This is a genomic window from Paucibacter sp. Y2R2-4 (assembly GCF_025717535.1).
Lineage (GTDB): Bacteria > Pseudomonadota > Gammaproteobacteria > Burkholderiales > Burkholderiaceae_C > Paucibacter_A.
Genome location: NZ_JAJIRO010000001.1, coordinates 401,383 through 1,312,254, shown reverse-complemented (window position 1 = coordinate 1,312,254; position 910,872 = coordinate 401,383). Strand labels below are relative to the sequence as shown.

Below are 910,872 nucleotides of genomic sequence, written 5' to 3'. Positions count from 1 at the left end.
AGCGCACCTCGACCCGAACCATGCCGTGCGACTGGTCGACCACTCTCTCGATCACCTCACCATTGATGGGCGCCCAGTAGCTGGGCCATCCGCAGCCGGCGTCGAATTTGGTGTCGGGCTCGAACAGCGGCGTGCCACAACCCACGCATTTGTAGAGGCCGTTCTTTTCAAAATGGTCCCAATACTTGCCGCTGAAGGCGCGTTCGGTGCCGGCGTGGCGGGCCACTTGGTATTGCATGGGGTCCAGTTCGGCGCGCCACTCGGCGTCGGTTTTCTGAACCGGGTATTTTTTGTTGCTTTCACTCATGATGAACAGCTGACCTCTAGGGTTTGCGCCCAGTCGGGCGGGAGCGCGGCATCGCTGGGCCGCTCAGGTTCGTCGAAGGGATGCTGCAAAACTTTCAGCAAACGTTCGGTTTCGCTGAAATCACCTGCTCGAGCCTGGCGAATCGCCACCTCGGCCAAGTGATTGCGCAAAACTACCGCCGGGTTGACGGCGCGCATGCGTGCAGCGCGTTCGGCATCCCTGCTGTTCTCCGCCTGCAACCTTGCCTGGTAGCGCTGCAACCAAGCGCCTAGGGCTTCTCGGTCGATGAAAAGGTCGCGGAGCTGGGCCGGGTCTTCGCTTGGAGTCAGGGCGCTCAAGCGTCTGAAGGACTGGGTGTAGTCGGCGCGCGAACTGGCCATGAGCTTCAGCCAGTCGTCGATCAAGCTGCGGTCGTCCTGCTGCTGCATTTGCAAGCCCAGCTTGGCGCGCATGCGACTGAGCAAACCTTCAGCGAACTCGGTTTTGTAGGGCTCCAGCGCTTGCAGCAAGGTTTCGCCCGCCGCCTCTGGCGCACCAGGCATCAAGGGCATGAAGGCCTGGGCCAGTGCATGCAGATTCCAAAACGCCATATTGGGCTGGCGCGCAAAGGCATAGCGGCCTTGGTGGTCGGAATGGTTGCAAACATGGCCAGGGTCAAAGCCGTCCATGAATCCGAAGGGGCCGTAATCCAGCGTTAGGCCCAGCATCGACATATTGTCGGTATTCATCACCCCGTGGCAAAAGCCCACCGCCTGCCAATCGGCCATCAAGCGAGCGGTCTGTTTGGCGATCTTTTCCAGCAAGGCGGCATAAGGCGACTCTGCTTCTTGGCATTCGGGCGCGTGCAGCTGGATGAAGAAGTCCGCAAGGCGGCGCAACTCGGCGTGCTGGTCGGAATGCGCAAAGTGCTCGAAGTGGCCAAAGCGGATGAAGCTGGGCGCGACGCGGGTGACGATGGCGGCGGTTTCCAGGCTTTCGCGACGGACCGGCAGGCGGCTGGCGGTGAGGGCCAGCGCGCGCGTGGTCGGAATGCCCAGGCCGGCCATGGCTTCTGAGCAAAGAAACTCGCGGATTGAGGAGCGCAGCACCGCGCGGCCATCGCCCATGCGGGAATAGGGCGTGAGCCCGGCGCCCTTGAGTTGAATCTCCATCGGCCCTTGCGGGGTGGCCACTTCGCCCAGCAGATGCGCGCGTCCATCGCCCAATTGGCCGGCCCAAACGCCAAACTGATGGCCGCTGTAAACCGTCGCCATGGGCTGCATGCCGGGCCATAGCGTGTTGCCGCTGAAGACTTGCAGGGATTGCCAGTCTTCGCGCTGCCACCAATCCTGCGGCCAGCCGAGTTGCTCGGCACATGCCGCGCTTTGGGCAAGCCATGTCGGCGCGGGCATGCCTTGCGGCGCCAACTCGGTGAAAAAGGCGGGCCCCAAGCTTGCAAAACGGTTCAGCCAAGGGCTTGGCGTGGCAAGGTTGTCGGCTTCACCTGAAGCCGTAACGATCGCTGGGGAAATGTGCATCGCGGCAGTGTAGCGAGCGCTCCTCGGCCTTGTAGGCACTGGGGTATTGCGCGATTGAGGGCTGCGCTGGCCCGGCTTTGAATAATGGCCAATTTGCGCGGATGGCGTCCAGCGGCGCAGCGATGTGAATTGTTGACGCCCGAATGGCCAATCTGCGGCGCGGGGGCGACAAGTCGCCGCCTATACTTTTCGGCTGCCATCGCTGGCCAGAGTTGCTCAGGCTTGGCGTCCGTTTTTTTGACCTTGTTCACTGGACACGATGAAACCCTTCTTGCTCAAAAGAATCGCTCCCAGCCTGCTCGCCGTCAGCCTCTTGGCCGCTTGCGGCGGCGAGAGTTACGACAAGTTGATGAGTTCCGCCAAGACCTTGCTGGACAAGGGCGACAGCAAGGCCGCGATCATTCAGCTGAAGAACGCGCTGCAAAAGAGTCCCGAGGCCGGCGAGGCGCGCTACCTCTTGGGCAAGGCCTTTTTGGATGTGGGGGACCCGCGCTCGGCCGAGGTGGAGTTGCGCAAAGCGATGTCGGCTAAGTACGAGCCAGCGCGCGTGGCGCCGGCTTTGGCGCGGGCTCAGCTGGCGCTGCAGGCCTTCAAGCCGATGATTGAAACCTTTGGCGAGACTCAGTTGGAGGATGCGGCAGCACGGGCTGATCTGCAGACCTCGCTGGCAACTGCCTATTTCAGTACCGGCGCGCCGGAAAAAGCCAATGCCGCATTGGAGCAGGCCTTCAAGGCGGTGCCGGACTTCACCCCGGCGGTGTTGTTGCAAGTGCGCCTGAAAATGCGTGATGGTGATGTGCCGGGTGCGCTGCAGGCGCTGGACGCCTTGCTCAAGCGCGAGCCCAAACAGGCCGAAGCCTGGCGCATGAAGGGCGATGTGGTGCTGGGCAGTCTGAAGTCGGGCAGTGCCGGCTATGAGGCCAAGGACGGTGTGGCGGCCTATCGCCAAGCGCTGCTCTTGAGCGCGACTGATGTGGGCGCGCACGCCGGCTTGTTGAATCACTCGATCGAGAACGGTGACTTTGAAACCGCCGCCGCTGATCTTGAAAAGCTCAAGCAAGCTTTGCCCCAGGATCCGCAGACCCATTACTTCGATGCGCTTTTGTCTTACTCGCGCAAAGACTATGCGGCGGCCAAGGCGCCCGTGCAGCAGCTGTTGCAGCTGGCGCCCGAGAGCCCGCTGGCTTTGCAGTTGGGCGGTGCGATCGAATATGAACTGAAGAATTACAGCCAAGCGGAAGAGTGGCTGGCCAAGGCTTTGAAGCTGGCGCCTAACTTGTCAGCGCCACGGCGCATGTTGACGCAGATTTATCTGCTGAACTCCAGCCCTGCCAAGGCGGTGGCCGCGATTCAACCGTTGCTTTTGAACGGGGCCCCGGACGCGCAGGTTTATTCCTTGGCCGGCGAAGCCTATCTGCAAAACGGTGACAGCAAAAAGGCCGAGGGCTATTTCGCACAAGCCGCCAAGCTCAACCCCAAGGACAGCCGCAGCCGCACACAGCTGGTGCTGGGCAAGGCGAACAATGCCAAGGCCGACGAGGTGTTCGCGGATCTGAAGGCCATCTCGGACAGCGACCCGAGTTCGGTGGCCGATATCGCCATCATTCGTGCGCATCTGCAGCGCCGCGAATTGGACAAGGCGCTCGCGGCCATTGATGTGCTGGAGCGCAAACAGCCGAAGCGGCCCATTGCTGCCAATTTGCGGGGCTTGGTACAGCTGGCGCGCAAGGACACGGCGGGCGCTCGCCAGAACTTTGAGAAGGCCTTGAGCCTGGACCCCGGTTTTTATCCGGCTGCCGCGCTGCTGGCCTCGCTGGACATGGCCGACAAAAAGCCCGATGCCGCCAAGGCGCGCTTTGAGACGCTGTTGAAGGCTTCGCCCGACAACGTTAAGGCGCATTTGGCCCTGACCGAGTTGAAGGAACTGGGCGGCGCCAGCAAAGAAGAAGTGGCTGGCTTGATCGAAAAAGCCATCAGCATGAAGCCCACCGATGCGGCGCCACGCGTCGCTTTGGTGGACCACCATCTGAAACACAAGGACTTGAAGGCCGCTCAGATCGCCGCACAAAAAGGCATTGCGGCTATGCCGGAGGCGCCGGAGTTGCTGGAGGTGCAGGGTCGGGTGCGCATGATGGCGGGTGAATACAACCAAGCCACCGAATCCTTCAATGCCTTGGCGCGTGTGATGCCTCGCTCGCCCATGCCGCATATGCGTGTGGCCGAGGCTTATGTGGCGCTGAAGAACCTACCTTCGGCCACGCAGAGCCTGAAGCGAGCATTGGAACTGGCGCCAGACTACTTGGCGGCGCGCAAACGCCTGGGTGAGGTTCAATTGGCTGCGGGTGACTACAAGGGGGCGCAGGCCACGGCCGCCTTGATGCAAAAGCAAGAAGCCGGCAAGGTTGCGGGCATGAGCATGGAGGGTGATGTGCGTGCAGCCCAGAAGGATTGGGGCGGAGCCGCCACTCAATACCGGCAAAGCTTGGCCGCAGCGGGGCCGGATGCCAATGCTGACCTGACGGCAGCCTTGGCCAGCAAGCTGCATCACGCTTTGGTGCAGGTTCCCAACAAGGCGGAGGCCGACAAGTTCGCCGCCACTTGGGTCAAAGATCACCCCAAGGATGCGGTCTTCAATTTCTATTTGGGTAGCGAAGAGTTGCGATTGGGCCAGTTGGAGTCGGCAGAGTCCCGTTTTGCCGTGGTTTTGAAGCTGCAGCCCGAGAGCTCACCCGCTTTGAACAATATGGCCTGGTTGCTGATGAAGCAGGGCAAGCCGGGTGCTTTGGCCCTGATCGAGAAGGCCAACCAAATTAGCCCTAAGCAGCCGGAGTTTCTCGATACCTTGTCCTTGGTGTTGGAGGCAGAGAAGCAACTGCCGAAGGCCGTTGCGGCTCAAGTTCAGGCGCTGGAGTTGCAGCCAGAGAACCATGAGATGCGTTTGCGCTTGGCCAAGCTGTACTTGAAGGCCGGCGATAAGACGCAGGCCAACACCGAGTTGCAGCGTCTGGCCAAAGCGGGCAAGCAATTCGGCGGCCAGGCCGAGGTGCAGCAATTGCTGCGTTCGCTCTGATCCAGGCCTTAAATCGGCGCTTGGCTGGGGCTTGAATCCGACTGCAGCCAGGCCTTGATTTGGCGCGTGACCTGAGGGTCCTTCAGCAGCGCCATATGGTTCATGCCGTAAAAGACTCGCTGCGCTGACGGCGCAAAAGCGAGCGTGCGGCGCGGGTCTGAGTGTTCACCCAGTGCGCTGTGCAATGGGACCAGACCATCGCCGATCAGTTGATTGGCCAGACTTGCGCGTTTGCTCGCCAGCGTGGCTGCGATGGCAAAGCAGTTCACGCCTTCAGGCAATGGCGTGATCACACGCGAGTCGGCCTTGCGTTGAAAACGGTCGCTGCCAGACCAGTCTTCATCTCGTACATAGCCATGGCGTAAGTCGGTGATGCCCGCGCTGCGCAGTTGGCCGAGTTTGGCCAGCGGGGCAGTAAAGGGGGTGCTGCCCAACAAGACATCGATCCAATTGCCTGCGCGCTCCAGCGGTGCGCCGTGGTGGGGTGTGCCCAGGAAGACGACGTTCTTCAGTTGCTCGAGCCAGTTCAAGCCCTGCTCTGTCGCGATCTGACAAGCACTGCGCGCCAGCAGGCCACCCATACTGTGGGCAATGATGCTGATTTCTTCCAAAGGCACGGGCCAGTTGTCCTTCAGCGTCTGCAGTTGCTGCGCCAACTCACGGCCGTTTTGCGAGGTGTGCAAGCCCGAGTTGTAGCGCAGATAAAGCGGGCAATAGCCCAGCGCTTTGGCCAGCGTTGTGCCCGGGGCGACCGCCTGGCCCGGGTGTGGACCGGCCCACTGCAATTCGTTCATGCACAAACCGTGCACCCACAACAAGACCTTATTCTGTGCAGGCAAGTCTTGAGGCGGCTGATGCCAGTCCAGGGCTTGCCCCTGCCAGCGCAGGCTCATCTCGGTGGCCAGAGGGTTGTGGCTGGCGCGCAGGTGATCGCCCATCACCCCGTTCAGTGCTGCAAGCCAAGCCGCGCGTTGCGGTGTTTCTTCGTCGATGGCGGCACCGGGTTCAGGCTTGAACAAAGACTCGACGCCGCTTAGCGTGATGTCCAAGCCGCGTCCGACCCAGTGATTGACACCACGGACACTGCGGTAGGCCAAGCCGGTGAGGCCACGAGCTTGGCCAGGCTGAGGGCCGCCCGGCAGTCCGAAGCGGTCCCAGATCGATTGGTGTACCCCTTCAACCATGCGTGAGACGCCAGCGGTAGCCTGTGTAGCCAGCTGCGCGATGCCGCGCAGGTCCGAGGGCCGCAGGTGCCGGGTGCGTTTCTTCGGGGGAGGTGCAATCATCGCGTTGGCGCCCAGGTTGAAAGCTCAGCAAGCTCGGGTGATTGTGGGGCCACCGCTTGCGATGGGCCCCCGCCACTTGCTAGGGGCTCCGGTCTATTCTCAAGCCGCTAGCGCTGCCAGCGGTCCCTGCTTCATCACGTCAGCAAGGTCAGCAGCGCAAAGCTGGACAGCACCAAGGCGATGCTGCTGATATTGAGGATGGCCAGCACAAAGGTTCGCAGCAAGGTGCTCCACCACCGGGCTCGGTAGACGCGGTGCACAGCGATCAAAGGGTAAAGAATGGCCGCTATCGCCGCGATGGCCGACAACGGCTCCCAGTTGATCAAGAGCAGCAACATCATGGCGAACCAGAAGGCGTGCAGGTGCAGCGCAAAAATCATGTGTTCGGTGTAGTGCAGGCCTTTGTCCCAGAACAGCAGCTTCAGCCACACCGCGAAACAAGGCAGCAAGATAAACATCGTGGCGCCCAGATTGTTGAGGGCGCGTTCGGTCAATTGCACCATCTCCTTGCCCAGACTGACGTGATCCAAAGTGAGGCGACGTTCGAGCCGCTTGCACATGCTTTCGGGGAGTTTTTCGCAAAAAAACTCCCCGTCCTTCATGCCGGCTTTGAGTCCCCATAGGCCGCCAATCTGGATGTTTTTGGTGTCGCCGTTTTTCAAGTCGATGGCGCGCGAGGAGCTTGTTTTGTCGATGACGGGCGCTTCGGCTTCGATCTTTTCGCTGGTCACCACACGCAGGGTCAGAAGTGCCAGCACGCTGATCGTTAGGTAGAGCCGCAAGGGCAAGACATAACGTCGCCGCCGACCGGCCATGTACTCCAAGGTCAACTGACCCGGCAGCAGCAAGAGACGCCAGAGCGTGCGCCACAAGGCCCCTTCGGTCGAGATATAGGCGCCGCCGAGTTGCTGAATGAACTCCAGCAAGCTGGGTGCGCGCAGCTTGGACTCCTGTCCGCATTCACCGCAGTACTTGGGGCGAGGCTCTGCGAAGGTGGTACCGCAATTGGGGCAGGCGGGGGGGCTATCGACGAGCAGGGGGGCTTGACTGGCGGGCATGGCGCATTGTCGAAGCAAACCGGCGGCGCATCTTCCCTGCCACAGAACTTGCTGTTTCATGGCCGCTACACACAGTACGGCTAGGCTGTGAGGAATTTTGGTCAGGCCGTGCCTTGCCCTTCAGTTTCGAGCAGTTCGAACTGCCTGGAGGGTTACCATGGCGCCATCCAGCAAAGGGAATTGAGCAATGAAGGTTACCGCCATTGGCACCGGTTATGTGGGTTTGGTTACCGGCGCATGTCTGGCCGAAATGGGCAACCATGTGGTGTGCCTGGATGTCAACGAAGAGAAGATCCGCGTGCTGAATGCCGGCGAGATTCCCATCCATGAGCCAGGGTTGCTTGAGATCGTGCGGCGCAATGTAGCGGCCGGCCGTCTGCAGTTCACCACCAATGTCGATTTGGCGGTTCAGCATGGCACCATCATGTTCATTGGCGTCGGAACGCCACCGGATGAAGATGGGTCAGCTGACCTGCAGTACGTGTTGGCAGCTGCGCGATCGATTGGCGCCCGCATGACGGATTACAAGGTCATCGTGGACAAGAGCACTGTGCCCGTGGGCACGGCCGACAAGGTGCGTGCAGCGGTAGCGGACGAGTTGGCCAAGCGGGGTGCTGATGTGGCCTTCTCGGTGGTCTCGAATCCTGAGTTCTTGAAAGAGGGCGCCGCGGTTGAAGACTTCCTGAAGCCAGATCGCATCATTGTGGGCTCTGATGATGAGCAGGCGACCTTGTTTATGCGGGCTCTTTATGCGCCGTTCACCCGTAACCACGATCGCATGATCGTGATGGATCTGCGCAGCGCCGAGTTCACCAAGTACGCCGCGAATGCAATGCTGGCCACTCGCATCAGTTTCATGAACGAAATGGCTTTGTTGGCCGAAAAGGTCGGTGCTGATATTGAGCTGGTGCGTCGAGGGATTGGATCAGACCCTCGTATCGGTTACAGCTTTCTTTACGCGGGCGCGGGCTATGGCGGCTCTTGCTTCCCCAAGGATGTGAAGGCTTTGGTGCAAGCTGCGCAAGGGGAGGGGATTCCGCTGCGTGTGTTGACTGCCGTTGAAGAGGCCAATGAACGGCAGAAACTGCTCTTGGTCGACAAGGTGGTGGCGCGCTTCGGCGCCGATCTGAAGGGTCGTCACTTTGCAGTCTGGGGCTTGGCCTTCAAGCCCAATACCGACGATATGCGTGAGGCCCCGGCCTTGGTGATTTTGCGTGAATTGCTGGCCCGTGGTGCGACAGTGGCAGCTTATGACCCAGTGGCCATGACCGAAGCTCGGCGAATTTTGGGTGACACCCAAGGTCTGCGCTTCTGCGAGCGCGCCGAACAAGTGTTGGATAGCGCAGATGCCCTGCTGCTGGTGACTGAATGGAAAGAATTCAAGAGCCCCGACTTTGAAACCATCAAGGCCAAGCTCAAGCAGCCCGTGGTCTTCGATGGTCGCAATCAATACGAGCCTAGCTTGATGAAGGCGCTCGGCATCGAACACTACGGTATTGGGCGAGGCTTGTTGCCGCAATGAAGGCAGTGGAGGCGCGCTGCTGCGCGTTTGCTACTTTGCGGTGATTCAGGCCTGATGAATCGAGCGCCAACTGTTCAGGCGACGCTTGGTTTTTCGAGCGAGATTCAGTCGAAGACGCGAGCATCGGCTAGCAAGGCAGCCTTGGCATCTTTGTCTGCCAGCAAAGGGGGCACGCCGGTGCTGGGCCATTGGATGCCAATGGCCGGATCGTCCCACTTGACCGCGCCCTCGCAAGCGGGGGCGTAATAGTCGGTGGTTTTGTAGAGGAAGTCGGCGGTTTCGCTCAGCACCAGGAAGCCGTGCGCGAAGCCCGGTGGAATCCAGAGCTGCTTGTGGTTCTCGGCGCTCAGCTCCACGCCTTCCCAGCGTCCAAAGTTAGGGCTGGAACGACGGATGTCCACCGCCACATCAAAGACCGCGCCGCTGACTACGCGCACCAGTTTGCCTTGCGTGTGTGGCGGCAACTGGAAATGCAGACCACGAAGCACGCCGCGCGCCGAGCGCGAGTGGTTGTCTTGCACAAATCGGATGTCATGGCCCACCGCCTTGTTGAAGGCGGCTTCATTCCAACTCTCGGTAAAAAAACCTCGGGCATCGCCAAAAACACGGGGTTCGACGATCAAGACTTCCGGCAAAGAAGTGGGTGTGATTTTCATCAGAAAGCTTGTTCGGTAAGCAGACGCTGCAGATACTGGCCGTAGCCGTTCTTGGCCAGCGGTTTGGCCAAAGCGGCGAGTTGCTCGGCATTGATCCAGCCTGAACGGAAGGCAATTTCTTCCGGACAAGCAACCTTCAATCCTTGGCGCTTTTCAAGTGTGGCAATGAACTGCCCGGCTTCGAGCAGGCTGTCATGCGTACCGGTGTCCAGCCATGCATAGCCGCGCCCCATGATTTCGACTTGTAGCTGGGCTTGGCGCAGGTATTGCGCATTGACGTCAGTGATTTCCAATTCGCCGCGCGGGCTGGGCTTGATTGCCGCGGCAATATCGCAGACCTGCTCGTCGTAGAAATACAAGCCAGTGACCGCGTAATTGCTCTTGGGCTGGGCGGGCTTTTCTTCGATGGACAGGGCGTTTTTATGCTCGTCAAAAGCAACCACGCCATAGCGCTCGGGGTCGGTCACATGGTAGGCAAAGACTGTCGCTCCGCTAGTTTGATTGTTGGCCGCGCTCAGCAGCCCTTGGAAGTCATGGCCGTAAAAAATATTGTCGCCCAGCACCAAGGCGCTGGGAGCGCCATCGATGAAGTCCCGGCCCAGGATGAAGGCTTGCGCCAAGCCGTCGGGACTGGGTTGCACGCAGTAGCTGATGTTCAAGCCCCAGCGATGGCCATCGCCGAGCAAGGCTTCAAAGCGAGGCAGGTCTTGCGGCGTGCTGATCAACAAAATGTCTCGAATGCCGGCCAGCATCAAGGTGGCCAAGGGGTAGTACACCATTGGCTTGTCATAGACCGGCAGCAGTTGCTTGCTCAGGGCCAGAGTCGCCGGGTGCAGACGGGTGCCCGAACCGCCGGCGAGGATGATGCCCTTGCGTGGTTTCTTGCTCATAAAGGGCTCCTTAGTTGAGGATCTCGGTCAGCATGCGCTCCACTCCCTGCTGCCAGGGCGGCAGTTGCAGGCCAAAGTTCAGGCGCAGTTTTTCGCAGGACAGGCGGGAATTCAAGGGCCTGCGCGCGGGCGTGGGGTAGTCGTCGCTTGATATGGCGTGGATTTGGTCCGCCGCTACCTTGATGGGAGTCCCTGCGGCCCGAGCGAATGCAATCACATGCTCAGCATAGTTGTGCCAACTCGTTTCACCGGCTGCAACAGCGTGATAAGTGCCGCTCAGTTCGGGGTTTCGCTGGCATGCAGGTAGCATTTGGGCCGTCAGGTCTGCCAACAAGTCGGCACCAGTTGGGGCACCAATTTGGTCGGCAATCACTCGCAGTTGCTCACGTTCAGAAGCCAAGCGAAGCATGGTCTTGGCAAAGTTGGCGCCGCGAGCGGCATAGACCCAGCTGGTTCGCAGAATCAAGTGCTCGCATCCACTGGCTCGAATGGCTTCCTCGCCGGCCAATTTGCTGCCCCCGTAGACTCCCAAGGGGCCGGTAGCCTCGTCTTCCTGGCGGGCATGTGCGCCGCTGCCATCAAAAACATAGTCGCTGCTGTAGTGGACCAGCCAAGCGTTCAAGTCGCGCGCCAACTCGGCAAGCAAGCCAGGCGTTGCGGCATTGATTTGCCAGGCCAGGTCCCGGTCAGACTCCGCCTTGTCCACAGCAGTGTAGGCTGCGGCGTTGACGATGATCTGCGGTGCGAACTGGCGTACGCGGCTAAGCAAGGCATCGCTTTGAGCCAAGTCGCCCCCGTTCAATCGGTCCAAGGCCAGCACCTCGCCCAGCGGGGCGAGTGAGCGTTGCAGTTCCCAGCCGACTTGGCCGTTCTTGCCCAGGAGCAAGATTTTGGGGTAAGGCCTCATGCCTGGTATTGCTGGGCAAGCCAATCTCGGTAGGCGCCGCTTTGCACGCGAGCCACCCATTCAGGATTCGCCAAATACCATTCAACGGTCTTGCGTATGCCGGTGGCGAATGTTTCTGCCGGACGCCAACCCAGCTCACGCTCAATCTTGCGTGCATCGATGGCATAACGACGATCATGGCCGGGGCGATCTTTCACATAGGTGATCAAGCGCTTGTAGCTGCCAGCCGCATCAGGACGCAATTCATCGAGCAATTCGCAAACCGTGTGCACGATGTCCAGATTGGTCATCTCATTCCAGCCGCCGATGTTATAGGTTTCGCCAACACGACCACCCGCCAGAACGGCGCGAATCGCCGCGGCGTGGTCGGTCACATACAACCAGTCCCGAACGTTCTTGCCGTCGCCATAAATCGGCAAGGCCTTGCCGGCCAGAGAATTGACGATCATCAGCGGAATCAACTTCTCGGGGAAGTGAAAAGGACCGTAATTGTTCGAGCAATTGGTGGTCAGCACCGGCAGGCCATAGGTGTGGTGCCAAGCTCGAACCAAATGGTCGCTGGCTGCCTTGCTGGCGGAATAGGGGCTGTTGGGTTCGTAGGTCTTGGTTTCAGCGAAGGGCGGATCCTGTTCCGTCAGTGAGCCGTAGACCTCATCGGTCGACACATGATGGAAACGGAAACCTGCTTTGGCTTCGGCGCTCAGTTCGCTCCAATAGGCTCGGGCGGCTTCCAGCAAGGTGTAAGTGCCTTCGATATTGGTGCGCATGAAGGCGCCGGGGCCGCTGATGGAACGATCCACATGGCTTTCAGCGGCGAAATGCACCAAGGCTCTGGGCTTGTGCTCGGCCAAGAGTTGGGCGATCAAAGGACCGTCGCAGATATCCCCTTTGACGAAGAGATGACGCGCATCGCCTTCCAGGCTGGCCAAATTTTCCAGATTGCCGGCATAGGTCAGCGCGTCTAGCGTGACCACCGGCTCATCCGAGGCTTTCAGCCAGTCGAGAACAAAGTTACTGCCGATGAAGCCGGCACCGCCGGTCACAAGAATTGTCATACCGGGCCTTCTCGGTTGCTCTTTGCTTGATCTCTACTCTGTTACAGACGCCAAACGCGAAGTCCTGCGCTTTCCAGAGCCTTTTGGTCGAACGCGGCCTTGACGTCAATAAAGGCTCCGCCCGGCACCAGCTTGGCTGCGAGGTCCTTGCTGCTCAATTGCTTGTAGCTCTTGTGAGCCACGGCCGCCACAATGGCATCAGCCTTGGGCAGTTGCTCCCAAGTGACCGGTCGCACCCCGTATTCATGCACGGCCTCGTCGGCATCGGCATCCGGGTCAGTGACGATGACCTCAACGCCATAGCTCTTCAATTCGGTGATGATGTCGATCACCTTGGAGTTGCGAAGATCTGCGCAGTCTTCCTTGAAAGTCAGGCCCAGCACATTGACCTTGGCGCCTTTGATCGGAGATCCTGCGGCGATCATCTGTTTGATGGTTTGCTCGGCGATGAATTTGCCCATGCCGTCATTGATGCGGCGCCCGGCTAGGATCACCTGGGGGTGGTAGCCCAACATATCGGCTTTGTGGGTCAGGTAGTAGGGATCCACGCCAATGCAGTGGCCGCCCACCAGACCCGGCTTGAACTTCAGGAAGTTCCACTTGGTGCCTGCAGCTTCCAGCACTTCAGAGGTGTCGATGCCGATCTTGTCGAAGATGATGGACAACTCGTTCATCAGGGCAATGTTCAGATCGCGCTGGGTGTTTTCAATCACCTTGGCGGCTTCGGCCACCTTGATGCTGGCGGCACGGTGCACGCCGGGAAGAATGATTCGCTCATAGACCTTGGCCACGGTATCCAAGGTTTCAGGCGTGTCACCCGAGACGATTTTCAGAATCTTGGTCAGCGTGTGTTCTTTGTCGCCGGGGTTGATGCGTTCGGGCGAGTAGCCGATGAAAAAGTCTTGCTTCCATTTCAGGCCGGACTCACGCTCCAGCACCGGAATGCAAACCTCTTCAGTGGCACCCGGGTAGACCGTCGACTCGTACACAACGATGGCGCCCTTCTTGAGGTTGCGGCCCACGCTGGTGCTGGCGCCGACCAAGGGGCGGAAGTCAGGGATATGGGCTTCATCGACGGGCGTGGGCACGGCCACGATGATGACGTCGGCTTCGGCCAAGCAGGCGGGGTCAGAGCTGTACTCGGCGTGCGGCGAGTGGCTCATTTCTTCATCGCTCAATTCGCGCGAAGGGTCGGTGCCGGCTTGACATTTGGCGACCTTATCTTTGGCAATGTCAAAGCCGATGGTCCGACCATGTTTACCGAATTCAATGACCAAAGGCAGGCCGACATAACCCAAACCAACGACGGCGATGACGCTCATGAATCTATTCCCTAGCTAATGATGAAATGATCAATCAGTGTGGCGGTCTTCAATTGCGACCGTATGTGTCTTCAAAACGCACAATATCGTCCTCGCCCAAGTACGAGCCAGACTGGACCTCAATGATTTCCAGCGGCACCTTACCCGGATTGGCCAGCCTGTGAGTCTGGCCAAGTGGGATGTATGTGCTTTGGTTCTCGCTCAGCAACAAAACTTTGTCGCCATTGGTGATTTCGGCAGTGCCAGAAACCACAATCCAGTGCTCGGCGCGGTGATGATGCATTTGCAAGCTCAAGCTGGCACCTGGTTTGACCATGATGCGCTTGACTTGGAAGCGCTCACCCGAGTCGATGCTGTCGTACCAACCCCAAGGGCGGTGCACCTTGCGGTGCAGTGTTTGCTCGCCGCGCTTCTCGGCATCCAGCTTGGCGACAATTTTCTTGACCTCTTGGCTGCGCGAACGGTCGCTAACCAAAATTGCATCCGGTGTTTCCACCACGACCACGTCTTGGAGGCCCACAACGCTGACCAAGCGACTGGTGGCGTGCACCAAGGTGTTTTGGCAGTCGCTGAAAATGGCGTCGCCCTGGGCTGCATTGCCTTGAGCATCTTTTTCGGCCACCTGCCAGACCGCTTCCCAGGCGCCTAAATCGTTCCAGCCTGCATCCAGTTCCACCATGCGCAAGGCGATGTCGCTGCCGGGGCATCGCTCCATCACTGCATAGTCCACTGACTCCGACGGGATGGCTGCGAACTCTTCTTTGCCGGGGCGAACGAATTTGGCGTCCACCTTGCGTTGCGCCCAGGATTTACGGGTGGCCTCAGCGATATCCGGCCGGAAGCGTTCCAGGGCTTTCATCCAAACACTGGCGCGCAGCACAAACATGCCGCTGTTCCAGAAGTAGTGGCCGTCGGCCACATAGCGCGCAGCCGTCTCAGCGTCAGGCTTTTCTACGAACTCCGCGACAGCCACTTCGGCGCCTTCGGCCTGTGAGCGGATATAGCCATAACCCGTTTCGGCTCGGTCCGGTGTGATGCCGAGAATCACAATGGCTCCACCGGATGCTTGACGAATGGCCTTCTGTAACGCCGAGGTGAAGGCCTCGCCGTTACCAACAGTTTGATCGGCCGGTGTGACCACCAAGACAGGGTCTTCGCCACTTTCAAGCGCCTGCAAGGCGGCGAGAGTCAAGGCCGGCGCGGTATTGCGTCCCATGGGCTCAAGCAGCACGCCGCAGGGTTCGATGCCGGTTTCACGCAGCTGGTCCAAAACTAGGAAGCGATGCTCTTCGTTGCCAACAATTTCTGGAGGTTTCAGCTGGATATCGTCGGTCGCCAGTTGATTCAAGCGATGAGCGGCTTGCTGAAACAAGCTACTGTTGCCAGCCAAAACCAAGAACTGCTTCGGATAGCCAGCCCGCGATAAGGGCCAGAGCCTAGTGCCGCTTCCGCCAGCCATGATGACTGGTTGTACTTGAATAGCTGTCATGACGTGCTTTCTATACTCGACATGAATCAGTTGGCATTGAATCCATTCGGATTCAGGCTCTGCCAACGCCAGCTGTCCTCACACATCCGGGCCAGTCCATGCTGGGCCTCCCAGCCCAGTTGGGAGCGGGCCAAGGTCGGGTCTGCGTAACAAGCGGCCACATCCCCGGGACGGCGAGCGACGATGTCATAGGGCACAGGCCGGCCGCTGGCCGCCTCATAAGCCCGCACCAAGTCCAGCACGCTATAGCCCTGACCTGTGCCCAGATTGGTGGTGATGGATTGAGAGCCCGCCAACAGGAAGTTCAAAGCTGCCACATGCCCTTCGGCCAAATCAAGCACATGGATGTAGTCGCGCACGCCGGTGCCGTCGGGCGTGTCGTAATCATTGCCAAAGACCTGCAGGCGAGGGCGACGGCCAACGGCCACTTGGGCCACATAAGGCATCAGGTTGTTCGGTGTGCCGCGCGGGTCTTCGCCGATCAGGCCGCTTTCGTGGGCGCCCACCGGATTGAAGTAGCGCAGGGCGGCGGTTTGCCAGCTTGGGGCTGAAGCCCCCAGGTCGCGCAGAATCGTTTCGCCCATCAGCTTGGTCGCGCCATAAGGGTTGACGGCGGACAAGGCCGCATCCTCCCGCAAGGGCAAAGACTCGGGCACACCGTAAACCGTGGCGCTGGAGCTGAAAACAATGCGCTGACAGCCATGCCGCCGCATCGTTTCGCAGGTGTTGACCAGCCCGCCCAAGTTGTTGCGGTAGTACATCAAGGGCTGGCTGGTGGATTCGCCCACTGCCTTGAAGGCCGCGAAATGCACCACGGCGGCCGGTTTGTGGCGTTCAAACACACTGTCCAAGGCGGCTGCATCGCAAACATCGGCTTTCTCGAACTCTGGCGTTTGGCCGCTCAGGCGTGTCAAGCGATTCAAGACCTCGGGCGAGCTGTTGACGAAGTTGTCAACGCCGACCACGCGGTAGCCTGCGGCTTGCAACGCCAGCCAGGTATGGGAGGCGATGTAACCGGTGGCTCCGGTCAGCAAAACGGTAGCTTGGCTCATGACTCAGTACAAAATGATTTGGCCATAGCAGCCATAGCTGTTGGCGTCATAGACGTTGAACAAACGGTCACTGTCGCGCGAGGACTTGTTGTACTGGCAGCCCGCCGTGATGCCCCGCGAATACTGCCAGCGCAGGCCCAGATTGAAAGACTTGTCGCGGTCGAATTCGTCGACCGCTTGGCTTTGGCCGCTTGAGTTGGTGATGTCACTCTTACTGAAAGCCACCCCGGCGCTGAGGAACAATTTGCCGGTCAATTCGTAACTGGCATTGACTTGCAAGGCATTGGTCAATCGATCCCGGTCGGCGCTGGTATTGGTGTTGATGAAGGAGGTTTCCAAGCCGGTGTCGCGACTGATCGAAGTAGAGAGATTGAGCTTGGCCGTAGGCTGCCAATTCCAGCTCAGTGCTCCCGTAACGCCGGAGAAGTCGTATCCGCTGCCTGCCTTAACTTTAGAGCGACCCGTGCTGACGCGCCCATCCAAGCTGCTGGCTCCACTCAAGACCCAGCGACCAGTGAAGTCCAAGTCCTTGCGTTCGAACTCGTGAGCTTCGACTGGGATGGACACGATGGTGGGCTTGCCATTCAGCAACACCAAGCCTTCGCGCGCATAGGCGGGGTATCGGTCATTGGTCAGGCGGCCGGCAAGACCCAGGCGCAGATCAGGGTTGGCTTGGTAGACCAAGCCCAGCGAGTAGCGATGCTGGGTGAATTCATAGGCATCGTATTCGGCGGCACTGTAGCTGCGAGTCCTGTAGCCGGCGCCAACTTCGAGCGAAAAGCGCGTGACCAGTCCGATGCGTGCCACGCCGTCGAGTTGGTTGTTGTTTTCGATGTTCTGTTTGCGAATTGGCGTGGCGCCGCGCTCGGTATAGGTACTCAGATTGCGGCTGCTGTTGACACTGATGGTGCCTGACAGGCGTTCAATGGTCGACCAGTCCAAGCCGCCTTTGACCGAATAGCCGAGGTAGTTCAGGTCGGAATTCTTGCTGTAGCGATTGGTATTGATGGAGGCATCGCCAAACAGGCGTTGCCGGCCGAAGCTTTGGTTGATGCCGGCCAGCAGACTGGCCGTGGCCACGTTGTCGTCGTTGGGCGCGCCTGCCGTGCGATAGATGTTTGACACATGGTTCAGGGCCAAGGAACCGCCAACGTAATAGGGGTTGGAGTCGGCAAGGACAGCCGTGCTGCCCGCGAATCCTCCGACCATTAAGGCGGCCAGTCGTGTCAAAGGTACTTTTGCAAAGGACATGAATTTCCTAGGAAATAGGGGGCAGCGGCCAAAGGGTCAAACGCCGAAACTGAAATCATCAAGCCATCAACAACGGGTGGTCAGTAAGCGTTGCGATCAAAAAGCATCAAGCGGGCGGTGCGCACAATAATCTGCAAATCAAGCGCCAAGGACCAGTTGCGAAGATATTCCAGGTCATATTCAACGCGCGCCTTCATTTTATCGATGGTGTCGGTCTCGCCCCGCAGGCCGTTGACCTGGGCCCAGCCGGTAATGCCGGGCTTGACTTTGTGCCGAACCATATAGGCCTTGATCAGCTTTCGATACTCTTCGTTATGTGCCACGGCGTGAGGGCGCGGACCCACAATGCTCATGCGTCCTTGCAACACATTGATGAATTGCGGCAATTCATCCAATGAAGTGCGTCGAATGAAGGCGCCGAACTTGGTGATGCGGGCATCGTCCTTGGTCGCTTGCTTGACCACGGGTCCGTTGTCCTGTGCTTTCATTGAGCGAAATTTGTAGACGATGATTTCTTCCCCATCCAGACCATTGCGGCGCTGTTTGAAAATAATGGGGCCGGGTGAACTGCGCTTGACGCCGATGGCGATCAACAAGAGGATGGGCGAAATCAAGACTAGGATCAGGCTGGCCAAGACAATATCGCTGATCCGCTTGATCAAATCGTTGGTGCCGGTAAACGGAGTTTCACAAATACCCACCACCGGCACGCCATTCATGTCTTGCAAGCGGCCTTGAATAATGCTGATGCCGAAAACATCCGGTACGAAAAACAGTGAAGCTGTGGTGCCCTGAATTTGCTCCAGCAACTGCACGATGCGCGGCTGCGAACCCAAGGGCAGGGTGATGTAGACCTCGCGCACGCTGTGCTGGCGAACATAGTCGCTCAAGTCTTTCAGCATGCCCAGCAGGTGGGGTGTGGCTTCGGGATGCAGGCGCTCGTCTTGGCGATCGTCAAAATAACCGAGGAAGTCGATGCCCTTGTCTGGGCCGTCGCGTAGCGCCCGAGCCACCTTGGCGCCCAAGGGGCCGCCGCCCACAATCACCACGCCACGCCGAGTGGCGCCGGCGCGTCGTCTGCGCTCAAAACGGCCCAACTCAATGGCAAGGATTTGCGCAACGGGGGTCAGCCCCGCCCACCAATAAAGCACCTGATCTTCGAAATAGCCCATGCTGTTAGTGGCGTAGCCGCACAAGGCCAGGATCACCAGCAAGGCCATCCAAGAGCCCAGCACATCAATGATGGCGCTGGTCCTGTTTTCGGTGAAACGATTGCGACCCGGAAAGGTCAGGGCGAAGACCAAGAGGCACAAGGTCAGGCTCGAACGCAGGATGGGTTCGCCAAAGAAAGTGCTTACAGCCAGGTAGCACAGCACGATGATGCTGGGCTCCAAAAACGCGGCAATCAGGGACTCGACGGACTGAGGTGCGCTGTAAAACGTTCTTTTGTAACTTCTATCCTCGAACATCGTTCCCCTCGCTCCTTGCTGCCTGTTTGGCTTATGTGCTGATTGGTGCGCTGATGACTGCGCCAACGGGCGTGCTTACTACTTTTCTGAACAATAGACTCTTTGGCATTGGGGTCAGCCCCAGCACCAGTCCCTTCGGAAGTGGCGCTGATTCTCGCTCAACTATGTGAGCCCTCTCTTCACCAATGACCCCTAGTTCAGAAGAACTGACCGACTGCCTACAATCCCCGAATGCTTCAAACTTGGATTGCCTCAATGACGCCGGCCGTACAGGATCGCATGATCCTGTTGCTCAATCATGTCATTTCCCGCGAAACCCATGCGATGGCCCGTTTGCGGCCATTTGCAGGGCGGCTTGTTGTTTTCCACCTGCAGGGCTGGCCAGCGGCCTTGCCTCCCGCACCAGATTTGGTCATGGGGCTGACACCCGCCGGACTGTTTGAGCGTCTCGATGCGACACATCTTGCCGGCGGCGAGGTGCTCACCATCGAATTGGATGCCTCCAACCCGGCCTTGATGGCTTTAGGCTCTTTGCTGGGTGAGCGACCGCGCGTGTCGGTTCAAGGCGATGCAGCGCTGGCCGGCGAGATCAGCTGGCTGATGGAGAACCTGCGTTGGGATCTCGAAGATGATCTGGCCGGCTTTTTGAGCCCAGCCGCGGCCCATCAACTGGCCGCATGGGGCCGAGCCACCGCCAGCGCAGTGGCGACGCTGGCGCGCGGCATCAAGGCCCGCGGTCCGGTTGGACGCGGCGCCGCATGAGGTACTTCGCCCGCCTGTTCGTCATTGTTTGGACGATTCTGCGCTTCGGGCTCGATGAGTTGGCCTTGTCGGGGCTGCGGCGGCGGCGTTTTCGTTTGCTGCGCCGCGCCATCTCGGTGGGCCGCAGTTGGGATCAGCCGCGTGGCGTGCGTCTGCGTTTGGCCTTGGAGCATTTGGGGCCTATCTTCGTCAAATTCGGCCAGGTCTTGTCCACCCGTCGCGATTTGGTGCCGGAAGACATGGTCGAAGAACTGGCCAAGCTGCAGGACCGGGTGCCGCCGTTCCCGGCCGCTGAGTCGCGAGCCTTGGTTGAGAAGGCCTTCGGGCGGCTCGTTGAGGAGTTATTCGGCAGTTTCGATGCTGAGCCGGTGGCCAGTGCCTCAATCGCCCAGGTTCACTTCGCCACCCTGAAGGACGGTCGGGAGGTCGCGGTCAAGGTCTTGCGGCCCGGCATGCTGGACACCATCGATGACGATTTGGCGCTGCTGCGCACCGTGGCAGTCTGGGTGGAGCGTCTTTCGGCTGACGGCCGACGCCTGAAGCCGCGCGAGGTGGTGGCCGAGTTCAGCAACTATTTGCACGACGAGTTGGACCTGGTGCGCGAGGCGGCCAATGCCGCGCAACTGCGCCGCAATATGACCGGGCTGGACCTGGTCATGGTGCCCGAGATGATGTGGGATATGTGCAGCTCCGACGTCATCGTCATGGAGCGTATGCACGGCGTGCCGATTTCGCAGCTGGAGCGCCTCAAGGATGCCGGCATCGACATTCCCAAGCTGGCGCGTGACGGCGTCACCATCTTTTTCACCCAGGTGTTTCGCGATGGCTTCTTCCATGCGGACATGCACCCCGGCAATATCCAGGTCAGCTTGAATCCGGCCACCTTCGGCCGCTATATCGCGCTGGATTTCGGCATCATCGGCACGCTCACCGAGGTCGACAAAGAGTATTTGGCGCAGAACTTCATTGCCTTCTTCCAGCGGGACTACAAGCGGGTCGCCGAGTTGCACATCGCCTCGGGCTGGGTGCCGGCCGGAACAAGGGTCGATGAGTTGGAAAGCGCGGTGCGCGCAGTTTGCGAGCCGCATTTCGACCGCCCCTTGAAAGACATCTCCCTGGGCCAAGTGCTGATGCGCTTGTTCCAAACTTCGCGTCGCTTCAATGTAGAGATCCAGCCGCAGTTGGTGCTCTTGCAAAAGACCTTGCTCAATATTGAAGGCCTGGGTCGGCAGCTGGACCCGGAGTTGGATTTGTGGGCGACCGCCAAGCCATTTCTTGAGCGTTGGATGAATGAGCAGGTCGGCTGGCGTGCTTTTGTGAATCAGATCAAGAAAGAAGCACCGCGCTATGCACAGCTCTTCCCCGAGCTGCCGCGCCTGCTGCATGACGCGCTGAAACGCCAGGCCTCGGGCGATGAGGCTCAGGCGATGCGGCTCTTGATTGCGGAACAACGCCGCACCAATCGGCTCTTGCAAGCCCTGCTCTATGGTGCTGTGGGCTTCACTTTGGGGCTTTTGGGGGCCAATGTCTTGATGCGGGTCCACCCGCTGTTTTGAGGTCGATGGAGGGGCCTGGAAAGCGGCCCTGATCGCGGCCTTGAAACGGCGGCGAGCCTTTAGAGGCCTTAGCTTGGTCTGATGCGCGGCGCTTCTTGCATAATCCGCGCCGATCCGTTTTGCCGACCCCTATCCAACCCCAAGAGTTCTCCCCATGAACACCACGCTGATCGTCTTCGTTGTGATTTACCTCTTGGGCACCTTGGCGCTGGGTGTTTGGGCTGGCACCCGCATCAAGAACACCAGTGACTTCGCCATCGCCGGCCGCAGCCTGCCGCTGATGATGGTGATCACCACCACCTTCGCGACCTGGTTTGGCGCAGAAACGGTGATGGGCATCCCCGCCAAATTCGTGCAAAGCGGGCTGGGCGCTATTGTGGAAGACCCATTCGGCGCCGGCACTTGCCTGATCCTGGTGGGCTTGTTTTTTGCCACCAAGCTGTACCGCCAGAACCTGCTGACCATTGGCGACTTCTATCGTCAGCGCTACGGCAAGGGGGTGGAAGTTGCCTGCTCCACCGCCATCATCCTCAGCTATCTGGGTTGGGTGGCCGCGCAAATCACGGCTTTGGGCCTGGTCTTCTCAGTGCTGACGCAAGGCGCGATGAGCGAGACGGCCGGCATGATCGTCGGCACCCTGGCGGTGCTGATCTATGTGGTGGTGGGGGGCTTCTTGGCCGTGGCCTGGACCGACTTCATCCAGATGATTGTCTTGGTAGTGGGCATGTCCATCATTGCGGTGTTCTCGGCCGATCTGGCAGGCGGAACCGACAAAGTCTGGGCCATGGCGCAGAGCCGCGACCTGTTCCGCTTCTGGCCTGAACCCACCTTCACCGATGTGGCCATGTTCGTCGGCGCGGCCGTCACCATGATGCTGGGCAGCATCCCGCAGCAAGACGTGTTTCAGCGTGTGATGTCGGCCAAAGACGAGAAGACCGCTCGCAATGGCGCGGTCATCGGTGGCATCAGCTACATCTTGTTTGCTTTCGTGCCCATGTTCATCGTGGCCAGCTCGGTGATCGTGATGGGCCAAGAAGCCCTGGATATTGCCCGCGATGACTATCAAAAGCTCCTGCCGGCCTATGTCCTGTCCAAGATGCCCTTGGTGATGCAGATTCTGTTCTTTGGCGCTTTGTTGTCCGCTATCAAGAGCACTTCTTCGGCCACTTTGCTGGCGCCGGCCACCAGCTTTGTTGAAAACATTCTGAAGAACCTGCGCCCACAGATGCGTGATCGCGAGCAACTGAAGGCCATGCGCTTGACCATCGTGGTCTTCGCGGCGCTGGTCTTGGCTTATGCCATTGCGATGAAGGGCACCTCGATCTTTGAATTGGTGGCCTCGGCCTACAAGGTGACCTTGGTGGGGGCGTTTGTGCCGCTGGTGTTCGGCCTGTACTGGAAGCGCGCCAGCACCCAGGGCGCCATCTTCTCCATGGCAGCAGGTATCGGCACCTGGATTGCCTTCATGCCACAAATCAATCCGCTGGGCGAGGTGTTCCCCGAGCAATTGGCCGGCTTGCTGGCCAGCGTCCTCGGCATGCTGCTGGGCAGCCTGGCGCCGCAATGGCTGCGCAATCGCCAAGAGCACAAGGCCCACGTGGCCGGTTTGCCCGACGAAGCCTCGGCTTGAATTGGGCCTATTTGCCCAGACATCTGCCTAGGTTCGCGGCGCATCGAGATCGCAGGATCCGGCGCTTGACGGGCTCGCCTCTATAATTTCGCCTTTTTGTTGATCAACGGGTTCTAAGACCATGCCGATCTATGCCTACCGCTGCAGTACATGCGGTCACGCCAAAGATGTGCTTCAGAAGATGTCTGACGCACCGCTGAGCACCTGCCCGGCCTGTGGCGCTGAATCTTTCCAAAAGCAAATCACTGCTGCCGGCTTCCAGCTCAAGGGCTCGGGCTGGTATGTGACCGACTTCAAGGGCGGCGCTGGTGCCGGCGCAGCCACAGGAGCGGCGACCGGGGCCACCGCGGCCGCGCCGAGCGCAGCGGCTGAATCGGCGGCTCCGGCTGCTGCGCCAGCCGCCGAGGCTTCGTCGTCATCGTCCTCCGGCGGCGGCACGGCCTGTGGCGGCTCTTGCGCCTGCCACTGACGCTTTTCTCTCGCTAGGACCCTTGTGAAAAAATACATCATCACCGGCCTCTTGGTCTGGCTGCCTTTGGCCATCACCATCTGGGTGCTGTTGTGGGTGTTGGGCTTGATCGACGGGGTGTTCACCTCTTTGTTGACGGCCTCGCAAGCGGTGCTGCCGGCCTCGATGTCGCACAACATCGACGAGCTGCGCCACATTCCCGGCCTCGGGCTGCTGATCTTGGTGGGCGGCATGGCTTTGACCGGCATGTTCGTCGCCAATATCTTCGGCCAGTGGTGGCTGAAGCAATGGGACCGGCTGCTCTCCAACATCCCCATCGTCAAGAGCATTTACAGCTCGGTCAAACAGGTGTCCGACACCTTGTTTTCCAGCAGCGGCAATGCTTTTCGTGAGGCCGTGTTGGTGCAGTATCCGCATCAGGGCAGTTGGACCATTGCTTTCGTGACCGGCAAGCCCGGTGGCGAGGTGGCCGAGGCCTTGGGTGAAGAGCATGTCAGCCTGTATGTGCCGACCACGCCCAACCCCACCTCGGGTTTCTTTTTGATGATGCCGAGGAGCAGCGTGCGGCCCTTGAAGATGAGTGTGGACGCGGCACTCAAGCACATCATCTCGATGGGGGTGGTGGCGCCCGAAGGTGCAGCTGTCGAAGGCCCAGAGCACGCACGAAATTAGCCGGGTTGAGCGCCCCGGCACGCGCTCAACCCTGAGGGCTTGGAACACAGCCTGCCAGCGCCTCCCTACCGAATGAAGACGGCTCAAGCGCAATCCATGAAGCGCTGAGCAGAAAACCAAGACACTGGAGAGATCCCATGAGAACCTGCTACGCCGGCCAAGTCAGCGAGAAGCTGCAAGACCAGACCGTTACCTTGATGGGCTGGGCCCATCGCCGCCGTGACCACGGCGGCGTCATCTTCATCGACCTGCGCGACCGCGAAGGCCTGGTGCAAGTCGTCTGCGACCCCGATCGCGCCGATATGTTCAAGGTGGCTGAAGAGGTGCGCAACGAGTTCTGCTTGAAGGTCGTGGGCAAGGTGCGCCTGCGCCCCGCCGGCACCGAGAACAACAACCTGACCAGCGGCAAGATCGAAGTGCTCTGCCACGAGCTGGAAGTGCTGAACCCCTCGGTGACGCCCCCGTTCCAGATCGACGACGAGAACCTGTCCGAAACCACGCGCCTGACCCACCGCGTGCTGGACCTGCGTCGCCCCTATATGCAAAACAACCTGATGCTGCGCTACCGCGTGGCGATGGAAGCGCGCAAATTCCTGGACGAGCATGGCTTCATCGACATCGAAACGCCGATGCTGACCAAGAGCACGCCCGAAGGCGCGCGTGACTACCTGGTGCCTAGCCGCGTGCACGACGGCATGTTCTTCGCACTGCCGCAAAGCCCTCAGCTGTTCAAGCAGCTGCTGATGGTGGCCGGCTACGACCGCTACTACCAGATCACCAAGTGCTTCCGTGACGAAGACCTGCGCGCCGATCGCCAGCCTGAATTCACCCAGATCGATATCGAAACGAGCTTCCTGACCGAACAGGAAATTCGTGACATGTTCGAAGGCATGATTCGCCACGTCTTCATGAAGGCGCTGAATGTGGACCTGGGCACCTACCCGGTGATGAAGTACGCCGATGCCATGCATCTCTACGGTTCGGACAAGCCCGACCTGCGCGTCAAGCTGCAGTTCACGGAACTGACCGATGTGATGGGCGATGTGGACTTCAAGGTCTTCTCGACCCCCGCCACCACCAAGGGCGGCCGAGTCGTCGCTCTGCGCGTGCCCGGCGGTGCCTCGATCAGCCGCGGCGAGATCGACGCCTACACCGAGTTCGTCAAGATCTATGGCGCCAAGGGCCTGGCCTGGATCAAGGTCAATGAAGTGGCCAAGGGCCGCGAAGGTCTGCAAAGCCCTATCGTCAAGAACCTGCACGACAAGGCCGTGGCTGACATCCTGGCCCGCACCGGCGCGCAAGATGGCGACCTGATCTTCTTCGGTGCCGACAAGGCCAAGATCGTCAATGACGCCATCGGCGCCCTGCGCCTGAAGGTGGGCCACAGCGAATTCGGCAAGGCCAATGGTCTGTTCGAAGACCGCTGGGCACCGCTGTGGGTGGTGGACTTCCCGATGTTCGAGCACGACGAAGAGAACGACCGCTGGGCGGCCGTGCACCACCCCTTCACCGCGCCCAAGGATGGTCATGAAGACCTGATGGTCACCGACCCCGGTGCCTGCATCGCCAAGGCCTACGACATGGTGCTGAACGGCTGGGAACTGGGCGGCGGCTCCATCCGTATCCACCGCGCTGAAGTGCAGAGCAAGGTCTTCGACGCGCTCAAGATCAGCAAGGAAGATGCTCAAGTCAAGTTCGGCTTCCTGCTGGACGCGCTGCAGTACGGCGCTCCGCCGCACGGTGGCCTGGCCTTTGGCCTGGACCGCATCGTCACCATGATGACCAAGGCCGAGTCCATCCGCGACGTGATTGCCTTCCCCAAGACCCAGCGCGCCCAGTGCTTGCTGACCGGCGCACCGAGCAATGTGGACGACAAGCAGCTGCGCGAGCTGCACATCCGCTTGCGCAACGCGGCAGCGGCAGCACCGCAGGCTTGAACTCGAGAAGGCCGCCCCTAAGCCAGCGTTTCTAACGCCGGCTTCTGACGGCTCCACTTGGGTGCCTCGCGCACCCCAAAAGGCAGCTTAGGCTGCCTTTTTTTCGACCTGATTTTCTTGCGGCCAATCAGCAGTGAAGTGCAAGGGCCAAGTGCGAAGGTCATCACCGACCGAGCCTCTCTCCGCTATGCTTTGGGCATGAGTGTCCAAGTCCTTGCCCCTGCGATGAGCCGTCCTTACAAGATTCCTGAATCGGTGCTGGTGGTGATCCACACGCCGGATCTGCAGGTCTTGATGCTGGAGCGAGCCGACCAACCCGGCTTCTGGCAAAGCGTGACGGGTTCTAAAGACGCCGAAGACGAAGTGCTGCTCGAAACGGCCCGGCGCGAGGTGCTGGAAGAAACCGGCATCAACTCGCCCTTGGAGAACTTTCACGATTGGCGCTTGGCCAACCGTTATGAGATATACCCGGTGTGGCGGCACCGCTATGCCCCCGGCGTGACTCACAACACCGAGCATGTGTTCGGTCTGCAGGTTCCAGCGGGCACGGCGGTGCGCCTGGCCCCGCGCGAGCATCTGCAGTACCGCTGGCTGCCTTGGCGCGAAGCGGCCGATTTGTGCTTCTCGCCGTCCAATGCCGAAGCCGTGCTGCACCTGCCGAATCAGCTGAGTCAGGAGTCTTGAGATGAGTGCAGGCAATGCCTTCAGCCATTCGGTCCTGCCCACCAACAGCCAGTTCAGCCGGCCGCATCTGCGTGTTGCGACCTACAACATCCACAAGGGTGTGCGCGGCATGGGGCCGCAAAAACGCTTGGAGATTCATAACCTCGGCATGGGTGTGGAGGCCTTGAAGGCCGACCTGGTGTTTCTGCAAGAGGTGCGCCATTTCCATCACCGCGAAGCCCGGGAATTTCAACGCACCTGGTTCGGCTGGCCCGATCAAGGCCAGGCGGAGTTCCTGGCGCCAGATGGATACGAGGTGGCCTACCGGACCAATGCGGTGACCAAGCACGGCGAGCATGGCAATGCCTTGCTGTCGCGCTTTCCGCTGGGTGATGTCGGGCACCATGATGTGTCGGATCATCGTTTTGAGCAGCGCGGGCTCTTGCATGTGCCGGTGCAATGGCAGGGCCTGGAGGTGCACACCGTGGTGGCTCATCTGGGTTTGATGCACAGTGGCCGGGTGCGTCAGGTGCAGCGCCTCGGCGAGTTCATCGCCAAACATGTGCCGGCCGATGCCTTGCTCTTGGTGGCCGGTGATTTCAATGATTGGGGCGAGCGTCTGGATGCGCCCATGCGTGAGTCCGGCTTGCAGCGCGCCGTGCCACCGCAGGGCCGCGGGCGCCATGCGACCTTTCCATCGCGGCTGCCGTTTTTCTCACTGGATCGCATCTACACGCGGGGCTTGCGCTGCGTGAGCATGCAGGTGCCCAAAGGCCCCGCCTGGGCGCGCATGTCCGATCACCTGCCGCTGCTGGCCGAGTTGGAGCTTGAGTAAGTCTGGTGGGTCTGCGCAATTGAGCTCCTTGTCCGATTCCGATCCGTTGCTGTCCTGGCACGCCGTGCCCAAGGCCGAGTTTGTCGGCGGCAATGAGGTCCAGTTGCTGCGTGGGGGTGATGAGTTATTTCCTGCGCAGGCGCAGGCCATCGCTGGGGCGACCCATGAGGTCTGGCTGGCCACTTATATCTTTCACTTCGACGCGGCGGGCGCTGAAGTGGCGGCGCAATTGGTGGCCGCAGCCCGGCGCGGGGTACGGGTGCGGGTGGTGGTCGATGGCTTTGGTTCTCGCGCCAGTCTGCCCTGGCTGCAAGCGCAGTTTGAGGGCAGCGGGGTGGCCTTGGCGGTGTTTCGCCCCATCGACCGCTGGTACAGCTGGTTGCAGCCAGGGCAGTTGCGGCGCCTGCACCAAAAGATATGCGTGGTGGACGGCGAGCATGCCTTTGTCGGCGGCATCAATGTCATTGGGGACCGGGTCGATCTGAACCATGGTGATACCGAGCAGCCTCGGCTGGATTTCGCTGTGGCTGTTTGCGGGCCCTTGGTCGCGTCTGTCGCTCAGGCGGTGCGGGCGGTTTGGAGCCGCGCCTGGTTGGGGCGAGACTTTGGCGAGGAGTTGCTGGCCTTGGTGCGCAGTGCCGAGCCGGGTGTCCGGCTGCGCCGGCTGGTGCAAGGACTGCGCTTGCCCAGAGCTGGGCGTCGCTCTTGGCTGAAACCAAAGGACGATGCGGCAAGCGATGAGCCTGCACTAGCTCCGGTCTGCGCGGCCTTTGTGCTGCGCGACAACCTGCGCCGGCGCCGCACCATTGAACGCGCCTACATCGACGCCATTCGGTCCGCTCAGCGCCGGGTCGATCTCATCACGCCATACTTTTACCCTGGTCATGCCTTTCGCAAGGCCTTGCGGGATGCTTCACGGCGCGGCGTGCAGGTGCGTTTGCTGCTGCAGGGCAAACTGGACTACCGCATTGCCGGCATGGCCGCGCAGGCCTTGTATGCCGAACTGCTGGGCCACGGCGTGAGTATTTATGAGTACACCCCGGCCTATTTGCATGCCAAGGTCTGTGTCGTCGATGAGAGTTGGGCCACGGTCGGCAGCTCCAATATCGACCCGCTCTCGCTGCTGCTCAATCTGGAAGCCAATGTGATCGTGCAAGACGCTGAATTCGCGCGCCATGTGGCGGCTGAATTCGATACGGCGGCACAGGTCTCGCGGCAGGTGGATATGGACTCGCTGGGTGGCGTCGGCCTGCGTGGCGTGCTGCGTCGTGCCTTGGTGGCTTGGGCCGCCTATGTCTATTTGCGAGTGGCAGGGGCCACCGGGCGTTACTGAGGCCTGATTCGAGGCGCTACTTCAGCCAGGCCTCGATGCCGAAGCTGTAGCGCTTCAGTTGGGGGTTCAGGTGCTTGCTGTGGGGGCGAAAGTCCAGCTTGCCCAGGTCAGGGCTCGAGCCCTGACCGAAGCGAGTCAGAAACTGTCCTGCTTGCGCCGGGTCAAACAAGACAAACATCGGCCGCACTTGCTCCAGGCCTTCGTCGCTGAAGTCGCGTCCGTGGGCATGGTCGTAAATCATCACCAGGGCCCAAGCACCGGTCATGAAATGGCCTCCGGCCAGTGCGCTGAAGCGGCCGTCAATGCGTGCTTGGAGTGCTTCGGTCGAGGTGTTGATGGACGACACCAGCAGGTCCCGACCCGGCCTGAGGCCTTGGGCCTCCATGGCATCAACGGCGCCCAAGGCCATTTGATCGCTGGCGGTCCACAGCAGTTGAACCTGCGGATGGCGCTGCAACAGCGTTCGTATTTTGCTCTTGGCCAGATCGCGCCGCCAATCGGCAAAAACGGTTTCCTTCAACTCCACTTGCGGGTATTCGGCCACCGCTTGGCGCAGCCCCTCGTTGCGTTGAATCGATGTTGGTGTCGATCGGTCGCCGGCGATTGCCAGCATTTGCAAGCGGCTGCCGCTCGGTACACGCTTCTCGTCCAGCGCTTGCTGGATCAGCGCGCGCGCCGTGAGGTAGCCGGCGTCGCGACCGCGCGGCTCCAAGCTGCCCAGCAGCAGGGGCAGGCCCTTGCGCGGCGCCCATTGCGAGCGCTCTTGCGGCAGCAAGCCGCTATAGGCTGCAAAGGTCTTGATGCCGACCGCTCCTAGGGTCTGAGCATTCTCGACCAAGGTGCCTTTTTCGTTCACCAGGATCACATAGTCAGGCCGCTGGGCGCTGGGTCTTTGGGCAATTTGCTGCGCAATCAGGAGCGCCCGTGCCGGCTCGCGTTCGGCATACAAGACTTCAAGCTTGACCCCCAAGCTATCGGCAGCCGCCTGCGTGGCCAGGCTGGCGGAGAGCCAAAACGCTTCATCCGAGCGCCCGGGGTTGATCATTGCGACGGTCAAGGCCTGCGACCACGTCGCCATGCACGGCAGCAGCAAGAGCAGCAGGGCGGCGCGAAGCATGCGCATAAGGGCAGGTCCAGTACGGCGTCGGCGGGCCTGTATTGTCAGCCCAATGTGCTGCTGCTCCGCCGCTACCGCGCTGCCTCCCTACTGGCTCAGGAAAACACCACCAAGCCGCCGACGTCTTGCGTCAACTGGCTCAGCTTGCCGCTGCCAACCAAGTCAAACGCATGCTCGATATCGGGTGCCAGATAGTGGTCGGTCGGCATGGCCGGGCATTGTTCGCGTACCAAGGCATAGACCTGCTCCAAGGCAGCCGAGCTTTGCAGCGGACGCAGGAACTCGAAGCCTTGGGCGGCGGCCAGCAATTCGATGCCGATGATGTGGCCGGTGTTGTCCAGCATCTGGCCCAGACGGCGCGCGCCGAAGGTGGCCATGGAGACATGATCTTCCTGGTTGGCGCTGGTGGGCAGGCTGTCGACGCTGGCCGGGTGGGCCAGGCTCTTGTTTTCGCTGGCCAGGGCGGCGGCAGTCACGTGCGCAATCATGAAGCCCGAGTTCAGACCGGCGTTGGCGGTCAAGAAGGGCGGCAGGCGCGACACGCCGGCGTCGATCAACATGGCGATGCGGCGCTCGGCAATCGCGCCAACTTCGGCGATGGCGCAGGCCAGCGCATCGGCGGCCAGGGCCACCGGTTCGGCGTGGAAGTTGCCGCCGCTGACCATGGTGCTGGAGCCGTCTTCATTGGCAAACACCAGCGGGTTGTCGGTGACGGCATTGGCTTCGCGCAAGAGCACATCGCGCACATAACGCGCTTGGTCCAGGCATGCACCCATCACCTGCGGTTGGCAGCGCAGGCAGTAAGGGTCTTGCACGCGCTCGTCGCCCTCTTGGTGCGAGGCGCGGATGGCGCTGCCGGCCAGAATCTGGCGATAGGCCGCGGCGGCCTCGATCTGGCCGGGTTGGCCGCGCACCTCGTGGATGCGGGCGTCGAAGGGGCCGTCGCTGCCGCGTGCGGCGTCCAGGCTCAGGGCGCCGCTGACGATGGCCGCGGCATAGACGACTTCAAAGCGCAGCAGGCCTTCCAGGGCCAGGGCGGTGCTGGTCTGGGTGCCGTTGATCAAGGCCAGGCCTTCCTTGGCCTGCAGCACCAGCGGGGCAATGCCGTGCTTTTGCAGCTCGGGCAGGGCCGGCACGCGCTGGCCGTCGACCAGCATCTCGCCTTCACCCAGCAGGGCCAAGGTCATGTGCGAGAGCGGCGCCAGGTCGCCCGAGGCGCCCACCGAGCCTTGCGCGGGTACATAGGGGATCAGGCCGGCGTTGAAGACCGCCAGCAGGCTGTTCACCACTTCTTCGCGCACGCCGGAGTGGCCGCGCGCCAGCGAGGCCGCCTTGGTGGCCAGCATCAAGCGCACCACCGAGGGCTGCAAGGGCGCACCGACGCCGACGCAGTGCGAGCGGATCAGGTTGAACTGCAGCGTGGCCAGGTCGGCCTTGCTGATGCGGGTGGAGGCCAGCTTGCCAAAGCCGGTGTTGACGCCGTAGACCGGGGCGTCGCCGGCGGCCGCGGCCTGCACCACGGCGGCGCTGCGGCGGATGATGTCGGTGGCGCTGGCGTGCAAGCTCAAGCGGACATCGCCGTTACGGATGTGGCGCAGTTGGTCCAGCGTGAGGTGGCCTGGGGTGATTTCGATATTCATGGGTCAGCTCTTTGTTCGCGTTATGGGATGGCTTATTGATCGAGCATCGGCATGTTCAGGCCACGCTCGCGAGCGGTGGTCTTAGCGATTTCGTAGCCGGCATCGGCATGGCGCATCACGCCGGTGCCAGGGTCGTTGTAGAGCACGCGCGAGAGGCGCTGCGCGGCAGCGTCGGTGCCATCGGCCACGATGACCACGCCGCTGTGCTGGCTGAAGCCCATGCCCACGCCGCCGCCATGGTGCAAGCTCACCCAGGTGGCTCCGCCGGCGGTGTTCAGCAAGGCGTTCAACAGCGGCCAGTCGGAGACGGCGTCCGAGCCGTCTTGCATGCTCTCGGTTTCGCGATTCGGGCTGGCCACCGAGCCGCTGTCCAGATGGTCGCGGCCGATGACGATGGGGGCTTTGAGCTCGCCGTTCTTCACCATCTCATTGAAGGCCAGTCCGGCGATGTGGCGCTCGCCCAGGCCCAGCCAGCAGATGCGTGCCGGCAGACCTTGGAAGGCGATGCGCTCCTTGGCCATGTCCAGCCAGCGGTGCACATGGGCGTGGTGCGGGAACAGTTCCTTGATCTTGGCGTCGGTCTTGTAGATGTCTTCCGGGTCGCCAGACAGCGCCACCCAGCGGAAGGGACCACGGCCTTCGCAGAACTGCGGGCGCACATAGGCGGGCACGAAGCCGGGGAAGTCAAAGGCGTTCTTCACGCCTTGCTCCAGCGCGACTTGGCGGATGTTGTTGCCGTAGTCGACGGTCGGGATCCCCATGGCCTGGAACAGCAGCATGGCTTTCACATGTTCGGCGCAGCTGGCGGCGGCGGCCGCCTTCAGCTCGGCGTGCTGGGCCGGGTCGACGGCGGCGGCCTTCCATTGCTCCACGCTCCAGCCGGCCGGCAGGTAGCCGTTGATCAGGTCGTGGGCGCTGGTTTGGTCGGTCACCAGATCGGGCTTGACGCTGGGGTCGGTTTTGCAGCGCTCGGCCAACGCGGGCAGGATGCGGGCCGCATTGCCCAGCAGCGCGATCGAGATGGCCTTGCCCTCGGCGGTGTACTTTTTGATGCGGGCCAGCGCGTCGTCCAAGTCGGTGGCCTGCTCGTCGACATAGCGGGTCTTCAGTCGGAAGTCGATGCGGCTTTGCTGGCACTCGATGTTCAGCGAGCAAGCGCCGGCAAAGGTGGCGGCCAGCGGCTGCGCGCCGCCCATGCCGCCCAAGCCCGCGGTTAGCACCCAGCGGCCCTTCAGTGAACCGCCATAGTGCTGGCGGCCGGCTTCGGCGAAGGTTTCATATGTGCCTTGCACGATGCCCTGGGTGCCGATGTAAATCCAGCTGCCGGCTGTCATCTGGCCGTACATCATCAAGCCCTTGCGGTCCAGTTCGTTGAAATGATCCCAGTTGGCCCAATGCGGCACCAGATTGGAGTTGGCGATCAGCACGCGCGGGGCGTCGGCGTGGGTCTTGAACACGCCCACCGGCTTGCCCGACTGCACCAAGAGGGTTTCGTCGGCTTCGAGCTTCTTGAGCGACTCAAGAATGGCCTCGAAGCAATCCCAGTTGCGCGCGGCCTTGCCGATGCCGCCGTAGACCACCAAGTCATTCGGGTTCTCGGCCACCACCGGGTCCAGGTTGTTTTGGATCATGCGGTAGGCGGCTTCGGTCAGCCAGCTCTTGCAGCTGAGTTCAGTGCCGGTGGGGGCGCGAACGACGCGAGCCTGGGCGGGAGTCTTGGACATGAGCTTCTCCAAACGAGTGAAATGGGCTTGGTGGGAGGGGGCTTGGTGGATGGGCAGGCATGGGTTTTGAGGCCCAGGGCGCTGCGCTGAAAGTGCGCGAACTCTACTTGTCTATACAAGTACAGTCAAGTACGATCCAAACCATGGTCAGAAAATCTCCCGCCGGCCCCGAGCCGCAGTACCAGAAGGTGCAAAACCATTTGCGCGAGCGCATCGCCAGCGGCCATTGGGTGGCTGGCGACCTGCTGCCTTCGGAGGCGGAGTTGGTGCAGACCTTTGGCGTCAGCCGCATGACGGTGAACCGGGCGCTGCGCGAGTTGCATCAGGAAGGGCTGATTGAGCGGGTGCAGGGCGTGGGGACTTTTGTGGCGCAGCTGCACCGCATCTCCTCCACGCTGACGGTGCGCGATGTGCATGACGAGATCGCCGAGCGCGGCCATCGTCATGAGGCGGTGGTGCATGAGTTGAAGCAGGTCGCGGCCAACGCCGAACAGGCACAGCTGTTTGAGATAGCCGAGGGTGCGCCGCTGTTCCACAGCTTGATCGTGCACCTGGAGAACGGCGTGGCCATTCAATGCGAAGACCGGCTGGTTAACCCGGCCAGCGCGCCGGACTATCTGAGGCTGGATTTCACCCAGACCACGCCCACCCATTACCTCTTGGAACTTGCGCCCTTGAGCGAAGCGCGTTACACCATCGAGTCCAAATTACCCAGCGCCCAGGAAGCCAAGCTCTTGGGCATTGACCGCCGCGACCCCTGCTTGGTGCTCTTGCGCACCACTTACAGCCGGGGCCGGACGGTGACCACGGTGCGATTGACCCACCCGGGCTCGCGCTATTTGTTGCAGGGGAGTTTTCAGGCATGAGTTGGAGTTTGATCAGCGCGGATGATGTGGCCGCGCAGGCTTGGAAGAATGGCGGCGGCCAGACTCGCGAGCTGCTTGCTTGGCCGCATCTCAGCGATTGGATCGTTCGCATCAGCGTGGCGGGCATTGAACGCGATGGCCCGTTCTCGGCCTTTGACGGGATCGAGCGCTGGTTCGCGGTGTTGCAAGGCGAGGGTGTGCGGCTCGGTGATCTGGATTTGCGTGCCGGCGACGGCCTGCATCAGTTTGACGGTGCGCTGGCGCCGGCCTGCAGCCTGCTCGGCGGTCTGACCCGCGACTTCAATCTGATGCATCGGCGCAGCCGCGGCCAGATGCAGGTGACCCCCGCCAAGCAAGACCTGACCCCAGCCGCCGGGCATTCTCATTGGGTGGGCCTCTTCAGTGCCGAGGGCGGCCGCCTGATTCACGGCGGGCGAGCCATGGCGCTTAAGCCTTTGAGCTTGGCCTGGTGCGAGAGCCCGGTCGCGCAGCTCTGCCAGTTCGAGGGCACAGGCGCAGCTTGGTGGATGGTCTGGAGCGAATCCTCTTCAGGAGCTTAAAGCGATGAGACGTACCAAACTCTGGCGCAACGCCAAACTGGTGACCCTGGCCGGCGATCAGCCCTGGGGCTTGTTGGAGCAGGGCGCTTTTGCCTCGCAGGGCGAGCATCTGCAATGGGTGGGGCCCCTGGCGGATTTGCCTGAGGAACTGCGCGCTTCGGTCGTCAGCGAAGTGGACTTGGGCGGCGCGGTGGTCACGCCCGGCCTGATCGACTGCCACACCCATCTGATCTATGGCGGCCAGCGCGCTCATGAGTTCGAGATGCGCTTGAATGGCGCCAGCTACGAAGAAATTGCGCGCGCCGGCGGCGGCATCCGTTCCACCGTGTCCGCCACTCGCAATGCCACCGAGCACCAGCTCTACGCGCAGGCGGCGCACCGCGTCTTGAAGCTGCTCGCCGAGGGCGTGACCACCTTGGAGGTCAAGTCCGGCTACGGCCTGAGTCAGGCGGCCGAGACCAAGATGCTACGCGTGGCGCGGCGCCTCTCCGGCCTGGGCGTCGATGTGCGCACCACTTATCTGGGCGCGCATGCCTTGCCGGCCGAGTTTGAGGGCCGGCAAGATGAATATGTGCAGGCGGTGTGCGACTGGCTGCCGGCCTTGCGCCGCGACGGCTTGGTCGACGCGGTGGATGCGTTTTGCGAAGGCATAGGCTTCAGCCCGGCGCAAACGCGCAAAGTCTTTGAGGCGGCACGCGCCTTGGGCCTGCCGGTCAAGCTGCATGCCGAGCAATTGAGCGACCAGGGCGGCACCCAGTTGGCGGCCGAGTTTCAGGCCCTGTCTTGCGATCACTTGGAATACCTGAGCGCTTCCGGCATCCAGGCCATGGCCGCCAGCGGCACGGTGGCGACTTTGCTGCCCGGCGCCTACTACTTCCTGCGTGAAACCCAGCTGCCGCCGGTGCAGGCGCTGCGCGATGCCGGCGTGCCGATTGCGATTTCTACCGACCACAATCCTGGCACCTCGCCGACCTTGTCTCTACTGCTGATGCTGAACATGGCCTGCACCCTGTTCCGCTTGACGCCGGAAGAAGCGCTGCGCGGCGTGACCGTCAATGCCGCCAAGGCCTTGGGCCTGGCCGACCGAGGCCAACTGGTTGCGGGCCAGCGCGCCGACTTCTGCGTCTGGGACATCGAGCACCCGAACGAGCTGTCTTACTACTTTGGCCGCAATCCGTTGCGCCAGGTGGTGCGGGGCGGTGCCGAGCGAAAGTAAGTTTGTCTGTCCGTCTGTCTGTAGCGATAAGCCAAGAACCATGAGCGACCATCCCGTCTTTCAACTCAGCCAGGGCCGTACGCCCTTGCTGATCAGCATGCCCCATGTGGGCACCGCCATTCCTGCCGATCAGGTCTCGCGTTATCAGCCGCGCGCCTTGGCCACCGAAGACACCGATTGGCATTTGGAGCGGCTCTACCGCCCTATCGCTGAAAGCCTGGGCGCCAGCGTGATCGTCCCGCATTACTCGCGTTTTTTGATCGACCTGAATCGCCCGCCTGAAGACACGCCTATGTATCCGGGTGCCAGCAATACCGAGCTGTGCCCCACGCGCTTCTTCAGCGGCGAGCCGCTCTACCTGCCGGGCCAGGAGCCCGACGAGGTCGAGAAGCTGCGTCGCCGCCAGTTGTATTGGCTGCCCTATCACCGGGCCTTGAACGCCGAGCTGCAGCGCCTGAAAAACCTTTTTGGCTATGCGCTGCTGTTTGACGCGCACAGCATCCGCTCCGAGCTGCCCTGGTTGTTTGAGGGCCGTCTGCCAGATCTGAACCTGGGCACGGTAGAGGGGCGTTCATGTGATCCCGCCATCACGCAAGCTTTGGGCGCGGTGCTGGCCGGTCAGGGTGACTACAGTCAAGTGGTCAACGGTCGCTTCAAGGGTGGCTACATCACCCGCCATTACGGCCAACCCGAGCAGCAGCAACACGCGGTGCAGCTGGAAATGTGCTGGCGCTGCTATATGGAAGAGGCGCCGCCTTACGTTTATGAAGAAGCCCATGCGGCCCAGGTGCGACCCTTGCTGCAAACCTTGTTGACCGAGTACTTGAAGTGGAAGCCGCAGGCATGAGTGAGCGTTTCTTTTGGGCCGAACAAGCCTGGGTCGAGGGCCGTTGGCAGCGCGATGTGGCGCTCACGGTCGGGGCTAACGGTCACTGGCAGCAGATCGAAGCCGGCCGGCCTTTCGCCGAGGGCATGCAGCGCTTGGCAGGCCCGGTGCTCCCCAGTCTGGTCGACACCCACAGCCACGCATTTCAACGCGCCTTCGCCGGTCTGGCCGAGCGGCGCGAGGCCGGGGACGATGATTTCTGGTCCTGGCGCGACCGCATGTACGGGCTGGCGCTGAAGCTCAGCCCCGAGCAGCTGCGCGATGTGGCGGCGCAGCTCTATCAGGAGTTGCTGGCCGGCGGCTACACCCAGGTCTGCGAGTTTCATTACCTGCAGCACGCGCCGGACGGCCAAGCCTATGCCGACGAGCTGGCCATGAGTTGGGCCCTGGCCGATGCGGCCGCCGAGGTCGGCATCGGCTTGACGCTGCTGCCGGTGCTGTACGCCCGCTCGGGCTTTGGCCAGCCGGGCCTGCGGGAAGATCAGCGCCGCTTCAAGACCGATGCCGCCTGGGTCTGGGCTGCCAACCAGCGTATCAATGCGGCCCAGCGGCCCTTGTTGAATGCCGGTGTGGCCCTGCATTCCTTGCGAGCGGCCAATAGCGACGATATCGAAGCCCTGCAGGCCTTGGTGGGCGAGGCTGACATTCCCATCCATATCCACATCAGCGAGCAGCAGCAAGAAGTGCGCGACTGCCTGGCCGCCACCGGCCAGCGCCCGATGCAATGGCTCTGCAGTCGCTTCTTACCCGACGCCCGCTGGCATCTGGTGCATGCCACCCACAGCACCCGGGACGAGATCGCTCAAGTGGCGGCCTCGGGCGCCAGCGTGGTGATCTGCCCCGGCACCGAGGGCAATTTGGGCGATGGCCTGATCGACCTGCCGGGTTGGCTGGCGGCCGGGGTGCCGATCAGCATCGGTTCGGACAGCCATGTCACCCGTAACTGGGTGGAAGAGTTGCGTTGGTTGGAGTATGGCCAGCGCCTCGGCCTGCAGCAGCGCAATGTGGCGGCCGCGCCAGGGCGCCAGCCCAGCACCGCGGCGCGTCTGTTTGAAGCGGCGCGCCAGGGCAGCGCGGCTCCGGCCGGGTTCAAACAATGGGGCCTGGAGCAGGGCGCCCGGGCCGATTTTCTGGTTCTGGACCCGCTGGCCAGCGGTGTCGCCGGCCTGCCGGCCGAGTCGGCGCTGGAAGGCCTGGTCTTTGCCTCCCAGGGTCAGGTCTTGCGTGAAGTCTATGTGGCGGGCTGCCTGCGCTGGCAACCGGCGCAGCCCTTGGCGCCCACGGCCCAGAGCGCCGTGACCGAGCGATTCATCCGCACCATGCAAGCGCTGGTCTGAGCCGCGCCCCGGCTCCTGCTTCTGTTGCAATTTGGCAGGTTTCTCCGCTGTTTATCTCTTTTGTGCGAGCAGCGTATCGAATATATTGGTCGATCAAGAGGGCTGTTCGCCCCAGGAGCCGACGATGCTGAATCTTCAGGATTTCACGGTACGCGCCCGCTTGTATGCCTTGGCCACAGTGTCAATGCTGGCCTTGTTGCTGGTGGGCGGTATGGGTTTGTACAGCCTCAACGAGTCCACGGCGGCCTTCAAGCATTTTGTCGATAACGATAACCAATCCTTGGTCTATGTCTCGGTGCTGCGGGCCGAAGCCGGCAATTTGCGGCGTTATGAAAAAGACATGGTCATCAATCTTGAAGACAGCACGGCCATCGCGAAGTACCGCGCCGACTGGGCCAAGTCTTACGACAAGTTTCTGAAAGCCGAGCAGGACATGGAGAAGCTGGATCTGCCGCCGATCGAGCGCGAGCTGATGAAAGCAATTGAGGCGGGCTTGAAGCAATACCGGGCCGAAATGGAGCCCTTCATGAACAAGGTCGGCGAGAAGGCCTTCAGCGACCCTGCAGAAGCCAACAAGGCGCTGGGCGCGGCGAAGAAGGCGATACGCCCCTTGGAAGAAAAGTTGGCTGAACTGGTGGTGGCCATCGACAAAGATTCAGATGAGGGCATCGCGGAAATCGCTGCCCATGAGAAAAAGATCCGGCTGAGCTTGATGCTGATTGTGGTGGGCAGTTTGGTGCTGATCGGGTTTTACACGCTCTTCAACATCCGGTCGATCTTGCAACCGCTGAGTGAGCTGCAAAGCTCTGCCGAACGCATTGCCGGTCAAGACTTGAGTGAATCCATCGTTCCGCGCGGCAAGAGCGAAACTGGTGATTTGATGCGTGGCGTCAAGGCCATGCAGGACTCTTTGCGCGAGGTGGTGGGCAATGTGCGCAATGCCACCGACAGCATTGCGACGGCCTCGGCCGAGGTGGCGGCGGGCGGCCATGATTTGAGTCATCGCACCGAGCAGGCTGCATCTAATTTGGAAGAAACCGCTTCGGCGATGGAGCAACTGACGGCCAGCGTCAAACACAATGCCGAATCAGCCCGGCAAGCGAATCAGCTCGCCAGCGAGGCGGCCAGTGTGGCCCAGCGTGGTGGCGATGTGGTGGGCGAAGTGGTCAGCACCATGAGCCGCATCAGTGCTTCGTCCAACAAGATCAGCGACATCATCTCCACCATTGACGGCATTGCCTTCCAGACCAATATCTTGGCGCTGAACGCGGCGGTGGAAGCCGCACGCGCGGGCGAACAAGGCCGAGGCTTCGCGGTGGTAGCCAGCGAGGTGCGCTCCTTGGCGCAGCGCTCGGCCGAGGCCGCCAAAGAGATCAAGGGTTTGATCACCGCCAGCAGCGAAAGCGTGGAGGCCGGTGCGGCCTTGGTGGAGCGTGCCGGTGGCACCATGCAGGAGGTGATTGCCTCGATCGGGCGGGTGGGCAGTATCGTGGCCGAGATCAGCCATGCCACTGCGGAACAAAGCACCGGCATCGGCCAGATTGGCCAGGCGATCAGCCAGCTCGACACCATGACCCAACAAAACGCGGCCCTGGTGGAACAGTCGGCGGCGGCGGCGCAAAGCCTGCAGACTCAGGCCGACGAGTTGGCCAAATCGGTGGCGGTCTTCAAGCTCTGACGCCCGGCCTGAAGCGTCATAGAGCGGCATAGAGCGGCATCAAGCGGCAGCCAGCGGCATCTAGCGCCCTTCAACAAGAATCGCCCTGAGTCGAGTGAGCCCTGGCCATGAGTCACGAAGCTCGGCGGATTTTTCGAAATCTGTTGCTGATTGCCGCCTTGGCCTTCGGCCTGATTGCGGGCGCGACCGTGTATGGCGCTCATGGCCTTTTGCAAGCGCTGGAGCGTTTTAACCTAGAGGCTTTGCCCGACCATGAGCGTGCCGAGCGCGCGCTCGAAGTGGCCATCGAATTCAAATGGCAGGTGCAGGAGTGGAAAAACCTGCTGTTGCGCAGCAGCGATAGCAGCAGCTCCGCCGAACATTGGCTGACCGTGCAATCGCATGAGCAGGCGGTGCAGGCCGGCCTGCAAGCCATGTTTGATGCTGCAGCGGAGGAAGACCGGCCGGATATTTTTGCTGCGATTCAAGCGCACCATGCCCTGGGCCAGGTGTATGCCCAAGCCAAAGTGAGGTTTGAAGCCGATGGCTTCCGCCCGCAAAGGGTTGATGCCTCAATTCGTGGCGCCGATCGACACTTGCTCGCTGCTTTGGATGTCATCGCGGACCGGGCCGTCCAAAGAGCCAAGCGCACCGATGCCGAAGCCAAGGCCAGTGCCAAGCAGGCGCTGCTGCTGGCCATGCTGGGTTTGGGACTCGGAATTCTGGCTGGCATGGTGAGCTTTTTTGTGATGATCCGCCGGGCGGTCTTGCGTCCGACAGAACAGGTGTTCACCCAACTGGCCGCCACCTCGGAGGCGCTGCTGCAGTCCGAACGCTTGGCCAGCCTGGGCAGGCTGGCAGCGGGGATGGCGCATGAGATCAAAACGCCGGTGGCCAGCAGCTTGAGCTGCGCCACCGACTTGCAGCGTGCCAGCCAAGCGCTCAGCCAGCAGATGGCCGCCGGACCTGTCACGAACGAGGTGATGCAAGACTATTTGCAGCAGGCCGCGTCAAGCAGCGAATTGCTGGCCTCCAACGCCAAGGCGGTTGAGCAGCTGATGCGCAGCTTGGAGCAGGTGGCGGTCGATCAGACCGGCGAAGCCCGTCGTAAGTTTCGCTTGCGCACCTATCTTTTGGAGCTCATTCAAAGTCTGCAAAGCGAACTCAAGCGCAGCGCCATGCAGATTGAAGTGCGCTGCCCAGATGGCATTGAGATGGACAGTTATCCCGGTGCATTGGCCCAGGCCCTGACTCAATTGCTCTTGAACGCGCAGCGTCATGCCTTCGAAGAGGGGACCCCGGGCTCGGTCGCAATTGAGGTCTCGCAGGTGGGCGAACAACTGGAGATGTCGATCACGGACAAGGGCCGCGGCATTGCGCCCGAACATTTGGACAAGGTGTTCGATCCCTTCTTCACCACCCTGCGCCATGCTGGAGGCAGCGGGCTGGGTTTGAACAGGGTCCATCAACTGCTGACTCACACTCTGGGCGGCCAGGTGCAGGTGCGCAGCCAGCTGGGGCAGGGCACGCAGTTCTTGATCACTTTGCCGCGTGTGGCCCCGCCGCTGCACGAACGCCCGCCAAAGCTCTGAAGCGTTTGGGGGCTCGTCAGGCCTCGCCCTCGTGAGCATTGGCCCTGTGACTCAATCTGCCTGCGATGCCCCGGCTCAGGCGAGCTTAGAGCGGGCTGGCGCGCACAAAGTCGCGCAACTCGGCCGCCATGCGGGCCAGCGAAGGCGGGTGGATGTACATCATGTGGCCGGCCTCAAAGTAGCTCACGCTGATATTGCTTTGCAAGCTGTCGCGCAGGCCCAGGTGGCTGAGGGTGTAGTCGCCGGCCGCATGCGGCGTGGCCAGGTCGTAATAGCCGCTGGCCACATAAATGCGCATGCTGGGGTTGGCATGCATGGCGCGGCGCAGGCTGTCGCCCACGTTCACATACTTGTTCTCAAAGCCCTTCCAACTCCAGGTGTTCCACAGTGGCGCCATCACCAGATAGGGCGCGTCACTGTCGAACTTCAAGGTCTCGTGCAGCAGTCGGTTGATGCCGACCGCATAGGCGCCCACCAGATTGTTCATGCCGGCGTCCTCTTCTGGGTGCTCGCCAGCATCATCGCGGTCCAGGCCCAGGAAGCGGCTGTCCAAGCGACCCACGGTTTGGCCGCGCTCGCGCAGCAGCTCCTTGAAGAAGCGGAACTCCGTGGGTCGCAAATCGCTGCGCAGCAAATAGGCGCTGCTCAGGCCGCTGTACAGCGAGAGCTTCTCTGCAATTTTCTGGCGTTGCTCGGCGCTCAGGCGCGAGCCCTGCATCAGCGCCACCCAATAGTCGCCATTGGCAAACGCCTCGGCCTCGGCGACCACTTCGGCCACCGGCTTCTTTTGCTGCGCTGGCTTCAAGGCCTTGTGGTACCAAGCAGTAGCGGCATAGGTGGGCAGGTAAAGCGGGTAGGGCAATTCATTGCCATGATCAAAGCTTAGGGTCTGGAAGTCCACCGCCATCGAGACCAGCATCAGGCCGTTCAGATGGATGTTGTGCTTTTCCTGCAAATGGCGCGAAAGCCCGGCTGCACGGGTGGTGCCATAGCTCTCGCCAATCAAGTATTTGGGCGAGGACCAACGGCCGTTGCGGCTGAGGTAGAGGCGGATGAACTCGCCGACCGAATCCAGATCACGCTGGTACTCGTGGTACTCGGCTACTTTCTCTCCTTCGGCCACGCGCGAGTGGCCTGTGCCCACCGGGTCGATGAAGACCAGGTCAGACTCGGTCAGCAGCGTGAACTCGTTAGTGCACAAGTCGTAGGGAGGCTGTCCGCATTGGCCCATCTCGTCGGTGGGCACCCGTTGCGGACCCAGCAGACCCAGATGCAGCCAGACGCTGCTGGAGCCCGGCCCACCGTTGAAGCTGAAGGTGAGCGGGCGGCGCTCGGTCTTTTGCTTGGTCTTCAAGGTGTAGGCGATGAAGAAAACCGAAGCGCGTGTCTTCTTGCCTTTGTGTTCGCCATTCTTGGCGTCAACCTCCCGCAAGAGCAAGGTGCCGCAGGTGGCGGTGTACTCGAGCGTCTTCTTGCCGATTTGAATCTTGTGATCGGTACTGACCAGGCGCTCCACCGTGGGCTCGCTGCTCTCGTTGCGGCTGTTCTTGTCGGCGTCGGGCTTGGCTTCGGGTTCGGCCATGGTCTGTCTCCAAAGATGTTCAAGGCTACATTGGCGAGCATGCACTCTAGCCCGACAAAACACAGCCCACCTCTTATGGGGGTGGATTTCAGCAGCGCACCGAGCCAGCGCAAGTCCATTGTGGCCGCATTGGGTGAGCTTCAAGGGGCGCAGGGTCAGGTCTTGCGTCTGGAACAAATCCAGAGCTTTGCCAGCTTGGATGAGTTCGGGGCATTTCTGCTTGAACCGGCAGCTTGGATTGGCGGTTTCGACCTTCCCTTCGGTCTGCCCAGAGAACTGGTGGAGCATCTCGGCTGGCCGCAGCAGTGGGCGGCCCTGATGCAGCACTACACCCAGCTGCCGCGTGAGGAGATTCGTCGCTTGTTTGCCGCCTTCTGCGCTGGCCGGCCGGTCGGTGCCAAGTTCGCGCATCGCGCCTGCGATGGGCCGGCGGGCTCATCTCCCAGCATGAAGTGGGTCAATCCGCCGGTGGCCTATATGCTTCACGCCGGCGTGCCGCTCTTGTTGCAGGCGGGCGCCACATTGCCCGGTCTGCATCAGGGCAGAGATCCAAGCAAGCTCGCCTTGGAAGCCTATCCGGGTCTCTTGGCTCGTGAGATCTTGGGGCGGCGCAGCTACAAAAGCGATGACAAGGCCAAGCAAACGCCGGAGCGCTTGATCGCCCGCAAAGACCTGATCGATGCGCTAGAGCAGGGCCGCAGCCGTCTGGGACTGCGCCTGAAGCTCAGTCATGCCCAGCGTGAGCTCTTGATTGATGATGCGCGTGGAGACCGCTTGGATGCAGTCTTATGCCTGATGCAGGCCGCCTGGGCCAGCAGGCAGCCGAACTTCGGCTTGCCCGCGGCCATCGATCCTTTGGAGGGATGGATCGTGAGTGCTTGATTTGCCGTCTGCCGCAGGCTGGGCAAACTCACTTTCTCATCAAGGTTGATTTGCCAAACAAGGATTCAATCAAGTCCACTGCCACCTTGGCAGTCTTGTTTTGCAAGTCCAGCGCTGGGTTCAGCTCCATCACGTCGAGCGAGGCCAGATAGCCGGTGTCGGCAATCATTTCCATGCAGAGCTGGGCTTCGCGGTAGGTGGGGCCGCCGGGCACGGTGGTGCCCACGCCGGGGGCGATGTCGGGGTCCAGGAAGTCGACGTCGAAGCTGACGTGCAGATGGGTGTTGGCGTCCAGCGTGGCCAGGGCTAACTCCATGGTGTGACGCATGCCCATCTCGTCGATGTAGCGCATGTCAAAGACTTCCAGCTCCTGCTCATTGACGAAGCGCTTCTCGCCCGCATCAACGCTGCGGATGCCGATCTGGCGCACCCACTTGGGGCTGATGGCCGGCACCTTGCCGCCGATCTCGATCAACTGCTGCGGGCCGAAACCGCACAAGCAGGCCACCGGCATGCCGTGGATATTGCCGCTGGGGGTGAGGGCGCTGGTGTTGAAGTCCGCATGGGCATCCAGCCAGAGCACGCGCAGCTTCTTGCCGGTGTCGCGGCAATGACGGGCCACGGCGCTGATCGATCCCAGGCCCAGGCAATGGTCGCCGCCCAGCAAGATGGGCATGCGGCCGGTCTTCAGCTCGGCGTAGACCGCGTCGTGCACGGACTGATTCCAGGCGGTGACTTCGTTCAGATGGCGGTAGCCGTCGACCGGCGGCAGCCAGGGGTTGGAGGGGCCGCTCAGATTGCCGCGGTCCACAACGTCAACACCGTGGCCTTGCAAGGCGGCTGCCAGGTCGGCCACACGCATGGCTTCGGGGCCCATGCTGGCGCCGCGTGCGCCGGCACCGATGTCGGTCGGTGCGCCAATCAGGGAAACTTGTCTCAATGCGGTCATGGCCGTCGTCCTTCCTTGTTGCTTTGTGTCGTTACTCGGCGTTGTTCGCGCCGGGGTTCATGTCGTATTCGGATTCCAGCAGAGCCCAGGCTTGCTCGGCGGTGTCGACGAAGTGGAAGAGTTTCTCGTCGCCGGGGCTGATCATGCCGGTTTCGATCAAAACTTCGAAATTGATCAGCCGGGTCCAGAACTCGCGGCCGAACATCAAAATGGGGCGCGGCCGGCATTTGCCGGTCTGGATCAAGGTCATGGTCTCGAACAACTCGTCCAGCGTGCCGAAGCCGCCGGGGAAGCACACCAGCGCCACCGAGCGCATCAGAAAGTGCATCTTGCGCAGCGCAAAGTAGTGGAAGCGGAAGCACAGCTCCGGCGTGATGTAGGGGTTGGGGTGCTGCTCATGAGGCAGCACGATGTTTAAACCTATGCTCTTGCCGCCCACTTCGTAGGCACCGCGATTGCCGGCCTCCATGATGCCGGGGCCACCGCCGGTCACCACATAAATCGGGTTGTCGCGTTCGCTGGAAACGCGGGTGACGATGCTGGCAAAGCGCCGCGCCTCTTCGTAGTAGTGGCTCATCGTCAGCTGCATCTCGGCGCGCTTCAGCGCCTCGGCGTCGGCGCCCTTGCGCGCTTGCTCGACCAAGGCCTGCGCCTTTTCTTGCGAGGGGATGCGGGCGCTACCGAACATCACGATGGTGGCAGTGATGCCAAGCTCCTGCTGTACCAGCTCGGGCTTGAGCAGTTCTAGCTGCATGCGCACCGGCCGCAGTTCCTCGCGCAGCAGGAATTCGCTGTCGTCAAAGGCGAGGCGGTAGGCGCTGCCCGGCTGGTCATAGTTCGGTTGCGGGGCGAGGGCTTCGGTTTCTTCCTTGGCGCTGGGGAAGTTGCGTGCGGTCAGCTGTTTGCGCTTGTGGCTCATGGTGTCGTGGCGGGCGCCTGGCGTTGAAGAAGGGACGGACGAAAGAAAAAACCGAGAAGCGGCGCAGTTTCGAGGGCTCGGCCGCAGCTTACGAGAGGCGGCTTAGGATTCTGTTCGGAATTTTGCTGCAATTCAAAATTTCATTCGGTGCTGATGTGAGAGCCGTGGTCGGCATTGGGGCCGCATACGCTGCATTGCGGGTCTTGTTGGGCGCGGATCTCACTCCACTCCATGCGCCGCGCGTCCAAGATTTGCAAGCGTCCCGCCAGGCTGTCGGGCATGCCCAGCAGCAGCTTCAAAGCCTCGGCCGCTTGCATGCAGCCGATGATGCCCACCAGCGGCGCAAACACGCCCATGGTGGCGCAGCGGGCCTCTTCCATGGCAGTGTCAGGCGGGAACAGGCAGGCGTAGCAGGGTGCGCCTGTTTGGCGGCGGTCATAAACGCTGATCTGCCCATCGAAGCCGATCGCCGCACCGGCCACCAAGGGCTTGGCCTGCTGAACACAGGCGCGGTTGACGGCTTGGCGGGTGGCGAAGTTGTCGCTGCAGTCCAGCACCACATCGGCTTGGCTCACCAGTTGCGCCAACAGTGCGGCATCGGCTCGAGCCTTCACCGTGTGGATGTTCAGGTCCGGGTTGATGGCGCGCATGGCGATGGCGGCGGATTCCACCTTGGGGCTGCCGATGCGGTCTTGCGCATGCGCAATTTGGCGCTGCAGATTGGTCAGGTCCACCTCGTCATCGTCGACCAAGGTGATCTGGCCGACGCCAGCTGTGCCCAAGTAGAGCGCGGCCGGTGAACCCAGGCCGCCGGCGCCAATGATCAGGGCGCGTGACTGCAAGAGGCGTTGCTGGCCTTCGATGCCAATCTCGTCTAACAAAATATGGCGCGAATAGCGCAGCAACTGCATATCGTTCATGGGCAGAAGCATAGCCCTTCACCAAAATTCGTCACAAATAATCGGCCCAAAACAAAACAGCCCGCTGAAGGAGCGGGCTGCTGTGTGCTGCGGTGGGGTCAGGTCTTGCGCGAGGCTGTTGGCCTTTGCGGCCTTACTCGACCTTGGCTTCGGCCTTGCGTTCCACGGCAGTCTTGGAGACCAGCACCGGCTTGCCCTTGAACTGGTTCAGGGCCTGGGACAGCTGGAAGTCTTCGGCGCTGCCGAACTCGGGCAAGGGCTTGGGCGGCTCATTGCGCTTGGCGAATTCGGCCTCCAACTTCAGGCGCGCTTCTTCGCGGGCCTTTTCGCGGGCCTTGTCAGCGGCTTCGTCTTTGACTTCATCCTTGCCGCCCAGGTGTTTCTCCAGATCGGCTTCGCGGGTACGAAGCGCGGCGAAGACATTGCCCTCGGCGGTCTCGTCCAACAAGACATCGGGCACGATGCCGGTGGCCTGGATGGAGCGGCCGCTCGGCGTGTAGTAGCGCGCGGTGGTGATCTTCAGCGCGGTGTCCGGGCCCAGTTGGCGCACGGTTTGTACCGAGCCCTTGCCGAAGGTCTGGGCACCCATGATGGTGGCACGCTTGTGGTCTTGCAGGGCGCCGGCGACGATTTCGCTGGCTGAGGCCGAGCCTTCGTTCACCAGCACGATCAGCGGCACTTTCTTCAAGGCAGCCGGTAGCTTCTTCAAGGGGTCGTTGCCGCCGCGGCGCAGATAGTAGTCAGGGCTGGCCTTGAAGCTGGCCTTGGAGTCTGCGATCTGGCCATTGGTGCTGACCACTTCGAGGTCTTTGGGCAAGAAGGCGGCGGAGATTGCCACGGAGGCCTCCAGCAAACCGCCCGGGTCATTGCGCAGGTCCAGCACCAAGCCCTTCAGATTGGGCTCTTGCTTGTAGATCTCTTCCAGCTTCTTGGCGAAGTCTTCCACCGTGCTGTCTTGGAACTGGCTGACGCGCAACCAAGCATAGCCAGGCTCCAAGACCTTGCCACGCACGCTACGGTTGTGGATCTCTTCGCGCACGATGGTGACCGGGAAGGTGCGGTTCTCGCTCTTGCGGTAGATGGTGAGTTGAACCTTGGTGTTCAACTCACCGCGCATGCGCTTGACGGCTTGGTCCAGGCCGAGGCCGCGTACCAAGGTGTCGTCGATCTTGCTGATCAGGTCGCCGCTCTTGAGACCGGCGCGGAAGGCGGGCGAGCCCTCAATCGGCGACACGATCTTGACCAGACCGTCTTCCATGCCGATTTCGATGCCGACGCCGACAAACTTGCCGGTCGTGCCTTCACGGAATTCTTTGAAGTTCTTCTTGTCGAAAAACTGCGAGTGCGGATCTAGGCCCGACACCATGCCGGCGATGGCATCGTTGATCAGCTTCTTCTCGTCTACCGGCTCGACATAGTCAGACTTGACCATGCCGAAGACCGCGGCGAGTTGCTGCAACTCTTCGAGCGGCAGTGGCGACAAGCTGCTGCGGGCGTTCGCTTGCAATTGCATCGTGGTCAGCGCGCCGGCTACGGCACCCAGGGCCAGCCAGCCTGCAACTTTCAATTTGGCACTCATGATGCTTGCCTGTCCTATCGGTCGGAAAAAATCGGCTGTCTCCAGCATTTGCGCGGCTTCCAGCCCGTTTGCGGGACGGAAAATCGCAGGCCCAGTATAAGCGTGCCCTTGGTGCGCAAAGTGAGTAGACACCCCCATTTGGCGCCCCAAATCCTTGGATTCAAGTGCACAAAGAGACGAAAGCGCCGTCTTTACCGTGGCTTTACTTTGGGCTGCCCGACATCGCGGGCTCGGCAGGCCTTTGCGGGAAGGTCACCACATGGTCCACATGGGCCCGTATGCCTATCCACTCGCCGACCTGATGGTCGTGGTGCGAGGGCACATGGGCCATCAGCCGCTCGCCCGTTTCTAAGCGCAAGGTGTAGAGAAAGTCCGCGCCGCGGAACACCTTGCGTTCGATCTGCGCTTTCACCGGCGCGAGGTCGTCGTGAATGATGTCATCGGCGCGCAAGAGCACATCGCAGCGCCCCTCGGGGTAGGCGCTGGCCAAGGCGCAAGCCTCGGCGTCGATCAGGCTGCCGACCGGTGTTTGCACCTCCGGCCCCTCACTGCCCTGCACGATGCGGGCGGGGGCAAACACGCCGTGGCCGATGAAGTCCGCCACAAAGCGCGTCGCCGGGCGGTGATAGACGGTGTAGGCCGCATCCCATTGCTCGAGCCGGCCCTGGTGCATCACGCCCACCACATCGCCAATGGCAAAGGCTTCGGCCTGGTCGTGGGTGACGAACAAGGCGGTCGTGCCGCTGTCTTTCAAAATGGCGCGCAACTCTTGCGACAGGTGTTCGCGCAGGTCCACGTCCAGGCTAGAGAAGGGTTCGTCCAACAAGAGCAAGCGCGGCGCCGGCGCTAAGGCACGCGCCAGAGCCACGCGCTGCTGCTGCCCGCCCGAGAGCTGATGCGGCGCGCGTTTGGCGGCGTGGGCCAAGCCAACCAGGTCCAAGACCTCGGTGATGCGTGCCTCGCGGGCCTGCCGGCTCAGGTGGCGCAGGCCAAAGCCGACGTTGTCCGCCACCGAGAGATGCGGGAAGAGGGCGTAGTCTTGGAAGACCATGCCGATGCGGCGTGCCTCCGGGCTCAGGTGCAGGCCAAGAGCTGCATCGGCCAGGGATTCGCCGGCAATTTGAATGCGGCCGCTGTGCAGACGCTCCAGCCCGGCGATACAGCGCAGTAAAGAGGTTTTGCCGCAGCCGGAGGGGCCGATCAAGACGCCAATTTGGCCGCGTGAGAGGCTCAGGCTGACGTGGTCTACCGCGCCGCTGCGCTTATTGGGCACCGAGCCCGCAGTGCCCGCCGCGCTTGCAACAGGGCTGCCGGGGTAGCGCAGCCCGATCTGGTCGAGTGCAAGAAACATGGCCCGTATGATAGCGAGTTAGCCTTGGCGGCCCGCTGCAGGCGTCTTGAACTCCTCACCTCTTTCTCTCGCATGCTGCGTCTGATCACCGTTGTTTGCCTGCTTTTGGCCGTGCCGGTGGCCGGCGTACTCGGTTCCTGGTTGGCCTTGGACACGCAGGCGCTGGCCATCTTGCAGCATCAGTGGGCGACGGTATTGCCTGAGTACGCTTGGACCTCGCTGCTGCTGTCCTTGAGTGTGGCGCTGGGCGTGGCAGCGCTGGGCGGAGCGACCGCGGCGGCCGTCAGTCTGTTTGACTTCCCGGGGCGGTCTTGGTTTGAGTGGGCCTTGCTTTTGCCCATGGCCATGCCGGCCTATGTGGCTGCTTATGCCTACACCGATGCCTTGCAATACAGCGGCGCGCTGCAGACTTGGCTACGTGCCGCCACCGGCGCGAGTGGGCCGCTGTGGTCCGATGTACGCAGCCTGCCGGGTGCGGTGCTGCTCTTTGTGCTCTGCCTCTACCCCTACGTTTATCTGCTCACCCGCACCGCCTTGCTGGAGCGCGGCGTCACCCTGATGGAGACTGCACGCATCCTTGGCGCAGGCACGCTGCGGCGGGTGCGTGAGGTGGCCTTGCCCTTGGCGCGCCCCGCGCTGGCGGCGGGCGTGGCCTTGGCGCTGATGGAAACCTTGGCCGACTATGGCGTGGGTTCTTACTTCGGATTGGCGACCCTGACCACCGGGATCTATAAGGCTTGGCTGGTGATGAACGACCGCCTCGCAGCTGCGCAACTGGCCTCCGTTTTGCTGCTGGCCGTGGCCGGTTTGCTGTGGCTGGAGCGACGCGCCCAAGCCAAGCTGCGCTTCACCAGCAGTCGCGCTGGGGCGGTGCACGCGGCCGAAGCCCGGCCTTTACGCCTGCACGGTTGGGCCGCAGTCGCAGCCATCGTGCTGTGCGCGCTGCCGGTCTTGCTGGGCTTTGTGCTGCCCCTGGTGGCTCTCGTGAAGCTGATGATCTTGGAGGCCCGCTACGGCGAGTTTGGCCTGCCCTTGGCGCGCTTCGCTCAATGGGCCTGGACCAGCTTGCAACTGGCCAGCATCTCAGCGCTCTTGGCAGTGGCGCTGGCGATGGCGCTGGCCTATGCGGCACGCATGGGCAGTGGCGGGCCGCTTTTGAAGTCGGCCCTGCGCGTCGTGTCCTTGGGCTATGCGGTGCCTGGCGCGGTCATCGCCGTGGGCATCTTGATGCCGCTGGGTTGGCTGCAGCAGCATGCGCCGCAGCTGGGCCTGACGACCATCGTCACCGGCACCATCACCGGTTTGATTTATGCCTATCTGGTGCGCTTCTCGGGTGTGGCCCTGCAGTCGGTGGAAGCTGGTTATGCCCGCATCTCGCCCACTGTGGACGAAACCGCGCGCCTGCTCGGCGCCTCGCGCGGCCGTTTGTTCCGGGTCTTGCATGCGCCGCTGCTGGCGCGCTCGGCCATTGCGGCGGCGCTGCTGGTGTTTGTCGATGTGATGAAGGAGTTGCCCGCAACCCTGGTGCTGCGCCCCTTCAATAGCGACACGCTCGCGGTGGTGGCCTACCAACTGGCGCGCGACGAGCGGCTCGGCGAAGCGGCCTTGCCATCGCTGGCGATTGTCTTGGTCGGCTTGGTGCCTGTGCTGATGCTCTCGAGGGCGATGCGGCAGCGCTGAGGGTGTGGACGCTGGCGCTTGAATGCGTCACTGATGGGCCTAGAGCCCACTGGGCTCCAGGCCCATCAGTGGTCCCTCCGACAGGAATCGAACCTGTATTTGCCGCTTAGGAGGCGGCCGTTCTATCCATTGAACTACGGAGAGATGCCCGGTTCAGGGCGGGCCGAATTCTCGCACGACTTCGAAACGCACCACCTGCGCTCATTCCCACTTCCACTGCCAGATCAGGTCCAGCGCATTGTCGTCACCCGACTGAGCGCGCAGCGTGAAGCGCTGGGCCAGGCGGTAGACCAATTGCCAGCTGCCGGTGGTGGCGTTCAGGCCGCGCTCATAGCCAACATACCAGCGTTTGGATAACTGTTTACCCAGACGCACCACGGTGCCTTGGGCTTCCACCCCGCTGTCGCTGAAGGACAGCTCATCCAGACCCACCGACTTGATGAGTTTGGAGGTGGTGCTTTCACCTTGGCCGCTGAGCAAGGCCAGAGCGGCGCTGCTGAGCAAGGCATTGTCCTGGCTGCCCAATTCGCTGGGTGCACGGCCGAGCAGAAGCCAAGACAGGGTGCTGCGCTCGTCCAACGCCGGCTCGGAATAGAGCTTGACGCGCGGCTTTTGCGCCGTGCCGGTGATGGTGACGCCGACGCGTTGCTCCTCTTGGCTGGGTCGCAGGGCCAGCACATCCAGGCGCGGGTTGTCCATCACGCCGCTGAAACTGATGATGCCTTTCTCGATCGCCAGCTTCTGGCCATAGGCGTCAAAAGTACCGCTTTCGGTGCTGATGCGCCCGTGCAAGGCCGGGCCGCTCGCGGCTTGAGTCAGTTGCAAATTGCCGGCCAGCAAGGTATCCAGGCCATAGCCTTTGACGCGCAGTTTCTTGCCCAGGTCGATGTCCACTTTGACTTTGATCTTGGCGCGCGGCTTGTTGGCGGCCGCCGCTTTCGATTCGGCTTCTTGCTTGTCGGCTTGCGGCCGTCGCACGGTCACGTCCTCACTCAATTCGGGCGCATTGCCGCGCGAGAAGTCGAACAAACCTTCATGCACATCGAGCTTGCCCTGCACATCCATCAGCTCCGCATCCAGCGCCACATCGACCCGGCCATTGACCGCCAGACGTTGGTCCACCCGGCGCAAGACCGCAAACTTGTCGGCCAGCAGATGCAGATCGATGCGCGGCTTGGCGCCGAATTGCAACTCGCCTTGGGCGGTCAAGTCGCCGTCTCCGGCATAGGCTTTGAATCGCTCCAGTTTGGCCTGCCCGCCGTCGAGGCTGAGGGCAAACTCGCCGCGCTGCAGGTCCACGCCCATCAAAGGGTTGCGCAAGACCAGATCGGAGCCGCCGGCGCGGCCCTTGATTTCGGGCGCCTTCACGCGGCCGCCCAAGCTGGCGCTGGTGAAGACGCTGCCGCCCATGCGCCAGCCGGCCGGCACCCAAGCGCCCCAAGTGCTGAGGTTGGCCACCCGGGCCTCCAGCACGCCTTCGAGTTTGGATTCGGGGCTGGGCCACCATTGCGCAGGGTCCTCGTTGCGGGCAGTCAGGGCCGCGGCGAGCACGCCGACATTGCTGCCGGCCAGCGCATGGGTCAGGTGCCACACACCCGGGCTGCCGATCAGGCCGAGCCTGAATTCGCTGAGCTCGAGCTTTTGGGTGCCGCGGTCGTCACTGACGACCAGATCGCCGCCACTGCGCTCTAGCGCCACGTCAACTTGGAACTGCGGCGCGCTGCGCACCTGGGCGTGGCCGACGACGACCAGATCGCCGCTCCAGCCGAAGTCGGGCTGCCAGCGCGCCAACAGCGGTGCCACGGCCAGGGGTTCTAGGCGCAGATCGACATTGAACTCGTCGTTCAGACCCTTGCCGGGCTGTGCATCTCGACCTGCCGAGGCCCATTGCAGCTGCTTCCAACTCAGGCCGGCGCCCAGGACTTCAAGCCGGCCCGGTTCAATCTGCAGCTGCTTGGGCTGCGCAAGTGGACCCAGCTCCAGGGCCAGCTTGAGGTTCTGTGCTTTCAGCCAAGGGCCCTTGACCCGCTCATTCTTGGCTACGTCGGGGCTGCTTGCGGCGGTGGCCGCTTTGGGTGTGGCGGGTTGCGGCTGAGCCAGCAGCTTGATGTCGCTGAGCAGCCATTGGGTGCCCTCGCGCCAAGCCAGGTTGGGGGCTGCACTCAGCCCGCCGTTCAGACTCAGCGCTAGCGGGCCGCGCAGCAGTTGCTCGGTCGGCTGGCCGGGCGGGATCAAGGCGCTGGGCATCTTGCCCTCGGCCATGGCCTGCAGCTCGAGGCGGTGCTTGGCCCAGCTGCCGGTCCAGTTGGCGCTGGCGCTGGGCAGTTTCCAGTCTTTGCCGCTGAGCTGATCCAGGCGGGCACGCAGTTCCAAGGGCGCCTCATGAGCGCTGTCCACATCCCATTGCAGGTCGGCGGAGCCTAGCGTCAAGGCCTGTAGCCCCGGGCTGCCGCCGAATTGCAGTCCACGGGCCTGCAGCTCGGCCTTGCTGTGCCAACGCCAGGAAGGCGTGGTCACGCTGTTGCTGGCTTTCGCGCTGGTCTTCTGTGCTGAGGCGGTCTTTTTGTTCCTCGCTTCGTCCGAGGCAGGCATCAGGCCGGCTTGCAGCTTGAATTGCCCCTGCAGACTGCCCTGCAACTGCGGCGTTGCTGCGACCTTGGCCGCCTTGGCGGGTTTGGCGCTGAAGGCGCTCAGCAAGGGTTGCAAGCTCGCCAGCTCGGTGAACTGCAAATCAGCATTGGCTTGCATCTCGCCAGCGGGGCTCAGTTCGCCCTGGGCTTGCAAGCGGTTGTTGACGCCAGCGTTCAGCAGACCACTCAGCTTGGGCGATTGATTGCGCTCAAGATGGGTGTAACGGACATCGGCACTCACAGGCACGCCAGCCAGCTGCGTTGGCATCAGCAGCAGATGCGCTGAGCCTTGCGGAGCATAGGCATAGAGGTCTTGCGCTCGTGTTTTGCCGCCCGCCGGCAGCGGCCCGGCTTCGAGATTGGCTTCAAACTGGGCCGACAGCGCTTGCACGTTTTGCTGCCAGGCGCTGTCTTCCTTGCCGCGCCAGAGGCGGCGCAGGTCCGGCACTTGGGCTTGCGCCTTGGCCTGCGCTTGCCAGCCCTGGGCCAGACTGGCGGCTTGTTTGAGGGCCAGCTGACCGCTCATCTCCAGAGCCGCGTCGTCAAAACGCAGCTTGAAACTTTGCAGCGTCATCTCGGTAGCCGAGACTTGGGCCAGCGCATTCAAGCTCAAGGGGGCCGAGCTCGGCAACAAAGCCGAGGCGGAAGCGGAATTCATGCTTGATGCCGCGCCAGGCTTGCCGCCGTTCGCTTTCGCCATGCCTTGCAGCCGACCCTCAAGTTTGGCCACAATTTTCAAATGAGCGGGCGGCAGGCCTTGTGCCCCCAACTGGTTGACGGGCTCGGCGGTGCTGAGCTCAATCTCACCGGCCAACTGCAGTGCACCCGCGCGGGCGTCCAGCGCCTCACTGTTCAAATCGCTGATGGCAATCGTCAGTGCACTGCCTTTTTCCTTGCTGCTCTGGCCTTTGGCATGCACCCGGCCCGCGGGTTGCTGCGTGCTGCCCAGCAGCAGCTCCAACTGCTTGACGCTCAAGGCCGCTGGATCGCCGGGCGCAAAACTCAGATCCAGATTCAAGGCTCGCACCGGCAGCAATTGCTCGTTCCAGCGGCCGGCCAGGCTGTTGCTCAGCTGGCTTTTGATGTCCAGGCTCTGGCTGCCTTGTTTTGAGCCTGAGTTTGGCGCCTGGGCTTGTAACTCGGCCTGGCCGCTCAAGCTGGTGCGCGGCAGGCCTGAGACCAGCGCAGAGAGGTCCAGCTTTTGGGTTTTGACTTGCAAGTGCGGCAAGGGCCAATCCGCAAAGGGCTGCACCTGGGCCTGAGCTTGCAGCTCTTGAGATTCGGCTTGCAGATCGGCCTGGAGGGCCAGGGTTTGCAGCGGCCCCTGCGCTTGGATCAAGGCCTGCCAGGCAGGTAAATGCTCTTCTCCGTCGGCCTTGGAACGCAGGTCGAGGCGGGCTTGCAAAGCCATCTCTCCCTCGGTCTTGATGCTGGCTTTGCCGCTGAGTTGCAGCAAGTCCCAGTGCAGACGGTCCAGTTGGATCTGATGCTCGGCCCCGCCTTGGGCGCTGAGCTGCACACTGCCTTGCAGATCGCGCAAAGCCTTGTCACTGGCGCTCGGGATTAGGACCTCAGCCGCTTGCAGGCGCTCGATCTGAACCCCAATCGGCAGCTTCAGGTCGCTGGGGGCGTGAGTCGGCTCGGTGCTCGGCTCCAGATGCACTTGCAGGCGGCGCAGCTGTAACTGATCGATATGCAAATCGGCCCACAGATGGGGCGAGCGGTTCCAGCGTAGCGACAGGCCGCGCCAACGCAAGTCTTCAAAGTCGAGCCTGTCTTGCGAGCCCGGCAGCACATAGCTGAGATGCTGGGCCGAAAAGTCCCCAATCAAGCTGCCTTGCGGCTGCGTCACTTGAAGGCCGGGCACGTTTTGCAACAGCCATGTGGTGCCGGCTTGGGTGGCGACACCCCACCAAAGTCCGCAGCCCAAGGCGCCACCGAGCAGGGGCAGGGCCAGGATGCTGGGCAGCAGGCCGGGACCACGGCGCCACAGCGGGACTTTCTTGCTGGGGCTGTTTGGCGGGGAGGCTGCCTCTCCGGGCACCCCGGAGTCTGGCAGCTTCGAAGCGTCGTCTGGGGCGGCGTCGGGTGCGTCTTGCATGGGAGAGGGCGTGGTCACAGGGCAATGCCCACGCTGAAGTGCAGGCGCCAACGTTGCAGCGCGGTGGCGCGGGCATAGTCCAGGCGCAGCGTGCCCAGCGGGCTGCGGTAGCGCAGGCCCAGGCCTAAGCTGGTGGTGGGCTTGAAGTCCTTCCAGTTGGGCGCGGCTTGGCCGGCGTCGGCAAACACGGCACCTAACAAGTCAGGCAGGCTCGGCATGAAGGCGTGGGCCAGCTCAACGCTGCCGTTCCACAGCACCCGTCCCCCGGTGGGGTTGCCTTGCGCGTCCGTCGGCCCCAAGTCTTCAAAGCCATAGCCGCGCACCGACTCATCGCCGCCGGTACGAAAGCGCAGCTTTTCTGGCAAGCCCACGCTTTGCGCGGCAAAGATCTGGCCCCATTCGGTGCGGGCCGAGCCATACCAGCCGCCCGGCAAGGGGTAGTAACCATAGAGCTTGATCTGGCTGCGACCGAAGTAGCCGTTGTCATAGGTCGAGCTGTCGGCGTAGCCGGCGCCCACCAGCACCGAGGCGGTGTAGCCCTTGGTAGGGCGCAGGGTGTTGTCCACCCGGCGCCAAGTCCATTGCACATTGGCGGAAACCGCGCCGGCATGGGTATCACTGCCGGGCTTGTCTTCAAAAGCGCGCAAGGCTTCCAGGTAATAGGTGCGGTCTTCACGCTCGGTTTCGCGGATGCGGCCCAGACGGGCCCGCACGTTCACCGTGACCGTGTCGTCATGGCTCAGGCGTTCGACAAAAAAGGCGCCCAGATTGCGCTGCATATCGCTGAGGGGATGCGAGCTCAGCTCGATGTCAGCCGAACTTTCTTGGCTGCCGAGCTTGAGCTTGGTGCGCGAGCGCATGTCCAGGCCGAAAGGGTGACGGTTGGTGTAGTCGGCGCCAATGCGTGGACCGGTGGCGGTGTCAAAACCCAAGCTGAGGGTGACCTGTTGGCGCGGCGACTCTTTGACCTGTACATACACAGTGCTGGCCGCCGCATTGCCCGGATTTTCGGCATCGGGGCGAATGTCGACATTGGCCGAGTCGAACAAAGTGGTCTTGAGCAAGCGTTCTTGGAAGTCCAGCATCGTGCGTTCGTTGTACGGATCGCCAGGCTCAAAGCCCGCCAGTCGTTCCACCACGCTGGCCGGCTGATGGTTCAGTCCGGTGATTTGAATCTCACCCAAGCGGAACAGCGGCCCGCTGTCCAGGGTCAAGGCCAATTCCACGGTATTGCTTTCGGCATCGACTTGCGCGGCGGTGTCGCTCCAGCGGGCCAGTGGATAGCCCTGGGTGCGCACCCGGCTCAGCAAGGCCGACTTGGCATTGCCCCAGGCCTCTTGGCTGAAGTTTTCGCCGGGGCCTAAATCCCAATCGCGACGCAGCCGTTCGCGTTGCCGGGTCTTGCGGGCCAGGAATTCCGGGCTGGGCTCTGTTCTCGTCGCCGTCTCGGGGGCGGGTTCCAGCAACTCCCCTGCAAAGTTCAGCTCCACGCCGCTGATCTTGGCCTGTGGGCCCGGCTGCACTTTGACTGTGACGGTGGGGCGTTCCGTGCTGCTGTTGCGGCTGCCTTCCAGGCTCTGTAAATCGCTGCGCTCCACCTCGACCTGGGCATTGAAATAGCCTTCGGTCTCCAGCAAGGCGCGCGCCTGCTGAGGCGCGGCTGCGCTCAGACGGCCAAGCTCTTGAAGGCTCAGGCGCTGATCTTCCGGCGCTCGGCGAAAGCGGGCCAGGTCCAGATGCTCCTCCAACAAGTCTTTCAGTTTGCCTGGGGCCTGCACTTGCAGTGTGTATTCGGCAATCAAACGCGCGCCGCTGGGATTGGCTACCCCACTGGCCTTGGCGGCTTCATCGGGCTTGATCGTTCGCCCGAGCTCTTGCAGCGCACTGCAGCCCGAGAGTGCCAGGCCGGCGCTGATCAGCAAGCAATTGCTCAGGCTTCTCAGCAAAGGGGCTCGCCGCTGCGCCACTTCTTGGCGATGCAAAGTGAAATCCAAACGCTTCATTTGCTCAGCAAACGCATGGCGCCTTCCAGCCCGGCGAGCGACAGCGGGAACATGCGCTGCTGCATCAATTGCTGAATCAGGGCCACGCTTTGGCGGTACTGCCAAACGCCCTGCGGTTCGGGGTTGATCCATGCGTATTTGGGGAAGGCATTGGTGAGCCGCTGCAGCCATTCGGCGCCGGCTTCTTCGTTGTTGTATTCGACGCTGCCGCCGGGCTGCAAGATTTCATAGGGGCTCATGGTCGCATCACCGACGAAGACCAGCTTGTAGTCACGGTTGTATTTGCGAATGATGTCCCAGGTGGCGGTCTTCTCTGCGAAACGGCGGCGGTTGTTTTTCCACACAAAGTCATAGACGCAGTTGTGGAAGTAATAGAACTCCAGGTGTTTGAACTCGCTCTTGGCGGCCGAGAATAACTCTTCAACTCGGTGGATATGCTCGTCCATGGTGCCGCCCACATCCATCAGCAGCAGCACCTTGACCTTGTTGTGGCGCTCCGGCTGCATGCGAATGTCCAAGAAGCCGGCGTTGGCGGCGGTCTTGTGGATGGTGTCGTCCAGGTTCAGCTCCAGCTCCGAGCCTTCGCGCGCAAAGCGGCGCAGGCGGCGCAGCGCAACCTTGATATTGCGGGTGCCCAGCTCCAGCTGGTCGTCATAGTCTTTGTATGCGCGTTGTTCCCAGACCTTGACGGCACTCTTGTTGCGGCTGGCCCCGCCGATACGAATGCCTTGCGGGTTGTAGCCGCTATTGCCAAAAGGACTGGTGCCGCCGGTACCAATCCACTTGTTGCCGCCCTCGTGGCGTTCTTTTTGTTCTTCAAAACGCTTCTTCAGCGTTTCCATCAACTCGTCCCAGCCCATTTTCTCGACCGCCGCTTTTTGCTCCGGCGTGAGCTCCAGCTCCAAATGGCTGCGTAGCCATTCCAGCGGCAGGTCCTGGCTGAAGTCGGTCAACAGCTCTACGCCCTTGAAATAGGCGCCAAAAGCACGGTCGAACTTGTCGAAATGGGCTTCGTCCTTGACCAAGCTGGTGCGGGCCAGGAAATAGAAGTCATCGATGGACGGTGGCCCATCGGCGCCTATCACCCCGGCCTTCAGCCCCTCCAGCAGCGTCAAAAACTCCCGGACCGAGACCGGAAGTTTGGCAGCGCGCAGGGTGTAGAAGAACTTGATCAGCATGACAGCCCGGTCGGGAACAAAGCGGCCTCGCGGGGCCAGTGCAAGGATTATCCACGGGCCTTGGCGCTGCACGATTCAGGCCGGTGCGGTCAAGTCCGAAATGGTGTCGTCAAGGCCGGCTGTTTTCGAAATCAAGCAACTACTGAGCAGAAAACACTCAAGGATCATGAAATTTTGCCGATATGGCGAGTTGCAAGTGCACGCGCACTGCCGACTTTGGAGCCTTCAATGAACGATCGAAACGATGCGGCCTTGAGCGCCGCCCTTGTTTTTAAAGCGGAATTGGGGGCCAAAGGCCTAGGCGGCCGCCGCGCATGCCGCCGGTCCCAAGCACCGAATCGCTTGCGCGATCTGGTGCTTTGCATGAGTGCTTGCTTTGCGGCGGGCATGGTCAGCGCCCAGGCGACTGGTTCGGCTTCGCTGCCCAGTGGCGCCCAAGTCGTGGCCGGTCAGGCGCAGATCAGCCGTGTCGGCAATGTTCTGACGGTGCAGCAAAACAGCGCCTTGCTGGCGACCGATTGGCGCAGCTTCAATATCGGCGCAGGTCATACGGTCAATTTCGTTCAGCCTTCGAGCAGCTCGGTGGCCTTGAATCGCGTCATTGGGAACGAGGTCTCTCGTATCCAGGGTGCCTTGAACGCCAATGGCCAAGTCTTCTTGCTGAACCCCAACGGGGTCTTGTTCACCCCCACAGCGCAAGTCAATGTCGGCGCGCTGGTTGCCAGCACCTTGCAGTTGGATACCCCAGACTTCCTCGCGGGCCGCTATCACTTCAGGGGTAACAGCGGCAACGCCATCATCAATCAAGGGCGGATCAGCGCCGCGCCTGGCGGAGCCGTCGCTCTGATTGCAGCCAAGGTGAGCAATAGCGGCAGCATCGCTGCGCCGGGCGGCCAGGTGCTGGTCGGGGCGGGCTCAAAAGTCGTGCTCGACCTGGGTGGGCCGGTCAAGTTGAAGGTGGATGAAGCGGCCATCGATGCCTTGATCGAGCAAGGCGGGGCAATCAAAGCCGACGGTGGCTTGGTGTATTTGACTGCCAAGGCTGCGGGTCGCCTGGCCAGCACGGTGATCAATCACACCGGGGTCACTGAAGCGCAGACGCTGGCTACCGGCGAAACAGGCCAGATCTACTTGATGGGTGGGATGGAAAAAGACCGCATTCTCGTGGGCGGGCGTCTCGATGCCAGTGCGCCGCAGGGCGGGGCTGGCGGTTTTGTGGAGACCAGCGCGGCGCGGGTTGATTTCCATCAAGGCCGTGTCGTCACAACCTACGCTGCCGCCGGGCGCAGTGGTACTTGGTTGATTGACCCCAATGACTACACGATTGCTGCCAGCGGCGGCAACATCACGGGTAGTCAACTCGGTACCGATCTGGCCAGTGGCAATGTGACGATCTCCACCGCCACCCAGGGGAGCGCGGGTGGCAATGGAGACATCTTTGTCAATGATCCGGTGAGTTGGAGTGCGAACACCACACTCACACTGACCGCTCAAAACAATATCAATGTCAACGCCAACATCAGCTCTTCCAACGCTTCTGCCGGCGGCGTAATTTTCTTGTTTGGCCAAGCTGCAGCGGACGGCGGCAGCAGCGTTTATACCCAGGCCGGTGCCGCCTCGGTCACCGGTTGGTCACAGCAATGGCGCAAGGGCAGCGCCGCCAACGGTCTGCGCTATGCCAGCGTCAACGGCGATCTGTTTCTCGGCAATCAATACATCGAAATCGGCATCAACAAAGCGCTCGGCGGCAAGCTGGGCGCAAGCAATAAACCCAGTCTGTTTTTCGGACGCAAGCCGGGCTTATCGGGCATCGGCATGACCGGCGATGCCGATGGCTTCGGCGTCGGCACCGACCTGCGCATCGACTACTTTCTACCGGGTTCTCCTGAGGAGCGTTTCACCGCCGGTTATGACATTGCTGGCACCGCCACCTCGGGAGCCAACTTCGCCACATCAGCCAATGGGGCAGTCTATCGATTGCTCGGTGTCGGCAGCGATGGTGCAATTGGCACCGAAGTGAGCGCGACCTTGGCTGGCAATTTAAAGGTCACGCAGACGATGAAGCTGGTCTCGGGCCAACGATATTTCACCAATGATGTGGCTTTGGAAAATGTCGGCAGCGCCACCTTGAACAATGTCACCTTCATTCGCAGCTTTGACCCCGACAACACCGTCGACCAGGGCGGCGGCTACACCACCAAGCAATCGATTGACAACACGCGCGCCGCTGGCGACGCCTACAACGTGGTTTCGGCCACCAGTGCCGCGGGTGATGCCTATGCCACCCTGTCCGGCGGCAGCACGGCGAAGATCTTTTATTACTCCAGCAACGCGAACTCCAGCGTCGGCTTTGGATCGCAGTTTTTCGGTGGCACTTTGGCGGGGATGGTGACCCGTGCCGCCTCGCAAGTGAAAGGCAATAACGAGACCGCGGACACGGGCATGGGCATCTTGTTCAAACCCGGAACGCTGGCCCCAGGGGCTAGCTCCAGTTTCAACATCACCACCGGACTGGACAATCGGCCCATCGATGTCGCCGTTGGTGGCATTAGCGCTCCGAGTGTGATCGCCGTCAGTTACACGTTGGCGCCTCTCAGCGTGGTCTACAAAGGCGGGGCATACGATCTGTACAGCTTGTGGGCCCCTGGCGTTGTGTTCGGAAGTGGCTACACCGGCTGGGTCGCAGGGACGGACTACCAGTTCAAACTCGGCGGTTCGGTGGTCTCAGGTCTGGCCAATGCAGGGAGTTACACAGGTCTGTCGGTCGAAGTCCTGAAATCCGGCTACTCCACGGCAGCCTCCGGCAACACGCTGGGCAGCTTGTTGATCAGTCCGGCACCGCTCACGATCAGCGCCAATAATGCCCGCAAGACCTACGATGGCGCCAGCTACAGCGGCGGCGCGGGCGTCAGCTACAGTGGCTTTGTGGGCTCAGAGACGAGCAGTGTGCTCTCGGGCACGCTGGGTTATACCGGGACAAGTCAAGGCGCCATCAACGTGGGTAGCGCCTACACGATTCGGCCGCAAGGCCTGAGCAGCGCGAACTATGCGATTCAATTCCTTGATGGCGCTCTGACCATAGATCCTCGGCCGATCACGGTGACGGCCGATGCCAAGAGCAAGGTTTATGGCAATGCCGATCCGGTGTTGACGTATGCCGTCACGGTGGGCAATTTGGTCGGCAGCGACAGCCTGTCCGGTGCCTTGACGCGAGCACCCGGCAGCAATGTCGGCAGCTACACCATCGATGCCTCCAGCCTGGCGAATGGCAACTACCTGATCACCGCGCAGAACGGCGTGTTGAGCATCACGCCGCGCCCGATCACGGTCACAGCCGATGCCAAGAGCAAGGTCTATGGCAATGCTGATCCTGCGTTGAGTTATGCCGTTACGGCAGGAAATTTGGTTGGTGACGACAGCTTGTCGGGTGCCTTGACGCGAGCACCCGGCAGCAATGTCGGCAGCTACACCATCGACGCTTCGGCCCTTGCCAATGGCAACTACCTGGTCACCGCGCAAAACGGCGTGTTGAGCATCACACCGCGCCCCATCACGGTGACCGCCGATGCCAAGAGCAAGGTCTATGGCAATGCCGATCCGGCGCTGACTTATGCCGTGACTTCGGGCGATCTGGTCGGCAGCGACAGCTTGTCGGGTGCTTTGACGCGCACCGCCGGCAGCAATGTCGGCAGCTACGCCATCGATGCCTCCAGCCTGGCGAATGGCAACTACCTGATCACCGCGCAAAACGGCGTGTTGAGCATCACGCCGCGCCCGATCACGGTGACCGCTGATGCCAAGAACAAAACCTACGGTGAAGCGGACCCCGCTCTCAGTTATCAAATCAGCAGCGGAAACTTGGTGAGCGGCGACCGCCTCGGTGGGGCGCTCAGCCGGGCCGCCGGCGAGAGTATTGGCAGCCATGCCATCAGCGCCCAAGGCTTGAACAATGGCAACTACGCCATCACTGCAATTGACTCGAGCTTGGTGATTGCGCCGGCGGTCAATGCCAATGTGATTGCGGGCAACACGCCCTCAGCCACCAATGTCATTTCCATGCCTCCGGCGCTGACCGTGCCAAATTTCGGCAACGGCGCGTTCACCATGATCGACGTGCCTGCCGCCCCAACGGGCAGTACTGCCGGGGATTCCAGTGGAACGAGCACCCGCAGTGCTGGCGCTGCGCCTCCATTGCCTGACAACACCGCTTCGATGGGCTCGACGGGCAGCTTGCGAATGCTGGTGGTCGGCGGCGGTATCAAGCTGCCGGAAATCCGTATCACTCCAGCGAACACTCAAGAAGGCGGGAAAGAATAATGAGAAAAGCCATCAAACCTATCAGCAGCATTGCCTCTGAAGACCGAGGCGTGCAACTCCTTCGCTTGGCCAGTTTGGCCTTGATCGCAAGCATGGCCGCTCATGCCGCGCGCGCGCAGACACCGCCTGATGCCGGGCAGCTTTCTCAAGAGCTCAAGCGAGTCCCAGAGCCGCAGCGGCAAGCCCCTAGGCTCACGATGCCGACGCCCCGCAGCGATCTTGTGCTGCCCGGCGGCAGGCAGGTGCTGATCAGCGGTGTACAGATCGCGGGCAACACAGTGATCGACAGCGCCACGCTGGCAACATTGCTTGCCGATGCGCCAGGCAAATCATTTGATTTGGCGGGTCTTCGTGACTTGGCTGATCGAGTCAGCAGCTTCTATCAGCAACGCGGCTTTTTGTTTGCGCGGGCCTATTTGCCGCCCCAAGATGTAAGCGACGGGCTCTTGCGCATCCAGGTTTTGGAAGGGGAGTACGGCCAGATTCGCGTCGTCGCTGCCGACCCCGCGTGGGCCGCCCAGGCCGAGCAATTTCTGAGCGCAATTCAAGTGGGCAGTGTGATTGCCAGCGCTCCCCTTGAGCGCGCCACCTTGATTCTGGGCGACCAACCGGGGCTGCGGGTTACGCCCTTGATGCAACCCGGCAGCAAAGTCGGCAGCGGGGACTTGGAGGTCGAAGTCACGCGAACCCAGGCTTGGGCCCTCAGCCTAGGCGCCGACAACCACGGCAATCGTTATAGCGGTCGCAATCGCCTGCAATTCAATGTCGACTGGAACAGCCCCTTGCGGCTGGGTGACCAGATCAGTCTTCGTACCTTGGTCAGCGATGAGAAGCTGTGGCTGGGCAGCTTGGCCTACAACACGCCGCTGGGCGACAAGGGTTTGCGCGGCACCCTCAGCTATGCCCATACGGACTATCAACTGGGCAAAGAGTTCGCCAGTGCCAATGCCACCGGCACCGCCAAAGTCAGCAATGTGGGCCTGAGCTATCCCTTGCTGCGCTCGAACCAAGCCAATCTGAAGGCCTCTGCGGCATACCAGCACAAACGCCTGCAAGACAACAAGGGCAACATCAGCGAAGGCAAATCCACCGATGCGGCGGTTCTGGGCTTTGACTTTGATCTTCGTGATGGCATGGGTGAAGGCGGGCTTAGCTTTGGCAATGTGACGCTGACCCTGGGCAAGCTCAAGTTCGCTGGTCCACAAATTCCTGTGGACGAAAATCGCACGCTGGGTCGATTCTCGAAAGTCAACTTTGACCTGCTGCGCTTGCAGAATCTCGGCATCGCGGGCCTGAGCTTCTATGGCCGTGTCAGCGCTCAAATGAGTGACAAGAATCTTGACTCCAGCGAGCGCATCACCTTGGGTGGCGCCAGCGGCGTGCGCAGCTACCCGAATGGCGAAGCCACCGGTGATCAAGGTTGGATGACGCAAATGGAACTGCGCTACGCATTGGGCAGCGTGGTGCCCTATGTGCTGTATGACGCCGGCAAGGTCCAGATCAACAAGACGCCGACGCCGCAAACCGCATCCAACAGCCGCATGCTCAGCGGTGCCGGTCTGGGTGTCAGGGCGCAATTCCAAGGGTTTGAGTTGGACGCCAGCTTGGCTTGGCGTGGCCATGGCGGAACGCCACAGGCCGACACCAGTTCGAACAAACAGCCGCAGGCTTGGATCGGAGTGAACTACCGCATCTGAGCTCGCGGCCTCGCGAGTGGCAAAGGCGCTCCAACGAGGCTCTGCGGCATGCGCTTGCGCGGCAGCCCAGTGAACTCTGGGTTGCATTGGCAGCTTCTGAGCGCGAGGCCGCGCGCCGGCCCATCGGTTTTGATTCCCCGGCGCCGCCACATGCTCTTTCTCTTGTGCCAGACTGCATGCACTGCAAGAAAGGGCGATGCATGAATCCAGAAGTCGAGCAGATGTTGACGGCGCTTTATGGGGCGATGGCCGAAGAGCCCGATCAGCCCGGCCGTTGGCAGGCCCGCCATGCCGATCAGGTCTTGCGCAGCCATTTCCAGCCGATTTACAGCTTTCCGCACCGCCGCCCGGTAGGGTACGAGGCCTTGATCCGGGTCAGCGATGCACAGGGTCAGGCCTTGTCACCGCTGCATGCCTTTGAGCGTGTGGGCAGTTTTGAAGAGCAGGTGCATCTGGACCGTCTGTGTCGTCTATTGCATGTGCATAACTTCGTGGAACAGCGCATACCCGACTGCTGGCTGTTCTTGAATGTGCACCCCGCCGTGTTCGTGCATGCGGCGCGCCATGCGGAGATGCTGACCCAGGCGGTGGAGGTGGTGCAGCAACTGGGCCTGCCGATGAACCGCCTGGTCTTTGAAGTGACCGAAGACGTGATGGCGCAGGATGAAAAGTTCGAACATGCCGTGGAGGCGGCGCGGCGTACCGGTTGTCTGCTGGCGTTGGATGACTTTGGCGCGGGGCACTCCAACTTTGATCGCATCTGGCGCATCAAGCCAGAGATCGTCAAGCTTGACCGCGGCCTCTTGCAGCAAGCCAGCCATTCGCACCGCATGGCGCGGGTGATGACGCATATGGTGTCTTTGCTGCATGAGTGCGGCGCCCTGGTGCTGCTGGAGGGCATCGAGACCCGCGAAGAGGCGCAGCTGGCACTGGATGCCGACATCGATCTGGTGCAAGGCTATGCCTTTGGGCGGCCGCAGGCGGACTTGCGCGCCGCGGGTGAGATCTCGCCCTTGATTGAAGATGTCTGGGAGTTGTTTGATGCCACACATCTGCAAGGGCGGCAACGCTATGAAGAGCGGGTGGCGCCTTACCGAACTGCGATGGCTTTGGCGCTTTTGCCCTTGCAACAAGGGCGCGAACTGCGTGTCGCCTGCGAAGCCTTCTTGCGTTTGCAAGGGGCTCAGCTTTGCTATCTGCTGGATGAACAGGGCCGGGAGTTGGGCCTGCGCGAGTTGCCGGACGGTGTGGTGCAAGCGACCGAAGAGCGCTTTGCTCCGCTGGAACGGGCCGGAGATGCTCGCTGGGCGCGCCGGCCTTATTTCCGCCGCGCGCTGGCCAGCATTGGCGAGGTGCAAGTCACGCGCCCTTACTTGAGCCTGCATGGTGCCCGCCTGTGCATCACCGTTTCGGTGGCGTTTTGGCAGGACGGGCGCTTGCGGGTGCTGTGTGGGGATGCTGATTGGGGGCAAGCCGAGTAGCTCGGCCCGTTTCAGCTCTTTTTGCGCTTGGCTTCTTTGGATCGCCTGGCCTTGGGCTTGTCCGCCTGGGAGTCGTATTTCTTCAGCCAGTCAAAAAACTCGCCATACCAAAGCCGGCTGTTTTGCGGCTTGAGCACCCAATGGTTCTCGTCCGGGAACCACAGCAGGCGCGCATCGACGCCGCGCGCTTTCAAGGTGTTGTAGTAGGCCAGGCCTTGCGCATCCGGCACTCGGAAGTCTTGCGCCCCGTGAATCACCAGCGTTGGCGTGTGCATATGCTGGGCAAAGCTGTGCGGGCTTTGCGCCGCAATCTTGGCAGGGTCGTCCCAATAGTTGGCCCCCAGCTCCTTGGCATGCCAGGTGTAGGCGTCGTCGGCAAACATGGCTTGCCAGTCGTAGCAGCCGGCATGGCAGACATAGGCTTGATAACGCCCTGGCTCGACGTGCCCGTTCATCCAGGCCACCATGAAGCCGCCATAGCTGCCGCCCGTGGCGAAGACGCGTTGTTTGTCAGCCCATGGTTTTTTCAGCAGATAGTCGGTGGCGGCTTCGATGTCTTGCAACTCCAGCTCGCCCCAGCGGTGGGTGATGGAGTCGAGGAAGGCGTGGCCGAAGCTGGAGGAGCCGTGGTAGTTGACGTTGGCCACCACATAGCCCTCGGCGGCGAAGAGCTGTGCGTTCCAGCGCCAATGCCAAACATCGCCCGCGGCCGTGTGCGGGCCGCCGTGGATGACGTGCATCAGTGGATACTTTTTCTTGGCATCGAAGCCGGGCGGCATGCTGAGCCACATCTGCACCGAGTCGCCCTGCGCGCCCTTGAAGAATAGCTCCTCAGCCGCGGGCAGCTCAAAGGCAGCCAGCAACTCATCATTGAAAGTTTCAATGCGCTGCGGCACCTGCTGCTCGTCCAACACCGACAAGCGCGCAGGAAAGCGCACGCTGTCGTGATTGACCACGATCACGCCGGCTGCGGCGGCAAAGCTGGCCGCATGACCGCCTTCAAATTCGATCTGCGCTTGGGGCAGGGCGCCATCAATCGGCAGCGCAAAGCGCCAAAGATGGCGGCGGCCTTTTTCTTCGGCACAAAACAACAGGGACGCATCGTCATCGGCCCATTGCAGCGGCGCGGTCACTTCGCGGTCCCAATGTTCCGAGACCGCGGCCCAACGGCCATGGGTGTCGAGAATGGCCAGCTGCGAGGGCATGGTGTGCTTCAGCCCTTGATGGCTGGCCAGAAAGGCCAGATGCTGGCCCGCATGACTGTAGCGCGGCGCCTGGAAGGTCCAAGCCTGGTCTTGCAACAGGGTGCGGAAAGTCCGGCTCTTCAGCTCGACTTCGGCCAGTGCGAAGTTGTTGCCGACCTTTTTTTCAAGGGCTGGGTCATAGGCGAAGACGATGCGGCGGCCATCGGGCGAGATATCAAAGCTAGTGGCATCGGGGTCGGCCCGGCCCAGCTCGAAATCCGTGCCCTCGAACAAGTCCTGCACCTTGCCGCTGCGCACATCAACAATCAAAAGATGGGCGACGCGTCCCATGGGGATTTGGTGGTCCCAATAGCGGTAGAAGGTCTCGCTGGTGACGTATCCCGTTTCTTTGCGGGCCTTGAAGGCGGCCATGGCCTGAGCCTGCGCCTTATTGCCTTTCAGCTCGGGCCAGACCCAAGAAATGCAGGCGATTCGGCGCCCATCGGGGAACCATTTGAAGGACTCCACGCCGGTGGCGACGTCAACGATGCGTCGAGCCTCGCCGCCGTCCGGGGCAATCAGATAGAGCTGGGCTTCTTCGTCCTTGCGGCCTTCTTGCTCGCGCTTGGCGATGAAGGCGATCTGGTCGCCGGCGGGGCTCCATTGCGGCGCGCCATCTTTATCGCCGGCGCTGGTGAGTCGACGCGGCTCGCCGCCAAAGGTGGACAAAAGATAGAGGCTGGACTGGCTTTTGTTGCTGTCCATCGAATACTGTGTGACGCCGGCCACCACCTGCGCGCCGTCGGGCGACAAGCTAGGGGCGCCAACCCGCAGCATCTGCCACAGGGCTTGCACATCAAACGTCGACTTCTTCGAGGCTTTGTCTTTCGCCATGGTCCGCAGTGCTCCAGGAGTAGGGGTTTGCCAATCAATCAGGCCAGCAGGCGCCGGAACAGCCAGCGCCCTGCGCCGCATCCGAGCACGATCAAAATCAAACCGATGATTTGCGGCATCGCCCAGCCGGGCGTATTGATGCAATCAAAGCCGAGCGCGGCGCCGAGTTGCCAACCGGCCAAGGCGCCCAGCACAAAGCCGGCCGCGTCCGCCAAGCCTTCAAGCGCAGATTTTTTCAATTGCGGTTCCATGCGCCGGGCCTTCAGCGGTTGTGGCGCTGCATTTGCACCAGCTTCTCAAACAGGGTCAGGTCTTGCTCGTTCTTCAGCAAGGCTCCCACCAGGGGCGGCACCGTGACCTTGTCATCCTTGAGCAAAAGCGTTTCGGTTGGAATGTCTTCGGCCACCAGCAGCTTCAGCCAGTCCAGCAATTCCGAAGTGGAGGGCTTCTTCTTCAGGCCGGGCAGGCCGCGCACTTCAAAGAAGGTGCGCAGCGCCGCCGCCAGCAAGTCTTGCTTCAGACCAGGGAAGTGCACATCCACGATGGCTTGCATGGTCTGCGCCTCGGGGAACTTGATGTAGTGGAAGAAGCAGCGGCGCAAAAAGGCGTCGGGCAACTCTTTCTCATTGTTCGAGGTGATGAAGACCAGGGGGCGGTGGCGCGCCTTGACCAGTTGGCGCGTCTCGTAGACATAGAACTCCATGCGGTCGATCTCGCGCAAGAGATCGTTGGGGAATTCAATGTCGGCCTTGTCGATCTCATCGATCAAGAGCACCACCGGGCGATCGGCCTCAAAGGCTTGCCAGAGCACGCCCTTGACGATGTAGTTCTCGATATTGCGCACCTTTTCGGCGCCTTCAATGCCCGAGAGCTGGCTGTCGCGCAGTCGGCTGACCGCGTCATACTCATACAGGCCTTGTTGGGCCTTGGTGGTGGACTTGATATGCCATTGCAACAAAGGCATGCCCAAAGCGCGCGCCACTTCCTCGGCCAGCATGGTCTTGCCAGTGCCGGGTTCGCCCTTGATCAACAAAGGCCTTTGCAGCGTGGCTGCGGCGTTGACGGCCAACATCAGGTCGGGCGTGGCGACGTACTGTTCCGAGCCTTCAAATTTCATGGTTTAGATCAAACTCTAAAAGGTGATGATTCAGTATAAGTGCCCCCCTATAATGCCCGTCGGTACAAGATCAAGACCCCCGGGACCATGAAAAAACTGCTGCAGATCTCGCTCGCCTTGGCCACGCTGTTGGGCGCCGCCGCTACCGTTCAAGCCAAGGAGGCGGCATCGACCGCGCCGGCTGTGCAGACCAAGATTGCCATGTGCATCGGCTGCCACGGCATCCCGGGCTATCAGGCCAGCTTCCCCGAAGTGCACAAGGTGCCGATGATTGCTGGCCAAAACGCCAAGTACATCGCCTCCGCGCTGACGGCTTATGCCAAGGGCGAGCGCAAGCACCCCACCATGCGCGGCATCGCCCTGAGCCTGACCGAGCAGGACATCACCGATATCTCTGCCTTCTACGAAACTCAAGCCGGCGTGCCGCCGGTGGCTGAGACCGTGCCGGCTCCTTCGGCTCAAGTGGCTGAGCTCTTGACCAAAGGCGCTTGCGTATCCTGCCACGGCGCCAACTTCAGCAAGCCGATTGACGGCGCCTACCCCAAGATCGCCGGCCAACACGCCGACTATCTGAATGTGGCCCTGAAGTCGTATCAAACCGAAGGCCAAGCAGTGGTTGGCCGTAGCAACGCCATCATGGCGGGTCAGGTCAAGCAATTCAGCGCTGCTGAATTGAAGGCACTGGCTAAATACTTGGCCTCCTTGCCGAGCGAGTTGCGCACCGTGCCGCAAAACAAGTTCCGTTGATTCGAGTGGGGGCAAGCCCTTCGTTCGAAACAATGAAAAAGAAAACCGCCCTTGAGGCGGTTTTTTTGTGCACTCTGGCACGAAGCACGGGCGATGATCGGGTGATACTTGGACCTGGCCCCTGAGTTGAAGATCTGAGTTTTTGGCGAACAATGCTCAAGAGAATTCCTACTGAACAAGTCGAGCTGGGCATGTATCTCCAGTCGATGGAGGGCTCTTGGCTGTCACATCCATTCTGGAAGACCAAGTTTGTCTTGCGCGATGCGGCAGACTTGGCGGCGCTGAAGAATAGTGGCGTGCCGGCGGTGTGGATCGACGTCAGCAAGGGCGGCGATGTTGCAGCCGAAGCCCCGCCGGCCAGTGCGCCCGCTGAAGCCGTGGCTGCAGCGGCCCCCTCTGAATCAAACGCTGCGCCACAAGTTGCCGCACCGCAGATCGAACTCAAGCCGCCAGTCCCCCCCAAGTTCACACTCCCCATCGAGCGACCCAAGCCGCAGACAAAAGTCAGCCTGAGTGCGGAGATCGAGCATGCCACGCAGCTGATGAACCGCTCGCGTGAACAGGTGATGGCGCTGTTCGGCGAGGCGCGCATGGGCAATTCGGTCAGCGCCGAGCAATGCCTGCCGCTGGTGGAAGAAATCGCCAATTCGGTGTCGCGCAATCCTTCGGCCCTGATCAGTCTGGCCCGGCTCAAGACCAAAGACGATTACACCTATATGCACTCGGTGGCGGTCTGCGCCCTGATGGTGTCCCTGGGCCGTCAGCTGGGTATGGACGAGCAAGAGATGCGTGAAGCCGGCATGGCCGGTCTGCTGCATGACATCGGCAAGATGGCCATGCCGCTGGAGATTTTGAACAAGGCCGGGCAGTTGACTGACGCCGAGTTCAATGTGATCCGTTCGCATCCGGTGCGTGGCTACCAAATCCTGAAGGACAGCGGCGGAGTGCCCGATGCCGCGCTCGATGTCTGCCTGCATCACCATGAAAAAATGGATGGCACCGGCTACCCCAAGCGACTCAAGGGTGAGCAAATCAGCTTGCTGGCACGCATGGGGGCGGTCTGTGATGTCTATGACGCCGTGACTTCGACGCGGCCTTACAAAACCGCCTGGGATCCCGCCGGTTCCATCCAGCGCATGGCGCAGTGGACCGGGCAGTTCGATCCGGTGGTGTTCAAGGCTTTCGTTATGTGTGTGGGCATCTATCCGGTGGGGAGCTTGGTCAAATTGGAGTCCGGCCGTTTGGCGGTGGTGGTCGACCTGAATCAGCAGAACCTGGCGGCTCCGGTGGTGCGGGTGTTTTTCTCGACCCGCTCCAAGCTGCCGATCTCGGTGCAGACCCTGGACCTGTCCGAAGCTTCGGCCGGCGACCGGGTGATCTCGCGTGAGTCCCCGCAAGATTGGGGCTTCACCCATCTGGACGATATCTGGCGCAAGTCTTGATTCAGTTCTGAGCGCGTCCTGAGCCCGCCCTAAGCAATGGGCCGGGCATCCCGGAATGAGCCCTCACAAACAGCGCTTGATCCGGTCTTGCATTGGTCTGGTGCCAAGGGATACTGCGCGGCTCAAGCTCGCCAGAGCTACGGCTTCTCGTCCCTCACATGCTGAAAAAAATACCCACCCAACAAGTCCAGTTGGGCATGTATATCCAGTCCCTGGAAGGGTCGTGGCTGTCGCATCCTTTTTGGAAGACCAAGTTCTTGTTGCAAGAGCAGGGCGATCTGGAGCTCTTGTTGACCAGCGGCGTGGCCATGGTCTGGATCGATTGCAGCAAGGGTGACGATGTGGGCGCGGTCAAGACGGCTGCTGCACCGCTGCCGTTTGAATTGCCCGTGCAGGAGATGGTGGCGACGTCGGCACCTGCCGCCCCGGCCGCGGCCCCTCAAGCCCGCCTCAGCATGGGCGCCGAAGTCGAACGAGCCGCGCAGGTGGTGAACCGTTCTCGTCAGGCGGTCCTGTCCTTGTTTGGCGAGGCCCGCATGGGGCGTGCCGTCGATACCGAGCAGTGTCTGCCCATTGTGGAAGAAGTGGCCGACTCGGTGGCTCGCAACCCCTCCGCCTTGATCAGCCTGGCGCGGCTGAAGACCAAGGACAACTACACCTATATGCACTCGGTGGCGGTCTGTGCCTTGATGGTCTCGCTGGCGCGGCGTCTCGGCCTGGATGAGGCGCAGTCGCGCGAGGCCGGTCTGGCCGGGCTCTTGCACGACATTGGCAAGATGGCCATGCCACAAGACGTGTTGAACAAGCCGGGTCAGCTGAGTGAGTCGGAATTCAATGTGATTCGCACCCACCCAGAGCGTGGTTTCGAGATGCTTAAGCAGGGCGCTGCCGTGCCGGCGGCCGCGCTCGAGGTGTGTTTGCATCATCATGAAAAGATCGACGGCAGCGGCTACCCACATCAACTGCAAGGGGAGCAGATCAGCTTGCTGGCGCGCATGGGGGCGGTCTGTGATGTGTATGACGCCATCACCTCGACACGCCCTTACAAAGCAGCCTGGGACCCGGCGGGTTCCATCCAACGCATGGCGGGCTGGAAAGGGCATTTCGATCCCGCCATCTTCAAGGCCTTTGTGGCCAGCGTCGGCATCTATCCGGTCGGCAGTCTGGTGCGGCTGGAGTCGGGGCGACTGGCGGTGGTGACCGATCTGAACCCGCTCAACCTGGCCGCGCCGGTGGTACGGGTGTTTTATTCGACCCGCTCCAAGATGCCCATCCCGGTGCAGACGCTGGACCTGTCGGCCAGTGGTGCTAAGGACCGAGTGCTCGGGCGCGAGTCGCCGCAGGAATGGGGCTTTCCGCATCTCGAGGACATCTGGCGTCAGGCCTGATGGCACTGGCTTCTCCTCGGCACTCTTGCGCTGAATAGACCCGCCACAGGGTAAGCCCAGGCCCAAGGCCCGAGGCGCATGCCTAAACTCGGCCTCAATCGATTGGAGGGAGTCCGGCCATGGGGATGAGGAAGCGGCAAGAGAATTCGATTCTGCTGGCGGCTGCGCTGTGTTGGGGCTTGATCGCTGTGTCGATGCCGACGCAGGCGCAAACCCTGCGCTGGGCCAGCCAGGGCGATCCGCAGACCATGGACCCACACTCGCAAAACGAGAGCATGACCAATATGGTCAATGGCCAGGTCTATGAGCGTCTGACCCGCCGCGACCGCAATCTCCAAATCGTGCCCGGTCTCGCCAGTGAATGGACTCAGGTTTCGCCCTTGCTGTGGCGCTTCAAGCTGCGGCCCGGCGTCAAGTTCCACGACGGTCAGCCCTTCACGGCAGACGATGTGCTGTTCTCGATCCAGCGCGCTGCGGCGCCGACCTCGCAAATTGCGGTCTACGCCAATGCCGTGGGTACGCCGCGCAAGCTCGACGAGCTCACGGTGGAGTTTCAACTCAGCAGCTATAACCCGATATTTCTACAGCATCTGGACACGCTCTGGATGATGAGCAAGTCTTGGTCCGAGAAACACCGAGTCACTCGCCCCTTGGACTACAAAAACAAGGAAGAGAGCTATACCAGCATGAACGCGAATGGCACCGGGCCCTACATCCTGGTGTCGCGCCAGCCCGGTGTGAAAACCAGCTTCAAGCGCAACCCAGCTTGGTGGAATAAGTTCGAAGGCGATGTGCAGGAGGTGGTGTTCACGCCGATTGGCAATGACGCCACACGCTTGGCGGCCTTGGTGTCAGGGGAAATCGACTTCGTACTCGACCCGGCCCCGCGCGATATTCCCCGGCTGCGCAACACCAGCGGCGTCAAAGTGATCGATGGCCCGGAGAACCGCATCATCTTCATCGGCATGGACCAGCAGCGCGACAAGTTGCTCTACGCCCAGCTGCCAGGGGCCAACGCGGACAAGAACCCCTTCAAGGATGTTCGCGTGCGGCGAGCGCTTTATCAGGCCGTTGATGTGGAGGCCATGCGGGTCAAACTGATGAATGGCCTGAGCCTGCCCACCGGCAGCCCAACACCGTCCGCCGCGGCCAGCTTCAATGACGCAGCGTTGGAAGCGCGCTATCCCTTTGATATCACTGCGGCTCGAAAGCTGATGCAGGAAGCGGGCTATGGGGAGGGCTTTGAAGTCACACTGGACTGTCCCAACAACCGCTACATCAATGACGAAGAAATCTGCCAAGCCTTGGCCGCCATGTGGGCGCAACTCAAAATCAAAGTGCGCGTTTCCGCCATGCCGCGGGTGACTTTCTTTCCCAAGCTGGAGAAATTCGATACCAGTCTATTCCTCTACGGTTGGGGCGGCGCCATCAACGACGCTGAATCCATCATGACCCCGGTTTACCGCAATCGCGGCGAGAAGGGGGTCGGTGCCTACAACTATGGCGGCGTGCATAACGACAAATTCGATGCATTGGCAGCGCAGTCCACGGTGGAGCCCGATGCCAAGAAGCGCGAGCAATTGATCAAGGCCGCACTGACGGAATACAAAGAGCAGTTCCATGTGCTGCCGCTGCATCGCCAGATGATCCCCTGGGCCGCGCGCAGCTCGGTCACCGCGATCAACCGGGCCGATAACTGGCTTGAAATCTCCTGGGTCAAACTGGGCAAGTGAACGAAAGCGCCGAAAGCCTCGCTGTTTTTGAGGTTTGGATAGGGCGGACAGGCCCTTAGCATCAAGAGGCCTAGCTTTGTGTCGAGCCTCCTATGCCCATTCTTTCTCCGCGTCACTCCTTGCAGACTTCGTTGCAAACAACTTTGCGCCGGCCACCATCTTGGGCATGGTTGAGTCTGCCCCTAGGTTTGGTCTGCAGCTTGGTCTTGAGCGCATGTGGCGGAGGTGGTGGTGGCTCCGGCGGCACGGATGCCGGTTCTGGAACTACCGGCACGGCTATTGTCTTCACCAACTCGCCCACGCTCAGCGGTGTGGCTGCGGTGGCCGCGCCACTGACAGGTGCGCAGATCAAAGTTATTGACGGTACGGGCACGTCCGTGGGCAGCGCGACCACGCTGGCCAGCGATGGGTCTTACTCGCTGACTTTAAGCAGCAAGAGTTTGACCGCGCCTTTGTTTGTGCAGGTTCGAGGGGTGGATGCTGCCGGCGCACCACAGGTTTTGCACTCCGCTGTGCCGGTCATGAGCGCCGCCAGTGCAGCCATGGTGGCCAATGTCACGCCGCTGAGCGATGCTATCGTGGCACTTTCCATGGGTGGCGACCCGAAGCCAGTGTTTTCCGCCGCTGATCAAAACAAAGCGGTGATCGCCCAGGTGGCCACTGCTGCGAGTGCGGCCGGTGAGTTCGTCAAAACCTTGGTCAAGACTCAGCTGACCGACTTGAAGATCACCGACCCCAAGACCTTGGACCTTTTGGGTGATCCTGCTTTTGTCGCCAACAAGGGAGCGCAAGATCTTTTGCTGGAATCCTTGCGCGTTGATCTGGCCAAAAGCAGCAAAGGCGTGGCTCAGCTGCAGCTCTCCAACAAATTGATGGTGGGCACCGCGGCCGAGGTGGTGGTGGAGCTTCCCCAGGCTCAGACCGAACTGCTTAAAACAGCAGATGGATTGCCCGCCAATGCCATCAGTTCGGTTTTGAAAGTTGCGACCAGCCCGACCGCCACCTTGGCCAATATGGGTTCCTTGGATGAGCTCAGTGCGGCTTTGAACCAGCTGATGCTGCAGACTCTGAGCGCCACAACGATTGCGGCGCATCCCTTGCTGGCGACTTATGGACAGCACAATGGGCGGCAAAAAGCAGATCTCGCCGCCTTGTTGGCCAGTTATGCCTCGCGCGGTCTGCAGGTCGGCCGGGTGCAGGCGACCGGTTGCGCGGACGACAGTGTGACCGCCGGCCTATGCCTGAAGGTGCTGTTCTCTGCGCTCGTAACCGACAACAAAGGCTCGGCGGTGGCGGTACTCAGCGACGCGATCAGTTACAACAAGAGTTCCACTACGGGCAGCAAATGGAATCTGGTTGGCAATGGCAAAAAGTTGGATCTGGCGGTCTATCCGATGGCCTTCTTGGCGCTGGAGGGCAGCGGTGCACTGAGCATCAGCCAGGTGCCCAACCCCAGCCTAGGCTTGCAATTTGAAATCCAGGCGCAAAAGCCTGCAGTCGGCGATGCGTTGCCGACCAAATTGATGGACAGCGCGACCGTGCAGACGCCGGGAGGCTTCGGCCTGGGCTTTGCCTACTGCCGGCGAGCCTTGCTTTGCTTGTCCAAAACGCCCGGCGCAACTTTGCAAGATCCCACCGGCGACATCACCGACACCGCGGTGCAAAAAGCCAATGTTGCCTGGATTGGCCCAGCCGATGGCCAACGCGGCGGGAAATACACCGTGGCCTACAGCATCGCTGGCGCGTCGGAGACACGACCGGTTTATCTGCGCGCGGATGTGCTGTCCGATGTAGCTCAGTCGCGCTTTCCAGTGCTGGACGGTGTCAGCGCCGACAAGCCGATCCGCTTTGAATCATTGAAGACGGACCTGACCCTGAACTGGAGTGCTTGGGCCGCGGCCAACCCCGATCTGCGCTTGATCAATGTGCGTACCGTAGTCAATGGCGGCGTGGTGCCCTGGATTGTCGATACTGCGCCAGCCGTGGCCAGCAAGACCAGCATGGTATTAACGGCACTGGCGCTGCCAGGCAACTTCACGCCGATACGCAGCGAGATCTGGTTGTATGCCCAAGACGCAGGCGGCCGGCGCTTCTATACCCGCTACACCATGGTTCTCTGAGGCGTATTCCGGTGGCACAAGGCGCAAGGCAACCCAAGCCAGGTGAGCGCACCGGGTAGTTTTTACCCATGAAAAGCTGCTAATCTACGCCCGCCTAACGTTCAATCAAGGGTGAGCAGTAGTGAAAGACCTCTTCAAACGAAGCAAGTGGGTGTGTGGCTTGACGGCTGCAGCAGTCACCTTGGGGGCGGCGCCTGTGCGTGCTGCTGAGCAAAGCATGGAATTGCGCTCGCGCGGTGCTTATGAGTCCACCCGCTTGCCCAAGGGCACCACCGAAGTCGAATTGGAACAGCAGCTGTCCGGCACCTGCCGATTCAATCGCAGCTGGGGTTATGACCTGAGCAATCTGGAGCTGTGGGTCAACAGCGGTTGCGCGGCTAAGTTCAAGGTCAGCACCAGCGGCGACTCCAATGAGTCGTCCAGTGGCTCGAACACTGGCGCCGCAGTGGCGGCGGTGGCGGCCATTGCCGGTCTGGCTTTGATCGCCAGCCACGCGAACAAAGACCGCGACCAGTCGGACAACAACTACTACCCCGACTACAACGACAACAACTACCCGCAGCGCCCCTACCCGAACCGCCCGAATGGCAACGGCAATGGCTGGGGCAGTCAGGTCCGCGGCATGAACAATCTCTGCCTGGACATCGAAGGCGGTGTGCGCCAAGGCAATGGCTTGATCGTCTACCGCTGCGCGGGAGGTGACAACCAACGTTTCACCTTTACTCGCAATGGGGAGATGCGGGTTGGCAATATGTGCCTCGATATCGATGGTGGCAGCCAAAACGATGGTGCCAGGGTCTTGGCCTGGCAGTGCAGCGGCGGCCCCAACCAGCGCTGGATGCGCAGCGGCAACCAGATTCGCAGCCAGATGAACGGCAAGTGCTTGGACATTCGTGATGGCAATGCGCGCCCCGGTCAGCAGGTCCTGATGTGGCGCTGCAGCGGCGGACCCAATCAACGTTGGTGGTGGTAAGGCGAGGGCATCAGAGATGAATACTTCTTTCAAACCGATGCGCGCCTTGTTGGCTGCAGCTGTGGCTTTGGCTCTGGGCACGGGTGCTTCTTGCGCTCTGGCTGAGGGCAGCGCCAAGGTGGCGCATCCCCAGGGTGCAACGAGCAAGGACAAAGCGAACGAGAAGGCTATCGCCAAGGTTCTGGGCGCATCGTCGCCCAGCGCCGCCAAACAGGCATTTGCGGCCGCAGACCTGGACAATGACGGCGTGGTTAGCCTGGACGAGTTCCACAAAGACATCGTCAAGTCTTGGCATGCCCTGGATCTGGACCATAACGGCGAAATCACTCGGTCTGAGCTGGAATCCATTCCGGACCGAGGTGCGGTGCGCGCCATGTTGCGCATGCTGCAGCGCAGCGACAGCAATGGCGACATGAAGCTCAGCTTCAAAGAGCTGGTGGAAGCCCGCATGGCATTTTTTGACGAAGCCGATGCGGATCATGATGACCGCTTGACGCTGAGCGAAGCGCTGGCTTTTGAAGCCAAGCATCACCCCAAGGCAAGTGCAGCGGCTTCCGCGAAGGCGAGCAAAGCTGAACCTGCGGCTGCCGCGGGCAAGTAAGTCAGCTCTGAGTGTTCCAGCCGCAGCTCGGATTTCCGGCTGCGGCTTTTTCTTGTTGGGTGGGATTCGCAAGCAGTTGGCGGCGCCCTCAAGGCGCCGCTTTGCATTTGTTTAGATCTCGAACCCGGTGATTTCATGCCCAAAGCTTTCAAGATTCGTGACGCCGTCGAGGCCGATCTTCCTGGCCTTTTGCATCTGTTCGAGACCAGCGGCTTGGATGCGCCGGGCCAAGGGGATGTGGACAGCCTTCGCAAGGCTTGGCGCCAACTGAGTCAATGGCCGGGGGCCCGAGTGCGCGTGGCCGAGAGCGGCGAGCGCATCATCGGCACGCTGACCCTGTTCATCCTGCCCATGCTTTCGCATCAGGCCACGCCCTGCGCCGTGGTGGAAAGTGTGGGTGTGGATGCCGCCTTGCAAGGCCAAGGCGCCGGCCGCGCCATGATGGAAGACGCCATGCGTCTGGCCGCTCAAGCGGGTTGCTACAAGCTGGCGCTGTCGTCCAATTTGCGACGCAGCGATGCTCACGCCTTCTACCAACACCTGGGCTTTGATCAACACGGACTGAGCTTCAAGGTGGCGCTGCCCGAAGTGGCCCAGTGAGTTGTTTGATGGATTAGCTCAGCTAATCCATGCGCATCGAATTCTCGTTTGTCAGCCGCGGTGATGCGGCGTGAAATGCAGGCCTTGCCCCGCTATTCACTGACCTCGAGAAACGAAGCGCCGCGATGAGAACAGCCAAGCCCCAGCTCGTCTACCCCTACATCCCCAACTCGGTGCCGGCCGTCAAGGCCGCCATGTTGGCCGCTACCGGCGCCGCCTCGGTCGAAGAGTTTTATGCCGATGTGCCGGCCGACTTGCGCCTGGATCGGCCGATGAATTTGCCTGAGCCCATCCATTCGGAGGCGCGTCTCAAGCGCCATGTGCAGGGCATCTTGGCGCGCAACCAGCATTGCGGCGAGGTGCTGAGCTTTCTTGGCGGTGGCTGCTATCAGCACCATGTGCCTTCCATCTGCGATGAGATCAATGGCCGCAGCGAGTTCCTGACGGCTTATGCCGGCGAGCCCTATGACGACCACGGCCGCTTCCAGGCCCTGTGGGAGTACTGCTCGATGATGGGCGAGTTGCTCAATCTCGACGTGGTCAGTGTGCCCACCTTTGACGGCATGCAGGCTGCGGCTACCGCCTGCTGCATGGCGGCACGGTACACCGGCCGCCCTCGGGTCCTGTTGGCGGGTAATACCAGTGCCGACAAGCGCTCGCACATCCAGACCTATGGCCGCAGCGCGATCGAATTCATCGAGGTCGGCTTCGACCCGGTGAGCGGCCTGCTGGACCGCGCCGATCTGCGCGCCAAGCTGAATGATCAAGTCGCGGCCCTGTATCTGGATGTGCCCAATTACTTCGGCGGCATAGAAGAGGGCGGGGCTATTGCGGCCCTGGTCAAGTCGGTTGGCGCGATGCTGGTGGTGGGCGTGGACCCGCTGTCCCTCGGCGTGCTGACTCCGCCGGCCGACTATGGCGCCGACATCGTCTGCGGCGACATTCAGCCGCTGGGCATGCATATGAGCTATGGCGGCGGCCACGGCGGCTTCATCGCCAGCCGAGACGAAGAGGCCTTGGTGCTGCAATACCCCTCACGCCTTTTTGGTTTGGCGCCGACTTCGGTGCCGGGCCAATACGGCTTTGGCGATGTGGCCTACCACCGCACCTCCTTTGACAAGCGCGAGCAGGGCAATGAGTTTGTCGGCACCGCCGCCGCGTTGTGGGGCATCACGGCCGGGGTCTTTCTGGCCTGCCAAGGGCCGCAAGGCATGCAGGAGTTGGGCGAGGGCATCATGAAGCGGGTGGCTTATGCACGCCAGCAACTGGCGACCGTGCCGGGCCTGCGCTTGATGCATGCGAATACGGTGCACTTCAAGGAGTTCGTGCTGGACTTTTCGCCCAGTGGCAAGACCGTCAACGAGATCAATGCGGCGCTGCGCAAGCGCGGCATTTTCGGCGGCCATGATCTGTCGGGCGCTTTCCCTGTGCTGGGTCAGGCGGCGCTCTACGCCTTCACCGAAGTGCACGCCCAAGCGGACATCGATGCCTTGGTGGCCGCTCTGCGCGAGGTCTTGTCCCAATGAACGCCCACAGCCCTAACTCTTCAGAGCCCCGCACGATGGAAAACATCTCCGCCCACCGCTTCACAGAAGGTCAGCCCAATCTGCGCCGCTACCAACAAGCGCGCTGGGATGAGCCGGTGATCTTTGAGCTCAGCCAGCCCGGCGAGCGCGCCATACTGACGCCCGAGTTGGAGCCAGCTATTGAGGCCGCCGCCCATGACGTCTTGTTCACCCTTCCGCCCGGCATGCGCCGTGCCAAGCCGCCGGCTCTGCCTGAGTTGAGCCAGAACCGGGTGTTGCGCCACTATCTGCGCCTCTCGCAAGAGACCCTGGGCGCCGACTTCAATGTGGACGTCGGTCAAGGTACGTGCACCATGAAGTACAACCCCAAGGTCAACGAACATCTGGCCCGCGATGCCCGCATGAGCGAGTTGCACCCGCTGCAAGACGAGAGCACGGTGCAGGGCATCTTGCGGGTGATGCATGAGATGGAGGGCGTGCTCAAAGAGGTCTCGGGCATGGACGCGGTGAGCCTGCAGCCGCGCTCAGGCTCGCAAGCGATCTACGCCAATATCGCCATGATCCGCGCCTGGTTCGAGTCGCGCGGCGAGGCCGGTGAGCGCGACGAGATCATCACCACCATCTTCAGCCACCCCTCGGACGCAGCCTGCGCCAAGGTGTTGGGCTACAAGGTCATCACCCTGTATCCCGATGCCCAGGGCTCCCCCGATCTGGCCGCCATGCAGGCGGCGGTTGGCCCGCGGACTGCTGCGCTCATCATCACCAACCCCGAAGACACCGGCATCTTCAATGCCAAGATCCGCGAATTCGTGGCGGCTGCGCATTCGGTGGGCGCGCTGGCCTGCTATGACCAGGCCAATGCCAATGGGCTCCTGGGCATCACTCGGGCGCGTGAGGCTGGCTTTGATCTGTGCCACTTCAATTTGCACAAGACCTTCTCCACCCCGCATGCCTGCGGCGGCCCGGCGGTGGGGGCTTGCGCGGTGACGCAAGCGCTGGCGCCGTTCTTGCCTCGCCCGCGCGTGGTCAAAGAGGCCGACGGCCGCTACCGCATCGACCAAGGCGATGCGCAGTCCATCGGCAAGGTGGCGGCTTTTATGGGCACGGCCGGCATCGTGCTGCGCGCTTATGCCTGGGTGATGAGTCTGGGTGCGGCGGGCTTGCGCGAGGTGGCGGAAGTTGCGGTGCTGAACAACAACTACATGATGAGCCAGCTGCTGAAGATCCGCGGCCTGTCGGCTCCCTATGCGCCGGGCAAGCGCCGCATCGAGCAGGTGCGCTACAGCTGGGCCGAGCTTTGCGCCGAGACTGGTGTGCATTCCGGTGATATCGGACTGCGTGCTGCCGACTACGGCGTGCACTACTGGACCAGCCATCACCCTTATGTGGTGCCGGAGCCGGCCACCATCGAGCCCACCGAGTCCTACTCGCGCGCCGATCTGGACGAGTTCGCGCAGATCATGAGCCGGGTGGCCGATGAGGCTCGCAGCGACCCGGAGCTGCTGCGCAGCGCGCCGCACAACTGCCCGACACGCCGGGTGGATGAGTCTTATCTGGAAGACCCCAAGCGCTGGGCCATCACCTGGCGCGCGTGGAAGCGCAAGTTGGTTGAGCACGGGGCGGACTGAGATGCCTGCGCAGCGCGTCGGCTTGATCATCAACCCCATGGCGGGCGCGGGTGGCGTCTTGGCCCGGCATGGCAGCGATGGACTGGCCTTGGCCTCCACTTGGTCGGCAGAGCGGGCCTTGGTGGCGCTGGGCTGCTTGCGGGAAAGCCAGGCGCTGCAATGGGTTTGCGGGCCGGGGGCCATGGGTGAGGAGGTCTTGCGTTCGAAAGGGCTGCAGCCCCAGGTGCTGAGGCTGGCGACTGCGGGCCCCAGCCGAGCACAAGACACACAAGACTTGGCGGGGCAGATGGCCGCCTTGGGACTGGACCTGCTGCTCTTTGCCGGCGGCGACGGCACGGCGCGCGATGTGCTGGCGGGTTTGGGGGATTCATCCTGTCTGCCGGCGCTGGGCATTCCGGCCGGAGTGAAGATGCAGTCCGCCTGTTTCGGCGTCAGTCCGGCGGCTGCAGGGCGTTTGGCCGCCTCTTTCTTGGCCTCGGCTGCGCGGCCGCTAGAGCTGCGCGAAGTGATGGATCTGGACGAAGAAGCGCTGCGCGGGGGCCAGGTCTTGCCTCGCTTGTTTGGCTATCTGGCCTCGCCGGTGGACCCGCGCTGGCTGCAAGGGCGCAAGACCCGCAGCCAGCCTGGTGATGCGCAAGCCGCCGCAGCTTTGGCCCAAAGCCTGTGTTCGGCGCTGGCTTTTGGCGTGCACCTGATCGGGCCGGGTTCAACCACCTGGGCCTTGAAGCAGGCGCGGCAGTTGGATGGCAGTCTGATTGGTCTGGATGTGGTGGTGGACGGTCAGCTCTGGTTGCGTGATGCCAGCGAGGCGCAGTTGCTGGAGTTGCTGCAGGCCATGCCGGGAAGGGCCCGCTTGTGGTTGACGGCCATTGGCGGCCAAGGCCATGTGATCGGTCGCGGCAATGCGCCGCTGAGCGCACGCGTCTTGCGGGCCTTAGGGCCGCAGGCCTTGACGGTCTTGATGACGCCCGCCAAGCTGCAAAGCCTGACGGCCAGTTTCGGCGGCATCTTGCGGGTGGACAGCGCTTGTGCCGAGGTGGATGCCTTGTTTAGCGGCCCGGTGCAGGTCTTGACCGGCCCGCGCGACCGGGCGGTGATGCGATTGGTGGCAGAGTAGCCGCTGGCTGCGGCCATGGACAAAAACAAATGGAGATGAGGATGACGCAATCGAATGTGAGCAAGCCCGCAGGTGAGTTGCGCGGCAAGGTGGCGCTGATCACCGGCGCGGGCTCGGGCATCGGCCGCGCCACGGCTTTGCTGTTCGCCCAAGAGGGGGCGCAGGTGGTGGTCTGTGATTTGAATGCCGAGAGTGCGGCAGCCACAGTGCGCGAGATCGAGGCTGGCGGTGGCGTGGCCCTTGCGCTGCAAGCGAATGTGGCGGTGGCCGCCGATTGCCAGCGTAGTGTGGCTCAGACTTTGGCGCGCTTTGGCCGTTTGGACGTCTTGTTCAATAACGCCGGCATCACGCGGCGTGCCAATGTGGTGGACACCAGCGAGGCCGATTGGGACGCGGTGATGGCGGTCAACGTCAAGTCGATTTTCCTGATGAGCAAGTACACCGTGCCTGTGATGGCCGAGCAGGGCGGCGGCAGCATCATCAACTCGGGTTCTGGCTGGGGCCTGGTGGGCGGCAAAGACGCCGTGTCTTACTGCGCCTCCAAGGGTGCGGTGGTGAATATGACGCGCGCCATGGCGGTGGACCATGGGCCGCAGCGCATCCGGGTCAACAGCGTTTGTCCGGGCGATACCGACACCGCCATGCTGCGCAATGAAGCGCATCAACTTGGTTTGGCTGAGTTGGCCTTGGTGGAAGCCGGCAATGCGCGCCCGTTGATGCGCGTGGGTCAGGCTCTGGAGATTGCGCAGGTGGTGCTTTTCTTGGCCAGCGATCGCTCGTCTTTCGTCACCGGCTCGGCCTATGTGGTGGACGGTGGTGGGTTGGCGGGTTCGGCGTGAGAACGCTCGTTTCACCTGTTATGGATGGCGCCTTGCACGGGGCGCGGTTTCTTTGCTCGATGCGCAAGCGCTCTGCCGCCATGAGGGGCTTGGGTGTTCTGCGCGGCGAAGTAAAGAAGGAGACCGGTGCGCAGCGCCGGTCGGGTGACATGAGCGGCGCAGAGCACCCAAGGCTCTCACGAGCCCGAGTTGCTCTCGGCGATTCCAGTAATTCGGTCCGCCGGACCCTGGATCACGGGGGCACGGTCTCGCTCCTGTCCCCCGCCGCTCGCAGCGCTCGCGGCTCCTCCTTTACCTCGCTCAACCGTACCCCCGTGACCCAGGGCGATTGCTCGTTCTTGGTCGCGTTGCAAGAGGTGCTCGGGTTTAGGAGCCATGCCTCCAGTCACAGCGGGTTTCTCCCCCTGTTCTGAAGTGCATGCCGAAAATATATTTGCTTTGTTCGTAAATCATAACGTTTCAATTTACACATCATGCTCAACTGGGGAATCATCGGCGCCGGGAACATCTCGGGCGCTTTCGCAGCAGGTCTGAAGCAGACCGACAGTGGCGCTTTGGTGGCGGTGGCCAGCCGTGATGCGGCCAAGGCGCAGGCTTTTGCCGAGCAACACGGCACGCCCGCTTGCCCGCCCAAAGCCCATGCCTCCTATCAAGCCTTGCTGGCCGATCCGGCGGTGCAGGCGGTCTACATCGGCCTGCCGCATACCGAGCATTTGCATTGGACGGTGCAGGCCCTGCGCGCCGGCAAGCATGTGCTGTGCGAGAAGCCGCTGGGCTTGAACCATGCCGAAGCCATGATCGCCTATGACGAGGCCGAGCGTGCCGGCCGCGTGTTGATGGAAGCCTTCATGTACCGCTGTCTGCCGCAAACGGCCAAGCTGCTGGAGTTGCTGCGTGCTGGCACGATTGGCGATGTTCGCCATATCCAGGCGTCCTTTTGCTACAGCTCCACGCCGCGTGCCGGTTCGCGCACCTGGGAGGCTTCATTGGCTGGCGGCGGCATCTTGGACGTGGGCTGCTACCCCGTGTCGATGGCGCGGCTGATCGCCGGTGTGGCGCGAAACTTGCCCTTTGCTGAGCCGACCGAATTGCAAGCCATGGGCCAGCTGTACCAAAGCGCCAGCGGCCCGGTGGATGAATGGGCGACAGCGACCTTGCGCTTCCCCGGCAATATCGTGGCGCAGCTCAGCACCGCCGTGCGCTTTGAGCAAGAAGAGTCGCTGCGCATTGGCGGTAGCAAGGGCGCCTTGGTCGTGCCCAAGCCCTGGTACGGCGCGGGCGCCGAAGCGGGCGAGAGCCGCATCGAGCTGTATGTGGATGAAGCTCTGACCCAGACGTGGACGATCAGCACCGACCGCGGGCTCTATGCCTACGAGGCCGATGTCTTTGCCCAAGCCGTGCAGGCCGGTGCGGTGCCGCACCCCGCCATGAGTCCGGCCGATTCGCTAGGCAATCTGGCGGTGATGGACCGCTGGCGCCAGGCGATTGGCCTGAGCTACCCCAAAGAGGCCGAGGCCGCCATGCAAGGGCGCCTGAGCTTGGCCGGCTTGCCGATTGCGCGCCGCGCCGATGCGCTGATGACTTATGGCCATGTGCCAGGCCTGGAGGGCAAACAGGTGTCGCGCCTGATCATGGGTGTGGACAACCAAGAAACGCTGCCCCATGCCGCAGCCTTGTTTGACGACTACATCGAGCGCGGTGGCAACACCTTTGACACCGCTTGGGTCTATGACTTTGAGGGCGGCCACAGCGAGGCCATCCTGGGCCAATGGCTGAAGGCGCGCGGCATCCGTGACGAAATTGTGCTGATCGCCAAGGGCGCACACACCCCCAACTGCACACCCGAGGGCATGCGCCGCGAACTGGCCGAAAGCCTGGAGCGCCTGCAAACCGACCATGCCGATCTCTACATCCTGCACCGCGACAACCCCGAGGTGCCCGTGGCCGAGTTTGTCGAAGCGCTGAACGAGCAACGCCGCCTCGGCCGCTTCCAGGCCTTTGGTGGCTCTAACTGGTCGCTTGAGCGGGTGATGGAAGCAAACGCCTACGCGGCCTCCAAGGGTTTGCAAGGCTTCTCTTTGCTGAACAACCAGCTCAGCCTGGCGCGCATGCAGGCACCCATCTGGCGCGGCTGTGTGTCGGCGGGAGACCCGGCTTCGCGCCAGCTGCTGGCCGAGCAGGGCCTGGCCTTGTTTGCCTGGTCTTCGCAAGCACGTGGCTTCTTCACCGACCGGGCCGGCCCGGATCTGCGCGAGGACGAAGAGCTGGTGCGCTGCTGGTACAGCGCTGCGAACTTTGAGCGCCGTGCTCGCGCCCAGAAGTTGGCGGCCGAGAAGGGCGTGCAGGCCATCAATATTGCTCTGGCCTGGGTGCTGGGCCAGCAATTCCCGGCCTTCAGCCTGATTGGGCCGCGCTCGATTGCCGAGACCGCCAGCTCCATGCGCGGCTTGACGGTGCAATTGACGCCCGAGGAAATGGCCTGGCTGGACCTGGCCGAGCAAGGATCGCCGGCATGAAGATGAACGATCTCCATCTCAAGCCCGAGGGCAAGGCCATGCAGGCAGCCGCAACGCCGGTGGCCATCATCGGCGCCGGCGACATCTTCCCGGCCTATGTGGCGGGTCTGGCGCAGTTTGGCAATCTGCGCCTGGTCGGCGTGGCCGATGCGCGACCCGAGGCGGCCGCAGCGCAGTCTCAAGCCCAGGCTGTGCCCGCCTTCAGCGTGGATGAGTTGTTAGCGGGTGAGGCTCAAATCATCATCAACCTGACCCCGCCGCAAGCGCACCGCGCGGTGGGCGAGGCGGTGCTGAAGGCCGGCAAGCATCTCTATACCGAGAAGCCGCTGGCCGGCAGCTTCGCTGATGGCGCGGCCTTGATGGAACTGGCCAGCGCGCAAGGCCTGCGCATCGGCTGCGCGCCCGACACCTTCTTGGGCGGCGCTGGCCAGCTGGCGCGCACCCTGGTGGATGGCGGGCAGCTGGGCCGCATCGTGGCCGGCCAGGCCACCATGATGGAGCGCGGCCCGGATGACTGGCATCCCAACCCCGCCTTCTTCTACCGCCCCGGTGCCGGCCCTTTGATGGATATGGGCGTGTACTACCTGACCCAGCTGGTGCAGCTGCTGGGGCCCATCACCCGGGTCAATGGCATGGCGCACACCAGCTGGCCGATCCGGCAGATTCCACGCGGCCCGCGCCAGGGCGAGAGCATCCAGGTCGAGACGCCGACCCATCTGGTGGCAGGCTTGGAGTTTGAGCAGGGCGCCTTCATCACGCTCAGCACCAGCTTTGATGTCTGGAAGCACAAGAGCAGCCATATTGAGTTGTATGGCGAGCGCGGCAGCCTGGTGCTGCCCGATCCGAATCAGTTTGGCGGGGCGCTTGAGAGCTGCGAGGCCGATGGCGATTGGCAGTCGCAGACGCCGCAAGTCTTCACCGGTCGGCATCGCGGCCTGGGTGTGGCCGATATGGCCGAGGCCTTGCGCAGTGGCCGCCAGCACCGTGCCAATGGCGAGATGGCCTTGCATGTCTTGGAGGCCATGGATGCGGTGCTGCGCGCTGCAGAGAAAAAGGCGCCGGTTTCGCTGCGCACCCGTTGCGCAAGACCTGACCCCGTCAACCCCGGCTTTGCCGAAAGCCTGCAATTCCAGGCCAAGCCTGCGGCCCAGGAGCAAAGCGCATGAGCGGTAGCAAGAAAATCAATGCGCCGCGCATCGCGCTGCAGCTCTACACCGTACGCAGCGCCGGTGACTTGGCCGCTCGCCTGCAAGTGGCCAGCCAAGCCGGCTTTGCCTGGGTGGAGAGCGAGGCGCTGCACGGCCTGAGCGCTGACGCCTTCCTCGCCACGCTGCGCGCCTCCGGCCTGGGCCTGGCTTCCATGCATGTGGAGATGAGCGATCTGGCCGAGCGCATGGAGGAAGTGCTCGCCGCCTTGAAGGGCAGCGGTTGCAGCCAACTGGTGATGCCCTGGCTGGACGAGGCCGAGCGGCCGACGACCCGTGCAGGCTGGCTGGCGCTGGCGGCGACTCTGCAAAGCCATGCGCTGAGCCTGCAGTCGCAAGGCATCACGCTGGCCTATCACAACCATGCCTTCGAGTTTGAGCGGCTGGCTGAAGACGGCCGTACGGTGCTTGAAACGGTGTTGGAGGCTGCACCAGCCCTGCGTTGGCAGCCCGATGTGGCCTGGGTGGCGCGTGCTGGCGAGTCGCCACTGCCTTGGCTGCAGCGCTATGCAGATCGACTGCAGTCGGTGCATGTGAAAGACCTGGCCAAACCCGACGCTGAGCTGGCTCAAGTTGAGCAAGGCTGGGCCACGCTGGGCGAAGGGCGCTTGGATTGGCCGGCCTGGCTGCCCTGGCTGCGTCAGGTGCTCAGCACCTTCATCGTTGAGCATGACCAGCCCAGCCAGCCGGCCCGCACGGCGGCGGCAGGGCAGGCCTATCTGCAAACCTTGTTGTTGAACTGAAACCAGCGAACAGGAGCCCCCACCTCACCATGGCTGATCTATCGCTGCGCGGCTTGCGCAAGAGTTACGGACCGGTCGATGTGCTCAAAGGCATCGATCTGGACATTGCCGACCGGGAATTCGTCTGCTTTCTCGGCCCCTCGGGCTGCGGCAAGTCCACGCTTTTGCGTTGCATCGCCGGCCTGGAGGCGGTGCAGGGCGGTGAGCTCTTGATCGGCGGCGAGCGCATGAACGATGTGGCCCCGGCCGAGCGTGACCTGGCCATGGTGTTCCAGAACTACGCGCTCTATCCGCATATGACGGTGCGCAAGAACCTGTCCTTTGGCCTCTCGCTTCGGCGATTTTCCAAGGGCGAGATCGAGACCCGCATTGCCGAGGCGGCGCGCATGTTGCAACTGGAAGCCTTGCTGGAGCGCAAGCCCAAGCAGCTCTCCGGCGGACAGCGGCAGCGGGTCGCGATTGGCCGCGCCATCGTGCGCAACCCGCGGGTGTTTTTGTTCGACGAGCCGCTCTCCAATTTGGACGCCGCCCTGCGCGAGAACACCCGCGCTGAGCTGGCCCGGCTGCACCAGCAGCTGCAAGCCACGATGATTTACGTCACCCACGACCAGGTGGAGGCCATGACCCTGGCCGACAAGGTGGTGGTCTTGAACCAAGGCCGCATCGCCCAGGTGGGCCGGCCGCTGGAGCTGTACCACCGGCCTGCCGATCTGTTTGTGGCCGGCTTCATCGGCACGCCGCGCATGAACTTTTTGGCGGCGGCGTCCTCGGGCGTGCACGACGGTCTTTTGCAGCTGAGCGTGCCCGGCGCCCTGGCCGAGGCCCGGCTTTCAACCCTTGCTTTGGCCGAGCTAGCGCCGCAAGGCGCGGCGCTGACCCTGGGCATACGCCCCGAGCACATCCGCCTTTTGGCGCCGGACGATGCGGCGGCGCAACTCAGCGCTGAGGTGCAGTCAGTGGAGCGACTCGGCGCCCAAAGCATGGTGCATCTGAAGCTGCCCTCGGGCGAAATGTTGACGGTCTGCGTTGACGGCTCGCAGCTGGTGCAGCGTGGTGAGCAACTGGGCTTGGGGCTGGAGCTGGAACATCTGCATGTGTTTGCAGCCGATGGCCGCGCCTTGACGCGGCGCTTGAGCGCAGCGGTGGAAAAGGCCTTGGCGCAATGAAGCCAATCCTAGGCTCCCAACGCGCCAAGCTGGGCATTCTGGCTGTGCTGGGCCTGCTCGGTGCGGGCGCCTGGTGGGCGAGTGCGGGCGCCAACCCTGAGCAGACCGCGCCGGCGCCACGCGTCTTGCGCTTCGCCACCTGGGACGGCAGCGAAAGCCTCTTGATCCAGCAGCGCATTGCCGCCGCTTTCGAGGCCCGCCATCCCGGCGTCAAAGTGCAGGTGGAGGCCTATGGCGGCGGCTACAACCAAAAGCTCTCGGCCGCTTTTGGCGCGGGCAATCCGCCCGATGTCATGTATATGTGGAACTTCCCGCAGTACCAGCGGGTGCTGGAGCCACTGGACGCCTACCTGGCCCGCGATGCGCGCATCGACAAGGGCGACTTCGTGCCCGGCTTGTGGCGCTTCTCCACCGTCTGGGATGCGGACCAAAAGCAGTCGCGCATCTACGGCGTGCCGGCCGGCTTCACCGCCCAAGTCATCTACTACAACAAAGACATGCTGGACCGCGCCGGCCTGGCCTATCCGCAAGAAGGCTGGACTTGGGGCGAGCTGCGCCAGATGGCCCAGCGCCTGCGCAATCCGGCCGCCAAGGCCTACGGTTTTGGCCTGGATGTGAACCCGGATCCCTATGACTTCCAAAGCTATCTCTGGAGCGCTGGCGGCCGCATGTTGGGGGCTGATGGCGTCAGTGTGCAAGGCCATCTGAACAGCCCCGAGAGCAAGGCCATGTTCGCCTATTTGCAGGAGCTTTTGCGCAGCGACACGGTGGCCACGCTGGGCGTGGGCGATGGGCGCAATCAGCGCCAGATGTTTGTCTCCGACAAGGTGGCCATGCTGCTGGACGGCAGCGCCTTCCGCCTGGAGCTGGCGCAAGACCGCAAGCGCTTTGGCGTGGTGGGTCTGCCCAGCTTTCAGGGCCGACCGGCGCAAAGCGTGCTCAGCGTCTCGGCCCTGGCCATGGCCAAGAGCAGCCAGCAAAAAGATCTCGCCTGGGACTTCATTCAGTTCTTCAGCAGCGCCGAGGCGGTGCGTCTGCGCGGCAACGACCTGCCGGTCTTGCTCAGCGTAGCGGCCGAGCAGGGCTTGGCACAGGACCCCTTGGTGCGGCCTTTTTATGCCATGGCCGAGAGCATGAAGGAGAGCCCGGCCCATCTGCTGAACCCGCGCTGGATGCGAGCTCAGGATGTCGTTCGCGACGCCATCCAAGAGGTCTTTCTCAGCAAGCAGGGCGACAGCGCGGCCATTCTGGACCGTGCTGCCCTCAAGGCCGAGCGGCGTCTGCGCTGAAGACCGCTGAACACCGCTGACCATGCACAAGTCTCAACATATGGATGCCCAAAGCGAAATGCTGATGCCTATGAATGCGGCCAAGCAGCAGCAACAGCAACAGCCGGCGCAAACCCAGCAAGGGCGCTCGCGCTCTTGGGGGCAGGTCTTGCCCTATCTCTTCATCGCCCCTTGGGTGCTGGGTTTCTTGGCCTTCACCGTCGGGCCGCTGCTGTACTCGCTCTACATCAGCTTCTTTGATTGGCCCTTGATGGGCGGCGAGCGCTTTGTGGGCCTGCAGAACTACCAGCGCATCCTGACGCAGGACGAGGACTTCTGGGAGGCCTTGGGCGTGACCGCGCGTTTCGCGCTGTTCTACGTACCTACGCATCTGGCAGGCGCCCTGGGCCTGGCCCTGCTGCTGAACCGGCGCTGCCGGGGTGAGGGCTTCTTCCGCACCGTGTTCTATCTGCCCTCCATGCTTTCAGGCGTTGCCCTGGTCAGCATCTGGTCCTGGATCTACAGCCGCGAGTACGGGCTTTTGAACTATCTGCTCTCGCTCGTGGGCCTGCCGGCCATCGACTGGCTGGGCAGCCCAGACTGGGCCATGAGCGCGGTGGTGATCGCCAGTCTGTGGAGTTTGGGCGGCACGATGTTGGTCTTTCTGGCCGGGCTCAAGGGCATTTCGGTGGAGCTGTACGAGGCGGCCGAGATGAGTGGGGTCTCCAAGCTCAAGCAGTTCACCCACATCACGCTGCCACTGCTGTCGCCGGTGCTTTTGTTCAATTTGGTCACCACCTTGATCGCGGCCTTCCAGCAGCTGACCATGGCCTTGTTGCTGACCGGCGGCGGGCCGATGAAGTCCACCTACATGCTCGCCATGTACATCTACGACACCGCCTTCAAGTACTTCGACATGGGCTATGCCTCGGCCATGTCTTGGCTGATGTTTGCGCTGATCTTGCTGCTCTCGGCCTCGGTGATGCGCTTCTCCAGCCTCTGGGTCTTTTATGAGAACGAGGTCAAGGCCGATGAGACCAAACCCGGCAAGAAGGGAATACGCCCATGAACAGCAGCCTGCAGACCCGCAGCCGCCGTTTGGCTTTTTACAGCCTGATGCTGGTGCTGTGCTTTGCCTTTGCCGCGCCGCTGTACTGGACGCTGCTCACCGCGCTCAAGGCCAAGAGCGAGCTTTACGCCTGGCCGCCGGTCTGGTGGCCGGCCGAGCCGCGCTGGAGCAATTTTGTCGAAGCCTGGCAGGCCCAGCCTTTCGCGCTGTTCTTGCGCAATTCGGTTTGGGTGGCGTTGCTTTCCACCGTGGGCCAGATCTTCTCGTCCAGCTTGGTGGCTTACGGCTTTGCGCGCTTTGATTTCAAGGGCCGCAATGCGCTCTTCATGGTGGTGCTGGGCTCGATGATGATTCCTTGGGACGTGACCATGATTCCGTTGTACATGGAATTCAACGCCCTGGGTTGGATCAACACGCTCAAGCCGCTGATCGTGCCTAACTTCTTTGCCGCGCCCTTCTTCATCTTCTTGTTGCGCCAGTTCATCATGAGCATTCCGCGCGAGCTGGACGAGGCGGCGCGCATGGACGGCGCCAATGCCTGGCAGATCTACTGGCGCATCCACTTGCCGCTGATGGCGCCGGCCCTGGTGCTGGTGGGCACCTTCCAGTTCCTGGGCAGCTGGAACGACTATCTAGGCCCGCTGATCTTTTTGAACGACCAAAGCCAATACACCTTGCCCCTGGGCCTGGCCCAGTTCAAAGGCCTGCATTCAAACAATGTGACCGCGATTGCCGCGATGACGGTGCTCTTGTGCCTGGCTCCGCTGATCCTGTTCTTCCTGGCCCAGCGCCACATCATGGACGGCGCCACCAGCGCCGCCGTCAAAGGTTGATTTGCATGAACGACGAGTTTGAATGGATGGATCCGCAGCGCGTGCCCTTTTCGCGGCGCGAGAGCTGGCTGTGCGTGTCTTACTTGGCCGAGGAGCAATCCCTCTGGCTGCGCAATCTGCGCGGTGGCGATGAACACACTGATCTGGGGCGCTTGTTCCGGCTGACGCCTATCGACGCTGCCGGCCAGCCGCTGCAAGGCACTTGGCGCTTGAGTCCTGAAGCGCTGAGCTTTCACTGCGCGGCCGGCCAGCTATCCTTGGCTTTTGCTGACGCCGACACCTTGGCACTGTCGGCCCAAGGCATCGGTCTTTCTTTGGCCCTGCAATCGAAACGTTATGACTACGCCCAGCGCCTGCCTGATGCCCTGCACATCAGCTGCGCCAGCCAAGACCTTTCGGCCCGCCTGACGCTGGCCGAAGGCGCTTCGCAGCTGGACGCGCCCTGGCAAGGCCAGCGTGCTGAACGCATTGCCTGTGCCTTGCTGCCCGGCGATCAGGGCCGGCTCCGCGCGGCGCTGCATCTGTACCGCGTTGCCCCACAGCGCCTGGATTGCCCTGCATTTGAAGAAGCCAAGCAAAGCGCTGCCGCCGACTTCGCCGACTGGCTGGCCCTTTGCCCGCCGGTCTTGCCCGAGCTGCAGGCCGCGCGCCGCCTGGCGGCCTACATCACCTGGTCATGCCTGGTGCCAGCCGAGGGGCAGCTGGCCTATCCCGCCATGTATATGTCCAAGAACTGGATGACCAATATCTGGAGCTGGGACCATTGCTTCAATGCCCTGGCTCTGGGCGCGGCTCAGCCCGAGCGGGCCTGGCAGCAATTGGCTGTGCTGTTTGCGCATCAACATGCCAGCGGCCGGCTCCCCGATTTTGTGAACGACCGTTTTGCCTATTGGCGCTTCACCAAGCCGCCGGTGCATGGCTGGACCGTGGCCCAACTGCGTCGCATGGCGCCGAGCTTCTGGACGCCCGAGCGTTGCGCCCAGGCCTATGACTGGCTGGCTGCCCAGGTCGAGAGCTGGATGGCCAGCGCGGGTCAGCATGGCTTGCCCGCATACGACCATGGCAATGACGCCGGCTGGGACAACGCCACCAGTTTTTTGCCCGGCACTCCGCTGCAAAGCCCGGATCTCAGCTGCTTCTTGATTCTGCAAATGGAAGAGCTGGCGGCTCTGGCCACCTTGCTTCAAAAGCCCGAGGCCGCCCAGCAATGGTTGCAGCGCGCCGATGCCTTGTGTGATCGTCTGATGAGCCAGCTCTGGGATGGCGAACGCTTCATTGCCATCTGCGATGGCGGGGCCACACCCGAACCCGGTGCCGACAGCCTGATCGCCTTCCTTCCGCTGATCCTGGGCCCTCGCCTGAGTGAGGCGCAGCGCCACACCTTGCTGCAAGGCCTGATGGCGCCGGGCCGCTTCTTGAGCGCGCATGGCCTGGCCACCGAATCGCAGCACAGCCCCTTCTACCGCGCCGATGGTTACTGGCGCGGCCCCATCTGGGCGCCGACCATGCTGCTCTTTGTCGATGCACTGGACCGCTGCGGCCGCAGCGACCTGGGCGACGAGCTGGCGCGCCGCTTCACCGCCATGGCCGCCCGCAGCGGCATGGCCGAGAACTATGACGCGCAGACCGGCGCCGGCCTGCGCGACCCCGCCTTTACTTGGACCTCCAGCGTCTTTCTTTTGCTGGGGCAGCGTTTGCTCAAACAGCAAGAGATGACCGCAGCTCAGGAGCTTGCTGATGTCGAATGATTTGGACGCCACGGCCCTGCCGGTGGCCAATCCCAACGTCACCCTGAAGACTTTGGTGCGCCACACCGGCTTGTCGCTGGGCACGGTGTCGCGGGCCTTGAAAGACGCGCCCGAGGTCAAGCCCGAGACCCGTGAGCGCGTCAAGCGTGCCGCCGCCGAGCTGGGCTATAGCGTCAATCTGGCCGGGGTGAAGCTGCGCACCGGCAAGACCTATACCTTGTGCATCGTCTTGCCGGTGGAAGACGCGCAGCAAGACTTCAGCGACAGCGGCTATATGGCCCTGGTCTCGGGCCTCTATGCCGCACTGGCGGGCAGTTATTACAGCTTGGTGGTGCACCCGCAGCTGCCGGGTGTGGACCCGCTGGAGGGCCTGCGTACCCTGGTCGAGTCGCGCCGCGTGGATGGCCTGATCTTGACCCAAACCCGCCCGCAGGACGAGCGCATCCAGTACTTGCTGGCGCAAGATTTTCCTTTCGTCAGCTATGGCCGCAGCGAGCTGGCGCAAGCCCACCCCAGCTATGACACCGACCATGAAGACATGGCCTATCAGGCGACGCGCCGCTTGATTGAGCGTGGCCACAAACGCATTGCCATGCTCAACCCCAGCCCTGAGCTGATGTATGCCCAGCACCGCGAGCAGGGCTATCGGCGCGCGCTGGCCGAGGCGGGCTTGGACTTTGAGGCCGCGTTGCTGCGCAGCTCCGGCCTGTCAGCAGGCGACGGTCGCCGCATCGTGCTGGACCTGGCCCAGCATGCAAAGCGTCCCACGGCTTTCGTCTGCGCCAATGAATTCACCGCCTTGGGTGCCTTGTCGGCCTTTGCCGAGCTGGGCTGGCAGGCCGGCCGCGAGGCGGTGGTGGTGGCCACCGATGACAGCAATATCAGCGCCTTCTTTGTGCCGCCCATCAGCACCTACTTTGCCTCGCTGCACCGGGCCGGGCGCCAGCTCGGCAGCCTCTTGCTGCGGCGCCTGGACGGTGAAGCGCCGGAGCGTTTGCAGCTCTTGGAGCGCGCCGAGTTGATTGAGCGCCAAAGCGATCAAGCCCCTGAGAAGGCCCACAAACCATGATGACGACGACGATGAGAACCCTGCAAGGCCCCGGCCTCTTTCTGGCGCAGTTCGCGGGCGACAGCGCGCCCTTCAACAGCCTGGACAGCATCGCCCGCTGGGCGGCGGGCTTGGGCTTCAAGGCCCTGCAAATCCCCAGCTGGGATGCGCGTTTGTTCGACCTGGCTTTGGCCGCTGAGAGTCAAAGTTACTGCGACGACCTGCGCGGCCGCTTGGCCGAGCTGGGCTTGCAGATCAGCGAGCTGTCCACCCATTTGCAAGGCCAGTTGCTGGCGGTGCACCCGGCCTATGACCGGCCGTTTGACGGCTTTGCCGCCGCGGCAGTGCGCGGCTCGCCGGCCGCACGCCAAGCCTGGGCGGCCGAGCAGCTGAAGCTGGCGGCCAAGGCCTCGGCTCGGCTGGGCCTGAAGTCGCACGCTACCTTTTCTGGCGCTTTGGCCTGGCCCTATCTCTACCCCTGGCCGCCGCGCCCGGCCGGCTTGGTGGACGAGGCCTTTGCCGAGCTGGCAAGGCGCTGGACGCCCATCCTCAATGCGTTCGATGAGGCGGGCGTTGATGTCTGCTACGAGCTGCACCCGGGCGAAGACTTGTTCGATGGGGTGACCTTCGAGCGCTTCTTGGACGCAGTGCAGCAGCATCCGCGCGCCTGCATCCTCTACGACCCCAGCCATTTCCTCTTGCAGCAGCTCGACTACTTGGCCTTCATCGATCTGTATCACTCCCGCATTCGCGCCTTCCACGTCAAGGACGCGGAGTTCCGCCCCAATGGCCGGCAAGGCGTGTACGGCGGCTATGCCGACTGGGCCGACCGGGCGGGGCGCTTCCGCTCGCTGGGCGATGGGCAGATCGACTTCTGTGCCATCTTCTCCAAGCTGACCCGTTACGGCTACCCCGGTTGGGCGGTGCTGGAATGGGAGTGCTGCCTCAAGCACCCGGAAGACGGTGCGCGTGAGGGCGCAGCCTTCATCCAGCGGCACTTGATCCGCGTGGCTGACAAGGCTTTTGATGACTTCGCCGGCAATGGCAGCTCGCGCGAAGAGCTGCATGCCTTGCTGGGCTTGGGCTCTGCAATGGTCGGAGCGGACGGGGAGGCGCGGCCATGAGTGCCAGCTTTCAACGCCCCTTGCGTCTGGGCATGGTGGGTGGCGGCCAAGAGGCTTTCATTGGCGCGGTGCACCGTATCGCGGCGCGTTTGGACGGTGAGTTCGAGCTGGTGGCTGGCGCCTTCTCCAGCACGGCCGAGCGCAGCGCAGCCAGCGGTGCCGCTCTGGGCCTGGCCAGCGAGCGCTGCTACGCCGACTGGCGCGAGATGGCCAGGCGAGAGGCGGGCCGGCCCGATGGCATCGAGGCGGTGACCATCGTCACACCCAACCATTTGCACGCGCCGGTGGCCCAGGCTTTTTTGCAGGCCGGCATCGATGTGATCTGCGACAAGCCGCTGGCCATCTCGGTGCGCGAGGGGCGCGAGCTGGCGGCCTTGGCTGAGGCGCGCCAGCGGTTCTTGGCGGTGACCTACAACTACAGCGCCTACCCGGCGGTGCGCCATGCACGTGAGTTGGTGCGCGCCGGCGTCCTGGGCGAGCTGCGCCTGGTGCAGATGGAATATGCCCAAGACTGGTTGGCCGAGCCGCTGGAGCAGCAGGGCCAAAAGCAGGCCAGCTGGCGCTGCGACCCGGCCCTGGCCGGGCCCGCCGGGGCGCTCGGCGATATTGGCACGCATGCCTATCAGCTGGCCTGTTTTGTCAGCGGCTTGCGTGCCGCATCCGTGTGTGCCGAGCTGAGCAGCTTTGTGCCGGGCCGGCGCCTCGACGACAACGCCCAGTTGCTGCTGCGTTTTGCCGGCGGTGCTCGCGGCGCGCTCTGGGCCAGCCAGGTGGCCAGCGGCTGCGAGAACGCCTTGCGCCTGCGCCTCTACGGCAGCAAAGGCGGTTTGGAGTTTGACCAAGAGCAGCCCAATCAGCTGCGCCTGAGCCGCCAGGGCGGCAGCAGCGAGATCCTGACACGCGGCCGGCTGGACAGCGCCGCCGCGCGCGCCGCCACCCGCTTGCCTCCCGGCCATCCGGAAGGCTATCTGGAGGCCTTTGCCCAGCTTTACCGCGAGGCCGCTGAGCACATCCGGGCGCGCCAGCAAGGGCGTGCGCCAGCGGCGGAGAGCTTGGGCCTGCCGCAGGTGGCCGATGGCCTGGAGGGATTGCTCTTGGTGGACGCAGCCTTGCGCAGTCATCGCGCCGGTGGCATCTGGACGCGCGTTGAAACGACTTGAGGAGATCAAGGAATGATTGAGATTGGTGTCAAACCTCATCGCGGCTTGGCGCAGGCCGGCCCCAGCCTACTGGGTGATGTGGGCGGCAGCAATGTGCGCCTGGCTTGGCAGGGCGGGGCAGGGGCGCGCATCGAGCGGGTGCGGGTCATGCCTTGCGCGGACTTTCCAAGCCTGACCGCTTGCATACAGGATTACCTGAGCGGCCTGGGTCGTGACGGACTGGCGCCGCCCAGCCAAGCGGCTTTGGGCGTGGCCACGCCGGTCTTGCAAGACCAGATTTGCCTAACCAATCGTGACTGGAGCTTCTCGGCTAAAGCGCTGCGCAGCGAGCTGGACCTGCAAAGACTGGTGGTGATGAATGACTTCACCGCCTTGGCGCTGGCGATTCCGGCGCTGCCGCAAGCGGACTTTTGGCATTGCGGTGGGCCGAGTGCTGTGGCCGCCGTTGCCGACTTTGGGACCCTGGCCTTGCTGGGCCCTGGTACCGGCCTGGGCGTCTCGGGTTTGGTGTCCACCGGCGACCGGCAATGGACGGCGCTGCAAACGGAGGGTGGGCATGTCAGCCTGGCGGCTCACAGCGAGCGCGAGCACCGCCTGGTGCAGCAGCTGGCGCGGCGCTTTGGTCATGTGTCGGCCGAGCGGGTGTTGTCGGGGCCGGGCCTGGTGCATCTGGTCGAGGCCTTGTGCGAGCTGGACGGCTGCACATTGCCCGCGGGCACCACGCCCGCCGCGGTGATCGAACAGGCACAGGCGCAAAGCCAAGCGCAGTGCGTCGAGGCCTTGGATCTGTTTGGCGCCTTCTTGGGCGATGTGGCCGGCGACCTGGTGCTGTCGCTGGGCGCGCGTGCCGGGGTTTACATCGGCGGCGGCATCGTGCCGCGACTCGGGCGTGAATGGATTCGGGCTTCGCGCTTTCGCGAGCGCTTTGAAGCCAAGGGTCGCATGGCGGGTTATCTGGCCGCCGTGCCCAGTTATGTGATTGCCAGCCAGGAGCCGCCGGCCCTGCTGGGTGCGAGTCGAGCGCTATGACGCCGCCTCACTGGAAGCAAGCGCAGGGCCGCCCCAAGTGCTTCCTGCCGCCCCCTCGGGGGGGCTGACGCCTTTTGGCGTCAGCGTGGGGGCCACCTGACGCGGCGCGCCTGGACGAGGCGCGACCGTTTTTAAGCAAGCAAAACCGCAACGCGCAGCGCAATTCCGGCCGCGTGCTGGGTGGCTTTTTTCGTCCGTTTTTTTCTCTCGTTCCTACCTTCCTTCCTAAAAGCAAAACCTCTGGAGACATGGAGATCATGATGAGCAAGACAAGCAAGATCGGGCAGACCTTTTCCTCAAGCCCCGCAGCGCGACTGCCGCGCCGCCTGCAGCCCAGCGCTATTTGTATGGCTGCACTGCTGTGCCTGGGCGTTGTGCCCGCGTTGGCGCAGCAAGCCGCCACGGCCGACAGCAAGGCCGACAAGAAAGATGAAGCCAGCCAGCTCGACCGGGTGGTCGTCACCGGCAGCACCGGCCTGAACCGCACGCTGCGCGACAGCTCGGTGGCCGTGACTGTGGCCGACCGTGACGAGCTGGATCGCAAAGCGCCGCGCTCCACCGCCGAGGCCATGGAGCTGATCCCCGGTATGTATGTGGAAGCCTCGGGCGGCGAGATGTCGAACAACTACTCGGTGCGCGGCATGTCGGGCGGCAACCAGCGCTGGGTGCAGCTGCAAGAAGACGGGCTGCCGGTGTTTTACTACCCCAGCTGGACGGCCGACGGCCTGGTCAAGCAGGAAGTCGGCATTGACCGCCTGGAGGCGGTGCGCGGCGGGACCTCGGCCATTCTGACCACCAATGGCGCGGGCGCCACCATCAACTTCCTCACCTACCGCAACAAGGGCGCGCCAGAAGGCGCGGTGCGCCTAACGACTTCAGACTACGGAACCCGCCGCATTGATCTGCGCTACGCTGGCGGCCTGGGCGATGGATGGTTTGCCGGTGCCTCGGGCTTTTATCGCCGCGACGACGGCGTGCGTAACCCCGAGTTCACCGCCAACTTCGGCGGCACCTTGCGCGCCCATGTGGGCAAGAAGATCGAGGGCGGCGAGTGGAGCATCAACGCCAAGCTGGTCGATGACCACAACACCTTCTACCTGCCGATCCCCGTGCAGGGCAAAGACAATCCGCGCAGTCTGCCAGGCATCAATGCCAATTACGGCACCATGATCGGCCTGGATTCGGGCGTGCAAAACGTGCGCACCTCGCTGGTGCCCGGCAGCTTCAGCCAGCTGAACGATTCGCGTGAGGGCTATCACGTCAAGGCCACGGCCATTGGCTATAGCTTCGAGAAAGCCTTGAGCAAAGAGCTGACCCTGCGCTCCAAGGGCCGCTACACCGACAGCGATGTGACCGCCAGCGTGGTCTTCTCCTCCAGCAACAACAGCCTGCGCCCGGCCGTCAACCGGCTCGACCCGGCCAAATTCGGCTATGTGCAGGAAATGCTGGATCGCTTCGCCGGTTCTTGTGGCGGGCAATGCACACCGGCGCTGCGGGTGGTGTCCACCGGCGAGATCTTGTCGACCCCAGCCCAGCTGAATGCGCTGAATGGCAATGGCCTGCTTTCCGACAATGTGCTGCAGGCCGACAAGCAGGCGCAGCGCGAGGCGGTGAACGATTTGTCGCTGAGCTGGAATACGCCGAACAACAGCCTGACGGTGGGCCTCTTGGCCTTTGACACCCGCATCGGCCCCAACGGCAGCCCGGCCACCGCGCGCTTCGTCACCGATGTGCGCACGCACGCCCGCCGCATGGATATCGTGGCCTTGGACCCCGCCGGCAAAGTGGTCGGCGCCTACACCGAGAACGGCGTGCGCGAGTACTCCACCTGGGGCGATGGCAACTCGACCTTTCACAACAACTCGACGTCCATCTACCTGAACAACGAGTACAAGGTGAACGAGCGCCTGCGTCTGGATGCTGGCCTGCGCATCGAACAGTACAAATACCGCGAGCAGCGCAGCGGCTACAACGAGTACACCGCCATCCCTGGCGCCTTCAAGCCCGGCTGCGATGTCGACAAGCTCGGCGATGCCGCCTGCGATGTGGACAACATCATTGCCAACAACCGCTGGGCCTATCCGACCAACGGCCAATACGAGAGCATCCGCAATGACTGGCGCGAACCGTCCTGGACCGTCGGTGGCAACTACCTGCTGAATGACAATATGGCCGTCTATGGCCGCTACGCCAAGAGCTATCAGGCCACTGGCGACCTGCCGGTCACCCGCATTCAGTTCGCCGAAGCCGGCTTGCGCTACCAAACGCGCGGCTTCACCGGCACCTTCACCTATTACAAGGCCGACTTCCAGGGTGACCCGAATGGCGCCGAGGTGGGGGACTCGCAGGTGGAGATGCTGCAAGGCGTGAAGTCCAACGGCCTGGAGTTCGAAATGAACTGGCGTCCGCTGAAGTGGCTGCAGCTGAATGCCGTGGGCGTGGTGCAGCGCTCGCGTTTCAGCGTCAATGATTTGCGCGTGCTGCGTGGATCGGGCCAAGAGCTGGAAGACCTGCGCAAAGAAGCCACCAGCTGGAACGGCAACCGCCCGGAGCGCACGCCGGAGCTGAACTACACCATCGCACCGACGGTCTACTTCAATGACAACAAGGGCGAACTGACCCTGAGCTATCACCATATGGGCCTGCGATACGCCGATGTGTCCAACTCGGTCAAGCTGCCGGCTTATCAAACCTGGGATTTGAGCCTGCGCTATGAGCTGACGCCCAAGCTCTCCCTGAACGCCAGCGTGCAAAATCTCACCAACACCATCGGTCTGACCGAAGGCAACCCGCGCTCAGGCTTTGTGCAAGCACCGGGCGGCAGTGACTACTACTATGCACGGCCTATCCTGGGCCGTAACGCCCAGTTGTCGCTGACCATGGCCTTCTAAGGAAACGGAGTTCTCATGACAACACAGCAACACGACAGTTCGATCTGGTCCCACCACGTTGAAGCACCCGGTGCACCTGAGGGCTTCACCGTGCGCACCTGCGTTCCGGCCAATCCCGATGGTGTCGAGGTGATGCTGGAGCGCTGGCAGGCCGGCAGCAGCGAGCCGCCGCACAGCCACCCCGGCAATGACATGACGGTGGTGGTGCAAGGGCAGATGCGCATCCAGTTCTTCACCCGCGACGCGGACGGCGCCTTGCATGCCGATGGCCCGCCGCTGACCTTGAGCGAAGGCGAAACCGGCTATGTGGCCGCGGGCCGCATCCACGATGCCCAGTACCTGCAAGACTGCAAGCTGGTCTATGTGCATGAGCGTGCCTTTGGTTTCAAGGACGAAGGCTGAGGGACTTGAGGCCGGCCGAGGCGGTCCTGCCGCCTCGGTCCGGTCCGATTCAAACCACTGAAACATGGAAGAGAGGGCGGCGATGGCCGTGTTTCGATCCGAACGCACCAGCTTTCCTGCCCGGCGGGCCTTGGCCCGTTTCGGCGCACTGGTGTTGGGGGGCTTGTTGAGCGCTTGTGCCAGCCTGCCCTTGCCAGCGCCGACAGCAAAACCCGTGGCCGCGGCTGATGCGGTTGCGACCGAACCCAATATCGCTGTGTACGTGGCCAGCCTGGATCTGGCTACCGGCCGTCTCGGCGCCCCGATCAAGATCACGTCTGGCCCGGGCAGCAATTTTCAGCCTGCCTTTTTGATGGACGGGAGCGGCTTGCTGTACGTTTCTCAGCGCAGCGGCACCCCCAATATCTATCGCTACGACTTTGTCAGCGCGCAGACTCGCGCGATCACCCAAAGCACGGAGAGCCTGTATTCCCCAACGCCCATGGCCGATGGGCGAGGCTTCTCCGTCATTCGAGTGCAAAGCCCCGACCCTTTTTATGGCGCCGAGGCCAAGGCGCCGCCGGTATGGAGATTTGGCTGGGACGGCCAGCCCCTCGAAGCCCTCACGCCGACGCTGAGGGTGGGCTACCACGCCTGGATCAACGCGCAGCAAATGGCGCTCTTCTTGGTGGACGATCAAGCCGAGCGCAATGCACATCGGCTCGTGTTGGAAGATCGCATGATCGGCCGACAGGTGCTGCTTAGCGAGAAGCCGGGCAGTGGTTTTGCGCGCATGCCGCAGGGCGATCGCGTCAGCTTCATCGACAAGCCAGACCCGCAGCGCTGGGTCTTGATGGCCATGGGCCTGCAGGACGCACAGCCTCAGGCATTGATCGACTTGCCGTTGCCCCCGGCCGGCGAGGGCGAGGCCGGTCGCAGCCATTACTTTGTCTGGTTGCCCGATGGCTCATTGCTCTTGCCGCAAGGTGGGCGCCTGCTGCGTTGGGACGGCCGGCCGGGCACGGGGTTCAAGCCCTTTGCCGACCTGCGCCATTTGGGCGGGGTGATCAAGAACTTGGCGCTCAGCCCGGATGGTGCTCGGTTGGCGTTTTCGCTTCTGCTTGAAGAAAAGCCGCCAGCGCCTTGAAGCGGGGCTGTTCGGCCGTCGTCTGCGAGGCGATCAGCCAATAGGCACCATCGGCTTCGATGCTGCATTCGAAAGGCCGTATCAAACGGCCACTGCGCAAGTCATCGGCCACCAAGGCCAGGCGGCCCAGGGCCACACCGCGGCCACTCATGGCGGCCATCAGCAAGGCATTGCTGTCGTCGATGACGGGGCCCTGCTGCACCCGCGCATCGGCCACGCCGGCGGCCTGCATCCAGCGCTGCCAGTCCTCAAAGCTGTCTTCATGCAGCAAGGGGTAATGGCGCAAAGCTTCAGGCTCGCTGAGGGGGGCATCAGGCCGCGCCAGCCCTGGAGCACACACCGGGCTCAAGGCGGTGCCGAAGAGACGTTGCGCCCAGAGGCGCCCCGGCTTCTCCGGACTGCCGTGGGTCCAGATGATGGCGGCGTCTGCAGCGCCGCGAGCGAGTGCGTCTGCCTGCGCGGTATGGTGCAGGTGCAGCTCGATATCCGGGTGCGCACCCCAGAAATGCGGCAAGCGCGGCATCAACCAGCGGCTGGAAAACGAAGGCGTCACCGCCAATTGCAAGCTGCTGCTACCTTGGCGCTTCAGCTCATCAAGCACCGACTCGATGTGATCAAAACTGCTGGACAAGACCGCCAACAAGCGCGTGCCCGCCGGGCTCAAATTGACTTGCCGAGGGCGCCGCTCGAAGAGTTGCAGGGAGAGGGCTTCTTCCAGTGCGCGTACCTGATGGCTGACCGCCGCCTGGGTCACGCATAACTCTTCAGCCGCGCGGGTGAAGGACAGATGCCGAGCTGCCGCCTCGAAAAATCGCAGGCCATTGAGATGATGGGCAAGATTGCGGCGCATGGGCGGGCATGCTAATGCATGCTGAGGTGAGCCGCGGCCTGAGCGCGGCACACAATGGGGTTTGAACTTGGCTTGATGCTGATTCGCCGAATTGCTGCGCTCCGGGCGCAGGCCTCGACGCGAGGGGTTTTCGCTCTTTTTTCTTTTTCTCAATAGACGGACACGATGGCATGGCGCTGCACTCACTGATGACTGGCTTGGCCGGTGTTTTTTTCATGACCCTGGCCCTCGCTCAAGCGGACAGCGCGGCGCTGGCGCCAGAAAAGTTGGACCCTAACTTTTCGGTCACTCAGCCCGGTAGCGATTTGCGTTGGTACTCGGCCCTGCAACTCAGGCGCAGCAGCGCCGGTTGGCCTGTCAATGAACTGGCCAAGCCTTGGGATCGCTTGCCTGCGCGAGCGGAAAAAATGGTTCGGCCCGAAGTCTGGAGCTTGAGCCGCCACAGTGCCGGCATCGAAATCAATTTCTCCACCGATGCCAGCGAAATCGGCGCACGCTGGACCCTGATCAACCCGGGCCTGGCCATGGATCACATGCCCGCCACAGGCATGAGTGGGCTGGACCTGTATGTGCGCCATGAGGGCCGTTGGCAGTGGCTGGGTGTGGGCCGGCCTACCGAGAGCCCGAGCAATCTGGTCAAACTGGCCAGCGTGCCGGCCGGCGGCGGCATGCGCGACTATCGCCTCTATCTGCCGCTGTACAACGGCATTGAAGACCTGCAGATCGGCGTGCCCGCAAGTGCCAAGCTGGCGGCGATGGCGCCGCTGAGTGCACAAACGGTGGTCGTCTACGGCACCTCGATCACGCAGGGCGGTTGTGCTTCCCGGCCGGGCATGGCCTACCCCGCGATTCTGGGTCGCAAGTTCAATCTGCCCGTCATCAACCTGGGCTTCTCGGGCAATGGCAATGCCGAGATCGTGGCGGCGGATTTGGTCTCAGAACTGAACCCAAGCGTCTTCATCTTGGACCCTTTGCCGAATATGACGCCGCTGCAGATTGCCGGACGCATCGAGCCTTTTGTGGCCCGGCTGCGCACCCGGCATCCGCGGATACCCATCATCTTGCTTGGCAATATCAGCTATCAGCAAGCGGGACTGGGGCCCTTGAATCAAACGGATCATGCCGTGAAGAACGCGATCTTGGCTCCCATCGTGGCGCGGCTGATGACCAAGGACGATCGCCTCTTCTTCGTGCCTGGTGATTCCCTGCTGGGTCAAGATGGTGAAGCCACGGTCGACGGCACCCACCCCACCGACCTGGGTTTCTTGCGCATGGCTGAGGCCATCAGTCCAAGTTTGAAGAAGGCGCTGGACTTGTCGCGCTAGCGAATTTGGGGCGCGGAGGGATAGGGCCTAACGGCTGATCCCCGTACACTCGGGTCATCATGGCAAAGCGACGCTCAGACTGCCGGATTCAAGCCTTGGGCCTGCTGCTCCTGAGCGGGCTTTGCTCTTGGGCTCTGGGCGCGGAGCCAGAGGCTCGCCCGCTGCGCATGGGCATCAGCCAATCCTGGGCCATGCCTTTTGCGAGTTATGAGAAGGGGCATATCAAGGGCGGCATTCTTTTGGAGCTTGCGCAAGAGATTGCCAAGCGCTTGGATGCTCCACTACAGATTCAAGTGATTCCGCCTCGGCGAGTGGAGGCCATGTTGAAGGACAGTGCGGTGGATCTGCATTGCCTGGTCAGTCCTGAGTGGCTGAACGAGAAACTACCCAGTGAGCGTTGGACCGAGCTGGTCTTGCGCATGGACGATGTTTTGCTGGCGCCGGCGACTTATCAAGGCAAAACCCTGGACCTGGACCGCGTGGCGGGCGGCGTCACGGTAGGCTTGGTGACGAGCTATTTGTATCCCGCCCTGGATGAAGCCTTGAGCAGCGGCCGAATGCTGCGCGAAGACGCGCCATCTCAGGCCCTGGTGTTCGAAAAAATGCTGCGTGGGCGCAGCGACTTTGCCGTGAGCAATCGCCTGATCGCCGATTGGTTCAACAAGCAGCAGCCGCAGCACCAGCGCCTCAAATTTCTCCAAACCCTGGCCTCGGTCAATACGGCTTGCGCGCTGGCGCCCAAGCCAGGGCTTGAAGCCTCTCGCATCAAGTCTGCGGTGAAGCAGATGGTGAAGGATGGCGCAGTCGAGCAGGTTTTGCAGCGCTATCGTTGAACTGAGCAGGCGCATGGCCTGGGCGGGTGGCCAGAGCGCGCGACAATCGCGCCTCCCTCCGTTTTTCGACACCGAATTTTTCCGCATGCACACCCTTGCCCAATTGCGCGCCGGCGAACTGGCAGGCATCCGCCGCCTGGACTTGAGTTGCGCCCTGACTGAGCTGCCGCCCGAGGTGTTTGACTTGGCGGACAGCCTGGAGGTGCTGAACCTCTCGGGCAATCGCTTGACCGATCTGCCGCAGGACCTGCCGCGTCTGCACAAGCTCAAAGTGCTGTTTTGCTCAGACAACCGGTTCAGCCGTGTGCCCGAGGTGCTGGGGGCCTGCCCTTCACTCAGCATGGTGGGCTTCAAGGCGAATCAGCTGACCGAGCTGTCCGCCGCGGCCTTACCCGCGCAGCTGCGCTGGTTGATCTTGACCGACAACCAGTTGGAGCAGTTGCCCGAGGCCTTGGGCGAGCGGCCGCAGCTGCAGAAACTGGCCCTGGCTGGCAATCGACTCAGCAGCCTGCCGGAGGCTATGCAGCAGTGCCAGCAGCTGGGCCTGCTGCGCATCTCGGCCAATCGCTTCGAGCGCATACCGTCCTGGCTGCTGGCCATGCCGCAACTGGCCTGGCTGGCCTTGGGGGGCAACCCCTGGGGGGCAGCGCGTGAGTCGGCCGTCTTGGAGGTGGCCGATCTGCCCGAGTTTGCTTGGGAGCGACTCTTGGTGAGCGATGTACTAGGGCAGGGGGCTTCGGGTGTGATCTATGCGGCCCAAGACCCCAAGGCGGCGCCCGAGTTGCGCGAGCTGGCGCTCAAGGTCTTCAAGGGTGAAGTCACCAGCGATGGCTGGCCGCACAGCGAATGGGCGGCCAGCTTGGCGGCGGGTTTGCATCCTCACCTGATCTCGGCCTGCGGGCGTCTAACGGCTCACCCGATGGGCGCCGAAGGGCTGGTCATGCCGCGCATCGGGCCGGACTTCAGCACTTTGGCGGGCCCGCCCAGCTTGAGTAGCTGCACCCGCGACGTCTATGCGCCCGAGATCCGTTTCACGGCCGAGCAACTGTGGCGCATGGCCCAGGGCGTGGTCGATGCGGCTTGGTATCTACACGGTCGCGGCATCTCGCATGGCGACCTCTATGCCCACAACCTGATGTGGAACGGCCGTGGCGAAGTCTGGTTGGGCGATTTTGGTGCCGCCACGCTCTTGCCTGAAAACCTGAGTCGCGCCGAGCGCGAGGCGATCGAGCGCCTGGAGGTCTTGGCTTTTGGGCATTTGCTGGAAGAGTGGCTGGCTCGTTGCGATGACACTGCCGCGCAGCCCATGGTGGCGCTGCAGGGCCTGCAGCAAGCCTGTACTCAAGCCGATGTGAGCGCCAGGCCCTTGTTTGCCGATCTGGCGCGGGCTTTGCGCGCGTGAACCTCAGCCGGCGCGCATCAACCGTTCAAACCTCGCGAACGTAGGGGTTGCTGCGCCGCTCGCGGCCGAAATTGCTTTCCGGGCCATGGCCGGGGATGAACACGGTGTCATCCCCCATGGGCCAGAGGCGCTGCTGGATGGAAGCGATCAAATCGTCATGGTTGCCGCCCGGAAAGTCGGTTCGGCCTATGCTGCCCGCGAACAGCACATCGCCGACAAAGGCGCGCTGAATACTGGGCGAGTGAAACACTACATGGCCGGGCGTGTGGCCCGGGCAATGGCGCACATTCAGGGTTTCATGGCCGATGCTGACGGTATCGCCATCGGCCAACCAGCGCGTGGGCGTGAAGGGCAGCGCTGGCGGGAAGCCAAACATCTGGCTCTGCTGGGCCAGGCCATCGATCCAGAACTGGTCGCCCGGATGCGGGCCGATGATGGGCAGTTGCAGCTCTTGCGCGAGCTGCCCGGTGCCGCCGGCGTGGTCGATATGGGCATGGGTCAGCCAGATCGCTTTCAGCGTGAGGCCAAGCGCCTGCACCGCTTGCTTCAAACGCGGCAAATCGCCTCCGGGGTCGATCACTGCAGCATCCATCGTGGCATCGCACCAAACGAGCGAGCAGTTTTGCGCAAAAGCGGTCACGGGAATGGTTTGGTAGCGCAGGGTCATGATGGGCCGTTGCTTGCTGGGGCATGAGGGCAAAAAAAAGGGCTCGCCTGAGCGAGCCCTTTGATTGTGGCGGAAGCTGTGAGATTCGAACTCACGGAGGGGATAAACCCTCGCCGGTTTTCAAGACCGGTGCCTTAAACCGCTCGGCCAAGCTTCCTAGAATCATCCATCATGGTGTAGACCATGGCAGGGTCGAGATTCTAACCGGGCTTTTGCGCCTGCTCGCATTTCACCGAAATCAACTCCAGGGCGCGGCCGTTTTCGACCCGAGCGGCGCTCAGTCGACCGCCCCAGACGCAGCCGGTGTCCAAGGCCAGCAGATCCGGGCGCTGCAGCAGGCCCAGGGTGGACCAATGACCGAAGGCGATGGGCGTGTCGGCACTTTGGCGGCTGGCCACTTCGAACCATGGCATGTGGCCGGGAGGGGCACCGTCGGCGCCGTCTTTGGTCTTCAAGTCCATCTGGCCGCTGGCATCGACAAAGCGCAGGCGGGTCAGTGCATTGACGATGCATCGAAGGCGAGGCAGGCCGCGCAATTCGTCCAGCCACAGCGCGGGTTCATTGCCATACATCTGTTGCAAAAACTCGCCCAGATCGGGGCCGCGCAGCAGGGCCTCGACCTCGGCGGCCAGGGCCAAGGTCTTGTCGCGTGTCCATTGTGGCAGCACACCGGCATGCACCATCAGCCAGCCCTGTTCATAGCAGGCCATGCGTTGTTGTCGCAGCCAGTGCAGCAGCGCTTCTCGATCAGGGGCGTCGAGGATGTCGCTGAGGGTGTCATTGCGGTGCGCCTTTTTGGCCCCATGGGCCACGGCCAAGAGGTGCAAGTCATGGTTGCCGAGCAGGCAGGTGGCCGAGCCCTCGAGCGCGATCAAGCGCCGCAGCGTGGCCAGCGATGCGGGGCCCCGGTTGACCAGATCGCCTAGGAGATAAAGCTGGTCACGCGAGGGTGAGAAATCGATTTTGCTGAGCAGGCGCTCCAGCGCGTGGCAACAGCCTTGCAGGTCACCGATCAGATAGTTCATGCCGGGATTGTGCTGCTTCCATCGTCATGTCCTTCTGATACCCTTGCGCCTTTCGTCAATCTGCATGCGCAGCCCCTGGGGAAGACCCTAGGCATCGGGATGCGCTCTCCATGGATACCGCCTTACTTATTTTTCTGTTGTTGTTGAACGCCTTCTTCGCCATGTCGGAGATGGCCTTGTCGGCCAGTCGCAAGGCGCGTTTGCAGGTCTTGGTGGAGGCAGGTGAGTCAGGCGCCCAAGCGGCCATGATGCTGCACGACAACCCGACCAAATTTTTGTCGACCGTGCAGGTCGGCATCACCTCGATTGGTTTGCTCAACGGCATCGTCGGTGATGCCGCCTTCTCGGGCCCTTTGGCCGAATGGCTGGGCCGAGAGTTTGGCTGGGACGGGCGCTGGTTGAATGTGGCGTCCACCGGCATCGTGGTGGTGGTGATCACCATGTTGTCCATCATCTTTGGCGAATTGGTGCCCAAGCGCGTGGGGCAGATTTTCCCGGAGATGGTGGCGCGGCGCGTGGCGCCGGTGATGAATGTGTTGTCGGCCGCCACCGGGCCTCTGGTGAAGTTTCTGAGTTTCAGTACCGAAGCGGTCTTGGGCCTGTTTGGCCTGGGTGGGCGTCGCGCGCGCGGCGTGACCGAAGAAGAAATCGCCGCCAGCCTGGAAGAAGGCTTGGACGCCGGAGTGATCGAAGAACACGAGCATCAGATGGTGCGCAATGTGTTCCGCCTGGACGAGCGCGAGATCGGTTCGATGATGATCCCGCGTGCCGAGATCGCCTGGCTGGATGTGAACGACAGTGCCGAGCAGGTGCTAGAGGTTGTCAAAGCCCATGGCTACAGCCGCTATCCGGTGTGCCGCGGCAGCTTGGGCGAGGTGATGGGCGTGGTGGCCGCACAGGCTTTGCTGCAGCGCGCACTCAGTGGCCAGCCCCTGTCTTTGGCTGAGGATTTGGAGGCCGCGGTCTTTGTGCCCGAGACCCTGTCCGGCATGGAGTTGCTGGAGCAGTTCCGGGTGTCGGACGCGCCCTTGGTCTTTGTGGTGGATGAATACGGCGAGGTGCAGGGCGTGATCTCTGTGCGCGACGTGCTGGAAGCAATCGCGGGCGAGTTCAATGCGCCCGGTGATGGAGATGCCTGGGCGGTGCAACGCGAGGACGGAAGCTGGCTGCTTGATGGCCTGATTCCTGTGACGGAGCTGAAGGACCGCTTGGAGCTGAAGGAACTGCCCGAAGAGGATCGTGGGCGCTACAACACCCTGGCCGGCATGGTGATGCTGCTGCTGGGGCGCTTGCCGCGCACGGCCGATGTGGTGGAGTGGAATGCTTGGAGATTCGAGGTCGTGGACCTCGATGGCAAGCGTGTGGACAAAGTGCTGGTCAGTCGACTGGCTGTTGATGGAGATAAAGAATGAGTACGACCCCCCCGCTGTATGGCAATCTGGTGCCCCTGGACCGCGAGGCTCACAAGCATCTGCGCCTGAAGACCGAGCTGTCGACGATTGATCGCGTGCAAGGCATGAACTCTTTGTTCCTGGCCGTGGTCGAGTTTGCTGAAGCCTGCAAGGAATACCCGATCGTGTTCGTGCGCGTTGGCGAGCCGCCGGCCGAAGGCGCCAAGCCGACGATTGCGCCCCTGGCCGTCTTGGGCCTGAAGCCCGGTACCAATTTGTTCGTCAAAGATGGCGTGTGGACAGGCAACTATGTGCCGGCCTATCTGCGTCGCTATCCCTTCGCCATGGCCCGCATTGAAGAGAACTCCGACACCGTGGCAGTTTGCTATGACAGCGAATGGCCTGGCTTCTCGGTCACCGAAGGCACTTCGCTGTTCGCTGCCGACGGTCAGCCGACCGAGTTCTTGCTGAATGCTAAGAACTTCCTGGAAAGCTTCGAGCAAGAGTCCGAACGCACCCGTGCTTTCTGCACCCAATTGGTTGAATTGGACTTGCTGCGCGATATGCGCTTCGAAGCCACGCTGAGCAATGGCGAGAAGATCGACGTCGAAGGTTTCCTGGCCGTCGATGAGCAAAAGCTGGCCGAACTGGCCGACGACAAAGTGGTGCAACTGCATCGCAGCGGCGTGCTCGCCTTGCTGGAAATGCACCGCGTGTCGATGGGTAATATGAATCGCCTGGCGACTCAGCACGCGACGGTGGCCTGAATCTAGGCGCATGCGTCAACGCTGATCAGGCCTTGACTGGAGTCGTGGCTCAACGGTGGGTTTGCCGATCGGTCGATTTGGATCGAGTCGGGCTTGCCGGCTGATGCTCGCTTCCTGACGGCCCAGCTCTTGCGAGTTGGGCCGTACCCCACCCCCCTTTTTCCCTACAGAAGCGCCCACGGTGAAAGTGTCGGCGTGTGGGTTTTCTTTGCCTGCTTGTGCCGCTGAAAGTACAGGACTTGTGAGTTCCAGCATCAAACGTAACGGTCTGTTTCAGCGTGAATTTTTCACGCTTTGGTCTATAGACTTCGGGCTTCTTTTGGTGCCCCCTGGTTTGGGTGCTTGACAAGCGGCTGGAGTGACATGAATTCGATCGAAGTGACAAGCTATTCGCGGGCGCAGCCCCAGCTGGCACTTGCAACGGCCTCGGCCTCTGAATGGGAGAGCGCGGGGCATTTGGTGAGCAGGCGCTATGCCGAGCGCGGCTATGTTTGCAAAGACTTGAGTACCCATCTTGAAGAGGGCTCGGTCGTGGTCTGCTCTGCTTTTGAAGGTGCGACCACCGTGGGCACGATTGCGGTTCGATTCGATTCGCCACAAGGGCTCAAGGCTGATTTGGTGTTCGCTTCGGAGCTGGCAGATTTGCGCGCCAGAGGCAAGGTCCTGTGCGAGTTTGGCCGATTGGCAGTGGATCACCAGGTCAGTGGCAGCAAAGAGTTATTGGCGCGACTGTTTCACCTGGCCTATTTGCATGCGCACCGTTTGAGTGGCTGTGAGATGGCCGTGATTGAGGTCAATCCTCGCCATGTGCCCTTCTATTGCAGGACGTTGGGCTACAAGCTTTTGGGCGAGGCGCGAATGAATCCGCGCGTCAATGCGCCTGCCGTGCTGTTGGGTCTGGATTTGAACTATGCACGCGAACAAATCGCGCGCTTTGGGGGTGACGAGGCGAGTGCCGCGTCTACCCGCTCGCTCTATCCCTACTCCTATGGTGCGGCCGAGGAAACGGCCATCTTGGCCAAGCTGCGTCAGTAAGCCCCTTGGCTTGAAACAGCGGCAGGTTTTATGGTCCGCTGGGGCGCCAGCCCAACTGCCGAGACAACTCAGCTCCCGCCAGCTTCAAAGCGCAAGCGACTGGGCCGGCTGGATCAAGATCAAAGCTGCCGCTGGGGCCGATGGCGGTCAGCGTTAGCACCAAGCGGCTCTGATCATCAAAGACCGGCGCGGCCAGTGCGCTGACGCCTTGCACCACGCCGTCATGCGAATTGGCCAGGCCCTTGCTCCGCACGCTCGCGAGCAAGGATTCCAGCGCTGGATCTGCGCTGCTCGCGCCCTGCGCTTGCTCCGCATTCAGCAACTCTTGAATGCGTTCGCGGGGCAGATAGGCCGCAAACAATCGACCTGAAGCCGTCCCCGTCAAGCTCATCACCGTGCCGTGGCGCATGCTGATATGCACCGGGCTGGGAGCTTCGGCGACCCGCACGATGGTGGGGCCGCGATCGCCCCAGACGGTGATGGCCACCGTGTGACCCAGTTGCAGAGCGAGTTCTTCGATGCGCGGCGTCGCCAGGCGCACCGGTTCGTATTGCTGCAAGCTGATCAAGCCCAGTTGCAGGGCCAAGGGGCCCAGGCCGTAGCGGCCGCTGCTGCCGTCTTGCTCGACCAAACCAATCTTGATGAAGCTCACCAGATAGGGGTGGGCTTTGGCAGGCGCCATGCCGGCCTCGCGCGCCAGGTCTTTCAGGGCCAAGGGGCGGCCTTGGTGCGCCAGGGCAATCAGCAATTGCCCCCCGACTTCAATACTTTGGATGCCTCGGGGTCCGCGTTCGGCGGCTTCGCTGGGGAGTGGGCTTTGCATGAGGCGTGATTAGAACCGAATCCGCGCCGCATTTCCCCGCCCAAACTGCGGTTAAAAATTCAAAATAGACAAATCAATTTGACTTTGGTTAAATCCGGGCCTGGCGCCAGCTCGGCGCAAAATTGCGTCACTGCGCCACCCCGAGGCCGTTTTCATGAGTCAAAACAGCAAGAGCTTTGCATCCCAGGCTGATCTGGAGGTCAAACGCGTCAGCTTTGATCGTTTGTCCGAGCATGCTTATGCCTACACCGCCGAGGGCGACCCCAATACCGGCATCGTGATTGGTGACGACGCGGTCATGGTGATTGACACCCAGGCCACACCCGCCATGGCGCAAGACGTGATTCGGCGGGTCCGCGAGGTGACGGACAAACCGATCAAGTACGTGCTGCTGAGCCACTATCACGCGGTGCGTGTGCTGGGTGCCTCGGCCTATCAGCCCGAGCACATCATCGCCAGCCAAGACACCTATGACTTGATCGTGGAGCGCGGTGAGCAAGACAAGGCCAGCGAGATTGGCCGTTTTCCGCGTTTGTTCAGCAATGTTGAAACCGTGCCGCCGGGGCTGACTTGGCCGACCCTGACCTTTTCGGGCCGCATGACGCTGTGGCTGGGGCAGTTGGAGGTGCAAATCCTGCAGCTGGGTCGCGGCCATACCAAGGGCGACACGGTGGTCTGGTTGCCCAAGGACCGTATTCTGTTCTCTGGCGATTTGGTCGAGTTTGATGCCACGCCCTATGCGGGCGATGCTTATTTTCAAGACTGGCCGCAAACGCTGGACCGCTTGGCCGCTTTGCAGCCCGCCAAGCTGGTGCCCGGACGCGGTGCCGCGCTGCAAACGCCCGAGCAAGTGGCGGCGGGTTTGAGCGGTACTCGCGCCTTTGTCAGCGAGTTGTACGAGAGCGTGCAGGCGGGCGCCCGCGCAGGCGCTGATTTGAAGACCGTTTACCGCGAGACCTACGCCAAGCTGGCGCAGCGCTATGGCCACTGGGTGATCTTTGCCCATTGCATGCCTTTTGATGTGACCCGCGCTTACGACGAAGCCCAGGGTCACGCCGACCCGCGCATCTGGACTGCCGAGCGCGACCTCGAGATGTGGCGCGCCTTGGAGCGTGACTGATCGCCCTTTGCGCAAGCGGCCTCTGTGCTTGAAAACTTGATTCCTGTTCTGAACGAGAACCCACACCATGAGTGAACTGAACTACCTTGCGGGCTTTGGCAATCAGCATCAAAGCGAGGCCGTGCCCGGCAGCTTGCCGATCGGCCGCAACAGCCCGCAGCGCGCCGCCCATGGCCTCTATGCCGAGCTGCTCTCAGGCGCGGCCTTCACCGCGCCGCGCAATGAGAACCTGCGCACTTGGCTGTACCGTCGTCAGCCCTCGGTGGTGGTGGGTGGCTACCAGCCGATGGCGCATGCCTTTTTGCGAACCGGTGCCAAAGAGGGTCAGGTCTCGCCGCCCGACCCGCTGCGCTGGGCGCCAACCGCCATCCCGGCAGAGCCCACCGATTTCATCGAAGGTCTGCGCACCATGGCCGTCAATGGCGACCCGGACGCGCATCTCGGCATTGCCGCGCATCTGTATGTGGCCAATCGCAGCATGGAGCGCCGCGCCTTTGTGAATGCCGATGGCGAGATGCTGATCGTGCCGCAGCAAGGGGTGTTGACCTTGACCACCGAGCTGGGCCTTTTGCGCGTAGCGCCGGGCGAGATCGCCTTGCTGCCGCGCGGCATGGCTTTCAAGGTGGCGGTGGACGGCCCCTCGCGCGGCTATATCTGCGAGAACTACGGCGCCGCTTTCCGCCTGCCCGAGCTGGGCCCGATTGGCTCCAACGGCCTGGCCAATGCGCGTGACTTCCAAGCGCCGGTGGCGGCCTTCGAGACCGAGCCGGGTGCGTACGAGATCGTCAAGAAGTATGGCGGCAGCCTGTGGCGCGCCGAGCAGGGTCACAGCCCCTTCAATGTGGTGGCCTGGCATGGCAATCTGGTGCCTTACAAGTACAACACTGCGCACTTCATGACCATAGGCTCGATCAGCTTTGATCATCCGGACCCGAGCATCTTTACCGTGCTGACTTCGCCGTCCGACACCGCCGGCTGGGCCAACTGCGACTTCGTGATCTTCCCGCCTCGCTGGATGGTGGCGGAAAACACCTTCCGTCCGCCTTGGTACCACCGCAATGTGATGAGCGAGTACATGGGCCTGGTGCTGGGCCAGTACGACGCCAAGCCCGAGGGCTTCAAGCCCGGTGGCTCAAGCTTGCACAATGCTTTTGTGCCCCATGGCCCCGATACCGAAGCCTTCGCCAAGGCCTCCAGCGTCGACTTGAGCCCGCATAAACTGGACCACACCCTGGCCTTTATGTTCGAGACCCGCTGGCGCTTGCTTCCCACCGATTTCGCCCTGAATGGCGGCGCCCTGGAGCGCAGCTATGCCGACTGCTGGGCCGGCCTGAACGATCAATTCACCCCCGACACGAAAGCCTGAACTCGCCATGAGCTTGATTGACCACACCCATCGCCCCGACGCCTTGAGCTGGGTGGCCAGCGCCAACGCGGCCGATACCGATTTCCCGATTCAAAACCTCCCTTACGGCCTGTTCCGCCGCGCCGGCTCGAACGAGAGCGCCCGCGTCGGCATCGCCATCGGCGAGCAGATCCTCGATCTGAAACTGGCCGCTGCGGCGGGCAAATGGAGCTCGGCCGTGCAGGTCTTGCTGCAGCCGCTGGCGGACGGCGACTTGAACACCTTCATGGCCCAGCCTTCGGCGCAGCGCCGCTTGCTGCGCCATGCCATCTTTGAAGCCTTGCTGGAAGGCTCCAAGCAGCAGGCGGCTCTGAGCGCTTGCCTGTTGCCGCAGGCCGCTGCGCAGATGGCCGTGCCTTGCCGCATCGGCGACTACACCGACTTCTACACCGGCATCTACCACGCCACCACGGTGGGCAAGCTGTTCCGTCCGGACAACCCGCTGCTGCCCAATTACAAATGGGTGCCCATCGGCTATCACGGCCGCAGTTCTTCCATCGGCGTGAGCGGCGGCACCGTGCGCCGCCCCCTGGGTCAGCTGATGCCGCCAGGCGCCGAAGCACCGGTGCGCGCCGCCTGCAAACGCCTGGACCATGAGTTGGAGCTGGGCCTGTTTGTCGCCGGTGGCAACGCGCTGGGCGAGCCCATCGCCATGGAAGACGCCGACGAGCATATGTTCGGCGTGACCCTGCTGAATGACTGGTCGGCGCGCGATATGCAGGGCTGGGAATATCAGCCGCTGGGCCCCTTCCTGGCCAAGAACTTCGCCACCACCATCTCTCCCTGGATCGTCTCCATGGACGCGTTGGAGCCTTTCCGCACCGCGTTTGCGCATCCTGAGAGTGACCCGCAGCCGCTGCCCTATATCGACTCTGCCAAGAATCGTGCCGAAGGCGGCTATCAGATTGAACTGGAAGTTTGGCTGCAGACCGAAGCCATGCGCGCCAAGGGCGAGTCGGCCACGCGTTTGATGCGCTCCAACTTCAAGCATGCTTACTGGACCCTGGCGCAGATGCTGACCCACCACGCCAGCAATGGTTGCAATTTGCAGCCCGGCGATTTGTTGGGCACCGGCACGCAATCAGGCCCCGAAGCCAATGAAGGCGGCTCGATGCTGGAGCTTTCAAATGGCGGCAAGCAAGTGCTGACGCTGCCGAATGGCGAGACGCGCAGCTTCTTGTTGGACGGGGATGCCGTCGGCCTGCGGGCTTATGCGGTGCACGAGGGCGCACGTCGCATTGGTTTTGGCGAATGCGTCGCCACCATCGTGCCGGCACCCTCGCTCTGATCTCAAGGTAAACCCGGTGGACTCTGTGCGGGAGCTCAGGGTCTACCCGAATGTTTGGGCCGCTGAATCTTGCGCGAGACGGCGGCTATGTAACTTGCATGCAATGAAGTCCGTCAAAACGCAACGCGCTGAGTCAAGCGCAGGTGAGAGCGTTAAATTGCCGCTGTCGAGAAGGCTTGCGATGCTGCTATTGCGCAGCGTTAGCAAGAGCTCCAGTCCGGCAAAGTCGGGTGCATCTTGAATGCATGCCTCGCAGAGGTCATCAACTGACCTTAGGCTTTGTGGCTGAGCAATCCCTCCCAACGCCGATTTCCCAATAATTCCTACGGAGATATGCCATGACTCAGCCGAGCTTCAAGAAGAAAGTCTTGCCCCATCTGATCACCCTGACGCTGGGTTCGCTTGCCTTGCAAGCCGCTCATGCACAAGAAGCCGATGCCAAAGCCGGCAAGAAGTCTGAGCAACTCGAAACGGTGGAAATCCGCGGCATTCGGGCCACGTTGAACAAGAACCTCATTGAGAAGCGTGAGAACTCCAGCATCGTCGATTCGATCTCGGCCGAAGACGTGGGCAAATTCCCCGACAAAAACGTGGCTGACTCGCTGCAGCGCGTGCCAGGCATCTCGGTGGATCGGACCTGGGGCGAAGGCCGAGATATTTTCGTGCGCGGCACCGACAAGAACCTCAATATGACCCAGTTGAATGGGCAGTCGGTGGCTTCGGCGTACTGGTGGAAGAACGACTCGCAAAGCCGCGGCTTCAACTACGACATCCTGCCCTCGGAAATCGTCGGCAGTCTGGACGTGTACAAGAGCCCCTCGGCCGATCTGGATGAAGGCAGCATCGGCGGCCTGGTAAACGTCAAGACACGCAAGCCGCTGGACTTCAAGGATCGGCTGACTGTGCAAGGTTCAGCCGAAGCGACTTACAGCAAATTGCCCGGCAAGACTGACCCGCAATTGGCAGGCCTGTTGAACTGGAAGAGCGAGGATAAGACCTTTGGTGTTTTGCTCGCCGTCAGCCAGCAAAAGCGCACCATGCGCCGTGACGGTCTGGAGAACTTCACCGACGCGACCAAGTACGATATCGTCGATCAGAAGGGCGCGTCGACACCGGCCTATGCTTCTTGGGGCGGTGGCTCGGCCATCTTCCGCCAAGACCGCGAGCGCACTACCGGCAATCTGGCTCTGCAGTTCCGCCCCAATCAGGCCACGGACATTGTTCTGAATTACATGAATTCAGACATGAGCATGAACAACAACAACCAGAACTACCTGTGGCAAGCGGGTGGTGTGGCCAAGGCCGGCAAGATCGCCGTGACCGACCCGAAGTTCATCACCACCAGCGATGGCACCAAGGCTTTGGTCGGCGGGACCCTGGATGGCGGCGTGTCCTTCGAACCGATTTATCGTGAGGCCTACATCAAGTCCAAGGTGCTGGACCTTGAAGGCACTTACAACGCTGACAACTGGCACCTCCATGGCCAGGTGGGTACCACCTCCGGCTCTGGCGGCAGCAAGCACGATCGCAACTTCTGGTTCGAGGGCAAGGGCCAGACGCAAATCGACTTGGCCAAGGATCAGTACAACGTCAAGTACATCGGCATGAACCCGCTCGACCCCAAGGCTTTGACGCTGATGGGCACGCGCGACTGGATCCGCAAGATGGAGAGCACCGAGAACTATGCGCAAGGTGACCTGACCATCGACATCAATGGCTCGTTCATCTCTGCCGTCAAGGTGGGCCTGAAGCTGCGTGACAACACGGTGCAGAACCATCGCACCATCCTGACCAATGGCCCTGGCGGCACCGGCTGGGAAGTCCTGACCCTGGCCGATTTGTCGACCGGCGCCTCGCCCCTGCTTAGCCAGGCTGCGGCCACCTCGGGCTCTTTGACTCAGTACGCCTGGGTGGATGACGGCTTGGCCGTCAGCAAGGGCTTCGCCATGTTCGACAAGGGCATGAAGGGCGGCGAGGCCAAGGCCGAGTACTACAAGATCAAGGAACAGATCACTGCAGCCTATGTGAAAGCCGATTTCGCCGCCAACCAGTGGCGTGGTGATTTCGGTGTACGCCTGGTCAAGACCAAGCAGACTTCGGAAGCCAACCAGGGCAATGACGCCGCAGGTTGGACCTTGGCCAGCACCACGCGCACCTACAACGACGTGTTGCCCAACCTCAATGCGGTGTATGAGCTGAACAAGGAGTGGCTGATCCGTGGTGCCGTGTCCCGCGTGATGGCCCGGAACACATTCAGCAACTTGAGCGCCAGCACCGAGTTGAGTGGCACGACCAGTTCCGCTACGGCTGGCAATCCAAACCTGAAGCCTTACCACGCCAACCAAGCTGAAATTGGTGCGGAGTGGTACTTCGCCGAAGCCTCAATGTTGTCGGCCACCTTGTTCACCAAGCGCCTGGATACCTTCATCTACGACACCACATTGCCTGAGACCATCGGCGGTGTGGTGCGCTCGGTGACCCGCCCGAACAATGCTGACAATGGCGCCACCATCAATGGCCTGGAAGTGCAATGGCAACAGCCGTTTGCCAAGACGGGCTTCGGTACCGTGGTGAACTACACCTACTCCGACGCCAAGGCCGGTGCAGTGGCCGGCCAGCCGCGCCTGGGTGTGGTGGGCAACTCCAAACATCAGTTCAATGCCAGCGTTTTCTATGAAAAGCACGGCCTGAACGCCCGCTTGTCCTACAACTACCGCTCCGCTTACTTCGGCGGTTTGGACATGGGCGGTCAGGACCAGACCAGCGCTTACGGTCAACTGGACGCCACCCTCGGCTACGACCTGACCGACAAGATCACGGTGTACGGCTCTGGCGTGAACCTGACCAATTCGGTCAACCGCATGAACACCACCGATGGCATCCCGGTGGGTGTGTACGAGAACGGGCCTCGCTACACCATCGGCGTGCGCGCCAAGTTCTAAGGCCTAGCCGCTGACTTGCCTTGGCCCGGAAGTCTCCGGGTCAGCACCTTGTGTCACAAGCCTCCCCCCAGTGCTGGGAGGGAGGCTTGTCTTTTTCGCAAGTTTCAAGGTGAGAACAAGCCAGCGCAACCTCACTCTCTATGGAAGCTGTCATGGGCAATAAAGTTCAATCGGCAGGATCGGCACCCAGTGTGGTCCTGGCCATGTTTTTCATCGGGATGATGTTCTTCATCCTCGGTTTCGTGACCTGGCTCAACGGAGCCTTGATTCCTTTTCTGAAGATCGTCTGCGACCTGAATAACTTCCAGGCTCTGTGGGTGACCTTCGCCTTCTACATTGCCTACACCATCATGGCCCTGCCTTCGGCGGCGGTCTTGAGTCGCACCGGTTACAAGAAGGGCATGGCGCTGGGCTTGGGTGTTATGGCTGTGGGGGCTTTGCTTTTCATCCCCGCCGCCAAGAGCAGCCAGTACGGCTTGTTCTTGCTGGCCTTGTTCACCCTGGCCACCGGCATGACCTTGATGCAAACCGCCATCAACCCCTACATCGTGTGCATTGGCTCTCGCGAGAGCGCTGCCATGCGCATCAGTATCATGGGCCTGTTCAACAAGGGCGCGGGCATTGTGGTGCCCTTGGTGTTTTCGGCCTTGATGTTGTCCGGCATCGACCAGTTCTCCGACTCTGCGCTGGCCGCTATGGACGAGGTGGGTCGTGCTGCCGCGCGCTCGGAGCTGGCTTCCCGTTTGATCTTCCCCTATCTGGCCATGGCCGCTGGGCTGCTGGTCTTCATGCTCATCATCTTGTTCTCCTCGCTGCCGGAGCTGGCACTTGAGGAAGAAGCCAAGGCGGATGCGGCAGGCGGTCGTGGCGTTTTGCAGTTCCCGCAACTGGTCCTGGGCGCATTGGCTTTGTTTGCCTATGTGGGGGTCGAGGTGATCGCCGGTGACACCATCGGTCTGTACGGCCGCAATCTCGGAGTCCAGAACTTTGCGGTGCTGACCTCCTACACCATGGGCTTTATGGTGCTGGGCTATCTGGTGGGTGTGGTGGCGATTCCGAAGTTCCTCTCGCAAAAGGGCGCACTGATCCTGTCGGCTGTCAGTGGCATTCTGTTCTCCCTGGGAGTCATCACCGGCTCCTCTGGCGATAGCGGAATCTCTCAGGCCTTGCTAGACTGGCTGGGCGTTCCCGCCGTGCCGAATACGGTGATGTTCCTGGCCTTGCTGGGCTTTGCCAACGCGCTGGTCTGGCCGGCCATTTGGCCGCTGGCTTTGGAGGGCCTGGGTAAATTCACCGCAGCCGGGTCAGCTTTGCTGATCATGGCCATCGCTGGTGGCGCCTTGCTGCCCATGGTTTACGGCAGCTTGTCCGATGCCAGCAACTCCCAGCATGCCTACTGGATCATGCTGCCCTGCTATGCCTTGATCCTGTACTACGCCTTGCATGGCCACAAGCTGCGCAGCTGGGGCAGTTCGGCCAAGACCTTGAAGCAGGCCTGAGTCTTCAAAGTCACTCTTGAATGAGCAGGGCGCCGCATCATGCGGCGCCCTTTCTTAGTGCTGGGCCAGCAGCTGCAAATACTGCCGGTGCCCGTAGAACTGCTGAGCCATTTGTTCTAGAGAGCGCCGAGCAGGCTCTTTGCCAAGGGGCGCTGGGCTTGCTTTGCTGGCTTGCAGCCGAGCCGGGAAGCGTCCCATGCCGGCCAAGAGGCAGTACCAGGAGGGGCGGATGTACATCAAATCATCGCCATGCCGGGTCAGCTCGGATTCGAAGTCACCGCCGCGGTCCCAAACCTCCAGAATGCTGGCCAATCGGTCCGAGATCTTGCGATTGGCGCGGTTCTCGCGCCAGTAGTCGCTGTCTTCGCGGGTATTAAGTTGGTAATGGGTGACGACATAGTCGCGAACCCCCTCAAACATCTGATTGATGCGCCGGTTGAAGGGCGCTTGCCGTTGGCGGCTGAACTGCCCTTGCTCCATCTCGGCGATGAATAGCTCCACAGAGAACTGAATCAGCATCAGGGCGGTGGCTTCGAGCGGCTCGATAAAACCTTGCGATAGGCCGATGGCCAGGCAGTTATTGCGCCAGTGTTGCGCCACCCGGCCGACACGCATTTGCAGGCGGCGCGCCGTCTGGCCTTCGGCTGCTGGCCCGAGGAATGCGCGCAGCTCCCGTTCAGCCTCCTCATCGCTGACAAAGCTGGAGGCATAGACATAGCCATTGCCAAAGCGGTGGCTCAAGGGAATCTGCCAGGCCCAGCCATGCTTGAGTGCACTGGAAACGGTTTCCGAGGGAATGTCCTCGTCCTCAGGCAAAGCTGTGGGAATCGCGATGGCTCGGTCGTTGAAGAGGTTGTCGGCAAAAGACAAAAAGGGCTCGCCCAAGGTCTCATTGATCAGCAGGCCGCGAAAGCCACTGCAGTCAATGAACAAGTCGCCGTCCAGCACCGTGCCATCGGCCAGCTGCAGGGATTGAATGTCGCCGTTCTCCAGCTGCCGTACCTGGTTCACGGTGCCAATCAAATGACTGACGCCGAGTTTGAGCGCATGTTTGCGCAGGAACTGGCCCAGCAGCCCGGCGTCAAAATGGTAGGCGTAGTCGGTCGCCTGGCTGGGTTTGCCGTCCTTGCGCGGGAGGTAATGCGGCGCACGACGCTGCCGAGCCAACTCGGCGGCGATGAAGAAATCTTGCGGATTGGCATCGACCTCGCTGCCGCGGCGACGCAAGCAGGCATTGGTGAAAAACTCGCTGCCAATCGCCAGATCCGCCTGGTTGAAAAAGGGGTGAACATAGGACTCATAGCCCTGCACCTCCGACCAATTGGGGAAGCGAATCCCGCATTTGTAGCTGGCATTGCAGGCCGGCATCCATTCGGCCTCGCTGATGTTCAGCCGGGCGAAGAACTGGCGCAGATAAGGGGTGGAGCCCTCGCCGACGCCGATGATGCCGATGTCACTGGACTCCAGCAGGGTGATGCGCGCACCGCGCGGGCCCCATTGATGGGCCAGCATATTGGCGGCCATCCAGCCGGCGCTGCCGCCGCCTACGATGACGATGTGTTGCAGAGGAATGGGATTCACGAGACTGGGCTGATTGAGGGCTGCTTCAATGGCTTAGCTGGCACGGCTGGGCAGAGCCAGGCGCACCTCGAAGCCGCCTTGCGGATGGTTGCGAAAGCGCAGGCTGCCGCCATGGTCAGCCACGATGTCACGCACGATGGACAGGCCTAGCCCCAAGCCTTCGGCGCGCAGCTTGGCGCCATGGGCCAAGCGGGTGTAGGGCTGGCCCAGCTTGGCCAGCGCGCTTTCTGGCACGCCCGGGCCGTGGTCGCGCACTGTCAGCAAGACCTGACCCTCTTCCGGGCTGCCGGGCTCGCCCTCGTCCATCAGCAGCTCGGCCTTGGGCACATCATTGCCGGCGCCATAGAACATGGCGTTGTCCAGCAGATTGCCCAGCGCGCGCTTCAGGGCCAGTGGCTTGCCAAACACTGTCAGCGGCTTCTCTCTCAGCTCGATGTGCTGGCCGGCCATACGGGCGTCGCGCACCATTTTTTGCAGCACCAGGTCGATGCGCACCGGCACGCGGTTCTCGTGGATGTCGGTGTCTTTGACGATTTGCAGAGCGGTCTTGACCATCATGTCGAGCTCGTCCAGATCCTCATGGAACTCGTCTTGTACGGCCAGGTCGTCAAGCAATTCGCTGCGCAGGCGCAGCCGGGTGATGGGGGTGCGCAGATCGTGCGAGATGGAGGCAAACAGGCGCTCCCGGTCGCTCAAATAGCGCCGGATGCGCTCTTGCATTTCATTGAAAGCCTGGATGGCGCGGCGCACCTCAGACGTGCCGGTCACGCGCAGCGGCTTGGGCGTGGACTTGTGGCCCATGCGCGCCGCAGCGCGGCTCAGGCCCAGCAGGGGCCGCGTCAAGGCGCGCGCCGTGGTCAGGGTCATCAGCAAGGCCAGGCCCAGGGTCAGCAGCTGCGGCGCCATGCGCTGCCAGGTGAAGAACTCCAGTTGTTCCAAAAAATAGGGGTCGGGCATGGCGCTGCTGAGGTAGAGCCAGTGCCCCGGCTCGGTCTCGGCCTGGATGACCAGGAAGGGCGCGGGCCTGTCGGGCGACAGCAGCGAGGGGTCGACCCAGCTGTCGGGCAGATCGGCCAGTAGCGCGCCGTTGGGGGACACCATCAAGTCAAGCGGCGAGGCCAGAGTCACGCTGAGTTTGGCGTTAGCGGGCAGCTGCTGACGCAGCTTGTCTTGCACCTGCGTTTCCAGCTGTCGGGCCAGCGCCTGGCTGGGCAAGGGGCGGGTGGGCACTTCAGCATTGTTGAAAAAGACCAGGAAGCGGGTGCCGCCCATGGTGCGCAGCTGCTGCAGCACCAGCTGCCGCTCGGGCGGCGGTAGCTCGCGCACTGCGCGCAAGACGCCCAAAGCGCTGCTAGCCACATGGTGGGCCGCCATTTCGGTCTGACGGCTGGTGCGCTGCTCGATCTGCTTGTACCAAAGCAGATTGATCAAGAGCTGCAGCAAGACCATGCCGCCCAACATGGCCAGCACAAAGCGGCCCTGCAGGCTGTCAAACAAAAAGGCGGTAAAGCGCTGCGACCAGCCGCGGCCCACTCGGGTACCTTGGACACTCATGGCTCCGGAGCGGCCAGGCGCGAAACCTTCCTCAGCCATCAGAGCGTGTGCCCGGCGCTGACCGTGGTGGCAAACACATAACCCGAACCGCGCACGGTCTTGATCAAGGCCGGCTGCTTGCCGTCATCTTGCAGGCGCTGGCGCAGGCGGCTGACCTGCACATCCAAGGAGCGGTCAAGGGGGCCCAGGTCGCGTCCGCGGGTGACTTCGGCCAGGCGGCTGCGGTCCAAGACCTCGCCGGGGTGTTCGACCAAGAGTTTGAGCAGCTGGAAGTCCATGCCCGAGAGCGCGGACACGGCGCCATCGGGGTCGATCAGGCTGCGTTCCAGCACGTCCAGGCAAAAGCCATTGAAGCGGAAGTAGCGCGGTGTGTGGCTGCGGTCTTGGCCCGACCGGCGGTGGATGGCCTTGATGCGGGCCAGCAGTTCGCGCGGATTGAAGGGCTTGCCGATGTAGTCATCAGCGCCCAATTCAAGACCGACGATGCGGTCGGTTTCTTCGGCGCTGGCGGTCAGCATGATGACGGGCACATCGGAGCGCCGACGCACCGATTGGCACAAGGCGAAGCCTTCGGTGTCCGGCAGCATGACGTCCAAAATACACAGACTGATCTCATCCCGAAAGCGCTCAAACTCCGCCAGAAAGCTGGCGCCGTCGTGGGCCAGGCGGACTTCGTACTGATTCTTTTCCAGATAGGTCTTCAGCAGCGTGCGGATCTTCTGGTCGTCATCAACAAGCAAGATGGTGCGGGTCATGCCAGGGCTTTCATGGGGCGGCTTTCACAGCAGACTTCGGACCCAGGGCGCGCAAAAGGCCCTGCAGTTTGCGCTGCGCGGCGGCCGGTGTTTGATTGGGGTCCAAGGCGAAGCGATGGACGGTTTCGATGACGGCGTTCTTGCCGACTTCTTCAAAGGCCATGCGGTGCACCAGGCTGGGCACGCGCGGGGTGTTGGGGTTGGCAAACAATTTGAAGGACTGCTGGGCGCAAGGGTCCAATTCGTCCACCGGCACATCGCGGCGCACCGGCACCGAACCCTTGATGCGGTTGTAGCCCAGCTGCAGCGCGGCGCTGCCTAGCAGCTCGGCCATTTTTTCTTGTTCAGCTTGTGAGCTCAGATTGCCCGCCAGCATGGCCAGCGTATCGATGCTGTACAGGTGCGCTTGGGCGGTGCCGGGCACGGCCTTGCATTCGAAATCGCGCCCGCCTTCCAGGCCCAGGGTGCCGAGCTCGCCGCGGGCCCAGTCGCCAGTGATCAACATGGCTGCCCGGCCGGCGGCAAAGTCGGCGACCAACTCGGTCCAGGGGCGCTCTCGCGGTGTGCCGCTTTGTGCGGCGCTGGCAGGCCCCGTGGCCATATTGCGCCAGTCGCGCAGGCGTTTGAAGGTGCGCTCCAGCGCCGGGTCGTCAAAGGCTTGCAACTCGCGCTGCACCATCATTCGTCGATACAGCGCAGGCCCGGCCTCGCCCAGCAGCAGGGTTTCAAACACGGTAGCGACCTGCCAAGGCTCGTCGCTGAAGGCCACTGGCGTGACGCCGGCCGCCCGCAAGGCCACGGCTGCGCGCTCCAAGCCGGCCCAGTCGCTGGGCAACTCGATCTTGTGCTGCTTGAAAACCGCTTTGTTCAGGTAGAGATTGTTGATGCGGTGGATGCCCAGCGGCGCGGCCACCACATGGTCTCTGACGGTCAACTGCGCCATCACTTGAGGGAACATGGTGCGCGACCAATTGCGGCGCTGCGCCACATTGTCCAAGTCCAGCAGCAGACCCATATCGGCCCATTCGCTCATGGACTGGCCATTCAACTGCGCCACCTTGGGTGCCATGCGGCGCAAAGTACGCTCGTTCAAAACCTTGATGGCCGCGCCACCACCGCCGCCAGCCACCGCGCCGTCCACCCAGCGTAGACCAATCTCCGCCATGCGCGCCGCCACATGGTCGGCCGCGGCGCGCTCGCTGCTGGAGGTCCACCAATGCAGCACATTGAGCTCATTGCTGCCGTCGGCGCTCACCACAGGCGGCGCCGCACGTCCGGGCGTGGTCAAGGCCGCAGCAAGCGGAAGCAGGGCGAGCGCACACATGCGCTGAATCTTGCCTTGCGATTGAGCTCTGCAAATCAATGAACTGTTGGACTTCGGTGATGTTGTGTAAGTCACGGATGGAGGCGCTAGCGCTGTTGTGACAATTCTGGGAGGCCAAACTCCGCTTGGCGATTGGGGGTTTCGCTGGGCAAGCGGGCTTGAAAGCGCCCTGGCGCCTGTTCTCCCTGGGGCGGGAGCTCGGCAAGCCATGTAAGAAAAGGTAACACGAGGCCTTTGCGCCACAGAATCGCGATGCCTAGTGGCATTTCTCAGTCATTCCGCGCAAAGGCCGAAGAAGACTTGGCTCCGTCCAATCAGCGGGCTTTGCGCGTTAGTTTTTTGCGGCCGCGCAGTCCAGCTGGACATGCAGGGCTGGCCTTGGCTTGTGTTACACGGCGGGTACATCTATGGTTCGACTGCTGCAAACCCCATGTGGGACAAGCTTTGGCCGCTCGTTTGGGCATCAAGGCGGTGGTTTCAAAGGGTTTGGGCACCAATGAAAGCTAAAAGGCGCTCTGAGTGCCGATGCGAAGCGAACCCTGAAGGCTCTTGGGCTCGCTCTTGTTTTGAAATTCCTCGTTCCCTGCAAGTTGACTCAAACACCAATGCGGGTCGGCTTGCAGGCTTTTCTTTTCGGGGACTGTGCTTGCATAGTCGGTGCTGGCTGAAAACGGCTGCGCAATTCATCTGCGATGCGATGAATTGCGCCGTTATTGGCCCTGGCGATGCTCGTCGCCAAGCAAGGCTTGATACTTTGAATGCCGAGTTCGTGCCGCTGAGGGCACGAACTCACTTGCGGGCGTGGCGGGTCGCTGAGCTTCAGCTGACCAATTCAGTGTCCAGGGCGTCGTTGTCGAGAGCCGCGATTTCCGCATACTGCACGGCATTCAGCTGGTGGCGGTAGGCCAGATAAGCGTGGCGAGCCAGGGACTCGATGTCGCCTTCGTCGTCAGCAGCGGCCGCCGCGAGGTGGTGCTCGGCGGCAGCGCTGAAATGCTGCGCCGCGATGCGGTGTAGGTCGCCAATGGACTCGCTGTCTTCGTCCAAAAACTCATTGTCGATCTCGTTTTCAGCGGGGGTGTCCAGCGTCTGATGATCGTTGCTCATGGCCTGTGCTTCCTGAAGATGAGGTGACTGCACGGCGATATGCCGCAAGCGCAGCATTGCCGACTTGCGTGAAGCCTTGGTGACATCGTCAGAACAACGAAAGTGGCACTCCCGAGCCACTTGCGCTTGAGCGCACTTGGTTTAGCGCTTGGCTGGAGTCAATGCCGCAAGCAAGCGCAAGATCAGCATGGCCAGCAGCAGACCGGCCACGATGCCACAACTGTCGGCAAACAGATCGGCCCATTCGCCGCTGCGGCCGGGTACATGCAATTGCAGCAATTCGATTGCGCCCCCAAAGACCAACAAGGCAGCCGGCACGCCCACATATCGTTGCAAGTGCGTACCCCAGCCCCAGTGGCCGCAGAAGGCCAAAGCCGCAAAGGCCAGCAGGTGGTTGGCCTTGTCCCAGCCGGTGTCCATGCCCTTGGGCGGGTGAGGAGTCAGTGCGAGATAGCTCACGATACAGAGCAGGGCCAGCAAGAGCAGTCGTCCCATGGTTTGTGCCTGGCTGCTGTTGAGTCGTGCTGCGAGTGTTGATGTCTTGTTGTGAATCACGAGAGCGGAAGAAGTTTGATAGAGCTTGAATGCGTTTGAAAATGGCCCGCAACGAGTGCGGACTCTTCAAAGAAGAACTAGGGGTGCTGTGCCTGCGGGGCTTTCCGCCTTGTGGGTGGGGTGTCGCGAAAAGAGCAGGGTGCGAACGCCGCACCCCAATTTCGAACCATTGCGCGAAGCACTGTGCGAGACACTGTGAGAATCACAGTGCAAGACACCGCCAGGCAAAAAGCCCAAGCGTGGCAGTGCCCGCGTTGCCGAGAAATTACTGCCAATGCACCTGGCCAGTGCCGGTGTCGTACACCGCGCCGACGATCTTGATTTGGCCGGCCGCTTCCATTTCCTTCAGGATAGGACTGGTGTTGCGAATCTTCTCGACGGTGAGTTTGACGTTCATTTCGGTCACGTCTTTCACAAAGCTGTAGTTCTTGGAATTGCGCTCGCCCGGTGTCGAACTGGCTTCGACGGCAGGTTTCAGCTTAGCCAGCAGGCCGGTCAGATTGCCCATCTGGACATCGTCGCAAGCCCCCTTGATGGCGCCGCAATTGGTATGACCCAGTACGATGATGGCGCGCGAGCCGGCGACTTTGGCGGCGTATTCCAGGCTGCCGACCATGTCTTCATTGACGGTGGCGCCCGCCACGCGGGTGGTGAAGATGTCGCCAACGCCGGTGTCGAAAACCTGCTCGGGCGCTGAGCGTGAGTCGATGCAGGCCACCACGCTGGCAAAGGGGAACTGGCCCAGCGCGGTCTGGCGCACATGGCGCTTGTGGTCGTACTTCAGTGAGCGGCCGGTGGCGAAGCGCTGGTTGCCAGCCTGCAGGATTTTGATCGCTTGTTCCGGCGTGATGGAAGCTTGCACGGACTTGCTCAGCGTCACCCCAGGTGTGTAGGGCTTCGGCGTCACCGGACCGCCGTGATCGTCGGAGGCTTGGGCGGAGCCGAGGCCGAGGGCAATGATCAGAGCAAACGACTTCGAAATTACGGTCATCGGGGTCTCCTGGTTGATGTGCACGAGGGGCGCGGCGGCCCGCGCCTAGTGTCTGATAGTGAGGCTCGGCCGGCAAGCCAAAAGGCCTCAAAGAAGGGCTAACGCAAGCGTCAATCAGACCGTGCTGAACTTCGGAGTCATCGGCAGTTCGAGTGCTGCATGCTGAGACGGAGCACGCAGAGACGAGGCCTGACTGCTGGGTCACAGGACTGCGACATGATCCCCAGAAACAACAAAGCCAACCCTTGAGGGGTTGGCTTTGATATTTTTTGGTGCCGGAGAGATGAATCGAACACCCGACCTTCTCATTACGAATGAGCTGCTCTACCGACTGAGCTACACCGGCGACAAGCGCAAAATTATAGCGGAACTTACTGGGCCGCTTCGAGGTGGTAGGCGGTCACGCGCTCAACTTCGTTCTTGGAACCCAAGACCACTGAGACTCGCTCATGCAGCTGTGTGGGCTGCAAGTCCATGATGCGTTGCTTGGCATTGGTGGCGGCGCCGCCGGCTTGTTCAACCAGGAAGGCCATGGGGTTTGCTTCGTACATCAGGCGCAGCTTGCCGGCTTTGTTGGGCTCGCGTTTGTCCCAGGGGTACATGAAGACGCCGCCACGGGTCAGGATGCGGTGCACATCGGCCACCATGGAGGCGATCCAGCGCATATTGAAGTCTTTGCCGCGCGGGCCGGTGCTGCCGGCCAGGCACTCTTCGACATAACGCTGCATCGGTGCGTCCCAGTGGCGCATATTGGACATATTGATGGCGAACTCTTTGGTGTCCTCGGGGATCTTGACTTCGTCCGAGGTCAGCACAAAGGAGCCTTGTTCGCGGTCCAGTGTGAACATGGCCACGCCCTGGCCGAAGGTCAGCACCAGCGTGGTCTGCGGGCCGTAGACGCAGTAGCCGGCGGCGGCTTGTGCCGAGCCCGGTTGGAGGAAGTCTTCTTCCGACACGCCCTTGCTGCCCTCGGCCTTCTTGAGCACCGAGAAGATGGTGCCAATCGACACGTTGACGTCGATATTGGATGAGCCATCCAGCGGATCGAACATCAGCAGGTACTCACCCTGGGGGAAACGGTTCGGCACCAAGTAGATGCCTTCCATTTCTTCGGACGCCATGGCCGCCAGATGGCCGCCCCATTCATTCGCCTCGATCAAGACCTCGTTGGCGATGATGTCCAGCTTCTTCTGCACCTCGCCTTGCACGTTCTCGCTGCCGGCCGAGCCCAGCACTTCGCCGAGCGCGCCTTTGTTGACGCTGATGGCGATGCGCTTGCAGGCGCGCGCCACCACTTCAATCAAGAGGCGCAGCTCTTGCGGAATCGCGCCGTGCTGGCGCTGCTGTTCGATCAGATACTGGGTCAGGCTGATACGTCGTGTCATGGTGGTGAAGCTCGAAGTTAGAAAACTGGGGCGCCGGTCCGCCTGAATGCCTTAAGCGGTGACGGACGCCAGCGCGCGGCTGATGACCTCACGCACGTCATTGGACAGGTCCGACTTGGCGGCCACGCGGCGGATCGCTTCCAGCGCGGCGCTGCGATAAGGCTCGGCCAAGGTGGTCCAGCGGTCCATCACGCGAGCCAGGCGGCTGGCGACTTGCGGGTTGATCGCGTCCAGCGCCAGCACCTGCTCGGCCCAGAACACATAACCTGCGGCATCAGCACGGTGGAAGGCGGCCGGGTTGAACATGCACAGCGAGAAGATCAGGCTGCGCGCGCGGTTGGGGTTCTTCAGCGTGAAGTCGGCGTGCTGGGTCAGCGCCTTGACGCGGGCAAAGGACTTGCCGTCTTGCTCGGGCGTGCGGCCCTGCAGGGCAAACCACTTGTCCACCACCAGCGCGTCCTGCTTGAATAGCTCGTAGAAGCGTTCCAGCGCGGCCTCGGCCAGCTCGGCGTGATTGTTGACCAAGGCACTCAAGGCGCCCAGGCGATCGGTCATATTGCCGGCGTCCTTGAAGCGCTGGTAGGCGCGGCCCGGCCAGACGGTGTCGCCTGCGCGCGGGGCGTCCATCACCAGCATGCTCAGGGCCAGATTGGCCAGCGAGCGCTTGCCCGAAGAAACCGGGTCGGGCGTGTAGCCACCCTTGACCTGATTGGCTTCAAAGGCGGCGATCCAGTCTTCGCGCAGCGCTTGCGCCAGTTGTTTCTGGGCTGCGTCCACCACCGCGTGGATGGCTTGTGGGTCGACCAGATCCAGCTGTTCGGCGATATAGCTTTCAGCCGGCAAGGTCAGGGCCAACTCCTTGAAGGCGGAATCCAGCTGCGGATGGCGCAGCACGGCGCGCATTGCGTCCAGATAGGCTTCGTCCAATTGCAGGGCGGTGCCGCTGCGCAGCGCCGCCAGAATGCGGTTCAGCGCCAGGCGTTGGCCGGCTTCCCAGCGGTTGAAGGCGTCGCTGTCGTACTTGAGCAGCACCAGCAGATCGGCGTCGCTCAGACCATCGTCCAGCACCACCGGGGCCGAGAAGCCGCGCAGCAAAGAGGGCACCGGGATGCTCGCCACGTTGATGAAGACAAAGCTCTGTTCGGCCTGGTCCAAGACCAACACGCGATCAGCACTGGCGGCTTCCGCTTCGCCTTGCAACTGCAAAGGCAAGGCCTGACCCTCGGCACTCAAGAGACCCATGGCCACCGGGATCACTTGCGGCAGCTTGTGGTCTTGGCCCGGCGTGGCGGGGGTGTGCTGGCTCAGCGTCAAGGTGTAGGTTTGAGCGGCGGCGTCATAGCTGCCGCGTGCCTGGACGCGGGGCGTGCCGGCTTGCGAGTACCAGCGCTTGAAGGCGTCCAGGCGCACCGTCAGCTGCGAGCCGGGGTTGGCATCGGCGATGGCGGCGGCGAAGTCGTCGCAGGTCACGGCCTGGCCGTCATGGCGCTCGAAGTAGAGCTTCATGCCCGCCTCAAAGCCGGCGCGGCCGACCAGGGTTTGGTACATGCGCACCACTTCCGAGCCCTTGTCGTAAATGGTCGAGGTGTAGAAGTTGTTGATCTCGACGTAGCTGTCCGGGCGCACTGGGTGGGCCATGGCGCCGGAGTCCTCGGGGAACTGCATGGCGCGCAGGCCGCGCACGTCTTGGATGCGGCAGACGGCGCGCGCGCTCGGCGTGGCGGCCATATCCATGCTGAACTCTTGGTCGCGGAAGACGGTCAGGCCTTCTTTCAGCGAGAGCTGGAACCAGTCGCGGCAGGTGACGCGGTTGCCGGTCCAGTTGTGGAAGTACTCATGCGCCACGATCGATTCGATGCGGCCAAAGTCGGCATCGGTGGCGGTGGCGGCGGAGGCCAGCAGGGCGCTGGTGTTGAAGATATTCAGGCCCTTGTTTTCCATCGCGCCCATATTGAAGTCGGACACGCCGACCACCATGAAGCGTTCCAGATCCAGCGGCAGGTTGAAGCGCGCTTCATCCCAGACCATGGAGGCGATCAGCGAGTTCATCGCGTGCTCGGTCTTTTCCAGGTCACCACGGCGCACATAGACCTGCAACAAATGGTCTTTGCCGGCGCGGGTGCGCACGCGCTGCTCGCGCGCCACCAGGTCGCCCGCCACCAAGGCGAACAAATAGCTCGGCTTGGGGAAGGGGTCATGCCATTTGGCGAAGTGCTTGCCGTTCTCGAGATCGCCCGACTCCAGCAAATTGCCATTGCTCAGCAGCACCGGATACTTGGCCTTGTCGGCGCGCAGCAGCACGGTGTAGACGGCCATCACATCGGGGCGGTCCAAGAAATAGGTGATGCGGCGGAAGCCTTCGGCCTCGCACTGGGTGAAGAAGCTGCCGCCCGAGGTGTAGAGGCCAGACAGCGTGGTGTTCTTCTCCGGTGCGCAGGTGTTGCGCAGCTCCAGCGCAAAGTCGGCGTCGGGCGCGTTGTCGATCACCAGCTCATTGCCGTCTTGGCGGAAAGACACGCTCTCGCCATTGATCAAGACGCGCAAGATGTTCAGCTCTTCGCCGTGCAAGCGCAGCGGGCCGTGCGCCACGGCGCTATTGCGCTCGAGCTGCATCTTGGCGGTGACCAGGGTCTTGGCCGGGTCCAGATCAAACGTCAGATCAACGGTGCGGATCCAAAAAGCGGGCGCGACATAGTCTTCGCGGCGAATCAGGGTGGCAGAGCCTTCACGCATGGCGGGCATCCTTGGGTGTCAATCAATGGGGAATGAAAGAAACCCCATGCCGAGGCACGGGGTCATGAGGGCGTCTTAGACGCCTTGTTTCAGGCTTTCGGTGATGAACGGGTCGAGATCGCCGTCCAAGACTTTCTGTGTGGCCGAGGTTTCGTAATTGGTGCGCAAGTCCTTGATGCGGCTCTGGTCCAGCACATAACTGCGAATCTGGTGGCCCCAGCCCACATCGGTCTTGGTGTCTTCCAGCTTTTGCTGTTCTTCCATGCGCTTGCGCATTTCATGGTCGTACAGGCGCGAGCGCAGACGCTTCCAGGCCACGTCGCGGTTGCTGTGTTGGCTGCGGCCGTCTTGGCACTGCACGACGATGCCGGTCGGGATGTGGGTCAGTCGCACCGCCGAGTCGGTCTTGTTGATGTGCTGACCGCCGGCGCCAGAGGCGCGGAAGGTGTCGGTGCGCACATCAGCCGGGTTGATGTCGATCTCGATCGAATCATCCACTTCCGGGTAGACGAACAGCGAGGCAAAGCTGGTGTGGCGGCCGCCCGAGCTGTCAAAGGGGCTCTTGCGCACCAGGCGGTGCACGCCGGTTTCGGTGCGCAGCAAGCCAAAGGCGTACTCGCCCTCGACCTTGATGGTGGCGCTCTTGATGCCGGCCACATCGCCCGGGGTTTCGTCTTCCAGCGTGGCCTTGAAGCCCTTGCGCTCGGCGTACTTCAGGTACTGGCGCAGCAGCATGCTGGCCCAGTCGCAGGCTTCGGTGCCGCCGGCGCCGGCCTGGATGTCCACAAAGCAGTTCAGCGGATCGGCCGGGTTGTTGAACATGCGGCGGAACTCCATCTGCTCGACGGTTTCCTGCAGCTTGGCGGCGTCGCCCTCGATGGCGACCAGGCCGTCGAAGTCTTCTTCGGCCTTGGACATCTCGTACAACTCGCTGTTGTCAGCCAGATTGCTTTCGAGATGGTTGATGGTCTCAACCACGTTTTCCAGGGTGCGCTTTTCTTTGCCCAGTTCCTGAGCCCGCTTGGGCTCGTTCCAAACGTTGGGGTTCTCGAGCGCGGCGTTGACTTCGTTCAGTCGCAGTGCTTTGCGGTCGTAGTCAAAGATACCCCCTTAGCGCGGCAGTCCGCGCTGTCAGATCGGCCAGGGTGGCGCCGATGGCGTTGATGTGTTCGATGTCCATGATTTGTCCTTGGCGGGCAGACCGGTCGGGCGGCGCAGAGTCGTAATGCGGGCTTCGGTCGCTCAGAGCCCGCTATTTTCACATGCGCGGCGCCCTCGGCAAGGCGGGGACATTTTGAGCGCCGCGCCTAGGGGAAGAGGAGGGGCTGAGCGGAGCCGCTTTTGCGGCACACTGGCGGCCATGTGGCTGCTTATCGCTTCCTCTTTGAAGATGCTGGTCGAGATTGCGCTGATGCTGGGCGTGGCCCAGGCTTTGCTGGCGTTGGTGCTTGGGCCGGCGCGCTCAAACAACCCGGTGTTTCAGCTTTTGCAGCGGCTGACTTTGCCCTTGCACCAGGCGGTGCGGCGCCTGCAGCCAGCTGCTGATGAGCGCCAGGTGCAACGCCGGCTCTTGCTGAGCTTGGCCCTGCTCTGGATCTTGGCTGCCGCCGCCAAGGTGAGTTTTTATCGCGATTGCGTGCGCCAGGGCCTGTGCGGCTGATCGGCAGAGTGGCTGGGCGCATCGAATGAAGCTGGAAGCCTGTCACTGATGCCCCAAGAGTTCGAGTCCATACCGAGCCAGGCCGAGGCCCGAGAGAACCGTGAGGCCCGCAGGCTGGCCCTGTATTGGCAGCGCAGCCGGCGTTTGAGCTTGGTTTTGCTGCTGGTGTGGGCCGTGGTGACCTTTGGCGGCACTTACTTCGCCCGCGACCTGAGCTTCAACTTCTTTGGCTGGCCTTTCAGCTTTTGGCTGGCTGGCCAAGGCGCTTTGCTGGTGTATTGCCTCATCGTGGCCTACCACGCCTATGCGATGCGGCGCTTGGATGAGGTGTCGCAGCCTGAAGAAAGCTGATCCGCCGGGAGGCCGGTTTCAGCTCACGATTCAGCTCAAAAAGGTTTCCAGCACCTCGGCCAGCGCCTGCGGCTGGTCGTGGTGCAGCATATGGCCGGCGTCGGCCAGCACCTGGCGTTCAATCTGCTTCACCACGCTCAGGCGCGCTTCAAAGTCGGCTCTGGGGTAACGGTCGCCCCACCAAGCGCTCAAGTCGGTGCAAGCGCCTTCCACCCACAAGAGCGGCGCTTGAATCCGTGCCCAGCCCGCCACGATCTCGTCTTTGCGGTAAAGGATGGGATTGCTGCGCTTGTGCACCGGGTCGCCCAAGATGTGCCAGCTGCCGTCCTCAGCGGGGCGTGCCCAATGGGCGGCCAGCCATGCGGCCTTGTCTGCGGGCAAGCGCGGGTTGGTCTTCATCAGGCGCGCCGCAACCGCTGCTTGGCTGGGGTAGCTTTTCAAGCTTTGCGGGGCTTTCAGCTGATCCAGCCATTCGAGCAGGCGCTCGGGCGCTTGCTCCGCTCGGGTTTCGGGCAGGCCAAAGCCTTCTAAATTGATCAGGCGGCGAATCCGCTGCGGGCGTAGCGCGGCATAAGTCATCACCACATTGCCGCCCATGCTGTGCCCCAAGAGGTCCACGGGCACCGAGGGGCTGATGAGGTTCAGCAAGGCATCCAGATCACCGAGGTAATCGGGGAACCAGTAGGCATCGGCGCCGCTGCTGTCGCTCAGACCAAAGCCGCGCCAATCGATGGCAAAAATCTGCCTTTGCGCACTGACCTGCAAGGCATCCACCATGAACTGGAAGGAGGCGCCCACGTCCATCCAGCCGTGCAGCAGCACCAGCGGCGGATTGCTCGCGGCTGCTGCAGCATCATGCGCATCCCAGCGCAGCAAGTGGTGGCGCAGGCCGCGCAATTGAATGAACTCGCTGCGATGAGGGCGCAGGACTTGATATGAAGCGGTGGGGTGGTCGGCAGGGGCGTTCATGCGCCGCACTGTAGCCGCGCGGCCCGGTTCAGCGCTGTCGGCTGGGCGACAGCGCTGAAGCCCTGAGTAAGGTGCAAGATCGACTGACATCTGGCGGACGTCTAAACCCGTGCAGAATGCCCGCCATGATTGCCTACACCACCCGAGCCGCAGAGCCGCGAGACATCCCCGCCATCGTCAAGCTGATTGAGGAGTTGGCCGCTTTTGAGAACCTCAGCCACACGCTGGCGCTGACGGCCGAGAAGCTTGGCCCTTTTCTCTTCGGCCCCAAGCCGGTGATCGAGGCCTTGGTGGGTGAGATTGACGGTGAGGTGGTCGGCTATGCGCTGTTCTTTACCAACTTCAGCAGCTTCCTGGCCAAGCCGGGCCTGTATCTGGAAGATCTGTTTGTGCGCCATGCGCACCGTCGTAGCGGCCTGGGCAAGGGCTTGTTGACGCGCTTGGCCGAGATCGCGGTGGAGCGCGACTACGGCCGCTTTGAGTGGACCGTGCTGGACTGGAACGAAGACGCGATCCGTTTCTACGAAAAACTCGGCGCCAGCGTTTTGCCCGAATGGCGCATCTGCCGCATCAGCGGCGAGGCGCTGGAGCGCTTCCGGCCCTGAGCTTGGCTCAGCTCAAAGAACGCTGAGTGCCAACTCCGGCGGCCGCGCTATCACGGCGCGATCCCCGTTGACGACGATGGGGCGTTGCAGCAGCCGCGGGTGTGCGGCCAGCGCGGCCAGCAGTTCGGCGTCGCTCAACTCTGGTGCGCCCAGGTTCAAGGCCTTGAACTCATCCTCATTGCTGCGCAGCATCTCGCGCACCGGCACCGCCAGTGTCTGATGCAAGGCTTGCAGTTGCGCGAGGCTGGGCGCTGTCTTCAGGTAGTCGATCACTTCGACGGCTAGCGTTTGCCCCTGCAGCAGTGCCAAGGCCTCGCGCGATTTGGAGCAACGGGGGTTGTGAAAGATTTGAATCGTCATGCTTTCAGTTTAGTGGGGGCAAACGCGAACCTCTGACTGAGTGCCTGCTGCTCCTCGAGGCCGAGGGGAATCCATAGGTGCGAATGAGGGGCAGTTGACTACCATCGGCGCCTTGCTGGCGAGTCGCTGGCAGCTTAGTCCAGGTAAGCAAAGGTCATGATGGCAACAGCTCCGGTTCAAGATGCCTATGCGGCGGTGTACGCCGACTTTCGTTGGCAGGTCCCTGCAGACTTTTCCTGGGCTGAAGTCTGTTGCGCGCGCTGGGCTCGCGACACACCGGATGCGCTGGCGTTGATTTTTGAATCCGAGGCGGGATGTCGCGCCCAGTACAGCTATGGTCAGCTGCAGCGCGCGGCGCATCGGCTCTCGAATGCCTTGCGCAGCCTGGGCGTGCAGCGCGGTGACCGGGTCGCCTTGGTCTTGCCCCAGCGTTTTGAGACCGTGGTGGCCCATATCGCCATCAACCAAGTCGGCGCAGTGGCCATGCCTTTGTCCCTCTTGTTCGGGCCCGAGGCTTTGGAATACCGTTTGCAAGACAGCGCAGCGGTGCTGGCCATCGTCGATGAAAGCTCCATGCCGGTTTTGCGTGGCTTGCGCGCCAGCTGCCCGGCCTTGCGGCAGCTCATCACCATCGGCGGTTCGCCGCAGGGCGAGCAAGAGCTCTGCTGGATGGCGGCGCTGCAGGCGCAAGCGGCACGCTTCAAGCCGGAGCCGCTTTCTGCCGAAGACCCGGCGCTGCTGATCTATACCAGCGGCACCACCGGAGCGCCCAAGGGTGCCTTGATCCCGCAACGCGCCTTGATTGGCAATCTGAGCGGATTTGTGGCCAGCCAGAACTGGTTCGGCTTTGACCCGGAGAAGCCGCAGCAGCAGTCCAACGCCGTTTTCTGGACCCCGGCCGATTGGGCCTGGACCGGCGGCTTGATGGACGCCTTGTTGCCCACGCTTTACTTTGGCCGCCCCATCCTGGCCTACCAGGGGCGCTTTGTGCCGGACCGCGCTTTTGCGCTGATGCAAAGGCATGGCGTCACCCATTGCTTTTTGCCGCCAACGGCGCTCAAGGCCATGATGAAGGCAGTGCCGCAGCCGCGCTCGCAATTCAAGCGGCTCAAGCTGGAGGCCATCATGAGCGCCGGCGAGGCCTTGGGCGATGCGGTGTTTGCCTATTGCCGGCGTGAGCTGGGCATCACGGTGAACGAGATGTTTGGCCAGACCGAAATCAACTATGTGGTCGGCAATTGCGAGCGCTTGTGGCCGGCGCGGCCCGGCAGCATGGGCCGGGCCTATCCGGGGCACCGAGTTGCAGTGATTGATGAGCAAGGCAAGACCTGTCCCCCCGGCGTGCTGGGCGAGGTGGCGGTGCACCGCCTGGATGGGCATGGCGACCCCGACCCGGTGTTCTTTCTCGGCTACTGGGGTCAGGCGGCCGCGACTCAGGCCAAGTTCAGTGGTGACCCGGCCGACAGCTGGTGCCGCACCGGGGACCTGGCCAGCATGGATGCCGAGGGCTACTTTTGGTACCAGGGCCGCAGCGACGATATGTTCAAGGCGGCGGGCTACCGCATCGGCCCGGGCGAGATCGAAAACTGTTTGATCAAGCATCCGGCCGTGGCCATGGCGGCAGTGGTGCCTAAGCCTCATGCCGAGCGGGGTGCCTTGGTGAAGGCCTATGTGGTGCTGGCGCCGGGGCATTGGGAGTCCGAGTCCTTGGTGGCCGAGTTGCAGGCCTTTGTCAGCGGCCGCTTGGCGCCCTATGAATACCCCAAGGAGATCGAGTTCATCGATGCCTTGCCGATGACCAGCACCGGCAAGCTGCAACGCCGCGTGCTGCGCTTGGCCGAGGAAGAACGAGCCCATGCGCGAGCGACGCTGCCGCGCTTTGCAAACTCGCCTCCTGCTTATCGGCCGCCCGAAGCTGAGTACCAAGCCGCTGCTTCGGCCTGAGACCCCGGAGTCAACCCGGTTCGATCAAGAGGCCTGTCTTGCGCTGCTCAGCTTGATGCTGAGACGCGTATCGGCAGGCGCTTGCAAGCGGGCGTTGTCGGGCCAGGCTTCTTGCCCGCTCAAGACAGTGCAGAGTTTGCTCGGTGGCTTTTGGCCGGCAGGCGCTTTATTTTTGCCGGCGAACTCATTGGGGTCGCGGTCCTTGGGGTCGGCGACCAGGGGCACGCTCAGCAGCTGACCCGCTTGCGCAGGATTGGGCCAGTCCAAGGACCAGGCGGCTTGCGAGCTGCAGACCCTCACGCCTTCAATTTGCGGGAACAGCCAGCGCGCATACCAGGGCAGCAACTCATTGCGCAGTTTGTGTGCGGTGCTCATCAATTTGCGCACGGTGGCCATGTCCAGTTGCTCGGGCGTTGTCGTCAGGTTGAGCACGCCCCGCAGCCCTGCTGAACCTTTGGGGATATTGCTGGCCAGGTCGGCGTCTGCGGCTTCCTTCTCAGGCAGCACGGGCAACTCAAAGCTGCCGTCCGCCTTGAAGGCGATGGGCAGGTATCGGTCGGCCGTTTGAATCGCGATCTTGGGCGGCTCGGCCAGCGGCTTGTCCTCCTTGGGCTCGATGAAAAAGTCCATACGAAAGAGACCTTGGCCGTAGCGTTGCAGGCCGCTCAGCACGGTGTTCATTTGTCGGTAAGGCAGCATGGAGCTGTCGCGCTTGAGACCGTTGACAGCCACCGGCTCCAAGACCTCGGTGGGTGTAGCCGCGGGTGCATCCTGGGCCATGGCCGCGCTCGTGCTGAGGCAAAGCAGGCCGATCAGGCGAATTGAAAGGTACTTGAACTTCATGGCTTCGGGTCAGATTCCGGTGATTGGATGGGAAGGCGATTCGAGGTGATAGGGGAAGGGCCGTGCTACTTCTTGCAAGGCGAGATCAGCTTGTTGCCGCGTGTGCGCTCGTCAAAAGGGTTGATTTGCGAGTCTCGACTGTCCTGCACATCAAAGCAGCTGCTGCCCTTGCGAAAGCGGCGATGGCCGGGGGCGATGATTTCTTCGCGCAGGCTGGGGTCGCTGCCCAGTGCGATCGCCATGCGTTCACCAAAGTCGGGGCGATGTGTATTGCTGCGCGGGTCGCGCAAGGCAGCGAGGGCCGGCGCGCGGTCCAAGCTGGCCGAAGGCAGGGCCAAATTGAGCGGGCTGCTGGCGGCTGGCGCTGGCGCCTCGGCAAGCGACTTCGGGGCGCTGATGTTGGTGTTTGCAGTGGGCTTGCTTGCTGCGGTGCTCTGTTCGCCCTCGGCCTGCCGACTTGGCGAGAGGGCTGGGCTCAAACTTGAGCGCGAAGGCAAAGGCATAGGCAAAGAGCGGGGCATCGCGGTCGGTTCGGCTTTCTTGCTTGCAACAGTGCGCTCTTGTTTGCTCGCCGACTCGGCCAACCAGGGAATCAAGCGCAGCTGCACCAGGCCTTGAGCGGCTAGAGGTTTGGGGCTCTTCAACCGGGCTGACATCAATAGACCCAAGACCAGCAGGTGCAAGAGCAGCACCAGCAACGCACCCCAGGGCTTGCTACGCCGGGCACTGAGCGCGTATGGGCTTTTCGAACTCAGGGTCTGCATGGGTTTCGGTGCTTGTTCAGCGAGTGGCTTGGGTGGGCTTAGAGCGGCGCTGTGCCGGCTGCAGTCTCGTCTTCAGGGCCGTCCACATAAATGAACAGCTCACCGGGCTGGCACTGCAGTGCTTTGCAAATAGCGGCCAGAGTGTCAAAGCGCACGCCGCGCACCTTGCCGGACTTCAATAGCGAGAGGTTGGCCTCGGTGATGCCGACCGCCTCCGCCAACTCGCGAGAGCGCATCTTGCGCTTGGCCAGCATCACGTCCAGAGTGACGATGATGGGCATCTCAGATGAACTCCGCGTTCTCTTGAGCCATGCGGGAGGCTTCCTCCATCACGATGCCGATGACCAAGATGGCCAGACCGAGAAACAGGCTCAGGTACTGGTCCGTGCCCAGACCAAAGTAAAGCCTGCGCTGTCCCGCCGGGTTGCCCAAGGTGAGGGCCAAGACACTCAAGGTCACGCCCAACGGTTGAGCCAGGGTGTAAGCCATCAAGGCCGCACCCAAGCGTCGCAAATGCAGGGCTGGGCCGCTGGCAAAGAACTCGCTGCGCCGGTAGTAGCCAAACAAGGCCCAGATCTGCCAGAGCGCGAACAGCATGACCAAATTGGGCAGCCAACTGAACGCCCAACCCAGCAGGCGGCTGCGCGGGTCCAGATTTATCGTGGCTTCACTTAAGCCCCAGCGATCTTGCGCGACCGAACTCAGCCAACCGGGCCGACTCCAAAACAGGGCCGTGCCGACAAGCAGTCCTACAGCGGCGAAAAGGCTGAGCAGGCGCACCCACCAGGCCAGTCGGCGTATGCGCCGCAAACGCAGGCTGGAGCTGCTGCTTGGCGTGTCTTGATTCGTGTTCATGGCGCGGCGTGTCGCTTATCGCAAATTCAAAAAAATTACTGTAAAACAATAATTTATTGATGTTAAGCGAAAAGATGGCGGAAGGCATCCCTCTGTCGGGGGGAGGGCGCCAAAGTTGGCCCAGCTTGCGCTGCCGCCTTAGGGCGCTTCGGTATCGCCCCAAGAAGGGTTCAGCAAGGCGAACACCTGGTGGTCGCGCCAGGCGCCGTCGATGAACAAATAGCGCAGGCTCAAGCCTTCCAAGGCAAAGCCCAGGCGCTGCAGTACCGCCAGGCTGGGCTTGTTTTCAGGGCGAACCGCGGCCTGCAGGCGATGCAAGCGCAGCGGGCTGGCGAAAGCCTGGTCTATCAAGCTGCGCAAGGCTTCAGTCATCAGCCCAGAGCCCTGCGACTGCGCGTCCAAGCTATAGCCCAGCATGGCATTCTGAAAAGGCCCGCGGCTGATTTGCGTCAGATTGACCTGACCGATCAATCGCGTGGGCTCTTCATGGCTGGACAGCCAGTAGCGCAGCGCCAGTCCGGCGGCTTGCTCTTGCTCGGCGCGCGCCAAGCGCTGCTGAACCGATGCCAGCTCAAAGTAGTCTGCCGAGAGGCGCGGAGACCAGGGCGCCAAGTGCTCTTGGTTGCGCAAGTCAAAGTCGAGCACGGCGGGCGCCAAAGCGGCGCTGGGGGCGCGCAAAAGCAGGCGGGCGCTGCTGAGTTGTTTCGGGGCTTCAAGGCTCATGGCTGAGTGCGCAAGGGCTCGCGCAACTGTTCTCGCAAAAAGTCCAGCAGGGCGATGCGGGATTGCGCCAAGGCCTCGGTTTGGCCACCCACATGCACGCCGGCGCCGGGTTTGACGCCGTTGGGCACGTCCGCTCGCAGCCGCACCGGCGTCTTGGCGTCAAAGCCATGGAAAGCCCCGGCATAGGACACCGACTTGGGCGGGGCGATACCACTGCTCGGCTGGGCTTCGCGCGCCAGCGCTTCGCAAGGCGCGGCCGGCGTCCAGTCGTCGGCCGCGCCGGTCAGCATCAAAAGCGGTGCCGTGGGCGCATAACCGCGCTTTTGATCGGCTTCGCAGCCGGGGTAGAAAGCCGCCGCAGCGCGTGGGCGCAGCGGGGCCGCTTTGACTTCGGTGTGCTTCAGATTGGTGCTGGCCAGCACGGTGCTGCCGCCGTTGGACCAGCCCAGCAGGGCCAGGCGCGAGGCGTCCACATCGGGCCGCGCAGCCAGCCATTGCAGGGCGCCCAGCGCGTCACGGCGCCGCTCGGTCATGGTGATGGCGCGGGTGCCGATTTTTTGGGTGCACAGCTCGCGCTCGCCGCGCGGCGTCAGCGAGTCCAGCACCAGCACATGCCAGCCCTCGGCATTGAGCGTGTGGCTGTAGTCCTGCATGCGTTCGGACAGTTCGCCCTTGCGTCCGTAGGCGCCGCCGCAGCCGTGCAAAAGCACGATGGCCGGCGCGCGCGCGGCAGTCTTTGCGCCGGGCGCTGCGGCGAACCAATGGCCCAGCAGCGGCAGCGGCTGGCCAGCGCGCAGGTCGAGGCTGGGGACTTGGACTTTTTCAGCCTCAGCCTTGGCCTCAGCTGCGGCCAGGGCTGGGGCGCATTGCAGGGCCAAGCCACAAATCAAAACACTCAGCAGAGTGGGGGCGAGCGACCTTGTTGTGGTTCGGCTTGTCCGGAGGATGGAGTTCATGAAGGGGGCGAAGAGCAAGGTGTTGGGGTGCTGGTGGGGCTGCGAGGGTGCTCCAGCGTCGCCGCGATTATTGACGGCTTGTTGGGGCCGCAGGCCGTGCCTGAACTCATGGCCTGCGTATCAGCGCTGGCGCGGCGACCCCGTCAAAGCCCCGCCGAGTCAGTCTTGCATTTGCTGAATTTTCAGTAATTACTGAAAATTGGATAAACTTTGCGCCAAGTCAAACACCGCCACGCTCAGGTTTGCGCCAGGGCAAGGCAATCAACAGAAGTAGAAGGCAGTTCATGAATGCAATGAGTCCGCTTGTTCGAAGCTTTGTGGCCCATTTCGGCGAGATGGGCAGCCGCTGGGGCATCAACCGGACGGTGGGGCAGATTTATGCCTTGATCTTTGTCTCGCCGCAGGCTTTGAACGCGGACGAAATCGCTGAGTGCCTGGAGTTCAGCCGCTCCAATGTGTCCATGGGCTTGAAGGAATTGCAAGCCTGGCGCCTGGTGAAGCTGCGTCATCTGCCCGGCGACCGACGCGAGTATTTCGAGGCACCCAGCGATGCCTGGGAGATCTTTCGAACCCTGGCCGAAGAGCGCCGGCGGCGCGAGATTGAGCCCACGCTGTCCATGCTGCGCAATGCCTTGCTGGAGACGCCGTCGATCGAGGAAGACCGCATCGCCCAAGAGCGCATGCGCGGCATGCATGACTTGATCGAGCTGCTGTCGACCTGGTTTGACGATGTGCAGAAGATGGATTCGCAGACCTTGGGTCAGCTGATGAAGATGGGCTCCAAGGTGCAAAAAATGTTGGAGCTGCCGGGGCGCATTGGGCGGGCCGTCACGGGCAAGAGCGCCCCTGAAGAAAGCGCAGGCTGATCATGGACGCCGTCGTTCTGGCGCGCATGCAGTTTGCAGCCAACATCACCTTTCACATTCTTTTCCCCACCATCAATATTGCCCTGGCTTGGGTGCTGCTGTTCTTCCGCTGGCGCTGGTTGCGTACCCAAGATACGGCGTGGTTGGGGGCTTACCGTTTCTGGACCAAGGTGTTTGCGCTCAGTTTTGCGCTGGGCGTGGTCAGCGGCATCACCATGAGTTTTCAGTTCGGCACCAACTGGCCGGGCTTTATGGAAAAAGCCGGCAATATCGCCGGACCACTCTTGGGTTACGAGGTGTTGACGGCCTTCTTCCTAGAGGCGAGTTTTCTGGGGGTGATGCTGTTCGGCCACGGCCGGGTCAGCGAGCGGGTGCATGTGTTGGCCACGGTGATGGTGGCTTTTGGCACCACGCTCAGCGCCTTTTGGATCTTGAGCCTGAACTCCTGGATGCACACGCCGCAGGGCTTTGAAATCATCAATGGCGAGTTCCATGCGCTGGACTGGTGGGCCATCATCCTCAACCCCTCTTTCCCATACCGCCTGGCGCATAAGCTCTTGGCTTCGGGTTTGACGGTGGCCTTCTTCCTGGCGGGCTTGAGCGCCTGGCAATTGCTCAAGGGCAAGGCACAGCCGCACACGGCCAAGGTTTTGCGCGTCGGTTTAACCCTGGGCGCGCTGCTGATCCCGGTGCAAATCCTGGTCGGCGATATGCACGGCCTGAACACCTTGAAGCACCAGCCGGCCAAGATTGCCGCCATGGAAGGGGTGTGGCAGACCGAGCGCGGCGCACCGCTGCTGCTGTTTGCCTGGCCGAATGAAAAGACGCGCAGCAATGACTTCGAGATCGGCATTCCCAAAATGGCCAGCTTGATCCTGACGCATCAGGCCGACGGTGAAATCAAAGGCCTGGACGACTTCAAAGGCGTCCATCCCCCGGCCGCGCCGCTGTTCTTCGGCTTTCGTATCATGGTGGGTACCGGCCTCTTGATGCTGGCCTTCAGCTGGCTGGGTTTGTGGCTGTACCGGCGCCAGGCTTGGTCTGCGCAGGCTTTGCCCAGGTGGTTTTTGCAAGGCTTGGCTTGGATGAGCTTTTCCGGTTGGTTGGCCACGGTGGCGGGCTGGTATGTCACAGAGATCGGGCGCCAACCCTTCCTGATCTATGGCCTGATGCGCACCGCCGATGCGGCCTCCACCACGCCCGCGCCCACCATCGCCTTGACGCTGGCCGCCTACATCACCCTGTATCTGGCTTTGATTGCGGCCTATGTGTCGGTCATCAAGTACATGGCGGGCAAGCCGGTGGATGTGAGCCCATCGCAAGCCTTGCCCAAAAATGAAGCGGGGAGGGTCGTCGCATGAACGCCGAGTATTGGATGCCGCTGGTCTTTATGGGCCTGATGGGCCTGGCCCTTTTGGTCTATGTGGTGCTGGATGGTTATGACCTGGGGGTCGGTCTGCTGATGCTGGGCGCTAGCGAGGAACACAAGGACCGCATGGTCGCCTCCATCGGGCCCTTTTGGGATGCGAACGAAACCTGGCTGGTGCTGGGGGTGGGCATTTTGTTGGTGGCCTTTCCCAAGGCCCATGGCCTGATCTTGCAGGCGCTCTACTTGCCCGTGGCGGTGATGCTTTTGGGCTTGACGCTGCGCGGCGTGGCCTTTGACTTTCGCGTCAAAGCGCAGGCGCAGTGGAAGCCGCTGTGGGACCGTGCTTTCATGGCCGGTTCGGCCTTGGCCTCGCTCTCGCAGGGCTGGATGCTGGCGCGCTACATCACCGGTTTTGCCGAGGGCTGGGCCTACACCTTGTTTGCCGTGCTGATCGCGCTGGCGCTGGCCGCCGCCTATGCCTTGCTGGGCGCGGCCTGGCTCTTGATGAAGGCCGAGGGTGAGTTGCAATTGCTGGCTCGGCGCCGCGCCAAGCTGGCTTGGCCGGCGGTGGTGATCGGTTTGGCCTTGGTGTCCATCACCACGCCTTGGGTTAGCGCGACGGTGAGTGAGCGCTGGTTCACCATGCCGGCCTTGATCGCCTTGCTGCCGATTCCTTTGATGACGGCGCTGGCCTTGCTGGGTTTGCGCGCCTTGCTGAATTCGCACCGGGTGCTGGGCAAGCTGTGCTGGTTGCCTTTTGCCTTGATGGTCTTGGTGATGCTGATGGGCTTTATGGGCTTGGCCTACAGCCTCTATCCCTATGTACTGATCGATCGCATGACGGTCTGGCAAGCCGCCGCGGCGCCCAAGTCGCTGCAGTTCTTGCTCTGGGGTGTGGCCGCGACGGTGCCGGCCATCGCGGTCTACACCGTGTTCGCCTACCGGGTGTTTTGGGGCAAATCGGGGGAGTTGCGTTACGCCTGAGTCGCCCCTGCCGGCTTTCGCTCCCGGTTTCTGCCGTTTGATCGCAAGAAACGGCAGTTCGTCACTTCAGCCTTTTGAACGAAGGGCTCGCTGGTGATACTGCGTGCACTGAATGAATCGCTCCACCGGGAGCAGGGAGAGCCACCATGAACCAGCAGCGTTGTACTCAAATTCCAAAGCGTCGCAGCGTCGCGACGCTTGCTGGCAGCCTGGCGGTGGCTTTTTTTGCTTTCCTGATGCCCGCCGGTCCGGCCCAGGCCAGCGAGGTGGTCAAGTTGGCGCGTTTGGTCATCACCGGCAAGCGCCTCAGCAGCATGCCGCAAACCCGCCCCGCGCCCCAGCAACTTCCAAGGGTAATGGTCGAAGGGCGCCAGTCTCCCGCCGAGGTCCGCGTAGCCGAGGATCGCCGGGCACAGTTTCAACCGATTTAGTTTGAAGAATGAGCTGGCCCTGTAAGTTTGGTCGTAAGAGTCAAGCCGCGACGCTATTGCCTCGCGGCTTTTTTTTGCCCCTTGCGACCTGATGACCAAGATCAGGCCACTTGGGGGCTCTGTGCCGCTCCTGTCCCCCGTCCCAGGCTTTGCCTGGGTCTCCTCCTTTACCTCGCGTCACAGAGCCCCCAAGTGTCCTGATCCAGAACGGCCCTGCTATTACGAAGCGTGCGCACAGCGATAGAACTGCCGAGTGGCGTCGGGGGTGTGATTCCGCGAGGTAAAGGAGGAGCCGTCGCCAGCAAGGCGACGGCGGGGGACAGGAGCGGAATTACGCCCCCGGCGACGCTTGGCACCGGGCCATCAATTCAGGTCGCAAATTTCTTCCTGCAGCCATCGCTGTAGAGAAGAACTTCAGTTCCACGACGGCGGTTTCGGGTGCAAGCGCGCCATGGCCAAGGTGTCCACATAAGCGCCATTGCGCAAGGCATAGGCCTTCATGCGGCCTTCTTGCACAAAGCCGAAGCGTTCATACAGAGCAATGGCGCGCGCGTTGTCGGCGTAGACGGTCAACTCGGTGCGCAAGACCTGACCCCAGTTGTCGGCGTAGTCCAGCAGGGCCGCCATCATGGCTTTGCCGACCCCTTGGCCTTGAGCGCCATGCGCCACCGAGATGCCCAGCCCCATAGCGTGGCGACGGCGCAGCGGCGCACCGACGCTGAACAAGCCGGCGCTGGCGAGCAGCTTGCCCTCGGCGTTCAAGGCCACCAAATGCAGGTCGACCTTGCCCGGTGCGGCGCCGTCTTGCAGGCGCAGCTTCCACATGTCCTCCGTCGGGTAGGGGTTTTGCAGCAAAGCACCGAAGACCTCGGGGTGTCTCATCAGTTCGGCAAACCCGGCGGCATCGCTGACTTGGGCGCGGCGTATGGTGATCTGCATGTCTCTCAAGCTCCTTGTGGGTTGGGGTGGTGGACCGGTGGGGACGGAAAAACAAAAAAGCCCGCAGGGTCAGCGGGCTTTTTCAGGGGGAGAGTGGGGGGCTCTGGTGGGCCGCGCCTCAGGTGTGCCGCTGCGGGCCTGGGGCGAGTTCTTCGTGGGCGGCCATCATGGCCACCAGCTCTAGGTGGGCCTGAACTAGGTGTGCCTGAACCACGTGTGCCTGACGCAGGGCGCGCACGGCCGCAGCACCTTGTGGCTGGGCGCCAAAGTGGGTGTTTGTGCTGGAAGTGAAACTGGCGGCTTGCATCGGTCCAGTATGCGTGGAGGTTGAAGGGCAGGTCAAGCGCAGCGGCGCGCCTTGTTGTCGTCTGACCTCACACACGGGCCCGGCTGGCTCCGCGGCGACAATAGCCGCACCATGCCGCGTTTGATTGAAATCCAAGCCCCGACCGAGCCTCAAGTTGAGGCGCCTGCGCCTATCAAGGGGCAGCGCCAGCCCGCCGAGCGCTTTGCGCTGAGGGTGGGGGAGAGCACCATCGATGGTCTAGGAGTCTTTGCCGCCGAGCCCATCCCGGAGCGCCGCAAGCTTGGCGAGTTACGGGGGGAGTCGATCTCGGTGCGTGAGGCGCGCCGTCGCGCCAAAGGACGCGAGCGCATCCATATCGTCGAAGTGTCGGAGACAAGAGCTGTCGATGCCACGAACGCCACCGACGCCCTGCGCCACATCAACCACAGCTGCGCGCCCAATGCCAAGCTGCGCATCAGCCAAGGTCGGGTGGAGTTCTACGCCCTGCGCGATATCGAGGTGGGCGAAGAACTCTGTTGCGATTACGGCGAGAGCCACCACGAGGGGCGGCTCACCTGTCGTTGCGGCGCGCCCAACTGCAGCGGTCGCCTTTAGGACTTTTCAGTCGCTCGCTTGTTCAATCAATCAGTCAGTCGTCGAGTTGACCCGAACCGACAGCCTGATTGACCGCCTGCTGCAGCCAGAAGGTGCGCAGGTCCTGCACCGAGAACAGCGCGTCGTCCAGTAAGACGTTCTGGTCGACTTCTTCGTCTTCGTCGTAGGACTCGTCGATATAGGCTTGCAACTGGTCGCCCGGCGGCATCGCCACGGCGGCCACGCCCATCAGCATCGCATCCAGCATCTGTGCTTCTTCGCTCTCGTCGTCGAAGACGTACCAGTCTTGCTCATTGTCTTCAACGGCTTGCATAAAGCCTTCGACCCACATCAGGCCGGCCGGAGGCAACTGCTCCAACTGTTCTTGAGTCAACACGCCTTGGCTCAAGAGGCTGGCCTTGGTGGCTTCGTCGAACTCGGTGATCAGCGGTTCCAGCAGCATGGCTTCCGGATCGGCGGCCAAACCTTCGGGGTCCAGCGCTTCGCCGATTTCGTTCCAGCGCTCATGCAGCACGCTCATGAACTCTTCGGTGGCGTCTTGTTCGTCCAAGGCGTCGGCCCAGTCGTCACCAAACAGCGCGTCCATCGCTTGCAGCGGGCCGCTGTCGCCAGGGCCGCAAATCAGCGCGGTCAGGTAGCCGTCCAGCGTGTCGATGGGCACCGCGTCTTCGTCTTCGGGGGTGGCCGCGACCAAGATCTGGAGAAGGGCGGCCAAACGCTCGGCGTTGGCGTGGTCAATGGTGCTTTCGTTCATAGCAGGCTCCTGAAAACCGGTGGGGAATGAGTTTGCAAAAAAGAACAAAGGCCCTCGGGTGTTGACGTCCCGAGGGCCTTTGTCGTGTTCATAAAAAATTAGAGCTTGTCGCCGACCCAGCCTGCCACGCTGGCCAGAGCGCCGGGCAGGGCCGCGGGCTGCGTGCCGCCGGCCATGGCGAGATCGGGCTTGCCGCCGCCCTTGCCACCGCATTGCTGGGCCACAAAGCTGACCAGCTCGCCGGCCTTGAGGCCGCGGGCGATGTAGTCGGCAGTCACGCCGGCGGAGAGATTGACCTTGTCACCGTCGACCGAGGCCAAGACGATGATGGCCGAGTGCATCTTGTCGCGCAGCTTGTCGATGGTTTCGCGCAGTGTCTTGGCGTCGGCACCGTCGAGCGTGGCGGTCAGCACCTTGGCACCCTTGATCTCAACCGCTTGCGTCATCAAGTCATTGCTCTGCGCGGCGGCCAGGCGGCTCTTGGCGCTGGCCAGTTCTTTTTCCAGCGCCTTCACTTGATCCAGCACCGCATGCAGGCGCGGCTCCAACTCGGCGGGCGAGGTCTTCAGCGTGCCGGCGGCGCGGCTGAGCGTGCCTTCGAGTTGCTGCAGATAGGCCAGGGCGTTGTCGCCGGTGACGGCTTCAATACGGCGCACGCCAGCGGCCACGCCACCTTCAGAAACGATCTTGAACAGGCCGATATCGCCGGTGGCCTTGACGTGGGTGCCGCCGCAGAGTTCCTTCGAAGTTCCGATGCTCAGCACCCGCACGGTTTCGCCGTACTTCTCGCCGAACAGCATCATGGCGCCGCTCTTTTGCGCATCGTCCAAGGCCATCACTTCGGCCTTGGCGCCGGAGTTGGCCAGGATTTCGGCATTCACGATGGCTTCGATCTTGGCGATTTCTTCAGCGCTGACCGGGGCGTTGTGGGCAAAGTCAAAACGGGTGCGCTCGGCATTCACCAGCGAGCCCTTTTGCTGCACATGGCTGCCCAGCACTTCGCGCAAGGCCTTGTGCATCAGGTGGGTGGCGCTGTGGTTGCGCACGCTCTTGATGCGCTGCTCGGCGTTGACGCGGGCCACAAAGCTGTCGCCCACCGAGATCGAACCCTCCATCACGCGGCCATGGTGACCGAACACATCGGCCTGGATCTTCAGCGTGTCTTCCACGGCGAAGCGGCTGCTCGGGTTGCGCAGGTCGCCGGAGTCGCCGGCCTGGCCGCCGCTCTCGGCGTAGAAGGGCGTGTGGTCCAGCACGACCACTGCGTCGTCGCCGGCATTGGCGGAAGTCACGCTGACACCGTCGATGTAGACGGCAGTGACCTTGGAGGTCTCGCAGACCAGGTGCTCGTAGCCGTGGAAGGCGGTGGGCACGCCGCTATAGGCCAGACCTTGGGCCATCTTGAACTTGCCGGCGGCGCGGGCTTGTTCGCGCTGGCGGGCCATGGCGGCGTCAAAGCCGGCTTGGTCCACGGACACGCCGCGCTCGCGGCAGACGTCGGCGGTCAGGTCGACCGGGAAGCCAAAGGTGTCGTGCAGCTTGAAGGCGAGTTCACCGTCGAGCTGCTTGGTTTCGGACGTCAGTGCGCCTTCCAGGATTTCCATGCCATTGGCGATGGTCTGGAAGAAGCGCTCTTCTTCTTGCTTGAGCACTTCTGTGACGCGCTTCTCGGCTTGGCGCAGCTCGGGATAGGCCTCGCCCATCTGGTTGACCAATTCGGCCACGATCTTGTGGAAGAAGGGCGTACGGGCGCCCAGCTTGTAGCCGTGGCGGATGGCGCGGCGGGCAATGCGGCGCAGCACATAACCGCGACCTTCATTGCCAGGGATCACGCCGTCGACGACGGTGAAGCTGCAGGCGCGGATGTGGTCAGCGATGACCTTCAGCGAGGCGCTGTCCTTGTCGCAATCTTGAGCGCCGGAGCTGTCCACAGCCGCCTTGGCCGCGGCCAGCAGGGCCACAAAGGTGTCGATCTCGTAGTTCGAGTGCACATGTTGCAGCACCGCAGCCAAGCGCTCCAGGCCCATGCCTGTATCGACGCTGGGCTTGGGCAGCTTGTGCATCACACCGTCTTCGGTGCGGTTGAACTGCATGAAGACGTTGTTCCAGATCTCGATGTAGCGGTCGCCGTCTTCGTTCGGGCTACCCGGAGGGCCGCCGGCCACATCGGGGCCGTGGTCGTAGAAGATCTCGGTGCAAGGGCCGCAGGGGCCGGTGTCGCCCATCATCCAGAAGTTGTCGGACATGTAGCGGCCGCCCTTGTTGTCGCCGATGCGCACGATGCGCTCGGCGGGCACGCCCACTACCTTGTTCCAGATCTCGTAAGCCTCGTCGTCTTCTGCGTAGACGGTGACCCAGAGTTTCTCGGCCGGCAGCATGAATTTGGTGGTCAACAGCTCCCATGCGTAGGAGATGGCGTCATGCTTGAAGTAGTCCCCGAAGCTGAAGTTGCCCAGCATTTCGAAGAAGGTGTGGTGACGTGCGGTGTAGCCGACGTTGTCCAGGTCGTTGTGCTTGCCGCCGGCGCGGATGCATTTCTGGCTGGTGGTGGCGCGGGTGTAGGCGCGCTTGTCAAAGCCCAGGAACACGTCCTTGAACTGGTTCATGCCGGCGTTGGTGAACAGCAGCGTGGGGTCGTCGCCCGGCACGACCGGGCTGGAGGCCACGATCTGATGACCTTTGCTTTCGAAGAACTTCAGAAAGGTCTGACGTATTTCTGCTGCTTTCATTCCCGGGCTTTCTGCTGGAACCGCGCCTTGGGTAATCACCTTTGGACGCAGTAAATACTTGATTTTTCGGAGCTTTTGATTATAGGGGTGGGCCCTTCGCTGAGGCCCTGTCGAAACGGTTAGAGTCTTGTCTCAAGAACCGAAGCCAGAACTGAGAGAACCCTTCATGGATGCCAAGACTTCACCGCTGAGCCAACTCGAAGACGCCAGCCTGCTGCGCACGCAGGCTTTGATCAATGGCGAATGGGTCAGTGGCAATGAACGATTTGCCGTCAACGACCCCGCCACCGGCGCCATGCTGGCCGAGGTGGCGAACCTGGGCGCCAGCGAAGCCGAGGCTGCTATTGCCGCCGCGAACCGCGCCTTAGGCCCCTGGCGCAGCAAGACCGCCAAAGAGCGCGCTGGCATCTTGATGCGCTGGCACCAACTGCTGATGAAGCATGCCGATGACCTGGCCCGCATCATGACGGCCGAGCAGGGCAAGCCGCTGGCCGAGGCGCGCGGCGAGGTGGTTTATGGCGCCAGCTTCATTGAATGGTTTGCCGAAGAAGGCAAGCGCGTTTATGGCGAAACCATTCCCACCACCGACAACAACAAGCGCTACTTGGTCATCAAGCAGGCCATGGGCGTTTGCGCGGCCATCACGCCCTGGAACTTCCCGGTGGCCATGATCACCCGCAAGGTAGCGCCGGCGCTCGCAGCCGGCTGCACCGTGGTGATCAAGCCGGCCGAGGCCACGCCTTTGTCGGCGCTGGCGGTGGCGGAACTGGCGCAGCGCGCCGGCATGCCGGCCGGCGTCTTGAATGTGTTGAGCGCCGATGCGGCCAACTCTATCGCCATCGGCCATGTGTTGTGCGACAGCGATGTGGTGCGCCATCTGTCCTTCACCGGCTCCACCGAGGTGGGTCGCATCCTGGCGCGGCAATGCGCGCCCACGGTCAAGAAACTGTCGCTGGAGTTGGGCGGCAATGCGCCTTTCATCGTGTTTGACGATGCCGATCTGGACAGCGCGGTGGACGGCGCCATCGCCAGCAAATACCGCAATGCCGGCCAGACCTGTGTCTGCGCCAATCGCCTCTATGTGCAAGAGGGCGTGTACGAGGCCTTCATTGAAAAGCTGGCGCTCAAAGTTGGGGCGCTGAAACTGGGCAATGGCTTTGAGCCGGGCGTGAATGTGGGCCCGTTGATCGATGAGGCGGCCATGGCCAAGGTCGAGTCGCATGTGGCCGACGCCATGGCGCTGGGCGCGCGGCTCTTGGTGGGTGGCAAGCGAGCCGTAGAAGCTGGCGCGCAGTTTTTTGAACCCACACTCTTGGCCGATGTGACGCCGGCCATGCTCTGTTCGCGCGAAGAAACCTTTGGCCCGCTGGCCCCGGTGTTCAAGTTCTCGACCGAGGCGGAAGTGATTGCCCTGGCCAACAACACCGAGTTCGGTCTGGCCAGCTATTTCTACAGCCGCGATATTGGCCGCGTCTTCCGCGTCGGCGAGGCGCTGGAGTACGGCATGGTGGGCGTCAACACCGGCTTGATCGCCAGCGCCGAAGTGCCCTTTGGCGGCGTCAAGCAAAGCGGCCTGGGCCGTGAAGGCGCACACCAGGGCATGGACGACTATGTGGAGATCAAATACCTCTGCCTGGGCGACATCCAGAAATGAGGATTTGACGCGTAAAAAAAGCCGCAGAGCGCGAACGCTTTGCGGCTTTGAGGAGCAAGTGAATAGAAAGACCGGCGCTTTGTGGCCCCGGTCTTTTTTCTTGCCTGTGCTTAGTTGAAGTCGGCGCTCAGGCTGACCGAGACGAAGCGGGGGGCGCCCAGGTAGTAGCTGGGGGTGTCGACCGCCTTGTTAGGCAAGGCCAGCGCATTCACACGGGTACCACCGTTCGGGCTGCGGTACTGAGCATTCAACACGTTGGCGATGTTGAAGCGCAGCTGGGGGTTGCTCATCCAGCCCACATTGTTGAAGGTGTAGCCGGCTGCAAAGTCCACCAAGTTGAAGCTCGGTGCCGACTCGTCGTTCATCAACGTGGCGTACTGTTTGCCAGTGTGCTTGATCTTGAAGCGGGCATAGACCGGGCCAGAGGCGTACTGCAGCGAAGCGCCAACCATCTTCTCAGGCGTCAGGGTGTACTGCTTGCCCTTGGTTTCCAAGGTGACGGGCTTGCCATCGGTGCCGGCCACGATCAGGTTGTCCTGGATCTCGCTCTTTTGCAGCGTAACCGAGGCGTAGGCCGTGAAGCCACCCAGGAAGGGTGCGCTGCCCGCTTCAAATTCCAGACCGCGAGTGTTCACACGACCGGCGTTGGTGTAAGTGCTGGTCTGGGTCGACGAGTCAAACGCATTGGCCTGACGATCCTTGAAGTCGGCATTGAAGAAGGTGCCGGACAGCGAGAAGTTGCGGGTCTGCAGACGGTAGCCCAGGTCCGTCATGATGGCGGTTTCGGCCTTGGTGGCTGAGACCAGATCCACGCCGCCGGAGGCATTGGGCTTCACATTGCTGCCGGTGAAGGCGAAGTTCGGCGGTGCGCGGAAGTTCTTGGCCACGTTGAAGAACACTTGCTGCTGAGCGTCCAGCATGAAGCGGGCGCCGATTTGCGGCAGCACTTCGCTGTAGGACTTCTGCAGGGTGTAGCTGATGGTGCCGCCTTCGTTGGCGGTGTTGGTCACATCACGCTTGACGGTCGGGGCGCGCAGGCCCAGCGACAGCAGACCACGGTCGCCCATGAAGCTGATGTTGTCGCTGACGTAGGCCTGGTAAGCAGTGCTGGTGGTTTCCCAGTCACGGCCTTGGTAGGTCGAACCATCGGGGCGCAGGATCTGACCGTTTTGCAGCCACACATCGGTGGAGCTGCCATCGTCATTGACCTTGACGGCCGGCTGAGTTTGACGGTGGGTGGCCTTTTCGAACCAGAAGCCGACGCGCAGCTGGTGGTCACCGATGGTCTTGTTCAACTCGGTGGTGATGCCAGGGCGCGAAGTCTTGGTCACGCTGGCACGCGCCACGATCACCTTGTCCAGGGTGTCGCCGTCGCCGTTCAGGTCAACGCCGGCACCCGTCTTGCCCGTCACAGGGTTCAGGAAGGCCGTCTCAGACAGCACCACTTGTTGTGTGCCACCGTTGCCGAAGCCGGTCCACAGATAAGGCTGGACCTTCAGGTAGGTGTTTTCGGCCAACTTGAACGAGCCGGACACCGAGTAAATCGCGTTCTCGAAAGGGTTCTTCGACAGCTTGTAGTAGGCCGGGTTAGGGCCTGTTTCGTTGTCGGCCTTGCCCTTGGTGCCTTTGATGTGGCCGGGGGTGAAGCTGGCGGAATAGTCCCAGTTGTAGCCGTTGTCGTTCAACTGCTTCAGGGTCGGGGCCAGGAAGTTGTCGTTGATGGCGCGGTTGTAGAGCACCGAGCCGAGGATGGTGTTTTCGTTGCCCAGATCCCAGCGGAAGGCCGCATCGACGTGGTCCTTGGTGGCGCTGCCTGGGCCCTTCCAGTGGTCGCCCTGGGTGTGCGAGTAGCTCAGGAAGACCTTCAGCTTGTCGTCGGCGAAGCGGCCGCTGTCAAAACGCACATAGCTGCGGGTAAGGTTCAGCATGCCCAGCGTTTGGGCGAAGCGCACGCGACGCTTGTCTTCCGGGTCGCAGGTATTGATGCTGACGCTGCCGCCGGTGGCGCCGGCGTGGGGCGACTCGACTTCAGGGGCGCCTTGGGCCACGCTCTGGGTGCAGAGGTTTTCCTGGTCCACGTACTCTTGCGGATACACAGCGAAGTTGCCCGAGTCATTGACTGGCACGCCGTTGATGGTGAAGCCCAGCTGGTCAGAGCCGAAGCCGCGGATGGTCATGCCGCCACCGTACAGGCCGGTCGCGTCATGGCTGAAGGTGTTGATGCCAGGGAGCAGGGCCAGGGCCTGGAAGGGGTTGCCGGTGGCGATGTCTTTTTCGGTCGAGGCCTTGGTGATGGTGCTGCGACCCTTGACGGTGTCTTCGTTCAGCATCAGGCCGGCGCCCAGCTTGTTGCCTTCACCGACGATGGTGATGGTGCCCAGGCGAACCGAGTCTTCCTTGGCACGGGGCTGGCCTTCGTTGGCCTTGTCGGCTTCAGCGGCAGCAGTTTGCGCCAGCACGGGGCCGGCGATGACGATGGCCACGGCGGCGCTCAACGCCGACTTGGAAAAGCTCATCCATTGTTTTTTATTCACGGGATTACTCCAAAAAGTACGCGACCCAACGCGCAAAACTGATCAACCAAACACAGACACCAAAGACTTCGCAAACGTTTTCGTCCCGACTCCAAAAACAGCCGATGTATTCGGCTGCTGCACCAACTCAGGGCGACATCCTGTTCAAAATTAGGGCGTAAACGTTTGCGTCATTCGACTTTGGCAAAGAAATTATGTGAAGCAGAGGCATTGTGCTGTTTTTGAACTCAGCCCGAAAACCCCCTGAATAGGTCGCCGGGCCTAAGTCTGCCCGTCTTGACCTGCCAACACTGCCTAGCACTTACCCGAGAACGCACAAAAAAACACAGGGCAAGGCGAGGCTTTGCTTCGGGGCCGGAGTGTGACAAGGCTGTGTTGAAGTTCCGTGACGGTTTTCGTTGGCGCTGAAACTCTGTTGTATCGCGGCTACAAAATGGTCTTGAGTCGAGGCCTGGATGCGGCGCTAAGATCGCCCGCCCCGCTGGTGCCACGGTCGATTGGGTCGCCAAATGTTTGCCATGCCGGCGCATGCTGGACGCCGCAAACGAGGCGCACTTGCCTGGTGCAGCGTGTCCGCAGGTCGGTTGTCATTGCTGTTTTGACTCTATTTTTGAAGCCCTCACGGGCCAACACTTCCATGAAAAAACCTTCGTCTGACAGTCGATTCTTGGGTCTTCAGGGCTTGGCCGAGACCTCTGGGCGCACTCCAAGCCATCGGGTTGCGGTGATGCTTGCGGTGTTGGCGGTCTTGCAAGGCTGCGCGACGCCGCAGACCAAGGAGCCGGAATTGGCAGCGCCCGCTGTGCGCGAATTGAGCATTTTTTCGATCAATGACTTCCATGGCCACATTCAAGCCAAGTCACCCACGCCGCTGATGCCGCGTTTGCCAGACGCCCAGACCGGCGAGATCAAGCCCCAGCCGGCGGGTGGGGTGGCCCACTTGGCCTCGGCCATGGGCAAGCTGCGGGCGGGTCGGGAGCACAGCGTGTTTGTCGCGGCCGGTGACTTGATTGGTGCTTCGCCTTTGTTGTCGTCTTTGTTGAAGGACGAGCCGACCTTGGCCGCCATTGGCGAGCTGGGCCTGGTGGCCAGTGCCTTGGGCAATCATGAGTTGGATGCTGGATTGCGAGAGCTGCAGCGCAAGGCGCAAGGGGAATGCCCGGCGGAAGGTTGTGCATGGCCGGGCTTCAAAGGCCCAGGGTTTCCTTACCTGGCAGCTAATCTATTAGATGCACAGACGGGCAAGGCGATGTTGCCGTCGCATGTGATCAAAGAGGTGGGCGGCTTTAAGGTCGCATTTGTGGGCGCGGTCACCCGTGACACGCCGCTGGTGGTGGTGCCCAAGAGCATTGTCGGCTTGCGCTTTGCGGATGAGGCTGACACCTTGAACGCCTTGGTGCCGAAGCTGCGGGCTGAGGGCGCTCAAGTGCTGGTGGCAGTGATGCATGAAGGCGCCACCCACACCGGCGGCGCCATCGATCCAAGCTACAGCTGCCCAACTTTGCAAGGGCGTGGTGTCGACATTGCCAAGCGGCTAGACCCTGCCTACGCCATCATCATCAGTGGCCACACCCACCAGGCCTACACCTGCAAGATCAATGGCCGCCTGCTCGTGCAGGCAGGGAGTTATGGCGGCTGGGTGACGGAGAGCCGATTGAGCTTGGACGCACAAGGCAAGGTCTTGAGCGCCGAGGCGGTGAATCATCCGGTGCTGCAGTCGGTGTACGCCCCGAATCCGGCCTTCGTGGCGCTGGTGCAGCGGGCCGCAGAGCTGACCGCGGCGGTGCGCAACAAGCCGGTGGCCATGCTCGAGCGGGGCGCTCAGCGCAATTCTCAGGCGCCGTTTGGCGACTCGCCGCTGGGTAATTTGGTGGCCGATTCGCAACTGGCCTATGCCAAAAAGCGTGGCCCCGCGGATCTGGCCTTGATGAACCCGGGCGGCATTCGTGCTGACTTGACCGTGGAACCGGGCCGGTCCGTCACCATGAGTGACTTGTTTGCCATCCAACCGTTTGCCAATGAGTTGGTGGCGATGACGATTAGCGGCGCTCAATTGCGTGAACTGCTGCAAAAGCAACTGCCCAAGGGCGACGCGCCGGCGCGTCTGCTGCAGGTGTCCAGCAGCTTGCGCTATCAATGGAGCCAGAGCGCAGACGGTGTGTCGCAATTGGGCGATGTGACCGTGGGTGGGCTGCCGCTGGACGATGCGCGCAACTACCGTTTGGTGGTCAATAACTTCATGGCTGAAGGCGGCGATGGCCAAAGCGTGCTGCGTCAGGGCAAGGAGCGGGTCAGCATTGGCGTGGACATCGACGCCATGGTGGAGTGGTTGAGTGAGAACCCTGCTGCCGCGAACCAGATCCAATCCGGTCGAATAGTGCGCAGATAGTTGCGGCATGCGCCCAGCTCTGGGTGACGGCCTGTCGGCACTGACCGACAATCCGGCCTGAACTGAGGAGATGGTGCACGTGCATAGAAGGCTGCGAGGTCTGCCCGGCGGCTTGGATGCCAGCCGCCTGCGGGCCTTGATCATTGATGAGGGCGAACTGACGCGTTCGGTGCTGAGCACCATGCTGCGCGATATCGGTGTGCAGCATGTGCATTCGGCGCGCCGACCCGAGAGCGCGCGACGCATGATCAAAGATGCGGTGCCGGCTTACGACATCATCATCACCGACTTTCATTTCTCTCGGCACAGCGCTCATGACCTGACCGGGCAAGATCTGTTGGACGAGTTGCGCCAGGCCAAGGGCCTGCCGATGCAGACCGCCTTCATCATGGTGACCGATGAAGCGCGTTACAACCATGTGGCCGACGCCGTCGAAGGCGCGCTCGACGACTATCTGCTCAAGCCCTTCACGGCACGCCAGTTCGAAGAACGGCTGCAGGTGATCCTCGAGCGCAAGCATGCGTTGCGTGAGGTGTTTGCCGCCATCGAGTCGGGGGATTTCGCGGCCGCGGCTCAGCTCTGTGAGGCGATTTTTGCTGCCAGCACTACCTACAAGGTGTATGCGGCGCGGATTGGCTCGGAGCTTTATCTGCGCTTGGGTCAGATCGATGCGGCGAGACGCATGTTCGAAGCGCTCTTGGCCTTCAAGGCGGTGCCCTGGGCTCGTCTGGGTCTGGCCAAAATCGACTTGGCCAATTCAGACACCCAAGTGGCTTGTCGAACGCTAGAAACCCTGCTCGCCGAGAACCCTGCCTATGTGGACGCCTATGACGTCTATGGCCGGGCCTTGTTGGAAGAGATGGACTTTGCGGCCGCCGTGGAGATGTTCGGCAAAGCAGTTCAGATCACGCCGGGCAATGTGGCTCGCCTGCAAAAGCTCGGGTCCTTGCAGCTGTTTTTGGGCTACAGCGACGCGGCCGCGAAGCATTTAGGCGCAGCGCTGAGCATCGGGCAGTTTTCGCGCACCTTGGACTATCAAGGGGTGGTAGCGCTGGGCATCGCCTGTGTTGATCAAGCCGATGCCGATGAGTGCGAACGAGCTCTCAAGTGCTTGCAAGAAGCGCTAGCGCGCTACCCGGCTTACAGCTTTCGCTTGCAGACGCTGCAACTGACGCTGGAATGTGCCCTGGCCTTGATTTTGCGTCGCTCGGATGCGGTGCTTGCTGGTTTGGCCAAGCTCGGCTCGCAGCTCGACAACCCCGAGTTCACCTTTGAGATGGCCTGCAATTTGCTGCAGCTCTTGGCGCGCTCGGCTGGCCAACAAGGGATTCCCGATGCCCTGCCGTGGGCGCAGCGGGCGGCGCGCCGCTTTGCTATTTCACGTCCGCGCACTCGCTTGCTTGAGATGGCCGCTTCGCCTCTGGTGTCCCTGGAGTCTGCCGTTCACAAGGCCTCGGCCCAAATCAATGAAGCCGCGCGCGAGGCCATGTCGCATTTGGTCAGCAAGCAGCATCAGCGCACGCTCGATGCCTTGATGGAGTTGGCGCAAGCCAGCTTGAATATGCGCATCATCAATCTGGCCCGTGCTACTTTGGCCCACCATGGCCAACACCTGCCCAAGCCGGATGCTGAGTGCATGCGTGAAGACATTGAGGAGTTGCATGCGCGCTATGTCGATGGCGGCCGGCGCATTGTGGAGCGTAAGGGCTGGTAATTGGGCGCCTCGATCTAGCAGAGGCCAGGGTGACCCTGCAAGATCGAGGGCGCCCCACGTCACTGAAACAAACAGCACGGCACAAACTGGCCTTCACCCTGCTGTGCCGTCCGTCAGCGGAGTTAGCGCGCGACCCAGGCTTCTTGCCAATGGCTCCCCAGGCCCGGCTCAAAGTGCGGCGCGCCGGTGCTCCATTGCGTGCAGTAGCCGCTGTTGGGCCAAGGACGGCAGGTGTAGACGACGCCGTTCTTGGGTTGCAGCACACGGGTGCCTGCCTTGTAGCTCTTCAGCCCATCCGGGAATCGATAGTCATAGTTGCCGGGCTGGGGCGGCTGCGGTTCTCCCGCGACGAACATCAGGTCATAGGTCTTTTGAATCAAGGCACCGCTGCCCTTGACCACGCCCTTGATCACCAACTGATGGTGGCCGGGCATGGCCTTGTCGACTGTGATACGCAAGGCTTGCCCACTGTTATTGAGCTTGGCCGTGGCCACGCCCTTGGTTTGGCCGCCGTGATCAAAGACGCTGGCATTGACCTCGATCTCGCCGACAGCGGTGAGCGTAAAGCTCAAATTCAGCGGGCCGGAACTGGGAATGACATGCTGTGAGGCCAAACCTGCCACCATCAAGTCAGCGGCAATTGGCGGTGCCGCCTTATCGATTTGCACCTCGACGCGTTGCAGGCCGCTGTCCTTGCGCGCAAACACCTCGTTTTGCCCCTGCACTGGGGCAATCGTGCCATTGGCCGCCATCTGCCCGGCGCGCAACAATGCTTGTTCGGCGTTCACGCGATTGGCCAGCAAATAGGGCCAGGTGTTGCGTTCGCCTTCGGCGTCGGTGTTGATGACAACGCGAGTCTGCAGGTCGGCACGCTCGCCGTTGGTGTCGAAGACGCGGGTGGCCACTTTGTCACCCGCCTTCAGATCCACCGAGGGAAAGATGGTGCCCTTGGGCAACCAGTTCGCCACCGGCACCGGGGGCGTTGGCCCGCCGTCCTGGAACATCGCATCGACGATGTTGTAAAAACTGTTGGGGGTATCGCCCACTTCCCAAACGCCCAAGATCAGCTGATAGCCGCTGCGCTGCGGTACCTGGCATTGATGCGTCACCACTTTGGCCGGTTGGCGCATGCCGCCATCCACCACGCAAAAAGGCTGGCTTTCAAAGGCGGCGCGGCTGAGGCGCAGATTGGGGTTCCAGCCTTGCTTGGTGATGTAGTAGCGCCAATTGCGAGTCACATGATTGGCGGTGAATGTCCAGCTGAAAGACTGCGCGCCAGCTTGCATGGGGCGCTTGGTCCAACGTGTGGCTGTTTGCTCGTCCATTGGCGAAAACTGCACCAGCCCCGCGCTTGCGAGTTGGCCATCTGCAGGCCCACGCTCTGGGAAGCCTGATGGCCCCTCCAAACTCTGGGGCTCCCACTGAATGGCGCCGCATGCACTATTGCCGCCACTGCGACACAAGGCGTTGCGCGACTCCGGTACGCTGATATAGCCATGCGCCCATGCCGGCATGCTCTGGCTCAAAGCCGCCAGAGCGCCAAAGGCCAAGGGCAGGAACTTCATCTTTGTCATTGCAATCCCTCACTCACCATCAAAGAAGGCGCGATTGTGAAGTTAATTGGTCTGCAATTGGTCCGCGCTAACGATTGCTTACAGCGGAGATGAATACGACACATCTGGCCTGTGGCCAATGCCGTTCGGCAGGGCCTAAGAAGCCCAATGAAAAAAGGCCCGAGAAGACTCGGGCCTTGAGCAAACTTATTTATCCGGTGGAGCGGGTGATGGGAATCGAACCCACGTATCGAGCTTGGGAAGCTAGCGTTCTACCATTGAACTACACCCGCACAGGGCAGATTATAGGGCCGAGGCATCGCGTATCAGGGCGGCCAAACGCTCAGCCTCGGGGCCAAAAGCATAGGCGTCCATGCCGAGTGAGCCGAAGGTTAGGCTGGCATGGATCCGCTGTGGAGCGTCCGTCAGGCCGGCAGCACCGGCGGCAATGAACCAGGGCAAGAAATGCTCGTCACTGGGGTGCATGGCTGCCGCAAAAGGGGCTTGGGCGCGGTAGTCGAGCAGGGCCGGCCAGTCGCGGGCAGCGCTACGTTCCAGCAGCCAATTTCTGAATGTGGCGGACGCAGGTAGTTCGGCGGCGTCAATCGCCGGTGGGGGGCCACCTGCGCCGAATACCAGGCCCAGGTTGTGGGTGATGCTGCCGCTGCCCATGATGAGCACACCCTGATCTGCCAAGGGTGAAAGTACTTGCCCCAGTGCAAACTGCTGGGCAGGGCTGGCATGCGGGTTGAAGGCCAGCGGCAGTACCGGCACTTCGGCATCGGGGTAGACGTAGCGCAATGGCGTCCAAGCGCCATGGTCCAAGCCTCCTTGGGGCCGGCTCTGCATGGCAAGGCCAGCCTGCCGCGCCAGATGTATGACTTCTTCGGCCAGTTCAGGAGCGCCAGCTACGTCATAGCGCAAGCTGCGCAGCCGGGGGTCGAAGCCTCCGAAGTCATAGATGGCCCGGTGCTGCGATGCCGTCCATAGCGTCGGGGTCGCAGCCAGGCTGTGGGCCGAAATGCTCAAGATCGCGCGCGGCCGCCCAAATTGTTCGTCTAGAGCGTGGCCAAGGTCTTGCATAAAGCGTCCGGCTTCGCGCGGCTCCAGGGCCGTCATCGGTGAGCCATGGGAGATGAATACGGGCGGGAAGCGGCCGCCAGCGCTTGGAGTGTGCTGCGTCATGGTGTTTTGATTGGACGCTGAAACGCCTGCTTGAGGGTGGCAAATGACTGAACGAGACATTCAGGACATTTGCACCGTGGCGACGTCTGCTTGACAGAGTCGCTACAGTGCAGGGCATGAGCACATCCAGCATTGAGCGCGCAGCTTTGGCTGCATCCCCGAAGCCCGGTCGCTTACAGCCGCCCAGCGTCTTACGCATGGCCTGGCGGCAATTGTTGCGAGATTGGCGGGCAGGGGAGTTGCGATTGCTGATGCTTGCGGTGGGCCTTGCGGTGGCTGCGGTATGCGCGGTCAGCTTTATGTCGGACCGCCTGGACCAAGGTTTGCGTCGCGATGCAGCGCAGTTGATGGGGGGCGATGCGGTGCTGATCAGCGATCAGCCCACGCCAGAGCCCTTGCTGGCGCTCGCGGATCAGCTGGGCTTGGCGCATGTGATCAGCGCTAATTTCGCCAGCATGGCTCGCGCTCCCGATGCGCAGGGTGGCGCCAGTCGTCTGGTGGCGGTGAAGGCCGTAGGTGCGGCCTACCCACTGCGTGGGCAGTTGGGGCTGATGGATGGCCGCTGGGTGGCTTCACCCAAGCCCGGCGAGGTTTGGGTTGATCCTGGTGTTTTGACGGGTTTGAATCTGAAGCTCGGGGACAGCTTGCAATTGGGGGAGCTTGGTCTGCGCATTGCTGGCGTGATCGCCACCGAACCGGACCGCGGTGCGGGCTTTTTGAATTTCGCGCCCCGGGTCATGTTGGCCGAGGCTGATTTGGCCGCCACGCAGTTGGTGCAAGCGGCCAGCCGGGTGAGCTATCGCTTGGCGGTGGCGAGCAAGCCGGGCGATGCCCGGTCGACCCAGCGTATTGCTGATTTCACTCGCCAAGCTCAGGCTTTGATTGAACGCTCGGCCTGGCGTGGGGTACGCCTGGACTCTTTGGAGAGTGGCCGCCCCGAAATGCGCCAGACCCTGGACCGAGCCAGCAAGTTTTTGAATCTGGTGGCGATGTTGGCGGCCTTGCTGGCTGCCGTTGCCGTGGCCCTCGCCGCACGTGACTTTGCGGGTCGTCATTTGGATGACTGCGCGATGTTGCGGGTGCTGGGCCAGCCGCAACGGCGCATCGCTTGGACTTACGGCTTGGAGTTCGCCTTTGCCGGCTTGGTGGCCAGCGTGCTCGGGGTGGCCGCTGGTTTGGCCTTGCATTTTGGCTTTGTCGAATTGCTCGCCGGACTCTTGAATGTCAGCTTGCCCGCGCCAGGTTGGTGGCCGGCGGCGCTCGGGCTTGGCTTGGGGCTGAGCCTCTTGCTGGGCTTTGGTTTACCTCCCGTGCTGCAGTTGGCCGCTGTTCCTGCCTTGCGGGTGATTCGACGTGAACTGGGTTCATTGAATGCGGGGTCGGCCTTGGTGCTGGGCGCAGGTGTGCTGGGCTTTGCCGCCATCTTGCAAGTGTTGGCCGGTGACTTGGTTCTGGGCTTGATTGCGGCGGGCGGCTTTGGCGCGGCCGTCTTGCTGTTCGCCTTGTTGGCTTGGGGCGCGGTGCACTTGCTGCGCCGCTTGGTACCTTTGAATTCGGGCGGCGCCACCATGCCGCGCAGCTTGCTGCTGGCCACGCGACAGGTGGCCGCAAGGCCGGTGTTTGCGGTGGTGCAGGTGTCGTCTTTGGCAATAGGTCTTTTGGCGCTCGCCCTGTTGGTCTTGCTGCGTATTGATCTGATTGACAGCTGGCGAGCCGCGACGCCGGCGAATGGCCCGAATCGTTTTGTCATCAATATTCAGCCCGATCAGGCCGAGCCGTTTCGGGCGCAGTTGGCTTCAGCAGGAGTGAAGCGTTATGACTTCTACCCCATGATTCGTGGCCGCCTCTTGGCCATCAATGGGCAAGACGTCAGTGCGCAGAAATTCAGTGATGATCGAGCCAAGCGTTTGGTCGAGCGAGAGTTCAATCTGAGCCACGCCGCCAGCCTGCCTGATCAAAACCAGATACGTGCGGGGAAATGGACCGCCGATGAAGCTGACGGCCTCAGCGTGGAAGAAGGCTTGGCTTCGTCTTTGGGTTTAAAACTGGGCGACCGACTGCGCTTCGATGTGGCCGGCATGCCGGTGGAGGGCCGCATCAGCAGCTTGCGCAAGGTGGATTGGGCGTCGATGCGGGTCAATTTCTTTGTGCTGTTTCCGCGTGCGGACATGCCCGAGCTGCCGCGTAGCTATGTAGCCGCTTTTCGTGCGTCTGATGGCGAGGCCATGGACCGGCGCATCGGCCACGAGTTTCCGAATGCCACGGTGGTGGATGTCTCGGCCCAGCTCAATCAGGTGCAGGGGGTTTTGAATCAGGTGATTCAGGCGGTGCAGTATCTGTTCGCCTTCTCGCTGGCGGCGGGCTTGGTGGTGCTGCTGGCCAGCGTCAACAGCACGCGCGACGCACGCACCCGAGAATTTGCCTTGATGCGCGCCTTGGGGGCGAGCTCCAAACTGCTGGCGCAGGTGCAACGGGTCGAACTCTTGGGCGTGGGCTGCTTGGCCGGCCTGTTGGCGGGCGTGGTCGCTTTGCTGTTGGGCGGACTGCTGGCCCACTTCGTGTTTGGTTTCAACTGGACGCCTAATCTTTGGGTGCCGCTGATCACCACTGTGGTCGGCGCCGGCTTGGCTTTGCTTACCGGCTGGTGGAGCCTGCGAGGGGTCTTGCAACGGCCCGTGACGCAGACGCTGCGCGAGGCCGATACGCAATAAGTGTCTGAATGAAAAACCCGGCGGGGCTCGAAGAAGCCCGGCCGGGTTTGACGATTCTTCGGTTGTGATTTCGCGCTGTCTTTAGAACGATTGCCAGTCGCCGTGATCGTCCGAGCTGGCTGATGGCGCGGGGGCCGGCGCTGGGCGAGGGCTTGGGGCAGCCGAGGCCGCTGGAGCGCTGGCTGAGGAAGACGCCGCTCCGCCGGATGGCGATTTTGCGGCGCTGCTCGCCGCTGGCTTCGCGCTTGATTTGAACGAAGAGCCGCCCAAGCCCGACGAAGGTTTGTTGCCCCCCTTGGCGCTGGAGCTTGACTTGGCCGGGGCCTTGTACTGCGTTTGCCCCTCATGGCTGCTGAGCTTGAAGACCGACACGACTTCGGTCAGCCGTTGGGCTTGGTCTTTCAAACTCTCGGCAGCGGCCGCAGATTCTTCGACCAGGGCGGCGTTCTGCTGCGTCATCTGGTCCAGTTGAACCACCGCGCCATTGACCTGGCCGATGCCTTCGCTCTGCTCACTGGACGCTGCGGTGATCTCGCCAATGATGTCGGTGACCCGCTGCACGCTCGACACGATATCGTTCATTGAGGCGCCGGCCGCTTCCACCAGCTTGGAGCCCACTTCCACGCGATCAACGCTGGCTCCGATCAGGCCCTTGATTTCTTTGGCGGCTTCAGCACTGCGTTGTGCCAAAGAGCGCACTTCGCTGGCCACCACCGCAAAGCCGCGGCCTTGTTCGCCAGCGCGAGCGGCTTCAACGGCTGCATTCAGCGCCAAGATATTGGTCTGGAAGGCAATGCCATCAATGACGCCAATGATGTCACTGATCTTCTTCGAGCTGTTGTTGATCTCGTCCATGGTGGTGACCACCTGGCTGACCACTTCACCGCCTTTGGCTGCGGCGGATGAGGCCGACGAGGCCAGCTGATTGGCGGTCTGGGCAGCGTCCGCGGTCTGGCGCACGGTGCCGGTCAATTGCTCCATCGAGGAGGCCGCTTGCTGCAGATTGGAGGCTGTCTGCTCGGTGCGCTGCGACAGGTCTTGAGCACCCAGCGCAATCTCGCTGGACGCGGTGGTGATGGAGTTGCTGGCCGAGCGCACATCCAGCAAGATTTTTTGGATCTTTTCAGTGAAGAGGTTGAAGGACGCTGCGATTCGTGAGATTTCATCGCGCCCGGCTTCGGGCAGGCGTTGAGTCAGGTCGCCGCCACCGGCACTGATTTCGTCCAAGGCACTGCGCACGCGTTCCAAACCTCGGAGCATGGTGGTGATGACGCCGGCCATCAACAAACCCGCCACCAGCATCACAAGCACCAAAATCACCGCAGCAGCTCGCAGCAAAGCGCTCAGCGAAGCCAGCGCTTCGCTCTTGTTGGCCGCGGCGACCAGAATCCAGTCGGTGTCAGGGATGGCCACACCGCGCAGCAAATAGTCCTCGTCGCCGATGCGGGCTTCAACCCAATTGGCGCCGGTTTCCTGAATCTGCTTCATGGCCTTGCCGTCGAGCTGAGGCGACAGGTCGGTGATGGGTTTGAGGGCCAGTTTGGCGTCCGGGTGGGCGACGATATTGCCCTTGGTGGAAGCCAGAAAGGCGAAACCATTGGGCGTTGGCTTGATTGCCTTTACCGTATTCACCACCTCGTTCAGGAACACATCGGTGGCCACGACGGCCTTGGTTTGGCCGCCTTCCTTGATGCCCAGTGCAAAAGTCACCACCAGTTGTTGCCGGGCCGCGTCCACATAGGGTTCCGTCAGTACAACGCCTGAGCTGGCTGCGGCTTGGGTGTACCAAGGCCGGCCAGTGGGGTCATAGCCTGGGGGGAGATTCTGAGGTGTGTTGAACAAAATGCGTTTGTCGGCGTGGCCCACATAGGCCGCTTCCAAGGCGCCGGACTTCGCAGCTTGTACCAAGAAGGGCACGGGCTCGGCCTGCTGCACCACAGGGCTCAGCGCGGTGACGATGTCGCGTTGGGAGCGGATCCATTGGCTGATCGAGGCGGCCCGGGCGGCCTCCTGCTCATTCAAATTGGCCAACACGGCGGTCTGGGTGTGACCCCGCACAATGATGTAGTTAGCGATGGTCGCAATGCACAAAGTCACCGCCACAACGGCAATGCTCAGGGCTATCAGACGGGTCTTGATCGAGTCAAACATCGATGGGGTCTCCTCAACGAACTTAGATGGCGCTAGGCGCCTAGATCAAAAACTCTCCCAGTCACTCTCATTGCTGGCTGGTGCGGATGGGGTTGCCGAGGCTTTGCTGACGGCAGGTTCAGGCGCGGCCGACGGTGTTGAACGTGCCGGTGCCGCTTTTTTGGCAGGCCTGGGCTTAGGACTTGAGGCCTTAGCAAAGGGCTTGGCGCTGCTGGCGTGAAGCGCCAGACTTGGGGCGGCGGGGGGCTGCGGGTGGCGTTGAGCCGATTGAGCCACTTTGAACATGGCCACGGCTTCCACCAGCAACTGAGCTTGCCCCTTGAGACTTTCCGCAGCAGCGGCCGACTCTTCCACCAAAGCCGCGTTCTGCTGCGTCATTTGATCGAGTTGAACCACCGACTGGTTGACTTGGCCAATGCCTTCGCTTTGCTCGCTGGCTGCGGCGGTGATTTCGCCAATGATGTCTTGCACGCGCTGCACACTGGAGACAATCTCGTTCATCGAGATACCGGCCTCTTGCACCAGTCGAGACCCGACTTCGACGCGTTCTACGCTCGCGCCGATCAGGGTCTTGATTTCCTTGGCGGCCGCTGCACTGCGTTGCGCCAGCGAGCGAACTTCGCTGGCCACAACGGCAAAGCCTCGTCCTTGCTCACCGGCGCGCGCGGCTTCGACGGCGGCGTTCAGGGCCAAGATATTGGTCTGGAAGGCGATGCCGTCAATGACGCCGATGATGTCGTTGATCTTGCGCGAGCTGGTGTTGATCTCGTCCATGGTGGACACTACCTGACCCACCACCTGCCCGCCCTTGGCGGCCGCACCGGAAGCGGAGGACACCAATTGATTGGCGGTACGCGCGGATTCCGCGGTCTGCCGTACCGTGCTGGTCAGCTCGGTCATCGAAGAGGATGCCAACTGGAGGTTGGAGGCGGTCTGCTCGGTACGTTGACTCAAGTCTTGATTGCCGGTGGCAATTTCCGCGCTGGCCGTGCCAATGGAGTCCACTGACAGGCGCACCGTGCCTATGGTCTCCGCCAAACGCTGTCGCATGGATTCGGTTTGTTGGATCAACAAACCAATTTCATCGTTACGTTGGCTGTCGACAGCATGTGAAAGATCGCCTTGGGCGATGGTGCCCACCGCCTGGGTCAAGGTTCCCAGGGGTTGCGCCACCCAGTGGCGCATCATCCAAAACAAGCCGTAGGCCAAGCCTGCAGTGGTCAAGCCCAGCATGATCCAAAAGGGGATCAGCGTGGCCCAGTGGGAGGCCATGGCCTCTCCGCGTGACACCTGGGCAATCACCCAGACGCCGGATTTCTCGTTCTTTCGAACTACGGCGAAGTTATCGTCACGAGGGGAACCCAAGACATTCGGTACATCGGCGAGGTAGCCATCCGGGCTCTGCCCCAATTCGGCGAGCACCTTGTCAAAACCCGGATAGGCTTCGCGGACCAACTTCCCCTTGGCCGTTGGGTGGGCGAGAAAAATCGCTTGGGCCGGATCCCCCTCGACCGAAACCAGATAAGTGCCGCCGTTTTCAAAGAACTTTGCCTTTTCGGCAAGGGTTTGCATGGCGACCACTGAAGCATCGAGATCGAATCCAACAAAGAGCAGACCAATAAGCTTGCCGTCGTCGTTCTTGATCGGCTCGTAATGGGTCATATAGGCCCGGCCGAACAAGACGGCTCGCCCTGAAAAGGGCTTGCCGGCTTTGGCCGCTTCATAGGCTGGGTGATTCTTGCCCAGCATGGTGCCCATGGCGCGTTCGCCATTGGGCTTCTTCAGGGAGGTGGTGATGCGCTCAAAGTCGTCGCCTTTGAGGGCAAAGACGGTAGCTACGCCTCCGGTTGCGCCAGCGAATTTGTCAACTTGAGTGAAGTTGCCATTCAGCTTGGGGCCCCAGTCGCGCAAGTCACCGGTGGCCTCGTCGAGTGAAAAGCTGGGGCCAAACTCTTGACGCAGGGAGCCGAAATTTCGCTCAACCAGGATGCGAGAAGACTCGTCCATCACCTGCATGGAGTCGACCAGCGACTGTGCTTTGTCGCCCACCCAGGTGAGTACACGTTGGTGAGCATCGCGCGTCAGCATGACACTGACGATGCCGCTGACGCTCAGCAGCACCAAGGCGAGCGCGATTCCGCCTAGGGTTGAAACCCGCCTGGCGATTGATGTGGAGCCCGTTGCCATAACAACTCTTTGCCTTTCAGATCAGCAAAACACATGTCGCTGCTATTTGCACCTGCAGACTCTCCAGGGCACATGTAGCGCGGGACTCGATCCGACGACTTACATGGTCAGAGAATCCATCAGGCCCATGTCGGCACTGCTCATCAGGCCTTCGATGTCCATCAAGATCAACATGCGGTCATTGACGGTGCCAATGCCGGTGATGAAGCTGGTGTCCACCGAAGCCGAGCTCAGCTCGGGCGCTGGGCGGATGGCATCTTTGTTCAGCTCCAAAACATCAGAGACTGAGTCGACCACAGCGCCAACCACGCGATTGCGGACGTTCAGCACGATCACCACGGTGAAGCTGTTGTACTCGGCCGAGGGGCAGCCCAGTTTCAAGCGCAAGTCGACGATAGGCACGATCACGCCGCGCAGATTGACCACGCCCTTGATGAAATCCGGCGCATTGGCGATGCGAGTTGGCGGCTCGTAGGAGCGGATCTCTTGGACTTTCAGAATATCAATACCGTACTCTTCGGCGCCCAGCCGGAAAGTCAGGAATTCGCCGCTGGCCGGGCCGCGGCTGCGCAAGGCGAGATTGCCCGTTTCTTGGCGAATGGCCGGCACGTTTTCTCGGGTCGTTTCCATGGCTTACCTCGTTATGTGTGCGGAATGGAAGAAATGAAAGGGCAGGGTGTCAGAACGACTCCCACTCGGACTCAGATTGGCTTGGGGCCGGCGAAGGTGAGGGCTTGGGGGCTGCCTTGGCGGTCGCAAATGAAGCGGTGCTCGCAGCCGGCGACGCGCCACTCTTGGCCCCGGAGTAGGCCGGAGCTTTGAAGGGTGCCTTGGCCGATGAGGGTTTCGGGCTGGGGGCCCTGCTGGCGGCGAAACCGGCGGACGTCCCGTGCTTCATGCTGTGAGAGCCGCTCTTGATGCTCTTTGCGCTCGTTGCACTGATTTTGAATTTATCGACAGCCTCAGCCAAGCGCTCGGCCTGGTCCTTCAGGCTTTCCGCTGCTGCAGCCGATTCTTCAACCAGGGCCGCGTTCTGTTGGGTCATTTGATCCAGCTGAACCACCGACTGATTTACCTGGCCAATGCCATCGCTTTGCTCGCTGGCGGCTGCAGTGATCTCGCCAATGATGTCCGAGACGCGCTGCACACTGGAGACGATGTCGGTCATCGACTCGCCTGCCTCTTGCACCAAGCGTGAGCCGGTCTCAACTCGCTCGACGCTGGCGCCGATCAGAGTCTTGATTTCACGTGCCGCTTCGGCGCTGCGCTGCGCCAAGGAGCGGACTTCGCTGGCTACCACGGCAAAGCCACGACCTTGCTCGCCGGCGCGAGCCGCTTCAACTGCGGCATTCAAGGCCAAGATATTGGTCTGGAAGGCGATACCGTCGATCACGCCAATGATGTCGCTGATCTTCTTGGAACTGGTGTTGATCTCGTCCATGGTCGAGACCACTTGGCCCACGACTTCACCCCCCTTGGCCGCTGCATGCGATGCCGAGGTGGCCAATTGATTGGCCGTGCGGGCCGAGTCGGCGGTTTGCTTGACTGTGCCTGTCAATTGCACCATCGACGATGCGGCCTGTTGCAGATTGGAGGCGGTTTGTTCGGTACGACCGGACAAGTCCTGGTTGCCCGTGGCAATTTCTACCGATGCAGTACGGATGCTGTCGGCCGAGGTGCGCAACTGACCCACCAGGCTTTGCAAGGCTTGCTGCATGTGCTGCAGCGAGCGCATCAGATGCGAGGCTTCGTCCTGCCCGACCACATGCACAGAGGAGCCGGTCAAGTCACCCTTGGCGATTGCGTCTGCCAATTCCTCGGCCTCGGCCAAGGGTTTGCAGATGCTGTGCATATTCAGCAGCGTCAACGGCACCACGATGGCGGCACTGAGGGCCAGCACGATGATGAAGATCGTCAGCATGCGCTCTTGCGTTGCTTGTGCCTGCGCTTGGGTTGCTGCGGAGGCCTTGTCCAGTTCCGCTTGCAACTCACCCAGCAGCTTGTCGGCTTGCCAGATGCTGTCTTTGGCCCCGTTCAAGAGCTTGTCGGCAAGGGCGGCGTTGTCATAGGCTCCGGCTTCAAGCTGAGCCAAGATGGGCGCGGCCTTGCTGGCGTAATCTTCCATCAAAGGCATGATTTGCTTCAGCACTGCAGAGCTGCCGTCCTGCTGGCTGGTTTGCAAGCTGCTGATCAGCTTGGCAAATGCCTGTCGCGACTCATCCCACTTGGCATGCTCGGCCTTGACGGTCTCGGGCTTGTCGTAGTTGATGATCATGTCCTTCTCGCGCCGGCGCAGATCGCCCATGGCCTTAACCAACCCTGCAGAGGCATTGGCTTTGGCGACCGAATTTTCAGCGAACTGGTGGGTCTGGTCGCGCATCGAATTCATGCCCAGTAGGCCGACACCGCCCACGATGACCAGAAGCGCCAACACCATGGCGATGGCACCAATCATGCGTGTCCGGATACTGAACTGACGGAGCATCTCGCTCATATTCATCGAAGGCTACCTTTGTGTAGGGAAGTGAAGTCCACGCCGACTTCAGTTGCGCGAGCGGCGCACCAAGCTGCCCACATCGAGAATCAGTGCGACTCGGCCATCGCCCATGATGGTGGCGCCCGAAACGTCCGTCACCTTGCGGTAATTGGCTTCCAGGTTTTTCACCACCACTTGTTGCTGGCCGAGCAGTTCATCCACCAGCAGTGCGACACGTCCACCTTCAGCCTCGACCACCACCATGATGGTGCTGACATGTTCAAAATCGAAGCGAGGCACATTGAAGATGGTTTCCAGGCCGATCACCGGCATGTACTCATCGCGAACCTCGACGACCCGGCCTGAGCCAGCCACCGTCTTGATGGTGTCGGCTTGCACTTGGAAGGACTCGACTACGGAGGACAGCGGCAAGATGTAAACCTCATCGCCCACGCCCACACTCATGCCGTCCATGATGGCCAGCGTCAGCGGCAAGCGCACCGAGACCTTCATGCCGTAGCCTTCGGCCGAATCGATCTCGACCGTGCCACCCAGCGAGGTGATGTTCTTCTTCACCACGTCCATGCCGACGCCGCGGCCCGACACATCGGTCACTTGGTCGGCGGTCGAGAAGCCTGGCGCGAAGATCAGATTCCAGACCTCGGAGTCGGTCATGGAATCAGGCGCGTCGATGCCTTTTTCTCGGGCTTTCTTGATCAGCTTGTTGCGGTTCAGGCCGTTGCCGTCGTCGCGCACCTCGATCACGATGGAGCCGCCCTGATGTGAAGCGACCAGGGTGATGGTGCCGTGTTCGGGCTTGCCTTTGGCCAGACGATCGGCAGGTTGCTCGATGCCGTGGTCGCAGCTGTTACGAACCAAGTGGGTGAGCGGGTCGGTGATCTTCTCAACCAAGCTCTTGTCCAACTCGGTGGCTTCACCCTGGGTGACCAGTTCGACCTTTTTGCCCAGCTTGGCGGCGAGGTCACGCAACATGCGCGGGAAGCGGTTGAAGACGACCGACATCGGAATCATCCGAATCGACATCACCGATTCCTGCAAGTCGCGGGTGTTGCGCTCCAGATCGGCCAGTCCCGAGGTGAGTTGCTGGTACAGGCCCGGCGCGACATCACGGCTGTTCTGCGCCAACATGGCTTGGGTGATCACCAACTCGCCGACCAGATTGATCAGCTGATCGACCTTCTCAATCGAGACCCGCAGCGTCGACTGTTCCATGCCTGCCGCAGCAGGACGGGCTTCCGCACGCGCGGCAGCTTGCGGCACTACAGCGGGCTTTGGCGCTTCCGCTTGAACTTTCAGTTCGTTGCTGGCGGCGCTGCCTTCTGGGATGCCGGGCGCATTGTCAAAGAAGCCATAACCCAGGTCCGCTTCTTCCTTGGCGGCGGGCGGCGAGCCGGGGGCACCGTCGTGGAAGCCAAAGCCGGGGCCGAAGGGCAAGAGCTTGACTTGCTCTCGTGCCACATGGAAGGTGAACAGATCCAGCAAATCGCTGTCGGTGCTGCTGGTCAGGACCTTGAAGCGGCGAATGCCTTCGGCCGGCACGCCGCCGTCGAGCGGCTCAATCGTGCCGAGGTCGGTGATCTCTTTGAACAAGTCGACCAGGTTGTCGGTCAGACTCATATCGGTCAGCGGACCGACTTGCAATTCCAACTCGCGCACGCCGGGTTTGGCGGCGGTTTTGGAGGCGGCCGCAGGACTCGGTGCCGGGCTGCTGGCCTTGGGGGCTGGTGCCGGCGTTGGGGCAGAGAAGTCGCCCTCAGATTCGCCTTCGACAAAGCCGCGAATGCTGGTCAGCAAATCGCTGGTGTCCACCGCATCGGCACCGGAACCCTGGTGACGACCGAGTTGCGCCCGCAGCGCATCGCCCGATTGCAGCAAAGTGTCCACCATCGGTGAGGTGGCTTTCAACTCGTGGCGACGCAGCTTGTCCAGCAGCGTCTCCATCTGGTGGGTCAGCTCGGCAACATCACCAAAACCAAAGGTGGCGGCGCCGCCCTTGATGGAGTGTGCGCAACGGAAGATGGCATTGAGTTCTTCGTCGTCGGCCGTCTCGACATTCAGGTTCAGCAGCAGCTGTTCCATATTGTCGAGGTTCTCGCTCGCTTCTTCGAAAAAGACTTGGTAAAACTGGCTCAGGTCGATGCCTGCACTCAGGCTGGCGCCTTCAGACGTCATTTCTCCCATGCTTTGCTCCAGAGTTGACGAGGCTTCAACGAATCACTTTGCCGATCACTTCGATCAGCTTGGCCGGGTCAAAGGGTTTGACCAGCCAGCCAGTGGCGCCTGCAGCGCGACCCGCTTGCTTCATCTGGTCGCTGGATTCCGTCGTCAAGATCAGAATAGGTGTGGTCTTGAACTTGGGGTTGTCACGCAGCTTTTTAGTCAAGCTGATGCCATCCATGCGCGGCATGTTCTGGTCCGTCAGCACCAGGTCGAAATCTCGTGTGCCCGACTTTTCCAAGGCGTCTTGCCCATCAACCGCTTCAACCACATTGAAGCCGGCGTTTTTGAGTGTGAAGGCGACCATTTGGCGCATCGAGGCCGAATCGTCCACGGCAAGGATTGAGTGCATTGTTGTCTCTCCGGGGTATCAAGCTGATTTCGGGAAATTTCTGGGGATCTTTAGAACAATTCGATTGAACCTGCGTCCATCTCATCCTGAGTGACTGGATTTGGCCGCAAGGGAGCGATTTCGACAATCGTTTCGCCTTCCTCGTCGTCGCCAAAAGTGTCACGGGCGAGCTGATCGGCACAATTTCGCAGTCTTTGACTGGTGTGGGCAATCAATTGAGTGGCCATGTCTTGGAATTGCAGGGCGGTGATGGCGCCGGCAATGTCCTCGATCACCTTGTTCAGTACCGGCGCATCGGGTGCGTTCGGGTCGCGGCGCAGCAGGCCGCTGACATGACTGGAGGCGCTGTAGAAATGGGTCGAGAGCGCTTCGCCCGCATCATCGAGCAAGCGCTGCAAACGCTCCAGATCATTGGTCACCGTCATCAGGTGATCCTGAAGCTCAGCGGCCACCAGCAACGGAATCATCCCCTGGTCGGAGGGGTCTGGTGTTTCATTCATCAGCATCTTTGCTCCACACTTTTTGTTCCCCCGGAAGGCAAAACCTGGCCCCACTCAGGGCTGGCCCATTTTGCGCATCGCGGCGACCATTTGCTTGCCTGCATCTTCGGCATTTCTGGCGTGCGTGTCGACAAGACAATGCGGACAGAAGCGGGCTATTTCTGGGGATCGGCCTTCGTGTTGTAGCAAGAATAGGGGTAAACCCTTTCTTTTGCTCGGTTTCGCCGAAATTTGCAAGAAAGAGACGGTATCCCCCCAGGGCGAGGGTCACGCAATGCCTGCATACTTCGCCCCCATGTCGATTCCAACCGCCGATCGCCGATTGCGCGTCCTCCATATAGAAGATTCCGAGCTCGATCATCAGCTGATCATGGCTCAATTGCGCCGTGCCGGCCTAGATATCGAACTCGAGCGCTTGGACACCTTGCCCGAGATCAAGCAGGCGCTGACGCAGCCCTGGGACGCCATCATCTCGGACTACAACTTGCCGGGATTCTCCGGACTCTTGGTCCTTGACCTTTTGAAGGAAAGCAAGGTCTTGCTGCCCTTCATCTTGGTCTCTGGCGAGATTGGTGAAGACACCGCCGTTGCGGCGATGCGCACCGGCGCCTCTGACTACTTGTTGAAAAAAGATTTGGCGCGTTTGGCACCGGCTTTGTTGCATGCGATTGAAGCCAGCGAGTCGGAGCGGGCGCGCATCGAGGCCGACCGGGAGCTACTCAAGTCCAAGCAACGTCTGCATGAGTTGGCCGGCCATTTGCAGACCAGCGTTGAGATGGAGCGTGCGGCGATTGCGCGCGAGATCCATGATGATGTGGGTGGCTCGCTGACGGCCTTGAAGTTTGATTTGGCTTGGATCAATCGCCATGCCAAGGATGCAGGCGTGCTGCAACGGGTCGAGTCCGCACTTGAAACCGTGACCGCGGCCATCGAGGCCAGTCAGCGCATCATGCAAAACCTGCGTCCGGCCATTCTTGAGCAAGGCTTGGTGGCGGCGGTGCAATGGATGGCAGCACGCTTTGAGCGGCGCACCGGCATCACGGTGGTGCTGCGCACCAGCAGTGAACAAATGAATTTACCGGCCGGCGTGCCTTTGGTGGCTTACCGGACGGCGCAAGAGGCGCTGACCAATGTTTCCAAGCATGCCCAGGCCAGCCGGGTCGACATCGACCTGAGCATTGACTCTGGGGTGCTAACGCTTGAAGTCAGCGACAATGGCTTGGGGATTTCACCCGGTGCCTTGGCCAAGGCGCGCAGCTTTGGGATTCGCGGCTTGCACGAGCGCGCGGCAACGGTAGGAGGATGGGTGGACTTGAGCAGCAATAGCAAGGGCGTGAGCCTGATACTTTCGGTGCCGCTGCGTGCCGAAGAGGGCGGTTTGCTGGGGGATGACAACCCGGTGCCCGCTCAAGAAGGCTCGGCCTGGGGCAATTCATGATCAAAGTGATTCTTTGCGACGACCATGCGCTGATCCGGCGCGGCATCCGGGACACCTTGTCGGATGTGGCTGATATCGAAGTGGTGGGCGAGGCCGGCGACTATGGTGAGTTGCGCAGCCTGCTGCGCGACTTGGGGCCGAGCGGCGGTTGCGATGTGCTGGTGCTGGATATCAATATGCCGGGACGCAGCGGCTTGGACGTCTTGCATGTGATGAAGGATGAGGGCACCACCATCCGCACCTTGATCGTGTCTATGTACCCGGAAGACCAATATGCCATTCGGGCGCTCAGGGCCGGTGCTTTTGGCTATGTCAACAAGGGTGGTGACCCGCAGGTGCTGGTGCAAGCGGTGCGCACGGTGGCGCAGGGGCGCAAGTATGTGACGCCTGAAATCGCCCAGATGCTGGTTGAGAGCCTGACAGCGCCGGTCAATGAGTTGGCGCACCAGAAATTGTCCGACCGGGAATTGCAAACTTTGGTGATGATCGCTTCCGGCAAGCGCTTGAGCGATATTGCGGAAGAGTTGATGCTCAGCCCCAAGACCGTCAGCGTCTACCGCGCCCGTGTCTTGGAAAAATTGGGCTTGGCGAACAATTCCGAATTGACGGTGTACGCGATTCGCAACGGCTTGGTCGCCAGCTAAGTTCTGCGCCAGGCCCAGCTGCTTGTTGGGGGCGGGGCGCTGAATCGCGTCACTCGCCAGGCTTGCGCGCTTTTGACCCGGCTATTTCAGCCGACCGGTCGCATAGGTCCATGGTAGAAACCGGGCTGTGCCAACTTCGTCGTGAAGTTGGCTCGCTCAGCCCACGGTTTTATCGCGCGTGACAAACATCGAGTCGCCCAAGCTTGTCGGAGCTCATTCTTCTCTTCCCCCGAGCAAGAGCGCGGCGGTGGAAGGCGGGGATTCTTTGGTCGAGCGCCTGACGCGCTTGAATTTGTTGGCGCTCTCGGCCACCTTGCTGGCCACGTTCGCACTGATTGCCATTGCCTCTTTGCTAGCGGCACGCGATCTGCAGGCCGAAGCCGCCGAGCACAGCGCCGAGCTCTTGGCCAATAGCCTGGCGCCCATGCTGGTGTTTGAGGACCGAGGCGCCGCCGCTCAGGAACTGGCTTCGTTTGCGCTTCAAAGCGATGAACGCCTCATGCGGGTCAGTAACGCAAGCAAGCAAGTCTTTGCTCAATGGCCGCCTCAAGGGGTCAGCGCCCTGGCGTTGCTGCCCAGCCAGTTAGCGACCTCAGGCACCTTGCGCACCATGCATTGGCGTGAGGTGGAGGTCTGGGTTCCGATTCGCTTCAAGCAAGAGTTGGTCGGCTATCTGGGCATGAAAGAGGGCTTGCAGCGAGTGCAGTTGGCCGTTCTTCGCATGGTGGCGCTGGCCGCGGCACTGATCGGCCTGGCCATCGTGCTGGCGGGTCGCTTGTTGCGCTGGGTGCAGCGCAAGGCCCTGGCGCCTATCGTGGAGCTGTCGGATCTGGCTGAGCAAGTGGCACTCAACCAAGACTACAGCCAGCGTGCCAAGGTGCATCGCTTTGACGAGGTGGGGCGCCTGAGTGAGCGCTTCAATCAAATGCTCAAGCGGGTGGAAATCAGCCAGGCCGAGCTGAACCAGCAACTGCGTCAGGAGCAGCAAGCCGGCCAGCAGTTCGAACTGCTGGCGCATCGCGACAGCCTGACCCAATTGCCGAACCGGCTTTACTTCCAATCGGCCTTGCAGCGTCATATGGCGGCGAGCTGCCAAGAGGTTCATTTAATGGCCTTGATGTTCATTGATCTCGATAACTTCAAGACGGTCAATGACCGCCACGGTCATGATGCCGGTGATGCTGTCTTGCTCGAAGTAGCGCAGCGCATGACGCAGGTTTTGCGTGCCGGTGATGTGTTGTGCCGCTTGGGGGGCGATGAGTTTGCTTTGATCCTGCCGAATCTTCCCGATGAAGGTTCGGCAGAGCAGCTGGCCCTGCGCCTGATCGCTGCGATTCGCGAGCCCATGGTGATTGGTGGGCATTGGATGCCGATTGGCGCGACCGTAGGCCTGGCGTTTTGCCCGACCGATGAGGTGGATGCGCCTCAGCTCTTGAGCGCGGCTGACGTGGCCATGTATGCGGCCAAGCGCGCCGGTAAAAACACCTACAGGCGGGTGAATCGTGGCGGCGCTTGAGGGCAGGGGGCCTTGGTTCTTGCGGCCAATTCTGGTCGGCATCGGCCTGTGCCTTTGGGGCTGCAGCGCACTGGCTCAAGGCACGGCGGTCACAAGCGCTCCGCCGGATGTCGAGCTCGGCTTGGAAGAGTTGTTGCGGCAGCCGCTCAAGCAGGTGCCGAGGGATGTCGAAGTGAGCACCGCTTCGCGTTTTTCGCAAAGTGCAGCACAAGCGCCCAGTACCACCTATGTGCTCACGGCAGAGGACATCGCACGCCATGGCTTCCGGTCCATGGCCGATATTTTGCGGGCCATGCCCGGCCTCTATGTCACCAAGGGAAGCAGCTTCAACTACATCGGGGCGCGTGGCTTGGGGCGGCCTGGGGATCTGAACACCCGGCTCTTGTTTCTTATTGATGGCATGCGCATCAATGAGAACGTTTATGACGCGGCTCAGATTGGCGAAGAGTTCTTTCTCGATATTGACCTGATCGATCGGGTCGAGTTCGCGCCCGGGCCGGGTTCGGCCTTGTACGGCAATAACGCCTTTTTGGGCGTCGTCAACGTGCTGACCAAAAGGGCGGACACCTTGGGCGGCCTGCAGATACGGACCGGTTTGGACTCACAAGGGTTACAGCAACTGCGCGCGAGCTGGGGCTACCGCTCAGAAGCAGGCTGGGAGGGCTGGTTGTCTGCCAGCGGCGCACGCCAAGATGAGCGGCCCTTGCCTTATGCCGTGCCGAGCGAGTTTGAGAAAGACATTCGCGAGCGACTCTGGGATCGTAGCAAGCGCCTCACAGGCAGCTTCAACGCGGGCGCTTGGGCCTTGCGCTTCGGCGCTACCGATTTGACCCAAGGAGTGCCCAGTGCTCTTGAAGGTAGCGAAGAGGATGTTCTTTCGCAGGCCTATCTGCTGTACTACAACCGCTTTATCAGCCTGAGTCATGAGCGCAGCCTAGGCCCAGACTGGGACTTGTTTGCCAGCGTCTCAGCCAAGAGCCACACCTATCGCGAGCGCTATCCCTTTTTAGATCCAGTCACGCATCAGCAGCGTTTCTTCGGTGCGACCTCTTTGGGCCGTTGGACGAACTGGGATCTCAGGCTGAGTACCCGGCAATTTGAGCGGCATGTGCTGATGGCGGGCCTGGAGGTGCAAGACGATCGCGAGCAGCGCATCTTGCTCGGCGACGAAGGGGATCCGCCGATTCAGGAGTACTACGGTGTCAATCGCCGGACCGCTTGGTTCATCCAGGACGAATGGCAGCTCAGCGAGTCGCAGCGCCTGATCTTTGGTCTGCGCCGCGATGCGTCGAATGTGGCCAAAGCGCGCCTGAACCCCCGCTTGGCCTGGGTTTGGAGTGGCATCCCCGACGCCACCTTGCGCCTGATGTACGGCAGCGCGTTTCGAGCAGCCAATCTCAATGAGTTTGCTGTGAACGCTTCTTGGGAGGCCCCAACACCGAAGCCTGAGCAGATCAAGTCCTTTGAGCTTGCTTGGGAGCAGTCCTTGACCTCGCAGCTGCAGTACCGTGCGTCCCTATACGCCTCGCGCTTGACGGATCTGATCGATCAGAACCAGGTGGATCTGCCCATTTATGAGAACAATGCCAGCATGCGCACCTATGGCGCCGAGCTGGATGTGGAACGGCGCTGGGATCAAGGGGCGCGTTTGCGTCTGGGCCTATCCTTGCAGCGCAGCAAGGATGCGAACGGTGCGCCGCTGAGCAACTCGCCGCGCTCCTTGTTCAAGTTGCTTTACAGCCAGCCCTTGCTGGGCGATGCCCTGCAAGTGGCCTGGCAGAGTTTTGCGATGAGTCGGCGCGACACCCCGGCGCAGTCCTTGCCTGGCTACGCAGTGCATAACCTCAATTTGCTGTGGCGTCCCAGCTTGGACTGGGAGTTCAGCCTGGGGGTCTACAACCTGACGGACCACGCTTATGTGGATCGCCCCCGCACTTCGGAGCCTGAGGTGCGCCAAGAGCGGCGCACTTTGCAGCTGGGCTTGAGCTGGAGGATGGGGCGATGAGGCGGGCGGCCTCCTTGGCGACGAGTTGGTTTTTGCGCTGCTTTTGGCTGTTGGCGGCAATGTCTGCCGTTGTGATGTCTGCACATGCCGCTCCAGCACCTGCTGGCCTGATGGACGATGCCCAGCTCAAAGCAGCTTTTGTCTACCGCTTTGCTCAGTTCACCCAGTGGCCGCCGCCGCCACTGCAGGAGTTCACTTACTGCGTGGCCGGCAGCCAAGGCATGCAAGAGTCCATGCAGGCGCTGACCCAAAAGGCGCATCAGGCGACGCAAGTGCGCATGCGCTATCTGACCGACCCTCAGCAGTTGGGGCAATGCCAGCTGCTGTTCCTGGGCTTTGTTGAGCGCGCCGACTTGCAGCGCTGGCAAGAGGCCGCCGGCAACGGTCCCTTGCTGGTGGTGGCCGACAATGTGGAGGCCTTCCGCAGCGGCGCCGTGATTGGCTTGATTGCCGAGCCGAATGGCCTGAGCTTTCGTATCAATCTGACGGAAGCCAGGCGTCGTGGCCTGTCGCTCAGTTCGCAGATGTTGAAGCTGGCCCGCGAGGTCAGGTGAGTCAGAGGACGTCGTGTGCCAGATGGCGCGAGGTCTGAACTTTTTTTAAATCAACAAGCCGCTGGCGCTCAATGGCCAATGCAAGGCTTGCTGCACAAAGCGGCTTAGAGACTCGGCGTCCCCGGTGGTTTGCAAGAGGGGAGCGGCTTCTGGCGCTGAGGGCAAGCCGAGTGCTTGCCATTGCCGCGCCGCTTGTTGCGCCACCGCCGATTCGATGTTCAGCAGCTTGACCTGCGAGCCCAGCGTCTCTTGAAGCTGCGTTTGAATCAGCGGGTAATGGGTGCAACCCATCAGCACCGTATCCACCTCGGCTTCGATCAAGGGTTGGCACAGATGAGCGAGCAGCGCGCGCAACTCCTCGGACTGCAAGTCGCCGCGTTCGATCAACTCCACCAGCCCCGGGCAAGCCCGGCTGAAAACCTGCACGCTGCCGGCGTGTTTTTGAACCAGGCCGGCAAAGCGCGCGCTGGCGATGGTAGCGGGCGTCGCCATCACCCCGATGCGACCAACACTGCTTTGGGCCACGGCAGGCTTGATGCCGGGTTCGGTGCCGACGATGGGCACATCAGGCCAGCGCTGCCTGAGCGCCGCAATGGCATGGGCCGTTGCCGTATTGCAGGCCACCACCAAGACGCGCGCACCTTGGTCGATCAAATGGCCGCCTACCTTCAGGCTGCGTTCAATGATGTAGTCCGCGTCGCGCAGGCCATAAGGGGCATGCGCAGTGTCGGCCACATAGTGCATGGCGACTTTGGGCAGCTGCTGGCGCAACTCGCGCAAGACCGTCAGGCCGCCTACGCCGGAATCGAAAACGCCCAGGCGAGGCGTTGAAATAGAAGGGAGGGAACTCATTGAGTGCGGCAGTCTAGCTTTTGCGCTGGACCGCGCCGAGCGCGTGGTTAAAATAGAACGATCGTGCTTTTTTCGTCGAAGTCGGCGATGATGGCGCAGGGCCTCGGGGCCACCCCTTTAGAATCTGATTAACGTTAACGTCAATTCGTCTTGGAGTAATCGATGAAAGTCTTGGTCCCAGTCAAACGCGTGGTCGACTACAACGTCAAGGTGCGCGTCAAGAGCGACGGCACGGGCGTGGATATCGCCAATGTGAAGATGTCGATGAACCCCTTCGACGAAATCGCCATTGAAGAGGCCGTGCGCCTGAAGGAAAAGGGCTTGGTCACCGAGGTGATCGCCGTTTCTTGCGGCGTGACCCAGTGCCAGGAAACCCTGCGCACCGCCATGGCCATTGGTGCCGACCGCGCCATCTTGGTGGAAACCGATGCCGAGTTGCAGCCGCTGGCCGTGGCCAAGCTCCTCAAGGCCCTGGTCGACAAAGAGCAGCCAGGCCTGGTGGTCTTGGGCAAGCAAGCCATTGACGACGACTGCAATCAAACCGGCCAGATGTTGGCGGCCTTGACCGGCATGCCGCAAGGCACATTCGCCAGCAAGGTGGAACTGAGCGCCGATGCCGTGGCCGTGACCCGTGAAGTTGACGGTGGTTTGGAAACCGTCAAGCTGAGCCTGCCTGCCGTCATCACCACCGACTTGCGCTTGAATGAGCCGCGCTATGTGACGCTGCCCAACATCATGAAGGCCAAGAAGAAGCAGCTCGACGTGGTCAAGCCCGCCGATTTGGGCGTGGACGTGAGCCCGCGAATCAAGACGCTGAAGGTGGAAGAGCCGCCGAAGCGCAGCGCCGGCGTCAAGGTGGCCGATGTGGCCGCTTTGGTGGACAAGCTGAAGAACGAAGCCAAGGTCATTGGCTGACCCCAGATCAGAAGAATTCGGAGAAAACACAATGACTGCTCTCGTTATTGCTGAACACGACAACGCCTCCATCAAGGGCGCAACGCTGAACACCGTGACCGCTGCGCTGGCCGCAGGCGGCGATGTGCATGTGCTGGTGGCAGGCTTCAATGCTGCCGCTGCCGCCGCTGCTGCTGCGCAGATCGCCGGTGTTGCCAAGGTCTTGCACGCTGACGCCGCGGGCCTGGAAAACGGCCTGGCCGAAAACCTGGCCGCCCAGGTGCTGGCGATTGCTTCCGGCTACAGCCACATCTTGTTCCCCGCCACCGCCTCGGGCAAGAACGTCGCCCCGCGCGTCGCCGCCTTGCTGGACGTGGCGCAACTGAGCGATGTGACCAAGGTCATCAGCGCCGACACCTTCGAGCGCCCGATCTACGCTGGCAATGCCATCGCCACCGTGCAAAGCAGCGATGCCACCAAGGTGCTGACCGTGCGTACCACCGGCTTTGACGCCGCTGCCGCCAGCGGTGGTAGCGCCGCTGTTGAAACCGTTGCGGCTGCCGCCGACAGCGGTAAGAGCAGCTTCGCAGGCCGTGAAGTGACCAAGAGCGATCGCCCTGAGCTGACCGCTGCCAAGATCATCGTTTCAGGTGGCCGCGCCCTGGGTTCGAACGAGAAGTTCATGGAAGTGCTGACCCCGCTGGCCGACAAGCTGGGTGCTGCACTGGGTGCCTCGCGCGCCGCCGTGGATGCGGGTTATGCCCCCAACGACTGGCAAGTTGGCCAGACCGGCAAGATCGTCGCACCTCAGCTCTATATCGCCGCCGGCATCAGCGGCGCCATCCAGCACTTGGCCGGTATGAAGGACTCCAAGGTGATCGTGGCGATCAACAAGGACCCGGAAGCGCCGATCTTCTCGGTGGCCGACTACAGCCTGGAAGCTGATCTGTTCACCGCCGTGCCGGAGTTGGTGAAGAGCCTCTGAGTGGCTCCAATACCGGGAAGCTCTCTGATTGAGTGAGCCCCAGGGCGCCCGACTTCACGGTCGCGGCGCCCTTGTTCCATCTGAACGTCGATTGACGTTCAAGAACGCCCCTGAATTCGTAATGCTGGAGACATCACCATGACTTACCGCGCCCCCGTCAAAGACATGCTGTTCAATATGCAGGAGCTGGCTGGCCTGCAGTCGCTGACCGAGCAAATCCCCGCCTTTGCCGATTACGGCATCGACACCGCGCAGGCCGTGTTGGAGGAATGCGCCAAGCTCAATGAAGACGTGATCGCGCCCCTGAACTGGGAAGGCGACAAGAACCCCTCCTACTGGAAGGACGGCCAGGTCTTCACCACGCCCGGCTTCAAAGAAGCCTTCAAACAGTTCGCCGAAGGCGGCTGGCAGGGCTTGCAGCACCCCACCGAGTTTGGCGGCCAAGGCCTGCCCAAGATCATTGGTGCTGCTTGCGGCGAAATGATCAACAGCGCTAACGTCAGTTTTGCGCTGTGCCCGCTCTTGACCGATGGAGCGATCGAAGCGCTGTTGACTGCGGGCTCGGATGAGCAAAAGAACACCTTCATCCCCAAGCTGGTCGATGGCAGTTGGACCGGCACCATGAATCTGACCGAGCCGCAAGCCGGTTCGGACCTGGCCCAGGTGCGCACCCGCGCCGAGCCGCAGCCTGACGGCACTTACAAAATCTTCGGCACCAAGATCTTCATCACCTACGGTGAGCACGATATGGCCGAGAACATCGTCCATCTGGTACTGGCCCGTGTGGTCGGTGCGCCTGAAGGCGTAAAGGGCATTAGCCTGTTCCTCGTGCCCAAGTTCATGGTGAATGCCGATGGTTCCTTGGGCGCGCGCAATGATGCGCACTGTGTCTCCATCGAACACAAGATGGGCATCAAGGCCAGCCCCACCGCCGTGCTGCAGTTCGGTGACCATGGCGGCGCCATCGGTACGCTGATCGGTCAAGAGAACCGTGGCCTCGAGTACATGTTCATCATGATGAATGCCGCCCGCTTTGGCGTGGGCGTGCAGGGCATTGCGGTGGCTGATCGGGCCTACCAAAAGGCTGCGGCCTTCTCGCGCGATCGCATCCAGTCGCGCCCGGTCGATGGCTCGCTGCCCACAAGCGGCGCCATCATTCATCATCCCGATGTGCGCCGCATGCTGATGACCATGCGCTCGCTGACCGAAGGCTGCCGCGCCATGGCCTTGGTGGGTGCCAGTGCTTATGACACCGCCCATCACCATGCCGATGCCGAGGTGCGCAAGCAGGCTCAGGCCTTCTATGAATTCCTGGTGCCGCTGATCAAGGGCTACAGCACCGAGATGAGCCTGGAAGTGACCGACTTGGGCGTGCAGATCCACGGCGGTATGGGCTTTATCGAAGAAACCGGCGCGGCCCAGTACTACCGTGACGCCAAGATCCTGACCATTTACGAAGGCACGACCGCCATTCAGGCGAATGACCTGGTGGGCCGCAAGACCAGCCGCGATGGTGGCGAGTTCGCCCGCTCGGTGGCGGCCCTGGTGGAAGCCACCGAGGCTCAGTTGCTCGCACGCGGCAGCGCGGCCGCCTTGGCGGTGCACAAGCGCCTGAGCGCCGCACGACAGGCCTATCTCGACGTGGTGGGCTTCATCGTGGCTAACGCACGCAGCAATCCGAATGCGGCTTATGCCGGCTCGGTGCCTTATCTGATGTTGGCCGGCAATTTGGTGGCCGGCTGGCAGTTGGCGCGCGCTTTGTTGGTCGCGGAAGACAAGCTGGCCGCCGGCGAAGACGCCGCCTTTATGAGCGCCAAGATCGCTACGGCTCGCTTCTACGCCGAACACATCCTGACGCGCAGCAGCAGCCTGCGTGATGCCATCGTGGACGGCGCCGACAGCGTCACCGCCATGGCCTTGGATGCCTTCTGAGCCAACTAGAAAATAGAACGGAGACTCACGTGTCCTTGCCCCCGATTCTGCAAAACCTGCCGCTGCCCATCATCGGCTCGCCGCTCTTCATCATCAGCAACCCCAAGTTGGTGATCGCCCAGTGCAAGGCCGGCGTGGTGGGTTCCATGCCGGCGCTGAACGCGCGCCCGGCCGAGTTGCTGGATGAGTGGTTGAATGAAATCACCACCGAGCTGGCGGCCTACAACAAGGCCAATCCGGACAAGCCAGCTGCGCCTTTTGCCATCAACCAGATCGTGCACAAGAGCAATGAACGGCTCGAGCACGATATGGCGGTGTGCGCCAAGTACAAGGTGCCCATCATCATCACCTCGCTGGGCGCGCGTGAAGACGTCAACCAGGCCGTGCATGCCTGGGGCGGCGTGGTGCTGCACGACATCATCAACAACAAGTTCGCCAAGAAGGCGATCGAGAAGGGCGCCGATGGCTTGATCGCCGTGGCCGCTGGCGCTGGTGGCCACGCGGGGGTGAAGAGCCCCTTTGCCTTGATCCAGGAGATCCGCGAATGGTTCGATGGCCCGGTGGCTTTGTCGGGCTCCATCGCCAGCGGCGACGCGGTCTTGGCGGCTCAAGCCATGGGCGCCGACTTTGCCTACATCGGCTCGGCCTTCATTGCCACCGAAGAGGCGCGCGCATCCGATGCCTACAAGCAGATGATTGTGGATAGCAATAGCGATGACATCGTCTACAGCAATCTCTTTACCGGCGTGCACGGCAACTACCTGCGTGGCTCCATCGTCAATGCGGGCATGGATCCGGACAAACTGCCCGAGAGCGACCCCAGCGCAATGAACTTTGGCGGCGATGCCAAAAAGGCCTGGAAAGACATCTGGGGCTGCGGCCAAGGTATTGGCGCGGTGCGAGAAGTGCTGCCGGCAGCTCAGTTGGTGGCGCGCTTGGCGCGTGAGTACCAGGCCGCGCGTGAGCGCTTGGCTCTGCGTTGAAGTCGCACGGCAGCTAAGCGCTGCCCCATGACATGAAGAAAGCCCCGGCTGCGTGCGCACCGGGGCTTTTTTTCAGTAGGACCCTGATCTAAGCCTTCAAATGACTGTTGACGCGGTCCAGTACCTGTTCAGGCGCTTCCGCTTCCAACTCGGTCTCGTTGTTCAGATGTCGCTGCATGCGGGCCATGTCCAAATCGCCGGTCCACTTGGCCACCACCAGAGTCGCCACGCCATTGCCAATCAGATTGGTCAGCGCGCGCGCCTCGCTCATGAAACGGTCGATGCCTAGGATCAGCGCCAAGCCGGCCACGGGCACACCACCCACTGCGCTCAGCGTGGCGGCCAGCACGATGAATCCGCTGCCGGTCACGCCCGCTGCGCCCTTGGAGGTCAGCAAGAGCACGGCCAGCAGGGTCAGCTGCTGCGTCAGCGTCATCGGCGTGTTGGTGGCCTGCGCGATGAAGACCGCCGCCATGGTCAAGTAGATGGAGGTGCCGTCCAGATTGAAGGAGTAGCCGGTCGGGATCACCAAGCCCACGGTGGACTTTTTGGCGCCCAGGTTTTCCATCTTGGCCATCATGCGTGGCAGCACTGATTCTGATGACGAGGTGCCCAGCACGATCAGCAGCTCTTCTTTGATGTAGCGGATGAACTTGAAGATCGAGAAGCCATGAAAGCGCGCGATGCCGCCCAAGACGATGATGATGAAGAGCAAGCAGGTCAGATAGAAGCTGCCCATCAGCTTGGCCAACTGCACCAGCGAGCCCAGGCCGTATTTGCCAATGGTGAAGGACATGGCGCCAAACGCGCCGATCGGCGCCAGCTTCATGATGTAGCCAACGATCACAAACAGCACATGGCTGCTCTTCTCGATCAAATCAAACACCAGCGTGCCGCGGCCGCCAAAGCGATGCAGGGCAAAGCCGAACAGCACCGCGATCAACAGCACTTGCAGCATCTCGCCCTTGGCAAAGGCATCGACCACTGTGGTGGGGATGATGGCCAGCAGGAACTCGGTGGTGCTCTGCATCTTGCCGGGGCCGGTGTAGGCGGCAATGCCCTTGGTGTCGAGATGCGCCGGGTCCACATTCATGCCGACGCCGGGCTGCAGCACATTGACCACCACCAGGCCGATGACCAAGGCGAGGCTGGAAACAATCTCGAAGTAGAGCAAGGCCAGGCCGCCGGTCTTGCCGACCTTCTTCATGTCTTCCATGCCCGCGATGCCCACCACCACGGTACAGAAGATGATGGGGGCGATGATCATCTTGATCAGCTTGATGAATCCATCGCCCAGCGGCTTCATCGCCGCGCCGCTCTCGGGGTAGAAGTGACCCAGCAACACGCCAATGACGATGGCGCTGATGACCTGGGCATAGAGGGATTTGTAGATCGGCTGTCTCGCTTGCATATGAGCTCCAATGTCTGCTTGGGCTTATCTTGCGCGCTGAAAACCCTGTTTCATATGAGGGGAATTGCAGATGGGTGGGGCTGGAATGGCATTGGGCGGCGCGACCCGGGCTATTGTGTTTCACTGGCCGATGCCCTCGGGCATAAGGCTCCGCTCATGTCCTCCGGGTCTGGCTGTGCCAGACCCTCCCCCTTGACTTCGCTTCACCGTACACCCGACGCCTTCGGCGATCGCTCATGTGCGAAAGCCGATCCTGCCGGAGCAGGACGGCTTGTACCTAGCGAAGGGCTAGGCCGCTGGCCCAGACAGGAGTGGACATGCGCCCGCGACGACGATTGGCATTCGCCGGACCTCTACGGTTTGTGAGTAGAGGGCTCATACGTGCCCCTTAGCCTGGGTCTTAGGCGCTTGCTGAAAGTGCGGGTCTGGCTTTTGGATATCGCTTCAATTGACCCGACTCGATCTTGGCCAGGAACTGCTGATATTCAGCCTTGACCACCGGCGCCAGCAGATACACACCGATCAAATTGAAGATCGACATCGCGAAGATGGCGGCGTCTGAGAAGTTGATGACCGCGCCAAAGTTGATCGAGGCGCCCACCACCACAAAGCTGCAGAACAATAGCTTGAAGGCTGCAGCGCTGAGCCGGCTTTCACCCAGCAGATAAGTCCAGGCTTTGAGGCCGTAATAGCCCCAGCTGATCATGGTGGATACGGCGAACACCACCACCGCCAAGGCCAAGGGATAACGGAACCAGGCCGCCGTCTCTTGGAAGGCGGCCGAGGTCAGCTCGATGCCACTCAGACCTGTGGGGTTGGGGTAGGGCCCCATATTGATGCCGGCGATGGTGATCACCAAGGCGGTCATGGTGCAGATCACCACCGTGTCAATGAAGGGCTCCAGCAGGGCCACCAAACCTTCGGTGACGGGCTCCTTGGTCTTGACCGCGCTGTGCGCGATGGCCGAAGAGCCTACGCCGGCTTCATTCGAAAACGTGGCGCGCTTCAAACCTTGGATCAGCGCGCCCAGCACGCCGCCGGCCACACCTTCAGCGCGGAAGGCGCCTTCCAGAATGGAGCTGAAGGCTTGTGGGATGCGCTCGAAGTTGACGATCAACACGGCCGCTGTGAGGCCGATGTAGAGAAAGGCCATCCAGGGCACCAAGCGTGCGGTGACAGCGCCTATCTTGGGCATGCCGCCCAACATCACGCCAAACACCAGCAGCGCCAGGATCAATCCGACTACCCAGCCATAGCCGGTGGGCAGATCGAAGGTCTGGACAATCATTGCGTTAGCCTGATTGCCCTGGAACATATTGCCGCCGCCCAAGGCGCCCAGCACTGCCATCAAGGCAAAGCCCGCCGCCAGCAGCTTGCCCAGGCGGGGCAGACCCCGCTCAGCCAAGCCGTCACGCAGGTAGTACATCGGCCCACCCGAGATGGCGCCGGAGGGCAGCACGGTGCGGTATTTCACGCCCAGCGTGCATTCGGTGAACTTGGTGGCCATGCCGAGCAAGCCGACGATGATCATCCAGAAGGTGGCGCCCGGCCCGCCGATGGCCACGGCCACGCCGACGCCGGCCATATTGCCCAAGCCGACGGTGCCAGAGAGTGCGGTGGTCAGGGCCTGAAAGTGGCTGACCTCGCCGGGCTCGCGGTCCTTGGGGTTGCTGTAGCGGCCGCGCACGATGTCGAGGGCCAGCTTGGCTTTGAACAGTTGCGGAAAGCCAAAGTAGACGCTGAAGATCAGCGCCGCCAGCATCAGCCAGCCGGCGATCAAGGGGAACTGGGTGCCGGCGATCGGCACCGAATAGAAAATCAAATCAACGAACCAGCCAAAGGTATTGGCGAAGAAATGATCAACGGCTTGGTCAAAACCTTGGGCATGAGCCCAACTGGGTAGGCCCAAGCCGAGCAGGGCAATGAAGGCCGCGCTGCGACCAAGGCTAGCGCAGCCTGGGCGCGCCGGATCGGCTTGAAAGGACTGCCCTTTGACAGGGACAAATGAGCTGCGCCTTTGGCGACAACTTTCGGGCATACGGACTCCTTGGTTGTTCGCACCCTCAGTCTCGGTTCAACGCAGGGGGCGGCTGAGGGCACAAGGTCCGACGCAATACGCTTTTTAGATATATCTAAAGTATTCCCGATCTTCAATCGTAGCAAGTGAATACGTCTGTCAATGGAGGCGGCTCTCTAAAAAGGGCGGGGCCGCGCTTCCATAAACCTCAATTTGAGCGCATCCCATAACGCGCGATCAGGGCGGATTTTCTGCTGGGCTCGAAGTTGATGCGCTGAGGGTCACGTCCCACCACGGCCAGCAGGCGCTCGTCCATCACCTTGAACCACAGCGGCGGGATGTAGGCAATGCTGAACATGCCAAAGTAGCCACTGGGCAGTTGCGGCAGGTTTTCAAAGTGGCGCAGTGATTGGTAGCGGCGCAGCGGATGGGCGTGGTGGTCCGAGTGGCGCTGCAAGTGGAACACCGCCCAGTTTGAGAAGATGTGATTGCTGTTCCAGGAGTGATGCGGCTGGCAGGGCTCGTAGCGGCCATTGGGCAGTTGCTGGCGCAGCAGGCCGTAGTGCTCGATGTAGTTGGCGGAAGTGAGTTGGAAGTTGGCCCAGAAGGCAGTGGCCAGAATAAAGGGCAGGACTTGCGGACCTAGCCAAACAGTCAGCGCACTCCACAGGGCCAGGGTGATCAGCGCCGGTTGAAGGATCTCGTTGTTCTTCAGCGACCAAACCGGCAGGCTGGCCTTTTGCAGGCGGACGCTTTCCAGCGCCCAGGCTCGCTTGAAGGCGCCCGGCATCTCGCGCAGCACAAAGCGGTAAATCGACTCCCCCATGCGCGAGGAGGCCGGGTCCAACGGTGTGGCCACATCCCGGTGGTGACCGCGGTTGTGCTCGATGTAGAAGTGTCCATAGCCGGTGGTGGCGAGCACCAGCTTGGCCAGCCAGCGCTCGAGCGCTGTTTGCTTGTGGCCTAACTCATGGCCCAGATTGATACAAAAGCCGCCGACCGAGCCGGTGATGATGACCATGGCCAAGACGCCATGCCAGGGCAGTTCATGCGTGGCCACAAACCAAACGCAGTAGATGAAGGCCAGCCACAGAATGGGCACCAAAGCGTAGGTGATGCGGCGGTAGTAGTGATCCGCGTCCAAGGCCGGCACTGCCGACTCGGGCGGATTGCTGCGATCGGTGCCCAAGAGCCAGTCGATCAGCGGCACGATGCCGTACAAAAAAGCCACGGGTAACCAGAGCAGGCGGGCGTCGCCGCTCCAGACCAGTAGAGCAGGGCCCAGCGTTACCGAGGCAGGCACCAGCAAACTCATCAGCCAAGCGTAGCGCTTACGGTCGCGATAGGGCTCTGCTTGTTCGGGTGGCGTGCTCTTAGGCGAGGGAATGGCGAGGCTCATGGCTTGTCTCCTTGTGTTTGTCGCAGTTTGGCTGCGTCACCCCTGCGCAAACACCGAGGCAAGTGGCAAGTTCTCGTCATAAAGTGCCAAGCGATGAAAGCCACTCGTCCGTTGCCCATGACTGCGTCCGCCGAACTTGGTGCGACCCAGCCCTTGGGCACCGCGCAAGTGCACCCCACCTATGCGCGCTTGCTGTGCATGTTGTTGCGCAGCCTGGGGGCGGATGTGGAGGGCAGCCTGGCCTCGGCCGGGCTGAGCTGGGACGAGCTTTCGGTGCGGGATCAGATGCTGGACTTTGCCGTCGTTCACCAGTTGGTATTGGCGGCTTTGGCGGCCAGTGAGCGGCCGGCCCTGGGCCTGGATCTGGGTCAGATGGCGCAGATCTCGGCTCATGGCGCCATGGGTTATGCGATGGTGGCCAGCCGTGACCTGCGTCAGGCCTTGGAAACCGTGGCCCGATTTGCTTCGCTGCGCAATGGCCTGTTGCGTTTTGAGTTGCAGCAAGGCGAGGCCGGGGCAGTCCTCTTGGTGCATGAGTGCTGCGACCTGGGCCACGCGCGAGGCTTTGTTTTGGACATGGTGCTGGGCACGGCGCTGCGTCTGATGGAGTCGGTGGTGGGTCATCGCGTACAGGGCATGCGGATTGACTGGCCCTTTGCTCAAGCACCGGACCCGAGCTGGTTGGCGCGGCTGCGGCAATGCTTTGAGGGGCCGATCGCTTTTGATGCGCCGCTGCTGGCCTTCCATCTGAGCCTCGTGCAGCTGAGCCTGCCTTGCCTGACCGCCGATCCGCGCGCTTTTGAGGCGGCTCGGCAGGATTGCGAGCGCGAATTGGCGCAGGCGCGTGGCGGCCAGGGGCCTTGGGCCTTGCGCGTGCAGCAATTGCTGCTGCAGCGATCACCGGGTGAGCCCTTTCCCGGTGTGGCCGAGGCGGCAGCCCACTGCCATGTGTCAGTGCGAACCTTGATCCGCCATTTGCGCGCCGAGGCTTGCAGTTATCAATCGGTGCTGGACGGTGTGCGCCAAGAACAAACCTTGCGCGCTTTGCGGCAGGGCAAGAGCTCAGTGGAGGTGATCGCCGCTGAGTTGGGCTTTGTGGATACCTCCAATTTCAGCCGCACGGTGCGGCGCTGGTTCGGCCTGACGCCTTCCGCTTTGCGCGCTCGCTTGCGAGGGGACATCGCAGCCCAATGAAAATGGCCACCCGTGGGTGGCCATCGCTGCTGCAAGAGGGCTTTACTTGATATGGGTCAGGCGCGCCTCAGGGCGATCGTCCGAGCGATGGATGGTCTCTACATTGGCGCGCATGGCCCAGGGGCGCATTTGGTGGTGCAGGGGGATGAAGAGGGTCTCGTCGCGCACGCGTACCAGCGCCTCGCGAATCATGGCGTTGCGCTTGGCGACGTCGACTTCCACCTTCATGCCGTCCACCAGTTGGTCAAGCTTGGCGTCACTGAGTTTGGCGAAATTGAAGTTGCCATCGGCGCCGGTCGCCTTGGTGCGCGCCACGGCTTGAAGGAAATACTGCGCGTCATAGGTGGCCACGCCCCAGCCCAGCATGAAGAGCGGTGCCTCAAAGCGTTGGAAGGTTTGGCTGTGCTGCGCAAACGGCAGGGCGGCCAGCTTGGCCTTGATACCAATCTTGGCCCACATGGCCACCACCGCCTGGCAGACCTCTTCGTCGTTGACGTAGCGGTTGTTGGGGCAGTTCAGTGGCACTTCAAAGCCGCCGGGGTAGCCCGCTTCGGCCAAGAGCTTTTTGGCCTTTTCGGTGTCGGCCTTCAGCGGTGCATCCAATTCGGGCGTGTTGCCGTTGACGCCCGGCGCCACCATGACGCCAGCCGGAATGGACAAGCCGCGCATGATGGTGCGCTTGATGGCCTCGCGGTCAATCGCGACACTCAGCGCCTCACGCACCCGCTTGTCTTTGAAGGGGTTTTTGCCCTTCACATTGGAGCCCAGCAACTCTTCGCTGCCTTGGTCCATCACAAAGAAGATGGTGCGCACCTCGGGGCCTTCAATGACCTTGAGCTTGGGATCGCTCTTGAGCTTGGCCACGTCCTGGGTGGGCAGGTCGGTCAGCATGTCCACATCCCCCGACAGCAGCGCGGCAACACGCGTCGGGTCGGACTTGATCGGCAGGTAGCTGACCTCGGTCACATTGCTGGCGTTCTTGGCGTCCCACCAGTCCTTGTTGGCCACCATGCTGACTTTCTGGTCAGGTTGCCAGCCGGTGATCTTGTAGGGGCCGGTGCCCATCACATTGCGAGAGGCGTAGTTGTCCTCTTTCGCTTTGTAGTCCTGCACATTGGTGGTTTTGTTTTTCTCCGCCCAGGTCTTGCTCATGATGCGGAAGTCGATGATGTTGCGCAGCAGGATGGGGGTGGGCGCGCTGAGCATCACATCGATGGTGAAGTCATCGATCTTTTTGATTTCCTTGATGCCGGCTACGTAAATTTGCATCGTGCCTTGCGGTTGGCTGATGCGGCCAAAGGTGAAGATCACATCATCAGCGGTGAAAGGCGAGCCGTCGTGGAACTTAACGCCGCGGCGCAATTCGAAACGCACCTGGGTCGGGGAGATGTAAGTCCATTTGGTCGCCAAAGCGGGCTCGACTTGGTACTTGTCGCCATAGCGGGTCAGGCCCTCATAGGCGTGCATCAAGATCGCATTGGTGGTCGAGTGGTTTTGCGAATGCGGATCCAGGGTCAGGATGTCATTTTGGGCCGCCCAACGCAGCGGGGCTGCTTGTGCATCTTGGGCCGAGAGGCTCATGCTTAGGCCAATCGTTAGGCCCAGTGTCAAGGCCAGTGCTGTTCGCTTGATCTTGCGCATCTTCATCCCTTGGAGTGTGGTCAAGTGGCGAAGATGCTAGCCCTTGCAGAATCAAACTGATCTAGTGGCTTGCCCGGAGTCAGAAGGGGCCACGGCCTCAAGGTCGGAGTCGCAGCCGATGCCGGCTGCAATCCAGCGTCGGCAGGCGCGCGCGAGCGCACGAGACAGACGTCGGCCGATGAAAGAGCTAGGCTTGCGCCAGCCGATGAAGGGAAGCGGTTCGGCCAGCATGCCGCAGACGTAACGTTTTTGCAGCGCTGACCATTGCAATGCCTTGCAGGCGCCGCGACGTTTGCGGCTGACCAGCACCCCAATTGGGCAGGGCTCACTCAGGCAGCAAATGCCGCATCCATTGCAGGTTTGGCCCTCGGCCGGCTTGGTCGGGGCTTCCGGATGAATGTGAATGACGGTGTCGGGCCGGGCAGACATGGCTGCAATGTAGCCGGCCCGAGGGAGGGTCAGTTCTTGACGCCCAACTCGCGCAAGCGCTCTTGCAGATAGTCGTGCGCGGTGTAGCGGTCTGACAGCACGACCTCGTTGCGCGGGTGCAAGAACAGCGGCAGCGAGATGCGGCTGCGCTTGGCGCCCTCGCCGCTGGGGTTGACCACCCGGTGCTGGGTGGAGGGGTAATAGCCTTGCGAGGCTTCTTGCAGCATGTCGCCGATATTGATGATCAGCATGCCGAAGTCACAGGGCACATCAATCCAAGCGCCGTTCATGTCTTGCACCTGCAAGCCCGGCTCATTGGCGGCCGGCAGGATGGTGAGCAGATTGATGTCGCCGTGGGCGGCGGCGCGCAGCGAGCCGGCGGGCTCCTGGCCGGTCAGTGGCGGATAGCGAAGCACGCGCAGCAGGGTCTGGTGGCTGTCTTTGATCATGTTCGACAGCGGTTCGCGGTAATGCTGGGCGATTTCCGCCGGTGTGTACTGCTCCACCCAGCCCAAGAGTTGCTGGGCCAAGGCATTGGCCTGCTGGTAATAAGCCTGCGCATCGGCTTCCAAAGTCTTGGGGATGCGGCCCCAAGGGTAGTAGTGGAAGTACTCCTTGATGTCCTTCAGTGCGGCGCCTTTGGCGGTCTCTGAGATCTCGGTGGAGAAATAGCCGTCTTGGGTTTCCTTGGAGAAAGCGAATTGATGCTTGTCCTCGGTGTTGAAAAACGCCAACCAGTCGGCGTAGATCTTTTCGACCAGCGACTGTTGAATGGGATGGTTGACCAGCACACCGAAGCCGGTTTCGTGCAATGAGCGGGTGAATTGCTCGGCGGCATCTGCGGCCAAATAGTCGACGACGCGAACTTGCATGGATGGGATCTCCTGATATGTCCCAACGCCAGGCCATTCAATCGCGGGGCATGGCGTTCAAGGGCAGAGTCTAGGTCATGTCCTTGGACTTCGCAAACGTTTGCCTACATCACTGGTCTGGCCAAAGCTTGCCGGCTTTTTTCCGCCTGCTTGAAAATTTATTGCCATCCGGGCCTCAGTTTTCGTGGCTTGCTACCGAAAAGCCGGAAGGTCTGCGGGCTTGGCGAAACGGACAACGGTGATAAAGTCCGCCCCTTGGAGACTTCAGGTCCTTCCCGTCCCCTTCGCTGGCAACAGCTTAGGCGGGTCGCAATCCGCCAACCGGTCGAGCCGTAACGCGGAAGGTTTATCAACCAGCCAATTCCCTGGAAGCCGGGGCTAGAGGTGAGCGAAGATGATGCAGCAACACAGGTCAAATTCTTACCTGTTCGGGGGCAATGCCCCTTATGTCGAAGAGATGTACGAGGCCTACCTCGACAACCCGGGTTCCGTGCCCGACAACTGGCGTTCGTACTTCGATGCGCTCCAGCATGTGCCGGCTACCGATGGTGGTGACGGGCGCGACGTGCCTCATGCGCCGGTGATCGAATCCTTCGCTCAGCGCGCCAAGGCGAATGCCTTCGCCGCCAAAGCCTCCAGCGCCGACTTGGCCGTTGCACACAAGCAAGTGCATGTGCAAAGCCTGATCGCCGCTTACCGCTTCCTGGGCAATCGCTGGGCCGAACTCGACCCGCTCAAGCGCGCAGAGCGCCCCAAGATTCCCGAACTCGATCCAGCGTTTTACGACCTGACCGAGTCCGATATGGACATCAGCTTCTCGGCCTCCAACACCTACTTTGGTGGCGAGACCATGAGCTTGCGTCAAATCGTGCAAGCCCTGCGCGAAACCTATTGCAGCTCGGTGGGTTCCGAGTTCATGCACTGTACTGACCCCGGCGAAAAGCGCTGGTGGCAAGAGCGCCTGGAAAAGGCCCGCGGCAAGCCCAGCTTCACCGCCGAAGAAAAGCGCCACATCCTCGACCGCCTGACCGCAGCCGAAGGCCTGGAGCGCTATCTGCACACCAAGTACGTGGGCCAAAAGCGTTTCTCGTTGGAAGGTGGTGAGAGCTTCATCGCTGCCATGGACGAGTTGATCCAGCGCGCCGGCCAACGCGGCGTGCAAGAAATCGTCATCGGTATGGCCCACCGCGGCCGCTTGAACGTGCTGGTCAACACCCTGGGCAAGATGCCAGCCGACCTGTTCGCCGAGTTTGAACACAAGGCCGCCGAAGATCTGCCGGCTGGTGACGTGAAGTACCACCAAGGCTTCAGCTCCGATGTGTCGACCAAGGGCGGCCCGGTTCACTTGTCGCTGTCCTTCAACCCCTCGCACCTGGAAATCGTCAACCCGGTGGTCGAGGGCAGCGTGCGCGCTCGTCAAGAACGCCGCGGTGACAAGAACGGCAGCCAAGTGCTGCCCGTGCTGGTGCACGGCGACGCCGCCTTCGGTGGCCAGGGCGTGGTGCAGGAAACCCTGTGCATGGCCCAGACCCGTGGCTACGGCACCGGCGGTACCGTCCACATCGTCATCAACAACCAGATCGGTTTCACCACCAGCGATCCGCGCGATCTGCGTTCCACGGCGTACTGCTCGGACGTCGTCAAGATGATCGAAGCGCCGGTGCTGCACGTGAACGGTGACGATCCAGAAGCGGTGGTGTGGGCCATGCAACTGGCCATGGATTACCGTGCTGAGTTCCGCAAGGACGTGGTGCTGGACATCGTCTGCTTCCGCAAGCTGGGCCACAACGAGCAGGACACCCCCTCGCTGACCCAGCCGCTGATGTACAAGAAGATCGCGGCTCACCCCGGCACCCGCAAGGTTTACGCCGACAAGCTGGCCGCTCAAAACGTGGTGGACGCTGCCGGTGCCGATCAGATGATCAAGGCTTACCGTGCCGCCATGGACGAAGGCCGTCACACGGTCGATCCGGTGCTGACCAACTTCAAGAGCAAGTACGCCACCGACTGGTCGCCCTTCCTTGGCAAGAAGTGGACCGACAGCTGCGACACCGCGCTGCCCGTTTCTGAGTGGAAGCGTCTGGCTGACAAGCTGACCACGCTGCCCAAGGATCTGGTGGCTCACAATTTGGTGCAAAAGCTCTACGCCGATCGCGCTGCGATGGGCCGTGGTGAGATCAATGTGGACTGGGGCATGGGTGAGAGCATGGCTTTCGCCTCGCTGGTGGCGAGCGGCTACCCGATCCGCCTGTCGGGCGAGGATGCCGGCCGCGGTACCTTCACCCACCGCCACGCCGTCATTCACGATCAAAACCGCAGCAACTGGGACGAAGGCGCCTACATTCCGCTGCAGAACGTGGCCGACGGACAGGCTCCCTTCGTGGTCATCGACTCCATCCTGAGCGAAGAGGCGGTCTTGGGCTTCGAGTACGGCTATGCCGCTGCTGAGCCGAATACGTTGACGATCTGGGAAGCGCAGTTCGGCGACTTCGTCAACGGCGCGCAAGTCGTCATCGACCAGTTCATCGCCTCCGGCGAAGTGAAGTGGGGCCGCTCCAACGGCTTGGTGATGATGTTGCCGCACGGCTATGAAGGCCAAGGCCCTGAGCACAGCTCGGCGCGCCTGGAACGCTTCATGCAGCTGGCCGCTGACAACAATATGCAGATCGTGCAGCCGACCACGGCCAGCCAGATCTTCCACGTTCTGCGTCGTCAGATGCTGCGCATGTTCCGCAAGCCTTTGGTGATCATGACGCCGAAGAGCTTGCTGCGTGCCAAGGACGCCACCTCGGCGCTGAACGAATTCACCAAGGGTGAGTTCCGCACCGTCATCGGTGAGCAGGATGCTTTGATCGCTGCCGACAAGGTCAAGCGCGTGATCGTCTGCTCGGGCAAGGTCTATTACGACCTGGTGCGCAAGCGCGAAGAGAAGAAAGCGAGCGACGTGGCCGTCATCCGCGTTGAGCAGCTCTATCCCTTCCCGCACAAGGCTTTCGCTGCCGAGATCAAGAAGTATCCCGGCGCGACCGAGTTGGTGTGGTGCCAGGACGAGCCGCAGAACCAGGGCGCTTGGTTCTTCGTTCAGCACTATGTGCACGAGAACATGATCGACGGCCAGAAGCTGGGCTACGCGGGTCGCCCCGCTTCGGCCTCGCCGGCTTGCGGTTATGCGCACCTGCACCAAGAGCAACAGAAGTCGCTGCTGGACCAGGCTTTCGGCAAGCTCAAGGGCTTCATCCTCACCAAGTAAGAGCAGGGCGGCGCTGGAAGGCGCCGCTTTGTTCTCGGTCGTTTGATCGTCAGGCAACAAGCCCGATCAGCTCTCCGAACAAGTAGAAAGTTAGAACATCATGGCAATCATCGAAGTCAAAGTCCCCCAGCTGTCTGAATCTGTGTCCGAAGGCACGCTCTTGACCTGGAAGAAGAAGCCCGGCCAAGCCGTGGCCATCGACGAGATCCTGGTTGAAATCGAGACCGACAAGGTCGTGTTGGAAGTGCCCGCGCCGAGCGCCGGCGTGATGGCTCAGATCGTCAAGAACGATGGCGAGAGCGTGGCCAGCGAAGAAGTCATCGCCCGCATCGACACCGAAGGCACGGCCCAGGCCAGCCCGCTGGAAGTCAAGGCTGTGGCCGCGCCTGCCGCTGCTGCCGTCGCTGCGACTGCAGCCAGCAAGGGCGATGTCGCCATGCCCGCCGCTGCCAAGATCCTGGCTGAAAAGGGCTTGTCTGCCACCGACGTGGCCGGCTCCGGCAAAGACGGCCGTGTCACCAAGGGCGACGCCCTGGCTGCTGGCGCCAAGCCGGCTGCTGTGCCCGCACCGGTGGCCGTGGCTGCCGCGCCGTCGGTTGCCAAGCCGCTGCCCGCCGTGGCAGCGCCTGCTGCTCTGAACCTGGGTGACCGCCCCGAGCAGCGCGTGCCCATGACCCGTCTGCGCGCCCGCGTTGCCGAGCGCCTGCTGCAATCGCAAGCCACCAACGCCATCCTGACCACGTTCAATGAAGTGAACATGGCCCCGGTGATGGAAATGCGCAAGAAGTTCCAAGAAAAGTTCGAGAAGGAACACGGCGTCAAGCTGGGCTTCATGAGCTTCTTCGTCAAGGCCGCAGTCGCGGCCCTGAAGAAGTACCCGGTGCTGAACGCTTCGGTCGATGGCAACGACATCGTCTACCACGGCTACTTCGACATCGGTATCGCCGTCGGTTCGCCACGCGGTCTGGTGGTGCCCATCATCCGCAATGCGGATCAGCTGAGCTTTGCTGACATCGAGAAGAAGATCGCTGAATTCGGCCAAAAGGCCAAGGAAGGCAAGATCTCGTTGGACGACCTGACCGGCGGCACCTTCTCCATCTCCAACGGCGGTACCTTCGGCTCCATGCTGTCCACCCCCATCATCAACCCGCCTCAATCGGCCATCCTGGGCGTGCACGCCACCAAAGACCGCGCCGTCGTCGAGAACGGCCAAGTGGTGGTGCGTCCGATCAACTATCTGGCCATGTCTTATGACCACCGCATCATCGACGGCCGCGAAGCCGTGCTGGGTCTGGTGACCATGAAGGAAGCGCTGGAAGACCCAGCTCGCCTGCTGTTCGACATCTAAGTTTGTCGACGGCGCAATGACTCAAACCATGGCCTGGGTCTACCTGCTGCTGGCCGGTGTCTGCGAGATCGGCTGGCCTCTGGGCTTCAAGCTGTCTCAGCAAGCGGAGTACCGGGTCAGCGGCATCGTGGCGGCCGTAGCGTCCATGGGTTTGAGTGGTTGGCTACTTTGGATGGCGCAGCGTGAGATTCCCATCGGCACGGCTTACGCCGTCTGGACGGGCATCGGCGGCGCCGGCACTTTTTTGATCGGGGTGATGTTCTTTGGCGATGCCGCCACGCTGTGGAGATTCCTCGGCGTGGCCATGATCGTCGGCGGCGTTGTCACCCTCAAGCTCGCCCACTGAAACGCGGGCGCAGGAGCATTTGATGAGCACAAAACAATTTGACGTCGTCGTGATCGGCGGCGGCCCCGGCGGCTATATCGCTGCTATCCGTGCGGCCCAGCTGGGCTTCAACACCGCTTGTATCGACGAGTGGAAAAATGAAAAGGGCGGCCCCGCACCGGGCGGCACCTGCACCAACGTCGGCTGCATTCCTTCCAAGGCCTTGCTGCAATCGTCGGAGCATTTCGACCACGCCAACCACCACTTTGCCGAACACGGCATCTCGGCCGATAACGTCAAGATCGATGTGGCCAAGATGCTGGGTCGCAAAGACACGGTGGTGAAGCAGAACAACGATGGCATCTTGTATCTGTTCAAGAAGAACAAGGTCACGTTCTTCCACGGCCGCGGCTCTTTTGTCGCTGCCAAGGATGGCCTGTACGAGATCAAGGCTGGCGAGGAAGTCATCCTGGCCAAGCATGTGATCCTGGCGACCGGCTCCAACGCCCGTCAGCTGCCCGGCGCGGCGTTTGACGAAGAGATGATTCTGTCCAACGACGGTGCCTTGCGCATCGGCGAAGTGCCTAAGAAGCTGGGCGTGATTGGCTCCGGCGTGATCGGCCTGGAAATGGGCTCGGTCTGGCGTCGTCTGGGTGCTGATGTGACGGTGCTGGAAGGTCTGCCGACTTTCCTGGGCGCGGTCGACGAAGGCGTGGCCAAGGAAGCCGCCAAGTTGTTCAAGAAGCAAGGCTTGAAGATCGAGCTGGGCGTCAAGATCGGCGAAGTCAAGGCCACGAAGAAGAGCGTCACCGTGAGCTATGCCGACGCCAAGGGCGCCGAGCAAAAGGCCGAGTTCGACAAGCTGATCATCTCGATCGGCCGTGTGCCCAACACCATCGGCTTGAATGTCGAGGCGGTGGGCCTGAAGCTGGACGAGCGCGGTGCCATCGAGGTGGACGGCGACTGCAAGACCAATCTGCCCAATGTCTGGGCGGTGGGCGATGTGGTGCGTGGCCCGATGCTGGCGCACAAGGCCGAGGAAGAGGGCGTTGCCGTGGCCGAGCGCATTGCCGGTCAACACGGTCATGTCAACTTCAACACCATTCCTTGGGTCATCTACACCAGCCCTGAGATCGCCTGGGTCGGCCGCACCGAGCAGCAGCTGAAGGCGGACGGCGTGGCGTACAAGGCCGGTCAGTTCCCCTTCATGGCCAATGGCCGCGCACGTGCGCTGGGTGACACCAATGGTTTCGTCAAGTTCTTGGCCGATGCCACGACCGACGAGATCCTCGGCGTGCACATCATCGGCCCCTTCGCCTCGGAGTTGATCTCTGAAGCCGTGGTCGCGATGGAGTTCAAGGCCTCGGCCGAAGACATTGCGCGCATCTGCCATGCCCACCCGTCCTTGTCAGAGGCGACCAAGGAAGCGGCCCTGGCCGTGGACAAGCGTACTTTGAACTTCTGAACGGGCCCCTGGCCCGGAGTTGAGGAAAGGGCGGCGAATCGGTCGCCCTTTTTCATTTGAGATTGAGCAAGAGCGGGAATGAGTTCAGTGACTTCAGTGACCGAGTTGTATCAGCAGACCTTGGCCGAGCGCGGCTATACCGCGGACCCCGCGCAGCTGCGCGCGGTAGCCGCCTTGCAACGCTGCCAGGATGAATGGGCTGACTACAAAGCCCGGCGCAGCAATGCCGTGACCAAGCTGCTGGTACGGCCACCGCTGCCGCGCGGCGTCTACATGTACGGCGGCGTTGGCCGTGGCAAGAGCTTTCTGATGGATTGCTTTTTCCAGGCCGTGCCTTTGACGCGCAAGACGCGCCTGCACTTCCATGAGTTCATGCGCGAAGTGCACCGCGAGTTGCAGGACCTGAAGGGCATTGCCGATCCGCTGGAGGAATTGGGCAAGCGCATGGCCAAGCGCTTTCGCCTGATCTGCTTCGATGAATTCCATGTGGCCGATGTGACCGACGCGATGATTCTTCATCGCCTCTTGGATGCGATGTTCAAGAACCGCGTCAGCATCATCACCACCTCTAACTTCGAGCCCGATGGCCTGTATCCCAACGGTTTGCACCGCGACCGCATCCTGCCCGCCATCGAGTTGCTGAAAGAGAAGCTCGAGGTCATCAACGTCGACAACGGCTTCGACTATCGGCGTCGCACGCTGGACCATGTGGCTCTGTATCACCAGCCACTCAGCGAGGCGGCCGATCAGGCCATGACCGAGGCCTTTACTGCTTTGGCCGAGGCCCGCGAAGAAAGCCCCTTGTTGCACATCGAGCAGCGCCAGATCCGTGCGCGTCGTCGCGCCGGTGGCGTGGTCTGGTTTGACTTCAACAGCCTGTGCGGCGGCCCACGTTCGCAGAATGACTATCTGGAATTGGCCACGCAGTTCCACACGGTCTTGTTGTCCAATGTGCCGGAGATGCCTCCGCGTTTGGCCAGCGAGGCGCGGCGTTTCACTTGGCTGGTGGACGTCTTGTACGACCGGCGCGTCAAGCTGATCATCTCGGCTGCGGTGCCGCCGGAACAGCTCTATACCGAGGGCCCCTTGGCGCATGAGTTCCCGCGTACCGTGTCGCGCCTGCAGGAAATGCAGTCCAGTGAGTACCTCGCGCTGGAGCGGCGAGATGTGGATACTTCGCTGACTTGATTGATGAATCCAAGATGCCCGATATGAGTCCTAACGCTGGTCTACCGCGGATTTTTGCAGTGCTCGCCTGGGCTGCTCTGCTGGGCGGCGCGTCGCAGGCCCTGGCGGCGGATGCAGCCCAAGCCACAGTGCAAGAAAGTCAGATGGAGTTGCAGCAATTGGGCCAGCAGCGCGCCGAGATCGAAGCTCGGTTCAAGGCTGAATCGCTGCTGTGTGAGGAGCGCTTTGCCGTCAACGATTGCCTGAACCGCGTGCGAGCCGAACGTAGCCTGGCCTTGAAACCCATTACGAGCCGTGAGCAAGAGATCGACAAGCTTGAGCGACGCGCGCGTGCCGAGGCTCAACGGCAGCGCGTGATCGAGCGTGAGCAAGAGGCGGCAAAGCTGGAGGCGCAACGTCGTATGTCGGAACTGTTGGCTGCGCAGCGTGAGGCCTTGCGGCAAAGTGAGCCAGCAGGTGTTGCTCCGTCGAATGCCTCGGCAGGGGTGGTCAAGCCACGTCCTTCGGTTCAAGAGCTGGAGCAGGCCCAGCGTGCCAAGAAGCTTCGCGCGGATCAAGAAGCCGAGCGACGTTTGGCCCAGAGGCAAGCCTTTGAGCGCCAGCAGGCCGCGCATCAGCGCGAAGCTCAGCAGCGCATGGCGCAGCGGGAAGCGCAATCCAAGGGCAAGAAGGCGGCCGCAAGCTTGCCGATTCCGAGTGCAGCGGAGATTGCTGCAGCCAGCCAGTCTGCCGCTTCTGCAGGCAAGCGCTAAGCCTGGCTGCGTAGCGAGGCTCACGGGGCGCTACGTCAGCCCAGGGCTTGGACTTGAACAATGGCCAGTGACAGGTTGTCGCCACCGCCGCGTGCGCGCTGGCGCGCCTTGCTGATCAGCAACTCGGCGGCTTCGCGCGGGGGCAGGCTGTGCAAGACCGTGCCCAACTCGCTGGGGGTGAAGTAATGCCAGAGTCCGTCGCTGCAGCACATCAAGGTGTCGCCGGCTTGTAGGTCGTCCACCGTGGCCAGCGTGAAGCTGGGCTCTTGCACGGTGCCCAAGCAGCCGGTGAGCAGATTGGACTGCGGGTGCGTTGCTGCCTCGTCTTCGCTGATCTGGCCTTCGTCGACCAGTTTCTGCACATAGGAATGATCCAGCGTGCGCTTGACCATATTCGGACCTCGAAACAGGTAGATGCGCGAATCGCCGGAGTGAATCCAGTGGCAGCGCCTATCCCCGCCGATCAAGAAGGCAGCAACCGTGCTGTGCGGCTCTTCTTCCGCTGACAGGGCGGTCAGCTTGATCATCAGATGCGCCTCTGAAACGATCTGCTGCAAAAAGTCTTCGGTCTTTTCTTCGCTAGGCGTGAAGCGCTCGAACAGTTGCTGTGCCGTCAGCAGCACCTGGTCGGCAGCTTTGCGCCCACCACTTTTGCCGCCCATGCCATCGGCCACCAAAGCCAGCAAACAATTGCTCAGGCGCGCGTGGGTCAAAACCTCGACTTGATCTTGTTGGTAGAGCCGGTCACCACGATGGGTGCCGGTGGCGGCGCTCAGGCGAAAACCTGTGGGGGTGCGAGTCATGGGGAGCCTGGAAGTTCCTCAAAACTATAATCCCGAAACTGCAGCCCATCCTCTCGGCTGGGGCCACTATGGATGAACAACTTCACTCTCTGTCGCGTCGTTTGATTGAACTGCGGATGGAGCACGCCGATCTCGACGTCTTGATCGACCGCGTGGCACAAGAACAGCCCGTCGATGAATTGAGCTTGCGCCGATTGAAGAAGCGGCGCTTGGGCTTGCGTGACCTGATTGTGCGCATCGAGCAGGCCTGCGACCCCGATGAGTTGGCTTGATGCCGCTCGCCTTTGAGCTCAAAGCTCAGTTCTTGAACCTGTTTCCTGTGCCCTCGCTTTGAGCTCAAATTCCCCGCCTTTGATTGACGAATTCAGCGACGAGTGGATCGCCGCATTTGAAGCCGAGCCGGCGCCGCCTGTTGAGGCGGCCAGCGAGCTCGAGCAATGGGTGGCGGCAGCCTTTGACGAGGGTGGCCCCTTGGCGCGCAGCGACGCCGGCTACAGCCCGCGGGAGCCGCAGCTGGCCATGAGCCAGGCGGTGGCCCATGCCATCGCGCACCGAGAAACCCTGGTGGTGGAGGCCGGTACCGGCGTGGGCAAGACTTTTGCCTATTTGGTGCCCGCGCTCTTGTCCGGCGGCCGGGCCTTGATCAGCACCGCCACCAAGAATCTGCAGGACCAGCTCTATATGCGCGATCTGCCGCGCTTGCGCGAGGCCTTGCAGGTGCCGGTGCGCGTGGCCTTGCTGAAAGGGCGCAGCAGTTACCTTTGTCTTCATCGCATGCAGCAAGCGCGCCATAGCGCCGAGCTGCCCGATCGCCGCTCGGTGATGGCGCTGTCGCGCGTGGAGATTTGGGCGCAGCAAACCCAGAGCGGCGATCTGGCCGAGATGGATGGTTTGGATGAACGCTCGCCGGTCATCCCCTTGGTGACCTCTTCGCGTGACAACTGCCTGGGCAGTGAGTGCCCGGAGTTCCGCGCCTGCCATGTGGTCAAGGCGCGGCGTGAGGCCATGGAGGCCGATGTGGTGGTGGTCAATCACCATTTGTTCTTTGCCGACATGACGCTGCGCGACAGCGGCGTGGCCGAATTGCTGCCCAGCGTGGACTTGGCGGTGTTTGACGAGGCGCATCAATTGGCCGAGGCCGGAGTGCAGTTTCTGGGCACCATGCTGGGCAGCGCTCAGCTCTTGGACTTTGCGCGCGATGTCTTGGGCCTGGGCTTGGCGCAGGCGCGTGGTCTGCAAGATTGGCAGGATCTGCACTTGCGGCTGGAGCGTGCGGCGCGTGAGCTGCGGCTGGTTTGCGCCGGCCCGATGCGCGAGGTGCGGGGCATGTTGAAGCTGGCGTGGAACGAGCGCGCCAATCGGCCGGGCTTTGCCAAGGCCTTGGACGATGTGGCGGAAGCCGCCGAGTTGGCCATCGAGATGCTGGCGACGGTGACCGAGACCTCGCCAGACTTTGTGCGTCTGCATGAACGCGCGGTCGAGCTGAGCCGCTTGGCCCATGTGTTTGCCAATGCACCCGATGATGCCGATGTGCGCTGGATTGACCTGACGCCGAACCAAGCGCGCTTGATCGAGTCGCCGCTGGATATTCGTGAGGCCATGAAGGAGCAGCTCGCCGGGCCTCCCAAGGCCTGGATCTTCACCTCGGCGACGCTGGGTGATGATGAGCGGCTGAGCTGGTTTACCGAACCCGCAGGGCTTGACGATGCCACGGTGCTGCGGGTGGGCAGCCCCTTCAATTACGCGGAGAACGCGCGGCTCTATATTCCTCGCAACTTCCCCAAGCCGAGCGAGCCCACGCATCCGCAAGAAGTTGCGGCCTTGGCCGCTCGTTGCGCGCGCGCCTTGGGCGGCCGAACCTTTGTGCTCACCACCACCTTGCGTGCCCTGCAAAGCATTGGCGATGCGCTGCGTTCTGAGTTCGAATCGGCCGGTGATGCCTTGATGGTTTTGCAGCAAGGTTTGGCGCCAAAGCGTGTGCTGCTGCAGCAGTTTTTGGATGATCCGCGCTCTGTCTTGGTCGGCTCCGCCAGCTTCTGGGAGGGCATCGATGTGCCCGGCGACAGCTTGCAGTGCGTGTTGATCGACAAGCTGCCATTCCCTCCGCCCAACGATCCCTTGGTCGAGGCGCGCGTCAAGCGGCTCGAAGCGTCGGGGCGCAATGCCTTTGCGCATTACTTCATTGCCGAAGCGGCGATTGCCTTGAAGCAGGGCGGCGGTCGCTTGATTCGTACCGAGCAAGATCGGGGTTTGCTGGTGGTGTGCGATCCGCGCATGGCGGGCATGAACTATGGCCGGCGCCTGCGCGCCGCCTTGCCGCCGATGACGCGCGTGGCCGAAGAGGATGAGGCTTTGGACTGGCTGGCGCTGTTGGCCGAGCTGCGCAGCGGCACGACCTAAACTCAGGTTTCATCGGTGCACAAATGAAAAAGGCGCGTGAAGATCACGCGCCCTTTTACTAATCGTTTATCGACTCAGTGGCTGAAACTCACCAGAGTTCCCACCAGGCCTTCTTGCCGAAGGCATTGCCGGCCACATATCGACTGCTGGGGAAGCTTTGCTTCAACACCCGTTGAGCATCGTCGCGCAGCGGGATTAAGCCCAGCTTGTCGTAGCTTTGCGTCATGATGTAGAGCGCCTCTTCAACCGCAGGGGCGTTTTGGAATTCCACCGTGGCCTGCTGGGCCCGATTGGCCGCTGCCACATAGGCGCCGCGGTTGTAGTAGTAGCGGGCCACATGGACTTCGTACACCGCCAGGGTGTTGGTGATGTAGTCCACACGCAGCTTGGCGTCGGCCGCATAGCGCGAGTCCGGGAACTGCTCGACCACTTGCTTGAACGAAAGCAGGGCATCGCGCGAGGCCTGCTGGTCGCGCTCGGAAATGTCTTGGCTGGCCAGGCGCCCGAACAGCCCCAGGTCTTCATTGAAGTTGACCAAGCCCTTCATGTAGACCGCATAGTCCAGCGCTGGGCTGGAAGGGTTCAGCTTGATGAAGCGGTCCAGCGTGGTGACCGCCTGGGCGCGCTCGCCTGTGCGGTGGTAGGCCCAAGCCAAATCCAACTGGGCTTGCTGGCCCATCACCGTGCCAGCGGCGCGACCTTCGATGCGCTCCAGAGCCTTGATGGCTCGGTCGTAGGCGCCGGAATTCAGGTCGTCCTTGGCCTCTGCGTACAATTTGTCCAAATTGGCCTGCGAATTCGGATCATCCTTGGGGTTGGACGAGCAGGCTGCCAGCGTCAAGGCCATCACGGCTGCAACTCCGAACATCCAGCCGGAGCGGCGCGAACTCTTGTGGGATGAACCCCGGCCTTGGCCCGAAGACGCGGCAAGCTCAGCTTGCGGCGCTGTTGACGGGTGGCGTTCCACGCATTTTTCTATCATGATTCCTTGATCTCGGCAGGGGCGGCGCAGCGCGTCGACCTCGCCTTTGATTCTGCTGATTTCGCTGAAGACGGAGCTTTGATTATATGGTTCAGGCCCAGCCTGTTATTGAGCCCATCGACCCGGCTGTGGGTGACGATGAATGGTCCGCCGAAACGGAGTCGCTGGAAGCATCGGCCGACTTGGGCGAAGTCGAGGTCAGAGAAGCGCAAGTCGATGCCGAGTGGCATGGCAAACGCTTGGATCGCTGGTTGGTCCATCTGGCGCCAGAGTTCTCGCGCAACCATCTGCAAAGCTTGATCGAACGCGGCTGCGTCAGCATCAATGGCGCGGTGGCCAGCAGTGCTTCACGCAAGCTGCAGGCCGGGCAGAACATGCGCATCGAGTTGCAGCCCACGGCAGAGAGCCAAGCGTTTCGCGCCGAAGTGCTGGACTTGGACATCGTCTATGAAGATGAGCATCTCTTGGTGCTCAACAAGATCGCCGGCATGGTGGTGCATCCGGCTTCGGGTAACTGGTCAGGCACGGTCATGAATGGCTTGTTGGCCCATCACCCGGCGGCGGCCAGCTTGCCGCGTGCCGGCATCGTGCATCGCTTAGACAAAGACACCAGCGGCTTGATGATGGTGGGCAAGAGTCGCGAAGCCGTGACCGCCTTGACGCGCATGATCGCCGCCCGCGAGGTGCATCGCGAGTATGTGGCGCTGGCCTTTGGTCGCGTGCCGGAAGAAATGACCGTGGATGCGCCGCTGCGGCGTGACCTGATCTCGCGCATCAAGATGGCGGTGCTGGCCACCGGCAAGCCTTCGCGTACGGATGTTTATTTGCTGGGTGTGGGCGAGCAGGGCGTGCGCAGCATCAGCGCGGTGCACTGTGTCTTGCACAGTGGGCGTACCCATCAAATTCGCGTCCATTTGGCCTACAAGGGCTATCCCTTGGTGGCGGACGCCTTGTACGGCGGTGTGCCGGCCTTGGGGCTGACGCGCCAGGCCTTGCATGCCGCTCGTTTGTCCTTCCAGCATCCGATCAGCGGCAAGCCACTGCAATTTGACGCGTCTTTGCCACAGGATTTGGCATCTGCCTGGGCTTTGCTGGGGCTGGAGGCACCGAGCCTGCCGGTTTTGAGCGATTGAGCAGGCTACAATAAGGCCTGCTTGATGGTGCAGTCGCACGACGGATCGCAGTTTTAGCCCGGTTGGCGCGCATCAAGCCCGCTGTGCAGCTGGTGTTTGGACTTGAGGTGAGTCCGCCCTGCCGCACAACCCTCCCGCCTCTCAAGTCCAAGACATTTGCTCGCTCGGTACGGCCGAGTAGCCCAGGTCAGCTCCAGAGGTCTGGATTGCAAAACACCCGCTTGAATCGGGACAAATGACGAAAGTCAATGAATACACAGGATGCTAAGCGCGTCCTCGAGACCGCGCTGATTTGCGCCCAGCAGCCTTTGACCCTGCGCGAAATGCGTAGCCTGTTTGCCGATGCAGTCGGGCCAGATACTTTGCGTAGCGTCTTGGATGAGTTGACCCGAGACTGGGAAGGTCGCGGCGTTGAGTTGGTGGCGGTAGCTTCGGGCTGGCGTTTTCAAAGTCGCCCTGAGTTGCGCGAGTATTTGGATCGGCTGCATCCCGAGAAACCGCAGCGCTATTCGCGGGCGGTGATGGAGACCTTGGCCATCATTGCTTACCGCCAGCCGGTGACGCGGGGCGATATTGAGGACATTCGAGGCGTTGTGGTCTCAACGCAGATCGTCAAGCAATTGGAAGACCGGGGTTGGATTGATGTGATTGGTCATCGCGAGGCACCGGGTCGTCCGGCGCTGTACGCCACGACCCGTCAATTCCTCGACGATCTGGGTCTGAACAGTCTTGAGCAGTTGCCGACACTGGAGTTTGGTGTGGCGCCTGCGCAGGCCCTGGCTGAAGCCTCGGCGCAGGCCGATGCAGCTGGCCTTCAAGGCGTTTTGATCGAGCCCGAAGAGGCCGGTGAGGGCTTGGCTCAGGTGGCTGAGCAGCCCGCAACACAAGACTCTCAAGAGTCAAGCATGGAATCAGGCGAAGAGCCTGCGTCTATGGAGTCGTCACCAACGCTGGGTGAAGGCGTCGAGCTTCAATCATCTTCCAGCGAAATTTCTACCGAATCTTTCCAAGCGCCTATCGTCAGCGATGCAGGCGTATCCGTTCCGGCTCAGCCGGATCCTTTGTCTGACGCCGCCGAACAGGTGCAAACCAACGCATGAATTCAAACGATATTGACCCCGACGCCCAAGCCCAATCCGGTGCTCCCCTGAACGAAACGCCTGTTGAGGCGGCACCGAAGCGCAAGCGCGCGCCGGCCAAGCCGAAGGCCGAAGTTGCGGCGCCGGTGGATGCAGTGGCTGAGGTGAAGGCTGTGAAGCCGCGCGCCCCGCGCAAGACTGCGGTCAAGAAGTCTGAGGTCGAGAACGCCGTGGAAGAGGGCGCCTCCGCGCCAGCGACAGCGGCAGCGATTTCAGCCGAGCCAGCGATGGCAGTCGATGCGAGCGATGCGCCTGTGGCGCCCAAGCGCCGTGCGCCACGAAAAACAGCGGCTGAGAAAGTGGCTGCGGAGTCCCCGGCCACCGAGCAGGCGCCCTTGTTCACGCTGGCACCCGAGATGACTGAGTCTGCTACGCCAGCGTCTAGCGATGCTCAGTCGGCGGAATCGGCGAGTGACTCTGAAGGGACTTCCGAGCAATCGGCTGACGCGCAAACCGGCGAAGGCCAAGAGCGCTCGGGTCGCAATCGCAATCGTCGCCGCGGTCGCAAGGACTTTGCCGAGGGCGGCGAAGAGCGCGCACCTCGTCCGGTGGCTGAGCAAGCTGCGCCGGCGCCCGAGGTGTTGGCGGCTGTGGGTGAGCGTTTTGCCGAAGTCTTGGCCGGTGACTTTGACGCCGAGGACGAAGAGCTGGTCGAGCCGAGCCAGGATTCGGACGAAGAGGTCGAGACCAAGCGTGTGCTGGCCCCTGAGCCGGATGCACCTAAGCTGCAAAAGGTTCTCGCCCAGGCAGGTGTCGGTTCGCGTCGCGATATCGAAGACATGATTGCCGAAGGCAAGATCGAGGTGAATGGCGAAGTGGCCCATATCGGCCAGCGCATCTCCTATGGCGACAATGTGCGTGTGGCCGGCAAGCCGATCCGCGTTCGTATTTCGCCGCCTGCGCCGCGCATCCTGGCCTATCACAAGCCGGCCGGTGAAGTGGTGACCTTCAACGATCCCGAAGGCCGCCCGACGGTGTTCCGTCATTTGCCGCGTTTGCAGCAGGGCAAGTGGCAGGCCGTGGGTCGTTTGGACATGAACACTGAGGGCTTGCTCTTGTTCACCAACTCCGGTGAGTTGGCCAATCAATTGATGCACCCGCGCTTCGGCGTGGAGCGTGAATACGCCGTGCGCGTCTTGGGCACGCTGGCGAATGATCAGAAGGCTCGCCTCTTGGAAGGCGTGATGATTGAAGGCCAAAAAGCAGCCTTCAAGAGCATCGAAGAAGGCGGCGGCGAAGGCATCAATCGCTGGTATCGCGTGGTCATCACCGAAGGCCGCAATCGCGAAGTGCGCAAGCTGTTTGACTCGATGGGTCTGACCGTCAGTCGCCTGATCCGTATCCGGTATGGCACGGTGGTGCTGCCGCGCGGCCTGAAGCGCTGCGTCTGGATTGAGTTGGGTGAGGACGATGTACGCATCATCCGTCGCTTGGCTGGCAATGATCAGTCGCGCGGTGGGCGCGAGGATCGCGCTGAGCGTGGGGAGCGAGGCGACCGTCCTGCGGAACGTGGCGCAGAGCGTGGTGTGGAGCGAGGCAATGAGCGCAATGCCCGTGGTGGCGAGCGCGGCAATGAGCGCGGCGAACGCAACCGGGGTCGTCGTGCCGATGGCCGGCAAGCCGGCGTGGGACCACGTCCCAGCCGAGCGCCCGAGCGCCCAGAGCGCAATGAGCGTAATGAGCGCAACGACCGGCCGCAATCGCGTGGTCCGGAGCGTGGCAATGATCGCTCCTTTGATCGTGCCAACGAAAGACCGAGTGACAGGTCCAACGACAGGCCCAATGATCGCGGCGACGATGACTTCGACGATGTGATCCCGCGCAATATCAATCCCTTGGAGCAAACCTTCGATCGCCGCTTTGCGGGCAAGGGCCGAGGCATTCCTTCTGGCTTTGGTGCCGGCGGCAGCGCGCCTGATCGTGGTCCTGGCGGCGCTGGTGGTGGACGTGGCCGCTCGCAAGGCGGCAAGGGTGATGGCCCGCGTCAACCTGATCCGCTGCAGACTTCGGTCGGCTATATCGGCGCCGATGCCTTTGTGCGTCGAGGTGGCCGAGGCGGCGGCGGTGGTCGCGGCGGCCAGGGTGGCGGTGGTGGCGGCGGCCGTTCCGGCGGCGGCTACGGTGGCCGCAGCCGCTAAAGCTTGAGGTCTCAAGCCGTTTGAGTCCCCAAAAGGGTGGATTGCGTGGGTCTGCTGCGCAAATCGCCCTTGTTGATAAAAATGGTGACGATGTTGGCGAGGGTGGGCATGTCCACGATCGTCAGCCTGACACCAGCACACAGTACAATTCTTGGTTTTGCCAAGCCCTCAGATTTCAGGAGAAATGACCATGGCTATCGAACGCACCCTTTCCATCATCAAGCCCGATGCCGTGGCTAAGAATGTCATCGGCCAGATCTACGCCCGCTTCGAAGGCGCCGGTCTGAAGATCGTCGCTGCCAAGATGACTCATCTGTCGCGTGGCGAAGCCGAAGCTTTCTACGCCGTGCACAAGGCTCGCCCTTTCTTCAATGACCTGGTCAACTTCATGATCTCCGGTCCCGTCGTGATCACTGCTCTGGAAGGCGAGAACGCCATCCTGAAGCACCGTGACCTGATGGGCGCCACCGATCCTAAGAAGGCCGAGAAGGGCACCATCCGTGCTGACTTCGCCGACAGCATCGACGCCAACGCCGTGCACGGTTCCGACGCCGCTGAGACTGCCGCTGTTGAAGTGGCATTCTTCTTCCCCGGCATGAACGTTTACAGCCGTTAATTCGGACTGTTTCGGTTTTGCCTCTTGTGCTCTCAGGCCTTGAGGCCTGATCAGCAAGAGGATGACAAAAATGGACGCGGTCAACCTGCTCGGTTTTGATCTTGAAGGCCTGGCCGCGTACTGCGAACAGCTGGGTGAGAAGCGCTTCCGCGCCACTCAGCTGTTTCGTTGGATCCATCAAAAAGGCGCCGCTGATTTCGATCAGATGAGTGACCTGGCCAAGTCGCTGCGCGACAAATTGGCCTCCCGGGCGTACATCAAGGCGCTGCCGGTTATTTCTGAACATCTTTCCGCCGACGGCACGGTCAAGTGGCTGTTTGACGTCGGTGCGGGCAATGCGGTTGAGGCGGTGTTCATTCCCGAGACCGACCGCGGCACCCTGTGTATTTCCAGCCAGGCCGGTTGCGCCGTGGGCTGCCGGTTTTGCTCCACCGGACATCAAGGATTCAGTCGCAATCTGGAAACCTGGGAAATCATCGCCCAGCTCTGGTTTGCTGAGCACACCCTGCGCAAGAAGTTCGGCAGCAGCGAGCGCGTCATCTCCAATGTGGTGATGATGGGCATGGGCGAGCCGCTGCAGAACTACAACGCCTTGGTGCCCGCCCTGCGCATGATGCTGGACGACCATGGCTACGGCATGTCGCGTCGTCGGGTGACCGTTTCAACGTCTGGCGTGGTGCCAATGATCGACCGGCTGCGCGATGATTGCCCGGTGGCTTTGGCGGTGTCCCTGCATGCGCCGACCGATCCGTTGCGCGATCAGTTGGTGCCTTTGAACAAAAAGTACCCGATCGCCGAGTTGTTGGACGCCTGCAATCGCTACTTGGACAAAGCGCCACGCGACTTCATCACCTTCGAGTACTGCATGCTGGACGGCGTCAATGACACGCCGGAGCAGGCGCAGGAGTTGGTGGCTTTGTTGCGCGGTCATGTGAACTGCAAGATCAATCTGATCCCGTTCAATCCTTTCCCGGCCTCTGGTTTGAAGCGCAGCTCGCGTGAGCGGGTGATGGCCTTCTCTGAGGTCTTGCTAAAGGCCGGTTTGGTCACCACCGTGCGTAAGACCCGCGGTGACGACATCGACGCCGCCTGTGGGCAGTTGGCCGGCGAAGTTCAAGATCGGACCCAAGTTCACGTGCGCATGGTGCGTGCGCCTGTGGTGGTAAAAGGCGCAAATCCTTCCTGAATGCCCTTCTGAATGCTAACGACGAGTTCGAGCCGCATGAACGACAGCAAAGTTTTGCCCGCTAGGCCTGTTTTGGGGTCTGAAAAGAGCTCTCGATTGCAGGGGCGCGCCTCGGGTTTCATTACCCTGGTTTTCGCTGCTTTGCTGGCCGCTTGTGCCGCGCAGAGTACATCCGACCGTTCAGTGCCGCGCACTGACTCTGATCAAACCGATGCCGATCGACGTGCGGGCGTGCGCCTGGAGTTGGCGGCCATGTATTTCTCTCGCGGCCAATTCAATACGGCTTTGGACGAGATCAAGCAAGTGCTGACGGTCAAACCGGATATGCGCGAGGCGCTGAACCTGCGTGCCTTGGTGTACGCGGCCATGGCCGAGCCCCAGTTGGCCGAGGACAGCTTCAAGCGCGCTTTGGCGCTTTACCCGAATGATCCTGACACCCTGCACAACTATGGCTGGCTGAAGTGTCAGCAGCAGCGCTGGGCGGAGTCAGACGCGCAATTCAACCTGGCCTTGGCCCAGGGTAGCTATCGTGCGCCGGCTCGCACCTTGATGGCGCGCGGCGTTTGCGAAGCACGCTCTGGCCGAATGGCAGAGGCCGAGCGCAGCTTGGCCAAGGCATTTGAGTACGACCCCGCCAGCCCGGCTGTGGCTGTCAATTTTGCGGAGGTCTTGTACCGTAACGGGCAGTACGAGCGGGCGCAGTTCTACATCAAGCGTGTCAATGCACAGGCCGATCAAAGCAATGCCCAAAGCCTCTGGCTGGCTTTGCGAATTGAGCGGCGCCTGGGCAATACCAAGACCGTGGATGAGCTGAGCCAATTATTGCGACGCGGTTATCCGCAGTCGCCCGAATTGCAAGCCTTGGACAGCGGGCGATTCGATGAGTGAGGGAGAACGCATGTCTTCTATCTTGAGCGAGGCCGCGCCCCAGTTGAGCGAGCCGGCTTCGCCTCAGACGGCTGGCGCTTGGCTGCGTCAGCAGCGGCAGCAGCGCGGCTTGCACATCGTGGCCTTGGCGGCCATGTTGAAGGTGCCGCAAAGCAAGTTGGAAGCCCTGGAAGCTGATCGCTTGCAAGAGTTGCCCGACGCGACCTTCACCCGTGCATTGGCCACGGCCATGTGCCGCGCTTTGAAGGTGGATGCGGCGCCGGTGATGGCGATGCTGCCACGCAGCAACGAGCCTGAATTGAATGTGTCACGAGGCTTGAACAAGCCCTATCGCGAGCGCGACAGTCGCACCGAGGGTCTGAGTCTGGATGGTTTGAAGCGACCCATGTTTTGGGGGCCGGCCTTGCTCTTGGCCGCCGCCGCCGCGGTTTATTTCTTGCCGGCCGATGTGTTCGATCGTTTTCAGAAGCCTGGTGGCGATACCTCATCGGGCGCCGCTTCGGCGGAGGTGGCACCGGTGCTCTCGACCGAGGCACCATTGGCCGTTCCGGCTGCCAGTAGTTCGGATGCCAATATGTCGTTGACCGCTGAAGCGGCCTCGGCTGTTCAAGCAACCCTGCCACTGTCTGCCTCGAAGGCCGCTTCCGCCGTTCTTGCGCCGACAGGTCAGAGCGCAAGCGCAACAAGCGCAGCAGGAGCCAAGTCTGTGGTCAATGCGGGCGTCTCTCTGCCAGCAGCTGCAACGGCCGCTTCGTTGCCGCCCGCTCCCGTCGCTGGCGGTGTGCCCTTGGTCGTCAAGGTACATGCCGAGTCATGGGTGGAAGTGGTGGATGCACGGGGTCAGACCTTGCTCTCCAAGCTCTTGCGTCCGGGCGATGTGCAGAATCTGTCGGGTTTGCCCCCGCTGAAAGTTCGGGTGGGCAATGTGTCCGGCACTGAACTGGTCTTGCGCGGCGCCAGCGTGGATCTGGCTTCGCAGTCACGCGACAACGTGGCTCGCATTGAGTTGAATTGAATCGCTTTTTTGATAGACACCCGCATGAGCGCAAACATGATCGACACAAGCACTACGCTGGAACAAGCCATTGCGGCGGCTAAGCCGGCGGCACGCCGCTCGCGCCAAGCCCGTGTGGTCTGGGGTGACCGTGTGGTCACCATTGGTGGCGACGCGCCGGTGCGCGTGCAGTCCATGACCAATACCGACACGGTCGACGTGATCGGCACCGCCATCCAAGTCAAGGAATTGGCGATTGCCGGTTCCGAGATGGTGCGTATCACCGTGAACACCCCCGAGGCCGCAGAGGCCGTGCCGCATATCCGCGAGCAACTCGATCGCATGGGCATTGACACTCCCTTGGTGGGCGACTTCCATTACAACGGCCACCGCCTGCTGACCGACTTTCCGGCCATGGCTCATGCCTTGTCCAAGTACCGCATCAACCCTGGCAATGTGGGCAAGGGCGACAAGAAAGACCGCCAGTTCGCCATGATGGTGGAGGCTGCTGCCCGCTACGACAAGGTCGTGCGCATTGGGGTGAACTGGGGCAGCTTGGATTCTGAACTGCTGGCCCAGATGATGGATGAGAACGCGGCACGCGCTCAGCCCTGGGATGCGCAGCAGGTGATGTACCGGGCCTTGATTCAGTCTGCCCTGACTTCGGCCGAGTACGCGCGTGAACTGGGCCTGAACCCCAACAACATCATCATCAGCTGCAAAGTCAGCGGTGTGCAGGATCTGATCTCGGTCTACCGAGCCCTGAGCCAGCGTTGTGACTACCCCTTGCATCTGGGTCTGACCGAAGCCGGCATGGGCACCAAGGGCACGGTGGCATCCGCCACGGCGCTGTCCATCTTGTTGCAAGAAGGCATTGGCGACACCATCCGCGTTTCGCTGACGCCTCAACCCGGCGAAGCTCGCACCCAAGAGGTGGTGGTGGCGCTGGAGATTCTGCAATCGCTGGGTCTGCGTGCTTTCAATCCCAGCGTGACCGCTTGCCCCGGATGTGGCCGTACCACCAGCACCACCTTCCAAGAATTGGCCAAGCAAATCGACGATTTCTTGCGCGAGCAAATGCCCGTCTGGCGCGCCAAATATCCCGGCGTGGAGAACATGAAAGTGGCGGTGATGGGCTGCATCGTTAACGGCCCCGGCGAGAGCAAGCATGCCGACATCGGCATCAGCCTGCCCGGCACCGGTGAGGCCCCGGCAGCGCCAGTCTTCATCGACGGCGAGAAGGCCCTGACGCTGCGTGGCGAGAACATCGCCACCGAGTTCCAGACCCTGGTTGAAAACTATATTGAAAAGCGCTTTGGCACCGCGGTGCCGGCCTGAGCAAATTCCAGCATGACAGAAGAAGTAGCAAAAAAGAGCGCCGCCAAAGTTGAGCCGCTGCGTGCCGTCAAGGGCATGAACGACATCCTGCCGCCGGAATCGGCGCGCTGGGAGTGGCTGGAAGCCAAGATGCGCAGCGTGTTGCAGCGCTATGGCTACCAAAATGTGCGCACGCCCATCGTGGAGCAAACCGCCTTGTTTGTGCGCGGTATCGGCGAGGTGACCGATATCGTCGAGAAGGAGATGTACGCCTTCGAAGACCGCGCCGACAAGCATGGTCAGGCCGAGCATCTGGCCCTGCGCCCGGAGATGACGGCCGGCGTGGTGCGCGCAATGACCGAGCACTCCTTCCTGCGTGACTCGGGTCGGCGTCTGTATTACTTCGGCCCGATGTTCCGCCGCGAGAAGCCGCAAAAAGGCCGTTACCGCCAGTTCCATCAGATGGGTGTCGAGGCTCTTGGTTTTGCCGGCCCCGATGTTGATGCCGAAGTGATCCTGATGGGCAGCCGCCTGCTGCGCGAGTTGGGCCTGGTGGAGGGCGAGCACTTCACTCTGGAGCTGAATTGCCTGGGCGAAGCGGACGAGCGCCGCGCCCACCGCGAGGCCTTGATCGCCTATCTGGAACAGCACAAAGACTTGCTGGATGAAGACAGCCAGCGGCGTCTTTACACCAACCCTTTGCGCGTGCTGGATACCAAGAACCCCGCACTGCAAGACATGGCCAATGGCGCGCCCAAGCTTTTGGACTTCTTGGGTGAGGCCTCGCTGGCCCACTTCAACGGCGTGCGGGCCATTCTTGATGCGATGGGCGTGGCCTACCGCATCAACCCGCGCCTGGTGCGTGGCCTGGACTATTACAACCTGACCGTGTTTGAGTGGGTGACCGACAAGCTCGGCTCGCAAGGCACGGTCTGTGGCGGTGGCCGTTACGACGGTTTGATCGAACAACTGGGTGGCAAGCCCGCGCCAGCGGTCGGCTTCGGCATGGGCATCGAACGCATGCTTTTGTTGTTGGAAGAAGTGGGTGTCGTGCCAGCCGCGCCAGTCCCGCATGCTTATGCCATCGTGCCTTCAATCAAGGGTCTGCCGCAGGTGATGGTGGCTCTTGAAGCCTTGCGCGGTGCTGGCGTTTCCGTGGTCTTGCATCCGGGGCAGAGCAGCATGAAGTCGCAGTTCAAGAAGGCCGATGCCAGTGGCGCCACTTTTGCGCTGATCTTCGGCGAAGACGAGCTGGCTCAAGGCATGGTGGCCGTCAAGCCATTGCGAGCTGAGGGCGGCGAGCAGGTCATGCGCAGCATTTCAGCGGCCGCTGATTGGGCCGCCGACTTGCTCAACGCATAATCGCGCCCTGCGTCACCCGAATTGCACGCACGTCGCACTATCTTTTCTAAGTACTCCTGAAACATTCATCCATGGCCTCGCATCTCGACCTCGAAGAACAAGAACAACTGGATCAGCTGAAGGCTTTCTGGAAGCGCTGGGGCAATCTGATCACCTGGGGTATCACCCTGGTGCTGGCCGTGTTTGCTGCCTGGAATGGTTGGAACTGGTGGCAGCGCGATCAAGCCGCTAAGGCGGCCGCCATGTACGACGAATTCGATCGCGCGGTGCAAGCCGCCGAGGCCGACAAGGCCGGCCATGTGTTTGCCGACCTGAAAGAGCGCTATCCACGCACCAGCTATGCCGCGCAAGCCGCCTTGCTGGCCGCCAAGCTGCAGTTCGACAAGGGCCAGGCTGACACCGCTCGCGCCAGCTTGGCCTGGGGTTCTGACAATGCCGCCGAGGATGAGTACCGTCAGATCGCGCGTTTGCGTTTGGCGGGTTTGCAGATGGATGCCAAGCAGTACGACGAAGCCGGCAAGACTTTGGACAAGGTCAATTCGATCGAATTCTCGGCCTTGCAGGCAGACCGCCGCGGTGACCTGTTGATCTTGCAGAACAAGCCTGAACTGGCGCGTGCTGAATATCAAAAAGCTTGGGCCGCAATGAGCGACAAACAAGACTATCGGCGCCTGATTGAGGCCAAGCTGGCCACGCTGGGTGTGGCTGCTGCACCCGATGCGGCCGCTTCGGCAAGCGCTAAGGGAGCAGGCAAATGAGGACGATTCGACTGCTCGGCGCTTTGCTCGCCGCGGGCCTGGTGTCCGGCTGTTCTTTGTTCAGTTCATCCAACACGGCCAAGCCGGCTGAGTTGGAGCAAATCACGCCTGCTATCGCGGGTCGCGTGGTTTGGACCGCGCGTGTCGATAACGTCAAGTTTCCACTCGCCATCGCGGCGCGTGGTGAGCAGTTTGTGGTGGCGGGTGGCGACGGTGTGGTGCAGTCGCTGCGGGCCAGCGATGGGCAACTGAACTGGCGCGCCGATGTCGGTCAGAAGTTGAGCGCAGCCGTCGGCAGCGACGGTCGCTTTGCCGCCGTGGTGACACGAGACAATGAGCTGGTGCTGATCGACAGCGGTCAAGTGCTGTGGCGCAAGACCTTGCCGACGCCGACTTTCGCCGCGCCTTTGGTGGCCGGTGAGCGGGTCTTCGTGCTGACGGTGGACCGTCAAGTCCACGCGTTTGATGCCCAAGATGGCCGCAAGCTCTGGGTGCTGCGCCGTCCGGGTGAGCCTTTGACGCTGGCTCAGCCTGGCGTGATCGGTGCTTACAAAGACACCTTGATCGTCGGGCAGGGCGCTCGTCTGACCGGCGTCGATCCCCTGCAAGGCAGCGTGCGCTGGGAAGCCAGCATCGGCAACGCCCGTGGCACCAATGAAGTGGAGCGTTTGGCCGATTTGGTCGGCCCGATGCAGCGAAGTGGTGAAATCCTGTGCGCTCGCTCCTTCCAATCCGCCTTGGGCTGCGTCAATGCCGAGCGCGGCAGCCTGATCTGGAGCCGCAATATCGGTGGCAAGCTGGGTGTCGGTGGTGATGCCAAGCAGTTGTTTGCCGCTGATGCATCCGATCGTCTGAGTGCCTGGAACATCGCCAACGGCGATGTGCAGTGGACGGCTGAACAGTTCCTGAACCGCCAATTGACGGCGCCCCTTAGCCTGGGCCAGACCGTGGTGGTGGGGGACTATGAAGGTTATGTCCATTTCGTTTCGCAAGAAACCGGCAAGACTCAGTTGCGCTTGTCCACCGACGGTTCGCCGGTTGCGGCCACGCCGGTCGCGCTGGGCCAGACCATCTTGGTGGCCACACGCAATGGCGGGCTGTTCGCCATGCGGCCCGAATGAGGGTCAAAATCGGCGCCTGAATCGCCCTTGAATCCTTTGCTTTAGAGAGAATAAAAACAATATGAAACCCGTCATCGCACTCGTAGGCCGCCCCAATGTGGGCAAGTCCACCTTGTTCAACCGCTTGACCAAGACGCGAGATGCGATCGTGGCCGACTTCGCCGGCTTGACGCGCGATCGCCACTACGGCGACGGACGCATTGGCAATCAGGAGTTCACCGTCGTTGACACCGGCGGCTTTGAGCCCGATAGCACCACCGGCATCGTCAAAGAAATGGCCAAGCAGACTCGCCAGGCGGTCGCTGAAGCCGATGCAGTGATTTTTGTGGTGGACGTGCGCTTGGGTCTGTCGGCGCAAGACTCCGACATTGCTCGCTATTTGCGCCAGTCCAGCAAGCGCATCTATCTGTGCGTAAACAAGGCCGAGGGCATGAGCGAGTCGCCGCTCTTGGGCGAGTTCTACGAACTTGGCTTGGGTGAGCCGCATCCGATTTCGGCCTCACATGGCCAGGGCATTCGCAGCCTGATGGAAGCGGTGCTGGAGCCTTTCGAGTTTGATGAAGACGAGGTGGCCAGCGATGTGCCCGATGGGGTGATTCGCCTGGCCGTGGCCGGCCGCCCGAATGTGGGCAAGAGCACCTTGATCAACACCTGGCTGGGTGAAGAGCGCTTGGTGGCGTTTGACATGCCGGGCACCACCCGTGACGCGATCAGCGTGCCCTTTGAGCGCAATGGCCAGCAGTTCCAGTTGATCGACACTGCCGGTCTGCGCCGCAAGGGCAAGGTGTTTGAAGCCATCGAAAAATTCTCGGTGGTGAAGACGCTGCAGGCGATTGCCGATGCCAATGTGGTGCTGCTGCTCTTGGATGCGACCCAGGGCGTGTCGGACCAGGATGCGCATATTGCGGGCTATATCTTGGAAAGCGGCCGCGCCGTCGTCTTGGCCGTCAACAAATGGGATGCCATCGACAGCTACCAGCGCGAGCAGCTGCAGCGCTCCATTGAGCAACGCTTGGCCTTCTTGAAGTTTGCACCCATCCACAATATCTCGGCGCTCAAACGTCAGGGCCTGGGTCCTTTGTGGAACGCTCTGGCGGATGCCTATTCTTCGGCCTACCGCAAGATGACCACGCCGGTTTTGACTCGCTTGATTCAAGAAGCGGTGGAGCATCAAACCCCCAAACGCAGCGGCCACTTCCGTCCCAAGCTGCGCTACGCGCACCAGGGCGGCATGAATCCGCCCCTGGTCATCGTGCACGGCAACTCGCTGGAAGGTGTGACCGAGGCCTACAAGCGTTATCTGGAAGGCCGCATTCGGGCGCACTACAAACTGGTAGGCACACCGATGCGTATTGAAATGCGATCGTCCAAAAACCCATTCAGTGACAAAGACTGAAAGCGTTTTTGTCACAGACCTCACATCGATGCGGGCGCCATCCCTGTGTTAAGGTCGAAACTGTTACTTAGAAACCCTCTCACAACACGGAGCATATCGTGAGCAATAAAGGCCAACTCTTGCAAGATCCCTTCCTGAACCTGCTCCGCAAAGAGCATGTGCCGGTCTCCATCTATTTGGTCAATGGCATCAAGTTGCAAGGCCAGATCGAGTCCTTCGATCAATACGTGGTTTTGCTGCGCAATACCGTGACGCAGATGGTTTACAAGCACGCGATCTCCACCGTGGTGCCGGGCCGCGCGGTCAATTTCCACGCGGCCGATGGTGCCGACGACGCAGCTTGATCCTCAAGCTGCGCGCTCTCTGACTGGCCTCGGCCCGCCCAACACACCTTGACATCCTCTTCCTCTTTTCAAGCCGCCCATGGCGCGCAGTCACCTTCCGAGGTGGCTCGCGCCATTTTGGTAGGTGTTGATTTCGGCCGCACTTCCAAAACGTCGACGGCCTTTGATCCCACTTTAGATGAACTGGCCTTGTTGGCCGAATCTGCTGGCGATACCCCGGTCGCGCGAGTGATTGCGCGTCGACAAGCGCCAGACGCTGCCCTGTTTGTCGGTTCCGGCAAGGCTGACGAGATCAAGCTCCTGGTGCAGGCTCATCAAGCCCACACCGTGCTCTTTGATCAGGCCATCTCTCCTGCGCAGCAGCGCAATTTGGAGCGGGTCTTGGGTGTGCCGGTGGCGGACCGTACGGCCTTGATCCTGGAGATTTTTGCCGCCCGCGCCAAGAGTCATGAAGGCAAGATGCAGGTCGAGTTGGCTCGGTTGCAGTACCTGGCCACGCGCCTGGTGCGGCGCTGGAGTCACTTGGAGCGCCAAAGCGGCGGCATCGGCATGCGCGGCGGCCCGGGTGAGGCGCAGATCGAGTTGGATCGGCGCATGATCGACGACCGCATCAAGAACATCAAAGACAAGCTGAAGAAGGTGGAGCGTCAGCGCAGCACCCAGCAACGAGCGCGCGCACGTAACAGCGTATTTCGTGTGTCCTTGGTCGGTTACACCAATGCCGGCAAATCGACGCTCTTCAATGCCTTGGTGAAGGCACGCGCTTATGCGGCGGACCAGTTGTTCGCCACCCTGGATACGACCACACGATCACTCTACTTGGAGCAGGCCGGCACCAGCGTTTCGCTGTCAGACACCGTGGGCTTTATCCGCGATCTGCCGCACAAATTGGTGGTGGCTTTCCGCGCCACCTTGCAAGAAGCGGCCGATGCCGATTTGCTCTTGCATGTGGTCGATGCTGCCTCGCCCTTGCTGGACGAGCAGATGCAAGAGGTGGAGCGGGTGCTGGACGAAATTGGCGCCGCAGCCATTCCTCAAATCCTGGTCTACAACAAGCAAGACATGCTGGAGGAGAGCCAGCGTCCGCGCGAGCCCATGGACTGGGTTGAGCGCCAAGGCCAAGGTTTCGGCGGAGGTCAGCGTGTGCCTCGCGTCTTTGTCAGCGCCATTGATGGTGATGGCCTTGACCTGCTGCGTAGCCAGATCGTCGAGGCGATGCAAAAAGAGCCCCGTCCGCAGTTCGAGTCAGAAGATCCGCGTGGCCTGGACTTGAATTCCTTCGAGACTCCCCCAATTGAAGGGTCGGAGTTTGATCCCGAGAACTCTGCTGTGAATCCGGACGAGGATTCCGCAGCCACCCACCCCACACAGGCATGAGCATGAATACCTTTGAGCCAGTGAGCCGCGAGCGGCGCCCCGAAAGCCAGGCCGCCGGTCGTTTGAAGCCGCTGGCCCAGGCCACCTTGGCCTTGTTGAGTGGCTTGATGCCGGCCGGTTGGCGCGCCGGGCGTCACCTGAACAATGGCCGCAATGACGGCCCGCCCGATTTGGATGAGCTGTGGCGTGATTTCAATCGCAAGCTGTCCGGCATGTTCGGCGGCAAGCCTTCCGGTGGCAATGACTCCGGCGGCAATGGCAGCAATGGCGGCGGCAACAATTTCCAACCCGATATGAAGAGCGCCGGCATTGGCGCCGGCTTGATCGGCGGTGTGGTCTTGCTGGGCTGGTTGGGCAGCGGCTTCTTCATCGTCCAAGAAGGCCAACAAGCCGTGGTGACCTCCTTCGGCAAGTACAGCAAGACGGTCGAAGCAGGTTTTCAATGGCGTCTGCCTTACCCCTTCCAGGCCGACGAGATTGTGTCAGTGACGCAGCTGCGCCAGGTTGAAGTGGGCCGCAACTCGGTGGTGCAGGCCACAGGTTTGCGCGACTCTTCCATGCTCACCCAGGACGAGAACATCGTCGACATCCGCTTCACGGTGCAATACACCTTGAAGGATGCGCGCGATTACTTGTTTGAGAATCGCAACCCGGATGAAGCGGTGGTGTTGGCGGCCGAGTCGGCCGTGCGCGAGATCGTCGGCAAGAGCAAGATGGATTCGGTGCTTTACGAGCAGCGTGATGCGATTGCGGTGGACTTGGTCAAATCGGTTCAAACGCAGCTCGACCGTTTGAAGGCCGGCATCCAGGTCAAGAACGTCAATGTGCAGAACGTGGCCCCGCCCGAGCAGGTGCAGGCCGCGTTTGACGATGCCTTCAAGGCGGGCGCTGACCGTGAGCGTTTGAAGAACGAAGGTCAGGCCTATGCCAATGATGTGATCCCCAAGGCCCAAGGCACTTCGGCACGTTTGCTGGAAGAGGCGGAAGGTTATAAGTCTCGCGTTGTCGCGCAGGCTGAAGGTGATGCGCAGCGCTTCAAGAGCGTCTTGAGCGAGTATCAAAAGGCGCCCGGCGTGACGCGTGATCGCCTCTACACCGACACCATGCAGCAGGTGTACTCGAATGTCAGCAAGGTGATGGTGGACAGCCGCAGCGGCTCCAATCTGCTGTATCTCCCGTTGGACAAACTGATCCAGCAAAGCACCGGCACGGTGACGGCCTCGCCGCCCGTGGTTACGCCTGCGGCCGAGAGCACAGCGCCGGCGGTCAGCAACGATGTGCGTTCCCGTGACGGCTTGCGTAGCCGCGACGTCCGCTGATGAATCAGGGAGTTATGCAGATGAATCGTATTGCCGCCGTTGTTGCTGGAGCGCTGGTCGCTTTGATGCTGGCCAGCTCGATGCTGTTTGTTATTGACCAGCGCCAGTTCGCCGTTGTTTACGCCCTGGGTGAGATCAAGGAAGTGATCACTGAGCCGGGCCTGAAGTTCAAGTTGCCGCCGCCGCTGCAAAACGTGGTCCTCTTGGACCGTCGAGTGCAGACTTTGGATAGCCCCGAGTCGCGCCCGATTTTTACGGCCGAAAAGAAGAGCCTGGTGATTGACTGGCTGATCAAATGGCGCGTTGCCGAACCCCGTCAATTTATTCGGAATAACGGCTCGGACATGCGCAATGTGGAGAACCGTTTGAGCCCAGTGGTGCAGGCGGCCTTCAATGAAGAGGTCACCAAGCGCACCGTCTTGTCGGTGTTGTCGACCGAGCGCGAAAAGGTGATGAACGATGTGCGCAAGCGCCTTGAGGATGAAGCCAAGCAGTTCGGTATTGAGATCCTCGATGTGCGGATCAAGCGCGTAGATTTTGCCGCCAACATCACCGATTCGGTCTATCGCCGCATGGAGTCTGAGCGTAAGCGCGTTGCCAATGAGTTGCGTTCGACCGGCGGTGCTGATGGCGAAAAAATTCGCGCCGATGCAGATCGTCAGCGCGAAGTGATCGTGGCTGAGGCTTACCGCGATGCTCAGAAGATCAAGGGTGAAGGCGATGCCAAGGCTTCGGCCTTGTATGCCGACGCATTTGGTCGCGACCCGCAATTCGCGCAGTTCTATCGCCAGCTGGAGGCTTATCGCAGCAGCTTCCGCAACAAGACGGATGTGATGGTCGTCGACCCCAGTAGCGACTTCTTCAAGTCCATGCGGGGTTCCGGTGGTGGCGCTGCCGCGGCGCCCGCGCCGCGAAAATAAGGCGGACGCGCCTTGTCGCAAACCCTGCTCTTGGCGCTCAGCCTGATGCTGGTTGTCGAAGGGCTTTTGCCCTTCCTCAACCCGCAAATGTGGCGGCAGGTGTTTGCGCGTATGTTGGCCATGAACGATGGACAGATCCGGTTCATCGGCTTGGCCAGCATTCTGGCTGGACTGCTGGGTGTGGTTTTGGTGTGGCGTTAAGGGGCTGAGATCACTCAAGTCGGTGCTAAAAGCTGGCAGCCGCGCGTGACGCCGGTACAATGCCGTTTTTAACCGCTCCCAATACTCACATGCCTTCTGCCTGGCTGCTGCCTGAGCATATTGCTGACGTTTTGCCGTCCCAGGCGCGCCGTATCGAAGAGATCCGTCGTGAGCTCTTGGACATGGCCCGCAGCTACGGTTGCGAACTGGTGATGCCTCCGCTGCTGGAGCATCTGGAGTCTCTGCTCACCGGCGCGGGTCACGAACTCGATTTGCAAACCTTCAAGCTGGTGGACCAGCTCTCTGGCCGCAGCCTGGGAGTCCGTGCCGACACCACGCCGCAAGTGGCCCGAATCGATGCTCATTTGCTCAACCGCCATGGCGTGACTCGGCTTTGCTATTGCGGCCCGGTTTTGCGTACCCGCACCAGCGGCCTGCACGCCACTCGCGAGCCCTTGCAGTTCGGTATCGAGATCTACGGTCACGCAGGTCTTGAAGCCGATCTTGAGGTGCAAGAGTTGGCGCTGGATGTGGTCAAGCGCGCCGGAATCAAGCATGCCGTCATGGATCTCGGTGATGCCCGCTTGCTGCGTGGCGTCTTGGCCGATGCCGCACCTGCGCCAGCCGTCATGGAGACCTTGATCGCAGCATTGGCGAGCAAGGATGGCGCAGCGCTTAGCTTGGCCAGCCAAGGCTTAAGCGAGGAAGTTCAGCAGGGCTTGATGCAACTGCTGTCGCTCTATGGCGGCACCGAGGATTTGGTGCGTGCGCGTCAGCAACTGCCCGCCCATCCGCTCATCACCGCGGCCCTGGATGACCTGGAGTGGTTGAGCAAGCATCTGCAGCAAACTCACCCTGAGGTTTCGCTTGGCGTCGACCTGGCCGACTTGACCGGGTTTGCTTACTACAGCGGCGTGCGCTTTGCGCTTTATGCGGAAGGTGCGAGCGAAGCTGTGTTGCGCGGTGGCCGCTACGACGAGGTGGGCGCAGTCTTCGGCCGGCGCCGCCCTGCGGTTGGCTTTAGCCTGGACTTGAAGGTCTTGGAGGCCTTGAGTCCGGCCACTCCCTTGCGTGCAGCCGTTCGGGCACCATGGGGTGAGAATCCTGAATTGCGCGCTGCGGTGCGCAAGCTCAGAGAAGCGGGCGAGACGGTGGTCTGCATATTGCCTGGCCACGAGCATGAAGGCGAAGAATTCGACTGCGACCGTGAGTTGGTGCGGGTCGACACTCAGTGGTTGGTGCGCGCGCTTTGAGCGTCGCCCGACTGACATCACTTTTTTGATCATCGGATTATCAAGATGCAAAGCGAAATCACGCGCGGCCGGAATGTGGTCGTTGTGGGCACCCAGTGGGGTGACGAAGGCAAGGGCAAGGTCGTCGATTGGATGACCGATCACGCTCAAGGCGTCGTTCGTTTTCAAGGCGGCCATAACGCCGGCCATACGCTGGTCATCAAGGGTGTGAAGACGGCCCTGCAGTTGATTCCGTCGGGCATCATGCGTGACGGTGTCGCTTGCTATATCGGCAACGGCGTGGTGCTGGATCCGACCCACTTGCTGGGCGAAATCGAGCGCTTGGAAAAGGCTGGCGTTGAAGTGCGCTCGCGTCTCTTCATCAGCGAATCTTGCCCGCTGATCCTGCCCTTCCACGTGGAAGTGGACAAGGCTCGCGAGGCGCTGCGTGAAAGCAGTGGCGCCGGCAAGATCGGTACCACCGGCAAGGGTATTGGCCCAGCTTACGAAGACAAGGTGGCTCGTCGCGCCTTGCGTGTGCAAGACCTGAAGCATCCCGATCGCTTCGCCAAGAAGCTGCAAGAGTTGCTGGCCCTGCATAACTTCGCACTTGCGGGTTACCTGAATTCCAAGGCTCTGGAATTCCAGCCCATCTTCGACCAAGCCATGAAGATGGCCGAAGTGATCAAGCCGATGATGGCGGACGTGGGCTACATGATCCACAAGGCTCATTTGGCGGGCGCCAACATTCTGTTCGAAGGCGCGCAAGGCACGCTGCTGGACATTGACCACGGCACCTATCCCTATGTGACCTCGAGCAACTGCGTGGCCGGCAATGCTGCTGCTGGCGCGGGCGTGGGGCCGCAGATGCTGCACTACATGCTGGGCATCACCAAGGCCTACACCACGCGCGTCGGTTCGGGCCCGTTCCCAACCGAATTGGAGTGGGAAAAGGAAGGCACGGTGGGCTACCACCTGTCCACGGTCGGTCAGGAGAAGGGCACTGTGACCGGCCGCGCTCGTCGCTGTGGTTGGTTTGATGCGGCGGCGCTCAAACGTTCGGTCATCATCAACGGCATCACCGGCCTGTGCATCACCAAGCTGGACGTGCTGGACGGCCTGAGCGAGATCAAGATGTGCGTGGGTTACAAGCTGGCCGATGGTCGCGTGCTCGACATCTTGCCGCTGGACGGCGACGAGATCGTGGGAAGTGAGGCGATTTACGAGACCTTCCCAGGCTGGACTGAAACCACCTTCGGTGTGACCGAGTGGGACAAGCTGCCGCTGAATGCGCGCAACTATTTGGCTCGCATTCACGAAGTCATCGGTGCGCCGATCGATATGGTTTCTACAGGCCCTGATCGCGAGCACACCATCGTGCTGCGTCACCCTTACCTAGCTTGATTCGCCCTCGGCGGTTCACAAGCTCTTTTTTCACCTGACAGGAGTTGCCCTCTATGTTGACTGACGACGGCAAGCATTTGTACGTGTCCTGGGACGAGTACCACATGTTGACCGAGCGCCTTGCGCTCAAGATCCATGCATCGGGCTGGGAATTTGATCAAATTCTCTGCTTGGCGCGCGGCGGTATGCGACCTGGCGACGTGCTTTCGCGCGTGTTTGACAAGCCGCTGGGCATCATGTCCACCAGCTCTTACCGTGCCGAGGCCGGCACGATCCAAGGTCGTTTGGACATCGCCAAGTACATCACCATGCCCAAGGGCGAGTTGGCAGGCCGGGTGCTGCTGGTGGACGATCTGGCGGATTCGGGCGTCACGCTGAAGGCGGTGGTTGAGCGTTTGCGCAGCATGCCCGCGATCAGTGAACTGCGCTCGGCCGTGATCTGGACCAAGGGTGTCTCGGCCTACACGCCGGACTACTATGTCGAAATGCTGGAAACCAGCCCCTGGATTCACCAGCCTTTCGAAGAGTACGACGATATGCGGCCAGATGCTTTGGCCAAAAAGTTTGTGGTCTGAAGCGCTGGAGCGGCTTCAAGGCATGCAAGTCAAACAAGCCGGCAGTGTGAAAACCTGTCGGCTTGTTGCGTTGAGGGCGCAGCTTTTTCGAGTGAGCGTTCGCGCTGCGGGGAATTCGCCGACGGCCCATTCAAAAAGATCGGTTGAAAGTTTCGAAATTCATTCGAACTTCGTACCGCACAAAGCAAAATGGCCACATGCATTTCGACATGTGGCCATCTCTTTGGATTTATTTCAATCTTGGTGCCCAGGAGAGGACTCGAACCTCCACGGAGTTACCCGCTAGTACCTGAAACTAGTGCGTCTACCAATTCCGCCACCTGGGCATTTCAGGAAAGCAAGGATTCTATCATCAAAAACATTAAGAACACAAGTACGCAGGGTCAGCAAGAAATCGGCTCGCTCTTGAGCGAGGTCGAGGGCACCGTGCAGGGACATCGGGACGGGCATGGCTTCTTGCAGCCCGATGTGGGGCAACAGGACATCTATCTGTCATCGCAGGAAATGCATGCGGTCATGCATGGCGACCGATTGCGGGTTCGCATCGTCCGTATGGACAAACGTGGCCGGCCTGAGGGAAGGGTGCTCGAAATTCTGGAGCGCAAGAAGAAACCCATCATCGGGCGCCTGCTCTTGGAGTCGGGCATTTGGCTGGTGGCGCCCGAAGACAAGCGCATGGGGCAGGACATCTTGGTTCCCAAGAATGGCTTGGCCAATGCGGTCGCAGGTCAGGTGGTGGCCGTGGAATTGATTGAGCCACCGTCCCTTTACTCGCAGCCGGTAGGCCGTGTGGTTGAGGTGTTAGGTGAAATCGATGACCCCGGCATGGAGATCGAAATTGCGGTGCGCAAATACGAGGTGCCGCATCGCTTCAGCGCCGAGACTCTGGCGCAAGCCGCGAAACTGCCGGACAAATTGCGTGCAGCCGACTTGAAGCATCGTATCGATCTGCGTGATGTGCCCTTGGTGACCATTGACGGTGAAGATGCACGAGACTTTGACGATGCCGTCTATTGCGAGCCGCACAAACAAGGGCGCGGCAAGACGGCCTTCATTGGTTGGCGCTTGTTGGTGGCGATCGCTGACGTTAGCCACTACGTCAAGCCGGGTGATCCTTTGGATGCCGATGCCTACGAGCGCGCCACCTCGGTGTACTTCCCTCGGCGCGTCATTCCGATGTTGCCGGAGAAGCTCTCCAACGGCCTGTGCTCGCTGAATCCCTATGAAGACCGCTTGTCCATGGTCTGCGACATGTTGGTCAACGAGAGCGGGGAGGTGCAGGCCTACCAGTTCTACCCGGCAGTCATTCGCTCACATGCGCGATTCACCTATAACGAAGTCGCGGCCATTCTGGGCAACACCCATGGTCCCGAGGCGGCCAAGCGCAGCGATCTGGTGCCGCACTTGCTGCATCTGCACGAGGTCTATCGTGCCTTGTTGGCTGAGCGATCACGCCGCGGTGCGATTGACTTTGATACGACTGAAACGCAGATCGTTTGCGATGACAACGGTCGTATCGAGAAGATCATCCCGCGCACCCGTAACGAGGCGCACAAGCTGATCGAGGAGGCCATGTTGGCCGCCAATGTCTGCGCGGCTGACTTCATTGCGCAGTCCAAGCATGGCGCCTTGTTCCGGGTTCACGAGGGGCCGACGCCTGAGAAGCGTATTGCGCTGCAAGCCTATCTGCGCGCCTTGGGTTTGGGTCTTTCGATCAGCGACGACCCGAAGCCGGGTGAATATGCTGCGATTGCGGCGGCGACCAAGGACCGGGTTGACTCGACGCAGATCCACGCCATGCTGCTGCGCTCCATGCAGCAGGCCATTTACACCTCGGCCAATGCTGGGCACTTCGGTCTGTCCTATTTGGCCTATACCCACTTCACCAGCCCGATTCGTCGCTATCCCGACTTGCTGGTGCATCGCGTCATCAAGGCCATCTTGGCCGACAAGCGCTATCACCTAGACGCCGGCAAGATGGAGGTGCCCATGGCCGCCAAACGGCCGGGTCGTGCGGCGCCGATTGATCCCGCCAAGGCGTCCACCGAGACTGAGCGTTGGGAAGTGGTAGGCGCGCATTGCAGTGCCAATGAACGGCGCGCTGACGAGGCCTCGCGCGACGTCGAGGCTTGGCTGAAGTGCCGCTATATGCGCGAACACTTGGGCGAGGAGTTCGCTGGCACGGTCAGCGCGGCGACTAGCTTCGGATTGTTTGTGCAGTTGGATGCGCTGTATGTCGAGGGCTTGATCCACATCACCGAGCTGGGCGGTGAGTACTTCCGCTTCGATGAGGTTCGCCAAGAGCTGCGCGGCGAGCGCACCGGTATTCGTTACGCCACCGGCGCGCGGGTCCAGGTGCAGGTCAGCCGTGTTGATCTGGATGCGCGCAAGATTGACTTCCGACTGGTGCAGGACAGCGGCGAAGCCAAACTGGTCGCGCGTGCGCAGCGAGACAAAGCGGGATTGGGTGCACAAGACAGGCAGCCTTTGTCGGCGGTGGCTGAACTGGAGCAAGTTCGGCGCGATGACCGTGCGGTGAAAAAGGCCGCCAAGGCCAGCAAAGCTGGGCGCAAGGGCAAGCCAGGGCGTGCGGCCAATCCCGCGGCGTCGGGTGCATCGGGGGCGGCTGCAGCTCATCCCATCAAGGCGGCCAGGCAGGCGGCGCGGGGTAAGTCGGAAGTCAAGCCTTCGGCGGCCGGCTTGGAGCCTCGGACGCGCAAGCGTCGGTGAAGTTGAGTCAGCTTTGCTGGGCTGTTTGTTAGCAGCGAAGTTAAGCGGTGCTTGGGGTTCTTGATCCCCATTCAGGCGCCAGTGTCAGACGGTGGAGGGCATGCATGCGCTCCACCAAATCGGCCGCACGCAAGGGGCCAGCCTCTTGCTCGTCGGCCGCGCGGCCGTGCCAATAGCAGGCGGCGCTGGCCAGCAGGGCTGGCGGTGTGTTTGGGTGTTGAGCCCACAGCCCCCCCAACCAGCCAGCCAAGACATCGCCGCTACCTGCTGTCGCAAGGGCGGCATTGCCGCTGCTATTGATGGCAAGTCTGTTTGATTCTGGGTCGGCGATGATGCTGCCCGAGCCTTTCAAGATCACCTGACAGTTGAATTGAGTGGAGAGGTTGCGAGCCGCCTTCAGGCGATCCGCCTGAACATCGGCGGTGGAGCAGCCCAGCAGGCGCGCGGCTTCGAGGGGGTGCGGGGTGAGTACCGTGGCCAGACCTTGCGCCGCGCGATCGGTCAACAGGGGCCGCAAACTTGGGTTGTTGGCGACGGCATTGAGGGCGTCGGCATCCAAGACCAGTCGCTTGGCGTGGCGCAACACCATGGGCAAGCACTCGCTGATGGCATCGCCCCCGCCGCAGCCACAAACCAAGACCTTGTCTTGCCATGAGGGGGCATCATGCAGGCGCTGCTGTGCAAACTGCATCAATTCCGGCCGCATGGCATCGGCTTCGGCTGCGCTTGATGCCTCGGATTCCAGCAAGCAAACGTAGACGCGTCCGGCGCCCGAGGCCAAAGCCGCTCGCGCTGCCAGCCGAGCGGCGCCGCGCAAGCCGGGCGCACCGCCCAGAACCAGGGCATCGCCTTGGCTGCCTTTGTGCTGCGCATGGCTTGCCGAGCGGGACCGAGCAATGGTTTGCAGTGCTTCGGCGCCCAGCAGCAATGCATCGGGCGCTGCCTCGTGCTCTACGCCCAGCGAGTCAAACCAAATCTGCCCGCAATGGGCGCGTCCTTGCGCAGTGAAAAGGCCGGGCTTGAGCGTCAGCAGGCTCAGTGTGTGCTGCGCGTGCACCGCAACCGAGCCCGCCAAGTTGCCGGTGTCGGCCAGTAGACCGCTGGGTAGATCCAGTGCCAATACCGGTGATGCACAAGCGTTCAGGCAGTTGATGGCGGCAGTGATTTCGCCTGTGGGTGCGCGGCTTATTCCCAGGCCCAACAAGGCATCCACGGCGAGGCTTGTGGATTGCGGCGGGTGCAGGCCTTCGCTGATGTTCACGCCGGCCTGTTGGGCGGCGGCCAATGCGGCCTGTGCGTCCGGCGGGAGCGGGCGCCCCGACTCATGCCCGATCAAGCTGACGCTCACATCCATGCCGTGGCTGTGCAGCAGTCTCGCGGTCACCAAGCCGTCTCCGCCATTGTTGCCGGGGCCGCAGAGCAGCCAGATGCTGAGTCTGCTCGAACTCAGGGCTAGGCACAAACGCGCGGCACTCAGGCCGGCGCGCTCCATCAAGGTGTGTGGGGGTAAGGTCGCCAGAGCTTCGCGCTCGATGGCGCGGCTGCTGGCTGCTGAGTGCAGGGGCCAGTTGTGCTCTGCGGGCAGGAGTTTGTGCATGGCCCCAGCTTGTCAGGCCAAGCGCGCGATGTCCAGACCTGTGATCTCCGGGGCTTCGGTGTCGGTCTTGCGTTTGCTGACTTGGTCGGCCAGCAGTCGCGCTGCACCGCAGGCCAGCGGCCAGTCCAGGCTGTGGGCGGCGCCCTGAGCCAGGTTCAGCCAGATGCCGGGCAGGCCGCTGGCGCCGAGCAGGGGCAGGCCATCCGGCAGCAGGGCTTGGCAGCCAGTCCAACGTTGCTCTTGGCCGACTTGCATGGCGCCAGGGAACCAGTCGTTCAAGACCCGGTGCAGCGAAGCAAGCGTTGAGGGCTTGAAGCTTTTCGGGGCGGCGCCCGGCTCGATGCGGCCGGCCACACGCACACGTTGTCCGATGCGGCTGATCGAGACTTGCTCGCGCAGATCGAAAACGCCGGCTCTGGGGCCAAGGTCGGGGTGGGCCTCCAGCTGTCGCAAAGGCGCGGTGATGGTGTAGCCATGGACCAAGCCCATAGCGGGCTTGAGGCCTAGCGGCTGCAAGAGATCCACGGCGCTGGCGCCAGCGCAGATCAACACCGCGTCAAAGCTATCTTGCACCGGCCCAAGGGGCGCGGGCTGGGTGTCGCCCGCGTCTTGCTTTTCTGGCGCGCGCGTCGCTGGGCCCAAGCCTTCGGGCGGTACGGTGTGTTCGTGAATCAGCGTGGCGACGCTACCGGGCGTGAGGCTGCGAACCGTGGTGTGAAAGCGGAAGCGCACGTCCAGGCGCTGGGCCTCGATACGCATCAGGTGACTGAACTGGCGGCAATTGCCGACCTCGGCCGGGCTCAGTTGGATGCCGCCATGCAAAGCAGTGTCCGGGTTCAAGCCGGGCTCGAGAGCGAGGCATTGCTCGGCGCTCAAAAACTGTTGCTGCAGTCCCAGGCTTTGCAAAAGATCCAGCTGTGCTTGAATCGCGCGCAAATCGCGTTCCTGGCGCAGCAGTAATAACTGCCCTTCGGCGCGCTCAAAGTCCAGCTGCAAGCGTATACGAAGCTCTTGCAGGCGGCTGTGGCTGTAAACGGCCAATTGCAGCAAGCGGGCTTGTTGCTCGGCTCGGTTTTTGCTGCGCTCGGCGCGCCAGCGGCGCCATTGCCAGCTCAGCGAGCCGGCGCCTGGCCTGGGAAATGAGGCCTGGGTCCAGGGCAGGGCCATGGCGGGGGTGGCCAAGCCGGTGTTGGCAAAACTGCCTTCGGCGGCCACGCTGCCGCGACGCTCGAAAACGGTGACTTGGTGGCCGTCGGCTGCGCACTCGAAGGCGCTGGTGACGCCGGCTATTCCGGCGCCGATGATGGCAATACGCATGCGCTCAGGGTCTCGCGTTCAAAAGGGGTTCAATCTGTAGCGCAAGGCTCAGCAAGAGGTCGTCCTGAGCTGCGGTGCTCCACAGCATCAGTCCGACCGGCAATTCTCCCTCCTCTTGGCAGGGCAGCGAGATGGCGCAGCCATCCAGGAGGTTCACAACGGAGGGATTGCGCAGCAATAGCGCGTTGCTGGCGAAGAATTGTTCGTCGCTGGCAAGCAATGGTGCCAGCAAGGGCGCAACGATGGGCACGGTAGGGCTGATCACCGCATCAAAGCCGGCCAGCGCGGCTTCCATTTCTCCGATCCACTGGCGACGTCGATTCAAGAGGTCGATGTAGTCGGCGGCACTGATGGTCTCGCCGCGTCGAATGCGCACGCTGACGCGTGGGTCGTATTGCTGGGCTTGCTCGGGGTTTTGTAGATGGTGGCGATGCCAGGCCCAACTCTCTGCTGCGGCAAATCCGCCCTGCGCTTGCAACTCAGAGATTTGGTTCAAGGCGGTGAGATCGATGTCTTCGATGCTGCAGCCGGCCGCGCGCAAGCGCTTCAGGCTGCGCTCGAAGGCTCGGCTTACGGTGTCGTCCATACCGTCTTGAAAAAGTGGTTTGACCAGGGCCAGGCGCATGGCCCTCAGTGGCCGCGGGCTGATGCGAACCTGGCGTGCCGCCAGCACCTCGTGCAGCAAGATGGCGTCGCGCACCGACAGTGTGAGTGCGCAGGCTGTGTCCAGCGTGGTGGACAGCGGAATGCAGCCTTCGGTCGGGGTCAATCGCGCCGTGTTCTTGAAGCCGACCAAGCCTTGCAAGGCGGCCGGGATGCGAATCGAGCCGCCGGTGTCGGAGCCGAGTGCGGCCCAGGCGGCGCCAGTGGCTACGGTGACCGCCGCGCCCGAGCTGGAGCCGCCCGGGATGCGGGCCTGCCCATCAAGTGCGAAGGTGACGGGGTTCAAAGGCGTGCCGTAGTGCGGGTTGATGCCCACGCCCGAGAAGGCGAATTCGCTCATATTCGTGTGCCCGGTCAATACGGCGCCGGCTTGGCGCAAGCGTGCCACCGCAGGGCAGTCAATCGAGGCTGGGGGCGCTTGCCTGAGGACGCTTGACCCTGCGCTGCTCACCGTGCCGGCCACATCGAACAAGTCCTTGATGCTGATGCCCAAGCCCCCCAGTCGAGGGCGAGGAGCGCCAATTTTCGCTATGGCGTCGATGGCTGCAGCGCTGGCCAGGGCCGATTCGGAGAACTCGCGCACATAGGCGTTTCGGCAGCCTTCCGAACGGGCCTGGCGCTGGTTTTCCTGCGCAGCTGCGGCGGCGCTGAGGCGCTCGTCTTGCAGCTGCTGCAGGGCGCTGCTCAGGTCATGGCTCATGAATCGTGTATACTCTTTGGGTTTTGCCGGGCGGCACTGGGCATTTTGCTCAGCGCAGCAGGTGAAATTTTGAAATGTTTCGCAAGACTTTTGCGAACAAATCGCAAACCGGCCACTGAGAGGTGTTGCTGCTGTATTCGAACTCATTTGCCTAAGGGCAATTGAGGGTCACTGCGCAGAGCAATTCGGGCCGGATTTTAGACACAACCTTCGGAGTAAAGAATATGTCCGTCACTATGCGCGAGATGCTGGAAGCCGGCGTCCACTTTGGTCACCAAACCCGTTTTTGGCACCCCAAGATGGCCCCGTACATCTACGGCCATCGCAACAAGATCCACATCATCAACCTCGAAAAGACGCTGCCTGCGTTCGAAGAGGCGATGAAGTTCGTGCGCCAGCTGTCGGCCAAGCGCGGCACCATCATGATGATCGGCACCAAGCGTCAAGCGCGTGAAGTCGTCGCTCTGGAAGCCCAGCGTTGCGGTATGCCTTATGTCGACCAGCGTTGGTTGGGCGGCATGATGACCAACTTCAAGACGGTCAAGACTTCGCTGAAGAACCTGAAGGACATGCAAGCTCAAGTGGATGCCGGCACTCAGCCCGCCATCAAGAAAGAAGCTTTGATGTTCCAACGCGATTTGGCCAAGCTGGAAAAGAACATCGGCGGCATCCAGGACATGAACGGTCTGCCTGACGCCATCTTCGTGATCGACGTCGGCTACCACAAGATCGCCATCGCCGAAGCCAAGAAGCTGGGCATCCCCGTCATCGGCGTGGTTGACACCAACCACTCGCCTGTCGGTATCGACTACGTCATTCCTGGTAACGATGACTCGGCCAAGGCCGTGGCTCTGTACGCCCGCGCTGTCGCTGACGCCGTGCTGGAAGGCCGTGCCAACGCCGGCAACGAAGTCGTGCAAGCCCAGGCTCCTGCCGGCGACGAGTTCGTTGAAGTGAGCGAAGGCGCCTGAGTTTCAGCTGCCTAACAAAGGGGCTGATTCAGCCCCTTTTTTTCAAATTTTTTTGAGCGGTAGCGCGGATTCCTCGGAGTCTTCTACTGCTAAACCCTGACAAACACCGGAGATTCAAGATGGTTGCAATTACCGCAAGCATGGTGGCCGAACTGCGTGCCCGCACCGACGCCCCGATGATGGAATGCAAGAAGGCGCTGACCGAAGCCGGCGGCGACCTGGACCGTGGTGAAGAAATCCTGCGCGTCAAGCTGGGCAACAAGGCCGGTAAGGCTTCTTCGCGCGTGACCGCCGAAGGTGTGGTGGCCGCTGCTGTGGTCGGTACGACCGGCGCGCTGCTGGAAGTGAACTGCGAAACCGACTTCGTCACCAAGAACGACGCTTTCTTGGCTTTCGCCAATGCTTGCGCTGCTTTGGCTGCTGAGCACGGCGTGGCCGACGTGGCCGCTCTGGGCAATCTGCCTCTGGCGCAAGAAGGCTTTGGCCCGACCGTGGAAGAAGTGCGCCGCGGTCTGGTCGGCAAGATCGGCGAAAACATGTCGCTGCGTCGCGTCAAGCTGTACAACAGCGGCGCCAAGCTGGCTTCTTATCTGCACGGCACCCGCATCGGCGTGATGGTGGAGTTCGACGGTGACGAAGTCGCCGCCAAGGACGTCGCCATGCACGTGGCTGCGATGAAGCCTGCCGCTCTGTCGTCGGCTGAGGTGTCGGCTGAGCTGGTTGAGAAAGAGCGCAAGATCGCTGCCGAAAAGGCTGCCGAGTCTGGCAAGCCTGCCGACATCGTCGCCAAGATGGTTGAAGGCTCGGTGCAGAAGTTCCTGAAGGAAGTCTCGCTGCTGGATCAGGTCTTCGTGAAGGCTTCTGACGGCAAGCAAACCGTCGCCGCCATGCTGAAGGACAAGGCCACCACCGTGAAGAGCTTTACGCTGTACGTGGTGGGTGAAGGCATTGAGAAGAAGGTGGATGACTTCGCTGCCGAAGTGGCCGCGCAAGTGGCCGCCGCCAAGGGCCAATAAGCCCTGAAGGAAAAAAAGGGCGCCTCTGGCGCCCTTTACACTTGTGCCGCTGCATGGGTCTGCTCACGAGGTGGAGTCTGCGCGGCACTGTTTTAAGAATACCGCAGCAACACAGCATCAAGAGGTTCCTATGCCCGCGCACAAACGCATCCTGCTCAAGCTCTCCGGCGAAGCCCTGATGGGCGATGACGCTTTTGGCATCAACCGCGCCACCATCGTGCGCATGGTGCAAGAAATTCGGGAAGTCACGCAAACCGGCGTTGAAGTGGCCGTTGTGATCGGCGGAGGCAATATCTTCCGCGGCGTGGCAGGTGGCTCGGTCGGCATGGACCGTGCGACCGCTGACTATATGGGCATGCTGGCCACCGTGATGAACTCGCTGGCACTGGCTGACACCATGCGTCAAGAAGGCATCGTTGCTCGCGTGATGTCGGCCATCGGCATCGAGCAGGTGGTTGAACCTTATGTGCGCCCCAAGGCACTGCAGTATTTGGAAGAGGGCAAGGTCGTCGTGTTTGCCGCCGGCACCGGCAACCCCTTCTTCACCACAGACACGGCCGCGGCACTGCGTGGCGCTGAAATTGGCGCCGAAATCGTGCTGAAGGCCACCAAGGTCGACGGTGTCTACACCGCCGACCCCAAGAAAGACCCGAGCGCCACCCGCTATTCGCGCATCAGCTTTGATGAAGCGATTGCCAAGAACCTGCAAGTGCTGGACGCCACTGCCTTCGCGCTGTGCCGTGACCAGAAGCTGCCGATTCGTGTGTTCAGCATCCTCAAGCCGGGTGCTCTCAAGCGCGTGGTGATGGGTGAAGACGAAGGCACGCTGGTCCACGTTTGAGTGGCCTCATGCGTTAAGGTGAATCAGCTTTTCAAGGTTTAGAGATATGAGCATTGCAGACATCAAGCAGAACGCCGAAACCAAGATGGCGAAATCGGTTGAGGCCCTGAAGAACGAATTGCACAAGATCCGCACCGGGCGCGCTCACCCGGGCATTCTTGATCAGGTCAGCGTTGACTATTACGGCTCGATGGTGCCGATCTCCCAGGTTGCCAACGTGACCTTGCTGGATGCCCGCACCATCAGCGTTCAGCCTTGGGAAAAAGGCATGGGCGCCAAGATTGAAAAGGCAATCCGCGAGTCGGATCTGGGCTTGAACCCGGCCTCGCAAGGCGAGTTGATCCGCGTGCCAATGCCGCCGCTGAATGAAGAGCGTCGCCGTGACCTGACCAAGGTGGTGCGCAATGCCGGTGAAGACGCCAAGGTTGCAGTGCGCAATCTGCGTCGCGAGGCGAATGAGCAAGCCAAGAAGCTGACCAAGGACAAGCTGATCAGCGAAGACGACGAGCGCCGCAGCCTCGACGAAGCGCAAAAGCTGACCGACCGCACCATCGCCGAGATCGATCGTTTGATCTCCGCCAAGGAAGCCGAAATTCTGGCTGTTTAAGCGCTGACGCCCTGAGCACGAGAGACAAGACGCAGTGAGCAATGACAACAAAATCGTGCCGCGCCATGTGGCCATCGTCATGGATGGCAATGGTCGGTGGGCCAAGAAACGCTTCTTGCCGCGCTTTTTCGGCCACAAGCAAGGCGTGGACACCTTGGTCAAGGTGGTGCAAGCCTGCATCGACCGCGATATCGAGCATCTGACGGTCTACGCCTTCTCTTCCGAGAACTGGAAACGTCCGAGCGATGAGGTCTCTGGCCTGATGGGTTTGGTCTTGGCCGCGGTCTCTCGCTACCTCGCGCGCATGGGCTCCATGGGCGTGCGCATCCGCATCATTGGCGACCGTGAGGCCGTCTCTGCCAAGCTGCGCAATGCTTGGAACGAAGCCGAGTCCGCCACCGCGCACAACAGCAAGCTGACCTTGTCGGTGGCCTTCAACTATGGCGGCCGCTGGGACATCGTGCAGGCCTGCAAGTCCGCCATGCAGGCGGGTGTGCAACCGCAAGATTTGACCGAGGCCAAGCTGTCCGAGTTCATGGCCATGAACTACGCGCCGGATCCGGATCTCTTCATCCGCACCGGCGGCGAGGTTCGCATCAGCAATTTCTTGCTCTGGCAGGTGGCTTACACCGAATTTGTGTTCTCCGATTGCCTCTGGCCTGACTTTGGCGAGGCGCAGTTGGATGCTGCCATCGAGGCCTTCCGTGAGCGAGATCGCCGATTTGGCGGTGTCAAAGAGGCGCCGGCTGCGGCCGAGGCCTGAGCGCGAAACATGCTGAAAACGCGCGTCATCACCGCAGTGCTGTTGCTCTTGGCTTTGTTGCCCACCTTGTTGGCGGGCACGGCTTTGCCATTTGCCTTGTTGACCTTGTTGATGATTGCTGCCGCAGGATGGGAGTGGTCGCGTCTGAACGGCGTAACGGGTCCATCGGCCCTGATCTTTGGGGCGCTCACCGGCAGTTTGGCTTGGGGCTTGCATCTGCTGGTGGGTTGGGAGGCAGCGCCGCCTTGGTGCTGGTTCATGGCTTCGCTGCTCTGGGTGCTGGGTGGAAGTTATGCCTTGCGCGGCGGACCTGAACAATGGCCGCATGCCACCAAGACGGCGCGCATGGTGCTGGGCATGGTCGCCTTGATCGCCGCTTGGTTGGCCATGGTGGAGGCCAAGAGTACCGGTATCAATTTTCTGCTGTCGATTTTTTGTCTGGTCTGGGTGGCTGACACCGCCGCCTATTTTGGTGGCCGCGCCTTCGGCCGTCGCAAATTGGCGCTGTCCATCAGCCCCGGCAAGAGCTGGGAGGGTGTTTGGTCGGGCATGCTGGGCGTGATTGGCCTGGCCTTCTTTTGGGCGAACTACATCGATGTCCATTTCGCCGTGGATTCGCCCAGCCTTTACCAAATCCTGCTGCAGCGGAACGCCCTGCCATGGGGCCTCTTGGCCCTGGTCTTTTTGGCCAGCATGAGCGTCGTTGGCGACTTGTTTGAATCCTTGATCAAGCGCGCCGCAGGCGCCAAGGACAGCAGTCAATTGCTGCCCGGCCACGGTGGCGTGTTGGACCGTGTGGATGCCTTGTTGCCGGTGTTTCCGCTGGCCATGGCCTTGAGTTCTCTGAGCCCTCTTCAATGACAAGTTACTCCCGTCCTCAGCGCATCACAGTGCTGGGTTCCACCGGCTCCATCGGCGTCAACACGCTGGATGTGCTGGCCCGCCACCCGGAGCGTTACGAAGTCTTCGCCCTCACGGCCATGAGCCGAGTGGACGCCTTGCTGGCGCAATGCCTGACATGGAAGCCGCGCTTTGCGGTGCTGCCGGATGCGGCGCTGGCTCAGCAACTGCGGGCTTTGTTGCGCGATCAGGGCAGCAAGACCGAAGTCTTGGACGGCATGGACAGCCTCTCGACCGTGTCGGCTCATGCGGACGTCGACATGGTGATGGCCGCCATCGTCGGCGCCGCCGGTTTGGCGCCTTGCCTTGCCGCTGCGCGCGCCGGTAAACGGCTGCTGCTGGCAAACAAAGAGGCCATCGTCGTCGGTGGTGCTTTGTTCATGCAGGCGGTGGAGCAGGGCGGTGCGACCTTGCTGCCCATCGACAGCGAACATTCGGCCATCTTTCAATGCCTGCCTGAAGATCGAAGTACCTGGGCGCAGCGCATCGATCACATTGTGTTGACGGCCTCCGGTGGTCCCTTCCGACAACGTGATCCCGCCACGCTGGCCGAGGTCACGCCGGAACAGGCTTGTGCCCATCCGAACTGGGTGATGGGCCGCAAGATTTCGGTGGATTCGGCCACCATGATGAACAAGGCCTTGGAAGTGATTGAGGCGCGCTGGTTGTTCAATCTGACGCCAGAGCAAATCAAGGTCATCATCCATCCGCAAAGCATCATTCATTCGATGGTGGTGTGTCGCGATAACTCGGTGCTGGCCCAGTTGGGCACGCCCGATATGCGGGTGCCGATTGCTTATGGCCTGTCGTTCCCGGAGCGCATCGAGGCAGGAGCGAGCCGACTCGATCTCTTGACCGGCCCGTCGCTTGCTTTTGAAGAAGCGGATGAGGCGCGATTCCCAGGCCTGTATCTGTCATGGCAGGCCTTGCGTGGGCCGGAGGGCGCCACGGCAGTCCTGAACGCGGCCAATGAAGAAGCCGTCGAGGCCTTCCTCGCGCGCCGCCTGCGCTTTGATCAGATTCACCGCGTCAACAGCCAGAGTCTGGCGGATCTGCAACCTGAGCGTGGCGAATGCAGCAGTGTTGAAGGTCTCTTGGGCCTCGATGCTCGTGCCCGTCGATATGCCCGTGATTTGATTGCCGGATTGGCTGCATGACAACCTTGCTGGCCTTCTTGCTGACCCTGGGCGTGCTGGTGGCTGTGCATGAGTACGGCCATTACCGAGTTGCTCGTGCTTGCGGCGTGAAAGTGCTGCGCTTCTCGGTCGGTTTTGGCAAAGTGATTTGGCGCCGCCAAAACGGGCCCGACGCCACCGAATTCACGCTCTGCGTCTTGCCTCTGGGTGGCTATGTGCGGATGCTGGACGAGCGCGAAGGGCCGGTTGCGCCTGAGTTGCGCGATCAAGCCTTCAACAATCGGCCGCTGCGCCAACGCGTCGCCGTGGTAGCCGCCGGGCCGCTGGCCAATCTTCTGCTCGCGGTGCTTTTGTTTGCTGCCGCGATGTGGGTGGGGACTCAGGAGCCGAAGGCCTTGCTGGGTACGCCCACGGCGCAGTCTCTCGCTGCCCGTGCCGGCTTGCAGGCTGGCGATTTGGTGCGAGCGACATCCTCTGATGGCCAGAGCTGGCGTGAGATCCAGTCCTATTCGGAACTGCTGTCGCGTGCGTCCGAGGCCATCGCGCAGGGTGAAGCGCTGCATCTGGATGTCGGGGCGCGCAATGGCCAAGGTCATCGCAGTCTGATGCTGGAAACCGATCGCATGGCGGCGCATGAGTTTGATGCGTCAACGGTGCGCAAGCTGGGCTTTTCACCCTTGGGCGAAGCCGTGCTGGGCAAGATCTCGCCCGGCGGCGCAGCCGATTTGGCCGGCTTGCAAGCCGGAGACCGCGTGCTGGCAGTGGACGGAATGGCCATCGCGGACGCTTCAGGTCTGCGTGAGTTGATTCGTCAGTCCTTGCGCGACGGGCAGGTTCATGCCTCGCTTTGGCGGATCGAGCGTGCCGGTCGTACGCTTGAAGTCGAGGTTACGCCCAAGCGGGTCGATGAGGGCGGCAAGCCGATTGGCCGCATCGAGGCCATGGTGGGCGGTGCGCCGGAAATGGTCAAGGTCAGCCGAGGCTTTTTTGAAGGTCTGCTGGGCGGGGCGCAGCGCACCTGGGATGTGTCCAGCATGACCTTGAAGGTCTTTGGCCGCATGCTGGTCGGCGAGGCTTCGCTGAAGAATTTGAGTGGCCCGCTGACCATTGCCGACTATGCCGGACAGTCGGCTCGCTCGGGCTTGGCGCAGTACCTGAGTTTTCTGGCCTTGGTCAGCGTCAGCCTTGGCGTGCTCAATCTGCTGCCGCTGCCGATGCTCGATGGCGGACACCTGATGTATTATCTTTTCGAGGGTTTGAGCGGCCGCCCCGTATCGGAGTGGTGGCAAACGCAGCTGCAGCGCGCAGGTGCGTTGATCCTGATGCTGATGATGGTCCTCGCCCTTTCCAACGACGTGGCCCGCTTGACGGGCCTGCATTGACTCTATCTGCATGTCCTCATCTCTAAGAATGGGCGCGCGTATGCGCCCCACAGCCCTGACCTTGGCCCTCGTGGCCGCCCTGCAGTCAGGCGCCGCCTGGGCGGTGGATCCCTTTGTGTTGAAAGACATTCGCGTTGAGGGCCTGAAGCGTACGGACCCCGGCACCGTCTTTGCTTCTCTGCCTTTCCGAATCGGCGACAGCTACAACGATGACAAGGGCGCGGCAGCGATTCGCGCGCTCTTCGCCACAGGTTTGTTCAAGGATGTGCGCATCAGCGTCGACGGCGGTGCCGTGGTCGTGATGATCGAAGAGCGCCCCATCATTGCCAACGTCAGCTTCGTTGGCTTGAAAGAGTTCGATACCGAGGCCCTGACCAAGTCCTTGAAGGACGTGGGCATTGGCGAGGGCAAGCCTTTTGACAAGGCCTTGGCCGATCGTGCTGAGCAAGAGTTGAAGCGCCAGTACCTGACTCGCAGCCTTTACGGTGCGGAAGTCACGACGACCATCACGCCACTGGAGCGCAATCGCGTCAACGTGAGCTTCACTGTGAGCGAAGGTGAGCCCGCCAAGATCGGTGAAATCCGCATCCAAGGCAGCTCGGTCTTTTCGGAGAGCACCTTGGTGGGCCTGCTCGAGCAGACCAGCAGCGGCTGGCTGACTTGGTACACCAAGACCGACCGCTATTCGCGCGCCAAGCTGAATGCCGATTTGGAGACGCTGCGTTCGTATTATTTGAATCGCGGCTATCTGGAGTTTGCCGTCACCTCGACGCAGGTGACGATCTCGCCAGACAAGCAAAGCATCAATATCGCCATCACCGTCAGTGAAGGCCAGCAATACACCGTGACCGGCGTCAAGCTGGAAGGCGAGTTCCTCGGTCGCGAAGAGGACTTCAAACGCTTGATCGTCCTCAAGCCCGGCCAGCCCTACCAGGGCGAGGCTGTGGCCCAGACCACCCGTGCTTTCTCTGACCTCTACGGTACCTTTGGCTACGCCTTTGCCCGCGTGGACTCGCGTCCGGAGATCGACCGTGCAACCGGCCAAGTGGTGGTCACCTTCACGGGTGAACCGCAGCGTCGGGTGTATGTGCGCAAGGTCATCGTTTCTGGCAACACACGCACCCGCGATGAAGTGATTCGCCGCGAGTTCCGTCAGTTCGAGTCGGCTTGGTATGACGGGCAGAAGATCAAGGCTTCGCGTGACCGCGTTGAGCGTCTGGGTTACTTCAAGGAAGTCACCATCGACACCAGCGAGGTGCCGGGCGCGCAAGACCAGGTCGATGTGGTGCTGAATGTGGTGGAGCGCCCGACCGGCAACATCCAGGTCGGCGCGGGTTACTCCAGCCAGCAAAAGCTGTCCTTCACCGGTGCCATCAAGCAAGACAACGTCTTCGGCTCGGGCAACTACTTGGGCGTGGAAGTCTCGACGGCCTCGACAGGGCGGACCTTGGTGGTCAGCACCGTGGACCCGTACTTCACCGTGGACGGCGTGTCCCGCGCGCTGGACCTGTTCTATCGCACTCAAAAGCCGTACAACAATTTGGGCGAGCAATTCGAATTGGTGACGCAGGGCGGTTCGATTCGCTTTGGCGTACCTTTCTCGGAGCTTGACACCGTGTTCTTCGGCCTCGGTTACGAGCGCACGAAGATGACCACCTCGGCCGGCCTGCCCAATAGTTATCTGCTGTACGGCCGATTGTTCGGTCAAGACAGTGTGTCCTACCCCTTCACCATTGGCTGGCAACGAGACAACCGCGACAGCATCATTTCCCCGACTGCCGGCAAGTACCAGCGGGTCAATATGGAATTGAGCGCTTTGGGTGATGCGCGCTATTCACGACTGAACATGCAATACCAGCAGTTCATTCCGATCACCAACAAGATCACCGTGGGTGTGAACGGTGAATTGGGCTGGGGTGTGGGCATGGGCAGCAAGCCTTATCCCATCTTCAAGAACTTCTATGCCGGCGGCTTGGGTTCGGTGCGGGTGTTTGAGGCCGGCTCGCTGGGTCCGGTGGACGTGACCGGCACGCGCATTGGTGGCAATCGCCGCGTCAACCTGAACGCTGAGTTGTACCTGCCGGTGCCAGGCAGCGGCAATGACAAGACCTTCCGGATTTACACTTTCATTGATGCGGGCAATGTGTGGGGCCCGAATGAAAAGCTCGACTTCGACACGGTGCGCTCCTCGGTGGGTATCGGTCTGAGTTGGATCTCGCCGATGGGCCCACTTCGCCTGAGTTATGGCAAGCCCTTGCGCAAGAAACCCACAGATAGAATAGAACCATTCCAATTCCAGATCGGGAACGCATTCTGATGAAGAGCAAGCTGTTGAATTTGGTGGCATTGGCCGCCCTCATGTCTGTGTCGGCACTGGGCGTGCAGGCACAGGAGATCAAGATCGGCTATGTCAACAGCGAGCGGGTGCTGCGTGAGGCCAATTTGGCCAAGACGGCTCAGCTGAAGTTGGAAGCTGAGTTTGGCAAGCGCGAAAAAGACCTGAAGGATCAGGAAAACAAGCTCCGCGTCTCGGCTGAGAAGCTGGAGAAAGATGCCCCAACGCTGGCTGAAGCCGAGCGCAACCGTCGTCAGCGTGACCTGGTTGAAGTGGACCGTGATTTGCAGCGCAAGCGCCGCGAATGGCAAGAAGACCTGAACCAGCGCAAGAACGAAGAGTTGGGCGCTGTGGTTGAGCGTGCCAATCGCGTCATCAAGCAAATCTTTGAGTCCGAAAAGTACGATCTGATCGTGCAGGACGCGCTGAACGTCAGCGCTCGCGTGGACATCACCAAGAAAGTGATCGACACGCTGAACGCCCAGAAGTGATCGGTGGCCGCCGTCACACTGGCTGAAGTTATCGCCGCCTTGGGCGGCGATCTTCATGGGGCCTCCGAATCCGCAGGACAAGTCCTGATTGAGCGGGTGGGGCCGCTAGAAGGGGCCACGTCGACGACCTTGAGCTTCTTGGCCAACCCGCGTTATCAGTCACAGTTGGCGACGTCAGCTGCAGCCTGCGTGATCGTGGCGCCCGCCTTTGCGGAAGTGGCGGCCCAACGCGGCCCGGCCATCGTGACCGCGGACCCCTATTTGTACTTTGCGCGCCTGACGCAGTGGTGGGCCGCCAGGGTTCGGCCGCCAAGTCCAGCGCGTATACACCCCAGCGCGGTGATCGATCCCAGCGCTCGTTTGGGCCAGGGTGTGGATATTGGCCCGCTGGCGGTGATCGAAGCCGAGGCTCGCATTGGCGATGGCGCCCGCATCGGCGCCCATTGCGTGATCGGGCGTGGCGCCGTGGTCGGTGCATCCACGCGATTGGCGGCGAGCGTGACGGTGGGTTTTGATTGCCAGATCGGTGAGCGCTGCATCATTCACAGCGGTGTGGTCATCGGCGCCGACGGCTTTGGTTTTGCGCCAACGGGTGCTGCCGGCGGTGGCCGCTGGGAAAAGATCGAGCAGCTCGGCACAGTGCGCATCGGGAATGAGGTTGAAATCGGTGCCAATAGTTGCGTAGACCGTGGCGCCTTGGACGACACGGTTTTGGAAGATGGCGTCAAGATCGACAATCTGGTGCAGATCGCCCATAACGTACAAATTGGCCGCCATACGGCGATTGCGGGTTGCACCGCGATTGCAGGCAGTACGCGGATCGGTGCGCATTGCACGATCGCCGGTGCTGCCAATATCGTGGGGCATTTGACGATTGCTGACCATGTCAATGTGTCGGCCGCAACCCTGATCAGCCGCAGCATTCACAAGCCTGGCCTCTACAGCGGCGTGTTTCCCTTCGACGACAATGCGAGTTGGGAAAAGAACGCCGCTACTTTGCGAAATCTGCATGCCTTGCGCCAGCGTGTGCAGGGCCTTGAAAAAGCGCTTGAACAGGCGCAAGAAAAGAAAAATTCATCATGATGGACATTCACCAAATTCTCAAGAAACTGCCACACCGCTACCCCATCTTGCTGGTGGACCGTGTGCTTGAGATCGAAAAAGGCAAGCGTATCCTGGCGCTGAAGAATGTCAGCATCAATGAGCCCTTCTTCTTGGGGCACTTTCCGCATCGCCCGGTGATGCCTGGCGTGTTGATGCTGGAAGCGATGGCTCAGGCCGCCACTTTGTTGGCGCTGGAGAGTTCGGACATCGTCTTGGACGACAGCACTGTGGTCTATTTCGCCGGCATTGATAACGCGCGTTTCAAGCGTCCGGTCGAGCCTGGCGATCAGATTTTGTTGGACGTGACCTTGGACCGTGCCAAGGCCGGCATCTTCAAGTTCTCTGGCAAGGTGATGGTCGGTGATCAACTGGCAGCCGAAGCACAACTGCTTTGCACCATGCGCCGCATCGACGGCTGATCCTTCGACTCCTAGGCCTACAGCATGACGATGATTCACCCCAGCGCGATCGTTGACCCGGCGGCCGAGCTAGACAGCTCGGTCAGCGTGGGTGCTTTCAGCCTGATTGGGCCGCATGTGCGTATTGGCGCTGGCACCCGCATTGGCTCGCATTGCGTGATCGAGGGGCACACCACCATTGGGCGGGACAACAAGATCTTCCAGTTCAACTCGATCGGGGCCGCGCCGCAGGACATGAAGTACGCCGGTGAGCCGACACGTCTGGTGATCGGCGACCGCAACACCATTCGCGAATACTGCACCTTCAATACCGGCACGGTGCAAGACAAGGGCGTGACTGAGCTGGGCGATGACAACTGGATCATGGCCTATGTGCATCTGGCTCATGATGTGCTGCTCGGCAATCACAATGTGCTGGCCAATGGCGTGACCTTGGCCGGCCATGTGGAAATTGGCGATTGGGTGACTGTCGGCGGTTTGACCGGCATGCTGCAACGCATGCGTGTCGGTTCCCACGCCATGATTGGCTTCCAGGCCCATGTCGCCCAAGATGTGCCGCCCTATATGACCGTGGATGGCAACCCGCTGACGGCGCGTGCCGTCAATCAGGTGGGCTTGCGTCGGCGCGGTTTTTCGGCCGAGCGAATCGGCGTGATCAAGCAGATGCACAAGCTGCTGTATCGCTCGTCCTTGACCTTGCAGCAGGCGCAAGAGTCCATGGCTGAGTTGCGCGCTGGGAATGCCGAGCCCGAGGCGGATGCCGACATTGATTTGATGTTGGCCTTCCTGGCTGCCGCCTCGCGCGGCATTGTGCGCTGACTTGAACGCTGCAGTGATGAGCATGACCGCGCCGCGCTTTGGCATGGTGGCCGGCGAGGCCTCCGGTGATCTGTTGGCCAGCCTCTTGCTGGGCGGCATGCAGTCGCGTTGGCCGGAGTTGAGCGCGCAGGGGATAGGCGGCCCCAAGATGATGAGCCAGGGTTTTGAGCCTTGGTGGCCGAGCGAGAAGTTGTCGGTGTTTGGCTATGTCGATGCCTTGCTGAACATCCGCGAACTGCTCTCGATCCGCAAGCAATTGGGTGACCGTTTGCTGCGCGACAAGCCCGACGCTTTCATCGGCATTGACGCCCCCGATTTCAATTTTGGCCTTGAGCAGCGCCTGCGCGAAGGCGGCATCAAGACGGTGCATTTTGTCTGCCCCTCGATCTGGGCCTGGCGGGCTGAGCGCGTTGAGAAAATCAAGCGCTCGGCCGATCATGTGCTGTGCCTGTTTCCTTTTGAGCCCGAACTCTTGAAGGCGCATGGCATTGGGGCCAGCTATTGCGGACACCCCTTGGCCGATGCGATTCCGCTGACGCCGCCCAAGACCGAGGCGCGCCTTGCTTTGGGCTTGAGCGAATCCGATACCGTGATCGCCTTGTTGCCGGGCAGCCGCCGTAGCGAGATCGCTTATATCGCCGAGCCCTTGCTGAAGGCCGCGGTGCTGATGAGCAAGGCGCGGACTGATCTACGCTTCGTGATGCCGGTGTCCCCGGGCTTGCGCAGCTTGATCGATCCTCTCGTGCGCCAGCATGCGCCTGCGCTGAATTTGCATTTGCTGGACGGGCGCTCCCACGAGGCGCTGGCCGCCTGTGACCTCACCTTGGTGGCCAGTGGCACCGCCACCTTGGAGGCTGCCCTGTTCAAGCGCCCGATGGTGATTGCCTATCGTATGCATGCGCTCAACTGGTGGCGCATGAAGGGCCGCAACTACCAGCCTTGGGTCGGTTTGCCCAATGTCTTGGCGCGCGAGTTTGTGGTGCCTGAATTGATCCAAGAGGCCTGCACGCCCGAGGCGCTGGCACGCGAAGGCTTGGCCTGGTTGGATGATGGCGCACGCTATGCGCGCGCGCAGCAGGTCTTCGAGCAACAGCACCATCTGCTGCGTTGTGACACCGCCCAGAAAGCTACCGATGCGATCGCGCAAGTCATTGGCAGCGCCTGAGCAACTCGGCCTGGCCTGGAATGTCAGCGGGCTGATGGCGGGCGTCGATGAAGCCGGGCGTGGGCCCTTGGCGGGGCCGGTGGTGGCCGCTGCGGTGATTCTGGATGACGTCAACCCGATCGCGGGCTTGGCCGACTCCAAGGTGTTGACCGAGAAGAAGCGCGAGCGGCTCTTCGACGAAATCCGCGCCAAGGCTTTGTGCTGCTGTATCGCCGAGGCCAGCGTCGAAGAGATCGATGCCTTGAACATTTTGCAGGCTACCCTGCTGGCCATGCGGCGTGCGGTGGAAGGTTTGCGCTTGAAGCCGAATCTGGTGTTGGTGGATGGCAATCGCTTGCCCGTTTTGAAGATTCCGGCTGAAGCGATCGTCAAGGGCGATGCCAAGGTGCAGGCGATCTCGGCGGCCTCCATCTTGGCCAAGGTGACGCGCGATCGGCAATGCCTGGCCATGCATGAGGCCCACCCTGAATATGGATTCGCCGGCCACAAGGGCTACCCGACGGCCGAGCATCTGGCCGCCTTGCGTCAGCATGGTGTGACAGCTTGGCACCGCCGTACCTTTGGCCCGGTGCGTGAGATTTTGTTGGAGAAACTATGAGCCAGGTCATGCACATCACCTCGCGTGACAACCCGGCCTTGCAGCGGCTGCGCAAGCTGAGCCAGGACGGCGGCGCCTATCGCAAGCTGGGCTCGATCTGGCTAGAAGGCGATCACCTGGTGCGCGCTTGTCTGCAGCGTGGCTACCCGGTTACCTTGGCGGTGCTGACCGAAGCGGCCGCTGCCGACCCAGCGCTGCGAGCGCTGGCCGATGCGGCGCCGCGCCAGTTGGTGGTGCCGACGGACTTGTTCAAGAGCATCAGCGGCCTGGAGTCGCCGGCGCAGATCGGCTTCGAGGTGCCGCATGACGCCGAGCAGCAGCTCAGCCCCATGGTGGACTCGGTGGTGCTCGATCGCCTGCAGGACGCCGGCAATGTGGGCACCATTTTGCGCAGCGCGGCGGCCATGGGTTTTCGTCAGGTCTTGGCCTTGAAGGGCACGGCGGCGCTGTGGTCGCCCAAGGTCTTGCGGGCCGGCATGGGCGCGCATTTCGGCCTGCGTTTGATCGAAGGCCTGGCCCCGGCCGATCTGGCCGCCTTGCAGGTGCCGATGGTGGCCACCAGCTCCTACGCCGAGTCGCAGCTGCACCAAATCCGCCTGCCCAGCCCCTGTGCTTGGGTGATGGGTCACGAGGGGCAGGGCGTGCAAGCCGACCTGATGCAGCGCTGTGCCTTGACGGTGGGCATTCCTCAGCCGGGCGGTGAGGAGTCGCTCAATGTGGGCAGCGCTGCGGCGATTTGCCTGTATGAGTCGGCGCGGCAGCGTCTGCTGCCCTGAACGATCAGTAGATCAAGCGATCAGGCCGCAAGTCGCGCAGGATGGTGGTGGCGATCTCTTCGATCGATTTGTGCGTTGACGACAGCCAAGAAATGCCGTCGCGCTTCATCATCGTTTCGGCCTCGTTGACCTCGTAGCGGCAATTCATCAGGTCGGCGTACTTGCTGCCGGGGCGGCGCTCATTGCGGATCTGGCTGAGGCGTTCCGGGTCAATGGTCAGGCCGAAGCACTTGCGCTTGTGCGGCGCCAGCGTGTCGGGCAGACGACCGCGTTCAAAGTCTTCCGGGATCAGCGGATAGTTGGCCGCCTTGATGCCATGCTGCAAGGCCAGATACAGCGAGGTGGGCGTCTTGCCACTGCGCGACACGCCAACCAAGATCACATCAGCCACATCAAGATTTTTGGCCGATTGGCCGTCGTCATGAGCGAGCGAGAAGTTGATCGCCTCAATGCGGTCGTGATACTCCTGGCTGCGCGCCACATCAGAAAAACGCCCGACTCGGTGGTTGGACTTGACCTCGAACTCTTCTTCCAGCGGCTCAATAAAGGTGCCGAACATATCGAGCACCCGCGCTTGGCAATGGTCGCGCACGATCTTCAGCACCTCTCGGTCCACCAAGGTGGCGAAGACGATGGCGCGCTTGCCTTCGCGCTCGCCGGTCTCGTTGATTTCACGCACCACGGCATAAGCCTTTTCGGGGGTGTCAACAAAAGGGCGGCGCACATGGCGCGGTTTGTTGGGGAATTGGGCCAGTATCGAGTTACCGAAGGTTTCAGCAGTGATCCCGGTGCCGTCCGAGACAAAGTACACGGTGCGATGGGGCATGGTTGAGTCGCTCTAGAGTGTTTGTTCATCATACGGCGATGTAACCCGTAGAATCCTTGGCAATCAACCGCCAGCCGTCATGCGCAGTTTTCAAACACTCAAGCCCGGGCTAGAACAAGAATGCAGAATTCTTGGGCTGAGTGACTGTGTGGACGACAGGGGCAGCGCTCGAGCCGAGACTCCAGACGCCGCGGCGGGACTCAGGAATTTTCAACATCACGGAGTATTCCCATGTCCACACGCTATGAGCCGACCGCCCTGGTCGTTCCCTTTGAGAATCTGAGGATGACCGACGTCGAGGTGGTTGGCGGTAAGAACGCCAGCCTCGGCGAAATGATCTCAGAGCTTTCAAGTTCTGGCGTTCGCGTGCCGGGTGGTTTTGCCACCACAGCGCATGCTTTCCGCGAGTTCCTCAAGCACGAAGGTCTGGACAAGCGTATCGAAGCGCGTCTGGCGACCCTGAATACCGACGATGTGCGCGCCCTGGCCGAGGCCGGTGCCGAAATCCGCGGCTGGTTGGAGGCGCAGCCTTTCCCGGCCGATTTGGAAGCGCAGATTCGCAGCTCGTTTGCGCAACTGACTGCCGACAACCCCGGTGTGTCCTTTGCCGTGCGCTCCTCGGCTACCGCCGAAGACTTGCCCGACGCGTCCTTCGCAGGCCAGCAAGAGACCTTCTTGAATGTGATCGGCATTGAAGAAGTGCTGCACAAGATGAAGGAAGTGTTCGCCTCCCTCTACAACGACCGCGCCATCAGCTACCGCGTGCACAAGGGCTTTGCCCACGCCGATGTGGCCCTGAGCGCCGGCGTGCAGCGCATGGTGCGCTCCGACCTCGGCTCTGCCGGTGTGATGTTCACCATTGACACCGAGTCCGGCTTCAAGGACGTGGTCTTCATCACCTCCAGCTACGGCTTGGGTGAAACCGTGGTGCAAGGCGCCGTCAACCCCGACGAGTTCTATGTGCACAAGCCGGCACTGGAAAAGGGTCGCCTGCCCATCATCCGCCGTAACTTGGGTTCCAAGCTGATTCGCATGGAGTTCGCCACGCCGGAAGAAAAGGCCGCCTCGGGCCGCTTGGTCAAGACGGTGGACACCGCACCGGAAGCGCGCAACCGCTATTCCTTGGCGGATGCCGAAGTCATCGAGTTGGCGCGTTATGCCTTGATCATCGAGAAGCACTATGGTCGCGCCATGGACATTGAGTGGGGTCGTGACGGTGTCGATGGTCAGCTCTACATCTTGCAAGCTCGCCCTGAAACGGTGAAGAGCCAGGCCGAAGGCCAGGTCGAACACAGCTACAAGCTCAAGGGTCACAGCGCCGTGCTGGCCGAAGGTCGCGCCATTGGTCAAAAGATTGGTACCGGCCCGGTGCGCCTGGTCTCGCACATCAGCGAGATGGATCGCGTCCAGCCCGGCGATGTCTTGGTGACCGACATGACCGACCCGAACTGGGAGCCGGTGATGAAGCGCGCTTCGGCCATCGTCACCAACCGCGGCGGCCGCACCTGCCACGCGGCCATCATTGCGCGCGAGTTGGGCATTCCGGCGGTGGTCGGTTGTGGCGATGCGACCGAGAAGCTGAAAGACGGCCAGTTGGTCACCGTGGTTTGTTCGGAAGGCGATACCGGCTTCATTTATGACGGCCTGCTCGAGACCGAGATCAGTGAAGTGCATCGCGGCGAGCTGCCTTACTGCCCGATCAAGATCATGATGAACGTCGGCAACCCACAGCTGGCCTTCAACTTCGCGCAAATGCCCGGCGCAGGCGTCGGCTTGGCTCGCCTTGAGTTCATCATCAACAACAATATCGGCGTTCACCCCAAGGCCATCCTCGACTATCCGAACATCGATGCGGATTTGAAGAAGGCGGTCGAGTCGGTGGCACGCGGCCATGCCTCACCACGTGCTTTCTATGTGGACAAGCTGGTTGAAGGCGTGGCGACGATTGCCGCGGCTTTCTTCCCGCGCCCGGTGATCGTGCGCCTGTCGGACTTCAAGAGCAATGAGTACCGCAAGCTGATTGGCGGCTCGCGCTACGAGCCCGATGAAGAGAACCCGATGCTGGGATTCCGTGGCGCTTCGCGCTATATCAGTGGCGAGTTCTCGGATGCCTTCGCGATGGAGTGCGAGGCTCTGAAGCGCGTGCGCAACGATATGGGCCTGACCAATGTCGAAATCATGGTGCCTTTCGTGCGTACCGTGCGCCAAGCCGAGCGCGTGGTGGCCATGCTGGCGGAGCGCGGCTTGAAGCGCGCAGCCACCGGCGGCCAAGATGGTTTGCGCGTCATCATGATGTGTGAAGTGCCCAGCAACGCGATCTTGGCGGATCAGTTCTTGGAACATTTCGATGGCATGTCGATCGGCTCCAATGACTTGACTCAGCTGACCTTGGGTCTGGATCGTGATTCGGGTCTGGAGCAGTTGGCGGGCGACTTTGACGAGCGCGACCCGGCCGTCAAGGCCCTGATCTCGCGCGCTATCGCGGCTTGCCGCGCTACCGGCAAATACATCGGCATTTGCGGCCAAGGCCCAAGCGATCACCCGGATTTCGCCGAGTGGCTGGCGGGTGAGGGCATTGTGTCCATCTCCTTGAACCCGGACTCGGTCATTGAGACTTGGCAGCGTTTGGCCAAGCGTTGATCTAGGCAAGAAAAGGCGTCTCTCTGCGCTGGTTTCAAAGACGGCCCGCGAGGGCCGTTTTTTATTGGCCTTGCCAGATGCGGGTTCCTTGCTATCGACAGGCAGTGAGGGGCCTCGCATCATGCCTGGTAGACCTTTGTCGATCGATATGACCCCGCTACCGCAAGCTTCCAGCAGCGTTCGCTCAGACGACTCGCTGAATCGCCGCCTCAAACGTATTTATGCCTGGTACACCCTGGGCTTCGTGCTGTTTGTGTTGCTGCTCGCAGTGTTGGAGCATTGGGGCTTGGCCAAGACTTGGATTGGCTTTTCATTCATGGCGGCGACGGTCAGCATTTATGCGGCCATCGGCCTTTTGTGCCGCACCACCGATGCGGACGAGTATTACGTGGCAGGGCGTCGCGTACCCGCCATGTTCAACGGCATGGCGGCCGGCGCGGACTGGATGAGCGCCGCCTCCTTTCTTGGCCTGGCCGGCACCTTGTATTTCAGCGGCTATGGCGGACTGGCCTTTGTCCTGGGTTGGACGGGCGGCTTTGTTTTGGTGGCCTTGTGTCTGGCGCCCTATCTGCGCAAATCGGGACAGTTCACCATTCCAGATTTTTTGGGCGCGCGCTATGGCGGTGTGGCGCCGCGCTTGATTGGCGCCATGGCGGCCATTCTGGTGTCTTTCATTTATGTGGTGGCGCAGATCTATGGCGTTGGCCTGATCACCTCACGACTGACTGGGCTGGGCTTTGAGGTGGGTGTGTTTGTCGGCTTGGGCGGCGTTCTGGTCTGCTCTTTTTTGGGCGGCATGCGAGCCGTGACCTGGACGCAGGTTGCGCAGTACATCGTTTTGGTGATCGCCTACTTGGTGCCGGTGGTCTGGCTCTGCGTCAAGCAGACCGGCATGCCATTGCCGCAACTGGTCTATGGCCAACAGTTGGCCAAGTTGAGTGTGCGTGAGCAGCAGCTGATCGAAGACCCTTTGGAGCTGCAAGTCCGAGAGGTGTTTCAGCAGCGTGCCGCGGTGTTTGAGGCCAAGCTGCGTGATGTGCCGCTGTCGCTGGCGCAGGACCGCAGCCAGGCAGCGCGACAGGTGGCCGAGTTGAAGGCGGACGATGCGCCCTTGGCCGAGATTCAGGCTGCCGAAAAGCGTCAGTCCAGTCTGCCGCGTACGCCCGTGGAGGCGCAAGACCAATGGCACAAAGCTCAAATGGCGAATGAGGCTCGCGCCCTACCGTTGGGCGGGATGCCGCCGCATGCCCAACAGTTCAGCGGTGACCCACAGGGCACACCGGCCGAGCGGCAGCAGTTTGATGAATCGCGGCGCAATTTTCTGGCCTTGGTCTTCTGCCTGATGGTGGGTACCGCTGGGTTGCCGCATTTGCTGACGCGCTACTACACCACGCCCTCGGTCGGCGAGGCGCGAAGTTCGGTGGCGTGGTCGCTTTTCTTCATTGCCTTGTTGTACTTCACGGCGCCCGCGCTGGCGGTGATGGTCAAGTTCGAGGTTTTTACCCAGTTGGTGGGCACGCCGATCGATCAGTTGCCGACCTGGATTTCTCAATGGGCGAGGTTGGATCCGGGGCTCTTGTCGGTCAGTGACGTCAATGGCGATGGCGTCTTGCAACTGGGTGAGCTTCGAATCAGCAGCGACATCATCATGCTGATCACGCCCGAGTTGGCGGGCTTGCCCTTTGTGGTGTCGGGCATGGTGGCGGCCGGGGGCTTGGCGGCGGCTTTGTCGACGGCCGATGGCTTGCTTTTGACCATCTCGGCGGCGCTCTCTCACGATGTGTATTACAGGGTCTTAAGCCCGCAGTCCTCGATGACGCGCCGTGTCACCTTGTCAAAGGCTTTGCTGCTGGCCACCGCGCTTGCCGCTGCGGCGGTGGCGGCCTATCGGCCTGCCGACATCCTGTATTTGGTGGCATCTGCATTCTCGGTTGCCGGCGCTGCCTTCTTCCCGGCCTTGGTGCTGGGCATTTTTTGGCGCCGCGCCAATGCCTGGGGCGCCATGGCGGGCATGCTGACGGGCCTGGCTGTGAGCATCTACTATTTGGTGACGGCCAATCCGTCTTTGCGCGCAGCGTTTGGCATTCCCGGTGAGCCGCAGCTCTGGTGGGGTATTCAATCCATCTCCGCCGGCCTGTTCGGCATTCCGGCAGGCTTTTTGGCTCTGGTCTTGGTCAGCCTTTTGACGCCGGCCCCGACTTCGGCTGAATCCAGGCTGCTGAGCGATTTGCGTCGGCCGCCGGTTTTGTAGAGATCAAGACCCGGCAGTCTCGGGCATTGCCCTTCGCCACCTCTTCAAGTATGGCGCTTCTGGTTTTGGGCGATGGAAGGGCCTGCCCCAAGGCCTCGCAAACGCTTCGCTAGGCAATCTTTCAATCTTGGGCTACAATCGCGGGTTCCCCCTTGCCGTGACCACGTGTAGACGCTGTGGCACGGCTTCCTCAGCGCTAGGTCGGGTTGTCAACTGGAGACGACGCGGCTCGCTGGAATCCACAAGGAGTACTTATGCGTCACTATGAAATCGTTCTGCTGATCCATCCGGATCAAAGCGAACAAGTTCCGGCCATGCTGGAGCGTTACAAGAGCCTGATCACCACCGGTGGCGGCACTGTGCACCGCGTCGAAGATTGGGGCCGCCGTCAAATGGCTTACCTGATCCAGAAGCTGGCCAAGGCCCACTATCTGTGCGTGAACATCGAGTGCAGCAAGGAAACCCTGGCTGAGCTGGAAACTGGCTTCCGCTTCAATGACGCCGTGCTGCGTCACCTGACTGTGCTGAAGTCCAAGGCTGAAACCACCCCTTCGGTGATGATGAAGTCTGTGGACCGCGAAGACGCTCGCAAGGCGCCTCAGGTCGCGGCAGCCTAATTCAGCTTTCGAGCTGAGTTGGCTAAAGCTTGGTGTTTGAATCGGTATTGATTGAGATAAAAAAGGCCTGCTTCGCGCAGCGAGCAAGCAAGAGTCGGTGGGTTCTTCGGTGAATCACTTGATCTTGCAAGCCAGTGTGCTGGAGTTGGGACTTGTCAGATACACCCCGGCCGGATTGATGGCCCTGGACTGTTGCTTGAAGCATGAGTCCCAGGTGCAAGAAGCCGGCAGACCCCGCAAGGTTTCCATGGAAATCAAAGCGGTGGCGATCGGTGAAATCGGCAAGCGCCTGCAGGCCTTGGGTGTTGGTGGAACGGCTTGTTTTTCAGGCTTCCTCAGTGCTCAGAAAGCAGGGCGTGGAACGGTTTTCCACATCACTGCGATCGATACCAGCCAGACGCCGAATTGTTCGAATCCGGATTAAATTAAAGAGGTCACACGATGGCACCACCACGTGGAAAAGGTCGCTTCTCTAAAGACAAGAAGCCCAAGCGCAATACCCAATCATTGCTGTTCCGTCGCAAGCGTTTCTGCCGCTTCACCGTTACCGGTGTTGAGCAGATCGACTACAAGGACATCGACACGCTGCGCGATTTCGTCGGCGAAAACGGCAAGATTACGCCCGCTCGCCTGACCGGCACGCGCGCATTCTTCCAGCGTCAGCTGACCGTGGCGATCAAGCGTGCTCGCTTCCTGGCCATGCTGCCGTACAGCGACCAGCACAAGGTCTGAGGAGTAGGCAACCATGCAAATTATTCTGCTTGAAAAAGTGGCCAACCTCGGCAACCTGGGCGATGTCGTCACGGTCAAGAACGGTTATGCCCGCAACTTCCTGATCCCGACTCGCCAGGCACGTCGTGCCACCGAAGCGGCCATCAAGGAATTCGAAGCTCGCCGCGCTGAGTTGGAAAAAGCGGCCGCTGAAAAGCTGGCCGCTGCTCAAACTCTGGGCGAAAGCCTGACTGGCAAGACCGTGCGCATCAGCCAAAAGGCTGGCGTGGACGGCCGCCTGTTCGGTTCCGTCACCAACGCCGATGTGGCCGATGCCCTGAGCAAGCTGGGCTTCGCCATCACCAAGACCCAAGTGCGTATGCCCCTGGGCCCCTTGAAGGCGGTTGGCGAGTTCCCTGTGAACGTTGCCCCCCACACCGATGTGGTCGTGGAAATCAGCGTGCAAGTGGTTCGCGAGAACGACTAAGCGCTGCGCATTGAACTGACCTGCAAGGGTCAGCCAATAGAAAAGCCGACGTTGTCAAAGCCGTCGGCTTTTTGCGTTTCTGGGGATGATGTTATACAGAGGCATCCCCCGCCTTTCCACAGACTTGTCCACAGCTCCTGCCAGCTAACCCGTCCAGGGCAACACCATCCATGAGCGCAACTTTTTCCTCCACGCCTCTCCCGGGCTCTTCCATCGGCGCCGACCGTCGCGATGATGAAGTGGCGCGTCTGCGCGTGCCGCCGCATTCGATCGAGGCCGAGCAAAGCGTGCTGGGCGGCCTCTTGATCGATAACTCGGCCTGGGACCGAGCCGGCGACTTGTTGACCGAATCGGACTTCTACCGCTTCGAGCACAAGCTGATCTTTGTGGCGGTGGGCAAGTTGATCAATGCCGGCAAGCCGGCGGACGTGGTGACCGTCTTCGAAGAGCTCACCTCCCTGGGCAAGGCCGAGGAATGCGGTGGACTGGCCTATTTGAATGCCTTGGCGCAGAGCGTGCCCAGTGCCGCCAATCTGCGCCGTTATGCTGAGATCGTGCGTGAGCGCGCCGTGCTGCGCAAGCTGGTGACGGCCAGTGATGAAATTGCCAGCGCCGCGATGAATCCGCAGGGCAAGGCGGTGAAGGAAATCGTTGACGAGGCCGAAGGCAAGATCTTCCGCATCAACGAAGAAGGTAATCGCGGAGGCCAGGGCTTCCACAGCATGGACAACCTGGTGGTGGCGCTGATCGACCGGGTCAACGAGCTCGCCGAAAACGGCGCCGAAGACGTCACCGGCGTGCGCACCGGCTTTTACGATCTGGACAATATGACGGCCGGTCTGCAGCCCGGCGACTTGATCATCTTGGCCGCACGCCCTTCCATGGGAAAAACCGCGTTCGTGGTCAATATCGGCGAGAACGTGGCCATCAACGAAGGCTTGCCGGTCGTCATCTACTCGATGGAAATGGGCGCGGCCCAGTTGGCGTTGCGTATGGTCGGCTCGGTCGGCCGCATCGACCAAAGCCGTTTGCGCCTGGGCCGCTTGGCCGATGATGAGTGGGGGCGTCTTTCAGAGGCCGTGGACAAGCTCGGTAAAGCCGCCATCTATATTGATGAGAGCCCTGGACTTTCGCCCAGTGAGGTGCGCGCTCGTGCGCGCCGCCAGGCCCGTATCAGCGGCCAGTTGGGCCTCATCATCATCGACTACCTGCAGCTGATGAGCGGCAATGGCGGCAATGAAGAAAACCGTGCGACCGTGATTGGTGAAATCTCGCGCGGCTTGAAGGCGCTGGCCAAAGAGTTGAAGTGCCCGGTGATTGCCCTGTCGCAGCTGAACCGCTCGGTGGAAACGCGGCCCGACAAGCGGCCGATGATGTCCGACTTGCGGGAATCCGGTGCCATTGAGCAGGATGCCGACATCATCATGTTCATTTACCGCGACGAGTACTACACCAAGGAAGAGTGCAAGGAGCCGGGTGTGGCCGAGATCATCATCGCCAAGCAGCGGAATGGCCCGGTCGGCACGGTCAAGCTGGCCTTCCAGCGCATGCACACCAAGTTCGAAAACCTGGCGCCGGGCTATGTTGGCCCTGGTGGCGACGAGTACTGATTGCTGTTTTTCTTCTTCGCCCCAGCTGCCTCAGCGAGCTAAGCCTGCCGATGTCCGATTCGATCTTTGCCCCGAGCAGCTTCCGCCCGACGGACGAGCAGGTCACCATTCAGACGACACGGGCTCGGCATGTGCTGATCGAGGCCAATGCCGGTGCTGCCAAGACCACGACCTTGGCCTTGCGCATCGCGCAGGCGCTGCAGCGCGGCGCACAGCCGAGCATGATTCTGGCGCTGACCTATACCGAGCCTGCCGTGCAGGCTTTGCGTCAGCAGCTGCGCTGGGTTGGCGTCTCGGGTGAGCAGCTTCAAGAGATCCGCATCCACACTTTTGAGTCCTTCAGTGCATGGATGCTGGCCTCGGTGGAGGGTGAAGGCGTCTTGCAGCTGCGCTCGGAAGAACAGGTCAAGCCCTATGTGCTGCGCGCGATCGAGCGTGCCCAGACCTTGCCCCAAGAGCGCTATCCCGATGAGTTGCTGGTCGGTGCTGCACCAACGGCCATGGTCGAAGGGCTGCTGCAGTCTTTTGCCGTGCTCAAAGGCCGCATGCTGATCGAGCAACTGCCAGCCGAGGCCCCCATGAGCCCTGATTTGGCAGAGGACTTGGGCTTTGATTACCTCACGCTGCGGGTGCGCAGCGCCTATGAATTCATTCGTCGCGGCGGTCACCCCGATCGGCCGGCCTTTCGATTTGAAGGCGATGCTACCTACGACTTGGCGCGCGCGCTCAGCGCGGAAGAGGGCGAGCTCGACAGCGCGTGCCTGGCGCTGGGCTTGGCCCTGATCGTGGTCGATGAAATGCACGACACCAACCGGGCCATGTTCACCGTGTTGAAGGGCTTGCTGGATCAGAACCGGCGCGCGGCTTTTGTCGGCGTGGGGGACCGCGACCAGGTGATCCACTCGCAGGCCGGCGCCGAGGCGGCCTTTATGCATGCGAGCTTCACTCAAGAGGTGGGCCAGCCGATACGCCTGCCTTTGACGGCCAGCCACCGGTTCGGGCCCCAGTTGGCTCGAGCCGCAGGCGCGCTGGCCGGTGGCAAGCCTTACGCTGCGTTTCAACAGCGCGAAACCGAAATCCGCAAGCTTGCCTGTGAGTCGCACCGCATCATGGCGCGCTTGGTCGCCGAGACGGCGCGAGAACATTTGCAGCAAAAAGAGCAGCATGAGCTGCGTATCTTGCTGCGGCAAGCGGCTCATTCGATCTTGATCGAAAGCGAGTTGCTCAAACGCGGTGTGGGCTATCGGGTGGATGGCTTTGAGTCCTTTCTGCGTCGGCGCGAGGTGCTGTTGGTGCGCGGGCTTTACGCCTTTTGTTTCGATGACTTCAGCGGCTTTGCATCGAAAGCGCTGCGAGCCGAGACCTTGGCCGCCATGATGCAGTTTGCCGGTGCCTTGATTGACAGCACCGAGTTGCGACACCTGGACGCTGTGACTGCGCAACGGCGGGCCATCGAGGAGGCTTGCGTGCACCCCGACGGCATGCGGGCTCTCATCGAGGGTCAGGTCTTGCGCAACGCGTCTGGTGTGGCTTTGCCGCGGCTGCGCGCCGCGATGGCCGTGCTCAAGTCGCAAGACCTGCACAGCTTTTCGGAAGGTTTTTTGAAAGCGCTGGATCCGGTGGGGCTCGCCGGCGCTGTGTTGGTGCGGCAGACCGATATTCACCAGGTGCGCGACAACATTGCGCAACTGGTGCAGTTGGTGGCGGGTGAAGACGAAGGCTTGGACGGAGGTTTTCGGCTACTGCAAAAATTGCAGGAGGGGCAAGCGCGGACGCAAGCGAACCCGCGTGTCACCTTGTCGAGCATTGAGTCTGCCAAGGGGCTGGAGTTCGACCATGTGCTGATCCCGCATCTCTCGCGCGGCGAGTTTGTGGGTGAGGTGAGCGCGGCTGAAAACCGCAACCTCTTGTACGTGGCCATCACCCGCGCGAGGCAACGCCTGACTTTGGCTTTTGACCCCGCCAAGCCCTCGCGCTTTTTGCAAGAGGCGGGGCTTCTTTAGGCCTCGGTCTTCTCGCTCTGGTCAGCACCTCAGGCAGCTCTGGTGCTTGAGTAAAATACTGTATACATTAACAGTATGTCATTCAGGCCGAGCACCCATTGCAAACCCAGCCAGGCGCAGCCGCTCTACATCGATGCGGGCACGCTCAAGGGGCGCGGCAGTGCCTGGGCGATTGCGCACCGCTTTCAGGGCGAGTTGCGGGAGCAATTCGACGATGGCTGGGGCTCATTGGATCAAGAAGCGCAGCAGGAGCTTTGCGCGCCTAGCACTCAGATCATTGAAGAGCAGGCCGGCCGCATTCTCTCCAGCAATCAGTCGCCGGACATCAGCTTTGATTTGTCTATCAACCCTTACAGAGGCTGTGAACACGGTTGCATTTATTGCTTTGCCCGGCCGACGCACAGCTATTTGAATATGTCGCCGGGCTTGGATTTTGAGACCCGCATCGTGGCCAAGGTCAACGCGGCCGAGCGCCTGCGCGCCGCTTTCGCAAATCCGCGCTATCAGCCTCAGTTGCTGTGCCTGGGCACCGCGACCGACGCCTACCAGCCGGTGGAGCGCAAGCTGGGCATCACTCGCAGCTTGATCGAGGTCCTGAGCACCCATGCGCATCCCTTTTCCATCGTCACCAAGTCGGCCGGCATCTTGCGAGATCTGGATTTGCTGGCGCCGATGGCCAAGCAGGGACTGGTGGCGGTCTATGTGTCGGTGACGACTTTGGACACTGAACTTTCAAGACGCTTGGAGCCACGTGCGGCCGCGCCGCCGCGGCGCTTGCAAACCATTCAAAGCTTGGCCGAGGCAGGCATTCCGGTGGGCGTCAGTGTTTCGCCCTTGATTCCGTTTTTGAATGAGCCCGAGTTGGAGCAGATTCTTGAGGCCGCGGCCGCTGCGGGCGCGCGCGCGGCCTTCAGCATTCCGCTTCGCCTGCCTTGGGAGGTCAATCCTTTGTTTCAGGATTGGCTGCAACACCATGTGCCGGAGCGGGCGGCGCGCATCATGGCCCGGCTGCGCGATATGCGCGGTGGCCGCGACAACGACGCACGCTTCAATACCCGGATGAAGGGCGAGGGGCTATGGGCCGAGCTGAATCAGCAACGCATGGCCAAGGCTTGCGCGCGCTTGGGGCTGGTGCGCGAGCGCACGGCCCTGGACCTGAGTCGGTTTCAGCGTTCAGCCATCCCGGAGGATGCCTCGGCGCCGACTTCTACTTCAACCCAAATCGAGCTGTTTTGAAGTCAGTGCAGACTGCAGGCAGGCTCAAACACGCAAGGCAATGCTGCCGGCGGCGCGGTTGCGGTTGATGGTCGCGCCCAGCGGCACGACATAGCGACTTTGGAGTTGCGAGATTTGCTCCGACAACTCGTCCGCGTCCTCGATCTTGTCGGTATGCCGCTTGAGCACCAGACTGGCCATGTCGATCAATTTGGCATTACGCGTGGCTTCGCCTTGTTGGATCAGCAATTCGACGCCGGTGCGCGCCGTGCCTCGCATCGAGTGACGCATGGCCGTCTCGGCAATGCCGAAGATGCTTGCATGGCAGTTGCGCAGTTCTTCCGCCACGGCTTCGTTGCCCTCGCACATGGCAATCAGCACTTCGGTGCTGGATTTGGTGGTGCAAAAACGCAGGCCGATCTGTTTGACCAATTGCCCCATTTCTTCCAGCTCGATCATGGCGGCCAGACGCACCCACAGCGCCAACAAGAGGCTGGCGGCTTCGAAGTCGAAGTCCTCTTGGTCCATGGCTTGGCGGCTGAATTGTCGCGTCAGCTCCAAGGCATCGGCGACCCGCTTGTCGGCCATGAAGCGCAGGCCTTGCATGACCTTGTCGAAGCGCTGCAGGCGCTTGGAGTTCGGGTGCCGGTCCAACTCGCTGAACATGGTGTCTTGCGCGTACTTGAGGCCCTTGCTGTCCTTGTTATCAAAGCGCATGAGCGCAATCAAGATCAGGCTCAACATATCGAAGAGCTTGGAGCGCAGACCTTGGGCCATGGCGCGTTCCAACATGCGCATGGCTTCCTCGCGCTGGCCGGCGTAAAAGGCCAAGCTGCCGGCGCGTTGGGCGCGCAAGAGGCAGCCTGGTGTCAGATTGACGGCCGTGCGATAAGTGGCGAGCGCGGCTTCAATCTCGCCTTGCTCCATCTGAACCCGCCCCATCACATCGTAGGAGTCCGCATGGTCGGGAATGTCGCCGATCAAGGTTTCCAAGGTGCGCCGGGCCGCCGTTAAGTTACCGGCGCTGAGTTCGGTGCGCGCCACGCCCAGCCGTGCCCAAGGCACGGTCTTGGCTTCGATGATGGCGTCATAGAGCTTGCGGGCGTCATCAAACCGATTCAAGCGCAGCAGCAGTTCGGCGCCGATGCGGGCCGCGTAGAGCCAGAACTGCGAGCGAGACTCAAAACGTTTCAGGCAATGTCCGGCGGCAGTTTCGAAATCTTGCTTCTCGATGGCTTCAAAAATGTCTTTGAGCACCCGCTTGCGGTGGCGTGCACTGGCCAGCCGATCGGCTAAGGACGTGGTGGTGTAGGGTTTGACGAGATAAGCGTCGAGCGCGGCCTCTGCGGCCTCGGCCACCTTGGCATAAGAGGCCTCGCCAGTGACCATCACGAACACGGTGGAGTAGGGCAGCAATTGCTCACGGCGCAATTCGTCCAACAGGTCTTGCCCCGACATTTCGGTGCCGTCGAAGTGGTAGTCGCACAGCACGATGTCGTAGGCCTTGTGCTCCAGAATCACCCGCGCGTCATTGATGCGCGTGGCTTGGCGGACATGGGCGACACCGAGGTCGCGCAGCTGCGCCGCCATCAGGCTACGCGAGGTGGCATTGCTGTCGATCACCAGAGCGCTGGCATGCTGAATCTCAGCATCCATCATCGTCGCCATTGCCGCTCCAAACTGGGTCTTGTCATGTCTCGCCGGGGTCCTAGGGGAGGAGGGAAAGAGGGGGCCTCTCTTCCGGCATATCGACCATAGTGCGGCAAAGCTTTAACTTCTGCACTTCAAGTGTTTGATTCGCGCCGCAAAAGCGTGAAAAAAAGCGCCAGAACCGGGGCGGTTGTGGCGCTTTTCAGGGGCGATCTTGGGACTTCGCTTACTTGAAGATGTCCTTGACCCGATCGGTCCAGCTCTTGGCATTGGGGGAGTGGCGCTCGCCGCCGTCGCGGAAGGACTTGTCCAACTCCTTCATCAGCTTGCGTTGGTGCTCGGTCAGCTTGACCGGCGTTTCCACGCTGATGTGGCAGTACAAATCTCCGGGGTAGCTGCTGCGTACGCCCTTAATGCCCTTGCCGCGCAGGCGGAAGGTCTTGCCGTGCTGGGTGCCTTCGGGCAATTCGATCTCGGCCTTGCCGCCCAGGGTGGGCACTTCAATCGTGCCGCCCAAAGTGGCCGTGGTCAGGCCCACCGGCATGGTGCAGTGCAGATCGTCGCCGTCGCGCTCGAAGATCTCGTGCTGCTTGATGCGGATCTCAATGTAAAGATCACCCGCTGGGCCGCCATTCACACCGGGTTCACCATTGCCGGCCGAGCGGATGCGCATGCCTTCGTTGATGCCGGCCGGGATCTTGACTTCCAGCGTCTTGCTCTTCTTGACCTTGCCTTGGCCGTTACAGGCGGTGCAGGGGTCGGGAATGATCTTGCCGGTGCCGTGGCAGTGTGGGCAGGTTTGCTGCACCGAGAAGAAGCCCTGGCGCATATGCACCGTGCCCGAGCCATTGCAAGAGCCGCAGGTCTTGGCGCTGGTGCCGGGTTTGGCGCCGGAGCCGCCGCAGGTTTCGCAACCTTCCCAGCTGGGAATGCGGATCTGCGACTCCTTGCCGCGCGCGGCTTCTTCCAGCGTGATCTCCATGGCATAGGACAGATCGCTGCCGCGGTAAACCTGCTGGCCGCCGCCACGGCGTCCCGCGCCACCGGCGCCGCCATTGAAGATATCGCCAAAGATGTCGCCAAAGGCCTCGGCGAAGCCGCCGAAACCTTCCGCGCCTGGGCCGCCGCGGCCGCCCATATTCGGGTCGACACCGGCATGGCCGTACTGGTCATAGGCCGCGCGCTTTTGCGCGTCCGACAGCATTTCGTAGGCCTCTTTGACCTCCTTGAACTGCTCTTCGGCCTTCTTCGCACCCTCGCCCTGGTTGCGGTCCGGGTGGTACTTCATGGCCAGCTTGCGGTAGGCCTTCTTGATCTCGTCCTCGTTGGCGCTTTTGGCCAGGCCGAGAACTTCGTAATAGTCACGCTTTGCCATGGGCGGGGTCCGTGCTTGTCAAAACAACAGCGCCGCGTCGAGCGTGGGAGGCTTCACAAAACCTCTTGGCTGCGGCGCGGCGGCGAAACGCGGCCGGATCTTTACTTCAATCCGGCGCGCCTGAAGGACTTACTTGCTGTCCTTGACTTCCTTGAACTCGGCGTCGACGACGTTGTCGTCCGCAGGCTTGGCCGACGCTTGAGCGGCTTGCGGCTGCTCGGCGGCGCCTGCTGCAGCACCGGCGGCGGCTTGAGCGGCTTGCGACTCGGCGTAGACCTTCTCGCCCAGCTTCTGGCTGGCGGTCATCAGCGCTTCGGTCTTGGCTTCGATGTCGACCTTGTCGTCGCCCTTGATGGCTTCTTCGGCGTCCTTCAAGGCGGCTTCGATCTTTTCCTTTTCGCCGGCTTCGAGCTTGTCGCCATGCTCACCCAGGCTCTTGCGCACCGAGTGGATCATGCCGTCAGCCTGATTGCGGGCCTGCACCAGTTCGACCTTCTTCTTGTCTTCGCCGGCGTTGGCTTCGGCGTCCTTGACCATCTTCTCGATCTCGGCCTCAGACAGACCGGAGTTGGCCTTGATGGTGATCTTGTTTTCCTTGCCGGTGCCCTTGTCCTTGGCGCCGACGTGCAAGATGCCGTTGGCGTCGATGTCGAAGGACACTTCGATCTGCGGCGTGCCGCGCGGTGCCGGTGGGATGCCTTCGAGGTTGAACTCACCCAGGCTCTTATTACCGGAGGCCAGTTCTCGCTCGCCTTGGTAAACCTTGATGGTCACGGCCGGCTGGTTGTCGTCGGCGGTGGAGAAGGTCTGGCTGAACTTGGTCGGGATGGTCGTGTTCTTGGCGATCATCTTGGTCATCACGCCGCCCAGGGTCTCAATGCCCAGCGACAGCGGAGTCACATCCAGCAGCAGCACGTCCTTGCGCTCGCCACCCAGCACCTGGCCTTGAATCGCGGCGCCCACGGCCACGGCTTCGTCAGGGTTCACGTCGCGACGTGGCTCCTTGCCGAAGAACTCCTTGACCTTGTCTTGCACCTTGGGCATGCGAGTCATACCGCCGACCAAGATCACGTCATCGATGGCGCTGACGGCCACGCCAGCGTCCTTGATCGCAGTGCGGCAAGGGGCGATGGTGCGCTCGATCAGCTCGTCCACCAGCGACTCCAGCTTGGCGCGGGTCAGCTTGACGTTCAAGTGCTTGGGGCCGGTCGCGTCAGCGGTGATGTAAGGCAGGTTGACGTCGGTCTGGGCCGAGTTCGACAGCTCGATCTTGGCCTTTTCAGCGGCTTCCTTCAGGCGCTGCAGAGCCAGCACGTCCTTGGTCAGGTCCACGCCTTGTTCCTTCTTGAACTCGGCCACGATGTAGTCAATGATGCGCTGGTCGAAGTCTTCACCGCCCAGGAAGGTGTCGCCGTTGGTCGACAGCACTTCGAATTGCATTTCGCCGTCCACGTCAGCGATTTCGATGATGGAGACGTCGAAAGTGCCGCCGCCCAAGTCATACACAGCGATCTTGCGGTCGCCCTTGCCATGCTTGTCCAGGCCGAAGGCCAGAGCAGCAGCGGTCGGCTCGTTGATGATGCGCTTGACGTCCAGGCCCGCGATGCGGCCGGCGTCCTTGGTGGCTTGACGCTGGGCGTCGTTGAAGTAAGCCGGCACCGTGATGACGGCTTCGCTCACTTCTTCACCGAGGTAGTCCTCGGCGGTCTTTTTCATTTTGCGCAGGATTTCGGCCGAGACTTGCGGAGGCGCCAGCTTCTTGCCGCGCACATCCACCCAGGCGTCGCCGTTATCGGCAGCAGCGATGGTGTAGGGCATCAGGTCGATGTCCTTTTGCACTTCTTTCTCGCTGAACTTACGGCCGATCAGACGCTTGACGGCGTAGATGGTGTTCTTGGGGTTGGTGACGGCCTGGCGCTTGGCCGAGGCGCCGACCAGGATCTCGCCATCTTCTTGGTAAGCAATGATGGACGGGGTGGTGCGAGCGCCTTCGGCGTTCTCAATCACGCGCGTCGTGTTGCCTTCCATGACGGCCACGCACGAGTTGGTGGTGCCCAAGTCAATACCGATGATCTTTCCCATTGTCTTTCTCCTGAAGATTTGTCTGTGACCGGCGGCGGTCAGCACTCGCTGTGCCGTCGCGGTCGTTCAAAAACTGATGCTTATAAGCTGTGGATAACTCCAAGGCTTTCAAGCCCTGCAAGTCAAATTTATTTCGGTGAGGTGACCGTCACCAAGGCGGGGCGCAGCACGCGCTCGGCGATGGAATAGCCTTTTTGCAGCACCATCACCACCGTGTTGGGTTCTTGCTCGGCGGGCACCACCGAGATGGCTTGGTGCTGGTGCGGATCGAACTTGGTGCCGGCGGCCGGGTTGATTTCCACGACCTTGTTGCGCTCCAAAGCGGAGGCCAGTTGACGCTTGGTGGCGTGCACGCCTTCCAAAACGGTCTCGACCTTGGCGTCCGGCAGGGCGATGGCGGCTTCCATGCTGTCCATCACCGGCAGCATGGATTCAGCAAAAGACTCGACCGCAAATTTGCGGGCCTTGGCCATTTCTTCTTCAGAGCGGCGGCGGATGTTCTCAACCTCGGCCTTGGCGCGCAGGTAAGCGTCCGACATTTCCGCCAAACGGGCTTCCGTTTCGGCCAATTTGTCGACCGCTGGTGCGGCTGCGACCTCGTCAGGAATGCTTGGCTCTTGGGGTGGGGTGTTGGATTGGGTCATGATGCAAAAAGAAGCAATGGCGTCCATATGAGCGCCATACCTGGGATTTCAAGAGGGCTTTTTGGAAGGATTGATGCGGAAATCTGTGAATTAGTCTGCATCGGCGGCGGCCGACCAGCGATTCCAGTCCGCCAAGCGGCGTCGGTCCTGTTTTGTGGGGCGGCCCTGAGCCAGGCTGTGAGCCGGCTCGGGCGCCAGGCGGCGGGCTTCACTGAGCTTTTCGCGCAGCGAGACGTTCTCCGGCGTTTCTTCATACAGCGCTTGTGCCTGCGGGGCCGGGCCCCGGATATGGCTCAAACCCCGCACCCAGACTTCGCGCGGCACCTCCCCTTGGCGGAACTTGAGCAAATCGCCCAGCTTCAGCTCCCGCGAAGCTTTGGCGACTTGGCCGTTGACCTGCACCCGGCCATGGCCGATGTCCTCGGCCGCCAGCGAGCGAGTTTTGTAAAACCGCGCCGCCCACAGCCATTTGTCCAGACGCAGACCAGCGTCTTGTGTGTCGGGCTTTGACTTGGCAGGTTTCGCGGATTTCATCAGACGTGATTTTCCTGGATTCGGCTCATGGCTCGCTATGTTCGAAGCTTTGCCCGGGCCTAGCGGCGCTCACTGGCAAGTCGACGATGGCGTTCAAGCCCTCCATCTGCGCCCCATGGACTCGGTTTTCAAGGGCAATTTTTCCGCCTAGCGATTGCACGATGCCTTGGCAGATGGCCAGGCCTAAACCCGAGCCCTGACTGCCCGGCCCGGTGGCAAAAGGCAGAAAAAGCCGGGCTTGCTGTGCGGCCGAGATGCCGGGGCCGGTGTCGGCAATCAGCAGCCGTGCCCAGGCGTCTGTTTTGCTGAGCGTGATGCGCAGGCTGCCGCCGCTGGGGCTGTGTGAGATCGCGTTGTGCAATAGATTCCGGGTCAGCTCGCGCAAGGCCCAGGCATGGCTGTCCACCCAGGCAGTCTCGGTTTCAATGTCGAAATCCAGCTGATGGTCGGCAATCAAGGGCGCCAGGTCGAGCGCCACGTCGCGCGTCAGCGCTGCCCAGTCCTGGGTCGGCAGCGGTTCCAACTCTTGGTGCAACTGCTCCACCTTGGCCAGAGCCAACATTTGATTGGCGACCTGGGTGGCCCGGCCGACGGTTTGGTCGATCTCCGCCAGGGCTTGCATTGCATCCACATCGCCAAGGCGTGCAGATTGCACCTGCAGCTTCAAGACGGCCAAGGGCGTTTTCAATTGGTGCGAGGCGTCGCGCACAAAGCGCTTTTGTGACTCGAGCAAATGGGACAGGCGCTCCACTACCTGGTTGGTGGCTTCCACCAGCGGCTGCCATTCGCGCGGGGCATCGGGGGCTTGCACGGGTGACAAATCGTCCTCGGTGCGCTCCAGCAGCTGCCGGCTCAGATGCCGTACCGGCGCCGTGGCTCTTTGCACCACCACGACCACGACGACGCCAATCACCAGGACCAGCAAGGCCTGACGCCAGACGGTTTCGATCAGAATTTGGCGTGCCAGGGTGTGGCGCAATTCCAAGGTCTCCGCCACTTGGATGGTCGCCATGCCCTGGCCGCTAGCGCCCGCCACCGGCTGCAAAAGCACCGCCATGCGCACCGGCTCACCACGAAACTGCGCATCAAAAAAAGTGACCAAAGCCGCATAAGGCCCTTGGTTGGGCAGCTTGCCCTGCCAGGCGGGCAAGTCCTCAAAGCCCGAGACCATCTCGCCGGCAAAGCCACTGACGCGGTAGTAAATGCGGCTGCGGTTGTCGGCTTCGAAAGGCTCCAAGGCCGAGTAGCTCAGCTTGGCCAGCAGTTGTGGTTTGCCGCCTGCTTCGCCGTCTTTGCCGGCATCGCTGACTTCCAGCAATTCACCAATCGACTTGGCCGTGGCCAGCAAGGTGCGGTCGTAGGCCGTGTCGGCCGCTTGAAGCGCTTGGCGATACAGGCTGACGGTGTTGAAGCCAATCAAGAGCATCACCGGCAGCAAGATGCCGACCATCAGTTGCCGGCGCAGCGAACTGGCGCGAGGCAAGGGCTGGCTCACGCGGGCGCCTTCAGCAAATAGCCCAAGCCGCGCAGGCTCACCAGCTGCGCCCCGGTGGGCGCGATGCGTTTGCGCAGCCGGTAGGCCACCACCTCGATGGCTTCCAACTGAACCTCGCTCTCACCAGGAAAGACCAGATCGAAGAGTCGCTCTTTGGCCATGGCGTGGCCTGGGCGGGCCAGCAGGGCGCGCAGCAAAGCACCTTCGCGGGGCGTGAGTTCCAGCAATTGCTCTTGGTGGTAGACGGCGCCACTGTCGGCGTCCACCCGCATGCCGCAAAACATTGGGGCGGCCGAGGGTGAAGAGAAGCCAGCTTGTTTGGCTCCGGCGCGCCGGCCCAGGGCTTGCACCCGGGCCATCAGTTCATCCAAATCAAAGGGTTTGGGCAGATAGTCGTCGGCGCCGACATTGAGGCCCAAGATTCGGTCGCCCACGGTGCCGCGGGCGGTCAAGATGAGTACCGGCGTACTCAAGCCCGCTTTGCGAGCCTGCGCCAAAACGTCCAGTCCATCGACATGGGGCAGGCTCAGGTCCAGGAGCACCACGTCCGGCAGGCTGGACTGCCAGCGCTGCACGGCCAGGGCGCCATCGCCGCAGGTCACCACTTGCAGGCCGCGGCGCTCGAAGCTGCGCGTCAAGCTCAGCTGCATGGCGGGGTCGTCTTCGATCAAGAGCAGTTTCATGGGCGATGGATGGGCGGGTTTGTCCTAGGGTTTTGGACAGCGAACTGACAGGCTTGACGGCGACGATAGCGAGGCAGATCAATAAAACAGGAGACAAGCCCATGCGTCGCGATACCTTTTTGAAGTCCCTCGCTGCTCTCGCTGCTGCGGGCGCGCTGCCATTGTCGGCCCAAGCCGCCGCCAATTTGAAGATGATGATCCCGGCTAACCCCGGTGGCGGTTGGGACACCACCGGCCGCGCCCTGGGCAAGGCCTTGCAAGACGCCGGCCTGGCGTCCTCGGTGCAATTCGAAAACAAGGGCGGCGCAGCCGGCGCCATCGGCCTGGCCCAGTTCGTCAACGCCGCCAAGGGCGACCCGAATGCCTTGATGGTGATGGGCGCGGTGATGCTGGGCGGCATCATCACCGGCAAGCCGCCGGTCAGCCTGAGCCAAGCGACGCCAATTGCGCGTCTGACCACCGAATACAACGTCTTTGTGCTGCCGGCCAATTCGCCGCTCAAAACCATGAAGGATGTGGTCGAGCAGATGAAGAAAGACCCAGGCAGCGTCAAGTGGGGGGGCGGCTCGCGCGGTTCGACCGAACATATCGCTGCCGCCATGATTGCGCGCGCCACCGGTGTGGATGCGGCCAAGATCAACTACGTGCCTTTCCGTGGCGGTGGCGAGGCCACAGCGGCCATCTTGGGCGGCAACGTCACTGTGGGCGGCAGTGGCTACTCCGAGTTTGCGCAGTACATCGAGAGCGGCAAGATGCGCGCGATTGCGGTCACCTCTGATCAACGCATGAAGGGTGTCGAGGTGCCCACCTTGCGCGAAATGGGTATCGACGTAGTGATTGGCAACTGGCGCGGTGTTTATGCCCCACCTGGCATCAGCCCAGAGCAGCAAAAAAACCTGACCGACATGATCGCAGCCGTGTTCAAGAACAAGAGCTGGATCGAGGCTTTGGAGAAGAACAACTGGACGCCTGCGTTGATGACGGGCAAGGCCTTTGCCGAGTTTGTTGATCAGGAGTTCGCCATGCTGCGCGCCATCATGGTCAAGTCCGGGATGATTTGAGATGGCGGCAACTTCTTCCGCACAGCGCTACCAGTCCTTGGTCGGCGTTGGCGCTTTGGCCGTCGGTGCGCTGATGGCTTATGGCGCCGCTTTTATTTCATCCGATGCCGGTTACGCTGGCATCGGCCCGAATGCCATGCCTTGGCTGGTCAGCGTGGTGCTGATGATTTGTGGCGCGTGGCTGGTTTGGGAGGCGCGCACCGGTGGCTATCGCGAGATGGAAGTGCCTTCGGGGTCCGTGGACGCCGACTGGCGCGCCGCGGCCTTTGTGATCGCGGGCGTGGTGCTCAATGCCGCGCTGATCACGGTGGTCGGCTTTGTGCTGGCCTGTGCCCTGTGCTTCGCGCTGGCGGTTCGCGGCCTGCGCATGGCCGAAGGCCGAGCAGGCGGCAATCTGCGTCAAAGCCTGCTGGACGCCCTGACCGGCTTGATCATCGCCGCGCCGGTGTTCTGGCTCTTCACCAAGCTGCTGGCCATCAATCTGCCCGGTTTGACTGCTTCCGGCTGGCTCTGAAAGACACACCATGGAACTCTGGAACCAATTGCTGGGTGGCTTTGCCACGGCCGGCACTCCGATCAATTTGCTTTGGGCTTTTTTAGGTTGCGTGATTGGCACCGGCATCGGCGTGTTGCCGGGGCTGGGTCCGGCGGTGACGGTGGCGATGCTGCTGCCCATCACCTCGCAGGTCGAGCCGACCGCTTCGATGATCTTTTTTGCCGGCATCTATTACGGCGCCATGTATGGCGGCTCGACCACTTCGATCTTGCTGAACACCCCAGGTGAAACCGGCACCATGGTGACGGCGCTGGAAGGCTTCAAGATGGCCAAGAGCGGCCGTGCCGGTGCGGCCTTGGCCACCTCGGCGATCGGCTCTTTTGTGGCTGGCACCATCGCAACTGTGCTGGTGACGCTGTTTGCTCCGGTGATGGCCGACTTCGCCGTGACTTTGGGTCCCCCGGAATATTTCTGTCTGATGCTGCTGGCCTTCACCACCGTCAGCGCGGTTTTGGGCAAGAGCACCTTGCGCGGCATGACGGCGCTCTTTATCGGCTTGGCGATGGGCTTGGTGGGGCTGGATCAGATCACGGCCCAAGTGCGTTATACCGGCGGCGTGCCTGAATTCATGGACGGCATCGAAGTGGTGCTGGTGGCCGTGGGCCTGTTCGCTGTAGGCGAGACTTTGTACAACGTGATGTACGAGGGTCGCAGCACGCAAGAGATCAACAAGATGAGCTCGGTGCACATGACCCGCAGCGAATGGCGGCGCTCTTGGCCGGCATGGCTGCGCGGCACGGTGATTGGTTTTCCCTTCGGCACCATTCCAGCGGGCGGCTCAGAGATCCCGACCTTCTTGAGCTATGCCGCAGAGAAGAAACTCTCCAAGCATCAAGAGGAATTTGGCACCGTGGGCGCCATCGAAGGCGTGGCCGGACCTGAGGCGGCCAATAACGCAGCGGTCACCGCCACCCTGGTACCACTGCTGACGCTGGGCATTCCGACCTCGGTCACAGCGGCTATTTTGCTGAGTGCCTTGCAGAATTACGGCATCCAGGCCGGGCCGCAGCTGTTCCAGACTTCGTCGACCTTGGTTTGGGCGCTGATCGCTTCGCTGTACATCGGCAATGTGATGCTCTTGGTGCTGAATCTGCCGATGGTGGGCCTGTGGGTCAAGCTCTTGAAGATCCCCAAGCCGCAGTTGTATGCCGGCATCTTGATCTTTGCGACCGTCGGGGTCTATGGCATGCGCCAGAGCTCCTTCGATCTGTTCTTGATGCTCTTGATTGGCCTCTTGGGCGTGCTCATGCGCCGCTTTGACTTCCCCACCGCGCCCGTGGTGGTGGGCATGATTCTGGGGCCGATTGCCGAGGCGCAGTTCCGCAATGCGCTGTCGATTGGCGAGGGGCATTGGGGTGTGTTCCTGCAGCGGCCCATGTCGGTGGGCTTGCTGGTGATCGTCGCCTTGGTGCTGATCTTGCCGCGTGCCTGGCCCTGGGTGGTGCGCTGGCGCGAGGTGCGCCTGGCCGCACAACGCAACGCCGCCCACTGAGGCTGCCTGAACAGGGTGAGGCGCTGCGTTGCAGGCCTTCCCCTTAGGTGCTGGCGCCGAGGGCCAAAGCGCGTTCGCGCTGGCTCTGAAGTTCAGCGGCAGGCTGCGCCGCGCCTTGCGTTGGCCAGCCCTGCAAATGGCGTTCGGCCAGAGCGGTCAAGGCGCGCATGCCGGCTGGGCTGTCGTTCAGGCAAGGGATGTAGCTGAAGTGGCTGCCGCCGGCGTGCAAAAAGGCTTCGCGTGCTTCCATGCTGATTTCTTCCAGCGTTTCCAGGCAGTCGGCGCTGAAGCCGGGGCAGATCACCGCCACGTTTTTGACGCCTTCGCTGGCCAGCTTTTTCAGCGTGGGCTCGGTATAGGGCTCCAGCCATTTGGCTTTGCCAAAGCGGCTTTGGAAGGTGACGACATAGTCGGTCTTTTGCAGGCCCAGCGCTTCGGCAAGCAGGCGGCCGGTCTTCAGGCATTCGCAGTGGTAGGGGTCACCCAAGGTCAGGGTGCGCGCCGGCATGCCATGAAAGCTCATCACCAGCCGCTCGGGTCGGCCATGCTCGGCCCAGTGGGCGCGCACGCTGTCGGCCAGTGCCGCGACGTACTGCGGGTCGTCGTGGTAATGGTTGATGAAACGCAACTCCGGCAGATGACGGGTCTTCAGTGCCCAATGGGCCACATCGTCCACCACGCTGGCCGTCGTGGCGCCGGAGTACTGCGGATAGGCCGGCAGCACCAGGATGCGGGTGGCACCTTCTGCGCGCAAGGCGTTCAAGGTGTCGGCAATCGAAGGTGAGCCATAGCGCATGGCATAACGCACCGTCACCGCGTGCCCGCGCTCACCCAGATAGCCTTGCAGCAGTTTCGATTGCTTTTCGGTCCAGACCTTCAGCGGAGAGCCCTCAGAGGTCCAGACGCTGGCGTATTTGGCGGCTGACTTGGCCGGGCGCACCCGCAAGATGATGCCGTGCAGGATGGCCTTCCAGACGATGCGTGGGATCTCTACCACGCGTGGGTCGCTGAGGAACTGCGCCAAATAGCGGCGAAGCGCGGGCGCCGTCGGGGCATCGGGCGTGCCCAGATTGCAATAGAGCAGGGCGGTCTTGGTGGAGCTGCCGTGGGAGTAAGGCGCTTCGGGGCGGGGGCTCATGCGTCGATTCTTTGCTTGTTGTTCTTGGTGCGGATCAGCCGCTGCGTGTTCGTGGGTGGCCAAAGCCCAGCGGCTCGGTGTCTGCAAAATGCAGCACTTCAAAGCTGACGGTAGGCGAGGTGGCGTCAATCGGCGGGCTGCCCAGACCAATGACGCCGCGTCCATGCAAGGTGCAACTGCCGCGCTTCAGGCTGACGATGTCGCCGCTATTGCCGAAGCGCACATAAGTGCCGTTGTAGCTGAGGTCGGTGACCGAAAAGCTGCCGCCATGCCAGTCGATGCGTGCATGCGAGCGTGACACGCGCGCATCGGTAATGCAGTAAGTGGCTTGCACGCTGCGGCCCAGGATGATGGGCATGCTGACGATATCGAAGACCCGGTCCAGGTCCAGCCAGATCAGGCGGATGCCATCGGGTTCAATCGCTTGCTGCACTTCGCCAAACTGGGTGGCGGCTACATCGCCTTGCATCGGCTGGTCCAGCACATGCACATGCACCGGCTCGGCGCGGCCCCGAATGGCAATCAGATCCAGGCTGCGAAAACGCAGCTTCTTGCTGCTGGGCAGGCCGGCCAAAACTTCCGCCGTGATCAGCGTTTCGTTATCGCCCGCATGGTTGAGCAAGCGCGCAGCGACATTGACGGCATCGCCAAAACAGTCGCCATTCATTTCCACCACTTCACCGCGCGCCAGGGCGACTTGCATGCGCAAGGCGCGCAGGCCCGGCGAGGCGCCGTGCTGCTTGCCGCGCGCGACCACACGTTCCAGCATTTCATGCATCAGCACGGCGGAGTTGACGCCGTCACGGGGCGTCTCAAACACCGCCATCAAGCCATCGCCCAAGGTCTTGATCAGCTTGCCGCCGCACTCATCCACCGCCTGCCCGATCAGCCCCACCGTGTGCGTTACCACCGAAGTGGCTTCGGCATTGCCAAGCGTTTCGAAAAGCGCAGTGCTGCCACGAAGATCGGCAAACAAAACAGTGCGCTCCCGGATTTGGGTCATGGCAAACGGCAAAGGCTTGGGCTGTGAAATTGTTGGCAGTGTAGCCGCGGCTGAAGTCGGTCTTGTGCTGTAGGGCCAAGCGGTACGCGCAAATGAAAAAGGGGCTGGATTGCTCCAGCCCCTCGGGGTGCCTTGAGTCGGCGCTAGAGCGCCGAAAGTCAGCTATTTTTCCAATCAGAGATTGTCCAGATACGTACGCAGTTTGTCTGAACGGCTTGGGTGCTTGAGCTTGCGGATGGCCTTGGCTTCGATCTGGCGGATGCGCTCGCGGGTGACGTCGAACTGCTTGCCGACTTCTTCCAGCGTGTGATCCGTGCTCATTTCGATGCCGAAGCGCATGCGCAGCACCTTGGCTTCGCGCGGGGTCAGGCTGTCGAGGATGTCCTTCACCACATCGCGCAGGCCGGCTTGCATCGCTGCTTCGATCGGCGCGGTGTTGTTGGTGTCTTCGATGAAGTCGCCCAGGTGGCTGTCGTCATCGTCACCGATCGGCGTTTCCATGGAGATCGGCTCTTTGGCGATCTTCATGATCTTGCGGATCTTGTCCTCAGGAATCTCCATCTTCTCGGCCAGGGTCGGCGCATCCGGCTCAAAGCCGAATTCCTGCAAATGCTGGCGCGAGATGCGGTTCATCTTGTTGATCGTTTCGATCATGTGCACCGGGATACGGATGGTGCGGGCCTGATCGGCGATCGAACGGGTGATGGCCTGACGGATCCACCAAGTGGCGTAGGTCGAGAACTTGTAGCCGCGACGGTATTCGAACTTGTCCACCGCCTTCATCAAGCCGATATTGCCTTCCTGGATCAGGTCCAGGAACTGCAGTCCGCGGTTGGTGTATTTCTTGGCGATGGAGATCACGAGACGCAAGTTGGCCTCGATCATTTCCTTCTTGGCGTCGCGCGAGGCCTTTTCGCCCTCGTTCATCTTCTTGTTGATGTCCTTGAGATCATCAATCGGCACGACGGCCTTGCTTTGGATGTCGATCAGCTTTTGCTGCAACTCTTGCACCGGCGGCAGATTGCGCGCCAGCACATTGGAGTAAGGCTTGCCAGCGGCGACTTCCTTCTCGGCCCAGGCGCGGTTCAGCGCATTGGGCGGGAAGGTCTTGATGAAGTACTCCTGAGGCATGCCGCACTTGTCCACCACGATCTTGCGCAGTTCGCGCTCGTAGCGACGCACATCGTCCACTTGCGAGCGCAGCAGATCGCAGAGCTTTTCAATCGTCTTGACGGTGAAGCGGATGGTCATCAGCTCGGCGCTGATGGCTTGCTGGGCCTTGTTGTAGGTGGCCGACTTGTAGCCGTCCTTCTCAAAGGCTTTGCGCATCTTGTCGAAGTTGACGGCCAGCGAGTCCAGCTTGACCAGGGCGGCGTTCTTCAGCTCTTCCAGCTTCTTGGTCAGCGCCTTGGAGCCGCCATTGCCGTCGTCGTCGTCTTCTTCGTCGAATTCGTCGAAGTCTTCTTCGGCCACATAGTCGTCGGCCTCATCGGCGGCGACGAAACCGTCCACCACTTCCGAGATCGTCTTCTCGCCGGCGCGGATCTTGTCGGCCAGGTCGATGATGTGGGCGATGGTGGTGGGCGAGGCCGAGATGGCCAACATCATGGCTTGCAGGCCACCTTCGATGCGCTTGGCGATTTCGATTTCGCCTTCGCGGGTCAGCAGCTCGACCGTGCCCATTTCGCGCATATACATGCGCACCGGGTCGGTCGTCCGGCCGAATTCCGAGTCCACGGTGGACAGGGCGGCTTCGGCGGCTTCTTCGGCTTCTTCTTCGGTCGAGGTGGCGGTGGCGCTGCCCTGGATCAGCAGGGTGGCGGCGTCAGGGGCCTGCTCGTAGACCGCGATGCCCATGTCGTTCAACATGGAAATGATGGCCTCGAGGATTTCCTCGTTGACCAGCTTTTCGGGCAAGTGGTCGTTGATTTCCTGGTGCGTCAGGAAGCCACGCGTCTTGCCCATCTTGATCAGGGTCTTCAGCTCGTGGCGGCGCTTGGCGGCTTCTTCTTCCGTCAGCGCGGTTTCTTCCAGGCCGAATTCACGCATCAGCGCGCGCTCTTTGGCGCGGCTGACCTTCATGCGCAGGGGCTTGGCCTTGGGCTTGTCTTCAGCGGCCTCGGCCACCTCAGCTTCGGCTTCGGGTTCGCCTTCCAGATCGGCTTCGAGGTCGGAGAAGTCCTCTTCTTCGACTTCAGTGGCCTTCTTGCCAGCGGCTTTCTTGGTCTCGGTGGCTGCCTTGGGCTTGCGGCCGCGCTTGGGCTTGTCTTCGCCGCCGGCGCCTGCTTCAGCAGCAGCCTTGGGGGCCTTGACGGCTTTCACGGCCTTGGCAGCGGGCTTCTTGAGCTCTTCGGTCTCGGCGGTGGCGGTGGGCGCGGTCTTTTTGGCAGTCATGCAGATCCTCGGGTGAAAGTTGGGCGGCAGGCCGGTGAGGGATTTGAAATATTTTTCTTGAACGGATCAAGCGAACAATGCAGCAGCCACCTGGGGCCGTTTACTGCGCTTTTCAAGGCGGAGCTCGGCCCAGGTGGCATTCATACGCCCGGAGCATGGCTGAAAAACAACCCGTTCCAAGCGCGGCGCGTGCAAGTTAGCGTGAACGTTTGAGTCTGCAAACTTGGCGGATACAGGTGGCCTTGATACCCGCTGTGGGGTGCCCAGTGTCGCTGGGTGGCCGGGTCCGGCAATATTTGCCGTCACTCTTGACGCGCGCGGAAACCCTTAATTATCGCCCAATTGAAGGGCGCTGAGGCGAGTGCTTTGAAAAATTAGGCGGAGGCCACCGTCAACGCGGCCCTGAGCCCTTGAATCTGGGCTTGCAATTGCTTGAAGCGCTCCAGATCCGGGCCTTGCGGATTGGCGGCCGCAATGCGCTTGGTCTCGGCCACCAATTCTTCAATCCAGAGTTTTTTGATGACGTTTTGCAAGTCTTCGAGCAGCGGTTCTTCTTCGCTGTGCAAGCCGCCCACCAAGCCTTGGGCCTGATCTAGCAAGCCGTCTTCGGCCAAAGCAGCCTCCAGCACCGACCAGGCACCGGCGCCGTGGTTGAGCAAATGACGCTCTAGCCAGTGAATCAATTGGCCGTGCAAGCCAGGCAATTCGTGCAGCATGTGCTGATCGTCAGGGCTTAAAGCCTCCCACCACACACTGTTGAGCAGCAGCATGCGCAATGCATGGTCAGCCTGGATCTTGGGTGCGCTGCGCGGTGTGCCCATGGTTTCGTCTTCGGGCTCGCCACGGCGCTTCCAGTTGCCGGCCTTGCCTTTCCAGTCCTTGGCGGGAACCCATTCCTTTTTGGGTTTCCATGCTTTGCGCTCTGTGGGTTCGACAGGCGCTTCACCGGCGATCGACGGTTCATAGTCGGCCGAGGGCCCATAGTCCAGATGATCGTAGTCCGGCGGCGGCTCATGGGCGTAGCCGTTATCGTGACTGGGGCGACGCGACTGCGGCTTGCGTGGTGAGGACGCCTCAGGGCCGCCCACCTGCCAGGCGCTGATCAAATCTTGATCGCCGAGTTGGGCCTGCTTGGCCAACTCGCTCAGCAAGGCTCGCTTGAGCAGGCCTTGGGGGAGTGCTTGCCACAAAGGGCGAGCATTCGACAGCATGCGGGCGCGCCCCTCGACGCTGCCCAAATCGCAGCCCTCTGCGCTTGCGTCCATCAATTGGCGCGACAGCGGCACAGCGTCTTGGACGCAGCGCTCAAACGCCTCCGGCCCAAACTCCCGTACATAGGAGTCCGGGTCATGCTCGGCGGGCAAGAAGAGGAACTTGACGGAGCGGGTGTCGGTGGCGTGGGGCAGGGCGGCCTCCAGTGCGCGGCCGGCGGCGCGGCGCCCAGCGGCGTCGCCGTCAAAGCTGAAGACCACCGATTCGGTGAAGCGAAACAGCTTGTGCACATGTTCTGCCGTGCAGGCCGTGCCCAAGGTGGCCACGGCGTTGCCGAAGCCGCTTTGGGCCAAGGCCACCACATCCATATAGCCTTCGACCACCAGTGCGTAGCCGCGTTGGCGAATGCCGGCGCGGCCCTCAAACAGGCCATACAACTCGCGGCCCTTGCTGAAGACCGGGGTTTCGGGGGAGTTCAGATACTTGGGCTCGCCCTTGTCCAAGATGCGCCCGCCGAAGCCGATGGTTTCACCGGTGACATTGCGGATCGGGAACATGATGCGGTCGCGGAATCGGTCGTAGCGCTTTTGCTCTTCGCCTTCTTCGCCCGAGACGATCACCATGCCAGACTCCACCAGCAGCGGGTCTTCATAGGACGGGAAGGCGCTGGCCAGGGTGCGCCAGCCTTCGGGTGAATAGCCCAGGGCGAACTGCGCGGCGATCTGACCGGTCAGCCCACGCTTTTTCAAGTATGAGACGGCGCGCTGCGACTTCTTCAGTTGAGCGCGGTAGTGGTCGCTGGCCTTGAGTAATACATCGTTAAGTGTGGCCTGGCGCTTTTTCTGCTGCACGGCGCGCTCGCGCTCTTCGGCCGAGCGCTCGTCCTCCGGTACTTGCATGCCGGCCTGTTGGGCCAGGTCTTGCACCGCTTCGACGAAGCCCAGCCCGCTGTGCTCCATCAAAAAGCCCACGGCATTGCCGTGCACGCCGCAGCCAAAGCAGTGATAGGTCTGCCGGGTCGGGCTGACGATGAAGCTGGGCGACTTTTCGCCGTGGAAGGGGCAGAGGCCCTTGTGGTTGATGCCGGCTTTTTTCAGCTCGACATGGCGCCCCACCACCTCGACGATGTCGGTGCGGGACAGTAAATCTTGGATAAAGCCAGGTGGAATCACCGGGGCGAGTCTAAAGCAAGGCGCGCGCCTAACCAGCCAAGTGCAAAGACGTGCCGTGCTTTATGCGTTCATGTGCTGGTGCCAGTGTGAATGGCCAAAACTTTCGATCCAGGCCTGCACCTCTTGCGGCGGCATGGCGGGCGCGATGCCATTGCCTTGGCCTTGAAGACAACCAAGCTTCAGCAAAGCTCTGGCGTGCGCGGCAGTTTCCACGCCTTCGGCCACTACGGCGCATTCAAAGGTTCGGGCCAGACCGATGACACCCTCGACCAAGGCGCTGTCTTGCTCGTCAATCAGCATGTTTTGCACGAAGGATCGGTCGATCTTCAATGCGTTGACGGTGAGGCGCTTCAAATAGGTCAGCGTTGAATAGCCGGTGCCAAAGTCATCCAGCGCGAAGCGGACGCCGAAATCACGGCAGCTCTGAATCAATTGATCGGTGTTGCGAACATCGGCCAGTGCGGCTGATTCCAATACCTCCAGGCACAGGTGCTGGGCCACCGGTTCTTGGTGGCGCTGAATCAGCTCCTGCAGGCGCAAAGCGAAGTCAGGGGTCTGCAATTGACGGGCGGTCACATTGACGCTGACTTCGAGTTGTAGGCCTGCGCGCAACCATTCAGCACTTTGCTTCAGTGCTTGTTCGATCACCCAATCGCCTACCTGGATGCCCAGGCCCGTAGGCTCAATGAGTGGCAGGAAATGCAGCGGCGCCAGCAGGCCTTGGTCGGGGTGTTGCCAGCGCAGCAGGGCTTCCACGCCCAAGACTTGGCCGCTCGACATATCAATCTTGGGTTGATAGTGCAGGCGCAGCTCGCCCGCATCTAGTGCTTGCTGCACCCGGGCGAGTGCCAGCAAACTGGCTTCATCGCGCAAATGCTTGGCGGTATCAAAGAGCTGGAAGCCCTTGCGGCCGGCATGCTTGACGCGGTAAAGCGCGTGGCCGGCGTGGCGCATCAAGGTTTCGGCATCGGCTTTGTCTTGGGGAAAAACCGTGGCGCCAATGCTGGCGCTAATGCTCAGGACGAGCTCTTCTTCCTCGGCCAGATCTGCACCTTTGCGTCTGGAGGGCGCAAAGCGGAAAGGTTGCATCAGGATCTTTTGGATCCGGTCCATGGCTCTTTGAGCCTCTTCGGGACTGCTGCTGCGCAGTAACAAGGCAAACTCATCGCCGTGCAAGCGTGCTACAGCGTCCGACCATTGCTGCGCGCTGCGCAATGCCGCCTGCAGGCGCTGTGCCAATTGCTGCAAGAGGGCGTCCCCGACCTCGCTGCCATATTGCTGGTTCAATTGCTTGAACTGGTCGAGATCGAGGCGACACACGCTGAGCCGGAAGTTTTCGCGCTCAGCCATCAGCAAGCCTTGGCGAAGGGTTTGCATGAAGGCGGCCTGATTGGGCAGGCCGGTCAAGGCGTCGGTGCTGGCTTGACGTGCCAGCAGCTCTTGTTGCTGCAGCAGCTGAGTCAAATCATTGACGGTGACCACGCGATAGCGCAGCGGGCCATCGGGCTCGGGAATGCTGGCCACCGTGAGTTGTAGATGGCAGCGGCTGCCATCGGCTCTTTCCGTTTGAACGCGGCCTCGCCAAAAGTTCGTTTCTAGCAATGCCTTTTGAACCTGCTCAGGGGAGTGGCCCGAGCGTCGCAGGCAATTGGGCTCCAAAGCCGCCATGGCTTGGCCGAGCAGGACTTCTCTGTCTTGACCCAGCATCTGGCAAAAGCTTGGGTTGGCGTCCAAAACCCGGAATTCGGTGTCAGTGACCAACAAACCCTCTTGCAGATGCTCAAACAAGCTGACGCTCATACGCTGGCGCTCTTCGGCTTCGAGTCGCTGGCTCACATCTCGCAGCGTGCAAAGGAGGCGCTCGGCTTGCCCGCGGGAGTCGCGTGCAAGCACCTGGCAATGGAGCTCATAGCTTGCCCAAGCGCCTGAAGCGCTGAACAGTCGCAGCAGCTCTTGGCCCATATCCGGCCCCATGCCAGCGATTTGCGCTTCGAGGCTCAGGCTGACCCGCTCCCGGTCGAGCGGATGCGCCCTGCTGAGCCAGTCCAGCGGTCGCGTCAAGTCAGCCGGCGTTGGGCCCATGCGTTGCTGCCAAGCTGCAGACGCAAACAAGGCTTGGCAGCCTTCGGCGCCGACCCGCCACTCGGATGAGCCCTGGCCCAAGGCCTCGAGCGCCGCGTGAAACTGCTGCTTGTCTGTGTCTTGCCTGCGCTTGAAAAACAAGGTCAAGATCGGCAAGGCGGCAGCGCAGCTGCTCAGACCCATCCACAAGACCAGTTGTTCGAGTTGGCTTAGTCTGGCAAACGGCCCGACGCTTTGCGCTGCGGCCCCGGCTGCGGTCAGCGCGAGCAGCAGGGCGTTGATTCCGCTGACTGGCAAAGGCATCAGCAGGCTGACAGCACCTAGCAAGAGGAGCGGCAAGAACAATTGGACGCCGGCAGGGATCGATTCCTGACCTGGCGGCCCGACCAGCAATGCCAAACTGCAAAGACTCAGCCCAACCAGAGCCCAAGCAATGAGGGTTTGGCCGGTGGACCTCCAGGGGAAAGGCCGGTTCTTGTGGCTTTGCGGCGCCAAGCTGGGATCAGTCTCTTTTGCGTTTCGCCAGCTCATCAAGACCGGCGCTGCGGCCAAAATGCATCGGACTTCGCCGCCGAACAAGACGCGAAGAAACTTCATTCCCTTGCTCGCTGCGGCGAGGGGTAACCATGCAGACACATCGGTTGGGACAGCTGCACACAGCCAAAGAGCGGCCAGCAGGAGCACCAGCATGAATGGCGTCAAATCCCACCGCAGGGGCCGAGCTGAGGCGAGACCGCGTGTCCAGCCCACAAGAAAAACCCAGGCTGACGTGAGGTGCGCACTCAACGAAGGCCATGCTGGCGAGAGTGCCGGCGAGGAATCTGCCTTTGGCAATAGCCAGGCCCCGTTCGACTTGTGACAAGGCGAATCTGGCGTCAAGGAGCGAGCGGGAATTGGCTCAAAGGCTGAAGCGCACAAAGTAATCGAATGATTGGGCGATTGGCGTATTGCTAGCGCAAATTAGGACATCGGGTTCGAAAACCTGATCGGGTTCACTTGTCGAATGGGTTGCGAGTTGTTCTTGAAAATATGCGGGCCGATGCTAGCAGCGGCTTCTCCTCAAAAGCTTGCCGGCGCCCCTTCATTCAGGTGGGTGCGCTGCGCCCGAATACAAATATCTGGCCCAAACTGAAGCTGTGGATAGGCCAAAGGAATCATGGGGCGAAAAAAAAAGCTGCCTGAAGCAGGCAGCTTTTTTGAGACATGGGCTTTTTATTGATTGTGAATCCCTGTTGGCTGAACGTTCAGACGTGGAAATCAGCCAGTGACGCGCCAGAAGAAATGGCTGCCTTCAGCCATTTGGGTTGCAGGCCGCGGCCGCTCCAAGTTTCTCCAGTCGCTTGATTGCGATACTTGGCGGCCACTTTCGAGGTTTTGGCTGCCTTGGGCACGCGGGAACTCAGGTCGGCTGCGGTCAAACCATAGTCTGCCATCAAGGACTTGACTTTGGCGATGGCTTCAGCCCGCTCGCGGTCCTTGGTTTGAGAGATTTGTTCGTCGAGTGCAGCCCGTTGGGCCAAAAGGTCTTTAAGCGATGCCATGTGTAAATCCTCGCAAGGTTTAGCGTTCAGCCAAATGGGAACGGAGTAATTATAGGCACAGAAAATAAAAACAAGTGTTGCCGCAATTAAACGCATGGCGGCAACACCATTTCAAATAAAACTAGGCCAGTTCATCCTCTACCCATCACTACGCAGGCCTCGCGCCTGACTTACTTATAGCCCACCCGATCAAGCATTTTCTGCACCAGGGGCTGGTTCGCGCCCACTGTGGCGATCGGGATGGTTTCACTCTTGAAATTGCCGAATGATTCCAGCGCTGCATTGCTCAGGCGCACGCCCGTCACGGCCGGCCATTCATTGTTGCCGTTGGCGAAATAAGCTTGCGCCTCATTGCTGCTCAGATACTCCAAAAACTTGATGGCGTTGTCGCGGTTCTTGGCGTGACGCGCCACGGCGCCGCCGGCGATATTGATGTGGGTGCCCCAGGACTGCTGATTAGGGAAAACCACGGCAATCTTTTCCATAGCGTCGCGGTCTTCGGGTTTCTCCGATCGCATCATTCGCGCCAGATAGTAAGTGTTGCTAATTGCAACGCCGCATTCACCACTGGCCACGGCCTTGATTTGATCGGTATCGCCGCCCTTGGGCGCGCGCGCCATATTCGCGACCATGCCTTTCAACCAGGCCTCGGTGGCTTCGGCACCCATATGCTCATACACCGAGCCAAACAAAGACAGGTTGTAGGGGTGCGAACCCGAGCGGGTGCACAGACGCCCTTTATTCTTCGGATTGCCGAGATCCTGGTAGTTCAGGACATCGTCTTTCTTGACGGTTTGTTTGTTGTAAACAATGACGCGTGCCCGGGTTGAAAGGCCAAACCATGCACTGCCTTTGTCGCTGGGTTTGGCGCGCAGCTGGGCGGGAATACGCTCTTCCAGTCGCGCGGATTTGACGGCTTGAAACAAACCCTCTTCTTCGGCCTGCCAAAGGCGGGCCGCATCCACCAACAAAATCACATCGGCCGGGCTGGCCGCGCCTTCGCTCTTCAATCGCGCCAACAAGCCGGCATCATCGGTATCCACCCGGTTGATTCGAATCCCGGTGTTCTTGGTGAAATTGGCGTAGAGCGCTTCGTCGGTTTGGTAGTGGCGGGCGGAATAGAGATTCAGAACCTGTTCCTGGGCCGTGGCAGGCGTCAAGCAGCTGCCCAGCAGGGCGGCAGTCAGGATCGATGAGGAGAAGACAGTAGAAACTCGCATGGGACTCCCGGCCAAAACTGGATAGTGAAGTGAAGGAGTCTAGCGTAACAAGAATTATTCCTGTTTGCGGGGGCTTTCAGCCCTTGCCCTGATTTCAAGCGAACTTGATTTGATGAAGCGCAAATGAAAACGCCTCCAAATTTGGAGGCGTAGGTGCGAAGCCGTTGAACTCAGGGGCTTGAGGTCAGGGCCGAGTCCAGACGGTGCATGGCATGGGCAGATCAGGCTGCCGGCGGCACATAGCCCGCCACCGCTTCTGCACCTTCGCCGAAGAAGAACTGCTCCATCTGGCGGGCCAGGTATTGGCGGGCGCGCAGATCGGCCAGATTCAGGCGGTTCTCATTCACCAGCATGGTCTGGTGCTTCATCCAGAGCGCCCAGGCTTCCTTGCTAATGTTTTGATAAATGCGCTTGCCCAGCTCGCCAGGGTAGGGAGCGAAGTCCAGGCCTTCACCTTCCTTCTTCAAATATGTGCATTGAACGCTGCGTGCCATGGCAAAACCTCTTCGATGGAAATGGGTGAAAGCGCCGCGACAAACTTGTCGTGGTGCCGAGGGAAATCAGAAATCAGCTCAGTTTTTTGACCAGCACTTGCGAGCGCCGGTCCCAGTTGTATTTGCGCTTGCGCTCTTCGGGCAGCCATTCGGGGTCGACCGTTCGGAAGCCGCGCTTGATGAACCAGTGCATGGTGCGGGTGGTGAGCACAAAGATGCTGCTCAGACCCTGGGATTTGGCGCGCTGCTCGATGCGCTTGAGGATGCGGTCACCGTCGCCTTGCCCCTGCACATCGGGCGACACAGTCAAGGCCGCCATCTCCGCAGTACGCGCTTCCACATAGGGGTAGAGCGCGGCGCAGCCAAAGATCACTCCGTCGTGTTCGATGACGGTGTAGAGGTCGATATCGCGCTCGATCTCGGTGCGGTCGCGTTTGACCAGGGTGCCGTCGCGCTCCAGCGGCTCGATCAGGGCAATGATGCCGCCGATATCGTCAGCATCGGCCTCGCGCAAGCTTTCCAGCTTTTCGTCCACCACCATGGTGCCGATGCCGTCATGGGTGTAGACCTCCTGCAGCAAGGCGCCATCGACCGCGAAGGGCACGATGTGCGAGCGCTCCACGCCGGCCTGGCAGGCCTTCACGCAGTACTGCAGATAGAAGTCCACATCCACCGTTTGCATCGCCTCGGCGGGCTTTTTGTTCTGGGCCAAGAGGCGCACCGCGTCGGCCAGCGCCAATTCGGTGTCGACTGGGCTTTCAGGGTCTTTGGGGTCTTCGCGCACGCCGGCCACTTCGCAGACGAACAGCAGCTTGTCGGCCTGCAAGGCAATGGCCGCATTGGTGGCCACGTCTTCCATCGACAAATTGAAGGCTTCGCCGGTGGGCGAAAAGCCAAAAGGCGAGAGCAGCACCACCGCGCCGCTGTCGATGGCCCGCTGAATGGCAGCCGCATCAACGCGCCGGACCAGGCCGCTGTGTTGGAAATCCTTGCCATCCACAATGCCGACTGGGCGTGCGGTCAGGAAGTTACCCGACACCACCCGCACGGTGGCGTTGGCCATGGGCGTATTCGGCAGACCCTGCGAGAAGGCCGCTTCAATTTCGAAACGCAGTTGTCCGGCAGCCTCTTGGGCGCAGTCAAGTGCGATGGCATCGGTGACACGCATGCCGTGGCTGTACTGCGGCGTCTGACCCTTGGCGGCCAGTTGCTCGTTCACTTGGGGCCTGAACCCATGCACCAGCACGATCTTGATGCCCATGGCGTGCAAGATCGACAGATCCTGCACAAAAGCATTCAGCTTGCCTGCTGCCACCAACTCGCCCGGCATGCCGACCACAAAGGTTTCACCGCGGTAAGCATGGATATAGGGTGCCACCGAACGGAACCAGGGCACAAAAGTGTGGGGGAAGACAAGACTCATGACCGCAATTGTGCCGCAGGCCATCGGTGGCCCGAACGCGTGGGGACATGTTTGCGGCGCGCCCGCCCCGGCAATCAGCGCACCTGCCGACCGGTCTGAAACGGCCGGCGCGCTTGAAAGTTCGGCGGGCGCGGATAATCCGCGCCTCGTGAATGATTCGACCACTCCCCCATCGCGGCCCGCTCAAGCTCCTAAGGCGCAGCGGCCCCAGCCATCTGTGCAAGCTCAGCGGGCTCCCAAGCCACCCCGGCCAGGCGGTGTGGCCGAGGCGCGGCGCCCGCCTGTGCCGGCCAATCCACTGCCGCCCATCACTTTCCCCGAGTCCTTGCCGGTTTCCAGTCGGCGCGAGGACATTGCGCAGGCCTTGGCCGAGCATCAGGTCATCATCGTCTGCGGCGAAACCGGCTCCGGCAAAACCACCCAGTTGCCCAAGATTGCGCTGGCGCTCGGCCGTGGCCGCGCCAACACCGGCAAGCTGATTGGCCACACCCAGCCGCGCCGCATTGCCGCCAGCAGTGTGGCCAAGCGCATTGCCGATGAGCTGAAAACGCCGCTGGGCGAAATCGTCGGCTACAAGGTCCGCTTCCAAGACCGGCTGCAGCCGGGCGCCAGCGTCAAGCTGATGACGGACGGCATCTTGCTGGCCGAAACGCAGACGGACCCGCTGCTCAAGGCCTACGACACCATCATCATCGACGAGGCGCATGAGCGTTCGTTGAACATCGACTTCCTGCTCGGCTATTTGCGTCAGATCCTGCCGCGCCGGCCCGACCTGAAGATCATCGTCACCTCGGCCACCATCGACGCCGATCGTTTCGCCAAGCACTTTGAATCGATCAAAGGCCCGGCCCCGGTGCTGATGGTTTCCGGCCGCACCTTCCCGGTGGAGCAACGCTACCGTCCCTTTGAGGAGAGCCGCGAGTACGACTTGAATAACGCCATCTGCGACGCGGTGGATGAGTTGTGGCGCGAGGGTGGAGGCGATGTGCTGGTCTTCCTGCCCGGCGAGCGCGAGATTCGCGAGGCGGCCGAGGCGCTGCGCAAGCATCACCCGCCTGGCGTCGAGGTGCTGCCGCTGTTTGCGCGTTTGTCTCAGCAAGAGCAAGACCGGGTGTTTGAGCCGCATGGCCAGCGTCGCATCGTCTTGGCCACCAATGTGGCCGAAACCTCGCTGACCGTGCCGGGCATTCGTTATGTCATCGACCCCGGCATGGCCCGGGTCAAGCGCTACAGCTATCGCAACAAGGTTGAGCAGCTGCAGATCGAGCCGGTCAGCCAAAGCTCGGCCAATCAGCGCGCCGGTCGTTGCGGGCGGGTCAGCAATGGCATCTGCATCCGGCTCTACGAGGAAAAAGACTACCTCGCCCGGCCGCGCTTCACCGACCCTGAAATCCTGCGCAGCTCGCTGGCCGGCGTGATTCTTCGCATGAAGACGCTGGGTCTGGGCCAGGTGGATGACTTCCCCTTCTTGGAGCCGCCGCCGCGCAAGGCCATCGCCGACGGCTACCAGCTGCTCACCGAGTTGGGCGCGGTGGATGAGGCCAATGAGCTCACCGCCATGGGCCGCGAACTCGGCAAGCTGCCGCTCGACCCGCGCGTGGGGCGCATGATCCTGGAAGCGCGCAGCCGCGAAGCCTTGGCCGAGATCTTGGTCATTGCCAGTGCGCTGAGCGGTCAGGATGTGCGCGACCGGCCGATGGAACAGCAACAAGCGGCCGACGAAAAGCACAAGAAATTCGACGACGAAAAGTCCGAGTTCCTGGGCTATCTGAAGCTCTGGAAGTGGATCGAAGAAGCCAAAGGCGGCCACGGCGAGCACAAGCTCAGCAACCGTCGTTATGAGCAGCTATTGCGCGAGAACTTCGTCAGCCCGCGCCGGGTGCGAGAGTGGCGCGATGTCTACTCGCAGCTGCACACCGTGGTGGCCGAACACGGCTGGCGCATCAACGGAAGCCCAGCTACTTACGAGCAGGTGCATCTGTCGATGTTGGCCGGCCTCTTGGGCAATTTGGGTTGCAAGAGCGACGAGGACGAGTGGTATCTGGGCGCGCGTGGCATTAAGTTCTGGCGCCACCCCGGCGCGCACCTGAGCAAAAAGCCGGGCCGCTGGATCGTGGCGGCCGAGCTGGTCGACACCACGCGTTTGTTTGGTCGCGGCATTGCCGCCATCGAGCCCCAATGGCTGCCGGGCATTGCCGGCCACCTGATCAAGACCCAGCTGCTGGAGCCGCATTGGGAGAAGAAGGCGGCCGAAGTGATCGCGCTAGAGCGCGCCACGCTCTACGGCATCGTCATTTACAACAACCGACGCGTCAATTTCGGCAATGTGGATGCGGCGGCGGCGCGCGCCATCTTTATCCGCGAGGCCCTGGTCAATGGCGAGTGGGAGTCTCGACTGCCCTTCCTGGCGCACAACCAGCGTCAGATCCGCAAGGTCGAGGAGTTAGAGCACAAGTCTCGCCGCCAAGACGTCTTGGTCGATGACGAGTTGATCTACGCCTATTACGACGAGCATCTGCCGGCCGATGTTTACTCCGGCGCGACTTTCGAGCGCTGGTACCGGCATGCGTCCAAGACCGAGCCCAAGCTCTTGCAGCTCAGCGTTGAGGAGTTGATGCGCCACGAGGCGGCCGGCATCACCAGCAGTGCCTTCCCCAAGACCATCCGTCTGGGCGGCGTCGATTGCCTGGCTACTTATCTGCATGAACCGGGCGATGCGCGCGACGGCCTGACCGTCAGCGTGCCCATTTATGCGCTGAACCAGGTGAACGAGGATCGCTGCGAGTGGCTGGTGCCCGGCATGCTGGAAGCCAAGGTGCTGGCCTTCGTCAAGAGTCTGCATCAGCGCCCGCGCTCGCGCCTGGTGCCGCTGCCCGACTTTGTGGCTGAGTTTGCGGCCACGCATCCCTTCGGCCAGGGCGCCTTGATTGAGGTCTTGCTGAAGGCGGTCAAGGAGCGCACGCAGCTGGCGATTCAACGCAATGACTTCAAGCTGGAACAGTTGCAGCCGCATTTGTTCATGAACTTTTTGATCGTCGATGAGCATGGCCGACAACTGGGCATAGGGCGCAATCTGGCCGCCTTGAAGGCCGAGTTGGGTGGGCAGGCGCGCTCGGCGTTTCAGGCCTTGGCAGCGCTCAAGCTGCCGGCTTCGGCTCCCTCAGCTGCTGCCGGCAAGGCCGAAGCGCCTGCGCCTGTCGCCAACGGGGGCATCCGCGCCGAGGTGCAGCCCAAGAAGCCCGTGCAGGAACAAGCCAAGACCTATACCGGCTGGACCTTTGGCGAGCTGCCCGAGCTGATGGAGGTGAGCCGTGGCGCGCAAACCTTGATCGGCTTCCCGGCCCTGATCGATCGCGGCGCCCATGTCGAAATCGAGGTGTTTGATGAGCCCGATGTAGCGGCCGCCAAGCACCGCCTCGGCCTGCGCCGTCTGGTGGCTTTGCAGTTGAAAGAGCCGCTGAAGTTCCTGGAAAAGAATATCCCCGATCTGCAAAAAATGTCGGTGCTGTTCATGAGCCTCGGCACGGCCGAAGAGTTGCGCGAACAGATCATTGGCGTGGCCTTGGAGCGGGCCTTTCTGGCCGAGCCTTTGCCCAAGGATGAATTCGCCTTCAAGGCACGGATTGAGGAGGGCCGCTCCCGCCTGAACCTGATCGCTCAGGAAGTCGCGCGTCAAACCGGCGTGGTGCTGCTGGAGTTTGCGGCGGCCAGTCGCAAGCTCAAGGATGCGCGCGCCAGCAAAGAGGTCGGAGAGGACATCACGGCCCAGTTGCAGCGATTGATCGGCAAGCGTTTTGTCACCGAGACGCCCTGGGCGCAGTTGCAGCATCTACCGCGTTACTTGAAGGCCATCAGCGGTCGCTTGGACAAGTTGCGCGCCGACCCGGCCCGCGATGCCAAGCTCTTGGCCGAATTGCGGCCTTTGGAGCAGCGCTATTTGCGTCGCGTCATCGAGCTGAAGGGGCAGCAGGATGGTCGCTTGAATGACTTCCGCTGGCAGCTGGAGGAATTGCGGGTGAGTTTGTTTGCGCAGGAACTGCGCACGCCGCAGCCGGTCAGCGTCAAGCGCTTAGACAAGGTCTGGGCTCAGTTGCAGGGCTAATCGAGGGTCTGGGCGGATTGAGGCGGACCTTGGCGGAGCCCTTGGCCTAGTCTGTTGAGGGGCAGGACCTGCAAAACTTGCTGAAATTCGTAGTCTGCATGCTGGCAGTAGGGATAAGCCGGGTGAAAGCCGTCTAGCTCCCTCTATCGCCTGGGCTGATGTTTGGGTCAAATAGGGATAAACCCAGACCCTGGCTCTTGAGGCCAGCCATGCCCGTGTCCGACGCCTCTTCATCTTCTGCCGCCCCACCTCCCGCCCAAGCAGGCAAGGCTGCCGCTCCAGCGGCGCCGATGCGCCGGTTCGGGCGATTCGAGTTGCGTGCGCTGCTCAACAAGAGCACGCGCAGCATGTGTTGGCTGGTGTTTGACCCGCGCTTGGGGCAAGAGTTGATGTTGTGTCTGCCACGTGTGGCGCCCAACAGTCCCTCAGCCACCGAGCATTGGCTCAAGATGGCGAATGCGGCCTCGCGAGTGCAGCACCCGAATCTGGCCCATGTGGTGGAGATCGGCCAAGTCGAGCAATGGCCCTTTATCGCCTATGACCGGGCGCTGGGCGAAACCTTGGATGAGCGTTTGGCGCGCCAGGCCTCACCTTTGCCTGTGGACGCTGCCGAATGGGTCTGCCAATACCTGGAAGGGCTGGCTTTTGCACATGAGGCCGGCCATGTGCATCGCGATGTGCAATGCGCCACCCTGATCATCAGCCCCAGCAATCAGGTTCGAGTCATCGGCCTTGAGGTGGCGCAAGAGGTGTTTCCGGCCCATGTTGACTACAACTCGGTCACCCGCCGTGCCGTGCGCGAAGCCGCAGCCGAAGACATTTTGTGCGTTGGCCTGATGCTGCATCGCATCCTCAGCGGCCGCCCGGTGCTGGAACAAAACGATCTGCAGACGGTGGTGCAGCAGATGCAGCCCATTGGCCATGAATTGGTGCGCATGGGTTGGGAGACGCCGCACCCCATCCCTGAGCCGCTGCGTGCCATTTGCAATCGCGCCACCGACCGGCAGGCCAAGCAGCGCTATCACATCGCTCGCAGTTTTTTACGTGCCCTCGATGGCTGGCGCACCGCGGCCGCACATGCGGAAGATGGGCCCATTGTCTTATTGATGGACAAGCTGCAGCGGATTGGTCATCTGCCCAGCACTTCGACAGCTTTGCAGCGGGTGGGTCAGTCCTCCGCCATGGAGCGGCAGCACACCAGCGCTTTGTCCGGCTTGGTCTTGCAAGACATGGCGCTGAGCTTGGAGCTGTTGCGACGGGTCAATAACTCGCTGAAGCAAAGCGGCGCGGCGGTGGACGGTACCGTCTTGAATATGCGCCGCGCCATTGCCATGCTGGGCCTGGAAGGGGTGCAGCAAGCGGCGCGGGCCTTGAAGCCTTGGCCGGGGCCGCTCAATGAGGTGCAGGCGGCCATGTTGCAAAGCCTGATGAAGCGGGTGCAGCGCGCCGGCCAGATCGCGCAGGCGCTGCGCCCAGCCGGCTATGACGCCGAGGTGGTCTACCTGATCACGGTGATGCAAAACCTGGGTCGGCTGCTCTTGCAATACCACTTCCCCGATGACGCGCAGCAGATTCGCCAATTGATGCAGCCGCCTGAGCCCACCTCAGACCAGCCGCATCCGCAAGGCATGAGCGAGCAGGCCGCCGCATTTGCGGTGCTGGGCTGTGATCTGGAATCCCTTGGCGCTGCTGTTGCCAAGCATTGGAGTCTGGGCGAAGAGTTGCTTCACATGATTCGTCGGCAAGCGCCCACAGCGGCGCTGCGCGCCGCCGACAGCGAGGCTGATTTGCTACGCCTGACCTGCAGCTTGGCCAATGAGTTGGTGGACGCCTTGATGCTGCCCGAGGCCAAGCGCCAAGCCGGCATTGAACTGGCCACTCGCCGCTATGCGCGCACTTTGGGGCTTGGCTTGCGCGAAGTGCACCAAGCCATGAATCCGGAAAACCCCGGTGCCGGCCCCGAGACGGCCAATTCCTCGTTTGCTCAGCTGTCTGCGCATGGGCCGCTGGATGCGGTGGAGCCCAAGCCCTCGTCCTTGCGGGCTCGCTTAGCGGCCAAGTCGGGAGAACGCCCCTCTTGATGGGGTGGGCGGCTTGACGCGATACGACGGATTCGACACCTTTTGCCTTGACGCGAAGCCAAGCCTTGATGCCCTCTGACGATTGGTCCACCCCTTCCGGTTTGATGCCGCTGGCTTCCTTGCCGGAGCTGGGCCGTTTTCGTTTGCTGAAGAAATTGGGCGAGGGCGCCCAAGCCACCGTTTGGTTGGCTCACGATCCGCGTCTGGACCGCGATGTGGCCCTGAAGGTCTTGAAGCCGGGAGCCGACCCGCTCAGCGTCGATGAATGGCTGCACGAGGCCCGTGCCGTCAGCCGACTTCATCATCCCAATATCGTGCCGGTCTTTGAGGCCGACAGTCAGGCGGGCCAGTTTTACTTGGTGTTTGAATATGTGCCGGGCGGCACCTTGGCCGATCGCATGCGTGCGTGGCGCTCCAGCAGCGCTGATGCTGCCATGGATGCGCGCGCGGCAGTGGAGCTGATGCTGGGAGTGCTGGACGGTCTGCAGGCTGCGCATCTGGCCGGTGTGGTGCACCGTGACCTGAAGCCGAGCAATATCTTGTTGGATGGCCGTGGTCTGGCGCGTGTCATGGACTTCGGCATTGCCGCGCGTTTGGACAGGAACGCATCGTCGCCGGGCTCGGCGGCTGCGGCCACTTCGCAGCGCATCGTCGGCACGCCCGGCTACTTGTCGCCCGAGGTGGCCGCCGGCGCTCCGCCCAGCGCGCAAATGGACGTATTCGCGGCTTCTGTGGTGCTGGCCGAGTTGCTGAGTGGCCAACGCCTGAATTACGACCCCGATCCCTGGGCCGCGGTGCAGAAAGTGAAGAGCCAGGACCTCATCATGCCGTCTGCCTTGGGCCCGGATGTCGACGATGCCCTGCGTGCCATCGTGCAGCGCGGCCTGGCGCGCGAGCCCGAGCGGCGCTGGCCCAGTGCCCAATCCATGCATGAGGCTTTGTCCAGGTGGCTACATCCGGAGCAACAGGAATCGGAAGAGGGCGGCGACGGCGTGGCCTTGGAGTTTTTGCTGCGGCGCATGCGGCACAAGAGCGACTTCCCGGCCATGTCCGATGCGATCAACCGCATCCAGAACCTGACGGCCTCAGAGAACGGCAGTCTGGCCAGCCTGTCCAACGAAATTTTGAAAGACGTGGCGCTGACTCAAAAACTACTGCGCCTGGTCAATACCGTGCAATACAGCCATGCCGGCGGCGGCAGCATCAGCACTGTGTCCCGTGCGGTGGCCTTGGTCGGTTTCGCCGGCATACGCAATCTAGCCTTGTCCTTGATCTTGCTGGAGCGCATGGAAAACAAAGCCCATGCGCAGCAACTGCGAGATGAGTTCCTGCGCTCTTTGATGGCCGCGTCTTTGGCACGCGAGTTGTGCCTGAATCCGCGCGAAAGTGAAGAGGCCTTTCTTTGCGCCATGCTGCATCATTTGGGGCGTGTTTTGTGTGAGTTTTACTTCCCAGAGGAGGCGCAGCAGGTCCGCCGCATAACGCGGGCCGAGCGAGACCCTCAGGCGCCAGCGGGATCCACGACTCACAAGGCTCCGGTCAGCGAGACCGTCGCCTCCACCCAGGTTTTGGGTATGAGCTATGAACAGCTGGGCCTGGGCGTTGCACGCCATTGGGGGCTGCCCGAAAGTCTGCAGCAAAGCATGCGCCGCCCCAGCGGCGACCCCCCGACACGATTGGTCGAGAGCCCGACCGAGCGGCAACGTTGGCTGGCTCACGCCGCCAATGACGTGGCCGATGTGATTTTGCGCACCGACCCGGCCGAGGCTCATGGCCGCATGAAAGCCATGGCTCAACGTTATGCCCGGGTGCTGGGCGTGACGGCGGAACACTTCGATGTGGCGGCCGACCAGGCCCGCCAGCGTTTGGCGCAGGTGGCCGATGCCATGGGGATTCGGCCGCCGAAAAGTTCGCCGGCGCAGCGGCTGCTGGCGCCCTTGACGCCTTCTCTGAGCGATTCTTTGACGCCACATGAACTGCAGGCCACCCAGGTCCTGGAGCCGACGCTGGGTTTGAGCGGCCAGCAGCTGACGCGCGAGCAAGCGGTGGAGATGATGGCGGCTGGCATCCAGGACATCACCAATGCGATGGTGGAGACCTTCAAGCTCAATGAAGTGCTGCGCATGATTTTGGAGACGATATTTCGGGCGCTCGGCTTTCGCCGAGTGGTGTTTTGCCTGCGCGATCCCAAGACCGAGTGCTTGACGGGCCGCTTTGGCCTGGGCGAGGGGGTGGAGCAGATCGTGCCGTATTTCAAAGTGCCCTTGCGCGTGCCCGCCAACGGCCAAGCCGATTTGTTCGCTGCCGTTTGCCAGAAAGGTGCCGACACCTTGATCACCGATGCTTCGGCAGCCAATATCGCCGAACGCCTGCCCACTTGGTACCAAGGTGGTGTGCGGGCACCGAGCTTCTTGCTCTTGCCGATGTTGATGAAAGGCCTGCCTTTCGCCTTGATCTACGCCGACAAATCGCAGCCGGGAGGCATGGATCTCGGCGAAAAAGAGTTGTCGCTGCTGCGTACCTTGCGCAACCAGGCCGTGATGGCCTTCAAACAATCGGCCTGAGCGCCACAAAAACTGCTCAATTTCGAGCCCGACCCCACTCGAAGGGGTGATGGTTTGTAAATATTTGTAGTTTTATGATTGCGCCCGAGTAAAGCAGCCGGTGCGCATCATCCCTCCATCGCTTGGTTTTGGGGCGTCGCAACCGGGCGAAGTGGGGCCTTTGGGGCTCCACGCGGTGGTGGGCCCGAGTAGTCCCATCGGGCCTTGGGAGGCCTTGCGAGGGATATTTCAATGTGGACGAATCGACCTGCCATGCCAGGTCTTGAATTGCCGCGTGGGCTGCAGCCTGCGGGCCCAATTGACTCAGCATCGCCCACCTCGGGCCCTTCGGCGAAGCAGGTTTTGCCCTTTGGCCTGGATGCCGCCAATGCCCAGCACATGGCCTGGCTCACCTGGGGCTTTATGGCATTTCATCTGCTCATGTGGACGGTGCTGGCCTCTTTGAGCCACCGCGCGCCGCCCTGGGACAACGTCGAGCAACTGGTTTGGCAGCAGTCGCTGGAATGGGGCTATTACAAACATCCACCGTTCCCGACTTGGTGGGTTTATGGCTGGACCAGCTTGCTAGGTCGCTCGATGTGGGTGACCTTTTTTGCCGCCCAACTCAGCGTGGTCCTGATGCAGCTCTTCATTTGGCGCATTGCCTTGCTGGTCACCACGCCGGCGCGTGCCTTTGTGTCGGTGGCGCTTAGCAGCTTGCTGATCTATCACGGCGTGCACGGCATCATGGCCAACCACAACACCATCCAGCTGATGCCAGTGGGGCTCTTGTTGTGGCTGAGTTTGTTGGCGGTGCGCTCGCAGGGGCAGGCCGGTCAGGTCAGTCAAATGGAGCAACTGGGCCGCTGGATTCTTGTCGGTGCCGCTGCTGCTTTATGCCTGTTGTCCAAGTACAGCGCCTTGATCTGGTTGGCCGTCATTGGCGCCTGGATGCTGCAAGACCATCGCATGCGCAGCTGGCGCGCCTGGGCCGGCGTTGGGCTGGCGCTGTTGGTTTGTGCGGCCTTGATGCTGCCGCATATTGACTGGTTGCTGCGCGATGGCTCGCCCGGTCTGGCCTATGCTGACCGCGCGGTTCACGGGCAAAACGATGCGGACGACATCGATCACTGGGGCCGCTTGTTCAAGTTCCTGGTGATTCAGCTGGGTCGGGTCTTGCCCTTGCTGATTGGGCTGGGCTTGTTGATGGCCTGGCTCAAACGGGGCGCCAAGACCACTGCAGCTGAGGCGCCAGCCCAGACTGTGGCCGCTGAGCCAAAGTCGGAGTGGACTTTTGTGCTGTTTATGACGCTTGGGCCGGTGGTGCTGACCTCGCTCGTCGGTGTGGCCGGGGTTCGTTTGGGTTCCGCCTGGGCGGCCACCTTTTTTGTGATGGCCGGTGTGCTGGCGCTTTATGTGCTGCGCCGCCAGTCGGCTACCGATCAGCTGGTGCGCAAAGCCTTGTGGGTGTGCGTGGGCATGGAGTTGCTGCTGGCGCTGGGCATGGTGATTGGCGGTGCCTGGGGCGCTGACCGCATCGGCCATGCCGCGCGTTCCAATTTCCCTGCGGCGCGTCTGGCGCGCAAGCTCGACGTGGTTTGGAAAGAGCATGCGCGCACCCCCTTGCGCGTGGTGATTGGCGAAACCTGGCTGGCCGGCAATGTCTCGGTGCGCAGCAAGACGCAGCCCATGGTGTTCATTGACGCTGACCCGCAAAAGTCACCCTGGATCAAACCTCATATGGTGAGCGACTGCGGTGCCTTGCTGGTGATCGATCGGCGCGATATGGCCAATCCGCTGGATCCGCGTGTGGCGGCCTTGCTGGAGCAAGCCTCGTCTACCGGCACCTTGAGCCTGCCGTGGTCCCGACGCGGCAATGCGCCCAAGCTGGAGGTGCAGTGGGCGATCTTGGAGGCCAAGAATCCGAGTGCCTGCCCGCTCTGAGATCTGCGCGAAAGGGTGGGCTGAGGCTTGCTGAAGTAGACGTCGGCGCTGTGAGGGTAAGGGCGCTGGGCTAGACTTCGCGGCCATCACCGGGCCTGTTTGGGCCTCGGCCTTTGTTCACCACGATTGCCTCATGCCTGCCATCCAAGAATCCGCGCTGCTGCAAGCGCTGCAAACCGTCGTCGACCCGAACACCGCGCAGGACTTCGTCAGCGCCAAGCAGCTGAAGAATCTGCGTCTGGATGGTGGCGATGTGTCCTTTGATATCGAGTTGCCTTACCCTGGCGCCAGCCAGCAGGCCGAGTTGCGGCGCGCTTTGGTGGCGGCGGCGCGCAGTGTCGAAGGCGTGAGCAATGTCAGCGTCAACATCCAAAGCAAAATCGTCGCCCATGCGGTGCAGCGCGGTGTGCAGTTGCTGCCTGGGGTGAAGAACATCATCGCCGTAGCTTCGGGCAAGGGCGGTGTGGGCAAGAGTACGACGGCGGCCAATTTGGCGCTGGCGCTGGCCGCCGAAGGCGCACGCGTTGGTGTGTTGGATGCCGATATTTATGGCCCCAGCCAGCCCATGATGCTGGGCGTCAGCGGCCGCCCCGAGAGCGAAGACGGCAAGCTGATGGAACCGATGGTGGGCTACGGCCTGCAGATCATGTCGATCGGCTTCTTGGTGGAAGACGACCAAGCCATGATCTGGCGCGGCCCCATGGCCACCCAGGCGCTGGAGCAATTGCTGCGCCAAACCCGCTGGCAAGACCTCGACTATTTGGTGGTCGATATGCCGCCCGGCACCGGGGACATTCAGCTGACCCTGTCGCAGCGGGTGCCGGTGACCGGCGCGGTGATCGTCACCACCCCGCAAGACATCGCCCTGATCGATGCCAAGAAGGGCTTGAAGATGTTTGAAAAGGTCGGCGTGCCGATCTTGGGCCTGGTGGAGAACATGGCCGTGCACATTTGCACCAATTGCGGCCACGCCGAACATATTTTCGGCGCCGATGGCGGGCGCAAGATGGCCGAGGCCTATGGTGTCGACTACCTGGGTGCCTTGCCCTTGGCCATGTCGATCCGCGTTCAGGCCGACGCCGGCCAGCCGACCGTGGTGGCCGACCCCGATGGCGAAGTGGCGGCCCTCTACAAGGCCCTGGCCCGCCAAGTGGCGGTCAAGATTGCGGCTCAGTCCAAGGACTATTCGTCCAAGTTCCCCAATATCTCGATCTCCAAGAGCACCTGAGCACCTGAGCACCTGAGAGTCTGGTCGTGGCTTCGGCGCTGGCCCGGCCGCTGAGTTCAAAGAGGGCTCGAAGGTGAATTTGCACATTCAAGGCTGTTAGTGCGCATCCGATAGCCCACAGGTGCCGGTAGAAAGGCGAGGCGAACAGCAGGGCTCGAAGGCTCTGCGCATGACCTCCTGCCCGGCCTGCGTGGTCGCGGCTTGTCGCGATGGGATGCACGCGCCGAGACCGGGTGAACTGCGGGCCTGCGGGTGATGCCTGACGCGGTGTGGACGGTGGATTTGACGGTGCAGCAGACCTCTTGACCTGTGGCGACCTGGGTGAATCGGATTCGCTTTGCGGATCTTCTCAGGGGACACATCGATGAAAACCGTCAAGCAGATGTTCAGTGCGGCCTTGCTCGCCATGGGGGCGGTCGTGCTGCTGCTTCTTGTTGCCATTTCCAGATTGAGTGCGGCGGGCGATGCCGTTACCGCCGCCGAGGGCGCGCGCTATCTCTCCTCCATATTGGCCGATGAGTTGCGCCAGAGTTCTGACGATCTGACCCGCTTGGCTCGCACCTATGTGATGACCGGGGACCCCCAGTGGGAGCAGCAGTACTTTGAGGTGCTGGACATTCGCAATGGCAAGAAGCCGCGGCCCAGTGGCTATGAAAAGATCTACTGGGACTTTCGCGCAGCAGGCGTCACGCCGCCGGCAGGCAAGGGCAGCAGTACCAGCCTGCCCTTGCTGGACATGATGAAAGCCGCCGGCTTCACCGACGCCGAGTTCGGCAAGCTGAAGGAAGCGGCGGGCAACTCAGACGACTTGGTCAAGACCGAGACCGTGGCCATGAACTTGGTGAAGGGCCTGTACGACGATGGCAGCGGCAAGTTCACCAAGCAAGGCGAACCTGATTTGGCCAAAGCCCAGGCCCTGATGCACGACAAGAACTATCACCAGTTCAAGGCCAAGATCATGAAGCCGGTGGATGAGTTCTTGCGCATGTTGGATGCGCGTACCGAGTCGGCCGTGCGCGAGGCGCAAGCCGCCCAAGACCGCTGGTTCAAAGCCGTGGTACTGATGGCCCTGCTGACTGCCGGCACCGGCCTGGCTTTGCTCTGGTACGCCAAGCATTGGGTCAGCCGCCGCTTGGGCGGCGAGCCTTATCAAGTGGTGGAGGCTGTCAAGGTGATCGCTGGGGGCAATCTGGCGCAACAGCTGAAGAACGACAGCAGCGATCCGAACAGCGTAATGGGTGTGCTGGCCGAATTGGTGGAGCGCTTTTCTCAGGCCGTCAGTCAGGTCAGGCATGGCACGGATGGCGTCGTCAATGCCAGTGCCGAGATTGCCCAAGGCAATAACGATCTGAGCACCCGCACCGAACAACAAGCCAGCTCATTGCAGCAAACTGCCTCGTCCATGGATATCTTGGGTGGCACCGTGCGGCAAAACGCCGACAACGCGCACCAAGCCAATCAACTGGCGGTCAACGCCAGTTCGGTGGCCGAGAAGGGCGGGCAGGTGGTCAGTCAGGTGGTGGACACCATGAAGGGCATCAATGACAGCTCGCGCCGCATCGCCGACATCATCAGCGTGATCGACGGCATCGCGTTCCAGACCAATATCCTGGCCTTGAACGCGGCGGTCGAGGCCGCGCGTGCTGGCGAGCAGGGGCGCGGCTTCGCGGTCGTCGCCAGCGAGGTGCGAAGCTTGGCGCAGCGCAGCGCGGAGGCCGCCAAGGAGATCAAACAGCTGATCAATGACAGCGTCGAGCGGGTCGAGCGCGGCACCAGTTTGGTGGACGAGGCAGGGGCCACCATGGAAGAAATCGTGGCCTCCATCAAGCGTGTGACCGACATCATGGGTGAGATCAGCAGTGCGAGCAGCGAACAGAGTGCTGGCGTGGCCGAGATCGGCGATGCGGTTAGCAAAATGGACCAGACCACCCAGCAAAACGCCGCCTTGGTCGAGCAAAGCGCGGCCGCTGCGGAAAGCTTGCGTCAGCAGGCGCAAACATTGCAGCAAGCGGTGGCGGTGTTTACCCTGCGCTGAGCGCAAGATGGAGTGGGTTCAGAAGGCCATCCACTGCCAGGGGCTTCGCCGACCGCTAGACTGCGGCGATGGACGACGCTGTGGATTCATCGCAAAGGCAAACGCACTCGCAGGCTCAGGACCCACTGCCTCCGGGTCGCCCCTCGGTGACGGTGGCGGTCTTGTTGCAGCGCGAAGCGCAGCCCAATCAATGGGAAGACTGGCGCTTTTCTGTCGTCGATGTGGTGGCGCATCAAACAGCATTTGGGGACCAGCCTCGCGTCTTGCGTGATGACGGCAAGTTGCAGACTCGGCTGCATCCGAACTTTGAGCTGACGCTCTATCCCGACGAGGCGGAAGGCTACTTTCTCAACCTCAGTTCGGGGGCGCCGGTTTGGTTTGTGGTGTGGCGTGTCAGCGATGAAGACCCGTCTGTGGCCTGGGCCGAGCGTGTCAGCCTGAGCTATACCGAAGCCGGCCGCTGGTTGGATGCGCAAGAGCGGGTCGACAACGTGCCTTTGCCGGCGGACCTTGCTGCTTGGTTGCAGAGCTATGTCGAAGTCTATTACCGGCCAGAAGTGAAGAAAGAACGTCGGCGCCCGCAGTCTTTTGTCTCGCCCGGAGAGCGCCGCTGATGGCTGAAGCAAGCGATGAGGCTCCCGCAGGATTCCTGGCGCGCTGGGGACGGCGCAAGGCTTTGGCGCGGGCGGGGCAGCCGCTGCCGGAGTTGCCACCCGCCCCTGCCGTGCCCGCCATCCCGGTGGCGATGCCGCGTGCTGCTCCGCAGACCACGGCCGCAGATAGCCCGGAAGCTCCCGTGGTGCAGGCGATGGACCCGCCCCCCGAGCTTGTCGCGGCGCCAACTTGGTCGGATGTGGCCGAACTGAAGGCCGACTCCGACTACACCCGCTTCATGGCCCAAGATGTGGACCTCGGCGTGCAGCGCGCAGCGATGAAGAAGCTGTTTTTCTCCGACCCGCACTTCAATGTGATGGACGGACTCGATACCTATATCGACGACTACAGCCAGCCCGACCCAATTCCGCTCGCGATGCTGCGGCAGATGAACCAGTCGCGGGCTTTGAACTTGTTTGCGCAGGAAGAAACCACGCCTCCGGGTGACGCGCAAGATCTGACCCTTGATGCCCGCACTGAGCCGGCATCGCCTCCCCCATCCTCAACGCCAGCAATCGAAACCTCGAGCCAGCCCGATGACGACGACCCTGATTTGCAATTGCAACAAGACCCTGCCGCTGGACGGCCCGGCGCTGCAAAAAGCCCTGGGACCTGAGGCCAGCCGGGGCCTGGAGACGGTCCACACCTTGCTCTGTCGCAGCCAGGCGGGCGACTTTCAGCGCGCAGCCAAAGCCAGCACCGCGGCCGGGGGTGATTTGCTGGTGGCTTGTACCCAGGAGAGCCGGCTCTTTCTGGAGTTGAATGAGCAGACGGTCGGCGCCCCCTCGATCAGCGAGCGACCGATTCGCTTTGTCAATTTGCGTGAGACCGGCGGCTGGTCCAAGGACGCGGCGAAGGCAACGCCCAAGATGGCCGCTTTGCTGGCGCTGGCGCAATTGCCAGACGCTGCGCCGGTGCCGACGGTCAGCTACCGCTCCCAGGGCCGCGCCTTGTTGATCGGATCGCCCGAACGGGCCGGGCGTGCCGCCGAGATGCTGGCCGACAAACTGGACTTGAGCCTGCTCATCCAGGGCCCGGGCCAGCTGCCGCAGCAGCGCAGCTTGCCGGTTTTTGCGGGCGAAGATGTTCAGGTTCGCGGCTGGCTCGGAGCGTTTGAGGTGAGCTGGTCACAAAACAATGCCATCGATCTGGATCTGTGCACCCGCTGCAATGCTTGCATCGACGCATGCCCCGAGTCGGCCATTGATTTCAGCTACCAAGTCGATATAAGCCGCTGCAGCAGCCACCGCGACTGCGTCAAAGCCTGCGCGGCGGCCGGCGCGATTGACTTTGACCGGCCGCCGCAGACGCGCAGCGAGACTTTTGATTTGGTCTTGGACTTGAGCGACTTGCCGTTGATCGATCTGCATCAGCCACCGCAGGGCTATTTCCATGCGCCTGATGACGCTCGCTTGATGAAGGCAGTGCTGCAGATGCGCGATGCGGTGGGCGAATTCGAGAAGCCCAAGTTTTTCAACTACAAGCAAAAGCTTTGCGCGCACAGCCGCAATGAACAGATCGGCTGTTCAGCCTGCATCGATGTGTGCTCGGCGCAGGCCATCCGCAGCGATGCCTCGCGCAAGGGCAAGCCGGGCGGCGCGGCGTTGGCCGGCATCGTGGTGGAGCCGCATCTGTGCGTGGGTTGCGGCGCCTGTACGACGGTTTGCCCAAGTGGCGCGATCAGTTACGCCACGCCTTCGGCCGATGCGCAGGGCCAGCGCATTCGCACCTTGCTGAACACCTATGCGCGCGCGGGCGGCAAGGATGCCGCGCTCTTGATCCACAGCCAGGCGGCAGGCGCCCAACTGATTGGCGCCCTGGGTCGCGCGGCGCGCACCGAGGCGGGTGTGCACGGCGTGCCTGCGCGCGTCTTGCCCATTGACGCTTGGCATACCGCATCGATGGGCATGGAGCTCTGGCTCTCAGCCTTGGCTTACGGTGCCGCCAACGTCTGGGTCTTGATGACTGAGGAAGAAGCGCCGGCTTACCGTGACGCGGTGAAGGCGCAAATGGCGGTCGCCCAAGCTATCTTGAGCGGCCTGGGGTTCAAGGGGCAACACCTGACCCTGATCGAGGCCCGCTCGGCACAGGAATTGGACGCTGCGCTGCAGGCCCCGGCGGGGCAAACCGTTGCGCAAGCGGCGAGCTTTCGCGTCCTGGCCGACAAGCGCGCCACCTTGGAGCTGTGCTTGGAGCACTGGATGAGCCAGGCTCAGCAATTGCCGGAAGAGTTGCCTTTGCCCGAGCAGGGCTCGCCCTTCGGCAGCCTGAGTGTGGATGCCGAGCGCTGCAGCATGTGCCTAAGTTGCGTCAGCGCCTGCCCGGCCGGCGCCTTGGCCGACAACCCCGACAAACTGCAACTGCGTTTGATCGAAAAGAACTGTGTTCAATGCGGCTTGTGCGCCAGCACCTGCCCGGAGCAGGCCATCAGCCTCGTGCCGCGCCTCTTGCTCGCCGATGGTGGGCGCACTCGCAAGCAAATGCAGGTGCTCAATGAGGTGGAGCCTTTTTGCTGCGTGCGCTGCGCCAAGCCCTTTGCCAGCCCCAAGGCGATTGAGCTGATGCTGGCCAAGCTGGGCGCGCACCCAATGTTTCAAGGCGCAGGCGCGCGACGCTTGCAAATGTGTGCGGACTGCCGCGTGGTCGATCTGCACAGCAACCCGAATGAAGTCAGGATTACCGATCTATGAGCCAAGCCCCAGTTCAAGCTCCAGCCCAAGCCATCCATTGGACCGGCGCCGCCGAACATGCCGATGGCGGCCTGGCCGAAGAACTGGCCCGCGCCGAGGTCTATGGTCTGCTGGCCGAGTTGTTTTATGCCCCGCCCCGCGCCGACTTGTTTGAACAATTGCGTGTGGCGGTGACCGAAGCGCCCAGTGCCGGTGCCTTTCTGGAAACGCACTGGTCGGCCTTGGTCGGAGCCGCCCGGCGCCTGAGTTTGCAGGATATCAATGATGAGTTTGTGGCTTTGTTCGGCGGGGTGGGCAAGCCGGAGGTCTGTGTTTACGGCTCCTTCTACCTGACTGGCTTCTTGAACCAGCAGCCTTTGGCCGCCTTGCGTCAAGACTTGCTGGCCCTGGGCCTGGAGCGGCCCCAAGCGGTCTTGGAGACCGAAGACCATATTGCATCGGTCTGTGAAGTGATGCGTTACTTGATCGCGGGTGAGGATGCCGGGGTGAGCAATCTCGCGGGGCAACAGCGCTTTTTCAATGCACATCTGCGGGCCTGGGCGCAAGGTTTCTGCGAGGCCCTGGCTCAGCATCCGCGGGCAGATTTCTATGGAGCTCTTGCCGTGTTTGCACAAGATTTCTTCGCGGTTGAGATGCAGGGCTTTGATCTGTTGGAGCTTTGATTTTTTGGCGGGTCGCCACAGCCAGCTTGCTGCAGGCTGACAAACTGGGGATTGCGCTCGGTGCGAACTGCGGGTCTGGCCACAATGCAAAGGCGGCTCAGCGGGGATATATTCGAACGGCAGGCGTTTTTCGGAGCTGATGACCATGAGCAAAAAGCAATTGACTGAATCCCAGGCCAAAGCCAGCGAGGGTCTGAGTGAAAAGGCGACAGCTGAACCTGGGGCGCGGCGCGGCTGGCTCTTGGGCCTCGGAGCGGCAGGCGCTGCGGCCGTCGCAGTCAAGGTCTTGCCGGGCGCGCCGGTTGAAGAGGTGGTGGCGGTCAGCAAGGCTGCGCCCGCTGAGGCCAGCGGTGGCTATCAGCTCAGCCCGCATGTCTTGCGCTATTACGAGACCGCGCGCTCGTAAGTCGGCGAGTGCGGCGCGCGCCGCGCAGTCAAGTCAAAGAATTCGTGCCGGGCTTTGTTGAGACCGGCCAGCAGGAGACGATATGTTGCTCACTCGCAAAAACTCTGGGTCTGCCAGCGCCAGCCAGTCTGGCATGGTCAATAGCTTGGTGCGCGGCCTCGACAGTCAAAGCCGCCGCGCCATCCCCACCATGGACCGCCGTTTGTTCCTGCGCCGCTCGGGTTTGGGCTTGGGCGCGGGCTTGGCAGCCTCGCAGCTGAGTCTGGTGCAGAAGAAGGCGCATGCCGCTGATGCAGCCCCAGCCGCGGCCGGTGGCAAAAAGGTCGAAGTCAAGCGCACCATTTGCGGCCACTGCTCGGTCGGTTGCGCGGTGGATGCGGTGGTGGAGAACGGTGTTTGGGTTCGCCAAGAGCCGGTGTTTGATTCGCCAATCAACCTCGGCGCGCACTGTGCCAAGGGCGCGGCCTTGCGCGAGCATGGCCACGGTGAGCATCGCCTGCGCACTCCGATGAAGCTGGTGGGCGGCAAGTATCAAAAAATCAGCTGGGATGAAGCGCTGAACGAGATCAGCGCCAAGATGCTGGAGCTGAAAAAGCAAAGCGGCCCCGATTCGGTCTTTGTGGTCGGTTCCAGCAAGCACAACAATGAGCAGGCCTATTTGCTGCGCAAATGGGTGAGTCTGTGGGGCAGCAATAACTGCGACCACCAGGCCCGGATTTGCCACTCCACCACGGTGGCCGGTGTGGCCAATACCTGGGGCTACGGAGCCATGACCAACTCGTACAACGATATGCGCAATGCCCGCGCTGCGATGTACATCGGCTCGAATGCCGCCGAGGCGCACCCGGTCTCCATGCTGCACATGCTGCATGCCAAGGAAACCGGCTGCAAGATGATTGTGGTGGACCCGCGCTTCACCCGCACGGCGGCCAAGGCGGACGACTATGTGCGCATCCGTTCGGGCTCCGACATCCCCTTCGTCTTCGGCTTGATCTATCACATCTTCAAGAACGGCTGGGAAGACAAAAAGTACATCCACGACCGCGTCTACGGCATGGACAAGGTGCGCGACGAGATCATGGCCAAGTGGACGCCGGACAAGGTCGAGGAGGCCTGCGGTGTTGATGAGGCGACCTGCTACAAGGTGGCCAAGACCCTGGCCGATAACCGCCCCAGCACCATCGTCTGGTGCATGGGTCAGACCCAGCACACCACCGGCAATGCGGTGGTGCGGGCCTCTTGCATCTTGCAGCTGGCGCTGGGCAATGTGGGGGTGAGCGGCGGCGGCACCAATATCTTCCGTGGTCACGACAATGTGCAGGGCGCAACCGACGTCGGCCCCAACCCCGATTCACTGCCTGGCTATTACGGCCTGGCGGAAGGCGCATGGAAGCACTTTGCCAAGATCTGGGATGTGGACTTCGAGTGGATCAAAAAGCAGTACGCCCCCGGCATGCTGACCAAGCCCGGCATGACCGTGTCGCGCTGGATCGACGGCGTGCTGGAGAAGAACGAACTGATCGACCAAGAAAGCAATCTGCGCGGCTTGTTCTTCTGGGGTCATGCGCCGAACTCTCAGACCCGGGGTCTGGAGATGAAGAAGGCCATGGACAAGCTGGACCTGTTGGTGGTGGTCGACCCTTATCCTTCAGCCACGGCCGCGATGGCGGCCATGCCCGGCAAAGACGAAGATAAGAATCCGAACCGCGCGGTTTACCTTTTGCCGGCCTGTACGCAGTTCGAGACCAGCGGTTCTTGCACCGCCTCGAACCGCTCGATTCAGTGGCGCGAGAAGGTGATCGAGCCGCTGTGGGAATCGCGCACCGACCACATGATCATGTTCCAGTTGGCGCAAAAGCTGGGCTTCGACAAAGAGCTGGTCAAGACCTACAAGATGGTGCCGGGCAAGGGCGGCATGATGGAGCCCGAGACCGAGTCCATCCTGCGCGAAATCAACAAGGCCTTGTGGACCATTGGCTACACCGGCCAAAGCCCAGAGCGTTTGAAAGCGCATATGCGCAATATGAATGTCTTCGATGTGAAGACGCTCAAGGCCAAGGGCGGCATCGACAAGGAAACCGGCTACAAGCTCGATGGCGACTACTTCGGCCTGCCATGGCCTTGCTACGGTACGCCCGAGCTCAAACACCCCGGTTCGCCGAATCTGTATGACACCTCCAAACATGTGATGGAAGGTGGCGGTAATTTCCGAGCTAACTTTGGTGTTGAGCGGGAAGGGGTCAGCTTGCTGGCCGAAGACGGTTCTCACTCCAAGGGCGCCGAGATCACCACCGGCTACCCGGAGTTTGACCATCTGCTGCTCAAGAAACTGGGCTGGTGGAATGACTTGACTGAGGCCGAGCAAAAGCTGGCCGAGGGCAAGAATTGGAAGACCGACCTGTCGGGCGGCATCCAACGCGTGGCAATGAGCCATGGCTGCCATCCCTTTGGCAACGCCAAGGCGCGTGCCGTGGTCTGGAATTTCCCCGACCCGATCCCGCAGCATCGTGAAGCTCTTTACTCGACCCGCCCAGATCTGGTCGCCAAGTACCCGACGCATGACGACAAAAAGGCCTTCTGGCGCCTGCCCACGCTCTACAAGAGCGTGCAGGAGAAGAATGCTGACATCGGCAAGACCTTCCCGCTGATCATGAGCTCGGGCCGCTTGGTCGAGTACGAGGGCGGCGGCGAGGAGACTCGCTCCAACCCTTGGCTGGCCGAATTGCAGCAAGAGATGTTTGTGGAGATCAACCCCGCCACTGCCAATGACCGCGGCATCCGCAATGGCGAAGACGTGTGGGTGACCACGCCGACCGGCGCCAAGATCACCGTCAAGGCCATGGTGACCGAGCGGGTCGATCGCGGCACGGTCTGGCTGCCTTTCCACTTCTCCGGTCGCTGGCAAGGCGCGGACATGTTGGCCTATTACCCTGAAGGCGCGGCACCGGTGGTGCGCGGTGAAGCGGTCAACACCGCCACGACCTATGGGTATGACAGCGTGACGATGATGCAAGAAACCAAGACGACGGTGTGCCAAGTCACCCGCGCCACGGCTTGATTGGAGTGCTGACATGGCAAGAATGAAATTCATCTGCGACGCCGAGCGTTGCATCGAGTGCAACGGCTGCGTCACAGCCTGCAAGGCCGAGCACGATGTGCCCTGGGGTGTGAACCGCCGTCGCGTCGTCACCTTGAATGACGGTGTGGCCGGCGAGAAGAGCATCTCGGTCGCCTGCATGCATTGCTCGGATGCGCCTTGCATGGCGGTCTGCCCGGTCAACTGCTTTTACCGCACCGACGAGGGTGTGGTCTTGCATGACAAAGACATCTGCATTGGCTGCGGCTACTGCTCTTATGCCTGCCCCTTTGGCGCGCCGCAGTTCCCCAGTAATGGCACCTTCGGCCTGCGCGGCAAGATGGACAAGTGCACCTTCTGCGCCGGCGGGCCCGAAGCCAATGGCAGCCAGGCCGAGTACGAGAAATACGGGCGAAATCGCCTGTCTGAGGGCAAGTTGCCGGCCTGTGCCGAGATGTGCTCGACCAAGGCCTTGCTGGGTGGTGACGGTGATGTGGTGGCCGACATCTTCCGCAACCGCGTTTTGGTGCGCGGCAAAGGCAGCGAAGTCTGGGGCTGGGGCACGGCCTATGGCAAGCCCAGCGATGGCGCTCAAACGCCGAAGGCCGCTGCTGCCAGCGAGGTGAAGTCATGAGCGGCGCACGCGTGGGCTTGCTCTGCCTTGGCGCCTTGTTGGCCTTGCAGGGCTGCGGTGAACGCAGCCAGAAGCTGGATGGCAAACAGGGCGGCGACACCACCGTGTGGAGCGTCAGCGAGGCCGCCAATCCGGCCTTTGTCGCGCCAGGTTGGAAGGCAGGGGACAAGGCCGCCTGGGAGGCCCAGATCCGCCATCGCAATCAAGCGCAAAACGACTATTCGCGTTGAGTCCTCGGGGAGCCACCATGCGAAGTTTCATTGTTTCCCTGCTCGCTGGCTTGAGTGTCAGTTTGGCCTGTGCGCAAGCAGCGCCGGAGCCTGCGGCGTCGGCTCAGCAAAGCGCCGCGCCCGTCGGCTTTGTGGCACCCTCCGCTCCTCAGCCGGACGAAAGCAATGCGCAACGTGCCAAGACGCAACCGGGCAATAACGCACCATTTTGGCGGTCTGTGCACGAGTCGGGCGTTCAGCATGGCGTGACGAATTTGCCCGGCGCTGAAAAAGGCGTCTTGATCCAGCCCATGGTCCAGTATCCCGGCTCGCGCTTCACGACAGCGGGCGAAGCCTGGCGGCAGGTGCGCAATCAATGGATCATTCCTTATGGCGGCTCTTTGATTGTCATCACCGTCTTGGCCTTGGCCTTGTTCTACTTTTCCAAGGGAACGCTGGGCGGTCATGAGCCTTACACTGGCCGCTTGATTGAGCGCTTTACCTATTTCGAGCGCGCCGCGCATTGGTGCAATGCCATCGCCTTCAGCGTGCTGGCTATTTCGGGCTTGGTAATGGCGTTCGGCAAGTTCTTGATGCAGCCGGTCTTGGGCGGCACCCTGTTTGGCTGGTTGACTTATGCGCTGAAGACGGCGCATAACTTCGCCGGCCCACTGTTCGCGGTCTCCTTGCTGGTGGTGTTCTTTACCTTTGCGCGAGACAACCTGCCGAACCGGCATGACCTGACTTGGCTGCTCAAGGGCGGTGGTTTGTTTGGCGGGCATGAGGTGCCGTCTGAACGATTCAATGCCGGCGAGAAAGTGGTGTTCTGGGCCGGGGTTTTCTTGCTCGGCTTTGTGGTGGTGGCGTCCGGCCTGGTGCTGGATCAGCTGCTGCCGGGTCTGGCCTATCTGCGCGGCGATATGCAAATCGCCCACATGATTCATGCGGTGGCGACCATTTTGATGATGGTGCTGTTCATTGGCCACATCTATATGGGCACCATAGGCATGAAGGATGCTTACCGCGGCATGAAGACCGGCATGGTCGATGAAGGCTGGGCGCGCGAGCACCATGAGCTTTGGTATGACGACATCAAGGCCGGCAAGATTCCGGCCCAGCGCTCGACGGGCGCGTCTGCCGGCACTGCTGCGGCGACCAAGCCTGCCGCCCAGCACTGAACCGCTGCACTCCAAAAGGAAAGACATCATGCGTCTGCTGCGTCCCATTCATTTCTCCGGCCTGAGCCTGATCTCGGGCTTGCTCGGCTTGGTGGTCTCAACGGCTGCATTGGCCAAGTTGCCTGCGCCCAGCGATGAGGCCAAGGCCAAGGCCGCTGTGACGGCCGCTAAAACTGCCTGGACCGACAAGGTCTCGGCCTATCAGCTGTGCCAGGCCATGAATCGCACGGCCGAGGGCTATCGCAAGAGCGCCAAGGCCGCAGGCAAAGAACTGCAACCGGTGGTGGAGACGCCGGCTTGCACCGACCCTGGACCTTTTGTCCCGCCGGAGCCGGCGGCCAGCGCGGTAGCCGGTGGAACAGTTGCACCTGCGGCCACTTCGCCAAGTGCGGCCAAAGTGGCCACCGCGTCGGCGCCCCCAGCCTCGCCCGCTCAGCAGCCCAAGAAGTGACACGGATTGAATCGCCCTGTCTCCTTGCCTGCTGAATCCATGGCCTCGTTCGAGGCTGATGCACTCCCCGCCAATCCCCTGCATGTGTTCTGGCATTTGGGTGCGAGCTCGGCCTGGTCGCTGAGCCCGCAGGGCTGGTTGCGGCCGGATGCGGCATTCTTCGCGCTCATTTTTCGCCGCCCCGAATTGGCCTTGGTTCCGGAATCCTGTGCTGCAGAGATTGCGTTGCACAAGGTGCTGTCTAAAGAGGCTTTGGCGCCAGTTGGATCGGCCGAGCTTGCTGCGATAGAGGACGAGGATGCCCGCGCCAACTTCGAGATGTTTCTGGCTTTTCGCGAGGCTTTGCTGGCTGCTGGGAGCTTGGAAGGCTACTACCTGACGGTCTTGCGCAGCGCACGCATCCAGGTGCCACCGCTGTTTCTCGATGCCCTGGTGGCCACGGTGCTCGGCTACCTGCAGCGAGACTCCGAGGATGCCTTTCAGGTTCGTGCGGCGCAGCTGCTCTATCGCGAGCAGCGAGTGAGCCTGAGCGAAGGCCGTGCCTTGTGCGCTGATTTGGAGGCCCTGGACAGTCGCCAGCAATTTGCCCATTCAGCGGCGGGACTGCTCGACGTCTTGAGCCCTGAGAATGCCTCTGATTTTTGGCGTCAGGGTGAGTCGGCCTTGTATGCGCTGGATCTGACCCATGAGCTGAACAAAGAGTTGGCTCATGGCTTGAGTTTCAAACTGATCCGCAGCCACTCGGGCCTGAAAGCCTTGAGCCAGGTGTTGACTCAGTGGCTGGGCCATTTCCTGCAGGGGCCGGACAAGGAGGTCTTGACCATCGAGCCTTTGCCTCAGGTGGACGACTCTGCTTGGCGCTGGCACATCGGCTTGGATGCGGAGTCCATGAGTCTCCTGAATGATTTGTATGAGGGCAAGGCGGTCGACAGTGAGCGTTTGGGGCGTTTGCTCAGCTTGTTCCGCCTGCATGCACCGGCGCGCTCCGACAAGCCGATTTATCTGGGCTTGGCAATGCGCCCCGACGGCAGCTTGAGGCTCAAGCCTCAGAACCTTTTGCTCAATCTGCCCACCGATTGGGTTTTGCGCGGGTGAGTCGGGCTTGAGTGCGTTTGCAGAAAGCCTGAGCAAGGCTTGGGAATTGGTGCTGAGCGCGGACCCGGTGCTTTTGCATACGGCTGGCCTGTCCCTTTACGTCAGCGGCATCGCCAGTCTCTTGGCTGCGGCGCTGGGTTTGGCTTTTGGTGCTTGGCTGGCCGTGGCTAGCTTCCCGGGTCGGCGCTTGCTGCAAGGTCTGATGTCCACCTTGCTGGCCCTGCCTTCGGTGGTGGTGGGCTTGGTCGTCTATTTGCTTTTGTCTCGCAGCGGGCCTCTGGGCAGCTGGGGCATTCTGTTCACGCCCAAGGCCATGATTTTTGCGCAGACCCTTTTGGTCTTGCCGGTGATTGCGGCCTTGTCGCAGCAATTGGTCGGCGACGGCCTGCGCGAAGGCGGCGATCAGCTGCGCTCCATGGGAGCGAGTCGCTTCACCGCCGCTTGCTTGATGTTGATGCACGAGCGCTGGGCGGTGCTGACGATTTTGCTCACCGCTTTTGGCCGTGCCATCTCCGAGGTGGGGGCGGTGATGATTGTGGGCGGCAATATCGACGGGCTCACCCGCGTGATCACGACCACCATCGCGCTGGAGACCAGCAAGGGCGATTTGCCGCTGGCCTTGGCCTTGGGCCTGGTCTTGCTGGGCATGGTTGCGGTGGTGAATGCGCTGATCGCTGGCGTGAAGACGCTGCAGCGCCGCCAAGGGATGCAGGGGAGGTGCCAGGCATGAGCGCTGCACTGGGCGAAAAGGTCTTGCTGCGCCTCGAACAAGTGGGCCTGCGTTTTGGCGATGTGCAGGCCTTGAGTGAGGTGTCATTGCAAGTTCATGCCGGCGAGTTCATTGCCTTGATCGGCGCCAATGGCTCGGGCAAGACCAGTCTCTTGAGCGCCTTGCACGGATTGGTGAAACTGTCGGGGCGGCGCGAGGTCGCGCCTGAGGCGCTCGCAGCCCAAGTGATGGTGTTTCAGCGGCCCTTCATGCTGCGCCTGTCGGTGTGGCGCAATCTCTTGATCGCCCTGTGGCTGGCGGGAGTTCCTCGACAGGAGCGCCGGGCGCGGGCCGAACAGGCTTTGCTGCGCGCCGGTCTGGCAGGGCTGCGCGACCGCCCGGCTCGTGCGCTGTCGGGTGGGCAGCAGCAACGCCTGGCCCTGGCGCGGGCTTGGGCCAGGCAGCCCCGAATACTGTTCTTGGACGAGCCCACGGCCAACCTCGATCCCTCGGCCAAGACCGAGATTGAATCCATGCTCGCCAGTTTCAAAGCCGAAGGCATGACCTTGGTGATGAGCACCCACAATCTCGGCCAGGCCAAGCGTTTGGCCAGCCGCGTCATCTATCTGGACCGTGGCAAGATTCGCGTCGATTTGCCGTGCGAAGAATTTTTCAATACGCACGATCTGGACCCGCGCACCGAACTGTTTCTCAAGGGAGAGTTGAAATGGGACATGACTTGAATCGCAGCTTTGCAGGCCCGCGTCGCCACTTCGCCCGCGCCTTGTTCGCCTTGGGCTTGGGGGCCGCGCTGAGCATCTCCGCCTGGGCGCAGGATCGCAGCATCGTGATGGCCTCCACCACCAGCACCGAGCAGTCCGGCTTGTTTGCGCACCTGCTGCCGGCCTTCAAGCGTGCCAGCGGTATCGATGTGCGTGTGGTGGCCTTAGGCACGGGCCAAGCTCTGGACGTGGGTCGTCGTGGTGATGCGGACGTGGTCTTCGTTCATGACCAAGCGGCCGAAGAGAAATTTGTGGCCGAGGGCTTCGGCTTGCAGCGTCGCCCGGTGATGTTCAATGACTTTGTGCTGATCGGGCCTAGCACTGACCCCGCCAAGGTCAAAGGGCGCGATGTGGTCGCGGGCTTGAAGAAGCTGCAAGACAGCGCCACGGTCTTCATTTCTCGCGGCGACAAGAGCGGTACCCATGCGGCGGAGCTGCGTTTTTGGAAACAGGCCGGTGTTGACGATCCTGCCGTCAAAGGCAGCTCCAAGCTGGACTACCGCGCCTGTGGCTGCGGTATGGGCCCGGCCCTGAATATGGCCGCCAGCAGCGAGGCCTACACCCTGAGCGACCGCGGCACTTGGTTGTCGTTCAAGAACCGTGCCCAGTTGACGGTGCTGGTCGAGGGCGACAAGCGCTTGTTCAATCAATACGGCGTGATCGTGGTCAACCCGGCCAAGCATCCGCACACCAAGACCGCTTTGGCGCAAGCCTTCGCGGACTGGGTGGTGTCGCCCGACGGTCAGGCGCAAATTGCGGCCTACAAAATTGGCGGCGAGCAGTTGTTCTTCCCTAACGCCAATCCTTGATGGCTTTCACGGTTTTGATGTCAGGGCGCTGCGCATGATTTCTCCTCAAGACATCACCGGCTTGGTTTTGGCCGGTGGCCGCGGCAGCCGCATGGGCGGGGTCGACAAAGGTTTGCAAAATTACCAAGGAGTGGCCTTGGCCCTGCATGCCCTGATGCGGCTTTCGCCGCAAGTCGGCGCCTGCCTCATCAATGCCAATCGCAATCTGAGCGCCTATGAGTCCTTTGGCGCGCCGGTTTGGCCCGATAGCCTGCCCGATTTCGCTGGCCCCTTGGCCGGCTTCATGGCGGGCTTGGAGCATTGCGAAACGCCTTATCTGGTGACCGTGCCTTGTGATTCGCCGCTGTTCCCTGAAGACATGGTGGCTCGCTTGGCGGCGGCGTTGGAGGCTGAGCAGGCTGAGATTGCGCTGGTCGAAACCCTGGCCGAGATCGATGGAGAGACCCGGCGCCAGGCGCAGCCGGTGTTTTGCTTGATGAAGGCGAGCTTGCTGGAAAGCCTGGTGCGCTTCACCCAAAGCGGGCAAAGCAAGATCATGGCTTGGGCCGGTCTACATCGCTGTGTGCGGGTGCACTTTGACGATGCGCAGGCCTTTGCCAATGCCAATACCGTGGATGATTTGCAAAAGCTGCAGCGGGGCGAAGCCTTGTCGCATGGCGACTGAGGCGCATTGATGTCGCTCAATTCAACGCTGTTGCCCCGTCTGACCCAATGCCTGGCGCCGCTGACTCAAGAGGTGATGGTGCTGGATGAATTTGGCCAGCGCCGCAGCATGAGCATTCCGGCCGAGCGGCCTTTGACCGTCTTCGTGGACAAGCGCGAGCTGGTCACTTTGATGACCTTGGGCCTGGCGCCAGAGTTGCTGGTGCTGGGTTATTTGCGCAATCAGCGCCTGGTGGAAAGCGCCAGCGAGGTGGAGTCCATCACCGTGGACTGGGAGGTGGGCGCGGCGGCGGTGCGCACCCGAGCCGGCATCGCGCAGATCGAGGCCAAGACGGCGCAGCGCATCGTCACCACTGGCTGCGGCCAGGGCACGGTGTTCGGGGCCATGATGGCCGATGTGGCCGAGCTGAGGCTGCCCTCAGCGGCAGACTCACGACTGAGCCAGTCGGCGCTCTACGCCATGCTCGAGACGGTGCGCAAGATCGACAGCGTCTACAAGAAGGCCGGTTCGGTGCACGGCTGCGCCCTGTTCAGCGGCGAGCAGATGCTGGTGCATATGGAAGATGTCGGCCGCCACAACGCCATTGACAGCATTGCCGGCTGGATGTGGATGAATGCGGATGAGCTGGCCTGCGTGGGCGCTAGTCATCAATGCTTCTACACCACCGGCCGTTTGACCAGCGAGATGGTGATGAAGTCGGCCCAGATGGGCGTGCCCATCATCGTGTCTCGCAACGGCATCACCCAGATGGGCCATGCCTTGGCCACGCAGCTGGGCCTGACCCTGATCGGCCGGGCCAAGGGCCGGCATTTCATTTGCTACAGCGGCTTCGATCGCTTTGACAGCGAACCCGAAGCGCCGCGCATCAATAGCATCAATAGCGCCGCTGAAACTGCGCCTTAGCCGGCCAAGCCCACATAGACGTTTTGCACATCGTCTTGGCCGTCGATGGCATCCAGAAAGGCCTCTACCTCGGCCATTTCCGCCTCGCCCAGGCTGACCGGGGTTTTGCTCTTGTAGCCAATCTTGGCCGAGAGCACGGTGAATCCGAAGTTAGGCAGGGCGCGGCAAACCAGGTCCAGATCGGCGGGGTCGGTCAGGAACAAGCTGGCGCCGTCCTCGGCGGCTTCAAAGTCCTGTGCACCGGCTTCGATGGCAGCCAACTCGGCGTCTGACTCGGCATTCACCGGCGAGGCTTCGATCATGCCCAGATGGTCAAAGTCCCAGGCCACCGAGCCGGCGGCGCCCAATTGGCCCTTGCGGAACAGCACGCGAATCTCAGACACGGTGCGGTTGACGTTGTCGGTCAGGCATTCCACGATCAAGGGCACCCGGTGCGGCGCAAAGCCCTCGTAGGTGACGCGCTCAAAATGCACCGGGTCGCCCAGCAGGCCGGCGCCTTTCTTGATGGCGCGCTCAATCGTGTCGCGTGGCATCGAGACCTTTTTGGCCTGCTCCACCACCAGACGCAAGCGCGGGTTCATATCGGGGTCGGCGCCATTGCGGGCCGCCACCATCAGGTCTTTTGACAACTTGCCAAAGATGCGTCCGCGGGCGTTCGCCGCCAGATCTTTGTGTTTAGCTTTCCACTGCGCGCCCATGGCATCTCCTTGAATTGAAGGCGAGGGTTATACAGCACCCGCCGCCTGAACTTGTTGTTGCAGGTCTAGCCGAGGTTTAGATGAGGCCTTCAAAGGGCAGCACATCAACTTCCTCGCCGCTGGCCACATCCCCTTGCTCATGCCCCAGCACCACCAAGCCATTGGCTTGGCTCATGCTGGACAAGATGCCCGAGCCCTGATTGCCGGTGATCTCGACCTGCCAGCCGCCATCAGACTTGCGGCTGAGCACGCCGCGCTGGTATTCGGTGCGACCGGCTTTCTTGCGCAAGGGCTTGACGCTGGCGGCGCGCAGCATGGGGAGCGGCTCAGGTCTTGCTCCGCTCAGGCGCAAGAGGGCCTCGCGCACAAAAGCGTAGAAGGTCACCATCACCGCGACCGGATTGCCGGGCAGGCCGAAGAGCAGCGCCTCTCGTTCGCCGCTACGAATCTTGCCAATCGCCATCGGGCGGCCGGGGCGCATCGCGATCTTCCAGAACAGCACTTCACCCAACTCGGCCATGACACGCTTGGTGTAGTCGGCCTCGCCCACGCTGACGCCGCCGGAGCTGATGATGGCGTCAGCCTCGCGCGCCCCGCGCTCGAAGGCGAGTCGCAAGGCTTCGGGCTGGTCCGGCACCAGGCCGAGGTCGATCACCTCGATCATGCCCAGCCGCTCCAACATGGCCCAGAGCGTGTGGCGGTTGCTGTCGTAGAGGCAGCCTTCCGGCAAGGGCTGCGCTTGAGCTTCTGTGCCGACGGCGCGCAACTCGTCGCCGGTGGACATGATGGCCACTCGCGTTCTGCGCCACACCTGCATCTGCCCCAAGCCCAGCGAAGCCAGCAGGCCCAGATCGGAGGGCGTCAAACGTCGCCCGGCGGCCAGGGCCACGCTGCCCAGGGCCAGGTCTTCGCCGGCCAGGCGCCGGTTGTCGCCAGCGCGCAAAAGCCCCGGCGGAATGAGGACCCAGCCGTCCTCCATTCGGGTGAACTCATGCGGCACCACCGTGTCCAGGCCGGCCGGCATCAAGGCGCCGGTCATGATTCTTTGGCATTCGCCCACTCCCACAGGGCTCGCCGCTCCGGCGCCGGCCAGGCTGGTGCCGACCACGCGCAGCCGGGTTTCTCCCTGCGTATTCAGATCGCTGGCGCGCAGTGCATAGCCATCCATGGCCGAGTTGTCATGCGCCGGCACCTGCACCGGCGAGACGATGTCGGCAGCCAAGACGCGGCCGAGTGCTGCGCGCAAGGGCAGCGTCTCACGGTCGGTGGGCTGCGGCAGCAGTTGATGGATGAAGTCTTGCGCCAGTTCCACGCGCAGCGCTTGCAGGTCATAACCGGCCAAGCTTGCGGCAATTTCGTTCAAGGAATTGGTCTTGTTCATCATGGGGGCTTGTCTGCCGGAGATGCGCCAAGAAGTGGCACGCCGTGCGGCTTCAATCTCAAAGAGTCGTGGGTGCCGATGGGCCTGCTTGAGTCTGCGTACGGGTCAATCCAGCGATGGGCAAGTCCGAGAGTGGGCGATTCAAGCCCTCCAGCACGCGCAGCGCCACATAAGCATCATTCGCCGCATACAGCAACTGGCGCTCATTCAAGCGAGCTTCGGCCCAGTTGGAGGTGGTGATCTTCTTGGACTTATGGAACTTCTGCTGAAAGACGATGCCGACAGCCGCGCGAGCGCCGGTGGAGTTGGGATAGCCTTCTTGCCGAAAGATGCGATCCAAGTCGAGCACCGCGGCGATCTGAACGCCGAGTCGGCTCTGAACTTGCGCATGGTCCGACTCCAGCCCGAAACCGACCTTGAGCAAGGATTCGGCTTGCAGCAAGTCGACCAGCACCTCATGGCTGAATCGGTGATGCAGCTGAAAGATATAGGCCTTGTCCTGCAGTGCGAACTGCATGATGTGCGGGCCTTGGCTTTTCTCGTCCTTCAAGAAGGTGGGCTTGGACTCGGTGTCGAAGCCAACCACGCCGGCCGCCGCGATCTCGGCCGCGGCACGCTCAAACTGAGCCGGAGTCTCGGGCACCACAATCTGCGCCAGACTCAAGCAAGGGAAGGGCGGCAAGAGGGCGGTTTCGTCTTTGCTGGGGCTGGCTTTTTTGGGAGGGCGCATGACGGAGGAATAGTGGGTTAGCGCAGGCAATGGCGAGGGCAATAGCGAAGGCACTAGCGCAGGCGTAAGCACATCAAGTCTTTGTCGACCAAGCGCCCATCGGGCAGTTTGATGGCCCCTTCAAGACGCCCATAACGCCGAAAGCCGCAGCGTTCATACAGGCGCACCGCAGCGGTATTGCTGGCGGTCACGCTCAAGGTGACCAATTCCAAGACTGGCTCGCCGCGCAGCATTTTCAAGGCGCGCTCCAACAGCTGCCGTCCAACGCCCTGGCCTTGCAGGCGGTCGCTGACCATCATGCCGACGATATGCGCCACATGCCGCACCTTGACTCGGGCTTCGTGCTCGCAGCTGATGGCGCCGACCATTTCGGCTTGGCGCGCATCGCTGCCTTGCCAGGCCACCAAGGTGAACAAATTGGCTCCGCCGCCGCCCCCGCTCAAACGGCCGCGATAGCTTTCAGCGTCGCGGCTGAGTTCGCTGGCTGCGTCCGAGGTAAAGGCCTCGGGATGGCCGGCCAACATGCCGTCGCGCAGCTTTTTGTAGGCGGCTAGGTCGGTCTCGCGCAGCAGCCGGATGGCGCAATCGATCAAGGGCGGGTGCGGGTTTGTGAGGCCGGGGTCTGTCATGGTTCTGCGTGGGCCTCAGCCTCCGATGTAATGCATTTCAACTCGACGCTCAGCGTCGCGAGGCAACGAGGAGTCTGCCGCCATGGCGCCGCGCAACTGCGAGTAGCGGTCGGCGCGCGTATTCCAAACTTGGGCGATGGCGCTGCTCAACTCGGCCGCATTGCTTGAAGGCGCACGCAGCAGTTGACGCAAATCATGGCCGCGGTGCGCAAACAAGCAGGTGTAGAGCTTGCCCTCGGTGGACAGGCGGGCGCGATTGCAATCGCCGCAAAAGGCTTGGGTGACGCTGGAGATCAGGCCGATCTCGCCTTGGCCGTCCGCATAAGCCCAGCGTTCGGCGGTTTCGCCCGGCGCTGCGGCGGAGAGCGGCTGCATCTCAAACACCTCGCGCAAGCGCGACAAAACCTCTTTGGAGGGCAGCACTTCGTCCATGCGCCAGCCATTGGTGGCGCCCACGTCCATGTATTCGATGAAGCGCAAGCTGATGCCGCGACCTTTGAAGTAGCGCGCCATCGGCAGGATCTGGTCTTCATTGACGCCGCGTTTGACCACCATATTGACCTTGATCGGCCCCAGGCCTGCGGCTTGCGCGGCCTCAATGCCTTGCAGCACCTCGGCAACCGGGAAGCCCACATCATTCATGCGCTGAAACACGGCGTCCTCCAGGCCGTCCAGACTGACCGTCACGCGTTGCAGGCCGGCGGCGCGCAGGCTTTTGGCCTTGCGGGCCAGCAAAGAGCCATTGGTGGTCAGGGTCAGGTCTAGCGGTAGACCCTCTGGCGTGCGCAGCTCGCTGAGCATTTCGATCAAGGCTTCGATATTGCGCCGCAGCAGCGGTTCACCGCCGGTCAAACGGATTTTTTGAACCCCGTGCGCCACAAAGACGCGGGCCAGAAGAGTGATTTCTTCAAAGCTGAGCAGGTCTTTGTGCGGCAAAAACTCGTAGTCTTTGTCAAACACTTGCTTGGGCATGCAGTAGCTGCAGCGGAAATTGCAGCGGTCGGTGACCGAGATGCGCAAATCTCGCAGGGGCCGGCCCAGTGCATCCTGCAGCAAGCCCTCGGCTTGATGGCTGGTCCCTGGCGCCGCAGCATGGCCCGCTTCTCCCCAGGGGGCCAGGGGCTGTTCGAGGTGCCGCAGGTCGGCAATAGGGATGACTTTTTCTGCCATGGGTGCATTGTGCCCTTTGGGTGCGCCGGCTTCAGGCGCAGGCCTATTCAGGGCAGCTTTTTCGAGACGCGCCGCCGGTGCTTTGAACGATGGGGCTTGCGGGAGAAGCGCAGCCGGGTTTGAATGCGGTCATGAGTTCTGGCGTCTTGCACCCTGATCTTCCGCACTTTGTCTCATTCGGCGAAGTTCGTATCGATTTGCTGCGAACTGCAGGCGAGCAATGGCGCAGCGCTTGCGCGGGCTCGCCCTGGCAGGTGGCGATGGCCATGTCCAGCTTGGGAGAGCTCAGCGCTTTTGCCGGAGCGATCAGCCGCGACCTGTTCGGGCGCGAGATCTGGCAGGCCTGCACCGAGGCGAATCTGGATTTGCGCTTTTTGCAGCAATTGCCCAAGCCGCCGCTCTTGAACTTCATCTCTGTGCCTGGCGCAGCCGGCGAGCCCGGGCTGGAGGCCACAGAAAACTTGCTGATCGGCAGCGATGCGGCGGACTTGTTCTTCAGGCCCGAGGGGTTGCCGGCGGGCTGGGTGAAGGCGCTGCGCTGGGCGCATTTCGGCGGGCTGGGCTTGGTGCGCGAGCCCTTGGCTGCGCGCTTGGGGGCTTTGGCCCAGGGATTGAAGTCCGAGGGCAAGAGAATCAGCTATGCGCCGGGCTACCGTGCCGCCATGGATTCTCGTTACGACGATATGTTGGAACGCATGTGTCGCCTGGCCGATGTGATCGAGGTGACGCAGTCCGAGCTGTGTGCCTTGTTTCGTTGCGCCGATTACCACCTGGGCCTGGCGCAGATCAGTGCCTGGAATCCTGCGGCTGTTTTGCTCTTGAATGCGGACGGTGGCCGCATCTCGCTGTATGCCGGCGCCCAGGAATGGAGTGCTGAACTACCGGCCCCGGCCGCCGATGAAGACGCGCCACTCTTGGACGTTTGCGATGCCAGCCTGGCGGGCCTTTTGTTTAGCCTGATTCGTCAACCGAAGGCCGGCCCTGATTTGCATCTGCGCTGGTCAGTGGCCGCCGCAACGGCTGCGCGCTCGGCCAAGCCCGAGTACCGCTTGGCCCATGCGCAGGCCTGTACCTTGCCCCAGGCCCTGGTGGCCACCTTGGCGGCTGCCGTCAGGCCGGAGGCGGGCGTTTGAGTGCAGGTGTTTGATTGCTGGCGTGGCTTTGCTCACGGCCAATCGTGCTCAATCCCCGCGCTGGCTGGCGATCTTTGTTTTTGGGCCTTGCACTTGCAACTTCGGTCGGTCGGCTTCGACCTCGGACAAGGCCTGAACCTCCACCATGGAGGCCTGGCAGCGCAGGGTCAGGTCTTGATAGGTGCGGGTGCCTTCCAGTTTCCATGCGATTTCTTGTTCGCTGAGCGGGCGCATCACCTTGGCGGGCAGGCCAGCAATCAATGACTTTTCCGGCAGCTTCAGCCCGGCGCGCACAAAGGCGCAGGCGGCCACGATGCTGTAGGCGCCGACCTCGGCTTCGTCCATCACCACCGCATTCATGCCGACCAGAGCGTCGTGGCGAACCACGCAACCGTGCAGCACCGCACCATGGCCGATATGGCCGTTCGCCTCGACGACGGTCTCTGAATCTGGAAAGCCATGGATCACACAGCTGTCCTGCACATTGACGCCCTCGTGCAGCACGATGCGGCCAAAGTCACCGCGCAAGCTGGCCAGCGGCCCGATATAGCAGCCCGCAGCAATGATCACATCGCCGATCAAGACCGCGGTGGGGTGTACATAGGCGCTGGGGTGGACGACGGGAATGACGCCGTCAATGGCATAGCAGGGCATGGGGCGGGCAACTTTCTGGCTTTGGGCCTCGGAGGTGGGCAAGTTGACTTTGCCTTGCAGGCAGACCTAGTCTTTTAGGTAGTCCTGTTTGCGGGTTTGCCCTAGGTCTCGCCAACTTGCGCCAGATCAAGTCGCACCTTACGATCTACCGACCGGTCGGTCAAGAGTGTTTGGCCTGTCAAACCCGGTTCAGCGAGGCCTGCCATGCAAGAAGACTCCCAGCTATTGATTCAACAAGACGGTGCGGTGCGCACCCTGACGCTGAACCGCCCGGCCGCTTTGAATGCCTTTACCGCCGGCTTGCTGAGCCAAATGCGCGCTGCCTTGAATGAGGCGGCTGAAGACACGACGGTGCGCTGTCTGGTGGTGACCGGGGCCGGGCGAGCTTTTTGCGCCGGCCAAGACTTATCGGACCCCTTGGTCAACCCGCAGCTTCAGCCGGGCGAGGCACCCAAAGATATTGGTCATTTGCTGGACGGCTACTACATCCCGCTGGCTCTGCGTTTGCGCAGCATGCCGGTGCCGGTGATCGCCGCCGTCAACGGCGTGGCGGCAGGTGCCGGGGCCAATTTCGCGCTCGGTTGCGACCTGGTGCTGGCCGGGCAGTCGGCGTCTTTCATTCAAGCGTTTTCCAAGATCGGGCTGATTCCCGACTGCGGCGGCACCTGGTTGCTGCCGCGCTTGGTGGGCCGCGCCCGCGCTTTGCAACTGGCCTTGTTGGGCGAGAAGCTCCCGGCCGCCGAGGCGCAAGCCATGGGCTTGATCTACCGCTGCGTGGCCGATGAGGAACTCGCCGTGACTGCGCAAGCCCTCGCGCAGCGCATCAGCCAGATGCCGGTGCAGGCGATGGCGCAAACGCGACGCGCTTTCGACCAAGCCGGCTTGATGGACTTTGAGCAAGCGCTCAAGCAAGAGGCCGTGCTGCAAAGCCAGCTGGGTTTTGCGAACGACTATCAGGAGGGCGCAGCCGCCTTTTTGCAAAAGCGCGCGCCCAAGTTCAGCGATCGTTGAGACCAACGAAGACCATGACTTCACAAGAAATTGCCGAGGCCGTGCTGGCCGGCATGTGGGCGAATGACCGCGCCAGCAAGGCGCTGGGCATGGATGTCTTGCACATTGGACCGGGCTCGGCCACGCTGGCGATGACGGTGCGCGAAGACATGCTCAATGGCTTCGAGATCTGCCACGGCGGCCTCATCACGAGCTTGGCTGATTCCTGCTTCGCTTTCGCCTGCAACTCTTATAACGAGCTGACCGTGGCCTCGGGTTTCTCGATCGACATCGTGGCGCCGTCGCGCCTGGGAGACCGCTTGAAGGCGGTGGCCAAAGAGGTCTCGCTCGCCGGCCGCACCGGGGTCTATGACATCACCATCACCAATCAGGCGGATGAGTTGATCGCCGTGTTTCGGGGCCGCTCTTATCGCATCAAGGGCAAGCCGGTGGTGGCCTTGCACGGCCCTGATGAATGAGTCGAGGTCGTCACCCGTCCGATTTGCAAACGCAGCGGCATGAGCAGCCGCCTGCAATGAGCTGAGGAGTTTTTCAAGATGTACACCCAAGCCATGAGTGTGGGCCCGCAAGATGCGGCCGCCCAGGTCAAGAGCGCCGAGGATGCAGCCCGCGAGGCGGCCTTCGAAGCCCGCATCGACGCGGGCGATTTCATCGAAGCCAAGGACTGGATGCCCGAGCACTACCGCAAGACCTTGGTGCGCCAGATCAGCCAGCATGCGCATTCCGAGATCGTCGGCATGCTGCCCGAAGGCAACTGGATCAGCCGTGCGCCCACCTTGAAGCGCAAGGCGATTCTGCTGGCCAAGGTGCAGGACGAAGGCGGCCATGGCCTCTACCTCTACTCGGCCGCCGAGACTCTGGGCACCAGCCGAGATCAAATGCTGGACGCCCTGCACAGTGGCAAGGCCAAGTACAGCTCCATCTTCAACTACCCGACGCTGACCTGGGCCGATGTCGGCGTGATCGGCTGGCTGGTCGATGGCGCGGCCATCATGAACCAGGTGCCGCTGTGCCGCTGCTCCTATGCGCCCTATGCGCGAGCCATGATTCGCGTTTGCCGCGAGGAGAGCTTCCACCAACGTCAGGGTTATGAGTCCCTGCTGGTGATGATGCAAGAAGGCACGGCCGAGCAAAAGGCCATGGTGCAGGACGCGGTGAGCCGCTGGTGGTGGCCGTCTCTGATGATGTTCGGCCCGGCCGACAAGGATTCACCCAACTCCGAGCAATCGATGCGCTGGGGCATCAAGCGCATCAGCAACGACCAGCTGCGCCAGAAGTTTGTCGATGCCACCGTGCCGCAGGCTCAGATTCTGGGCATCACGCTTCCGGACCCCGATCTCAAATGGAATGAAGAACGCGGCGAGCATGACTTCGGCGCCATCGACTGGGCCGAGTTCTGGCGCGTGGTCGGCGGCGACGGCCCCTGCAACCGCGAACGCCTGGCCACCCGCGTCAAGGCCTGGGACGAAGGCGCCTGGGTGCGCGAAGCTGCACTCGCCCACGCCCGCAAACACATGAACAAGAAGGAGCAAGCCGCATGAGTTCGATCAACAAAGAATGGCCCCTGTGGGAAGTGTTCGTGCGCAGCAAGGCGGGCCTGGATCACAAGCACTGCGGCAGTCTGCACGCCCCTGACGCCAAGATGGCGGTGCAGATGGCCCGCGAGGTCTACACCCGGCGCCAGGAAGGCTGCAGCATCTGGGTGGTGCTGTCCAACCAGATCGTCGCCTCGGACCCGGGCGAGAAGGGCATGTACTTCGATCCGGCCGAAGACAAGGTGTACCGCCACCCGACCTTCTATCAACTGCCCGATGCCATCAACCACATGTAAAGAAGCCGCTGGTATGACGCAAGCATCGATTCAAGTGGGCAGCAGCCCGCAAGTGCAGTACCTGCTGCGCATCGCCGACAGCTGCCTGATCCTGGGCCAGCGTCTGGGCGAGTGGTGCGGCCACGGCCCCATCCTCGAGGAAGACCTGGCCCTGGCCAATATGGCCCTGGACCTGATCGGCCAGGCGCGCGCGCTGCTGACCCATGCCGCGCATCTGGACGGGCAGGGCCATGACGAAGACCAACTCGCCTTCTTGCGCGAGGAGCGCCAGTACCTGAACCCGGTGCTGATGGAGCTGCCGCGCGGCGATTTCGCCTTCACCCAGGTGCGCAACTTCGCCGTCGCCACTTGGCTGCAGCTGCTCTGGGGCCGCCTGGCGTCCAGCAGCGATGCCGAGGTGGCAGCGATTGCCGCCAAGGCCGTCAAGGAGTCGCGTTACCACCAGCAGCATGCCGCCGACTGGGTGGTGCGCCTCGGTGATGGCACGGATGAATCCGCCGCCCGCATGCGCGAAGCCCTGGCACAGCTCTGGCCCTTGTTCAATGAGCTCTTTGACGCCGACGCGGTCGATGCCGCCGCTGTGGCCCAGGGCCTGGGCCCGGCCTGGTCGGAGCTGCGCGCCGACTGGCAGGCGCAGATGGACGAGGTCTTGGCCGATGCCACCCTGGCTCATCCCAAGCCAAGCGCCTACGTCTCCGCCGGCCGCCGTGGCGTGCACAGCGAGCATATGGGCCATCTGCTGGCGGAGATGCAGTACCTGCAGCGCGCCTACCCCGGGGGCAAGTGGTAATGAGTCTGCCCTCCAGCAGCGCCTGCGGTAGGCTGGAAGCCGCCTGGGAGCTGCTGCGCCAGATTCCCGACCCCGAGGTGCCGGTGATCTCGCTCTGCGAGCTCGGCATCGTGCGCGATCTGCGCGTGCGCGAGGACGGGGTCGAGGGCCTGGAGGTGGTGCTGACGCCCACCTACAGCGGCTGCCCGGCTACCGAGCTGATCCAGGACGATGTGCGCACGGCCCTGTCCGCCTTCGGCGCGGTCCAGGTCACCTTGCAGCGCGCACCGGCCTGGACCACCGACTGGATCACCGCCGAGGGCCGCGAGAAGCTGCGCGTCTACGGCATTGCGCCGCCGGGGCCGGCGGCGGCGGGGGCCGAGCAGCCGATCCGCTTGGTGCACCGCGCCTCGCTGAGCCAGTTGGCCTGTCCGCGTTGCGGCAGCCTGCAGACCGAAAAACTGTCTGCTTTTGGCTCCACCGCCTGCAAGGCCCTGTATCGCTGCTTGAGCTGCCGCGAGCCGTTTGAGCATTTCAAACCCATCTGAGTACAAAAAGACGGATCCCTGCGATGAGTCTCCACTTTCACTCTTTGACCGTACGTTCGGTGACTCCCGACACCGACGACGCCGTGATCCTCAGCTTCGAGGTGCCAGCCAGCCTGCAAGCCGATTTCCAATTCGTGCCCGGGCAATACCTGACCCTGCGCCATGAGGTGGAGGGCCAGGACCTGCGCCGCTCCTATTCCATCTGCGCCGGCGCCGATGATGGCGAGCTGCGCGTGGGCGTGCGCCGGGTGGAAGGCGGCGCCTTCTCGACCTGGGTGCATGGCGAGCTCAAGGCCGGCGCGGTGATCGAGAGCTATCCGCCCCAGGGCCGCTTCGGGGCCCAGGCCCTGGCCGGGCGTGGCGAGCACCATGTCGGTATCGCGGCCGGTTCAGGCATCACGCCCATCCTGTCCATCATGAAGACGGTGCTGGCGCGTGACCCCGAGGCCCGCTTCACGTTGATTTACGGCAACCGGGCCCAGGCCTCCACCATGTTCAGGGAGGAGATCGAGGACCTGAAGAACCGCTATATGACGCGGCTGTCTTTGCACCCGGTGTTCTCGCGCGAACAGGTCGATGCGCCGCTGCAAGCGGGGCGCATCGATGCGGGCAAGTTGGCGGTGTTCCTGGCCACGGTCTTGCCGCCGTCCAGCATTGACCAAGCCTATATCTGCGGGCCTTTCGAGATGAATGAGGCGGCCGAGGCCACCTTGCGCGCCTCGGGCGTGGCCGAGGCGCGCATCCATATCGAGCGCTTCGGCACGCCCGAGATGCAAGCCGGCCAGCCCGCGCCCCACCAAAGCCTGGCCGGCGATGCCGACAGCGCCCGCGTGACGGTGATTCGCGACGGCATCAGCCGCGAGATCGAATTCGCCAAGAGCGATGCCAGCCTGCTGGATGCTGCGGCGCGTGCCGGCATGGATGTGCCCTTCTCCTGCAAGAGCGGGGTCTGCTCGACCTGCCGCTGCAAGCTGCTGGAAGGCGAGGTGCGCATGGACAAGAACTTCGCGCTCGACAAGCATGAAGTGGCTGCGGGCTTCATCCTCAGCTGCCAGGCCCATGCGCTGACGCCGCGTGTGGTGATCTCTTTCGACGAACGTTAATCCAGCAAGGCCTGACCCCAGATGGCAAGAGGACGAGCCCCAGGCTTTGAAAATCAACGCGGTGAAATCTTGCGCGAGGCCGCGAGGCTGTTCGCCAACCTCGGCTATGCCGGCACCTCGATGAATGCAGTGGCCGAGGCCTGTGCGGTCAGCAAGCCCACGCTCTACCACTATGTGCGCGACAAGCATGAGCTCTTGATGCAAATCTGCGAGACCCATGTGCAGTGGCTGGAGAGCTTGGTGATGGAGGTGCAGGCCCAAGAGCAGGCACGGGGCGCGAGCCCGGAGCAGCTCTTGCGCGGCTTGATTGCTCGCTTTGTGCAGGCCTATGGCGAGGCGCAGAACGAGCATCGCGTGCTGACCGAGGACGTCAAGTTCCTGAATGATGAAGACCGTGCCCGGCTGCTGGAGATCGAGCGACGGGTGGTGTCGGCCTTTGCCGATGCGGTGGCTGCTGTTCGGCCCGAGCTGCAGGCCGCCAAGCTGCAAAAACCGCTGACCATGCTGCTGTTCGGCATGATCAACTGGACCTTCACCTGGCTCAAGCCGGATGGCGAACTCAGTTACGAATCGGTGGCGCCCATGGTGGCTGACCTGTTTTTTGGTGGACTAGGCGCGGTGTCTGCGCCCGCAGCGCTGGGGCGCTGAGCCACTCACCCCTAACCCTTGATTGACCCGGATTCCATCATGACTGCAACGCTCCCTCTGCTGCAAAGCCTGATCGCTGACCGCTGGTTTGGCGCCGAGCCCGGCCGTGCCTTGCACAGCGCCATCAACGGCCGCGCCGTGGCCCTGACCCATGCCGATGCGCCGGATTTTGGCGAGAGCCTGGCCTATGCGCGCGGCAAGGCCTTGCCCGCCTTGCTGGCTCTGGACTTCCAGCAGCGCGCCGCCCGCCTCAAGGCCCTGGCCAATTACCTGATGGAGCGCAAGGAGGGGCTGTATGCCATCTCAGCCCACACCGGCGGCACGCGCAGCGACAACTGGATCGACATCGAAGGCGGCATCGGCACCTTGTTCGCCTACGCCAGCATCGGCCGGCGCGAACTGCCGTCCAGCAATGTCTTCCATGAAGGCCCGGCCATCCCACTGAGCACGGAAGGGCAGTTCATTGGCTCTCACATCCTGGTGCCCAAACGTGGCGTGGCGGTGCACATCAATGCCTTCAACTTCCCCATGTGGGGCATGTTGGAGAAGTTCGCGCCCAGCTTCCTGGCGGGCATGCCTTGCATTGTCAAGCCGGCCACCGCCACCTCCTTCGTGGCCGAGGCCTGCGTGCGTTTGATCCATGAAAGCGGCCTGTTGCCAGCCGGCAGCTTGCAGCTGATCGTCGGTGGCTCGGGTGATTTGCTGGACCGCCTGGAAGAGACCGATGTGGTCACCTTCACCGGCTCGGCCGACACCGCCGCCATGCTGCGCGTCAACAAGAACCTGATTGCGCGCTCCATCCCCTTCAACGGCGAAGCGGACAGCCTGAACTGCGCCATCCTGGCACCCGATGTGGAAGTGGGCGACCCTGAGTTCGAACTCTTCGTCAAGGAAGTGGCTCGCGAGATGACGGCCAAGACGGGCCAGAAGTGCACGGCCATTCGCCGCGCCATCGTGCCCGCCCGCCACATCGATGCGGTGGCCGAGGCCCTGCGTGCGCGCCTGGGCAAGATCAAGGTCGGAGACCCGGCCGTGGACGGCGTGCGCATGGGCGCGCTGGCCTCCAAGGCCCAGCAGGCCGATGTGGCCGAGCGCGTGGCTTTGCTGAGCGCCGGCAATGAAGTCGTGTTCGGCGCCAAAGATGGCTTTGCGCCGGTGGGCGAGGGCGTGGGCGAGGGCGCCTTCTTCGCGCCCACTTTGTTGCTTTGCCGCGATGCCTTTGCCAATGAGCAGGTGCACAACTTGGAGGCCTTCGGACCGGTGTCCACCTTGATGCCTTACCAGGAGCTGGATGAGGCGTTGAGCCTGGCCGCCAAGGGGCGCGGCAGTCTGGTCGGCTCGGTGGTCACCAAGACACCGGCGATTGCCGCGCAGGCGGTCTATCACGCGGCGGCCTTCCACGGCCGCCTGCTGGTGCTGGACCGCGATGCCGCCAAGGAGTCCACCGGCCACGGCTCGCCCTTGCCGCAACTGAAGCATGGCGGCCCGGGCCGCGCTGGCGGTGGCGAGGAGTTGGGCGGCATCCGCTCGGTCAAGCACTATCTGCAGCGTTGCGCGGTGCAGGGCAGCCCGACCATGCTGAGCGCCATCACCGGCGAATACCAGCGCGGCGGCAAGGTGCAAGAGGATGCCGTCCATCCTTTTCGTAAGCATTTCGAAGAGATCCAGGTCGGCGATTCCCTGCTGACCCACCGCCGCACCGTCAGCGAGGCCGATATCGTTAATTTCGGTGGCGTCTCGGGTGACTATTTCTACATGCACTTCGACGAGGTGGCGGCCAAGGACACGCAGTTTGGTCAGCGTATTGCGCACGGCTATTTTGTGCTCTCGGCCGCGGCCGGCCTCTTCGTGTCGCCGGCCCCAGGCCCGGTGCTGGCCAACTACGGTCTGGACACCTTGCGCTTCGTGAACCCGGTGGCGATCGGCGACACCATCCAGGCCCGTCTGACCTGCAAGCGCCGCATCGACCGTGGCAACCGCCCGGACCAGCCGCCGCAGGGCGTGGTGGCCTGGGATGTGCAGGTGATGAACCAGCGTGGCGACTTGGTGGCCAGTTATGACATCTTGACCTTGGTGGCCAAGAAGGCGGCTTGAGCCTCTGCTGACAAGCTTTGGCCGGCCGCGTGATACCGTGCCGGCCATGAACACGCATTTGAAAGCCGCCGAGGGCGTGCTGTTGAACGAAGAAGAGAGCTGGGTGCAGAGCGATCTGCTGTGGCGCGATGAGCGCTGGACCGCCCAGGTGATCAAAAACGAAGACGACGAAGGCTGGGCTGTGGCCATGACCCTGGCTGGTGAAGCCGAGCCCGCGCTGGTCGGGCCCTGGACCATGGGCCGCGACAAGAAGAACCCCAAGCCTTTATCAGCGCCGGCCTTTCACACCTTGGTGAAGACCGCCTCCGAGGTGCTGCGCCGCCATGAGCAGCAACTGCATGCACAATTGCACAAGAGCTTGCGGGTGGACAGCGAACAGGGGCGGGTGCAGGTGATGCTGGACATCGTGCCCGATGAAGACAACCCTTATGCGCTGCTGAGCGCCAAAGACTTGAGCGGCGAGCTCTTGGCACAAGTGCGCGTGTCGGCCGGCTTCAAGCTGAGCGAACGCAGTGCGCAGGCTTGGGTAGATGGGGACTTCGCCAAACCAGCGGGAGCTGGCGGGGACTGAACGACGCCCAGCGCTTCAGCGCTGGGCTTTTGGTGAATCGACCGAGGCGTTCAGGTCAGCGCGCCGGGCACCGGTGAAGCGCTTGTCCCAGTAGGCTTCGCGCATGTCTTCGACCCGCACGGCGCCGCCGACGCGGGGTGAGTGGATGAACTTGCCTTCGCCCACATAGATGCCCACATGCGAGAAGGTGCGTTTCATGGTGTTGAAGAACACCAGATCGCCGGGCTTCAGCTCTTCGCGTTTCACTGTCAGCAGATTGGACATGCGGGCCTGCTCATCGGCCCGGTGCGGCAGCACCATGCCCACGCTCATCTCGAAGATGTGCCGGGTGAAGCCGCTGCAGTCAAAACCGCTTTCGACCGAATTGCCGCCGCGCGTGTAACGCACGCCGAGGAAGTTCATGGCCGAGACCACCAAGCCGGAGGCGGCGTCACGCACCTGTTCCATCATGCGGCTGGGTTCGCCCTGGGCTTGCGGCAAAAGGCCGCGCTCCTGCAAAAACTTGCTGACCGGATCAGTTGCCGCGCCCAGCGTGGGCAACTGCGGCTTGGTGCTAGCGGCTGCTGCGTTGGTGTTGCTGTTGGTGTTCGTTAGGCCGGTCTGCGCCGAGGCAAGCAAGCTGGCAGCGGCCTTCTCGGCGCTCTTGTCGCCACTCTTTTCCACCGCGTTGGTAGCAGTTGTGGCTGCGCGGTACTGCTGCTGACTTTGACCCCAAGCCCCGGTGACCATGCCCGCAGGCGGCGTGCTTGACGCCTGTTGCGCATGCGCTGTCGCGGCCAGCGCCAAGCCCGCCGCGCAAACCGTCAAGCGGCAGACAGACAGAACAGGGGATTTGGCAGAGAGGGAGCGGAAGCGGATGGCGCGCATGGTGTTCGGCGCGCAGCTTAGGCGGGGGGTGTTTCGAGTGTCAAGCAAATAGGCGGCTCAGCAAGGGTAAGTCCGCCTGAATCAAAGCTCAGGCGGCGGTCGCGGCTCAAGATGGGTGGGCAACCTAGGGTAACCCCTGATCTTAACGCAAGCGCTTTCCGAAAAGGCATCGGCCGCGGCCGACAAAAGCTGCGTTAGCGCAAGCAATGCACGATTTTGTCGCCATCTGTTGCGGCCTTGGCTCAAGCGGAGGGTGGGGTCAGGCTGTCGTCAGTCGCTGCTTTTGAAATGGTCTGCATCGCACAAAACGAATGGAGACTTGTATGCCCGCCCAAAGCTATGCCCAGTTTCATCAGCATTCGCTGGATCAGCCAGAGCAATTCTGGGCCGAGCAGGCGAAGCTGATCGAGTGGCGCAAGCCGGCCGAGCAGGTCTGCGACAGCAGCAACCCGCCGTTTGCGCGTTGGTTCGTCGGCGGCCAAACCAATCTTTGCCACAACGCGGTGGACCGGCATGCGCGCAGCCGGCCCGGCGACAAGGCGCTGGTCTGGGTGTCGACAGAAGTTGAGCAGGAGCGCGTCTACAACTTTGCTGAGTTGCAGTCCGAGGTGGAATGCATGGCCGCAATCCTGTTGGCCCAGGGTGTGAGCGCTGGCGACCGGGTCTTGATCTATATGCCGATGATTCCCGAGGCGGCCTTTGCCATGCTGGCCTGTGCCCGCATCGGCGCCATCCATTCGGTGGTGTTTGGCGGCTTTGCCAGCCACAGCCTCGCCAGCCGCATTGATGACGCCACGCCCAAGCTCATCATCAGCGCCGACGCCGGCAGCCGTTCGGGCAAGGTTGTGCCCTACAAACACTTGCTGGATGAGGCTATCACGCTGGCACAGCACAAGCCCCAAGCGGTGCTGTTGGTGGACCGCGGCCTGGCGGCGATGGAGAAGGTCGCCGGGCGCGATCTGGACTTTGCTGAACTGCGCAGTCAACACGCCGGCGCGCGCGTGCCCTGTGTCTGGCTGGACGCCACCCATCCCAGCTACACCCTCTACACCAGCGGCACGACCGGCAAGCCCAAGGGCGTGCAGCGCGACACCGGCGGCTATGCCGTAGCCTTGGCCGCCAGCATGCGGCACATCTTTGGCGGTCGCGCCGGCGAGACCTTTTTCTCGACCAGCGATATCGGCTGGGTGGTGGGGCACAGCTATATCATCTACGGCCCGCTCTTGGCAGGCATGGCCACGCTGATGTTTGAAGGCCTGCCGACGCGGCCCGATGCCGGCATCTGGTGGAGCTTGGTCGAGCGCTATCAGGTCAGCCTGATGTTCAGCGCGCCAACGGCGATCCGCGTCCTGAAGAAGCAGGATCCCGGCTATCTGAAGCGTTATGACCTGAGCTCGCTGCGCGGCCTTTTCTTGGCCGGTGAGCCCTTGGATGAATCCACCAGCGCCTGGATCGCCGACGGCCTGGGCGTGCCCATCATTGACAACTACTGGCAGACCGAGACGGGCTGGCCGATTCTGTCCCTGGCCAATAGCGTCGAGGGCGTGGCGCCGCAAGCCAGTCGCCTGGGTTCTCCCGGCCTGCCCATGTATGGCTACAAGGTGATGCTGCTGGATGAAAACACCGGCGAGGAATTGCTAGGACCCAATCAAAAAGGCGTGTTGGCGATTCAGGGACCGCTGCCGCCTGGTTGCTTGCAAACGGTGTGGGGCGATGACGCCCGCTTCGTCAACACCTACTGGTCCAGCATCCCCGGTCGGCAGGTTTACTCCACCTTTGACTGGGGTGTGCGTGACGCTGATGGCTATTACTTCATCCTCGGGCGCACCGATGATGTGATCAATGTGGCCGGCCATCGCCTGGGCACACGCGAGATCGAAGAGAGCATTGCCAGCCACCTGAATGTGGCCGAGGTGGCCGTGGTGGGCGTGGCCGACGCCTTGAAGGGGCAAGTGGCCATGGCTTTCGCGGTGCTCAAAGATGCCAGCTTGGCGGGCACGCCTGAGGGCGCCGCCAAGCAAGAGGCCGAGATCATGAAGCGGGTGGATGAGCAACTCGGCGCAGTGGCGCGCCCGGCGCGCGTGCGCTTTGTCAGCGTGCTGCCCAAAACGCGGTCGGGTAAGTTGTTGCGCCGCGCCATCCAGGCGGTCTGCGAGGCGCGAGATCCGGGTGACCTGACCACCATCGAAGACCCCAGTGCTTTGCAACAAATCAAGGCGCTTCTCTTGGCCTGATGGCGGCCTGAGCCCCGGCTGACGTTCAAATTACCCGTTAGAAAGAAACCCTTGAAATTGTTGTCTCCCTGACAATCCGAAGCGCGATGAAGTTCCTCATCGAGTCACGGTTCGAGACATCAGGGAGATTAAAAATGAGTTTGATGGATTCTTTGCTGGGTGTGGCCCAACAGGCTTTGGCGGGTCAGGGCGGTGCAGCAGGCGGCAGCGGCCCTGATTGGATCGGTATCGCTTCGAGCTTGCTGGCCAATGGCTCGGCCCATGGCGGCTTGGCAGGCCTGGTTGAAAAGCTGGCCGGTGCCGGCTTGGGCGAACAGGTCAAGTCCTGGGTTTCGACCGGCGCCAATCTGCCGGTGTCGGGCGAACAACTGAGCTCGGCCTTGGGTGGCGATCTGGTCAGCCAGTTGGCCGGCCAAGCCGGGGTTTCCCACGGTGAAGTGGGCAATGTGCTGAGCCAATTGCTGCCGCAAATCATCGACAAGCTGACTCCGCATGGCGAATTGCCTGCCGCAGGCGCTGGCAATCTGGGCGATCTTGGCGGCTTGCTGGGTAGCTTGCTGAAGGCCTAAGCGCCTCCAGCTTTTGGAAGGGAAGCGGGCCGGCGGCGAATGTCTTAGCGCCGCCAGTCCGTTTCAATAAAGCGCAGCACGCTGTCTTCGTGGTGGGGGCCTATCACCTGATGGGCTTCTTCCTTGACGGCGGCAATCGCGTTGCTGACGGCAATGCCGCGATGCGCGGCACGCAGCATCTTGATGTCGTTGACGTGGTCGCCAAAGACCACCACCTCGCGGTCTTGCAGGCCGTAGCGCTCGGCCAGCGTCTTGATGCCCTGGTCCTTGGTGGCGCGTCGGTCATGCACCGTCAGCCAGGGCCAGCCGGGCTTGTAGAGGTCTTCCGCCAGATGCGTTTCAACCGCGTCGCCACACAGCGCGTCGATTTCGGCCTGTAGCGCGGCCAAAGGCGCCTCTCGCTCCACCACCACAAAAGTTACCGCCGGATCATGCAGCTCGTCTTGCAATCGCGCGCTTTGGCGCAGCCGTGGATCGGCGTTGCGCAGGCGCTCGTCGACAAAGCTCTGCTGTGCCTCGTTGTGCACCGACTGGTAGAACAACTGATCGCCCTTGGGACCGTGGGTTGAGATGAAGGGCATCAGGCCATGGCCTTGGATGAGCGCGAGCACGGCACGCGCCAACTCGGGCTCCATGGCGTGCACCAACTCATGCTCACAGCTTGCCATCTCGCTGATGTAGGCGCCATTCGATGAAATCACCGGAAGGCGCAGCGGCAAGTCGCCGAGGATGTTGCGGATCGAGCTGACATGGCGGGCACTGGCCACGGTGAACAGCAGGCCTTCGTCGAGCAGGCGCACTAAGCCGGCGCGGGTGCTGGGGGCAAGGCGGCCTTGGGCGTCGAGCAAGGTGCCGTCGAGATCAGAAACGTAAAGCGTCATGAGGGCTGCAATTGTCGCAAACAAGAAAGAACAAGGGCGGCCCGCAGGCCGCCCTTGGATGAAGTGCTCTAGCTTCCTGCTTAGAGCACTTCGGAGGCAAAGTCCGCCAGGCGTGAGCGCTCGCCGCGCGCCAGCGTCACATGGCCGCTGTGAGCCCAGCCCTTGAATCGATCCACGGCAAAGGTCAGGCCGGAGCTGCCTTCGGTCAGGTAGGGCGTGTCGATCTGCGCCAGATTGCCCAGGCAGACGATCTTGGTGCCGGGGCCGGCGCGGGTGATCAAGGTTTTCATCTGCTTGGGCGTCAGGTTTTGCGCCTCGTCGATGATGACGAACTTGTTCAAGAAGGTGCGGCCGCGCATGAAGTTCAAGCTCTTGATCTTGATCTTGCTGCGCACCAGATCATTGGTGGCGGCGCGGCCCCATTCGCCGGCGGCGCTGTCGCCACGCGCCAGCACTTCCAGGTTGTCGTCTAGCGCGCCCATCCAGGGGCTCATCTTTTCCTCTTCGGTGCCTGGGAGGAAGCCGATGTCTTCGCCCACCGGCACGGTCACGCGGGTGACGATGATTTCGCTGTAGCGGCGCTCGTCCAGCACTTGCGACAGACCCGCAGCCAAGGTCATCAGCGTCTTACCGGTACCGGCGGTGCCGGTCAGGGTGACGAAGTCGCAGTCCGGGTCCATCAGCAAGTTGAGCGCAAAGTTCTGCTCGCGGTTGCGTGCCGTCACACCCCAGACCGAATGCTTCTGGTTGCCGTAGTCCTTCAGCGTACGCAGCACGGCGGTCTTGCCGGTGATCTCCAGGACCTTGGCGTAAAGCGGCGCAGCGCCGGGCGCTTCCAGATAGACCAGCTCATTGACCAGCAGCGAAGGTACGAGCGGCCCGCTGATGCGGTAGAAGGTCAGGCCGCCTTGCTGCCAGCTTTCCATGGTCTTGCCATGGCGCTCCCAGAAGTCGGCCGGCAGCGCCTGCACGCCGGTGTAGAGCAGGTCGGAGTCTTCCAGCGTCTTGTCGTTGCGGTAGTCCTCGGTGGGCAGGCCCAAGGCGCGGGCCTTGATGCGCATATTGATGTCCTTGGACACCAGCACCACTTCGCGGCCCGGGTTCTTCAGCTTCAGCGCCTGCACCACGGCCAGAATTTGGTTGTCGGCCTTGCCCTGCGGCAAACCGGCCGGCAGCGGGGTGTCGATCAACTCGGTCTGGAAGAAGAGCTTGCCGCCGGCTTCGCGGTGGCCGGTGTGGTCCAGCGGCAAGCCCTTGGCCATTTCCTCGACACCGCTGCTTTTCAGGCCGCCCGCGAGGTTGTCCAGCTCACGGCTGACCTGGCGCACATTGCGCGCCACTTCGGTCATGCCCTTTTTGTGGCCGTCCATTTCCTCCAGCGTGATCATGGGCAGATAGATGTCGTGTTCCTCAAAACGGAACAAGCACATCGGGTCGTGCATCAACACATTGGTGTCCAGCACAAACAATTTGGTGGCCTCGCCATTGGCCGGCTTGGCCGAAGCTTTGCGCGTGCTGGGTTTGGCGGGCTTGGGGGCCTGCGTTCTGGCGGCCTGCACAGCGCTGGGTGCGAAGGTGGTTTGCACCGCTTCGACCTGTTTGGTGGCAAGCGTAGGCGACGTCGCCTTGCTGGGGGCCGAGGGGGCTGAGGGGGGCGACTTCTGGCGAGCTACTGGTGCTGGCGGAGCAGCAAGGGCTGGAGCGGGCTTGGCGGCGGCCGCACTCTTGCGGCTCGTGTCGGGCTTGCTGACAGTCAGCGTGGTCTCAAATGCGTTTGACTCTAGACGGCTGGCGCGTTTTGTCGGGGCTTTGGGCAGAGGCATGGCGTGGTGTCAGGCAGCGTTAGATCGGCACGAAGGCCGAGGGCTTGGAAACAAGAAGGCGATGAAGAAAAAAGAAAAGCCGCACAGGCCAGTGTGCGGCTTTTGATTTTGGCTTCAGGACTCTCGAGCATGGAACCATTATGCACAAAGCCCAGTGACACATTGCGCGGCTGAGCGCCAAGACATCAGTGCGAGTGCAAGCCTCTTGTTCAAATGCAAAAAGCCGGTTCGGGGCCTAGGCCCAACCGGCTTTTTTGGCGACTCGAGGTCTTGAAAAGACTTAAGCGGCTTCTTTCTTCAGGGCGCTGACTTCTTTCAGCACTTCGTCCACATGGCCGGCGACCTTGATGCCGCGCCATTCGGCGCGCAAAACGCCAGCCGCGTCGATCAAGAAGGTCGAGCGCTCAATGCCCTTGACCTTTTTGCCGTACATGATCTTGTTCTTGACCACGCCGAACATATGGCAGAGCTTCTCTTCGGTGTCGGCGATCAGCTCAAACGGCAGTTCCAGCGTTTGCTTGAACTTTTCGTGCGAAGCCATGTTGTCGCGTGACACGCCGAGCACAACTGCGCCAGCTTTCACGAAATCCTTGTGCCGATCACGGAATTGCATGGCTTCCGTCGTGCAACCTGGTGTATTGTCCTTCGGGTAGAAGTACAGCACCACCGATTGACCCAAGAAGGTATGGGGTGTGAACTTCACGCCTCCGGTGGCAAGGGCTTCAATTTCCGGGAGAGGTTTGTTGAGCGCTGGCGTCATGTGGCGTTTTGTATATGATGCGCCCGGGTAGGCATAGCCGTTGATTATACGTTGATCGGCCGACCCCTCCGGCGAGCCCGGATTCGCACCTTAGGGGGATTGCATCGGCCAAGGCCTTCTTGCCTCTGTTCTTCCCTCTGTTCTCCCCTCTGAAATCGCGCTGAATTCGCGATCAAACCGCCTCGATCAAGAGCGCAGCCAAGACTGATCGCCCTTCGCTGGCCAGTACGTTGTAAGTGCGGCAGGCGGCCGCCAAATCCATGGTTTCTATGCCGATGCGGGCTTGAATGAGTTGCTGATAAAGCGCGGGCTTGGCGAATCGGATGCGCGCCCCGCTGCCGAAAATCACCAGCTCAGGCTTCATCGCCAGGATTTGCTCGAAGTGGGCTTCGCTCAAATCTTCAAAACGGGTCAGCGGCCACGCTTGAACCTCGCCGCGCCAGGGCACCAGCAAGCTGGACTGATGCACTTCGCCATTGACCCAAACGCGCGAGCCGTCATGGCGCGAAATGCTGTTGCCGCCTTGCGGCTCATCGAGTTGAAATTTCATCGGGCTTCGCCTGGGGGAAAGTGAGCTTCTTCGGATTGCGGGAGGCCGGGGTGCTTGGCATTGGCCTTGGGGCCGGGGTATCCCTGCTACCCTGTGATTAAATTGTATGTTTTGCGGCGCAGCATTTCGCCCGCAGGCCTATTCCGAGCCCATCCCTAAAGCTTTCCCTCTGAGGAGACCACGTCTTGTTGAAGCCCACGCTCAAGTCCCGCAAGCTGGCCAATGTCTGCTATGACATTCGCGGACCCGTGCTCGACAAGGCGCGACAGATGGAGGAAGAAGGGCACAAGATCATCAAGCTGAACATCGGCAATATCGCCGCCTTCGGCATCGAGCCGCCGGAAGAGATCGTGCAAGACATGATCCGCAATCTGCCCGCGGCGGCCGGCTATACCGACTCCAAAGGCTTGTTCGCGCCGCGCAAGGCAGTGGTGCACTACTGCCAGGAAAAGAAGATCGCCGGCGTCACCATTGACGATGTTTACCTGGGCAATGGTGCCTCAGAGTTGATCGTGATGGCGCTCAATGCCTTGCTGGACACCGGCGACGAAGTCTTGTTGCCCGCGCCAGACTACCCGCTCTACACCGCCGCAGTGGCCTTGTCCGGCGGCACGCCGGTGCACTATGTCTGCGATGAGCAAAGCGACTGGATGCCCGATATCGAGGACATCAAGCGCAAGATCACGCCCAATACCCGGGCCATCGTGGTCATCAACCCGAATAACCCGACTGGCGCGCTCTACCCCGACAGCGTGCTGCAGCAAATCGTTGAAGTGGCGCGTCAGCATCAGCTGATCATCATGGCCGATGAGATCTACGACAAGACGCTGTTTGATGGCAACACCCACACCAGCATCGCCTCCCTGGCCGACGATGTGCTGTGCCTGACTTTCAATGGCTTGTCGAAGAATTACCGCTCCTGCGGCTATCGCGCTGGTTGGATGGTGGTGTCGGGCGAGAAGCGTCACGCCAAGGACTACATCATGGGCCTGAACATGCTGGCCTCGATGCGCTTGTGCGCCAACACGCCGGGCCAGTTGGCGATTCAAACCGCCTTGGGCGGCTACCAAAGCATCAAGGATTTGGTGGCGCCGACCGGGCGCCTCTGCCGCCAGCGCGACCTGGCCTATGACCTGCTGACGCAGATTCCTGGCGTTAGCGTGGTCAAGCCGAAAGCGGCGCTCTATATGTTCCCCCGCCTGGACCCGAAGATCTACCCGATCGAGGATGACCAGCAGTTCGCCTACGAACTGCTGGCCGAGGAAAAGGTGCTGATCGTTCAAGGGACGGGCTTCAACTGGATTGCCCCCGATCATTTCCGACTGGTGTTCCTGCCCAACTCCGACGATCTGCAAGACGCGGTGGGCCGGATCGAGCGATTCTTGAGCCACTACCGCAAACGCGCGGGCCGCTGAAGCGGCAGGCAGGACACCCCATTCCCCAAAGCGAATTCTGAAGAAGAGACTGAAGCCATGAAACCGATCAAAGTCGGCCTGCTGGGCCTGGGCACCGTGGGCAGCGGCACATTCAATGTCTTGCGTCGCAATCAGACCGAGATCAAGGGCCGTGCCGGCCGTGGCATTGAAGTGGCCATGGTGTGCCGCCGCAATGTGGCGCTGGCCAAGCAGATCGTTGGCGACTCGGTGGCCGTCACTGCCGACCCTTTTGAGATCATCCGCAACCCCGAGATCGACATCGTGGTCGAGACCATCGGCGGCTGCGATCTGGCCCGCACCCTGGTGCTGGAAGCGATTGCGCAGGGCAAGCATGTGGTCACCGCCAACAAGGCTTTGCTGGCGGTGCATGGCACCGAAATCTTTGCCGCCGCGCGCGACAAGGGCGTGATGGTGGCGTTTGAGGCGGCCGTGGCTGGTGGCATCCCCATCATCAAGGCCTTGCGTGAGGGCCTCACCGCCAACCGCATTGAATGGATCGCCGGCATCATCAACGGCACCACCAACTTCATCTTGTCGGAGATGCGCAGCAAGGGCTTGGACTTCGGCACCGTGCTGAAAGAAGCGCAACGCCTGGGCTATGCCGAAGCCGACCCGACTTTTGACGTGGAAGGCGTGGACGCTGCGCACAAGCTGACCATCATGTCTGCCATTGCCTTTGGTGTGCCGGTGCAGTTCGACAAGGCCCATGTGGAGGGCATCAGCCAACTGCAAGCGGCCGATATCAAGTACGCAGAGCAACTGGGTTATCGCATCAAGCTGCTGGGCCTGACTCGCCGCCGGGACAATGGCATCGAACTGCGGGTGCACCCGACCCTGGTGCCCATCAGCCGCCTTATCGCCAATGTCGAAGGCGCGATGAATGCGGTGGTGGTGCAGGGCGATGCTGTCGGCACGACGCTCTACTACGGCAAGGGCGCGGGTGCTGAGCCCACCGCCTCGGCCGTGATCGCTGACCTGGTGGACATCACCCGCCTGCACACCGCCGACCCGGACCACCGCGTGCCGCATCTGGCCTTCCAGCCGGATGCAATGAGCGACACCGCCATCCTGCCGATGACGGAGGTCTTGACCAGCTACTACTTGCGCTTGCGCGTGGCCGATGAGGCCGGTGTGCTGTCCAGCATCACTACCATTCTGGCCGAGGGCGATATCTCGATTGACGCCGTGCTGCAGCGCGAGTCCGCCGAAGGTGAGCGCCAGACGGATCTGATCATCTTGACGCACCAAACTCAAGAAGGCGGCATGAACAAGGCCTTGGCCCGCATGCAGGGCTTGCCGACCGTGCTCGCGCCCATCGTGCGCCTGCGCAAGGAAGAGTTGGCATGAGGTATATCAGCACTCGCGGTGATCAAACCGAGCGTCGCTTTTGCGAAATCTTGCTGGAGGGCCTGGCCCCTGATGGCGGCCTCTACCTGCCGGTGAGCTATCCGCAGATTGACGCGGCCACGCTGACGCGCTGGCGCGGTCTGGCATATGCCGACTTGGCGTTTGAAATTCTGTCGCTCTATATCGACGACATCCCGGCCGAAGACCTGCGCGCCATCACCCGCCGCACCTACACCGAGGCGGTGTTCGGCACGCCCGAAATCACGCCGCTCAAGACTTTGGAGCCGGGCCTGGCGCTGCAGGCCTTGTCCAATGGCCCGACCCTGGCCTTCAAGGACATGGCTATGCAACTGCTCGGCCAGTTGTTCGAGTACGAACTGGCTCGGCGCGGCGAGACGCTCAACATCCTGGGCGCCACCTCCGGCGACACCGGCAGCGCGGCCGAGTACGCGATGCGCGGCAAGGCCGGTGTGAATGTGTTCATGCTGAGTCCGCACGGCCGTATGAGCCCCTTCCAGCAGGCGCAGATGTTCAGCCTGCAAGATGCCAACATCCACAACATCGCCATCGAAGGCGTGTTTGACGATTGCCAAGACATCGTCAAGGCGGTGTCCAACGATCTGGACTTCAAGCGCAAGTACAAGATCGGCACCGTCAACTCGATCAACTGGGCGCGTTTGTTGGCCCAGGTGGTCTATTACTTTGCGGGTTACTTCCAGGCCGCACGCTCCAATGAGGAGCAGGTCAGCTTCACCGTCCCGTCTGGTAATTTCGGCAATGTCTGCGCCGGCCATGTGGCGCGCATGATGGGCCTGCCGATTGCGCATCTGGTGGTGGCCACCAATGAGAACGATGTGTTGGACGAGTTCTTCCGCAGCGGCGTCTACCGCGTGCGCGGCAGTGCCGAAACGCATGAGACCTCCAGCCCCTCGATGGACATCTCCAAGGCCAGCAATTTCGAGCGCTTTGTGTTTGATCTCTTGGGACGCGATGGCGCGCGGGTGAAGTCACTATTTGCCGACGCCATCAACAGCCAAGGCCGCTTCGAGATCAGCGTGGCCGAGCATGCGGCGATTGCACGTTATGGCTTTCAGTCCGGTCGCAGCGACCATGCGGATCGCCTGAACACCATCCGCGCCACATACCAGCGCTACGGTGTCATCGTGGACACCCACACTGCCGACGGGCTGAAGGTGGCGCAAGAGACCCGTGATGCTGGCGTCACCATGCTGGTCCTGGAAACCGCGCTGCCTGCCAAGTTTGCGGCGACGATTGAAGAGGCCTTGCAGCTCACGCCGCCGCGTCCAGCGGGGCTGGAGAACATCGAAGCCCTGCCCAAGCGGGTCACGGTGCTGCCGGTGGACACGCAGGCGGTGAAGTCCTTTCTTGCAGCCCATGTCTGAACCTTCTCAGCCGCGTGCGCCGATGCAGAGTCTCGATGAGGCTTTGCAGCGCCTTTTGAGTTCCGTCGCGCCACTGGCGCAGACCGAGACCCTGTCCACGGCGGAATGCCTGGGCCGTGTCTTGGCCGCCGATGTGGTCTCGCAGCTCGATGTGCCCCCAGCCGACAACACCAGCATGGACGGCTATGCCCTGTGCGCCGCCGATGTGACGCAGGCCGGCACGCTGCTGCCGGTGGCGCAACGGGTGCCAGCCGGGGTGGTGGGCGCCGTGCATCAAGCCGGCACGGCGGCACGCATCTTCACCGGCGCGCAGATTCCGATTGGCGCCGATGCGGTGGTGATGCAAGAACAATGCGAGTCGGTGGCCGGAGAGGGCCTGGGCAGCGTGCGTGTCAATGCCGCGGTGCAAGCCGGGCAGTGGATTCGTCGCCGCGGCGAAGACGTGCAGCAAGGCCGCGCCGTCATGGCTGCCGGAGCCCGCTTGGATGCGGCTGCGCTGGGACTGGCCGCCACCGTCGGCGCGGCTCAGTTGCAAGTGGCGCGGCGTCCGCGCGTGGCCTTGTTTTCAACCGGCGATGAGTTGGTGATGCCCGGCGAGCCACTCAAGCCGGGTGCCATCTACAACTCGAATCGCTTCACCTTGCGCGCCATGCTGCAAGGCTTGGGTTGCGAGGTGGTTGATCTGGGCATCGTGCCCGATCGCTTGGACGCCACCCGAGCCGCCTTGCGCGAAGCGGCGGCGCGCTCCGACCTCATCATCACCTCGGGCGGCGTCTCGGTCGGTGAAGAGGATCATTTACGTCCCGCAGTGCAGGCCGAAGGGCTGTTGGACCTCTGGCAGATCGCCATCAAGCCCGGCAAGCCCCTGGCTTTCGGCCGGGTCAATTCGGCGGAAGGGGGCGCTTGGTTCATGGGCCTACCGGGCAATCCGGTGTCAAGCTTTGTGACCTTCGCCTTGTTGGTGCGCCCGGTGATTCTGCGTTTGCAAGGCGCGACGCGCTTGGCGCCGCGTGGCTTCATGCTGCGGGCTGATTTCGCCTGGCCCAAGCCGGATCGTCGGCGCGAATTCTTGCGGGTTCGCTTGAATGAGGCCGGTGGGCTGGAGCTGTTCCCCAATCAAAGCTCTGGAGTTTTGACCTCCACCGTTTGGGCCGACGGCCTGCTCGACAACCCCGCTGGCCAAGCCATTGAGCCCGGCCAGATGGTGCGGTATCTGCCGATGTCGGAGTTGTTGCAATGAGCTCCACTGCGTTGATCAAGGTGAACTTGCGTTTCTTCGCCTCCTTGCGTGAGCGGCTGGGTACTGCTGAAGTGTTGGAGCTGCCTGCCGGCACCACGGTGGGTCAATTGCGCGAGCTTTTGCAGAGCCGCTCCGCCGATCATGCTGAGTTGTTGGCGCGGGGGCGCGCGGTGCGCAGCGCGCTGAATCAGCAGCTCTGCAAAGAGGATGCCGTGCTGAGCGACGGCGCCGAAGTGGCTTTCTTCCCGCCTGTGACTGGCGGCTGAGGCAGCGTGCAAGGTTTGCACCTGACGGCGGATCTGCGCGGCGTCCGCGCCGACTCGCCATTGATGTTGGACCCGGCTGCGCTGAGAGACTTGTGTCTGGACGCTGTCCTGGGGGCGGGTCTGGGGGCCGTGGCCGAGTTGTTTCATCGCTTCGAGCCCTTGCAAACCACCGCTGGCGGCCAGGACCAGTCCGGCATCACCGGCGTGGTCTTGCTGGCCGAGTCGCATTTGGCGGTGCACACCTGGCCCGAGTTGGGTGGGGTGACCCTGGATGTCTATGTCTGCAATCTGGGCGCCGACAACAGCGAGCGCGCTGAAGCGCTGATGCTGCGCATGATCAGCGCTTTTTCGCCCGAGCAGGTGCAGCGCCAGGCCTTGCAGCGCGGCTTGAGGCCGGGGCCGGATCAAGAGGGCTGAGTTCCGCCAGCACTTCTTGTGCGCGATCTCCCAAGAGGTAGCGGGCGCCGGCGCCGCGTTGCGCTGCCAGGTCGCAGGGGTTGTAGAGCTTGCATTTGCTCAAGGACAGGCAGCCGCAGCCAATGCAAGAGCTCAAGGTGTCGCGCAACTGAACAAGCTCCGCGATGCGTTGGTCGAGCAGGGGGCGCCATGATTTTGACAAGCGTTCCCAGTCTGCTGCCGTAGGCGTTCGAGACTCTGGCAGCTGATCCAGTGCCGCGCGAATATCGTCCAGGCTCAGACCCACCGTTTGCGCGGCTCGAATGAAGGCCAGCCGGCGCAAATCACTGCGTGCATAGTGGCGGCGCCCGCTGTCGCTGCGCAGGCTCAACAGAAGGCCAGCCTCTTCGTAAAAGCGCAAGGTGCTGGCCGCAATACCGCTGCGCCGCACCACTTCACCGATGGGGAGTCGGTCTTGGGCTTGGGCAAGTTCACGAATACGCGCGGCTGGATTGGACGGGGATTCGGTGTTCTTCACGGGGCAGCAATTTTTGCTTGACTTCAAGTTCACTTGAACTTTCAGTATAGAGGCCTTGTATTACTCAAGCCCATCCCATCATGAGCGCTTCAATCCACGCTTGCCTCGCCGTTCAGGCTCCGGCCACTCCAGCAGCCAGCGATCTGCACGCGTGGCTGCAGCGCAGTTCGATCTACCCGCCGGAGTACGACGATCAGTTGAGCAGCCATCTGCCCATGGCCTTGCAGGCTTTGCACAGCATGGGCGCTGATGAAGCGCAGATGCAAGTGTTCTTTGAGCTCTACATCCAGCGCTTCCAAGGGCGCTTGGCGCCGGCGCAAGGCCGGGCGCTAGAGGATTGGCGCTTGGCACTCGGTCGACCCGAATGTTTCGCCGATCTACGGGCCAGCTTCGAGCGGCAGCTGGCGACGCAAGGCCTTGATGAAGTCTTGAGTCAGGCGCTTCCGACCTTGTTGCCGGGACTGACGGCAGTGGCTTTTCACGGGGCCATTCGAGTGGCCCATGCGGTGGAGGGTGGCGACTTGTCAGGCGCCGAGCAACGGGCCGAGTTGGCTTCGGCTCTGGCCTATTGGGCCAGCCGTTGGCAGCGCTTGCCCGACGCTGTGGCGCCTGCCCGGCCTGAGCCTTTGCTGAGTCTTTCAGACTGGTCCCAACAATTGCAAGAGGGCAGTCGGGGCTGGCGCAGCGAAGCGCCGCTGATCTTTTTGCGAATGATGGAGGCGAGTGCTCAGCCCCTCTATTGGGACTTGGCGCCGCGCTTGCCGCTTCGGGCCGATTTGCGCGCCTTGGTGGCCGATTTGGCGAGTCTGGCCTTGGGCTACTACCTGGTCAGTGGCAACTTCACCGTGCTGCACATGATCACGGGTCTGCGCGCCTTGCGGGTCTTGATGGCTTGGCTGCCTTCGGGCGTACAGGACGATCCAAGTGTGCAGCACCTGCTGGTTCAAGCCTTTGTGGCGGCCTATATGGCCGGCCGCGTACAGCAGCGCCCATCTCTCGAATCATCGTTGTCAGACGAAGAGCTCAACTGGCCTGTCTTGATCCGCGCTGCGCTCGCTTCAAGCGACGACCACGCTATCAAGTTGGTTCATGCCTGCCGTGAGGAAATGCGAGTCTATGGCGATGCGCGTTACTTGCGGGCCGCGGCTTTGGTCTTGGCTTGAGTTCAGTCTGACCATCCCTGTCGTCAGTTGTTACTGCTTGGCGGCCTGAGATCCGTTCGACATGCTGAGCCAATAGGTGCAAAGACCATGAAAAAGGGCCCCATCGAGACGGGGCCCTTCGACTTCATCAAGCTCGAAAGGATCAGAAAGCGTAGTTCACGCCCAGATTGAACTGGCTGATCTTCACTTTCACTTCATCTTTGCCCGAACCAATTTTGTTCTCGCCAAGGTAGCTGTACTCAGCGCGCGCGCTCAGGTTCTTGGTGAAGTGATAGGCGGCGCCAGCGCCGACCAGGAACTCATTGTTGTTCACTGAGATATTGGTCTTGGCGTAGCTGACGTCCAGCGAATTGCGACCATAGCCCAAGCGGCCATAGACGGAGAAGCCGTTGGCAATCGGCAAGATGCCCAGAATCGAGGCCTGAACGGCATTGGCCGTCACGGTCGAGCCCTCGATCTTCCACTCGCCAAGGCGGCGAACTTGCAGTTCAAAAGCGACGTTGTCGTTGAGCGTGTAGCCCAAAGTGGCGCCGAAGCTGGTCTTGTTTTCCGACTCGCCGCCGGATTCGAATTTTGTGGAGCCGATGTCACCACCGACATAAATGCCTTGTTCAGCGGCAGATGCGGTGGCGGCGATCAGGGCCAGTGCGGCCAGAGCAATAATTTTTTTCATGATTTGTACTTCAATTGAGTGAACTCCTCCCTTTGAGGAGGTGCGCATACTACCAAAGGGTTTTTACGGGGTTCGCCGAGTCGCTGCAGAAAAGCGACAACTCAATTCATGCCTGCGAGGAGCCGTGAAATTTGGTTTTGAGTCGGCTCGCAACTCGGTGGCCAGCGCTGTAGGCCTCCTCAAAAACCGAGTAGCTCGCCAAGTCGCTGTGGGCGAAGTGAATCCGTCCATGGGCTTCGCACAAGCTGGCCAAGGCCTCAGAACTTCGCAGGCCGGGCACCGGAATGCTCATCGCATGACCCCAGCGCATCAAGTCCGCGCGTTCGAGCTGCTGCAGTAAGTCCGGGTGGGCATCACTCCATTGCTGCAGCAGTTGCCAAAACCAAAAGGACCAGGGCTGTTGATAGAGCTCCGTTCGGCGGGCTTGGGGCAGGGCCCAGTAGGCCGTCAAGACGGTGGGGCCGGGCTGCGGCCGCAGGCTTTGGTGCATGGCGTCCACATAGCCCAGACTCTCTCGGCCGTAGATCACATTGTCCCAAGCCGGTGGCGCGCCCACGCGCTGCAGCAGCGGGCCTTTGAGCTGCAGATTCGCCACCAGCCAAGGGGCATAACGCAGTTGATCGGCGGCGCTGCGAAGTGCTGCTGGCGCGGCATCACCCAGCAATCGCTTGGCGACGAAAAGCGGCGTGGCCAGCACCAACGCTTGGGCGACCCAATGCTCCGGGCTCTGTGAGGCCTCGTTCCACACCAGAGCCCGCACTTCATGCCGAGCGGACTCGACGCGCAACACGGTGAGCCCGCAATGGATGCGCTCGCCCAGGGCCTGTGCCATGCGACGTGTCAACCAAGCATTGCCTTCGGGCCAGGTCAGCACCGCTTCACGCTCGGTGCTCTCATCGCTGCCGGGTGGGTGAAAGCCGTGTCGGCTGGCGAAGTAATGAATGCCGGCCCAAGCCGAAACGGTGGCCGCGTCGGCACCAAAGTCGTCGCGGCAGCAATAGTCCAGATACCAACGCAGGCCGGCGTCGACCAGGCCTTGTCCGTCTAGCCAATGGGCAAAGGTCTGAGCGTCCAGATCAGCGTGGCCAGGCTGCCAGCGCTGGCTGCGGCTGGGGATGGCAAAGCCCAAGTGCTGCTTGGCCTCGGCAACGGCGCGAGCAAAGCGTTGGTACTGCGTCTTCGCCTCGGCAGTTTCGGCAGGTGGCAGCAGGCCCTCCAGCCATTGGCCTTGAAAGAGAAGGCGCTCCTGCGGGCTGTGGCAGAGATGGCGCTCATCAAAGACGGTGCGGCCCAGGTGCTGGCGCGAAAGGCCTAGCTCCTCAAGCAACTGGCTGATGGCGGGCGCCTCCGGCCCGGGCAGGGGCAGGTAGTGAGCCCCCAGAGGGCAGGCCATGCCGCCCATCTGGTGGCCGCGACTGTTGCCGCCGGCTTCGTCTTCCAGTTCCAGAATTGCGACATCATCGATGCCGGCCTGCGCCAAACCACGCGCGCAAGCCAAGCCCGCCACGCCGCCACCGATGATCAGCGTTTGGGTACGTCGAATCGGGCCGCCTTGCAGCGCGCTCAGTTCAGGCTGTGATTGGCGCAAGCGATGACCGCGCTCCACCTTGGCCCCGACCCACCCCCCCTTGAGTTCAAAGGCGCTTGAGCGCGGCGCACAGGCGGCGAGCAGGGCGCTGCCGGCGCCGGCTTGCAAGACATCGCGCCGCCTCATTCAGTGCACCTTGCCCCATTCGACCTCGAACTCATGCACCAGTTGTTGGTTGGAGAGTCGGTTTACGCCGGTGGGCAGGCGCGCCATATCGGGGGGGAAGTTCATCAGCGCCGGCATGCCGCCCAAGTCCAAGAACTTCAGGCCCGGCGGCAGGGCAGAAGGCTGCCCCCATGGCCGACGGCCGGCCAAGACAAAGCCCCATTCGCCAAAGCTCGGCACATGGGCGTGATATGGCGTGGTGCTCAGCCCTGCAGCTTCCAGCGTGCTCACCACGGTCCAGAAACTACGCCGCGCGATCAAGGGTGAAGTGGCTTGTACGACGGCGAAGCCACCGGCCGCGAGGTGCTGGTCCACCAGTTGATAAAAACTGGTGGTGTAGAGCTTGCCCAGAGCGAAATTGCTGGGGTCAGGGAAGTCAATCACGATCACATCAAAGTAGCTGTCGGCTTGTTGTTCCAGCCAGCCGAAGGCGTCGGCGTTGACGATCGTCAGCTTGGGGCTGAGCAGGGCCTCGGCATTGAGCTTGCGCAGCAGCGGCATGCTGCTGAAAAGACGTGTCATGTGCGGGTCCAGCTCCACGAGGGTGACGGACTCGACGCTGGGGTACTTGAGAATCTCGCGTATCGCCATGCCGTCGCCACCGCCCAGCACCAAGACCTTTTTGGGCGCGCCGTGGCCGGCCATGGCTGGGTGCACCAAGGCCTCGTGATACCGATATTCATCCTTGGAGTGAAACTGCAGGTTTCCGTTCAGAAACAGGCGTACGCCGGCATTGCCCTGAGTGAGCACCACACGTTGGTAGTCCGAACTTTCGCGCAGCAAGATGTGCTCGCCGTAAAAGCGTTCTTCCGCCCAAGTGGTCAGCTGATCAGCGCCCAATATGGCCAGCAGCAAAACGGCTGTGGTCACTGCGCAGGCCCAGGCATGGCTGCGCCACGCACGTAGCTGCGGCCTGAACAAAAAGAGCGCCCACACCGCCACCAAGGCGTTCAGCAAGCCAAAGAACAAGCCGGTACGCACCAGGCCCAAGTGCGGCACCAGCAGCAGCGGAAACGCCAAGGCCACCACCAAGGCGCCTAAGTAGTCAAAGGTCAAGACCTGCGAGACCAGATCGCCCAGCGCATAGCGTTGGCTGAATTGCTTTTTGAGAATGCGCATGACTAGCGGGATTTCGAGCCCTACCAAGGCGCCCACCAGCAGCACCAAGCCATAGAGCAAGACCCGAAAGGCCGCCAACTGTCCAGGAGGCAAGAGGCTGTGCGCTAAAAACAGCGCGGCCGGCATCAGCCCGCCGACCAGTCCTACCAGCAGCTCAATCTTCAGGAACTGCGCCACCAGCTGCCGCTTCAGATAGCGGCTCAGCCATGAGCCCAAGCCCATCGCAAACAGATAGGTGCCAATGATGGTGGAGAACTGCAGCACCGAGTCACCCAGCAGGTAACTGGCCAGCGCGCCGGCTGTGAGCTCATAGACCAGGCCGCAAGCCGCGACCACAAAGACGCTGGCCAGCAGCAGTAGCTCGTGCAGGGAGACGCGCTCGCTGAGGGCGGCGCCAGCGTCGACTTCGGAAGAGGAGGTGCTCATGGGGGATGAAGTATCAGGCCCTACGGGCTTGCTCTGATCTGATTCGGAGCAGGGCGCCGAGTTTTGCCAAAATACGGCCCGTTTTTTGTTTAATCGACGGTCTTTTCATGAGTCAGGAACGCTCACCGACCTTCAACCCTTGCCAGCAATGTGGCGCCTGTTGCGCCAGCTTCAGAGTTTCTTTCTATTGGGCAGATGCGCCCGATGTGCCGCCGACATTGACCGAGCGGCTGACGCCGCATCTGAGCTGTATGGCCGGCACCAACCAAGCGAAGCCGCGCTGCCTTGCCCTGCACGGCGCGGTCGGGCAATCGGTCAGTTGCACCGTCTACACCGCTAGGTCCAGCGCCTGTCGTGAGGTGGTGGCCGGAGACGAGAAATGCCAGCGCGCCCGGCGCGCTCATGGCTTACCAGAGTTGGCGGGCTCAGCACTCTGAGTTCAACCATGTATCGCCGCGGCGACGATTTGCCCGATGGAGATGCACATGGCCGCGACCACGATGGCCAGTGCGAGGTTTTTCTCCTCGACGATTTGCTCCCAGAGCTTGTAGGGCGTGAGCTTGTCGATGATGACGAAGCTGATCCAGAACACCAAGACGCCGATGACGGCGTAGAGGATGGAGCCCAGCACGACGGCGGGGCGCAACCATTCAAATCCACTCATAGTGATCTCCTTGTTTGTGAGGGCCTGCAAGGTCTTGCAGCAAGGGCTGAGGCTTCATTTGTGACCGCCTCCGCTGCTGCCGGAGCCGCCATAAGAACCGCCATAGCCGCCATAGCCGCCCCCCGAGTGCACGCGGGGGCCGCCGCTGCGCTTGCATTGGGCGTATTCAGCGCTGCTTTCGCCGTAGTTGTCTTTGTAGCTCTGGCAATCATCCTCGGCGCATGACTTCAGCAAGATGAGCAGCATGATCAGAAAGAAAACGCTGAGCAGCACATTGCGCAAGACATGGGGATCGCTGCCGCTCAGGCTCAGCATCGGGGTGTCGCGTGACAGGGCGGCCATCTGATCGGCTTGCAGCCGGAAGGCTTTGGCCACCTCGCTGGCCTCAAGGCGGCGGCCCAGGCTCCAGGTGATTTCGTTCTCGGTTTGTTCTCGACTCAAGACGACGCCAGGGTTGCCCAGTGCGCCCTCGTAATCGGTCACTTGAGCGCGCTGTTCTCGCTGCACCTGCCAATAGAACTCACCCAGCACATGGGTCACCTTGGCTTCGTAGCTCCAGCGCTTTTTGAAACTCTTGCCTTGCCATTGCACCTGGCTGCCCTTGCCCTGAGGCGTGCCGGTCAAGGTGCGGACCAGGCTCCAGCCTTCGTCGGTGTCGACCAAAAAGGCAAAGCCTTCGACTTGGTTGAACAAGAGATATTCGCGCCAAAAGCTCTGTTCATCGTCACTGCCGGGGGCGGGCAGGTCGCAGCGTTCTTGATAGCCCACCACCTGCCAGCTCAGCGGCGCTCGGCCCCCTTCGGCGGCCAAAACACCGCTGCGGCCGAGCGGAATTTGCGGCTCATGGCCGGCCTCGGCGCCGGTCGCTTGCGCAAAGTGATGCAAGGCCTCGCCGTCAGCCGGACTCAAGTCCACCACGGCACGGCATTGCCCGCAAACGATGCTGAGCGAGTTGCCCAGCCTGGGTGTCAATGCGGCGCCGCAGTTGGGGCAGGCGAGGCTGCGCGCGGCCAGGGTTTTGTCTTGGGCGTCGCGCAAGCCCTGCATGGCCATATCGGCAAAGCGAACCGGCCGCCCCAGCGACCAAAGCGGCGACGGGCCGCCGCTGTAGTCCAAAGTGCCGACTTCGTTCTGCGCGTTCCTGAGTTCGGCAATCAAGAACTCAGTTTGCATTTGGGGCGGATGCGGCAACTCGCCCTGCGCTGCCAACACTCGGCTCAGGCTCAGCGCACTGACTTGCCAGCTTTGGCCCGCCAGTAGCACTTGATCACCCAAGACCAACTCATGCGCTTGCGGAACGGTTTCGGTCAGCGTAGCTTCAAAGCTGATGACGAATTGCCCGTTGTCTTCGGCCAGCCAGGCGCTGCGGCCGGAGTCGAACAGCGCATGCCATTCGTTCCAGGTGTTGCCGGCGCTGATGCTCTCGGCCTCGCCCGAGCCCAATTGCAAGCGGCCGACCACGGTGAAGGGCTCGCCCGCATAGCGGCCGCTAGCGCCCAATTGCAGCGGTGAGTAGTCGTTCAGCAGCTCGGCGCTGATGCCGATCTTGCGCAGCGCATCGCCCTCCCGCAGCAAGCTGCTGCGGCAGAAGGAGCAGACGGCGCTGGCCGAGGCGGCCGAGGCGAACTCAAGCGGCGCGCCGCAATTCGGGCACGCCGCGCGCCAGCGACGTTGAGTGGAGGCTTGCTCGGTCAAAGGGGGAAAAGGCGCAGGGGAAGGGGCTTAGCCCAGCTTCTTCAGCAGTTCGGCCTTTTTGCTGGCGAACTCGTCGTCGGTGAGGATGCCCTTGGTCCGAAGGTCGCCGAGCTTTTCCAGCAGCGTCATGATGTCTTCGGCGCTTGGGGCAGCAAGCGGTGGAGCGGGCTGGGCTGGCGCGGCCAGCGGAGCGCTTGTAGTTGAAGCACCCGCAGAACCCGCTGCACCGGCCATGGCACCTTGCAACTGTTGCGCCAGCACTTGGCCCATGGCCAGGCCAGCGCCCAAGCCCATGGCATCGCCGGCCACGCCGCTGCCGCCGCCTTGGCCCACGCCTTCGGCCAGTTTGGGGATGGCCTGCGCGGTCTGGTACTGCATGAACTGGCCCATGTTCTGGCCGATCATGCCCATGCCGATCTTTTGGTCGAGGATTTTTTGCAACTCATCGGGCAGCGACACGTTTTGCAGCGTCACAGCCTCAAGCTTGAGTCCGATCTTGGCGAACTCAGCCGCAGTGGCCTCTTGCAATTGGCGGGCGAACTCAATCTGGTTGGCGGCCAGATCCAAGAAAGGGATGCCGCTTTGCGCCACTGCATCGCTGATGTGTTGCAACATCAGGCCGCGCAACTGGCCGTCCAGGTCTTCGACGCTGTAGCGCTCGCGGGTGCCAGAGATCTCCGTGTGGAAGAGCTTGGGCTCGGCAATGCGGTAAGAGAAATTGCCAAAGGCGCGCAGGCGGATCGCGCCAAAGTCTTTGTCGCGAATGGTGACCGGCTGCTGGGTGCCCCAGCGCTGGTCGACCTGTTGCCGCGTGCTGAAGAAGTAAACATCGCTCTTGAAGGGCGACTCGAAGAGCTTGTCCCAGTTCTTCAGATAGGTCAGCACCGGCAGGGTCTGCGTCGTCAGCTTGTAGGTGCCAGGGCCGAAGACATCGGCCACCGTGCCCTCGTTGACGAAGACGGCCATCTGCGATTCGCGCACCGTCAGCGAGGCGCCGTTCTGAATTTCCATCTCCGCCATGGGAAAGCGCCAGGCCAGCGTGCCTTGGCCGTCTTCGGTCCATTGAATGATGTCTATGAACTGCTTTTTGATGAAATCCATCAGACCCATGGCTGCGTCTCCTCGCAATTGTTTGGTCGGCATGTTACGTAACTTTACTCAGCGCGACCGCAAGGGCGAGTATCGACGCCGAGCGGTAGCGATTTGGATGCGCCGGATGGGTCATATTCACGCCCGGTGCCACAATCCCTGACCATGAAAAACGCTATGCCCAGAGTCAGCATCCAGACCCAGGATTTCAATCTCGCCACCGAAACCGAGGCCTTGCGTGCTGGTGACGGCGGCGTGGGGGCGGTCGTGGCCTTTGTGGGCACGGTGCGCGACGCCAGCCACGGCCAAAGCGTCAGTGCCATGGAACTGGAGCATTACCCCGGCATGACCGAGGCCGCCATCGAGGCCATGGTGGACGCCGCGTTTGCCCGCTTTGACATCCGGGCCGCTCGCGTCATTCACCGCGTGGGGCTTTTGCAGGCCTGCGAGCAAATCGTTTTGGTCTTGGTGGCCTCGGCCCACCGCGGCCAGGCGTTTCAGGCCTGCGAGTTCTTGATGGACTATCTGAAAACCCAGGCGCCGTTTTGGAAGAAGGAAACCACGCCGGCGGGCGCCCAATGGGTGGACGCTCGTGTGGCCGATGACGAGGCCTTGGCGCGCTGGGGCTTGGCTTCCAACAATGCGGCCGATGGGCTTGTGGCGCCATGAGCATGCCTTGGCTACAGGCCACGGCTGTGGCGGGTGGGGCGGCGCTGGGGGCGCTGGCACGTTGGGGCGCGGGGTTGTGGCTGAACGGCAGCTATGCCGGTTTTCCACTCGGGACGCTCACCGTCAATGTGATCGGTGGCCTCTTGATCGGCCTGTCGCTCCAGTGGTTTGGGCGCTTCCCTGATGAGCTGCTGCGTCTTTTGTTGGTCACCGGCTTCTTGGGCGGATTGACCACCTTTTCGGCCTTCTCCGCCGAGTCTTTGACGCTCTTGCAGCGCAGCCACTATGGCCTCGCCCTAGGCCATGCAGCCTTGCATGTGCTGGGCGCCTTGGCATCAGCCGCGGTCGGGATGCGGCTGATGCAGTTCTGGCTGGACTGAGCCTTTCAGCTCAGCTCCGCTCAGTTCATTTCCGTACGCGCGATTACTTTGTGGCTGACTTGCGCGCCCTCAGCGCAGGCAGCAAGAGCAGTCCACCCAGCAGCAAGACCGCGCTGCTGGGCTCAGGCACCGCAGCGGCCATACCCAGTTGGAAGTTCTCCACCGTGGGGAAGACCGACAGGCTGCTGCTGGAGACCGCGATGTCCAGGCTCAGCAAATGGCTGCTGCTGACAAAGCCCAGAAAGCCAATGCTGGAGGCGCCGCTCAGGTCCAGCTCTTGCGTGGTGCTGCCCTGGGCATCGGTCAGCGTCAGGGTCAGCCGAGCGGCCGGCCAGGCTTCGCCGGTGTAGGTGGTGGCCAAGAAGTTGCCGCCAATGGCGCGCAGATTGCTGGCGAAGTTGTCGAACAGCAGGTGCGCGTCGACGCGGTTGCTGCCCAACCACACAGCGCCGTTCTCGCCTGCGGTGGCGTAGAACTGGTTTTCGAGGCCGTCCAAGGCGCTGACACGGTAGGAGTGGCCGCCGGCTTGGCGCAACAGTGGGCCGTCCAGCGCTTCATTGACGCTCAGGTCTTGAAAACTGTCGGTGCCCAGCTGGCTGCTGGCGGCTTGAAAAGCGCTTTGAGAGGTGAAGACCTGGACGCTGGCTTGAGCGGCCAGGCTGCTCAAGACCGTGGTGGCCAGGGCGACGATCAAGGTGCGGATTTTCATGGTGTGGGTATGGAGTGTTAGGTGAGTGAAACCCAAGCCCTGGCCCCGAGGGACCAAGGCTTGGAATTTGCATCAAGGGTTGGTCGCGAGTTCGGCTTCGTGGCTGGCGCTCTTGCGGCTCAGGCGGGCGCTGCCAGCGGGGAAGGGTAAGTCGCTGAACATGCCGCGCAGCGTCGCACTGGCAAAGCCGCTGCGGGGCACCACGGTCACATAGCTCCAGCCGCCGGGGCCGGTGGGCAGTTGAATGCTGACCTTGTCGCCGTGGCTGCTGGCCATCACCTCATAGCTGCTCGGGCTGGCCCAGCCAGAAGCGCTGGCATAGATGTCGGCATTGCCACTGACCTGGCTGAGGGTGAAGATGGTTTGCGGCCAGCTGCTGGCGGAGATGTAGAACTGCATCGTCGCGCCAGGAGCCAGGGTCTTGGCGCAGCCATTGGCCAGACGGTTGGCGGCACCTAACTTGCATTCCCCCAGCACAGCCGGTGTGAGCAAGGGCAGGGTGCCCGGTCGCAGGCTCTGGCAACGAGGCGAGTCAATCTTGCCGCCGGCCACGCATTCGCTCAGCCACTGCGAGAAGTCACCGTCAAGACTGGTGCCGATCTGGCTGATCTGCTGGCTGTAGGCCGCGTAGTCACCGGCGCGCATCTGGGGCAGGAAGCTGCGGTCCTTCTCAGGTTGGCGCTCCAGCATGTAGCGCACCGCCAAATAGCCCCAGTTGTAAACACGGGTCTGGCCGCTGCTGTAGGTGTTCTTCAACACGGTGCTCAGCGCCTCGGGAGCGGTTTGGGCGCGCGAGGTGGCGTCGGCGTAGTAGGCGCGGCGGTAGCTGTAAGACACATATTCGGCCAGGCCCTCAATCCACCAGACGGCCGAGTTTGCGATGCCGCCAGCGCCCAGTTCCAGCGGATAGTCCCAGAAGGCACCGCGCAGGTTGTAGCGTCCATCGAGGTAATGGGTGAACTCGTGGTTCAGGTTCCAGATCTCGAAGTCAGCCAGCCAGTCGGCACGGTAGGCCAGGAAGCGCGCTTGGTTGTCCGGGTCAGCGGGGTCGCCCTCCAGATATATGCCGCCGTTGTTGGTGTTGTTGCCAAACAGATAGCCCGAGAAACGGCTGTACTGGTCGTAGTTGTCGAACACCACCACTTCCAAGCGGCTGTTGTGATCGTCTGGCACCGGCTGTTCCGCTTGCGTGCCCATCAGGGTGTGGAAGTAGCCGGTCTGCTGGCTGATGCTGCTGCAGGTGCCGTCCAGCTGAGCCGGCGTCATCGCTTGGGCGCGAATCACATACTGGCTGCCGCAGGCATAGCGAATCGGCAGTTTCAGCTGCGCAATCGTGTCGTAGCCATTGCAGGTGCCGTAGGCGCTGCAATGATCGGCGTCGTATTGATCCACCATGGCGGCAGCACGCATCCAGACCTCAATCGTGCTGTCTTGGCTGACCGGGAAGTTCGCCAGCTGGCTCACGCCCAGCGAGCGCACCTGCGTTTGCAAGGCCGGGTATTGCACAAAGCGAATCATCTCGCCCATGGCATTGGCCAGGTGGTAGCCCTCATTGCTACCGGCCAGTGACTGATTGCGCGTCAAAAAGTCGTTCAGCGTTTGGGCGTAGTCGAGCTTGGTTCCTGCCCAAGCCCGGTAGTCGGCCTGGTACTCGCCGTAGTACAGCACGTTCATGGCGCCCAAGATGGCGTCATTGGTCCAGTAGCCAATCTTGGTGGTGGCGGGTTGCACTTGGTTCAGCCAGCGCTGGGCGACCGGCGCATAAGACTTGGCAAAACCGGAAGAGACCGTCTTGAAGAATTCGCTGACGAAGTAGGCGTTGTCCTCCGTCTGATCCATGAAACGCGGTGACGCGCTCAGCTGCAGCAAGGCGGATAAGGCCGCGTTCATCATGCTGCGGCTGCCGGCGGGGATGCCGCTCGACGGGTCCCCATAGGTGGACATATAACTCCAATACCCAGCGGTGCGCAGGTAGGACAGCAAGTTCATCGCCTTGTTGCTGTCATTGCCGGGGTATTGGGCCGCGCGGGCCTTCAGTGCCTTGGAGACATTGATGATGTTGGCGTCAGAAAAGACGGTGCGGTACTCCGCTGCGCTGCCGTAGTAGAGCTGGTACATGCAGTTGCGCAGGTCCGCAGCGTCAATAAAATTGATCAAGGCCGCGCCACTCTTGCCGACGAAGTCTTGGCCGGAGCAGGAGGCTCCGGCAGCCGCCGTCTTGAGGGCGCCCAAGTTCTTGCTTTGCACCTGCAGCGCGGCACGTGCCCATTCAGGGCGCTCGCTGAAGGGCAGGTCAGTTTGGGTCTCGCCCAGACGCTGCTTGTAGTTCACCAGGTCGTCGGTGCGGCGCGGCGGCAGTTGGGCTGGGTGCAGCCCGACCTTGGCGGTGTGTTCGCCGGGCCGCATATTGCCAGGGTCGGTGGGCAAAAGGGCCTGGCGTTGCAGCTCCGCTCGAGCCTGGGTTTGCTCGGTATTGAGCGTCCCGCCAGGGCTGGCCTGCGCCAAGCCACTGAGTGCTGCCATCAAAGTGATGGGCAGCGCCAGGGCCTTGAGAAAGCCTTGCGATTGCTGGGCATGGCCAAGCGGGGCCAAGCCTTGGCGGCGCGAGGGGCTTTGTAGACTACGGCTCTGGGCCGTATCGGATTGCGAAGACATGGACTCATCCTCCTGTGCTAGGCGCGAGCAACAGGCCCCGCCATGGATGCGCATTAGAGAATGTTTACCGGAAAGATGCTGTAAATATATTGAAGAAATATGGAAACTACTGATCGGGTTTTTCTGGAGCTGTATTGCCCTGACTCATCGGGCATTCAGTGAAAAGAAAAGGCCCGGCGGGGCCGGGCCTTTCTGGGGCTTGAACTTGGGCTGCCCGGAGGCTTGGCGGTGAAGGGGCGACAGCCCAAAGTTTCAAAACCTATTGCATCTAAGACCGCTGCTTGGGTTCAGCGCTTTGCTTTGCGGCGCGCAACAAAGCCCAGGGTGCCAAGGCCGGCGAGCAGCAGAACCCAGGACTGCGGCTCGGGCACGGCAGTCACGCGCAAAATGATGTTGTTGCTGGTGTACTCCACCGCGAACTGATCGGCGCTCAGCCCGTGCCAACTGATGCTGCTGAAGCTGGAGTTGGCTTGGCGCTTGCCGAAGCTGGCGATGGTGTAAACGTCGCCCAGGTGCAATTCGGTGCCAGGTGTTGCCCAGACCGACAACTCGCCATTCCACAAGGCGTCATCGGTGACGATCAATTGGTCCGACAGTCCGCCGGTGGCGAGGTCGATGTGCAAGACGCCGTTTGTGCCAGCGGCAAAGTCTCCGGTGATGGTCAGAGAGCCCAAGCCGCCGTCCGTTCCTGGATCAATCGTGCCGTTATTCACCAGCGCATTGTTGATTGATCCCGTGTCAACCCGGCCCGTTCCTTGGATATGACCTGCATTCGTGAATGAAGTTCTCAGTGTGCCCTTGTCAGCGATTTGGACTGTCCCGGTGTTGCTGAAGCCTTCTTCGGCAGCAAAGGTCCCGGCTTCGATTTGGAGCAGTCCCGCGTTTTTGAAACCATAGGTTCGCGTTTCACCCAGCCCGTCTCTTACATAGCTCCCCATGTTCACAAAAGAGCCGCCTCCGCCCGCGCTGGAACTGCGAAGGCTCTTGCTGGAATTGGCTGCGCTGGAGCCCGTGCCGAGGTCGGTGAACGTAGCGTTGTTGATGATGGCGCCCCCGTAAGGCGTGCCATTGATTGCGCCCCCTCCCGCTGTCCAAGTGCTCTTGCCTTGCAAGGTCAGCGTGTGATTGGCGCCTACGCTTTGACCCTTGGCTCCATCGAAAACTGCAGGGCCTGTCACGGTGGTGAATCCGGTGGGATAGGTATTGGCCAGCGAGCCTCCGCCCAGAATGCCGGACTTGAAGTCAAGGTTTGTCACCGTGAGGTGGCCGGTGCCGGTGATTTGTCCACCGGTCAGTGACAAGGTATTGAGCGTGTTGATGCTGTCGTTTCGGACAATGCCGCCGAGGATGTTTACATCCCCATTCAATGTCGCTGTGTTTGTGAGGAAGACGTTGCTTCTGTCGAAGCTCACTAGGCCTTGATTGATGATGCTGCCGCTGACCGTGGCAGAGCTTTCGTAAAAGGATAGTTCGGTGCCCTTGTTGACCTGGAGTTGGCCGGCGGAACTTCCAGAGTCCCGCATTTGGAAGGTACCGTTCAGTATCTGCACCTTGCCGGAGTTCTCGAAGCCATAGGCTCGGGTCACGCCCAATCCATCGCGCAAATACATGCCATTGTTGACAAAGGAGCCGCCTCCCGCTGCGTCGGGGCTTCGAAGACTCTTACTGGAATTGGCTGCGCTGGAGCCCGTGCCGAGGACGGTGAACGTGGCGTTGTTGATGATGGATCCTCCGTAAGGCGTGCCATTGATGGTGCCTCCGCCGGCCGTCCATGTGCTGCTGCCCTTGAGGGTCAGGGTGTGTTGGTAAGCCACCTCTTGACTGCGAGTGCCGTCGAACAAGGCGGTGCCAGTGACAGTGGTGAAACCGGTGGGATAGGTGCTTGCGAGTCCGCCGCCTCCAAGAGTCCCAGTACGAAAGTCGAGGCTGCCGCTCGTCAAATCGCCATCACCCCAGAGCCGACCGCCGGAGATTTTCAGGCTGCCGACTGCGCGCGTGCTGGATAGCCAACTCGCGCCGCCTGCCAGCTCTACTGAGTCACTGGAGCCAGGGACGCCAAGCAAGGTCCATTGATTGGCGTCCTCCCAATTGCCCCAATTGCCTTTCCAGAGGTAGTCCACTGCAATTGCTGGCGATTGCATCGCCGCCAAAGCGAGGGCAATGCTACCGAGCCTGAGCGCTGACTTTATGGGCTTGCGCAGTGAGTTCGTTGACCCAGTTTCACGAGCAAATTTCTTCATATCGAAAGTCCTGTTGGGTGATGACAGCGTGTGGTGTTTGTTTTTGTGTCGGGGTCAAGCCAGCTCTTTGCGGCCGCTATGACTTTGCTTGCGGAGCCAGCCCAGCAGGCCGATGCCGCCCAGCATCAGCACCCAGCTTTGTGGCTCCGGCACAGCCGATGTGAACTTGGCCGAGACGCTGTGATCGCCGTAGATGATGGCGACGTTGTATCGAATGCCAGTTGTCCAGTCACTGGCATACGCGTTGGCGCTAGAAAACTGGCCGAATCGGACACCGCTGAAGGTCAGGAACGTGACTTCTGAATCGGATGGAGCACCGTCCACCGTGAACGCAACGTTGCCGTCCAAGGTCACATCGCCGGTCACAGCCAGTAGCCCGCTTTGTAAGCCGGCAGCGCCTGGAGAGACACTGACCCCGAGCATGGAGTCGTGGCCCAGCATCAGCGTGCCATCCAGGGCCAGATTCGACCAATAGGGGCGCATCGTGCCGTCGATGGCGTTTGTTTCCCCGTGGCCCAAACTGATCAGGCCATCGTTCGTCAGCCCTTCGTCGGGACTGGCTTGGATGCTGAGTTCATGGCCGACATTGATGTGGCCGGTGTTGTGCACGCTGATGTCGCCTTGGCCTAACTGACCGCCAAGGCTCCAAAGCTCGCCAGAGATGAGCAAATGGTGGCCGTTGCCTTTGACCAATGCCCGCTGATTGCTCCAGCCCGACAGGAGGACGTAGCCGCGGCCGCCTGTGGCCGGGTCATTGGCAAACTCCGTGTCAGCGGCAAGGCTGATAGGCCCGTTGTCTGAAGCTAACAAACTGGCATCGTCACCGCTCCATTGCTGGTGCCCGGTGCCCAGAGTGATTTTCCCGGCCAAATTCAGGCTTTGTTGGTGATATCCAGTCGTTGCGTTGCCGTCAATTCGCACGTCTCGAAGCACGCTGCCAGTTGCGGTGAATATCGCGGAGTTCCGCCCGACTTTCAGCGTGCCTCCTCTGAGCTCACCGCTGAGCAGCCAAAGAGGGCCGCCGGAGAAGTTGCCAAGCGCAGAACTGTTCAGGTCGATCACGCCGCTGCTGTTGTCGATGCGAGCGTTCCGGCCGGGGTCCAGGGTCAATACTGCCCCTATGTCGCTCGCAGCGGGCGTCAGCAAGATCGTGCCGCGGTTGATCAAGGGAAGGTCGCCTGCGCCGAGAGTCACGAGGCCTCTTGCTTCCAACGTGTGCCCAGTATCGATGGTGAGCGTGAAGCCACCGCCTGGCGTTATCAAGTTCCAGTAGGTGGAGCCGTCAAAGTCGGCCACGATGGTCTTGCCCTGACCACTCAGTGTGGTGTCCCCCGCCAATGCCAATTGCCCCCCTCGATTGGCGGGGTCGGCAGCAAAAAGAAGTTGGCCCTGGTTGACGATCTGGCCGGCCAGCGCGATGCGGCTATCGCCAACCACGCTGAAACTGCCTTGCAAGGTGAGGTCACGTAAGACCGAGTTTTGGCTGCCGTACAGACTGGTCACCTGGCCGTCGCTAATCAAGCTTCCGCCGCTCAAGCTTGCGTCGTTCCAAGCTTGAAAGCTCAGCGAGCCGCCCGCGCTGAAGGTAATGTTGCCTTGGCTGTTGTTGGAATTGCCGTAGCCCAGCGAAAGCGTACCTCCCTTGACGTGAATGTCGCCTTTGTTGATCAGCGGAGGTTCGCTGCTCCAGCCGCCACCCGAAAGCAGCAGATGACTGCCGAGTTCCAGCACATTGCCTGGGCCTACTCTCAGTCCCTGAATCTGGGTGACCACATCTGGTGCGGACAGGCGAACCACGGTGCCCATCTCGGGCGGCTGTTCGATGAACGCAAGGTCCCAGAACGACGGCGCTGACCCATAGCCCCAATTGCTGGCCTCGTACCAGTCGCCGCTACCGCCCAGCCAAGTCACTTGCCAAGCCTGGGCCGGCGCTGATGCTCCAACGAGAGTCAATGCTGCCAGCGCAATGGCGGAAAAAGCTGGGCCGAGGTTGCGCGCTTGGATGCGGCGGGGACTTGCGGGCGAATTCTTTGCGAAGGCTTTGGGCGTCATGATGCTCGGCGTTTCCATGGGTTCGAAGTTCATCGTCAATTGCGGAGAGGACGTTTGAAGAGCGCAGGGAACAAACTCAAGCAGCAAGACGCGATATTCGTCAGGCTTGTGCTGCTTTTGAAACTCACTCCTTGGTCGGGGCGCAGCATCTCCGGTACCGCGTTACTGGCGCGTTACTGGCACGGTGTCTTCTTGTAAAAACGCTGTGCTAACCTTCAATCAGGGGGGTGTCATGGCTCGTGTCGCCTCATTTGTGACGCTTGTGTTGCAGGGGTTTCGTCGATGTCAGTCCATATGGCTCAGACCGTTTCTCTTGAAGACTGTGAGTTGCGATTGCTGGGCACGCCGCGGGTTCTGCGGCCGGGTCGGGCGGACTATTTGCTGGAGCGGCGGGATGCGGCTTTGCTGACAATTCTGACCTTGCGCGGAGCCATGTCCAGGCGCAGCATGGCCGAGACCTTGTGGCCCGATGTGGCCGAGAAAATGGCGCAGACCAATTTGCGGCAGCGCTTGTTTCGGCTGCGGCGCAATCTGGCGCTTGACTTGTTTGAAGAGGGTGAAATGCTGGCGCTGCGCTCTGGCTTGCGGCATGACCTGGACGCGCTGGCAGCGCCGCATTTGCTGGCCATCGAGCCTGTGCCCTTGGGTGCGATGAGTTATCTGGACTGCGAGCCGCTGGCCGAGCAGGTGCAGCATTTGCAGCAGCAGTGGTTGGATCAGCGTCGCCGCTTGGTCGCCGATCAGGCCGAGGCCTTGGAGGCTCAGGGGCGTTTGGCCGAGGCCTTGACTTGGGCGCAACACCTGACCCTGAATGAGCGCAGCAGCGAGCATGCGCACCGGCGTCTGATGCGCTTGCACTACCGGCGCGGCGATCGTACGGCGGCCTTGGCGGCCTATCGCAGCTGCCAGGAAAGCATGCAGCAGGAACTGGGCTTGCAGCCCAGCAGCGAAACCCGCGCATTGGCCGAGTTGATTGAGCGCAGCGAGGGCGCAGGGCCTGCCAGCGCATTGCCCGAAAGTGCGTACGCTTTGACGGCTGTCTTGGACACAGCATCGTCCGACCAAACAGTCGTCCATGCACCGGTGGGTGGCTCTGGTGCCGAGCTCCGCGTGCCGCAGCCCGCCAAGCGTCGTGCAGCCCACGCTCCGGCTTTGGCTGCTGCGCTGTGGCGGCCTCCGCGTCTGGTCGGGCGCGAAAGGGAATGGCTGGCGCTAGAGGATGCGGCCCAAAGAGGGCAAGTGCTCTTGCTGCAAGGGGAAGCTGGCATCGGCAAGACGCGGCTGGCCCAGGACTTTTGTGCTGCGCAAGGCTCAGGCTTGTTGATCAAAGCAACAGCGGCTGACATGGCCACGCCTTATGCTTTTCTGGCCCGTTGTCTGCAAAGTCTGTGGCATTGTTTGCTGGCAGCCCATGGCTCCTTGCCGGCGTGGGCTCAGGAGGAATTGGCGCGCATCTTGCCGACCTTAGGGGTCGCGAGCAATGAGCTGCCTGCGACACCGCTGCAGCCCTTGCGCCTGCAATCGGCTTGCTCGGCATTGTTGCAAGCGTGTCGGGTCGCGTCGCCTCCCGCGCCACAGCCTGCCGCTTTGAGTTGGCTGTTGCTGGATGACCTGCAGTGGATTGATTCGGCCTCTTTGGAGTGCTTATTGCCTGTTCTGAGTCAGGCTCAAGAGGCTGCGCCTGCCGGGGCACCTGCGTGGCTGTGTGTCTTGACCTTGCGCCGCGATGAGGCCTTGCCCGAAGCGCTCAAACAATGGCTGCAGCGCGAGACCGAGGGCTTGTTTGATTTGACCCTAGGCCCCTTGCTGGGCGAGGACCTGGCAGCCTTTGTGTCCTCTTTGGCATTGCCGCAGTCGCCGGCCAGCGATGCTGCGGCTGGGTTGACCAGCGAGGCCGAACTGCTGGCCAAGCTGCAGCGCCGTACCGGCGGCCGGCCGCTGTTCATCTTGGAACTGCTGCGTGCTGCGGCCGGCCAGTTGAGCCACGCGGTGGCCGAGCACGCAAGCGTTGCGCCGCCGCTGCAGACCTTGATCGCCAAGCGCCTGGCGACGCTGAGTGCACCCGCCCAACGCCTGCTGCGGGTGGCGGCGCTCTTGGGCCCGCGCTTTCGGCTGGACTGGGTGGCGGCCGTGTTGGCTCAGCACCCGGTCGATCTGGTGGAACCTTGGCTTGAGTTGCAGGCAGCGCAGTTCATGGATGACGAGGGCTTTGCCTTCGATCTGGCCGCCGAGGTCGCCGCGCATTCGGTGCCCGAGCCCGTGGCCCGCCTCTTGCACACCGCGATTGCGCCGGTGCTGCAGGCGGCCGGCGTGGCCGCGCCGGTGGTGGCCGAGCACTGGCAACAAGCGCAGCAATGGGCCGAGGCCGCGCAGCAATGGCGGCTGGCGGCAGAGCAGGCGCGCTTGGCTTCGCGCCGGGTGGAAGAGCTGGGATTTCTGGCTCGCGCAGAGTTGTGTTTGCAGCGCATGGGCGCGCAACAGCCCGAGTGTTTTGAGTTGGCGTGCTTGGCCTTGCAGGCGGCCATGGTGGTGGAGTCGCCGGAGCAGGTGCATCGGCGTCTGGCGGACTTGCTCGCTCAATCGCAGGGCGATGCGCAGCGGCTCAAGGCCTTGCTTTTGCAGGCGCGATATGAAGTGGCGGTGAGCGGGCAGGGCGAGTTGGGCTTGGTCGCGAAAGAGGCCTTGGCCCTGGCTCAGCAACTGGGTGAAGCTTCGGAGGAGGCCCGTGCCGCCGCCTGGCTGGGCATTTCAATGGTGCTGCGAGAGCAGGCCGAAGCCGCCTTGAGCTTGTTTGCTGACCGGCTTGACGCCGTGCAAGCGCAGACCGATGCACGGCTCAAGATCGATTTTCTTGGCGCTTATGGCTATGTCTTGCATGGCGCAGGCCGCTACGCCGAGGCGGTGGCGCCGCTCACCCAGGCGGCAGCGCTGGCCGAGGAACTTGGCGACTTAAGCGAGGCCGCGGATCAGCTGGGCAATCTGGCCATTTGTCAGCAATTTCTGGGGCAGCGCCAGGCCAGCCAGGAGATCTACCGGCGCATCAAGTCGGTGTGGGAGCGCATGGGGCGACCGGGTGGGGCAGGCACGGCCGCCAACCTGATGCATGTGGCCAGCAGTGACTTTGGCCAAGGGCGGTACGCCGAAGCCTTGGAACTGCTGGAATGGTGCTTGAAGGAGTTTCGGCAGGGCAGCGCGCCGGTCTGGACGGTGATCACCGAGAACCGCTTGGCCTTGGTGTTCCTGCGTCTTGGGCAATGGGCGCGGGCCCGTCAGGCGATGACGCCGCTGCCCGAGGGCTTGCGGGTGGGCAATCGCATTGCTCGCCTGAGTCTGGAGTGCCGCTTGGATGCCTTGGCCGGCCAGCGGGTCTTGCCTCGGCTCTTGCAGGCCGAGGCCGAGTGGGTGGATGAGTCGGTGGATTTGATGGACCGTTGCCTGCTGGCCCTGAACATCCTGCGCTATGAGGCGGCTGAACGGGCTCTGGTGCGATGTGATCGGCTTTTGGCCAGTTTGCCGCAGGACCTCATCAGCGTTCAGCTCAGTGTGAGCATTTGGCGTGCAGATGCCTTGCGACGCTTGAGGCGCGGTTCTGAGGCAGCGCAGCAAGTCAGGCAAGTATTGCATTGGCTGGAGCGTTGCCTCCCCGTGGACATGGAACTTGTGGAGTTCTGGTGGATGGCAGCGCAGGCTTTGACGGCCAGTACAGACGCGAGTGATCGTGCTTTAGCTCAGCAGCTTCTGACGCAAGCCCGTGAATGGACTGAGGCGGCGGGCCCGCATGTGCCGGCAGCCTTCGTTCGTAGCTTTCTCGAGAGCAAGCCCTTCAGTCAGAGCGCCCAGCTGAAGCCTGATGCGTCACAGCCCATGAAGGTGTGACGCATGAAAAAAGCCCGTCAGTGACGGGCCTTCATTCGCTCAGTGCAGAATCAATCCGCTCAGGCGCGGCGGCGCTTGGCGCTCAAGCCCAGCAGGCCCAAGCCCAGGCTTACCAGGGCCAGCGATGCGGGCTCGGGCACCACGCTGACGTTCAGATTGCGAAAGCTCACGCTGTCGCCTGCGTCCAGATTGGCGGTGCGAAAGCCCAGGCTGCTGATGGTGCTGAGGCCGGAGTTGTCGAGAGACACGGCATCTGCTCCCTTCAAGCTGAAGGTCTCGTCGGCTGTGGGGTCGATCCAGAGCGAGAAGCGGTTGTAGTTGCTGCTATTGACCTTTTCCAGCAGGCCCATCAAGTGATAGCTGGTGCCAGGGGTCACATTGCTGCCCAAGCCGAAACTTCCGGCGCTGCCGCTGTTGCGAACGAACAGATCGTCGGTGCAGCTGCCGCAATCCTTATTGCCCTTGATGCCCATATTGGGACCCTGGTAGCTGTTCAGCCACAGGGCGGCGAAGTCATTTTTGTCAACGTTGCCGGTGAAGCTGATGTCGAAGTTGATGAGCAAGCTATTGCTCAGCGACTGGACCAGATTGATCTGACCCTGGTTGTCGCCATTCTTGTTCAGAAGCAGTTGATCAAAGGAGGCGACCGTCATCATGGACGGGGCGGCGGAAGCGAGGCTGCTGCTGAGCAGCAACGCAGTCACGGCTGCAAGAGTGCGAAGTTTCATATTGTGTTCAATGCCTTGGGGAGAGAGGGGGCGCAGGAACTTGGGTGGCCAGGAACGCGAGGCCTAGGCGACGCAGGGATTCAAGCGCTCACCCCCAAAGTTCTTTGCTGCGCGCGATTATGAAAGTCTTGTGTGGCCGAATAGTCCATTCGGCCCCCTGGCTTGCGGGGGAGAACCTGCCTTCGAGGGCCCCGCAAATAGGGGGCAGACTGCTCTTCTTTGCGGCAAATCAAGTTCGAGGCTGCGCAGGGCGCTGCCCGCGAAAGACAGGCAAGGGACGGGCATCAGCCCTCAACGCCAGCGATGCAGCCCGTCGAAGTCTTGCTTGCTCAAAGGCACCCCCTGCTGGCGCAGGATGGCGTAGGCACAGGTGAGGTGAAAAAAGAAGTTAGGTAAGGCAAACTGAAGCGCGAAGTCGACCGCCGGCAGCTCGATTTGAGCTTGGCCGGCGTCGCTGCGAATGAGGCGGTGTTCATCCTCTGCTTGGAACTGGCTGGGCTGCAGTCCGGCCAAAAAGGCCATTCGGTCTGACAGCATCTGTTGCAAGCCGGCCAGGCTGCTTGGGTAGTCGCCAAACTCGGGCACGGGCTGACCCAGCAGGGGCGCCATTGCCCGCAAGACAAAGCCGCCGGCCACTTGCACCTGGCTGCTCAGCGGCAGCATGTCGGGCGCGAGGCGAGCGTTCAGCATCTGCGCCTCAAGTTCGCGCGCTGGCGCGGCGCTCAAGCTGTTTTGAGCTTGCTGGAGCAGATGTACTTGAGCCAAATCAAGGATCAATCGCAATTGCTGGAGGTAGCGTTGAAAAACCGGCACGGTGGCCGCATAAAGGTTCAAGCTCATTGAATGGATCGTTGTTGCTCAGCACAGGGCGAGAGATTGTGACCGAGCGCTCAGCGCTCGCAGCCCAGCTCTTGAAAACCCTTGGCCCGGGCCTCATTTCAGTTTTGTCTACGGAGGATTCACGCCATGCGACCCGATAAATTCACCACCCGTTTCCAAGAAGCCTTGGCCGAAGCGCAGAGCATGGCCATCACCCGCGACAACCCCTATATCGAGCCCGCCCATCTGCTGCTGGCTATGTTGGCTCAGGAAGATGGCCCCAAGGCCTTGATGGAGCGCGCCGGGGTCAAGACGCCTGCGCTCAAGACGGCCTTGGACAGCATCGTGGCCGGCTTGCCCCAAGTGCAGGGCGAGGGCCAGCAGGTCGGTGCCGGCCGCGATCTGGTCTCGCTGCTGCAAGCGGCCGAGAAAGAAGCCTCCAAGCGGGGCGACCATTTCATTGCCAGCGAGATGTTTTTGCTGGCTTTGTGCGATGCCAAAACCGATCTGGCCGGCATCGTGCGCGGCCATGGCTTGAGCCGCAAGGCCTTGGAGACTGCCATTGAGGCGGTGCGTGGAGGACAAAAAGTGGACAGTCAAGAATCCGAGGGCAACCGTGAAGCCCTCAAGAAATACACGCTCGACCTGACCGAGCGCGCCCGCGACGGCAAGCTCGACCCGGTGATCGGCCGCGATGACGAGATCCGCCGCGCCATCCAGGTGCTGCAGCGCCGCTCCAAGAACAACCCGGTGTTGATCGGCGAGCCCGGCGTGGGCAAGACCGCCATCGTCGAAGGCCTGGCCCAGCGCATCGTCAATGGCGAGGTGCCCGATTCGCTGAAGAACAAGCGCGTGCTGGTGCTGGACATGGCCTTGCTGCTGGCCGGCGCCAAATACCGTGGAGATTTCGAGGAACGTCTGAAGTCGGTGCTGAAGGAAGTGGCGCAGGACGAAGGCCAGACGATTCTTTTCATCGACGAGATCCACACCATGGTCGGCGCCGGCAAGGCCGAGGGCGCCATCGACGCCGGCAATATGCTGAAACCTGCCTTGGCCCGCGGCGAGTTGCATTGCATCGGCGCGACCACGCTGGACGAATACCGCAAGTATGTGGAAAAAGACGCCGCGCTGGAGCGCCGCTTCCAGAAGGTGCTGGTCGATGAACCGACGGTGGAAGCAACCATCGCCATCCTGCGCGGTCTGCAAGAGAAGTACGAGGTCCACCATGGCGTGGAGATCACCGACCCGGCCATCATCGCCGCGGCCGAGCTGAGCCATCGCTACATCACCGACCGCTTCCTGCCCGACAAGGCCATCGATTTGATCGACGAAGCCGCGGCCAAGATCAAGATCGAGATCGACTCCAAGCCCGAGGTGATGGACAAGCTCGACCGCCGCATGATCCAGCTGAAGATCGAGCGCGAAGCAGTGCGACGCGAGAAGGACGAAGGCTCGATCAAACGCTTTGATTTGATCGAAGAAGAGTTGCTGAAGCTGCAACGCGAGTACAACGACCTGGAAGAAATCTGGACCGCCGAGAAGGCGCAAGCTCAGGGCAGCGCCCAGGTCAAGGAAGAGATTGATCGGCTCAAGCAGCAGATCGAGGACCTCACTCGCAAGGGCGACTTCAACAAGGTGGCCGAGTTGCAATACGGCCAGCTGCCGGGCCTGGAGAAGTCTCTGAAAGAAGCGCAGGCCAAAGAAGCCGGCAAGGCGGGCAAGGCTGGCCAGGCCGGCTACAAGCCCAGCCTTTTGCGTACCATGGTCGGCGCCGAAGAAATCGCCGAAGTGGTGGCGCGAGCCACTGGCATCCCGGTTTCCAAGCTGATGCAGGGCGAGCGCGACAAGCTCCTGCAGATGGAAGACAAACTGCACCAGCGCGTGGTCGGCCAAGACGAGGCCATCACCGCGGTGGCGGATGCCATCCGCCGCTCACGCGCCGGTTTGTCGGACCCGAATCGCCCCTTGGGCAGCTTCCTCTTCCTGGGCCCAACCGGCGTGGGCAAGACCGAGTTGTGCAAGGCCCTGGCTGGCTTCTTGTTTGACAGCGAAGAGCACCTGATCCGCATGGACATGAGTGAGTTCATGGAGAAGCACTCGGTGTCACGCCTGATCGGCGCGCCCCCGGGCTATGTGGGCTATGACGAGGGAGGCTACCTGACCGAGGCGGTGCGCCGCAAGCCCTATAGCGTGCTGCTGCTCGATGAGGTCGAGAAGGCGCACCCGGATGTCTTCAATGTGCTGCTGCAGGTCTTGGATGATGGCCGCTTGACCGATGGCCAGGGCCGCACCGTGGACTTCAAGAACACCGTGATCGTCATGACCAGTAACCTCGGATCTCAGCAGATCATGGGCCTGGTGGGCGAGTCGTCTGAGGTCATCAAGGATGCGGTCTGGGGCGAGGTCAAGGCGCATTTCCGCCCCGAGTTCCTGAACCGCATCGACGAGACCGTGGTCTTCCATGCCTTGTCGGCCCAGCACATCGCCTCGATCGCCAAGATCCAGCTGCAGATTCTGGAGACTCGGCTGGAGAAGATGGAGATGAAGCTGGACGTCAGCGAAGCCGCGCTGGCCGAGTTGGCCAAGGTCGGCTTCGACCCGGTCTATGGCGCGCGTCCACTCAAGCGCGCCATCCAACAGCGCATTGAGAACCCGCTGTCTAAGCTGATCCTGCAGGGCCGTTTTGGGCCTAAGGATGTGATTCCTGTCGATGTGCTGGACGGCGAGTTCAGCTTCGGGCGGGTGGTGCACTGAGGCGAGCAGCCCGGCGAGCCCCATGTGGTGGATGGGGCTTGCTTGGCTTTCGCATAAGCAAGCGCTTTTTTAGCGCTTGGTTGTGCGGGCTTGGTGGGGGAGCATGGCCGGGTTCTCCTCCGATGAGCCCTTCCAGATGTCCCTCCCTTCAAGTTTCCTGTTCCGCGCCGGCCGTCATGGCCTGGCGGTTCTGCTAATTGCCTTTGTGTCCTTGGGGGCCCAAGCCCAGCCAGCTTCATCCTCTTCTTCAGCACCCGGGAGCGACTTCCCCAGCAAGCCGGTGCGCCTGCTGGTGGGCAACACGCCCGGCAGTGCTGCCGACGTGGTGGCCCGCTATGTGGGCCAGCATCTCGGTGAACAATGGAAGCAGCCGGTGCTGGTGGACAACCGTGCCGGGGCTGCGGGCGTGCTGGCGGTCGATGCGGTGACCAAGGCGCCGGCCGATGGCCACACCTTGCTGCTGGGGGCGGACGGCCCCATCACCATCCTACCCAGCCTGCAAGCCAGCCTGCCTTATGACCCGGAGCGTGATCTGGCCCCGGTGGCCTTGCTGGCCGAGACCGACTTTGTGCTGGTGGCTCACCCTAAGACCGGCTTTCGCACGCTTCAGGACTTGATTGCGGCGGCCAAGCGCCAACCGGGCAAGCTGAACTACGCCTCCGCCGGCAATGGCAGCCCGCAGCAGTTTGCGATGGAAACGCTGAAGCAGCGCGCCGGTATCTTTTTGACTCATATCCCTTATCGCGGCGGACCGCTGGGCCTGGCCGATGTGATCTCGGGTCAGGTGGACGTGATGTTCATCGCGGTCGGGCCGGCCTTGCAACACATCAAGACCGGCAAGCTGGTGGCGCTGGCCACCGGTGGGCGCCAGCCGCATGCCTTGCTGCCGCAGGTGCCGCCCGTGGCGGATAGCTTCAAAGGCTTCAAGGCCGGCACTTGGTTTGGCCTGTTTGCGCCGGTGAACACGCCCAAGCCGGTGCTGGACCAACTGCGCGCCGATGTGCAGCGCCTGCTGAGCCACCCGGCTGCCCGGGAAGATCTGGCGGCCCAGGGCGTGCAGGTGGTGGTCAGCGATGTGCAGCATTTTCGTGAGCAGCTGCGCGCCGATGCCAGACGCTTCCAGGATCTGGTCAAGACCGCCTGCATCAAGGTCGAACTATGAGCAAGCAAGACGACAGCAAGCGCAACAGACCGAACCAGGGTTTGGCGCCGAGCCCGGCACAGCAGGCCTACGAGTCATTGCGTGAGCGCCTGGGGCCGCATTTCGCTCCGCAAGGCCTTTATGTGCAGAACAAGGCCTTGCCGTTTGAAGGGAGAGTTAGCAGCAGCCATCAAGTGGTGCAGGCCGGCAGTTGGCAGGAGCTGGTGATCGACTACGAGGTGGGTGCCTCGGGTTTGGCCGACGGCGCCTGGATCAAGCTGTGCTTCAAGTTCTATTCGGACTGGGCCTTGTTCCAGACCAGCGAGCCCGGCGCCGCCAACTACATCAGTGCCGAATACCAGGCCGGGCCGCTGCTGCCGGGGCAGTCACCGGCCACCGTGCAGGCTTTGCAAGTGCGCTTTGACCAGAAGGGTCATGAGCGGCCCTATCAAAAGGCGGTGATCGTCGACATCGTCGATGGCTACTTGAACGCCGGTGACCACATCATCATCCGCCTGGGCGACCGTCGTGCCGGCGGCCCCGGCACGCGGGTGCAGACTTTTGTTGAGGATGGCTTTCGGTTCCGGGTCTATGCCGATCCGCTCGGCACCTCGCGTTTCTATGCCGTGCCCGGCGATATCGGCCTGAAGATTGCCCATGGACCGGCCGCCAAGCTCTTCCTCAACGCACCCCGCTTTGCCAGGCCCGGTGAGCCGCTGCGGGTGCGCGTTTCGGCGCTGGACCGCTGGGGCAATATCGTGCAGGGGCTTGACCAGCCCTTGAGCCTGAGCCTGTGGCGCGAGGGTCAGAAGCAAGACACGCACACGCTGGCTTTTGCCGCGCAGGGCTGGGCCAGCACCGGCCTGGATGATTTGCGTCTGCCGGCCGGCCGCTGGCGGCTGAGGGCGGAGCTGGGGCCGCAAAGTGCTGCGGGCGAGGGCAGCCAGACGGCGGCGCCGGCGCGCCTGCCGGCCGCCGAGTTCGAGGTGGAGGTGGTGGAGGACTTTCCGAGCGCGCGGCCATTTTATGCCGATTTGCATGTGCACGCGCATGACACCGTGGGCACCAACAGCCCCGCTTATAACGCCGCCTATGCGCGCGATATTGGCGGCATTGATGTGTTCGGCTACACCGCCAATGATTTCCAGATCACCGACCAGCATTGGGCCGAGGGCCTGGCGGCGGTGCGTGAGTTTGACCGCCCCGGCCATTTCCTGGCCTTGCCGGTGCAGGAGTGGTGCGGCAGCTCCACCGCAGGCGGCGACCACAATGTGGTCTTCTTGGGCGAACAAGCGCCGGGCTTCCCCTACAACGCTGCCGGCCAACATAACCGCAGCCTGCAGTGGAACGATTCCATGCAGGGCAAGAATGTGCACACCGGGCGTTGGCCGGTGGAGGAGTTGTGGGATGCCTATGTGGATCAGGCCGACACCCATCTGGTGATGCCGCATGTGGGCGGGCGCCGCTACATCCCGGACTGGCACCATCCCGAGCTCGAACGCCTGGTCGAAATCGCGTCCACCTGGGGTCATTTCCCCTGGCTCTATCAGGATGTAATCAGCCGCGGCTATCAGCTGGGCGCCGCTGCCAATAGCGACGAGCACCGTGGCCGCCCCGGCGGCGGCGCGCCCGGCGTGCAGGTGTTTGGCGTGCACGGCGGTGTGACCGGCGTGCTGGCCGACAGCCTGGACCGCAAGGCAGTGGCTCGCGCGCTGCGTGCCCGGCACACCTGGGCCAGCACCGGCGAGCATTCGGCCGCCCTGGTGCGATGTGGTGACCATGTGCAAGGCGACGCTTTCCGGCACAGCGGCCCGGCGCGCTTGGACTACCGTTTCTTGGGCCAAGCCGGCTGGGAGTATCTGGCCGCCTACGACCACAGCGGCCTGATCTGGGAGCGTGATCTGCATCGCGAGTTGGGCTATTCCGCGCGCCGCATTCGCCTGCGCTGGGGCGGTGCCCGCATCCGCGACCGCTACCGCTGGGCCGAATGGCGCGGTCGCTTGCAGGTGCTGAATGCCAGCATCCTGTCTTTTGGCGCACATGGCTTTGAACACGATGAGGAGTCGGCCTGGCGCAGCGGCGCTACCGACATCTGCTTCCGCAGCGATACCTATGGTGATGCCGACAGCATCGAGCTGGAAGTCAGCGACCTGGCGGCCTTGCGCCTGCGCATCAGCGGCAGCATCGATGCCTATGCCAAAGTCGGTGACCCGCGGGAACGGCATGGCTTTGTGCATAGACCCGATTTTGATTGGCAGCTGAGCGGTTCCGACTTGCTGGCGCAGGGCAGTCTGCGCCTCGATTTGGGCGGCACCGAGCTGTTCCTGGCGGTCGAGCGCCTGACGGATCAGGCCTTGCCGACGGTGCTCGCCGGTGAGCTGGAAGTAGCGCCGCATAACGCCGAATTTGGCTGGCGCCCTATCTACTTCCACGGCCGGCAACGAGACGACAGCAAGGTCTGGAGCTCGGCCCAGTTCATTGAGTTCGCTGAGCTTGTTGCGCAGGGCTGAAGTCTCCCCTTAGATCACGGCCTGCCGCCGCTCGCCTGCTATCCGGCGGGGGCGGCGTGATACCTATTTCTTCCTTGAAGACGACGGTTGGCACCGATCTGCGCGCCTTGCATCTTGACCTGAAGCAGCTTGGCGCGTCTTGATCAAGCCAAGCGTGAGCTCAGGCTCACCAAGTCGAGCGGTGATCCTCGGTGACTCCGAGCAATTGCTCGACCCGCTTGGTGGCTGCATTGACGCTCGACTTGACCCAGCCGCTGAAGCAGCCAATCGGCTGCACATAGTGGCTGGCGGCAATCAGCAAATTGCGGTCTTGCTGACGTGCGCCTTCAGGGGTGAATTGCAGATCCAGCAGGCCATCGGCGGTCCAAACCCGCCAAGGGCTCAGCGGCTGCTGGGCGTCAAACTCAAAGTGAGCGGCGCCCAGCGGGATCAACTGCCCGTCCAGCCAGAGCGCGTTCTCGTTCGCGCCAAAGTAGCCGCTTTGCAGATTGAAACCCACATCGGCGCGGTGCGCGCTGGCCCAGCGCCAATCGGTATGGCGTGAGAGCAAGCCGTTGGAGGCGTCCAAGCAGGCGGTGGCGTCGTCCAAGGCATAACTCTGCCCTTTGACGTGCAGCCGCCCGCTCAGCGCCAAGGCCGAACTCTTCTGGGTGGCGTGGGCCAGACCGCCGCCTTGCTCGATGGGGCCAATGGCCAGCAGCAGGGGTGCGGCCTGGGCCATGTCGATCTCGGCTTGCAATTGCAGGCCAGGGATCTGCACGTTCAGCGCCATGCGGTTCAGGTCGACATGCTGGAGATCGAGCTTGGCGCCCAAGCCTTTGAAGTGGGCCTTCGCACCCAAGACCGGCGCGTCCGACATCTGGCATTGCAGGCTGGGCAGGCCGTCCTGACTCCAATCGACCAGCAATTGGCGGCTGCGTCGATCGAAGAAGTAGGCAAACGCGGTGCAGGTCCAGCCGACATCCACGATGGCCAGGCCGATGAAGAAGGCCTCATGGCTGATGCCCACATATTGCCAGCGCTTGTGGTGCAGGCGCCGCCAGAGCGACGATCGTTGCTGGGCTGCCGTCAGGCCCTGCCAGTCGATGCGCTCCATGCAACCGGCATAGCGGCCGCTGGCCGGCGAGCCGTCTACGTTGACGACCTGGGGAGGGGGGCTGGGCAAGGAGCGGGGGGCGTTCGAGGGCATCGGTGCGCGAGAGTCTGTGTTCAAGAGCTTGAGGGAGATGATGCAGCAAGCGCGCAGGAGCTCGTCTTGATGAAAACGCGGGCCCTCTGCAAATTGGCTCGCAAAGTCAGTGTCATACAAATAGCCAGGGCTCCCGGCGGCGGCCGCTGCAGTCCTTAGAATCGCCGCTTCACCTCAAGACAAGGCTGCGCCCCAGGGGCGCAGACAAGCACCGAATGAATGCTGCTGTTTCCGCCGCTGTTGCTGATGCTCACGCTGGCCACGCTGCGCCGCCTGCCGCGCCTGTTGTGATCGTCGGAGCTGGCTTGGCCGGTTTAACGGTGGCCCTGCATCTGGCCGACAGCGTGCCGGTGGTGGTGTTGGCCAAGCGCGAATTGAGCGAGGGCGCGACCGCATGGGCGCAGGGCGGCATCGTCGGTGTGCTGGGTAGTGATGACAGCATCGAGTCCCATGTGCGCGACACCCGCGACGCCGGTGCCGGCTTGGTCGATGAGGCCACGGCCCGCTTTATTGCCGAGCGCAGCGCCGCGGCCGTGGAATGGCTGGTCAAGCAAGGCGTGCCCTTCACGCCCGACGACGACGGCCCGCTGGGTCTGCACCTGACCCGCGAGGGCGGCCACGCGGTGCGCCGCATTGCCCATGCGGCCGATGCCACCGGCAAGGCGATTCATGAGCAATTGCTGGCGGCCTGCCATGCGCATCCGAACATCACGCTGCGCCAGCGCTGGATGGCTTTGGACCTGATCACCTCACGCCATGTGCAGCGCGAGGAAGAGCCGCGTTGCTACGGCATCTACGCGCTCGATATCGACAGCCAACGCGTCGAAGCCTTGCCTGCGCGCGCGGTGGTGATGGCGACCGGCGGCGCCGGCAAGGTTTACCGCTACACCACCAATCCCGACACCTCCACCGGCGACGGCATCGCCATGGCTTGGCGCGCGGGCTGCCGGGTGGCGAATATGGAGTTCATCCAGTTTCATCCGACCTGCCTTTATCACCCGCAGGAACGCAGCTTCTTGATCACCGAGGCCTTGCGCGGCGAGGGCGGGCATTTGAAGCTGCCCGATGGCACACGCTTCATGGCCGCACACGATGAGCGGCTGGAACTGGCGCCGCGCGACATCGTCGCCCGTGCGATCGACTTCGAGATGAAGAAGCATGGCTTGGACCATGTCTGGCTGGATGCCACGCATCTGGGTGAAGCCTTTTTGAAAGAGCATTTCCCGACCATCTACGCTCGCTGCCTGAGCCTGGGCATTGATATCGCCAAGCAGATGATTCCGGTCGTGCCGGCGGTGCATTTCACTTGCGGCGGCGTGGTCACCGACCTGTCGGGCCGCAGCGATCTGCCGGGTGTCTATGCGGTGGGGGAGACGGCCTACACCGGCCTACACGGCGCCAACCGTTTAGCCAGCAACTCATTGCTGGAATGCGTGGTGCTGGGCCAAACCTGTGCCGATCACATCTTGAGCCTGCCCGAGGCTGGGCCGGCGCCCTTGCCGGGCTGGGACGAGAGCCAGGTGGAAGATGCCGATGAGCAAGTGGTCATTGCGCATAACTGGGATGAGCTGCGGCTCTTGATGTGGAACTATGTGGGCATCGTCCGCACCACCAAGCGCCTGGAGCGCGCCCTGCATCGCATCGCTTTGCTGCGCGGTGAAATCGACGACTACTACGCCAATTTCCGCGTCAGCCGTGATTTGCTGGAGTTGCGCAATCTGGTCGACTGCGCCGAGTTGATCGTGCGCTCAGCCTTGCTGCGGCATGAGAGCCGTGGCCTGCACTACAGCCGCGACTATCCGCTGACGCTGCCGGTCAGCTTCCCCACCGTCCTGATGGCCGAGCGGGGCTTGCGCAAGCTTTGACCCGATGAAGTCGTAGCGCCAGCGGGCGCTACGCAAGCCTCAATCGCCGCAGGCCTCAGCCCTGCGCGCGCAAGGCCAGGCGAGCTTCCACGAAATTGAAGGCGTAGGTGACCGCTTCGTCGATGGCGGAGTCGATCTCGTGGCGCTCGTGCTCGGTCAGGTAGAACAAAAAGTCCACCGCGTGGCGGATGTAGCGCGGCGGCAGGCGGTTCAGGGCGACGCAGGCCACGTCGCAGAGCAGGTCGCCATCGGCTTCGATGGCGGGGTACTCGGAGGCCTTGGCCATGACGGCGCCCAGCACCTCACGTTCGTGGTGGTTGTAGATTGAACTGAAGTCTTGATTCATGGCGTGCAGCCTTTCGGTGATATCCCCAAACGATAAACGCTTTCAAGGGCTTCAGGGCAGCGGAATAGCCCGACTCTGCCGGGCTATTTGTGGGTCACTCAGGCAGCGCCGATGCCGGGCACCAAGGCTGCTTTCTTTTTCAGCGCCGCCGTGAAGTCCAACATGCGCTGGATGCAACCCAGCGCCTTGACGCGCGTGCCTTCTTCCACCTGAACTTCCCCCAGGCCTTGCTCCAGGCAGTCGACCAGGTTTTGCAAGCCGTTCATGGCCATCCAGGGGCAGTGGGCGCAGCTCTTGCAGGTGGCGCTGTTGCCGGCGGTGGGGGCTTCGATCAAGGTCTTGCCGGGCGCCAACTGGCGCATGCGATGCAAGATGCCATTGTCGGTGGCGACGATGTACTCCTGCGCCGAACCCTCGACCACGGCCTTGATCAGCGCCGAGGTGGAGCCCACCACATCGGCTTGCGCCACCACGCTTTGCGGCGATTCGGGGTGCACCAGAATCATCGCCTTCGGGTGTTCCTTGCGCAGCAGGTCCAGCTCCAGGCCCTTGAACTCGTTGTGGACGATGCAGTCGCCTTGCCACATCAGCATGTCGGCGCCGGTTTGATCCTGGATGTAGCGGCCCAGATGGCGGTCCGGCGCCCAGAGGATTTTTTCGCCGCGGGCTTTCAGCTCCGAGACGATCTCCAGCGCGCAAGAACTGGTCACCATCCAGTCAGCGCGTGCTTTCACCGCAGCGCTGGTGTTGGCGTAGACCACCACGGTGCGGTCCGGGTGGGCGTCGCAAAAAGCGGCGAACTGATCGGCCGGGCAACCCAGGTCCAGCGAGCAGGTGGCGTCCAGATCGGGCATCAAGACGCGCTTCTCGGGACTCAGGATCTTGGCGCTTTCGCCCATGAAACGCACACCCGCCACCACCAGGGTGGAGGCCGCGTGATCGCGCCCAAAGCGCGCCATCTCCAGCGAGTCGGACACGCAGCCGCCGGTCTCCAGGGCCAAGTCCTGCAGGTCCCCATCCACATAGAAATGCGCCACCAGCACTGCTTTGTGGGCCTTCAGCAGCTCGGCCGCGCGCGCTTTGAGCGCCTGGCGCTGCGCCGTCGTTAAGGGGGCTGGGGTCTTGGCCCAGGCTTGGGCGGTGCAGCTTTGGCCCTCGTCACTTTGGCGGGTGTAGTCGAAAAGAACTTGTTCCATGGGCGGATTTTAGAGGGGGAGGGCAAGGCCTTGCTTTGGCCCGGTTTGTGCGCAGCGCTCGCCTCAAGCTTCGGCGAAGAAACGGCTGGGCGGCATGCCGACGGTGCGAGTCACCATGGCGGTGAAGGCGCTGGCGCTGGCATAGCCCAACTCGGCGGCGATCAGGCCCATGGGCAGCTGGCGCGCGGCCAGCGTCAAGGCCTTGGCGAGCAGCACTTGGGAGCGCCACTGTGCATAGCTGCTGCCCAGCTGCTCGCGAAACAGGCGCGAGATGGTGCGCTCGCTGGCGCCGACCTCGGCCGCCCAATCAGCCAAAGCGGCGTGGCGCTGCGGCGCCTGAAGAATTGCCTCGCACAGGCGCCGCAGGCGCTTGTCTTGCGGCAGGTCCACGCCCAAGCGCAGCCGCTTGGCGCGCTGCAGTTCGTCCAGGATCAGGCTGGCAATCCAGTGCTCGCGGGGCTCGGGCGTGGTGGCCTCGGCGGCTGTGGTGCCAGCGGGCTGGTTCAGTCGGGCCATTTGCAAGACCAACTCGCGCAGCAAGGGCGTGACCTCCAAGACGCGCGGCTCCAGCCAGTCCGGGCGAATGTTGCTGCCCGCTTGCGCGTCGGCCCCTGGCGCCTGATGCAGATAAAGTGTTCGTAAATCGGCCCGCTCCACCGCCGTGACCGCATGTTCACGCAAGGGCGGAATCCATAGCGCCCGCGAGGGCGGCAGCAAGAAGGTAGCGTCCGGCGTGTTCACCCGCACCACGCCGCTGATGGAGAAGACCAGCTGGCCCCAATCGTGATGGTGGGCGTGGATCTCCATCCAGTTTTCCATCAGCCGCGCCTTGGCCTGCACCGGGCGAGCGGCGCTGGGCGCATAGCGCTGCGGGTCCAGTGGCGGCAGGCTGGTGCGGCCCCGCGTGCTTGGTGGTGGGCTCAGGCTTTGCTTTGGCTTGGGCATGGCTGAAATTCGACATTGTTTGGCGAACTATCGTAACTCGGCCGCGTAGGCCCGGCCTACATTGAGGGCATGAACACAGCCACACTCCACTCACAAGCCGCGGGTCCCGCGGCATCGGCGACCGAGCAAGCCCGCCAGCAGCGCAAGAACGATGTCCGCACCATCAGCCTGATCGGCCTGGCGCATGGCACTTCGCACTTCTTCCACATGCTCTTGCCGCCGCTGTTCCCGGCCTTCATTCGCGATTTCGGCCTGAGTTATTCCCAGCTCGGGCTCTTGGTCACCACCTTCTTTGTCATCTCCGGCCTGGGCCAGGCCTTGGCCGGTTTCCTGGTCGACAAGCGCGGCGCGCGGCCGGTCTTGTTTGCCGCGCTGTCTTGCTTTGTCTTGGCATCCTTGGCGGCGGGCTTGGCCACCGGCTTTGCGGGCTTGATGCTGGCGGCGGCCTTGGCGGGTCTGGGCAATTCGCCGTTTCATCCGGTGGACTTCACTATCCTCAATAAGCGAGTGTCCTCGGCGCGGCTGGGCCATGCCTTCTCGGTGCATGGCATCACCGGCAATCTGGGCTGGGCCTTGGCACCGGTGTTCTTGATCGGGCTCTCTGGCCTCTTCGGCCACTGGCGTTATGCCTATGTGGGCACGGCCTTGGTGGCCTTGTCGGTGATGGCGGTGCTGTATTGGCGCCGCGACGCGATTGATGACAGCCAGGGCGCTTGGACGCATGAGAAGCCGGGCGCTGCCGCCCTGCAGCAAGAGCACCCCTTGGCCTTCTTGCGCCTGCCCTCGGTGTGGCTGTGCTTCTCCTTCTTTTTCTTCAGCACGGCGGCCCTGACTGCGATCCAGAGCTTTGCCAGCCCGGCGCTGAACAGCCTCTACGGCCTGCCGCTGAGTCTGAGCGCTTTTGTGGTGACCGGCTATATGTTGAGCGGTGCGGCCGGCATGGTGGTGGGCGGCTTTTGGGTGGCGCGCTCCACGCATCTGGAGCGCAATATCACCATCGGCCTGCTCGCAGCCGCTGCCTTGCTAACCCTGGCCGCCAGCGGCTGGGTGACGCCCCTCGCGGCCGCCGCGGTGGTGGCTTTGGCGGGCCTGGGAACCGGGCTTGCAGGCCCATCTCGCGATATGTTGATCAAGCGCGCCGCACCTCCGGGCGCCACCGGGCGGGTCTATGGCACCGTCTACTCCGGGCTGGATCTGGGGTTCGCGCTGGCCGCGCCGATCTTTGGCGCCCTGATGGACCGCCATCAGCCGGCCGGCATCTTCTACGGCGCGGCCCTGGCCTTGCTCTTGGCGATTGCCGCCGCCAGCCTGGTGGGGCGCTTCAAAAAGAAATGAGGCGCGCACTCTAGCCGCCGCAGCGCTGCGGGCTGACTCTGGGACAATTGAGCCCATGCAAACCTTAGATTTCGAATTGCGCGGCGAGTACATCGAGCTGGATAAATTGCTCAAAGCAACCGGCTTGGTGGAAAGCGGCGGCCGCGCCCGCGTCCTCATCAGCGAGGGCAATGTGCAAGTCAATGGCCAAGACGAGTTGCGCAAGACCGCCAAAATCCGCGCCGGCCAAGTGGTGGCGCTGCATGGCGTGCGCATCACCGTTTTGGCTGATCCTTTGGCTCCTTTGACCCCAGCGACACCGGAGTAAGCAGCGCATGAGCGAGCTCGAATTTTCAACTTGTGATTTTTGCGACGCCCACAAGAGTGATGAATCGGGTCGTTTGCGTTGGCTGCCCGCAGGGCTGAGAAGTTATGGCGGCCTGAGCCGCTTTGCCGGCCCGGTGCGCACCGTCAAGTGCTTTGAGGACAACAGCCTGGTCAAGGCCGCGGTGGAGTCCCCCGGCGAGGGCCGGGTGCTGGTGGTCGATGGTGCCGGCTCCTTGCGGCGCGCGCTCTTGGGTGGCCAGCTGGCGATGGCCGCGGCTCACCACGGTTGGGCCGGCTTGTTGATCCATGGCTGCGTGCGCGATCTGGCCGAGCTGGCTCAGGCCCAGGTAGGCATCTTGGCCCTGGGCCATGTGCCCATGCCCACCGACCGCAAGGGTCAAGGCCAGGCCGAGGTGGCGCTGCAGATCCAAGGCGTTCACATCCGCCCCGGCGACTGGCTGTATGCCGACGCCGATGGTGTGGTGCTTTGCGATCAGCCGCTGCATGCACCTTGACACCTTGATACCTTGCACCTTTTCTGAGCCGCAAGCCCTGCTTGGGCCTGATGGCCCAGCGAAACCATGCCCGTGCGTGAAATGCTGTGGTTTCAGCCTTGCTGCGTGCGTTTGAGCATCGTGAGCCTAGGCTAAGCTGAGTGTTCATCGGAGCAAGATTGGGCGGAGATGGCGATGGGGTGGATTCGATCTTGCCGGGCTTGGGCCTTGGCTCGGGCCATATTGCTTGGCTTGCTCAGCCTGCTGCCGAGCCTGAGCATCGCTCAGACCTACCAGTTCTACACCCATAACGTCGCTGATCAGGTGGAGGTGCAGGGCCAGACCCTGCAAGGCAAGCCGCATGGCGGCAAGCGAGCCTTCCATGTGGAAGTGATTCGCACCTTGTTGGCCGATCTGGGCTATGCGGACGCTATCTCGGTCGTCCCCTTTGCGCGGGGCATGAGGTTGGTGCAAGACGGGCCGCGTCGCGCGCTTTTCAATGTGGTGCGCACGCCGGCTCGAGAGACTCAGTTCAAGTGGGTGGGTCCCTTGCTGATTGATAGCGACTGGTTTTTTGAGTCCAGCAGCACGGAACGCCCCTTGCGCAAGCTGGAGGAGGCCAAGTCTTTGCCGGTCTGTGTGGCCAACGGCACGGCCTACGAAGAGCTATTGAGCCGGCAAGGCTTCACCCGTTTTGAGCGAGGGGTGTCTTATGAGGCCTGCTTGCGCATGCTCAAGGCCAAACGGGCGGCTTTGATGGCCTCATCGGAAGAGAATTTCCGAGGGCTGCTGCAGGCCACAGGGCTGGAAGCCTCGGACTTTCGGCGCACCCCAGTGGAGGCTGGTTTAAGCCCCGGTTACATCGCGTTTTCGCTGGATACGCCCGATGCCGAATTGCAGCGCTGGCAGTGCGCCCTGGAGCGCTTGCGGGCGAGCCCGCAATGGCAGCAGCTCTATCTGCGCTTTCACGAATGAGGCCTGCTTAAGCGGCCACGGCAGGTTCAGTTCAGCACTTCCAGCAAACGCTGCAGCCCACCTTCGTTGATGGCCACCATGGCCTGCTCACGCACCTTGGGCTTGGCGTGATAAGCCACGGAGAGGCCGGCCGCACCCATCATGGGCAGGTCGTTGGCGCCATCACCCACCGCGATGCATTGCTCGGGCAGCGCACCGATCTCGGCCGCGCATTGCAGCAGCATGCGGCGCTTTTCTTCACCGTCGCAGATATCGCCCCAGGCTTGCATCACCAGGCCGCCGGTCAAGGCGCCGCCTTCAATTTCCAGCTCATTGCTGCGCACCCAGTCCATGCCGAGTTCGGCCGCGACATAACGCGTGAAAAACGTGAAGCCGCCCGAGACCAAAACCAACTTCAGGCCGGCGGCCCTCAGCGCCGCGCACAGTTCGCGCGCACCGGGGTTGAACTGCAGGCGCTCTTTCAAGACCGCTTCCAAGGCCGTGACCGGCACGCCTTTGAGCAGGGCCAAGCGGCGACGCAGGCTGTCTTTGAAATCGGTGATCTCGCCGCGCATGGCGGCTTCGGTGATGGCGGCCACCTCGGCCTTCCGGCCGGCGGCATCAGCGATTTCATCGATGCACTCGATGCTGATCAGCGTCGAGTCCATATCGAAGGCGGCGAGGCGAAAGTCCGCCAGACGCAGAGGGGGCATGAAGCCCTGGGTGACGAGTGCGCTCATATCAATCTTGTTTGATGGGGCTGCCGAGAAGCCTGAGCACTTCTCGGATGGCATGCGCGCGGTCCTTGGGGTCGGACAGCGCTTTGTCGATGCGCAATTTGTCATTGCCCACCAGCTTGATGCTCTTGTTCTTTTGCACCAGCTCAATGACCCGCATCGCGTCGATGGGCGGATTGGGTCGGAAATTGATGTTCATCACCATCGGCGCAGCGTCGATCTTGGCCACGCCATAGGGCTTGGCCAGAACGCGCAGGCGATGGGTGTCGAAGAGGGTCTGGCCCTGCGCCGGCAGCTTGCCGAAGCGGTCGGTGACTTCTTCCAGCAGCTTGTCGATCTGCTCGCTCTTCTCGGCCGTGGCCAAGCGTTTGTAGAGCGAGAGACGCTGGTGCACATCGCCGCAATAGGCGTCGGGCAGCAGGGCGGGCGCGTGCAGATTGATCTCGGTGGTGGCGGCCAGCGGGCTGAGCAGATCGGGCTCTTTGCCGGCCTTCAGCGAACGCACCGCCTCGGCCAGCATCTCGTTGTAGAGCTGGAAGCCGATCTCCATCATATTGCCGCTCTGGTTCTCGCCCAGCATCTGGCCGGCACCGCGAATCTCCAGATCGTGCATGGCCAAATAGAAGCCCGAGCCCAGCTCTTCCATGGCCTGAATCGCGTCCAGGCGCTGGGTGGCTTGCTTGGTCAGGCCCTCAATATCGGGCACCATCAAATAGGCATAGGCCTGATGGTGCGAACGGCCGACGCGGCCGCGCAGCTGGTGCAGCTGAGCCAGGCCGAACTTGTCGGCGCGGGCAATGATGATGGTGTTGGCGCTCGGCACGTCGATGCCGGTCTCGATGATGGTCGAGCACAGCAAGACATTGTGTTTGCCGCCGACGAACTCGCGCATCACCCGCTCCAGCTCGCGCTCGGGCATCTGGCCGTGGGCAATGATGATGCGAGCCTCGGGCAGCAGCTCTTCGAGCTTCTGGCGCCGGTTCTCTATGGTCTCAACCTCGTTGTGCAGGAAGTAAACCTGCCCACCGCGTTTCAGCTCGCGCAGCACCGCTTCGCGAATGGTGCCGCTGGTCTCGCTGCGCACAAAGGTCTTGATGGCCAAGCGGCGCTGCGGCGCGGTGGCGATCACGCTCAGATCGCGCAGGCCTTCCAGCGCCATGCCCAAGGTGCGCGGGATGGGCGTGGCGGTCAGCGTCAGCACATCGACCTCGGCGCGCATGGCCTTCATCGCCTCTTTGTGACGCACGCCAAAGCGGTGCTCCTCGTCGATCACCAAAAGCCCTAAGCGCGCGAACTTCACATCCGGGCTGAGCAGCTTGTGGGTGCCGATGACGATGTCGATGGTGCCGTCGGCCAGGCCGGCCATGGCGGCCTTGATTTCCTTGGCCGAACGGAAGCGGCTCATCTCGGCCACTCGCACCGGCCACTTGCCGAAACGGTCGGCAATGTTCTGGTAATGCTGCTCGGCCAAGAGCGTCGTCGGCGCCAAGATGGCGACCTGCTTGCCGCCCATGACGGCCACAAAGGCCGCGCGCAGGGCGACCTCGGTTTTGCCAAAGCCCACATCGCCGCAGACCAGGCGGTCCATCGGTTTGGGGCTGATCATGTCCTGGATCACCGCATGGATGGCGGCGCGTTGGTCCGGCGTTTCTTCAAAGCCAAAGCTGGCGGCAAAGGCCTCGTAGTCGTGGCCCGAGTAGCGGAAGGCATGGCCTTCGCGAGCGGCACGGCGCGCGTAGAGATTGAGCAGCTCGGCGGCGGTGTCGCGCACCTGCTCGGCGGCTTTGCGCTTGGCCTTTTCCCATTGGCCGGAGCCGAGTCGATGCAGCGGCGCTTCTTCCGCTGAAACGCCGGTGTAGCGGCTGATCAGGTGCAACTGCGCGACCGGCACATAAAGCGTGGCTTCATCGGCATAAATCAGGTGCAGGAACTCCGAGGGGCCGTCGCCAATATCGATATTGATCAGGCCCTGGTAGCGCCCAATGCCGTGGTTGTTGTGTACCACCGGGTCGCCAACCTTGAGCTCGGACAGATCCTTGATCAGCGCATTGACATCGCTGACTTGCTCTTGCTTGCGGCGCCTGCGGGTGGTGGGCGTCGTAGCGAAGAGCTCGGTTTCGGTGAAGAACTGGATCAGCCGACCTTCATCAGGCTCATGCCAGAAGAAACCGGCGGCCAGTGGCGCTGCCGCGATGGCGAACTTCTCCGGGCTGGCTTCGAACTCCGCCAGACTGCCGACCGAGGGCGGGTCGATCTTGTTGTCGCGCAGCAGTTCCAGCAAGCTCTCGCGCCGGCCTTCGCTTTCGGCCAGCAGCAGCACGCGATGCGGCGTGGCGTGCAGATGGGCGGCCAGGCGCGCCAGTGGCTCTTGCGCACCGCGCTCGACGCTGACATCGGGCAGTGGGCGGGCGAAGTCGCTGGGCTCTTGGCCGCGCACGGCCAGCACCGCATGGCTGTGGGTCAGCGAGAAGAACTCTTCGACCTTCAGATAGATTTCTTCCGGGGCCAGGATGGGCCGCTCGGGGTCATGCTGCAAGAAGCGGTGGCGCTCGCGGGTGTCGGTCCAAAAGCGCGTCAGCGCCTCATCCACCTCGCCGTGCAGGGCCAGCGCGCATTGCTCGCCCAAAAAATCAAAGATGCTGGCCGTCTGCTCGAAAAAGATCGGCAGGTAGTACTCGATGCCGCCGGTGGCAATGCCTTGATCGATGTCTTTGTAGAGGCGCGAGCGGGTCGGGTCGCCCTCCATCTTTTCGCGCCAGCGCGAACGAAAGGCCTTGCGCGCCGCTTCGTCCATCGGGAACTCGCGGCCTGGCAGCAGTCGCACCTCGGGCACTGGGTAGAGGCTGCGCTGGCTGTCGGGGTCAAAGGTGCGAATCGAGTCGACCTCGTCGCCGAACAAGTCGACTCGGTAGGGCACCAGTGAGCCCATGGGGAAGAGGTCGATCAGGCCGCCGCGCACCGCGTATTCGCCCGGCGACACGACTTGCGAAACATGGTTGTAGCCCGCCAGCGTCAGCTGTGACTTCAGACCCGCTTCATCAAGGCGCTGCTTTTGCTTGAAGTTGAAGGTGGTCGCGGCCAAGAAGCTCGGGGGCGCCAAGCGGGTCAGGGCGGTGGAGGCGGGCAGCAGCACCACATCCAGTTCGCGCTGGTCGGCCGGCTTGCCGCGGCTTTGCAGCAATTGCCACAAAGTGGCCAAGCGCTCGGAGATCAGGTCCTGGTGCGGGCTGAAGGTGTCGTAGGGCAGGGTTTCCCAATCGGGAAAGACGCCCACGCGCAATTCCGGCGCGAAGAATTTCAGCTCATCTTCCAAGCGCTGGGTGTCGCCCGGCTCGGCGGTGATGATGGCGGTGATGCGACCGGCGGCCATTTGTTGGCTGGCAAACCGAGCCAGCAGCAAGGCGTCCGCCGAGCCCGTGGGGCGCGGCTGGGTGAATTTCTTACCGGGAGTGATCAGAGGCAAATTCAGGGACGACGGCATGGGGCACAAATGGAAACAGCCCCGGAGTGGGGCTGGTGCGATTGTAGGCAGTGGCGGCTCATGGGGCCGAGTGAGGTCTTTGGCGCGGTCTGCGTATGGGTGGGATGGATCAACCCCTGCCGATCATGGCGCCACGCAGGGCAAGACCAGGGTGAATCGCGTGCCTTCATTGACGACGCTGCTCACCTCAATGCTGCCGCCCAAGACGCCGCACACGATGTTGTAGCTGATGTGCAAGCCCAGGCCGCTGCCGCCTTGCCCGAGCTTGGTGGTGAAGAAGGGCTCGAAAATGCGCTTCAGGTTGTCGCTGCTGATGCCGCAGCCGTTGTCTGAGAACAGCAGTTGGACACTGGGTTTGCTCCTGCCTTCGTTCAGGGCCTGAACTTGCAGGCGCAGCAGCCCGTGCTGGCGGCCTTCTAGGCCATGGACCAGGGCGTTGATCACCAGATTGCTCAAGACCTGGCCCAGCGGGCCGGGGAAGCTGTCCATGCGCACCTCGTCGGCGAACTCCAGGTGCAGCTCATGCTCGCCCTTGCGGAGTCGGTTCCCCAGGGTCAGGGCCACCTCTTCACACAGGGCGCGCAGATCGAATTGCCGGCGCTGTTCCGAGGTTTGGTCCACCGCCAGTTGCTTGAAGCTGTTGACCAGATTGGCCGCCTGCGCCAGGCTGCGCACCAACAGTCCGGCGGAATCGACGGTGCTTTGGCAGAACTGCTCCAGCTCAGAGCGGCGCAGGCCGCCGGTGTCCAGGCGAGATAAAAAGTTGGCGCTGGCGTCTCGCAAGGTGCTGGCCATCAGCACGCTATTGCCCAGCGGCGTGTTCAGCTCATGCGACACGCCGGCCACCAAGGAGCCCAGCGCGGCCAGCTTGTCTTGCTCGACCAGCTTGGTCTGGGTCAGCTGCAACTGCTTGTAGGCCTCGGCATTGTCCAGCGCCACGGCGGCATAGGCCCCCAAGGTCCGCAGAATGTCGAGGTCGCTGGTTTGAAAGGCATCCTCCTGGTCGCTGAGCACGCTGATGACGCCCATCACTCGACCTTTTAGCAGCATGGGCACATACATGCCGGAGCGGGCGACTTGCGGGTCTTCGCCGTTTTGCAACTGAACGCGGCCGCCACCCTGGATGCCGATGAGCTCCCGGTTGTCGGTGCTCAGAGCCGCAATGCGCAGTTCCTCTGCTTGCAGCGCGCAGCGTACGGCGGGTTGCTCCGTGGCGTCCAGGCTGCGCTTGTAGGGCTTGAAGGCCTGGCCACGTTGCATCACAAAGTCGAAATTCAGCACGCGCTCACGCCAGTCCAAGAGTCCAACGCCGAACACCGTGGCGTTGACCAGCTCCTTGACATGCTTGTAGAGGGTTTGCTGAATCGCTTCGACGTCCAGCGAGGCTGTGATCTGACGGCCGATCTCGCTCAGCAAGGCGATGTCGCGGCGAGCCTTTTCGGCCACTTCGCGTTGTTCCAGCGCTGTTTGCTTTTCAGCGGCCAATTGCTGGGTCCGGGAGGCCACTTCTTGGGCCAAGCGTTGCTTGGCTTCTTGAAAGCCCTGCACGCGCCGGCGGTACATGGCAAACAACAGCAAGGCCGCTGCCAGCGCCACACCGGAGCGCCACCACCATGTGCGCCAATAGGGCGGCGAGACCTCGATATCGAGCAGGGTTTGGGTCTCGCTCCAAACGCCGTCGGGGTTGGCCGCCTTGGCCAGCAAGCGGTAGTGCCCCGGGTCGAGATTGGTGTACGTGGCCAAGCCCAGCGAGCCCTGGCCATAGATCCAAGCCTTGTCAAAGCCTTCGAGCATCCAGGCATAACGGTTCAGCTTGACGCGGTCGAAATGAAGGGCGGCCAGCTCAAAACTCACCATGCTCTGGTCCGGGCCCAGGCGCAGCGTTTTGGCTCGGTGCAAGGGGCCCTCGATGCCCAGGTCAGCCAGGCTCAGGTTGGGTTTGGTGCTGGCGCTCATCAAGGCTTGTGCCGGGGCTTCGAGCTCGTCCAGCAACAAGGATCGATTCAGGATCAGCAAGTCGCTCAAGACCAGCTGAGGCGCAGAAGGGTTGTCTTTCAACTGCTCGGGCCAGAAGCGCAACAAGCCAGGGCCGCCAAAGAACAGGCTGCCGTCAGGGCCGCGGTTGGCTGCGCCGAAGTTAAAGCCGCGTTCGAAGGCCCCTTGCCCACCAAAAAAGCGTGCGATCTTTTGCTCGGGCCGCACGCGCGTCAGTCCGCGCTCGCTGCCCAGCCAAATCTCGCCATTCAGCGCATCTTGGATCGAGTCAAAGCCACCGCTGGGCATGCCGGGCAGGTCTTGCCAAGACTTCATCATCCAGCTGCTGGCCTTGGTGCCGTCCTTGGTGCCGTTCTGGGTGGCGCTCTGAGTGGAGGTCGGCTTCAACTCAAACAAGCCTTGGCTGGTGGCCAACCAAATGCGGCCTTGCGCGTCTTGGCGCATCGCATGGATGGACGGCCGTGCGTGCCCATTCGCGGCTGGGACGGAGGCTTCGATCACCGCTGAGAACTGTTCTCGGTCGCGCTCCAGGTATTGCAACCCCCCCTTGCTGCCAACCCACAAGTGACCTTCTCTATCCATCAAGAGGCAGTCCAAGATGCCGTTGATCAGGGCGCCTGGGCGCTTAGGGTCGGCGCTGTAATGCCGGATGTTTTGTTGGGCGTCAATGCGGTAGAGGCCTTGTGCTGCACTGGCCCAGAGTTCCTCACTGCCCGCAGGCTTCAACAGCGCACTGATGGAGACGGCGGGGCCGCCCATGCCTTCGAAGTTAAGCCGTTGGCTGCGGCCGAGCCTGGGGTCATACAACACCAGACCGCGATCGCCGCCCACCCAGACGCGGCCATGTCCATCATGAGCCAGAGCCTTCACATGGCTGATCGGCATGTCGCTCAGCGCAATCTGACGCACTTTGCCGCTGGGGATGTGTAAATGGTTGAGCCCGCCGCCATAAGTGCCCACCCAGGCGTGAGTGTCATCCTCGAACAAAGTAGCCATCACCACCTGCGAGGACAGGCTTTGTTTGTCGCCCGGAATGCTCAGATAGTTGCTGAAGCTCCTGCCGCTGAGGTCGACGAGGTTGACTCCGGCATCGCTGGTCCCCACCCACAAGGCTCCGGTGCGGTCTTGCATCAGCGAGGCCATGGTTTCGCTCGACAGGCTGCCGCCCACTCCGGGGATTTGCCGGAAGGACTCCAGTGCATGGGAGCCCGGGCGCCAGCGGTAGAGCACCGCTTTTTCGCCGCTGCCTATCCACATCGTCTGCTCGCGGTCGAGTAGCAGGGCGTGGACCATTTGTCTGGGGAGTTGCAGCTCTTGGGCCAGCGGGTCGGCCACCATGCCTGAAGCTTCGCGACGCCAGATCTGCACGCCCCCATTGGTGCCGACCCAAAGCCGCTGCGTAGCATCCAAGGCCAGGTGGGTTGCGACCATGGCATTGGCCGAGGCCTGTCGAAAGGCCGGGGCGTCCGCGGTGCTGAAGCTGCGCCCTTCGGTGGAGCGCTGCGCGCCCGCGGCGATGTGCATCAGCTTGTCGCCGCGGGCCAGCCAGACACCGCCATTGCCGTCGGAGATCATGGCGGTGATGGCGCGAGGCTTGCTGGCGCCTGGCTGCAAGGTGTCCGCGGCCGCGGGCCAGGCCGAGAATTCAAAGCGTTCGCCGTCAAGCAGATACAAGCCGCCCAGAAAAGCCACCCATACGCGTCCGTCTGCCGCGGGTGCCAGGGCCAAGACGCGGCGTTCTCTGGCGCTCAACTCTGGCGGTAGGCTGATCCGTCGTGATTGCTGGGTGCGCAAATCCATGCGGTCAAGTCCGCCATGACTGCCGATCCAGAGCCACTGGCGAGCTTGATCTTCCAGCAGCGACTGGATAACGGGGTGGCTGAGCGTGTTGCTCTGGTGAGGAATGGCAGTGAAAGACTTGATGTGGCGGCCGTCATAGCGGGCCAATCCATTGGTGGTGCCGAGCCAGATCAGTCCGTCGGCGTCTTGCAGGGAGCTCAAGACAAAAGGGCTGGGCAGGCCGTCGTCCATGCCCAATTGGCTGAAGCGAAGATTGCTCAAGGCCTGTGCGCGGCCAAGGCTTGGCAAGATCAGAATGGCCAGCAAAACCAGCAGTAGCCATGGCTTCGCCCAAAGAAGGGCTGCCCTTGATCGCCTTAATTGAGCAAGTGGGAAGTCGGGGCTCGCGCCTTCGAACGTTTGAAACCGAGAGCAGAGATCATTCCGGTCCATCCTCGTCGCAGCCCATCCGCATCTGCTTTGCTGGGGTTTGAGTATGCACGGATTTGCAGGGCGAATCGGGCTGAATTGATGCACCGTTGATTGACGCAGGTCGCCTCAAGGACGCTGAGCGCATATCCCCCATATTCCCCCCAAATTAGATGAAGGCCCAGAGAGAAACCCTAGAGGGCTGGAAGAACTGGCTACCTAGAATTGGGCTCCCTCATCGGGGAGTGAGCGGCCCGCCGATAGAACGCTGTCGGACCGAATGGCGATTTTTGGATACTTCTGGTCCCTGTCAAAGGGCATTGGAGCGCCGGATTTTGCTAGGGGCCACGGAATACTTAGGCAATTAGGGAGTGAGTTATGTCTGCAAAAAATAGCGCCGCGCTGTCGGCAGTATTGGCCGTGGCGGCCTTGTTGAGCGCTTGTGCCAGCGGTCCGGAAACAAGCACGGATCAGGCGTATGAGGAAAAGGAAATCCGCACAGGCTCGATGATTCCCCGCAAGGCGGGCGCCAGCCCCACCTCAAACGTGAGCAAAGATGCGTTCAAGGACGTCCGCGCGGGCGCCATCAAGGACCCGATGGGCGGTCGCTGAGTCAAGCGTGACCCTCAGGTGCCTTGTTCTTTGGCGTCCGGTTTGGCCGGCCGCTTTTGAAACCGCAGCACCTGTTCTGAGGACTGCAGGCTTCGGGCCCTCAGCTGCCCGCAACCCCCATCCACATCTTGGCCCGCGGAATCTCGCAGTTTGGTCAAGATGCCGCGCTGGTGCAGGGTTCGGGCGATCTCAGCGGCGCGTTCCCAACTCGGACGTTTGAACTCCAGGCCGGGAATGCTGTTGTAGGGGATCATGTTCAGGATGGCGTACTTGCCTTTGAGCAGGCGAACGATGCCGTCCAACTCGTCCTCGCCGTCATTGACGCCTTCCAGCAGCGTCCATTGGTATTGGATGGGGTAGGCGCTTTGGCGCGCGTACTGTTCGCCCAACTCGACCAGTTCATCCGGGCTGATGCGCGGTGCTCGCGGTAGCAAACGCTCTCGCAAATCAGCTTTGCTGGTGTGCAGCGAGAGCGCCAGCGCCGGCTTGACGCGCTCAAGCGGCAGGCGCTCAAACACCCGTGGGTCACCGACGGTCGAGAAGACCAAGTTTTTGTGCCCGATATTGCCCTCGCTGCCGAGCAAATCGATGGCCTCGAGCACATTGTCGAGATTGTGGGCAGGCTCGCCCATGCCCATGAAGACGACCTTTTTAACCTCGCGCTGCGTGCGCGCCAAGGCGACTTGCGCGACGATTTCGCCGCTGCTGACCTGGCGTATCAGACCACTCTGTCCGGTCATGCAAAACTGACAGCCGACCGCACAGCCCACCTGGCTTGACACGCACAAGCCGTCGCGCGGCAAAAGCACCGACTCCACCGTCTGCCCATCGTTCAAGCCGACTAGCAACCTTGCCGAGCCATCTTCACCGGGATGGCTGGAGATCAAGCGCGCCAGGCCTTGTAGTTCCGCATCCAGGTCCTGCAGGGCGCTGCGCAGGGCCAAGGGTAGGAAGTCATCTGGCTTGCGTCGCCCCTGGGTATGCGGTCGTGCGCGGACCCAGTCGCGCAAGAGCCGCTGTTCATGGGGAGTTTTAGCACCGAGGGCCCGCAGGCGTTGGCGAATGGCTTCAATTTGCATGGAGGCGCGATTTTAGGTCGCCCCTAAAATGCCCCGATGACGAACTACACAATCGGGCAGCAGCCGCGCAGCTTTGCCTTGGTACCGGCCGCTGGTATTGGTGCACGTTCAGGCGCCGAGGGCCCTAAGCAATATGTGAAGCTGGCGGGCCAAGCCATGATGGGGCATACCTTGCAAGCACTCAGCGAGGTCAAGGGTTTGGTCGGGACCTTGGTGGTCTTGTCGCCGCAAGATGATCAGTTCGAGTCGGAAGTGCCGGGGTTCAAGGGCGAGGGCGCGTGGGTGGCGCGCTGCGGCGGCGCCAGCCGCGCCGAGACCGTGGCCAATGGCTTGCGTGAATTGCAGGCCTTGGGTGCTCAGCCGCATGACTGGGTTTTGGTGCATGACGCGGCGCGCTGCTTGCTGCGCCCAGAGTGGGTCGAGCGCTTGATGGCGGCTTGCGCCTCCGATGAGGTGGGCGGTTTGCTGGCTTTGCCGCTGGCCGACACCCTGAAAGCCTCGCAGCAAGGCCGCGTGGCCGCGACCATTTCACGCGCCGAGAAATGGGCGGCGCAAACGCCACAAATGTTCCGCCTCGGGCTTTTGATGCCGGCGCTCGCTCAGCTGGATGAATCCATCACCGACGAGGCCAGCGCCGTTGAGGCGCTGGGTCATCAGCCCTTGCTGGTGGAGAGTTCGATGGAGAACTTCAAGGTCACCTGGCCGGCTGACTTCGCTTTGGCCGAGCGCTTGCTGCTCAGCCGCGCCTGATCAGAATCGATATTCAAAGCCTGCCGACAGCAGGTTCAGCTCGGACTTGAACAGGCGCATGTACTCCAGCTTGGTGACGATGCGGGGCGTGAAGGCATAGCTCAAACCGATGCCCCCAGAGCCCTCGGTGTCGCGGCGCGAGCCCTGGCTCTTGGCAGACACCATGCGGGTGCTGCCCACGCCGAGTCGGCCGTACAGCCCCAGCTTGTCGCTGATGGGCAAGTTGCCTAGCCAGGAGACGCCGATGTGGTCTTCGGGGTAGTAGTAATCCTGGGGCTCAAACAGACCCTCGAAAAAGGCGAAGTTCAGGGTTCGGGCGTAGAGCTCAACCGATTGATTGGGCGTAAATCGATAACCCAGTGTGAAGCCGAGGGACGGCTCCTTGCCGCGCTCATAGACCTTGGATTTGCCATTGGCGGCGCCAAGAGAGGCTCCCAAATACACACCGCTTTCTTCGATGCCGCTTGGCGCCGCGCGAGCCAACAAGCTTGAAGCAAGGCCGCTGCAGACGATGGAAGCAGCAGCGAGGCCGCGAAGGATTTTTTGCATGGGAGTCTCCTTTTCTTGTGCTGGCTGGAAGTGGCGGGCGGCAGCTCGCTAGGCTGCCGCCCTAGGGGCCGGGCCTTAGAACTTGTAGCTCATGCCCACAGAGAACATATTCACATTGGCTTTGTCGCCAGCCTTGTTGTACTTGGCGCTCAGGTAGTCATAGTCGGCATTGACGCTGAGGGTCTTGCTGATGGCATAGCTGAGGCCCGCACCGGCCAGCAGGCCGAAGCTGTTTTTGCTTTCGCTGCCGCCGGCGGTGTAGTTGGCCACGCCGCGGGTGTAGGCACCGCCCAGCTTGCCTTTCAGCGTGAAGTCACCGAAGTTCAGGGGCAGGGTGCCGACGACACCGAGGCCGCCGATCTTGACCGTGCCTTGTGCATCTTGTCCGGCTTGGCGCAGGCGGCCTTCGCCCTTGCCTACGCCAAAGGCCAGCACTTCCACACCGAAATTCTCGTAGTTGATGCCGCCATAAATCTTGCCGCCGAGGCTCGCCGTTTGGTCGCACTTTTGACCGCTATTGCATTTGATGTCGTACTTGTCGTAGAGGCCAATATTGGCGCCGACATAGGTCTCGGCTTGAGGGGCTGCGTGTGCGCTGCCAGCGGCAGTTGCAAGAGCGAACAGGGCCACCAAAGTGGCAGGCAACGAGCGGGTCAGACGGAAGAACTTCGACATGGTGAAACAACTCCTTGGGTTTACTGCTGTGTTGTCGCCGCCTGCTTGGGGCCGGAGGACCCGCTTGATCAGCGACGACGGAACGGAGTGTTGACTCGCAGGCCGTGAATTGCCAGGATCTTGGACTTTGTCGCGATATCAGACCTCTTTGGTACTACCATGCGCTACCAAATCAGCAATGCCGAGGGAGGCTCATGAGCAGTCCGGAAGTCATCATTCAGGTCCTGCGCAGCGAAATGCGCGCGGCTGGCGTGACCTATAAGCAATTGGCGACGCGCTTGGACATGAGCGAGTCCAGCATCAAACGCGTGTTCTCACAGGGCGATATGAGCCTCACCCGGCTGGAGCAAATCTGCAAGTCGGTGGGCGTTGCGATGGAGGATGTGTTGCGTCAGTCGGCCGACGCCACGCCGCACGCCGACACCTTGACCCTGGACCAAGAAAAGTCGCTGGTGCAAGACCCCAAGCTGCTGCTGGTGGCCATCTGCTGCCTGGGCCATTGGTCCCTGGAGCAGATCATCGAGGTTTACGATATTTCAGTGACCGAATGCATCCGCTATTTGGTGAAGTTAGATCGCTTGGAGTTGATCGAACTGAAGGCGATGAACCGCTATCGCATGCGCGTGTCGATCGCCTTCCGCTGGCTGCCCGATGGCCCGGTGCAGCAGTTCTTCCGCAAATATGTGGTGGACGATTATTTCGGTGGGCGTTTCGATGGCGCCGGCGAGACCTTGTTGTGCGTGCATGGCAGGCTTTCCAACCCGAGTGCTCAGGAGTTGGTGCAAAAAATCCGCCAATTGGCCGCCGACTTGGCCCGCCTGCATCAGGATGACCAGCGCCTGCAGCCGGCTGAGCGCGATGGCTTCACCTTGCTGCTGGGGCTGCGCTCCTGGGAGTTCGCGCAGTTCACCGCGATGCGGCGTCAAAAGTCCTGAGCGGGCCTTACCAGATCGGGCCGAGGAAGAGGTAGAGCGAGGACTGGCCTTTGTAGGTGCTGCCGGCCGCCAGATAGAAGGGGCCGAAGCGGGTATCGATGGAGATGAAGCCGCTGCCGGCCAATTTGCTCTCCGGCAGATCCAACAAGGCCTTGTCATTGGCCTTCAAAACGGCGCCGGCCTCGGCCGAGAAGCCGGCCCGTATCGCGCCGCCAAATCCCACCGGCATCAGCCCGATCTGGCGAGCCATTACCAGTCGTGTCATGCCGACGGAGCTGCCGTTGAGCGAACCCTGTGGCGAGCCCGAGAGGCGCAAAAATCCGCCCAACTGACCCGCGTTGCCGCCAATCGCCGTACTGGCCGCTTCTGCGTAAACATGGCCGGCCCAGCTGCCGAGCCGGAAGGCGGCCAGACCCCGAATGTCGAAATAGTCCTTCGATGACTCCAGGCCTTCCACGGTCTGGCGAACCAAATGAGCCTCGAGCAACAGACCTCGGCTGGGGAAGGCCAATGAATCCAAGGTATCGGCCCGGAACGAAAGGCTGTGCTGGGTGATGGAGTTCTTCAGTTGCAGTCCGGGATTCTCCGGAATGGCCAAACTCAAACGCTGCCGACCGCGCGTGGTGCCTAGGCGAATATCGCCCCAGTTACCCAGCTGGCGTCCAAATGCGAGGGCTGCGCTGGCCAGGTTCACATTCAGGCGGGCGACGCGCTGCCCCTGGTCGTTGTATTGGTCTACGGAATCAGCACCATAGCTCGCGCCAACTGCCGCGAACCATGGGGAGCCAGCGCCCAGCGGTTGAAAAAACTCGGTGCCCAACTTGCGTTTGGCGCCGATGGTGCCGATGGTGCGTAACTCCGCACCCCAGCGGTTCAACCAGGTCCAGACATGCATGACCGAAAGCGAAAAGCGATTGGCTTCGTCGAAGTCGCTGTAGAGCTCCAGGCCCACCCGCAGGCGGCTGCTGGCCCAGTCGGCCTCGGTCAGATTCAGCGTGACTTGGCGGCGGCCGTTCTCGTCACTGATCTGGGTGTCGATGCGTTCAAAGTCGCCGCGGCCATAGAGCTCTGCGGCAGCTTTTTGAATTTCGGGCAAGCCGGTGGGCTTGCCAATGGGCAGGTCAAGCTCGGCCGTCAAGGCCTCGGCATTGGTGTGCTTGGTGCCGCGCAGGGTCAGGCTGGCCAGGGGCAGTTGCTTGACCAGCTGAATCGGCTGCTGGTGCCGACGCAACTCTTGTTCTGCATAGGCTTCGGGCGACAAAGACAGGGCGCGCAAACGCTCATGGGCAGCCATGGCGCCGCGCTGGCCCGAGGCGATCGCCTCTTCGTAACGCGTGAAGTCCATGAAGGCGATATTGCCCAGGTCCGGGTCGATCAGCACATCCTCGGGCCGCAAGTCTTTCAAGGACTGCGCGACGTTTTGGTTGGTGAGGATCTGGATCATCTGGTTGGCCACACCGACAGCGCTGGTGATTTCGCGCTCCTCCAGCAGCGGTGAACCGACGTTCACCGCGATGATCACCTCGGCGCCCATCTTGCGGGCGATATCGATGCCCAGATTGCGCACCAGTCCGCCGTCCACCACCGAGCGGCCATTGATGCGCACCGGCGTGAAGACACCAGGAATGGCCATGGAGGCGCGCATGGCCAGAAACAGCGGCGTGTCCACCATTTCCAGCATGTCGCCGCTGAGCAAATCGGTGGCCACGGCCCGGAAGGGCAGGTTCATCTGGCTGATGGGCGACTCGGCTTGCAAGGGCGGTACCAAGCGCTCCAGCGCGAACTCCAGCGAGCTATTGCCGGCCGCTGCTGGCGGCAAGCTCACGCCGCTGTCGCGGTGCAGGCCCAGCTCAATCCGGGAAGGCAGGATTTGGTCTTCCTCGCGGCGCCTGAAACTCAAGTTCTGCCGTGGTGGACGATCGGCCATGATGGCGGGCCAATCGGTACGCCGCACGAAGTCTTCCAGCTCGTCGATCTTGCGGCCCGAGGCAAAAGCGCCACCGACCACGGCGCCCATGCTGGTGCCCACGACCATATCAACCGGTACACGCAACTCCTGCAACACTCGCAAGACACCAATATGGGCCAGACCACGTACACCGCCGCCGGAAAGCACCAGGCCAATCTTGGGCCGGCTGGCGTCGGCGGGCGCGGTGTTGGTCGATGTACTTTCGGGTGCTTGTGATGGAACTTGCGCCTGTGCCGGACGGGCGTGCAGACACAAGCTGCACGCCAGCAACAGCGCGCTCATCAATGGAGAGAACAGCGCAGGCCTTTTGGGCGGCGCCAGCCGTGTGGAGAGGTTAGACATGGTCAGCCATCAATCAAGGCCGCCACCATAGCGCAGCTTTGTGCATGCGCTAAGCTGGCAGCGAAAATTGATCGTTCCTGTCTTTTGTACTTGCAAGGTTCTCGCACGCATGGCTTCTACTTCTGCACTCCCTCCGATCCGCATTGGTGAAGGCTGGGATACCCACGTCTTGGTGACCGGGCGGCCTTTGATTCTGGGCGGCGTGACCATCCCGCACACCCATGGCCTGCTGGGCCACTCGGATGCGGACGCCTTGGCTCACGCCATCACCGACGCCCTGCTGGGCGCCGCAGCGCTGGGCGATATCGGCAAGCTTTTCCCCGATACCGCGGCCGAGTTCAAGGGTGCCGACTCGATGGTTTTGCTGGCCGAAGCCTACCGCCGGGTGCAGGCCGAAGGTTGGCAACTCATCAATATCGACTCCACCATCAAGGCGCAAGCGCCCAAGATGGCGCCGCATATTCCGGCCATGCGCGCCCGTCTGGCCGAGGTGCTGGGCATTGATATGGGACAGGTCAATGTCAAGGCCAAGACGGCTGAGAAGATGGGACCGGTGGGCGAGTGCCTCGCGATGGAGGCCCATGCGGTGTGCCTCTTGGTCAAGACTTGATCGAAGAGCTTTGAGGCGAAGGCCGTCGCGCGCGACCGCGACGGCATCAGAGGCGCTTCGTACGAGTTGGGCTTACAGCCACTTCTTGATCAAAGCCTCGAACTCTGCCGAAGTCAGGGTCTTGGTGGCGATCGGGCTGCCGCCGCCGATGCCTCGCAATTCCAGCGTGTAGCTCTTGCCGTCGCTGCTTTCAATCACGGTCACCGAGGAGCCATCGCCTCGGCTGGAGATCTTGACGGTCTTCTCGTCCGCGCTGATGTCGATCGCCAGCTTCTGAGGGAAATTGGGCGTTTGCACTTCGATGAACATCTGGCCATTCGCTTCTTGGTTGAGCGCCAAGGTGTCGGTGCGGCCATTGCGGGTGTAGCTGAAATCGGCTTTGACGGCGCTCAGTGAGCCATCAGGCTTGAGCGTGGCATTCATGCTGCCATTGAGGGTCTGCATGGTCAGGTCGGTGTCGCCGACTCGAAAACTCAGGTCCTTGATCTTGATGGCATGGACTTGGCCGGCCGCCGTGGTTTCGCTGGTGTCGGTGATGGCGCCAGAAGCGACGAATACATTGCCCGACTTGCAGTTCAAAACCGTCAGATTGTTGACCTTGTCGACCAGGGCCATATTGACCGTTCCGCCGTCCTTGCAGGCATAGGTGCCCGGCGTACCTTGCTCTTTCAATTCGAAAACCGGCGCTGCTCCCGCGCTCAGTTGATCGCCACCATGTTGTGCGCCGGCAGCCGCAATCCCGGTTGCTTCGAGAAAATTGCTGCTGTTGATGTGCGCTTCGGGGCTAGGAGGAATCGGGTTGTCGCCGCTGCCGCCGCCCCCGCAGGCAGTGAGTGCGATGCAGGCCGCCGCTGTTGCGGCCAAAAGGAATTGCTTCAGTAGTGCATTCATGAGGTGTTTCTCCCTGTTTGAGGCCTGAGATGACAAGGCCGACGTAAGTGGATGATGAGGATTCGTGCCTTGAAGGGGCGCCGGGCGCTGCCCCGACGCGGGCCGCGGCACCGGCAGCCCTTGAACGGATCGAAAAGCGGGCTTCTTGTTGCGCCGTGTTCTTTCTTGCGCTTAGAAGCTGTAGCTGGCCCCCAGAGACACCATATTGGCGACGGTGCTGCGATCCGTGAAGCGCACCGGGATGCGGTCCCAATCGAGATTCAAGGCCCAGTGCTTGCCCAGAAGCAAGCCCGCCGAGGCTCCCACCAAAAACTGGGTGCTCGACTTGTCGAAGGTTTTGGAGTTGTCATGGTTCACCAATCGGCCTGTGACGTAGGCAAGACCGAGCTTGCCTTTGAGCATGAAGCGATCCGCCTTCAAGGGCAGCACCAGGTAGACGCCCTCGCCGCCATAACCGTCGAAGCGTGCTTCCCCTTTGTTCACACTGAAGTTGCTGCCGCTTGCACCAAACACCATGCCTTCGACCCCGACATGCTCAAACAAATAGCCACCGTAGAACTTGGCGCCTAGGCGAGTTTTGAAGCCGCAGTCTTTGCTATTGCTTTGCTGGCTGCCGCAGTCAGACTCGGTCTTGACGGCGGCGCTCAGGCCGCCGCCTACATAGGGCTGGGCGCAGGCGCCGCCGGCTGCGACGCAAAACAAAAGCAGGGTGGCAAGTTGGCGCGTGTTTGACATGTGAGCTCCTTGTTGTGAAGGCGCCGCTTGGGGCTGTCGACCATGCCAGGGGTGCGGCTGGGGACTGCGCCTTGCGGTGTGCATGGGCTGAATGCGGCGCAGTGTCATGCCGCACTGACGGCGGCGCCAGCAGGATCAAGGGAGTATCAAAATTCGCAACGCGGCGTAGCTTGCTTTGCTACTGTTGCCATTCACCAGTCACCCACAAGGGGGAGGCTTGAGGCTGGGGCTCAGCCGGCCTTTTGCAGTCGAATGATGGCGAACAAGCCGCCACCCTCGGCATTGCCGATTTCCAGTTGTCCGCCCAGGCGCTGGACCGACTTTTCAACAATGGCCAGGCCCAGGCCGGCGCCCGTGGCGGCGGTGCGGGCCGCGTCGCCGCGGAAGAAGGGCGTGGTCAAACGAGCCAGCTTGTCAGCCGGCACACCGGGCCCGAAGTCGCGCACTTGCAGGGCGACCCACGGGCCGCTCTGGCTGCAGCTGACTTCGACGCGTGCGCCTTGCTCGGGCTCATGGCCGTAGCGGCGTGCGTTCTCGAACAGGTTCAGCAACACCCGGCCCAGCTCGGTTTCATCGGCCCAAACTTTCAAGTCCGAGGGCAGCTCGACGCTGATGCTCAGTTGTTGCGGATTGCGAAAGCCCAGGGCTTCGCGTTCCACCAAGCTGCGCAGACCCACCGGTTGCAGTTGCAACTCGGAGGGGCGGGCGTAGTCCATGAATTTGTGAATGATGGCGTCGAGTTGGTCGATGTCTTGCGCCATGAACTGGCGCGCCTGCTCGTCCGGCACGCTCATCTCAGCCTCCAGGCGCAGCCGGGCCAGCGGCGTGCGCAGGTCATGCGAGATACCGGCCAGCATCACGGTGCGGTCTTCTTCCATCTTGGCCAATTCGCGGGCCATGCGGTTGAAGCCCATATTGACGTCGCGAATCTCGCTGGTGCGGGTGCTCTCGTCCAGGCGCGATTCGTATTCCCCTTCGCGGATGCGGTGTGCCGCAATGCTCAGCTCGCGCAAAGGTTGGTTGATCAGCCGTGTGATGGCGGCCGAACCCAAGACCGTGGCCACCAAGGCGATCAGCAGCCACAAGACATTGCTGGAGCTGGAGATACTCAGCGGCGTGGGGCTGGTCTGCAGCCAATAAGCCTCGTCGCCGATGCTGAAGCGCACCCACAGACCCGAGGCCCCGTTGACGCTGCGTGCCACCAAGGTTGAAGGCCCCAGCTTGCTGCGCAACTCCGCCGCCAATTGCTTGGCGAAGGCATTCATGTCATAGGGCTGCCAGCTGTCATGCGCTTCGGCCAGGCGCACTTGCACCGCTTCGCTGCGTGCCAAGCTGCTGAGCACGGCCACGCGGTTGATGCTGTCGGTGTCGGCCAGGGCCACCCGGCTCAGGTTGACCAGTCCAGCCAGTTGTTGGGCGGCCTCGAGCGCGCGTGGCTCGGCCTCCAGCACTTTGAAGGTTTGTTGCCAAGCCAGCACCCCACCCAGGAGCAGCAAGGCCAGCAGGGCAAAGGTGCGCCAGAACAGATTGAGCGCGATTTGGGGGCGCGGCATGGCCTCAGTTCACCCAATCAGACGATGGAGACAAGCTCAGCCTTTCTCGTCCGGCACGAAAACGTAACCCACACCCCAGACGGTCTGGATGTAGCGCGGCTGCGCGGGGTCGGTTTCCAGCAACTTGCGCAAGCGCGAGATTTGCACGTCCAGGCTGCGGTCAAAGGGTTCGAAGTCGCGGCCGCGGGCCAGTTGCGCCAGCTTGTCGCGGCTCAGCGGTTGGCGCGGGTGGCGCACCAGGGCTTTGAGCATGGAGAACTCGCCGGTGGTCAAGGGCAGGGTTTCGCCATCGCGCGAGAGTCGGCGCAAGGCCAAGTCGAACTCGAAGGGGCCGAAGCTCACCGTCATCGGCTCTTTGGAAGGCGCGCCGGGTGCCTCAATAGCCGGTCGGCGGCGCATCACGGCGTTGATGCGAGCCAGCAGTTCGCGCGGGTTGAAGGGCTTGCTCAGGTAGTCGTCGGCGCCGACTTCCAGGCCCACGATGCGGTCCACATCTTCGACCTTGGCGGTCAGCATGATGATGGGCGTGGTGTCGTTGGCGGCGCGCAATCGGCGGCAGATGGTCAGGCCGTCTTCGCCAGGCAGCATCAAGTCCAGCACGATCAGGTCGACGGTTTCGCGAGTCAGTTGCTTGTTCAGGGCGCGGCCGTCTTCGGCCAGCAGGACTTCAAAACCTTCTTGGCTCAGGTAGCGCCGCAGCAGGTCGCGGATGCGGGCGTCGTCATCGACAACCAGGATGCGGGTAGTCCGGGTCGGGCTCTGGCTGGTGCTGGACATGGCAGTTTCTCTTTCTTGGAATTCGCGGCTGCGTGCAGGGAGGGCCGCCGCAAACGAATTTGTAACAAACGCATTGTCAGTGGGTTTTGCCTGGATTTCTACGCGCACAGCGCGACGGTTACAGCTCATTAACAACTTGGCGGGTCTGCCACGCAGCAGCTTCCGGCGAGCTGCGAACTACTTCGCACTTTGTCCTGTCAACGCTTGAAGGACGGCGTGCGCTAAGCTGAGGGTTTTCACCGACAGGAGTGTTATGAAAAAGAAAGTCCTGATGGCTGGCTTGAGTGTGATGGTGGCCAGTGGCTTGGCCGCTGCTGCGGAACCGATGCCCCGCGATCGGCTCAATCTGAGTGCGACGGCCAGTATGGAGGTCACCCGTGATGTGTTGAGCATCGCCTTCTCGACCACCAAGGAAGGCAGCGATGCCGCCGTGGTGCAGTCCGGCTTGAAGCAAGCGCTGGATGCCGCGCTGGCGGAGGCCCGCAAGGTGGCCAAGCCGGGCCAAGTCGAGGTGCAGACCGGCAACTTCTCGCTCTACCCCCGCTATGCCCCCAAAGGCGGCATCAATGGTTGGCAAGGCACGGCCGAGCTTTTGGTGGAAGGGCGCGACGCGGCCAGCATCGCCCAGCTCAGCGGCCGCATCGGCAGCATGAGCATTGCGCGGGTGGGCTACAGCCTGTCCAAGGAAGCGCGCGAGAAGGCCGAGGCCGAGGTAGTGGTGCAGGCCATTGAGCGTTTCAAGGCGCGCGCCAGCGACTACGTCAAGCAGTTCGGTTATGGCGGCTATGCCATCGGTGAGGTCAATGTCAGCAGCTCGGAGCCCGGCATGATGCCCATGGCCGCTCCGCCGATGCGCTTCAAGGCCATGGCGGCTTCGGCCGACGAGGCTTTGCCGGTCGAGGCGGGCAAGGCTTCGGTCAACGTCACCGTCAATGGCTCGGTGGTGATGACCGCGCGCTAAAGGTAAAAAGCCGCCCCAGCTTGAAGGCTCAGGGGCGGCCTTGGTGCTTACTGCGCCGTCCAACCCCCATCCAAGCTCCAGGCCTGACCGCAGACATTGCTGGCAGCCTCGGAGCACAAGAACACCGCCAAGTCGCCCAATTGCTCGGGTGTGGTGAAACGCAAGGACGGTTGCTTTTCGGCGAGCAGGCGGCGTTTGGCCTCTTCTTCGTCGACTCCATCGGCGCTGGCGCGTGCTTCCACCTGCTTTTGCACCAATGGCGTCAGCACCCAACCTGGGCAAATGGCGTTGACGGTAATCCCGCTGGCCGCAGTTTCCAGGGCCACGGTCTTGGTGAAGCCGACCAGGCCATGCTTGGCCGCCACATAGGCCGACTTTTGTGCCGAGGCGACCAGCCCGTGGACCGAGGCGATGTTCAGAATTCGACCCCAGCCGCGCTGCTTCATGCCCGGCAGCACCAGGCGGGTGGTGTGAAAGGCCGAGCTGAGATTGATGGCGATGATGGCGTCCCAGCGCTCGGCCGGGAAGTCTTCAACGGCGGCCACGTGCTGGATGCCGGCGTTGTTGACCAAGATATCGCAGGCGCCGAACTCGGCTTCGACATAGCGCATCATGGCTTCAATTTCTGCGGGCTTGCTCATGTCAGCACCGTGGTAGCCGACCTTGACGCCCAGGGCTTCGACTTGCGCGCGCGGCCCGGCCACATCGCCGAAGCCGTTCAGCACAATATGGACGCCCTGAGCCGCCAGGCGCAGGGCGATGCCCAGTCCGATGCCGCTGGTGGAGCCGGTTACGAGGGCAGTCTTGCCTTTCAACATCTCGGATTCCTTTCGGGGTTGCTAGGATGGACTATAGAAGGAAGAACACCATGAGCGAAGCGCAACTGAAATTCGTCAACTGTGTGGGTCAAGCGGGTCTGCATCGCATGGCCTATTGGGAGTGGGCTTGCCGCTCCCCCTTGCCTGCGGGGGACGTGGCCCCAGTGTTGGTTTGTGTGCATGGCCTGTCCCGGCAGGGGCGAGACTTTGACGTCTTGGCCCGTTCTTTGAGTTCGCATTACCGCGTGATTTGCCCGGATGTTGCGGGGCGTGGGCATTCAGACTGGCTGGCCAATCCGGCGGCCTATCAAATACCCAGTTATGTGGCTGACATGGTGAGCTTGCTGGCCCGGCTGGATGTGGAGCAGGTGGATTGGGTCGGCACCTCGATGGGCGGCCTGATCGGCATGGGCCTGGCGGCTTTGCGAGGCGGATCCGCCAAACCCATGGTGCGGCGACTGGTGCTCAATGATGTGGGGCCGGAGATTGCGTACGCCGCCTTGCAGCGTATTGCCAGCTACCTCGGGCAAAAAATGCAGTTCGACAGCTTTCAAGAAGGCGTGGATTACCTTTCGAGCATCTCGTTGGGCTTTGGCCCGCACAGCCCCGAGCAATGGACGGCCTTGTCGAGGCCCATGCTCAAGCCTGAGGCCGACTCCAATCGCTGGCGCTTGCATTACGACCCGCGTATTGCGCAAGCATTTGCTGCCGTGACGCCTGAGTTGGCGGCGGCCGGCACCGCAGCGCTCTGGCAGGTCTATGACACGCTGCAATGCCCAACCTTGCTTTTGCGCGGCGCAGAGTCTGATCTCTTAACCGCCGCGACCGCCCAAGCCATGGCCGGGCGAGGGCCGCGCGCCGAGGTGCAAGAATTGGCAGGTGTGGGTCATGCGCCGACGCTGGTTCAGCCCGATCAGATTGAACGGGTGAGGGCCTTTCTTGGAGTGGTATGAAGACGGGTTTGATTGCGGGGCAGGGTGAGCAGCAGGCAGCGCCTATCGTGGCGCTGATCGATGTCGATTTGCAGCCAGTGGGATTGACGGAGGGTGCCGGCATGCCGGGCGCAACTCAGGTCTCGCAAGATGCTGTTGCTCCTGTCGCGCGTGCGCGGGCCTTTGCGGAGCCGCTGCTGAGCGGCCAATGCTTGGACACGGGCGAAGACGCGCTGGTGCATGCCGATGGGGTGTCCGCCATTCTGGCCGGCATCGGGGCGGCGCCAGCCATGCAGGCCGCGGCTTACCTGGTCTATGCCGGTGACTTCTTGAACAAGCCTGAGGAAGTGGTCACCAAGGCCTTTGGCGAGTCGTACGCCAGCTTGGTGATGCACACCCGCCGCTTGGTCCAGATCCAGCGGGCGGCTCGCGAGGCGCGCGTGGAAGCGGCACAGCGCAGCGAACAGACCGAGCGAGTACGCAAGATGCTGTTGGCTTTCTCGCGCGACTTGCGGGTGGTGTTGTTGCGGCTGGCCTCGCGTTTGCAAACCTTGCGCTACTTCGCTGCGTCAAAGCGTGAATGCCCACAGAGCCTCGCCGCTGAATCTCAGCAGGTGTTCGCGCCATTGGCGAATCGACTGGGCATTTGGCAGATCAAGTGGGAACTGGAGGATTTGTCATTTCGCTTCATGCAGCCGCAGGCTTACCGTGACATAGCCAAGGCCTTGCTTGAAACCCGCGTCGTCCGCGAGCAAAGCATTGAAGCAGCGCGCCATGCCCTGCACGAAGACCTGGCCGCTTTTGGTTTGCAAGCCCAGGTGCAGGGGCGACCCAAACATCTCTACAGCATCCATAAAAAGATGCGCGGCAAGCATTTGGCACTGGAGCGGGTGTTTGATTTGCGGGCGCTGCGGGTCATCGTGCCCACGGTGGCGGACTGCTATGCGGTGCTGAGCCGTTTGCATGAGAAGTACAAGCCGGTGGAGGGGGAGTTTGATGACTACATCGCTCGCCCCAAGCCGAACGGCTATCAATCGCTGCACACGGTGGTTTTGGGCGCCGATGGACGTGCCATGGAGGTGCAGATCCGCACCGCGGCCATGCATGAGCATGCCGAGCATGGCGTGGCTGCGCATTGGGCTTACAAAGAGGCGGGCGCTCGCGGCTATGCCGGCGTCAGCGCCGCAGGGGAATTCGAGGATCAGGTGGCGCAGGCCCGCAAGGCGGTGCTGCGACAATTGTTGGCCTGGGAGCGCGACTTTGTTGAGGGCGACATTCAGTCCTCCGTGGCAGAGGACGGCGCTGGCCTGATTGCGAAGCGTCAGAGTCCGGCTGCGAGCGGTGAAACGGCGCCTGGGGCCTTCGATGAACGCATCTATGTGTTCACTCCTCAAGCCTCCATTGTTGAGTTGACGGCGGGCGCGACGCCGATCGACTTTGCTTATGCCGTCCATACCGATTTGGGTCACCGATGCCGCGGCGCCAAGATCGATGGGGTCATGGTGCCGCTGAACACGCCGCTGAAGAATGGCCAAACGGTTGAGATCACGGCCATCAAGGAAGGCGGCCCCTCGCTTGATTGGTTGAATGCCGAGTTGGGCTTTTTGCAAAGCCAGCGTTCGCGCACCAAGGTGCGCGCTTGGTTCAATGCCCTCGCGCAGCGGCAGACGATTGCGCGCGGCCGCGAGTCGGTGGAAAAGCTGCTGCAGCGCGAAGGCAAGACCGCCATCAAGCTGGAGGATTTGGCCGGCCGCCTTGGCTTCAAGAATGCCGACGCCTTGTTTGAAGTGGTGGGCAAGGACGAGTATTCGCTGCGCAATATTGAATTGCTCTTGCGCCCACCAACGCCTGAGCCGGACACCGACGAGTTGCTGGCACAGCGCCGTAGTCGGGGCAGTAGCAGTGCGCCGCGAGGCGGCGTGTTGGTGGTCGGCGTGGACTCTTTGCTGACCAATCTGGCGCGATGCTGTCGGCCGGCGCCACCCGATTCGATCGGAGGTTACGTCACCCGCGGCAAGGGCGTGGCCATTCATCGTTTGGACTGCGTTAACTTCCGCCAAATGGCCGATCGCGCCGCTGAGCGAGTCATCGAAGTTGAATGGGGTGGTTCCGCGTCAGGCCCCTTGGACCCCAAGGGCAAGGGCCGCGGCCCCGCGCTCTACCCGGTCGATGTGGTCGTAGAGGGCTCGGACCGCCAGGGCCTGTTGCGCGACGTGCTGGAAGTCTTGGCCAAAGAAAAGATGAACGTCATCGCGGTGAATACGCAGTCGGTCAAGTCGGCTCGCAGTGACACCGCGTGGATGAACTTCACCGTCGAAGTGGCCGATTCAGGACGCCTTGCCCAGGTGCTTCGACTGCTTTCTCAGATCAATGGCGTGCGCAGCGCCAGAAGAAAATAAAGAAGTTTTCATCAAAGTGTAGACAGCGCCAAAAAATGCGTGCTATACTGCGAAGCTCTTGAGGCGCGTAGCTCAGCTGGTTAGAGCACCACCTTGACATGGTGGGGGTCGTTGGTTCGAGTCCAATCGCGCCTACCAAATTAGGTAGGCGTTACCTTCAAGTAACGTTGAAATAAGAAGCCCGGTAGATCGCAGATCTGTCGGGCTTTTTGCTTTTCGGCGCGTCCATCCAGTGGCCGATGGATTGACCGTCGCGTGTCGAGGATCGGCTTTGCGTTGAAGAGCGTCGAAAGCGGATCTTTGTTTGATGTGCGTGGCGATGCCGCCTCGCAACGCCGGGGTATTTCCCCTCGGTTGAGCCAGTTCCTAGCTTCTAAAATGTTGCTGCACCCGCACAATAACAATGAGCCTGCAGGGGCAGGGCGTTTGAGCACGAGGCATTGGGTCACGCTGCCGGACGAAACGACTAGGAGTTCTGCATCATGGTGACTGCCCGCAAGAGCACGGCAGCTGATAAAGCGGCCAATGCGCCAGAGCAAGGTGGAGCTGAGTCGGCAGTCGATGTGCGTGTTTTGAAGAAGTACCCGAATCGGCGCCTCTACGACACGCAAACCAGCAGCTACATCACGCTGGCCGATGTGAAGAAGATGGTGCTGGTCGGGCAGGCCTTTGAGGTGCGCGATGCCAAAACCGCCGAAGACCTGACGCGCAGCATCCTTTTGCAGATCATCTTGGAAGAAGAAACCGGCGGCGTGCCGATGTTCAGCACCAATGCCCTGGCGCAAATCATTCGTTTTTATGGCCATGCCATGCAGGGTGTGATGGGGGATTACCTCGAGCGCAATGTGCAGACCTTTGGCGAAATGCAGTCCAAGTTTGCCGAGCAAAGCAAGGGCCTGGCTTTCAGTCCCGAGTCGTGGGCGCAGTTCCTGGGGGCTCAGTCGCCGATGCTGCAGGGCTGGATGGGTGGCTACGCCGAGCAATCCAAGAATCTGTTCACCCAGATGCAAGAGCAGATGCAAGAGCAAATGAAGGAACAGCTGCAAAAAGCGAGCACCCTGTTCCCAGGCATTCCGGGTATGCCTGGTTTCCCGCCGAAGAAGTAATCTGGGCGGGCTTTTGCGCCCGTTCTTTGATCGCTGCCGCGCCAAATGAGCGAAAATCGGCAGATGAGCGAAACCATCACCCCTAGCCCGACTGCAGCTGCGGCGGGCGCCGCCCCCAAGATCGGCTTTGTATCCTTGGGCTGCCCCAAGGCCTTGACCGATTCGGAACTGATCCTCACCCAGTTGCGGGCCGAGGGCTATGAAACCTCCAAGACTTTTGCCGGTGCCGATCTGGTGATCGTCAACACCTGCGGCTTCATCGACGATGCCGTCAAGGAAAGCTTGGACACCATCGGCGAGGCCCTGGCCGAGAATGGCAAGGTCATCGTCACCGGCTGCTTGGGTGCCAAGGCCGGCGCCAGCAGCAGCGATGCTGGCAGCCTCGTGCGCGAGATGCACCCCAGCGTCTTGGCCGTGACCGGCCCGCATGCGACCCAAGAGGTGATGGACGCGGTGCACACCCATGTGCCCAAACCGCATGATCCCTTCATTGACTTGGTGCCCGAGTCGCGCGGCATTGCCGGTATCAAGCTGACGCCCAAGCATTACGCGTACCTGAAGATCAGCGAGGGCTGCAACCATCGCTGCACCTTCTGCATCATCCCTAGCATGCGTGGCGACTTGGTTTCGCGCCCGATCGGTGATGTGCTGAACGAGGCGCGCGCCCTGTTCGAGTCGGGCGTCAAGGAGTTGCTGGTGGTCAGCCAGGACACCAGCGCCTACGGCGTGGACGTCAAGTACCGCACCGGTTTCTGGGACGGCAAGCCGGTCAAGACTCGCATGCTGGATCTGGTGGCGCAAATGGGCGAGATGGCCAAGCAGTACGGCGCCTGGGTGCGTCTGCACTATGTCTATCCCTATCCGCATGTGGATGAGGTGCTGCCGCTGATGGCCGAAGGTCTGGTGCTGCCTTATCTCGACGTGCCGCTGCAGCACGCCCACCCTGATGTGCTCAAGCGCATGAAGCGCCCGGCCAGCGGCGAAAAGAATATGGAGCGTATTCTGCGCTGGCGCGAGACCTGCCCGGACATCGTCATCCGCTCGACTTTCATCGCCGGCTTCCCCGGCGAGACTGAAGAAGAATTCCAGTACCTGCTGGACTTCATGAGCGAGGCTCGTATCGACCGCGCCGGCTGCTTCGCCTACTCGCCGGTGACCGGCGCCACGGCCAATGACTTGCCGGGTGCGCTGCCGGTTGAGTTGCGTGAAGAACGTCGTGCGCGATTCATGCAGATTGCCGAAGCCGTTTCTATCGACAAGTTGCGCGCCCGCGTCGGTGCCACCATGCAGGTACTGGTCGATTCCGCGCCGGCCCTGGGTCGCAAAGGTGGTGTCGGCCGGACCTATGCCGATGCGCCTGAGATTGACGGTACGGTGCGCCTGCTGCCGCCTGAGAAGGCCAGCAAGACGCTCAAGGTCGGCGAGTTCACCCGCGCGCGTATCGTTGCGGTGGAAGGACATGACCTGATCGGCATGCCGATCTGAGAGCTTGGAGTTTTCTACTGCGCGACCGCCATGCGTCGTTGGTCCGGTGCTCGGAATCCTCACGTACAGCAAGTACGTTCCGGTTCCTGCGCTCCGTCCGCCTAGCTTGGCAGCCGCTCGCTACGAAAACTTCTCAAGCTCAGACTAGGCATCGATCTGAGTCAGAATCAAAGCGGGCTTAGGCCCGTTTTGTTTTTTCAGTGCCTTTCCAGGATCCCACCGTGAGCAAACCCGAACCGGCCGCAGCCCAAGCCCTTGCCTTGGCAACCCAGCAGATTCACCACCCTTATCAGCCGCCCGAAGGCTGGGCTGCGCACCCGGTCGGCGTCTTCAAGGCCTCGACGGTGCTGTTCAAGAACACCGCCGATCTGCATCAGTTCCGCCCGCGTGACGGCAAGAGCTACCGCTACGGCTTGCACGGAACGCCGACCAGCTACACCCTGGGTGCACGCATCGCCGGCTTGGAAGGGGCTGAGCATTGCCTGCTGGTACCCAGCGGATTGGCGGCCGTGACCCTGGTGTCGCTCAGCTTGCTTCGGCCCGGCGATGAGGTGCTGGTGCCGGACAATGTCTATGGACAAAACCGTTATTTGAGCGAATCACTGCTGCCGCAGTTTGGCATCCAGCACCGTTTTTACGATCCGCTCGATGTGGCCGGTTTTAGCGCTTTGATCAACGAGAAGACCAAGCTGGTTTGGCTGGAGGCGGCAGGCTCCATCACCTTGGAATTTCCTGATCTGATTGGCTTGCTGCGCTGCTGTCGAGAGCGCGGCATCACCACGGTTCTGGACAACACCTGGGGCGCCGGCGTGGCCTTCAAGGCCTTTGATTTGCTGCCTGACAGTGAGCCGGGCTTTGGTGTGGACATCTCCATGCACGCGCTGACCAAATACCCCTCGGGTGGCGCCGATGTGCTGATGGGCTCGGTTTGCACCCGCGACCTGGCTTTGCATGAGCGCATGAACTATATGCACGAGCATCTGGGCTATGGCCTGGGGCAAAACGATGTGGAGTTGGTGCTGCGCAGTCTGCCGACGATGGAGTTGCGCTATCGTGCCCAGGATGCGACCACGCGTGCGCTGGCCGCTTGGATGCAGTCCCAGCCGGCAGTGGCCCAGGTCTTGCACCCCGCTCTACCTGGTTCACCGGGCCATGCGCATTGGCGCGAAGTCAGCAGCGGCGGGGCGGCTTGCTTGTTCTCGGTCGTGTTCCAGCCGCAGTACAGCGCGGCCCAGGTGGATGCTTTTGTCGATGCGCTGCAGTACTTCGGCATCGGCTACTCCTGGGCAGGCCCCATGAGCCTGGCCGTGCCCTACAACATGAGCCGCAGCCGCTCGCTAGGCTTGCCCTACAGCGAGGGGCATCTGGTACGTTTTGCCATCGGTCTGGAAGCAGAGGCCGATTTGCGCGCCGACCTGGCGCAAGCGCTTGAGGTCTTGAAGGCCTGAGGCGACTTCAGCTGCGCGACTTGGTCGCGTGGCGCATCAGCTGCCCTTTTTAGCGAAAAGGGCAGCGAGTCGCTGCGCGCCTCAGCCCCGCGACTTTGTCGCGTGTCTCATGAGCTGCCCTTTTTCTCGCTCCCAATCGCGTTTCTTCTCGGTGTCGCGCTTGTCGTGCTCGGCTTTGCCCTTGGCCAGGCCGATCTCGGCCTTCACATAGCTGCCTTTGTAGTGCAGATTCAGCGGCACCAGGGTGAAGCCGCGCTGCTCGACTTTGCCGACCAAACGCCGGATGTCGGCCTTCTTCATCAGCAGCTTGCGGGTCCGGTCGGCCAAAGGGCTGACATGGGTGGAGGCGGTGCGCAAAGGGTTGATGCGGCAGCCGATCAGGAAAAGCTCGCCGTCCTTGATCAACACATAGCCGTCAGTCAGTTGCACCTGACCGGCGCGGATCGCCTTGACCTCCCAGCCTTCCAGCACGATGCCGCACTCATGCCGCTCTTCGATGAAATAGTCGAAGCGGGCGCGGCGGTTCTCGGCGATGGGTGCGGTGCTGACGGCGGGCTTGGCCTTGGGAGGCGGCCGGTTGGAGCTCGAAGATGTGGACATAAAGGCTTGTTCTTTTTTGGGCTGATTGGCGGGGCGAGCTTTGCTCGGAGCAGGGCGCTGGTCGCCAATACAATCCGCCCATTGTATGAAGCACGTCAAAAAGTCAGTTTTACTCTGGTACTCGCCCCGCGAGATGTACGACCTGGTGGTCGGGGTGGAGCGTTATCCGGAGTTCTTGCCATGGTGCGAACGGGCGGAAGTCCTGGCGCAGGATCAGGATGAAGTCACGGCGCGTTTGTCCTTAGCCTATGCCGGAGTTCGCCACGCCTTCACGACCCGCAACACCCATGAATTGAATCGCCGCGTCGGCATGCAATTGGTCGATGGCCCGTTCTCCGTCTTGGATGGCGACTGGCGTTTTCTGCCTTTGTCCAAACCCGGTAGCAGCGCCGAGGAAGGCGAACTGGCCTGCAAGATCGAGTTTGAGCTTCGCTATGCGTTCTCCAGCGTGGCGCTCGAGGCGGTGGTGAGCCCTGTGTTTGATCGGGTGGCAAATACCTTTGTCGAACGCTTTGTCCAGCGTGCTGAATCCGTTTATGGCCCCCGCTGAGGCGCATGAGCTCATCCAGCTTGAGTTGGTCTGGAGTCCGCAGGCGGGCGATGTGCGCCATCTTTGCTTGAGCGCACGAGCGGGTGACACGATCGAGGCCGTGCTGCGCGCTTGCCCAGCATTTGCGGATCAACTGCCGCGCTTGGCCGAGTTGAAGATTGGCGTCTGGGGCCGCCTCAGGCCCTTGGAGACGCCGCTGCGAGAGCGGGATCGCATTGAGGTTTACCGCCCCTTGACCGTGGACCCCAAAGAGGCCCGTCGGCAGCGCTACAAAGACCGCGGCCAGCGCATCATTTCGCGCCACCGTCCGTTGGGCGGCAAGACCGGCCCCTGATCCGGCCCCTGAGCCTTCAGCGGCACTCGCTAGCGGCCACGGTGCGGCTGCGTTGGATTTCTTCAGCGCGCTGGCGCTCATCCAGCACCACGGTTTCACCGCGTTCGTTGCTTCGGGTCAGGCGAACGCCGTCTTGCAGCAGCTTCAAGTTTTCTTGGGCGCGCTGGCAGTTTTCGCGCCGCTGTTCGGCCAATTTGGCGTCCTCGGCCTTCTTCTTGGCTTCGGCTTCTTTGTCTTGTTGTTTTTGCTTGGCTTGGCGGTCGAGTTCTGCCTTGTCTGGGCTTCCCGTCGCTTTGCTGGCTGGGGCTGGGGTGCTGGCCGCCTGGCCATAGGGCACGACGATGACGTTTTGTGTTTGCTTCGCGGGCCGCTGCAGGATGTCCTTCTCCGGCGTGCCTTGAGGGGGCGGCAAGTCGCTGAATTGCAGCTTGCCGCTGGCGTCGCGCCACTTCCATTGCGCCTGAGCTGGCGTCGCAGCGCACAACAAGGCCAAGAAGACCGAGAGGGCTAGGCCAAGGGGTCGAAGGGCAGAGGGGAAGCTTGTTTTGAGCATGTTTTGAGTGTATCCCTGCGCCGGCTTGCCATGGGGTCGGCTCGGCTTCCGTATAATGCCGCTTTGCGTCTGGAGCTTCCCTTATGCGCCTACTCGGAAAAGCGCTCACCTTCGATGATGTGTTGTTGGTGCCAGCGTTCTCCCAAGTGTTGCCTCGCGACACCTCTCTTGCCACCCGGCTTTCCCGCAATATTCGCCTGAATTTGCCCCTGGTCTCTGCGGCCATGGACACGGTGACGGAGGCGCGTTTGGCCATCGCCATCGCGCAAGAAGGCGGTATTGGCATCGTCCACAAAAACCTCTCGGCCGAACGCCAGGCGATTGAAGTCGCCCGCGTCAAGCGTTACGAGTCGGGCATTGTGTTGGAGCCTTTCACCATCACCCCCAGCACCACGGTGCGCGACGTGGTGGAATTGCAGCGTCAGCACGGCGTGTCGGGCTTCCCGGTGCTGGACGGCAAAAAAGTCGTCGGCATCGTCACCGGCCGCGATGTGCGCTTTGAAACCCGCATGGACCTGGCCGTGCGCGAGATGATGACCCCGGCCGAGCGCCTGGTCACCGTCAAGGAAGGCGCTTCGCTGGAAGAAGCCAAGGCCTTGATGCATAAGCACAAGCTGGAGCGTGTGGTCGTCGTCAACGACGCCTTCGAGCTGCGCGGCCTCATGACGGTGAAAGACATCACCAAGCAGACCAGCTTCCCCAACGCCGCCCGCGATGCCCAAGGCAAGCTGCGCGTCGGTGCTGCCGTCGGCTTTGGCGATGACACCGAAGAACGCGTCACTATGCTGGTCAAGGCCGGTGTGGATGTTTTGATTGTTGACACCGCCCACGGTCACAGCGCCGGTGTGCTGGAACGGGTGCGCTGGGTCAAAGAGAAGTTCCCAAGCGTGGACGTCATTGGCGGCAATATCGCCACCGCGGCGGCTGCCTTGGCCCTGGTCGAGGCGGGTGCTGACGGCGTCAAGGTCGGTATCGGCCCTGGCTCCATCTGCACCACGCGTATCGTGGCCGGTGTGGGCGTGCCTCAGATCACGGCGATTGACAATGTCGCGACCGCTCTGCGCGGCACCGGCGTGCCGGTCATCGCCGACGGCGGCGTGCGCTACTCAGGTGACTTGGCCAAGGCCATCGCTGCTGGCGCTGATTGCGTGATGATGGGCGGCGCCTTCGCAGGCACCGAAGAGGCGCCTGGCGATCTGATCTTGTATCAAGGCCGCAGCTACAAGAGCTACCGCGGCATGGGCTCCATGGGCGCGATGGCCAAGGGCTCGGCCGACCGCTACTTCCAAGACACCTCGGCCAACAACCCCAACACTTCCAAGCTGGTGCCCGAAGGCATCGAAGGCCAAGTGCCTTACAAGGGCTCGGTGGTGCAGGTCATCTTCCAGATGGCCGGGGGTCTGAAGGCGTCGATGCACTACTGTGGTTGCGCCACCATCGAAGACATGCAGAACAAGGCCGAGTTTGTGGAGATCACCTCCGCCGGCATGCGCGAAAGCCATGTCCACGATGTGCAAATCACCAAGGAAGCGCCGAACTACCGTTCGGAATAAGCTGACAGTGCAGCGCAGAACAGGGGCCTCGGCCCCTGTTCCACATTGAACAGCAAGCAGCCAAGCAAGGATTTCGATTGAGCGAGCAGCAGCAAGAAGGCAAACCAGCAGTGCCGGCGGCTTCGGCAGCATCGGCGGCCAAGGGCCGGTCGGCGGGCATGGGCTTCATCATGGTGGCCGTGTTGATCGACATGATCTCGATCGGCCTGATCATCCCGGTGCTGCCGCCTTTGGTGGGCACCTTCACCAGCTCGCAAGCCGATCATGCTTTTTGGTATGGCGCCGTGGCCCTGGCCTTTGGCTTGGCCAATTTTGTGGGCTCGCCGATTTTGGGTTCGCTGTCTGATCACTTTGGCCGTCGACCGGTGATGTTGATTGGCTTTTGCGGCCTGGCCCTGAGCTTTTTTGTCACCGCCATGGCCACCGCGCTGTGGATGTTGATTGCCGTGCGTCTGGTCAGCGGCGCCATGCAGGCAAATGCCTCGGTGGCGAATGCTTATGTGGCCGACATCAGCGCCCCGGATGAGCGTGCCAAGCGCTTCGGCATGCTGGGCGCCGCCTTTGGCATGGGCTTCATCCTGGGCCCGGTGATGGGGGGGCTGCTTGGCTCCATCGATCTGCATCTGCCGTTCTATGTGGCCGGCACCATGGCCTTGATCAACTGGTGCTACGGCTTCTTTGTATTGCCGGAATCGCTCAAGCCTGAAAACCGCCGCAAGTTTGAGTGGCGCACCGCCAACCCGGTGTCCGCCATCAAGAAGCTGAACAAGCTCAAGGGCGTGGGTCCCCTGGTTTTTGTGATCGCCTTGTCCGGCTTGGCACAGCTGGTGCTGCAAACCAGCTGGGTGCTCTACACCGACTTCAAGTTCGGCTGGGGCCCCAAGGAGAACGGCTTGTCGCTGTTCGCCGTCGGCGTCATGTCGGTGCTGGTGCAGGGCTTCTTGCTGCCCAAGCTTTTGAAGGCTTTTGGTGCGCAGCGCTTGGTGGTGTTTGGTTTGCTGTCCAGCGTCTTGACCAACTTTGTCTGGGGTGCGGCGACCGAGGGCTGGATGATGTACGCCATCATCGGCTTCAATGTGCTGGGCTTTGCGGTCAGCGCGGCGATTCAAAGCTTGATCTCCAATGCTGCGGATGCCAACAACCAAGGCGAAACCATGGGGGCCGTGTCCTCGCTGAACAGCATGATGGCCGTCACCGCCCCGGTGGTGGGTGCTGGCTTGCTGGGCTTGGTGTCGGGTCTGCCGCGTGGCGATTGGCGCATTGGCGCGCCGTTCTACTTTTGCGCAGCGCTGCAGGCCCTGTCTTTGTTCTTCGCGTGGCGGCATTTTTCGCGTACGCGTGCGGTGGCCGCAGCGGCCCCGGTTTGAGTTCTATTTCAAGTCCGATTTCAAGAGAGTTCTTCCATGCATGACAAAGTCCTGATCCTCGACTTCGGCTCCCAAGTCACCCAGCTGATCGCACGTCGCGTGCGCGAGGCGGCGGTGTTTTGCGAGATTCACCCCAACGATGTGAGCGATGAGTTCATCCGCTCGTTTGCGCCCAAGGCCATCATCTTGTCGGGCAGTCATGCCTCGACTTATGAGGACCACGAACTGCGCGCGCCGCAGGCCGTGTGGGACCTGGGCGTGCCGGTGCTGGGCATCTGCTATGGCATGTTTGCGATGTCCGTGCAATTGGGCGGGCAGGTCGAGCCTAGCGATCACCGCGAGTTCGGTTATGCCGAGGTGCGGGCGCATGGTCATACCCGGCTGTTAGACGGCATTCAGGACCACGCCACGCTGGAAGGCCACGGCATGCTGAAGGTTTGGATGAGCCATGGAGACAAGGTCACCGCCATGCCTCCGGGCTTCAAGCTGATGGCTTCCACGCCCAGCTGCCCCATCGCCGGCATGGCCAATGAAGAAAAGGGCTACTACGCCGTTCAGTTCCACCCCGAGGTGACCCACACGGTCAAAGGTCAGGAACTGCTGACCCGCTTTGTGCGCGAGATCGCCGGCTGCAAGGGCGACTGGATCATGGGCGACTACATCGAAGAAGCGGTCGCCAAGATCCGCGAGCAAGTCGGTGATGAAGAGGTCATTCTGGGTCTGTCGGGCGGCGTCGATTCTTCAGTCGCAGCGGCCCTGATTCACCGCGCCATCGGCGACCAACTGACCTGTGTCTTCGTCGACCATGGTCTCTTGCGCCTGAACGAAGGCGATATGGTCATGGACATGTTCGCCGGCAAGCTGCACGCCAAGGTAATCCGCGTGGACGCCAGCGAGTTCTTCCTGGGCCAACTGGCCGGTGTGACCGACCCCGAGAAAAAGCGCAAGATCATCGGCGGCCTGTTCGTCGATGTCTTCAAGGCTGAGGCCGCCAAGCTCAAGGCAGCCAATGCCGATGCCAAGGGCGCCAAGTGGTTGGCCCAAGGCACCATCTACCCCGATGTGGTGGAAAGCGGCGGCACCAAGACCAAGAAGGCCACCACCATCAAGAGCCATCACAATGTGGGCGGCTTGCCCGAGCAGCTCGGCTTGAAGCTGCTGGAGCCGTTGCGCGAGCTGTTCAAGGACGAGGTCCGCGCCCTGGGTGTGGAGCTGGGCTTGCCGGCCGAGATGGTCTACCGCCATCCCTTCCCAGGCCCCGGCCTGGGCGTACGCATCCTGGGCGAAGTGAAGAAGGAATACGCCGACCTGCTGCGCCGTGCCGACGCCATCTTCATCGAAGAGCTGCGTGGCTGGAAGGACGAAGCCACGGGCAAGAGTTGGTACGACCTGACCAGCCAGGCCTTCACCGTCTTCTTGCCGGTCAAGAGCGTGGGCGTGATGGGTGATGGCCGCACCTATGACTATGTCGTGGCCCTGCGCGCCGTGGTCACCAGTGACTTCATGACTGCTGACTGGGCTGAGCTGCCTTATGGTCTGCTGCGCAAGGTGTCGGGCCGCATCATCAATGAAGTGCGCGGCATCAACCGCGTCACCTACGACGTGTCGACCAAGCCGCCTGCCACCATTGAGTGGGAGTGAAGACGCGGTGCGTCTTCGCTGTTGCAAACAGTCATTGACTCGGCGTCAAGCATGCGTGCTGCACTGAGCATTCTGGGCTTGGTTGTCGTGCTGGCCCTCGTGCTTCAGCAGATGAAACGATCGGCCAGCACACTCGCGCCGCCTAAGCCGGCGGCGAGTGCGGCTGGCGCTGCCCAACCGCCGGCGGCGGCCACCGAGGCCGTGCGTCAGCAGGTGCAAGATGCCTTGAACCAAGGCTCGCAGCGGGCTTCGGAGGCCACGCCTTGAGCGCTGATTCCCCCCTCACCGAGGCGATGCAGCCCTGGGTGCCGAGTGCGGCAGATGAGAACGCGATGCGCATCGCGCTGGATCAGGCCCATAACGCCTGGCTTGCCGGTGAGGTGCCGGTGGGTGCCGTGCTGATGCGCGGTGGCCAGGTGATCGCCACCGGCTATAACCGGCCGATCACCACCCATGACCCGACGGCTCATGCCGAGATCGTGGCCTTGCGCCACGCGGCCACCTTGCTGGGCAATTACCGCCTGCCCGAATGCGAGCTGTTCGTGACCTTGGAACCTTGCGCCATGTGCGCGATGGCGATGATGCATGCGCGGCTCAAGCGGGTGGTGTTTGCCGCCCCCGACTCCAAGACCGGCGTGGCCGGCTCGGTGCTCAATCTCTTTGATCAGCCGCAACTGAACCACCACACCTGCATTCAGGGTGGCGTGTTGGCTGAGGCCTCCGCCAAGCTGCTGCGCGAGTTTTTTGCGCAGCGGCGCGAGGCGGCACGCGAGCGCCGCGCGGCGCTGCGGGCGCTGGCCCAAACGCCTGACGAGCCCATACCCACCGGCGACGTCACCCATCTCGATCTCCCACCGGATTTCATTTCAACGGACACCTCCTCATGAGCCACAGCAACACCTTGACCCTCTACACCCCGGCCGGCGTGCTGCTCAAGTCGCAGCCCATCAAGCGGGCCGCCAAGCGCCTGGCCAAGCTGGGCTTTGAGGTGACGATCGACGAAGCTGCTTTCGACAAGCAACAGCGTTTTGGCGGCGATGACGAGACCCGCCTGAATGCGATTCACCGAGTGGCTGCGGCCGCGCCCAGCGTGGCCTTTGCGACGCGCGGTGGCTACGGTCTGACCCGCTTGCTGGACCGCATCGACTGGAAGCTCTTGGCCAAGAGCGTGGAGCAGGGTACCCGCTGGGTCGGTCAAAGCGATTTGACGGCCTTGCAACTGGGCCTGTTGACCCATGCCAAGGCGCAAAGCTGGGCCGGCCCACTGGGCGTGGACTTCGGCCGCAGCAATGACGAAGGCGGCGTGGACGATGTCACCCAAGACTGCTTCACCGAAGCGATGAGCGGCTTGCTGGAGGCTGTTGGCTTTCGTACCGAAAAGGGCTTTGACGGCCTGACCGTGCGCGGCCAGCTGTGGGGCGGCAATCTGTGCATGGTGAACTCGATGTTAGGCACCAAGCATTTCCCGCGCATCAAGGGCGGAGTGCTCTTCCTGGAAGACATCAACGAGCACCCCTACCGCGTCGAGCGCAGCCTCTTGCAGTTGGCCCAGGCCGGCGTGCTGGATGCGCAAAAAGCCATCGTGCTGGGTGACTTTGGCGGCTGGCGCGAGTCGCCGCTGGACCGAGGATACGGCCTCAAGTCGGCGATTGAAGCGGTGCGCGCTGTCACCAAAACGCCCATCTTGACCGGCCTTCCTTTTGGCCATGTGGACACCAAGGTCTGCCTGCCGGTGGGTGCCAAGGTGGATCTGGTGGTTCAGGGGCGTGATGTCTTGATGGGTTGGCAAAATGACCCGCAACTCAAGCATGACCACGAGTCGCATGCGTCCCAGCAGCCGCACGAGCCCCACGAACATGATGCAGGGCACGCCCACAGCCACTGATGGGCTTTGATCTACAGGCTGCGCTTCGCGGCCTTTTTTTTCTCTTCTTGCTGGCGCTGGGCGCTTGCAATAACAGCCCGCACCCGGCCGGTGCCGAGGGCGAGAACACGCTCTTTACTGCTTTTGATGAGCGCTCGCCGCGCTATCTGGATCCGACCTCCTCGTATAGCGCACCGGAGGCGGCCTATGCCTTTCATATCTACGAGCCGCTCTACAGCTATCACTATCTGAAGCGGCCCTACCAGCTGACGCCGCGCGCCGCCGCTGCGGTGGTGCGGCCCTATTACCTCGATGCCCAAGGCCGGCGTTTGGCCGACGATGCCGCGCCGGCCTTGATTGCGCAAAGCGTCTATGAAATTCCGCTGCGCCCGGGTCTGCGGTATGCGCCGCACCCGGCTTTTGCGCGCGACGCGAAAGGGCAGTTGCTCTATCACGCGCTGACGCCTCAGCAAATCGCGGCCAAGCACTCCCCCTTGGACTTTGCTGAGCGAGGCAGCCGCGAGTTGGTGGCGGAGGACTTTGTTTTCGCCCTCAAGCGCCATGCGTCGCCGCGTCTGGAAGCGCCACTCTTCGCGCTTTTTTCTGAGCATGTGCTGGGCCTGAAGGAATACGGCGAACTGCTAAGGGCCGAGAACGCCAAGCTGATGGCCGGCCTGCCCGAGAACCTGCCGGACAAGCCTTTTCTGGACTTGCGCCGCTGGCCCTTGAGCGGCGCCGAGGCCGTCAATAGGCACCTGCTGCGCATTCGCATCAAGGGCAAGTATCCGCAGTGGCAGTACTGGATGGCCATGACCTTTCTGGCGCCTGTGCCTTGGGAGGTGGATGCTTTTTATGCGCAGACCGGCATGAACGAGGCCGGCCTGGGCTGGAACCAATGGCCGGTGGGGACGGGCCCCTTCATGATGACCGAGTACGTGCAGGATAGGCGTCATGTGATGAGCCGCAATCCAAACTATCGGGAAGATCTCTACCCTTGCGAGGGCGCGGCGTCCGATCGCGCCCAGGGTCTGTTGGAAGACTGCGGCAAGCGCCTGCCTTTTGTGGACAAGATCGTTGCCAACTTGGTGAAGGAGGGGGGCGCGCGCAAAGAGCTCTTCAAGCAGGGCTATCTGGACATGCCAGAGATAGACCGCACCGACTGGGGCGTCGAGTTCTTGGTCGACAAGAGCGACTCCGCTGAAGTCGCGCGTCAGTTTGACGAGCGAGGCTATAAGTTTCCCATCGATGTGGACATCAGCAGCTGGTACATCGGCTTCAACTGGCTCGATCCGGTGGTGGGGCGTGGTGACACGCCCGAGCAGCAAAAGCGCAACCGCAAGCTGCGGCAAGCCCTGTCCATCGCCATCGATTGGGAAGAGGGCTATGGCCAGATTTTTCGCAGCAAGGGCGGCGTGGCCGCGCATGGCCCGGTGCCACCGGGCGTGTTCGGTTCGCGCGAAGGTCAGGCCGGTCAATTCAATCCGCTTACCCATGAATGGGTGGCCGGCAAGCTGCAGCGGCGCAGCATTGAGCAGGCTCGGGCCTTGATGGTCGAAGCCGGCTACCCGGATGGGCGCGACGCCAAAACCGGCAAGCCGCTGGTGCTGAACTATGACTATCAGCGTGTGATGCGTCCGGAGTTGAAGGCCGAAACCGATTGGATGGCGCGTCAGTTCGCCAAGCTGGGCGTGCAGTTGGAGGTGCGTGCCACCGACTTCAACCAGTTTCAAGAAAAGGTCTTGAAGGGCAAGCATCAGGTGTTTTGGTGGGGCTGGTTCGCGGACTACCCGGACGCCGAGAATTTCCTCTTCTTGCTTTATGGGCCGAATGCCAAGTCCAAGTTTGAGGGCGAGAACGCCGCCAACTACGAGAACCCCGCGTATGACGACTTGTATCGTCGCTTGCAGACGCTGGACGACGGCCCCGAGAAGCAGCGGGTCATCGATCAAATGGTCAGCATCGTGCGCGAGGACGCGCCCTGGTCCTGGGGCTTTTGGCCTTTTGTGGGCATGGCTTACCAGCCCTGGGTCTACAACGGCAAGCCCAGCATCGTGGTGCGCGATGTGCTGCGCTATGCCCGCCTTGATGCGAAGCAGCGCAGCCGCAAGATCAGTGACTGGAATCACCCGATCTGGTGGCCCCTGCTACTTTTGGCCCTGGGCAGCGGCTTGATCGTCTGGCGCACTCGTCACGCATTTGCGCTGCGCGAGCAGGCCCAGGCACCGGGCTATCAGCCGGAGAAGGGCGCGCCATGATGGCCTACTTCTTGCGCCGCTTGGGCTATGGCCTCTTGATCCTGATCGGGGTCAATGTCTTGACCTTTTTTTTGTTCTTCACCGTCAACACGCCGGACGATATGGCGCGCCTGAACATCGGCGGCAAGCGGGTCAGCCAGGCCCAGATTGAGCAATGGAAGACCGAGCGCGGCTATAACAAGCCGCTGGTCTGGGACGCACATGCCTCGGGCACGGACAAACTCACGCACACGATTTTGTGGGAGCGATCGGTGTCGCTGATGCTGTTTGACTTTGGCCGCTCGGATGCCCGCCAAGCGGTTCAGATTGGCCATGAAATCAAAACGCGCATGCTCGTCAGCCTGCAACTGGCGCTGCCGCTCTTCCTGCTGCAAATGCTGGTGAGCATTGCGCTTGCCTTGCTCTTGGTGTTCTTTCGCAATTCGGCGATCGACTTCTGGGGCGTGGTCTTGTGCGTGCTGATGCTGTCGATCTCGAGTCTGTTTTACATCATCGTCGGCCAGTTTTTTTTCTCACGCGTCTTGCGTTTGGTGCCGATGAATGGCTACGCGGAAGGGCTGGATGCGATTCGCTTCTTGTTGCTGCCGGTCATCTTGTCGGTCTTGTCGCGTTTAGGGGGCGAGGCGCGCCTGTACCGCGCCATGCTCTTGGAAGAGGCCGGGCGCGACTATGTGCGAACCGCCCGAGCCAAAGGGCTGAGCGAGCAGCGCGTCTTGCTCCGCCATGTCTTGCGCAATGCCTGGATTCCTATCCTGACCAGTGCCGGCAGTTATCTGCCCTATGTCTTCATGGGTAGCTTGGTGTTTGAGAGCTTTTTTGGCATTCCTGGTTTGGGCGCCTTCACCATCGAGGCCATCAGCGGCCAAGACTTCGCCATCGTGCGAAGCATGGTCTTCTTGGGCGCCATGCTTTTTATCGCCAGCAATGTGTTGATCGACCTGGCCTACACCTGGGTGGACCCACGTGTGCGCCTGGGCTGATTGATTCACCGAGGGACGCACAGGCATGGCTTTCAAACTGGTGCTGTTGTGGACGGACGCGGCCCTTTGGGGTTTGCTGTTCGGGCTCTGCGCTTACGGCTGGCGAATTCGTCGGCATGCCCATTTGCGAGCCAACTGGGCCAAGGTCTTGCGTGAGCCCATGGCCGCCAGCAGTGGTTTGGTCTTGGCCTTTTTTCTCGTGCTGACGATGTTGGACAGCGTGCATCTGCGCAGCCAGTTAGCAGCGGCCGCACCAACTTCAGTGGCGGCAGATGAGGTTCAGGCAATCGAGGCGCAGCCTGTGTTCGACACACGCACTTTGTCCGTATTGGACCTGCTTTTGTCGCGCCAGATGCTTATGCGCGAAGTCAGCTATTCCGCGCCGCTGGCTTACCAAGCTTTCAGCAAGGGGCCCGCACCCGATGCCGGGAATGCAGGCAAAGCCGAGGGTGCGGCAGACAACAGCCGCGCATTCCCTCGTCTGGCCCATGGCGGCGCGCATTTGAGTCAGCCCGAGCAAGACTGGGCTGGGGATGTGACTCGCCGCGCAGGGGCAGGGCTTGCCTGGGCTTTTCTGCTCGTCACCGTGAGTGCACTCTTGCTGGCTCGCGGTTTGGCGGCCTCGCATGGAGGATTGCGGCGCGCTTGGGGTGACTTGGTGGCAGACCGCACCCATTACCCTTGGCGCGCTTTGCTGCTGACCTTCGCTGTTATGGCCCTTGTCTGTGGCCCTGTTGCGGCCTTGATGGACCACTACCATGTGCTCGGGACCGACCGTACCGGCAATGATGTGCTCTACCAAACCCTGAAAAGCGTGCGCACCGCTTTTGTGATCGGCGCCTTGTCCACGCTGGCGACCTTGCCTTTTGCCCTGATCTTGGGTGTGGCCGCGGGCTACTTCGGGGGCTGGGTGGATGAGCTGATTCAGTACTTCTATACGACGCTGAGTTCGGTGCCCAATGTGCTCTTGATTGCGGCCTGCGTGCTGATGGTGCAAGTGTTTCTGGACAAGAACCCGGAGATTTTTGAAACCGGCGTGGAGCGCGCGGACCTGAAGGTCTTCATGCTCTGCTTGATTCTGGGCGTGACCGGCTGGGCCGGACTGTGTCGCCTGGTGCGGGCGGAGACCCTGAAGCTGCGTGAGTTGGACTATGTCCAAGCGGCCACGGCTTTTGGCGTCAGCCCGTTGCGCATCATGGCCCGCCACATCGTGCCCAATGTGATGCACCTGGTTCTGATCTCGGTGGTCTTGAGTTTTTCGGAGCTGATTCTTTACGAGGCGGTGCTCACCTATGTGGGCGTCGGCGTGGACCCCAGCATGAACAGCTTTGGCAGCATGATCAATTTGGCGCGCACGGAAATGTCGCGCGACCCGCTGGTGTGGTGGAACTTCTGCGCCGCTTTCGTCTGTATGCTGGCCTTGGTGCTGGCTGCCAATTTGTTCGCCGATGCGGTGCGCGATGCTTTTGATCCGCGCGCGCGCCGCTTGCGGACGATGGCGCCCAAATCCATCAAGAGCGAGGCCTGAAGCGCCATGCTGCAGCTTGATCAGCTCAAAGTCAGTCTGGAAACCGAGGCCGGCTTGGTCCGCGCCATTGATGGCATCGCCCTGGCGCTGAAACGCGGTGAAACTTTTGCGCTCGTCGGTGAGTCCGGTTGCGGCAAAAGCATGACGGCGCTGGCGTTGATGCGCTTGTTGCCGCAGGGCGGGCGCGTGACGGCGGGGCGCCTGCAACTGGATGGCGTCGATGTCTTCGGTCTGCCCGAGGCGCAGATGCGTGCAGTACGGGGAGGGCGCATCGGCTTGATTTTTCAAGAGCCCGCGACGTCTTTGAACCCGGTCATGCGTGTGGGCGATCAGATCGTCGAAGCGATTGAGACGCATACCGCCTTGCGTGGCGCGGCAGCTCGCGAGCGGGCCATCGAGTGGCTGGCGCGCGTCGGCATTCCAGAGCCGGCGCGGCGCGTGGACGACTACCCCTTTCAAATGAGTGGCGGCCAAAAGCAGCGGGTGATGATCGCGATGACGCTGGCAGGCGAGCCCGACTATTTGATTGCCGATGAGCCCACCACCGCACTCGATGTGACGGTGCAGGCGCAGATTCTTGCCTTGCTGAAGGATTTGCAGCGCGAACGTGGTCTGGGCATTTTGCTGATCACCCATGACCTGGGCGTGGTGGCAGGCATGGCGCATCAAGTGGCGCTGATGTATGCCGGCCAAATTGTTGAAACGGCCGCTGCCGCCGACTTCTTTGCCGCGCCTTTGCACCCTTACGCTCGCATGCTGCTGCAAGCCCTGCCCAGTGCCGCCAAGCGAGATGCACCTTTGGCGGCCATTGCGGGCAGCGTGCCACCGCTTTCGACAGAGTTTCAAGGCTGCCGATTCGCAGCGCGCTGTGACCGAGTGATGCTGCAATGTACGGTGCTCGCGCCTGAGTTGATGACTCCCGCCCAGAGGCCAGCAAACCATCAGGTGCGGTGCCTGCTGTACTCACAGCCCTCACAGCCCTCACAGCCCACCCAGCCAGCTAGCAATGCATTCGCTCCGAACGTAGCGGCGGATTTGAAGTCTGCGCAGGCCCCAGTCGAAAGCCCGCTAGGCGCAGCGCCCTTGTTGGAGGTCAACGGGCTGTCCGTGCACTACCCCTTGCGCCGTAAGCTGTTCTCGAAAGCTGCGCCTGCGGTTTTCAAGGCCGTGGATGGTGTGTCCTTCAGCCTGGCGGCGGGGCGCACCTTGGCCTTGGTCGGCGAATCGGGTTGCGGCAAAAGCAGTATCGGCAAGGCCGTGCTGCAACTCTTGCGCGGCAAGGCTCTGCTGCAAGGCCAAGTCTTGCTGGACGGGCAAGATTTGGCGGCGATGCAGGGCGCGCAACTGCTGCAGGCGCGCCGCTCGATTCAGATCATTTTTCAAGACCCCTTTGCCTCTTTGAACCCCCGCATGCGCGTGCAGGACTTGCTGGAGGAGGGCTTGCTGGCGCTTCGGCCAGACCTGGATGCACGGGCTCGCATGAGCCGAATGGGCCATTTGCTCGAGCAAGTCGGGCTCGGTACAGCGGCCTTGCAGCGCCTGCCGCATGAGTTCTCGGGCGGCCAGCGGCAACGTATCGCGATTGCCCGCGCCTTGGCGGTCGAGCCTCGCTTGATCGTCTGTGATGAACCGACCTCCGCACTCGATGTGTCGGTCCAGGCGCAAATCCTCAACCTGCTCAAAGCGCTGCAAAGAGAGCAGGGCTTGGCCTATTTGTTCATCACGCACAACATCGGCGTGGTGGAGTACCTGGCAGACGATGTAGCTGTGATGCAGGGCGGGCGCATTGTGGAGGCCGGGCCTTCCGAAACCGTGCTTCGTAGCCCGGAGGAGTCTTACACGCCCGGACTCTTGCAGGCGGTCCCCAGGGTTCCTCACTCAGGGACTTAACCACTACGCCACGCATCAAGGTGCGCCGCCGTGCTGTTGCCATTGAGCAACGAGGTATGACATTCGTCGGATTAGAGCCCGGCACCTGTTCTTATGCCTTGGACGCAAGGCCCGCTTCAACAGGGTCTGCCTTTCCTCATGAAATCAATGACTTGGGAATTCCTTCTTTAGGGTGTGCATGACCATCGGCACTTGCTGCGCCGAGTGAGCGCTAGGACTTCCCCTAGCCTCGCTAGCGCCCTGCGCCATCAAGAATGTCGTCATGCGAGTGTGGGATTGGCTAACCGTAACCAACGGATGTCGCTGAATTCTGCTTGCACCGTGTCTATCGACTGATTCCGTCATCGAAGGAGTTTCAATGTTCAAGAAGTCCAAAGTCTGCACAGGCGTATTGCTCGCCCTGGGCAGCGCCAGTTTCCTGGCCGCCAGCGCTCAAGCTCAAGAGCAACTCAACCGTGTTGAAGTCACGGGTTCGTCCATCAAGCGGGTTGCCGCTGAGGGCGCACTGCCGGTTCAAACCTTTACGGCCAAAGAAATCGCCAAGTCCGGCGTGACCACCGTTCAAGACTTCATCCAGCAGTTGCCTGTGATGCAAGGTTTTGCAGTGGCTGCTGACTCGGTCGGTGGCGGCGGTGGCGGCGTGACAACCGCGTCGATCCACGACGTGGGCGCTCAATACACTTTGGTGCTGCTGAATGGTCGTCGCGTGGCGCCCTCCAATTCCGGCACCACGATTGACTTGAACAGCATTCCGTTGGCAGCTGTTGAGCGCATCGAAGTGCTGACTGATGGTGCATCCGCCCTGTATGGCGCTGACGCGATTGCCGGTGTGGTCAACTTCATCCTGAAGAAGGGTGAGGCGCCCCTGACCATTGATGCGCGTTTTCAGCGCCCGCAGCACACCGGTGGCGAAAGCTACAACCTGGGCATCAGCAAGGGCTTCGGTGATATCGAGCGTGATGGCTATTCGATCTTTGCTGCTGTCAGCTATGACAAGTTCAGCCAGTTGAAGGCCAAGGACCGCGAGTTCGCCAAGACCGGTATCATCGATTTCACCAATGACGGTCGCAATTTGGAGTTCTTCAACGGCTCCTCGCGCTCGGTGCCGCCAAACGTGGACGTGACTTACAACCGCACGCCTACTCCGGACAATCCTGCCAAAACATCCAAGGTGTCTTTCAACCCCTACTTGGAGAAGAACGGCAAGTGCCCAGACGCTCACGTAGTTGGCGGTCGCCAGTGCATTTTTGACTACACCTCTTCGGTGGAAATCTTCCCGGCGCAAGAACGTACTAGTTTTTTCTCTTCGGGTGAAGTCAAGCTGGGTAGTTCCGGTCTGAAGTTGTTCGGTGATTTGGCTTTGACCGATGCGCATATCCGTGCACGCATTGCGCCGTATCCCGCTGAGTTCGGCCTGAAGACCGACCACCCGTACTACACCAAATACATCCTGCCTTACCTGACTCCTGCTCAGGTGGCGGCCGGTGTGACTTCGGTCAACGTCAAGTACCGTCTGTACGATATGGGCAACCGTGCGTACGACTACCAGACCAAGGCCAATCACGCCGTGATCGGTTTGGATGGTGCGCTGCTGGGTTGGGATTTCAATACCGCTTTGACTTATTCGACCCAGAAGCAGTTGCAGAACTATGAAGGCGGCTTCCCGCTGGCCGATAAGTTCAATGCAGCCATCCAGGCGCAGAAGTTCGATCCGTTCCCATACACCCTGGGCACCATGCCGCCCGAGATGTTGCAGGCGCTGAACGACACCCAGTACAAGGGCAACTACAACACCACCGACATCAAAATGTACGGCGTGGACGCTCGCGCTTCGCGTGAGTTGTTCTCCATGTCGGGCGGCGCTGCAGCGATTGCTGTCGGTGCTGATTTCCGCAAGAACTCCTACGATGTGCGCGCCAATCAGGCCGTTGCCAATGCGGAAATTCTGTTTGACGATCCTCAATCCGAATTTGGTCTGAAGCGCTCCAACTGGGGTGTGTTCTCCGAGTTGGTGTTGCCGGTGACCAAGCAATTGGAACTGTCGGGCGCCGTCCGCTATGACTCGGTTTCGGGTGTGGATGACACGCTGAACAACAAGAAGTTCGGCAATACCGAGTCGGCTTCGACTTACAAGTTGAGCTTCAAGTACCGCCCTCTGACCAACCTGGTCACCCGTGGCTCCTACGGCACAGGTTTCCGAGTTGCCACGATGTCCCAGATTGCTCAACCTTTGGTTGACTTTGGCGTGACAGGCGGTTCTTATGCTTGCCCTTTCAAGGCCTCCTATGACCCGCTGGGCTACTTCGCTAAGGGCTATGGCTGCGATCGCCAGATGGAAGCCTTCCAAGGTGGTAACGGTGATCTGAAGCCTGAGTCGTCGAAGCAGTGGACCTTGGGCTTTGTGTTCGATGCCGCTGACAACTTCTCTATGGGCATGGACTACTGGTCGGTGAAGGTCAAGGATGCGGTGACTTCGGTCAGCGAAGACTTGATCATCAACAATCCTGCCAAGTATTTGGATCTGTTCACGACCAAGACCAAGGCCTCCAACGGTCAGACCTACGTCGCAATCAAGCTGATGCCGATCAACATCGGTCAGATTGAGAACGAAGGTATCGACTGGAACTTCGTGCTTCGTAACAACCTGCCGATAGGTCGCTTGACGACACGTGTGGCTGGTACTTACCTGGTCAAGTCGCGCTATACCACGCCGGGTACTTCGGATCAGTGGGAAGACAGCATGGACCACTGGGGCACTAACAGCGCCGTCAGCTTCCGCAATGTGATGAATGCTTCGGCCACCTTGGATTCGGGTGCCTGGAGCCACACCTTGAACTGGAACTACCGTAACGGTTACAAGGACATCCATCACAACGAAGACAACTGCGCTGTGAGCGATGTCGACACCGGAGATTGCGTCGATACCCAGTTGACGGTGAAGTCTTACTACACCTTTGACTGGCAGACTCGTTACGCCTTCAACAAGAGCCTGACTCTGGTGGGTGGCGTGACCAATATCGGCGACATGAAGCCGCCACTGTCGTTGCGTAACGTCGGTAGCCACCAGTTGGGCTACGACCCACGTTATGCCAGCCCGATTGGCCGTGCTTTCTATGTGAGCGCACAGTACAAGTTCTAAGTGCTATGAGCGAGAGGCGGGCTATCCAGCCTGCCTGGTAAACCCCTTGCGGCGAAAGCGGCGAGGGGTTTTTTCTTGCTCGTTCGGGTATGTAAATTACAGTGACAACTTGGTGAAAACCCTAGTGCGGCGCGAGTACTTCCTTGGTCTGATACCAGTAAAATACCAGACACAAAGATGCGGAGAAACCGTCTCGTAACTTGGGTCAAGGCTCATGCTTGCATCGGGAAATCCCCATGGGCGAGTGGCTTTGGAACTCGTTTATGATCCGGGGCGCTGAAGTTTTGGGTGGTGCGCTGCAAGGTGCATGTAAGTTCCGAAGCATCGGCGTGGCCCGCGGCCTCAAGCTGTCGGGCATTTTTGTTTGATGGACGTGACTTGTGTCTTTGGGCACGTGTTGCTGTAGGTTCGAGACGGGCGCTGCGCAGGGATGAATGTCCCGACGTGTCTTGATGAAAGAATTTCGCAGTCTTAAGAAGGAGCGCGCATGAACTTTGCGCAGGAGAAGAACGGCTCGTCACGCCTGGTGGGTTTCGGCATCGTGGTGCTGATTCACATCTTGGTGGTGTGGGCAATTGCCAGTGGTTTGGCACGTGAAATCGTCAAGGCAGTGGCCGGGCCGATTGAAACCAAGGTGATTGAAGAGAAGGTCAAGCCGCCGCCACCGCCCGAAAAGGTGGTGCCGCCGCCACCGGATCTGAAGGCTCCGCCGCCACCTTTCGTGCCTCCGCCTGAATTCCAGGTGACTGCACCGCCGCCTCCGATGGCTACGCCGATCGCGTCGACGCAAGTTGCGCCGCCGGCTCAAGCTGCCAAGGCAGCACCTCCGCCAGCAGTGGCAGCGCCACCAGCACCTCCGGCGCCTCCGCGCACTGGCCCGACTAAGGCCGGTATCGCTTGCACCAAGATGGCTAAGCCTGAGATGCCGTCGGTGAACTGGAGCGGTGAAGCCTTGTTCAAGGCCACGGCAACGGTGAAGGCAGGTCGCGTGGTGGATGTGAGTGTTTCGAGCCTGCGCGGTGGTGTGGACCGCAAGGCATTGCGTGCACTGTCGGCCGCTATCGAAACCACGATGCGTGAAGGCTACGAGTGCCCGGGTGACTGGGTGATCGAGCAGGAATTCCAGTTCCGCATCGACTGATCGCTGCACCAAGATTTTTTCAAACATGGGGCCGGGCGAATCGCCCAGCCTCGTTTCTCTCAAACTGTTCCAGTTTTCTTCCGCAGGAGTTGACTCCATGATCTCTCGTATTTCCGGCCTGATCGCCGCAGTTGCTTTCGCTGCCACTCTGGCAATCTCGCCCGTCCACGCTCAAGAAGCCAAGCCTGCTGACGCTGTTGCATCGGCTCCCGCTGAAGCTGCTCCTGCTGACGCTGCCGCTCCTGTGGCCGCTGCCGCTGCCAAGCCCGCTGACAATCCTTACGGCCTGAAGGCCATGTTGGAACATGGCGACTTCGTGTCCAAGGGCGTGTTGGCTCTGTTGGTCATCATGTCGATGGGCAGCTGGTACATCCTGATCACCAAGCTGTGGGACACCCAGAAGCTGTCTAACGAAGCCAAGGAAGTTCGCGCTTCCTTCTTCAAGAAGGCCAATTTGGCTGAAGGCGTCAAGGGCCTGAAGGCTGAGAGCGCTTTCCGCTTCATCGCCGGTTCGGCCATTGAGGCTTCTGAGCACCACGAAGGCGCGTTGACCGAGAACATCGATCACAGCACCTGGGTGACGATGAATGTTGAACGTAGCGTTTCCGAAGTGAACAGCCGCGTGCAAACTGGCCTGGGCTTCCTGGCTACCGTGGGTTCGACTTCGCCGTTCATCGGCTTGTTCGGTACCGTGTGGGGTATTCTGCAAGCGCTGACCGCCATTGGCGTTGCTGGCCAAGCTTCCATTGACAAGGTGGCCGGCCCTGTGGGTGAAGCGCTGCTGATGACTGCTTTCGGTCTGTTCGTGGCTGTGCCTGCTGTGCTGGGTTACAACTGGCTGGTGAACCGCAACAAGCAAGTCATGGGTCAAGTGCGCGAATTCGCTGCTGACGTCCACGGCGTGCTGATGGGCAACCGTCAAGTCAAGCGCTAATCAGCGCGAGTCCGGAGAACCCATTATGGGAATGAACGTCGGATCCTCTTCCGGCGATGACGAAGTGGTTTCGACCATCAACACCACGCCCCTCGTGGACGTGATGTTGGTGCTCTTGATCATCTTCCTCATCACCATTCCGGCGGTGATCAGCACGGTGAAGGTGGAGCTCCCCAAGGAGACCAACATCCCGCGCGTCACCAAGCCGGAGAATATTGAAATTGCCGTGACCCGTGATGGCGACATCTACTGGAACACGACATTGGTGCCGGATGCTGATGCCCTGGTCAAGCGCCTGGGCAAGGTGGCGGTGCTGAATCCTCAGCCCGAAGTGCACGTGCGCGGTGACGACAAGTCCCGCTACGAGTCCGTCGGACGTGTGGTTTACGCTTGTCAGCGTGCTGGCATCATGAAGGTCAGCTTTGTCACCCAGCCGCCCGAGCGTGGTGGTTGAGGCGACGAGGAGATAAGACATGGGAATGAATGTTGGCAGTTCGTCCGGTGGAGACGAACCCGAAGTGATGATGGACGTCAATACGACGCCCTTGATCGACGTGATGCTGGTGCTGATCGTGATGTTGATCATCACGATTCCTATCCAGCTGCACTCGGTGAATCTGGATATGCCACCTCCAAGCAACCAACAGCCGGACAAAGAGCCGGTGACGCACGAAGTCTTCATTGACTTTGACGGCACGGTCAGCTGGGATGGCGTGGCACTGCCCAATCAGGGCGCTGTTGAAGCGAAGCTGATGGAAGTGGCCGCTGAGCCGGATCAGTCCGAAGTGCACATCAAGCCGAACAAGCTGGCCGAGTACGGCGCCGTTGCAGCCGTGATGGCTGCTGCGCAGCGACTGGGCGTCAAGAAGATGGGCATGGTCGGTAACGAGCAGTACGTCAAGTGACGCTTTGAGCAATGACGAACGCGCTGCCCGCGAGGGCTGCGCGTTTTTTTTCGTGAAATTCGAAGGGAAGAAGACATCATGAAGTTCAAAACGCTGGCCTCAGTCGCGATTGGCGCTGCGGCGTTTGCCTTGGGTTCCGCGCCAAATGGCGAGATCGGTTTCACCCAGGCCCAAGCTCAAGCCGAAGGCGTGCGCCCTGAAGTGGGTAAGCATCTGAAGGACGCCGGCGCCTTGATCAAGGCCGGCAAGCACAAAGAAGCTTTGGCCAAGGTGCGTGATGCCGAAGCCGTCGGCGGCCGCAATGCCACCGAGAACTACACGATCGAAGGCATGCGCATGGCTGCGGCCTCCGGTGCGAGCGATGCAGATTCCATGGTCAAGGCTTTTGAAGCCATGAAGGCCAGCGGCAAGCTGGCTCAGCCGGATCAGCTGCGCATGATTGAAGGCATTGCAGGCACCTACCTGCGCAACAAAGACAATGCCAAGGCCTTGAGCTGGGCGCAGCGCTACTTCAAGGAAGGTGGCAACAGTGCCACGATGAAGACCGTGCTGACGAACGCACAGTTCCTGTCTGGCGACATGACGGCCATCATCAAGGAAACCAGCGAAGACATCGCTGCCGATGAGAAAGCGGGTCGCACGCCTTCGCGTGACAAGCTGAACCTGCTGCTGAGCGCCGCTCAGAAAAAAGGCGACGGCAATGCTGAAGGCCTGGCAGTTGAAAAGCTGCTGAACTACTACCCCAGCAAAGAGCTCTGGACTCAAGTGCTGGGTGGTCTGCAAGCCAAGAAGGGTTTCTCGGATCGCTTTGGTCTGGACGTCTATCGCTTGAAGCTGGCGACCGGCAATCTGAAGGACGCCAACGACTATATGGAGATGGCGCAGCTGGCGGCTCAAGCCGGCTATCCTGAAGAAGGCAAGATGGTGGTCGACAAGGGGCTGGCTGCTGGCATCTTGGGTCAGGGCGCCGAAGGTGCCCGCCACAAGCGTCTGCAAGACCTGATGACCAAGCGCATCGCCGAAGCCAAGGCTGCATTGCCTGAGGCTGAGAAGGCTGCTCTGGCTTCGAAGAATGGCGATCTGCTGGTGCCGCTGGGTCTGGCTTACGCTTTCCGTGGCGAAGCCGCCAAGGGTGCCAAGCTGATTGAAGAAGGCATCGCGAAAGACTCGCTGAAGCGCCCTGAAGACGCCAAGCTTTACCTGGGCTTGGCTCAATCCATGGCCGGCGAAAACGCCAAGGCTTTGGCCAGTTGGAAGTCGGTCAAGGGTGGCGAAGGCGCCGGCGATCTGGCTCGCCTGTGGAGCCTGCACACCCGTAGCGCTAAGCGCTGAGATTGAACAGCCAAAGCCTGGCTTTGGGTTGTTTGGGCTCCTTGAGCGACTTTGAATCGCTCAAAAAAAAGGGCCTCGACTTGCGTCGAGGCCCTTTTTTCTTGCGCCGCGTAGTTTCAGATTACTTCGGTGCCAAACGAATCGCGCCGTCAAGACGGATCACTTCACCGTTGAGCATTTCATTGGTGATGATTTGGTGCACCAGCTTGGCGTAGTCGGCCGGCGTGCCCAGGCGGGAAGGGAAGGGCACGTTCGCGGCCAGAGCGTCTTGCACCTCTTGCGGCATGCCAAAGAGCATGGGCGTGCCAAAGATGCCGGGAGCGATGGTCATATTGCGGATGCCATTGCGCGCCAGATCTCGCGCGATCGGCAGCGTCATGCCGACCACGCCGCCCTTGGACGCGGCATAAGCGGCTTGACCGATCTGCCCGTCATAGGCTGCCACAGAGGCTGTTGAGATCAACACGCCGCGCTCACCGGTTGATTCTGGCTCGTTCTTGCACATGGCTTCTGCGGCCAGGCGAATCATATTGAATGAGCCGATGAGATTGACAGTAACGACTTTGCTGAAGGCGGCCAGAGCGTGAGCACCGTCCTTGCCCACCGTCTTGGCTGCGGGGGCGATGCCGGCGCAGTTCACCAAGCCGAAGAGCTTGCCCAGGCTCAAGGCCTTGGCGACCACCGCTTGGCCATCGGCTTCCTGGCTGACGTCGGCTTTGACAAAAGCGCCGCCGAGTTCTTGCGCCAGCGCTTCGCCGCGCTCCACTTGCAAATCGGCAATCACGACCTTGGCGCCCTGCGCCGTCAACATCCGGGCCGTGCCTTCGCCGAGGCCCGAGGCGCCGCCGGTGACGATGAATACCTTGCCTGCGATTTCCATGCGTGATCCTTTGAAGAATTGGTTGACGTTGACGTAAACGTTAATTGTCGGGCAAAAACAAAGCCGCGATCAAGCGGCTTTGGATTTCTCGCATTGGCGGCTCAATGCCGTTGATGCCGAGGGTTAGCTCAGGGCTTCCAGGGCGCGCTGAGTGATTTCTTCTACCGTGCCGATACCAGCGATGCAGCGGTACTTGGGTGCGTTGGCGTCGCCGGCGGCGGCCCACTGGGAGTAGTAGTCCACCAGGGGGCGTGTTTGCGCTTGGTAGACTTCCAGGCGCTTGCGCACGGTTTCTTCCTTGTCGTCCTCGCGCTGCACCAGGGCTTCGCCGCTGACGTCGTCTAGGCCTTCGGCCTTGGGCGGGTTGAACTTGACGTGGTAGGTGCGGCCCGAAGCCACGTGGACGCGGCGGCCGCTCATGCGCTCGATGATGGCGCTATCAGGCACATCGATTTCCAACACCAGATCCAGCTTCACGCCGGCTGCCTTCATGGCGTCGGCTTGAGGAATGGTGCGGGGGAAGCCATCAAACAGGAAGCCATTGGCGCAGTCGGCTTGGGCGATACGCTCTTTGACCAGGCCAATGATGATGTCGTCGCTGACCAAGCCGCCGGCGTCCATCACCTTCTTGGCGGCCAGACCCATCTCGGTGCCGGCCTTGACGGCGGCACGCAGCATGTCTCCAGTGGAGATTTGCGGAATCCCGAATTTTTGGCAAATAAAGGCTGCTTGGGTGCCTTTGCCGGCGCCGGGGGCGCCCAGAAGAATCAGTCGCATGGGTCTCCTTGGTACTTTCAATGCTTTCGATGCCTGATGCCGAGCCCGTGCTCGTCCATCAGCGACTGGGGTTTCGCCTTCGTTTGCCCCAGTGTTTTGTCATCGGATAAGGGCAGCTACAAGCCTCATCAACAGCGGGCGAGGATAGCATGCGCAGGCCTACGCAAGCCTGACGATGGGCCACTTGGTACCCCTGTGTAACCCTAGTGTGATGCCGCTGACTTCTATGCTTTGGCTGCGCCGCGAACGAAGGCGCGGACGCGCTCCAGATCTTCAGGCGTGTCGACGCCCGGTCCGGGCTTTTCATTGCTGAGGTGAACGGCGATGCGTTCGCCATGCCAGAGCACCCGCAACTGTTCCAGCGATTCAATCTGCTCCAGCGGGCTGACAGCCAGCGTGGGGAAGCGGCGCAAAAAGCCGGCGTGATAGGCATACAAACCGACATGCCGCAAGGCCGAGCCGGGCTGCGCTTTCGGCAAGGCAGCGCCTGCCGAGCCGTCGCGCCACCAGGGGATGGGGGCGCGTGAGAAGTACATAGCCAAGCCTTGCGCGTCGGTGACCAGTTTGACCACATTCGGGTTGGCGAAGTCAGCCGCGTCTTCCAGCGCATGGGCGACAGTGCTCATCACACATTGTGGTTTGGACACCAGCAAGTCGGCGCAGGCATTGACCATGCTGGGCGCAATCAGCGGTTCATCGCCCTGAACATTGACCACCACCTCTTGGCCGTCCAGCCCCAGCAGTTCGCAGGCCTCGGCCAAGCGGTCGCTGCCCGAGACATGGTCGGCGCGTGTCATGACGACTGAGATGCCATGCTGTTGGCAAGCTTGCAGCACCTGCTCGGCATCGGTTGCTACCACCACTTGGCGCGCCTTCGACAGCGCTGCGCGTTGTGCAACGCGCACAATCATCGGCAGACCTTCAATGTCTGCCAGTGGCTTGTTCGGCAAGCGAGTGGAAGCCAGGCGGGCTGGGATGATGACGCTGAAGCTCATGTCGAGGCTTGGCTGCTCGACTCAGCGGCTTGCTTCATGCTGGTCACGGCTGCGGCCAACTCTGCGGCCTTTTGAGCCTCGGCTTCGGCTGCAGCGTCGTAGGCTCGGGCTTCGTTCTCCAGCATGACGGGAATACCGTCTCGGATCGGGAAAGCGAGTCGGTCCGCATGGCAGGCCAGTTCTTGTACTGCGCCATGGCGCAGCATCTCCAGCGGGCCCTTGCAAATCGGGCAGACCAGCATGTCCAGCAATCGGTTATCCATTTTTTATATCCTGCGGCAAGCGCTTCGGTAGCAGCTTCAGCGCGTGAAGATGTGACTCGAGCGCTTGCCAAAAAGCGAGTTCGGGTTGGAAGTCTAGCGCCACCACCCAGACTCGCGTGCCTGCGCAGCGCTGCGGAGTCAGTTTGACTGCGTCCTTTTCGGTCAGCAGCACATCGGGCGTATCGGCGGGCCAGGGCAGTTCTTTGAAATCAAAGTGGTCGGGCAAGGGCAGGGCCTGAAAGCTCAGGCCCTCAGCCTTGAGCATGTCAAAAAAGCGCTGCGGATGGGCCATGCCGGCTGCGGCCAGCAAGTGGCGGCATCGCAAATCATGCAGGGTCTGCACCGTGGCGGCCTGTCCTTGCCACCAGGCTTGCAAGCCGACGGCGCCGGCAAGACTTCGTTTGGCGAGAAAGCCTGGCAGCGCGGTGCTGGGAGTTGGCGCGTTATACAGAACCAATTCATGCGCTTGCAAATGCTGAGTTGGCCGCTGACGCAGCGGCCCGGCCGGCAATAGGCGGCCATTGCCCAGGCCGCGCTCGTCGAACAGCAATACCGACAGCTGTCTCGGCAAACGCAGGTGCTGCAGCCCGTCATCACTGATCAGCAACTGGAGCTGCGGATGGGCATCCAGCAAGGCCTGTGCAACTGCCACGCGGTCTTGCCCTACGGCCACCGGTGCGCCGCTGCGCAAATGGATCAGCAAGGGCTCATCGCCCACCTCGGCCGCGCTGTGATCAGCCGTGACCAAGCAAATGCCTTCGCCGTTGCGGCCATAACCGCGAGACACCACGCCAGCCTGCAGGCCCAGCTTTTTGAAATGTGCCAGCAAGGCCAAGGTGGTGGGTGTCTTGCCGGCGCCGCCGACGATCCAATTGCCCACCACGACCACCGGCACGCTCAGCTTGCCGGTGTGCATGTAATTGCGGCGGTAGAGCAGGGCGCGCAGGCTCAGCAGCGCGCCATACAGCCCGGCCAGCGGGCGAAACAGTTGCGCCAATGGGCCGTCGGTGATCCAGTCGCGTTGCAGTCGATCTGCAAAGCTGTCTGGCTCTTGGCCATGCGCCTTGCTCATGTTTGAGTTCGCCCGCTGCTTACGGCGTGTTGCTTTGCGCCGCGAAGGTCAATTTGGACAGGCCGGCGCGCCGCGCGGCATCCATCACATTGACCACTGATTGGTGGGCCGCGGCTGCATCGGCCGACACGATCACCACGGTCTCGGCTTGTCCGCCGGCCGCTTGGGTCAGTGCGGCGCTCAGCAGCTCAACCGCGCGGCCGTCAACGGCCTGACCGTTGACAACATAGCGCCCGTCCGCCGCGACCGAGACAATGATTTCACGCGGCCGGTCTTTGAGCTTTTCAGCATCGGCCGTGGGCAGCGTGATCTGCAACTCGGTGAACTTGGAATAGGTGGTGGACAGCATCAGGAAGATCAGAATCACCAACAAGACGTCGATGAATGGGATGAGGTTGATCTCGGGATCTTCGCTGCGGCGTTGCCTGAATTTCATGACTTCGGGTTCCTCGCCGCTTCAGCTGGTGAAGCGCTGCAGATGGCTCAGCATGCGGTCGCTGGATTGTTCCAGCTCCAGCACATACTCTTCCACCCGGCCCCGGAAATAGCGATAGAACATCAGCGAGGGAATCGCCACCATCAGGCCAAAAGCCGTGTTGTAAAGGGCGACCGAAATCCCGTGTGCCAGTTGCGCTGGATTGCCGCCGCTGGGGGTTTGTGCGCCAAAGATCTCGATCATGCCGACCACGGTGCCGAGCAAGCCCAGCAAGGGCGCCGCCGTCGCAATCGTGCCCAGGGTGTTGAGGTAACGCTCCAGCTGATGGATGGCGCGCCGTCCGGCCAGCTCAAACACCTGCTGCAATTTGGAGGCGGGCATGCGGGGCTCGGCCGTGACCGCGCGCAGGCCGGCGGCCAACACTTGGCCCAACAAGGAATGTTCGGCCAGGCGGTTCACCACGTCGGGGGTGGGTAAGTTCTGGCTGCTGATGCCCAGCACCTCATCCAGCAGGCGGCGCGGCGCCACGCGGCTGGTGCGCAGGCTTGAAAACCTCTCGATGATCAAGGTGAGCGCGATGACAGAACAGATCAGCAAGGGCCAAATCGGCCAACCGGCGGCTTGTATGATCGAAAACAAGGACAACCCCTGGTGAAAGAAAAGTGGCGATCCGGCCCCTTGAAGGGCTTGCGCTGGCCTCAGGCTTGCGGTCAGCGGGATCTGAACTGCGGGCGATTATGGCCTGAACTGGCGAGTCGTCCAGACGATGGAAACCAGTGTCCCGCCGATGCGTCTTGTTGGGGCGATTCTTGGCTTTTTGACAGTCGCGTAACAATCCACTTTCGCTGTGGATAACTTTGTGGGCAAGCGGCCCTGACGGATGGCTAGACCCAGAAAAATCAAGGCTTTGGACACATTGCCTCATTCTTGGGCAGGAAAAATAACTTGAAAAACAAGCGTTTATATGCGTGTGACAGTGGCGTGACGCGAACAATGTCCGTTCGAGCCAGTCTGGCTGCGCTTGTGGACTTCCAGGCCCGCGTCTTCATTGGGCTGGCGTATGAATGAGCCTCTGCAGGCCGCGCCACAGCGTCGTGTCTGGGGTGTGGCCGCGCTCTTGATGGCCGTCAGCGACAGCCTCTCGGCGCGGTTTTCCGTTTGCGTGGTCGGCGGCGAGTTGTCGGGTTTTACTCGTGCCGCCAGCGGGCATTGCTACTTCAGTTTGAAGGATGCTGACGGACAGTCCGCCATGTTGCGCTGTGCGATGTTCCGGCGTGCGGCCAGCTTGTTGGACTTTTCGCCCGCCGATGGGGCGCTGGTGGAAATGCGCGGGCGGCTCACCCTTTATGAACCGCGTGGCGAATTGCAGTTCGTGGTCGAAGCCATGCGTCGGGCGGGTGCGGGGGCGCTGTACGAACAGTTTTTGCGCTTAAAGGCCAAGCTGGAGGTGGCCGGTTTGTTCGACGCCGCGTCCAAGCGAGCTCTCCCCGCGTTTCCGCGCCGACTCGGCGTGATCACCTCGACCGCTGGTGCGGCCTTGCATGATGTGCTGACCGCCTTGGCGCGGCGTGCACCCCATGTGGAGGTGATCATCTACCCCAGCCCCGTGCAGGGCGAACAGGCGCCTCCCGCTTTGGTGGCTGCTTTGCGAGTTGCCAATGAACGCGCCGAGGTCGATGCGCTCTTGCTGGTGCGTGGCGGCGGCTCCTTGGAGGACTTGTGGGCCTTCAATGATGAGCGGGTGGTGCGGGCCGTGGCGGCATCAAACTTGCCGGTGATTTGTGGTGTGGGCCATGAGACCGATGTGACCTTGTGCGATTTGGCCGCAGATTTGCGCGCCCCCACGCCCACGGCTGCGGCCGAGTTGGCGGCTCCCTCGCGCCAGGCCAATCTGGATGCTTTGGCCGCTTTGTCCGCTGCCTTGACTCGGCGGCTGGAGCAGCGCCTGGACATGGCTGCGCAGCGCTTGGATCGTCTGGGGCTGCGCTTGGCTCGGCCCACTGAAATTTTGACCCGTCAGCGTCGCCAACTGGCCTTGCTGGCGCAGCGCTGGGGTCAGGCCTTGCCCAAGCTGCAGGCCATGCAGATTCAGCGTTTGAACAATCTGGAGCAGCGCAGTCGCCATGCCGCGCCGGCTGCCTTGCGGGCGCAAGGCATGCGCTTGGATTCATTGCAGGCGCGTTTGTCGGCGCTAGACCCCCAGCGTGTCTTGGCGCGGGGTTATGCCTGGCTTGACGATGGGCAGGGTCGGGCGCTGACTTCGGTGGCGCAACTGAGTGTCGGTCAGCAGGTGCACGCCGTCTTGGCCGATGGCGAGGCGCAGATGCAGGTCCTGGCCACCGAAGGCTCAAAGACAAGCCCGCACAAGAGTAAGGGCACGCGCACAAGGCCATCAGCAAAGACCTAGAATCGCGCCCGATCCGCAGGGCTTGCGCCCCACTTTTTTACGCACCGAGGAGTTGACATGGAACATACCCTTCCCGCCTTGCCTTATGCCAAGGACGCCCTGGCCCCGCACTACAGCGCCGAAACGCTGGAGTTCCATCACGGCAAGCATCACAACGCCTATGTGGTGAACCTGAATAATCTGCAAAAGGGCACTGAGTTTGAAGCCCTGTCGTTGGAAGAGATCGTCAAGAAGTCCAGCGGCCCGATCTACAACAACGCTGCTCAGATCTGGAACCACACCTTCTTCTGGAACTGCATGAAGCCCAATGGCGGCGGCGCACCGACCGGCGCTTTGGCCGACGCGATCAACGCCAAGTGGGGCAGCCTGGATGCCTTCAAGGAGGCCTTCACCAAGAGTGCCGTGGGTAATTTTGGTTCCGGCTGGACCTGGCTGGTGAAAAAGGCCGACGGTAGCCTGGACATCGTCAACACCGGCGCCGCAGGCACCCCGCTGACCACCGCTGACAAGGCTTTGCTGACCATCGATGTGTGGGAACACGCCTACTACATCGACTACCGCAATCTGCGCCCCAAGTTTGTCGAAGTGTTCCTGAACAACCTGGTCAACTGGGACTTCGCTCAGGCCAACTTCGCCTGAGTTTTTCCGCATTGACGAAAGGCCGGTCTTGGACCGGCCTTTTTTTGTTTGGATGCCTCGGATGGGGCATTCATGGGCTTTGGAGGTGGTGTTTGCTGCTGAGAGATCGATGCTGAGCGAGGGGGTGACTGAAAAGAGTGCGGCGCCGCAAGGGTCTTGATCTATATCATTCCAGCCTGTGCCGAGTTCGCCTAGATTACGCTGCCGCCCCCTAGCAAGATGACTTCAGCTTCGAACCGACTCCGCCCCCCCGCAGCCGCGACTCTTGCAGGCGCCATGCTGCCGGACGACCCAGCCCTGCTGGCCCCCTTCACACGCTGGTTGAGTGGGGCGGGTGAGGCGTCGAGCTCTCTTGTCGGCGCGCAGTCGCAATCTGCTCGTCTGCTTGTTGAAAGCGGCACTGAAAGCGGCATTGAAAGCGCGGCGATTGCGGAGTCTCAGTTCCAGCTGTCCGGGCTGCACTGCGCGGCTTGCGCGGGCATCATCGAACAAGCTTTGTGTGAATTGCCGGGCGTGCAGAACGCCCGAGTTAACGCAGCCAGCGCGCGGCTGACGCTGCGTTGGCAACCGGCGCGCTGCACTCTGGCCCAGGTTCTGGCACGCGTCGAGCGGGCGGGTTATGGCGCGGCACCAGATGTGGCCGCTCCTGCGCGGCAGTTGCGCGAGCGTGAGCACCGCCAGGCCTTGTGGCGCTTGTTCGTGGCTGCTTTTTTGATGATGCAAGTGATGATGATGGCGGCGCCGTCCTACTTCGCTGCGCCTGGTGAAATCAGCCCTGACCTGGTGCGCTTGCTGCAATGGGCTTGTTGGGTCTTGAGCTTGCCAGTCCTGCTCTTTTCGGCTGGGCCCTTCTTTCGGGGCGCGTGGCAGCAGCTGCGATCCGGTCGAATGGGCATGGATGTACCGGTGGCACTGGGGCTGACGGTCACTTTCGTCGCCAGCAGTGGCGCCCTGTTCGAGCCTGGTGGTTTTTTTGGGGACGAGGTCTTTTTTGACTCGCTCACCATGTTCGTGGCGTTTTTGCTGGGTGGGCGTTATCTTGAATTGCGAGCGCGCCACCGCGCGGCAACGGTGCTTGAACAGGCAGCGAACCGCCTGCCCGATGCGGTCGAGCGCATCCTGCCTGACGGCTCTCTTGAGCGGGTCGCCCCCAGCCGCCTTGGTGTCGGTGATCGGGTGCGGGTGTTTGCGGGTCAGGCATTTCCTGCCGATGGCGTGGTGGAGCGCGGTAGAAGTACCGTCGATGAGTCCTTGCTCAGTGGTGAGTCTTTGCCTGTGGTCAAGCTGGAGGGCGACGAAGTGGTGGCTGCCAGCATGAATTTGCAGGCGCCGCTGGAAGTGCGCGTTTTGCGCGTGGGCGCCGATACGCGGCACGAGTCCATTGTTCGTTTGATGCGCGAGGCGATGACGCAGCGTCCAGCGGCCACTGAGTTGGCGGACCGTGTGGCCGGCCCTTTCTTGTGGGCGGTCTTGTTCCTGGCGGCGGTCGGCGCCTTGGCTTGGCACTTTATCGACCCGGCGCGCTCGGTCTGGGTGGCGGTGTCGGTTCTGATCGTGACCTGTCCTTGCGCGCTTTCTCTGGCCGCCCCCTCGGCGCGTTTGGCTGCCACGGCTGCGCTGGCCAAGCGCGGCTTCTTGCTGGTGAAGTTGGATGTGCTGGAAACGCTGTGTCGGGTGGACACCGTGGTGTTCGATAAAACCGGCACCCTGACCGAGGATCGGATGGCGCTGTTGGAGGTCCGCGCTGCAAGCGGCGCGGCCCCTGATGTAAAAGTCGAGGCGCTCTTGCACCTGGCCCGTGATCTGGCAAGTCACTCGCAGCATCCTTTTTCGCGGGCTTTGGTCGAATCGGCTGGCGCTGAGGCTGCCTCGGTTCAATGGCAGCAGATCAGCGAGCAAGCCGGCTTGGGTTTGCAGGCAAGGGACGAGCAAGGGCAGCTGTGGCGTCTTGGCGCGCCAGCCTGGGTGGCGGAAGCTGCGCCTGAGGGTCAGGTCTTGCCTGTTGAGGTGCAATTGGCTTTTGGGCGCGCCGGCGCCATGATTGGGCTCCGTTTTGGTGAGGTGTTGCGTCCTGATGCCGTCGCTGCGATCGAGGCCTTGCATCGCCAGGGCTTGAAGACGGTCTTGTTGTCTGGCGATGCCCCCGATCGGGTCAGCCGTTTGGCTCAGACGGCGGGCGTGCAGCAGGCCCAAGGGGGCGCCACGCCGGCCAGCAAGCTGGCATTGGTGGCCAAGTTACAGGCTCAGGGGCGTTGTGTGCTGATGGTGGGCGACGGAATCAACGATGCTCCGGTGTTGGCGCGCGCCGACGCCAGTGTGGTGATGGGGCAGGGCGCCATGCTGGCGCGTGCCAGTGCCGATGCCTTGCTGCTCTCCAATCGGCTGGCGGATTTGGCTTCGGCGCGTGTCCTGGCCCAGCACAGTGCCCGTGTGATTCGGCAAAACTTGGCCTGGGCTGCGGCCTACAACGCCGCTTGTATTCCTTTGGCTCTGGCGGGCTTTTTGCCGCCTTGGGCTGCAGGTCTGGGCATGGCCTGCAGTTCGCTGTTTGTGGTCTTGAATGCCCAGCGCCTGGCGTTCTCAAAGCAATGAAGGCCTGCGCATGGATGTGATGTATTTATTGATCCCCGTTTCGGTGCTCTTGGTCCTGGTGATCGTGGGCATCTTTGGGTGGGCAATTAACAACGGTCAGTTGGAAGATTTGGAACGTGAAGGGGGGCGAATCTTGGAAGATGCTCCCGAGGTTGACCAACATCAAGTTTTCACCCGTGACGGTCGCGAAGAATCGCAATCGTCTAATTAGAAGCTGCAAGGAGCCAAACAAATGGCAAATACTGCTGCGCCGGTCATGTCGACCGGAGGCGTGTACGAAGACGGAGTGGTGCGGGCCTTTGCGCTCGCCGCCGTTCTATGGGGTGTTGTGGGCATGCTGGTGGGGGTGGTGATTGCCGCTCAGCTGGCCTGGCCCGAACTCAATCTGGGCATTCCATGGCTCAGTTACGGTCGATTGCGACCTCTGCACACCAATGCGGTGATTTTTGCTTTTGGTGGTTGTACTTTGTTTGCCACGGCTTACCACGTGGTGCAGCGCACCGGTCAGACGCGCTTGTTCGCGCCCGGCTTGGCCTGGTTCACTTTCTGGGCTTGGCAGTTGGTCATCCTCTCGGCCGCGATCACTTTGCCCTTGGGCATCACCAGCGGCAAAGAGTATGCCGAGCTGGAGTGGCCGATCGACATCCTGATCACGCTGGTCTGGGTTTCGTACGCGGTGGTGTTCTTTGGCACCGTTGGCACCCGCAAGGTCAAGCACATCTATGTGGCCAACTGGTTCTTCGGCGCCTTCATCATCGCCGTGGCCCTGCTGCACTTGGTCAACAGCGCAGCCATCCCGGTCAGCTTGTTCAAGAGCTACTCGGCCTACGCAGGCGTGCAAGACGCCATGGTGCAATGGTGGTACGGCCACAATGCGGTGGGCTTCTTCCTGACCGCCGGCTTCCTGGGCATGATGTACTACTACATCCCTAAGCAAGCAGGCCGCCCGGTCTACAGCTATCGCCTGTCTATCGTCCACTTCTGGGCGTTGATCTTCACTTATATGTGGGCGGGCCCACACCATCTGCACTACACCGCGCTGCCTGACTGGGCGCAATCGGTGGGCATGGTGTTCTCGCTGGTGCTGCTGGCGCCGAGCTGGGGCGGCATGATCAACGGCATCATGACCTTGTCGGGCGCTTGGCACAAACTGCGTGACGACCCGATCCTGAAGTTCCTGATCGTGTCCCTGTCTTTCTACGGCATGTCGACCTTTGAAGGTCCGATGATGTCCATCAAGACTGTCAACGCGCTGAGCCACTACACCGACTGGACCATTGGCCACGTGCACTCCGGCGCCTTGGGCTGGGTGGGTCTGATTTCCATGGGTTCGCTCTACCACCTGATCCCGCGCATGTTCGGTCGCACCGAGATGTACTCGAAGAAGGCAATTGAGTTGCACTTCTGGGTGGCGACGCTGGGCATCGTGCTTTACATCGCTGCGATGTGGATTGCCGGTGTCATGCAGGGTCTGATGTGGCGTGCGGTCAACCCGGACGGCACCTTGGTCTACACCTTTGTCGAAAGCGTCAAGGCGACCTATCCCTTCTATGTGGTGCGTTTGGTGGGCGGCTTGCTCTACCTCGGCGGCATGTTGGTGATGGCCTGGAACGTGGTCAAGACCGTGCAGGTGGGTCGTGCTGTGAAGGCACCGATCCCCACCCTGGTCAACGCCTGATCCGCTGAACGCGAGAACGAGGAGAAATTTATATGGCATCCACAGAACACAAGGCCAGCGGACATCAGCGCATCGAGACCAGCAATTTCTTGATGATCGTGCTGACGCTGGTGACGGTGCTCGCCGGTGGCGCAGTTGAAATCGTGCCGCTGTTCTTCCAGCGCTCCACCACCGAAGCGGCACCTGGGCTGAAGCCCTACACGCCGCTGCAGTTGGCGGGTCGCGACGTCTACATCCGCGAAGGTTGCTACAACTGCCACTCGCAGATGATTCGCCCCTTCCGCTCGGAAACGCTGCGTTACGGCCACTACTCCACCGCCGGTGAGTTCGTCTACGACCACCCCTTCCAATGGGGCTCGAAGCGTACCGGTCCTGACCTGCACCGCGTGGGCGGCAAGTACAGCGATGAGTGGCATCGCATCCATCTGAACAATCCGCGCGACTTGGTGCCGGAGTCGAATATGCCGGCCTACCCCTGGTTGGTCGCGGCTCAGCTCAACCCTGCGGACATGGCGCCTAAGCTGAAAGCGCTGCGGACCGTTGGCGTGCCCTACAGCGACGCCGACATCGCCGGCGCCGGCGAGGCCGTCAAGGGTCATACCGAGATGGATGCCGTGGTGGCCTATCTGCAAGTGCTCGGCACTGCGCTCAAGTAAGCGCAAGGAGACTTCGCAATGGATATCAATGCTTTAAGAATCGCAGTGACGGTGCTGTCGCTGCTGGTGTTCCTTGCAATCGTGGCCTGGGCCTATTCCAGCCGCAACAAGGCACGCTTCGATGAATTGGCAGGCATGGCGCTGCAAGATGAAGCCGATGGGAGGCCTCAATGAGTGATTTTTTCTCTGATGGTTGGTCCATGTTCGTGGCCGGTGTCACGATCTTTGGTCTGGTGTTTTGTATTGTTCTGTTGCTGGTCGCGGCACGTCACCGCGTCATGGCCAGCGACAACAGCACCGGCCATGTCTGGGACGAAGACCTGCGTGAAATGAACAACCCCCTGCCGCGCTGGTGGGCGATTCTGTTCGTGCTGACGGTGGTGTTCGCCGGTATCTATCTGGCCATGTATCCAGGTCTGGGCTCCAGCAAGGGTTCTTTGAACTGGAGCAGCAAGGGCCAGTACGAAGCCGAGCAAAAGGCCGCGCATGAAGCCATCAGCAAGGTCTATTCGGAGTTCCAGGGCAAGACGGCCGAGCAACTGACGCAGATGCCTCCCGCCATGGCCATTGGTGAGCGCTTGTTCGCCAATAACTGTGCGGGCTGCCACGGCTCGGATGGCAAGGGCAGCAAGGGCTTCCCCAACTTGACCGACGGCGACTGGTTGTATGGTGGCGAGCACGAGACCATCGTCAAGACCATCACTGAAGGCCGCAACGGCGTGATGCCTCCGATGGCTGCGGCGGTCGGTGGCCCGGAAGACGTCAAGAACGTGGCCAACTACGTCTTGAGCCTGTCGGGTAGCGCGCACAACGCCATTGCTGCTCAGCTGGGCAAGCCCAAGTTTGGTGCTTGCGCTGCCTGCCACGGCATGGACGGAAAGGGCAACCAAGCCTTGGGTGCTCCAAACTTGACCGACAAGATCTGGCTGCATGGATGGGGCGAAGAAGCGGTCATCAATATGATCAACAACGGCAAAAACAATATGATGCCGGCCCACGGCACACGTCTGAGCGCTGAGCAAATCAACGTCTTGGGTGCGTATGTGTGGGGTCTGTCGCGTGGCGCTTCGTCGACCACGGCTCAAGCGCGTTGAAGATCAGTGGCTGTTGAATGACTGATATTGCGTCCACGCAGCGCGGCACCGCCGCGCTGTCCAAACCCGGCCCCGATGGCGATGCGGTGATTGAAATCGTGTCGCTGTATGCGGCACAGAAGAAGATCTACCCGCGCGCCGTCAGCGGCCTGTTCGCGAACTGGCGCTGGGGCCTGGTTTGGTTCACGCAGATCTTGTTTTACGGCCTGCCTTGGCTGGATTGGAACTCGCGCCAAGCGGTGCTCTTCGATCTGGCCAGTCGGCGCTTCTATATCTTTGGCTTGGTCCTGTATCCGCAGGACTTTATTTACCTGACGGGCCTGCTGCTAATTTCGGCATACGGCCTGTTCTTGTTTACCGCCGTAGCCGGGCGGCTCTGGTGTGGCTTTGCCTGTCCGCAGACGGTCTACACCGAGATCTATATGTGGATCGAGCAGAAGTTTGAAGGCGACCGCCAGGCTCGCATCAAGCTGGACGGCGGTCCCTGGAATTTCAACAAGCTTTGGCGCAAAAGTGGCAAGCAGTTCACTTGGATTGCGCTGGGTTTGTGGACGGGCTTCAGTTTTGTCGGCTACTTCACGCCGATCAAACAACTCTGGGCCGAGGCCTTCACCCTGGGCTTTGGGCCGTGGGAATGGTTCTGGGTCCTGTTCTATGGTTTTGCCACCTACGGCAATGCAGGCTATATGCGCGAGCAGGTCTGCAAATACATGTGCCCCTATGCGCGCTTTCAGAGCGCCATGTTCGACAAAGACACCCTCATCATCAGCTATGACGCCGAGCGCGGTGAGCCGCGCGGTTCGCGCAGCCGCAAGGCCAGTGTTGATGAAGTGAAGGCCCAGGGCCTGGGTTCCTGCATCGACTGCACCTTGTGCGTGCAGGTTTGTCCCACCGGCATCGACATCCGCAAGGGCCTGCAATACGAGTGCATTGGTTGCGCGGCCTGCATTGATGTCTGTGACGGCGTGATGGACAAGATGAATTACCCGCGCGGTCTGATTCGCTACGACACGCAAAACGGCCTGGCCCAGCACCTGAGCAAGGCGCAAAAGCTGCGTCGCATGTTCCGGCCCCGCGTGGTGCTGTACACCGTGGTGCTGCTGGTCTTGTGTGCGTCACTTCTGGGCAGTCTCTTGTTCTTGCGCAGCCCGGTGAAGCTCGATGTGGTGCGCGATCGCGGCGTGATGGCGCGCTTGGTGGAAGACGGCTATATCGAGAATCTGTACCGGCTGCAGGTCATGAACGCCTCCGAGCAGGTTCGAAGTTATACCCTGACGGTCAGCGGCATGGATCAGCTGGCCTTGGCCAAGCCGGTCGAAATGACGGTGCAGCCGGCCGAGGCCCGCTGGGTGTCGGTGGCTTTGCGGGTGCCGCCTGAGGTGGCCGCCAAGGCTGGTAGCGGTGCACACGCCATTCAGTTCCAGTTGAGAGGCGCCGAAGTGGCGGGCTCTGTCTCCAAGGCAGGCCTGGCCGTGGAAGAGAAATCAACCTTTGTGGTGCCGCGCTGAGCGGTACCGGATCAGCCAAGCAAGAAGTGCGGCGACGGAGACAAATCATGAGCACACAAGAAGCAGCCCAGCAGGCGCTGACCCCGGCCGAAGGCAAAAAGTCGAAGTCCTGGTGGCGTGAGCCGATGATGTGGTTGGTGGTGGGTGGACCTGCCCTGGTGGTGGTGGCCAGTTTTGCGACCCTGAGCTTGGCTTTGTCGCACCCCGATCCGGTGCTGCAAGAGCAGGTCTCAACGGCCAAGGCCAGTGGATCTAAAGCCTTGGTACCGGCGCGCGAGGCGCGCAACCATGCCGCGACGGGTGGGCAATGAATTCGCCGATCGGCTCTTCGACTGCCGATCTGCCTGAAGTTCAGGGCGACGGTAGCAGCCGGCTCAGCCGCATGGCCATGGCGGTGGTCTGGCCATCATTTCTGATGGCCGGGGTGATGGAGGCCTTGGTGTTCGCGGTGGTCGACCCCACTGACTTGACCTGGTTCGGCGGGGCGCCGATGGACTTGCCGCGGCAAGCGATCTACACCTTGAGCTTTTTGCTCTTTTGGTTGGTCATCGGCCTCAGCTCCAGCTTGACCTTGTTGCTGGCGGCGCTGCCCGACCAGCCCGAGAACACTCACCCTCGCGCTTGGCCGCGCTGAATAGCGCGGACTGATTCGAATTGAAGGTGCCGACTCAGGCCCAGCTTGAGTCGGACGACTGGATCAGCAAGCGGTGTTGTTGACCAGCTTTTGCAAGCCCGCTTGATCCAAGATGCGCAGATGGCGCTGCTTCACTTCCAGCAAGCCTTCGTCCTGGAACTTGGAGAAGGTGCGGCTGACGGTTTCGAGCTTTAAGCCCAGGTAGCTGCCGATCTCTTCCCGCGTCATTCGCAGGACCAGGGCTGCAGCGGAGAAGCCGCGCGCCTGCAGGCGTTGCGTGAGGTTCAGCAAAAAGGCCGCCAGGCGTTCTTCTGCGCGCATGCTGCCCAGCAAGAGCATCACGCCATGGTCGCGCACGATTTCGCGGCTCATGATCTTGTGGAACTGGCGCTGCAAATCGGTGAACTCGCGCGACAGTTCTTCCAACTGCTCGTAAGGGATCACGCAAACCGAGGAGTCTTCCAGCGCGACCGCGTCGCAGCTGTGACGATCGGTGCTGATGCCGTCCAGCCCCAGCAATTCGCCGGCCATTTGAAAGCCCGTGACTTGATCGCGGCCGTCTTCCGAGGCCACGCAAGTCTTGAAAAAACCGGTGCGCACAGCGTACAGCGATTGAAAACTGTCGCCGCTGCGAAACAGGGTGTCGCCGCGATTGATCTGACGGCGGGTGGCCACCAGCTTGTCGAGTTGGGCCAGATCGTCCGAATGCAGGCCGACCGGCAGGCACAGCTCTCGCAAATTGCAGCTGGAGCAGGCGACTTTCAACGGTTCGATCTTGATCGGCAGGGGGGCATTCATCATGGGCCTTGTTTCAAGCCGGCCCGACGGCCGGTTGGCGGTCTCGCCCTGCGAAACGTAAGCAGACGAGTCCTTGGAGATTTGCGAAGTTTTGACGGACATGAGCATGATGCACCTCAAACGATGCCGCATTGTTGGTGCGGACAAGCGCGGGAAGCTTGATCCTGATCAAGTCAAACAGCCAAAGCCTTGGCACAGTGTGCGCCATGGTACAGAACATTCATGCCGGCCCCGCCTCCGTCGAGGCCAAGGCCCCCGCCAACATCAATGAGGATTTGTTGCGCCGCTTCGACGTGTCCGGGCCGCGCTACACCTCCTATCCCACGGCGGATCGCTTTGTTGAGGCCTTTACGGCTCCGCAATATGAGCAGGCGCTGTCGCAGCGGGCCAGTGGCTCTTTGGTGGGCGGCGCGACCCCTTTGTCGCTGTATCTGCACATTCCATTTTGCGAATCGGTTTGCTATTACTGCGCCTGCAACAAGGTCATCACCAAGCATCACGACAAGGCCGCCGAGTACCTCGCCGCCTTGATCACCGAGATGGACCTGACCTTGGTGCATCTGGGACGAGGCGCTTCTGTTTCTCAGCTGCATTTGGGCGGCGGCTCGCCGACCTTCTTGAGCGACGCCGAGTTGACGCAGCTGATGCAAGCGCTGCGCGAGCGCTTCAAGGTGGCCGCCGGCGCTGAGGTGTCGATTGAGGTCGACCCCCGCACGGTCACCATCGACAGGCTGAAACATCTGCGTGAATTGGGCTTCAATCGCCTGAGCTTTGGGGTGCAGGATTTTGATGCCGATGTCCAAAAAGCAGTGCACCGGATCCAGAGCTTTGAGAGCGTTGAGCGCTTGATGGTGGCCTCGCGCGAGCTCGGCTTTGAATCGACCAATGTTGACTTGATCTATGGCTTGCCACTGCAAACGCCGGCCTCCTTTGCTCGCACGATTGAGCAAGTGGGTGCTTTGAAGCCGGACCGAATCGCTCTGTACGGCTACGCCCATTTGCCGCAGCGCTTCAAGCCACAGCGTCGCATTGATTCGGCGCAATTGCCGCCCGCGAGTGACAAAGTGGTGATGTTGGCCGCCGCCATTGCAGGCTTCCAAACCCATGGCTACAGCTATATCGGCATGGACCATTTCGCCTTGTCCACCGATTCGCTGGCCGTGGCCAAACGCCAAGGCCGCTTGCACCGCAACTTCCAGGGCTACAGCACGCAGCCTGACTGCGATCTGGTGGCACTGGGCGTGTCTGCCATTGGCCGGGTTGGCGCTTGCTACAGCCAAAACGCCAAGACCTTGGATGAGTATTACGACGCCTTGCGCCAAGGGCAATTGCCGGTCAATCGCGGCCTGGCGCTGAGCCGTGACGACATCGTGCGGCGTGCCGTCATCATGGCCTTGATGTGCCAAGGGCGCCTTGAGTTTGAGTCGATTGCCTTGGCGCATCTGGTCGATGTGAAGGCCTATTTCAAGCCTGAGCTGGAGCGCATGAACGAGCTCGCCGAGCAGGGCTTGGTGATCGTGGAGCCGGAGGCGATTCAGGTGACCACCATGGGTTGGTATTTCGTCCGCGCCGTCGCCATGGTGTTTGACCGTTATTTGCAAGCTGACCGGAGCCGTGAGCGATTCTCTAGAATCATCTGATGCTTGATCTTGCACTGGCCGGCTCGGCCTTGATGATGGGCGTGGCTGGCACGCCCCATTGCCTGGCCATGTGTGGTGCTTCATGCACCGCGGCGGGCGGGCGCTCGCCTTTCGCATTTCAGCTGGGACGCTTGCTGGGCTACGGTGTCGCTGGCGCTTTAGCGGCCGGCAGCATGCAGATCCTGAGCCAGTTGGGACAGTCCACCGCCCTATTGCGTCCGGTTTGGGTCTTGGTTCAGGTGGCGGCTTTTCTTTTGGGTATGGCGCTGTTATTGCGCGGGCGCCAGCCGGCTTGGCTCGAGCGTCTGGGGCAAGATGTGGCTCGCCAAGTAGAAGTGCCGGTGAAGGATCTCCGGCGTGGCGGGGTCAGTCTGGCTGGCTCCAAGCGAGTGGCGGTCGCTGGCTTTGCGGGCTTGGCTTGGGTGGCCTGGCCCTGTGGCCTTTTGCACTCGGCGCTTTTGCTCTCTGCTCTGGCCTCTGGCCCGGTGCAGGGCGGTTTGGTGATGGCGGCTTTCGCCCTGACTTCTGGGGCTGGCCTGGCATTGGGACCCTGGCTCTTGAGTCGGTTGCGCCGGAGCGGCAATGACGGCGCTAGCGCCGTGCGCCTGTCGGTGCGGCTTGGCGGGCTGGGCTTGGCCTTGGGTTCGGCTTGGGCTTTGGGTCACGGTGTGTGGGATCAGGTGGTCGCCGTCTGCGGCCAGTGGACCTGATTCTTCGCATGAGTTTTCTAAGACTTATATAAGACTTGAGTCCGCAGGCGGCGCCGCTGACTTAGAATTGGCGCCCTAATCGTTCCACTCCTTGGGCCAGAAGATGGCCGATCTGGAAACCACATGACAACATCGCAGCCGACCATCATCTACACCCTGACCGACGAGGCCCCGCTGCTGGCGACGGCGTCGTTCCTGCCCATCGTGCAGGCCTTCACGGCGCCAGCAGGCGTTCGCGTCGAGACCAGCGATATCTCCGTGGCCGGCCGCGTCCTGGGTCAGTTCCCAGAATTTCTGAGTGAAGAGCAGCGTCAGCCCGACCGCCTGTCTGAGTTGGGCAAGCTGACCCTGAAGCCTGAAGCCAACATCATCAAGCTGCCCAATATCAGCGCCTCGGTGGCTCAGCTGAAGGCCGCCATCAAGGAACTGCAAGGCAAGGGCTACCCGATCCCGGACTATCCGGAAAGCCCCAAGACCGACGAAGAGAAGGACATCCGGGCCCGCTACGGCAAGTGCATCGGCAGTGCGGTGAACCCGGTGCTGCGTGAAGGCAACTCCGACCGCCGCGCACCCAAGGCCGTCAAAGAATACGCCCGCAAGAACCCGCACAGCATGGCCGATTGGAGCCAGGCTTCGCGCTCGCATGTCTCGCACATGCATGGCGGCGACTTCTATCACGGCGAAAAGTCCATGACCTTGGACCGCGCCCGCAACGTCAAGATGGAGCTGATCACCAAGAGTGGCCAGACCATCGTGCTCAAGCCCAAGGTGGCGCTGCTGGATCGCGAAGTCATCGACAGCATGTACATGAGCAAGAAGGCGCTGCTGGATTTCTATGAAAAGGAAATCGAAGACGCGCGCCAGACCGGTGTGATGTTCTCGCTGCACGTCAAGGCCACCATGATGAAGGTCTCGCACCCCATCGTCTTCGGTCACTGCGTGAAGATCTTCTACCGCGAGGCCTTCGACAAGCACGGCAAGCTGTTTGAAGAGCTAGGCATCAATGTCAACAACGGCATGGTCGATCTCTACAACAAGATCGCCACGCTGCCGCAGAGCAAGCAAGACGAAATCAAGCGTGATCTGCACGCCTGCCACGAGCACCGCCCCGAGTTGGCCATGGTTGATTCGGCCAAGGGCATCACCAACTTCCACTCGCCCAACGACATCATTGTTGACGCGTCGATGCCGGCCATGATCCGCAATGGCGGGAAGATGTGGGGCGCAGATGGCCGCTTGAAGGACGTCAAGGCCGTGATGCCGGAGTCGACCTTTGCCCGCATCTATCAGGAGATGATCAATTTCTGCAAGTGGCACGGCGCCTTCGATCCCAAGACCATGGGCACGGTGCCCAATGTCGGCTTGATGGCTCAGCAGGCCGAAGAGTACGGCTCGCACGACAAGACCTTCGAGATCTCGGAAGACGGCGTGGCCAATATCACCGATCTGGACACCGGCGAAGTGCTGATGAGCCAGGACGTGGAGCAGGGCGACATCTGGCGTATGTGCCAGTGCAAGGACGCTGCCATCCGCGACTGGGTCAAGTTGGCCGTGAACCGCGCCCGCAACTCCGGCATGCCGGTGGTGTTCTGGTTGGATCAGTACCGTCCGCATGAAGCGCAGCTGATCACCAAGGTCAAGATGTACCTGCACGAGCACAACACGGCCGGTCTGGACATCCAGATCATGAGCCAAGTTCGCGCCATGCGTTACACCTTGGAGCGAGTGATCCGTGGCTTGGACACCATCAGCGCCACCGGCAACATCCTGCGCGACTACCTGACCGACCTGTTTCCCATCATGGAACTGGGCACCTCGGCCAAGATGCTGTCCATCGTGCCCTTGATGGCCGGCGGTGGCATGTACGAAACCGGCGCGGGTGGCTCGGCGCCTAAGCATGTTCAGCAGTTGGTGGAAGAAAACCATCTGCGCTGGGACTCCTTGGGTGAGTTCCTGGCCTTGGCCGTCAGCCTGGAAGACCTGGGCCTGAAGAACAACAACCCCAAGGCCAAGCTGCTCGCCAAGACGCTGGATGCTGCCACCGGCCAGCTGTTGGACAACAACAAGAACCCCAGCCCCAAGACTGGCCAGCTGGACAACCGTGGCAGCCAGTTCTATCTGTCCCTGTACTGGGCCCAGGCTTTGGCTGCGCAGACCGAAGATGCTGAGCTGGCCGCGAAGTTTGCACCTTTGGCAAAGGCTCTTGCCGAAAAAGAAACCGTCATCGTTGCCGAGTTGGCCGCGGTGCAAGGCAAGCCTGTTGATATCGGGGGTTACTACAAGCCCGATGCAAACAAGCTGGCTGAAGTGATGCGTCCTAGCGCCAGTTTCAATGCCGCTTTGGCGACCGTGCTGGCCTGATTGGGGCTAGTCCAAGAAGAGTTTTCTTTGAGATTCTTCTTTTACTCAAACTGAAAAAGCCGGCGCCCAGCGTCGGCTTTTTTCTTGGCGCGTTTTGCTGTTTAAAGTCGCTAGAATTTTTGGCGTTTCGAGCGGCGCCCTCTCGACTATTTCCGGAGAACTTCCTTCATGTTCCAGCATATCCAGATCCCTGCGAAGGGCTCCAAAATCACCATCAACGCGGATCACACATTGAATGTGCCGGATCAGCCCATCATTCCCTATATCGAAGGTGATGGCACTGGCTTGGATATCACGCCGGTGATGCTCAAGGTGGTCGACGCCGCGGTGGCCAAGGCTTATGGCGGAACCCGCCAAATTCACTGGATGGAGATTTTTGCCGGTGAGAAAGCGACCCAGGTGTATGGCCCGGACGTCTGGCTGCCGGCTGAGACCCTGGAGGCGTTGAAGGACTATGTGGTGTCCATCAAGGGGCCGCTGACCACGCCCGTGGGTGGTGGCATTCGTTCGCTGAACGTGGCCCTGCGTCAGGAATTGGACCTTTATGTGTGCCTGCGACCCGTACGTTACTTCCCTGGCGTGCCCTCGCCGGTGAAAGAACCGCACAAGACCGATATGGTGATCTTCCGCGAGAACTCGGAAGACATCTACGCCGGCATTGAGTTTGAAGCCGAGAGCGAGAAAGCCAAGAAGCTGATCAAGTTCTTGCAAGAGGAAATGGGCGTCAAGAAGATCCGTTTCCCCGAGACTTCGGGTTTAGGCGTCAAGCCGGTGTCGATTGAGGGCACCGAGCGCCTGGTGCGCAAGGCCATTCAGTACGCCATCGACAATGACAAGCCCAGCGTGACCATTGTGCACAAGGGCAACATCATGAAGTACACGGAAGGCGGCTTCCGTGACTGGGCTTATGCGCTGGCGCAGAAGGAGTTTGGTGCTGAACTGATCGATGGCGGCCCCTGGTGCCGTCTGATCAATCCGAAGAACGGCAAGCCCATCACTATCAAGGACTCCATCGCCGACGCCTTCTTGCAGCAGATTCTCTTGCGCCCCGCCGAGTACTCGGTCATCGCCACGCTCAACCTGAACGGCGACTATGTGTCGGACGCGCTGGCCGCTCAAGTCGGCGGTATTGGCATCGCCCCCGGCGCCAATCTGAGCGACTCGATCGCCATGTTCGAGGCCACCCACGGCACCGCACCGAAGTACGCTGGTAAAGATTATGTGAACCCTGGTTCTGAAATCCTCTCGGCCGAAATGATGTTGCGCCACATGGGCTGGACCGAAGCGGCCGATCTGATCATCGAGTCCATGGGCAAGTCCATTCTGAGCAAGCGGGTCACCTATGACTTCGCCCGCTTGATGGAGGGCGCGACTCAGGTGTCTTGCTCCGGCTTTGGCCAGGTCATGATCGAGAATATGTAAGAGGGCGCAGTGCCGAGTGCAGGTCTAGTGCTTGATCTCGGCCATCGATCGCCCGCGCCTCGCAAGCAAAAAGGCCCGCTGTTCGCGGGCCTTTTGTTTTTTTTTCAGGCGCTGGCGCTGATATCAGGCCGCCACACTCATTTCCGCCTGGGCTGCCTGTTGATGCGCCTCAACCGGCGTAATGTTCTGTGCCAGCTGACCTTTGGGGCCATCGACCAGATCAAAATTCACCCGTCCGCCCTGTTGAAGGGTGCGAAAGCCCTCCATCTGGATGGCTGAAAAATGCGCGAACACATCGGCGCCGCCCGATTCAGGCTCGATAAAGCCAAAACCCTTAGCGTCGTTGAACCATTTGACTGTTCCTGAGGCCATTCCAGACTCCTTCCTCAATTCTGCTGTGCTTGCTCTTTTGTGCCGCCTTTGCAGCACGCGGCGCATTTTTGAATTGAGCTCAAGATGTGTCAATTTGGGACCTGCCCGGATGGGGTGGACCCTGATGCCGGCCTAGCTTGAGAAAAAAGCAGCGGCCTGCTGCCATTTCAATGCTTGCAATTGGCCGCTTCGGCGCAAGATGCATAAAAGGGTACTGTGTAGCGTGCCAACGTTGCCGGCCCTCAATGAATAGAATCAGGACATGCCAGATCTTCCCCGCCAACCCCCTGTACCGCCGGCCGGTCCGCCAGGTCGAGATGAATTCGATGGCACCACCACCGTCGAGCGTCAGACCCAGAAAACGGAGCCGCCGCGGCTCTACCAAGTCCTGCTCCTGAATGACGATTTCACGCCAATGGAATTTGTCGTGATGGTCTTGCAGGAATATTTCCGCCATGACCTGGATACTGCGACCCAGATCATGCTCAAAATCCACCACGATGGGCGTGGGGTCTGTGGCGTCTTCAGCAAGGACGTTGCAGCGACGAAAGTCGAATTGGTGCTGGCAGCCGCAAGGCGAGCCGGCCATCCTTTGCAGTGCATTATGGAGGCCGCATGATTGCGCAAGAGCTTGAAGTCAGCCTGCACATGGCGTTCGTCGAGGCGCGCCAGCAGCGCCATGAGTTCATCACCGTCGAGCACTTGCTGATGGCCCTGTTGGACAACCCGTCTGCCGCCGAGGTGCTGCGCGCATGCTCGGCCAATTTGGATGATTTGCGCAAGAGCTTGGCGCAATTCATCAAAGAGAACACGCCCACGGTGGGCGGTGCGGATGAGGTGGATACCCAGCCCACGCTGGGCTTCCAGCGCGTGATTCAGCGCGCCATCATGCATGTGCAGTCCACCGGCAGTGGCAAGAAAGAAGTCACCGGCGCGAATGTGTTGGTGGCTATCTTTGGTGAGAAAGATTCGCACGCGGTCTATTACTTGCATCAGCAAGGCGTCACTCGCCTCGATGTGGTGAACTTCATCGCTCACGGCATCAAGAAGTCGGATCCGCCCGAAGCGCCTAAGGGCCAGGACGGCGCCGGTGGTCCCGAGGCTGAGCGTGAAGATGCCGAAGGGCAGGGCAAGGGCTCGCCGCTGGAGCAGTTCACCCAGAACCTGAATCAGCAGGCCAAGGACGGCAAGATCGACCCCTTGATCGGCCGCGAGTTGGAAGTTGAGCGGGTGGTGCAGATTCTGTGCCGTCGTCGCAAGAACAATCCGCTGCTGGTCGGTGAGGCCGGTGTCGGCAAGACCGCCATCGCCGAAGGTCTGGCCTGGCGCATCACCGAAGGCGAAGTGCCCGAGGTCTTGGCTGAGGCTGTGGTCTATTCGCTGGATATGGGCTCTTTGCTGGCCGGTACCAAGTACCGCGGTGATTTTGAGCAGCGCTTGAAGGCGGTGCTCAAGCAGTTGAAGGAGCAGCCCAACGCGATTCTCTTCATCGATGAAATCCACACCTTGATCGGTGCGGGTGCAGCTTCCGGTGGTACGCTGGATGCGAGCAATTTGCTCAAGCCGGCTTTGTCCAGCGGCGCCATGAAGTGCATTGGTGCCACCACCTTCAGCGAATACCGCGGTATTTTTGAGAAAGACGCTGCACTGTCACGTCGCTTCCAAAAGGTCGATGTGGCCGAGCCCTCGGTGGAGCAAACGGTTGAGATCTTGAAGGGCTTGAAGTCGCGATTTGAAGAGCACCACAGCGTCAAGTACGCGCTGGGCGCTTTGCAAGCCGCGGCCGAGTTGTCGGCCAAGTACATCAATGATCGTCATCTGCCGGACAAGGCCATCGATGTGATCGACGAGGCCGGCGCGGCCCAGCGCATCCTGCCCAAGAACAAGCAGAAGAAGACCATCACTCGCAACGAGGTCGAAGACATCGTTGCCAAGATCGCGCGCATCCCGCCCGCCTCGGTGTCCAGCGATGATAGAGGCAAGCTGAAGACCCTGGATCGCGATCTGAACAGCGTGGTGTTCGGCCAAGAACCGGCGATCGAAGCCCTGGCTGCCGCCATCAAGATGGCGCGCTCAGGCCTGGGTAAACCAGACAAGCCGATCGGCAGCTTCTTGTTCAGCGGCCCCACCGGCGTCGGCAAGACCGAGGTGGCCAAGCAGCTGGCCTACATCTTGGGCATCGAGCTGATTCGCTTCGACATGTCCGAGTACATGGAGCGTCATGCGGTCAGCCGCTTGATCGGCGCGCCTCCGGGCTATGTGGGCTTTGACCAAGGGGGCTTGCTGACCGAGGCCGTTACCAAGAAGCCGCATGCGGTGCTCTTGCTCGACGAAATCGAGAAGGCGCACCCAGATGTCTTCAACGTGCTGCTGCAGGTGATGGACCATGGCTCGCTGACCGACAACAACGGGCGCAAGGCCGACTTCCGCAATGTCATCATCATCATGACGACCAATGCGGGCGCCGAGACGATGAACAAGTCGACCATCGGTTTCACCAACTCGCGCCAGCAGGGCGATGAGATGGGCGATATCAAACGCTTGTTCACGCCCGAGTTCCGCAATCGCCTGGATGCCATCGTGTCCTTCCGTGCGCTGGATGAGGAAATCATCATGCGCGTGGTCGACAAGTTCTTGCTGCAACTGGAAAGCCAGTTGCAAGAGAAGAAGGTCGAAGTCACGTTCAGCGACGCCTTGCGCAAGCACTTGGCCAAGAAGGGCTTCGACCCGCTGATGGGGGCGCGCCCGATGCAGCGCTTGATCCAGGACACGATCCGTCGTGCCTTGGCGGACGAGTTGCTGTTCGGCCGTTTGGTCGAAGGCGGGCGTCTGAGCGTGGATGTGGACGACGCCGGCGAAGTTCAGCTGGATATTCAGCCGCTGAAGGTTCGCGACAACAAGCCCAAGGCGGAGCCGGCAACCGCCAACTGATCTCGCGGCAAGGCCGCTGCAAAGTAAAAACAGGCCCGAGCGGCCTGTTTTTTTATGGCCGCGGATCTTGTTGAAAGAAGCCTGAGAGCAATTGGTAAACACCAGGGTGCGCGGCCCACAGCGCCTCGGGAGCCACGAAAAACGCTTCGCTTGCGACTGCAAAGAACTCTTCTGGGCTCTCGCTGCCGTAAGCGTCGATGGGCGAGGGCAGGTCTTGCTCAACCTGTTCGCAAAATGCCTGCCATTCCGTATCCAGCACTTGTAGCCATTGCTCGCGCGCGGCGCTGCTGGGCATCGGTGGGACGCCGTCGGCGAATCCGTCTCGCATATCGATGATGTGGGCAAATTCGTGGATCACCACATTGAAGACGCCTGCTTCATGCGGATCCATGCTTGCGATATCTCCCTCGTCCTTGATGGACGCCCAGGTCAGCATCAAGGGCCCACCTTCCATCGCCTCGCCGGCAAGGGCTTCTTCATAGTGATGAACAATGCCATCGTCGTCGACGACTTCGCGTTGTGCCAGCACTTCATCGGCATGCATGACGATGCCGACAAAGCCCGAGTACCAGTCCAGCCCGAGTCGCAGCACCGGCAGGCAGGCCTGGGCGGCGACCGCGACGGCCACTTCGTCAGTCACCACAAAGCCGGCGGCGCCGTGAAACTCTTTCTCGGCCAGAAAGAGTGAGCACAGGCGCCGCAGTTCTTGCAGCTCAGTCGGGCTGCGGCGGGCCAAAAAGGGGTAACGCAGCAGCGTCAGTTGCCAAAGCGCTTCGGGGATGGCGTGCCGGCGCAGGGCCTGAGCTTCACGGCGCCGTCGCCAGGACTCCCGAAGCCAATGCCACATCAGGCCAGCGCGATCCGGCGCAGGCCGGCTTGCCGCAGTCGCAGCACATCGCCGCGCGGCGCTTCTTCGGACTCGAAGTCCCAGTCGCTCAGCACATGGCGTTGCAGGCCATCAGACAGCTGATGCGTGGTGGGGCGGTGGGTGTGGCCGTGAATCATGGCTGAGCACTGCGTGGCTTGGAGCCAATCAATACAAGCCTGGGCGTCCAGATCGCCCCATTGTTCTTGCATGGCTTGTTGGTTTTGGCTGCCCTCGCGCATCTGCTGGGCCAATGCCCTGCGCACAGCTAGGGGCTGAGCCAAGAATTGCTGCTGCCAAGCGCTCTTTCGTACCTGCGCTCGGAAGGCTTGGTAGGCCACGTCAGAGAGGCAGAGCGCATCCCCGTGGGTCAGCAGCCAGCGTTGCCCGAAAGCAATCAGCACGGTGGGGTCGGACAGGGCTTGAATGCCGCAATCGGCCAGCATGTCCGGGCCCAGCAGAAAGTCTCGGTTGCCAGCCATAAAGGCCAGGTGCAGTCTTTGGCTGGCGGCGCGCAAGATCTCGACGCAGCGCGACTCAAAGGGATCAAAGCGAGCATCGTCGCCAACCCAGACCTCGAAGATGTCGCCCAGCAAGAAGACCGCGTCGGCGCTGGTTTCTTGCAGATGGCGTTCCAGGGCCGCCAGGGTGGCGGGTGTCTTCTCCGAGAGATGCAAGTCCGAGAGGAACTCGATGCGGCGCCATTCGGCGGGTGCCGTCAATTCATCAAAGGAGAGCAGGGGCGCAGCCAAATCGCTATTGGAGTTGGCCTGCCCCTTCAATTCACCGGAAGAGTCAGGCAAGTTCAACGGCGCGCTCGATCACCACGTTTTCGAGTGGCACATCGTCGTGACCGCCGGCGCGACCGGTGCGAACCTTCTCGATGGCATCGACCACTTCCTTGCCGCTGATGACTTTGCCGAACACGGCATAGCCCCAGCCCGAAGGCGTTTCGGACTTGAAGTTCAAGAAGCCGTTGTTGGTGGTGTTGATGAAGAACTGGGCCGAGGCCGAGTGCGGCGCGCTGGTGCGGGCCATGGCCAGGGTGTAATGCTCGTTGGTCAGGCCGTTATTGGCTTCGTTCTTGATCTCGCCGGTGGTTGGCTTTTGCTTCATGCCGGCTTCGAAACCGCCACCTTGGATCATGAAACCCTTGATGACGCGGTGGAACACCGTGCCGTTGTAGTGCCCGCTGCGCACATAGGACAGGAAGTTCTCAGTGGTCACGGGCGCTTTGGCGTCATCGAGTTCGACGACGATCAGGCCGTGGTTGGTGTGCAGTTCGACGGTTTTGCTCATTTCTTGGGCTCCAGAATGGCTTTGTTGATGATGATGGGGGTCAGCGGCACGTTTTGTTGGCCGTTGCGATCGCCGACGGGCTGGGCGCGGATCTTGTCCACCACGTCCATGCCTTCGATGACTTGGCCGAACACGGCATAGCCTTGGCCGTCGCGCGAGTTCTCGGCGTCGAGAAAGGCGTTGTCGACGGTGTTGATGAAAAACTGCGAGGTGGCCGAATTGGGGTCATTGGTGCGCGCCATGGCGATGCTGCCGCGCACGTTTTGCAGGCCGTTGCGCGACTCCAGCGGAATGGGCGGCCGGGTCGGCAACTGCTTCATGTCTTTGGTGAATCCACCACCTTGGATCATGAAGTTCTCGATCACGCGGTGAAAGATCAGGCCGTTGTAATGGCCGGCTTTCACATAGGCGATGAAGTTGGCAGTTGATTTGGGCGCCTTCTCGGCGTCCAAAGCGATGCGGATGTCGCCTGCGCTGGTGCTCAGCTTGACGGTTTGCGCCTGGGCGCTGGCCGCCAGCACGAGGGCCATCACACTGATGCCGCCAGCTGTTGTGATCCGGCGCAGCAGTTGCTTTGCAGACAGCTTAAGAGTCGCTTGCATATGTCTTCTTCCTGAAACTCAGAACTTCAAGGGGCGTGGGCGCGGATTGTCACTCAATCACTGCAATGCCGCCTTGTCGAGGGGCCTTGTCCCTTGAGTTTGGCTTCCTTGAGTTTGGCTCAACAGTTCCTGGGTGAGTTTGAGCTTCTGGGTGAGCGACGCGCTGGGCGCTGTTTGCGCTTGCTGGGCGCTTTGAAACGCGCGCGCTGCCTGCCGTAGCAGCACATCGCCGAGGTTTTCAAGGGCTTGGGCATGGGCCGGCTGCAAAGCCAAGGCTTGCTCCAGGCTGTTTTGGGCCTGGGTCAGCTCGCCCCGCGCGGCTTGAATCACCGCCAAGTTGTTGTAGGGCTCAGCAATATCGGGAAAGTCTTGCGTCAAAGCGGTGAACAACTTGGTCGCCTGATCCAGCTCTCCCAGTTCCATACGCATCACGCCGAGCGCAAATCGCAGCTTTAACTCGTTGGGGTTGGCGCTCAGCGCCTTTTCAATGGTGGCCACGGCTTGCTGACGTTGACCGGCCAGCCACTGACGTTGAGCGACGTCCAGGTCGGCCGCCTGCGCTGCGCCAGATAGGAGGATTGCCAGCGGCAGTGCTCGCTTCAAAAGTGAGCTGAGGAGCTTAAAAAGGGGGCGGCTTTGCATCGGTGCTTTATCGGTGCTTTGGGCAATTCGTTGGGCTGCCACCGGGCGCTGGCGAGTGTCAGGGCAGCCTGGGGGAGGGTCATCGCGGGGGCGGGCGGCCCGGGCCAACCGCTATACTGAGGCTCATTCTACGGCGCCCTGCCTGAAGCTGGACCGCTCGCGGCTCCAACGCTAGGGCTCGTGCCGATGTCTCCCTGTGAACCGCAGCTGATTGTTTTGATGGCCGGGTGATTGACGCCTTATCGTCTGCATCTCGCCTCAGAACAAGCCTCGATTGCTCCATGTCCCTTCGCATCTACAACTCCTTGAGCCGTACGGTTCAGCCCTTCACGCCGCTTGAGTCGGGCCATGCCCGCATGTATGTGTGCGGCATCACCATTTACGACCTCTGCCATGTCGGCCATGCCCGCATGATGGTGGCCTTCGATCTGGTCTACCGTTGGCTGCGTGCGAGTGGTTACAAGGTGAGCTATGTGCGCAACATCACCGACATCGACGACAAGATCATTCGTCGCGCTCTGGAGCGCGGCATTCCGATCCGGCAATTGACCGAGGAAATGGTCCAAGCCATGCATGCGGATCTGGATGCGCTGGGGGTGGAGCGGCCGACCCATGAGCCTCGCGCCACGGAGTACGTGCCGCAAATGCTGTCGATGATTGGCAAGCTCGAGGGCAAGGGCCTGGCGTATCGCGCCAGCAATGGCGATGTGAATTACTCGGTGCGCGCCTTCCCTGGTTATGGCAAGTTGTCGGGCCGGTCGCTGGATGACTTGCGTGCCGGTGAGCGCGTGGCGGTGGACGACGGCAAGCAAGATCCGCTGGACTTCGTGCTCTGGAAGGCCGCCAAAGTTGAGGAGCCTGAGGACGCCAAGTTTGCTTCCGACTTTGGTCCAGGTCGCCCGGGTTGGCATATCGAATGCTCGGCCATGGCCTGCGCTTTGTTGGGTGAACAGTTCGATCTGCATGGCGGCGGCGCGGATCTACAGTTCCCTCACCATGAAAACGAAATCGCGCAAAGCGAAGGTGCCAACGGTGTGGGCCCTGCCACGATCTGGGCGCACAACGGTTTGCTGAATGTGGACCATGTGAAGATGTCCAAGTCCTTGGGCAACTTCTTCACCATCCGCGAAGTGCTGCAGCGCTATGACGCAGAGACCCTGCGTTACTTCATGCTGCGCACGCACTACCGCAGCCCCTTCAATTTCAGCGATGTGAATCTGGACGATGCCCGCAACTCGCTGCGTCGCCTGTACACCGCCTTGGATGGACTGGATCTGAGCGGTCAAGCTGCCGAAATTGATTGGACTCATCCGCAGGCGGCCGCTTTCCGCGCCGCCATGGACGACGACTTCAATACGCCTGGCGCAGTGGCGGTCTTGTTCGAGTTGGCCGCCGAGGTCAACCGCAGTCGCACTTTGGCCGATGCCCAGTTGCTCAAGCAATTGGCAGGCGTGCTGGGCTTTTTGCAGCAAGCGCCGCGCGACTATTTGCAAGCCGGTTCTGGCGTGGATGAAGCGGCCATCTTGACGCAGATCGAAGCCCGTGCTGCTGCAAAGGCTGCGCGCGATTTCGCTGCGGCCGATCGCATCCGCCAAGAGTTGCTGGCCCTCGGTATTGCCTTGCAAGACTCGCCCAGCGGCACGACTTGGACGCGGGCCTGACGTGGCGCGGCCCTCAGCAACCGGGGTGACCCCGGACTATTGGGACGAGGCTTGCCGCCACTTGGTCAAGCGAGACCGGGTGATGAAGAAGCTCATCCCGCAGTTTGGCGAGGCGCGCCTGCAAGGCCGCAGCGATGCATTCACGACGCTGGCCCGGTCCGTCATCGGCCAACAGATCTCGGTCAAGACGGCGCAGGCGGCCTGGGAGAAGTTCGCGGGCTTGATGTCCGCCTCTTCATCGGCGCGGGTTCAGCCGGCGGCGGTGCTGGCTTTGCCTGAAGGCGCTTTGAAAGGCATTGGCCTGCCGGCGCGCAAGATCGAGTATTTGAGTGATCTGGCCCAGCATTTCGAGGCGGGCACGGTTCACGTTCGTCAGTGGACGCAGATGGATGACGAAGCCATCATCGACGAACTCGTCGCAATTCGCGGCATCGGTCGTTGGACCGCCGAAATGTTCCTGATCTTCCATTTGACCCGGCCCAATGTGCTGCCGCTGGACGACCCGCGCTTGCTCAAAGGCATCAGCGAAAATTACTTTTCGGGGGAGCCGGTATCGCGTGCCGAAGCTCGCGAACTGGGGGAGGCCTGGGCACCTTACCGCTCGGTAGCCACATGGTACATTTGGCGTAGCCTCGATCCGCTCCCGGTGGAGTAGACATTTGCCCTCGCTGGACGGCCTTTACAATAGGCAGTCCGGTCCAGGACCTTCCTCACTGACCAAGAATCGCAGGATGAGCAAGAAACATTTTCTCGAATTCGAGCAGCCCATCGCCGAGCTCGAAACCAAGATCGAAGAGCTGCGCTATGTGCAGAGCGAGTCCGCTGTCGACATCTCGGAAGAGATTGACCGGCTCAGCAAGAAAAGCCAGCAGCTGACCAAGGATGTCTACGCCAATGTGGCGCCCTGGCAGGTCTATCAAGTGGCCCGCCATCCGCAGCGCCCCCAGACGCTCGACTACTGCGCCGAGGTCTTCACCGATTTCCAAGAACTGCACGGTGACCGTCACTTTGCAGATGACGCCGCGATCGTCGGCGGCCTGGCTCGCTTCAATGGCCAAGCCTGTATGGTGGTCGGCCATCAGCGCGGCTCGGACGCCAAAGAGCGCACCTTGCGCAACTTCGGTATGCCGCGTCCCGAGGGCTATCGCAAAGCCCTGCGCCTGATGAAGCTGGCCGAGAAGTTCGGCCTGCCCGTCTTCACCATGATCGACACCATGGGCGCCTACCCCGGCATTGGTGCCGAGGAGCGTGGTCAGTCGGAAGCCATCGGCCGCAACATCTTTGAGATGGCGCAGTTGGAAGTGCCCATCATCGCTACCGTGATTGGCGAGGGCGGCTCCGGCGGCGCTTTGGCCATCGGCGTGGCAGACCAGGTTCTGATGCTGCAGTTTTCGGCCTATTCGGTGATTTCTCCGGAAGGCTGTGCCTCCATTCTTTGGAAGTCTTCTGAGCGCGCGCCCGAGGCGGCCAGCGCGCTGGGCATTACTGCCCATCGCTTGAAGGCCATGGGCTTGATCGACAAGATCGTCAGCGAACCAGTGGGCGGTGCCCATCGCGACAACAAGCAGATGGCCTCCAACCTCAAGCGTGCGCTGGGTGAAGCGCTGCGCCAGGTCAGCGACTTGAAGCCCAAGGAATTGCTGGAGCGCCGCTATGAGCGCCTGCAGGCCTACGGCCGCTTTGGTGATACCAAGAGCCGCTGAACCCCGGCCTGAGTCGTCCTTGAGTTGTCCTTGAGCCGCTGTATTGCTGTTGCTTACAGCGGTGGACGCGATTCCACCGCGCTGCTTCATGCGGCGGCCCGCCAAGCCCAGGCCCTGAACCAAGAGCAGGGCGCAGGTTTAGAGGTCGTGGCCCTGCATGTGCATCACGGGCTCAGCCCCAATGCCGATGACTGGCTTGATCATTGCCTAGCGCAATGTGCGGCTTGGGCTGAGGGCGGCCTGCCTTTGCGCTTTCGCGCGACGCGCCTGACGGGCGCTCCTTCTCCTGCACAAAGTGTCGAAGCTTGGGCGCGCGAGCAGCGCTATGCCGCACTCAGCACCATGGCTCATGAGGTCGGGGCGACCTTGCTCTTGCTGGCGCACCATCGGCGCGACCAGGCTGAAACTTTGCTTTTGCAAGCTTTGCGTGGCGCTGGCGTGGCGGGCTTGGCCGGCATGCCCGCGCAGCAATGGCGAGAAGATGATTTGTGCTGGGCTCGACCTTGGCTGGATCAGCCTCGCGAGGCGGTGCAAGCTTATGTGCAGCAACATGCGCTCAGCCACATCGAAGACGACAGCAATCGAGACACGCGCTTTGCACGTAACCGTTTGCGCTTGGATGTGTGGCCTGGCTTGTTGCAAGCGTTTCCGCAAGCCGAGGCGAGTTTGGCTCAAGCGGCCACTTGGGCCCAGCACGCCGCAGCGCTGCAGGATGAGGTGGCTCAGGAAGACCTTGATGCGCTGGCGGATGGACTGCCTGGTCTTTGCTTGCCTGCGCTGTTCAAGCTCAGTGAGCTTCGCGCTCGCAATGCCTTGCGAGCTTGGTTGGCTGCGCAAACCGGTCAAGTCGCTCCGGCCAGCCTCTTGCTCCGCTTAGCGCATGAGTTAGTAGGATGTCAGCCGGCGACATGGTCCTGCGCTGGCGGGCTCTTGCGACGCTATCGCGGGCGATTGACTTGGCAGCCAAGCGCGAGCCGCATCGTCTCGGAATCCTTGGGTTCAGTCGAACTGGATTTGTCGCAGCCGGGCATCTATCCCCTGGCCGACTGGGCGGGTGCTTGGCAGGTGGAGCCTAGCCTGAGTGCGGGTGTTAGCCAGGAGGCGCTGCGGGCCTTGGTCATGCGTTCACGCAGCGGGGGCGAGCAGTTCCAGTGCGCGCGGAACAGTTGTTTGCGCAGTCTCAAGAAAGCCTATCAAGAGGCCGCCGTGCCGGCCTGGCAACGCAAGGGGCCGCTCTTGTTTGCAGGAGATGAGCTGGTCTATGCCCCTGGCTTGGGGCTTGATGCGCGTTGGCTGGCCAAGCCAGGCGAAACGGCCTTGAGCTTGACCTGGAAGCCCGATTCCATGCTTGTTTCGTAACTCAATTGATCGTCATATTGCTGCAATGCAGCAGCTAGAATCGAAGGTTGCGACCGCGGCGCAGCATTACCCGTCCCGGGACCTTGACCCCCGCGCAACCACTCTTCCTATGGCCTTGATTGTTCACAAGTACGGCGGCACCTCGATGGGGTCGACCGAGCGCATCCGCAATGTTGCCAAGCGTGTCGCCAAATGGGCGCGTGCGGGCCACCAAATGGTGGTCGTGCCCTCGGCCATGAGCGGCGAAACCAACCGTTTGCTGGGTTTGGCCAAAGAGCTGTCGCCCTCTGTCGGCAGCGCTGAACTGAATCGCGAACTCGATATGATTGCCGCCACTGGCGAGCAGGTGTCGGTGGGCTTGTTGGCGATTGCATTGCAAGCCGAAGGCCTGGAGGCGGTGAGCTATACCGGCTGGCAAGTGCCCGTCGCCACCGATTCCAGTTACACCAAGGCACGCATCGAGAGCATTGATGACACCCGCGTGCGCGCCGATCTGGCGGCCGGCAAGGTCGTGGTTATTGCCGGCTTCCAAGGCATTGACGAGGACCACAACATCACGACTTTGGGACGTGGCGGCTCGGATACCTCCGCCGTAGCGATCGCGGCAGCGATGAAGGCCGCCGAGTGCCTGATCTACACCGATGTGGACGGGGTCTACACCACCGACCCTCGCATCGTGCCCGAGGCGCGTCGCCTGCACACCATCAGCTTTGAAGAAATGCTGGAAATGGCCTCGCTGGGCTCAAAGATTTTGCAAATCCGCTCGGTTGAATTTGCCGGCAAATACCGGGTGCCCCTGCGCGTGCTGTCCAGCTTCACGCCTTGGGATATCGCCATCGAAGAAGAGGCCAAGTCTGGCACGCTGATCAGTTTTGAAGAGGACGAGAAAATGGAACAAGCCGTCGTTTCGGGTATTGCCTTCAACCGCGATGAGGCCAAGGTGACGCTGCTGGGCGTGCCGGACAAGCCGGGTATTGCATTCCAAATCCTGGGCCCGGTGGCCGATGCAAACATCGACATCGACGTGATCATTCAGAACGTTTCGCACGACGGCAAGACCGACTTCAGCTTCACCGTGCACCGCAACGACTATGCGCGCACCATGGAGTTGCTGGAGAAGACGGTGGGTCCGGCCACCCAAGCCTCCAAGGTCATGGGCGATGCGCGCATTTGCAAGGTGTCTATCGTCGGCATCGGCATGCGCTCACATGTCGGCGTGGCCTCCAAGATGTTCCGCGCGCTGAGCGAAGAGGGCATCAACATCCAGATGATTTCCACCAGTGAGATCAAGACCAGCGTCGTGATCGACGAGAAGTACATGGAGTTGGCTGTGCGTGCTTTGCATCGCGCCTTCGAATTGGAACAAATTTCTGCATAAGTCTTGAAAGCTCTTGAATACTTAGTATAGAATTCAAGGCTGCGCTGGAGTCGTGACCGAGTGGCCGAAGGTGCTCCCCTGCTAAGGGAGTATGTGGGCAAAACCTGCATCGAGAGTTCGAATCTCTCCGACTCCGCCAAGTAATGCAAAACCCTTGATCTGCAAGAGAAATCTTGTGAATCAGGGGTTTTTGCTTTCTGGCTCAAAGAATGAGGAATCGAAGGCGCCGCGCTCAAACGGATGAGGCAGATGGTTTGCCTAGGGCTCAGTGGGATCGTTTTGGCGAGTGCTAGCGTCAGCCCACTAAGACCAAGGAGGTGAGACCTGCGCCCCGTACGTTTGGAGCGTTAAGAGCAGCTAATTAAGAACTGCTAAAAACGACGCGGTTGCGTCCCTCGGCCTTGGCTTGGTACAGGGCTTGATCGGCCGACTTGACCAATTGATCGGCCAGTTCCTGAGCTTCCGTCTGAATTCGCTCGGTCGGCAACATGGCCAGGCCCACAGACACACTGGCGGTGATCACTTCGCCGCTAGGCAAGCTGAAGGGCCGTGCGGCAATGCCCGCACGTATGCGCTCGGCGATCTCGCGTGCATGCAAGGCGGGCGCTTGTGGCAGCAGGACGACAAACTCTTCGCCGCCGAATCGGGCAATCGTGTCCCCCGCGCGCAGCTGAGTCTGGATGTTATGGCCGACGGCCCGCAACACCGCATCGCCGGCCGGATGACCATAGCGGTCATTGATGGCCTTGAATCGATCCAAGTCCAGGAAGAGGCAGGCCAAGTCGTGCCGATAGCGGCGGGCCTGGGCAATCTCGATCAGGCAGCGGTGTTCAAAGTAGCGACGGTTGTGCACGCCGGTCAGCGCGTCGGTCAGGCCGGCCAGTTTCAAGCGTTCTTGATTGAGCGTGCTGTCCAGGCAAACCGAGACGATGGCGGCCAGCCGCTCCAACAAAGCAGTGCCCGCCTGAGCTTCATAGCGTTGCTCATCCACGCTGCCGAAGTGCAGGCTGCCAATCAGTTCTCCGTGTCGACTTAGGGGCAGCAGTGCGAGCGAGGCAACATCCGCCGCCCGGGCTTGGCCCCTGAATAGCTCAGCATGTGCGCTGGCCTTGAATGGCCCCAACCAAGGCTTCAGGTCAGCATGCAGGGCCAGCAAGGGCGCGTCGGATTGCAGTAAATGCAGGCCTTGAATGGGCCCATCCGCGCCCAGTTCCGCGTCCAGCATGCGGCTGGCTTCATGGTCGCGGTCCAGCAAAGACAGCGCGACGCAGTCGATACCAAAGGCCGACTTGTAGTCACCTAACAGCAACCGCACCAAGTCCAGTAGCGAGCGCGTGGCGATCAGCTTGTGTTCCAGCTGTTCGAAGCGCCGTATCTTCAATTCGTTATTGCGCGCTTCCCTCAGGATGGCTTCGAGCTGCTGGCGCAAAGCCAGGTTCTCTGCCTGGATTTCTGCGTGGCTTTGCTGGTGAAGGTCGCTGCTGTCCATGCTGTGCTGAAAGAGGTGTTAGGGCCCGACTGTAGCGACAGTTAGGCCTCAGCCCTGTGACTGCGCGGCAGCCAGCTCTTCCCGCAGCCGCTGGTTCTCTTCTTTCAAGGCTTTGTTTTCAGCAGTCAATTCAGCCACCGTGCTTTGCAAGAGTTGCAACTGGGCCTGCCGATTGCGTTCTTCAGCGCTTTCGGCGCTCTCGTCCGGCGCGCCTTCGCCCGCACTTGCGTCGCCACCTTCGGTCTTGCTTGCGCGGCTGCCTGATTTGCTTTCGCGCACCCGCTTGGCCGCCTGCTGCAGCTCTTTCTTGCCGCCGGCAACGGCAGCGATCTGCTCTTCCTTGTCCAGGCTGGCCACGGCGGCCGCCGCATTGATCGAAATGGTGCCGGCCTTGACCGCCTCCACCAATTCAGGCGCGGCACTTTTCTGAATCTTTTCGATCTGCACCACGGTATTGCTGCTGATGCGGGCGGCTTTGGCAATTGCTTCGCGGCTGGTCAGCGGCTCGGGCTGTGGCAGGGCGCCAGTGGCTTCGGAGCCAATCTCGCTGGGGAATTCGGTACCGATGGCTGTGCCAGCTTCGGCCAGAGCGGCCACGGCCGCTTGCGCGCGGGCGCTGGTGATTTCTTTCTTGCGCAGAGCCAATACGCCGCGTTGGAAGTCAGACACCGAGCGACGGCCCAAATGCTGGTCGATCATCCACAGATGCACGTCTTCCATCGATTGGAAGCGGGTGTTCTGTACGGTGTTGAAGGGCAGGCCGTGTTTTTGGCAGATGCCGTAGCGGTTATGGCCATCGACCAAGATATCGCCCCACAGCACCAGGGCATCACGGCAACCTTCGCTCAAGATGCTGCGCTCCAGGGCCTGGTGTTCGTCCGGGGTCAGGGGGTCGATGTAAGCCTTCAGTTCTTCGAGGACGGTGATGTTCATGGGGGCGTGAATGCAAGAAAAAAGACCCGGCCAGGCGATGGCAGACGAGGGGGAAGGGTGACGTTCACGATGGCCCGCGTAAAGGCCCGTGCATTCGCCGACACCAGGGCTGGTGCCGCGACATTTCGTTCTGCTTTGTATTTTATCGGCTGAGCGGCGCCGCTTCGCCGATCCGAGGTCGCAGGGGTCTTCTGGCGGCTGAAACGGCTTTGACTGCGGATGTTTTGTTGGGTATTGCGTTTCCAAATGTGACGAGGGGTGCACCCGCGCTAGCTTCTGCGCGTTGATTGAGTCAACACACAACGAATGGGTCGATTCAGACCTCTCAGGAGTTTGGCGATGAGCAAGAAGTTCTTTTTGACGGCTTGGGTGCTGGGCTTGGGGTACATGGCGCAGGCTCAAGCGGCCGATGTCGGGGTTTCGATCAATATTGGGCAGCCGGGGTTTTATGGCCAAGTTGACATTGGCCATGCGCCGCGGCCACGGCTGATCTACTCGCAGCCGGTCTTGATCGAGCGGGCTCGTGTGCAGGCCGCGCCGGTCTACATTCGTGTGCCGCCGGGTCATGAGAGAAACTGGCACATGCACTGCAGGCATTACGAAGCCTGTGGGCGACCGGTCTACTTTGTGCGCGACGACTGGTACCGTGATGAGTTCGTGCCGCATTACCGGCACAGTCATAGCGAACTGCATGGAGACGGCTGGGGTCGCGAAGGTGAACGTGGCTATGAGCGTGCTCATGGACGCGACAGAGAGAGGCATGGTCATGGCCGGGATCGCGACTGAGTTGGCGCGAGTCGGTGTCCGGTCAGCTTGGTCCCGGGCCACAGCTTTTGCGCTCGGTCGTATAGCCAGAGCGCAAAAGGCTTAGTCCTCTGAGCCCGGCTGCCTTGGGATTGCCTGAGAGAATGCGGGCATGAATGTTCTTAATGAATCGATCCTCGACGCACAAGTGCCAGCGCAAGCGCAAGAGCGGCCCGAGGGTTTTCGTCGCGTGCAAGGTGCACTGAGCGAGCGTCGACATGCGCGTGAAGCCCGTTGGTTGGAAGTCGCCGCGCGAACCTCGCAAGAAGCCGCCGATGCGCTCGGCGTCAGCCTGGGCCAGATTGCCAAGTCGGTGGTGTTTCGGCGCCGTGCCGATGAGGCCGCGGTGATGGTGATCACCTCTGGCGACAAGCGGGTAGACGAAAAAAAGCTCGCTCAGCACACCGGGCCGCTGGGCCGCGCTGATGCTGATTACGTGAAGACCCGCACGGGCTTTTCGATCGGCGGCGTTTCGCCGCTTGGATTTGCGCCTGCCGATGGCTTGCCTCAGCCCTTGCTGTTTTTGGACCGCGAGTTGTTTCGATTTAACTTGATCTGGGCTGCGGCTGGCCATCCGAATGGCGTCTTTCCAATGACGCCGGACGAGTTGGTGTCTCTGACGGGGGCGCCGGTGATCGACGTGGTGCAAGCATGAGCGGCGTGATCACATCTCAGGTGAAGTCGCCTTGCACCAATGTTTGCCGCATTCATCAGCCGACCGGGTGGTGCGAAGGCTGCGCCCGCACGATTCCTGAAATTACAGTTTGGTCCAAGGCCAATGACGAGACCCGCCTGGAGATCTTGCAGCGCTTGCCAGCCCGGCGCGAGCAACTCCTGGACCTGGGCATCTTCACTGCTGCAGAACCTGGCTCCTCCATTTAAAAGGCCTGAACATGAAGCATTTGACGTTTTACTTTGATCCGATTTCTCCGTTTGCAGCTCTGGCCTTTGATCGCTTGCCGCAAGCCTTGGAAGGCTTGAACTACAGCGTGGAGTACCGGCCCATCTTGTTTGCCGCTTTGCTGCACGCGCTGGGTCAAAAAGGCCCGGCCGAGATCGAGCCGAAGCGTCAATGGACCTTCCGTCAGATCGCTTGGACGGCCCATCAGTTGAAGATCCCGCTGCAGGTGCCGGCCCAGCATCCCTTCAACCCTTTGCCGCTCTTGCGCTTGGCCTGGGCCTGCGCGCCAGCTGGCGGTACGCCCAATCGCTTGCAAGTTGAGAAGATTTTTCATCATGTCTGGCGCAGCCAGAGCGCTGATGCCAATGAGGCCGGCCGCTTGGCCGCTTTGACGCAAGACCTGACCCCGGCGCGTGACCCCGGCAGTGAGGAGATCAAGGAAGCCTTGCGCGTCGCCACCGAAGAGGCGCTCGGCCTGGGCGTGTTTGGCGTGCCGACTATTGCCGTGGACGGCAAGCTGTTTTGGGGCTTGGATTCGCTGGAAATGTTGGCCGCTTATTTGCGCGGCGACCCCTGGTTTGAGCAGGGCGACTGGGAGGCGGCAGCGCGCTCGCGCCCCGGCGTGCGGCGAGTTTCGCCCTGAGGCCGTTGAGGGACATGGGCTGAGCCGGGGCCGGGTGCGGAGCCCGGCCAGCCAACGGCGAGCACGAAGCCGCTGAAAATCGTCGTCAGCAAAGCGTGACGGGGCACTTTGGGACTTACCCTTGATGCGGCTCAAATGCCGCATTGCGAAATTTTGACTGCGGGTTGCAGTCGGTTTTGTCAGTTTGGCTTAAGTCTGGCGTCAGAGTCGGGTCAGAGGCGGCTCCCATAGTTCGGCCAAGAGCTACCGGGCGGTGGTTCTCGTGCAAAAACTTCCGGAGACATCCCACCATGGCAACTGCAAGCGCAGTCTCCACGACCAACACGCCGATGACGGCTGAGGAAAAGAAGGTCATCTTCGCTTCCTCACTCGGCACCGTGTTCGAGTGGTACGACTTCTACCTCTACGGTTCTTTGGCGCCGATCATCGCCAAGCAATTCTTCTCGGCCCTGGACCCACAGGCGGCATTCATTGCCTCGCTGTTGGCCTTTGCTGCAGGCTTCATCGTGCGCCCCTTCGGCGCGCTGGTGTTTGGCCGTCTGGGCGACATGATTGGTCGCAAGTACACCTTCTTGGTGACCATTCTGATCATGGGTCTGTCGACCTTCATCGTCGGTGTGCTGCCTTCTTACGCCACCATTGGTGCCGCGGCGCCGGTCATCTTGATCGGCTTGCGCATGCTGCAAGGCTTGGCGCTGGGTGGTGAGTACGGTGGTGCCGCCACCTATGTGGCCGAGCATGCCCCTCCAGGCAAGCGTGGCGCCTACACCTCCTGGATTCAAACCACCGCAACGCTGGGCTTGTTCCTGTCGCTGATGGTGATTCTGGGAACCCGTACCGTGATCGGTGAAACCGAGTTCGCGGCTTGGGGATGGCGTGTGCCTTTCATCGTTTCGATTCTGCTACTGGGCATCAGCGTGTGGATTCGCTTGTCGATGAATGAAAGCCCGGCCTTCCAGAAGATGAAGTCGGAAGGCAAGACCTCCAAGGCGCCTTTGTCGGAGTCCTTCGGTCAGTGGAAGAACCTGAAGATCGTCATGCTGGCCTTGTTCGGCTTGGTCGCGGGCCAAGGCGTGGTTTGGTACTCGGGCCAGTTCTATGCATTGTTCTTCCTGACCAGCGTCTTGAAGGTGGAAATGTCCACCGCCAACATCATGGTGGCCGTCTCCCTGCTGCTGGGCACGCCGTTCTTCGTCATCTTCGGCACCCTGTCTGACAAGATCGGCCGCAAGCCCATCATCATGGCGGGTCTGCTGCTCGCGATCGTCACTTACTTCCCGCTGTTCAAGGCGCTGACCAATGCGGCCAACCCTGATCTGGCCAAGGCTCAAGCCTCTGCCCAAATCTCGCTGACGGTGGATACCAGCACTTGCTCCTTCCAGGGTAGCCCAATCGCTCGTGAAGTTGACTTCACCAGTTCTTGCGACATCGCCAAGCGTGCTCTGGCACAAGCCTCAGCCAGCTATGAAACCGTGGCCGGCCCGGCGGGTTCGGTGGCCGTGATCAAGGTGGGCGACAAGGTCATCAACGGCCTGAATGCCACCAAGGCCACAGAGCACAAGTTTGATGAAGCTTCGACCAAGGGCATCGCCGCCTTCAAGAAGGAATTGAGCGAAGCGATGAAGGCCGCTGGCTATCCCGCCAAGGCTGACTCCGCCAAGATCAACCAGCCGGTGGTGATTGCCATTCTGTTCGTGCTGGTGCTGTACGTGACCATGGTTTACGGCCCGATTGCTGCCATGCTGGTGGAAATGTTCCCGACTCGCATCCGTTACACCTCGATGAGCTTGCCTTATCACATTGGTAACGGCTGGTTCGGTGGACTGCTGCCTTCCATCACTTTCGCGATGGTGGCTCAAAACGGCAACATCTATCACGGCCTGTGGTACCCCATCGGCGTCGCAGCGATGACGCTGGTGATCGGCCTGCTGTTCGTGCGCGAAACCAAGGACGTGGACATCTACGCCAATGATTGAGCGCCCCTGAGGGCTAAAGCCAAAGCGGCACTGACCGCTTGGTTTTGAGAAGGGCGGCCTTGGGGCTGCCCTTTTTTCATGGGCGTGCGCCAAAGCGCGGGTCTTTGCTCAGTCTGCAGTCAGCTTGGGCAACCACAATAAGCGCTTGTTTCTTTCAACTACTTTTGACGGACTGGACCTGAACCATGTGGAAATTGCTCGTCGGCTTTGCTCTTTTTGCTGCCTTGGCCATTTTTATCTTGATGAAAAGCGGTGGCGGCATCGACATGAGCGGCGAAAAGCATGATGTGGCCGCACCTCACGCAGAATCGGCTTCGGACGTGGCGGCATCAGCGCCCGCAGTGCCCGCCTCACTGCCCGAAGCTGCCAGCGCTGCGGCGTCCGCTGCTTCGAACTGAGCGTAGTCTGAGTCCTGCCTCCTAGCCTGCTGAATCAGTTGGCGAGGCATGACCCGCTTTTGATTCAGCTGCCGCAGCGTTCGTGGCGGCTTTTGCGGCGGTTTTCGCAGCGGGTTGAGCTGCTTGAGCTGCTGACTCTTTGAATGCCACTCTGGCCCAAGCGGTGGTCAATTGCGTGCGGCCCAGGCCATGGCCTCGATGAGGAAAAGCCCGCGGCAGCATTGGCTGCAACGGGCTCTTCGGCTCTCGGAATGGGGCTCGGGGCGCTGCGGCTTTTGCTTTGCCGCAGATGGCTCCCTGGAGTGGCGCTCCTCGTCCCGGCCGTTTGTCTCCCCCAGCCTCTCGTGCTTAAGGATTCCTTGGGTGGCTAAGGCGCTTTAGAAGCGGTAGTTCACGCCCACGTTCCAGCTATCCAGGGTGTTGCCGAAGGTGCTGGTGGTCGGCACGTTGTTGTAGCGTGTCAGCTCGGTACGCACCGACCAGTTCTTGTCGATGGCGTAGTCCGCACCCAGGCCCACCTTGAAGCCTGCGGCATGGTTGCCCGAAGCGGCACTGTAGTTACGCTCCATATGAGCGGCACCCAAGCGGCCATAAACCGAGAACTTGTCGCTCACCGGCAAACGGCCAATGGCATCCAGCGAATAAGCGGTGGTGGTGGCCTTGTTGTCGCCGATCTTTTGGGTGCCCAGGCGGGTCACGCCCAGCTCGGTGGCGAAATACTTGTTGAACTGATAACCACCGTGCATGCCGTAAGCAGTGTCCTTCTTATCGAGGCCCACGGCAGGGCTGGTGGGGCTGGTCAAATTGTTGCGGGCTTGACCGATGTCCGCTCCCACATACCAGCCGGTTTCGTTGGCGAAGGCGCTGCCGGCGACCAGGGCCAGAGCGAGGGTAGCGGTCTTGGTGAAAGTATGCTTGTTCATCGACTTGCCTTTCTTCTTGGTTGAGTCAATCTCGCTGCCTTGCCGATTCGCTTTTGAATCGGCTTTTCTTGCTGCGATGGACTCATTGTGTCGATGAGAGGCCGTCGAGTCAGTGCAAACCCTGTATGGCTTGCGTGACGGTTTGTGACGGCGAAAGGCTCGCCCTCAGAGGGCGCTGCAGGCCGCTTAGTGCAGCGATCCTTCGGCGCCGCCGCGCTCGGGGGCGACGGTGGGCAGGCGAATCAACATGCGGGCACCGTGACCGGGCGCGCTGAAGACTTCAATCTGGCCGCCCAGCACATTGGTGACGATGTTGTGCACGATGTGCATGCCCAGGCCAGAGCCCCCGGTGCCGAGCTTGGTGGTGAAGAAGGGGTCGAAGATGCGCCGCCGCACCGACTCATCCATACCGCGGCCGTTGTCGATGATGCTCAGTTCCACCTCATCAGGGCTGAGTTGAGCGCAGTGCACCCGCACCTCGCCCTCGGTACGGCCTTCAAATCCATGCACCAGCGCATTGATCAGCAGATTGGTCAGCACTTGGCCCAGCGAGCCGGGGTAGCTGTTCATCGAGATGCCACTGCCCAGATCGGTCTTGATGAGGAAGGGCGTGTGCTTGAAGCTGGGCTCGACCATGATCAAGACATCTTCGACCACGCGGGCCAGATCAAAGTCGCGCCGCAGGTCGGTGGTTTGGTCGATGGCTACTTGCTTGAAGTCACGTACCAAGTCGGCGGCTTTTTGCACATTGCGCTGCAAGATGTCCTGGCCGCGACGGGTGTCGCGCACCAAGTCTTCCAGCATGCTGCGCCGCATCGGTGTGGCACTGGACAACATTTCGTCCAAGGCCTTGTAGCGGTCTTCCAGTGAGGACACGACCGTCAAAGAGTTGCCCAGCGGCGTGTTCAACTCATGAGCCACCCCGGCCACCAACCGGCCCAGAGAAGCGAGTTTTTCAGATTCGACCAATTCATGTTGCGCCGTCTTCAGATGCGCCAAGGCCTGGGTCAGATCTTCATTGCTGGTGGTCAACTCGGCGGTGCGCTGCTCGACTTGCTCTTCCAGCGTGTTGGCATGGTGGCGCAGTTCCTCAAAGGCTTGCAGCAAGGACTGCCGCATGCGCTCCATCGCCAAGCTGACGCGGGCGATCTCATCGCTGCCGACCAGATCCAGCGGCTTTTCCAGTTGACCGGCGGCGAGGGCCTCGGCGGCCTGAGTCAGCTGTGTCATCGGCAGCAGCACGCGCCTTCGCATCACCCACAGAATCAGCAGCGAAGACATGGTCAAGGTGACCACGCTGCGCCACAAGGTTCGCACCATATCGGCCCGCTTGGCGGCCAGCAACGGCGCGGCGCTCATCTCCACAGTCAGCTCGGCGATCTGTCGACCATCGCGCAGCACCGGGCGGCTGGCCTTGAGGGTCAGGTCTTGCTCGTCCGAGCTTTGAGGGCGGCGCACTTCTTGGAAGGCAGTGGTGGTGGACTGTTCGCGCACCACCACGGAAACAAAACGCGGGTCATCGAACTGCGCCTTGATCATGGGCTCGGCCAAGTCCGGCGAGACCTGCCAGACCGGTTCGGCCAAGGACAGCGACATCACTTCCGTGGTGCGCGCCAGATCTCGTTTCAGGTCTTCCAGGGCCGTGTGACGGGTGGCTTGGGCATCCCATAGCGAGGTGACGGCCGTGGGCACCAGCAGCCCGACCAAGAGGGCCACGATCACTGCATATCGAAGCGAGGCACGCTCGAACATCAATAGCTCCCTTGCAGGGCCAGCGGGGGCGCGGATCGGTGCGACAGTGCGCTTCTTGTGCTGGATGACATTGTTTGGACGATGCTCCTGAAGAAGCCAGTGTATAGGCCCGGGCGGCCCTTGGGCGGCCCTGAAAGGCTAGAACTTATACCGAATCGGCAGCGCGGTTGCGAGGCCTGCCCTGTGCCAGCATGATGCAAGGGGGCTTCAGCCCTGGATCACGAGCGGCCATCAAGCGGCCAACACGGTGACGCAGTTGCGTCCGGTGCGCTTGGAGGCATAAAGCGCGCGGTCAGCGCGGGCATAAAAACTGTCGGCAGTTTCGCCCTTGGCCATCTGGGTCACCCCGATCGAGATGGTGACGCGCTCAATCTCGCCCGCCGTTGTGCCGCGGCGGATGCGGCTGGCAGCCACGCTGGCGCGCATGGTTTCCGCCATTTGCTGGGCTTTTTGCAATTCGCCATTCGGCAAAAGCAGGGCAAATTCTTCTCCGCCGATGCGTGCGGGCAGGGCGGCGTTCGCTTCATTGGCGTCTGCCGTGCTGGCCGTCGAGGGGCTGCCTCCGCCGGTGCCCGCCACGCCCTTCAGCGTCTGCGCCACTGCACGTAACACTTGGTCCCCAAAAGCATGGCCATAGCTGTCGTTGACGCGCTTGAAGAAGTCGATGTCGCCCAAGACCAGGCAGGGCGCACGGTCCCGGTCAGCGTGCGGGGCTTCGATGCACTTTTGCATCTGCAGATCAAAGGCCCGGCGATTGGCCAGGCCGGTGAGGGCATCCAGCAAGGCTTCGCCGCGGGCGCGCCGCACGTCTTCACGCAGGCTGTTGATTTCTTCTTGGCTGCTGTCCAGCCTTTGTTGCAGATGGCTCAAGGCGCCGCGAATTTCACGGGTGCCGCTGAGCAATTCTTGCAGCACCTGGGCCTGAGCTTGTTGCGGAGGGTTGTCCAGCAGGCGTTCGACCCAGCTGGTCAGCGATTGATCAAAGCGCGCCGATTGTTGGCCGGCTTCAGCGGCTGAGGCGGCCATGCCCTCCAGCACTTGGCTCAGCCCGGCGCTGATGCGCTCGCCGGTGGCGGGGTCCAGCTCGCACACGTGTTCGCGATACAGCGCCCAGGTCTGTGCTTCATCCAGCGTCTGGCCGCCGGCTGTTTTGGCATTCAGCGATTGATTCAGGGCGGGATTGATGCCGCTGACGAATTCATACCAAACGGCGTAACTGGCCGGATGCAGCGCGGCGCGCTGCTGAGTCATCAAAGGCAATGCGGCTCGCAAATGTTCGGCACTGCGCGCCATGCTGTCGCTGTATCTCATGAATGCTTCCTTTTTCCCTTGTTCTTTGCCATGCGGTCTTAGCGCTGCTCTGGGCCAAGAATCCTTGGCTGGCACCGGCCTGTATCGGTCGACTTGCGTTCGGATAAAGGCAATCCTCTTTCTGAAAACTCCGAAAGTTCGAAAGCTGTTGAATAGTGCCGGTTTTGCATTGGGCTAGGACTGCGCTGTTTAGAATTTGCGCCGATGCCTGCTCCCTCCGCCATGCCCGCCGTCTCTCCTTCCTCCAGCACGTCGCAGCGGGTTTTATGGCCGGGCTTTGTGTTGGCGTCTTTGGGGGCGGTGGCCTTCTCGGGCAAGGCCATCATCGTCAAGCTGGCTTATCGACATGGCGTCGATGCGGTCACCCTGATCATGCTGCGCATGCTGTTCGCCTTGCCCTTGTTTGTGGCCTTGGCCCTGTGGGCCGGGCTTGGCAAGCCGGCTCTGACGCGGCGTGACTGGCGGGTGATCTTTGGCCTGGGTTTCAGTGGCTACTACTTGGCCAGCTTTTTGGACTTTGCCGGGCTGGCCTATATCAGCGCCAGTTTTGAGCGTTTGATCCTCTACCTCAACCCGACCTTGGTGTTGCTGCTCAGCTGGCTCTTGTTCAAACGACGGGTGACAGGGCGGCAATTGCTGGCGCTAGCGATCAGCTATGCCGGCGTGCTCTTGGTGTTCGGTCAGGAGCTGCATTTGCAAGGCCCCGATGTGCTGTTGGGCGCAGCCTTGGTCTTTGGCAGTGCGCTCAGCTATGCCTGCTATTTGCTCTTCAGCGGTGAGGAGGTGCAGCGCCTCGGATCTCTGCGCCTGACGGGCTTGGCGAGCTCGGTGTCCTGCTTGCTGTGCATCGGGCAGTTCTTCATCTTGCGGCCTGCTGCTTCGGCTTTTGCGGTCGCGCCCGAGGTCTTGTGGCTCTCGGTCTTGAATGCCACTGCCTGCACCTTTGCGCCGGTCTTGATGGTGATGATGGCGATTGAGCGCCTAGGCGCCAGCCTTGCCGCGCAAACTGGCATGATCGGGCCGATGTCCACGCTCTTGATGGGCGTGCTGGTTTTGGGTGAGCCGTTCACCCCTTGGGTGGCCGCCGGCACGGTGCTGGTCTTGTGCGGCGTTTGGCTGCTGGCGAAGTGGCGCTGAAGTCACTCAATGAATGTAGCTCAAGGAATGTCGCTCAAGGAATGAAAGCTGCGTTGCCTGCGGCGTTGAACACAAGGAAGTAAAGCAATGGATCTTGGACTGTCAGGCCGGTGGGCCCTGGTGTGCGCGGCCAGCAAGGGCTTGGGTCGCGGTTGTGCTGAGGCATTGGTGAAAGAGGGCGCCCATGTCGTCATCACCGCGCGCGGCGCAGAAGCCCTGGAGGCTACCGCGGCGGATCTGCGGCGCCTGAACCCTGCCGTGCACGTGGTGGCGGTGGCGGGCGATATCGCAACAGTCGAAGGCCGCACGGCGGCCTTGGCCGCTTGCCCGCAGGTCGACATCTTGATCAACAACGCAGGCGGCCCACCGCCTGGAGATTTTCGCGATTGGGACCGCGCCGCCTGGTTGGCCGCAATTGACGCCAATATGCTGACGCCCATCGAACTGATCAAGGCGACCGTGGACGCCATGGCCGCGCGCGGTTATGGCCGAGTGGTCAATATCACTTCGGGCGCGGTGAAGGCGCCGATCGACGTGCTGGGTCTGAGCAATGGCGCGCGCTCCGGCCTGACGGGTTTTGTCGCCGGCTTGGCCCGGCAATCCAGCTTGGCGGGCCGCAATGTGACCCTCAACAACCTGCTGCCTGGTGCTTTTGATACCGAGCGTTTGCACAAGACTTTGGCCGCCGGTGGCGCAAAGACTGGACAAAGCAGCGAAGAGTTCGCCGCCAAACGGCGCGCGGCCATTCCTGCGCAGCGCTTTGGCACGGCCGCAGAATTCGGCGCCATCTGCGCCATGCTGTGCAGCGCCCAAGCGGGCTATCTCACCGGGCAGAATATCTTGCTGGATGGCGGCGCGTATCCCGGTGTGTATTGAGTGGAGCGGGCGACGCTGCTAGCTGCGGCGCCCCGCCATTCCCCCGGCGACTGAGACGGCGATGCCCGCCGCAATCAAGGCAAAAGCAGCCCCGTGATACCAATGCGGCCATTCGCCCAGCAGCGCGGCCGACATCAAGGCGGCGAAAACCGGGGTGAGGTTGCCAAAGAAGGCGGCCACGGCGGGTCCGGCGGATGCCACACCTAAGCCCCAGCAGCGATAGGCAATCAAAGAGGGGCCGACCGCCACATAAAGCAGCGCCAAGGCAAGACCCGGCCCCCATTGAATTGCTTGTGGCTGCAGGCTTATTTGTTCCAAGCCGGCCATGCCGCCGGCAAACACCAGGCCAAACAGCAGCTGAGCCATCAGTGTGGAGGCCCAGTCCCAGTTGGGGCGGGCTTCGCCCTGCATGGAGGCCGGCGGTCTTGCCAGCAGCCAGCTGTAAATCGCCCAGCTGAAGATCGCCAAGAGCATCAGCAAATCGCCGCGGACGAACTGCACCTGCGCCAAGGTTTGCAAATTGCCGCGGCTGATCACCAAGGCCACGCCGGCCAAGGAGAGGGCGGCGCCCCAGATCTGTTGACGACGGGGCTTCACGCCAAACATCAGCGCGCCCACCGCCAACATCCACACCGGCAGGCTGGCCGCAATCAAGGTCACGTTGAGCGGGCTGGAACTGCGCAGCGCCTGGTACTGCAAGGCGTTGTAGCAGCCCATGCCCAAAAAACCGCAGAGTGCCAAATAGCGCCAGCGCTGCAGCAGCAGACGGGGCTGCAGCATCAAGCGCCAGGCCCAGGGCAAGAGCAGCGCAGTGGCCAGACCCCAACGCAAGGCATTCAAGGCCAAAGGCGAGATGCTGCCGACCATCAAGCGCCCAACGATGGCATTGCCCGCCCACATCAGCGGCGGCAGCGTCAGCAGCAGGGCCATGCGGGGCGACAGCTTCATGCGCAAAGAGTGGGCTGATCAGCTGTTGGCTTTGGGGGGAGTTTGCAGTGCCACTTCAAAGCTGAAGCAAGAGCCGGTGCCGGGTTGGCTTTCAACCTGCACATGGCCACCCATCAGGCCGACCAAGCGCTGCACGATGGTCAGGCCCAGACCTGTGCCGCCATAGCGGCGCGTGATGCTGCCATCGGCTTGGGTGAAGGGGTCGAAGACTTGTTTGATCTGGTCGCGGGTCATGCCAATACCGGTGTCATGCACGCTCATGCGCAAACGCAAGGCCGAATCAGCGTTCGCATTGACGCCAGTGTCTGCATCCTCGGCGCCGGCATCGTCTTCAACCAGTTGCACCTCGACGCGCACCTCGCCTTTTTCAGTGAACTTCAAGGCGTTGCCGACCAGATTGACCAGCACCTGGCGCAGGCGCAGCGCATCGCCCAGCACATGTTGCGGCACGCCCGGCTGTACTCGCGCATGCAGCTGTATGCCTTTTTCATGCGCTTGCAGCAGCAGTGGGTGAAGCGCCTCGCGCAGGCAGTCGTGCAGGGAGAAGGGCGAATGTTCGATCACGACGCGGCCGGCCTCGATCTTGGCCACATCCAGCAAGTCATTGATGATGACCATCAGGCCTTTGGCCGAGTTGTGGGCCAGCTCGATGAATTTGCGTTGCTTGTCGCTCAGCTCGGTTTGCAATACCAGCTCGGTCAAGCCCAGCACCCCATTCATCGGTGTGCGGATTTCGTGGCTCATATTGGCCAAGAAACTGCTCTTGGCCTGACTGGCCGTTTCAGCGGCTTCGCGGGCGGCTTCCAGCGCAGCTTGGCTGGCTTTCAGGTCGGCAATGTCTCGGGCGTTGAGCAGCAGCACCGGCTCTCCGGTCACCGGGTCGCGCATGGGGCTGGCATTGATGCCGTGCCAGCACAGCCCTTGCTGGGTGTGCAATTGCACATCCACCTTGACGCTGATGCCGGCACTGACCTGACGGACGATGTCCTCGGCTTCCTCGGCTTGGGCAAACAGGGCCAGCAGCTCGTTGCGCGGTAGACGGGGATTGGTGCCGCTCGTCTTGCTCGCGTCTTGGTCGGCGGCGCCCGTGGCCGAGGGGGGCTGAAAGGCCAAGGCTGCGGCAGGATTGCGCATCAGGCAACTGCCGTCCTTGAGGCTGAAGACACCGATGCGCACCGAGGTGTGTTGCAGCGCCTCGACGCCGCGCAAGACGCCCAGATCAGCGCCGCTGGCCAGGGAGTCGGCTGCGAACAACATCACCTGGCGACGGTCTGGGGTGAGGATGCCGCGCGAAACCAGCATGGCGGTGACCGGTTGGCCCTTGGGGTAGAGCGTCCACTGCTCGCGCACGATCTTGCCTTGGGCGTGGTCGGTGGCGGTGACGGCCAGGCGCTCGCGCACTGCTGAGGTGGTGTCTGAGAAATCCCGCGCCAAAAACTCCTCAGCACTGGCCGCACGCCAAAACCGCAGGGCCGCAGCATTGGCCCAAAGATTGCGCTGGCGATGGTGATCGAAGACCCACATGGGGACGTCGAGCCAGTCGTAGTGCGTCAGGGAGGAGAAGTCGAGCATGTCAAAAGCGAAAGGGGAGCTACTTGGCTGCCTCGTCCTCAGACGCTAAAGGCAGCAAGAAAAACGCAGTCCGCATTGTGGCCCGATCGGCTCAGTTCGCCTTCTGTTCTTGAGCGAGTTTCAGAGAATATTTCGGCAAAAGTTTCAGCGGATTTCTTCTGCCTGATGAGCTTCAGTCGTGCACCGCAGCGCGGTAGGCATGCCAGCTGGCATGGCCCAAAATCGGGCCGACGATCACCAGCCCGGCAAAGCCCGGCAAGAGCGCCAAGACGACACCCACCGTGATCAAAAAACCCCAGAACAACATCACCAAGGGCTGCGAGAGCACCAGTCGCAAACTGGTCAGGCCGGCGGTGACCGCATCGGCTTCGCGGGCCAGCAGCATCGGGATGGAGATCACGCTGATCGCATAGATCAGGCCCGCGAAGATCGCCCCAACGGCCAAATAGGCGACGATGAAACTGGCGTTTTGTGGGTCCAGCAATTTGCTGATCGAGCCGGCAAAGTCGGGCATGCCGTCAAAGCTGACCGCGAACACAATCAGCGCAGCGCGGCCCCAGATCATTTCAAGAATCAAGAGCACGCCGCCGAAGATGGCAATTTGCGAGAGGCGCTGGTTCCAGGCCAAGAGCGAGTCCAAGAGACGCGGCGGCTCGCCCATCTCCAGTTTCATGCTGACGCGGTAAAGGCCCAGGCACAGAAACGGCCCCATCAGCAAAAAACCCGCTGACAAGGCCAGGGTGTAAATCGGCGCATGTTTGAACACCCCCAAAAGCGCCCAGCCCATCAGCATGAAGCACAGGCCGTAGAACATGCCGATCAAAGGCGCACGGCGAAAGTCGCGCCAGCCGGCCGCCAGCCAGCACAGCGGGTCGCGCAGGCGCAGCGGGTGTAGCGGGATGTTGAAGGAGTTGTCGCGCGGGGCCTCGTTCTCACTGGGGGGCGAGGGCTGTGGCGAGGCTTCTGTGGCTGGCTCGGCAGGGCTGGCGACGGGTGCGTGGGTTTCAGGCGTCATGCCCGCAGCTTAGGCCGGCATGAGTCCCGAAACCAGCGGAGTTTCCTGCATGGGTTCAACCCGAGGTTGAGCCCGGCAGGCGTGACTGACTCAGCCGCGTGGAAATCAACCGCGCCGAACGCGGCGAATTTCGTCCCAAATCAGCAGTACCGCGCCCACGCTGATCGCGCTGTCGGCGATATTGAAGGACGGGAAGTACCAGCCGGCCCAATGCACCTGGATGAAGTCGACCACATAGCCGTGCAGCAAACGGTCGACCACATTGCCGATGGCGCCGCCCAGAATCAGGCTGAGCGCGGTGGCGAACAGGGTTTGTTGGCCGTGCTTGCGCAGCATCACCACGATGAAGAGGGTGGCCAGCGCACCCAGCCCAACAAAGAACCAACGCTGCCAGCCCCCGGCGCCGGCCAGAAAGCTGAAGGCTGCGCCGGTGTTGTGCACCCGCACGACGTTGAAGAAGCTGGTAACGAAGCGGCTGTCGCCGAGCTGGAAGTTGCCCAGGATCAGCACCTTGGTGAACTGATCCAACAGGATGATCACCAGGGCAATGCCCAGCCACAGGCCCAGCTTGTTGCCGCTGCCCGCGCCGCTTTTCTTGTAGGAGCTCGCCATCGCTCAGGCCACCGTGCGGGTTTCGCCGCTGCCGTGCAGATTGCTGTCGCAACGGCCGCACAGGGTCGGGTGCTCGGGGTTGGCGCCCACGTCTTCGCGGTAATGCCAGCAGCGCTCGCATTTCTGCTGCGCCGAGGGCGTGACGGTCACGCTCAACCCCGCCGCTTCGCTCAAGCTGGCGGCCGAGGTGATGAAGACAAACTTCAGGTCGTCGCCCAGCGACTGCAGCAGGGTCAGGTCTTGCGCATTCACGCCCAAGGCCACTTCGGCCTGCAGAGAGGAACCGACACCGCCGTCCTTGCGCACGTCTTCGATGGCCTTGTTGACCGCTTCGCGGATCTCGCGGATGCGGCTCCACTTGGCCAGCAGCGCTTCATCGGGCGCGGCGAATTGCCAATAGGTCTCGACAAAGATGCTCTCGCCGGCCGGCTTGCCGCTGAAGATGGGCCAGGCTTCTTCGGCAGTGAAGCTGAGGAAGGGGGCCATCCAGCGCAGCATGCCGTGGGTCAGGTGCCACAGCGCGGTCTGGGCCGAGCGGCGCGCCAGGCTCTTGGGTGCAGTGGTGTAGAGGCGGTCTTTCAGCACATCGAGGTAGAAGGCGCCCAGGTCTTCCGAACAATAGACCTGCAGCTTGGCGACCACCGGGTGGAACTCGTAGCGCTGGTAATGCGCCAGGATGTCGGCCTGCATCTGCGCCGCGCGGGCCAGGGCGAAGCGGTCCACTTCCAGCAGCTGATCCAGCGGCACGGCATCTGTGGCCGGGTCGAAGTCGCTGACGTTGGCCAGCAAGAAGCGCAAGGTATTGCGGATGCGGCGGTAGGCGTCGACCACGCGGGCCAGGATCTTGTCGTCCAGACCCAAATCGCCCGAGTAGTCGGTCGAGGCGCACCACAGGCGGATGATCTCGGCGCCCATCTTCTCGCTGACGGTTTGCGGCGCCACCACATTGCCCACCGACTTGCTCATCTTGCGGCCGGCGCCGTCCACGACGAAGCCGTGGGTCAGCAAGCCCTTGTAGGGTGCGCGGCCGTAGAGCGCGCAGCCGATCAGCAGTGAGCTGTGGAACCAGCCTCGGTGCTGGTCATGGCCTTCCAGATACAGATCGGCCTCAGGGCCTTCGGCATGCGCCGCGCCGGCATGGCTGCCGTTCAACACATGTTGGAAGGTCGAGCCCGAGTCGAACCAGACGTCCAGGATGTCGCTGCCCTTGCTGTACTCGGCCGCTTCGGCGCCCAGCCATTCGGCCGGGTCCAGCTTGGCCCAGGCTTCCACACCGCCGGCCTCGACGATGACGGCGGCGCGCTCGATGAACTCCAGCGTCTTGGGGTGCGGCAGGCCCGAGTCCTTGTGCAGGAAGATTGGCAGCGGCACGCCCCAGCTGCGCTGGCGCGAGATACACCAGTCGGGGCGGCCGGCGATCATGTCGCGCAGGCGGGCGCGGCCGGTTTCGGGGTAGAAGCTGGTGGCGTCGATGGCTTCCAGCGCGGTCTGGCGCAAGGTCTTCTCGGCGCGGTCCACGGCGAACAGGCCTTCGCCTTCATCCATGCGCACAAACCACTGGGCGGCGGCGCGGTAGATCACCGGCGTCTTGTGGCGCCAGCAATGCGGGTAGCTGTGGGTGATCTTCACATGCGAGAGCAGGCGGCCGGCGTTCTCCAGCGCCTCGGCGATCACCGGGTTGGCCTTCCAGATGTGAAGGCCGCCGAACAACGGCAGTTCGGCCTCGTACTGGCCATTGCCTTGCACCGGGTTCAAGATGTCCTTGAAGGCCATGCCGTGGCTGATGCAGCTCTGGAAGTCGTCCAGGCCGTAGGCGGGGGCCGAGTGCACAACGCCGGTGCCGTCTTCGGCAGTGGCGTAGTCGGCCAGATAGACCGGGCTGCTGCGGTCGTAACCGGCGTCCACATGGGCCAGCGGATGCTTGAACTGCAGCATCGCCAGGTTCTTGCCGACGGTGGTGGCCAGCACCGAGCCCTCCAGCTTCCAGCGCGCCAAGCACTTCTCCACCAGCGCTTCGGCCACCATGAAGATGCCGCGAGGCGTGTCCACCAAGGCGTAGACCAGCTCCGGGTTCAGGTTCAGTGCCTGGTTGGCCGGGATGGTCCAAGGCGTGGTGGTCCAGATGACGGTGAAGGCTTCTTTGTCCAGCTTGGGCAAGCCAAAGGCAGCGGCCAGCTTCTCGGGCTCGGCGCTCAAGAAGGCGACGTCCACCGCCGGGCTCTGCTTGTCTTGGTATTCGATCTCGAACTCGGCCAGCGAAGAGCCGCAGTCAAAGCACCAGTAGACGGGTTTCAGTCCGCGGTAGACAAAGCCGCGCTCGAACAAGCGCTTCAAGACGCGGATCTCACCGGCCTCGTTCTTGAAGTCCATGGTGCGATAGGGGCGGTCCCATTCGCCCAGCACGCCCAGGCGCTTGAAGTCGGCGCGCTGCGCATCGATCTGCTCGCCGGCATAGGCGCGGCTCTTAGCCTGCACCTCGTCGCGCGGCAGGCCGCGGCCGAAGGTCTTTTCGATTTGGTTTTCGATCGGCAGGCCGTGGCAGTCCCAGCCGGGGATGTAGGCCGCGTCAAAGCCTTCCAGCTGGCGCGCCTTGACGATCATGTCCTTGAGGATTTTGTTCGCGGCGTGGCCGATGTGGATCTGGCCGTTGGCATAGGGTGGGCCGTCGTGCAAGACGAACTTGGGCGCGCCATGGCGGGCGTCGCGAAGCTTCTTGTAAGTGCCTTGCTCTTCCCAGGCCTTCACCCAGCCCGGCTCGCGCTTGGGCAGATCGCCGCGCATCGGGAAAGGCGTGTCGGGCAGATTCAGGCTGGCGCGGTAGTCTTTTTTATCGGTGCTCATGAGGGGTCCAGAACTTGTGCATTCGAGGGCGCTGCGCGCACTTGCGGGGCGCCTTTGCGGGGAGGGGGAGCAGCTCAGGCTGCCGGTGCGGGCGGCCCGTTTTGACTTCGAGGTGAATCAAAACCAGGCCCAAAAAGGCGGTAGGAAGGGGCGGCAAGACCCCGCCAGCGTCAAATTCGATCGCGTGTGGTCTGGCGCCGCATGGCGGCATGGGTGGCCAAAAAGGCTCGCGCGTCCGCCACATCCTGCCGGATGGCGGCCGTCAGTGCGGGCAGCCCGTCGTAGCGGGCTTCGTCGCGAAGTTTATGCAGCAGTTCCACACGCACGAGTTTACCGTAGGCCCCGTTGCTGCCGAGCTCTTGCGGCCAGTCCAGGCAATGAACTTCCAGCAGCACACGTCCGGCGTCCTCTACCGTGGGGCGCACGCCCAGCGAGGCCACGCCGTCAATCGGCTGATCTAGCAGGCCATGGGTGCGCACCGCAAAGATGCCATGGGCGGCGGGCTTGTCATGCGCAAAGCGCAGATTCAGGGTGCGAAAACCATCCATCGCGCCGGGGCTGGATTCGCCCAGGCTGCGGCCGAGCTTTTGCCCATGCACCACATGACCCGAGATCGCATAAGGGCGGCCCAGCAAGCGCGCGCTGGCGGCCATATCGCCGGCGGCCAGCGCCTCGCGCACGGCGGAGCTGCTGACGCGCGAGCCATGCACCTCGTAACTCATCATGCGGGCCACATCAAAGCCCTGCTGGCGTCCGGCGGCGTCCAGGGTGGCGTAGTCGCCCTGACGCTTGGCGCCAAAACGGAAATCATCGCCGACCAAGATGTAGCGCGCATTCAGCCCTTGGCGCAGCACCATTTGGATGAAATCTTGCGCGCTCAGCGAGGCCAGCCTTTCGTCAAAGCGCAGCACCACGGCTTGGTCGATGCCGCAGCGCTCCAACTCGCTGAGCTTGTCGCGCAGCGTGGCGATGCGGGCGGGTGCCAACTCGGGCTTGCCCAGCTTGGCGGCGAAGTAGTCACGCGGATGCGGCTCGAAGGTCATCACGCAAGACGGCAGCCCGCGGTGCGAGGCCTCGGATTTCAACAAGGCCAGCATGGCCTGATGGCCGCGGTGTACGCCGTCAAAGTTGCCAATGGTCAGCGCGCAAGCGGGCGCGATGCCGGGGTGATGAAAGCCGCGAAAAACATGCATGGCCGCGATTATCCTTCGCCCGCTCATGCGCTGAGCTTGGTGGCTTTGGGCAGGTGTTCAGGCCAGCTCAGCGACCTGCAGATGCCGCTGCACCACGGCCACCAGATCGTCCATCTCGAAAGGCTTGACCAGGTAGTCATCCATGCCGCATTGGATGCAGCGTTCGCGATCCCCGTTCACCGCGCTGGCGGTCAGGGCCACGATGGGCACATGGCCCTGGAAACGGCTGCGCTCCAGTGCACGCCAGCGACGGGTCGCCTCAAAGCCGTCCATCTTGGGCATTTGGCAATCCATCAGCACCAGGTCGTAGGCCAAGGTTTCCAAGCGCTCCAGCGCCTCGACGCCGTTCTCGGCTTGATCGACCTGTAGGCCGCAACTCTCCAACATGGAGGAGGCGACCAGCACATTGACCATGCTGTCGTCGACCAAGAGCACGCGGCCCGACAGGCGTGGTGGCTTGGCTGGCGCGGCCGATGGTTCCGGCTTTGCGGCCGAAGTGGGGGGCATGAGTTCAAGCGCTTCAAACGGCACATCGGGCTCCACATTTGCCGTTGCGTGCCGCATTGGCGCTTGCGCCTCCGGCCGCGAAGCCCGCGAGACGCCCATATCGGCGCAGGCCTGCAGCGGCAAAGTGAACTCAAACAGCGAACCTTGGCCCGGCACCGAGCTGCAACGCAGATCGCCTCCCATGGCGCGCGCCAGTTCGCGAGAGATGGTCAGGCCCAGGCCGGTGCCGTCCTGGCGACGCGGACGGCGTTCTTGGCCCATGGCCTCGGCCTGCTCGAAGGGCGCGAAGACGCGTTCCATCTGGTCGGCGGCGATGCCTTCGCCGGTGTCTCGCACCGCAAAGCGCAGCAGCGTGCCGGCGCGCATGTCCAAGGTAGGGCTGACTTCCACGCTGACTTGGCCGCGCTCGGTGAACTTGATGGCATTGCCAATCAAGTTGTGCAGCACCTGCTTGATGCGTGAGGCGTCGCCCAGCGCATAGCGGGGCAGGGCGGGGCTGAGGCTGAGTGCAAAGTCCAGACCCTTGTCGCGGGCGGTTTCGCCCAGCAAGCGGCAGACATCGTCCACCGTCTCGCGCACATTGACCGGGCCGGCGTCCACGGCGAGCTTGCCGGACTCGATGCGGGCCAAGTCCAAGATGTCGTTCACCAGCGCCAACAAGTGTTGGCCTGAGCGCCGCATGATGTCGACCTGTTCACGCTGTTGCGCGTCCAACTGCGTGCGTTCCAGCAGCTGGGTCATGCCCAGAATTCCGTTCAAAGGCGTGCGGATCTCGTGGCTCATCACCGCGACAAATCGGCTCTTGCTGCTGCTGGAGTGTTCGGCGGACTGCAGCGCCTGCTGGCGTTGTTGGGCCAGCCAGTCGGTGGCGAAACGCAGTCGCAGCAACTCGGTGGTGCGGCTGTCGATCTTGCGCGACTCTTTCAGTGCCACGACGATGAAGAGCATCAAACTCAGGCCCGTCAACGCGCCTTGCTGGCTGCCTTGGCACAGGTGATAGGCGGCCAAGGGCCCCAAGGCCAGGACGCTGAACAGCAGGTTGGCGCGCAAGCGCCCTCCGAGCGAGAACATGCCGATGGCACCCAGACCGACCATAGCGGCCAGCATCAGGCCTTCCAGTTGTGGGAACTCCGGGGCATGGAAGAACCAGCCCATCAAGCCCCAGGTGAGTGAATCCACGGCCAAGAGCGCGAGGAAGCGAGTCCGCCAGGGTTCAACTTGGGCGTGGCTGGGTTTGCTGGCCCAGAAGCGGCGGAAGCGCAACAGGTCGACGCAACGCGTCAGGCTGATCAAAAGCCGTACGCCCAACCAGCTCAGCAGCAGGCTGTGCGGCAGGTGGGGCCAAAGCAAGATGACCGGAAAAAGGCTGAACAGCGCTCCGACCGAGGTGGGCGTTAGGGTGCGTTCGTAGAGCGAAGCCAATTGCTCCGATCTCACCTGTTCGGCGATATCGGGGCCCGTGTCTTCTCCGACCCGTGCAGCGACAGGTTCAGCGGTGTTCAAAATGTTTTCCCTCGGCAATCGGCCACCCCTCAAGAGGTGGCTCATGGGCGGTGAGTCTGGTGCTCCCGCTGGTCAGCCGAGGTTCTACATGCACTTTGTTACAGATTGATCAGGATCTACCCTGAACGTCGCGCTAACGCCGCAGTTTTGCGGGCAAACCCCAATCATCTTTGACCGTCATCAAACTTTTACTTAGGTGTGATTTGGTCTGGGCTATCGATCCAGATCCACTCGCCGGGCTTGAGATCGGTGGGGATGGTCAAGGCGCCGAATTGGGGGCGATGCAGGCTTTCCACCCGGTTGCCGATGGCCGCCACCATGCGTTTGACTTGGTGGTACTTGCCTTCAACCAAGGTCAGGCGCAAGCCATGAGTGCCGAAGCTCTCGGCCCCCTCGGCGCGCACCGTCTCGGGCACATAGGGCGTGCTGCGCTCGGACTTGCTATTGGGTTTTCCGGCGGGCTTGGATGCACTTCGCCCGGAGGCGCCAGCCACGACGACCGGCTTGCTCGGCTCGGGCTCGCGCAACTCCACGCCGGCCAGCAACTGGGCCACCATTTCTGGCGTGACCGGGTGCTTGCAGGTGGCTTCATAGACCTTGGGTACATGGTGCTTGGGGCTGGTCAGCTTGTGGATCAAGGCACCGTCATCGGTCAGCAGCAGCAGGCCGGTGGTGTCTTCGTCCAGGCGGCCAATAGGTTGCACGTCGCGCTCGCGCAAAGGTGCGGGCAAGAGGTTCATCACGCTGGGGTGGTGCTTGGGTTTGCGTGAGCATTCATAGCCACTGGGCTTGTTCAGCAGGATCAAGGCCTTCTCGTGATAGGGCCAGGTCTGGCCGCCGACTTCGAACTCCAGGCCTTCGGTTTCGAACTCTTCCCAGGGATCGTTCAGGATCTCGCCCTTGATGCTGACCTCGCCGTTGAACAGCAGGCCGGAGCAAAGCCGGCGACTGCCGAAGCCTTGGGTGAACAGAATTTGGGCAATGTGCATCTTCATGCCGGTATTGTCCCTCAGCCGATCTTGGGCCCCTTTTTGCGCAGGAGCGAAGCGCTGCTCAGGGTTTCCCTGCGCACGCAGGTCAGCTGGGTGGTGAAAGAATGTTTTCAAGTTATTCGGATTTCTTGAAAGCAATCTTTCAAATTGAAACCTCGTTCTTCCAAGCCAAGCGGCCCGTCTTCGCGCACAGCAGCCCTTGCTGGCCAGCCTGTGTTGCAGCAGATTGCCCAGCGCGCGCCGTCCATGTCGGGCGTGCAGCAGCGCATGGCGAGTGCCGTCTTGGCCCACCCCTTTCGCGCGGCCACCGCATCGATTGATGAGTTTGCCAAGGAGGTGGGCGTCTCCATCGCCTCGGCGAATCGCTTCGCCGTGGGGCAGGGCTTTCGCGGTTATGCGCAGTTTCGGGCCGAGTTGGCGCGAGCCTTTGAGTCGACATTGGCGCCAGTGGAGCGCTTGCGCAGTGGTTTGGCGCAAGTGGCGCTCAACAGCGCGGAGCTGATGGCGCGCTCACTGGATGAAGATCAGCGCAATTTGCAACTCACACGTGAGGGTCTGCAAGACGCGGCCTGTGAACAAGCTGTCGACTTGATTCTGGCCGCTCGCCGTATCAACACCTTGGGTTATGGGGCCAGCGCCTATCTGGCGGGCCTGATGCACCATGAGTTGGATGCGTACTGCGGCGATGTGGCCACCTTGTCCCAGATGCCCGGTCCCAGCCATGCGGCACGGCAGATCTTCAAACTCGGAAAGCTGGATCTCTTGGTGGCCATCGCCATGCCCCGCTACAGCGAAGACACGATGATGCTGGCGCGCATGGCTCACGAGCGTGGCTGCAAGATTTTGGTCTTGACCGATCGGCCCAGTTCGCCCTTGGCCGCCTTGGCCGATGTGGTCTTGTATGTGCACGCGGCCAAGCAGATGTCGGCGACCTCCAATGCGGCGGCGTTGGCGTGCATTGAAGCCTTGTGTGCGGCGGTGGCGCGGCGCACCCCGCAGGCGGTGGAGCGCGCCCAAGAATTGGCGCGTTACGTCATGCCTTGGTTGCATATGAACAAGGCGGGCCTGCGCGCCGGGCCTTCGGTCAAAGGGGCGGACCAGTCTGTCGAAATCACAAAAGGGAGGCCGCGATGAATGCAGGCGCATCAAAACACTCGCAGCCGGTCTTGGCTATTCATGGCGGTGCCGGCACCTTGCTGCGCAGCCAGATGAGCGAAGCCAAAGAAAAGGAATACCTGGCGGCCTTGCACTCGATTCTGGAAGCCGGGCAAGCGCAGCTGGCTGCCGGCGCCACTGCTCTGGATGTGGTGGTGGAAGCGGTGCGCCGCCTGGAGGAATGTGAGCTGTTCAATGCCGGGCGCGGCGCGGTCTACACCGCAGCAGGCAGCCATGAGCTGGACGCCAGTGTGATGGACGGCAGCAATCTGCAAGCCGGCGCTGTGGCCGGGGTGACGCGCACGCGCAACCCGGTGCTGGCCGCGCAGGCGGTGATGCAGCACAGCGAGCACCTGATGTTTATTGGCGCGGCGGCCGATGCTTTCGCAGCGGCGCACGGCCTGGAGCAAGTCGAGCCCAGCTGGTTTGGCACGACCGCACGCTTGGAACAATTGCGCCGCGCCCAGCAAGCGCAGGCCGGCGCGCTCTTGGACCATGACGGCCAGCAACTCGCTGCAAGTTCGGCCGCCAGCGGCCCCATCGACGAGCGCAGCAAGACCGGCACGGTGGGAGCGGTGGCGCTGGATGCCCAGGGGCATTTGGCCGCCGCCACCTCTACCGGCGGCATGACCAATAAGCAGGTCGGCCGGGTGGGCGATTCGCCCATCATCGGCGCCGGCTGCTATGCCAATGATGCGACGGTGGCCGTGTCTTGCACCGGCACCGGCGAGGCCTTTATGCGCAGCTGCGCGGCCTTTGATGTGTCCGCTCAAATGGAGTATTTGGGCCTGGGCGTGGTGGCCGCCGCCGAGCGGGTGGTGCACCACAAGCTGCCGCAGGTGGGCGGCAGTGGCGGCTTGATCGCAGTGTCGGCCAACGGCGAGCTCAGCCTCTGTTTCAATTCCGATGGCATGTACCGGGGCTATGCGCGGGTCGGTGAGGCGCCGGTGGTGGCGATTTACGGAGACCAGCCCGCATGAGTCTCGCCAAGCAAACGCCGGTTTTGGACGTTAGCGATCTGACGGTCCGCTTCAAGACCGAGGCCGGCCCCAGCGATGTGGTGCGGCATTTGAGCTTTCAGGTCGGCGCGGGCGAGACCCTGGCCATCGTGGGGGAGTCGGGTTCAGGTAAATCGGTGACCTCGCTGGCCCTGATGCGCTTGATCGAGTATGCGGGCGGCCAGATCGTCAGCGGCAGCCTGCGCTTTCAGCCCCGGCACGGCGAGGCGCTGGATTTGGCGCACGCCGACGAGGCGCGCATGCGCAAGATCCGCGGTGCCGATATCGCGATGATTTTTCAGGAGCCCATGACCTCGCTGAACCCGGTCTTCACCGTGGGGGAGCAGATTGCCGAGGCCATTCGCATCCACCAGGGGCAGAACAGCGCGGCCGCCTTGGCCGAGGCGCTGCGCATGTTGGAGTTGGTGCGCATCCCGGCAGCGCGCCAAGTCCTGACACGGCACCCGCATCAACTCAGCGGCGGCATGCGCCAACGGGTGATGATTGCCATGGCGCTGGCTTGCAAACCCAGCCTCTTGATTGCCGATGAGCCGACCACCGCGCTGGACGTCACCATCCAGGCGCAGATCCTGCAGCTGATTCGCTCGCTGCAGCAGGAGATGAAGATGGGGGTGATGCTGATCACCCACGATATGGGCGTGGTGGCCGAATGCGCCGACCGTGTGGCGGTGATGCTGCGCGGCGAAAAGGTGGAAGAGGGCGAGACCCTGGCGCTGTTTGAGGCGCCCAAGCATCGCTACACCCGTGCGCTGCTGTCGGCCGTGCCTCGGTTGGGCGCCATGGCGGGCAGCGATGCGCCAGCGAGCTTCTCTTTGATGAATGCCGAAGACGCACAGATGAGTGCGGTGCGGGTACAAGACAAAGCGCCCGGCGAATTGCTCTTGGAGGTCAAACAGTTGACGACTCGCTTTGACATTCGTGAGGGCTTGTTGAACCGGGTGAAGAAACGGGTGCATGCGGTGGAGCAGGTGTCCTTTGAGCTGCGCGCCGGCGAGACCCTGGCCTTGGTGGGGGAGTCGGGTTGCGGCAAGTCCACTACTGGGCGCAGCTTGTTGAAGCTGGTGGAGGCCAATGCGGGCCAGATTCTGTTTCGGGGCCAAGATCTGACCCGTTTGTCGCGCAGCCAGATGCAGCCGCTGCGGCGCGATATCCAGATGATTTTTCAAGACCCCTATGCCTCGCTGGACCCGCGGCTGACGGTGGGCTTCTCAATCGCCGAGCCGCTCTACATCCACAAGCTCGCCACGCCAGTCCAGGCCGAGGAGCGGGTGCAATGGCTGCTGCAGCGGGTGGGCTTGCCGCCCGATGCCGCCCATCGTTATCCGCATGAGTTTTCGGGTGGCCAGCGGCAGCGCATTGCGATTGCCCGCGCTCTGGCGTTGAACCCCAAGCTGATCGTGGCGGACGAGGCAGTGTCGGCGCTGGATGTGTCGATCCGCGCCCAGATCGTCAATCTGATGCTGGACCTGCAGGCCGAGTTGGGCCTGAGCTACTTGTTCATCTCGCACGATATGGCCGTGGTCGAGCGGGTGGCGCACCGGGTGGCGGTGATGTATCTGGGGCAAATCGTCGAGATTGGCCCGCGGCGGGCGATTTTTGAGAACCCGCAGCATGACTACACCAAACGCTTGATGTCAGCAGTGCCGGTGGCGGATCCGCGTTTGCGCCGCGGCCCGACCGAATTGCTCAGCGGAGAAATCCCCAGCCCCATGCGCGGCTTGGGCGACCCGCCGACGGTCGCGCCGCTGGTGGCCGTGGGCTTTGATCATTTTGTGGCTCGACATGAGGTGGGGCTGAAGAAGGGGGCCTGATTGTTTCAGTGCCCGCAGGTTTGAGAGCTTGAGTTTTCTTTTGAACAGGGAGATCGACAGGATGAATGCCAAACTATTTGCCGCCGTGGCTTTGGCCGCCGCGCTTGCCACCGGCCTGAGCAGCACCGCTGCGCTGGCTCAGGACAAGACCGCAGTCTTTGCGGTCGAGAACACCTTTGCCTCGCTGGACCCCTACGACACCAATGTCACCCTCGACCTGTCGGTGTGCAAGAGCTTCTACCAAGGGCTCTATACCTTTGACAAAGACCTGAAGGTGACGCCGCAGCTGGCCGACAGCTACGAGACCGCCAAGGCCGGCCTGATCTATACCTTCAAGCTCAAAAAAGGCATCAAGTTCCACGACGGCACGGACTTCAATGCCGCGGCGGTGAAGGCGGTGTTTGACCGGGTCACCAATCCCGAGAACAAGCTCAAGCGCTACAACCTGTTCTCGAACATCGACAGCACCACGGTGATCGATGACTACACCGTCAAGATCACGCTGAAGCGGCCGTTCTCGGCTTTCATCAATCAGCTCGCCCACCCCTCGGCGGTGATGATCTCGCCAACGGCCTTGGCCAAGTACGGCAAGCAGATCGGCATGAACCCGGTGGGCACCGGCCCCTTCAAGTTCGTCGAGTGGAAGCAGCCCGACTATGTGAAGGTGGTGAAGAACGACAAATATTGGAAGGCCGGTTGGCCCAAGCTGGACGCCATCATTTGGAAACCGGTGGGTGACAGCAATACCCGCACCGCCATGCTGCAGGCCGGCGAGGCCCATTTCACCGCGCCGCTGCCGGTGGAACAGGCCGAGAACCTCTTGCAAAACCCCAAGCTCGACGTCGTCAGCGGGCCGGGCATCTTTGCCCAGTACCTGTCGATGAACACGTTGAAGAAGCCCTTCAACGATGTGCGGGTGCGCCACGCGATCAACTACGCGATCAACAAGGAGGCGCTGGCCAAGGTGCTCTACAAGGGCTATGCCACTCCAGCCGAAGGGCCAGTGCCGATCGGCGTGGAGTACGCCGTCAAGACCGGTCGTTACGAGCACAATCCGGCCAAGGCGCGCGAGTTGCTGAAGGCGGCCGGCTACCCGAATGGTTTTGAAACCGAACTCTGGGCGGCCAACACCAGCATTGCGCAAAAGGGCACGCAGTTCTTGCAGCAGCAACTGGCCCAGGTGGGCATCAAAGCCAAGATCACTTTGATGGAAACCGGCCAGCGGGTGCAGCAATTGGAGAATGTGCAAAAGCCGGAGGATGCCGCGGTGCGCTTGTACTTCGCCGGTTGGTCCTCTTCCACAGGCGAGGCCGACTGGGGCCTGCGCCCGCTGTTCGCGACAGAGTCGCAGCCGCCCAAGCTGCAGAACTTTGCTTACTACAGCAATACCGAGTTTGACGACTTGCTCTACGAAGCTCTGGGCACGGCCGACCGCGAGAAGAAGGCCAAGGCCTACGCTCGTGCGCAAGAGATCGTCCACAAGGAAGCACCCTGGGCCTTTTTAGTGACTCGCAAAGTGGCTTACGCCAAGAGCAAGACGCTGAAGGGCATTTACCAAATGCCGGACAACAGCTTCTTCTTTGAAGATGTGCAGTTCAGCAAGTAAGCCGCCAATCGGCGCACTCACCAGGACTTGAGCGCTCGCCCATGTTTCAGTACCTCCTCAAGCGCTTGGCAGGCCTCTTGCCCACCTTGCTGATCGTCGCCGTGTTTGTGTTCTTCTTCGTCCACCTGCTGCCCGGCGACCCGGCGCGGCTGGCGGCCGGAGCTGAGGCCGACCCCGAAACGGTGGAGCTGGTGCGGCGCGATCTGGGGCTGGACAAGCCGATGCTGGAGCAGTTCACCCGCTTCGTCGGCGGCGCGCTGCGCGGCGATTTTGGCCATTCCATTCGCACCAAGCGGCCGGTGATCGATGAGATTGCCGACCGTTTCCCCTTCACCTTGAAGCTAACGCTGGCGGCCATGGGTTGGTCGGTGCTGTTCGGCTTGGTGATTGGGGTGGTGGCCGCCGTCAAGCGCAATCGCTGGCAGGACCGATTGGGTATGACGCTGGCTGTGTCGGGCATCTCCTTCCCGTCCTTCGCCTTGGGCCTGCTTTTGATGATGGTGTTTGCGGTGGGCTTGGGCTGGCTGCCCACAGTGGGCGCTGACAGTTGGCGGCATTACGTCTTGCCTTCACTGACCCTGGGGGCGGGTGTGGCGGCGGTGATGGCGCGCTTCACCCGTTCATCCTTTGTGGACATCTTGCATGAGGACTACATCCGCACTGCGCGGGCCAAGGGGGTCTCTGAGACCGGCGTCGTGCTCAAACATGGGCTGCGCAATGCCTTGATTCCGGTCGTGACCATGATGGGGCTGCAGTTCGGCTTCTTGCTCGGCGGCTCCATCGTGGTGGAGAAGGTTTTCAATTGGCCGGGCATGGGCCGGCTCTTGGTGGATGCCGTCGAGATGCGCGATTACCCGGTCATCCAGGCCGAGGTCTTGCTGTTCTCGCTGCAGTTCATTTTGATCAATCTGATCGTGGACCTGCTCTACGGCCTGATCAATCCGACCATTCGTTACAAGTGATATGAGCAGCCCAAGTCTTCCTCTTTCAGCAGCTGGCGGCTCTGCAGCCAAGGTGCGCACGCCGGCCTCGGAGTTCTGGCGCAAATTTAAAAAGCAGCGCGTCGCGATGCTGGCCCTGGGCTTTGTCTTGGTCTTGATCGTGCTGGCGCTTGCGGCGCCTTGGATCACACCCTATGACGCCGAAAACTATTTTGACTACGACCGCATCAACGCCACGCCTTCGGCCGAGCATTGGTTCGGTGTTGACGCTTTGGGCCGGGATATCTTCAGTCGCATCTTGATGGGCGCGCGAGTGTCATTGACAGCCGGTTTGGTGTCGGTGGCCGTAGGCTCGGTGTTAGGCACCAGCTTTGGCCTGCTGGCGGGCTATTACGAAGGCTGGTGGGACCGGGTCATCATGCGCTTGTGTGATGTCTTGTTTGCCTTCCCTGGCATCTTGCTGGCCATCGGCATCGTGGCGATTCTGGGCGGCGGCATGACCAATGTGGTCATCGCGGTGGCGGTGTTTTCGATCCCCACCTTTGCCCGCTTGGTGCGCGGCAATACGCTGGCGCTGAAGCACCTGACCTATGTGGAGGCGGCCCGCTCGATTGGCGCTTCCGACTGGACCATCATCACCCGCCACATCCTGCCCGGCACGGTTTCCACTGTGGTGGTTTTCTTTACTATGCGTATCGGCACCTCCATCATCACCGCCGCCAGCCTGAGCTTTTTGGGCATGGGCGCGCAGCCGCCCACGCCTGAATGGGGCGCAATGCTGAATGAGGCGCGCAGCGATATGGTCAATGCGCCGCATATCGCCCTCATCCCTAGCATTGCGATCTTCCTGACCGTGCTGGCCTTCAATCTGCTCGGTGACGGCCTGCGCGATGCGCTGGATCCAAAGCTGGACAGCGTTCGCTGAAGGCTGAACCATCATGCAGTTGAAGGCCCCTGGCTTTCCTCGCATAGGCGTGCTGCCCAGCGGCCCGCTGGACAGCCTGGCCGATGTGGCTGGGGTCATGGTGGGCCATTGCACCTTGGATGCCGGCGCGGTGCAAACCGGCGTGACGGTGATTCGCCCGCATGCAGGCGATGTGTTCATGCACAAGGTGCCGGCCGGCTTGGCGGTCTTGAATGGCTTTGGCAAGAGCATGGGCCTGCTGCAGTTGCAGGAGTTGGGGCAATTGGAGACGCCCATCGTGCTGGGCAGCACTTTTGCCGTCGGCGCCTTGGCCACGGCCTTGACCCGAGAGACCATCGCTCGCCACCCTGAAATTGGGCGAGATTGGCCCACTGTCAACCCGTTGGTGTTCGAATGCAATGACGGCTTTCTCAACGACGCACAAGCTTTTGCGGTGCAAGAGCAGCATCTGACTCAAGCCATGGCCGATTTGCGTTTGGACTTTGCTCAGGGCAGCGTGGGGGCAGGGCGGGGTATGAGTGCCTTTGGCCTGAAGGGAGGCATCGGGTCTGCTTCTCGGCGCGTGCGCGCCGGAGCGGAGCCTTGCACAGTGGCTGCACTGGTCTTGGCCAACTTCGGTCGACCCGAGGCCTTGACGATTCAGGGCCGGTGTCTGGGGTCCATACTTCAAGAGCGGCTGAAGAACTCCAGCCGGGCTGAATCAGTCGAGAAAGGCTCCATCATCTTGATCATCGCCACCGATGCCGCACTGGACTCGCGTCAGCTCAGCCGCCTAGCGCGCCGTGCCGGTGCTGGGCTGGCTCGAACAGGCTCAGACTACGGGCACGGCAGTGGTGACATCGCCTTGGCCTTCTCCAGCGCCTACACCTTGCCGCAGCGGGCTTCCGAGCCCATGCCCGCCATCGCGATGGTGCATGAGGCCAGCCTTGATCCCTTGTTCCAAGCCTCCGCCGAAGCTTGCGAGCAGGCGATCGTCAAGGCTTTGTTTGCCGCATCTACGGTGAACGGGCGGGATGGGCATGATCGAAAAGGGTTGGCAGAGGTCGCGCCCGATTGGCGGGATTTCTTGGGCCTTGCTTCTTAATTTAGGGATCCGTGCATCGACCGTATCCAGGCTTTCGCTATCGGCGCGCCGGAATGCAAAAAGCGGCCACATGGGCCGCTTTTGATTGAGAGCTGCAGACGCTGGGATCAGCGCTTCGTGCTCTTGCCTTGACGGCGTGTGTACACCACACCAAACAGGGCCAAGCCTGCCAATGCGAGCGAACCAGGTTCTGGAACACCATTGCTTTGCGGTGTTACGCTGACCAAGGTTTGGCTGGTCGCTGAATTGAACACGGTGAAGGTGTAGTTGGTTGCCTTGCCGCCACCAATGCCAGCCCAGTTGCTGGTGTTCAAGGCCGTCAGGTAGGTGTTGATCTGGGTGCGCAGGCCAACGTCCAGAATGTCGTTGGCACCGGTAGCCGATTTGGTGCCTTCGCGCAGACCGCCGGATGCTGCGTTGTAGTCCGCATAGCCGCTAGGCGTAGCAGCAGTCTTGGTATCGCCCAAGATTTCCCACAGCGCGTATTGGAAGGCTGCGGACTTGGTCGAGTTGTTGCTCAGCGTTGCATCCGCGTAGGCATAGCTGAACAGCTCGGTGATCTTGCTCAAGACTCGTGAGGTGCCCGGGCTTGTTGTCAGATCATCGTACTTGTTGCTGCTTACTGCAGAAACCGTCGCATAGTCACCGCCTTTGGCGAATTGCTCGTTGTACGTGTTCACAGAGGCAGCGGCACCGTTGCCGGTGATGAACTGACTCAGGGCTGCGTTTCCAGAACCCGTCAACTTGGTGTAGTTCATCGGGTTGGCGATCGAAGTCAGCGGATCCAGGCAGTACACCCAGAACGATGAGCCGTTGCTCGACTCTTTGTAGCTTCCGGCCCCCAAAGTCGCGGGCTTCTGTACCAAGGTTTCACCGTAGGTCAGATTCTCAGACTTGTATTGGTTGGTCCCGCTACCCGCTTGCAGCGTCACGTTTTGAGCGTGGCTCAGGCCAGCACTGAGGCTCAGCAATGCGACTGCGTGGCAGATCAGGGCGGTCTTGGCGGCAGGGAAAGTGAGTTTCATAGTGGTAGAGCCTGTTGACGCTTTATCGGCGTGATTTTGATTCTGGGTCGAATCGTAACGGCTTGTTTCTGGCTAGCAACCCCGTGAACGCGGGGTCAGGCCAAGTTCTTGCGGCAAATCGCCTGCGGTGTGACGGAGTGCAGGTTTCCCCTGTGCTCCCGTTCGCTGATTTCGTTAGCTTTGAGCCTTGCCTAAGGGGGAATTAAAGCCCCAACTCAAGCTTCAAGGCGCTCAACTCCTTGGAGTCACCTGGTCGACTGCTCGCGTTCAGGGCCGCCGACAGTTCTTCCTTGGCCTCGGGCTTGCGACCCGATTTCGATAGCGCATAGGCCAGGTGAAATCGTATATTGCCATTGCTTGGGTCGCGCAGGCGGGCTTCACGCAGATGCCGCAGCGCTAGGTCATATTTACTTTGCAGTGCCAAAACCCAACCCAGTGTGTCGGCAGCCTCAGCGCTGGATGGCGCGAGTTGCAAAGCCTGCTCAGCTGTGCTGAGCGCCTTTGCATCGCCCATGCGTTGAAGCAAGATAGCGTAGCTGCTCATCGCCCCCACATCTTTGGGGCTGAGGCTTAAGAGTTGGACAAAACTCTTGGCGGCAGCTTCGTTCTTGCCCATATTGACTTGCAGTTCTGCGCTTGCGCGCAGCAAACCTGCATCTTGAGGCGACTTTTTGGCCTGAGATTCAATCAGAGTGAGGGCCTTGTCTGCTTCGCCTGCGGCCATGAAAGCCCGAGCCAACAGCATGGCGTGGTTGCTGGAGGGGGCTTTGTCAAGAACCTGTCGGTAAGCGGCTTGCGCCGCCGGGAACTGCCGCCGCAACATGGCGACATTGCCGTTGGCCAGCAATGCGGCAGTGCTACCGGCATGCTTTGTATTCAGTGCTTTCAGGGCGGCATCCAACTTGGCTTGATCGCCTTTTTGAGCCTCAATCTCTACCTGAAACACGAGCGCTTGCAAATCATTGGGATCCGCCTGCAGGGCTTTTTGCGAGCTGTAGGCTGCGCCTTCCAGGTTGCCGGCCAGGATTTGTAGGCGGCCAATGTGCACTTGTTGGTTGGCGTCAAAGTCGGCCAGTCGGCCCGCGTCTTGGAACAAGGTTCGGGCACTGGCTTTGTCGCCGGCCGCGAGATAGGCCCGGCCTAGGGCCAGCACAACTGGGGGGCGATTGGGGAGTTTGGCGTTCAGGGTTTTGCCAGTGGCAATGGCCTTATCGGCTTGCTGTTGGCTCAGGAAGAGCTCAATCAAGGTCAAGCCTGGCCGGGGGTCATTTCTTTGCAATTCGTTGGCGCTTTGGAGCAGTTCCTGAGCCTCAGCTAAGCGTCCGGCGCGAACTTCAAGTACCCCCAGTTGGAAGAGCAGGTCGGGGTCTTTCTTTTCGCGATTGAGCCAAAGCTTCAGCCGCGTACGCGCTTCGTCATAGCGCTGCTCTTCCATATCCAGCCAGCTCAAATTGACTGCAGCGGGCTTGAAGTTTGCGTCCTTGACCAAGATTTGCTGGAAGGTCTGTCGGGCCGCCTTTTTGTCGCCCACTCGTCCCTGGATATTTCCCAGGAAGTTCTGCATTGTCAGATTGCCAGGGTCCGCTTTGGTGAGGCTGAGCGCCGTTTGCAAGGCCTGGTTGGACTTGCCCTGATTGATCAAACTCATCGCCAACTGAATGCCTGCTCGAGCATCTGCGGGGTTGGCGGCAAAAACGCTTTCCAGGTTGGAAACGCCGAGTCGGGTTTGTCCCAAACCGAGCTGGCTGAAGGCCAGTTCGCGCTTGGCTTCAGGTGTTGCGCTGGATTTGGCGGCCTTCTCAAAGAACTCGCTGGCGCGCAGATATTGCTTGCGCGCCATTTGCAGGCTACCGAGCAGCATCAAGACCTGTGGGTCATCGGGTGCCACCCGTTGCGCGCCTTCGAGCAAGGTGCTTGCACGAGAGTAGTCTTTGCTGTCGATCAGAATGCCGCCCAGCAACAACTGGGCGCTGAAATGCTTGGGGTTCAGTGTGAGCAAGGTGTCGAGATAGGCCTTGGCCTTCTCATTGTTGTTCAAGGCTTTATGAGCCAAGGCGCCGGCCATCAAAACTGGGTCATTGCCCGCTAAAGAGGCGGGCTTTTGGGCGTCCACCAGTTCTGCGGCCTTGGTGAAGGCTGCGCGGGCTGCGTTGGCATCGCCGCGCTGGGCGGCCAGTACGCCTCGCACATAGGATGCCCGCGGGTCCATCACGCCCCAGCCGTCCAGCAGATCGATGTCTTTTTCTGCCTCTTTTTCTCGGCCTAACATCAGTAGCAGCGAGGCCCGTGCGACCCGCGAGTCCACTTGCTTTTCATTCAAAGCCAGGGCCTTCTCGTGCGCGGCCAGCGCGCCCTTGCTGTCTTTCAGGCCCAGCAAAATACTGCCCAAGGTGTACCAGGCGGCTGCATTTCGAGGCTCTAACTCAACCGCTTTGGTCGCCGCCGCGCGGGCTTTTTCGCCTTCGCCCTGGCGCATCAGCAAAGGCGCTTCGGCCATCCAGGGGGCGGCCAGTCCGGGCTTGAGGGCACGGGCTTCCGCAAAGGCTTTGCTGGCTTGCGCCACATTGCCCAGCCCAGCGTAAGCCGAGCCCCGCATGGTCAAAATGTCCGCATGAATAGCGCTTGGCATGCCGGTCACCTGGATTTCATCCAGCAGTTTTTTGCGCTCGCCGGTAATCAAATACAGCTGTCCTTGTGAAACCAGCACTTCGCTGCGGCTAACGCCTTGCTTCTGCGCCTCAGCCAGCGCGACTTCTGCCGCAGCGTATTCCCCTTTGGCCAGCAAGACCTTGCCGAGCAAGAGATGCGCGGCCAACATCTTTTTATCCTGCTGCAGACTGTTCTTCAGTTGGATGCTGGCGCTATCCAAGTCGCCGGCCTCAAACCGCTTCAGCGCATCTTCGTAATAGCTGGCAGCTTTTTCGGGCGTTGCCCAGGCGGACATGGACAAGACTGAGAAGCCCGCGATGAAAGTGGCCAGCAAAGTGGGGCGAAGGCCATGAGGTTTTGAGGGCATGGCGTGTTCGCGGCTAGAGGAGAAGGAATTTTTGAGGCGCATCTCGTCAGTATCGGGAGTTCATGCGGGCTTGTTGAGCCGACAAACGGGGGCAGCGGTGAATTTGTTCATGCTGCTTGCCATTCAAGGGCCTTGGCTGCAATTTCAAGAGGGCAGTCAAGCGTCCAGAAACTTTCAGTAGCGTAAATCCAGCGTCAGCACGTCGTTGTCCCGCTTCATCTGAAAGCGGGTCAAAAAACTATTGCCCAGCAGCACATGGCTCATTTGACCCGGCACCACGATGGCCTCTACATTGCGCACATCAACATCGCCAATGCGCACCGAGGCTAGCGTCAGGACGTGTGCGGGAACCGTGCCGTTAGCGGTTTGCGTCATGATGCGGCGGCCTGTTGTGAACTTCAGGCCGAGGCGCTCCGCCTCCAATTGGCTGATGGAGATGGCCGTGGCGCCGGTGTCCACCAGGAATTGAGTGCTCTGACCGTTGATGCTGCCGCCGGTGGTGAAATGCCCCCCTTGGCCGGAGCTCAAAACTATTCTTCGCCCCGAACCGCTGGCTGCTGTAGCTTCGCCAATGCGTCCGGGCGAGGCGCCCATTTGCAGGGTGTAGCGGCGGCCGCCGGCCTCGATTTGGGCTTGGCCGTCGACGAGCGAGAGCAGGCGCACACCGCGCACGGTTTCGCCCACCGGCACGGTACGAGCTTCGCCGTCAATCATCAAAAGCGCCGCTTTCGCCCCCAGACTGCCATTGAAGGCGACGATGGGGCCCTGCGTCTGCGCCATGGCGGCGCAGGTGCAAAGCAGCAGCCCAGTCAAGCCGCTGAAGGAGGCGAGGCGCGCGGCGCTCATGAGAGACTCAGTCGCGGAAGTTGCCGTAGTCCAGCGGCACGTCGGCAAACTCTTTTTTTAGCAAGGCGATGCCGACTTGCAGATCATCACGGTTCTTGCCGGTGACGCGCACCGTGTCGCCTTGAATCGAGCCTTGCACCTTGAGCTTGGCGTTCTTGATGGCGGCCACGATCTTCTTTGCCAGATCGGATTCGATGCCGTTCTTGATTTTGTAGACCTGACGCACTTTGTCGCCGCCGAGTTTTTCAATCTTTTCCTGCTTGTCCAGGAAGCTGATGACCACGCCTTGCTTGATCAGCTTGGAATAGAGCACGGCCTCGATTTGTTCCAACTGGAACTCACTATTGCCGACGGCGTGGATTTCTTTCTCTTTGTCTTTCAGCGTGACTTCGGCCGGCGTGCCTTTGAAGTCAAAGCGGGTCGAGATCTCTTTGGCGCTGGTTTCAACGCCATGTTTGATCTTGACCATATCGGGTTCGAGGGTGGTGTCAAAGCTGGGCATGTTTATTTATGAGTTGTGGGCGTGTCCGGCAAGGATAGCCCGGTTGATCTGGGAAAATTCTGCCATGCAGGAACAAGCTGTAAATCCCCCCACTGAACCGCTCAAGCCCGGCAGTCAAGAACTGCGGCTGGAGCATGCGGTCAATTTGAAGCCCTTCAACACTTTTGGCTTGCCGGCCACCGCCCATTGTCTGGTGCGGATTCGCGAGGTAGCCGATGTGCGCAGCGTGGTTGATCATCCGAAGCTGGGCCGCGCACCCAAGTTTGTCTTGGGGGGGGGCAGCAATATCGTTTTGACCAAAGACATCGAGGCCGTGGTGCTGAAGATGGAGATTCCTGGTTTGCGTCTGCTGGAAGAACGTGCTGACGCCTGGATTATCGAGGCTGGCGCGGGCGTGCCCTGGCATGAATTGGTGCAGTGGTCGGTGGACTCGGGCTATCCGGGCCTGGAGAACATGGCGCTGATCCCCGGCACCGTGGGCGCTTCGCCGGTGCAAAACATCGGGGCTTACGGCCTGGAATTGAAAGACCGGCTCGATAGCGTTGAAGTGGTGGACCTGACGACGGGTCGCACCGTGCTTTTGCCAGCCTCGGTCTGCCGCTTTGGCTATCGTGACAGCGTCTTCAAGCAGACTGATTTTGGCGGCCTGGCCGGCAAATGTGTCATCACCCGGGTGCGCTTGGCCTTGCCCAAGCCCTGGCGGCCGGTGCTCGGCTATCTGGAACTCGAGCGGAAGATGGCCGAGACCGGCATCAATGAGCCCAGCGCGCGGCAAATCTTTGATTGGGTCTGCCAGGTGCGGCGCGCCAAGCTGCCAGACCCGGCGGTGATCGGCAACGCCGGCAGCTTCTTCAAGAATCCGGTAGTGACGCCGGAGCAATGCCGCGACATCATCGGCCGCGACCCCGGCATCGTGCACTACCCCATGCCCGATGGCGGCATCAAGCTGGCGGCAGGCTGGATGATTGACGCCTGTGGCTGGAAGGGCAAGACCGTCGGCGGCGCGGGCGTTTATGAAAAGCAGGCCTTGGTGCTGGTCAACCGGGGCGAGGCGCGGGGCGCCGAGGTGGTGACGCTGGCGCGTGCCATCCAAGAAAGTGTTTACGGGCGCTTTGGCATTCGCCTGGAGTCTGAGCCCGTGATGTTGTGAGGGCGGTTCTGGGCTTCTAGACTCAGCAAGCGCCTCAGAAATAGAAAAGGGCTCAGCGATTGCTGAGCCCTTTCTTCAGATCAAGGACCGAAATCAGCTCTTGTCGGCAGCGGTAGCGCCGTCTTGCAACTGCGGCAGGCTGTTGGTAGTAGCCGGCGACAGCAGGCCCACCTTGGCGTAGTTCATCAGCTTGTCGCGCGTGTCCACGATGTCCAGATTGCGCATGGTCAACTGGCCAATGCGGTCTTGCGGCGAGAAGGGCGCATCCTCAACCTTTTCCATGCTCAAGCGCTCGGGCTTGTAGGTCAGGTTGGGGCTCTGGGTGTCCAGCAGCGAGTAGTCATTGCCGCGGCGCAGCTCAATCGCCACTTCGCCGGTGATGGCGCGCGCCACCCAGCGCTGGGCGCTTTCGCGCAGCATGATGGCTTGCGGGTCGAACCAGCGGCCTTGGTAGAGCAAGCGGCCGAGCTTCATGCCGTTCATGCGGTACTGCTCGATGGTGTCTTCGTTGTGGATGCCGGTGAGCAGGCGCTCGTAAGCGATGTGCAGCAAGGCCAAGCCGGGCGCTTCATAGATGCCGCGGCTCTTCGCCTCGATGATGCGGTTTTCGATTTGGTCGCTCATGCCCAGGCCGTGGCGGCCGCCGATACGATTCGCTTCCAGCAGCAGCTCGACCGGGTCCTTGAACTCCACACCATTGAGTGCGACCGGCTGGCCTTCTTCAAAGCGCACGGTGACGGTCTCGGCCTTCACCACGACATCGTCCTTCCAGAAAGCGACGCCCATGATGGGGTTGACGATCTTGATGCCGCTGTTCAGGTGCTCCAGATCTTTGGCTTCGTGGGTGGCGCCCAGCAGATTGGAGTCGGTGGAGTAAGCCTTCTCGGCCGACATCTTGTAGCCAAAACCGGCCTTGCTCATGAAGGCCGACATCTCGGCGCGGCCGCCCAGCTCGTCGATGAACTGCTGATCCAGCCAAGGCTTGTAGATCTTCAGCGCAGGGTTGGTCAGCAAGCCGTAGCGGTAGAAACGCTCGATGTCATTGCCCTTGAAGGTCGAGCCATCGCCCCAGATATTGACGTCGTCCGCTTGCATGGCGGCCACCAGCATGGTGCCGGTGACGGCGCGGCCGATGGGCGTGGTGTTGAAGTAGGTCACGCCGGCGGTGCTGATGTGGAAGGCGCCGCTTTGCAGCGCGGCAATGCCTTCGTGCACCAGCTGGGCGCGGCAGTCCACCAACACGGCTTTCTCGGCGCCGTACTGCATGGCTTTGCGCGGAATCTCGTCATAGTCCGGCTCATCCGGCTGGCCCAGATTAGCGGTGTAGGCGTAGGGGATGGCGCCCTTGTTGCGCATCCAGTGCAGGGCGGCGCTGGTGTCCAGGCCTCCGGAGAACGCGATACCGACCTTCTGGCCGACGGGGATTTGCTGAAGAATGGTTGACATGGGCTGCTTGTTGGATCGGACAGGACGCTCAAAACCCGGCGCTTGGCACCGAGGCTTGGGCGTATTTTCTGTCAGTTTTGAAATGCCTCGATCGGCCGGCCTTTAAAAGCCCGAACCCGGCAGCGCCAGATAGGCCAATTCCGCATCGCTGGACGCGCGCCCGAGGATGGCGTTGCGATGGGGATAGCGGCCAAAGCGCTCGATGACCTCGCGGTGCTTGTGGGCGTAGTCCAGCGCACCACTCAAGCGTGGATCAAGTGCTGCCAACTGGGTGAACTCACTGACCGAGCGGTCTTGCATGGCCATGTCTTCGGCGTGCTCCAGCGGCATCAGCGCAAACCAGCGCTGCAGCGGCGCCAGGGTCAGGTCTTGCGCCTGCGCCAGCAGATGCAAGGTGTCTTGCAAGGCCAGGGGGTCTCCGGCAAAAGAGCGCGCTTGGCCGCGATAGATGTTGCGGGTGAATTGGTCCAACAAAAGGATGCGAGCCAGCCGGCCCAGGGCGGTCTCTGACCAGTCTTCCAGGCGACCGGCCAAGGCGTCTTCCACCAGGGGTTCAAAGCGCGCCTTGATCTCGGCGTCAGTGGTCTCGCTCTTGACGAACCAAAGCGAGCGGATCTGGTCTTGCTCGCTGCTGCCCAGGGCGCCAAACCAATAGTTCAGCACCGATTGAATGGCCGGTTTGAGCGTCAGAGCTTGCCATTGCGGATGACGATTCAAATAGCTCGCCACATAGCTGCAGGCCGGCACGACTTGCAGACCTTGTGGGGCGACCCAGTTCAAGGCGTGGAGCACCAGTTGTGCCGCCAAGCCGCGACCCTGCAAAGCCGGCGCCACGCCGGTATGGGTAATGACCAAGGTCTCGCCCACTTGGCGATAGTCCAGCTCCATATCATGGCCGTCGATGCTGGCGCTGAAGCGGCCCAGGCGGGCGTCGTGGTGGATGTTCAAGGCTTCACTCATTGTTCTGGGCTCCCAATTGTTGCCAGAGATAGCTGTACTCCAAGGCTTGCAGCGTGGCTCTTTGCTCATTGTCGGCCGCGCCCCCGTGGCCGCCTTCGATGTTCTCGAAGTAGAGCAAGTCATGCCCTTGATCCAACATCCTGGCCGCCATCTTGCGCGCATGGGCCGGGTGCACCCGGTCATCGCGTGTCGACGTGGTGAACAAGACCTTGGGGTAGCTCACCTGAGGATCGACGTTATGGTATGGGCTGTACTTGGAGATGGTGGCCCAGTCGCTGGGTTGATCTGGGTCGCCATACTCGGCCATCCAGGAGGCGCCGGCCAAGAGCCGGTGGTAGCGGCGCATATCCAGCAGCGGCACCTGACAGACCACCGCTTGGAAGAGTTCCGGGCGTTGCACAAAACAAGCGCCGACCAGGAGCCCGCCATTGCTGCCGCCCATGATGCCCTGTCGACGCGGACTACACACCTTGCGCTCGCTCAAGTCTTCGGCCACGGCGATGAAGTCTTCATAGCTGCGCTGCTTATGGGCCTTGACGGCGGCCTGGTGCCAGGCGGGCCCGAACTCGCCACCGCCACGGATATTGGCCAGTACCAGCACGCCGCCACGCGCCAGCCAGCCGCGACCAAAAGCGGCCGAATACCAGGGCAGCAGCGAAGACTCAAAGCCGCCGTAGCCGTACATCAAGGTCGGGTTCTCGCCATCGGCCTGGGTACCTTGGGGCCAGACCACAAAGTAGGGCACGCGCGTGCCATCGGCGCTGATCGCAAAGTGCTGCTCGGTGCGCATGCCTGCGCTGTCGAACTGGGCCTTGCGCGCTTTCAGCACCTGGCGCTCGTCGCTGCCGGCGCGGGCCAGAAGCAGCGTGTTCGGGGTCAAAAGATCCGCGTAATTGAGCAGGTAGTGATCGCCGAGTTCGTCATCTTGCAACTCGTTGTCGTACAAGCTCGACAGGCTGATCGCGCCAGGGAAGGGCGCTTGAATGTGGCGATGGTCCGGCTTGGCGGGATCGATGAACGACCATTCTTCCAAGCGGCTGGCGACGGTGTCACTGATGTTGAGGATCACATGTTCGCGGGTCAGCGTGTAGCCGGCTAAGGCCCGTGTCGGCGTAGGAGCAAACAGCAACTTCATGTCGCGCTTGCCGGCCAGAAAGTCTGCCGCGTCGCTGATCAGCAGCGAGCCGGCTGCAAAGCATTGTTCGCCCATCGCCCAGTCGCTGCGCGGCTGAAGCAAGAGCCAACGTCCCCAGAAGCACTCTTGCAAATCCTTGGGCAAGTCCAGTCGCATCAGCGAGCCATCGGCCTGCAGCAGGGAAACCTCTTGCCGGTAGAAGTCGAGGGCGCGTACCAAGCTGCAGCGCTGATGGCCGGGCGTGTGGTCCACATGGACCCAGGCCATCACATCTTGCGGCTCGGCCTCGAACACGGTTTTGGCCATGCTCAGCGGCGTGCCGCGCGTCCAGCGTTTGATCACGCGGGGGTAGCCTGAATCGGTCAAGCTGCCGGGACCAAAGTCGGTGCCCACAAAGATGTGATCGGCATCGATCCAGGTGACCGAGCTCTTGGCCTCGGGCAGCGCAAAGCCCTCGGGTAAGAACCGCAGTGTTTGCAAATCGAATTCACGGACCACGCAGGCATCGGCGCCGCCGCGCGACAGTGAGATCAAGCAGCGCTGATAGTCCGGCCCCAGGCTGCGGGCGCCGGCAAACACCCAGTTCTCGCCCTCGGCGGCGGCCAGGGCATCGAGGTCCAGCACCGTCTGCCATTGGGGTTCGGCCTTGCGGTACTCCTGCAGCGAGCAGCGGCGCCAGAGGCCGCGTTGGTGCTGCTCGTCCTGCCAAAAGTTCATCAGCCAAGGCCCCAATCGCTCAATGGATGGGATGCGGTCTTTGGCGTTCAAGAGCTGGAGAAAATCGGCCCGCAATGCCGCGTAGTGAGGCCCGCTTTGCAGCGCCCTCAAGCTATGGGCATTTCGCGCTTTGACCCAGGCCATGGCCGGCTCGCTGTCGATTGCTTCGAGCCAAAGGTAGGGGTCTTCGCTGTCTGAATTCATGTCAAAGCGGCTGAGATGGGCAAGCCCAGCTTGTACACCGAGCCGCAAAGACCGGCAGGCGCTTCAGCCTTGCGCGGTTTTCAGCGCGATGGGGGTGATTTCCAGCGAGTCGGCGCTGGTCGACACATAGATGCCGCCGTCTTGCACCGTGATCTGCATCTGCATGCTGCGCTCGGCAAACTTGGCCAAGGCTTGGGACTGCTCATGCGGGATCTGCCAAACCGCCAGTCGCGGCGCCCGCACCAACTTTGACTCGATGCCGGCCCACCAGATCGCGCTGCTGTAGCTGTAGGTGTAGACGCTGACCCGCTCGGCCCGGCCATGGGCTTTGAGCAGGCGGCGGTCATCGGGTTGGCCCAGATCGATCCAGTGGATGATGTCACCGGTCAGGTCGCGCTGCCAGATTTCGGGCTCTTCCACATCGGCCAAGCCCTTGCTCAGCTCCAGCTTCCCGCGCATTTCATCGGCCGGCACATTCAAGGCAAAGGCCAAGATGCGAATCATCATGCGCTCGTCGGTTTCCGAGGGCTGGCGGGCGATGGTGAGGTTGTGCTCGCCGTAGACATTGCGGTCCATATCGGCGATTTGCAGCTGGGCTTTGTGGATGGTGGCTTTGATGGCCATAAGGTCGGGGCTCGGGAGAACAAAAAAGATGGGGCCGAGACGGCCCTGGATCGCCGCATTATCGACGGGCCTGTGTTTGCACTCGGGCCAAGCGGTGGCTGGGGGACAATCGCTCGCTTCTATTCCCCCTTGCAGGTCTTCAAAAACATGAGCATGAAAAAAACCGACCTCGACCGCCTTGCCGGCCTGAAGCTTGACAGCCAGATGCGCGGTGCCGCGGTGCCGGGCCGCTTCGGCCAAGGTGCGGCGCAGCTGCCGGACCGCAAGGAACAGCGCCGCCTGGACAGCGCGGCCGGCCTGGTGCCCTTTGCCTGCAAATTGCCGGCCGATGTGGCCAAGACCTTGCGCGAGCGCGCTGATGCGCATGACGGCGGCATCAACGGCCTGATGGCCGACTTGCTGCAAAAAGCCCTGGCCTGAGCCGCCGGGGATCGCCCTGATCCTGCGGCCGTTGGGCCGTGGCATGATTCGGGCGTGGCGCCGCATTCGGGCGCCTTTCAATTTTTGCCGGGCCGACCAGCGGCTGCGGGTGTTGTCGGCGCCAAAAGCTGGGCGCTATCTGCATGAAAGAAAGTAAGAGCTTTGCCATGAAACGAATTCTTGTCTCCTTGCTCGCCGCTGCGCTGATGCCGGTGTTTGCCCAGTCCACTGTCAATCCGAATGCCAAGGTGGACCCGAAGAACAACAAGGTCAGCAAGCCTGTGGTCGACAAACCCAAGCAAAAGCTGATGACTCGCGATGAATTGCGCAATTGCATGAATGCCAATGACGCCAACCGCGTCGAAGGCGAAGCCATCAAGGCAGCTCAAGCCGCTCAAACCAAAGAGCGCAATGAGCTGTTGAAGGAAAAGGATGAGCTGAGCAAGGTGGGCGATGTTTTGACGGCCCGCACCAATGAGTTGCTGGCTGAACGTGCCGCACTGCTCAAGCTCAATGAGGAGCTGAAAGTCTCCCTGCCCAAGGCCAAAAAGGAAGAAGCCGAAGCCCTGAAGAAGGACTACGACGCTAAGGCCGAGGCCCATGGCGTGCGTATCGATGCGCTGAACAAAGACAAGCTGGACTACAAGGCCCGCTCGCCCGCTTTTGACGCCAAGGCCGAAGCCCACAACCAGGCCAACAAGGCCCTGGAAGCGCGCGCTGAAAGCTATTTGGACAAGCTCGACGAGTGGAAGGCCGAGTGCAGCAACAAGCCTTACGACGAAGCTGATGAGCTCGCCATCAAGAAGGAAAAGGCAGCGGCAGCCAAATAAAGTGCCAACAGCAGCTTTGGCTTCAGAACCAGGCAGAGCCGTCCACGCGGACGGCTCCCAGCCCCTGACCCCAGCCCTGCCTCGCTAGACAAGGCGCCATCCTCACCCGGACGGCGCCTTTTTTCGTTTCAGGCCTGACCCATAAGGCCACCCCGGAGATGCAAGAGATGAACAGCCCCATGCCCTCAAGCTCAATCGCGCCCTCGCAAGACAACCCCTTGCTCCAGCCCTGGACCGGCCCTTACGGTCTGCCGCCTTTCGCCCAGATCAAGGCGACTCAATTCGCCTCGGCTTTCGCAGTCGCCTTGGCCGAACATGCCGCCGAGCTCGACGCGATTGCCAATCAAGCGGCGGCCCCCGATTTCGACAATACGCTGGCGGCCTTCGATCGCAGCGGCCGCCTGCTTGGCCGCATCGAGACCGTGTTCTATTCGCTTGCGGCCTCCGCCACCTCGCCCGATATGCAGGCCGCACAGCGTGCCATGGCCGCCCCCCTGGCCGCGCACAACAACCGCGTTTATATGCACCAGGCGCTCTTCAAGCGGGTGGACGCGCTGTATCAAGAGCGCCAAGCCTTGGGCCTGTCTTCCGAGCAACTGCGTTTGCTGGAGCGGGTGCATCTGGACTTTGTGCGCGCTGGCGCCAAGCTCGATGCCGCAGCCCAAACGCGTTATGCCCAGGTGATGGAACGTCTGGCTGAGCTCAATACCCAGTTTGCGCAGAACGTGCTGGGGGATGAAAGCAATTACCGCCTGGTCTTGTCTGACGAGGCGGATCTGGTCGGCTTGCCTGACTTTGTGCGCGCCAGTGCCGCGCAGGCCGCCACTGAACGTGGCTTGGCCGGCCAGCATGTGATCACGCTCTCGCGCTCCCACATCGTGCCCTTTTTGACCTTCAGCGAGCGTCGCGATCTGCGCGAGCAGGCCTGGCGAGCCTGGGTGGGCCGCGGCGAAGCGGCCGGCGAGACCGATAACCGGGCCATCGCCCAAGAGATCCTGACGCTGCGTAAGGAGCAGGCTCGACTGCATGGCCACAGCTGCTTTGCCGACTACGCCTTGGCCGACACCATGGCCGGCACTCGCGCGGCGGTCTCAGGCTTGTTGGACAAGGTCTGGCAGCCGGCTCTGGCCGCAGCCGAGCAAGAGCGCGAGGCGCTGCAGGCCATTATGCTGTCCATGGGCCATGCGTTCACGCTGGAAGCCTGGGATTGGCGCTTTTATGCCGAGAAGGTGCGCAAGGCCCGTTACGACCTGGAAGAGGCCGAGGTCAAGCCTTTCTTCCCCTTGGATGCAATGGTGGCGGCGGCCTTTGATTGCGCCGGGCGCTTGTTCGGCCTGAGCTTCGAATACAAGCCCGAAGTCGCCGGCTACCACCCCGATGTGAAAGTCTATGAAGTGAAAGACGCCGATGGCTCGCTGCGCGGCATCTTCATGCAAGACAACTTTGCCCGCAGCAGCAAGCGCAGCGGCGCTTGGATGAATGCCTTGCGCTGGCAGGCGCGCAATGGCCGCGAAGGCATGGACTGCTTGCCCGTCATTCAAAACAATAACAACTTCGCCAAGGGCGCGCCGGGTCAGCCCACGCTCTTGAGCTTTGACGATGCGCGCACCTTGTTCCATGAGTTCGGCCATGGCCTGCACGGGCTGCTTTCCGAGGTGGAGTACGAGCGCTTGTCTGGCACCCAGGTGCTGCGCGACTTTGTCGAGCTGCCATCGCAAATCTTCGAGCATTGGATGAGCGAGCCCGAGGTGCTGAAGAAGCACGCCCGCCATTACCAGACCGGTGAAGTCATCCCCGATACCTTGTTGGCCAAGCTGAAGGCCGCCGAGCTGTTCAACCAAGGCTATGAAACGGTGCGCTACACCGCCAGTGCTCTGGTGGACTTGGCCGCCCACTCATTGACCGATGCGCAGGGTCCCGCCGTGGTGGACTTTGAAGCCAAGACCATGACGGCCTATGGCCTGCCCGCAGCGATTGGTATGAACCATCGCCTGACGCATTTCCAGCATCTGTTCTCGGGCTCCAGTTATGCCTCGGGTTACTACGTTTATATGTGGGCCGAGGTGCTGGACTGCGATGGCTTTGACGCCTTTGTCGAGGCCGGCAGTGCGTTTGATCCGCAGGTGGCGGCACGCTTGCGAGAGTGCATTTTGTCGAGCGGCAATAGCCGCGAACCCGGTGCGGCCTTCCGCGCCTTCCGCGGCCGCGATGCGCGGGTGGAGCCGATGCTGAAAAGCCGCGGCCTGCTGCCTGCTTGATCAGCGTGGCTCGCTGAGGCTTTGAGCTGAAGCTTGGAGGCTGGGTGCGAAAAAGGCATCCAGCCCATCCAAAAAGGCCTTGAAGTCGATCGGCTTGGTCCAGTAGGCCAAGAAGCCGGCGGCCAAGGCACGGCGATGATCCTCTTCCTTGGCCGTGGCCGAGAGGGCAATGCAGGGGATGTGGGCGGTTCGAGGGTCGGCGCGAAGCTGCTTCAAGACCTCGTAACCATCGCAGTCTGGCAGATGCATGTCCAGCAAGATCAGCTCGGGTGGCTGCGTTTGAGCACTTTGCAAGCCGCGTGCGCCGTCTTCCTCGCAGCTCAGACTCAGGGCAGGGCGGCGGCTCAAGAGCTCTTCCACCACCAAGGTGTTGATCGCGTTGTCTTCGATGTAGAGCAGTCGCCTCTGGGTCGGTGTTGCCATCGAAGCTGTACATGCCCCGGCAATGGGATGCGTGCAAGTCGGCGTGCCCTGCGGCAGGGGCAGCTGCAAATCGAGAAGCACATCGAGGTGCTGGAGGGGCGCGGACGACATGCCGGCAGTCTAAGGGCTGCCTTATGGGTTTACCTGGGCCAATTGAGAGTGTGGGTGACTTTTGGCTTCAGTGTTTGCCCTGCTTGACTTCTGGTCTCGCGCCCCCAATTGTGAGTTTTCGACTTGAACTGATACGGCCTCGGCCGCTGCTTTCATGACTGAAGCTTGCAAATTTGCGCTGGTGACCGGTGCCGGTTCCGGCATTGGCCGTGCGGCGGCCTTGGCCTTGATCCAGGCTGGTTACCGGGTGGCGCTGGTAGGGCGGCGGCGTGAGGCTCTCGAAGCCACCGCGGCCCTGGCCAGCGACTCGGCGTGCGCCCTGGTGCTGCCGGCCGATGTGACGCAGTCCACTGAGGTGGCTGCACTGTTTGATCGTGTGCGCCAAGAGTTTGGTCGCCTGGATCTGCTGTTCAACAATGCAGGCATGGGCGCACCGGCCGTGCCGATTGATGAGCTGAGCTTTGGGCAGTGGCAGGCCGTGGTCAATGTCAACCTTTCGGCCAGTTTCTTGTGCGCTCAGGCGGCGTTCAAGCTGATGAAAAGCCAAAGCCCGCGCGGCGGCCGCATCATCAACAATGGCTCAATCTCGGCCCATGCGCCGCGGCCGAACTCCGCGCCTTACACCGCCACCAAACACGCCATCACCGGCTTGACCAAGTCTCTATCGCTAGACGGTCGCGCCTTTGATATCGCCTGCGGGCAGTTGGACATCGGCAATGCGCTGACCGAAATGGCCCTGCCCATGACTCGCGGTGTGCCGCAGGCGAATGGCGAGATCGCCGTGGAGGCGACAATGGATGTCAGCCATGTGGCCAGCGCTTTGCTTTATATGGCGGGCCTGCCCATGTCGGCCAATGTGCAGTTCATGACGGTGATGGCGACCACCATGCCTTTTGTGGGCCGGGGTTGAATCGGGCCGGTTTTGAATTTGCCAAGAAAGGAATTGTTTTGCTGTCTGCTTTGCTAACTTTTATTGCCCGCGTGCTGTTCACCGTGGCGACCGTGGTGCTGGTGCTTGGGTTGATGGCGGTCGCGGTCGTGACCATGATCGGTTTGCTGATCTGGAGCTTGCTGCGCGGCCGCCGGCCGGTGCTAGATACCTCGGGCTTTGCGCGTGCGCGCAGCTTCCGCCCTGGGCGCGGCGCAGCGCGGGCGCCGGTGCAGCCCGTAGGCGAGGTCATCGATGTGGAGGCACGCGAGGTCAGCGGCGCGGCGATTCGCCGCGATTGATTGGCGCGGCTTGATTTACCAGCGCTTTTTACCAGCGCTTGCTGCTGAGTTCCGCCAAGATTTCACCGTAGATGCGGTAGCGGCCGGCACTGATGGCGCCGGATTCAACTGCGTCGCGCACACCGCAGCCCGGCTCATGCTGATGGGTGCAGTTGTAAAAGCGGCAGTGGTCGGCATGGGCGCGCAGATCCGGCATCAAGAGCGGCAATTGCGCCGGCTCGATCTGCTTGAGGCCAAATTCTTGGAAGCCAGGCGAGTCGATCAAGGCGCTTTGGCGCTCAGCATCCACCCAGTACCACTGCGTCGTCGTGGTGGTGTGGCGGCCCGAATTCAGCGCCACCGAAATATCCCCCACCTGCGCCTTGGCGTCAGGGATCAGCAGATTGATCAAGGTGCTCTTGCCGGTGCCGCTGGGGCCCAGCACAAAGCTTCGTTTACCGCTGAGCCAAGGCGTCAGCAGTGCGCGTGAGCCCTCGGGGTCAGCCTTCAGGGCCAGCTCCATCATCTTCAAGCCCATGGCCCGGTAGGGCGCCAGGCGATCGCGCGCTGCGGCCGCGCCGGGGAGATCGGTCTTGTTCAAGGCAATGGTGGTTTCAATGCCCGCTGCCTCGGCCGCAATCAGGGCGCGGCACAGCTGGCTTTCGCTGAACACCGGCTCCACCGCGACCAGGATCAAGAGCTGATCAAGATTGGCCGCAAAGCTCTTGGTCTTCCATTCATCCTGGCGGAACAGCAGATTGCGGCGCGGCTCCACCGCTTCGATCACGCCCTCGTCACTGCTGGCCGGGGCCCAGCGCACTTCGTCGCCGACCACGCAGTCGCTCTTCTTGCCGCGCGGATGGCAGACTCGGCGTCGGCCGTCGCTGTCTTCCACGATGTAGTGGCGGCCATGGCCGCGCACCACCAGGCCCAGGTCCAAATCACCAAAGCGGCTCATGCCTGCTGACCCTTGAGCTCGGGGAGCGCCCCGACCTGCGCCGCGCAGATGAAGTCATTCAACGTCAAACCCGAGGCGGAGTGGGTGCTGAAGCCGATGCTGCAGTGCCCGTAGCTGACCCTCATTTCTGGATGATGGTCTTGTTTGTTCGCCACCGCCGCGACAGCGTTGACGAAGGCCATAGTTTGCGAAAAGTCGGCAAAGCGAGCTTCCAACTCGATGGACTTGGCGTCGCTGCTCAAGCGCCATTCGGGGACCTGAGCCAGCCAGGCTGGCAGCTCTTCAGCGGCCAGGGTTTCACGCAAGCCAGGCGAGCAAGGTTGGGTCAGCAAGTTCATCGGGTGGCTTGGCTCAAGATGGCGCCCAGGCGCTCGCTGGCCGGTGGGTGAGAGTAGTAAAAGCGCGCAAACACCGGGTCGGGCGTCAGCGTGCCGGCATTGTCCTCATGCAGCTTGAGGAGGGCCGAGGCCAGGTCGGCGCCGCGTGCGTTGGCGCAAGCGTAGGCATCGGCCTGGAACTCATCGCGGCGCGACATCAAGCTGCCCAGAGGGGTGAAGAAAAAGCCAAACACCGGTACCGCCAGCATGAAGAGCAGCAGGGCCAGCGCGTCATTCGGCGCCGCCAAATTTGGCTGCACCGCAAAGGCGAGGTAGAAGCCAGGCTGCGCCGACAGCCAGCCCAAGAGCGCAAAGCCGGCCAAGCTGATGGCGAACATGGTGATCATGCGTTTGAGCACATGCTTGTGCTTGAAGTGGCCGAGTTCATGCGCCAGCACCGCCTCGACCTCAGGGCCGTTCAGGCGCTCCAGCAGGGTGTCGAAAAATACCACCCGCTTGGCGGGGCCAAAGCCGGTGAAATAGGCATTGCCATGGGCCGAGCGGCGGCTGCCGTCCATCACAAACAAGCCCTTGGCGGCAAAGCCGCAGCGCGCCATCAGTCCTTCGACGCGGCTTTTCAGGGCCTCATCGGGCAGGGGCTCGAACTTGTTGAACAGCGGCGCGATGACGGTGGGGTAGAGCACCAAGATCAAGAGATTGAAGCCCATCCAAGTGCCCCAGGCCCACAGCCACCAAAAGCGCCCGGCGGCGCCCATCAGCCACAGAATCAAGGCGGCGATCGGCAGGCCAATCAGAAGGCCAACGACGGCGCCTTTCAAGGCGTCATTCAGATAGAGCTTCCAAGTCAGGCGGTTGAAGCCAAAGCGTTGTTCGATATTGAAAGTGTTGTAGAGCTCCCAGGGCAGATCCAGCAGCGAGCCGATCAGCACAAAGGCGAACAAGAGACTCAGCTGATAGGCCATGGGGCCAAAGCGCTCCGCGGTGGCTTCATAGACCCAGCCGTTCAGCAGATCCAGGCCGCCCAGCAAGGTCCAGCCCAGCAGCACCGCGCTGCTGAAGGCCAGGTTCAGCAGGCCGAAGCGGCTGCGCACCACGGTGTAGTCAGCGGCTTTTTGGTGAGCGTCCAGCGGCACGGTGGCGGCAAAGGCCTCGGGCACGGCGTCGCGGTGCTGCATCACGTGGCGGATTTGCCGGTTGCTGAGCCAGAGCTTGAGCAGCAGGCCCAATAGCAAGGCGGCGACAAAAGCCAGGCTCAGCGCGCTCGGGTGGAGAGCGGGCAGGGCGGGTACAGAAGAGAAAAGGCTTGCGAACATGGGCGAAGTGTAGGGCTGCGACAATGTCGCCGATTCTTTTGGATAGAAAGCCCTGTGAATGAACACCGAGACCGCTGCCGCCCCCGTGTTGGCCCTCAATGATCAAAACCTGATCTGGATCGATCTGGAAATGACGGGTCTCTACCCCGACTCCGACCGCATCATTGAGATCGCGGTGGTGGTGACCGATGCTCAGCTGACGGTGCGCGTTGAAGGCCCGGTGTTCGCCATTCACCAAAGCGACGAGACTCTGGACAAGATGGATGCCTGGAACAAGGGCACCCACGGCAAGAGTGGCCTGATCGATCGCGTCAAGGCGTCCACCGTCACGGAGGACGAAGCTGTCGCCAAGACCATTGAGTTCTTGAAGCAATATGTGCCGGCCGGCAAGTCGCCGATGTGCGGCAACAGCATCTGCCAAGACCGCCGCTTCTTGGCCAATTACATGCCCAAGCTGGAATCCTTTTTCCACTATCGCAATCTGGATGTGTCAACGCTCAAAGAGCTGGCCAAGCGCTGGAAGCCTGAAATTTTGGACGGCTTCAAAAAAGCCCAGGCCCACACCGCCCTGGCAGACATCATCGAATCCATCGACGAACTGGCCTACTACCGCCAGCATTTCTTGAGCCTGTGATCCTTCGCTTCACTACCCGGTCTCACTGCGAGTTGGCAGGGTGACAAGAACTCCCACATCGACAAGCCAGCTTTGGGCTGCTTTTGATTTCCCCCGCCATCCCTTGGCGCGGGATGACGGCGAACGGGTGCGCGGCGCTTTTTATTGCCCGCCAACCCGCTGGCTGCGCGCCCATGCGGCGCAGGAACTGGCCGCCGTTATCGATGCAGCGCATCAAGCCAGCCGCGAGGGCGCTTGGGTGTTGGGTGGTCTGCGCTATGAGGCAGCCGCCGCGCTGGACCCGGCCCTGCCGGGTCGATGCGGCGAGGCGGGCTCAGCAATGAAACCCGCCTTGGCCGAATTTGCGATCTATGCAGGAGCGCCCGATCCCTGGCCGGAGATCGACCCGCTGGGTGATGTGGGAGCAGCTTCTTTGTGCGCGCCCTGGGTGGATGAGCAAGCACCCGCCGACGAAGCTCGCCAAATCGAAGCCATCCGTGAGTGGATACGGGCGGGGGACTGCTATCAGGTCAATTTGACGACCCGCTTGCGCTCAAGCCTCAGCGGCCAGCAGGACTTGGCAGCCTTGTTCCTGGCGCTGCACTGTGCGCAGCCGGGCGGTTTTTCACTGTTTTTGCGCGAGGCGGGCGTGGCCAGTGTGTCGCCCGAATTGTTTTTTGATTGGCGGCCGCTGCCTGGGGCGCAAAGCACTTGCTTGCTGGCCGCCCAGCCGATGAAGGGCACCACGTCGCGCGGCCGAGATGCGGCTGCCGATGAGGCCGCTCAAGCCTATCTGCGCACCAGCGTGAAAGAGCGTGCCGAGAACCTCATGATTGTGGACTTGCTGCGCAATGACCTGAGCCGCGTAGCAACGCTGGGCTCGGTGCGGGTGCCGCGCTTGTTTGAACTCCTGGCGCTGCCCACGGTCTGGCAGATGACGTCCACCGTCACGGCGGTGAGCCGGCCACGCCTGAAGTTGTCTGAGGCCCTGGCGGCGCTGTTTCCTTGTGGCTCGGTGACCGGCGCGCCCAAGCAGCGGGCCATGCAAATCATTGAAAGCCTGGAGCCCGGCCCGCGCGGCTGGTACTGCGGTGCGCTGGGCCTGATGCAGCCGGGCGGCATCGTCACCTTCAACGTGCCGATTCGCACCGTCGAAGCATTGCCCATCGAAGAGGATTCGCTTGGGTCTGAACAGCGCTTGCAGGTGGGCGTGGGCAGCGCGATCACACTGGATTCCGTGGCCGCCGCTGAGCTGGACGAGTGGCATGCCAAAACGCGCTTTTTGCTGCGTGCTCAAGCGCCTATTGCCGCCCTGGAAACGCTCAGGTTGGATGACGGTGTATTGCAGCGTCTACCCGGTCACTTGGCGCGTTTGCAGCGCACCGCTCAGCACTTTGGTTTGCCGCTGTCTTTGAACGAGGCCAGATCCACGCTGGCGGACTTGGCGGCCCAGCATGCGCAGGGGACTTGGCGCGTGCGCCTGACCCTGTCGGCCCGAGGTGTGCTTGAGACCGCGATCATGGCCTTGCCACAAACCCCGGCTACAGTCGCACTTGTGGTGGCCCATCGTCCGATTGAAACCCGCGGCCCAGGCGCCGAGTTCATCCTTCATAAAACCACCCGCCGCGAGGCCTATGAGGCCTTTTCTCAAACCAAGCCAGCGCAGGCTTTTGATGTCTTGCTCTGGAACGAGGACGGCGAGTTGACTGAATGCACGATAGGCAATATCGCCTTAGAAATTGAGGGCCAGTGGTTGACGCCACGGCTGGAAGCCGGGCTTTTGCCCGGTGTTTACCGAGAAGAATTGTTGCAGCTCGGGCGTTTGCGGGAGGCGCGCCTGATGCGCGCCGATCTGGCGCGCGCCACCGGGCTTGCTTTTATCAACAGTCTGCGCGGCTGGTGTCCTGCCCGCCTCGTACCCACGATGTCGGACGCGCCAGACGCCGCAGCGCTGCCCAGCGCTGACTAACCTGAAACTGATTTCCATGGCCACGAGTCCAAAGAAAGCACGCCTAAGCGTGCCAGCCAGCCCTGCTCTTGCCGACGAAAAGCTCGTCGAAAAAAAGCCGGCTGCAAAAAAGCCGGCTGCAAAAAAGGCGATCGCGAAGAAGACGGTTGCCGAGCCGGTGACACCAGTGACGCCGATTGAAGCCCCAGCTAAGACCAAGGCAGCGCAGGCCAAGCCCGCCGCGAAGGCGGCTGCAAAGTCGGCCCCGGCCAAGTCTGTCAAAGCCAAAGGTGAAGCTGCACCTGCAGCAGCCGCAGTAAAGCTCAGCGAGACGTCCAAGGCCGCGAAATCTGCGAAGCCCGCGAAGGCCACGAAGCCCTCGAAGGCATCCAAGCCGCAAGAGAAGCCAGCAGTTCTTGCGCCCGTGGCCGAAGCGGCCAAGCCTGCGGCAAAAAAAGCATCCGCCGCCAAGACCAGTCCGGCACGCAAGACCAAGACCACCCAAGCTGCGGTGCGCGATATCTTGAATGGGGTCGAACTTGCCGCAGACGAGGCCGCAAGCGCGCCCGCTGAAGCCGAGAAGCTCAAGCCGGCGGTGGCAGCAAAGACGATCAAGCCCTCAAAAGCAGGCGCGGCCGGCAAGCTCAAGAAACCCGTGGCCACCGCGCCGGCTTTTGAGCCTGTGGTCGAGGTCAAGCGGGTGCAGGCTCCAGTTCCTGAACAAAACTCGGTCCAGTCGGCCAATGAGACAAAAGCTGCAGCCAAGTCGCCCAAGGAGCGGGGCACGAAAGCTAGGACCCCAGCTCCGGTGGCCGAGCGTGCAGCCAAGCCCGAGGCGGCTCGGCCTGTGAAGCCCAGTGCGCCAGCCAAGGCGCAAGCCGCTCGCTTTGATTTGCAACCCTTGGATGCCGGCAAGCCGACGGTGTTTCGTGATTACCAGGTCAGCGAGCTACTGGGTGCGGGTACTTGGCGCGTTAGCGTGCGAGGCAGCAACCCGTCTGAGTGCCGCTGCAGCTGTGAGGAGTTTTTGTGGGGCGAGCGCGGCAGCTGTGAGCACATCGAGTTCGCCTTGGGCCGATTGCTGGACGACGCCGCGCAACGCGCTTTGTTGGAACAGGGCTACCAGACCGAGTACAGCGAGATCCGGCTCGGCTATGGTGCTCGCCGCCACCTGCGCTGGCGCCAAGGGCGTGCTTGCCCCGAGGCTTTGGTCCAAGCAGCGCAAGCCTTGCTGGATGGTCGCGGCCGTTTGCAGGTCGAGGCGGATGAGGATCTGCCCGCACTCTTGGCCTTGGCGGCAGAAGCGGGACATGAGCTACGAGTCGAGCCCGGCGTGTGGGATTTGCTGGCGATTGCCCGCGATGCGCGGCGTCGCGTCTTGCGTATCGAGCAGGCTTGCCCGCAAGGTCTGGAAAGCCCAGCCCTGCGCAATTTGCTGAAGCTGCCTTTGCCGATCTACCAAGTGGAGTCGGCGATCTTCGCGGCCTGCGCGGGCCGCAGCCTGATTGCCGATGATTTGGGCTTGGGGCTCTATGCACAGGCTTATGCCGCTGCGGCCTTGTTCCATACGCAATTTGGTTTGGAACGGGTCTTGGTGCTGTCCGCCGAGTCGGCGCAAGCCCGCTGGTTGAGTGAGGCCCAAACGCTGTGCACGGCGCCGGCCGAGATGATTTGGGGTGATGCGGAGGCGCGCCAGCAGCAATGCGCCGTGCTGCCAGAGGGTGGCCCGGAGATCAAGATTGCATCCCTAGCCTCGCTGGGCCAAGACTTGAATCTCTTGAAGGGGTTTGCGCCGGAGCTGATCATCGTGGACGAGGCACAGCGCTTGGATACCGCAAGCTTGGCCTCGCTGCGCCAATTGGATCAAGGCTTCATGCTGATGCTCAGCGGCCAGTTGCTGGATGAGCAGCCACAAGCGCTGATGCCTTTGCTGGAATTGCTGGACCGCCATCGCAGCGGTTCCTTGGAGCGCTTTTTGAACCGCCATGTCGTGCGTGATGTGCAAGGCCGGGTGAGCGGTTTCACGGCCTTGGAGTCCCTGGACAAGAGCCTGGAACAAGTGATGTTCAGCCGCAGCCGTGCTGACTTGCAGCCGACCTTGCCCTTGGCCTTGGTGCAGTTGCGCGCTGTCACCTTGAGCGAGCAACAGCTGGAACTGCAAGCCCCTTTGTTGGAACGCTTGCGCCAGGGCGTGGCGCGCTGGCAGCGCAGCGGTTATGTGTCGGATGCCGATCAGTTGCGTTTGCAAGCGCTGCTGCAGGACATGCGTCGTTTGGCCATTGCGCCGCAATTGTTGGATGCAGCTGATACATCGGCCGACGCTCCCAAACTGAGTGCTGCGGCCGCCGTCTGCCGTGAGACCTTGGGTCGCGCCGTAGATCGTTTGGTGGTGTTCTGCCAATGGGACGATGCGCTGCAACTGCTGGCCGCGCGTTTGCAGGCTCAAGGCATCGCGCATTTGCATCTGCAGGCCGATGCCTCACAGGCGCAGCGCCAAGCTGCGGCCAGCCAATGGCTGGCGCAGTCCAGGCCGATGGTGCTCTTGTGCAGTGATGCTGCCGCTCAGGGCTTGAGCCTGGACGCAGAACGCTGCGGTCTGCTCAATCTGGAGTTGGCCTGGAGCGAGACCTTGCTGGAACAACGCTTGAGCTGTTTGGCCCAGGAGCACAGCCGCGGCTTGCCGATGATTCAGCTGCTGACTCAGTCGGGTCTGGAGCAGGCCCTGCTGCAAACCCTGGACGCTCACGCCGAGGCACCTGCTGCCGGCCTGGACGGAGACCTCAGCCAGCAACTGCTGCAGGGCGAGGATTTGCAGCGATTCATGCAGCTCTTGCAGGATTTGACACAGGCTCTCGCCAGCTGATGAACTGGAGCGCGGTCCCGCGCTGCCTTCGGGTGGCGCGGCTGCTGCTTGTGTGCATTCAATGTGACTTCCCGCACAGACGGGGCGCGGGGAAGAAGAGCTCCTCTAAGTTTTTCATTCCGTAAAAACCCTAGTGTGCTATAGTCGCAGTCTTGCTTCAGCAGAAGTACCTGTTGATTGAAGCTGAAGCATTTCGTACGTCTCCTCTGACCTCGTTCAGGCCGCTGCCCAGACTCTTGCGCGCAGCGACGCAGCCTCCACCTTCGGGTTGAGAGCGGCGCACCCCTTCCGGGTGAAGCGCTGAACATCCTTCGGGTTCGGTCGGCGGCGATGCCGTCGCTTTGACTGTTCCCCCGGCGCCGCACCTGGCACCGCTCGGCATGCTTTTGCCGCCCTCCAAGACCCGGTGCACGACGCGAGCTTTCTCCCAGCGACTTTATTGGCTTGACGCGCTTTCATTGCTGCGCTTCAAGCACGTGTGTTCGTCCCATTTTTTGCGGGGCGGGGCACGGCTTTGTTGAAAGAAGATATGAGTTTCGAAAATCTAGGCCTGAACGAATCCCTGTTGCGCGCTGTCAAGGACGCTGGTTACGAGAACGCCACTGAGGTGCAATCGCTGGCCATTCCTGCAGGCATCAAGGGCGTTGACCTGATGGTGTCTTCGCGCACCGGCAGCGGCAAGACCGCCGCTTTCATCTTGCCCGCATTGCAGAAGGTTCTGGAAGGCCGTGCGGCTGTGGCCGCCGCCGCAGCCGCAGCTGTTGCCGCCGGTGGCGAAGCCCCGCGTCGCGAAAAAGGCAAAGTGTTCGGCCCCCGCGTGCTGGTGCTGTGCCCAACCCGCGAACTGGCCATGCAAGTGGCCAAGGCCGCCCAGACTTACGGCCGTCATGTGCCTGGCCTGAAGCTGTCGACCGTTTTGGGCGGCATGCCTTACGCCTTGCAGCTCAAGCAATTGAGCGGCCCCTTGGACATCCTGATCGCCACGCCTGGCCGTTTGATGGACCACATCCAGTCCGGCCGTGCCGTGCTGGAAAACGTCGAGATGTTGGTGCTGGACGAAGCCGACCGCATGTTGGACATGGGCTTCATTGATGACATCAAGTTCATCGCTGATCGCATTCCCGCCACGCGTCAAACCGTGATGTTCAGCGCCACCTTCGCTGGCCATGTGGGCCGTTTGGCACAAGACCTGTTGCGTGACCCGCAGCGTGTGGACGTGGCTTCGCACACCGACACCCACGAAAACATCACCCAGCGTCTGCACTGGGCTGACAACAACAACCACAAGGACCAGTTGCTTGAGCATCTGCTGGCCGACAAGGCTGTTGACCAAGCCCTGGTGTTCACCAGCACCCAGCGTGATGCGGACTGGCTGAGCGAGCGCCTGCAGGAACTGGGCCACGCCGTGGCTCCTCTGCACGGTGGCATGCCGCAAGGTCGCCGCAACCGCGTGCTGATGGCCCTGCGCCGTCGTGAAGTGCGCGTGCTGGTGGCGACCGACGTCGCCGCCCGCGGTATCGACGTGCCCACCATCACTCACGTGATCAACTACGGTCTGCCGATGAAGGCCGAGGACTATGTGCACCGTATTGGCCGTACCGGCCGTGCCGGTCGCGAAGGCCTGGCGGTGACGCTGGCCACGCGTGACGATGTGTCCATGATCCGCCGCATCCAGCAGTTCACCACCCAGACCATTCCTTCGGCACAGATCGAAGGTCTGGAGCCGAAGACGCAAGAACCGCGTATCTTCCCGCCACGGCCCGCTGGCGCCGGTGGCTTTGATGACCGTGGTGCCCGTCCGAGCTGGGGCGGCAAGCCTGGCTTCGGTGGCAAGAGCTTTGGTGGCGGCAAGCCATTCAACCGCGATGGCGGCCGTCCTTTCAATCGCGAGGGTGGTCAGCCTTTCAACCGTGATGGCGGCGCACCGTCCTTCAATCGTGACGCCGGTCGCTCGGCTGGCTTTGAGCCGCGCGGTGACTTCCGCCAAGATTCGCGCCCTCAGTTCGATCGTGGCAACGACCGCCCGCAGTTCGACCGCGGCAATGATCGTCCGCAGTTTGACCGTGGCAATGACCGCGGCGGCGAGCGCAGCTTTGCTCCGCGTGGTGATCGCCCGGCTTTCGCGCCGCGCAATGACCGTCCGGCCTTCGGCGACAGCAAGCCTTCCTTCGGCGGCAAGCCCAGCTTTGGTGGCGATCGTCGCCCAGGCGGCAGCTTTGAATCGCGCGGCCCTGGCGGCCCAAAGCGCAACGGTCCGCCTTCGGGCACCCGTCGCAGCGGTTTCGGCCGCTGATCTAGCGGCATCGCAGCCCGGCCTGAGATAAAGGCCGGCTCGAGCCGACAAGCCCGCACTCTGTTTCATCAGAGCGCGGGCTTTTTTGTGTCTGCGCCCGGATGTGGCAGAGTGCGCGACCAATCAATCAAGGCCAGGGACCATGCGACAAGTCGGAACTTTGAGTCAGTGGGACGATGCCAAGGGCTATGGCTTCATCACGCCGGCCAATGGCGAAGCCAAGGTCTTTGTCCATATCAAAGCCTTTGAGCTGCGGGTGGAGCGCCCGCGCCAGGGCGAAATCCTGGACTTCGAGTTGGGGCGGGACGCCCAGGGCAAGCGCCGCGCGACGCGGGTGCGCGCCAAGCACAGGCCTGCGCCAGCGCTGCGCAATCCCAGTGGTCGGGCTTCGCTCAGCAGCCTGGTCTTGGTGCCGGGGTTTGCCTTGCTCTTTCTGGCTGGTCATTTGATGTGGCCGATGGCGCCGGGCGTTTGGGGGGCGTATATGGCCATGAGCATCGCTACTTTCATTGTTTATGCCGGAGACAAGCGAGCGGCGCGCCTGGGTCATTGGCGGGTGTCGGAGCGTACTTTGCATGGCCTGGCCTTGGCCTGTGGCTGGCCGGGTGCCTTGCTGGCCCAGCAAATCCTGCGCCATAAATCGGGCAAGTCCAGCTTTCGGCGGCTCTTCTTCTTGACCGTGGCACTCAATGTGCTGGGCTTTTTGGTTGTGTTCACGCCGCTGCACAAGGTCTTGCTGAAGCCTTGGCTTTGAGGGAAAAGGCAGTCTACAGGCGGCCAACTTTTTGTACCTGAGCCTGGCTTGCAACCAGATAATCAAGAAAAAGAAGGGAACTTTCGCGTATCCCGAAACTTCCCTCTAGGGTGCCTATGCCAGCGAATGCGGCAGGAGTCGAGATGAGTTTGCTTCATTCGGATCAGTCCGCCATCGTGCAACTGAGCCCGCTTGTTTGGATCGCTGGGGTGGCCTTGGTTTCAGGCCTGCTGCTGTTTGTCGGGGCAGAGGTCTTGTCGCAGCGCGAGCTCGGGCGCAAGCAACAGGTGAGTGGCAGTTGGTGGGCTTCGGCCCTCTTGTTGGGAGCCGGCCTGTGGTGGCCTTTTCAGGCCTTGTCTGAGCGAGGGCAGGGGCCTGCAGCGGGTTTGGCTGCGGCCTTGCCGCTCCTGGGTCTGGGACTGAGCTTGGCGGTGGCCGAAATGGTCTTGGAAGCGCTGCGCCCGCAGCGTGCGCGCGCCATGAACTCCCGGCTTTTCATGGGCGGCGCGGCGATTGTGTTGTTCATTCTCTACGGTGTCTTGAGCAGCTTGGACCTCGGGCTGAGCTGGTCGCAAAAGCTGCAAGACTTGCTGGCAGCGGCCTTGCTGCAGATCGGGCTGCTGGGCTTTTTGCTGCTGCCGCAGGGCAGACATTGGCGGGCGCGAGCCCTGCGAGGCGCTTGCGCATTGGCGGACGCTGGCTTGCCCCTGCTGGCCTTGTATGCCCTCAATCCCGTTTGGTTGCTGGCCGCCGCTCCCTCGGTGCCGCAGAGCTTGGCCTTGCTCATGCTCGCCGTGGTGGGCGCGAGTTTCGCCTTTGGCTTGAACCATATGGCGCAAATATCCTCCGATGGAAGTGAACTGGGTGCTGGGCTGGATGCCGCCTTGGTGGACCCGCTGACCGGGCTTTCGACCCGACTCGGCCTGGAGCAATTGCTGAGCCAAGCGGTGATCGAGTGCGACAAGGACGAGGGCTCGCTGGCCCTGCTGATGTTTGACCTCGATGGCTTCAACCCTGTCAACAGCAGCCTGGGGCACGATAGCGGTGATGCCTTGCTGCGTCAGGCCGCTGATCGCTTGCGTCAATGCCTGGGCGAAGGCGGTGTTGCGGCGCGCATTGGTGGTGATGAGTTCGTGGTGCTGCTACGCGCGGTGTCGGGCAAGGATGTCTTGGCCGAGTTTGCCAAACGCACGCTGGCCGAGTTGGCTCGCCCTTATGTGTTGGATCAGCGCGAGTTGGCCATTTCGGCCTCGGCCGGTATTGCCCGATATCCCTTGGACGGCGGCAAAGCACGTCTGCTCGGTTGTGCCGACGCGGCCAAGAACGCCGCCAAGCGCTTGGGCGGAGCCTGCTACTGCTTTTTTGCGCCGGGCATGGAAAGCGACACCCGCGAGCAACTCGACATCTTGCGCGACCTGCGCTTGGCCATCGAGCGCAATGAGTTGGAGCTTTTTTATCAGCCCAAGATCGATGCGCGCAGCGGCCAGATCACCGCCGCTGAGGCGCTGCTGCGCTGGCACCATCCGGGCCGGGGCATGGTTTCGCCGGCGGTTTTCATCCCGGTGGCCGAGCGCTTTGGTTTTATGCGTGAGTTGGGCAACTGGGTCATTGACGATGCCTGCCGGCAAGCGCGCGTTTGGCGCGAAAGCGGCTTGCGCATGCGGGTCGCCATCAATTTGTCGGCGCATCAGATGCGTCAGGACGACATCATCGAGCGCATCGAGCGTGCGCTGGAGACCTACAGCGTTCACCCCTCTTTGCTGACCTGCGAGATCACCGAATCGGTGGTGATGGAGAACACCCAGGCAATTCAAGACACCTTCAAACGCCTGGGCGATTTGGGCGTGCACCTGTCGATTGACGACTTCGGCACCGGCTACTCCTCGCTGAGCTATTTGCGCCAACTGCCGGCCAAGGAGTTGAAGGTGGACCGTGCCTTCATCACCGACATCGTCACCAGCGTGGATGCGCGGGCGGTGGTCGATGCCGTGGTCAAGCTGGCCCATGCCTTGGGCCTGCGGGTGGTGGCCGAAGGGGTGGAAACGCAAGGGCAGCAAGCCATTCTGGCGGGCATGGGCTGCGACGAGTTGCAGGGCTTCTTGTTCGCTCGGCCGATGTCGGCTCAGGCCATCTTGCTCTGGGCCACCGAGGACAAACACAACGCCCCGGCCTTTCGCCCCTCCTTGTTTGGTGAAACCTCCTATACCGAAAAACTCTAATTGGGCGGCTTGGCGCCGGAGTCCATCGCTGCAGCGGGGATAATCGCCCCCATGCGGGAGAACCCAAACCCAGCGAGCGAAGACGAAGCTCGCTTTGAAGATTATTTTCGCGATGCAGTGGCGCCCAGCGAGGCCCAGCTGCTGTGGCAACTGGAACGCCAGGAGGGCTTGACCGCCGCCTTGCGCGCGCTCTTTCACGGCCCGGCCAGCTTGGTGAAGCTGCGCTTGTGGGTCTTCATGGAAGTGATGGCCATGCCGGCCTCGCGCATCAGCCGCGAGGCGCTGAACCAGCATTTCCATCAGCTGCGCGATGAGCCGCTGGAGTTGGTGCTCAAGCGCCTGCGCGAGGCCGATCTGCTGGCCTGGGACGGCTCCAATCAACAGTACGGTGTCACGCCCTTGGCGCAGCAACTGCTGGGGGTCTTGTCGCCCTTGGTGACCAGCAGTGCGCAAGATGCCGATCTGACCTCGCTGCTGGCCAATGTGGCTGGCGCCCATCAGCTGGGCACCCTGGACCCGGCTCAGCTGCAACATTTGCAAGCGCAGCTCTCGCGCCTGTATGACGAGTTTGCGGACGCGATTGCCAGCGGCTCCGAGTTCCATCTGCGCCGCGCCCGCCAGCGTTTTGGCAAGGCGCTGAGCCTGGTGGAGAAGGCCAGCGAGGCGCTGTCGGCCATCATGGTGCAGGCGCAGGAGCAGGGCAATGCCAAGCTGGAACGCTTGGCGCGCGAACTGGGCCTGGCGCAGGCGCGGCTTTTGTCCATGGCCAGCCAGTTCAACCGCGCGCTGCAGCAGGCGGACCGGCAGCGGGTCACGCTGGGCTCCACCGGCATCACCACCACCGATGTGCGGCGCTGGCTGCAGAGCGTGCACTTTCTGGAGAATTTGTCGCTTGGGGCCTTGTCGCGCCCGGTGCATCCGGTGCTGGTGGCTCAGCATGAATTGCTGGACACGGCCGAGGCCGAGTTTGAACGTGATCGTCCCAAGCCCAAAGAAATGGAGGCTCTGCCCACTGCCCAGCCGGCGCCTGAGGGTGAGCTGGCGGTGATGAGCTTGCCGCCTGAGATGGGGGTCATGCAAGCCTTGCTGACGCGCTGGAGCGAGGCGGGCGAGATCGAACAAGACCTGGCCCCCGCCGTGCTGGGGGGCAGTTATGCCCGGGCTTCTTACCGGGCGCAGTTGCTGCCCTTGCTGGGCGACAAAGAGGCCCAACACTTGACCGGTGCCACCGGCGATATGGCGCGCCAGCCCTGGCGTGTGCACTGGACCGCCGAGCAGGGCGAGGTGGACGATGAATACATCCGCTGGATGAGCCGCGGCGTGCTGCGGGTTGCCGGTGCAAAAGATCAAGTGCCGGATCAAGGCCATGAGCAAGACAAGAAAGATGAGACCCAAGCATGAGCGCAGCTCTTGATGATGCCGCCGCGCTGGCGGCGCAATTGCTGGCGCGCCGCTGGCTGCCGCGCAGCCACCCCTTGGTGCGCCGCGCCCTGATCGACAACGAGGTCTGGACCGCGCTGGGCCAGCGCCTCGCCGCCGTCGGCCTGCGGGTGATCGACAACCTTTATGCCGACCACATCAGCCTGGCCATGTTGCGCCCGGCCGAGGTGGCGGTGTTTGGCGAAACTGGCTTGGCCGCCAACAACAATCTGGACCTGCCGCGCGATGGCGTGGCCCTGCTGGTGGTGCTGTGGTCGCTGATCGTATTGCCTAAGCGGCAGCGCCAGGTGGCGCGGGCCGATGCCAAGGAGTTGGGTCAAAACGAGATGTTCGCCACCGACAAGCCGCTGCCCACGGCCGCCAGCGTCAGCCCGACCTTGAGCTACCGCAGCCTCTTGGCCGACTTTGGCAACCAGCTCGGCAAGAAGATGCGCCTGGACAGCAATTTGAAGCTGCTGGAACGTAACGGCTTCATCACACGGCGTGGCGAAGACATTGCTGAAGGCCCGCTGCTGGACCTGCTGCTGGACTACGACACGCTGGCGCCGCGCATATTGGACGGCGCGCTGGGCGATGTGATGGCCCGCACCACCGATCCGGCCGTGGCCGCCGCCATTGGGCTGGCGCGCCAGCCAGAGTTGATTCCCGAAGAGGCTGTCGAAGAAGACGCACAGCCGCTACAAGACCAAAGCGAGACCTGATGTTTCACCTGCAATCGCTTGAACTGCTGCACTGGGACTATTGCCAGCGCGTGACCATGCCGCTGGACGGCGCCATCATCACCATTGCCGGCCCGAATGGCTCGGGCAAGACCACGCTGCTGGATGCCATGCGCACGCTCTTGGGCCTGGAATGCTCGGGCGGCCGCACCTACAAGACCTATGCGCGCCACGCCAATGCCGAGAGCGCCTGGCTGCGCGCCTTGGTGGACAACCGCCCGCGTGGGCGCCAGAACAGCTCGCGTCCTTTTGCCAGCTCGCTGTTTTATTCCGACCAAGTCACCTTGGCCTGCCGCATTGAGCGCCATGGCGGTGACTGGCAACGCCGCTACCTGATGGTGGAGGGCGTGCAGACCATCGAGCAGATGGCTGAGTTGGCCGAGAAAGAGTGGATGGGCATCGAAGCCTGGCGCCGCCGCTTGGAAGCGGCCGGCCTGACCCGCGCCATCGGCCGCGTGCTGGCGCTGGAACAAGGCCAGACCGACCGCCTGTGCGAACTCTCGCCCAAGGAATTGCTGCGCCTTGTTTTCGAGGTGTTTGGCGACCAGGAGGTGCTGGACCGTTACGACCAGGCCCGCAGCCACCAGCAACATTTGCTGAAAGAGGTGGAGCAGGCGGCGCATGAGTTGTCGCACACCCAGGCGCAACTCTCCGATTTGGCGAACCGGGTCACCAGCTATCAGCAGTACCAGCTGCGCTTGCGCGAGCGCGAGCGTTTGTCGACCGAGGTTTTGCCGGTCTTGCAGTGGAGCGAGTCGCGGGCGCGCACCGCGCAAGGCTTGCGTGAGTTGCACCGACAACGTCTCTTCGCCGGTGCCGATGCGCGCAGCCATGCGGCCAAGCGCGCCGAGCTGTTGAAGTTGTTTGAAGCCTCGCAGCAAGCCAAGAACCGCCTGCTGGAGCTGGAACAAGAGCGCAAGAACAACCGGGCAGCCTTTGACGCTGCGCGCGAGGCCGAGCGGCCGATGGAGCTGCTGGCCAAACGCGAAGAAGAACTGCGCGGCCTGGCGGCCGTCGAGACCGATGCCCAGGAATTGGCCCAACGGGTCGAAGACCTGAGCGGCCGCCAACACCAGTTGCGCGAGAGCTTCACCCGCAGCAATGACCAGCGCAACAAGGCGCAAGCGGCGATGGACGCGCTGGCCGGTCAACGCCTGCCGCCGCCCCCCGTGGAGGTAACGCGCTTCCGCCGCGCACTCGATGAAGCCGGCGTTGCCCACCATGTGCTGGCCGACTGCATCGACATTGCCGATGAAGCTTGGCGCGCCGCTGCCGAAGGCATGTTGCGGCCCTCGCGCTGGGTGGTGGTGCTTGAGCGTAGCGGCGATGAGGCCCATGCCTTTGCGCTGGCTTCGCGCGAGCGCTACCGCCATTACGTGGTGGCCGATGCCGAACATGCGCCGGCGGTCGTGCCGCCTGATTCCTTGCTGGCCGCACTGAAGATCAATGCCAAGCTGCCGGGCTGGCTCTTGCGTCAACTCGGCGCCATCCGCCGTGTCAAAGACACCGAAGCTGGCGCGCGCACCGGCGGCGAATGGATCACGCCCGATGCCTATTACCGCGACGGCCGTGGCGGCCGCAGCCTGTGGGTGGAGCCGCGCGACTTCCAGTTCGGTGTCTCGGCGCTGGACTCCCGCCGCAAGGCGCTGGAGAACGAGCTGGCTCGCTATGACGCTGAGTTGACCCGTTTGGCCAAGGAGCAGGCCGAGGTCGAGCGCCAGTTCAAGGACGCACAGCGTGCCGCCCAAGGCCACAAAGCGGCCAAGGAGCTGGGCGAACGTGCCGACGAATTTGCCGCCGCGCGTGAACGCCTGCCGGCGCTGCGCCAGGCCCGTACCGAGGCCTCGGCTCGCATGACCTCGCTGGAAGCCGAGCACGACCGGGCCTTGACGGCCCACACCCGCAGCGAGCGCGACTACGAAGCCGCGCAACAGAGCCTCAAGGCCAGCGAAGACAATGTCGGTCGGGTGCAGCGCGAACACGCGGCCAAGCTGGCCGACCTGCGTGCCCAGGCCAAGGCCTCGCGTGAAGCCAAAGCCCGCTTTCCCGCGGCCTGGGTGCAAGCGTCCACGCTACAGGCCTTGCGCGATGAATTCGAGAACGCCAAGCAGGCCGAGATTGCCGGCCGCCATGTGCAGGCCGAACTCGAGAACGGCGTTTGGGAAACCGACCCGCAGGTGCAAGAGCGCCACCACCGCATGAATGCGTCGGTGCTGGAGCAAACCACGCAACTGGAGGATCGCCGCGCCAGCAATGAGATGGCGCGCATCGCCGCCTTCAATGCGCGCGAACGCTATATCGACGTCTTGCGCGCCACCGTGCGGCGTTACAAGAAAAATGTGCAGGAGCTGGGCGAGTTGGCCGGCGTGATGGCGCAGGCCGAGCTGCCGCATCTGGACAACGACGATATGGTGCTGGCCCAGGCCGGGCTGCAGGTCAAGTTCAACTTCGACGGCAAGGGCGAGGTGGGCCTCAACGACGGTGAGGCTTCGGGCGGCCAGCAGGTGCTGAAGAGCCTGATCCTGCTGGTGGGCCTGATGAAGGACGACGACTCGCCGGGCGGTTTTGTCTTCATCGACGAGCCTTTCGCCCACTTGGACGTGCGCAATATTCAGCTGGTCGGCCACTTCCTGCGCTCGACCCGCGCGCAGTACTTGCTGACCACGCCGATCACGCACAACGTCGAGGTCTTCGAGCCCAGCGAGATCACTTTGGTGACCAGCAAAAAGCCGCGCGGGGAGCGCTGGGCGCCGCCGATTGCGGTGCTGGCGCGGCGGCCTGAGAAGTCGATTTACGGCTGAGCCGCGGGCCTCTGACGATGTCTCGTGCCGCGCGTTTGCTGGACCTGATGCAAGTGCTGCGCCGCCACCGTCAGCCCATTCAAGGGGCGGCGCTGGCGCAGCAGTTGGGCATCAGCCTGCGCACGCTGTACCGCGATATCGCCACACTGCAAGCCCAGGGCGCACAGATCGAGGGCGAGGCCGGCCTGGGCTATGTGCTCAAGCCCGGTTTTGTATTGCCGCCTTTGATGTTCAGCGCCGATGAACTGGAGGCCTTGGTCTTGGGCTCGCGCTGGGTAGCGGGGCGCTCCGATGATGCGGCCCTGGCCGAGGCGGCACGCAATGCGCTGGCCAAGATCTCGGCTGTCTTACCGCCCGATTTGCGATTTGAGTTGGACAGCTCGGCCTTGCTGGTCGGGCCCGGAAGCTCCTTGGAGGCTTCGTCGAATGCGCTGAGTTCGCTGAGCGACGATTCTGTGCAGGCCACATTGCGCAAAGCCATGCGCAATGAACGCAAGCTGATGCTTCACTACCTCGACCTCAAGGGCGCGGCCAGCGAGCGCATCGTCTGGCCTTTTGCCTTGGGTTTTTTTGACTCGGCGCGGGTGCTGGTGGCCTGGTGCGAGTTGCGGCAGGCGACACGTAACTTTCGACTTGATCGCATCGAGTCGATGCAGGTCTTGGCGCAGCGCTACCCGCGGCCGCGCCAGGCCTTGTTGGCTGAATGGCGTGCGGCAGAAGGCATTGCCCCACAATAGTCTGAGGTCCAGCGGCTTTGGCCACTAGCGCTGAGCGCTGCTGCCAGAAATTGACAGTGCTGATTTCTACGATGCGAGGCAGGTCAATCAAACGACCGCTTCTTCACTCTGGAGTGCATCGCATGAATCAACAGCCCAATTTCATTCTTCTCTATGTCGCAAGCCCCATCGAGAGCGCCGCGCTCTATGCCCGAATTCTGGAGCGCTCGCCGATCGAAAGCTCGCCGACCTTTGCCATGTTTGCGCTGGATTCAGGATTGAAGCTGGGTCTGTGGGCGCGCCAAACGGTGGCGCCGACGGTGGAGGCTGCAGCGGGTCCAGCTTGCGGCGAGTTGGCATTCGCGCAAGCCTCAATTCAGGCCGTGGATGATTTGTTTCAAGCCTGGCGCGACATGGGCCTGCCCATGGTTCAGTCGCCAACGGTGATGGACTTTGGCTACACCTTCACCGCCACCGACCCGGATGGTCATCGCCTGCGCGTGTTCGCGCCGAATGGCCAGTGAGCGTGGGTCCCGCGCGGGAAAGCGCTTGTTTGCCCGGCTTCGAGTTCATAGCGCCGTCAGTTGCAAGGTCAGCAACTCGGCCTCAGCGCAGCTGGCTTGCGGTGGCCAGTGCCGATCATGTGCGGCTGGGCCAAGCGCAGGGCTTTATGCAGGTCTGCCATGGCAAGGCTGGGCCACTCAAGCGCTTGCGGCCCGGCGACCGGGTGGTCTATTACTCGCCCAGTACCGAGTTCGGTGGCAAGGATCGACTGCAGTGTTTCACTGCACTGGGAGAGGTGCTGCCTCGCGAGCCCTATTTGTTTGATATGGGCGGCGGCTTCACGCCTTGGCGACGCGATGTGGCCTGGCAGACCTCACAGCACTGCCCGATTCGTCCGCTGCTTGAGAGACTGGAGTTCTCCCGTGGCCAAAAAAACTGGGCCTATCAGTTGCGCTTTGGCTTGTTTCAGATCAGCGGGCTCGATATGGCCCTGATCGATCAAGCCATGGGGGTTCAAAAGTTCGAAGTGCTCAGCTCAGGCGGCTGTTGAGAAATACCGCCGGTCTTGGGCAGAGCCTCGATAGCGGCGGTGGCGACACAGATCAAGTTGAATGGGGTGCTCATGCGCTCATTCTCTTCTTGCCGCCGCCTCGGGCCAAGAGGGCAAGCACTCCCACAGCCATTAATAAGAGGGTTTGTGGTTCAGGCACCGCAGCCAACATCGATTGGCCCAAGATTTGATGGGTGACTGCCGACGGATGGACCCGGTCCCAATACATATAGCTTTCAGGGCTGCTGCATGTATTGCCGGCGACACCCACATAACCACTGAAACAGGCGTCCTTCACATTGCTGAGCCCGTAATTCGCTGGGTTGTCGACCAAGGCTTGCTGCTCGGCCAGAGTGTCAAAGAAGCTGATCTGCGCTCCAGGCAAGATACGCAATTGCTCGATGTTCGCTTTCAAGCCTTGGTTGTAACTGAGGGACAGTTGATGCAAGAGGGCCGAGCCTCCAGAAGTCAGTCCGCCGGGTGTTAAACCTAGATCGGGCAGACCGGGCAGCAAAAAGTTGCGGGCGCCGAGCGAGTACAGCGTGCTGACACTGGTGCTGAGGTTTTGCAGTGCGGTTTGAGCCGTGCTCGAGGTGTAGCCGTGGTACTGAAAGTCATTGGCTCCCGCCCAGACAAAGTACAGCGCATTGGCATCGGCCGAGGCCGCACCCAATCCGGATTGAAACGAAGCAATTTGAGACAGCACGCCGGTTTGCAGCAAAGGCCCACCTTGGCCGCTGGCCTCCACCGCGCCGTTCAACAGTCCCGACATGGCGCCGCCGTAGGCGTAGTCGTTGAGACCGACACCCAGGCCTTGTGCCAAATGCTCCACGGCGACCGGCCCGTTGGAGAAACGGCCCTGGTAGTAGTCGCTAGGCTGGGGCACGGTGCCGCCGGTGGCTTGAAAGAAATTGCCCTTGTCTGAAAGGCTGTCGCCAAAGGCGATCAACTGTGAGTAACTGGCGGCTGTCGCGCTGTGAGCGGTGAAAGCCAAGCCTGCGCAGAGCAAAGTCGTGCGCAGGGCGCGGTGATGCAAGAAGTGATGCATGCAGCTGCCTCGTTAGTCCATGGAATGCGGCGCAGCATAGCCGAGGCGTCAGGCTGAAGCGAGAGTTGCTGGGCTTTGACTTAGGGGTTTGCTGCCGCGCGAAGACGCGTGCAGCGCTCAAAGAAAAAGGCCCCGATTGGGGCCTTTGAGCAAACCGGTCGTTTGAATCAAACCGCCAGCAACTCCACTTCAAACAGCAGGGTGGCATTGGGCGGGATCACGCCACCGGCGCCGCGAGCGCCGTAGCCCATATCGGCGGGGATCACCAGCATGCGAGTGCCGCCCACCTTCATGCCTTGCACGCCTTCGTCCCAGCCGCGGATCACTTCGCCGCCGCCCAGGGCAAAGCGGAACGGATCTCCGCGGTCCTTGCTGGAATCAAACTTCTTGCCCTTGCTGCCTTTTTTGTAGAGCCAGCCGGTGTAGTGCACCGTCACGCGCTGGCCAGCCTTGGCTTCCGCGCCTTCACCGACCACGGTGTCTTCAAACTGCAAGCCGCTGGGATTGCTCGTCAGGTTCAATTCGACCGGCGTGTCGCCGCCGCTCAAGCCCAGCAGTTCCACTTCAAAGATCAGGGTGGCGTTCGGAGGAATCACGCCACCGGCGCCGCGTGCGCCATAGCCCAGCTCTGCGGGGATGATGAGGGTACGGCTGCCACCGATCTTCATGCCTTGCACGCCTTCGTCCCAGCCGCGGATGACCATACCGCCATCCAACTCAAACTTGAAGGGCTGGCCGCGATCCTTGCTGGAGTCGAACTTGGCACCCTTGGCGCCGTCCTTGTAGAGCCAGCCGGTGTAGTGCACGCTGACGTCGTGGCCGGACTTGGCTTCGGCGCCGCTGCCCTCGACCGTGTCTTCAATCTGCAAGCCGCTTGGGGTGGTAATCATCTGGTGTCCTTCTGCCATCAGGGGTCGTTGTTCAATTGCCGGCTGCGATTGTCGCAGGCGGCGTGGGCGGCATCATGCCAGCATTCTTTCGCGCCAAGCGGTCACCGCCTGGGCGAGTTGCTCGGCCACGCTGTGGCCTTCAATGCGCAGGCCCAGCATCGCGGCGGCCTGACCCAGCGCTTGCTCGGGCTGACCCAAGTCGAGCGCTGCGGCCCCGTTTTGCTTGGACAGTTTTTGCCCGTCTTGGCCCAGCACCAAGGGCGTGTGCAGATAACGCGGCAGCGGCAGGCCGAGCAATTGCTGCAGGCGGATCTGACGTGGCGTGTTGTCGGCCAAGTCTTCGCCGCGCACGATGTCGCTGATGCCTTGCTCGGCATCATCGACCACCACCGCCAACTGGTAGGCCCACAGCCCGTCGGCACGTTTGAGCACAAAGTCGCCAACCTCTTGGCTGAGGTTTTGCTCTTGCGCGCCGAGGCGCCGGTCCTGCCAGCGCAGGGTCAGGTCTTGCGTTTGCGCTTGATCGGCCGTGCTGCGCAGGCGCCAGGCTCGGGCCGCTTGGCCCTCGGGCAGGCCTGTTCGACAGGTACCGGGGTAGACCAACTCGCCATGCCGTTCGCTCAAGCGCCCGCGGGCAGCCAAGGCCTCGCTGATTTGCTTGCGCGAGCAGGCGCAGCCATAGACCCAGCCCGTGTCTTGCAAATGCTGCAGGGCCTGGGCATAGCGGGCCTCGCGGGTGGATTGCCAAAGTGGCGGCTCGTCCGGAAACAGGCCACAGCGGCTCAGCTGATCCAGAATCAGCCGGTCCGTGCCAGGCGGGCAGCGCGGCCCATCAATGTCTTCGATGCGGATCAGCCAGCGCCCGCCGTGCGCCCGGGCGTCCAGCCAACTGGCCAGCGCCGCCACCAGGGAGCCGGCATGCAAGGGGCCGGTCGGGGAGGGCGCGAATCGCCCGATATAGGGCCTGCGGGATTTCATGAACTCAAAACACTCAAAGAATCAGACCCTCATGCTGTTCAAGCAAGGCTTGGCGGGTGCTGGGGCTTTGCAGCTGTTGCAACCACCAGGCCAAGGCTTGCCCCGGCAATTGCGCTCCATTGCCGCCACCTTTGCGCCAGGCGTAGTGCATAGGAAAACGGTTGGGCGCCTGCTTGCGCGACAGCTCGACCAAGCGGCCGGCTTCAATATGGCGGCGCACCATGGCGCGCGGCAAATTGCCGCAACCAATGCCGCGCAACATGGCTTCGAGCTTGCTGGACATGCTGGGCAGGGTCAGCACTTCCTGGCCGGGCATGACGCCAATCGTCATCGGTGCCAGGCTGCGGGCGGTGTCGGCCACGGTGATGATGCGGTGCTCGGCAATCGTGCTCAGCTCCAGCGGCTGGGCCTGCTGCGCTAAGGGGTGATGCGGCGCGGCGCAGAACACCATCTCCATCTCACCCAAGAGCTCGCAATGCACCGCGCTGCCCGGCGGCTGGGCCGAGGTGCCGATGGCCAGGTCGGCCTGGCCCGAGATCAGCGCTTCCCAGGTGCCGGACAAGACATCGACGCGGAGCTTCAGACGCGTTGGCGGGGCGCTGGGCGAGTCTGGGCTGCCCGCATTGATTTGATAGAAGGCTTCCATCAGGTCAAAGATGGCGCGGCGTGCAATGGCGTCGTCAATGACCAGCGTGAGTTCGCTCTCCCAGCCGGTGGCGATGCGGCGCACCCGGTTCGCCACTGCATCGATCTCCTGCAGCAAGCGGCGGCCTTCCCTCAGGAGTTCTTGGCCGGCGGCCGTCAGCTCCGCTTGGCGCGAGCGGCGGTCAAAGAGCAGGACATCCAGCGCCTCTTCCAATTGACGCACGCTGTAGGTCAGCGCCGAGGGCACTTTGCCCATCTCGCGTGCGGCCGCCGCAAAGCTTCCGGTGCGGGCGATGGTGTCCATCATGCTGAGCGCTTCTGGGGTCAGCGCCCGGTATTTTTCCGGTTTGTGCATCGGGTCAAAGAATCGAATGGGGTTTCATCTTATTTGAATGATGCCTTCAAGGCCCGAGGACCATGAATCGACTGGCTTCCCCTACAGTGAAGCCATGCCGCAAACGCTGTGGCCCACCACCAAGGAGTCGAGTCATGCTTGAACTGATCAAATCTTCCGAACGCGGCTACGCCGATCATGGCTGGCTGAAGTCCTTCCACAGTTTCTCTTTTGCCGACTACTTCGATGCCAAGCGCATGGGCTTCGGCGCCTTGCGCGTCATCAATGAAGACCGCATCGCTCCGGGCACCGGCTTTGGCACCCATGGTCACCGCGATATGGAAATCATCAGCTATGTGCTGGAGGGTGAACTGGCGCACAAAGACAGCATGGGCAATGGCACGGCCGGTGGCGCCCACAGCGGCGTGATTCGGCCCGGCGATGTGCAGCGCATGAGTGCGGGCACGGGCGTGCGCCATAGCGAGTTCAACCATGCCGAGGGCCGCAGCACCCATTTCTTGCAAATCTGGATCCAACCCGACCAACTGGGCCTGGCGCCGGGCTATCAGCAAGAGCATTTTCCGGCCAGCGAAAAGCGTGGTCGCCTTCGCTTGATCGCCTCGGCGGACGGCGCCGAAGGTTCGGTGCGCATGAATGCCAATGCCAAGTTGTATGCGGGCTTGCTGGACGGCAGTGAAAACGCCTCGCTGGAGTTGGCACCCGGACGCCTCGCCTATGTCCATCTGGTGCGCGGCAGCTTGCAGGTGAATGGCCAGACTTTGGCGGGCGGCGACGCCTTGCAGCTGAGCGATGAATCGCGCGTGCAGCTGGAAGCCGGCCAAGATGCTGAGGTGCTGGTCTTTGATTTGGCCGCTTGATCGACTGACTCGTTAAAGCCGCTTCTTTGATCTTTGGGCGGGCTCTTCTGGCACTATCCTTGCGTCTGTTTGTTCTGACCCTTGTGCCGACCCTTGTAAGTTGAGCCCCACCTGCCATGAAGAAGCTGCTTGATCTTGTCGCCTTTTTGCCCTTGTTGGATTGGTTGGCGCTGCTGGTGTTTTTTGCGGCTTGGTTGGGCTATGCCAGCTTTGCCAAGCGGCGTTCGCAGCATGATGGCTCGCTCCTAGCGGCCACCAATCTGGAGCGCTGGCGCTGGATGTATCAGGCCACTTTTCGGGATGTGCGCGTGGTCGACGGGGTGGTGGTGCAAAACCTCTCCACCAGCCCCTCCTTTTTTGCCTCCACCACCATTCTGATCATCGGTGGCTTGCTGGCCATGTTGGGGGCCGGCGAGAAAGCTTCCGAGTTGGTGCGTGAGTTGCCTTTCACGGTGCGCACCTCTGAGTTGGTCTTCGAGCTCAAACTGGTCTTGTTGACGGCGATTTTTGTCTACGCCTTCTTCCGCTTCACCTGGAGCATGCGGCAATACACTTTTGGCGCTTTGCTGGTGGGCTCGGCCCCGGATCACACCCGTTTTGAAAGTGGTGAAGCTTCACGCGAGGCGTTTGCGGACCGCGCCGGCCGTGTCATGGGACTGGCGGCCGAGACCTTCAATGACGGGCTGCGCGCCTACTACCTGTCCTTTGCGGCTGTCGCTTGGTTTTTTTCGCCCTGGGCGTTTCTGGTGGCGACCTTCGGCGTGATCTATGTGCTGTACCAGCGCGAGTTCCACTCGGACGTTTTGAAGGTGCTGCGCTCCGAAGTGGCTTGAATATCGGCCCCTAGGTCTTGGGCCGAGGCGCGATCAAGGGCAGGGTGATGAAGACCGAGGTGCCGCGTCCCGGTGCTGACTCGATTCTCAAGACGCCGCCCAAGGTCTTGCTGACCAGGTTGTCCACGATGGACATGCCCAGACCGCTGCCGCCGCGACCGATCTTGGTGCTGAAGAAGGGGGTGAAGAGCTGTACCAGCGTCGCCTCGTCCATGCCGCGCCCATTGTCCTGGCAGATGATCTGCACATGCTCGGCGCCGGCCCAGTCCGCGCTGATCAAAAACTCGCCGTCTTGGTTCAGTCCTTCAAAAGCGTGCAGATAAGCGTTGTTGATCAGATTGGTCAGCACCTGCTCGAGCGGGCCAGGGTAGCTGTCGAAGCGCATGCCCTCGGGGATGTCCACCTTGATGCGAATCTTGTCGTGCTTCTGGCGTTTCAGTCCCGGCGCCAAGGCGTCCAACAATTCCTGCACCACCAGGTTCAGATCGAAGGGGCGTCTTTGTTCGCTGGCCTGATCGGTGGCGACCTGCCTGAAACTCTTGATCAAGTCGGTCGCGCGCTCCATATTGCGCACCGCCAGCTCGCTGCCTTCAATCATCTGATTCAAAAACTGGTTCAGCTCGCTGCGGCGCATGCCTTCGCCCTTGGCCAACTGCTGCTGGAACTCTTGGGCCAGCGCGGCCAAAGTGCTGGCGCCAATCAGGCCATTGCTCATGGGGGTGCTGAGTTCATGGGAGACACCCGCCACCAAGGTGTTCAAGGTGGCCTTGGCTTCGCTGCGCACCAAGGCTTCGCGGGCCAGGCGCAGCTTTGACATGGCCTCTTCGAGCTCGGCGCTGCGCTCGGCAACGCGGTGTTCCAAGGTGTTGTTGAGCTCCAGAATGCGCGCCTCGGCCTGCTTGCGGGCTTCGATTTCCACCATGGTGCCGGCAATCAAGAGGGCCTGGCCTTGGCTATCTCTTTGCAAAACCCTGCCGGAGTTCGAGACCCAAACCCAGCCGCCTGAGGCGTGCCGACGCCGGTAGTCGACGCTGTAGGCCGGCGTTTCGCCGCGCAGGTGTTGGTGCAGGGCTTGCTCGATCAGGGCCACATCGTCCGGGTGGCAGTCGTTTTGCCAGCGATAGTTCGGCCTTGCACGGAACTCCGCCGGGTCCAGCCCGCCAATCTCGGCCCAGCGATTATTGACGCGGATCTCACCGCTCAAAAAGTTGTACTCCCAACTGCCCGCATGGGTGCCGTCGATGACGTTTTGCAGGCGCTGGCGTTCATCCATCAGCGAAAGCTGGGCGTTCTGCAGCCTGCGTCGGTCTTGCAGTGTGCGCCCCGCGGCCACCATCAAGAGCAAGGTGCACAGCAGACCGGCGGCAAGAATCCAGCCGGCAAAACTGGGCGGTAAGGCGGCAAAGAACTCAGGCCGAGGGCGCAGCAAGACATGCCAGCTGCGTTGGGCCACGTTCAGGGTTTTGGTCCGATCGCGGGCATGGGGCTCGCTGAGTTCGACGGCGCGGCTGGCGTAAATGGGCTTGCCCCGCGTTGCGGCCTCGTCAAACATCAGCAGGTCCAGATGGGCGGCCTCGGCCCGCTCGCTGGCTTGCTTGAGCAGCGGGGGCAACTCGATCACCAGGGCCAGATAGCCGCGCAGATGGCGCGGGCTCGCGCTGAAGCCTTCAAAGTAGACCGGCGCAGTGATGGCAAAGCCAAAGGCCGTGGACGCGTGGATGTCACCGTGCAAGACCCGAAAGCTCTCTGAGGCCACAGGCTGGCCCAGGGTGGCCGCTTGCAACTTGGACTTCATCCGCAGCGCATCGGCGGCCAGATTGAAACCAAGAGCCGCATTGCTTTCGGGCCAGGCATACAGGACCGGCAGGTATTGATCGCGCGGCGGGGCCGGCAGCCAAGTGCCAGTCTTTTCGTCAGGTTCCACCACGCGGAAGCCCTCCAGCCCCTGCGCCCGCGCCTCTTTTTCAAACTGAGTCCGCTCGGTCGCCGTGACGATGGGCTGCCATTCCAGTACTTTGACGCTGGGCAAATGCTCGATCAGGCCTTGGGCATAACGGCTGAACTCGGCGCGCTGAAGCTGCGGCTTTTGTTCCAGCATCAGGCTGGCGTTACGCGCCGCTTCGGCGGCACGAATCAGCTCCAGCTCCACCGAGCTGAGCACCGTGTTCACCGCCGCGTTGAGGATTTCTTCCTGCCGTAAGGCTTCGGCATCTCGGAGAGCGCGGTAGCCCATGCTGCACATGCTGCCGCCAATCAGGGCAATGGCAGCCAGCAGTAGGCCGTCCTGTACCCAAGTGCGACGCAAAATAGGCCTGTGAGTTGGCCTCTCGGCCGAGGCGCGGTCGGTCTGGGCGAAGGCGGAGGGTTCCATCAATCAGCCCCGGCCTGCCCTCGGTTTACTTCAGCCCGCCGCTCAGAAATTGCTGAAGCCGCTGGCTTTGCGGCTTCAGCAAAACCTCGCGCGGATTGCCTTCTTCTTCGACCCTGCCCTGGTGCAAGAACAAGGTGTAGTTGGAGACCTCGCGGGCAAAGCCCATTTCGTGGGTGACAACGATCATGGTGCGGCCCTCGGCCGCCAGGTCGCGCATCACCTTCAGCACTTCGCCCACCAACTCCGGGTCCAGCGCTGAGGTGGGCTCGTCAAACAGCATCACCTCGGGCTCCACCGCCAAGGCGCGGGCAATCGCCACCCGTTGCTGCTCGCCGCCGGAGAGCTGGGCGGGATACACGTCTTTGCGGTGGCTCACACCGACGCGCGCCAGCAGCGCCTCGGCCTTGGCGATGGCCTCGGCACGCGGCACGCCCAGCACATGGATGGGGGCTTCGATGACGTTTTCGATCACCGTGCGATGGCCCCAGAGGTTGAAGTTCTGGAACACCATGGCCAGGCGCGAGCGCCAGTGCTGCAGCTGCTTGGCGTCGGCGGACTTGAGGCTGCCGTCGCGGTCGCGCACCAGCTTGAGCTCTTCGCCGTTCAGCGACAAGCGGCCTTCATAGGGCTGCTCCAACAGATTCAGGCAGCGCAAAAAGGTGCTCTTGCCCGAGCCGCTGGAGCCGATCAGGGTGATCACATCGCCGGTCTTGGCCGACAGCGAAACGCCCTTGAGCACCTCGCGTTCGCCGTAGCGCTTGTGCAGGTTTTCAACAATCAAACTGGCTTCAGACATGGCTCAACTCTCTCAGGCGCCCAGCAATTTGCCGGTGCGGGTGGCTTGCAGGCCGGCGACCTTGGCGATTCTCATGCCAGCGGTGGCGAAGCGAACAAAGTCGCGGGCAAAGAACAGGCCATCGACCGGGCTTTTCAGCTCGGTGACGCTGCCGCTGAAGGGGCAGATCACATGGGCCAGCACATCGCCGGCCGCCACGGTTTCGCCCGCTTGGCGCAAAAAGGTCAAGACGCCCGCGGTCTCGGCCTTGATGGGCATACAGCCGGCCAGCGGGCGGGCGTCGCCCACCGCAGCCGGCATGGCCGGGGCCGGGCCGCTGATCAGGCCGCGGTAGTTCAAGAAGTCGATGATGTTTTGCGCGTCGGGCTCGGCCAGACCATGCTCCACATCGGCAGCACCGCGCAACTCCACCGTCACGGCCAAACAGGCTTGCGGAATGGGGAAGCGACCGGGGAAACGCTCCGAAAAGCGCTTGTCCCATTTCCACCAAACCTGCGAGCAGGCCTCGTCGAAAGGGTTGTCGCCCGAGTCCTGCGCCAAGAGGGTGACGCGCGAGCCCAGATAGTTGGACAGCGCTTCGCACTCGGGCCAGCAGGGCGTCTCGGTGTAGAGATGCATGACGGCCTGGGCATCGCAATGCAGGTCGAGCACGATGTCGGCGTCGCAAGACATCAGCATCAAGAGGCGGCGCAGCGACTTCAGTTCGGTGTCCACCGGTGCGGCGGTGATGGCCTTGACCAGTTCGCGCCGCAAGATTTTGACGTTAGCTTCAGCGTCCGGCCCCAGCTCGGCTTCAGCCGCCAAGGCGGCGGCTTCGATTTGGTCCGGGTAATGGCGATTGAAGTTTTCGCCGGTGGTGGACTCAAAGCGACCCAGGTGCATGTGCAGCGCGTACTGCGATAGGCCAATCGGGTTGGCCACCGGCACCAAGATGATCTCGCCGTCGATGCGGCCGGCATCTTCCAGCGCCTGCAGTTTTTGGCGCAAATGGTGGGCCACCAGCATGCCGGGCAATTCATCGGCATGCAGCGAGGCTTGGATATAGGCCTTTTTACCGCCGGGCTTGCCGTAGTGCAGCGAGATCAGCTCGCGCTGCGTGCCGGGGGCGGGGGAGATCAGGGGGTGGTGTTGGATTTGCATCGAGAACGGGTGTCAGGTCGGTGCGGCAGCGCTGCCTTGAAAGCTCTTGCTCAGGTGGGCAGCGCAGGGCCGGCGGATCAGCGCGGCATCAAGGGCTTGAGCCAGCGGGCTTCGGCCTTGTGGAACAGGCCCACCAGGGTCAAGGTCATCAGGAAGTAGAAGACCGCCGCGGTGATGAAGGCCTCGAAAGGGATGTAATAGGTGGAGTTGACTTGGCGCGCCGCGCCGGTCAGGTCCAAGATGGTGACGATGCTGGCCAGCGAGGTGCCGTGCAGCATGAAGATGGCTTCATTGCTATAGGCCGGCAGCGAGCGGCGCAGGGCCGAGGGCAAGATGATGCGGCGAAACATCACCCAGCGGCTCATGCCGATGGCCTTGGCGGCTTCGATCTCACCGGCCGGCAGCGCCTTGATGGCGCCGGCAATGATTTCGGTGGTGTAGGCGCAGGTGTTCAAGACAAAGCTCAGGCAGGCGCAGAACCAAGCCGAACTCAGATAAGGCCAAAACACACTCTCGCGCACCGCTTCGAACTGGGCCAGGCCGTAATAAATCAGAAACAGCTGCACCAGCATCGGTGTGCCGCGGAACACATAGGTGTAGACCCAGATCAGGCGCGACACCATGCCGCCCCAGCCGCCGCTCAAGCTGCGCAAAACGCCCAGCGGCACGGCAAACAAAAGGCCCAAAACAAGCGAGATCACCAGCAACTCAAAGGTTGCCAGCGCGCCGTCCAGATAGAGCGGTAGGTTCTCAACAATGGCTTCGAAATTCATAAAGCACTCTTTCGCACGCCGGTCGAGAAGCGCTTCTCCAGCCAGTTGAAGAGGAACTCACTGGCGGTGGTGAAGAGCAGGTAAATCAGTGCCACCGCCAGATAGAAGACAAAGGGCTCGCGGGTGGACCCGGCGGCTTGCTGGCCGCGCGTCATCAGGTCAGAAAGACCGATCACCGACACGATGGCGGTGCTCTTGATCAGCACCAGCCAGTTGTTCGACAGGCCCGGCAGCGCGTGACGGAACATCTGCGGCCAGGTGATGCGCCAGGCAATCTGCCAAGGCGTCAGGCCGTAAGCCAGGCCGGCTTCCCGCTGCCCCGGCGGCACGGCCAAAAAGGCGCCGCGGAAGGCTTCGGTCAGATAGGCGCCGAAGATGAAGCCAATCGTCAGCACACCGGCGACATAGGGGTTGATGTCGATGTACTCGTCGTGGCCCAGGCTGGTCGCGATGGTGTTCACCGCCACTTGGCCGCCGTAGAAGATCAGCAGCATCAGCACCAGGTCGGGCACCCCGCGGATCAGCGTGGTGTAGGTGTAAGCGAGGGCACGGGCGAAACGCCACTTCGACAGCTTGGCCATCGCGCCCATCAGTCCCAGCGTCATCGCCATGGCCAAAGAGGCCAGGGCCACGCTCAGCGTGACCCCAGCACCCTCCAGCAGGCTGGGCAGGAAGTCAATCAACAGTCCTTGCAAAGCCATCAGGTCTTATTTCTTCGGAGCGATGTCGTAAGGGAAGTACTTGTCATTGAGCTTCTTGAACGTGCCGTTGGCGGACACAGCAGCAATCGCGTCATTGAACTTCTTGCCCAGGGTCTTATCGTCGGCCTTGCGCATGCCCACGCCCGAGCCGGTACCGAAGTACTTCACATCGTCGTAGTTCGGGCCAATGGCGGCGAAGCCCTTGCCTTCGGGCTTGCTCAGAAAGCCTTGGTCGATGGCCACCAGGTCAGCCAGGGTCAGTTCGATGCGGCCCGACTTCAGGTCCAAAAAGGCCTGGTCTTGGGTGGCGTAGCGAACGATCTCGCTTTGCTTGAACATCGCGGCGGCGAATTTTTCATGGATGGTGGCGCGCTGCACACCGATCTTCTTGCCCTTCAGGCCGGCGGGCGAGAAGTCCAGCTTGGCGTCGGCCTTGCCGGCGAACTTGGCGGGGGTGTTGTAGTAGGCGTTGGAGAAGGCGATGGTCTTCTTGCGCTCGTCGGTGATGGACACCGAGGCGATGATGGCGTCGACCTTCTTGGCTTGCAGGGCGGGGATCAAACCGTCGAAGTCTTGTTGCACCAGGGTGCACTCGGCCTTCATCTCGGCGCAATAAGCCAGGGCCAGGTCGATTTCGAAGCCCTTGAGCTTGCCGTCGGCGCCGACTTCAGAGAAGGGAGGGTAGGCGCCTTCAACGCCAATGCGGATCTTCTTCCATTCCGGGGCCTGGGCTTGAGCGGCGAGGGCGCTGCAGCCGAGGGCGATCAGGGCAATCAGTTGACGTTTTTGCATGGCATCTCCAGGGAAGTGGTGAGTAATGAAACCGAAGCAAGCATCTTGCTATGGATGCGAAGCCTCGGCACCTAGGGTTTGAGCGTAGTCAGAAACGCTTGCACCGGCGCCAGGCTGGCGACCGGATCTTCTTCATGCGGCACATGGCCCAGGCCGGGCAGGGTGTGTAGCTGGCTGCCGGCAATATCGCGGGCGAAGGCCTGGCCGTTCACCGGCGGGATCAAACGGTCGCGTTCGCCCCACAAAATCAAGGTGGGCAAGCGCAGCTGCTTGATCCGGTCGACATGGTTGCCGAACTGCATTTGCTCCAGGCGTTGGCTCAAGGCTTTGCGGTTGCCGGCCCGCAGGGTGAGTTCAAAGTAACGGTCAATCAGCTCGGGCGAGACTTTGGCGGGGTCGCCATAAACACTGCGCACACTGGCGGCCACCACCTGGCGCGGCAGTAGGTAATGGCTCAGCCAACTCGCGCCCGGCAGCCGAGCCATATAAAAGCCCAGCGGCACCGCCTCGGGTTTGAAGTCATAGCCACTGGCATCGACCAAAACCAGGCCGGCAGCCAGCTCGGGACGGTCGGCCGCCACCGTCCAGGCCACTTCGCCGCCCAGCGAATTGCCGGCCAGCACTGCGCGCTGCACTTTCAAATGCGCCAGCAGCTGGCTGACAAAGGCGCTGTAGGCCTCGATGCTGTAGTCGCCGCTGACCGCCGGGCCAGTCAGACCAAAGCCGGGCAGGTCGAAGCTGATGACGCGGCGGCTTTTGCTCAGCTCCGCCACCCAGCCTTTCCAGGTGTGCAAGCTGGCCGAAGTGCCATGGATGAGCACGATGGGCAGCGGGTCGTCAGCCGGGCCCTGGTCGCGCACATGCACCAGCTGACCCTTCAGGTCGATGAACTCGGAGGGCGGCGGCGCCCATAGCGGCAAAAGGCTTTCCAGGGTTCGGTCTTCGGCCTTGGTGGCCGCAAAGCCCAGGGCCGCAGCCAGCAGCAAGACGCCCAGCAGGCGCAGCAGCAGGTCCGGCAGGGCCAGGCTTCGTCGCCCACTCATCCGGCGCTGACCTTGCTTTCTGTCGTGCTTTCTGTCGTGCTTTCTGTCGTGCGGTTCGGCTTGGCCCGGTGCGCCTCGCTGGCCGGGCGCTGGATCTCGCTGGCGGCGTGCAAGCCGGCGTCCAGGGCTTCGCGCTCGTCAAACACAAAGCAGCTGCCTTGGTAGTGCGGGCCGCCGGTTTCCTCGAAGTATTTGAGGATGCCGCCTTCGAGCTGGTAGACCGGGCCGTCCAGACCTTGTTGCTGCAAATAGATAGCGGCCTTTTCGCAGCGGATGCCGCCGGTGCAAAAGCTCACCACCGTCTTGCCCATCAGTTCTTCGCGGTGTGCTTGCACGGCCTGGGGGAATTCGCTGAACTTGGCAATGCGCCAGTCGATCGCACCTTCAAAAGTGCCGTAGTCCACCTCGAAGGCATTGCGGGTGTCCAGCGTCACCACCGGGCGGCCCTCGTCGTCATGGCCTTGTTCCAGCCAGCGTGCCAGCGTCACCGCCGGCAGGGCCGGCGCACGCGGCTGCGCATCGGGCCGGATCGCTGGGTGGTTCATGCGGATGATTTCGTTCTTGACCTTGACCAGCAGTTTGCGAAACGGTGTGCTCTCGCTCCAACTCTCTTTGGGCGCCAGGTCAGCAAAGCGCGGGTCTTGACGGAGTGCGTCGACCCAGGCGTTCACCGCTTCGCCGCTGCCGGCCAGAAAGAGATTGATGCCTTCCTCGGCCAGCAAGACCGTGCCCTTGAGCTCCAGGTCCAGCGCGCGCTGATAGAGCGTTTCGCGCAGCGCTGCACAGTCCGGCAGGCTGACGAATTTATAGGACGAGATGTTCAGGACGGGAAGAGTTGCGTTCATGTTCGGGGTCAGGGTCAGGCTGAATTGTAGGCAAGAGCCAGGGGCTGCCCTTCGGGCCGAGGCGATTCGATTGGCGGACGCGCTTCAAGATGCAGTCCAATACGGGCATGAATTCCACTCCCGACACCGAGCAACGCCTGATCGATTTAGAGATCAAGGCCTCCTTCAGCGAAGACTTGCTCGACCAGCTCAATCAAATCATCACCCGCCAGCAAGACCAGATCGATGCCTTGCGGCGCGAGGTGGCGGCGCTGCGCCAACAAATGCCCGAGGCCGGCGGCCCGGCGTTTCGCAGTCTGCGGGACGATCTACCGCCGCATTACTGAGCAGGCTCAGACGCTCAAAAGTTTGTGGATCAGCTCCGGCGTTGACGCGGCGCCGTACTTTTTCATCAAGCGGCCGCGGTAGACATCGACGGTGCGGGGGCTCACGCCCAGGCGGCGTCCGATCAATTTGCTGGTCAGGCCCTCGATCAGCAAAGCGGCAATTTCGCGCTCGCGCGGGGTCAGCTCGGCCTTCAGCTGACGGTGGGCCGACAGGTCTTCAAAACTCCAAATCCCCTCGGCATGGGGGTCCGCCGGGTTCAGCGCGCGGCCGGACACATGGCACCAAAACAGCTGCGCCGAAGCTAGCCGCTTCATCACCCGCTCGTCGGCATAAAAGCCCTGCGCATCGAGGCGGGCGGCAATGCGCTCCCCGGTGCGCTCAAACTCGGCCGGGCTGGGGTAGAGCACTTCGAAGCTCTGACCGATCAATTGCTCACGGCTGGCCGCAAACATGCTTAGCAATTGCTGGTTGCAGTCCACGATCAAACGGCGGGCCGAGATCACCAAGCCGATGGGGGCCAGATCGAAGGCGCTGCGGTAGTCCAGGTTCATCGGTCGTGGGCCAGCGTCGGGAGGCGAGGAGTTTGGCGAGAGGCTTTAGGCGATTCTACGTAATCACTACTTAAGGCATTACGTAGTACGCTTCGCGGATTGCATTTGGCTTGACGGAGACTCACGCATGAACAAGGTATTCCCCAGCGCGGCCGAAGCGCTCCAGGGCATCGTCAAAGACGGGCAGTTGCTGGCGGTGGGCGGTTTCGGCCTCTGCGGCATCCCCGAGGCTTTGATTGCGGCGCTGCGCGACAGCGCGGTCAAGGACCTGACGGTCATCTCCAACAACGCCGGCGTGGATGGCTTTGGCCTCGGCCAATTGCTGGAAACCCGCCAGATCAAGAAGATGATCTCCAGCTATGTGGGCGAGAACAAAGAGTTCGAGCGCCAATACCTGGCCGGCGAGTTGCAACTTGAATTCACGCCGCAAGGCACGCTGGCCGAGAAGCTGCGCGCTGGCGGCGCCGGCATCCCGGCCTTTTACACCCGCACCGGCGTGGGCACCATCGTGGCCGAGGGCAAGGAGCTGCGCGAGTTTGATGGCCACACCTATGTGCTCGAGCATGCGCTGTGCCCTGAGGTCGCCCTGGTCAAGGCCTGGAAGGCCGACAAGAGCGGCAATCTGGTCTTCCGTCGCACCGCCCGCAACTTCAACCCGGCCGCCGCCATGGCCGGCAAGATCACCGTAGTGGAAGTGGAGCAGCTGGTCGAAGTGGGCGAGATCGATCCCGACGCCGTTCACCTGCCGGGCATTTATGTGCACCGCATCGTCGTCAATGCGAACCCGGAAAAGCGCATCGAGAAGCGCACGATTTCCCAATAATTTGGTGGGGCAGAGCGCTCGCTTGAAACACGCAGCGCTGCCCTCAACGACCTGGAGAGAAGATCATGGCCTGGACACAAGACCAAATGGCGGCGCGTGCTGCCCAAGAGTTGGAAGACGGCTTTTATGTGAACCTGGGCATCGGCATCCCGACCCTGGTGGCGAACTTTGTGCCGGCAGACAAAGAAGTCTGGCTGCAAAGTGAAAACGGCATGCTGGGCATTGGCCCTTTCCCGACCGAAGACCAGGTGGACGCCGACCTCATCAATGCCGGCAAGCAAACCGTGACCACGATTGCAGGCTCGTCCATCTTTGGCAGCCAAGAGTCCTTCGCGATGATTCGCGGCGGCAAGATCAATCTGAGCATCTTGGGCGCCATGCAGGTCAGCGAGAAGGGCGACCTGGCGAACTGGATGATCCCCGGCAAGATGGTCAAGGGCATGGGCGGCGCCATGGATTTGGTGGCCGGCGTCAAGCGCGTGATCGTGCTGATGGAGCATGTGGCGCGCAAGAAAGACGGCACGACCGATATGAAGATCTTGCCCGCCTGCACCTTGCCGCTGACCGGCGTGGGTGTGGTGAATCGCATCATCACCGACCTGGCGGTGATGGATGTGACGCCCGCTGGCTTGAAGCTGGTGGAATTGGCCGAAGGCGTGACGCGCGAAGAAGTGCAGAGCAAGACCGGCGTGACTCTGATTTGAGTTTGATCAGAACTTGATCTGATTTTGACCGCCTCGGGCGGGGCTCGGTTCAGGCGGATCGAGCGCCCGAGAACATCCGCTGAACCCAAGGGCCTAGCTTCCACGCTGAGGCCCTTTTTTCTTGGGGCACATCTTGCGCCCCCATTTGCAGCAGCCGCTCGGCCAGCACCTTGAGCTTGGCTTGGCGTGCCGCTTGCAGCGGCGTGCATGCGTCGAACTCAGACGCTAGGTCGGGGTTGGCGCCGGCGTCGAGCAGAAACAAGGCAATTTCTTCTTGCCACGCCAAGGCACTGGCCACCAAGGGTGTGGACAGAAACTCGGGATGGGCGTAATTGACATCCACGCCGCGCCTCACGTGGTAGCGGACCAATTCGAGATCGCCTTCACAGGCCGCGTTGAACATCTCTTTCCAGTTGCCGCCGTCCATGGTTGCCACCTGCTTTGCATGTATGTGGGCGCAATGTAAGGGCAATCCATGCTGAGCAGGCTTAGGCCAATCCCGACAGGGATGGGCGTTCTTGCGCTTGTGTTGGTCGCTTGGCTGGCAGGACTTCCCTTAGCATTGAGCAAACTTCTGGAGCCACCATGCCAAGACTGCCCTTGCTCAAAGCGCTGACGCTTTGCCTTGCATCAGCTTTTTTGCCGGCTTTTTCGCCTGTCTTTGCGCAGCAAGCCTTGCCAGCCCAGCCCGTCTTTGATGCCGACTTGGCCCAGTCCGTCGGCGCAGACGATTACGGCATGCGCAAGTATGTGTTGGTGGTCCTGAAAACCGGCCCCAAGCCCATGCCCGCCGGGCCGGCTCGCGATGCAATGTTCAAAGGGCATTTCGCCAATATCAATCGACTCGCTGCCGAGGGCAAGTTGGCGCTAGCCGGGCCTTTTGATGGCGTGGACGGTTGGCGCGGCCTCTTCATCTTGGCGGTGTCAGACATTGAAGAAGCCAAGCAGTTGGCTGCCACCGACCCGGTGATCAGCAGCGGCGAGATGGTGGCCGAGTATCACAAGTATTACGGCTCGGCCGCGCTGATGCTGGTCAACCCGGCGCATGCCAAGGTGGCGAAGAAGAGTTTCTAAGCCCTGGGCTCGCGCCTCAGGTCTAAGGCGTCTTGGCCGCCGAGCGCTTGCCCAGCACCCAGATGCTGAGCAGCAGTAGGGCGCCGCCCAGCCATTGCTGCGCGTTCAAGTGTTGACCCAGCAGCAGGGCTGACAAGAGCACTGCCGTCAGCGGCTCCAGCAGAGTCGCCACGGTCAGCGCGCTGGGCTTCAAGCGTGCTGCACCCCAGCTGAAGGCCAGCAGCGCCAAGGCCGCGGTGACCACGCCCAGATACAAAAACCAGGCTTGCGGTGGTACGTCCTGAGGCCATGTGAGCGGCCGGTACAAGCCAAAGAGTCCCATGGCGGCGGCTGCGACCGTGGTCAAACAAGCGGTGGCTGGGCCAGCGCCCAAGGCAATGGAAATGCGGCCGCTGATCATGGAAAAGCCGGCATACAAAAAGGCCGAGGCCATAGAGAAGAGCACGCCCAGCCCCAGGCTGCCCGTGCCCTCGCGGGCAGGCTCCGCGCCATGTCGAGCCACGATCAGCACAGTGCCCAAGAGCGCGCCACCCAGGACCAAGAACAGTTGTAAATCGGCGCGTTCTTGTCCGCGTGCCACCGCCCAGGCGCTGACGATGACCGGCGGCAAGCACAGTGCAATCAAAGTGGGAATGGCAGCGCCGATTTGCTCGATGCCCAGAAACCACAGCAAGACATAGGCGGCCATGGCGACCCCGGCCAAGAGCACAGGCCCCAGCACCGGGCGCAAGCGTTGCCAACTGATGCTTCGCCCAAAGATTGCCAGCAGCACCACGGCGCCCACCAGAAAGCGCCAAAAAGAAATGTTCTCCGGCCTGAAGCCATGCCGGCTCACCAAGACATTCACCACCAAAGCCCCCGTGCCCCACAGCACACCCGCGGCGCAAGCTGCCACGAAGGCCAAAGGTGTGGTGGAGGAGGGTGAGGTCACAGAGGGGCTGCTGAGGCTCATGGAGATGGTGGGTCGGTGGAGGGTAGAGCCCGAGGGAACTCAAATTGGGCCGAGCAGCCAGCGGAGCAGCCTCAGCTCATCTTAGGCGGCTTTGTGCGCTGGCTCCTGCCCTTGAGTGATGAGTGAACGATTCTGTGAGGTCAAACTCCCGCCCCGCGGAAGTGGCGGGGCCTAAGGACGCATGCCAATCAACCAAGGCCGGATTTCAACCCGCAGCAAGCCGCTTTTGACGGCGGGGTCATCCATGGCGAAGGCTCGAATCTCTTGTTCGCTCAAGCCGGCGGCGGGAATCATCATCCCGCCGGCTTGCTCATCGAGGTGCGGCCCACCCAGCGCCAGTTTCCCTGCTGCCAACAACTGGCGGTAATGCGCGATATGGTCTTGCAGCCCAGGCTGTTCAAACAAGCTCTTGTCGGCTTGCCAGTTGGGCCCTGGGCGATGGAAGACCACATAGCGAATGTCTCGCGCTGGCACCGTGACATGGGGCTTTGGCGGCTCGGCAGTGGCTTGAGCCTGCAGCAAAGGGGCACTCAGCAACAGCGCGAATGCCAGGCCGCATTTGAAGGCTTTCTTGCTCACGGTTGAATCTCCTTGTGAGGCCGACCTATTGCGGCGCCATCCAATCGGCAGGCGGGCGAGCAAAGTGGCGGACGCGCCAAGCTGAGGCGATGCCGATGTCGTAACCGTGGACCAAACTGACCTGGATCACATCCAACGCTTTTGCCCCTTGGTGCTTGTCCAGCGCCAAGCGTGCCAGGCGCTGTGCACGCTCAGGATTGTCAATATCCTTGTCTTTGCAAAAAGCGGTGATGCTCAAGAAATGACGGTTCTTTTGGCCTGAATCCACCGAGGAGTTAGAGACAGAAAAGCTCTCTCCTTGGTTGAGGCTTGCAGTCATGAGCCAAGGCTCCGCACTCAAGGCCTGTTGAACTTGCATCAGTTGCGCAAACGGTGAGCCCGCCGACCATGGGCTCAACAAGACAGGCGCGAGGCCCGCGAGTGCGAGCAAGCTTGCGCACGCTGCGAGGTGCCGCTGCTTAGGGGCGCAGGCCACGAGCGTGGCTCGCGGCTGCGCTTCGACGCTGTTGACCACAAAAGCGCCGACCAGCAGATCGTGCACAGACTGGCGGCTGGGGCGATTGAAAACCAGCAAATACAGCAGGCTGAGACCCAGACCAAAGACAGCCATAGAGATCAGCGACACCCAGGGCTGGGCATACATCGAGGCTGAAAACTGTGCATTGTTCGGAAACCAAGCCAGGCCCAGCGGCATGAATCTCAGCAAAGAGCGCCCGACCGAGAGCGCCTCGCCCTCGGCATCTTGCACTCGGATTTTCAGCAGCCGTTTGCCCGGCGTCTGGCCTCCGCTGAGTTTGCTGTCCAGCAGGCCGAAATAGACCAAGGAGATGAAGAAGCCCAGCAGTCGACCCCAGGGACCCAGAGCCACCAGTTGTTCGGTCAAGAGTGAGCCCAAGGCAATGCCGATGCAGCCGAGGATCAGGCAGTCGATCGCAAAAGCGCCAACTCTTCGCCAAAAGCCAGCGAAGCCCACAGCAGAAGGTGCGGTGTTCTGGGCGACAGCCAGGGTTGGTGTGAGTGAATCCATGGGCCGTCAGTTTCCAGCATTAGGGTTACAGGCGCACTAGGGCGAGACCCGGGCTGAAAGTGCCTTGAAGGGCGGTCGGAGTGGCGCCTTGAGTCTCAGCGATTGGCTTCTTTGATGAAGCCGTCTTTTGCTGCTATTGCGATGCCGGCCGCGGCGGCAATCGGATCTCAAGTAGCTTGGGCCAGATTCCGCCGGAGGCACAGTGCAGTGTTCGGCCCCGTACAGTGGACGCCGTTGAAAAACGCTAGCTCCGCTATGGGAATCGCCGGCCTTGCTAACAGCCCCTTGAAAAGCCGAGGCACCTGCGGGGAAATACCCAGTTAGATTTCGCCAAAACTTCATCGCCGCCAAGGTCAATGCTGGCAACATAGCGGGCCACCCAGCTCAGTGCCCAGCCCCTTTTCGGGTTTGTAACAAACGTCGCTTTTGTCGGCAAGAATAATGCGGTACGAAACAGCAGCTCATCAGAAGAAAAGGCTTTGCCATCAAGCACTTGCCTCTGCTTTCGCGGAGCCGGTTATGACGACACCGGCTTTGTTATGCGGCGTTGGGCTGCGATATACAACACGTTAGGCCTCAATTTCAGCAGGCGCATTCGTAGCGAGTTCAGTCTTTCACCTATTCTCATGGTCGAAAATTCAAACAAGACCCCGCCGCGGAAGATGCGTGCTATTTTGGGTTTGCTCGGTGGGGCATTGGTTGCCGCCATAGCGGGAATCACAATGGAAATGCTCGGCAGAAACATTGGTGGAATCCGAGAAGACCCGTTTAGATTTAGCGCGCTGGTTCCACTCGTATTCGGTGCTTTCAGTTGCCTTGTTTTTCTGCCAATTGTTTGCGCCATTCATTCGAGAGTGAGGCGCGGAAGCGGGGCAGTTTGGCTGCCAACAATCCTGATATCCGTGATTACGACAGCGATTCCATTGATGTTTCCTGGCAAACAGACAAGTCTCGTTGTTCTAGGCATTTCCACTTTTTTTACTGTCGCAATTCCACTATCACTTTCCACGCTTGCGGCAGTCCGTATTTGGCGACTTCCATGAGCTGCGTATATGGTCAATACCTGAGGCCTAACCGGTCACTCGAGTGGACCTCCGCCAGCTGGCCGCGCTACGCTGCCTGTAAATTCTCAGCTTCGCGCGGCCAACTGGCTTCGGCCGCTCAGCTCGAACGTTAGGCCGCACAGTCTCTGGAGGTGCTCATGCAAGAAATCTTTTCTCTTCTCGGTATCGCCAGCGCGCTGGCCATTGGAGCAATCAGTCCAGGGCCTAGCTTTGTCATGGTGGCAAGGGCTGCGGTCTCAGCATCGCGGTCAAGCGGTGTCGCCGCTTCGCTTGGCATGGGGTGTGGTGCCGTCCTCTTCGCTTCGGCAGCGCTGCTGGGGTTGCAAGCAGTTTTCTTGGCGGTGCCAGCTCTGTTCATAGGCCTCAAGGTTCTAGGCGGTCTGTATCTTTGCTACCTCGGCTACCGCATCTTCTCTGGCGCCAACGAGCCACTCCAAGTCAATGGCAAATCCTCCAGCCAGAAGCTCTCTTTGCGCCGCCACTTCTTGCTTGGGCTCACCACACAAGTGAGCAATCCAAAAACCGCGATCGTCTATGCCAGCGTTTTTGCGGCTTTCCTACCAAGTAACTATTCAGCGCCGTTCGCGCTCGCACTGCTTTGCACCATCTTTGTCGTTGAGGCTGGCTGGTACGCCATAGTCGCAATACTTCTATCCTCGTCAGGGCCTCGTCGTGTCTATCTTCGAGGCAAGGTCTGGGTCGATCGAACGGCCGGCGCTGTCATGGTGGGTTTGGGGTTAAAGCTCATTTCCTCTATGCATCGCGGGTAGTGCCGAGTGCGGCCGAAAACACGTTAGAGCGCACCAAGACTGGCCCTGAATGCTCTCCAAATTCATCCTTTTTTCGGCGGAACGATCGCTATGTCGCTGACCTGGCTCTTTGCAGCAGTGTGGCTGACAGCGGCATGTTGCGACCTGGCAATGCAGGACGGCATGCTAGCTTCTGTCTCTTGCGTATTGCTTCTTGCGGCTGCCGTGGTTTCTTGGAAGCTCTTCGTTAAGCAAGGTGCGGACAGTAAAAATGCGCTCTAACTGGTCGCTCGAGCGGACCTCCGCCAGCTGGCCGCGCAACGCTGTCTGTATGGTTTCTGCTCCGCGCGGCCAGCTGGCTGCGGCTCCTGAGCTTCATCGTTGGCCGTCATGAGAGTTCCGATCACAGTTCCGACCGAGCATCTGCGGGCCAGAGTATGTGCGCGCCCAGTTTTGGGTGCGATTAATTCCGGACTTTGGCTGGCAGTGCTCAGTTTGGCTGTGTCCGTGCTGACGCTGCTTTTTCTTTCCGTGGTGCTTCCTCGTGAGGATTGGGGGCCATCGGCCGGCTCGGCTCTAGGGACGCTCTCTCCGGGCCTTCTGTTTTTCGTCGCCGTCCTCTGGGTGCCGGTCTTCGAAACATTGCTTGGTCAGGTGGTTCCGGTGGAAGTTGCCAATCGCTTCGGCGGCAGCTCCCTTGTCTGCATCATCATCAGTGCCGCGTTGTTTGGGGTGGGCCATTGCGTCAATGGCGGGCTGGCGCACGGCGTCGCGACCTTTTCCACCGGGCTGGTCTTTGCAGGCAGCTATCTGCTCGCCCGGCCAAGTGGCATGTTTCCCGCCTTCCTTGCCGCGTTTACGACCCATGCTGCACATAATTTCATGTTGCTGTTCGTTGTTGCCAGCTTGTTTCCGCAGTGGGCTTAGGCATGTTGGCTATGCTGTCTTTAAGGACAGCCCAGCAATGCAAGCTCCAATAGCAAGACCTGACCCTGGGGGGCTTTTGGGCACCCGTCAAGCGGGGCTGTTGGAAGAGCCTGGTGTTTGGGCTGGCTCACCCGCTAAGGCTTGTAGCGCTTGACCCGTCAGCCGGTAGTAGACCTTCTCGGTCACATGCTCGGCACCCAGGCGCTGATAGAAGGACATGGCGCCGGTGTTGCTGGATTCGGTGGTCCAGTCGAAGCGAATGCAGTTTCTTTGCAAGGCATAAGCGGCGAGGTAGCGCATCAATTGCTCGCCCAGGCCCCGCGAACGCCAACGCTGGCGAGCAAACAGATCCATCATGATGAGCTGGCCTCTTTGCTGCCGCGCAGGGTAGAGCAAGGAGAAAGTTGCCAGCGCGGCGACCTCATCTCCATCCTGCGCGACGACGATCTGAACCCCTGCATCCGCTGCCAAGATCCCGTGCTTCAGGCTCTGCGTGAGCGCTTCGATGCTCGCGCCTTGTGCGCCGAAATAATGCTAATCCTGTTCGCGCATGGCTTGCACCAGAGCTGGGAACAGACTTTGATCAAAGGCTTGAATGTGCACCGGCAGTTCCTCGAAGATGCTTGCAAGCTTTATTGCGTCAAGGGCCTCGGCAGCAGCCGAATCTCAAACAGCTTGGGCCAGAGTTTGCCGGTGACAAAGAGGCGTTTTTTGGCCGCGTCATAGGCGATGCCGTTGAGCACATCTTCGCTGCCGCGGGCCGCACCAGAGCGCTTGAGCAAGCCGCTGAGGTCGATGACGCTGTGGACCTGGCCGGATGCTGGGTCGATGCGCACGATCAAGTCGCTTTGCCAGACATTGGCATAGATCTGGCCCTCTACCCATTCCAGTTCATTGAGTTGCTCGACCGGGCGGCCGAGGGCGGTGACGGGCAGGCGTTTGACTTCCTTCATCGTGGCCGGGTCGAAGAAGCGCAGGGTGGCCGTGCCGTCGCTGAGAACCAGGTGCTTATCGTCGTGCGTCAGCCCCCAGCCTTCGCCGCTGTAGCTGAATTGGCGCTTGAGCTTGAAGGTCTTGAGGTCCCAGACAAAGCCGGTTTGCGACTGCCAGGTCAGGCTGAAAAGCTCGTCCTTCCAAGCTGTCATGCCTTCGCCAAAGTACTGCTGAGGGATGTCGGCTTTTTGCAGCACTTTGCCGCTCTCCAGTGCCACCTTGCGGATCGAGGAGCGGCCGTTCATGCCAGTGCTTTCATACAGCACACCGTCGCGGAACAGCAGGCCTTGGGTGAAAGCGTCTGGGTCATGCGGATAGCTGTTCACCACCACTGCATCAAAAATCGGCAAGCGCACGCGTTGGGCTTGTGCGGGCTGCGCTTGCAGCAGCAAGGCCGCGATGAATGCCAAGCTGAGCTTCCAGGGCAGGGCCCAAAGTTGGCTTGTGTTGAAGCGGGGGAGGTTGATCAAATCTTGCAATTGAGGCGTCCGTTCAGGGGCTGCGGGCAGCCGGGCTGGTGCAAAAGGAGGGCGTAGCGGCGCGTATTTCACCATCTCTGGTGCGGGGCTCTGTTCAGCTTCGGGCCAAGCGAGGCATCTCGGATGCTGGCGGGGAGTGGGCAGTGATGCGTTGCGGCTACAGATCGCACCAATTTTTCAGTCCTACTTAAATTTGTAAATGAGAACGGTTATTATTTAGTTCTTGTCGAGAGAGTCAACCCAGGTCGTCCCCAGGTAAGGCGCGCAAGGCGCCAGCGCTCGAAGTTTTCACTATCCATTCGTTTGCCGGGATCCGACCTCATGTCCGCATTTATCAAGAGCCGCAAGCACGCGGCTTCGTCTCCTTCTCTGTCTCCGTCTTTGTCTGGCGTTAGCGCCGCAGTGTCTGTGTTGGCGCTGAGCCTGCCCTTGGCCGCCATGGCGCAGCAGGCCGCAGCATCCAAGACAGAAGAAGCCTTGCCCATCGTGCGTGCCAAGGCCAAGGCCATCACCGAAAACGAATTCAAGGCCGAAGCCGCCTCCAGCGCCAAATTCGTCAAGCCGCTGCTGGAAACACCGCAGACCATCACCGTCATCAACAAAGAGTTGCTGCAGCAACAAGGCACCGCCTCTTTGAGCGACGCGCTGCGCAACACCCCCGGCATCACCTTCACCCTGGGTGAGAACGGCAACACCAACACCGGCGACACCGTCTTCATGCGCGGCTTTGATGCCAGCGCCAATATCTTCGTGGACGGCGTGCGCGATCTGGGCGGCATCACCCGCGACACCTTCAATGTAGAAGCGGTGGAAGTGGTGAAGGGCCCAAGCGGCGCCGACAACGGCCGCGGCTCGCCCAATGGCTATATCAATATGGTCAGCAAGAAGGCGCAGCTGCGCGACTTCGCCGAAGGCTCGGCCCAAGTCTCCAGCGGCAGCCGCGTGCGCCTGAGCGCCGACCTGAACAAAAAGCTGGACTTGGGTCTGCCCGGCGCCGCCTTCCGCCTGAATGCCTTCAGCGACCGCGGCAATGTGCTCGGCCGCGATGTGATCGAGCGCAATCGTTGGGGCGTGGCGCCCAGCCTGACCCTGGGCTTGGGCACTTCGACCCGCGCCACGCTGAGCTATCTGCATGTGAGCCAAGACGCCACGCCCGATGGCGGCGTGCCCGGCGTGGGCCTGATGGGCTTCACCAGCGCCCCGGTCTACAAGACCTTGGCCGGCGCGACCGCCACGCCCGCCACCGGCGCGGTCACCGTGACCGACATCAAACCAGTTTCGCGCAGCAATTTCTACGGCAGCGCGAGCGACTTCGACAAGACCACCGCGGACATGCTGACGGTGCAACTGGAGCATGACTTCGCGCCCGGCAGCACCTTGCGCAATACCACCCGCCTGGGCCGTACCCAGCAAGACCTGGCTCTCACCAACACCATCATCAGCTCTGGCAATTGGGCCATCGTTGGCGATGCGGCCAAGCCGGAAACTTGGACCGTCGGCCGCCTGCGCCTGGGCCGCGACCAGCGCAACCAGATTCTGGCCAACCAAACCAATCTGAGCACCGGCTTCACCGTGGCCGGCATCAAGAACAATATCAGCACCGGGATTGAGCTGACGCATGAGCAGCAAAACACCGCCGGCTTCAGCTACACCAACACCGACGGCGACCGCGCCAACTTGTATGCGCCCAAGGCGAGCGACAAGTTCGCCGTGCTGAGCCGCAATGGCGCCAGCACCGAAGGCAGCACCACCACGGCCGCAGCCTATGTGTTTGACACCCTGGACCTGACGCCCAGCCTGCAGCTGAGCGCCGGCCTGCGTTTCGAGCGCTATCGCACCGAGTACACCAGCATTGCGGCACCTGCCACGCCGGCGGTCGCTTCGACCACCTATGCCAAGAGCGACAGCTTGAGCAGCGGCAAAGTGGGTCTGCTCTACAAGCCCAGCGAGAACGGCAGCGTCTATCTGTCTTACTCCACCTCGCAAAAGCCTCCAGGCAGCGACAACTTCGCCCTCAGCAGCGCGGCGCCTAGCGGCAGCACGAACTCGATCAGCATCAACGCGCCGAACCTGAAGCCCCAAGAAGCTAGCAATCTGGAGCTGGGCACCAAATGGGATCTGCTGGACAAGCAATTGCTGCTGACCGCCGCCTTGTTCCAGTCAGAAAACAAGAACGAACTGGCCCGTGCCAGCAATGCTGCAGGTGATGTGACCCAATACGGCAAAAAGACGGTCAAGGGCCTGGAGTTGGGCGCGGCCGGTGCGGTGTCCAACAATCTGCAGCTGCAAGCCGGTCTGGTGTGGATGGACAGCAAGGTGGACCAGGCGGCCGTGGTCGCCCCCGGCAGCATTGACACCCAAACCGGTGCCGAGCTGGTCTACACGCCCAAGCTGAGCTTCACCTCCTGGGTCAACTACCGCTTGAGCGAAGGCGTCTTGCAAGGCCTGAGCCTGGGTGGCGGCGCGCGCTACACGGCCAGCCAGACCACCCAAGTCAATAACGGCGCGGCTCCTGTGAGCGGTATGGACGGCATCCCCAGCTACTGGGTGTTTGACGCCATGGCCGCCTACGAGATCAACAAGCAGATCGGCCTGCAGTTCAACGTGGCCAATCTGACCGACAAGTTCTACTTTGCTGCCGTCAACAGTGGTCGCAACCGCTTCACCGTTGGCGCGCCGCGCAGCTATAGCTTGTCGCTGAACGTCAAGTACTGATCGGCTCAGGCGGGCAATTCGCAAGTAAAGAGGCAGGGTCCAGATGTTGCTGCATATCGAGGGCGTTCTCAGCAAGGCCGAGGTGGGCGAGTTCCGCCAGAAGCTGGCTGCTGAGGGCGAGTGGGTGGATGGCCGCGTGACCGTGGGCCAACAAGGCGCGCAGGTCAAGCGCAACCAGCAGCTGCGTCCGGGCTCGGCCCTGGCGCAGGAGCTGGGCCAGCGCATCCAGCAAAAGCTGGCGGCGCACCCGCAGTTCTTCTCGGCGGCGCTGCCACTGCGCACCCTGTCGCCTTTGTTCAATCGCTATGCCGGTGGCGGCCATTACGGCCTGCATGTGGACGGGGCGGTGATGAACCAGCTGGGCAGCATGCAACTGCTGCGCAGCGATGTCTCCACCACCTTGTTCCTGAGCGAACCCGACGAGTACCAAGGCGGCGAGCTGGAGGTCAAAGACACCTATGGCCTGCACGAGGTCAAGCTGCCCGCCGGTGACTTGGTGCTGTACCCCTCCACCAGCCTGCATCAGGTCTTGCCGGTCAGCGAGGGCGAACGGGTGGCGGCCTTTTTCTGGACGCAGAGCATGATCCGCGACGACGCTCGCCGCGCCATGCTGTACGAGCTGGACCAGTCCATCCAAAGCTTGCGCGGCCGCTACGGCGAGATCGAAGAGGCCGTGGCCTTGAGTGGCCACTATCACAACCTCTTGCGTCAATGGGCGGAGTTATGAGCAGCGGACTGAGCACCCGGGTGGCGGATGTGCCAAACCAGCATGCCGCGCCTGCGCAGCATGCCGCGCAACAAGCCCTTCAGCAAGCTGAGAAGGCCACGAAGAAGAGCCAAGCGGCTTACCTGAAGTCCTTGCATCTCTGGCACTGGGTCAGCTCGGCCATCAGCCTGGTGGCCTTGCTGATGTTCAGCGTGACCGGGGTGACGCTGAACAACGCAGGCTTGTTTGAGTCCAAGCCCAGCGTGCAAAGCGGTCAAGGGCAACTGCCCGAGCCGCTGCTCCAAGAACTGCTGAAGCATAAGCCGGCTGAGCGCCGCGCCGAGCTGCCGCAGGCCAGCCGCCAGTGGTTGCGTGAGCAATGGGGTTTCAAGTTGGACGGCGTGGCGGCCGAATGGTCCACGGATGAGGTCTATCTGCCAATGCCGCGCGCTGGGGGCGACGCTTGGCTGCGCATCGCTTTGCCCGATGGTGCGGTCGAGTTTGAGCGCAGCGACCGGGGTGCGATTGCCTATCTGAATGACTTGCACAAGGGCCGCCACACCGGGCCGGTGTGGAGCTGGTTCATCGACCTGTTTGGCCTGGCCTGTTTGGTCTTCGCCATCACGGGTTTGTTGATTTTGAAGATGCATGCCGCCAAACGCCGCAGCGTTTGGCCTCTGGTGGCAGCAGGCCTGGTCTTGCCGGCTCTGTTGCTGATGGTTTTTGTTCACTGAAGTGAAACCATGAAAACACAAATAAACTTCTCTCAAGGTCTGCTGCTGGGCGCAGCGGGCTTGGTTTTGCCGTTGAGCTCGGCCTGGGCGGCTGATTTGCAGCTGAGCTTGGAGATCCCGCGTCTGAATGTGGCCGAGTACCACCGGCCCTATGTGGCGGTCTGGCTGGAGAACTCAGAAAAAGCGGGTGAGGCGATTCCTCTGGCCGTCTTGTACGACCAGAAAAAAGCCAATAACGCCGGCATCAAATGGCTGCCTGATTTGCGCCAGTGGTGGCGCAAGGGCGGGCGCGATCTGAGCATGCCCATGGACGGCGTCAGCGGCGCCACTCGTGCAGTGGGCGAGCACAAGCTCAACCTGAGCAAGCAAGTCGCCAATTTGCCGGCCGGCAAGTATGAGGTGGTGGTGGAGGCCGCACGCGAAGGCGGTGGCCGCGAGGTGCAGCGCCTGGCCTTGCAGTGGCCGCCGAAAGCGCCAAACCAAGTGAGCGCTCAAGGCGAGCATGAGTTGGGCGCTTTGGCCTTGCAGTTCAAACCCTGAATTTCTACGCCTGAATTTCGACGGAAAGAAGCCGATGAAAACAATGACTAGCAAGCTCAGCATGAGCGCCTGGGCCGTGCTCTTGGGTCTGGCCCTGCAAGCCCCCGCGCAAGCGCACCGCACTTGGCTGCTGCCGCAAACCGCGCATATCAGTTCCGCCGGCAACGCGGCCAGCCGCCCTGCGATGGTGACGGTGGACGCGGTGGCCTCGGAGGAGTTGTTTGAGTTTGAACATGCGCAGCAACTGGGCACGGTCTTGATCTTGGCGCCGGACGGCAAGGCGATTGCGCCCGAAGGCACCAGCAGCGCCCGCCACCGCAACAGCATCGACATCAAGCTGGAGCAAAGCGGCAGCTACCGCATCAGCAACAGCGCCGAATCGGTGTTCGCTAGCTACAAGCTGGGCGGCGAAACCAAGCGCTGGCGCGGCAAGCCGGCCGATATGGCCGCGCAAATCCCGGCCGAGGCGCCAGAGCTGCAAGTGACGCAGACCTTGATGCGCAGCGAGACCTTTGTCAGCAAAGAGCGCGCCACGCTGCCGCCTTTTGCCCGCCAAAGCCAAGGCCTGGAGTTGCAGGCCCTGAGCCCGGTGACCGATTTGAGCGACGGCGACAGCGTGCATCTGCGGGTACTGGCCGACGGCAAGCCACTGGCCGGCGCAGATGTGACCGTGCTGCGCGGCGGCAGCCGCTACCGCTACAAGCTCGGCGAGATGAGCTTCAAGACCGATGCCAATGGCGAGCTGCGCATCACCTGGCCGGAGGCCGGCCGCTACTGGCTGGGGCTGGGCCATGAGGTGGCTGCCGTCAAGGCTGAGGGCGACAAGGCGGCACAGCCGGCCAAGCGCTACCGCTACAGCGCCACTTTTGAGGCCTTGCCGAAGTAAAGCGATTCCTGTGCAGAGTTTGAACGTCAAAGCCGCAACGCAGGCCGGTGCTTCGCCGCGCTGCGTACTGATGCCCCGCGAAATCGATCCAGCGGGCCCCATGCTGGGTGAAGTGCTTTACCAGCTGCAGGGCCGCAGCATGGGCACCAGCTGGTGCGTCAAGTTCTACGGCCCGCGCGGTCTGGACATCCAGCCGGTGCAAGCCGGTTTGGAAGCCGGTCTGGCCGAGGTGGTGGCACGCATGAGCCCCTGGGAGACCGAGTCCGATTTGAACCGCTTTGCGCGTACACCCTCGGGCGCCTGGCTGAGTTTGTCGCAGAGCACCTGGGAGGTGCTGGGCCATGCCCTGCACGTGGCGCGTGCCAGTGGCGGCGCTTTTGATCCGACGGCGGCGGCGCTGGTGCGCGCCTGGGGATTCGGTGCCGGCAAGCGCCATGACGAGCCCGGCTTTGTGGAGCCTGAGGAGCCCGCCTGGGGCGAGCGCTTGGGTCAAGCTTTAAGCTGGCAAGACCTGACCCTGCGCGAGGCCAGCCGCGAGCTCTGGCAACCCGGCGACTTGGAGCTGGACTTCTGTGGCATCGCCAAGGGGTATGCGGTGGATCGTCTCTCGGCCTATTTGCTGGCCTGCGGGCTGCCGCATCATTTGGTCGAGGTGGGCGGTGAGTTGCGCGGCTGTGGCCGCAAGCTGGACGGCCAACCCTGGTGGGTGCAACTGGAAGGCGTGCCGGACTCCTGGGGCCTGCCCGAGACGGTGCTGGCCTTGCATGGCCTGTCGGTCGCCACCTCGGGCGACTATCGCCGCGGCTATGTCGACGCCCAGGGCCAGCGCCGTTCGCACACGCTGGACCCGCGCCGCCGCGCGCCGGTGGCCCATGGCCTGGCCAGCGTCAGCGTGGTGCACAGCAGCTGTTGCCTGGCCGATGCCTGGGCCACAGCCTTGCTGGTCTTGGGCCCACAGGCCGGGCCGGCCCTGGCCACGCAGCAAGGCTTGGCGGCCTTGTTTGTGATCCGCGAAGAAGGCCCCAGCTGGGAGCAGCCCCATCATGGCGAGCCGCATTGGCGCGAGGTGCAAAGCCCGGCCTTGCGCGCCATGGTGTGTGATTGAGAAGAAAACTCCGCTGACTACGTAGTCCAGCGGAGTGTCGGGGCCCGCGACTGGGTCTAGGATTCCTGAGCTACCCACTCTTGGCGCCTCGACATGTCCCTTTTTGCTGCTGCTGCCGCTCCTCTCAAGCCGCTTAGGCCAGCTTTGCTGGCTTTGCCGCTGATCCTGCAGCTGACGGCCTGCAACACTCAACCCAGCGTACCGGACTCCGCAGCAGCAAGAGCCGCCGCCGTGCCGGTGCAGCCCGAAGGCCCCAGCGGATGGAATCAAAAGCCCGGGTGGACCGTGCAGCGATTTGCCGTGGCCGCCGCCCATCCGCTGGCGGCCGAGGCCGGCTATGAAATTCTCAAGGCTGGCGGTAGCGCGCTCGACGCAGCCATCGCCACCCAACTGGCCCTGACCCTGGTCGAGCCGCAGTCCAGCGGCATTGGCGGCGGCGCCTTTTTGATGCACTGGGACGGGCAAAAAGTGCAAGCTCTGGACGGCCGCGAGACCGCGCCCGCCGCTGCCGATGAAAAGCTCTTTCTGCTGCCCGACGGCAAGCCGATGAACTATCTGCAGTCCGTGGTCGGCGGCCGCTCGGTGGGCACGCCGGGCTTGTTGCCAATGCTGGAGCAGGCCCATCGTCAGCACGGCGTGCTGCCTTGGGCGCGGCTGTTCGAGCCGACCATTCGCTTGTGTGAGCAGGGCTTTGAGCTCAGTCCGCGCATGCATGCCATGTTGATGGGCGACTCGCATCTGGCCCGCGACCCGGTGGCCGGCAAGTACTTCTTCGGCGCGGATGGTCAGCCGCTGCCGATCGGTACCAAGCTGCGCAACCCGGCCCTGGCGCAGGTCTTGCGCCAGATCGCGGCAGGCGGGGCCAAGGCTTTTATGCGCGGCCCGGTGGCGGCCGATATCGTGCGGCGCGTGCGTGGCCACGCCGGCAACCCCGGCCTCCTGAGCGAGGCCGATATGGCCGCCTACCGCCCCAAGGCGCGTGAGGCGATTTGCACGGATTGGCGCGAGACTTGGCGCATCTGCGGCTTCCCGCCACCGTCCAGCGGGCATCTGACGGTGATGCAAATTCTGGGCATGCTGCCGCAGCAAGACCGAGGCCAAGCGCTGGCTGCTGGCATTCCGAGTACCGCCTGGCTGAATCGTTATGCCCAGGCCGCCAATCTGGCCTATGCCGACCGGGCGCAATACATTGCCGACCCTGACTTTGTGGCTGCGCCGGCCGGTGACTGGCGTAGCCTGTTGGCGTCCGACTATTTGCGCGAGCGCGCCGGCCTGATCGGCGAACGCAGCAGTGGCCCCGCCAAGGCGGGCCAACCCGGTCCGCTGCGCGTCAGCTATGCGCCGCAAGGCGCACAGCCGGAATACGGCACCAGCCATCTGAGCGTGGTGGATGCCCAAGGTCGCGCGGTGTCGCTGACCACCACCATCGAGTCGGTGTTTGGCGCCCGCATCATGAGCGACGGCGGCACCGGCTTGGCCGGCGGCTTCATGCTGAACAACCAGCTGACCGACTTCGCCCTGAACCCGCGCGATGCCGCCGGTCGGCCGGTGGCGAATCGCCTGGAGCCCGGCAAACGGCCGCGCTCCAGCATGTCGCCGACCTTGGTGTTCGACCGGCGTGATGGGCGACTCTTGATGACGCTGGGCGCGCCGGGCGGCTCGGCCATCATTCACTTTGTGGCCAAGAGCTTGATCGCCAGCCATGACTGGGGCATGGACTTGCAGCAAGCCTTCTCGCTGCCCAATTTCGGCGCTTTCAATGGCCCGACGCTGTTGGAGAAAGACCTGTTCCCGGCCAGCACCGCAGCCGGTCTGCGCGCCTTGGGCCATGAAGTGCTGGAGCGCGACCTGACCAGCGGTCTGCACGGCATTCAGCGCAGTGATTTGGGCGCGCCCGGGCAAAAGAAGAACAGCGGCTGGTTGGGCGCGGCCGACCCGCGCCGCGAGGGCGCGGTCAGGGGCGAGTGAAGCCTTGAGTTTGGTGCTTCAGCGCTGCTGCACCAGGCTTTGCAGCTGGCGCAGCAGGGAGGGTTGGCGCCCGGTCAGTTGCGCGGTGATGGCGCTCTTGAGTGGCGGCAGATGCTGCGCCATTTGCAGCACACCGCGGCGCAGCAGGCGCGCGGCCGGGCGGTCGTCGGTGAACAGCTGCACCACCGCATTGGTGCCTTGATAGATCGCCCAAGTCTTGCGCCGGTGTGCGCTGGCATAACGCTCCAGCAGCGCTGCGTCGCCGAGGTCTTGGCCGGTTCGGTGGGCGCTGGCCAAAAGCTGAGCCAGGGTGTCCACGCCGTAAAGCCCAAAGTTGTAGCCATGCGCCGTGACCGGGTGCATGCCCACGGCGGCATCGCCAATCAGGGCAAAGCGCGCGCTGCTGAATCGGTGGGCATAGCTGGCGACCAAGGGGTAGAGGTGGCGGGTGCTGGCCAAACGCAGCTCGCCCAGCCTGCCTCGCACCTCGGTGCGCACCCAGGCCATGAATTGCTCTTCGTCCCACTGCAGCATGGCGTTGGCGCGGTCGGCCGGCAGGGTCAGCACCAGCGAGCTGCAATCGCCGTTCAGCGGCAGCAGGGCCAGGGTGTGGCCGTAGTGAAAGCACTCCAGCGCAATGCCCTGATTGGGCTGGCTGTGGTGCAGCCGGCAGACCAGCACGCTGCGGCCAAAGTCGCGCATCTGCGCGCCAATGCCGGCCTGGCGCCGGGTGGCGGAGAAGCGGCTGTCGGCGGCAATCACCAGCGGCGCACCCAGGCGCTCGCCATCGGCCAGGCTCAGATGCGCAGCGTCTGAGTTCAGCGTCAGCTGGCTGACGCGGGTGTCGGCGCGCAGGGTGATCAAGTCAGAGCGTTTGAGCGCGCCTTGGTAGGCCACGCGGCGCAGCCAGTGGTTGGCCACCAAGCTGCCGAGCTGCTCGCGGCCCGAGCCTTGGGCATCAAAGCCCAGATAGTCGCGGCCCTCGCCGTTGAAGACATGGGCGCGTTTGAGCGGGGCGATTTCGCTGGGGGGCAGGTCTTGCCATTGGCCGAGCTTTTGCAAGACGGCCATGCCGGCGTGGGTCAGCGCGATCTCGCGGCCGTCTTCTGCGGGCTCGGCCAAGGCGCTCAGCGGCGCGGCTTCCAGCACGCAACTCTTGATGCCGGCATCGGCTAGCGCGCAAGCCATGCTCAGGCCGGCGGGGCCGGCGCCGACGATCAGCACATCGGCGCGCGTGGGGTAAGAAGGGGTCATGCAAAGCACTCATCAAGCTCAATCCCGCCAGCCTAGCGGGACTGAGTATCTAGAGGCTTGATCTGAGTCAGCGACGCGTTCTTAAGGCCAAGAAAGCCAGCACCGCGATGCCCAGATAGAGCAGGCCGCTCCAGATCTCGTAGCCCAGGCCCAAGAGCCGGTATTGGGCCGCATCGGCGCAGGTGGCGGTGACCATGAAGACCGAGGGCCACAGGGTTTCCAGATCCAGGCCGCTGACGATGCGGTCGGCCAGGGTCAGGTCGCACGAGGCCAGCTTGTTGGCCACTTCATGTTGAAAGCCCGCCGCCGCCACGCCCGCCACGGCCAAGGCCAGCACCAAAATCAGTCCCAGGCTGCGTAGCAGGCGTTGGCCTCGAAGCAGCCAGGCCAGGCCTGCCACCAGGCCGATCAGCAGGAACACGCCGCGCTGCATCACGCACCAGGCGCAGGGACGAATGCCGAACTGATGTTGGGCGATCAGGGCCGCGCCCAGGGCGGCCAAGCTGCCCAGGCTGATCAAGGCCAGAGCTTGGGCTGGAAACTTCGAGGGCTTGAGGAACATCAGTCGGCCGCCAGTTCCACGATCAGGTCGATCTCAACGCAAGCGCCCATCGGGGTCTGTGCCACGCCAAAAGCGCTGCGCGCATGGGCGCCAATCTCGGGGCCGAAGACTTCGGCCAGCAACTCGGAGGCGCCATTGGTGACCAGATGCTGTTCGGTGTAGTCGGAGGTGCTGTTGACCAAGCTCATCAGCTTGACGATGCACTTGATCTTGCCCAGATCGCCGGTGGCGGCGTGCAGGGTGCCCATCAGGTCGATGGCAATGGCGCGTGCGGCGGCCTTGCCGGTGGCGGTGTCGGTATCGCGGCCGAGTTGGCCCACCCAGGGCTTGCCGTCCTTCTTGGCGATATGGCCCGAGATGAAGAGCTGGTTGCCACTGCGCACAAAAGGCACATAGGCGGCCACCGGCACGGCCAGCGGCGGCAGTTCAATGCCCAGGGACTGAAGCTTGGCGTAGACGGGGGAGGTGCTGGTGCTGCTCATGATGGACGACTTTCGCGTGAAGGCTCTTAGCCCACAAGGGGCCACGCCTGTGTTGAATGGGGCTCGAATCGCAGCGAACGAATGGCTACGATCGGGTGGCGCGCATCCTACACCGAGCGCTGCTTGCCGCCGATCCTCATCCATCGCCTTCTCCATGGGCACAGCCACGTCAGACAAGCCTCTCGGCCAGGTTCAACTGGCCATGGCAGGCTGCGCCTGGCTCTTGGCTTTGGGTCTCTTGCTGCATTGCGAGCGCTTGCCGAATGCGGCCGAGTGGGCGGGCTTGCTGCTCGTCTTGTTCGTGCTTTTCGTGCTCTTGAGTGCGAGCTGGCTTACGGCTCGGCGTGGGCTGGCTTTTGGGGCGGGCCTGTGTCTAGCGGCGGGTTTGGCGGCCTTCACGCAAGGTGCGTGGCGGGCCGAGATGCGCTTGGCCGAGCATTTGCCCGAGGCCTGGGAGGGGCGAGACCTGCGCTTGATCGGTCGTATCGATTCGCTGCCCGCGCAGGTTCTCGGTGTGACCGGCTTGCCTGGTTGGCGCTTTGAGTTCGAAGTGATCGCTGCAAGAGATAGCGGCAAGAGCGATGCCGCCGGTCAAGACTTGCGGGCCGTCTTGCCGAGTCGCCTGGCACTGTCTTGGTATGGCGAAGAGGCCCGCCCGCCGCTCTTGCGGGCCGGCGAGCAATGGGAATTGACCGCTCGGCTCAAACGTCCGCACGGCCTGATGAACCCGCATGGCTTTGACACCGAGTTCTGGCTGTTTGAGCAAGGCCTGCGTGCCACCGGCGTGGTGCGAGGAGCGAACCAGGGCGAGCCGCCGCGGCGCTTGGCCGCTTCCCCCTGGTGGGGCTGGGATGTCTGGCGCCAGCGCCTGCGCGAGGCCTTGCTGCGCCAGGTGCCCGACCCCGCGGTGGCCGGTGTGTTGGCGGCGCTCAGCCTGGGGGACCAGGCGGCGATCTCCAGCCAAGACTGGGCCTTGTTTCGCAACACCGGGGTCAGTCATTTGCTCAGCGTCAGCGGCCTGCATGTGACCATGTTTGCTTGGTTGGCTCAGATGCTGGTGGCGAGTTTGTGGCGGCGCAGCGCCCGGCTTTGCCTGCGTTGCCCCGCGCCCACGGCGGCGCTCTGGATGGGGGCGATGGCGGCCTTGGCCTATGCCTTGTTCTCCGGCTGGGGCGTGCCGGCCCAGCGCACCGTTTGGATGCTGCTGAGTCTGGCCTTGCTGCGCAGCTTGGGCCTGCGCTGGCCCTGGCCTTTGTGCCTCTTGGCGTCTGCGTTGCTGGTCACGCTGATCGACCCTTGGGCGCTCGGGCAAGCGGGCTTTTGCTTGTCGTTTGCGGCGGTGGGTTTGTTGATGGCGGCTGGCGATGGCGAAGCTCAGCCGCGCCACTGGAGAACTCAGCTGCGCCAGGGCCTGCGCAGCCAATGGGTGGCCACCTTGGGTTTGGCGCCTTTGAGTCTGCTGTTCTTTCAGCAGATTTCCTTGGTGGGCCTCTTGGCCAATCTGGTGGCCATCCCCCTGGTCAGTTTCGTCATCACCCCGCTGGCTTTGGCCGGGGCGTTGCTGCCGGGCTTGTGGTGGCTGGCCGAAGTGGCGGTGCGGGCCTTGATGCTGGGTTTGCAGACCTTGGCGGCCTGGCCTTGGGCGGTCTGGTTTGTTGCCGCTGCGCCGCTTTGGGCACAGGCCTTGGGGCTGGCTGGCGGCAGTCTCCTGGTCCTGCCACTGCCTTGGCGCTTGCGTTTATGCGGCTTGGGCCTGGCCTTGCCCTTGCTTTGGCCCGCGCCGCCGCGCCCGCCGGCCGGCGAGTTTGAACTGCTGGCTGCAGATATCGGCCAAGGCACGGCCGTGCTGCTCCGCACCGCGAGTCATCAGTTGCTCTATGACAGCGGCCCGGCTTATGGACCGGTCTCAGATGCAGGGCAGCGCGTGCTCTTGCCCTTGATGCGCGCGCTCGGCGTGAATCATCTGGACACCTTGTTGCTCAGCCACCGCGACAGCGACCATGTGGGCGGCGCCGCCTCCATCTTGGCCGGCATGCCGGTGCACACGCTGCTGAGCTCTTTGGAGCCCGGCCATCGGCTCTTGAGCGCTGCTCAAGCACGCTCGCAGCGCTGCGAGCAGGGCCAAAGCTGGACCTGGGATGAGGTGCGCTTTGAAGTCTTGCACCCGCCGCCCGAGTTTTACGAAGCCAGCCCCGCGCACAAGAGCAATGCCATGTCCTGTGTGCTGCGGGTGAGTTCTAGCAGCGGCCGCAGCGCCTTGCTGACCGGGGACTTGGAAGCGCCGCAAGAGCAGGCGCTGGTCGCGGAGCAATCCAAGGGGCGAATCAATTTGCAGAGCGAGGTCTTGATCGCGCCCCACCATGGCAGCAAAACCTCCTCCAGCGAGGCCTTCTTGGCCGCCGTGGCGCCGCGTGTGGCTGTTTTTCAAGCCGGCTACCGCAACCGCTTTGGCCACCCGGCGCTGAGCGTCTTGGCGCGCTATCAGGCCCAAGGCATCGCGACTCGGCAGCAGGCCGCTTGTGGCGCCTGGACTTGGCAGAGTGGCTCAGGCACCGAGCGCTGTCAGCGCGAGGAGCGGCGGCGCTTCTGGCACCTGAGCCCGGTGATTTCTCAGCCCGCCGAGCCCACGGTGGCCGGCCCATGGCCGCAAGTGATGCCTGCTGAGGAAGCCGAACTGTTGAGCCCGCCTTAGTTGCTGGCTGGCGCCGCCCGCATCGTCTTCAAAGCCCGCCCCATCTCGATCACCGCCATCGCGTAATAGCTGGACCAGTTGTAGCGCGTCAGGGCATAGAAGTTTTCGGTGCCCAGCCAATAGCTCGGCGCCGCGCTGCCGTTTTGCAGCTCGACCACGGCCAGTGGGCCGACATGCTCCTGCGCGGCTTCTGAGGGCAGGGCGCCGTTTTCGCGCAACTGGGCCACGCTGAAGGTCGGCTTGATATCGGGCGCCAAGAGCAGGGCGCGCGCCGAGGTTTCCACCGGTAAGGCCACGCTGTAGTGCGTGGGCATGCCACGCTGCCAGCCGAAGGCGGCGAGGTAGTTGGCGACGCTGCCGATGGCGTCTTCTGCGCTCTGGATCGGGTTGGCGTGGCCATCGCCATCAAAGTCGACGGCATAGCGGTTCCAACTGCTGGGCATGAACTGCGGCCAGCCCATGGCGCCGGCGTAAGAGCCCTTGACGGCCAGCGGGTCCAGGCCTTCGCGGCGGCAGAGCTTCAGGAATTCGACCAACTCATTGCGGAAAAAAGCGCTGCGGTCGCTGCGTCCGCTGGGGAAGTCAAAAGCCAAGGTGGCCAGCGCATCCAGTACATGAAAGCCGCCGGTGATCTGGCCGTAAAAAGTCTCCACGCCGATCAGGCCGGCGATCAGCTCGGCGGGCACGCCGTAGCGGGCTTCAGCGCGCGCCAGCGGGGCGGCGTATTGCTCCCAGAATGCCAAGCCGGCCTGCAGGCGGCGGGGCTCGACAAAGCGGGCTCGGTAGGCGGCCCAGTCTTTGGCCGTGCCGGCCGCGGCCGGCATGATCAGGCGCTGCACCGCGGGCACGCTGCGGGCCTGGGCCAAGGTGGATTGCAGCTCATGAAGCTCCCAGCCTTGTTCATGGGCCAGGGTGGCTGCAAAAGCCATCAAGTCCGCGCGTTCGCCAAAAGGTTTGGCCGGAGCGTCTTTGCTGGTCTTGTGTGCGGCCTTGGCGTTTGTCTTGGCCGCCGATGCCTTGGGCTTGGCGCTCTTCTTCTTGACGGCACTAGGCGGCTTGTTGGCTGCGGGCTCCGCATGGGCGCCGGGGCTAAAAAACAAGCTGGCGCTCAAGAGAGCGGATGGGAAAGAAAACAAAAAAGCAGAAGGTTTCATCAAGGCATCGACACGATCACTGAGGGAGCTTGCCGCGCAGCATACGGCCTGCCGCACGGAATTCTCGCCACCAGCGTCGCCGCTCGGCATAACTGAGGCCTTGGTCGGCGCCCGGCGCATAGCGCGACCGCTCCAATTGCTGCAGCAACAAGGCGGCCGGCAAGGCCGCTTGGCCATGGCGCTGCTGCAGCAAACTGGCCCAGTGCGCTGGACCTTGGTGCGCGGCGGCCTCGTTCACGCCCAAGCGGCGCAGATCCGCCAGAATGCGCGCGCGCTGGCGGCTCCAGGCGTCGTGGGGTCTTTGTTGCCAGGCCGACCAGGCGGCGCCCAAGATGGCGATCAGGCCGATCAGCACCGCGCTGACCTGACCCAAGAGCTGCCAGTCGGGCGACTGAAAACCGGCGTTTTTCAGCAACTCAAACTGGCTCTGGCGCGAGTAGTTCAAGACGCTTTGCTGCCAGCGGTTGTCCAGGGTCTCCCAGGCGCGCCGCAAGCTCAGCCACAGCGTGGGATTGAGTTGGCCGAGTGCCCCTGCGAAGGCGCCGGGCGCGGGCCGCAGCGCCAGTCCTTGCTGAATGCGTTCGGGTGCAATCGCGGCCGTGGGGTCGGCACGTTGCCAGCCTTGTTGGGGCGACCAGTACTCGGCCCAGGCATGGGCATTGCTGTTGCGCACGATCCAGTAGTCGTCTTGTGGCTGCGGGTCCATGCCTTGAAAGCCGGTGACGATGCGCGCCGGCACACCCATGGCCCGCATCACCACCACAAAGGCAGCGGAGAAATGCTCGCAAAAACCGAGTCGGCGATCGAACCAGAATTCGTCAATCACATGCGGAGTGACCTCGCCATAACGGCCAGGCGCCAGGGTGTAGATGAAGTCGGCGCTGGCGATGTGCTGCATGACCGCCTGCGCCAGAGCCGGCGCGAGCTGGCTTTCATCCAGTGCGCTGAAGCGAGGCTGGCGGCGAAGATCAGCGGCCCAGGCCAGCGTGCGCGGGTTGAAGCCGGGCGGCAAGTCCAAATAGTTTTGCAGCACCAAGGCGGTCTGCCCGGATTGAGTCAGCGGGCCGTGGTGATAGCGGCTGTAGGCGCGTGTGTTCAGGCGCAGTCGCTCGGTGATGGGGCGCTCCGCGGTCCATTGCAACTCGGGCGAACGGCGCACTTTCAGGCCGTCCAGCAGCAACTCGGCTCCGGCGGGCTCGGGGCTCATCTCCAGCAGCGGCAGCACGCTGATGCGCAGTGGCTCCAGCGTCAGTTCGTAGCTCAAGGCCTCGCCCTGGGTTCGCAGTGGATCCGGGCGGCCGGGCCAGAGCAGCGGGCTGGGGCGCCAGGTCTTGCCATCAAACTGGGCCAGTACCGGGCCGCGGAAATAGCGGGACTGCGGCGGCGGCGGCGGGCCTTGAAAGCGCAGGCGCATGGCGATGCTGTCGTCATTGGCAATCTCGGACATGGCGCCGAAGTCCATGCGATTGGACAGGCCGGTGCGACCCACCGAATCGGCCGGTACGCCCCAGAGCGGGCCGATGCGAGGGAACAGCACAAACAAAAGCACCATCACCGGCAAGCCATACAGCGTGGTGCGCGCCGCTTGCTTGGCGGCCAGGGCCAGGCTGGGCTGGCCCACTGGCATTTGCGCCAACACCACCGCGCTGAGCAAGGCCCAGACACTCAAGAGCGTCCACAGCGCGGTGAACAGCGACTGTGAGTAGAGAAAATTCGTCAGCACCAAAAAGAAGCCGAGGAAGAAGACCACAAAGGCATCGCGGCGCGCGCGCAGTTCCAGCGTCTTCAAGGCCATCAGCATCACCAAGAGGGTGATGCCGGCCTCTCGTCCCATCAGGGTGCGGTGGGTGATCCAGGTCAGGCTGGCGCCGACCAGCAAGACGGCCACCAGCACCCAGCGACCCGGTAGCGGCTCAGAGCGCCAGGCCAGCCAGCCGCGCCAGGCCAGCATCAGGGCGGTGATGGCGCTGGCCCAGAGCGGCAGGTGTCCACCATGCGGTGCCACGATGGCGGCGATGGTGGCCAGCAGGAACAAGGTGTCGCGGCTTTCGCGGCCGAGTTGGCTCAGCTTGGGCCAGACTTTGGGCCGGGTGTTTGATTGGGTGCTGTCCGTCATGGCGCCCGACTCAGCAGTTCCAGGCAGACCTGGCGATGCATGCCGTCCAGCTCAGGCGCTATTTCCTGAGCGCCCAAACGCAGGCCATAGGGCACTTGCAATTGTTCGGCCGCCAAGACCCAGGCACACAGGCGCGAGAGCTGGGCCTCGTCGGCGATGCCGGCGCATTCGCGGCGGTCCAGCCAGAGCGTGCGCGCCACCGGCGCTTGGGTCTCGCGCACCCAAAGGTTGCCGCCTTGCTCCAGGCTCAGCGCGGCTTTTTTCCACAAGACTTGGCGCATGGAGTCGCCGCGTCGGTAGGCGCGCACGCCCTCGAAGTCTTGGCCTTGTTGCGCGCTGCGGGCCAGGGCGGGGCGGGTGTTGCTGTCTTCACCGGCCTCTGCGGTTTGGGCGGGGAAGGGCGGCGCTGGCTGCTCCGGCTGTGGGTAGACCCAAACCTGGCTGGCCGGCCGCCAAATGCTCCAGGCTCTGAAAAGGCCCAGCGGAAATCGGGTGATGATTTGCAGCACTGGTAGCGCATGCTGGCCGCGCTGATTGGCGGGGTAGCGCACCTGCAGCAGCGCATGGCCCAGCGCTGGCACATCGGTCCAGGCGACTTCGGACAGCGGCTGCCCGAGCACATGCACGCCAATGCCAAAGCGGGCGGCGCCGGTGTTGTGCAGGCGCAGTTCCAGTTGCACGTCTTCACCTTTGAAAACGGCGGCGGGTGGCTTCAGATCGAGGCTCAGGCCGCGCAAATTGCCGTGGGTGCTGTGCATCGATGCCAGGCCGGCGCCGGTCAGCAGAAAGGTCAACATAAAGCCCAGGCTCAGCTGATCGTTGATGGAGGCGAGCAGCAGCACCAGCAGCGTGGCGCAAAAAGCCAGACCCGGCCGGCTGGGCACGATGTAGATATTGCGCTGGCCCATCAAATGGGAGTCGCTGCGCGGGTGGCGCGATGTCCACCAGGCTTGCCAGCGGGCCTGTATCGCCTTCATGAAGCGCTGAATCAGGGCAGGGCGATCGCTTCGACCATGGCGCGCACTTGCTCGCGTGGGCCGCGGCCGGCGCCGGCCTTGGGGCGCAGGCGGTGGGCGATGGTTTGCGGCAGGATGGCCTGAATATCATCCGGCGAAACAAAGTCGCGCCCTTGCAGCAGGGCACGCGCCCGCGCGGCACGCAGCACGCCCAGGCCGGCGCGCGGGCTGAGGCCTTCGGCAAACCATTGGCCCGAGCGGGTTGCGGCGATCAGGGCTTGCAGGTAGTCCAAGAGCGCCGGCGAGGCATGAATGCCGCGCACTGCGTCTTGCGCCGCCAGCAGGGCGGCGGGGTTCATCAGCGGCTTCAGTTCACGCAGGGCCGCGCGGCTGTCTTGGCCGCTGAGCAACTCACGCTCGGCCGCCTGGTCGGGGTAGCCCAGCGAGATGCACATCAAAAAGCGGTCCAGCTGCGACTCGGGCAGCGGATAGGTGCCCAACTGCTCGCTGGGGTTTTGGGTGGCGATGACGAAAAAAGGCTGGGGCAGCGGGTGGCTGACCCCGTCCACGCTGACCTGGTTTTCTTCCATGGCCTCCAGCAGTGCGCTTTGAGACTTGGGGCCGGCGCGGTTGATCTCGTCTGCCAGCAAGACCTGGGCGAATACCGGCCCGGGGTGGAAGACAAAGTCACCGCGCTCGCGCTCGTAAATGCTGACGCCGATCAGGTCCGAGGGCATCAGGTCCGAGGTGAACTGCAGGCGCGAGAACTTCAAGCCCATGGAGATGGACAGCGCATGGGCCAGCGTGGTTTTGCCCACGCCGGGCAGGTCTTCAATCAAGAGATGGCCGCCGGCAATCAGGCAGGCCACGCAGTCAGCGATCTGCGCTGCTTTGCCCTTGATGATCGTGCTAACCTGCTGTTGCAGAGCCGTCAGTTGTGCCGAGATTTGCTGCGTGGAATGTGGCGTCATAGGACCATCTTAGGGTGATGCGGGTCAGCGCGATCCTTTGAACAAAGGCGCGTCTGACGGCATTTGATCAAGAACGAGAGACAGCGTGGGGCCTTTGCTGCATTGACCCTGCCGACCCTAAGAACTATGTCTACAGCCTATTTCAGCCACCCCGACTGCCACCGGCACGATATGGGTCCCGGCCATCCCGAATGCCCACAGCGCTTGGACGCGATCGAGGACTGGTTGCTGGCCACCGGCATCGACCTGGCGCTGGACCGGCATGAGGCACCGCGCGTCGACATGGCGGCGATTGAGCGTGCGCATACCCATGGTTATGTGGCCGAAATCAGCGAATTGCTACGCGGCTGCGCCGAGCGCGGCGATACCCGGGCGGTGGACCCCGACACCGTCGCCAACCCCCACACCTGGTCGGCGGCCTTGCGCGCGGCGGGTGCGGCAGTGCAGGCCACTGATTTGGTCTTGGATGGCGGTGCCGAGAATGCTTTTTGCGCGGTGCGCCCGCCGGGCCACCATGCCACCCGTGACCAGAGCATGGGCTTTTGCTTCTTTAACAATGTGGCGGTGGCGGCGCGCCATGCGCTGGATGACCGTGGCCTCAAGCGCGTGGCCATCGTGGACTTTGATGTGCACCACGGCAATGGCACCGAGGACATCATTGCCGGCGACGACCGCATCTTGATGGTGAGCCTGTTCCAGCATCCGCTCTACCCCTACAACGGCGCGGTGCCCAAGGGCGAGAACATGGTCAATGTGCCCATCCCAGCCTATACCAAGGGGCCGGAGATCCGCGAGATCATCGAGGCCATGTGGATGCCGGCGCTGGAGCGCTTCAAGCCCGAGATGATCTTCATCTCGGCCGGTTTTGATGCCCACCGGGATGACGATTTAGGCCAGTTGGGCCTGGTCGAGGCGGACTATGAGTGGATGACGATGCGCATCATGGATGTGGCGGCGCGCCACGCCAAGGGCCGCATCGTGTCCTGCCTGGAGGGCGGCTACCACCTGGACGCGCTGGCGCGCAGCGTGGGCGTGCATCTGCGGGTGCTGGCCGGCATTTGAGTTTTGCTGCACTTCGGTCGCGGCGTAAAAAGCGCTGGGCCGAGCTTCTTTTTGTGTGTTTTTTGTGTGCTCTTGATCGATGAACAAGCCTTTTGACTTTGCTGAACTGCGGGAGCTGCTGGCCGCCTTGGTGTCACCCGCCGCCTTGATGGGCTTGGCCGTCTTGCTGGCCTGTCTGGCGCTGTCCTGGCTGGTGGTGCGGGTGATTCATCGCCATGTGCCAACCCAAGAAAAATCCATTCTCTTTGGCCGCCGTGTGGTGGATGGGGTCTTGTTCCCGGTGCTGGCGGCTTTGCTCGCCGTGTTGGCACGCAAGCTTTTGCCCAGCTTCGGGGTCTCGCCCGCGGTGTTCAAGCTGGCGGTGCCGGTCTTGTTCTCTTTGGTGATGATTCGGCTGACGGTTCAGGTGTTGACGGTCGCCATGCCCAAATCCGCCCTGGTGCGTTTGATCGAGCGCACCGTATCTTGGCTGGCCTGGGGCGGTTCCATTTTGTGGGTGACTGGCATCCTGCCTTGGCTCATGGAAGAGATGGATGCGGTGAGCTTCAAGCTGGGCGCCAGCCGCGTCACCTTGCGCAATCTGGTCGAGGGCTCCTTCAGCGCCGTGGTCGTGATGGTTTTGGTCTTGTGGCTTTCCTCGGTGGTGGAAGCTCGGCTGATGCGCGGCACGGTGATGGATCTGTCATTACGCAAGATTGCTGCCAATGCAGCGCGAGTGCTTTTGCTTTTTGTCGGCTTGCTGGTGGCTCTATCGGTGGCCGGTATCGATTTGACGGCCCTGGGCGTGATGGGCGGTGCGGTCGGCGTGGGCATTGGTTTGGGCCTGCAGAAGCTGGCGGCCAACTATGTGTCAGGCTTTGTGATCTTGGCCGAGCGTTCGCTGCGCATTGGCGATATGGTCAAGGTCGATAACTTTGAGGGGCGCATCAGCGACATCACCACGCGCTACACGGTGATTCGCGCGCTCAATGGCCGCGAGTCCATCGTGCCGAACGAATTGCTGATGACGCAGCGGGTGGAAAACTCTTCGCTGGCCGACCCTCAGGTCTTGATCAACACCGTGGTGCAAGTGGCTTACGGCACCGATTTGGATGCCTTGATCCCCGAGTTGGTGTCGACCGTGCAATCGGTGGTTCGGGTTCTGCAAGACCCCGCACCCTCGGTTTTGTTGAGCAACTTTGCCGCCGACGGCCTGGAGTTGTCGATCAACTTCTGGATCAATGATCCGCACAATGGCCAGGGCGGCGTGCGCTCGGAAGTGAATCTTGCGCTATTGCGCAGCCTGAACCGTTTGGGCGTGGAGATTCCCTTCCCGCAGCGGGTGCTGCATCAGGCCGTGCCGCAACAAGGCCTTGCGCAGCAGGCTTGAGCGTTCAGCGTCGGCTGGAGCTGTGGGCCGAGCCAGACTTGCCGGCTTCCTCGTAGCGGTAGCTGTAGCGCCACCAAGCGGTCAGCGCCGCAGCGGCCATGAACAGCGTGGCGCTGAAGGCGCCTGGCCGACCCAGCAATGCCAAGCAAAGTAGCGCCATGACGGCATAAATCATCGGCAGCTTTTCGTACCAATACTTCGAAACCCACATAACCCGCTCCCTCATCGCTTCTCTTTGATTCGGGAGACGGGCTTCGTGTCGAAGTCCTGGATTCTTTTGCGCCCAACTTTTTTCTTGCGCCTCCCTGGCCGCGATTGTGGAGGGCCTGGGTGTCGGGCGCTAGCCGCTTGAAGCGGGGGGTGTCCTTGGTCATGCCGGGGAAACCCTGGCACGCCATTCATCCGTCAAGCGAACGCGATGTCCTCGGCGCGCTCAGCGCGGATGCTGGGCCCAAAGCTGGTGATGCCGGGCAGGGTGGCGTTGTGGTGCGCCCGGATCTGCGCGGCCGTGGCATGGGCCTTGTCATGGGTGGTGTGGGCGTCTGCGGCCAAGGTCACCTCATAGCCCAAAGCCGCAGCGCGCCGGGTGCTGGTGTCCACACAAAACTCGCTGGCATAACCGCAAATCACCACATGCTTTACCTGTTGGCGCTCCAGCAGTTCTTGCAGGTCGGTGCGCAAGAAGGAGTCGGGCGTGGTTTTGCGCGACACCTGATCTTGCGGCTGGACGATCAAGCCACGCTCCAGCTGCCAGCCCTCGCTGCCGAATTGCAAGGCGCTGGCTTCACGTTCATGCTGGATGAAGATGACCGGCGAAGCTGCCGCGCGCGCCCGATCGGCCAGCGCATTGATGCGCTGAACCACGGCCTCAGCCTCAAAAGGGCGCGGCTCGGCGTCGAACAGACCGCGCTGCACATCGATGATCAGCAGAGCGGTTTTGTCCTTCGCCATGCTCATCTCAGACTGCCTTGACCGGGATGGCCTTGGCTGCACCGCTGGCAATGCGCTGCTGCCAGTCGGCGGGGCCGGTGATGTGGGCGCTGGTGCCGCCGGCGTCGACCGCCACGGTCACCGGCATGTCGACCACGTCGAACTCGTAGATCGCTTCCATGCCCAGATCGGCAAAGCCAACCACCGGTGCGGCCTTGATGGCCTTGGACACCAAATAGGCGGCGCCGCCGACGGCCATCAGGTAGGCGCTCTTGTTGTCCTTGATGGCTTCAATGGCGACCGGGCCACGCTCGGCCTTGCCGACCATGGCGATCAGGCCGGTCTTTTCCAGCATCATGCGGGTGAAGCCGTCCATCCGGGTGGCGGTGGTGGGGCCGGCGGGGCCGACCACTTCGTCGCGCACCGGATCGACCGGGCCGACGTAATAGATCACGCGGTTGGTGAAGTCCACCGGCAACTTCTCGCCCTTGGCCAGCATGTCGGCAATGCGCTTGTGAGCGGCGTCGCGGCCGGTGAGCATCTTGCCGTTCAAGAGCAAGGTGTCGCCCGGCTTCCAACTGGCGACTTCTTCCTTGGTCAAGGCGTTCAGATCCACGCGCTTGCTCTTGTTGTAGTCGGGCGCCCACTTCACATCGGGCCAGAGGTCCAGGCTGGGCGGGGTCATGAAGGCCGGGCCGGAGCCGTCCAGCACAAAGTGGCCGTGGCGGGTGGCGGCGCAGTTGGGGATCATGGCCACAGGCTTGCTGGCCGCGTGGGTGGGGTAGGTCTTGATCTTGATGTCCAGCACCGTGGTCAGGCCGCCCAGGCCTTGGGCGCCAATGCCCAGGGCATTCACCTTCTCGTAGAGCTCGATACGCAGCTCTTCGAGCTTGTTCTGCGGGCCGCGTTCCAGCAGCTCGTACATATCGATGTCTTCCATCAGCGACTCTTTGGCCATCAGCATGGCCTTCTCGGCGGTGCCGCCGACGCCAATGCCCAGCATGCCCGGTGGGCACCAGCCGGCGCCCATCAGCGGCACCGTCTTGAGCACCCAGTCGACCAGGTTGTCGCTGGGATTCATCATCACGAACTTGCTCTTGTTCTCGGAGCCACCGCCCTTGGCGGCCACCATCACGTCCACGGTGTTGCCCGGCACGATGGACACGCTGATGACGGCCGGTGTGTTGTCCTTGGTGTTCTTGCGCTCAAAGATCGGGTCGTTCAGCACCGAAGCGCGCAGCTTGTTGTCGGCGTTGTTGTAGGCGCGGCGCACGCCTTCGTTGACCGCGTCTTCCAGCGAGCCGGGGAAGTCTGCGAAGCGCACATTCATGCCGACCTTGAGGAAGACATTGACGATGCCGGTGTCCTGGCAGATCGGGCGACGGCCTTCGGCGCACATCTTCGAGTTGGTCAAGATTTGCGCAATCGCGTCTTTGGCGGCGGCACTTTGTTCGCGCTCATAGGCACGGGCCAGGTGGGCGATGTAGTCGGCCGGGTGGTAGTAGCTGATGTACTGCAGAGCGGCGGCAACGCTTTCGACCAGATCGGCGTAGCGGATGTCGGTGGTAGCTGAACTCATGGTGTGGGGCCCATTCGAGGAGAGAGGGGGGAAAGATGCCGTGGGGAAGCAGGGGAAAACTCTGAGAAACTGCCGCCAGTTTACAAAAGGCCGAGGAGGAAAGCCGATGACACCCGGATTGAAGAAGTTTTTTGCCAGCGAATCGGCTGGCGGAATTGTGCTGGCCTTGGCGGCTGTTTTGGCCCTGGTCTTCAGCAATTCGGCCTGGAGCCCGCTGTATGAGGCCTTCACCCGCATTCAGGGCGAGCTGCGTATTGGTGGTGATGCCTTGGTCTTGGCCAAGCCGCTGGTGGTCTGGGTCAATGATTTGTGGATGGCGGTTTTCTTCTTCCTGGTCGGGCTTGAGATCAAACGCGAGATCATGACGGGCGAGTTGGCCAGCCGGCGCCAAGCGATTCTGCCGGCCGTGGCCGCGCTGGGCGGCATGGTGGTGCCCGCGTTGATTTACTCAGCCATCAACTGGGGTGATGCGCAGGCCCTGCGTGGCTGGGCCATTCCGGCGGCCACCGATATTGCCTTTGCCATCGGCATCGTGATGCTCTTGGGCTCGCGGGTGCCGGCTTCGCTGAAGGTGTTTTTGACCGCAGTGGCCATCATTGATGACTTGGGCGCCATCGTCGTGATCGCGCTGTTCTATACCCATCAGCTCTCGCTGCCCATGTTGCTGGGCGCGGGCCTGTGCCTGCTGGTGCTGGCCACGCTGAACCGGGCCGGCGTGCGCCGGGCCGATGTCTACATCCTGGTGGGTCTGCTGATGTGGTTGTGCGTGCTGAAGTCCGGCGTGCATGCCACGCTGGCCGGCGTGGCCACGGCATTTTTCATCCCCATCGACAAGGTCGCCGGTGAGCCCCACTCGCCGCTGGAGCAGCTCGAGCATGGCCTGCACCCCTGGGTGGCCTTTTTGGTCTTGCCGATGTTTGCTTTTGCCAATGCGGGGGTGTCACTGCAAGGTCTGACCCCGGCCGCCTTGCTGGAGCCGTTGCCGCTGGGCATTGGCCTGGGCCTGCTGCTGGGCAAGGCCATCGGCGTGTTTGGCAGCTCTTGGCTGCTGATCAAGGCCGATCTGGCCGAGCGGCCCAAGGGGGCCAGCTGGACTCAGTTCTTCGGCGTTGCCGTCTTGTGCGGCATTGGCTTCACGATGAGTTTGTTCATCGGCGGCCTGGCCTTTGAAGGCTTGGACCCGAGTTTCGAAACCCGGGTCAAGTTGGGCGTACTGTGCGGCTCGGTCTTGTCGGGCGTGCTGGGCGCCTTGATCTTGGCGCGCGCTCGACCTCACTGAGCCGCAAACAGACTGCGTTCAGTGCTTGTCGTCGTGATGGGTGCTGGACAGCAGCTTGTCGGTGTAGGCAATCGCCAGCGCCGAGAACAAGAAGGCCACATGAATCAGCGTCTGCCACATCAAGGTCTTCTCGGTGTAGTTGTCCGCATTGATGAAGGTCTTGAGCAGATGGATCGATGAGATGCCAATGATGGCGGTGGCCAGCTTGACCTTCAGCACCGAGGCGTTCACATGGCTGAGCCACTCGGGCTGGTCGGGGTGGCCGTCCAGATCCATGCGCGAGACAAAGGTTTCGTAGCCGCCGACGATCACCATGATCAAGAGGTTGGAGATCATGACCACGTCGATCAGACCTAGCACCACCAACATCAGGATGGTTTCGTTGAGCTTGGCAATCGGCTCGAAGCCGATCACCAGTCCGTTCGCGTCCTTGATGGCCGTAGCTTTGTAGCCAATGCTCTTGACCAGCAGGTTCAGCGCCTCGCTATTGCCAAAGGCAGCTTCGATCAAATGGACCAACTCGGTCCAGAACTGAAACACATAGACCGCTTGTGCCAGGATCAGGCCCAGGTAGAGCGGCAGCTGCAGCCAGCGGCTGGCGAAGATCAGCGAGGGCAGGGGGCGCATTCTGCGCTGACTGGGAGTGGGAAGGCTCATAGGGTTTCTCTCTAGAACTGCAGGCGAAGTCAGGGCCCATCCGGGCGGATGCCGGATTCTAGGGGCCTGAGCACCTAGGGCCTTCCCGGGGTACGTCGAGTTACGAGGCTAGAGTAAGCGCTTCGTCAGAGACGGGACGCACATTAGCGAGGAAGTGCTGCGTTTGTCAGTCCCGCGTTTCTATATTGCTCCCGTCAGAGGAAACACATCATGAGCCAGAACGAACTCTATCTGCCCAGCCCCGAATGGCAGGCACAAGCCAACGTCAAGGGCATGGCGGGCTACAACGCCCTGGTGGCCGAATCGGAAGCCGATTACCAAGCCTACTGGGCCCGTCTGGCGCGCGAGTTCGTGACTTGGCAGACGCCGTTCACCAAGGTGCTGAACGACAGCGAAGCGCCGTTCTTCAAATGGTTTGAAGATGGCCGCCTGAATGTGTCCTACAACTGCCTGGACCGCAATGTCGAACGCGGCTTGGGCGACAAGGTCGCGCTGATTTTTGAAGCCGACGATGGCGCGGTGACCCAGGTCACTTACAGCGAGTTGCTCGCGCGCGTGTCGCAGCTGGCCAATGTGCTGAAGGCCCGCGGCGTGAAGAAGGGCGACCGCGTTGTTATCTATATGTCGATGTCGATCGAAGGCGTGGCGGCCATGCAGGCCTGCGCCCGCATCGGGGCGATTCACTCGGTGGTGTTCGGTGGCTTCTCGGCCCAATCACTGCGCGACCGGGTGCAGGACGCCGGCGCCGTGGCCATCATCACCGCCGACGAACAACTGCGCGGCGGCAAGGCCTTGCCCCTGAAGGCCATCGTCGACGAAGCGCTGGAAGGCGGCAGCTGCCCGACGTTGAAGGACGTGATCGTCTACCAGCGCACTGGCGGCAAGATCGGCTGGGTCGAGGGTCGTGACCATTGGCTGCATGAAGAACTGGCCAAGGTCGGCACGACTTGCGAGCCCGAGTGGGTCGAGGCCGAGCATCCACTCTTCTTGCTCTACACCTCGGGTTCCACCGGCAAGCCCAAGGGCGTGCAGCACTCCACCGGTGGCTATTTGCTGCATGCGGCGCTGACCACCAAATGGACCTTTGACCTGAAGGACAACGATGTCTTCTGGTGCACCGCCGACATCGGCTGGGTGACCGGCCACAGCTACATCACCTATGGGCCCTTGGCCCTGGGCGGCACCGAGATCGTCTTTGAAGGTGTGCCCACCTATCCAGATGCAGGTCGCTTCTGGAAGACCATTGAAAAGCACAAGGTCACGATTTTCTATACCGCACCGACGGCGATTCGCTCCTTGATCAAGGCGGCTGAAGGCAATGAAGCCGTCCATCCGGACCGTTCGGACCTGAGCAGCCTGCGCCTGCTGGGCTCGGTGGGCGAACCCATCAACCCGGCCGCCTGGGAGTGGTACCACAAGCATGTCGGCGGCGGCCGTTGCCCGATTGTGGATACCTTCTGGCAGACCGAAACCGGCGGCCACATGATCACGCCGCTGCCGGGTGCCACGCCGCTGGTGCCGGGCTCTTGCACCTTGCCCTTCCCGGGCATCACCACCGCCATCGTGGACGAAATGGGCAATGATGTGCCCAACGGTCAAGGCGGCATCTTGGTGGTCAAGAAGCCCTGGCCTTCGATGATTCGCACCATTTACGGCGACCCGGAGCGCTTCAAGAAGAGCTACTACCCCGAGGAGTTGAAGGGTTACTACCTCGCCGGCGACGGTGCCATCCGCGATGCGGAAACGGGTTACTTCACCATCACCGGCCGCATCGACGATGTGCTGAATGTGTCGGGGCACCGCATGGGCACGATGGAAATCGAGTCCGCCCTGGTCAGCTGCACCGAGCTGGTGGCCGAAGCCGCGGTGGTGGGTCGCCCCGATGACACCACCGGCGAAGCCATCTGCGCCTTCGTGGTGCTGAAGCGCCCACGCCCGACCGGCGACGAGGCCAAGGCGATTGCCAAGCAATTGCGTGACTGGGTGGCGAAGGAAATCGGGCCGATTGCCAAGCCCAAGGACATCCGTTTCGGCGACAACTTGCCCAAGACCCGCTCCGGCAAGATCATGCGCCGCTTGCTGCGCTCGGTCGCCAAGGGCGAAGCCGTCACCCAAGACACCAGCACGCTGGAAAACCCAGCCATCCTCGATCAATTGTCGGAAGCCAATTGATCGAGTGAGCGACGCAAAGCGGCGATCAGCGCCGCAGGCGTTTGCCGGGTTCGGTGAGCACTCATGCAGCTCCGCTGCGTGATGGGCTCACCAAAACCCAGCCATCCTGGACCAGTTGTCGGAAGCCAAAGATTCAGGAGAGGCCTGCACCCGCAAGCCTCAGCGCCTGGGGCGCGTGGCTGGGTTGGGGATCACTCATATCGCGCAGCGATGTGGGTGATCACAGAATCCTGGCCACAAAACAAACAGGCCCTTGATTCCTCAAGGGCCTGTTCTCATTCGTGCAGCGAGCACATTGGCTCGCCTTGCCAGATCACTTGACCGACAGCACCCACTTTGCCAGCGTTTCCGCTTCGGCAGCGTTCACCTGGGCATTGGCAGGCATGGGCACTGGGCCCCAGACGCCGGAACCACCTTTGACGATCTTTTCAGCCAATTTCTTGGCGGCATCCTTGTCCTTGGCGTACTTGGCGGCCACGTCCTTGTAGGCGGGGCCGACGATCTTCTTGTCGACGGCGTGGCAAGCCATGCAGTTTTTCTTCTGCGCCAATTCAGCGTTGGCAAAAGCGGAAGGGGCCAGCGCGGCGGAGGCCAGGACGGCAGAAACAGCAAAAGCGAGGGAGAACTTCATGGCTTCCTTTCAAGGTCTTACAACGGGGATGTCGACAAGCCTCGGATGTGAACTACAGTTTGCTCCGAGTGGCAACGGATCGATTCTAGAGGTCTGATCGCCCGTCCCCAACGAGGAGCGTTTCATGTGGCTGGTTGTCGTCGGTGTTTTGTTGATTGGGCTCAAGCTCCTGGCTGTGGCTCCGGTGGCGGATTGGGGCTGGTTGGCGGTTTTGAGTCCTCTGGGTTTGGCAGTGGCCTGGTGGGCCTGGGCTGATTCCAGTGGCTATACCCAGCGCAAGGCCATGCAAAAGCTCGACGACCGCAAAGCCGCGCGGCGTGAGCGCGCCATGGAGTCATTGGGCCAGATCGATCCAAAGAAAAAGCGCCGCTGAGCAGGTGTGTGTGTGAAGCCGGCGCTCCGCTACCGACTCAGTCTTCGTCTTGGAAGCGATTTCTGATCGCCAGCACCTGCTCCCAATGATCGAAAAACACCTGCACGCAGGCCGGATCAAAGTGGGCGCCGGACTGTGACTTCAGATGCTCGGCCGCCCGCTCCAGCGACCAGGCGGGTTTGTAGGGGCGTTCCGAGGTCAGGGCGTCAAACACATCAGCCACCGCCACGATGCGGCTGAAGATCGGAATTTGCTCGCCCGACAATCCTTGCGGGTAGCCGCTGCCGTCAAATTTTTCGTGGTGACCCAGCGCGATTTCCGCGCCGGTCTTCAGCACCTTGGAGGAGCTGTCTTTCAAGATCTCGTGGCCAATCTGGGCGTGGCCTTTCATGACCTCGAACTCTTCGGGCGTCAAGCGGCCGGGCTTGAGCAGGATGGCGTCGGTGATGCCGACCTTGCCGATGTCATGCATGGGCGCCGCTTCCAGCAGCAATTGCTGATCGTCCTCCGGCAGGCCCAGGCCACGTGCGATCAACTCTGAGTAATGCGCCATGCGCAAGATGTGCGCGCCGGTTTCGGGGTCGCGGTACTCGGCGGCTTTGGACAGGCGCAACACGGTCTCGCGCTCGCGCTGCAAAATCGCGGCGGTGGCCTTGCTCACTTCCTCGGCCAAGGTGTCAGCGCGCAGGGCCAGCTTCTTGCGGGCGATCTCCAGATCGATCAGCGCCGCATTGGCTTGTTTTTGGGCCCGATCCGCCATGGCGTAGGCCTTGGCGTTGTCCAGGGCGATCGCACCGTAAGAACACAGGGTTCGGCAAATGGCGCTTTCGCGTTCGCCGTAGGCATGCGACTGCTGCGATTGGACCGACATCACGCCCAAGAGCCGCTCGCCGATCAGGATGGGCACGAACAAGAGGCTGACCACTTCCAGCGGGCCTTGCAGCGGCTCCGCGCGACGGCGTTCCGGCGCGATGCCGATGGAGAGCTCTTGCCGCGTTCTTGCGCAGAGGGCGGTGTAGGACTCGGGGTGATCCAGCGCGATGGTGGGCGAGGGGAATTGTTCTTGCCCCTGGCTGCCAAAGGCTGCGCTCAAAGTCTGGCTGCTCTCATCGAGCAGGTAGACAAAGAAGGCGTCTACCTCCATCAGCTGTTGGATGTGGCGGTAAAACGTGGCGAAAACCGCGTCCTGGTTCAAATTGGCGGTGAGTTCCAGCCCGATCTGGCCCAGGACCTCCAGCGTGGCGCTGAGCTCTTGCAAGGCTTGCGCACGGTGCGCCTCGGCCTCGGCTTGGCGACGCTGCAACTGCGCCTCGGCGCGGGCCCGCTCGCTGTCTTGCCGAATGATCATGGTCTCGGCGCGGCTGCGGGCATCGTCGAGCTTCTTGCTGGCACGCGCCTGCGCTGCCAGTTGGCCGTACTCCTGCGCTTGTTTGTCGTCACCGCTGGCCGCATAGGCGCTGGACAATTCATCCAGCAGTCCGCTGGGGACCACATAACCCTCAATGCTGGCGGCCACTTGCAAGGCTTGTTGCAGGTAATGCAGGACAGGGCCGGTCTCGGTGATTTCGGCTGGCGTGGGTAGGGCGTAGCTTTGATAGATCTCGGCATGCACCCGCAAGGTTTTGATTTGTTCGTCAGCACTGCCTTGATCGCGGGCCATTTGCAGCGCAGCCGCCGCCTTGCTGAGGGCTTCCTGGGGTTGACCCAGGCGGCACAAGGCCAAAGCCTGGCCACCCCAAGACAGCATCAGCTGCGAGACATTGCCCACCGGCGCGGCGCGATCTTCGGCGCGGCAAAAGTGCACCAGGGCGGTGGCCGGCACGCCCATATCAATGGCGAGATCGCCCAGATACAGCTGGGTCAGCACATGGCCTTGTGAGCCAGGCAACTGCTCCAACTCGGCCAGCGCTTCGTTCAAGGAGCTGCGGGCATCGGCAAATCGGCCCAGCAATCGCTGCACCTTGCCGACCTGCATCAGGGACAGGCCGGAGCTGGGCGGCCAGTCGCAGCGTCGCGCCAAGGTTAAGCCGCGTTCGCCCCAGTCCATGGCAGCGTCCAAGTCGCCGAGTGTGGCCAGCGCATCTGCGGCATTGCACGCCGCGTAAATGGCATGGCGCAGCTGCCCCGAGGCGATGGCGGCGTTATAGGACTCAATAAAGTAACGGCTCGCCCCACCGGGTGAGCCGGTCAGGCTGCCGACGATGGCACGGGTGCTGGCCAGCCAGGTTTGCACCGAGGGGTCGGTTTGGGGTTCGCTCTCCGGTCCAAACAACTGGTTGAGTGTGGCCGCGACGGCTTGCGGCTCATGAAAGGCATTCAGAGCCAGTGAGCGCGCTTGTGCGGCCAAAAGACGGGACTGTTGACCCGCAGCTCGGTAGTCTTCGATGGCCAGAGCAATCGCTTCATCGCGCAAGGGGATATTGCCTCGCTCCAGCCACACCGAGGTCAAGGCCAACCGGGCGTCGCCGGCGCCGCAGCGCTCGCCAAACTGCTCATAAATGCTGAGGGCGTTCTCGGCCAATTGCTCGGTGGCGTCGATATGGCCGTACAGCCAGCTGATCTCGGCGCTGAGCAATTGCAAGCGGGCTCGCATCAGCTGCACCGCTTCTTGATCCAGGTCCAGCGGCGCCAGCAGGGCCTCGGCCTCGTTGGCCAGAATCAGCGCGCGGCGACAGTCGCGCTGGCGTAGATTCCAGGCCAGGGCGAGCAAGTCAGGTAGACGTTCCAAGCCTTCTCGGCTGGCCAAGGCCTGTTCCAAGCGGGCCATCTCATCGTCCAGCGCAAACCAATCCATGGGTGACCTTGAGTGAAAGACTCGGCAAGACCGAGTCGCAATAAAGGAATCAGAGCGTGAGCAAAACGGATCTTCTACTGTCGGCGCAACTTTTTGTTTTCAAGCCGAAAAGTAGAGGGCGCATTGGCGCTTAATTTTCAACCCTTATTCGCTTCCGTCGCACAGCGACAATGCCGGCCGAATGAAACGAGAAAAACATTTTCTGATTTGGACCGCAGCGGCCGCTGCGCTTGTGCTGCTCACGCTGTCGCTGGTTTGGCTGCAAGGCACCGGGCTGTTCCGTCCAAGCAGTTCGGAGCCCAAGCCTGCCAAGCCCGCAGACTCATCGGCGGCCTCCCCAGCCCAGTCCCTGCCGGCACCGCCGGCTCCGCCCGTGCCGACGCGACTGGGGGCCAGGGCTCAAATCAGCTTGCTGGCCGGTGATGGCCATGCCGGTCTGCACGATGGCCCTGGCGCGCAGGCGCGCTTTGCCGACCCCTATGGCCTGGCCCTAAGTCGTGCAGGGCTGCTGTATGTGGCCGATGGCGGCGCCAACAACCGCATCCGCAAAATCACGCCGACGGGGGTGGTTAGCACCCTGGCGGGCGGAGAAGAGGGCTTCAAAGACGGCCTGGGCGCCGCCGCGGCCTTCAATACGCCCTCTGGCCTGGCCATGGATGCGGCCGGCAATCTCATCGTCGCCGACACCGGCAACCATGCGATTCGCAGAGTCAGTTCGCAGGGGCAGGTGACGACTTTGGCGGGCACAGGCCAAGCGGGCTTTCGGGACGGCCCGGCCGCGCAGGCGCAGTTCAATGGCCCGATCGGCGTGGCCGTTGATGGGCAGGGGCGCGTCTATGTGGCCGACACCTACAACGACCGGATTCGTGTGATTGGCGCCGATGGCCAGGTCAGCACCCTGGCCGGCGGGCGCTTCTCTGGCGACCAAGATGGGCCAGGTGCCAAGGCTCGCTTTGACAATCCGACCGCTCTGGTCGTCGATACCCAAGGCCTGGTCTGGGTGGCCGATAGCCGCAATGATGCCGTGCGCCGCATCAGTCCCGAGGGTCAGGTCAGCACTTGGGCGCGCGGCAATCCCGAGGATGAGAAAGATCCTTTGCGCCGACCGCTGAGCCTGGCGCTCAGCCATGACGGCTATGTTTACCTGGGCGTGATGCGGCGCGGCGCGGTCTTGCAAATTGCGCCCAGCGGGCAGCTGCACATCCTCAGCCAGGGGCCTGCGGCGCAGATGGCGCGGCCCTCGGCCATGGTCTTGTCCGAGCAAGGACTGATGCATGTGGCCGACGCGGCCAGCTACCGGATTCATCGCTTGCAGCTGCAAGCGCCGGGCACGCCTGAGCCGCTCAACACTTCAGCGATGGGCCCGGCCGCGGACCTGAGTTTGCCGGCCACGGCCGGGCGCTGGCCGCTGCGGCCGCAGCAGCAATGGCATGAGGTGGTGGGCACGCCCGGCGAGGTGCGCGGCCGCCATCAGGGTGACAGCCGCGACCATCTGCACGAAGGCTTGGACGTCAAGGGCGTGATGGGCAGCGAGGTGCTGGCCATGGCCGATGGCAAGGTCAGCAGCCCTATGGCCGCCTGGGGCTTGGGACAGAACAGCGAAGGTCTGTCGCTCGATACGCTGAGCTATATCCATATGCGTGTCGGTCGCAATGCGCGCGGGCAGGTCTTGGACCCGAGTCGCTTTCTGCTGCAAACAGATGAGCGCGGGCGTCCCGAAAGCATGCGGGTGCGCCGTGGCACCCGTTTTGCAGCCGGTGAGGTCTTGGGCAGCATCAACACCATGGCCCATGTGCATGTGGAGTTAGGGATCAACGGCTACAAACGCAACCCCTTGCTCTTGGGCTTCAGCGGATTTGCTGACCATGAGGCACCCCGCATCGAGGCCATCGAGCTGTTCAGCGCCGACGGCCGCACGCGTTTGCAGCGCAAGCAAGCCGGCCGATTGCTGGTGCCGCGGGACGAGGCTGGCTTGCAGGTGGTGGTGGATGCCTGGGACCGTGTCGATGACAACGAAGACCGTCGCCGGCTGGGCGTCCACAGCTTGGGCTATCAGATCCTTTCAGCGGATGGACAGCCGCTGCCGGGCTTTGAGCAGGAACGGATGGAGTTTGAATTCACACAGCTGCCGGTGGACACCGAGGCAGTCAAAACCGCTTATGCGCCGCGCAGTGGCGTGACCGTGCACGGCAGCGCCGTCACTCGGTTTCGTTATGTCATCAGCAACCAAGTGCGTGAAGGGCGTGCCCGAGTGGGCCGCTGGCCAAGCGCGACCTTGCCGGTCGGCGATTACGTGTTGCGTATTCACGCCCGAGACTTTGCCGGCAACCAAGCTCGCCAAGGGCGCGACCTGCCACTGCGTGTGTACTGATCTCCTCGTGATCGGGGCCGCTAGAATCCGCCCCGATCCGAACTGATTCGGCCTGCAACTTCCGGGAGAAACTTCATGTCCAACGACAACCAAGACAATAGCGAGCGCATCGCCCTCTGGCTGGTCGGCCTCGTGGTCGCCTTTGTGCTGGTCAGCGTGACCGCATTTGTGATCATCAAGCAGCGCCACCACGCGCAAGCGCCGGTGGCTGTGGCCGCTGCCGTTGAAGAGGCCTTGTATGACGCGCCGCTGAGCGGCGAGTTGGTCGGCGTGGTTCTGTTTGCTTACGCTGAATCCGCCGTGCCCTCGGAGGCCGCCCCTGAGTTGGCCAAGGCCCTGGCTGCCTTGATCGCCGCCAATGAGCGCAAGATCGTGATCGCCGGCTTCCATGACGCCAGCGGCGACGCCGCCAAGAACGCACTCCTGGCCAAGGAACGTGCCAAGGCCACCCGCGCTGCTCTGACGGCTGCCGGCATTGACGCCGGCCGCGTGCTGCTGCGCAAGCCCGAGTCCACCTTGGCCGAAGGCACTTCGGAAGAAGCCCGCCGCGTTGAGATCCGTCTGCTGGACTGATTTCTCGCCACCAAGCTGCAGGGCCTCATTCGCAAGGATGGGGCCCTTTTTCTTTGTCAACTGATATGCAGCTGGCCGGGCAGGTCTCTCGAGGCCTCGATGCGTCCAATCACCGTCGCAGCCTCAAAGCCATGGCGACGGAACAGGGCCAGGACTTCATCGACACTGGCTGGCGCGCAAGACACTAAGAGGCCACCGCTGGTTTGCGGGTCGCTCAGCAGCGCCTGGGCTTCGGGCGGCAAGACCGCTGCTGGGGCTGCGGGCAGGTGAACATCTTGACCATAGGCTGCCCAGTTGCGCCCTGAGGCGCCGGTGACCAGGCCTTGCGCGGCCAAGGCTTGCACGCCCGGCAGCAGCGGCACCCGCACCCAGTCGATATGCACATTACAGACGGCGCCCCGCGCCAGCTCCAGTGCATGGCCGGCCAGGCCAAAGCCGGTCACATCGGTGAGGGCATGCACGCCGTCCAGCGCCGCCAGGTCCGGGCCAGGCGTGTTCAGCTGCGTGGTGGTGGCGATCATCTGCTGATAGCCGGCAGCGTCCAGGCGGTCTTTCTTCAGCGCCGCCGACATAATTCCCACGCCCAGCGGTTTGCCCAGAATCAATACATCGCCCACCTGAGCATCGGCATTGCGCTTGACGCGTTTGGGGTGCACCAAGCCCAGTGCCACCAGACCGTAGATGGGCTCCACCGAATCAATCGTGTGGCCGCCCGCAATCGGGATGCCGGCGGCCCGGCAGACCGAGGCGCCGCCTTCCAGGATGCGGGCGATGGTGGCGGTGCTCAGCACATTGATGGGCATGCCGACCAGGGCCAGCGCCATGATGGGGCGGCCGCCCATGGCATAGACGTCGCTGATGGCATTGGTGGCGGCAATGCGGCCAAAGTCGAAGGGGTCGTCGACGATGGGCATGAAGAAGTCCGTGGTGGCGATCAGCGCTTGTTCTTCATTGAGTTGGTAGACGGCCGCGTCATCGGCGGTTTCAATGCCGACCAACAATTCGGGTGGCACCGGCAGGGCCGTGCTGCCTTTGAGAATCTCGGACAAAAGCCCAGGCGCGATCTTGCAGCCACAGCCGCCGCCGTGCGAGAGTGAGCTCAGGCGCGGTTCGGTGGCTGACGTTGTGGCCTTGGGGGTGTCTGATGTGGCGCTCATGAGGGCTGCTCCATGATGGGTTTGATGCTTGACAGGCGGACCTGCCGATCCGAGCTCTGTCTCTGGGGCGGGAGCATAGCGGGCCGGGCGCTCTGGCCAAGCCGGCAAGCCTTCTTCGCGCGCCTTATCGTTGATCGTCTCAGACCGGCTAGGATGCGAGGGCTTTGCGCCCGGCAGGTCCGCCGGCGAGCCCATTCGGAGATTTCTGATGTCCCAATTCCGCTTGAATTCTTCTGTCTTGACGCTGGCACGTCGTGGCTTTTTGTTCGGCACTTTGGCCCTGCTGGCTGGATGGAGCCAGGCGCAGCAAGTGTTCCGGGTCACTGCCATTCCCGATGAGTCGCCCACCGAATTGGCCCGCAAAGCCGCGCCCTTGATGAAGTATCTGGAGTCGCAGCTGGGGGTCAAGATGGAGTTCACGCCGGTGACCGACTACGCCGCAGCCGTGGAAGCCCTGGTCAATAAAAAGGTCGACTTGGCTTGGTTCGGTGGCTTCACATTTGTGCAAGCGCATGTGCGCTCGGGCGGCAAGGTCTTGCCCTTGGTGCAACGTGAGGAAGACACCAAGTTCCGTTCGGTCTTCATCAGCTCCGATCCTTTGATCAAGAGCTTGGCCGACTTGAAGGGCAAAGACGTCTCTTTCGGTTCGCAAAGCTCGACCTCCGGCCATTTGATGCCGCGCAGCTTTGTACTGCAGGCCGGTATGAATCCGGACAAAGACTTCCGTCGCGTGGCCTATAGCGGCGCGCATGACGCCACCATTGCGGCCGTGGCAGCCGGCAAGGTGCAGGCCGGTGCGCTGAATATCTCGGTTTGGGAGAAGTTTGTGGCCGAGAAGAAGGTGGACACCGAGCGAGTCAAGGTCTTCTTCACCACGCCGGCGTACTTCGATTACAACTGGACCGTGCATGCCGATATGCCGGCAGCGCAGCGCGAGAAAATCAGCAAGGCCTTTTTGAGCCTGAGCCGTGACGACGCGCAGGGCAAAGAAATTCTTGAGTTGCAGCGCGCCACCCGCTTCCTGCCCAGCCAGGTGGACAACTACAAAGGCATTGAAGCGGCCGCACGCAGCGCAGGCCTGCTTTGATGGGTGGTGTTGCGGGTGCCTGATTTCAGCCGTGTTTTCAGCCTTGAGTTAAGCCAACTCAGCGCTGCGCCTTGCGCGCCCGGCAGCGATGGGGCAGGGCTCAGCGATGTCTTGCATGACCTGAATCTGCGTTTTGAGGCGGGCGAGCAGGTCGCCTTGATCGGCCCTTCCGGCGCAGGCAAGACCACCTTGCTGCAAGTGCTGGCCTGCGCACAGCGGCCCAGCCAGGGCGACTACCGTTTGCAAGGCCAGCAGCCTTGGCAATCGCCGCGCCGCGAGCTGCAAGCGCTGCGCGGCCGCTTGTTTTTGGCGCCGCAGTTGCCGCCGCTGCCGCCTCGGCAACGGGTGATCACGGCGCTGCTGGCGGCACGCCTGCCCGCCTGGAGTTTGTGGCGCAGCCTGCGTTCACTGGTCTATCCGGTGGATATTGAAGCGGCCCATGCCGCGCTGCAGCGCTTTGATCTGGCTGAAAAGCTGTTCGAGCGGGTGGACCGTTTGTCCGGCGGCGAGCGCCAGCGCGTCGGTCTGGCCCGGGCCTTGCTGGCTCCGGCGCGGCTGTGGTTGCTGGATGAGCCGCTCTCGGCCTTGGACCCGCAGCGCGCCGCGCAGGCGGCGCAAGTCCTGAGCCAAGAAGCGCGCGCCCGTGGCGCCACGTTGATTGCGTCCTTGCATCATGTGGACATGGCCCTGGCCCACTTCCCTCGCATCATTGGTTTGCGCCAGGGGCGGGTCTTGTTTGACCTGCCGGCTCTTGCGGTGAGCCCCGCATTGCTGGCTGAGCTTTATGCGCAAGAGGAGGGCAAGATCGATGTGGTGGCGCCCCCTGTTTCGCCGCATGAGCTGGCGCCAGCGCCTGAGGTGGGCTTGCAATGTCGATGAGCGTGCCGCCCGCTCAGGCCAAAAGTTCGCGGCGTGATCCGGCATGGCGTGCTCGACTTATGTGGATCTCGGCCGCCGCTTTCTTGCTGTGGCCTTTGTTGAGGCTCACCGAGTTCAAGCCGGGCTTGTTGTTCGAAGAACAAAGCCTGCGTGTCACCGGCCGTTTTTTGGCTGATTTTTTCCCACCTCGGCTGGACGGCGAGTTCTTGCTGCTGGTCGCTCGAGAGGCCTGGCGCACGGTGGCCATGGCCACGGCCGGCGTCAGCCTGGCACTCTTGTTCGCCGTGCCTCTGGCGCTGGCGGCCACTCGGGTCCTGTCGCTTTCGGCCTTGGCCGGAAAGATGGCAACCGGCCCGGCATGGCTGCGGCAAACGCTGCGCGCAGTCTTGATTGTTTTGCGCAGCGTACCCGAGTTGGTCTGGGCTTTGATTTTTGTGCGGGTCGTGGGCTTGGGGCCGAGTGCCGGGGTGCTGGCGATTGCGCTGAGCTATAGCGGCATGTTGGGCAAGGTGTTTTGCGAGGTGCTGGAAGGGGGCGATGCGGAGCCGACGAGAAGCCTGATGCGCAATGGCTCAGGGCGCCTGCAGGCCTTCGGCTTTGCCTTGTTGCCCCAACATGCCGCTGAGCTGAGCAGTTACACCGTGTACCGCTGGGAATGTGCGGTGCGATCTTCGGTGGTGCTGGGTTTTGTGGGTGCCGGCGGCTTGGGGCAGCAGCTGGACTCGGCCATGAAGATGTTCAATGGCGGCGAGGTGGCGACGATTTTGATGGTCTTCATCGCTTTGGTGGCCCTGGCCGATGGTTTGAGCGCTGGTCTGCGGCGGGTCTTGTCATGAAGCGTGATGACGCTTTGACAGCAGCGGCGTCGCTGCCGGGCGTGATGAGGTCGCGTCTTCTCGGCGCTCTTGGGCTGCTCGCTTTGTTGCTCTTGGTGGTTCTGAGCTTTTGGAGTTTGGACCTGCAATGGGCGCAGCTCTTTTCCGGCGAATCGGCGAGCAGCATGGGGCGCTTCTTGGCGGAGTTCTTTCCGCCTGACTTCAGCCCCGAGTTCTTGAAGCTAGTGACTTGGGCCAGTGTGGAGACCTTGGCCATGTCGAGCTTGGGCACGGCCCTGGCTGTAGCTTTGGGTTTGCTCTTGGCCCTGCCGGCGGCGCGATTGCACCGAGGCGATGCGGCCTGGGGGCGGCGTCCCGCGCAGTGGCTCTTGAATGCGCTGCGATCTATTCCTGAACTGGTGTGGGCCAGCTTGCTCTTGATTTCAGCCGGCCTTGGCCCTTTTGCCGGGACTTTGGCCCTGGCCGTTCACACCAGCGGGGTGCTGGGCCGTTTGTTCGCCTCGGCGATTGAAAGCTGCCCGGAGGGGCCAGGTTTTGCCTTGCGGGTGCAGGGCGCGAGCTCTGTGCGCGTGTTCCTCTATGCCACCTTGCCGCAGTTGCTGCCGCAGCTGATCAGCTACAGCCTGTACCGCTGGGAAAACAATATTCGCGCCGCCGCCGTCTTGGGTCTGGTGGGGGCGGGCGGCTTGGGTCAGCTGCTGAGTTTTCATATGGGCCTCTTCCATATGAACAAAACCGCCACGATCTTGGCTGCGATGCTCTTGTTGGTGGCCTTGGTGGATTGGAGCAGTGATCGTTTGCGCCGGGCATTGAGTTGACGTGACGGGCAGGCCATCGAGTCGATGGTTTTGGGGTTGTATTGAGTACCTTTCTGACATCCGAAGCCGGGAGGTGCCGATTGCCGCCGGGGGCGCAATTCCGCTCCTGTCCCCCGCCGTCGCCTTGCAGGCGCCGGCTCCTCCTTTACCTCGCGGAATCACACCCCCGACGCCACTCGGCAGTTCCACCGATGTGCGTCCGCGTCGAAGGAGCAAGGCCGTGGTGGATCTGGACGCTTGGGGGCTCTGCGACGCGAGGTAAAGGAGGAGACCCGGGCGCAAGCCCGGGGCGGGGGACAGGAGCGGCGCAGAGCCCCCAAGTGGCCTGAGCACTGCCAAACCGAAGGGCAGCAGCGCTCCGGCTCTCGATCCGCAGATGCTCCCTGAATCGCTGAATACAGCCTCCTTCGGGCTTTCCCGCCTCTCCAAATGGAGGGTGTGCAAAACCAATAGCTTGGCTTGCAAAGTCAGTCATGTCTTGGGCTTCAAAGCCATCATCGGCGCCATGCCGGAGGCTCCGGTGCGCAGGGCAAGACGAGGGGACATGGATGGGTCAAGAGAGCAATCGGCAGGGAGGAACGAGTCAAGCCACGATGAGCCGGCGGGACTTTTCCTGGTTTCGCATGGATGGGCGGCACAACCTGATGGTCATCAACAGCGTGTTGCTGTTTGAGGGCGAGCTGGACTTTGCGGTTTTGCGCGCCACGATTGCTGAGCGCTTGCCGAACTATCCGCGCTTCACCCAGGTGGTGGGGCGAGGGCGCTGGGGTCGGCCTATTTGGCATGCCGATGCGCATTTCGACATCGATCAGCATCTGCTCTTGGACGAAAGTCTGGCTGACTTGAGCCCGGAAGCGTTTCAAACCTTCTTGGCCAATGAAGCGCCGCGTGCCTTGCCGGTGGATCGCCCGCTTTGGCATATGCGGGTGATCCGGCGTGCCGGGGGCGGCTTTGCCATCGTGTTTCGATTGCATCACTGCATCACCGACGGGCTGGGTCTGGTTCATGTGCTCAAACATCTGACCGACGACACCATGGACGCGGGCCAGGCACCCGCGCTGGAGTGGCACCCGAAGCATGCCAAAGTGGCAATGGCTTCACGGCTCTTGTGTTCGCGGCTGCAGCGCCTGCTGTTTTGGTCGCGCATCAGTGCGCAGTTGGCGCGCTTGACGCTGTTGATTCCGGATCGTCGCAGTTCCCTCAAGAACCCCTTGGGCGGCGAAAAAGCCCTGGTGCAGCTGCCGCCAATGAATCTGAACCTGGTGCGCAGCATCGCCAAACGCATGAACGCCACCATCAACGATGTCTGGGTGGCTGCGGTTGCCGGGGCTTTGCGGGCCTATCTGCTGGAACAGGGCGAGCCGGCCGCGCACCGCGCCTTGCGGGCGGCGGTGACCTTCAATCTGCGCAACAAGGGAGATGCCTTTTTGCTGGGCAACCACTTTGGCTTGGTGGCAGTGAAGCTGCCCAGCAATGAGGAGGACGTCGTGACACGGCTGGAGCAGACCCGTTTGCGGATGAATGCCATCAAGGCCTCGCACCAGCCGCACGCGACCATGTTCTTCTTGACCTTGACCGGCTTTCTGCCACGCTGGATGCAGGCCTTTTTGTTGAAGGTCTTCACCGCCAAGGGCTCAGTGGTCTTGACTAATGTGGAAGGGCCGCCGGAGCCTCGCTACCTGGCGGGCGCCCGCCTGCAAGACGCACTTTGCTGGGTGCCGCAAGCGGGCACCATGGGCGTGGGCTTTGCCTTGATGTCGTATGCCGGGCAAATCCAGATCAGCATGTTTGCCGATCGACAGCAGGTGCGCGAGCCGCAACGCCTGATGGACCTGGTGGGTGAGGCCTTTGCCCAAATGGATGTTCAAACACGGAGCAGCACCGTAGCTGCGACAAGTGCGGCCGCCAATGGCGAGGCTGCAGAGTTGAGCACCCATGGCTTGGGCTTGAAGCTAGAGTCAGGCCCAAAGGTTGATGCCTGAGGAGCGGCTTTTGCTTCTCCCCAGACCGGAGCCTCAAAAAGTGCTCAGCGCTTGACGACGGCTCCCGACATGAGTCGTTCCAACTCGTTGCTGTCCACCGCCCCCAAACTCATCTTGCCGCTCTCGAATACGGTGGCAGGGGTGGCGGTGATGCTGTGTTTTTTGGCCAAGGCCAGATTGCGGTCGATGGCGGAGCTGTCGCAGCTGGCGGCGGCCGCGGGCAGTGGCTTGTTGTCAATCATCCAATCGACCCAAGTCTTGCCGGCATCTTTGGCGCACCAAGCATTGCGGCTTTTCACCACCGAGTCGGGGCCCAGAATCGGGATGATGAAGCTGTAGATGGTCACGTCTTTGATGTTGCGCAGGTCTTTCTCCAGGCGCTTGCAATAGCCGCAATTGGGGTCGGTGAAGACCGCCAGTTTGCGGGCACCATTGCCTTGCTTCCACACGATCGCATCTTTCAGGGGCAGGCTGGCGAATTCCACCACGCTCAACTCGTCCAGGCGCGCTTGGGTCAGATTGGCTTTGCTCTTGGTGTCGAGCAAAGCGCCTTGCATCAGGTAGTTGCCCTCGGCGTCGGTATAGAACAAGTCCTTGCCGACGCGAATTTCGAACAAATGGTTGAAAGGCGTTTTGCTGATCTGGTCTATCTTGGGGAAGGTGGGCAGGCGCTCGCTGATGTTCTTGCGAATCAAAGCTTCCTGGGCGAGGGCGGCGTTGGAGAACAGGGCCAGGGCCGCGGTCGCGGTCGCGGTACACAACAAACGCGTCATCAAAAACTGCATGATTAAATTTCGGTTGATTTCAAAGAGAGGGCGCTTCAGGGCTTGGTACGAATCGGCGCGCTGACGCCGCACAAGTCCACATGCTGAGGGTTGTAGACAAACCAGCCGCCCCGATTGCGGCGAGTCTCCAGCCACAGGGGCCAGGTCTTGCTCTCGGTGCGCAGCACTTGCAGGGCCGGCCGCTCGGCCTCGGGGATTTGAGCCAGCAGCCGCACCCTTTGAATCCCATGGTGCTGCTCAGGCTTGTCGTAGAAGCCCATATTGGCGCCGCCACGCGACAAGCTGGCCAAGTGCTCTATGCCCTTCAGGACGCGACCGACCGTGGTGATATTGAGGTCCAGCCCGCGCGGCGCCTGGCCGATCACCGCATAAAGCTCGGCGCCAGTGCTGGAGTCCACCGCATCGCTGCGGCCGGCGCCCACCGTGGCATAGCAATGCGCCAACCAGGCGCGGCCTTTTTGGGGGTCGGCAGCGACCGGGAAACCATCGACAAAGCCAGTCAGCGTGGCCCAGCCGTCGCGGTCCGGCAGCCGGGCGAAGTCGGCCTTGGGAATGCTCTTCAAGGGAATCGAGAACTCGGCTGGAATCTTGGCGTTGGCGCCGGCGCTCAGCGGCTTGGCCTTGGCTGCGTCATCACCCAAAGGGTCGCCCCACTGCGCCACGAAGTTGTCTTGCACTCGCACGATGGCCAAGCCGTCATAAAAACCACCGCGCGCCAGCGCACGGATATTGGCCACATGGGCCGGCGCGAAGCGTGGCGCCAGTTCGATCAAGACCTGACCCTGGGGCAGCTCCATCAACAAGGTGTTCTCGGGGTCGAGTGGGCGCCAATCGGTGGCAGGAGATTGGGCCAGCACCTCGGCGCCGGTCTTGGGCTTGGCCGCATGGGCTGAGGCCAGCACTGTGGCGCCGGTCGCGATAGCGGTAAGGGACGCAAAGGTCAGGCGCCGCAAGACGCTGATGTTGAAGGGGGTTGATTTTTTCTTAGCCATTTTCGGGTCTCCATCCGAGGGAGCTCAGCATACGGCCAACAAGTGACAGTTCGCCGTGACAGCCTCCCAAAGAGCTCTCCAATGAGTTCCCCCAAAGCCATCAGGACTAGTGCGCTTCGTACAATGCGTCGATGGCTTTTGTACATCTGCGCACCCACACCGAGTTTTCCGTCGTCGACGGCACTTTACGCATCGAAGATGCCGCCCCGCTGGCGGCCAAAGATGGGCAGGTGGCCTGCGCCATCACCGATCTGGCCAATATGTTTGGCGGCATCAAGTTCTACAACGCGATGCGTAAAAAGGGCGTCAAGCCCATCCTGGGCGCTGACTGCTGGCTGGAACCCGAAGGTTCGGACAAGAACCCCAGCCGCCTTTTGCTGCTGGTGCAGAACAAACAGGGCTATTTGAATCTGTGCGAGTTGCTGTCGCGCGCATGGATTCAAAACGTGCAGCGCAATCAGGCCTGCTTGAAGTGGGAGTGGATGGCCGAGCTCAGTGAGGGCTTGATCTGCCTCTCGGGCGCGCAGTTCGGCGGCCTGGGCCAGGCCCTGCTCAGCGGCGACAAGGCGCGCGCGCTGGATTGGGCCCAGCGCTTCACCGAAATTTTCCCTGGGCGCTTTTATATCGAGCTGCAGCGCGCCGGTCTGCCCGGCCAAGAGGCCTTGGTGCAGGCCAGCGTTCCTTTTGCCGCCGAGCAGGGCTTGCCGGTGGTGGCTACGCACCCGGTGCAATTCCTGGGCCCGGATGATTTCGAAGCGCATGAGGCGCGCGTTTGCGTGGCCGAGGGCGAGACCCTGACCAACCCCAAGCGCATCAAGCGTTTCCTGCCGGGCCAGTACTTCCGCAGCCAGGCCGATATGGAGGCGCTGTTCGCCGACATCCCCTCGGCCATTGCCAACACGGTCGAAATCGCCCGTCGCTGCTCGATCAGCCTGGTGCTGGGCAAGCCGCAGCTGCCGAACTTTCCCACGCCGCTGCTGGAAGATGGCACGCCGATGCCGATGGAGCAGTACTTCCGCCAGCTCTCCTTTGAGGGCCTGGAAGACCGACTCAAGCTGCTCTTCCCCGACGAGGCCAAGCGCGACGCCGAACGGCCGCGTTATGTCGAGCGCCTGGAGTTTGAGCTGGGCACCATCATCAAGATGGGCTTCCCAGGCTACTTCTTGATCGTGGGTGACTTCATCAAATGGGCCAAAACGCACGGCTGCCCGGTGGGCCCGGGCCGGGGCTCGGGTGCTGGCTCCCTGGTCGCTTATGTGCTCTTGATCACCGACTTGGACCCGCTGCAGTACAACCTGCTGTTCGAGCGTTTCTTGAACCCTGAGCGGGTTTCCATGCCCGACTTCGACATTGACTTCTGCCAGGGCAACCGCGACCGGGTCATCGACTACGTCAAGGACAAATACGGCCGTCCGGCGGTGAGCCAGATTGCCACCTTCGGCACCATGGCCGCGAAGGCGGCCTTGCGAGACATTGGCCGGGTGTTGGGCATGGGTTATGGCCAGGTGGACTCGATCGCCAAGCTGATCCCGGCGCCGCCCGGCAAGACGGTGACCCTGGCCAAGCTGCCAGAGAACTTTGATCCCGACAAGGAGAAGATGATCTTCGCCCGCCATGAGGCGCCCGAGATCAATGAGCGCGAGGCCCAGGAAGAAGAAGTGGCCGAGTTGCTCAAGCTGGCCGCCCGCGTGGAAGGCATGGTGCGCAATATCGGCATGCACGCCGGGGGCGTGCTGATCGCGCCGGGCAAGATCACCGACTTCTGCCCGCAGTACCAGCAGCCCGGCTCCAACTCCGCCGTCAGTCAGTACGACAAGGACGATGTGGAGGCCATCGGCCTGGTGAAGTTCGACTTCTTGGGCCTGGCCACGCTCACGATTCTGGAATTGGCGAAAGACTTCATCGTCGCCCGCTACCCGGATCAAAAGAACTTTGCCTTCGAGACCATCCCGCTCGATGACCGCAAGACCTACAAGCTGTTTTCTGAGGGCCTGACCGAGTCGGTGTTCCAGTTTGAATCCAGCGGCATGCAGCGCATGTTGAAGGACGCCAAGCCCTCCCGCCTGGAAGACCTGATCGCCCTGAACGCGCTCTATCGCCCAGGGCCTATGGACCTGATCCCCACCTTTGTAGCGCGCAAGCACGGCAAGGAAGTGGTGGAGTACCCGCACCCGCTGACCGAGCCGGTGCTGGCCGAGACCTACGGCATCATGGTCTATCAGGAGCAGGTGATGCAGACCGCCCAGGTGCTGGGCGGCTACTCCCTGGGCGGCGCCGACATGTTGCGCCGCGCCATGGGTAAGAAGAAGGCCGAGGAGATGGCCGAGCACCGCGCCATCTTCCGCAAGGGTGCGGCGGTCAACGGCTTGGATGAAAAGCAGGCCGACGAAGTTTTTGACTTGATGGAGAAGTTCGCGGGCTACGGCTTCAACAAGTCGCACGCCGCCGCCTACTCGCTGCTGGCCTATCACACTGGTTGGCTCAAGGTGCATTTCACGGCCGAGTTCTTCGCCGCGAACATGACCATCGAAATGGACGACACCGACAAGCTCAAGGTCTTGTTGAATGACGCCAAGCTCTTCGGCATCGATTTTGAGCCGCCTAACGTCAACCTGGGTGTGCACCGCTTCGAGCCCATCATGCCGGGCGACGGTGTCTTCCCGCATTGGGTGGCGCCGGGTGCCGGCGTGCGGCCCAAGCGCATCAACTACGGCCTGGGCGCCATCAAGGGCACCGGCAAGGGCGCGATCGACTCCATCGTGGCGGTGCGCGAGAAGGGCGGACCCTTCAAGAGCTTTTATGACTTCTGCTGCCGCATCGACCGCAAGGCCTGCAACAAGCGCGTGGTCGAAGCGCTGATCAAGGCCGGCGCTTTCGATTCATTGCAGCCGGACCGTGCTCGCCTCTTGGCCAGCGTAGCGCGCGGCTACACCCATGCCGAGACGCAAGAGGCCAATGCCGACCAAGGCGGCTTGTTTGACTTTGGCGACAGCCACGCATCCAGCACCGCGGAACCCGACTTGGTTGATGCCGCACCTTGGACCATCAAGGAAAAACTCAGCCTCGAGAAAACCGCCATCGGCTTCTACTTGAGCGGCCATTTGTTTGACCAAAGCGGCGAAGAAGTGCGCCGCATGGTGCGCCGTCGTGTGGCCAATGTGGAAGACGCGGCGCAAAGCCGTGAGGTGGTGATGCTGGCCGGCATCGTCAGCGACTTGCGAGTCATCAACGGCAACCGCGGTCGGGTGGCCATCTTCAAGCTGGACGACAAGAGCGATGTGATCGAGGCGGTAGCGAACGAAGAGCTGCTCAATCTGCACAAAGAGCTCTTGGTCGATGACGAACTCCTGATTCTGCAGGGCAAGGTGCAGATGGACCGGTTCGCCGGAGGCTTTCGCTTCAATGTGCAGGCGGTCTGGGATCTGGCTGCGGCCCGAGCGCGCTTTGGCAAGTACTTCTATGTGCCGGTGAAGCAGGAACTGCCGGCGCTTCAAGAAGTGGTCAAGCAATGGCCGGCGCGCCAGTTGGAGACGGAGCAGGGCATGGTTCGACAAGGCCTGCGCATGCAGACCCATCACTTCCTGAGCGGTGAGAACCAAGGTGCCGAGTTCAAAATCGACCTGGGCGAGGACAGCAAGTTCTGGCCCTGCGATGAGGCCCTGGCCAAGCTGGGCCTGAGTGTGGGCCTGGCCTCCACGGGCGCGGTCGTGGCCGAGGCCAAGAAAGGACCCGTGCCGCAAATCATCTATGAGGCCGGGGCTTGATCACTTCAGCTGGGTGGGTGGCTTGCAGCATTGGGGCAGCACATAGGCAGCCTAGGGCCTGTGATGGGTCGATCAAAAGAATTGCTGGTGAATGAGCTCATCCAAAGCTTGTTTGTGGCTTGAACTTTCGCGCTTTTTCTCTGAGGTGAAACCTCTAAATTCAACGATGATGCGAAGGCTGTAAACCTTGGCCGTTCTGACTTGAATCCATCCTCCCGCCCCGCCAACGAATTGACCACCGGTTTGATCTTGACCGGCGGTGGCGCTCGCGCGGCCTATCAGGTGGGAGTGCTTGCCGCCGTGGCTCAGTTGCGGCGTGATGCCGGCCTGCAAGGCGCCACGCCTTTTCCGGTGGTGGCCGGCACCTCGGCTGGCGCCATCAATGCGGCAACCCTGGCCTGCCATGCCGATGATTTCGACGGTGCCGTTGATGGGCTGGTGCACCTCTGGCAAAACCTGCATGTGGATCAGATCTACAGTGCGGACGCCTTCGGCATCATCCGCACCGGGGCGCGTTGGTTGTCCATGATGAGCTTGGGTTGGGCCGTGGCCCGCTGGCGCCGCACAAGGCCGCGCAGCTTGTTGGACAACGCCCCCTTGGGCCGTTTGCTGCGGCGCTGGATCCAGATGGAGCGGGTCGAGCAGATGCTGGCGGAAGGCCATATGCAGGCCCTGGCCATCAGTGGTTCCAGCTACACCTCGGGCCAGCATGTCACCTTCTACCAAACCCACAAGCCCTTTGAGCCTTGGTTGCGCTCGCAGCGCATTGCGGTCAAGGCCAAGCTGACGGTTGAACATTTGTTGGCCTCCTCGGCCATTCCCTTTATCTTCCCGGCCGAAACCTTGGATCTGGACGGACAGCCCGAATGGTTTGGCGATGGCTCGATGCGCCAGAGTGCGCCGATCTCGCCCGCCATTCACCTGGGTTCAGACCGGATCTTGGTGATCGGTGCGGGCCGCATGCATGAACCGCCCGGCAGCCGTCGGCCTGCCTTGATTACCGGCCACCCCAGCATGGCGCAGATTGCTGGTCATGCCCTGTCTAATATTTTTCTGGATGCGCTTGCCGTCGATGTAGAGCGTTTGCAGCGTATCAACAATACGCTGGGCTTGTTGCCTAGTGCCGCGCGTGAGGCCACGCCTTTGCGGCCGGTTGATGTGCTGGTGATTGCACCGAGCCGGCGCTTGGACGATTTGGCAGCCGAGCATCAAGGCAGCTTGCCGCCCGCCATCAAGGGCTTGTTGCGCAGCGTCGGCGTGGCGGGCGAAGGCAAGGGCGCCAGTGGCTCGGCCCTGACCAGTTATCTCTTGTTTGAGCCCTCGTTCACGGGCGAGCTGATCAATCTGGGCATGAGCGACACGCTCGCCCGCCGCGCCGAGGTGCAGGCCTTTTTTGGCTGGCCCTCGCAGGCGCCGCAGATCGATCCGGCGGCAATGCGGCGTCGCAAGGCCGGCTTTGCCGAATCGGCGCCTGCGCCGCTTTGAACGCTTTGACCGCTTTGACTTTTTGGCGGCGCGGCCTCAGCGAGCTTGCTTGATGGAGCTGGCGCTGGCGGCCTGATCCGGCGGCAACGCAAAGGTCTGCCCCGCGACTCGCAAGCCTTGCTCAGATAGTTTTAGCAAGCTGTTTGGCCCCAGCCCTCGCACCCGGGTGCGCAAGTCCTGCCAGTCTTGAAACAGGGCTTGTTGGCGAGCCAGCAAGATGCGCTCCACCAAGGCAGGCCCCAGGCCCGGCAGTGACTCCAGTTCGGCGCGGCTGGCGGCGTTGATCTCCAGCGCAACGCTCAGCGGATCGGCCAAGCTGGGTTCAAGCCATGCATCGAGGCCAAACAACGCTAACAGGCAAGTTCGGCGTCGCATGAGGAGGCTCTTGACCGAGCTTGACCTGGTCTATCGCTTGCGACCTCAATCGCCGTGCTGGGCCCGCACCATGGCGGCATAAGCGCCGTCCAGCGCGCTCAGCTCAGCATGCGAGCCGCTTTCCAGCAGGCGGCCCGCGCCCAGCACATGGATGGTGTCGGCATTGCGCACGGTGGACAAACGATGGGCAATCACAATCAAGGTCTTGCGACCGGCCCATTGTTCCAGCGCCTGCTGGACCGCGCGTTCGCTCTCGGTGTCCAAGGCCGAGGTGGCCTCGTCAAACACCCAGATGGGCGCGTCTTTGTAGAGAGCCCGGGCAATCGCCAAGCGCTGGCGCTGGCCGCCGGAAAGCTTGCTGCCATTGGCGCCGATCTGCGTCTCCAGCCCTTGCGGCAAGCTGCAGGCGAAGTCCCAGAGATTGGCGGCCCGCAGCGCGGCTTCGAGCTTGGCTTCATCGCGCGGCTGGGCGTAGGCAATATTGTCCGCAACCGAGGCGTCGAAGAGCACGATGTCTTGGGAGACCACCGCAAACTGGCGGCGCAAATTGCTCTTGCTCAAGCCTTGGATGTCCTCCCCGTCCAGCAGGATCTGGCCTGCATCGGGCTGCCCAAAGCCCAGCAGCAAGTGGATGATGGAACTTTTGCCCGCGCCGGAGGATCCGACCAGGGCGGTGGTGCGGCCAGCCGCAAAGCTGAGTGACAAACCGTCCAAGGCCGGCCGCTCGGCGCCGGGGTATTGCAGGCTGATGTGCTGCATGGCGATTTCACCTTTGCAGTCCTTCAGCTCCTTCGTGCCGGTATCCGGCTCCACCGGCATGTCCAGCAAGCTCATGCAGCCTCGGGCAATCACCATGGCGCTGATGATGGGCTGCATCAAATCGCTCAGATGGCGTAGGCGTGAGGTCAGCAGCAGCAAGGCAGTCACAAAGGCGGCAAAGTCGCCAACGCCGGTCTTGGCCTCGCGGGCTTGCAGCAGGGCCAGGCAAACAATCAGCGACAAGCCCCAGCTGGCCACAAACTGTGAAAGCGGTTGCGACAAAGCGCCTGCAGCGGCTTGCTTCAAGGAATTGCGCTGCACCTCACGAGCGCGTTCGGCGAAGCGGGCGCGTTCGTGGTCGGCGGCGTCAAAGCTGCGCACGACTCGCCAGGCGCGGGTGACGTCATCGACTTTGTTGATCAGGTGCAGTTGTGCGTCATAGGCCAGGCTGCCCATTTTGCGGACCCGGCTGTTGACGGTGCGAATCACAAAAGCCATGGCAGGCGTCGCTACCAAGGACAGCAAAGTCAGCTTCCAGTTCAGCACGATCAAGTAACCGAGCATGGCCACGGCCGGCAAGCCATCGCGTAAAACGCTGATGAAGGGGCCGCTGATCAGGTTCATCACCTGCTGCGGGTCGTTCACGACTTTGCTGACGGCGGTGCCGGGCTGCAGGCTGGTGAACACCCGAGCATCAGCTTTCAGCAAAGACTCCAGCAAGGCGCAGCGCATGTCCATCACGGTGCGCGACACCGACCAATTCAGCAGGTACTGGCCTAAGAAACCAAACAAGCCGCGGACGGCGAACAGACCGATCAAGACCACCGGCACCCACCACACGGAGAAAGACTGGGTTTCGAAACCTTCGCCAAACACCGTCTTGATCAACTTGGGGATCAGCGGCTCGGTGGCGGCCACGGCGGCGTAGCAGAGCAGGGTGAGCGCCAGCCCGCCACGGTAGGGTTTGACAAAGCGCGCCAGGCGCCGCGCCACGGGTCGGATCTCGGATGTTTCGCTCGTCATGGAGCGGGATTGTCGCCGCTGTTTCTATACTGCCGGCCATGACTGCAAGAACAAATTCGCCCGATTCCTTGGGGGACATAGAAGCGACTCGCGCAAGCGGCACAAAGCGCATCAAGGTGCTGCACTTCGTCACTGGCGGCTTCTCGGGTGCGACTCAAGTGGCGCTTGATTTGTGCTTGGCGAGCTTGCAAAGCGAGCGCATCGAGGCGGCCTTGGTGCTGCGCCGTAAGCGCACGACCGATGACGCTCGCGTCCAAGCCTTGCGCGACAAAGGCTTGCAGGTTTGGGTGCTGCCCGGCTGGTCACATCTGGCCACGATCTGGGTTTTGCGTCAGCTCTGTCTGCAGTGGCGACCCCAGGTCTTGGTCGCGCATGGTTTTCCTGAGCATTTGCTGGGTCGCTGGGCCGGTTTGTGGGCCGGAGTAAAGGCGCTGGTGCAGGTGGAGCACAACTCACGAGAGCGTTATAGCTGGTGGCGCTTGACGCAGGCTCGCTGGCTCAGCCAGCGCAGCACGCGGCTGATTGGGGTTTCTGAAGGCGTCAAGCAGCGACTCTTGCAGATGGGCATGCCGCCTGAGAAAACCATGGCCATTCCGAATGGCATTGATCTGGCGCGTTATGAAGGGGCTACGCAGCAAGACTTTTTGCAGCGCCAGCCCGACCTTGTGATGTCGGCCCGCTTCGCAAGGCAGAAAGACCAGCCCAGTTTGATTCGTGCCTTGGGCCTGCTGAAGGCGCAAGGCTTGAGTCCCAAACTCTATCTGGCCGGCAGCGGCAAGGCCAGTTACCGAGCCGCGGCCCAGACTTTGGTCAGCGAGTTGGGGCTGCAAGAGCAGGTGGTTTTTCTGGGGCATCACGGCGATATGCCGGGCTTGCTGATGTCGCAGCAGATCTTTGTGCTCTCGACCCATTACGAGGGTATGCCGCTGGCCTTGGTGGAGGCCATGGCGGCCGGCTGCGCTTGCGTCGCGAGTTTGGTGCCGGGCGTGGAGGGCGTTCTGGAGGACGGGGTCAATGGCTTGCTGGTGCCTGAGAGTGATCCTCCAGCGCTGGCCCAGGCCTTGGCGCGATTGCTGAAGTCGCCTGCCTATGCCGCTGAACTGGGGCGTCAGGCGCGGCAGCGCGCTTTGCAAGCGCATGGACGGGAGTTGATGACGCGGCGTTACGAGGATTTGTTGGCCTCGCTCTGAAGCCGGACCACAATCTGCTTACCGCCCAGCGCGCCAGACCCAGTAGTGCAGCTGCATGGCCCGCAGCCAGAGACCCCGTTTCAGATAAGCCCGGCTCAAGGCCTGCGCGTTGAGAGGCGACGAGGCCTGCCAATGCCTGGCGAAACGAGCCAGGGTTTGTGAGTCTGTTGCCTGGCCGCCCAGTTTGACAAAGCGTTTGCAGGCTCGGATAAAGGTGCGCGCATTGAAATGTGCGACCTGGAATACCGCTTCCTCAGGCGCTGGCAATTGGGCCGCATTCAACTGCTGGCCGAAGCCCACCATGGCCAGCATCCAATCTTCGATTTTGACTGCGCTCAGCTGGGCCAAGATGCTGCCCGCTCTTTGTCGGTAGGCCAGCCAGACCTCGGGCATGTGCACAAAGCTCTGCGCATGCAAGGCCAGGCCTGGCGATACCGCCAGGTCCTCAAAAGTCCGCCCCACCGGAAACAGCAAGCCCTCGGGCCACGCCAAACGTTTGACGATCTTGGACCAGGAGTGCAGCTGCCCAGCTTCAAACAAGCCTGCAATCAAGGCGCTGCGATCGCGGCTCAAGCTTCGGCTTAGGCCCTTGAAGGTCGGGATATGGGCATAGCGCGGCTGGCTGCTGCAGTCGGGGTTGGCTTCGTCATCGAAGGCCCTGAAATCACACAAGATCAGGTCCGGCGTATCGGCCTCAATCACCGCTTTGAGTGAGGCCAGCGCGCCGGGTTCCAGCAGGTCGTCGGAGTCAACAAACCACAGATAGTCGCCGCGTGCCGCGGCCAAGGCCGTATTGCGGGCAGCACTCAGGCCTTGGTTTCGCTCATGCCGAATCACTTGCACTTGGGCCTGATGGCTCGCCTGCAAATCGGCCAGGATGCCGGCCGAGCCGTCGGGTGAGGCATCGTCGACAAAGATCAATTCCACCCCGGCATCGGCCTGGCTGAGGATGGACTTGGCGCAGTCTTCAAGAAAGGCCTCCACCTTGTAGACCGGCAGCAGGATGCTGAGCCAGGGAGATGACGTGAGGCTCATCCGCGATTGTTTTGATTGGGCATGCCCAGCAAACGCGCCAAGGCGCTGCCGCGGTAGACGCGGCCGAGCTTCCAGCCTTGTTCCACGACGCGGCGATCACCGCCGCGCAGCTTGATCAAGACCGGCAGACGTTTGGGGCAGGGGCTCAGAGCTAAGCGGGCATTCAGGTGGCGTTTGCGCCAGCGCAGCGCGGAATGAAAGCCCAGGGCGGAGTCTTCGGCGCGCAGCAAGGCCAGGCGGTAGGATGCTTTGGGCTCATCCAGCAAAACAGCAGCGGCCATGTGCATGATCAGATAGGCCTGATCCTTGGGTCCCAGGCCTTGTGCTACGCGCTGCAACTTGCCTTGCGCCTGCAAGGCCTGCAAATAGGCCTCTTCGCCGATGCTGAGGGCGTGGCCAAACTCTTCGGCCAGATCGTGCACAAAGGCGCTGCCGGCAGGCGCGGCCATGAACCAGTTCTCCACAATGGGCTGCTCGGGCCGGGTGGTGAAACGGTCGATGTAGAAACCGACGAATTCGGCCTGGCTTTGCTGCTGCAGTTGATGGGCCCAGTCCAGGCTTTCGCACAGCAGGGCGGAGGCATCGATCCAAAAGCCGCCATGCTGGGCCAGTAATTGCAGGCGCAGCCAATCGGCCTGCCGGTAATGCGGCAACTTCTGCAATCGGTCTTCAAAGGCCTGGGTGTCCACCCAGTCGTGGATATTGCCCTGGTGCAGAAGGCGCACCTCATGGTCGGGCGCAAAGCGTTGCCAGTTGGCTTGGCAGCGGGCGATGAAGTCCGGTGGCGGCGTTTCATGCCAATAGGCCCAAATCAGCTTGGGAATGGCCTTGGGCGAACTTGCTGGCGTCTCGCCATGCGGCATCACCAAGACCGTCTTGGGATAGGCAGGCACCCGGGCGAACAGGATCTGCGCGCCTTCCCATAGTACGGCGAGCAGCAGCACACCCAGCACTGCCAGCGCAATCGTCAAAACCAAGGTGAATCCACTAGCCATGCCGAGCTTGAGTCTCGCTACTCATTCGCGCCAGTGATCGGCAATCCAATGGGCTGGACGGGCATGCCGCCAGTTGCCATTGTTGCGTCCAGCCAAGGCATCGGGCGGGTTCATCACCCCGTGGAAGATCAAGATGCGTGCGCCCTTGGGGATGATGGGGTCGCGCCAGTAGCTGCTCGGCCAGGTCGGGATGCAGTGGTATTTGTAGCTGGCGCACCAGCTTGAATCCCAGTACTGCACCTTGCCCTGCTTGTGCAGTACATCGGTCAGATAAGCCTGTTCGTTACGGAAGTCCGCCTTGGCCTGGGCCTGGTTTTGCCGGAACTTCTCCAGCACATCGGCATGGGCGCCAAGTTGGAAGCGGTAGACCGAGGAATTGCCGGTGATGCGCCAGGGGCGTTTCCAGTCATGGATGATCAAGAACTCGCCCGGCACTTCAAAGAAGGGCGTGATGTCGCCCACGATCACCACATCTAGATCGAGGAACAGGGCCATGCCTTTGAGGCCGTAAAGGTCGGCTTCAAAGGTGGTGAGCTTCTTCCAGCCACGCTCGGGCTCGCCGTTAGGCAGGGTCAGCTCAGGAATTGGCAGGCACTGAACTTCGTCGCGAATGCCTTCGTTGCGGTCCGTCAAGCAGACAAACTTGATTTCGCCCTTGAGGTGGCGGCGCACCATGGCGTAGAGCCGGTTGACGTATTCGGGGCCGTATTTGGTGCCCCATTTCATGCAAAGGATGACGCGCTCGTCCATGGTCCTGGCTTTCTTAGAGTTCTTCCACGTGGCGCGGTGGGTAGGTGTCCCAGTTCAGGCAACCGGGGCACTGCCAGAAATAGTGCTGCGCCTCGAAGCCGCAGGCGGCGCAGCGATAGCGCTGCAGAGGGCGCACGGCGCGATCAATGGCACCGGTGACCAAAGGCGCTTCGGCTTCACTCAGCTGAAACTGGCTTTGGGTCAACAAGGTGCGCGCGGCTGACAGACTGGGTTGCTCGCGCAAGTGGCGGCACAGGCGTTCGCGTTGCTGCGCCGCGGCGGGCTCCAGCTTGGCGATGGCTTGCAGCAAATGCATGCCGGGCGTGCGGCTGTATTGATCGCTCAAAATCGCCAAGGCTCGCTCTTGGCAGCCACAGGCCAAGGCCGCGTCAGCAAAGTCTCGCGCCACCAAATTGAAAGCTTCCGGGTTGACGGCCAGCAATTCGGCATAAGCCGCCATGGCGGCACGGTGCTCGCCCAAGCGGGCTTGCATTTGGCCCAGCAGGACATGGGCGCGCGCCGACTGCGGCGCCACTTTGCGGGCTTCAGCCAGCAAGTCCTTGGCATCGCCGTCTTGGTCTCGGGCCTGTGCTTCGAGAGCCAGCTCGCACAGGTAGTGTGCAATCCGAGCGGCAAAGGAGGCGGTGCCGGTTTGCTCTAGGTGACGAGCAACTTCGGCGGCTTTGCGCCAGTCGCGGGTGCGCTCATAGAGCGCCAACAGGGCCAGCTCGGCCTCGTTCTGGAAGGGGGTGTCGATGAGGGCCTGAAACGCAGTCTCGGCGCGGTCAAACAGCCCGGCCTTGTAGAAGTCTTGCGCCAGCGCATGCTGGGCGCGGTCGCGTTCGCTGCGTGGCAGGTCGCCCCGCTGCAAGAGGTGTTGATGCACCCGCACCGCGCGTTCATATTCACCTCGGCGGCGAAACAGATTGCCCAGAGCGAAATGCAGCTCGGAGGTGTCGGGGTCGTGCTGAACGGCTTCGATGAAGGCATCGATGGCCTTGTCTTGCTGTTCGTTCAGCAGCAGGTTCAGACCTTTGAAATAGGCCTTGGGCGCGCTCTTCTGCTCACGTGTCCACTGCCGAGTGTCCAGCTTGGAGGCCAGCCAACCCAGGGCAAACGCTGCAGGCAGCACGAAGAGCAGCCAACGCAGGTCAAAGTCCATCGTGGATCACAGGGGGAGGGGTCAAGGGAGCGGCGTTGCCGTCTGTTTCAGCTGGGGTGTTGCCTGTTGCCGGTGCACGGTTGGCCGCGATGCGGCGGTGGTGCCACCAGGCCGGCACCATGGCCAGGACGCCCAGGGCGCAGCCCATGCCAAAGGCGATCAAGACGACGATCACCAATGGCGAATGCCATTCGCGCCCGAAGAACCAGCGAACGACGACCTCGTCGCTGTTGTTCAGCGCAAAGGCGAACAGCGCAAAGAAGAGGAAGGCTCTAAACAGCCAAATGAAGATGCTCATGGAGCGGCGATTCTAGTGCCGCCGTTGGCTGCACCCAGCAGACTCAATCCGCAATCTGTTGCTTGGCCGGCACTTCGCCCATGGCTTGTCCGCTGGCGTCCACCGCTTCGCGCAAAGCCTTGCCCGGCTTGAAATGGGGCACCAGCTTTTCCGGAATCATCACCTGCGCGCCGCTGCGCGGGTTGCGGCCGGTGCGGGGCGGACGGCGGTTGACCTGAAAGCTGCCAAAGCCGCGAATCTCGATCCGATGGCCGCGCGCCAAGGCATCCGACATGGCGTCAAGAATGGTCTTGACGGCAAATTCGGTGTCGCGCTGCGTCAGTTGACCAAAGCGGTCGGCCAGCAAGGCAACAAGGTCGGAACGGGTCATGGAGGCGGTTCAGAGTGGGCAGAAGGTTCTCATAAAAAAGGCCCGCGCTCCTTGCGGAGGCGGGCCTGTTCGGCATTGCGCAGCCCCCGAAGGAGCTGAGGGCAATTTTTAGCCTTGGTTGTCCAGCTTGGCGCGCAGCAGGGCGCCCAGGCTGGTGGTGCCGGCGTTTTCACGCTCAGACGTGGCCGACAGGCGCTGCATCGCTTCCTGGTTGTCGGCGTTGTCCTTGGCCTTGACCGACAACTGGATGTTGCGGGTCTTGCGGTCGATGTTGATGATGACGGAAGTGACTTCGTCGCCTTCCTTCAGCACATTGCGGGCATCTTCCACGCGGTCACGGCTGATTTCCGAAGCGCGCAGGTAGCCCAGCACTTCGTCGGCCAACTCGATCTCGGCGCCACGGGCGTCCACAGTCTTGACCTTGCCGGTCACCGTCATGCCGCGGTCATTGACCGTGGTGTAGGTGGTGAACGGGTCGCTGTCCAGCTGCTTGATGCCCAGGGAGATGCGCTCGCGCTCGACGTCCACGGCCAGAACCAGGGCTTCGACTTCTTGGCCCTTCTTGAAGTTGCGCACAGCAGCTTCGCCGGTTTCGTTCCAGGACAGGTCGGACAAGTGCACCAGACCGTCGATGCCTTGAGCCAGGCCAACGAACACGCCGAAGTCGGTGATCGACTTGACGGGGCCCTTGACGCGGTCGCCGCGCTTGACGGTTTCAGCGAAATCTTCCCAAGGATTGGCCTTGCACTGCTTCATGCCCAGGGAGATGCGACGCTTGTCTTCGTCGATTTCCAGGACCATGACTTCGACTTCGTCACCCAGAGTGACCAGCTTCGAAGGAGCAATGTTCTTGTTGGTCCAGTCCATTTCGGACACGTGCACCAGACCTTCGATGCCCGGCTCGATTTCAACGAATGCGCCGTAGTCAGCGATGTTGGTGATCTTGCCGAACAGGCGGGTGCTGGTGGGGTAGCGGCGAGCAACGCCGAACCATGGATCGTCGCCCAGCTGCTTCAGACCCAGCGAAACGCGGTTCTTCTCAGCATCGAACTTCAGGATCTTGGCGGTCAGTTCCTGACCGACAGTGACCACTTCGCTCGGGTGACGGACACGGCGCCATGCCATGTCGGTGATGTGCAGCAGGCCGTCGATACCACCCAGATCCACGAAGGCACCGTATTCGGTGATGTTCTTGACCACGCCTTGAACGATGGCGCCTTCGGCCAAAGTTTCCAGCAGCTTGGCGCGCTCTTCGCCCATCGAAGCCTCAACCACAGCACGACGCGACAACACGACGTTGTTGCGCTTGCGGTCCAGCTTGATGACCTTGAATTCCATGGTCTTGCCTTCGTACGGGCTCATGTCCTTGACCGGACGTGTGTCCAGCAGGGAACCCGGCAGGAAGGCGCGGATGCCGTTGACCAGAACGGTCAGGCCGCCCTTGACCTTGCCCGACACGGTACCGGTCACGAAGTCGCCCGACTCCAGTGCGGTTTCCAGCGACAGCCACGAGGCCAGACGCTTGGCCTTGTCGCGCGACAGGATGGTGTCGCCGTAGCCGTTTTCGATGGCGTCGATGGCCACGGAAACGAAGTCACCGATTTGAACTTCCAGCTCGCCCTGGTCGTTCTTGAATTCTTCGATTGGCACGTAGGACTCAGACTTGAGGCCTGCGTTCACGACGACGAAGCTGTGCTCGATGCGCACGACTTCGGCGGAAATCACTTCACCGGCGCGCAGGTCGGAGCGCTGCAGCGACTCCTCGAACATGGCGGCAAAAGAGCCGGCGGCGAAGGATGTGGTTTGGGTTTGGGACATGGTGTTTCCTGGCCAGCTGATCAAGGCGTTTGACCGGCGGACGATGGGTGCTTGGCCTTGCGGCTTCGCGGGTTAGGTTGTGGACAAGACCGGTCTTGGTGAACTGACGTTCGAATGGAAGACCGGCCCGGCGTGTTACTGAGCTTTTTGCAGATCAACGCTGGTCTGCAAACGGCCCCGCTTGAGCCCACCAAGCCAGCACCAAATCCTTTGATTCCTCAATGGACAGGGCCGAGTTGTTGAGCTCGCGCGCATCTGCGGCAGGGGCTAGTGGCGATGCCTTGCGGGATTTGTCCTGCAAGTCACGCGCCTCCAAATCTTGACGCAAGCCCGCGATACTAGCCGAAATCCCCTTGGAAATCAATTGCTTGTAGCGACGCTCGGCCCTTGTGGTGGCGCTTGCCGTGAGAAAAACCTTCAGTCCGGCATCGGGAAAAACGGCCGTGCCCATATCGCGCCCATCGGCCACCAAGCCGGGAAGGCGGCGGTAGTCCAGCTGCAATTGGTTGAGGGCGTGGCGCACCTCGGTGTGGGCGGCGACCTTGGAGGCCAAGAGGCCGGTGGTCTCCAGGCGCAGGGCGTCGGTGATGTCATCTTCGCCCAGGGTGACGCGGCCTTTGCGGAAGTGCAGGTCCAAGCGCGCGGCCACGGCAGCCACGGCTTGGCCATCATCCAGATCGACACCGGCGCGCTGGGCGGCCAGGCCGCTGGCCCGGTACAGCATGCCGGAGTCCAGCACCACATAGCCCAAGGCGTGAGCGACTTCATCGGCCAGGGTGCCCTTGCCGGAAGCGGTGGGCCCGTCGATGCAGATCACCGGGATGTCCTTGCTGCGTGCCTTGCTGACCTCGAACAGGGTTTCGAAGTAATCGGGGAAGGTCTTGGCGACGCAGTGCGGCTCCAGAATCCGCACCGGTACCGAGGCGTGGGTTTTGTCCGCGACCAGGCCATTGAAAGCGGCGAGCGAGAAGCACATGGCGATGCGGTGATCGTCATAGGTGTGGATGGCGGCGGCTTGCCAGGCCTTCAGCGGATGAACGCGCAGCCAGTCCGGGCCTTCTTCGACGAGAGCGCCGAGCTTGCGCAATTCGGTCGCCATGGCGGCGATGCGGTCGGTTTCCTTGACGCGCCAGCTGGCGATATTGCTCAGCAGCGTCGGCGCATCGGCGTACAAGGCCATCACGGCCAAGGTCATGGCGGCGTCGGGGATGTGGTTGCAGTCCAACTCGATCCCGCGCAGTGGCCAGGCGCCACGGCGCACTTCCAGCCAATTGGGCCCGGCTTCGACCTTGGCGCCCATGGCCTGAGCCGCTTCAACAAAGCGCACATCGCCTTGCAGCGAGGCGCTGCCTACGCCTTCGATGCGCAGCGGGGCGTCCACGGCCGCCAAGGCGCCCAGGGCCACAAAGTAAGAGGCCGAGGAGGCATCGCCTTCCACATGCACCGTGCCTGGCGAGCGATAGCGGCTGCCGGCCGGGATGGTGAAGCGCTGCCAACCCTCGCTTTGCACCTGGATGCCAAAGCGCTTCAACAGTTCCAGCGTGATGTGGATATAGGGTTTGGAGATCAGCTCGCCGATGACCTCGATGACCACGTCTTGCTCGGTCGCGACCAAGGGCAGCGCCAAGAGCAGCGCGGTCAGAAACTGGCTGGACACATCGCCGCGCACCTTGACGGGCTGGCTCAGGTCAAGGGCCGAGGGGCCGCTCAGCTTCAAGGGCGGATAGCCTTCTTGGCCCAGGCAATCGATCTTGCAGCCCAGCAGGCGCAAGGCATCGACCAAGTCTCCAATGGGGCGCTCATGCATGCGGGCCACGCCGCTCAACTCGAACTCGCCACCTTGGGTGGCGGCCAGCACCGCCAGTGCGGCGGTCAGCGGGCGCATGGCCGTGCCGGCATTGCCCAGGAACAGCTTGGCTTCGCCAACGCTCAAGCGTCCGCCGATGCCGGTGACCCGCAGTTTGCCGTGATCCGAGGTTTCCAAATGGCAGCCCAAGGCCTTCAGCGAGTCGAGCATGACGGCGGTGTCATCGCTGTCGAGCAGGTCGTGGACTTCGGTCACGCCCTCCGACAAACCGGCCAGCAGCAAGACCCGGTTGGAGATGCTTTTGGAGCCCGGCAGGCGCACGGTGCCGGCCGCACTGCGCAGTGGCGGGAGGTCGAGAAAAGGAATCTTGAACATGGTGTCAGCAAAAAAAGTTGCGGTAGAGGGCCGCGCGCGGCAGGCGCCTGCGCTCTCGGTCTACTTGGGCTGGCGCGGTGCCGCCAATTGCCACTGAGCGCGGGCTTCCGAGATCAGTCGGATGCGGGCTTCCAGCGCTGCAGCGTCATCGTTTTTCAACAGCGCTTCGATGGCATCCAAGGCCTGTCGGAAGCGTTGCGACTGCACCAGCACCTCGGCCTTGTTGGCCATCAGGATGTCGCGCCAGACCGAGGGTTCGCTCGCGGCGATGCGGGTGAAATCACGGAATCCCGGGCCTGCAAGGCTTAGGAAATCACGGCCGGCCGGTTGTGCGGCGACCGATTGAAAGTAGGCAAAGGCTAGCAGATGCGGTAGATGGCTGACGGCGGCAAAAGCGGTGTCGTGGTTCTCTGGCGTCATCTTCAAGACGCGGGCGCCGAGCGCAGACCAGACATCGGTGGCGCGCTGCACCAGGCCTGCATCGGTCTGCGGCAGCGGCGTCAGGATCACCTGGCAGTCTTGATAGAGCGTCACGTCGGCGTTTTGCACGCCACCCGATTCCTTGCCGGTGATAGGGTGCGCCGGCACGAAGCCATTGATGTGCTTGCCCAAGGCGCGCTGCGCCGCGGCCACCACATCGCCCTTGGTCGAGCCCACGTCCATCACCAAGACCTTGGGCGTGACCAGATGGCGAATCGCCTTCAGGGTCGACTCGGTGGCCGAGACGGGTACAGCGATCAAGACAATGTCGGAGCCCGAGACGGCCAACAGCGCCGATTCGGCCGCCACATCGATGACGCCCAGGCGCTTAGCCATGTCAGTGGTGGAGGGCGACTTGCTGTAGCCCACCACGCGTTTGACCAGGCCGGCTTTCTTCAGTGCCAAGGCGAAGGAGCCGCCCATCAGGCCGCAGCCGATCACGCCAAGTTGGTCGAACATCGCCGGTCTATGCCTTCAGAGGGTAGGAGCCAATCACCTTGAAAAAGGCGCTCAGCTCGCGCAGTTCGGTCAGTGCCGCCGCCACATGGGGCTGCGAGGGGTGGCCGTCCAGATCGATGTAGAAATAGTAATCCCACTGGCCGGTGCGCGCCGGGCGAGACTCCAGGCGCGTCATCGAAACGCCATGGGTCTTCAGCGGCACCAGCAGATCATGCATGGCGCCGGGCTTGTTGGGTACCGAGACGATCAGGCTGGTGCAGTCATTGCCGGTGGCTGGTGGCGTGGCCATGGTCTGCGGCAGGCAGATGACGGCAAAGCGGGTGCGGTTGTAGGCCTCGTCCTGGATGGCGTGGGCAGCGATGTGCAGGCCAAAAATGGTGGAGGCACGCTCGCTGGCGATGGCCGCCCATGCCGGATTGGTGGCCGCCAGGCGCGCGCCTTCGGCATTGCTGGAAACAGCGCGACGCTCGGCATTGGGTAGATGCTTGGCCAGCCAGTTCTGGCATTGCGCCAGCGCCTGTGGATGGGCCAGCACGGCTTCAACACCGTCCAGCGAATTGTCCAGGCGCATCAGGTTGTGGCGAATCAGCAGGCTGACCTCACCGACCACATGGGTGGGCGTGTGCAAGAACAAGTCGAGCGAGCGAGTCACCACGCCTTCGGTCATGTTCTCCACGCCGACCACGCCGTACTGGGCGCTGCCCGAGGCGGTGGCATGGAAGACTTCGTCGAAGCTATTGCAGTAAATCAGGTCGGCGGCGCCGCCGAAATACTCGATGGCGGCTTGCTCGCAAAAAGTACCCAGCGGCCCCAGCACGGCGACGCGCTGCGGCGACTCCAGCGCCAAGCAGGCCGACATGATCTCGCGCCAGATGGCGGCCACATGTTCGTCCTTCAATGGGCCTTTGTTGGCGGTCTTGATCTTCTCGATCACCTGGGCCACACGGTCCGGGCGGAAGAAGGGCGAGCCTTCGCGGCGCTTGATCTCGCCGACTTGCTCGGCCACATGGGCGCGATCATTCAGCAGGCTCAGGAGTTGGGCGTCCAGCGCGTCAATCTGCTGGCGCAGCGCGAGTAGTTCAGGAGCTGCGGTGCTGACGCCCGCGCTCTCCGCTGGTTTCTCAGCCATATTGGGTCTCAAAGTCCTTCAGATAGGCCACCAGGGCCTGCACGCCTTCGAGTGGCATGGCGTTGTAGATTGATGCGCGCATGCCGCCCACGGACTTGTGGCCCTTGAGTTGCAGCAGCTGTCTCTCTTTCGCTCCGGTCAGGAAGGCTTGAGTGAGGGTGTCGGTATTGAATGCGCCGCGCAGGTAGAAGGGCACATTCATGCGCGAGCGGCAGTCGGCCGCGACGCGGTTTTCAAACAGGGGCGAGGCATCCAGCGCCGCATACAGCAACTGCGCCTTGTCGATATTGCGCTGCTCAATCGCAGCAAGGCCCGTCTTGCCTGCGTAGCTGAAAGTCTTCAGCCACTTGAACACCAGGCCGGCCACGTAAATGCCAAAGGTGGGCGGCGTGTTGTACATGGACTTGGCTTCGGCCACGGTCTTGAAGTCAAAGGCCGAGGGGCAGATGCTCATGGCGTGCCCCATCAAGTCTTCGCGCACAAAGACCAAGGTCAGGCCAGCGGGGCCGATGTTTTTCTGCGCGCCGCCAAAGGCCAGGCCGACACGCGACCAATCGATGGTGCGCGACAGCTGCTGCGATGAGCAGTCGATCACCAGCGGCGCATCGCAGCCCAAGGCTTTCAGGTCGGGGAGTTCATGAAACTCCACGCCATCGATGGTTTCGTTGGAGCACAAGTGCACATAGGCTGCATCCTGGCGCAACTGCCAAGTGCTGGCCGCGGGCAAAGCGGTATAGCGGCTGGCCGCTCCGTCGGCGGCCACTTGGACGTCGGCATAACGGCGTGCTTCCTGGGCGCTTTTCTTCGACCAGGAACCGCTCACGACCACATCGACCTTGCCGCCGCGCGACAAGTTCATCGGCACGATGGCGTTCTCGGCCAAGCCTCCGCCCTGCATGAACAAGATGCGGAAGGTGGCCGGTACCTGCAGCAGCTCGCGTAGATCGCGCTCGGCCGCTTCGGCAATCGAGGTGAACTCGGCGCCCCGGTGGCTCATCTCCATCACGCTCATGCCTGAGCCTTGCCAGTCCAACATTTCAGCGGCGACCTGCTGCAAAACTTCTTCAGGCAGTGCGGCGGGGCCGGCAGAAAAATTGAACGGGCGCTGGCTCATCGATTCAAGGCAGAGTGGACAAAGTGAGGGGCTGTAGGGACGGCCGAGTGGGGTTTACTTCTTAGGCGCGGGTGCGGCCGCCGGGGCGGAGGCCGCAGGCTTGGGCGTGATGCCCAAGTTCTTAGCCGTGGCTTGCTGCAAGGTTTTGAACTTGGCGTCCAGGGTCGGGCCGGCTTCAGCCATCAGCTTTTGACCCAAGGCGTTTTGCATCTCGGGGCTGACCTGCTGGTACTTCTTGCTCACCGGGTTGTCCAGCCAGGCAATGATTTGCTTGAGCTCTTCTTCGCTGAACTTTTCGTCCAGAATCGGGCCCCAGGTCGCGGCCGACAGCTTGGCGCCCTTGTCCTTCATCAGCGGCACAGCTTCGTCAACGAACTTGCGCACGTCGGCTTCAATCGCCTTGGCGGCGGCTTCGCGCTTTTCGGCAGGAACCTGGGTTTGCAGGGCCTGGCCGGCGCCTTGCATCATCTGGCCGACCGGCTGCTGAATCAGCATGCGAGCGATGTTCTCAACGCCGGGTTGCTGCAGCTGGATCATCTTGGCGATCAGCTCCTTTTTGGCGGCGCTGGGAGTGGACGTCGAAGCGCCTTGCGCAAAGGACGTGCCGGCACACGCAATCAGAGTTGCTGCGGCCAAAATCTTAAGGGACTTGTTCAAGCTCATTCCTTGTTAGCGTCATCGGCAGCACCGGAATCGGTGCCTTCTTCGTTCGGGGTTTCGGCTTCAGCCGAGCCTTCGTTGGCATCGTTTTCGACGATGCGTTGCAGGCCGGACAGTTTAGAGCCGTCGTCCAATGCGATCAGGGTCACGCCTTGGGTGGCGCGGCCCAGTTCACGGATCTCAGAGACGCGGGTGCGAACCAGCACGCCGCGGTCGGTGATCAGCATGATTTCGTCGTCGGGGCGCACCAGCGTCGCGGCCACCACGCGACCATTGCGCTCGCTTTGCTGGATGGCGATCATGCCCTTGGTGCCGCGGCCGTGGCGGGTGTACTCGAGGATGTTGGTGCGTTTGCCGAAGCCGTTTTCGGTGGCGGTCAGCACGCTTTGCGATTCGTCCTCGGCCACCAACATGGCGATCAGGCGCTGCTCAGGCTCGAGCATCATGCCGCGCACGCCGCGAGCCTGACGGCCCATCGGACGCACATCGTCTTCGTCGAAGCGAACCGCCTTGCCGCCATCGCTGAACAGCATCACATCGTGCTTGCCGTCGGTCAGTGCTGCACCGATCAGGTGGTCGCCATCGTCCAGATCCACGGCGATGATGCCGGCCTTGCGCGGGTTGCTGAAGTCTTTCAGCGAGGTCTTCTTGACCGTGCCCATGGCGGTGGCCATGAAGATGAAGTGATCTTCCGGGAAGACGCGGAACTCGCCGGTCAGCGGCAGCACCACGGTGATCTTCTCGTCCTGCTGCAGCGGGAACATGTTCACGATCGGCTTGCCACGCGAAGCGCGCGAGCCCTGTGGCACTTCCCAGACCTTCAGCCAATAAACGCGACCGCGATTCGAGAAGCACAGAATCCAGTCGTGCGTGTTGGCGATGAAGAGTTGGTCGATCCAGTCGTCATCCTTGGTCTGCGTGGCTTGCTTGCCGCGACCACCGCGTTTTTGCGCACGGTATTCGCTCAGCGCCTGGCTCTTGATGTAGCCGGTGTGCGAGAGCGTCACCACCATATCGGTGGGGGTGATCAGGTCTTCGGTGCCGAGTTCTTGGGCATTCGGCTCGATGGTGCTGCGGCGCGCGCCAATCTTGGTCTGGCCGAATTCTTGGCGGATATGGGTGAGCTCGTCGCCGATGATGGCGGTGACGCGCTCTGGGCGGGCCAGGATGTCCAGCAGATCAGCGATCTGCGCCATGACTTCCTTGTACTCGCTGACGATCTTGTCTTGCTCCAGGCCGGTCAAGCGTTGCAGACGCATCTGCAGAATTTCGCTGGCTTGGTCGTCCGACAGGCGATAGAGGCCATCTTCTTGCATGCCGAATGCAGCGGGCAAGCCTTCGGGACGGAAGGCATTGCGGCCGCCAGGCGTGTCGCCCTCGGCACGGACCAACATCTCGCGCACCAGCGAAGAGTCCCAGCTCTTGCTCATCAGGGCGAGCTTGGCGACAGGTGGGGTCGGCGAGTTCTTGATGGTGGCAATGAACTCGTCGATATTGGCCATGGCCACGGCCAGGCCTTCCAGCACATGACCGCGTTCGCGGGCCTTGCGCAGATTGAAGACGGTGCGGCGAGTCACGACCTCACGGCGGTGCTCCAAGAACACCGTGATCAGGTCCTTCAAATTGCACAGCTTGGGTTGCCCATCAATCAGGGCCACCATATTCATGCCGAAGGTGTCTTGCAGCTGAGTCTGCTTGTACAGATTGTTCAGCACCACCTCGGGCACTTCACCGCGCTTGAGCTCGATCACCACCCGCATGCCGGATTTGTCCGACTCGTCTTGGATGTGGCTGATGCCTTCGATCTTCTTCTCATGCACCAGCTCGGCAATGCGCTCGAGCAGGGTCTTCTTGTTGACCTGATACGGGATCTCGTCAACGATGATGGACTGGCGCTGGCCGCGATCGATATCCTCGAAGTGCACCTTGGCGCGCATCACCACCTTGCCGCGACCGGTGCGATAGCCATCGCGCGCGCCGGTCAGGCCGTAGATGATGCCGGCGGTCGGGAAGTCCGGCGCCGGGATGATTTCCATCAACTCGTCGACCGAGGCTTCTGGATTCTTCAATGCATGCAAACACGCATCGACGACTTCATTGAGGTTGTGTGGCGGAATATTGGTCGCCATGCCCACCGCAATACCGGTCGATCCGTTCACCAGCAAGTTGGGAATACGCGCCGGCAGCACCAAGGGCTCTTTTTCGGAGCCGTCGTAGTTGGGCCCGAAATTGACGGTTTCCTTGTCAATATCGGCCAGCATTTCGTGGGCGATTTTGTCCAGGCGGATTTCGGTATATCGCATGGCCGCGGCGTTATCGCCGTCCACCGAGCCGAAATTACCCTGACCGTCCACCAACATATGGCGCAGCGAAAAGTCCTGCGCCATACGCACAATCGTGTCGTACACCGCGCTATCACCGTGTGGGTGATATTTACCAATCACATCGCCAACGATGCGGGCCGACTTCTTATAAGGCCGGTTCCAATCGTTGTTGAGTTCGTGCATCGAAAAGAGCACGCGGCGGTGCACAGGCTTGAGGCCGTCACGGGCGTCAGGCAGGGCACGGCCAACGATCACGCTCATGGCGTAATCGAGATATGAACGCCGCATTTCCTCTTCGAGGCTGATGGGCAATGTTTCCTTGGCGAACTGGGTCATGCGCTTGTGCTCGGCTCGCACCCATCAGGTGGGCCTGCATCGTTGGGGACTGGAATTGCGATTCTAAGCGGCGCCGGCTGTAGCAGCGGCGCAACAAAGCTGAGATCAGAGTCGCGAAGCACCGCCACAATACGAAGTTATCGGTGCCCTATGGCACAATCGATGAGTCCCTAGGAGAAACCCGCATGTGGGGTTTTTCTAAGGTTTTTTGTTCAAGTACTGGGCACTCGCAGGGCAACTGCGGCATTCCTTGAGAGGAGAATCATGAAGAAATTGAACCAAGTGGCGTCGCTTATCTCCGTCGCCGCAGTCGCTGCCTTCGCTTCGTCTGGCGCGTTCGCACAGACCGTTGACAACTGGCGTGCGACCGATGGCACCGTTTGGAAGAACGGCACGAACGAACTGTGCTGGCGCGATTCCAACTGGACCCCGGCAACTGCCGCTCAAGAGTGCGATGGCGCGCTGAAGCCAGCTCCTAAGGCTGCTCCTGCTCCCGCCCCGGCTCCTGCTCCGGTGGTTGAGGCTCCTGCAGCTCCGAAGCCTATCGTTGTGCCTCCGAAGCCCGTGAGCGAGAAGGTCACCTTCGCTGCTGACGCATTCTTCGACTTCGACAAGTCGGTGTTGAAGTCTGAAGCCAAGGCCAAGTTGGACGATCTGTACAGCAAGACCAATGGTCTGAATCTGGAAGTCATCATCGCTGTTGGCCACACCGACTCGGTGGGTAGCGATGACTACAACCAGAAGCTGTCGGTCCGCCGCGCTGAAGCCGTCAAGGCCTATCTGGTGAGCAAGGGTGCTGAGAAGAACCGTGTTTACACCGAAGGCAAGGGCGAGAAGGCTCCTGTTGCTGACAACAAGACCGCCGAAGGCCGCGCCAAGAACCGCCGCGTGGAAATCGAAGTGGTCGGTACACGCGCTAGCAAGTAATCAAGGGTCAAGCGCCTCGGCGCTTGCCTTATTGGATTGCTAGTAAAAGCCCCGCTCGTGCGGGGCTTTTTTATTGGCGCATTCCTTCTTGCAAACCTCATTTTTCATAGCACTCCGCCATGACCAACGCTGACCCTCAAGAACTCGCCAAGTTTGGTGATTTGGCCCACCGCTGGTGGGATACCGAGAGCGAATTCAAGCCCCTGCATCAGATCAATCCGCTGCGCCTGGACTGGTTGTCCAGCCTGTGCCCGCTGGCGGGCAAGCAGGTGCTCGATGTGGGTTGCGGCGGCGGCATTCTGTCGGATTCGATGGCGCGTCGTGGAGGCCAAGTCTTGGGTATTGATTTGGCGACCAAGGCGCTGCGCGTGGCCCAGTTGCACGCCATGGAGGCGGGCACTGAGGGCGTGGAGTACCGGGAAATCGCTGTCGAGGCCTTGGCTTTGGAGCGGCCCGCTTCCTTCGATGTCGTGACCTGCATGGAAATGCTGGAACATGTGCCCGACCCGGCCTCGGTGGTGCGGGCTCTTGGTGAACTGGTCAAGCCGGGCGGCTGGGTGTTCTTGTCCACCTTGAATCGCAACCTCAAGTCCTTTCTGTTTGCCATCGTCGGCGCGGAGTATTTGTTGAAGATGATTCCGGCCGGTACCCATGAGTACGCGCGCTTTCTGCGCCCATCGGAGTTGGCGCAGTTCAGTCGCGACGCCGGCCTGGAACTTCACTCCAGCCGCGGTTTGAGCTACAACCCGCTGACCCAGCGCTATTCCATGGGTACAGACACCGACGTCAACTATCTGCTGGCCTGCCGTCGACCGCTATGAACTTGACGGCATCGGAGTCTTTGCTCGAACTGCGCTCGGGTGTTCGTGCGGTCCTGTTTGACTTGGATGGGACTTTGGTTGATAGCGCTCCTGACTTGGCGGGTGCAGCCAATGAGATGCGCCTTCTGCGCGGCCTGCCGGCGCTGGACTTGGCGCAATTGCGGCCCATGGTGGGAGCCGGCGCGCGGGGCATGCTGGGGCTGGCTTTGCAAGTCCGCCCGGAGGATGCGCAGTACGAAGCCTTGAAGGACGAGTTTTTGAGCCGCTACGAGGCGCGTCTGTCTCTGGAAACCCGCTTATTTCAAGATGTGCAGACCCTGCTCGATGCCTTGGTCGCAGCGGATATGGCCTGGGGCATCGTGACCAACAAGGCCGAGCGTTTTGCCTTGCCACTAACGCGGCAGTTAGGTCTGCATGACTCGGCGCGAGTTGTGGTCGGTGGAGACACCACGCCGCATTCCAAACCGCATCCCGCGCCTTTGCTGGAAGCTGCCAAGCGCGCGGGCGTCGCTCCCGAGCATTGCATCTACGTGGGGGATGACGAACGCGACATCGTGGCCGGTCGTGCGGCGGGCATGCGCACGGTGGCTGCAGCCTGGGGATACCTAGGAAATGGCAAGCCGATTGAAGAATGGCGCGCAGATATTGTTCTTTCTTCGCCCGCGCAGCTCTTGCAAGTGCTCGGACTACCCTAAAATAGTGAGTTCTGGGACCGACCAGGTTTCGACGTGGGTGCGGATCCGGAGTAGGGCATGTCGAGCACCAGTTCGCTCGTAAAACCACTGGAAACAAAGTAACTGCAAACGACTCTACGTTCGCACTCGCCGCTTAATTGCGCGTGAGCTTCTCAACGGTTGGCCAATGGGCCGGGCTTAAGTCGCAAGATGGACAGCTGAGAAGTCATTCACATTGGCTGGTTTCTTGCCGGGTCACTCGGTAGGGAACAAGATTTAGTGACTGGCGGGAAGGATAGCGTGCCACTGCGCGATTCAACCGTGAGATTCAAACCAGCCGGCTAAACATGTAGATCTGCCCGGTGATGGCTTGCGGACGGGGGTTCAATTCCCCCCGGTTCCACCATTACAGCCTCCGACAAGGTGCGGAGAAGTCCAAAAAGCCCTAAGTAATCAACGACTTAGGGCTTTTTTCTTGTCCGTTGAAGTGCGCCAAAGGTTGGGGGCATCCGGTCAAGCGTGGGGGCAACATTGGGGGCAAGCCTAGAATTGGGGGCAAGCGGTTCAGGAAGTTGCCCCCAGCAAAGGAGATGCCCCCATGGCCCAAGACAAACTCACCGATGTGCTGATTCGCAATGCGAAGCCCGGCGAGAAGGCGCAAAAGCTCTTTGATGGTGGCGGCCTCTATCTGGAGCTGCGGCCGAATGGGGCCAAGTATTGGCGCTTGAAGTACCGGGTTTCAGGCGTTGAGAAGCGGCTGAGCTTGGGGGTCTATCCGGCCACGGGCTTGAAAGATGCCCGAGCCAAGGCGGCCGAGGCCCGCAAGCTGGTGGCGGAAGGGGCAGACCCGAGCGAGCAGCGCCAGGCGGACAAGGCTGATTTGCAGCGCAAGCGAGAAGCTGAGCGCTTGGCGGATGCTGGCTTGCCGCCCGTGGATTCCTTTGAGGCTGTGGCCCGCGACTGGCTCAAGACCGTACATGAGGTCAAGGTAAGCGCCGGCCACGCGGAGCGCACCCGTATTCGCCTGGAGCAAGACGCCTTCCCTTGGATCGGGCGCCGGCCCATTGCTGAGCTCGAGGCGCCTGAGCTGCTGGAAATGCTGCGCCGGGTCGAGGCGCGGGGTGCAGTTGAAACCGCCCATCGCATCAAGGACGCTTGCGGCCAAGTGTTCCGCTACGGCGTGGCCACGGGCGCATGCAAGCGCAACCCGGCCGCCGACTTGAAAGACGCCATGCAGCCGGTGCAGACCCGCCACCATGCGGCCATTGTTGACCCAGTGCAGGTGGGCAAGCTGCTACGCGACTTGCGCGGCTATTCGGGGCATGTGGTGACGCGGGCCGCTTTGGAGTTGTCGGCGCTGCTGTTGCTGCGGCCCGGAGAGCTAAGGCATATGGAATGGGCCTGGGTTGACCTGGCCGGGGCCATGCTGACCTTGCCGCCTGAGGTGATGAAGCGCAAAAAGGCTGACAAAGTAGACGGCCCGCCTCATCTGGTGCCCTTGCCTTTGCAGGCGGTGGAGCAGTTGACGGAGCTGGAGCGCTTGACCGGATCGGGGCGGTTCGTGTTCCCCGCATTGACCAGTGGGCAACGCTGCATGAGCGAAAACACGGTGCGCAGCGCCTTGCGGCGGCTGGGTTATGGCAATGAGGACATGACCGCGCACGGCTTCAGGGCCACTGCCCGGACCATGATTGCTGAGCGCCTGGGCATCGCCCCTGAGGTGATCGAGGCTCAGTTAGCGCATGCCGTGGGTGATGCCCTGGGGCGAGCCTATAACCGCACCCAATACCTTGCACAGCGCCAAGCCATGATGCAGACCTGGGCGGATTACTTGGACAAGCTGAGGCAGGGTGCCGAGGTGGTGCCGATACAGGGCAGGGCCGCATAACTGAGGGCCGTCCTGGGCGATTCAATCAAGGGCCGCAAGGCCCTTTTTGGAGCCTGCGCGGGGTGGAGGTGGTGCCCGGCATCCTTTCGCGCCGTGTGTGCCATGGTCTTGCTGAAACAGGGGGGAGAGTGCCACGGTCGTGCCGAAACAGGTCAGGGCCGCTTGATTGCGGGCAGTTAGCAGGAAGTTTCAGTCAAGGGCCGCAAGGCCCTTTTTGCTGCCTGCGCGGGGTGGGGGTGGTGCCCGGCATCCTTTCGCGCCGTGTTTTGAGGTGTCCGCCTCCAGAAAAATGGCTGGGGACACAGAAAACTCACGGGAACGCGGGAACAGGCGGGCAAGCTGGCCGGTGATTCTTAGCGGAAGCCAGCAACCATGCGGGTTAGCGGGCGGCCAGGTGCGCCAGGAGAGTACGGGAACAAGAGCGGGAACAGAGCGGGAACACGGGAACAGAGAAGAGAAGAAGAAACATATTCATTACTTCTTTCTGATCTATTGAGGCAGTCGATCGCTTGGCAGAGCTGACGGCGGCGCAAGGTCTTGGGTCCTTCCGGCCTGGTTCGCTCTGCGGGTGATTTAAGCCGCAGCATGCCTCTAGCTGATGGCCCCTATAGATAGGCAACACGCAACAGTCCAAGGGATTCCGCTAGCGTCCGCCAACGTGCGACGCACGACGAGTACGGCAGCCGTTGGAAAGGTCCGCGTCGGCCGTGTTGCGTCCGTCTGAGACGGTGCCCAGCTCGTTTGGGCCGCATCTTCCTTGGCGCTTTACGGACGCGGGCGGAAGCGTGGCGCGGGTGGCAGCTCCCCGGCCCCTTACGCCGCCGCCCGGAACAACTGGGCGTCACTTGTTCCGCACATTTCTGCAGGATCGCGGCTGCACCGCGCCTCCGGCTGCTAGCTACAGCCGGCAAGCCTGAAACCCTGCCAGGCGGCGCGGTGCTTTTTCGGCAGGGGCAGGGGGACCTATGTTGAAGGAATATGACTTGCCCGCGCTGCAGCGTCATGCGCAAGGGGCGGTGCGGCAATACCTCAGAGCCTGGCCCTGTGCCACTCCTGCCAGCGAATTGCAGGAAGCGAAAGCGGCTGCGGCTGAGGCGCCGCGCTGGTTCGATGGCAAACCGGCGCGGCGACTGTTGGCTTACTTGCAGCCAATGGGACAGGCGAAGCGGGCGGCCCCGCTTGATGCGATGGCCGAGCTGCTGGCGGCGCTGGCGGAAGAAGACTCTTCATCTTTGCTGGTGCTGCATCCCGTAAGGCCTGCCGAGAGGCTTTCGGCCTACGCATTACGGAACAGTCATGCCCATGGGTGGGGCATGGCCTCGCCGGGTCCTGTTTTGCCATGTGACGAAGCGCCGCACTACTTGAGCCCGAATCCGAGCGCCAAACGAGTCGGCAAGCTGCGTTTGAACTTGAATGACTCGACGGCAGAGGATGCGGAACGGAACGCCAATGCATGGCTGCTGAATTACTGGCTAGAGAACCTGAAGGCTGGCCGTATCAATGCTGTAGACCGGCCGCCAGGCTTAGCCCCTGGGGCGGTGTTGGGGGTGTCGGATGCGGACGCGGTGCGGCTGTGGCCAGCGCTGATGCCGGCCCCGGTTGTGCGTGTGGACTCGGCGGCGATCAAGGCTAGGCAGGTTGCGGCCCTTGCGACGGCCTCGCCGCCCGATGGCTTTGTCATCGGGAAGACCTGGAGGATAGCTGACGCCGTGGCTTTCATCACCGCCTATGACGCGCTGATAGCTGCTGGCTTGGGCAAAGAAGCGGCCTTGTCCGAGCTGGCAAACAAGGGCTGGGCCAATGCCTGGCGTACGTTGACGAAGCGCATCACCCAAGGCAACGAAGCCCGCGAAAGTCTCAATAAACAGCGTGTGCCCTCTTGGCCAGTAGAGGCCGGAACCCGGAACGGAACCGGAATCTGCTAGCCCGTTCCGGGCATCCTCGCCGAGCATTCCGTCATTGCCCCTCGGGGTCTTGATGGAGTCAACAAAGTGCAACTCGTATCCGAAAACCGCCCGCAGATCAAACGTGACCGCCTCTTGCGGCTTCCTGATGTGGAAACCGCTTCAGGCATGAAGAAGTCCACCATTTACCTACTTATGAAGCGCGGCCAATTCCCGCGCTGCGTGCAGGTCACGCCCCGCTGCGTGGCTTGGCCGGAATCCGCCGTCCTGCAGTGGGTCCAAGACCGTATCGCCTCAGTTTCTGGGGTGAACGCACAGAGCGGCGGCAATGCCTCTGTGCTTGGTGTATCCGGCGGCGAGGGTGCGCAGCAATGAGCGCCGCTCCGGTCCAAACCCACGGCCGCCGTCTTGATCCGTTGGCAATCCTGAGCAGTATGGATACTGCCGTTGATCTTCCAATTGCGCGGGATCTCATTGTCTTGCTTCGGGCCTCCTACTCTGGGATCGCGTTGCTGCAAGCGGCCTGCGATGCATTGGAGCGGAACCCCGATGCCGGCTATCTTCCTTTGTTCCCAAAAGGCTATGACCCTGGGCCTCAACCATGGCCCTTGTCGGATGCGGCATTGTGTCGCCGGCTGCTGAACCTGATTGGCGATGCGCTCAAACGCGACCCAAGCCAGGCTAGGGGCTGGGCCTGCTTCCGTGCGCTCTGTGATGGGGCTGACTTCCTTGCCAATGCTGCGATTCTGGAGCCGCGAGACGGTCACGAAATGCGGCGGCCTGGTGGCCTTCGTCTCTCGCCTGCGGCATTCAATGGGGAACGCTTGCGCGCCCAAGTCCTGACTCTGCCGCCTTCGCCTGGCGTACCTGGCGGCGAGGTCTTGCGCATCACTTGGGAGGACACCGGCCGCCTCGTTGTTCAGAGCAAACCGGGGCTTTTCTGGCAGGCAGACAGTACGGCAGAACCTGAGTGATTGCACCTCGCCCAGCTTGAGCCATCTCAGGCCCAATGCGCCCGCGCTACTTGAGCGCGACTCGATGAACCAGACCATGAAAAGGCACAGCGTGCTACATTCCCGACAGGTGCTTGAAAACACCTCAAATCACGCGGTTAGCCGCCCCGACAGAGCGGCTTTGTCACGTCCAGACTTCCAAGTTATGGGCGGGATGGGCCTATCCGTAAGGGTGGCCGCACGACGTGATTCGTGTTTTCAACATCCCGCCCACCCCCTGCGCTTGAAAACGTGGGGCGGTGGTTTCCAGCAGCTCATCACGGAGCCTGAAACCATGACTACCAAAGCCAGCGGCATGCTTGCCGCTTTGCCACGCCCTACCGAGGGTGCCCCCGCTCATTACTTGCGCCGTGTGGCGCGTCGAATCGTCCTCAAGGCGGCCTTGCGTGGCCGCATGTCTTGGCAGGTGGCCTTGCCCTTGCTGAACCGCTTGGAAGGCCAGGAGGTGCAGCCATGAGCGCCCGGCGTATTGCGGCCGAGAGCCAGCGAGTGAAGCGCTTTCTGGCGTCAAAAGGAAAAGCCGGCGCCTTGAGCAGTGAGATTGCCAAGGCCTGCCGCGTGTCTGCTGTGGCTGAAATCGTCGCCCGCTTGGCTGCGGCCGGTGAGCCGGTGGACTCCAGCTTTGATGCCTTTGTTTACGCGGACGGCTACACCACCGAGCAGCGGTTCTTTCTGTTCCCTGAGGCGGTTTGCTGGGACTTCGTTCCGCACTTCCATGCCATGCCCGGCAGTCCTATTGCCTTGAAGCTCAAGGGTTCGGAGGTGCAGCCATGAGCGCCCGCAAGCCGAGTCACGAAAAGAACACTGGCCGCAAAGCTTCCCCTGCTTTGGCGTTTTCTTCAAACCCATTCATTCGCCAGATTCGCTTGGCAATGAGTGCGCCGGCCAAGGCAAGGGTTGGAGTTTTGGATTTGAGCGAGGCCCAAGCTTGGATGCGAGCAAGGGGATTCATGAAAGGCGGCGGCTCATGACAGAGAAAACAGCCGGGCGGGTCATTACGCCTGCCCTGGTGCGTGATGCCCTGGCCTGCATCCCTCCCGATGTAGACCGCGAAACCTGGGTGCGCTTGGCCATGGCTGTGAAAGCCGAGCTGGGCGCCGATGGTTTCGAACTGTGGGACAGCTGGAGCCAGCAGGGCAGCGACTACAGCGCCACGGCGGCCAAAGATACTTGGCGCAGCATCAAGGCAGGCGGGCGCGTCACGGTGGGCACATTGTTTGGCATCGCCAAAGACCATGGCTATCGCTTTCCAGATGCGGACAACATGCAGGCGCATGCACAGCCAAGCCCAGAGGCCCTGGCCGAAGCAGAGCGCCAGGCCGAGCGCAAGCGCAAGCAACGCGAAGCCGAGGCGGCCGATTACCGAAAGCGGGCCGAGCAGGCGGCCAAGGATGCGGCCGAGCTGTGGGGCGATGCGCTGCAAACAGGCGTTAGCCCGTACTTGGCCCGCAAGGGTGTGCAGGGCTTCGGGGTGCGCTATCTTGCAGACGGCATGCTGCTGGTGCCCATGCGCAATGCGGCCGGTGAACTGCAGAACGTGCAGCGCATCGCCCCGGCCAAGCCTACCCCTGAGCAAGAGGCGCGGGGCTGGCGTGAGAAGCGCTTTCTCTCAGGCGGGCGCAAGGCCGGCATGCTGCATTGGTTGGGTGAACCGGCCGGCGCTGCAGTGCTGTGCCTGGCTGAAGGCTACGCCACGGCGGCCAGCATTCATGAGGCTTCGGGGCGACCTGTGGCGGTGTGCTTTGATGCAGGCAACCTTGTCGCAGTAGCCAAGGAGCTGCGCACGGTCTACCCTGGCGCGGCCTTCTTGGTGTGCGGTGATGACGATACGGCCACGGCTGAGCGGACCGGCAAGAATCCGGGCAGGGTTGCTTCGGCTCAAGTATTGAGAGCCATGAAAGCGGCCGGCGCAGTGGCCGGCGAAGTGTTCCCGGACAGTGGTTGTAACGACTTCAACGACTTGCACGCGGCGGCCGGTTTGGAGAAGGTGGCTTCGCTGGTGAATGCGGCCGTGGAGTCTTTGCCGGTCGCTGCGGTGTCGAATGCGCCCGCAGAGGCGAGCCTGGCCCCAAGGCCTGATGCAGCGGACCCAAGGCCTGATCTTGAGTGCCATGCTACGGCGCCTGAGAAATCGGCCGCAGCGAGAGCGAGCAAGGGGACCAGCAAAGTAGTGCATCTGCCGAAGCGCCAGGCTGACAGCGCTGCAAGCGCGGGCGGTTCTTCTGGTGGGCATGGGGGGAAGGGTGGAGGCGGCCAAGATGGGCAAGACCCTGCGGACCCCTTCCACTTGTCGGCCGAGGGCTTGTTTTTCGTGTCGCGTGATGCTGAGGGAAACGAGCGCAAGCCCGAATGGGTGTGCGCCCGCCTGGAAGTGATCGCAAAGACTCGCAACGATGGCGCGGAGGCTTGGGGCTATCTGCTGGAGTTCAAAGACCCGGATGGAAATTCCAAGGCCTGGGCAATGCCTGCGCAGATGCTGGCCGGCGAGGGTAGCGAGTGGGCTGGCTATCTTCGGGCTATGGGTCTACAGATAGCGCCAGGAACCAAGGCCCGCAATCTGCTGGCCCGCTATATCGACACCCGGCGCATTTCGGCCCGTGCGATAAGCACGGATCGGGTGGGCTGGCATGGTGGCGTGTATGTCTTGCCTTCGGGGAGCATCGGCCAGGCCGAGGGCCAGCGCTATGTTTACCAAAGCGAGGGCGGCATTGATGACCAGTACAAGCAGCGGGGCGAGCTGGTGGCCTGGCGTGATGCCGTGGCGGCGCTGGCCGTAGGTAACTCCCGCCTGATGTTTGCGCTGTGCTGTGCATTTGCTGGGCCGCTGTTGCGCCTGGCAGGTGTGGAGAGCGGCGGCTTCCAGTACCGGGGCGACTCCAGCGGAGGCAAGACCACGGCCCTGAAGGTGGCGGCCAGCGTGTACGGACCGCCCGCCTATATGCAGCGCTGGCGCACCACGGATAACGCCTTGGAGGCTACGGCCGTGCAGCACAGTGACTCACTGTTGATCCTTGATGAGTTCGGCCAGCTCGACCCCAAGGTAGCCGGCGAATGCGCCTACATGCTGGCCAATGAGCAAGAGAAGGGGCGGGCCACCCGTGGCGGCCTGGCCAAGCGGCGGCGCACCTGGCGGCTGTTGTTCCTGTCTTCGGGCGAGCTGGGCCTTGGTGACCACATGCGCCAGGCTGGCAAGGACATGCGGGCAGGGCAAGAGGTCCGCTTTGTGGATATACCCTTAGACGCGGGCGCTGGCATGGGCGGTCTTGAATGCCTGCATGGCTTCAGCTCTGCACAGGCTTTGGCCGATGGCATCGCCCATAACGCTGGCCAGCACTACGGCTCAGCCGGCCGGGCCTGGGTGGAATGGCTGGCCGGGTGCTTCGATACACTGCCGGCCGAGCTGGGGCCGCTGATCGAGGCTCAGAAGTCGGCGCTTGTGCCGGCTGCAGCGGCGCAGCAGGTTTTCCGCGTTGGCAATCGCTTTGCGGTGGTTGCTGTGGCGGGCGAGCTGGCAACGCGGGCGGGCATCACGGGTTGGCAGGCAGGGGAGGCCTCGGCTGCCGTGCGGAAGTGCTTTGATGCTTGGCTGGGTGCGCGTGGCCACATGGATAACGGCGAAGAGGCCTCAATGCTGCGCCAGGTGAAGGCCTGGCTTGAGAAGAACGGAGATGCGCTGTTTACCTGGAGCCATCGGGCCATGGATGACCACCGGGGGAACACACCCTACCGGGCCGGTTTCAAGCGGTTGGTGGACGAATGTGGAACACCACTGAAGTTCGATGCAGCTACCGACTACTTGGAGCGTCACAGCGCCCCCGAATCAAACGAGCGGCTTTCAGCTCAAGTTGAATTCATGGTGCTGCCTGAGTCCTTCCGCCAGGAAGTAGCCAAGGGCTTTGATGCTGGGGCGGTGGCGACTTTACTGAAGCGGCGCGGGCATCTGCGCCATGAGAAAGACCGGACGACCAGCAAACAGCGCTTGCCCGGAATGGGCCTGGCGCCGGTCTATCACATCAAGCCAAGCATTTTTGCGGATGAACTGTGAACTAGGTAGGCCAGTTTTTTATGATCTGCAGCCGGGCAATATGCCCGTTTGGAGGTCATTTGAACAATCGAAAAGAACATCGGCCGAGGCATGTTTTTAAGTACCTTAGCCTTGATGAACGGAGCATTGAGTTCACTCGCCAAGCCCTGGTGTCACAGAAGCTCTACTACCAGAGTCCTTTGAAGTTCAACGACCCGTTCGACTGTTCGCCAGTTCATGACGCCAGCGGTGTTACGCCAGCCCGCCTACAAAGGCGCCTGGTCGAAAGCCTGAGCCGGAGAGGGTTACCGGCAGACCAGGTGAAAAAACTGACTCAAGAAGACCTAGTCAAGTACTTGCAGAAACTTCAAGAGCCATCTACCAGGAGGGCACAGAATCAACTTCTAAGGGAGGCTGTTGGCACGATTGGCGTGCTGTGCTTATCTTCGCGCGGTAAACATTCCCTCATGTGGGCGCACTATGCCTCAAAGCACCAAGGCATAAGCTTGTGCTTCGACGGCAGGCACGAGTACTTCGAAAAACTGCATCGAGTTCACTATTCGCCGCTACGCCCAAAAATTTGCGGTCTGCAGGATCCTGCGGACGACGAGGCGCAACAAGAACGTATGCAGCAAGCGCTTTGTGTAAAACATGATGTGTGGCGATACGAGGACGAATGGAGAGACTTTCGATTTCCGACAGATGCAGGGAGTGAGGCAGTCCGGGTTCAAACTTACCCTCTACCGGCACTGAAGGGTGTTTTATTGGGTGCTGACATAGGAAACAATCAACGGAAGCAAGTCGCCGAATGGCTGGCGGAAGCTGCCCCAAACATTCACGTTTGGCAACTCCACCTTGACAACCTTTCCTTCGCTTTAAAGGCCGAGCGGGTGCGACTCACCAAGACCGACTCCTGGAGCTTCGTCAGCGCATGAGACGCCTTGAGTTGTTCCCGTGCATGTATTGGCGGGAACAGCCTTCAGCCGGTGACGGGAACAGAAAACGCCAGTGTTCATGCGGGTTTGCGCCTTGCCGTTCCCGTGTTCCCGCTGTTCCCGTTGATTTTTAGGGCAGGGCAAACTCGGAGAGTTTCGGAGGTAGCATCCGGGCCGCTGCGAAGCGGTGCAGCATTGTGTGTCTGGGGGCAACTTTGGGGGCAACTCGGCATTGAAAAAAGGCGTTTTCATAGGAGAGTTCAAGTGACCCCGGTCCATTGCAAGCTCTGCCTCGCGGCAGAGTTCCTCATCAAAAAGCCCTAAGTTTTCAAACACTTAGGGCTTTTTTCTTGTTCAATACGATGGCGATAGCTGCTTGTGCCTCGCCTCTCTTCAATTGGTGCGCCATGAAATCCATTCTTCCCTTGCAACTGCTGATTGCTCCGTCCAAAACGGATCCGCAGCCTTTGGTTCTGTATCACGGCAAAGGCTGTTCCGATGGCTTTGCTGCGGCTTTGGCGGCGTGGATCTATTACGAGGGGAAGGCGGAGTTCATCGGCCTGGATCATGGCCAGGTTCAAAGCGTGGCTGATTTGCCTGCGTTGGCTGGGAGAGCGGTTTACATCCTGGATTTCTCCTTCCCGCAAGAGATTTTGAGCGCCATTGAAGAGGCGGGGGTGGCCAAACTGGTGCTGCTGGACCATCACAAAAGCGCGGCCGAAAAGCTGAGCGGCTATGCCTGCCGCTGCGGTGTTTTGCACTTCGACATGAGCAAGTCTGGCGCTCGCCTGGCCTGGGAGTTTTTCCATTCCGAGGGCGAGGTTCCTGCTCTGGTGCGCTATATCGAGGACCGTGATATCTGGGCATGGCAATACCCGGAGAGCGGCGCCTTTTTGTCTGCCCTCGATATGGAGGAAAAAGACTTTGTACGCTGGCAGGCCTTGGCGGCTTTCACGCCAGAGCAACTCACGGCCTTTATGGCGCGCGGCGCAGCCATGGACGAAAAGTATCGCAAGCTCTGCGCCGATTTGGCAGAAGGGGCTCAGCCCCTGGTCTTCAATGGCATTGAGGGTTTGATGGTCAATGCGCCTGGCATGTTCCACAGCCTGGTGGGGGATTTGCTCTCCGCCAAGTCAGGCACGTTTGCCTTGATGTGGAGTGCCGGGCAGGGCGGTGCGGTGAAGTGTGGGCTGCGTTCGCAGCGCCACTTTGATTGCATTGCGCTGGCCGAAAGCATGGGCGGTGGTGGGCACGCCCAGGCCTGCGGTTTCCGAATGGGTGTGGAGCGCTTGCCTGCCTTGCTCAGTGGTCGCTTTGAGGCTCAGGCCCCATCTGAAGCCTGAGTTAGGTCCTTACTTATTGAATGTCAGCAAGTCGCTGGGCAGGACCTTGATGGCGGCCAGGCACTTGCCCTTGGCCTCGGTGAACTTGTTCAAGTCGCCGACTTCGCAGCGGTCCGCGCCATGCACTTGTAGGCGAGCAATATCCCAGCAGGCGATGCCATTGAATTGCACAGTTTTATTGCGAACTTCGCTCGGCTTGATCCAGGCAAAGCTGGTCAGTTGCGTTGAATGAACCAGGCCGTTCGCCCGGTAAGCGGAAAAGTCTGGCACCAGATTGCGCACCTCGAACGGCAGCTTGTTGGCCAGTGACAACTCGAAGCTGCAACCGCCAGGGCTTTCTACGCGACGGGTGATCTGCAACTCGAGCATCTCGTCGAGTTTGACTTCCGGTTTCTTTTCCTCGGCGGCCGAGGCGGTGTTGTCGGCAGCATCGACATAACGCCAAGTGCCGTTGTCTTTCAACACGATGCGGCGGCCTTTTTTGTCCACCAGTTCGAAGTCGGCGCGTGCGGGGGCCGTGAATGCCAGGGCCAAGGCCAGCAGTCCAGCGCTGATAAGAACGGGGCGACCCATGCTTGATATCCTTCAGAGATTGATTGCAGACAATTTTGCTTGTTTGATGCTCGTGCATTTTTCGAGCATTTGGCCGGAATGATTGAATCGCTGCGTACGCTATCCGGACGTTCGCCAATCGAAGCCAAGCAGGGTAGCGATTGTGCCGCCAATCAGGGGCTGGCTACCAAGCCCTGCTCTTGCTGTTGCCGTTCTTGTCGATCAAGTCGCAATAAATGGTCTTCGATGAAGTCCTTCTCGATCAGGCTGCGTTCCAATCTACCTTCCAGCGTCTGCAACTGTTTGCGCAGTTTCTGCAGCTGGCTCTCTCCGTCTTCGCTGCGCAGCAGGGCTTCTTGCAGCTGTGATTGAGCATGCTGCAGCAGTTGACGTTCGCGACCATTGGGCTCGCTGCGGGACTCGGAGTTGCTGCCAGAACGGGATCGGGAGTGGTGCAGCAGGCGTTCGGCCTCTTGCTGACGTTGCAATGCTGTGGCCAGTTGGTCTTGCAAGCGCCGGCGCTGTTGCAGCACGCGATCCAGCTCCACTTGGTGCAAACGGCGCCATTCCGCATAAGCCTCGGGCTGCATGCTGGCGGGTGAGTCGAGCGGGCGCAGCCTTTGCATATCGGGCTCGGGGCCGATGTCAGCGCTGGGTTCCGCATCCCAATCGGAGGAAGAGTGCCCCATGGACTCGCTGGATCCACCGCGTTGCCACAGGCGCATGCGTTCGGCCCGCTCCATCAGTCGGGCCAGCTCTCGTGCCACGCCTTTCAGTTCACGGCCGCTGTCGCGCGTGTCATTGAGCGCGCGCACGATGAACTGTTGTCGCCGCTGCTCGTGCGCGTTCATGCGCAGATAGCTCGCCACTGAGACGACGATGAAGACCGCATTGGCGCACAGCACCGCAATGCTGGCAAAGTCCTCCAGAGACATCGACGCGCTCATGCTCAAACCGTCAGCATGAAGCTCAAGCGCGCTTCGCCATGCACCCCCAGCGAATGAATGCGCAGGTGCAGGTCGGTGCGGCCTGCATTGGATTCGGTCAAACTGGCGAGCCGCTCCAGGGCTTGGCTGGACAGCCTTGCGGTGTTCAACGTTGGCTCGTCACTCGGACTGCGCTTCTTGAGCAAAGGCCCCATTGCGCGCATGAAGCGAGTTGCTTGCTCGATTTGTTTGTTGCTGGGTTTGCCGGCTTCGCGGGTACTTTGCATTTCCTGTGGGCTGCAGCCCGCGGCGAGGCCGCCCAGCATCCAGCAAGCCGGAAAGTCCAGCAGCCCCACGGCATAAACACCTTTGCGGCCGGCGCTGCCATACAGCGCGATCAGCTGCGGTCCCTTTTGCACAAAGGCCTCTTGGCTTTCTGCGCGAACCAAGTCGAAACCGCGCATGCCCAGATGGGCAAACAGGGCATGCTGTGCTTGAGCGAGCGATTCGATGGCTGCTTGCTCTGCCTTGTTTGTTGCGGCGACTTGCGTCTTGGCCGGGCTGTCGCTTGCGATCTTGTGGGTCGCAGCGGAGGTAGGAGCCAAGGCGCTTCGACCCAAACCCATGGCCACGGCATTGCGCAAGGCCTGGTTGTCAAAAGGCTTGTTGAGCACGAACAAGGCGCCATTGCTGCGCGCCTGCGCCTGGCATTCGGTGGCGCGGTCCGTGGTGACAAAGCCGACGGCGATATTGTTGTGCCCGGTTTGCCGCAAGGCTTGCAGCAACTCAATGCCGGAAACGCCCGGCATATGCCAGTCCGACAAGACCAAGTCGGGCTTGAAGGCCTGGACCTTGTCCAGCGCTTCAGCGCCGTCGTTGGCGGTTTGAAAATCCAGCTCACCCAGTTCTTCGCATTCGAGTACCCGGCGGATGATGGCCTGGATGGCTCGACTGTCGTCGACGATCAAGATGCGTTTGCCGACCGCATTCGCGCTAGCAGACATGATGGTGCCCTCGCAGTCATGGGTTCACCATGACTCCACTGTTCTTTCTTTGATTGGCTCCCTGATCCCCGCATCGTTTTTGACGATGGCCTGAGGTGGCCCATAACTGCTGAGCTCGATGGCTGCGGAGTGTCAGCGTAGTGGCGCTTGGCGATCGCTCAAAAAGCGGGGTGTTTCGCCGACACTTTGGCTCCCGAGGCCTATCTTGTGCGCAGGGCGCGCAATAGTTGGCGAAAGCTGGGGTGCAGGAAAGTTTCGATTTGTCTTTTTGCTCGGCGGCCCAGCGGCGATTTGTGGCGTGCATCGCACAATAGGCTGATGGAAAAAGTTGATGCAGTGGTGATAGGCGCGGGCGTGGTGGGCTTGGCTGTGGGGCGGGCTTTGGCGCAGCGGGGCATGGAAACTTTGGTTCTCGAGCAAGACAAGCAAATCGGCAGTGGGGTGAGTTCGCGCAATAGCGAGGTCATCCATGCGGGCCTGTATTACCCGCCGGGGTCTTTGAAGGCCAAGCTCTGCGTAGCCGGGCGTGACCTGCTGTACGGTTATTGCGAGGCGCACCAGGTGGCGCATCAACGTTGCGGCAAGCTGGTGGTCGCAACCGGGGTCGATCAACTGCCCGGCCTTCAAGCGTTGGCCGCCAAAGCCCAGGGCAATGGTGTGCATGATTTGCAATGGCTGTCTGCCACTGAGGCGCAAGCGCTGGAGCCCGCCTTGCGATGTGAAGCAGCCTTGCTGTCCCCGTCTACCGGGATTGTGGACAGTCACGGTCTGATGTTGTCTTTGCAAGGGGAGCTTGAGGCCGCAGGCGGAGCTTTGGCCCTGTGTTCAAAGGTGCTGCACATGCAACCTGAGGCTGGCGCCTGGCGGCTGACGGTGGAGTCCGACGGTGTCGAGATGGAGTTGTTGGCGCAACGAGTGATCAACGCAGCGGGCCTGTGGGCGCCGCAGTTGACTCAGCAGACCGAAGGTCTTGGCTCGGCCCATCAGCCCCAAGCGCACTTCAGCAAGGGCAGCTATTTTTCTTTGGCAGGACGTTCACCTTTTGAGCATTTGATTTACCCCTTGCCTCAAGACGCGTGGCTGGGCGTGCATTTGACGCTGGACTTGGCCGGGCAGGCGCGTTTCGGCCCTGATGCCGAATGGTTGGGCGAAGAAATCCGCAGCCCCGACCAACTGGACTACCAAGTTGATGCCGGCCGCGCACAAGCTATTTACGCGGATGTTCGGCGGTATTGGCCCGCTTTGCCGGACGCCTCGCTGCAGCCGGCCTACAGCGGCGTGCGGCCCAAGATTCATGGCCCGAATGAGCCCGCGCCAGATTTCCGTGTCGATGGCCCGGCCCAGCATGGTCTGCCGGGACTGGTGAACCTGCTGGGCATTGAGTCCCCGGGCTTGACCAGCTGCCTGGCCTTGGCCGAAGAGGTCGTGCAGCGCTTGGAGCTTGCCTGAGCTGAATCTCTGCGGCCCTGGTTGCCTAAGCCTCGGCCCAAGGAGGGCAAGACCTGACCCTGGACCCGCCCACCTTGGCGTCGCTGGCCTGAAGCCTTGGTTTCGACGCAATATGCTTAAGCCCCTGATTTATTGAGTTTTTTGTGTGTTGGCCGAGCAGTTGAGGCGCTAGAGTTGCCGGGTGTTCTTTGAACCGGGCCCATGATGCCGAAGCGCGTGTTCCGTCGCCTTTCGATTCGTCAGCGGATCTTTCTGCTTGCCCTGGTCGCTTTCTTGCCGGCGGCTTTGCTGCTGGTCGGTACGCTGCTCGCTGATTTGCAGCGCAGCGAGGCCGCAGCCCAAGACCGTTTGCGCCTGATGGCCGACGATGTGGCGGGGGGCTTGGAAAACACGCTTCAGCGAGCGCAAGCGCAGCTGACTCGCATTGCTGCCCGGCCACAGGTCAGGGCCTTGGACCCCACCAATTGCGATCCAGTGATCGCCAATTACGCGCAGATCAACACAGAGTTCAGCACCCTGGTGGTGCGAGATCTGGAGGGGCAAGTCGTCTGCTCCTACTTGCCGCGGGCCGCGCCGAGTCTGCCGCAGGCGAATGCCGCGTGGTTCAAAGAGGCGCTGGCGAAAGATGGTTTTGCGATGTCCGGCGCTGTGCTCGGGCAAATCAGTGGCCGTTGGATCTCTTCATTGTCGATGCCCATCTACGGCGACAGCGGTAAACGTGCTGGCCTGCTGCGCATCGCACTCGATTTGCTGCAAGTGAATGAGGAGTTGATGGCGGGCCAACCCCGGCACGCCCTGATCACCGTGGTCGATCAGAAAGGCAAGGTGCTGTTGCGATCCGAGGACTTGGCTCAGCATGTGGGCAAGCCCTTGTCGCCATCTGTTTTGCTTCCTGCTGAGGCTGCGGGTTATGGGGCAGGGCTCGCATCGAACGAGGCTGCAAGCGCCCCAAGGGGTTTAAGCAGTAGTTCGTACTCAATGCAGGCGGCGGGCTACTTCCATGCGCAAGACCAAGTTGGCCTGTCGCGTGTTTTTTACAGCCGACCCGTGGCCGGCGGTGAGTGGCGTTTGTTTGTGGGCTTGCCGGTGGACGAACTGTTCGCCGAGCATCGCAGCCGCCTGCAGCGCAGCGTGCTGCTTTGCGGTCTGGCCTTGGGTTTGGCCTTGGCGCTGGCTTTGCAACTAGGGCGCAGCATCATCCGGCCGCTGGTGGCGATGTCCAAGGCCTTGGATGCCGAAGCGGGCAAGCAAGGGGTGGTTCCTGCAGAGTTGGCGCATTGGGGCGAGATTGAGCGGGTCGGCTTTCTCTTGCAACAAGTGCTAGAGGCGCGACGTGATGCCGATGCTGCCTTGCGAGACAGCGAGGCCAGCTATCGCGTCCTGGTGGAGCATTCGCCTGATTTGATTGCCAGCATCGACAGTGCGGGCCGTTTTACATTCGTCAATAGCGCGACCGAAGAGGTCTTCGGTTTGCCGGCAAAGGACTGCATTGGACAATCGGCATTGAGCTTTGCTCATGCGGACGACCGTGAGCCGATGTTGCAAGCCTTGCGGGCGTGGCTGGATGCTGGCGCGGCCACGGGTCTGCGCTGGGAGAACCGCCAAGTCGGGCGGCATGGCCGCGTGCACTGGCTGCAGTGGCATATCTCGGCTCTGCGCGACGCGAGTGGCCATGTGCAAAGCCTCAGTTGTATAGGTCGAGATGTCAGTGCGGTGCGCGAGCAGCAGCGCTTGCTGAACGACACCCAGGCGATTGCCCACATCGGCAGCTGGCGCCTGGACGTCCGAAGTGGTGAGCGGACCTGGAGCAGTGAGACCTACAAGCTCTATGGCATCGAGCCTGGCTCGCCTTTGCCCTCTGCCTTCGGGCAGGAATATCAATCACTCTTGCATGTGGATGATTGGGAAGCGGTGCAGTCTTGGTTTGCCGTTTGCTTGTCGGGCCGCGACCCAGGGGGCATCGAGTTTCGGGTTCGTACTGAGGGGGGCGTCAGTCGTTGGCTCTTGGGCTATGGGGCGCTTGAGCGCAGCGCGGATGGTGAGCCCTTGAGTCTTTACGGCACGGTGCAAGACATCAGCGAACGCAAGTTGGCGGAAGAGCGATTGCGTCAAGCACAGAACTTCAGCGCCGCGGTGATCGACGCACTGACCGAGCATATTGCCGTCTTGGATGCGCATGGGGTGATCATGTCGGTCAATCGAGGCTGGGAAGAATTCGCCCGGCAAAACGGCTCGGCCACGTTGGCTACGAGCTCCATCGGCATCAACTATCTTGAGGTCTGCCGCGAGGCTGATCATCACCTTCAAGCCGATGAAGCCTTGCCGGCGCTGCGCGGTATTGAAGACGTGTTGGCGGGGCGCCGGACCGAGTTCAGCATGGACTATCCCTGCCACTCGCCCTCGCAAAAACGTTGGTTTCGTATGCGTGCCTTCACGCTGAAGCAGCAAGGCGGCGGTGCCGTGGTCAGTCATGAGGACATCAGTGCGCGTTGGTTGGCCGAGGAGGCGCTGGCGCAAAGTGAGGCCAGCTTCAAGAGTGCTTTTGAATGCTCGGCCATCGGTATGGCCTTGGTTTCGACCGAGGGCAGCTGGCTGCGGGTCAATGCCAAGCTCTGTCAGATGTTTGGCTATGCCGAAGCCGAGATGATGAGCCTGGACTTCAAGCGTTTGAGCTTGCCCGAAGACCTCGATTTGGACCTGCGCGAGATGCGCCGCACATTGCGCGGTGAAATCGATTCATACGTGATGACCAAGCGCTACTTCCACAAGGACGGTCATGTGCTGTGGGGCTTGTTATCGGTGGCTGGGGTGAAAGATCCGGCGGGGCATGTGCTGCATTTGGTGACACAGCTCAATGACATCAGCGAGCAAAAAAAGGCCGAACAGCAGCTATTGGCGGGCCGGGCAAAGTTGCGAGAGTCCGCTCAACACACGCAAGCCATCCTGGATCATATGAAGGATGGTGTGATCAGCATCGATGCCTCAGGCTTGATTTTGTCTTTCAGTCGTGCTGCCGGTGAAATGTTTGGTTATGCCGCTGAAGAGCTGATTGGGCGCAGTTTCTCCGTGTTGATGCCTGAGCCTCAGCACAGCCTTCAAGGCGAGCAACTGGTCGCTTACATCCGAGATGAGGCCCCCCATGTCGTGGGGCGCTCCTGCGAGCTCGAAGGACTGCGCAAAGACGGTAGCTTGTTCCCGGTGCTTTTGAGCGTTTCTGAATTGGCGACTGAGGGACAAGACACTTTCATGGGCTTGGTGCGCGATCTCTCTAGCCAGCATCAACATCAGGAGGAAATGCACCGCCTGGCTTTCTATGACCCGCTGACGGGCCTGCCGAATCGGCGCCTGCTGCTGGATCGGCTGGCGCAGGTTTTGCAAAATTCTGGGCGCAGCGGCGAGCATTCGGCCTTGCTATTGCTCGATCTGGACCACTTCAAGCTGCTCAATGACAGCCTGGGCCATGAGACTGGCGATCAACTGCTGCAGCAGGTGGCCGAGCGCCTGCGTGCCCAGGTTCGTGATGGGGACATCATCTCCCGTTTTGGCGGCGATGAATTCGTGGTCTTGCTGGAAGCCTTGGGGTCGAACAGCGAAGAGGCGGCCAAGGCCGCCGAGAGCGTGGCCGACAAGTTGCTGCAAATCTTGGCGCAGCCCTATGCCTTGCGCGGGCAAGAACATGTGTGCACGCCCAGCATTGGCATCGTGGTGTTCAAGGGCGAGGCGGAAAGCCGCCAAGAACTGCTGAAAAAGGCCGACGTGGCGATGTACCAGGCCAAATCGGGCGGGCGCAATCGGGCCTGTTTTTACGACCCGGTCTTGCAAGCCTCGGTGGCGATGAGGCAGAGCTTGGCCCACGATATGCGGCGAGGCTTGGCGGCGCAGGAGTTCACGCTGTACTACCAGGTTCAGGTCAATGCCTTGGGCGAGCCCGATGGCGTGGAGGCCCTGGTGCGCTGGCGTCATCCCACACATGGCTTGATGTCACCACTGTTCTTCATTCCTTTGGCGGAAGAAACCGGCCTGATCCTGCCGCTTGGGCAGTGGGTGTTGGAGACTGCCTGCGCCCAGCTGCGCAACTGGGCCGATGACCCGATGACCGCACCTTGGACCATGGCCGTCAATGTCAGTGCTTCTCAGCTGACCCAGGATGATTTTGTGGAATCGGTGGCTTCGGCCCTGCGGCGCACGGGGGCCAGCCCTTACCAGCTGAAGCTTGAGTTGACCGAAAGCATGCTGATCCACGACGTGGAAGACGTCATCACCAAGATGCGCGCCGTCAAGGCCTTGGGCGTGGGCTTCTCCTTGGATGATTTCGGCACCGGCTATTCGTCCTTGTCCATCTTGAAGCGCCTGCCGCTGGATCAGCTGAAGATTGACCAGTCCTTTGTGCGCGATCTGCTCACCGACCTGAACGACGTGGTGATTGCCCGGACCGTGCTGGCCCTGGGCCAGAGCCTGGGCTTGAAGGTGATCGCCGAAGGCGTAGAGAACGCCGGGCAGTTGGAGGTTTTGTCCACCATGGGCTGCCAGGCCTTTCAGGGCTACTACTTTGGCCGGCCGGTGCCCGCGCAGGAACTGCCGGCCAAGGACGATTCGCAAACCAAGCCCTCAAATTGAGTGCCGCGCGCGAGTGGCGCCATGTAAAAAATCAGCGGCTCGGATGGGCGCTAGGCCACTGAGTCCAGGCTAGTCCAACTGCCATCTTTCAACAGTTGGTACGGGCGGAAGCTGGTCTTGTAGGCCATCTTGGGGCTTTCGGCGATCCAATAGCCGAGGTAGAGATGGCTGAGCTTGAGATCGCGGGTCTGCTGGATCTGCCACAAGACGTTGTAGGTGCCGAAACTTGCATCTTCCTCGGGTTCATAGAAGGTGTAGACGGCTGAAAGCCCATCGTTGAGGATGTCCAGAATCGACACCATCTTCAAGACCAGGCTGCCATCGGCTTGGGGCTCGCGGAATTCCACCAGGCGCGAATTGATGCGGCTTTGCAGCAGGAATTGGGTGTATTGATCGACGCTGTCGTGGTCCATGCCGCCGCCTGAGTGGCGGCCAGTCTGGTAGCGCAAATACAGCTCGTAATGCTCTTGGCTAAAACCCAGCCGCATCACCTTGGCTTGCAGGTGTTGATGCTGCTTCCAGGCCCTGCGCTGGCTGCGCGAAGGCGCAAAGTCGGCCACCGGGATGCGCATGGGCACGCAGGCCTTGCAGCCTTCGCAAAAAGGCCGGTAGGTGAACAGGCCGCTGCGCCGAAAGCCGGCCGCCACCAAGCCGGAATAAGCGTCGGCGTGGATCAGATGGCTGGGCGTGGCCACTTGCGAGCGCGCCCTACGATCAGGCAGATAGCTGCAGGGGTAGGCCGCAGTCGCGTAAAACTGCAGTTGCGCCAGCGGAAGTTCCTTGGGGTAGGTCACGGTCAGAGAAGGGTTTGCCGATTGGTTTCGGCCGTATCAGTGGTCTTGGCGGTTTTGTCGGTGTCTGCGGCTTGATGCGTCGCAGCGGCTTCGCCTTCAAGCGTCAGTTCAGGTCTCATATCTTCGCCGCGCAAAGCCCACAGCGCCGGATGAAACTGCCAGTTGCTCGGTGCCGGCTGTGCAAGCACCCTTTGCAGATACGCCTCAAAGTCAGCCCGTGGCAACTCAGCAGCGCCCAGAGACGCCAGGTGTCGGGTGTTTTGCTGGCAATCAATCCAGGTGATGCCGTGGTGGCGGCACAGGCAGACCAGGGCGGTCAGTGCAATCTTGGAGGCATCGGTGCGCCGCATGAACATCGACTCGCCAAAGAACATGCGCCCCAGATTGACGCCGTACAGCCCACCGACCAGCTCGCCGTCGATCCAGGTTTCGATGCTGTGCACGCAGCCCTGCTGTGCGTTCCAGGCCAAGTAGGCCTCCTGCATCTCAGGCAGTATCCAGGTGCCTGATTGCCCCTCGCGCGGCGCGCCGGCACATGCCCGCAAGACTTCGGGCAAGGCGCTGTCGACACGGATTTCGCAGCCCGGTGTTCGAATGAAATGCTGCACCGTTTTGCGCAGCGAGCGCGCCAGTTTGAAATTGGCGGTTTGCAGCACCATGCGAGGGTCGGGCGCCCACCACAACGGCGGCTGTTGCGGCCCGTACCACGGGAAAATGCCACGCGAATAAGCAGCCCGCAGACGCTCGGGGCGCAAGTCACCGCCAGCCGCCAGGAGCCCAGGCGCATCAGAGTCTGGCCCCAGCGCGCTGTCGCTGGGCGGGAAGTCTTGCCTGGGGTCGTCGATCCATTGAATCATTGGCAGTATGGTAGCGTGACGCTTATGAAAATCACGGTCTACGGTATTCCCAATTGCGATACGGTCAAGAAAGCCCGCACCTGGCTCAGCGAGCAGGGGGTGGACTTCGACTTTCATGACTTCAAGAAACAAGGCGTGCCTGAAGCCCGGTTGGATCACTGGCTCGACGCCGTGGGCTGGGAAACCCTGGTCAACCGCAAAGGCACCACCTGGCGCGGCTTGGACGATGCCAGCAAGGCGGCGGTCGTCGACGACGCCAGCGCGCGAGCGCTTTTGCTTCAGCATGTCAGCGTGGTCAAGCGCCCGGTGGTGGAGTGGCCTGACGGCAAAGTCAGCGTCGGCTTCAAGGCTGAGGCCTTTGCTGAACATCTGGCCTGAAGATCATCGCCAGCGGCTCATCCCATGACTCAGCGTTTCGCGTCCTGCAGTTGCGGTCAGCTCACGGCGATGGTCGTCGGTGAACCGGTTCGGATTTCAATTTGCCACTGCTTGGCTTGCCAGCGCAGAACAGGCAGTGTCTTCGGCCAACAGGCCAGGTTTCATCGTGCAGACGTGTCGCTGGCAGGCGAGTCTCGCGAGTACCTGCGGGTGGGTGATGAGGGCTCCAGCATCCGCTTCCATTTTTGTCCTCAGTGTGGCGCGACCGTCTATTACGAGCTCGAAGGCCTGGCGGACTTTCTGGCCATCCCCGTCGGGGCCTTTGCGGACCCGAGCTTTCCTGCCCCATGGGTCTCCGTCTACGAGGACCGCAAGCATGCTTGGGTCACGCCTCCCGCCGATGCAGAGCACATTCCCTGAGTGGGAATAGCTCAACTGTTAAGCTCCGCGCACTTTTCTTCGCTCTCTTTTTTGCTCGCGCTCCATGTTCACAGGCATTGTTCAAGGCGTGGCCACAGTGGCCGCCATCTCCGACCGGCCCGGCCTTCGCAGTTTCACTTTGCAGTTCCCGCCGGGCTTTTGTGCTGGCCTAGAAATCGGTGCCAGTGTGGCCAGTGACGGCGTCTGCCTGACTGTGACCCGCCTTGAAGTGGAAGCTGAGCGCGCAGACTTTGATGTGATGCAGCAAAGCCTGAACCTGACCACCTTGGGGGCGCTGAGCTTGGGCAGCCGCATCAACGTCGAGCGCGCGGCGCGCGATGGGGCGGAGATCGGCGGTCACCCCTTGTCTGGCCACGTGGATTTCAAAGCGCAACTGCTGTCCATCCGTCAGCCAGAGAACAACCATGTGCTGCGCATTGGCGTGCCTGCGCCGTGGATGCGCTACATCTTTGCCAAGGGCTATATCGCCATCAATGGCGCCAGTTTGACGGTGGCTGAAGCCGGCCGTGAGCCGGGGGGCTCAGGCTGGTTTGAGGTCTGGCTGATCCCCGAGACGCTGCGCATGACCACCTTTGGCGACAAAGCCGTTGGCGCATCATTGAATATCGAAATCGAGCGCCAAACCCAGGTCTTGGTGGACACGGTTCGCGATGCGGTGGATGAGCGTCTGGGCCCCTTGTTGCCTGCACTCGAGAAGCTGCTGCTGCAACAGGGTTTGGACCTTGAGGATCTGGCTTTGGCGCCGGGCCTGCGCAAAGACGCTTGAATGCAGAGTGCCGCAGGGCGATAGCGCAAAAGGGGCGCGGCGTCTGCCTCGTGTCCCTTGAGTATTGCTCCAGTGCTGCCGGTCTCAGTGCGTATCGTCGGCCTGCGCCGGCCACACAATGCTGATCAAGACATCGGTGTGCTGAGCTTGGCTTGGGCCGATGCCGGCACCCACCAAGGCCAGTCGAGTGGCGGCCCCGCCTGCGAGTTCTCCTTCAAGCCGCAAGCGGACGGCTGCCGATTCTCGCTCTGCCATCGGTTTGCACAGCAATTGCAGGCTCAGCCCATGCGCCAGGGTGCTGATCCTGAGACCTGACAAAGCATCCGGACAGCCGCCCAGCAAATGCAGGGTCACCTCGGTCAAAGTGCGCGCCACGATGCGCGGCAATTCCGGCAAGGGGCCCTGGTGCAAGACCGGCAAGGATTGGACTTTGGGGTGGGTGCTGATCGCCATTTGCCGGCGCAAGTTCAGCAATAGTTCGTGATTGGAGTCCGCCGACGAGGCCGCGTCTCGTAAGTCGGCTTTGCTGGGTTCCGGAGCGCGATGCATATCGGCCAACAGCAGCTGCGAAGTTTCCAGTGCCGATTCGACGAACTCCTGGGCTTTGCGCTGTGCAAGGCGCCCGCGCTTGGAGCCAGGGCGACCCAACAACTCAAGCTGACTCAGCGCCAGCGACAGGGCCTTGGTCAGCTCCTCTTGCAAGCCCTTGGCCAAGCTGGGTGCGACTCGTTGCGGACCGGCAGAAATGGCCGTACGTGGGCCGTGTTCTTGCTGCATCGATGGCATGTGCTTCTCCCCTGAGGCCCAGTCCCGCGAGCTATTGAGGCCAAGCGCATCAACAGCAGGCAGCCTGAAAGCCAGGGGGTTGATGCTATCGACCGCCTGGCCGCGCTGTCAATCGATATGAATTGTTTTGAGTCAAAGTGATCGGCGTTTTGCTCAGTTCAAGGCGTAAAAACCTGAGGCGATCCAGACGAGGGGCAGGGTGAGGCCTAGGGTTTTCGGCAGGAGTTCGTTCAGCGTGGCCTCCTCCCCAAAAAGCAGAAAAGTTTGATGTGAATTGATCACAAAAGCGAGGCGGGCTCCTACACTGCGCTGCCATTCGGTCAAGCCGTTTATTGATTGAGCTTGGCCCGTGAGGAGTTTTATGGAAACACCGTCGCAAGCATCGAACACTGCTTTTTCCGGTCCTTTGCAAGCGCCCGCCTTGTCCACGGCGCAACAGCTGCGCGATTGGTGGGTCCATTCGGGGGCGGAGCAAGCCGCCGCGCTCGACGGTGTGCCGATTGGCCAACTGTTGAACCATTGTTTGCAAAGCTTTGAATGCGGCCATCCGGCAGCACAGCAGGAGATGGACTTTTTGCTGGTGCTGCTTGAGCGTTGGTTGCTTCGTTTTGAGGCCGATATCGCAGCCTTCCCCGAAGCTGCGGTGCCGGTGCTGCAGCGTCAAAAAGCACAGCTGCAGGCCACACGTTCGGCTCTGACCCAGATGCAGCAAGCCTTGCAAGGCTTGGCCGGCGAGTCGGGTGCATGCATGAGCCCTGCGGTAGACGAGGCGACAGCTGCAATAGCTTCCGCAGCGTCGCCAAGCGGCGCTTGGCTGCGCCACCGTGCACCTGTGCTGACCTGGGCGCTGCGGCGGCGCAGCGCCTCACATCCGGCACGCGGCTAGGTCTCGAGTCGGAGTCACTCAGTTTGCACTTGAGTCACTCAGCTGCCTCAGCTGCTTTGCTGTACCTTGGCGTGGATGCGCCGGCTGGTGCGCCAGACCATCCAGAGCACGGCCGGCATCAAGGCGCCGGCGCAGAACTCGGGATTGATCGGTAGCCCGGCTGATTTCAAGGCCTTGGCGACATAGAGCAAGAGACTGACCACATAGTAGGAAATCGCCGCAATTGACAAGCCTTCCACCGTGGTCTGCAAAGTCAGTTGCAGGTCTTGGCCGCGCGTCAACTTGGCCAGCAACTGCTGGTTTTGGTGTTCGGTGGCAATGTCCACCCGGGTGCGCAGCAAGGCGCTGACCCGCTCAATCCGCTGCGACAAGGAGGCCAGCCGCTGGCTGGTCGCCGCCACGGTGGCGATCGCGGGTGAGAGCCTTCGCTGCATGAATTCGCCCAAGGTTTGGGTTCCGGGAATGGGCTTTTCGCGCAGTTCGATGATGCGCTGGCGCACCAAGTTGGCATAAGCCTCGGTGGCCGCGAAACGATAGGCATGCTCGGCCGTGGCGCGCTCCACGCGCGCCGCCACATGGATGAGGGTGTCCAGCAGGTCGCCCTCAGAGGCGAGCCTGGCTTCCAGCTTCAGCGTCACCTCGGCCAGCTCGGCCTCGGCCTGCGCCAGCACGGGCGCCAACTCCTTGGCCACAGGCAGGCCACGCAAGGCCATCAGGCGGTAGATCTCCAACTCCAGCAGTCGCTGCGAGATGCGGCCGGCTCGGGTCGGGCTGGTGCCCTTGGGGGCCAAGACCAACATACGCTCAAAGCCGCTGGGCCGCAGCCGGAAATTGCTCACCACCATGGAGTGGCCCAGACCCGGCGTTTCTTCCGAATTGCCCATCATCGAACCCAGCACCGTGCGGCCACCAAACCATTGCTGGGCCAGTGCGAGCGCGGCTTCCGGTGGCTTGATGTCGTGCTCCAGCATGACGAGCTCGACGGCGGCCACCGTGCGACCGGGCAGGGTGCGCAGCCAGTCTGAGGCCACGGCCATACCGCTGAGTAGCTCGGGCTCGGTCGCGCCGAGTTTGGCGTGTTCGGGCAGCGCTTGGACGATGGCATAACGGGTGAATTCGCCGTGTCGCTCCCATTTGACGGTATGGCCTTCACCGCGCAGGCGCAAGAAATTGCCTTGCATCTCGCCCAATTGCAAACCCTCCTGGCCAGGCAGGCGCCGCAGGTGTTCGCATTCCTGCTCGCGGCTCACGCCTTCATTGAGCAGGGCCACCGTGATGACCAAGGCCGGCAAGCGGATCCGCGCGGAGGGGCGGGCGTGAACTTCGTCGTGAAGGATCAGACGCAGGGCGTCGTCGGGTGGCAAGACCCCGGGCTCAGCGAGTGGGGGCTTGTGCGGTAAAGCAGGCGAGGGAGCTTGAGTGGACATGGCGAAGCGGCTTCATGTGGGGACCGAGGGAGAAAACTACCGGCGGGCGGCGCGAGTTTCTTGATTCGCCTTGTCGCAAACATGGGTGCGCCGGCAGGTGATGCCGGCGCACAAAGCCAATTCGCCGAGCTTGCTGTGTCTTGGGTGAACGCAGCAAGCCCCTGGGGCCCAGTTTAGGCCAGGTTGCGCAACTCGCGCAGCGCCACCGAGAGCATGGCCAGATCCACGCCCTGGGCCTCGCTCAGTTCGGCGAGCAGCTTTTGCGCGCGCTCCAACGCATCGTGGTTGCGTTGGTCCCAGTCGGCCAGCATGGCGCTTGCATCAGCCTGCGCCTCAGCGTTGGACCCGTTGCCCAGCACATCAAGCGCAATCGAGCGCTGCAAGCCCGAGAGATCATCGCCCAGCGCGGCTTTGGCCTGGGTCTGCCAATAGCTGCCGGCCGGCAAGGCTTCGATTTGCTGACGCAGGCGCTCCAGGCCCAGGCGTTGACCCAGGCTGGCATGCACCTCGCAAACCACCTCCAGCGATTGCTGGGTGGCGTCGGCGATCTCGGCAATGTCCAGGGCCGCAAACAGCGAGTCAGCACTGACCACTTCTTGCGCAATCTCGGCCGGCACGCCGGCGGCAATCCAGGCTTCGGCGCGCGCCGACATGGCTTGGTCGGCCACCAGGCGGCCGCGCAGGGTTGCCACTGCGGGCGCAAAGCGTTTGAACAGCGCCTCCATCGGTTCGTTCAGGCGCCGCGAGCGCAAGAACCAGATGGTGGCGTGGCTGCCCAGGCGGCCCAGATCATTGATCATCTCGGCTTGCACTGCATCGGGCACCTTGTTGTCCAAGGCCTCGATCTTCAGCCACATCGGCACATAACCAAACACTTCCCGGGTGGCCAGATAAGCCCGCACGATCTGCGCCGGCTTGGCGCCGCAGGTTTCGCTGAGGCGGTGCACAAAGGTTGAGCCCACCCTGTTCAACATGCTGTTGAGCACATGGGTGACGATGATCTCGCGCTTCAGCGGGTGGCGTGGGATGTAGCCGGCGAACTTCTCGCGCAGCAATCCGGGGAAGTAACGCTCCACCGCGGTGCCAATCCAGCCGTCTTCGGGCAGGTCCGACGCCATCAGCTCATCTGACAGCCACATCTTGCTATAGGCCAGCAGCACCGCCATCTCAGGCCCGGTCAGGCCCACGCCGCGCGCCTTGCGTTGCTGGATTTCTTCATCGCTGGGCAAGAACTCGATGGCCCGGTTCAAGAGGCCAAGCTTTTCCAAGAAGCGGATGAAGCGCGCTTGCTGGTCGATCAAGGCCACGCCTTGGCGGCCGGCGATCGACAGGGCCTGGGTCTGGAAGTAGTTGTCACGCAGCACCAGCGCGGCGACCTCGTCGGTCATCTGCGGCAGCAAAGTGTTGCGCTGCTTCAGCGTCATCTCGCCGTCGCCCATGGCCAAGCCCAAGAGGATCTTGATATTGACCTCATGGTCGGAGGTGTCGACACCGGCGGAGTTGTCGATGGCATCGGTGTTGATGCGCACCCCGTGCAGCGCGGCTTCCACCCGGCCGCGTTGGGTGCAGCCCAGGTTGCCGCCTTCGGCGACCACCTTGCAGCGCAGCTCCGCACCATTGATGCGTAAGGCGTCGTTGGCGCGGTCGCCCACATCGGCATGCACCTCGCTGCCGGACTTGATGTAGGTGCCAATGCCGCCGTTGTAAAGCAGATCAACCGGCGCCTTCAGAATGGCGCTGAGCAACTCATTTGGCGGCAGCCGATCGGCGGTGATGCCCAAGGCCTTTTGCGCTTGCGGCGAGATCGGAATCGATTTTTCTGAGCGCGCCCAAACGCCGCCACCATCCGAGATCAGCGAGGCGTCGTAGTCGGTCCAGGCCGAGCGGGGCAGCTTGAACAAACGCTCGCGCTCGGCAAAGGAGGTGGCCGCAATCGGGTTCGGGTCGATGAAGACATGGCGGTGGTCAAAAGCCGCCAGCAAACGGATATGGGGCGACAGCAGCATGCCGTTGCCGAACACATCGCCGCTCATATCGCCCACGCCGACGACGGTGAACTCTTGGCTTTGGGTGTCGACGCCGAGTTCGCGGAAATGGCGCTTCACCGATTCCCAAGCGCCACGCGCGGTGATGCCCATGGCCTTGTGATCGTAGCCGACGCTGCCGCCGGAAGCGAAGGCATCGCCCAGCCAATGGCCGTACTCGGCGCTGACCGCGTTGGCGTAGTCAGAGAAGGTGGCCGTGCCCTTGTCGGCCGCCACCACCAAATACGGGTCATCCTCGTCCTTGCGGATCACTTGCGGCGGCGCCACCACTTGCGAGCCGGCGTAGTTGTCGGTCAGGTCGAGCAGGGCGCGCAGATAGTCTTGGTAGCAGCTGATGCCTTCTTTCATGAAAGCGTCGCGGTCCGAAGCGGGCGGCGCCTTCTTCAGCACAAAGCCGCCCTTGCTGCCGACCGGCACGATGACGGTGTTCTTCACCATCTGCGCCTTCACCAGGCCCAGCACCTCGGTGCGGAAGTCTTCGGGCCGGTCCGACCAACGCAGGCCGCCACGGGCGACCTTGCCGCCGCGCAAGTGAATGCCTTCAAAGCGTGGCGAGTAGACAAAAATCTCATACAGCGGCCGGGGCTCCGGCAGGCCCGGCACCTTGCGCGAATCGAGCTTGAAGCTGAGGAACTGACGGCGTGGACCGGCTGCACCGCTGTGGCCGACGCCGGTGCGCCAGAAATTGGTGCGCAGCGTGCATTGGATCAAGGCCAGCAACTGGCGCAAGACCCGGTCTTCCTGCAGATTGGAGACCTTCTCCAGCGCGCGCTCGATGCCATTGACTTGGGCGTTAGCGCCCAGCTCATCATGGGCTTGCGGATCAAAGCGCAGCTTGAACAAAGTCACCAGCATGCGGGCGATGCGCGGGTGCGCGGCCAGCGTGGCCTCGATGGCCGATTGAGAGAGCGCAAAGCCGATTTGACGCAGGTATTTGGCGTAGGCGCGCAGCACCACGATCTCGTCGTTGGACAAGCCCGCGCGCAGCACCAAGCGGTTGAAGTCGTCGTTCTCAACCTCGCCGTTGAAGACCCGGGCGAAGGTGTCTTCAAACAAGCGCGCCAGGGCTTCGGGTTCGATCTCATCCGAGACGCTGGCTTGCAGCTCGAAGTCATGCAAGGACACGGCCGCGCCGGCGTTGCTGGCGTCGGCAATGCGGTGGTTGTGCTCGCCCAGCACTCGCACGCCCATATGTTCCAGCATCGGCAGGCTGTCGGACAAGACCACGGCGCCGCCCATGCGGTAGACCTTGAAGCCCAAGGTGCCGGGCTCGGCCCCAAGCGGCCGGTAAAGGGCTAGGGCCAGCGGTGATTCGGGGCTCAGGCTGGCGAGCTTGACCACATCGGGTACGGCGGCGCGGGCGCTGATGCGCTCGCGGTAGCCGGCCGGGAAGCCGGCACTCCAGCGCTTGAACAATTCCAGGCCGCGGGCCTCGCCTTCGGCGTCGATCAGCGCATCGCGCAAATCGTCGTCCCAGCGGCGTGCCGCGGCGGTCAGTTTGGCCTCCACATCCTTGCGGTCAAACACCGGCACCTGGCCCGGCGTGGTGCGCACGGTGAAGTGGATGCGGGCCAAGACGGCGTCGCTCAACTGCACATCGAACTCGGCGCTGCTGCCGCTGAAGACCTGCATCAAGATCGCTTGGAACTTGATCCGCATATCGGTCGAGTAGGCCTCGCGAGGCACATAGACCAAGCAGCTGAAGAAGCGGTCAAAGGGGTCGCGGCAGACGAAGAGGCGCAGGCGCTGGCGCTCACCCAGGGCCAGGATGCCCAGCGAGGTTTCGAACAACTCATCATTGGAGATCTGGTAGAGATCGTCGCGCGGATAAGTCTCCAAAATGTGTTGCAGGGCCTTGGCCAGGTGGCCGCCCGGCGGCAGACCGGCGCGCTGGGTGATGGCGTCCACGCGCTGGCGCAGCAGCGGCGTCTCGGAGACGCGGGCGCTGTAGGCGGTGGAGGTGAACAGACCGATGAAGCGATGTTCGCCAATCACCTCGCCGGCGGCGTTGTATCGCTTCACGCCCACGTAGTCGGTGTAACCGGCGCGGTGCACTGTGGAGCGGGTGTTGGCCTTGGTGATGACCAGAATCGGCGAGGGCGCACGCGCCAGAGCGCGGGCATTCTCGGGCAGGGCCGAGAAGCTGGCGGAGAGCTTTTCTTGCTCGGTTTCACGCAACAGGCCGAGGCCACTGCCGGGCAGCAGGCGCAGCGCATCGGCGCCCTTGTCCACAATCAGCTCATGGGCGCGGTAGCCCAGCAAGGTCATGTGGTCATCGGCCAGCCATTGCAAAAAGGCCAGGCTTTCTTGCACTTCGGCGGGGTTCAGCGAGGCGGGCGCTTTTTCCATCTCGGCAATGGCGGCGCGCAGCTGGCCCACCATGGGTTGCCAGTCTTGCACGGCGGCGCGTACATCGCCCAGCACTCGCTCGATGCCGGCCAGCAATTCGGCGCGCTGCTGCGCGTCGATGATGCGATCCACCTCGATATGCATCCAGGATTCGCGTTTGACATTGGCGGCTTCGGCGCCTTCGCTGCGCGGGCCAATTGCCTTGAGTTGGCCAGCCTCGTCACGCTCGACCGCAAAGATCGGGTGCACGATCAAATGCAGGGTTAAGCCCTGGCGGTTGATCTCGATGGTGGTGGTGTCCACCAAGAAGGGCATGTCGTCATTGACGATGTCGATGACCGAGTGGCGTGAGGCCCAACCGTTGTCGGCCACGCTGGGGCTCAATACCCGCACCAGGGTCTGGCCCGGCTGGCGCTTGGCGCCGAACTGCAGGTGTGAGAGCAGGGCGCCCAGCAGGTCTTCCGGCGAGCGAGACAGCAAGTCCTCGGCATCGACACGGCGGAAGTACTCGCGCCCAAAGTTTTCGACCAGGGCCCGTTGTTCGGGCGCTTGTTGACGGGTGGCGGCCAGGGCCATTACCGCATCGATCCGTTCGCGCTGTAGCGCGTTGAGAGGGTCAGTCATTGCTTGTCTCCTTGGAACCATGAGTGTGCCTCAGCGTCACGACCTCAAAAACAACAGCTGGCCGAAAAGACCGGCCTTCTTAAATTTCATTGCCCGGTCTGTGGCCGTGTTTGTTGCGCCGTGATCCAGGCGTCAACCTTGCGATCCAGCAGGTCCAGCGGCAGCGCGCCGCCGTCCAACAACATATCGTGATAGGCCCGGATATCAATGCTCGGGCCTAGCGAGGCCTCCGCTCGGCGGCGCATGTCCAGTACCCGCAGCTGGCCGATTTTGTAGGACAGGGCTTGGCCCGGCCAGCCGATGTAACGGTCGACTTCGTTGACGATATCGACCTCGGTCTTGGCCGCATTGGCGCGGAAATAGTCAATCGCTTGCTGGCGCGACCAGCCCAGCGCGTGCAGGCCGGTGTCTACTACCAAGCGCACGGCGCGCCACATGTCGTAGGTGAGTTGGCCAAAGTGGGAGTAGGGGTCTTGGTAGAGGCCCAACTCAAAGCCCAGGGTCTCGGCATACAGGGCCCAGCCTTCGAGGTAGGCGTTGTAACCGGCAAAGCGGCGGAACTTGGGCAGGTCTTGCTGCTCTTGCGCCAAGGCGATCTGCAAGTGATGGCCGGGCACCGCCTCATGCACCGTCAGCACCTCGATCTCGTACTTGGGTCGCATCTCGGGGCGGTAGAGATTGACGTAGTAGAAGCCTGCGCGCAGGCCGTCGTCCGAAGGGCCGCTGTAGTAGGCGGCCGTGGTGTTGGGCGCGCTGGTCATCGGTATGGCCCGTAGACCATAAGGCGTACGTGGCAGCTTGCCAAAGAGCTTGCACAACTCGGGCTCGATCTTCTTGGCGCACATCACATAGGCCGCAAACAGCTCTTCGGCCGATTGGCAATAGAACTGCGGATCGCTGCGCAGGAATTCAAAGAACTGCGCCAGGCTGCCCGAGTAGCCCAGGCCGTCCATCACCCGCTTCATCTCGGCATGGATGCGGGCCACTTCGTCCAAGCCAATCTGGTGAATCTCTTGGGCGGTGAGCCGGGTGGTTGTGTGGAACTCGATGCGGTTTTGGTAGTAAGCCAAGCCCTCGGGGGTGTCGCTGATGCCCACCGAGTCGCGGCAGGCCGGCAGGTATTCGTTTTCAAAATAGCTTTTGAAGGCTTGGTAAGCGGGCAGGACGGCTTGCGCGATGACGGCCTTGGCCTCGGACTGCAGCCGCGCAATGGCGGAATCACCCAAGCGAGCCGGCAGCCGAGCGAAGGCGCTGAAAAACGGGCTTTGGCTGGGGTCGGCCTGCACCTTGGGATCGACCTGCATCTGCAACTGCGGCAGCACCCGCTCCATCAGCAAGCGCGGCTGGGTGCGGCCCTCAAGAGCGGCCTGGCGCAGCAGGGCGCTGTACTGCTCAAGATAGCGGGGCAGGCCACGCAAGCGCTGCAGCCAGACTTCCACATCGGCCACGCTGTCCAGCGGCATGATCTCGGCCAACTCATTCAGGCTTTGCGGCCCTTCACGCGCGCTGATGGCATAGGCCAGCGGCTGAAAAGGCAGCACCGCCAAGCGCGCTTGCAACTCATGCTGGAAGAGATCGAAGTTCAGCTGCTCCTCAGCCGGCAGGGGTTCGCGAGGTAATGCTTGCAGCCTCGCCAGCGCATCGCGGTTCGCGGCCTCGCTGGCGGCCAGGGCGGAGGGGCTCAGGTCGGGCCACAGGGCGTTGAATCGAGGGTCACCGATATAGCTGGCGGTGATGGGGTTCTCAGCCAGCTCGCGCTCCCAGCATTCGGCAAAGAGGGCGTGCAGTTGCTGGACCGCTTGAGAAGTTTCGGAAATGGTTTGAAGCATGGGCGAAGGGGACATCAAGAGGAGCTGGGGCAGCGCTTCACAATATTTTTCAATCAGGCAACACCTGGCCCCCAGGGCGAACGGCATCATCCTAGGCATGAAAAGCCTATCCGTCTATGGGAGCGCTGCGCCGAGCCGCCGACTGTTGCTACAGGGTCTGTTGGCGGGCCTGAGTCCGGCGTTGACCTGGGCCGCCAGTGCGCGCGCTGTCAGCGCACCCATGGAGGTCTTGAGCGCCGAAGAGCGGGCCTTTCACGCGCTGAACCGGCTGGGCTTCGGCCCCAGCCCGGCTGAGGTGAGCGCTATGCGACGGCTGGGTCCCGGGCTTTGGCTAGAGCAGTTTCTGCAGCAACAGATGCAGTCGGCGTCCTCCTTGCCGCAGGATCTGCAAGCGCAGTTGCAGGCGCTGGAGACCTTGAGCCTGAGCCAGGCGGCCCTGCTGGCTCGCTTTCGCCAAGCGCGCGAGCTTGGCAAGAAGAGCGGCAAGGATGGGGAGAAGTCCGCGCCGGCTGCCGCGCAGCAAGAACAGGCGATGAAGTCGGCGGAGCAAAGCCGACGCGACTTGATTCGGCCCCTGGTCTTGGAGGCGTCCAAGCAGCGCCTCTTGCGGGCCTTGGCTTCTCCGGCGCAGTTGGAAGAAGTGTTGGTGGACTTCTGGTTCAACCACTTCAATGTCTATGCCGGTAAAGGACCTGTTGGGGCCTTGGTGGGCAGCTATGAGCGCGAGGCGATCCGGCCTTTTGTGTTCGGCAAATTCCGACAGATGCTGGGCGCCGTGGCCAAGCATCCGGCCATGCTGATTTATCTGGACAACGCGCAAAGCGTGGGGTCGGATTCGGCCGCCGTGGCCCGCGCCCAGGCGCGGCGCGCCCGCATGGGGGATAGCGCCGCGCCGCGTGCCTCGGGCCTGAATGAAAACTATGCCCGCGAGTTGATGGAGCTGCACACCTTGGGCGTGGACGGCGGCTACACCCAGCGCGATGTGACTGAACTGGCTCGCATCTTGACCGGCTGGACGGTGGACTACCGCGCGGTGCTGCGCGCTGGCGAGTCTCAGCGAGCTTCCTTGTTCATTTTTGACGCGGCTCGCCATGACGGCGGCAGCAAGCAATGGTTGGGCCGACAGGTGCAGGCTGCCGGTCAGCAAGAGGGCGAAATGGCGCTGGATGTGTTGGCTGCCCATCCCGCTACGGCGCGTCATTTGGCCTTTAAATTTGCGCAAGCCTTTGTCAGCGATGTGCCGCCGCCGGCCTTGGTCGCGCATCTGGCTGAGCGTTTTTTGCAAAGCCAGGGCGATCTGCGGGTGCTGGTGCAGAGCTTGTTGGATTCAGAGCAGTTCTGGAGCCGAGAGGCCTTTCAGAGCAAGATCAAGTCGCCTTACCGTTACCTGATCTCCAGCCTGCGCGCCAGCGGCGTCCAACTCGATGACGCACCGGGTGCGCTGGCCCATCTGGCTCGGGCCGGCATGCCTTTGTACGGCGCGGCCACGCCGGATGGCTACAAAAACACCAGCGAGGCCTGGATGAACCCCGAGGCCTTGGCGCAACGCATGCAATGGGCGCAACGCCTGATCCGTGCTGGCCGCAGCGCCGGCAGCGGCCAGCTCAGCAGCAACGATCTGCAAGTCACCTTGGGCGCCAGCCTGTCTGAGCGCAGCCGCCAAGCTCTGGCCTCCGAGCCGGCGGATTTGCGTCTGGCCCTGCTGCTGGGCAGCCCAGACTTCATGCATTTTTGATGAGAGGCCTGCCTTCATGACTACACGGCGTCGGTTTCTGGGGCAAGCCTCAGCGTTCACCACGGCTTCCGCATTTGCTGTTGGCGCGGGCTGGAGCTTCAAGGCCTGGCCGGCAACGCAAGTTGGCGCCCCGGCCTCGGGCGGCGGTGCGCGCAAGTTGGTGGTATTGATGTTGCGAGGCGCGATCGATGGCCTCAGCGTCGTCGTGCCTTTTGAAGACCGCGACTACCAGGCGTCGCGCAGCAACATTCGCTTAGGCAGACCGGGCGAGCCGGGCGGCGTGATGCGCTTGAATCGGCAGTTTGGCCTGCACCCCGCCTTGGCCCGATTGCTGCCGCTGTGGGAGTCTCAGAGCCTGAGCTTTGTGCACGCCAGCGGCTCTCCGGACGCTAGCCGATCGCACTTTGATGCGCAAGACTATTGGGAGAGCGGTACGCCTGGTGTCAAAAGCACGCCGGATGGCTGGATGAACCGCCTTTTGGCCACGCTGCCGGGGCCGGCCTCGCCGACGCGGGCGCTCAGCATGGGGGCAACGCCGGCGCGCATCTTTTCGGGCACGGCGTCGGTGGCGAGCTTGGGCCTGGGGCCACGCGCGCTCGACAGCAAGGCGATCGACGACCCGCGCTTGCAGGCCGGCTTGGCCAAGCTTTATGCCCAAGACCCGGGCTTGTCGCGCAGTTTGCAAGACAGCCGCGAAGGGCGAGCCGAGATGCAGCGCAGCATGGCCAAGGCCAGCCTTGACATGGGGGCGCATGAAGGCTCGCGCGAGGGTTCGAGTGATGTTTCCAGCGCCCGAGCCGCGCAATTGGCCTCACAAGCCGATCAAGGCGCTGCGTCGGCGCGCTCTTTTGCCGCCGATGCCCGGCGCATGGGCCAGCTGATTCGCCGTGACCCGCACACCCAGCTGGCCTTCACCTCGGTGGGCGGCTGGGACACCCATGTGAACCAGGGCGGCGCCGAGGGCCAGTTGGCGAACAAACTGGCCAGCCTGGGCGAAGGGCTGGAGGCGCTCAGCCAGGGTCTGGGCGATGCGATGCGCGACACGGTGATCGTGGTTTGCAGCGAATTTGGTCGCACCTTGCGGCAAAACGGAACCGGCGGCACCGACCATGGCCGCGGCAATGTGATGTGGCTGATGGGCGGCCCCGTGGCGGGCGCTCAGGTGCTGGGCGAATGGCCGGGTTTGGACTCGGCCGCCTTGGTGGAGGGGCGCGATCTGGCGGTGACCAGCGACTTTCGCCAGGTCTTTGCGGCCCTGCTGCAGCGGCATCTGGGTGTGCCGGATGCCAGCTTGGCTCAGGTGTTCCCCGGGCTCAGCGGCAGCTGGCGTGATGGTGGACGGATTCTGCGGGCTTGAGACTTTTTGCTCAGTTTTTGCGGCGGGGAAAATCCCTAGCGCAGGCTGGCCAGGAATCTGCCGCTGCTGACCTAGACTGCCCTGATGCAAGAAGCATCAGAAAGCAAAGCAAACCTTTTGGCTCGACGGCGTTGTTTGGCTACGGCCACGGCACTGGGTGTCGCTGGGCCAGTTTGGTCTTTGGGCCTTGCCGGCGCAACTGCAAACACCACAGCGAGTGCCGTTACTAGCGGCGCGGCCAGTGCCTCTGCGTCGGGGGCGCAGAGCAAATCGGCTGCGATGATGACGGTGCGGCACGATATGCAGCCCTTGCAAGGCGAGGAAGATTCCTTTGCGCTGGCGGTGCTGACCTTGCTGCTGAACAAGACGGTGCCCAGTCATGGCCCCTATCGTTTTGATCCCGTACCGCCGCGCGACAACATCACCCAAAGCCGCACCATGCTGGAGTTACGCAGCGGTGAATTGGATGTGGTGGCCAGCATGAACTCGCGCGCCCGAGAGGCCGATGGCCTGCAGGTGCGCGGCTGTTTGCGTCGCGGGCTGAACGGTATTCGCCTGCCCATCTGCCTGGCGAGCCGCCAGGCGGAATTTGAAGATGTGCAGACGCTGGCGCAGGCGCGCCGTTTCAGCATTGCTCAGGTAGCGCATTGGCCGGATGCGGCGGTGCTGGAAGCCAATGCCTGGCGCGTGCAGCGCCTTCCCAAGCTGTCGATTTTTCAGGCCATGTTGGAGCGGCGGCGCTTTGATTTGTTCGCGCTGGCTTCGGACGAGGCTTATGGCATCGTGGATGCGCTGCCGAATCTGGTGGTGCTCAAGCAATGGGCGATTGCCTATCCCTCGACCTTTGCTTTCATGGTCAGCCACAAGCGCCCCGAGTTGGCGGCCAGGCTGCGCCAGGGATGGCGAGTGATTCAAGCGGATGGCAGCTTTGAGGCCCTGCATGACAAGGCGGTCGGCTGGCAGGTGCGCAAATCACAGCTGGCCGAGCGGCGCTGGCTGATCCTGGACAACCCCGACCAGCCGCCCGAGAGCCTGCAGCAAGACCCGAAACTCTGGCACCCGCTGGTGCGGCAACGGCTGATTCAGCCGCTGCTGCGTAAATCCTGAGCTCAGGCCCGAGCTAAGGCCTGAGCTTCAGCCTCAGCCTAGGCGGTGCCCCGCAGCGTCAAACCAATGCAGGCGCTGGGCATCGAAGCCAAATCGCACGGCATCGCCCGCAGCCAAATTGGCTTGCCCCGGCAAGACCGCGCAAACCGTGCGTTCTCCCGCCGACATCCACAGCAGATGCTGGTTGCCCAGCGGCTCCACCAGATCGACCACGCCTGCAAAAGGCTGATCAGGCCCAATCAAGACATCCTCGGGACGCACCGCCAGGCTGATGGCGCCGGCATCGACCGAGGGGCCGGCCAGTTGCAGTGGACCGGCGCAAAACTGGCCTGCGCGCAATTCACCGGGCAAGTGGTTGATGCTGGGTGAGCCGACAAAGCTGGCCACGCGCAAGCTGCTGGGGCGCTCGTAGACCTCGGCCGGGCTTCCAATCTGCAAGATCTGGCCTTGATACATGACGACGATGCGGGTGGCCAGCGTCATGGCCTCGACCTGATCGTGCGTCACGTAAATCATGGTGTTGCTCAGGCGTGCGTGCAACTGCTTGAGCTCGCGCCGCAGCTCGGTACGCAACTTGGCATCCAGATTCGACAGCGGCTCGTCCAGCAGCAGCAAGTCGGCTTCGCGCACCAGCGCACGGCCGATGGCCACACGCTGACGCTGGCCGCCCGAGAGCTGCGCGGGGCGGCGCTCCAGCAAGGGTTCCAGCTGCAACATGGCAGCGGCTTTGGCGATGCGGCGATCTTTCTCGTCTTTGGGCAGGCCGGCCATGCGCAGCGGAAAGCCCAGGTTGTCGCGCACGCTCATATGCGGGTAGAGGGCATAACTCTGAAACACCATGCCCAGACCGCGCTCGCTGGGCGGCGCGGTGCTCATGTCTTGGCCGCCAATCAAGATGCGGCCGCCGCTGATGGGATTGAGGCCAGCAATGCTGTGCAAAAGCGTGGACTTGCCGCAGCCCGAGGGACCCAGCAGCACCAGAAATTCACCGGACTTGACCTCGAGATTGAGCTTTTGGATGACCTCATTGCCGCCAAAGCGGATGTTCAGGTCTTGGATGAGAACTTGGCTCAATTCATGCCCCTTGTCATGGCGCTTGTCATGCCGCTCGTCTTGTCACTTGGGCTGTGCAGTGCTGAGGCCAAGTCAGTTCTCCTTGTAGATGCGAACCCAGTCCACGCTCATCTGAGCCGGGAAGACGGTGCTGGCATCGGGCGAGCCGGGCCAGTCGCCACCCACGGCCAGGTTCAAGATCAGGAAGAAGGATCGCTCGAACACCCAGCTGCCGCCGGCGGGCAGGGTGGCGGGCGTCAGGCGGTGGTATTCGACGCCGTCGACCAGCCAGATGATTTCATTGGGCCGCTTGATGATGCTGAAGACATGGAAGTCGTCTGCCACCGGCTGTTTGAAGTCAAAGGGCTTGCCAATGCCCTGGGCGCCGGAGTAACCCGGACCATGGGCGGTACCGTAGGCGCTATTGGGCGTCTTGCCCACATACTCCAGGATGTCAATTTCGCCGGCGGCCGGCCAGGGCAGCTTGTCGGCGCCCAGACTCCAGAAGGCCGGCCAAATGCCTTGGCCACTGGGGACCTTGATGCGAGCTTCGATCTTGCCGTTGGTGAAGGTGACCTTCCCTTGGCTGAGGATGCGGCCCGAAGTGTAGGCGCAGGGCTTGCCATTCCAGCAGGGGCCAGCATTGGGCTGAGCCTCGGCCTTGATGATGAGCGAACCTTTACCGTCCAAGAAGGTGTTGCGGGTGGAGGCGGTGTAGTACTGCAACTCGTGGTTGCCCCAGCCATTGCTTTCTTGGTTGCCGAGGTCATAGCTCCAGTGGGAGGCATTGGGGGCGCTGCCGGCCGGGCCGTCGAATTCGTCGGACCAGAGCAAGGTCCAAGTCGAAGCGGTCGGCGTGGCCGGCTTAGCGTTCGTTTCGGCCGTGGCAGCCACGCTGCCGCCTCCGCCGCAACCGACCAAGAGCGCCAAGACCGCCGGCAGCAGTGGCTTGGGCAGAGCGAGGCCTGCGCCTAGCTTCTTGCTTGGCTTCATGCCTGGCCTCCGTCTTTGCGCCATTGCTGCAAAAAGTCGCGGTACCAGAGCGCGCTGGCCTTGGGTGTGCGCTTGAGCGTGTCGTAGTCCACGTGGACGATGCCAAAGCGCTTGGAGTAGCCAAAGCCCCACTCGAAGTTGTCCATCAAGCTCCACACCATATAACCGTCCACTTGCACGCCACGCTCGCGTGCCACCGTGACTGCGGCCATATGCTCTTGCAGATAGCTCAGGCGATCCAAGTCTTGCACCGGGCCTTCGGCCGGCGTTTTGTCAGGGAAGGCGCCGCCGTTTTCGGTGATGAAGACGGGGGGCAGATGGGGGTAGTCGGCCTTCATCTGGCAGAGGATGTCGGTCAGGCCCTCGGGGTAGATTTCCCATTCCATCTCGCTCACCGGCAGACCGTGGGCGCGGGCGCTCCAGTGCTGGCCCGAGGCCTGCGCCACATGGCGGGTGTAGTAGTTGATGCCCAGATGGTCCATTGGCGTTTGCAGAATCGCCATATCGCCGGCTTCGATCTTCGGTGCGTCGGCCCCGAGTTCTTCGATGATTTCTTGCGGGTACTGGCCGCGCAGCAGCGGGTCGCTGTACCAGCGGCGGCTCAGGGCGTCGGCGCGGCGGGCGGCGGCAATATCGTCGGGCATGGGCGTTGCCGGCACGCTGGGGCCCATATTCAGCACGATGCCGAGGTTGGCGGTGGCGCCGTCGGCGCGCATCGCTTGCAGAGCCAGGCCATGGCTCAGCATCAAGTGGTGCGAGACCTGCGCGGCAATCGCGCGGTTCTTGATGCCCGGCGCATGGATGCCGACGTCATGCCCCAGGGTGGCGGCGCACCAGGGCTCGTTGTGGGTGGAGATCATGTGCAGCCGGTCACCCAGGTGCTTTTGCACATGGCGGGCGTAGTCCACAAAGCGATGCACCGTCTCGCGATTGGCCCAACCGCCCTGGTCTTGCAGTGCTTGCGGCAGGTCCCAGTGGTAGAGCGTGGCGACCGGCTTGATCCTCCGCTTGAGCAGGCCGTCCACCAGGCGCTGATAGAAGTCCAGGCCTTGCTCGTTGAAAGCGCCGTGGCCCAGGGCTTGCACTCGTGGCCAGGCGATCGAGAAGCGATAGCAGTTGACGCCCAGCGAGGCAATCAGGTCCAGGTCTTCTTCAAGGCGATGCACATGGTCGCAGGCGATGTCGCCATTGCTGGCGTCGCTGATGGCGCCGGGTTGGCGGCAAAAGCGGTCCCAGATCGATTCGCCGCGGCCGTGTTCATGGACGGCGCCCTCGATTTGAAAGCTGCTGGTGGCGACGCCAAACAGGAAGTCGGAAGGAAATTTCTTGTGCATGGGAGTGGCTTGCATTACTTGACGGCGCCAGCGGTCAAACCGGCGATCAGTTGGCGGGATGAGAGGACGAAGAGGACGATCAGGGGCAGGGTCGCAATGGCCGAACCGGCCATGATGGCACCCCATTCGGTGTTGACAGTGGCTTGCAGGCTGCGCAGCGCCAGCGGCAGGGTGTAGTTGTCGCTGTTGCGCAAGACCACCAGCGGCGCCATGAAGTTGTTCCAGGAGGCGATGAAGGTGATCAGCCCCAAGGTGCCCAAGGCGGGGCGCATCAGCGGCAAGGCGATATGCCAGTAGATGCCGAGTTCGCTGCAGCCATCAATGCGCGCGGCCTTCAGCAACTCGGCCGGCACCGAGGCGGCGGCGAATTGCCGCATCAGATAAATACCGAAGGCGCTGGCCGCGCCAGGGATGTAGAGCGCACGGTGGGTGTCGATCCAGCCCAAAGCGTCCATCACCATGAAGTTCGGGATCATGGTCATGAAGGGCGGCACCAACATCGTGCCCATCACCAGCAAGAACAGCGGCTGTTTGAAGCGGAACTCCAGCATCGCAAAGGCATAGCCGGCCATCGAGCAAAACAGCAGGGTCAGCGCAGTGGACATCAGGGCCACATAAAGGCTCCAGCCCAGGTTGCGCCAAAAAGGCAAGCGGCTGGTCAGCGTGGCCATGTTTCGTTCCAACTCGCCGCCAAACCACAGTGGCGGCGGCACGTTGAAGATGGCCGCGTTCGACTGCGTGGCGAACACAAACATGAAGTAGAAGGGCGCCAGCATCAGCAAGGCACCGAAGCCGACCACCGCGTAGGCGGCGAGGCGGGAGGGCGTGGCTTTCATGCTTGACGTTCCTTGAAGGCTTTGTTGGTCAGCCAGGTCATCAGCACCAAGAGCGCGAAGAGCAGCCAGGAGATCGCATTGGCGGCGCCAAAGTCACTGAAGTCAAAGGCCAAGCGATAGACGTACATGGCCACCGTCATGGCCGCTTGGCCGGGGCCGCCGCGGCCGCTGGTGAGGATGAAGGGCTCCTCGAAGAGCTGCATGCCGCCGATGATGCTGAGGGTGACACCAAACAAAATCATCGGTCGCAGCGCAGGCAGCGTGATGAAGCGGAACTGCGACCAAGCACCGGCGCCGTCCAGCCGAGCGGCTTGATAAAGCTCGCGCGGAATGGTTTGCAGCGCGGCCAAATAAAGCACCAGGTTGAAGCCCAGATAACGCCAGAACACCACCATGGCCAAGGCCGGCTTCAAGGTCTGTGGCTGCCAGAGCCAGTTGATCGGCTCCATGCCAAAGACGCTGTGCAGCAGCACATTGATCAGGCCGTAATCGGTGGACAGCAGCGAGGTGAACATCATGGCGATGGCCACCGTCGAGGTGATGTAGGGCAAGAAGTAGGCGGCCGACACCGCATGGTCATGGCGCCCAAAGGCTTGGTTGATGAACACCGCCAAGGGCAAGGCCACCAGGTGCTGGGGAACGCCCGAGACCACAGCCAGCCACAAGGTGTTTTTCAAAGACTTCCAGAACCAGGCGTCACCGAGCACGAACACGAAGTTCTCGCTGCCGACGAATCGCATCGCGTCCAGGCCGGCGGTGGGTTCCCAGCTCTGGAAGGCCATCCACAAAGAGAACAGCAAGGGGAAAAGGCCGAACACAGCAAACAGCAACAAGAAGGGGCTGAGCAGCAGATAGGGCGCCCATTGAGGGGGCAGCAGCGGGCGGCGAGAGGCGTTCTTCATCTTCAGGGCCGCTCTCATCGGGAGGCGCGATGCACCAGCAGCGCTTGCGCGTCGGCCAGGGCTTGCGGGATCGGTTTGCCGTAGATCAGCACGTTGTCGAGTTCGCCATTGACGACCTCTTCTGCGAACTTGTTTTGCCGGTGCAGCGGCCGTGCCGGAATGCGCCGGGCGGCCTCACGCCAGAGCTGGCGGGCCCGCTGGCCGCCAAGGAACTCCACCGGCTCATCGAAGAAAGGGTCTTCATGAGCCGAGAGCAGGGCCGGGAAGGCGTCCTGGCCTTTGAAGCCTTGCAACTGCAGATCCCGGTTCAGCGTCAGGTATTGAATCAAGGACCAGGCCAACGACTTCTTGGCCGGGTCGGAGCGGCGTGGGATCGAGTAATAAGTGCCGCCCCAGCCGGCAAAACTCTGGCCTGGCAGCTGCGACACCCGCCACAAGCCCTTGGTGGAAGGTGCCACGCTATTGGCCATTTGCCCGGCCATCCAGGCGCCCGATAACTCGGTCGCCAGACGGCCACGGCGCAGATGTTCGCTCCAGTCATTGCGCCAGGTGTCGACGATGGCGTCCAGCCCCAGCTGACGGCTTTGCTGCGCCAGTTGAAAGGCACGCTGAAAATGCGCCGAGGTGATGCTGGGCTTGCCCTGGGCATCGAAGTAAATGCTCTGGCCGGCCGGCGTGCTGGCGAAGAGCACGATGTCTTTCAAATAGCGGGCATGGGCGAACAGATAAGCGCCGGTGCGCGCTTTCAGCTGCACGCCGGCTTGCACATAGCTCTCCCAGCTTTCGCACAGGTCCTTGATGTTCAGGCCGGCGCGCTGCAAGAGGTCGTGACGGTAGAACAGCGAACCGGGGCCGATATCGGTGGGCAGGGCCACCACAGCGCCATCGCGGTTGCGCGCTTGCTCAAAGGCGAAGGGCACAAACTGCTCGCGCAGCGATTCAGCCTGATAGGGGGCAAGCGAGAGGTTTTGCAGGCCGGCGCCGAGCGAGAATCGGCCCATATACATGGTTTCCAGCGCCATCACATCGGGCAAGTGAGCACCGCCGCTCGAGGAAGACAGGGCGGTGGTCATGGCCGTATGGTGGTCGTCGTACTGCCGGCTGATGACCTCGACCTCGATACCGCCCTGCGCTTTTTGCCAGGCGGGCAGGGCGCTTTTGATGATCTGGTCCACCATCGGAAAGGCGGCGACCACCAAGCGCTGCGGCGCTGCACTGTTGCTGCTGCTTGCCTCGGCCTGACTTTCTGGAGCGAGGCCTGTGACGGGCGCCAGAGCGGCGGCAGCCAGCAATCGGCGTCGGCGTAAATGGGGCATGGATGTCTCGGGTCTTATCGTTATGAAAGCGCTTGAAAGCGTTTTCATAATTCTGAGTGCAGACCCTGGACGCGCCCAACAGCGTAAACCCTAGCATTTGCGCGCTTGCTAGGGGCAAGCGGCTCGCCGGGCTCGTTTTACACTGCGCCACCATCGTCCCGAGGAGTTTGTGTGCCCAGCAAAATGCCAGTCAAGAAAGCGCCTTCAAGTCGCTCAGAGGGTCGCAGTGATGGGGTTGTGACCCTGGAGCAGGTGGCGCAGCGAGCCGGCGTTTCGCCGAGCACGGTGTCACGCATCCTGAATGGCACCGCCATCGTCAGCGAGGCTAAAAAGGCCGCGGTCGATGAAGCCATTCGCACCTTGGGTTTCAGGCCCAATCCGGTGGCGCGCGGCTTGGCGGGCGGCCGCACCATGAGTGTGGGCGTGGTGACGCAGCGCATCGCCAGCCCCTTTTACGGCGAAGCGCTCAGCGGCATTGAGGTGGCGCTGGAGGCGGCGGGTTATGTGCCGCTCTTCGTCAGCGGCAATTGGAATGAGGTGGATGAGCGCAAGGCCATCGAGTCGCTGCTGTCGCGTCGGGTGGACGGCGTGATCGTGCTGGCCGGACGGCTCAGCAATCAGGACTTGAAGTCCTTGCTGTCCAGCGTGCCTTCCTTGGTGGTGGGGCGCCAGCCCAGTGGCAGTGGCCTGTTCAGCTTTAGCTTTGACAACCGCGCCGGGGCGCGCTTGGCCACTCAGCATTTGATCGATCTGGGCCATCGCCGCATTGCGCTGCTGCAGGGTGATTTGATTCACGAGGATGCGATCGAGCGACAAAGCGGCTACTTGGACGCCTTGTCGGCGGCAGGCATCACGGTGGATCCGCGCCTGATTGTGCAAAGCGACTACACCGAAGCCGGCGGCATGTTGGCGGTCAGCCACTTGCTAGAGCGCGAGGCCGGCTTCAGCGCCATCTTCAGTTCCAACGATCAGATGGCCTATGGCGCCATGCTGGGTTTGTCGCGCCGCAATCTGCGGGTGCCGGATGATGTGTCGGTGGTCGGTTTCGATGACTTGACCATGTCGCGCTACACCATGCCGCCGCTGACCACCGTGCGCCAATCGGTCTACGAGACCGGCACCCAGGCCGCCACGGCCATGCTGGCCTTGCTGCAGGGCGCACAACCCCAGGTGAGCCTGCCGGCGCCAGAGTTGGTGCTGCGGGAATCGGCGCGCCGCGCGGCACGGTGAAACCGGGTTCTGATCCCTTCGGCTTGGGTAGAAAGGACTGAAGGCCCAAGGCGGTTCGCACCTCAGCCTAGGGAGGCGCCGGCAAGGGCGTTGCTCAAACCCGCCAACCTAGGGTGTGTCCCAATTTGAAAGCGCTTGCAGATGCGCGATTCTCTGATTTGATGAAAGCGCTTTCAGTGCTATTCATTCGATAAAAGCCCAAATTACATCGGAGACAAGCCCATGAGAAACACTCGCCCCGTCTGCCGTCTGTCCCTCTTGGCCAGTGCGGCCGGCCTTTTGGTGGCCGGCATGAACGCACAAGCCCAGCAGAGCGCAGCAGCACCCTCGGCCGCCGCTTCAGCGCCCGCCGCCCGCTCGCAAGACGCACAGCAATTGGATGCTGTCGTTGTGACCGGCATTCGGCAAAGCTTGGAAACCTCGCTGAGCCTGAAGCGCAATGCGCGCGGCGTGGTGGACGGCATCGTGGCCGAAGAGATCGGCAAGTTTCCTGACGCCAACTTGGCTGAGTCCATGCAGCGTATTGCCGGCGTGTCGATCGACCGCAGCAATGGCGAAGGCTCCAAGGTGACGGTGCGCGGCGTGGGCCCCGACTTCAATTTGGTACTGCTCAATGGTCGGCAAATGCCGGCGTCCAGCCTCGGCGCCACTTACGCCTCGAACTCGCGTTCTTTTGACTTTGCCAACCTGGCCTCTGAAGGCATTGCCGCCTTGGAAGTCTTCAAGACCAGCCGTTCCGAGAATCCGACCGGCGGGATTGGCGCCACCATCAATATCAAGACCGCGCGTCCGCTGGACAACCCCAAGCAAGTGGCCAGCCTGGGCGTCAAGTTGGTCAGCGATGAATCGAACAAGCGCCTGCCCGACTCGATGAAGGGCACCCAAGCCACGCCCGAAGTCTCCGGCATCTACAGCAATGTGTTTGCGGATGGCACCTTCGGCATCGCCCTGGTTGGCAGCTACCAAAAGCGCAACGGTGGCTACAACCAAGCGGCGGTGGATGCCGGCTGGCGCACCTTCAAGGGTGATGAGCAGAACTGGGGCACCATCCCGCTGCCGGGCCAGCCGGGTGCAGACAAGATCACCAACCGGCCCAAGCCGACGGATTTGTATGTGGTGCCGCAAGAGCTGCGCTACAGCCTGAACGCTTTCGAGCGCACCCGTACCAATGGACAGCTGGTCTTGCAGTTCCGCCCCATCAAGGATTTGACGGCGACGGTCGACCACACTTATTCGGAAAACAAGATCCACTCCAAGCGCGCCGAGTTGTCGGCTTGGTTTAACTTTGGCCCCTCGTCCTCCAGCTGGACCAATGGCCCGATCGCAACGCCCACCAGTTACACCGAAACCTATCCCGCCAGCGGCCCCGCTGACGTGGCGATGGCGGGCAGCATCTACGGTACCAAGAACACCAATCAGTCCACCGGTGTGAACCTGGCTTGGAAGGCTTCGAACACGCTGTCCTTTGACTTCGACGCCCATCATTCCACCGCCACTTCCGGCGCGGACAGCCCGTATGGCAGCAACTCCACGCTCGGCGTGTCGATGCAAAACCGCGCCTTTGCAACGGCGGACTTTTCGAACAAGTTCCCGATCCTGAGCATCGGTCTGCATGGCGACCCGGCGACTGCGCCCAGCTTGATGCAGGTGACCGGCTCGTCTTTCCGCAACAGCTATATGCGCAATGAGATCGATCAGGCGCAGCTGAAGGGCAAGTACGTGCTGTCCGACAACTCGGGCTTGGACTTCGGCGTTGGCTTCACCAAGGTGAACAACCGCACGGCTTTTGCCAATGTGCAGCAGGATGATTGGGGCGGCCACAACAAACCGTCCGACTACGACGACGCGCTTTGGAAGGCGGCCAAGTTGCAAGATTACTTCGCCCATTCCTTCGGCTCGGCGAATGGTTCGGCCTTGTTCAATAACTTCTATTTGTGGGACTTTGAGGCCGTGCGCGCGGCCGCGATCAAGGCCGACAAGAGCGACAAGTGGTTCGTGCCTTCGTCAGACTTCACCGATGACCGCCGTACGCAGGAGAAGTCCACCAGCGCCTTTGTCCAGTACTTCAGGGACTGGGAGTGGGGCGTGCCGATGAATGTGGCCATGGGTGTTCGCTATGAGCGCACCACGGTGAATTCGCAGGCCTTGGTGCCCATCGTCAAGGGCATCAACTGGGTGAGCGCGAATGAGTTTGCACTCGTCAAGGGCGCGTCGGACTTCACCGCACTTTCTGGCAGCTACAACTACTTCCTGCCCAGCATCGACTATGAGGCTGAGTTGAGCGACAAGCTGAAACTGCGGGCCAGCTATGGCGAGACCATTGGCCGTCCGGGTTGGGGTGCGATTCAGGGGGGCGTGACCTTGTCGGACTTCCGTGTCAACGGCGGCTCCGGCAGCCAAGGCAATCCAGCCCTGAAGCCGCTGCTGTCGAAGAACTTTGACCTCTCGGCCGAGTTCTACTACGCCAAGGCCAGTTATGCGTCGCTGGGCTTGTTCCAAAAGAACATCAGCAACTTCATTGGCTCCAGCACGCTGCAGTCCAAGCCCGCCGGCTTGACGACGCCGATCAACGGCCCGCTCTACAACGAAGCGGTGGCGAAGAACTGCGCGACCAAGGATGCGGTCTGCATTCGCAACTACATCTTGAACACCTACAACGGCACAAAGGGTGTGGTTCGCACCGGCTTTGACGGCACCGGCAATCCGGTGGGTACGATTGCCGGCCAGCCCGGAGATCCAGAAGCCGTGTTCACCATCAGCGCCCCGAGCAATCAGCGCAGCGACCACATCAAGGGCTTGGAGTTCAATGTCCAGCACGCCTTTGGCAGCAGCGGCTTTGGTGTTGCAGCCAACTACACCTTGGTGAAGTCCGGACTGAAGTACGACAACAGCAATCTGACCGAGCAGAACGCACTCTTGGGCTTGGGTAACTCCGCCAACTTGGTGGGCTTCTTTGAGAACTCGACCTTCAGTGTTCGCGCCGCCTACAACTGGCGTGATGAGTTCCTCAGCAGCACCACGGCCGACGTCTTCGGTTCCGCAGGCCCGGCTTACACCGACGCCTATGGTCAGTGGGACCTCAGCCTGGGTTATAAGTTCAACAAGAACCTGAGTGTGAACTTCGAAGCGCTCAATCTGAACGACGGCCTCCAGCGCGTCCGCGGTCGCTCCAAGGATGAGACGCTGTACTCGACCCAGACCGGCCGTCGTTACAGCTTGGCTGCCCGTTACACCTTCTGATCCTTTGCTAGCTTTTTTGAACGGCGAGACGACCTGATGCGCGCTGCACTGCTTGATAACGTGAGCCACCGGGATCTGCGTTTGCAGACCCGGCTGGATGCTGCTTGGGGTGATGCTGCGAGTGCCGTGCCCACGGTGCCCGCAGAGTTCAAGCGAGTGCAGGCGCATTTCCCCATCGTGTTCCAGCAAAGTGCCGATGCCGGCGGTTTTCAGCCGGTGGCATTGCTGGGCTTGATGGAGTCGCGCAACAGCTTTTTGGGGCTGCGCGAAGGGGGGGCTTGGGAGGTGGACCATTTGCCTTGGGCCTTGGAACGCCAACCCTTGCTGGTGGGTCGAGACGGTGAGGGCTGGGTCGTGCACATCGACCTGGACAGCCCGCGATTGAGTGAGAGCCAGGGCGAGCCCTTGTTCTTGCCCAATGGCGGGCAGTCGCCCTTGCTGGAGCGGCGCGTTTCGGTCTTGCAAGCGCTGCATGAAGGCATGCAGGCGCTGCCGGACTTCATCGGCGCGCTGCTGCAATATCAGTTGTTGGAACCGATGAGCTTGGACATCGAGCTAGCCGATGGCTCGGTGCGCCGACTCGCCGGCTATTACGTCATCGACGAAGAACGCTTGGAGGCTTTGCCAGGGAGCGCCGTGGCCGCTTTGCATGAGGCCGGCTATTGGTTCCCCATCGCCATGGCGGTGGCCTCACTGGCGAGGATTCCTGCCTTGCTGGCGCGTGAGCAGCGGCTTGCGCGGGCTTGATCTGGTTTTGGGCTGATTCCCATGCAGGCGGTCAAAGAATGGAGGCTTGAAACGCCTGGCCAGGTGCCGCCGGAATTGCTCGTCAGCGATGAACCCTGCGTGCTGCGGGGCTTGGTTTCGCATTGGCCTTTGGTGCGGGCCAGTATTGGCGCGGCGAATGAAGCTGCTGCAGCTTCTGCGGCTGCGGCCAGTTTGAAGGCGATGTGGCGCGATGCCACGGTGGGCGTCTTCCAGATGGAGCCTGCCACCCAAGGCCGCATCGCCTACAACGCGGACTTCAGTGGCTTCAATTTCAGCCGCGAGTTCATGGCTTTTGATCAGCTCTTGGCGCAGCTTTTGGCCTGCCGGGAACAAAAGCCTTCGCCTTATGCTTATATGGGCTCCACCACGGTGGAGACCTGTTTGCCCGGCTTTCGTGCCGAGCATTCCTTGGCTTTTGCTACCGAGGAAGAGCCGCTGGTGAGCTTGTGGCTGGGCAATCAAATCCGGGTGCCTGCGCACCAAGACTGGCCATCGAATCTGGCTTGTTGCGTGGCGGGCAGGCGGCGCTTTACCTTGTATCCGCCCGATGCGGTGGCCGACCTCTACATTGGCCCCCTGGACCTCACGCCGGCCGGTCAGCCCATCAGCTTGGTGGATGACGCGGCGCCCGATCTGCAGCGCTTCCCGCGTTTTGCCCAGGCGCAAGCGCGCGCCCAGGTGGTGGAGTTGGCGCCGGGTGATGCGATCTACATCCCCAGCCTTTGGTGGCATCAGGTCGAGGGCCTGGATGCCTTGAACGGCCTGATCAACTACTGGTGGCGGCGCAGCCCGGCATGGTCGGATTCGCCGATGCATGCGCTGTGGCTGACCCTAGCCACGGTTCGAGACTTGCCGCCGTCCGAGCGCGAAGCTTGGCGGGCCTTGTTCAATCACTATGTGTTCGAGGCCGATGCCGAGACCGCGGCCCATGTGCCGCCACAAGCGCGCGGCTTGCTCGCGCCTTTGGATGAGACCGGCATGCGCCGAATGCGTGCTTGGTTGATGAAGAAACTGAATCGATGAGGTGCTTATGAGCGTGCAAGCTTTCCCGACCGACTCCGCCCGAGCTGCCAGCCCGGTGCGCCGTGTCGTCATCGCTGGCGGCGGCACCGCCGGCTGGATGACGGCCGCCCTGATGGGCAAGCTGATGGGCAAGCAGCTGGACATCCGTCTGGTGGAGTCCGATGAAATCGGCACCGTCGGCGTCGGCGAGGCCACTATTCCGGCCCTGCACATGTTCCACGAACTGCTGGGTATCAAAGAAGCCGAGTTCATGGCTGCCACCCAGGCTACTTTCAAGCTGGGCATTCAGTTTGAAGGCTGGAAGGCACCCGGCCAGGACTACATCCACTCCTTCGGTTTGACCGGCCAAGACCATTGGAGCGCGGGCTTCCAACATTTCTGGCTGAAAGGCCGCCAGCGCGGTCTGGCGCAGCGCTATGGCGAGTACTGCCTGGAGTTGCGCGCTGCCGAAGAAAATCGTTTTGCCCACCTGCCGCAGAACGGCATGAACTATGCCTATCACCTGGATGCCACGCGTTATGCGCGTTATCTGCGCGGTATGGCCGAAGCCAACGGGGTGCAGCGCATCGAAGGCAAGATCACCGAGGTCTTGCGCCACTCTCCCGATGGCGACCTGAGCGCGCTGCGCCTGGCCGATGGGGCCTTGGTGGAAGGGGATTTGTTCATCGATTGCACCGGTTTTCGTGCGCTCTTGCTGGGCGAGACCTTGGGCGTGCCGTATGAGGACTGGACCCATTGGCTGCCTTGCGACCGGGCGGTGGCGGTGCAGACCGCCTCGGTGCGCGAAGCCCCGCCTTACACCCGCTCCATCGCCCATCCCTTTGGCTGGCAGTGGCGCATTCCGCTGCAGCACCGGGTCGGCAATGGCCTGGTTTACAGCAGCAAGGAGTTGTCGGATGCCGACGCGCCGGAGGTCTTGACTCGCCATGTTGAGGGCGAGCTGCTGATGAAGCCGCGCTTGCTGCGCTTCACGCCCGGCCAGCGCCGTGAAGTCTGGAGTCGCAATTGCATCGCCGTCGGCCTGTCCAGCGGTTTCATCGAGCCTTTGGAGTCCACCAGTATTCACTTGATTCAACGCGCGGCAATTCGCCTGATGCGCCTGTTCCCGGCCGGTGGCGTGCGCGAGGTGGACCGGGTGGAATTCAATCGCCAGACCCAAGACGATTTGGAGCACATCCGCGACTTCATCATCCTGCACTATCACGTGACCGAGCGGGATGATTCCGATCTGTGGCGCCATGTGCGCAGCATGGCCGTGCCCGAGACGCTGCGGCACCGGATTGAGCTCTTCACCGAAACCGCGCGGGTGTTCCGGCCCCTGGATGAGTTGTTCGCCGAGAATTCATGGATTCAGGTGATGCTGGGGCAGGGCATCATGCCGCGCCAGCACCACCCGGTCGCCGACCTGATGGGGGATGTGGAGTTGCAGCACTTCTTGGACAACATCCGTCGCCAAGTGGCGCAGCGCCTGACCACGCTGCCTCCGCATGCTGCTTATGTTGAGCGTTTGTGTGCGCCTTACCGCGCTGCGGCTTGAACTGCTTGACCTGCTTGCCCCGCTTTTTTCTTTCAACCTCAAGACTTTGACGACTGGCCATTTGCAAGTGCAAACCGTGATGACTGAAACCTACCCCCGTTTATTGGGTGATATCGGCGGAACCAACGCCCGCTTCGCCTGGGCCGAGGCGCCCGAGGCCCCGGTGGCGCGTTGCGTCAACTACCGCTGTGCCGATTACCCGACCATTGCCGATGCCATCTCGAGTTATGTGGCGGAGCATGCGCCAACTCGGCCTCAAGCGGCTGCCTTGGGCATTGCCAACCCCATCGACGGCGACCAGGTGCGCATGACCAATGGCAATTGGTCCTTTTCGATCCAAGCGCTCAAGCGCGATATGGGCTTGCAGCGCCTGTCGGTGGTGAATGACTTCACGGCGCTTGCCTTGGCCTTGCCCAGTTTGGAGGCCAGCCAGTTGCATGCCTTGGAGGGCGGTAAATCGGTGGCTGGCGAGCCTTTGGCCGTCTTGGGCGCTGGTACCGGCCTGGGGGTGGCGGGCTTGTTGCCGCTGCCGAATGGAGCGTGGCGTCCTTTGTCCGGGGAGGGCGGTCACGCCAGCCTGGCCGGCCAAGATGCGTTTGAAGATGCGGTGATTGCGCGGCTGCGCCTGCGCTTTGGCCATGTGTCGGCCGAGCGGGCTTTGTCGGGGCCGGGTCTGGTCAATCTCTACCTGGCCAGCGCCGAGATCGCCGGCCTGCCGGCGCCTGAGTTGACGCCACCCGAGGTCTTGCAGCGCGCTGAACAGGGCGATGCCTTGGCCAAGCAAGCGATTGCCTTGTTCTGTAGCTTCTTGGGCAGCGTGGCCGGCAATCTGGCGCTGACCTTGGGCGCGCGCGGCGGCGTTTACATCGGCGGCGGGATCGCCCCCCGCTTGCTCAGTGAGTTAGGGCAGTCGAACTTCCGGGCCCGTTTTGAGGGCAAGGGTCGTTTTGCCGACTATCTGTCGGGGATCCCTTGCTTTGTGATTGATGCAGCGGTGTCACCCGCTCTGGACGGGGCTTCACGGGCCTTGGATCTGGGTTTGTAAAACAGCCCGTTCAGGGTCTCAAGCCGCCACGCCGAGGATGACGCTGGAGGCCTTGAATACCGCGGTGGCCTCCATGCCGGGCTTGAGCTCCAGCGCTTGCGCACTGATCGAGGTCACGATGGCGGCGATGCTGCCGCCCCCCGGCAGCTCTAGAACCACCTCGCTATTGACGGCTCCATCGGTCAGCCGGGTTACGCAGCCCTTGAGCTGATTGCGGGCCGAGAGTTTGACCTCGCCATCCCCGGTCATCAAGACAATGCTGGAGGCCTTGACCAGGGCGAAAGCCTTGGCGCCCAAGTCCAGGCCCAGCTCCGTGCGGCTGGCACGGGTGACGGTGGCGACGATGCGCTGGCCGCCGATGATTTCAAGCTCGATTTCGTCATTGACCGCGCCGGGGCGAATGGCGCTGACCGTGCCGGCGAATTGATTGCGTGCGCTGGTTTTCATGGCGAGGCTGCCGATCAAGGAATAGTCGGCCTGCAGGCCTTGGGCTTGTTGATTGAGCCGGGCGATGAAGCGGGCGTGTTCTTGTTGAATCAGGCCGAAGTTGCGGACCAACTGTGCACCGCGCTCGGTGAGGCGGGTGTAGCCGCCGCCCTTGCCGCCGGCCACGCGCAGCAAGAGGGGCTCGCCGGCCAGATTGCTCATGTGCTCAATCGCGTTCCAGGCGCCTTTGTAGCTGAAGCCCACCGTCTTGGCGGCATGGGTGAGCGAGCCCTGCCGTTCGATCTCGGCCAGCAGCGCCAGATGGCGCGCGCTGGCCATGTCCTGACCTTGCATGCTCAGGCGCAAATCGGCGTCGAGTTGCATCGTGATGGGTGCCTCAGAGCTCATTCAGCGTGGCCTCGTTCGTCCTGATGGTCTTCATGACAGATCCGTCCTTGCTTCAACAGCAGACGGGCGTCGCCGAACCGCCGCAGGTCTTCGGGGTCATGGGTGATCATCAGCATGGGGATGTCGATGCGATCGAGCAGGGCATGCAATTCATCGCGCATGCGCTCGCGCAAGGCCGGGTCCAGCGAGGAGAAGGGCTCGTCCAGCAGCAGCGCTTGCGGCTGATTGACCAAGGCACGGGCCAGGGCGGTGCGCTGGCGTTGGCCGCCCGAGAGTTCATGCGGCAGTTGCTGGGCCACCTCATTCAACTCGAAAGCCTGGAGCCAGCGTTCTATCGCCGGGCTCGAGACCTCGCGAGCCGGGTTCAGCAGCCCGGTGCTCAAACCAAAGGCGATGTTCTGGCGCACATTCAATTTGGGGAACAAGGCGTAGTCTTGGAATAAGAAACCCAGACCGCGGTTTTGCGCCGGCAGATTGACGCCCGAGGTCGAATTAAACAAGGTCTTGCCTTGGACCAAAATGCGTCCGCTGTCCGGGCGCAGCAGTCCGGCAATCGCTTGCAAGCACAGGCTTTTGCCCGCGCCAGACGGGCCGTAAATGACGGTGCGCTGAGCTTGGCTTGCAAAGCTGATCTGCAAGTCGAAGCTGCGCCCCGCGCTCTTGAGCCGCTTTTGGAACTCAATCTCAAAGCTCATGATTTCTTCTTCATGCCGCGTTGGGCTCGCGGGCGCGCGACAAGCGTCCTGCCGCCAGCAAGACCGCTACACAGGTGATGGAGGTGATTAGCACCAAGGTGTTGGCCACATCGTCCTGGCCGGCTTGCACCGCCTCGTAGACCGCAATCGACAAGGTTTGGGTTTTGCCGGGAATGCTGCCGGCCACCATCAAGGTGGCGCCAAACTCGCCCAGCGCGCGGGCAAAGGCCAGCAAGAGGCCAGCCAACACCCCATGCCAGGCCATGGGCAAGCTGATGCGAAAGAACACCGCGGCTTCGCTCAAGCCGAGCACCCGCGCGGCCTGCTCGAGCTGCGGGTCCACGCCTTCAAAAGCGGCCCGCGCTGACTTCAAGACCAAGGGAAAGGACACCAGGGTCGCCGCGATCACGGCGCCTTGCCAGGTGAAGATCAGGTTGATGCCGAAGTGTTGATCCAGCCAGGCGCCCAGCCAGCCGCGCTTGCCGATCACGACCAGCAGGTAGTAGCCCAAGACCGTGGGCGGCAAGACCATGGGCAGGGTCAACATCGCGTCCAACAGATCTCGCCCCGGGAAGCGCTTGCGGGCCAGCAGATAGGCGGCAGCTACGCCCAAAAACAAATTCAGCGCCGTGGCCCAGCCCGCCACTTTCAGTGACAGTGCGAGTGCAATCCACGCCGAGGAGTCGAGGGCCATTCAGTGACTCAAGGGCTCAGGGTTTATGGAAGCCGAATTTGGCCAAGACGGCCTGGCCTGCGGGAGCGCTGAGATAGTCCACAAACTTGCGAGCCGCCTCTCGATTCTGGCCCTCGGCCAGCACCGCAACTGGGTAACGGATGGGGGTCTCGGTGGGCACGGTGAAGGCGACCTTGACCTTTTCTTTTTGCACGGCGGCATCGGTTGCATAGACGAAGCCGGCCTCGACCTCGCCACGTGCCACATAGTCCAAGGCCTGGCGCACATTGCTGGCAAAGACGGCCTTGGGCTCGATGATGGGCCAGAGCTTGGTGGCCTCCAGCGCCCCCTTGGCGTAACGGCCGGCCGGCACGGTTTCCGGCTTGCCCAAGGCCACTCGTTTGAACTCGGGCTTTTGCAGATCGGCCAAGTTGCTCAGGGCTAGTTGGCTGTCCGCAGGGGTGATGAGCACCAAGGCATTGCGGGCAAAGTCGCGCCGGCTGCCTGGCAGCACAAGCTTCTGGGCCTGCGCTTTGTCCATGGTGTCCTGGTCGGCAGAGGCAAACACATCGACCGGCGCCCCCTTGGCGATTTGCGCCAACAAGGCGTCGGAGGCGGCAAAGTTGAACAAGAGCTTGGTGCCGGGATGCTGGGCTTCAAAGCTGGGCGCCAGTTCCTTGAAAGCATTGCTGAGGCTGGCGGCGGCGGACACGGTTAAATCGCCGGCCTTGGCCACCGAGGTCAGCAGACCGAGCGCAGCAAATGCCGCGATCAGGCCAAGTTGCCGAGTGATTCTTTGAGCCTTCGAAGCAAAAGCCATTCCGGGGTGTCCTTGATATGCACGTCTTACCTGGCGCGGGCCTGCAGTCCTTGATTGGAACGGGCGCCGCCGGGTAGCGAAATATATAGCAATACACAACGGGTGGCGCCGCCAAGCCTGGGGTGCCTCCGAGGGCTGTTCCTTCTGTAGGGGATCGTGTGAACGGGAGCGCCGGCTTGGCTTGAGCCGCCAAGCCGGCGTTCTTGGGCTTACTCGAAACGGTCCAACACCGCGCCGGAGCTGGCGCTCGAGGCGTTCTTGGCGAACTTGGCCAGCACGCCACGGGTGTAGCGCGGCGCGGGCTTGACCCAGGCGGTCTTGCGGGTGGCCAGCTCGGCGGCATCGACATGCAGCTCCAGCAGCAGCTGATGGGCGTCGATGGTGATGCGGTCGCCCTCCTGGACCAGGGCGATCACGCCGCCTTCATAGGCTTCAGGTGCCACATGGCCGACCACCATGCCCCAGGTGCCGCCGGAGAAGCGGCCGTCGGTGATCAGGCCCACGCTTTCGCCCAGGCCTTGGCCGATCAGGGCGCCGGTGGGGGCCAGCATTTCGGGCATGCCGGGGCCGCCCTTGGGGCCAAGATAACGCAGCACCATGACGTCACCGGCGACGATCTTGCCGGCCATGATGGCGGCCAGGGCCGATTGCTCATCGTCGAAGACGCGCGCCGGGCCACTCATCACCGGGTTCTTGAGTCCGGTGATCTTGGCCACGCAGCCCTCGGGCGAGAGGTTGCCCTTGAGGATGGCCAGATGGCCTTCGGCGTAGATCGGGTTCGTGACCGGGCGGATGACTTGTTGATCGGCGCGCAGATCGGGCACCTCGGCCAGGTTCTCGGCCACGGTCTTGCCGGTGATGGTCATGGCGTCGCCGTGCAGCAGGCCATGCTTGAGCAATTCCTTCATCACGGCCGGGATGCCGCCGGCGTGGTGCAGATCAATCGCCAGGAACTGACCGCTGGGCTTCAGATCGCAGAGCACCGGGGTTTTGCGGCGCACGCGCTCGAAGTCGTCGATGCTCCAGTCCACCTCGGCCGCATGGGCAATCGCCAGGAAATGCAGCACGGCATTGGTCGAGCCGCCGGTGGCCATGATGACGGCCACGGCGTTTTCGATGGCCTGCTTGGTGACGATGTCGCGCGGCTTCAGGTCGGCCTTGACGGCTTCGACCAGCACGGCCGCCGCCTTCTTGACGCTTTGAACCACCTCGTCCTCGACATTGGCCATGGTTGAGGAGTAGGGCAGGCTCATGCCCAGGGCCTCAAAGGCTGAGCTCATGGTGTTGGCTGTGTACATGCCGCCGCAGGAGCCACTGCCGGGAATGGCTTTGCGTTCGATGGCGCAGAAGTCTTCCTCGCTCATCTTGCCGGCGCTGAATTGGCCCACGGCCTCGAACACGCTGACGATGTTCAGATCCTGGCCCTTGTGCTTGCCCGGCAGGATGGTGCCGCCGTAGACGTAGAGCGAGGGCACATTGGCGCGCAGCATGCCCATCATGCCGCCCGGCATGTTTTTGTCGCAGCCGCCGATGACGATGACGCCGTCCATCCACTGACCGCCGACGCAGGTTTCCACACAGTCGGAGATCACCTCGCGCGAGACCAGGCTGTACTTCATGCCCTCGGTGCCCATGGCCATGCCGTCGGAGATGGTGGGGGTGCCGAAGATTTGCGGATTCGCGCCGGCTTCTTTCAGACCGATCACGGCTGCATCGGCCAGCTTTTGCAGGCCGGAGTTGCAAGGCGTGATGGTCGAGTGGCCATTGGCCACGCCGATCATGGGCTTGCCGAAGTCACTTTCTTGGTAGCCCATGCCGTAGTACATGGAGCGGTTCGGCGCGCGGGCCACGCCCTCGGTGATGTTTTTGGAACGACGATTGGCAGGGGTCTGGCTCATGGGGTCTCCTCAGTTCGCTGGCAGTATCTCTGCTGGCTACCTGCTGATCAAATATATTATTCAGTTCTCATTCATACGTTTGATGAATCAATGATCGACTTACGCAGCCTGCGACAGTTCCTGGCCGTGGCTGAGGAATTGCACTTTGGCCGCGCCGCCGAGCGCTTGCACATGACCCAGCCACCGCTGACCCAGGCCATTCAAAAGCTCGAGCAGTCGCTGGGCGCGACGCTGTTTGAGCGCAGCAGCCGCAGCGTGCGCCTGAGCGCGGCCGGGGCGGCCTTGTTGCCCAATGCGCAGGCCTTGCTGACCCAGGCCGAAGGCTTGCCGGCCTTGGTGCAGGCTGCTGCCGATGGGCGCCGGGGGCGGCTGAATCTGGGCTTTGTTTCGACCGTGGGCTTTGGGGATCTGCCGCGCTGGCTGCGCAGCTTTCGGGAGCTTTACCCGGAGGTGGCCCTGAGCTTGCGCGAGGCCACGCTGGATGTGCAGCTGCCGGAGTTCGAGCGGGGCGAGTTGGACGCGGGCTTCATCATCCATGCGCCAGGCTCGCAGCCCGCCGGCTTTGAGCGACTGAAGATTGCCCGCGAGGCCATGGTTTTGGCGCTCAGTGCCGATGAGGCAATGGCCTCTGGGCCAAGCCTGGATGCCGCTGAAGTGGCGCGTCAGCCCTTGGTGATCTTCCCGCGCGCGATTGCGCCCTCATTGTTTGAAGCAGTGTTGGATTTTTATCGCCAGCAGCAGCGCGAGCCGGGCATCGTGCAAGAGGCCATCCAGATGCAGACCATCGTCAACCTGGTGTCGGCCGGCATCGGTGTGGCCTGGGTGCCGGCCAGCGTGATGGCGTTTCAGCGGCCCGGTGTGGTGTACAAGCCGGTGCAGGGCGCAGTGCCCACCTGCGAAACCAGCTTGATTTGGCGCTCCGACGCCGCACCCGCAGTGCAGCGGTTTGTGGCCCATGTTCGGGCACAGTTGCCGCAAAACTTAGCGCCAAGCAAGTCAGCCGTTTGAATCTGCATCTCGTCGCAAGCCGATCTGCAGAATGAGTGCCGCTGCTCACAATGCGCCACAGTTTCTTTTTCCTGCAATCCAGGCTAGGTGGACCATGCAACAGCGACCTTCTTTCACTCTTCGTGCTCTGACGGCTTTTGTGTTGGCAGCGGGGTTTGGGGCGGCCCAGGCTTCAATCTTCAAGGACCCGCAGTTCGACAGTCTGGCTGATGCGAACAAGTACGCTGACTTGGAACAGCTGGCTCAAGCGCGCTTGAAGGCCAACGCGGCCGATGTGGAAGCCAACGCGGCGCTGGCCTTGGCGCTCTCGGCCCAAGATCCGGCCGACGCCAAGCGTATGGAAGCCGGGGCCAAGCAAGCCAAGCAATGCGTGGAGCAACATCCAACGGCGGCCGTCTGCCAGCTGGTGCGGGCGCAAAACCTCTATCTGCAGATGGGCGAGGCGGGTATGTTCAAGGCCGTGAGGCTGATGGATGGTGTCAAAGAAGCCTTGAACCGAGCCTTGGAGCTGGACCCGAGCAGCTTTGTCGCTCGCGTGCAGCTGAGCAAGCTCTACTTGTTTGCTCCCGGCATGCTGGGCGGCAGCACCGCCAAGGCCAAAGAGCTGGAGGCCGCAGTGCGTAGCACGCAGCCGGAACAGGCCCGTTTGCTGCGCGCCTATATCGCCGCGGATGCCAAGAAGTGGAGCGAGATGGAAAGCGAACTCTTGGCGCTCAAGCCCGGCAAGGATGCCGCGCTGCTGGAGGAGGCGCGCGCGGCCTCCATGCAACTGGCCACGCATTACCTGAAGGACGCGAAAGACCCGGCCAAGGCCAAGACCGTGTTCGAGAACCTGCAGCGCGAACAGCCCAACTACGCCCATGGGCCGTACGGCCTGGGTCGCGTGTTGGCGGAAACCGGGCAGACCGAGGAGGCTGTGCGTTACTTTGAGCGCGCCAAAACCTTGGCCGGCGCCGATGAATTGCCGATCGATCACCGACTCGGCGACGCCTTGCTGGCCAAGGGTGACAAAGCCCAGGCCAAGGCTGCTTACGAGCGCTTCTTGAAGACCAAGCGCGCTAACCCCAACAATGTGGAGGCAGCCCGCAAGAGCTTGGCTTCGCTGGGCTGAGACCTCGCTGGCGGTAAGCCGTCGATAATTTGCGCGCCTTCTTGTCTTTTATGAAAGCCGCCCTGTGAGTCTGATTTCAAGCCTGAATCCAAGCCTGTCTTTGTTGCATCGCAAGTCCGCTGTTCGACGGGCCCCGCATTCGGCGCGTGCTTTGGGCTTGCGTCTTCCTGCGCTGAGCTTGGCGGCTTTGCTGCTTTCTTTGGCCATGGCGCCTAAAGCTCAGGCCGAGGTTTTCAAAGATGCCGCCCTTCAACAGGCCCTGGCGGCAGGCAGCATGTCGGAGCTGGAACGCTTGGGACAACAGCGCTTGGCTGCGGCGCCGGATGATGTGGAAGGCCTGGTGGCTCGGGCCTGGGGTTTCAGCCTGGGTTACGACAGCAAGGCCTTGGAGGCGGGGCAAAAGTTAGCCGAACAGTGTCTGGCCCGCGCGCCCAACGAGGCTATTTGCCATTTGGCTCTGGCCCAGGTGCAGGGCAAGCAGGTCTTGGTGGAAAGCCGCCTCAAGGGCATGAGCTTGCTGCCCAAGGTGCGTGCCAGCCTGGGCCGAGCCCTTGAGTTGAACCCCGACTTGTTTGAAGCACGCAGCAAGCTGGCACAGATCTATTTGCTGATCCCTGAGTTCCTGGGCGGCAGCGTCAGAAAGGCGCGCGAATTGGAGCAGGCCATTCGCAGCAAGCAGCCCGAGCAGGCGAGGCTGCTGCGATCCTTGATCGCGGCCCGTCAAGACGCCTGGGACGAAGCCGAACGCGAACTGATGGCAGTGCGTGTGGGCAGCGATGCAGCCCTGGCCGACGATGTGCGCAACGCTTATGGCGAATTGGGCCGCCACTGGATCAAGGCGCAGCAGTTTGACCGGGTCAAGCGCCTCTACGAGCAATTGCAGAAAGACCAGCCCACGCAAGCGGCTGCGTCTTACTATTTGGGCCGCTTGGCGCAGGAGCTGGATCAGAACGCCGAGGCTGTCCGTCATTTTGAGAAGGCCTTGAGCCTGGCGGGCGCCGATGGCTTGCCCATCGATCACCGCCTGGGCGATGCCTTGGTGGCCACCGGCCAGACCGACAAGGCTCGGCTGGTCTACAAACGCTATATCGAGAGCAAGCGGGCCGAGCCCGGCCATCTGAAGGATGCGCGCAAGAGCTTGGCCGCACTGAGCTAACGCGGCCTCGGCCCGCCGCCCGGACTTATGATGCGCGGCTTGTTCTCTAGGCGGCATGCCCTCATGTCTGCCGTTGCTCCCAAGGACTTCTGATGTGGGTTCATCCCCAATTTGACCCGATTGCTATCAAGCTCGGCCCCTTGGCCGTGCATTGGTATGGCTTAACTTATCTGGCCGCATTTGGCATGTTCTTGTGGCTGGCCAATCGGCGCGTGGCGAGACCCGACTTTGCCAAGGCGGGCTGGAGCAGCCGGGATGTAGATGACCTGCTGTTCTTTGGCGTCTTGGGCGTGGTGCTGGGCGGGCGACTGGGCTATGCATTGTTTTACAAGCCTGACTACTACCTGCACCACCTGGGCGAAGTTCTGGCGGTGTGGAAGGGCGGCATGTCCTTTCATGGCGGGCTCTTGGGCGTGTTGGTGGCCATGGCCTTGTTTGCCAAGCTGCGCGGCCGCACTTTCTTTGAAGTCACCGATCTGATCGCTCCTTGCGTGCCGACCGGCTTGGCGGCAGGCCGGGTGGGCAACTTCATCAATGGTGAGTTGTGGGGCCGTGTGGCCGATTCGAGCCTGCCCTGGGCCATGGTGTTTCCGCAATCGCCGACGCTGGAGCCGCGCCACCCCTCGCAGATCTACCAATTCATTGGTGAGGGCCTGTTTCTGTTCACGCTCTTGTGGCTGTATGGGCGCAAGGCGCGCCTGACCGGGCAGGTCTCGGGCTTGTTCTTGATCGGTTATGGCGCGCAGCGTTTTGTGACTGAGTTCTTCCGTCAGCCGGATGATTTCTTAGGTCTGCGCGCCTTGAATTTGAGCCAAGGTCAATGGCTGTCGCTGCCCATGGTGGTGGCGGGCATCGCCATCTGGCTGTGGGCCAGTCGTCGCAAGGCCTGAGTTTGTTTTTTTGAGTTTCTAGAGTCCCATGCGTCAAATCTTCTTCGACACCGAAACCACCGGCCTGGCCGCCGAGGGCGGCGACCGCATCATCGAAATCGGCTGCGTCGAGATGATCAACCGGCAGCTGACCGGCAACAACTTGCACCTCTACATCAACCCGCAGCGCGCCAGCCATGAAGATGCGCTGCGCGTGCACGGTTTGACCGAGGCCTTTCTGTCCGACAAGCCGCTTTTTTCGCAGATTGCCGAGCAGTTGCTGGAGTTCCTGGCCGGTGCCGAATTGGTGATCCACAACGCGCCCTTCGACATTGGCTTCGTCAATGCCGAGCTGCGCCGCCTGAGCAAGCCGCCCATCACCGACATCGTCGGCAGCGTGCGCGACACCTTGCTGATGGCGCGAGACCTGTTCCCAGGTAAAGCCAATTCGCTGGATGCGCTGTGCCGCCGCTTGGAAGTGGACAACTCCAACCGCAAGCTGCACGGCGCGCTCTTGGATGCGGAGCTGCTGGCCGAGGTCTACATCCGCCTGACGCGCGGACAAGATTCCTTGGTGATGGACGATGCCGGTGAGAGCAACCAGTCCAGCGAGTTCAAGCTGGCCGCCGTGGACCTCAGCAGCTTTGCCTTGCCGGTCATTGCGGCCAACGATGCCGAGTTAGAGATGCATGAAAAAGTGCTGGGCGAACTCGACAAGGCCAGCGGTGGAAAAAGAATCTGGCAAGAAGCTTGAGTTCTTCAAAAGATTCATGGCATAATCGTGGGCTTCCCGGTTAGCGAAATAAGCAATTGATTCGCAAGCGATAAAAAGCAAACGGAAAACAAACAACCGGGCGGTTAGCTCAGTGGTAGAGCACTGCCTTCACACGGCAGGGGTCGCAGGTTCGAACCCTGCACCGCCCACCAGAACAGCACTTCGGTGCAGTCTTGGCAATCGCATCAAGACGCTCTGGTTGAATGTTTGTTGGTTCGTTTGCTGAGCTCGTTTTTTGACCAAAGTTACCGGGCGGTTAGCTCAGTGGTAGAGCACTGCCTTCACACGGCAGGGGTCGCAGGTTCGAACCCTGCACCGCCCACCAAACAAGTCTCGGCAATCGCATCGAGGCAGCCCTTTTCAAGGGGCGCAATCAATCCACCCGCCTTCATCGGCGCCGGTGGATTTTTTGTTTCCGAAACAGCCCGAACGACGAGTCTTGACGGTCTGCCAATCCGCTGGTTGTCGCAGTTTTGCTGCGCTCATTGGCAGGAAAGGGCGCTGTAGTGGCGAGTGATGAGGAGTTTGGGCGACACTTGTCCTCAATCCCTCGTGCAGGTCATTTCAAGGACACTTCATGCGCCAACGCAGCCCCGACTGGTTTGATGCTCAGTACAACAACCGACTGCGGGTGAGCCATAGCGCGGTCTTGCTGGATCGCTGGGCGCGCGCATCGCAACTGGTGCGCGAGAAGATGTTCTGCAAGCTCAACCTGGCCTATGGCGAGGGGCCGATGGAGCGGCTGGACTTGTTTCCGGCCGATGTTCACAAAGCGCCGATTTTGGTCCTGATTCACGGTGGCTATTGGCGCGCCTTGGACAAGTCTGATTACTCATTCTTGGCCAGCGCCTTCGCAGATGAGGGGGCCATGGTGATCGTGCCGAATTACTCGCTGTGCCCGGAGGTGGGGATTGATCGCATCGCCCTGCAACTGGTGCAAGCGCTGGCTTGGGTTTGGCGCCATGCGGCCGAGCATGGCGGCGACCCCAATCGCATCGTCCTGGCGGGTCATTCGGCCGGCGGACATTTGGCCACCATGCTCAGTTGCTGCGACTGGAAGTCGGTCGCGCCGGATCTGCCGCATCATCTGGTCAAAGGCGTGCTGTCCATCTCCGGCGTTCATGATTTGGCGCCGATTCGGCAGGCGCCTTTTCTGCAGGCCGATCTGAACTTGGATGCCGACGCTGTGAGGCGGCTCAGCCCCGTCCATTTCCCCGCACCGGAGGCACCGGTCTACGCCATCGTGGGGGGTGACGAGAGCGAGGAATTCAAACGCCAGACGCAATTGCTCCGGCAGGCCTGGGGCCAGCGTGCCGTGCCGATCTGCGAGGAAATCCCGGGCTTCAACCACTTCGATATCTTGCATGATCTGGCCGACCCGGAAGGGCGCAGCCACCGCTTGGCTCGCAAGTTACTTGAGCTGCGTTGGTACAGCGCTTTGCTCTGAGTTTCTTGCCTTGACGGCAATGGACTGCGGGTTTCTTCGGGTGAAGTCCGACACTTTGGCGGGCTGTGGATGGGGCTGAGAATTGGGCTCAACCGCATGGTTAGCGGATTGATACTCTCAGAAAGCCCTACATGAAGATTCGCTCACTCAGTCTTGCCATTCTGTTCGGCCTGACCCTGTCTCTCGGCGTGCAAGCGCAAGTGCCGGTGCAAGCTAATACCGACCATGCGCAAATGCTCGCCGCAGCGGACCCTGTGGCGGCGGCCAATAAGCGTCTGGTTTACGACTTCTGGCGTGAGGTCTTTGAAGGCGGGCAGTTGGACCAGGCTGGCAAATACCTGACTGAGGGCTATATCCAACACAACCCTAGCGTGCCCACGGGCCGCGAGGGTTTCGTCAAATTCTTTGCTCAATTCAGCAAGCCCAAGCCGCTTGAGGCTCGCATCAAAGCGCCTTTGGTGGCGGTGCTGGCCGAGGGGGATAAGGTGGTGCTGGTCTTTGTGCAAACCTTGCCAGAGCCTGAAGCGCCGGGCAAAACCTACACCAGCACCTGGTTCGATATGTTCCGCATCGAGGGCGGCAAGATCGCCGAGCACTGGGACCCCGCGACCAAGCGCTGAGCGATTCTTTTTCAGACCGCCAAGTAGCGGCCTGGCCGGTGGTTCACGGCCAGGGCCGCATTGATGGCCAGCATGCCCAGCAGGGACATGCCGACCTTTTCAGCCGGCACAAAGGCCAAGGCGCTGAGCAAGATGACGCCGTCCAAGACGGCTTGCACATAGCCCGCGCGCCAGCCACGTTTTTCTTGTAGCAGCATCACCACCACATTGAGCCCGCCCAGAGAGGCGCGGTGGCGGAACAAGATCAGCATGCCCGCTCCGATCAGCAGGCCGCCGGCAATGGCGGCAAACCAGATGTTCAGTTGCGCGAACTGCAACCAGCGCGGCAAGACTTCGGCCAATACCGCCATCAGGCTGACCGCGCAAATCGTTTTCAGCGTGAATGGCAGGCCCATACGCCGGTAGGCCAGCCAATAGAAGGGCAGATTGATGGCGAAAAACAGGGCGCCAAAAGGCAGGCCCGAGGCGTAGTGGATCAAGAAGGCAATGCCCACGGTGCCGCCAGTGAGCAGCCCTGCTTGCTTGAACAAGGCCACGCCAATGGCCACGAACAAGGTGCCGGTGAGGACGGCCTGCGCATCTTCCAGCCAAGAATGCCGAAACGTGCGTGTGGCGGTCTTTCGAATGCTCATGAGCCCAGGCCCGACATGAACCACTTGATCACGCCCTTGGCCAAAAAGCCCACCAGGCCGAAGCCCAAGCCCAGCAAGAGAATGAAGGTGCCGAAGCGGCCCGCCTTGGACTCTCGGGCCAGCTGCAAGATGATGAACACCATGTACAGCATGAAGGCGCCGACGCCCCAAGTCAGCCCCATTTGGGCGATTTCTTGTTCGCTGTATCCAAACATCCTGCGGCGTCTCGTGGTTCTTGGCGTTTGATTCAGTCTCGGGTGGAGACCAGGTCGCGGTAAGCGTGCCAGCTGGCGTGGCCCAACCAGGGCATCACAACGATGAAGCCCAGCATCAGCGAGGCCATGCCGGCCAGGGTCAGCAGCATGATCAAGGCGGCCCACAGGGCCACCGGCGCGGGGTACTCCATCACCACGCGCCAGCTGGTGAACACGGCGCCCAGCACACCAATTTGGCGGTCCAGCAGCAGCGGCACCGCAATCATGGTGGAGGCAAACATCGGCGCCGCCAGCAAGGCGCCGAGCGCCAACCAGGCCTCAAACAGATGCGACTCTTCGTTCAGCACCACATGGCGCAAGAAGTCCATCGGCTCATGGATGGGCGTGCTGGTGAATCCGGTGACCAGCGAGGCCGAGGTCATGACCCAGCCGGTGCCGGCAAAGGCCAGCAGCACACCAAACACCACCAAGCGGCCGTCGCGAGGCCGCCAAGCGCGCAGTACGGTGGAAAAACTGGGTTTCAGGCCGCGCTCTAAATCTCGGCTAATGACGTAGAGCCCGGTAGCCAGAATCGGCGCCACCAGCAAAAAGCCGCTGAAGGCGCCGGCCAGGAGCCAAAAGCGATGGCGGGCCAGAAAGAAGATCGCAACCCCAATCAAGGCCAAGATCAGGCCATGCGCCAGCGATGGACCGGGGCAGCGCAGCAGATCAGACCAGCCGCGCGCCAGCCAACCCAAGGGGCGCAGCAAAGGGATCGGCTTCACGCCAAATTGGCGCGATTGCTGAAGTGCCTTCTCGGTTTGTAGAAATTGCATGGGGTCTCGAGTTTCAACAGAAATGTTCTCATGCTCGCATGAGCAAGGCCTTGATGGGCATCAAGACAAACACCTGTTTGCCTCAATCTTGCCCTGAAATCGGATGTTCCGCCGGGACCAAGCTTTTCAGCATTTCGTGCGCACAGGCCTCCAGGGCCGCGTCCCCAGCATCCTTGAGCTGCAGACGCTGAGCCTGGGCCAATTGAGGGTAATGGTTGGCCAAAGAGCGTTCATAGCCCGGGTCGTAGTGCTCCACCATCAGCTCGCGGAAGGCGCTGGCCCAGTCGCCGCTGCGGGCCTGCGCTTGCCAACGTTTGACGCGTTCATGCCCGCGCATCGGAATCAATGCATCTAGCCTGGCGCAGAACTGCTCGGCTTGGGTCATGAAATGCGCATAGTCTTGCAGCAGCAATTGCACCCGCGCGTCCTCATCCATCTGCAGCCAGTAAAGATGCTGGCTGTCGCGCAGCGCTTCATACAGCGCGGCCGGCATGCGCAGCTGGCCGATCTTGCGGCTCTCGCTTTCCACAAACACTGGTCGGGCCGGGTCGAAACTGAGGAATCGCTGCCACAGCAGGCTGTCAAAGCGCTTCTGGCTGGGCTGCGGCTGATCCGGCAATGCGCCCAGCACCGAGCCGCGATGCAAGGCCATGCCTTCTAGGTCCAGCACCTGCGCGCCAAGTCGTTCCAGTGCATGCAAGAGTCGCGTCTTGCCGGTGCCGGTGCGGCCACACAAGACGTGGAACTGCAAGCCCTGAGGCTGGGTCTCCAAGGTCTCACGCACCTGGGCTCGGTAGGCCTTGTAGCCACCTTGCAGTTGGCGCGCTTTGAAGCCAATCTGACCCAAGAACCAAGTCATGGCGCCCGAGCGCTGGCCGCCTCGCCAGCAGTACACCAAGGGCCGCCAGCCGCGCGACAAAGGTTCGGCATGCTCGTCCAGATGGCGGGCGATATTGCGCGCGACCAGGGCCGCGCCAATCTTGCGGGCCTCAAAAGGCGAGCTCTTGTAGAGCAGGCCGACCCGGTGGCGCTCTTCGTTGTCCAGCACCGGCCAGTTGAGCGCGCCGGGCATATGGTCTTCCGCAAACTCGGCCGGCGAGCGCACATCGATGATGGCGTCAAACTCGCTCAGCTGAGCCAGGGCTTGCTGAACCTCAATCAGGATGGATGGTGGCTTCATAACTGCAGCGAGACGGCGTCCAGCAACTCGCTCTCGATCTGCAGCTGCGCCTTGTTGTGCTGCAGCGCCGCGCCGTCGACCAAGAAAGTGTCCTCCACCCGTTCACCCAGGGTGGAGATTTTGGCTAACTGCAGATTGATGCCGTGGCGCGCCAGCACGCGGGCAATCGCGTACAGCAAGCCGGCGCGGTCACTGGTGCTGATGGACAGCAGCCAATGTTGGGCGCGCTCGTCCGGACGCAGCGCAATCCGCGGTGTGAAGGGGAAGGACTTGACGCGACGGGACAGGCGCCCGCGACGCGGCTCGGGCAATGGGCCGTCCGTCATCAAGGCCTGGGTCAGTTTGGCTTCGACCAAGGAGACCAGGTCGCGGTGATGCAAGTCCAAGTCAGGGCTCAACACCTGGAAGGTGTCGAGTGCGAAGCCCTGGCGGGTGGTGTGCACCTTGGCGTCCAGGATGTTGAAACCAGCGCCGTCGAAGTAACCGCAAATGCGAGCGAACAAGTCCTGCGCATCGGGCGAGTAGACCAAGACTTGCAGCCCTTCGCCGATGGGCGAGGGGCGCGCGCGCACGATGGGTTTGTCGGATTGCACATGGCGCCACAGCGAGCGCGCATGCCAGGCCAAATCGCTGGCTTCGTGGCGAGCAAAGTAGCTGAGCTGCAAGGTCTCCCACAGTTCCGCTTCGGTGCCGGGCAGCATGGAATGCAAGGCCAGCGCTTGACGGGCCTCTTGTTTGCGGGCCTCGATGTCCGCCGTCAGATTCGGTTGTGCGCCGCCCAGTGCGCGCAGGCTGATGCGGTAGAGGTCTTCCAGCAGCTTGCTCTTCCAGGCATTCCAGACCTTGGGGCTGGTGCCGCGGATATCGGCCACCGTCAGCAAATAGAGCGCGGTGAGGTGGCGCGCATCGCCCATTTTTTGGGTGAAGCGCTGGATCACATCGGGATCGGAGAGGTCTTCTTTTTGCGCCACCCTGGAGAGCGTCAGGTGATGCTGCACCAGAAAGACGGCCAACTCGGTGTCTTCCTTGCTCAGGCTGTGATCGCGGCAGAAACGTCGCGTTTCCACCGCGCCCAGATCCGAGTGGTCGCCGCCTCGGCCTTTGGCCACATCATGGAAGAGCGCCGCAATATAGAGCAACTCCGGCTTGTCCCATTGCGCTGCCAGCTGTGAGCAAAACGGGTACTCGTGCGCATGCTCTGGGATGAAGAAGCGCCGCACATTGCGCAGCACCATCAGGATGTGTTGGTCCACCGTGTAGACGTGGAACAGATCATGCTGCATCTGCCCGACGATGCTGCGGAACACCCACAAATAACGCCCCAGCACCGAGGTCTGATTCATCAGACGCATCGCATGCGTTTGCCCTTCGGACTGGCGCAAGATCTGCATGAAGGTGGCGCGATTGGCCGGGTCGCGCCGGAAGGCGCTGTTCATCCACTCGCGCGCGTTGTAGAGCGCACGCAGGGTGCGGGCCGAGAGACCCTTGATGCCCGGCGTTTGTTGATAGACCAAGAAGGTGCGCAGGATGGCGTGCGGTTCGCGCTGGTAGAGGTCATCGCTTGCCACCTCCAGCATGCCGGCGCGGTCGAGGAAGTGATGGTCAATGCGCCGCATCAGCTGTTGCTGCGAGCCATTGACCTGTTCTTCCAGGTTCAGCAGCAAGATCTGATTCAGCTGGGTGACCGCCTTGGCCGCCCAGTAGTAGCGCCGCATCAGCACCTCGGAGGCCCGATGGCCCTGACTGGCCTGGTAGCCAAAGCTCTCGGCCACGGCGTTTTGCAAGTCAAAGACCAGCCGGTCTTCGCGCCGCCCGGCCACGCTGTGCAGGCGCGCGCGAATCAGCTTCAGCAAACCCTCGTTGCGCTGCAGCTGCCGGCTTTCAAAGGCGGTGATCAGGCCGCGGTCGGCCAAGGCCTTCCAGGTCTTGCCCAGGCCAGCAGCGCGGGCGATCCAGATCAGCACCTGCAGATCGCGCAAGCCGCCGGGGCTTTCCTTGCAATTGGGCTCGAGCGAGTAGGGCGTGTCGTCGTACTTGGTGTGGCGCTGCTGGGCTTCCAGGGTCTTGGCGCGCAAAAAAGCGCTGGCGTCCATGGCAGCCATCAGCGCCTGTTCCATCAGCTTGAACTGGGCGCGTTTGCCGGCCAGCAGCCGAGCTTCCAACAAGGCGGTTTGTACAGTGACATCGCCCGCCGCTTCTTGAACGCATTCGCCCAAGGTGCGGACCGAGGAGCCGATCTCCAGGCCGATGTCCCAGCAGGAGGTGATGAAGGCCTCGATCGCGGCTTTGACCGGGCAATTGGTGTGGGCTTCGACGCCGTCGGGCAGCAGCACCAACACATCCACATCGGAATGCGGGAACAGCTCGGCGCGACCATAGCCTCCCACGGCCACCAGGCATGCGCCGGCCGGCATTTCTGCACGCGCCCACAACTGCTGCAGATAGCCGTCGACATGACGGGCCAGTTGGCGCAGCAGCCGAGAAGCGGCCAGTTGTGTGGGCGGTCCGGCGCGGAAGGCGTTGATCAAGGCCAGCTTGCCGGCCTTGAAACCCTGGCGCAATTCCGCAAGGCTGGGCTGTGGGGGCACTGACTCTGGCAAGGCCTGGCTGCCCATCAGATCAGGTGTTGATGAAGGCAGGCGGTGGCGGGCTGCCGTCCGACAAGGTGAAGACCTCGTAGCCGGTTTCAGTCACCACCAAAGTGTGTTCCCACTGGGCCGAGAGCGAACGATCCTTGGTCTTGATGGTCCAGCCGTCGTTGTGCTCGCGCATATGGCGTTGGCCGGCGTTCACCATGGGCTCGATGGTGAAGACCATGCCGGGCACCAAGACGTCCAGCGTGCCGGGGCGGCCGTAATGCAGCACTTGCGGCTCTTCGTGGAAGACCTGGCCGATGCCGTGGCCGCAGAACTCGCGCACCACCGAGAAGCCGGCGTTTTCGACGAAGGTTTGAATCGCATGGCCGATATCGCCCAGATGGGCGCCGGGCTTGACCTTGGCAATGCCCTTCCACATCGCTTCGTAGGTGAGGGCGCACAAGCGCTTGGCGGCGATCGAGCCTTCGCCGACCACAAACATGCGGCTGGTGTCGCCATGCCAGCCGTCTTTGATGACGGTGACGTCGATATTGACGATGTCACCGTTCTTCAAGGCGCGGCCATCCGGGATGCCGTGGCATATCACATCATTGACCGAAGTGCAGATGGACTTGGGGTAGGGCGTGTAGCCCGGTGGTTGGTAGTTCAACGGCGCCGGGATCGCGCCTTGCACATTGACGATGTAGTCATGTGCCAGCTTGTCGAGCGCTTCGGTGGTGATGCCGGGTTTGACATGCGGCGTCAGCATGTCGAGAACCTCGGAGGCCAATCGGCCGGCTATGCGCAGCGCTGCAATGTCGGCGCCAGTTTTGATCGTGATCGTCATGCGGACATTTTAGCTTTGAGGCTGAAGCCGGCTGACTGCTCACCTCTCAAAGGCTGGCGCCTGCAGGGGCGATCAGTCCGCCCACACCACCAAGCCGCTCCAAGCGGTGGCCAGCACCACGATGCCGAAGGCGATGCGGTAGTAAGCAAAGGGCACGAAGCTGTGGCTGGAGATATAGCGCAGCAGCCAGCGCACGCAGATCCAAGCGCTGATGAAGGAGAACAGCAGGCCCACGCCGAACATCGGAATGTCGGCGCTGCTCAGCAGGGCGCGCTCTTTGTAGAGGCTGTAGGCGCCAGCGCCGATCAGCGTCGGAATGGCCAAGAAGAACGAGAAATCTGTGGCCGCCTTGCGTGACAGGCCCATCAACATGCCGCCGATGATGGTGGAGCCCGAGCGGCTGGTGCCGGGCACCATGGCCAAGCATTGAATGACGCCGACCTTCAGCGCATCCAGGGGGCTCATATCGTCGACCGTCTGGATGCGAACCTCGGCTTGTTGACGACGCTCGGCCCACAAAATGATGAAGCCGCCCAGAATGAAGGTGGTGGCCACCACGGTCGGGGTGAAGAGATGCGCCTTGATGGCCTTGCCGAACAGCAGGCCCAGCACCACGGCCGGGAAGAAGCCAATGGCCACATTGATCACAAAGCGGCGCGCCCGTGCGTCCGAACCCAGGCCGGCGGCCACTTCGCGCAGGCGTTGGCTGTAGACCAGGATGACGGCAAAGATGGCGCCGGTTTGGATGGCGATGTCAAACACCTTGCTCTTGGCGTCATCAAAGCCGAGCAGAGAACCGGCCAGGATCAAATGGCCGGTACTGGAAATCGGCAAAAACTCGGTCAGGCCTTCGACGATGCCCATGATGGCGGCCTTGATCAGCAAAATGGCGTCCAAACGCTACTCCCTCAAAATGAATGGCCGCGATGATAGCCGCCGCGTGTGACCGCACTCGGCGGCAGTGCCTGAGCTCATGGTTTGACTGGCTTGACCGGCTTGATGCGGGGCGCATACATTACTGACCAGTTAGTCATTAACGCCATCGCGCCACGCAGCTGTTGAGCACCGCCCCCCGTCAAAGACGCAAAGAAGCCCGCCCGCAGGAGTTGCTGGCGGCGGCGCTCGCCTTGTTTGTCGAGAAGGGCTTTGCGGCCACGCGTTCTGAGGAAGTGGCTGCCCGCGCTGGGGTTTCCAAAGGCACGCTTTATCTCTACTACCCCAGCAAAGAAGAGCTGTTCAAGGCGGTGGTGCGCGAGAACCTGTCCGCACGCATCGCCGAGGCGGTGGAGTTGGCGGCTCAGCACCAAGGCCGGGTGAGCGATTTATTGAGCCATGTGATGAAAGCGTGGTGGGAGCAGGTCGGCCTGGGCCCGGCCGGCGGCATCACCAAGATCATGATGGCCGAGGCGCGCAACTTTCCGGACTTGGCGCGCTTTTATGTAGACGAGGTGGTGCAACCGATACATCGCTTGCTGGCGGGCCTGATCGAGCGCGGCATTCGCAGCGGTGAGTTCCGTGCGGTGCCGCCGGCCGAGACGGTGCATGTCTTGATCGGGCCGATGTTGCACATGATTCTTTACGAACACTCCCTGGGTGCTTGCCGCCTGCATGGCCCCACAATCGACGCGCCCGCCGTGCTGGCGGTGCAAATGGATCTGGTCTTGCGCGGCCTCTTGGCCGAGCCGGCAGGACTTTGAGACTTCTCCTCCCTCCTACGTTTTTTGCGAAAGTTTCTGTGCGATGAAGCCTTGGTTGAAAGTGACGCTTGCGGTGCTGGCAGTGGCCGTGGTGGCGGGGGCGGGGATGAAATGGTTGAAGGGCCGTCAGGCGCCAGCGCCTGTGACGTCCAAGGCGGCCGCGGGTCTGGCCTTGGCGGACATTGATGTGCTGCGTGTGCAGCGCCAGCGATTCGCCGGCAGCTTGGAAATCTCAGGCAGTTTGCGGGCGGTCGAGACCGCCATGATCAAGGCCAAGGTGGCAGCCGAACTGGCTCAGTTGACGGTGCGCGAGGGCGATGCGGTGCGAGCCGGCCAAATGCTGGGCCGGCTGGAGACCTCGGAGCTGGATTGGCGTTTGAAGCAGGCCGAGCAAAACGCCTCGGCTGCCAAGTCGCAAGTGGACATTGCTCGGCGCACCCTGGATAACAACCGGGCCCTGGTGTCGCAAGGCTTTATTTCGGCCACGGCTTTGGATACTGCGGTGGCCAGCGCCGCCGGTGCCGAGGCCAGTTTTTTGGCCGCTAAAGCTGCGGTGGAGTTGGCGCGTAAGTCGCAGGGCGACGCGGCTCTGATTGCGCCGATCTCGGGCCAGGTCTCGCAGCGCTTGGCTCAGCCGGGTGAACGGGTGGCGATCGATGGCCGCATCCTGGAGATCGTCAATCTGACGCAGATGGAACTGGAAGCCGCGATACCCGCGGAATTGGCGGCAGGCTTGAAGCCGGGCGCCCAAGCGCTGCTCTCGGTCGATGGCCTGTCGGCCGAGGTGCCGGCGCAACTGGCGCGCATCAACCCGGCGGCCCAGGCGGGTTCGCGCTCGGTGTTGGTCTATTTGAAGGTGCAAGGCCAGCCGGGCCTGCGTCATGGCATGTTCGCTCGGGGTCGCATCTTGTTGGATGAAGCCGAAGGCCTGGTCGTGCCACCGAGCGCGGTGCGCGTGGAAAAGGCGCGGCCTTATGTGCTGCAAATTTTGGACGGCAAGACTCGCTCACTGCCTGTGACCCTGGGGCGCAGCGGTGAAGTGGCGGGGCAGCCGGTGGTCGAGATTGTGTCGGGCGCTGCGGTGGGCGATTTGCTCTTGTCGGGTGCGGCCGGCCAAGTGGCGGATGGCACGCTGGTGAAATTGCCGGCGCCAGCAGCTTCGGCTGCATCGCGCTGAGGCGAGGGCGCTCGCCATGTGGTTCACCCGCGTTTCGATTCAAAACCCCGTCATGGCCGTGATGGTCATGCTGGCCTTTGTGGTCTTGGGCCTGTTCAGCTATCAACGGCTGTCGGTGGACCAATTCCCCAATATCGACTTTCCGACCGTGGTGGTGCAGCTGGACTATCCCGGTGCCTCGCCCGAGATCGTCGAGAGCGAGGTCACCAAAAAAGTCGAGGAGGCCGTCAACACGGTGGCCGGCATCAACACCTTGACCTCGCGCTCCTACGAAGGTGCCTCGGTCGTCATCATTGAGTTCAATCTCGATGTCGATGGCCGCAAGGCGGCCGAGGATGTGCGCGAGAAGGTGGCCTTGATGCGGCCCACCTTGCGCGATGAAGTGAAGGACCCGCGCATCTCGCGCTTTGACCCGCAAAGCACGCCCATCTTCAATGTGGCGGTGCTCTCGGACGATGGCCAGCGCAGCACCCAGGAGCTGACCACCTGGGCCACCCAGGTGCTGCAAAAGCGTCTGGAAAACGTGCGCGGCGTCGGCTCGGTCAGCGTGGTGGGTGGGCTGCAGCGCCAGGTTCAACTGCGGCTGCGTCCGCAGGCCATGGAGTCGCTGGGTGTCACGGTGGATCAGGTGTTAGCGGCGGTGAAGAGCGAGAACCAGGAGCTGCCGCTGGGCTCGATCCGCTCGGCCGAGCAAGAGCGGGTGGTGCAAATCAATGCGCGACTGAAGAAGCCGGAAGACTTCCGCGACATCGTGGTGGCGCGCAAGGTGGGCAACTCGGTCAAGCTCTGGCAGGTCGCCGATGTGGTGGACGGCCCGCAGGAAGTCGAAAGCCTGGCGCTTTACAACGGCCAGCGCACGGTGCTCTTGAGCGTACAAAAAAGCCAGGGTGAGAACACCATTGAGGTGGTGGACGGCTTGATGCGAGCCTTGAAAGAAGCCGCCCCCATCACGCCCAAAGGCATCAAAACCGAGATCAACCGCGACAACTCGCGGGCGATTCGAGTCTCGGTGGCGAATGTGCAACGGACCTTGTTCGAAGGCGCGGCGCTGACCGTGCTGATTGTGTTTTTGTTCTTGAACTCCTGGCGCTCCACCGTCATTACCGGCCTGACCTTACCGATTGCCTTGATCGGCACTTTTCTCTTCATGTATTTGTTTGGCTTCACTATCAACAACATCACCATGATGGCCTTGAGCCTGTGTGTGGGCTTGTTGATTGACGATGCCATCGTGGTGCGAGAGAACATCGTGCGCCATGTGGCCATGGGCGCCAGCCCCAAGCAGGCAGCGCTGGATGGAACGGCCGAGATTGGCTTGGCAGTCTTGGCCACCACCTTGTCCATCGTGGCGGTGTTTTTGCCGATCGGCTTTATGGGTGGCATCGTCGGCAAGTTCTTTCATGAGTTCGGCATCACCATCGTGGCGGCGGTGCTGATCTCGATGTTCGTCAGCTTCACGCTAGACCCGATGCTGAGCAGCGTTTGGCACGACCCGCAGGCGCACGGTGTGCATCGTGGCCCGCCGGTGACGCTCTACGACAAGACGCTGGGCCGCATCACGCTGAAGTTCGATGACTTCACTGAGTGGCTGTCCGAGGCCTATCAAAAAATTCTGAGCTGGTCCTTGGCGCACAAAGGCGCGACGCTGGGCATTGCTCTGGCAAGCTTTCTGTTCAGCTTTGTCTTGCTGGGCGGTGTGGGCAAGGAGTTTGTGCCCAAGGCCGATTTGTCCGAAACCCAGATCAATTTCTATACGCCGGTGGGCTCGAGTTTGGAAGTCACCGAGGCCCGCGCCAAGCAGATCGACTTGCTGCTGCGCGAACTGCCCGAGGTGCGTTACACCGTCACCACCATCAATAGCGGCTTTGCGGCCGGCAAGATGTATGGCGCGATTTATGTTCGCCTGGTGGACCGCAAAGACCGCCAGCGCTCGGTCGCCGATCTGGCCCAGCCCATCCGCGAGAAGCTCGCCACCGTGCCCGGCATCACCGTCACCAATATTGGTCAAACCGATCTGGGCGGGGGCAAGAGCTTGCAGTTTTCCATCCAGGGCACGGATTTGGGCGAGTTGGAGCGCTTGTCCAAACAAGTGCAAGCTGAATTGATCAAGATCCCTGGTTTGGTGGACTTAGACACCACGCTCAAGCCCAACAAGCCGACCGTCTCCATCGAGGTCAAGCGCGATGCCGCTGCCGATGTGGGCCTGAACGTCAATGCGCTGGCGACCTCCTTGCGCACCTTGTTCGCCGGCACCACGGTGGGCAACTGGCGCGCGCCGGACGGCGAGAACTATGACGTGGTCGTGCGGCTCGGGCCGGATGGTCGTAACGCCTTGTCTGATCTGCAGCGCTTGCCGCTGAATGTGGCGCCAGCGGCCGATGGCTCGGCGCGGGTGGTGCGCTTGTCGCAGGTGGCGGATGTGCAGGCGTCCACCGGCCCGAACCAGATCAATCGACGCGATATGAGCCGCGAGATCACCATTGACGCCAATGCTCTGGGACGCAGCTCGGGCGAGGTCTCGGCCGACATCAAGGCGGTCTTGGACGGCATTGCCTTCCCGCCAGGCTACCGCTACAGCTTTGGCGGCTCGACCAAGAATATGAACGAGTCCTTCCAGTACGCGGTGGGCGCTCTGGGGCTGGCGGTGGTGTTCATCTACATGATTCTGGCGAGCCAGTTCAAGAGCTTTTTGCAGCCGCTGGCTTTGATGAGCTCGCTGCCGCTGACCTTGATCGGCGTGATCCTGGCCCTGCTGATGTTCCGCTCAACGCTGAATATGTTCAGCATCATCGGCATCGTGATGCTGATGGGCCTGGTCACCAAGAACGCGATTTTGCTGATCGACTTTGCGATCCGCTCGCGCCAGGGCGAGCATGCCCATGGCGTGGACGCCGAGCCCATGGGCCGCGAGCAAGCGCTGCTGCATGCCGCCAAAGTGCGTCTGCGGCCGATTTTGATGACCACGCTGGCCATGGTCTTTGGCATGGTGCCGCTGGCTTTTGCGCTCAGCGAAGGCTCGGAGCAGCGCGCGCCGATGGGGCAGGCGGTGATCGGTGGTGTGATCACCTCGTCCTTGTTGACGCTGGTGGTGGTGCCGGTGATCTATTGCTATCTCGATGATCTGGCGGTCTGGGCCAAGCGACGCTGGTCTGGAAATAGAATCGCCGGAGAGTGAATGAATGTGTTGCCGGCCTGTTGGCCTGCGCCGCTGAATGTCAAGGAAACGACAAGATGAATATCGAACAAGCCCGCTTCAATATGATCGAACAGCAGATCCGTCCTTGGGACGTGCTGGATGCTGGCGTTCTGCAATTGCTGGCCGTGGTCAAGCGTGAGGACTTTGTGCCTGCGGCGTACCGTGGCATCGCCTTCATGGACACCGAGGTGCCGCTGCCAGGTGGCCAGAAGATGCTGGCGCCACGCGTGGAAGCTCGTCTGCTGCAAGAACTGAAGGTGGCCCGCCACGAGAAGGTGCTGGAAGTCGGCGCCGGCAGCGGTTTTATGGCTGCGCTCTTGGGCCACCGCGCACAAAAAGTGTTCTCGCTGGAGATCAACCCGGAGCTGGCCGCATTGGCTGCAGCCAACTTGAAGCGTGCCGGGGTGACCAATGTGACCGTGCGCGAGCAAGACGGCGCCCAAGGTTTCGCTGCCGAAGGTCCGTTTGATGTGATTCTGCTGTCGGGCTCGGTGCAAGAAGTGCCAGCGGCACTCTTGGCTCAGCTGAAGGTGGGCGGACGCCTGGCAGCCATTGTGGGCGCTGAGCCGGTCATGCAAGCGCAGCTGATCACTCGCGTGGGCGAGAAAGACTTCCGCACCGTCAATTTGTTTGACACCGTGGCGCCGCGTCTGCAGGGCTTTGCTGCGGCCCAGGCCTTCAGCTTCTGAACCCCCATCGGATCGCGACTCAGGCTTATGTCAGTCCAAATCGGGGTGGGCGACTTGCAGGCGATGTGCCAATCGTCACCCAGGCCCTTGCTCTTGCTGGACGTGCGCGAGCCCTGGGAGGCGCAGCTGGCCTCGATTCAAATCGACGGGGTGCGCAGTCTGCTGATGCCCATGGGACAGGTTCCCGCTCGCTTTGAAGAGTTGGACGCCACGCAGCCCATCGTCTGTTATTGCCATCACGGGGTGAGAAGTCTGCAAGTCGTCGCATTTTTGCAGCGCGCGGGTTTCGAAAGCGTCTATAACCTCGCCGGTGGCATCGATGCATGGTCGACCGAGCTTGACCCTGCCGTGCCGAGATATTGAAGTCATGATTGAAACGCTGAGCGCCGAAGTCGAAAGTACAACAGGCTGCGGGATGTTCAGTGCTCCAAACCGTCAACACCAACAATCAAATCCCAAATGAGGAAGCTCATGCCAGTCCATCAAGCAAACAAATTGCGCCGCCCCTTGAGCCAAGTCGGTATGGCGTTGCTGATGGCCTTCGGTGCCGCCGGTGTGGCGCGCGCACAAAGCCTGCTGGAGCTCTACGACACCGCGCGTGCTTTTGACCCGACCTATCTGTCCTCGCGCGCGCAAGCGGAGACGGCCCAATACCGTCTGGGCCAAGCTGAAGCGCTGCTGCAACCGACACTGGGCTTGGGCGCGAGCGCCAACACCAACCAGGTTGACATGAAGAAGTTTGGTTGGACCGGCACCAACTCTGTGCAGGCCGGCCTGAGCGGCAGCTACAGCGTCTACAACAAGAGCAACCGCCTCACCGTCGAGCAAGCGCGTTTGGGCTTGGATCTGGCCGCTGCTGATTTGGAAACCGCCGAGCAAGACCTGATCGTGCGGGTCTCGCAGGCTTATTTCGATGTCTTGTCGGCCAAAGATGCCCTGACCACGACACGCGCCGCCAAGGCTGCCTTTGCCGAACAACTGGCCTCGGCCAAGCGTAATTTCGAGGTGGGCACGTCCACCATCACCGACACCCGTGAAGCGCAAGCCAAGTTTGACTTGGCCGTGGCGGCAGAAATTGGGGCCGACAATGATTTGCAGGTCAAGCGTCTGAAGCTGAACCATTTGGTCGGCAAAGTGGTCGATCCCAAGCCTTTGGCGGTGCCGGTGGCCCTGCCCGCGGTGGCGCCTGCTTCGGTGGAGCCCTGGGTGAATTTGGCCGAGGAGCAGCACCCGCTCATCCGTAAGGCCAAGGCAGGCGTGGATTCTTCTGTTTTGGATACCGGCAAGGCACGCGCCTCGGACGGCCTGACGGTGGATCTCACCGGTAAGTTGGGTGCCGTCAACTCGCGTGGCGCTGGCGCAGATTTGGCCGGCAGCACGGGCACCACCTCCAGCGGCAGCCTGGGCCTGTCGGTGACCCTGCCGCTCTACACCGGCGGTGCTAGCCAGAACAAGGTCAAGGAAGCCTTGGTCTTGGAAGAAAAAGCCCGGCAAGATCTGGCCAATGCGCGCCGTGGTGTCTCCGAAGGCACACGAACTTTCTTCTTCGGCCTGGTGTCCCAAGCCGCGCAAGTGAAGGCCCTGGAAGCCGCTGAGGCCTCCACCAAGCTGGCCTTGGATGCGACTCAGTTGGGCTACAAGGTCGGCGTGCGGGTCAATCTGGATGTCTTGAACGCCCAGACCCAACTCTTCACCACCCAGCGCGACCTCTCCAAGGCTCGCCATGACGCCGTCTTGCTGAACTTGAAGCTGCGCCAAGCGGCGGGCGTGTTGAAGCCAGAAGATGTGGCTGCCACCAACCAATTGCTGGCCAAGTAATCAGCCCTTGCTTTGATCTCTTTCCAGAAAGGCCCGCATCTAGCGGGCCTTTCTTTTTGTGGAGCTTGCTTGATGCCCCTTGAGCCCATCGGGCGTACTCAGAGCGGCGAGAATAGGGCGCATGCTTTATCTGATCTCTCCCGCCAAATCGCTCGATTACGAAACCCCAACGCCAGCGCCGCTGAAGGACTTGAGCACCCAGCCCCAGTTCGTGCCGCAGTCCAGCCAATTGATCAAGCTCTTGAAGAGCAAATCACCGGCCGATATCGCCGCCATGATGGCGTTGTCGGAGCCGCTGGCCGAGTTGAATGTGGCGCGCTTTCGGTCTTGGCGTCCGGAGTTCAGCCACAGCAATAGCAAGCCGGCGGTGTTGGCCTTCAATGGCGATGTCTACGAAGGCCTGGCTGCAGCCAGCTTGGATCTGGAGCAGATGCAATGGGCGCAGCAGCACTTGGCGATTTTGTCGGGGCTTTACGGCGTTTTACGCCCCCTGGACTTGATCCAACCCTACCGTCTGGAAATGGGCAGCCGATTGGACAACCCGGCCGGCGGGAATCTCTACAAGTTCTGGGGCGACCGTTTGGCCGAACATTTGAATGCTCGCGCGGCGGCGGCCCAAGTGCCGGTGATCGTGAATCTCGCCTCTCAGGAGTATTTCAAGGCCGCAGATCGCCCCAGCCTGAAGCCGCGTGTGATCGAGTGCGTGTTCGAAGATTGGAAGAACGGCCAATACAAAATCATCAGCTTCTTTGCCAAGCGCGCGCGTGGGCTGATGGCCCGTTACGCCATCACTGAGCGGATCGATACCCCCGCCGGTTTGCAAGACTTCAAGGCCGAGGGCTATGGCTTTGAAGCCGGTTTGTCGACGCCGGAGCGCTTGTTGTTCCGCCGACGGATGGCCTGAAAACTTCTTGCCGCGATCAAGCAAAATATTGGCATGAGTGGACAGCAACAAATCACCCCGGACCTGCGGCGATGGATCGATGCCCAAATGGCCGAAGGTTTCAGCCATGAGCAGATTTTGGCCGCCATGGTCAGCAGCGGTTGGCAAGCGCTGGTGGCGGCGCAAGCCTTGGAGCAAGCCCGTTCAGCCAAGCTTGGCCTGCCGGATTTGCCCTTGCGGCCAGCGGGCCAGGGGCTTCCGACCATTGATTTAAGCAGTGGCGCACCGAGCTTGTGGCTGGGCGATCGTTGGGTTCATGTGCTGATGAGTCTGGGGCATCCACGCGTCGTCTTGCTGGGCGGCTTGCTGTCCGAAGAGGAATGCGATGCGATGGTGGCTGCGGCCAAGGCTCGATTGGCACGCTCGGAGACGGTGGCCGCCAATCCGGTCGGCAGCGAAGTGAACGCCGCACGCACCAGCGACGGCATGTTTTTTGAGCGCGGCGAGAGTGAGTTGATTCAGCGCGTGGAAGCCCGACTCGCGCGGCTGATGAATTGGCCGGTTGACCATGGCGAAGGCCTGCAAGTGCTGCGTTATCGCCCTGGAGCCGAGTATTTGCCGCATTACGACTACTTCGATCCGGCCATGCCGGGTTCGGACGCCATCCTGGAGCGCGGGGGGCAAAGAGTGGCCACGCTGGTCATGTACCTCAACACGCCAGCAGCGGGTGGTGCAACCATCTTTCCGGACGTCAAGCTTGATGTCCTGCCCCTCAAGGGCAATGCGGTGTTCTTCAGCTATGAGCGCCCCGATCCCTCAACGCTGACCCTGCATGGCGGCGCCCCGGTTCAAGAGGGCGAAAAATGGGTGGCAACCAAGTGGTTGCGTGAGGGCGTTTTTGTTTGACGCGCCCTTGAGCGCATCCAAGCGGAGACAGTGTTCTCAGCGCCTCAAAGGCAATTGGCTTTGTTTCAATTGCCTGAGCACAAAGCTGGACTTGCTGTGGCGAATGCCGGGAATTTTGTAAAGCCGCTCGCGTAGCAAGCGCTCGTAATCGCGGGTGTCGGCCACGGCAATGCGTACGTAGTAGTCGTAGTCACCTGAGACCAAAAAGGCTTCCAAGACCTCAGGAATCTGCTCCAAGGCTTGGCCGAATTCAAACAAGGCTTGGTCGGAATGGTTGTCCAGCGTGACCTGCACGATCACGGTATCCGCCAAGCCGATCTTGGCGGCATTGACGCGTACCGAATAGCCTTCGATCACGCCCGCTTCCTCCATTCGCTTGATGCGACTCCAGCAAGGTGAACTGGTCAAACCCACTTGCTGGCTGATGTCTTGCAGGCTGATGCGGGCGTCTTGTTGCAGGGCATGCAGGATGGCGAAATCCAGTTTGTCGAGTTTCATTTTGTGAAATTGGATGGGAAAAGGAAAATTTGCTGAAATTTCTTGAGTTTAAAGAAATTTCAGCAGCCTTTGCTGCTTGGATTTGGGCACAGTGATGGCATGAAAGAACTGCTCGCTGACGCTCCCCTCTCAAGCCAGTCCCGCATACAAAAGCCGGCCATCGCGCCGCTCAACGGTGCCCAAGCCTTGATTGCCACCCTGTTGAGCCTGGGCGTGGATACCGTGTTTGGCTACCCCGGTGGCGCTGTGCTGCCGCTCTACGACGCTTTGCATGCCGAGCCCCGCTTGCGCCATATCTTGGTTCGACACGAGCAAGCGGCAGTCCATGCGGCCGAAGGTTATGCCCGCAGTTCGGGCAAGGTGGGGGTGGTGTTTGTGACCTCGGGCCCAGGCATGAGCAACACCACCACCGGCTTGCTGGATGCCTTGTGTGACTCGGTGCCGGTGCTGTGCATCAGCGGGCAGGTCGCAACGACGGCGATTGGCACCGATGCCTTTCAAGAATGCGATGCCTTGGGTATCTCTAAACCGGTGACCAAGTGGAATGTGCAGATTCGAGCCGTGGAGGAGGTCGCCGGGACGGTGCTCAAGGCCTATGCCTGTGCCGCGGGTGGTCGGCCGGGGCCGGTCTTGGTGGACTTTCCCAAGGATTTGCAATTGGCGAATATGGCGGATGTGGAGCGGGTGGCGGAGCGTGCCTCCGATCAAGCCTTGTCTTGTCCTGAGCCGAATTCAGTCAATGCGCACGCACAGGGCCAAGTCTCCCAGAGCGCATTGCTGGCTCGTGCTGTCGACTTGCTCAGCCAAGCACGCCGCCCGGTGTTTTACGGCGGCGGCGGTCTGATCAATGCAGGTGAACTGGCCTGTGCGGCCTTCAAGCGCCTCGTCCATCTCAGCCAAGCGCCTTGCACCTTGACGCTGCTGGGCCTGGGCGCCTTCCCGGCCTCCGATCCGCAATACCTGGGCATGCTGGGCATGCATGGCACCTTGGAAGCCAATCTGGCCATGCACCATGCCGACTTGGTGGTTTGTGTGGGCGCGCGTTTCGATGACCGGGTCACCGGCCGCCTCGATGGCTTTTGCCCTGGCGCCAAGATCATTCACTTGGACGTTGATCCGCGCTCCATCGGCAAGGTCGTGCCCACCGAGGTTGGCTTGGTGGGCGACTGTACGGCCAGCCTATTGGCGCTGGAGCAAAGCTGGGCCGAGCGCGGCAGCAAGGCCGCAGACTTGCGGGATTGGTGGCGGCGGATCCAGCGTTGGCGCGCCGAGGACTGCCTGGCTTTTGAAGATACAGCCCAAGGTGAGATCCTGCCGCAAGCCTTGATGGCCGGCGTCCAGGCGGCGATTGCCGGGCGCGATGCCATCGTGGCCACCGATGTCGGTCAGCACCAAATGTGGGCCGCACAGCACTTGCGATTGGAGCGGCCGCGCCGCTGGTTGAGCTCGGGTGGCGCGGGCACCATGGGCTATGGCTTGCCGGCGGCCATCGGCGCGCAGATTGCGCATCCGGACAAGTTGGTGGTTTGCGTCAGCGGCGACGCCTCGGTGCTGATGAATATTCAGGAGTTGTCGACCGCCATTCAACACCGTACCGCGGTGAAGTTAGTGCTTTGCAATAACGGCCGTATGGGCATGGTCAGGCAATGGCAAGAGCTGATCCACGGTGGCCGCTACAGCCACAGCTATACCGAGGCCTTGCCTGACTTTGTGGCCCTGGCGCGGGCCTTTGGCTGGCAGGCTAGTCGAGTTGAGCGGCGCGAAGATCTGGTATCAGCCTTGCAGGAGTGCATGACGGCACAAGGCCCATTCTTCCTTGATGTCCAGGTGCAGGCCGAGGAGAACTGCTTTCCGATGATCCCGGCGGGCGCCGGCCACCATGAGGTCTGGCTGGGCAAGAACCGGGTTTACCGCGAGACCTCGGTTTGAGCCTGTGAGCCCTTTAGTCATGCATGCTGCATGGGGGGCGGCTAGAAGCGATAGCGCATCGGCCAGGTTTCGCAAATCGTCATGAAGCCCATACTTTCCAGAATGGGGCGGCTCATGGGGGAGGCGTCAACCGCCATCCACTCAAAGCCTCGCGCTTTGGCCTCAGCAAAACGGACATCAAACAAGGCGGAGTAGACGCCTTGTCCGCGCCAATCGGCCAAGACTGCGCCGCCATGCAACTCCGGGAAGCGTGAGCCCGGTGGGTAGTCGGTCCAGCCGGTGCCTATGGGGCGACCATCGGCATAAGCGCAGAACATGCTCATGGATTCGGGGTGGCTGAGTGCGATGGAGAGTTTGTCGCGTAGCCATTCAAAGTCGCGCCCCCAGATCTGGGCCTGAACCGCCAGCACATCATCCAGGTCCCGGGCATCCACAAGCCGGCGCAGTTCAAGCCCTGCCGGCAAGGATCTTCGCGCGCTGCAGCCCTGCAGCGCGCTGCTTTGTAAGGGGTAGAGCATGAACTGCTCGCCTTCATCGGCCACAAAGCCTTCGGCCTCCAGCAAGGCTTTCAGTGAAGATGGTTGCTCCAAGGCATAGACCTTCCATTCGAAATCTTGGCGGCTGCGGCGGAAATGCCCAATTTGCTCGCGGATTTGGGCCAGTTCATGACCAGGGCTTAGGCGAGAGAAGCACAGCAAGGATTCGCCACCGCCCGGAGGCGCCGTGTGGCGGCGCAGATGCGGCAAGCACTCGAGCGCAAAGCCGTCGATCGTCAAATCTTGCCGGTCAAGGCGGAAGGCATCGAAGAGTTGCTGTGGGCTGAGGCTCATGGTCGAGCAGGTCCAATGTTGGGTGACGGATCGAGGGCGAGAAAGCAACTGGCCAAAGAAAAAGGCACCCGCAGGTGCCTTTTTTGAATCCGCCGCGATTAGACGCGCTTGCGGTACTCGTGGGTACGAGTGTCGATTTCGATCTTGTCGCCTTGTGCCACGAAGATTGGCACGGGGATTTCGAAACCGGTGGAGATCTTTGCAGGCTTCAGCACCTTGCCCGAGGTGTCGCCCTTGACGGCTGGCTCGGTCCAGGTCACTTCACGCACCAGCGAGGTGGGCAGTTCGACCGAGATGGCCTTGCCGTCGTAGAACACCACTTCCACAGGCATCGCGTCTTCCAGGTAGGAAACGGCGTCGCCCATGTTTTCGGCTTCGACTTCGAACTGGTTGTACTCGGCGTCCATGAACACATACATCGGGTCAGCGAAGTAGGTGTAGGTGCAGTCCTTCTTTTCCAAGATGATTTGGTCCATCTTGTCATCGGCCTTGAACACGACTTCGGTGCCGGAGTTGTTCAGCAGGCTCTTGAGCTTCATGCGCACGGTTGCGGCATTGCGGCCACCGCGGCTGTATTCAGTCTTCAGCACAACCATCGGGTCCTTGCCGTGCATGATCACGTTGCCTGCGCGGATTTCTTGAGCGATCTTCATGAGTGTTCCGTTTTGGAAAAAAGGTTCTTTGGGGCGGCCGATTCAAAATTTTGAATTTTCAAATCGTCTGGCTCGCCTGATGTTTTCGCTTGAAAGCTTGGAATTCGATCAAGCCGGCGCAGACAAATGAATCCAGGGGGCGCGAATTCGAAAACTCAGCGAGCCTGAATCAAGGTCTGTCCAAATGACGTTGCAAGCTCACGCCGAAAGCTTTCGCGGCGCAGCAAAGCTCTGGATTTTAGCTTGTTTTGCGGCTCAGCTTGAGCAGTTGGCTGCTCAAATCCTCCACTGATACCAAATGCTCACGCCAGGCGAGGGCATGGGTCTGGGCTTGGTGGAGGTCTGGCAAGCTCAATCGTGCGTCTTGTTGCGCGTCTTGTCGCGCGTCTTGCAGACCATTCCAAGCGCGCCAAAGTGTCCGCCATTGGCCTGCTGGTTCGGGCTTGGCTTGGCTCAGCCACAAGTCCATAAAAGCTTCCAATTTAGGCCCATGGGCGCCATCGGCCTGCGGATATATCTGCCAGACAAAGGGCTTGCCGGCCCATTGGGCGCGCACGAAAGAGTCTTCGCCGCGTACAAAATTCAAGTCGCAAGCCCAGAGCAGTCGATCGAACTCGGGTTGACTGAGGTAGGGTAGGGCGTGCCAGCGTAAGTTGGGTCGCGGTGAAGCCTTCAGCAGCGCTGGCACCTGCTGCTGCGCGGCGCCTGGGCAGACCAAAAGCAAGGTGGCCTGTTCGCCCAGCGCTTGCAGTAGTTCATTCAGCCTGGGGTTGGGGTAGGCGAAAAGGCTAACGACTCGCTCGCCCGCGCGGCGCTGCAGGCCCAGTTTCGCCAGCCAGGCCTCCGCGTCAAAGCTGGCTTGTTCTGCAAGCATTTGAGGTTCGCGCAGCAGTCCGCCCGTGCGCGCCGTGAAGCCTGGGTAAAAGAACTGCTTGTTCAAACCTTGGCCCGCACCACTGAATTGCGGTGAGTTCAGGCCGTGGCTGCGTTCGACATAAGGCTCGGCGCTGAGGTATTCCAGATTCAGCCAGAGGGGCGGCTGCGGTCGGCGGCCCGCCATGCGCGCGACAAAGGCTTGAGGCAGTTCGCAGCCGAAGGTCTCGATCACGACATCGCCAACCTCGGGCTCGTCGAGGCTATCAGACCAGCGGCGAATCGCCAGTCCTGCGGGCGGCGCACCAGGGGCCATCCACTGCAGCGCGCTGGGGTCGTCGATCCAAAAGCGGACGGTTTCGCCGCGCGCGGCCAAATCGCGTGCCAGCCGCCAACCGACGCCGACGTCGCCGAAGTTGTCAATCACCTGACAAAACAGATCCCACCTCAATCCCACGAGTTTCCTTGTGATGCACGCATGCCGGAATTATCGATGCCGCCTCGCGGCACAATCGCGCACCATGCAAGAGTCTGATTCCAGCAAATCTTTGAAAGCGCCGAAAGACGGTGAGGCGAACCTGGCGGATGCCGTGGACGCAGAGCGCGGCGCAGCAGAACTCGGCGCTCAAAAGCAAGCCGAGTGGGCCAGCGATCGCCAAGCCATCGAAGCTGCTGAGGCTGCGCGCGTGGTCGAAGTGGAGCAGGCTGCGAGTGCCGGTCGTGAGCGCTTGTTGCAAGAAGTGGCAGCCTTGCCGGGCCTGCCGGGCGTCTATCGCTACTTTGATGCGCAGAACCAGGTTTTGTATGTGGGCAAAGCCAAACATCTGAAGAAGCGGGTGTCCAGCTACTTTCAGAAAGACCACGGCGGCACTCGCATCGGCATGATGGTGGCCCGCATTGCGCGCCTGGAAACGACGGTGGTGCGCACCGAGTCCGAGGCCTTGCTGCTTGAAAACAACCTGATCAAGACGCTGAACCCGAAGTTCAATATCTTGTTTCGCGACGACAAAAGCTATCCCTATCTGAAGCTCAGCGGACATGAATTTCCGCGCATCAGCTACTACCGCGGCGCGGTAGATAGACGACATCGCTTCTTCGGCCCCTTCCCGAGCGCCTGGGCGGTGAAGGAGTCGATTCAGCTGATCCAGAAAGTCTTCAAGCTGCGCACCTGTGAAGACACGGTCTTTAACAACCGCAGCCGGCCTTGCTTGCTGTACCAAATTCGGCGTTGCTCAGGGCCTTGTGTCCCTGAAGGGCAGGGCGAAGACTACGCCCGCAATGTCAGCAATGCAGAGCGCTTTTTGCTTGGCGAGACCGAGGCGGTGATGGAGGGCTTGCAGGCGCAGATGATGGCCTATGCCGACAAGCTGCAGTTCGAGTTGGCCGCCGAGGTGCGCAATCAGATCAGCGCCTTGGCGCGCGTACTGCAGCAGCAGTCCATGGATGAAAACAGCGCCACCGGCCGTGACCGCGATGTCGACATCATTGCGGCCAAGGTCCAAGGCGGCCGGGCTTGTGTGAACCTGGCCATGGTCCGGGGCGGTCGTCACTTGGGGGACCGGGCCTTCTTCCCCAAGCATGTTGAGGAAGCAACAGCGCTGGCTTTGTCAGATTCCTCGACGGATGCGGACGACGATGAGCTGCAAGCGCAGCTGATCTCGCCGGAGCGGCAGGTCCTGGAGGCCTTCATTGCGCAGCATTATCTGGACGCACAAGTGCCGTCATTGATTGTGCTGAGCGAGGCGGTGGATGAGTCCTTGTGCCAGGCTTTGACTGAGCAAGCTGGCTACAAGGTGACGACTCAAGCGCAGCCGCGCGGGCAGCGGCGCATCTGGCAAGAGATGTGCATCAAGGGTGGGGAATTGGCCCTGGCTCGACTCCTGTCCGAAGAGGGCTCGCAGCAGGCGCGCACGCGGGCCTTGCTCGAGGCTCTGGATTTGTCGGTGCCGGATTTGGATGCCTTCCGCATCGAGTGCTTCGATATCAGCCACACCGCGGGTGAGGCGACCATGGCGTCTTGCGTGGTCTTCGAGTCGCATCAAATGCAGAGCAGCCAGTACCGGCGCTACAACATCGAAGGCATTACCGGTGGCGATGACTATGCGGCGATGCGCCAGGTGCTGACACGGCGCTACAGCAAGATGGCCGAGGCGGCGCAACTCGGAACCGGGCGCTTGCCTGATTTGGTGCTGGTTGACGGTGGTCGTGGGCAGGTGTCGATGGCCCGTGAGGTTTTTGAAGAGTTGGGCCTGGATCTGGGCTTGATTGTGGGTGTAGAGAAGGGCGAAGGGCGCAAAGTCGGCCTCGAAGAACTGGTGTTTGCCGATGGCCGGCCCAAGGTGTATCTGGGGCGTGACTCCGCTGCGTTGATGCTGGTGGCACAGATTCGCGATGAGGCACACCGATTCGCCATCACCGGCATGCGAGCTAAGCGGGCGGCGGTGCGGACCGGCGGTTCGCGGCTTGAGGATGTGGACGGCATCGGCCCGAAAAAACGGGCGCAGTTGCTGCAGCGCTTCGGCGGTGTGCGAGGGGTAGAGCAGGCGAGTGTGGAGGAAATTGCAAGTGTCAAAGGCATCTCAAAGGAATTGGCAGAGGAGATCTATCGTGTCTTGCATTGAATCGGCGGTGTCTGATGCTGGGGTCAGGTCTTGCTTGCCTCGTGTGGCCCTGTTCATGGGTGTGGGATTGGCTGCGCTCTTGGGAGGCTGCTCCAATTCGCCCAGCTTGCCTAAACCCGGGGCGGCACCCGCTCAACCGACCCAAGTCAGGCCTGAGCCGGTGCCGGCGGATCGCAGTAGTCCCGCGGCTCCGTCCGTACCGCAGGCACCCAAGGTGACCGGACTGGCGCCGCCCAAGCAGCCGCGCACGCACGCGGAGCTTCGAGTCCAGGCGGCACAACGCTTGATCGAGGCCAACCCCGATATGACCTATTTGGGCGAGGTTCCACCGATCTTGCTGGCCATTCCGGTGCTGGAGGTGGAACTGCGGCACGACGGCAGCATCAAGCACATTCATGTCTTGCGCCGACCTGGCCAGGCGCCCGAAACCTTGCAAATGGCCATCGATGCGGTGCATCGCGCAGCGCCCTTTGGCAATGTGTCTCGTCTGCCTGAACCCTGGAAGTTCAGCGAGACCTTTTTGTTCAATGACCAAAGGCGCTTCAAGCCGCGTACCTTGGATTGAGCTCGTGTCTGGGGCTGGATTCGGAATCACCGCTCCGACCGCTGCGGCGCCTATCTGAACTGGGGATGAACTGTGGAAGGGACGCAGCATTTACGCCACCACTGGCACAGCTCAAGCTTGCTGCGACATTAATGCGACATTGTTTGGCGCTATGAGCGGGAGGCGCCCTATTGTTGGGCACAATGCCTTCTATGTTTTTCAATCTGCCAACACTGTTCACCTGGGCACGCATCGTGGCCATCCCATTGATTGTTGGGGTGTTTTACCTGGACCTGGACAAGCAGACACAAAACCTATTCGCCACAAGCCTGTTTGTCGTGATTGCGCTGACGGATTGGCTTGACGGCTACCTGGCCCGCAAACTCAACCAGACTTCAGCCTTTGGGGCTTTTCTTGATCCGGTAGCGGACAAGATCTTGGTCTGTGCAGCGCTGCTGGTACTTCTCGAGTTGGGGCGCGTCAACGCCCTGGTCGCCCTGGTGATCGTGGGGCGCGAAATTGCCATCTCGGCCTTGCGGGAATGGATGGCTCAGATTGGTGCCTCCGGCAGCGTCGCCGTGCACATGGTGGGTAAATTAAAGACCACAGCGCAGATGATCGCCATCCCCTTCTTGCTGTTCGATGGTGTCTTGTTTGGCTTGATTCCTACCCGGCTCTGGGGCACCTGGCTTTTGTTCGCCGCCGTCGTGTTGACGATTTGGTCCATGGTGTACTACCTGCAGAAGGCCTTGCCAGAGATCCGCGCCAAGGCGCGATGAAAGGCTTCGCGGCAACTGGCTTTTTGGGGTCAGCGACGCTGTTTGGCAGGCGCCCAAAAGTGCGAATGATTTCGAAACAATATCGGGCTTTCACCTGCACTTTGGGGCAATTGAATGCGCTTAGAATGCGCTTCCCCTCGCGTATCGAGTCCAAGTTTCAGGTCGGTCCTGGCGCTTTTTTGATTGGCGATGTGGCCCAAATTCAATGGCTATCTCCGGTGCTTGCCGGCAAGTCTTTTTGAGAGGTATCGAAGTGAACAAGTCCGAACTGATCGAGCACATCGCAACGCAGGCTGACATTTCCAAGGCGGCAGCAACTCGTGCGCTGGAGGCCTTGATCGGTGGCGTGAAGACCACGCTCAAAAAGAATGGTTCGGTTTCTCTGGTAGGCTTCGGCACCTTCAGTGTGACCAAGCGTGCAGCTCGCTCGGGTCGTAACCCACGCACCGGCGATGCCATCAAAATCAAGGCAGCCAAGGTGCCCAAGTTCCGTCCCGGCAAAGCGTTGAAGGACGCGGTGAATTAAACTACGCGCTGTCACCGAAATACCGGTTAATCCGGGTGCTTAGCTCAGTTGGTAGAGCGTCGCCTTTACACGGCGCAGGTCGGCGGTTCGAGCCCGTCAGCACCCACCAGATTTTTTGCCCAAGTCCAGCGATGAGTTGGATGTGGGCCATGGCCACAGTGCCACCCCACTCAAAGGCGAACCCCGGTTCGCCTTTGTCGTGTCTGCCCGTCTGAGGTTTTAGAAGATGTTTGAATTCGTTCGCAAGCACAACCGACTGTTTCAGCTCATCCTGCTGATTCTGATTCTCCCGTCCTTTGCTTTGGTCGGGATGCAGGGCTACACCAGCTTTATGGATTCATCCAATGCAGGCGTGGCCAGCGTGAATGGTCGCAAGATCACTCAAGTGGAGTGGGATGCGGCGCATCGTCAGCAGGTGGACCGCATGCGTCAGCAAATGCCTAATCTCGACGCCAAGCTCTTTGATTCGCCAGAAGTGCGCCGCGAGGCCTTGGATGGTTTGGTGCGTGAGCGCGTGATGCAAGCCGCGGCTGCCGAGCAGCATTTGATGGTCAGCGATGAGCGACTGAATGTCATCTTCCGTAATGACCCGCAGTTTGCTTTTTTGCGCAACCCAGACGGTACCCTCAACAAGGGTTTGATCGCTGCACAGGGCATGAGTTCGCAGATGTTTCTTGAGCGTCTTCGGCAAGACCTGACCCTGCGTCAAGTGACTGCCGGTGTTGGTGGATCGGCCATCGCATCGTCGGCCAATTCGGCCGTGGCGTTTGATGCCTTGCTGCAGCAACGCGAAGTGCAGATGCAGCGATTCGACGCCAAGGATTTCATTGCGAACATCCAGCCCACAGAGGCGCAGATCGAAGCTTTTTACAAAGACAGCGCCAATGCAGCGCAATTCCAAAAGCCTGAGGCGGCTCAAATCCAGTATGTGGTTTTGGATCTCGAGGCCTTGAAGTCGGGCGTTAGCTTCACTGAAGATGATTTGCGCAAGTACTACGCTGAGAACGCGTCGCGCTACTCGGTGGCCGAAGAGCGCCGTGCCAGCCATATTTTGATCAAGGCTGAGAAGTCAGCGTCAGCAGAAGCGCGTAGCAAGGCCAAAGCTCAAGCTGAAGAGCTTTTGGTTCAGGCCCGCAAGACGCCCGCGGCTTTCGCGGAGTTGGCGCGCAAAAACTCCCAAGACGAAGGCTCGGCGGCCAATGGTGGCGACCTGGATTTCTTCGGCCGTGGCGCAATGACCAAGGTTTTTGAAGATGCGGCCTTTGCGCTCAAGCAAGGTGAGATCAGCAATGTCGTCGAGTCGGAGTACGGCTATCACCTGATTCAGCTGACCGGTGTTCGAGGCGGCGACAAGAAGAGTTTTGAGGCGGTTCGTCCTGAGATCGAAGCTGAGGTCCGCAAGCAATTGGCCCAGCGCCGTTATTCTGAAGTGGCCGAGCAATTCAGCAACTTGGTTTACGAACAATCAGACAGTCTGCAGCCCGCTGCGGACAAGCTGAAATTGACGGTGCAAACAGCGACTGTGCAACGCACTCCTCAAGCTGGGGTGACGGGCCCTCTGGCTTCAGTCAAATTGCTGGATTCGGTGTTTGGCAACGAGTCCTTGCGTAACAAACGCAATACCGAAGCGCTCGAGACCGCCCCCAGCCAGATGACAGCGGCACGCGTGGTGGAACACAAGCCTTCGCACCTGCAGCCTTTGGCCGAAGTGCATGACAAGGTGCGTGCGCAGTTGCTGCGTCAATTGGCCACTGCAGAAGCCGTCAAGGCGGGTCAGGCTCGTTTGGCTGCGCTGCAGAAGGGCGGCGATGACGCTGGCTTGTCCGCGCCCACCGTAGTGTCGCGTGCCTTGGCTCGTGAACTGCCGCGCAAGGTGCTCGATGCGATCTTGGTGGCTGACGCAAGCAAGTTGCCATCAGTGATCGGTTTGGATGCGGGTGACGGTGTCTATGTCGTCGCTCGCTTGAGCAAAGTCTTGCCTCGTGATCCGGCAGTGGTGGATGCCAAGCGTGCGGCCGAGCAGTATGCGCAAGCTTGGAATGGTGCTGAGGCCGAGGCCTTTATCGGTGCCTTGAAGGCTCGGTTCAAGGTGAGTGTGAAGGCGCCAGCAAGCGCGGCCAGCGCATCACTTTGATCGTCTGAACGGGACTTGAGTGGCGTTATAATTGTGAAAATTTTGAGGCGGTGATTCCGTCAAGTAGTGCTTCAGATGAGCGGCCTCAAAAAGATTTTGACGAACTACTTGCAAGCACTATAAAAGTCGTTCTATAATCTTAAGCTCTGCGGTGGTTGTAGCTCAGTTGGTAGAGTCCAGGATTGTGATTCCTGTTGTCGTGGGTTCGAGCCCCATCAGCCACCCCAAAATTGGAAGCCCTAGAAGCGAAAGCTCCTAGGGTTTTTTCAATTTCTGAATCTCCCGCAGGCGAGTGATGCCGCTATGGCAGTCTGCCCAGGCAATCAGATCGTTCCGCGGAAAACAAAAAAGCCCACCATCGGTGGGCTTTTGTATTGGGTCCTGCTTCTCTTTTGAAGAGGGGGGTCGTCAGACGAGTCCCTGTTTGCTGGCTAGCACTGCGGCTTCGGCCCGACTCGAGACATTGAGTTTCTTGTAGATACTCTTGATGTGGTCGTTAACGGTGAACCATTTGATGCCCATCAGATTGGCGATTTCCTTGATGGTGAAGCCTTTGCTGAGATAGGTCAGTACTTCGCTCTCGCGAGGCGTCAGTCGCTCCCATTCGGGGGGCGGGTCCAGCACGACGCTGCGCCCGGCGCTGAATGTGGCGCTAGAGGAGAGGGCGCCAAAACCAGAGTTCAAGGCCATCGGCCCGGAGTCGCCGCTGGAGGCGGGGCGAAAGTGCGAGAGCAGCCTTCGCGCGATGGCGGGCGAGAGCGGGGGTTGCCCTCGCACGATGCGTTGCAACTCCTCGACCAGGACTTCAAACCGATCCTCTTTCAGCAGGTAGCCATCCGCACCGCATTGCAGGGCCGGGAAGAGATGGTCGTCGTCCGAATAAAGCGTGGTGACAATCTTCAGCGCGGGAGTGCCTGCCAACTCGGCCAGAAACTCCATGCCATTGCCGTCGGGCAACTCCAGATCCACAAGAATCAATTTGAATCCGGCATCGGGAGAGGTTTCAGCGAGCTTGGCTACATGGCGGCGCGCGCCCTCAAGGTCTCCGGCTTCAGTGATCTCCATGGGGTCACTGAAGCTCTCTCGCACGACACGGCACAAGAAACTTCGGGCGACAGGATTGTCTTCAATGATCAGTACTTTTACGGCCATAGCATGGAGTCCAAGACAGCTTCCATCCTATCGCACAAAGCCCTGACCAAGGCCGGTCGAACCCTAGGCTCACTCTCCGAAACGACGTTTGCACATGCCTGAGGTCACTTCGAGTTAGGGGTTGGCCGGAGACAAGTGTGTTGAGTGTCTCCTTTGTGTAGTTGTCCGATGGCAAGCGGCTTTGCCGGCGCAGGCTTGGTCCTTTGTTTTGTTGAGTCCCTCGGGTCTTGTTTGCCAGAGGCCTTTTTAGTTGCCAACTTTGAATTTGGGAATTTTTACGCGGCTTGCATTTGGAGATGAGGGGGAGCCCAAATGCTGAGGGCGCTGGAGACTTTGAAGTTGTTTGAATGGGTCGGGTTGAAGCTGGGGTGCAGGAACGACGCTGATGCCTACAATGCCCGGATGCGTATATTGATAGCCAATGACGATGGGTACCTGGCGCCCGGATTGCATGCCTTGGTCAAGGCCTGCGAGGGATTGGGGCAGATCGAGGTGATCGCTCCGGAGCAAAACGCCAGCGGCACTTCTAACTCTTTGACGCTGGGCCGTCCCTTATCGGTATACACCGCTAGCAATGGATTCCGTTACGTTAATGGCACGCCGTCGGATTGCGTGCATGTGGCTCTTACCGGGCTCTTGGGCTATCGGCCGGACTTGGTGCTGTCGGGCATCAATAACGGGGCCAATATGGGTGATGACACGCTTTATTCCGGCACCGTCGCTGCTGCGACCGAGGGCTATTTGTTCGGCATTCCATCGATTGCCTTTTCCCAAGTGGAAAAGGGATGGGGGCATCTCGATGCCGCTGCAGCGGCGGCGCGTCAGTTGGTCGAGCAGGTGTTGGCGGGAGGGCTGACTCAGGCCTTCTTGCTGAATGTCAATATCCCCAATCGCGCGGATGCGAGTCACTTGGTTCAGCGTGTGACGCGTTTGGGTCGTCGGCATGCCAGTGAGCCGGTGATCTGTCAACAAAGCCCGCGAGGCGAAACGATTTATTGGATCGGCCCGGCGGGTGATGCGCGCGAGGCAGGGGAGGGTACGGACTTCCATGCGACAGCTGCCGGCGAGATTTCGATCACTCCTTTGCAGGTCGACCTGACGCATCACGCGGACTTGGGGGCTTGGACACAGCGCTTGGGGCGGGGTGAATGAGCAATACGCCAGAGCGGCCGTCAAGGTTTCCGTTGCCCCTGGGTAAGCTGGTCAAAGGGCAGGCCGCAGGTTCGACTGGAGGTGCGGCGCGAGAAGTACTGATGCCGCAGCGACATTTGCGCGAAGCCGCGGCCGATGCGGCCAGGCAGTCTGCGCCTCGTGGTCTGGGCCTTGATTCCGATATGGTGCGACGGCGCATGGTGCAGCGCTTGCAGCAAGAGGGACTCAGTGATGAGCGCGTGCTGCAAGCCTTGATCACGGTTCCGCGACACGAGTTTGTCGACAGCGCCTTGGCTATTCAAGCTTACGAAGACACTAGCCTGCCGATTGGGCATGGGCAAACTATCTCGAAGCCCTCGGTGGTGGGGCGAATGATTGCCATGCTGTTTGGTGGCGCTACGGCGCGTCAGCAGGGGCGCTTGGGACGTGTGCTTGAGATCGGTACGGGCTGCGGCTATCAGGCGGCGGTTCTTGCCGAGTTGTCTCGGCAAGTCGTCTCGATTGAGCGCCTGCGCCCTTTGCATGACAAAGCCCGCCTCAATTTGGCCAAGATGCGCTCGCCCTCGCAGATCCGTTTGATTTACGGGGACGGTCGCTTAGGTCATTCGCAGGCCGCCCCCTTTGACAGCATCATTGCCGCGGCCGGTGGTGAGGATTTGCCTCCGGCATGGTTGGCGCAATTGGCCCCCGGCGGTCGTTTGATAGCGCCGATGGTTTCGCCTGGCGGTCGTGGTCAGATCTTGGTGGTGATTGATCATTTGGTTGAATCGGGCGTCAGTCGCTTTGTTCGTACCGAGCACGAGGCCGTCTTGTTCGTGCCTCTAAAATCGGGTGTGATGTGATTTGCAGGAGTGCGAGGCGCTCTCACATTTCGCAATCACCATCACATCGCAGAGAACTCGAAATCGAGTTTTTGCAACAGCCTGTCACTTCAGTCTTAGCGACGCATGCATAAGAATCTTCCTAGTTTTTCCAAGACCGTCCTGATCACGAGCGTGCTGTTGAGTCTGGCGGCTTGCAATTCGACGCCCAACCGTGCGCCGATCGAGGATCGCAAGGTTGGCTCAGCGGCCAAGACGGTGCCAGCGGCAGCGAGCAGTGCGCCAGCAAGCGCAAGCCAGCAGCCGGAAGCCAAGCCTTTGCCAGGGGCAGAAAACGCTGGCAAGCCCGGTTATTACACGGTGAAGCCCGGCGACACCTTGATTCGCATTGCCTTGGATAACGGCCAAAATTGGCGGGACGTGGCCAAGTGGAATGGCCTGGACAACCCCAATCTGATCGAAAAGGGTCAGGTCTTGCGAGTGCTGGCGCCCGGCATCGATGCTGCCGCAGTGACGACCAAATCCGTCACCAGTGCCAAGGTGGAGACACGGCCATTGGACGGCAAGCCGGTTGCCGCGGGCGCGGCGAGCTCGGGCGCGTCGGTGCCGACAAGCTCCACCAGTGCCTCGGCTTCCGCTGCGAGTGCGCCGGCACCGACCTCGGTAAGCCCAGCGAATGCGGCTCGGGAAAACGACGAAGATCCGGTATGGGCCTGGCCCGTGACCGGCGCAGTCAGTGCCGGATTTGACGAGCAGCGCAACAAGGGCTTGGCCTTTGCTGGCAAGGCCGGCGATCCTGTGATGGCGGCGGCCGATGGTCGCGTGGTTTACGCGGGTTCGGGCTTGCGCGGATACGGCAATCTGGTCATCATCAAGCACAACGCTACTTACCTCACAGCCTACGCGCACAATCAGGCTTTATTGGTCAAGGAAGACCAGGCGGTGCGCAAGGGTCAAAAAATTGCTGAGATGGGCTCCAGTGACGCTGACCAAGTCAAGCTGCACTTTGAGGTGCGCAAGCAGGGCAAGCCGGTCGACCCGGCAAAGCTGCTACCCAGTCGCTAGAGTCTGATCGGCGCAGCCAGATCGAGTCCATGAAACGTCTTGCGCCGCATCATCAAGAAACCTCGGGTCAGAATGGAAACGGCCGGCCGCTGGTCGACCCTTCCCAATCGCTTGACCCCGACGAAGCACAGGCGGCTCAACTGGGTGTCTTCGCCCAAGGAGAGGTAGAGCTCGGCAATGCCTTGCAAGCCTATTTGCGCGACATCCGCCGCACGCCGCTGCTGACGCCTCAAGAAGAGTTTGATACCGCCGTTCAGGCGCGCGCGGGCAGCTTTGAGGCCCGCCAATCGATGATTGAACACAATCTGCGCTTGGTGGTCAGCATCGCGAAAAACTATCTGGGTCGAGGCCTGCCGATGAGTGACCTCATCGAAGAAGGCAATTTGGGCTTGATGCATGCCATTGGCAAGTTCGAGCCAGAGCGCGGATTTCGTTTTTCAACCTATGCCAGTTGGTGGATCAGGCAGAGCATTGAAAGTGCGCTGATGCATCAGGCGCGGCTGGTGCGTTTGCCGGTCCACATCGTGCGCGAGTTGAATCATGTGTTGAAAGCGCGCCGTGCCCTGGAGGCGATGCAGAGCCAGAATGGCGGCGAAGCCAAGGTGAGGGCGGAGGATATCGCCGCCGCTGTGGGGCGACCTGTGTCCGAGGTGGCGGAACTGTTGGCTTTTGCAGAGTTGCCCAGTTCCTTGGATTCGCCGGCCGATCGCTCGACCGAAGGCGGCGAATCGGTGGTGGACTTGGTTGCCGATGATCAGGCCGTTGATCCGCTGGGCTTGAGGCTCAGCCATGAGATGGATGAGTTGCTGGATCATGGACTGGCTGCGCTGAATGAGCGCGAGCGAGAAGTGCTCGCGGGTCGTTATGGTCTGGCCGATCGAGAGCCAGAAACACTGGATGTGCTGGCCCTGCGGCTCAATTTGACGCGAGAGCGAATTCGGCAGATCCAGATCGAAGCGCTGGCCAAGCTGAAGCGAAACATGATGCGGCATGGCATCAACCGGGACTCGATTTTCTAGCTTGCCACAGCGCGTTTGTTGATGAAGCGCTTGAGGCTGGGATAATCCGGCCATGACTCAAGTTACAGAATGGCTCAAGGTCGAATCACTCGACCTGGAAGCGCAGGGCGTGGCCCACAACACCGAAGGCAAAGTGGTTTTCATCGAGGGCGCATTGCCCGGTGAAGAAGTCCAGGTTCAGGTGGGCCGCAAGAAAAGCAGTTGGGAGCAGGCCACTTTGACGGCGATGCGCCGTGAGAGTTCGCAGCGGGTGAGACCTGGATGCCCGCACTTTGGCTTGCATGCGGGCTCATGCGGTGGCTGCAAGATGCAGCATTTGCATGCCTCGGCCCAGGTGGCCGTCAAGCAGCGGGTCATGGAAGACAATCTCTGGCACCTGGGTAAGGTCAAGCCTGAAATGCTCTTGCGCCCGATTGAGGGGCCGACTTGGGGCTACCGCTACCGTGCTCGTTTCTCGGTGCGCTATGTCCCGAAGAAGGGTCAGGTCTTGATCGGCTTTCATGAGCGCAAGAGTCGCTATGTGGCGGATATGCAGGTTTGCAAGGTTGTGCCTGAAAAGGTCAGCAATCTGCTGATGCCGCTGCGCGACTTGATTGCTGGCATGGCCGAGCGCGACCGTTTGCCGCAAATCGAGTTGGCCATGGGGGATTCTGTCATCGCCCTGGTGCTTCGTAATCTGGCGCCGCTGCCAGACTCTGACAAAGCCATGCTGCGCGAGTTCTCTGCCCTGCACGGTGTGCAATGGTGGCTGCAGCCCAAAGGGCCGGACACGGTGCATCTTCTCGACGAGGGCGGCGAACAGCTGTCCTACAGCCTGCCGGAGTTTGGTGTGGTGATGCCCTTCAAACCCACGGACTTCACCCAGGTCAATCCGCACATCAACACCAGCCTGGTGGGTCGCGCTTTGCGCTTGCTGGATGTGAAGCCTGACGAACGAGTGATTGACTGGTTCTGTGGTCTGGGGAACTTCACCTTGCCGCTGGCGACGCGGGCTCGCGAGGTTCTGGGCATTGAAGGCAGCGAAGCTCTGGTGCAGCGTTCCCGCGAGAACGCTCGCTTCAACGGTCTGGCTGACAAGACCGCTTTTGTCGCGCGCAATTTGTTTGAGATGACGCCCGCCGTCTTGGTGGCGGATGGTCAGTCAGACAAATGGTTGGTGGATCCGCCGCGTGACGGAGCGCACGCCTTGTCTCAGGCCTTGGCAGATATTGTTCAAGACCCGAGCCTGGCGCCTGGCTGGCAGCCGCCCAAGCGCATTGTCTACGTCAGCTGTAACCCGGCAACCTTGGCTCGAGATGCGGGCATCTTGGTCAATCAAGGGGGCTACCGTTGCACGGCGGCCAGCGCGGTGAATATGTTCCCACATACCTCCCATGTGGAGAGCATTGCAGTCTTTGAGCGAGCCTGACGGCTAGTCGCGTGCAGGTACAAAAAAAACGGGGTCCTAGGACCCCGTTTTGCATTCCGTCCTAGGTCGAATAGCGATCAGTCGCGTTCGCCACCAAAGATGCCCAGCAGCGACAGCAGGCTCTGGAACACGTTGTAGATGTCCAGATAGATAGCCAGCGTAGCGCTGATGTAGTTGGTCTCGCCGCCATCGATCACGCGCTTGATGTCATAGAGCATGAAGGCGGAGAAGACGACCATGGACAGAGCCATCATGGTCAGCATCAGCGCCGAAGACTGGATAAAGATATTGGCCAAGCCCACCACCAACAAGATGATGGCGCCAACGAACAAGAACTTGCCCATCGACGAGAGATCGCGCTTGATCACCGTGGCCAGCGAAGCCATCGCGAAAAAGATGGCGCCAGTGCCGCCGAAGGCCAGCATGATCAGGCTGCTGCCATTGCGGAATCCGAGGATGCCGGCCAGCAAACGGGACAACATCAGCCCCATGAAGAAGGTGAAGGCGAGCAGGGCGTAAACGCCGGTGCTGGAGTTCTTGGTCTTTTCAACCACGAACATCAAGCCGAAGGCGCCAGCAAAGAACACCATCATGCTCAGGCCCGAGCCCATGGCGGCCATGATGCCCGTCGTTACGCCAACCCAGGCGCCAAGCACTGTGGGCGCCATGGACAACGCGAGCAGCCAATAGGTGTTGCGCAACACACGCTGGCGATCAGCGGCCAAGCCGCCATTCAAGGCGCCGCCGTATTGGGTTTGCAGGGTTTCGTTCATCGTCAATCCTCCTAACAAAATTGGGTGCGGCCTTGTCGTTTGGCCTCGTGCACCTCAGGCTGAACTGTAGCGTGAGTTCGCCAAGCGCATTCAAAGTCCACTGAGACGCTGTTTGGCCGCAATGTTTTCAGTTTGCTGAGGCGAATCGGCTAGGTTCAGTCACCGATTAAAGTGCGGGCTTTCCTTGGGATTTCAATGTCATGAAGCAAAAACCATTCTTGGGCCTGGATGAAGTGAAGCGGATTGCCGCGGCAGCAGAGGCCGAGGCCTTGGCCAATCAGTGGGCCGTCTCGATCGCTATCGTGGACGATGGTGGTCATCTGCTGTGGTTGCAGCGCTTGGATGGCGCTGCCGCGATCTCTGCGCAAATTGCGCCTGCCAAAGCGCATACAGCGGCTTTGGGGCGTCGTGAATCCAAGGTCTATGAAGACATCATCAACCAAGGACGAGTTTCTTTCTTGAGTGCCCCTGGCTTGAGCGGTCTTTTGGAGGGGGGCGTGCCGATTCTGGTTGATGGCTTCTGCGTTGGTGCAGTCGGGGTGAGTGGGGTCAAGTCCACCGAAGATGCGCAGATTGCTCGGGCAGGTATCGCTGCATTGACTTGAGTTTGGTGTTTTGAGGAAGGGCCAAGCCCTCAGTCGAGGCCGGGCTTGCCGAGGGCTTTATTTCCTGACGCGGCGTTTCGGCTGACATCAAGTTGTCAAATAAAAGCGGGAAGGGGTCTCAGTGATAACCCTGCTCGGTTATACTTAGCAGGTTTACCCGCTACCCAACGCACCCAGCGAAACTCAAACCAGTTTCCCCCTTCCGGACTCAGGCAACTTGGCATCCCGCCCAAGTTTTGCAGCAGAGCTGGGCGCGCACATATTGGAGTTTCCCGTGCTGCCCGATCTGCTCAATTCCCCCAAAGCGATTCTTGCCCTGGCAGACGGCACGGTCTTCAAAGGCTCCTCCATCGGTGCTGCTGGCCATACGGTCGGCGAAGTGGTGTTCAACACCGCACTCACCGGTTACCAAGAAATCCTCACCGACCCCAGCTATTGCCGTCAGATCGTGACCCTCACGTATCCGCACATTGGCAATTACGGTGTCAACGAGGAGGACGTCGAGGCGCAGAAGATTCATGCCGCAGGTCTGATCATCAAGGAACTGCCCATCCTTGATTCCAACTTCCGCAAGACGCGTACTCTGGCGCAATACCTGAAGGACGAAGGGACGGTGGCGATTGCCGACATCGACACCCGTCGTCTGACTCGTGTGCTGCGCACCACCGGCGCGCAAAACGGCTGCATCATGGCGCTGGCTGCGGGTCAGGCCATTACCGATGAGCTGATTGCCGACGCAGTGGCCAAGGCCAAGGCCGCGCCGAGCATGGCCGGTTTGGATCTGGCCAAGGTCGTCAGTGCTGCTGAGAGCCACAGCTGGACCGAAACCGAGTGGACGCTGGGCAAGGGATACGGCAATCAAACCCAGCCACGCTTCCACGTGGTGGCTTATGACTTCGGCGTCAAGAGCAATATCTTGCGTATGTTGGCCTCGCGGGGTTGCAAAATCACGGTGGTGCCCGCCCAGACGCCGGCCTCGACGGTGTTTGGCCTCGAGCCGGATGGCGTGTTTCTCTCCAATGGCCCCGGCGACCCGCAGCCATGTGATTACGCGATCGCCGCAGCCGCGACCTTGATCGAAGCCGGCATCCCGACTTTCGGTATTTGCCTGGGTCATCAAATCATGGCCTTGGCTTCGGGCGCCAAGACCTTCAAGATGAAGTTTGGTCACCACGGCGCCAACCATCCGGTCAAGGATCACGACAACCAGCGCGTCAGCATCACCAGCCAGAATCACGGTTTTGCGGTGGAGCCCGATAGCCTGCCCGCCAATCTGCGTGTGACGCACACCAGCCTGTTTGACGGCACCATCCAGGGCCTGGCCCGGACCGACAAGCCCGCTTTCTGCTTCCAGGGTCACCCCGAGGCAAGCCCTGGTCCCCACGATATCGCTTACCTGTTTGACCGCTTCATCGGTCTGATGGCCAAGTCCTGATCAAGGCCTGATGGAGTAAAGACATGCCAAAACGTTCTGACATTAAAAGCATTCTGATCATTGGGGCTGGCCCCATCATCATCGGCCAGGCCTGCGAGTTCGACTACTCGGGCGCTCAGGCTTGCAAGGCGCTGCGCGAAGAGGGCTACAAGGTCATCTTGGTGAACAGCAATCCGGCCACCATCATGACGGACCCGGACACCGCGGACGTCACTTACATTGAGCCCATCACTTGGCAAGTGGTCGAGAAGATCATCGCCAAGGAGCGCCCCGATGCAGTGCTGCCGACCATGGGTGGGCAGACGGCGCTGAACTGCGCTTTGGATCTGCACAAGCATGGCGTGCTGGCCAAGTACAACGTAGAGATGATCGGTGCCAACGAAAAGGCGATCGACAAGGCCGAAGACCGCCTGAAATTCAAGGACGCGATGACCAAGATCGGCCTGGACTCGGCCAAGTCGGGCATTGCGCACTCGATGGAAGAGGCGTTGGCGGTGCAAAAGCGCATTGCGCTCGAGACCGGCAGCAATGGTTTCCCGATGGTGATTCGCCCCAGCTTCACGCTCGGCGGCAGCGGCGGCGGTATTGCTTACAACCCGGAAGAATTCGAAGAGATTTGCAAGCGCGGCTTGGATCTTTCGCCGACCAATGAGCTTTTGATCGAAGAGTCGCTAATCGGTTGGAAAGAGTATGAGATGGAAGTGGTCCGCGACAGCAAGGACAACTGCATCATCGTTTGCTCGATCGAAAACCTCGACCCCATGGGCGTGCACACCGGTGACTCGATCACCGTGGCCCCGGCGCAGACCTTGACCGACAAGGAATACCAGCTGCTGCGCAACGCCTCGATCGCGATTCTGCGCGAAATCGGCGTGGACACCGGTGGCTCCAACGTGCAGTTCTCGATCAACCCGGTCAATGGCCGGATGACGGTGATCGAGATGAATCCGCGTGTCTCGCGTTCATCGGCGCTGGCCTCGAAGGCGACCGGCTTCCCGATCGCCAAGATCGCCGCCAAGCTGGCTGTGGGCTACACCCTGGACGAACTGCGCAACGACATCACCGGTGGTACGACGCCGGCCTCGTTCGAGCCCAGCATCGACTACGTGGTCACCAAGATCCCGCGCTTTGCCTTCGAGAAGTTCCCAATGGCGGACTCGCGTTTGACCACGCAGATGAAGTCGGTGGGCGAAGTGATGGCCATGGGTCGCACCTTCCAGGAAAGCTTCCAGAAAGCGCTGCGCGGTCTGGAGACCGGCATTGATGGTCTGAGCGAGCGCTCCGACGATCGCGAAGAAATCATCCAGGAAATTGGCGAGCCCGGTCCCGAGCGCGTGCTGTTCGTGGCGGATGCTTTCCGTATCGGCATGAGCTTGGCCGAAGTCTTTGAAGAGACCGCCATCGATCCCTGGTTCCTGGCCCAGATCGAGCAGCTGGTGAAGATCGAGCTTTCGCTCGTTGGCCGCAGTCTGGATTCTTTGAGTGCGGATGAGTTGCGCTTGCTGAAGAAGAAGGGTTTCTCGGACAAGCGCCTAGGCAAGTTGCTGGGGTCTAACCAGCACGATGTACGGCGTGCGCGTCACGCCTTGGCCGTGCGTCCGGTCTACAAGCGTGTGGACACTTGCGCTGCCGAGTTCGCAACGCAAACCGCCTATATGTACTCGACCTACGAGGAAGAGTGCGAGGCCGAGCCCAGCGACAAGAAGAAGATCATGGTCTTGGGCGGTGGCCCAAACCGCATCGGTCAAGGCATCGAGTTCGACTATTGCTGCGTTCATGCCGCACTCGCGATGCGCGAAGATGGCTATGAAACCATCATGGTCAACTGCAATCCTGAGACCGTGTCGACCGACTACGACACCTCAGATCGCTTGTACTTCGAACCGGTCACCTTGGAAGATGTGCTGGAAATCGTCGATAAGGAAAAGCCAGTCGGCGTGATCGTTCAGTACGGTGGTCAGACACCGCTGAAGTTGGCGCTCGATTTGGAAGCCAATGGCGTGCCCATCATCGGCACCTCGCCCGAGAGCATTGACATTGCCGAAGACCGCGAGCGCTTCCAGAAGCTGCTGCATGACCTGGGCTTGAAGCAGCCGCCGAACCGCACCGCGCGTACCGAAGAGGCTGCGCTGGTCTTGGCGCGCGAAATTGGCTACCCCTTGGTGGTTCGTCCGAGCTACGTCTTGGGCGGCCGCGCGATGGAAATCGTGCACGGCGACAAAGACCTGGAGCGCTATATGCGCGAAGCGGTGCGCGTGTCGGACAAGTCGCCGGTGCTGCTGGACCGCTTCTTGGAAGATGCGCTGGAAGTCGATGTGGACTGCATCAGCGATGGCGTCGATGTGATGATCGGCGGCATCATGGAGCACGTCGAGGCGGCCGGCATCCACTCCGGTGACTCGGCTTGTTCGCTGCCGCCTTACACCTTGTCGCAGGCCTTGCAAGACGAATTGCGCAAGCAAACCGCAGCCATGGCGCGCGGACTGAATGTGGTGGGATTGATGAACGTTCAGTTCGCCATCCAAGGCAATGTGACCGGCGGTCTGGAAGGTGCCACCGTTTACGTACTGGAAGTGAATCCACGTGCTTCGCGTACCGTGCCTTTTGTTTCCAAGGCCACCGGCCAGCAGCTGGCCAAGATTGCCGCTCGCTGCATGGCGGGCCAAAAACTGAAGGACCAGAAGGATCGCAAGGGCCGTGTGCCTGCCGAGGTGATTCCGCCTTACTTCAGCGTCAAGGAAGCGGTCTTCCCCTTCAACAAGTTCCCCGGTGTGGATCCGATCCTGAGCCCAGAAATGCGTTCGACTGGAGAAGTCATGGGCGCGGCCAAGACCTTTGGCGAAGCGATGTTGAAGAGCCAGTTGGGTGCGGGTTCGCGCCTGCCGCGCCAAGGCAACATCCTCATCACCGTGAAGAACGGTGATAAGGCGCGCGCCGTGGCGGTGGCCAAGGATCTGCATGCCTTGGGCTTCGGTGTGGTGGCGACCAAGGGTACCGCGGCAGCCATTGCCGAAGTAGGTGTGCCGGTTCGTGTGGTCAACAAGGTCAAGGACGGCCGCCCGCACATCGTCGACATGATCAAGGGCGGTGAAATCCAATTGGTCTTCACGACCGTGGATGAAACCCGCACCGCGATTGCAGACAGCCGTCATATCCGTCAGGCTGCATTGGCTGCGCGCGTCACCTACTACACCACCATGGCTGGTTGCGAGGCTGCGGTGGAGGGGATGAAGCACCAGAACGGATTGCTGGTGCAATCCCTGCAAGAACTGCACGCCGAACTGCACTAAACTTCGGTCTCAAGAATTCCGCCGCCGCGCTTCGGGAAGCCCCGAGCCGCAGCGGCGGATTCATTTTGTCTTTCAAGGTTTACGAAATAAATCATGGCCACGATTCCATTGACCAAGCGCGGTGCTGAAAAGCTCAAAGAAGAATTGCATCGCCTGAAAAGCGTCGAGCGTCATGCGGTGATCAATGCGATCTCTGAGGCGCGCGCCCAAGGTGATCTGTCTGAGAATGCTGAGTACGAGGCGGCCAAAGACAAGCAAGGCTTTATCGAAGGCCGCATCTTGGAAATCGAAGGCAAGCTGGCCGCCGCACAGGTGATCGACCCCTCAGAAGTGGAAGCGGGTGGCCGTATCGTTTTCGGTACCACGGTGGATCTGGAAGAGGAGTCCAGCGGCGCTGAAGTGACTTACCAAATCGTCGGTGACGACGAGGCGGATTTGAAGCTGGGCCTGATCTCTATCAGCTCGCCGATTGCCCGCGCTTTGATCGGTAAAGAAGCCGGTGACGTCGCCGAGGTTCAGGCGCCCGGAGGCGTCAAGCGTTACGAAGTGGTTGAAGTTCGTTACGTCTAAAGCGAGCGCATCAGTTCGGCATGATGAACCGATTCAGAGCCTTGCTGGCCGCCCTCTGGGGCGGCCTTTTGCTGTCTGTGGCTTGGGTGGCGGCACCTTCGGCCTTTGCTGTGCTCGAACGTGCTCAGGCTGGTTTGCTGGTTGCGCGCTTGTTTTCTTTGGAGGCGCAACTGTCTCTAGCTGCAGGTCTGCTCTTGATGTTGATGGAGCGGCGTTTGGCGCGAGACCGCGGCTTACCCGCTATTTCTGCTGAGTTTTTATTGCCGGCAGCGGCTGTGTTTTGCACAGTGGCGGGCTACTACGCGCTGCAGCCCATGATGGCTGCGGCCAAGAGCGGGCAGGGGCCTTGGAGTTTTGGCGCCCTGCATGGTGTGTCTTTGGTCTTTTATGGGATCAAACTTTTGCTGGTGCTGGCCTTGGCTTGGCGCAGCACGGCAGCAAAAGTGCAGGCTCCGATCACTGATCCTGCGAGATCTTCTTAACGCTGGTCAGGCGGCGCTTGGCACGCTTGATCTCGCCGCCTTGGGCGACGCGCTCATTGCCAAGTACGCGAAGTTTTTTCACCTGAGGGCGATGATTGCCACTCTTGGAGAACTTCACAATCTTCACCACACGCGGGCCGGCTTTGCCGTCTTCACGCTCAGCGTCGACCTTCTCGGGCATGGGCCGCCAGATGATCAGCAGCTTGCCGATGTGCTGAATCGGCGCGGCGTTCAGTTCGCCGCACAGAGAGGCAAAAATGCTCTCGCGGTTGGCGCGATCGTCAGAGAAGATGCGCACCTTGATCAGCCCATGGGCATTCAAGGCGGCGTCGGTCTCTTTGACGACGGCAGGGGTGAGTCCATCCGCGCCTATCATCACGACTGGGTCAAGATGATGAGCTTCGGAACGTTTTTCCTTGCGCTGGGCAGGAGTCAATTGAATCGCAGGCATACGCGTATTATCCGTGCAACATGAAGTTCACAACAAAAAGCAAGAAACTTAATAAGGCGTGGTTGCATGATCACATCAACGACCCCTACGTCAAGATGGCGCAACGGGACGGCTACCGTGCGCGCGCAGCCTACAAGCTGAAGGAAATCGACGAAGAGCTGAAGCTGATTCGTCCTGGACAAGTGGTCGTTGACTTGGGCGCATCACCCGGTGCCTGGAGTCAGTATCTGCGCCGTTGCTTCGCGCCCAAAGAGGCGGGCGTTGGTGGTGCTGCGGTCGGCGCACTCAATGGCACCATCATTTCCCTGGATTTGCTGCCCTGTGAGCCCATCGAAGGCGTGCAATTCATTCAGGGAGACTTTCAAGAAGAAGCCGTGCTTCAGCAATTGGAGCAGGCCTTGGGCGGGCGGCCTGTGGATGTGGTCGTGTCCGATATGGCGCCGAATCTGTCGGGCATTGAAGGTGTTGATGCGGCGCGCGTGGGTGGTCTGATTGAGTTGGCCATCGATTTCTCGATTCAGCACCTGAAGCCCGAAGGCGCTTTGGTGGCCAAGGTTTTTCATGGCAGTGGCTACAGTCAGTTGGTGGAGTTGTTCAAGGCAACTTTTAAGAAGGTGAAAGCGGTCAAGCCCAAAGCGTCCCGGGATCGATCGTCTGAGACTTTTCTGGTGGGCATAGGCTTGAAGTCCCCCGCCAAACCACGCTGAAGCAAGGGCTTTGCGCGCCTGCGCAGCAGACTCGGTAATGTCTGGCATTGTCCTTAGGGTCATGGCCTCAAGCAAAAGCAGATGCCCCCTTGACTGCAATAGAATCAACCCCATATGCCGTGCACAAGGCCGCCATTGGTGCGGTCGGGCGAATTGAATGAAGGAGTCGCGGTGAACAATCAGTGGTTCTCGAAGGTGGCTGTTTGGATAGTGATTGCCCTGGTGCTGTTCACTGTCTTCAAGCAGTTCGACCGAGGTGCATCCCAGGGGAACCAAATCGGTTACTCGGAATTTCTGGACGAGGTTCAGGCGCATCGCATCAAGCAAGTCACTTTGCAAGAAGGTGGGGCGGGGACTGACATCCTGGCCGAAACCAATGAAGGCAAGAAACTGCGCGTTGCAGCGACTTATCTGGATCGTGGCCTGATCGGTGACCTGCGCAATAACGGCGTCAAGTTCGATGTCAAACCGCGTGAGGAGCCTTCCTTCCTGATCAATATGCTGATCAGCTGGGGCCCGATGTTGTTGTTGATTGGCGTTTGGGTGTATTTCATGCGCCAGATGCAGGGCGGCGGCAAGGGCGGCGCCTTCAGCTTTGGCAAGTCCAAGGCCCGCATGCTCGATGAGGCCAACAACACCACGACCTTTGCCGATGTCGCTGGTTGCGACGAGGCCAAGGAAGAGGTCAAGGAATTGGTCGACTTCCTGAAGGATCCGCAGAAGTTCCAAAAACTGGGCGGACGTATTCCTCGTGGCGTGCTGTTGGTTGGCCCTCCGGGTACCGGCAAGACCTTGTTGGCCAAAGCCATTGCGGGTGAAGCCAAGGTGCCTTTCTTCGCCATCTCGGGTTCAGACTTCGTCGAGATGTTCGTTGGCGTTGGCGCAGCCCGCGTGCGCGATATGTTTGAGCAGGCCAAGAAGAGTGCACCTTGCATCATCTTCGTGGATGAAATTGATGCTGTTGGTCGTCACCGCGGAGCCGGCTTGGGTGGCGGCAATGACGAGCGTGAACAGACGCTGAATCAGATGTTGGTCGAGATGGATGGTTTCGAGACCAATCTTGGCGTCATCGTGATGGCGGCCACCAACCGTCCTGACATCTTGGACCCCGCTTTGTTGCGCCCCGGTCGTTTTGACCGTCAGGTCTATGTGACCTTGCCTGATGTGCGCGGCCGTGAGCAGATCTTGAACGTCCATATGCGCAAAGTGCCGGTGGGCCAAGACATCCGTGCCGATATCTTGGCGCGCGGAACACCTGGCTTCTCGGGTGCTGACTTGGCCAACTTGGTCAATGAAGCCGCCTTGTTTGCCGCACGTCGCAATGGACGCGTGGTGGAGATGGTTGACTTCGAAAAGGCCAAAGACAAGATCATGATGGGCCCAGAGCGCAAGTCCATGATCATGCCGGAGGAAGAGCGCCGCAATACGGCCTATCACGAAGCTGGCCATGCTTTGGTTGCCCGACTGATGCCCAAGACCGACCCGGTTCACAAGGTCACGGTGATTCCTCGTGGGCGTGCTCTGGGTGTGACCATGCAGTTGCCTGAAGGTGATCGCTACAGCATGGACAAGGAGCGCATGCTCTCGACTATTTCGGTGCTGTTCGGTGGCCGTATCGCCGAAGAAGTGTTCATGAATCAAATGACCACCGGTGCCTCTAACGACTTTGAGCGCGCCACCGCGATTGCTCGCGATATGGTCATGCGCTATGGCATGACCGACGAGTTGGGCCCGATGGTCTATTCGGACAATGAAGGCGAAGTGTTCTTGGGTCGCTCGGTGACCAAGACCACCAATATGTCGGAAGAGACCATGCGCAAGGTCGATACGGTCATTCGTCGCATCATCGACGATCAGTACGGTATCGCCCGCCGCCTGATCGAAGAGAACAAAGACAAGATGCACGCGATGGCAACAGCCTTGTTGGAGTTCGAGACTATTGATGCTGATCAGATCGAGGACATCATGAGCGGCAAGCCCGCCCGTCTGCCCAAGGACTGGACGCCTTCTGCCAACAGCAAGTCGGACGGCGGCGGTTCGCCACCGGTGTCGACCGATGGTGCAGCGGCCGTGGTGTGATGCCAGAGCGGGAATGAGTTGGCTCCGCCCTGGGATTTGAACTCTTTCCCGCCAGTTATGTTTGAGCAGAGCTGAGGCTCTTGTTCGCCAAGGGGCCTGTCTGCAAAGACTGGCCCTTTTTTCATGGACTTGCACATGAGCAGCAAGCAATTTGTCGCGTCAACGGAGCCTCAGGTCTGGCAGACGACTCGATTCGACATTGACCTGAGTCGCCCCGTGGTGATGGGGATCGTGAATGTCACGCCGGACTCTTTTTCGGACGGCGGTCAGCATGCCAATGCCGAACTTGCGGCCGCCCATTGCAGGCGTTTGCTTGACGAGGGCGCGGATATTCTGGATATCGGCGGGGAGTCCAGTCGGCCGGGCTCAGTCGGCTTGAGTCTTGACGAAGAGTGGGCGCGCATCGCACCGGTGCTCGAAGTGGCGCTGACGCTGGGCGTGCCGGTCTCGGTCGACACCTGCAAGGCTGGCGTGATGGCGCGTGCGCTGGATATGGGCGTCGACATCATCAATGACATCAAGGCGCTGAGAGACGAGGCGGCCTTGCCTTTGCTAGGCAGCCATGCCAAGGCGGGGGTGTGCTTGATGCATATGCGGGGCGAGTCAAGCACCATGCAGTCCATGTGTGACTACGTCGATGTGCTTGCTGAAGTTGCCGATTTCTTGCGCGAGCGCGCGGATTGTGCGTTGGCTGCTGGCATTGCTGCCAGTCGAATCGTTATGGATCCGGGCTATGGATTTGCCAAAACCACACCGCAGAATTTCGACTTGTTGTCCCGGCAGTCGGAGCTTTTGAAGCTTGGGTTTCCGATCTTGGCAGGTTGGTCGCGAAAGCGCTCATTGGGAGATGTCACGGGGAGGGCGGTCGATCAACGCCTGCCCGCAAGCTTGGCCGCTGGTTTGGTCGCTTTGAGCCATGGCGCAAAGATCTTGCGTGTGCACGATGTCGCAGCCACTGTGGATGCCGTCAAGGTTTGGTGTGCGGCAGGCGGATTGCCGGCGATTCCGTCACGCTGCTGATGGACAATGGTGAAATAGTTATTCAGGAGGGTGCTCGATATGAGCCGTAAGTATTTCGGGACTGATGGTATTCGCGGTACGGTGGGTCAAGGCCCTATCACGCCGGACTTCATGCTGAAGTTGGGGCATGCGGTGGGTCAAGTGTTGCGCAAGACAAGCGCGCGTCCGAGTGTGTTGATTGGCAAGGACACGCGCATTTCTGGCTACATGATCGAATCGGCTTTGGAAGCTGGATTTGCCTCTGCTGGTGTTGATGTGCTGCTGACTGGGCCCTTGCCGACGCCAGGCGTTGCTTACTTGACTCGCGCTTTGCGGCAAGATCTGGGCGTGGTGATCAGTGCTTCACACAATCCTTTTGCTGACAACGGTATCAAGTTCTTCTCAGCCAAGGGTGAAAAGCTACCTGACACCTGGGAACAATTGGTCGAAGCCGCGCTGGAAGAGTCGCCCACATGGATCGATTCTGCGAATCTGGGGCGCGCCAAGCGCATCACCGATGCTCGTGGCCGTTATATCGAGTTTTGCAAGAACAGCTTTGGCTCCGACCTGACGCTCAAGGGCTTGAAGATCGTGGTCGACGCAGCCAATGGCGCTGCCTACCATGTGGCGCCTGATGTGTTCCACGAACTGGGTGCTGAGGTCATCTCGATTGGCTGCAGCCCAGACGGCTTCAACATCAATGCGGGTTTTGGTGCGACCTCACCAGCGGCCCTGGTCAAGGCGGTGCAGGAACATGGCGCTCACTATGGCGTAGCCCTGGATGGCGATGCCGACCGCTTGCAATTGGTCGATGCACAAGGGCGTCTCTACAACGGCGATGAGTTGCTGTATGTCATGGTTGCTGATCGCCTGGGTCAGGGCCAGCGTGTTGCGGGCGCCGTCGGTACCTTGATGACCAATATGGCGGTCGAGTTGGCGCTGAAGTCCCTGGACGTGGACTTTGTTCGCGCAAAGGTCGGGGACCGCTATGTACTGGAAGAATTGAGTGCACGTGGCTGGCAATTGGGCGGTGAGGGCTCTGGCCACTTGTTGGCCTTGGACAAGCACACCACTGGCGACGGTATCGTCAGCGCGCTGTTGATCTTGCAATCGGTGTGCCGGACTGGCCGCAGTCTTGCCGACCAGCTGGCGGAGGTGAGCCTGTTCCCGCAGACGCTGATCAACGTGCGTTTGCAGGCGGGGCAGGACTGGAAGAGCAATCCGCATCTGGCTCGCGAGCAGGCTGAGGTCACTGCCGAATTGGGTAACCGAGGTCGGGTGCTCATTCGTGCCTCGGGCACCGAGCCTTTGTTGCGCTTGATGGTGGAAGCCAGTGATGCCGGGTTGGCCCAGCGCTGCGCCCAACGTTTGGCCGATGCGGTCAAGTTGCCTGCCTGATCTTTTTGGCTGACCATAAAAAAGGCCCGCTGCATTTGACTTGCAGCGGGCCTTTTGCGTTCTAGAGTCGGTTTTACGTATCTCTGAACTCTTAAAGCTTTAGCCTTACTTCTTGGGTGGAGTCAGCACCCGATCGATCACATGGGCGACGCCGTTGGTGGCGGAGATGTCGGCCTGTTGGACCATGCCGTCTTCAACGGTCACGAAATCGCCGGCGCGGCTCAGTGCCAGATTGCTGCCTTGGACGGTCTTGACATTGCCATTCTTCACTTCGGCGGCAAGCAACTTGCTCGGCACAATGTGGAAGCTCAGCACGGATTGCAATTGCGCCTTGTCGGCAGTCAATGCTTCCAGGGTTTTGGCGGGAACTGCCTTGAATGCCTCATCGCTGGGCGCGAAGACAGTCAGGGGGCCGGCGGCTTGCAGCGACTCTTTCATGCCAGCCTGCTCAACCAGGCGGTTGAAGGTGCTGAGTTGCGGATTGCGAGCCAGTGTCTCTGCCAGATTGGCGGGGGCCGGGGCTGTAGCGCAGGCGCTCAGTGCCAATGTGGCGGCAATCAGACCAGAGACGGTCAGCGCGCGTCGAATCGTGTTCATGTCGAGAATCTCCACAGATTTTGGGGTGTTCGAGGAGCTTAAGCAGTCAATATGACGCTTCTGTGAAGCTTGTATTGCAAAAATCTGCTTTGTGACATGATCCGTTGGTGCTTTTCGCGGCAAAAGCATCGTCACCGTCGTGTCATATTGAAGTCATAACATGGCGGCTCTTGTCACTCCAAGCACCGATAGGACGCTCATGAAATTCAATTTGCCCAGCACTGGATTTTTCTTCGTGGCCGGTATGGCTGTTCTGCCTTTGGCTCATGCGCAAGACGTGACCGGCGCAGGCGCAACTTTCCCTGCCCCTTTGTATGCCAAGTGGGCGGATGCATATAACAAAGCTTCCGGCGCTCGCATCAACTATCAGTCGGTGGGCTCGGGTGCCGGTATTCGCCAGATCAAGGCCAAGACCGTTGACTTCGGCGCGACCGATATGCCGCTCAAGGACGAGGAGCTGGCCAAGGACGGCATGATTCAGTTCCCGACCGTGATCGGTGGCGTGGTGCCCGTCGTGAACATCAAGGGCATCGCCCCGGGGCAGATTAAGCTGACCGGCCAAGTGTTGGGTGATATCTATTTGGGCAAGATCAGCAAGTGGAATGATGCCGCGCTGACTACATTGAACCCTGGCGTTCCGCTCCCTGATGCGGCCATTTCGGTGGTTCGTCGTGCGGACGGCTCCGGCACTTCCTTCATCTTCACCAACTATTTGTCCAAGGTGAATGAAGAGTGGAAGAGCAAGGTCGGTGAAGGCACCGCAGTGAATTGGCCTACCGGGGCGGGTGGCAAGGGCAATGAAGGCGTGGCCGCTTTTGTTCAGCGCCTGCCGAACTCGATTGGTTATGTCGAGTACGCCTATGTGAAGCAGAACAAGATGACCTACACCTTGCTGCGTAACAAGGATGGCAATTTTGTCTCGCCTAGCGAAGATGGTTTCAAGGCTGCCGCCGCAGGTGCTGATTGGAAGAAAACCTTCTATCAAATCACCACCGAGCAGCCTGGCAAGGATGCTTGGCCCCTGGCTAACCCAACCTACATCCTGATGTACAAGACACAGGATAAGCCGGCCAATGCAGCCAATGCGCTGAAGTTCTTTGACTGGGCTTTCAATAATGGCGACAAGAGCGCCGATGAGTTGGACTATGTCGCGCTGCCAGCCGTTGTGAAAGACCTGATCCGCAAGCAGTGGACAGACAACGTGAAAGACGCTTCGGGCAAGGCCATCAGCTACAAGTGAGTTTGAGCTGATGTGATGGACAACAGCCCAGCAGCTAAAAAGCGTGCTGGGCTGTTGTCAAATCAGCCGCCTCGATTTTTTTAACGCCGACCAAGCGGAGGCCCTGTGGCCGCAATACTTCCAGCGAATTCTTATGACTCCGGGCAGCCGGGTGCTCGCGTGCAGCCCATGGCCAGTCCGCCAGCGCGCCGCGCCGTGGCGCCTTGGGCAGACAAACTGTTTTCAATCTTGGCGCATGGGGCCGCCTGGCTGACCCTGGGTTTGTTGGTGGGCATCATCGTCTCCTTGATCATCGGTGCCGCGCCAGCGATCAAACAGTTTGGCCTGGCATTCTTGTGGACCAGCGAATGGGATCCGGTCCAAGAGAAGTTCGGCGGCTTGGTGATGATCTACGGCACCTTGATGACGTCTTTCATCGCCTTGGTGATCGCCGTGCCGGTGAGTTTTGGTATTGCGCTCTTTTTGACCGAGTTGTCGCCGAGTTGGCTGAAGCGCCCACTGGGTGTGGCCGTTGAACTCTTGGCGGCTGTGCCCTCGATTGTTTACGGCATGTGGGGCCTCTTGGTGTTTGGCCCGATTCTGTCGACCTATGTGCAGCAGCCTTTGCAGCGCTTGCTGGGTGATGTTCCCTTCCTTGGCACGCTGGTGTCGGGGCCGCCCGTCGGCATCGGCATTTTGTCGGCCGGCATCATCTTGGCCATCATGATCATTCCTTTCATTGCCTCGGTGATGCGGGATGTGTTTGAGGTCACGCCGGCCATGTTGAAAGAGTCGGCCTACGGATTGGGTTCGACCACCTGGGAAGTGGTGTCTCGCGTCGTGCTGCCCTACACCAAGACCGGTGTGGTCGGCGGCATCATGCTGGGCTTGGGCCGTGCCCTGGGTGAAACCATGGCGGTGACCTTCGTCATCGGCAATATGAACCAACTGAATTCGCTGTCGGTGTTTGAGGCGGCCAACAGCATTACTTCGGCCCTGGCCAATGAGTTTGCCGAGGCGGGCGAGGGCTTGCATCAAGCCTCGCTGATTTACCTGGGCTTGGTGTTGTTCTTCATCACCTTTGTCGTCTTGGCCTGCTCCAAGGTGCTCTTGTCGCAGTTGAAGAAGAATGAAGGAGCGCGTTCATGAGCAGCGGCGCAATGACTCGGGATGCCGGCTTGAACGCCAAGCGGCTCGCCATGCACCAAAAGCGCAAGCGCGTGAATGCCGTGGCTTTGACACTCTCTCTGGGTGCGATGGCTTTTGGCTTGTTCTGGCTGATGTGGATTCTCTTTGAGACCGTTCGGCTTGGTTTCGGCGGCTTGAACTTGGCCACCTTCACCGAAATGACCCCACCGCCAATGGCGGAAACCGGCGGTCTGGCCAATGCGATTTTCGGCTCGCTGGCCATGGTGGGCTTGGCGACACTGTTGGGCACGCCGATCGGCATCATGGCCGGCATCTATTTGGCTGAGTACGGCCAAAAGACCTGGTTGGGTTCTACGGTGCGTTTCATCAACGACATCTTGTTGTCGGCACCGTCCATTGTGGTGGGCCTGTTCATCTACGGTCTGGTCGTGGCCCGCATGCACAGCTTCTCGGGTTTCGCCGGTATTTTGGCCCTGGCCTTGATCGTGATTCCCGTGGTCATCCGTACCACCGAGAACATGCTCAGCCTGATCCCGAACGCCCTGCGTGAAGCGGCATACGCTCTGGGGACGCCGAAGTGGAAAGTTATTTTGTCGGTGACGCTGAAGTCTGCCCGTGCGGGCGTGTTGACCGGTATCTTGCTGGCTCTGGCGCGCATCTCGGGTGAAACGGCTCCTCTGCTGTTTACGGCGCTGTCCAATCAATTCTGGACTTCCGACCTGAGCCAGCCGATGGCCAGCCTGCCGGTCACCATCTTCAAGTTCGCCATGAGCCCCTATGAAAACTGGCAAAAGCTGGCTTGGGCCGGTGTCTTCATCATCACCATCGGGGTGTTGGCGTTGAACATCTTGGCGCGCGTACTTTTCAAGAATAAGCATTGATTGAGTGGAGTTCACCATGGACGCAAAAGTTGATATGCCTGTCACCGAGCGGGCAAAGCTCTCGGTTCGGAACCTGAACTTCTACTACGGCAACTTTCTTGCCCTGAAGAACATCAATCTGGACATTCCAGAGAACAAGGTCACCGCCTTCATCGGCCCCTCGGGCTGCGGCAAGTCGACCTTGCTGCGCACGCTGAACCGCATGTTCCAGCTTTACCCTGAGCAGCGCGCCGAGGGTCAGATCTTGCTTGACGGGCAAGACATCCTGACCAGCAAGGAAGACGTTTCCTTGATCCGCGCCAAGATTGGCATGGTCTTCCAAAAGCCTACGCCTTTCCCAATGTCGATCTACGACAACATCGCTTTCGGCGTGCGTTTGTTCGAAACACTGCCGCGCGTGGAAATGGATGAGCGCGTTGAGTGGGCGCTGAAGAAGGCCGCGCTGTGGGGTGAGGTGAAGGACAAGCTGAACCAAAGCGGCTCAGGCCTCTCGGGTGGTCAGCAACAGCGTTTGTGCATTGCACGTGGCATCGCGATCAAGCCTGAAGTTTTGCTGCTGGACGAGCCCTGCTCGGCGTTGGACCCTATCTCCACCGGCAAGATCGAAGAGCTGATTCACGAGCTCAAGAATGACTACACCGTGGCCATCGTGACCCATAACATGCAGCAAGCGGCACGTTGCTCGGACTACACCGCCTATATGTATCTGGGCGACCTGATCGAATTCGGACCCACGACCGAGTTGTTCATGAAGCCCAAGCGCAAGGACACCGAGGACTACATCACGGGTCGCTTCGGCTGACGAGATTGCGTCGAACCAGCGAAATTCGGTTCGACGCACTTCATCACCAGATAAAAAGACGAGCAGTACCTCTTTCAACGAAGCGGCGCCATTGATTGGGCGGCTTCACCGCGATATCAGGATCAAGCCATGGGTGACAAACATCTTTCCACGCAATTCGACACCGAACTGAGCGGCATCTCCACGCGAGTGCTGGAAATGGGCGGTTTGGTCGAATCTCAGGTCGCTCAAGCCGTTTTGGCTTTGACCTCCTTCAGCGGCGATATTGCCAGCGTGGTGCTCAAGCAAGAAGAGCAGGTCAATGCCATGGAAGTGGAGATTGATCGCGACCTGTCCGGCATCATCGCGCGCCGCCAGCCGACCGCTCGCGATCTGCGCTTGCTGATCGCCATCTCCAAGACCATTGCCAATTTAGAGCGGGTCGGCGACGAGGCCGCGCGCATTGCGCGTACCGTGCAGCGCCTGATCAATTCGGGTGTTTCCAGCCGCTTGCGATTGCCCATGTCTGACTTGGCTTTCGAGGCCGAACTGGCCACGGCCTTGTTGCGCAAAGCCTTGGATGCGTTTGCGCGCCTGGACGTTGAGAAGGCCGTCGAAGTGCTCAAGCAGGATGACCAGATCGACAAGGAGTTCGACGGTCTGATGCGCAAGCTGATCACTTACATGATGGAAGACCCTCGCACGATTTCGTCGTCGATTGATTTGGTCTTTGTGGCCAAAGCGATTGAGCGCGTCGGCGACCATGCCAAGAATTTGGCCGAAGTGATCATCTATGTGGTGAAGGGCACCGACGTGCGCCACAACACCCCTGAAGCCGTGGAAACCATGGTCCGCTGAAGCGGACTCTCTTCGGCCTTTACTGTCAATACCGTTTTAGCCAAGGCGTGTTTCGCCTTGGTTCGCTGAGCTTAGGAGCAAGCGCATGAGTCGAGTTCTTGTGGTGGAAGATGAGTCTGCAATCGCAGAACTGATCTCCATTAATTTGCGTCACGCTGGATTTGAAGTCACGCTGGCTTCCAGCGCCGATCAGGCTCAGTACGAAGTCGACCGAGTTCTGCCTGACTTGGTGGTTCTGGATTGGATGCTGCCAGGTCAATCGGGCTTGGCTTTGGCCCGTCAATGGCGCGGTGCCAGCCGTACCAAAGAATTGCCCATCATCATGTTGACGGCGCGTGCCGAAGAGACCGACAAGGTCTCGGGTTTGGACGCTGGCGCCGATGACTACCTGACCAAGCCCTTCTCGACCAATGAGTTGCTGGCCCGTATCCGTGCGGTGTTGCGTCGCAAGGCGCCAGAGGCCTTGGATTCTTTGGTGGAAGTGGGGGGATTGAGCCTCGATCCCGGCACTCGTCGGGTGAGTCGTGATGGTTCCGAGGTCAAGCTGGGTCCGACCGAATTCCGTCTGCTGCATTTCTTCATGACGCACCCGGAGCGGGTGCACAGCCGTTCGCAGCTCTTGGACCGCGTCTGGGGTGATCATGTCTTCATTGAGGAGCGTACGGTCGACGTGCACGTGAAGCGTCTGCGCGAAGCGCTGGAACGCGTGCAATGTGCGCGCATGATCGAGACCGTTCGGGGCGCAGGCTATCGTCTGACACAACAGGTCACCGCTCTGCCTGCATGAAGCAAGGAACGGGTCTTTCCGACAGTCGGGAGTGGGTGTGAACTGGTTGCTGCCGCGTTTTGTCTTGGCCGTTTTGGCGGTGTTATTGGGTGCGGCAATCGGTATCTGGATTGAGCATTGGCTCAAGCTGTCCATGTTGTCGGAACTGCTCAGCGCGTCTTGCGCGGTCGCGGCCTTGGTTCTGGTCGATGCGATCCGTGGCCATCGATTGCTGCAATGGCTGCGTGGTTCGCAGCTCGATACTGCGCCTCGCGATAGCGGTCTTTGGGGCGAACTCGCCTATCGAATCGAGCGTGCCGTGCGTGATCGCGACAAGACGATCGCGCGCGAACGCACGCAGCTGGATCAGTTTTTGTCCGCCATCGAGGCGTCGCCCAATGGGGTGATGATGTTGGACGAGCAGGATCAAATCCATTGGTGCAATCGTGTCGCTGCTGACCATTTCTCGCTGGATCCTCAACGCGACTTGCGCCAGCGCGTCACCAACTTGGTCCGGTCTCCGGCTTTCGTGGCCTATATGCAAGCCGGCCAGTTTGAAAAGGCGCTGATTCTCAACAATGTGCGCGGACTCGGCACGCTATCTGTCGTGGTGCGGCGTTATGGCGAGGGCATGACGCTGGTGCTTTCGCAAGACATCACCGAGCGTGAACGCGCAGACGCCATGCGCCGCGACTTCGTCGCCAATGTGTCCCATGAGATTCGCACGCCCTTGACGGTGCTCTCTGGCTTCATCGAGACCATGAGCTCTTTGCCCTTGACTGACACCGAGCGGCGTCGGGTTTTGACCTTGATGGGTCAGCAAACACAGCGTATGCAAGGTTTGGTCAGCGATTTGTTGACGCTGGCCCAGTTGGAAGGCAGTCCGCGGCCCGCACCTGATCGTTGGGTTGCGTTGGATGGCTTGTTGGCTCGCATCAATTCGGATGCCTTGGCGCTGTCGGCCGGTCGCCATCAGATCGATGTGCAACTCGACACCCATATCGAATTGGCCGGTGTTGAATCCGAGCTGCTCAGCGCCGCCGCCAATCTGGTGACCAATGCGGTGCGTTACACGCCCGAGGGTGGCGACGTCGACGTCAGTTGGCGGCTTTTGTCCGATGGCTCGGGTGAACTCAGCGTCATCGATACTGGCCCTGGCATCCCCCGCGAACATCTGCCACGCTTGACTGAACGTTTCTATCGAGTGGACGGCAGCCGTTCACGCGAGACGGGTGGAACGGGCCTGGGGTTGTCCATCGTCAAGCATGTGCTGCAGCGCCATGGGGGCGAGCTGCAAATTTCCAGCGAGCCTGGCAAAGGCTCTAAATTCAAGCTGGTGTTTCCTGCGGTGCGGGTGCGCCTGATGGGCGAAACGCCGCTGGGCGTTGAGTCGGCGATGTCGTCTTCATTGCCCAACTGATAGAGCGCTCAGCGGGCGCCTTACGCGCACCGTGTTGTACTCTAGCGGTGGTCTAAAGGCGTTTCAACACCGCGAAACCGTAAGCCCGCTCTGACGGTCGGCGCACATTGGCGATTTGCATCCAGCCTTCCGGCATCTCGTTGATCGGGCCGTTCAAGAAGGCGTATTGGCAAGCACTGCCCTGCAAGGGGTGCAGGCCGTCAACTTGCCATCCGCCTTGAAACTCAAGGGCGGCCAAAGTGTGCAAAGCATGGTTTGGCGCTGCAATACAGTTGGCATCGCTCGGAACATAGGCTTGCAACCGTTCGACCAAAGGGCGATCGCTGCGTGCATAGTCCAGGGCGGGAAGCATCAAGCTCATTGCTAATAACCAACTGAGGGCAACACCACTTGCCGGCAACACCAGACTCTTCCATAAGGCGGCTTGGTGGCGAGCGGTGCGCCAACGTACCAAGGCCAGCCATGCCAGGCTTGCAAGCACCGCCAAAATCAAAGGGGCTACATTGAAGCTCGGCTCAAATCCACTGGCCAGGCGGCGCATATTGGCCATTGGCGTTGCCGGCCAACCAGTGTGCATAGAGCTGTAATAGATCCAGAAGAAAAGAGCGCTGGCACTGAAGAAGAACACCGAGAACCAGTCCATTGCGGCGGCAATCCCTCGCTGCAAAGTCGGCAAGGCAAAGGCTGCGAGTGGGGCTAAAGCGGGCAAACTTAGGAGCAAGGCGCGGTCGGATCCCCCCATCAGGGTACAAGTGGTCAAAGAGACCAAGGCGCAAGACAGTGGCACCAGAATATGGCGCCGTTGCCAGTGGATGCGCCAGCGCCAAAGTGTCCACAGGGCCAGTGGCCAAGTCGGCCAGCAGAACCAGCCAATCAGGCTGAGCATGGACAAGAGCAAAGCCAGACTCGGCTCGGCAGTCACGCGCCAAGCCCAAGCATTGAAGCCCCAGGCACTTGCTCCTGCCAAAGCACCGGCGGCCAAGAGCCACCAGGTCAGTGTTCGCACTTCTTGAAAGCTGGAGCGTCGGCACAAGACGGCGCCAACAAGGGCGAGGGCAAGAGCCACGGCAGGGGCCCCGCTCGCGGCCAGCATGGGCAATGAAAGCAGGGCGGCCCAGCGCGCCTTCGTCCGTCTGAACGGCGCCGCCGTCATCGCATACAGGTACAGAGAGACGGCGCCCAGTTGCAGCATTTCCGGCGTCGTTTCGTGCCCCAGCTGCAAGAGGCCGAGGGAGGCGATCAAGGCCAAAAGCGCACCATCTGCAAGCGCTCTTGCATAGTCGATCGAATGGGCTTCTCCGCCGAAGGCAAAAGCCACGGGCTGCGCAGCATCAGTGCTGGCCAAGTGGAAACTGCTGTACCAAACCAGCATCAGCACGCAGACCAAAATCGCAGCAAAAGGCAAGCGTGCCGCCAAAGCTGGATCTACAAAAGGTAGTGCCTTGATGGCCAACGCACCCAGCCAATAGGGCAGGGGGCCGCCTGCAGCAGGAATGCCAGCGATGGCCGGTTCCCACCAAGGCGCGTGGCCTTGGGCGATGCTGGCCATGAAACCAAAGGAGCTCAGGTCCGCATTGCGCCAGGGATCTCGGCCGAAGAGTCCGGGCAGCACATAGGCTGCGCACAAAAACAAAAGAGGCAGACGCGGGAGGCGTTGAGCGCCTCGAACGGCAACAATGGCTGGGCTGGGTAGATTCACGCTGGGATTGGTGGAGGCGTCGTGTCGTTCAGCCATCATGCCGCAGAAAACGGCTCTTCTGCTTAGGCTGTATTCAAAAGCGCTTGGGCAAAAAAAAGGGCAGCCGAAGCTGCCTTTCTTTCTTCAGCCGATGAAGGCTTACTTCTTGGCGAAGCCTGCAAACTTGTTGCGGAACTTCTCGACGCGGCCGCCCAGATTGTCGATGCTCTTTTGCTGGCCGGTGTAGAAGGGGTGCGATTCGCTGGTGGTTTCCAACTTGACCAGCGGCATTTCGCGGCCGTCTTCCAACGTGATGGACTCTTTGCTGCCCATTGTCGAGCGAGTCACAAACTTGAAGCCGTTGGATTGGTCCACGAAGCAGACTTCGCGGTAGTTGGGGTGAATGCCGTCTTTCATGAGAAACCTCTCGCTCGATTTGCGCTGACGTGCCGGCAGCTTCTCGTCACACCATGTGACGCACTTTCCGACAGCGACAAAAACGCGGATTATAGCCAGGAAACGAGGGCTTGGCTAGCCGAGCCCTCGCGAGGCGCCCAATCGCAGAGATTTGGACGCCGTGAAGTCCGATGAATCAACCGCCTCGACGCATCATGTCGAAGAAATCCAGGTTGTTCTTGGTGGACTTCATTTTGTCCAACACGAACTCCATCGCCTCGATCTCGTCCATGTTGTAGAGCAGCTTGCGCAAGATCCAGCTCTTTTGCAGGATCTCGGGCTTGAGCAACAGCTCTTCGCGGCGGGTACCGGACTTGTTGATCAAGATCGAAGGGTAGACGCGCTTTTCGGCCATGCGACGATCCAGATGGATTTCGCAGTTGCCGGTGCCCTTGAACTCTTCGTAGATCACTTCGTCCATGCGGCTGCCGGTGTCGATCAGCGCGGTGCCGATGATGGTCAGCGAGCCGCCTTCTTCGACCTTGCGGGCGGCGCCGAAGAAGCGCTTGGGGCGCTGCAGGGCATTGGCGTCCACGCCGCCGGTCAAGACCTTGCCCGACGAGGGCAAGACGTTGTTGTAGGCGCGAGCGAGGCGGGTGATTGAGTCCAGCAGGATGATCACATCCTTCTTGAGCTCGACCAGGCGTTTGGCGCGTTCGATCACCATCTCGGCCACTTGCACGTGGCGGGCGGCGGGCTCGTCGAAGGTCGAGCTGATCACTTCACCGCGCACGGTGCGAATCATCTCAGTCACTTCTTCGGGGCGCTCGTCCACCAGCAGCACGATCAGGTGCGAGTCGGGATGATTGGCCACCAGCGCATGCGCGATGCTCTTCATCATCTCGGTCTTGCCGGTCTTGGGCTGCGCGACGATCAGCGCGCGCTGGCCTTTGCCGATGGGCGCGATCAAATCAATGATGCGGCCGGTGACGTTTTCTTCGCCCTTGAAGTTGTCGCGTTCGAGCTTGAACTGTTCGCGCGGGAACAGTGGCGTCAAGTTCTCGAACATGATCTTGTGCTTGCTCTCCTCGGGCGTCAGCTGATTGACGCGGTCCACCTTGACCAGGGCGAAGTAGCGTTCGCCGTCCTTGGGGACGCGCACTTCGCCTTCGATCATGTCGCCGGTGTGGAGATTGAAGCGGCGAATCTGGCTGGGGCTCAGATAAATGTCGTCGGTCGACGCCATATAGCTGTCGTCGATCGAGCGCAAAAAGCCAAAGCCATCGGGCAGCACTTCGAGCACGCCGTCGCCGAACACCTGTTCGCCGCCCTTGGCGCGCTTTTTCATGATGGCGAACATCAGCTCTTGCTTGCGCATGCGAGCGACGTTGTCGATTTCCAAGGCCTCGCCCATCTTGATGAGCTCGGAGACGTGGAGTGCTTTCAGTTCTGAAAGATGCATGGGTGAACACCCGGTAGGTCGTCAAAAGTCCTGCCAAGGACTGGGGACAGATACTTCGGCAGCCGGCTCATCCGCTGATGATGGGCGATGGCGCATGGCCGGTGAGGGCGGGCGTTGTCGCGGAGCAAGAAACAATGCGGGAGCTTGGGCGCCGAGTCCACGCGTCGCAGCCGTCAAAAAAGGCCTGGGGCGTGTTGGCAATACGCTGCTGAAGCGGGATGCAAATGCTTGAGAAGTGCATCCCGCCGTAGCAATCTGCGTTGATTATAGGTTGGCGTCCAGGAAGGCCGTCAACTGGGCCTTGGACAGGGCCCCAACTTTGGTGGCGGCCAGTTGGCCGTCTTTGAAAAGCATCAGGGTCGGAATGCCTCGAATGCCGTACTTGGCGGGCACTTCGCGGTTCTCGTCGACGTTCATCTTGGTGACTTGCAGGCGATCGCCATAGTCCTTGGACACTTCATCAAGGATGGGAGCAATCATCTTGCAGGGGCCGCACCACTCGGCCCAGTAGTCCACCAGCACGGGCTTGCCTGCTTGAATGACATCGGAATCGAAAGACGCGTCGGAAATGTGTTTGATCAGTTCGCTACTCATGGAGTGTCCTTGGGCGGGCCGGATGCAGGGCCGGCAGAGCGCCAGTCATGGCTGGCATTGATGCTGAATGATTTTGACACAAAGACCGACTCCGTTTGAGGGAGGGGCTTTGGGTCGAGTCTTGTGGATGTGCGAGGGCTGAATGGGATGCTGAAGTGAACTTATTTCAAATATTTTGCAAAAGGCTTTACACAAGCTGAAAAGTCAGGCTAGAATAGTAGTCTTAGTCGGGGCGTAGCGCAGCCTGGTAGCGCATCTGCTTTGGGAGCAGAGGGTCGCGAGTTCGAATCCCGCCGCCCCGACCAAGACCCAATTGGATAACCCGCTGTGAGCTCTCGCTTGCAGCGGGTTTTTTCATGTCGGTTTGTTTTTGGCTGTGCGACTTTTGTCCCGTGCCTCTGGCGAACAAGGGTAAAGGCGTGCGAAAAGCGCCTCTGTGCTTCGTGCTTTCTCCCTGGGTATCCTCGGCTGTTGCGGTGGCGCGGTGGCGCAGAGAATTCCCAACGTAGTCTTATTCAGCTTGGCGATTGACTGCGCAGCGTCGCTGCTTACCGCTGCACATTGCCGCACATCGCCATCAACGGGCTTACCCAGCTCTTAACTTTTTCCCATCTCTCATGGCTATTCAATCACTGACCGACGAGCAGATTCGCACCTGGACTCGGGCGCAAAAAGACGAATGGTGGTTCAAGAATGTGTACCGCGGCGACATGCCGCAGCTCACCTTGCGCTCTGCGCTAACGGGCTTCTTACTCGGTGCGGTATTGGCGGCGACTTCGCTCTATATCGGCGGTAAGACCGGCATCGGCATTGGTGTCGGACTGACTTCGGTGATCATGTCTTTTGCGCTGTTCCGCGCCTTGCATGGCGCCGGTTTGGCGGCGGATTACACCATTCTGGAAAACAACTGCACGCAGTCGATAGCCACGGCCGCAGGTTATGTGGTTGCGCCGCTGTATTCCAGCTTGGCCGCCTATATGTTGATCACCGGTCGCATCATTCCTTGGTGGCAGATGATTGTCTGGATGGCGGTAATTTCCATCTTGGGGGTGCTGGTGGCCTTCCCGATGAAGCGTCGTTTCATCAACGAAGAGCAGCTGCCTTTCCCAGAAGGGCGTGCCAGCGGCGTGGTGCTGGACTCGCTCTACACCGGTGATGCGGGTGAAGGCGTCTACAAGGCTCGCTTGCTCGGTCGCGTGGCGATCTTCACTGCGATGTACCAGGCTGTGGTCAGCGATGGTTGGATGAAGCTCTTGCAATTCAAGCTCTTGCGCATGGATCAGTGGGCTGGCATGAAGGAGCCCTGGCATATCCATGAGCGTCTTGATAGCTACTACTACCAAGCCGCCGCCAAGGCGGAGTTGTGGATTCCCAAGATCATGGGGGTCGATTTCCGCGTCCTCGGTCTTCGTTTGACCTTGGATGCTGCGATGCTGGGCGTGGGCGGTTTGATGGGCATTGCGGTGGCCACCAGCTGCATGTTGGGCTCTTTCATCAACTTTGTGATCCTGGCGCCCATCATGATCAATGCGGGTGATATTGCTCAGCGTGTCTCTCCCTCGGGTGCCGTGGTGCCAATCTCGCGCGCTGAGATCGTCAATCAATGGTCGCTGTGGTGGGGTGTGGCGATGATGGTGGTGGGTTCTTTGGTGGGCTTGTTGGCCAAGCCAGAGCTGTTCACCAGCATGTTCAAGTCCTTCGGCAAGAAGAAAGATGCTGCCGCTGCAGGCCCAGACTTGCTCGCAGGCATTGAGGTGCCTTTGTGGATTTCTTACGTCGGTGTGCCGGTGTTCAGCGTTTTGGCAGCTTGGGTCACGCATGTTTTCTTCGGTGTGCCGATGTTCCTGGCGCTGGTGTCGCTGCCTCTGATCTTCATCTTGACCGTGATCTGCACCAATGCCATGGCGCTGACCTCTTGGACGCCGACCGGCGCGCTCTCCAAGATCACCCAGTTCACCATGGGCGCCATCGATCGCAGCAATCCGGCCAGCAATCTCTTGCCTGCCGGCATGACCTCGGAGATCGCCTCCAATGCAGCCAATCTGCTGTCGGACATCAAGCCGGGCTATATGTTGGGCGGCAAGCCGCGCCATCAGGCGATTGGTCATGTGATCGGTATTTTTGCGGGCGTGATGGCCTGCGTGCCCTTGTACTTCTTGCTGTTCCTGCCGGCCGACGCGAATGGTGTTCGCTCAACGGCGACTCTGGTGTCTGAGCAGTTTGCGATGCCGGGCGCCTTGCAGTGGAAGGGCGTGGCTGAGTTGATTGCCAAGGGCTTAAAGGAACTCCCTAGCTCGGCCCTGGTGGCCATGGCTGTGGCTGCGGTATGCGCCGTAGCCATTGAAGTGGCGCGTATCGTCACGAAGGGGCGCTTCCCCTTGTCGGCGGTGTCGATTGGTTTGGGCGTGGTTTTGCCTCCAGAGTCCGTCTTTGCCATGTGGATTGGTGCCTTGTTGTTCGCCATCATGGGTCGCAAGAACAAGACGCCTGGGACGGTAGGTCATCGCCTCTGGGTTGAGGGCTGTGAGCCCATCTGTGCGGGCTTGATTTCTGGTGCGGCCCTGATGGGCATCGGCAACGCCATCGTCAATGTGTTGATCGGCTGACGGAGCACTCGACAGTCCGTTTGGGCTGTCGGGTTCGCCGCGCTTGGGCTTCGCTCATGTCACAATGCTGCCCCTGTCGAGGTCTTGGGTGTCAAGATCTCGGCCTCTGACCGACCATAGCTCAACTGGATAGAGCACCCGCCTTCTAAGCGGGCGGTTGCAAGTTCGATTCTTGCTGGTCGGGCCACTTCATGGTCTTTGAGTTGGCCTGTTGTGAACAGTTTCGGAACCCCTGCGCCTTCTCAGGATTGAGTGCCCTTGGTTTGGCGCTTGCTTGAAGCGCAGTGCGCTCACCGAGATCCGGGGCGCTTGTACTGTCTAGCACCGAACAAGTTTTCGCGCGCCGCATCGTTGGTCAGGGGTTTGCGCTGTTCCGACAAGACGTCCACACCTCGTTGCACCGCTGGTCGGGCGCCAATTTCGTCAAACCAGCCTTTCAGGTGCGGGTAGTCGCTCATGTCGACGCCTTGGTTCTTCCAGGAGCGCAGCCAAGGGAAGACGGCGATATCGGCGATGCTGTAGTCGCGGCCGCCGAGGTATTTGGATGCGGCAAGCCTCTTGTTCATTACGGTGTAAAGACGTTGCGCTTCACTGCTGTACCGCTCAATTGCATACGGCACTTTCTCCGGCGCGTAGATTCGGAAGTGGTGGGCCTGCCCCAGCATCGGGCCCACTCCGCCGACCTGAAACATCAACCATTGCAGCACTTCGTACTTATTCGCCGTTTCTATGGGCAAAAGCTGCCCTGTTTTCCCCGCCAGATAGAGCAGAATGGCGCCGGACTCAAACAGAGAAATCGGTCGTCCATCCGGTCCATCGGGGTCGATGATGGCTGGAATCTTGTTGTTAGGGCTGATGGCCAAGAAGCGGGGGTCAAATTGAGCACCGCTGCCGATGTCCACGGGGATCACCCGATACGGCAAGCCACATTCTTCCAACATGATGTGAACCTTGTGGCCGTTGGGTGTAGGCCATGAATACACTTCGATCATTTGGATTCCTATCGATCAAGGCTGCGGTTCACGCCGCACCGGCTTCAGCGCATTCTCCTAGCTCATGTTTTTTAAGCAAGTAAAACACTGGTTTGTGGCGCGAGCGAATGCCGCGCGCTGGCGTCCCATTCATGATTGGGCTGAGGCCCGCAATGGTCAATTTCGTATGGCGCGCGATGGCCAAGGCTTTTTGATCGAGCAGCCCAAGGCCTTGCCGGGCAGCTTGCGAATTGAATGGGGTCGCTCTCAGCGGGCCTATATCGAAGGCCATGAATTGCGCATGCGCTGTGAGCTCAGGTTGCACAGCGATTTACAGCTCTTGATTCTCTGCCGCCAGTTGATGGAGAAACTGGAGGCTTCGGTCTTCGAGGCCTATACCGATACGCTGAAAACCCGTGTCGATACTGATACGCCGGAAGAGATGCGCTGGCTGGTGATGTTCCCCAAGTTCAGCCAGATCAGCTCCAAGTTGGTACGCCAGCGTTTCGGGGCATTGGGCGTGAACAAGGAGTTGACGGCGGCGTGGTTGGAAGGGGAGTTGAGTACTTTGCTCGCTCAGGCGAGCTTGGATCTCTTGCCCGAGGGCCAGCCTTTTGTTCTGATGACCATGCGCGGCAATGTCTACCTGCGTACGGCGATGGCAGAGCCTTCATTGAGCAAGATCCAGGCTCTGGTCAAGGTGCTGGAGCTGGCTTGCAAAGAGGCGCAGGCGGTCAACGCTCGTTTGTCTGATCGTGGCGCATGGCCCACCACCACCTCCGTGGCTTGGCAGAGTTCGCGGCCCGAGGAAGATCAGGCGCCGGCCTGAGTGGGTTCCGTCCTTTGGCTTGGGTCGAAGGCTTTGCCCGTTTGACCGTCAAGCTCCGGAACTAGAGCGTTCGGCGAATTGCCAGCCCAGCGCGGCCAAAGGTGCGGCGCCGGCAGCGGCTTCCCGAGCCTGCGCGCTAGACGCGGTACCTTCCTCAACTCGCTTGGCAATGCCTTGCAAAATTGCTGCGATGCGAAAGAGGTTGTAGGCCAGGTAGAAGTTCCAATCCCGCATCAGGGTTTCTACATGACTACGACCGCTGCGCTCGCAGTAGCGACGCACATAGTCCAACTCGGACGGAATGCCCAGGATTTGCAGGTCCAGCCCCGCCAAGCCGCGCGCTGCGCTTGTGGTTTTGATGTGCCAGCTCATGCAGTGGTAGCTGAAATCCGCCAAGGGGTGGCCCAAGGTCGATAGCTCCCAATCCAGCGCGGCGATCACGCGCGGCTCTCGGGGGTGAAACATCAAGTTGTCGATTCGAAAGTCGCCATGCACGATGGCAACCTCACGCTCGTCGAGGGCCGAGTCCGGCATGTGATTGGGCAACCAGTCAATCAGTCGCTCCATGGCTTCGATCGGCCGGGTGATCGAAGCGCGGTATTGCTTGCTCCAACGCGCAATCTGGCGTTCGAAATAGTTGCCTGGCTTGCCATAGCTCGCCAGGCCAATTGCCGCGGGCTCAATGCGATGCAGGGCGGCCATGACGCGGTTCATTTCGTCGAAGACGGCATGCCGCTCTGAGGGCGGCATGCCAGGCAGGGCGGGGTCCCACAGCACGCGACCGTCCATGAACTCCATGACATAAAAGGCGCGGCCGATGATCGATTCGTCCTCGCACAAGGCCAGCATTTTCGGGACCGGCACCGTGCTGCCTGCCAAGGCGCTCATGACCGCGAACTCGCGCTCAATCGCATGCGCCGAGGGCAGTAGCTTGGCTGCCGGCCCGGGTTTTGCGCGCATCACATAGCTGCGGGAGGGGGTGATCAGTTTGTAGGTCGGATTGGACTGACCGCCCTTGAACTGCTCGATGCGCAGCGGCCCATCGAAATGATTCAAATGCGCGCTGAGCCAAACACTCAGCGCCTCGCCATCGATGGCATGGTTGGGGCTGATGGTTCCGGTGAATGCGTCCATGGGGCTGATGGCCTTGTTAGCTTGTCGAGGCAGGGTTGCACTCAATGTGCCAAGGCGTGTCCGTCAGCCGCTGGCAATACTCAGGAGTTTTTCTTTGCTCAGGACGACCAAGCGCGTTGGCTCGACGCGCACTGCACCATCGCGCTCGAAGCTCTTCAGCTCTTGGTTGACCCGTTGGCGCGAGGCGCCCAGCAGTTGCGCCAGGTCTTCTTGCGCTAACTGCAGGCCAATGCGGATTTCTTCGCCTTGTTGCACACCGTACGACCGGGCCAGCAGCAAAATCTGCTTGGCCAGGCGCGAAGCCAATGGCAAGGTGTTCAGATCTTCCACCACATCGAACATCAAGCGCAGACGACGGCAGTTCAGGCGCAGCAGCGCTTCGTAAAGCTCGGTGTGGGCCTGCAGCAGCGCCCGGAAGTCGGGCTTGCGGACCACCAGCAAGGTGGTGCTCCCGTGCGTGTAGGCATCGTGCGTCCGTGGCAAGCCGTCGAACAAGGCAATGTCGCCAAACCAGGTGCCGGGCTCCACATAGGTCAGTGCAATCTGCTTGCCCGCCAGCGAGACCGAACTGATGCGCACCGCGCCGAGCGCCACACCCACCCATTCTTCGGCAGCCTCGCCGCGGCAAGTGAGCAGCGCCCCATCTCCCAAGCGGCGCACCGCGGCCCGCGAGAGGATGTCGGCGCGCAGCGGCGCAGAGAGTTTGGAGAACCATGACCCCGATTCGATATTGTTGCGTTCGGGCAGTGTAAGAACCGGACTGTTCATGCTTTGTCGCTGACGTGACAGCAGGACGCTGCTGTGTGAAGGGCATTGTCCACGAGCACGTGACAGGGCTTTGGCTGGTGCTTGTTTGAGGCCCTGTATCGCTCGTGTTTGCCCTGGATGTGCAATGCTGCTGACGCATTAACAACGCCGTGAGATCCCTTGGATTGGAGTGCGGCCCGCCATGCTAGAGTGTGCGAATTAACATTTGCCCCGGCATGTACCGAGATACTGCAGCGCCATTCCCTGTCTTGCGCACCACCTCTGTGGCTACCCTATTGCTGTGCGGTCTGGCGCTGGCTTGGACCGACAGCGCGCAGGCTTTGGGCTTGGGTCGTCCTCAGATGCGGACCGCTCTGGGTCAGTCTCTCAACCTTGAATTCCCGCTCAGTCTGAGCGCAGGTGAATCGCTCTCTTCAGAATGCGTCTCGGCCGAGGTCATGGCGGGTACCAACCGCCTGCCCGCTGCCGTCGTTCGGGTGCAATTGCAGGGTGCGAGTGACACTTCGGTACGCGCGATTCGGGTGCTCAGTAGCATCAAGATCGAAGAGCCCATTATTTCGGTGACCTTGAGCCTGGGTTGCCCGACCCGGTTGACACGGCAGTACAGCGCTTTGCTGGATCCGCCCAATGCGCAAGGTCAATACAGCAGTTCGGAGCTTGCCGAGTTGCCGCAGCAGGCTGTGCCGCCAAGCTACACACCGGCAATGAGGGCCGCTTTGGCGACCACGGGTGCTAAAGCGCAAGATCTATTGGCAAGTGATGAGGCCGATGCTTCGGCCGCTGAGCGCTTGAGCGCAGGCACTGCGCCTGTTGCCAGCCCAAAGCCAGATCAGGGTGCGAGAGGGTCGAGCAAGCCAAAGAGCAAGCGTCCGCAGGCATCTATCAATAATGAGCCAAGCCCGGCCCCTGTCTCTAGCGCAAGTTCGCTTCCGTCTAGGTCTGCGAACGCGACGAAGACGCCCCAAGCCGTAGATCTCGCGAATGCGCCGAAGTTGCGCCTCGAGCCTTTGGATTCGGTGGTGTCTGCGGCGGTAGTGGTGCAAGTTGCGGCCAGTGCGGCGCAAGCGGAAGCCGCGATTCAGCGATTGCAGACCTTGGAAGCTGGCCTTGGCAAACTTCGCGAAGACAAGCGCGCGTCCGAGCTGAAATTGAACGAAATGCGCGCACGCTTGGTAGCTGAGGGCGCCACAGGTGCCAACGCGTCCAGTTCGTCGGGCGCCGCTGATTTTTGGCTCTGGGGCTTGGGTGCGCTCAGCCTCGGTCTGGGTGGCGCTTGCGCCTTCCTCTGGCAGAGTCGTAAACGCGCACAGCAAGGGCTGGATGGCAATTGGTGGGCCGCAACGGGTTTGGGGCGTGACGAACCCGAAGAGACAGAACGGGGTTCGCAAGAGGCTGTGCCAGTCGCATCTCAATGGGCGGCACCTTCGTCCACGGTAAGTCCTGTGAGTCAATCTCCGCAGCGGGTTGAGTCATCGGAAGTCGCGGAGCATTCGTTCAAGTCGGACCGATTTGACAGAGGTGATGAGCACACTCTGTCGTTGGCGAAGGTGAGTGACGGTGATCACATGCTGGACTTTGCTCATCCGGGGCCGACGGTTCCCGGCGCATTGTCATCTCAGCCCGAGCTCTCGCTTCATGAGAGTTCGTCGAACGCAAGCGATGGTTTGACGTCAGCTAGTTTGAGTTTCCCGGCGTTTGCACATGAGGCTCAACACGCCGAACCGCTCAGCGTGCAGTTTTTGGATGCCTCACATTTCGCAGCGGCTGCGCCTGCATTCGCCGCAGATCTGGCGCAGAACGCTTCAACGGAAACAGGCTTGGTCAGCGTTGAGGCTTTGATCGACCTGGAGCAGCAGACTGACTTTTTCTTGGTATTGGGCCAGGAGGATGCGGCAGTCGATCTGCTGCAAGAGCGCATCAATAGCAGTATCGAGAGCGCCTTGCCCTACCTGAAGCTGATGGAAATCTGCCAGAAGCGCGGTGAGGCCCTGGCATTTGCCGACCTTGCCGGGCGTTATGCGCTGCGTTTCGACGCGATTGCGCCGACTTGGGATCAAGATTTGAGCTTAGGGCGTGAGCTGGAGTCCTATGCCGAGGTCATGCGAGAAATCCAGGGGCGCTGGTCGGACAGCGGCGCCAGCATGAGCCTTTTGCAAAAGCTTTTGTCTAATCAGGGTCTGCGCGGTGTCAATCTGGAGTTGCCGGCACTGCGTGATTTGCTGCTGCTTTACAGCGTGGCGCGAGATCGCTCAGAGCACGAGGTGCGTGGCCAGGAAATTGACCTCTTCTTGCCGCTTGAATCAGAGGTCAGCAGTCAGACCGGTTTCGGCATGATGGCCACCATGGTTTGGCAAGCCTCCCATTCCGGCGACCCCGCCACGACACAGCCTGTGGATGTGGACATCGTCTTGGACGAATTGCCTGCGCCCAAACCTTGAACATAGGCGCTGCGGCGCGGCTTAGAGTTGTCGTAGCAGGCTGATGGCTTTGTCCAGGGTCTGATCTTCTTTGGCAAAGCAAAAGCGGATGACGGTTTGATCGCTGCCCTGCGCATAGAAGGCCGACAGGGGAATTGCCGCAACGCCTTTTTCGCGGGTCAGCCATTCGCAAAACTCACGGTCGTTCATCGCGCCGACAGCAACCAAATCGCTGTAGTCCACGCACTGGAAGTAGCTGCCTTCGCAGGGGAACAGTTTGAGCTTGCTGCCTTGCAAGCCGGCCCGAAAACGATCGCGCTTGGATTGGTAAAAACTCGGCAATTCCAGGTAGGGGCGGGCATCCCCCATATAGCTGGTCAAGCCGTACTGCATCGGCGTGTTGACGCTGAAGACGTTGTATTGATGGACCTTGCGGAACTCCATCATCATTGCAGCAGGTGCCGCTACATAACCCACCTTCCAACCGGTGACATGGTAAGTCTTGCCAAAGCTTGAGACGATGAAGCTGCGGCAGAGCAAGTCCGGGTAACGAGCCACGCTTTGGTGCTGCTGGCCATCGAAGACCATGTGTTCGTACACCTCGTCGCTGATCACCAAAACACTGCTGCCACGCAGCAGTTCAGCCAGGCTCAGCATCTCCGCGTCTGTCCAAACGGTGGCGCTTGGATTGTGAGGTGTGTTGATGATCAGCAGCCGGGTGCGAGGTGTGATGGCTGCTGCGATCTTCTCAAAGTCCGGCCTGAAACTGCCGGGCGCTAAGGGCACAGGGACGGCAACACCGCCGGCCAACTCGATATTGGGCAGGTAACTGTCATAGCAGGGCTCCAGAACGATGACCTCGTCACCTGGGTGCACGACGGCGAGCAAGGCAGTCAAGATGCCTTGCGTGGCGCCAGCAGTGATGGTGATTTCCGAATCGCGGTCATAGCCGTGGCCATAAAGCGTTTGGATTTTCTTTGCAACCGCTTCGCGCAACACGGCCACACCCGGCATCGGAGGGTATTGGTTGTGCTGTGCTTGCATGGCCGCCGTCACCGCGGCAGGCAAGGCGGGGTCACAGCCAAAGTCCGGGAAGCCCTGACCCAAATTCACCGCCCCATGCGCCTGGGCCAGCGCTGACATGGTGCTGAAAATAGTGCTTCCAACTTGCGGTAGGCGGCTCTGCAGCGAAGGGCTGCTTGGAATTGCTGCGAATTGTCTTGGCTCGAGAGCGGTGGGTTCGGACATCGGGTGCAAGGTCAAAGGCTGTAGTCGCTGGAGTCACCATTCATGGCACGTTCCAGCAGATGTCGGTTCAGGCGCTCCGACAGCAACTCAGCAAAGCTGTAAACATAATTGCGCAGATAAGCGCCGCGTTTGAAGGCAATGCGGGTCACGTTTTGACCAAATAAGTGTCCCAGCGGGCGAGACACCAAGTCACCGCCGGGAGGGTCTTCGCGTACCGCCATTTCGGCCACGATGCCGATGCCCATGCCTAAGCGCACATAGGTCTTGATCACATCGGAGTCAATCGCCTCCAGCACGATATTGGGGTGCAGGTGGCGTGCCGCGAAGGCTTTGTCAATGCGAGTGCGACCAGTGAAGCTGGGGTGGTAGGACACCAGCGGCTCGGCGGCCAGTTGCTCCAGGGTCGGGCGCTCCACTTGGGCGAGCGGATGATCGGCCGGGACCACCAGCACGTGTTGCCATTCGTAGCAGGGCAGGCTGACCAAGTCTTCAATCTGTGCCAAAGACTCCGTGGCCAGCCCCACATCGGCACTGTCGTCCAGCAGCATGCGAACCACTTGGTCGGGTGTGCCCTGGTGAAGACTGACGCGCACCAAGGGCAGTTGTCGACGCAACTGGGCCACCGGCCCAGGCAGTACATAGCGGGCTTGGGTGTGCGTGGTGGCAATCGACAAGGTGCCGTTGTCTTGCTTGGAGTATTCCTCGCCGATGCGCTTGAGGTTACCAACCTCGCGCATGATGATTTCAATCGCTGCCAAGACCTGTTGGCCCGGCTCGGTGATGCGGCGCAGGCGCTTGCCGTGGCGCGAGAAGATATCGATGCCCAGTTCTTCTTCCAATTCCAAAATGGCCTTGGAGACTCCGGGCTGGGAGGTGAAGAGCGCCTTGGCGGTCTCGGTCAAATTGAGGTTGCGCCGGGCAGCCTCCTGCACAAAGCGGAATTGGTGAAGATTCATGGGGACGGGGCTCGCGGTGTGTCTCGTGCTGGCATGTCCGAGGGCAGCCAAGACAGGCTGGCCTCGGTCATGGCCTGCACCACACGCTCTTGGTCGCCGATGGCGGGGCGCAAAAGCCATTCCACCGTGGTGCCGTATTGCGCCGTCAAGCGCTCGATCAAAGGCGGAATGTCACGTCGCACATGACCGCCTGTGCCTAAGAACATAGGCACGATATGAATGCGCCGACAGCCTTGCGCGACAAGCTCATGGGCGGCCTCTTCAAGGCTGGGCTGCATAAACTCCAGGAAGGCCAGTGTCAGAGGCATTTCCGGTCGTTCAAGCCTGATGCGCCGTTCCACTTCTTTGAAGGGGCGAGCCCAGTCCGGGTCGCGTGCACCATGGGCAAAGAGCAGCATTGCGTTCATTCAGAAATCCAGCGCAAGAGATAAAGGGGCTTAGCGGTAGCGAACCAGCCAGGTGAAAGCGGCCATGGACAAGGCGAGATAGGCCAAGCTTGGTGTGGCGGCCACCATCCAGGGCGTCCAGTTTTTCAGAATGCCGATATGGCCGGCCACATTGTTGAGCAAGACAAAGCTGATGCCCAACATGATGCCGCCAAACACCTTCAGGCTGATGCCACCTGAGCGACCATGCAGATAGGCAAAGGGCAGGGCCAAGGCCACCATCACAAAGCAGGCAAAGGGGTAGAAGGCCTTGCGCCAAAACTGAATGTTATGCGCCTGCGCCGATTGCTCCTGCGCCGAGAGGTGTTTGGTGTAGCGATAGAGCTCGATGGTGGACATGGAATCCGCCGGCAGCACGGCTGCGGCGATCACGCCGGCGTGCAAGGAGCTCTGCCAATTCAAAGATGCGAGATGGCTTTCCTTCACCACCGCGCTCCGCTGCGGGGTCGCCGCCAAGGTTTGAGATCCAACCGGCGCTAGCGCTTGCCACTCAGACATCTGTACGTCCTCCAGGCGCCATAGCCCCTGGTTGTCGACAGTGGCCGATTTGGCTTCAACGCGCGACTTCAGGCCGCCATGGGTGTCGAACTCGAAGATGCGTACACCCAGCAGGTGGCCCCGCGCATTGGCTTGGCTGACGTTGATTGAAAAGCTGCGGTCTTGTCCGTCGATGACCTGATGATCTTTCAGCCAAGCTCCGCGTTGGCCTGAGCTCTGGTCACCGGTGAAGCGGCCGCGCATCAGGTCAGTTTGAGCATCAAAGTAGGGTGCGGCGAAGTCGCCAATCAGAAAGGTCAAAGCAGCCAGAACGGCAGCAAGACTGGCCAACAGGCCCAATGCTCGGCGTGGCCCGAGGCCGCCGGTGCGCAAAATCGTGAACTCGCTGGATTGGGCCATGCGAGCCAGCGACAAGATGCTGCCAATCAAGGTGCCGATGGGCAAGAGCTGATAGGTGTGACCAGGCAATTTGAGCAAGGCGACCAGGGCCGCTTTGGCGGCGCCTGCGCCCACGCGGTTCATCCGTTCCAGCTCCTCGACAAAGTCTATGAAATAGAACAACGCAAGGAAGGCCACCGACACGAACAGGATGGATCCGATGATGTCGCGGTAAAGCAGTCGGCGAACGGTTTTCATGCGCTGGCTGCTCCTGTGCTGACTTCTGCTTTGGTCTTGAAACGACGCCAAGGCAGGCACAAGCGATTGCCTTGCTCTCGCAGCCAAAGTACCGTCATGGCGAGCAGGAAAACGCTGCCGTGCACCTGGGCGAGGCCGGCGGCCAAACTCATCTTGCCAGTGCCCACCCAGGACTGACTGAGGCTGAGCAAATTGAAATACACGACGAAGCTGAGCAGGGCGAAAAGCAAATTCCAACTGTTGGCGCGGCGCGGATTGGTCGCGGCCAGCCCCAAGCCCAGCAAAGCCATATTGAAACAAGCCAAGATCATGCCAAATCGCCAAGCCAACTCGCCGTCGTTGCGAGGACTGGGGTCGCGCAGCAATTCCAATGTGCCGGTTGCTTTTGGTGGCGGCTTTTCCGCGCTGCGCAGCACTTGGCTGTCCGCCAAAATCTTGTATTGCTCGAATCGGGCGAGAGACTTCTCACCACTCTCGTGATTGCTCTCATTGCGTTGGCCTCGGTCCAGCACCAGAAAGCGGTCGGTCTCGGTCAACTCAATATGGCCTTTCGCAGAGGTGGTCACTGCCTCGGCTTTGCCTTGCTGGGTGAGGATGAACACATTGCGGCCGGTCCGACCATCGGCGCTGTCGCGGTCGATGAAGAAGACACTGCTGCCGTCGCGCGAGGACTGGAATTGGCCTGGCGCCACGCGCGACAAATCGCCACGCTTTTGATACTGTTCACGCAGTTGGGCGCTGTTCTCATTGCCCCAGGGCCACAGCAGCAGTTCCAGCACGATCACCGCCAGCAAAACAGGCAGAGCCAGTTGCAGCACCGGCTTGATGAAACGGCGCAGGCCGATGCCGCTGGCAAACCAGATGGTCATTTCAGACTCGCGGTACATGCGCCCCAGCGAGGCCACGATGCTGATGAATAAAGACAGAGCCAGCATGGTGGGCAGCTGCGCCAGCGAGGCATAGCCCATCAGCAGCAGCACATCTTGGGGTGCGACATTGCCCCCGGCGGCTTGGCCGAGGGTATTGATCAACATCATCGTCAGCACAATGGTCAGGATGACCACCAGGGTCACGCCGAAGCTGCGAGTCAGTTCGGAACGTACGGAGGAATCGAATAACATCCGGTCACTTTATCTATTCGGCGACATTATGGACTTCCGTACACAGTCTGCGTCTTTCGACGCATTGGCCGGCTTCAATGCCGATGCTCTGATTCTGGTTTTGGCCGGCGATGAGTTGCCCGCTGGACTCGATCCGGTAGTGGCTGCGCTGCTTAAAGATGCCATCAAGCTGGGCGACTTCGAACTCAAAGCAGGCAAGGTTTTGAGCTTGCAGCGCGCAGCCGGTGTCAAAGCACCTCGCCTGGTTTTGGCCGCTGCGGGCAAAGCTTCCTTGAAGAGCGCACGCGCGGCTTTTCAAGCAGCCTTGGCACAGTTGAAGGGCCGTGGCGCGGTTCATGCGGCGACGGCCTTCGTTGGCTTTGAGGGCATGACTGAAAGCTTGGCTGAGCAGTTCGTACTGGCTGCCGGTGACGCGAGCTATGTTTATCGTCACACCAAGCCGAGCGCACCCGCGCCGGCCAAGTTGGACAAGCTGAGCTTGTTGCTGAACAAGGCCGACGAAGGCGCGGCCAAAGCGGCCAAGGTGGGTCTGGCTCGGGGTCAAGCGATTGGCGCGGGGATTGAATTGGCCCGCGAATGCGCCAATCGCCCGGGCAACTACGCGACGCCCACCTATTTGGGTGAGCAGGTCAAGGCCCTGGGCAGCAGCCATGGCTTGAAGGTCGAGATCCTCGACCGCAAGGCGGTGGAAAAGCTCGGTATGGGCTCCTTCCTGTCGGTGGCTCAGGGTTCGGATGAACCTCTGCGCTTCATTGTGGCGCGTTATGACGGCGCACCGAAGTCGCAAGCGCCGGTGGTGCTGGTGGGCAAGGGCATTACCTTTGATTCGGGTGGTATTTCCTTGAAGCCCGGCGCCGAAATGGACGAGATGAAGTTCGACATGGGCGGCGCCGCCAGCGTCATCGGCACGCTGCGTGCGGTCGCCGAATTGAAGCCCAAGCTGAACTTGGTCGTGTTGATCGCTGCCTGCGAAAACATGCCTAGCGGCCGCGCCTTGAAGCCAGGTGATGTCGTGACCTCGATGTCGGGCCAGACGATTGAGATTCTGAATACCGATGCCGAAGGCCGCTTGGTCCTGTGCGACGCATTGACTTACGCCGAACGCTTCAAGCCTGCGGTGGTGGTTGATGTGGCGACTTTGACGGGTGCCTGCGTGATCGCCTTGGGCGGCGTGCGCAGCGGCATGTATGCCAGCGACGACGAGTTGGCTGCCGCTTTGTCGGCCGCCGGCGATGCGGCCTTGGATCCTTGCTGGCGCTTGCCTCTGGATGAAGAGTACGAAGAAGGTCTGAAAACCAACTTCGCCGATGTGGCCAATGTGGGCTCGCGTGCGGGTGGTTCCATCACTGCAGCCAAATTCTTGCAACGTTTTGCGAGCAAGTTCCGCTGGGGGCATCTGGATATTGCGGGTACAGCTTGGAAGGGCGGGGCTGCCAAGGGCGGTACCGGTCGTCCGGTGGGCTTGCTGACGCATTTCGTCTTGTCGCAAGCGAAGTGATGTTGGTGCAAGAGGCCGAGCGAGCATGACCGAGGTTTCGTTTTACACCGGAGTCCCAGATCGCTTGGCCTATCTCTGCCGACTGCTGCGCAAGGCTCAGCAGTCGGGTGCTCGCATGGGGGTGATTGGCCCCCCCTCAGTCTTGCAGCGCTTGGACGCTGCCTTGTGGTCTTTTGACGCGGTCGAATTTGTGCCGCATCTCCTCTTGAGCGAAGAGGTCGTTGATCCAGGTCTGTTGGAAGCGACGCCCATTCTTTTGGCGCCCAGCAGTGCAGCCTTGCCGCATCGTGAGGTGTTGCTGAATCTAGGGGCCGAGATCCCATCGGAATTCGCAGAGTTCAAGCGAGTGCTGGAAGTAGTTTCGACTGAGCCTGAACAGGTACAGGCCGGACGCAGGCGATACAAACAGTATGAGTCGCTGGGCCATATCGTGAAGCACCACAAGGTGAGCAATTGAGTAAGCACGCGATGACCAAGCCCCATCGAGTCGTGCCGACACTGACCGAAGTCTTGGATGAGTCAATGCTGGTGCCTGTGGCCGCCAAGGCTTCAGATGTTTTTCTGGATTTGGATCTTGAAGACTTGGGGGGAGAAGAGGGCTCTCCAGCGGTGAATGGGTCCCAGGCGGCTTTGAGTTCGACTGCTGAGCTTCTTGTTTCACAAGGCGAGCAGTCAATCGAGCTCGACCTCTCGTCGAACTATGCCCTTGAATTAATGCCTGAAGATTTGAGTGCGGGCTTGCCGGTGGACCTCGCCTTGGATCTTGAACATGATCGAAGTCAGGATCTGGCCCAAGGGCTAGCCCATGCTGTTGCCCAGCAGCTACAGGCCGTATCAACGCCAGACCTAACGTCGCAGCTAAAGCCACAGTGCACGCCGGCTGTGCAGGTCATGATCGAGACTGCAGTCGATGAGGTGCTGGCCGACTTGCGAGAGAGCCTGCTCACGCGTGTTGAAGCGCTGGTAAGCCAGGTCATGGCTGAGCAACAAGCCTTGGAAGCACGTCCAGAGCAAACGGATCCTCCTTGGGGGTCAGCGCCTCAACTGAATGGTTGATGGTGGTACGCGACAACGCTGACAACATCTCTTTGGTTTTCCATGCTTTCCCCATGTAGGGAAGCCCAGGTTTTGAGTTATGTTTGACGGGTTGAGATTTCAACAGCCAAAAGCTCTCCTTCTTCCAACTCGGAGGTAATTCATGCAAGTTAAGTTGAATGTTGTCGTCGGCGCTGTTGCGCTGTTGATGAGCGGTACAGCCATGTCCCAGGATCTGGTTGTCAAGATCGGTCACGTCGGCCCAACCAGTGGCGCCATCGCCCACTTGGGTAAGGACAATGAGTTGGGTGCCCGTATGGCCATTTCCGAGCTGAACGCCAAGGGCGTGATGATCGGTGGCAAGAAAGCAAAGTTTGAATTGCTGGCTGAAGATGACGCCGGCGATCCGAAGCAGGGCACAGCCGCAGCTCAAAAGCTGGTCGACTCCAAAGTCAATGGCGTGATTGGCCACTTGAACTCGGGTACCACGATCCCTGCTTCCAAGGTTTACAGCGATGCGGGCATTCCGCAAATCTCGCCTTCAGCAACCAATCCGAAGTTCACCCGTAACGGCTACAAAACCACCTTCCGTGTGGTGGCCGATGATGTGCATCTGGGTGGCACGCTGGGCAAATACTCCGTCAAAGAGTTGAAGGGCCAGTCAATCGCCGTGATCGATGACCGTACAGCCTATGGTCAAGGTGTCGCGGACGAATTCGAAAAGGGCGTCAAAGGCGCTGGCGGCAAGATCGTCGGTCGTGAGTTCACCAATGACAAAGCCACGGACTTCACCGCTATCCTGACCTCCTTGAAAGCCAAGAAGCCCGATGTGGTCTTCTTCGGCGGTATGGATGCTGTGGCCGGCCCGATGCTGCGTCAAATGAAGCAACTGGGCATTGAAGCCAAGTTTGTCGGCGGCGACGGTATCTGCACTGGTGAGTTGCCGAAATTGGCTGCTGGCACCATGGGTGACAATCAGGTCTATTGCGCTGAAGCCGGTGGCGTTGAGGGCGAGTCCAAGGTGTCGTCCGACGCCTTTAAGGCCAAGTTCAAGGAGCAGTACAAGGTTGACGTTCAGATTTATGCGCCTTACGTCTATGACGCCGTCAAGGTGATGGTGGCAGCCATGGAGAAGGCTGGTTCTGCAGATCCAGCCAAGTATCTGCCGGTGCTCGCAAAGACCGAAGGCTACAAGGGCGTGACTGGCACTATTACCTTTGATAACAAGGGTGACATCAAGAACGGCGCGCTGACTATGTACACCTACAAGGGTGGTGCCCGCTCGCAAATCGCAGTCGTTCGTTGATGAATTGACCACTTCCGTTTGAATGAATAGCCCGCTTTGGCGGGCTATTTTTTTTCCTTTGAAGATCTGATTTCGAAGCGCAGACGCCCGCAGGGCGTGGCATTCAGACCATGGATTGACCCGATACGTTGGAGTGCTGTGGAAAACGCACGATCGGATACGCAATGAAGTGAGGCGATCGATGCGTCATCGGTTCTACTCACGCCTGATTTGTAATTCGAAACGTTGGCGGCGCATGCTGGTGAGCGCCTTTGTTTTCTCAAGCTTGACGCCCCCTTCAAACGGGGGGCTTTCAAGAGTCGTGGCTACAGGCATCATCGGGCCGCGATCAAGATGAGTGAGGCAGAGGTTGGTTGAGGTTGAGGTTGACGTTGATGGTGTTGGTTGGCGCATGTCTTTGCAGTTCAAGGCAACTCTGCAAATCAAGAATCCATGAGCAGCTCAAACCGCATTTGCGCAGTGAAATAAGTCTTAGTGATCGGGGAAAAAATGGTCAGAATTTTCAGCCACTATTTGCATAAGCAGACCCTGCTCCACGTCTTGTTCGACCTGGGCTTGATCCTCTTTGCAGTTGTTGCGGTCGTGTTGAGTCAAGGGGAGTCCGCATCCTCGGTGATGCCCTTTGTGGCTTCCCATGGCCTTTCTTTGGCTGGTTGCATGTTTGTCATCAACTCGGCCAGCGGCTTGTACCAACATGTGCACAACCGTTCCATCACTGAATCCTGCGCTCGCGCTTTGTTGGGTTTGCTGTTCGGCCTGCCTTTGGCTTACGCAATCTTTAGTTTGCTTCCAGTCAATGCAAACCATCGCGAATTGATCACTTTGGTCGCCATGGCCGCTGTTGCCGCCGTCATGGTGCATCGTGTCTACGCCGCCCATGCAGGCGCCCAGTCTCGTCTTCGGACTCGAATCCTGATTTTCGGCTCAGGCTCAGTTGCGAAGACTGTGGGGGAGACCTTGCGCGCAGCAGATCCTCATGCCTTGATCGTCGGCTATTTGCCTGGTCCGAACGAAGAGCAACAAGAAGTCCCGCAGGCGGAGATCATTGCGTCCCGCGGCACTTTGACAGAGACGGCCAAGAGCTTGGGTGTGGATGAAATCGTCGTGGCCTTGTCTGAGCGTCGTGGCGGCAGCATGCCCTTGCGACAGCTGCTGGATTGCAAGCTTTACGGGATCCGTGTTGTCGATATCGCTACGCATTTCGAAAAGACCCTGGCGCAGATCAAGATCAGCCATGTCAATGCGGGTTGGCTTGTCTTCGGCGACGGATTTAACCAGGGCGTGGTCCGCACAGCTTTCAAACGCCTATTCGATATCGTTTTTGCCGCAGCTATTTTTCTGGTGTCTTTGCCGGTCATGGCAGTCACTGCGCTAATGATCAAGCTGGAATCGGCGGGTCCAGTGTTCTACCGGCAAGAGCGTGTGGGACTGAATGGCGCCCCCTTTCAGGTGATCAAGTTCCGCAGTATGAGGACGGACGCAGAGAAAGACGGGAAGCCTCGCTGGGCGACAGTCAATGATGACCGGGTTACCAAAGTTGGACGGTTTATTCGAAAGGTGCGGATTGATGAGTTGCCACAACTTTTGAACGTCCTGCGTGGTGAGATGAGCTTGGTCGGACCTCGTCCTGAGCGGCAGTTCTTCGTTGATGATTTGATCAACAAGATCCCCTACTTTGCGGTTCGGCATAGCGTCAAGCCTGGGGTTACGGGTTGGGCGCAAGTGCGGTATGAATATGGCTCCACGGTCGAGGATTCGATCGAGAAGTTGCAATACGATCTCTATTATGTGAAGAACAACTCGCTGTTTTTGGATATGTTGATCATGTTGGAAACGGTGGCGGTTGTGCTGACAGGTAAGGGCGCTCGTTGAAGTTCTAGGTTGAATCGGCGCATTTGCCGATTCTTTCCCCATGCTTGGCATGGTTCAATACACCATGGAATTTGGCGTCTTGAATCTTGCTTTCTTGGGTGACGGGCTCGCGCTCTGCTTATATGCGGCGTTTGCCCTGTATTTCGCTTATCGCGTCTGGTGGCGAAAGTCCGCGCCCGCGAATGGGCTCTCCTATGTATTTGCCGCCGCGCTAGTTGGCACGGCGGCTTGGGCGGGACTCGGTATCGCGTCTGGCTTGAGGCTTCTCCCTGCAGCCACGCTTGCATGGATGATTCCGGCTGCAGATTTGCTGCGCTATGCGTTGTGGTTCGGATTTCTTTTGCTTTTGCTTCGACCTAAAGTCGACAGCGAGCAGAATGGAACGAGCGCTCAACCTCGTTTCGCTGACTTGGCCTACGCCTCACTCGGCAGCGCGCTTTTGATGCTCATTTTGCGTGAGTCCAAGGCTGAAGTTGCAGTCGATTTGCTTCGCCCTTCTTCATTCACTGCTTTAGGCCTGGCAGTCGTTGGCTTGATTCTGGTAGAACAGTTGCTCCGGAATTCCTCTGCGGACGCACGTTGGAACGCCAAGCCGGTGTGCCTCGGTCTCGGCGCATTGTTTGCCTTCGACCTTTTCGTTTTTTCGCAAGCAGCCCTATTTCGGGAATTTGATGGCGACGCGCTAAGTGTTCGCTCGCTGGCTCATTGTTCAGCCTTGCCTCTGCTATTTTTGGCTTCGAGAAGGCGTACGGACTGGTTAGAGAAGCTCCACGTTTCTCGTGCGGCAGTTTTCCATTCAGCCACATTGCTGCTAGTCGGCTTGTATCTATTGCTTATATCGGCGATCGGATACTACGTCCGTTACACCGGTGGTGAATGGGGACGGGCACTTCAGTTGGCACTGGTTTTTCTGGCCCTGCTTGGTTTGGCGATCTTGGTTTTATCAGGAGCCTTGCGGTCGCAGTTGAAGGTCTATATCGGTAAAAACTTCTTCAGTTACCGCTATGACTATCGAGAAGAATGGCTTCGTTTTACCGCGACCTTATCGTCAAATAACTCACCGCAGATGATGGGTGAGACTGTCATTCGGGCATTGGCCAATTTGGTGGAGAGCCCCTCAGGAGCGCTGTGGATGCAGCAGGGTGATGCTGCTGTTTATTCACAAGCTGCTCGCTGGAATTCCCCTTTTCTGGATGAGCCTGTACCCGCAAACTTAGAGTTCTTCGAATTTTTGCAGGCGCGAACCTGGATTATTGACTTGGAGCGTCTCAGGCAAGGCGCCCCTGAATACAGGGAGCTTCACACTCCAGCTTGGTTGCTAGAGGATGTACGTTCTTGTTGGCTGGTGCCTCTGCTAGTCGGAGAAAAACTCTTGGGCTTTGTCCTTCTTGGGCGGCCGCGAGCCGCCATTGAATTGGACTGGGAGGTGCGAGATCTGCTAAAGACTGCTAGCAGACAAGCATCTAGCTATCTGGCGCAAATGCAAGCAACCGAAGCCCTGCTTGAATCAAAGAAGTTCGATGCTTTCAACCGCATGTCGGCCTTTGTTGTTCACGATTTGAAGAACATCGTGACTCAACTCTCACTGATGATGAAGAATGCCAAGCGCTTAAAAGATAACCCTGAATTTCAGCAGGATATGCTGGATACTGTGGAAAATTCGCTCGAGAAGATGCGCCAATTGATGTTGCAACTTCGCGAGGGGGAGAAGCCTCATGGCTTGTCTAGCGGTGTCGACCTAGAGGTAATTGTGAAGAGGCTTGCAGCTGCCGCGTTGAGCAAGGGGCGAACGCTTGAATTGAACATTGAATCCAAAGTCAGCACGCGCGGTCATGACGAACGGATCGAGCGAGTACTTGGCCATGTTGTGCAAAACGCATTTGATGCCTCGGATGCTCGAGACTCTGTCATGCTTGCCTTGGATCAAGCCGGGAGTTCGGCTCGTGTTGTGATCACCGATCGAGGCTGTGGCATGACAGAGGAGTTCATTCGTCAAAAGCTGTTTAGACCTTTTCAGACGACAAAAGATTCAGGGATGGGGATTGGAGCTTATGAAAGCTACCAATACTTGAAGGAACTTGGCGGCTCAATCAAGGTTGATAGTCAGCTGAATATTGGGACGGTTGTGACTATATTGTTGCCGCTATTTCATGCAAAAAATTGATAAATATAAATGGCAATCACTAATAATGAAACAGCGCCGGATCCGCGTCAATTGATGCTGATCGTTGAAGACGATCTAGCCTTGCAAAAGCAGTTGAAATGGTCGTTGGACCGGTTCGAGTCTGTGGTTGCGGATGACGTTCCGAGTGCGTTGTTGCAGTTCCGCAAACACAATCCGGCAGTTGTTACCATGGATTTGGGGTTGCCGCCAGATCAGGATTCTGTCGCTGAGGGTTTCAAGTGCCTTGAAAAGATACTTGAATTGAATCCTTCCGCTAAAGTAATTGTACTGACCGGTCAGAATGATCACGACAATGCTTTGCGTGCAATTCAAATGGGCGCATATGATTTTTGGGCCAAGCCGGTTGACCCCGATTTGTTGTCGTTGACCGTAGAGCGTGCTTTTCGACTCTATGAGTTGCAGGAAGAAAATCAGCGACTGTTGAATGCCAATCGCCTGGACGTGTTTGATGGACTGATCACACGTGACGGCGGAATGCAGCGAATATGTAGGACCATCGAGCGTGTTGCTTCGAGTGACTTGACTGTGCTTTTGCTTGGGGAGAGTGGTACGGGCAAGGAGGTGCTTGCCCAAGGTCTGCATGCGGCCTCAAAACGTAAGGGCCGATTCGTTGCGATTAACTGCGCCGCTATCCCAGAGAACCTGCTAGAAAGCGAGTTGTTTGGTTATGAAAAAGGTGCCTTTACAGGCGCGACAAAGACAACAATTGGACGTTTGGAGGTTGCTCACGGCGGCACCTTGATGCTCGATGAAATCGGAGATTTGCCGCTTCCCTTGCAAGCCAAGTTGCTTCGCTTTTTGCAGGAGCGGGTGATCGAGCGAGTGGGCGGACGGCAAGAAATTCCCGTAGACGTCCGCGTCGTAGGGGCCACCCATCGTGATTTGCAGGAGCAAATTGCTGCGGGAGGTTTCCGGGAGGACTTGTATTTTAGATTGGCGGAAATTGTGGTTGATATTCCGCCATTACGTGATCGAGTGGGCGACCCTGTCCTCTTGGCCAATGCGTTCGTCAAACAATTGGCGGCCGATCAAAGACGCAAGCCGCTGGGTTTCAGTCCCGATGCGATGCGTGCTCTTGAATCTTACAACTGGCCAGGAAACGTGCGGGAGTTGCAAAACCGCATCAAACGTGCCTTCATCATGGCCGATGGTGAACGATTAACCAGTATCGATCTTGGTTTGTTGGATCCCGATCGTGAAGAAGATTCAGTCGATGAGACTTTGGACTTACGTGTGATTCGAGAACGCGCTGAACGACAAGCTGTACTGACGGCGATGTCCCGAGTCGACGGCAATGTGGCGAAGGCTGCTGAGTTGCTCGGCGTCAGTCGACCCACTTTGTATGATTTGATGAACAAGTTGGAGATTAAATGACTCAAGGTATTTCGCAGTCGAATGCTATGCGCTTCCCCGTTGCCAAGATCTCGTCCTTTGTTTTGGCCGTTAGCACAGGTTTTCTACTCAGCGCATGCATGGGCGACAGTGCCGGCGAGTTGGTGGCTTCGGCTCGAAAGCATGTACAAGCCAATGATAAAAAATCGGCGCTGATCGAATTGAAAAGTGCGCTGCAAAAGAGTCCAGGCCTGGCTGAAGCTCGCTTTTTGCTGGGCGAATTGCTGTTTGATTCTGGAGATTATGTCGGGGCGGTGGTTGAACTGCAAAAGGCTCAAGAGCTTGGCTATTCTCAGGATCAGGTGGTCCCGCTGCTCGCGAAAGCTATGTACGCAAAGGGCCCAGCGGAAAAAGTGATTGAGCAGTTTGCTTCGGTTAAATTAACTGAGGCTGGGCCGCAAGCCGAACTTTTGTCCATTATTGCGGCTGCCCAAATGTCGACAGGTCAGGCGATAGAGGCGAAAAAAGCGGTAGATGCCGCACTTGCGGTCGCGCCCAACTCAGCGCAAGCGCAGCTGGCTCAAATTAGGCTATTGGCGACCAACAAAGACTTTGTTGGGGCATCGGACTTGCTGGAAAAAGTGCAGAAGAGCCAGCCTGCAAACAGTGAAGCATCTCGACTGAAAGGTGATTTGCTGTTGGTTTCCGGCAAGCGGAAAGAAGCGGCTGAGGCCTATAAAGAAGCTATCAAGCTCGACCGGCTCAACTATGGCGCCCATACTGCAGTTCTGAATATGTATTTGCAGGACAAGGATCTGAAAAGTGTTGAGAAGCAGTTGGCTGAATTCAAAGCCGCAGCGCCTTCGCGACCCGATGTTAAATGGTTTGGTGCCATGTTGGCCGTTCAGCGCGATGACTTTAGATCTGCGGGAGAACTGACGCAGCAATTGTTAAAGGTTGCTCCAGAAAATCCACAGGTCTTGCACCTTGGTGGTGTTATTGATTTGAAGTCTGGAGCCTTGGTCCGTGCCGAAGCAAAATTGGGCCGCGCGGTGCAAATGATGCCGGATAACGCACAAGTGCGTTTTACACTGGCCCAGACCTATTTGAGTATGGGCGATTCGTCGAAGGCCATCAAGGCTCTCCTGCCACTTGTAAGCAGCGGCAGTCCAAGCTGGGAGACTTCAGTGCTGATGGCTCAGGCTTACATGATGCAAGGAGAAATGACTAAGGCCGAAGCTTTTTATGAGGCTGCTGCAAAACTAAATCAGACTGACTTCAATAGCCGTACTGCATTGGCTTTGGCTCAGTTTGATAGAGGTCGTACCGAACAAGGCTTGAGTAAGCTGAGTGCCTTGACTTTGAGTGATGCAGGGGTGACCAGTGACTTGGCCTTGGTCGGCGTGTATTTGCGGAAAAAAGACTTTGATGGCGCCTTGGCTGCTGTTGAGCAAATCAAAAAAAAGCAGCCTAACTCGGCGATCGGCAGCAATTTGCGAGGACAAATTGAATTGCAGCGCGGCAAATCGGATGCAGCACGTCAGTCTTTTGAAGAGGCTTTGAAAATTGATGCGGGATTTGTTCCCTCCGTGCTTGCGCTCGCGACGCTGGATGAGCAAGGGGCCAAGCCCGCAGCGGCACAGACCCGTCTGGAAAAGTTCGTTGAGGCCAATCCACAGAATGTGCGAGTGGCGATGGCCTTGACGGCGCTGCGAGCTAAATTGGGTGCGGGCAAAGACGAGTTGGGGGATTTGCTGCAGAAAACGATTAAGAACAATGCAGGATCTGTAGCGCCCCGTTTGGCGCTGGTTGACCTATATTTGCAAGCCGATGAGCCAAAGCTCGCCTTGGCTGGGGCTCAACTGGGCTTGGCGCAAATTCCCGACAATGCAGAGTTATTGGATGCTCTTGGGCAAGCGCAGTTCAAGCTCGGCGAATTGAATCAAGCCATTTCCACTTACAACAAAATCGCAGTACTTCAGCCTGGTCAACCCGAGCCGCACTTCCGGTTGGCGCAGATTCATCTTGAGAGAAAAGATGAAGCCGCTGCCGCCCAAAGCTTGAGGAAAGCCTTGACCGTCAAAAAGGATTACTTGCCGGCATTGCGAGCGCTGATCGGCCTGGAGTTGGCAATGGGCAAGAATGTGGAAGCCGTTGCACTGGCCAAGTCTGTTCAGAAAGATCGCCCTTCCGAGTCTCTGGGCTATTCATTCGAGGGAGACATTGCTGCGACGCAGAAGGATTGGTCCACGGCTGCCCGGGCTTACCGAGCAGGTTTGGATCGACAGAACTCGACTGAGCTGGCGATCAAATTGCACAAAACCCTGCTGGCAGGTAGCCCGGTGCCGGAAGCTGAAACATTCGCACAGCAGTGGACGAACAAATATCCTAAAGATGGCGTTTTCCGCACCTACCTGGGCGATCGTGCAGTTCTGAAAGAAGATTGGGAGACGGCTTCAAAGCACTATGAAGCGCTGCTGGCCATGAGTCCGGACAGCGCCTCAGTTCTGAACAATCTTGCTTTGATTCAAAATCGCCGCAAGAAGGGGGCGGGCTTGGAGCTGGCTTTGAAAGCCACGAAATTGGATCCCGCCAATGCGTCTTACAAAGATTCCTTGGCTGAAATCTATTTTGAGGGTGGAGACCTCGCAAAAGCCATTGATGTTCAGAAAGCTGCGTTGGCAGCAGCACCGAACCGAGCTTGGTACCGGTTGCATTTAGCAAAGTACTATCTCGCATCGGGTGAACGAGGCAAGGCTTCGAGTGAGCTGTCAACCTTGGCTGCGTTGGGCGAAAAATTCCCCGCTCAAAACGAAGTCAAGGCTTTGCAGGCGAAGCTGTAAGCTCAGGGCGTAGGCGGCATCGCCCGTCGGATTTCATTCCGAACGTAATTTCGCTCGCTGTTTGGCAGCTTGATTCAAAGGAATAATGACGATGAAGTCCGTGCGCAGATCAGGCCTCAAAAAGAGTTTCCACCAATTGCTGAGGCGCGTGCTGGGTTCATTGCCTAGCACGATTCGTTTTTCGTTTTATCGGTCGATGGTCGATTGCGACCCCGAGCCCTCCAATCGTTTGGAATTGAAGATTGCGAATACAAAGTCCGAGTTGGAGGACTGTTTTCGAATTCTTCATGATGCTTATGTAGCCAGTGGCTTTATGAAGCCAGATCCCTCGGGTATGCGCATCACGCCCTATCATGCTTTGCCCACTACGACTACTTTGTGTGCCAAGTATGACGGTAGAGTCGTAGGAACGATGTCCATGATTCGTGAGGGTGTTTTTGGCTTCCCTTTGCAACGCATTTTTGATTTGGAAGCGGTCCGTGCTAAAAGCGGCCAGATTGCCGAGATTTCTGCTTTGGCCGTTCACCCGGACATGCGCAAGACGGGTGGCGCCATTCTCTTTCCTCTGATGAAGTTTATGCATCAGTACTGTACAGAATTTTTTGACACCCGACATTTGGTGATTGCCGTCAATCCCGACAAGATTGAACTCTATGAGGCCCTATTGTTTTTTGAGCGCCTGCAGGAGATGCCCGTCGATAAGTATGACTTTGCGAATGGCGCACCCGCTGTGGGGGCGACACTCGATTTGCATCATGCAGCTGAACTTTTCAAGGTGGGTTACAAGGGGCGCCCGCCAAGAAAGAACATGCACCGATATTTCTTTTTGCAGGGATTGTCAAATATTCAGCTTCCTCAGCGCCGTTATCACACGACCAATGACCCAGTCATGACGCCTGAATTGCTTGATCACTTCTTCAACCGTAAAAGCAAAGTATTCGAAGAGCTGGATGACCGGAATAAGGCGCTGCTTTGGCAAATCTACAATATGGCAGAGTATCGTTCGGTGTTGCCGATGTTGACAGGAACTGCTTTGGTTTCCCATCCTTTGCGGCAGCATCAGAGGTATTCCATTCGATGTCCTGGTGTAGTGAAACTGAAGACAAGTGGTTCTGAAGTTGAGCGAGCCTACGTATTACATGTGATTGAGGTGTCGCTTGGTGGCTTTCAAGCCGAGTGCAAATTGGAAATTCCAGTGGATGCCATCGGTCATGCGGAAATTGATTTGGGTCGCTCAGAGCGCTCTCTTGTCTCTGTCAAAGTGATGCGTCGAAAGGATGTTGAAGGTAACCTCTTCTTCGGCTTCAAATTGGAGGAGCCGGATCGCTGTTGGCGAGATTGTGTAGCAGCGTTAGAAGTCGGGGTCACGTCTGGAGATCTTTTGCATTGACTCGCTATCATTGCCATAGAAGCCAAATGGATTGTGGTCAGTGGCGTCGATCCCTTGCCGTTTTATTGGCGTTATCGATCTGTGTCTTTTTTGTGTCGCATTGCCGCGCTGATTTGCCGGCAACAATCGCTCGATTGAAGCCCTCAGTGGTTCTTGTTGGTATTTACGGCGCTACCGACAATCCCAGGTTTACTTTTCGAGGGACTGGATTTGCAGTCTCGTCTGGACTGGAGCTTGTTACCAATGCCCATGTCTTGCCAGAAACCCTGCCTAATGGGCCGGGGCAACAACTTGCGGTCATGACCTGGTCGGGAGTAGGTCAATGGAACCTCAGGAAAGTGAACGTGGTAACACTTGATCGTTCCAGGGATTTGGCACTACTTCGCATGGATGGCCCGGCTATCCCTCCCTTAAAGATTGCTGAGGTTCCAGCACAAGAAGGCCAGGCCATTGCATTTATGGGTTTTCCTATTGGTGGAGTCTTGGGGTACTCCCACGTCACCCATCGTGGCGTCATCTCCTCGGTCGCAGCGCTGGCGTTGCCTCCACCAACTTCTCAGTATCTGACTGAGAAAACGGTGGCGCAATTGCGGCGTGGCAATTTTCAGATCTATCAACTGGATGCGACCGCATATCCTGGTAACAGTGGTGGACCTGTCTTTGACCCTGAGACCGGCGAGTTGGTGGCCGTGATCAATAGTGTGATGATCAAAGGTGCGCGCGAGACCGCCATTTCAAATCCAACAGGCATCAGCTATGCGATTCCTGCGGCACATGTTTTGACTCTTCTGCAGGAAAGTAGGCCCTGAAGGCCATCTTCGGTTCCGTTGGGCGATACTGGGCGTGAGAAGAATCACCTAATTTGGAGCAAAGCCCTATGTCCGCAGAATTTTTGTCGATTTGTATGTTGTCCGACGATTTTCTGCCTGGAGCTACCGGAGTCGGCAGCCATCTGCAAGTGGTGTGCCGCCGTTTGGTCGAGCTTGGCCATCAGGTGTCCATCATCACCTCACGGCGTCCCGCTGAACCCGAGTATGAGGAATGGCTGGGCGTGAAAGTGTATCGAGTCAGGACCATCAAGGCATTTGGTTTTTATCAAGCCATTCCCTCGGTCAAAACACTCGAGTATTTGCTGGGTGTCATAAAACCGAATTTGGTTCATTTCCACTATCTCGGTTTGATGCTTCTGCGCGCGATGCCGTTGTGTGTCAAGCGCTCATTGCCTGTGGTGTACACCTACCATATGACCGAAGATCATTTGACTCAACCTTTGCCCATGCGGCCGTTTCGGCGCTTAATTGTGAGCAAGATCGTGGCCATTTGTAATTCGGCGGATTTGGTGATTTCGGTGTCGGAGAACTTGGCTGCGACGCTTCCCGGTAAAGGAATACGTGCACCGGTTCGATTCATCAGCAATCCTGTGGATTTCGTCGCACCTGAGTCAGTTGAGGCTCAGCAAAGTGAGGCTGGTTTCGCCGTCATGTTTGCGGGCCGTCTGAACCCAGAGAAGAACATCCCGTTCTTGCTGCGAAGTTTCGCCCAGCTTCGTCAGAGGGTCCCGGAGGCGCAGCTTTGGATTGCCGGGGCTGGCGCGGATAAAGAATCCCTGATGCGTCAATGTGATGCACTGGTCCTTGGGCAGTCAGTTCGATTCCTGGGCTTTCTTGGACATGGCGAATTGGCCCGCTTCTACAAAGCTTGCGATGTGTTTGTGTTGCCATCTTGGGTGGAAACTCAGGGCCTGGTCGCGATGGAGGCGATGTGGTTTGGTAAGCCTGTGATCGTTGCGGACTCAGTGGTGTCTGCCACGGAACTCGTTGAGCATGGAGTGAACGGCTACGTCGTGCGTGCAGACCAGGATCAAGAGCTGGCAGAAAGCCTGATCGCGATGCATCTTGATCCTGGTATGCGACTCAAGATGGGGGCAGCTGGGCAACTGCGTTCGCAGCGTTTTGAGGCGGGGCGTGTCATGGTCAATTTAGTCAACGCCTATCGCCAGACAGTGCAAGACGTCTCAGGGCGAAAGCTGACCTGAATGTGCGTGTCGGCTTTCTTTACAGTTGCAGGCTCTGTTTTGTGATTTGACGCGAAACTTTTTTATAAGTACCTGAATTAAAAAGACTTTTTCAAGTTGGCATGCCAACTGCTTATAGTTCACCGCAAGTGTGGTGGGCTGGGATAAAAAAGCAGCCTTTTTTGAATCTTGTTTAGAGGAATTGATATGAGTAAATTCAACAAGCTCGCAGTGGTGATTGCTGCTGCTGTAGCCAGCTTTGCTGCTCACGCAGAGTTCACGATTGACGACTTCAGCGCCAAGCAGGCGACTTTGACGGACAACACCGTGGATAACTCTGGCTTTTACAGCCGTATCGAGAACTCCGGAATCCTGGGTGGTTCGCGCACGATTTTCGTCGAGCGCAAGGGCGGCGACGCTGACGACGGTGATGCTTCCGGCAACGTGTCCGCAGGTGTGAACAACGGCAAGTACAGCTACAGCACGGCAACGGGTGGCACTGGCACCGGCTACATCCGTTGGGACGGATCTGCTGGCGTGGTTGGCGCGACTGCTGCATCCGAAGCCTCGTTTGCAAGTGCACTCAACAAGACCGGTTTGGGCGCATTTGATCTGAATGCACAAGGCAGCCAGTTCCGCCTGAAAGTCTTGAAGTCTGATCTTGGCTTCCCATTTGTGATCGAGGCCTATACGGACGCGACGCACTGGTCCAGAATGACTTTGTTCGCACTGGCTGGCTTTAGCGACCGTACCGTTACTTTCTCCGATTTCGGCGGTGCAGCTGGTCAAAACGGTACTGTCTTGCCTTCTGGTGCTTTGCTGAGCACTGGTGCTGACGGTGCGGTTGATTTCGCGAAGCTGGGCGCTTTGCAGGCCATCATCAATCCTGCTGCCTTCTATGAGAACTCGATCGACCTGCAAATCGATTACGCAGGATCCATCCCTGAGCCAACTTCGCTTGCCCTGGTTGGTTTGGCTCTAGTCGGTCTGGGCGTCGCCCGTCGCCAAAAGGCTGTCAAGTAATTGGACGCTGCCTGACGCTTCGCTCCGCTTGAGCGTCGGGAAAGAAGGGGCCTTCGGGTCCCTTTTTTTTGTTGCTGCTTGAGAAGTTCCTTCTTGGTTTTGCGTTGCGCAGTTAAATGTGCTGATGCAAGCAGCACCGGGTCTACTGCCCAGTGCGCCCATACCTTTCGAGATCAACTTTTAGGAGTTTTGTTTTTCAGCCTTGAGCAAACTGGTGCCCATCACAATGGCAACCATTCCCAAAATTCTTAAGCTGCTGATGTGTTCTTGGAATACCCATGCACCCGCCAAGGCGGCGGAGCCGCTTGCAATTGCCAATTGCACCGGTACGATCACGCTGGCTCGGCCGCGGTGAAATGCAGTCTGAAGGCATACAAGTCCAGTTGCATTGGCTGCGATGACGGCTAACATCAGCGGGTTGGTGAGCAAATGCAAGCTAAGCTCAGGGGCGTCGGCGGTCAGGGCCTTGGTGAGGATGGCCCCTGCTCCGAAAGCGAGTCCGACCAAAAGGGCGAGGAGCAATTCCGGGCTTTTGCCGGATTTCAACGCAATGAATATGCCAAGCACCGCGGCAATCTGCCCCCCGACAAAAGCCCAAAGCTTGTGTGAGTCCATCCCAATGCTGGGCATGGACTGGCTGTTCCAGGACAAGAGTCCCGCGCCCAACACGATGACCAAAACCCCCGCCCATTCCAATAGGCGAAGGCGTTCTTTGAGTACGAACACAGCCAGGAAGACCAGCAATAAATCTCCGGTCGACATCAAGGGTTGGACCAAGCTGATTTCCCCGATGGCGGTGGCTTTGACAAAGAAGACCCAGCCCAAGCTGGTTGCAAGCAAACCGCTCAGCCAGCGCCAGTCTCGAAGATGGTGGCTGAGCGCATTCTGTTTTTCAGTGGGGCCGTCTTGGCTGACTTCCTTGTGCCTATCAGCGGATAGCTTCCATAGAAAATAGCCCAGCTGTATGAATACGGTGGCTGCGAGTGTGGTCAGGATGACGTTCATTGCGTGTCAAACATTGCGGGCTGAAGCGTTGGGTAGGAGTAACTCGTCCAGCGGTCGACGCAAGGATCTGGACGTGGCTGCAGGGCCGTGTCCAATGCGGCCCATGAATACGGCTTGATCACAGTTTTGAGCGCCGACCAGCATCTGCATTTCATCGCGGATCTGTCTGGCTGAAGCATTCGCAAAGGCTTCACGGCTGAAGGTCCGGCCATCTTTGGCGTAGCGTGAAAACACCAAAGGCGTGATCTCGGGCTGCATGGATAGGCCCAACTGAGTGACCGTTAGCCATAGCCGCTGCATGCGGCGACCCGCTTCAATGTAGTCATCCATGGTTTTGGGTGATTGATGTGCCACCATCAGGAAATGCGCGGCGCAAGACAGGCCGGGCAATAGATCCAGTTGCAGGCGCGGAGCCCAAGTTCCGGCGAGGAATCGATTCAGGAAGTGCACCCGCTCCCAACTGTGCATCGCAAAACGCATCACACGGGTGGTGAGGGGGTCAGATCCCAGGGCCTGGTCCGGAATTTTGTCCGCGCTGAACTGAGCCTGCCATTCGATCACGCTGCGGTGCACCTCAAAGGCTTCGGGCAGCGTGAGTCTCAACTTGGCTGACCTAAAGAGCAGCATTGCTGTGGCTAGTTTGTTCTTGAAACCATGTTTCCACACCAGTGAAAAGTTGGGGCCGACCGCGTTTTCAAGCGCTCGTATTTGATCCTGGTTCAGGGCGCGGGTGCTCATGGGGCGTCGTTGCACGGTTCGCCTTTCGATGTAGCTGAGCAGCGGATCAACGGCGAGGTCGGGTTTCGCTTCAAAATACAGATCGAAGACGGGGCGGCTTTCCGGCGACTCTTGGCGATGAGTAATGCTGAGTTGCCAGCCAAACTGGCTTGCCGCGATCGCGATCGTCTCCAGCAATGCGCCAAATGCAATTTGGCTGGAATGTCCGTCAAGGTCGTAGACGCAATGCTCTCGCGTGTCAAAGCCATGTACTGCGGCATGCATAGGCGCGATGATTTCGAATCGCCAAGGTTGCGTGTTGTCGCCGCTTGGGGCCCAGCGACCCAGGTCCAGAATTCGGCGGAGCTTGTCGTCTGAAGTCATGTTGAATTGGCCTGTCGTTGTTCAAGAAAGTTTGGTCTTGCTCAAAATCTGGTCTTGTTCGAGCTTTGAAATGCCCGGTCGTGCTGCGAGACTGAGGCGAAGCCGAAAGGTCTGGATCAATTTTGCTTAGTTGTTTGGAGGTGTGCTCTTGGAAACAAGCCCAGTTTTCGACTATGACCGTGCTTTCTCAAGAAATATTGGATGGGTCACGCGGGAAGAGCAACAGAAGTTGCGGGGCGCTCGAGTCGCGATAGCGGGGCTCGGTGGCGTTGGCGGCGCCCATTTGTTGACGCTTGCTCGCTTGGGTGTGGGTGCCTTCAGCATTGCAGACTTCGACCAGTTTGAAGTGCACAACTTCAACCGGCAAGTGGGAGCAATGATGTCGACTGTCGGTCGCCCGAAGGCGGAAGTTCTGCATCAACAAGTGCTGGAGATTAATCCTCAAGCCAAGATCCTGCGACTCGATGCAGGAGTTGTCGCTGCTAACTTAGACGAATTTTTGCGAGATGTGGATGTCTACGTTGATAGCCTCGACTTTTTCGCGATTGAAGCCAGGCGTATGTTGTTCGCAGCTTGTTATGAGCGAGGTATCCCTGCATTGACTGCTGCTCCACTCGGTATGGGCGTCGCACTTCTGTATTTCAAACCGGGATCAATGAGCTTCGAGGACTATTTCAAAGTGGAAGGCTGCGAGGAAAACGAGAAATACGCGAGATTTATAGCTGGTTTGTCGCCAGCGATGTTGCAACGTGGCTATCTGGCGGATCTCGAGGCAGTCAATTTCAAGGAAAAGCGTGGTCCTTCAACCATGATGGCTTGTGATTTGTGCGCCGGGGTGATGGGTACTTCTGTGCTGAAGGTCTTGCTTGAACGCGGTCCCCTTAGGGCGGCACCCTGGGCTATGCAGTTTGATGCCTACAAGCAGAAGCTCAGCTTCACTTGGCGTCCATTTGGGAACGCAAATCCGTTGCAGAAGATTTTGTTGGCGCTGATCAGGCCCTTGTTGAAAGGTTAAATTCCTTTTGGCCCAGCGCTGAGTTTGACGTGGTGCGACCGCCTTGTGTGACTGAATTGCCATGACGCTGGTTCTTGACTGGTTTTGTGGTCATTTCCCTTTAATCAGGCGGGTGACATGTCGATTCTTTGTGGGATGATCCCGGCGCGCTTCAAGGGCTGAGAAGCCGCGGCTTGCATTGGGCTAGAAGCAACAATTTTTAGATATTTGAGGATTTGCCATGATCAAGAGCATTCAATTCACCTCGCGCAAGCTCGGCTTTGCTCTTTGTGCCGCGACTTTGGCCTTGCTACAAGCTTGTGCCAGTTCGTCTGGCGGCCATCCGCCAGCACCTGTTTCTGCGGCGGTCGCTGATTACAGCTACATCGTCGGCGCAGGTGACAACATCAACATCATTGTGTGGCGCAATCCTGAGTTGTCCATGGCCGTGCCAGTCCGGCCCGATGGAAAGATCGCGACGCCACTGATCGATGAGTTGGTAGCGCAAGGCAAGAACCCCATTGAGTTGGCGCGAGAAATTGAAAAGCAACTCAGCAAGTATGTGCGTGATCCAGTCGTGACAGTGATCGTGACTGGTTTTGTCGGGCCCTACAGTGAGCAGATTCGCGTGATCGGTGAGGCTGCGCGGCCACAGGCATTGCCTTACAAGCAAAAGATGACGATCTTGGACGTCATGATTGCCGTCGGCGGATTGACTGACTTTGCAGCCGGCAATGAAGCCACGATTTTGCGTTCGACCGACGGAGGCAAGCAGTACTCGGTTCGCTTGAAGGATCTGATCAAGCGAGGTGACGTGACTGCAAACGTTGAAATGCGTCCCGGTGACGTCCTGATCATTCCTCAGAGCTTCTTCTGATTTGATGTTTTGAGGGCAAGCCCCTCTGGTCCGCATATTGCGGGCCAAGTTTTGATCATTTGGCCAAATTTCTGGCTCATCCTTCTAGAGATCATCCGCCGATGGATTTATTGATTGCCCAGATTTTTGCTATCGCCAAGCGAAGCTGGAAGTACCGCTGGCCGGGTCTTGTCGTGGCTTGGCTGGTGGGCATTGCGGGCTCAGTGTTTGTGATGATGATGCCCGACCGCTATGAGGCCAGTGCGCGCATCTATGTGGATACGGAGTCGATCTTGAAGCCGTTGATGTCTGGATTGGCGATTCAGCCCAACATCGAACAGCAGGTGGTGATGTTGAGCCGCACCCTGATCAGTCGACCAAATGTCGAGAAGCTGATCCGCATGGCGGATTTGGATTTGAAAAACCAATCCAAAGCTCAGCAAGAGGCGTTGATCGAGAATGTGATCAAGAATTTGTCGATTCAGAGCACTGCTCGAGACAATCTGTACACCTTGGCCTATCGCGACTCCGACAAGGAGAGCGCCAAAAGGGTGGTTCAGTCGTTCGTTTCGATTTTTGTCGAGTCGAGCTTGGGGTCCAACCGAAAGGACTCAGCCACCGCGGCGACATTTATCAATGAGCAAATCAAGAACTACGAAGCCAAGCTCGAAGAGGCGGAAGGTCGCTTGAAAGAGTTCCGCCTACGTAATTTGCAGAATATGGATGCGGACGGGAAGGACTCGGCCTCGCGTTTGCGGGAAATGAGTGCCGAGCTCGAGCGGGCCCGTCTGGAATATCGAGAAGCCGTCAACGGCCGTGATGCCGCCAAACAGCAGCTGGAAGCCGAGCGCAAGGGCGTGATGAGCACGACGCAAAGCTTGCTGCAGGAATCAAACCTTAACCTTTCGACTCCCGAATTGGATGCTCGCCTCGATGCGCAGAAGCGCAATCTGGATTCGCTCTTGCAGCGTTACACCGAGCAGCACCCGGACGTGATCAGTGCGCGCAAGTCCATTGCAGATATCGAAGAGGAAAAACGTACAAAGATGAAGGAGCTACGCAAGACAGCTTTGGCATCCCCATCTGCGGCAGGCATGAACGGCGGTAGTGCGACCGCGCAGGAAATGAGCCGTTTGTTGGCTTCGGCTGAAGTGCAGGTCGCAACCTTGAGAGCCCGCGTGGATGAGTACTCTGCGCGCTATGGCAAGGCTTTGGCTAGTGTTCAGACTGCACCTCAACTCGAAGCGGAGGCGGCTCAATTGAATCGAGACTATGCGATTCACAAGAAGAACTACGAAGAGTTGGTGTCGCGGCGCGAATCTGCCTCGATGTCAGGTGAGTTGGATTTGGCTGCGGGTGTTGTCGACTTTCGATTGATCGACCCACCACGAGTCTCGCCCAAGCCTGTTGCGCCAAATCGACTTCTCTTGTTAGCCGGTGTGATGGCGGCTGCACTTGCTGCTGGCTTGGCAACGGCATTCCTGGTGAGTCAACTGCGGCCCGTGTTTCACGATGAGCTTGAGCTTCGCTCGCGGATCGACCTACCAATTTTGGGCGTGGTCACACGGTTGACAACGGCTGCGGACATCCAGCGCAAGCGCAAGGATTTGATTAGGTTTGGGGCGGCCGCGGGAAGCCTGCTGGCATTGTTTGTGTTTGGACTTTCGGCGATGGCGTTTTTGATGACAAGGGCGGTGGCCTGATATGACTAGCCTGATCGAACAAGCTGCGCGTCGGCTGGAACAACTGCGACAAGCTGGCGTGGTGCTGCCAGAGGAATCAGTCGCTCCGGTTGCTGCGGCGCCGACCTTGCTTGAAAAAACGGTCGCTTCTGTTGAGGCAGAGTTGGCCGCAGACGAAAAGCGCAACGCTGCTGCGTCCAGTGAGCATGTTGACGGAGCTCAAGCCAATCCGCTCTCTCGACGAGTGGAACTGGATTTGGACGCGTTGGCTGCGCAAGGGTTTGTGACGCCCAACGCAGGTCGCACCCAGTTGGCCGATCAATATCGCGTGATCAAGCGGCCGCTGATCAAAAACGCCATGGGCAAGGGCGCTGCGACCCTGAATCATGCCAACCTGATCATGGTCACCAGTGCATTGGCTGGGGAGGGCAAGAGCTTCACCTCTTTGAATTTGGCTCTGAGCATTGCGGCCGAATTGGACAACACCGTGATGTTGGTCGATGCGGATGTGGCGCGCCCCTCTATGTTGCGCATGTTGGGGCTGCCGCAAGGCCCAGGTCTGCTTGACGTGTTGGAGCAAAAGTACGACATGGCAGACGTCATGATGCGGACCAACGTGGACAAGCTGACGTTGCTGCCCAGCGGCACTCCGCATCAACGCGCGACTGAAATTCTGGCCAGTGATGCGATGAGCAACCTGTTGGAAGACATGGCGAAGCGCTACCCCGATCGAATCATTATTTTTGATTCGCCGCCTTTGCTCTTGACCACCGAATCTCGTGTTCTTGCCTCCCATATGGGGCAAATCGTGGTTGTGGTCCGCGCTGAGAGCACAGCCCAAAGTGCGGTGCAACAAGCATTGGCAACCATCGAATCTTGTCCATTGAAGATGATGCTGTTGAACCAGGCTGCTGACAATGCCCATGGGAGCTACGGATCAGGCTACGGATATGGCTACGGTTACGGCTATGGATATGGGGACAGCGGTGACGCGGCTAAGACCTGATCGTTTGGCTCGGCGCACCTGCTTGAGTGCCGCGTCCAAAGGGATTGCTTCGCCCCTGCGCTCGCATTCAACTGTGAACCCAGGCAGCGTCATTGCAGCCGCCGTTTTTTTGATGACCGTGCCAGAGTTTGTTGCGGCTCAAACGGAGAGCACAGTTGTCGGCAGTGCAGCAAATGGGGCAGGCCTGAGCTCGACATCGGCATCGGGTGGGGGCGCGGGAGGCTTTGGTGCAGGGGCGGGGCTTCGAGTTCAACCGCGCATCAGCCTGACGCAAACTTGGACAGACAATCTGGCATTGCAAGATCGAGCCAAAGATCAAGCCCTGTTCTCAATCGTTGCGCCAGGAATCTCGATCAGTAATAACAGTGGGCGTCTTCGCGGCAATCTTGACTACGCTCTGAACGGCATTGTTTACGCCAAGACTGATCGGGACAGCAACGTTCAGCATTCTCTGTCGGCCAATGCCAACTTGGAATTGATTGACCGGTACTTTTTCGTTGACATGCGTGCGAGCTACAGTCAACAGCAGGCCTCTGCGTTTGGACAACAGGTATCGACCGAGAATGCAATTCGGAACCCGAATAGCACCGATGTCGCAAATTTAACAATAACGCCAAGTCTGCGCGGAAGATTGGCAGACCTCGCCCGGGTTGAAGCCAAGGTTAACGCCTCGTTCACCGATGCGAAGGAGTCAGCTATTGGCGACTCACGCTTGCTCGACCTGAGTTTGCGCGCGGACGGTATTGCCAAGGGCCCATTGTCCTGGTGGAGTTTGATAAGCGCGCAGCAATCGCACTTCAAAGCGGGCAACGACAACTTCCGTTCCTCCGCAACAGGAGGCTTGAATTACCGACTCGATGTTGATTTTTCTCTGGGTGCCAATGCCGGCTTGGAACGGAGTGACCTGAAGACGGGATCGGGTCAGTCGGGTCCTACGGCAGGTCTCAACGCCGTGTGGACTCCCACGCCTCGAACCTCGGTACAAGGGGACTACCAACACCATGACTACGGAAGCAGCCATTCTTTGAGCGTGAGTCATCGCTTTCAGCGCTCGTCGATTCGATACTCTGACAACACGTCGGTGTCTCAGGGCTTGGACAGTGGCGCGGGCGGCCAAATGACGATTTACGAGCTCTACTTTTTCCAGTTTCAGAGCTTGTACCCTGATCCGGTGATTCGCGATGCCAAAGTGCGGCAGTTCTTGCAGGAAGCAGGGATCAGCCCAAACGCGGCGGCCAATTCGGGCTTTCTGTCTTCTGCTCCTTCTTTGCAGCGTAGGCAGGAGTTGTCGCTGTCCTGGCAAGGGCTGCGTGCATCTGCGACGGCCATGTTGAATCAGAGCAAGAATGGCCGTATCGGTGGTCAAGTGCCTGGTCAAGGTGATTTGGCTCAATCGTCGACCGTCTTGCAACGAGGCGCCAGCGCCACCTTTTCATATCGTTTGACGCCAGAAAGTTCGGCCAATCTGGCGCTATCTGAGCAGCAAACGCGAGGTGATCAGGCTAGCTTGTCCACGACGCTTCGAACCATCAATCTGAGCTGGACAGGACGTTTGGGCTCAAAAGGCTCGCTCAATCTGGGCGCGCGGTATTCACACTTCGAGGGCAATTTGCCTTATCGAGAGAATGCCGTCTTTGCAACCTTGGTTCACCAGTTCTAACAAATGTACGAAGCGTTCTATGGCTTGAGCAGCAAGCCTTTTCAGCTCAGCCCGGACCCGAACTTCTACTTCGGTAGCAAGCAGCATCGGCGTGCCAAGGCCTATCTCGACTACGGCGTTCTGCGCAATGACGGCTTTATTGTCATCACCGGCGAGATCGGAGCGGGCAAGACCACCTTGTTGCGAGGATTGCTCGACAGCTTGAATCGCAGCAATGTGGTGATTGGTAACTTGGTCACCACCCAACTCGATGCCGAAGATACCTTGCGCATGGTGGGGTCGGCATTTGGCGTGCGTGTCAAAGACTTGCCCAAGTCTGAGGTCTTGATGACCTTGGAAGCCTTCTTCGTCAGCCAAACCAGTCAAGGCAAGCGCTGCCTGCTCATTGTGGATGAAGCTCAGAATCTCACTGCCCGCGCAGTTGAAGAGTTACGGATGTTGTCGAACTTCCAGTTCAGCAACCAGTCCTTGTTGCAGACTTTTTTGGTGGGGCAACCGGAGTTTCGTGGCATCTTGCAGCGACCGGAGATGGAGCAGTTCCGTCAGCGTGTGGCCGCTACCTGCCATATTGGCCCTTTGGATGAAGATGAGACTCAGCGCTATATCGAGCATCGCTTGAAGTGCGCGGGCAGCACGGGTAAGCCCACCTTCGCCGCGGATGCTTTCCCTGCCATTTTCAAGGCAAGTCAAGGGATTCCTCGACGTATCAATTCACTGTGTGATCGGCTCTTGTTGCTGGGCTTTATGGGCAGCAAGACTCATTTGGCTTTGTCAGATGTGGAAGAAGCGTTGCGCGACATAGCCCAAGAGATTGAGGTTCCGAAGGCGGTGCAAGGGGAGGGCGTGGATGCCTTGGCAGCCTTGCAGGATGGTAGTCGCTACGACCTGTCTCGTTTGAATCTTGGGGCAGATGACGTCGCAGCCCTGTCTTCTGAGTTTGAGAAACTCGGTGACGGCCAACAGGCAGATCGTTTGCAGCGTTTAGAAGCCAGTTTGCTGCGGCTGGAACGCATCAATCTTCAGACCTTGCAACTGATGCAGCGTCTTTTGAGTTCGGTCAAGCAAGACTAAAACCAATCCGAGAAGCTGGCCCCTAAAACCTTCCGGGCCTGCTTGCGTTTGATTGTGTTTGGGGTTTCTTGCTCATGTGCCTTCGCTTTCAAGCTTCAATCCGTTGTCGTACCCCAAAACTATGTTGACGCCTACTTCGCCCCCTACGCTGCGCAATGCCATGACCATCGATGTGGAAGACTACTTTCAGGTCTCGGCTTTCGCGCCCTATATCGCTCGGGGTGATTGGGATCGTCGCGAGTGCCGCGTCGAGCGCAATGTCGAGCGCATTCTGACCTTGTTGGCCGAGCATCGAACCCAGGCGACTTTTTTCACCTTGGGCTGGGTGGCCGAGCGCTACCCGCATTTGGTGAAAAAAATTGTGGCCAGTGGCCATGAATTGGCCAGTCATGGCTTTGGCCATCAGCGAGTCAGTGATCTAACGCCGGCCGCTTTTGGCGATGATATTGTGCGAACGAAAGCGCTGCTTGAGGACCTCGGCGGCCAAGAAGTACTGGGCTATCGGGCACCTAGTTTTTCGATTGGAATTGGGAATCTTTGGGCATTTGATACCCTGCTCGAGGCAGGTTATCGCTACAGTTCCAGCGTCTATCCCATCCAGCACGATCATTACGGCATGCCGGATTCGCCTCGTTTTGCTTACCCTGTGCGCGAGGGGCTGCTTGAGGTGCCCGTCACGACATTGCGCATGTTCAATAAGAACCTTCCATCGAGTGGAGGCGGCTATTTCCGATTGCTACCCTATGCCTTGTCGCGATGGATGATTCGCAAGGTCAATACGGTAGATCAGCAATCGGCGGTGTTTTACTTCCACCCCTGGGAAATTGACAGTGATCAGCCCCGCGTGGACGGCATAGATCGCAAAACGCGTTTCAGGCATTACGTCAATATTGATCGCACCCATGCTCGCATTGCTCATCTGCTGCAGGACTTTTCTTGGGGCCGTATGGATGAGATTTTCTTGGGTCGTAAGGCGGGTCCAGCTGAGGATGTGCTCAAGCATCAAGCTTCAACTCTCTCAGCCTGAGCCCGAATGACGACTACTTTCCAAATCAAGCGCCTGCAGGCGCAAGACGCTTTGTTGGCTCAGCGTTGGGATGAATTTGTCCTGGGCTGCCCACAAGCGACGTTCTTTCATCGCGCCGGCTGGCTACGCATGGTTGAGCAGGTGTTCGGTCATCAAGGCTATTTCCTCTGTGCAGAACGCCAGGGGCGTATTGAAGCTGTGCTGCCGTTGGCGCAAGTGAAGAGTGTGCTATTTGGTCATTCCTTGATCGCCTTGCCTTTCGCTGTCTATGGCGGGGTGGCTGCGAGCAATGAAGATGCGGCGCAGATCTTGGAGCAAGAGGCTCAGCGTATTGCCCAAGAACTGGGTGTCGAGCATCTGGAATTTCGCAACCTACAGCCTAGGCACCCAGACTGGCCTCAGCAAGACCTGTACGTCACCTTTCGTAAAGAAATCCTGCCCGATGAAGAGGCCAATATGTTGGCCATTCCACGCAAGGCTCGCGCGAGTGTGCGTAAGGGCATCAAGAATGGTCTGGTAGGACATATAGATGCCAATGTCGACCGTTTCTTTGAGCTGTATGCCGACAATATGCATCGACATGGCACTCCTGCTATGCCGAAGCGCTACTTTGCGGCTTTGCTGGACGAGTTTGGCGCTGATGCCGAGGTACTGACAGTCACTGATGCAACTGGGCGGCCGCTCAGCACGGTCCTGAGTTTTTACTTCCGTGACGAGGTCTTGCCTTATTACGCCGGCGATGATGAGGCGGCGCGAGACTTGGCCGGGAACGATTTCAAATACTGGGAGTTACTGCGACGTGCTTGTTCGCGCGGCCTAAAAGTTTTCGATTACGGCCGAAGCAAGCAGGGCACGGGCTCATATGCTTTCAAGAAAAACTGGGGCTTTGAGCCGACACCGCTGCGGTATGAATACTGCCTTTACAAGCGTGATGCTGTGCCTCAAAACAATCCGGCGAATGCCAAGTATCAGCTGATGATCAAGACTTGGCGTCGTTTGCCACGCGGGTTCGTCAATTGGCTTGGCCCCTATGTCGTGCGTAACTTGGGCTGACTGGCGTGGCCAATATTTTGTATTTGGTGCACCGACTGCCGTATCCGCCCAATAAGGGGGACAAGGTCCGGTCTTTCCATTTGCTCAAGCATCTTGCAGCGCGGCATCGCGTTTTTCTGGGGACCTTTGTAGACGACCCAGAGGACATGCAGTTTCTCGAGACCGTTCGGCCATTTTGCGTGGAGATGCACGCGGTCCAAATCGATCCTCGGTGGGGCAAGCTGAGTTCCCTCAGGGGGCTGATGACGGGCGAGGCCCTTAGTCTGCCTTTTTATCGGGATGCGGGCATGCGTGAATGGGTGCGCAGGATTGCGGGCGCAGAGTCTTTTGATGCGTCCGTGGTGTTTTCTTCACCGATGGCTCAATACGCCATGCTTCTTCCCGACGTGCCCATGTTGGTGGATTTTGTGGACCTCGATTCCGCAAAGTGGACGGACTACGCCCCCAATCATGTTTGGCCGATGTCGTGGCTGTATCGCCGCGAGGGGCAATTCTTGCTTGACTTCGAGCAGCAAGTTGCCGCCCGTGCGCGCGCATCCTTTTTTGTAACGGACAAGGAAGTTGACTTGTTTCTCGCAAGGTCGCCGGGGCATCAGGCGCCGGTTCAGGCGCTAGGCAATGGTGTTGATGCGGACTTCTTTGCCCCAGACGCTGCGCGACCATCGCCTTTTCCATCTGGGCAATTGCCCTTGGTTTTCACCGGCGCCATGGACTACTGGCCGAATATTGATGCCGTCAGTTGGTTTGCCACGGATGTTTTGCCAACTCTGCGCGAACGCTGGCCCGCCATTCATTTCTATATTGTTGGGCGCAGCCCCAGTGCCACAGTTGAGGCTTTGGCAAGTGATGGCGTTTCGGTGACGGGCACTGTGCCGGACGTTCGACCCTATCTTCAACACGCGGCGCTTGTTGTTGCTCCTTTGCGCTTGGCGCGCGGCATTCAGAACAAAATTCTGGAAGCGATGGCCATGGGGCGGCCAGTGATTGCGTCCCGTAGCTGTGTGCAAGCTATTGAAGCGCAAGCGGGTCAAGAGTTGATTGATGCTGAAAGCAGCGAGGACTTCGTTCGTGAAGTGAGTGCCTTGTTGACTTCGGCTGCGCGGGCCGAGGCCATGGGGGCTGCGGGGCGAGAGCGGGTCTTGGCTAGTTACAGCTGGGATGCCCATCTCGCGGGCATCGATCGCCATTTAGCTCAGCTCACTGAATCAAGCGTTTCCAGATGAGAGTGAATCTGCCAATTCCCCCCGCCTGGCGCCAAGCGCTGGCTTGCCTTGTTCTGGCTTTGCTGGCCGTGCTCTTTCTATACCGCGATACTGCAATCGCCATGGTGGAGATCTGGCATCGGTCGGAAACCTATGCGCATGCCTTTGTCGTGCCGCCCATCTCCTTGTGGTTGATCTGGCGTCAGCGAAGCCGCTTGGCGCAACTGCAGCCCAGTCCAGCTTGGGGGTTTTTGATTGCTGTTGCGGCGTGTGCTTGCATCTGGCTGCTGGGTGAATTGGTGTTCGCACATTCGATGACCCAGTTGGCCTTGGTCGGAATGTTGGTGTTTGTCGTCCCCGCCGTATTGGGTTTGGATATTTCACGCCTGATTGCCTTTCCCCTGGGCTTTTTGTTCTTTGCGGTTCCGATGGGCGACTTTATGACGCCGTACTTGATGGAGTGGACTGCCGATTTCACCGTCTCGGCGCTTCGCCTGAGTGGCATCCCCGTATATAGGGAAGGCCAGGATTTCGTCATCCCATCGGGCAACTGGTCGGTGGTGGAAGCGTGCAGTGGCATTCGGTATTTAATGGCCTCCGTGATGGTTGGCACTTTGTTCGCCTACCTCAATTTCAACGCCTTGAAGAAGCGGGTGCTGTTTGTGTTCGTGGCGTTCTTTTTGCCTATCCTGGCCAACTGGTTCCGGGCTTACTTCATCGTCATGCTGGGCCATTTTTCTGGCAACAAACTAGCTGTCGGTGCTGATCACCTGGTCTATGGTTGGGTGTTCTTCGGCATCATCATGCTTGCCATGTTTATGGTGGGTGCGCGGTGGAGCGATCCGGAGCAGCCCGTGAATGCTTACGGCCCCGTTCCAGGCCTGACATCCTCGCGTGCTTTGGCACCGCAGTGGGGTACTGTTTTAGTCGTCTTGGCCTTACTCTGTCTCCCGATCCGTGCCTTGACGTTCTTGGATAACCAAAATGGCGCCGCTGAGATTCAGTTGCGCGCTCCTGACCTGACTGCACAGGGCTGGCAGCCTGTCGCCCTGCCAGCCCACGAATGGGTGCCGAAGTATGAGAAATCAGCGGCGTCCCGCCAGCAGACTTACCGCAAGGCAGACTTGAGCGGGAATGATCGCGCTGTCACTTTGTTTGTGGCCTATTACCGGGCCCAAAGCTATCAGAGCAAGCTGATCAGCTCGGGCAATGAGCTGACCCGCTCACAAGATCAAGATTGGGCCACTGTCAGCCAAAACGTCGGTCATTTGCAACTCCACGGTATCTCTTTGCCCCTGCGGTCTGCCGAACTGCGTGGCCGTCGAGTGGTCGATGCTGGCGGCATGGGTCATCCACAAAGACTGGCCGTCAGGTATCTGTTCTGGGTAGATGGCCGCCTGACATCCAAGGACGCCACCGCCAAGCTCTACGGCGCGCTGAGTCGACTGCAGGGCCGGGGTGATGATGGTGCCGCTATTTTTGTGTCGGCTGAGCAAGACGAAATGGGCTCAGCCGACGTGCTGGTGGAGGAATTTTTACGCGATAACTGGGGCAAGTTGACTCAGATGTTGCAGCTCGCCCGTGACTCAGCACATAACGAGGCCCTTGCTCGGTGAGAATCACGCCTTTTGAATCATTGCGTCGCTTTGCATCAATCGACTGACCTCATGTCGCACGACACTCGCCCTCTGGTGCTTCACGTGGTGTACCGCTTTGACACGGGCGGGCTGGAGAATGGCGTCGTCAATTTGATCAACCACATGCCGACGCATGCCTACCGGCATGCCGTGTTGGCGCTGACGGAGGTGACCAGCTTCCGTTACCGCATCCAGCATGAGGATGTGGAGTGCATTGCATTGGAGAAGCCGCCTGGTCATGGTTTGTGGCTTTATCCTAAGCTTTTCAAGCTGTTCAAACAGCTTCGACCGGCCGTTGTCCACACACGTAATTTGGCAGCTTTAGAGGTGCAGCTGCCGGCTTGGGCAGCCGGTGTGCCGGTCCGAATTCACGGCGAGCATGGGCGTGACGTGGGTGATCTGGATGGCAGCAATCTCAAGCTTCAGCGTGTCAGGCGCCTGTATCGTCCCTTTGTTCATCACTACGTGGCCTTGTCTAAGGACTTGGCGGCCTACCTGCAAACTGCGGTTCATGTGCCTCGAGCGCGCATGACCCTGGCATGCAATGGCGTGAATACCTCCCGATTCTTTCCTGCAAGCCATTCAGCCGAGAGCTTGGACGGTTGCCCTTTCGACCCTTCGACGCATTGGTTGCTGGGAACGGTTGGGCGGATGGCACGTGTGAAGGATCAGGTGACCTTGGCCAAGGCTTTCATCCTGGCCCTGAGTCACGCCCCCGAGCTGAGGGAAACCTTGCGCTTGGTGATGGTCGGCGATGGTCCGCTGCGAGCTGAAGCCCAAGCTTTGTTGGACGAGGCGGGTCTCGCGGACCTGGCTTGGTTGCCAGGTGAGCGGGACGATGTGCCGCAAATCATGCGGGCCTTGCATTGCTACGTGTTGCCCTCACTGGCTGAGGGCATCTCTAACACCATCCTCGAGGCGATGGCGAGCGGACTGCCTGTGCTCGCGACGGACGTGGGCGGCAACGCGGAATTGGTGGATGCTCCGAAGACAGGCATCCTGGTGCCTGCCGCAGAGCCTGAGTCGATGGCACAAGCAATCATCAATTTGGCTCGCCAGCCTGGTCTGGCAAGGACAATGGGCGAAGCCGGCAAAGCGCGCGTAGACGAGCGCTTCAGTCTGCCAGCGATGATCAAGACCTATCAAGACCTTTACGATCAAGAACTGAGCTTGCGCTCGAAGCGGCTCGCGCAAACTTCGCGAGCCGCTGCAAGTACAAACCAAGGCCAACACTGACGCTATGTGCGGAATCACCGGAATATTTGATACGCGGGGTCAACGTGAGTTGCAGCGCGAAGTCCTTCAGCGCATGAATGACTCGCAGCTGCACCGCGGCCCTGATGAAGGCAGCTTGCACCTGGAGCCCGGCGTTGGCCTGGGGCATAGGCGCTTGTCCATCATTGATATTGCGACAGGTCAGCAGCCTTTGTTCAATGAAGATCATTCAGTGGTCATCGTGTTCAATGGGGAGATCTACAACTTTCAATCCTTGGTGCCAGAGCTGGAATCCTTGGGGCATGTGTTTCGCACCAAGAGTGACACCGAGGTCATCGTTCATGCCTGGGAGGCCTGGGGTGAGGATTGCGTAAAGCGCCTGCGGGGCATGTTTGCTTTTGCACTTTGGGATCGCAATCAACAAGTCTTCTTCATGGCTCGCGATCGGCTCGGCGTCAAGCCGATGTACTGGTCCTTGCTGGATGACGGCATGTTGCTGTTCGGCTCTGAGCTGAAGTCCTTGTTGACACACGGGGGCATGAAGCGTGAGATCGATCCATGTGCGGTAGAGGAGTACTTTGCGCTGGGCTATGTCGCCGAGCCTCGCTGTATCTTTAAGCAAGCACAGAAGCTGGCGCCTGGACACAGTTTGCTGATTCGTCGTGGCCAAGCTGTGCCGCAGCCTAAGCAGTTTTGGGATGTGCGATTCTCACTCGACAATCCAATGAGTGAGCAAGATGCTTGCGCCGAGTTGCAGCAGCGTCTGCAGGAATCGGTTCGCCTCCGCATGATTGCCGAAGTGCCATTGGGCGCATTCTTGTCCGGTGGCGTCGATTCCAGCGCGGTGGTGGCGGTCATGGCTGGCATGTCTGAGGGCCCCGTCAATACCTGTTCGATTGGATTTGATGATCCTTCTTTCAATGAGTCGGCTTTCGCTCAGACGGTCGCCGATCGTTACAAGACCAACCATCGACTCGAAATCGTCAAGAGCGATGATTTCGATTTGATCGACATGCTGGCCCGCTTGTACGATGAGCCCTACGCCGACAGCTCGGCAATTCCTACTTATCGCGTCTGTCAATTGGCGCGCAAACATGTGACCGTGGCCTTGTCAGGCGATGGCGGCGATGAGAGCTTTGGCGGCTACCGACGCTACCGCATGCATTTGATGGAAGAACGCATGCGATCCTCCCTGCCAGAAGCCGTTCGCAAACCTATTTTTGGCACTTTGGGGCGGCTCTATCCCAAAGCCGATTGGGCGCCCCGTGTTTTCCGAGCAAAGACCACCTTTGAAGGCATGGCCCGCAGTTCGGTGGAGGCCTATTTCCATTCAGTCTCGATTCTGCGTGGCCCGATGCGAGATCAGTTGTTCAGTTCGCAGTTCAAGGCGCAGTTGGCAGGCTATGGGGCACAGCAGGTGTTTGATGAACATGCCGCCAAGGCTCAGACCGATGATCCGTTGGCCCTGATCCAGTATCTGGATCTCAAGACCTACCTTGTGGGCGACATCAACACCAAGGTTGATCGCGCCAGCATGGCGCATTCGCTCGAAGTGCGTGAGCCTTTGATGGATCATGAACTGGTGGAGTGGTTGGCCACGCTGCCTTCAAATCTCAAGGTCAAGGGGCAAGAAGGGAAGTACCTGCTGAAGAAGGCGATGGAGCCTATGCTCTCTGACGATATTTTGTATCGACCCAAGATGGGCTTTTCGGTGCCCTTGGCGCGCTGGTTCCGCGGACCGCTCAAGCAGCGGGTGCGAGACGCCATTCTGGGCGAAAGGCTGGCTTCGACCGGTTGGTTCAATCCTACTTATTTGCGGCACCTGGTCGATGCACATCAGAGCGGCGCCAGCGATTACAGCGCGCCGATTTGGACGCTGTTGATGTTTGAGGCATTTTTGCGCCAGGTGGTGGATGCTGGCGACAGTTCGGTGTCCTTGTTGGCTCCTCAAACGACAGCGGCGGCGATGGAACAGGCGGTGGCTCCATGAGTGTGCGTGTTCTCCATGTGCTGGATCATTCCATCCCTTTGCACAGCGGCTACACCTTCCGAACCTTGTCCTTGTTGCGAGAGCAGCGCAAATTGGGGTGGGATACTCATCATTTGACCAGCCCCAAGCATGGCGAAGGTTTGGCGCAGAAGGACAAGACCGACGTTTTGGAAGAAACGGTCGATGGTTGGCATTTCTATCGCACACCGGTCCAGGCAGGCAAGAAAACGCTGCCCGGCCTCGGAGAGGTGCGTTTAATGCAGCAACTTGAGGCTCGCTTGCAAACAGTGGCTGAACAACTGCGGCCGCAGATCATCCATGTTCATTCCCCGGTGTTGAATGCCTTGCCCGCACTGAAAGTGGGCCGACGACTGGGTATCCCTGTGGTCTATGAAATTCGTGCCTTTTGGGAAGACGCCGCGGTTGACCATGGCACGACCAGCGAAGGCAGTCTGCGTTACCGCATGACACGCGCCATGGAGACCCATGCACTCAAGCGCGTCGATCATGTTTTCACCATTTGCGAGGGCTTGCGCAAAGACATCGTCGCGCGCGGCATTGCGGCCGACAAGGTGACAGTGATTCCCAACGCCGTGGATATCGATTCCTTTGAACCCGGCGGTCAAGCCGACCTTGCTTTGAAAGAGCGCCTGGGGCTGAGCGACTGTACCGTCCTGGGGTTCATTGGTTCTTTCTATGCATACGAGGGGCTGGATCTATTGTTAGAGGCCTTGCCGCAAATCTTGCAACAAAGGCCTGATGTGCGCGTCCTACTGGTCGGCGGAGGACCTCAAGACGAGGCCCTGAAAGCACAAGCGGTTCGCTTGGGGGTGCAGGACAAAGTGATCTTCACGGGGCGAGTGCCACACGCTGAAGTCAAACGTTATTACGATTTGGTCGACCTGCTCGTCTACCCCCGGCATTCCATGCGTTTGACCGAGTTGGTGACACCGCTCAAGCCCCTGGAGGCCATGGCGCAAGGTCGTATCTTGGTGGCTTCAGATGTTGGTGGGCATCATGAGTTGATTCGCGACGGACACACGGGCTATTTGTTCAAGTCAGATTCGGTGGATTCTTTGGTGCAGGTCTTGTCGCGCGTGCTGAGCGAGAGGCAGCATTGGCCAAGCATTCGATCTCAAGGACGACGGTTTGTGGAGACCGAGCGCAACTGGGCTGCCAGTGTTGCGAACTATGTCCAGCCCTACGGTCGGCTGCTGGTTGGGCGGTGATGGCGCTCGAATCCAGCGGTGCGCCGCAAGACCGCCCGGCGCTGGTGGTTCTGAGCAGCTTGTTTCCTAGCGCAACTCAGCCTGGCGCCGGTCTCTTCGTGCGTGAACGGATGTTTCGGGTCGCAAAAATCTTGCCCTTGAGCGTCGTCTCACCGCGGGCATGGTTTCCGGGGCAGAGCCTGTTGTCGCGCTTGGGGTTCGGTAGCCGTGTCAGTACCGCCGCGATCGAGCAGCAGCAACAAACGGTTTGGCTTCCCAAATTTTTGTCGGTGCCCAAGTTGTTTCGACGCATGGATGCCTGGATGATGGCCTTGGCAGCTTTGCCGCGCTTGAGGGCGCTTAGGCGCGCGGGTCGCTTGGACGTGCTCGATGCGCATTTCGGTTATCCCGATGGTGCTGCCGCGGTGCGTTTGGGACGGTGGCTGAAGGTTCCGGTCTGCATCACGATGCGTGGCACTGAATTGCGTCATTCTCAAGACCCTGCCTTGGGGCCGCAACTGCGAAAGGCATTGTGTCAAGCGCAGCAGGTGTTCTCGGTTTCGGAGTCATTGCGGCAACTGGCGCTGAGCCTGGGCGCGTCGCCTGAAAAGGTCAAGGTGGTGGGCAACGGAGTTGACCTGCAGCGCTTCCAAATGCTGGATAAGGTGCAGCAGCGAGTCCGCCTTGGTTTGCTTGCTGACGCCCCGGTGTTGATTACCGTTGGGGGGCTGGTCGAACGCAAAGGCTTTCACCGGGTCATCGACTGTCTTCCTAGTTTGTTGAAGCAGTTTCCTGCTCTGATCTATCTGGTGGTGGGAGGGCCCAGTCCGGAAGGCGATTGGACGGAGAAACTGAAGTCTCAAGTTCAGTCCTTGGGCCTTGAGGCGCATGTCAGGTTTTTGGGGCCGGTCAAGCCAGATGACTTGGCGGGACTGTTGAGCGCCGCCGATTTGTTTGTGCTTTCCACCCGCAACGAGGGCTGGGCCAATGTGTTTCTGGAAGCCATGGCTTGTGGCTTGCCTGTGGTGACGACCGACGTGGGGGGCAATGCTGAGGTTGTCAATCATTCGTCGCTCGGTGAGGTACTGCCTTTTGGTGACCATGACCGGCTTTGCTCCGCCATTGAACAGGGCTTGCGGCGCGATTGGGACAGGCAGGCCATCCGGACCTATGCGCAAGATAACACCTGGGATCGGCGGGTCGAAGTGCTGGTCGAGGAATTCCGGCGCATTCATCGGCAAGCGAGTGCTGCGGCCAAGGCGGCGCCGCGATGAAAGCTGCCGCCGTGCCTCAGCCTGCTCAAAGCGCTCAACGAAACACTGCATATCCATGAGTTCGCTCTACACCTCTGTCGTATCGGCGTTGGCATTCCCCTTGCATGAAAGACTCAAGGGGCATGACAGTGTTCAGATTCGTCGGCAACTGGAACAGAGCCAGTGGCTGAAGCCGCAAGCCTTGGCTGAATTCCAACTGCAGCGCCTCAATGCTTTGATGCGCGATGCCCGGCAGCATGTGCCTTTTTATCGCCAGCTATTGGCGGAGTCCGGGATCCCCGAGAAAGGCATGAGCTCCCTGGAGGATTTGCAGAAATTGCCCTTCCTGACCAAGTCGGTAATTCGGGCCAATACAGAAGCCATGAAGAGCAGCCAAGCGCGTGGTTTGGCGCGCTTCAATACCGGTGGCTCATCGGGCGAGCCCCTGATCTTTTTCATTGGCAAAGAGCGAGTCAGTCATGACGTGGCCGCCAAATGGAGAGCGACCCGTTGGTGGGGTGTAGATATCGGTGACCCAGAGATGGTGGTCTGGGGCTCGCCGATTGAGTTGGGCAAACAAGATCGGATCAAAGCCATACGCGATCGCGTGCTACGAACCGAGTTGCTTCCCGCGTTTGAAATGTCCAGTGCCAAGCTGGACGGGTTTATCGATGCGATTCGCCGTCGCCGGCCTCGCATGCTGTTTGGCTATCCTTCAGCTCTTTCTCACATCGCTCGACATGCCCTAGACCGCGGTGTACGTATGGATGATCTGGGTATCAAGGTCGCATTCGTGACCTCTGAGCGTCTTTACGACGAGCAAAGAAGCATGATTTCTACGGTGTTTGGCTGCCCGGTCGCAAACGGCTATGGTGGACGCGACGCTGGTTTTATTGCTCATGAGTGCCCTTCGGGCGGGATGCACATCACAGCAGAAGATGTGATTGTTGAGTTGATCGATGGCCAAGGACTTCCGGTGCCACTGGGGCAGGCCGGCGAAATCGTGGTGACGCATTTGGCCACTTCTGACTTCCCCTTCATCCGCTACAAGACCGGGGACGTGGCTGTGATGGATGACAAGCAATGTGCTTGTGGCCGCGGATTGCCAATGCTGAAAGAGATTCAAGGGCGAAGCACGGACTTTGTCATTGCAGCGGATGGCACCGTGATGCATGGACTTGCTTTGATCTACGTTCTGCGCGATTTGTCCGGGCTGCGTTCATTCAAGGTCATTCAACACAGCCGATCCCACTGCGAGGTGCAACTCTTGCCGGAGGTTGGTTTTGATACTTTGGTGGCGACAGAGCGCATCACCCAGCAATTCAAGTTGCGTTTAGGTGCCGAAGTTCGGATCGATGTTCGCGTCATGGATGAAATCGCCCCAGAGAAATCGGGCAAATTCCGCTACATCATTAGTCATGCGAGTTGAGCGTAGTCAAGAACTGCATATGAGGTTGCATCGAGATGCGTGACATTCTGATAGTCGGACTCGTTGTCTGGGGTTCGTTGGCGGCTTTGAAACGCCCTTGGATTGGCGTTTTGTTGTGGACATGGCTGAGCATCATGAATCCGCATCGCTACACCTATGGGTTCGCCTACAGCTTCCCTGTGGCGGCATTGGCGGCCGCGTGTACCTTGATGGGGTTGATCCATACACGTGACAAACACAATCCGATGGCCGACAACCCGGTGACCTGGTTTGTTGTCTTTTGCGGCTGGATGACGCTGACCTGGTTGTTGGGTGTTGATGTCGAAGGCGACTTTGACCAATGGAAGAAGGTGATGAAGATCAACCTGATGCTCTTGGTTGGCTTGGCGCTAATTCGAAGCAAAGTTCAAATCATGGCGTTGATGTGTGTGGTCGTGGCCTCATTGGCCATTTTGGGCATCAAAGGCGGAGTCTTTACGCTTTTACATGGCGGCAGCTATCGGGTTTGGGGACCGTCGGGCTCCTTCATCGAAGACAACAACGAGTTTGCTTTGTCCCTCGTCATGACCATTCCCTTGATGCGCTACCTTCAGCTGCAAGCCCACTCGGCTTGGTTGAAACGCAGCCTGTTTGTCGGTATGGGCTTGGTGGCGATCTCAGCATTGGGCAGCCATTCGCGCGGGGCCTTGCTGGCTCTGGCGTCCATGGCTTTGTTTCTTTGGATGGGGAGCAAGAACAAAGCGTCGATGGGCCTGCTGCTGCTGGTGGTCGGCTCATTGATGATCGGCTTCATGCCTGACGAGTGGAGTCAACGCATGGACACGATCAAAACCTATGAGCAGGACGGCTCCGCCTTAGGCCGAATCAACGCCTGGTGGCATGCCTGGAATATCGCGATCCATCGACCTTTTGGTGTGGGCTTCAACCCCATTCGACCCGATCTAGCCTTGGCTTATGCGCCTGATCCTTCGGACCTGCGGGCGGCGCACAGCATCTATTTCCAAGTGCTTGGTAATCATGGCTTTGTGGGCCTATTTATCTTTTTGGGCATTGGGATCTCCACCTGGCGCAGTGCTTCTTGGATCAAAAAGCAGACGCGCAACATTCCAGAGTGCAAATGGTGCTTTGATTTGGCTGTGATGTCGCAGGTCTCCCTTGTGGCCTATGCGGTGGGTGGGGCCTTCTTGAGCTTGGCCTATTTTGATTTGCCGTATGAGGTGATGGCTTTGGTGGTTTTGACGCGTGTCTGGGTGCAGAAGCAGACCTGGAATCAAGAATCTTCCACTTATCCGAGGTGGCTAGGGGCTTTCAACCCCAAGACACCGCCTCCATCATCGGTCGGGGCTTGAAATGATTCGAATCCTGTTGTCGGCCTTGTTCCCGGGTGGTAAAGCTGCCAAGTTGCCCACACTGATCTTTCACCGGGTCTTGGCGAAGCCCGATGAATTGTTCCCTGACGAAGTGGATGTCGTGCGCTTTAAACAGATCTGCGTGTGGCTCAAGCGCTGGTTCCATGTGTTGCCGCTTGATCAGGCGGTTGAACTATTGGAAGCCGGGCGTTTGCCGGCTCGGGCGGTGTGCATCACTTTTGATGATGGGTATGCGGACAACCATGATTTGGCGATGCCGATTTTGCGAGCCCTCGGCTTGCCTGCTACTTTTTTCATCGCGACAGCTTATTTGAACGGCGGGCGGATGTGGAACGACTCCGTCATCGAGTCCATCAGGCGCTGTTCCGCTCCCGAGTTGAATCTCGACGATCTGGTCGAGGGATTGTCATTGGGTCGTTATGTTTTGGGCAGCCCGCAGCAGCGTCGTTCAGCCATTGACCAGGTGCTGCGCCAGATCAAGTACCTTGAGCCCAGCCAGCGTCTGCTATTGACTGAAAAGCTCGCAGAACGCGCCCAAGTCAAGTTGCCGAACGATTTGATGATGAGCTCAGAGCAGGTCAAGGCCATGCATGCTGCCGGCATGCAGATCGGTGCCCACACGGCAACTCATCCGATCTTGGCCCGACTTGATGCGCAGGCGGCGCGCTTGGAGATTTTGTCGAGCAAACAGCGTTTGGAAGCGCTCTTGCAGGCACCTGTGCCTTTGTTCGCTTACCCAAATGGCCAGCCGGGCCTGGATTACACGCCAGAGACTGCCGCCGTGGTGAAGTCCTTGGGCTTTCACGCCGCGGTGTCAACGGCCTGGGGCGCCGCCGATTCAAGACAGTTCGACTTGATGCAGCTCCCTCGATTCACCCCCTGGGATCGCAGCGCTTGGCGATTCTTGTTGAGGATGTGGCGCAATGCCTTCAGGCAAAAAGTGGTGACGGTTTGAAGACTTCTGAAACTGCAGCGGTGGTCGCCGCGTCTGTCGCTTCCGAACTCGATGGCTTGGAGTTCAGCATGCGCCGTCAACAGGCGGTTCGGCTCAAGTATCGGTTGGGAGAGTGGGTGCTGGGGGCTTGGTATCCCGAGCTCTTGGTTCTGGATCCAGCACGGTTTGAGCAGCCCGGCTGGCCTGCATCTTGCGCTGCGTTGGAAGCGCAACTGAGCGGCAAGTTAGATGGCCTGTTGTGCAGAAAAGTGCCCGCTTCTTTTTGTGAGCCCGGCCTGGGACAGTACGGGGGTTTGATTCGTTATGTGTCTCATCGGGACGTGCTTCACTATGTCGCGGTGGGTGGCAGCTTTCCCGAGTATTTGAAGCAACAGTTTTCCTCCAAACCGCGTCAAAACCTGCAGCGGTCGGTGCGTCGTTTTACGGAGCGACAGGGGGGGGGCGCGCCGTGGGAGGTCTATACCGCCCCCGAGGAGATGGAGCGTTTCCTCACCGAAGCTCTGGCCATTTCAAAGCAAACCTATCAAACCCGTCTTCTTGACGCGGGGCTGCCCTCGGGTCCTGAGTTTTTGGCACAAATGCAAGCCTTGGCAGAACAGGGCTGTGCGCGGGGCTATCTTTTGCGCGACCAAGGGCGCGCCATCGCGTTTGCTTGGTGCCGCCAACAGGGCTCTCGGCTGATCTATGACACCATTGGCTATCTGCCGGAATGCGCCAGCCATTCGCCCGGAACGGTGCTCCTCTATCACCTGATCGAGGATATCTTTGCTCTCGGGCGCCATTCGATTTTGGACTTTGGCCCGGGTGAAGCGCAGTACAAATCACTGTTTGCCACGCACAGGCAAGAGTTTGTGGACCTCTACCTGTTGAAGGACACCTTCAAGCACAAGTTTTTGCTCCGCTTGCACCGGTTTGTGGCTCGCCTGAGCGATGCTCTGGGCGAGTTGTTGCAGCGTTACGGTGTCAAGAAGAAGGTCAAGGCTTGGATTCGTGCCCTCAAGGCGTGACTCCCTACAGCTTTCGCCTCGCCCGGTGTGTGACTCAGGACCAGATCGTTGGATCCGGGTCTTGGCAACAAGGGCGAAGCACCGAAGAACAGGTCGGCACTCATCCCTTAAGTGCCGACGAACAACTGTCGATGATCACGCGCCGATGAACATCCGGCTGTTCTTGCCCAAGACCTTTTGTGCCGCCTTGATCAGCAACACCGAGAACAGCAATACCAAGCCGGCATAAACGCTGAAGACGAGCAAATTGCCGGGGAGGTCGCCGCTCCCTTCGCCGGCATAGAGCCGGCCGTGCATCAGGTAGACCGTTCCCACTTTGATGAATGAGATGAAGTAAGCGTGCACGAAGAAAATACCGAAGCTCACATGGGCGATGTAGTCGAGCTTAGATCCCAACAGCTTGTGCCAGCGCAGCAAGGCCACCGTGATCAGTAGAGACATCGGTAACTTCATCAGCATCAAGTAGTGCGGCGGAATCGGCCACTCCAGGACATGGCCTGCCATACCAACTGAACTCACAATAAGTAGAGGAAGCCAGAACCGTTGGGTCAGCTTTTCACTCGTTTCTTGGAAGTGCGAGAAGGCCATACCCATCATGTAGGCCGGGAGCAAATAAATGGCTTTGTCGATGGGTCCCAGCGGGCCATCACGCCCCAAGTAGATGGACAACAACCACAGGGGCAGGATCAGCCAGTACAAAACGGGCGCCCGGCGGTCCAGCGCAATGAACAAGGGGGCAACCAGATAAAACAAGGTGATGGTTGGCACAAACCACAAGGGCGTCAGATGCTTGCCGGTAAGCAAGAACAAACCCAGCTGCTGCCAGACCGGCAAGGAGTAGAACCAGTACCACATGCCTTCACGGTGGACGAGCTGCGTGAAGATGAACAAGGCCGGCAAGGACAGCAAGAGGTACGGCGCAATCACCGTTTTCAGCTTTTGCTTCAGGTAGCTGCGAAAGTTGAAGCGCGCGCTGAGGTGCTGAAACAAATAGCCCGCAATGAAGAAGAAAAAGATCGAGGACTCATTGGCCAAAGCATCCAAGAGCCGGTAGGTGAGCGGATGGCCCGACCAGTCCAAGGACGGCAATGTATGCGCGCAGACGATGAGGATGATGGCCACCCCGCGAAACACATGGATGTGATGCTGAAAACTCTCCTTGTGCAGCATGTCAAGTTCTTTCCCAAACGGTCGTGGAGGAGGATGAGGTCTGAGCGTCGCTCAGAAGCGACGCCTTAATTGTTCGATGTATCGGCGTGTTGTGGCCAGGCGGGAAACCTGGGGGAATGCTGCCTGTACAAGGCTTGGGCTGCGGGCAGAACGGAACGGCCCCACATCAAAGCGATGAGCCTGGGCGGCTAAGAAGGCGCACAGGTTTTCGAAGCGATTGACCACCAACCTGTCCGGCAGAGAGGTTTTGGCTTTGAGCATTTCGAAGTTGTGAGAGACCACCACAAAATCGGTTTGCCCTTGCGCAAGGGCACTCTCCATGGCTTCTTTTAGTTCATCGTTGCCGGCGGCGGAGATCTGTGCGGGGCGGCGGCAGCCGAGTCCGTCTTGGTAAACACTCACGGGTACGCAATGGACTTCGCCAATGTCGAGGGTAGCGTTGCTTGTGTTGTCTCGCGGAATGTCTTGCCCGCTGTTGGCAAAGCAGTTGTTCAGGCTGGAATCCAGGTAAATGCCGTTAGCGGCTAGTGCTTTGTAGGTGTTGGCATTGGCGGCATAGCTGCCTGCGCGAAACACTTGGGCTTGACCTCCACCTGCTTGCTGCAGCAATTGCTTGCCCAGCCCGATCAGCCGCGTTTGCTCCTCCAGGTCGTATTGAAACAAGTGCTGTCGCTTGACTGCGGCGCCAGGGAAGGGGAGCGGGGTGATTTCATCGCTCCACTCCGGGTGAAGGTGCAATTGCACATCTTGACCGGCCGCCTTGATCAGGCCAACGATCTCTTCAAGGTACTTCAGGCCAAAACGAGCGGCGAACAAAGGCTCGATGAAGAAGACCGCTTGCAATTGATGCCTCTGAAGAATCTCCAGAGTCTTTGGTAAGGCATAGGCTCCGGCTTCCGAGCGGCCATAGATGTAGCGCTCAAAAGCAGCGGGGAACTTCTGATCTAGTTGCTCCCAGCCTCCGCACCAAATCTCGATATCAAAACTCAGAACAACCCGCATCACACCGCTCGCCCGTTGCCGGCGGCGTACGTTGGAGCCTTCGCTCTCAGCCATTGCTCCAGCATCATCAATATCCACACCTGCTCCCCGTAATAGCCGGGGTGCTCACGCAGGCGCACGCTCAAAAGTTGCTCGATGAATTCGGGCTTCACGATGCCTCGGCGAGCCAGCGTTCTCAAAGAGTCTTCGGCCAAGCTCTTCAACGCTGGCTTTTGCGTCATCCAGACACCGAAGGGCAGCCCGAAACCTTGTTTCTTCTTGCTTAGAATTTCATCCGGCAAAAAGCCGCGCAAGGCTTCTTTGAAGAACCAGCGCAGCTTCAGGCCGCGAAGTTTGAAGTCATCGGGCAATTTCAAAGAGAAGTCCAGCAAGGCGGTATCCAGCATCGGGAAGCCGACTTCAATGCTTGCCAATTTGGAGGTTTCACGGACCTTGGGCAAATCGCTTTCGCCGAGGGTGTAGCGCCAATCGAAAGCCAAGGTGGCATTCAGCTCACTTGCCTGGGCATTCATGTCCCAGACACTCTGTTGATGGTGGGCAGGGGCGTCTACATCGACTTGTTGGAGGAAGTCCGGGCACAGCATGTCGTGGATGCCCAGGCGAAGCAACAGGTTGTACATCTGCAAACGGCCAGGCATGGGCACCCTGGCTTGCTCGACATAGCTGTGCGCTTTTTTTAGCAAGGGCGTGCGCGCTGCAAAATCGCTCATGCACAAAGGCTCAAGCAAGCCTCGGCGAATAGGGCCGGGCACAGACTGCCACCAGGAAAACACCCGCTGTTTGGCATAGCGACTGTTACCGCCGAACAGCTCGTCGCCACCATCGCCGGCAAGCAGCTTGATCACCCCGTCTTGCTTGGCTCGCTGCGCGCAATAGTAGGCGGGCAGAGCGGATGAGTTGCCGAAGGGTTGGTCATAAAAGCAAGCCACCTTCGGAATGTTGGCGACCAGCTCATCAGGCGTGAAGTAAATCTCGTGGTGCTCAGCGTCGAAGTGCTTGGCAGCAATGCGCGCATACGCCATTTCATCGTAGCCGTCGGCTTCGAAGCCAATCGAGTAAGTGCTCGGGCGTTGTCCAGTAGCTTCACGGATCATGCCGGCCACGGTCGAACTGTCTGTGCCACCGCTGAGAAAGCATGCGGGCTTTCCTTCGCACAGTTGCGAGCTGACGGCTTGTTTCAGCAGACCCCTGAATTCGTCGCGCGCCGATGCGAATCCCAAGCCTTCTTGGGGTTGGAATTCGGGCGTCCAGTAGGGCGCAACAGTCAATTGGCCTTGATCGAACCAGACATAGTGGCCGGGAGGCACTCTCAAGACGTTCTTGAAAACTGTTCGCGGCGAAGGAATGCAATGGAAATACAGGTAGTCAAAAATGGCCTGAGGATCAATGGCCTCGGCGTCCCTGGCCAGGTCATCCGCACGCGCCGCGAAGTGAATTTGCTTGCCATCCACCCGGTAGCACAAGGACTGAATGCCAAAGCGGTCCACGGCCAGGAAGGTCTGTCCGCTCTCTGTTTGCAGCGCCACCGCAAAGTCGCCGCGTACAGCCTTGGCGGCATGTGCGGGGCCAGAGGACAACTGCGCTTTCCAAGCCTCCAATACAACCTGAGGCGAATCTGAACTGCGCTTGCTTTGGCCCGGAAACTCGGGGCGACCTGAAAAAAACATTCGCGTGATCTCGTTCATTTCGTGCTGGATTCTTGCGTAAGGCCGATGGGCATTTACGAGCAGGAGTGAGTCTATTGGGTTTCAGCTAACTTCTTTGCCCAGCGGCACGCAAGGCGGGAGCGAGAGGGCAGAGGCCTGCCAAACAGCAGTCGCGTGGCTTGGGCGCGATCATAGTGTTTCAAATTGTGGCTTCAGCCCGAAGAAGCCCCTAATTCTTTGGTGTAAGCCTCAAACTCGTGAAGTCTTGCAGGCTCTCACATTAATGTGAAAGGCCATCAAGGCTTAATCATTAAATGACGACTGAACGCCAAGTAGCGAAGGCCGCCTGGCAAAAGCAGGCTGCGCAGATGATGACGCCACGCCGTCCCTTGCTCACCCTGGGCGTAAGCCAGTTCTGCAGCGTCATGGTGCGCCGCGCTCAACTTGGCTTTGACCAAGGCCCGCACAGGTTTGGGTAACTTCAGTTCCAGCACCTTTTGTAGCACGCAAGTCTCCGCCGTTTGGTATGCCAAAGACTTGGAAAGAGACCCTGGCGTGCTGTGAATTCGAAAAGTGGCTTGGTCGACGAAGCCCATTCGTCGGGTGCAGGCCAGCAAATAGGCCAAGTAGGTCCACTCAAAATACCGCACGCTGGGATCGAAATCGCCAGGAACCACTGAGGCTGTTCTGAACAAGCCGCCGCACGAGGCCAGCCAATTGGCTCGCGTTAATTCTTCGAGCGGCGCCGATTCGATCGATGCGGTGTCTGTGAGGAATGGCTCATCAATACCTTGTTCATTGCAGCGCAAGCCATTCGATGCCACGAAGTCGATCGAAGCGTCGCGCAGCATGGGGGCGATACGATTCGCAAGGGCGCCAGGCAAGTATTCATCGTCATCATCCAAGAATCCAAAAAACGGTTCGCGGACCAGGTCGCGGCCTATGCCGATGGCCTTGACTGAACTGCCTTCGGATTCATAGCGGACTTCGATGTCTTGGCGTGACTGCAAGCGCCTGAAGCAATCAGGATCGACTCTCTGGCCATTGACGACGACCAACACGCGTACCGCGACCTCCTCCTGCCCAAGGATGCTGTCTATCGCTCGGCGTAGACCTTCAAATCGGCGTAATTCGCAAGTGCTGGGGATGATGATGCAGACCGAGGAGGCCCCTGGCTTGGCCTCTTGGTCTATGAGGCTGCTTTGCCCCACTTCAAGTCGATTGCGGGGTATCAAGCTCGTCATTTGAAGGTTTGAGTCAGCGGCATAGGGGATCCATGCGCAAGCGGCCTGCCGCTTCCAATGCTGGCGCAGCAGATGCGCGAACGCTCATAGAGTGTCGATGCTCATCGATGGTCGGCATTGGCAAGTGCTTGTGGCTTGAAGCCGGCCTTCAATATCGACGCGAGAGTTTTCAATGACGGTTTGAGCGTCATTGCGTGCCAATAGGCTTTCATCGCTTGACCGGTCAGTCCTTTGCAGCGCAATGACCATGCCCAATGCTCGAAGCTCTGGGCCAATTGGGTCTTCAGTAGACTTAATTCCGCCTTGCTGGCCAGTGTGCTAAGCCGTTCAATATTCACCTGCAAAAGTTGGCAAATATCTTGATGGCTTCTCAAGCTGTCATTGGATAGATTGTTGGCATGCACTCGGTATTGCGCCAGCACTTCGTTGACAAAAATCAGCTTGCCTTGGAGTGCCAGTCTGACCCAAAGGTCTTTGTCGTCGGTGATGGTGTAACGGGTGTCGTAGTGGATGAATCCATCCGGCAGCCTTGACTTGGCAAGTAGGCAGCCAGTAGTTTGGATGCCTGAGTAGCGCAGAGCTTGGAAGATTGGATAGCGATCACCGCAACTGAATACCCCGGGCTCCAACTCGGCGATGTAGTCTTGAGCGTGGCTTCTGAAGTCCGGGATGTACCGCTCTCCCTTGGACTGACTCTGGCTGTCGATGTACTCCAGGTCATGAAAGGCTGCAACGTGGTCGGGGTGCTCTTGAAGTGCTCTTAAAAGAAGCTCCAGCTTTCTTGGTAGGTAGTTATCGTCATGGTCAATGAAAGCGATGTAGTCGCCCCGCACATATTCCAAACCGGTGTTCTTCGACACCGAGGGTTTGCCACCCCGCGATTCGCGCCTCACGTAGCGAATCCGTGGGTCATTCGTTGCGGCGGCTTGCAGCATCTCAGCTGTCTGATCACTGGAACAATCGTCCACAGCAATCAGTTCCCAATTCAGGTGGCTCTGATTACGCACGGAATCGAGCGTTTCTCGGAGATACCGCTGACTGTTGTAGCAGGGCAAAACGATCGAGATCAGGGCTTGATCTCGAGCGTCTGTCGGGCTGGGTTGGCTGTTCATGGAATTCAGTGAATTCAAGAGGAGTGCGTGGCAGCGCTTGATTTGCGACGGAAGGTTCTTGTCACTTCCTGCGACAAAGGGTGTTTGCTCAGAATCAGGGCGAGCAGTAGCGTCATCGCAGCCCCTGCAGTCGCAAGGATCAAAGGCACGATGGGCTGAGAAGGCGTCCAACCAAAATGCAGCATGACGACCAGTGGAATGACCGCGCTAGCCATAGCCACAAAGCCGCAATTGAGCAAGATCTTGATCATCGGTCCCCATTCAAAATCGACCACCTGTTGCGTGGCCCTGATCCATGCCAAAGCTCCAAGGCCCGAGGCAAACACAATGCCAATGCCCATGCAACGAAGGCTCACATAGGCTCCGCACAATGCGCCGATGGCGGAGAGAAGGCCGGACAAAGCAGAAGTCTTGAGGACGACATCGGCGCGACCGAGGCCGGTGCAACTGGCAATGCAAATCGGAACTGGTGCAGTCAGCGCGCCCGCTAAGGCCAGCCATCGAGTAAGTTCGACGGAGTCATCCCATTGGTGCCCGTAGAGTAGTCGCGTGACAGGGCTGGCCAGCAGCATCAATCCCAATGAAAACGCCCAATTCAAAACGATGATGTAGCTCATCGCTTGAAAAAAACCGGGACGTACGTCTTGGTTTTCTCTCCGCAATGAAGAAAAAAGTGCCAGTGACACGCCATACACGGCGTCTGTCACCAAGCGTGAAAACATGGAGACTAGGCCATTGCTTCGGCTGTACAGACCGGCCGCGACCATGCCTTGAAGCTTGCCCAGTGCGAAGTCTGGCGTAGATACCATCAAAGTATTGATCAGGGCCGTGCCCGTGATGCGGCTGCCAAAACTCAAGACTTCGCGGGTACCTTGAAAGTTCAGTCCCCAGGGCAGCGCGCCTGGCCGAAAGAATTGGGCCACCAAGGCATTGGTCAAAATGCTGGCGAAATTCCCCCAGGCCAAACTGACCGGACCATGGCCTTTCGCCGCGAGGCCTATGGAGACGACGGCTCCAACCACGGCGGCCGATAGTCGCATGGTCGCCAGCTTGCCGAAAGCCATATCCCGCATCAACAGGGCATAGGTAATGGAGCCAACCGGGTTGAAGAGGTAGGACGCTGCAGTGATGAACAAAATACTGGCGATTCGAGGTTCGCGGTAGAAGGCGGCAGCAGGCCAGGCCAAAATGGCAATCAGAAGGGCAAGGCCAAAGCCCACACACAGCTGAATCGTCCAGACTGCCTTCAAGCTTTCGCGGGTCAGTTCCTTGGCTTGGACGACGTACTGTCCTGCACCCATGTCTCGCACGGTGGCGGACAGCATCAGTAAGGCCATGGCCACCGAAAACACTCCCAGGTCTTCGGGCGCAAGGAGGCGGGCAATCGCCATTGAGGAAGCGATAGCAATCACCAAGCCGCTGTATCGCTCCAGGAAGGAGAACATCAGCGCTCTACGAGTGCTCATTTGGGCTATCCTTACCGAAACTGTCGGCTGCCATTTCCGCCAAGCTCGGTTGAACTGCTGAAGATGGGGTGGGGCGCCGTGCGGGCATTGAGCTACCGGTTGAGGAGTTCGGTACGCTCATTGCGAGGGGGTTTCTTGCCACTTGCCGGCCGCTTGAAGGCGTGCTTTCAGGGTGGGTTGCTGAATGCCCATTTCGTAAGCGACTTGAGCCTGCTCCAGCGCGCGATCGAACTCGCCAAGGTCGACAAAAATTAAGCCCAGGTTGTAATGAGTCAAGGGGCTATCAATCCCTTGTTCGATGACTTTATCCAATTGTTGGATGGCCTCTGCCTTGCGATTTCTTTTCCCCAGGTAGTCTGCAAAGATCATGCGGACGATCGCGTCGTTGGGGCTGAAGCGAAGGCTTCGGTCGAACCAGCATTCAACGGAATAGCTGGAACCTACCGGCTTTTCGGTCTTTTGGCGCTCAGCCAGGCGCATCATCGCGATTAAGGCTTTACTGTGATTGGGGCTTGCACGCAAGGTGTAATCAAGGTCGCTGGCCATGGATCCCGTCATGCCTCGGCGTAAATTTGCCACGTCGGCGTTGAAGTGGAAGGCCTCTACGACTTTGATTTGTTCGTATTGGGTCCGGTAATTGAAAGGGCCGTATGCGTTGGTCAGCGGACCGCAGGTCTCGTTTTGTGCCTGGACTGAAACCGTCGCCGAAAGCAAAGCCAAAAAACAGAGAGCGGACTTGAACGTTTTTGTCAGCATTGGAGTCGAAGCATCCCCCTCCAATGGCCTGTGAATATTCTCAATGTTCATGTGAATTGCGTTGGGTGCTGTGCCCATGTTTTGCCAACACTTGGCGTCAATTGGAGTGGGTTGAAAATTTAGGTCAAGCTGCTAGCTTTGTAAGTACAGAGTGGCGCACAAACTAGCACGTGGCAATGGGCTGAGCCTCGTCTGGCTGTATGAATCATTATGCCGGCAGTAATCTGCCGGAATTGAACTGGCGAATGCACATCGAGGATCCCCGATAGTGTCGGTAGCTTAGGGCCGGTGTAGCCCACTTGACCTGTGAATTTCTCATGTTTGCCACGAATCCATGGGGCTTTGCTCTTTGGCGGGGTCCTGGATCGCGTAAATTGATCGAGATTCAACACGCCCCAATGCGAGAATCGCCGGCGTTTGTGGTGACGGCGATTGCTCAGGTTTGACTCAATGTTGGCGTTGACCACTCGATTGCTACTTGGCTGATTCCGTTGCTTGCGCATTTTTAGATTTATTGACTCGATCCCATATGACATTGAACAAGAGTGACATCGTTGCGGCCATCAAGGCTGAAGTCGTCAGAATCGCGTCCAGCCTGGACCTCGACGCCAGCGATTTGTTGGCAGACGAGATTTTGCCGGCCTCGGGCTTGATCGATTCGGCAGGTTTGTTGGAGCTGATTTCCTGGTTTGAGCAGGCTTATGACTTTCGCATCGCCAGCGAAGACTTCACCATCGACAACTTGGGTAGTCTCGACTTGATGGCAGATTACTTGCTGAGTCGTAAGGCGCAGGGCTGATCGATGAGTCTGCAGTGGGGCGGGGGCCCCGTCGTGGTCGAACCGAAGTTTCTAGACGGCTCGGTTGGGCGTTTGTTTTCAGTGCTTCATCGTCCCGGCCCGGGTCAGCCTGCATTGCGCGGCTCTGTGCTTTGTCTGCAGGGTTTCAATGAGGAAATGAATCGCTGCCGGAGCATGGTGACGTTACAGGCCCAGGCTTTCGCTGCCCGGGGCTTGGCGACCTTGGTTCTGGATCTCACAGGCACTGGTGACAGTGAAGGTGATCATGGCGATGCCCGCTGGGAGTTGTGGCAAGCGGATGTAAGGTGTGCTTTGCGGCATCTGTTGCATCTGCAGGCGCCTGTGCAAGTGATCTGGGGCGTTCGTCTGGGGGCGATTCTTGCGGCGCAAATGGGCGCCGAAGTGCCGAATGCTGATTTGCTCCTTTGGCAGCCCGTCTTGGACGGCAAGATCCATTTGACGCAATTCCTGCGTGTGCGTATGGCGGCACAACTGGATCGGCCCGATTTGCCCAAAGAGACCACCCAATCGATGCGAGCCTTGTTGTCTCAGGGGGACACTTTGGAAGTTGCAGGCTATGCCTTGCACCCCCAACTCACCGCGGTTCTGGATGGCCTGAAACTAGCTGCATATCAGCCTTTGCAGAACAACCGTGTGTTATGGGTGGAGCAAGCCAGCGCAGATAAGCAAGAGTTGTCCGCTCCGAACCAAGCCTTGGTCAATGCTTGGCAGCAGGCCGGTGTGAAGGTGGATGGACAGGCTTATATCGGGCCCGCTTTTTGGCAGGTTCATGAGCGGGCCGTGGCGCCTGATTTGCTGGAGAAGACCTGCGCATGGATGAATAGCGCAGCTGAAGCGTTGGTGTCGGCATGAGTGAAACTGCTTTCTCGTTCCCCTGTGATGGAGACTCCCTGGTCGGCATTCTTCATCAGCCCGAGGGTGTGGCTCAGACGCGCGGTGTGCTGTTTGTGGTCGGTGGGGGCCCTCAATATCGGGCCGGCGGGCATCGGCAGTTGACGCTCTGGTCCCGGCATTTGTGTGCCGAAGGCTACCCAGTGTTTCGGTTTGACTATCGCGGCATGGGCGATGCCCACGGGAGTTTTCGCGGTTTCGAGGATGTCGGCGCGGATATCCGCGCAGCCATCGACCATTTCTTTGCGATCTCTCCGGGCTTGAAAGAGTTGGTGCTCTGGGGCGAGTGCGATGCGTCCTCCGCCATCTTGTTCTATGCCCACCGAGACCCCCGCATCAAAGGTTTGGTGCTGCTCAACCCTTGGGTGCGAACCGAAGAGGGCGAGGCCAAGGCGATCTTGCGCTTTTACTATCTGCAGCGGCTGTTGGAGCCTAGCTTTTGGCGCAAAGTGCTGAGTCTGCGCTTCAATCCTTTCGCGTCGGTGAAGTCGGCGCTGGGTTTGATGCAAAAGGCGAGGGCCGGTGCTCAAAACGTCTCGGGGGGCGGGTCGCACAACGAAGACTTGGGCGGTAGCAGCTTGCCTGAGCGCTTGTTTGCTGGCTTTAACCGTTTTGCGGGGCCGGTGATGTTGGTGCTCAGCGGGCGCGACCTGATCGCTCGTGAGTTTGAACAGCTGATCGAGACTGACTCCAACTGGCAACAAATGTTGGCCAGCAAAGCGTTGACGCGACACGACTTTGCGGAAGGGGACCACACCTTCTCGTCGGCCGCACAGCGCAATCAGGTGGTCACTTGGGGCGTGGATTGGCTCAAGGCCTGGCCTTGAAGAGACGATACGATTTATTTAGGGACATATGGCCAGACCTCTGATCGAGCCGGTGACGGACGCCACCTTGCCTGAATTTGCGCAGTTTTTGCACCAGCATTTGCAGTCTTCGCGTTCCGCTGAAGAGTGGGCCCAAGGGCTGAGAACGAATTGGTCGGCCGAGCAGCCCAATTACGGGTTTGTCGTGCGCAATGAAGGGCAAATCGTGGGCGGCATTGGCGCCTATTACGCCGATCGGGTGATCGGTGGCAAGGCCGAGCGTTTTTGCAATATCACCAGTTGGTGCGTGCTGGATGCCTTCCGTCAGCAAAGCATGCGTCTGGCCATGAGCGTGGTCAGTCAACCGGGCTGGCATTTCACTGATTTCTCACCCACCAAGGTGGTCGGTGCCACTTTAAAGTTTTTTAAGTTCAAGGAACTCGACGAACAAGTGGCTGTGATTCTTAATCGGCCCGCCTTGAGTTTGGGGGTCCAGCTGATCAGTCAGTCGGCTGACATCGAGGCAAGCTTGGATGGTGAGGCATTGCGCATCTATCGGGACCATTCGCGATTCCCGTGGTTACAGCATGTGCTCTTGAAAAAGGGCGCGCAAATCTGCCACGTCATCTACAAACGCCGCAGTTTCAAGCGGCTGCCTTCGGCGGAAGTGCTCTACCTGAGCGACCCGCAGTTGTTCAGCGAGAAGTTTTCGGCGCTGGGCGGGCATCTGCTCTTGCGCGGCATGGTCAGCACCCATGTGGAGCGGCGCTTTCTCGACGACATCCCGGGGCTGCACAAGCTGCGCAGTGGCTTCAACCCCAAGGTGTACTTGAGTCCCAGTTTGAACGACGCACAGATTGACTACTTGTACTCCGAGACCATGGCTCTGGACCTTTGAAAGCCCCAGTGATGGATAACAACAAGAAAATCCTGATGGTTGCGTTTCACTATCCGCCGGTCAAAGGCAGCAGTGGCATCCAACGCACGCTGAAATTTTCAAACTATTTGCGAGAGCATGGTTGGGAACCGTTGATTTTGACGGTTAGTCCCGGTGTGCATGAGTCGGTCAGTGATGACCAAATGGGTGAGATACCCTCCGGCATGGTGGTGGAGCGGGCGTTTGCGTTCAATACTGCGCGCGATCTTTCATTCAAGGGCCGCTATCTGGGTTGGATGGCGCAACCAGATCGATGGGTGACTTGGTGGCCAGCGGGTGTCTGGACGGGTATGCAAATGATTCGTCGGCACCAGCCGGCGGCGATTTTCTCGACCTGCCCCATCACCACGGCCCACATGATTGGGCATACGCTGGCGCGATTGAGTGGACTGCCCTGGATCGCTGATTGTCGTGACTCCATCACTGAGCCGGGCTACCCGAGTGATCCTCAGACCTGGCGTAGCAATCGGCGCTTAGAGCAAAAGATGGTTCGTCGAGCCAGCAAGGTGGTGTTTACGACCGAAGGCACGCGTGAGATGTACGCGGAGCGTTATCCCGAGCAGTCGGCTGCCAAATGGGCCGTTATCGAAAACGGCTACGACGAGGAGAACTTTCGCGATGCCGAGCGCGACTTCGTGCCTCGGCCTTTGGGGCATACAGGTCAGCTGACTCTGATCCATAGCGGCATTCTCTACCCGCAGGAGCGGGACCCTCGGCCGTTTTTCTCGGCGCTGCGCCGAATGCGGGATGCCGGGCAAGTGGGAGCTGACAGCTTGCGCATTGTCCTGCGGGCGACGGGTAGCGACGGCGCATATCGAGAGATGCTGAGTGAATACGGCATCTCAGATCTGATTGAACTTGCGCCGCCTATTGCTTACCGCGATGCCCTGCGGGAGATGCTTTGCGCCGATGGATTGCTGCTGTTTCAAGCAGCTATGTGCAACCATCAAGTGCCGGCCAAGTTATACGAGTACTTCCGAGCCGGCCGCCCGATCTTCAGCCTGACGGATCCGCAGGGCAACACGGCTCAAGCGCTGCGTCGCGGCGGTGCAGACGACATCGTCAACATCGCCGACGAGCATGACATCGAGGCCGGCTTGACCCGCTTCCTGAGTCAGTTGCGCTCAGGACAGGCGCAAGGAGTGCAGCCAGAAGTAGCCTCGGCCAATTCTCGCCGGGCGCGTACCGCCGAACTGGCGGCCTTGCTGGAGGGTTTGGGGCGTGGCGCCTGAGGCTGCATCTGAATCAGGTGTCAGGCCTCGGCGCTTGCGAGGCTTGGCGCGAATTACTGCCCCAATTTGCCTTGAACAAAGCTGAGTAGAGTTCCGAAAGTTTGGAAAACCGAGCCGTCAATTTCGTCATCGTCGACCGAGAAGCCCAGTTTGTCCTCAAACGCGGTCAGCAGTGAGACCACACCCATGGAATCCATTTCTGGCAGCGCGCCGAGCAAGGGGGTCGCTTCATTGAAAGCTTGGGCTCGACCCTCCAGATTTAACGTTTCATCCAGCAATGAGCGCAGCACCTGCTTGGTGTCCATGAATAATCCTCTGTGTCGGTAGCAAAAAACTCCGGCGATTCTAGTGGCGTGCGCCCTTGTGCCGCTGCTAAGCGATTGACGGCCTTCTATCTTGACCCCATCTGCCCATGAATGATTCCTCACTCTTGCATGAATTGATCTCTCGGAGTGCGCTGCGAACGCCCGATGCGGCGGCTTTGAGCTATGGCGGGCAAACGCTCAGTTATGGCCAGTTGCAGGCGCAGGTGTCCCACGCGGCTGCAGCCCTGTTGTCCCTCGGCTTGGGCCGCGGCGAGCGGGTCGGGATCTATCTTGAAAAGCGCTTTGAAACGGTGGTGGCCAGCTTTGCCGCCCCGGCCGCTGGTGGCGTTTTTGTGCCGATGAATCCGCTCTTAAAGGCGGAACAGGTGGCCTTTATTGCGCGCGATTGCGATGTGCAGGTGTTGCTGACTTCGCCTGAGCGTTTGGACCTGCTGCTGTCGCAGTTGCCGGCTTGCCCAAGCGTCAAGCACATTGTGTTGACCGCGCCGGCGGCGCAGCCGCCGGTCTTGCCCGAAGGCGTGGGCTTGCACGACTGGACTCAGCTTTTGCAAACGCCTGTGCATGACGGCCACCGTGTCATCGATACGGATATCTGTGCCATCCTGTACACCTCGGGTAGCACGGGGCGTCCCAAGGGTGTGGTCCTGTCGCATCGCAATATGGTGGCTGGCGCCAAGAGCGTGGCTTCATACCTAGAGAACACTGCGCAAGACACTTTGCTGGCCGCGCTGCCGCTGTCGTTTGATGCCGGTTTCAGTCAGTTGACGACGGCCTTCCATGTGGGGGCACGCGTCGTATTGTTGAACTATTTGTTGCCGCGTGATGTGCTCAAGGCCATGGAGCGTGAGCGTGTGACGGGATTGACGGCCGTGCCGCCGCTGTACATCCAGCTTTCCCAACTGGAGTGGCCGGCGTCAATCACCGAGCATTTGCGCTATTTCGCCAACACCGGGGGACGCATGCCTCGGGAAACACTGGACGCGCTGCGCAAGCGTGCGCCCAAGAGTTTGCCGTTTCTGATGTATGGCCTGACCGAGGCTTTCCGTTCCACTTATTTGCCGCCCAGCGAAGTCGATCGCCGTCCGGACTCCATTGGCAAGGCCATTCCCAATGCCGAGATCTCGGTCCTTCGGGAGGACGGCAGCCCCTGTGATGTGGATGAACCCGGGGAGTTGGTGCATCGCGGAGCCTTGGTGGGGCAGGGCTATTGGAACGACGCGGAAAAAACCGCCGAGCGGTACAAGCTCCTGCCCGCTGGCACGGCCGGTCGTGCCACTGGCTTGCAGTTGCCTGAGTACGCGGTGTTTTCAGGCGATACAGTGCGGCGCGACAGCGAAGGCTTTTTGTACTTCATTGGCCGGCGCGACGAAATGATGAAGACCTCGGGCTATCGCGTCAGCCCCACGGAGGTTGAAGAGATCTTGTACGCCACCCAGCGGGTCGGCGAGTGTGTGGCTTTTGGTGTGGACCACCCCACGCTGGGACAGGCCATTCAAGTCATCGTGACCGCGCCTCCCGGAGCGACGGGTGTGGATCTGGCGGCTTTGCAGCTGGACTGCCGCCAGCGCATGCCGGCCTATATGGTTCCGGCAGGTTTCGAACTCCAGGCCGGGCCTTTGCCGCGCAACCCTAACGGCAAAATTGATCGCAAGCTATTGTCTACCGCTTGGCTTGAGCGCCAGCAATCCTGAGTACGGGCAGGACTTGCAAGTCCTGTCCACCGCATCAACCGAAGAGAGTCAGACCATGTCCGTTCAAGATCCGATCATTCCTAAGCGAGCGCCAGAGCATGTGAGCATGTCGCAGTTTGCGCAGCGTGATGGCGAGTTGGTGATCGGCGGTGAGCGCTTGTCCGTGTTGGCGGAGCGTGTCGGTCAAACGCCTTTTTATGCCTACGATCGCCAGCTCTTGAAAGACCGGGTCGCAAGTTTGCGTCAGGCCTTGCCGGCCGGCATTGAGCTGCACTACGCCATGAAGGCGAATCCAATGCCTGCCGTTGTGGCTTTGATGGCCGGCTTGGTTGATGGCATTGACGTGGCATCAGCGGGTGAGCTTAAGGTCGCGTTGGATGCCGGCGCTGTGCCACATGACATCAGCTTCGCCGGCCCGGGCAAGCGTGAACAAGAGTTGCGCCAAGCGGTGGCTTCGCGAGTCTTGATCAATGTGGAGTCGATGCGCGAGGTTCACCTTCTTGGGCGCATCTCCGAGCAGATCGGTTTGCCGGCTCGGGTAGCGGTGCGTGTCAATCCGGACTTCGAGCTCAAGGGCTCGGGCATGAAGATGGGGGGGGGGCCTAAGCAGTTCGGCGTTGACGTGGAGCAGCTACCCGAATTGTTGGCCGAGTTGCCCCGGCGCGGTTTGGTCTTTGAGGGCTTTCATTTGTTCGCGGGCTCTCAAAATTTGCGCCCGGAAGCAATTTGCGAGGCTCAGCAGAAGTCCTTCGACTTGGCCTTGCGTCTGGCCGCGTTGGCTCCTTCGCCCGTCCGTTTCTTGAATTTGGGCGGCGGCTTTGGTATCCCGTACTTCCCAGGCGAACAACGCTTGGACCTGCAGTCGATCGGTGAGAATCTGGCCGCTTTGCAAGCCCGCGCCCGACAAGAGATGCCAGAGGCCAAGTTGGTGATCGAGTTGGGCCGCTATTTCGTGGGTGAGGCTGGGGTCTATGTCACTCGCATCTTGGACCGGAAGATCTCGCGCGGGCAGGTCTTCTTGGTGACCGACGGTGGCTTGAACCATCATTTGTCCGCCTCAGGCAATTTCGGCCAAGTGATTCGCAAGAATTACCCGGTCACCATCGGTAATCGCTTGAGTCAGAGTGAGCGAGAAGTTGCATCGGTGGTCGGGCCTTTGTGCACGCCGCTTGATCTGCTGGCCGATCGCATGGAGCTGCCGCTCGCTCGAGAGGGCGACTTCGCCGTTGTCTTCCAGTCCGGTGCCTACGGTGCCAGCGCCAGCCCGCAAGCCTTTTTGGGTCATGCGCCCGTGGTGGAAGTGTTGGTTTAAGTCCGGCTTTGCATGGAGCAGGAGGGCCGAGCCGTCCTGTGTGACTGCACGGTCAGTATTCAGCCGAAAGAGTTAATTTTTCCCAAGTCAAAGTGCCGATGTCTCACCGCATGAGTCGGCTCGGTCTTGCTAATGAGGTCTAATCCCGCGCATGAAAAACGTCTCCACTGCTGACTTGCCCTTTGAGTTAGATGCCCACGGCAAACCCAAGATTGCCCTGGACCTTGCTGACTCTTACAGCTATGGCCAACTCTTGCGTCAGACCGAAACCACTTTGTTGGACCTGTTCGGGCGCGGCTTGCTGTCGGGCACGACCCACACCTGCTTGGGGCAAGAGCTGTGCCAGATGTCCGTGGTACGTGCTTTGGATCATGCGGATGATGTGGTGCTGTCAAATCACCGCAACCATGGCCATTTCTTGACCTATAGCGGCAATGTGACCGGTCTCTTGGCTGAGGTTATGGGCCGTGAGGCCGGTGTTTGCGGCGGCTATGGTGGCAGCCAACACATGGCCTACCGGCATTTCCACAGCAATGGGGTTCAAGCGGGTATGACCGGCATCGGTGTGGGCCTGGCCATGGCGCTGCAGCAACGCGGCTCACAAGGCTTGGTCACCGTGATGATCGGTGACGGCACCTTGGGCGAGGGCTTGCTCTACGAGAGCATGAATCTGGCCGCCATCTGGAAGCTGCCGGTGTTGTTCGTTGTGGAAAACAACGGCATTGCGCAAACCACCGAGACCTCGTACTCGCTGGGCGGCAGCATATTGGCGCGAGGCCAAGCGTTTGGTCTTCGCAGCTGGGAGTTGGACGACGCCGCCCCCGACTTCTTGGCTCAAGCCGAAGCCGTGGTGAAGTCGATGCGGGCCAGCCCAGGCGCGGGTTTCCTTTGCATCAATACGCAGCGACTCGGCCCGCACAGCAAGGGCGACGATTTGCGCCCTGAAGAACTCAAGCAGCAAATCGCCAGACGCGACCCGCTGATGGCCTTGCGTCGTCAGCTGGACGAGGCTCAGGCGGATCAATTGGACGCGAGTATCAAAGCCCATGTGGCTGCCTCAGAAGCGCTGGCCATGGCCTCGCCCGAAGCGCAGTTTGAGAGCCTGCGCGAGCATTGCTTGCGCGAGCCGGTCGCGAGCACGGCACCGATGCAAGCGGCCAAGCAGCCCAATGTTCGCACGGCGATCAATCTGGCTTTGCGGGACTTGTTGCAGCATGACCCCAGAGTTGTGGTTCTGGGTGAGGACTTGCACGAACCCTATGGTGGCGCCTTCAAAGTCACGGCAGGTTTGTCCTCGGCCTTCGAGGGGCGAGTGCTGTCCACGCCTATCAGCGAAGCGGGGATCACCGGCGCCGGCATTGGACTCGCCTTGGCGGGCATGAGGCCGGTCGTGGAGATTATGTTCGCCGACTTCCTGACCTTGACGGTGGACCAGCTCTACAACCACGCGGTCAAGTTCCCCGGCATGTTTCCCGATACCGAGGTGCCCATCGTAGTGCGCGCTCCAGCCGGTGGTCGTCGCGGCTATGGGCCCACCCATAGCCAGAGCCCAGAGAACATTCTTGTCTCCATTCCCGGCCTGAGTGTTGTCTACGGTAGCCATCGACACAATGTCGGGCAATTGCTGGTCAATGCGGTGACGGCTTGGCCGAATCCGACGGTCTTTATGGAGCACAAACTGCTCTATTCGGAAGCGCAAGATCCGAAGGACTATGTTGAATTGCCGGCACATTCGGCGGATCCGGGCGCGGTTTTGTTCCCGACGCTTCAGCGTGCATCCGGCGACACGCCCGATGTGACCCTGCTCAGCTTCGGCGGTATGTTGCCGCATGTGGAGCGGGCCGCTGCAAGGCTCGAAGCCGAAGAAGAGTTGCAAGTGGAGATCATTGCCCCGAGTCTGCTGGCGCCCTGGCCACGCCACACCTTGCTGCCTTTGCTGCTGGAACGCGACTGCATTCTGGTGGTGGAGGAATCGCACCATGAGTACGGCGTCAGCGCCGAGTTGTTGGCATCGCTGGCGGAAGCGGGCTACAAGGGAACGGTGGGTCGCTTGGGCCTGCCGCCGGTGCCGATCGCGGCAGCCCGTAGCCTTGAGTTCGCCCAAATGATCGACGATGCCACCATTGTGGCCAGCGTGCTCGACCTGCTTTGAAGCACGCTAAGTTTGCGGCTTCACTATCCTAATTTCTGAGAGTTCTTCACCATGGCCATTGCGATCAACGTTCCCCGTGTCAACAACAATGACGATGAGGTCAAGCTAGTTTCGCTGTCAGCCGCCGTCGGAAGCTTGGTGGCGGCCGGAGATGTGATCGCAGAAGTCGAGACCGACAAGGCGGTGGTGGAAGTTGAAGCCCATGCTGGGGGCTATGTGCTGGCTGTGTTGGGTCAGGTGGACGAACAGCTGCGCGTCGGCTCGGTGCTGCTTTGGTTGGGCGAGACGGCTGACGAGGAAGTCCCCAAGAGCTCCGCTCGCGATCAGCGTGCTGCGCATGGTTCTGCCGCTTCTGGCGCAGCAGCCCCTACCGCCAAGGCGAATATCCTGCTGCGTCAACATGGGCTGCAGGCAGAGCAAGTTGCCGCCTCGGGCGAGCGCTTGAGCGCCGCCGATGTGCAGCGTTACCTCGACGCACAACAAGGTGGGAAGAATCGCGCCGCAGCGGCGCCAACGGCCCGCCGCGAGGTCAGTGCAGCCAGCATGACGGTGCCGGGCGAGGTCCAGGCCCTGGCCAGCCACGAGAAAGGCATGCTGTCGACGGTGACTTGGCATCGCGACCATGCGGTTCCGGGTTATATCGAGATCAGCTATGAGCAGGCCCCATGGCTTGCTGCTGCCAAGGCGCATCAGGCCGAGACTGGTGCCTTGTTCAGTCCTTTGTTGCCGCTGATGGGCGCGCGTCTAGTCGAAATTGCCAAGGACCATCCCAAGATCAATGCCACCATGGTGGACAGTGGGCGATATCACTATGCCCAGGTCAATCTTGGCTTTACGGTGCAAGTCGCCGAGGTTTTGTATTTGACCGTGGTGCAAGCTGCTGAACAGAAGAACAAGCAGCAATTGGTCACCGAATTGGTGGAGTTGCAGCGCTTGGCCTCTGGGCACAAGCTCGCGCCTCAGCAGTGCACTGGGGCGACGCTGAGTTTCTCCAGCATGGCGCGCTGGAAGGTGGGGCGCCACATTCCTGTGCTTTCGCCGTTTACCAGTTTGATGATTGCGCACACGGCGGTGGATGATCAAACAGGGATCTTGGGAGCCACTTACGATCACCGAGTACTCAGCGGTGCCGATGTGGTCAAGGTCCTCAAACTGTTGAGCCGTCCAGCCTGAGTCTGGATTAGCCGGACTTCGTTTGCAATGAGCCTAGGCCCCGTTTCAATCGGGGCCTGGGCTTTCGCCATCCGTTCTTCAGTTCTCCTTCTTGCCCTGCCTAACTCATGAGCCGACCCCCTTTTACCTCTGATCCTGTGGCCCAGACCCAAGGCGCAGATGGGCAGCGCTTCGGGGGTGCGCGTGAGTTGCTCTTACTAGCCCTGTGGCTGCTCAGCACCCTCGGCTTGCGGACCTTGACCGTACCTGACGAAGGTCGTTATGGCGGAGTAGCTCGGGAAATGCTGCTCAGTGGTGATTGGATGTTGCCCACCTTGAATGGCATGCCGTACTTCCATAAGCCGGTGCTCTTGTACTGGCTGGATATCTTCGGCATGTATCTGTTCGGCATCAACGAGTTCGCGCTGCGATTGGCGCCGGCTTTGATGGCTTGGCTGTTGGGGGCGGCGTTTTTCTTTCATCTGCGTCGCTGGCATGGCTTGCTGACGGCGCGCGTTGGCCTGGCCATGTTGGCCACCACGCCGCTGTTCTTTTACGGTGCCCAGTTCAACAACCACGATATGGGCGTGGCTTCCTGCATTGGTATTGCGGTGTTGAGCTTGTACAGGGCCTTGGCGCATGACCAAGCCTGCCGGGCCGACGCTAGCTTGGGGAGAGGCTCTGCCTGGGCGTTCTTGGCTCTGGGCTGGGCCTTTTGTGCCCTGGGCGTGTTGGCCAAGGGCTTGATTGGTGTGGTGCTGCCTGCCTTGATCCTGGGGCCTTGGTTGCTGGCGCAAGGCCGTTGGCGGCAGGTCTTTTGGCTTTTGCACCCGCTGGGCTTGCTGGTCTTCGCAGCGGTGGCCTTGCCCTGGATGCTGGCCATGCAGCATCGTTTTGACGGCTTCTTCGACTACTTCATCGTAGGCCAGCACTTTCGTCGCTTTGCCGGTGAGGGTTTCAATAACGCTCAGCCTTGGTGGTTTTATCTGGCTTTTTTCCCCTTGGTGACTCTGCCCTGGTCTTTGCGTGCTTGGCCGGCCTTGCGTCAGGCTGTGCGCCAGACTTTCTCGGGCTTGATGAAACGAGGCGGTGGCGATGAAGCCGAGCGCTATGGGCTTTACCTGTGGTGGTGTGTGGTCATCGTGGGCTTCTTCTCTTTGCCCAATTCGAAACTGCCGGGCTATGTAGCGCCGGCTTTGCTGCCATGGATTGCCTTGATGGCCCTGGCCTGCGTTTCAGGCGCGGGTGCCCAGGCTCAATTGTTGGCGCCCAGGTTGTGGCGAGCTGTGCTGGTTTTCATGGCGCTCGCCTGCGTGGCGGCGATTGCAATCGTGGCCCATCAAAAGCCCAAGTCCACCAGCCCCTTGGCGCAGGTGCTGGCCAAAGAAATGAAGCCAGGTGATCGGATCGCCTACGTCCAAAACTACCCCTTCGATTTCGCTTTCTATGCCGGCATCCAGCAGCCGGTGATCGTGGTGGAAGACTGGGCCGATCGGCAACTGCTGCAACGCGACAGCTGGCGCAAGGAACTGCTCGACGCCGCCCAATTCGCGCCAACCCTGGGCCAACAAGTGCTATGGCAAAAAGATCGGGCCGGGCTGCTCTGCCACTCCGGCAATGTCTGGTTGGTCAGCACTCGTGAAGCCCTGTCTGCATTGCCTGAGGTCAAGGCCTCGTCCGAGTCTCTGGCTGGTTTGCAAGCCATGGTGCCGGGTGAGCGTGCTTTGCAGCTGTGGCGCAGCGCAGGGCGCGTTTGTGCCCCCTCCTGAATGGGTTTGGCGCTAGCTTAGCTGAGTCAGCGCTCCGAGCGATTTCTGTTCGCTGTCGCACAGACCTCTGTCATCGGCCCACCTAGTCTTGCGTTTGGCAATCGGCCAAACAGAGGGGAAGCACATGACTGCATCACGACGCGCGATCCATCGACTGCTCTTGGCTGGCGCGAGCGCGCTCATGCTGCTCGCCTTGGGTTCACAGGCACAAGCAGCAACGGCCGAGGACCTCGACAAAGACGCCGCTCAAACTTTGCAGGGCCTTTACCGGGGCAACGCCACGGCCGAGACCCTGGGCCGCCAAGCCAAGGCCATTTTGGTTTTCCCAAAAATTGTCAAAGCCGGTCTTGTCTTTGGCGGCAGCTATGGCGAAGGTGTGCTGATGAAGGGCAGCAAGGTCAGCGAGTACTTCAACTCCGTGTCGGCCTCTTGGGGTTGGCAGGTGGGGGCCGAGAGCTACGCCTATGTGGTCTTTCTGATGAACGACAAGGCTGTGAAGTATCTGGCGGACACCAAGGGCTGGGAGTTCGGTGTCGGTCCCAGTGTGGTCGTCGTCAACGAAGGTGTGGCCAAGAATCTCAGCACCTCGACGCTGAAGGATGACGCCTATGCCTTCATCACTGACCAGCAAGGCTTGATGGCCAGCCTGAGTATCGAAGGCACCAAGATCAGCCGCATCAAGCGCTGAACCTTTTCTGGAACTCGGGGCCGATCACTGAGCGGCCCTGTGGGGCTTGCTCGCTCGAACACAAGCTCGACGGGCGCTTGAGCGCATGCCAGTTTCAAGAAGTGCGCAGCCCAGCCCGGTGCAGATGCCAGTCCATGGCCTTCACGCCTGAAAGGATCTTGTCGTGTCAACTTCCATTCCTGCCGCTGTGCCTTCGCCTTTTGGCGGCGCGAAGCCTACCCTGCCAAACACCGGGCCTGTCGCTGCGCCGGCCACAGCGCCGATAGCCTCGGCCTTGCCTGCCAGCAAGCTGGGTCTGGGTTTGCTGGTTGCGCTGGTGGTGGGCTCCATCATTGGCAGCGGCATTTTTGGTTTACCGCAAAACATGGCCGCTGGTGCGGGAGCCGGGGCCATCGTGATCGGTTGGTGCATCACCGGCCTGGGCATGTTGATGCTGGCTTTGAGCTTCCAGCGGCTGGCCGTGCGCAAGCCGGACTTGGACAACGGTGTCTATGCCTATGCTCGCGCGCTGTCCGGTGAGTATGTAGGCTTTAACGCGGCCTGGGGCTATTGGGTCAGTGCTTGGATCGGCAATGTGGGCTATTTGGTCGCCGCCTTTGCTGCCTTGGGCTATTTCTATCCGGCATTTGGCGAGGGCAATACGCCGGCGGCGGTGATCGGTGCTTCGATCGTGGTGTGGGCGGTGCATTTGATGGTGCTGCGGGGCATCCAAGGAGCCGCGGTTTTAAACGCCGTGGTGACTGCTGCCAAGCTGATTCCTTTGCTCCTGTTCATTGGTCTGGTGGCCATGGCCTTTCAGCTCAAGACTTTTCAGCTGAACTACTGGGACACGCCTGAGCTGGGTTCGGTGTTGGACCAGGTGCGCAGCACCATGCTGGTCACGGTGTGGGTTTTCATCGGCATTGAGGGAGCCAGCGTTTACTCGGCGCGCGCCGCCCAAAGAGCGGATGTGGGCCGCGCGACGGTGCTGGGCTTCCTGCTTTGCCTGGCCTTGTTGATGGGCGTGTCCCTGCTGTCATTGGGCATCTTCACTCAAGCGGAATTGGCCGCCTTGAAGAACCCGTCGATGGCACCGGTTCTCGAGAAGGTCGTCGGCACCTGGGGGGCTTTGGCCATCTATGGCGGGCTGATTGTGTCGGTGGGTGGCGGCTTCTTGGCTTGGACGCTGCTGGCGGCCGAATCCTTGTTCACACCCGCCGGAGGCGGTGTGATGCCTGCGGCTTTGGCGAGGCAAAACGCCCAAGGCGTGCCCGCCAACGCGCTGTGGCTCAGCAACGGCATGGTGCAGCTCTTCCTTTTGCTCACGCTGTATTCCAAGGCCTCCTATCTGGCCTTGATTTCGCTCTCGACGGCGATGATCCTGATCCCTTATCTCTTCAGCGCTATCTATGGCCTGAAGCTGGCTTGGCAGGACCGCCATGCGCATCCTGGCGTCGCGACCGATGTCGCCGTCGGATCAGAGGCTCAGGTGGCACGGCCCCAAGCAGCGATCGCCATTGCCGCCCTGGCCAGCCTCTATTGCGTCTGGCTGCTTTACGCCGCGGGTCTGAAGTATTTGCTGCTCAGTGCCTTGCTCTATGCGCCGGGGGCTGCGGTCTTTTTGATGGCAAAGCGGCAGCGGGGCGGGCGGGCCTTCAGTGGGCCGGAGCTGGGTCTTCTCTGTGCCTTGTTGGTCCTGGCGGCCATCTCGGCCTACCTCTTGTGGACCGGGCAGCTGGGTCTTTGATTCTTTGCCGGCCGCCAAGTATTGCTTCAACACGCCACCGAAAGCTATGCCATGTCAGCAGGTCTGAATTCCGAAATCGGTCGGCTCCGCAAGGTGCTGGTGTGTCGCCCAGGCTTGGCGCAAAAGCGTCTAACGCCCGCCAACTGCCACGACTTGCTGTTTGACGATGTGCTGTGGGTTCGGCAAGCCCGTCAGGACCACGAGGCCTTCACCCTGGCTCTGCAGGAACTCGACGTCGAGGTGCTGGAGATGCACGATCTGCTGGCCGAAGTCCTGGCCCAGCCTGTGGCGCAGCAATGGCTCCTGGACCGCAAGCTCGGGCCTGACTTCATCGACGCAGAATGTGCTGCGAACCTGCGGCCTTGGTTGCAAGACTTAAGCCCGGCTCGGCTGGCCGAACACCTGATTGGCGGGGTGGCGCGTAGCGACTTGCCATTCGAATTGAACGGTTTAGTGGGGCGTTTGGCTGGCCCGACCGACTTGATTCTGCCTGCGCTGCCTAACACCTTGTTTCCGCGGGACAGCAGCTGTTGGATTGGCGAAGGCGTGGTGCTGTGCTCGATGTTCTGGCCGGCGCGACGCCAAGAGACTTTGTTGATGGCCGCGATCTATCGCTTTCACCCGCAGTTCGCCGGCAAGCATCAAGTCTGGTGGGGCGACCCGGATCAAGACCACGGCTTGGCCTCGCTGGAGGGTGGCGATGTGATGCCGCTGGGGCAGGGCGTGGTGCTGGTAGGCATGGGCGAGCGCAGCTCGCCTCAGGGCGTGAGTCAGTTGGCGCGGCACCTGTTTACCGCCGGTGCGGCGAGTCATGTGCTGGCGGCGCAGATCCCCAAGTCTCGCGGGGCCATGCATCTGGATACGGTGTTCAGTTTTTGCGATCGCGATCTGGTGACCTTGTTTCCTGAGATGGTGGATGCCATCCGCGTCTACAGCCTTCGTCCGGGAAATGAGGCGGGAGATGGGTTGGAAGAAGGGTCTGGCAGCTTGGATGTGCGCAGCGAGGACAAGCCCTTGATGCAGGTGCTGGCGCAAGCCTTGGGCCTGCCCAAGATTCGCAGCGTGGCCACCGGCGGCGATGCTTATGAGTCAGAGCGGGAACAATGGGACGATGGCAACAACCTCCTGTGCTTGTCCCCAGGCCTGGTCATGGCCTATGACCGCAATGTCTACACCAACACTTTGCTGCGCAAGGCGGGCATCGAGGTCATCACCTTGCCCAGCAGCGAACTCAGTCGAGGGCGTGGCGGCAGCCACTGCATGAGTTGCCCGATCGAGCGTGATCCGATTTGAACAGGAGCGCGCTCATGAGCTTTAACTTGCGCAATCGCAGCCTGCTGGACCTGATTGATTTCAGCCCCCGTGAAGTTCTTTATCTGCTCGATCTGGCCGCGGAACTCAAGCGCGCCAAGGCGGCGGGCACCGAAGTTCAGCGCCTCAAGGGCAAGAATGTGGCCCTGATTTTCGAGAAGGCCTCCACCCGCACTCGCTGTGCCTTCGAGGTGGCGGTGCACGATCAGGGCGGCCATGTCAGTACCTTGGATTCGGTCGGCACTCAGCTCGGCCATAAGGAATCTTTGAAGGACACTGCGCGCGTGCTGGGTCGCATGTTCGACGGCATCGAGTACCGCGGCTTTCACCAATCGGTGGTGCAAGACATCGCGCGCTGCTCGCATGTGCCGGTGTGGAATGGTTTGACCGACGAAGCCCATCCCACCCAAGTCTTGGCCGACCTGATGACGATGGCCGAGTTTGCTCAGAAGCCGCTGCATGAGCTGTCGTTCTGCTTTCTGGGCGACGCGCGCTTCAATATGGCCTGCTCGTTGCTGGTGGGCGGCACGCAGATGGGCATGGATGTGCGCCTGTGTTCACCGGCGGCATTGGCCCCACCCGCGGCATTGCTGGCGAAGATGCGCGAGCTCGCCTTGAGCACGGGCGCGAAAATTCGGTGTGAAACCGATCCACGACGAGCCGTACAAGGCGCGGACTTCGTTTACACCGACGTTTGGGTGTCCATGGGCGAGGCCGACGCGGTCTGGCAGCAACGCATCGAGCAGCTATTGCCTTACCAAGTCAATCGCAGTTTGATGGAAGCCACGGGCAAGCCGAGCAGCCGTTTCATGCATTGCCTGCCGGCCTTCCATAACCTGGAAACCGAGCAGGGGCGCCAAGTCCATGAACGATTCGGCCTGAGTGAACTCGAAGTCAGTGATGAGGTGTTCGAGAGTGAGACCTCCATCGTCTTCACCCAAGCTGAGAACCGCCTGCACACCATCAAGGCGGTGCTGGTGGCCACGCTGGCATGAGATTGGTGGTCGCGCTTGGCGGCAATGCCTTGCTGCGCCGCGAGCAGTTGGCGACGGTCGAGAACCAATGGGCGAATATTGCTGTCGCCGCCACCCAGTTGGCGCGAGTGGCAGGTGCAAGTCCAGCGCATGAGTTGCTGCTGACCCATGGCAACGGCCCTCAGGTCGGCTTGTTGGCCTTGCAATCGGCCGCCTATGCCTCGGCCGGCGGTGTGGCGGCCTATCCCCTGGATGTGCTCGACGCCGAATCACAGGGCATGCTGGGCTATTGGCTGGAGCAAGCCTTGAGCAATGCGCTGCCAGCCGGCCGCGACTTGGCCTCGCTGCTGACTCGCGTGCTGGTGGATCCGCTGGACCCCGCTTTTGCTCAGCCGAGCAAACCCATAGGCCCGGTCTACACGCGGGCGCAAGCCGATGATTTGGAGCGTCAGCTGCAGTGGCGCTTTGCCATTGATGGCCAGGGCTGGCGCCGCGTCGTGCCATCACCTCAGCCTTTGAGTGTGCCGGCCCTGGAAGTGATTCGTGAGCTCTTGGCGCGTGGGGTCTTGGTGATTGCTGCGGGCGGTGGTGGCATCCCGGTGGTTCCCCGTCTTAATGGACCGGGGCAGCAGGGCGTGGAAGCCGTCATCGACAAGGACTTGTGCAGTGCCTTGCTCGCCCGAGATTTGCACGCCGATCTGTTGATCATTGCCACCGATGTGGACGCCGTTTATCTGGACTGGGGTCTGCCCACCCAGCGCGCTTTGGGCAATGTCACTGCAGACGAACTTCTCAGCCATGCCTTTGCCGCCGGCTCGATGGCGCCCAAGGTGCAAGCGGCGTGCAGCTTTGTGCGCACCAGCGGGAGGCGTGCGGCCATCGGCGCTCTCGGCCAAATCGAGGACCTGATCGCAGGCCGAGCCGGCACGCAGGTTCGTCCAGGCCTTGATTCGGTAGGTTTGTTCAAACGGGCTGCAAGTGCAACAGTTGCTCCTGCACATTCCGGAAAGTGAAGATGGGCAAGAACTTCTTGATGCGGGCGCTCAACTCCAGCTTGCTGCGTTCTTGCTCATAGAGGCGCGCGACTTGTCCAAAAGGGAGTTTGGCCTCACCCGCCAAGACCTCAATCGCGCGCTGTTTGACGGACTCTTCCAGAGCAGTTGCCATTCAAGGGCTCTCTTTCTGGTGATGGCACATTCCTTGTCAAGAAACTAGCGCGCCAAATAGCCGCCGTCGACCGGGTAATAGGCCCCGGTGACGAAGGAGGCCTTGTCGGAACACAGCCAAGCCACCAGTTCGGCCACCTCTTCGGGCTGCCCCAAGCGGCCCATCGGGTGCGCCGCCAGCAGTCCGGCCAGATGGGCGGCATCGCCCTCCAGGGCGCTGACCATAGGCGTGTGGATGAAACCCGGCCCGACAGCATTGACCCGAATGCCTTGATTGCCATATTCCAGCGCGGCCACCTGGGTCAGACCCACCACGCCGTGTTTGGCGGCGGTGTAGGCGGCCGCCGAGGCAAAGCCCACCATTCCAAGGATGGAGGCCATATTGACAATGGCACCACCCCCAGTTTTTCGCATGGCGGCAATTTGCTGCTGCATGCCGTAGAACACGCCGCTCAAGTTGACGGCTATCACTTGGGCCCAGCCGTCCAGCGGATAGTCGGCCAAGGGGGCACTGGGGCCGCCGATGCCGGCGTTATTGCAGGCCACATCGAGACGACCGAAGTGAGCCAGGGTCTGCTCCACCAAGGCCTGCGAGTCCTCCGGCTTGGCCACATCGGCCGCCAGATAGATGGCTTGGGCACCTTGCTCGTGCAGGAGTGCCAGCGTGGCTTCACCGCCGCTGCGGTCAATGTCCGCCACCACGATGCGAGCACCTTCGCGTGCCCAGACCAGGGCCACAGCACGGCCGATGCCGGACGCGGCCCCGGTCACCAATGCCACTTTGTTGTTCAGCATGTTTTACTCCTTGGGTGTTGATGAGCGCTTGTGGCGGGAGGCGTAAATCGGGCGCAGGTTCAGCCAGCCAAGGCCAGGCTGTCAACGACGCTGTTCACGCCCGGCGTGCCCCAGGCCGAGTGCTTGGCGGTTTCTTTTTCGGACCAACTGCTCACCGTGCCGGACAGGGTGACTTCATGACCGTCAACAGCGACCCTGATGGCCTGGGCATCGGCAATCGCGCTGCGTTTCAATGCAGCCTCGATTTCAGCTTTGATCTCGGCCCTGGTCTCGGCCTTGATGGCCTTGGCCGTCAGGGCAGGGCGCAGGCTGATTTGGTTGTTGATGCCAACCACCCCCATCAGAGACCGCACGCTGTCCGCGGCAGCGAGCTTTTGGAACTGCCAATCGACCTCGCCCGACAAGGTGACCCAGCCTCCTTCCACCATCACCTGAATGCCGCCGTTGGGCAAAGGCGATGTCCAAGTCAAGACGTTTTCGACGGCACCGGCTAAGTCGGCATCGCTGCGTTGACTCAGACCGGATACATGCACCGTCAAAGCAGTGCTCATGGCCTTCACGCCGGCCACCCGCAGTGCAGCGGACTCAGCCCGCCATTTCTCGGCAAAAGATGCCACCTCACCGGCCAGCGTCACAACGCCATCCTTTACCTCGACCCCAATGCCTGCGGCTTGCACCGAGGGGTCCCATTTCAACTCGGCGCCTACATCGCGCTGCAATTGCGTGTCTGTTTTCATGCAAGGAACTCCTGTGGGTGGAAATGTTTTTGCTCAGGGCCTAGTCCAGCAGCACCAGATGGCCCTGACCTTGAGCCGCTTCGATCTCTTCGATGGGCAAGGCCACGCTGCTTTGGCCGCTTGAGCCCCAGATGATGTCGATGGAGCGGCCGTTCAGCGCTTCGACCAAGCAGGGGCCGATCGGGATTCTTTGCCGCCGCCCCTTGTCGCTGAAGTAGGAAACCGGGCCGATGATGCGGGCCCTGTGGGTGGTAATCGCCATGGTCATGACCTCGGCGCCGCAGCGCGTCAGTAGATGAGATTCATTTGATCGACGACCCGGCGAACGCCGGCGCTGCTCCAGGCAGACCGTCGTGCCAAATCGCGTTCGGACCAGCTGTGCACCGTGCCTTTGAGCGTGACATCGCCGCCTTCAACTTCCACTTCGATGGTTTTGGCTTCGTCGGTGGCGCGGCGCTGGAGCGCGGCCACGATGTCGGCCTTGACGACGGTGGCCGACGAGGCTGGCTGAATGGCGATCTGATTGCTTAAGCCCCGCACACCTGGCAAGTAGCGCACGCTGCTGGCTGCATCTTGGCGTTGGTATTGCCATTCCACATGGCCCGACAAGGTCAGCCAGCCGCCTTCCACCATCACCTTGATGGACTCTTCTGGCAGCGAGCTGGTCCAGGCCAAGATGTTCTTGGCGGATTGGGCAATATCAGCATCGCTGCGTTTGCCGAACTCGGAGAGTTTGACCTCCAACTCTACCGCAAGCGCCTTCACACCGTTGACCCGTTGAGCCGCACGTTCGGCTTGCCATTTCTCGGCATAACTGCTGACCTCACCGGCCAGCGTCACGACCCCGTCTTTGACTTCCACCCCGATTTGCGCGGCGTGCACGGCCGGTTCCCATTTCAGTTCGGCCATCACGTCTTGCTGCAGTTCTTGATCGGTCTTCATCTGTTCGCTCCGAAAGCTTGAGGAGCGTTCATGCTGAGATTCGCAAAGCTCAGGGTCTGTGCGACAGCGAACGCTTGGAGCTTCCTTTGAGCTTCCTTTGTGCTGGCTGTGCAATTGAATTGCCGCGCGAACCGCGCTTGTGTTTGCTACCGCACAGAGCGGGCGTTAGGCCCCGAATAGGCTGACAAATGCTCGCTGCAAGGCCACTGCCTCTCAATGCCTAGGAGTTTTGACAAGCAACTGACTTGGCTTACCCCGCTGCTCCAGGGCAAGGGCGGCCTGGAGAAATGGTGATGGAATTCAAAGACTATTACGCCGCCTTAGGCCTAGCGAGCACCGCCACGCAGGCCGAAGTCAAGCGGGCTTATCGCAAGCTTGCCAGGAAGTTTCACCCCGACGTCAGCAAAGAGCCACAAGCGGAGGCGCGCTTCAAAGCCGTGGCCGAGGCGCATGAGGCATTGATCGACCCCGAACGGCGAGCGGCCTATGACGAGATGGCACGGCGCCATGCCAGTGGCCAAGATTCCGACCCGACGCCGGGCCGGGACAGCGGCTTCGAGTTCAGCGGAGCCGGCACCGGACACCCAAGATACCGGCAGTCGAGCCCATCGCAGCCAGGCGCTGAAGATTTCAGCGATTTTTTTGAGGCCTTGTTCGGCCGCGCCGCAGCCGAGGGCGGCGCTCGTGATGGCCGCAGGCATGGACCTGTGAGGGCGGGATCACAGGCGCCAAGTCGCGATCATCACGCCAAGGTGTCTATCAGCTTGCAAGAGGCCTTTCTGGGTGGTCCGCGCATGATTGCCTTGCGCATGCCGGTGGCGGATGCGAGCGGGCATAGCGTCATTCAGGAGCGAAAGCTGGAGATTCAATTGCCCAAGGGCATTCGAGACGGGCAGCATCTGCGTCTGGCTGGGCAGGGCGCTGCATCGGGGACCGAGCACGGTGGAATAGGGCCGACACCAACGCCAGCGAGCGACCTGTATCTGGAAATCCATGTGCTGCCGGACCCGGTGTTCCGGCTCGACGGGAGCGATGTCTACTTCGACCTGCCGATCACGCCTTGGGAGGCGGCCTTGGGCGCCACATTGACGGCGCCGACGATCTCTGGGCGCGTCAGCCTCAGTGTGCCAGCCGCTTCGGTGCAAGGGCGCCGTCTGCGCTTGAAGGGCTTGGGTCTGCCCGGCAAGGTGCCTGGGGATCTGTATGCGGTCTTGAAAGTTGTGCAGCCGCCGGCAAGCAGTGCCGACGAGAAGGCTGCCTACGCAGCTTTGGCTGCGGCCTTCCCGGCCTACGCGCCGCGAGCTGACACGGAGCTTGGACGGCCATGAGTGAAACCAATCCGTGCGTGATGGGTGCCCAGCCCAGCGAGATCCTCATCGTTGAGTTGCAACTGTCCTTCAGCTGGGCGAGCCTTTGCCAGGCCAGTGGGGCTGACCGCCAGCAGCTGCAGACCTTGGTGGATGAAGGGCTGTTGCAAGTGAATGAGTCGGGTCAGGAGGCCGGGAACTTCAGCGGTGACGCCCTCGCTCAGACCCAAAAGGCGCTGCGTTTGGCGCAGGACCTGGAACTGGATTTGCACAGCGTGGTCTTGGTGATGGCACTGCTGGTGCAGATCGATCGTCTGCGCGCTGACCTGCGCTGCTGTGGTGTTCAAACGTCTGCTTGAGTGCGCTAAGGCACAGAGTGACGAGGCCCGGTCCTTCCAAACTCAAGCGTGGCCGACACCTTGGACGCGGCCCTACAAGAACTCTCACGCGCTGCCGCCAATACCTCTAGAAGGACATCAAGCCATGAATGACACACGGACTTCTCCCCGGGCTTTGGCCTGCCCTATCGAGGTGAGCGCATGAACACCTTGACCAAGCTTGCCTTGGGCCTGATGGGACAAATGAAAGCCTTGCCGGCGGAGCCGGATGGGCAGACCTTGCGCGCCTTGCTGCCACCCTCCTTGACCGGAGGCATGCCTTTGATTGCCGCGCTGGCCCAGCGCCAGTCGAATCGTGACTTCAAGCCGGAGCCGCTGATGGAGCAGCAGTTGGCCGATTTGCTGTGGGCTGCAGCGGGCATCAATCGGCACGATGTCGGCGGCCGCACCGCGCCCAGCGCGATGAACTCCCAAGAAGTGCAGCTCTATGTGGCCTTGCCACAGGGCTTGTTTTTGTATGAGCCAGTGCCGCATCAACTGCGCTTGATGATGCCGACGGATGTTCGTCGTGTCACCGGGCAGCAAGACTTTGTCGACAACGCGGCGCTGGATCTGGTTTTTGTGGCCGACCATGCCAGCATGAGCTTGGTGCCGGTCAGCCAGCGCGAGGCCTATGCCTTTGCCAGCGCTGGCGCGATGGCGCAAAACGCCTACCTCTATTGCGCCTCGGAAGGCCTGGGTGCGGTGATCCGCGCCTGGTTCAACCGCAACGCCTTGGCCGAGGCCATGGGCCTGCGGGCCGAACAGCAATTGCTGCTGTCGCAAACCGTGGGGGTTTTGAGTTCGGTCTGCTAACGAACAGACGCAGCGTTTGCTCGGCCTTACAAGGGAGCTCAGCAGGCATCGCCAGCGATTGTTTCGCCAGCACCTCGCAACAAGGAAAACCCAATGAAACTGCCTCCCACCTCGCCAAAATTCAAGCGCTTGGCCTTGCTCGCCGCGATGGCTGCGATTCTGAGCACCAGCTTGAGCGGCCTGGCACCGGCGCTCGCCCAAATCGCTGGCGGCAGCACCACGGTCGATGCTCATATCACCGAGTCCACTCAACTGGCCATGGGCTGGAGTGTCAAGAAAACGCTGATGGGCAAGACCATCTTCAACGAAGCCGGCGAGAAGGTCGGCAAGGTGCAAGACCTGATCATCGCGCCGGACAAAAACGTCTCTTACATCATCGTGGGCGCCGGCGGCTTTGTGGGCATCGGTCGGCATGATGTGGCGATTCCGGTCTCGCGGATTCAAGACAAGTCGGGCAAGTTGGTGATGGCGGGCGGGAGCAAAGACTTGATCAAGAGCCTGCCCGAGTTCAACTACGCCACGGACAACAGCAAGCGCGATGCTTTTGTTGCTGCCGCCGACCAAGACATTGCCAAAGGCAAGGCCACGGTCAGCAGCCTGGAGAAAAAGGCCGGCGCGGCCACAGCCGAAGCCAAGATCAAGATCGACCAGGACATCGTCGCGGTGCAAGTCGAGTTGAAGACCACCGAGTCCAAGCTCACCGAGATGAAACAGGCCAATGCCGTGCGTTGGCGTGAGTTTGAGGTCGAGGTGAGTGCCGCCACGGCCAGGCTTCGCAAGTCGATCGACAAGGCCATGGGCTGAGCGGCGAAAGCCGCCCTGAGCGCCTAACTCCTCATCGCAGCGCGCCACTCGGGCGCCTGCGACTCTGCAATACAAGCAATCATTCGATGGAATGGGACTCGCTATGAACAAGCTTTTGGTCGCCGTGTTTGACAGTGAAACTGCCGCAGAGCAAGGCCTGCAAGCACTGCGAGGCTTGCATGCGAGAGGGGACATCAGCCTCTATGCCACTGGGGTGCTGATCAAAGACACCAAGGGGCAGATCAGTGTCAAAAAGACCTTGGACAAAAATTCGGTGGGGGCGGTCACCGGCTTGGCGGTCGGCAGCTTGATCGGCCTCCTCGGTGGACCCGTTGGCTTGGCCATCGGCGCTGTCACCGGCACCGTGGCCGGCGCGGTGCGTGACTATTGGGCGGCAGGTGTTGGCCTGGACTTCGTGGAGGAGGCCGAGAAGCACCTGCGTCCTGGCAAGGTGGCCTTGTTGGCGGAAGTCGAAGAAGAGTGGGTGGTGCCGGTGGACAAGGCCCTGGAAGCCCTGGGCGCTCAAGTCTTCCGGCGTGCACGCAGCGAGTTGGCCGAAGCTCAGTTCAACCACGATATTGCAGCCTTCAGGGCTGAGATCAAAGCCATGGAGGCCGAGGCCATGCATGCCAGCGGCGCAGGCAAGGCGCGTTTGCAGACCAAGCTCGCCACTGCAAAACTCAGCCTGGACGCCGCAGTGCAGCGCGCCCAAAAGCAGGTCGATGCCTTGAAGCTCGAGGCTGATACCAAGGCTGAATCTCTCAAACTGCAGCTGAGCCAGGCGCAGGGCGATGTGAAGTCTCGAATCGAAGATCGGATGAAGCGGGTCCGGCAGGCCTACCACGCCCGAGGTGCCAAGCTGTCGCAGGCCTGGAGCTTGACCAAGGAGGCGCTCAGTGCCTGAGTGGGTCGCAAGGGCGCAGCCGGGGTTTGGTGGCCAAACATGAGTCGTCGCCGCCCCGGTCTGCATCCGGTCTCGCGCCATGGCCCCAGTGTTTTTCTGCGCCGGGCCGGGTGGCAGCGGGCTTGCACGGTAGTGCTGGCGGCCCAAGCGCTGGCCTGCACATCGATGCCTTCGCGGGACCCTGAGCCTGTGGCTTTGGAGATTTCGGCGACATGGTCGATATCAGCTGAACTTGGCACTGGCGCAGCCAGCGATTCTTTCGCTGCCGTTGCTGGGCCTGTTGCTACTGAGCCCAGTGCCCTAACGGCATGGTGGGGGCGCTTTGATGACCCGCAACTCAGCCAATTGCTTGAAGCAGCTTTGCGGGCCAACACCAGCGTCCAAGCTGCACTGGCCGTCTTTCATCAGGCGCAGGCCTTGCGTGATGTGGCCGCAGCCTCCCTGATGCCTGCCTTGGATGTCGGCGCATCGGCGCAGCAGGGCACGGCGGGCGGTCACAGTGTGGGCCACAGCTTTCGCGTCGCCGCCGAGGCCAAATGGGCGCTTGATCTTTTTGGCGCGCAGCGAGCGGCCCTGGCCGCAGGGGCGGCCAATGCCGAGGCCAGTGCGGCCAGCTTGGGCGATGTGCAAGTGCAGATCAGTGCCGAACTGGCTTTGAACTACATCCTTTTGCGCAGCCTGCAGGCTCGCCACTTGATCGCCAGCGCCAATCTGGCCAATCAAGAAGAAACGCTGCAGATCACCGACTGGCGCCAGCAAGCCGGTTTGGTGACCGCCTTGGAGACCGAGCAGGCGCGGGCTGCCGTGGCGCAAAGCCGCGCTCAGCTGCCCGTGCTCATGGTCAGCATCGGCCAAACCCAGCATGCATTGTCGGTCTTGAGTGGGCGGCCGCCGCAAGCGTTGGCCGCTTGGCTTGAGCCGGGGGGATCGACTTTTATCAAGGAGCGCGATGCCAGGACTCGGCCGCTCGCCCGCGGCGCTGTGCCTCAAGCCTCCGCAGCCTTGGCATTGAGCATTCCGGCGCAAACCTTGCGTCAGCGTGCCGACGTGAGAGCCGCCGAGTATCGGGTGCTGGCCGCGGTCTCAAGGCTTGAGCAAGCGCAGGCGCTGCGTTTGCCCAGCTTTGTGATCGGGGGTTCCTTGGGTTTGACGGCCCTGAGCTTAAGCGGCTTGGGGCAGGGCAGCGCCGCCTTCAGCAGTCTTCTCGGCAGCGTGAGCTTGCCGGTCTTTGATGGCGGCGCCTTGCGTGCCCAACAAACAGCGCAGCAGGCGGCCCTGGCCCAAGCGCAACAGGCCTATCGCGCCACCGTGCTCGCAGCCCTGCAACAAGTGGAGGATGCCTTGCTGGCCTTGCGCGGTGATGGTCAGCGCTTGAGCAGCTTGCGGCTTGCAGCCGATTCGGCCTGGAACGCCGCTGAGCTTGCCCGTCAGCGCTACCGCAGCGGCTTGGTGGACTTTCAAACGGTGCTGGAAACCCAGCGCAATCAATACGCCACCGAAGACGGCGTGGCCAGCGCTTATGCCGCGGTGAGCAGCGATCAAGTGCGTTTGTTCAAAGCCTTGGGCGGTGGCTGGTCGGCTGAGCTGGAGGCGCGGAACTGATGAATGCCGCCAGTACGCCAGCACCCGAGCCTAGGTCTATGCCGACACCCGTGTCCAAGCCAGCAATAAGGCCTGCTCCAAAGCCTGCAACAGTTGCGCCTGAGTCCGACCTCAGTCAATTGCTGGGCGACGTCAGCCCCGCGCCTTGGTACCGGCGCCGCATGGTTTGGGCAGCCGCTGCCGCCGTTCTGCTGCTCGCGGCTGGGCTCACGGCTTGGTTTTGGAATCGTGCGGCGCAGGCGCTGCCGACTTACACCACGGCCACGGTGGCGCGGGGCGACCTCACGCTCACCGTCACCGCCAATGGCACAGTGCAGCCGACTCGCTCAATCAATATCGGCAGCGAGCTCTCCGGAACGGTGCTGAAGGTCAATGTCGACGTCAACGACAGCATCAAAAAAGGCCAGGTGCTGGTGGTGCTGGACACGGCCAAGCTGCATGACCAGATCTTGCGTTCGCAAGCGGCCTTGGCTGGGGCGCGCGCCAAGCTGGAGCAAAGCGATGCCAGCATTGTGGAGGCGCGAGCCGTGCTGGGCCGCTTGGAAGCGGTGGCTCGTTTGTCCGGCGACAAAGTGCCGTCCAAGGCCGAGCTGGACAGCAGCCGAGCCACGCTGGCCCGAGCCCTGGCCGAGCGAGGCAGCGCCAATGCCGGCATCAGCGATGCGCAAGCGGCCCTGTCCCTCGACCAAATCAATCTGGCCAAGGCTTCGATCCGCGCGCCGGCCGATGGCGTGGTGCTCAGCCGCAATGTGGAGCCGGGTAATGCGGTGGTGGCCTCTTTGCAAGCGGTGACCTTGTTCGTCATGGCCGAGAACTTGGCGCGCTTGCGCTTGTGGGTCTATGTGGACGAGGCCGATGTCGGCTTGGTCAAGCTCGGGCAAACGGCCAGCTTCACGGTCAGTGCTTTTCCCAGCCGTCCATTCCCGGCGCGCATCACCCGTGTTGGCTTTGGCTCGACCATCACCGATAACGTTGTGACCTATCTGACCCATCTGGAGGTGGACAACCGTGACTTGAGCCTTCGCCCGGGCATGACGGCCACCGCCACCATCGTGGCCAGCCAGCGCAAAGATGTGTTGCTGGTGCCGAATGCGGCCCTGCGCTTTGTGCCCAGCACGGCGGCGGCCAATGCGAAAAAGGGTCTGGCATCTGGCATCGCTTTCGGGCCGCCCAAGACCGAAAGTCGCCGCAAGGGCGCAGCCGACAATGCCAGCACTGCCAGTGCTCGCCAGGTCTGGGTGCTGCCTGCCGTGGATGAGGGCAAAGGGCAGGATGCTGCCTCTGCCTCTGCCTCTGCCTCTGCCTCTGCCTCTGCCTCAGCCTCTGTATCTCCCGGTTTGCTAGGCAAAAAGTTTTCGGGAACGCCTGTAGCCGTGGCGGTGATGCCCGGCATCAGCGATGGGCATATGACCGAGATCCTTAGCGGCGACTTGAAGGCCGGCATGCAGGTCATCACCGCGCAGCAAGCAGTGGTGAAGTGATGGCCGACACGCCCTTGATCCAGCTCTTGGAGGTCAGCCAGCGCTATGGCAGTGGTGCTGCCGAGTTGTTGGCGCTGAAGGGCATCAGCCTGGAAATTGCGGCCGGCGAGTTTGTGGCCATCATGGGCCCGAGTGGTTCGGGCAAGTCCACCGCCATGAACATCCTGGGTTGTTTGGATACACCCAGCAGTGGTCAATACCTGTTCAAAGGCGCCCATGTGGAGGCCTTGTCGCGAGACCAGCGTGCGCGCTTGCGCCGGCGCTACTTGGGCTTTGTGTTCCAGGGCTTCAACTTACTGGCCAGAACCTCGGCGCAGGAAAATGTGGAGCTGCCGCTGCTGTACCGAGGCGATGACGCCAAGGCCAGACGCGCGGCCGCCCATCAGGCCTTGCAGGATGTGGGTTTGGCGGGCTGGGAGCAGCACACGCCGGCCGAGTTGTCGGGCGGTCAGCAGCAGCGTGTGGCGATTGCGCGAGCCATCGTCACCCAGCCCGCCGTGGTTTTGGCCGACGAGCCGACCGGCAATTTGGACACCCAGCGCAGCCACGAAATCATGGGCTTGATGATGGCGTTGAACCGCGACCACGGCATCACCGTCTTGATGGTGACGCATGAGCCCGATATGGCTGCTTATGCGCGCCGCATGGTGCACTTTGTCGACGGGCGCATTGCCAAAGACCTGCCTAACCCGAACCCCACACTGACGGCGCCGCCCACCAGTGTGGCCGAGACCGTTTGATGAGCGCGCTGCCTATGGATCCGCTCAGCGGCGCTTGAGATGCTTTACAGCGTCTTCATGCTGGCCTTGCGCTCGGTGCGCCGCAATGTGCTGCGTTCCTTTCTCACCATTTTGGGCATCGTCATCGGGGTGAGTGCGGTCATCACCATGGTGACTTTGGGCCATGGCGCAACGCAGGCGATCGAGGAAAAGCTCACCAGCTTGGGCACCAATTTGCTGATGGTCAGCCCGGGCCAACGCATTGGAGGCGGCGGCGGTGGCGGTGTGCCGCAGTTCACCGAGGCCGATGCGCAGGCCGTGGCGGCTCAAATTGGCGGGGTGGACGCGGTGGCACCACAAAGCCGAACCAATGCCACCGTGGTGGCCAATGGGCGCAACTGGGCCACCAGCGTCACCGGCAGCAGCAATGACTGGTTCGGCGTCACCAATGGCGCGCTGGCCAGTGGCCGCATTTTTACAAGCCAGGAGCAAAGCTCAGGCGCGGCAGTGTGCGTGATCGGTGAAACGGTGCGACGCGAGTTGTATGGCGGCGAGGTCGGGGTGAGCGGCTTGGGGCAGGCCTTGCGCATTCGCCAGTTTTCTTGCGACGTGATCGGCATCTTGGCGGCCAAAGGGCAGGGCGGTATGGGCGATCAGGACGACACCGTCTTGCTGCCGCTGCATACGCTACAGCGCCGCGTGACTGGCAGCCGCAAGGTGAATTTCTTGATGGTCGCGATGGCCGATGGCGCCGACAGTGCGCCCTTGAAGGCCAGCTTGCGACTCTTGTTGCGCGAGCGCCGGCATCTGGCCGAGCGGGATGATGACAACTTCAATGTCTTCGATACCCAGCAGCTGGCCGAAACCCTGTCCAGCACCATGGGCGTGCTCACCAGCCTGCTCGGCGCGGTGGCGGCCGTCAGTTTGTTGGTCGGCGGCATTGGCATCATGAACATCATGTTGGTCAGCGTGACCGAGCGAACTCGAGAGATCGGCCTGCGTTTGGCGGTGGGTGCGCTCGAAGCTGAGGTCTTGCTGCAGTTCCTGATCGAGGCCGTGGTCTTGTCGGCGCTTGGCGGCGTGGTCGGCATCTTTTTCGCCACCGTGGCTTCCTATTTCGGCTCGCGCATGATGGGTGTGCCCTACAGCTTCGACCCGAGCATCAATCTGCTGTCGCTGCTGTTCTCTGCGGCCATTGGCGTCGTCTTTGGCTACTTCCCGGCGCGGCGCGCGGCGCGCATGGACCCCATCGAGGCCTTGCGGCATGAGTAGCCCTCTGGATCTTCATTGCAAAGGCCTCCCATGATGCGAACCCATGCTGAAACTCACCGCAATGAGCGCATCAGCTGGCTGCGCGCCGCCGTGCTGGGCGCCAACGACGGCATTGTGTCGACGGCCAGTCTGGTGCTTGGTGTGGCTGCGGCGGGCGCCGAACATCGTTTGATCTTGCTGACTTGCGTCTCGGGATTGATTGCGGGTGCCATGTCGATGGCCGCCGGCGAATATGTCTCTGTGCATTCGCAGCAAGACACCGAGCGCGCTGATCTGGCCCGCGAGTCCGCCGAGTTAAAACGCGATCCTGTGGGTGAGCAGGGCGAACTCGCAGGTCTCTACGTCCAGCGTGGTCTAGATCCTGTATTGGCCCAACAAGTTGCTCTCCAGTTGATGGCCCATGATGCCTTGGCCGCTCATGCTCGCGATGAACTCGGCCTGACGGACAGCAGCGCCGCCCGCCCGCTGCAGGCCGCATTGACCTCGGCGGCCAGTTTTTCTGTAGGAGCGGCGCTGCCGCTGGCTGTCCTCGCCTTGATGCCCAGTCTTGCGCCTGCCCCGCTACTGTGGGCAGTGGCCCTGTCTGCCTTGTTCTTTCTTGCAGGCCTGGGGGCTATTGCGGCCCGGCTAGGTGGTGCACCACTAGGGGCGGGGGTTTGGCGGGTCGCGTTCTGGGGCGTGCTCGCCATGGCTTTCACCGCCGGCGCTGGAGCCTTGTTTGTTGCTTGGGCTTGAATGAGCGCGGCTGAGCTTTGGAGGCAGGCTTGGCGATATGGCGCGAAGTGCTCCGCGGCCTGGAATGGAAAAAGCCCTGAAACGCAAAGCCATTCACATGACTCGAATTTCAGGGCTTCTAATCCACTGGCGGAGAGGGCGGGATTCGAACCCGCGGTGGGGATTAACCCACACACGCTTTCCAGGCGTGCGACTTAAACCGCTCATCCACCTCTCCGAAGCCCGCCATCATAGCGCAGTTTCGTAGTCCAAAATCGGATTCAGCCCAAAAAAATGAATCTAACTCTTGGCGTAGCTGCTTTGATTGGCATCGGCGCCGTTTGAATCAAAGAGCGATCAAGGGCCTATCAAGGGTTTGGTCCGGCGCCCTTGTTCTTCATCAGTGCCATGGCGGTGCCGATCAGGCCCGAGACTTCGCTCATGCTGGCCGGCACGATCATGGTGTTGTTGGTCTTGGCGAGTTGGGCAAAGGCATCCACGGCTTTTTCGGCCACTTTCAGCTGAACCGCTTGATCGCCGCCCGGTTCTTGAATGGCGCCGGCAATCTTGCGGATGGCGTCTGAGGTGGCGTCGGCCACGGCGGTGATAGCGGCGGCTTCGCCTTGCGCCTTGTTGATTTCGGCCTGCTTTTCGCCTTCTGAGCGAGCAATGGCGGCTTCGCGGGCACCGGTCGCGATATTGATTTGCTCTTGACGACGGCCTTCAGAGGCGGCGATCAGCGCGCGCTTTTCGCGCTCGGCTGTGATTTGCGCTTGCATGGCGTGCAAGATGACCGCGGGTGGCGTCAGGTCTTTGATTTCGTAGCGCAAGACCTTGACGCCCCAGTTGGTGGCGGCTTCATCCAGGGCTTGCACCACTGAGCTGTTGATGACATCGCGCTCTTCAAAAGTGCGGTCCAGCTCCATGCGGCCGATGACCGAGCGCAGCGTGGTTTGCGCCAACTGCGTGATGGCCACGATGAAGTTGCTGGAGCCATAGCTGGCGCGCATGGCATCGGTCACCTGAAAGTAAAGGATGCCGTCCACCGTCAGCTGGGTGTTGTCTTTGGTGATGCAGACCTGGCTGGGCACATCGAGCGGGATTTCTTTCAGCGAGTGTTTGTATGCCAGGCGGTCGATGAAAGGGACCAGAAAGTTCAAGCCCGGCGTCAAGGTGCCGTGGTACTTGCCAAGGCGCTCGACCACCCAAGCGTTTTGCTGTGGCACGACCTTGATTGATTGAATGATGAAGATGGCTGCAACAAAAAGCAGCACCAAGGCAATTTCCATGAATTTCTCCCTGAGATCTTTGGTTTATTGATTGTTTGGATGAGTGAACGGTTCAAGCGGTGTTCGCAAAGCCTTCAGTGGCCCAGGACCAAGCAGCTGCCTTCGATCGCGCGAATCACATAGCGGCCCGGCTCGGGCTGCGCATGGCCTTGAATGCTGCCTTGAATGTTGCATTGGAAGCGAGCCTGCCATTGGGCGCCGCGGTACTTGACGAGCGCACTGCCATCGGGTGCCCAGGCTTCCACCTGAACGGCTTGGCCGATATCGATGTGCACATCGGCGTTGGCGTCGGCGGGCAAGCTGGGGGCGTTCTTTTTGCGCAGCTTGCGGCAAATCACCACGGCGGCGCCGCCAATCAGGGCGGCGGCGACAATTTGTTGTGGGCCGGCCAGGCCCAGATAGGCGGCCAGCGCACCCGCTGCGCAGCCGAGGGCCAGCATCAGCAGGTAAAAGGTGCCGGTGGCCATCTCAATGGCGATCAAAACGCCACAGGCAATCCACCAAGCATTGGCTTGAGTCATCTCCATGTCACTCCCTATTGGTCATGATGTTGTCAAATCAGTGTATCGCCCTGGCTCATGCCTGATTTGGAGCCCTGGCGGCGTGCGCTTTGTAATGTTTGCGCCAAAAGGCGCGCGCAGTGGGCGCTGAGCACCAACTTGGCCCTACACTTCGCGCCTTTCTTTTTTTCTGTCCCAGCCTCTGGAGGCTCACGATGCTTCGTTTTCGTTTTCCCATCGTCATCATCGACGAGGACTACCGTTCCGAGAACACCTCGGGTTTGGGTATTCGTGCCCTGGCCGACGCAATCCAGAAGGAGGGCTTTGAAGTCCTGGGCGCCACGAGCTATGGCGATCTGAGCCAGTTTGCTCAGCAGCAAAGCCGCGCCAGCGCTTTCATTCTGTCCATCGACGACGAAGAATTCACACCCGGCCCCGAGCTGGATCCAGCGGTGCTGAGCCTGCGCAAGTTCATTGAAGAGATCCGTTTCAAGAACGCCGACATCCCGATCTACATCTACGGCGAGACGCGCACCTCCCAGCACTTGCCCAACGACATCCTGCGTGAGCTGCACGGCTTCATTCATATGTTCGAGGACACGCCGGAGTTCGTGGCCCGCCACATCATCCGCGAGGCCAAGAGCTACCTCGACGGCCTGGCGCCGCCGTTCTTCAAGGCGCTGATGGACTACGCGCAAGACGGCTCTTACAGCTGGCATTGCCCCGGCCATTCGGGCGGCGTTGCCTTCCTGAAGAGCCCGGTGGGCCAGATGTTCCACCAGTTCTTCGGTGAGAACATGCTGCGCGCCGACGTCTGCAATGCGGTGGAAGAACTGGGCCAACTGCTGGACCACACCGGCCCGGTGGCGGCGTCCGAGAAGAATGCGGCGCGCATCTTCAATGCCGACCATTGCTTCTTCGTCACCAATGGCACCAGCACTTCGAACAAGATGGTCTGGCACCACACGGTGGCGCCGGGCGATGTGGTGGTGGTGGATCGCAACTGCCACAAGAGCATTCTGCACAGCATCATCATGACCGGTGCTGTGCCGGTCTTCATGACGCCAACGCGCAATCACTACGGCATCATCGGCCCGATCCCTGAGAGCGAGTTCTCGCCCGAGACCATCAAGAAGAAGATCGCCAAGAACCCGTTGCTCAAGGGTGTGGACGCCGAAACCGTCAAGCCGCGCATCATGACGCTGACCCAGAGCACCTACGACGGCGTGCTCTACAACACCGAGACCATCAAGAAGAAGCTGGACGGCTGGATCGATACCCTGCATTTCGACGAAGCTTGGTTGCCGCATGCGGCCTTCCATAACTTCTATGGCTCCTACCATGCCATGGGCAAGAATCGTCCGCGCCCGAAGACGGCCATGGTCTATGCCACCCAGTCCACCCACAAGCTGCTGGCGGGCCTGAGCCAGGCTTCGCAAGTCTTGGTGCAGGACTCACAGGACGTCAAGCTGGACAAGCATTTGTTCAACGAGGCCTACCTGATGCACACCTCCACCAGCCCGCAATACTCCATCATCGCCAGCTGCGATGTGGCAGCGGCCATGATGGAACCTCCGGGCGGTACGGCCTTGGTGGAGGAGAGCATCTCTGAGGCCTTGGACTTCCGGCGCGCCATGCGCAAGGTGGACGAAGAGTACGACCAGGACTGGTGGTTCAAGGTCTGGGGTCCGGATCAATTGGTCGAAGATGGCTATGGCAAGCCGGCCGACTGGATGCTGGGCGCCAATGAGGCTTGGCACGGCTTTGGTGAGATCGCGGCCGGCTTCAATATGCTGGACCCGATCAAGTCCACCATCATCACGCCCGGCATGGACATGAGCGGCAAGTTTGCCGAGACCGGTATTCCGGCCTCCATCGTCACCAAGTTCCTGGCCGAGCACGGTGTGGTGGTCGAGAAGACAGGCTTGTACAGCTTCTTCATCCTCTTCACCATCGGCATCACCAAGGGCCGTTGGAACACGCTGTTGACCGCGCTGCAGCAGTTCAAGGACGACTACGACAAGAACGCGCCGCTGTGGCGCATCTTGCCGGAGTTCTGTGCCGCCCAGCCGCGCTACGAGCGCATGGGCTTGCGTGACCTCTGCCAGAACATCCACGAGGCCTATGCCAAGGGCGACATTGCGCGCCTGACCACCGAGGTCTATCTGTCCGACCTGGAGCCGGCCATGAAGCCTAGCGATGCGTTTGCGCACATCGCTCATCGCCGTACCGAGCGTGTCGAGATCGATCAGCTGGAAGGTCGCGTGACCACTTCGCTGCTAACGCCTTACCCGCCCGGTATTCCTTTGTTGATTCCGGGTGAGCGTTTCAACAAGAGAATCGTCGACTATCTGACGTTCACGCGTGACTTCAACGCCAAGTTCCCTGGCTTTGCCACCGATGTGCATGGTCTGGTGGAAGAGAAGGGCGAAGACGGCCGTTCGCGTTACTACGTCGATTGCGTGCGCGACTGACGGCGAGGCTGAATGAAAAAACGGGACCCGCGGGTCCCGTTTTTGTTTGCAAGGCCGCAGCGTTTGCTGCGGCTCTTGGGCTTGCGGGGCCCTTAGCCTTGCTCTTCGTCCGTCAGGGCGACGTGGCTGTAGCCGCCGTCTACGTACATGATTTCAGCGCTGACGCCGGCAGCCAAATCTGACAACAAGAAGGCAGCCACATTGCCCACGTCTTCAATCGTGATATTGCGGCGGATGGGCGTGTTGGCAGCGAACTGAGTCAGCAATTTGCCGAAGTCCTTGATGCCCGAGGCGGCCAAGGTTTTGATCGGGCCTGCCGACAAGCCGTTCACCCGTACCGCGCGCTTGCCCATCGATTGCGCCAAGTAGCGCACGCTGGCTTCCAGTGAGGCCTTGGCCAGACCCATGGTGTTGTAATTCGGCACATAGCGTGCGGCACCCAGATAAGACAGGGTCAACAGCGAAGCGCCGGCGCGCAGGCGCGGTGCGGCCAGCTTGGCCATGGCGGGGAAGCTGTAGGCCGAGATGTCGTGCGCAATACGGAAGTTCTCGCGGGTCAAACCGTCCAGAAAATCGCCAGCAATGGCGTCGCGCGGTGCGAAGCCGATGGAGTGCACAAAGCCGTCAAACTCAGGCCAGGCTTGGCCCAAATCGGCAAACAGGGCTTCCAGTTGTTCGTCGCTGGAGACGTCGCAATCAAACACCAGCTTTGAATCAAACTCGGCGGCAAATTCGGTGATGCGATCTTTGAATCGTTCGCCTTGATAGCTGAACGCCAATTCCGCACCCTCGCGGTGGCAGGCTTTTGCAATGCCGTAAGCGATGGATCGGTTGGACAGTAGGCCGGTGATCAGCAATCGCTTGCCTGCGAGAAATCCCATAGTGGCTCCTTTGGTTTGAATCAACCGGGGATTTTCGCATGGCATTGCGTGCTTGCAAGCCGCAAGCTTGTCGGCACAGTGCTTGCATAGTACAATCCCGGCTTCGCTAAGGCAGCTCGATGCTTATGCAATAAGTCATTGGCGTTAAGTCAGTGCATTTGATGCAAGCGAGCGGGCGCCAGAAGCAAGGTGAATATGGCAGGCCGGATGGATTTGACTCGTAGAGTGGATCGATCTGGTTGGGCAAGCAGGGGTTGGGCGGATTCATCCAGCCCATTTTTTTTGCTTGAACGTTCTTTGCATAAAATTTGAGCCGCTGACCGGGGTCGCCGTAAGCGATTCGCGAAAACGCAAGAGAGATCGAAGAAATACCACGCATGAATTGGCAAGAAGCTGTTGAAAAAACCGTAACCGGTCTCGGTTACGACTTGGTGGACTGCGAGCGCAGTCCGGCTGGATTGCTGCGTGTGTACATCGATAAATTGCCTGAGCAAGCCCTGGCGGGTGAGTTGATCAGCGTCGAAGACTGTGAGCGCGTGACGCGGCAGTTGCAGTATTTGCTTGAGGTCGAGGCCTGTGCCTATGAGCGGCTAGAGGTTTCCTCGCCCGGGCTGGATCGTCCTTTGAAGAAGGCGGCTGAATATGCGCGCTTTGTGGGCGAAGAAATCGAACTGACGCTGCGCATGCCTTTTCAGGGGCGCAAAAAATATCGCGGCTTGCTGAGCGCTCAAGTGGCCTTGGATGCTGTGGCCGCTGAGTCGGCTGAGGCTCAGCCCGCAGTCGAGGGCGCTGCAGCCGCAGTGGCTGCAGCGCTGCCAGTCTCGGATGCATGGCGTGTGATTTTCAATGATGGCAAGGCCGACCAGGCCTTGGATTTTTCCCTTGAAGAAGTGCGTGAGGCGCGACTGGTGCCTGCGATCAGCTTCAAGGGTCGCGGCGTGAAGCCGGCTCCTGCGAAGAAGCCGGCGCGGAGCAAGCCGGCGCGAAAAGATGACAAAGTAGACGGAGGTCCTGATCAATGAACCGCGAACTGTTGATGTTGGTGGACGCGATTTCTCGCGAGAAGAGCGTCGAACTCGACGTCGTGTTTGGTGCTGTTGAAGCAGCGCTGGCTTCGGCCACCAAAAAGCTGTGTGGTGGCGAAGCCGATATTCGCGTGTCTGTTGATCGCGAGTCTGGCGCCTACGAGACCTTCCGTCGCTGGCATGTTGTGCCCAATGAGGCCGGCCTGCAAAACCCTGACGCCGAAATCCTGCTGTTTGAAGCTCAGGAACAAATTCCTGACATCGAGGTGGAAGACCACATCGAAGAGCCAATCGAATCGGTGCCAATCGGTCGCATTGGCGCACAAGCCGCCAAGCAAGTCATTCTGCAAAAGATCCGTGACGCTGAGCGTGAACAGTTGCTGAACGACTTCTTGGCTCGTGGCGAGCAAATCTTCGTCGGCACCGTCAAGCGTTTGGACAAGGGCGACATCATTGCCGAGTCCGGCCGCATCGAAGGACGCCTGAAGCGCACCGAGATGATCCCCAAGGAAAATCTGCGCACCGGTGACCGTGTTCGTGCGGTGATCCTGGGTGTGGACCCGACCCAACGCGGCCCGCAGATCATGCTGTCGCGCAGCGCACCTCAGTTCATGACCGAGTTGTTCGCTCAGGAAGTGCCTGAGATCGAACAAGGTCTGCTGGAAATCAAGAGCTGCGCTCGCGACGCCGGCTCGCGTGCCAAGTTGGCTGTGCTCTCGCACGACAAGCGCGTCGACCCCATCGGCACCTGCGTTGGCGTGCGGGGTTCGCGCGTCAACGGCGTGACCAATGAGTTGGCCGGTGAGCGTGTGGACATCGTGCTGTGGTCGGAAGACCCGGCTCAATTCGTGATCGGCGCCTTGGCGCCGGCGAATGTGCAGTCCATCGTGGTGGACGAAGAACGTCATGCCATGGACGTGGTGGTGGACGAGGAAAACCTCGCCATTGCCATCGGCCGTGGCGGCCAGAACGTGCGGCTCGCTTCCGAGCTGACCGGCTGGCGTATCAACATCATGTCGGCCGAGGAATCGGCCGTGAAGCATGAGCAGGAATCGGAATCGGTGCGCAAGCTCTTCATCGAGAAACTCGATGTGGATGCCGAAGTCGCCGATATCCTGATCGCCGAGGGTTTTACCAGCCTGGAAGAAGTGGCCTACGTGCCTATGCAGGAAATGCTGGAAGTTGAGGCCTTCGACGAGGACACGGTCAATGAGCTGCGTACCCGCGCAAAAGATGCTCTGTTGACCATGGAGATTGCCCGCGAAGAGAAGGTCGAGGAAGTGTCCCAAGACCTGCGTGATCTGGAAGGCATGACGCCTGATCTGATCGCCAAACTCTCCGATGGCGACATCCACACTCGCGACGACCTGGCCGATCTGGCCGTCGACGAACTCGTTGAAATCGCTGGCATGGAAGAGGGCGCCGCCCGCACCATGATCATGAAGGCCCGCGAACATTGGTTCACTGCTTGAGGCCTTATGGCTTCATTCAAAACCCATCATTCGCCCAGCACCGACCGCATAAGTTAAGGATTCAACAATGGCTGTGACCACCGTCGCCCAGTTTGCCGCAGAGCTGAATAGGCCTGCGAGCACGCTGCTTGAGCAGCTTCAAGCAGCAGGCGTCAAGACCGCGTCTACCGATGACGCATTGAACGAAGCCGACAAGGAGCGTCTGCTTGACTACCTGCGCACCTCGCACGGGACCGCAAGCGCCGACCGCAAAAAGATCACGCTGACCCGCAAGTCGACCAGCGAAATCAAGCAAGCCGATGCCAGTGGCAAGGCTCGCACCATTCAGGTGGAAGTGCGCAAGAAGCGCACCTTCGTCAAGATGGACGGCGTGGCCGGTGTCGATGAAGCCGCAGCCGCTGCGGCTGAAGAGGCTGATTTGCAGCGTCGCGAAGACGAGGCCAAGGCCCAAGCCGCTTCCTTGCGCCAGCAAGAAGAAGAGCTGGCCGCTCGCGTTCGTGAACGTGAAGAAGCCGATCGCTTGGCTCGCGAAGCTGAAGAGCAGCGCCGTCAAGAGAAGGCCGCCGCTGAAGCTCGTGCTGCTGAAGAAGCCGCCGCTCGCGTCGCTGCTGAAGCCGCTGAGGCTGCAGCCGCCAAGGCCGCCAGCAAGGCGACCAAGGCTCGCCCCACCGCTGAGTCGGTGGCACGTGAAGCCGCCGCCATCAACAAGGCCGCTGCCGCTGCTCGCGCGCCTGCGCCCGCACCGGTTGTAGCGCCCGTCGCTGCTCCGGTCGCTGTTGCGCCAGTTGAAGCGCCCGCTGCGGCAGTTGCCGCTCCGGCCGCTGCCCCTGCCGCCACTGAAGCGCCCAAGCCCGCACTGCGCGTGGTGAAGGCTGTGGACGTCGGCGCAGAAGAAAAGCAAAAGGCCGTGGACCTTGAGCGCCGCCGCAAGGCCGCTGAGGCCGAAGCTGCCGCCATTCGCGCGATGATGAATGCACCTAAGAAGGTGATGGTAGCGAAGAAGGAAGAACCCAAGCCGGTTGAAGCGCCGAAGGAAGCCATCAAGGGCACCATCCATAAGAAGGTGGGCGCTCCTGGTGCACCTGCGGCCGGTGCTGCTACGGCAGCCAAGCCTGGTGACAAGAAATCGGTCAAGTCCGAAAAGCTCTCGTCGAGCTGGTCGGATGACAAGAAGCGTGGCGGCGCCAAGCCTGCCGGTGCTGCTGCACCCGGCGGTGCGCGTCCTGCTGCTGGCGGCTGGCGTGCGCCGAGCCGCGGTGCGGCCGGTGGTCGTCGTGGTGGCTCTGATCGTGGTGCCGATCGTCGTGGCGGAGCGCCGTCGACCTTCGTCGCGCCCGCCGAAATGCAGGTGCAAGAGGTTCACATCCCCGAGACCATCTCGGTGGCCGATTTGGCCCACAAGATGTCCATCAAGGCCTCTGAGGTCATCAAGCATTTGATGAAGCTGGGCCAGATGTGCACCATCAACCAGCAGCTGGACCAAGAAACGGCCATGATTTTGGTCGAAGAAATGGGTCACAAGGCCTTTGCGGCCAAGCTGGATGATCCGGATGCCTTCCTCGAAGAAGAGGGCGCTGGCGCCGAGCAGGCCGAAGCCTTGCCGCGCGCTCCGGTCGTTACTGTTATGGGTCACGTCGACCACGGCAAGACCTCGCTGCTGGACTATGTGCGTCGTGCCCGTGTGGCCGCTGGCGAAGCTGGTGGCATTACGCAGCACATCGGTGCTTACCACGTGGAAACGCCGCGCGGCATGATCACCTTCCTGGACACCCCGGGTCACGCCGCCTTTACGGCCATGCGTGCTCGTGGTGCTACGGCGACCGACATCGTCATCCTGGTGGTGGCAGCGGACGACGGCGTGATGCCCCAGACCAAGGAAGCGATTCACCACGCCAAGGCGGCCGGTGTGCCGCTGGTCGTGGCGATGAACAAGATCGATAAGCCGGGCGTCAACATCGAGCGCCTGAAGGGCGAGTTGGTGGCTGAAGGCGTCGTTCCCGAAGACTTCGGTGGCGACACCCCCTTCGTGCCCGTCTCGGCCAAGACCGGCGAAGGCATGGATGCCTTGCTGGAACAAGTGCTGCTGCAAGCCGAAGTGCTGGAACTGACCGCTCCGGTGGCCTCGATGGCCAAGGGCCTGGTGATCGAAGCGCGTTTGGACAAGGGCCGCGGCCCTGTGGCCACCATCTTGGTGCAGTCCGGTACCTTGAAGCGCGGCGACGTGGTGCTGGCCGGTTCGACCTATGGCCGCGTTCGCGCCATGCTGGACGAAGACGGCAAGGCTGCGACCGAAGCCGGCCCGTCCATCCCGGTGGAAATTCAAGGTCTGACCGAAGTGCCGCAGGCCGGTGATGAATTCATGGTCCTGGCCGATGAGCGCCGTGCCCGTGAAATCGCCACCTTCCGCTCGGGCAAGTACCGTGATGTGAAGCTCTCACGTCAACAAGCCGCCAAGCTGGAGAATATGTTCTCCGACATGGCCGCTGGCGATGTGCAGACGCTGGGCATCATCATCAAGTCCGATGTGCAGGGTTCGCAAGAAGCGCTGGCTTCTTCGCTGCTCAAGCTGTCGACGCCCGAAGTCAAGGTCCAAATCGTGCACGCCGCTGTTGGTGGCATCAGCGAGTCGGACGTCAATTTGGCGATCGCCTCTAAGGCCGTCATCATCGGCTTTAACGTCCGTGCTGACGCTGGTGCGCGCAAGCTGGCCGAAGGCAATGCCGTTGATCTGCGCTACTACAACATCATTTACGACGCCGTGGATGAAGTGAAGGCAGCGATGACCGGCATGCTGGCTCCCGAGCAGCGCGAAGAAGTCATCGGCATGGCCGAGATCCGCACCGTGTTCGTGGCGACCAAGATCGGCACCATTGCCGGCTGTATGGTCACTGCAGGTACGGTCAACCGTTCGGCTCGCTTCCGCTTGCTGCGCGAAAACGTGGTGATCTACACCGGCGAAATCGACACACTCAAGCGCATGAAGGACGATGTGCGAGAAGTCCGCGAAGGCTTCGAGTGCGGTATCAAGCTGAAGAACTACAGCGACATCGCCGAGGGCGATCAGCTGGAATTTTTCGAGGTCAAGGAAGTGGCCCGAACGCTGTAAGGCGGATTTGCCCTCACCCAGAGCAAACCCCGCCCTCCCAAGAGTGGCGGGGTTTGTACTTGTGGGTCCGGGCAATGAGCACCGAGCAAGGAGTAGCTGAATATGCGACATAAACGAGTCATCCCTAACCGCAGCTTTCGTGTGGCCGACCAGATCCAACGCGATCTGGCCGAGTTGATCCGCGAGCTGAAAGATCCCCGTATCGGCATGGCCACGGTCAATGCCGTCGAGGTCACGCCTGACTATGCGCATGCCAAGGTCTTCTTTTCGGTGCTGGTCGGCGACCCGGTGGAAACCGGCGAGGCCTTGAATGAAGCGGCCGGCTTTTTGCGCAACGGCTTGTTCAAGCGTTTGCAAATCCACACCGTGCCCAGCCTGCATTTCCATTACGACCGCACGATTGAGCGCGCCGCTGAGCTGAGCGCCTTGATCAACAAGGCGAACGCCACGCGAGCCTTGGACGATGAGGCGCAAGCTGATGCACAAGGTGAGGCGCCTGCCGCCGAAGCCGAAGCGCCATCGGCAGATGCCAAAGACCGCGCATCCGAGTAAATTCATCCGATGACGACCACCCAAGCCCCGCGCACGAGGATCCAGCGCCGTGCCGTGCACGGTGTGCTGCTCCTGGACAAGCCGTTGGGCCTGTCCAGCAACGATGCGCTGCAAAAAGCCAAATGGCTGTTGCGGGCGGAGAAGGCCGGCCATACCGGCACGCTGGACCCCTTGGCCACCGGCTTGTTGCCGCTGTGTTTTGGGGCGGGTACCAAGTTCAGCCAGGTCAGCCTGGATGCAGACAAGGCCTATGAGGCCACGCTGTTTCTCGGCTTGACCACCACCACCGGCGACGCCGAGGGTGAGGTGCTGGACCGTCAAGAAGCCGCGGCTCAGGCCGTGACGCGCGAGCAGATCGAAGCCGCTTGCGCTCAGTTCACCGGCGAGATCGATCAGGTGCCGCCGATGTATTCGGCGCTCAAGCACGAAGGCCGGCCGCTCTATGAATACGCCCGTGCCGGCATCCATATCGAGCGGCCTTCGCGCCGCGTCACGATTCATTCGATTGACATCTTGGGCTGGCAAGCTGAGCAGTTGACCCTGGCGGTGCGCTGCAGCAAGGGCACCTATATCCGCACGCTGGCCGAAGATCTCGGCCGCGTTTTGGGTTGTGGCGCCTCACTGAGCGCGCTGCGCCGCACGGGCTCTGGCCCCTTGAATGTTGAGCAAGCCATCAGTCTGGACGCCTTGGCGGCCTTGACCGAAGTTGAGCGGGAGGCTTTGCTGCGTCCGCCCGACGCCTTGTTGGCGGACTGGCCCGAGCTGCGACTCAGCAGCGACGAGGCCGCCCGCTTCTTGACCGGTCTGCGGCGCCGTGTTGCCGCCCCCGATGCGCCGCAGGTGCGGGTTTACGGACCCGAACCGCAAGCCTTTCTAGGCAGCGCCCATATCCAGGCCGGTGACTTGATTGCCGACCGACTGTTGAGCCCCGCGGAGGTGCAAAGTCTTTGCACCGCAGACGCCGCCTCAACCGTTTGAAGTCCAGAATTTTTTGAAAGTGTCGTATGAGCAAGCAGATTCGTAACATCGCCATCATCGCCCACGTTGACCATGGCAAAACCACCATGGTCGACCAATTGCTGCGTCAAAGCGGCACCTTCGCCGACCACGAAAAAGTCGTCGACACAGTGATGGACAACAACGCCATCGAACGTGAGCGCGGCATCACGATCTTGGCCAAGAACTGCGCCGTGTCTTGGGAAGGCACTCACATCAACATCGTCGACACCCCGGGCCACGCGGACTTCGGCGGTGAAGTCGAGCGCGCCTTGTCCATGGTGGACGGTGTGGTGCTGCTGATCGATGCGCAAGAAGGCCCGATGCCTCAGACTCGCTTCGTGACCAAGAAGGCCTTGGCCCTGGGTCTGAAGCCTATCGTGGTGGTCAACAAGGTCGACAAGCCGGGTGCCAAGCCTGACGCCGTCATCAACGCCGCTTTCGACCTGTTCGACAAGCTGGGCGCGACCGACGAGCAACTCGACTTCCCGGTGGTGTACGCCTCGGGCATCAACGGCTGGACCTCGCTCGAAGAGGGCACGCCCGGTGAGCAGTGGGGCCCGGACATGTCCGCCCTGTTCAACACCGTGCTGAAGCATGTGCCGGCCCAGTCGGGTGACCCGGCTGCTCCGCTGCAGCTGCAAATCTCGGCGCTGGACTTCTCGACCTTCGTCGGCCGTATCGGCGTGGGCCGTATCAGCCAAGGCACCATCAAGCCTGGCATGCAAGTCGCAGTGATGGAAGGCCCGGACGGCAAGTCCATCAATGGCCGTATCAACCAAGTGCTGACCTTCCAAGGTCTGGACCGCGTGCAAGTGACCGAAGCCGGCCCCGGCAACATCGTGCTGATCAACGGTATCGAGGACATCGGTATCGGCGTGACCGTCACCGACCAAGCCAACCCCAGCCCGCTGCCCATGCTGAAGGTGGACGAGCCGACGCTGACCATGAACTTCTGCGTCAACACCTCGCCCCTGGCCGGCCGTGAAGGCAAGTTCGTCACCAGCCGCCAAATCTGGGACCGTCTGCAAAAAGAACTGCAGCACAACGTGGCTCTGCGCGTGAAGGAAACCGACGAAGACGGTATCTTTGAAGTGTGTGGTCGTGGTGAATTGCACCTGACCATCCTGTTGGAAAACATGCGCCGTGAAGGCTATGAGCTGGCTGTGTCCAAGCCGCGCGTGATGTTCCAAGACATCGACGGCGTGAAGTGCGAGCCAATGGAACTGGTGACGGCCGACGTGGAAGAAATCCACCAAGGTGGCGTGATGCAGGCCCTGGGTCTGCGCAAGGGCGAAATGCTGAATATGGAGCCGGACGGCCATGGTCGCGTGCGCCTGGAGTACCGCATTCCGGCTCGTGGCCTGATCGGTTTCTCCAACGAGTTCATGAACTTGACCCGTGGTTCCGGCCTGATCTCGTCGATCTTCGACGGCTACGAAGCCCACAAGGGTGAAATCGGCGGCCGTAAGAACGGCGTGCTGATCTCCATGGACGATGGCGAAATCTTCACCTACGCGCTGGGCAAGCTGGATGATCGCGGCCGCATGTTCGTGAAGCCGAATGACCCGGTGTATGAAGGCATGATCGTCGGCATCCACAGCCGCGACAACGATCTGGTGGTTAACGCCACCCGCACCAAGCAGCTGACCAACTTCCGCGTTAGCGGCAAGGAAGACGCGATCAAGATCACGCCTCCGATCGACCTGACCTTGGAATACGGCGTCGACTTCATTGACGACGACGAGTTGGTCGAAATCACGCCGAAGAGCGTGCGTCTGCGTAAGCGTCACCTGTCGGAGAACGAGCGCAAGCGCGCGTCGCGCAGCTAAAGCTTTGCTACGCGCGCTTGCTGCGCGCTGTGTTTGGCTCCCTCCAGCCTCCCTCCAAGAGGAAGGCTCTAATCAGTTGGACGCCCGCGGCCCCCTTGGGGCCGCTCTCATTTGCTGAGCATGACCCATCGCAAGGCTGTCTTTTTGATGCTGCTGGTCACCCTGCTGTGGAGTACAGCAGGCGTGGTGACGCGTCATCTGGAAGCGGCGCGGGGCTTTGAGCTGACTTTCTGGCGCAGCGGATTCAATGCCTTGGCTTTGCTGCTGGGCTTGTATTGGCTGCGCGGGCCTGCCCTGTGGTCGCAATTGCGTTCGGCACCCGCTTTGGTGTGGGTGTCAGGCCTTTGCTGGGCAGTAATGTTCACGGCTTTCATGGTGGCATTGACGCTGACCACGGTGGCCAATGTCTTGGTCACCATGGCTTTGGGGCCTTTGCTGACGGCACTGCTGTCGCGTTTGGCGCTCAAGCATCAGATGCCGGCGCGCACCTGGTGGGCGATCGCCTTGGCCAGCATCGGGATCGCCTGGATGTTTGGCCATGAGATGGCGGCGTCCAACGATGCCTCCATCGCGAGCGCGTCCGGCGTGCTCGGTATTTTGGTGGCGCTGGGTGTGCCCATGGCCGCGGCGGTGAATTGGTGCGTGCTTCAGCATGTGGGGCATCTCAGTTCCACGGCGCCAGAGCCGAGCGAAGCGCAAACTCAGCTTCGCTCCGCGGTAGACGACATGCCCTTGGCTGTGCTGTTCGGCGCGCTGATCTCCACCGCGCTCATGTTGCCCCTGGCCTGGCCCATGCAGGCCAATGGGCATGATCTGGCATTGCTGGCTGGCTTGGGTGTGTTTCAACTAGCGATCCCCTGCCTGCTGGTAGTGCGGCTGAGCCGCGTCTTGATCGGCCCTGAACTGGCCTTGCTGGGCCAGTTGGAAGTGGTGCTCGGTGTCTTGTGGGCCTGGGTCTGGGGCGGCGAGACACCGTCTTCTGCCGCTATGCTTGGCGGTTCACTGGTCCTGCTGGCCTTGATCGCGAATGAGCTATTAGGATGGCGGGCTGAAAGCCGCCAGCCGGCCGCGCTCGATACCAATTCAACAACTCAAACTTCGCGGAGAGAGGCATGACGCCCCCCTTGATTCCTGCTTTGTGTTCTGGCGGCCAGATCGTGGCCGAGGTCAACGGTTGCCTGGGTCTGATCACCTTGAATCGGCCCGAGGCCTTGAACGCCCTGTCCCTGCCCATGATTCGCGATCTGAGCAGCTTGCTTTTGCATTGGGCCAGCACGCCAGCTATCGAAGCGGTGGTGGTCATGGGGGCTGGGCGCCCAGGCAAGCCGGCGGCGTTTTGTGCTGGCGGCGATATTCGCTTTTTCCATCGTGCGGCCTTGGCCGGCGACGCGTCTTTGGGCGACTTCTTCACCGAGGAATACGCGCTCAATCACCTGATTCACAACTACGCCAAACCCTATATCGCCTTGATGGACGGTGTGGTGATGGGGGGCGGCATGGGCATCAGCCAAGGTGCGAAGTTACGTGTGCTGACCGATCATTCCAAGCTGGCCATGCCTGAAACTCATATTGGGCTGTTCCCCGATGTGGGAGGTGGCTACTTCCTCAGCCAATGCCCGGGTCATGTCGGTGAATGGCTGGCCTTGACGGGTCAGCCCATCGGCGCCGGCGATGCGATCGAGCTGAGCTTGGGCGACGTGTATGTTCAAAGCTCCGCCATGCCGGCCTTGATCGAGGCCTTCAAGCAAGGCGAGCAGTCGAGTGCCGAGCATGTGGTCGCCACGGTGATGGAGCATGTGGATCTGGCCCCTGCAGCAGACCATGTCAGCCTGCGCAGCCGTATCGATCGTCACTTTGCGCATGCCGATGTGGCAGCCATCATGACCTCGCTGGCCAGTGCTGATGATGAATGGGCTCAGCATCAATTGGCCACATTGAAGAAGCGCTCGCCCTTGATGATGGCCGTAACGCTGGAGCAACTGCGCCGCGCCCGCAAGCTCAGCTTGGCCGAAGACCTGCGCATGGAGCGCGATATCGTGCACCACTGCTTTCATCTGCGTCCGGCCGAGCAGAGTGAAACGGTGGAAGGCATTCGTGCTTTGGCTGTCGACAAAGACCATGCGCCGCGCTGGAACCCGGCCCGCATCGAAGACGTCAGCCGCGAAGAAGTGTTGGCATTTTTCGCCTCGCCTTGGGCCGCAGATTCGCATCCGCTGCGGGATCTGAAGTAGGCCTAAAGCTGAGCTCAGCGGCACCCCATAATGACGGCAAGGTCTTACCGGACCTTGCCGTTTTTTCATCCGCAACCATTCCATGAGGATGCCCTGATGCCCACCGACATCGAGATTGCCCAGGCCGCGACCCTGAAGAAGATTCTCCCCTTGGCCAGTCAAACGCTGGACCTGCAGGAGGAGGCCTTGAGTCCCTTCGGGCACTTCAAAGCGAAGCTGAGTCTGAGCGAGGTCGAGCGTTTGCAGAGTCGCCCGAACGGGCATTTGATCTTGGTGACCGCCATCTCGCCGACACCGCCGGGCGAGGGCAAGACCACCACCACGGTGGGCCTGGGCGACGGGCTGAACTACATCGGTAAGAAGGCCATGATCTGTCTGCGCGAGCCCTCGCTGGGACCTTGCTTCGGCATGAAGGGCGGCGCGGCCGGAGGTGGCCGCGCACAGATCGTGCCCATGGAGGACATCAACCTCCACTTCACCGGCGACTTCCACGCCATCGCCCTGGCCAACAACCTGCTGGCTGCTCTGATCGACAACCACATCCACCACGGCAATGCACTCGGCATCGATGTGCGCCGCATCACTTGGCGGCGGGTGGTGGACATGAATGACCGGGCGCTGCGCGACATCACCGTCGCACTGGGCGGCCCCGGCAACGGCTACCCGCGCCAAGATGGCTTCGACATCGTGGTGGCCTCCGAGGTCATGGCCATCCTCTGTTTAGCGACTTCGCTGGAGGACTTGAAGCGGCGCCTGGGCAATATCGTCATCGGCAGCACCGCAGACAAGCGCCCCGTCACCGCCCGCGAGCTCAAGGCCGATGGCGCCATGGCCGCCTTGCTCAAAGATGCGCTGGCGCCAAATCTGGTGCAGACCCTGGAGGGCAATCTTGCCTTTGTCCATGGCGGTCCTTTTGCCAATATCGCCCATGGCTGTAACTCGGTGATCGCCACTCAGACGGCCCTCAAGCTGGCCGACTATGTGGTCACCGAGGCTGGTTTCGGCGCCGATCTGGGCGCCGAGAAGTTCATGAACATCAAGTGCCGCAAGGCGGGCTTGCAGCCCAGCTGCGCCGTCATCGTCGCCACCGTGCGGGCGCTCAAGTACCACGGCGGGGCGGATGCCAAAAAGCCTGGCAGCGACACCATCGATGCGCTGCAGACTGGCTTGGCCAACCTCGGTCGCCACATCGAAAACGTGCAGCAACACTACGGCTTGCCAGCCATCGTTTCCATCAACCGCTTCGATGCCGACACGGTCGAGGAGATCGCCCTGATCGAGGCCTATTGTCAGCAACGCAGTGTGCGCTGCGTGTTGGCCACACATTGGGCCGAAGGTGGTGCGGGTGCGGCCGAATTGGCCCGCGCGGTGGTGGTGCAGTGCGAGCAGGGCGGGGCGCGTGCGCCCAGCATTTATGCCGATGAGCCGCCGCTGGCCGACAAGATCCGCGCCATCGCCAGCAAGATTTACCGTGCTGGCGAGGTGGTGTTCGAGCCCAAGGCCGCCGCCCAGTTGCAGGAATGGCAGAACGCTGGCTGGGGCCAGCTGCCGGTCTGCATCGCCAAGACGCAGTATTCCTTCAGCAGCGATGCCACTTTGCGCGGAGCGCCTGAGGGTCATGTCTTGCGCGTGCGCGAGGTGCGACTGGCAGCGGGCGCTGAGTTTATTGTGGCCATCTGCGGAGACATCATGACCATGCCGGGCCTGCCCAAAGTGCCCTCCGCGGAACGGATTGATGTGGATTCGACCGGGCGCATCAGCGGTTTGTTCTGAACGGGCCTGCGCCCCGGGCGGGGATGGCGCCCGTGGGGTCCAAGACACTGGGCCGATAAAGCGGCCCAGCTTGTCATTTCCCCGCTGCTGGCCCAGGACTATGATGGTCTGAAGTGCCCATTGCTGCATCCCGCAGCCTGCACCACGATGCCCGCCATCAGCCAATCTGCCATCAGTCAGCCTGCAAGCGCGTCCGCCATGTCCGGTCATGGCTTTAACTCAGCGCTGCGCCTTGGGGCCTTGCTGGTGTTGATGTTGTTCGGCGTGTTTGCGGCCTATGTGCTGTCAGAAAAGCAGGTCGACCGGGCCAATGAGCAGCGCTTCCAGACCGTTCAGGTCGGCGAAGAATTGCGCCAGTCCTCGGATGATCTGACGCGCATGGTGCGTACCTATGTGGTCACGGGGGATCTTGCGTTTCGGCAGCGGTATCTGGATGTTTTGGCCATCCGCGATGGGCGCAAGCCCAGGCCTGCGCCTATCGGCAGCATTTACTGGGACTTGTTGGATTTGCCATCAGGTGCTCCGACTTCCGCCGAATTGCCTGCCAAGCCTCTGATGGAGCTCATTCGTGAGCAAGGCATCAGCCCGGAGGAGTTGAACCATCTCACCCAGGCCAAGCAGCGCTCGGACGAGCTGGCCAAAATTGAGTTGCATGCCATCGGTATGGTGGACGGTTTGCAGGACGATCAATTCGAGCGACGCCAGCGCGCAAGCCTGATGCTCAATGACGCCAGCTATCTGCAGACCAAGGCGGAAATTTTGGGCCACATCCAAGCCTACTACCACTTGATTGACGGGCGCACCTTGCAGCAGGTGCAAGTCGCCGAGCGGCGCGCCCGGCTGATGTGGATCTTGCTCAGCATCATCACCCTGAGCCTGCTTGGCACCTTGTTATGGGTTTATCGGGCACTGTCGCGGACCTTGGGCGGCAGCCCGCTGGAGATTCAGGCGCAAATCATGCGCATCGGCCAAGGCGATTTTTCTCAGCCCATCCAGGTACCCTTGCGCTTGAGTCAAAGCGTTTTGGGCTGGCTGGCGCAGATGCAGGCGCAGCTGCACAAAGCCGAGCAACACAAGGCCGAGGCTCAGTACCAGCGGGATCAGGTTTTGGCTTTGGACGCGCTGCGCGCTTTCATGATGGAGCAGTTGACCAGTTCCGCTGCAATGGGCGAGGTGCTGGAGGCCTTCATCCACCGCATCGAGGGCATGTTGCCCGGCACCTTGTGCAGCATCTTGCTCTTGGATGAGGAAGGCCAGCACCTGCTGATGGGGGCCGCGCCCAGTCTGCCGGCGCTCTACAACAAGGCGATTGATGGCGTCAGCATTGGTCCTTCCGTGGGTTCTTGTGGCACGGCAGCCTACACCGGGCAGCGCGTCATTGTTGAGGATATCGCTCACCATCCGTATTGGCGTGATTACGCGGACTTGGCCGCCAAAGCGGGCCTTGCCGCCTGTTGGTCCGAACCGATCCGATCGGGTGAGGGGCCCTTGCTGGGCACATTCGCGATGTACCGTCAGCAGCCGAGTGCGCCCGCCCCTTATGAAATCACCATCATTGAGTGTGCGGCCCGCTTGACTGCCCTGGCGATCGAACGCAAACGGGCGGAGATGCAATTGCAACTGCTCGCCAATGTGTTCGAGCATGGCAATGAGGTGATCATGATCACCGACCGCAAGGGCTGCTTGGTGCGGGTCAACAAGGCCTTCAGCACGGTCACAGGCTTCTCCGAAGCCGAGGCCTTGGGGCGCAATCCCCGCATATTGGCCTCGGGGCGTCAAGACAAAGGCTTTTATCGCCAGATGTGGGAGACCATTCAGCGCGAGGGCCAATGGTCGGGTGAGGTCTTGAATCGTCGCAAGGGTGGCGGGACCTATCCGCAATGGCTGTCCATCAGTGTGCTGCGCAATGCCCAAGGTGAGGTCAGCCACTACATGGCCATCGCCACAGACATCAGTCAGCGCAAGGAAGCCGAGGAGCGCATCCGCTTGCTGGCTGAGTTTGACCCCTTGACCCAGTTGCCGAATCGGCGGCTGCTGCAAGACCGGGTGCAAAACGCGATTCACCATGCGCGCCGGCACCACGAGCCGCTGGGGCTGATCTATTTGGACCTGGATCGATTCAAGAACGTCAATGATTCACTCGGGCACCACATCGGCGATGCCTTGCTGATCGCGGCGGCCGCCCGCTTCAGTGCCGCGCTGCGCGAGGAGGACACGGTCAGCCGCGTGGGCGGTGATGAGTTCGTGGTGCTGTGCCCCAACACAGACGCCAATGGCGTCGCTCATGTGGCGGGCAAACTCTTGGCCGCATGCCAGCCGCGCTATCAACTGGGCAGTCATGATTTGGCCGTCAGCTGCTCCTTGGGGATTGCGATGTTCCCAAGCGACGGCGACAGCTACGCTAGCTTGTCTATGTGTGCAGATACCGCCATGTACCGGGCCAAGCATGCCGGACGCAACACCTATCGGTTTTTCACGCCCGAGATGCAGTCGCAGTCGGCGCGCATGCTCTTGCTGGAAAACGAGTTGCGTCAAGCCTTGGAGCTTGGGCAGCTGCATCTGGTCTATCAGCCGCAAGTTGATTTGGCCCAAGGGCAGCTGCGCGGTGCCGAAGTGCTGCTGCGTTGGACGCACCCGACACTTGGGATGATCAGCCCCGCCGAATTCATTCCGATTGCCGAGGAGAGCGGCCTGATCGTCGCCATCGGCAGCTGGGTGATGCGCAGCGCCTGTCAGCAGCTTTGTGCCTGGCGCGCTGCCGGCTTGGCCTTGCCCTTGGTGGCGGTCAATTTGTCGGTGCTGCAGTTCCGCGAGATGGGCTTGCCTGAAATGGTGAAATCCACTCTGCAAGAGACCGGCCTGCCGCCCGAGTGTCTGGAGTTGGAGCTGACCGAGGGCATCGCCATGGATCATCCCGATGATGTGGTGGCGGCCATGAATCAGTTGCACGCGCTGGGCGTTTGCATCGCCATTGATGACTTTGGCACCGGCTACTCCTCATTGAGCTACCTGAAGCGCTTCCGCATGGACCGGCTCAAGATCGACCAGTCCTTTGTGCGCGACATCCACAGCGATGCCGATGACCGCGCCATCGTCGCCACCATCATTGGTCTGGCGCGCAGCTTGGGTTGCGAAACGATCGCCGAAGGGGTGGAAACCGAGCAGCAACTGGCTTTTCTGCGCGAACAGGGTTGCAATCAGGCGCAGGGCTATTTGATCAGTCGCCCTTTGCCCGGCCCGGAGTTCGAGCGTTGGGTGCGAGAGCGTCCTCTACTTGCCGAGCTGCCGTCCACGCCAGCCCACTGAACCCAGCGCTGGCCGCAGGAATTGCCGCCTTCTCCACGAGGCAAAGGCGGGGCCTGGGATAATGGCGGCGTGCGACAAGATCTGAACAACCCCTGGCGCCTCTCGGTGGCCCCCATGCTCGATTGGACCGACAAACATTGCCGGTTCTTCCATCGCCTCCTGACTCAAAAGACCCGGCTGTACACCGAGATGGTGACGACCGGTGCGCTGCTGCACGGCGATCAGCCTCGTCATTTGGACTTCAACTCCGAGGAGCATCCGGTCGCGCTTCAGCTGGGCGGCTCCGAGCCGGCCGATCTCGCCGCCTGCGCCAAGCTAGCTGAGCAATGGGGCTATGACGAGGTCAATCTGAATTGCGGTTGCCCCAGCGAGCGGGTGCAGCGCGGCGCTTTTGGTGCTTGTTTGATGGCGGAGCCCACTCTGGTGGCCGATGGCGTGAAGGCCATGCGCGATGCGGTGAGCATTCCCGTCACCGTCAAGCATCGCATTGGCATCGACAAGATCGAGAGCTACGAGTTTGTGCGCGACTTTGTCGGCCAAATCGCCGATGCGGGTTGCGAGGTCTTCATCGTTCATGCCCGCAATGCCTGGTTGCAAGGCCTGTCTCCCAAAGAGAATCGCGAGATTCCGCCGCTGCGCTATGAACTGGTGCATCAACTCAAACGAGACTTTCCGCAGCTCACCATCGTGCTCAATGGCGGTGTCAAGACGGATGATGAAATCGCTGAGCAGCTGCAGCATGTGGACGGCGTGATGGTGGGGCGGCAGGCTTACCACGAGCCTTGGCAGATGGTGGATTGGGACCGGCGCTTCTTCGGCACGCCCAATCCGGCGCAATCGCGTGAGCAGGTGGAGTCGGTCTGGCTGGACTATCTGGAGCGCCATGTGGCAGCCGGTGCCTATCACCACTGGACCCAAGCCATGCGTCATGCACTCGGACTTTGGAACGGTCAAGCCGGTTCGCGCCGCTGGCGGCAGATTTGGTCGGATCATCAATACAAGGCCCTGCCGCCTCGGGCAGTGGCGGAGTTGGCCAGCCAGTCCCGTCAAGGCATTGCGGCTCATGTGGCTGAACATCAAGCGCAGACCTTGGCGCTACGGGATTCACAGGTCAACGAACCGGCGTCTTGATGCCAACGCAGCTTTACTTTCACTGCTTTGAGACGGCGCTGGGTTGCTGCGCTATCGCATGGAGTGAGTGGGGCATCAAGGGCTCTCAGCTGCCGGAGGAGACGGCATCCCTGACGCGCGATCGCATCAGAGCGCGTTTTCCGAGTGCGCGCGAATCGTCACCGACAGCGTCTGTCCAGCCGGCGATTCAGTCCATTCAGCGGCTCTTGGCTGGCGAATGTGCCGAAGCCGCCGAGTTGCAGGCAGTGCATTTGGATGAGTCGGATATCCCGGAGTTCAAACGTCAGGTGTACGCCATCACCCGGCGCATCCCAGTGGGCCATACCCTCAGCTACGGCGATATTGCTCAGCGCTTGGGCCTCGCGGGTGCTGCGCGGGCGGTCGGGCAGGCCGAGGGCAGCAATCCCTTTGCACCCATCGTGCCTTGTCACCGGGTGTTGGGGGCGGGCGGCAAGCCGGTGGGGTTTTCGGCCCATGGTGGGGCCGACACCAAGTTGAAATTGCTGGCGATTGAAGCCCGCGCAAGTGGGCAGTTAGCGGCGGAGCAAGGCGATTTGTTCTGATGCCTGCCCTGTGCGCTTGAAGCGCGGCCTTAAAATCTCCCCCTGTTCTCTGCCCAAGGCCCTGCCATGTCTTTTGCCACCCTGGGCCTATCGCCCGCTCTGATTCGCGCTGTGCGGGAGCAGGGCTACCACGCGCCCACTGCTATTCAAGCGGCCGCCATTCCCGTCATTTTGCGCGGCTCCGATGTGCTGGGCTTGGCCCAAACCGGCTCGGGCAAGACTGCAGCTTTTGCCTTGCCTCTCTTGCAAATGGTGCTGCAGCAGCGCGGCAGTGGCGTGCGCCAGACGCGCGCTTTGGTGCTGGTGCCGACTCGGGAATTGGCGAGCCAGATCGGCGAAGCGCTGCAGGCTTTGGCGCAGGACCTGCCGGTTTCCTTGAAGGTTGCAACGGTCTATGGCGGCGTTTCGATTAATCCGCAAATGATGGCCTTGCGCGGCGGGGCCGATATCGTTGTGGCCACGCCGGGCCGCTTGTTGGATCTGCTGGATCACAACGCCTTGCGCTTGTCCGCGCTTAACACCCTGGTCTTGGATGAAGCGGACCGTCTGCTGGATTTGGGCTTTGCAGATGAGTTGCAGCGTGTCTTGGCGCTGTGCCCCAAGAAGCGTCAGAACTTGTTTTTCTCAGCTACGTTTGCTCCCGCGGTGCAGGCCTTGGCCGATGCATTGCTGAATGCGCCCGAGCGCATCGAGATTGCCGCAGAGCCAGAGCGCACTGCCGCCATCCACCAACGTTCCATCCAGGTCGATGAGAGCCGCCGCACGCCTTTGTTGCGCCATCTGTTGGAGACCGAGGCCTGGACTCGCGTGCTGGTCTTTGTGGCCACCAAATACGCTACCGAACATGTGTCCGACAAGCTCTGGAAGCAGGGCATCAAGGCAGCAGCCTTGCATGGTGAACTGAGCCAAGGCGGGCGCGCCAAGGTGCTGGCCGCCTTGAAGAATTCAGAAATCCAAGTACTGGTGGCCACCGATATCGCGGCGCGAGGCCTGGATATTCCCGATCTGCCGGTGGTGTTGAACTACGACCTGCCTCGCTCAACCGCTGACTACACCCACCGTATCGGGCGTACCGGCCGGGCCGGTCAGAGTGGGGTGGCGATTAACTTTGTCAGCGGTCACAGCAGCAATGGCGAGGCGCACTTTCGCTTGATTGAAAAGCGCCAGGGACAAAGGGTGCCGCGCGAGCAGATTGAGGGTTTTGAGCCTACCGATTTGGCCAATGCACCCGCTCCCACCGGCGGCGTCAAGGGCCTGCGCAAGAGCAAGAAAGACAAGTTGCGCGAAGCTGCCGCATTGGCCGCCAGCGCGGGTCAAGCAGGTTCAGCGGTAGCGTGACCACAGCAGCGTAGCCGACATCGGCTCCGCTGCGGTCGGGTCGGTATTGCCGGGGTCAAAGCCCGAGGGCAGATTGCGCAGATCGATCTTGGTGCTGGCGCCCAAGGTGCTGTTGCCGGCATTGTTGCCCAGGCGCCCTGCGGATACATAGCCGTGCACGATGGTGCTGCCGCCGGTGGTCAGAATATCGCCCGCCAAGACCGAGCCAAAGATGTCATTCGAAGCACTCAAGTCGATCTTGCCGCCGCTGTAAACCGTGCCAACATAGCCGCCCGAGCCGAAAGCGATATTGCCGCTGGGCACCGACTGCAGCTTGGTGTCTCCGGGCTTGCAGAAGTTGCTGGGCGCCAGACTTGGAAATCGGCTGTTGCTGCAGACATTGGCGTAGCCGGCGTAATTGACGGCCCAGGTCACATTGTTGCCACCGGTATTGATATTGCCGGTGGCGATCCAGCTGTTGTAGTAGGTGCCGCTGGCAGTTTCGAGGTCACCTTTGAACCAGGCCACGCCGGGCGCCATGGTGGTACCGGCCACCGTCCACTTGCTGCCGTTGTAGTTGAAGCAGCTGTTGTAGTCGGAGTAGCCCGCACAAATCTTGGCAGGGCAGGAGCCCGCACTGTAGGCATTGCCGGTGCAGAGGTAGTCCTGATTGGCGCCGCCGTCACCCTTCAGGAAATAGCTGCCGTTCGGGATGCCGTTCACATTGTTGACGGTGACTTTGGTGTCGCTCCCCACTCGCTCAAAAACATAGTTAGCAATTGCCTTGTAGGCGTAGGCGTCAAACTTGGGCGAGCTCACCGTGCCTGCGGTCAGCGGCGTCACATTGATGCTCAGTCCGGCTTGACGCGTCATATTGATTTGGGTGTTCCAAGCGGGAGAGATCAGGCTGCCCCCGTACTTGCCGCTGGCGACGCTGCCATTGCTTTTCTCTTCGTAGTTGCCGGCAACCAAGGCTTGTCCGCTGATCTGCGAGTTATTGCCCACTACATTGCCGCCGCTCTTCAGATTCACGAGTTTGGCCGCACCGTTCATGGTCACATTGCCGAGTGCCGTTAAATCGGTGACGCTATTGCTCTCGATGGTGACAGCACCGTTGGCGGTAAGGCTGCCTACGCCTACGCCGCCGCTGAGTGTCACGGTCTTCATCGCCTGCACGCTACTGTAGAGGCCGCTGCCGCTTAAATTGATGCTGCCCTCGGAGAAGAGCACATCCAGGTTGTTGCCGCCACCCAGCGTGATGTCGCCGGTGGCGTACAGATTGTTGATGCCGCTAAGGCTGCCGCTGCCGGTGACCTTGCCGTCCACGACCACCTTGGTCCCGCTGTCCCCGAGCACATCCAGCTTGCCGCCCAGGTCGAGATTGCCTTTGATATTGACGGCTGGCGACTTGGCACCGCCGCCCGGCGCGCCGCCATTGCCTTTGGCGCAGAAGGTGGCGGCCAGCAAGGAGTTGGCGCCGCCGCTGCTGCCGGTGATGTTGAAGCCGACCCGGGTGCCGCCGCCGCAGTTGGTGGTGTCAGCGGCGGTCACGTCCACCACACTGGCCGCAATGCCCGTGACACCGGCGAATGTGACGGCCTGGTTCGGGCTCAGTTTGGCGGCTTCGGTGGCGCCCAGTTGAAACAGATACTGGCGCACCGCCTCAACACCGTTCCAGGCTTTCAGCTGCGCCTGCGTCAGTGCGTGTACGGTGACCGATTGCGACTGCAAGCCGCGCACATAGTAGATCGCACCAAACACCATGGCGCCCAGCGACAAGCCACTCAGGAGCATGAACAGCACCGAGGAGATGCCGCGCTGAACACGTCGACTCGGGGACTTGAGGTGCAGGGATGAGCTCATGATGGGGTTTAGGAACTCAGATTGGCCAAGCAGCTGGTGTAGGTGTTGCTGCTGCCTGTGACGCTCGAACCATAGCCCAGCCTGACGGTGACGGAGGCGCTGGGAGCGGCCACTTTGCTGATGGCTTGGGGTACCGCACCAAACGGCCAGCAGGCGCTGTCTTTTTGGACCGACAAGGTCACCGCTTGCGCCAAGACGCTGCTTTCAATCAAGGTTCGGCGCAGCCAGGTGATCTTGCTCCACTGCGTATTCAAAGGGTTGCAAGAGCCGCTGGATTGGATGAGATAGAGCGCTCGCGTCGAGGGATCAGAAACCAGTCCGCTGCAGCGGTAGTCCGCGCTGTTGGCAGAGAGATTGGGGTTGCTGATCCAGACCACCGCATTGCCGTTTTGCGCGGCGGCGGTCACGTTCAAGACCGTGCCGCTGAGCGTCATGGCATCGGGGTTCAGGAGTGCATTCGTGAGCAGCAAAAAATGGCTGCCTGTACTGGGAGTTGTGAGGCCGTAGCCGGCGCCTTGCAGGGCGATCTGGGCGCTCAGCAAGCCGGAGGCGAGTTGGCCGTCCTGCACCGAGTTACGCACCAGTCCCCCATCACCAAATACGGTTTGGGTGGTGCTGCGGTACAGGGCCAGTGCGCCCAAGACCGCCATCATCGAGATCACCATCCCGACCATCAAGCTGATCAGGCTCAGCCCGGACTGTAAGAAGCGTGGCTGAAGGCTTGGCATGCTCAGTTCCCGACCGTCAGGGTGCCCGGGCCGAACAAGGTGTCGGCATCCACCGCGTATTGAACGATGGGCAAGCTGGCCGCTTTGGCGACTCCATTCACCGTGATGGTGACGGGCGTGACCGTGCAAGTCTTTTGCAGGCCTTGCAACTGCAGATCAGCCCCCATGGTCAAGACGCTGTTGGTGGTGGCATTGCCACTGGCGGGGCAGCCATTGGCCACGCCATTGCCTTGTAGGTCGGCGCGAATGCCTTGCACCGCCAGGCTTTGGCCTTTTTGATATTTCTGCGCGACCATGGCGCGACCCACGGCGTAGACCTGGCCCAGGCCAATCACGCCCAGCAAGACGGTGGCCACCAAGGCCTCGATCAGAGCGTCACCGCGCTGCGAGCGTCGCCGCTGCGAAGCTCGGCCTGGCGAAGACTTACCTTGAACGCTCAGGGTTTCAGTAGAGCGTGCCATCGCTGCTTTCCGTGCCCTTGCTGATGCTGAAACTCATCGAGGTGCCGCAATTGACGCCGCCGATGCTGGCGGCCACCGGCATGCCGGCGCTGTCCAGGGCCACGCATTGGCTGAATGCCCCATTGAGCTTGATGCTGGCGGGCGGCAAGGCGGTCCAGCCACTTTGGCCGGCTTGGCCACAGTCCAGCGCAGCCGGCAGACCGTCGCGCACACAGAGCTGCCCGGGCACGCTGACCAAGACTGCGGCGGCGGAAGCACTCACGCCACTGGGGTTGCGCAGGGCGCTGGCCTTGAGCTGGCTCATGGCCTGCTGCAGCATATGTTGGGTCTGACGAACTGCGGCCTGGCTGCCCCAGGACGAGGCAAAAGGGGCAACGGCCAGGGCGAGCAGCATCATGATGGCAATGCTGACCATCATCTCAATCAAGCTCAGCCCCGATTGCCCCTGAATCACCATGTCGTGAAACCGCAGCTGCTGCTGGCCGTGCGTGTATTCAGGTTGTCCAGCGTCAGATTGCAGCCGCTCAGCTTGTCCTTGCCGGTGGCGGTCAAGGTGTAGCTGCTGGCGGTGCTGACCAAGGTGTAATTGAAGTAAGCAGACTGCGCTGGCGACCAGGCTTTGAAATTGGTATTGCTGGCCACGGTGCCGGCGGCATTGACCGGGTACTTCAGCTGCAGCTGGAAATTGTTTTCCATATTCAAGGCCAGAGCGGCCAAGTCGGCGCTAGCGCCTTTGGCGCGGCTCTTGTTGACGTAGCTGGAGTAGGAGGGCAGAGCCACGGCGGCCAGAATCCCCGCCACCGCCAAGGTGATCATCAACTCGACCATGGTGAAGCCATGCGCCCGGTGCGACCTTTGCTTGCTGCGAGTGATGTGGTCTGGTCTCAATCTGGTTCCTTGCTGGGGATTTGTTGCGATCCACTTTGATACCAATTGTAGGCTCCTGGAAAAAATTACATCTGTGGACGAAATCACGGATTGATGAATGCAAAAGCCTTTTGTGCGGTGCTAGCGCTCCTTTCTTGGCGTTTTGCTCAGTCTGCGCAAGGCGCGGGCATCAGGCAAGCGGTCCATGCGGTCTTTTCGGTCAAGTCTGAAGATTTGTACCGAGGCTTGCACCTCTTCGACTTGGCTGAGCATGGCCGCGGCAGACTTGGCGAGCTCTTCCACCATGGCCGCGTTTTGCTGGGTGATGCTTTCCATCTGATTGATGGCCTGATTGACTTGGGAGATGCCGCTGAGTTGCTCGTCGGCGCTGTGGTGGATATTGGCGATCAAGCGGCCAAAGTCTTGGACCGACTTCAGCGTTTCATCAATGCTCTCTTGCGCCTTGCGGGTCTGGCGCTCGCCGGCCGAGACGGTTTCGGCCGATTCATTGATCAGTTGCTTGATCTCGCGGGCGGCGTTGGAGCTGCGTTGCGCCAAGGCGCGCACCTCGCTGGCCACGACAGCAAAGCCTCGGCCATGTTCTCCCGCCCTGGCGGACTCCACCGCGGCGTTCAAGGCCAGGATATTGGTTTGAAAGGCGATGCCGTCAATGACCTGGATGATCTCGCCAATGCGATGAGAAGAACTTGAAATTGCCGACATGGTGTCGGTGACATGGTGAACCACCTCGGCGCTGCGGCTGCTGACGGCGCCCAGATCATTGGCCACCGTCGAGGCCTGATGGGCGTTGTCGGTGCTGCTGCGCACGGTGCCGGTGATTTCTTCCATGGCGGCGGCGGTTTGTTCGAGGCTGGCTGCTTGCTCGCCGGTGCGTTGGGCGAGGTTTTGGTTGCCACTGGCAATTTCAGCAGTGACGGCGCGCATCAACTCCAGTTCCTTACGGGTGTCTTGGACGATGGCACTGACGTTGACGCAGAGTTGATTCAGCGCGGATTCCAGCGCGGCCGTTTGTTCGTTGCCACTTGCGCTCAGGCGGCGACTCAGGTCACCCGCCGCAATCTGGTTGGCATAGGCCTGCACCGCCACCAGGGCTTTTTGAGCATGGCGCCGGGCCGTCCAAGCCAGGCCGGCGGCCGGGAGGCTCAGGGCAAGCCCGCTGAGAAGATAGGTTTCAGGCCAAAAGCGTGCGCTGGCCCAGCCCAAGGCGGCCATCAGGGCGTAGCCTGCCCAGGCTTTGAGCCAAGGCCAGGCTCGAATCCACTTTGCAAGGCGGCCACGCCAATCTTGGCGCAAGACCTGACCCCGCCGCAGCACGTGGAGCAACTGACCGGTCTGCTTTTCGGCCCGCATGAGCGCATACAGGGCTTCTGCAGCGTCGATCTGAGCTCGGCTGGGTTCGGTGCGTACCGACAAATAGGCAATCGGAACCCCGTCGTCTGTCAGCGGCGTGACGTTGGCGTAGACCCAGTAATGGTCGCCATTCTTGCGACGATTCTTGACCACGCCCGACCAAGGCTGGCCGGCGCTGATGGTTGCCCACATATCGCGGAAGGCTTCCTCGGGCATGTCCGGGTGGCGGATCAAGTTGTGTGCTTGGCCGAGTAGCTCTTCCTGCGCATAACCGCTGAGCTCGACGAAGGCCGGGTTGCAATGGAGGATGTGCCCCTTCAAGTCCGTGGTGGAGACCAAGGTTTGGCCGTGCGGAAAAGCATGCTCACGTTGACTGACGGGCAAGTTCAATCGCATGGAATCCCTTTCGCAAGATCGCTGCAAAAGTCCGCTGGCGGCCGAGACCCATCCGGCAGCGAAACACGGGCGACGTTTCAAGGCTGAGCGCCATGCGACAGCAGCGGCTCACAGCAAAGAGACGGCGATGTCAAACGCTTCAATCAAGACAGCTTAAGCGTTTGAGACTTGAATGGGACTCCCCGGACTGCAGGGCTGCAAAAAGTAAGGCCTTGAAGGCAGTTTCGTATCCGGAAAAATACAGGCAGCGCCGGCGGCCAATCTGTTGCAAGCTTGGGCCGCCTTGCCCTGTTCTACGTTTGGGCGCTCTTTGGTTTGGCGCTGTAGTGCTGTCGTGAAAGCCTCGCAGTTTTAGAGTTCTAATGCGGCTTCCTCGCCAGCGGGCTCATCGGCCAGCGTGGGATTGAGAACTTCGACGGAGAAACAAATATGTCCAACAAGTCAGCAGCCCCCGTCTTGGGGCGACGTCAGTGGTTGTCCAGCAGCGCCGGCACCTTGGCCGTGTTGGGTCTTGGCACTTCCGCCCCCGTGCTGCGTGCTCAAACGCCGCCGGCCAGCACCGCCAAGACCTTGCCCGCCTATGCGGCTTGGAAAGACAGCAATGCGATGCTGATTCACAGCAGCGCCACCATCGAAACCAAACGCCAAGCCTTTGGTGCAGGCCTGATCACGCCGGCCGAGCAGCTCTATGTGCGCAACAACTTGGGCGCTCCGGCAGCCAGCATCTTGGATGATCGCGATGCCTGGGAAGTCAGCATCGAAGGGGTGAAAAACCCGCGCCGCATTAGCTTGCGCGAGTTGAAAACGCTAGGCGTGGAGACCACGCCCATGGTGCTGCAATGCTCAGGCAATGGACGTGGCTTCTTCCCGAACAAGCCCAGCGGCACGCCTTGGTTGGTCGGTGCAGCCGGTTGCGTGGTGTGGACCGGCGTGCCGGTGCGGGTGGTGGTTGAGGCTTTGGGCGGCGTCTTGCGGGGGCATGAGTTCATGACCGGCACCGGCGGCGAAGTCCTGCCCGAGGGCCTGGACCCCAAGAGCATCGTGGTCGAGCGCTCGGTGCCTGCCAAGGCCATGGGCGACGCCTTGCTGGCCTGGGAAATGAACGGTGTGCCGATTCCGCTGGCGCATGGTGGGCCTTTGCGCTTGGTGGTGCCGGGCTATCAAGGCGTCAATCAGATCAAGTACGTGAAGCGTTTGGCCTTCACCGAGCAGGAGTCCGACGCCAAGATCATGGCGCATGGCTATCGCATTTCGCCGCCCGGCAGCAAGGCCGACCCGAGCCAGCCCTCGGTGCTGGAAATGAATGTGAAAAGCTGGATCAATTCGCCGCTGCCCGAGCGGGCGGGGGCTGCCGGTCAGGTGCAAATCCAAGGGGTGGCCTTCAGCGGCTTGCATGCCATCAAGCGGGTGGAGGTTTCCGTGGACGGCGGCAAGAGCTGGAAAGAGGCGCGTCTGGTCGGGCCGGATCTGGGCAAATACGCCTGGCGTCAGTTCGTCTTGGCGGCCAAGCTGCAGGCAGGCACGCACACGCTGGCCAGCCGAGCAACCGATATGGCTGGCAATGTGCAGCCTGAGCAGCGCTTGGAGAATGTGGGCGGCTACAACAACAACAGCTGGGCCGATCACGCGGTGACGGTCACCCTGGCGTGAGGCCCACTGCTGCGGCGATGCTGGCGGCTTGCTTGGTCATGAGCTTGGCCACAAGCCTGCCCGCGCGGGCGGCGGATGCCGAGTTGGATCTGGGCAAGCGCTTGTTCACCAAGGCTGCGGTGCCGGCTTGCGCGATCTGCCACACCTTACGAGATGCCGGGTCTGAAGGCAGCGTGGGGCCGGTGCTGGATGAGATCAAGCCGGACGCCGAACGCGTCCGCAAAGCCTTGCGCAACGGGCTGGGCGCCATGCCCTCGTTCGCCAAGACGCTCAGCGAGGCCGAGATCCAGGCTTTGGCGCGTTATGTGTCAGAAGTCAGCGGCGGGGCGCCGGCTAAATAGCATCCGCATCCGCATCAGCTTCACTCAGGCCAGGTCGACGATCACCGGCGCATGATCGCTGGGGCGCTCGTTCTTGCGGGGCAGCTTGTCAATGCTGCAGGCGCGCACCTCGGCCTTCAATGCCTGGCTGACCAGAATGTGATCAATGCGCAAGCCTTGATTCTTGCGGAAGGCCAGGTTGCGGTAGTCCCACCAGCTCCAGCTCTTGGGCGCCTGCTCAAAGAGGCGAAATGCATCCACCATGCCCTGGTCCAACAGGGCCTGAAAATGCGCGCGCTCTTGCGGCGTGCAATGGATCTGTCCGGCCCAGGCTACCGGGTCGTACACATCGGCATCGGTCGGCGCGATATTGAAGTCGCCCATCAAGACCAGCTTGTCGTGCGACTTCAGCTCTTCCGCCATCCAGCGCTGCAGCCCGTCGAGCCAGGCCATTTTGTAGATGAATTTGTCGCTGTCAGGCGCCTGGCCGTTAGGAAAATAAGCGCCAATGCAGCGCACGCCGTCCACCGTGGCGGCGATCACACGCGCTTGCTCATCAGCAAAGCCCGGGATGTTTTTGACCACATCGCTGGCCGGTGAACGGCTGAGCAGGGCCACGCCGTTGTAGGTCTTTTGTCCAAACCACTGCACTTGGTAGCCAGCGGCCTCGATCTCAGCGGCCGGAAACTTGTCATCGGTCAGCTTGGTTTCTTGCAGCACCAGGGCATCGACCGGATTGGCCGCCAGCCAGTCCAGCATTTGCGGCAGGCGAACATTGAGGGAGTTGACGTTCCAGGTGGCTAACCTCATGAGGGGCTCTCTAAATTGGCTGGGGACGCTGGCCTCACAGGGCCAGCCGGGCAGGGCGCTCGATTGTGCCTTCACCCGCCAAGCTCTGAACACCGTCCTTGCGGATTGGGCCTTCTTTCATCGCTATGCTCTACGGTTTTGATGGCGCGGCAAAGGTCGGGCCGCGACGACTTGAATGCACTGAATGAAACCATTTGATCTGGGCGAACTCGTTTTGCTGGCCGCCATCTGGGGCGCCTCTTTTTTGTTCATGCGTTTGGGGGCGCATGAGTTCGGCCCTCTGGCCATGGCCGCAGTGCGCGTGACTGGGGCCAGCTTGATGCTCTTGCCCTTGTTGGCAGCACGCCAGGGTCTGCAGGAGTTGCGTCGCGAGTGGCGCGCCTTGGCGGTCATCGGCTTGCTCAATAGCGCGATTCCCTTTGCCTTGTTCAGCTATGCGGCGCTGTCTATCACGGCTGGTTTTTCCAGCATCTTGAATGCGACCACGCCGCTGTGGGGTGCGGTGATTGCATGGGCCTGGCTGGGCCAGCGATTGACGCCCTTGCGCTCGCTGGGCCTGGGTTTGGGCTTTGCGGGCGTGGTCTTCCTGGCTTGGGACAAAGCGGGTTTCAAACCGGGCGCGGACCATGACGCCGAGTTGCGTGCAGTCTGGGCTTTGCTGGCTTGTCTCTGCGCGACCTTTTGCTACGGCCTGGCGGCCAACTTCAGCAAGCGCTATACGGCGCATATCGCCCCTTTGACGGTGGCCACCGGCAGCCAATGCTATGGCGCCTTGATGCTGTGCCTGCCGGCTTTTTGGGCTTGGCCCAGCACCCCGCCCAGCGGCCAAGCATGGGCTGCAGCGGTCGCCTTGTCCTTGCTCTGCTCCGCCCTGGCCTATATCTTGTACTTCCGCTTGATGAGCCGCATCGGCCCCACCAACACCATTGCGGTGACCTTTTTGATTCCCGTCTTCGCGGTGCTGTGGGGCTATTTGTTCCTGGGCGAGTTGTTCAGTCTGAAGATGGCGGCGGGCTGCGCGGTGGTGCTGCTGGGTACCGCGATGGCGCTGGGCTTGATCAGTCCCCGCCCGCCAGTTCAGCCGCGCCCTTGAGCTTGCGGTACAGCGTGCTGCGTCCAATGCCCAACTGGCGCGCTGCCAAGGCCAAATTGCCACGGCAGCCGCGCACGGCGGCCTGGATGGCCTGCAACTCGGTTTGACGCAAGCTCAGCAGCTTGGCGGTGTCGGTGCACAGGGATTGAGCCAGTGGCGAGGGGCCGTGCCCGATGATGGCGCCTTGCTTCACTGGGTTTGAATTGACGCTCGTCTGGAGGTTCACGCTGGAGGTGAGATCGACAGCGACCGGCTTTTGCGCCGCCACATGGATGGCTTCGCTGGCTTCCCGCAGGCTGAGTTGCGCGGCGTCTGCAAATGCAGCGCCAGTGTCTTCGCACGCCATCATTCCCAGCTGAGCACGCCCCAGGCTCAGACTGGCATGAACCAAGGCCGAACCGATGCTGGTGGTCAGCTGAAGAGGGCGATCAGGCTGGCGACGGGTTTGCGCCAACAGGTGCGTCAACTCAGTGCCAAACAAAGACTGCAAGCCTCCGCGGCGCAATTGGGCGGCGCTCTCGCCCAACAACTCGATGGCGCAACGATTCGCGCCCAGCACGCGGCCGGCTTCGTCCAAGGCCAAAACGCCTTCTTGAATCGTTCCGAGACTTTGGGCCTGTGGATGCAGATGCAGGCGCAGGCTTTGCCGGAACTGATCATTGAACCATTGGCTTTCGATCAGGCGGGCCGACAAAGTGGCCAAGGCCAGGGTGTGCGGGTGGTAGCTGCGGCGATCACCGGAGACATTGATGACGCCCAGCAAGCCGCCTTTGTGGTCAAAGATCGGCGCGGCCGAGCAGGTCAGGAAGTGAAACTCACGCAGATAGTGGTCTTGTCCGTTGACCACAGTCGGCGCCTCATTCATCAAGGCGGTGCCGACGGCGTTGGTGCCCTTGGCGGCTTCCGACCAGACCGCGCCGGGGGCGAGGGCCACTTGCTGCGCACGCTCTAGAAAACCGGGGTCGCCGAGTGCATGCAAGACCACGCCACTGGCATCGCTCAAGAGCACCATGCTGTGCGAATGGATCAGCTGCTGGTAGAGCATGTCCATCACCGGCAGGGCTTGTGCGCACAAGCGAGCATTGCGGATCTGCAACTCCTGCAGGCTGCTGGCGCTCAGGCGGCTCAGATCCGCTTTGTGGTGCGGTGACAGGCCGAATACTTGGCAGCGCTCGTGCGAGTTGATCATGGAGCGTTGCTGCTCGGCTGCGCCATGCCATGCGGCCATCGAAGGGCCGTTCTTTGTTTGGTAGCTTGCTGTGATCATTCACATCCTCCCCTTCAAAGATCCAGCCTATCACCAGACGTGATGGGCCTACAGCGGGGAGTTAGGGGGTCAAGCCCTGGGACTTGCCCTAGTGCAAGAAGTGATCAGAGCGGTCTAGACGCGCTGCTAGGCATTGCTGGTGGCTCGAACTTCGCTCATGGTCGTAACCCCTTGCAAGACTTTGGCAATGCCGTCTTGTCGCAGCGAGCGCATGCCCTCCAGCAATGCGGTTTGCAGCAGTTCTTCTGCGCGCGCGCCGGTTTGAATCTGGCGTCTGATGCCTTTGGACACCATCAGCAATTCATGCAAACCGGCGCGACCCTTGAAGCCGCTGTGCTCACAGGCCTCGCAACCGGGGCTGTGGAAGTGCATCAAGCGCCCGTTCTCACCAAAGTTGCCCAGCCATTCTTGCAGCACGCTCTCGCGCGAGGGCGCTTGCTCGCTGCCAAACACATGCAGATAGTCGTCCAACCACTCGTTTTGCTCGGCTTCGCTTAGTGGGCTGCTGGTGCGGCATTGCGGGCACAGACGACGCACCAAACGCTGCGCCAGCACGGCCAGCAAGGAGTCGGCAAAGTTGAAGGGGTCCATGCCCATGTCCAACAGCCGGGTGACGGTTTCGGCCGCGCTATTGGTGTGCAAGGTGCTCATCACCAAGTGGCCGGTCAGCGAGGCTTCAACGGCAATTTCGGCCGTCTCTTCGTCACGGATTTCGCCCACCATGATGACGTCCGGGTCGGCCCGCAAGAAGGCCCGCAAGGCCTTGGCAAAGGTCCAGTCGATACGCGGATTGACCTGCACCTGGCGCAGACCGTTTTGGGTGATTTCGATCGGGTCCTCGGCGGTCCAGATCTTGCGCTCAGGGGTGTTGATCTGGGCCATGGCCGAATGCAAGGTGGTGGTCTTGCCCGAGCCGGTCGGGCCGACGCAAAGCACCATGCCATAGGGCCGGTTGATGGCGTACTTGAGTTGCTTCAGATTGCTGGGTGAGAGGCCCAGCTTTTCCAGCGGAATCGGTTTGCTGGAGGACAGCAAACGCATCACCACGTCCTCCAGCCCGTTATTGGTCGGGATGGTGGCGACCCGCAATTCCAGCCGGTGCTGTGGCGAAAAGCGCGAGAAATTGATCTTGCCGTCTTGCGGCTTGCGGCGCTCGGAAATATCCAGATCGCACATGATCTTGATGCGCGCAATCATGGCGTTACGGTAGGTGTTGGGCAGCTCCAAATAGGGCTTCAGCACACCGTCGCGACGGAAACGGATCTTCAGCTTTTCAGCACCCGGATGGGTCTCAATGTGGATGTCCGAGACGCCTTGGCTGCTGGCGTCGATGATCATGGTGTTGATCAAGCGCACCAGCGAGTTGTCGCTTTGCTCAATCGGCGTGTCGTCTTCGCGCAGGCTCAGCTCCTGGCCTTCGCGCTCCAGCGTCTCCATCAGCTTGTCAGCTTTGTCTAAGGCGAACTCGGACTGGAAGTTGGGCTGCTGCAAGTCTCGTCCCACGGCCTCATTGCCGTAGCGCTCATAGGCATTCGGGATGGCGAATTGCAGCGAGCCGATCTTGGTCAGCGTGGGCGTGACCTTCAGCTGGGAGATGAATTCGATTTCGTCCAGCGCGTCGCGCCGGGTGGGGTCTTCCATGGCGACGATGAGGCGACCATCGCGCACCAGCAAGGGCAGCACATCCAGTCGCTTGGCGACCGCATGGGGCAACTTGGCCACCGCATCAGGTTCGATGGCGAAGTTCTCGACATCCACCAGCGGATAGCCCATCTTGCGCGCCAGTGCCGATTGCAGCGCTTGCCGGGTCACCACGCCTTTGCGTACCAGCAACTCACCCAGCGGTACCGAGCGGTCGCTGCGCTGCATCTCCAGCGCCTGCTCCAGTTGAGCTTGAGAGATCAAGTCCAGGGCCAACAAGGCTTCGCCGATGCGCACCATGGGCATGCGGGCTTGTTGCTCGATGGCCAGCACCAACTGCTCGGCGCTGACGATTTGCTGCGCCACCAAAATGTCTCCGACCCGGCGCGAGCGCATGCCTTGTTGCTCGTTGGCGGCCTCATTGACCTGCTCGGGCGTGACGAGTTTCTCTTTGACCAGCAGTTCACCGATGCGCTCGCCAATCTCAAAATGAGCCAGCACCTCGCGCGGCACAAAGATGCGCAGCACCGAGTCATCGGCATCACTCAGGGGCGGAAACAGGAACAGGCCCAAGTCATCTTGGCAATGCCCGATGGTCATGCCCTTCAATTCGCCGCCACCGACAAAGTAGAGCTTGAATTCACTGCGGGGACGGTGATCCAGCTGCAAGCTCATGCCGCCCGTGTCCGGTTCGCGAGGCGGCACGACGACGGGGCGAAGCAGCTTCAAGGCCCTGAACTGGCTGAACTTCAGCGGCATGGCGCTGCGCGCGGGTGGTACGAGGATTTGGGCGCTGCGCTCGTTCACCTGCAACTGTGTGATCTGGCCGGAGCTGCGGCTGTTGTTCAAACCCAGCACCTCGGCGGGCTCGGGCTCGGTCTGAGGCAGAGGGCGAGGGTAGGCCGCATAGGGCGGCATGGGCCAGCTGAAACCCGAAGGCTGCCCCGACGCATCTCTGGGTGCGTACATGCCAGCCGAGGGGCTGTTGTCGTCAAAAGGCCAGCTGAGCGGGACGGACAGGTCGGGCATTGAGTTCTCCGGATTCTTTGGAGCAGGCGCGACCGGCGCGGCCCCATCTCCTCGTTCCTCGCATGCTAACGTCCGCCTGCCTTGGTATTGCTTCGAATTGAGCGTGGCTGACCGCTTAAATGCCGCGGCTGGGAGCCCCGGTTCCCATGAGGCGCAGCATTTTTCTTCAAGAAATGGACGGTAGCGGCCTGTGAGACATCAGAAAAAGATCCTCTTGACGGGATTTGAGCCCTTTGGCGGCGAAACGATCAACCCTGCTTGGGAGATCGCGCGGGCGCTGCAGGGTGAGCACATCGTGGGCGCCGAAGTGGTGGCCCATTGCCTGCCCTGTGTCTTCGGCGAGTCTTTGCTGAGCCTGCAAGCGGCTTTGTCGCAGCATGCGCCGGTCTTGGTCTTGGTCTTGGCCTTGGGTCAGGCCAGTGGACGCAATGCCCTGTCTTTGGAGCGTGTGGCCATCAATATCGACGATGCACGCATTGCCGACAATGCCGGCCGCCAGCCGATTGACGAGCCGGTGCTGCCGCAAGGGCCGGCCGCCTATTTCTCGACGCTGCCGATCAAGGCCATGGTGGCGGGCTTGCGTGCGGCGGGCCATCCGGCTGAGGTCTCGCAAACCGCAGGCACCTTTGTTTGCAACCATGTCTTCTATGGTCTGCAACACCAGCTGCGAGATCAGCCGGTGCGTAGCGGCTTTATGCATGTGCCTTTGCTGCCGGAGCAGGCCTCCCGCGCGGCGCCTCAGCCCAGCATGAGTCTGGCGTCCATGGTGGCAGGCGTGCGCTTGGCTTTGCAGTTGGCCATGAATACCGACATCGATTTACGCCTGAGCGGCGGCACCTTGAACTGAGGCCGGCGAGCGGAGATCAACCGGGCCCTTCAAGGACGAGGGCTTGGGTCCGTTCCTGAACTGTCAGCGGTCTCAGAATATTGACGCCAACGCTGGCTGGCTTGTCGCATCAAGGCCACCTGCTCAGCAAAGATGGGGCAGGCCTTGCAGATCATCAGATGCATGCGCACCTTGAGGCGTTCAGTCACACCCAGTTGTCGGTCTTCACCTTGAAGCACCAAATGTGTGACTTCTTTGCAAGTGGAAAACCCAAACTTGCCACTCATGCTTTTTCTCCGGCCGGCAGGGCCTGGCCCTTGTTGTTGTCAAACCAATTGTGTTGCAAGCATTCGCGCAGCCTCAGCCGGGCGCGGTGCAGCATGACCCACAGATTGGTCGGGCTGAGCTTCAATTCCTTACAGATCTCCTCGGTGTCCAGCTCCAGCCATTCGCGCATCATGAAGAGGCGCCCTTGCTGGCCGGGCAGGTGTTCTACGCAGGCTTCCAGCACGCGCATGAAGTCCATTTGGTCCAGGCAATGCTCGGGGTCTCCCCAGTGCTTGGGGCTGTCACGCCAGTGACCGTCGGGCTTGAACAAGTCCTCGTCCAAGTCCTCGCCATCTTCTGCCGTGGTCGACATTTCACGGCAATTGCGCCGGATTTGGTCGATCAGTTTGTGTTTGAGGATGCCGATCAACCAAGTCTTCAGCTGTGAGCTGCCGCTGAAACTCTGCGGCTTCTCAAACGCGGCCAAGAGGGTTTCGGACACGGCGTCCTCCGCCCAGCTGCTGTTGCGCAACTGCATTTGGGCGTATTTCAGCAACTGCGGGCGCAGAGCGTTCAGCGCTTTGGCGAATTCGGGCATGGGCGTAGAAATATTTTTGAGACCGCAGTGTAAGGACTGAGTGTGCGCTTGCGACAGAGTGCTGTCGGCGGCATGATCCGTCGGCCCTGACTCCAGGGTGACCTTTTTTTGGGGGGTCTAGCGTCTGGGGTGTGGGTCTCTCTCTCGTCAACTTTTATCGTGCTTGTACAGGAGTGCTTTTCATGAATTCAAAGATCATCGTCAGTTCCGCCGTGGCTGCTGCCCTGTCCTTGGGGCTGTTCGGTCAAGCCGTAGCCCAAGACAAGACCGCTAAGGAAAAATGCTTCGGTATCGCCAAGGCTGGCGAGAATGATTGCGCCAATCTGAGTGGATCCCATTCCTGCGCGGGCCAGGCCAAAACGGACATGGCGCCAGAAGAGTGGAAGTACGTCAGCAAGGGCAGCTGCAAGACCATGAACGGCATGAGCGCCGACGAAGCCAAGGCCAAGCTGAAGAAGTAAGGCCGAGTCACAGCTGTTTGCCAATTGCCCAAGATGCGCCGCATGGACTCCTCCATCGACACCGTCAAGGCGCATGTGCCCACGCAGCGGCAAGCCGCTTTTGTGCCTACGCCGCTTGTGGGCCAGACCTTGTCGAACGATGGGGAGCTGCGTCAGCTCTTGGGTATTGGATGGCGCCAGCCTCACTATCAAGAGCTGCTGCTGACCTTGCCGCCCCTCGGTTTCTTGGAAGTTCATTCCGAGAACTTCTTTGCTGAAGGCGGCGCTAGTTTGTCGGTCTTGATGGCGGCGCGTGAGCACTATCCCATCAGCCTGCATGGGGTGGGCCTGTCCCTGGGTTCGGCCTGTGGGCTGGACCGCTGGCATTTGGATCGCCTGGCTGCTTTGGTGAAACGGGTGGATCCGGTCCGGGTTTCTGACCACGCCAGCTTTGCGAGGGTCGTGACATCGCAGGCGGTGCATGCGAACGATCTCTTGCCAATACCATTCACTGAGGCCAGCTTGCGCTTGATGGTCAGTCATGTGCAGCAAGTGCAGGAGCGCTTGCGGCGACCCATGCTGATTGAAAACCTCAGCGCCTACGTGGGCTGGGAAGGCAACACCTTGAGCGAGCCCGAGTTCTTCAATCAGCTCTGTCGGCAAAGTGGCTGCGCCCTGCTGTTGGATGTGAACAATCTTTTCGTCAATGCGCGCAATCTCGGCCTTAGCAAGGCGGATTCAGTGAAAGAAGCTTGTGCATGGATTGACGCCTTGCGGCCCGGCCTGGTGGGCGAAATCCATTTGGCCGGCCATGCTGAATTGCCCGGGATCGTCATCGACGACCATGGCAGTCGCGTGGCGCCCGAGGTCTGGCAGATCTATGCCCATGCGCTGCGGCGCCTGGGGCCTGTACCGAGCTTGATCGAATGGGATACCGAGGTCCCGGCCTTGTCGGTGCTGATGGGTGAAATCGCCCAAGCGGGTGCATGGATGGCCGAGCTCTGCCCAACAGACGCGGGGCAGTGTTCATCATGAGTCTGAAGGCACAGCAAGAAGGCTTTGTAGCGGCCTTGTTGGCGCATGAAGTCGGCGTCAACAAGGAAGCAAGATCGCTCGGTTTGCGCTCCTTGGCCGGCGTAAAAAACACATCAACTCCGAGCCTCGACCCGAGCGCTCCTGATGATCCGAAATCAGAAGAGCATGCAGGACTCGATCGAGGACTGCTGGCCTACCGTTTGAACGCTCAGGCCTTGTCCGCCAAGGTTTTGGCGGGTGTCTACGCTGGTGTTGAAGCGCAGCTGGGCGACGAGGGGTTTCGTGCCATGGCCTGGCAGTTTTGGCGGCAATGCCCGCCCAGCCAGGGAGACTTAGGGCTGTGGGGCGAGCAACTGCCTGCGTTTCTCAGTGCGCAGCAAGACATGGACGCTTGGCTGATCGATCTGGCGCGCTTGGAGTGGGCGGCGCATCAGCTCGAGCGAGCCGAAGACGGGCAGGCTGATGCTTCTTCATTACAGCTATTGGCTGCGCTGGAGCCTGAGCGCTTGGGCTTGCGACTGCGGCCGGGTTTGCAAGTACTGCAAGTCGGTCAACAAGCCTGGCAGCTTTGGCAATCAGCAGAGGTGCAGGGCGTAGAGGTCGATGACGCTCAGCCCGTTTCGGTTCTGCTCTCGCGCCAGTCTTGGCGTGTTCAAGGGCGGCTTCTTCGCCACGGAGAAGCGCTGTTTCTGCAGGCCCTGCAAGCGGGTGCCAGTCTTGACGCTGGCTTGGTTCAGGCCGGCCCGGACTTCGACTTTTCTTTGTTCTTGCAAGACGCTTTGCGCAGCGAACTCTTGCAAGGCGCTTTTGAAATGGTGCGAACAGACGCTGAAGTCTGAATTCGCTTCACCCTCAAGAAATGCCATGGCCTGCGTGCCATGAGAAAGCTCAAACCATGAAAGACCTTGCTACGCTCACTTGGCGGTTCTTGTGCGATCCTGGCTTTGCCGCTGATGTTGATGCCCGCAAGCCTCATCCCTTTTGGCTGCAGCGCGCTTTGGAGCTGGCCCAATCCATCAGTCTGCTGCTCGCCAGACTCTATGTCGCCCAAGTCTTTTTTCTCTCGGGTTTGACCAAAATCCGTGATTGGTCCATCACCCTGGCCTTGTTCCAAGACGAGTACCAAGTGCCCTTGCTGCCGCCTGAATGGGCCGCTTACGCCGGCACTGCAGGTGAGATGGCCTTGCCTGTCTTGCTGGTTCTGGGCTTGGGCGGTCGCTTTGCAGCCTTGGGTTTGTCGGTCGTCAATGTGGTGGCGGTACTGAGCCTGTCCGAGATTGCCCCCGCAGCCCTGGCGGGCCATCAGCTTTGGGGCGCATTGCTCCTGATGGTGGCGCTATGGGGCTCGGGACGCATCTCGCTGGACGCTCTGATCCGTTCGCGTACCGCTTGATCGCGGACGCAAAGGCATCAAAGCGTTTGCTCGCGCGGATCGAAGCTGAACACCATCAGGGGCGGCACGCGGCCATCGGTGTCGCGCGGCAAGGTCTCGGTCTTGTCGATGGCGCGCAGCACGGCTTTGTCCCAGTCGGCGTCGCCACTGGGCTTGAGCAGTTTGCGCGAAATGATGGCGCCGTCCGGAGCCACTCGCACTTCCACCTCCGCCACCGGGTTGCCGCTGGGCGCGCCGTTGTAAATGATGTTGGGACGAATGCGCGCCATGATGCGGCCGGCATAACTGGCTGAAGGGCCGGAGCTCTTCAAGGCCGTGCCGGTGGCATTGGCGCCGCCGCTGGCGCCCGCCATGCCCTGGATGCGCTTGAGGTTTTCTTGGCGCTGCGCTTCCAGCTTCGCTTCGCGACGGGCCTCGGTTTCCTTGCTTTCCTTAGCCTGTTTTTGCTTGTCTAGCTTTTCTTTCTCGAGCTTGGCTTGCTTGAGCTTTTCTTCTTTCTCGCGTTCGAGCTTTTCCTTGGCGGCGAGTTGCTTCTTGCGCTCGGCTTCTTCGGCCAGGCGTTTGGCTTCTTGCTCGCGCTTGATTTTTTGCTCGCGCGCCTTGGCGATGGCGATCTCCGCATCGCGCTCCGCCTGCAGGTCCTCCTGTGGCGGAGGCGGTGCAGGCTTGGGCTGCGGCTTGGCGACTTCTGGTTCGGGCTCAGGTTCGGGCGGAATGACTTCTTTGGGCGCCGCTGCTTGGGGCACTGCGGACCACAATTCGGCTTCAAATGCCGGAGGGGCTTTGGTGCGCCATTGCACGCCGGCGCTTAAAGCCGCAAGCAAGGCGGCATGCGCGATGACGGCGAACAGCAAACCGCGGCCCAGGCCGGGCGCCTCGGGAGGCCGCAATGGATCGGCGTTACGTAAAAAAAGCGTGGCTGCCATCGGGTCAATCAGCCACCGCTGTTGCGAACCGCCAGGCCCACGCGCTGCACGCCGGAGCTTTGCAAGATGTCCATGACCTTGACCACCGCCTCGTACTTGACGGACTTGTCGGCCGAAATCACGACCGGGGTATTGGCCTGCCCGTCCTGCGCTTGCTTGACCCGTTCGGCCAAACGATTCAAGGTCACGGACTGGCCTTCGTCCTTGTCCAGCTTGATCTTCAACTTCTCATCGGCACTGACGATGACATGAATCACATGCTCGGGCTGGGCGCGACTCTTGCCAACGCTGGGCAGATCGACGAGGCCCGTGGTGATCATCGGTGCGCTGACCATGAAGATGATCAACAAGACCAACATCACGTCAATGAAGGGCACCATATTGATTTCATTGATGGTGCGGCGGCGACGCGAGCCGCGGGCGCTGATGGCTGCCATCTGCTAATCCTGGAGTTCAGCGCACCGAACCAGCGGCCTGGGCAGGCGGCTGGCTGGCATTGCGTTGCAAGATATTGGAGAACTCTTCGATGAAGGACTCCAGCGTGATGGCGCTGCGGTCGATCTGGCGCGCAAATCGGTTGTAGGCCAACACGGCAGGAATGGCCGCGAACAAGCCAATGGCGGTGGCCACCAAAGCTTCGGCAATGCCGGGGGCCACGGTGGCCAGGGTCACTTGTTGCACATTCGACAAGCCAACAAAGGCGTGCATGATGCCCCAGATGGTGCCGAACAGACCCACATAGGGCGAGACGGAGCCGACCGAAGCCAAGAAGGACAGATTGCTTTCCATCGCGTCGAGTTCGCGTTGGAAGCTGGCCCGCATGGCGCGGCGCGCGCCGTCCAGCAGGGCGCCGGCTTCGGTGACGCGGCGTTCACGCAGCTTCAAAAACTCGCGCATGCCGGAGGCAAAAATCCGCTCCAGCGGGGCGCCGTTGGTCTTGGTGGCCACGCCGTTGTAAAGGTCGTTCAGATTCTTGCCAGACCAGAATTCTTGTTCAAAAGCGTCGTTGCCGGTCTTGATGCGCGACAGTGCAATCAGCTTGCCAAAGATCACGCTCCAACTGGCCAGCGACACGATCAGCAGGGCGGCAATCACCAACTGCACCGCCAGGCTGGCGTGGGCAATCAAGGAAACAATCGATAAATCTTGATTCATGAATCCGAACAGTCTTGGTTGATGGCCTCGAGCAGCGAGGCTGGAATACGGGTGGGCTTCAGGTCGGCGTGAGCCGGCCCCATTGTGTCTAAGCTGCTGACGCAGCCAATGCGGATTTCACCTTCCGCCAGCAGGCGCTCGCCGCAAAAAGCGCGCTGAAACAGCAGCATGCTGGCGCGGCCGAGCTCGCGGACTTCGACCGTGACGCGCAGCAAGTCATCCAGCCGCGCCGGGCTCAGGTAACGCACCTGGGTGTTGCTGACGACGAACATCACCCCGGTTTGCAAACGCATGGCTTCTTGCGAGAAGCCCTGTGCCCTGAGCCACTCGGTGCGCGCGCGCTCGAAGAACTTCAGGTAGTTGGCATAGAACACCACGCCGCCGGCGTCGGTGTCTTCCCAATACACGCGCATCTCGCGCTCAAACGGTGGGGGCAGTCGCTTCATGCTCGGTGCAAAAACTCGCCCAGGCGAGCGACGGTTTCGCGCAAATCTTCCATGCTGGAGGCGAAGGAGAGGCGCATCCAGCGCTGCGCGTCCGCGCGACCGAAGTCTCGGCCTGGCGTCAGGGCGATCTGCGCCTTGTGCATCAGCTCGAAAGCCAAGTCCCAGCTGTTGTCGCAAACGCCGGAGACATCAATCCATGCGTAGAAGGCGCCATCCGGCATGACGGGAACAGGCAAGCCGAGCGCTTGAAGCGCCGGCACCAGGTAATCTCGGCGTTCGCGAAACGCCTGCCGCCGCAGCTCGTACTCGGCCATTGATGCCGTCCCGAAGCAGGCCAGCGCCGCATGCTGTGCGATGCTGGAAGGGCAGATGAAGAGGTTTTGGCTCAGCTTCTCGATGGGGGCCACCAAGTCGGGCGGCAACACCATCCAGCCCAGTCGCCAGCCGGTCATGCCAAAGTACTTAGAGAAGCTGTTCACCGAGATGACATCGGAGCCCAAGGCCAAAGCACTGCGTTCGAAACGGCTGTCATAGCTCAGGCCCAGATAGATCTCGTCGACCAGGGTCACGCCGCCTTTGGCGCGCACGGTTTCTACGATGTCGCGCAAAACCTCGGCTTCAATCGAGGTGCCGGTCGGGTTGCTGGGCGAGGCCAGCAGCACGCCGCGCGTATTGGCATTCCAGGCCGCTTCGACCTGCGCTTGGCTGGGCTGAAAGCGTTGCTCAGGCCCGCAGGGCAGCAAGATGGCGCTGGCGTCTGCAGCGGCCACGAAATGGCGGTTGCAGGGATAGCAGGGGTCCGGCATCAAGACCTCGTCGCCGCGCTCGAACAAGGCCAAACAGGCCAGCTGCAGCGCGGCGGAGGCGCCGGCGGTGATGACGATGCGTTCTGGGCTGATGTCCAAGGCGAAACGCTCAGCGTACCAGCGCGACAAGGCTTGTCGCAAGGCCAGCAAGCCGGTGGCCGGGGTGTACTGCGTGAGGCCAGCATCAATGCAGGCCTTGGCCGCGGCTTGAGCCGCAGCAGGGGCCACAAAGTCGGGCTCGCCGATGTTCAGAAAGATCATGCGCCGGCCGCCCAGTGCCGGGTCGCACAAGGGGCCGCGGGCGATTTCCGCCGCCGCCTTGGCGCACTCCATTACATAGAAAGGCTCAATCTGTTCGAGCCGGCCGGCAAGCCTCATTTGGCCTTGCTGTCGCCGCTGGTCTTGGCGCTGTTGCGGGCCGCGACCTCGGTGGGGCGCAGATCACTGGCAGCGCGGTCGAGCACGCCGTTCACGTATTTGTGGCCATCGGTACCACCAAAGGCCTTGGCCAATTCCACCGCTTCATTGATGGCGACGCGGTAGGGAATGTCGATGCAATGCTTGAGCTCATAGGCGCCAATCATCAGCACCCCATGCTCGATGGGCGACAGGTCAGTGGTCTTGCGGTCCACATGGCGGGCCAGCACGGCGTCAAGGTCGGCAGCTTCCAAAATGCAACCGTTCAGCAGCGCGTCGAAATGGGCTTGATCGACCTTGCTGAAATCGTCTTGGTCGCGCATATGGCCGTCAATGGTGGCGACATCGTCACCGGTGATCAGCCATTGGTAGAGGCCTTGCAGCGCGGCTTCGCGCGAACGGCGGCGTGCCGACTTGGCCTGGCTGCGCTTGGCCACGGGCTTGCCGTTGCTCGGGGTCTTGCTCTTCGGGCTGGCCGGGGCGTTCTCGTTCGTGCTCACTGCAGTTCTTCCATTAAATTGGCCATCTCGACCGCCACACGCGCCGCGTCACGGCCTTTTTCCTCGGCACGCGCCCAGGCTTGTTCTTCGTTTTCCACCGTCAAAATGGCATTGGCGATGGGAATGTTGTGATCCAGCCCCACGCGGGTGACCGCTGCGCCGCTTTCATTGGCGACCAACTCGAAGTGATAGGTTTCACCGCGGATGATGCAGCCCAAGGCGATCAGGGCGTCGTAGTCTTCGCTGTCCGCCATGGCTTGCAGGGCGATCGGCACTTCCAGCGCGCCCGGCACGGTGACGTGGCGAATGTGCCGATCGACCACGCCGAGTTCTTGCAACTCGGTGATGCAAGCTTCGGCCAGACGGCTGGTGATGGCGTCGTTGAAGCGGGCCTGCACGATGCCGACGCGCAGCTCTTCACCGTTCAATGGGGCTTGTGCCTTGCCGTGGCCCTTGTCGGATCCTTGCATGAGCTCTGTCCTTCAGTTTTTTTGTTGGGGCTGGGCATCTGACGACTGACCGGCGGCCACAAAACCAGTGACCTCCAGGCCATAGCCGGTCATGCTGGGCATGCGACGCGGGCTGCCGAGCAGACGCATCTTGTGCACACCCAGGTCGCGCAGGATCTGGGCGCCCACACCGTAGGTGCGCAGGTCCATGATCTTGGGCGCTGGCGCCGTCACGGGGCCGGCCGGTGTGGCCTTCAGCTGAGTGAGCAAGCTCGAAGCCTCTTCGCCGCAATTGAGCAGCACCGCAACGCCGGCGGGGGCGCGCTTGAGCTCAGCCAGCGCCGCCGGCAGCGGCCAGGAATGCGCCGAAGGGTTGGCATCCAGCAGATCCAAAATGGACAAAGGCTCGTGCACTCGCACCAGCACCTCGTCGCTGGGCGTCCAGCTGCCATGGGTCAGTGCCAAGTGGACTGCGCCGGTGCGATCGCGGAAGACCTTGCAATCAAACTCGCCCTGAGCGGTCTGCAGCTTGCGTTCGGTTTCGCGAGTGACCAGCGATTCATTGCGGCTGCGGTGTTCGATCAGGTCGGCAATGGTGCCGATCTTCAGGCCATGCTCTTTGGCGAACTCGACCAGATCCGGCAAGCGGGCCATGGTGCCATCGTCCTTCATGATTTCGCAGATCACCGCAGCAGGCTCCAGGCCGGCCATGCGGGCGAAGTCACATCCGGCTTCGGTGTGACCCGCGCGCATGAGCACGCCACCGTCTTGCGCTTGCAGCGGGAAGATGTGGCCGGGCTGCACCAGGTCACGAGCTTCTGCGCCACGGGCCACCGCCGCTTGCACGGTGCGGGCTCGGTCAGCGGCCGAAATGCCGGTGGTCACGCCGGTGGCGGCTTCGATGGAGACGGTGAAAGCGGTGGCGTGTTTGGTGCCGTTGCGGCTGGCCATGGGCGGCAGCTGCAAGCGTTCGCAGCGTTCGCGGGTCAGCGTCAGGCAGATCAGGCCACGGCCGTACTTGGCCATGAAGTTGATGGCTTCGGGGGTGACATGCTCGGCCGCGAGAACCAGGTCGCCCTCGTTTTCGCGATCTTCTTCGTCAACCAGGATAACCATGCGACCGGCCGCGAGTTCGGCGACCAGCTCGGGAACAGATGATATGGGCATACCCCGATTGTAGAGGCGCGGGGTCAGGCTTTGCTTCAAGTCAGCGCGGTCGGGCCCGCAGGCGCAGGTCTTCGCCGACCATTTGGCTGTCGATCCAGCGCCATTGCAGGGCTTGGTCCAGGCTCTCCAGCGGACCGAAGGCGGCCATCTCGCGACCCATGCCCAGCAATTTGGGCGCCATATAGATCAGCAACTCGTCGACCAGGCCCTCGCGCAGCATCGAGCCATTCAGCTTGTGGCCGGCTTCGATATGCAGCTCATTGATGCCGCGTCGCCCCAGGTCCAGCATTACGGCGTCCAAATCAACCTTGCCTTGTGGACCGGCCAATTGCAGCAATTCGGCGCCTTGCGCGCGCAGGGCAGCTGCATGGTCTGCCTTGCTGATCGGATCGAGCGCGCAATAGATCAAGACCTGACCCGGAGGCGCCAGCAATCGGGCATCGGCAGGCGTTTCAAGGCGCGAGTCGATGACTACCCGTAGCGGCTGCAACGTGGTTTCGACCAGCCGGACATCCAAGCGCGGATCATCGTCCTTGACGGTGCCAATGCCCGTCAGCACGGCACCCGCACGCCGCCGCCAAGCGTGGCCATCGGCGCGCGCCGCTGAGGCGGTGATCCATTTGCTCAGGCCGTTGAGCAAGGCGGTGCGACCATCCATGGAGGCCGCCACTTTCAGCCGCACAAAAGGGCGGCCGCGCTGCATGCGAGAGAAAAATCCTAGATTCAGCTCTCTAACTTCATCCGCCAGCAGGCCCAGCTCGATCTCAATTCCGGCTGCGCGCATGCGCGCCAAACCCTGGCCGGCCACCAAGGGGTTGGGGTCGTCATTGGCGGCGACTACGCGCTTCAGGCCAGCAGCGATCAAGGCGTCGCAGCAGGGCGGCGTGCGGCCATGGTGGGCGCAGGGTTCCAGGGTGACATAGGCGGTGGCGCCGCGCACATTGGCGCCGCGGGCTTGCGCATCGCGCAAGGCCATCACTTCGGCGTGAGCCTGGCCCGCCGCTTGGGTGTGGCCCGAGCCCAGCAATTGCCCTTGCGCATCCACGATCACACAACCCACGCGCGGGTTGGGGTCGCTCAGACCGATGGCCTGCTCGGCCAGGGCCAGCGCATGGCGCATGGCGCTCAAATCATCGAGGAAAACGCTGGGCGACATCTGCACTGACTCTCAGTCCCAAGGTGCTGGTTCGGCGGCACTGTTTGCTGGCTCTGCAGCCGCTGTTGCCGCACCAGGCAAGGCCTGCTCGGCAGGCTGAGGCAAAGCGGCCAGAGCGGCGCCTGCGGCCAAGAAGTCGTGCTCACCGCCGAGGCCGTCGATCAGCTCCGGGATCAGCTTGCACAGCTCGCCGGTGGCCAGCGCCGCGTCGGCATCGAAGGCTTCATCTTTCTCAGGCGAATCGCGGCCTTCAAAAACCAAGTCCAGGAAGCTGATCTTCTTGATTTGCAGCGTGTCGGTCAGCATGAAGGAGACGCGGTCGCGCCAGGTCATTGCCAAGCGGGTGGGGGCCTTGCCGCCGGCCAGATGCTGGCGCACCTCTTCGATATCGAGTGCATGGCGGGCGTAGCGCACCACCGACTTCATTTCGTCCGCGCTCTTCAGTTCGCATTCGCGATCGATGCTGAAACCTTCCGGCGGCACACCGTCCATCAGCCAGGCGGCCATGCAGGTGGCGGGCGCTTCGGCGGTTTGGATCAGATGCAGGTTCAGGCCTGCCAATTCCTTGATCAAGAGGGTCACGACCTCTTCGGCGCGGCTGGCACTGCCGGCATCAATCATCAGCAGATGCTGGGCCGGCGCAATCCAAACGCGAATGGCCGACTGCTTGGTGAAGGCCATGGGCAGCAGCTCCAAGGTGGCCTGTTCCTTTAGGTCTTTGGTCTGCTTTTTGCCAGGCTTGCGACCGGTTTCGGCTTCGATGCGGGCGGCCATTTCTTCGGTCTTGCGCTTGACCACCGAGCCGGGCAGCACGCGTTGCTCGATCACCAGCTTGAGCAGCCAATGGCCGCCGATGTCTTCAATCAAAGGCGCGTGCTCAATGCCGCGCGGCGGCGCCCAGCCCATGGACTGCTGTTGGGTTGCGCCACATTCCACAAAGACCGTCTTGGCCAGTTGGTCTTCGATTTGCTCCACCGTGGGCTGCCAGTCGGGCCCGACCCGGTACACCATCAAATTCTTGAACACTGCAATCCTTGTTGCTCACTGAACCCGCCGTCCTAGGAGGCATGGGCGGGCAAAAAAGAGGATTGTCTCAGGCTTGAGCGACTCCAGTCAGGTGGCGGCGGACTTTAGGGAGTCGGGGTTTCACTGCCCAGTGGCTGGTGCAAGACGGTGGCGGTATTGCGAAACTGTCCTTGAGCCGGATCGACGGGGCTGCCGGCGGGGCAGGGTGACGCGGCATTGAGGATCAGGAAGTTCTGCCGGGTGAGTGGGCCTGAGACCCGCGCATAGTCCAAAGGATGCTCGGCGTTGTCGATCTTGCGGTCGCCGTTGTAGTCAGCGCTGTAACGGCAGGCTTTGACGGGGATGTCCACGGCGCTCGTACTGATGAAGGGCAAGGCCGGTGCGGTGAAGATCAGTTGCGGGGCCAGCAGGTCTACGGCCCTAGCAGGCGCTGGCACTTCGTCGGCCAGATTTCTGAGGATCAAGCGGCCATACCAGCTGCTGTTGGCGTCGGCATTGGGGTAGACGATGCAATAGAAATTGACGTGGGCTGCAGCGCTGGGGTTCAGCCCGAGTGGATAGCACTCATGGGAGGGCGCAGCCGGTGCACTTGAGGCTGGCGGCTTGGCCGGGGAGTTGGCGATTCTTAGTGCAAAGGGCAGGGAGGCCAGGCTTGCTTGGGCGGCATAGGGTGGTGGGCTGAGCGCGAAGTTGACGGTGCCACTCAGCAAATAGGCAAAGGTCGATTGGCAGTTGCTCAAATCCTCAGGCACGATTTCGGCGTTGGGTTTGCCCATGGCCACGGTGCATTTGCTGGTGATCACCCCCGTCAAATTGTTGAAAAGCCAGGCCACGGTGTCCATGGCCGAGGGGACAAAGGCGCTGCGCCCGTCACCGAGGTCTTTGGCTGCCACCGGGATCGAGGCCTCCCGCCCGCCGGGGCGATGGGTATTGAGCGCCGCGGGTGCAATGCCCAATGAGCCGCTCAAACTGGGGTCCATGCCGGCGATGAAACTGTCCATCAATACGAATTGGTCCGCGCCTGAGCGGTCCTTCCAATCGACCCGTATGCGCACCGCGTCCAAATTGGGCAAACCTTGAGGTCCAGGCGTGACCGTGCGGGACAGCACGAAGGTCGCGTTGCTATTGGGGTCTCCCGCATCGCCATTGTTGCTGTCCGTGATGTCGCTGAACGATGTGACGCTGGGGCCGGGGTTGGCGGGGTCGGGGTGCTGCAAGACGGAGTAGGAACGCAGGGTTTCCATCTGCTGCTGGGCGAGGCGCACGGCTTCGCCTCTTTGCTTGGAGAGGTCGGAGCTGGCGCGCAAACTGCTTTGTAGTCCGATCAAGGCCACCATGCCGAAGGCCATGATCAACATGGCCACCAAGGCCTCGATCAAGGCAACCCCTTGGATGGCCTGCTCATTCGTGTTGGGCTGACGAATGCGTGGCTCGAGGAGTCTGCGCAGAGGGTGACGGGGGGGCATGTCAGTTCCACCAACTGCCAGGAACGCGCACAAAGCTGCCGGTCGCGTTCTTCAATTGCTCCATCACTTCCCAGCGATACCAAAGGTCCACCGTGCCCGCGATGTTGAGATCGCCTTCCACCACCAAGGCGCCGGTGAGCAAGGCTTGTAAGCCGCTGGTATTGCTCCAACTGGCATTGCCCCGTGCATAAAGAAGGCCGGTCATTTGCAGGGCCGCGTCAATGTTCAGCGCCCCATTGACGACGACCAACATCGGGCTGGTCGGAGTGCCTAAAAGGGTGGTGGTGTTGATGCTCATCGGCCCGTCGATCCAGGCCATGCGAACCCCTCGAGCGTAGGCGGCGGCCAGGGTCGGACCACAGTCGTCAGCGCAAGTGATTTGGCGCATCGCCGGTTGCCGGCTGTACTGGGCCGCGGACATGCCAAAAAACATCGCAAACATCTTGGCCGAGTCGGCGGCCAGCAACTGAGGGTCCGATTTGATAATCGCCAAGTCACCCGGTGTGCCCGGGACGCTCTCGAGCCTTGCGTCTTGAAGATTGGGGATGTCTGCGTCGCCGGTTTGAAGCAAGAGCCCTTGGCTGGTCTTGGGGTCGCTGTTATGCAGGCCGATGCCATTGGCATCCAGCGTGATGTTGCCCTTGACTGTTAGTGGTGTGGGCGGTGGCATTTTGAGCGCGCTGACCAAGGCGGCGTCGACCGACACCACCGATTGGCCGACCACGGCATCGCGGGCGATTTCCACGCCTTCGCAATCCGACAAGGTGCTGCTGGTGCAGCCGGTGGCAATGATGCGAACGATGCCGGGGCGGTTGCCCACGATCGGTTTGGGAAACGTGACCTGAAAGCTGGGCTGCATATTGGCGGCGGCGGCCGGCGGCGCGGCCGGCGGTGTCCAAGCTGCAGCGGGGCAACGGCAAACCCAGCCTTGGGCTTCGCTGCGAACACAATCGGCCACTGGCTTGTTGTCCAGCCGGATTGGGCTGACCACTCTGCTTGTAGAGACGATGCCGAGATAGCGCTCCCGGAAGCTGTTGCTGATGGCTCCGGCCGGCAAACAGGCGGCGTTGATGGCGTCGCCATTCAACATGGCCAAGGCCCAATCTGCCCCGGCTTCGGCGGTCTCCAGCGCCACGCCGGCCCGGTAGTAATTGCTGCCAATGCGCTGCTCAAACACCATATTGCGGTTGGCGAACGCCGCCATCATGGCCATGATCAGAAAGAGCACCATCACGACGACAAGGGTCGCCGCGCCTGACTGTGTTTGACGACGGTGGGCGCCTGCCCTCAGCCGTGGCATCGGCCTTGGCGTCACACCGAGTCTAGACAGCGTGTTCATTGGCAGGCTCCGACGATCTCATCGTTGCGCATGCGGCTGCTGAGTCGAATCGTGCGCACCACCTCAGGGTCATGCGCCGCCTGGCCTGTCAGTGAGATATCAAAGCGACGCAGCATCTGGCGGGGCGGGCAGGCCGCATTGCCGACATCGCAGGGCTTGCTGCAAAAATCGGTCAACGGCAAGGTCTGTTCGTTCATCGCAACATTGAAAGCGGTGACGCGCAGCGTGTTGGGATCTGTCAGCGGTTGGTAGGCGTCGCCAAGTCGGAACTTCAGGATGCCACCTTCGAGCTTGAAGCCAAAGCGTTCGGTGCTGGAGGTGACGATATTGTCTTCAGGCGAAACTGCGGGGGGGGCGACGGGGCTGAGTCGATCTTGGTGCCGGGAATAGCTGTACTCCAGTATGGGGCTGCCCTGGACCTGCGTCAGGCTGGTATTGGCGTAGGCATTGGCGATCGGCGCCGCATCGCTTGCAGACGGGCTCCAGACGCCACGCATCGGCACCGCCCACGAGCCGCTGCGGCGCAAATCACGCAGCATCAAATCGGCCGCTGCGCGAAGGTCTTGTTGAACCTGGGTTTCCAGCATCAAGCGCCGGTGTTCCGCCAACTGGCCTGTCATCATCAAGCTGGCGCCGGCCACCACAATCATTCCGACGGTGATGCCCACCATCAGCTCCACCAGGCTGATGCCGCGTTGGCGAGATCGATGCAATGGCCTCAGGAGCTTGCGCATGGTGTGACCCCGCTCATCGTGCTGCCGCTAGGCGCGCAGGTTGAGACCCGACCCATGGTGTTGACCTGCACTTGGAGCTGTGCGCCTCTTGGTCCGATGACGGTGACCGCGAAACCCGCCACAGAGTTGGTCATGCGGGGATGCTGAAACGCGATGCTATTGGGCTCGAAGGGGTCGAACTGCCCCGCCAGGCTCAGTCGAATCCCATTGCTGCTTGGAATCTGCACGGTTCTCAGTTCGGCAGTCTGGCCGGTACAAGCACTGCCGGGCGGGCGGCTGCAGTCGCAGCCACCGCTGGCACCGAAGTATCGGATCGTGTAGCAGCTCATTGTTGCCGGGAGGCCAAAAGAGACGATCACATCGTTGCGCTTGCCTCCCAAGCCCGCTTCCGCTCGGGCGAAAGCCAAATCGCTGCTCAGCTCAGCGGCGACCATTTGAACGCGGCGACGGTTCAAGATGTCAGCAAACGAAGGAGCCACCATGGCCGCCAGAATGCCCAGAATGGCCAGGGTGACCATCACCTCAACCAAAGTCACGCCGCTTGAGCTGGGAGTCTTCATTGTGGCCAACACTGGGCTTTGGCGTCGGCGGCGTTGCTGTCCTTGGCTTCGTACTGAATATTGCCGCCGTCGACTCGAATTGACATTTCTGCACATTGGCTGTCCCGGGCCTGAACGCTGTTGCTATCGGGTACGGCCTTGGCGATATAGCCAAAAGCAAAGCTCGGCGGCTGGCGTATGCCTACCAAGCTGAGCTCATAGTGTTTACCTGCCGACTGAGTGCCGAGTTTCAAGCCCTCATCACCCAGCGAGGAGGCGTAGTTGCCCCGATTGCTGCGCCATCGCTCCTGCGCTTGAACGATGGCGCTCAATGCGGTGATGGCGTCGGCACGCCGCCCTTTGGCCATTTGCTTTTGATAAGCGGGCAGAGCAATCAAGGCCAAGATGCCCACAATCACCCCAACC

Annotated in this window: 775 protein-coding genes, 14 tRNA genes, 1 other RNA gene and 3 pseudogenes (2 of these 793 cut by a window edge); 471 read left to right on the top strand and 322 right to left on the bottom strand. The window is 61.2% G+C overall.

Annotated elements, in window-relative coordinates:
• A protein-coding gene (gene msrB / locus LNV06_RS05655) for a peptide-methionine (R)-S-oxide reductase MsrB (RefSeq protein WP_263537233.1) crosses the window boundary here: on the bottom strand, positions 1 to 307 show its 5' portion. Its footprint begins 110 nt before the window's first position; 307 of the gene's 417 nt are visible here — the first part of the coding sequence; the start codon lies at positions 305 to 307; the stop codon falls past the left edge of the window.
• The gene (locus LNV06_RS05650) at positions 304 to 1,824 is read right to left on the bottom strand and encodes a protein adenylyltransferase SelO (RefSeq protein ID WP_263537232.1); all 1,521 of its coding nucleotides are present in this window, start codon (positions 1,822 to 1,824) and stop codon (positions 304 to 306) included. Before LNV06_RS05650 ends, msrB begins: the two co-directional genes overlap by 4 nt.
• Positions 1,825 to 2,083: 259 nt before the next feature.
• On the opposite strand from LNV06_RS05650, the gene prsT (LNV06_RS05645) reads away from it, so the two are divergent.
• Positions 2,084 to 4,894, top strand: coding sequence for an XrtA/PEP-CTERM system TPR-repeat protein PrsT (gene prsT / locus LNV06_RS05645; RefSeq protein WP_263537231.1), 2,811 nt, complete (start codon positions 2,084 to 2,086; stop codon positions 4,892 to 4,894).
• An 8-nt stretch (positions 4,895 to 4,902) separates the two neighbouring features.
• Here the strand turns inward: prsT (LNV06_RS05645) and LNV06_RS05640 are convergent, their stop codons facing one another.
• Positions 4,903 to 6,180 (bottom strand): esterase/lipase family protein, encoded by a 1,278-nt coding sequence (locus tag LNV06_RS05640; RefSeq protein WP_263537230.1) that lies wholly within the window; start codon positions 6,178 to 6,180, stop codon positions 4,903 to 4,905.
• 134 nt (positions 6,181 to 6,314) lie between these two features.
• Positions 6,315 to 7,238, bottom strand: coding sequence for a DUF3667 domain-containing protein (locus tag LNV06_RS05635; protein WP_263537229.1), 924 nt, complete (start codon positions 7,236 to 7,238; stop codon positions 6,315 to 6,317).
• Positions 7,239 to 7,425: 187 nt separating this feature from the next.
• Between LNV06_RS05635 and LNV06_RS05630 the strand changes: the two genes are divergently transcribed.
• Positions 7,426 to 8,760, top strand: coding sequence for a UDP-glucose dehydrogenase family protein (locus LNV06_RS05630; RefSeq protein WP_263537228.1), 1,335 nt, complete (start codon positions 7,426 to 7,428; stop codon positions 8,758 to 8,760).
• Between the two features lie 104 nt (positions 8,761 to 8,864).
• Here the strand turns inward: LNV06_RS05630 and rfbC are convergent, their stop codons facing one another.
• The 9 genes from rfbC to LNV06_RS05585 all read right to left on the bottom strand — a co-directional run bounded on the left by rfbC (position 8,865) and on the right by LNV06_RS05585 (position 18,851).
• Positions 8,865 to 9,416, bottom strand: coding sequence for a dTDP-4-dehydrorhamnose 3,5-epimerase (gene rfbC / locus LNV06_RS05625; protein WP_263537227.1), 552 nt, complete (start codon positions 9,414 to 9,416; stop codon positions 8,865 to 8,867).
• On the bottom strand, positions 9,416 to 10,306 hold the full coding sequence (gene rfbA, locus LNV06_RS05620; protein WP_263537226.1) for a glucose-1-phosphate thymidylyltransferase RfbA: 891 nt from the start codon (positions 10,304 to 10,306) through the stop codon (positions 9,416 to 9,418). The genes rfbC and rfbA overlap by 1 nt, the downstream gene beginning before the upstream one ends.
• A gap of 10 nt (positions 10,307 to 10,316) precedes the next feature.
• A complete protein-coding gene (gene rfbD / locus LNV06_RS05615; RefSeq protein WP_263537225.1) occupies positions 10,317 to 11,213 on the bottom strand; it encodes a dTDP-4-dehydrorhamnose reductase in 897 nt (298 codons plus the stop codon).
• Entirely contained in the window at positions 11,210 to 12,268 is a 1,059-nt protein-coding gene (gene rfbB, locus LNV06_RS05610) for a dTDP-glucose 4,6-dehydratase (RefSeq protein ID WP_263537224.1), read from the bottom strand. Before rfbB ends, rfbD begins: the two co-directional genes overlap by 4 nt.
• A 41-nt stretch (positions 12,269 to 12,309) precedes the next feature.
• Positions 12,310 to 13,590, bottom strand: a complete 1,281-nt coding sequence (locus tag LNV06_RS05605; RefSeq protein WP_263537223.1) for a nucleotide sugar dehydrogenase — start codon at positions 13,588 to 13,590, stop codon at positions 12,310 to 12,312.
• A gap of 49 nt (positions 13,591 to 13,639) precedes the next feature.
• Positions 13,640 to 15,049, bottom strand: coding sequence for a mannose-1-phosphate guanylyltransferase/mannose-6-phosphate isomerase (locus LNV06_RS05600; RefSeq protein ID WP_318013440.1), 1,410 nt, complete (start codon positions 15,047 to 15,049; stop codon positions 13,640 to 13,642).
• Positions 15,050 to 15,105: 56 nt separating this feature from the next.
• On the bottom strand, positions 15,106 to 16,131 hold the full coding sequence (galE, locus tag LNV06_RS05595; protein WP_263537221.1) for a UDP-glucose 4-epimerase GalE: 1,026 nt from the start codon (positions 16,129 to 16,131) through the stop codon (positions 15,106 to 15,108).
• A 3-nt stretch (positions 16,132 to 16,134) separates the two neighbouring features.
• Complete coding sequence (locus LNV06_RS05590) at positions 16,135 to 17,382, bottom strand: porin family protein (protein WP_263537220.1); 1,248 nt, start codon at positions 17,380 to 17,382, stop codon at positions 16,135 to 16,137.
• A gap of 80 nt (positions 17,383 to 17,462) precedes the next feature.
• On the bottom strand, positions 17,463 to 18,851 hold the full coding sequence (locus LNV06_RS05585) for an undecaprenyl-phosphate glucose phosphotransferase (protein WP_263537219.1): 1,389 nt from the start codon (positions 18,849 to 18,851) through the stop codon (positions 17,463 to 17,465).
• A gap of 231 nt (positions 18,852 to 19,082) precedes the next feature.
• On the opposite strand from LNV06_RS05585, the gene LNV06_RS05580 reads away from it, so the two are divergent.
• The 9 genes from LNV06_RS05580 to clsB all read left to right on the top strand — a co-directional run bounded on the left by LNV06_RS05580 (position 19,083) and on the right by clsB (position 28,708).
• Entirely contained in the window at positions 19,083 to 19,613 is a 531-nt protein-coding gene (locus LNV06_RS05580) for a hypothetical protein (RefSeq protein WP_263537218.1), read from the top strand.
• Positions 19,610 to 21,169 (top strand): ubiquinone biosynthesis regulatory protein kinase UbiB, encoded by a 1,560-nt coding sequence (gene ubiB, locus LNV06_RS05575; RefSeq protein ID WP_263537217.1) that lies wholly within the window; start codon positions 19,610 to 19,612, stop codon positions 21,167 to 21,169. The genes LNV06_RS05580 and ubiB overlap by 4 nt, the downstream gene beginning before the upstream one ends.
• A gap of 154 nt (positions 21,170 to 21,323) precedes the next feature.
• Positions 21,324 to 22,799 carry a high affinity choline transporter 1 gene (locus LNV06_RS05570; RefSeq protein WP_263537216.1) on the top strand — a complete coding sequence of 492 codons (1,476 nt, stop codon included), beginning with the start codon at positions 21,324 to 21,326 and terminating at the stop codon, positions 22,797 to 22,799.
• Between the two features lie 121 nt (positions 22,800 to 22,920).
• Complete coding sequence (locus LNV06_RS05565) at positions 22,921 to 23,268, top strand: FmdB family zinc ribbon protein (RefSeq protein ID WP_263537215.1); 348 nt, start codon at positions 22,921 to 22,923, stop codon at positions 23,266 to 23,268.
• 24 nt (positions 23,269 to 23,292) lie between these two features.
• Complete coding sequence (locus LNV06_RS05560) at positions 23,293 to 23,940, top strand: DUF502 domain-containing protein (protein WP_263537214.1); 648 nt, start codon at positions 23,293 to 23,295, stop codon at positions 23,938 to 23,940.
• A 137-nt stretch (positions 23,941 to 24,077) separates the two neighbouring features.
• Positions 24,078 to 25,877: an aspartate--tRNA ligase gene (gene aspS, locus LNV06_RS05555; protein WP_263537213.1), complete on the top strand. Its 1,800-nt coding sequence runs from the start codon at positions 24,078 to 24,080 to the stop codon at positions 25,875 to 25,877.
• A gap of 225 nt (positions 25,878 to 26,102) precedes the next feature.
• On the top strand, positions 26,103 to 26,561 hold the full coding sequence (gene nudB, locus LNV06_RS05550; protein WP_263537212.1) for a dihydroneopterin triphosphate diphosphatase: 459 nt from the start codon (positions 26,103 to 26,105) through the stop codon (positions 26,559 to 26,561).
• Positions 26,562 to 26,670: 109 nt separating this feature from the next.
• Positions 26,671 to 27,375 (top strand): endonuclease/exonuclease/phosphatase family protein, encoded by a 705-nt coding sequence (locus LNV06_RS05545; protein ID WP_263537523.1) that lies wholly within the window; start codon positions 26,671 to 26,673, stop codon positions 27,373 to 27,375.
• 28 nt (positions 27,376 to 27,403) lie between these two features.
• Positions 27,404 to 28,708 (top strand): cardiolipin synthase ClsB, encoded by a 1,305-nt coding sequence (gene clsB, locus LNV06_RS05540; protein WP_263537211.1) that lies wholly within the window; start codon positions 27,404 to 27,406, stop codon positions 28,706 to 28,708.
• A 16-nt stretch (positions 28,709 to 28,724) separates the two neighbouring features.
• Here clsB and LNV06_RS05535 read toward each other — a convergent pair whose 3' ends face one another.
• The 3 genes from LNV06_RS05535 to hutU all read right to left on the bottom strand — a co-directional run bounded on the left by LNV06_RS05535 (position 28,725) and on the right by hutU (position 33,189).
• On the bottom strand, positions 28,725 to 29,831 hold the full coding sequence (locus tag LNV06_RS05535) for an ABC transporter substrate-binding protein (protein ID WP_263537210.1): 1,107 nt from the start codon (positions 29,829 to 29,831) through the stop codon (positions 28,725 to 28,727).
• Between the two features lie 89 nt (positions 29,832 to 29,920).
• On the bottom strand, positions 29,921 to 31,465 hold the full coding sequence (gene hutH / locus LNV06_RS05530) for a histidine ammonia-lyase (protein ID WP_263537209.1): 1,545 nt from the start codon (positions 31,463 to 31,465) through the stop codon (positions 29,921 to 29,923).
• A 32-nt stretch (positions 31,466 to 31,497) separates the two neighbouring features.
• Positions 31,498 to 33,189 (bottom strand): urocanate hydratase, encoded by a 1,692-nt coding sequence (gene hutU, locus LNV06_RS05525; protein WP_263537208.1) that lies wholly within the window; start codon positions 33,187 to 33,189, stop codon positions 31,498 to 31,500.
• A 143-nt stretch (positions 33,190 to 33,332) separates the two neighbouring features.
• On the opposite strand from hutU, the gene hutC reads away from it, so the two are divergent.
• The 7 genes from hutC (at position 33,333) to LNV06_RS05485 (ending at position 41,303) form a co-directional block, all read left to right on the top strand.
• Positions 33,333 to 34,055 (top strand): histidine utilization transcriptional repressor HutC, encoded by a 723-nt coding sequence (gene hutC / locus LNV06_RS05520; RefSeq protein ID WP_263537207.1) that lies wholly within the window; start codon positions 33,333 to 33,335, stop codon positions 34,053 to 34,055.
• Complete coding sequence (locus LNV06_RS05515) at positions 34,052 to 34,615, top strand: HutD/Ves family protein (RefSeq protein ID WP_263537206.1); 564 nt, start codon at positions 34,052 to 34,054, stop codon at positions 34,613 to 34,615. The genes hutC and LNV06_RS05515 overlap by 4 nt, the downstream gene beginning before the upstream one ends.
• Positions 34,616 to 34,619: 4 nt before the next feature.
• The gene (hutI, locus tag LNV06_RS05510; RefSeq protein ID WP_263537205.1) at positions 34,620 to 35,831 is read left to right on the top strand and encodes an imidazolonepropionase; all 1,212 of its coding nucleotides are present in this window, start codon (positions 34,620 to 34,622) and stop codon (positions 35,829 to 35,831) included.
• Positions 35,832 to 35,871: 40 nt separating this feature from the next.
• Entirely contained in the window at positions 35,872 to 36,678 is an 807-nt protein-coding gene (gene hutG / locus LNV06_RS05505) for an N-formylglutamate deformylase (protein WP_263537204.1), read from the top strand.
• On the top strand, positions 36,675 to 38,054 hold the full coding sequence (gene hutF, locus LNV06_RS05500) for a formimidoylglutamate deiminase (RefSeq protein WP_263537203.1): 1,380 nt from the start codon (positions 36,675 to 36,677) through the stop codon (positions 38,052 to 38,054). Before hutG ends, hutF begins: the two co-directional genes overlap by 4 nt.
• Positions 38,055 to 38,178: 124 nt before the next feature.
• The gene (locus tag LNV06_RS22545) at positions 38,179 to 39,732 is read left to right on the top strand and encodes a methyl-accepting chemotaxis protein (RefSeq protein ID WP_318013439.1); all 1,554 of its coding nucleotides are present in this window, start codon (positions 38,179 to 38,181) and stop codon (positions 39,730 to 39,732) included.
• 107 nt (positions 39,733 to 39,839) lie between these two features.
• Complete coding sequence (locus LNV06_RS05485) at positions 39,840 to 41,303, top strand: sensor histidine kinase (protein ID WP_263537202.1); 1,464 nt, start codon at positions 39,840 to 39,842, stop codon at positions 41,301 to 41,303.
• 85 nt (positions 41,304 to 41,388) lie between these two features.
• Here LNV06_RS05485 and LNV06_RS05480 read toward each other — a convergent pair whose 3' ends face one another.
• Positions 41,389 to 42,885, bottom strand: a complete 1,497-nt coding sequence (locus LNV06_RS05480; RefSeq protein ID WP_263537201.1) for a S10 family peptidase — start codon at positions 42,883 to 42,885, stop codon at positions 41,389 to 41,391.
• Positions 42,886 to 42,960: 75 nt separating this feature from the next.
• On the opposite strand from LNV06_RS05480, the gene LNV06_RS05475 reads away from it, so the two are divergent.
• Positions 42,961 to 43,767 (top strand): DUF429 domain-containing protein, encoded by an 807-nt coding sequence (locus tag LNV06_RS05475; protein WP_263537200.1) that lies wholly within the window; start codon positions 42,961 to 42,963, stop codon positions 43,765 to 43,767.
• Positions 43,768 to 43,795: 28 nt separating this feature from the next.
• Here LNV06_RS05475 and rocF read toward each other — a convergent pair whose 3' ends face one another.
• The 5 genes from rocF to LNV06_RS05450 all read right to left on the bottom strand — a co-directional run bounded on the left by rocF (position 43,796) and on the right by LNV06_RS05450 (position 49,485).
• Complete coding sequence (rocF, locus tag LNV06_RS05470) at positions 43,796 to 44,716, bottom strand: arginase (RefSeq protein WP_263537199.1); 921 nt, start codon at positions 44,714 to 44,716, stop codon at positions 43,796 to 43,798.
• A 31-nt stretch (positions 44,717 to 44,747) separates the two neighbouring features.
• A complete protein-coding gene (locus tag LNV06_RS05465; protein WP_263537198.1) occupies positions 44,748 to 45,635 on the bottom strand; it encodes an LOG family protein in 888 nt (295 codons plus the stop codon).
• Between the two features lie 140 nt (positions 45,636 to 45,775).
• Positions 45,776 to 46,555, bottom strand: a complete 780-nt coding sequence (locus LNV06_RS05460) for a HesA/MoeB/ThiF family protein (protein ID WP_263537197.1) — start codon at positions 46,553 to 46,555, stop codon at positions 45,776 to 45,778.
• Positions 46,556 to 46,688: 133 nt separating this feature from the next.
• A complete protein-coding gene (locus LNV06_RS05455; RefSeq protein ID WP_263537196.1) occupies positions 46,689 to 48,134 on the bottom strand; it encodes a S41 family peptidase in 1,446 nt (481 codons plus the stop codon).
• 202 nt (positions 48,135 to 48,336) lie between these two features.
• The gene (locus LNV06_RS05450) at positions 48,337 to 49,485 is read right to left on the bottom strand and encodes an ABC transporter ATP-binding protein (protein ID WP_263537195.1); all 1,149 of its coding nucleotides are present in this window, start codon (positions 49,483 to 49,485) and stop codon (positions 48,337 to 48,339) included.
• A 72-nt stretch (positions 49,486 to 49,557) separates the two neighbouring features.
• On the opposite strand from LNV06_RS05450, the gene LNV06_RS05445 reads away from it, so the two are divergent.
• A complete protein-coding gene (locus tag LNV06_RS05445) occupies positions 49,558 to 51,165 on the top strand; it encodes an ABC transporter permease (RefSeq protein WP_263537194.1) in 1,608 nt (535 codons plus the stop codon).
• Positions 51,166 to 51,234: 69 nt separating this feature from the next.
• On the opposite strand, the gene LNV06_RS05440 is transcribed toward LNV06_RS05445, so the two are convergent.
• From LNV06_RS05440 to LNV06_RS05425, 4 genes are all read right to left on the bottom strand, one after another.
• A tRNA-Arg gene (locus LNV06_RS05440) sits at positions 51,235 to 51,309 on the bottom strand.
• A 57-nt stretch (positions 51,310 to 51,366) separates the two neighbouring features.
• Positions 51,367 to 55,896: a translocation/assembly module TamB domain-containing protein gene (locus tag LNV06_RS05435; protein ID WP_263537193.1), complete on the bottom strand. Its 4,530-nt coding sequence runs from the start codon at positions 55,894 to 55,896 to the stop codon at positions 51,367 to 51,369.
• A gap of 14 nt (positions 55,897 to 55,910) precedes the next feature.
• Positions 55,911 to 57,899 carry an autotransporter assembly complex protein TamA gene (locus LNV06_RS05430; protein ID WP_263537192.1) on the bottom strand — a complete coding sequence of 663 codons (1,989 nt, stop codon included), beginning with the start codon at positions 57,897 to 57,899 and terminating at the stop codon, positions 55,911 to 55,913.
• Positions 57,896 to 59,077: a vWA domain-containing protein gene (locus LNV06_RS05425; RefSeq protein ID WP_263537191.1), complete on the bottom strand. Its 1,182-nt coding sequence runs from the start codon at positions 59,075 to 59,077 to the stop codon at positions 57,896 to 57,898. The genes LNV06_RS05430 and LNV06_RS05425 overlap by 4 nt, the downstream gene beginning before the upstream one ends.
• A 228-nt stretch (positions 59,078 to 59,305) precedes the next feature.
• Here LNV06_RS05425 and LNV06_RS05420 point away from each other — a divergent pair, with 228 nt between their 5' ends.
• From LNV06_RS05420 to LNV06_RS05410, 3 genes are all read left to right on the top strand, one after another.
• Positions 59,306 to 63,394 (top strand): MBG domain-containing protein, encoded by a 4,089-nt coding sequence (locus tag LNV06_RS05420; protein ID WP_263537190.1) that lies wholly within the window; start codon positions 59,306 to 59,308, stop codon positions 63,392 to 63,394.
• Between the two features lie 197 nt (positions 63,395 to 63,591).
• Positions 63,592 to 65,091, top strand: coding sequence for a ShlB/FhaC/HecB family hemolysin secretion/activation protein (locus LNV06_RS05415; RefSeq protein ID WP_263537189.1), 1,500 nt, complete (start codon positions 63,592 to 63,594; stop codon positions 65,089 to 65,091).
• A 200-nt stretch (positions 65,092 to 65,291) separates the two neighbouring features.
• Positions 65,292 to 66,572: a sensor domain-containing phosphodiesterase gene (locus LNV06_RS05410; RefSeq protein ID WP_263537188.1), complete on the top strand. Its 1,281-nt coding sequence runs from the start codon at positions 65,292 to 65,294 to the stop codon at positions 66,570 to 66,572.
• Positions 66,573 to 66,583: 11 nt separating this feature from the next.
• Here LNV06_RS05410 and LNV06_RS05405 read toward each other — a convergent pair whose 3' ends face one another.
• The 3 genes from LNV06_RS05405 to LNV06_RS05395 are packed head-to-tail and all read right to left on the bottom strand — an operon-like array spanning position 66,584 to position 69,767.
• Positions 66,584 to 68,650 (bottom strand): S9 family peptidase, encoded by a 2,067-nt coding sequence (locus LNV06_RS05405; protein WP_263537187.1) that lies wholly within the window; start codon positions 68,648 to 68,650, stop codon positions 66,584 to 66,586.
• Between the two features lie 38 nt (positions 68,651 to 68,688).
• On the bottom strand, positions 68,689 to 68,901 hold the full coding sequence (locus LNV06_RS05400) for a hypothetical protein (RefSeq protein WP_263537186.1): 213 nt from the start codon (positions 68,899 to 68,901) through the stop codon (positions 68,689 to 68,691).
• Between the two features lie 11 nt (positions 68,902 to 68,912).
• The gene (locus LNV06_RS05395; protein ID WP_263537185.1) at positions 68,913 to 69,767 is read right to left on the bottom strand and encodes an AAA family ATPase; all 855 of its coding nucleotides are present in this window, start codon (positions 69,765 to 69,767) and stop codon (positions 68,913 to 68,915) included.
• Between the two features lie 87 nt (positions 69,768 to 69,854).
• Here LNV06_RS05395 and LNV06_RS05390 point away from each other — a divergent pair, with 87 nt between their 5' ends.
• The 27 genes from LNV06_RS05390 to LNV06_RS05260 all read left to right on the top strand — a co-directional run bounded on the left by LNV06_RS05390 (position 69,855) and on the right by LNV06_RS05260 (position 103,809).
• On the top strand, positions 69,855 to 70,514 hold the full coding sequence (locus tag LNV06_RS05390) for a c-type cytochrome (RefSeq protein WP_263537184.1): 660 nt from the start codon (positions 69,855 to 69,857) through the stop codon (positions 70,512 to 70,514).
• A 152-nt stretch (positions 70,515 to 70,666) separates the two neighbouring features.
• Positions 70,667 to 71,956, top strand: coding sequence for a cyclic di-GMP phosphodiesterase (locus tag LNV06_RS05385; protein ID WP_263537183.1), 1,290 nt, complete (start codon positions 70,667 to 70,669; stop codon positions 71,954 to 71,956).
• Between the two features lie 158 nt (positions 71,957 to 72,114).
• Positions 72,115 to 73,344, top strand: coding sequence for a cyclic di-GMP phosphodiesterase (locus LNV06_RS05380; RefSeq protein WP_263537182.1), 1,230 nt, complete (start codon positions 72,115 to 72,117; stop codon positions 73,342 to 73,344).
• Between the two features lie 125 nt (positions 73,345 to 73,469).
• A complete protein-coding gene (locus tag LNV06_RS05375; RefSeq protein ID WP_411970074.1) occupies positions 73,470 to 75,077 on the top strand; it encodes an ABC transporter substrate-binding protein in 1,608 nt (535 codons plus the stop codon).
• Positions 75,078 to 75,247: 170 nt separating this feature from the next.
• Complete coding sequence (locus LNV06_RS05370) at positions 75,248 to 77,197, top strand: hypothetical protein (RefSeq protein ID WP_263537181.1); 1,950 nt, start codon at positions 75,248 to 75,250, stop codon at positions 77,195 to 77,197.
• Positions 77,198 to 77,414: 217 nt separating this feature from the next.
• A complete protein-coding gene (locus LNV06_RS05365) occupies positions 77,415 to 78,170 on the top strand; it encodes a lectin (protein WP_263537180.1) in 756 nt (251 codons plus the stop codon).
• A gap of 16 nt (positions 78,171 to 78,186) precedes the next feature.
• Entirely contained in the window at positions 78,187 to 78,771 is a 585-nt protein-coding gene (locus LNV06_RS05360; RefSeq protein WP_263537179.1) for an EF-hand domain-containing protein, read from the top strand.
• Positions 78,772 to 78,906: 135 nt separating this feature from the next.
• Positions 78,907 to 79,371, top strand: coding sequence for a GNAT family N-acetyltransferase (locus LNV06_RS05355; protein WP_263537178.1), 465 nt, complete (start codon positions 78,907 to 78,909; stop codon positions 79,369 to 79,371).
• A gap of 125 nt (positions 79,372 to 79,496) precedes the next feature.
• A complete protein-coding gene (gene gcvPA, locus LNV06_RS05350) occupies positions 79,497 to 80,897 on the top strand; it encodes an aminomethyl-transferring glycine dehydrogenase subunit GcvPA (RefSeq protein WP_263537177.1) in 1,401 nt (466 codons plus the stop codon).
• A gap of 35 nt (positions 80,898 to 80,932) precedes the next feature.
• Positions 80,933 to 82,525, top strand: coding sequence for an aminomethyl-transferring glycine dehydrogenase subunit GcvPB (gene gcvPB, locus LNV06_RS05345; protein ID WP_263537176.1), 1,593 nt, complete (start codon positions 80,933 to 80,935; stop codon positions 82,523 to 82,525).
• A gap of 1 nt (position 82,526) precedes the next feature.
• Positions 82,527 to 83,642: an ATP-NAD kinase family protein gene (locus LNV06_RS05340; RefSeq protein ID WP_263537175.1), complete on the top strand. Its 1,116-nt coding sequence runs from the start codon at positions 82,527 to 82,529 to the stop codon at positions 83,640 to 83,642.
• A gap of 41 nt (positions 83,643 to 83,683) precedes the next feature.
• A complete protein-coding gene (locus tag LNV06_RS05335) occupies positions 83,684 to 84,481 on the top strand; it encodes an SDR family NAD(P)-dependent oxidoreductase (protein ID WP_263537174.1) in 798 nt (265 codons plus the stop codon).
• Between the two features lie 473 nt (positions 84,482 to 84,954).
• Positions 84,955 to 86,997 carry an aldo/keto reductase gene (locus LNV06_RS05330; RefSeq protein ID WP_263537173.1) on the top strand — a complete coding sequence of 681 codons (2,043 nt, stop codon included), beginning with the start codon at positions 84,955 to 84,957 and terminating at the stop codon, positions 86,995 to 86,997.
• The gene (locus LNV06_RS05325) at positions 86,994 to 88,163 is read left to right on the top strand and encodes a Gfo/Idh/MocA family protein (RefSeq protein WP_263537172.1); all 1,170 of its coding nucleotides are present in this window, start codon (positions 86,994 to 86,996) and stop codon (positions 88,161 to 88,163) included. Before LNV06_RS05330 ends, LNV06_RS05325 begins: the two co-directional genes overlap by 4 nt.
• Positions 88,160 to 88,945: a sugar phosphate isomerase/epimerase family protein gene (locus LNV06_RS05320; RefSeq protein WP_263537171.1), complete on the top strand. Its 786-nt coding sequence runs from the start codon at positions 88,160 to 88,162 to the stop codon at positions 88,943 to 88,945. The genes LNV06_RS05325 and LNV06_RS05320 overlap by 4 nt, the downstream gene beginning before the upstream one ends.
• Positions 88,946 to 88,974: 29 nt before the next feature.
• Positions 88,975 to 90,111, top strand: a complete 1,137-nt coding sequence (locus tag LNV06_RS05315; protein ID WP_263537170.1) for an ABC transporter ATP-binding protein — start codon at positions 88,975 to 88,977, stop codon at positions 90,109 to 90,111.
• On the top strand, positions 90,108 to 91,400 hold the full coding sequence (locus LNV06_RS05310; protein WP_263537169.1) for an ABC transporter substrate-binding protein: 1,293 nt from the start codon (positions 90,108 to 90,110) through the stop codon (positions 91,398 to 91,400). Before LNV06_RS05315 ends, LNV06_RS05310 begins: the two co-directional genes overlap by 4 nt.
• A gap of 22 nt (positions 91,401 to 91,422) precedes the next feature.
• Entirely contained in the window at positions 91,423 to 92,448 is a 1,026-nt protein-coding gene (locus LNV06_RS05305) for a carbohydrate ABC transporter permease (protein WP_263537168.1), read from the top strand.
• On the top strand, positions 92,445 to 93,281 hold the full coding sequence (locus LNV06_RS05300; protein WP_263537167.1) for a carbohydrate ABC transporter permease: 837 nt from the start codon (positions 92,445 to 92,447) through the stop codon (positions 93,279 to 93,281). The genes LNV06_RS05305 and LNV06_RS05300 overlap by 4 nt, the downstream gene beginning before the upstream one ends.
• A 5-nt stretch (positions 93,282 to 93,286) precedes the next feature.
• Positions 93,287 to 95,029 (top strand): amylo-alpha-1,6-glucosidase, encoded by a 1,743-nt coding sequence (locus tag LNV06_RS05295; RefSeq protein WP_263537166.1) that lies wholly within the window; start codon positions 93,287 to 93,289, stop codon positions 95,027 to 95,029.
• A complete protein-coding gene (locus LNV06_RS05290) occupies positions 95,019 to 96,098 on the top strand; it encodes a LacI family transcriptional regulator (RefSeq protein ID WP_263537165.1) in 1,080 nt (359 codons plus the stop codon). Before LNV06_RS05295 ends, LNV06_RS05290 begins: the two co-directional genes overlap by 11 nt.
• A gap of 11 nt (positions 96,099 to 96,109) precedes the next feature.
• Positions 96,110 to 97,201, top strand: coding sequence for a sugar phosphate isomerase/epimerase family protein (locus tag LNV06_RS05285; RefSeq protein ID WP_263537521.1), 1,092 nt, complete (start codon positions 96,110 to 96,112; stop codon positions 97,199 to 97,201).
• Positions 97,198 to 98,361 (top strand): Gfo/Idh/MocA family protein, encoded by a 1,164-nt coding sequence (locus LNV06_RS05280; RefSeq protein WP_263537164.1) that lies wholly within the window; start codon positions 97,198 to 97,200, stop codon positions 98,359 to 98,361. The genes LNV06_RS05285 and LNV06_RS05280 overlap by 4 nt, the downstream gene beginning before the upstream one ends.
• A gap of 12 nt (positions 98,362 to 98,373) precedes the next feature.
• Positions 98,374 to 99,390 carry a glucokinase gene (glk, locus tag LNV06_RS05275; RefSeq protein ID WP_263537163.1) on the top strand — a complete coding sequence of 339 codons (1,017 nt, stop codon included), beginning with the start codon at positions 98,374 to 98,376 and terminating at the stop codon, positions 99,388 to 99,390.
• 260 nt (positions 99,391 to 99,650) lie between these two features.
• The gene (locus tag LNV06_RS05270) at positions 99,651 to 102,281 is read left to right on the top strand and encodes a TonB-dependent siderophore receptor (RefSeq protein ID WP_263537162.1); all 2,631 of its coding nucleotides are present in this window, start codon (positions 99,651 to 99,653) and stop codon (positions 102,279 to 102,281) included.
• 15 nt (positions 102,282 to 102,296) lie between these two features.
• Positions 102,297 to 102,683, top strand: a complete 387-nt coding sequence (locus LNV06_RS05265; protein WP_263537161.1) for a cupin domain-containing protein — start codon at positions 102,297 to 102,299, stop codon at positions 102,681 to 102,683.
• 82 nt (positions 102,684 to 102,765) lie between these two features.
• On the top strand, positions 102,766 to 103,809 hold the full coding sequence (locus tag LNV06_RS05260; protein ID WP_263537160.1) for a TolB family protein: 1,044 nt from the start codon (positions 102,766 to 102,768) through the stop codon (positions 103,807 to 103,809).
• Here LNV06_RS05260 and LNV06_RS05255 read toward each other — a convergent pair.
• Positions 103,745 to 104,659, bottom strand: a complete 915-nt coding sequence (locus LNV06_RS05255; protein WP_263537159.1) for a LysR substrate-binding domain-containing protein — start codon at positions 104,657 to 104,659, stop codon at positions 103,745 to 103,747. The genes LNV06_RS05260 and LNV06_RS05255 overlap by 65 nt on opposite strands.
• Positions 104,660 to 104,829: 170 nt before the next feature.
• On the opposite strand from LNV06_RS05255, the gene LNV06_RS05250 reads away from it, so the two are divergent.
• The 3 genes from LNV06_RS05250 (at position 104,830) to LNV06_RS05240 (ending at position 108,219) form a co-directional block, all read left to right on the top strand.
• Positions 104,830 to 105,984, top strand: a complete 1,155-nt coding sequence (locus tag LNV06_RS05250; RefSeq protein WP_263537158.1) for an SGNH/GDSL hydrolase family protein — start codon at positions 104,830 to 104,832, stop codon at positions 105,982 to 105,984.
• A 59-nt stretch (positions 105,985 to 106,043) separates the two neighbouring features.
• The gene (locus LNV06_RS05245) at positions 106,044 to 106,817 is read left to right on the top strand and encodes a substrate-binding periplasmic protein (protein WP_263537157.1); all 774 of its coding nucleotides are present in this window, start codon (positions 106,044 to 106,046) and stop codon (positions 106,815 to 106,817) included.
• 85 nt (positions 106,818 to 106,902) lie between these two features.
• Positions 106,903 to 108,219 carry a leucine-rich repeat-containing protein kinase family protein gene (locus LNV06_RS05240; RefSeq protein ID WP_263537156.1) on the top strand — a complete coding sequence of 439 codons (1,317 nt, stop codon included), beginning with the start codon at positions 106,903 to 106,905 and terminating at the stop codon, positions 108,217 to 108,219.
• Between the two features lie 25 nt (positions 108,220 to 108,244).
• On the opposite strand, the gene LNV06_RS05235 is transcribed toward LNV06_RS05240, so the two are convergent.
• The 3 genes from LNV06_RS05235 to LNV06_RS05225 all read right to left on the bottom strand — a co-directional run bounded on the left by LNV06_RS05235 (position 108,245) and on the right by LNV06_RS05225 (position 109,911).
• A complete protein-coding gene (locus tag LNV06_RS05235) occupies positions 108,245 to 108,886 on the bottom strand; it encodes an MBL fold metallo-hydrolase (RefSeq protein ID WP_263537155.1) in 642 nt (213 codons plus the stop codon).
• Positions 108,887 to 108,953: 67 nt separating this feature from the next.
• Positions 108,954 to 109,043 (bottom strand) — tRNA-Ser (locus LNV06_RS05230).
• Between the two features lie 43 nt (positions 109,044 to 109,086).
• On the bottom strand, positions 109,087 to 109,911 hold the full coding sequence (locus LNV06_RS05225) for a symmetrical bis(5'-nucleosyl)-tetraphosphatase (protein ID WP_263537154.1): 825 nt from the start codon (positions 109,909 to 109,911) through the stop codon (positions 109,087 to 109,089).
• 110 nt (positions 109,912 to 110,021) lie between these two features.
• On the opposite strand from LNV06_RS05225, the gene LNV06_RS05220 reads away from it, so the two are divergent.
• The 3 genes from LNV06_RS05220 (at position 110,022) to LNV06_RS05210 (ending at position 113,104) form a co-directional block, all read left to right on the top strand.
• Complete coding sequence (locus LNV06_RS05220; RefSeq protein WP_263537153.1) at positions 110,022 to 111,323, top strand: hemolysin family protein; 1,302 nt, start codon at positions 110,022 to 110,024, stop codon at positions 111,321 to 111,323.
• On the top strand, positions 111,320 to 112,069 hold the full coding sequence (locus tag LNV06_RS05215) for a SapC family protein (protein WP_263537152.1): 750 nt from the start codon (positions 111,320 to 111,322) through the stop codon (positions 112,067 to 112,069). The genes LNV06_RS05220 and LNV06_RS05215 overlap by 4 nt, the downstream gene beginning before the upstream one ends.
• A gap of 363 nt (positions 112,070 to 112,432) precedes the next feature.
• On the top strand, positions 112,433 to 113,104 hold the full coding sequence (locus LNV06_RS05210; protein ID WP_263537151.1) for an N-acyl amino acid synthase FeeM domain-containing protein: 672 nt from the start codon (positions 112,433 to 112,435) through the stop codon (positions 113,102 to 113,104).
• Positions 113,105 to 113,132: 28 nt separating this feature from the next.
• On the opposite strand, the gene LNV06_RS05205 is transcribed toward LNV06_RS05210, so the two are convergent.
• Positions 113,133 to 113,927, bottom strand: a complete 795-nt coding sequence (locus LNV06_RS05205) for an IclR family transcriptional regulator (protein ID WP_263537150.1) — start codon at positions 113,925 to 113,927, stop codon at positions 113,133 to 113,135.
• Positions 113,928 to 114,081: 154 nt separating this feature from the next.
• On the opposite strand from LNV06_RS05205, the gene LNV06_RS05200 reads away from it, so the two are divergent.
• The 5 genes from LNV06_RS05200 (at position 114,082) to LNV06_RS05180 (ending at position 122,181) form a co-directional block, all read left to right on the top strand.
• Positions 114,082 to 115,047, top strand: coding sequence for an MBL fold metallo-hydrolase (locus LNV06_RS05200; protein WP_263537149.1), 966 nt, complete (start codon positions 114,082 to 114,084; stop codon positions 115,045 to 115,047).
• A 67-nt stretch (positions 115,048 to 115,114) separates the two neighbouring features.
• Positions 115,115 to 116,413, top strand: coding sequence for a homogentisate 1,2-dioxygenase (gene hmgA, locus LNV06_RS05195; RefSeq protein WP_263537148.1), 1,299 nt, complete (start codon positions 115,115 to 115,117; stop codon positions 116,411 to 116,413).
• Positions 116,414 to 116,420: 7 nt separating this feature from the next.
• Positions 116,421 to 117,740: a fumarylacetoacetase gene (fahA, locus tag LNV06_RS05190; protein ID WP_263537147.1), complete on the top strand. Its 1,320-nt coding sequence runs from the start codon at positions 116,421 to 116,423 to the stop codon at positions 117,738 to 117,740.
• Between the two features lie 338 nt (positions 117,741 to 118,078).
• Complete coding sequence (locus LNV06_RS05185) at positions 118,079 to 120,682, top strand: TonB-dependent receptor (protein WP_263537146.1); 2,604 nt, start codon at positions 118,079 to 118,081, stop codon at positions 120,680 to 120,682.
• A gap of 152 nt (positions 120,683 to 120,834) precedes the next feature.
• Positions 120,835 to 122,181, top strand: coding sequence for a sugar MFS transporter (locus LNV06_RS05180; protein ID WP_263537145.1), 1,347 nt, complete (start codon positions 120,835 to 120,837; stop codon positions 122,179 to 122,181).
• Positions 122,182 to 122,235: 54 nt separating this feature from the next.
• Here the strand turns inward: LNV06_RS05180 and LNV06_RS05175 are convergent, their stop codons facing one another.
• The 11 genes from LNV06_RS05175 to prfB all read right to left on the bottom strand — a co-directional run bounded on the left by LNV06_RS05175 (position 122,236) and on the right by prfB (position 135,346).
• Positions 122,236 to 123,762 carry a tryptophan halogenase family protein gene (locus tag LNV06_RS05175; RefSeq protein ID WP_263537144.1) on the bottom strand — a complete coding sequence of 509 codons (1,527 nt, stop codon included), beginning with the start codon at positions 123,760 to 123,762 and terminating at the stop codon, positions 122,236 to 122,238.
• Between the two features lie 33 nt (positions 123,763 to 123,795).
• Positions 123,796 to 125,316, bottom strand: coding sequence for an ATP-binding protein (locus tag LNV06_RS05170; protein ID WP_263537143.1), 1,521 nt, complete (start codon positions 125,314 to 125,316; stop codon positions 123,796 to 123,798).
• Positions 125,317 to 125,354: 38 nt separating this feature from the next.
• Complete coding sequence (locus LNV06_RS05165) at positions 125,355 to 126,071, bottom strand: response regulator (RefSeq protein ID WP_263537142.1); 717 nt, start codon at positions 126,069 to 126,071, stop codon at positions 125,355 to 125,357.
• A 10-nt stretch (positions 126,072 to 126,081) separates the two neighbouring features.
• A complete protein-coding gene (locus LNV06_RS05160; protein WP_263537141.1) occupies positions 126,082 to 127,395 on the bottom strand; it encodes an ABC transporter substrate-binding protein in 1,314 nt (437 codons plus the stop codon).
• An 819-nt stretch (positions 127,396 to 128,214) separates the two neighbouring features.
• Positions 128,215 to 128,502, bottom strand: coding sequence for a hypothetical protein (locus LNV06_RS05155; protein ID WP_263537140.1), 288 nt, complete (start codon positions 128,500 to 128,502; stop codon positions 128,215 to 128,217).
• 141 nt (positions 128,503 to 128,643) lie between these two features.
• Positions 128,644 to 128,997, bottom strand: coding sequence for a VanZ family protein (locus LNV06_RS05150; RefSeq protein WP_263537139.1), 354 nt, complete (start codon positions 128,995 to 128,997; stop codon positions 128,644 to 128,646).
• Positions 128,998 to 129,322: 325 nt separating this feature from the next.
• Positions 129,323 to 130,048 (bottom strand): carbonic anhydrase family protein, encoded by a 726-nt coding sequence (locus tag LNV06_RS05145; protein ID WP_263537138.1) that lies wholly within the window; start codon positions 130,046 to 130,048, stop codon positions 129,323 to 129,325.
• A gap of 270 nt (positions 130,049 to 130,318) precedes the next feature.
• Positions 130,319 to 130,394: transfer RNA gene (locus LNV06_RS05140), tRNA-Thr, on the bottom strand.
• Between the two features lie 25 nt (positions 130,395 to 130,419).
• Complete coding sequence (locus tag LNV06_RS05135; protein ID WP_263537137.1) at positions 130,420 to 131,433, bottom strand: class 1 fructose-bisphosphatase; 1,014 nt, start codon at positions 131,431 to 131,433, stop codon at positions 130,420 to 130,422.
• A 51-nt stretch (positions 131,434 to 131,484) separates the two neighbouring features.
• Complete coding sequence (gene pepN, locus LNV06_RS05130) at positions 131,485 to 134,166, bottom strand: aminopeptidase N (protein WP_263537136.1); 2,682 nt, start codon at positions 134,164 to 134,166, stop codon at positions 131,485 to 131,487.
• A 75-nt stretch (positions 134,167 to 134,241) separates the two neighbouring features.
• A protein-coding gene (gene prfB / locus LNV06_RS05125) for a peptide chain release factor 2 (RefSeq protein WP_263537135.1) occupies positions 134,242 to 135,346 on the bottom strand; the annotation gives its coding sequence in 2 pieces (ribosomal slippage) (positions 134,242 to 135,264 and positions 135,266 to 135,346; 1,104 coding nt in all).
• A gap of 180 nt (positions 135,347 to 135,526) precedes the next feature.
• Here prfB and LNV06_RS05120 point away from each other — a divergent pair.
• Both LNV06_RS05120 and LNV06_RS05115 read left to right on the top strand, forming a co-directional pair.
• Positions 135,527 to 135,826 carry a hypothetical protein gene (locus tag LNV06_RS05120; protein WP_263537134.1) on the top strand — a complete coding sequence of 100 codons (300 nt, stop codon included), beginning with the start codon at positions 135,527 to 135,529 and terminating at the stop codon, positions 135,824 to 135,826.
• Between the two features lie 48 nt (positions 135,827 to 135,874).
• Complete coding sequence (locus tag LNV06_RS05115; RefSeq protein WP_263537133.1) at positions 135,875 to 136,177, top strand: DUF4212 domain-containing protein; 303 nt, start codon at positions 135,875 to 135,877, stop codon at positions 136,175 to 136,177.
• A gap of 30 nt (positions 136,178 to 136,207) precedes the next feature.
• Here the strand turns inward: LNV06_RS05115 and LNV06_RS05110 are convergent, their stop codons facing one another.
• On the bottom strand, positions 136,208 to 137,146 hold the full coding sequence (locus LNV06_RS05110; protein WP_263537132.1) for an alpha/beta fold hydrolase: 939 nt from the start codon (positions 137,144 to 137,146) through the stop codon (positions 136,208 to 136,210).
• A gap of 116 nt (positions 137,147 to 137,262) precedes the next feature.
• Here LNV06_RS05110 and LNV06_RS05105 point away from each other — a divergent pair, with 116 nt between their 5' ends.
• Positions 137,263 to 137,751 carry a GNAT family N-acetyltransferase gene (locus LNV06_RS05105; protein ID WP_263537131.1) on the top strand — a complete coding sequence of 163 codons (489 nt, stop codon included), beginning with the start codon at positions 137,263 to 137,265 and terminating at the stop codon, positions 137,749 to 137,751.
• A gap of 12 nt (positions 137,752 to 137,763) precedes the next feature.
• Here the strand turns inward: LNV06_RS05105 and arsC are convergent, their stop codons facing one another.
• On the bottom strand, positions 137,764 to 138,111 hold the full coding sequence (arsC, locus tag LNV06_RS05100) for an arsenate reductase (glutaredoxin) (protein WP_263537130.1): 348 nt from the start codon (positions 138,109 to 138,111) through the stop codon (positions 137,764 to 137,766).
• 159 nt (positions 138,112 to 138,270) lie between these two features.
• Between arsC and LNV06_RS05095 the strand changes: the two genes are divergently transcribed.
• Entirely contained in the window at positions 138,271 to 140,055 is a 1,785-nt protein-coding gene (locus tag LNV06_RS05095; RefSeq protein ID WP_263537520.1) for an acetate--CoA ligase, read from the top strand.
• A 24-nt stretch (positions 140,056 to 140,079) separates the two neighbouring features.
• Here LNV06_RS05095 and LNV06_RS05090 read toward each other — a convergent pair whose 3' ends face one another.
• From LNV06_RS05090 to LNV06_RS05065, 6 genes are all read right to left on the bottom strand, one after another.
• On the bottom strand, positions 140,080 to 140,898 hold the full coding sequence (locus LNV06_RS05090) for a DUF2987 domain-containing protein (RefSeq protein WP_263537129.1): 819 nt from the start codon (positions 140,896 to 140,898) through the stop codon (positions 140,080 to 140,082).
• Between the two features lie 65 nt (positions 140,899 to 140,963).
• Positions 140,964 to 141,662, bottom strand: coding sequence for a hypothetical protein (locus tag LNV06_RS05085; RefSeq protein WP_263537128.1), 699 nt, complete (start codon positions 141,660 to 141,662; stop codon positions 140,964 to 140,966).
• Positions 141,663 to 141,700: 38 nt separating this feature from the next.
• Entirely contained in the window at positions 141,701 to 141,943 is a 243-nt protein-coding gene (locus LNV06_RS05080) for a helix-turn-helix domain-containing protein (protein WP_263537127.1), read from the bottom strand.
• 1 nt (position 141,944) lies between these two features.
• The gene (locus LNV06_RS05075; RefSeq protein WP_263537126.1) at positions 141,945 to 142,517 is read right to left on the bottom strand and encodes a DUF2975 domain-containing protein; all 573 of its coding nucleotides are present in this window, start codon (positions 142,515 to 142,517) and stop codon (positions 141,945 to 141,947) included.
• A 138-nt stretch (positions 142,518 to 142,655) separates the two neighbouring features.
• A complete protein-coding gene (locus LNV06_RS05070; RefSeq protein WP_263537125.1) occupies positions 142,656 to 143,240 on the bottom strand; it encodes a GNAT family N-acetyltransferase in 585 nt (194 codons plus the stop codon).
• Entirely contained in the window at positions 143,237 to 144,118 is an 882-nt protein-coding gene (locus LNV06_RS05065) for a dienelactone hydrolase family protein (RefSeq protein ID WP_263537124.1), read from the bottom strand. The genes LNV06_RS05070 and LNV06_RS05065 overlap by 4 nt, the downstream gene beginning before the upstream one ends.
• A gap of 362 nt (positions 144,119 to 144,480) precedes the next feature.
• On the opposite strand from LNV06_RS05065, the gene LNV06_RS05060 reads away from it, so the two are divergent.
• The 4 genes from LNV06_RS05060 (at position 144,481) to LNV06_RS05045 (ending at position 147,846) form a co-directional block, all read left to right on the top strand.
• Positions 144,481 to 145,062: a GbsR/MarR family transcriptional regulator gene (locus LNV06_RS05060; RefSeq protein ID WP_263537123.1), complete on the top strand. Its 582-nt coding sequence runs from the start codon at positions 144,481 to 144,483 to the stop codon at positions 145,060 to 145,062.
• Between the two features lie 2 nt (positions 145,063 to 145,064).
• Complete coding sequence (locus tag LNV06_RS05055; RefSeq protein WP_263537122.1) at positions 145,065 to 146,423, top strand: cytochrome ubiquinol oxidase subunit I; 1,359 nt, start codon at positions 145,065 to 145,067, stop codon at positions 146,421 to 146,423.
• Positions 146,420 to 147,415 (top strand): cytochrome d ubiquinol oxidase subunit II, encoded by a 996-nt coding sequence (locus LNV06_RS05050; protein WP_263537121.1) that lies wholly within the window; start codon positions 146,420 to 146,422, stop codon positions 147,413 to 147,415. Before LNV06_RS05055 ends, LNV06_RS05050 begins: the two co-directional genes overlap by 4 nt.
• A 146-nt stretch (positions 147,416 to 147,561) precedes the next feature.
• Complete coding sequence (locus tag LNV06_RS05045) at positions 147,562 to 147,846, top strand: hypothetical protein (RefSeq protein ID WP_263537120.1); 285 nt, start codon at positions 147,562 to 147,564, stop codon at positions 147,844 to 147,846.
• A 414-nt stretch (positions 147,847 to 148,260) separates the two neighbouring features.
• Here LNV06_RS05045 and LNV06_RS05040 read toward each other — a convergent pair whose 3' ends face one another.
• Entirely contained in the window at positions 148,261 to 148,785 is a 525-nt protein-coding gene (locus tag LNV06_RS05040) for a GNAT family N-acetyltransferase (RefSeq protein ID WP_263537119.1), read from the bottom strand.
• Between the two features lie 118 nt (positions 148,786 to 148,903).
• Complete coding sequence (locus LNV06_RS05035) at positions 148,904 to 149,092, bottom strand: hypothetical protein (RefSeq protein WP_263537118.1); 189 nt, start codon at positions 149,090 to 149,092, stop codon at positions 148,904 to 148,906.
• A 111-nt stretch (positions 149,093 to 149,203) separates the two neighbouring features.
• Between LNV06_RS05035 and LNV06_RS05030 the strand changes: the two genes are divergently transcribed.
• The gene (locus tag LNV06_RS05030) at positions 149,204 to 149,686 is read left to right on the top strand and encodes an SET domain-containing protein (protein ID WP_263537117.1); all 483 of its coding nucleotides are present in this window, start codon (positions 149,204 to 149,206) and stop codon (positions 149,684 to 149,686) included.
• Between the two features lie 34 nt (positions 149,687 to 149,720).
• Here LNV06_RS05030 and LNV06_RS05025 read toward each other — a convergent pair whose 3' ends face one another.
• Positions 149,721 to 150,440 carry a UPF0149 family protein gene (locus LNV06_RS05025; RefSeq protein WP_263537116.1) on the bottom strand — a complete coding sequence of 240 codons (720 nt, stop codon included), beginning with the start codon at positions 150,438 to 150,440 and terminating at the stop codon, positions 149,721 to 149,723.
• A 98-nt stretch (positions 150,441 to 150,538) separates the two neighbouring features.
• Positions 150,539 to 153,169, bottom strand: coding sequence for an alanine--tRNA ligase (gene alaS, locus LNV06_RS05020; protein WP_263537115.1), 2,631 nt, complete (start codon positions 153,167 to 153,169; stop codon positions 150,539 to 150,541).
• Positions 153,170 to 153,335: 166 nt separating this feature from the next.
• Between alaS and LNV06_RS05015 the strand changes: the two genes are divergently transcribed.
• On the top strand, positions 153,336 to 154,823 hold the full coding sequence (locus LNV06_RS05015; RefSeq protein ID WP_263537114.1) for an NAD-dependent succinate-semialdehyde dehydrogenase: 1,488 nt from the start codon (positions 153,336 to 153,338) through the stop codon (positions 154,821 to 154,823).
• Between the two features lie 110 nt (positions 154,824 to 154,933).
• On the opposite strand, the gene LNV06_RS05010 is transcribed toward LNV06_RS05015, so the two are convergent.
• Positions 154,934 to 157,357 carry a TonB-dependent receptor gene (locus LNV06_RS05010; protein WP_263537113.1) on the bottom strand — a complete coding sequence of 808 codons (2,424 nt, stop codon included), beginning with the start codon at positions 157,355 to 157,357 and terminating at the stop codon, positions 154,934 to 154,936.
• Positions 157,358 to 157,994: 637 nt separating this feature from the next.
• On the opposite strand from LNV06_RS05010, the gene LNV06_RS05005 reads away from it, so the two are divergent.
• Together LNV06_RS05005 and LNV06_RS05000 are read left to right on the top strand one after the other, a co-directional pair.
• The gene (locus LNV06_RS05005) at positions 157,995 to 159,746 is read left to right on the top strand and encodes a bifunctional metallophosphatase/5'-nucleotidase (protein WP_263537112.1); all 1,752 of its coding nucleotides are present in this window, start codon (positions 157,995 to 157,997) and stop codon (positions 159,744 to 159,746) included.
• 79 nt (positions 159,747 to 159,825) lie between these two features.
• On the top strand, positions 159,826 to 161,460 hold the full coding sequence (locus tag LNV06_RS05000; protein WP_263537111.1) for a response regulator: 1,635 nt from the start codon (positions 159,826 to 159,828) through the stop codon (positions 161,458 to 161,460).
• 122 nt (positions 161,461 to 161,582) lie between these two features.
• Here LNV06_RS05000 and gbpA read toward each other — a convergent pair whose 3' ends face one another.
• The 3 genes from gbpA to LNV06_RS04985 form a co-directional block, all read right to left on the bottom strand.
• Positions 161,583 to 163,034 carry an N-acetylglucosamine-binding protein GbpA gene (gene gbpA / locus LNV06_RS04995; RefSeq protein WP_263537110.1) on the bottom strand — a complete coding sequence of 484 codons (1,452 nt, stop codon included), beginning with the start codon at positions 163,032 to 163,034 and terminating at the stop codon, positions 161,583 to 161,585.
• 198 nt (positions 163,035 to 163,232) lie between these two features.
• Positions 163,233 to 163,306: transfer RNA gene (locus LNV06_RS04990), tRNA-Gly, on the bottom strand.
• 10 nt (positions 163,307 to 163,316) lie between these two features.
• A complete protein-coding gene (locus LNV06_RS04985) occupies positions 163,317 to 164,198 on the bottom strand; it encodes a DODA-type extradiol aromatic ring-opening family dioxygenase (RefSeq protein ID WP_263537109.1) in 882 nt (293 codons plus the stop codon).
• Between the two features lie 116 nt (positions 164,199 to 164,314).
• Here LNV06_RS04985 and LNV06_RS04980 point away from each other — a divergent pair, with 116 nt between their 5' ends.
• On the top strand, positions 164,315 to 166,909 hold the full coding sequence (locus LNV06_RS04980; protein ID WP_411970057.1) for an ABC transporter permease: 2,595 nt from the start codon (positions 164,315 to 164,317) through the stop codon (positions 166,907 to 166,909).
• 81 nt (positions 166,910 to 166,990) lie between these two features.
• On the opposite strand, the gene LNV06_RS22540 is transcribed toward LNV06_RS04980, so the two are convergent.
• The 7 genes from LNV06_RS22540 to LNV06_RS04935 all read right to left on the bottom strand — a co-directional run bounded on the left by LNV06_RS22540 (position 166,991) and on the right by LNV06_RS04935 (position 176,819).
• The gene (locus LNV06_RS22540; protein ID WP_318013438.1) at positions 166,991 to 169,060 is read right to left on the bottom strand and encodes a methyl-accepting chemotaxis protein; all 2,070 of its coding nucleotides are present in this window, start codon (positions 169,058 to 169,060) and stop codon (positions 166,991 to 166,993) included.
• A 45-nt stretch (positions 169,061 to 169,105) separates the two neighbouring features.
• The gene (locus LNV06_RS04965; RefSeq protein WP_263537108.1) at positions 169,106 to 171,247 is read right to left on the bottom strand and encodes a methyl-accepting chemotaxis protein; all 2,142 of its coding nucleotides are present in this window, start codon (positions 171,245 to 171,247) and stop codon (positions 169,106 to 169,108) included.
• A gap of 99 nt (positions 171,248 to 171,346) precedes the next feature.
• Positions 171,347 to 171,877, bottom strand: a complete 531-nt coding sequence (locus tag LNV06_RS04960; protein ID WP_263537107.1) for a chemotaxis protein CheW — start codon at positions 171,875 to 171,877, stop codon at positions 171,347 to 171,349.
• 49 nt (positions 171,878 to 171,926) lie between these two features.
• Positions 171,927 to 173,747 (bottom strand): methyl-accepting chemotaxis protein, encoded by a 1,821-nt coding sequence (locus tag LNV06_RS22535; RefSeq protein ID WP_411970056.1) that lies wholly within the window; start codon positions 173,745 to 173,747, stop codon positions 171,927 to 171,929.
• A 42-nt stretch (positions 173,748 to 173,789) separates the two neighbouring features.
• On the bottom strand, positions 173,790 to 175,925 hold the full coding sequence (locus LNV06_RS04945; RefSeq protein WP_263537106.1) for a chemotaxis protein CheA: 2,136 nt from the start codon (positions 175,923 to 175,925) through the stop codon (positions 173,790 to 173,792).
• 25 nt (positions 175,926 to 175,950) lie between these two features.
• Positions 175,951 to 176,313 (bottom strand): response regulator, encoded by a 363-nt coding sequence (locus LNV06_RS04940; RefSeq protein ID WP_263537105.1) that lies wholly within the window; start codon positions 176,311 to 176,313, stop codon positions 175,951 to 175,953.
• Between the two features lie 50 nt (positions 176,314 to 176,363).
• Complete coding sequence (locus tag LNV06_RS04935; protein WP_263537104.1) at positions 176,364 to 176,819, bottom strand: hypothetical protein; 456 nt, start codon at positions 176,817 to 176,819, stop codon at positions 176,364 to 176,366.
• Between the two features lie 289 nt (positions 176,820 to 177,108).
• Between LNV06_RS04935 and LNV06_RS04930 the strand changes: the two genes are divergently transcribed.
• The 5 genes from LNV06_RS04930 (at position 177,109) to LNV06_RS04910 (ending at position 182,970) form a co-directional block, all read left to right on the top strand.
• Positions 177,109 to 178,251: a hybrid sensor histidine kinase/response regulator gene (locus LNV06_RS04930; RefSeq protein ID WP_263537103.1), complete on the top strand. Its 1,143-nt coding sequence runs from the start codon at positions 177,109 to 177,111 to the stop codon at positions 178,249 to 178,251.
• On the top strand, positions 178,248 to 178,895 hold the full coding sequence (locus LNV06_RS04925) for a response regulator (RefSeq protein ID WP_263537102.1): 648 nt from the start codon (positions 178,248 to 178,250) through the stop codon (positions 178,893 to 178,895). Before LNV06_RS04930 ends, LNV06_RS04925 begins: the two co-directional genes overlap by 4 nt.
• Positions 178,896 to 179,142: 247 nt before the next feature.
• The gene (locus LNV06_RS04920; RefSeq protein WP_263537101.1) at positions 179,143 to 180,411 is read left to right on the top strand and encodes a sensor domain-containing diguanylate cyclase; all 1,269 of its coding nucleotides are present in this window, start codon (positions 179,143 to 179,145) and stop codon (positions 180,409 to 180,411) included.
• Between the two features lie 19 nt (positions 180,412 to 180,430).
• The gene (locus LNV06_RS04915) at positions 180,431 to 182,416 is read left to right on the top strand and encodes a TonB-dependent receptor plug domain-containing protein (RefSeq protein WP_263537100.1); all 1,986 of its coding nucleotides are present in this window, start codon (positions 180,431 to 180,433) and stop codon (positions 182,414 to 182,416) included.
• A 74-nt stretch (positions 182,417 to 182,490) separates the two neighbouring features.
• Complete coding sequence (locus LNV06_RS04910; protein WP_263537099.1) at positions 182,491 to 182,970, top strand: YfiR family protein; 480 nt, start codon at positions 182,491 to 182,493, stop codon at positions 182,968 to 182,970.
• A gap of 45 nt (positions 182,971 to 183,015) precedes the next feature.
• Here the strand turns inward: LNV06_RS04910 and murI are convergent, their stop codons facing one another.
• A complete protein-coding gene (gene murI / locus LNV06_RS04905; RefSeq protein ID WP_263537098.1) occupies positions 183,016 to 183,822 on the bottom strand; it encodes a glutamate racemase in 807 nt (268 codons plus the stop codon).
• Between the two features lie 162 nt (positions 183,823 to 183,984).
• On the opposite strand from murI, the gene LNV06_RS04900 reads away from it, so the two are divergent.
• From LNV06_RS04900 to LNV06_RS04885, 4 genes are all read left to right on the top strand, one after another.
• Positions 183,985 to 184,737, top strand: coding sequence for an electron transfer flavoprotein subunit beta/FixA family protein (locus LNV06_RS04900; protein WP_263537097.1), 753 nt, complete (start codon positions 183,985 to 183,987; stop codon positions 184,735 to 184,737).
• A gap of 31 nt (positions 184,738 to 184,768) precedes the next feature.
• The gene (locus LNV06_RS04895; RefSeq protein WP_263537096.1) at positions 184,769 to 185,701 is read left to right on the top strand and encodes an electron transfer flavoprotein subunit alpha/FixB family protein; all 933 of its coding nucleotides are present in this window, start codon (positions 184,769 to 184,771) and stop codon (positions 185,699 to 185,701) included.
• A 138-nt stretch (positions 185,702 to 185,839) separates the two neighbouring features.
• Positions 185,840 to 187,633 (top strand): acyl-CoA dehydrogenase, encoded by a 1,794-nt coding sequence (locus LNV06_RS04890; protein ID WP_263537095.1) that lies wholly within the window; start codon positions 185,840 to 185,842, stop codon positions 187,631 to 187,633.
• A 29-nt stretch (positions 187,634 to 187,662) separates the two neighbouring features.
• Positions 187,663 to 188,616 (top strand): NAD(P)H-dependent flavin oxidoreductase, encoded by a 954-nt coding sequence (locus LNV06_RS04885; RefSeq protein ID WP_263537094.1) that lies wholly within the window; start codon positions 187,663 to 187,665, stop codon positions 188,614 to 188,616.
• 88 nt (positions 188,617 to 188,704) lie between these two features.
• Here LNV06_RS04885 and LNV06_RS04880 read toward each other — a convergent pair whose 3' ends face one another.
• From LNV06_RS04880 to LNV06_RS04870, 3 genes are all read right to left on the bottom strand, one after another.
• Entirely contained in the window at positions 188,705 to 190,027 is a 1,323-nt protein-coding gene (locus LNV06_RS04880; RefSeq protein WP_263537093.1) for a dicarboxylate/amino acid:cation symporter, read from the bottom strand.
• Positions 190,028 to 190,427: 400 nt separating this feature from the next.
• Entirely contained in the window at positions 190,428 to 192,065 is a 1,638-nt protein-coding gene (locus tag LNV06_RS04875; protein WP_263537092.1) for an alanine/glycine:cation symporter family protein, read from the bottom strand.
• Between the two features lie 187 nt (positions 192,066 to 192,252).
• Positions 192,253 to 193,443: an alkane 1-monooxygenase gene (locus LNV06_RS04870; RefSeq protein ID WP_263537091.1), complete on the bottom strand. Its 1,191-nt coding sequence runs from the start codon at positions 193,441 to 193,443 to the stop codon at positions 192,253 to 192,255.
• Between the two features lie 117 nt (positions 193,444 to 193,560).
• Here LNV06_RS04870 and LNV06_RS04865 point away from each other — a divergent pair, with 117 nt between their 5' ends.
• Complete coding sequence (locus LNV06_RS04865; protein ID WP_263537090.1) at positions 193,561 to 194,637, top strand: AraC family transcriptional regulator; 1,077 nt, start codon at positions 193,561 to 193,563, stop codon at positions 194,635 to 194,637.
• Positions 194,638 to 194,679: 42 nt separating this feature from the next.
• On the opposite strand, the gene LNV06_RS04860 is transcribed toward LNV06_RS04865, so the two are convergent.
• Genes LNV06_RS04860 through LNV06_RS04850 form a run of 3 tightly spaced genes read right to left on the bottom strand, consistent with a single transcriptional unit; the run spans position 194,680 to position 197,579 of the window.
• Positions 194,680 to 196,278, bottom strand: coding sequence for an ABC transporter substrate-binding protein (locus LNV06_RS04860; RefSeq protein ID WP_263537089.1), 1,599 nt, complete (start codon positions 196,276 to 196,278; stop codon positions 194,680 to 194,682).
• A gap of 51 nt (positions 196,279 to 196,329) precedes the next feature.
• Positions 196,330 to 196,707 (bottom strand): hypothetical protein, encoded by a 378-nt coding sequence (locus LNV06_RS04855; RefSeq protein WP_263537088.1) that lies wholly within the window; start codon positions 196,705 to 196,707, stop codon positions 196,330 to 196,332.
• A gap of 29 nt (positions 196,708 to 196,736) precedes the next feature.
• Positions 196,737 to 197,579: an isopenicillin N synthase family dioxygenase gene (locus LNV06_RS04850; protein WP_263537087.1), complete on the bottom strand. Its 843-nt coding sequence runs from the start codon at positions 197,577 to 197,579 to the stop codon at positions 196,737 to 196,739.
• 394 nt (positions 197,580 to 197,973) lie between these two features.
• Here LNV06_RS04850 and LNV06_RS04845 point away from each other — a divergent pair, with 394 nt between their 5' ends.
• From LNV06_RS04845 to LNV06_RS04820, 6 genes are all read left to right on the top strand, one after another.
• Positions 197,974 to 200,829: a 2-oxoglutarate dehydrogenase E1 component gene (locus LNV06_RS04845; RefSeq protein WP_263537086.1), complete on the top strand. Its 2,856-nt coding sequence runs from the start codon at positions 197,974 to 197,976 to the stop codon at positions 200,827 to 200,829.
• Positions 200,830 to 200,929: 100 nt separating this feature from the next.
• On the top strand, positions 200,930 to 202,177 hold the full coding sequence (odhB, locus tag LNV06_RS04840) for a 2-oxoglutarate dehydrogenase complex dihydrolipoyllysine-residue succinyltransferase (protein WP_263537085.1): 1,248 nt from the start codon (positions 200,930 to 200,932) through the stop codon (positions 202,175 to 202,177).
• Between the two features lie 28 nt (positions 202,178 to 202,205).
• Positions 202,206 to 202,523 (top strand): DMT family transporter, encoded by a 318-nt coding sequence (locus LNV06_RS04835; protein ID WP_263537084.1) that lies wholly within the window; start codon positions 202,206 to 202,208, stop codon positions 202,521 to 202,523.
• Between the two features lie 22 nt (positions 202,524 to 202,545).
• Complete coding sequence (gene lpdA, locus LNV06_RS04830; RefSeq protein WP_263537083.1) at positions 202,546 to 203,967, top strand: dihydrolipoyl dehydrogenase; 1,422 nt, start codon at positions 202,546 to 202,548, stop codon at positions 203,965 to 203,967.
• 78 nt (positions 203,968 to 204,045) lie between these two features.
• Positions 204,046 to 205,155 (top strand): cell division protein ZapE, encoded by a 1,110-nt coding sequence (gene zapE / locus LNV06_RS04825; protein WP_263537082.1) that lies wholly within the window; start codon positions 204,046 to 204,048, stop codon positions 205,153 to 205,155.
• On the top strand, positions 205,152 to 205,907 hold the full coding sequence (locus tag LNV06_RS04820) for a coiled-coil domain-containing protein (RefSeq protein ID WP_263537081.1): 756 nt from the start codon (positions 205,152 to 205,154) through the stop codon (positions 205,905 to 205,907). The genes zapE and LNV06_RS04820 overlap by 4 nt, the downstream gene beginning before the upstream one ends.
• Before the next feature lie 35 nt (positions 205,908 to 205,942).
• Here the strand turns inward: LNV06_RS04820 and LNV06_RS04815 are convergent, their stop codons facing one another.
• Positions 205,943 to 206,710: a PP2C family protein-serine/threonine phosphatase gene (locus tag LNV06_RS04815; protein ID WP_263537080.1), complete on the bottom strand. Its 768-nt coding sequence runs from the start codon at positions 206,708 to 206,710 to the stop codon at positions 205,943 to 205,945.
• A 68-nt stretch (positions 206,711 to 206,778) separates the two neighbouring features.
• Here LNV06_RS04815 and LNV06_RS04810 point away from each other — a divergent pair, with 68 nt between their 5' ends.
• Positions 206,779 to 206,982: a YdcH family protein gene (locus tag LNV06_RS04810; protein WP_263537079.1), complete on the top strand. Its 204-nt coding sequence runs from the start codon at positions 206,779 to 206,781 to the stop codon at positions 206,980 to 206,982.
• 169 nt (positions 206,983 to 207,151) lie between these two features.
• Entirely contained in the window at positions 207,152 to 209,110 is a 1,959-nt protein-coding gene (gene yoaA / locus LNV06_RS04805; protein WP_263537518.1) for a DNA repair helicase YoaA, read from the top strand.
• Positions 209,111 to 209,198: 88 nt separating this feature from the next.
• Here yoaA and LNV06_RS04800 read toward each other — a convergent pair whose 3' ends face one another.
• Positions 209,199 to 209,957 (bottom strand): outer membrane protein assembly factor BamD, encoded by a 759-nt coding sequence (locus LNV06_RS04800; RefSeq protein ID WP_263537078.1) that lies wholly within the window; start codon positions 209,955 to 209,957, stop codon positions 209,199 to 209,201.
• Between the two features lie 221 nt (positions 209,958 to 210,178).
• Here LNV06_RS04800 and LNV06_RS04795 point away from each other — a divergent pair, with 221 nt between their 5' ends.
• The 20 genes from LNV06_RS04795 to LNV06_RS04700 all read left to right on the top strand — a co-directional run bounded on the left by LNV06_RS04795 (position 210,179) and on the right by LNV06_RS04700 (position 231,512).
• On the top strand, positions 210,179 to 211,225 hold the full coding sequence (locus LNV06_RS04795; RefSeq protein ID WP_263537077.1) for an RluA family pseudouridine synthase: 1,047 nt from the start codon (positions 210,179 to 210,181) through the stop codon (positions 211,223 to 211,225).
• A 248-nt stretch (positions 211,226 to 211,473) separates the two neighbouring features.
• Positions 211,474 to 212,325: an SMC-Scp complex subunit ScpB gene (gene scpB / locus LNV06_RS04790; protein WP_263537076.1), complete on the top strand. Its 852-nt coding sequence runs from the start codon at positions 211,474 to 211,476 to the stop codon at positions 212,323 to 212,325.
• Positions 212,322 to 214,502: a pseudouridine synthase gene (locus LNV06_RS04785; protein ID WP_263537075.1), complete on the top strand. Its 2,181-nt coding sequence runs from the start codon at positions 212,322 to 212,324 to the stop codon at positions 214,500 to 214,502. Before scpB ends, LNV06_RS04785 begins: the two co-directional genes overlap by 4 nt.
• A gap of 190 nt (positions 214,503 to 214,692) precedes the next feature.
• The gene (ndk, locus tag LNV06_RS04780) at positions 214,693 to 215,118 is read left to right on the top strand and encodes a nucleoside-diphosphate kinase (RefSeq protein WP_263537074.1); all 426 of its coding nucleotides are present in this window, start codon (positions 214,693 to 214,695) and stop codon (positions 215,116 to 215,118) included.
• Between the two features lie 70 nt (positions 215,119 to 215,188).
• Complete coding sequence (gene rlmN / locus LNV06_RS04775) at positions 215,189 to 216,304, top strand: dual-specificity RNA methyltransferase RlmN (protein ID WP_263537073.1); 1,116 nt, start codon at positions 215,189 to 215,191, stop codon at positions 216,302 to 216,304.
• Positions 216,305 to 216,340: 36 nt separating this feature from the next.
• Positions 216,341 to 217,192, top strand: a complete 852-nt coding sequence (gene pilW, locus LNV06_RS04770) for a type IV pilus biogenesis/stability protein PilW (protein ID WP_263537072.1) — start codon at positions 216,341 to 216,343, stop codon at positions 217,190 to 217,192.
• Between the two features lie 10 nt (positions 217,193 to 217,202).
• Complete coding sequence (locus tag LNV06_RS04765; protein WP_263537071.1) at positions 217,203 to 218,207, top strand: helix-turn-helix domain-containing protein; 1,005 nt, start codon at positions 217,203 to 217,205, stop codon at positions 218,205 to 218,207.
• 24 nt (positions 218,208 to 218,231) lie between these two features.
• Positions 218,232 to 219,524, top strand: a complete 1,293-nt coding sequence (gene ispG, locus LNV06_RS04760; protein WP_263537070.1) for a flavodoxin-dependent (E)-4-hydroxy-3-methylbut-2-enyl-diphosphate synthase — start codon at positions 218,232 to 218,234, stop codon at positions 219,522 to 219,524.
• A gap of 12 nt (positions 219,525 to 219,536) precedes the next feature.
• Complete coding sequence (gene hisS, locus LNV06_RS04755) at positions 219,537 to 220,865, top strand: histidine--tRNA ligase (protein ID WP_263537069.1); 1,329 nt, start codon at positions 219,537 to 219,539, stop codon at positions 220,863 to 220,865.
• A 71-nt stretch (positions 220,866 to 220,936) separates the two neighbouring features.
• On the top strand, positions 220,937 to 221,623 hold the full coding sequence (locus tag LNV06_RS04750; protein ID WP_263537068.1) for a YfgM family protein: 687 nt from the start codon (positions 220,937 to 220,939) through the stop codon (positions 221,621 to 221,623).
• The gene (gene bamB / locus LNV06_RS04745; RefSeq protein WP_263537067.1) at positions 221,620 to 222,744 is read left to right on the top strand and encodes an outer membrane protein assembly factor BamB; all 1,125 of its coding nucleotides are present in this window, start codon (positions 221,620 to 221,622) and stop codon (positions 222,742 to 222,744) included. The genes LNV06_RS04750 and bamB overlap by 4 nt, the downstream gene beginning before the upstream one ends.
• A gap of 61 nt (positions 222,745 to 222,805) precedes the next feature.
• The gene (der, locus tag LNV06_RS04740; RefSeq protein ID WP_263537066.1) at positions 222,806 to 224,140 is read left to right on the top strand and encodes a ribosome biogenesis GTPase Der; all 1,335 of its coding nucleotides are present in this window, start codon (positions 222,806 to 222,808) and stop codon (positions 224,138 to 224,140) included.
• Positions 224,141 to 224,238: 98 nt separating this feature from the next.
• On the top strand, positions 224,239 to 224,484 hold the full coding sequence (gene hfq, locus LNV06_RS04735; RefSeq protein ID WP_263537065.1) for an RNA chaperone Hfq: 246 nt from the start codon (positions 224,239 to 224,241) through the stop codon (positions 224,482 to 224,484).
• A gap of 48 nt (positions 224,485 to 224,532) precedes the next feature.
• On the top strand, positions 224,533 to 225,861 hold the full coding sequence (hflX, locus tag LNV06_RS04730; protein WP_411970055.1) for a GTPase HflX: 1,329 nt from the start codon (positions 224,533 to 224,535) through the stop codon (positions 225,859 to 225,861).
• Between the two features lie 107 nt (positions 225,862 to 225,968).
• Positions 225,969 to 227,180, top strand: coding sequence for an FtsH protease activity modulator HflK (gene hflK / locus LNV06_RS04725; protein WP_263537516.1), 1,212 nt, complete (start codon positions 225,969 to 225,971; stop codon positions 227,178 to 227,180).
• A gap of 20 nt (positions 227,181 to 227,200) precedes the next feature.
• On the top strand, positions 227,201 to 228,100 hold the full coding sequence (gene hflC, locus LNV06_RS04720; RefSeq protein WP_263537064.1) for a protease modulator HflC: 900 nt from the start codon (positions 227,201 to 227,203) through the stop codon (positions 228,098 to 228,100).
• A gap of 12 nt (positions 228,101 to 228,112) precedes the next feature.
• On the top strand, positions 228,113 to 228,301 hold the full coding sequence (locus LNV06_RS04715; protein WP_263537063.1) for a DUF2065 domain-containing protein: 189 nt from the start codon (positions 228,113 to 228,115) through the stop codon (positions 228,299 to 228,301).
• Positions 228,302 to 228,390: 89 nt separating this feature from the next.
• Positions 228,391 to 229,554, top strand: a complete 1,164-nt coding sequence (locus tag LNV06_RS04710; RefSeq protein WP_263537062.1) for an ATP phosphoribosyltransferase regulatory subunit — start codon at positions 228,391 to 228,393, stop codon at positions 229,552 to 229,554.
• A 45-nt stretch (positions 229,555 to 229,599) separates the two neighbouring features.
• Positions 229,600 to 230,937: an adenylosuccinate synthase gene (locus LNV06_RS04705; protein WP_263537061.1), complete on the top strand. Its 1,338-nt coding sequence runs from the start codon at positions 229,600 to 229,602 to the stop codon at positions 230,935 to 230,937.
• A gap of 53 nt (positions 230,938 to 230,990) precedes the next feature.
• Positions 230,991 to 231,512, top strand: a complete 522-nt coding sequence (locus LNV06_RS04700; protein ID WP_263537060.1) for a phosphoribosyltransferase — start codon at positions 230,991 to 230,993, stop codon at positions 231,510 to 231,512.
• Positions 231,513 to 231,753: 241 nt separating this feature from the next.
• On the opposite strand, the gene LNV06_RS04695 is transcribed toward LNV06_RS04700, so the two are convergent.
• Positions 231,754 to 231,838 (bottom strand) — tRNA-Leu (locus LNV06_RS04695).
• A gap of 79 nt (positions 231,839 to 231,917) precedes the next feature.
• Between LNV06_RS04695 and rnr the strand changes: the two genes are divergently transcribed.
• Positions 231,918 to 234,242: a ribonuclease R gene (gene rnr, locus LNV06_RS04690; RefSeq protein ID WP_411970054.1), complete on the top strand. Its 2,325-nt coding sequence runs from the start codon at positions 231,918 to 231,920 to the stop codon at positions 234,240 to 234,242.
• A gap of 40 nt (positions 234,243 to 234,282) precedes the next feature.
• On the opposite strand, the gene LNV06_RS04685 is transcribed toward rnr, so the two are convergent.
• From LNV06_RS04685 to LNV06_RS04675, 3 genes are read right to left on the bottom strand one after another with little or no spacing between them, the layout of a single operon-like run.
• The gene (locus LNV06_RS04685) at positions 234,283 to 235,839 is read right to left on the bottom strand and encodes an NAD(P)H-hydrate dehydratase (RefSeq protein WP_263537059.1); all 1,557 of its coding nucleotides are present in this window, start codon (positions 235,837 to 235,839) and stop codon (positions 234,283 to 234,285) included.
• Between the two features lie 12 nt (positions 235,840 to 235,851).
• A complete protein-coding gene (locus LNV06_RS04680) occupies positions 235,852 to 237,156 on the bottom strand; it encodes an FAD-dependent oxidoreductase (protein ID WP_263537058.1) in 1,305 nt (434 codons plus the stop codon).
• A 4-nt stretch (positions 237,157 to 237,160) separates the two neighbouring features.
• Positions 237,161 to 238,519, bottom strand: coding sequence for an amidase (locus LNV06_RS04675; RefSeq protein ID WP_263537057.1), 1,359 nt, complete (start codon positions 238,517 to 238,519; stop codon positions 237,161 to 237,163).
• Positions 238,520 to 238,743: 224 nt separating this feature from the next.
• On the opposite strand from LNV06_RS04675, the gene rpsB reads away from it, so the two are divergent.
• The 16 genes from rpsB to LNV06_RS04595 all read left to right on the top strand — a co-directional run bounded on the left by rpsB (position 238,744) and on the right by LNV06_RS04595 (position 253,842).
• Positions 238,744 to 239,490 (top strand): 30S ribosomal protein S2, encoded by a 747-nt coding sequence (gene rpsB, locus LNV06_RS04670; protein WP_263537056.1) that lies wholly within the window; start codon positions 238,744 to 238,746, stop codon positions 239,488 to 239,490.
• 119 nt (positions 239,491 to 239,609) lie between these two features.
• Positions 239,610 to 240,506, top strand: coding sequence for a translation elongation factor Ts (gene tsf, locus LNV06_RS04665; RefSeq protein WP_263537055.1), 897 nt, complete (start codon positions 239,610 to 239,612; stop codon positions 240,504 to 240,506).
• Positions 240,507 to 240,636: 130 nt separating this feature from the next.
• Complete coding sequence (gene pyrH / locus LNV06_RS04660; protein WP_263537054.1) at positions 240,637 to 241,347, top strand: UMP kinase; 711 nt, start codon at positions 240,637 to 240,639, stop codon at positions 241,345 to 241,347.
• Positions 241,348 to 241,393: 46 nt separating this feature from the next.
• Complete coding sequence (gene frr / locus LNV06_RS04655; protein ID WP_263537053.1) at positions 241,394 to 241,954, top strand: ribosome recycling factor; 561 nt, start codon at positions 241,394 to 241,396, stop codon at positions 241,952 to 241,954.
• A gap of 34 nt (positions 241,955 to 241,988) precedes the next feature.
• Positions 241,989 to 242,717, top strand: coding sequence for a polyprenyl diphosphate synthase (gene uppS, locus LNV06_RS04650; RefSeq protein WP_263537052.1), 729 nt, complete (start codon positions 241,989 to 241,991; stop codon positions 242,715 to 242,717).
• A gap of 9 nt (positions 242,718 to 242,726) precedes the next feature.
• The gene (locus LNV06_RS04645) at positions 242,727 to 243,578 is read left to right on the top strand and encodes a phosphatidate cytidylyltransferase (RefSeq protein WP_263537051.1); all 852 of its coding nucleotides are present in this window, start codon (positions 242,727 to 242,729) and stop codon (positions 243,576 to 243,578) included.
• Positions 243,575 to 244,774 (top strand): 1-deoxy-D-xylulose-5-phosphate reductoisomerase, encoded by a 1,200-nt coding sequence (gene ispC / locus LNV06_RS04640; RefSeq protein WP_263537050.1) that lies wholly within the window; start codon positions 243,575 to 243,577, stop codon positions 244,772 to 244,774. Before LNV06_RS04645 ends, ispC begins: the two co-directional genes overlap by 4 nt.
• Positions 244,771 to 246,135, top strand: a complete 1,365-nt coding sequence (rseP, locus tag LNV06_RS04635) for an RIP metalloprotease RseP (protein WP_263537049.1) — start codon at positions 244,771 to 244,773, stop codon at positions 246,133 to 246,135. The genes ispC and rseP overlap by 4 nt, the downstream gene beginning before the upstream one ends.
• A gap of 40 nt (positions 246,136 to 246,175) precedes the next feature.
• The gene (gene bamA / locus LNV06_RS04630; protein ID WP_263537048.1) at positions 246,176 to 248,452 is read left to right on the top strand and encodes an outer membrane protein assembly factor BamA; all 2,277 of its coding nucleotides are present in this window, start codon (positions 246,176 to 246,178) and stop codon (positions 248,450 to 248,452) included.
• Positions 248,452 to 248,961 carry an OmpH/Skp family outer membrane protein gene (locus LNV06_RS04625; RefSeq protein WP_263537047.1) on the top strand — a complete coding sequence of 170 codons (510 nt, stop codon included), beginning with the start codon at positions 248,452 to 248,454 and terminating at the stop codon, positions 248,959 to 248,961. The genes bamA and LNV06_RS04625 overlap by 1 nt, the downstream gene beginning before the upstream one ends.
• Before the next feature lie 3 nt (positions 248,962 to 248,964).
• Positions 248,965 to 250,044, top strand: coding sequence for a UDP-3-O-(3-hydroxymyristoyl)glucosamine N-acyltransferase (gene lpxD / locus LNV06_RS04620; protein ID WP_263537046.1), 1,080 nt, complete (start codon positions 248,965 to 248,967; stop codon positions 250,042 to 250,044).
• Positions 250,041 to 250,484 carry a 3-hydroxyacyl-ACP dehydratase FabZ gene (gene fabZ, locus LNV06_RS04615; protein ID WP_263537045.1) on the top strand — a complete coding sequence of 148 codons (444 nt, stop codon included), beginning with the start codon at positions 250,041 to 250,043 and terminating at the stop codon, positions 250,482 to 250,484. The genes lpxD and fabZ overlap by 4 nt, the downstream gene beginning before the upstream one ends.
• A gap of 24 nt (positions 250,485 to 250,508) precedes the next feature.
• The gene (gene lpxA, locus LNV06_RS04610; protein WP_263537044.1) at positions 250,509 to 251,303 is read left to right on the top strand and encodes an acyl-ACP--UDP-N-acetylglucosamine O-acyltransferase; all 795 of its coding nucleotides are present in this window, start codon (positions 250,509 to 250,511) and stop codon (positions 251,301 to 251,303) included.
• A 16-nt stretch (positions 251,304 to 251,319) separates the two neighbouring features.
• The gene (lpxB, locus tag LNV06_RS04605; protein WP_263537043.1) at positions 251,320 to 252,468 is read left to right on the top strand and encodes a lipid-A-disaccharide synthase; all 1,149 of its coding nucleotides are present in this window, start codon (positions 251,320 to 251,322) and stop codon (positions 252,466 to 252,468) included.
• The gene (gene rnhB / locus LNV06_RS04600; RefSeq protein ID WP_263537042.1) at positions 252,437 to 253,066 is read left to right on the top strand and encodes a ribonuclease HII; all 630 of its coding nucleotides are present in this window, start codon (positions 252,437 to 252,439) and stop codon (positions 253,064 to 253,066) included. Before lpxB ends, rnhB begins: the two co-directional genes overlap by 32 nt.
• Positions 253,063 to 253,842, top strand: coding sequence for a TrmH family RNA methyltransferase (locus tag LNV06_RS04595; RefSeq protein ID WP_263537041.1), 780 nt, complete (start codon positions 253,063 to 253,065; stop codon positions 253,840 to 253,842). Before rnhB ends, LNV06_RS04595 begins: the two co-directional genes overlap by 4 nt.
• Positions 253,843 to 253,846: 4 nt before the next feature.
• On the opposite strand, the gene ppsR is transcribed toward LNV06_RS04595, so the two are convergent.
• A complete protein-coding gene (gene ppsR / locus LNV06_RS04590; protein ID WP_263537040.1) occupies positions 253,847 to 254,668 on the bottom strand; it encodes a posphoenolpyruvate synthetase regulatory kinase/phosphorylase PpsR in 822 nt (273 codons plus the stop codon).
• Positions 254,669 to 254,899: 231 nt separating this feature from the next.
• Between ppsR and ppsA the strand changes: the two genes are divergently transcribed.
• The 9 genes from ppsA to LNV06_RS04545 all read left to right on the top strand — a co-directional run bounded on the left by ppsA (position 254,900) and on the right by LNV06_RS04545 (position 266,223).
• Positions 254,900 to 257,308, top strand: coding sequence for a phosphoenolpyruvate synthase (gene ppsA, locus LNV06_RS04585; protein ID WP_263537039.1), 2,409 nt, complete (start codon positions 254,900 to 254,902; stop codon positions 257,306 to 257,308).
• A 148-nt stretch (positions 257,309 to 257,456) separates the two neighbouring features.
• Positions 257,457 to 259,559, top strand: a complete 2,103-nt coding sequence (locus tag LNV06_RS04580) for a sodium:solute symporter family protein (protein ID WP_263537514.1) — start codon at positions 257,457 to 257,459, stop codon at positions 259,557 to 259,559.
• 254 nt (positions 259,560 to 259,813) lie between these two features.
• On the top strand, positions 259,814 to 260,176 hold the full coding sequence (rpsF, locus tag LNV06_RS04575) for a 30S ribosomal protein S6 (protein ID WP_263537038.1): 363 nt from the start codon (positions 259,814 to 259,816) through the stop codon (positions 260,174 to 260,176).
• A 97-nt stretch (positions 260,177 to 260,273) separates the two neighbouring features.
• Positions 260,274 to 260,600, top strand: a complete 327-nt coding sequence (priB, locus tag LNV06_RS04570) for a primosomal replication protein N (protein WP_318013435.1) — start codon at positions 260,274 to 260,276, stop codon at positions 260,598 to 260,600.
• A gap of 17 nt (positions 260,601 to 260,617) precedes the next feature.
• The gene (gene rpsR, locus LNV06_RS04565) at positions 260,618 to 260,908 is read left to right on the top strand and encodes a 30S ribosomal protein S18 (protein WP_263531959.1); all 291 of its coding nucleotides are present in this window, start codon (positions 260,618 to 260,620) and stop codon (positions 260,906 to 260,908) included.
• A gap of 13 nt (positions 260,909 to 260,921) precedes the next feature.
• Positions 260,922 to 261,374: a 50S ribosomal protein L9 gene (gene rplI, locus LNV06_RS04560; RefSeq protein ID WP_263537036.1), complete on the top strand. Its 453-nt coding sequence runs from the start codon at positions 260,922 to 260,924 to the stop codon at positions 261,372 to 261,374.
• A gap of 170 nt (positions 261,375 to 261,544) precedes the next feature.
• Complete coding sequence (gene dnaB / locus LNV06_RS04555) at positions 261,545 to 262,984, top strand: replicative DNA helicase (protein WP_263537035.1); 1,440 nt, start codon at positions 261,545 to 261,547, stop codon at positions 262,982 to 262,984.
• 50 nt (positions 262,985 to 263,034) lie between these two features.
• Positions 263,035 to 264,987 (top strand): UvrD-helicase domain-containing protein, encoded by a 1,953-nt coding sequence (locus LNV06_RS04550; protein WP_263537034.1) that lies wholly within the window; start codon positions 263,035 to 263,037, stop codon positions 264,985 to 264,987.
• 75 nt (positions 264,988 to 265,062) lie between these two features.
• Positions 265,063 to 266,223 (top strand): PA0069 family radical SAM protein, encoded by a 1,161-nt coding sequence (locus LNV06_RS04545; RefSeq protein ID WP_263537033.1) that lies wholly within the window; start codon positions 265,063 to 265,065, stop codon positions 266,221 to 266,223.
• Between the two features lie 24 nt (positions 266,224 to 266,247).
• On the opposite strand, the gene LNV06_RS04540 is transcribed toward LNV06_RS04545, so the two are convergent.
• From LNV06_RS04540 to LNV06_RS04510, 7 genes are all read right to left on the bottom strand, one after another.
• A complete protein-coding gene (locus LNV06_RS04540; protein ID WP_263537032.1) occupies positions 266,248 to 267,870 on the bottom strand; it encodes a response regulator in 1,623 nt (540 codons plus the stop codon).
• A 208-nt stretch (positions 267,871 to 268,078) separates the two neighbouring features.
• Positions 268,079 to 269,227: a molecular chaperone DnaJ gene (gene dnaJ / locus LNV06_RS04535; protein WP_263537031.1), complete on the bottom strand. Its 1,149-nt coding sequence runs from the start codon at positions 269,225 to 269,227 to the stop codon at positions 268,079 to 268,081.
• Between the two features lie 129 nt (positions 269,228 to 269,356).
• Entirely contained in the window at positions 269,357 to 271,309 is a 1,953-nt protein-coding gene (gene dnaK / locus LNV06_RS04530; protein WP_263537030.1) for a molecular chaperone DnaK, read from the bottom strand.
• Between the two features lie 128 nt (positions 271,310 to 271,437).
• Positions 271,438 to 271,953 carry a nucleotide exchange factor GrpE gene (gene grpE, locus LNV06_RS04525; protein WP_263537029.1) on the bottom strand — a complete coding sequence of 172 codons (516 nt, stop codon included), beginning with the start codon at positions 271,951 to 271,953 and terminating at the stop codon, positions 271,438 to 271,440.
• 90 nt (positions 271,954 to 272,043) lie between these two features.
• Complete coding sequence (locus LNV06_RS04520) at positions 272,044 to 272,487, bottom strand: Hsp15 family ribosome-associated heat shock protein (RefSeq protein WP_263537028.1); 444 nt, start codon at positions 272,485 to 272,487, stop codon at positions 272,044 to 272,046.
• Positions 272,488 to 272,512: 25 nt separating this feature from the next.
• Complete coding sequence (locus LNV06_RS04515; RefSeq protein ID WP_263537513.1) at positions 272,513 to 273,937, bottom strand: sensor histidine kinase; 1,425 nt, start codon at positions 273,935 to 273,937, stop codon at positions 272,513 to 272,515.
• 41 nt (positions 273,938 to 273,978) lie between these two features.
• Positions 273,979 to 274,665 carry a response regulator transcription factor gene (locus tag LNV06_RS04510; RefSeq protein ID WP_263537027.1) on the bottom strand — a complete coding sequence of 229 codons (687 nt, stop codon included), beginning with the start codon at positions 274,663 to 274,665 and terminating at the stop codon, positions 273,979 to 273,981.
• A gap of 101 nt (positions 274,666 to 274,766) precedes the next feature.
• On the opposite strand from LNV06_RS04510, the gene LNV06_RS04505 reads away from it, so the two are divergent.
• The 3 genes from LNV06_RS04505 to LNV06_RS04495 are packed head-to-tail and all read left to right on the top strand — an operon-like array spanning position 274,767 to position 277,774.
• Positions 274,767 to 275,726, top strand: a complete 960-nt coding sequence (locus LNV06_RS04505; RefSeq protein WP_263537026.1) for a Bug family tripartite tricarboxylate transporter substrate binding protein — start codon at positions 274,767 to 274,769, stop codon at positions 275,724 to 275,726.
• 1 nt (position 275,727) lies between these two features.
• Positions 275,728 to 276,240, top strand: a complete 513-nt coding sequence (locus LNV06_RS04500) for a tripartite tricarboxylate transporter TctB family protein (RefSeq protein ID WP_263537025.1) — start codon at positions 275,728 to 275,730, stop codon at positions 276,238 to 276,240.
• Between the two features lie 10 nt (positions 276,241 to 276,250).
• Positions 276,251 to 277,774, top strand: a complete 1,524-nt coding sequence (locus tag LNV06_RS04495; protein ID WP_263537024.1) for a tripartite tricarboxylate transporter permease — start codon at positions 276,251 to 276,253, stop codon at positions 277,772 to 277,774.
• 43 nt (positions 277,775 to 277,817) lie between these two features.
• On the opposite strand, the gene hemH is transcribed toward LNV06_RS04495, so the two are convergent.
• From hemH to argA, 9 genes are all read right to left on the bottom strand, one after another.
• Positions 277,818 to 278,912, bottom strand: coding sequence for a ferrochelatase (hemH, locus tag LNV06_RS04490; RefSeq protein WP_263537023.1), 1,095 nt, complete (start codon positions 278,910 to 278,912; stop codon positions 277,818 to 277,820).
• 34 nt (positions 278,913 to 278,946) lie between these two features.
• Positions 278,947 to 279,915: an adenylate/guanylate cyclase domain-containing protein gene (locus LNV06_RS04485; RefSeq protein WP_263537022.1), complete on the bottom strand. Its 969-nt coding sequence runs from the start codon at positions 279,913 to 279,915 to the stop codon at positions 278,947 to 278,949.
• 174 nt (positions 279,916 to 280,089) lie between these two features.
• Positions 280,090 to 282,309, bottom strand: coding sequence for an RNA polymerase sigma factor RpoD (gene rpoD, locus LNV06_RS04480; protein ID WP_263537021.1), 2,220 nt, complete (start codon positions 282,307 to 282,309; stop codon positions 280,090 to 280,092).
• A gap of 374 nt (positions 282,310 to 282,683) precedes the next feature.
• Positions 282,684 to 284,693, bottom strand: coding sequence for a DNA primase (dnaG, locus tag LNV06_RS04475; protein ID WP_263537020.1), 2,010 nt, complete (start codon positions 284,691 to 284,693; stop codon positions 282,684 to 282,686).
• Between the two features lie 60 nt (positions 284,694 to 284,753).
• Positions 284,754 to 287,372 carry a putative bifunctional diguanylate cyclase/phosphodiesterase gene (locus LNV06_RS04470; RefSeq protein ID WP_263537019.1) on the bottom strand — a complete coding sequence of 873 codons (2,619 nt, stop codon included), beginning with the start codon at positions 287,370 to 287,372 and terminating at the stop codon, positions 284,754 to 284,756.
• Positions 287,373 to 288,019: 647 nt separating this feature from the next.
• Complete coding sequence (locus tag LNV06_RS04465; RefSeq protein ID WP_318013434.1) at positions 288,020 to 288,412, bottom strand: H-NS histone family protein; 393 nt, start codon at positions 288,410 to 288,412, stop codon at positions 288,020 to 288,022.
• Positions 288,413 to 288,486: 74 nt separating this feature from the next.
• Positions 288,487 to 289,536: a Fe(3+) ABC transporter substrate-binding protein gene (locus LNV06_RS04460; RefSeq protein ID WP_263537018.1), complete on the bottom strand. Its 1,050-nt coding sequence runs from the start codon at positions 289,534 to 289,536 to the stop codon at positions 288,487 to 288,489.
• A 221-nt stretch (positions 289,537 to 289,757) separates the two neighbouring features.
• Positions 289,758 to 290,030, bottom strand: coding sequence for an oxidative damage protection protein (locus LNV06_RS04455; protein WP_263537017.1), 273 nt, complete (start codon positions 290,028 to 290,030; stop codon positions 289,758 to 289,760).
• A 73-nt stretch (positions 290,031 to 290,103) separates the two neighbouring features.
• Complete coding sequence (argA, locus tag LNV06_RS04450) at positions 290,104 to 291,453, bottom strand: amino-acid N-acetyltransferase (protein ID WP_263537016.1); 1,350 nt, start codon at positions 291,451 to 291,453, stop codon at positions 290,104 to 290,106.
• On the opposite strand from argA, the gene hrpA reads away from it, so the two are divergent.
• From hrpA to LNV06_RS04340, 22 genes are all read left to right on the top strand, one after another.
• The gene (gene hrpA / locus LNV06_RS04445; RefSeq protein WP_263537015.1) at positions 291,452 to 295,555 is read left to right on the top strand and encodes an ATP-dependent RNA helicase HrpA; all 4,104 of its coding nucleotides are present in this window, start codon (positions 291,452 to 291,454) and stop codon (positions 295,553 to 295,555) included. The two genes, argA and hrpA, sit on opposite strands and share 2 nt — an antisense overlap.
• 209 nt (positions 295,556 to 295,764) lie before the next feature.
• Positions 295,765 to 297,636 carry a serine/threonine protein kinase gene (locus LNV06_RS04440; protein WP_263537014.1) on the top strand — a complete coding sequence of 624 codons (1,872 nt, stop codon included), beginning with the start codon at positions 295,765 to 295,767 and terminating at the stop codon, positions 297,634 to 297,636.
• 68 nt (positions 297,637 to 297,704) lie between these two features.
• Positions 297,705 to 300,200 (top strand): serine/threonine protein kinase, encoded by a 2,496-nt coding sequence (locus tag LNV06_RS04435; protein WP_263537013.1) that lies wholly within the window; start codon positions 297,705 to 297,707, stop codon positions 300,198 to 300,200.
• Between the two features lie 231 nt (positions 300,201 to 300,431).
• Complete coding sequence (locus LNV06_RS04430; protein WP_263537012.1) at positions 300,432 to 302,123, top strand: glycosyltransferase family 39 protein; 1,692 nt, start codon at positions 300,432 to 300,434, stop codon at positions 302,121 to 302,123.
• A 133-nt stretch (positions 302,124 to 302,256) separates the two neighbouring features.
• Positions 302,257 to 303,351 carry an iron-sulfur cluster carrier protein ApbC gene (gene apbC / locus LNV06_RS04425; protein ID WP_263537011.1) on the top strand — a complete coding sequence of 365 codons (1,095 nt, stop codon included), beginning with the start codon at positions 302,257 to 302,259 and terminating at the stop codon, positions 303,349 to 303,351.
• 364 nt (positions 303,352 to 303,715) lie between these two features.
• A complete protein-coding gene (locus LNV06_RS22530; protein ID WP_318013433.1) occupies positions 303,716 to 305,386 on the top strand; it encodes a methyl-accepting chemotaxis protein in 1,671 nt (556 codons plus the stop codon).
• Positions 305,387 to 305,454: 68 nt separating this feature from the next.
• Positions 305,455 to 306,000, top strand: a complete 546-nt coding sequence (locus tag LNV06_RS04415) for a DUF3305 domain-containing protein (protein WP_263537010.1) — start codon at positions 305,455 to 305,457, stop codon at positions 305,998 to 306,000.
• A complete protein-coding gene (locus LNV06_RS04410; protein WP_263537009.1) occupies positions 306,000 to 306,656 on the top strand; it encodes a DUF3306 domain-containing protein in 657 nt (218 codons plus the stop codon). The genes LNV06_RS04415 and LNV06_RS04410 overlap by 1 nt, the downstream gene beginning before the upstream one ends.
• Complete coding sequence (locus LNV06_RS04405; protein ID WP_263537008.1) at positions 306,577 to 308,730, top strand: 4Fe-4S dicluster domain-containing protein; 2,154 nt, start codon at positions 306,577 to 306,579, stop codon at positions 308,728 to 308,730. Before LNV06_RS04410 ends, LNV06_RS04405 begins: the two co-directional genes overlap by 80 nt.
• The gene (locus tag LNV06_RS04400; protein ID WP_263537007.1) at positions 308,727 to 309,392 is read left to right on the top strand and encodes a TorD/DmsD family molecular chaperone; all 666 of its coding nucleotides are present in this window, start codon (positions 308,727 to 308,729) and stop codon (positions 309,390 to 309,392) included. Before LNV06_RS04405 ends, LNV06_RS04400 begins: the two co-directional genes overlap by 4 nt.
• A 145-nt stretch (positions 309,393 to 309,537) precedes the next feature.
• Positions 309,538 to 309,798 carry a formate dehydrogenase gene (locus LNV06_RS04395; protein ID WP_263537006.1) on the top strand — a complete coding sequence of 87 codons (261 nt, stop codon included), beginning with the start codon at positions 309,538 to 309,540 and terminating at the stop codon, positions 309,796 to 309,798.
• Between the two features lie 82 nt (positions 309,799 to 309,880).
• A complete protein-coding gene (locus tag LNV06_RS04390; protein WP_263537005.1) occupies positions 309,881 to 312,856 on the top strand; it encodes a formate dehydrogenase subunit alpha in 2,976 nt (991 codons plus the stop codon).
• 13 nt (positions 312,857 to 312,869) lie between these two features.
• Positions 312,870 to 313,508 (top strand): formate dehydrogenase FDH3 subunit beta, encoded by a 639-nt coding sequence (gene fdh3B / locus LNV06_RS04385; protein WP_263537004.1) that lies wholly within the window; start codon positions 312,870 to 312,872, stop codon positions 313,506 to 313,508.
• Positions 313,505 to 313,738, top strand: a complete 234-nt coding sequence (locus LNV06_RS04380; RefSeq protein ID WP_263537003.1) for a hypothetical protein — start codon at positions 313,505 to 313,507, stop codon at positions 313,736 to 313,738. The genes fdh3B and LNV06_RS04380 overlap by 4 nt, the downstream gene beginning before the upstream one ends.
• A 17-nt stretch (positions 313,739 to 313,755) precedes the next feature.
• Positions 313,756 to 314,895 carry a formate dehydrogenase subunit gamma gene (locus tag LNV06_RS04375; RefSeq protein WP_263537002.1) on the top strand — a complete coding sequence of 380 codons (1,140 nt, stop codon included), beginning with the start codon at positions 313,756 to 313,758 and terminating at the stop codon, positions 314,893 to 314,895.
• A gap of 28 nt (positions 314,896 to 314,923) precedes the next feature.
• Positions 314,924 to 315,346, top strand: coding sequence for a hypothetical protein (locus LNV06_RS04370; protein ID WP_263537001.1), 423 nt, complete (start codon positions 314,924 to 314,926; stop codon positions 315,344 to 315,346).
• A 6-nt stretch (positions 315,347 to 315,352) separates the two neighbouring features.
• The gene (locus LNV06_RS04365) at positions 315,353 to 316,441 is read left to right on the top strand and encodes a DUF6352 family protein (RefSeq protein ID WP_263537000.1); all 1,089 of its coding nucleotides are present in this window, start codon (positions 315,353 to 315,355) and stop codon (positions 316,439 to 316,441) included.
• A 7-nt stretch (positions 316,442 to 316,448) separates the two neighbouring features.
• Positions 316,449 to 317,171, top strand: coding sequence for an ABC transporter permease (locus tag LNV06_RS04360; RefSeq protein ID WP_263536999.1), 723 nt, complete (start codon positions 316,449 to 316,451; stop codon positions 317,169 to 317,171).
• Positions 317,168 to 317,893, top strand: a complete 726-nt coding sequence (locus tag LNV06_RS04355; protein WP_263536998.1) for an ATP-binding cassette domain-containing protein — start codon at positions 317,168 to 317,170, stop codon at positions 317,891 to 317,893. The genes LNV06_RS04360 and LNV06_RS04355 overlap by 4 nt, the downstream gene beginning before the upstream one ends.
• Positions 317,878 to 318,741 (top strand): ABC transporter substrate-binding protein, encoded by an 864-nt coding sequence (locus LNV06_RS04350; protein ID WP_263536997.1) that lies wholly within the window; start codon positions 317,878 to 317,880, stop codon positions 318,739 to 318,741. Before LNV06_RS04355 ends, LNV06_RS04350 begins: the two co-directional genes overlap by 16 nt.
• Before the next feature lie 34 nt (positions 318,742 to 318,775).
• A complete protein-coding gene (gene mobA, locus LNV06_RS04345) occupies positions 318,776 to 319,405 on the top strand; it encodes a molybdenum cofactor guanylyltransferase MobA (RefSeq protein WP_263536996.1) in 630 nt (209 codons plus the stop codon).
• Between the two features lie 9 nt (positions 319,406 to 319,414).
• The gene (locus LNV06_RS04340) at positions 319,415 to 320,308 is read left to right on the top strand and encodes a formate dehydrogenase accessory sulfurtransferase FdhD (protein ID WP_263536995.1); all 894 of its coding nucleotides are present in this window, start codon (positions 319,415 to 319,417) and stop codon (positions 320,306 to 320,308) included.
• On the opposite strand, the gene LNV06_RS04335 is transcribed toward LNV06_RS04340, so the two are convergent.
• From LNV06_RS04335 to moaA, 5 genes are all read right to left on the bottom strand, one after another.
• Positions 320,305 to 321,006, bottom strand: coding sequence for a YebC/PmpR family DNA-binding transcriptional regulator (locus tag LNV06_RS04335; RefSeq protein ID WP_263536994.1), 702 nt, complete (start codon positions 321,004 to 321,006; stop codon positions 320,305 to 320,307). The two genes, LNV06_RS04340 and LNV06_RS04335, sit on opposite strands and share 4 nt — an antisense overlap.
• A 76-nt stretch (positions 321,007 to 321,082) precedes the next feature.
• On the bottom strand, positions 321,083 to 322,387 hold the full coding sequence (gene moeA, locus LNV06_RS04330; protein WP_263536993.1) for a molybdopterin molybdotransferase MoeA: 1,305 nt from the start codon (positions 322,385 to 322,387) through the stop codon (positions 321,083 to 321,085).
• 58 nt (positions 322,388 to 322,445) lie between these two features.
• Complete coding sequence (locus LNV06_RS04325; protein WP_263536992.1) at positions 322,446 to 323,117, bottom strand: 3'-5' exonuclease; 672 nt, start codon at positions 323,115 to 323,117, stop codon at positions 322,446 to 322,448.
• Positions 323,118 to 323,170: 53 nt separating this feature from the next.
• Positions 323,171 to 323,746 (bottom strand): GNAT family N-acetyltransferase, encoded by a 576-nt coding sequence (locus tag LNV06_RS04320; protein ID WP_263536991.1) that lies wholly within the window; start codon positions 323,744 to 323,746, stop codon positions 323,171 to 323,173.
• 15 nt (positions 323,747 to 323,761) lie between these two features.
• On the bottom strand, positions 323,762 to 324,916 hold the full coding sequence (moaA, locus tag LNV06_RS04315) for a GTP 3',8-cyclase MoaA (RefSeq protein WP_263536990.1): 1,155 nt from the start codon (positions 324,914 to 324,916) through the stop codon (positions 323,762 to 323,764).
• Positions 324,917 to 325,047: 131 nt separating this feature from the next.
• Here moaA and LNV06_RS04310 point away from each other — a divergent pair, with 131 nt between their 5' ends.
• Positions 325,048 to 326,049 carry a PfkB family carbohydrate kinase gene (locus LNV06_RS04310; protein ID WP_263536989.1) on the top strand — a complete coding sequence of 334 codons (1,002 nt, stop codon included), beginning with the start codon at positions 325,048 to 325,050 and terminating at the stop codon, positions 326,047 to 326,049.
• Between the two features lie 48 nt (positions 326,050 to 326,097).
• On the opposite strand, the gene LNV06_RS04305 is transcribed toward LNV06_RS04310, so the two are convergent.
• Positions 326,098 to 326,703, bottom strand: a complete 606-nt coding sequence (locus LNV06_RS04305) for a phenylacetic acid degradation protein PaaY (protein WP_263536988.1) — start codon at positions 326,701 to 326,703, stop codon at positions 326,098 to 326,100.
• Positions 326,704 to 326,907: 204 nt separating this feature from the next.
• Here LNV06_RS04305 and LNV06_RS04300 point away from each other — a divergent pair, with 204 nt between their 5' ends.
• The 10 genes from LNV06_RS04300 to LNV06_RS04255 all read left to right on the top strand — a co-directional run bounded on the left by LNV06_RS04300 (position 326,908) and on the right by LNV06_RS04255 (position 335,278).
• Entirely contained in the window at positions 326,908 to 327,714 is an 807-nt protein-coding gene (locus tag LNV06_RS04300; RefSeq protein WP_263536987.1) for an enoyl-CoA hydratase-related protein, read from the top strand.
• A 14-nt stretch (positions 327,715 to 327,728) separates the two neighbouring features.
• On the top strand, positions 327,729 to 328,172 hold the full coding sequence (gene paaI, locus LNV06_RS04295; RefSeq protein WP_263536986.1) for a hydroxyphenylacetyl-CoA thioesterase PaaI: 444 nt from the start codon (positions 327,729 to 327,731) through the stop codon (positions 328,170 to 328,172).
• Between the two features lie 78 nt (positions 328,173 to 328,250).
• Positions 328,251 to 329,255, top strand: a complete 1,005-nt coding sequence (paaA, locus tag LNV06_RS04290; protein WP_263536985.1) for a 1,2-phenylacetyl-CoA epoxidase subunit PaaA — start codon at positions 328,251 to 328,253, stop codon at positions 329,253 to 329,255.
• Positions 329,252 to 329,545: a 1,2-phenylacetyl-CoA epoxidase subunit PaaB gene (paaB, locus tag LNV06_RS04285; protein ID WP_171825856.1), complete on the top strand. Its 294-nt coding sequence runs from the start codon at positions 329,252 to 329,254 to the stop codon at positions 329,543 to 329,545. Before paaA ends, paaB begins: the two co-directional genes overlap by 4 nt.
• A gap of 13 nt (positions 329,546 to 329,558) precedes the next feature.
• Positions 329,559 to 330,335: a 1,2-phenylacetyl-CoA epoxidase subunit PaaC gene (paaC, locus tag LNV06_RS04280; protein ID WP_263536984.1), complete on the top strand. Its 777-nt coding sequence runs from the start codon at positions 329,559 to 329,561 to the stop codon at positions 330,333 to 330,335.
• On the top strand, positions 330,335 to 330,862 hold the full coding sequence (gene paaD / locus LNV06_RS04275) for a 1,2-phenylacetyl-CoA epoxidase subunit PaaD (protein WP_263536983.1): 528 nt from the start codon (positions 330,335 to 330,337) through the stop codon (positions 330,860 to 330,862). The genes paaC and paaD overlap by 1 nt, the downstream gene beginning before the upstream one ends.
• 23 nt (positions 330,863 to 330,885) lie before the next feature.
• A complete protein-coding gene (paaE, locus tag LNV06_RS04270; RefSeq protein ID WP_263536982.1) occupies positions 330,886 to 331,965 on the top strand; it encodes a 1,2-phenylacetyl-CoA epoxidase subunit PaaE in 1,080 nt (359 codons plus the stop codon).
• 21 nt (positions 331,966 to 331,986) lie between these two features.
• Positions 331,987 to 332,613, top strand: coding sequence for a TetR/AcrR family transcriptional regulator (locus LNV06_RS04265; RefSeq protein ID WP_263536981.1), 627 nt, complete (start codon positions 331,987 to 331,989; stop codon positions 332,611 to 332,613).
• Between the two features lie 39 nt (positions 332,614 to 332,652).
• Positions 332,653 to 334,707, top strand: coding sequence for a phenylacetic acid degradation bifunctional protein PaaZ (paaZ, locus tag LNV06_RS04260; RefSeq protein ID WP_263536980.1), 2,055 nt, complete (start codon positions 332,653 to 332,655; stop codon positions 334,705 to 334,707).
• A 46-nt stretch (positions 334,708 to 334,753) separates the two neighbouring features.
• Positions 334,754 to 335,278: a hypothetical protein gene (locus LNV06_RS04255; RefSeq protein WP_263536979.1), complete on the top strand. Its 525-nt coding sequence runs from the start codon at positions 334,754 to 334,756 to the stop codon at positions 335,276 to 335,278.
• Positions 335,279 to 335,293: 15 nt separating this feature from the next.
• On the opposite strand, the gene LNV06_RS22630 is transcribed toward LNV06_RS04255, so the two are convergent.
• Complete coding sequence (locus LNV06_RS22630; RefSeq protein ID WP_411970051.1) at positions 335,294 to 336,145, bottom strand: C40 family peptidase; 852 nt, start codon at positions 336,143 to 336,145, stop codon at positions 335,294 to 335,296.
• 323 nt (positions 336,146 to 336,468) lie between these two features.
• Between LNV06_RS22630 and LNV06_RS04245 the strand changes: the two genes are divergently transcribed.
• Positions 336,469 to 338,379, top strand: coding sequence for a propionate--CoA ligase (locus tag LNV06_RS04245; RefSeq protein WP_263536978.1), 1,911 nt, complete (start codon positions 336,469 to 336,471; stop codon positions 338,377 to 338,379).
• A gap of 134 nt (positions 338,380 to 338,513) precedes the next feature.
• A complete protein-coding gene (locus LNV06_RS04240) occupies positions 338,514 to 338,948 on the top strand; it encodes a YidB family protein (protein ID WP_263536977.1) in 435 nt (144 codons plus the stop codon).
• Between the two features lie 44 nt (positions 338,949 to 338,992).
• Here LNV06_RS04240 and LNV06_RS04235 read toward each other — a convergent pair whose 3' ends face one another.
• The 4 genes from LNV06_RS04235 to LNV06_RS04220 all read right to left on the bottom strand — a co-directional run bounded on the left by LNV06_RS04235 (position 338,993) and on the right by LNV06_RS04220 (position 342,962).
• Entirely contained in the window at positions 338,993 to 339,829 is an 837-nt protein-coding gene (locus tag LNV06_RS04235) for an HAD family hydrolase (protein ID WP_263536976.1), read from the bottom strand.
• Between the two features lie 80 nt (positions 339,830 to 339,909).
• The gene (locus LNV06_RS04230; RefSeq protein ID WP_263536975.1) at positions 339,910 to 341,652 is read right to left on the bottom strand and encodes a PhoH family protein; all 1,743 of its coding nucleotides are present in this window, start codon (positions 341,650 to 341,652) and stop codon (positions 339,910 to 339,912) included.
• Between the two features lie 280 nt (positions 341,653 to 341,932).
• Positions 341,933 to 342,412 (bottom strand): peroxiredoxin, encoded by a 480-nt coding sequence (locus LNV06_RS04225; protein ID WP_263536974.1) that lies wholly within the window; start codon positions 342,410 to 342,412, stop codon positions 341,933 to 341,935.
• A gap of 172 nt (positions 342,413 to 342,584) precedes the next feature.
• Positions 342,585 to 342,962: an Mth938-like domain-containing protein gene (locus tag LNV06_RS04220; protein ID WP_263536973.1), complete on the bottom strand. Its 378-nt coding sequence runs from the start codon at positions 342,960 to 342,962 to the stop codon at positions 342,585 to 342,587.
• A gap of 188 nt (positions 342,963 to 343,150) precedes the next feature.
• On the opposite strand from LNV06_RS04220, the gene LNV06_RS04215 reads away from it, so the two are divergent.
• Genes LNV06_RS04215 through LNV06_RS04190 form a run of 6 tightly spaced genes read left to right on the top strand, consistent with a single transcriptional unit; the run spans position 343,151 to position 349,071 of the window.
• Positions 343,151 to 344,377 (top strand): pyridoxal phosphate-dependent aminotransferase, encoded by a 1,227-nt coding sequence (locus tag LNV06_RS04215; protein WP_263537510.1) that lies wholly within the window; start codon positions 343,151 to 343,153, stop codon positions 344,375 to 344,377.
• A 57-nt stretch (positions 344,378 to 344,434) separates the two neighbouring features.
• The gene (locus LNV06_RS04210) at positions 344,435 to 345,745 is read left to right on the top strand and encodes a homoserine dehydrogenase (RefSeq protein WP_263536972.1); all 1,311 of its coding nucleotides are present in this window, start codon (positions 344,435 to 344,437) and stop codon (positions 345,743 to 345,745) included.
• Positions 345,742 to 347,148, top strand: coding sequence for a threonine synthase (gene thrC, locus LNV06_RS04205; protein ID WP_263536971.1), 1,407 nt, complete (start codon positions 345,742 to 345,744; stop codon positions 347,146 to 347,148). The genes LNV06_RS04210 and thrC overlap by 4 nt, the downstream gene beginning before the upstream one ends.
• Positions 347,141 to 348,388 carry a molybdopterin molybdotransferase MoeA gene (locus LNV06_RS04200; protein ID WP_263536970.1) on the top strand — a complete coding sequence of 416 codons (1,248 nt, stop codon included), beginning with the start codon at positions 347,141 to 347,143 and terminating at the stop codon, positions 348,386 to 348,388. Before thrC ends, LNV06_RS04200 begins: the two co-directional genes overlap by 8 nt.
• Positions 348,385 to 348,654, top strand: a complete 270-nt coding sequence (gene moaD / locus LNV06_RS04195) for a molybdopterin converting factor subunit 1 (RefSeq protein ID WP_263536969.1) — start codon at positions 348,385 to 348,387, stop codon at positions 348,652 to 348,654. The genes LNV06_RS04200 and moaD overlap by 4 nt, the downstream gene beginning before the upstream one ends.
• Positions 348,655 to 348,660: 6 nt before the next feature.
• Positions 348,661 to 349,071 (top strand): S-adenosylmethionine decarboxylase family protein, encoded by a 411-nt coding sequence (locus tag LNV06_RS04190; RefSeq protein ID WP_263536968.1) that lies wholly within the window; start codon positions 348,661 to 348,663, stop codon positions 349,069 to 349,071.
• Here the strand turns inward: LNV06_RS04190 and soxR are convergent.
• Entirely contained in the window at positions 348,992 to 349,588 is a 597-nt protein-coding gene (gene soxR, locus LNV06_RS04185; protein ID WP_318013432.1) for a redox-sensitive transcriptional activator SoxR, read from the bottom strand. The genes LNV06_RS04190 and soxR overlap by 80 nt on opposite strands.
• An 80-nt stretch (positions 349,589 to 349,668) precedes the next feature.
• Between soxR and LNV06_RS04180 the strand changes: the two genes are divergently transcribed.
• Complete coding sequence (locus tag LNV06_RS04180) at positions 349,669 to 350,751, top strand: questin oxidase family protein (RefSeq protein WP_263536967.1); 1,083 nt, start codon at positions 349,669 to 349,671, stop codon at positions 350,749 to 350,751.
• Between the two features lie 142 nt (positions 350,752 to 350,893).
• On the opposite strand, the gene LNV06_RS04175 is transcribed toward LNV06_RS04180, so the two are convergent.
• The 3 genes from LNV06_RS04175 to LNV06_RS04165 form a co-directional block, all read right to left on the bottom strand.
• Positions 350,894 to 351,424: a porin family protein gene (locus tag LNV06_RS04175; protein WP_263536966.1), complete on the bottom strand. Its 531-nt coding sequence runs from the start codon at positions 351,422 to 351,424 to the stop codon at positions 350,894 to 350,896.
• A 106-nt stretch (positions 351,425 to 351,530) separates the two neighbouring features.
• Positions 351,531 to 353,138 (bottom strand): flavin monoamine oxidase family protein, encoded by a 1,608-nt coding sequence (locus tag LNV06_RS04170; RefSeq protein ID WP_263536965.1) that lies wholly within the window; start codon positions 353,136 to 353,138, stop codon positions 351,531 to 351,533.
• Positions 353,139 to 354,722: a polyamine aminopropyltransferase gene (locus LNV06_RS04165; protein ID WP_263536964.1), complete on the bottom strand. Its 1,584-nt coding sequence runs from the start codon at positions 354,720 to 354,722 to the stop codon at positions 353,139 to 353,141. It abuts the gene before it with no gap.
• Between the two features lie 107 nt (positions 354,723 to 354,829).
• Here LNV06_RS04165 and LNV06_RS04160 point away from each other — a divergent pair, with 107 nt between their 5' ends.
• Positions 354,830 to 355,159, top strand: coding sequence for a YkgJ family cysteine cluster protein (locus tag LNV06_RS04160; RefSeq protein ID WP_263536963.1), 330 nt, complete (start codon positions 354,830 to 354,832; stop codon positions 355,157 to 355,159).
• A gap of 2 nt (positions 355,160 to 355,161) precedes the next feature.
• On the opposite strand, the gene LNV06_RS04155 is transcribed toward LNV06_RS04160, so the two are convergent.
• Genes LNV06_RS04155 through LNV06_RS04145 form a run of 3 tightly spaced genes read right to left on the bottom strand, consistent with a single transcriptional unit; the run spans position 355,162 to position 358,191 of the window.
• On the bottom strand, positions 355,162 to 355,386 hold the full coding sequence (locus LNV06_RS04155) for a DUF350 domain-containing protein (protein ID WP_263536962.1): 225 nt from the start codon (positions 355,384 to 355,386) through the stop codon (positions 355,162 to 355,164).
• A 54-nt stretch (positions 355,387 to 355,440) separates the two neighbouring features.
• Complete coding sequence (locus LNV06_RS04150; protein ID WP_263536961.1) at positions 355,441 to 357,081, bottom strand: DUF4178 domain-containing protein; 1,641 nt, start codon at positions 357,079 to 357,081, stop codon at positions 355,441 to 355,443.
• A 27-nt stretch (positions 357,082 to 357,108) separates the two neighbouring features.
• Entirely contained in the window at positions 357,109 to 358,191 is a 1,083-nt protein-coding gene (locus LNV06_RS04145) for an SPFH domain-containing protein (RefSeq protein ID WP_263536960.1), read from the bottom strand.
• A gap of 144 nt (positions 358,192 to 358,335) precedes the next feature.
• Between LNV06_RS04145 and LNV06_RS04140 the strand changes: the two genes are divergently transcribed.
• Together LNV06_RS04140 and crcB are read left to right on the top strand one after the other, a co-directional pair.
• Complete coding sequence (locus LNV06_RS04140) at positions 358,336 to 358,839, top strand: molybdenum cofactor biosynthesis protein MoaE (RefSeq protein ID WP_263536959.1); 504 nt, start codon at positions 358,336 to 358,338, stop codon at positions 358,837 to 358,839.
• A 2-nt stretch (positions 358,840 to 358,841) separates the two neighbouring features.
• Complete coding sequence (gene crcB, locus LNV06_RS04135) at positions 358,842 to 359,219, top strand: fluoride efflux transporter CrcB (protein ID WP_263536958.1); 378 nt, start codon at positions 358,842 to 358,844, stop codon at positions 359,217 to 359,219.
• Between the two features lie 43 nt (positions 359,220 to 359,262).
• Here the strand turns inward: crcB and LNV06_RS04130 are convergent, their stop codons facing one another.
• The 4 genes from LNV06_RS04130 to LNV06_RS04115 all read right to left on the bottom strand — a co-directional run bounded on the left by LNV06_RS04130 (position 359,263) and on the right by LNV06_RS04115 (position 366,962).
• Positions 359,263 to 359,928, bottom strand: a complete 666-nt coding sequence (locus LNV06_RS04130; protein WP_263536957.1) for a hypothetical protein — start codon at positions 359,926 to 359,928, stop codon at positions 359,263 to 359,265.
• 72 nt (positions 359,929 to 360,000) lie between these two features.
• Positions 360,001 to 362,583 (bottom strand): collagenase, encoded by a 2,583-nt coding sequence (locus tag LNV06_RS04125; protein WP_263536956.1) that lies wholly within the window; start codon positions 362,581 to 362,583, stop codon positions 360,001 to 360,003.
• A gap of 287 nt (positions 362,584 to 362,870) precedes the next feature.
• Positions 362,871 to 364,724: a PEP-CTERM sorting domain-containing protein gene (locus LNV06_RS04120; RefSeq protein WP_263536955.1), complete on the bottom strand. Its 1,854-nt coding sequence runs from the start codon at positions 364,722 to 364,724 to the stop codon at positions 362,871 to 362,873.
• Between the two features lie 153 nt (positions 364,725 to 364,877).
• Positions 364,878 to 366,962 (bottom strand): PEP-CTERM sorting domain-containing protein, encoded by a 2,085-nt coding sequence (locus LNV06_RS04115; RefSeq protein WP_263536954.1) that lies wholly within the window; start codon positions 366,960 to 366,962, stop codon positions 364,878 to 364,880.
• A 195-nt stretch (positions 366,963 to 367,157) separates the two neighbouring features.
• Here LNV06_RS04115 and LNV06_RS04110 point away from each other — a divergent pair, with 195 nt between their 5' ends.
• A complete protein-coding gene (locus tag LNV06_RS04110; RefSeq protein WP_263536953.1) occupies positions 367,158 to 370,751 on the top strand; it encodes an AAA family ATPase in 3,594 nt (1,197 codons plus the stop codon).
• A 59-nt stretch (positions 370,752 to 370,810) separates the two neighbouring features.
• On the opposite strand, the gene LNV06_RS04105 is transcribed toward LNV06_RS04110, so the two are convergent.
• On the bottom strand, positions 370,811 to 371,479 hold the full coding sequence (locus tag LNV06_RS04105) for a PEP-CTERM sorting domain-containing protein (RefSeq protein WP_263536952.1): 669 nt from the start codon (positions 371,477 to 371,479) through the stop codon (positions 370,811 to 370,813).
• Positions 371,480 to 371,770: 291 nt separating this feature from the next.
• On the bottom strand, positions 371,771 to 372,319 hold the full coding sequence (locus tag LNV06_RS04100) for a DUF1993 domain-containing protein (protein WP_263536951.1): 549 nt from the start codon (positions 372,317 to 372,319) through the stop codon (positions 371,771 to 371,773).
• A gap of 126 nt (positions 372,320 to 372,445) precedes the next feature.
• Here LNV06_RS04100 and clpB point away from each other — a divergent pair, with 126 nt between their 5' ends.
• The 3 genes from clpB to LNV06_RS04085 all read left to right on the top strand — a co-directional run bounded on the left by clpB (position 372,446) and on the right by LNV06_RS04085 (position 378,703).
• Complete coding sequence (gene clpB, locus LNV06_RS04095; protein ID WP_263536950.1) at positions 372,446 to 375,052, top strand: ATP-dependent chaperone ClpB; 2,607 nt, start codon at positions 372,446 to 372,448, stop codon at positions 375,050 to 375,052.
• Positions 375,053 to 375,188: 136 nt separating this feature from the next.
• The gene (locus LNV06_RS04090) at positions 375,189 to 376,214 is read left to right on the top strand and encodes a tripartite tricarboxylate transporter substrate binding protein (protein WP_263536949.1); all 1,026 of its coding nucleotides are present in this window, start codon (positions 375,189 to 375,191) and stop codon (positions 376,212 to 376,214) included.
• Positions 376,211 to 378,703, top strand: a complete 2,493-nt coding sequence (locus LNV06_RS04085; protein WP_263536948.1) for a hypothetical protein — start codon at positions 376,211 to 376,213, stop codon at positions 378,701 to 378,703. The genes LNV06_RS04090 and LNV06_RS04085 overlap by 4 nt, the downstream gene beginning before the upstream one ends.
• A gap of 166 nt (positions 378,704 to 378,869) precedes the next feature.
• On the opposite strand, the gene LNV06_RS04080 is transcribed toward LNV06_RS04085, so the two are convergent.
• Entirely contained in the window at positions 378,870 to 379,868 is a 999-nt protein-coding gene (locus LNV06_RS04080; protein ID WP_263536947.1) for a DUF2804 domain-containing protein, read from the bottom strand.
• Between the two features lie 239 nt (positions 379,869 to 380,107).
• Between LNV06_RS04080 and nadB the strand changes: the two genes are divergently transcribed.
• Positions 380,108 to 381,757, top strand: coding sequence for an L-aspartate oxidase (gene nadB, locus LNV06_RS04075; protein WP_263536946.1), 1,650 nt, complete (start codon positions 380,108 to 380,110; stop codon positions 381,755 to 381,757).
• 55 nt (positions 381,758 to 381,812) lie between these two features.
• Here nadB and LNV06_RS04070 read toward each other — a convergent pair whose 3' ends face one another.
• The 3 genes from LNV06_RS04070 to LNV06_RS04060 all read right to left on the bottom strand — a co-directional run bounded on the left by LNV06_RS04070 (position 381,813) and on the right by LNV06_RS04060 (position 384,244).
• Positions 381,813 to 382,103 carry a late competence development ComFB family protein gene (locus tag LNV06_RS04070; RefSeq protein ID WP_263536945.1) on the bottom strand — a complete coding sequence of 97 codons (291 nt, stop codon included), beginning with the start codon at positions 382,101 to 382,103 and terminating at the stop codon, positions 381,813 to 381,815.
• Positions 382,104 to 382,201: 98 nt separating this feature from the next.
• On the bottom strand, positions 382,202 to 383,299 hold the full coding sequence (gene nadA / locus LNV06_RS04065) for a quinolinate synthase NadA (protein ID WP_263536944.1): 1,098 nt from the start codon (positions 383,297 to 383,299) through the stop codon (positions 382,202 to 382,204).
• 63 nt (positions 383,300 to 383,362) lie between these two features.
• Complete coding sequence (locus tag LNV06_RS04060; protein ID WP_263536943.1) at positions 383,363 to 384,244, bottom strand: AraC family transcriptional regulator; 882 nt, start codon at positions 384,242 to 384,244, stop codon at positions 383,363 to 383,365.
• Positions 384,245 to 384,313: 69 nt separating this feature from the next.
• On the opposite strand from LNV06_RS04060, the gene LNV06_RS04055 reads away from it, so the two are divergent.
• The 4 genes from LNV06_RS04055 to LNV06_RS04040 all read left to right on the top strand — a co-directional run bounded on the left by LNV06_RS04055 (position 384,314) and on the right by LNV06_RS04040 (position 387,354).
• Positions 384,314 to 385,579 (top strand): MFS transporter, encoded by a 1,266-nt coding sequence (locus tag LNV06_RS04055; protein WP_263536942.1) that lies wholly within the window; start codon positions 384,314 to 384,316, stop codon positions 385,577 to 385,579.
• A gap of 55 nt (positions 385,580 to 385,634) precedes the next feature.
• A complete protein-coding gene (locus tag LNV06_RS04050) occupies positions 385,635 to 385,886 on the top strand; it encodes an RNA-binding S4 domain-containing protein (protein WP_263536941.1) in 252 nt (83 codons plus the stop codon).
• Between the two features lie 7 nt (positions 385,887 to 385,893).
• Positions 385,894 to 386,400, top strand: a complete 507-nt coding sequence (gene rraA, locus LNV06_RS04045) for a ribonuclease E activity regulator RraA (RefSeq protein WP_263536940.1) — start codon at positions 385,894 to 385,896, stop codon at positions 386,398 to 386,400.
• A 174-nt stretch (positions 386,401 to 386,574) separates the two neighbouring features.
• Positions 386,575 to 387,354 (top strand): substrate-binding periplasmic protein, encoded by a 780-nt coding sequence (locus LNV06_RS04040; RefSeq protein ID WP_263536939.1) that lies wholly within the window; start codon positions 386,575 to 386,577, stop codon positions 387,352 to 387,354.
• A 26-nt stretch (positions 387,355 to 387,380) separates the two neighbouring features.
• Here LNV06_RS04040 and serB read toward each other — a convergent pair whose 3' ends face one another.
• The 3 genes from serB to LNV06_RS04025 form a co-directional block, all read right to left on the bottom strand.
• Positions 387,381 to 388,073 (bottom strand): phosphoserine phosphatase SerB, encoded by a 693-nt coding sequence (gene serB, locus LNV06_RS04035; RefSeq protein WP_263536938.1) that lies wholly within the window; start codon positions 388,071 to 388,073, stop codon positions 387,381 to 387,383.
• 1 nt (position 388,074) lies between these two features.
• Positions 388,075 to 391,551 carry a transcription-repair coupling factor gene (mfd, locus tag LNV06_RS04030; protein WP_411970048.1) on the bottom strand — a complete coding sequence of 1,159 codons (3,477 nt, stop codon included), beginning with the start codon at positions 391,549 to 391,551 and terminating at the stop codon, positions 388,075 to 388,077.
• A gap of 123 nt (positions 391,552 to 391,674) precedes the next feature.
• Positions 391,675 to 395,607: a two-component regulator propeller domain-containing protein gene (locus tag LNV06_RS04025; RefSeq protein ID WP_263536937.1), complete on the bottom strand. Its 3,933-nt coding sequence runs from the start codon at positions 395,605 to 395,607 to the stop codon at positions 391,675 to 391,677.
• A 525-nt stretch (positions 395,608 to 396,132) separates the two neighbouring features.
• Between LNV06_RS04025 and LNV06_RS04020 the strand changes: the two genes are divergently transcribed.
• Positions 396,133 to 396,366 (top strand): hypothetical protein, encoded by a 234-nt coding sequence (locus LNV06_RS04020; RefSeq protein ID WP_263536936.1) that lies wholly within the window; start codon positions 396,133 to 396,135, stop codon positions 396,364 to 396,366.
• 14 nt (positions 396,367 to 396,380) lie between these two features.
• Here the strand turns inward: LNV06_RS04020 and LNV06_RS04015 are convergent, their stop codons facing one another.
• Positions 396,381 to 397,445, bottom strand: a complete 1,065-nt coding sequence (locus LNV06_RS04015; protein WP_263536935.1) for an RNA methyltransferase — start codon at positions 397,443 to 397,445, stop codon at positions 396,381 to 396,383.
• Positions 397,446 to 397,481: 36 nt separating this feature from the next.
• Between LNV06_RS04015 and ispD the strand changes: the two genes are divergently transcribed.
• Complete coding sequence (ispD, locus tag LNV06_RS04010; protein WP_263536934.1) at positions 397,482 to 398,195, top strand: 2-C-methyl-D-erythritol 4-phosphate cytidylyltransferase; 714 nt, start codon at positions 397,482 to 397,484, stop codon at positions 398,193 to 398,195.
• On the opposite strand, the gene LNV06_RS04005 is transcribed toward ispD, so the two are convergent.
• Both LNV06_RS04005 and LNV06_RS04000 read right to left on the bottom strand, forming a co-directional pair.
• A complete protein-coding gene (locus tag LNV06_RS04005; protein WP_263536933.1) occupies positions 398,196 to 398,744 on the bottom strand; it encodes a porin family protein in 549 nt (182 codons plus the stop codon).
• A gap of 75 nt (positions 398,745 to 398,819) precedes the next feature.
• On the bottom strand, positions 398,820 to 399,419 hold the full coding sequence (locus LNV06_RS04000; RefSeq protein ID WP_263536932.1) for an outer membrane beta-barrel protein: 600 nt from the start codon (positions 399,417 to 399,419) through the stop codon (positions 398,820 to 398,822).
• 194 nt (positions 399,420 to 399,613) lie between these two features.
• Between LNV06_RS04000 and LNV06_RS03995 the strand changes: the two genes are divergently transcribed.
• Entirely contained in the window at positions 399,614 to 400,354 is a 741-nt protein-coding gene (locus LNV06_RS03995; RefSeq protein ID WP_263536931.1) for a helix-turn-helix domain-containing protein, read from the top strand.
• A 7-nt stretch (positions 400,355 to 400,361) separates the two neighbouring features.
• Here LNV06_RS03995 and LNV06_RS03990 read toward each other — a convergent pair whose 3' ends face one another.
• Positions 400,362 to 402,665: a patatin-like phospholipase family protein gene (locus LNV06_RS03990; protein WP_263536930.1), complete on the bottom strand. Its 2,304-nt coding sequence runs from the start codon at positions 402,663 to 402,665 to the stop codon at positions 400,362 to 400,364.
• A 109-nt stretch (positions 402,666 to 402,774) separates the two neighbouring features.
• Here LNV06_RS03990 and ispF point away from each other — a divergent pair, with 109 nt between their 5' ends.
• Entirely contained in the window at positions 402,775 to 403,275 is a 501-nt protein-coding gene (ispF, locus tag LNV06_RS03985; protein ID WP_263536929.1) for a 2-C-methyl-D-erythritol 2,4-cyclodiphosphate synthase, read from the top strand.
• A 72-nt stretch (positions 403,276 to 403,347) separates the two neighbouring features.
• On the opposite strand, the gene LNV06_RS03980 is transcribed toward ispF, so the two are convergent.
• The 4 genes from LNV06_RS03980 to ompR form a co-directional block, all read right to left on the bottom strand.
• Entirely contained in the window at positions 403,348 to 404,166 is an 819-nt protein-coding gene (locus tag LNV06_RS03980; RefSeq protein ID WP_263536928.1) for a hypothetical protein, read from the bottom strand.
• A 171-nt stretch (positions 404,167 to 404,337) separates the two neighbouring features.
• Positions 404,338 to 404,901 carry an outer membrane beta-barrel protein gene (locus tag LNV06_RS03975; RefSeq protein WP_263536927.1) on the bottom strand — a complete coding sequence of 188 codons (564 nt, stop codon included), beginning with the start codon at positions 404,899 to 404,901 and terminating at the stop codon, positions 404,338 to 404,340.
• A 230-nt stretch (positions 404,902 to 405,131) separates the two neighbouring features.
• Positions 405,132 to 406,454, bottom strand: a complete 1,323-nt coding sequence (locus LNV06_RS03970; RefSeq protein WP_263536926.1) for an ATP-binding protein — start codon at positions 406,452 to 406,454, stop codon at positions 405,132 to 405,134.
• 36 nt (positions 406,455 to 406,490) lie between these two features.
• Entirely contained in the window at positions 406,491 to 407,231 is a 741-nt protein-coding gene (gene ompR, locus LNV06_RS03965) for an osmolarity response regulator transcription factor OmpR (RefSeq protein WP_263536925.1), read from the bottom strand.
• Between the two features lie 253 nt (positions 407,232 to 407,484).
• On the opposite strand from ompR, the gene LNV06_RS03960 reads away from it, so the two are divergent.
• Positions 407,485 to 408,192: an SIMPL domain-containing protein gene (locus LNV06_RS03960; protein ID WP_263536924.1), complete on the top strand. Its 708-nt coding sequence runs from the start codon at positions 407,485 to 407,487 to the stop codon at positions 408,190 to 408,192.
• 47 nt (positions 408,193 to 408,239) lie between these two features.
• On the opposite strand, the gene LNV06_RS03955 is transcribed toward LNV06_RS03960, so the two are convergent.
• Entirely contained in the window at positions 408,240 to 409,010 is a 771-nt protein-coding gene (locus LNV06_RS03955; protein ID WP_263536923.1) for a 3-hydroxybutyrate dehydrogenase, read from the bottom strand.
• A 50-nt stretch (positions 409,011 to 409,060) separates the two neighbouring features.
• On the opposite strand from LNV06_RS03955, the gene LNV06_RS03950 reads away from it, so the two are divergent.
• The 6 genes from LNV06_RS03950 to LNV06_RS03925 all read left to right on the top strand — a co-directional run bounded on the left by LNV06_RS03950 (position 409,061) and on the right by LNV06_RS03925 (position 416,380).
• The gene (locus tag LNV06_RS03950) at positions 409,061 to 409,963 is read left to right on the top strand and encodes an alpha/beta fold hydrolase (protein ID WP_263536922.1); all 903 of its coding nucleotides are present in this window, start codon (positions 409,061 to 409,063) and stop codon (positions 409,961 to 409,963) included.
• Positions 409,964 to 410,064: 101 nt separating this feature from the next.
• Entirely contained in the window at positions 410,065 to 412,341 is a 2,277-nt protein-coding gene (locus tag LNV06_RS03945) for a RelA/SpoT family protein (RefSeq protein ID WP_263537507.1), read from the top strand.
• A 61-nt stretch (positions 412,342 to 412,402) separates the two neighbouring features.
• Positions 412,403 to 412,479: transfer RNA gene (locus tag LNV06_RS03940), tRNA-Val, on the top strand.
• 344 nt (positions 412,480 to 412,823) lie between these two features.
• Positions 412,824 to 413,447, top strand: coding sequence for a polyhydroxyalkanoate synthesis repressor PhaR (phaR, locus tag LNV06_RS03935; RefSeq protein WP_263536921.1), 624 nt, complete (start codon positions 412,824 to 412,826; stop codon positions 413,445 to 413,447).
• A 63-nt stretch (positions 413,448 to 413,510) separates the two neighbouring features.
• On the top strand, positions 413,511 to 414,932 hold the full coding sequence (gene rimO, locus LNV06_RS03930; protein ID WP_263536920.1) for a 30S ribosomal protein S12 methylthiotransferase RimO: 1,422 nt from the start codon (positions 413,511 to 413,513) through the stop codon (positions 414,930 to 414,932).
• Positions 414,933 to 415,153: 221 nt separating this feature from the next.
• Complete coding sequence (locus tag LNV06_RS03925; protein WP_263536919.1) at positions 415,154 to 416,380, top strand: PLP-dependent transferase; 1,227 nt, start codon at positions 415,154 to 415,156, stop codon at positions 416,378 to 416,380.
• A gap of 81 nt (positions 416,381 to 416,461) precedes the next feature.
• On the opposite strand, the gene smpB is transcribed toward LNV06_RS03925, so the two are convergent.
• Positions 416,462 to 416,980 (bottom strand): SsrA-binding protein SmpB, encoded by a 519-nt coding sequence (gene smpB, locus LNV06_RS03920; RefSeq protein ID WP_263536918.1) that lies wholly within the window; start codon positions 416,978 to 416,980, stop codon positions 416,462 to 416,464.
• 85 nt (positions 416,981 to 417,065) lie between these two features.
• Here smpB and LNV06_RS03915 point away from each other — a divergent pair, with 85 nt between their 5' ends.
• Entirely contained in the window at positions 417,066 to 417,530 is a 465-nt protein-coding gene (locus LNV06_RS03915) for a type II toxin-antitoxin system RatA family toxin (RefSeq protein WP_263536917.1), read from the top strand.
• Entirely contained in the window at positions 417,517 to 417,864 is a 348-nt protein-coding gene (locus tag LNV06_RS03910; RefSeq protein ID WP_263536916.1) for an RnfH family protein, read from the top strand. The genes LNV06_RS03915 and LNV06_RS03910 overlap by 14 nt, the downstream gene beginning before the upstream one ends.
• A gap of 16 nt (positions 417,865 to 417,880) precedes the next feature.
• On the opposite strand, the gene LNV06_RS03905 is transcribed toward LNV06_RS03910, so the two are convergent.
• The gene (locus tag LNV06_RS03905; protein WP_263536915.1) at positions 417,881 to 418,417 is read right to left on the bottom strand and encodes a DUF4124 domain-containing protein; all 537 of its coding nucleotides are present in this window, start codon (positions 418,415 to 418,417) and stop codon (positions 417,881 to 417,883) included.
• Positions 418,418 to 418,500: 83 nt separating this feature from the next.
• Here LNV06_RS03905 and guaB point away from each other — a divergent pair, with 83 nt between their 5' ends.
• The 16 genes from guaB to LNV06_RS03825 all read left to right on the top strand — a co-directional run bounded on the left by guaB (position 418,501) and on the right by LNV06_RS03825 (position 438,946).
• Positions 418,501 to 419,970 (top strand): IMP dehydrogenase, encoded by a 1,470-nt coding sequence (gene guaB, locus LNV06_RS03900; RefSeq protein WP_263536914.1) that lies wholly within the window; start codon positions 418,501 to 418,503, stop codon positions 419,968 to 419,970.
• Between the two features lie 77 nt (positions 419,971 to 420,047).
• Complete coding sequence (locus tag LNV06_RS03895; protein WP_263536913.1) at positions 420,048 to 421,337, top strand: TCR/Tet family MFS transporter; 1,290 nt, start codon at positions 420,048 to 420,050, stop codon at positions 421,335 to 421,337.
• Positions 421,338 to 421,373: 36 nt separating this feature from the next.
• The gene (guaA, locus tag LNV06_RS03890) at positions 421,374 to 422,978 is read left to right on the top strand and encodes a glutamine-hydrolyzing GMP synthase (protein WP_263536912.1); all 1,605 of its coding nucleotides are present in this window, start codon (positions 421,374 to 421,376) and stop codon (positions 422,976 to 422,978) included.
• A gap of 51 nt (positions 422,979 to 423,029) precedes the next feature.
• Positions 423,030 to 423,245, top strand: a complete 216-nt coding sequence (locus LNV06_RS03885; protein ID WP_263536911.1) for a hypothetical protein — start codon at positions 423,030 to 423,032, stop codon at positions 423,243 to 423,245.
• A 26-nt stretch (positions 423,246 to 423,271) separates the two neighbouring features.
• Positions 423,272 to 423,865, top strand: a complete 594-nt coding sequence (gene tadA, locus LNV06_RS03880) for a tRNA adenosine(34) deaminase TadA (RefSeq protein ID WP_263537506.1) — start codon at positions 423,272 to 423,274, stop codon at positions 423,863 to 423,865.
• Positions 423,862 to 424,863 carry an LD-carboxypeptidase gene (locus LNV06_RS03875; protein WP_263536910.1) on the top strand — a complete coding sequence of 334 codons (1,002 nt, stop codon included), beginning with the start codon at positions 423,862 to 423,864 and terminating at the stop codon, positions 424,861 to 424,863. Before tadA ends, LNV06_RS03875 begins: the two co-directional genes overlap by 4 nt.
• Entirely contained in the window at positions 424,863 to 427,097 is a 2,235-nt protein-coding gene (locus LNV06_RS03870; RefSeq protein WP_263536909.1) for an ABC transporter substrate-binding protein, read from the top strand. The genes LNV06_RS03875 and LNV06_RS03870 overlap by 1 nt, the downstream gene beginning before the upstream one ends.
• The gene (locus tag LNV06_RS03865; RefSeq protein WP_263536908.1) at positions 427,094 to 428,077 is read left to right on the top strand and encodes an ABC transporter permease; all 984 of its coding nucleotides are present in this window, start codon (positions 427,094 to 427,096) and stop codon (positions 428,075 to 428,077) included. The genes LNV06_RS03870 and LNV06_RS03865 overlap by 4 nt, the downstream gene beginning before the upstream one ends.
• Before the next feature lie 25 nt (positions 428,078 to 428,102).
• Positions 428,103 to 429,605, top strand: a complete 1,503-nt coding sequence (locus LNV06_RS03860) for an ABC transporter permease (RefSeq protein WP_263536907.1) — start codon at positions 428,103 to 428,105, stop codon at positions 429,603 to 429,605.
• A 6-nt stretch (positions 429,606 to 429,611) separates the two neighbouring features.
• Positions 429,612 to 431,495, top strand: coding sequence for an ABC transporter ATP-binding protein (locus tag LNV06_RS03855; RefSeq protein WP_263536906.1), 1,884 nt, complete (start codon positions 429,612 to 429,614; stop codon positions 431,493 to 431,495).
• 358 nt (positions 431,496 to 431,853) lie between these two features.
• Positions 431,854 to 434,634 carry a TonB-dependent receptor domain-containing protein gene (locus LNV06_RS03850; protein ID WP_263536905.1) on the top strand — a complete coding sequence of 927 codons (2,781 nt, stop codon included), beginning with the start codon at positions 431,854 to 431,856 and terminating at the stop codon, positions 434,632 to 434,634.
• A gap of 487 nt (positions 434,635 to 435,121) precedes the next feature.
• Positions 435,122 to 435,775, top strand: coding sequence for an ABC transporter substrate-binding protein (locus LNV06_RS03845; protein ID WP_263536904.1), 654 nt, complete (start codon positions 435,122 to 435,124; stop codon positions 435,773 to 435,775).
• A 97-nt stretch (positions 435,776 to 435,872) separates the two neighbouring features.
• The gene (locus tag LNV06_RS03840) at positions 435,873 to 436,709 is read left to right on the top strand and encodes a MotA/TolQ/ExbB proton channel family protein (protein ID WP_263536903.1); all 837 of its coding nucleotides are present in this window, start codon (positions 435,873 to 435,875) and stop codon (positions 436,707 to 436,709) included.
• A gap of 25 nt (positions 436,710 to 436,734) precedes the next feature.
• Complete coding sequence (locus tag LNV06_RS03835) at positions 436,735 to 437,163, top strand: ExbD/TolR family protein (RefSeq protein ID WP_263536902.1); 429 nt, start codon at positions 436,735 to 436,737, stop codon at positions 437,161 to 437,163.
• 19 nt (positions 437,164 to 437,182) lie between these two features.
• Positions 437,183 to 437,614 (top strand): ExbD/TolR family protein, encoded by a 432-nt coding sequence (locus tag LNV06_RS03830; RefSeq protein WP_263536901.1) that lies wholly within the window; start codon positions 437,183 to 437,185, stop codon positions 437,612 to 437,614.
• Between the two features lie 78 nt (positions 437,615 to 437,692).
• Positions 437,693 to 438,946, top strand: a complete 1,254-nt coding sequence (locus LNV06_RS03825) for a tetratricopeptide repeat protein (protein WP_263536900.1) — start codon at positions 437,693 to 437,695, stop codon at positions 438,944 to 438,946.
• Positions 438,947 to 439,067: 121 nt separating this feature from the next.
• Here the strand turns inward: LNV06_RS03825 and LNV06_RS03820 are convergent, their stop codons facing one another.
• The 7 genes and pseudogenes from LNV06_RS03820 to LNV06_RS03790 all read right to left on the bottom strand — a co-directional run bounded on the left by LNV06_RS03820 (position 439,068) and on the right by LNV06_RS03790 (position 444,008).
• Positions 439,068 to 439,826, bottom strand: a complete 759-nt coding sequence (locus LNV06_RS03820; protein ID WP_263536899.1) for a 3-hydroxyacyl-CoA dehydrogenase — start codon at positions 439,824 to 439,826, stop codon at positions 439,068 to 439,070.
• A gap of 123 nt (positions 439,827 to 439,949) precedes the next feature.
• Positions 439,950 to 440,603, bottom strand: coding sequence for an adenylate kinase (gene adk / locus LNV06_RS03815; RefSeq protein ID WP_263536898.1), 654 nt, complete (start codon positions 440,601 to 440,603; stop codon positions 439,950 to 439,952).
• 224 nt (positions 440,604 to 440,827) lie between these two features.
• Positions 440,828 to 441,598: a 3-deoxy-manno-octulosonate cytidylyltransferase gene (gene kdsB / locus LNV06_RS03810; protein WP_263536897.1), complete on the bottom strand. Its 771-nt coding sequence runs from the start codon at positions 441,596 to 441,598 to the stop codon at positions 440,828 to 440,830.
• Between the two features lie 104 nt (positions 441,599 to 441,702).
• Positions 441,703 to 441,861, bottom strand: a pseudogene (locus LNV06_RS22625) (Trm112 family protein); the annotation flags it as partial.
• On the bottom strand, positions 441,854 to 442,933 hold the full coding sequence (lpxK, locus tag LNV06_RS03800; protein ID WP_263536895.1) for a tetraacyldisaccharide 4'-kinase: 1,080 nt from the start codon (positions 442,931 to 442,933) through the stop codon (positions 441,854 to 441,856). The gene lpxK and the pseudogene LNV06_RS22625, both read right to left, overlap by 8 nt.
• Before the next feature lie 19 nt (positions 442,934 to 442,952).
• A complete protein-coding gene (locus tag LNV06_RS03795) occupies positions 442,953 to 443,369 on the bottom strand; it encodes an ExbD/TolR family protein (protein ID WP_263536894.1) in 417 nt (138 codons plus the stop codon).
• A gap of 21 nt (positions 443,370 to 443,390) precedes the next feature.
• The gene (locus LNV06_RS03790; protein ID WP_263536893.1) at positions 443,391 to 444,008 is read right to left on the bottom strand and encodes a MotA/TolQ/ExbB proton channel family protein; all 618 of its coding nucleotides are present in this window, start codon (positions 444,006 to 444,008) and stop codon (positions 443,391 to 443,393) included.
• 421 nt (positions 444,009 to 444,429) lie between these two features.
• On the opposite strand from LNV06_RS03790, the gene xseA reads away from it, so the two are divergent.
• The 11 genes from xseA (at position 444,430) to LNV06_RS03735 (ending at position 454,577) form a co-directional block, all read left to right on the top strand.
• A complete protein-coding gene (gene xseA, locus LNV06_RS03785; RefSeq protein ID WP_263536892.1) occupies positions 444,430 to 445,776 on the top strand; it encodes an exodeoxyribonuclease VII large subunit in 1,347 nt (448 codons plus the stop codon).
• Positions 445,777 to 445,833: 57 nt separating this feature from the next.
• Positions 445,834 to 446,415, top strand: coding sequence for a superoxide dismutase (locus LNV06_RS03780; RefSeq protein ID WP_263536891.1), 582 nt, complete (start codon positions 445,834 to 445,836; stop codon positions 446,413 to 446,415).
• A 276-nt stretch (positions 446,416 to 446,691) separates the two neighbouring features.
• Complete coding sequence (locus tag LNV06_RS03775; protein ID WP_263536890.1) at positions 446,692 to 449,007, top strand: heavy metal translocating P-type ATPase; 2,316 nt, start codon at positions 446,692 to 446,694, stop codon at positions 449,005 to 449,007.
• A 10-nt stretch (positions 449,008 to 449,017) separates the two neighbouring features.
• Positions 449,018 to 449,218, top strand: coding sequence for a cbb3-type cytochrome oxidase assembly protein CcoS (gene ccoS / locus LNV06_RS03770; protein WP_263536889.1), 201 nt, complete (start codon positions 449,018 to 449,020; stop codon positions 449,216 to 449,218).
• A 21-nt stretch (positions 449,219 to 449,239) separates the two neighbouring features.
• Positions 449,240 to 450,685 (top strand): cytochrome-c oxidase, cbb3-type subunit I, encoded by a 1,446-nt coding sequence (gene ccoN / locus LNV06_RS03765; protein ID WP_263536888.1) that lies wholly within the window; start codon positions 449,240 to 449,242, stop codon positions 450,683 to 450,685.
• Between the two features lie 32 nt (positions 450,686 to 450,717).
• Entirely contained in the window at positions 450,718 to 451,341 is a 624-nt protein-coding gene (gene ccoO, locus LNV06_RS03760; protein ID WP_263536887.1) for a cytochrome-c oxidase, cbb3-type subunit II, read from the top strand.
• A gap of 18 nt (positions 451,342 to 451,359) precedes the next feature.
• Positions 451,360 to 451,515: a cbb3-type cytochrome oxidase subunit 3 gene (locus LNV06_RS03755; RefSeq protein ID WP_263536886.1), complete on the top strand. Its 156-nt coding sequence runs from the start codon at positions 451,360 to 451,362 to the stop codon at positions 451,513 to 451,515.
• A complete protein-coding gene (gene ccoP, locus LNV06_RS03750; protein ID WP_263536885.1) occupies positions 451,512 to 452,435 on the top strand; it encodes a cytochrome-c oxidase, cbb3-type subunit III in 924 nt (307 codons plus the stop codon). Before LNV06_RS03755 ends, ccoP begins: the two co-directional genes overlap by 4 nt.
• Positions 452,436 to 452,452: 17 nt before the next feature.
• The gene (gene ccoG, locus LNV06_RS03745) at positions 452,453 to 453,943 is read left to right on the top strand and encodes a cytochrome c oxidase accessory protein CcoG (protein WP_263536884.1); all 1,491 of its coding nucleotides are present in this window, start codon (positions 452,453 to 452,455) and stop codon (positions 453,941 to 453,943) included.
• Positions 453,944 to 453,990: 47 nt separating this feature from the next.
• Positions 453,991 to 454,254, top strand: a complete 264-nt coding sequence (locus LNV06_RS03740; protein WP_263536883.1) for a hypothetical protein — start codon at positions 453,991 to 453,993, stop codon at positions 454,252 to 454,254.
• Complete coding sequence (locus LNV06_RS03735) at positions 454,251 to 454,577, top strand: hypothetical protein (protein WP_263536882.1); 327 nt, start codon at positions 454,251 to 454,253, stop codon at positions 454,575 to 454,577. The genes LNV06_RS03740 and LNV06_RS03735 overlap by 4 nt, the downstream gene beginning before the upstream one ends.
• 63 nt (positions 454,578 to 454,640) lie before the next feature.
• On the opposite strand, the gene fnr is transcribed toward LNV06_RS03735, so the two are convergent.
• Complete coding sequence (fnr, locus tag LNV06_RS03730; RefSeq protein ID WP_411970047.1) at positions 454,641 to 455,378, bottom strand: fumarate/nitrate reduction transcriptional regulator Fnr; 738 nt, start codon at positions 455,376 to 455,378, stop codon at positions 454,641 to 454,643.
• A 203-nt stretch (positions 455,379 to 455,581) separates the two neighbouring features.
• On the opposite strand from fnr, the gene hemN reads away from it, so the two are divergent.
• From hemN to icd, 4 genes are all read left to right on the top strand, one after another.
• Positions 455,582 to 457,015 (top strand): oxygen-independent coproporphyrinogen III oxidase, encoded by a 1,434-nt coding sequence (gene hemN, locus LNV06_RS03725; protein WP_263536880.1) that lies wholly within the window; start codon positions 455,582 to 455,584, stop codon positions 457,013 to 457,015.
• A complete protein-coding gene (locus tag LNV06_RS03720) occupies positions 457,015 to 457,725 on the top strand; it encodes a sulfite exporter TauE/SafE family protein (RefSeq protein ID WP_263536879.1) in 711 nt (236 codons plus the stop codon). Before hemN ends, LNV06_RS03720 begins: the two co-directional genes overlap by 1 nt.
• 123 nt (positions 457,726 to 457,848) lie before the next feature.
• The gene (locus LNV06_RS03715; protein WP_263536878.1) at positions 457,849 to 460,086 is read left to right on the top strand and encodes an NADP-dependent isocitrate dehydrogenase; all 2,238 of its coding nucleotides are present in this window, start codon (positions 457,849 to 457,851) and stop codon (positions 460,084 to 460,086) included.
• A gap of 168 nt (positions 460,087 to 460,254) precedes the next feature.
• Positions 460,255 to 461,508 (top strand): NADP-dependent isocitrate dehydrogenase, encoded by a 1,254-nt coding sequence (icd, locus tag LNV06_RS03710; protein WP_263536877.1) that lies wholly within the window; start codon positions 460,255 to 460,257, stop codon positions 461,506 to 461,508.
• A gap of 123 nt (positions 461,509 to 461,631) precedes the next feature.
• Here icd and LNV06_RS03705 read toward each other — a convergent pair whose 3' ends face one another.
• Positions 461,632 to 461,973, bottom strand: a complete 342-nt coding sequence (locus LNV06_RS03705) for a cold-shock protein (protein ID WP_318013430.1) — start codon at positions 461,971 to 461,973, stop codon at positions 461,632 to 461,634.
• 169 nt (positions 461,974 to 462,142) lie between these two features.
• Here LNV06_RS03705 and clpS point away from each other — a divergent pair, with 169 nt between their 5' ends.
• Positions 462,143 to 462,499, top strand: a complete 357-nt coding sequence (gene clpS, locus LNV06_RS03700; RefSeq protein WP_263536876.1) for an ATP-dependent Clp protease adapter ClpS — start codon at positions 462,143 to 462,145, stop codon at positions 462,497 to 462,499.
• Positions 462,496 to 464,811, top strand: a complete 2,316-nt coding sequence (gene clpA, locus LNV06_RS03695; protein ID WP_263536875.1) for an ATP-dependent Clp protease ATP-binding subunit ClpA — start codon at positions 462,496 to 462,498, stop codon at positions 464,809 to 464,811. Before clpS ends, clpA begins: the two co-directional genes overlap by 4 nt.
• Before the next feature lie 52 nt (positions 464,812 to 464,863).
• On the opposite strand, the gene LNV06_RS03690 is transcribed toward clpA, so the two are convergent.
• From LNV06_RS03690 to LNV06_RS03670, 5 genes are all read right to left on the bottom strand, one after another.
• The gene (locus tag LNV06_RS03690) at positions 464,864 to 465,658 is read right to left on the bottom strand and encodes a M90 family metallopeptidase (RefSeq protein WP_263536874.1); all 795 of its coding nucleotides are present in this window, start codon (positions 465,656 to 465,658) and stop codon (positions 464,864 to 464,866) included.
• A complete protein-coding gene (locus LNV06_RS03685; protein WP_318013429.1) occupies positions 465,658 to 466,485 on the bottom strand; it encodes a UDP-2,3-diacylglucosamine diphosphatase in 828 nt (275 codons plus the stop codon). Before LNV06_RS03685 ends, LNV06_RS03690 begins: the two co-directional genes overlap by 1 nt.
• Positions 466,472 to 466,975 carry a peptidylprolyl isomerase gene (locus LNV06_RS03680; RefSeq protein WP_263536873.1) on the bottom strand — a complete coding sequence of 168 codons (504 nt, stop codon included), beginning with the start codon at positions 466,973 to 466,975 and terminating at the stop codon, positions 466,472 to 466,474. The genes LNV06_RS03685 and LNV06_RS03680 overlap by 14 nt, the downstream gene beginning before the upstream one ends.
• Positions 466,972 to 467,505 carry a peptidylprolyl isomerase gene (locus tag LNV06_RS03675; RefSeq protein WP_263537503.1) on the bottom strand — a complete coding sequence of 178 codons (534 nt, stop codon included), beginning with the start codon at positions 467,503 to 467,505 and terminating at the stop codon, positions 466,972 to 466,974. The genes LNV06_RS03680 and LNV06_RS03675 overlap by 4 nt, the downstream gene beginning before the upstream one ends.
• A 129-nt stretch (positions 467,506 to 467,634) precedes the next feature.
• Positions 467,635 to 468,180 (bottom strand): tetratricopeptide repeat protein, encoded by a 546-nt coding sequence (locus tag LNV06_RS03670; protein ID WP_263536872.1) that lies wholly within the window; start codon positions 468,178 to 468,180, stop codon positions 467,635 to 467,637.
• 320 nt (positions 468,181 to 468,500) lie between these two features.
• On the opposite strand from LNV06_RS03670, the gene cysS reads away from it, so the two are divergent.
• From cysS to LNV06_RS03640, 6 genes are all read left to right on the top strand, one after another.
• Positions 468,501 to 469,880, top strand: a complete 1,380-nt coding sequence (cysS, locus tag LNV06_RS03665) for a cysteine--tRNA ligase (protein WP_263536871.1) — start codon at positions 468,501 to 468,503, stop codon at positions 469,878 to 469,880.
• 82 nt (positions 469,881 to 469,962) lie between these two features.
• A complete protein-coding gene (locus LNV06_RS03660) occupies positions 469,963 to 470,535 on the top strand; it encodes a DNA-3-methyladenine glycosylase family protein (RefSeq protein WP_411970046.1) in 573 nt (190 codons plus the stop codon).
• A gap of 76 nt (positions 470,536 to 470,611) precedes the next feature.
• Positions 470,612 to 471,583 (top strand): acetyl-CoA carboxylase carboxyltransferase subunit alpha, encoded by a 972-nt coding sequence (locus LNV06_RS03655; protein WP_263536869.1) that lies wholly within the window; start codon positions 470,612 to 470,614, stop codon positions 471,581 to 471,583.
• A 30-nt stretch (positions 471,584 to 471,613) separates the two neighbouring features.
• A complete protein-coding gene (tilS, locus tag LNV06_RS03650) occupies positions 471,614 to 472,942 on the top strand; it encodes a tRNA lysidine(34) synthetase TilS (protein WP_263536868.1) in 1,329 nt (442 codons plus the stop codon).
• A gap of 109 nt (positions 472,943 to 473,051) precedes the next feature.
• The gene (locus tag LNV06_RS03645; protein ID WP_263536867.1) at positions 473,052 to 474,320 is read left to right on the top strand and encodes an aspartate kinase; all 1,269 of its coding nucleotides are present in this window, start codon (positions 473,052 to 473,054) and stop codon (positions 474,318 to 474,320) included.
• 46 nt (positions 474,321 to 474,366) lie between these two features.
• A tRNA-Ser gene (locus tag LNV06_RS03640) sits at positions 474,367 to 474,459 on the top strand.
• A gap of 222 nt (positions 474,460 to 474,681) precedes the next feature.
• Here the strand turns inward: LNV06_RS03640 and LNV06_RS03635 are convergent.
• On the bottom strand, positions 474,682 to 475,809 hold the full coding sequence (locus LNV06_RS03635) for a GGDEF domain-containing protein (protein WP_263536866.1): 1,128 nt from the start codon (positions 475,807 to 475,809) through the stop codon (positions 474,682 to 474,684).
• Positions 475,810 to 475,857: 48 nt separating this feature from the next.
• A complete protein-coding gene (locus tag LNV06_RS03630) occupies positions 475,858 to 476,742 on the bottom strand; it encodes a plasmid replication/partition related protein (protein WP_263536865.1) in 885 nt (294 codons plus the stop codon).
• A gap of 339 nt (positions 476,743 to 477,081) precedes the next feature.
• On the opposite strand from LNV06_RS03630, the gene LNV06_RS03625 reads away from it, so the two are divergent.
• The 6 genes from LNV06_RS03625 (at position 477,082) to LNV06_RS03600 (ending at position 481,464) form a co-directional block, all read left to right on the top strand.
• Positions 477,082 to 477,528: a hypothetical protein gene (locus LNV06_RS03625; protein ID WP_263536864.1), complete on the top strand. Its 447-nt coding sequence runs from the start codon at positions 477,082 to 477,084 to the stop codon at positions 477,526 to 477,528.
• 130 nt (positions 477,529 to 477,658) lie between these two features.
• A complete protein-coding gene (locus LNV06_RS03620; RefSeq protein WP_263536863.1) occupies positions 477,659 to 478,201 on the top strand; it encodes a YbaK/EbsC family protein in 543 nt (180 codons plus the stop codon).
• Positions 478,198 to 478,428 (top strand): DUF1289 domain-containing protein, encoded by a 231-nt coding sequence (locus tag LNV06_RS03615; RefSeq protein ID WP_263536862.1) that lies wholly within the window; start codon positions 478,198 to 478,200, stop codon positions 478,426 to 478,428. Before LNV06_RS03620 ends, LNV06_RS03615 begins: the two co-directional genes overlap by 4 nt.
• Positions 478,429 to 478,439: 11 nt before the next feature.
• Positions 478,440 to 479,090 (top strand): 2-hydroxychromene-2-carboxylate isomerase, encoded by a 651-nt coding sequence (locus LNV06_RS03610; RefSeq protein ID WP_263536861.1) that lies wholly within the window; start codon positions 478,440 to 478,442, stop codon positions 479,088 to 479,090.
• 290 nt (positions 479,091 to 479,380) lie between these two features.
• Positions 479,381 to 481,066 carry an MFS transporter gene (locus LNV06_RS03605; protein WP_263536860.1) on the top strand — a complete coding sequence of 562 codons (1,686 nt, stop codon included), beginning with the start codon at positions 479,381 to 479,383 and terminating at the stop codon, positions 481,064 to 481,066.
• Positions 481,067 to 481,251: 185 nt separating this feature from the next.
• Positions 481,252 to 481,464: a hypothetical protein gene (locus tag LNV06_RS03600; RefSeq protein WP_263536859.1), complete on the top strand. Its 213-nt coding sequence runs from the start codon at positions 481,252 to 481,254 to the stop codon at positions 481,462 to 481,464.
• A gap of 377 nt (positions 481,465 to 481,841) precedes the next feature.
• Here LNV06_RS03600 and LNV06_RS03595 read toward each other — a convergent pair whose 3' ends face one another.
• From LNV06_RS03595 to LNV06_RS03585, 3 genes are all read right to left on the bottom strand, one after another.
• Positions 481,842 to 482,387, bottom strand: coding sequence for an outer membrane beta-barrel protein (locus LNV06_RS03595; protein ID WP_263536858.1), 546 nt, complete (start codon positions 482,385 to 482,387; stop codon positions 481,842 to 481,844).
• Positions 482,388 to 482,573: 186 nt separating this feature from the next.
• On the bottom strand, positions 482,574 to 484,139 hold the full coding sequence (locus LNV06_RS03590) for a sensor histidine kinase (RefSeq protein WP_263536857.1): 1,566 nt from the start codon (positions 484,137 to 484,139) through the stop codon (positions 482,574 to 482,576).
• A 231-nt stretch (positions 484,140 to 484,370) separates the two neighbouring features.
• Entirely contained in the window at positions 484,371 to 485,450 is a 1,080-nt protein-coding gene (locus LNV06_RS03585; protein WP_263536856.1) for a GGDEF domain-containing protein, read from the bottom strand.
• A 204-nt stretch (positions 485,451 to 485,654) separates the two neighbouring features.
• Between LNV06_RS03585 and LNV06_RS03580 the strand changes: the two genes are divergently transcribed.
• Positions 485,655 to 486,587: a DMT family transporter gene (locus tag LNV06_RS03580; protein WP_411970045.1), complete on the top strand. Its 933-nt coding sequence runs from the start codon at positions 485,655 to 485,657 to the stop codon at positions 486,585 to 486,587.
• An 87-nt stretch (positions 486,588 to 486,674) separates the two neighbouring features.
• Positions 486,675 to 487,463 (top strand): SDR family oxidoreductase, encoded by a 789-nt coding sequence (locus tag LNV06_RS03575; RefSeq protein WP_263536855.1) that lies wholly within the window; start codon positions 486,675 to 486,677, stop codon positions 487,461 to 487,463.
• A gap of 18 nt (positions 487,464 to 487,481) precedes the next feature.
• On the opposite strand, the gene LNV06_RS03570 is transcribed toward LNV06_RS03575, so the two are convergent.
• The 8 genes from LNV06_RS03570 to LNV06_RS03535 all read right to left on the bottom strand — a co-directional run bounded on the left by LNV06_RS03570 (position 487,482) and on the right by LNV06_RS03535 (position 498,643).
• A complete protein-coding gene (locus LNV06_RS03570; protein WP_263536854.1) occupies positions 487,482 to 488,411 on the bottom strand; it encodes a DMT family transporter in 930 nt (309 codons plus the stop codon).
• A gap of 18 nt (positions 488,412 to 488,429) precedes the next feature.
• Positions 488,430 to 489,983 (bottom strand): ATP-binding protein, encoded by a 1,554-nt coding sequence (locus LNV06_RS03565; protein WP_263536853.1) that lies wholly within the window; start codon positions 489,981 to 489,983, stop codon positions 488,430 to 488,432.
• 172 nt (positions 489,984 to 490,155) lie between these two features.
• A complete protein-coding gene (locus LNV06_RS03560; protein ID WP_263536852.1) occupies positions 490,156 to 490,998 on the bottom strand; it encodes a DUF2189 domain-containing protein in 843 nt (280 codons plus the stop codon).
• Positions 490,999 to 491,103: 105 nt separating this feature from the next.
• Positions 491,104 to 491,610, bottom strand: a complete 507-nt coding sequence (gene lspA / locus LNV06_RS03555; RefSeq protein ID WP_263536851.1) for a signal peptidase II — start codon at positions 491,608 to 491,610, stop codon at positions 491,104 to 491,106.
• Between the two features lie 3 nt (positions 491,611 to 491,613).
• Entirely contained in the window at positions 491,614 to 494,451 is a 2,838-nt protein-coding gene (ileS, locus tag LNV06_RS03550) for an isoleucine--tRNA ligase (protein WP_263536850.1), read from the bottom strand.
• Positions 494,452 to 494,621: 170 nt separating this feature from the next.
• Positions 494,622 to 495,644 carry a bifunctional riboflavin kinase/FAD synthetase gene (locus LNV06_RS03545; RefSeq protein ID WP_263536849.1) on the bottom strand — a complete coding sequence of 341 codons (1,023 nt, stop codon included), beginning with the start codon at positions 495,642 to 495,644 and terminating at the stop codon, positions 494,622 to 494,624.
• A gap of 57 nt (positions 495,645 to 495,701) precedes the next feature.
• Positions 495,702 to 497,654: an ATP-binding protein gene (locus LNV06_RS03540; RefSeq protein WP_263536848.1), complete on the bottom strand. Its 1,953-nt coding sequence runs from the start codon at positions 497,652 to 497,654 to the stop codon at positions 495,702 to 495,704.
• Positions 497,655 to 497,842: 188 nt separating this feature from the next.
• Positions 497,843 to 498,643: a pseudouridine synthase gene (locus LNV06_RS03535; RefSeq protein ID WP_263537501.1), complete on the bottom strand. Its 801-nt coding sequence runs from the start codon at positions 498,641 to 498,643 to the stop codon at positions 497,843 to 497,845.
• Positions 498,644 to 498,859: 216 nt separating this feature from the next.
• On the opposite strand from LNV06_RS03535, the gene LNV06_RS03530 reads away from it, so the two are divergent.
• The 7 genes from LNV06_RS03530 (at position 498,860) to LNV06_RS03500 (ending at position 507,187) form a co-directional block, all read left to right on the top strand.
• Positions 498,860 to 499,780 carry a MurR/RpiR family transcriptional regulator gene (locus LNV06_RS03530; RefSeq protein WP_263536847.1) on the top strand — a complete coding sequence of 307 codons (921 nt, stop codon included), beginning with the start codon at positions 498,860 to 498,862 and terminating at the stop codon, positions 499,778 to 499,780.
• Positions 499,777 to 500,781, top strand: a complete 1,005-nt coding sequence (locus LNV06_RS03525; protein WP_263536846.1) for an isoaspartyl peptidase/L-asparaginase family protein — start codon at positions 499,777 to 499,779, stop codon at positions 500,779 to 500,781. Before LNV06_RS03530 ends, LNV06_RS03525 begins: the two co-directional genes overlap by 4 nt.
• The gene (locus LNV06_RS03520; protein WP_263536845.1) at positions 500,778 to 502,631 is read left to right on the top strand and encodes a dipeptide ABC transporter ATP-binding protein; all 1,854 of its coding nucleotides are present in this window, start codon (positions 500,778 to 500,780) and stop codon (positions 502,629 to 502,631) included. Before LNV06_RS03525 ends, LNV06_RS03520 begins: the two co-directional genes overlap by 4 nt.
• A 61-nt stretch (positions 502,632 to 502,692) precedes the next feature.
• Entirely contained in the window at positions 502,693 to 504,237 is a 1,545-nt protein-coding gene (gsiB, locus tag LNV06_RS03515; RefSeq protein ID WP_263536844.1) for a glutathione ABC transporter substrate-binding protein GsiB, read from the top strand.
• A gap of 41 nt (positions 504,238 to 504,278) precedes the next feature.
• The gene (gsiC, locus tag LNV06_RS03510; RefSeq protein ID WP_263536843.1) at positions 504,279 to 505,199 is read left to right on the top strand and encodes a glutathione ABC transporter permease GsiC; all 921 of its coding nucleotides are present in this window, start codon (positions 504,279 to 504,281) and stop codon (positions 505,197 to 505,199) included.
• A 1-nt stretch (position 505,200) separates the two neighbouring features.
• The gene (gene gsiD / locus LNV06_RS03505; RefSeq protein ID WP_263536842.1) at positions 505,201 to 506,103 is read left to right on the top strand and encodes a glutathione ABC transporter permease GsiD; all 903 of its coding nucleotides are present in this window, start codon (positions 505,201 to 505,203) and stop codon (positions 506,101 to 506,103) included.
• Between the two features lie 13 nt (positions 506,104 to 506,116).
• On the top strand, positions 506,117 to 507,187 hold the full coding sequence (locus tag LNV06_RS03500; RefSeq protein ID WP_263536841.1) for a P1 family peptidase: 1,071 nt from the start codon (positions 506,117 to 506,119) through the stop codon (positions 507,185 to 507,187).
• Between the two features lie 107 nt (positions 507,188 to 507,294).
• Here LNV06_RS03500 and LNV06_RS03495 read toward each other — a convergent pair whose 3' ends face one another.
• From LNV06_RS03495 to LNV06_RS03480, 4 genes are all read right to left on the bottom strand, one after another.
• On the bottom strand, positions 507,295 to 508,212 hold the full coding sequence (locus LNV06_RS03495; RefSeq protein ID WP_263536840.1) for a PEP-CTERM sorting domain-containing protein: 918 nt from the start codon (positions 508,210 to 508,212) through the stop codon (positions 507,295 to 507,297).
• A 202-nt stretch (positions 508,213 to 508,414) separates the two neighbouring features.
• A complete protein-coding gene (gene prsT / locus LNV06_RS03490; protein WP_263536839.1) occupies positions 508,415 to 511,228 on the bottom strand; it encodes an XrtA/PEP-CTERM system TPR-repeat protein PrsT in 2,814 nt (937 codons plus the stop codon).
• 174 nt (positions 511,229 to 511,402) lie between these two features.
• On the bottom strand, positions 511,403 to 512,074 hold the full coding sequence (locus LNV06_RS03485) for a retropepsin-like aspartic protease family protein (RefSeq protein ID WP_263536838.1): 672 nt from the start codon (positions 512,072 to 512,074) through the stop codon (positions 511,403 to 511,405).
• A 7-nt stretch (positions 512,075 to 512,081) separates the two neighbouring features.
• Positions 512,082 to 512,576, bottom strand: coding sequence for a YajQ family cyclic di-GMP-binding protein (locus LNV06_RS03480; RefSeq protein WP_263536837.1), 495 nt, complete (start codon positions 512,574 to 512,576; stop codon positions 512,082 to 512,084).
• A gap of 121 nt (positions 512,577 to 512,697) precedes the next feature.
• Between LNV06_RS03480 and murB the strand changes: the two genes are divergently transcribed.
• Entirely contained in the window at positions 512,698 to 513,726 is a 1,029-nt protein-coding gene (gene murB, locus LNV06_RS03475; RefSeq protein ID WP_263537500.1) for a UDP-N-acetylmuramate dehydrogenase, read from the top strand.
• 93 nt (positions 513,727 to 513,819) lie between these two features.
• Here the strand turns inward: murB and argG are convergent, their stop codons facing one another.
• The 4 genes from argG to LNV06_RS03455 form a co-directional block, all read right to left on the bottom strand.
• Positions 513,820 to 515,172: an argininosuccinate synthase gene (gene argG / locus LNV06_RS03470; protein WP_263536836.1), complete on the bottom strand. Its 1,353-nt coding sequence runs from the start codon at positions 515,170 to 515,172 to the stop codon at positions 513,820 to 513,822.
• A gap of 102 nt (positions 515,173 to 515,274) precedes the next feature.
• The gene (locus LNV06_RS03465; RefSeq protein ID WP_263536835.1) at positions 515,275 to 516,132 is read right to left on the bottom strand and encodes a DUF924 family protein; all 858 of its coding nucleotides are present in this window, start codon (positions 516,130 to 516,132) and stop codon (positions 515,275 to 515,277) included.
• Positions 516,125 to 518,188, bottom strand: coding sequence for a prolyl oligopeptidase family serine peptidase (locus LNV06_RS03460; protein WP_263536834.1), 2,064 nt, complete (start codon positions 518,186 to 518,188; stop codon positions 516,125 to 516,127). The genes LNV06_RS03465 and LNV06_RS03460 overlap by 8 nt, the downstream gene beginning before the upstream one ends.
• Positions 518,189 to 518,251: 63 nt before the next feature.
• The gene (locus LNV06_RS03455) at positions 518,252 to 518,812 is read right to left on the bottom strand and encodes a YaeQ family protein (protein WP_263536833.1); all 561 of its coding nucleotides are present in this window, start codon (positions 518,810 to 518,812) and stop codon (positions 518,252 to 518,254) included.
• 153 nt (positions 518,813 to 518,965) lie between these two features.
• Here LNV06_RS03455 and LNV06_RS03450 point away from each other — a divergent pair, with 153 nt between their 5' ends.
• From LNV06_RS03450 to LNV06_RS03440, 3 genes are all read left to right on the top strand, one after another.
• Complete coding sequence (locus tag LNV06_RS03450) at positions 518,966 to 519,232, top strand: hypothetical protein (protein WP_318013428.1); 267 nt, start codon at positions 518,966 to 518,968, stop codon at positions 519,230 to 519,232.
• A 167-nt stretch (positions 519,233 to 519,399) separates the two neighbouring features.
• Complete coding sequence (locus LNV06_RS03445) at positions 519,400 to 520,062, top strand: hypothetical protein (RefSeq protein ID WP_263536831.1); 663 nt, start codon at positions 519,400 to 519,402, stop codon at positions 520,060 to 520,062.
• A 179-nt stretch (positions 520,063 to 520,241) separates the two neighbouring features.
• Positions 520,242 to 522,320: a M3 family metallopeptidase gene (locus LNV06_RS03440; RefSeq protein WP_263536830.1), complete on the top strand. Its 2,079-nt coding sequence runs from the start codon at positions 520,242 to 520,244 to the stop codon at positions 522,318 to 522,320.
• Here LNV06_RS03440 and LNV06_RS03435 read toward each other — a convergent pair whose 3' ends face one another.
• Complete coding sequence (locus LNV06_RS03435) at positions 522,321 to 522,743, bottom strand: response regulator (RefSeq protein ID WP_263536829.1); 423 nt, start codon at positions 522,741 to 522,743, stop codon at positions 522,321 to 522,323.
• Positions 522,744 to 523,008: 265 nt separating this feature from the next.
• Between LNV06_RS03435 and LNV06_RS03430 the strand changes: the two genes are divergently transcribed.
• Both LNV06_RS03430 and LNV06_RS03425 read left to right on the top strand, forming a co-directional pair.
• Complete coding sequence (locus LNV06_RS03430) at positions 523,009 to 523,764, top strand: SDR family oxidoreductase (protein WP_263536828.1); 756 nt, start codon at positions 523,009 to 523,011, stop codon at positions 523,762 to 523,764.
• Between the two features lie 38 nt (positions 523,765 to 523,802).
• On the top strand, positions 523,803 to 524,084 hold the full coding sequence (locus LNV06_RS03425) for a hypothetical protein (RefSeq protein ID WP_263536827.1): 282 nt from the start codon (positions 523,803 to 523,805) through the stop codon (positions 524,082 to 524,084).
• A 28-nt stretch (positions 524,085 to 524,112) separates the two neighbouring features.
• Here LNV06_RS03425 and rsgA read toward each other — a convergent pair whose 3' ends face one another.
• Genes rsgA through LNV06_RS03410 form a run of 3 tightly spaced genes read right to left on the bottom strand, consistent with a single transcriptional unit; the run spans position 524,113 to position 526,672 of the window.
• Positions 524,113 to 525,021 (bottom strand): ribosome small subunit-dependent GTPase A, encoded by a 909-nt coding sequence (gene rsgA / locus LNV06_RS03420; protein ID WP_263536826.1) that lies wholly within the window; start codon positions 525,019 to 525,021, stop codon positions 524,113 to 524,115.
• Positions 525,018 to 525,359, bottom strand: coding sequence for a 4a-hydroxytetrahydrobiopterin dehydratase (locus LNV06_RS03415; protein WP_263536825.1), 342 nt, complete (start codon positions 525,357 to 525,359; stop codon positions 525,018 to 525,020). The genes rsgA and LNV06_RS03415 overlap by 4 nt, the downstream gene beginning before the upstream one ends.
• Positions 525,356 to 526,672 (bottom strand): M48 family metallopeptidase, encoded by a 1,317-nt coding sequence (locus LNV06_RS03410; protein WP_263536824.1) that lies wholly within the window; start codon positions 526,670 to 526,672, stop codon positions 525,356 to 525,358. Before LNV06_RS03410 ends, LNV06_RS03415 begins: the two co-directional genes overlap by 4 nt.
• Before the next feature lie 58 nt (positions 526,673 to 526,730).
• Between LNV06_RS03410 and orn the strand changes: the two genes are divergently transcribed.
• The 12 genes from orn to LNV06_RS03350 all read left to right on the top strand — a co-directional run bounded on the left by orn (position 526,731) and on the right by LNV06_RS03350 (position 544,092).
• On the top strand, positions 526,731 to 527,306 hold the full coding sequence (orn, locus tag LNV06_RS03405; protein WP_263536823.1) for an oligoribonuclease: 576 nt from the start codon (positions 526,731 to 526,733) through the stop codon (positions 527,304 to 527,306).
• Positions 527,307 to 527,409: 103 nt separating this feature from the next.
• Positions 527,410 to 529,254, top strand: coding sequence for a chorismate-binding protein (locus tag LNV06_RS03400; RefSeq protein ID WP_263536822.1), 1,845 nt, complete (start codon positions 527,410 to 527,412; stop codon positions 529,252 to 529,254).
• 403 nt (positions 529,255 to 529,657) lie between these two features.
• Positions 529,658 to 532,096, top strand: a complete 2,439-nt coding sequence (locus tag LNV06_RS03395; protein WP_263536821.1) for an SNF2-related protein — start codon at positions 529,658 to 529,660, stop codon at positions 532,094 to 532,096.
• 529 nt (positions 532,097 to 532,625) lie between these two features.
• Positions 532,626 to 534,389, top strand: a complete 1,764-nt coding sequence (locus tag LNV06_RS03390) for a DEAD/DEAH box helicase (RefSeq protein ID WP_263536820.1) — start codon at positions 532,626 to 532,628, stop codon at positions 534,387 to 534,389.
• 142 nt (positions 534,390 to 534,531) lie between these two features.
• Positions 534,532 to 535,143 (top strand): DUF1294 domain-containing protein, encoded by a 612-nt coding sequence (locus tag LNV06_RS03385; protein WP_263536819.1) that lies wholly within the window; start codon positions 534,532 to 534,534, stop codon positions 535,141 to 535,143.
• A gap of 143 nt (positions 535,144 to 535,286) precedes the next feature.
• The gene (locus LNV06_RS03380) at positions 535,287 to 537,362 is read left to right on the top strand and encodes a putative bifunctional diguanylate cyclase/phosphodiesterase (protein WP_263536818.1); all 2,076 of its coding nucleotides are present in this window, start codon (positions 535,287 to 535,289) and stop codon (positions 537,360 to 537,362) included.
• A gap of 51 nt (positions 537,363 to 537,413) precedes the next feature.
• Entirely contained in the window at positions 537,414 to 538,763 is a 1,350-nt protein-coding gene (locus LNV06_RS03375) for a hypothetical protein (RefSeq protein WP_263536817.1), read from the top strand.
• On the top strand, positions 538,760 to 539,503 hold the full coding sequence (locus LNV06_RS03370) for a hypothetical protein (RefSeq protein WP_263536816.1): 744 nt from the start codon (positions 538,760 to 538,762) through the stop codon (positions 539,501 to 539,503). Before LNV06_RS03375 ends, LNV06_RS03370 begins: the two co-directional genes overlap by 4 nt.
• Positions 539,503 to 542,322 carry an ATP-binding protein gene (locus tag LNV06_RS03365; protein ID WP_263536815.1) on the top strand — a complete coding sequence of 940 codons (2,820 nt, stop codon included), beginning with the start codon at positions 539,503 to 539,505 and terminating at the stop codon, positions 542,320 to 542,322. Before LNV06_RS03370 ends, LNV06_RS03365 begins: the two co-directional genes overlap by 1 nt.
• A 17-nt stretch (positions 542,323 to 542,339) precedes the next feature.
• Entirely contained in the window at positions 542,340 to 543,059 is a 720-nt protein-coding gene (locus LNV06_RS03360; protein ID WP_263536814.1) for a helix-turn-helix transcriptional regulator, read from the top strand.
• Positions 543,060 to 543,181: 122 nt separating this feature from the next.
• Positions 543,182 to 543,562 (top strand): VOC family protein, encoded by a 381-nt coding sequence (locus tag LNV06_RS03355; RefSeq protein WP_263536813.1) that lies wholly within the window; start codon positions 543,182 to 543,184, stop codon positions 543,560 to 543,562.
• Positions 543,559 to 544,092, top strand: coding sequence for an EVE domain-containing protein (locus tag LNV06_RS03350; RefSeq protein WP_411970044.1), 534 nt, complete (start codon positions 543,559 to 543,561; stop codon positions 544,090 to 544,092). Before LNV06_RS03355 ends, LNV06_RS03350 begins: the two co-directional genes overlap by 4 nt.
• 70 nt (positions 544,093 to 544,162) lie before the next feature.
• Here LNV06_RS03350 and LNV06_RS03345 read toward each other — a convergent pair whose 3' ends face one another.
• The 5 genes and pseudogenes from LNV06_RS03345 to LNV06_RS03325 form a co-directional block, all read right to left on the bottom strand.
• Positions 544,163 to 545,140, bottom strand: coding sequence for an SGNH/GDSL hydrolase family protein (locus tag LNV06_RS03345; protein WP_263536812.1), 978 nt, complete (start codon positions 545,138 to 545,140; stop codon positions 544,163 to 544,165).
• 167 nt (positions 545,141 to 545,307) lie between these two features.
• Positions 545,308 to 545,655, bottom strand: coding sequence for an FKBP-type peptidyl-prolyl cis-trans isomerase (locus LNV06_RS03340; protein ID WP_263537498.1), 348 nt, complete (start codon positions 545,653 to 545,655; stop codon positions 545,308 to 545,310).
• Positions 545,656 to 545,685: 30 nt separating this feature from the next.
• Positions 545,686 to 546,030: pseudogene (locus LNV06_RS03335) on the bottom strand (FKBP-type peptidyl-prolyl cis-trans isomerase); the annotation flags it as partial.
• A gap of 72 nt (positions 546,031 to 546,102) precedes the next feature.
• Positions 546,103 to 547,008 carry a tRNA glutamyl-Q(34) synthetase GluQRS gene (gene gluQRS / locus LNV06_RS03330; RefSeq protein WP_263536811.1) on the bottom strand — a complete coding sequence of 302 codons (906 nt, stop codon included), beginning with the start codon at positions 547,006 to 547,008 and terminating at the stop codon, positions 546,103 to 546,105.
• Between the two features lie 13 nt (positions 547,009 to 547,021).
• On the bottom strand, positions 547,022 to 548,008 hold the full coding sequence (locus LNV06_RS03325) for a LysR family transcriptional regulator (RefSeq protein WP_263536810.1): 987 nt from the start codon (positions 548,006 to 548,008) through the stop codon (positions 547,022 to 547,024).
• A 134-nt stretch (positions 548,009 to 548,142) separates the two neighbouring features.
• Between LNV06_RS03325 and LNV06_RS03320 the strand changes: the two genes are divergently transcribed.
• Both LNV06_RS03320 and LNV06_RS03315 read left to right on the top strand, forming a co-directional pair.
• Positions 548,143 to 548,865, top strand: coding sequence for a pirin family protein (locus LNV06_RS03320; RefSeq protein WP_263536809.1), 723 nt, complete (start codon positions 548,143 to 548,145; stop codon positions 548,863 to 548,865).
• Between the two features lie 116 nt (positions 548,866 to 548,981).
• Positions 548,982 to 549,698: a DUF599 domain-containing protein gene (locus LNV06_RS03315; RefSeq protein ID WP_263536808.1), complete on the top strand. Its 717-nt coding sequence runs from the start codon at positions 548,982 to 548,984 to the stop codon at positions 549,696 to 549,698.
• 10 nt (positions 549,699 to 549,708) lie between these two features.
• Here LNV06_RS03315 and LNV06_RS03310 read toward each other — a convergent pair whose 3' ends face one another.
• From LNV06_RS03310 to LNV06_RS03275, 8 genes are all read right to left on the bottom strand, one after another.
• On the bottom strand, positions 549,709 to 552,069 hold the full coding sequence (locus LNV06_RS03310) for a CHASE domain-containing protein (RefSeq protein WP_263536807.1): 2,361 nt from the start codon (positions 552,067 to 552,069) through the stop codon (positions 549,709 to 549,711).
• Between the two features lie 25 nt (positions 552,070 to 552,094).
• A complete protein-coding gene (locus LNV06_RS03305) occupies positions 552,095 to 552,865 on the bottom strand; it encodes an ABC transporter ATP-binding protein (protein ID WP_263536806.1) in 771 nt (256 codons plus the stop codon).
• A gap of 12 nt (positions 552,866 to 552,877) precedes the next feature.
• Positions 552,878 to 554,005 carry a succinylglutamate desuccinylase/aspartoacylase family protein gene (locus LNV06_RS03300; RefSeq protein ID WP_263536805.1) on the bottom strand — a complete coding sequence of 376 codons (1,128 nt, stop codon included), beginning with the start codon at positions 554,003 to 554,005 and terminating at the stop codon, positions 552,878 to 552,880.
• 77 nt (positions 554,006 to 554,082) lie between these two features.
• A complete protein-coding gene (locus LNV06_RS03295) occupies positions 554,083 to 554,778 on the bottom strand; it encodes an ABC transporter permease (RefSeq protein WP_263536804.1) in 696 nt (231 codons plus the stop codon).
• The gene (locus tag LNV06_RS03290; protein ID WP_263536803.1) at positions 554,775 to 555,479 is read right to left on the bottom strand and encodes an ABC transporter permease; all 705 of its coding nucleotides are present in this window, start codon (positions 555,477 to 555,479) and stop codon (positions 554,775 to 554,777) included. The genes LNV06_RS03295 and LNV06_RS03290 overlap by 4 nt, the downstream gene beginning before the upstream one ends.
• 6 nt (positions 555,480 to 555,485) lie before the next feature.
• The gene (locus LNV06_RS03285; protein WP_263536802.1) at positions 555,486 to 556,271 is read right to left on the bottom strand and encodes a lysine/arginine/ornithine ABC transporter substrate-binding protein; all 786 of its coding nucleotides are present in this window, start codon (positions 556,269 to 556,271) and stop codon (positions 555,486 to 555,488) included.
• 71 nt (positions 556,272 to 556,342) lie between these two features.
• Entirely contained in the window at positions 556,343 to 557,314 is a 972-nt protein-coding gene (locus LNV06_RS03280; protein ID WP_263536801.1) for an alpha/beta fold hydrolase, read from the bottom strand.
• The gene (locus tag LNV06_RS03275; RefSeq protein ID WP_263536800.1) at positions 557,311 to 558,159 is read right to left on the bottom strand and encodes a sulfurtransferase; all 849 of its coding nucleotides are present in this window, start codon (positions 558,157 to 558,159) and stop codon (positions 557,311 to 557,313) included. The genes LNV06_RS03280 and LNV06_RS03275 overlap by 4 nt, the downstream gene beginning before the upstream one ends.
• 107 nt (positions 558,160 to 558,266) lie before the next feature.
• Here LNV06_RS03275 and LNV06_RS03270 point away from each other — a divergent pair, with 107 nt between their 5' ends.
• Positions 558,267 to 558,485, top strand: a complete 219-nt coding sequence (locus LNV06_RS03270; protein WP_263536799.1) for a SlyX family protein — start codon at positions 558,267 to 558,269, stop codon at positions 558,483 to 558,485.
• 6 nt (positions 558,486 to 558,491) lie between these two features.
• On the opposite strand, the gene LNV06_RS03265 is transcribed toward LNV06_RS03270, so the two are convergent.
• The gene (locus tag LNV06_RS03265) at positions 558,492 to 559,037 is read right to left on the bottom strand and encodes a PAS and helix-turn-helix domain-containing protein (protein WP_263536798.1); all 546 of its coding nucleotides are present in this window, start codon (positions 559,035 to 559,037) and stop codon (positions 558,492 to 558,494) included.
• Between the two features lie 127 nt (positions 559,038 to 559,164).
• On the opposite strand from LNV06_RS03265, the gene LNV06_RS03260 reads away from it, so the two are divergent.
• Positions 559,165 to 559,860, top strand: coding sequence for a CoA transferase subunit A (locus tag LNV06_RS03260; RefSeq protein ID WP_263536797.1), 696 nt, complete (start codon positions 559,165 to 559,167; stop codon positions 559,858 to 559,860).
• A gap of 65 nt (positions 559,861 to 559,925) precedes the next feature.
• The gene (locus tag LNV06_RS03255) at positions 559,926 to 560,564 is read left to right on the top strand and encodes a 3-oxoacid CoA-transferase subunit B (RefSeq protein WP_263536796.1); all 639 of its coding nucleotides are present in this window, start codon (positions 559,926 to 559,928) and stop codon (positions 560,562 to 560,564) included.
• Positions 560,565 to 560,613: 49 nt separating this feature from the next.
• On the opposite strand, the gene LNV06_RS03250 is transcribed toward LNV06_RS03255, so the two are convergent.
• Positions 560,614 to 560,991, bottom strand: coding sequence for an ankyrin repeat domain-containing protein (locus tag LNV06_RS03250; protein WP_263536795.1), 378 nt, complete (start codon positions 560,989 to 560,991; stop codon positions 560,614 to 560,616).
• 158 nt (positions 560,992 to 561,149) lie between these two features.
• Here LNV06_RS03250 and LNV06_RS03245 point away from each other — a divergent pair, with 158 nt between their 5' ends.
• Entirely contained in the window at positions 561,150 to 561,638 is a 489-nt protein-coding gene (locus tag LNV06_RS03245; protein ID WP_263536794.1) for a YciI family protein, read from the top strand.
• A gap of 22 nt (positions 561,639 to 561,660) precedes the next feature.
• On the opposite strand, the gene LNV06_RS03240 is transcribed toward LNV06_RS03245, so the two are convergent.
• The 3 genes from LNV06_RS03240 to LNV06_RS03230 all read right to left on the bottom strand — a co-directional run bounded on the left by LNV06_RS03240 (position 561,661) and on the right by LNV06_RS03230 (position 564,196).
• The gene (locus LNV06_RS03240) at positions 561,661 to 562,590 is read right to left on the bottom strand and encodes a DMT family transporter (RefSeq protein WP_263536793.1); all 930 of its coding nucleotides are present in this window, start codon (positions 562,588 to 562,590) and stop codon (positions 561,661 to 561,663) included.
• Positions 562,591 to 562,761: 171 nt separating this feature from the next.
• Positions 562,762 to 563,169 (bottom strand): YciI family protein, encoded by a 408-nt coding sequence (locus tag LNV06_RS03235; RefSeq protein WP_263536792.1) that lies wholly within the window; start codon positions 563,167 to 563,169, stop codon positions 562,762 to 562,764.
• A gap of 25 nt (positions 563,170 to 563,194) precedes the next feature.
• Positions 563,195 to 564,196 carry an RDD family protein gene (locus tag LNV06_RS03230; protein ID WP_263536791.1) on the bottom strand — a complete coding sequence of 334 codons (1,002 nt, stop codon included), beginning with the start codon at positions 564,194 to 564,196 and terminating at the stop codon, positions 563,195 to 563,197.
• A 1,201-nt stretch (positions 564,197 to 565,397) separates the two neighbouring features.
• Here LNV06_RS03230 and LNV06_RS03225 point away from each other — a divergent pair.
• Together LNV06_RS03225 and LNV06_RS03220 are read left to right on the top strand one after the other, a co-directional pair.
• Positions 565,398 to 566,030 carry a LysE family translocator gene (locus tag LNV06_RS03225; protein WP_263536790.1) on the top strand — a complete coding sequence of 211 codons (633 nt, stop codon included), beginning with the start codon at positions 565,398 to 565,400 and terminating at the stop codon, positions 566,028 to 566,030.
• A gap of 369 nt (positions 566,031 to 566,399) precedes the next feature.
• The gene (locus LNV06_RS03220) at positions 566,400 to 566,936 is read left to right on the top strand and encodes a CPBP family glutamic-type intramembrane protease (protein ID WP_263536789.1); all 537 of its coding nucleotides are present in this window, start codon (positions 566,400 to 566,402) and stop codon (positions 566,934 to 566,936) included.
• Positions 566,937 to 567,023: 87 nt separating this feature from the next.
• On the opposite strand, the gene LNV06_RS03215 is transcribed toward LNV06_RS03220, so the two are convergent.
• Together LNV06_RS03215 and LNV06_RS03210 are read right to left on the bottom strand one after the other, a co-directional pair.
• Positions 567,024 to 567,422, bottom strand: coding sequence for a GNAT family N-acetyltransferase (locus LNV06_RS03215; RefSeq protein ID WP_505190984.1), 399 nt, complete (start codon positions 567,420 to 567,422; stop codon positions 567,024 to 567,026).
• Positions 567,423 to 567,568: 146 nt separating this feature from the next.
• Positions 567,569 to 568,408: a glutaminyl-peptide cyclotransferase gene (locus tag LNV06_RS03210; protein WP_263536787.1), complete on the bottom strand. Its 840-nt coding sequence runs from the start codon at positions 568,406 to 568,408 to the stop codon at positions 567,569 to 567,571.
• 321 nt (positions 568,409 to 568,729) lie between these two features.
• On the opposite strand from LNV06_RS03210, the gene LNV06_RS03205 reads away from it, so the two are divergent.
• From LNV06_RS03205 to LNV06_RS03175, 7 genes are all read left to right on the top strand, one after another.
• Positions 568,730 to 571,123, top strand: coding sequence for a catecholate siderophore receptor Fiu (locus tag LNV06_RS03205; RefSeq protein ID WP_263536786.1), 2,394 nt, complete (start codon positions 568,730 to 568,732; stop codon positions 571,121 to 571,123).
• 43 nt (positions 571,124 to 571,166) lie between these two features.
• Entirely contained in the window at positions 571,167 to 571,850 is a 684-nt protein-coding gene (locus tag LNV06_RS03200; RefSeq protein WP_263536785.1) for a Fe2+-dependent dioxygenase, read from the top strand.
• On the top strand, positions 571,847 to 572,563 hold the full coding sequence (locus LNV06_RS03195; RefSeq protein WP_263536784.1) for a PepSY-associated TM helix domain-containing protein: 717 nt from the start codon (positions 571,847 to 571,849) through the stop codon (positions 572,561 to 572,563). Before LNV06_RS03200 ends, LNV06_RS03195 begins: the two co-directional genes overlap by 4 nt.
• Before the next feature lie 9 nt (positions 572,564 to 572,572).
• On the top strand, positions 572,573 to 573,103 hold the full coding sequence (locus LNV06_RS03190) for a DUF2271 domain-containing protein (RefSeq protein WP_263536783.1): 531 nt from the start codon (positions 572,573 to 572,575) through the stop codon (positions 573,101 to 573,103).
• A gap of 34 nt (positions 573,104 to 573,137) precedes the next feature.
• The gene (locus LNV06_RS03185; RefSeq protein ID WP_263536782.1) at positions 573,138 to 573,989 is read left to right on the top strand and encodes a DUF4198 domain-containing protein; all 852 of its coding nucleotides are present in this window, start codon (positions 573,138 to 573,140) and stop codon (positions 573,987 to 573,989) included.
• Positions 573,990 to 573,999: 10 nt separating this feature from the next.
• A complete protein-coding gene (locus LNV06_RS03180) occupies positions 574,000 to 575,094 on the top strand; it encodes an FAD:protein FMN transferase (protein WP_263536781.1) in 1,095 nt (364 codons plus the stop codon).
• A 93-nt stretch (positions 575,095 to 575,187) separates the two neighbouring features.
• Entirely contained in the window at positions 575,188 to 577,062 is a 1,875-nt protein-coding gene (locus LNV06_RS03175; RefSeq protein WP_263536780.1) for a gamma-glutamyltransferase family protein, read from the top strand.
• A gap of 18 nt (positions 577,063 to 577,080) precedes the next feature.
• Here LNV06_RS03175 and ubiM read toward each other — a convergent pair whose 3' ends face one another.
• The 3 genes from ubiM to LNV06_RS03160 form a co-directional block, all read right to left on the bottom strand.
• Positions 577,081 to 578,316, bottom strand: a complete 1,236-nt coding sequence (ubiM, locus tag LNV06_RS03170; RefSeq protein WP_263536779.1) for a 5-demethoxyubiquinol-8 5-hydroxylase UbiM — start codon at positions 578,314 to 578,316, stop codon at positions 577,081 to 577,083.
• 67 nt (positions 578,317 to 578,383) lie between these two features.
• Entirely contained in the window at positions 578,384 to 578,878 is a 495-nt protein-coding gene (locus LNV06_RS03165; protein WP_263536778.1) for a disulfide bond formation protein B, read from the bottom strand.
• The gene (locus LNV06_RS03160; protein ID WP_263536777.1) at positions 578,878 to 579,360 is read right to left on the bottom strand and encodes a RidA family protein; all 483 of its coding nucleotides are present in this window, start codon (positions 579,358 to 579,360) and stop codon (positions 578,878 to 578,880) included. Before LNV06_RS03160 ends, LNV06_RS03165 begins: the two co-directional genes overlap by 1 nt.
• 154 nt (positions 579,361 to 579,514) lie before the next feature.
• Between LNV06_RS03160 and LNV06_RS03155 the strand changes: the two genes are divergently transcribed.
• Positions 579,515 to 582,052: a DNA internalization-related competence protein ComEC/Rec2 gene (locus LNV06_RS03155; protein WP_263536776.1), complete on the top strand. Its 2,538-nt coding sequence runs from the start codon at positions 579,515 to 579,517 to the stop codon at positions 582,050 to 582,052.
• On the opposite strand, the gene mltB is transcribed toward LNV06_RS03155, so the two are convergent.
• The 4 genes from mltB to LNV06_RS03135 are packed head-to-tail and all read right to left on the bottom strand — an operon-like array spanning position 582,049 to position 587,249.
• Positions 582,049 to 583,164 (bottom strand): lytic murein transglycosylase B, encoded by a 1,116-nt coding sequence (mltB, locus tag LNV06_RS03150; protein WP_263536775.1) that lies wholly within the window; start codon positions 583,162 to 583,164, stop codon positions 582,049 to 582,051. The genes LNV06_RS03155 and mltB overlap by 4 nt on opposite strands.
• A gap of 58 nt (positions 583,165 to 583,222) precedes the next feature.
• Complete coding sequence (locus LNV06_RS03145; RefSeq protein ID WP_263536774.1) at positions 583,223 to 585,322, bottom strand: transglutaminase TgpA family protein; 2,100 nt, start codon at positions 585,320 to 585,322, stop codon at positions 583,223 to 583,225.
• Entirely contained in the window at positions 585,319 to 586,299 is a 981-nt protein-coding gene (locus LNV06_RS03140; RefSeq protein WP_263536773.1) for a DUF58 domain-containing protein, read from the bottom strand. Before LNV06_RS03140 ends, LNV06_RS03145 begins: the two co-directional genes overlap by 4 nt.
• Positions 586,300 to 586,310: 11 nt before the next feature.
• Positions 586,311 to 587,249: an AAA family ATPase gene (locus tag LNV06_RS03135; RefSeq protein WP_263536772.1), complete on the bottom strand. Its 939-nt coding sequence runs from the start codon at positions 587,247 to 587,249 to the stop codon at positions 586,311 to 586,313.
• A gap of 126 nt (positions 587,250 to 587,375) precedes the next feature.
• On the opposite strand from LNV06_RS03135, the gene LNV06_RS03130 reads away from it, so the two are divergent.
• Both LNV06_RS03130 and LNV06_RS03125 read left to right on the top strand, forming a co-directional pair.
• Positions 587,376 to 588,311, top strand: coding sequence for a histone deacetylase family protein (locus LNV06_RS03130; protein WP_263536771.1), 936 nt, complete (start codon positions 587,376 to 587,378; stop codon positions 588,309 to 588,311).
• A gap of 79 nt (positions 588,312 to 588,390) precedes the next feature.
• The gene (locus LNV06_RS03125; RefSeq protein ID WP_263536770.1) at positions 588,391 to 589,680 is read left to right on the top strand and encodes a mechanosensitive ion channel family protein; all 1,290 of its coding nucleotides are present in this window, start codon (positions 588,391 to 588,393) and stop codon (positions 589,678 to 589,680) included.
• A gap of 4 nt (positions 589,681 to 589,684) precedes the next feature.
• On the opposite strand, the gene LNV06_RS03120 is transcribed toward LNV06_RS03125, so the two are convergent.
• The 3 genes from LNV06_RS03120 to LNV06_RS03110 all read right to left on the bottom strand — a co-directional run bounded on the left by LNV06_RS03120 (position 589,685) and on the right by LNV06_RS03110 (position 592,189).
• A complete protein-coding gene (locus tag LNV06_RS03120) occupies positions 589,685 to 589,891 on the bottom strand; it encodes a hypothetical protein (RefSeq protein WP_263536769.1) in 207 nt (68 codons plus the stop codon).
• A 194-nt stretch (positions 589,892 to 590,085) separates the two neighbouring features.
• Positions 590,086 to 590,631, bottom strand: coding sequence for a cysteine hydrolase family protein (locus LNV06_RS03115; protein WP_263536768.1), 546 nt, complete (start codon positions 590,629 to 590,631; stop codon positions 590,086 to 590,088).
• A gap of 7 nt (positions 590,632 to 590,638) precedes the next feature.
• On the bottom strand, positions 590,639 to 592,189 hold the full coding sequence (locus tag LNV06_RS03110) for a fumarate hydratase (protein WP_263536767.1): 1,551 nt from the start codon (positions 592,187 to 592,189) through the stop codon (positions 590,639 to 590,641).
• 106 nt (positions 592,190 to 592,295) lie between these two features.
• Here LNV06_RS03110 and nhaA point away from each other — a divergent pair, with 106 nt between their 5' ends.
• Complete coding sequence (gene nhaA / locus LNV06_RS03105) at positions 592,296 to 593,468, top strand: Na+/H+ antiporter NhaA (protein WP_263536766.1); 1,173 nt, start codon at positions 592,296 to 592,298, stop codon at positions 593,466 to 593,468.
• 18 nt (positions 593,469 to 593,486) lie between these two features.
• Here nhaA and LNV06_RS03100 read toward each other — a convergent pair whose 3' ends face one another.
• Entirely contained in the window at positions 593,487 to 594,125 is a 639-nt protein-coding gene (locus tag LNV06_RS03100; protein ID WP_263536765.1) for a TIGR00645 family protein, read from the bottom strand.
• A 210-nt stretch (positions 594,126 to 594,335) separates the two neighbouring features.
• Here LNV06_RS03100 and acs point away from each other — a divergent pair, with 210 nt between their 5' ends.
• Positions 594,336 to 596,297, top strand: a complete 1,962-nt coding sequence (acs, locus tag LNV06_RS03095) for an acetate--CoA ligase (RefSeq protein WP_263536764.1) — start codon at positions 594,336 to 594,338, stop codon at positions 596,295 to 596,297.
• Between the two features lie 313 nt (positions 596,298 to 596,610).
• Here acs and LNV06_RS03090 read toward each other — a convergent pair whose 3' ends face one another.
• Positions 596,611 to 596,928, bottom strand: a complete 318-nt coding sequence (locus LNV06_RS03090) for a c-type cytochrome (protein WP_263536763.1) — start codon at positions 596,926 to 596,928, stop codon at positions 596,611 to 596,613.
• 124 nt (positions 596,929 to 597,052) lie between these two features.
• Between LNV06_RS03090 and LNV06_RS03085 the strand changes: the two genes are divergently transcribed.
• Positions 597,053 to 597,301, top strand: coding sequence for a TIGR04438 family Trp-rich protein (locus LNV06_RS03085; RefSeq protein WP_263536762.1), 249 nt, complete (start codon positions 597,053 to 597,055; stop codon positions 597,299 to 597,301).
• Between the two features lie 37 nt (positions 597,302 to 597,338).
• Here the strand turns inward: LNV06_RS03085 and LNV06_RS22525 are convergent, their stop codons facing one another.
• Positions 597,339 to 600,095 carry an HD domain-containing phosphohydrolase gene (locus LNV06_RS22525; RefSeq protein WP_318013422.1) on the bottom strand — a complete coding sequence of 919 codons (2,757 nt, stop codon included), beginning with the start codon at positions 600,093 to 600,095 and terminating at the stop codon, positions 597,339 to 597,341.
• A gap of 181 nt (positions 600,096 to 600,276) precedes the next feature.
• Between LNV06_RS22525 and LNV06_RS03070 the strand changes: the two genes are divergently transcribed.
• Both LNV06_RS03070 and LNV06_RS03065 read left to right on the top strand, forming a co-directional pair.
• Positions 600,277 to 602,466, top strand: a complete 2,190-nt coding sequence (locus LNV06_RS03070; RefSeq protein ID WP_263536761.1) for a gluconolaconase — start codon at positions 600,277 to 600,279, stop codon at positions 602,464 to 602,466.
• A gap of 75 nt (positions 602,467 to 602,541) precedes the next feature.
• Entirely contained in the window at positions 602,542 to 603,039 is a 498-nt protein-coding gene (locus LNV06_RS03065) for an OmpA family protein (protein ID WP_263536760.1), read from the top strand.
• A gap of 56 nt (positions 603,040 to 603,095) precedes the next feature.
• Here the strand turns inward: LNV06_RS03065 and selD are convergent, their stop codons facing one another.
• Positions 603,096 to 604,196, bottom strand: coding sequence for a selenide, water dikinase SelD (selD, locus tag LNV06_RS03060; protein WP_263536759.1), 1,101 nt, complete (start codon positions 604,194 to 604,196; stop codon positions 603,096 to 603,098).
• 208 nt (positions 604,197 to 604,404) lie between these two features.
• Here selD and LNV06_RS03055 point away from each other — a divergent pair, with 208 nt between their 5' ends.
• The 5 genes from LNV06_RS03055 to LNV06_RS03035 all read left to right on the top strand — a co-directional run bounded on the left by LNV06_RS03055 (position 604,405) and on the right by LNV06_RS03035 (position 609,798).
• Positions 604,405 to 605,283 carry a putative selenate ABC transporter substrate-binding protein gene (locus LNV06_RS03055; protein WP_263536758.1) on the top strand — a complete coding sequence of 293 codons (879 nt, stop codon included), beginning with the start codon at positions 604,405 to 604,407 and terminating at the stop codon, positions 605,281 to 605,283.
• Between the two features lie 9 nt (positions 605,284 to 605,292).
• Positions 605,293 to 606,162, top strand: a complete 870-nt coding sequence (locus LNV06_RS03050) for a phosphonate ABC transporter ATP-binding protein (RefSeq protein ID WP_263536757.1) — start codon at positions 605,293 to 605,295, stop codon at positions 606,160 to 606,162.
• A 59-nt stretch (positions 606,163 to 606,221) separates the two neighbouring features.
• Positions 606,222 to 606,998 (top strand): PhnE/PtxC family ABC transporter permease, encoded by a 777-nt coding sequence (locus tag LNV06_RS03045; RefSeq protein WP_411970043.1) that lies wholly within the window; start codon positions 606,222 to 606,224, stop codon positions 606,996 to 606,998.
• Positions 606,995 to 607,816, top strand: a complete 822-nt coding sequence (gene phnE, locus LNV06_RS03040; protein WP_411970042.1) for a phosphonate ABC transporter, permease protein PhnE — start codon at positions 606,995 to 606,997, stop codon at positions 607,814 to 607,816. The genes LNV06_RS03045 and phnE overlap by 4 nt, the downstream gene beginning before the upstream one ends.
• 593 nt (positions 607,817 to 608,409) lie before the next feature.
• On the top strand, positions 608,410 to 609,798 hold the full coding sequence (locus LNV06_RS03035; RefSeq protein WP_263536756.1) for a WS/DGAT domain-containing protein: 1,389 nt from the start codon (positions 608,410 to 608,412) through the stop codon (positions 609,796 to 609,798).
• A gap of 44 nt (positions 609,799 to 609,842) precedes the next feature.
• Here the strand turns inward: LNV06_RS03035 and LNV06_RS03030 are convergent, their stop codons facing one another.
• A complete protein-coding gene (locus LNV06_RS03030) occupies positions 609,843 to 610,583 on the bottom strand; it encodes a DsbC family protein (RefSeq protein ID WP_263536755.1) in 741 nt (246 codons plus the stop codon).
• Positions 610,584 to 610,618: 35 nt separating this feature from the next.
• A complete protein-coding gene (locus LNV06_RS03025) occupies positions 610,619 to 611,575 on the bottom strand; it encodes a peptidylprolyl isomerase (protein ID WP_263536754.1) in 957 nt (318 codons plus the stop codon).
• Positions 611,576 to 611,706: 131 nt separating this feature from the next.
• Here LNV06_RS03025 and dnaE point away from each other — a divergent pair, with 131 nt between their 5' ends.
• Positions 611,707 to 615,339, top strand: coding sequence for a DNA polymerase III subunit alpha (dnaE, locus tag LNV06_RS03020; protein ID WP_263536753.1), 3,633 nt, complete (start codon positions 611,707 to 611,709; stop codon positions 615,337 to 615,339).
• 201 nt (positions 615,340 to 615,540) lie between these two features.
• Positions 615,541 to 616,824 carry a patatin-like phospholipase family protein gene (locus LNV06_RS03015; RefSeq protein WP_263536752.1) on the top strand — a complete coding sequence of 428 codons (1,284 nt, stop codon included), beginning with the start codon at positions 615,541 to 615,543 and terminating at the stop codon, positions 616,822 to 616,824.
• A gap of 36 nt (positions 616,825 to 616,860) precedes the next feature.
• On the opposite strand, the gene LNV06_RS03010 is transcribed toward LNV06_RS03015, so the two are convergent.
• Both LNV06_RS03010 and LNV06_RS03005 read right to left on the bottom strand, forming a co-directional pair.
• Positions 616,861 to 617,199: a ComEA family DNA-binding protein gene (locus LNV06_RS03010; protein ID WP_263536751.1), complete on the bottom strand. Its 339-nt coding sequence runs from the start codon at positions 617,197 to 617,199 to the stop codon at positions 616,861 to 616,863.
• A gap of 45 nt (positions 617,200 to 617,244) precedes the next feature.
• Positions 617,245 to 618,981, bottom strand: coding sequence for an ABC transporter transmembrane domain-containing protein (locus LNV06_RS03005; RefSeq protein ID WP_263536750.1), 1,737 nt, complete (start codon positions 618,979 to 618,981; stop codon positions 617,245 to 617,247).
• A gap of 38 nt (positions 618,982 to 619,019) precedes the next feature.
• On the opposite strand from LNV06_RS03005, the gene LNV06_RS03000 reads away from it, so the two are divergent.
• Positions 619,020 to 620,171: a glycosyltransferase gene (locus tag LNV06_RS03000; RefSeq protein WP_263536749.1), complete on the top strand. Its 1,152-nt coding sequence runs from the start codon at positions 619,020 to 619,022 to the stop codon at positions 620,169 to 620,171.
• An 18-nt stretch (positions 620,172 to 620,189) separates the two neighbouring features.
• Here the strand turns inward: LNV06_RS03000 and LNV06_RS02995 are convergent, their stop codons facing one another.
• The 13 genes from LNV06_RS02995 to gyrA all read right to left on the bottom strand — a co-directional run bounded on the left by LNV06_RS02995 (position 620,190) and on the right by gyrA (position 635,283).
• A complete protein-coding gene (locus tag LNV06_RS02995) occupies positions 620,190 to 621,206 on the bottom strand; it encodes a glycosyltransferase family 2 protein (protein ID WP_263536748.1) in 1,017 nt (338 codons plus the stop codon).
• Positions 621,203 to 622,201, bottom strand: a complete 999-nt coding sequence (locus LNV06_RS02990) for a glycosyltransferase family 32 protein (protein ID WP_263536747.1) — start codon at positions 622,199 to 622,201, stop codon at positions 621,203 to 621,205. Before LNV06_RS02990 ends, LNV06_RS02995 begins: the two co-directional genes overlap by 4 nt.
• A 21-nt stretch (positions 622,202 to 622,222) precedes the next feature.
• On the bottom strand, positions 622,223 to 622,951 hold the full coding sequence (locus LNV06_RS02985; RefSeq protein WP_263536746.1) for a glycosyltransferase: 729 nt from the start codon (positions 622,949 to 622,951) through the stop codon (positions 622,223 to 622,225).
• A 13-nt stretch (positions 622,952 to 622,964) separates the two neighbouring features.
• Positions 622,965 to 624,113: a lipopolysaccharide assembly protein LapB gene (gene lapB, locus LNV06_RS02980; protein ID WP_263536745.1), complete on the bottom strand. Its 1,149-nt coding sequence runs from the start codon at positions 624,111 to 624,113 to the stop codon at positions 622,965 to 622,967.
• A complete protein-coding gene (locus LNV06_RS02975) occupies positions 624,103 to 624,411 on the bottom strand; it encodes a LapA family protein (protein ID WP_263536744.1) in 309 nt (102 codons plus the stop codon). The genes lapB and LNV06_RS02975 overlap by 11 nt, the downstream gene beginning before the upstream one ends.
• Before the next feature lie 43 nt (positions 624,412 to 624,454).
• On the bottom strand, positions 624,455 to 624,781 hold the full coding sequence (locus LNV06_RS02970) for an integration host factor subunit beta (protein WP_263536743.1): 327 nt from the start codon (positions 624,779 to 624,781) through the stop codon (positions 624,455 to 624,457).
• Between the two features lie 108 nt (positions 624,782 to 624,889).
• Positions 624,890 to 626,599, bottom strand: a complete 1,710-nt coding sequence (gene rpsA, locus LNV06_RS02965) for a 30S ribosomal protein S1 (protein ID WP_263536742.1) — start codon at positions 626,597 to 626,599, stop codon at positions 624,890 to 624,892.
• 154 nt (positions 626,600 to 626,753) lie between these two features.
• Positions 626,754 to 628,781 carry a bifunctional 3-phosphoshikimate 1-carboxyvinyltransferase/cytidylate kinase gene (locus LNV06_RS02960; RefSeq protein ID WP_263536741.1) on the bottom strand — a complete coding sequence of 676 codons (2,028 nt, stop codon included), beginning with the start codon at positions 628,779 to 628,781 and terminating at the stop codon, positions 626,754 to 626,756.
• A gap of 60 nt (positions 628,782 to 628,841) precedes the next feature.
• Positions 628,842 to 629,720, bottom strand: coding sequence for a prephenate dehydrogenase (locus tag LNV06_RS02955; RefSeq protein ID WP_263536740.1), 879 nt, complete (start codon positions 629,718 to 629,720; stop codon positions 628,842 to 628,844).
• Positions 629,721 to 629,727: 7 nt separating this feature from the next.
• Positions 629,728 to 630,849: a prephenate dehydratase gene (gene pheA / locus LNV06_RS02950; RefSeq protein ID WP_263536739.1), complete on the bottom strand. Its 1,122-nt coding sequence runs from the start codon at positions 630,847 to 630,849 to the stop codon at positions 629,728 to 629,730.
• Entirely contained in the window at positions 630,842 to 631,963 is a 1,122-nt protein-coding gene (serC, locus tag LNV06_RS02945) for a 3-phosphoserine/phosphohydroxythreonine transaminase (RefSeq protein WP_263536738.1), read from the bottom strand. The genes pheA and serC overlap by 8 nt, the downstream gene beginning before the upstream one ends.
• A gap of 54 nt (positions 631,964 to 632,017) precedes the next feature.
• On the bottom strand, positions 632,018 to 632,620 hold the full coding sequence (locus LNV06_RS02940; RefSeq protein WP_263536737.1) for a DUF2059 domain-containing protein: 603 nt from the start codon (positions 632,618 to 632,620) through the stop codon (positions 632,018 to 632,020).
• A gap of 2 nt (positions 632,621 to 632,622) precedes the next feature.
• Positions 632,623 to 635,283: a DNA gyrase subunit A gene (gene gyrA, locus LNV06_RS02935; protein WP_263536736.1), complete on the bottom strand. Its 2,661-nt coding sequence runs from the start codon at positions 635,281 to 635,283 to the stop codon at positions 632,623 to 632,625.
• A gap of 264 nt (positions 635,284 to 635,547) precedes the next feature.
• Here gyrA and ompA point away from each other — a divergent pair, with 264 nt between their 5' ends.
• The 14 genes from ompA (at position 635,548) to LNV06_RS02865 (ending at position 648,812) form a co-directional block, all read left to right on the top strand.
• A complete protein-coding gene (gene ompA / locus LNV06_RS02930; RefSeq protein WP_263536735.1) occupies positions 635,548 to 636,210 on the top strand; it encodes an outer membrane protein OmpA in 663 nt (220 codons plus the stop codon).
• A gap of 119 nt (positions 636,211 to 636,329) precedes the next feature.
• Entirely contained in the window at positions 636,330 to 637,031 is a 702-nt protein-coding gene (ubiG, locus tag LNV06_RS02925) for a bifunctional 2-polyprenyl-6-hydroxyphenol methylase/3-demethylubiquinol 3-O-methyltransferase UbiG (protein WP_263536734.1), read from the top strand.
• Positions 637,028 to 637,726: a phosphoglycolate phosphatase gene (gene gph / locus LNV06_RS02920; protein WP_263536733.1), complete on the top strand. Its 699-nt coding sequence runs from the start codon at positions 637,028 to 637,030 to the stop codon at positions 637,724 to 637,726. Before ubiG ends, gph begins: the two co-directional genes overlap by 4 nt.
• A 13-nt stretch (positions 637,727 to 637,739) precedes the next feature.
• Positions 637,740 to 638,111: a transfer-messenger RNA gene (gene ssrA / locus LNV06_RS02915) on the top strand.
• A 192-nt stretch (positions 638,112 to 638,303) separates the two neighbouring features.
• Entirely contained in the window at positions 638,304 to 639,593 is a 1,290-nt protein-coding gene (locus LNV06_RS02910; protein WP_263536732.1) for a tyrosine-type recombinase/integrase, read from the top strand.
• Between the two features lie 965 nt (positions 639,594 to 640,558).
• The gene (locus tag LNV06_RS02905; protein ID WP_263536731.1) at positions 640,559 to 641,518 is read left to right on the top strand and encodes a hypothetical protein; all 960 of its coding nucleotides are present in this window, start codon (positions 640,559 to 640,561) and stop codon (positions 641,516 to 641,518) included.
• Positions 641,519 to 641,584: 66 nt separating this feature from the next.
• Entirely contained in the window at positions 641,585 to 641,872 is a 288-nt protein-coding gene (locus tag LNV06_RS02900; protein ID WP_263536730.1) for a helix-turn-helix transcriptional regulator, read from the top strand.
• Between the two features lie 59 nt (positions 641,873 to 641,931).
• Positions 641,932 to 642,471, top strand: coding sequence for a hypothetical protein (locus tag LNV06_RS02895; RefSeq protein WP_263536729.1), 540 nt, complete (start codon positions 641,932 to 641,934; stop codon positions 642,469 to 642,471).
• 313 nt (positions 642,472 to 642,784) lie between these two features.
• Positions 642,785 to 642,967, top strand: a complete 183-nt coding sequence (locus tag LNV06_RS02890) for a hypothetical protein (RefSeq protein WP_263536728.1) — start codon at positions 642,785 to 642,787, stop codon at positions 642,965 to 642,967.
• A complete protein-coding gene (locus tag LNV06_RS02885) occupies positions 642,964 to 643,284 on the top strand; it encodes a hypothetical protein (protein ID WP_263536727.1) in 321 nt (106 codons plus the stop codon). The genes LNV06_RS02890 and LNV06_RS02885 overlap by 4 nt, the downstream gene beginning before the upstream one ends.
• Entirely contained in the window at positions 643,281 to 643,481 is a 201-nt protein-coding gene (locus LNV06_RS02880; RefSeq protein ID WP_263536726.1) for a hypothetical protein, read from the top strand. Before LNV06_RS02885 ends, LNV06_RS02880 begins: the two co-directional genes overlap by 4 nt.
• Positions 643,478 to 646,555: a DUF927 domain-containing protein gene (locus tag LNV06_RS02875; protein ID WP_263536725.1), complete on the top strand. Its 3,078-nt coding sequence runs from the start codon at positions 643,478 to 643,480 to the stop codon at positions 646,553 to 646,555. Before LNV06_RS02880 ends, LNV06_RS02875 begins: the two co-directional genes overlap by 4 nt.
• A 59-nt stretch (positions 646,556 to 646,614) precedes the next feature.
• Positions 646,615 to 647,469 carry a DUF2971 domain-containing protein gene (locus LNV06_RS02870; RefSeq protein WP_263536724.1) on the top strand — a complete coding sequence of 285 codons (855 nt, stop codon included), beginning with the start codon at positions 646,615 to 646,617 and terminating at the stop codon, positions 647,467 to 647,469.
• Between the two features lie 407 nt (positions 647,470 to 647,876).
• A complete protein-coding gene (locus tag LNV06_RS02865; protein ID WP_263536723.1) occupies positions 647,877 to 648,812 on the top strand; it encodes a DHH family phosphoesterase in 936 nt (311 codons plus the stop codon).
• A 9-nt stretch (positions 648,813 to 648,821) separates the two neighbouring features.
• On the opposite strand, the gene LNV06_RS02860 is transcribed toward LNV06_RS02865, so the two are convergent.
• The 3 genes from LNV06_RS02860 to LNV06_RS02850 all read right to left on the bottom strand — a co-directional run bounded on the left by LNV06_RS02860 (position 648,822) and on the right by LNV06_RS02850 (position 651,294).
• Positions 648,822 to 649,385, bottom strand: a complete 564-nt coding sequence (locus LNV06_RS02860) for a hypothetical protein (RefSeq protein ID WP_263536722.1) — start codon at positions 649,383 to 649,385, stop codon at positions 648,822 to 648,824.
• 152 nt (positions 649,386 to 649,537) lie between these two features.
• Positions 649,538 to 650,299, bottom strand: a complete 762-nt coding sequence (locus LNV06_RS02855; protein ID WP_263536721.1) for a hypothetical protein — start codon at positions 650,297 to 650,299, stop codon at positions 649,538 to 649,540.
• Positions 650,300 to 650,313: 14 nt separating this feature from the next.
• Positions 650,314 to 651,294: a response regulator gene (locus LNV06_RS02850; protein ID WP_263536720.1), complete on the bottom strand. Its 981-nt coding sequence runs from the start codon at positions 651,292 to 651,294 to the stop codon at positions 650,314 to 650,316.
• Positions 651,295 to 651,612: 318 nt separating this feature from the next.
• On the opposite strand from LNV06_RS02850, the gene LNV06_RS02845 reads away from it, so the two are divergent.
• Positions 651,613 to 652,743, top strand: a complete 1,131-nt coding sequence (locus LNV06_RS02845; protein ID WP_263536719.1) for an NAD(P)/FAD-dependent oxidoreductase — start codon at positions 651,613 to 651,615, stop codon at positions 652,741 to 652,743.
• A gap of 201 nt (positions 652,744 to 652,944) precedes the next feature.
• Positions 652,945 to 657,360: a bifunctional diguanylate cyclase/phosphodiesterase gene (locus tag LNV06_RS02840; RefSeq protein ID WP_263536718.1), complete on the top strand. Its 4,416-nt coding sequence runs from the start codon at positions 652,945 to 652,947 to the stop codon at positions 657,358 to 657,360.
• A 50-nt stretch (positions 657,361 to 657,410) separates the two neighbouring features.
• Here LNV06_RS02840 and LNV06_RS02835 read toward each other — a convergent pair whose 3' ends face one another.
• Both LNV06_RS02835 and aat read right to left on the bottom strand, forming a co-directional pair.
• Positions 657,411 to 658,154, bottom strand: a complete 744-nt coding sequence (locus LNV06_RS02835) for an arginyltransferase (RefSeq protein WP_263536717.1) — start codon at positions 658,152 to 658,154, stop codon at positions 657,411 to 657,413.
• Positions 658,155 to 658,156: 2 nt separating this feature from the next.
• Positions 658,157 to 659,011: a leucyl/phenylalanyl-tRNA--protein transferase gene (aat, locus tag LNV06_RS02830; RefSeq protein ID WP_411970041.1), complete on the bottom strand. Its 855-nt coding sequence runs from the start codon at positions 659,009 to 659,011 to the stop codon at positions 658,157 to 658,159.
• 24 nt (positions 659,012 to 659,035) lie between these two features.
• Here aat and LNV06_RS02825 point away from each other — a divergent pair, with 24 nt between their 5' ends.
• The 3 genes from LNV06_RS02825 (at position 659,036) to LNV06_RS02815 (ending at position 660,596) form a co-directional block, all read left to right on the top strand.
• Complete coding sequence (locus LNV06_RS02825) at positions 659,036 to 659,389, top strand: ArsC family reductase (RefSeq protein ID WP_263536716.1); 354 nt, start codon at positions 659,036 to 659,038, stop codon at positions 659,387 to 659,389.
• Positions 659,390 to 659,413: 24 nt separating this feature from the next.
• Positions 659,414 to 659,809: a GFA family protein gene (locus LNV06_RS02820; protein ID WP_318013420.1), complete on the top strand. Its 396-nt coding sequence runs from the start codon at positions 659,414 to 659,416 to the stop codon at positions 659,807 to 659,809.
• 64 nt (positions 659,810 to 659,873) lie between these two features.
• Positions 659,874 to 660,596, top strand: coding sequence for a riboflavin synthase subunit alpha (locus LNV06_RS02815; protein ID WP_263536715.1), 723 nt, complete (start codon positions 659,874 to 659,876; stop codon positions 660,594 to 660,596).
• 84 nt (positions 660,597 to 660,680) lie between these two features.
• Here the strand turns inward: LNV06_RS02815 and LNV06_RS02810 are convergent, their stop codons facing one another.
• On the bottom strand, positions 660,681 to 661,382 hold the full coding sequence (locus LNV06_RS02810) for a hypothetical protein (RefSeq protein ID WP_263536714.1): 702 nt from the start codon (positions 661,380 to 661,382) through the stop codon (positions 660,681 to 660,683).
• 361 nt (positions 661,383 to 661,743) lie between these two features.
• Here LNV06_RS02810 and LNV06_RS02805 point away from each other — a divergent pair, with 361 nt between their 5' ends.
• Complete coding sequence (locus tag LNV06_RS02805; RefSeq protein ID WP_263536713.1) at positions 661,744 to 662,268, top strand: hypothetical protein; 525 nt, start codon at positions 661,744 to 661,746, stop codon at positions 662,266 to 662,268.
• 47 nt (positions 662,269 to 662,315) lie between these two features.
• Here LNV06_RS02805 and LNV06_RS02800 read toward each other — a convergent pair whose 3' ends face one another.
• The 3 genes from LNV06_RS02800 to LNV06_RS02790 all read right to left on the bottom strand — a co-directional run bounded on the left by LNV06_RS02800 (position 662,316) and on the right by LNV06_RS02790 (position 670,542).
• Positions 662,316 to 663,695, bottom strand: a complete 1,380-nt coding sequence (locus LNV06_RS02800) for a DUF3422 family protein (RefSeq protein WP_263536712.1) — start codon at positions 663,693 to 663,695, stop codon at positions 662,316 to 662,318.
• A gap of 173 nt (positions 663,696 to 663,868) precedes the next feature.
• Positions 663,869 to 668,713: an NAD-glutamate dehydrogenase gene (locus tag LNV06_RS02795; RefSeq protein ID WP_263536711.1), complete on the bottom strand. Its 4,845-nt coding sequence runs from the start codon at positions 668,711 to 668,713 to the stop codon at positions 663,869 to 663,871.
• A gap of 86 nt (positions 668,714 to 668,799) precedes the next feature.
• Positions 668,800 to 670,542: a DUF885 domain-containing protein gene (locus tag LNV06_RS02790; RefSeq protein ID WP_263536710.1), complete on the bottom strand. Its 1,743-nt coding sequence runs from the start codon at positions 670,540 to 670,542 to the stop codon at positions 668,800 to 668,802.
• 97 nt (positions 670,543 to 670,639) lie between these two features.
• Here LNV06_RS02790 and LNV06_RS02785 point away from each other — a divergent pair, with 97 nt between their 5' ends.
• The 3 genes from LNV06_RS02785 (at position 670,640) to LNV06_RS02775 (ending at position 674,741) form a co-directional block, all read left to right on the top strand.
• The gene (locus LNV06_RS02785; RefSeq protein ID WP_263536709.1) at positions 670,640 to 672,277 is read left to right on the top strand and encodes a DUF1800 domain-containing protein; all 1,638 of its coding nucleotides are present in this window, start codon (positions 670,640 to 670,642) and stop codon (positions 672,275 to 672,277) included.
• 16 nt (positions 672,278 to 672,293) lie between these two features.
• Complete coding sequence (locus LNV06_RS02780) at positions 672,294 to 673,634, top strand: DUF1501 domain-containing protein (RefSeq protein WP_263536708.1); 1,341 nt, start codon at positions 672,294 to 672,296, stop codon at positions 673,632 to 673,634.
• 279 nt (positions 673,635 to 673,913) lie between these two features.
• Complete coding sequence (locus tag LNV06_RS02775; protein ID WP_263536707.1) at positions 673,914 to 674,741, top strand: transporter substrate-binding domain-containing protein; 828 nt, start codon at positions 673,914 to 673,916, stop codon at positions 674,739 to 674,741.
• Between the two features lie 33 nt (positions 674,742 to 674,774).
• On the opposite strand, the gene LNV06_RS02770 is transcribed toward LNV06_RS02775, so the two are convergent.
• The 6 genes from LNV06_RS02770 to LNV06_RS02745 all read right to left on the bottom strand — a co-directional run bounded on the left by LNV06_RS02770 (position 674,775) and on the right by LNV06_RS02745 (position 681,175).
• Positions 674,775 to 675,815: an ABC transporter ATP-binding protein gene (locus LNV06_RS02770; RefSeq protein WP_263536706.1), complete on the bottom strand. Its 1,041-nt coding sequence runs from the start codon at positions 675,813 to 675,815 to the stop codon at positions 674,775 to 674,777.
• A gap of 72 nt (positions 675,816 to 675,887) precedes the next feature.
• Positions 675,888 to 676,787: a glycoside hydrolase family 16 protein gene (locus LNV06_RS02765; protein ID WP_263536705.1), complete on the bottom strand. Its 900-nt coding sequence runs from the start codon at positions 676,785 to 676,787 to the stop codon at positions 675,888 to 675,890.
• Positions 676,784 to 678,121, bottom strand: a complete 1,338-nt coding sequence (locus LNV06_RS02760) for a GH1 family beta-glucosidase (RefSeq protein ID WP_263536704.1) — start codon at positions 678,119 to 678,121, stop codon at positions 676,784 to 676,786. Before LNV06_RS02760 ends, LNV06_RS02765 begins: the two co-directional genes overlap by 4 nt.
• Before the next feature lie 14 nt (positions 678,122 to 678,135).
• Positions 678,136 to 678,957, bottom strand: a complete 822-nt coding sequence (locus tag LNV06_RS02755; protein WP_263536703.1) for a carbohydrate ABC transporter permease — start codon at positions 678,955 to 678,957, stop codon at positions 678,136 to 678,138.
• Positions 678,954 to 679,859, bottom strand: a complete 906-nt coding sequence (locus tag LNV06_RS02750; RefSeq protein WP_263536702.1) for a carbohydrate ABC transporter permease — start codon at positions 679,857 to 679,859, stop codon at positions 678,954 to 678,956. Before LNV06_RS02750 ends, LNV06_RS02755 begins: the two co-directional genes overlap by 4 nt.
• A gap of 14 nt (positions 679,860 to 679,873) precedes the next feature.
• The gene (locus tag LNV06_RS02745) at positions 679,874 to 681,175 is read right to left on the bottom strand and encodes an ABC transporter substrate-binding protein (protein WP_263536701.1); all 1,302 of its coding nucleotides are present in this window, start codon (positions 681,173 to 681,175) and stop codon (positions 679,874 to 679,876) included.
• 183 nt (positions 681,176 to 681,358) lie between these two features.
• Here LNV06_RS02745 and LNV06_RS02740 point away from each other — a divergent pair, with 183 nt between their 5' ends.
• The 6 genes from LNV06_RS02740 (at position 681,359) to glk (LNV06_RS02715) (ending at position 690,018) form a co-directional block, all read left to right on the top strand.
• The gene (locus tag LNV06_RS02740; RefSeq protein WP_263536700.1) at positions 681,359 to 682,405 is read left to right on the top strand and encodes a LacI family DNA-binding transcriptional regulator; all 1,047 of its coding nucleotides are present in this window, start codon (positions 681,359 to 681,361) and stop codon (positions 682,403 to 682,405) included.
• A 222-nt stretch (positions 682,406 to 682,627) separates the two neighbouring features.
• Complete coding sequence (locus LNV06_RS02735; protein WP_263536699.1) at positions 682,628 to 685,645, top strand: TonB-dependent receptor; 3,018 nt, start codon at positions 682,628 to 682,630, stop codon at positions 685,643 to 685,645.
• Between the two features lie 36 nt (positions 685,646 to 685,681).
• Positions 685,682 to 686,392, top strand: coding sequence for a SapC family protein (locus tag LNV06_RS02730; protein WP_263536698.1), 711 nt, complete (start codon positions 685,682 to 685,684; stop codon positions 686,390 to 686,392).
• Positions 686,393 to 686,413: 21 nt separating this feature from the next.
• Entirely contained in the window at positions 686,414 to 687,436 is a 1,023-nt protein-coding gene (locus tag LNV06_RS02725) for a cupin-like domain-containing protein (RefSeq protein ID WP_263536697.1), read from the top strand.
• A 7-nt stretch (positions 687,437 to 687,443) separates the two neighbouring features.
• On the top strand, positions 687,444 to 688,973 hold the full coding sequence (locus tag LNV06_RS02720; protein WP_263536696.1) for a tryptophan halogenase family protein: 1,530 nt from the start codon (positions 687,444 to 687,446) through the stop codon (positions 688,971 to 688,973).
• Between the two features lie 79 nt (positions 688,974 to 689,052).
• Positions 689,053 to 690,018, top strand: a complete 966-nt coding sequence (glk, locus tag LNV06_RS02715) for a glucokinase (protein WP_263536695.1) — start codon at positions 689,053 to 689,055, stop codon at positions 690,016 to 690,018.
• Between the two features lie 18 nt (positions 690,019 to 690,036).
• Here glk (LNV06_RS02715) and LNV06_RS02710 read toward each other — a convergent pair whose 3' ends face one another.
• The 5 genes from LNV06_RS02710 to ilvD form a co-directional block, all read right to left on the bottom strand.
• Positions 690,037 to 690,852 carry a TOBE domain-containing protein gene (locus tag LNV06_RS02710; RefSeq protein ID WP_263536694.1) on the bottom strand — a complete coding sequence of 272 codons (816 nt, stop codon included), beginning with the start codon at positions 690,850 to 690,852 and terminating at the stop codon, positions 690,037 to 690,039.
• Complete coding sequence (locus LNV06_RS02705) at positions 690,849 to 691,547, bottom strand: sulfate/molybdate ABC transporter ATP-binding protein (protein WP_263536693.1); 699 nt, start codon at positions 691,545 to 691,547, stop codon at positions 690,849 to 690,851. Before LNV06_RS02705 ends, LNV06_RS02710 begins: the two co-directional genes overlap by 4 nt.
• A gap of 10 nt (positions 691,548 to 691,557) precedes the next feature.
• On the bottom strand, positions 691,558 to 692,241 hold the full coding sequence (gene modB / locus LNV06_RS02700) for a molybdate ABC transporter permease subunit (RefSeq protein WP_263536692.1): 684 nt from the start codon (positions 692,239 to 692,241) through the stop codon (positions 691,558 to 691,560).
• A gap of 16 nt (positions 692,242 to 692,257) precedes the next feature.
• A complete protein-coding gene (gene modA, locus LNV06_RS02695) occupies positions 692,258 to 693,040 on the bottom strand; it encodes a molybdate ABC transporter substrate-binding protein (protein WP_263536691.1) in 783 nt (260 codons plus the stop codon).
• A 209-nt stretch (positions 693,041 to 693,249) separates the two neighbouring features.
• Positions 693,250 to 694,938 (bottom strand): dihydroxy-acid dehydratase, encoded by a 1,689-nt coding sequence (gene ilvD / locus LNV06_RS02690; RefSeq protein ID WP_263536690.1) that lies wholly within the window; start codon positions 694,936 to 694,938, stop codon positions 693,250 to 693,252.
• A gap of 90 nt (positions 694,939 to 695,028) precedes the next feature.
• On the opposite strand from ilvD, the gene LNV06_RS02685 reads away from it, so the two are divergent.
• The 9 genes from LNV06_RS02685 to LNV06_RS02645 all read left to right on the top strand — a co-directional run bounded on the left by LNV06_RS02685 (position 695,029) and on the right by LNV06_RS02645 (position 701,924).
• Positions 695,029 to 695,946, top strand: a complete 918-nt coding sequence (locus LNV06_RS02685) for a LysR family transcriptional regulator (protein WP_263536689.1) — start codon at positions 695,029 to 695,031, stop codon at positions 695,944 to 695,946.
• Positions 695,947 to 696,040: 94 nt separating this feature from the next.
• Positions 696,041 to 697,057, top strand: a complete 1,017-nt coding sequence (locus LNV06_RS02680; protein ID WP_263536688.1) for a tetratricopeptide repeat protein — start codon at positions 696,041 to 696,043, stop codon at positions 697,055 to 697,057.
• Between the two features lie 64 nt (positions 697,058 to 697,121).
• The gene (locus LNV06_RS02675; protein WP_263536687.1) at positions 697,122 to 698,213 is read left to right on the top strand and encodes a tetratricopeptide repeat protein; all 1,092 of its coding nucleotides are present in this window, start codon (positions 697,122 to 697,124) and stop codon (positions 698,211 to 698,213) included.
• 92 nt (positions 698,214 to 698,305) lie between these two features.
• Positions 698,306 to 699,103, top strand: coding sequence for a prolipoprotein diacylglyceryl transferase (lgt, locus tag LNV06_RS02670; protein ID WP_263536686.1), 798 nt, complete (start codon positions 698,306 to 698,308; stop codon positions 699,101 to 699,103).
• Positions 699,104 to 699,131: 28 nt separating this feature from the next.
• Positions 699,132 to 699,836: a DNA polymerase III subunit epsilon gene (gene dnaQ / locus LNV06_RS02665; protein WP_263536685.1), complete on the top strand. Its 705-nt coding sequence runs from the start codon at positions 699,132 to 699,134 to the stop codon at positions 699,834 to 699,836.
• A 98-nt stretch (positions 699,837 to 699,934) separates the two neighbouring features.
• Positions 699,935 to 700,009: transfer RNA gene (locus LNV06_RS02660), tRNA-Val, on the top strand.
• Between the two features lie 98 nt (positions 700,010 to 700,107).
• A tRNA-Val gene (locus tag LNV06_RS02655) sits at positions 700,108 to 700,182 on the top strand.
• A gap of 252 nt (positions 700,183 to 700,434) precedes the next feature.
• Positions 700,435 to 701,304 (top strand): alpha/beta hydrolase, encoded by an 870-nt coding sequence (locus tag LNV06_RS02650; protein ID WP_263536684.1) that lies wholly within the window; start codon positions 700,435 to 700,437, stop codon positions 701,302 to 701,304.
• A gap of 131 nt (positions 701,305 to 701,435) precedes the next feature.
• Positions 701,436 to 701,924 carry a nuclear transport factor 2 family protein gene (locus LNV06_RS02645; protein ID WP_263536683.1) on the top strand — a complete coding sequence of 163 codons (489 nt, stop codon included), beginning with the start codon at positions 701,436 to 701,438 and terminating at the stop codon, positions 701,922 to 701,924.
• Between the two features lie 11 nt (positions 701,925 to 701,935).
• Here LNV06_RS02645 and LNV06_RS02640 read toward each other — a convergent pair whose 3' ends face one another.
• The 7 genes from LNV06_RS02640 to LNV06_RS02610 form a co-directional block, all read right to left on the bottom strand.
• Positions 701,936 to 702,556: a YitT family protein gene (locus LNV06_RS02640; RefSeq protein WP_263536682.1), complete on the bottom strand. Its 621-nt coding sequence runs from the start codon at positions 702,554 to 702,556 to the stop codon at positions 701,936 to 701,938.
• Positions 702,553 to 702,771, bottom strand: coding sequence for a DUF2788 domain-containing protein (locus LNV06_RS02635; RefSeq protein WP_263536681.1), 219 nt, complete (start codon positions 702,769 to 702,771; stop codon positions 702,553 to 702,555). Before LNV06_RS02635 ends, LNV06_RS02640 begins: the two co-directional genes overlap by 4 nt.
• 32 nt (positions 702,772 to 702,803) lie before the next feature.
• On the bottom strand, positions 702,804 to 703,586 hold the full coding sequence (locus tag LNV06_RS02630) for a DUF2189 domain-containing protein (RefSeq protein ID WP_263536680.1): 783 nt from the start codon (positions 703,584 to 703,586) through the stop codon (positions 702,804 to 702,806).
• 82 nt (positions 703,587 to 703,668) lie between these two features.
• Positions 703,669 to 704,766: a tRNA 2-selenouridine(34) synthase MnmH gene (gene mnmH / locus LNV06_RS02625; RefSeq protein WP_263536679.1), complete on the bottom strand. Its 1,098-nt coding sequence runs from the start codon at positions 704,764 to 704,766 to the stop codon at positions 703,669 to 703,671.
• Positions 704,763 to 707,381 (bottom strand): [protein-PII] uridylyltransferase, encoded by a 2,619-nt coding sequence (locus LNV06_RS02620; protein ID WP_263536678.1) that lies wholly within the window; start codon positions 707,379 to 707,381, stop codon positions 704,763 to 704,765. The genes mnmH and LNV06_RS02620 overlap by 4 nt, the downstream gene beginning before the upstream one ends.
• A 4-nt stretch (positions 707,382 to 707,385) precedes the next feature.
• A complete protein-coding gene (gene map / locus LNV06_RS02615) occupies positions 707,386 to 708,189 on the bottom strand; it encodes a type I methionyl aminopeptidase (protein ID WP_263536677.1) in 804 nt (267 codons plus the stop codon).
• 72 nt (positions 708,190 to 708,261) lie between these two features.
• Positions 708,262 to 709,086: an undecaprenyl-diphosphate phosphatase gene (locus LNV06_RS02610; protein WP_263536676.1), complete on the bottom strand. Its 825-nt coding sequence runs from the start codon at positions 709,084 to 709,086 to the stop codon at positions 708,262 to 708,264.
• A gap of 161 nt (positions 709,087 to 709,247) precedes the next feature.
• On the opposite strand from LNV06_RS02610, the gene LNV06_RS02605 reads away from it, so the two are divergent.
• From LNV06_RS02605 to LNV06_RS02570, 8 genes are all read left to right on the top strand, one after another.
• Entirely contained in the window at positions 709,248 to 709,886 is a 639-nt protein-coding gene (locus LNV06_RS02605; protein WP_263536675.1) for a TetR/AcrR family transcriptional regulator, read from the top strand.
• A gap of 43 nt (positions 709,887 to 709,929) precedes the next feature.
• On the top strand, positions 709,930 to 711,063 hold the full coding sequence (locus tag LNV06_RS02600; RefSeq protein ID WP_263536674.1) for an efflux RND transporter periplasmic adaptor subunit: 1,134 nt from the start codon (positions 709,930 to 709,932) through the stop codon (positions 711,061 to 711,063).
• Between the two features lie 16 nt (positions 711,064 to 711,079).
• Positions 711,080 to 714,238: an efflux RND transporter permease subunit gene (locus LNV06_RS02595; RefSeq protein WP_263536673.1), complete on the top strand. Its 3,159-nt coding sequence runs from the start codon at positions 711,080 to 711,082 to the stop codon at positions 714,236 to 714,238.
• Positions 714,239 to 714,294: 56 nt separating this feature from the next.
• Positions 714,295 to 714,948, top strand: a complete 654-nt coding sequence (locus tag LNV06_RS02590) for a protein-L-isoaspartate O-methyltransferase family protein (protein ID WP_263536672.1) — start codon at positions 714,295 to 714,297, stop codon at positions 714,946 to 714,948.
• Positions 714,949 to 714,975: 27 nt separating this feature from the next.
• On the top strand, positions 714,976 to 715,311 hold the full coding sequence (locus tag LNV06_RS02585) for a rhodanese-like domain-containing protein (protein WP_263536671.1): 336 nt from the start codon (positions 714,976 to 714,978) through the stop codon (positions 715,309 to 715,311).
• 108 nt (positions 715,312 to 715,419) lie between these two features.
• The gene (locus tag LNV06_RS02580) at positions 715,420 to 716,766 is read left to right on the top strand and encodes a TolC family outer membrane protein (protein WP_263536670.1); all 1,347 of its coding nucleotides are present in this window, start codon (positions 715,420 to 715,422) and stop codon (positions 716,764 to 716,766) included.
• Between the two features lie 121 nt (positions 716,767 to 716,887).
• Positions 716,888 to 717,670, top strand: coding sequence for a peroxide stress protein YaaA (gene yaaA, locus LNV06_RS02575; RefSeq protein ID WP_263536669.1), 783 nt, complete (start codon positions 716,888 to 716,890; stop codon positions 717,668 to 717,670).
• Positions 717,671 to 717,703: 33 nt separating this feature from the next.
• Complete coding sequence (locus LNV06_RS02570) at positions 717,704 to 718,555, top strand: 2OG-Fe(II) oxygenase (protein WP_263536668.1); 852 nt, start codon at positions 717,704 to 717,706, stop codon at positions 718,553 to 718,555.
• Positions 718,556 to 718,591: 36 nt separating this feature from the next.
• Here the strand turns inward: LNV06_RS02570 and LNV06_RS02565 are convergent, their stop codons facing one another.
• On the bottom strand, positions 718,592 to 719,053 hold the full coding sequence (locus tag LNV06_RS02565) for an Lrp/AsnC family transcriptional regulator (RefSeq protein WP_263536667.1): 462 nt from the start codon (positions 719,051 to 719,053) through the stop codon (positions 718,592 to 718,594).
• 99 nt (positions 719,054 to 719,152) lie between these two features.
• Here LNV06_RS02565 and ilvB point away from each other — a divergent pair, with 99 nt between their 5' ends.
• Positions 719,153 to 720,982, top strand: a complete 1,830-nt coding sequence (gene ilvB, locus LNV06_RS02560) for a biosynthetic-type acetolactate synthase large subunit (protein ID WP_263536666.1) — start codon at positions 719,153 to 719,155, stop codon at positions 720,980 to 720,982.
• 41 nt (positions 720,983 to 721,023) lie between these two features.
• On the opposite strand, the gene LNV06_RS02555 is transcribed toward ilvB, so the two are convergent.
• Both LNV06_RS02555 and efp read right to left on the bottom strand, forming a co-directional pair.
• The gene (locus LNV06_RS02555; protein WP_263536665.1) at positions 721,024 to 721,812 is read right to left on the bottom strand and encodes a GNAT family N-acetyltransferase; all 789 of its coding nucleotides are present in this window, start codon (positions 721,810 to 721,812) and stop codon (positions 721,024 to 721,026) included.
• A gap of 98 nt (positions 721,813 to 721,910) precedes the next feature.
• Positions 721,911 to 722,465, bottom strand: a complete 555-nt coding sequence (gene efp / locus LNV06_RS02550) for an elongation factor P (protein ID WP_263536664.1) — start codon at positions 722,463 to 722,465, stop codon at positions 721,911 to 721,913.
• On the opposite strand from efp, the gene LNV06_RS02545 reads away from it, so the two are divergent.
• Entirely contained in the window at positions 722,464 to 722,595 is a 132-nt protein-coding gene (locus LNV06_RS02545; RefSeq protein WP_263536663.1) for a hypothetical protein, read from the top strand. The two genes, efp and LNV06_RS02545, sit on opposite strands and share 2 nt — an antisense overlap.
• A gap of 108 nt (positions 722,596 to 722,703) precedes the next feature.
• Here LNV06_RS02545 and earP read toward each other — a convergent pair whose 3' ends face one another.
• The gene (gene earP, locus LNV06_RS02540; protein ID WP_263537493.1) at positions 722,704 to 723,789 is read right to left on the bottom strand and encodes an elongation factor P maturation arginine rhamnosyltransferase EarP; all 1,086 of its coding nucleotides are present in this window, start codon (positions 723,787 to 723,789) and stop codon (positions 722,704 to 722,706) included.
• A gap of 70 nt (positions 723,790 to 723,859) precedes the next feature.
• Between earP and uvrC the strand changes: the two genes are divergently transcribed.
• From uvrC to LNV06_RS02500, 8 genes are all read left to right on the top strand, one after another.
• Positions 723,860 to 725,959: an excinuclease ABC subunit UvrC gene (gene uvrC, locus LNV06_RS02535; RefSeq protein WP_263536662.1), complete on the top strand. Its 2,100-nt coding sequence runs from the start codon at positions 723,860 to 723,862 to the stop codon at positions 725,957 to 725,959.
• Positions 725,946 to 726,524 (top strand): hypothetical protein, encoded by a 579-nt coding sequence (locus LNV06_RS02530; protein WP_263536661.1) that lies wholly within the window; start codon positions 725,946 to 725,948, stop codon positions 726,522 to 726,524. Before uvrC ends, LNV06_RS02530 begins: the two co-directional genes overlap by 14 nt.
• A 191-nt stretch (positions 726,525 to 726,715) precedes the next feature.
• Positions 726,716 to 727,282 (top strand): CDP-diacylglycerol--glycerol-3-phosphate 3-phosphatidyltransferase, encoded by a 567-nt coding sequence (gene pgsA, locus LNV06_RS02525; RefSeq protein WP_263536660.1) that lies wholly within the window; start codon positions 726,716 to 726,718, stop codon positions 727,280 to 727,282.
• Positions 727,279 to 727,524 (top strand): hypothetical protein, encoded by a 246-nt coding sequence (locus LNV06_RS02520; protein WP_263536659.1) that lies wholly within the window; start codon positions 727,279 to 727,281, stop codon positions 727,522 to 727,524. Before pgsA ends, LNV06_RS02520 begins: the two co-directional genes overlap by 4 nt.
• A gap of 11 nt (positions 727,525 to 727,535) precedes the next feature.
• Positions 727,536 to 727,808 (top strand): HU family DNA-binding protein, encoded by a 273-nt coding sequence (locus tag LNV06_RS02515; protein ID WP_263536658.1) that lies wholly within the window; start codon positions 727,536 to 727,538, stop codon positions 727,806 to 727,808.
• Between the two features lie 33 nt (positions 727,809 to 727,841).
• Positions 727,842 to 727,917 (top strand) — tRNA-Val (locus LNV06_RS02510).
• 117 nt (positions 727,918 to 728,034) lie between these two features.
• Positions 728,035 to 729,942, top strand: coding sequence for a SurA N-terminal domain-containing protein (locus tag LNV06_RS02505; protein ID WP_263536657.1), 1,908 nt, complete (start codon positions 728,035 to 728,037; stop codon positions 729,940 to 729,942).
• A 151-nt stretch (positions 729,943 to 730,093) separates the two neighbouring features.
• A tRNA-His gene (locus LNV06_RS02500) sits at positions 730,094 to 730,169 on the top strand.
• 181 nt (positions 730,170 to 730,350) lie between these two features.
• Here the strand turns inward: LNV06_RS02500 and LNV06_RS02495 are convergent.
• Positions 730,351 to 731,094, bottom strand: coding sequence for a LuxR C-terminal-related transcriptional regulator (locus LNV06_RS02495; protein WP_263536656.1), 744 nt, complete (start codon positions 731,092 to 731,094; stop codon positions 730,351 to 730,353).
• Positions 731,095 to 731,496: 402 nt separating this feature from the next.
• On the opposite strand from LNV06_RS02495, the gene surE reads away from it, so the two are divergent.
• The 5 genes from surE (at position 731,497) to rlmD (ending at position 736,559) form a co-directional block, all read left to right on the top strand.
• Entirely contained in the window at positions 731,497 to 732,246 is a 750-nt protein-coding gene (gene surE / locus LNV06_RS02490; RefSeq protein WP_263536655.1) for a 5'/3'-nucleotidase SurE, read from the top strand.
• The gene (locus LNV06_RS02485; RefSeq protein ID WP_263536654.1) at positions 732,243 to 733,088 is read left to right on the top strand and encodes a protein-L-isoaspartate(D-aspartate) O-methyltransferase; all 846 of its coding nucleotides are present in this window, start codon (positions 732,243 to 732,245) and stop codon (positions 733,086 to 733,088) included. Before surE ends, LNV06_RS02485 begins: the two co-directional genes overlap by 4 nt.
• A gap of 105 nt (positions 733,089 to 733,193) precedes the next feature.
• Positions 733,194 to 734,132, top strand: coding sequence for a peptidoglycan DD-metalloendopeptidase family protein (locus tag LNV06_RS02480; RefSeq protein WP_263536653.1), 939 nt, complete (start codon positions 733,194 to 733,196; stop codon positions 734,130 to 734,132).
• Between the two features lie 29 nt (positions 734,133 to 734,161).
• Complete coding sequence (rpoS, locus tag LNV06_RS02475) at positions 734,162 to 735,151, top strand: RNA polymerase sigma factor RpoS (RefSeq protein WP_263536652.1); 990 nt, start codon at positions 734,162 to 734,164, stop codon at positions 735,149 to 735,151.
• A gap of 52 nt (positions 735,152 to 735,203) precedes the next feature.
• Positions 735,204 to 736,559, top strand: a complete 1,356-nt coding sequence (gene rlmD / locus LNV06_RS02470; RefSeq protein ID WP_263536651.1) for a 23S rRNA (uracil(1939)-C(5))-methyltransferase RlmD — start codon at positions 735,204 to 735,206, stop codon at positions 736,557 to 736,559.
• Between the two features lie 77 nt (positions 736,560 to 736,636).
• Here rlmD and LNV06_RS02465 read toward each other — a convergent pair whose 3' ends face one another.
• The gene (locus LNV06_RS02465; protein WP_263536650.1) at positions 736,637 to 737,332 is read right to left on the bottom strand and encodes a Bax inhibitor-1/YccA family protein; all 696 of its coding nucleotides are present in this window, start codon (positions 737,330 to 737,332) and stop codon (positions 736,637 to 736,639) included.
• Positions 737,333 to 737,532: 200 nt separating this feature from the next.
• On the opposite strand from LNV06_RS02465, the gene LNV06_RS02460 reads away from it, so the two are divergent.
• The 5 genes from LNV06_RS02460 to LNV06_RS02440 all read left to right on the top strand — a co-directional run bounded on the left by LNV06_RS02460 (position 737,533) and on the right by LNV06_RS02440 (position 743,714).
• A complete protein-coding gene (locus LNV06_RS02460) occupies positions 737,533 to 737,937 on the top strand; it encodes a GlcG/HbpS family heme-binding protein (protein WP_263536649.1) in 405 nt (134 codons plus the stop codon).
• A gap of 274 nt (positions 737,938 to 738,211) precedes the next feature.
• Entirely contained in the window at positions 738,212 to 739,372 is a 1,161-nt protein-coding gene (carA, locus tag LNV06_RS02455) for a glutamine-hydrolyzing carbamoyl-phosphate synthase small subunit (protein ID WP_263536648.1), read from the top strand.
• Positions 739,373 to 739,395: 23 nt separating this feature from the next.
• The gene (gene carB, locus LNV06_RS02450; RefSeq protein ID WP_263536647.1) at positions 739,396 to 742,662 is read left to right on the top strand and encodes a carbamoyl-phosphate synthase large subunit; all 3,267 of its coding nucleotides are present in this window, start codon (positions 739,396 to 739,398) and stop codon (positions 742,660 to 742,662) included.
• 93 nt (positions 742,663 to 742,755) lie between these two features.
• Positions 742,756 to 743,232: a transcription elongation factor GreA gene (greA, locus tag LNV06_RS02445; RefSeq protein ID WP_263536646.1), complete on the top strand. Its 477-nt coding sequence runs from the start codon at positions 742,756 to 742,758 to the stop codon at positions 743,230 to 743,232.
• A 23-nt stretch (positions 743,233 to 743,255) separates the two neighbouring features.
• On the top strand, positions 743,256 to 743,714 hold the full coding sequence (locus LNV06_RS02440) for a DUF4149 domain-containing protein (protein WP_318013416.1): 459 nt from the start codon (positions 743,256 to 743,258) through the stop codon (positions 743,712 to 743,714).
• On the opposite strand, the gene LNV06_RS02435 is transcribed toward LNV06_RS02440, so the two are convergent.
• On the bottom strand, positions 743,689 to 744,165 hold the full coding sequence (locus LNV06_RS02435) for a YhbY family RNA-binding protein (RefSeq protein ID WP_263536644.1): 477 nt from the start codon (positions 744,163 to 744,165) through the stop codon (positions 743,689 to 743,691). The genes LNV06_RS02440 and LNV06_RS02435 overlap by 26 nt on opposite strands.
• Positions 744,166 to 744,185: 20 nt before the next feature.
• On the opposite strand from LNV06_RS02435, the gene LNV06_RS02430 reads away from it, so the two are divergent.
• The 4 genes from LNV06_RS02430 to glmM all read left to right on the top strand — a co-directional run bounded on the left by LNV06_RS02430 (position 744,186) and on the right by glmM (position 749,348).
• Complete coding sequence (locus LNV06_RS02430) at positions 744,186 to 744,872, top strand: RlmE family RNA methyltransferase (protein WP_263536643.1); 687 nt, start codon at positions 744,186 to 744,188, stop codon at positions 744,870 to 744,872.
• Between the two features lie 171 nt (positions 744,873 to 745,043).
• Entirely contained in the window at positions 745,044 to 746,951 is a 1,908-nt protein-coding gene (ftsH, locus tag LNV06_RS02425; RefSeq protein ID WP_263536642.1) for an ATP-dependent zinc metalloprotease FtsH, read from the top strand.
• A 135-nt stretch (positions 746,952 to 747,086) separates the two neighbouring features.
• Positions 747,087 to 747,971 carry a dihydropteroate synthase gene (gene folP / locus LNV06_RS02420; protein ID WP_263536641.1) on the top strand — a complete coding sequence of 295 codons (885 nt, stop codon included), beginning with the start codon at positions 747,087 to 747,089 and terminating at the stop codon, positions 747,969 to 747,971.
• Between the two features lie 39 nt (positions 747,972 to 748,010).
• Positions 748,011 to 749,348 (top strand): phosphoglucosamine mutase, encoded by a 1,338-nt coding sequence (gene glmM / locus LNV06_RS02415; protein ID WP_263536640.1) that lies wholly within the window; start codon positions 748,011 to 748,013, stop codon positions 749,346 to 749,348.
• Positions 749,349 to 749,453: 105 nt separating this feature from the next.
• Here the strand turns inward: glmM and LNV06_RS02410 are convergent, their stop codons facing one another.
• Complete coding sequence (locus LNV06_RS02410; protein WP_263536639.1) at positions 749,454 to 749,945, bottom strand: fasciclin domain-containing protein; 492 nt, start codon at positions 749,943 to 749,945, stop codon at positions 749,454 to 749,456.
• 244 nt (positions 749,946 to 750,189) lie between these two features.
• Between LNV06_RS02410 and pstS the strand changes: the two genes are divergently transcribed.
• The 7 genes from pstS (at position 750,190) to phoR (ending at position 757,019) form a co-directional block, all read left to right on the top strand.
• Positions 750,190 to 751,185, top strand: a complete 996-nt coding sequence (gene pstS / locus LNV06_RS02405; RefSeq protein ID WP_411970072.1) for a phosphate ABC transporter substrate-binding protein PstS — start codon at positions 750,190 to 750,192, stop codon at positions 751,183 to 751,185.
• 168 nt (positions 751,186 to 751,353) lie between these two features.
• Positions 751,354 to 752,313 carry a phosphate ABC transporter permease PstC gene (gene pstC, locus LNV06_RS02400; protein ID WP_263536637.1) on the top strand — a complete coding sequence of 320 codons (960 nt, stop codon included), beginning with the start codon at positions 751,354 to 751,356 and terminating at the stop codon, positions 752,311 to 752,313.
• Complete coding sequence (gene pstA / locus LNV06_RS02395) at positions 752,310 to 753,194, top strand: phosphate ABC transporter permease PstA (protein WP_263536636.1); 885 nt, start codon at positions 752,310 to 752,312, stop codon at positions 753,192 to 753,194. The genes pstC and pstA overlap by 4 nt, the downstream gene beginning before the upstream one ends.
• 16 nt (positions 753,195 to 753,210) lie before the next feature.
• Complete coding sequence (pstB, locus tag LNV06_RS02390; protein ID WP_263536635.1) at positions 753,211 to 753,996, top strand: phosphate ABC transporter ATP-binding protein PstB; 786 nt, start codon at positions 753,211 to 753,213, stop codon at positions 753,994 to 753,996.
• A gap of 129 nt (positions 753,997 to 754,125) precedes the next feature.
• Positions 754,126 to 754,833 (top strand): phosphate signaling complex protein PhoU, encoded by a 708-nt coding sequence (phoU, locus tag LNV06_RS02385; protein WP_263536634.1) that lies wholly within the window; start codon positions 754,126 to 754,128, stop codon positions 754,831 to 754,833.
• Between the two features lie 85 nt (positions 754,834 to 754,918).
• The gene (phoB, locus tag LNV06_RS02380; protein WP_263536633.1) at positions 754,919 to 755,620 is read left to right on the top strand and encodes a phosphate regulon transcriptional regulator PhoB; all 702 of its coding nucleotides are present in this window, start codon (positions 754,919 to 754,921) and stop codon (positions 755,618 to 755,620) included.
• Between the two features lie 37 nt (positions 755,621 to 755,657).
• The gene (gene phoR / locus LNV06_RS02375) at positions 755,658 to 757,019 is read left to right on the top strand and encodes a phosphate regulon sensor histidine kinase PhoR (protein WP_263536632.1); all 1,362 of its coding nucleotides are present in this window, start codon (positions 755,658 to 755,660) and stop codon (positions 757,017 to 757,019) included.
• A 52-nt stretch (positions 757,020 to 757,071) separates the two neighbouring features.
• Here phoR and LNV06_RS02370 read toward each other — a convergent pair whose 3' ends face one another.
• From LNV06_RS02370 to trxA, 4 genes are all read right to left on the bottom strand, one after another.
• A complete protein-coding gene (locus LNV06_RS02370; protein WP_263536631.1) occupies positions 757,072 to 758,754 on the bottom strand; it encodes a hypothetical protein in 1,683 nt (560 codons plus the stop codon).
• A gap of 102 nt (positions 758,755 to 758,856) precedes the next feature.
• Complete coding sequence (locus tag LNV06_RS02365) at positions 758,857 to 759,114, bottom strand: type B 50S ribosomal protein L31 (RefSeq protein ID WP_263536630.1); 258 nt, start codon at positions 759,112 to 759,114, stop codon at positions 758,857 to 758,859.
• A 175-nt stretch (positions 759,115 to 759,289) separates the two neighbouring features.
• Complete coding sequence (rho, locus tag LNV06_RS02360) at positions 759,290 to 760,555, bottom strand: transcription termination factor Rho (RefSeq protein ID WP_263536629.1); 1,266 nt, start codon at positions 760,553 to 760,555, stop codon at positions 759,290 to 759,292.
• A gap of 264 nt (positions 760,556 to 760,819) precedes the next feature.
• Complete coding sequence (gene trxA, locus LNV06_RS02355; RefSeq protein WP_263536628.1) at positions 760,820 to 761,149, bottom strand: thioredoxin TrxA; 330 nt, start codon at positions 761,147 to 761,149, stop codon at positions 760,820 to 760,822.
• A 228-nt stretch (positions 761,150 to 761,377) separates the two neighbouring features.
• On the opposite strand from trxA, the gene LNV06_RS02350 reads away from it, so the two are divergent.
• From LNV06_RS02350 to LNV06_RS02340, 3 genes are all read left to right on the top strand, one after another.
• Positions 761,378 to 761,454, top strand: a tRNA-Pro gene (locus tag LNV06_RS02350).
• Between the two features lie 312 nt (positions 761,455 to 761,766).
• Positions 761,767 to 763,755 carry an OPT family oligopeptide transporter gene (locus LNV06_RS02345; protein ID WP_263536627.1) on the top strand — a complete coding sequence of 663 codons (1,989 nt, stop codon included), beginning with the start codon at positions 761,767 to 761,769 and terminating at the stop codon, positions 763,753 to 763,755.
• A 110-nt stretch (positions 763,756 to 763,865) separates the two neighbouring features.
• Positions 763,866 to 763,942, top strand: a tRNA-Arg gene (locus LNV06_RS02340).
• A gap of 103 nt (positions 763,943 to 764,045) precedes the next feature.
• On the opposite strand, the gene LNV06_RS02335 is transcribed toward LNV06_RS02340, so the two are convergent.
• Positions 764,046 to 764,747: a glutathione S-transferase N-terminal domain-containing protein gene (locus LNV06_RS02335; protein ID WP_263536626.1), complete on the bottom strand. Its 702-nt coding sequence runs from the start codon at positions 764,745 to 764,747 to the stop codon at positions 764,046 to 764,048.
• A 64-nt stretch (positions 764,748 to 764,811) separates the two neighbouring features.
• Between LNV06_RS02335 and LNV06_RS02330 the strand changes: the two genes are divergently transcribed.
• Positions 764,812 to 765,555 carry a hypothetical protein gene (locus LNV06_RS02330; RefSeq protein ID WP_263536625.1) on the top strand — a complete coding sequence of 248 codons (744 nt, stop codon included), beginning with the start codon at positions 764,812 to 764,814 and terminating at the stop codon, positions 765,553 to 765,555.
• Positions 765,556 to 765,603: 48 nt separating this feature from the next.
• Here the strand turns inward: LNV06_RS02330 and LNV06_RS02325 are convergent, their stop codons facing one another.
• Positions 765,604 to 766,698: a phosphotransferase family protein gene (locus LNV06_RS02325; RefSeq protein ID WP_263537492.1), complete on the bottom strand. Its 1,095-nt coding sequence runs from the start codon at positions 766,696 to 766,698 to the stop codon at positions 765,604 to 765,606.
• Positions 766,699 to 766,752: 54 nt separating this feature from the next.
• Complete coding sequence (locus tag LNV06_RS02320) at positions 766,753 to 767,457, bottom strand: Crp/Fnr family transcriptional regulator (protein WP_263536624.1); 705 nt, start codon at positions 767,455 to 767,457, stop codon at positions 766,753 to 766,755.
• A gap of 215 nt (positions 767,458 to 767,672) precedes the next feature.
• Between LNV06_RS02320 and LNV06_RS22710 the strand changes: the two are divergent.
• Positions 767,673 to 768,071, top strand: a pseudogene (locus tag LNV06_RS22710) (type IV pilus assembly protein FimV); the annotation flags it as partial.
• A 1,065-nt stretch (positions 768,072 to 769,136) separates the two neighbouring features.
• Positions 769,137 to 769,895, top strand: coding sequence for a hypothetical protein (locus LNV06_RS02315; protein ID WP_263536623.1), 759 nt, complete (start codon positions 769,137 to 769,139; stop codon positions 769,893 to 769,895).
• A 21-nt stretch (positions 769,896 to 769,916) separates the two neighbouring features.
• Here the strand turns inward: LNV06_RS02315 and LNV06_RS02310 are convergent, their stop codons facing one another.
• The 5 genes from LNV06_RS02310 to lptF are packed head-to-tail and all read right to left on the bottom strand — an operon-like array spanning position 769,917 to position 774,779.
• On the bottom strand, positions 769,917 to 771,122 hold the full coding sequence (locus LNV06_RS02310) for a pyridoxal phosphate-dependent aminotransferase (protein WP_318013415.1): 1,206 nt from the start codon (positions 771,120 to 771,122) through the stop codon (positions 769,917 to 769,919).
• Between the two features lie 11 nt (positions 771,123 to 771,133).
• Entirely contained in the window at positions 771,134 to 772,078 is a 945-nt protein-coding gene (locus tag LNV06_RS02305) for a CysB family HTH-type transcriptional regulator (RefSeq protein WP_263536622.1), read from the bottom strand.
• Positions 772,075 to 772,485, bottom strand: a complete 411-nt coding sequence (locus tag LNV06_RS02300) for a sirohydrochlorin chelatase (RefSeq protein ID WP_263536621.1) — start codon at positions 772,483 to 772,485, stop codon at positions 772,075 to 772,077. Before LNV06_RS02300 ends, LNV06_RS02305 begins: the two co-directional genes overlap by 4 nt.
• Positions 772,486 to 772,515: 30 nt before the next feature.
• Entirely contained in the window at positions 772,516 to 773,658 is a 1,143-nt protein-coding gene (gene lptG / locus LNV06_RS02295) for an LPS export ABC transporter permease LptG (protein ID WP_263536620.1), read from the bottom strand.
• Positions 773,655 to 774,779: an LPS export ABC transporter permease LptF gene (gene lptF, locus LNV06_RS02290; RefSeq protein ID WP_263536619.1), complete on the bottom strand. Its 1,125-nt coding sequence runs from the start codon at positions 774,777 to 774,779 to the stop codon at positions 773,655 to 773,657. The genes lptG and lptF overlap by 4 nt, the downstream gene beginning before the upstream one ends.
• A gap of 28 nt (positions 774,780 to 774,807) precedes the next feature.
• Here lptF and LNV06_RS02285 point away from each other — a divergent pair, with 28 nt between their 5' ends.
• From LNV06_RS02285 to LNV06_RS02230, 12 genes are all read left to right on the top strand, one after another.
• Complete coding sequence (locus LNV06_RS02285) at positions 774,808 to 776,277, top strand: leucyl aminopeptidase (RefSeq protein WP_263536618.1); 1,470 nt, start codon at positions 774,808 to 774,810, stop codon at positions 776,275 to 776,277.
• Between the two features lie 25 nt (positions 776,278 to 776,302).
• Positions 776,303 to 776,734 (top strand): DNA polymerase III subunit chi, encoded by a 432-nt coding sequence (locus tag LNV06_RS02280; protein ID WP_263536617.1) that lies wholly within the window; start codon positions 776,303 to 776,305, stop codon positions 776,732 to 776,734.
• Positions 776,735 to 776,745: 11 nt separating this feature from the next.
• Entirely contained in the window at positions 776,746 to 777,333 is a 588-nt protein-coding gene (locus LNV06_RS02275; RefSeq protein WP_263536616.1) for a hypothetical protein, read from the top strand.
• A gap of 142 nt (positions 777,334 to 777,475) precedes the next feature.
• Positions 777,476 to 778,618 (top strand): branched-chain amino acid ABC transporter substrate-binding protein, encoded by a 1,143-nt coding sequence (locus LNV06_RS02270; RefSeq protein WP_263536615.1) that lies wholly within the window; start codon positions 777,476 to 777,478, stop codon positions 778,616 to 778,618.
• Between the two features lie 489 nt (positions 778,619 to 779,107).
• A complete protein-coding gene (locus LNV06_RS02265) occupies positions 779,108 to 780,490 on the top strand; it encodes a TIGR03013 family XrtA/PEP-CTERM system glycosyltransferase (RefSeq protein WP_263536614.1) in 1,383 nt (460 codons plus the stop codon).
• 49 nt (positions 780,491 to 780,539) lie between these two features.
• Complete coding sequence (prsK, locus tag LNV06_RS02260) at positions 780,540 to 782,654, top strand: XrtA/PEP-CTERM system histidine kinase PrsK (protein ID WP_263536613.1); 2,115 nt, start codon at positions 780,540 to 780,542, stop codon at positions 782,652 to 782,654.
• Between the two features lie 9 nt (positions 782,655 to 782,663).
• Positions 782,664 to 784,049: a PEP-CTERM-box response regulator transcription factor gene (gene prsR / locus LNV06_RS02255; RefSeq protein ID WP_263536612.1), complete on the top strand. Its 1,386-nt coding sequence runs from the start codon at positions 782,664 to 782,666 to the stop codon at positions 784,047 to 784,049.
• Entirely contained in the window at positions 784,046 to 786,850 is a 2,805-nt protein-coding gene (gene prsT / locus LNV06_RS02250) for an XrtA/PEP-CTERM system TPR-repeat protein PrsT (protein ID WP_263536611.1), read from the top strand. Before prsR ends, prsT (LNV06_RS02250) begins: the two co-directional genes overlap by 4 nt.
• 91 nt (positions 786,851 to 786,941) lie before the next feature.
• A complete protein-coding gene (locus LNV06_RS02245) occupies positions 786,942 to 788,240 on the top strand; it encodes a GNAT family N-acetyltransferase (RefSeq protein ID WP_263536610.1) in 1,299 nt (432 codons plus the stop codon).
• Positions 788,237 to 789,049 carry a S1 family peptidase gene (locus LNV06_RS02240; RefSeq protein WP_263536609.1) on the top strand — a complete coding sequence of 271 codons (813 nt, stop codon included), beginning with the start codon at positions 788,237 to 788,239 and terminating at the stop codon, positions 789,047 to 789,049. The genes LNV06_RS02245 and LNV06_RS02240 overlap by 4 nt, the downstream gene beginning before the upstream one ends.
• Before the next feature lie 68 nt (positions 789,050 to 789,117).
• Positions 789,118 to 790,275, top strand: a complete 1,158-nt coding sequence (locus LNV06_RS02235) for a glycosyltransferase family 4 protein (RefSeq protein ID WP_263536608.1) — start codon at positions 789,118 to 789,120, stop codon at positions 790,273 to 790,275.
• Positions 790,276 to 790,461: 186 nt separating this feature from the next.
• Positions 790,462 to 791,277, top strand: coding sequence for a PEP-CTERM sorting domain-containing protein (locus LNV06_RS02230; RefSeq protein ID WP_263536607.1), 816 nt, complete (start codon positions 790,462 to 790,464; stop codon positions 791,275 to 791,277).
• Between the two features lie 180 nt (positions 791,278 to 791,457).
• Here LNV06_RS02230 and LNV06_RS02225 read toward each other — a convergent pair whose 3' ends face one another.
• A complete protein-coding gene (locus LNV06_RS02225) occupies positions 791,458 to 792,282 on the bottom strand; it encodes a DMT family transporter (protein WP_263536606.1) in 825 nt (274 codons plus the stop codon).
• Between the two features lie 6 nt (positions 792,283 to 792,288).
• Entirely contained in the window at positions 792,289 to 793,284 is a 996-nt protein-coding gene (locus tag LNV06_RS02220; protein WP_263536605.1) for a nitroreductase family protein, read from the bottom strand.
• A 247-nt stretch (positions 793,285 to 793,531) separates the two neighbouring features.
• Between LNV06_RS02220 and LNV06_RS02215 the strand changes: the two genes are divergently transcribed.
• The 18 genes from LNV06_RS02215 to LNV06_RS02130 all read left to right on the top strand — a co-directional run bounded on the left by LNV06_RS02215 (position 793,532) and on the right by LNV06_RS02130 (position 815,998).
• The gene (locus tag LNV06_RS02215) at positions 793,532 to 794,398 is read left to right on the top strand and encodes a ThiF family adenylyltransferase (protein WP_263536604.1); all 867 of its coding nucleotides are present in this window, start codon (positions 793,532 to 793,534) and stop codon (positions 794,396 to 794,398) included.
• Positions 794,399 to 794,618: 220 nt separating this feature from the next.
• The gene (locus tag LNV06_RS02210; RefSeq protein WP_263536603.1) at positions 794,619 to 795,254 is read left to right on the top strand and encodes an XrtA/PEP-CTERM system exopolysaccharide export protein; all 636 of its coding nucleotides are present in this window, start codon (positions 794,619 to 794,621) and stop codon (positions 795,252 to 795,254) included.
• Between the two features lie 101 nt (positions 795,255 to 795,355).
• Positions 795,356 to 796,936 carry an XrtA system polysaccharide chain length determinant gene (locus LNV06_RS02205; protein ID WP_263536602.1) on the top strand — a complete coding sequence of 527 codons (1,581 nt, stop codon included), beginning with the start codon at positions 795,356 to 795,358 and terminating at the stop codon, positions 796,934 to 796,936.
• Between the two features lies 1 nt (position 796,937).
• Complete coding sequence (locus tag LNV06_RS02200) at positions 796,938 to 797,921, top strand: XrtA-associated tyrosine autokinase (protein ID WP_263536601.1); 984 nt, start codon at positions 796,938 to 796,940, stop codon at positions 797,919 to 797,921.
• Between the two features lie 22 nt (positions 797,922 to 797,943).
• Positions 797,944 to 799,581, top strand: a complete 1,638-nt coding sequence (locus tag LNV06_RS02195; protein WP_263536600.1) for a TIGR03016 family PEP-CTERM system-associated outer membrane protein — start codon at positions 797,944 to 797,946, stop codon at positions 799,579 to 799,581.
• A 3-nt stretch (positions 799,582 to 799,584) separates the two neighbouring features.
• Positions 799,585 to 800,652 (top strand): XrtA/PEP-CTERM system-associated ATPase, encoded by a 1,068-nt coding sequence (locus LNV06_RS02190; protein WP_263536599.1) that lies wholly within the window; start codon positions 799,585 to 799,587, stop codon positions 800,650 to 800,652.
• A 160-nt stretch (positions 800,653 to 800,812) separates the two neighbouring features.
• Positions 800,813 to 801,679 (top strand): XrtA system polysaccharide deacetylase, encoded by an 867-nt coding sequence (locus LNV06_RS02185; RefSeq protein ID WP_318013414.1) that lies wholly within the window; start codon positions 800,813 to 800,815, stop codon positions 801,677 to 801,679.
• A gap of 6 nt (positions 801,680 to 801,685) precedes the next feature.
• Positions 801,686 to 802,732, top strand: a complete 1,047-nt coding sequence (locus LNV06_RS02180; protein ID WP_263536598.1) for a FemAB family XrtA/PEP-CTERM system-associated protein — start codon at positions 801,686 to 801,688, stop codon at positions 802,730 to 802,732.
• 5 nt (positions 802,733 to 802,737) lie between these two features.
• The gene (locus tag LNV06_RS02175; protein ID WP_263536597.1) at positions 802,738 to 803,955 is read left to right on the top strand and encodes a TIGR03087 family PEP-CTERM/XrtA system glycosyltransferase; all 1,218 of its coding nucleotides are present in this window, start codon (positions 802,738 to 802,740) and stop codon (positions 803,953 to 803,955) included.
• Positions 803,952 to 805,550: an exosortase A gene (gene xrtA / locus LNV06_RS02170; protein ID WP_263536596.1), complete on the top strand. Its 1,599-nt coding sequence runs from the start codon at positions 803,952 to 803,954 to the stop codon at positions 805,548 to 805,550. The genes LNV06_RS02175 and xrtA overlap by 4 nt, the downstream gene beginning before the upstream one ends.
• A gap of 51 nt (positions 805,551 to 805,601) precedes the next feature.
• The gene (locus tag LNV06_RS02165) at positions 805,602 to 806,807 is read left to right on the top strand and encodes a TIGR03088 family PEP-CTERM/XrtA system glycosyltransferase (protein WP_263536595.1); all 1,206 of its coding nucleotides are present in this window, start codon (positions 805,602 to 805,604) and stop codon (positions 806,805 to 806,807) included.
• A gap of 4 nt (positions 806,808 to 806,811) precedes the next feature.
• Positions 806,812 to 808,776 (top strand): XrtA/PEP-CTERM system amidotransferase, encoded by a 1,965-nt coding sequence (locus tag LNV06_RS02160; protein WP_263536594.1) that lies wholly within the window; start codon positions 806,812 to 806,814, stop codon positions 808,774 to 808,776.
• Between the two features lie 2 nt (positions 808,777 to 808,778).
• A complete protein-coding gene (locus tag LNV06_RS02155) occupies positions 808,779 to 810,005 on the top strand; it encodes a TIGR04063 family PEP-CTERM/XrtA system glycosyltransferase (protein ID WP_263537489.1) in 1,227 nt (408 codons plus the stop codon).
• Positions 810,005 to 811,258, top strand: a complete 1,254-nt coding sequence (locus LNV06_RS02150; RefSeq protein ID WP_318013412.1) for a glycosyltransferase — start codon at positions 810,005 to 810,007, stop codon at positions 811,256 to 811,258. The genes LNV06_RS02155 and LNV06_RS02150 overlap by 1 nt, the downstream gene beginning before the upstream one ends.
• A 55-nt stretch (positions 811,259 to 811,313) precedes the next feature.
• A complete protein-coding gene (locus LNV06_RS02145; RefSeq protein WP_263536593.1) occupies positions 811,314 to 812,666 on the top strand; it encodes a phenylacetate--CoA ligase family protein in 1,353 nt (450 codons plus the stop codon).
• 35 nt (positions 812,667 to 812,701) lie between these two features.
• Positions 812,702 to 814,015 (top strand): putative O-glycosylation ligase, exosortase A system-associated, encoded by a 1,314-nt coding sequence (locus LNV06_RS02140; protein WP_263536592.1) that lies wholly within the window; start codon positions 812,702 to 812,704, stop codon positions 814,013 to 814,015.
• Position 814,016: 1 nt separating this feature from the next.
• On the top strand, positions 814,017 to 814,991 hold the full coding sequence (locus LNV06_RS02135) for a polysaccharide deacetylase family protein (protein WP_263536591.1): 975 nt from the start codon (positions 814,017 to 814,019) through the stop codon (positions 814,989 to 814,991).
• Complete coding sequence (locus LNV06_RS02130) at positions 814,988 to 815,998, top strand: GNAT family N-acetyltransferase (RefSeq protein WP_263536590.1); 1,011 nt, start codon at positions 814,988 to 814,990, stop codon at positions 815,996 to 815,998. Before LNV06_RS02135 ends, LNV06_RS02130 begins: the two co-directional genes overlap by 4 nt.
• Positions 815,999 to 816,133: 135 nt before the next feature.
• On the opposite strand, the gene LNV06_RS02125 is transcribed toward LNV06_RS02130, so the two are convergent.
• The 7 genes from LNV06_RS02125 to LNV06_RS02095 all read right to left on the bottom strand — a co-directional run bounded on the left by LNV06_RS02125 (position 816,134) and on the right by LNV06_RS02095 (position 824,445).
• Positions 816,134 to 817,168 (bottom strand): acyltransferase family protein, encoded by a 1,035-nt coding sequence (locus LNV06_RS02125; protein WP_263536589.1) that lies wholly within the window; start codon positions 817,166 to 817,168, stop codon positions 816,134 to 816,136.
• Between the two features lie 51 nt (positions 817,169 to 817,219).
• Positions 817,220 to 818,248: a polysaccharide deacetylase family protein gene (locus LNV06_RS02120; RefSeq protein ID WP_263536588.1), complete on the bottom strand. Its 1,029-nt coding sequence runs from the start codon at positions 818,246 to 818,248 to the stop codon at positions 817,220 to 817,222.
• The gene (locus LNV06_RS02115) at positions 818,170 to 819,837 is read right to left on the bottom strand and encodes an asparagine synthetase B family protein (protein WP_263536587.1); all 1,668 of its coding nucleotides are present in this window, start codon (positions 819,835 to 819,837) and stop codon (positions 818,170 to 818,172) included. Before LNV06_RS02115 ends, LNV06_RS02120 begins: the two co-directional genes overlap by 79 nt.
• 275 nt (positions 819,838 to 820,112) lie before the next feature.
• Complete coding sequence (locus LNV06_RS02110; RefSeq protein WP_263536586.1) at positions 820,113 to 821,060, bottom strand: glycosyltransferase; 948 nt, start codon at positions 821,058 to 821,060, stop codon at positions 820,113 to 820,115.
• 101 nt (positions 821,061 to 821,161) lie between these two features.
• On the bottom strand, positions 821,162 to 822,172 hold the full coding sequence (locus LNV06_RS02105) for a glycosyltransferase family 2 protein (protein ID WP_263536585.1): 1,011 nt from the start codon (positions 822,170 to 822,172) through the stop codon (positions 821,162 to 821,164).
• Positions 822,173 to 822,186: 14 nt separating this feature from the next.
• Positions 822,187 to 823,638, bottom strand: coding sequence for a lipopolysaccharide biosynthesis protein (locus LNV06_RS02100; RefSeq protein ID WP_263536584.1), 1,452 nt, complete (start codon positions 823,636 to 823,638; stop codon positions 822,187 to 822,189).
• Between the two features lie 117 nt (positions 823,639 to 823,755).
• Positions 823,756 to 824,445 carry a tetratricopeptide repeat protein gene (locus LNV06_RS02095; protein WP_263536583.1) on the bottom strand — a complete coding sequence of 230 codons (690 nt, stop codon included), beginning with the start codon at positions 824,443 to 824,445 and terminating at the stop codon, positions 823,756 to 823,758.
• A gap of 478 nt (positions 824,446 to 824,923) precedes the next feature.
• On the opposite strand from LNV06_RS02095, the gene LNV06_RS02090 reads away from it, so the two are divergent.
• The 5 genes from LNV06_RS02090 to LNV06_RS02070 are packed head-to-tail and all read left to right on the top strand — an operon-like array spanning position 824,924 to position 829,080.
• A complete protein-coding gene (locus LNV06_RS02090; RefSeq protein WP_263536582.1) occupies positions 824,924 to 825,193 on the top strand; it encodes a phosphopantetheine-binding protein in 270 nt (89 codons plus the stop codon).
• Between the two features lie 3 nt (positions 825,194 to 825,196).
• The gene (locus tag LNV06_RS02085) at positions 825,197 to 826,066 is read left to right on the top strand and encodes a hydrolase 2, exosortase A system-associated (RefSeq protein WP_263536581.1); all 870 of its coding nucleotides are present in this window, start codon (positions 825,197 to 825,199) and stop codon (positions 826,064 to 826,066) included.
• On the top strand, positions 826,063 to 826,932 hold the full coding sequence (locus LNV06_RS02080) for a hydrolase 1, exosortase A system-associated (protein WP_263536580.1): 870 nt from the start codon (positions 826,063 to 826,065) through the stop codon (positions 826,930 to 826,932). The genes LNV06_RS02085 and LNV06_RS02080 overlap by 4 nt, the downstream gene beginning before the upstream one ends.
• Positions 826,933 to 826,960: 28 nt before the next feature.
• Positions 826,961 to 827,809: a hypothetical protein gene (locus LNV06_RS02075; protein WP_263536579.1), complete on the top strand. Its 849-nt coding sequence runs from the start codon at positions 826,961 to 826,963 to the stop codon at positions 827,807 to 827,809.
• Positions 827,810 to 827,820: 11 nt separating this feature from the next.
• On the top strand, positions 827,821 to 829,080 hold the full coding sequence (locus LNV06_RS02070; protein WP_263536578.1) for a glycosyltransferase: 1,260 nt from the start codon (positions 827,821 to 827,823) through the stop codon (positions 829,078 to 829,080).
• A gap of 53 nt (positions 829,081 to 829,133) precedes the next feature.
• On the opposite strand, the gene LNV06_RS02065 is transcribed toward LNV06_RS02070, so the two are convergent.
• A complete protein-coding gene (locus LNV06_RS02065) occupies positions 829,134 to 829,385 on the bottom strand; it encodes an acyl carrier protein (RefSeq protein ID WP_263536577.1) in 252 nt (83 codons plus the stop codon).
• Between the two features lie 107 nt (positions 829,386 to 829,492).
• On the opposite strand from LNV06_RS02065, the gene LNV06_RS02060 reads away from it, so the two are divergent.
• From LNV06_RS02060 to arcC, 10 genes are all read left to right on the top strand, one after another.
• Entirely contained in the window at positions 829,493 to 831,097 is a 1,605-nt protein-coding gene (locus tag LNV06_RS02060; RefSeq protein ID WP_263536576.1) for an acyl-CoA ligase (AMP-forming), exosortase A system-associated, read from the top strand.
• 55 nt (positions 831,098 to 831,152) lie between these two features.
• On the top strand, positions 831,153 to 832,409 hold the full coding sequence (locus LNV06_RS02055) for a pyridoxal-dependent decarboxylase, exosortase A system-associated (RefSeq protein ID WP_411970040.1): 1,257 nt from the start codon (positions 831,153 to 831,155) through the stop codon (positions 832,407 to 832,409).
• A gap of 151 nt (positions 832,410 to 832,560) precedes the next feature.
• Positions 832,561 to 834,561 carry a dehydrogenase E1 component subunit alpha/beta gene (locus LNV06_RS02050; RefSeq protein ID WP_263536575.1) on the top strand — a complete coding sequence of 667 codons (2,001 nt, stop codon included), beginning with the start codon at positions 832,561 to 832,563 and terminating at the stop codon, positions 834,559 to 834,561.
• 51 nt (positions 834,562 to 834,612) lie between these two features.
• Positions 834,613 to 835,734, top strand: coding sequence for a 2-oxo acid dehydrogenase subunit E2 (locus tag LNV06_RS02045; RefSeq protein WP_263536574.1), 1,122 nt, complete (start codon positions 834,613 to 834,615; stop codon positions 835,732 to 835,734).
• A gap of 107 nt (positions 835,735 to 835,841) precedes the next feature.
• Positions 835,842 to 837,482, top strand: coding sequence for a glycosyltransferase family 39 protein (locus LNV06_RS02040; RefSeq protein WP_263536573.1), 1,641 nt, complete (start codon positions 835,842 to 835,844; stop codon positions 837,480 to 837,482).
• Between the two features lie 124 nt (positions 837,483 to 837,606).
• Positions 837,607 to 838,170: a lipid-binding SYLF domain-containing protein gene (locus tag LNV06_RS02035; protein ID WP_263536572.1), complete on the top strand. Its 564-nt coding sequence runs from the start codon at positions 837,607 to 837,609 to the stop codon at positions 838,168 to 838,170.
• A gap of 262 nt (positions 838,171 to 838,432) precedes the next feature.
• On the top strand, positions 838,433 to 839,896 hold the full coding sequence (locus LNV06_RS02030; protein WP_263537486.1) for a basic amino acid/polyamine antiporter: 1,464 nt from the start codon (positions 838,433 to 838,435) through the stop codon (positions 839,894 to 839,896).
• Positions 839,897 to 839,947: 51 nt separating this feature from the next.
• The gene (locus LNV06_RS02025) at positions 839,948 to 841,189 is read left to right on the top strand and encodes an arginine deiminase (protein ID WP_263536571.1); all 1,242 of its coding nucleotides are present in this window, start codon (positions 839,948 to 839,950) and stop codon (positions 841,187 to 841,189) included.
• A 14-nt stretch (positions 841,190 to 841,203) separates the two neighbouring features.
• Positions 841,204 to 842,202: an ornithine carbamoyltransferase gene (gene argF, locus LNV06_RS02020; RefSeq protein ID WP_263536570.1), complete on the top strand. Its 999-nt coding sequence runs from the start codon at positions 841,204 to 841,206 to the stop codon at positions 842,200 to 842,202.
• Positions 842,199 to 843,194 carry a carbamate kinase gene (arcC, locus tag LNV06_RS02015; RefSeq protein ID WP_263536569.1) on the top strand — a complete coding sequence of 332 codons (996 nt, stop codon included), beginning with the start codon at positions 842,199 to 842,201 and terminating at the stop codon, positions 843,192 to 843,194. Before argF ends, arcC begins: the two co-directional genes overlap by 4 nt.
• Here arcC and LNV06_RS02010 read toward each other — a convergent pair.
• From LNV06_RS02010 to LNV06_RS01990, 5 genes are read right to left on the bottom strand one after another with little or no spacing between them, the layout of a single operon-like run.
• Positions 843,145 to 843,348, bottom strand: a complete 204-nt coding sequence (locus LNV06_RS02010) for a DUF3562 domain-containing protein (RefSeq protein WP_263536568.1) — start codon at positions 843,346 to 843,348, stop codon at positions 843,145 to 843,147. The two genes, arcC and LNV06_RS02010, sit on opposite strands and share 50 nt — an antisense overlap.
• A 44-nt stretch (positions 843,349 to 843,392) precedes the next feature.
• Positions 843,393 to 844,142: an SDR family NAD(P)-dependent oxidoreductase gene (locus tag LNV06_RS02005; protein WP_263536567.1), complete on the bottom strand. Its 750-nt coding sequence runs from the start codon at positions 844,140 to 844,142 to the stop codon at positions 843,393 to 843,395.
• Between the two features lie 59 nt (positions 844,143 to 844,201).
• A complete protein-coding gene (locus LNV06_RS02000) occupies positions 844,202 to 844,879 on the bottom strand; it encodes a BON domain-containing protein (protein ID WP_263536566.1) in 678 nt (225 codons plus the stop codon).
• 40 nt (positions 844,880 to 844,919) lie between these two features.
• Positions 844,920 to 845,141: a hypothetical protein gene (locus tag LNV06_RS01995; RefSeq protein ID WP_263536565.1), complete on the bottom strand. Its 222-nt coding sequence runs from the start codon at positions 845,139 to 845,141 to the stop codon at positions 844,920 to 844,922.
• Between the two features lie 26 nt (positions 845,142 to 845,167).
• Complete coding sequence (locus LNV06_RS01990) at positions 845,168 to 845,821, bottom strand: BON domain-containing protein (RefSeq protein WP_263536564.1); 654 nt, start codon at positions 845,819 to 845,821, stop codon at positions 845,168 to 845,170.
• 293 nt (positions 845,822 to 846,114) lie between these two features.
• Between LNV06_RS01990 and LNV06_RS01985 the strand changes: the two genes are divergently transcribed.
• The 10 genes from LNV06_RS01985 (at position 846,115) to LNV06_RS01940 (ending at position 855,838) form a co-directional block, all read left to right on the top strand.
• Positions 846,115 to 847,149 (top strand): DnaJ C-terminal domain-containing protein, encoded by a 1,035-nt coding sequence (locus tag LNV06_RS01985; RefSeq protein ID WP_263536563.1) that lies wholly within the window; start codon positions 846,115 to 846,117, stop codon positions 847,147 to 847,149.
• Positions 847,146 to 847,487: a chaperone modulator CbpM gene (locus LNV06_RS01980; RefSeq protein ID WP_263536562.1), complete on the top strand. Its 342-nt coding sequence runs from the start codon at positions 847,146 to 847,148 to the stop codon at positions 847,485 to 847,487. Before LNV06_RS01985 ends, LNV06_RS01980 begins: the two co-directional genes overlap by 4 nt.
• Before the next feature lie 180 nt (positions 847,488 to 847,667).
• A complete protein-coding gene (locus LNV06_RS01975) occupies positions 847,668 to 848,321 on the top strand; it encodes a SagB/ThcOx family dehydrogenase (protein ID WP_263536561.1) in 654 nt (217 codons plus the stop codon).
• A gap of 93 nt (positions 848,322 to 848,414) precedes the next feature.
• Entirely contained in the window at positions 848,415 to 849,125 is a 711-nt protein-coding gene (locus LNV06_RS01970; RefSeq protein ID WP_263536560.1) for a PRC-barrel domain-containing protein, read from the top strand.
• 103 nt (positions 849,126 to 849,228) lie between these two features.
• Positions 849,229 to 850,029 carry a DUF1269 domain-containing protein gene (locus LNV06_RS01965; protein ID WP_263536559.1) on the top strand — a complete coding sequence of 267 codons (801 nt, stop codon included), beginning with the start codon at positions 849,229 to 849,231 and terminating at the stop codon, positions 850,027 to 850,029.
• 39 nt (positions 850,030 to 850,068) lie between these two features.
• Positions 850,069 to 851,631, top strand: a complete 1,563-nt coding sequence (locus tag LNV06_RS01960) for an efflux transporter outer membrane subunit (RefSeq protein WP_263536558.1) — start codon at positions 850,069 to 850,071, stop codon at positions 851,629 to 851,631.
• Entirely contained in the window at positions 851,631 to 853,112 is a 1,482-nt protein-coding gene (locus LNV06_RS01955; RefSeq protein ID WP_263536557.1) for an efflux RND transporter periplasmic adaptor subunit, read from the top strand. Before LNV06_RS01960 ends, LNV06_RS01955 begins: the two co-directional genes overlap by 1 nt.
• On the top strand, positions 853,112 to 853,852 hold the full coding sequence (locus LNV06_RS01950; protein WP_263536556.1) for an ABC transporter ATP-binding protein: 741 nt from the start codon (positions 853,112 to 853,114) through the stop codon (positions 853,850 to 853,852). The genes LNV06_RS01955 and LNV06_RS01950 overlap by 1 nt, the downstream gene beginning before the upstream one ends.
• 39 nt (positions 853,853 to 853,891) lie before the next feature.
• On the top strand, positions 853,892 to 855,103 hold the full coding sequence (locus LNV06_RS01945) for an ABC transporter permease (protein WP_263536555.1): 1,212 nt from the start codon (positions 853,892 to 853,894) through the stop codon (positions 855,101 to 855,103).
• Positions 855,104 to 855,133: 30 nt separating this feature from the next.
• Positions 855,134 to 855,838: a VIT1/CCC1 transporter family protein gene (locus LNV06_RS01940; RefSeq protein WP_263536554.1), complete on the top strand. Its 705-nt coding sequence runs from the start codon at positions 855,134 to 855,136 to the stop codon at positions 855,836 to 855,838.
• Positions 855,839 to 855,965: 127 nt separating this feature from the next.
• Here LNV06_RS01940 and LNV06_RS01935 read toward each other — a convergent pair.
• From LNV06_RS01935 to LNV06_RS01925, 3 genes are all read right to left on the bottom strand, one after another.
• Positions 855,966 to 856,055: transfer RNA gene (locus LNV06_RS01935), tRNA-Ser, on the bottom strand.
• A gap of 130 nt (positions 856,056 to 856,185) precedes the next feature.
• Positions 856,186 to 857,106, bottom strand: a complete 921-nt coding sequence (locus LNV06_RS01930) for an SPFH domain-containing protein (protein ID WP_263536553.1) — start codon at positions 857,104 to 857,106, stop codon at positions 856,186 to 856,188.
• 74 nt (positions 857,107 to 857,180) lie between these two features.
• Complete coding sequence (locus LNV06_RS01925; RefSeq protein WP_263536552.1) at positions 857,181 to 857,633, bottom strand: NfeD family protein; 453 nt, start codon at positions 857,631 to 857,633, stop codon at positions 857,181 to 857,183.
• A gap of 188 nt (positions 857,634 to 857,821) precedes the next feature.
• Between LNV06_RS01925 and LNV06_RS01920 the strand changes: the two genes are divergently transcribed.
• Entirely contained in the window at positions 857,822 to 860,080 is a 2,259-nt protein-coding gene (locus LNV06_RS01920) for an arginine/lysine/ornithine decarboxylase (protein WP_263536551.1), read from the top strand.
• Positions 860,081 to 860,172: 92 nt separating this feature from the next.
• On the opposite strand, the gene fabI is transcribed toward LNV06_RS01920, so the two are convergent.
• Positions 860,173 to 860,961, bottom strand: coding sequence for an enoyl-ACP reductase FabI (gene fabI / locus LNV06_RS01915; RefSeq protein ID WP_263536550.1), 789 nt, complete (start codon positions 860,959 to 860,961; stop codon positions 860,173 to 860,175).
• Positions 860,962 to 861,338: 377 nt separating this feature from the next.
• Here fabI and rimP point away from each other — a divergent pair, with 377 nt between their 5' ends.
• The 13 genes from rimP (at position 861,339) to LNV06_RS01850 (ending at position 880,286) form a co-directional block, all read left to right on the top strand.
• Positions 861,339 to 861,983, top strand: a complete 645-nt coding sequence (gene rimP / locus LNV06_RS01910) for a ribosome maturation factor RimP (RefSeq protein ID WP_263536549.1) — start codon at positions 861,339 to 861,341, stop codon at positions 861,981 to 861,983.
• Complete coding sequence (gene nusA / locus LNV06_RS01905) at positions 861,980 to 863,458, top strand: transcription termination factor NusA (protein WP_263536548.1); 1,479 nt, start codon at positions 861,980 to 861,982, stop codon at positions 863,456 to 863,458. Before rimP ends, nusA begins: the two co-directional genes overlap by 4 nt.
• Before the next feature lie 67 nt (positions 863,459 to 863,525).
• Positions 863,526 to 866,564 carry a translation initiation factor IF-2 gene (gene infB, locus LNV06_RS01900; RefSeq protein ID WP_263536547.1) on the top strand — a complete coding sequence of 1,013 codons (3,039 nt, stop codon included), beginning with the start codon at positions 863,526 to 863,528 and terminating at the stop codon, positions 866,562 to 866,564.
• Positions 866,565 to 866,666: 102 nt separating this feature from the next.
• On the top strand, positions 866,667 to 867,116 hold the full coding sequence (rbfA, locus tag LNV06_RS01895) for a 30S ribosome-binding factor RbfA (protein ID WP_318013409.1): 450 nt from the start codon (positions 866,667 to 866,669) through the stop codon (positions 867,114 to 867,116).
• A gap of 9 nt (positions 867,117 to 867,125) precedes the next feature.
• Positions 867,126 to 868,094, top strand: a complete 969-nt coding sequence (gene truB, locus LNV06_RS01890; protein WP_263536546.1) for a tRNA pseudouridine(55) synthase TruB — start codon at positions 867,126 to 867,128, stop codon at positions 868,092 to 868,094.
• 26 nt (positions 868,095 to 868,120) lie between these two features.
• A complete protein-coding gene (typA, locus tag LNV06_RS01885; protein WP_263536545.1) occupies positions 868,121 to 869,944 on the top strand; it encodes a translational GTPase TypA in 1,824 nt (607 codons plus the stop codon).
• Positions 869,945 to 870,064: 120 nt separating this feature from the next.
• Positions 870,065 to 871,060 (top strand): DMT family transporter, encoded by a 996-nt coding sequence (locus LNV06_RS01880; protein WP_263536544.1) that lies wholly within the window; start codon positions 870,065 to 870,067, stop codon positions 871,058 to 871,060.
• Positions 871,057 to 872,175, top strand: coding sequence for an enoyl-CoA hydratase/isomerase family protein (locus tag LNV06_RS01875; RefSeq protein ID WP_263536543.1), 1,119 nt, complete (start codon positions 871,057 to 871,059; stop codon positions 872,173 to 872,175). The genes LNV06_RS01880 and LNV06_RS01875 overlap by 4 nt, the downstream gene beginning before the upstream one ends.
• Before the next feature lie 96 nt (positions 872,176 to 872,271).
• Positions 872,272 to 873,948 (top strand): formate--tetrahydrofolate ligase, encoded by a 1,677-nt coding sequence (locus tag LNV06_RS01870; RefSeq protein WP_263536542.1) that lies wholly within the window; start codon positions 872,272 to 872,274, stop codon positions 873,946 to 873,948.
• 147 nt (positions 873,949 to 874,095) lie between these two features.
• Positions 874,096 to 877,254: a putative bifunctional diguanylate cyclase/phosphodiesterase gene (locus LNV06_RS01865; protein ID WP_263536541.1), complete on the top strand. Its 3,159-nt coding sequence runs from the start codon at positions 874,096 to 874,098 to the stop codon at positions 877,252 to 877,254.
• 114 nt (positions 877,255 to 877,368) lie between these two features.
• Complete coding sequence (gene dusA / locus LNV06_RS01860) at positions 877,369 to 878,385, top strand: tRNA dihydrouridine(20/20a) synthase DusA (protein ID WP_411970071.1); 1,017 nt, start codon at positions 877,369 to 877,371, stop codon at positions 878,383 to 878,385.
• 206 nt (positions 878,386 to 878,591) lie between these two features.
• The gene (locus LNV06_RS22520; protein WP_318013407.1) at positions 878,592 to 878,948 is read left to right on the top strand and encodes a methylated-DNA--[protein]-cysteine S-methyltransferase; all 357 of its coding nucleotides are present in this window, start codon (positions 878,592 to 878,594) and stop codon (positions 878,946 to 878,948) included.
• A 66-nt stretch (positions 878,949 to 879,014) separates the two neighbouring features.
• Positions 879,015 to 880,286 carry a DEAD/DEAH box helicase gene (locus LNV06_RS01850; protein ID WP_263536538.1) on the top strand — a complete coding sequence of 424 codons (1,272 nt, stop codon included), beginning with the start codon at positions 879,015 to 879,017 and terminating at the stop codon, positions 880,284 to 880,286.
• On the opposite strand, the gene LNV06_RS01845 is transcribed toward LNV06_RS01850, so the two are convergent.
• The 6 genes from LNV06_RS01845 to LNV06_RS01815 all read right to left on the bottom strand — a co-directional run bounded on the left by LNV06_RS01845 (position 880,272) and on the right by LNV06_RS01815 (position 885,951).
• Positions 880,272 to 882,128, bottom strand: a complete 1,857-nt coding sequence (locus LNV06_RS01845; protein ID WP_263536537.1) for a FapA family protein — start codon at positions 882,126 to 882,128, stop codon at positions 880,272 to 880,274. The two genes, LNV06_RS01850 and LNV06_RS01845, sit on opposite strands and share 15 nt — an antisense overlap.
• 8 nt (positions 882,129 to 882,136) lie before the next feature.
• The gene (locus tag LNV06_RS01840; protein WP_263536536.1) at positions 882,137 to 882,856 is read right to left on the bottom strand and encodes a PilW family protein; all 720 of its coding nucleotides are present in this window, start codon (positions 882,854 to 882,856) and stop codon (positions 882,137 to 882,139) included.
• 2 nt (positions 882,857 to 882,858) lie between these two features.
• Positions 882,859 to 883,317 carry a hypothetical protein gene (locus LNV06_RS01835; protein WP_263536535.1) on the bottom strand — a complete coding sequence of 153 codons (459 nt, stop codon included), beginning with the start codon at positions 883,315 to 883,317 and terminating at the stop codon, positions 882,859 to 882,861.
• On the bottom strand, positions 883,301 to 883,774 hold the full coding sequence (locus tag LNV06_RS01830) for a type II secretion system protein (protein WP_263536534.1): 474 nt from the start codon (positions 883,772 to 883,774) through the stop codon (positions 883,301 to 883,303). The genes LNV06_RS01835 and LNV06_RS01830 overlap by 17 nt, the downstream gene beginning before the upstream one ends.
• On the bottom strand, positions 883,768 to 884,205 hold the full coding sequence (locus LNV06_RS01825) for a type IV pilin protein (protein WP_318013406.1): 438 nt from the start codon (positions 884,203 to 884,205) through the stop codon (positions 883,768 to 883,770). Before LNV06_RS01825 ends, LNV06_RS01830 begins: the two co-directional genes overlap by 7 nt.
• A 120-nt stretch (positions 884,206 to 884,325) precedes the next feature.
• A complete protein-coding gene (locus LNV06_RS01815) occupies positions 884,326 to 885,951 on the bottom strand; it encodes a methyl-accepting chemotaxis protein (protein WP_263536533.1) in 1,626 nt (541 codons plus the stop codon).
• A 429-nt stretch (positions 885,952 to 886,380) separates the two neighbouring features.
• On the opposite strand from LNV06_RS01815, the gene sorT reads away from it, so the two are divergent.
• Both sorT and sorU read left to right on the top strand, forming a co-directional pair.
• Positions 886,381 to 887,601 carry a SorT family sulfite dehydrogenase catalytic subunit gene (gene sorT / locus LNV06_RS01810; protein ID WP_263536532.1) on the top strand — a complete coding sequence of 407 codons (1,221 nt, stop codon included), beginning with the start codon at positions 886,381 to 886,383 and terminating at the stop codon, positions 887,599 to 887,601.
• 38 nt (positions 887,602 to 887,639) lie between these two features.
• Complete coding sequence (gene sorU / locus LNV06_RS01805) at positions 887,640 to 887,942, top strand: SorU family sulfite dehydrogenase c-type cytochrome subunit (RefSeq protein WP_263536531.1); 303 nt, start codon at positions 887,640 to 887,642, stop codon at positions 887,940 to 887,942.
• A 24-nt stretch (positions 887,943 to 887,966) separates the two neighbouring features.
• Here the strand turns inward: sorU and LNV06_RS01800 are convergent, their stop codons facing one another.
• On the bottom strand, positions 887,967 to 888,731 hold the full coding sequence (locus LNV06_RS01800; protein WP_263536530.1) for an exodeoxyribonuclease III: 765 nt from the start codon (positions 888,729 to 888,731) through the stop codon (positions 887,967 to 887,969).
• Positions 888,732 to 888,915: 184 nt separating this feature from the next.
• On the opposite strand from LNV06_RS01800, the gene LNV06_RS01795 reads away from it, so the two are divergent.
• Positions 888,916 to 889,824 (top strand): DMT family transporter, encoded by a 909-nt coding sequence (locus LNV06_RS01795; protein WP_263536529.1) that lies wholly within the window; start codon positions 888,916 to 888,918, stop codon positions 889,822 to 889,824.
• Here LNV06_RS01795 and LNV06_RS01790 read toward each other — a convergent pair.
• Positions 889,790 to 891,091, bottom strand: coding sequence for a helix-turn-helix domain-containing protein (locus tag LNV06_RS01790; protein WP_263536528.1), 1,302 nt, complete (start codon positions 891,089 to 891,091; stop codon positions 889,790 to 889,792). The genes LNV06_RS01795 and LNV06_RS01790 overlap by 35 nt on opposite strands.
• 126 nt (positions 891,092 to 891,217) lie before the next feature.
• On the bottom strand, positions 891,218 to 893,761 hold the full coding sequence (locus LNV06_RS01785) for a GspE/PulE family protein (RefSeq protein WP_411970039.1): 2,544 nt from the start codon (positions 893,759 to 893,761) through the stop codon (positions 891,218 to 891,220).
• Between the two features lie 190 nt (positions 893,762 to 893,951).
• Here LNV06_RS01785 and pcp point away from each other — a divergent pair, with 190 nt between their 5' ends.
• Positions 893,952 to 894,608, top strand: coding sequence for a pyroglutamyl-peptidase I (gene pcp, locus LNV06_RS01780; protein ID WP_263536527.1), 657 nt, complete (start codon positions 893,952 to 893,954; stop codon positions 894,606 to 894,608).
• Between the two features lie 29 nt (positions 894,609 to 894,637).
• On the opposite strand, the gene LNV06_RS22705 is transcribed toward pcp, so the two are convergent.
• Positions 894,638 to 894,874 (bottom strand): zf-HC2 domain-containing protein, encoded by a 237-nt coding sequence (locus LNV06_RS22705; protein WP_505190981.1) that lies wholly within the window; start codon positions 894,872 to 894,874, stop codon positions 894,638 to 894,640.
• On the bottom strand, positions 894,871 to 895,452 hold the full coding sequence (locus tag LNV06_RS01775; RefSeq protein ID WP_263536526.1) for a sigma-70 family RNA polymerase sigma factor: 582 nt from the start codon (positions 895,450 to 895,452) through the stop codon (positions 894,871 to 894,873). Before LNV06_RS01775 ends, LNV06_RS22705 begins: the two co-directional genes overlap by 4 nt.
• Before the next feature lie 182 nt (positions 895,453 to 895,634).
• Here LNV06_RS01775 and LNV06_RS01770 point away from each other — a divergent pair, with 182 nt between their 5' ends.
• The 4 genes from LNV06_RS01770 to LNV06_RS01755 are packed head-to-tail and all read left to right on the top strand — an operon-like array spanning position 895,635 to position 898,320.
• Positions 895,635 to 895,913 carry a BufA1 family periplasmic bufferin-type metallophore gene (locus tag LNV06_RS01770; RefSeq protein WP_263536525.1) on the top strand — a complete coding sequence of 93 codons (279 nt, stop codon included), beginning with the start codon at positions 895,635 to 895,637 and terminating at the stop codon, positions 895,911 to 895,913.
• Positions 895,914 to 895,955: 42 nt separating this feature from the next.
• Positions 895,956 to 896,927, top strand: coding sequence for an MNIO family bufferin maturase (bufB, locus tag LNV06_RS01765; RefSeq protein ID WP_263536524.1), 972 nt, complete (start codon positions 895,956 to 895,958; stop codon positions 896,925 to 896,927).
• Positions 896,924 to 897,766 (top strand): HvfC/BufC family peptide modification chaperone, encoded by an 843-nt coding sequence (locus tag LNV06_RS01760; RefSeq protein ID WP_263536523.1) that lies wholly within the window; start codon positions 896,924 to 896,926, stop codon positions 897,764 to 897,766. Before bufB ends, LNV06_RS01760 begins: the two co-directional genes overlap by 4 nt.
• Before the next feature lie 56 nt (positions 897,767 to 897,822).
• Entirely contained in the window at positions 897,823 to 898,320 is a 498-nt protein-coding gene (locus tag LNV06_RS01755) for a DoxX family protein (RefSeq protein WP_263536522.1), read from the top strand.
• Between the two features lie 17 nt (positions 898,321 to 898,337).
• Here the strand turns inward: LNV06_RS01755 and tolA are convergent, their stop codons facing one another.
• The 15 genes from tolA to LNV06_RS01680 form a co-directional block, all read right to left on the bottom strand.
• Positions 898,338 to 899,246, bottom strand: a complete 909-nt coding sequence (tolA, locus tag LNV06_RS01750) for a cell envelope integrity protein TolA (protein WP_263536521.1) — start codon at positions 899,244 to 899,246, stop codon at positions 898,338 to 898,340.
• Positions 899,247 to 899,254: 8 nt separating this feature from the next.
• Positions 899,255 to 899,683, bottom strand: a complete 429-nt coding sequence (tolR, locus tag LNV06_RS01745) for a protein TolR (RefSeq protein WP_263536520.1) — start codon at positions 899,681 to 899,683, stop codon at positions 899,255 to 899,257.
• Between the two features lie 16 nt (positions 899,684 to 899,699).
• Positions 899,700 to 900,401 (bottom strand): protein TolQ, encoded by a 702-nt coding sequence (tolQ, locus tag LNV06_RS01740; RefSeq protein ID WP_263536519.1) that lies wholly within the window; start codon positions 900,399 to 900,401, stop codon positions 899,700 to 899,702.
• Entirely contained in the window at positions 900,398 to 900,847 is a 450-nt protein-coding gene (gene ybgC, locus LNV06_RS01735) for a tol-pal system-associated acyl-CoA thioesterase (protein WP_263536518.1), read from the bottom strand. Before ybgC ends, tolQ begins: the two co-directional genes overlap by 4 nt.
• Positions 900,844 to 902,031 (bottom strand): pyridoxal phosphate-dependent aminotransferase, encoded by a 1,188-nt coding sequence (locus tag LNV06_RS01730; protein ID WP_263536517.1) that lies wholly within the window; start codon positions 902,029 to 902,031, stop codon positions 900,844 to 900,846. Before LNV06_RS01730 ends, ybgC begins: the two co-directional genes overlap by 4 nt.
• Positions 902,028 to 902,570, bottom strand: coding sequence for a transcription antitermination factor NusB (gene nusB / locus LNV06_RS01725; protein ID WP_411970038.1), 543 nt, complete (start codon positions 902,568 to 902,570; stop codon positions 902,028 to 902,030). Before nusB ends, LNV06_RS01730 begins: the two co-directional genes overlap by 4 nt.
• Positions 902,567 to 903,040, bottom strand: coding sequence for a 6,7-dimethyl-8-ribityllumazine synthase (gene ribH, locus LNV06_RS01720; protein WP_263536516.1), 474 nt, complete (start codon positions 903,038 to 903,040; stop codon positions 902,567 to 902,569). Before ribH ends, nusB begins: the two co-directional genes overlap by 4 nt.
• 12 nt (positions 903,041 to 903,052) lie before the next feature.
• Positions 903,053 to 904,186 carry a bifunctional 3,4-dihydroxy-2-butanone-4-phosphate synthase/GTP cyclohydrolase II gene (ribBA, locus tag LNV06_RS01715; protein ID WP_263536515.1) on the bottom strand — a complete coding sequence of 378 codons (1,134 nt, stop codon included), beginning with the start codon at positions 904,184 to 904,186 and terminating at the stop codon, positions 903,053 to 903,055.
• Positions 904,187 to 904,226: 40 nt separating this feature from the next.
• Positions 904,227 to 905,342, bottom strand: a complete 1,116-nt coding sequence (gene ribD, locus LNV06_RS01710) for a bifunctional diaminohydroxyphosphoribosylaminopyrimidine deaminase/5-amino-6-(5-phosphoribosylamino)uracil reductase RibD (protein ID WP_263536514.1) — start codon at positions 905,340 to 905,342, stop codon at positions 904,227 to 904,229.
• Between the two features lie 12 nt (positions 905,343 to 905,354).
• On the bottom strand, positions 905,355 to 906,368 hold the full coding sequence (locus LNV06_RS01705) for a recombination-associated protein RdgC (protein ID WP_263536513.1): 1,014 nt from the start codon (positions 906,366 to 906,368) through the stop codon (positions 905,355 to 905,357).
• A gap of 104 nt (positions 906,369 to 906,472) precedes the next feature.
• Positions 906,473 to 907,834, bottom strand: a complete 1,362-nt coding sequence (locus LNV06_RS01700; RefSeq protein ID WP_263536512.1) for a type IV pilus modification PilV family protein — start codon at positions 907,832 to 907,834, stop codon at positions 906,473 to 906,475.
• 1 nt (position 907,835) lies between these two features.
• The gene (locus LNV06_RS01695) at positions 907,836 to 909,134 is read right to left on the bottom strand and encodes a pilus assembly PilX family protein (protein WP_411970070.1); all 1,299 of its coding nucleotides are present in this window, start codon (positions 909,132 to 909,134) and stop codon (positions 907,836 to 907,838) included.
• A gap of 35 nt (positions 909,135 to 909,169) precedes the next feature.
• Positions 909,170 to 909,907 carry a PilW family protein gene (locus tag LNV06_RS01690; protein ID WP_263536510.1) on the bottom strand — a complete coding sequence of 246 codons (738 nt, stop codon included), beginning with the start codon at positions 909,905 to 909,907 and terminating at the stop codon, positions 909,170 to 909,172.
• Complete coding sequence (locus LNV06_RS01685; protein ID WP_263536509.1) at positions 909,892 to 910,467, bottom strand: pilus assembly FimT family protein; 576 nt, start codon at positions 910,465 to 910,467, stop codon at positions 909,892 to 909,894. The genes LNV06_RS01690 and LNV06_RS01685 overlap by 16 nt, the downstream gene beginning before the upstream one ends.
• Positions 910,464 to 910,872, bottom strand: partial view of a type IV pilin protein gene (locus LNV06_RS01680; protein ID WP_318013405.1) — the 3' portion only. It continues 95 nt past the right edge of the window; 409 of the gene's 504 nt are visible here — the last part of the coding sequence; its start codon lies beyond the right edge, outside the window; it ends in the stop codon at positions 910,464 to 910,466. Before LNV06_RS01680 ends, LNV06_RS01685 begins: the two co-directional genes overlap by 4 nt.

What these genes read in the sequence shown, in the direction of transcription:
- nadA (WP_263536944.1), bottom strand. Translation starts at nt 383,299, where the DNA reads ATGGAACAAGTTCTTTTCGACTACACCCGCCAAAGTGACGAGGGCCAA.
- LNV06_RS03610 (WP_263536861.1), top strand. Translation starts at nt 478,440, where the DNA reads ATGAAGCATTTGACGTTTTACTTTGATCCGATTTCTCCGTTTGCAGCT.
- LNV06_RS01975 (WP_263536561.1), top strand. Translation starts at nt 847,668, where the DNA reads ATGAACACCTTGACCAAGCTTGCCTTGGGCCTGATGGGACAAATGAAA.
- LNV06_RS04435 (WP_263537013.1), top strand. Translation starts at nt 297,705, where the DNA reads ATGCCCTCTGACGATTGGTCCACCCCTTCCGGTTTGATGCCGCTGGCT.
- LNV06_RS03995 (WP_263536931.1), top strand. Translation starts at nt 399,614, where the DNA reads ATGAGCAGTCCGGAAGTCATCATTCAGGTCCTGCGCAGCGAAATGCGC.
- LNV06_RS05515 (WP_263537206.1), top strand. Translation starts at nt 34,052, where the DNA reads ATGAGTTGGAGTTTGATCAGCGCGGATGATGTGGCCGCGCAGGCTTGG.
- LNV06_RS03570 (WP_263536854.1), bottom strand. Translation starts at nt 488,411, where the DNA reads ATGAAGCTGTCGCCCCGCATGGCCCTGCTGCTGACGCTGCCGCCGCTG.
- LNV06_RS04880 (WP_263537093.1), bottom strand. Translation starts at nt 190,027, where the DNA reads ATGCAAGCGAGACAGCCGATCTACAAATCCCTCTATGCCCAGGTCATC.
- LNV06_RS04500 (WP_263537025.1), top strand. Translation starts at nt 275,728, where the DNA reads ATGGCGGCAACTTCTTCCGCACAGCGCTACCAGTCCTTGGTCGGCGTT.
- LNV06_RS04430 (WP_263537012.1), top strand. Translation starts at nt 300,432, where the DNA reads ATGTGGACGAATCGACCTGCCATGCCAGGTCTTGAATTGCCGCGTGGG.
- LNV06_RS02280 (WP_263536617.1), top strand. Translation starts at nt 776,303, where the DNA reads ATGACCGAGGTTTCGTTTTACACCGGAGTCCCAGATCGCTTGGCCTAT.
- ileS (WP_263536850.1), bottom strand. Translation starts at nt 494,451, where the DNA reads ATGAGCACCGATAAAAAAGACTACCGCGCCAGCCTGAATCTGCCCGAC.
- LNV06_RS22705 (WP_505190981.1), bottom strand. Translation starts at nt 894,874, where the DNA reads ATGAGTGGCAAGTTTGGGTTTTCCACTTGCAAAGAAGTCACACATTTG.
- LNV06_RS03000 (WP_263536749.1), top strand. Translation starts at nt 619,020, where the DNA reads ATGACTGCAAGAACAAATTCGCCCGATTCCTTGGGGGACATAGAAGCG.
- LNV06_RS04980 (WP_411970057.1), top strand. Translation starts at nt 164,315, where the DNA reads ATGAGCACATCCAGCATTGAGCGCGCAGCTTTGGCTGCATCCCCGAAG.
- LNV06_RS02730 (WP_263536698.1), top strand. Translation starts at nt 685,682, where the DNA reads ATGCGCGCTGCACTGCTTGATAACGTGAGCCACCGGGATCTGCGTTTG.
- LNV06_RS03605 (WP_263536860.1), top strand. Translation starts at nt 479,381, where the DNA reads ATGGCAACTGCAAGCGCAGTCTCCACGACCAACACGCCGATGACGGCT.
- LNV06_RS04200 (WP_263536970.1), top strand. Translation starts at nt 347,141, where the DNA reads ATGTCTGAACCTTCTCAGCCGCGTGCGCCGATGCAGAGTCTCGATGAG.
- LNV06_RS01685 (WP_263536509.1), bottom strand. Translation starts at nt 910,467, where the DNA reads ATGAAGACTCCCAGCTCAAGCGGCGTGACTTTGGTTGAGGTGATGGTC.
- LNV06_RS05055 (WP_263537122.1), top strand. Translation starts at nt 145,065, where the DNA reads ATGGACGCCGTCGTTCTGGCGCGCATGCAGTTTGCAGCCAACATCACC.
- glk (WP_263536695.1), top strand. Translation starts at nt 689,053, where the DNA reads ATGACTGAAACCTACCCCCGTTTATTGGGTGATATCGGCGGAACCAAC.
- LNV06_RS04165 (WP_263536964.1), bottom strand. Translation starts at nt 354,722, where the DNA reads ATGAGCACCTCCTCTTCCGAAGTCGACGCTGGCGCCGCCCTCAGCGAG.
- LNV06_RS04235 (WP_263536976.1), bottom strand. Translation starts at nt 339,829, where the DNA reads ATGACGCTTTACGTTTCTGATCTCGACGGCACCTTGCTCGACGCCCAA.
- LNV06_RS01830 (WP_263536534.1), bottom strand. Translation starts at nt 883,774, where the DNA reads ATGGTGATTCAGGGGCAATCGGGGCTGAGCTTGATTGAGATGATGGTC.
- LNV06_RS03110 (WP_263536767.1), bottom strand. Translation starts at nt 592,189, where the DNA reads ATGAGTTCAGCTACCACCGACATCCGCTACGCCGATCTGGTCGAAAGC.
- LNV06_RS02680 (WP_263536688.1), top strand. Translation starts at nt 696,041, where the DNA reads ATGCAACAGCGACCTTCTTTCACTCTTCGTGCTCTGACGGCTTTTGTG.
- hutH (WP_263537209.1), bottom strand. Translation starts at nt 31,465, where the DNA reads ATGAATATCGAAATCACCCCAGGCCACCTCACGCTGGACCAACTGCGC.
- LNV06_RS05030 (WP_263537117.1), top strand. Translation starts at nt 149,204, where the DNA reads ATGCCGCGTTTGATTGAAATCCAAGCCCCGACCGAGCCTCAAGTTGAG.
- LNV06_RS01950 (WP_263536556.1), top strand. Translation starts at nt 853,112, where the DNA reads ATGGCCGACACGCCCTTGATCCAGCTCTTGGAGGTCAGCCAGCGCTAT.
- LNV06_RS04410 (WP_263537009.1), top strand. Translation starts at nt 306,000, where the DNA reads ATGGCTGAAGCAAGCGATGAGGCTCCCGCAGGATTCCTGGCGCGCTGG.
- LNV06_RS03255 (WP_263536796.1), top strand. Translation starts at nt 559,926, where the DNA reads ATGGCCTGGACACAAGACCAAATGGCGGCGCGTGCTGCCCAAGAGTTG.
- LNV06_RS05115 (WP_263537133.1), top strand. Translation starts at nt 135,875, where the DNA reads ATGCCCCAAGAGTTCGAGTCCATACCGAGCCAGGCCGAGGCCCGAGAG.
- LNV06_RS22525 (WP_318013422.1), bottom strand. Translation starts at nt 600,095, where the DNA reads ATGGATTGGTTTGCGCTGGACGATGAGATGGCCCGCTTGGAACAGGCC.
- tsf (WP_263537055.1), top strand. Translation starts at nt 239,610, where the DNA reads ATGGTTGCAATTACCGCAAGCATGGTGGCCGAACTGCGTGCCCGCACC.
- LNV06_RS01700 (WP_263536512.1), bottom strand. Translation starts at nt 907,834, where the DNA reads ATGCCCCCCCGTCACCCTCTGCGCAGACTCCTCGAGCCACGCATTCGT.
- LNV06_RS04520 (WP_263537028.1), bottom strand. Translation starts at nt 272,487, where the DNA reads ATGAAATCCGCGAAACCTGCCAAGTCAAAGCCCGACACACAAGACGCT.
- rpsR (WP_263531959.1), top strand. Translation starts at nt 260,618, where the DNA reads ATGGCACCACCACGTGGAAAAGGTCGCTTCTCTAAAGACAAGAAGCCC.
- LNV06_RS01790 (WP_263536528.1), bottom strand. Translation starts at nt 891,091, where the DNA reads ATGATCACAGCAAGCTACCAAACAAAGAACGGCCCTTCGATGGCCGCA.
- LNV06_RS03755 (WP_263536886.1), top strand. Translation starts at nt 451,360, where the DNA reads ATGGATATCAATGCTTTAAGAATCGCAGTGACGGTGCTGTCGCTGCTG.
- LNV06_RS02430 (WP_263536643.1), top strand. Translation starts at nt 744,186, where the DNA reads ATGAAGTTCACAACAAAAAGCAAGAAACTTAATAAGGCGTGGTTGCAT.
- LNV06_RS03310 (WP_263536807.1), bottom strand. Translation starts at nt 552,069, where the DNA reads ATGGAACCCTCCGCCTTCGCCCAGACCGACCGCGCCTCGGCCGAGAGG.
- LNV06_RS04865 (WP_263537090.1), top strand. Translation starts at nt 193,561, where the DNA reads ATGACTGCGTCCGCCGAACTTGGTGCGACCCAGCCCTTGGGCACCGCG.
- LNV06_RS04930 (WP_263537103.1), top strand. Translation starts at nt 177,109, where the DNA reads ATGTCGATTCCAACCGCCGATCGCCGATTGCGCGTCCTCCATATAGAA.
- LNV06_RS04370 (WP_263537001.1), top strand. Translation starts at nt 314,924, where the DNA reads ATGCGTCTGCTGCGTCCCATTCATTTCTCCGGCCTGAGCCTGATCTCG.
- ubiB (WP_263537217.1), top strand. Translation starts at nt 19,610, where the DNA reads ATGAGGTACTTCGCCCGCCTGTTCGTCATTGTTTGGACGATTCTGCGC.
- LNV06_RS03430 (WP_263536828.1), top strand. Translation starts at nt 523,009, where the DNA reads ATGACTGAAGCTTGCAAATTTGCGCTGGTGACCGGTGCCGGTTCCGGC.
- LNV06_RS03970 (WP_263536926.1), bottom strand. Translation starts at nt 406,454, where the DNA reads ATGCCGCGCCCCCAAATCGCGCTCAATCTGTTCTGGCGCACCTTTGCC.
- LNV06_RS01815 (WP_263536533.1), bottom strand. Translation starts at nt 885,951, where the DNA reads ATGCGATTGAACTTGCCCGTCAGTCAACGTGAGCATGCTTTTCCGCAC.
- murI (WP_263537098.1), bottom strand. Translation starts at nt 183,822, where the DNA reads ATGAGTTCCCTCCCTTCTATTTCAACGCCTCGCCTGGGCGTTTTCGAT.
- LNV06_RS02570 (WP_263536668.1), top strand. Translation starts at nt 717,704, where the DNA reads ATGAGTGGACAGCAACAAATCACCCCGGACCTGCGGCGATGGATCGAT.
- LNV06_RS03010 (WP_263536751.1), bottom strand. Translation starts at nt 617,199, where the DNA reads ATGCGACGCCGAACTTGCCTGTTAGCGTTGTTTGGCCTCGATGCATGG.
- LNV06_RS02685 (WP_263536689.1), top strand. Translation starts at nt 695,029, where the DNA reads ATGATCGACTTACGCAGCCTGCGACAGTTCCTGGCCGTGGCTGAGGAA.
- LNV06_RS02855 (WP_263536721.1), bottom strand. Translation starts at nt 650,299, where the DNA reads ATGTCTCTGGAGGACTTTGCCAGCATTGCGGTGCTGTGCGCCAATGCG.
- clpA (WP_263536875.1), top strand. Translation starts at nt 462,496, where the DNA reads ATGATTGCGCAAGAGCTTGAAGTCAGCCTGCACATGGCGTTCGTCGAG.
- LNV06_RS03870 (WP_263536909.1), top strand. Translation starts at nt 424,863, where the DNA reads ATGGGCTTTGATCTACAGGCTGCGCTTCGCGGCCTTTTTTTTCTCTTC.
- LNV06_RS02010 (WP_263536568.1), bottom strand. Translation starts at nt 843,348, where the DNA reads ATGGCAACTGCTCTGGAAGAGTCCGTCAAACAGCGCGCGATTGAGGTC.
- LNV06_RS04085 (WP_263536948.1), top strand. Translation starts at nt 376,211, where the DNA reads ATGAGCAAGCAAGACGACAGCAAGCGCAACAGACCGAACCAGGGTTTG.
- LNV06_RS02635 (WP_263536681.1), bottom strand. Translation starts at nt 702,771, where the DNA reads ATGTTTGGATACAGCGAACAAGAAATCGCCCAAATGGGGCTGACTTGG.
- LNV06_RS03175 (WP_263536780.1), top strand. Translation starts at nt 575,188, where the DNA reads ATGTCCCTTTTTGCTGCTGCTGCCGCTCCTCTCAAGCCGCTTAGGCCA.
- LNV06_RS05045 (WP_263537120.1), top strand. Translation starts at nt 147,562, where the DNA reads ATGAACCAGCAGCGTTGTACTCAAATTCCAAAGCGTCGCAGCGTCGCG.
- LNV06_RS04335 (WP_263536994.1), bottom strand. Translation starts at nt 321,006, where the DNA reads ATGGGCGCGCAGTGGAAAGCTAAACACAAAGATCTGGCGGCGAACGCC.
- LNV06_RS05465 (WP_263537198.1), bottom strand. Translation starts at nt 45,635, where the DNA reads ATGAGCCACAAGCGCAAACAGCTGACCGCACGCAACTTCCCCAGCGCC.
- LNV06_RS03660 (WP_411970046.1), top strand. Translation starts at nt 469,963, where the DNA reads ATGAAGAAGCTCATCCCGCAGTTTGGCGAGGCGCGCCTGCAAGGCCGC.
- LNV06_RS02125 (WP_263536589.1), bottom strand. Translation starts at nt 817,168, where the DNA reads ATGCTGCACAAGGAGAGTTTTCAGCATCACATCCATGTGTTTCGCGGG.
- LNV06_RS03035 (WP_263536756.1), top strand. Translation starts at nt 608,410, where the DNA reads ATGAGCCGGCGGGACTTTTCCTGGTTTCGCATGGATGGGCGGCACAAC.
- LNV06_RS03720 (WP_263536879.1), top strand. Translation starts at nt 457,015, where the DNA reads ATGCTTGATCTTGCACTGGCCGGCTCGGCCTTGATGATGGGCGTGGCT.
- LNV06_RS05280 (WP_263537164.1), top strand. Translation starts at nt 97,198, where the DNA reads ATGAGTGCCAGCTTTCAACGCCCCTTGCGTCTGGGCATGGTGGGTGGC.
- LNV06_RS02335 (WP_263536626.1), bottom strand. Translation starts at nt 764,747, where the DNA reads ATGATCGAAGTGTATTCATGGCCTACACCCAACGGCCACAAGGTTCAC.
- glmM (WP_263536640.1), top strand. Translation starts at nt 748,011, where the DNA reads ATGAGCCGTAAGTATTTCGGGACTGATGGTATTCGCGGTACGGTGGGT.
- LNV06_RS04945 (WP_263537106.1), bottom strand. Translation starts at nt 175,925, where the DNA reads ATGGGAGAAATGACGTCTGAAGGCGCCAGCCTGAGTGCAGGCATCGAC.
- LNV06_RS04015 (WP_263536935.1), bottom strand. Translation starts at nt 397,445, where the DNA reads ATGCAAATTGAAGCCATTCGCCAACGCCTGCGGGCCCTCGGTGCTAAA.
- LNV06_RS02705 (WP_263536693.1), bottom strand. Translation starts at nt 691,547, where the DNA reads ATGAGCTTTGAGATTGAGTTCCAAAAGCGGCTCAAGAGCGCGGGGCGC.
- LNV06_RS04700 (WP_263537060.1), top strand. Translation starts at nt 230,991, where the DNA reads ATGTTGACTGACGACGGCAAGCATTTGTACGTGTCCTGGGACGAGTAC.
- LNV06_RS05450 (WP_263537195.1), bottom strand. Translation starts at nt 49,485, where the DNA reads ATGTTTCTTGCACTCGACCAGATCGGGCTGCGCTACCCCGGCAGCCCT.
- LNV06_RS02035 (WP_263536572.1), top strand. Translation starts at nt 837,607, where the DNA reads ATGACTGCATCACGACGCGCGATCCATCGACTGCTCTTGGCTGGCGCG.
- LNV06_RS05005 (WP_263537112.1), top strand. Translation starts at nt 157,995, where the DNA reads ATGAAAAAACCTTCGTCTGACAGTCGATTCTTGGGTCTTCAGGGCTTG.
- LNV06_RS05635 (WP_263537229.1), bottom strand. Translation starts at nt 7,238, where the DNA reads ATGCCCGCCAGTCAAGCCCCCCTGCTCGTCGATAGCCCCCCCGCCTGC.
- aspS (WP_263537213.1), top strand. Translation starts at nt 24,078, where the DNA reads ATGAGAACCTGCTACGCCGGCCAAGTCAGCGAGAAGCTGCAAGACCAG.
- LNV06_RS04705 (WP_263537061.1), top strand. Translation starts at nt 229,600, where the DNA reads ATGCAAAGCGAAATCACGCGCGGCCGGAATGTGGTCGTTGTGGGCACC.
- hemH (WP_263537023.1), bottom strand. Translation starts at nt 278,912, where the DNA reads ATGAGCCCCCGCCCCGAAGCGCCTTACTCCCACGGCAGCTCCACCAAG.
- LNV06_RS02880 (WP_263536726.1), top strand. Translation starts at nt 643,281, where the DNA reads ATGAGCGCCCGCAAGCCGAGTCACGAAAAGAACACTGGCCGCAAAGCT.
- pheA (WP_263536739.1), bottom strand. Translation starts at nt 630,849, where the DNA reads ATGGCTGAGAAACCAGCGGAGAGCGCGGGCGTCAGCACCGCAGCTCCT.
- LNV06_RS03360 (WP_263536814.1), top strand. Translation starts at nt 542,340, where the DNA reads ATGTCTCGTGCCGCGCGTTTGCTGGACCTGATGCAAGTGCTGCGCCGC.
- LNV06_RS05180 (WP_263537145.1), top strand. Translation starts at nt 120,835, where the DNA reads ATGGGCAATAAAGTTCAATCGGCAGGATCGGCACCCAGTGTGGTCCTG.
- LNV06_RS02085 (WP_263536581.1), top strand. Translation starts at nt 825,197, where the DNA reads ATGAGTCTGCAGTGGGGCGGGGGCCCCGTCGTGGTCGAACCGAAGTTT.
- LNV06_RS05415 (WP_263537189.1), top strand. Translation starts at nt 63,592, where the DNA reads ATGCCGACGCCCCGCAGCGATCTTGTGCTGCCCGGCGGCAGGCAGGTG.
- modB (WP_263536692.1), bottom strand. Translation starts at nt 692,241, where the DNA reads ATGGCCCTCGACTCCTCGGCGTGGATTGCACTCGCACTGTCACTGAAA.
- LNV06_RS03690 (WP_263536874.1), bottom strand. Translation starts at nt 465,658, where the DNA reads ATGTGGCATTGGCTTCGGGAGTCCTGGCGACGGCGCCGTGAAGCTCAG.
- LNV06_RS02465 (WP_263536650.1), bottom strand. Translation starts at nt 737,332, where the DNA reads ATGAACGAAACCCTGCAAACCCAATACGGCGGCGCCTTGAATGGCGGC.
- prsT (WP_263536839.1), bottom strand. Translation starts at nt 511,228, where the DNA reads ATGCCCTCAAAACCTCATGGCCTTCGCCCCACTTTGCTGGCCACTTTC.
- ribH (WP_263536516.1), bottom strand. Translation starts at nt 903,040, where the DNA reads ATGCAAGGATCCGACAAGGGCCACGGCAAGGCACAAGCCCCATTGAAC.
- LNV06_RS02890 (WP_263536728.1), top strand. Translation starts at nt 642,785, where the DNA reads ATGACTACCAAAGCCAGCGGCATGCTTGCCGCTTTGCCACGCCCTACC.
- LNV06_RS02975 (WP_263536744.1), bottom strand. Translation starts at nt 624,411, where the DNA reads ATGAGCATCTTCATTTGGCTGTTTAGAGCCTTCCTCTTCTTTGCGCTG.
- LNV06_RS05210 (WP_263537151.1), top strand. Translation starts at nt 112,433, where the DNA reads ATGAATTCGATCGAAGTGACAAGCTATTCGCGGGCGCAGCCCCAGCTG.
- LNV06_RS02645 (WP_263536683.1), top strand. Translation starts at nt 701,436, where the DNA reads ATGAAGATTCGCTCACTCAGTCTTGCCATTCTGTTCGGCCTGACCCTG.
- rfbB (WP_263537224.1), bottom strand. Translation starts at nt 12,268, where the DNA reads ATGACAATTCTTGTGACCGGCGGTGCCGGCTTCATCGGCAGTAACTTT.
- LNV06_RS03250 (WP_263536795.1), bottom strand. Translation starts at nt 560,991, where the DNA reads ATGGACGGCGGCAACTGGAAAGAGATGTTCAACGCGGCCTGTGAAGGC.
- LNV06_RS05485 (WP_263537202.1), top strand. Translation starts at nt 39,840, where the DNA reads ATGAGTCACGAAGCTCGGCGGATTTTTCGAAATCTGTTGCTGATTGCC.
- LNV06_RS04510 (WP_263537027.1), bottom strand. Translation starts at nt 274,665, where the DNA reads ATGAAACTGCTCTTGATCGAAGACGACCCCGCCATGCAGCTGAGCTTG.
- LNV06_RS04090 (WP_263536949.1), top strand. Translation starts at nt 375,189, where the DNA reads ATGTCCCTCCCTTCAAGTTTCCTGTTCCGCGCCGGCCGTCATGGCCTG.
- dnaK (WP_263537030.1), bottom strand. Translation starts at nt 271,309, where the DNA reads ATGGGAAAGATCATCGGTATTGACTTGGGCACCACCAACTCGTGCGTG.
- galE (WP_263537221.1), bottom strand. Translation starts at nt 16,131, where the DNA reads ATGAGCCAAGCTACCGTTTTGCTGACCGGAGCCACCGGTTACATCGCC.
- LNV06_RS03635 (WP_263536866.1), bottom strand. Translation starts at nt 475,809, where the DNA reads ATGGACAGCAGCGACCTTCACCAGCAAAGCCACGCAGAAATCCAGGCA.
- LNV06_RS01690 (WP_263536510.1), bottom strand. Translation starts at nt 909,907, where the DNA reads ATGCGCAAGCTCCTGAGGCCATTGCATCGATCTCGCCAACGCGGCATC.
- ubiG (WP_263536734.1), top strand. Translation starts at nt 636,330, where the DNA reads ATGACCAACGCTGACCCTCAAGAACTCGCCAAGTTTGGTGATTTGGCC.
- LNV06_RS03465 (WP_263536835.1), bottom strand. Translation starts at nt 516,132, where the DNA reads ATGAGTGAAGCCTTGAACATCCACCACGACGCCCGCCTGGGCCGCTTC.
- LNV06_RS05355 (WP_263537178.1), top strand. Translation starts at nt 78,907, where the DNA reads ATGCCCAAAGCTTTCAAGATTCGTGACGCCGTCGAGGCCGATCTTCCT.
- LNV06_RS04320 (WP_263536991.1), bottom strand. Translation starts at nt 323,746, where the DNA reads ATGACAGACCCCGGCCTCACAAACCCGCACCCGCCCTTGATCGATTGC.
- pstC (WP_263536637.1), top strand. Translation starts at nt 751,354, where the DNA reads ATGGCCAGTCCGCCAGCGCGCCGCGCCGTGGCGCCTTGGGCAGACAAA.
- LNV06_RS02745 (WP_263536701.1), bottom strand. Translation starts at nt 681,175, where the DNA reads ATGCCCCATTTACGCCGACGCCGATTGCTGGCTGCCGCCGCTCTGGCG.
- LNV06_RS05305 (WP_263537168.1), top strand. Translation starts at nt 91,423, where the DNA reads ATGCACAAGTCTCAACATATGGATGCCCAAAGCGAAATGCTGATGCCT.
- greA (WP_263536646.1), top strand. Translation starts at nt 742,756, where the DNA reads ATGGCCACGATTCCATTGACCAAGCGCGGTGCTGAAAAGCTCAAAGAA.
- lgt (WP_263536686.1), top strand. Translation starts at nt 698,306, where the DNA reads ATGTGGGTTCATCCCCAATTTGACCCGATTGCTATCAAGCTCGGCCCC.
- LNV06_RS01955 (WP_263536557.1), top strand. Translation starts at nt 851,631, where the DNA reads ATGAATGCCGCCAGTACGCCAGCACCCGAGCCTAGGTCTATGCCGACA.
- LNV06_RS02580 (WP_263536670.1), top strand. Translation starts at nt 715,420, where the DNA reads ATGCCAGTCCATCAAGCAAACAAATTGCGCCGCCCCTTGAGCCAAGTC.
- LNV06_RS04050 (WP_263536941.1), top strand. Translation starts at nt 385,635, where the DNA reads ATGCAAACCTTAGATTTCGAATTGCGCGGCGAGTACATCGAGCTGGAT.
- LNV06_RS02000 (WP_263536566.1), bottom strand. Translation starts at nt 844,879, where the DNA reads ATGAAAACAGACACGCAATTGCAGCGCGATGTAGGCGCCGAGTTGAAA.
- LNV06_RS03905 (WP_263536915.1), bottom strand. Translation starts at nt 418,417, where the DNA reads ATGCTCAAAACAAGCTTCCCCTCTGCCCTTCGACCCCTTGGCCTAGCC.
- trxA (WP_263536628.1), bottom strand. Translation starts at nt 761,149, where the DNA reads ATGAGTAGCGAACTGATCAAACACATTTCCGACGCGTCTTTCGATTCC.
- surE (WP_263536655.1), top strand. Translation starts at nt 731,497, where the DNA reads ATGCGTATATTGATAGCCAATGACGATGGGTACCTGGCGCCCGGATTG.
- xrtA (WP_263536596.1), top strand. Translation starts at nt 803,952, where the DNA reads ATGAGAGTGAATCTGCCAATTCCCCCCGCCTGGCGCCAAGCGCTGGCT.
- arsC (WP_263537130.1), bottom strand. Translation starts at nt 138,111, where the DNA reads ATGACGATTCAAATCTTTCACAACCCCCGTTGCTCCAAATCGCGCGAG.
- LNV06_RS03545 (WP_263536849.1), bottom strand. Translation starts at nt 495,644, where the DNA reads ATGCATGTTTTTCGCGGCTTTCATCACCCCGGCATCGCGCCCGCTTGC.
- LNV06_RS02310 (WP_318013415.1), bottom strand. Translation starts at nt 771,122, where the DNA reads ATGTCCGAACCCACCGCTCTCGAGCCAAGACAATTCGCAGCAATTCCA.
- LNV06_RS03390 (WP_263536820.1), top strand. Translation starts at nt 532,626, where the DNA reads ATGAGTTTCGAAAATCTAGGCCTGAACGAATCCCTGTTGCGCGCTGTC.
- truB (WP_263536546.1), top strand. Translation starts at nt 867,126, where the DNA reads ATGACGACCACCCAAGCCCCGCGCACGAGGATCCAGCGCCGTGCCGTG.
- LNV06_RS05300 (WP_263537167.1), top strand. Translation starts at nt 92,445, where the DNA reads ATGAACAGCAGCCTGCAGACCCGCAGCCGCCGTTTGGCTTTTTACAGC.
- LNV06_RS02910 (WP_263536732.1), top strand. Translation starts at nt 638,304, where the DNA reads ATGGCCCAAGACAAACTCACCGATGTGCTGATTCGCAATGCGAAGCCC.
- LNV06_RS05310 (WP_263537169.1), top strand. Translation starts at nt 90,108, where the DNA reads ATGAAGCCAATCCTAGGCTCCCAACGCGCCAAGCTGGGCATTCTGGCT.
- LNV06_RS03775 (WP_263536890.1), top strand. Translation starts at nt 446,692, where the DNA reads ATGCTGCCGGACGACCCAGCCCTGCTGGCCCCCTTCACACGCTGGTTG.
- phnE (WP_411970042.1), top strand. Translation starts at nt 606,995, where the DNA reads ATGAAGCGTGATGACGCTTTGACAGCAGCGGCGTCGCTGCCGGGCGTG.
- LNV06_RS05565 (WP_263537215.1), top strand. Translation starts at nt 22,921, where the DNA reads ATGCCGATCTATGCCTACCGCTGCAGTACATGCGGTCACGCCAAAGAT.
- rpsB (WP_263537056.1), top strand. Translation starts at nt 238,744, where the DNA reads ATGTCCGTCACTATGCGCGAGATGCTGGAAGCCGGCGTCCACTTTGGT.
- LNV06_RS05095 (WP_263537520.1), top strand. Translation starts at nt 138,271, where the DNA reads ATGGCAACAGCTCCGGTTCAAGATGCCTATGCGGCGGTGTACGCCGAC.
- LNV06_RS02200 (WP_263536601.1), top strand. Translation starts at nt 796,938, where the DNA reads ATGACTAGCCTGATCGAACAAGCTGCGCGTCGGCTGGAACAACTGCGA.
- LNV06_RS05390 (WP_263537184.1), top strand. Translation starts at nt 69,855, where the DNA reads ATGAAAAAACTGCTGCAGATCTCGCTCGCCTTGGCCACGCTGTTGGGC.
- rraA (WP_263536940.1), top strand. Translation starts at nt 385,894, where the DNA reads ATGAGCGAGCTCGAATTTTCAACTTGTGATTTTTGCGACGCCCACAAG.
- LNV06_RS01925 (WP_263536552.1), bottom strand. Translation starts at nt 857,633, where the DNA reads ATGGAGATGACTCAAGCCAATGCTTGGTGGATTGCCTGTGGCGTTTTG.
- LNV06_RS02820 (WP_318013420.1), top strand. Translation starts at nt 659,414, where the DNA reads ATGACTCAGCGTTTCGCGTCCTGCAGTTGCGGTCAGCTCACGGCGATG.
- paaE (WP_263536982.1), top strand. Translation starts at nt 330,886, where the DNA reads ATGAGTCTCCACTTTCACTCTTTGACCGTACGTTCGGTGACTCCCGAC.
- LNV06_RS03100 (WP_263536765.1), bottom strand. Translation starts at nt 594,125, where the DNA reads ATGAGCCTTCCCACTCCCAGTCAGCGCAGAATGCGCCCCCTGCCCTCG.
- LNV06_RS05025 (WP_263537116.1), bottom strand. Translation starts at nt 150,440, where the DNA reads ATGAACGAAAGCACCATTGACCACGCCAACGCCGAGCGTTTGGCCGCC.
- LNV06_RS02150 (WP_318013412.1), top strand. Translation starts at nt 810,005, where the DNA reads ATGGCGCTCGAATCCAGCGGTGCGCCGCAAGACCGCCCGGCGCTGGTG.
- LNV06_RS03435 (WP_263536829.1), bottom strand. Translation starts at nt 522,743, where the DNA reads ATGGCAACACCGACCCAGAGGCGACTGCTCTACATCGAAGACAACGCG.
- guaB (WP_263536914.1), top strand. Translation starts at nt 418,501, where the DNA reads ATGCGCCTACTCGGAAAAGCGCTCACCTTCGATGATGTGTTGTTGGTG.
- LNV06_RS01850 (WP_263536538.1), top strand. Translation starts at nt 879,015, where the DNA reads ATGTCTTTTGCCACCCTGGGCCTATCGCCCGCTCTGATTCGCGCTGTG.
- LNV06_RS03795 (WP_263536894.1), bottom strand. Translation starts at nt 443,369, where the DNA reads ATGAAATTCAGGCAACGCCGCAGCGAAGATCCCGAGATCAACCTCATC.
- LNV06_RS04645 (WP_263537051.1), top strand. Translation starts at nt 242,727, where the DNA reads ATGCTGAAAACGCGCGTCATCACCGCAGTGCTGTTGCTCTTGGCTTTG.
- LNV06_RS04070 (WP_263536945.1), bottom strand. Translation starts at nt 382,103, where the DNA reads ATGAATCAAGACTTCAGTTCAATCTACAACCACCACGAACGTGAGGTG.
- lptF (WP_263536619.1), bottom strand. Translation starts at nt 774,779, where the DNA reads ATGTTATTCGATTCCTCCGTACGTTCCGAACTGACTCGCAGCTTCGGC.
- LNV06_RS02860 (WP_263536722.1), bottom strand. Translation starts at nt 649,385, where the DNA reads ATGGGTCGCCCCGTTCTTATCAGCGCTGGACTGCTGGCCTTGGCCCTG.
- LNV06_RS05075 (WP_263537126.1), bottom strand. Translation starts at nt 142,517, where the DNA reads ATGAACACGAATCAAGACACGCCAAGCAGCAGCTCCAGCCTGCGTTTG.
- LNV06_RS02205 (WP_263536602.1), top strand. Translation starts at nt 795,356, where the DNA reads ATGGATTTATTGATTGCCCAGATTTTTGCTATCGCCAAGCGAAGCTGG.
- LNV06_RS04395 (WP_263537006.1), top strand. Translation starts at nt 309,538, where the DNA reads ATGAGCAAAAAGCAATTGACTGAATCCCAGGCCAAAGCCAGCGAGGGT.
- lapB (WP_263536745.1), bottom strand. Translation starts at nt 624,113, where the DNA reads ATGGACTTTGACCTGCGTTGGCTGCTCTTCGTGCTGCCTGCAGCGTTT.
- LNV06_RS22545 (WP_318013439.1), top strand. Translation starts at nt 38,179, where the DNA reads ATGCTGAATCTTCAGGATTTCACGGTACGCGCCCGCTTGTATGCCTTG.
- LNV06_RS02300 (WP_263536621.1), bottom strand. Translation starts at nt 772,485, where the DNA reads ATGAACGCAATGCTGCTCTTTGCCCATGGTGCACGCGACCCGGACTGG.
- LNV06_RS04000 (WP_263536932.1), bottom strand. Translation starts at nt 399,419, where the DNA reads ATGTCGAAGTTCTTCCGTCTGACCCGCTCGTTGCCTGCCACTTTGGTG.
- LNV06_RS03345 (WP_263536812.1), bottom strand. Translation starts at nt 545,140, where the DNA reads ATGCATCACTTCTTGCATCACCGCGCCCTGCGCACGACTTTGCTCTGC.
- LNV06_RS02565 (WP_263536667.1), bottom strand. Translation starts at nt 719,053, where the DNA reads ATGAAACTCGACAAACTGGATTTCGCCATCCTGCATGCCCTGCAACAA.
- LNV06_RS05085 (WP_263537128.1), bottom strand. Translation starts at nt 141,662, where the DNA reads ATGCAGACCCTGAGTTCGAAAAGCCCATACGCGCTCAGTGCCCGGCGT.
- kdsB (WP_263536897.1), bottom strand. Translation starts at nt 441,598, where the DNA reads ATGAGCTTCAGCGTCATCATCCCAGCCCGCCTGGCTTCCACTCGCTTG.
- moaD (WP_263536969.1), top strand. Translation starts at nt 348,385, where the DNA reads ATGAGCTCCACTGCGTTGATCAAGGTGAACTTGCGTTTCTTCGCCTCC.
- paaZ (WP_263536980.1), top strand. Translation starts at nt 332,653, where the DNA reads ATGACTGCAACGCTCCCTCTGCTGCAAAGCCTGATCGCTGACCGCTGG.
- LNV06_RS04750 (WP_263537068.1), top strand. Translation starts at nt 220,937, where the DNA reads ATGGCCTCGCATCTCGACCTCGAAGAACAAGAACAACTGGATCAGCTG.
- LNV06_RS05600 (WP_318013440.1), bottom strand. Translation starts at nt 15,049, where the DNA reads ATGGCTGGCGGAAGCGGCACTAGGCTCTGGCCCTTATCGCGGGCTGGC.
- LNV06_RS02735 (WP_263536699.1), top strand. Translation starts at nt 682,628, where the DNA reads ATGAGAAACACTCGCCCCGTCTGCCGTCTGTCCCTCTTGGCCAGTGCG.
- LNV06_RS04310 (WP_263536989.1), top strand. Translation starts at nt 325,048, where the DNA reads ATGAGTTCTGGCGTCTTGCACCCTGATCTTCCGCACTTTGTCTCATTC.
- LNV06_RS02245 (WP_263536610.1), top strand. Translation starts at nt 786,942, where the DNA reads ATGAAGTCCGTGCGCAGATCAGGCCTCAAAAAGAGTTTCCACCAATTG.
- rfbC (WP_263537227.1), bottom strand. Translation starts at nt 9,416, where the DNA reads ATGAAAATCACACCCACTTCTTTGCCGGAAGTCTTGATCGTCGAACCC.
- ccoN (WP_263536888.1), top strand. Translation starts at nt 449,240, where the DNA reads ATGGCAAATACTGCTGCGCCGGTCATGTCGACCGGAGGCGTGTACGAA.
- LNV06_RS04850 (WP_263537087.1), bottom strand. Translation starts at nt 197,579, where the DNA reads ATGCAAGTTCGCGTCGTCGACTATTTGGCCGCAGATGCCGCCGAGCAA.
- folP (WP_263536641.1), top strand. Translation starts at nt 747,087, where the DNA reads ATGAGCAGCAAGCAATTTGTCGCGTCAACGGAGCCTCAGGTCTGGCAG.
- LNV06_RS04470 (WP_263537019.1), bottom strand. Translation starts at nt 287,372, where the DNA reads ATGAAGTTTCTTCGCGTCTTGTTCGGCGGCGAAGTCCGATGCATTTTG.
- LNV06_RS05240 (WP_263537156.1), top strand. Translation starts at nt 106,903, where the DNA reads ATGCACACCCTTGCCCAATTGCGCGCCGGCGAACTGGCAGGCATCCGC.
- LNV06_RS01775 (WP_263536526.1), bottom strand. Translation starts at nt 895,452, where the DNA reads ATGCCCGAATTCGCCAAAGCGCTGAACGCTCTGCGCCCGCAGTTGCTG.
- rimO (WP_263536920.1), top strand. Translation starts at nt 413,511, where the DNA reads ATGAGCGAAACCATCACCCCTAGCCCGACTGCAGCTGCGGCGGGCGCC.
- phoU (WP_263536634.1), top strand. Translation starts at nt 754,126, where the DNA reads ATGGGTGACAAACATCTTTCCACGCAATTCGACACCGAACTGAGCGGC.
- clpS (WP_263536876.1), top strand. Translation starts at nt 462,143, where the DNA reads ATGCCAGATCTTCCCCGCCAACCCCCTGTACCGCCGGCCGGTCCGCCA.
- LNV06_RS02135 (WP_263536591.1), top strand. Translation starts at nt 814,017, where the DNA reads ATGATTCGAATCCTGTTGTCGGCCTTGTTCCCGGGTGGTAAAGCTGCC.
- LNV06_RS05040 (WP_263537119.1), bottom strand. Translation starts at nt 148,785, where the DNA reads ATGCAGATCACCATACGCCGCGCCCAAGTCAGCGATGCCGCCGGGTTT.
- ccoS (WP_263536889.1), top strand. Translation starts at nt 449,018, where the DNA reads ATGGATGTGATGTATTTATTGATCCCCGTTTCGGTGCTCTTGGTCCTG.
- LNV06_RS02095 (WP_263536583.1), bottom strand. Translation starts at nt 824,445, where the DNA reads ATGAACATTGAGAATATTCACAGGCCATTGGAGGGGGATGCTTCGACT.
- LNV06_RS05425 (WP_263537191.1), bottom strand. Translation starts at nt 59,077, where the DNA reads ATGCTGATCAAGTTCTTCTACACCCTGCGCGCTGCCAAACTTCCGGTC.
- LNV06_RS04415 (WP_263537010.1), top strand. Translation starts at nt 305,455, where the DNA reads ATGGACGACGCTGTGGATTCATCGCAAAGGCAAACGCACTCGCAGGCT.
- phaR (WP_263536921.1), top strand. Translation starts at nt 412,824, where the DNA reads ATGGTGACTGCCCGCAAGAGCACGGCAGCTGATAAAGCGGCCAATGCG.
- LNV06_RS03575 (WP_263536855.1), top strand. Translation starts at nt 486,675, where the DNA reads ATGGATCTTGGACTGTCAGGCCGGTGGGCCCTGGTGTGCGCGGCCAGC.
- LNV06_RS03275 (WP_263536800.1), bottom strand. Translation starts at nt 558,159, where the DNA reads ATGAACGCAACTCTTCCCGTCCTGAACATCTCGTCCTATAAATTCGTC.
- mnmH (WP_263536679.1), bottom strand. Translation starts at nt 704,766, where the DNA reads ATGAAGCCACCATCCATCCTGATTGAGGTTCAGCAAGCCCTGGCTCAG.
- crcB (WP_263536958.1), top strand. Translation starts at nt 358,842, where the DNA reads ATGCCTTGGCTACAGGCCACGGCTGTGGCGGGTGGGGCGGCGCTGGGG.
- LNV06_RS05340 (WP_263537175.1), top strand. Translation starts at nt 82,527, where the DNA reads ATGCCTGCGCAGCGCGTCGGCTTGATCATCAACCCCATGGCGGGCGCG.
- LNV06_RS01980 (WP_263536562.1), top strand. Translation starts at nt 847,146, where the DNA reads ATGAGTGAAACCAATCCGTGCGTGATGGGTGCCCAGCCCAGCGAGATC.
- rsgA (WP_263536826.1), bottom strand. Translation starts at nt 525,021, where the DNA reads ATGAGCCGCTTTGGTGATTTGGACCTGGGCCTGGTGGTGCGCGGCCAT.
- LNV06_RS01845 (WP_263536537.1), bottom strand. Translation starts at nt 882,128, where the DNA reads ATGAGCTCATCCCTGCACCTCAAGTCCCCGAGTCGACGTGTTCAGCGC.
- LNV06_RS03855 (WP_263536906.1), top strand. Translation starts at nt 429,612, where the DNA reads ATGCTGCAGCTTGATCAGCTCAAAGTCAGTCTGGAAACCGAGGCCGGC.
- ompR (WP_263536925.1), bottom strand. Translation starts at nt 407,231, where the DNA reads ATGTCCAGCACCAGCCAGAGCCCGACCCGGACTACCCGCATCCTGGTT.
- LNV06_RS04390 (WP_263537005.1), top strand. Translation starts at nt 309,881, where the DNA reads ATGTTGCTCACTCGCAAAAACTCTGGGTCTGCCAGCGCCAGCCAGTCT.
- LNV06_RS02775 (WP_263536707.1), top strand. Translation starts at nt 673,914, where the DNA reads ATGATGACGGTGCGGCACGATATGCAGCCCTTGCAAGGCGAGGAAGAT.
- LNV06_RS03595 (WP_263536858.1), bottom strand. Translation starts at nt 482,387, where the DNA reads ATGAACAAGCATACTTTCACCAAGACCGCTACCCTCGCTCTGGCCCTG.
- bamA (WP_263537048.1), top strand. Translation starts at nt 246,176, where the DNA reads ATGCGCCCCACAGCCCTGACCTTGGCCCTCGTGGCCGCCCTGCAGTCA.
- LNV06_RS04935 (WP_263537104.1), bottom strand. Translation starts at nt 176,819, where the DNA reads ATGCTGATGAATGAAACACCAGACCCCTCCGACCAGGGGATGATTCCG.
- LNV06_RS03990 (WP_263536930.1), bottom strand. Translation starts at nt 402,665, where the DNA reads ATGTCTAACCTCTCCACACGGCTGGCGCCGCCCAAAAGGCCTGCGCTG.
- LNV06_RS22630 (WP_411970051.1), bottom strand. Translation starts at nt 336,145, where the DNA reads ATGCGCGCCATCCGCTTCCGCTCCCTCTCTGCCAAATCCCCTGTTCTG.
- LNV06_RS03675 (WP_263537503.1), bottom strand. Translation starts at nt 467,505, where the DNA reads ATGGCCCTCGTGCTGGCGGCCAGCGCCCAGGCGCAAACCGTCAAGCTG.
- LNV06_RS02995 (WP_263536748.1), bottom strand. Translation starts at nt 621,206, where the DNA reads ATGAGCCTCACGTCATCTCCCTGGCTCAGCATCCTGCTGCCGGTCTAC.
- LNV06_RS04100 (WP_263536951.1), bottom strand. Translation starts at nt 372,319, where the DNA reads ATGAGCTTGAACCTTTATGCGGCCACCGTGCCGGTTTTTCAACGCTAC.
- hemN (WP_263536880.1), top strand. Translation starts at nt 455,582, where the DNA reads ATGGTACAGAACATTCATGCCGGCCCCGCCTCCGTCGAGGCCAAGGCC.
- LNV06_RS03240 (WP_263536793.1), bottom strand. Translation starts at nt 562,590, where the DNA reads ATGAGCCTCAGCAGCCCCTCTGTGACCTCACCCTCCTCCACCACACCT.
- moeA (WP_263536993.1), bottom strand. Translation starts at nt 322,387, where the DNA reads ATGAACAAGACCAATTCCTTGAACGAAATTGCCGCAAGCTTGGCCGGT.
- LNV06_RS03270 (WP_263536799.1), top strand. Translation starts at nt 558,267, where the DNA reads ATGAATTCCACTCCCGACACCGAGCAACGCCTGATCGATTTAGAGATC.
- LNV06_RS04170 (WP_263536965.1), bottom strand. Translation starts at nt 353,138, where the DNA reads ATGAGGCGGCGCGATGTCTTGCAAGCCGGCGCCGGCAGCGCCCTGCTC.
- LNV06_RS02065 (WP_263536577.1), bottom strand. Translation starts at nt 829,385, where the DNA reads ATGGACACCAAGCAGGTGCTGCGCTCATTGCTGGATGAAACGTTAAAT.
- LNV06_RS03375 (WP_263536817.1), top strand. Translation starts at nt 537,414, where the DNA reads ATGCGGGAGAACCCAAACCCAGCGAGCGAAGACGAAGCTCGCTTTGAA.
- lpxA (WP_263537044.1), top strand. Translation starts at nt 250,509, where the DNA reads ATGACGATGATTCACCCCAGCGCGATCGTTGACCCGGCGGCCGAGCTA.
- LNV06_RS02100 (WP_263536584.1), bottom strand. Translation starts at nt 823,638, where the DNA reads ATGAGCACTCGTAGAGCGCTGATGTTCTCCTTCCTGGAGCGATACAGC.
- LNV06_RS05145 (WP_263537138.1), bottom strand. Translation starts at nt 130,048, where the DNA reads ATGACCGTAATTTCGAAGTCGTTTGCTCTGATCATTGCCCTCGGCCTC.
- rpoD (WP_263537021.1), bottom strand. Translation starts at nt 282,309, where the DNA reads ATGACTGCCAAAAAGACCGCGCCCACCGCCACCGCCGAGACCGAAGAG.
- LNV06_RS03910 (WP_263536916.1), top strand. Translation starts at nt 417,517, where the DNA reads ATGGCCCCCGCTGAGGCGCATGAGCTCATCCAGCTTGAGTTGGTCTGG.
- lpdA (WP_263537083.1), top strand. Translation starts at nt 202,546, where the DNA reads ATGAGCACAAAACAATTTGACGTCGTCGTGATCGGCGGCGGCCCCGGC.
- gsiB (WP_263536844.1), top strand. Translation starts at nt 502,693, where the DNA reads ATGAATGCCAAACTATTTGCCGCCGTGGCTTTGGCCGCCGCGCTTGCC.
- LNV06_RS01870 (WP_263536542.1), top strand. Translation starts at nt 872,272, where the DNA reads ATGCCCACCGACATCGAGATTGCCCAGGCCGCGACCCTGAAGAAGATT.
- prsT (WP_263537231.1), top strand. Translation starts at nt 2,084, where the DNA reads ATGAAACCCTTCTTGCTCAAAAGAATCGCTCCCAGCCTGCTCGCCGTC.
- lspA (WP_263536851.1), bottom strand. Translation starts at nt 491,610, where the DNA reads ATGGCGAGCTCCTACAAGAAAAGCGGCGCGGGCAGCGGCAACAAGCTG.
- LNV06_RS05255 (WP_263537159.1), bottom strand. Translation starts at nt 104,659, where the DNA reads ATGCGCCGCAATCTTGCCCATCATCTCAATGGCCTGCGATTTTTCGAG.
- cysS (WP_263536871.1), top strand. Translation starts at nt 468,501, where the DNA reads ATGTCCCTTCGCATCTACAACTCCTTGAGCCGTACGGTTCAGCCCTTC.
- LNV06_RS03230 (WP_263536791.1), bottom strand. Translation starts at nt 564,196, where the DNA reads ATGGATTCACTCACACCAACCCTGGCTGTCGCCCAGAACACCGCACCT.
- LNV06_RS04925 (WP_263537102.1), top strand. Translation starts at nt 178,248, where the DNA reads ATGATCAAAGTGATTCTTTGCGACGACCATGCGCTGATCCGGCGCGGC.
- pstA (WP_263536636.1), top strand. Translation starts at nt 752,310, where the DNA reads ATGAGCAGCGGCGCAATGACTCGGGATGCCGGCTTGAACGCCAAGCGG.
- LNV06_RS05290 (WP_263537165.1), top strand. Translation starts at nt 95,019, where the DNA reads ATGTCGAATGATTTGGACGCCACGGCCCTGCCGGTGGCCAATCCCAAC.
- LNV06_RS05630 (WP_263537228.1), top strand. Translation starts at nt 7,426, where the DNA reads ATGAAGGTTACCGCCATTGGCACCGGTTATGTGGGTTTGGTTACCGGC.
- LNV06_RS03860 (WP_263536907.1), top strand. Translation starts at nt 428,103, where the DNA reads ATGGCTTTCAAACTGGTGCTGTTGTGGACGGACGCGGCCCTTTGGGGT.
- glk (WP_263537163.1), top strand. Translation starts at nt 98,374, where the DNA reads ATGATTGAGATTGGTGTCAAACCTCATCGCGGCTTGGCGCAGGCCGGC.
- LNV06_RS05475 (WP_263537200.1), top strand. Translation starts at nt 42,961, where the DNA reads ATGGGGGTGGATTTCAGCAGCGCACCGAGCCAGCGCAAGTCCATTGTG.
- LNV06_RS02145 (WP_263536593.1), top strand. Translation starts at nt 811,314, where the DNA reads ATGAGTTCGCTCTACACCTCTGTCGTATCGGCGTTGGCATTCCCCTTG.
- LNV06_RS02495 (WP_263536656.1), bottom strand. Translation starts at nt 731,094, where the DNA reads ATGGCCGTAAAAGTACTGATCATTGAAGACAATCCTGTCGCCCGAAGT.
- LNV06_RS04495 (WP_263537024.1), top strand. Translation starts at nt 276,251, where the DNA reads ATGGAACTCTGGAACCAATTGCTGGGTGGCTTTGCCACGGCCGGCACT.
- LNV06_RS05640 (WP_263537230.1), bottom strand. Translation starts at nt 6,180, where the DNA reads ATGATTGCACCTCCCCCGAAGAAACGCACCCGGCACCTGCGGCCCTCG.
- LNV06_RS04540 (WP_263537032.1), bottom strand. Translation starts at nt 267,870, where the DNA reads ATGGCGACGATGATGGATGCTGAGATTCAGCATGCCAGCGCTCTGGTG.
- LNV06_RS03955 (WP_263536923.1), bottom strand. Translation starts at nt 409,010, where the DNA reads ATGTTGAAAGGCAAGACTGCCCTCGTAACCGGCTCCACCAGCGGCATC.
- ispD (WP_263536934.1), top strand. Translation starts at nt 397,482, where the DNA reads ATGACGAACTACACAATCGGGCAGCAGCCGCGCAGCTTTGCCTTGGTA.
- LNV06_RS05120 (WP_263537134.1), top strand. Translation starts at nt 135,527, where the DNA reads ATGTGGCTGCTTATCGCTTCCTCTTTGAAGATGCTGGTCGAGATTGCG.
- ribBA (WP_263536515.1), bottom strand. Translation starts at nt 904,186, where the DNA reads ATGCCCATATCATCTGTTCCCGAGCTGGTCGCCGAACTCGCGGCCGGT.
- LNV06_RS02810 (WP_263536714.1), bottom strand. Translation starts at nt 661,382, where the DNA reads ATGCCATCGATGCAGCAAGAACACGGCCCACGTACGGCCATTTCTGCC.
- LNV06_RS02075 (WP_263536579.1), top strand. Translation starts at nt 826,961, where the DNA reads ATGGCCAGACCTCTGATCGAGCCGGTGACGGACGCCACCTTGCCTGAA.
- LNV06_RS03280 (WP_263536801.1), bottom strand. Translation starts at nt 557,314, where the DNA reads ATGAGTGGGCGACGAAGCCTGGCCCTGCCGGACCTGCTGCTGCGCCTG.
- tolQ (WP_263536519.1), bottom strand. Translation starts at nt 900,401, where the DNA reads ATGAATCAAGATTTATCGATTGTTTCCTTGATTGCCCACGCCAGCCTG.
- LNV06_RS04890 (WP_263537095.1), top strand. Translation starts at nt 185,840, where the DNA reads ATGACTTACCGCGCCCCCGTCAAAGACATGCTGTTCAATATGCAGGAG.
- LNV06_RS03645 (WP_263536867.1), top strand. Translation starts at nt 473,052, where the DNA reads ATGGCCTTGATTGTTCACAAGTACGGCGGCACCTCGATGGGGTCGACC.
- LNV06_RS03975 (WP_263536927.1), bottom strand. Translation starts at nt 404,901, where the DNA reads ATGTCAAACACGCGCCAACTTGCCACCCTGCTTTTGTTTTGCGTCGCA.
- LNV06_RS02600 (WP_263536674.1), top strand. Translation starts at nt 709,930, where the DNA reads ATGAAGCCTTGGTTGAAAGTGACGCTTGCGGTGCTGGCAGTGGCCGTG.
- LNV06_RS04985 (WP_263537109.1), bottom strand. Translation starts at nt 164,198, where the DNA reads ATGACGCAGCACACTCCAAGCGCTGGCGGCCGCTTCCCGCCCGTATTC.
- ndk (WP_263537074.1), top strand. Translation starts at nt 214,693, where the DNA reads ATGGCTATCGAACGCACCCTTTCCATCATCAAGCCCGATGCCGTGGCT.
- LNV06_RS02905 (WP_263536731.1), top strand. Translation starts at nt 640,559, where the DNA reads ATGTTGAAGGAATATGACTTGCCCGCGCTGCAGCGTCATGCGCAAGGG.
- sorU (WP_263536531.1), top strand. Translation starts at nt 887,640, where the DNA reads ATGAGCTTGGCCACAAGCCTGCCCGCGCGGGCGGCGGATGCCGAGTTG.
- rfbD (WP_263537225.1), bottom strand. Translation starts at nt 11,213, where the DNA reads ATGAGGCCTTACCCCAAAATCTTGCTCCTGGGCAAGAACGGCCAAGTC.
- map (WP_263536677.1), bottom strand. Translation starts at nt 708,189, where the DNA reads ATGACGATCACGATCAAAACTGGCGCCGACATTGCAGCGCTGCGCATA.
- LNV06_RS04910 (WP_263537099.1), top strand. Translation starts at nt 182,491, where the DNA reads ATGTCTGCACATGCCGCTCCAGCACCTGCTGGCCTGATGGACGATGCC.
- LNV06_RS01840 (WP_263536536.1), bottom strand. Translation starts at nt 882,856, where the DNA reads ATGCCAAGCCTTCAGCCACGCTTCTTACAGTCCGGGCTGAGCCTGATC.
- LNV06_RS04845 (WP_263537086.1), top strand. Translation starts at nt 197,974, where the DNA reads ATGATGCAGCAACACAGGTCAAATTCTTACCTGTTCGGGGGCAATGCC.
- LNV06_RS02275 (WP_263536616.1), top strand. Translation starts at nt 776,746, where the DNA reads ATGACCAAGCCCCATCGAGTCGTGCCGACACTGACCGAAGTCTTGGAT.
- LNV06_RS03875 (WP_263536910.1), top strand. Translation starts at nt 423,862, where the DNA reads ATGAGCCACAGCAACACCTTGACCCTCTACACCCCGGCCGGCGTGCTG.
- LNV06_RS05535 (WP_263537210.1), bottom strand. Translation starts at nt 29,831, where the DNA reads ATGCGCATGCTTCGCGCCGCCCTGCTGCTCTTGCTGCTGCCGTGCATG.
- LNV06_RS02480 (WP_263536653.1), top strand. Translation starts at nt 733,194, where the DNA reads ATGCATAAGAATCTTCCTAGTTTTTCCAAGACCGTCCTGATCACGAGC.
- LNV06_RS03145 (WP_263536774.1), bottom strand. Translation starts at nt 585,322, where the DNA reads ATGACGGACAGCACCCAATCAAACACCCGGCCCAAAGTCTGGCCCAAG.
- LNV06_RS03450 (WP_318013428.1), top strand. Translation starts at nt 518,966, where the DNA reads ATGAAAAAAACCGACCTCGACCGCCTTGCCGGCCTGAAGCTTGACAGC.
- LNV06_RS01990 (WP_263536564.1), bottom strand. Translation starts at nt 845,821, where the DNA reads ATGAAGACCGATCAAGAACTGCAGCAAGACGTGATGGCCGAACTGAAA.
- LNV06_RS03045 (WP_411970043.1), top strand. Translation starts at nt 606,222, where the DNA reads ATGTGGATCTCGGCCGCCGCTTTCTTGCTGTGGCCTTTGTTGAGGCTC.
- LNV06_RS05330 (WP_263537173.1), top strand. Translation starts at nt 84,955, where the DNA reads ATGCTCAACTGGGGAATCATCGGCGCCGGGAACATCTCGGGCGCTTTC.
- hflC (WP_263537064.1), top strand. Translation starts at nt 227,201, where the DNA reads ATGAATCGTATTGCCGCCGTTGTTGCTGGAGCGCTGGTCGCTTTGATG.
- LNV06_RS04485 (WP_263537022.1), bottom strand. Translation starts at nt 279,915, where the DNA reads ATGACCCAAATCCGGGAGCGCACTGTTTTGTTTGCCGATCTTCGTGGC.
- LNV06_RS04245 (WP_263536978.1), top strand. Translation starts at nt 336,469, where the DNA reads ATGCCCGCCCAAAGCTATGCCCAGTTTCATCAGCATTCGCTGGATCAG.
- LNV06_RS05215 (WP_263537152.1), top strand. Translation starts at nt 111,320, where the DNA reads ATGAGTACGACCCCCCCGCTGTATGGCAATCTGGTGCCCCTGGACCGC.
- gsiC (WP_263536843.1), top strand. Translation starts at nt 504,279, where the DNA reads ATGTTTCAGTACCTCCTCAAGCGCTTGGCAGGCCTCTTGCCCACCTTG.
- LNV06_RS04110 (WP_263536953.1), top strand. Translation starts at nt 367,158, where the DNA reads ATGTCAGTCCATATGGCTCAGACCGTTTCTCTTGAAGACTGTGAGTTG.
- LNV06_RS01985 (WP_263536563.1), top strand. Translation starts at nt 846,115, where the DNA reads ATGGAATTCAAAGACTATTACGCCGCCTTAGGCCTAGCGAGCACCGCC.
- LNV06_RS05270 (WP_263537162.1), top strand. Translation starts at nt 99,651, where the DNA reads ATGAGCAAGACAAGCAAGATCGGGCAGACCTTTTCCTCAAGCCCCGCA.
- LNV06_RS03950 (WP_263536922.1), top strand. Translation starts at nt 409,061, where the DNA reads ATGAGCGAAGCGCAACTGAAATTCGTCAACTGTGTGGGTCAAGCGGGT.
- LNV06_RS04675 (WP_263537057.1), bottom strand. Translation starts at nt 238,519, where the DNA reads ATGAGCCATGACCTGAGCAGCGCCCTGCAGCAGCTGCAAGACGAGCGC.
- moaA (WP_263536990.1), bottom strand. Translation starts at nt 324,916, where the DNA reads ATGGCAGAAAAAGTCATCCCTATTGCCGACCTGCGGCACCTCGAACAG.
- LNV06_RS03160 (WP_263536777.1), bottom strand. Translation starts at nt 579,360, where the DNA reads ATGAGCAGCACCAGCACCTCCCCCGTCTACGCCAAGCTTCAGTCCCTG.
- efp (WP_263536664.1), bottom strand. Translation starts at nt 722,465, where the DNA reads ATGAAGATCGCTCAAGAAATCCGCGCAGGCAACGTGATCATGCACGGC.
- LNV06_RS02165 (WP_263536595.1), top strand. Translation starts at nt 805,602, where the DNA reads ATGTCGCACGACACTCGCCCTCTGGTGCTTCACGTGGTGTACCGCTTT.
- LNV06_RS03320 (WP_263536809.1), top strand. Translation starts at nt 548,143, where the DNA reads ATGCTTGAACTGATCAAATCTTCCGAACGCGGCTACGCCGATCATGGC.
- LNV06_RS03220 (WP_263536789.1), top strand. Translation starts at nt 566,400, where the DNA reads ATGAGAGTTCCGATCACAGTTCCGACCGAGCATCTGCGGGCCAGAGTA.
- LNV06_RS01795 (WP_263536529.1), top strand. Translation starts at nt 888,916, where the DNA reads ATGAAACCATTTGATCTGGGCGAACTCGTTTTGCTGGCCGCCATCTGG.
- hutC (WP_263537207.1), top strand. Translation starts at nt 33,333, where the DNA reads ATGGTCAGAAAATCTCCCGCCGGCCCCGAGCCGCAGTACCAGAAGGTG.
- LNV06_RS05460 (WP_263537197.1), bottom strand. Translation starts at nt 46,555, where the DNA reads ATGAACGATATGCAGTTGCTGCGCTATTCGCGCCATATTTTGTTAGAC.
- LNV06_RS04940 (WP_263537105.1), bottom strand. Translation starts at nt 176,313, where the DNA reads ATGCACTCAATCCTTGCCGTGGACGATTCGGCCTCGATGCGCCAAATG.
- LNV06_RS04550 (WP_263537034.1), top strand. Translation starts at nt 263,035, where the DNA reads ATGTCCGATTCGATCTTTGCCCCGAGCAGCTTCCGCCCGACGGACGAG.
- LNV06_RS03680 (WP_263536873.1), bottom strand. Translation starts at nt 466,975, where the DNA reads ATGAGCAAAACCGTCGAACTGCACACCAACCACGGCCTGATCGTCGTC.
- rlmD (WP_263536651.1), top strand. Translation starts at nt 735,204, where the DNA reads ATGACTCAAGTTACAGAATGGCTCAAGGTCGAATCACTCGACCTGGAA.
- LNV06_RS02270 (WP_263536615.1), top strand. Translation starts at nt 777,476, where the DNA reads ATGCAAGTTAAGTTGAATGTTGTCGTCGGCGCTGTTGCGCTGTTGATG.
- LNV06_RS03735 (WP_263536882.1), top strand. Translation starts at nt 454,251, where the DNA reads ATGAATTCGCCGATCGGCTCTTCGACTGCCGATCTGCCTGAAGTTCAG.
- yaaA (WP_263536669.1), top strand. Translation starts at nt 716,888, where the DNA reads ATGCTTTATCTGATCTCTCCCGCCAAATCGCTCGATTACGAAACCCCA.
- pilW (WP_263537072.1), top strand. Translation starts at nt 216,341, where the DNA reads ATGAACGACAGCAAAGTTTTGCCCGCTAGGCCTGTTTTGGGGTCTGAA.
- LNV06_RS02230 (WP_263536607.1), top strand. Translation starts at nt 790,462, where the DNA reads ATGAGTAAATTCAACAAGCTCGCAGTGGTGATTGCTGCTGCTGTAGCC.
- gph (WP_263536733.1), top strand. Translation starts at nt 637,028, where the DNA reads ATGAACTTGACGGCATCGGAGTCTTTGCTCGAACTGCGCTCGGGTGTT.
- LNV06_RS02055 (WP_411970040.1), top strand. Translation starts at nt 831,153, where the DNA reads ATGTCCGTTCAAGATCCGATCATTCCTAAGCGAGCGCCAGAGCATGTG.
- LNV06_RS05580 (WP_263537218.1), top strand. Translation starts at nt 19,083, where the DNA reads ATGCTTCAAACTTGGATTGCCTCAATGACGCCGGCCGTACAGGATCGC.
- LNV06_RS05245 (WP_263537157.1), top strand. Translation starts at nt 106,044, where the DNA reads ATGGCAAAGCGACGCTCAGACTGCCGGATTCAAGCCTTGGGCCTGCTG.
- dnaE (WP_263536753.1), top strand. Translation starts at nt 611,707, where the DNA reads ATGGCTTTTGTACATCTGCGCACCCACACCGAGTTTTCCGTCGTCGAC.
- LNV06_RS02790 (WP_263536710.1), bottom strand. Translation starts at nt 670,542, where the DNA reads ATGCTTCAAACCATTTCCGAAACTTCTCAAGCGGTCCAGCAACTGCAC.
- ompA (WP_263536735.1), top strand. Translation starts at nt 635,548, where the DNA reads ATGAAGAAATTGAACCAAGTGGCGTCGCTTATCTCCGTCGCCGCAGTC.
- LNV06_RS05160 (WP_263537141.1), bottom strand. Translation starts at nt 127,395, where the DNA reads ATGTGTGCGCTCGCCCTGCTTCCGCTTGCTGCGGCCTTGACCACGCCC.
- LNV06_RS03560 (WP_263536852.1), bottom strand. Translation starts at nt 490,998, where the DNA reads ATGACGCCTGAAACCCACGCACCCGTCGCCAGCCCTGCCGAGCCAGCC.
- LNV06_RS04255 (WP_263536979.1), top strand. Translation starts at nt 334,754, where the DNA reads ATGAACACGCATTTGAAAGCCGCCGAGGGCGTGCTGTTGAACGAAGAA.
- LNV06_RS04120 (WP_263536955.1), bottom strand. Translation starts at nt 364,724, where the DNA reads ATGCAATCGCCAGCAATTGCAGTGGACTACCTCTGGAAAGGCAATTGG.
- LNV06_RS03370 (WP_263536816.1), top strand. Translation starts at nt 538,760, where the DNA reads ATGAGCGCAGCTCTTGATGATGCCGCCGCGCTGGCGGCGCAATTGCTG.
- LNV06_RS04685 (WP_263537059.1), bottom strand. Translation starts at nt 235,839, where the DNA reads ATGCACAAACTCCTGCCCGCAGAGCACAACTGGCCCCTGCACTCAGCA.
- LNV06_RS04895 (WP_263537096.1), top strand. Translation starts at nt 184,769, where the DNA reads ATGACTGCTCTCGTTATTGCTGAACACGACAACGCCTCCATCAAGGGC.
- LNV06_RS04225 (WP_263536974.1), bottom strand. Translation starts at nt 342,412, where the DNA reads ATGACGCCAGCGCTCAACAAACCTCTCCCGGAAATTGAAGCCCTTGCC.
- ccoG (WP_263536884.1), top strand. Translation starts at nt 452,453, where the DNA reads ATGACTGATATTGCGTCCACGCAGCGCGGCACCGCCGCGCTGTCCAAA.
- LNV06_RS03090 (WP_263536763.1), bottom strand. Translation starts at nt 596,928, where the DNA reads ATGAAGTTCTCCCTCGCTTTTGCTGTTTCTGCCGTCCTGGCCTCCGCC.
- LNV06_RS02760 (WP_263536704.1), bottom strand. Translation starts at nt 678,121, where the DNA reads ATGCACAAGAAATTTCCTTCCGACTTCCTGTTTGGCGTCGCCACCAGC.
- LNV06_RS03445 (WP_263536831.1), top strand. Translation starts at nt 519,400, where the DNA reads ATGAAACGAATTCTTGTCTCCTTGCTCGCCGCTGCGCTGATGCCGGTG.
- LNV06_RS02305 (WP_263536622.1), bottom strand. Translation starts at nt 772,078, where the DNA reads ATGAATCTTCACCAATTCCGCTTTGTGCAGGAGGCTGCCCGGCGCAAC.
- thrC (WP_263536971.1), top strand. Translation starts at nt 345,742, where the DNA reads ATGAGGTATATCAGCACTCGCGGTGATCAAACCGAGCGTCGCTTTTGC.
- zapE (WP_263537082.1), top strand. Translation starts at nt 204,046, where the DNA reads ATGAGTTCAGTGACTTCAGTGACCGAGTTGTATCAGCAGACCTTGGCC.
- LNV06_RS03495 (WP_263536840.1), bottom strand. Translation starts at nt 508,212, where the DNA reads ATGAAACTCACTTTCCCTGCCGCCAAGACCGCCCTGATCTGCCACGCA.
- mobA (WP_263536996.1), top strand. Translation starts at nt 318,776, where the DNA reads ATGATTTCTCCTCAAGACATCACCGGCTTGGTTTTGGCCGGTGGCCGC.
- fdh3B (WP_263537004.1), top strand. Translation starts at nt 312,870, where the DNA reads ATGGCAAGAATGAAATTCATCTGCGACGCCGAGCGTTGCATCGAGTGC.
- LNV06_RS02720 (WP_263536696.1), top strand. Translation starts at nt 687,444, where the DNA reads ATGAGCGTGCAAGCTTTCCCGACCGACTCCGCCCGAGCTGCCAGCCCG.
- bufB (WP_263536524.1), top strand. Translation starts at nt 895,956, where the DNA reads ATGGACTCCTCCATCGACACCGTCAAGGCGCATGTGCCCACGCAGCGG.
- LNV06_RS03005 (WP_263536750.1), bottom strand. Translation starts at nt 618,981, where the DNA reads ATGACGAGCGAAACATCCGAGATCCGACCCGTGGCGCGGCGCCTGGCG.
- LNV06_RS03200 (WP_263536785.1), top strand. Translation starts at nt 571,167, where the DNA reads ATGTTGCTGCATATCGAGGGCGTTCTCAGCAAGGCCGAGGTGGGCGAG.
- ccoO (WP_263536887.1), top strand. Translation starts at nt 450,718, where the DNA reads ATGGCATCCACAGAACACAAGGCCAGCGGACATCAGCGCATCGAGACC.
- LNV06_RS02460 (WP_263536649.1), top strand. Translation starts at nt 737,533, where the DNA reads ATGAAGCAAAAACCATTCTTGGGCCTGGATGAAGTGAAGCGGATTGCC.
- rho (WP_263536629.1), bottom strand. Translation starts at nt 760,555, where the DNA reads ATGCATCTTTCAGAACTGAAAGCACTCCACGTCTCCGAGCTCATCAAG.
- LNV06_RS01760 (WP_263536523.1), top strand. Translation starts at nt 896,924, where the DNA reads ATGAGTCTGAAGGCACAGCAAGAAGGCTTTGTAGCGGCCTTGTTGGCG.
- LNV06_RS03835 (WP_263536902.1), top strand. Translation starts at nt 436,735, where the DNA reads ATGGGAATGAACGTCGGATCCTCTTCCGGCGATGACGAAGTGGTTTCG.
- LNV06_RS03840 (WP_263536903.1), top strand. Translation starts at nt 435,873, where the DNA reads ATGATCTCTCGTATTTCCGGCCTGATCGCCGCAGTTGCTTTCGCTGCC.
- LNV06_RS04465 (WP_318013434.1), bottom strand. Translation starts at nt 288,412, where the DNA reads ATGCGTTTAATTGCGGCAACACTTGTTTTTATTTTCTGTGCCTATAAT.
- LNV06_RS05110 (WP_263537132.1), bottom strand. Translation starts at nt 137,146, where the DNA reads ATGAACGCCCCTGCCGACCACCCCACCGCTTCATATCAAGTCCTGCGC.
- LNV06_RS03125 (WP_263536770.1), top strand. Translation starts at nt 588,391, where the DNA reads ATGAACAAGCCTTTTGACTTTGCTGAACTGCGGGAGCTGCTGGCCGCC.
- lpxK (WP_263536895.1), bottom strand. Translation starts at nt 442,933, where the DNA reads ATGAGCAAGGCGCATGGCCAAGAGCCAGACAGCTTTGCAGATCGACTG.
- LNV06_RS02050 (WP_263536575.1), top strand. Translation starts at nt 832,561, where the DNA reads ATGAAAAACGTCTCCACTGCTGACTTGCCCTTTGAGTTAGATGCCCAC.
- LNV06_RS02220 (WP_263536605.1), bottom strand. Translation starts at nt 793,284, where the DNA reads ATGCATGCCGCAGTACATGGCTTTGACACGCGAGAGCATTGCGTCTAC.
- LNV06_RS05170 (WP_263537143.1), bottom strand. Translation starts at nt 125,316, where the DNA reads ATGAGTGTCCAAGGTACCCGAGTGGGCCGCGGCTGGTCGCAGCGCTTT.
- LNV06_RS03260 (WP_263536797.1), top strand. Translation starts at nt 559,165, where the DNA reads ATGAACAAGGTATTCCCCAGCGCGGCCGAAGCGCTCCAGGGCATCGTC.
- LNV06_RS01695 (WP_411970070.1), bottom strand. Translation starts at nt 909,134, where the DNA reads ATGCCACGGCTGAGGGCAGGCGCCCACCGTCGTCAAACACAGTCAGGC.
- LNV06_RS02180 (WP_263536598.1), top strand. Translation starts at nt 801,686, where the DNA reads ATGACGACTACTTTCCAAATCAAGCGCCTGCAGGCGCAAGACGCTTTG.
- LNV06_RS03265 (WP_263536798.1), bottom strand. Translation starts at nt 559,037, where the DNA reads ATGAACCTGGACTACCGCAGCGCCTTCGATCTGGCCCCCATCGGCTTG.
- LNV06_RS03290 (WP_263536803.1), bottom strand. Translation starts at nt 555,479, where the DNA reads ATGGCTTTGCAAGGACTGTTGATTGACTTCCTGCCCAGCCTGCTGGAG.
- LNV06_RS02725 (WP_263536697.1), top strand. Translation starts at nt 686,414, where the DNA reads ATGCAGGCGGTCAAAGAATGGAGGCTTGAAACGCCTGGCCAGGTGCCG.
- LNV06_RS05590 (WP_263537220.1), bottom strand. Translation starts at nt 17,382, where the DNA reads ATGTCCTTTGCAAAAGTACCTTTGACACGACTGGCCGCCTTAATGGTC.
- LNV06_RS04210 (WP_263536972.1), top strand. Translation starts at nt 344,435, where the DNA reads ATGAAACCGATCAAAGTCGGCCTGCTGGGCCTGGGCACCGTGGGCAGC.
- nadB (WP_263536946.1), top strand. Translation starts at nt 380,108, where the DNA reads ATGAATGCTGCTGTTTCCGCCGCTGTTGCTGATGCTCACGCTGGCCAC.
- LNV06_RS05400 (WP_263537186.1), bottom strand. Translation starts at nt 68,901, where the DNA reads ATGGAACCGCAATTGAAAAAATCTGCGCTTGAAGGCTTGGCGGACGCG.
- alaS (WP_263537115.1), bottom strand. Translation starts at nt 153,169, where the DNA reads ATGAAAGCAGCAGAAATACGTCAGACCTTTCTGAAGTTCTTCGAAAGC.
- LNV06_RS02840 (WP_263536718.1), top strand. Translation starts at nt 652,945, where the DNA reads ATGATGCCGAAGCGCGTGTTCCGTCGCCTTTCGATTCGTCAGCGGATC.
- ispC (WP_263537050.1), top strand. Translation starts at nt 243,575, where the DNA reads ATGACAAGTTACTCCCGTCCTCAGCGCATCACAGTGCTGGGTTCCACC.
- LNV06_RS04800 (WP_263537078.1), bottom strand. Translation starts at nt 209,957, where the DNA reads ATGGCCTTGACGCTGGCAGCCTGCTCGTCCAACCCCAAGGATGATCCG.
- LNV06_RS03130 (WP_263536771.1), top strand. Translation starts at nt 587,376, where the DNA reads ATGTCTACAGCCTATTTCAGCCACCCCGACTGCCACCGGCACGATATG.
- LNV06_RS04265 (WP_263536981.1), top strand. Translation starts at nt 331,987, where the DNA reads ATGGCAAGAGGACGAGCCCCAGGCTTTGAAAATCAACGCGGTGAAATC.
- uvrC (WP_263536662.1), top strand. Translation starts at nt 723,860, where the DNA reads ATGCAAGAGTCTGATTCCAGCAAATCTTTGAAAGCGCCGAAAGACGGT.
- LNV06_RS03055 (WP_263536758.1), top strand. Translation starts at nt 604,405, where the DNA reads ATGTCCCAATTCCGCTTGAATTCTTCTGTCTTGACGCTGGCACGTCGT.
- arcC (WP_263536569.1), top strand. Translation starts at nt 842,199, where the DNA reads ATGAGATTGGTGGTCGCGCTTGGCGGCAATGCCTTGCTGCGCCGCGAG.
- LNV06_RS05135 (WP_263537137.1), bottom strand. Translation starts at nt 131,433, where the DNA reads ATGACACGACGTATCAGCCTGACCCAGTATCTGATCGAACAGCAGCGC.
- LNV06_RS02160 (WP_263536594.1), top strand. Translation starts at nt 806,812, where the DNA reads ATGTGCGGAATCACCGGAATATTTGATACGCGGGGTCAACGTGAGTTG.
- LNV06_RS02640 (WP_263536682.1), bottom strand. Translation starts at nt 702,556, where the DNA reads ATGAGCATTCGAAAGACCGCCACACGCACGTTTCGGCATTCTTGGCTG.
- LNV06_RS02970 (WP_263536743.1), bottom strand. Translation starts at nt 624,781, where the DNA reads ATGACCCGTTCCGACCTTGTTGCCTTGCTGGCCGACCGCTTTGGTCAA.
- LNV06_RS03295 (WP_263536804.1), bottom strand. Translation starts at nt 554,778, where the DNA reads ATGAATTTCGAAGCCATTGTTGAGAACCTACCGCTCTATCTGGACGGC.
- LNV06_RS04220 (WP_263536973.1), bottom strand. Translation starts at nt 342,962, where the DNA reads ATGAAATTTCAACTCGATGAGCCGCAAGGCGGCAACAGCATTTCGCGC.
- lptG (WP_263536620.1), bottom strand. Translation starts at nt 773,658, where the DNA reads ATGAAAACCGTTCGCCGACTGCTTTACCGCGACATCATCGGATCCATC.
- LNV06_RS05225 (WP_263537154.1), bottom strand. Translation starts at nt 109,911, where the DNA reads ATGAACTATCTGATCGGTGACCTGCAAGGCTGTTGCCACGCGCTGGAG.
- LNV06_RS04460 (WP_263537018.1), bottom strand. Translation starts at nt 289,536, where the DNA reads ATGCGAGTTTCTACTGTCTTCTCCTCATCGATCCTGACTGCCGCCCTG.
- der (WP_263537066.1), top strand. Translation starts at nt 222,806, where the DNA reads ATGAAACCCGTCATCGCACTCGTAGGCCGCCCCAATGTGGGCAAGTCC.
- argF (WP_263536570.1), top strand. Translation starts at nt 841,204, where the DNA reads ATGAGCTTTAACTTGCGCAATCGCAGCCTGCTGGACCTGATTGATTTC.
- LNV06_RS02330 (WP_263536625.1), top strand. Translation starts at nt 764,812, where the DNA reads ATGTTTTTTAAGCAAGTAAAACACTGGTTTGTGGCGCGAGCGAATGCC.
- LNV06_RS02985 (WP_263536746.1), bottom strand. Translation starts at nt 622,951, where the DNA reads ATGGACGAGCGCGTCATCCTTTGCATGAAATGGGGCACCAAATACGGC.
- hutG (WP_263537204.1), top strand. Translation starts at nt 35,872, where the DNA reads ATGAGCGACCATCCCGTCTTTCAACTCAGCCAGGGCCGTACGCCCTTG.
- LNV06_RS03205 (WP_263536786.1), top strand. Translation starts at nt 568,730, where the DNA reads ATGTCCGCATTTATCAAGAGCCGCAAGCACGCGGCTTCGTCTCCTTCT.
- LNV06_RS02105 (WP_263536585.1), bottom strand. Translation starts at nt 822,172, where the DNA reads ATGAACAGCCAACCCAGCCCGACAGACGCTCGAGATCAAGCCCTGATC.
- LNV06_RS03195 (WP_263536784.1), top strand. Translation starts at nt 571,847, where the DNA reads ATGAGCAGCGGACTGAGCACCCGGGTGGCGGATGTGCCAAACCAGCAT.
- LNV06_RS02185 (WP_318013414.1), top strand. Translation starts at nt 800,813, where the DNA reads ATGACCATCGATGTGGAAGACTACTTTCAGGTCTCGGCTTTCGCGCCC.
- LNV06_RS03600 (WP_263536859.1), top strand. Translation starts at nt 481,252, where the DNA reads ATGTGGAAATTGCTCGTCGGCTTTGCTCTTTTTGCTGCCTTGGCCATT.
- LNV06_RS03825 (WP_263536900.1), top strand. Translation starts at nt 437,693, where the DNA reads ATGAAGTTCAAAACGCTGGCCTCAGTCGCGATTGGCGCTGCGGCGTTT.
- LNV06_RS02090 (WP_263536582.1), top strand. Translation starts at nt 824,924, where the DNA reads ATGACATTGAACAAGAGTGACATCGTTGCGGCCATCAAGGCTGAAGTC.
- LNV06_RS02620 (WP_263536678.1), bottom strand. Translation starts at nt 707,381, where the DNA reads ATGGGCAGCCAGGCCTTGCCAGAGTCAGTGCCCCCACAGCCCAGCCTT.
- hisS (WP_263537069.1), top strand. Translation starts at nt 219,537, where the DNA reads ATGACAGAAGAAGTAGCAAAAAAGAGCGCCGCCAAAGTTGAGCCGCTG.
- LNV06_RS02955 (WP_263536740.1), bottom strand. Translation starts at nt 629,720, where the DNA reads ATGTTCGACCAACTTGGCGTGATCGGCTGCGGCCTGATGGGCGGCTCC.
- LNV06_RS04175 (WP_263536966.1), bottom strand. Translation starts at nt 351,424, where the DNA reads ATGAAAAAAATTATTGCTCTGGCCGCACTGGCCCTGATCGCCGCCACC.
- LNV06_RS04380 (WP_263537003.1), top strand. Translation starts at nt 313,505, where the DNA reads ATGAGCGGCGCACGCGTGGGCTTGCTCTGCCTTGGCGCCTTGTTGGCC.
- LNV06_RS03500 (WP_263536841.1), top strand. Translation starts at nt 506,117, where the DNA reads ATGCAGTTGAAGGCCCCTGGCTTTCCTCGCATAGGCGTGCTGCCCAGC.
- LNV06_RS01930 (WP_263536553.1), bottom strand. Translation starts at nt 857,106, where the DNA reads ATGGAAATTGCCTTGGTGCTGCTTTTTGTTGCAGCCATCTTCATCATT.
- LNV06_RS03410 (WP_263536824.1), bottom strand. Translation starts at nt 526,672, where the DNA reads ATGTTCGCAAGCCTTTTCTCTTCTGTACCCGCCCTGCCCGCTCTCCAC.
- LNV06_RS03485 (WP_263536838.1), bottom strand. Translation starts at nt 512,074, where the DNA reads ATGAGCGCCGCGCGCCTCGCCTCCTTCAGCGGCTTGACTGGGCTGCTG.
- LNV06_RS02750 (WP_263536702.1), bottom strand. Translation starts at nt 679,859, where the DNA reads ATGAAGAACGCCTCTCGCCGCCCGCTGCTGCCCCCTCAATGGGCGCCC.
- LNV06_RS05250 (WP_263537158.1), top strand. Translation starts at nt 104,830, where the DNA reads ATGGCGCTGCACTCACTGATGACTGGCTTGGCCGGTGTTTTTTTCATG.
- LNV06_RS03655 (WP_263536869.1), top strand. Translation starts at nt 470,612, where the DNA reads ATGAGCAAGAAACATTTTCTCGAATTCGAGCAGCCCATCGCCGAGCTC.
- grpE (WP_263537029.1), bottom strand. Translation starts at nt 271,953, where the DNA reads ATGACCCAATCCAACACCCCACCCCAAGAGCCAAGCATTCCTGACGAG.
- LNV06_RS05155 (WP_263537140.1), bottom strand. Translation starts at nt 128,502, where the DNA reads ATGAGCAACGATCATCAGACGCTGGACACCCCCGCTGAAAACGAGATC.
- LNV06_RS04180 (WP_263536967.1), top strand. Translation starts at nt 349,669, where the DNA reads ATGAGCGCTTCAATCCACGCTTGCCTCGCCGTTCAGGCTCCGGCCACT.
- pstS (WP_411970072.1), top strand. Translation starts at nt 750,190, where the DNA reads ATGGCTGTTCTGCCTTTGGCTCATGCGCAAGACGTGACCGGCGCAGGC.
- ybgC (WP_263536518.1), bottom strand. Translation starts at nt 900,847, where the DNA reads ATGAAGCGACTGCCCCCACCGTTTGAGCGCGAGATGCGCGTGTATTGG.
- LNV06_RS05105 (WP_263537131.1), top strand. Translation starts at nt 137,263, where the DNA reads ATGCCCGCCATGATTGCCTACACCACCCGAGCCGCAGAGCCGCGAGAC.
- LNV06_RS05545 (WP_263537523.1), top strand. Translation starts at nt 26,671, where the DNA reads ATGGGGCCGCAAAAACGCTTGGAGATTCATAACCTCGGCATGGGTGTG.
- LNV06_RS04060 (WP_263536943.1), bottom strand. Translation starts at nt 384,244, where the DNA reads ATGCCCAAGCCAAAGCAAAGCCTGAGCCCACCACCAAGCACGCGGGGC.
- LNV06_RS03845 (WP_263536904.1), top strand. Translation starts at nt 435,122, where the DNA reads ATGAACTTTGCGCAGGAGAAGAACGGCTCGTCACGCCTGGTGGGTTTC.
- LNV06_RS02780 (WP_263536708.1), top strand. Translation starts at nt 672,294, where the DNA reads ATGACTACACGGCGTCGGTTTCTGGGGCAAGCCTCAGCGTTCACCACG.
- LNV06_RS04055 (WP_263536942.1), top strand. Translation starts at nt 384,314, where the DNA reads ATGAACACAGCCACACTCCACTCACAAGCCGCGGGTCCCGCGGCATCG.
- LNV06_RS03135 (WP_263536772.1), bottom strand. Translation starts at nt 587,249, where the DNA reads ATGACGCCACATTCCACGCAGCAAATCTCGGCACAACTGACGGCTCTG.
- LNV06_RS02440 (WP_318013416.1), top strand. Translation starts at nt 743,256, where the DNA reads ATGAACCGATTCAGAGCCTTGCTGGCCGCCCTCTGGGGCGGCCTTTTG.
- LNV06_RS02040 (WP_263536573.1), top strand. Translation starts at nt 835,842, where the DNA reads ATGAGCCGACCCCCTTTTACCTCTGATCCTGTGGCCCAGACCCAAGGC.
- LNV06_RS02265 (WP_263536614.1), top strand. Translation starts at nt 779,108, where the DNA reads ATGGTCAGAATTTTCAGCCACTATTTGCATAAGCAGACCCTGCTCCAC.
- LNV06_RS05385 (WP_263537183.1), top strand. Translation starts at nt 70,667, where the DNA reads ATGCTCAAGAGAATTCCTACTGAACAAGTCGAGCTGGGCATGTATCTC.
- clpB (WP_263536950.1), top strand. Translation starts at nt 372,446, where the DNA reads ATGCGACCCGATAAATTCACCACCCGTTTCCAAGAAGCCTTGGCCGAA.
- LNV06_RS03580 (WP_411970045.1), top strand. Translation starts at nt 485,655, where the DNA reads ATGCCTGCTCCCTCCGCCATGCCCGCCGTCTCTCCTTCCTCCAGCACG.
- hmgA (WP_263537148.1), top strand. Translation starts at nt 115,115, where the DNA reads ATGAGTGAACTGAACTACCTTGCGGGCTTTGGCAATCAGCATCAAAGC.
- LNV06_RS03625 (WP_263536864.1), top strand. Translation starts at nt 477,082, where the DNA reads ATGAGCAAGAAGTTCTTTTTGACGGCTTGGGTGCTGGGCTTGGGGTAC.
- LNV06_RS04375 (WP_263537002.1), top strand. Translation starts at nt 313,756, where the DNA reads ATGCGAAGTTTCATTGTTTCCCTGCTCGCTGGCTTGAGTGTCAGTTTG.
- LNV06_RS03850 (WP_263536905.1), top strand. Translation starts at nt 431,854, where the DNA reads ATGTTCAAGAAGTCCAAAGTCTGCACAGGCGTATTGCTCGCCCTGGGC.
- LNV06_RS02595 (WP_263536673.1), top strand. Translation starts at nt 711,080, where the DNA reads ATGTGGTTCACCCGCGTTTCGATTCAAAACCCCGTCATGGCCGTGATG.
- LNV06_RS03440 (WP_263536830.1), top strand. Translation starts at nt 520,242, where the DNA reads ATGCCCTCAAGCTCAATCGCGCCCTCGCAAGACAACCCCTTGCTCCAG.
- dusA (WP_411970071.1), top strand. Translation starts at nt 877,369, where the DNA reads ATGCTCGATTGGACCGACAAACATTGCCGGTTCTTCCATCGCCTCCTG.
- orn (WP_263536823.1), top strand. Translation starts at nt 526,731, where the DNA reads ATGAACACCGAGACCGCTGCCGCCCCCGTGTTGGCCCTCAATGATCAA.
- LNV06_RS02755 (WP_263536703.1), bottom strand. Translation starts at nt 678,957, where the DNA reads ATGAAAGCCACGCCCTCCCGCCTCGCCGCCTACGCGGTGGTCGGCTTC.
- LNV06_RS04815 (WP_263537080.1), bottom strand. Translation starts at nt 206,710, where the DNA reads ATGACTCGCACCCCCACAGGTTTTCGCCTGAGCGCCGCCACCGGCACC.
- LNV06_RS01785 (WP_411970039.1), bottom strand. Translation starts at nt 893,761, where the DNA reads ATGCCCGACCTGTCCGTCCCGCTCAGCTGGCCTTTTGACGACAACAGC.
- LNV06_RS04405 (WP_263537008.1), top strand. Translation starts at nt 306,577, where the DNA reads ATGACGACGACCCTGATTTGCAATTGCAACAAGACCCTGCCGCTGGAC.
- prsT (WP_263536611.1), top strand. Translation starts at nt 784,046, where the DNA reads ATGACTCAAGGTATTTCGCAGTCGAATGCTATGCGCTTCCCCGTTGCC.
- ilvB (WP_263536666.1), top strand. Translation starts at nt 719,153, where the DNA reads ATGAAAGAACTGCTCGCTGACGCTCCCCTCTCAAGCCAGTCCCGCATA.
- selD (WP_263536759.1), bottom strand. Translation starts at nt 604,196, where the DNA reads ATGAGCGCCACATCAGACACCCCCAAGGCCACAACGTCAGCCACCGAA.
- rocF (WP_263537199.1), bottom strand. Translation starts at nt 44,716, where the DNA reads ATGACCGCATTGAGACAAGTTTCCCTGATTGGCGCACCGACCGACATC.
- LNV06_RS04125 (WP_263536956.1), bottom strand. Translation starts at nt 362,583, where the DNA reads ATGTCTTCGCAATCCGATACGGCCCAGAGCCGTAGTCTACAAAGCCCC.
- LNV06_RS04130 (WP_263536957.1), bottom strand. Translation starts at nt 359,928, where the DNA reads ATGAAAATCCGCACCTTGATCGTCGCCCTGGCCACCACGGTCTTGAGC.
- argA (WP_263537016.1), bottom strand. Translation starts at nt 291,453, where the DNA reads ATGAGTCTTGTCTTCCCCCACACTTTTGTGCCCTGGTTCCGTTCGGTG.
- LNV06_RS05235 (WP_263537155.1), bottom strand. Translation starts at nt 108,886, where the DNA reads ATGACCCTGCGCTACCAAACCATTCCCGTGACCGCTTTTGCGCAAAAC.
- LNV06_RS05320 (WP_263537171.1), top strand. Translation starts at nt 88,160, where the DNA reads ATGAGCGGTAGCAAGAAAATCAATGCGCCGCGCATCGCGCTGCAGCTC.
- LNV06_RS02865 (WP_263536723.1), top strand. Translation starts at nt 647,877, where the DNA reads ATGAAATCCATTCTTCCCTTGCAACTGCTGATTGCTCCGTCCAAAACG.
- LNV06_RS04505 (WP_263537026.1), top strand. Translation starts at nt 274,767, where the DNA reads ATGCGTCGCGATACCTTTTTGAAGTCCCTCGCTGCTCTCGCTGCTGCG.
- LNV06_RS05070 (WP_263537125.1), bottom strand. Translation starts at nt 143,240, where the DNA reads ATGAGCCTTGAAGCCCCGAAACAACTCAGCAGCGCCCGCCTGCTTTTG.
- LNV06_RS02590 (WP_263536672.1), top strand. Translation starts at nt 714,295, where the DNA reads ATGAATATCGAACAAGCCCGCTTCAATATGATCGAACAGCAGATCCGT.
- infB (WP_263536547.1), top strand. Translation starts at nt 863,526, where the DNA reads ATGGCTGTGACCACCGTCGCCCAGTTTGCCGCAGAGCTGAATAGGCCT.
- modA (WP_263536691.1), bottom strand. Translation starts at nt 693,040, where the DNA reads ATGGCTTTTGCTTCGAAGGCTCAAAGAATCACTCGGCAACTTGGCCTG.
- gyrA (WP_263536736.1), bottom strand. Translation starts at nt 635,283, where the DNA reads ATGACCCAGTTCGCCAAGGAAACATTGCCCATCAGCCTCGAAGAGGAA.
- LNV06_RS02505 (WP_263536657.1), top strand. Translation starts at nt 728,035, where the DNA reads ATGTTTGAATTCGTTCGCAAGCACAACCGACTGTTTCAGCTCATCCTG.
- LNV06_RS04860 (WP_263537089.1), bottom strand. Translation starts at nt 196,278, where the DNA reads ATGCGCAAGATCAAGCGAACAGCACTGGCCTTGACACTGGGCCTAACG.
- LNV06_RS01835 (WP_263536535.1), bottom strand. Translation starts at nt 883,317, where the DNA reads ATGGCACGCTCTACTGAAACCCTGAGCGTTCAAGGTAAGTCTTCGCCA.
- apbC (WP_263537011.1), top strand. Translation starts at nt 302,257, where the DNA reads ATGCCTGCCATCCAAGAATCCGCGCTGCTGCAAGCGCTGCAAACCGTC.
- LNV06_RS03865 (WP_263536908.1), top strand. Translation starts at nt 427,094, where the DNA reads ATGATGGCCTACTTCTTGCGCCGCTTGGGCTATGGCCTCTTGATCCTG.
- LNV06_RS05090 (WP_263537129.1), bottom strand. Translation starts at nt 140,898, where the DNA reads ATGAAGTTCAAGTACCTTTCAATTCGCCTGATCGGCCTGCTTTGCCTC.
- rimP (WP_263536549.1), top strand. Translation starts at nt 861,339, where the DNA reads ATGAATTGGCAAGAAGCTGTTGAAAAAACCGTAACCGGTCTCGGTTAC.
- tadA (WP_263537506.1), top strand. Translation starts at nt 423,272, where the DNA reads ATGCAGCCCTGGGTGCCGAGTGCGGCAGATGAGAACGCGATGCGCATC.
- LNV06_RS05260 (WP_263537160.1), top strand. Translation starts at nt 102,766, where the DNA reads ATGGCCGTGTTTCGATCCGAACGCACCAGCTTTCCTGCCCGGCGGGCC.
- typA (WP_263536545.1), top strand. Translation starts at nt 868,121, where the DNA reads ATGAGCAAGCAGATTCGTAACATCGCCATCATCGCCCACGTTGACCAT.
- LNV06_RS03225 (WP_263536790.1), top strand. Translation starts at nt 565,398, where the DNA reads ATGCAAGAAATCTTTTCTCTTCTCGGTATCGCCAGCGCGCTGGCCATT.
- LNV06_RS02585 (WP_263536671.1), top strand. Translation starts at nt 714,976, where the DNA reads ATGTCAGTCCAAATCGGGGTGGGCGACTTGCAGGCGATGTGCCAATCG.
- LNV06_RS03025 (WP_263536754.1), bottom strand. Translation starts at nt 611,575, where the DNA reads ATGGCTAAGAAAAAATCAACCCCCTTCAACATCAGCGTCTTGCGGCGC.
- LNV06_RS02805 (WP_263536713.1), top strand. Translation starts at nt 661,744, where the DNA reads ATGGAAACACCGTCGCAAGCATCGAACACTGCTTTTTCCGGTCCTTTG.
- LNV06_RS02545 (WP_263536663.1), top strand. Translation starts at nt 722,464, where the DNA reads ATGAGTGTTCCGTTTTGGAAAAAAGGTTCTTTGGGGCGGCCGATTCAA.
- LNV06_RS02875 (WP_263536725.1), top strand. Translation starts at nt 643,478, where the DNA reads ATGACAGAGAAAACAGCCGGGCGGGTCATTACGCCTGCCCTGGTGCGT.
- fahA (WP_263537147.1), top strand. Translation starts at nt 116,421, where the DNA reads ATGAGCTTGATTGACCACACCCATCGCCCCGACGCCTTGAGCTGGGTG.
- ccoP (WP_263536885.1), top strand. Translation starts at nt 451,512, where the DNA reads ATGAGTGATTTTTTCTCTGATGGTTGGTCCATGTTCGTGGCCGGTGTC.
- LNV06_RS04005 (WP_263536933.1), bottom strand. Translation starts at nt 398,744, where the DNA reads ATGCAAAAAATCCTTCGCGGCCTCGCTGCTGCTTCCATCGTCTGCAGC.
- LNV06_RS22540 (WP_318013438.1), bottom strand. Translation starts at nt 169,060, where the DNA reads ATGTTTGACTCGATCAAGACCCGTCTGATAGCCCTGAGCATTGCCGTT.
- prsK (WP_263536613.1), top strand. Translation starts at nt 780,540, where the DNA reads ATGGTTCAATACACCATGGAATTTGGCGTCTTGAATCTTGCTTTCTTG.
- rfbA (WP_263537226.1), bottom strand. Translation starts at nt 10,306, where the DNA reads ATGAGCAAGAAACCACGCAAGGGCATCATCCTCGCCGGCGGTTCGGGC.
- dnaB (WP_263537035.1), top strand. Translation starts at nt 261,545, where the DNA reads ATGAGCGCAACTTTTTCCTCCACGCCTCTCCCGGGCTCTTCCATCGGC.
- LNV06_RS02435 (WP_263536644.1), bottom strand. Translation starts at nt 744,165, where the DNA reads ATGCCTGCGATTCAATTGACTCCTGCCCAGCGCAAGGAAAAACGTTCC.
- LNV06_RS03615 (WP_263536862.1), top strand. Translation starts at nt 478,198, where the DNA reads ATGAGCGGCGTGATCACATCTCAGGTGAAGTCGCCTTGCACCAATGTT.
- LNV06_RS01945 (WP_263536555.1), top strand. Translation starts at nt 853,892, where the DNA reads ATGCTTTACAGCGTCTTCATGCTGGCCTTGCGCTCGGTGCGCCGCAAT.
- serC (WP_263536738.1), bottom strand. Translation starts at nt 631,963, where the DNA reads ATGAGCCAGCGCCCGTTCAATTTTTCTGCCGGCCCCGCCGCACTGCCT.
- LNV06_RS03165 (WP_263536778.1), bottom strand. Translation starts at nt 578,878, where the DNA reads ATGTTCCTCAAGCCCTCGAAGTTTCCAGCCCAAGCTCTGGCCTTGATC.
- LNV06_RS03305 (WP_263536806.1), bottom strand. Translation starts at nt 552,865, where the DNA reads ATGTCTGAAGCCAGTTTGATTGTTGAAAACCTGCACAAGCGCTACGGC.
- pgsA (WP_263536660.1), top strand. Translation starts at nt 726,716, where the DNA reads ATGTTTTTCAATCTGCCAACACTGTTCACCTGGGCACGCATCGTGGCC.
- LNV06_RS03630 (WP_263536865.1), bottom strand. Translation starts at nt 476,742, where the DNA reads ATGAACATCACCGTCCTCGAAGAACTGAAGGCTTACATCGACCCCCTG.
- LNV06_RS02210 (WP_263536603.1), top strand. Translation starts at nt 794,619, where the DNA reads ATGATCAAGAGCATTCAATTCACCTCGCGCAAGCTCGGCTTTGCTCTT.
- LNV06_RS03355 (WP_263536813.1), top strand. Translation starts at nt 543,182, where the DNA reads ATGAATCAACAGCCCAATTTCATTCTTCTCTATGTCGCAAGCCCCATC.
- LNV06_RS03830 (WP_263536901.1), top strand. Translation starts at nt 437,183, where the DNA reads ATGGGAATGAATGTTGGCAGTTCGTCCGGTGGAGACGAACCCGAAGTG.
- LNV06_RS05015 (WP_263537114.1), top strand. Translation starts at nt 153,336, where the DNA reads ATGGATGCCAAGACTTCACCGCTGAGCCAACTCGAAGACGCCAGCCTG.
- LNV06_RS02555 (WP_263536665.1), bottom strand. Translation starts at nt 721,812, where the DNA reads ATGAGCCTCAGCCCACAGCAACTCTTCGATGCCTTCCGCCTTGACCGG.
- LNV06_RS04340 (WP_263536995.1), top strand. Translation starts at nt 319,415, where the DNA reads ATGTCGCTCAATTCAACGCTGTTGCCCCGTCTGACCCAATGCCTGGCG.
- LNV06_RS02815 (WP_263536715.1), top strand. Translation starts at nt 659,874, where the DNA reads ATGTTCACAGGCATTGTTCAAGGCGTGGCCACAGTGGCCGCCATCTCC.
- smpB (WP_263536918.1), bottom strand. Translation starts at nt 416,980, where the DNA reads ATGTCCACATCTTCGAGCTCCAACCGGCCGCCTCCCAAGGCCAAGCCC.
- LNV06_RS02885 (WP_263536727.1), top strand. Translation starts at nt 642,964, where the DNA reads ATGAGCGCCCGGCGTATTGCGGCCGAGAGCCAGCGAGTGAAGCGCTTT.
- LNV06_RS02225 (WP_263536606.1), bottom strand. Translation starts at nt 792,282, where the DNA reads ATGAACGTCATCCTGACCACACTCGCAGCCACCGTATTCATACAGCTG.
- LNV06_RS04160 (WP_263536963.1), top strand. Translation starts at nt 354,830, where the DNA reads ATGAGTCAGGAACGCTCACCGACCTTCAACCCTTGCCAGCAATGTGGC.
- LNV06_RS04040 (WP_263536939.1), top strand. Translation starts at nt 386,575, where the DNA reads ATGGGGTGGATTCGATCTTGCCGGGCTTGGGCCTTGGCTCGGGCCATA.
- LNV06_RS02825 (WP_263536716.1), top strand. Translation starts at nt 659,036, where the DNA reads ATGAAAATCACGGTCTACGGTATTCCCAATTGCGATACGGTCAAGAAA.
- LNV06_RS02235 (WP_263536608.1), top strand. Translation starts at nt 789,118, where the DNA reads ATGTCCGCAGAATTTTTGTCGATTTGTATGTTGTCCGACGATTTTCTG.
- LNV06_RS05430 (WP_263537192.1), bottom strand. Translation starts at nt 57,899, where the DNA reads ATGAAGCGTTTGGATTTCACTTTGCATCGCCAAGAAGTGGCGCAGCGG.
- ispG (WP_263537070.1), top strand. Translation starts at nt 218,232, where the DNA reads ATGAGCGCAAACATGATCGACACAAGCACTACGCTGGAACAAGCCATT.
- LNV06_RS03300 (WP_263536805.1), bottom strand. Translation starts at nt 554,005, where the DNA reads ATGCAAATCCAACACCACCCCCTGATCTCCCCCGCCCCCGGCACGCAG.
- hutU (WP_263537208.1), bottom strand. Translation starts at nt 33,189, where the DNA reads ATGTCCAAGACTCCCGCCCAGGCTCGCGTCGTTCGCGCCCCCACCGGC.
- ribD (WP_263536514.1), bottom strand. Translation starts at nt 905,342, where the DNA reads ATGTCGCCCAGCGTTTTCCTCGATGATTTGAGCGCCATGCGCCATGCG.
- serB (WP_263536938.1), bottom strand. Translation starts at nt 388,073, where the DNA reads ATGAGCGCACTCGTCACCCAGGGCTTCATGCCCCCTCTGCGTCTGGCG.
- paaB (WP_171825856.1), top strand. Translation starts at nt 329,252, where the DNA reads ATGAGTTCGATCAACAAAGAATGGCCCCTGTGGGAAGTGTTCGTGCGC.
- LNV06_RS03030 (WP_263536755.1), bottom strand. Translation starts at nt 610,583, where the DNA reads ATGCAGTTTTTGATGACGCGTTTGTTGTGTACCGCGACCGCGACCGCG.
- LNV06_RS03590 (WP_263536857.1), bottom strand. Translation starts at nt 484,139, where the DNA reads ATGTTCGAGCGTGCCTCGCTTCGATATGCAGTGATCGTGGCCCTCTTG.
- LNV06_RS05360 (WP_263537179.1), top strand. Translation starts at nt 78,187, where the DNA reads ATGAATACTTCTTTCAAACCGATGCGCGCCTTGTTGGCTGCAGCTGTG.
- LNV06_RS01730 (WP_263536517.1), bottom strand. Translation starts at nt 902,031, where the DNA reads ATGAGGCTTGCCGGCCGGCTCGAACAGATTGAGCCTTTCTATGTAATG.
- LNV06_RS05585 (WP_263537219.1), bottom strand. Translation starts at nt 18,851, where the DNA reads ATGTTCGAGGATAGAAGTTACAAAAGAACGTTTTACAGCGCACCTCAG.
- LNV06_RS03315 (WP_263536808.1), top strand. Translation starts at nt 548,982, where the DNA reads ATGAAGAAGCTGCTTGATCTTGTCGCCTTTTTGCCCTTGTTGGATTGG.
- LNV06_RS01970 (WP_263536560.1), top strand. Translation starts at nt 848,415, where the DNA reads ATGAAACTGCCTCCCACCTCGCCAAAATTCAAGCGCTTGGCCTTGCTC.
- LNV06_RS04350 (WP_263536997.1), top strand. Translation starts at nt 317,878, where the DNA reads ATGGGACATGACTTGAATCGCAGCTTTGCAGGCCCGCGTCGCCACTTC.
- LNV06_RS02190 (WP_263536599.1), top strand. Translation starts at nt 799,585, where the DNA reads ATGTACGAAGCGTTCTATGGCTTGAGCAGCAAGCCTTTTCAGCTCAGC.
- LNV06_RS05455 (WP_263537196.1), bottom strand. Translation starts at nt 48,134, where the DNA reads ATGAGTGCCAAATTGAAAGTTGCAGGCTGGCTGGCCCTGGGTGCCGTA.
- LNV06_RS05650 (WP_263537232.1), bottom strand. Translation starts at nt 1,824, where the DNA reads ATGCACATTTCCCCAGCGATCGTTACGGCTTCAGGTGAAGCCGACAAC.
- hutF (WP_263537203.1), top strand. Translation starts at nt 36,675, where the DNA reads ATGAGTGAGCGTTTCTTTTGGGCCGAACAAGCCTGGGTCGAGGGCCGT.
- LNV06_RS04870 (WP_263537091.1), bottom strand. Translation starts at nt 193,443, where the DNA reads ATGAGCCTCGCCATTCCCTCGCCTAAGAGCACGCCACCCGAACAAGCA.
- LNV06_RS02320 (WP_263536624.1), bottom strand. Translation starts at nt 767,457, where the DNA reads ATGAACAGTCCGGTTCTTACACTGCCCGAACGCAACAATATCGAATCG.
- LNV06_RS03140 (WP_263536773.1), bottom strand. Translation starts at nt 586,299, where the DNA reads ATGAAGGCGATACAGGCCCGCTGGCAAGCCTGGTGGACATCGCGCCAC.
- tolR (WP_263536520.1), bottom strand. Translation starts at nt 899,683, where the DNA reads ATGGCAGCCATCAGCGCCCGCGGCTCGCGTCGCCGCCGCACCATCAAT.
- LNV06_RS04855 (WP_263537088.1), bottom strand. Translation starts at nt 196,707, where the DNA reads ATGTCTGCCCGGCCCGACACCGTCATTCACATTCATCCGGAAGCCCCG.
- LNV06_RS02370 (WP_263536631.1), bottom strand. Translation starts at nt 758,754, where the DNA reads ATGGCTGAACGACACGACGCCTCCACCAATCCCAGCGTGAATCTACCC.
- LNV06_RS03325 (WP_263536810.1), bottom strand. Translation starts at nt 548,008, where the DNA reads ATGCACAAACCGGAAAAATACCGGGCGCTGACCCCAGAAGCGCTCAGC.
- LNV06_RS01965 (WP_263536559.1), top strand. Translation starts at nt 849,229, where the DNA reads ATGAACAAGCTTTTGGTCGCCGTGTTTGACAGTGAAACTGCCGCAGAG.
- LNV06_RS05185 (WP_263537146.1), top strand. Translation starts at nt 118,079, where the DNA reads ATGACTCAGCCGAGCTTCAAGAAGAAAGTCTTGCCCCATCTGATCACC.
- LNV06_RS01770 (WP_263536525.1), top strand. Translation starts at nt 895,635, where the DNA reads ATGAATTCAAAGATCATCGTCAGTTCCGCCGTGGCTGCTGCCCTGTCC.
- icd (WP_263536877.1), top strand. Translation starts at nt 460,255, where the DNA reads ATGTTCCAGCATATCCAGATCCCTGCGAAGGGCTCCAAAATCACCATC.
- LNV06_RS03380 (WP_263536818.1), top strand. Translation starts at nt 535,287, where the DNA reads ATGAGTTTGCTTCATTCGGATCAGTCCGCCATCGTGCAACTGAGCCCG.
- rseP (WP_263537049.1), top strand. Translation starts at nt 244,771, where the DNA reads ATGACAACCTTGCTGGCCTTCTTGCTGACCCTGGGCGTGCTGGTGGCT.
- LNV06_RS03085 (WP_263536762.1), top strand. Translation starts at nt 597,053, where the DNA reads ATGTGGCTGGTTGTCGTCGGTGTTTTGTTGATTGGGCTCAAGCTCCTG.
- LNV06_RS04240 (WP_263536977.1), top strand. Translation starts at nt 338,514, where the DNA reads ATGAGTTTGATGGATTCTTTGCTGGGTGTGGCCCAACAGGCTTTGGCG.
- LNV06_RS05405 (WP_263537187.1), bottom strand. Translation starts at nt 68,650, where the DNA reads ATGGCGAAAGACAAAGCCTCGAAGAAGTCGACGTTTGATGTGCAAGCC.
- LNV06_RS02045 (WP_263536574.1), top strand. Translation starts at nt 834,613, where the DNA reads ATGGCCATTGCGATCAACGTTCCCCGTGTCAACAACAATGACGATGAG.
- gbpA (WP_263537110.1), bottom strand. Translation starts at nt 163,034, where the DNA reads ATGACAAAGATGAAGTTCCTGCCCTTGGCCTTTGGCGCTCTGGCGGCT.
- ilvD (WP_263536690.1), bottom strand. Translation starts at nt 694,938, where the DNA reads ATGAGCCAGACCCCTGCCAATCGTCGTTCCAAAAACATCACCGAGGGC.
- pepN (WP_263537136.1), bottom strand. Translation starts at nt 134,166, where the DNA reads ATGCGTGAAGGCTCTGCCACCCTGATTCGCCGCGAAGACTATGTCGCG.
- LNV06_RS05335 (WP_263537174.1), top strand. Translation starts at nt 83,684, where the DNA reads ATGACGCAATCGAATGTGAGCAAGCCCGCAGGTGAGTTGCGCGGCAAG.
- LNV06_RS02795 (WP_263536711.1), bottom strand. Translation starts at nt 668,713, where the DNA reads ATGACTGACCCTCTCAACGCGCTACAGCGCGAACGGATCGATGCGGTA.
- hutI (WP_263537205.1), top strand. Translation starts at nt 34,620, where the DNA reads ATGAGACGTACCAAACTCTGGCGCAACGCCAAACTGGTGACCCTGGCC.
- aat (WP_411970041.1), bottom strand. Translation starts at nt 659,011, where the DNA reads ATGATTCAATGGATCGACGACCCCAGGCAAGACTTCCCGCCCAGCGAC.
- LNV06_RS01865 (WP_263536541.1), top strand. Translation starts at nt 874,096, where the DNA reads ATGCCCGCCATCAGCCAATCTGCCATCAGTCAGCCTGCAAGCGCGTCC.
- LNV06_RS05570 (WP_263537216.1), top strand. Translation starts at nt 21,324, where the DNA reads ATGAACACCACGCTGATCGTCTTCGTTGTGATTTACCTCTTGGGCACC.
- LNV06_RS05150 (WP_263537139.1), bottom strand. Translation starts at nt 128,997, where the DNA reads ATGGGACGACTGCTCTTGCTGGCCCTGCTCTGTATCGTGAGCTATCTC.
- LNV06_RS03740 (WP_263536883.1), top strand. Translation starts at nt 453,991, where the DNA reads ATGAGCACACAAGAAGCAGCCCAGCAGGCGCTGACCCCGGCCGAAGGC.
- LNV06_RS05365 (WP_263537180.1), top strand. Translation starts at nt 77,415, where the DNA reads ATGGAATTGCGCTCGCGCGGTGCTTATGAGTCCACCCGCTTGCCCAAG.
- rlmN (WP_263537073.1), top strand. Translation starts at nt 215,189, where the DNA reads ATGGACGCGGTCAACCTGCTCGGTTTTGATCTTGAAGGCCTGGCCGCG.
- LNV06_RS03820 (WP_263536899.1), bottom strand. Translation starts at nt 439,826, where the DNA reads ATGGAAATCGCAGGCAAGGTATTCATCGTCACCGGCGGCGCCTCGGGC.
- LNV06_RS04965 (WP_263537108.1), bottom strand. Translation starts at nt 171,247, where the DNA reads ATGGCAACGGGCTCCACATCAATCGCCAGGCGGGTTTCAACCCTAGGC.
- LNV06_RS02115 (WP_263536587.1), bottom strand. Translation starts at nt 819,837, where the DNA reads ATGTTTTTTTCAGGTCGCCCCGAGTTTCCGGGCCAAAGCAAGCGCAGT.
- LNV06_RS04900 (WP_263537097.1), top strand. Translation starts at nt 183,985, where the DNA reads ATGAAAGTCTTGGTCCCAGTCAAACGCGTGGTCGACTACAACGTCAAG.
- LNV06_RS05605 (WP_263537223.1), bottom strand. Translation starts at nt 13,590, where the DNA reads ATGAGCGTCATCGCCGTCGTTGGTTTGGGTTATGTCGGCCTGCCTTTG.
- LNV06_RS02485 (WP_263536654.1), top strand. Translation starts at nt 732,243, where the DNA reads ATGAGCAATACGCCAGAGCGGCCGTCAAGGTTTCCGTTGCCCCTGGGT.
- hrpA (WP_263537015.1), top strand. Translation starts at nt 291,452, where the DNA reads ATGACCGCAATTGTGCCGCAGGCCATCGGTGGCCCGAACGCGTGGGGA.
- LNV06_RS04140 (WP_263536959.1), top strand. Translation starts at nt 358,336, where the DNA reads ATGAAAAACGCTATGCCCAGAGTCAGCATCCAGACCCAGGATTTCAAT.
- gsiD (WP_263536842.1), top strand. Translation starts at nt 505,201, where the DNA reads ATGAGCAGCCCAAGTCTTCCTCTTTCAGCAGCTGGCGGCTCTGCAGCC.
- LNV06_RS05165 (WP_263537142.1), bottom strand. Translation starts at nt 126,071, where the DNA reads ATGACCCGCACCATCTTGCTTGTTGATGACGACCAGAAGATCCGCACG.
- LNV06_RS03520 (WP_263536845.1), top strand. Translation starts at nt 500,778, where the DNA reads ATGAGTCTCGCCAAGCAAACGCCGGTTTTGGACGTTAGCGATCTGACG.
- LNV06_RS03960 (WP_263536924.1), top strand. Translation starts at nt 407,485, where the DNA reads ATGAAAAAGAAAGTCCTGATGGCTGGCTTGAGTGTGATGGTGGCCAGT.
- LNV06_RS04230 (WP_263536975.1), bottom strand. Translation starts at nt 341,652, where the DNA reads ATGCCTCTGCCCAAAGCCCCGACAAAACGCGCCAGCCGTCTAGAGTCA.
- nudB (WP_263537212.1), top strand. Translation starts at nt 26,103, where the DNA reads ATGAGCCGTCCTTACAAGATTCCTGAATCGGTGCTGGTGGTGATCCAC.
- LNV06_RS02765 (WP_263536705.1), bottom strand. Translation starts at nt 676,787, where the DNA reads ATGAAGCCAAGCAAGAAGCTAGGCGCAGGCCTCGCTCTGCCCAAGCCA.
- LNV06_RS05285 (WP_263537521.1), top strand. Translation starts at nt 96,110, where the DNA reads ATGAGAACCCTGCAAGGCCCCGGCCTCTTTCTGGCGCAGTTCGCGGGC.
- LNV06_RS04710 (WP_263537062.1), top strand. Translation starts at nt 228,391, where the DNA reads ATGCCTTCTGCCTGGCTGCTGCCTGAGCATATTGCTGACGTTTTGCCG.
- LNV06_RS04875 (WP_263537092.1), bottom strand. Translation starts at nt 192,065, where the DNA reads ATGCCCGAAAGTTGTCGCCAAAGGCGCAGCTCATTTGTCCCTGTCAAA.
- LNV06_RS05420 (WP_263537190.1), top strand. Translation starts at nt 59,306, where the DNA reads ATGAACGATCGAAACGATGCGGCCTTGAGCGCCGCCCTTGTTTTTAAA.
- LNV06_RS03065 (WP_263536760.1), top strand. Translation starts at nt 602,542, where the DNA reads ATGTCCAACGACAACCAAGACAATAGCGAGCGCATCGCCCTCTGGCTG.
- LNV06_RS02140 (WP_263536592.1), top strand. Translation starts at nt 812,702, where the DNA reads ATGCGTGACATTCTGATAGTCGGACTCGTTGTCTGGGGTTCGTTGGCG.
- LNV06_RS04455 (WP_263537017.1), bottom strand. Translation starts at nt 290,030, where the DNA reads ATGGCACGCAGCGTTCAATGCACATATTTGAAGAAGGAAGGTGAAGGC.
- LNV06_RS03455 (WP_263536833.1), bottom strand. Translation starts at nt 518,812, where the DNA reads ATGGCCATCAAAGCCACCATCCACAAAGCCCAGCTGCAAATCGCCGAT.
- LNV06_RS04105 (WP_263536952.1), bottom strand. Translation starts at nt 371,479, where the DNA reads ATGAAACTTCGCACTCTTGCAGCCGTGACTGCGTTGCTGCTCAGCAGC.
- LNV06_RS03155 (WP_263536776.1), top strand. Translation starts at nt 579,515, where the DNA reads ATGGGCACAGCCACGTCAGACAAGCCTCTCGGCCAGGTTCAACTGGCC.
- LNV06_RS01995 (WP_263536565.1), bottom strand. Translation starts at nt 845,141, where the DNA reads ATGGCGATTACCACCCACAGGGCCCGCATCATCGGCCCGGTTTCCTAC.
- LNV06_RS05395 (WP_263537185.1), bottom strand. Translation starts at nt 69,767, where the DNA reads ATGAAATTTGAAGGCTCGGAACAGTACGTCGCCACGCCCGACCTGATG.
- odhB (WP_263537085.1), top strand. Translation starts at nt 200,930, where the DNA reads ATGGCAATCATCGAAGTCAAAGTCCCCCAGCTGTCTGAATCTGTGTCC.
- LNV06_RS03780 (WP_263536891.1), top strand. Translation starts at nt 445,834, where the DNA reads ATGGAACATACCCTTCCCGCCTTGCCTTATGCCAAGGACGCCCTGGCC.
- gcvPB (WP_263537176.1), top strand. Translation starts at nt 80,933, where the DNA reads ATGGAAAACATCTCCGCCCACCGCTTCACAGAAGGTCAGCCCAATCTG.
- LNV06_RS03245 (WP_263536794.1), top strand. Translation starts at nt 561,150, where the DNA reads ATGCCAAGACTGCCCTTGCTCAAAGCGCTGACGCTTTGCCTTGCATCA.
- LNV06_RS01920 (WP_263536551.1), top strand. Translation starts at nt 857,822, where the DNA reads ATGCTTCGTTTTCGTTTTCCCATCGTCATCATCGACGAGGACTACCGT.
- LNV06_RS03070 (WP_263536761.1), top strand. Translation starts at nt 600,277, where the DNA reads ATGAAACGAGAAAAACATTTTCTGATTTGGACCGCAGCGGCCGCTGCG.
- ispF (WP_263536929.1), top strand. Translation starts at nt 402,775, where the DNA reads ATGGCTTCTACTTCTGCACTCCCTCCGATCCGCATTGGTGAAGGCTGG.
- LNV06_RS04580 (WP_263537514.1), top strand. Translation starts at nt 257,457, where the DNA reads ATGACCCCGCTACCGCAAGCTTCCAGCAGCGTTCGCTCAGACGACTCG.
- fnr (WP_411970047.1), bottom strand. Translation starts at nt 455,378, where the DNA reads ATGATGAATGCCCCCCTGCCGATCAAGATCGAACCGTTGAAAGTCGCC.
- gcvPA (WP_263537177.1), top strand. Translation starts at nt 79,497, where the DNA reads ATGAGAACAGCCAAGCCCCAGCTCGTCTACCCCTACATCCCCAACTCG.
- LNV06_RS02060 (WP_263536576.1), top strand. Translation starts at nt 829,493, where the DNA reads ATGAATGATTCCTCACTCTTGCATGAATTGATCTCTCGGAGTGCGCTG.
- bamB (WP_263537067.1), top strand. Translation starts at nt 221,620, where the DNA reads ATGAGGACGATTCGACTGCTCGGCGCTTTGCTCGCCGCGGGCCTGGTG.
- LNV06_RS05295 (WP_263537166.1), top strand. Translation starts at nt 93,287, where the DNA reads ATGAACGACGAGTTTGAATGGATGGATCCGCAGCGCGTGCCCTTTTCG.
- LNV06_RS03185 (WP_263536782.1), top strand. Translation starts at nt 573,138, where the DNA reads ATGAAAACAATGACTAGCAAGCTCAGCATGAGCGCCTGGGCCGTGCTC.
- LNV06_RS05410 (WP_263537188.1), top strand. Translation starts at nt 65,292, where the DNA reads ATGAATCCAGAAGTCGAGCAGATGTTGACGGCGCTTTATGGGGCGATG.
- LNV06_RS05265 (WP_263537161.1), top strand. Translation starts at nt 102,297, where the DNA reads ATGACAACACAGCAACACGACAGTTCGATCTGGTCCCACCACGTTGAA.
- paaA (WP_263536985.1), top strand. Translation starts at nt 328,251, where the DNA reads ATGTACACCCAAGCCATGAGTGTGGGCCCGCAAGATGCGGCCGCCCAG.
- LNV06_RS03115 (WP_263536768.1), bottom strand. Translation starts at nt 590,631, where the DNA reads ATGGCGAAGGACAAAACCGCTCTGCTGATCATCGATGTGCAGCGCGGT.
- LNV06_RS03585 (WP_263536856.1), bottom strand. Translation starts at nt 485,450, where the DNA reads ATGAGATACAGCGACAGCATGGCGCGCAGTGCCGAACATTTGCGAGCC.
- LNV06_RS02005 (WP_263536567.1), bottom strand. Translation starts at nt 844,142, where the DNA reads ATGCTGAACAACAAAGTGGCATTGGTGACCGGGGCCGCGTCCGGCATC.
- fabZ (WP_263537045.1), top strand. Translation starts at nt 250,041, where the DNA reads ATGATGGACATTCACCAAATTCTCAAGAAACTGCCACACCGCTACCCC.
- fabI (WP_263536550.1), bottom strand. Translation starts at nt 860,961, where the DNA reads ATGGGATTTCTCGCAGGCAAGCGATTGCTGATCACCGGCCTACTGTCC.
- LNV06_RS03460 (WP_263536834.1), bottom strand. Translation starts at nt 518,188, where the DNA reads ATGAATTCAGACAGCGAAGACCCCTACCTTTGGCTCGAAGCAATCGAC.
- LNV06_RS03885 (WP_263536911.1), top strand. Translation starts at nt 423,030, where the DNA reads ATGCGTGCTGCACTGAGCATTCTGGGCTTGGTTGTCGTGCTGGCCCTC.
- LNV06_RS04300 (WP_263536987.1), top strand. Translation starts at nt 326,908, where the DNA reads ATGCAAGAAGACTCCCAGCTATTGATTCAACAAGACGGTGCGGTGCGC.
- LNV06_RS02895 (WP_263536729.1), top strand. Translation starts at nt 641,932, where the DNA reads ATGGATACTGCCGTTGATCTTCCAATTGCGCGGGATCTCATTGTCTTG.
- LNV06_RS03715 (WP_263536878.1), top strand. Translation starts at nt 457,849, where the DNA reads ATGACAACATCGCAGCCGACCATCATCTACACCCTGACCGACGAGGCC.
- LNV06_RS04440 (WP_263537014.1), top strand. Translation starts at nt 295,765, where the DNA reads ATGCCCGTGTCCGACGCCTCTTCATCTTCTGCCGCCCCACCTCCCGCC.
- LNV06_RS02070 (WP_263536578.1), top strand. Translation starts at nt 827,821, where the DNA reads ATGGATAACAACAAGAAAATCCTGATGGTTGCGTTTCACTATCCGCCG.
- LNV06_RS04305 (WP_263536988.1), bottom strand. Translation starts at nt 326,703, where the DNA reads ATGCCCTGCTATGCCATTGACGGCGTCATTCCCGTCGTCCACCCCAGC.
- LNV06_RS02845 (WP_263536719.1), top strand. Translation starts at nt 651,613, where the DNA reads ATGGAAAAAGTTGATGCAGTGGTGATAGGCGCGGGCGTGGTGGGCTTG.
- rpsF (WP_263537038.1), top strand. Translation starts at nt 259,814, where the DNA reads ATGCGTCACTATGAAATCGTTCTGCTGATCCATCCGGATCAAAGCGAA.
- LNV06_RS01940 (WP_263536554.1), top strand. Translation starts at nt 855,134, where the DNA reads ATGATGCGAACCCATGCTGAAACTCACCGCAATGAGCGCATCAGCTGG.
- paaD (WP_263536983.1), top strand. Translation starts at nt 330,335, where the DNA reads ATGAGTCTGCCCTCCAGCAGCGCCTGCGGTAGGCTGGAAGCCGCCTGG.
- LNV06_RS03565 (WP_263536853.1), bottom strand. Translation starts at nt 489,983, where the DNA reads ATGCTCGACTTCTCCTCCCTGACGCACTACGACTGGCTCGACGTCCCC.
- acs (WP_263536764.1), top strand. Translation starts at nt 594,336, where the DNA reads ATGAGCCAGAACGAACTCTATCTGCCCAGCCCCGAATGGCAGGCACAA.
- LNV06_RS04960 (WP_263537107.1), bottom strand. Translation starts at nt 171,877, where the DNA reads ATGGAAACGACCCGAGAAAACGTGCCGGCCATTCGCCAAGAAACGGGC.
- gluQRS (WP_263536811.1), bottom strand. Translation starts at nt 547,008, where the DNA reads ATGAAATCCCGCAGGCCCTATATCGGGCGATTCGCGCCCTCCCCGACC.
- LNV06_RS22530 (WP_318013433.1), top strand. Translation starts at nt 303,716, where the DNA reads ATGAAAACCGTCAAGCAGATGTTCAGTGCGGCCTTGCTCGCCATGGGG.
- LNV06_RS05315 (WP_263537170.1), top strand. Translation starts at nt 88,975, where the DNA reads ATGGCTGATCTATCGCTGCGCGGCTTGCGCAAGAGTTACGGACCGGTC.
- LNV06_RS04355 (WP_263536998.1), top strand. Translation starts at nt 317,168, where the DNA reads ATGAGCGCTGCACTGGGCGAAAAGGTCTTGCTGCGCCTCGAACAAGTG.
- LNV06_RS04515 (WP_263537513.1), bottom strand. Translation starts at nt 273,937, where the DNA reads ATGGTCGGCATCTTGCTGCCGGTGATGCTCTTGATTGGCTTCAACACC.
- LNV06_RS02710 (WP_263536694.1), bottom strand. Translation starts at nt 690,852, where the DNA reads ATGAGCTCTGAGGCACCCATCACGATGCAACTCGACGCCGATTTGCGC.
- LNV06_RS05380 (WP_263537182.1), top strand. Translation starts at nt 72,115, where the DNA reads ATGCTGAAAAAAATACCCACCCAACAAGTCCAGTTGGGCATGTATATC.
- LNV06_RS04145 (WP_263536960.1), bottom strand. Translation starts at nt 358,191, where the DNA reads ATGGGTCTGATGGATTTCATCAAAAAGCAGTTCATAGACATCATTCAA.
- LNV06_RS05035 (WP_263537118.1), bottom strand. Translation starts at nt 149,092, where the DNA reads ATGCAAGCCGCCAGTTTCACTTCCAGCACAAACACCCACTTTGGCGCC.
- LNV06_RS04595 (WP_263537041.1), top strand. Translation starts at nt 253,063, where the DNA reads ATGAGCCAGGTCATGCACATCACCTCGCGTGACAACCCGGCCTTGCAG.
- ppsA (WP_263537039.1), top strand. Translation starts at nt 254,900, where the DNA reads ATGTCCACACGCTATGAGCCGACCGCCCTGGTCGTTCCCTTTGAGAAT.
- LNV06_RS02520 (WP_263536659.1), top strand. Translation starts at nt 727,279, where the DNA reads ATGAAAGGCTTCGCGGCAACTGGCTTTTTGGGGTCAGCGACGCTGTTT.
- nusA (WP_263536548.1), top strand. Translation starts at nt 861,980, where the DNA reads ATGAACCGCGAACTGTTGATGTTGGTGGACGCGATTTCTCGCGAGAAG.
- tolA (WP_263536521.1), bottom strand. Translation starts at nt 899,246, where the DNA reads ATGGCAGCCACGCTTTTTTTACGTAACGCCGATCCATTGCGGCCTCCC.
- LNV06_RS02025 (WP_263536571.1), top strand. Translation starts at nt 839,948, where the DNA reads ATGTCAGCAGGTCTGAATTCCGAAATCGGTCGGCTCCGCAAGGTGCTG.
- lpxB (WP_263537043.1), top strand. Translation starts at nt 251,320, where the DNA reads ATGAGCATGACCGCGCCGCGCTTTGGCATGGTGGCCGGCGAGGCCTCC.
- LNV06_RS02650 (WP_263536684.1), top strand. Translation starts at nt 700,435, where the DNA reads ATGCGCCAACGCAGCCCCGACTGGTTTGATGCTCAGTACAACAACCGA.
- frr (WP_263537053.1), top strand. Translation starts at nt 241,394, where the DNA reads ATGAGCATTGCAGACATCAAGCAGAACGCCGAAACCAAGATGGCGAAA.
- LNV06_RS05220 (WP_263537153.1), top strand. Translation starts at nt 110,022, where the DNA reads ATGGATACCGCCTTACTTATTTTTCTGTTGTTGTTGAACGCCTTCTTC.
- hflK (WP_263537516.1), top strand. Translation starts at nt 225,969, where the DNA reads ATGCCGGCCGGTTGGCGCGCCGGGCGTCACCTGAACAATGGCCGCAAT.
- LNV06_RS03945 (WP_263537507.1), top strand. Translation starts at nt 410,065, where the DNA reads ATGCCGGGCGCAACTCAGGTCTCGCAAGATGCTGTTGCTCCTGTCGCG.
- paaC (WP_263536984.1), top strand. Translation starts at nt 329,559, where the DNA reads ATGACGCAAGCATCGATTCAAGTGGGCAGCAGCCCGCAAGTGCAGTAC.
- LNV06_RS05480 (WP_263537201.1), bottom strand. Translation starts at nt 42,885, where the DNA reads ATGGCCGAACCCGAAGCCAAGCCCGACGCCGACAAGAACAGCCGCAAC.
- LNV06_RS03385 (WP_263536819.1), top strand. Translation starts at nt 534,532, where the DNA reads ATGCGACAAGTCGGAACTTTGAGTCAGTGGGACGATGCCAAGGGCTAT.
- dnaJ (WP_263537031.1), bottom strand. Translation starts at nt 269,227, where the DNA reads ATGGCAAAGCGTGACTATTACGAAGTTCTCGGCCTGGCCAAAAGCGCC.
- LNV06_RS04155 (WP_263536962.1), bottom strand. Translation starts at nt 355,386, where the DNA reads ATGAGTGGATTTGAATGGTTGCGCCCCGCCGTCGTGCTGGGCTCCATC.
- carB (WP_263536647.1), top strand. Translation starts at nt 739,396, where the DNA reads ATGCCAAAACGTTCTGACATTAAAAGCATTCTGATCATTGGGGCTGGC.
- LNV06_RS02850 (WP_263536720.1), bottom strand. Translation starts at nt 651,294, where the DNA reads ATGTCTGCTAGCGCGAATGCGGTCGGCAAACGCATCTTGATCGTCGAC.
- LNV06_RS02740 (WP_263536700.1), top strand. Translation starts at nt 681,359, where the DNA reads ATGCCAGTCAAGAAAGCGCCTTCAAGTCGCTCAGAGGGTCGCAGTGAT.
- LNV06_RS01880 (WP_263536544.1), top strand. Translation starts at nt 870,065, where the DNA reads ATGACCCATCGCAAGGCTGTCTTTTTGATGCTGCTGGTCACCCTGCTG.
- LNV06_RS05050 (WP_263537121.1), top strand. Translation starts at nt 146,420, where the DNA reads ATGAACGCCGAGTATTGGATGCCGCTGGTCTTTATGGGCCTGATGGGC.
- dnaQ (WP_263536685.1), top strand. Translation starts at nt 699,132, where the DNA reads ATGCGTCAAATCTTCTTCGACACCGAAACCACCGGCCTGGCCGCCGAG.
- LNV06_RS03120 (WP_263536769.1), bottom strand. Translation starts at nt 589,891, where the DNA reads ATGTGGGTTTCGAAGTATTGGTACGAAAAGCTGCCGATGATTTATGCC.
- LNV06_RS02410 (WP_263536639.1), bottom strand. Translation starts at nt 749,945, where the DNA reads ATGAACACGATTCGACGCGCGCTGACCGTCTCTGGTCTGATTGCCGCC.
- LNV06_RS04795 (WP_263537077.1), top strand. Translation starts at nt 210,179, where the DNA reads ATGGTTCAGGCCCAGCCTGTTATTGAGCCCATCGACCCGGCTGTGGGT.
- LNV06_RS01875 (WP_263536543.1), top strand. Translation starts at nt 871,057, where the DNA reads ATGACGCCCCCCTTGATTCCTGCTTTGTGTTCTGGCGGCCAGATCGTG.
- LNV06_RS04545 (WP_263537033.1), top strand. Translation starts at nt 265,063, where the DNA reads ATGTCATTCAGGCCGAGCACCCATTGCAAACCCAGCCAGGCGCAGCCG.
- LNV06_RS02365 (WP_263536630.1), bottom strand. Translation starts at nt 759,114, where the DNA reads ATGAAAGACGGCATTCACCCCAACTACCGCGAAGTCTGCTTCGTGGAC.
- LNV06_RS03525 (WP_263536846.1), top strand. Translation starts at nt 499,777, where the DNA reads ATGAATGCAGGCGCATCAAAACACTCGCAGCCGGTCTTGGCTATTCAT.
- LNV06_RS04680 (WP_263537058.1), bottom strand. Translation starts at nt 237,156, where the DNA reads ATGCGTATTGCCATCATCGGCGCCGGAATAGCCGGCGTCACCAGCGCC.
- nhaA (WP_263536766.1), top strand. Translation starts at nt 592,296, where the DNA reads ATGACACCCGGATTGAAGAAGTTTTTTGCCAGCGAATCGGCTGGCGGA.
- pyrH (WP_263537054.1), top strand. Translation starts at nt 240,637, where the DNA reads ATGCCCGCGCACAAACGCATCCTGCTCAAGCTCTCCGGCGAAGCCCTG.
- LNV06_RS03980 (WP_263536928.1), bottom strand. Translation starts at nt 404,166, where the DNA reads ATGAATGCACTACTGAAGCAATTCCTTTTGGCCGCAACAGCGGCGGCC.
- xseA (WP_263536892.1), top strand. Translation starts at nt 444,430, where the DNA reads ATGAATGAGCCTCTGCAGGCCGCGCCACAGCGTCGTGTCTGGGGTGTG.
- LNV06_RS05435 (WP_263537193.1), bottom strand. Translation starts at nt 55,896, where the DNA reads ATGCAAGACGCACCCGACGCCGCCCCAGACGACGCTTCGAAGCTGCCA.
- LNV06_RS03480 (WP_263536837.1), bottom strand. Translation starts at nt 512,576, where the DNA reads ATGCCCAGCTTTGACACCACCCTCGAACCCGATATGGTCAAGATCAAA.
- LNV06_RS05205 (WP_263537150.1), bottom strand. Translation starts at nt 113,927, where the DNA reads ATGCAAAGCCCACTCCCCAGCGAAGCCGCCGAACGCGGACCCCGAGGC.
- phoB (WP_263536633.1), top strand. Translation starts at nt 754,919, where the DNA reads ATGAGTCGAGTTCTTGTGGTGGAAGATGAGTCTGCAATCGCAGAACTG.
- LNV06_RS02800 (WP_263536712.1), bottom strand. Translation starts at nt 663,695, where the DNA reads ATGTCCACTCAAGCTCCCTCGCCTGCTTTACCGCACAAGCCCCCACTC.
- LNV06_RS02080 (WP_263536580.1), top strand. Translation starts at nt 826,063, where the DNA reads ATGAGTGAAACTGCTTTCTCGTTCCCCTGTGATGGAGACTCCCTGGTC.
- LNV06_RS05325 (WP_263537172.1), top strand. Translation starts at nt 86,994, where the DNA reads ATGAAGATGAACGATCTCCATCTCAAGCCCGAGGGCAAGGCCATGCAG.
- LNV06_RS05375 (WP_411970074.1), top strand. Translation starts at nt 73,470, where the DNA reads ATGAGGAAGCGGCAAGAGAATTCGATTCTGCTGGCGGCTGCGCTGTGT.
- ppsR (WP_263537040.1), bottom strand. Translation starts at nt 254,668, where the DNA reads ATGCCCCATCGCACCGTGTACTTTGTCTCGGACGGCACCGGGATCACT.
- LNV06_RS04020 (WP_263536936.1), top strand. Translation starts at nt 396,133, where the DNA reads ATGTCTGCAAAAAATAGCGCCGCGCTGTCGGCAGTATTGGCCGTGGCG.
- ubiM (WP_263536779.1), bottom strand. Translation starts at nt 578,316, where the DNA reads ATGACCCCTTCTTACCCCACGCGCGCCGATGTGCTGATCGTCGGCGCC.
- LNV06_RS04785 (WP_263537075.1), top strand. Translation starts at nt 212,322, where the DNA reads ATGAATTCAAACGATATTGACCCCGACGCCCAAGCCCAATCCGGTGCT.
- scpB (WP_263537076.1), top strand. Translation starts at nt 211,474, where the DNA reads ATGAATACACAGGATGCTAAGCGCGTCCTCGAGACCGCGCTGATTTGC.
- LNV06_RS04325 (WP_263536992.1), bottom strand. Translation starts at nt 323,117, where the DNA reads ATGCGCCCTCCCAAAAAAGCCAGCCCCAGCAAAGACGAAACCGCCCTC.
- argG (WP_263536836.1), bottom strand. Translation starts at nt 515,172, where the DNA reads ATGTCAACCATTCTTCAGCAAATCCCCGTCGGCCAGAAGGTCGGTATC.
- rnhB (WP_263537042.1), top strand. Translation starts at nt 252,437, where the DNA reads ATGCGATCGCGCAAGTCATTGGCAGCGCCTGAGCAACTCGGCCTGGCC.
- guaA (WP_263536912.1), top strand. Translation starts at nt 421,374, where the DNA reads ATGCATGACAAAGTCCTGATCCTCGACTTCGGCTCCCAAGTCACCCAG.
- LNV06_RS02285 (WP_263536618.1), top strand. Translation starts at nt 774,808, where the DNA reads ATGGACTTCCGTACACAGTCTGCGTCTTTCGACGCATTGGCCGGCTTC.
- mfd (WP_411970048.1), bottom strand. Translation starts at nt 391,551, where the DNA reads ATGCCGTCGTCCCTGAATTTGCCTCTGATCACTCCCGGTAAGAAATTC.
- LNV06_RS02110 (WP_263536586.1), bottom strand. Translation starts at nt 821,060, where the DNA reads ATGACGAGCTTGATACCCCGCAATCGACTTGAAGTGGGGCAAAGCAGC.
- LNV06_RS03190 (WP_263536783.1), top strand. Translation starts at nt 572,573, where the DNA reads ATGAAAACACAAATAAACTTCTCTCAAGGTCTGCTGCTGGGCGCAGCG.
- LNV06_RS05200 (WP_263537149.1), top strand. Translation starts at nt 114,082, where the DNA reads ATGAGTCAAAACAGCAAGAGCTTTGCATCCCAGGCTGATCTGGAGGTC.
- LNV06_RS02960 (WP_263536741.1), bottom strand. Translation starts at nt 628,781, where the DNA reads ATGTTCAAGATTCCTTTTCTCGACCTCCCGCCACTGCGCAGTGCGGCC.
- pstB (WP_263536635.1), top strand. Translation starts at nt 753,211, where the DNA reads ATGGACGCAAAAGTTGATATGCCTGTCACCGAGCGGGCAAAGCTCTCG.
- LNV06_RS04835 (WP_263537084.1), top strand. Translation starts at nt 202,206, where the DNA reads ATGGCCTGGGTCTACCTGCTGCTGGCCGGTGTCTGCGAGATCGGCTGG.
- sorT (WP_263536532.1), top strand. Translation starts at nt 886,381, where the DNA reads ATGTCCAACAAGTCAGCAGCCCCCGTCTTGGGGCGACGTCAGTGGTTG.
- LNV06_RS03285 (WP_263536802.1), bottom strand. Translation starts at nt 556,271, where the DNA reads ATGCAAAAACGTCAACTGATTGCCCTGATCGCCCTCGGCTGCAGCGCC.
- LNV06_RS03915 (WP_263536917.1), top strand. Translation starts at nt 417,066, where the DNA reads ATGAAGCACGTCAAAAAGTCAGTTTTACTCTGGTACTCGCCCCGCGAG.
- LNV06_RS01960 (WP_263536558.1), top strand. Translation starts at nt 850,069, where the DNA reads ATGAGTCGTCGCCGCCCCGGTCTGCATCCGGTCTCGCGCCATGGCCCC.
- LNV06_RS01755 (WP_263536522.1), top strand. Translation starts at nt 897,823, where the DNA reads ATGAAAGACCTTGCTACGCTCACTTGGCGGTTCTTGTGCGATCCTGGC.
- LNV06_RS03365 (WP_263536815.1), top strand. Translation starts at nt 539,503, where the DNA reads ATGTTTCACCTGCAATCGCTTGAACTGCTGCACTGGGACTATTGCCAG.
- LNV06_RS03415 (WP_263536825.1), bottom strand. Translation starts at nt 525,359, where the DNA reads ATGAACTTGCTGACCCAACCTTGCTCGCCTGGCTTGCGTGAAACCCTG.
- LNV06_RS05080 (WP_263537127.1), bottom strand. Translation starts at nt 141,943, where the DNA reads ATGCCCATCATCGTCACTCTGGACGTGATGCTGGCCAAGCGCAAGATG.
- adk (WP_263536898.1), bottom strand. Translation starts at nt 440,603, where the DNA reads ATGCGACTGATTCTTCTGGGCGCCCCCGGCGCCGGCAAAGGCACCCAA.
- prsR (WP_263536612.1), top strand. Translation starts at nt 782,664, where the DNA reads ATGGCAATCACTAATAATGAAACAGCGCCGGATCCGCGTCAATTGATG.
- LNV06_RS01800 (WP_263536530.1), bottom strand. Translation starts at nt 888,731, where the DNA reads ATGAGGTTAGCCACCTGGAACGTCAACTCCCTCAATGTTCGCCTGCCG.
- rpoS (WP_263536652.1), top strand. Translation starts at nt 734,162, where the DNA reads ATGAAACGTCTTGCGCCGCATCATCAAGAAACCTCGGGTCAGAATGGA.
- LNV06_RS03620 (WP_263536863.1), top strand. Translation starts at nt 477,659, where the DNA reads ATGAATGTTCTTAATGAATCGATCCTCGACGCACAAGTGCCAGCGCAA.
- LNV06_RS04625 (WP_263537047.1), top strand. Translation starts at nt 248,452, where the DNA reads ATGAAGAGCAAGCTGTTGAATTTGGTGGCATTGGCCGCCCTCATGTCT.
- LNV06_RS22535 (WP_411970056.1), bottom strand. Translation starts at nt 173,747, where the DNA reads ATGAATATGAGCGAGATGCTCCGTCAGTTCAGTATCCGGACACGCATG.
- rbfA (WP_318013409.1), top strand. Translation starts at nt 866,667, where the DNA reads ATGCGACATAAACGAGTCATCCCTAACCGCAGCTTTCGTGTGGCCGAC.
- LNV06_RS02630 (WP_263536680.1), bottom strand. Translation starts at nt 703,586, where the DNA reads ATGCAATTTCTACAAACCGAGAAGGCACTTCAGCAATCGCGCCAATTT.
- LNV06_RS05060 (WP_263537123.1), top strand. Translation starts at nt 144,481, where the DNA reads ATGAATGCAATGAGTCCGCTTGTTCGAAGCTTTGTGGCCCATTTCGGC.
- LNV06_RS02785 (WP_263536709.1), top strand. Translation starts at nt 670,640, where the DNA reads ATGAAAAGCCTATCCGTCTATGGGAGCGCTGCGCCGAGCCGCCGACTG.
- LNV06_RS04810 (WP_263537079.1), top strand. Translation starts at nt 206,779, where the DNA reads ATGGATGAACAACTTCACTCTCTGTCGCGTCGTTTGATTGAACTGCGG.
- LNV06_RS05445 (WP_263537194.1), top strand. Translation starts at nt 49,558, where the DNA reads ATGCTGCGTCTGATCACCGTTGTTTGCCTGCTTTTGGCCGTGCCGGTG.
- LNV06_RS02345 (WP_263536627.1), top strand. Translation starts at nt 761,767, where the DNA reads ATGGCTATTCAATCACTGACCGACGAGCAGATTCGCACCTGGACTCGG.
- LNV06_RS02990 (WP_263536747.1), bottom strand. Translation starts at nt 622,201, where the DNA reads ATGGCTAGTGGATTCACCTTGGTTTTGACGATTGCGCTGGCAGTGCTG.
- rpsA (WP_263536742.1), bottom strand. Translation starts at nt 626,599, where the DNA reads ATGTCCCAAACCCAAACCACATCCTTCGCCGCCGGCTCTTTTGCCGCC.
- LNV06_RS04765 (WP_263537071.1), top strand. Translation starts at nt 217,203, where the DNA reads ATGTCTTCTATCTTGAGCGAGGCCGCGCCCCAGTTGAGCGAGCCGGCT.
- paaI (WP_263536986.1), top strand. Translation starts at nt 327,729, where the DNA reads ATGACTTCACAAGAAATTGCCGAGGCCGTGCTGGCCGGCATGTGGGCG.
- rplI (WP_263537036.1), top strand. Translation starts at nt 260,922, where the DNA reads ATGCAAATTATTCTGCTTGAAAAAGTGGCCAACCTCGGCAACCTGGGC.
- LNV06_RS03535 (WP_263537501.1), bottom strand. Translation starts at nt 498,643, where the DNA reads ATGCACATTGCCCAAATTCTGTTCACCCAAGGCTTCGGCAGTCGCCGG.
- LNV06_RS04400 (WP_263537007.1), top strand. Translation starts at nt 308,727, where the DNA reads ATGAGCCAAGCCCCAGTTCAAGCTCCAGCCCAAGCCATCCATTGGACC.